This is a genomic window from Acidithiobacillus ferrooxidans ATCC 23270 (assembly GCF_000021485.1).
GTDB lineage: Bacteria > Pseudomonadota > Gammaproteobacteria > Acidithiobacillales > Acidithiobacillaceae > Acidithiobacillus > Acidithiobacillus ferrooxidans.
Map to the genome: position 1 here is coordinate 394,903 of NC_011761.1, position 915,259 is coordinate 1,310,161.

The window sequence follows — 915,259 nt, forward strand, 5'->3', positions numbered from 1 at the left end:
CCATCTCCCAGGACGATCCATTTCTGCAGGGTCAGCCCCTCCAGTCCCACCGGCCCGCGTACGTGCAGGCGGTTGGTGGAGATGCCGATCTCTGCACCCAGGCCGTATTCAAAGCCATCGGCAAAGCGGGTGGAGGCATTGACCATGACGGAACTGGCGTCCACCTCGCGCAGAAAGCGGCGGGCCTGGGTATAGTTTTCGGTGACGATGGACTCGGTATGCTGGGAGCCGTAACGGTTGATGTGCGCAATCGCGGCGTCGAGATCATCCACCACCTTGAGGGAAATGATCGGCCCCAGATACTCAGCGCCATAGTCCTCTTCGGTCGCCGCAATGGCACCGGGGATGCGGGGCAGGCCGCGTTCGCAGGCGCGGACCTCGATGCCTTTCTCCTGCAGTGCCGCAGCGATGGGGCCGAGCAGGTCGTCCATCCGCTCCTGATGAATGAGCAGACTCTCTGCCGTATTGCAGGTGCCCAACCGCTGGGTTTTGGAATTGAGGACCACCCTCAGTGCCTTGCGGGGATCAGCGTCGGCGTCCACATACACATGGCAGTTGCCATGCAGATGCATGATCACGGGTACGGTGGCGTCGGCCTTGACGCGGGAGATAAGGCCCTTGCCACCGCGGGGAATCACCACATCCACATAGCGATCCATGCCGACCAGGATACCCACCGCTTCGCGCTCGGCGGTATTGACGTACTGGACCAGATCGAGGGGCAGGTTGGCCCTGCCGAGGGCAGCGCGCAGGCGCTCGGCGATGGCCATGTTGCTGTGCAGGGACTCGGAACCACCACGCAGGATGACGGCGTTACCCGATTTGGCGCAGAGGCCGGCGGCATCGGCGGTGACGTTGGGGCGCGATTCGTAGATCATGGCGATCACGCCCAGGGGCGCGCGCATACGGCCTACCTGGATGCCGCTGGGGCGGTAACGCAGGTCGGTGATCTCGCCCACGGGGTCGGGCAGGGCGGCGATTTCTTCGAGGCCCCTGGCCATGGCTTCGATACGGGCTTCGTCCAGACGCAAGCGGTCGATGAAAGCGGCATCCTTGCCCGCTTCTTCGGCGCTGCGTAAATCCTTGCGGTTGGCGCGTTGCAGATTGTCGGCGTCGCGGCGCAAAAATTCCGCCATGGCGCGCAGGGCGCTGTCTTTGGCGGCGCTGTCCGCGCTTTGCAACCGCCGCTGGGCGCTGCGGGCGCGTTCACCGATTTTTTCCAGTTCGCTACGTAAATCCAAGATGGAGCCTCCTGTGCTGGGCCCCGGCTAGATGTGCGGCAACAAAAAAACGTCGCTGATCCGTGCCGGGAAACGGCAGCCCGCGTGGCCTAACCCGCGCGGGTATTGTTGGTATTGTGCCGTTCCGGAGCCATTCCGGCAATCCGCAGGCAGCGACGGCGGGCATTCAGGACGGTCGCCAAGGGGTACCGCGGTAGACCCAGGTGGCGAGGAGTGTGGTGGCGGCGATGGCGATGCAGGCGGAAAAGCCGAAGGCATAAGGGGCGCCGACCTCTTCCCATATCCAGCCGAACAATAATCCTGCAGGGATTGCACTGATGCCGGTGGCCAGGTTGTACCAGCCAAAGGCCGTGCCGCGCTCGTCGCCGGTGGTCAGATCATTGATCTGCGCCCGTTCGGCCCCTTCGCTGAAGCCAAAAAACAAACCATAGGACAAGGCCACCGCCCACAACAGCGGGAGGCTTTCCACCATGGCGAACAAGGCGTAGTTGCAGCCGTAGGCCGACCAGCCGATGAATAAAACGGGTCGCCGCCCCAGTTTGTCGGCCAGTCGTCCACCGCCCATGCCGGTGCTGCTCTTGGCCGCATGGATGGAGGCCCAGAGCAGGAGTACCTGTACGACGTCCATGCCGAGCTGATAGGCACGCAATAGAATGAAGGTTTCAGTGGCGCGGGCCAGGGTGAACAGGCTCAGCGTCAGGAGGTAGCGCCGGATGTGGGGTGACAGCTGATGCGGGTTCAGGGAGATATGGGCTGGGGTCTTGTGATCAGGTGGTCGTTGCGCCTCACGCACGCCGCCACCGAGGAGCAAAATGGCGACGGCGCCGGGAATGGCTGACAGGAGGATGACATCCTCCAAGGGGATTCCGGAAAAATGCAAAACTGCCGCTGCCACCAGAGCTCCCAGCAGCGCGCCCCCATTGTCCATGGCCCTTTGGTAGCCAAACGCAAAGCCGGTGCGTTCCGGCGGCGTGGAATCTGCCAGCAAGGCATCCCTTGGTGCGGTGCGGATACCTTTCCCCATCCGGTCGATGCTGCGCACGAGCAGGAGCGCTGGCCAGCTGCCCACCACGGCGATGAGCGGTCGCGCCAGATTGGAAACCGTGTAGCCGATCACCGTCAGCCCCTTGCGCCGCCCACCGATGAGGTCAGAATGTCGGCCGGACCAGAGTTTGAGAAAACTCGCCACGGTATCCGCCACCCCTTCTACCAGACCCAGGGCCACCGGACCCGCAGCGAGTATGGTGGCCAGGAGGACAGGGATGAGAGGGACCACCATCTCCGAGGCAAGGTCATTGAAAAAGCTTACTAATCCGAGAACGAGAACGGTGAGTGGCAGGGCCTGGCGCATGGATGCTAAACCTTATGGGGCGCCTTCATGGCGCGAGTCTGGGTACCAACAAATCCATCGTCACCTGCACATCCGCAGGCAGAGATCGGTCAGTGCGGGCCAGACCGGCGTGGGATCCTGCCCCTTGATGCGGGCATCGATGGCGAGGCAATCTTTGATGCCCGCCTGCAGCCCCGAACGGGTCAGGCGCCGCGCCGCCGTGCGCAGCCAGCCCTGTCGTGGTGGAAAAATACGGTTCTGCCGGAAGAATGCATCGACATCCACGCCGCCAGCCCGCAATTCGGCCAACAGGCGCAGGTCCTTGTGCAGGACCCACAGGCACAAGGCCGGTTCACCGTCGCCATTGCGCAGGCGGTCGAGCATGTGCAGCATATGTTCCGTTTCGCCGCGCAGGACCGCGTCGGCGAGGTCGTAAATGGTGAACTGGCTGCTGTCTGCCAGTACCGCGCGGATGGCGACGGCATCGATGCGCTGCCCCGGATAGACCTGTTGTAATCGTTGGATGGCCTGATGGCAGGCCCCGAGGTTGCCGGCGCTGAGGTCGGTGAGCAACTGGACGGCGGCGCTGTCGGCCTGCATCCCGGCGGCGCGCAGGCGCTGCTCCACCCAGCGCGGCCAGTCCTGCCCCTCCGGGCGGTACAGCAGGAGCGTGTGGCCGTGAGTCTCGATGCCCTTGAACCAGGCGGTTTTTTGGATGCTGGCGTCAGGGCGGGGGCCGCTGAGAACCAGCAGCGCGTCGGGAGGTGGCGAGGCCAGCCAGTACTGCAGGGCGGCGCTGGCCTCTTTGGGGACCTTGGGGCTATCCAGGCGCAGCAGGAGCACGCGCTGTGCCGCGAAAAGCGAACCCGCATCCCGCTCGTCGCGCAAGGCATCCCAGATGCCGCCGTCCTGCTGAGCGAGGCGTTGTTTCTGAGCGAAGCCATGCTGTGCCGCAGCAGCCATCAGGGCGTCTTCCGCCTCCTGCAGGAGCAGGGGCTCATCGGAAAAGATGCCATATACGGATGCCAAAGGGCCGCGTAAATGGCTGGCCCAGTGCGCCGGCTTCAGCCGCATCTCAGGGCACCTGCCGGCGGAAGCCGGGGCTGTTGAGCACCCGCCGCAGAATCTGCCGCGCGCCCTGCTCCATCAGCAGACGCTGCATGGTGATCTGCTGTTCGTTGGTGGCCAGTGGGCTGGCGCTGTTGTAACTAAAGCTGTTCTCCACCAGCAGAGGTTGTGACTCAAGCAGTATTTTATGATCGTTGCCTGTCACGCTGAACTGGGCATGCAGGGTGTCGAGAAACTCCTGGGCGACGCCACTGCTCGGGCTGATGCTGATGATCCGCTGGCTGACATACGCATTGTCGATCCGGAGCAGCGGGCCGTCAGATCTGGCCCTGTTGCCGTCCCGCTGCAATTCGCGATGGACGGCCTCGGCCAGACTGCCTCCGGCGGGACCGCTGCCGACGACGCGCAACCCCGTCAGCCTGGGCGGAATGGTGGCCCCGGTCTGCAAATGAAAGCCGCAGCCGCCCAGGAGCAGCGCCAGCCCTGCCACCAGCCACCAGCGACGCCACTGCAATGTGTGGCTCATCCTGCCACCACGTTGACCAGACGACCGGGTACGATGATCACCTTGCGCACGGTTTTACCCTCCAGATGACGTTGCATGGCCGGATCGGCCAGTATGGCCTGCTCGACGTCGGCATGGTCCGCATCAGCGGGGAAATCCATGCGTTCGCGCAACTTGCCGTTGACCTGAATGACCAGTGTCACGGTATCGCAACGCAGAGCCCCGGCATCGGCCACGGGCCAGGGCGCATGGCTGATCACCCCGCTTTGCCCCATCTTTTGCCAAAGCACCTCGGCGATATGGGGCGCAAAGGGGGCCAGCAGCAGGGTCGATGCGCGCAGTCCTTCGCCCAGTACCGCCCGCAGGTCGGCCGGAGCATCCGCAGGGACCTTCATCAGGCTGTTGGTCAGTTCCATGATGGCAGCGATGGCGACATTGAAATGATAGCGCCCGTCCATATTGCGGCTGACCCGATCGATGCACTGATGCACCGCGCGGCGCAGGTCCACCGCCTCGGCAGAGAGTTCCGCGGGCACTGCCGGGGGCGTGGCGCCGTACTCGTGGACCAGACGCCAGAACCGGTTGAGGAAGCGGTAAGCACCTTCCACGGCGCTGTCCGACCACTCCAGATGCTGTTCCGGCGGCGCCGCGAAGAGAATAAAGAGGCGCGCGGTATCAGCCCCATAGCGGTCGATCAGGCCTTGCGGGTCCACCGTATTGCCCTTGGATTTGCTCATCTTGCTGCCGTCTTTGAGCACCATGCCCTGAGTCAGCAGATGGCGGAAGGGCTCATCGTGGGCGCCGTCGGCGGGCAGCAGGCCGACATCACGGAGCAGGCGGTTGAAGAAGCGGGCATAGAGCAGATGCAGCACTGCGTGCTCCACGCCACCGACATACTGATCCACCGGCAGCCAGTCGGCGGCGCGCTGGTCGAGCATCTGTCCCGCATCGGGGCAGGCGAAACGGGCGTAATACCAGGAGCTCTCCACGAAGGTGTCCATGGTGTCCGTTTCACGCCGGGCTGCGGCGCCACATTGGGGGCAGGCCACCTGGGTGAACTCGGGGTCGTCCAGCAGCGGCGAACGCGGGTCTTTGAGCTGGTAGTGGGTTGGCAGGATCACCGGCAGATCCCGCTCCGGCACCGGCACGACGCCACAGTGGGGGCAGTGGATCATGGGGATAGGCGTACCCCAGTAGCGTTGACGGGAGATGCCCCAATCGCGCAGACGGAAGTTGACTGTCTTCCGCCCCAGTCCCTTGGCGGCTACGGCCGCGGTGATACGGCTCTTGGCCTCTTCGTTGGCCAGGCCGTCGAAGGTCCCGGAGTTGAACAAGGTGCCGCCGCCGGTGTAGGCCTCCGTCATGATTGCGCCGTCGGTAGCGACAGCCTCGGACTGGATCACCGGGCGAATGGGCAGACCATATCTGCGCGCGAACTCAAAGTCCCGCTGATCATGGGCGGGCACACTCATCACCGCCCCTTCGCCATAACCCATGAGCACGAAATTGGCGGTCCAGACGGGTAGCTCCACGCCGGTAAGCGGATGCCGCACGCTCAGGCCGAGGGGATGCCCCTCCTTCTCCTGGGTTTCGATGCTGGCTTCGGAAACGGCGACATGGCGGCAGCGTTCGAGGAAGGCAGCGAGTTCAGCGCTGTTTTCTGCCGCCTGAATCGCCAGAGGATGTTCCGGCGCCACTGCCAGATAGGTCGCCCCCATCAGGGTGTCGGGACGGGTGGTGAAAACCTTGATGACCCCGTCACCAGCGGCCAGCGGGAAATGAATCTCGGCGCCCTCGGAGCGACCGATCCAGTTGCGCTGCATGGTCAGCACCTGCTCCGGCCAGCCCTCGCCCAGGGTGTCGAGGCCGGTCAGCAGTTCTTCGGCGTAGGCGGTGATGCGCAGGAAATACTGCACGATCTCCTTGCGCTCGACCGGAGCGCCGGAGCGCCAGCCGCAGCCGTCCACCACCTGCTCGTTGGCGAGGACGGTCTGGTCCACCGGGTCCCAGTTGACGGTGCTCAGCTTCTGGTAGACCAGCCCCTTCTCCCAGAGCTTCACGAACAGCCACTGCTCCCAGCGATAATAATCCGGCGTGCAGGTAGCGAACTCCCGCGACCAGTCGTAAGACAGGCCCAGCCGCTGCAATTGCCCGCGCATGTGGGCGATGTTGTCCATGGTCCACTGCGCCGGTGCCAAACCATGCTTGAGGGCCGCATTCTCCGCCGGCAGACCGAAGGCATCCCAGCCCATGGGCTGCATGACTTCTTTTCCCAGCATCCGCTGATAGCGGGCGATGGCGTCGGCGATGCTATAATTGCGCACATGCCCCATGTGCAATTGCCCCGAAGGGTAGGGGAACATGGCGAGGGCGTAGAATTTGTCTCCCGAGGGCGTCGCCGCGGCCTTGAAGGTCTGCTGATCGTGCCAGCGCTGCTGCACGGCGGCTTCGATCTCTTGGGGGGAGTAGACGGGAATTTCCATAAGTTTTTCTTGAACCGGATACCAGATGTGGCACAAAGGTTGCCATAGGCACGGGGGTGGCGCAATGGTGGACGGCCGCGTGCGGATGGCCCGCGAAGGTTTGTGGAGAAGGCGCTCGGTATGCATCCCACGCAGGATGGGACGGCATGGATTTCATGGTGGTTACTTCTCAGTACCTACTTTACAAAAGGAGTTGATGGCGGTCTATTAAGGGACAGACTCTTGTCTGGAATCCATACGCATAAGGAGGCGCCGAGTGAGCAGGATATTAGTGCTGTATCACAGTTTATGGGGGCACGTAGAGCAAATGGCCGAGGCGGAGGCAGAGGGCGCCCGCTCCGTGAGTGGGATTCAGGTGGATGTCCGGCGTGTCCCTGAGACTATGCCGGCTGAGACCCTGGCTGCGGTTCATGCCAAGACACATCAGGCGGCCCCGGAGGCCCACCCTGATGACCTTGCCAATTATGACGGCATCATTTTTGGCACTCCCACCCGTTTCGGTAACATGACCGGCCAGATGCGCAATTTTCTCGACCGCACCGGCAACCTCTGGCAGGAGGGCAGGTTGGTGGGCAAAGTCGGGAGTGTATTCGTGAGTACGGCCACCCAGCATGGCGGTCAGGAAACCACGCTGACTTCCTTTCATACCTTTCTTTTTCATCAGGGCATGTTGGTGGTAGGGGTTCCCTATAGTTGCACAGAGTTGATGAATATGGATGAGATCAGCGGCGGTACACCCTACGGTGCCAGCACCATGTCCAAAGGCGACGGCAGCCGCCAGCCTTCGGCCAACGAATTGACCATCGCCCGCTTCCAGGGGCGGCATGTCGCAGAAATCACCCGGAAATTATTCGGTTAACCCAGGAGGGTATTACATGTTTTCGCACAAAAATAAATCATGGTTTCTAGTTTGCGCGACTTTGATGCTGGGTATGGCTGGAGGCGCCAGCGCGGCGCCAGCGCACTATGCGCCCCTCAATGGTAATCCGGACGGGAGCTATACCATCGATCCGCAGCATACCAATGTGCTGTTTACGATCGGTCATGTGGGGATTACCGAGTTTACCGGGCATTTCGACAAAATCTCCGGAACATACACCTTTAACAATACCGTTCCACAAAAAGACCGGGTACGCATCACCATCCCTGCCGCCAGTATCAATACCAACTTTGCGCTTCGCGACCAGCACCTGCGCAGCAAGGAGTTTTTTGATGTAAAGAAATATCCGGATATCACCTTCGTCAGCACCAAATATGCGCCCAATGGGGACAAGGCTGGAAATCTGTATGGCAACCTAACCATGCACGGTGTGACAAAGCCGGTCATGTTCAAGGTGCGTGAGATCGGTGCAGGCGAAATTTCCTATTTGCCGAAACCCTGGGGTGGCTATTTGTCTGGTTTTGTCGCGACCACCACCATCCGCCGCTCTGATTTCGGTATGACTGCGTACTTGCCGGAGGGGTTATCCAATACCATCCACATCAAGGTCGAAGTGGAAGGCGTGAAACAATCTTGACGGCTCTTCGCCGGATCGGGTGGGCAGAGGGTGGCATGCGTTGGAGCGGTTCCGCCGTGGTTGGCCGGTCATGCGATTTTTACCATATAATCTGGTCAAGACGATGCGCCCTGATTATCTGAACATACCCATCCGGGACTGCGGTGAGCCGCTGCAAGAGATTCCCGAAAGCGCCTTCCCACGGGTGACCCCGCATCCTTACCTCGCAGTGGGGGCGCCTTATACCGGGTCGCCCTGGCGGCTGCGTTCCGGGGCGCTTTCTGCCCTGTATCGGGCGCAATCCTTGTTGTCGGGCCGACGTCCGGGATGGCGCATTGCGCTGTTCGACGCCTATCGCCCTCTGGCGGTTCAGCACTTCATGGTCTGGGATGCCTTCCGGCGCGAGGCGCAGGCGATGGGCTGTCTCACCAGGCTCTCGTCCTGCGCCGGGCCGGATGCGCTGGAGCGTCTGGATCCCGAAATCCATACCCTGCTCGCCCCCAAAGTGTACCGCTTTTGGGGGATTCCCGACCCGGACCCCTGCCGTCCGCCACCGCACAGTACGGGTGCCGCCATAGACTGCAAACTGGTGGATGGAGAAGGTCGGGATGTACCCATGGGCGGCCCTGTCGATGACTTCACTGACCGCGCCATCCCGAATTTTTACGCGTCTGCCCTGCCCGGAACGCCGGAGTATCTCCATCACCGGAATCGTGAACTGCTGGTCTCGGTCATGACCCAGGCGGGGTTTGCGCAGCATGTTGGAGAATGGTGGCACTTCTCCATCGGAGATCAGATGTGGGCGCATGCGGTGGGCGCAACGTACGCGCTGTATGGGCGGATTCCCTTCGCCGCCATTGGCGCGCCAGCGCCCACAGGTTAGACTAGGGCGCTTATCACGGGTCTCAAACCTCATTGTTCCGGAGAAAACATGGCCGAGTTGCCAGAAATAGAACTGCTCAGACAAAAGCTGCGGCGCAATATCCTGCACAAGCGGGTCGGCGTCATGCAGATGCAGAATGCCAAGGGCGAGGCACTTCCGGATGGTGCCGGCATCAAAGATGCCGCACTCAAAGGCAGGGCCATCACCGACCTGCATCGCTACGGTCAATACCTTTTCCTGGAACTGGATCGCAAGGACATCCTCGCCCTGCAGTTGGGTGGTGAGCTGAGCGGCGAACTCGAACGCGGCCCTGTTCATGGGGAAGGCGGGGAAGAGCCGCGAGCGGCATTGGAGATACAGATCAACGGCCAGCAGCGCCTGCGTTTTCAGGGGACCCAGTTGGGTAACCGCCTGCGCATGCTGGACGAAAACAGCGATGTGGACTTCCTCACCAAGCTCGGCCCTGATCCACTGATGGTGCATGGGGAAGGGCTTGGTATATTGCGCGAGGCCCTGAGCCGTCGCCGCAGCGCCCTGCGCAACATCCTGCTGGATGATACCTTCGCGCCGGGCATCGGCGGTATCTGGGCGGATGAAATCCTTTTTCAGGCCCGCCTGCGACCGGATCGCACCGCGACCAGTCTCAGCGAAGAAGAGCGCGAGCGTTTCCTGGAGCAGATCCCCAAGGTGCTGGATCGCGCCGTGCGCTGTCAGGCGAAGACCAACCTGCTGCCCAAGACCTTCCTCACCCGCCATCGGGAAGACGGGCACTGCCCGAGTTGCGGCGGCGCGCTGGAGACCCTTTCGGTGGGGGGTAAAAACGCGATGCTCTGCCCAGCCTGCCAGTCTTGACAGTCGCTATGGGCCGGGCAGATATGCTACTTGTTCTTCCAGGGCAGGCCGCTGGCCTTCCAGCCGTCTACCTTGCCGCGCTGGCCATGGGCGTCGTGTTTGCCCTCGAAACCACCAAGGACGTTATAGCAATGGCTGTAGCCCAGACCGGCCAGATGTTCGGCCGCAGCCAGAGAACGGCCACCTGTGCGGCAGAGCAGGAGCAGAAGATCATCAGGCTGAGCCTTCCCGCGCAGTTCTGCATCGAAATCGGGGTTGGGCGTCATGCCCGGATACAGTTGCCACGGCACATGGCAGCAACCTTCGACAAAGCCCGAAAAATCCAGCTCCGGGTGGGAACGCACGTCAATGAGGATGGCCTTGGGATGGTCGCGCAACACGGCGTGTGCTTCCTCCGGGGTGAGGTCCCCGGCGTGGCGTTTGCCCGCCGCCTGCGCCCGTTTCTGTGCTTCCTGCAAAATCGTTTCGGTACTCATCGTTCACCTTGTCCTGTAACGCCTTGTGGATGTCTGGACGATTAAACAGTACATGCGCACATGCTGTCCATCTCCGCGTCCTCCATATCCCGGCCGCCGCTCTGGGGAAGCCGGTTGCCGACTCGGGGCGGATCCGCTCATGGAGCGACCGGAGGGTGTGGTTCGTTGCCGGTATTGAGATCGTGAAAGGTCCGGGGTAATGGCGGAAAGCATCAGCCGCGCCGAGCGCGGCAGGCAGAATATGCGGGTGACCCTGGCGGGCGCGGGCACCAACGTGGTGCTGTTTTTCGTCAAGCTGGCGGGGGGCATCCTGGGTCATTCCGATGCGCTGGTAGCCGACGCGGTTCACTCTCTTTCCGACCTGCTGTCGGACCTCGGACTGGTGTTTGCCATGCGCTTCAGCAGCCAGCCGCCGGATCAGGAGCACCCCTACGGTCATGAGCGTTTTGAGACGCTGGCGGCGCTGGCGACGGGTACTCTGCTGGCCATCAACGGTGCTGGCATCGGGTATGAGGCGGTCCAGCGGCTCATCATCGGCCATTACGGCATGCCGGATTTCTGGACGCTCTATATTGCCGCCTTCGCGATCGCCACCAAAGAAACCCTCTATCAGATCACCATCCGGGTGGCGCGGCGAACCCGCTCCGCGGCGCTGCGCGTCAATGCCTGGGACCATCGTACCGACGCCATTTCCAGCGTCATCGTCTTTATCGGCATTGGCGGCAGTTTACTGGGGGCGCCTTATCTCGACTCGGTCGTCGCCCTCATCGTCGCCCTCATGGTGTTGCGGATTGGTCTGGTCACCGGTTGGGAGGCGGTGCAGGAGCTCGCCGACCGTGGCCTCGGTGATGAGGCGCTGGCCCATATCCGCGAAGTGATTCTCGGCTGTGAAGGGGTGCGTGATCTGCATATGCTGAAGACGCGCAAAATCGGTCATCAGGCCCTGGCGGAGGTGCATTTGCAGGTGACGCCGACCCTGAGTGTTTCCGAGGGCCACCAGATTGCCGAGCGGGTACGGACGACGTTGTTGCGGCAGGTGGATGATCTCGCCGATGCCACCATCCATATCGACAGTGAAAATGATGCGGAAGGCGGCGTCCTCCTGTCGCCCCGTAGCGATATCGAAGTGGTGGTGCGCGAGCGCCTGCAAACGCTGGATCTGCCCGCCGCCGAGCAGATGACGCTGCATTATCTCCGGGGCGGTATGGTCATCTGCCTGCGTTATGCCTTGCCGTCATCCGCAACATTCGCTAGCCTGCAGGAGACGGAAACACAGATCCAGGAAGCCCTGCGGGGGCATGTGCCGGGTTTGCAGGAAGTGGACGTGGTCTGGTGCCTGGCTGGATCGCGGTTCTTGTCATCCGGCGCCCCATAATGGTGCGATTTTTGATGTTGCACCATAGTGGTGCTCGCCATTGGTGCAACACATAGGAAGTTGTGCATCCCTTGCCCCGGTTTTGGTCTGGTATGAATTTTGTTAAGAGAGTTTGTTTCGGGTCGTAAATATTTCTTGATTGGAGGAGAAGCAAATGGGTTACAGCCCCAGTGATGTGGTCAAATTGATTCAGGAAAAAGACATCAAGTTCGTTGATTTCCGCTTTACCGATACCAAGGGCAAGGAGCAGCACGTCTCCGTTCCCGGGCATGTCATCGAAGAAGACACCTTTACCGAAGGCAAGGCTTTTGACGGCTCCTCCATCGCCGGCTGGAAGGGCATCAACGAATCGGACATGATTCTTTTGCCTGACCCGGATTCTGCGGTGCTCGACCCCTTTATGGATGAAACCACCCTTCTTCTCCGCTGTGACGTCATCGAGCCCGCCACTGGTCAGGGCTATGAGCGCGATCCCCGCTCCGTGGCCAAGCGCGCCGAAATCTACCTGAAGAGCACCGGTATTGCCGACACGTCTTTCTTCGGTCCTGAAAACGAATTCTTCGTGTTCGATTCCGTGACCTGGAATATCGATATGAGCGGTTGCGCCTACAAGGTGGACGCCGAAGAAGCCGCCTGGAATTCGGGCAAGGAATATGAATCCGGCAATATGGGACATCGCCCCGGCGTGAAGGGGGGGTATTTTCCGGTTCCGCCGGTGGACTCCGCTCAGGACCTGCGCTCGGCCATGTGCCTGGCCATGGAAGAGATGGGCTTGAAAGTGGAAGTCCATCACCATGAGGTGGCCACGGCCGGGCAGCACGAAATCGGCGTCGGCTTCAATACGCTGACCCGCAAGGCGGACGAGGTGCAGATCCTCAAGTATGTCGTCCACAACGTGGCGGCGGCCTACGGCCAGACGGCCACCTTCATGCCCAAGCCCATCGTCGGTGACAACGGCAGCGGCATGCACGTCCACCAGTCCCTCGGCAAGGACGGCAAGAACATCTTCGCGGGTGATCTGTACGGCGGATTGTCGGAAATCGCGCTGTATTACATCGGCGGCATCATTAAACACGCCAAGGCGATCAATGCGCTAACCAACCCCAGTACCAACAGCTACAAGCGTCTGGTACCTCATTTCGAGGCCCCGGTGCTACTCGCCTATTCCGCCAAGAACCGTTCGGCATCCATCCGCATTCCCTTCGTCAACAGCCCCAAGGCACGGCGCATCGAAGTGCGTTTCCCGGACTCTACCGCCAACCCCTACCTGGCATTCTCTGCCATGCTGATGGCGGGCCTGGACGGTATCCAGAACAAAATCCATCCCGGCGACGCCATGGACAAGAATCTTTACGACCTGCCCGCCGAGGAACAGGCCAACATCCCCGGTGTGGCCGCCTCTCTGGAAGAAGCCCTGCGCGCCCTGGAAGCCGACCATGACTTCCTCATGAAGGGTGGTGTGTTCTCCGAGAGCTGGCTGGAAGGTTATCTGGATGTGAAATGGGCCGAGGTGCAGGCCTTGCGCATGACCACCCATCCGGTGGAGTTCCAGATGTACTACAGCCTCTGAGGCCGGGTACTCCCTGCCGCTGCGGTCCTTTCCCCGGCGCCATCAGCCCCGTGTTGTATACGGGGCTTTTTTGTGGCCGCCACCTTGACAATACGGGGCTTGGCGACCATATACGGAAATGCCGCGCCGGTCAGGAGAACAGGCTGATGAAGTACAGGAAATCCCCTTTTACGTCTGGTAAAGGTGAATCAAAGCGTGCAGCAATGGCGGGAGCGTGTATTTTCCTGTCGGCCTTTCTGATCAGCACTTCCGTGGATGCATCAACCATTTATCGCTGGGTGGGCGGCGGTGGCGTAGTCAGCTACGGTGAAGCTCCGCCACCGGGTGCCAAAGGCGTCGAACAGATTTCCGGGGCGCCACAGGCTTCGGTCAGTACGCCGATGCCTGGGTCGGGGGTCGCCGGCGCCACATCGACGCCGGAACCACCCGTGCCCGCGCCAGCCGCCCGGCCTGCGGCCAACCCCGCATTGAAGCGCCTGCAGGGGGAATTGCTCGCGGCGCGGCTGACCCTGATCCAGGCGACAAAAAACTATGAGCAGGGCAAGGCCATCCGCACCGGAAACGAGCGTAATTATGCGCGTTACCTGGAGCGGGTAAACGGCCTGAAACAGGTGATGGATGCGGCGCAGTTGCGGGTATTGTTGCTGCAGCGGCAGATTCAGCAGGTGCAGAATGAAAACCCGGCACCGGCGGTGTCAGCGCGCGCGGCGCATTAGTCTGCGGGGAGCGGTGCGTGCCCGGAGGATGGACCCGGGGGCGCTTCGTAGCTTACTATGGACGCCAAAGTAGTCACTGCCTGCCTTTTGGAGACCTGATGCCGCGTTTCTTGATCAGTAACGACGATGGTTATCTGGCACCGGGACTGGCGGCACTTGCTGAAGCGATAAAGCCTTTGGGCGATCTGGAAGTACTGGCGCCGGAGCAGGACCGGAGCGGCGCCAGCAACTCCCTCACCCTGGACCGGCCTCTGCGGATGCGCACCGGACTCAACGGCTTTCATTATCTGATCGGCGGTACGCCTACCGACTGCGTTCACCTCGCGGTCACCGGGATTTTCGCGGAAACACCAGATATGGTAATCTCGGGTATCAACCGGGGAGCCAACATGGGGGACGATGTGCTCTACTCCGGCACCGTGGCTGCCGCCACCGAGGGGCGTTTCCTGGGGTTGCCCGCCATGGCGGTTTCCCTCGCCGGGCGCGATTGCACCCACTTTTCGACTGCGGCGCGGGTCGCCGCCAAACTGGTGACCGGGGTGCTGAGTCACGCGCTGCCTGCCGATACCATCCTCAACGTGAACGTGCCGGATTTGCCCTACGATGAAATCCGCGGATTTGAAGTGACCCGTCTGGGGCGTCGCCACAAGAGCGACATGGTGATACCGGCGGCGGATCCCCGCGGCGATCCCGTATACTGGATTGGCCCTTCCGGGCGGGAAGCAGACGCCGGTCCGGGTACCGACTTTGACGCGGTGCGTCGCGGTTATGTTTCCATCACCCCGCTGGATCTGGATATGACCCGCTACAATTTTCTGGAGGGTTTGAGTCAATGGCTGCTTCGTTGCTAGCCCTGAGTCCTGAAGTCGGCATGATTTCCCCGCGCACGCGGGGAAGAATGGTGCTCCGTCTGCGCGCGGAAGGCATCCGTGATGAGCGGGTGCTGGACGCGATGAACCGGGTTCCGCGTCATCGCTTTGTCGCCCAAGCGCTGGCGGGGCGGGCCTATGAGCCGGTATCGCTGCCCATCGGTTACGGACAGACCATCTCCCAGCCCTGGATGGTGGCGCGGATGATGGAAGCGATTCTGGAGGAGCGGGAGGTGCCCAGGCGGGTCCTGGAGATCGGTACAGGGTCCGCTTACCAGACCGCCGTGCTGGCGGAGCTAGGGGCGGAGGTCTTCAGTATCGAGCGTATCGGCCCGCTGCAGGAAAGGGCGACCGCGTTGCTGGGCAGGCTGGGCTATCGCCAGGTGCACCTGCAGCACGGCGATGGCAGCGGCGGCTGGCCGGAAAAAGCCCCCTTTGACGCAATGGTCATTACCGCTGCCGTGCCCTGCGCACTGGCGCCCCTTTACCGCCAGTTGTGCGCCGGAGGCAGTCTGGTAATGCCGGTGGAGGAGGGGGGGAGGCAGCATTTGCAGGTCAGTCATTGGGATGGCAGCACTGCGCGAGTGATTGCCCTGGGCAGTTGCCATTTTGTCCCCTTGCTAGCGGGTACCGTTTCTGTGGCCTCAGGAGAATGTGCGGATGATAAACGCGATTGGAGACGAGGATGAGGACGGGGGGTTTCCCGACGCACCCCCGATCTCGGAACAGGACGAGGATGCTCCGGAAAAGATCGATGGAGCGGAGGATTTCGGCGAGGCGCCCGACTGGGATGCCACCCGCTGTTATCTTCGGGAGATCGGACACCGTCCGCTGCTGACAGCGGAGCAGGAAGTGACCCTGGGGCGCATGGTGCAGACTGGTGATCAGGCCGCGCGCTGCACCATGATAGAGAGCAATCTCCGCCTGGTAGTAAAGGTGGCGCGACACTACCTCAACCGGGGCTTGCCACTTCTGGACCTGATCGAAGAGGGCAACCTCGGGCTGATCCGAGCGGTGGAGAAATTTGATCCGGAGCGCGGCTTTCGCTTCTCTACCTATGCGACCTGGTGGATTCGTCAGAATATCGAGCGGGCGCTGATGAATCAGACCCGCACCATCCGTCTGCCCATTCACGTGATGAAGGAACTCAGCGCGGTGCTGCGCGCCACCCGCTGCCTCGCACAAACTCTGCAGCGGGATCCGACGCCGGAGGAGGTGGCAGAAGCTTTGGATCGCTCCGTCGACGCGGTTCGCGATTGCCTGGAAATGGATGGCCGGGTGACGAGCCTGGATATGCCCTATGGCAAGGGGTCGGATCGTTCCCTGGCCGATCTGGTGGCAGACACTAACGCGCCAGGCGTGGAGCAGCGGCTGGAGAACCAGAATCTTTCCCGGCAGGTGCACCAGTGGATTGCGACCATGACCGAAAAACATCGCCTCGTGCTGCTCTGGCGCTTCGGTCTGGACGGTACGGACGGCGCGACGTTGGAAGAGGTGGGCTCCCGCCTCGGCATCACCCGGGAGCGGGTGCGCCAGATTCAGGTGGAGGCGTTGCTGGTGTTGCGCCATCGCATCGAAGCGGAAGGGTTGGCACCCGAGGGCCTGTTCGGCTGATGCCTGGCCGATTCCGCAGATTTCAGGCCAGGGGTGGCAACAACGCAGCGATGACCATGCGATCTTCGGCCAGCAGGATGTTGTAGGTGCGGCAGGCGGCGCTGGTGTCCATCACCTCCACCGCCAGTCCGGCGGCGCGCAGGGCGCGCAGCAACTCCAGCGGAAAATGCAGATGCTTGCCGGTGCCCAGCAGCACGATATCGGGTCGGCGTGTCACGACTTCGTCAAAGTGCGAGAACTCAAGGGCGTCGGCATGTTCCGGCCCCCAGGGACTGTGCAGCCACTCGGCGCCGACCAGCAGCCCCTGTCCGTAATTTTCGCCGTGAATGACGATGCCCTGCGGCCCGTAGGCATGGATGACATTGCGGTGGGCGTCGCGTTGCAGATGTAATTTCATGAGATTCTTCCCCTGCGCGGATTGACAGGCCCGCGTCGCCTCTCTATTGTTCATCGGTTTCGGCATTCGCCACAACCCTGAAGGCCCACGCCACATGAACAGTGACTTTGAACGTATCCGTCGTCTGCCCCCCTACGTGTTCAACATCGTTACGGACCTCAAGAATCAGGCCCGCAAGCGGGGCGAGGATATCATCGACTTTGGTATGGGGAACCCCGACCAGCCCACGCCGCAATACATCGTCGATAAGCTCTGTGAAACGGCACAACGGGGTGACACCCATCGCTACAGCGTGTCGCGCGGCATTCCCCGCCTGCGCCGCGCCATTACGACCTGGTATGAGCACCGTTACGGTGTGCAGCTCGATCCCGAGTCCGAGGCCATCGTCACCATCGGGTCCAAGGAGGGCATCGCCCACCTGGCACTGGCGACCATGGGTCCCGGCGATACGGTGCTGGTGCCCAGCCCGACTTATCCCATCCATCCCTACGGTTTCGTGATAGCGGGCGCCGATGTGCGCCATGTACCGATGCTACCGGGGGTGGATTTTTTCGAAGAGCTGGAAAAAGCGGTCAGGGCGGCGTGGCCGAAGCCGAAAATGCTGGTGATCAACTTCCCCCACAATCCGACGGCGGCGGTCGTGGATCTGGACTTTTTCGCGCGGATCGTGGCATTTGCCAAGGAGCACCGGATCTGGGTGGTGCATGATCTGGCCTATGCGGATATCGTCTTTGATGGCTATACAGCGCCGAGCTTTCTGCAGGTGCCAGGGGCCAAGGACGTGGGCGTCGAGTTCTTCACCCTTTCCAAGAGCTATAACATGCCCGGCTGGCGGGTGGGTTTTGCGGTGGGAAACCCGAAACTGGTGGGCGCCCTGGCGCGGATGAAGAGTTATCTGGACTACGGCACCTTTACCCCGATTCAGGTGGCAGCCATCACCGCGCTGGAAGGGCCGCAGGACTGTGTCGAAGATATCCGCCTGATGTACGAGCAGCGCCGCGACGTGCTCTGCGAGGGGCTGGACGCCGCGGGCTGGGCAGTCGACAAGCCCAAGGCGACCATGTTCGTCTGGGCGCGGATTCCTGAATCGCTGCGCAGGATGGGCTCGCTGGAATTCTCCAAGCTGGTGCTGGAGCGGGCCAGAGTGGCGGTAAGCCCGGGGATCGGTTTCGGTGACCTGGGCGACGAATATGTGCGGTTCGGGCTGGTGGAGAATGAGCACCGCACCCGTCAGGCTATCCGCGGCATTAAACACATGTTTCGTGAGGATCTGTAATGGCGGAGGATTTGGCTCCGGTACGGATCGGTATTCTCGGCATGGGCACTGTCGGCCAGGGGACGGTGCGGGTGCTGGAGCGCAATGCGGAAGAAATCACCCGTCGGGTCGGGCGGGAGCTACGGGTGGTCCATGCGGCGGTGCGTAATCCGGCGCGTCTGGAAGGATTGGGGCTGGATGCGCGGATCAGCAGCGATCCCTGGGCGGTGGTGCGCGATCCCGAGGTGGACGTGGTCGTCGAGGTGATGGGTGGGCAGGAGCCTGCCCTGAGCCTGCTGATGGCCGCTATCGCGGCGGGTAAACATGTGGTGACCGCCAACAAGGCACTGCTGGCCGAGCATGGCAACGAGATTTTCGCGGCGGCGCAGGCGCGGGGGGTGATGGTCGCCTTCGAGGCGGCGGTGGCGGGTGCCATTCCCATCATCAAGGCGATCCGCGAGGGGCTGGCGGGCAACCGGATTCAGTGGCTGGCGGGCATTATCAACGGCACCAGCAACTATATCCTCTCCCAGATGTTCCGCGAGGGCTGGGACTTTCAGCAGGCCCTGGCTGAAGCGCAGCGGCTGGGTTATGCCGAGGCCGATCCGGGGCTGGATGTGGATGGCGGCGATGCCGCGCACAAGATTACCTTGATGGCGTCCATTGCTTTCGGTATTCCGGTGGATTTCGCCCATTGCCATGTGGAAGGCATCCGTGCGCTGGAACGGACGGATGTGGTCTATGCCGCCGAGCTGGGCTATCGCATCAAGTTGCTGGGTATTGCGCGGCGCCGCGCGGATGGCGTCGAGTTGCGGGTCCATCCGACCCTGATTCCCCATAGCCACCTGCTGGCCAATGTGGAGGGACCCTTCAACGCGATTCTGGTGGAGAGCGATGCGGCGGGGCAGAGCCTTTATTATGGACGTGGCGCGGGCGGCGATCCCACGGCCAGCGCCGTGGTGGCGGACCTGGTGGATGTGGCGCGGACCATGACCGCCGATCCCAGCAACCGGGTGCCCCATCTCGCCTTCCAGCCCGATGCCATGAGTGCCTTGCCGCTGCTGCCCATGGCCGAGGTGGAGAGCGCTTACTATCTGCGCATCCACGCCCATAACCGTGCCGGTGTGCTGGCACAGGTGGCGACGATGCTGGCGGAATATGAGATTTCCATCGAAGCGCTGGTACAGAAAGAGACGCCGGAGGCAGACAGTGTGCCCATCGTCCTGCTGCTCCACCGCTGCCGGGAAGGCGACCTGGAGCAGGCAATCGCTCGCATGGAAGCCCTGCCAGTGGTCGTTCAGCCCGTGCTGCGCCTGCGTGTCGAGAGTTTGGCGGAAGGGTGAGCCGTCCGCCGCACGGAATTTTGGCATTTCATCTCAAATCAGGATAACTTCATGTCCCGTTATACCGGCATTATCGACCATTACCGCGCCTTCCTGCCCCTGGCTCCTGAAACCCCGGCGGTGAGCCTGGGTGAGGGCAATACGCCACTGATCGAGTGTATCAACCTGCCCCGCCAGCTTGGCCTCGATCTCCGCCTTTTCCTCAAATTTGAGGGCCTGAATCCCACCGGCTCCTTCAAGGACCGTGGTATGGCCATGGCGGTGACCAAGGCCAAGGAAGACGGCAGCGAGATGGTGATCTGCGCCTCCACCGGCAACACTTCGGCGGCAGCGGCGGCCTATGCGGCGCGGGCGGGAATGCGCGCCTTCGTGGTGATTCCGGAAGGCAAGATTGCCCTCGGCAAGCTCTCTCAGGCGATGATGCATGGTGCCATGGTGTTGCAGATTCGCGGCAACTTCGATGCGGGCATGCAGATCGTCCAGGAAGTGGCGGCCAATGCGCCGATTACCCTGGTGAATTCGGTTAACCCTTACCGCTTGCAGGGTCAGAAGACGGCGGCCTTCGAGATTATCGAAGCATTGGGTGAAGCGCCCGATTATCACGCCCTGCCCGTGGGGAATGCCGGCAATATCACCGCCCACTGGATGGGCTATTGTGAAGCCACCGATGGACGGACCGATAAGTCCCAGCCCTTGACCGCCTCCTGCAAGTTCTGTAATGGCACCTGTAGCTACGGTCACGGTAAGGCCGGAAAACGACCGAAGATGCTGGGTTTTCAGGCGGCAGGCAGTGCCCCCTTCATCGTCGGCCACTACGTGAAGGACCCCGAGACCATCGCCACGGCCATCCGTATCGGCCACCCCATGTCCTGGGATCAGGCGCATCGGGTGCAGGCGGAAAGCGGCGGCTGGTTTGGCAGTCATAGCGATGCCGAGATTCTGGAAGCGCAGCGCTGGCTGGCGCAATATGAGGGCGTTTTCTGCGAACCGGCCTCGGCGACTTCGGTGGCGGGGGTGGTTGCTGAGGCCCGCGCCGGAAAAATTGAAGCCGGTGCGACGGTAGTCTGTACTCTCACCGGGCATGGCCTGAAAGATCCCGATACCGCCATCGCTCAGGGTGGCGAAGTGCTCACCGTGGATGCCAGTCTGGAGGCGGTGCAGCGCGCCATCCTGGATCGCTGATGGCGGATCTCTGCCTCTGGCTGTCGGGGCTGCGTGGCCTGCCGGAGGATGACCTGGGCGCGGTGTTGCCGCGTTACTGGGGTCGTGGGCGGGCGGAGCGGTTAGCGGCTGGTTCCTCTCTGGAGGTGGCGGGGCATTTGCTGGGTTTCGGGGGCTTGTTGCCCGCCGCTGCATTGCTGGCGGAGTCCGAGGGTATAACGACCGAAGGACACTGGGTCATCGCCCTGGAGCCGGTGGCGTTTCGCGGACAGGCGGGGCGTGCGGTGTTACAGCCTCTGCCGGGTCTGGATGCGGACTCGGCAGAGGCGCTCTTTGCGGCGGCGGTGGCGCATATGGTGGATGCGCCCTGGACTCTGCGGCGCGGCGCCCGGCGCTGGTATGTGCTGGCCACCGATACGCCCGACCTGCACTGCCCCGATCCCGAACGAGTCTGGGGCCGCGAGCCCCTGGCCCTGCAAGTCACTGGTGCCGATGCCCGGCGCTGGAATGCCTTCCTCAACGAGTTGCAGATGCTCCTCGCGGCCCATCCCGTCAATCAGGATGCCGATGCCAGCGGTCAGGACTCCTGGTGTCTGTTCTGGGCCTGGGGGGAGGGGCGATTGCCTTCTGTGCGGCCCATTCCGAAGTGGAAGACCGTGGCGGCGGAGGCGGACTACCTGCAGGCCGCGGCCCGCTGGCTCGGCCTGCCGCTGTCCTACCCAAAAGCGCTGCAGACGGCGACGAAGCTCCCCGATGAACTGCTCTGGGTCTGGTCCGGGGCCTGGCTTTATCCGGATACGGCAAAATCCTTCGCGGCGCTGGTCCCCGCCTTGCGGACCTTGTGGAGGCGGGGCGGGCGCCTGGAGTGTTTGACGGGTGTGCTTGCCAGCGGCGGTATAGAGCGCCTTACGCTTCGCCGTGCGGATCGCTGGCGCTTCTGGCGCAGACCGGCCCGGCCGGGCCATGCGCTGCCGGGAGTCTGGTAGATGGCTGCGGAAGCCGTGCGCATTGTCGATCGTCCTGTGGCTGCGGCGATATTGCGCGCGGCTTTGGAACTCGGATACACCCCGCTCCAGGCTCGGATCATCGCCGGTAGATTGAGCGACGTCGATCTGGCGAATCTGCCGGAGTTGCTGAATCTGCAGTTGAGTGGCCTCACCCCGCCCGACCTGCTCCCCGATATCGACATCGCTTCTGAATGTATCGTCTCCGCCATAAAACAAGGGTTGCCCATCCTCCTGATTTCGGACTTCGATGCGGATGGCGCTTCGGCCCACGCGGTGCTGAAGTTTGCATTCCGGGATTATTTCGGCGTCCCGGAAGCACGGATTCACAGCTATATCGGACACCGTCTGCGGGATGGCTACGGCGTCACCGAAACCCTGACCGATCGCATCATCGCGGAGGCCCCCCGCCCCGCCCTGATCATTACCGCGGATCAAGGGAGCACGGATCACGAACGGATCGCCCGGCTGCGGGATCATGGTTTTACCGTCATCGTCACGGATCATCACGGCGTGCCCGCGGATGGACCGCCGACGGCGGCCATGGCTTGTGTAAACCCGGTGCGCGAGGATTCGGCGTTTCCCGATCCGTATATCGCCGGCGTGCATGTGGCGTGGCTGCTGTGCTGCGCGGTTCGCCGGCGACTGATTCAGGACGGCGACCTTCCCGCCAGCGCGCCAAAACTCGGCGGTCTTTTGGACCTGGTTGCGCTGGGAACCATGGCCGACTGCGTCGATCTGGCGCGGTCCACCAATAACAAGGCGATCATCGCCCGCGGCCTGGCGATCATGAACTCGCCGGTGGCGCGGCCCGCCTGGCAGGCACTGTATGTCGCCACGAACTGCAAGGGCCCCATCACCGCCGCTACCCTGGCATTCAGTTTTGCGCCGGTCATCAATGCGCGCGGGCGTCTGGATTCGGCGCTGGGCAGCGTGGATCTGCTCATGAGTGATAGTGTCCCGGTGGCGGAAGGACTGGCGCTGCATTTCGTGGAGCACAACACCGAACGGAAGGCGGTCCAGTCGAACATGCTGCAACGAAGCGCAAAACAGGCGGCACAGCAGGTTCGGGATGGCGCGGCGGCGATTACGATATTCGACCCCGAAGGCCACGCGGGTGTCCACGGTATCTGCGCCGCAAGACTGGCGGAATCTTTCGGCAGACCGGTCGCCTATTTCTCGCCCAAAGCCGAGGGCCAACATATCACCGCCTCTCTGAGAACCGTGCACGGTTTTCATGTGCGGGATGCCCTGGCCGAGATAGCCGGCCGTTATCCCGATGATTTTGTCGCCTGGGGTGGCCATGCGGGCGCTGGCGGGGTGACCTTGAAGCGCGATGGGCTGCAGCGCTTTGCCGAAGCGTGGGCCGCCATCGCCGCGAGCGCATTGCGTGACCAGAGGGCCGGCCCGGAGATTGTCACCGATGGTCCCCTGGAGGTGGCTCCCAGCTTCGCCGTCGTGGAAGAACTGGCGGCCCTGGAACCCTTTGGTCGCCAGTGGGAGCCCCCCGTTTTCAGAAGCCACGGCCGGATTGAACAGGTCCGGCCGGTAGGCGACGGCAGGCATCTGAAACTGGTCGTGAAAATGGATGCGATGGACTACGACGCCATCTGGTTTGGCGCTGTGGAAAATGGCGTCTGCCCGGTGGGAGTGGGGCAGACGGTGCTCATGGCGTATGAACTGGATGTGAATACGTTCCGGGATACGACTACCCTGCAATTGCGGATTCGGCATGTGGCGTTGGTGAGCGAAGGGGGTGTACTCAATAGTCTGCAGGGTTGGCCTCGTCACTTTCCATGACGGGATGCTCACTGAGTCGCCTGGTCAGGGTTCGGTTGCTCGAGTTGTGGCGCTGTTGCCATGGTCATGCCACCTGTCGGCAGGTGGCGATGAGAAGATCATCGTTCAATTCAAGCCGACAAGTCACCAACGTAGGCAAAAAACCGACTTGCAGAGGAGGGTATGTAGTATATACTGATCGTATATCCACGCCGGCAGGAGACTAAGGATGGCCATCGCACGCATCTTCCAATCAGGCAACAGTCAGGCCGTACGGTTGCCCAAAGAATTCCGCTTTGAGGTGGATCAGGTGGAAATCTTCCGCCGCGGGAATGAGATTATTCTGCGGGAGCATCCAGTGGATGGTACAGGCGTTTTTGATGCCCTGGCCGACCTTCCCGAAGACTTCATGTCCGACGGACGCCAGGATATTCCACCCCAGGCAAGGGAAAACTTTTGATGACCTTGCGTTATCTGCTGGATACCAATATCTGCATTTATATTGCCAAACACCATCCGCCCGCCGTGCGGGAGCGTTTTGTACAACATGGTGCCGATGATCTGGCGATGTCGGTAATCACCTTGGGTGAATTGTGTTGGGGTGCGGAAAAAAGTCAGGCGCGTGACAAAGCGTTGGCCAGCATACAGCGCCTGCAAGAACGTATTCAGGTGGCCCCCCTCACCCCTCAGGTCGGCATCCACTATGGCCAGATCCGCGCGGCTCTGGAAAGCGGCGGGCGGCCCATTGGCAATAATGATCTGTGGATCGCCGCACACGCCCGCGCCGAAGGCTGGATCGTAGTTACCAACAATGAACGAGAGTTCCGACGGGTGGAAGGATTGCAAGTGGAAAACTGGGTAACGGCATGAGCCTACCCCAACCCTGTCGAAACACTGCTGGAGATCAGCACTGAATATGCGCATAATTACGGCCTTTGCGTGCGAGGCAACCATGTGCGCGCGGGTATGGTCCTGACGCAGCCGGATGGAAAAGGAAGAATCATGAGAGAAGTGAATGAGATGCGTGCGCTGCACGACGATCTCCAGGTCCGTGTCGCGGGCCTGAGGGGGTATCTTTGACCTCGAAGAAAAGCGCGGTCGCCTAGAAGAAGTTCAACGGGAGCTGGAAGACCCGACCATCTGGAACAACGCCGAAAAGGCCCAGGAACTGGGTCGCGAGCGGTCTGCTCTGGAAGCTGTCATTACGCCCATGGACAAGCTCACTGCGAGTCTCGCCGATGGCGGCGAGATGCTGGAGTTGGCGCTGAGCGAGCAGGACGCAGAACTCCTCGCCGCTGTCGATGCGGATCTCGATACCGCGCTGTCTTTGGTCGAGAAGCTGGAATTCCAGCGCATGTTCTCCGGCGCGCAGGATGCGGCAAACTGCTTTGTGGATATTCAGGCCGGCGCAGGCGGCACCGAGGCGCAGGACTGGGCGGAAATGATTCTGCGCATGTATCTGCATTGGGCGGAGTCCCATGGCTTTGCGGCGGAACTGGTGGAGGTCTCCGAGGGGGAAGTGGCGGGCATCAAGTCGGCCAGCATCCACGTGCGCGGTGACCACGCCTTCGGCTGGCTGCGTACCGAAACCGGCGTCCATCGTCTGGTGCGCAAATCGCCTTTCGACTCCGGCAATCGTCGTCATACCAGCTTCGCCAGCGTCTTTGTTTATCCCGAAATTGACGATAGTTTCGAGGTGGATATCAATCCGGCGGACCTCAAGGTGGATACCTACCGGGCCAGCGGGGCGGGTGGTCAGCATGTCAACAAGACCGACTCGGCCATTCGTATCACCCATGTGCCCTCGGGCATTGTCGTGGCCTGCCAGACCGACCGCTCGCAGCATAAGAACAGGGCCGAGGCCATGCGCATGTTGCGCTCCAAGCTCTATGAGATGGAGATGCAGAAACGTGCCGTCGAAAAGCAGGCGCTGGAAGACAGCAAAAGCGATATCGGCTGGGGGCATCAGATCCGTTCCTATGTGCTGGACCAGTCGCGGATCAAAGACCTGCGCACCGGAGTCGAAGTGGGCGATACCCAGAAGGTGCTCGATGGGGCGCTGGATATGTTCATTGAAGCGGCGTTGAAGGCTGGATTGTAAGCGGTAGTCACTCGGTATTTCGCAGGAAGGGGACGGATGGTGGATCAGGAACTCAATGACCAGATGCAGGTGCGGCGCGACAAGCTGGGACAGTGGCGCAGCGAAGGCCATGCCTATCCCAACGGCTTCCGCCGCGATGCCCTGGCGGGCGACCTGCAAGAGCGTTATGGCGATATGGACGCCACGGCGCTGGAGCAGGAGCCCATCGAGGCACGGCTCGGCGGGCGGCTGATGAGCCGCCGGGTCATGGGCAAGGCCAGTTTCGCCGACATTCAGGATCAGTCCGGGCGTATTCAACTCTTTGTCAGCCGCGATAATCTGGGCGAAGAGGTCTACGCGCGCTTCAAGGGCCTGGATTTGGGCGACATCATCGGTGTGGATGGTATCCTGTTCCGCACCAAGACCGGTGAATTGTCCCTGAAGGTGCATAGCCTCCAACTGCTGAGCAAGGCCCTGCGTCCGCTGCCGGAAAAATGGCACGGGCTCGCCGACCCGGAAACCCGCTTCCGCCAGCGCTATGTCGATCTGATCGTCACCGAGGCCACCCGCCGCACCTTCCAGATTCGTGCGGAAACGGTGGCGGCCCTGCGCGATGGTCTGCGCCAGCGCGGCTTTTATGAAGCGGAGACGCCCATGATGCAGCCCGTCCCCGGTGGTGCCACGGCGCGGCCCTTTGTCACCCACCACCATGCCCTCGACATGACCCTTTACCTGCGTATCGCCCCGGAGCTGTACCTCAAGCGGTTGGTGGTGGGCGGCATTGAGCAGGTCTTCGAGATCAACCGCAACTTCCGCAATGAAGGTATTTCCACCCGCCACAATCCCGAGTTCACCATGCTCGAATGGTACGAGGCCTACGCCGACCACGTGCGCGCCATGGACCTCACCGAGACCCTGATCCGCGCCGCGGCACAGGCGGCCCTGGGCACCACGGCGATAAGCTATCAAGGGCTGGAGATCGACCTCGGCAAACCCTTCCACCGCCTGACGGTGACGGAATCGGTGCGTGCCCATAACCCCGATCTGGCGGATGCCGATCTGCGGGACCCCGCAGTGCTGGCCGCCAAGCTCGCGCAGTTGCACCTGCCCTGTCAGCCCGCCTGGGGCTGGGGCAAACGTCTCATCGAAATCTTCGAGAAGACGGTGGAAGGCCATCTCCAGCAGCCCACCTTCATCACCGAGTATCCCCTGGAGGTCAGCCCGCTGGCGCGCCGCAATGATCTCGACCCCGAGGTCACGGATCGTTTCGAGCTGATGATCGCCGGCCGCGAGTTGGCCAACGGCTTCTCCGAGTTGAATGATCCCGAAGACCAGTCCGCCCGCTTCCGGGCGCAGGTCGAGGCTAAGGATGCCGGGGACGAGGAGGCGATGTTCTTCGACGCCGACTATATCCGTGCCCTGGAATATGGCATGCCGCCGACCGCAGGGGTGGGGCTGGGCATTGACCGTCTGGTCATGCTGCTTGCTGACCAGCCCAGCATTCGCGAGGTGATTCTCTTCCCCCATCTGCGGCCGGAACAGTCATGAGGTTTTACGAGCTCTGGATCGGGCTGCGTTACACCCGCGCCAAGCGCCGCAATCACTTCATTTCCTTCATTACCGGCACGGCGATCATGGGCATGGTCATCGGGGTGGCCGCGCTCATCGCGGTCATGGCGGTGATGAATGGTTTTGACCATACCCTGCGTTCGCGGATTCTGGCGGTGACCTCCGATGTCATCATTCAGGGCAACGGGGTACCGGTACTGGACTGGCCGACGGCGGTGAAGCGCCTTTCTACGGTTCCCGGTGTGACCGGAGTGGCACCCTATGTTCAGGCGCAGGCCATGCTCTCCCACGAAGGGCTGGTCAGTGGCGCGGTGATCGAGGGCATCGATCCGGCGTTGGAGAACCGCGTCAACAAGCTCAACCAAGACATGAAAATGGGCGAGTTGCAGTCCCTGCAGACTCACCCCTGGAGTATCGTCCTCGGACGAGCCCTCGCGCGGCAACTGGGCGTGACCGTAGGCGACAAGATTACCCTGATCTCGCCGCAGGGGGGCGTGACCCCACTGGGGGTAACCCCCGCCCTGCGCCAGTTCACGGTGGTGGGGCTCTTTTCCGTTGGCATTTACGCCTACGACAGCGGCATGGCCTATATCAATCTGGGCGATGCGCAGCGGCTCTACGGGCTGAACCAGGGCGTGACGGGCCTGCGCATGCAGATCAAGGATCCCTTTACCGCCCCGGCCTTCGCTGCCCATCTGCAACAACAGCTTGGCGCCGCCTTTTATATCCAGGACTGGACCCAGACCCACGAGAACTTCTTCAAGGCCCTGAGCATGGAGAAACTGGTGATGTTCGTGATCCTGTCGCTGATCATCGCCGTCGCCGCCTTCAATATCGTGGCGACGCTGGTGATGGTGGTCACCGATAAGGAAACGGATATCGCCATCCTTCGCACCATCGGCGTGACGCCACGCAGTATCATGCTGATTTTTATGGTTCAGGGCGGGATCATCGGACTCTTTGGCACGCTGCTCGGTGTCTTCTTCGGGGTGTTGCTGGCGTTGAATATTCCGACCCTGGTACCGGCCATCGAGCACTTGTTTCACGTCCAATTCATCTCGCCGGAGGTTTATTCCATCAGCCAGTTGCCCTCCAAGCTGGAGCCCTGGGATGTGATCCATGTGGCCATTGCCGCGCTCATCATGAGCTGGATAGCGACGTTGTATCCCTCCTGGCGCGCCTCCCGCGTCGCCCCTGCCGAGGCCCTGCGTTATGAGTGAGCAGATCATTCTTTCCGTCGAGCATCTGCGGCAGAGCTTTGCCATTGGCCGCGAGCGTCTGGAGGTCATCCGTGACGTCAATCTGCAGGTGCGTCCCGGCGAACGCCTGGCGATTGTCGGCGCCTCCGGGCAGGGCAAAAGCACTCTGATGCACCTCATGGGTGGTCTGGAGCGCCCGTCGGGGGGAGTAGTGCGGATCCTCGGGCAGGAGGTTTACAAACTCAGCGAATCGGCGCGCAGTCGTTTGCGCAATCAGAGTGTCGGTTTCGTCTATCAGTTACACCGTTTGCTGCCCGAGTTCACGGCACTGGAGAATGTCCTGCTCCCTCTCCTGATACGCCGGGTGCCGCGTCGCTCCGTAGAACCCTGGGGCAAGGAAATCCTGACCCGTGTCGGTCTGAGTGAGCGCCTGGATCACAAACCCGGCATGCTCTCCGGTGGCGAACGGCAACGGGTTGCGCTGGCGCGTGCGCTGGTCACCCGTCCGGCACTGCTTCTCGCCGACGAACCCACCGGCAATCTCGACAGCGAGTCGGCGGAGAGCGTCCACCAACTGATGCTCGACCTCAATCAGGAACTGGGTACCGCACTGGTTATCGTCACCCATGAGCCGGCGCTGGCGGCACACATGGAGCACGTACTCCGGCTGCAGGATGGCGTCCTGCAGCCCCTGGACGCTGTGCACTAAAACCGGCTGCGCTGCAGGCGACGGCGCCGCAGCCGCCACAGTATCCAGAGTCGCCAGCCACCGAGTACTCCAAAGTACAGTATCAGGGCAAGCGCCCCGCCAAGAATGATGCTGCCCAGCCAGGTGAGGAGGTAGGCATGCCAGAGGCGGTCCCCCATGGCCATTACGCTGATCTGTCCATGGACCATGGCGTGGATATCCGCATAATGAATAGTGATGGGCGGGGCCAGCCCCAACTGGTCGAGCAGCCAGAACCCCAGTTCATAGGATGCGAAGAAAAAGGGCACGATGGTAAAGGGTCCCGTCACGATGAAAGGCATGACGACGCCGACGGGGATATAGGCGCGACGCCAGAGACTGATGAGCAGGATGCTCAGAACATGGCCAAAAAAGGGCAGGCTACCGATAAAAGTGCCGATCGCGGCGGCACGGGCGACGTTATGGCGATGGGGGTGCCAGAGTACCGGGCGGGCCAGGTAATGGGTAAAGCGCCCCAGCGGTCGTTTGCTGAGGATGTCCTCGCGGGTGGGAAGGCGACAGAATGCAGGTAGGCGCAATGCGATATTTCCTGGATCGTAAGGGGGCTAGTGTAGCCAAGCCGCTGCCCTGGGCCAAATCCTGGCCGCCCTTGCCGCTTCTGGTCATCGCGATGGGGCTGGGGCTGGGGTTTTTTCACAGCTTCCGGCAACTGCCAGCTTTGTGGATTCCGCTTTCCGTAGCGCTTCCCGGACTGCTCCTGGTTTGGAAATGGCGGCCTGCGCTGCTGTTGACCGTCGCAGCGGGGGCCTTTGCCTGGGGCATCTGGCAGGCCGATCTGCGCCTCGCCGTACAGTGGCCGGTGGGCCAGGACTTCAGTGTCCGGGGGCGCATCGTTTCCATACCCCAATTGGGGGGCCGGGAATATCGCTTTCTGGTGGCGCCCGAGCACTGGCCGGCAGAAGCCCCTGCGGGTGCCCGGCCTGACACCATTCTCGTTCACGGTAATCTTCCGGAAGTCCCCGTAGTCGGGCAACGCTGGCAGTTGCGGTTGCACAGTGAGTCTCTTGCCAGCCTGCCCGGCAGCCCCTTTGCCGACCTCGCCCGGCAGCGTTTCTGGGCCGGGGAGGGTGGGGTGGCACGGCTGCAGGATGCCCGGCTGTTGCCGGTTTCCCGCATGAATCTCCAGGACGACATCGCAGTGGCCCGTGAGGCGGTGCTCCATGCCAGCAATATGGCCCTGGACCGCGAAGCGGCAGGTTTTGTGCAGGCACTGAGTATTGGTGTCGGTAACCAGCTCCCGCCGGAGATCTGGCAGGTCTACCGGGATACGGGCACCGCCCACTTGTTGGTGATCTCCGGTTCCCACGTGGCCGCGGTCGCCGGGCTGGCCCTGTGGCTCGGTCAGTGGCTGTGGCGGCGTATCCCCTGGCTGGTCGCTCGCTGGCCGGCGCAGACGGCAGGAGTCCTCTGCAGCATCCCGGCGGCTTGGGGCTATGCCAGTTTTGCCGGCATGCAGATTCCGGGTGAGCGCGCCGCCTGGATGATCACGGCAGCGGCACTCGCCCATCTGCTGGGACGCCCAAACAACGCCTGGCAAGGGCTGTCCCTGGCCGCCCTGCTCATTGCCTTCGGAAACCCCGGCGCGCTGGTGGATGTGGGATTCTGGCTTTCTCTGGGCGCCGTGGCCGTGTTGGTGGCCATCGGCTATGGGGAAGGCGGCTGGCGCACCTTGCTGCGCAGCCAGTGGATGGTTTCCATTGCCCTGATGCCTTTACTGGCGGGACTCTTCGGACAAGTTTCCCTGATTTCCCCGATTGCAAACGTGTTGGTGATCCCGCTGGTCGAGATGCTTGCGGTGCCCCTGGCCCTGCTAGGCGCTTTTTTTGCACTGCTGGATCTGGAACTGCTCAGCCGCCTGCTCTTTCATCTGGTGGCGCTGGAAATGGATGCAGTGACCGCATTGCTGCGCATTCTGCTGCATATCCCATTTGCGCGGGTCAGCACGGGTATGGGTCGCACCTGGGCCTTGCTGGCGGCGGTGCTGGGGCTCGGCATCTTTTTTCTGCCGCCGGGCTGGCCAGGGCGCCTCCTGGCTTTGCTGGGCATGGTACCGCTCCTGATCCCCGCCGGGGGTACCGCTGATCTGGAATTGCGTGCCCTGGATGCAGGATCCGGCATGCTGCTGTTCTGGCAGAAGGGGTCACAGAGCGGTATTTTCTCGGCAAATCTCTGGAAGGCGGCCAGCCGCCGCAGCGGCAGCCTCGCGCTTACGGCGGCGCTGCGCCAGCAGGGCGTGACACGGGTGGATGCATGGTTACGCAGCGACATTTCCGCACCCCAGCCACTGCCTGTTGCTGCCCGTCAGTGGTGGCCTGCCGGAGCCCGCGATTATCCCGGAGGGCCGCCGACATCGGCCTTCTGTCGAACCGACGGTGGTACACCGGCAGAGATGCATTTCCTGACCTTGAATGCACCTGTCCAGCCCTGCATAGTGACCTGGGGAGCCGGACCCGATGTGCTGATTCTGGGTGACGCCGATGCCGCGACGGTCCATCGTCTTGTCGCGGAGCACGGTGCCGCGTTGCATCGAGCGCAGGCCATCTTTGCCCCTGCCAGTCTGGGCAACACGGAAAGAGCGGCGTTAGGGGCTGCCGCAGCACAGGCACGGGTCTTTTATCTGGGCGAGGGCAAGCCGGGCACATGGACCTGGCAGGCCGGGCGCTTACGTCACGTCCTGCCGCCATCGCCCGCCTACTGGCAACCCGGCGCCTGAACGCGGACGCCTGCACGGGCCGGTCGCTGCTGTTTCCTGGGTGATATGCTATATTCCGGCTTCGTCACAATCGAACGGGTTCTGGAGGCGATGTGCAAGAGTTGCTGGGATTGTTCAAGTTAGGCGGATTTGTTCTGCCGATTCTCATTTTGGCGGCAATCGTCGCTTTGGCCATCGCCGGTAATCGTCTCTGGGTCTTGCGGCGGGGACGTATTGCACCGCGTGATCTCGCGCCCCGGGTCGGGGAACTGGTGGACGCGGGCAAGGTGCAGCAGGCCGTCAAGGTGCTGTATGAAAACGACACGCCCCTGGCCAGGATGATGTTGGTGGCGCTCCAGAGCGCGGGACAACCGCGCGACGTGATCAAGGAGTCGGTGGAAGAGACCGGCCGTCATGAAGTGGCGCATCTCGATCGATACCTCAACTTTCTGGGTAGTATCGCCGGTGTGGCGCCCTTGCTGGGTCTGCTTGGAACCGTATTCGGCATCATGCATGCTTTTGCGGCTATCGGCATGGTGGGCGCGGGCGATCCCAAGGCGTTGGCGAGCGGCATCGCCGAGGCGCTCATCACCACCGCCAGCGGTCTTATCGTCGCTATCCCCAGCCTGATGTTCTATCGCTATTTCAAAGGGCGGGTCGATGCGCTGGTGTTGTCCCTCGAAAAAGAGGCGCTGAAGCTGGTGAATCAGATAGCCGCGGGGACGGAAAAATGAATCTGCGGCAGCGGGTGAGCGAAGAACCGGAGATCAATGTGATCTCCATGGTCGATATCGTGCTGGTGCTGCTGCTGTTCTTCATGGTCACCAGCAGCTTTGTGCACCAGTCCCATCTTTCCATGGAACTGCCCAAAGCCCAGCAGGCCACCGCCGGTGAGCCGAAAACCCCTATCACCATCGACCTCAGCGCGGCCGGGCAGGTGCGTATGAACAAGCAGGTGGTGCCCATGTCCGATCTGGCCGGACAACTCAAAGCGCTTGCCGCCAAAGATCCGGAACGGGTGATCGTCCTGCGCGCGGACAAAAATACGACGCAGCAGTACGTCATCGATGTACTGGACGCGGCGCAGGAAGCGGGCCTGACCCGGATCAGTTTCGCAACCCTGAGCAATCACTGACCCGTGCGGCTGGAAGGGCGTTCCTTACGCGTGGTGGCCGCACTCGCGGCTTATATCATCAAAGGTATGGCCCTCAGTGTGCGCTGGCACGAGGAGGGGGATGCCAGCGTGCGCGCCCTGATCGAGGCCGGACAGCCTTTCCTGCTGGCCTTCTGGCACGGGCGGGGTGTTATGGTCGCCCAGGCCTACCGGCGAGTGGGCGGCCGTAGGATAAAAATCCTTGTCAGCGAACATCGGGATGGCGAGCTGATTGCTGCCACCATGGCACACTGGGGTTATGGTGCGGTGCGCGGGTCGACCCGGCGCGGGGCGGTCAGGGGCGCACGAGGGATGCTGCGGGCCGCCCATGCGGGGTACGACCTCGCCATCTCCCCCGACGGTCCGCGCGGTCCCCGCGAAGTGCTGCAAGAGGGCGTTATCGAATTGGCGCGCATTTCCGGTCTGCCCATCGTGCCGGTCACCTATTCGGCCCGCTGGGCGAAACGCTTTGCCAGTTGGGATGGTTTTCTGCTGCCCCTGCCGGGCGCGCGTGGGGTGATCCTCTGGGGCGAACCGCTGCGGATCCCGCGCGACGCCGATACGGATACCCTGATCGCTTTGCAGCAGGCGCTGGAGGCTGAGATGATTGCACTGCGGCAACGCGCTGATGCTATGGTTGGCCGGACAGAACCGACAGGCGGGAGATCATGACGTATTATGAAAGCGGTCTGCTGCGCGCGCGCTGGGCAAGCTGGCAGGATGCGCGCGCCGGGCGAACGGCGCAGGCCAACGCCCGCTGGGGCTGGATCAAGGCCCCGGGCGAGCGCGGTCCGATCCTGTGGATGCAGAGCTTCAGCGACGCTGATCAGCAAAGACTGGGTATCGAGCTGGCGAAAGCCATGGCCGAAAAGCGCCGCGACCTGCGCATGGTGATGACCTTCGAGACCGAGTACCCGGCCCTTCTGGAGCAACACACCGAAGGTGCCGAGCGGCTCGGCTACGGTTTCGGACCCTGCGACCATCCCCAGGCGGTGGGGCGGATGCTGGAACGGCTGACGCCCCTGCGTTATCTGGCACTGGGCCGGGCGCCCAGACCACGGCTTGCCGCCGCCCTGGGCCGGCGAAAGATACCCGCCGTGCTGATGGCGGCTGATCCCGGTCTGCAGATTCCGGCGCCGCTGGAGGCCGTCTACCCGCGGGATGCGCGCCAGGCCGGGGCCTGGGCGGGGCGGGGGGTCACCGAAGCCGTTCAGGAACCCGTGGACTTCGCCACCCTGTTCACCATCGCCCAGGTAGACCCCAATTTCCGGGCGATGATCAGCGGTACCGACGAGGGCCTGCTGTGGTGGGCGCAAGGGCTGAGCGCCGCCCAATGGGCCGGATGGCGGCGGGCCTGGGCCGCTTCGCCCCTGTCCCGGCACGGCTTGCTGTTTCTTGGTGGTACCGGCGCGCCGACAGATCTGCCCAGGCTGTCCGCTTGGCAACGTGCGCCCTTGCCCGCCGGGGCGGTGGTTGTCGCCGATGATGATCGCTGGTATCCGGCCTTGTCCGCCGGAGCGCAGGCGGTGCATCTGCAGAAAGCCTCCCCGATGTTGCAGTGGCAGGTTTATGCGGGCTCCCGGCCCATCAGCGTCAGCCCCGGCGTGACCCTGAACGCCGCCGAACCATTGGATGCCGATACCATCCTCACCCTGGAGGAGCCCGCGCAAATCCTCGACCATTGGCAAGCCCTGCGTGGGGATGCCATGGCCGCCCGCCAGCGCGGTGACGCCACCCGGCGCATTTTCTGGCAGGAACGCCGCCATGCGGGCGAACGTCTGCCGGAATTTTTACAGCGGGTTTTTGACTGGTGACCCTCCGCCAGACCCTGGAGCAGCAATGGCAGGATGGTGGCGCACTGGCCACCGCCTTGCGGCCTCTGGGGGCGCTGACCGGCAAGGTGGCGCGGTGGCGGCGGCGGCACATACAGGGCAGGGCGGCAAGCATCCCCACCATTGTCGTCGGCAACCTGGGCGTAGGGGGCAGCGGCAAAACGCCGCTGGTGGCGGCGCTGGCACGGCAACTCACGGTAGCTGGCTGGCGGGTGGCCATCGTCAGCCGCGGCTATGGTGCCCGGCCCCCGCACTGGCCCTATCGGGTGCAACGCGACGACAGCCCCCAACAGGCCGGGGATGAGCCCTTGTTGCTGGCGCAGGAACAGGGACAGACCCAAGCGGTCTATCTTTGCCCCGACCGCCATCGCGCCATCGCCGCAGCGGCGGCGGATGGTTACAATCTCGCGCTACTGGATGATGGTTTCCAGCACCTCGCCCTGCAACCCAGCCTGCGTCTGCTGGTGCTCTCCGGCCCACGCCCTTTGGGTAATGGCCACTGCCTGCCTGCCGGCCCTCTGCGCGAGTGCCCGGACGCCATGCTCCATGCCGACGCTTTGCTCATGGATGCCGCCGCCGCCGCAGCCATCCCGGAGCGCAACGGGCCACCCCGTTTTCTTTTCCGCATCCAGCCCAAGGATCTCGTCGCCGTCAACGATCCATGCCGCTCCCGCAGCCTCGACAGTCTGCAAGGACAGCACGTAACGGCGGTCACCGGCATCGCCCGCCCGCAGCGTTTTGTCGCCAGCCTGGAGGGCCTGGGCGCCATTCCTGACCCCCGATTTTTCCCAGACCACCACTCCTTTTGCGCCAGCGACATTGCCCATTTGCCTCGCCCCCTCGTCATGACCGCCAAGGATGCCGTAAAATGCCGGGAGTTCGCGCAGGCAGACGACTGGACCCTGCGCATCGAAGCGGAGCTGGAGGCCTCCTCTCAGCCCTGGCTGGAGCAATCATTGCTGCCCTGGAGAAGCTGATGAGTATCGACCACCGCCTGCTGGACCTGCTCGCCTGCCCGCAATGCAAGGGCAGTCTGCAACCCTGTGCCCAGCGTCAGGCCCTCTGCTGTCCGCGTTGCCATCTGCAATATCCCATCCGCGACGACATCCCGGTGCTGCTCATCGACGAGGCCAAGCCCTACGAGGACAAGCCCGCGTGAGCTTCTGCGTCCTGATCCCCGCCCGGCTGGCCTCTACCCGCCTGCCGCGCAAGGTGTTGCTGGACGTGGGCGGCATCCCCATGATCGAGCAGGTGCGGCGGCGTGCGCTGGAAAGCGGCGCAGCGCAGGTGGTGGTGGCCGCGGATCACCCCGAAGTGGTGGACTGCATCCGCAGCTATGGCGGTGAAGCCCTGCTGACCGCCGCGGAACATGTCTGCGGCACCGAGCGCCTGGCGGAAGCCGCGCGCCTGCTGGGACTGGCCGACGACGCCATCATCGTCAATCTGCAGGGTGACGAACCGGGCATGACGCCCGCCCTGTTGCACGCCACCGCCCAACTGCTGCTGGATCATCCGCAGCGGCAGATGGCCACCGCCGCCGTCCCCATCACCCACTGGGATGAGCTGGCCGATCCCCACGCGGTCAAGCTGGTGCTCGATGCCGAAGGCTGCGCCCGGTACTTTTCCCGCGCCCCCATTCCCTGGGATCGCAGCCATTTCCCCCTGAGCAGCGGGCAGACTTTGCCGCAAACCCCAGGTATCTGGTGGCGGCATCTCGGCCTCTACGCCTACCGCAATGCCTTTTTGCAGGACTATGCCGCCTGGTCCGCCAGCCCGCTGGAAGTCATCGAATCGCTGGAGCAGATGCGGGCGTTGGAGCGCGGCGTGCAGATTGCGGTATATTGCGCGGCAGAAGCGCCCGCCGCAGGTGTGGACACCGCCGCGGACCTTGACCGCGTGCGCGACCTTTTTCCCTGATCATCCACAAGGAGTTTTTGCATGGACCTGAAAAAAATCCCGGCCGGCCAGTCACTGCCGGATGACATCAATGTCGTGATCGAGGTACCCCAGGGTTCCTCCGTCAAATATGAACTGGACAAAGAATCCGGCGCCATCGTGGTCGATCGTTTCCTTTTCACCGCCATGCACTACCCGCTCAATTACGGATTCATCCCCAACACCTTGTCCGACGATGGTGACCCCACCGATTGTCTGGTTCTGGCACCCCAGCCCGTCGCTCCCGGCGCCGTGATCCGCGCCCGGCCGGTCGGCGTACTGATGATGGAAGACGAGAAGGGCATCGATGCCAAGATCGTCGCCGTCCCCCACGACAAGGTCGCCGCCGGTTACTCCGCTATCCGGGATGTCAGCGATCTGCCCGAGCCACTGCGCAACCAGATCCGCCACTTCTTCGAGCACTACAAGGACCTGGAGCCCGGCAAGTGGGTCAAACTCAAGGACTGGGCCAGCGTGGCCGAGGCTCGCAGGATCATCGAAGCGGACGCCGCGCGCTACGTCTGAAGTTCTTGTCGCCCTGCGGTGAAGCAGGCAGACTGAGGGTGACTCACTTATGCAGGAGAGCCCCATGTCTGCATCACCGCTGGCGCCCAAGCCTCCCCCATCGACAGCCCTCAAACCGTCTGCCTTTGCCGGCCTGCAACCCGACGAGCCCCTCTGGAAAAGGGTCCCCAGCCGCGACGATGCCGGCCATCTCCTCTCCGATTTCCGTATGATCTTCCCCGGACTCCGCCAGAAAAACGGTATCCGCCAGCAACACACCCTGCGTATCATCAATGCCGTATTGCACCATTACGGCTCCTGGGTGGTATTTGCCGATCTCAATATGCGCACGAATTTGCTCTGGGTGAGTATTCGCCCACGTCCTGGTTTAACGCTGGAAATTCCCGCAGCGATTAAAACGCTGGTGCCGGAAGCGTTATTATTGGCGCCCTATTGGCGGCGGTAATGGGCGGCAGTTATGGATGATTTACATATCCAGAGGGCTGATAATACCACGACCGCCTTTGTTCAGGACATGGGTATAAATCATGGTGGTATTTACGTCGTTATCTGTGTCATGCAGTAATTTTGCCTTTTCCATTTGCTTTTTGAGGGGTAACAGAATGTTTTCTGGTAAGACGGTCACCCGGTCTTTAGCCCCCTTACCATCCCGGATGATGATTTCGCGGCGTTCGAACTCCACGTCTTTTATCCGGAGGCGCAAATCCTCCAACAGACGCATACCCGTACCATAGAGCATGCCCGCGATGAGCCACATCGTTCCTGAGGGCTCGTATAGTAAGGCTCGTGCTTCGCTGGGCGTCAGGACTACCGGCAGATGTTGCGAAGTAAAGAATAAAGCGCCGCGCCTAGTCCGTATAGGCCTCTTCATTGCGAATACTGTAATGCATCACCCTGATCCGGGCGCGAACCTGGTCCAGGAGCTTGGGCGGGGTGCTGGGAGTTGCTTGGCTATTTTCCATCCTAAAAATTTTAGGCTGTCCTAAATTTTTAGGCAAGAGTTGGCGTTGTGTAGATACAGTATGTTGATTATTTTTCATATTGCGTTAGACGATATATGTGTGGTAGCGTTGCGGAATCTAAATTATGTTGGGCGTCTTTAAAGGAGGTGTGCGAGCCAGCTTTGGCAGATGGGTAGAGAGTGCTGTTCGATTCCGCAGGTATCAGTGTCAGGGGACGTCGTTGTGTCATCTCAAATTAAGCTTTCCGGTTCATCTGGGTCTTCACATGCAGCAAAGGGGGTTGAAATGAATACACACACGTCTCGCAGTTCTGATAAAGCAAAGGCAATCAGCAATACCGTTCGTCGGCAGTTGGCAGCATCACTCGTCGCAGCGGCGTCCTTTGCACTGGTATTCGGCCAAGGTGGTCCCTCTGCCAAAGCTGGTTTGTAGCAACTCAATGCCACCCAACCCATCATTCCAGTGGACGTTGGGCGCCATGAGTAAAAGGAGAAGGAAATGGACTTTGGGTTTGGCTTCGCAATAATCGTTGTAGGTATTTGGGGTGTTATTACAATCTGGCTATTCAAACATTTCTCTGGTCCGTCACTATCCGCAACCGCGTGCCGGGTGTTGGTTTCACCGCCATTGCGCTGGGCGTGATTGGCGCGGCACTCATGCAACTAGTTCAGGGCGAGCCCGTAGCGGCGAATCTGCTGGCAAATCTGATGCTGTCCTTCGGCTCCGCCGCTGGTGGCGTGTATGTGGCCAAGGGCTACCTGGTGTAGTCGCCTTGCCGCCCAACAAACGCTTCGAGAGGGACGCTCAGCCAGCAAGCGAAGCTTGCTGGCTGAGCGTCCCTCAAGCTGCACGTTCGGTGCCTTTCAGCTCAACCCCGGAGAACCACTTGCTTATCAAACACGACGGCGTCTCACCGCGGATCGATCCGACGGCTTGGGTCGCTCCGAATGCCGTGCTATGCGGCAACGTCACGGTAGGGCCGGACTGCCGAATCATGTATGGAGCTCAGGTCATAGCCGAGAGCGGCTCTATCTCTATCGGGCGCGAGTGCATCATCATGGAGAACGCAGTCCTCCGGAGTTCGGTGCATCACCCTCTGAGCATCGGGAACAATTGCCTCGTTGGCCCGAATGCGCATGTCGTGGGCTGCACGGTCGAGGACGAAGTGTTCATTGCCACGGGCGCAGCCGTCTTTCACTCTGCACGCCTCGGCAAAGGCAGCGAAGTGCGCATAAACGCAGTCGTACACCTTAAGACTCATCTTGCACCGGGCGAAACCGTGCCCATCGGCTGGGTCGCGGTCGGAAGTCCTGCTCAAGTGTTTCCCCCGAGCGAGCACGAACGCATCTGGGAGATCCAAAAGACCCTGAACTTTCCGCTCACGGTCTACGGGTTTGAGCGCGCCGAAGCTACGATGGAGAAAATCACACGCCGTCTCTCCGAAGCGCTGCGTTCGCATGCTTCCGATGAAACAGGCACCTAACCCCGGCGTGCGGCCGACGCTCGCAAGCGGCGCTTCGCTTGCTTGCTCGCGCGGCCGACGCCGCACGTTGGACGGCAAGATCAACGGAGGTGAGATCGTGATTGAGAAGAGAAGACTTGGAAACAACGGTCCCAGCGTCGGCTGCCTCGGCTACGGCGCGATGGTTCTGGAGGGTTATTACGGGGTGTCCGACGACGAGCAAGCCGTCAGGACAATCCATCGCGCGCTTGATGTTGGCATGAATATGATTGATACGGCCGATGCCTATGGCAACGGCCATAACGAAACGCTGGTTGGGCGCGCCATTGCCGGAAGGCGCCAGCAGGCTTTCGTAGCCACCAAGTTCGGGATTGTCTTCGATCAGAGCGAGACCGGGACCGACCTGCCCACTGGCTGGGGATTCTCGCTCAAGATCAGTGGCAAGCCGTCCTACGTGCGCAAGGTGCTCAACGCCAGTCTCAAGCGTCTGGCCGAGGATGTCATTGACCTGTGGTATGCGCACTACGCCGACCCCGCTACGCCGATTGAAGAAACGGTTGGAGCGATGGCCGAGACAGTGCGGGCGGGCAGGGTTCGTTATCTCGGCTTGAGCACGTGACCGCCGAGCAGGTCAGACGCGCCCACAAAGTTCATCCGATCACTGCCGTGCAGTTCGAGTATTCGCTATGGCGGCGTGAAGTGGAAGCCGATCTGCTGCGAACGCTCCGGGAACTCGGCATTGCCCTGGTCGGCTGGTCGCCTCTAGGCAGCGGATTCCTTACCGGTACGGTCACCAGCCTGAACAAGGACGACTTTCGCCAGAACAACCCTCGCTATGCTGGTGAAAACCTCGCCTTAAACAGGGACCGCTTCATGCCCTTCATGGCGATCGCAAAGGAACTTGGCGTAACGCCTGCACAACTTGCGCTGGCATGGCTGCTGCACCAGGGGCAGGATATCTTTCCCATTCCAGGAACCCGTCGCGCAGAGCGGGTTGAAGAGAATGCGAAAGCCACGGATATCCGCCTGACCCCGGAGCTGCTAAAGCGCATCAATGAACTGGCACGGCATGGGCTCGCTGAAGGCGCCACACTGGTTTAACCACATGCCGTCCAACAACCGGTTGCAGCGGACGGCGCTGCGCGCTGCCGCTGAACCGGAGCGTTGGGCGTCATAGTCGCATCCATTTTTACGTGCCACATAAGAGCGCAGAGCAAGGAGCATCAAACGTGTCCATCAGTAGCAAGGCAAAGGAAATACTCACGCAATTCACCCGCGAGGTATGGAGTGAAGGCAATATTGAAGCGTCGGATAAATATATCGCCCCAAAGTACACGGTGCTTCACGACCCTGGTGACCCATGGGAAGGTCGCGAACTTGACGTCGCTGGCTACAAGGAGCGGGTCAAGACGTTGCGGGCTGCGTTTCCCGATCAGTGCTTCGACATACAGGGCCTCTTTGCCGACGGTGATGCAGTTGTGATGACTTGGCTTTGGACAGCTACGCACAAAGAGGACATTCCCGGTTTCCCCTCGACCGGCAAGCAAATCAAGATGTCGGGGGCTACGGTCTACTATTTCGACGGTAACCGACTCACTGGGCATTGGCAGATCACCGACCGTCTAGGCGTGTATCAGCAGTTACGCCAAGCGGCCGCAGGTGCCTGACAAATGCCGCCCAACCCGGCAGTCGAGCGGACCTGCGCGAAAAGCCGCGCAGGCCTCTCACTTCCACGTTAGGCGTCTCAAGAACAATGTCCTCGCAAAAGTTCAGCTCGGCAGAGCGAGAAGCGATTTGGTTGGCGCATGAGAAGAAATGCGCATACACCAGGGAATTGCTGGACGTCAGCAATTTTCATATTGATCACGTTGTTCCAGAATCATTAGCCGACGATGCCGCGGAGTTCAAGCGGATAAAGGAGGAACTGGGGCTGCCGGATGCTTTCGATCTTTTCGGCTATGGAAATCTCTTGCCGTGCCGGCCAGGAGCAAATCTACTGAAAGGATCCCTCGTCCTCGACAAAGCGCATGTACATTTCTTCCTTGGGATTGCGTCAAGCAAAACGAGCGAGATTGAAGCAAATCTGCTTCGGATCGAACGCCGCAAGAATCGTGGTCGAGCAATCATCCTTCTTCAACAGTGCCTAGAGCGAGGCGAACTGTCCGCCAAAGAGGTATCCGACATTCTGGTGAAGTACGGCGAGCAGCCTGAGGATATTTTTGAACTTCTGGAAGGTATGCAGTTTGCCAATTCAGCAGAGGTTCGCTTTGTGGCCAAGGCGGAAATTGAAACGCTTCGCGATCAGCCGATCCGGCTGGGCCAGAACGATCACATCGACGGTGTCACCCTTACGAACACAAACCACGAGACTCGACTCGTTCGAACATGCCGCGAGTACGACGAGGCGCTCAAACAGGGGTACTTCGCTTACTCGAACTTCGATATAAAGATGTCCACATGGTTTGAACATCAATGTGGCCTACTTAATTCCCTTCAGGCGGCTGCCGCTCCAAGCGTCAGCTACGTCTCCGATCCTAGAGTCGGGGTTCTTGACCTCTCCCTCTTACCTTTCTCGCTCTTTCCCTGCATTGGTGAGGCTGCCGAAGAAGCAGACCTCAATGCGAGTTATCAAAGCAAGGTCGATGAAGGAGTCCTTGTTGTTAAGCGCATACGTCAGAATCTTCTTCAAGTCGAGGAACCGGAGGGAATGGGTCAGCAGCTTATCGAGGTCGCGCGTGCCGACTTTAATGGCGACGGTATCGAGGACATTCTATTGTTCGAGTACTGTTACGCCACACACGGAACACTAGGGTTCGGCGGCATCCGCATAATTACGAGGAAATCCAACGATGGCATGTTTGAGACTTTGGCGCCCAGAGACGCCTAACATTGCGTTGCAGGGGACGCTCCGCCTATCGGCGGCGCGCCCCTGAACTTGAACGTTAGGCATCAACTATCAGATAGGAGCACTTTATGAATGTAAAGTATTCTGGACAGTGTCTTTGTGGGGAAATAAGCTATTCAGTTGATATTGAGCCAATGTTTACTGGAAATTGTCATTGCAAAGACTGTCAAAGATCATCAGGCAGCGCATTCATTCCGGCGATGATTTTCCCTGAAAAAAATGTTGCTGTTTCAGGCGAAGTAAAATATTTCGAGTCTCAGGCAGACAGCGGACATATGCACAAAAGAGGTTTCTGCCCGAATTGTGGTTCTCAATTGTTCGCACGGTTCAGCAATATGCCAGGAGTGTTGGGTATAAAGGCTGGAACTTTAGATGACTCATCGAATTATGTTCCGAAGTTAGATTTTCATGTAGGTAGTGCTGCACCTTGGGACTTTATGAACCCAGATCTGCCTAAAAAGAAAGGGTCAGCACAAAGCTAACGATAGTGCATAACCTGTCGTTCGAGCGGGACGCCGCAAAAGCCCGGCGCCCCTCAACTTTACGTTAGAGGTAATCATGATCGACAAGGTATTCGCTGACCATTTTGCGGCTGATTGGATAGATTCCTGGAACAAACATGACCTTGTTCGTGTTCTATCGCATTACACCGACGATTTTGAAATGTCGTCACCTGTAATCATCAAGGTGGCTGGCGAACCGTCAGGAACATTAAAGGGCAAGAAAGCAGTAGGTTCCTATTGGGCTAAAGCTCTTCAATTGGTTCCGAATCTTCATTTTGAGTTGGTTGCCACGCTTGTCGGCGTTAACAGTATCACCCTCTACTACAATGGTGTCCGTGGCTCATCCGCAGAGGTGTTTCATTTTAACCAAGATGGCAAGGTTACAAGGGCATATGCACATTACCTCTAACCCTGCGCTCACGCGGGACGCGCCAAAAGCGGCGCGCCCCTTAGCTACACGTTAGGCAGAGACAAAGGAACGTAAATGACAGCCCCCGCAATAACCCCCAAACCGCCTTACTACGCCGTTATCTTTATCTCCGTCCGACACGACCGCGACAACGGGTATGGTGAAGCGGCAAAACAAATGTTGGAGATTGCTTCAAAACAACCGGGCTTTCTGAACGGTGGGCCCGCGTTCAAGCACAATGAAGCGTTCTCGTTCCAAGTTGCCACGGAAGATCAGGCCGAGACCGATCGGTATTGGAATGCAATCGTCGGCAACGGCGGCCAAGAGAGCGAGTGCGGTTGGTGCAAAGACAAGTGGGGCGTCTCCTGGCAAATCACGCCAATCGCGTTGATCAATGCGTATACCAGCCCCGATCTCTCCGCCGCCAAGCGGGCGTTCGATGCAATGATGACGATGAAAAAAATAGACGTCGCCGTGATCGATGCGGCGGTTCGTGGCTAGAAGCCGGCGGTCTAACAACAGCATGCAGCGGACACCGCTACGCGGCTTCGCCCGCGTGGGCCTCCGTGCACTTCGTGCCCTCCGGCCTCACGCGGGTGCCGCACAACTCGCGCCCCGTTGGACGTCTAAATTGGAGTTCTAGCAATGCGATTTCCTCCTTCGTGGCTTGTCCGACGCCTGCCCGAGGAGCCCAGCAGAACCAGCCGCAGGGTGGGCAGGCATCAGACAACCCTTTACTTAAGCAGTCGCCCAGCGGCTTGGCCATCAGGTTCTCAAAACTCGTCACCATGGCTGGAAGCCGTGGCTGCCTACTGAGAATGGTTTTCGATAATTGCAACCCGTTGATTTACTGTGCGAAAACGACCACCAATTGAAGCCTCTCGAAAACGGTCGCTTGTGAGAGTTTCCATGGCGCCCAGGATGTCACAGTGACGCCCTGGGGGGGGGTGGCTTGATGGTGAAAAAGCCGCGATGATGTGCAATCGCCTGTGGTCATGATGGATTTTTCGCATGCCTATCATTAGCATGTTTTACGGTATCTTGATTCAGATGTTCTGGCAGGACCATGCACCGCCACACTTTCATGCCCTGTACGTGAGTACGGTCAAAGATATTGAAGGTTTTGTCTACGCTGACGGTCACGTAGCGTGAGGGGCTGGGGGTAAACCCCCTCGAAGAACTTGAACAAACGCGCCTGTTGGGGGAGTGTCACTTTTCGACCAAGAAAAGGACCCCGTCAGTGTGCCATAACCTTCTGCAGGATCCCAAAATATTTCAGTGGTTGTACCGCGTGGATGAAGCCCTTGCCGAAGAAACCAGGACCACCCGGTGTGCCTGTGGTGGGAGGTGGCATCGGGCAGACTACCCGCGCAAGCCCAGAGGCGGTTTACGGGATTTCAGAATGCAGTATGCCTCGCGCTTCAGCTTCTGCTGCAGTCACTGCCGCAAGCGCAGAACATCCCCCTCTGTGCGGTTTTTCGGGCGCCGGGTCTATCTGGCCCTGGTGATTCTGCTGATGGCGGGTCGGCTGACCGCCAGAACACCGGGTGCCCAGGCGGTTTGCGCTCTGCTCGACGTGCCCGGACGCACCCTGCGACGCTGGCGGGACTGGTGGCGGCAGGACTTTCCCATGACAGCTCTCTGGAAGGCGGAAGTCGCCTGCTATCTGCCGCCGGTCCACCGGGAAGATCTGCCACTCAGCCTGCTGACCCGGTTTGCGGATCCACCCGTTGCTGCCGTGCTGGATGGCTTGGCGCTGCTCACGCCGCTGACGATCCGCCAGAGGTAAACCAGGGGTAAAAATCCAGCGGAATGAGGGGTGCAGATTTCCCGCAGAACTTGGCACGTGTCACCCTGACTGAGGGTTTGTAAGCTGGGTCTTCCGTACTGCCCTGGGCAGCACCACTTCTGGAGACCGGACTATGAAGACCCGTATCGACTCCCCCCAACGGGATCGCTGGGCGCTGTTGCGCTTTGCGATCATCGGCCCCTTGCTGGCGGCGCCACCGGCCCCGGGGGAACTGGCCTTGGCATTGAAGGCGCTGTCCGCCCGGTCGTGGCGTCATCCGCGCACCGGGGAACCGGTCCGGTTTGGATTCTCTACCCTGGAGCGCTGGTATTACCGGGTACGCGCTGCAGAGAATCCGGTCCTCCCCCTGCGCAACCGGTTACGCAGTAACATCGGCCAGTTTCCGAGTCTGACGCCACTGGTGATCACCACGCTGACTACCCAATACCGGGAGCATCCGGGCTGGACAGCAAAGTTGCACTACGACAATCTGCAGGCCGTCCTGCAGGGGCAGGGCGTGACGCTTCCGTCCTACCCGACGATCCGTCGCTATCTCCAGGCGCAGGGCCTGTTCCGTCAGGCGCGACCGAAGCGCGCCACCGCCGGTGCGATCGCCGCCCGTGATCATCTGGAACGGCTGGAAGTGCGCAGCTATGAGGTAGAACAGACCGCCGCCCTCTGGCATCTGGATTTCCATCATGGCTCCCGCCAGGTGTTGACCCGTGCGGGCACCTGGGAGACGCCCATGCTGCTGGGGATCATCGACGATCACTCGCGGCTGCTCTGCCACCTGCAATGGTATCTGGACGAAACCGCCGAGAGTCTCATCCACGGCCTCTGCCAGGCCTTCATGAAGCGCGGCCTGCCACGGGCGCTGATGACGGACAATGGTGCCGCCATGGTGGCCGAGGAAACCACCAACGGGCTGGCCCTGCTGGGGGTGCTGCATCAGGCGACACTGCCTTATAGTCCGTACCATTATGTGGCGCTTTAAAATATGTGGCGACCAATGAAAGTCCCCATATAGGTCAAGGCCTCATGTCAAATCTACGCCACATAATTTTGTCGACTTCATGGGATGATGACCGTCCATTTTGTTGAAAAAGGCGGTCGATCATGATGGAAGTACTTATCAAGCGCCCCACTACGTTGGCGCGTTATCTGGGGGCTCCGCTCGCAGAAGAGAGGGATAATTTTCTCAAACACTGTGCGCAGGTAGGTTACTCGCCCTCCATGCTCAAGAAGATTTCTTGGGTGATCTGGGCTGTCGCAGAGTACATTGGCATTGATCATGGCAAGGTGACTATGCAAGACATTAGGATTGCTGTAGATCACCGGACGCGCTTTAAACGCCAATCAACCCAGACCAAGGAATCGAAGAGCACTCGCCAGATGTTTATCCATTTCGCGACGGAATGGGCGCGACATATGGGTTGTCTTGGACAAGCTGCGAAACCTCAGGATAGTTTCGCGGTACAAATAGGGATTTTTGCTCGCCACATGCGCGAAGAACGGGGACTATCTCCCGTGACTATTGCAACCCGTTGTGAACGGCTTGGCTGGTTTTTCGCCGGATTAAATCCGCCACGAGGCACGCTGGATGCAATCACCATTTGCGATCTCGATGCCTTCGTCGAACTGAAGGGCCAACAAGGCTGGACGCGCGCCTCACTGGGCTCATTGGCCAGCTCCTTACGCAGCTTTTTTGCTTTTGCTGAAGCTCGCGGCTGGTGTGCCAAAGGGTTAACGGCGACCATTGAATCGCCGCGACTATATACCCGCGAGGGAATCCCGGAGGGCCCGGGTTGGGAAGATGTACAGCGTCTCTTGGTCAGTACTGCTGGCGATCATCCTGTAGATATTCGCGATCGCGCCATTTTGATGTTGCTGGCATTGTACGGATTGCGCCGTGGCGAGGTCGCAGCACTTCAACTCGAGCATTTGGATTGGGACGGGGATAAAATTTGCGTGGTACGACCTAAACAGCGCATCGCTCAGCGTTATCCCTTACTGCCCAGTGTGGGCGAAGCCATTGTGCGCTATCTGCGCGATGTACGTCCTCAGTGTGAACATCGGGCGTTATTCCTCACGATCGGTGCCCCCATGCGCCCACTTTCGGCGGAGAGTATCTCGCATGTCGCCCGCGCACGCTTAAACCAGCTTGGTCTCACGCTCTCTCCTCGCGGGGCGCACTGCCTGCGTCACGCCTGTGCCAGTCATCTCCTCTCTTCGGGTTTTTCACTAAAGCAAATTGGTGATCACCTTGGTCATCGCAACGCCAATTCGGCGCTGAGCTATACCAAGGTTGATCTGACGGGGTTGCGACAGGTCGCCGAATTCGACTTGGGGGGTTTACTGTGAACCTCTCAGAACTGATTTCTCTCTACATCGCCCATAAACGTGCGCTCGGATATCGGTTTCTAACAGAGGACCACTTGTTGAGATCTTTTTGCCGGGCAGTCGGTGATAGGCCAATAGAAACTATCGGTGCAGACGCCGTATCTATTTTTTTAAATGGCAAGGGGTCCGTTACGGCCTACTGGTACAAGAAATATCATGTGTTAACCGGATGTTACCGATTCGCATTGGCACGCGGGATGGTCACTGCAATCCCGCTGCCTCGCAGTGTACCAAAGCAGGACGGGCCCATATTTGTGCCTTATATTTATTCCCACGCAGAGTTGAAAAGACTGATTGATGTCCTTCCCGCTCTTTGCGCCGGACGCTCCAGAATCGACGATTACGTCTTCAAAGCCCTTCTGTTACTGATGTATGGTGCAGGACTTAGAATCAGTGAAGCGCTATCGCTCCATATCCATGACGTCGACCTGCAACAGACCATTCTATATGTTCGCGAGACGAAGTTTTACAAGACCCGCATAGTCCCATTAGGCAAGGATTTAACCCAAATTCTGAATGAATATATCGCCAAACGGAATAACCGCTACTCAGCAGCTACAGATGCGCCGTTCTTCTGCTTCCGTGACGGCACACCACTGAGTAGATCCGCCGCCCATGGTCTGTTTCGGCGCGTACGCGCTAAAGCTGACGTCCTCAAAGAGGGTGGCCCGAGGCATCAGCCACGCCTTCACGATCTTCGCCACTCAGCCGCTGTGCATCGCCTTATTGCCTGGTATCGCTGCGGTGCAGATTTGCGCGATTTGTTGCCCAAGTTGGCAACCTATCTTGGGCACGTCGATCTTTCGGCAACACAACGTTATTTGACCATGACACCAGAGTTACTTCACGAGGCGAGCCTGCGCTTCGCACACTATGCATTGGAGAAAGACCATGACTGACGTGACCCTGCTTGGCCCCTGGATACGGCGATTTCTACTGGAGTATCTGGTACGAGAGCGCAATCTTTCGATAAATACCCAGCGCAGCTATCGAGATATGCTGTCCCTTTTTCTGCCCCACGTGAGTAAACAACTCAACAAATCCGTGGACCGATTAACGGTATCTGATCTGTCGGCAGACCTTATCCGTCAATTCCTTAGTGATATTGAGGAAAGCCGCCACTGTCTCGCCGCCACCCGCAATCAGCGCCTCGGCGGCCTGCACGCGTTGGCTCGATTCATTGGTGAAAATAGTCCTGAGCATATCGAGTGGTGTTCACAAATCCGGCTGATTCCTTTTAAAAAAACGGCATATCCAGGCATTACCTATCTCGAAAAGCCAGAAATGGACGCCCTTTTAGAATCTCCAGATCGCCAGACCCCTCAAGGCCAACGTGATTACGCCTTATTACTGTTTCTCTACAACACTGGGGCGCGTGCCAGTGAAGCTGCCGATCTCAGGATCGTTGATGTGGATTGGCATGCTCAATGCGCCCACATTATCGGCAAAGGTAACAAGCGGCGTACCTGTCCATTGTGGCCGACCACTCTGGATCAATTGCGTGCGCTAGCAACGCAACGTGGGTTGGATCAACGAGTTTTTTTAAATCGCAACGGCCAACCCATCACACGCTTTGGTATCCATACGATGGTCGAACGACATGCTGCTAGGGCTTGTGTGCAAGTGCCATCAATGAGTACGAAGCAGGTCAGTCCACATGTGATCCGCCACAGCACGGCAACCCACCTTTTACGTGCTGGCGTGGACATCAATACCGTCCGAGCCTGGCTGGGACACGTTTCGCTCACTACGACCAACATCTACGCTGAGACTGACCTCGAGACTAAAACTCGTGCGTTGGCGACATGTGCTCCGCCCACAGCAGAGGGGATGGCAACGAAACATTGGCGTCAGCAGCCGGACCTGATGGCCTTCCTCCACGGCTTATAGCTGAATACTTATGTGGCGTTAATTTGATCCTCAGGCAGGTGGTATGCGGGTTTTAAATCCAATAGCCACATATTTTAAAGCGCCACATAATGGTACTTATGTGGTCGGCCACATAAATACCAGAATGGGAAGCAGGAGTGCTTCTGGGGCCAGATCGAAGGTCGCCTGCTGCCCATGCTGGAGGGCGAAGAGGGGTTGACCCTGGGTGCCCTGAACCGGGCGACGCAGGCCTGGGTAGAGCGGGAGTATCATCGTGCCCGCCATAGCGAGATCGGCACTACCCCGCTGGCCTGCTATCTGGAGGGTCACAGTGTCGCCCGGGAATGCCCTTCCGTCACCGAGTTGTCCCGTGCCTTCCGCATCGAAGTCCGGCGGCGGCAACGGCGCTCGGACGGCACGGTGAGTCTGGAGGGCAAGCGCTTCGAGATTCCTGCCCGCTACCGCACCCTCCCGGAGGTCACCCTGCGCTATGCCCGCTGGGATCTGACCCAGGTCGATCTGGTGGAACCGCGCACGGGTACGGTCCTCTGCCCGATCCACCCGCTGGATAAAACCGCCCATGCCGACGGGGCGCGCCGAACCCTGAACCCGACACCGGACCTCAGCCCCTTGCCGGCCACCGGTATGGCCCCGCTGATGCGTCAACTACTCGCCGAATATGCCGCCACCGGCGTTCCCGCCCGCTATCTGCCCAAGGAGTAAACCATGAGTCAAACGTTACTGGCCCTCTACGGGCTCAAGTGGAATCCCTTCTCCGCCGATCTGCCCATTGCGGCGGTCAGTGTCCCGCCCAAAGTCGAGGATTTCTGCTGGCGGATAGAACATGCTCTGGTCCGGGAGGGGGGCTTCGCTCTGATCCAGGGCGATCCCGGCACCGGCAAGAGCGTGATCCTGCGCTTGCTGGCGGAGCGCCTGTCCCGGTTGCCGGATCTGACCGTCGGCGCCATCCATCACCCGCAGAGCAATCTCGCGGACTTTTACCGGGAACTGGGAGATATCTTTGCCGTCTCCCTCAAACCCAGTAACCGCTGGGGCGGCTTCAAGGCCCTGCGCGAGCGCTGGCTCGCCCATCTGGAGGCCACCCGCCGTCGCCCGGTGTTGCTCATTGACGAGGCCCAGGAGATGAATGCCCCGGTGCTCTGCGAACTGCGCCTGCTGTCCAGTGCCCGCTTCGATTCCCAGAGCTTGCTCAGTGTCCTCCTCGCCGGGGATGCCCGACTCACCGAAAAACTGCGCCGGGAAGAACTGGTCCCGCTGGGCAGTCGCATCCGGGTCCGTCTGCACACCGAGTCTGCCAGCCGTAATGAACTGCTCGGCTGCCTGGAACACCTGATGACCGAAGCCGGTAACGCCGGACTGATGACGGCAGGTCTCTGCCAGACCCTCTGTGATCATGCCATGGGTAATTACCGGGTGCTCACCCAAATGGCGGCCGAACTCCTGGCGGCCGCCACCCAACGCCAACTGGATCAACTGGACGAGAAGCTGTTCCTCGAACTCTACGGCCCCGCCCAGCAACCCGCCCGGCGCAAAGCCGCACACTGAGGAGCCCGTCATGATCTCTTACCCCTGCAACGACCAGACGCCCCTGCCGCCGCTCTCCGACGAGGCCGCCGTCACGGTCCTGGAGTTCCTGCACCACTTCACCGAATGCTTCGAGAGTCAGTACTACGGGGAGATCCACCGGTATTACGAAGAACGATCACAGGCCAATACTCAGGCTGCTGAGCTGCCACCTGCCGACGATCCGCTGTTCTGAAAAACTGACCAATCCAAGAGCCATGCCGCCCCGTTCACAAAATCGGGCTGCGTGGCTTTTTTATGCCGCCGTCTGCCCCTCAAATATGTTGACCAGTGAACCATCGATTTGGGTGACCACACTCATACGGAGAATATGAGGTGCTCATAAACATCCGTACGCTGGAGGTTATCCAGGGCGATATGCCTAGACGGGCGCTGGCGTTGGTGTTGGAATGGGCACAGGAGCATCGGGCTGAACTCATGGAGAATTGGGAGCTATGCACACACAACCAGTCACTCAAAAAGATCCATCCACTAACTTAGTGCCGCCCATCTCCCCGAAAGCACCGTGGCGCGTGACTTCCGTGCGCGCGCTCGACGGATACCGACTGCATGTCCGCTTTGTGGATGGAACAGAGGGCGAGGTCTGGATGGATGCCCTGATTCATAGTCCTGGTGCGGGCGTTTTTGGGTGCCTCTCAGAGTCCACGGTGTTCAGCGCGGTGGGTCTGGAGCATGGGGTGGTGACGTGGCCAGAGGAAATAGACCTGGCACCAGACGCTATGTATGACGCCATTAAAGCGCATGGAAAGTGGGTATTGAGTGGCTGATGTTATCTTTTGTCGCAAGAAAGCACCATGACCGCGGGGAACGAACCCAGCAAAACCAGGCCATCCGTCCCGGCCCGCCGGGCGCCCACCAGACAAATTGATCCCTTCTGTCTGGTAAACCCGCAGGAAGATCATCCATTGTTGTGCGGCATAACCCCTTGTTACACTGCACAGACAGTACCGTCGAACTTACGTTATGCAAGTGCTTAAGTGAGGGAGTTCCATGAGTAATAATGAATTTGATTGGGATAAATACTTTGCGGAATCAAATTGGAATGACATTCGAGAAAACTCACCGTTCCTCAATATGCAAAGCCTTCCTTCTTTGGTTAATTAAAAGGCCGGGTTAGTCTATCTATCATCTATAGATTCGTGTTTTTCGATGCTTGATGCAGGCAGCTCTGATAATGCTATTCCATGTGTGAAATCGGTGTTCCAAAGTGCACTAGAATCAAATAACTATTACAAGGCAGCTATCGCGAGCTCTGACTTCTACACAATGAAAAATATGTTATCCGATATTGGTATTCATAACACAGATATAATTGACGATTAGTAGTGCATAATAAGTCGTTCAAGACGACCGCGCTACGCGCGTCGCCTTAACTCCAGCGTTAGGTATCAACAATGAACGAATCGCGGTATCGCGAAGTGTGGCTTGAAAGTCCAGACGGGCAATCTCTTTGTGCCCTTATAAACGGCAATCTAGGGTGGCTAATGTATCTTCGAGAAAACGGGGATGCCGGATTCAGTTCACGAAATCCCAACTACAGTGGGCCTGCTGACGCCACAATCGAGTATCGGTTAAGCAATGGACAACAGGATGAATATCCTGCGTCGTGGGCGCTTTCCGTTGCTGAAATTGAGCGCGCACTTAATTTCTTTCAGAAGGAGCACAAACCGCCGACATTCATCCATTGGCATAACGACTCTGGAGATGGAACTATTCTTGAACACCAAGATGCCTAACGAATAAGGTTAGATCCCGGTGGACAGGCCCAAGAACCGCAAGTTTCTGGGCTTCACGGTCAGCCGCAACGGAGCTAGGCTGAAGGTGGCCGACAAGGCCCTCGACAAGCTGAAAGATCGGGTGCGGGAACTGACCCGTCGTACACGAGGCAACAACATTGGCGTTATCGTGGCAGAGCTGAGGAAAGCCCGCTTGGTTGGAAAGCGTATTTCGGCATTGCCGAGGTACTGAGCCCTCTGCGCGACATCGACAAGTGGGTACGACGCAAGTTACGCTGCTGCGTCTGGAAACAATGGGGGCCGGCGGGCTACAGGGAACTACGCAAGCGCGGGGTAACGGTGCGCGAAGCGTGGAACATCAGCAAGTCGGCGCATGGGCCGTGGCGGCTGTCGAAGACAGCGGCGCTGACCATTGCATTACCATTGGCCTTCTTCAAGAACCTGGGAGTGCCGAGCCTTGCGGCCCGGTAAGCATTCAATTCATCGAACCGCCGGATACGTGGTGACCCGTTCGTCCGGTGGTGTGGGAGGGAGGGGCCGTGAGGCTTCTTCCTATCCCGATGTGCGCCGGGCATGGCGCGTTACTTCGCAGGTGCGAGTCCTGTGGCCAGGTTTTCGCAGAGCCGAAGGCGAGGAGAAGGGCAAGGGCGTCGTCGCGAGGCGGGGTCTGGAGGAAGCCCAATCCGAGGCTGCGGGGCGATGAACAAAAACCGGATATGAGGCGTGATGCATCCGGGACGAGCGGGCACGTGACCGCGAAGCCCTCCATCCATCTGCGGTTGTTGGGATGCACTTTGTAAATCCGGCGGCAGCGCAGAAAGTGACGTGTCTTGGCCCGGGAGGTCTCCACGACAATGGGCCGGCGACATGCCACAAAATGACGGGCAACCGGCATTGAAAGTCATGGAGAAGTCAGCAATCAGAGGACCATCAATTTGCTTGATCCCACAATGTATGGTGATCCCCTCGCCATGCTACTTACCCGTGTTCGCGAATGCGAACTTTGCGCCGGACACCTGCCGCTTGGTGCGCGTCCGGTGCTGCAGATGGATTCGCGCGCCCGTATTTTGATCGCTGCGCAGGCACCGGGCAGGAAGGTGCATGAAACAGGTATTCCCTTCAACGATGCCAGCGGCGATAGGCTTCGTGCCTGGCTGGGTATCTCCCGAGAAGTATTCTACGACGCCCGACAGGTGGCGCTCGTACCCATGGGATTCTGCTACCCAGGCACAGGAACATCCGGAGACTTGCCGCCGCGGCCAGAGTGCGCTCGTGCCTGGCATGGGGAATTACTGCCGCATTTGCAGCATCTGCAACTCACCCTGGTCATCGGCCAGTATGCCCGGGCTTATCACCTTCCCGCCGAGGCCGGAACGCTGACGGAGGTGGTTCATGCATGGCGCGAAAACTGGCCCAACCGGATACCGCTGCCGCATCCCAGCCCGCGTAATAATCTGTGGCTGAAGCGCAATCCGTGGTTCGAGGAAGATCTCATTCCGATGCTTCAGGCGCGCGTGGCCGAGGTGCTTGCGCAGGACCGTTGACGTGGCGTTCAGGAGCGCATTGTCCTTGAATGTGCATGGTAACCTGCGGCCGCGCCCCAGCGAGCGCTACGTCCCGCAAAAGGTTTTGAATGGCCCGAAATCCTCGGGGGCAGGCTGGGTATAGCTCTCCAGCCCCGGACGCTCCGCGAAGGGCCGTTCCAGCACGGCGAGCAGCGCTTTGAATGGGGTGAGGTCCTGGTTCAGCGTAGCGGCGGCCAAGGCTTCCTCGACTTTGTGGTTGCGGGGTATGTAGAGCGGATTGACCTGATCCATAGCCTCGGCGCGCGCCTCCGCGGTGGCGCTTTCGTGCGCCAGCCGGGCTTGCCATTGCGCCAACCAAAGATCAAACGGCGCCTGGTTGACAAAGTGGGCGCGGACCTGCGCCGGATCACCGCGCACTGCCGCTGATAAACCGCGGAAGACCTGGGTGAAGTCGGCATTCTGGCCTTCCATGGCGGATAAAAGGGCTTGCGCCAGCGCTAGATCGCCGTCCTCCGCCGTGGCCAGGCCCATCTTGGCGCGCATGCCATCGAGCCAGTGGCGGGTGTAGAGCTTGGGAAATTCGTTGAGCTGTTCGGTCAGCAGGCGCGCGGCCTCATCGGGGTCGGGGTGAACCAGATCAATCAGGGTTTCGGCGAAGCGCGTGAGATTCCACTGTGCAATCAATGGTTGGTGGGCGTAGGCATAGCGGCCATGGGCGTCGATGGAGCTGAAAACAGTCTCCGGATCGTAGTTATCCATGAAGGCGCAGGGGCCGTAATCGATGGTCTCGCCGGCGATGCTCATGTTGTCCGTGTTCATCACACCGTGAATGAAACCGACCAGCATCCAGCGCGCGATCAGGGCTGCCTGTGCGGCGGATACCGCCGCAAACAGCTCCAGATAGGGATTGTCCGCACCTTTCAGGGGGGGGTAGTGGCGGGCGATGGTGTAATCAGCCAGTTGTTTGACCCGGACGTTTTCGTTGCGTGCGGCAAAGAACTGAAAGGTGCCGACGCGAATATGGCTGGCGGCGATGCGGGTGAGGATGGCGCCGGGGAGCCATGTTTCCCGACGGACGGTTTCCCCGGTCGTGACGGCGGCCAGCGCGCGCGTCGTGGGTATGCCCAGCGCATGCATGGCTTCGCCGATGACATATTCGCGCAGCACCGGCCCCAGTGCCGCTTTGCCATCGCCGCCCCGGGAAAAGGGCGTGCGACCAGAGCCTTTCAGTTGCATATCCCGGCGCCGACCATGGCGATCGATCAACTCGCCGAGCAAGAGGGCGCGGCCGTCCCCCAGTTGCGGAGAGAAGTGGCCGAACTGATGGCCGGCATAGGCCTGAGCCAAGGGCAGCGCGCCTTCCGGGACCTGATTCCCGGAAAAAATGGCGGCACCCAGTTCATCGTCCAGCGTGGCACTGTCGAGTCCCAGCTCCTCCGCCAGTGCCTGGTTCAACAGCAGCAGTCGGGGCGCTGGTGCCGTGGCCGCCTGCCAGGGAGCGTAAAAGCCCTCCAGATCGCGCGCATAGCTATTGTCAAAATGTAATAATGCCTTATCCATCCGTCAGTCTTGATGCACGGGCACCGGTATTTCCAGTTTCACCTCACCGTTCTCGAGGCGCGCAGTGATTCGCGTGCCCTTGGGTAGGTCGCCAAAGAGGATATGCTCCGCCAGCGGCTTCTTCAGGTGCTCCTGAATCATCCGCGTCATCGGCCGGGCGCCCATCTGCGGGTCGTAGCCCTTGTCCGCCAGCCATTGCCGTAGTTCAGCGCTGATTTCCAGGCTATAGCCCTTTTGCAGCAACTGCTCGTCCAGTTCCATGACGAACTTATCCACCACGTGTAGCACCGTCTCCTTAGAAAGCGGTGTGAAGGGTACGACGGCATCCAGGCGGTTGCGAAATTCCGGTGCGAAGACCCGGCGGATGGTCTCCATTTCCTGTCCGCCATCACTCTGGGGGGCGTTCATGAAACCAATATTCGCTTTGCCGCGCGCCTCAGCCCCCGCATTGGTGGTCATAATGAGCACCACATTGCGGAAGTCCACCGTGCGGCCGCCGGCATCTGTCAGCTTGCCGTGATCCATCACTTGCAGGAGCACATTGAAGATATCCGGGTGTGCCTTCTCAATTTCATCCAACAACAGCACCGCATGTGGATTACGGCTCACCGCCTCCGTCAGTTGTCCAGCCTGATCATGCCCGACATATCCTGGCGGTGCACCGATGAGTCGTGACACCGTATGCCGTTCCATGTATTCACTCATGTCGAAACGCAGTAGCGGAATGCCGAGCAGGCTGGCCAACTGCCGGCTGAGCTCGGTCTTACCCACGCCGGTCGGGCCGGAGAAGAGAAAACTCCCCACCGGCTTTTCATGGTGGCGCAGGCCTGCCCGTGCCATTTTGATGGCCGCGGAGAGTTCGTGGATGGCCTTTTCCTGACCAAAGATGACGAATCCCAGATCCCGCTCCAGATTCTTCAGGGCCTGACGATCATCGGTAGAGACGCTCTTACCCGGAATACGGGCCACCCGGGCGACCATTTCCTCGATGTCGTGCACACCGATGCTCTTCTTGCGTCGGGAGACTGGCAAAAGCGCTTGCGCGGCGCCCACCTCGTCGATGAGATCAATGGCCTTGTCGGGTAGATGGCGATCGTGGATGTGCTTGACGGACAGCTCCACCGCCGCGCGCAACGCCGTGTCGGTATAACGCAGGCCATGATGCTGCTCAAATTGTCCCTTCAGTCCGCGCAAAATCTGTACGGACTCTTCCTGAGAGGGCTCCGGCACGTCAATTTTCTGGAAGCGACGAGTCAGCGCGCGATCCTTCTCAAAATACTGGCGGAACTCCTGATAAGTGGTCGCCCCGATACATTTCAGTTCACCGGAGGCGAGAGCCGGCTTCAGCAGATTGGAGGCATCCATGGCGCCACCCGAAGCGGCTCCGGCGCCGATCAGGGTGTGAATCTCGTCGATGAACAGGATGCTGTTGGGTTTTTTGCGCAGCGCCTTCAGCACCCCTTTCAGGCGTTCTTCAAAGTCACCCCGGTAGCGGGATCCGGCGATCAACGCCCCCAAATCCAGAGCATAAATCGTCGCGTTTTCCAGCATCTCCGGCACTTTGCCGGCGACAACAGCACGCGCAAGGCCCTCGACGATGGCGGTTTTCCCGACACCTGGTTCACCGACGAAGAGGGGGTTGTTTTTCCGGCGCCGTGCCAGCACCTGCAGGGCCCGGATCAACTCCTCCTGGCGTCCTATCAGCGGGTCCAGCCGTCCTGCCCGTGCCATGGCGTTGAGGTTGCGCGCATAAGCTGTGAGCGGGTCCTTGCTGTCTCCCTTCTTTTCCGTGGTACCCTCGACTTCCTCTTCTTCCTCATCCATGACTTCATCCTTGCGCACGCCGTGCGCCAGAAAATTGACCACATCGAGTCTTGTCACATGTTCTTTCTGTAGGAAATAAACAGCGTGGGATTCCCTTTCGGCGAAGATGGCGACAATGACGTTAGCCCCCGAAACCGCATCCTTACCCGCCGACTGCACATGGTAGAGAGCGCGCTGAATGACCCGCTGAAAACCTATGGACGGCTGGGTATTGACGGTGCCCGCCGGACCCATGGCGGGCACTTTGCGTTCCAGAAACTGCCGTAGTTCCACAGACAGATGGGTGCGGTCGGCGCCACAGGCGCTGAGCACATCCATACCGTCGGGGTTGTCCAGCAGGGCCAGTAAGAGATGTTCCACGGAGGCGTATTCATGTCCGTACTGGCGGGCAATCTGGAAGGCCTGATTGATGGACTGTTCCAGGGGTTTGTCGATCATGGCTTACTCCTTTTCCATGATACAGCGCAGTGGGTGCTGGTGTTGCCGTGCGTCGGCGGTGACCAGGGCCACTTTGGTTTCTGCGAGGTCATAAGGAAAAATTCCGCACAATCCCCTACCCTGCTGATGGACGGCCATCATCACTGCCACTGCCTCGTCATGGGGCTTATGAAAATACGCTTCAAGAATATGCACGACATAGTCCATGGGAGTGAAATCATCATTTACCAGTAGTACCCGGTACATGCGGGGCTCCTGTGCCTGAGGTTCGCGCTCCAGGATGGTACTGCGACGATGTTGCGTTCTACCCATGACCTGCACTCCATAATGTTTACTCTTCGCTGTCATTGTGGCGCCTGCCTTCTGCGCTGGCAAGGTGTCCCATGAGCCCGTTCCGCATCAGCCGGTCCTTCGAAGGTGGGGGCGCGGGCGGTGAAAAAAAAGCGCCGGGGAGATTCCCGACGCTTTTTGTTTGGGCGATACCAGAATTACTTGGTGATATTGATCTTCGCCTGGCTGCGCAGGTTGGAGACGAACTTGGCGGCCTCCTGCTGCTGCAGTTGCGTCTTGATGCGATCCTTCATGGCACTCAGTGGCGGGGGGGTCAGGGCGCGCGTCGCCTGCACCTCGATCACATGGTAGCCGAACTGGGTCTGCACCGGGCCAACGGGCTTGTCGATAGGAGCTGTCTCAATGGCCTGAGCGAAGGGCGGAACGACCATACCAGGGACAATCCAGCCCAGTTCGCCACCATGAGCGGCGCTGGCCTTGTCGATGGAGTATTTTTCCGCCAGGGCGGAGAACTTCTGACCGGCCTTGAGATCGCCCATGATCTTGTCAGCCTCCGTCTTCGTCTTCACCAGGATGTGCCGCACTTCAAATTCCTTCTTGCCCATGGCCTGAACGAATTTGTTGTAGGCGTTCTGAATGTCCGTTTCCGGGATGGGGTGCTCTTTCACGTACTGTTCGACCGCCGCATCGGCTAGAATCTGACGTTTGGCCATAGCCAGGCGCTCTTTTACGTCGGCGGTCTGGCCCAGCTTGTGATTGACGGCGTACTGCGAAAGCACTTCCATGTTGACCAGATTCTGCACCACCTGCTCGCGGGCATTGGGCTCCTTGGCGAGCGCCGGGCTCATGGACATGATGGCCTGCACCTCGCTGTTATCAATGGCGGCGCCATTGACGGTGGCGACGGGGGCAGCAAAAGCAGGTATAGCAAAAGCGCTGACAGTGGCAGCAAGAATGACCGCGCGAAGTTTCATAAATTTTCCTTCAGGTTAAGTGATGCTGGCCCTATTATCCATAGTGGCGGACAAAGGGGAAGTCTCAGGGGTGCTACGATGCAGTGGTGCCTCCGTTTCCTGACGTTTTTCAGGGCCGAGGAGGAGTTCCACCAGGGTAAGGGCAAAATCCATGGCTGTACCCGGTCCGCGGGATGTGATCAGGGGACCGTCGACCACTACGGCATTTTCCTGGTAGGTATAATCCCGGCTCTGCGGATCGAGGGTGCCGGGATAAGCGGTGACCTGACGGCCATCGAGCAGGTGATGGGCTGCCAGCATGCCAGGTGCGGCACAGATGGCGGCTATGATCTGCCCCTGCCGGGTTCGTTCCTGCAGGAGCCCGATGAGCGGCTGATGCTTTGCCATGCGCTCTACACCCCCGATCCCGCCGGGAAGCAGAATCACATCGATATCAGCGTCGGCCACATCGGCGAACAACGCGTCTGGTTGCAGGCGCAGTCCCCGTCCACCGGTGACCAAGCCGTTTTCCAGTCCGGCAAGGACCACTTGCAAACCCGCCCGCCGCAGAATATCGCAGGAGATCACTACCTCCATGTCCTCAAAACCATCCGCTACGGCGATCAGCACCTGTATCGCAGAAGTCACTGGCGCCTTGCTCCTCTCGAGAAAAAACACACGACCGCCTCTCCGTCGACCAATCGGGAAATCACGTGGAGTTGGACCATGTTGGTGCAGAATTTATCCATGCTCAACGCATATCAGACAAAATAGTCCTGGCCGGATCATTGTCCCACTGCCTTCGGGAGGGGGATCACCATGGTGACGCTACGCCCCTTTTCCTGCACCGGAACCGCTTGGTTCTGCAGAATGGCGAGTGCTTCGCGCAAGGGGTAATCCTTCACCAGATTCGGTTTCAGGGTGCTGCTGGCGGCTATGGCCTCGTCTGCCGCCGTGGATTCGGTAGCGGCGGTCGGTGTCGCCACCGTGGCGGAAGCCGGCGGGGCGATGGTGTACCGGGGTGTGGCCTTGCGGCACTCGTCCGGCGCTTTCAGCACACCATGTAGTTCCGACTCCTTCAGGAGATCCGCATCCAGTGCGCGCAGCCGCGCATTGGATGGCTGCACCTCGATGTTGGGGACGATGCCCTCGCTCTGGATGGAGCAGCCTGCCGGGGTGTAATAAAGTGCCGTCGTCAGTTTGAGGGCGCCGCCGTTGCTCAGCGGTATCACCGTCTGTACCGATCCTTTGCCAAAGGTACGCTGACCCATGATCAGGGCGCGGTGGTCATCCTTGAGCGCGCCGGTAACGATTTCCGCTGCCGAAGCCGAGCCGCCATTGACGAGTACGATCATGGGGGCGCCGTGGAGGTAATCGGGTCCGTGGGCGGAGAAACGCATGTCGCTGTCGTCAGTGCGCCCTTTGGTATAGACGATCAGCCCTTTGTTGAGGAAGGTGTCCGCTGTCTCGACCCCTGCTCCGAGCACTCCCCCCGGATTGTTGCGGAGGTCGAGGATCAGACCTTTGAGGTGCCCGTTGGCTTCCTGCTCCAGATGCTCCACCGCCTTGCGGGTTGCGCTGCCGGTGTTTTCCTGGAACTGACTGATGCGGATGTAGCCATAACCGGGCGCCAACATGGCTGAGCGCACGCTCTGCACCTTGATGATGGCGCGGGTCAGGGTCAGGGTCAGGGGTTGCGTCTGATGCGGCCGCAAAATAGTCAGGGTTACCTGTGTTCCGGGCTTGCCACGCATCATGTCCACGGTTTTCTGTAGGGCGATGCCCTGCAGGGCCTTGTGATCAATTTTGATAATGATATCGCCTGGTTCGATGCCAGCCTTGGCGGCTGGCGTACCGTCAATGGCGCTGATGACCTTGAGTACGCCATGCTCGCCGGTCACTTCAATGCCCAGTCCGCCAAATTTGCCGTTGGTGAACACTTGCATTTCTTTGAGTTCTTTAGGCGTCAGATAGGCAGAGTGGGGGTCCAGGGCGCTGACCATGCCGTTGATGGCGCCATCCATCAGTTTTTTGTCGGAAGTGGGGTCGACGTAGTGAGATTTGACGATCCCGAAGACCTGACTGAAAGTCTGGATCTGTTCCAAAGGGATGCCATTTTGATCCTTTGCCGCGTGAACGGTGACGGCAAAACTGGCGCTGACACCCAGAACGAGCCCGACGCTGACGCCCAGCAGGGTACCGGAGCGCGGCTTGGGGGAGCGGGGAACGGACATAGATAAAATCTCCAAAAGTGTGGATCCAGGGCAGGGCGCTTGGCAGAACCGGCAGCGTGATTCTCAGTTGTGGATGTAATCCAGCGGATTGACCGGGTGGCCAGCATTCCGCATCTCGAAATAGAGACCATCGTTCCCCAGTTCGCCGCCGCTGCCCACACTGCCGACTTGGCGTCCGGTGGAAACCTGTTCTCCAACGTGGACATCGGTAGCGCCCAGGTGCCCGTATATGGACAACAAACTATGTGCGATCTGCACGATGACAATCTGTCCATAGCCGCGCAAAGGCCCCGCATAAAGTACCATGCCCGGCGCGATGGCGCGAACCTTCGTCCCTACCGGAGCCTGAAAGGTGATACCCTGCCAGTCGAGTCCGCCAGTCACCCGGGGCGCGCCGAAACGCGCGGTAACCGGACCGGTTACCGGCGCGGGGTAGCTGCCGCGCCCGACGATGGGGGTTGCGGGTAATGCGGGAGCGGGGGTGGCGACTATCACCGGCGGACGAACTACGGTGGTGGGTGGCTGCTTTTGTGCATTCGCCGCACGTTGAACCTGTCGTGCCCGCTCTGTTTCCTGCACCCGCTGCGCCTGCTGTTCCGCCTGCCTTTCCTGGGCCAGATGATGTTGCGCGACAGCGGCCCGCTGCGCGGAGATTGCCGCCGCGCGACGGGCCGCAGCAGCGGCCTTGCGTCGTGCTTCGGCGGCAGCTTTGGCGCGGGCGACTTCTTCCTGATGACGGAACTGAACGGTCAGACGGCTCACCAATCCGTTGAGAATATTGGCATTCGCTTGTAATTCTGCGATCTTGGTCTTGTCGGCGGCAATACGGGCTGCAAGCTGGTTTTCCAGCGCGGCGTGAGCCTCACGCTGTTGCCGGAGCGTTTGTTCCTGCGCGCTGACCTGTTGCGCCAACTGAGCGAGATGGGTTTCGTGGATTTGCACCTCGTGCCGAGTCTTCCGTATCTGTTGCGCGGTGCCTTGGGTTTTGACGATCAGTGCGCTGCGCGCCCTGGCCAGGGACTCGTAAAAGACGCTCATGCGCCCCAGTTCTCCGGGGCGTTCCGTTTGCAGCCAGACGGCCAGTGGGGTAACTCCGCCGAGCATGTATGCGCCGCGAAGCTGCCGGGCGAGGATGCCTTTCTGTTGACTCAGTTCCGCTTGCAGTGCATTGATTTTTACCCGCAGTTCGGCCAATTGTGCCTGTGCCGAGTGTTGCTGCTGCTGGATTCCGGCCAGCTTCTTTTGCGTCGCAACAACCCGCTGATCGAGTGCGCTGATTTCTACGCGCAGTTGCGCCTGGGTTTTCTGCCCCGCCGCGAGATGCGCCTGTACCTGCCCTAGATTCTCGTGTATATGCTCCAGTTTTTTCTGACTATTTTGTATTTTTTCCTGAAGCGTTGCCGCTCCCGCTCCCGCACCAGCCGGAAGGAGCAAGATCAAGGCAAGCAGTGCGCCGACGCGGGGACGGGACAGAAGGGGCATGGGTCAGAGGAACTGCACCAGGTTTTTGCCGCCCATTTCAGGAGGCACCGGCAAGCCCATGAGCCGGAGCAGGGTGGGCGCGAGATCCTCCAGTGCCCCCCCGGATATAATCTTTGCAGGGCGTCCGATGTAGAGCAGAGGCACCGGGTTACAGGTGTGAGAGGTGTGCGCCTGGCCGCTCCCGACATCCAGCATCTGCTCGACATTGCCATGATCCGCTGTGATCAGCGCTTCGCCGCCGACGGCGCGCACGGCGCTGACAATACGCCCGAGGCTGCGGTCTACCGCCTCGACCGCGGCAATGGCCGCAGCCAGTTTACCACTGTGGCCGACCATATCGGGATTGGCGATATTGCAGATGATGGTATCGTACTGGCGACTTTCAACGCGGGCGACCAGGGCATCGGTCAGTTCATTCACGCTCATTTCCGGTTGCAGATCGTAGGTGGTGACCTTGGGAGACGGAATCAATACGCGATCTTCGCCGGGGAATATCCGTTCGTCACCGCCACTCAGGAAAAAGGTGACATGGGCGTACTTTTCGGTTTCGGCAATGCGCAACTGATGCAGGCCGAATTGGGATACCCATTCGCCAAAGGTATTTTTCAGACGAGTGGGGGGGTATGCGACCAGTGCATCAAAATGCTCACTGTATTCCGTGAGGGTGACGAAGCCTGCGAGTTGGGGTTTGACCTGTCGGGCGAAGCCGTCGAAGTCTGCCTCGACAAACGGCCGGGTGATCTGGCGGGCGCGATCGGAGCGAAAGTTCATGAATAACACTGCATCGTGATCGCCGATGCAGGCGGGGTTGGCACCAATCCACGATGGGGCGACAAACTCGTCGCTTTCGCCACGGAGGTAGGCGGCACCAAGCGCCTCTAAACCCGTGGCATAGTGCTCTCCCTTGCCGAGGGTAAGCAGATCATAGGCCTGCTGGACCCGATCCCAGCGGTGGTCACGATCCATGGCGTAAAAGCGGCCGATCACCGAGGCCAGAGCGCCACCGTAGGTGTTTATCTCGGCATCCAGTCGTTTCAGAGATGACTCCGCGCAGCGCGGCAGGGTATCGCGACCGTCCAGAAAGGCATGCACATAGACCCGTTCAGCGCCCCGGCCCCGCGCCAGACGTAGCGCGGCGAGGATATGTTCTTCGTGAGAATGCACCCCACCCGCTGAAAGCAGACCCAGGATATGGACGGCACCGCCCTGTGCCTCGGCGGCATCCACCGCTGCACAGAGGGCGCTGTTGGAGTAGAAACTGCCGTCGGCGATGGCGAGATTCACGCGCTCGTACTCCTGGTACACCACGCGGCCTGCTCCGATATTGATATGCCCGACTTCGCTGTTGCCCATCTGTCCGCCGGGAAGCCCCACAGAAGCCCCGGAAGCGTTGATGAGACCATGGGGACAATTTTGCCACCAGCCATCCCAGTTTGGCGTGCGCGCCTGGGCAATGGCGTTATCTTCGGAATCCTCCCGGTAGCCCCATCCATCGAGGATCAGGAGCAACACCGGACGTGGTTTTTGAATCATCAGTTTCCTCTGCACAGCGAACGCACCCCGTTGATGATGCGCATTAGAACAGATCAGGCGAATGCTGTCATGGGGTCATGACCAGAGGTGTCAGGTGCCAGATGTCCGTGTTGTACTGAGCAATGGTCCGGTCGCTGGAAAAAATCCCGCTGGCCGCAGTGTTGAGAATGCTCAGCCGTTGCCATTCGGTCTGATCATGCCAGACATCCGCCGCCTCCCGTTGCTTGATTTTATAGCTGGTGAAATCGGCGAGCACCATCCACGGGTCATGGGGATGGGTGACGGCGTGGACGATGGGGTCGAAAATGCCCGGTTCGAACGCGTTGAAATAGCCGCTCTGCAACAGGTCCATGACCCGTGCCAAATCGTGGTCCGCCTGGATATAGAGCTCCGGATTGTAATGCCCGCGCAATTGGCTGACCTCTTCGGCATTCAACCCGAAAAGGAAAAAATGCTCGGCGCCTACCGCGTCGCGGATCTCGATGTTGGCGCCGTCCAGGGTGCCGATGGTCAGGGCCCCGTTCATCATAAACTTCATGTTGCCGGTGCCGGAGGCCTCCTTGCCTGCCGTGGATATCTGCTCGGAGAGGTCAGTTGCCGCGCAAATCTGCTCCATGAGGGAGACCCGGTAATCCGGTAGAAAGCTCACGCGCAACAAGCCTTCCGTATCCGGATCATGATTGATGACATTGGCGATATTGTTGATGAATTTGATGGTGCGCTTGGCCATGAAGTAGCCGGGCGCCGCCTTGCCCGCAAACAGGACGTTGCGGGGGGTCACCTGGTTCGCTTCGCCGCGCTTGATGCGGTCGTAGAGATGAATGACGTGCAGGGCATTGAGCAGTTGCCTTTTGTATTCATGGATGCGCTTTACCTGCACGTCCACCAGGGCATCGCGGATGAAAGTGACGCCGGTATGCTGATGCACCAGCGCCGCCAGCCGTTCCTTGTTGGCGCGACGTACCTCCGCCCAGCGCTTGCGGAACTTCGCATCGTCCGCTGCCGGCTCCAGATCCCGCAGCCGTTCCAGGTCGTGCTTCCAGTCCGGGCCGATGCGCTCGGTAACAAGGTCGCGCAGCCCGGGGTTGGCCCACTGCAACCATCGTCGCGGTGTCACTCCATTGGTTTTGTTGTTGAATTTTTTCGGCCAGAGGTGGTGGAAGTCGGCAAAAAGATCCTCACAGAGGAGCCTGGTGTGCAGTGCCGCGACCCCGTTTACCGAGAAGCTGCCCACCACGGCGAGGTGTGCCATGCGCACCATCTGCTCGTCGCCTTCCTCGATGATGGACAATCGTTGCAGCAGGCCGGTGTTGCCCGGTGCACGCCATGCCACTTCCTGCAAAAAACGTGCGTTGATTTCCATGATGATTTCCAGCAGGCGCGGGAGGAGCTGCCGGAATAAACGCACCGACCACCGTTCCAGTGCCTCGGGCAGCAGGGTGTGGTTGGTGTAGGCCATGGTATGGCTAGTGATGTCCCAGGCTTCCTCCCAGTTCAGGCCGTGTTCATCCATCAGCAGGCGCATCAGTTCCGGTACGGCACAACTGGGATGGGTATCATTGAGTTGGAAGCAGTGATGTTTGGCAAAATTGCGGAAATCTTCACCGTGGATGGCAACCCAATCCGCGACCACATCCTGAAGGCTCGCGGAAGCCAGGAAGTACTGCTGGCGCAGGCGCAGTTCCTTACCGTTTTCACTGCTGTCATTAGGATAGAGCACCATGCTGATGTGCTCGGCGTTGTTTTTGGCTGCGACGGCTTCGGGGTAGGCGCCGGCGTTGAATTCACCGAGATCAAAGATGTCGGTGGCCGTCGCCCGCCAGAGACGCAGGGTATTGACCACCTCGTTGCGATAACCGGGGATGGGAATGTCGTAAGGTACGGCAAGCACGTCGTGGGTGTCGACCCAACGCTGATGGAACCTTCCCTGGGCATCGTGATATCCGTCGCTGCGTCCGAAAAAGTGAACACGCCGTACCCGTTCCGGTCGTTTCAGTTCCCAGGGGCAACCATTCCTCAGCCAGTGGTCAGGTTCCTCCACCTGCTCGCCTCCGCGAATTTCCTGACGAAACATGCCGTAGCTGTAGCGAATGCCATAACCCGTGACCGGCAGTCCGAGAGAGGCGCAGCTATCGAGAAAGCAGGCTGCAAGACGGCCCAGCCCGCCGTTACCCAGGCCAGCGTCGGGTTCAAGTTCCATGATGTCCACCAGTTCGCGGTGCTCCCTGGTCAACGCCTCGCGCGCCGCGTCTTCCAGACCCAGGTTCAGCAGGGCGTTGCCCATGGCCCGCCCGAGCAGGAACTCCAGAGAAAGATAAAAGGTGCGCCTGCCGCTTTCGGCGGCCACCTTTTTCTGGGTGTTTTTCCAGCGTTCGACCAGGCGGTCACGCAGGCTCATGGCCAGCGCCGTATAAACGCTGTTGGCAGGCTCCGCTGTTTCTTCGGCACCCAAGGTGCGCAGCAGATAATGACAGGTGTCCATGCGTAGACTGAGGGCGTCCATGCCCAAGGGCGGTAGGGGGCAGGCGGTTTTGCTGAGGGGTTGGGAGGACACTGTTAGAGATTCCTCAAGGACAGGTAGCAGGCGAGACCATCATAGATTGATTCTACAAATCAGGGAAGGAAAAAACCGTTGCTTGTTTTTTGTCATTGCCGTATCCATCTATGTCAGGGATCAGGCGAAAAAGGAGGATGTGAGATGGCTACAGTGACTTGGGTACTGGTGAGTAACGCCGCAGAGGCGCGCCTCTTTAAAAATGAGGGCTGCAATACCGGGCTGCATCTGGTACAGGATTGGCAGCATCCCGACAGCCGCAAGCACCAGGACGAACTGGTGACGGATGCGGGAGGGCGCGTTCAGCAGAGCTTCGCTGCGGGAGCACGGCCTGGTATCGAATGGCAAACCAGTCCTAAGGAGGCGGAAATGCTGCAATTCGCCAATGAGCTGGCGACCTATTTGGGCACGGCGCGAAAGCAGAATGCTTTCCAACACCTGGTGCTCGTCGCTTCTCCGCATATTCTGGGTTTGCTGCGCGAAAAACTGGATGCACCTACCAGCGCAATGATTTCCGGCACTTTGAGCAAGGATTATACCTATGTCGGTATCGAGGAGCTCCGTAAGCATCTCGCCGAGGTCATGTGTCCATGAGGACGGACCGTTTTTAGTGCGATGGGGAAGGTCATGGGGAAATCTCTTGCGGATTTCATACGGGCGGCGCGCCGTCAGATTCGCGAAATAGACTGCGATACGTTGGAGGATTGGCTGCGGAGCCGGGACGATGTGCTGGTGGTGGACGTTCGGGAGGCCAGTGCCTTTCTGGATGGGCATCTGCCGGGCGCCATCCATGTGCCTCGCGGTTATCTGGAGGCACTGGCGGACCCTGATTACGGCCATTGCCACCCGGAGTTGGCCGTTGCGCGCGATCGGGTCGTTGTCCTTTACTGTGACAGCGGAACACGTTCGGCGCTGGCAGCGGTGACCTTGCAGGAGATGGGCTTCACCGAAGTCTATAACCTTGGTGGCGGTATCAATGTCTGGGATGCCGAGGACAAGCCGGTCGTTTCCTGAGCCAGCCGGAGCCTAGCCGATCGTCTCGCCGAAGTTCTCGCGATAGCGGGCCTGGAATTCCGGCCAGGTAAAGCGGTGATTCTGGGTGCCTGCCTGTTCAATTTTATAGGCGCCCATCAATGAGGCGACCCTGCCGCTGGTTTCCCAGCCAAGTTCGTGTTCCAAGCCGTACAGCAGCCCCGCGCGATAGGCGTCTCCGCATCCGGTGGGGTCTGTAACCGCTTTGGGCCTGGCCGCTGGAATGGTCGTCTCCCGGCCGTCATGATAGATCACCGAGCCATGCTCGCCGCGAGTGACGATCAGGGCCTTTAGGCGCTGGCGAAGTTCGTTGAGGCCGAGGCCGGTGCGCGCCTGTACCATCTGGCATTCATAATCGTTGACCGTAAGGTAATCTGCCCGGTCAATCAGGCGGGTCAGGGTTTCCGCATCGAAGAGCGGCAGACCCTGACCAGGGTCAAACAGTGTGGGAATGCCAGCATTCGTAAGGTCTTCCAGATGCTGCACCATGGCGCCGAGTCCATCCGGTGCGACAATGGCCCAACGCACATTCTCGGGGATACGTCCGGCCAGGCGGTTCTCCTGGGCCTGAAACATCGCGCCAGGGTGAAAGGCGGTGATCTGGTTGTCGTCCAGATCGGTAGTGATGAAGGCTTGTGCGGTGTAGTGGTCCGGGAGAATCCGCAGCAGGCCGGTGTCCAATCCCTGTGCCTTCAGGTGATCGAGATAGGGCGTGAAGTCCTGACCTGCGGTGCCGACGATCACCGGATTGGCGCCCAGCAATTTGAGGTTGTATGCGATGTTGCCCGCACAGCCGCCGAAGTCGCGCCGCATTTGCGGGACAGTAAAGGACACGTTCAGCATGTGTACCTGATCAGGCAGAATGTGCGCCTTGAAGTGGTCCTGAAAGACCATGATGGTATCAAAGGCCAGAGAACCGCAGACGAGAGTGGACATGAAAGCTCCTTGTTGGTTTTTCGGCAAAACGGACAGAGACTTGTGGTAAATGTATCTAAACCGGGCTATGATCATAACAGGTTTTATTGGGCAGTGCTGCCATATACGAGGTGCAAGGTCATGGAGTGGGGGTTGCGCGCGGTGCTGGTGTTCATCGGTCTTGTCCTCGCCGTTCCGGCGTGGGCGGCCGAGCGGCCCGCGCATGATGAGACCTACATCAACCTCTTTGGTGGGAATACCTTTTTTGATGCCTCAAGCGGTCTGGACAACGGTGGCAATGCCGGAGTCGTCGGCTTGCGCATGGGGCGTCGGATAGATGCCCACGTGGGAGTGGAGGCGCAGGTGGCAGCAGCCTTTGCCCATCTGCAGGGTCCTGCACATACCGTCGGTGCCAATCAGTACAGTGGCGCGATCCTCGGTAATCTTTACGCGCTCGGCAGCCCTGACACCCCCTATCTCTCCCTGGGTTTGGGGGCGTCCAGCGACCTGTTTAACAGCCGGATCGGCCGGGGAACCTCGTTGATGGGCGTCTTCGGTGTAGGCTATCAGTATCTCGTAAATGATCACCTGGGGCTGCGCCTGGATGTGCGGGATCAACTGCTCTTCAATACCCCCACGCCGAATGCTTCCAACCTCAACGATGTCCAGGTGACCGGTGGTATTTCCTATTTTTGGGGTGGCAGCAAGAAGTCCTCCTTTCCGGTAGTTGGCCCGGCGCGCTCTTGAGGCCGCACATCCGCCCCGCTTGAGCCAATTTTGCCTTTGCGGTGAGCGGGTTTCACTTCGCTTGTGGCGCTTTCCTTTGATATAGTGCGCGCTGTCCCTGTCGCGCTGCGACAGGTCGGCCTAGCTATTGAGGAGCCCAGTGCATGTCCAAAAGTCATCTTTTCACCTCTGAATCCGTTTCCGAAGGTCACCCCGATAAAGTCGCGGATCAGATTTCCGATGCCATCCTCGACGCGATTCTGGCTCAGGACCCCCGTGGTCGGGTGGCGGCCGAGACGCTGATCACCACCGGCCTGATCGTGCTCGCGGGTGAGATTACCACCACAGCGGTGGTGGATTATGCGGATGTGGCGCGCCAGACCGTGCGCCGGATCGGTTATAACTCCTCGGACATGGGTTTTGACTGGGCCTCCTGCGCAGTGGTGCAGACCTTGGACAAGCAATCCCCTGACATCGCTCAAGGCGTGGACGAAGGCGCCGGGCTCGACCTCGATCAGGGCGCTGGTGACCAAGGCTTGATGTTCGGCTTTGCCTGTGACGAGACGGACGTGCTGATGCCGACGCCCATCTATTTTGCCCACCGTCTGACCGAGCGGCAGGCGATGGTGCGCAAAGATGGTCGTCTGCCTTGGCTGCGTCCTGACGCCAAGAGTCAGGTGACGGTACGCTATGAGGATGACCGCCCAGTCGCCATCGATACCGTGGTGCTTTCCACCCAGCATGCCCCGGATATCAGCCACGCGGATCTCGTCGAAGCCGTGCGCGAGGAAATCATCAAGCCCGTCCTGCCTCCTGAGATGATCCATAAGGATACCAAGTACCTCATCAATCCCACCGGCCGTTTCGTGATCGGCGGGCCCGTAGGGGACTGTGGTTTGACCGGGCGCAAAATCATTGTGGACACTTACGGCGGTCAGGGCAGTCACGGCGGCGGCGCGTTCTCCGGCAAGGACCCCTCCAAGGTGGACCGTTCTTCCTCCTACGCCGGACGCTATGTGGCGAAGAACATCGTGGCCGCAGGACTCGCCAGACGTTGCGAAGTGCAGGTGGCCTACGCCATCGGTGTCTCGCAGCCGGTGAGTCTGATGGTGGATACTTTTGGTACCGGCGTGATCGATGACGACCGGATTGCCGCTCTGGTGCAGGAGCACTTTGACCTGCGCCCCAAAGGCATCATCCAGATGCTCGACCTGTTGCGGCCTATCTATGCCAAAACGGCTGCCTATGGCCACTTCGGTCGCGAAGAGCCAGAGTTTACTTGGGAGCGGACCGACAAGGCTGCCGTCTTGCGTGACGCTGCCGGACTACGGTAAAAATGCCTTGGCGGGGAGTTGTCCCCGCTGGAAGATCGGGTCGAGGGGCGCTGCAGTCGTCATGCCTCCTGCGCTGATCCGGCCGGATGATTTCCCGGCCGGGAAGGCGGCGGGGTGACGATCAGGCTCGGCCTATGCTTCCCATCTGTGAAACCGCGCTCGCTTTCATGCTCAAGGAATGACTTACATGAATGCTGTGCTCAAAGATTCTGCCGATTACAAAGTCGCCGATATTTCCCTCGCTGCCTGGGGACGTAAGGAAGTCCGCATTGCCGAAACGGAAATGCCGGCACTGATGACCATTCGTCGCAAATACCAGGCGCAACAGCCACTCAAGGGTGCGCGTATCGCTGGCTGCATCCACATGACCATCCAGACTGCGGTGCTCATTGAAACGCTGGTGGCGCTCGGCGCGGAAGTACGTTGGTCCTCCTGCAACATTTTCTCCACTCAGGATCAGGCGGCAGCGGCCATCGCGGCGGCGGGCATCCCGGTTTTTGCCTGGAAAGGCGAGACGGAAGATGAATATTGGTGGTGTGTCGAGCAGACCATCACCGGCCCGGATGGCTGGCGCCCGAACATGCTGCTGGATGACGGCGGTGACCTCACTGGCCTGTTGCACCAGAAACATCCGGAATTGCTGGCGGGCGTCCACGGCGTCTCCGAGGAAACCACTACCGGTGTGCATCGCCTCTGGGAAATGGCCCGGGAAGGGAGCCTGAAAATCCCCGCCATCAACGTCAACGACTCTGTGACCAAGAGCAAGAATGACAACAAGTATGGTTGCCGCCATTCTCTGAGTGATGCCATCAAGCGGGCCACGGATCATCTTCTCTCCGGTAAGCGCGCGTTGGTGCTGGGTTATGGCGATGTGGGCAAGGGTTCGGCGGCCTCCCTGCGTCAGGAAGGGATGATCGTCCGCGTCACCGAGGTGGATCCCATCTGTGCCATGCAGGCCTGCATGGATGGTTACGAAGTCGTATCGCCCTATAAGAACGGCATCAACGATGGCACGGATGCCTGCATCGATGGCGGCCTGCTCGGCCAGATAGATTTGCTGGTGACCGCGACCGGCAACTTCAACGTCTGTGATGCCGGCATGCTCAAGGCTCTCAAGAAGGGCGCAGTGGTCTGTAACATCGGCCATTTCGATAACGAAATCGATACCGCTTTCATGCGTAAAACCTGGGCCTGGGACGAAGTGAAGGCGCAAGTTCACAAGGTCTATCGGGATACGGATGCTGGCAAGTCCTTTGATCCCGATAGCGATGATTACCTGATCCTGCTTTCTGAGGGGCGTCTGGTGAACCTGGGCAATGCGACGGGTCACCCCAGCAGGATCATGGATGGTTCTTTCGCCAACCAGGTGCTGGCGCAGATTCATCTGTACGGTGAACGTTTTGCCGATCTGCCTGCTGCGGAGAAGGCCGGTCATGTCTCCGTTACCGTCCTGCCCAAGGCGCTGGATGAAGAGGTGGCCCGCTATATGGTGGAAGGCTTCGCGGGGGTGCTGACCCGTTTGACCGACGCGCAGTCCAGGTACCTCGGCGTGTCTGTCGATGGCCCCTTCAAAGCGGATGCGTACCGTTACTGATGGCGCATTCCGTCGAGTTCTTTCCCCCCAAAAATGCCGCGGGTGAGGAACGTCTGCGGGAGGCGATAACCGCGCTTCTCCCCTTGGGTCCCGAGTATGCTTCGGTGACCTTCGGGGCGGGCGGGTCCACCCGCGAACGTACTTTTGCGACGGTGACCATGATCGGCCAGGATTATGGTCTGGAGGCGGTGCCGCATCTCTCGTGCATTGGATCTACGGAAGCGGGGATACGGGAGATTCTCGAAGATTACCGAAAGCAGGGCATTCGCCGTATTGTGGCCCTGCGCGGTGATTTGCCGGAAGGCATGGAGAATCCGGGCCACTTTCAGCACGCTGCGGATCTGGTTGCATTTATCCGTCACTTCGGGGGCTTCGAGGTGTATGTGGCGGGTTATCCGGACATCCATCCCCGCGCGACTTCCGCCCGGGATGACGTGATGCACTTGGCGGCCAAGGTGCGGGCCGGGGCGGATGCGATTATCACCCAGTACTTTTTCAATCCCGACGCCTACTTGCAGTTGCGCGACGAGTTGCGACGGGAGGGTATTGAAGTGCCGTTGGTGGTCGGCGTCATGCCCATCACCAATTTTGAACAGATCTCCCGTTTTTCTGCCATGTGCGGCGCCGATATTCCCCAATACCTGCGGCGGCGGATGGATGCGTACGCCGCCGATCCGCAATCCCAATATCAGTTGGGAATCGAGTTGCTGAGCAGGCAGTGTCAATTACTGCTGCGGGAGGGGGCACCGAGCCTGCATTTTTACACCCTGAATCAGGCCGAGGCGACGGCGGCGATCTGGCGTAACCTCGGTTTTTAGCCGATATTGACGAGACGACACCCTTTGTTACACTGGCGCGAAGGATGTTTTTGTCCACAGCCCGGATCGCTGCAGGTTTTCTTCACCAAAGAGGTTATATTTCCATGTCCAAAAAACATCCCGTCATTGCCGTGACTGGTTCCTCAGGGGCGGGTACCACCACCGTCAAACATGCCTTCCATGACATTTTCCGGCGCCTGAAAATCGACCCGGTCGTCATTGAAGGCGACAGCTTCCATCGTTACAACCGCAACGAGATGCGCGAAGCCATTGCCAAGGCTGCGGCCGATGGTAAAACCATCAGCCATTTCGGCCCGGAAGGCAATGATTTTGAAGCATTGGAGCGCCTGTTCCGCGAATATGGGGAGAGTGGCCACGGACAGATGCGCTACTACGTCCACGACGAACTGGAGGCAGAACTGCGGGGCAGCGCACCTGGCACCTTCACCCCCTGGCAGGATATTCCTCTGGGGACCGACCTGCTGTTTTATGAGGGATTACATGGTGGCGTGAAGACGGGCGCTGTCGATGTAACCAATTACGTCGATCTGCTGGTGGGTGTGGTGCCGGTGGTCAACTTGGAGTGGATTCAGAAGATTCACCGTGACAATGCCCAGCGCGGTTACTCGGCCGAGGCGATTGTAGACACCATCCTGCGCCGTATGCCTGACTATATCCACTACATCACCCCGCAGTTCTCCCGTGCGCACATCAATTTCCAGCGTGTACCGCTGGTGGATACCTCCAATCCTTTCATTGCCCGGGACATCCCGACCCCGGACGAAAGTATGGTGGTCATCCGCTTCCGGGATCCCAAGGAAGAGAATTTCCCCACCCTCCTGCAGATGTTGCCGGGCAGTTTTATGTCGCGTTCCAATACCCTGGTGATCCCAGGGACGAAGATGGGCTATGCGATGGAACTCATTCTCGGCCCGCGTATCGAGCGGATGCTGGAGGACATGCATCTCACCATTTAGGGCTGCAGGCTTCCTGGCTTTTGAACAACGATCCCGTGGTGGCTGTAGCCGCCGCGGGATTGCTGGTTCTGGCAGCGATATATTGGTGCCCCGAGTTTCCACTAACCCCGGTAATGAACCGATATCTCCTGGAGAAGAAGCCTTGAATGAAAACAATCGGGAGAGGCCATGGTACCGTCAAGCTGCCGAGGTGATCCCCAGGCATGTGTACCTCAAATTTGTCGGAACGACGACGTTTATCAGCATATTTTTCGTTGCCTACTTCTATTTACTCAAAGATCCGGCATACCCGGTAACGGTGATGCCGAGAATCTGGCTGGATCACCTGATTGGCTTTCAGCCACTGTCGTTACCTTTCTACCTATCACTGTGGTTTTATGTTTCCCTTCCCCCGGCATTATTGGCCACGCGGCGCGAGCTGGTTGACTATGCCATGAGCATAGGGGGAACCTGCCTTGTGGGATTGATCATCTTCTACTTCTGGCCCACTGCGGTGCCCGTGGCCCATATTGACTGGGCTCTGTATCCAGATGTGGACTTCCTTAAAAATATGGACGCCTCTGGCAATGCCTGCCCTTCGCTACATGTCGCTACAGCGGTTTTTTCGGGTATCTGGCTACATTATTTGCTGCGACGCTTCGGTGCGCCGCTGTGGATAGTCCTCTGCAATTGGATTTGGTGTGCGGGCATCGTCTATTCCACACTGGCCCTACGCCAGCATGTGGCTGTAGATGTGTTGGCGGGACTGGCGCTTGGGGGGCTGGCTGCTTCCCTGTCGTTGCGGAAGTCGCAGAGCAGAGACGTCTTTTATTGAATGTCTCTCTCAGGCATGCTGCCGGTCAGCCGTCGCGGCGCACCCGGATGCTCTGAAAATGGCGGTAGGTCACCTCTCCGGGTCCGCCGCTCGGTTTACGGTGGACGTGGCGAATTTCCGTCCAGTCCACCTCGCCGCTGATGGCGCGGGACTGGCTTTGCTGCAGGGCAATGCGTGCGGCAGCGGCGAGCACCGATTCGGGCACCGGCGTCTGACTGTTCTCCCGGCGCAGCACCACATGGCTGCCGCCTAAATCCTGAATGTGAAACCATAGGTCCCAGGCCTTGGCCGTGCGGAAGGTCAGGCGGTCATTTTCCCTGGCATTTTTGCCCCAGAGAATCGTAAAGCCGTCGATGACGGTTTGACGGAATGTGGCATCCTCCGGTTTCCCTTTTTTTGCCGGGTTTCCTGAGGTGGGCGACGTGTGGGCTGCCGCACCGTCCACGGACGGTGCATGTGACTCGCTACCCCCAAGGCGTTCCAGCAGCTTCTCTGCCTCGTGCAGTCGGCTGGTGATTTCCCGCTGTGCGCGCTGACTGCGTTGCGCCTGCTGCATATACCACTGTGCCTGCTGGTGCAGAAACTTGCCCGGTGTTAGGGCAATAGTCAGGAGCGCACCTGTTGCGCTGGTGTGGTCTGGGGCGCTGATCTGGGTGTCCGACGCCATCGTGTCAGGCAGGGCGAAGAGGGCGAAGGCCTGGGCACGATATACCTTTGGGTCCTCCCAGCGCGCCATATCCTGGCGCATGTTCCGGATGCGGTGTTGCAGACGTTCCCGCTGCAAGGCGAGGGTCCGTTCCTGTGCCGAGGATGCCGAGGGTGCGGTGGGGGGCGCAAAGCGCAACGCTTCCTGTGCCGGAATCTCCTGCATCGGTGCCCAGTCGGGTAGGGGCACAGGGTAGAGGACGGAGTGGTCGGCTTCCGCCGAAGACCGCCACCAGGGCGCGCAGGGGTCTGCGCGCTGCAACCAGGCCTCCTGCATGGCCTGCTGCTCGGCCGTGTGCTGCGGGCGATAACGGGGTGCGACGCGGCGCAGCCAGGCGGCGGCACTCGGTAAGGGCTGGTCAAAGGGCAGACTGTCTTCCGGCGGTACATACACCACGCCGGGCAGGAAGCGCGGCGTGGCCTTACCGCCGAGACTGTCCCAGCGCCAGGCCCAGCGGATACGCTGCGCCGCATCGAGCAGGGCGATATTGCCGCGTCCGCCAAAGCATTCGGCAATCAGGATGATCTGGTCCACCCGCTTGCTGATATGGACGCGGCGGCAATCCATGCGCACGATGCGATCCGCCCAGGGCACGCTGATGCGCTGAATGCGAAAACCCACCAAACGCTGATTGAGCGGAGTACTCCACGTGGTCAGGGCGCCTGACTTATGGAATGCCGGGTCCTGCCAGAGCCCCAAGGGGGCACGCTGCACGATGAGTGCGATATGCGCCGTGGCGGTGTGCAGATAAATCCCCCCGGGCGCGTCGCTGATGCCCTGGATGGCCTGCTGCGCGAGCTGGCGGTCCAGGCACTGGGCGGCGGCGGCAAGTTGCAAGGTGTCCATCTGTCGCAGCTAAACCGTGCGCACTGGCAACGCGTTCACGCCTCTTTGCGCGCCTCGATCACCACCGGCTTATCCGTCACCGCGCCCAAGCTGCGCAGCACGCCCATCAGTGTTGCCAGCGCGGCCGGCGGCTTTTGCAGGCTGGCGTCCAGTACACACTCCGCACGCTCCGGCGCCTCGTAGGGGTCGTCCACACCCGTAAAGCCGGTGATTTCGCCGCGCACGGCCTTGGCATAAAGACCTTTGGGATCGCGCTCGGCACAGATTTCCAGCGGGGTGGCCACATGGACCTCGATAAATAGACCACCCGCTTCTTCCACCAGACGACGCGCATCGGCACGAGCCTGACGATAGGGCGAAATGGCAGCGACCACCGCAATGCCGCCATGACGTGCCACCAGACTGGCGACGAAGCCGATGCGGCGGATATTCTCGTCGCGGTCTTCGCGGCTGAACCCCAAACCTTTGGACAGAAAACGCCGCACCACATCGCCATCCAGCAGGGTCACGGCGCGCTCGTCATCCGCTTCCAGAGTGCGGGCCAGCATCCCCGCCAGAGTGCTTTTGCCGCTGGCAGACAGTCCGGTAAACCAGATGACCAGTCCGCGCCGGTCCGCACCGCGGTAGGCCTGACGCAATATCTGAATGACCTCCGGTGGGGAGAACCACTCGGGGATGTCCTCCCGGCTAGCCAGTCGCCGCCGCAACTCCGTACCGGAAATGCCCGCCAGGGCCTCGCCGTTGGCCTCTTCCACCGGCACATAACGGCGCCGGGTGCGGGAATACGCATACTCGGGCAGAAAAACGCCGGCAATACCCATCTCATCGGCGTGCCGGGCAAAAAGCTCCTGTGCCGCAAAGGCCGGGTAGAACAGACCGCCCGCCGCTGCGCCAGGGTCGGCATGGCCGCGACCGATGATGAAATGGGTGGCGCCATAATTGCGGCGAATCAGCGCGTGCCACAGCGCCTCCCGCGGGCCGGCCATACGCATGGCCAAGGGCAGGGGCGAGAGCAGGGCAGTCGTCTTGGGATAATGGCCCAGCACCGCACGATACACGCGCATGCGGTAGGATGCCTCCACATCGCCGGGCTTGGTGGGGCCGATAGCCGGATGCAGCAGCAGACGCGCGCCCGCACCCGCCCGTTCCAGCCCCGCCTGAGTCACGGCAATGTGGGCGTGATGGAGAGGGTTGCGGGTCTGAAAGGCGACAACCGGGTGCGTTCCACTCCAGTGCCTTTGCAGCATGGCCGGGGTCTGATATTCGGGCGGAAATTCGACGGCGGCGGCGCGAGTCAGGGTGTCCGCATCCCAAGCCGACACGCGCCCTGCCACATAGTAGGGGCCGCGCGCCAGCAACTCGGCCACACCCGGATGGCTGGGGTCGGTCGTTCCATAAACCGCCGAGGCCTCCAGCAGTTTATCTGGACGATAGCAGGCGCTGACGGCAACGGATCCGAGGGGGGTGCCGTCACTGCGTTCCAGCCGCAAAGTATCCCCTGCCGCCAAGGACCGGCCGAGTGCCTCGCTGACATCGAGCACTACGGGAATAGGCCAGAGCGCGCCATTACTCAGACGCATATCCTGTAGCACGGACTGCCAGTCCGTTGCATCCAGGTAACCCTCCAATGGGGCAAAAGCGCCGGTCAGCAACAGCTCTAGATCGCAGCGCTGGCGCGCCGTCAGCACATGAACCGATGGAATGGGCATGGGCCGGTCCTTACGCGGAGAGCGGAAAGAGCGGCAGGTGCGCCAGGGCGATCACTTCCGACCACTGGGCCATATCGCCTTCCGTACAAATGGCCGCGACGGCGGCGATCTCCGCCTCGGCTTGCACCATAAGCGCGCGCATGGCCGCCAGGGTCGAGCCGGTGCTGACCACGTCATCCACCAGCGCCACCCGCCGGCCGCCGATCGCCGCGCGATCCTTGGCATCCAGATACAGGGTCTGGGGCTTGCCGGTGGTGATGGACAGGGTCTCCGTGGACAATGCCTCGCCCATGTAGGACTTGTAGTTCTTGCGCAGGACGATATACGGGCGCCCACTGTGCACCGACAGGGCGTAGGCCAGGGGAATACTCTTGGCCTCCGCAGTGACGATCACATCGTAGGAGATGCCCGCCATGCGCCCGTTCAGTGCATGGGCTGCGGCCTCCGTCAGTTCCGTATCGCCGAGGATGTTGAGGACGGCGATGGCCAGGTCCGACTGCACTTTGAAAAGGGGGAGGTGGCGCTGCACTCCGTTGATGTTGAGGGGGTAGGTGCTGCTATGGCTATCGGTGTGGGTCATGGATGCTCCTTTTACGCGCATTCTGCCATAGGGGGAGGGGAGGTGGATAGCTTGGGGGGTGTCTTCCAAGAAAAGTTGTTTGGTGGGGAATCACGGGTTGGATGCCACCTGTGCCGCTGATGCGGCGGTTGCGTCTGCGCTTCGTAATCCCTTCGGCATTGGCGCATCATTGCATATACGTTTGCGGTGAGACGGAAGACACAAAAAAACCGGCCCCGAAGGGCCGGCTTTCTAACGCTACAGACGTCGGGGAGTAAGGCTTAGAAGCCGCCCATACCACCCATGCCGCCCATGCCGCCGCCCATGTCGCCCATATCGCCGCCGGACTTGTCGTCTTTCTTCGGCAGTTCGGTGACCATGGCTTCCGTGGTGATCATCAGGCCGGCAATGCTGGAGGCCTTCTGCAACGCGGTGCGGGTGACCTTGGTCGGGTCGATGACGCCCATCTCGAACATGTCGCCATATTCGTCGGTCGCGGCGTTGTAGCCGTAGCCGTCTTTACCGTCCACAACCTTGTTCAGAACCACGCTGCCTTCACCGCCGGCATTGGCGACGATCTGACGCAACGGCTCTTCGATGGCGCGACGGATGATGGCAACACCCATGTCCTGGTCGTGGTTGGCGGTCTTGAAGCCTTCCAGCGCATGACGGGCACGGACCAGCGCCACACCGCCGCCGGGGACGATGCCTTCTTCGACGGCCGCACGGGTAGCATGCAGGGCGTCTTCGACACGGGCCTTCTTTTCCTTCATTTCCATCTCGGAACCGGCACCGACCTTGATGACGGCAACGCCACCGGCCAGCTTGGCCACGCGCTCCTGAAGCTTCTCGCGATCGTAGTCGGAGCTGGCATCTTCCATCTGACGACGGATCTGCTCAACGCGCGCCTTGATCTCGCTCTGCTGACCGGCGCCATCGATCATGGTGGTGTTTTCCTTGTCGATGACAATCTTTTTGGCCTGGCCGAGATCGGCGAGGGTGGTGCTTTCCAGCTTCATGCCGATTTCTTCGGAGACCACGCGGCCGCCGGTCAGGATGGCCATGTCCTCGAGCATCGCCTTGCGACGATCACCAAAACCCGGGGCCTTGACCGCAGCGACCTTGATGATGCCGCGCATGGTGTTGACGACCAGAGTGGCCAACGCTTCGCCTTCGACATCTTCGGCCACGATCAGCAGCGGACGACTGGACTTGGCGACCTGCTCCAGGATGGGCAGCATGTCGCGGATGGAGGAAATTTTCTTGTCGTGCAGGAGGATATAGGGATTCTCCAGTTCGGCAACCATCTTGTCCTGGTTGTTGACGAAGTAGGGGGAGAGGTAACCGCGGTCGAACTGCATACCTTCGACGACGTCCAACTCGTTGGCGAGGCCGGAACCTTCTTCCACGGTGATGACGCCTTCGTTGCCGACCTTCTCCATGGCTTCGGCAATGATCTTGCCGATGGAGTCGTCAGAGTTGGCGGAGATGGTACCTACCTGGGCCACTTCCTTTTGGGTCTTGCAGGGCTTGGATTGCTTCTTCAGCTCCTCGACGACGACGATGACCGATTTGTCGATGCCGCGCTTCAGGTCCATGGGGTTCATGCCGGCGATGACGGCCTTGAGGCCTTCGCGGATGATGGCCTGGGCCAGAACGGTGGCGGTGGTGGTACCGTCACCGGCTTCGTCGGAGGCCTGGGAGGCGACTTCTTTCACCATCTGCGCGCCCATGTTCTCGAACTTGTCAGCCAGTTCGATTTCCTTGGCGACGGAGACGCCGTCCTTGGTAATGGTGGGGGCGCCGAAAGACTTGTCGAGCACCACGTTACGACCCTTGGGACCCAAGGTGACCTTGACGGCATCGGCGAGTACGTTAACGCCACGCAACATCTTCTCGCGGGCATGTTCAGCAAAGGCTACTTGTTTGGCTGGCATAAATACTCCTCAAAATGAGTGAAATGGTTGGGATATTCAGCAATGCTTACTTTTCGATGACCGCCATGATGTCGTCTTCACGCATCACCAGCAGTTCTTCACCTTCGACCTTGATCTCGGTGCCGGCATATTTGGCGAAGAGCACCTGATCACCAGTTTTGACGTCGAGGGCGCGCACTTTGCCGTCTTCGAGAATTTTGCCATGGCCGGCAGCGACGATTTCGCCCCGCACCGGTTTTTCTTTGGCGGTGTCGGGAATGATGATCCCACCGGCAGTCTTCTGCTCTTCTTCCAGACGACGAATGACGACGCGATCATGTAAGGGACGCAGTTTCATTGAGCATTTCCTCGTTTTTGCAAGTGAATGGATGACTTCATCCTGGGTGTTGTTAGCAGTCACACCCATCGAGTGCTAATCATAGGCGCTGAGAATGCCCTGTCAAGGGGCGGGTGTTACAGGGTGCTCAGGAGATGCGGGTCCAGAGGGATTGCAGGCTGCGCAGGAGCGTGGCATCGGCACCTCGTAGGCGATGATCGACGCCTGGTAAGGGACGGATGGCCAGTTCTGGCGCATGGGCGCGGGCGGCGAACCGATAGCTGAGGGCGAGAGGTACGGCCTCATCGGCGCTGCCGTGCAGAATCTCCACCGGACAGTGCAGGTACGGCGGAAAGCGCAGCAGGTCGTAGCGCCAACTGTCGGCGACCAGGTCGAAGCGCATGTGTAACTCACCGAGTCCGTAAGGATCCTCCCAGCAGCGCAGATTGCTGTCCTCCCAGGCTTGCCTTTCGGCAGCGGGCAAACGCCGGAAAATTTCCTGAATGAAGTTGTAAGCGGGGGCAATGAGCAGCAGGGCGCGGATCTGTTCCGGCCATCGGGTGGCGGCGATGGTGCCCAGCCATCCGCCCATGCTGGAACCCACCAGCAGCACCGGGCGATCCTGCAGCATATGATGTAGAATCAACCGGAGGTCGGCCAGATACCGGGACAGGGTCAGCGCCTGGAATGGTCCATCGGAGCGCCCGACGCCACGTGGATCAAAGCGTACCCAGGACCAACCTTGCGCCTGCGCGTTGCGGGCGAGGATCTGCGATTTGGTGCCTTCCATATTGGAGGCGAAGCCAGGGAGGAAGATACCGACGGGGTCGGTATGGTTTTCGTGAATGAGTCCGCAGACGCGGTCGCCATTGGGGTGAACCAGAGTAAAAGCTCTTTCGGCCGACGGGGACACAGGCTGCTCCATGTAAAAAAGGGCAACCCGGAGTCGCCCTAAAACCACAAAGGAGAAAAGAAACATGCGCTCGCAACCAGCTACTGGCTGCGGGTGGAATATTAGCAAAAGGTGGATGGACTGGCAAGTTACATTCCGACCGGTCGGACAAAAAGAAAGGGCGGAACCAAACGGCCCGCCCAAAACCACCAAAGGAGGAAGAAACATGCGCTCGCAACTATCACAGCCGCTTGCAAAGGATTAGAGAACAGGGGCAGCAGAAAGTTCCATGCGTCTGTGATTTCTTTCCCGGACCCCGTATCCTCGGTGTGGTAGCGTAGGTCCTGTGGTCTTCAGGAACGATTCGGCTGTGGAACCTGTCTCTATGGGTGAGGACAAAATGGCGAGGAACGACGTGGGTATGAGAGCCGGAAACGGGAGAAGGGCCGGTTGGGCCATGGGTGTCCAGTTGTGGAGCGGAATTTGCGGTGTCCTGCTATTGTCCTGGCTGTCTCTCGGCTGTGCCGGTACGTTTCTGACCCCGGATCAGGCATTTCATTTTGAAGCGCGGCTGAGTGGCCGGCACCAGTTGCAACTGCACTGGGATGTGGCGCAGGGATACCACCTGTACCGCGATCGGATCAAGTTCTCCGTGACGCCGAGCAATGTGCTGCTAGGGCATTATACATTGCCCGCAGGAGTGGAGCTGAACGACCCGGTTTTCGGCAAGACACGGGTATTGGAAGGGAAAAATACCCTCACCGTACCTTTTACCGTCCAGGGAACCGCCCCTGCTTTCATTGAACTGAAATCTACCTATCAGGGCTGTGCCAATGCGGGTGTTTGCTACCCGGAGCAGGTCAAGACGATCAAGCTGGCCTTGACCCAGCAGGCCGTGCCGCCCCCGGCGGCGGTGCCGGTCGTGCCCCCGCCGGGGACGGCGGTCCCGGCTGCTGCGGTCAGCCCCGTGAATGATGCCGGGGCGCTGGCAGGGGCTTTGCGTGACAGCTTCTGGCTCACCTTGGGTCTCTTTTTTATCTCTGGACTGGGTCTGGCCTTTACGCCCTGTATTTTTCCCATGATTCCTATCCTCTCCGCCCTGATCGTCGGTAAGGAGGCAGGGCGCGGCCCGCAACGGTCACGCGCCCTGGGGCTTTCCGTCGCCTATGTGCTGGGAATGTCGCTGACCTACAGTATTGCCGGGGTGCTGGCGGCGGTGAGCGGCGCCTATATGCAGGCGGCCTTCCAGAGTCCCTGGGTGCTGGGGGCTTTTGCCTTTGTTTTTGTGCTGCTGGCGCTGTCCATGTTCGATTTTTACGAGCTGCAAATGCCGAGTGGCATTCAGACACGTCTGGCCGGCATGGGACGGGGCGGGCACCTGTTCAGTACCTTTGTCATGGGGGTACTGTCAGCGCTGATCATCGGGCCCTGCGTGGCCGCCCCCCTGGCAGGCGGGCTGCTCTTCATTTCCCAGACGGGAGATGTTTTTCTTGGTGGATTGTCACTGTTCGCTCTGAGCCTGGGGATGGGCGTGCCCCTGCTGATCATCGGTACTTCCGCCGGGCATTTTCTACCGCGGGTTGGTGCCTGGATGAATGCCGTTAAGGCGGTTTTCGGTGTAGTGCTGCTGGGCGTCGCCATCTGGTTGCTGACACGAGTTCTGCCGGGGCCCGTCAGCTTGGCCCTATGGGCAGCGCTGGCAGTCATCAGTGCCATCTATCTCGGGGCGTTGGACGCAATCCCGGCGGGTGCTTCGGGCTGGCGCCGTTTCTGGAAAGGCCTCGGAGTGCTCATGCTGGTGTACGGCCTGGTCATGGGTGTGGGGGCGCTGGGCGGCGCCAGCGATCCCCTGCAACCCCTGACAGGCTATACGGCGGCGGTGCCGCCCGAAAACCGGGCCGAGGCCCTGCATTTTACTACCGTGAAAACCCCCGAGGCCCTGCAGAGCGCACTGGTACAGGCCAGGGGCAGACCGGTGCTGGTGGATTACTGGGCAAGCTGGTGCGTGGAATGCCTGCGCATGGATAAAGTCACGTTTGCCGATCCGCAGGTGGTGGCCGCCCTACGAAAGCGGCTGCTGATCCGCGTGGATGTGACTCAGGATGATGCGGCCAGTCGCGCCCTCCTGAAGCGTTACAACCTGGTGGGCCCCCCGGCTTTCATCGCTGTAGCCGCAGATGGCAGGACGACGGCGCAGCAGGAGGGATATCTGGGGCCGGAGGCGTTTATGGGGTGGTTGCACCAATCCTAGAGAAGCCGGCGCTGGTTTTTCAGTGCCCGGCCGCCTGCTTCAGCGGCCCGCCCTTCAGCACATAAAGCGTTCCGCAATACGGGCAGCGGACCTCCCCGGTCTCTTCGATTTTGAGGAAAACGCGGGGATGCCCGTCCCAGCGGCTCATGCCGGGCGTGGGGCAGCAGAGGGGGAGGTCTTTGGCTTCGATCTCTGTGTAGTTCTGGTCACAGCACTTGCCGGGGCTGGTCATACGGTCAGCCTACGTGGTGCAACCATTCCGGGTGGTCCTCACGGCGCCCGGCGACGGTGTCGAAATAGCGACTTTGCAGCATTTCCGTGATCGGGCCGCGACACCCTTCGCCAATGACCCGACCATCGATTTCGCGGATGGGGGTGACTTCGGCAGCGGTACCGGTAAAGAAAGCTTCGTCGGCGATGTAGAATTCATCACGGGTCAATTGCTTCTCGACGATGGGAATGCCGGCATCCCGGGCAAAACGCAGGATGGTGTCGCGGGTGATGCCCTCGAGGGCGCTGGTCAGCGTTGGCGTATAAAGAATGCCGTCACGAATCATGAAAACATTTTCACCGGAACCTTCAGACACATAACCCTCGCGGTCCAGTAACAGGGCCTCGTCGTAGCCGCAGGAGGCCGCCTCACGCTGGGCCAGCATGGAGTTCATGTAGTTGCCGGTGGCCTTGGCCTTGCACAGATGTACGTTGACGTGGTGGCGGCTGAAGGAGCTCACCTTGACGCGGATGCCCTTTTCCAGTGCCTCCTGGCCCAGATAGCTGCCCCAGCTCCAGGCGGCAATGAGCACATGGACCTTGAGCCCCTTAGCGGACAAGCCCATACCTTCAGCGCCATAGAAGAACAGGGGGCGGATATAGGCGGATTCCAGATGATTGGCGCGGATGACTTCCTTGGTGGCGTCGTTGATCTGGTCCTGCGTGAAAGGGGTATCCATCTGCAAAATCTTGGCGCTGTTAAAGAGACGGTTGGTGTGCTCCGGCAGGCGGAAAATAGCGGTGCCCTGGGGCGTGGCATAGGCTCGTTCCCCTTCGAAACAGCCCATGCCGTAGTGCAGGCTGTGGGTAAGACCGTGCACGGTGGCCTCCCGCCAAGGGACCATCTTGCCGTCAAACCAGATAAAACCGTCGCGTTCCGCCATGGACATCGTCACATCTCCTTAATCGGTATAACTGCCAATGAGTTCCTGCCAAATCTTCCGCACCCCGTGCGCGGCGGCTTGCAGCGTGTCCCAGTCGGGGAATTCCGCGGCACGGACGACGGGATCCTGTAAACCAAGCCAGCGCCGGTTTTCCATCTCTCGGTACAGATGCCAGGCCTGCCCGAGCGCAACACCCTGCTCCGTGCTCCAGATGCCGACGCGGGTCAGTGCGGCTATGCCAGCGGCAGTCCCGGTACCCTGGCACAGGACGGGCTGCTGCGAACAGGCCCCTAGCATAGCAAATTGTACGAGAAACTCGATATCCGTGAGGCCGCCGGGGCTGAGTTTCAGATGAAAGGTGTCCCGGGCGATGCTTTTGCTCTGGTAAATGCGCTGCCGCATGCTGCGAATATCTTCTCTCAGTTGTCCGGAGTCGCGTGGCCGGCCAAGGATTTCTGTGCGCAGGGCGGCGAAACGGGCGCCGAGCTCGGTATCCCCTGCGACCCAGCGGGCACGGGTGAGGGCCTGATGTTCCCAGGTCCAGGCCGATTCGCGCTGATAGCGGCTGAACGCATCCAGAGTGGTAACCAGAGGGCCGGACTGACCGCTGGGGCGCAGGCGCATGTCGATTTGATAGAGCAATCCGGCGCGGGTGAGGGTGCTGAGGATGTGGATGAGTCTTTGTCCGAGGCGGGCGAACCAAGTGGGCGCCGGGATCGGGACAGGGCCATCACTTTCGGCGTCAAGGGGGGCATCGTACAGATAGACGAGGTCGAGATCGGAGGCGAAACCCATTTCCTGGCCACCCAGCTTTCCGAAGGCGATGACCGTGAAGCGGGCTACTTGGCCGTTGCCGGTGCGCACGTTGCCGTGGCGACGCTGCATCTCTGCTTCGGCCCAGCCCAGCGCCGTTTGCAAGGTAAGCTGGGCGAGCCCGCTGAGTTGGGGTAGCAAGGTTTCCACCGGCATCTGCCTTGTCCAGAAGACGGCGGCGAGACGCAGAACTTCCGCATTTTTGAAGCGGCGCAGGGCATCCATGCGCTCTTCCATATCTGCCGCGAGCTGTAATTGCGCCGCGAGGGTTTGTGGCCAATGCTCAGGACTGACGGGCGTATCGCTGAGCACGTCGTCCAGCAGGATGGGGAAGCGGGCCAGTTCCTGTGCCAGCCAGGGGCTGTGCAGTAACCGGGCGATGCGGACGAGATAGGGCGGGTTCTCGGCGAGCAGCGCGAGGTAGTTGGCACGCCCGAGAATGGCCTCGATGAGGGCCAGGAAGCGTTGTAACAAGGCGTCGGTATCCGGCTGTGTGCTGCACAGGTCGAGGATCAGAGGGAGTAGGCGGTTGAGCCGTTGCCGTCCTTCCGTGGAGAGACGGCTGGCCACGTCGCGGCTGTGGGCAAAGCGCCAGAGGCACGTCCACGCGGTTTCCGGGGCGGCAAAGTGCAGGACTTGGAGCAGGTCGCCGAGCGCCGTTTCCATGGCGCCGGTCTGGGCGAGTTGCCAGAGCCGGTTGGCGTTGTCCTCTGCGGGCGAATGCGGTGTGGGCTTCAGCGCCAGCGTGCGCTGGAAGATCGCATGGGTCTGCAGGCGGAGTTCGTCTAGGGTCGCCCGCAGGGTTGCCGCATCCATAAAGCCCATAGCGCAGGTCAGTCGCTGCCATTCCGTTTCGCTTTTTGGTAATTGCTGGGTCTGCTGATCATCGACCATTTGCAGGCAGTGTTCGACGTTACGCAGGAAAAGATAGGCGTGGCGGAGCAGGCCGATATCGTCTGCGGGCAGGAGCTCGGCATGGGCGATGGCCGCGAGGGTGTCTAGGGTGTTGGTGCTGCGCAGGGCAGGCTGGCGGCCACCGTGGATGATTTGCAGTGACTGGCAGACAAACTCGATTTCGCGGATGCCGCCCCGGCCTTTTTTGATGTCGTTGCCGCTGCCAGCCTGTTCCGCATCCATGAGGGCTTTGACTTCCCGCAGGCCGGTGAGGGCGGTGTAGTCCAGGTAGCGGCGATAGACAAAGGGGCGCAGGGTGTCGAGGAGGGATTGGCCAAAGGCGACGTCACCCGCGACGGGGCGCGCCTTGATAAAGGCGTAGCGCTCCCAGCCGCGCCCATGCACCTGATAGTATTGCTCCATGGCCGCCGCGGAGATGCAGAGTGGGCCGGCATCGCCGAAGGGGCGCAGGCGCATGTCGACGCGGAAACAGAAGCCGTCCGCGGTGCGCTGGTCGAGAGCCTGAATCAGCCAGCGGCCGAGGCGCAGGAAATACTCGCTGTTGTCGATGGTGCCGGGGCCGTCTGTCTCGCCACCTTCGCCGTAGCAGAAAATGAGGTCGATGTCAGAGGAAAGATTGAGCTCGCGCCCGCCCAGTTTGCCCATGCCGAGGATGGTGAAAGGCACTTCCAGACCGTTTTTGTTGCGGGGAATGCCATGGCGTTGGCGCAGCGTCTGCACGCCGTAATCGTAGGCGTGCTGCAGGCAGGTTTCGGCCAGCGCGCTGAGGGCGGCTACCGTTTCCGGGTAATGCTCTCCGGGTTGACGATCCTGCCAGATGATTTCCACCATGCGCGCATTGCGGTACTCCCGCAATCCGGAGAGGAAGGCATCGACAGGGACCGCTCCGACGGGCATAAGGGCGTGTCCTTCCCGCCGCGCGAGGTGCGGCAACCAGTCCGGATGACGCTGCAGAAGGTGCCGTGCGAAGGTGCTGACGCAGGCTATCTGCACCAGATGTTGGGCAAAAGAAGGACCAAGGCGGACGATCTCGGCCTGTTCTTCCCCGGAAAGAGCGGGCCAGATCGCAGCAAGCGATGCGGCGATGGCCCCCGCTTCCATAGGGGATTGGCGGATGGCCTGTAGGATCTCTGCGGGTAAATCGGACGCTGGCATGCCGCGCTCCCTCCGGAGGGGTCTCTCGCTCTGTAAATGGGGAGTGTAACTCATCCCCGTTTTGCAATCTGCTCAGGACGATGCGGCGTTTTTATGCTAGGATTTTGCCCAATATCGCGGGAGTGTGACGCCTGATGGTAACACAGCAGAAAGTATCGTAGCAGGGAGCATGTTCATTACCTTATGGTTGTTACCGGCGTTGATCGGACGGGTTGACGGATGATCCGGATTCTCGGGAGGGGCGTGCCTTGTCGCGGTTGCGCCTGATCCTTGCCGGTCTCCGCCGTTTCGGCGGATGGCTGCTGGCCGTCGTGCCGACGTTGCTGGTATTGCTGGCGGGGGCTTTTTATCTCCTGGTGGTTCCCCGGCTCGACCTTTTGCGGCCCTACGTTTCACAGTCTTTGTCGCGGTCTTTGGGAGCGCCGGTGTCGGTACAGGGCATGCACCTGGGCTGGAATTGGGGACCATCGCTGGAACTGGCGGCGATGCGGGTGGGTACGCCGTCCCGGCCCGAACTGACGCTGCAAGGGGTGCATCTGCGCCTTTTCGCCTTGCCCCTGCTTTGGGGGGACTGGGTAGCCCAGTATTTTAGCGTGGCAGACGGGGTGGTGTCTGTCGTTCAAACAGCCGATGGCTGGCGGGTGGCCGGGCAGAAGCCAGGACCCAGTGGAAGAATGCTGCCACTGGATCTGAACTGGGCACATGTGGATGTCCGACACCTGACCGTGCAATGGCGCTCCCAGCCTCAGGCCAACCCTGTCCTCCTGCATGTGCAGTGGCAGAGCAGTGGCGGTTTGCGCCCCCAGATGCAGATGCAGGTGCGCTGGTCAGCCCAGGGTCTGTTGCGTTACACCGGCGCAGTGCGCGGCATCTTCCCGCGTCCGGGGCGCTCCTCGGGCAACGGTAAGTGGGTGTTGGAGTCGTTGCCTTTGTCCTGGCTCCATCAATTGGATACGCATCTGCCGGCGTTGACCGGAAGCATGAGCAGCCATGGGTATCTGCAGTGGCGTTATGGAGTGCCACGCCTGGCCAGCGGGCAATTTGTCCTGCACGACGCCGGGCTGGACGCCAGACAGTGGACACAGATCCATGGCCGTTTGAGCTGGAATGGAACGGGTTCCTCCGGAACATTGCAGCTTGCCGACGTGACAGGACTTGCTGTACAACCCCTGGCCGCGCGATTGGGGCTCGACTGGCGCCGTCGCCTGCAATGGCAGATAGAGGCGCCGCTGCTTCCCGCCGCACTCCTCCGGAGCGTGCCGGAAACGGCCCTGCCCGTCCCATTGCGCTGGATACCCCGGCAACAGTGGCGGGGCAGCTTGCGCAACCTGCACTTCCGCTCCGGCGGTACTGGACACCAGGCTGCGGCCTGGCAGCTTCAGACGGTACTGCGTGACGTCGCTGTCTCGCCCCATGGAAACTGGTTTGGCGTGCAGGGTCTCAGCGGTGACGTCAGCCTTCGTCCAGAAGCCTTGCAGCTTCATCTCGCGAGTCGGCAGTTCACTCTGGACTGGCCGCAACGTTTCGCGGCACCGCTGCGCCTGCGTGAAGTGTCCGCCCGGATCGTTGCCCGGAAAGCCGGTACCGACTGGTCGATTCGGGCCGATCCCATCGTGTTGCAGGGACCAGGTCACCTGCATGCCAGTGTGGCGGTGCAAGGTCAGGAACTGCGCCTGAGAGCCAGACTCGACGATATGCCGGCGACGGCGATAGCCGATTTCGTACCCCGGACCGGCATCAGCCCGGCCCTGCGCCACTGGCTGTTGCGGGCCTTTCAGGCGGGATCCGTGCAGCATGCCGATCTGCAATGGCAGGGGCCATGGAACCACCTGCCGAGCCAGGCGCCGGGTGAGCATTTTTCCCTGAAGGCCGATTTCCGCCACGTCACCCTGCATTTTGCCCCGCACTGGCCGGTGGCGTCGCAGATGAACGCACAACTCCTCTGGAGGGGAGACCATCTCTCCGTCCGGAGCCGCCAGGGTGATATTTTCGGGGTGCCGGTGGCTTCCGCCAGTGCCGATCTGGACCATCTGTTCGCGCCCCATACCTCGCCGTTGCAGATCACGGTGAATACGCCGGTCGCGCTCGAAAAAGTGCTGCCTTTTTTGCGGGCAACCCCCATACTGGAAGGCAAGTCCGTGGCGGATATCCCCCTGCACCTGACGGGGCAGGGGCAATTGCAATTAGCCCTCAGCATCCCTTTCGGGCCGGAAAAGACTGCGGTGAATGGTCGGGTCGATGTCCGTGACATGGGGGTCGGCTGGGACGCTTGGCAGGCCACGGGTATGCAGGGGCCGGTTTATTTCCAGCGGGACAAAATTCAGGCCGGTGCGTTGAACGGCGTTTTTGCCGGTGGCCCGATGCAGGCGAGTTTGCGGGCCAGTCAACTGGAAACCGCGCCGCGGCTGGATTTTTCGCTGCAGGGTGCATTGCAGGCGGCGGATCTGCCCGTGCCGCAGCGCTGGCGTACGGCTTTCCGTGGTGCTGTGCCATACCAGGGCAGTGGGACGTTACTGAACAACGAGTTACATTTCAGCGGTGGTGCGGATTTGCGCCAGACGCGCAGTGACTTGCCGCAGCCTTTGAGCTGGGCATCGGGCAAGGGCGGAAACCTGACCTTCCAGGGTCAGGGCGATGTGACCCGTCATCTGCAGGCCGATTTGAGACTGCCGGTGGGGTCTGCCGTCCTGGCCTGGCAGCGGGGGCCATCGGTCTGGCGATGGCAGGCAGGAGCCGCACGCCTGGGTGGGGGAACCACCCCGCCGCTGCCCAAGACCGGATTTTCCCTTCGGGGCAGTGCCAACAGCTTCGCTGTATGGCCGTGGCTGAGTCTGCTGAAGAACGAAGAGGATCGTGGTACATGGCCGGAAATCCGCTTCGACCTGCATTGGCGGCACCTGCTGCTTTTTGAACAGGATTGGCCGGACGTGCGGATGCGCGGTCAGGCGGCGGCGGAGAAGCTGCATCTGCAATTGACCGGTCCCCAGGTGGCGGGTGCCCTGCAATATACGCGCGCGGTACCGCCGGCGGATTCTGCGCAATTGCGCCTGGATATCCGGAAATTAAGGATCGCGGCGCCTTCATCTCCCCAGGTTCCGCCCTCTGGTTTTCCGCAGACGCTGGAGGGAGCAACTGGCAGCCCGCTGGCGCTCCACGCTCATATCGCCCAACTCGATTGGCATGGCCACAAGGTGCGGGACGTGCTGCTGGATGCGGGGCGATCGGCGACGGGCTGGAAGATCGCCATGATCAAAGGCGATTGGGCGGGCAGTCAATGGGATTTCAGGGGATCGTGGCAGGGCGCCGGGGCAGGTCAGTCGGCCTTTCAGGGGAATATCCGCAGCGACAATATCGCCCCCGTTCTGCAGGACATCGGCATGGAGACCCTGGACTACGGCCGCGCCGATTATGCGGGACAAGTGTCCTGGCCGGGCGCGCCCTGGGATTTTTCGGTGGCGCACCTCAGCGGCAACATCCAGTCAAAGCTGTGGAATGGCCGTCTCCGGAAACTGGGTACAGATATTTCCTGGCTCGTATTCCTCAATCCCACCACATTGTTCAGAGATGTGATCACCTTTGATTATCGCCCGCTCTTTGGCAGAGGACTGTTCTTCTCAAAGCTTTTTGCCGATTTTCAGATACAGAACGGTGTCGCCCGTACCCGCAACATGCTTCTTCAGTCCAGCGCTCTGGAAATGGCGGGGCGCGGCGCCATCGATCTGGCGCATCAGTCCCTGAATATGGAACTGCAGGTTTACCCGCTGCAGAGTTTCGACCTGCTTCTCGGGCGTTTTCCCATACTGGGTCCCGCCCTCTTTGGGAAATCGGGTAAGGTGTTAATGTGAAAGAAATCCGTGGAATGGGCACGGCAATCCCTGGCCATCGGGTGGCCATATTGGGATCGAAGTGACGCTCTACGCTGGCTGATGCTGCGGCAGGAAGCCGAATTTGATCAGTTTCTTGATCCAGCGAGAAGCATTGCGCTGCACACTCAGTGCCTCATAGTCCGTATCGGCATCCCGGTAGTACTTGCCGTGTGAGAGCATGAAGTAGATGATGCGCAGCATTTTGTGGGCCAGGGCGATGATGGAGCGCTTGTGCCCCCTACGGACGACCAGACTCTGGAACTTGGAGCGCAGGGCGCAGTGGGTACGACTGGCGGCGTGGGCGCATTCGCAGAGGATCCGACGGACATACGGGTTGCCCTTGCGGGTTCGCCCACTTTTCCGTTTTCCGGCAGACTCATTGTTCCCGGGACAAAGGCCGGTCCAGGAGGCCAGTCGATCGGCGCTCCCAAAGACGCTCATGTCGTCTCCGATTTCGACCAGCAGCAAGGCAGCACCCACGGTATCGATGCCCGGCAAGGTCTGCAGGAGTTCGAGAGCATTCTTTTGCGGCTTCAAGCCCTCCAGCAGTTGGACATCGAAGCGCGCGATTTGGGCCTCCAGAGACTCGATATGGCGGAGCGTCTCGTCCAGGACAAAGCGGTGACTGGCACTCAACTCGCCTTGCAGGGCATCCAGGATCTCCTCCTGGCTGGCTTTGAGCCGTCGGCTGGCCAGTCGGAGTACGGCCTCCGGGGGACTCCCCTGAATCAGGGCCTGGATCATGGCCCGGGCCGATTGCCCATGGATATCGCTGACCACCACCCCCAGTCGAATTCCGCCATCGGTCAGCACCTTGTGCAAGCGGTTTTTCTCCGACGAGAGCATGCCCACCAGATTTTGCCGCTGTCGGGCGATCAGCCGCAGCTCCCGCAGTTGTGCCGGGGGAACGAAGGAACCCCGCAGCAGTCCGGCTCGAGCCAGGGTGGCGAGCCACTCTGCATCCCCAACATCGGTCTTGCGACCGGGGACCTGTTTGACGTGCCTGGCGTTCACGACCTGTGCCTGGATCCCCACCTTTTCCAGGGCCGCATAGGGACTCTTCCAGTAGATCCCGGTGCTCTCCATGACCACCGTATCGGGCCGATGGGAGGCACACCACAGGGCCAATGCCTTCCGGTCCTTCTGAAAAGCACCAAATTGCCGGCGCTCAATCGTAACGTTTCCGTCAGGGTCCGTGAGAATGGCACAGGCGGTGACCTGGGCCTGATGAACATCCAGTCCGATAACCCGGTGAAAGAGGGATTGCAGTTCCATAACGACGTCTCTCCAATTACTATCAAAGGGAGAGATGGCGAATGCCAGCGCCGAAATCACCAGCCTGTGGCAAGCCTCAGGCGGCCCTTTTAATGTGCGCTCTCAAGGGAGGCAATCCGGGGTACGAGTCGGCCTGGCGGGTCACGTTAGAGTCGGGATGGAATCACCAAAAACTTGCTCGACCTCAATCCGCCATCTCCTCACCCCCCATTCTCTTTCATCCTCTGGGGTGGCGCGAGTCGCAATGTCCGTTAGAATGGCATTATCAGGTTGACGGACCCTGGGGGCACCCCGTGGTGCGTCAGGTGCATGCGCCGGCCACGGCCGGGAAGGACTGAGGCCATGAAGGTGCAACTTGCCGTAGTGCAAATGGTGTCTTCGGACGTGGTGGCGGATAACCTCGCCCGCGCCGGATCCCTGCTGGAGCAGGCGGCTGCGGGAGGCGCGGAGCTGGTGCTCCTGCCCGAAAATTTTGCCCTGATGGGACGCGATGAAAAAGCCAAGCTGGCCATCATGGAGAGGGATGGCGATGGCCCGATCCAGTCCTGGCTGGCGGCACAGGCACAGCGCCTGGGCTTATGGCTGGTCGGGGGCAGTATGCCTCTGGCCGCCGCTGATGGACGCTGTTATGCCGCCTGTCTGGTTTTCGACCCGACCGGCCAGCGTCAGGCACGTTATGACAAGATGCACCTCTTTGACGTCGATCTGCCGGGTGGCGAAAGTTACCGGGAGTCCCGTACCATCGCCCCCGGCAGCAGTCCGGTGGCCGTGGCCACGCCGTGGGGGCGGCTGGGTCTCTCCATTTGCTATGACCTGCGTTTCCCGGAGTTATACCGCAGCTACGCTGGAGCCGAACTGCTCGTCGTCCCCAGCGCCTTTACCAGGCAGACCGGTGCAGCGCACTGGGAGTGTCTGCTGCGGAGCCGCGCCATCGAGAACCAGGCGTATGTGCTTGCCGCCGACCAGGGCGGTTTGCACGAGAATGGTCGTCAGACCTTTGGCGGTAGTATGATCATCGACCCCTGGGGTCAGGTCCTGGCCCGTCTGGATCAGGGCGAGGGGGTCGCGCTGGCCCAGGCGGACGGAGAATTTTTGCAGCGCTGCCGCAGTAACTTGCCCGCCCTGAGGCACGCTCGTCCGGCATTTTACGGCGCCTGAGCATTTTCAAACCCCACCCGCGGCAAAGACCACGTATGGCTGGGCGGGCTTTATACCCGTCTGGGGAGCACCCATGCTATCCTCCCGGGCTTTACGGGCGGTGGTGATCGCCCGAGGACGGGTAAAATTTGCGGTGAGCGGGAGTTGGCAGATGAGGAGCGTATGAATGCTGAACAGGACTTCTTTGGAGATGGTGCATGAAGCAGTTTAACGGCGCATTCTTTCGTGACCTGTGGCGGATGGTCAAACCTTACTGGTGGCACTCCGAGGAGCGCTGGGTGGCGCGCGGGGTCTTTGCCTTCATCATTCTCCTCAATCTGTTCATGGTGTTTATTTCTTATCGCATCACGGAGTGGTACGCGGTGTTCTGGAACGCCCTGCAGCGCTTTGCGGTGAACGCCGCCTGGCACCAGATGCTGATTTTTCTGGGACTGGCCACTCTCTATATCATCGCCGCGGTCTCCCAGACCTTTTTTACCCAGATGCTGGAAATTCGCTGGCGGCGCTGGCTGACGCGGCAGTATCTGGATTCCTGGCTCGCCAAAAGTACCTTTTACCATATGCAGGTGCTGGGCGATGGTACCGACAACCCGGATCAGCGTATCAGCGAGGATCTGGCCAGTTTCACCGGGCAGACACTCAACATCGTGATAGGCCTGCTCAGTTCCGCCACGACCCTCGCCGCCTTTGTGTTCATGCTTTGGAATTTGTCGGCCATGATCACCATTCCCTGGCAGGGGAGTATCTATACCATCCCCGGCTATCTGGTCTGGGCGGCACTCATTTATTCGGTGCTCGGCACCATCCTCACCGCCCTCATCGGGCGGCCGCTGATCAGTCTGAACTTCAACCAGGAGCGCTATCAGGCGGATTTCCGTTTCAGTATGATGCGCCTGCGGGAGAATAGTGAAAGCATTGCCCTCTACGGTGGGGAAACGGAGGAGCGTCATCATTTTCTGCAACGGTTCGCCAACGTCTATGCCAACTACTGGCGGATTATCTGGCGGTCCATGCGTCTCAACTGGTGGGTGTCCGGTTATGGTCAGGTGGCGATCATTTTCCCGATTCTGGTGAGCCTGCCCGCCTATTTCGTCAATAAGGCCATCGGCATTGGTGGCTTGCAGCAGATTGCCTCGGCTTTTGCCCAGGTGCAGGGTGCGCTGTCTTTCATTGTCAGTAGTTATGGCAGCCTCGCCAACTGGCACGCGGTCGTCGACCGTCTACGTTTTTTTGAACAGTCGATGGACGAGGTGCGGGTCATCCGGGAGACCCATTACCAGATCGAGCACAAGGATGGTCCGCGGCTCATTGTGCGGGCCCTCAACGTGCGCCTGCCCGATGGCCGGGAATTGATTCATCACCTGGATCTGGATGTGCGCCGCGGTGAGCGCCTGCTGATCATGGGCCCGTCAGGCGGAGGCAAAAGCACACTGGTACGCGCTCTGGCCGGTATCTGGCCTTTTGGTGAGGGGGAGGTGAAACTGCCCCGGAGCGACCGCCCGCTCTTCCTGCCGCAGAAGCCGTATCTGCCCCTGGGTACTTTGCGCGATGTACTGGTCTATCCCTTCGGGGTGCCCGGCGTCGGAGACGCCCGCCTGCAGCAGGTGCTCCATCTGGTCGGCATGGAGGCGTTGGCCGACAAACTGGATGACGCCCGTTTGTGGTCTCATGTATTATCTCTGGGGGAGCAGCAGCGTCTGGCCTTTGCCCGTATTCTATTGCAAAAGCCGCAGTGGGTGTTTTTGGACGAGGCCAGTTCGGCACTGGATGAACCCGCCGAGGACGCGCTCTACCACATGCTTGTCGAGGAACTGCCGGAAACCGCCATCATCAGTGTCGGTCACCGCTCCAGTCTGTTGCGGCATCATGAGCATTGCCTGCATCTGCTGGGTGACGGATCCTGGCGTCTGGAGGCCGTCGTCCATCCCGTTCCCGGGGGGCAGCAGCCGGCACTGGCCTGATGATTCGAAAGGAGACCCAACATGGCTATGACCGCCAAAGAATTACCCATCGGGAGCAAGCTGCCCGAATTTTGTCTGCCCGTCGGTGGTCAGGCGGGGCAGTGGTGCAGTGTGCAGGCGCAGGGCAAGCCCCTGCTGGTGCTTTTCATCTGTAACCACTGTCCCTATGTGATCCATATCAGTAAACGCCTGGGTGAGCTGACGCGGCAATGGCAGCAGCAGGGTGTGCAGGTGGTGGGTATCAACAGCAACGATGCCCGGACCTATCCAGAAGATGCGCCGGAAAAAATGCCCGTCGAAGCCCGGCGCGCCGGATATCATTTCCCTTATTTATTGGATGCAGAACAAGAGATTGCCAAGGCTTTTAACGCGGTGTGCACGCCGGATATTTTTCTTTTTGATGCTGCGGGCGGGCTGTTCTACCACGGTCAGTTCGATGCGAGTCGTCCCAGGAATGATCTGCCGGTGACCGGTGAAGACCTGTCTGCAGCCGTGGCGGCAGTGCTGGCAGGTGCCCGGCCCCCGGCCGAAGTGCTGCCCAGCATGGGCTGCAGTATCAAGTGGCGGCCGGGCAACGAGCCGGAGGGCTGGGTATGAGTTGGACACAGGCCTCGCGCTAATCAGTGAAGAATGGTCTGTAGCAAGCTGCCGGGTGTTTCCTGCCGCTTTGCGGCAAAGTGGTCAAGCTTGTGGCTTTGGCGCTGCCGGCGTAAGCGCAGCAGGCGCTTTTGCAGTTCGCGTTTGATGCGCTGCCGCTCATGGCCAGCCATAAAGGATGTGTAACTCGGGAAGCTGCGTACCCGGCGTAAGGCGGCCAGAAGATTGGCGGTGCTGTCCATGTCTGTCTCCATTGCGTTCCGGTGATGAATACGAATGGATCAAGCAATAGTCGTGCCACAAAAATTATCCATTAAAAACAGGATGACGACGTTCTTACGCAGGTCGCCGGAATAAAAAGCTGTCTCGTTTGGACGACAATGCCCCGTAGCGAACGTATCACGGCACAGGCATGTGCTCTGGCAGCGTTGTTTTTTCTGCCCTAATCCTTGTTGCAAAAAGTCTCCATGGTGGTTTGCCGCTGCTCTGGATTAATGGCGCCGGAAAGCGTCCAGGACCAGTATCACGGCTCCGATGGAGATGGCGCTGTCGGCGATGTTGAAGTAGGGCCAGTAGAGGCTGCCCCAGTGGGCGCCAATAAAATCGATCACATAGCCGAGGCGGATCCGGTCGATCAGGTTGCCCACCGCACCGCCGAGAATCAGGGCAAGGGATATGGCGGTCCAGGTGGCGCCGGGCTTGAGCCGACGCAGGATGGCGACGATGACCACCACCACCAGCAGGGCGACGCCGATGAGCAGCCAGCGTTGCCAGCCGCCAGCCCCCGCCAGAAAGCTGAAGGCGGCACCGGTGTTGTGGACGAGACGAAAATTGAGCAGCCCCGGAATGATGACAAGGCCCTGCCCCACCCGCCAGATGTGGCTCAGCCAGAGTTTGACGCCCTGATCCAGCAGGATGACCCCGAACGATAACCATAAATAGCGCAGCATCAGCAGAACTCCCGTGTTTCTCCGGGTAAGGCGAGATTCTCCACACAACGGTCGCAAATGTCCGGATGCCCCGCATGGAGACCGATGTCCGGGCGGCGGTGCCAGCAGCGTGCGCACTTCTGGCCATCACTGGGCCGGACCTGTATGGCGATGCCCGGAAGCGCATCGTCGCAACCCTCCTGGCGCTCTTCGTAGGGGCGCAGGGCACACGCGGAGCTCAGCAGGAAAAAGCGCAGCTCCTCGCCGAGTGGTGCAAGAAACTCATGCCATTCGCTGTTGGCGTAGAGGGCGACTTCTGCGTCCAGGCCCGAGCCGATCTTTTTCTCCTGACGCAGGGGTTCCAGTGCGGCGTTGACGGCGTCCCGCAACTGACCGAGCCGTTCCCAGCGTCCCATCAGGACTTCGCTGTCGGCAGGCAGGGGTATTTCCGGATATTGCGCAAAAAACACGCTGGAGAATGGGCGATTGCCCATCCCGTCCCAGATTTCTTCAGCAGTGAAGCTCAGGATGGGGGCCATCCATACCACCATGGCTTCGAGTATCTGCCAGAGCACCGTCTGCGCCGAACGCCGCGCCCGCGAGGCTGCGGGGGTGGTGTAGAGGCGATCTTTCAGCACATCCAGATAGAGTCCCCCCAGCTCCACCGAGCAAAAGTGGTGCAGACGCTGCTGGACGCGGAGGAATTGATATTCGCTGTAGGCCGCACGAATTTCTTCCTGCAGGAGCGCGGTACGGGCCAGCATCCAGCGGTCCATTTCCAGCAGATCCGCCGTGGGCAGGGCGTCCGTGGCTGGATTAAAGTCGTGGGTGTTGCCCAGCATATAGCGGGCCGTATTACGGATGCGCCGGTAGCTGTCGCCCAGTTGCTGGAGGATGGTGTCGGAGATGGGGATCTCGCTGCGGTAGTCCTCCGATGCCACCCAGAGTCGCAGGATGTCCGCGCCGTAACGGTCGATGATCGTCTGTGGGGCGATGACGTTGCCCACGGACTTGCTCATCTTCCGGCCTTCGCCATCGACGGTGAAGCCGTGGGTCAGTACCGCCCGGTAGGGCGCCCTTCCTCGGCTGGCGACGGATTCCAGCAGGGAAGACTGGAACCAGCCGCGATGCTGATCGGAGCCTTCCAGATAAAGGTCGGCGGGGCTGTGCAACTCAGGCCTCTGCTCCAGTACAAAGGCGTGGGTGCAGCCGGAGTCGAACCAGACGTCGAGAATGTCCGTGACCTTGTGAAAGTGATCGTGGCCGCAACCGCTGCAGCGCGCATCCGCAGGCAGGAAATCGCTGTCCGGGTGGTTGAACCAGGCATCGACCCCACCCGTTTCCACCGCGCGGGCGATACGTTCGAAGGTGTCGGCATCGCGTAGGGGCTCGCCGCACCGGGTACAGGAGAAGATCGCGACGGGCACACCCCAGGCCCTTTGCCGGGAGATGCACCAGTCCGGACGCTGGTGGACCATGCCGGTGATGCGGTCTTTGCCCCAGTCGGGAATCCACCGGGTGGCTTCGATGGCGCCGATGGCCTTCTCACGCAGGTCATTGGCGCTCATGCTGATAAACCACTGAGGGGTAGCGCGGAAGAGTAGCGGTGTCTTATGGCGCCAGCAATGGGGGTAACTATGGCGGATCTTCTCGAAATGGAGCAGGGCATTGCGCCCGCGCAGGAGTTCAGGGATCCGCTCATTGGCCTCCTGTACGGTGATGCCTCCCAGTCCCAGCGGCAGTTCGTCCTGAAAACGGCCGTTGCCGAGCACGGGACTGTCCACCGGCAGGTGATAACGCCGGGATGCTTCATAATCGTCCGCGCCGTGGGCCGGGGCAGTATGTACGCAGCCGGTGCCCGCTTCCAGGGTCACATGCCGACCGAGGATGACAGGCACTTCGTAATCCAGGAAGGGGTGTTTGAGGCGGAGGCCCTCCAGCGTCACACCGGCGAACTCTGCCAGCACCTCCGCTTCCGGGTGACCATAGCGGGCGAGGGCGCTTTCTGCCAGATCTGCGGCGAGGATCAGATGTCGGTTGCCGGAGCGCAGCAATACGTAAGTGTATTCCGGGTGCAGGGCTACCGCCTGATTGGCGGGCAGAGTCCACGGCGTGGTCGTCCAGATCACCACGCTGGCCTCTATGGGTTCAGCGAGGCCAAGGCGTTGGCTCAGATCGGGGGCGTCAGCGACGACGAAGGCGACGTCGATGGAAGGATCGCTGCGATCCTGATATTCCACTTCCGCCTCCGCCAGAGCACTGCCGCAGTCCACACACCAGTGTACCGGCTTGGCACCGCGTACCACCTGGCCGCTCACGGTCAGGCGACCGAGCTCCCGCAGGATATTGGCCTCAGCCTGGAAGTGCATGGTGAGGTAGGGGTTTCCCCAATCTCCGATGATGCCGAGGCGCTCAAAATCCTGCCGTTGCCCGACAATCTGGCCTTCGGCATAGGCACGGCAGGCATTGCGGAAGGCCTGGGCACTGACTTTTTCGTCGGGACGCCCCAGTTCCTTTTCCACCTGGATTTCGATGGGCAGCCCGTGGCAGTCCCAGCCCGGCACATATGGCACCCGGAAGCCTTCACTCAGCTTGCTTTTGTTGACGATATCCTTGAGCACCTTGTTGACCGCATGACCGATATGAATCTTGCCGTTGGCGTAGGGCGGGCCATCATGCAGGATGAACGCGGGGCTTGCGGCACGCGCCTTCTGCAACGCCCCGTATAGATCGTGCTCCTGCCAGCGGGTCAGAGTCGCGGGTTCACGCTCCGGCAGTTTTCCCTGCATGGGAAAACCGGTTTTAGGAAGGTTGAGGGTCTGCTTATAGTCCATGATTATTCAAAGTCCTGGGGATGTTCGGCGAAAAAGTTCCGGGTGTTCACGACATCGTTGTCGATGGCCGCCTTGAGGGTATCGAGATCCATATATTTCTCTTCGTCCCGCAGCTTGTGGTGCAGCTCCACGGAAACCTGCTGTCCGTAGAGGTCGGGGCTGTCCGCATCCAGACAGTGGGCCTCCAGTACCATCTGTTTGCCGCCGACGGTGGGGCGCAGACCGATACTGACGGCGGCGATCCAGTTTCCTTTCGGACTCAACAGGCGTCCGGCAAAGATACCTTTGACGGGCACCGGGCGACGATTCAGAGGGATGTTGGCGGTCGGGAAGCCCAGTTCCCGACCTAGATGGTCGCCATGCACGACCCGCCCACAGAGGGCATAGGGACGTCCCAGCCAGGACGCCGCATGGGTCAGGTCGCCGCTCTGCAGAAAGGCGCGGATGCCGGTGCTGCTGACCCGTTGGCCGTCGAGCAGAAAGGGGGGCTGCTCTTTCACCGAAAACCCATACTGTCGCCCGAAGCGGCTGAGCATGTCCAGATCACCGCGCCGTCTCGCCCCGAAGCGGAAGTCATGGCCGACGCTCAGCAGCCCGCAGCACAATTGCCTGACCAGTATCTGAGTAATGAAATCCTCGGCGGGCAGGTTGGCCAGCGCCTGATTGAAGGGCAGGCAAGTGATGCTCTGTACCCCATTGTGGCGGAGTGCCACCACCTTCTCGCGCAAACTGCTCAATCGTGGTGGCGCGTCCGCAGCTCGGAAAAACTCCCGGGGAAGGGGCTCGAAGGTGAGCACCGCAGTGGGCAGGCCGCTATCCTGCATGGTTTTCAGCAGTGCCTGATGGCCGCGATGCACCCCATCGAAATTGCCGATGCTGACTGCCTGAGGCAGGTCAGCGGCGCGGTTGCTGCGGTGGTGGAGGAAGGAATGCATGCGCTTCGGTGTGTCCGGGTTTGCTGAAAAATGCGGTCATCTTAGCCTAAAAATGTGGATTTCCCTAGGTTGGGGCAGCGCCCGCCCTTTCTTTCTCATCATTCCCCAGCTTCGCCGGCCGTCGCCCAACCCGGCGGATGTTCCCGCAATATGTCCAGCAGGGGGCGGCGCTGGCCAAATCCCTGGTCGTGGCCATGATAGAAGCTCAGGGCGGCTTCGGGGTACCGCCAGCATACATACCCATCGCCGGTGTCGAAGTCGATCAACCAAAGGCCGGAAACGACCACGCCCAGTCTTTCCATCTTGTTGATCCATCGCTGAACGATCGCTTCGTAGTCGCCCTCGTAGCGGGTCAGCGCCGCGCGGTTCTCCACGCTGGCGCGCATGGCATCGAGTACCGGCGCCAACTCATCGTAAGCCTGGGCGGTAATGACACGGACCAGGGGAAAAACGGCCTCTGCTTCGCGCAGGGAAAATACTTTCACCTGGCCGGGCCGTTGAATAGCAAAGACTGTATCCCCATGTCCATGTGGTCCATCTGAATCAGACATGCATAGACCTCCGTCTGTATAAGTCGCGCAGTTCCCCGATGCCGAGCCACCATCCACCCATAAGGTATAAAACGGCAGCGAGAATCACCAGGCCGAGCACCCGTAACAGCCGTTCCCAGAGTGGCAGCGATAGCCAGAGGGGCGTATCTCCCCGCAGATACAGCAGGACGATCCCCATGAGCAAGGCTAACCCTCCGGTTTTCAGCAAAAAGACTCGCCAGCCCGGCTGCGCCTGATAAATTCCGTCGCGCCGCAGACGACGCCAGAGCATCAAGGCGTTGACCAAGGCCGCCGTACTGGTTGCCAGAGCCAGGCCCAGTTGCTGCAACGGCCAGGCCAGGATAAGACTGATACCCATGTTGACGACGACACTGATCATGGCGAAACGCACCGGTGTGCGCGTATTCTGATGAGCGTAGAAGGCTGGAGCGAGTACCCGTGCCGCAATGATCGGCAGGATACCGAGGCCATAACCTATCAGGCTCAAGGCGCTTTGCCGCGCATCTTCCGCCGTGTAGGCCCCATAACGAAACAGACTGATCAGCAAGGGCTGGGCCAGAATGAGCAAGCCGACGGTAGCGGGCAGTCCGATGAGCCAGGTGAGACGCAGGGCCCAGTCCAGCGTTTGCGGGAATCGCGGCGAACGCTCTGCCGCCTGGCGGGAGAGCAGCGGCAGCACGACTGTCCCCAAAGCCACTCCGAAGACGCCCAGGGGAAACTCCACCAGGCGATCGGAGTAATACAGATAGGACACTACATTGGCCCCCACCAGGGAGGCGAGGATGGTGTTCAGAAACAGGTTGATCTGCGCTACCGAGGCGCCGAAGGCCGCAGGCCCCATCAAGCGCAGTAGCTGGCGAACGCCGGGATCGCGGCGCCGCAGGCGCGGCCAGTGCAGGTACCCGACCCGCCTGAGCGCGGGCAGTTGAAAAAGCAACTGCACCACCCCGCCGATAAGCACCCCCCAGGCCACCGCTATGGCGGGTTGTTGCAGGTGCGGCGCCCAGAAGACGGCTGCGGCGATGATGCTGAGGTTCAGGAATACCGGCGTAAAGGCGGGTACCGTAAAATGTCCATAAGTGTTGAGTACACCGCCGGCCAGCGCGACCAGCGAAATAAAGAAAAGGTAGGGAAAAGTGATGCGCAGCAGTTCTACGGTGAGGTGAAACTTGTCCGGATTGTCTGCGAAACCGGGGGCGATGGCATAGACAACGGCGCTGGCCCCCAGCATCCCGACGATGGTAACGATCGCCAGCGCAAGGGCCAGCCACCCGGCCACATCGGCGACAAACGCCCGGGTCTCGCTGGCCGGGCGTGTAGCCCGATATTCCCCCAGCACCGGGATGAAAGACTGGGAGAAGGCCCCTTCACCGAACAGGCGCCGGAACAGGTTGGGAACGCGGAATGCCACGAAAAACGCATCCGCCATCTCTCCTGCGCCAAAGAGTCGCGCCAGAATCACGTCGCGGGCAAAGCCCAACAGGCGTGACACCATAGTGTTGCCGCCGACCTTGAGCAGGCTGCGCAGGGGGTGGTGGCCGCTCATGAGGACGGGGGATATGGGGGATTGGGCATCATCGCTGGATGATGGCATGGGGACGGGAGGACGCCAAGAGCGTCGCCCTGACCACACACAGGATACCGGTAGGGTTCGCCGCCTTTTACCCTGCGCATTCGCTACGATAGATCCGCTGGTCAGCAGCGTTGTGCCAGGGCGGGGCACGGTAACCGTGCGTTCCGCTGGGCGGCATGGTGCGGTGACCTTGAAACCCGGCAGCGTCGCCGCTGGCGGACAGGTCGTCGACCATTACGTCGGAGCGATGGCTCCGCCCGTCATCTTCTGGCGCCTGCTCTGGATGTGTCCGTGGGTGTTAAGGCTGACGCGCTTGCCCTTCGGCCTTCGGGGGCCGGATCAGTAACGGCGCGGGAGCCGACACGATGGCCTTGTCACTCCGACGGAGATCTGTTTCCACCGGGCAGGCAGGCCGACGATGATGGCGCGCATACAACCGTTCCCAGTCGCGGCGGGTCTCCGCGGGTTTGGCGCGCGCCAGCGCCAGCATGGCAAAGCCATCGTCATCCCAGCCGCAGTCGCTCAGCACATCCTCGGGCCAGCGTTGCATGTATGCGTCGCGCATGATCCTTCTGCCCAGTTCGGCGAGATCCTCCGGCACTCCCTGAGCCAATGCCCGCGCTTTCCATTCATCCCATTCAAACAGCATCTCTTCAGAATCTGTCATGTGGCACGCTCCTGTAGTTACATCGATACCCTGGCCCGCGAACCCGATGCGTCGATCACCCCGGTCAGGCGCCCCGGTTTTTTTCGATATAGCTGTTTAGGTGTAGTTCGGGATCCCGGCGGCGTCAAGGTGGCTTGCGCGTATTTTGTACATGGCAGGCCGGCGAGGATGTCGCCGGACGGGCGGCCGTATGCTAACTTTACCGGAGGAAGCCCGTTTTCCGCGGGATGGTGCTGGAGATCCGTCAAAATGATACGCAGTATGACCGGGTTCGCCCGTTGTGAAAGTCGTGGGGCCTGGGGCACACTGGCCTGGGAGTTGCGTACTGTAAATCACCGTTTTCTGGACGTCGGTTTGCGCCTTCCCGAGGGCTTGGGCGCCCTTGAAGCAGCGGTGCGGACCCGCCTGCAAAAAACGCTGGCGCGCGGTCGGGTGGACGCCTGGTTACGTTTTCAGCCTGCTGCCGGCGGGTCATTATGCCTCAACACGGCACTGGCGACGGAGTTGCGCGGACTTTACGGGGAATTGGCGGATATATGGGAATTTGAAGAAACCGCCTTCAACCCTTGGGATGTACTGCGCTGGCCGGGCATGGTGCAGGCCTCCGGCATCGATACGGAGGCGCTGGAGGCGGAAGTACTTGCGCTGCTGGACACCGCGCTGACCGGATTGCAGGAGGCACGCGAGCGGGAAGGCGCCGCCCTGACGCAACTGCTGCTCAGTCGCGTCGATGCCATTGCGGGGCAGACTGCGGCGCTGCGTGATCACCTGCCACACCTGGAAAAGGCGTTGCGCGAACGTTTGCAGGCCCGCTTGCACGATTCGGCACAGCAGGTGGATGCAGGGCGCTGGGAGCAGGAGTTGCTCTTCTATCTGCAACGTCAGGATGTAGCCGAGGAGTTGGACCGTCTGGATACCCATCTGGCGGAATTACGGCGTGTTTTACAGCGGCGGGAGGCGGCGGGACGACGCCTCGATTTCCTCATGCAGGAGCTCAATCGCGAGGCCAACACCCTCGCTTCCAAGGCCGGAGACAGCCAGGTAACCTTTGCTTCGGTAGAGCTGAAAGTGCTCATCGAACAGATGCGGGAGCAGGTGCAGAATGTGGAGTGAAAGTCAATGACGGGGGGAGCGGAACGCGGTATCCTGTGGATTATTTCGGCACCCAGCGGTGCGGGAAAGACCAGTCTGGCCCGGGCGCTGGTGGCGGCGACCCCGCAATTGCGCAGCTCCGTCTCTTACACCACACGGCCCCCGCGACCGGGCGAGGCAGAGGGAGCGGACTATCACTTCGTTTCCATGGAGGCCTTCACGGCCATGGCGGAGCGGGGCGAGTTTCTGGAGTATGCCCGGGTGCATGGCAATGGTTATGGCACTAGTGAACCTTGGGTGAAGAGTCAGCTGTTCGCCGGGACCGACTGCCTGCTGGAGATCGACTGGCAAGGTGCGCGGCAGGTGCGGGAAAGACTGCCGGGGCAGGCGGTCAGTATTTTTATCCTGCCGCCGTCTGTCGCCGCTTTGGCGGAACGTCTGCGTGGCCGTGGCCAGGATTCGGAGACGGTCATTGCGCGCAGGCTGGCGGCAGCACGTGAAGAGCTGTTGCATTATGATGAGTTTGATTATCTGGTGGTGAATGACCATTTCCAGGATGCGTTAGCCGACTTGCAAAGCATTGTCCATGCGGAACATCTGCGGCTGGGTTATCAGCAGCATGCCCAGCATCAACGATTGAAGAATCTCCTCGGTATTAACAGTTAAATTGACAAAAGGGTGAATAGACGATGGCACGAGTAACAGTAGAAGATTGTCTGGAGCATGTGGACAATCGTTTTGAATTAACTTTGGTGGCGGCGCGACGGGCGCGGCAATTGGCCTCCGGCGCTGCGCCGGAAGTGGAGCCGGGACGTGACAAAAATACGGTCATAGCTCTGCGCGAAGTGGCCGCCGGCAAGGTGAGCCGGGCGATTCTGGACGAGCAGATGCCGCCACCGTTACCCAACTTCCCCGGTGCAGCGAACCGCGAGGCAACTGGAGCTGAGGATGCCGCTGGCGAGTGAAAGCGAGCCAGGCACCATGGTGCCGACCCTGCCTCTGACCACAGGGGTGGGCGATGTGTTGCGCCTGCCGCCGGTCTCTCCGTCTCTGGAGGACCCCTGCGCGCCGCTGCGGGCGTTGCTTCAGCAGTACATGACGCCAGAAGAAGTGTCGCGCGCACGTGATGCCTACGAATTGGCCGCCAACGCACATGGCGCACAAACCCGGCGCAGTGGTGAGCCCTATATTCATCATCCCGTGGCGGTCGCCTGCATCCTCGCCGAGCTGCAACTGGATATTTTCACTATTCAGGCGGCCCTGCTTCATGACGTGATCGAAGATTGCAATATCAGCAAGGAAAACATCACCGAGCGCTTCGGGCCGGAAGTGGCAGAGATGGTGGATGGGGTCAGTAAGCTGGGGCAGGTACGTTTTGAAACCCGTGAAGAGGCACAGGCAGAGAATTTTCGCAAAATGTTTCTGGCCATGTCCCGGGACATCCGGGTCGTGTTGATCAAGCTGGCAGATCGCTTGCACAACATGCGCACCATGGGCGTGATGACGCCGGAGAAGCGGCGGCGTATTTCCCGGGAAACCCTCGATATCTACGCGCCCATTGCGCAACGCCTGGGTATTCATGCCATTCGCATCGAGCTGGAGGAGCTGGCCTTCTCCCACCTTTACCCCAAGCGTTGGCACACGCTCAATGAGGCCGTAAAGGCCGCGCGTGGTAACCGTAAGGAAGCGGTGCAGAAAATTGAGCATGCCCTGGAGGACCGCCTCCTGCAGGAGGGCTTCGCCGCCCAGGTCAGTGGCCGTGAGAAACACGTCTACAGTATCTACAGAAAAATGCAGAAGAAGGGTATGCCCTTCGGTGACATCCACGACCTCCACGCCTTCCGGATTATTGTTGCTGATGTGGATACCTGCTATCGCGTTCTGGGTCTGGTTCACAGTCTGTATCGACCGATTCCCGGACGTTTCAAAGACTACATCGCCATTCCGAAATCCAATGGATATCAGTCTCTGCACACCGTGCTGCTGGGCCCTTTCGGGCATCCGGTAGAGGTGCAGATCCGCACAGAGGATATGCACCGGGTCGCCGAGGCGGGGGTGGCTGCACACTGGCTGTACAAGACGGGCTCGAATAACGCCCATGCCGAAATTCAGGCGCGTGCCTGGTTGCAGCGTTTACTGGAACTGCAGATACAGGGGGGAGATTCCCAGGAATTTCTGGAAAGCGTCAAGCTCGATCTTTTTCCCGATGAGGTCTATGTTTTCACCCCCAAGGGTAAAATTCTCAGCTTGCCACGGGGTGCGACGGCGGTGGATTTTGCTTACGCCGTGCATACGGATATCGGTGACCAGGCCGTGGCGGCCAGAGTCAATGATATGTACGTTCCCTTGCGCAGTCCTCTGAACAACGGCGATAAAGTGGAAATCGTCACGGCGGCCTCGGCGCACCCGCAACCCGGTTGGCTGGATGTGGTGGTGACCGGCAAGGCGCGCAGCAGCGTTCGCGCTTATCTCAAGACCATTCAGCGTGGCGACGCGGAAGTGCTGGGTCGCAATTTGCTGGAAAAGGCGCTGCAGAGTCTGGGTGCCGACCTCCAGCAGATCGAAGCGACTGATTTTCAGCGGGTGCTGGTGACGTTCAACGTGCAGGATGAGAGCCAGCTGTTGGCGGCCATTGGCATGGGTGAGGTTTTTCCGCTGGTCGTAGCGCACAAGCTGCTGCCCGAGGAGGGCGATCGCGGGCGGCTGGCGCAGACTGCCCGCCGTCTGGGCCATGCCGTCAGCCAGCTCCTGCCAAGTCGCCTCAGTCGCGAGGAGGCCACGAAAAAGCCCTTGCTGATTCGGGGGACGGAAGGTATGCCAGTGACCCTGGCTCGTTGCTGTCGTCCCATCCCTGGCGACCCTATTTTGGGTTTCATCAGTGTCGGCAAGGGTGTGGTGGTACATACCCATGATTGTCACAATATTCGCGAGTGGCGCAAACGCCGTGACCGCTGGGTGGACGTGCAATGGGATCCCGCAGCCCAAGGCGAGTTCCCGGTCGCGATCCGGGTGGTTGCGGAGAGCGCCCGCGGCGTACTGGCGCGCATTGCCACCCTGATTTCCGATGAGGATTCCAACATCGATCATGTGGATATCGAGCCGCAGGATGGACTCTACACGGGCATCACATTTACCATAGAGGCGCATGACCGCGACCACCTGGCCAGAATCATGCGGAGTTTGCGCAGTTTGCCCATGGTGTCGCGGGTACAGCGGGTCAAAGGCTAACAGGGAGTTCAATCCATGCCGGTATCAGTAGAAAGCAGTTCCGCACCCCAGGCGATCGGGGCCTACAGCCAGGGTATGGTGCATGGCGGCCTGCTCTACCTCTCTGGTCAGATTCCCCTGGATCCCCGCACCGGGCAGATGGTGGAGGGCGACATCGCCCTGCAGATCCGGCGGGTGCTGGATAACCTGCAGGCGGTCTGCAATGCTGCGGGCGGACGTCTGCAGGATGCCATCAAGCTTCAGGTCTACCTCACGGATCTCGGCCATTTCGCACAGGTGAATCAGGCCATGGAGGCAGAATTTTCCATACCCTATCCGGCACGGGCGGTGGTGCAGGTGGCGGCGCTGCCGCGAGGGGCGCAGGTGGAGATAGATGGCATCGTCGCCCTGGGCAAGGCTGGCTGAGATGGAACGCTCAGAAGCGCTCGCCCAGCCCATGCGCGTACTGCTGCAGGCGCATCCGGTTTTGGTTTCGCTGCTGGAGGAGCGCGGTATTCATTGCGGCGAGTGTTTTATTGCCGAGCGGGAAACGCTGGCTGGGGTAGCCACCATGCACCATGTCGACCTCGACGAACTTCTCGCAGAGTGGGCACGTCGCGAGGCCTTGCCGCGCACGGAATAGCATGGCGGGAGCCAAGGCGGGACTGTATCTGCAAAGTTCCGTCTCGGCGTTACGGGGGGTCGGTCCTGCGCTGGTTCCGCGTCTGCAGCACATGGACCTGTGGCGGGTACAGGATGTCCTGTTCCATTTACCCAGCCGTTATCAGGACCGCCGCCATATTGCGTCCATGGCGACGCTTCAGGCCGGTCAGGAGTGTGCGATACTGGGCGAGATCGTTCGTGTCGACCACCAGCGCGGAGGACGTGAACAATGGCTGGTGACTGTGAGCGATGGCAGCGGGCGTCTGCAGATCCGGCTCTTTCACATGACAGTGGCATTGCGTGCGCAATGGCAGGTCGGGCGGCGGCTCTGGTGTTTCGGAGAGTTGCGCGGTGGTTTTCACGGCCTCGAAATGATCCACCCCGAATGGCAGATGGCGGATGTCCCGCAGTTTCAGGCTCCGCGTCACCTCACCCCCTTTTATCCCAGCAGTGAGGGCATCACTCAGGCCCAGTGGCGACGCTGGATGGCGCAGGCGCTGACTCTCCTCGATCAGCTTCCCGACTACCTTGAAAACCGGCTGCCTCCACAATGGCCCGGTTTGCGCGAGGGGTTGCGCTTGCTGCATGAAAGTGCTGACGAGATTCCCTCTCCGCAACATCCGGCCTGGCAACGGCTGGCGTTGGAGGAACTGCTGGCGAATCATCTGGCGGTACGCCGGATGCGGCAATCGGGGATGATGCAGAATGCCCCGTGTCTGCGGAGTAAGGGGCAGTTGTGGCACCGTTTCCTGGCGCATTTGCCGTTTTCGCCCACCATGGCGCAGGAACGGGTGATTGCGGAGATAAATGCCGATCTGGTGCGTCACCGGCCCATGCGTCGTCTATTGCAAGGGGATGTGGGCTCCGGCAAGACCCTGGTCGCGGCGGCCGCGACGCTGACCGCGCTGGAGGCGGGATATCAGGTGGCGATGATGGCGCCGACCGAGATTCTCGCGGAGCAGCTCCATGCGCGGTTCCAGCAATGGCTGGAACCGCTGGGCCTGGAGGTGGGCTATCTGGTGGGCAGCCGTTCACCGCGTGCCCGTCGCGAGACGGCGGAAACGCTTGCTGGTGGCAGCCTGAGGTTGGTAATCGGCACCCAGTCGCTGTTCCAGGAAGGGGTGGTGTTTGCATGTCTCGGACTGGTCATCATCGACGAGCAACACCGCTTTGGCGTGGAGCAGCGCCGTCAATTGCTGGAGAAGGGCGCCATGCCCCACCTGCTGGTAATGACCGCTACCCCGATCCCGCGAACCCTGGCGATGACGGTGCATGCAGATCTGGAGGTCTCGGTGATCGACGCTCTGCCGCCGGGGCGCACCCCCGTGGAAACCCTGGTGATGCCTGACAGTCGTCGGCCCGAACTGATCGGCCGGATGCAACACATGCTGGAGGCGGGGCGGCAAATCTATTGGGTTTGTCCCCTGATCGAGGAATCGGAGATTCTCGAATTACAGGCGGCGGAGGCGAGCGTTGCGGATCTGCAGGCAGCCTTGCCGGGCGTGGCCGTCGGCCTGATACACGGGCGAATGCGCAGCACAGAAAAGGCGGAGGTGATGGCCGCGTTCCAGTCAGGCGCGGTACGCATTCTGGTGGCGACGACGGTGATCGAGGTGGGGGTGGATGTCCCTGGCGCCAGTCTGATGATCATCGAACATGCGGAGCGTCTGGGTCTGGCGCAATTGCATCAGTTGCGTGGCCGGGTAGGGCGGGGTGCGCAGCGGAGCAGTTGTATTCTGCTCTATCATCCGCCCCTGAGTGGCAAGGCGCGGGAGCGTTTGCGGGTGATGCGCGAAACCCATGACGGTTTTGCCATTGCGCGCAAGGACCTGGAGTTGCGCGGGCCGGGCGAATACCTGGGTACGCGGCAGGCCGGCATCCTGCAGATGCGTGTTGCGAACATTCTGCGTGACGAAGCATTGCTGGTCATGGTCCCCGCATTGGCGGAACGCCTGCTGCAGGAAGACCCCGAGGCGGTGCAAGCCATCGTGCAGCGCTGGCTGGGGAGCCGGGTGGACTACGGGCAGGTTGGCTAGTGAAAATCTGTCACAAGATCATGGATTCCGCGCCCAGACTTCGGGTATATTATGAAGCACTGTGAGCACGAGTATTGGGGAGAAGTGGGGTGATGCGCAAATTCTGGGTATGGGAATTGTCGGGAGCGGTGCTGGGTATTCTGGGATTGGCGGGTTGCGCCACGACACCTGTAGCCACCGTGCCGGTACACTCGGTAGCTTACTATGCCGCACGGATTCCTCCTCCGGTCGTTCAGCCAGTGGCGCCCGTGGTCTCTCCGGCAATTCCCGCGCATGTGGCCCGGTCGGTGCATATCGTCATTTCGACCATTACTCATTCCCTGAAAATCTTCAAGGGTGGTACCGTGCTGGCGACCTACCCGGTAGCCATCGGCTTCCACGGCGCGGCCCCTAAGCGGATGCGGGGAGATGATGTCACCCCTGTAGGACGTTATCGCATTGGCTGGGTCAGTCGGGGTACACGCTACGGCCCCTTCATGGGTTTGACCTACCCCAACCGGGAGAACGCAGAGTGGGGATTGCGGGAGGGCATTATCAACAGGGCGCAATATCGTGCCATTGTCGATGCCATCGACGCCGGGCAAACGCCGCCGCAAAATACCCCCTTGGGCGGTGAAATAGGCATTCACGGCATGGGTCCGCAATTTTCGGACGACCCACAGAGCAAAGTATTCCCCGGGCGCTGGACGGCTGGCTGCGTGGCGTTGTCCAACTGGGATGCACAGCAGATCGCCGCGTTGGTGCGGGTGGGGACACCCGTGGAAATCGTGGGGGACGCACATGGATTCCGGGGTGGTTATGACCGGGTCAGCACGGGCTCCCGGTACAAGTCCACTGCCGCGTTCGATACCATGGCGACGCCGAGGGCTGTTGCGAAGTCCCAGGATACCGCCATGGACACCTTGGTGTCAGCGCTCGCCCCGATCGCCGCACACTGATATCCCGGATTTCAATGCTGCCAGTCGGCGGTCTGACTGAACTCCCAGGCCTGTTCGATACAATCTCCCAGGGCGACGCCTCCCTGCCAGTTGGCACGGAAGTGCAGCCCGGGGTGCCCGGCACTCAGGGTGTCGATCCGCTTCATCCGGTCCAGGTGTCCGATTTCGTATTGCGGGATGGCTTTCGGCCAGACCCGGCAGCGACTGAAAACGGGATCGCCACTGATCCCCAGCAGTGGGCCGATCTCGCGTAATACCGTTGCCAGCAGGTCGTCATCGTCCCGTCCGGCAAGGACATTCTGACTGCCACCGATAAAGGCCGTCAGCAATACCTGCCCCGCCGGTGCGCGCCCGGGGAAAAGGGTGGAGGAGAAAAGCACCCCCAGTGTTTCCAGCCCCATGACTCGCGGAATCAGCATGCCGAAGCCATCCAGTGGATGCTCTACCTGTGGGCGCCGAAAACCTATGGACAGGCTGCCTACGGCAGGATAAGGGATGGCGTCCAGTTCCCGGGCAAGCGTAGCGTCGGTTTGCGCGAGCAGTCTGGCCGCGGCGCCTGCAGGCAGGGCGAGAACGAGCCGTTTGCTTTGCCAGGTCTGGTTACCGCTGCCGACCTGCCACATGTCGCCGCTATAGGCCAACTGGTCGACCGGAGTATCGCAGCGCAGCGTATCGCCGAGTGTGTTTGCAACCCGCAAAGGGAGGACCTGCAGGCCTTCGCGAAAGGACACGAGGCGGGTTTTGGGGGTGCCGGGCAACTTCTTCTTCCGGGCACGCAGCGCACCGCGCAGGAGCGAGCCGCCATCCTGCTCCAGCGCGGCCAGGCGGGGCAGAGTGGCCTGCACCGAAAGGCGTGCAGGATTGCCGGCAAAGACGCCGGAAACAAAAGGGTCGACCAGCCAGGTGAGGGCCTCGTCTCCGAGACGTCGCCGGACGAAGTCGGCTATGCTTTCCTCGCCATCCGGCGTCGGATGCGGTGGCTGAAAGGGCTCGCCGAGGAGTCGCAGGCGACCGCGTATACTCAGTAGTCCGCCGCCGAATAGCACACCCGGTCCCAATGCGACGGGTTGCCGGTGGCGATTGAGGACATAGCGGCGCCCGGCGAGCGGGTTGGCCTCGACGATGTCTCCTTCCAATTGCAGTTCGCGGAGCCATTCCGGGACGATCCGGCCTTTGAGCATCAGCGAGTTTGGTCCCATATCCCGCAGGTAGCCTTCTTCCTGTCTGCTCTGCAGGTTGCCGCCGGGGGCGGCACCGGCCTCCAGCAGCAAGGGAGACCAACCTCGTTTACGCAGGAAATATGCCGTCGCCAGACCTGAAATACCCCCGCCAATGATGATGACTTCTTCCATAGGGTTATGACTCCTTACCCAGATAATAACGGCTCTGCACATACCAGCCGTGAAGGTGGCGGAGCAGGGCGATGAGGACGGCGGTAACCGGCAATGCAAGCAGCAGGCCACTGAAGCCGAAGAGTTCGCCGCCTGCCAGCACGGCAAAAATGACGGCGACCGGGTGCAGACCGATGCGGTCCCCCACCAGATAAGGGGTAAACACCATGCTTTCCAGTATCTGGCCGATGCCAAAGACGATCAACACCCCGAGAATGGGCAAGAATGCGCCGGTCTGCACGTACATGGCGAGGGTGGCCATGGCTATGCCGCTCACGACGCCCAGATAGGGCACAAAACTGAGCAGTCCCGCCACCAGGCCGACGAGGATGGCGGTTTTCAGGCCGACGATACTGAGGCCGATGGCGTAACTGGCGCCGAGAGCCAGCATCACCAGGAGTTGTCCGCGTAAGAAGGCCATGAGCATGGCGTCGGCGTCACCGGCCAGACGTCGGGAAAGCGGCAGATAGTGCGGTGGGATGAGTGCGGCAATACGGGCGATGAGGCGTGGCCAGTCGCGCAGCAGATAGAAGCCCAGCACTGGCACCAGAATGATGCTGAGCACACTGCTGATCAGGCTGGGACCGGAGCTCAATGCCATCTGGAGGCTGCGTCCCAGCCATCCCGCCAATTTCTGGGCATTGGCCGTAGCGTAATGGGTGAGGCTCTGACTGTCGAGCGGAATGCCGATCCGCGCGGAGAGTTGTGGGATGATCCGGGTTTGCAGGAGTTCCAGATACTGGCGCAGGTATTCCACGAAGAGCAAAGATTGATGGCGGATCACAGGGAGCAGGGCCATGGTGATCCCGGCCAGAACCAGAATGACGAGAACAAAAACCAGTGTGGTACCCCAGGTGCGATTGATCCGGTATCGTTGCAGGCGGGTCACCAGGGGGTTGCCGAGATAGGCGAGAATGCCGGCAATCAGAAAGGGGCTGAGAATGGGGGAAAGACGGTAGGCCAGCCAACCCAGCAGGATCAGGATGGCCAGCACAAAAAATCGTTGCATCGTTCGCGAGGCTCCCCGGCCCGAATCTGCTAATGGTCCGGCCAGAATACCCCAGTATGGTCGGGCTTCGCCATGGGTTAAGGCCGTCACTTTTCCGGTGCGGCCGCCCAACCCGGATGCTGCACGGACGATTGCGCGCAGCCACTCCCGATACTGGATTTCCCGACGAGCGCATGTTTCACTCTCCCGTAGCCAGGGCCCCTTGAAAAAACCTGTTCCCATCCAGATATATCCGGTATGCAGATATTGGCCGGATGGCGGCCGGGGGGTGTTCCGTGAAACTTGTCAGACCAGCAGCGGTGGCCGGTATGTTTTATCCTGGCGAGGCTGCCGTTTTGCGGACCGAGGTAGAGCGTTTGCTGGCCAGAGCTGAACAGGACGGTGAAGCGGCCAGTGCCCCATGGCCCAAGGCCATCATTGTCCCCCATGCGGGCTATATCTACTCGGGAGCGGTGGCCGCTTCCGGTTACGCCCTGCTGGCCAAGGGGCGTGGGCATATCCGCCGGGTGGTGCTTCTGGGGCCGGCACATCGTCTGCCATTTCGCGGTCTCGCCCTGCCGGGTGTTCAGGCCATGCAAACGCCGCTGGGTACTGTCGCGGTGGATCAGGCGGGGGTGGAGGCACTGGCCGGGTTGCCCGAGGTCCGGGAAATGCCAGCCGCGCACGCTCAGGAACATGCCCTGGAAGTACAATTGCCTTTCATCCAGGAGGTGCTGGGTGACGTCAGCGTCGTCCCGCTGGTGGTGGGAGATGCCCGTCCGGACGAAGTGGCACGGGTTCTGGAGAAGCTCTGGGGTGGCGAGGAGACGGTCATCGTGATCAGTTCCGACCTCTCTCACTATCATCCTTACGCTGAAGCCCGTGCCATAGACCACCATACGGTGGAGGAAATATTGCGCTTCGATCCCACGCCCATAGACCACGAGCAGGCTTGCGGCGCCACGCCCATCAACGGCCTTCTCCCGGTCGCCCGCAAGCACCACTTGCACCCGCGTCTGGTGGGTCTGTGTAACTCGGGTGATACCGCAGGGTCGCGTGATGCGGTGGTGGGCTATGCCGCAGTCGCTTTTTACGGAGAGAGCCATGACCACACAGGAAGGTGACGAAAAGACCGGCGGGATGCCGCCGGAAGCCGGGAAAACTCTGCTGCGTCTGGCTCGTGCCACCATTGCCGGGGCGTTGGGTTTGCCCGCCGAGTTTGCGGCTGTGCCGGACTGGGCGCAGCAGCCCGGTGCGACTTTCGTGACGCTCACTGGATCACAGGGTTTGCGGGGCTGCATCGGCAGCCTCCAAGCCCACCGGCCTATCGCTGAAGACCTGCGCGCCAACGCCCTGGCGGCAGCCTTCGAGGACCCGCGTTTTCCGCCGCTGGGTGTGTCGGAATGGTCACAGGTGCGAGTGGAAGTTTCATTACTTTCTTCGCTGCAAGCCATGCATTTTGACAGTGAGGAGAGTCTGTTGGCGCAGATTGAACCCCATCGGCATGGGTTGGTTCTCACTTATGGTGCGCGTCGTGGCACCTTCCTTCCCCAGGTGTGGGAACAGCTTCCCCAGCCACGGGAATTCCTGCGGGCGCTCAAACGCAAGGCTGGTTTGCCTGCGGATTTCTGGGCCGGAGAAATGGAAGTGTATTGGTATACAGTGGAAAAATGGAGTGAAGAGCAGACGCCAAAAGGGAAGGGCAATGGATAAGGAAACGATTATAACGCATCCGGGCCGCTACTGGCACAAACTTGCCGATGGACGCATTCAGTGTGACCTCTGTCCGCGCGACTGTCGTCTGCAGGAAGGGCAGCGCGGAGCCTGTTTCGTGCGGATGCGGGAAGGCAATACCATGGTCCTCACCACCTATGGCCGCTCCTCGGGTTTTTGTATCGACCCCATCGAGAAAAAACCCCTGAATCATTTTTACCCGGGCAGCAGTGTGCTCTCCTTCGGTACGGCGGGCTGCAACCTGGCCTGCAAATTCTGCCAGAACTGGGATATTTCCAAGTCCCGCGAGATGGACCGGCTCCAGGACCAGGCCAGCCCCGCGGGTATCGCGGCAACCGCCCGGTCGTTGGACGTCAAAAGTGTGGCCTTTACCTATAATGACCCGGTTATTTTTGCCGAATATGCCATGGATACGGCGGATGCCTGCCATGCCGTCGGCATCAAGACCGTTGCTGTTACCGCCGGTTATATCCATGCGCAGCCGCGGGCGGAGTTTTTCGCCAAAATGGATGCAACCAATGTCGACCTCAAGGCCTTTACCGACGAATTCTACTTCAAACTGACCGGAGCGCATCTGGCCCCGGTGCTGGAAACGCTGGAGTATATCGTCAAGGAAACCCGGACCTGGCTGGAGATTACCACGCTGCTTATTCCGGGCCACAACGACTCAGAGGCGGAAATTCGTGCAGCGGCGGAGTGGATGATGGGGCATCTGGGTCCCGACGTACCGCTGCATTTCTCCGCTTTCCATCCCGACTACCGGATGCCGGATGTGCCCGCCACACCGGCAGATACCCTGGTGCGGGCACGCCGCGTGGCCATGGAGACGGGTTTGCATTACGTCTATACCGGCAATGTGCATGATCAGGAGGGCGATACCACTTTTTGTCCCGGATGCGGGGCGGCATTGATCGTCCGCGACTGGTATCAGATATTGTCTTATCACCTGACCCCGGAGGGGCATTGCCCGCACTGCGGGCACCATATTGCCGGGCATTTCGAGGCCAAGCCGGGGAGTTTTGGGCGCAAACGCATTCCTTTGCGCATCGGGGCCTGACGGCTGACTACGGGTTTGCACCCTTGTCCAGCAAGGCATTTATGGCTTCCAGGTCCGCCATGTTGATCTGGCCGGATGCGGCCTTGAGCTGTATGCGCGCTATGATCTGGTTATAGAACGCCACATTGTAGTCCTGCTCGGCGCGGATGTAGTCCGTGGCGGTTTGCAGCAGGTCGATGATGGAGCGGGTACCTACCTCATAGCCCTTGCGCGTACCTTCCAGGGAAACCTTGGCCGAGGCGACGCTCTCCCGGGCGGCGTGCAGTTGGGCCACGCTGTCCTTCAGATTGAGGAAGGCGGTCTGGGTATTGAGCGTGACTTCGTCGCGGACATTGGCGACGTGATCAACACTGGCAATGGTCTGCGCCTGTGCCTGCTGTACGGAGGCAGAGGTGTGTCCGCCCTGATAGAAGGGTACGGATAGGTTGAGGCTCACACCGGCCTGATTGATGGCCATACCGGGAAAAGGACTACCCAGGGAGTGTTGTGCGATACCCTGAAGATCCACCACCGGCCAGCGCGCACGGCGGTTATATTCGACCTGATCCTGCGCGGTTTGTAACTGTGCCTCCGCCTGATGCATGAGCGGCTGGTCTTTGACGGCGCTCTGCACCCAACTGGTCATATCGTCGGGCTGAGGCCCCATGGCCACATAATGCCCCAGGTTGTCGAGCACGCCGATGGGATGATGGGTGAGCCGTTGCAGGCGGCGTTGGGCAATGGCGACCCCGTTGCGGGCCTTGATAAGATCGGCTTTGGCGGCATCAAGGCGGGCTTGTGCCTCCCGCACGGCAATGATATCTCCGGTGCCGATCTTCAGTGCGGCGTCCGTCTGTTTGTAAATGCTTTCGAACAGCGATTTCTGTTTTTCGGCAACGTAGTTCTGGGCTTGGGCCTCCAGTACGCCGAAGTAGGCCTGAGCCACCTGCAAAGCCAGTTGTTGCTCGGTATAGGTGAGCGCCGCTGCGCTGGCCTGAATTTTGGTATCGGCCTGCCTGAGCGCCGTCCATGCCTGACCATCAAAAACGGATTGGGTAATATTGACGCTGTAGCTGTCCGAGAGGTACGCGCGATTGATGGGTTCCGCACCAAAGCCGGTGATGTCGGCCGTGTTGAAGCCAACCCCAGCACCGGCACCCACATGAGGGAGCAGGGCGGAACGGGCCAGGGGCTTGTCCTGCATCTGAGCCGCCAGTTCGGCGCGAGCCTGCGCCAGGACGGGGTCGGTCCGGTACGCCTGCTGATAGGCCTCAACGAGGCTTTCCGCCCAGGCGGGCGTCGTTCCCAGAATCAATGTCACCATGAGAAGCGAAAGACGTGGGGATAGACGATCTGCGCGCATGGGAATGACCCTGTTATGACGGTAAGTCCACAAGATACTGACCGATCGGTCAGCCGTCAAGGGAGTATCCCGCGGTCATGCGCCTCGATGCCGCATCCGGGAATGGGCAAAATGGCGCTTCTCCCTTATGCTGACGCTCCCGTTTCGGTGGATTCCGCGCTGCTTATGCCTCACTCCGTTCTGACCCGATGTGCGGTGCCCTATCCCGAGGATGCCGCCACAGTGTTTGCGCCGCTGGCATCGATACCCTGGTCCTTCTTTCTGGATAGTAGTGCGACGGTGTCGCTGCAGGGGCGTTACAGCATGCTGGTGACGGCGCCGCGCCGGCGTCTGTGGCAAGAGGCGAAACAGCTTTGGGTTGCCGATGGGGATGGCCCCGCGCGGCGCTCGGCGCTTTCGCTCTGGGAGGCGTTGCGCGAGTCGGTGATAAGGCTCCCCGATGCCGCTTCTCTGCCCGCAGAGTTACCGTTTGCGGGCGGGGCGCTGGGTTACCTGGCCTACGATTTCGGGCTGGCGGGGCAGGGTATTCCGCCGCCTCCCGCACAGTCTCTTCCTGAAGCAGCCTTCGGTATTTACGATACAGCGCTGCTGGTCGACCATCATGGGCGTAAGGCTTGGCTTTGTGCGCCCGAAGACCGGATGGTGCAGGCACTCGCGGAGTGGCAGCCACGCCTGGCTTGCGGGAAGGTATACCCCCACGATCCGTCTTTCCAGGCGCGAGGGCCGGTACGGCCGCTCTGGAGTCGCAGCGAATATGCCGCAGCTTTTGCCCGGGTGCACGCCTATATCCAGGCCGGCGACTGCTATCAGGTGAATCTGGCTCAACCCTTTGTAGCCCCATACGCAGGTTCGCCATGGTCGCTTTACCAGCGTCTGCGAACGGTCAATCCGGCACCTTTTTCTGCATATTTGTCCATGCCGCAGGGCGCGGTGCTGAGTTTTTCCCCGGAACGGCTGCTGCAGGTTCAAAAAGATCGTTTGCAGGTCCGGCCCATCAAAGGGACGCGCCCGCGTCTGAAGGATCGGCAGGAAGACCAACAGATGGCGCAGGCACTTTTGGCCAGCCCCAAGGATCGTGCCGAAAACGTGATGATTGTCGATCTGCTGCGCAACGATCTGGGGCGGGTGGCAGCGACCGGCTCGGTGCAGGTGCCGCAACTTTGCGCGCTCGAATCTTACGCCGAGGTTCATCATCTGGTCAGTGTGGTAGAGGCGCGGTTGGCGTCGGGGCAGGATGCCTTGAGTGCGCTGAAGGCCTGCTTTCCGGGGGGGTCCATTACCGGGGCTCCCAAACGCCGGGCCATGGAAATCATCGCCGAACTGGAGGCGGGAGCCCGTGGCCTGTATTGCGGGAGTGTTGGTTATCTGGATCAGCGCGGCAGCCTGGATATGAATATCGCCATTCGCAGTATGACGGCTGTCCGGGGGGAATTACGCTTCTGGGCGGGAGGCGGCATCGTCGCAGATTCTGATCCGGACGCGGAGTATCAAGAGACACTGGATAAGGTGGCTGTATTTCATCGCGAGCTTGCCGCATTGGCAGGAGAGGGATGAGGATGTTTGTCATAGTGGCCCCATCTGGCATAGAGTCGCTCCCAGCCTTGACTGCAAAAAACTGAACATGTCCAAAGAAAACAAAAAGCATCATACCCATTGGCAACTATTGCTGCAGATCGTCTTTACGGTCGGCATCCTGTTTTGGCTCCTGCACAACACCAACTGGCAGGAACTGGGTCAGCGCTTTGCGGATATGCGCCCGCTCTGGTTCGTGGCGGCCGTGTTGTCCTACGCCATGAATCTGTCGGTGTCCGCCATACGCTGGCGCATCATTCTCATGGCGTTGGAGCGCTCCGCACCCATGCTCTGGTTGCTGCGGCTGAACTGGGTGGGTGCCTATTTCAATCAGATACTGCCGGGGTCCGTGTCCGGTGACGTGATCCGCGCCTGGTACACCCGCCACCAGACCCACTCCCTGCCGCTGGCGCTGGCCGCGGTATTCGGAGACCGCTTCATGGGTTTGGGGGCGCTGATTGCCATCGCCGCCGTCGCCTTTGTGCTGGGCGGTGAGCGGGTGGGATTGCTGCCGCAGATGGGTTGGACGATCGGGATTCTGGTCATTGCTTACGTCCTGATTGTATTTTTGATTCTGAGCCCATTGCTCAACTTTCTGGAAAAGTTTGCGGGTAAACTGGGCGAAAAGCTGCACGACATTCGTCTCGGCATGGGCGCGCTGCTGCGTCATCGCCTGGCCCTCTCCGGAACCATTGTACTCTCCTTTGTGGTGCAATTTTTTTCGATCCTGACCTTCTGGCTGCTCGCCCGTGCCCTGGGCGAAGCCCCCGACCCCGTGGCGGTCTGGGTGGTCTGGCCGGTGATCAGCCTTTTTCTGGCCTTACCCATCTCTTTTGCGGGCTGGGGGCTGCGTGAGGGGCTGATGGTGTTTTATCTGTCTTATCTGCACATGGGGCATGATCAGGCCCTGGCGCTCTCACTTTTGCTGGGCTTCACCGTCGTGCTGACCAGCCTGCCGGGTGCGCTGCTCTGGATCGGGCTGCACCGCCACCATCAGGCTCCGCCAGATTTGAAAATGCCGCCCGCCTCGCGTTAAACTGCGCCTCTTGCTGGCGTAGCTCAGTCGGTAGAGCTACTGATTTGTAATCAGTGGGTCGGGGGTTCGATTCCTCTCGCCAGCACCAGATGAAACAGGCGCTTAGAGTAATGTTCTAGGTGCCTTCGTTTTTCCGGGCTAACCTCAGAGAGAAATAGGGTTAGCCGGACTGATCCCGGCCAGGCGGTGCGCTTCTGGGATGTCATCGCGCCGATTAAATGCCCGCCTCTGGTTCTTGGGCTATATGCAAAAAGTGGTTGACCCGGGTTCATGAGACGGCAATGGGAGAAATACCTGTTGCGCGCAGCAAGGACTGGTTGGCAAGACGCGCCCTGCCGCTATGCTGGTTTGCGCAAAAACCGGTTGGAGCACAGCATGGCAGAGAGAATTTGGATTTTCCGATCGACCTCTTTCATTCTCTGGGGTGGCGCGAGTCGCAATGTATGTTAGAGGCATTGGGTGGTTGGTTGCCCACTTCGCTGCACCGCAGACTTCCAGGCGGCAAGCCATGAACGGCGGTAGACGCTCGAGCACTCGGGATCTGCGTTGGATTTTTCAGGGGCAGATCATCCGCAGAAAGCCCTGGCGCCCCGTCAGGAACTGGAGGCGTTATACCGGTTCATTTTAGGCACCGCCTATTGGCTGGCGGACATCCTTGGGCCATGGGAGGACGACTGATGCTGGGCAAGGTCGGCAAATCCCGCAGTGGCGCCAAGGCCACCGGTAAGAGCCAGTTCGGCGATCTGGTGAGCTATATTGCCTGCGAGGCGGGCGGCAAGGGCCGGGAGGTGAACAAGGGAGGATGGGTACCTTCAGCTAATTGTGCCGCTTGGGCATCCGCACTGTCTTATGTCCCCTGATGGCCGGAGCCCCTCTCGAAGAGCCGACTGGACGGCCTCGTGGTGCCAGTTCAGGCAGCGACATTGATATGCCGTAAGGCATCCGCGCCGCCTTTTTTCGAGGCATCCAGTATCTCTATGCCGACGAGGTTACCGTCTTTGTCGTAATCGAGGACAACGCCATCGGCAACTTCTTCGCTTTCTTCAATGGGCGCCGACGTCAGTTCCAGATACACCGCATCCGCCTCTCTATCCACTCGCACTAACATGATGCCCTCCTGTCAAAATAGACGGTTATCACATGGTGATGGTTGTCCTCCCGTGTCACCACGCGGAGCATCTTCCCTCGCTCCCCGTGGCACTTGAGAAACGATTGTTTGCCGTCACGTACTTCTGTCTTATCAGGCGTAAGGATTGCCGCCTCAATCCACTCCACTTTGATGCCGCGCCGCTGTACCGCGAAGGCCGCATGCTCCGTCAGGGTCAAATCCATGTTTTTAGCCCAGCAACTTCGCCAAATCCTCCGCCCGCAAATGAGTATAGCGCTTCAGCATCTGCAAAGTCTTGTGGCCGGTGATGGCGGCCACTTGCATGGGGTTCAAGCCCTTCTCGAAGAGGCGGCTGGTGGCTTCGTGGCGGAGGTCGTGGAAGTGCAGATCCTCAATGACGGCGTGTTTTCGTGCCCGGCGCCATCCCTGCTCGACCGCAGGCTCGCTAATGGGAAAGACGCGCCCGGCCAAGTCCCTTGGCAGGCTATGGAGCACGGCAACCGCAGCGCTGGAGAGGGGGGCGGTCCGGTCATCCCCATTTTTGGTGTCATAAAACACTGCTGTCTTTCTGGAAAAGTCGATGTTTTCCCAGCGAAGATCCAGAAGTTCCCCCAGCCGGCGGCGGTTTCCAAAGCAAAGAGCATGAGCGGGCGCATGTAGGGATTCTCACAGCCTGCGAGAGCGGCCAGCATGCGCTCCTCTTCACCACCGGCCAACCGTCGATCTCTCGGCTTGGAGGGGGCGGGCATTCTCACATTCAGCACGGGGTTCCCCGCCGGGAGAGCGATGTCCCATTCCACCATACCTTGTTTGATGGCACGGGAGAGGAGGGCCAGATCGTAGCGTACCGTCTGGGTTTTCAGGCCGTTGGACAATCGGGCATCCCGGTATTCTGCAACATCCCTGGCGGATAGTGCAGCCAGGGACTTTTCCCCCAGGCCAGCCTTGAGTGCCCGGATATGTGGCATTACCTTACCTGCATCTCCGCGCTTGGTGGGCAGTATCTCGTGGGCGTAGCGATCCAGCAGGTCGTTGATCGTGGTGCGCTCCGCTTCGCCCCGGTCTTGCCAAATGCCCCGGTCCATCTCGGTTTCGACCTGACGCGTCCAAGTTTGGGCTTGCGCCTTTTTTTCAAAGGTTTTGACTTGCAGTGGCTACCTTTTTTTGCGTACCCGCACCTGCCAGCCAATGATGAGGCTGTCCCGGTCCTTTCTTGCGGTAACGCTGGCCAGGATTCGCTCCTTATGATCCTCCTAACCACGTTCACTGGAGCAGAAATGGAGCAAAAAGGCAAAATGGAGCACAATATTTTGTTGTAACTATCTGTTTTATATGGTGCCCCGAGCGCGAATCGAACGCGCGACCTACCGCTTAGGAGGCGGTTGCTCTATCCACTGAGCTACCGAGGCTGCGGGTCATTCTAGCAAAAGGCAATACCGTGCGGCGAGTACCTTTCCGGCGGTCAGGTAAGGGCAAAGAAATAAGCCCCGTAACACAGGCCATTGAAAAGAAAATGATAGGGCCGCAGGGTAACGCCGCGGCGCACCAGAAGATAAGTGTATCCCCCGGCCAGCAGCGTGAGTCCCGCGCCCAGTAGAACAGGAGGGGAGGGTGACCATGGGGTCAGCATCACCCCAATAGCGGGCAGCAGGCTCCCTTGAAAGACCAACGCCCCGGTGATGTTGCCAAACGTCAGCGTATCCTTGCCGCGGCGAACCCACAGGATGCTGTTGATCTTCTCCGGCAGCTCCGTCGCGATGGGCACCACCAGTAAAGACAGGATCAGCGCAGAAATACCGAGCCAGTGCGAGAGTCCCTCGATTCCGTCGACAAAAAGGCTGGCGCCAAAGACGATCATGCCAAGTCCTATGGCAAGCTGAATCAAAATGACCTGCATCTTCGTGGGCAGGCCCGTCTTGCTCAAGTACAAGGCGTGCCCTGCTTCGGTGCCGTGTCCCTCGGCGACCAGCGCCGCAGAGGCGCGCAGGGTCACCATCACATACAGAAAATACAATGTGACCAGCATCAGGCCGATGCCGATACGCGCCAGAGTAATGTGGTGAGGCACGAAAAGGGCAACGGTCGAGAGGCCGAAGGCAATCAGAAACCAGCCAAGATCGCGACGCAGGCCGGTAGGTTCCGGATTTAATGCTCCGCGCCAGCCGCGCTGTGGCGATACAAACAGCGCCATCATGAACAACGTCAGCGTGGACAGCATCATCGGGGCGCCCAGAATGGCGCCCACACCCACCTCTTCTCCCAGGTGCACCGCTTGCCCGCTGGTCGCAGCAAAAACCGCAACGACAGGTACCATGGTCTCGGGAAGCGCCGTGCCCACCGCCGCGAAAATGGAACCGGTAACGCCCTCGGAAATACCCAGACGGTCGCCCAGGTGCTCCAGTGCGTTGGTAAAAGCCTCTGCGCCGGCGAGGATGATGAGGAGTGCGGCGACCAGCAGGAGGATATTCATGGGCACATTATGCCACAGAGCCTGCACACCGCAACGCGCCGCAGAATGGGTTATGCAGCGGATTATGGGTATACTTGCAAGATCCATTCAGCTGGGCGGCAGGAGAAGGACTATGCAGAAGCTCTGCAGCTTTTTTGACCGGGACGTTTACCATGTGGAGGGCGGGCAGGGTAGCCCTGCCGTCTATTACGTGGCCGACAGGGATGCTGGTGGTATTCTCGTCAACGCCCCGCGCTTCCGTCCGGAACTGCAAGCCGGACTGAGTGCCATCGCCCCCTTGCGGGTGCTTTTTTTGCCAAGTCGTTTCGGGGCGCAAGACCTGGCGCAGTGGCAGACGGCGGGCTGCAGGCTGGTGGCCCAGCCAGCGGAGAGCAAGGCGCTGGGCGTGCCGGTCGACGTGCCGCTGGACAGTAAACTGCGCCTGACCCGCACCATCGATTTTCTACCCATGTCCGGACGTACGGCTGGAAGCTGTGCCATGCGCCTGCGTAACAAGCCGGGGGCCGTATTCTTTGGCCCGATACTGGAGAGCGAAAAGGCGTGGCAATGGCCGAGCCTGATACCACATGCCGACGATGCCTCCTGGGAGATGCGCATCTTCGGCAGCCTCGGCTTGCGGGATATCCGTTACGCCTATGCCTTTACGGACACGTACACGGCTGGTCATACTCCCATCGGGCCAGGTGCTGACGCGGCGATCCAGATGCAGCTGCAGGCGGTGCTGGACGCAGACTGATTTTGAAGTCTCATTCGGTGTGTACCAAGAAAACGCTGCAAGTTGTCCATAATTAGCGTATAGTCTGGACGCTGAATTCTCTTCGTTGTCCAGGTGTATGCATGTCTCAAGAAACCGATCTCCGCTTTATTGATTTTGCCCTCGCTGAACCGATCCAAAAAGCAGTTACGGAGATCGGCTATGAACAGCCATCCCCCATTCAGGCGCAGAGCATTCCGCCTCTGCTCGAGGGGCGGGACGTTATCGGTCTGGCACAGACCGGCACGGGAAAGACTGCCGCCTTTGCGCTGCCGTTGCTGAGTCGTGTCGACCTCGGCTTGCGCGCGCCGCAGTTGCTGGTACTCGCGCCGACTCGTGAACTCGCCATTCAGGTAGCGGAGGCCATGCAAAGTTATGCCAAGTTCCTCCCCGGATTTCATGTGCTGCCCATCTATGGCGGGCAGGCCATGACCTTGCAGCTCAAGCAGTTGCAGCGGGGTGTGCAGGTCGTGGTGGGTACGCCCGGACGCATTCAGGATCACCTGCGCCGCAAAACCTTGCGTCTGGATCATTTGCAGGCCGTGGTGCTGGATGAAGCCGACGAGATGCTGCGCATGGGCTTTATCGACGCAGTGGAGGATATCCTCAAACACACGCCCGAAGGCCGACAGGTGGCGCTGTTTTCCGCGACCATGCCGGACGCCATCCGCCGCATCGCCAAGACCTATTTACGCAATCCCTTGGAAATCCGGATTAAATCGGCGACGACTACGGTGGCTGCCATTCGTCAGCGCTACTGGCAGGTCAGCGGTACCCACAAGCTGGATGCCCTTACCCGTATTTTGGAAGTAGAGGAGAGTAACGCCTGGCTGGTTTTTGTGCGTACCAAAACGGCGACAGTGGAGCTGGCGGAGCGCCTGGAAGCGCGCGGCTATGCCTGTGGCGCGCTGAACGGCGATCTCAGTCAGGCCATGCGCGAGCAGACCATTGAGCGATTGAAAGCCGGGACACTGGATATTGTCGTTGCGACCGATGTGGCGGCCCGCGGTTTGGATGTCGACCGGATCAGCCATGTGATCAACTATGATATTCCTAATGATACGGAAGCCTATGTCCACCGTATCGGGCGCACGGGACGTGCCGGACGTACCGGAGATGCGATTCTTTTTGTCGCACCACGCGAACGTCACCTGCTGCACGCCATCGAGCGCGCGACGGGACAGACGATCACCGCGATGCACCTGCCCAGTATCGAAGACGTCGCCGACCGGCGGATGAGCCAGTTCAAGGATCAGTTGACAGAGGTGCTGAATAGCCAGGATCTGGCAGTCTTTGAAACCCTTATTGCGGATTATCAGCGGGAAAGCGATGTGGGTTTGGGAGAAATCGCTGCAGCGCTGGCATACATGGTGCAGAAGGAACGGCCCCTGATTCCCGTTGAAGCGGAGGTGTCCAGGCCGATGCGTAGCGATTCCGCCGGTTCGGGCGCTGGTCGCCCGCCTTCCTCCCGTCGCCGCGCTGACGACGAGCGGGGCGCACGGCCACCGCGGGCTGCTGCTGCATCGGGGGGAGGCGATGATGTGCCCATGCGTCGTTTCCGGCTGGATGTGGGCGAAAGCCACGGTGCGCAGGTCAAGAATATTGTTGGTGCGATCGCCAATGAGGCCGGGATACCCAGCCGCAATATTCGCAAGGTACAGATTAATGCAGAGCACACTACGGTCGAACTTCCTGCGGATATACAGCCATCAGTGCTGCAGCATCTGCAAAAGGTGTGGGTAGCCGGACGGCCGTTGCAGATCGCCCCGACGGATGCCGGTGCGTCTGCAGGGCGGGCGTCAGCCCGGCCACGCCCGGCTATCCATGAAGGGTCGCGGGTACCGCGCAAGATACTTTCCGCCAGGACGGAAAAAGGTGAGTATAAAACCAAGGAGCGTGGCGCTGGGGCCACGAAGCGGAAGAAACCCGCGCGATAGACGCACAAAAGAAAACCGGAATCGCGAGCGCCAGACCGGTAAAGCTACTTTTCCCCGCAGGGGGGACGGGTGGCGCAGCGCCACCCGTTAGGCTGAATTAAGCCCGGCGGACCTTCTCGGCCTGCAAACCCTTCGGGCCACGAGTCACTTCAAAATTGACGCGCTCGCCTTCGGCCAGGGTCTTGAACCCCGTACCTTCAATAGCGGAATGATGCACGAATACATCTTCCTTGCCATCTTCCGGCGTAATGAACCCAAACCCCTTGCTGTCATTGAACCACTTCACTGTACCAACCGCCATTTTACACCCCAAATTAATCAAAGATGGCCCAACTGGCCGTCGCCAAGGATAACATATATACAGTACGACGCAAGTTTAAATATCTGGAGCGGATGGCGAGCATTCATGTAATCAGTAAGGGGTCCACATCCAGCGTCCAGCGGACGTGCCTAGCGGAGCTGAGTCCGGCGAGTTGTGGAAGCCAGAGATTAAGCGCCTTCTGCATTTGCGTACGATTTGGCGCCTGTACCCACAGTTCTGCGCGTTCAAAACCGGCACGACGTTCCATGAGCGACGGTAGCGGACCGCTGATTTCCACCAGAGCGGGCGGTACGCACTGGCAGGCGGCACTCAGGAAGGTGTCTACGCGGTATCTCTGGTGTGCCTCGGCACGCAGTAGGGTGAGAGCGGCAAAGGGCGGCAACCCTGCCGCCCTTCGTTCATTCAGGAGTGCCTCGGCGGGAGGGCGGTAGTCGCCCCGGGCGAGGCTCTGCAATAAAGGATGTTCTGGCAGATGAGTCTGCAACAGGACCTGTCCTGGTCGCTCTTCACGGCCGGCGCGGCCTGCGACCTGCACAACGGTCTGTAGCAGTCGTTCCGGTGCGCGAAAGTCGGCACTGAATAGGCCTTGGTCCGTATTGATAATGCCCACCAGGGTGACCGCCGGGAAATGATGACCCTTGGCCAGCATCTGGGTACCCACGAGTATGGCAGCACGATTCTGGCGAATGTCGGCGACCGCCGTAGCGAGGGAATCGCGGTCGTGCAACGCATCGCGGTCGATGCGCCAGATGGGGGTTTGTGGGAATCGCTGGCGAAGCACTTCCTCCAGTTGCTCAGTGCCTTGTCCGGCGGTGATCAGTGCCGTACTGTGGCACGCAGGGCAGGCTTGCGGCCAGCGCGACTCGTGTCCGCAATGGTGGCAGCGGAGACGTTCCTGCCGGCGGTGCCAGGTCATGGGCGCACTGCAACGGGGGCATTGGATCACATGGCCACAATCGTGGCAGAGCACGGCCGGGGCGTAGCCGCGACGGTTCAGGAACAGCAATACCTGATTGCCGGCTTCCAGGGTTTCCTTACACGCCGTCAACAGGGTGGTGGAAATGCCACCCTGTAGATTTTCGCGGCGCAGTGGCACGATGGTCATCACCGGTAAATCGGCTGAAGTAGCGCGTTGCCGCAGTTGCAGGTGTCGATAGCGCCCCTTTTGTGCATTGCATAGGCTTTCCAGAGAAGGTGTGGCGGAGCCCAGGACGATCGGAATGTTTTCCAGCCTCGCGCGTTGAATCGCGAGATCCCGTGCCGAATAATGCCAGCCGTTTTGCTGTTTGAAAGAGGGGTCATGCTCTTCATCGACGACAATCATGGCAAGACGGGGCAGGGGCACGAATACTGCCGAGCGGGTGCCGATGATGACTTGTATCCGGCCCGCAGCGGCCGCCGCCCAGATGCGCAGACGCTCTCCGTCGCTTTGAGCAGAGTGCAGAGCGGCCACGCGACGCGCGCCGAAACGCATCTGGCAGCGTTCCACGAGTTGGGGGGTGAGGCCGATCTCCGGGACCAGGACGAGGATCTGTGCCCCGGACTCCAGATGAGGCCGGATTGCTTCCAGATAGACTTCTGTTTTGCCGCTACCGGTCACTCCCTCCAATAACCAGGCGTTAAAGCCCCTGGCCATGCGCAACTGGGTCACGGCGCTGGCCTGTTCTGTATTCAGGCAGTGTGGAGAGGGCGCCACCTGCGTCGGCGGGGTGTCTTCCATCACGGCTTCTATCCAGCCGCGGCGGACAGCCTGGCGCAGGGTGGCGCGCAACTCTTTGGGGATGGCTGTTGTATGCACAACCCTGTGGGTGATGAGGTGCTCCCGGAGCGCCTGTTGTAACTTGCCGGGCTGGCGCTGCGCCGTCTGTGCTTCGTCGATGCTGAGGCGGTAACCCTGGGGAGCCGGTTCCGGCAGTGGCCGCCCCTGGCGCAGCAGGGTCGGCAGCGCGGTGGCCCAAGCATCGCCAATCGGATGATGGTAGTATGCCGCCCCAAATTGTACCAGTTGCTGCAGGGCGGAGGGTAAAACAGGGTGCGCATCCAGGACCTGGCCGATGGGCTTGAGCGTTACATCGGGCGGGCAACTGGCATACCCGAGAACGATGCCAACCCGACTGCCTTTGCCGAAAGGCACCCTTACCCGCATGCCCGGCTGCAAACGACCCTCCGGCGGCGGGGCATAGGAAAAGATGCGGCGAAGCGGCACCATCACGGCGATCTGAATGCAGGTGTTTTCGGCATTCATGAAGTTGCCCACAACTTCTGTGGATAAGTCTGTGTATGAGTATCCTGAAAAGTCCCAGACCCCCTGTCCTTCAAGGCATTAGAGTATGCGCCTAAAAAAGGTGCAAACAAAAAACATATATATAACAATGAGTTGTTAATTAACATCAGAGATCTGGCGGGAGGCATCCGGCTCACTTCGCTGTATGAGTAAATTGTGTATAAGTTTGTCAATAATTGTTTTCAAGACGCTTCGGTGGCATGGGGGCAGCCTCGGAATGGTCGGTCTTCATGCCGCTCCAGGCAGAACGGCGGATACCCCGCCCGGCGCGAGGCCTGCGACAATCCCCCAAAAGAGTAGCAGTCCAATCCAGTTATTGTGCAGAAAGGCGCGAAAAGCCTGATCCCGGTCGCCGCCGAGCAGCGTCTGCTCATAGGCCGCGAGACCAGCGGCACCCGCCAGGGCGATCCAGTAAGGCCAATGCATGGCCTGGGCGACACCTATCCCGATAAAGACGATCAGCATGACCGCCTGCAGGCCGGCAATGATGTGACGGTCGAAGCGTCCAAAAAGAATGGCAGTCGACTTAATCCCCGCTTGGATGTCGTCGGGACGGTCCGCCATGGCGTAGGCCGTGTCATAAGCCACGACCCAGCAGGCATTGGCCAGCATCAGCCACCAGGCGAGGGTGGGCACCTGGTTGAGGGTTGCAGCAAAGGCCATGGGTATGCCAAAGGAAAAAGCGATGCCCAGGTAGGCTTGCGGGAGATGGGTGAAGCGCTTGAACAAGGGATAGGTAATGGTGATGAGCACTGCGCCTGCGGATAACCAGATGGTCAGCCAGTTGAGGAGGGGCAGGAGGGCCGCGGCCAGGAGGCACAGGACGACAAATAAACGCAGTGCCTCTTGCGGAGTGATCAGGCCTGCCGCCAGGGGGCGCTTGCAGGTGCGGGCTACTTGTCGGTCGAAATCACGATCAAAGTAATCATTGATCACACAACCTGCCGAGCGTGTCAGCCAGGTGCCGACAGTGAAAATCAGGAAGAGGCGGAGTGATGGAGTGCCCTTTGCGGCAAGCCAGAGTCCCCAGTAGGTGGGCCAGAGCAGGAGCAGAGTACCGATGGGACGATCCACGCGCATCAGGCCTGCATAAGCGCGCAGGCGCTGGCGGAGCGGCGAGGGTGCTTGCATCAGCGTCGTCCCCGCCCTGCCCAGCAGGGCAGATCTGGCAGAAAATGCTCTTCTACCAACACACCTGCGCTGCCGCGCCGCAATACGGAGCGCCGCTGCCAGCGCCGCGGGCCGAACCGCGGCCGGCTGTCGGCCTGAATCGGGGAGCGCCGCAACCGGCGGTGGCGGAATAAGGTGTTGCCGATGGGGCGCGTGCCATGGCGGGTCAGAGGTAACAGACCGTGGCGCAGTCCTCGCAAAGGAATGGTGGTGCGCGCCCAGAGTGCCGGGTATGCCGGGTCACCACCGTGCAGGAGCACCTCGCGCCAGAAAATCCGCTCGCCGCGGCGCATGCACAAAATGCGGCGCTCGACCGGCGAGGGGTTCGCGCGTCCGCTATCCAGCAGCAGCGCCCGCACGGTGTGCGGTTTTCCATAAGCCCGTTGCAGAGCGGCGGTGAGGGAGGCAGGCAGGATGAGCCAGGGCCAGATTGCGCGGGGAGCGTGGCGCAGGGCAGGGGGCTTGCCGGCCATCATCCTGGTGTGCGGCAGCGATCCCCTGCGCAACACGGATACGGCATGTTGTGCCTCTTGATCACGCAGCATTACGACCACCTTTCTTTATCACCCGTCACCCTCGAATCCGTCCTTCTGCGGGGGGTGGTAAATGAAGGTGTCTACCCGTGCCGGTGGAACGTTGCGCCAGACCACGGCGACGCGACTGCGGCGAAACTCGGCTGGCAGTCCCTGGCAGGAGGTACGGAAATGGTACGTAAACTGGATGAAGACCGTGCCGTGCCGGCTGATCCCGGGAAGTTGCTGGAAGATGCGCTCGACCACCGCTTTGGGAATGCTGCGCAGCGGCAGGCTGGATACCACGGCGCGAACCGGCCCGCGATGCGCCACAAGGTGCTGAATGTGGGCGGCATCCCCCTCGATGACCTCTATTTCCGGATAACGCTGACGCAAGTGCCGGACCATGGTCGGCGCCTGCTCGACAAGGACCAGATCTTCCGGCGGAATGCCGCTTTCCAGCAGGGCTTTGGTCACCGGCCCCATGCCAGGCCCCAATTCTACCACCAGGCCGGGCCCCTGCGGCACCATGGTGGCCATCCGCCGGGCGAGGAAGGGCGAACTGGGCAGCACCGCTCCGATAGCATGGGGGTCGCGTAAAAACTCGCGGGTAAAGTGCCAAGCCTGGGACATCGGCCCGGAAAATCGGGACATGGGCTTTCTCCACCAGTGGAGGCAAAAACGCGGGCTAGCGCGTCGCCGAATGAACGGCGCGTATTGTAGCATGGCGCTATGGATGGCGTCATGCTGAAGCGCTTTTGCGCTATACTGGCGCAGTAGGGAGTTGGTTTCCCGGTTAATTTGAGGATGGATATGAACAAGCGATGGCTCCTGCTCGGCATGATGATACTGTCCCCGCTCTGGCTCAGCGCCTGCAGCACGGAAAGCGGGCCGCTGGCGGCCGTTTATACAGGCCAGAGCATCCACTATTATCCGAGACCGTTTCAGCCTACCCTCACCGCGGCCACCCGGGTGTTGGGGCAGATGCATTGTGTCATCCTGGGGACCGGAAGTGCAGGCGGTCCCTCCCGGGGCAGCGTCATCCACGCGCGTACCGGGCACACACTGGTGGACGTAACGGTCACGTCCAAGGGACCACAGGTTACTGCGGTGACTACCCGTTTCGGGCTGCTGGGCAGTGTTCAGGATGATCGGCGCTTTCACTTCCTGCTGAAATCGGCGCTGGGTCTGGGGTGAGGGGTGGCCCTGGGCTGCCCCTTGTCAATCCTGCGGGGTGGCCCTATCATCATTTATAAGCCTTTACTCCTTCCGGGAATGCATTGCAGAACCTGTATATCAAGACTTACGGCTGTCAGATGAACGAATATGACTCCGAGCGCATGGCGGATACGCTTGCGGTCAGTCATGGCCTGCGTCTGGTGGACGATCCGGTGCTCGCCGATGTGCTCCTGCTCAACACCTGCTCCATCCGTGAAAAGGCCGAAGACAAGGTCTTTACCCAGCTCGGCTTCTGGCGCCCTTTCAAGGAAAGGCGCCCGGAGGTGGTGATCGGTGTAGGGGGCTGCGTGGCCAGCCAGGAGGGAGAGCGACTGAGGCGGCGCGCCCCTTACGTGGACCTGGTGTTCGGTCCGCAGACGCTGCACCGGTTGCCAGATTTGCTGGATGCCTGTCTGGCCGAGCGCCGTCCGCAGGTGGATATCGCTTTCCCGATGCTGGAAAAATTTGATCATCTGCCGCAACGGCCGGGCCGCGACGGCGCGACGGCCTTTGTCACCATTCAGGAAGGTTGCGACAAATTCTGTACCTTCTGTGTGGTGCCCCATACCCGGGGGCGGGAATACAGCCGCAGCATGCCTGATATCCTGCGTGAAGTGCGTGCGCTGGTGGAGCAGGGGGTGCGCGAGATCACCCTGCTGGGGCAGAATGTCAATGCCTACCGGGGCGCGACAGGACTGGTAGGCGAGGGTGGCCTGGCCGATCTGCTGGAACGCCTGGCGCGGATTCCCGGTTTGCTGCGCCTGCGTTACACCACGTCCCATCCCGCCAACCTCGACGACGAATTGATTGCTGCGCATGGCAGTATCGGTATTCTCGCGCCGCATTTACACCTGCCGGTACAGAGCGGATCGGATCGCATCTTGCGGCGTATGCATCGCAAGCATACGGTCGGGCAGTATCTGGACAAGGTTGACCGTCTGCGTGCCGCCCGTCCGGGTATCCAGATTTCTTCGGATTTCATCGTCGGATTTCCGGGTGAAACCGATGCAGATTTTGCCGCGACCATGGAATTGATCGATGCGGTGCGCTTCGACCAGTCATTTTCCTTCAAATATAGCCAGCGCCCCAACACCCCGGCGCTGAAACTGAAGGACAGCGTGCCAGAGGCCGTGAAGGAAGATCGCCTGGCGGTATTGCAGGGACGTATCAACGGCTTGGCGCAGGGCTACGCACAAGCTCTGGTGGGCACGCAGCAGGCGGTCCTGATAACGGGGCCGTCGCGCCGCGATGCGCAGGAACTGACGGGGAAGACCGCCTGCAATCGTGCAGTCAATTTGGCGGGATCCATGGATTGGGTCGGACAGATGCTGGATGTCGAAATTACGGCGGCGTTGCCTAACAGTCTGCGCGGGCGCGCGGCGCTTGTGGCGCCGACGAGCCAGCGCCTTGCCGTATAATCCCATGGAGCCTCCGGGTAAGACGCCGAGTATCAGCCACAGCGATTTCACCGCTGAACACGCCAGCGCCGCCATGCTGTCCGAACTCTCCGGCGAACTGGACAGTCACATCAAGCAGATCGAATCCCGTCTCGGGGTGGTGATACTCCCCCGCGGGACGCGCTTCCATATCACCGGTCCGGCTGCTTCCGTGCAGGCGGCGCAGGATGTGCTCTCCCAGCTGTATGCCCAGGTGCGCCAGGGGCGCTCCCTATCCAGTCACTGGGTGCACCACAGCATCCAGAATGTACAACTGGAGGCGGAAACCGGCGCCGCGGCGGTGGAGTCTGCGGGCGTACAGACCCTGCGAGGGGTGATCCGCGGTCGTGGACAACGGCAGCGCCATTATCTGGAGTCCATCCGCCATAATGACCTTACCTTCGGTATCGGCCCCGCCGGTACCGGCAAGACCTACCTGGCCGTTGCGGCGGCGGTGGAGCAGATGGACAGCAATCAGGTGCGACGTCTGGTGTTGGTCCGGCCTGCCGTGGAAGCGGGGGAGCGTCTGGGTTTTCTGCCCGGATCCCTGAGTGAAAAGGTCGACCCTTACCTCCGCCCGCTTTATGATGCGCTTCACGAAATGCTGGGTTATGAGAAAGTCGCCAAACTGATGGAGCGGCAGGTAATCGAAGTGGCGCCTCTTGCCTACATGCGCGGCCGCACTCTCAACGATGCCTTCATCATTCTGGATGAGGCGCAGAACACCACCCCGGAACAGATGAAAATGTTCCTGACCAGGATGGGTTTTGGTGCCAAAGTCGTGGTGACCGGCGACGTGACCCAGGTGGACCTGCCGCGCGGCCAGCTTTCCGGGTTGGTACAGGCCATGGATGTGCTGGGGAATATGCCGGGTATCGATATGGTGTTTTTTGAAAGTGCCGATGTGGTGCGTCACCCGCTGGTGGCACGGATCGTGGAAGCCTACGACCGATTCGGAGAGAAGCCGTGAGTCGCCTATATCTGCGCATGGCCGTGGACGATGTGGTCGCGGCCATGCCGCTGCCGCCCCGTGGTGAGGTGCGCCGGTCGATTCTGCAGGCGCTCTCCGCCCCTTCAGCGCGGGTATCCGCAGATGACCGGATACGCGAGTTGTCCCTGACATTCGTAGGGGACGCGGAAATGGCGGCGTTGAACGAGGGGTACCGGCATAAGGCCGCGCCGACCAACTGCCTGTCCTTTCCGCAGGATGCGCTGCCGGTGTTGTTCCGCCGAGATCTGCTGGGGGATATCGTCATTGCCCCGGCGGTGGTTGGGCGCGAAGCTGCGGCGCAGGGTAAGAGTCTGCGCGACCATTATCGTCATTTGCTTATTCACAGTACCCTCCATCTCCTCGGCTACGACCATGAACTGGCCGCCGACGCGCAGGAAATGGAGGCGCTGGAAACCCGGTTGCTGGCTGAAATGGGTGTGGCCGACCCTTACCTGAACCAAATGCATGAGTGAAGATCGCAGTAGCCAGGAACGGCCGCGGGGCTGGTGGGAACGTTTTACTCAGTCTTTGCGTGGCAATGTGGAGGATCAGGATACCCTCTTGGAGCTGATCCGTGAGGCGGGCGAGCGGCAGATCATCGACGCCGAAACGGCACGGATGGTGGATGGCATCTTCCGTATGGGCGAACTCACGGTGCGGGATGTGATGATCCCCCGTGCGCAGATGGAGGTGATCGAACTGGACATGCCGCTGGCCGAGATTATCGCCCGGGTGTCGGAGGTTGGTCACTCGCGCTTTCCGGTGGTGGGGCATGACCGTGATGATGTGCGCGGCATTCTCCTGGCCAAGGATCTTTTACGAGGATGTCGTGGGGATGTGCCAGCGCTGCGGCTGACGGATCTGCTCCGCCCGGCGACCTTCATTCCCGAGAGCAAGCACCTGGATCACCTGCTCTACGAGTTCCGTACGGGCCGACATCACATGGCCGTGGTCGTGGATGAATATGGTGGTGTTGCCGGTCTGATCACCATCGAGGACGTGCTGGAAATCATCGTCGGTGAAATCGAGGATGAATACGATATTGACGAAGACGTGATGATCGCACCGCGCGAAGATGGCGATTTTCTGGTGAATGCCCTGATTCCTCTGGAAGAGTTTAATGCACATTTTGTGACACACCTGGAGGATGGACACGCCGACACGCTGGGTGGATGGGTGGCGGCAGCCCTGGGGCATGTGCCGCGCACGGGCGAAGTCGTGGAGGAGGGGGACTTACGGCTGGAAGTATTGCGGGCGGATCGTAAACGAGTGCAGATTTTGCGGGTCACGCCGCCGCGCGGCGCTCCCCTGCCGGAAACTACGCCCCAGGGTAATGCATGAAGGTGGGTGCGTTGAAAAAACCGTCCTTTCCTCTGCGGCTTCTGGCCGCATTAATTTTGGGCGCAGCCTGGCCTTTGGCCTTTGCGCCCTTCGCCTGGTGGCCGCTGGCCATAGCCCTGCTTTTTGGCTTGTTCTGGCTGGCGATCACGGAGGAGCGCCCACAGCGTCTGGCGGCTCTGGGCGCGGGTTTCGGTTTTGCTGCTTTTGCCGCGGGAACGAGCTGGATCGCCATTACCCTGCATAATTTCGCCAACATGGATTGGGCACTGGCAGGTGCCGCGGTCGCTTTGCTGGCGGCTTGTTGCGCCGTCTACGCGGCGTTGGCCTTATGGCTGGCGGGCCGCTTTTTTGTCGGGAATGGCCGGTTGCTGGCGCTGCCGGTGTTGTGGACTTTGGTGGAATGGGCGCGGGCACGCCTCTTTACGGGCTTCCCCTGGCTGGCGACGGGATATACCCAGACCCATGCCTTCCTCGGTGGCTTTGCGCCCTGGCTGGGGCAATACGGAGTGGGGCTGGCGACGGCCGGGGTGGCGGTCATCCTGGTCTATATGCTGCAACGGCGGCAGTCCCGCCCGGTGCTCTTGGGCGGCGTCGTGTCGCTCCTGGTGATTTCCGGGGCAGCCATGGCGGCGGGGTCCGTGTCCTTCACCCATCCTGTAGGCAAGCCGCTGCGGGTAAGTCTGCTGCAGGGCAACATTGCCATCTCGGAGAAGTGGAATGCTGCCAAAGTCAGCGCCATCCTGCATCATTACGTAAACATGATTTTGCAGACGCCGCCCGATACCCGGCTGATCGTCCTTCCGGAGACTGCCTTCCCTCTCTTTCAGACCGAAATACCAAGCCTGATCGAACAGTTGCAGCAATGGTCAGCGACGCACCGTAAAATCCTGCTCATCGGTATTCCCGAGGAGGTCGGCCGCAAATATTACAACGCGGCGATGGAAATTGACGGGAAGGCACCGCTGCGCTGGTATCGGAAAGAGCATCTGGTGCCCTTCGGAGAATATATTCCGATGCCCGTTTTACTCGGGCCTCTGGTACATCATTTTTTGCCGGGGCTCGGCAGTTTCTCTTTTGGAGATGGACCTTACGCCCTGCCCGTAGACGGGCAGAAAGCCGGTATGACCATCTGCTATGAAGAGTCCTTCTCCCGGGATGTGCGCAAGGGCGTCAGGGAGGGTGCCACCTTTCTTTTGAATATCAGTGATTATGCATGGTACGGCCACAGCATCGCCGCCGCGCAAAGTCTGCAAATGGCGGCCATGCAGTCCCGGCAGGAGCAGAAACCCGATGTTCGCGCGACCAATACGGGTATTACCGCCCTGATCTCCCCCCATGGGCGGGTAATTTCGCAACTGCCCCAGTTTGTGGGGGGCACTCTGAACGGGGCCATCCAGCCGATGAGCGGAGAAACACCCTTCGGGCGCTGGGGCAGTCTCCCCTATCTGCTGTTGAGTTCAGTTCTTTTGCTGCTGGCCCTTGTCCTCAGTCGCCGGCAATCATCATCTCGTCAATGAGGATGGAGGGGCAGCCGGTGTTGCCGTGAATGAGCAGGTCATTGCCTACGGCGCGCATGCCCTGGAACATGCCCTGCAAGGTCCCGGCGATGGTGATCTCTTCGACGGGATACTGGATCTCCCCATGCTCCACCCAGAAGCCGGCAGCGCCTCGGGAGTAATCACCGGTCACCATGTTGATGCCGAAGCCGATGAGCTCGGTAACCAGCAGGCCGTGCCCCATCTGGTGGAGCAGTTCATCGAGAGATGCCTTGCCCGGCTGCAAGGTGAGGTTGTGGGCGCCGCCCGCATTGCCCGTGGTCTTCATGTTTAATTTGCGGGCACTGTAACTGTCGAGGATGTAGCCTTCCAGTACGCCCCCGGAGACGATGTCGCGGTTGCGGGTGGCGACCCCTTCGCCGTCGAAACTGCAGCTACCCAACCCACGACGCCGTAAGGGTTCTTCATAAACGCGGACGTGTTCCGGGAAGAGTTGTTTGCCAAGGCTGTCCACCAGAAAGGAACTTTTGCGATACAGGCTGCTGCCGCTGATGGCGCTGGCGAGATGGCCGATAAGGCTGGACGCGACTTGGTTTTCAAAGAGCACCGGGGCCTTGGTGGTGGCTACCTTGCGGGCGTCCAGGCGGCGCAGAGCGCGCTGCGCGGCGGTCCTGCCGATGGTTTCCGGCGTCGCCAGCGCATCGGCGGCACGGGCCACGTCATACCAGTAGTCCCGTTGCATTCCGCCGTTACGGTCTTCCGCAATCACCGAGCAGGACAGGCTGTGTCGCGATGATCGGCTGCTGCCCATGAAACCCAGGCTATTGCCATAGACCGACGAGCCCTCGCCGGTGCCGAGGCTGCCGCCTTCGGAGTTGTGAATGCGCGGATCGCTCTCACGGGCGGCCGCCTCGCAACGACGCGCCAGATCGGCGGCGCTGTCTGCATCTATGGACCAGGGATGATAGAGGTCCAGATCCGGGAAGGTTTTGGCGAAAAGTTCGGGATCGGCAAGCCCGGCAAACGGGTCTGCCGCCGTATGCCGGGCAATGGTGAGCGCCGCTGAAACGGTTTCTGACAAGGCCTTGCGGGAAAAGTCCGAGGTGGAGGCGCTGCCTTTGGACTGACCGAGATAGACCGTGACCCCCAGCCCCTTGTCCTGGTGGTATTCGATGGATTCCACTTCTCCGAGGCGCACGGTTACCGACAAGCCTTTGCCGGTGCTGGCGGAAGCCTCCGCCGCACTGGCACCCTGCTCGCGGGCGAGGTGGAGCATGTCATCAACGATTTGGGTCAGGACGCTGGTATCCAGCGTAGAATGGGGGGCTTGGCTCATGGGGTGCTTTTCCAAAGGTGATGAAACAATGGGGTCATCTTACCTCCAAGCTTCGTGGCAGGGGAAGCTTGGGGGTGGAAACTTGGCGCCGTCGGAAAGCGAGCGCCGGCTCCAACCCGGAATCACGTGCGGAACCAGAAGATTGACATTGAATCCCTATTTCCATACTGTGCAACACAGTTGCATGAAAAGTTGTGCGGCCCTCCGCCGCAGGCTTTGGCAGCCGTTTTCCGAGGATTTGAAAAATGACCGACCTGGGCTTTCGGAATGCACGTATTCATCCGGCGTCCGCCTTGCTGACGCTGATCGCCCTGTGCGCGGGGCTGGGCACGGCGCAGGTGGCTGCCGCAGCGACCATTCATGCGGTCGGGATAGAAAATCAATATGCCAACGTGATCAGTCAGATCGGCGGTGAATATGTGTCGGTCACTGCGATCCAGAGCAACCCCGGCACAGATCCGCACGCCTTTGAAGCCAGTCCTGCGGTGGCCCGGGAGCTTGCCGCGGCGCAGCTCGTGGTGCGGAATGGGGTCGGCTATGACGGTTGGGTCCGGAAAATTTTGCGGGCAAACCGGAACGCGCAGCGCAGGGTGATCGTCGTCCAGGATCTGCTTCATCTGCCGGAAAACACCCCCAACCCCCATCTCTGGTACAAGCCGGAGACCATGCCTGCGGTGGCGCAGGCAGTTGCGGCGAGCCTGACCGAACTGGATCCGGCCCATGCCGCCACCTTCGCGGCCAATGTGCGCAGGTTCGATGCCTCTCTGAAACCGTGGTACCACGCCATCGCCCGCTTCAAGGCCCGCTTTGGCGGCACGCCGGTGGCAGTGACGGAGCCCGTCGCCGATTATTTGCTGGAAGCCGCGGGTTGCGACATCAAAACGCCGTGGAAACTCCAGGCCGCCATCATGAATGGTACGGACCCGGCACCGCAGGATGTGAGCGCCCAGAACCAGCTCCTGCAGCGGCATCAGGTCAGAGTCTTTGTGTATAATCAGCAGGTGACAAATTCATTGACGGCTTCTTTCCTGAGTCGGGCGCAGGCGGCGAAGATCCCCGTGGTCGGTGTCTATGAAACCATGCCGGCGGGTTACCACTATCAGTCTTGGATGCTGGCGGAGGTAAATGCGCTGCGTAACGCGGTGGAGCATGGCACTTCGACGACCGTGCTGAAGTAATCCGGCATGGGAAATGTCTGACCCGATACTTTCAGTCGCCCACCTGTCCGTGGATCTGGGCGGCCGCAGCATTCTGCGGGATGTCAGTTTTGACCTCTATCCGGGACAGCTCTGTGCTCTGATCGGTGAGAATGGTGCGGGTAAAACGACCCTTTTGCGCGGTCTGTTAGGTCTGACGCCGATCCGTGCGGGGCAGGCCTTGATGGATGGTGCGCCAGCGGGTCAGCGCCGTGCTCTGGTCGGCTATGTGCCCCAGAAAATCGCTTTTGATGCGGATACCCCCCTGCGGACCAGAGATCTGGTGCAGTTGGGGCTGGATGGCCATCGCCTGGGTCTGCCGCTGTTTTCCGGTCGTAAAAAAGCCTTGGTAGATCAGGCGTTGCATGCGGTTGGGGCAGAAGACTTTGCGGATCAGCGGGTTGGAGAACTCTCCGGCGGCCAGCAACAGCGGGCGGTTATCGCCCATGCCCTGGTGCGTCAGCCGCGCCTGCTCATTCTCGATGAGCCCTTGGCTAATCTGGATTTCGGCAGCGCCAATGCGCTGGTGGCGTTGTTTGGGAGATTGACGCGTACCCGACAGATTGCTGTACTGGTGACTGCTCATGATATGAACCCACTCTTACCTGTCATGGACCGTCTGGTCTATCTGGTGGGCGGACAGGCCGCCACCGGCAGTGTGGAGGAGGTGGTGCAGCCTGAGGTGCTGAGTAAGCTCTATGGTTACCCGGTAACGGTACTGCGGCATGGGCGGCGGATACTCGTACTACCCGATGTCGCTGCTGAAGATGCCGAGGCGGGCACGGCAGCGTCTGTAGCGCATCCGGAAAAGGCGGTTTAACGCCATGTGGAATCTTTGGATGTTTTTGGAAAACTCCGGTTTCTTCGCTAGCGGACCGGTGCAAACCGCGTTGATCGTAGGGACTTGTGCAGCGCTGGTCAGCGCGGTGATCGGTATGTTTACCATATTGCGCGGCAATGCCTTTGCCGGACATGCCCTGGCCGATGTAAGCAGCGCCGGCGGGGCGGCCTCCTTCCTGCTGGGCATCAATCCCTTGCTGGGTTTTCTGGGTATGGCCTGGATTGCGGCCTTCGGCATGGAGTTTCTTGGTGTACGCAAGGTGCGGGAGCGTGATCTTGCCACGGGCATCGTTCTGGGGGCGGGATTGGGGCTGTCGGCGCTCTTTCTCTATCTGGACGTGACGACCACCAGCACTACGGGCGCAGCGGTGTCGGTGATGTTCGGCTCCATGTTTGCGATTCCGCAGAGTCTTATCGGTCCTGCATTGATGGCCTCCGCCGGGGTGTTCTTGCTGGTGGGTCTGCTCTACCGGCCTATGATGTTGATGGCGGTGGACCCTGATCTGGCGGCGGCGCGAGGTATTCCCCTGCGTTGGATCGGTTTGCTGCAACTGCTGGCCCTGGGACTGGCGGTAGCAGTCTGCGCCCTGGCCATCGGCGCGGTGCTGGCGACAGCTTTGCTCATTGGCCCGGCGGGTGCGGCGATTCGCCTGAGTCGGCGCCCGGTACAGGCGATATGCTGGGCCATTGCTATCGGTTTGACCGCGGTCTGGGTGGGTATCTGGATGGCCTATGAGAGTTACTACTGGTTTTCCGGTAATGCCTGGCCAGTGAGCTTTTTTATCGTGGCGCTGGTGTTCCTGTTTTATTTGGCGGCGGTGCTGGTGGCTAAAGTAGCGGGCTTGTCAGCGCGTCCGAAGTCGGTCAGTTGGCCGCACTGCGAGGCATAGGGCATGTTTTCCAGTTTCATGATCAATACCTGGATTGCCGCCACCGCCATTGCTTTTGTCGCTGCTTTCATCGGCTTTTTTGTGGTGGTACGGCGCTCCGCCTTTGCCGCCCATGCCTTGCCTCTGGGCGCTTTTCCGGGGGCGGCGGCGGCCAACCTGCTGGGAATCGATCCGTTGATCGGGTTGCTGGTTTTTGTTGGAATGGGGGTTTTACTCCTGCGCCAATTGGTGCGCATGGGGCGCCGCGATGTGGGCACCGGGCTGCTGCTGGTGCTGTTTCTGGGGGTGGGTGCATTGTTGCTCAGTATGACCAGTGCGTATGCACCGGCGGTGTTTTCCCTGCTCTTCGGCGAGGTGCTGGGGGTCAGCGACGCCGATTTGTGGCCCATACTGGGCATCTGCGCGCTGGTGGTTGTGGGCATCGCTCTGTATTTTCGGCCTCTCTTGCTGGACTCGACTTTTCCCGATCTGGCGGCCTTGCAGGGGATTCGCGCCGCACGCATGGATCTGGTGTTCCTGACCCTGCTGGCCCTGGTAACTGCCACGGCCTTGCCGGTGGTGGGGGCCTTTCTGGTGTTCACCCTGCTGGTCGGCCCGCCGGCCGCCGCCCAGGTGTTGAGCGGCAATCCCATGCGCGTGCTGGTGCTGTCCGTGGTTTTTGCAGAGGGCTGCATCTGGAGTGCTATCGCACTCTCCTACTGGACCAACTGGCCCATCGGTTTTTTTGTCGGGACCATCGGTGCGGGCTTGTTTACGGTGGCGCGTTCTTACCGGCACTGGAATCAGCGGCAGCGCAATTTCGTGGCGCTATAAATACTGATCGCACTTTTTCAACTGCCGGATTTTGGATTAATCGTTATCAGGGAGTTCCGGCCTTTCCACCAGGGGTTCTATCTCCGGGGGCCCAAACTCCGGGCGCTCGATTTCGGGATGATGTAATACCGGAGGGAGCACCGGCATCCGCGGTATGATGGGGAAATCAAAGTCCATGGGGTTGACGCTGAAGATGACGCGTTCCGCATTGACGACGCCCGGTGCCTGGACCCTTCCCTCGACGGCGACCATGCTGCCTGCCCGCATGTTCGCGGCATCCCCGTTTTCATAGAGGGTGTGGGGTCCCTCCACCAGAGATATCCCGTGGGTGGTCCAACCGTTATCCCCGCGAGCCAGGTAACCCACCAGGGACACCCGGTTGCCGACGTTCTGCGCCGCCAGTGCAGTGGGGGTCACGCTCTCGACCTGAGCCCGTCCGTCGGCGTATTCGCCTCTGACTACCACGGATTGCCCTACCTGGATGGCACGGAGCAGGGCCCCGTTGACCTTGAGTTTCGTTGCTCCGACTTCCAGGGTGTCCCGATCCGGATAAAGGGCGTCCACCTGGCCCCGAAGCAGCAACGGGACCCGGGCGGGCGCGGTATCCCCCGGATAGAGACGACGGATCGCCGTCGCCAGCCAATGGCCATTCCCCCGGTCCAGGCCGCTGATCGACACCACGTCACCGACCTTCAGGGCCGTGAAGGGCAGGGATTGATCCGAATCGTGCATGGTGATGGGGGTCCTTTTGCCCGTCTGGATGGTCTCGCTGAGGATGGCGAGTTGTCGCTTGGCCGCATCGACTTCGGTCACCCGGCCGATAACGGCATGCTCCACCCGTACCTCCTGGGCGATCGCCCGCCCGTCGGCGGCGGCCTGGACGGTGACGCGGTCCCCGAGATGCAGGTCTTTCGCCGTACCCGCAGCGCCGTCGATGCTATAGCGGGTCTGGGGGGTCAGGGCATATTCCTGACCGTTGACATAGATGCTGCCGAAGCGCTGGATTACCCCCAGGGCCGTGATTCCCGTCCCGCCGATGCCCCCTGGCTGGATGCCGGTGCCGCCGATGCCGCCGGAATGTATGCCGGTGCCGCCGATGCCGCCGGGGTGGATACCCGTACCCCCGATGCCATCCCGGGTGGCGCCCGATCCACCAAGGCCACCAGCCGGGTCGGGAAGGGCCCATGCCCCCGGCAGGGCTACCAGGCCCAGGACCAGGACCCACCAGCGCAGGGCTTTAGGCATGCGGCTCGTCCTCCGCGGCCGGTTCTTCTGTCGATTCCGCAGCGGCGTCTTCTTCATAGTAATAGACCCCCAGGCGCAGCCGCCGCTGCGGCCCTTCGGGGGACTCGGCTGTATTCAGCCGCTGATGGGCCTCGCGCAACAAGCGCTCGCCCATCCGGTAGAGTTCGGGCCGCGCCTCCTCCAGCACCGCTGCCGGCAGCGCATCGAAATACAGCGCCCGTTCCAGAAAGGGTTCCCCCCCTTCCAGGTTGTGTACCGCGCTGCGCAGGTGGTCACCGACGTTCTCCCCCAAAAAGGCTACCCGGTCTTCCGGCAGGGCAGAAATATAGGCATGGCGTAACAGACGCACTACCCCTTCCTTTTCCTCCGCCACCCCCACCCGGCCCAATTCATCCAGAATGGCTCGTGGGCGCATGTCGGCCTTGACTCGGCGCGCCAGTCCCTCAAAGCTCGGGGACGCCTCGCTGCGTAGGGGTAGCGACTTGGGTTGCCCGGAAGGGTCTGCATAATCCGCCATCGACACCCAGGCGGCCACCACCTGCGCCGCAATGTTGGCCCCGTGCCGCAACATCGGCCGCTCGCCGTGCTCCTCCAGCAGAAGCCGCAGCCGCCTGACTTCCTTACGGTGGATCCCGGTCAGCAGGCTGACCCGACTGTCCGTCAGTGTCCGCCCGTCGGTCTCCCCATAGTGCTTGCTCGCCTCCGCCACATACACCATCTTGAGTGTGTCCGCCAACGCCCCATAGGTCCACCCCTGTCCGATCAGATACCGGACCAATGGGCGCAGGATCGCCAACACCGCCGTTTTCAGTACTCCATTCATGGCCTGCCTGGGCTCGCCTTACTCAGTTTCCGTATCAATTGTAGCATGTCGTGAAATATGGACCCACCATTTACCCTGCCTCCCGGCGCATGCGCAACACCCCGCCGTTAGCCAAAACGGAACACGGAGGCAAGATCTCGCCAGCCCCATTCGGCGACTTGTGCATGTTGTATATAGACCATGATACGGGCTGCACGGGCTGCGATCATCGCTCGGCAATCGGTCATCAGGAGCGCCGCCATGTCCAATCCGCTGCGCTGTGGTCTGGAGTCACCTGTTTTCAAGATGCGTCGTAATAACTCCGATACCAGTCGATGAAACGGGCAAGACCATCACGCAAGGGGGTGGCGGGGGAAAAACCCACCGCCTCCTGCAATTCACCCACATCGGCATAGGTGGCAATAACGTCCCCGGCCTGCATGGGCAGCCATTCGATGTCGGCCTTGCGCGCCAGCAGATCCTCCAGGATCGCGATGAAATCCAGCAGGGCTACAGGGGTATGGTTGCCAATATTGTAAAGACGGAAGGGGGCATCGCTGGTGCTCGGATCCGGCCGCTCCGTCGACATCGGAGCAGGGCGCGGTGCGAAGTCCAGGAGCCGTACCACGCCTTCGATGACGTCGTCGATATAGGTAAAATCCCGGCGCATCTGACCATGATTGAAGACGGGGATAGGCTCTCCGGCAAGGATCTGGCGCGTGAAACGAAAATAGGCCATGTCCGGTCGGCCCCACGGTCCGTAGACCGTGAAAAAACGCAAACCGGTGCAGGGAATGCCGAAGAGATGTGCATAGCTATGGGCCATGAGTTCGCCGGCCCGCTTGCTGGCGGCGTAGAGGCTGAGCGGATGATCGACCCCGTCATGGACGCTGTAAGGCAGGCGGGCGTTGGCGCCATAGACCGAACTGGAGGAGGCGAAAAGCAGATGGTCCACGGCCTGGGCGCGACAGCCCTCCAGAACATTGGCGAAACCGACCAGATTGCTGTCGACATAAGCGGCGGGATCCTGGAGGGAATGGCGGACGCCCGCCTGGGCCGCAAGATTCACCACCACATCAAAATGTGGCCCGGCGAAGAGGCCTGTCATGGCCTCCCGATCGGCAAGATCCACGGTGTGGAATTGAAAGTCCGGATGGTTTTCCAGATGCGCCAGGCGATCCCGCTTGAGGGCGGGGTCATAATAGGCGTTGAGGTTATCAAGACCATGCACGATCCACCCTTCGGTCAATAGACGGCGGCACAGGTGGTAGCCGATGAAGCCGGCGGCACCGGTGACGAGAATCCGCCTGCTCATGAGAAAGCCTGCGCCAGGAGGATGTGCAGACCATGACTGCCCCTTCCCTGCACCGCACCGACGTCTGCCCCCGCGCAGCTCTGGTAATTGCCCTGCAGGACCTCGGGCATGGGGATATGGCGGATCACGCCACCGCCCCTGCAACGCCGCCGAACGGTGTCCGGCGCAGCCTCGTTCCGTCTCCAGGTCATTGATGAATATGCCAGGGTTTTTATCCCCCACAGGTTGCTTTCCAAGTTCATCGACATTCTCCATCTCTATGATTCAATTTAAGATGCACGGTACTACTCAGTGATGGCGATACAGTCTTGTCTTAATCGCCATCAAGGATTTCCGGCCTTTCCACCTGTGGTCGCACTTCCGGCCGCTCGACATCGGGCCGCTCGATTTCGGGGCTATTGACCTCTGGGCGCTCACCCTCATTTTCGGATCGCTCCCAGTCACCTCGCGCGCCCCGCGCCATCTGTGGTAAGGCGGGCAAATCAAAGTCCATAGGGTTGACGCGGAAGGTGATGCTTTCCACCGCGATGACCCCCGGGGCTTTGACCTCCCCACTGATGGCGACCATGCTGCCTGCCCGCATGTTCGCGGCATCCCCGTTTTCATAGAGGGTGTGGGGTCCCTCCACCAGAGATATCCCGTGGGTGGTCCAACCGTTATCCCCGCGAGCCAGGTAACCCACCAGGGACACCCGGTTGCCGACGTTCTGCGCCGCCAGTGCAGTGGGTGTCACGCTCTCGACCTGAGCCCGTCCGTCGGCGTATTCGCCTCTGACTACCACGGATTGCCCTACCTGGATGGCACGGAGCAGGGCCCCGTTGACCTTGAGTTTCGTTGCTCCGACTTCCAGGGTGTCCCGATCCGGATAAAGGGCGTCCACCTGGCCCCGAAGCAGCAACGGAACCCGGGCGGGCGCGGTATCCCCCGGATAGAGACGACGGATCGCCGTCGCCAGCCAATGGCCATTCCCCCGGTCCAGGCCGCTGATCGACACCACGTCACCGACCTTCAAGGCCGTGAAGGGCAGGGATTGATCCGAATCGTGCATGGTGATGGGGGTCCTTTTGCCCGCCTGGATGGTCTCGCCGAGGATGGCGAGTTGTCGCTTGGCCGCATCGACTTCGGTCACCCGGCCGATAACGGCATGCTCCACCCGTACCTCCTGGGCGATCGCCCGCCCGTCGGCGGCGGCCTGGACGGTGACGCGGTCCCCGAGATGCAGGTCTTTCGCCGTACCCGCAGCGCCGTCGATGCTATAGCGGGTCTGGGGGGTCAGGGCATATTCCTGACCGTTGACATAGATGCTGCCGAAGCGCTGGATTACCCCCAGGGCCGTGATTCCCGTCCCGCCGATGCCCCCTGGCTGGATGCCGGTGCCGCCGATGCCGCCGGAATGTATGCCGGTGCCGCCGATGCCGCCGGGGTGGATACCCGTACCCCCGATGCCATCCGGGGTGGCGCCCGATCCACCAAGGCCACCAGCCGGGTCGGGAAGGGCCCATGCCCCCGGCAGGGCTACCAGGCCCAGGACCAGGACCCACCAGCGCAGGGCTTTAGGCATGCGGCTCGTCCTCCGCGGCCGGTTCTTCTGCCGGTTCTTCTGTCGATTCCGCCGCGGCGTCTTCTTCATAGTAATAGACCCCCAGGCGCAGCCGCCGCTGCGGCCCTTCGGGGGACTCGGCTGTATTCAGCCGCTGATGGGCCTCGCGCAACAAGTGCTCGCCCATCCGGTAGAGTTCCGGCCGCGCCTCCTCCAGCACCGCTGCCGGCAGCGCATCGAAATACAGCGCCCGTTCCAGAAAGGGTTCCCCCCCTTCCAGGTTGTGTACCGCGCTGCGCAGGTGGTCACCGACGTTCTCCCCCAAAAAAGCGACCTGGTCTTCGGGTAGATCGGATATATACGCAGCGCGCAACAGGTGCACCACGCCATCCTGCTCCTGGGCCACTCCCACCCGGCCCAATTCATCCAAAATGGCTCGTGGACGCATGTCGGCCTTGACTCGGCGCGCCAGCTCCTCAAAGCTCGGCACCGCCACACTGCGCAGCGGTAACGATCGGGGCTGCCCGGAAGGGTCTGCATAATCCGCCATCGACACCCAGGCGGCCACCACCTGCGCCGCCAGATTGGCCCCGTGCCGCAACATCGGCCGCTCGCCGTGCTCCTCCAGCAGAAGCCGCAGCCGCCTGACTTCCTTACGGTGGATCCCGGTCAGCAGACTGACCCGACTGTCCGTCAGCGGTCGCCCGGCGGCCTTCCCGTAATGTCGTCTCGCTTCCGCTACGTATACCATTTTGAGCGCATCCGTCAGCGCCCCATAGGTCCAGCCCTGTCCGATCAGATATCGGACCAGGGGGCGCAGAATCGCCAATACCGCCGTCTTCAATGCTTCGTTCATGGCTTGCCGAGTTCGCCTCAATACAGTATTCACGTTCAGCATAGCATGTAGTGGTATATATTCCCACTCATGCGTAGATTGTTTGACGTGGTAGAAAATCCCACTATATTGATCATACGGCAGCGGAATGCCGATGTCGACCAGCCACCGGAAAGGAAGACGTCACGTATCAGACACCTCTATACAGGAATTCGATGGCCGGGCGGTGCGTTGCCCGGGAGCGGTCTGTAACCAGGGTCGGAGAACGGCGCGAGTGTCCGGCTTGAGCCTGGGTGATTGTTGACAGTGGGAAAAATTACCACTAATCTTGTTTCAAGTGTCGCGATCGGTAGCATTTCCCAACCATGGAGAGAGGCAAGGAGGGTGTTATGACAACCACTTATGAACAACAACGAGTTCTACACGACGAATCTTCCCTTATGCTAGGGGCCTGGCAGTTTTCACCCGAGATGAAGCAGGTGAGGGATGTCGACGCTACTGTCGGCACTATTTGCGGCCATCACAGCCCGCACGCGGTGCGCATCTTTCTTGACGGCGCCTGGACGACGTTCTGTATGGATTGCTGGCGCAGGAATCGCCGTTCCTACCGCCGTCCGGACGGCTTGTTGGCGCAGACCGAATCTTCCGCTGAACAAGTCTCACCAACGGCGATTCGGAAAACCTTCAGCAAGCCTTTTCTCCAATCGCTCCGTTCAGGAGGGCGGTGATGAAACCCCTCATACAGCCGGGAATGGAGCGATACCGCCGCCTGCCCGGTGCGCAGGCGGCGGGTCCCATGCCCACTAGCCAACGCTACGCGGACCGGGAAAGCCGGCAGAACCTGATGTTTGCCGGTGATTCCCCTTCCTCCCCCGGGACTTTCGCAGCAACGGGGCAGCCGATAACCCCGGGCGCCTTGCACCAGTGGTCCGCCGCAAAGCATGAGCGGTCGGCGCGACGAGTACTCCTCTATTCTCATGACACCTTCGGACTTGGCCATTTACGGCGGAATCTGGCCATTGTCGAGCATCTCATGCAGCGTAAACCGCCTTTTTCCGGGATGCTGCTGACCGGTTCCCCCATGGCCGGTTCCTGGCCGATGCCGATCGGCCTGGAGGTACGAGCCATCCCTCCCGTCATCAAGGTTGGTGCCGAGGAATATGCGGCCAGGGATCTTTCCTCCAGCTTCGAGATGGTCAAGGCACAACGCGAGGCGGCGATTCTGGACGCCATTGCCTCCTACCGGCCCGACTTCTTCCTGGTCGATCATGCCCCGGCGGGAATGAAAGGGGAGCTTTTGTCGGCACTGCGGTTCATCCGCGAGGAGATGCCGGCGACTCGCACCGTGTTGGGGTTGAGAGATGTCATCGACAGCCCTGAGACCGTGCGCCAGGTTTGGCAGGCACAAGGCATCTACGAGTTGCTGGAAAGGGAATATGACCAGATCCTGGTTTACGGCAGTCGCCACCTGTTCGACGTGGTGAGTGCCTATAAGCTTTCACCGAAGGTGGCGGCCAAAGTGCGCTACTGCGGTTATGTCGCCCGCACGGGCCTGCACGGTGTTCCGGACGTGCTGATGGCACCGTCGGGTTTGCCGGTGGTTCTCGTTACCGTCGGCGGCGGCGGCGATGGGTATGCCTTGATTGATGCCTATCTTGAGGCCTTGCGTCGGATTCCACAGAACACGGTACACAGCATCGTCGTTCCCGGGCCGCTCATGCCGCCGGACCAGTATCAGACGCTGGCCGGGATTGCTGCTCAGCGCCAGGACATCCAGATTATCCCCTATACCACCGAACTCGTGGGCTTGCTGCACATTGCCGATCTGGTGGTGGCGATGGGAGGGTACAACACCACCGCCGAGATCCTCGCCGCCAGGAAGTCGGCCATCCTGGTGCCACGCTCGACCCCGCGCATGGAGCAATGGCTTCGCGCAACGACGTTGAGCCAGCTCGGGCTCGTGTGGATGATCCAGCCCGAGGAAGACCTGGTCGACCGACTGGTGGAGCTGGTGCCGGCCGCCGTTGCCGGCGACCGTCCGCCTGGAAAGCCATGGGATACCGTGGACCTGGGGGGCGTTCATCGTGTTGCCGAGGTACTGGAAGAGATGCTCCATCCCGGCGCGAGCACGGAGGTATCCCTATGACGGCGACAACCCCGACGGTAGGCTACGTACTGAAGCGTTATCCGCGCCTTTCGGAAACTTTCATTCTCAACGAAATGCGCGCACTGGAGCGTCTGGGTACCCCCCTGCACATCTTTTCGCTTCTGCGGCCCGAGGACGCCCCGCGGCATCCCACGGTTTCGGAGGTCCGGGCGACCGTGACGTATCTTCCCCTTACTTGGCCCCGGATCATATTTGCGGTTGCCAGGGGCCATGCCGTCGTGGCGGCCCGGGCACCGCTGCGCTACCTGCATGCCACCGGGCTCGCATTGTGGTGGTCCATCCGCACCCGTCGGCCACTGAGCGTCGGGAAACAGTTCCTGCGTTCCGGTTATGTAGCGCATGGTTGTCTGCAAAACAACATTCAACACCTCCATGCCCACTTCGCCAATGCACCCGCCACGGTCGCTCGCCTGGCCGGGGTCATGTGCAATATTCCCTACAGCTTCACAACGCACGCCAAGGATCTCTACCTGACCCCCCAGGAGGCCATGCGCCGACGGATCAAGTCGGCGCATTTCGTTCTCACCTGCACCCGCTACAATGTCGAATACCTGCGCGGTTTTCTGCCGCGCCAGGACTGGGACAAAATCCATCTCGTCTACCACGGTATCGATCTTGCGGCCTTTCCTCAGGGTGAGTCTTTTGCGGATTTTCCGCTGGGGGAAAATGCCGATCTGCCCTTGATCCTTTCAGTGGGTCGCCTCGTCCCCAAAAAAGGGATGCGGGACTTGGTTACCGCTTGCCACCTGCTGCACAGCCGAGGGATTGCCTTTCGTTGTGTCATCATCGGTGAAGGCCCGTTGCGCCAGGAACTGGAGAGCCACGTCGCCGAGCTGGGCCTGACGGCTATGGTAACCCTGCCGGGTGCCATGGCTCACGACCGCCTCCTGGCATTTTACGGACAAGCAACCGTTTTCGCTCTCGCCCCCCATGTAACGGAAGACGGAGACCGGGACGGCATCCCCAACGTTCTTGCGGAAGCCATGGCGGCTGGCACGCCCGTGGTCTCAACCGCGGTTTCGGGTATCCCCGAATTGATCGAAGACGGCCGTACCGGGCTGCTGGTGCCGCCGCGGGACCCGGTGGTGTTGGCCGACACCTTGGAACGGGTGCTTGTCGACGCGCCGCTACGGCGCCGCCTCGCGGCGGCGAGCCGGGGCAAGATAGAGGAGCGCTTCGAATGCTGGGAGACCGCCAAGGCCCTGCGCGCCCTATTCGTGCAGAGTGTGCAGCCATGAATATCGTATACCTGTGCGCGGATCGCGGTATCCCCGTCCTCGGGGACAAGGGGGCGTCGGTGCATGTTCGGGAATTTACCACCGCGCTCGCACGCGCCGGGCACGAGGTCACGCTACTCTGCGCCACGCAGGGAAAGGGGAATCCTTACCCACCGGCGCGGCTGATCGAGTTGCCGCCCGACGCCGATCCCACAGAGATCCGTAGCGAGGGGGAACGGCTGGGAATCGGGCAGGGGGAATATGACCAGACTATGCGCCGGGAGGTGGACAAGCTGATCTGCGACCGCCGGCTCGCGGTTCGCGCCCTGGATGCCTTGGACGCGGCAGGTGTGCGGCCGGACGCGCTCTATGAGCGTTATGCGCTCTTCCATCGCTCCGGCGGTGACCTCGCCAGCGCCCTGAGGGTGCCTTACGTGCTGGAAGTCAATGCGCCTCTGGTCTACGAACAGGAGCGTTTCCGGGGATTACGGTTGAAGGCCATGGCGGAGGAGGCGGAAGTCACGGCCTTCCAGCGGGCCGACCATATCGTGGCCGTGTCGGAGGCCGTTCGTGAGCACGTGCTGTCCCGGCAGGTGCCGGTGAATCACGTGACGGTGTTACCCAACGGGGTGGATATCAGCCGTTTCCATCCGCAAGTGGATGGACAGGGGATTCGCACACGCCTCGGGCTCGATGGACGACCGGTCATCGGCTTCGTGGGCAGCCTGAAGCCCTGGCATGGCCTGGATTTCCTGCTCGACGCCTTTATGCTGGTCAGCCGACAGTCGCCGGAGGCAGTGCTGTTGGTAGTGGGTGAAGGTCCCGGCAGTGCCGCCCTCCAGTCCCGTGCGATGGAAAATGGTTTCGCCGGCAAGGTCATCATGACCGGGCGTGTACCCCATGAAGATATCCCCGGCTACCTCGCTGCCATGGACCTTACGGTAGCTCCCTACCTCCCCCAGAACGGGTTCTATTTCTCGCCCCTCAAAGTGGTGGAATCGCTGGCGGTCGGACGGCCCGTGGTGGCGCCTCGAATCGGCCAGTTACCCAGCCTGATCGAGGATGGCGTAACCGGTTTGCTCTTCCCGCCGGGGGATCTTGCGGCCTGTGTCGGCTGCATCCTCACCATGCTGAACGGGCCGTCGCAGCGGCGGGCCATGGGCTACCGTGCCGGCGAGGCGGCAGAAGGGATCCTCGGCTGGGGCAGAACCGCCCGGCAGGTGACGGATATCATTGCCGCCCTGCGATCCGGGCCGATATGATGAACGCGGCCATGGACCAGCGGCAATCCTCCTTCTCCCTTTGGGATCTGCGTCGGTTTCTGCGCCCGCACTGGGCGGCGCTGTCCGGTGCTGCTCTGGCCATGACGGCGCGGGCCATGGTGTTGCTGGTCATTCCCTGGCCCTTGAAATTCGTCATCGACAGCGTGATTTCCCAGAAACCTCTGCCTGTCTGGCTTGCCGGTTTCCTGCCGGATCCCCTCAGCCATCGCGTGGCGCTGCTGGATGTCCTGGGGATTGTCATGCTCCTGTTCGCCGTGGCCGACTCTGCGCTGGCCTACGCCGGGGGCCGCCTGCTGTTGCGTGTGGGACAACGCGCTGTTTTCGACATCCGACGCAGCCTCTTCGCCCATCTGCAGCGACTTTCGCTGGCTTTTCATCGACGTCAGAAGAGCGGGGACCTCATGGCCCGGCTCGGCGGCGATATTCAGACCCTTCAGGACTTTGTCGTGTCGGTGGGAACGGGGCTCTTTGCCCACCTGCTCACCATCATCGGCATGGCCGGGATCATGCTCGCCATTGACTGGCGCTACGCCCTGGTCGTGATAGCATCCGTCCCCTTGCTGCTGGCGATCACCCAGCGTCACACGCGGCGCCTCAAGCAGGCGTTCCGCCTGGCGCGGCGGAAAGAAGGCGAATTGTGGAGCATGGCGCAGGAAAGCATCGCCGGCATCCCGGTCGTCCAGGCGTATGGCCGGGAATCCTTTGAGGAAAACCGTTTTCGTGAACGCGCCGAACGGAGCCTGGATGCGGCACTGGAAGCCAACGAACTGCAAATGCGTTTTACCCCCCTGGTGGGCGGCCTGGTGGCCGCGGCCGTGGGGATAGCTGTCTGGTACGGCGCCTCCCAGGTGTTGGCCGGACGCATCACGACGGGCGAATTGCTGGTTTTTCTCGCCTATCTGCGCGGCATGGCGGCGCCTCTGCGTCAGTTCGCCAAGATGGCCGGAACCGTCAGTAAGGCGACGGTAGCAGCCGAACGCCTCGGGGATATCTTCGCCGAAGAACCCGATATCCGGGATGCCCCGAACGCCGTGCCTCTGCCATCCTGTACCGGTGCGCTGGAATTTCGCTCCGTTTCCTTTGGTTACCAGACCGGTGAACCGGTGCTGAAGGAGATCTCCTTCGGTGTGGATTCCGGCCGGACGGTGGCCCTGGTGGGCACTACGGGCGCCGGCAAAAGCACGCTGGTGAGCCTCATTCCCCGCTTCCACGATCCCGTGGAAGGGCGGGTACTGCTGGATGGACGAGATCTACGCGATCTGAAAGTCGCCTCTGTCCGCGACCAAATAGCCCTGGTTCTGCAGGAACCGCTCCTCTTTCACGGCACCATCTGGGAGAACATCGCCTATGGTCGCGCTGGTGCGGGGCGCGAAGAAGCCATTGCCGCAGCGCTGGCGGTTGGCCTCCATGACCTCATCGGAGGCCTGCGCGATGGCTACGATACCATGGTCGGAGAGCGGGGGGCATCGCTGTCCGGCGGGCAGCGGCAATGTGTCTCCATTGCCCGGGCCATGTTGCGGGACGCGCCTATCGTCATCCTCGACGAGCCTACCAGCGGGCTGGATACCTTCTCCGAGCGTCGCGTGCTGGAAGCATTGAATCGCCTCACCACTGGCCGTACCACCCTGGTCATCGCCCACCGTCTGGCGACTATCGCCGCCGCCGACCGAATACTGGTTCTCGAACACGGCCGCATCATTCAGGACGGCACCCATGAGCAGCTTCTCGCGCAAGGGGGCCAATATGCCCGACTCTGGCAGCAGGGTTACTACCAATCATCCATGAGCATCACGCAGGAGGCAGTATGAAGCACATCGTAGTCATTGGTGTCGGGTATGTAGGGTTGACGACTGCGGCCTTCCTGGCCGAGTTAGGGCACCACGTCACAGGAGTGGACATGGACGAAGGGAAGATCGTCCTGCTGCGTCAGGGCCGGATTCCCTTCATTGAACCAGAGCTTCCCGAACTGGTGGAGCGGAACGTCCGGGCCGGTCGCCTCAATTTCACCACCTCTTGCCAGAAAGCCATGCCGCATGCAGATATGGCCTTCATCTGCGTCGGCACGCCACCGACTCCCAGCGGACATGCCGACATGAGTCAGGTGGAAGAAGCCGCCCGGCAGGTTGCCCTCGCGGCGACGCAGCCCCTTATCGTCGTCCTCAAGAGCACCACCCCTCCCGGCGGAAATGCTGAGCGCGTGGCCGCCATCCTGGCAAGCCATCTGTCGCCGGGAATGGATGCCCCGCTGGTCGTCAACCCCGAATTTCTCCGCGAAGGATCGGCGGTATATGACACCTTCCACCCGGATCGTGCCGTGATCGGTGCCTGGGACAGCGCGGCTGCAGAAGAAGTGGCGGCGTTGTATGCCCCCCTGCGCTGCCCCGTTCTCCTGACGGACCCGGCCAGCGCCCAACTCACCAAATATGCCTCCAACGCCTTCCTGGCCACCAAGATCTCTTTCATCAACGAGATATCCCGTATTGCCGAGCGGGTAGGGGCCAATATCCATGCCATTGCCCAAGGCATGGGGTTCGACGAGCGCATTGGCGCCGAATTCCTGGAGTCCGGCCTTGGCTACGGGGGCTCCTGCTTCCCCAAGGACGTCCTGGCCCTGTCCGCCATTGCGGAACAGCAGGGGTATTATTCGCAATTTCTGCATGCGGTCACGGACATCAATGCCGGCCAGTGCAGTCTCGCCGTCGAGAAACTCGGTGACGCACTGGGGGGGTTCCACGGCAAGGCGGTATGCGTTCTCGGGCTGGCTTTCAAACCACAGACCGACGACGTGCGCGAGTCACCCGCCTTATCCGTGATTTCCATGCTTTGCCGGCAGGGCGCTGTTGTCCAGGCCTATGACCCGGCCGCCATGTCTACCGCGCAAAAAGTGCTGCCACCCCATGCTGCCCTGGAATATTGCGCCGATGCCTATGCTGCGGCGCTGGGTTGTCATGCCGTCCTGATCGCCACCAACTGGCCGGAATTTCGCAGCCTCGACTGGTCGCACATCCATTCTTCGATGGCGGGTAAGGCGGTCATGGACGGTCGTGGTTTGCTTTCACCGGATGAGATGCGCGGCATGGGGTTCGAATATCTGGCCTTCGCCAACTAGGCACATACCGGCGTTATCATACACAGGAGAGGCTCAGCCCATGCGTATCCGCCGTAGGAAACTCTCGGTCCTGATCATGCTGGTCGTCTGTTACGCGGGATGGGGCCAGTCCGCGTATGCCCAACCCTGGATTCCCCCCGCGGGGTCCGGGAAAATCAAGGCCACGGTGAGATTTTATCACTCCGACCGCCTCTTCCCGCAGACTTCATTCAGCAGTACCACTACCCCAACTCATTCAAAGCTTTCGGAGACGCAATTCCGTATCGACGGTGAGCAAGGGATCGGGCAGGGTTGGGCACTGGTTTACCAACTGCGCGCCGCCCTGCTCACCAAATCCAAACCGAAGGCGTCCTATTCCTCAGGAGGGTTGCAGGATCAACAGATTGGCGTCTCCTATGGATTGCGACAGCATGCGCACTTCGCCGACGCCATTACCGTCAACGCGATCATTCCCACCGGGCGGACATCGACCATCCCCCAGCTCGGGACCGGCGCTCTGGCCGTCGAACCGGATTACGAAGTGGGAGTGGAACATAATTTCGGGTCCCGGGTGGCCTACGCCGGTCTTTCCGTCGGTCCGCGTATCTACGTCAGGGATGGCGTGACGCAGCTACGAGCCTCGGCGGTGGTGGGTGTCGGTCTCATCCGGCGCCTCACCCTCATCGGTACCCTGTTTTTTTCCAAAACGCTGGCCAGTAACGCGCTTGCGGTCAGTACGACCCCCAACGCCTCGGAATTCTACAATATATTGCGCGGTGGTGTCGGACTCGAATACGCCGTTACCAAAAACGTGCGGCCGGTCATCGCCTACCAGGTGGATCTGGCGGGTCAGAGCATCCATGCCGGCAGCAGGCTGGTGGCCGGTGTTTCCTGGCGTTATTAAAAGCCCCGGCCATGGAGACCATCCTGTTTTTATTGCGGCACGGTGAGACCGAATGGAATCGCAGCGGACGTTATCAGGGCCGTAGCGACCCGGAACTCACGCCCAACGGTGAGGCGCAGGCGCAAAGGGCTGCGGAACACCTTGCGCGCCTGAACCTCGCCGCCATTGTGGTTAGTCCACTGAGGCGGGCGTATGTCACTGCAAGTATCGTTGCAGAACGCCTGGGCCTACCCATCACCACGGATGAGCGGCTGGTGGAGATGGGCTACGGCGACTGGGAAGGCTTGCAGCAAGCGGAGATCAAGACGCGGTGGCCAGAGTTGTTGCGCCGCTGGAAAAAGGCCCCCGACGAGGTGGCCCCTCCGGGTGGGGAGTCCCTCTCCGATCTTCAGCGCCGCGTACGCTCTTTTCTCCAGGACACCGCCGCAGGACCTGGACCGATCCTCGCCGTTACCCATGCCGGGGTGATCCGGGCCGCGGTCCTTGAAATCCGGCGCGAACCGCTTGGCAAATTCCGCCAAGTGCAAGTCGCGAATGGCTCCCTCACTACCATCCATTGGCAGGACGGCCGCCTCTGTCTCGCCGATGGTCCGTGGGTCGGCGAAGGTAGTATTTATTCAAGAATCTGCACGGATCCAGAAAGATCCAGAGACCAGTTAAAAGACGATCTGAGCGCCTAGGCCAACACCGTAGTTCGCGCTGCCGTTGGACAATCCTTTGTCTGCGTAGAGTTGAATACCACTACCTGCGCGCGTGACATTGTAATTCCAGGCAAAAACGATGTCTGCCGGACCCGCATAACCGGGCTGCTCGGATTCGGAACCAGAAAACATCGCTGTAAGGATGTTGCGCGGCGTGGCAACAAAGCTGGAGCCCATATCATAGGTCCAGATATTGTGCAGATTACCGCCAGCCGGATTGCCCACGAAACGGTAGCCCAGATGGGCGAATGGAAAGATGCGGGTGCCAATCGTCTCGTCCAGACCTACACCGATCTCGTAATCGTTGCGCCCGGTGCCCAATCCATTGGTGGCCGAGGCCGTACCAAGCTTGACCTTGGCATAGGGCACCACTGCGGGCAAAAGACCGGTTCTCTGGTAAACCGTGTAGTGTGCGGATAACCAGATGTCACCCAGACCGCTCGCGCTATTTTGGGTTTGTGTCGTGCCAGGGCGGTGAACAATACCCCCACCCGTAAGCCGCGCCCCCTGGGGCAATCCGGAAACGGAGATGTAGGGAACCATCAACTTGAGACGCAGATCCCGATTTCGAAACTGGAAATAGGTGGCATCGTAAAAAATGTTGATATGACTGCCCGTTCCGAAAGTCCCCTGGTAGTACGAAGGCACATTGCCCAAAGTGAAACGGGGAGCCGCATGCGCAACTGTCACTACTGCCCACGAGGACAGAATGCCCATTCCTACCAATGATCGAAACCGCATGCAATCCTCCTGTTCCTCTGAAATTGGGTGCGAATGAGTCATCTGGAAATCAATTTTTGAACATGCGGGAATTATGCCCACAAGTTTGGCAAGGAACAAGAATTGGTCCTGTGGGGCGCAGAGGGCGCACTGCGACAAAGCCGGTGCGCCAGAAATCGCTGGTCCCTATTCCGGCAGCAGGATGACCAGCTTGAAATCGGTGCTGGTGGCTGGCAATAACGTGCTCTGCTCATAGACCACCTGCCCGTGCTGAGGATGCTGGAAAACCCGCCTGCCACCCTCCCGTTCGACGACGTCCTGTGCAGCCCAGAGCTGAGCAAAAATCGGACTGTTTTGCTGAAGGTGCTCGATTTGGCGGGCCATTTGCGGATCGTCCAGGTGCTTGCCCACATCCGCGCGGAATTCCGCGATGATCCGCCGGGTACGGCCTTCCCAGTCGGCGACAAAACTGCGCGCCGTGGGATTCAGCAGGAGGAATTCCAGCAAGTTAGGGGGAGGGTTGCCCGGTGCAGGGGGTTGGTCCATCCAGCCGACAAAATGCGCCGCCGCAGCCGTGTTCCAGGCGATCGCATTCCAATAGCGATCCAGTACATAGGCAGGTGTGTCCAGGGCTTGCACGATCCGCAGTACGGTATGCGGGGGCTGGGTATGGGCTTTGTCGGCAGTGGGATCAGCGCGGCCGGCCAGATCGAACAGGTAGGCGCGCTCCGCTTCGGAGAGTTGCAGCGTTTGACTCAGGCGATCCAGCACGGCAGTGGAGGGCTGTACGGGGCGGCCTTGCTCTATCCAGGTAACCCAGGTGCTGCTGATTCCACAGAGGAGGGCCAGTTCCTCACGGCGCAAACCCTGAGTGCGTCGTCGTCCCTGTGTGCTGAGGCCGGCCTGCTGCGGAGTGACTTTTCCACGGTGACGGCGGATGAAGTCGCCGAGAAGGGGCGCGTTGCCAGTCACTATCTTGACCGGCAGTCTGGTTTCCATGCTTTTCTCCTGGATGCAATACAAGTGCTTATGGTAGAAAATATACCAGTATAAATTGTCATATTGTACCAGTTTAACAAGAATCGTAGGATGCATTCATGCCGTTAAATACGACAGTGTAAGGATTGATCATGGACCAACAAAAATTGGTAGATGCACAGTTTGGTGTCGCCGCAATGGATTACCTGCAGAGCCCCACCCATGCGCAGGGGGCTGATCTGCAGCGGTTGCGTGCGTTGGCTGATGGTCAGCGCGATTGGCGGGTGCTGGACCTCGGTTGCGGTGCCGGACACGCGAGCTATGCGCTGGCTGGCGAAGTCATGGAGGTAACGGCTTATGATCTCTCGGCTGAGATGCTGCTGGTGGTGGCGGCCGAGGCGCAGCGGCGCAAGCTGGCGAATGTGCGGACGCAGCAAGGCGTGGCGGAAATTTTGCCTTTCGCCGATGCCTGCTTTGATCTGGTGGTGACCCGCTTCTCGGCGCACCACTGGGCGGATGTGCCGCGTGCCCTGAAGGAAGTGCGGCGGGTGCTCCAACCGGAGGGCAGACTGGTGGTGATCGATGTTATCGCACCGGAAACGCCGCTGCTGGATACCCTGCTGCAAAGCGTCGAAGTCTTGCGGGATGCCTCCCATGTGCGCGATTATCGACGCTCTGAGTGGGAAGACATGCTGGTCCGGGCGGGTTTCGTTGTCAGCGACCATCAGGCCTGGAAATTGCCTTTGCGCTTTGAGAGTTGGATTGCGCGCATGCGGACCCCGGAGCTGCGGGTCACCGCGATCCGCAGTCTGTGCGCGCATGCCGCCACCGAGGTGCGGGACTATTTCGCCATTCAGCCGAACAACGACTGTGCCATAGATGCGGCCTGGATAGAGGCGGTATCCCCGTCCGCCTGACGCGGACCGTCGGTGGACCGGGAACGACAATTTTCTGAGGAGACAAGTGGTGTCTGCAAAAACGCTCTACGATAAATTATGGGAAAGCCATGTGGTCCATACGGAGCAGGACGGCGGAGTGTTGCTCTATATCGACCGTCAATTGTTGCACGAAGTGACCAGCCCGCAGGCCTTTTCCGGGCTGCGGGCGGCGGGCCGCAAGGCGTGGCGCATTGATGCCAATATCGCAACGGCCGACCACAACGTGCCGACCACTGATCGCGCCGCAGGGATTGCCGACGCCACCTCGCGCTTGCAGGTGGATACCCTCGACCGGAACTGTGCGGAGTTTGGCATCGAAGAATTTGGTATGCACGATAAGCGTCAGGGCATTGTTCACGTCATTGCACCGGAACAGGGCCTGACCCTGCCGGGCATGACGGTGGTCTGTGGCGACTCCCACACGGCGACCCATGGGGCGTTGGGGGCGCTGGCCTTCGGGATCGGCACCACCGAAGTGGAGCACGTGCTGGCGACCCAGTGCCTGTGGGCGCGCAAATCCAGATCCATGCGCATCTGGGTGGAGGGTGAGCTGGGCAATGGGGTGACCGCGAAAGATCTGGTGCTGGCCATCATCGGGCGAATCGGCACGGCGGGTGGCACTGGCTACGCCATCGAGTTTGCCGGACCTGCGGTGCATGCGCTGTCGGTTGAAGGCCGTATGACCCTGTGCAATATGGCCATTGAAGCGGGTGCGCGCTCGGGCATGGTGGGTGTGGATGCCGTCACCATCGATTATCTCCGTGGCCGCCCCTATGCCCCGGTCGGCAAGATCTGGGATCAGGCGGTTGCGGTCTGGGGCGAACTCCACAGCGACCCTGATGCGCAGTTTGACGCAGAGATTCGTCTGGAGGCCACGGATGTGGCCCCCCAGGTCACCTGGGGCACCAGCCCGGAGATGGTGGTGGATATTTCTGCGCGGGTCCCCGATCCTGCACTGGAAAAGGACCCGGTGCGGCGCAAGGGCTGGAGTGATGCACTGGCTTACATGGATCTGGCGGCCGCAACACCCATTTCTTCGATAGCGCTGGACAAGGTATTCATCGGCTCCTGCACCAATGCCCGCATTGAAGACTTGCGGGCGGCGGCGGCGGTTGCCAGAGGCCATCACAAGGCTGCGTCGGTCAAGGCGGTGCTGGTAGTGCCGGGCTCCGGTCTGGTCAAGGCGCAGGCGGAAGCCGAAGGCCTGGACCGCATCTTCCGGGATGCCGGTTTTGAATGGCGGGAGCCAGGCTGCTCCATGTGTCTGGCCATGAACGCCGACCGCCTGGAGCCGGGGGAGCGTTGCGCGAGCACCAGTAATCGCAATTTTGAAGGGCGTCAGGGCGCTGGAGGACGGACCCACCTGGTGAGCCCCGCCATGGCCGCAGCGGCTGCCATTGCCGGCCATTTTGTGGATGTGCGTGACTGGATCATGCACTAAAAAGCGCGCGCGGTCCTGGTTACTGCGCCTCGCCTTGGGCTTGTGCAGTCTGGGCATGGTGGAGATCGGTGTTTTTGCGGCAACCCGTGGCTGGTCAGCAGAATGTGCGGCCATGGAGTATGTCATACAGCGTCGGATGGAGAGATAATGGAAGCCTTTACCGTAGTAGAAGCGGTGGTTGCGCCGCTGGATCGTCCCAACGTGGACACCGATGCAATTATCCCCAAGCAATTCCTCAAGACCATCGAGCGCAAGGGGCTGGGTAAACACCTCTTTGACGCCTGGCGTTATCTGGAACGGGATGGAAAGCAGGTAAACAACCCGGATTTCGTGCTCAATCAGCCCGCCTATGCGGGTGCACAGATCCTGTTGGCTCGGGAGAACTTCGGCTGTGGTTCCAGCCGTGAACATGCACCCTGGGCCTTGGCGGATTACGGCTTTCGGGCAGTGATTGCCCCGAGTTTCGCCGATATTTTCGCCAATAATTGCGTACAGAATGGCATCCTGCTGGTACGCTTGCCCATGGATGTGGTGGATCATCTCTTCCATGAAGTGGCGGCGAACCCCGGCTACCGTCTGCGCATCGACCTGCCCGCACAGGAGGTACAGACCATGGGCGATAGCCGCTACGCCTTCCCCATGGATGCGGGCCACAAGCATAAACTGATGCACGGTCTGGATGACATTCAGCTCACTCTGCAGCGGGACAACGCTATCCGGGTCTATGAGGCACGGCGACGGCAAACGGCACCTTGGTTATTTCGCGATTGAAGGCTCAGGAGCAGGAAAACATGGTTCAGGAATCACCGATAGCGGAAGAGAACGGTTTGCCACCTCTGTGTTCAGGTGCGGTCATCGTGGAGGGTATGACCAAACGGGGTAAGCCGTGCAGGTTGATCGACAATACCGCCTCGGCACCCCGGGAGGAGTTGGTGGCACTGCTCAACGACCTCATCGAGCAGGAGCACTTCGGGCCCTCGGGATTGAGTGTGGCGGGGGGTAACACGATCCGCATCGGTGCCCCGCAGTCCGCCCATGTGCAACTGGGGGAGCACATCTACCGGATGATCGTGGTGGACTACGCGGCGCAGCTGGAGTCATTTTAGCGCCGCGTCGCTTTCTTCAGGGCATCAGCCGCTGAATCACCCACGCGCCGCCGGTGTCGGCCGGGCGGCTGTAACGGAAACGGTCGTGCAACCGGCTGCGGCGTCCCTGCCAGAACTCGAAGTGTTCCGGCTGCAGACGGTAGCCGCCCCAGGCGGGGTTGCGCGGGACGTCCCCGGCGGGATAACGGGCCCGTAAGGCCGCTACGCGCTGCTCCAGTGCAGCGCGACTGGCGATGGGCTGACTCTGCTCGGAAGCGGCAGCGGCAAAGCGGCTGCCTTCGGGACGTTGCTGAAAATAGGCATCCGCCTCGACATCGCTGAGTTTTTCGACGGTGCCGTCCACCCGCACCTGCCGGTCATTTTCCGGCCAGTAAAATACTACGGCTGCCTGCGGGTTGGCCGCCAGTTGCCGTCCCATGGGGCTGCGCTGATCGGTGTACCAGCACAGACCGCTTTCATCAAAATGCTTGAGAAGCACGATTCGCACGTCAGGATGCCCCTCCGCGTCGCTTGTCGCCAGTGCCATGGCTGTCGCATCAAAGTTGTGTGCCGCGATCGCTGCCGCCAGCCAGTCGGAAAACTGATGAAACGGATCGGGATTCAGATCCTTGCGATGCAGTTCGCTGTGCACATAGTCTCGGCGGGTACTGCGGTGATCTATTTCGCCTTCCATACTCTCCCTCCATTCAGGATGCCGCTGGCGCTTATGCCTTGCGTTCGATGACGCCGCCCGCGCTGCCAAACAGCATCACATCCGCACGCCGATGGGCAAAGATGCCATTATCCAGCACCCCCGGGATCGCATTGATGGTTTCTTCCATCCGCAACGGATCGGAGAAATCGAGTCCGGTGACGTCGAGGATGACATTGCCGTTGTCCGTGGTGATACCGCTGCGCAGGGTGGGGCTGCCACCGATCTTCACCAGTTGCCGGGCGACAAAGCTGCGGGCAAAAGGAATCACTTCCACAGGGAGGGGGAATTTGCCGAGCATGGGTCTATCCTTGCTGTCATCCGCAATACACACGAACAGTCGGGCGGCACTGGCGACGATCTTTTCGCGGGTAAGGGCACCGCCGCCGCCCTTGATGAGGCGGAAATGCGGGTCGGCCTCGTCAGCGCCGTCAATATAGACCGGAATATCGCCCGTGGCATTCAGTTCGAGCACATTGAGGCCCTGTGCCTTGAGGCGGTTTTCGGTAGCGATGCTGGACGCGACGTAGCCGTCCACATGAATCTTGGCAGCGCCCAATGCTTCGATGAAGAAGTTGGTGGTGGAGCCAGTGCCCACCCCGACGACCATGCCGGGCTGGATATAGCGCAGAGCGGCTTCGGCCGCCATTTTTTTGAGTGCGTCAGTATTCATGTGCTTTTCCTTTATGTGTTGGGGTGGAGGTGAGGCGTTGTATGAAAGCATGGGTAAGTGCGGCCCCAGAGGCCGGATTCTGGCCGCTGAGGATGAGGTGGTCCGTGACCACATGGCTTTGCCACGGAACGCCGACGCTGACCAGGAAGCCTTCCTGCCGGAGCCGGTCTTCGAGGGTATAAGGCCAACGCCCGGCCAGCGCTGTTGCCGATTCTTCCGCCGCACTGAAGCAGGTTACCCGTTGCCCCAGGAAAGGCGAACGGTCCGCCCCACCGCAGGTGGCGAGGAGTGCTGCGCTGCCGTGGCAGAGGGTGGCGACGGGCTTTGCCGTCGCTAGGCAGTAGCGCAGCAGGCGATCCATCGCCGGTGCCCGGCAGAGGTCCATGAGCGGCCCATTGCCGCCGGGAATGAAAACACCGGCCAAGGCGTCCAGGTCCTCGCCCGTCAGCGCATTCAAATCGGCAGGTGTGGTTAAGTCCGTGATCTGCGCCACGGCGTCGCATAACCGGGCGGCCTTGCGGGTATCGCCCCCAAGAGCGGCGGGCTCGAGACTCTCGGCATCGACCGACGGCCGCACCCCGCCCGGAGTGGCGACGTGCGTTTGCCATCCTGCTTCGCGCAGTATCTGCCAGGGTGTCACCAGCTCTTCGGCCCAGAATCCGGTAGCAACCTCGGTGCCGTCATCGAGGCGAAGACGTTGCGCCGCGCTGAGCAGAATAAGGACGGAAGGCCGGGTAGTCATGGCCAGAGTTTAGCATGGCCAGCAGGCAAGAAAAGGGCGACTTCCGCCGGGGCGTCCGCTGTTTTGGCGCAGAAATGCGCAGATACGGAGGACCCGGCTTTGTCCGTACAGTCCTGGCCATCATCGGATTTTCGATTGCAGGAGGACGGAGCGGATATTTTCGGGGAAACAAGTGCCGTTCTGCAGGCAAATGGAGCATGGTTTTTTACGCTAAAAATACTCACAGATGGTTTTATATTTTTAAAAATTAGCCGGGGGAAATTGATCCGTGATCTGCCTGGATAGAATATTACACTATACTAATAAGTAAATATACGGTTTTCACTAGTGTTATATTTCATGAGCGAACATTAACCAACCATTTGTTCCACAGATGGTTTTCAGATGCGTCTTAATAAGATAAAGGTAATATTATGATTTATCTTTTGGGCGCACGCACATCACTAATACTATTTACATAAGCCCAAAAATATTTGAGGCAAATCCCTATTGCTTTGCGCCCCCGCCTGCACTAGTTTTACTGCCAGGTAATCAATAGGCAGTAATAGTATAAATTTATATGATTTACGGAAGTGGTGAAAACTGGTGCCAATGCCGGCCTGCTGCAGAATCGCCGGCAGCCCGGACGCCGTGGTTCGGCGGCCGCTGTGCGGTGGAAGCCCATAGAAATCCTGATCTGCATGCAGTGTCGGGGAAGGTAATCGGATAGTGATCGCTATCCTGTCATATCGCGGATGGTCTGAAGTCCGTCAGGGAGAAATATCAATGCAAGTGAAGTGGAGGAATAACCTTAAAAACGGGTGCCGCCATGCCGTCCTCGCGCCGATTCTGTTGCTCAGTGGCTGCGCGGGTAACCCCTTTTGGATATTCGATCCAAAAGGGTTGATGGCCGATACCAACCTGTTTTATCTGCTGGTGGATGTCGGGATCATGGGCAGCATCGTCGGCCTGACGGCGCTCCTGGTGATCTGGTTCATGTGGCGCTACCAGAAGGGCAAAAACCGGGGGAAATATGATCCTACCTGGTCCCATTCCAACACCATCGAAGTGGTTGTCTGGGGTATTCCCATCATTGCCGTCGGCTTTTTGTCCTATTTTGCGGTAACCGGCACCTTCGAGCTAAATCCATATAATCCGACGGTGATTACCAACCATCTGAAACCCGTAAGTGATCCGGTCGAGGTGGATGTCATCGCAACCGACTGGCAGTGGCTTTTTGTATACCCGCAGTATCATATGGCCGCGGCCAACGAGCTGGTGCTGCCCGCGCATACCCCGGTATTTTTCCGTCTGACCTCCTCTGCGGTGACCACGACATTCTTCATTCCACAACTGGTGGGCATGATCGACGTAATGCCCGGCATGCGTACGAAAAACGCCCTGGAAAGCAACCATGTCGGGGAATACCAGGGCATTGCTTCGGACTATGCCGGCGCGGGCACCTCCTGGATGACGTTCAAGACCAGGATAGTGAAGTCGGCCGACTTCCGCGAGTGGGTGCGGAAGGTGCAGCAATCTCCGACATCCATGACCTACGCCAGCTTCAATGACTACGCCGACCCTTATATCAATGTGCATCATAAGGTGGCCTATTTCTCGTCGGTGCCGGACGGTTTGTTCGACCATGTCGTCGACGAGGTCATGAAGGGTAAAACCTGGCCCATCCCGCCGATGATGACGGAAAACATGGTGGCGTATATGCAGAAGCAGAACGCCGAACACCGCGACTAAACAACAGGAGAATTGACAGATGCTCGTAGATTTAGCCGGGGGCTGGAACCCCATGCTGGGGCGCCTTGCCTGGTCTCAGATTCCTTACGACAACCCCATCCTGGCGCCGCTGTTTGTCGCGGTGGTCATTGGGGCCATCCTGGTGCTGGGTCTGATCACGTACTACGGGAAATGGACCTACCTGTGGAAGGAATGGCTGACCACCGTGGATCACAAAAAACTAGGGGTGATGTACATCCTCATCGGTTTGGTGATGCTGTTCCGGGGTTTCATCGATGGTCTGATGATCCGGACACAGCAGGCCTGGGCGGTAGGCCCACATTCCTCGGGAGTGTTCGGTGCGACGCACGGTTACCTGACTCCGTTCCATTTCGGGCAGGTCTACAGTGCCCATGGGGTGATCATGATTCTGCTGGCAGCCACGCCGTTGCTCGTCGGCTTCATGAACATCATCGTGCCCATTCAGATCGGTGCCCGGGACATGGCCTACCCCTACCTGAATGCGTTGGGGCTATGGTTCACCGCCGCGGCCGGGGCATTGATCATGATTTCCCTGTTCGTGGGTGATTTCGCGCACAATGGCTGGTTCGGTTATGCACCGATCTTCGAGTTGCAATACAGCCCGGGCGTCGGTGTGGACTACTGGATATGGACCATGGAGTTGTTGGCGCTGGGGACCACCTTGGGCGGCATCAACATTCTGGCGACCATCATCAAGATGCGCGCGCCGGGTATGACCTGGGGTCGTTTGCCGATCTTTGTCTGGGCTTCGATTGCGTCGAACGTGATTGCCCTGACTTCTTTTCCGGCACTGCAGGTGGCACTTGCATTGGTTGCTGCAGACCGCTATCTGGGCGCGCATTTCTTCACGGCGGGTCTGGGTGGCAATCTGATGCTCTATACCAATCTATTCTGGATATGGGGCCACCCGGAAGTCTATTTCGTGATTCTTCCGGCCTTCGGCATGATGTCGGAAATCTTTCCGACCTTTTCCGAAAAACCATTATTTGGCTACATGACCATGGTACTCGCCAGTATGGCCATTGCCGGCGTTTCCTGGCTGGTCTGGCTGCATCATTTCTTTACCATGGGCGCCGGGCCCTACGTCAACAGCGCCTTCAGTGTGGCCACCATGCTGGTCGGCATTCCTACGGGTGTGAAGGTGTTCAACTGGGCATTCACCATGTATCGTGGGCGTCTGACTTTCAACGCCGCCATGCTGTGGGCCATCGGCGCGCTTTTCCTGCTGCTGGTCGGCGGATTGACGGGCATGATGCTGGCGGTTCCGGCCATCAATTACATGGTCCACAACAGCGTTTTTGTGGTCGCGCATTTCCATTCCATGCTGTTGACGATTGTGTACGCCATTTTTGCTTCGGTGATCTACTGGTTTCCCAAGGTCTTCGGCTTCAAGCTGAATGAGTTCTGGGCAAAGACCATGTTCTGGCTCTTTTCTGCCGGTACGGTGCTGGTGTTCGTGCCGATGTACATGCTCGGTTTCATGGGTATGACCCGGCGTCTGGATTATGTGTTCAACACCGCTTGGCATCCTTATCTGCTGGTGATGGAATTCGGTATCGTGGTGTATACGCTTTCCGTCCTCGCATTTTTCGCGCTGCTTTATGTCAGTGTCCGCGATCATGCGAGCAACCAGGTTGGCGCGGATGCCTGGGGTACCTCCCGCTCGCTGGAATGGCTTACCCATTCTCCTGTGCCATTTTATAACTTTGCCGTACTGCCGCACATCAATGCGCGCGATGAAGTGGCCTGGCGGCGTGATAACGGCATCGATCATGTTCAGCCCGATCACTATGAAGATATCCATATGCCCAATAATACCGGTGTGGCCATTGTCCTTGGCGGCCTGACCTTTGTGCTGGGTTTCGCCCTGGTATGGCGTATCTGGTGGCTTTGTGCCTTCTCCCTGCTGGCAATCATTGCACTCGTAATCTACCGCTCCTTCAAGGGTGATCCGGGTTACATCATTACCGCGGCGGAACTGGAACAGATGGAAAAGGCAGCTATGCGCCGGGAAGCAGGGATAGGTAAACAGCAGCATCGGGTCGGCGGCGGCGTATTGGGTGAGGCAATAGCCTATGAGCGTTCTGACCTGCCGCCACTGGCTTCGCAGCCGAGCTCATCCGTGGGGCTGGATCATCATCGCAGTTGATGACCCTGACAGGTGGTGGCCGAGGCATCGGCTACCCGTTAATGAACGGTAGATTGAGGAGTTTTTATGAGTTCTCATACCAGTAATGTGGATCCGAAAACAGCAGAATTATGGGATAAAAGTCACTATCAGCATGATGTGATCTCCACCCGCACCTTTGGTTATTTCATGTATCTGCTGAGCGACGGCATGCTGTTTGCGACACTTTTTGCCGCTTATGGCGTACTGAGTTACCAGCACAGTTATTTTGGTGGTCCTACCCCGGCCGACTTTGTCAAGCCCTGGTATACGTTTGCTCAGACCATGGCGCTGTTTGTCAGCGTGCTGGCTTATGGTTTTGGCATGAATGCACTCAAGCACAAAAACAAAAGCGCGGTGATCAATGGGTTGCTCGCGGCTTTCGTGTTTGGTGTATTGTTTCTGGCACTGGACATCCATGACATGACGCAACTGGCGTCATTGGGTATCACGGTTGCCACCAGTGGCGGTATATCGGCGTTTATTATCCTGACCCAGGTACATGCCGCCCATGTTTTCTTCGGGTTGATCTGGATTCTGGTGATGATGGCCCAAGTGCTGACCAAGGGCTTTACTACTGAGGTGGTGGGCCGGTTGTTGACACTGCGTATGTTTTGGCATTTGCAGGCGATCATTTGGGTGTTTGTGTTCGTGTTCGTTTATTTATGGGGATATATGTCATGAGTCACGGTCACGATGATCCGACATTGCATCCGGAAGTACAGATGTCCACTTCCCGGGGATATTTTTCAGGGTTCGCGATTTCCAGCATCCTGATGTTCGTCGCTACCTTTTTGGTGGCATCGCGTGCCGTGCCGCCATTCGGTTTGCTGATGGTCATCTCGGTCTGCGCGGGCATAGCGATTATCGCGCAGATCTACTTCCTGCTGCATATCGATGTTTCCGAACACAACATCTGGAATACCGTGGCGCTGGTGCTGTTCATGCCGCTTTTTCTGATTACCATCGGACTGACCTGGTGGATGTTCTCGCAATTGTATCTGCGCACGATGATTATGCCGGGCATGATGCACTGACCGCGCGAATTCCGGAGGTCCTAGCGTCATGTTAAAAGAAGGATTACACAGCGACGGCATTGGCGAACTTTCTGGTCCCCGGGCACGGCCGTCTTATCTTCGCGATCTCTGGGTTCTGGCCAAGGCGCGGGTGGTATCGCTGCTGGTATTTACCGCCGCAGTGGGCGAGATCCTCGCCCCCGACGCCCTGTTGCACTGGGAGTCGGCGCTGGCTGGTTTGGCGGGCATCGCGCTGGCCGGTGGAGCAGGAGGGGTACTCAACCAGATTGTCGAACCCGCCCTCGACCAGCACATGCGACGCACCCTCCACCGGCCGCTGGCCGAAGGCCGCATCAGCCGTGCTGGTGCCATTGCCTATGCCATGACATTGATGTGCGCCGCCATTGCGGTACTCGCCTGGGGCACCAACCCTCTGACCCTGGTACTGACCCTGGTGGGCACCGTCGGCTACGGCGTCGTCTACACCCTCTACCTCAAGCCCAGCACGCCCTGGAACATCGTCTGGGGCGGCCTTGCCGGTGCCCTGCCGCCACTGATCGGCTGGACCGCCATCACCGGCAGTCTCGCCGTGCTGCCTCTGGTGCTGGTCCTGCTGGTATTCGTCTGGACCCCGGCGCACTTCTGGCCCCTGGCCATCTGTTGTCGGGAAGACTACGCCAAGGCCTGCATACCCATGCTGCCGGTGACCCATGGTGTCGACCGCACCCGCCGGGAAGTGCTGAACTACGCCATACTCACCTGGATCGTCAGTATGGTGCCAGCGCTACTCACCGGCGACTGGTTATATGGAGCCATCGCCTGGCTCTCCGGCGCATGGTTCGTGGGCATGGCCCTGCGTCTCAAAGGTCTGCCCGAAGGCCCGGAGATGAACCGCTACGCGCGGCGGATGTTCGCCTACTCCATCTCCTACCTTTTTTTACTCTTTACTGCCCTGATCCTGGGTAAACTGGTGATGGGCTATGGCTTCTTCTGAGGCCGCCAAAGGCCCGCCCATGAGCCCGTTCGAAAAGCGGGCGGTGGCGGGACTGAGCTTCATCTATGTCGCGCGCATGCTCGGTCTGTTCATGCTCATGCCGGTACTGGCCCTGGACAACGACCAGCTTCGCCACAGCACCCCGGTGCTGTTGGGCCTGGCCATTGGCATCTACGGACTGGCCCAGGCCGCCCTGCAGTTTCCCTTCGGGGTGGCCTCCGACCGTTTCGGGCGCAAGCGGGTACTGGTCTTTGGTCTGCTGATCTTCGTCCTGGGTTCCCTGCTGGGGGCGGTCACCCACAACATCTGGGGCATCATTCTCGCCCGTCTGCTGCAGGGTGCGGGCGCCGTCTCCTCGGTGCTCCTGGCCACCGCAGGGGACCTCACCGGTGAACAGCACCGCACCAAGGCCATGGCCGCCATCGGCGGCAGCATCGCCATCGCCTATGTTCTGGGGATGGCGATGGGACCCGTCTTTTACGGTCTCTCCGGGCTGACCGGGGTATTTCTGGTAGCCGCCGCACTCGGCGTCCTTGCGCTATTACCGCTGTGGAAAGTGATTCCCCCCATCCCCCGCAATCTGCAGCAGCGCATGGGGAACTGGCGTGACGCCCTGAGGATATTCAGATACCCCCCGGTTCTGACCGCCAGTGTCGGCATCTTCATCCTGCAGATGGTGCTGGGGGCCAGTTTTGTGGTGCTCTCCCCGGAACTGGTCAAGGCCATGCACATTCCGGGCAGCGCCGTCTGGGAAGTGTATCTGCCGGTGATGCTGCTCTCGGTGGCGGGCATGCTCTACCCGGTGATCCACGCCGAAAGGCACAGACAGCACGGACAGATGCTGGTCTTCAGTGGTCTTGCCATTGCTGCGGGAGCGTTGTTCATGGGTTTGCTCGCTGGTCACTTCTGGCCGGTGGCGGTAGGAGCGGTGATTTTCTTCACGGGTTATAACGTGGCCTCGGCGATTCTGCCCTCGATGATGAGCCGCAGCACCACCCAGGAACAGCGGGGGGCGGCCAGTGGTGTGTACTCGCTGATGCAGTTTCTGGGGATATTCGCGGGGGGTGTGGTCGGTGGCTGGGGGCTGGGCATGGCCGGCGAGCAGGGTGTCTTTTATCTCCTTGCCGTCGTCGGATTGCTCCTCGCCCTGCAAAGCTGGAACGGAAAACGCGTGGCACTATTGCTGGAACCGGACGCCCGGGAAGCAGGGGACGGTCAGTAGCCGCCGATGATCAGTGCCAGCGCACCAAAGGCGATGCAATAAATACCAAAGGGCCGCAGTGCCTTGATCTCATGCTTGTGAAAATAGTGCATCAGAAACCATACGGATGCCCACGCGCAGATTCCGGAGAGAAGCCCCGCAAGAAAGATGGTGCCGAGCAACCCGGACGGCATCTGTGCGTGAAAGAGCTTGGGCACTTCCAGCATGCCGGCCGCCGCGATGATCGGCGTGGCGAGCAGAAAGGAAAATTTTGCGGAATTTTCATAGTCCAGCCCCACACCGATACCCGCCACCAGGGTCGCGCCGGAACGGGAAAATCCTGGAATCAACGCAAGGGACTGGGCAAACCCTATACCGATGGCACGCGGCCAGCTCAGGTTGTCCAGCGAATGGCTAGGTTGCCGCGCGCGCAGGCGATCCCCCAGGATGAGCATGATGCCGTTGATCATCAGCGCCACTGCGGCAAAGGTGAAGCCGCCGAACAGGGCCTTGATCTTGTGGGCAAGGGCGAGGCCCAGCAAACCGGCGGGAATGGACGCGATGAAGAGAATCCATAACAGCCGGGAGTCAGGATTGTCGGGGCGTCCCCGCGCACGAATGAAACCGCCGAGCAGTGCCGCCCAGTCGCGCCAGAAGAACAGGAGCAACGCCGTCGCCGTGGCAAGGTGGAGCACGACCACAAAGGGCAGAAACCATCCTGCGTCCCGGTTGATGGGCCAATGCAGGAGCGCTGGCACCAAAATGATATGCCCCAGGCTGGAGATGGGAAACAACTCCGTAACGCCCTGTAGTATGGCCAGGAACAGCAGGTAGATATGGTGTGTCATGCGATCATGATCTATATGTAACGCACGGCAAGAATGGTGTATTCCCGTGTTCCGCCGGGGGCGCGCACTTCAACCGGATCGCCTTCATGCTTGCCGATGAGCGCGCGGGCAATGGGGGAACTGATGGATATCTTGTTTTCCTTGAGGTCGGCCTCGGCATCACCCACGATCTGGTAGGTCACCTCGTTGCCTTCCGCATCTTCCAATTCCACAGTGGCCGCAAAAACGATTTTACCGCCGGTATTCAGTTGCTTGGGGTCGATGACCTGGGCACGGGCCAGATAATCCTCCACCTCACGGATACGTCCTTCGATAAAAGCCTGCTGCTCCTTGGCGGCGTCATATTCGGCATTTTCCGACAGATCACCCTTGGCGCGCGCCTCGGCAATGGCTTCAATCACCGTAGGGCGGTCAACGGTTTTGAGGCGATGCAACTCGTCGCGCAGCCGCTGGGCACCAATAACCGTCATGGGAATTTTATCATTCATATCTGCCTCGTGCTGGTACTTTTCTGGTTCAGATCCTGGAGCCGGAGTACGCTGCATTCTTCCGTCATCAGAGCGTGAATGGCGGCGGCGCCCGCGGTGGCGCCAGCCAGGGTAGTGTAATAGGTCAATCCCATCTGCAGAGCGGCGCGGCGGATACTGAAAGAATCCCGCACCGACTGGCGTTCGTCCACGGTGTTGATGATGATCTGCACCTTGCCGTTCTTGATTGCATCGACGATATGGGGACGGCCTTCGGTCACCTTGTTAACCGGGGCGACTTCCAGACCTTCCTTCTGCAGGAAGGCTGCGGTGCCCCCAGTGGCGATCAGTTTGAACCCGAGTTCGGACAGGATCCGAGCGGTCGGGGTGAGCCCCTTTTTATCGGCATCGCGAACACTGAGAAAAACCGTGCCGGAGCTCGGAAAGTGTTCGCCCGCACCAACCTGCGCCTTTAGAAAAGCCTCACCAAAACTGGCGCCTATACCCATCACTTCGCCCGTAGACTTCATTTCCGGCCCTAGCAGTATATCCACGCCGGGAAATTTGATAAAGGGGAAGACCGCTTCCTTGACGCTGAAATGGGGCGGGTTGGGAATCTGTGGAACGCCCTGCGCGGCCAAAGACTTTCCGGTCATGCAGCGGGAGGCGATTTTGGCCAGGGGCCATCCCGTAGCCTTGGAGACGAAAGGTACCGTCCGTGACGCGCGCGGGTTAACCTCCAGCACATAGATGCGCTCGTTCTGGACGGCGAACTGACAGTTCATCAGGCCCACCACCCCGAGCGCCAGGGCCAGTTCCACGGTCTGCCGCCGGATTTCGTCTTGAATGGCCGGGGACAGAGAGTAGGGCGGCAGGCAGCAGGCCGAGTCGCCGCTGTGGACTCCCGCCTGCTCGATGTGCTCCATGATCCCAGCCACGATCACCTGTTGCCCGCTGTCGGCGACGGCATCGACGTCCACTTCCAGGGCGTCATTCAGGAAACGGTCCAGGAGGATGGGCTGGTCATTGGAGATGCGCACCGCTTCCAACATGTAGCGTTGCAGGTCGTCTTCCCCATAGACGATGCGCATGGCGCGACCGCCCAGCACATAGGAGGGGCGTACCACCAGCGGGTAGCCCAGCGCTCGCGCCTTGCTCAGGGCTTCCGGGGCGCTCCGGGCAATGGCGTTTTCCGGTTGCCGCAGGTCGAGGCGTTGCAAAAGCTGCTGGAAGCGCTCGCGATCCTCAGCCAGATCGATGGAATCCGGTGTGGTGCCGATGATGGGCACCCCGGCGGCCTCCAGATCGTTGGCGAGCTTCAGCGGTGTCTGGCCGCCAAACTGGACGATCACACCATGCGGCTTTTCGACGGCGACGATTTCGAGGACGTCTTCCAGGGTGAGCGGCTCAAAATACAGGCGATCGGAAGTGTCATAGTCGGTGGACACCGTTTCCGGGTTGCAGTTGACCATGATGGTCTCAAAGCCATCCTCCTGCAGGGCCATGGCCGCATGCACGCAACAGTAGTCAAACTCGATGCCCTGTCCGATCCGGTTGGGACCGCCGCCCAGAATCATGATCTTGGGTTTAACACCCGGTTCCGCCTCGCACTCCGTCTCATAGGTGGAGTAGAGATACGGAGTCGGCGAGCGGAACTCGGCGGCACAGGTATCCACCCGTTTGTAGACGGGGCGGACACCCAGCCTCTGGCGCTGTTCACGCAACTGCTGCTCGTGGCAACCCAACAGGCGGGACAGCCGCCGGTCCGAGAAACCCATGCCTTTGAGGGTGCGGAGCCGGGCATCGTCGAGGCCCGCCAGAGAGAGACCGCGCAGGCTTTCCTCGGTCTGAATGATCTCGAAAATCTGCTCCAGAAACCAGGGGTCGATGCGGGTGATGCGTTGCAGGCTGTCCTGATCCCAGCCGCGCCGTACGGCGTCCGCCAGGTACCAGAGGCGATCGGCACCGGGAACCCGTAACTCCTGTTCCAGTTTTTGCAGGGTGTCCGGATCATTGCCGATGAGTTTCTCATCCAGGCCATCCACACCCGTCTCCAGGCCACGCAGCGCCTTTTGCAGCGACTCCTGGAAGCTGCGGCCAATGGCCATCACTTCACCCACTGACTTCATCTGAGTGGTCAGGTGGGCATCGGCCTCGGGAAACTTCTCGAAGGCGAAGCGGGGGATTTTGGTGACCACATAATCGATGGTCGGCTCGAAACTCGCCGGTGTCGCCTGGGTGATGTCATTGCGCAGCTCATCCAGGGTGTAACCCAGTGCGAGCTTGGCGGCAATTTTGGCAATGGGAAACCCGGTGGCCTTGGAGGCCAGCGCCGAAGAACGCGACACCCGCGGGTTCATCTCGATGACGATCAGTCGCCCATCTTCGGGATTGACGGCGAACTGTACATTGGAGCCGCCGGTATCCACCCCGATACGCCGCAACACGGCGATGGAGGCATCCCGCATGCGCTGGTATTCACGATCCGTAAGAGTCTGGGCGGGGGCTACGGTGATGGAGTCCCCGGTATGGATGCCCATGGGATCGAAGTTCTCGATAGAGCAAACGATGATACAGTTATCCGCCCGGTCGCGGACCACTTCCATCTCGAATTCCTTCCAACCGATGATGGATTCTTCGATGAGGATTTCGTGGGTAGGACTGGCCTCCAGGCCGCGCGCCGCGATGTCCTCAAATTCCTCACGGTTGTAGGCAATGCCGCCGCCGGTGCCGCCCAGGGTGAAGGATGGCCGGATGATGACCGGAAAGCCGATATCCTCCGCGATCTGGCGCGCGCCTTCCATATCATGGCCGAAAGCGGAGCGGGCCACTTCCAGGCCGATTTCTTCCATGGCCTTTTTGAAGAGGCCGCGATCTTCGGCCTCACGGATGGCTTCCACGGAAGCGCCGATTAGTTTGACACCGTACTGCTCCAACACCCCCTCCCGGTGTAGGTCCAGGGCACAGTTCAGTGCGGTCTGACCGCCCATGGTGGGGAGAATGGCATCGGGGCGTTCCATGGCGATGATGCGCGCCACGGTTTGCCACTCGACGGGTTCGATATAGGTGGCGTCCGCAGTCTGCGCATCGGTCATGATGGTGGCAGGGTTGGAGTTGACCAGAATGACCCGGCAACCCTCTTCCCGCAACGCCTTGCAGGCCTGTACGCCGGAATAATCGAATTCACAGGCCTGGCCGATGATGATGGGTCCGGCGCCGATGAGGAGGACGCTTTTGATGTCCTGGTGTTTAGGCATGGTGACGGCCTCCGTACTGGTTCATGGCGTGAACGAAGTCGTCAAAAATTGCACGGGCGTCGTGGGGCCCGGGTCCGGCCTCAGGGTGGCCCTGAAAGGAAAATACGGGCAGCTCCCGATGCGCCATGCCCTGCAGGCTGCCGTCGAACAGTGAGGCATGGGTCGCCACCAGGCACTCCGGCAGGGTGTCCGCGTCCACCGCGAAACCGTGGTTCTGACTGGTGATCAACACCCGACCGCTGCGCAGGTCTTTGACCGGATGGTTGGCACCGTGGTGCCCGAACTTCATCTTGACGGTTTTGGCGCCCAGGGCCCGTCCCAGCAACTGATGCCCCAGACAGAGTCCGAAGGTGGGAATACCCGTGGCGATGACTTGGCGCATGGCCTCTTCCGCATAGCCGAGGGCCGCTGGGTCACCGGGACCATTGGAGAAGAGTATGCCGTCCGGGCGCAGGGCGATCACCTCGGCGGCCGCGGTGCGGGCCGGCACCACCGTGATTCGGCAGGCCCGATCCGCCAGCAGGCGCAGGATATTCCGTTTGGTGCCGAAATCGTAGACCACCACATGGCACTGTGTCCGGGTGACGGCCTGCGCGTGATAGCCCTGTTCGGGGGTGCCGCTGGCGAGATCCCAGGTGTATGCCTCCCGGCAGCCCACATCCTGCACCAGATCACGGCCGATGAGGCCTGGGAAAGCGCGCGCCGCAGCCAGGGCCTTCTCTTCGCTGGCCGCTTCTCCGACGAGGACGGCAGCATTCTGAGCGCCGCTATCCCGCAGTCTGCGGGTCAGAGCGCGGGTGTCGATTCCCGCGATGCCGGGAATTCGATGGGTCTGCAGGAAGGAGGCCAGGTCCTGGGTGCTGCGCCAACTGCTGGGTTGCCGTGGCAGATTGCGCACGACGAGAGCGGAGCAGAATATCCGGGTACCTTCCATGTCCTCCGGGTTGACCCCGGTATTGCCGATATGGGGATAAGTGAGCGTGATGATCTGTCCCTGATACGAGGGATCAGAAAGGATCTCCTGGTAGCCACTCATGGCGGTGTTAAAACAGATTTCACCTGCTGCCAATCCGGTGGCACCAAAGCCTATACCGCGATAGATGCTGCCGTCTGCCAATGCCAAGACCGCCTGCATGCCCCACCTCGCCAACAAGAGGATGCAAAAAAAGGGAGGGGGTCCCCTCCCACGTAGATATCGCCTATTCTAAGGACCGGAAGGGGAGTGGTCAACGCACGGCGGCCAGACCGAGCATGGTGGCAACCTTCCGACGCGGGTTTCCAGGGGCATGCCATGGATTAAGCTCTTGAGCAGTCATGCCCTGATGTTAGACTCGAACGCAACTTTAATGATTTGACGAAGGAGTGCTTTATGGGTTGGATGCAATGGTCCGTGCTCGCCATGGGTGGCATGCTGATACTGGCGGGGTGTGCGACGACTACGACGAACGGTATGTCGCCGCAGTCGCAAGGCATGGTGGGTAACTACCCGGCCTTTGCCGCAGCTCCATTGCCGCCTGCCCGCGTCACATCGGCACCGGTGCGCAGTGCGCCAGCCGTTGTTTCCCGCCCGCCCGCGCCTTCCATAACACCGCCCCCGGTTCGTTATTCGTCCGCCGCGCTGCCCTTGACCACCGTAGCGCCAGCCCTTCCCGCCGCACCGGCTATTCCGGCAGCGCCCTCCGCGGCGCAGACGCTGAGCGACGCCGGCACATCCTTTTCCGGTGCGTGGCAGGGGGATATGACCAAGGCACGGCAGGACAGCGCCCGGTGTGCGGCGATGTCGTCCGCTGCGCGGACGTCGTGTTGGCAGGATGTCTCCGCTTGGGCGGAGAAACGCGCGGCGCATTATCAGGCACTCAGTACCCGGGCCACGGGTGCCCAGTCCCAGCAACTACAATCCGCAGCAAAGTTTTTCGGGGTAACCGGGGAGTGGGCCAGTGCCTGCAGTTCGATTACCTCACAGCAATGCGCCGAATCGCCACTCATCGGCAAGATGCAGCAATGGAAGGCTTCTGTAGGGATACCGGGGGCGGCGGTGACCATACCTACGCCCTGAACATGGGGTTATTCGTCATTGCCGCGATCGTTCGGGATCTCTGCGCCACGCGGGCGGGCGCATTCGCTTGACGCTCTTCCGGTGAGGTTCTAGCATCGCTATCATGCAGATTCTGGTGAATGGTGTGGCCCGCGAGGTGCCTGAGCAGATAACGGTGCGGGCGCTGCTGGCCGAGCTGGGCTGGGCGGAGCGCCGTGTGGCCGTTGAATGCAATGGTGAAATCGTACCGCGCAGTACCCACGCCACGGCGACGCTGTCGGCCGGCGACCGCCTGGAGATCATCCAGGCGGTAGGCGGCGGCTGAGTGCTCCGCACTAATCCCTTATTTTGAGGCGAAAGACAAACACAATGCGTAAAGATCCTTTGGTGATTGCAGGGCGGGAGTACCAGTCCCGTCTGCTGGTGGGTACGGGAAAATATAAGGATTTTGCCGAGACCCGGGCGGCCATCGATGCGGCTGGCGCGGAGATCGTCACCGTGGCGCTGCGCCGGATGAATCTGGGGCAGAGTAAAGACGCACCTAATCTGTTGGAGTTTCTCCCGGCGGACCGCTTTACCATCCTGCCGAACACGGCGGGATGCTACACGGCGGAGGATGCGGTGCGCACCTGCCGTCTGGCTCGGGAGCTGGGTGACTGGAAACTGGTCAAGCTGGAAGTCATCGGTGACCCTCAGACTCTATATCCAGATATGCGACAGACCTACGATGCGGCCAAAACCCTCATCGCCGAGGGCTTCGAGGTGATGGTCTACAGTGTGGATGATCCGGTGGCCTGCAAGACCTTTGCGGAGATGGGCTGTGTAGCGGTGATGCCGCTGGCGGCACCCATCGGCTCCGGTCTGGGTATTCGTAATCCTTACAATCTGCGCATCATTCTGGAGCAGGCGACGGTACCGATTCTCGTGGATGCGGGCGTGGGCACGGCGTCTGACGTGGCGGTGGCGCTGGAGCTGGGTTGTGATGGCGTTTTGTTGAACACCGCCATTGCCGCCGCCAAAGACCCCATTCTCATGGCCGAGGCGATGCGGCAGGGAGTGGAGGCGGGGCGTAAGGCTTTTTTGGCGGGACGCATGCCACGCAAGCTGTATGCCAGCGCCAGCAGCCCTGTGGATGGCCTCTTTTTTGAGTAGCAATGATGCCTTGGAATATGCGCGTACCGCCCCCCTTGACGAGGAATTTGTCGAGGCAGTGGAGCGCCTGGTCATGGGCGCAGTGCCCGGTGGCGCAGTGCCAGACTATGCGGAAGACTGGGACGAGGCGGAGCGACTGATTGCCCGGCTGGGCGATCAGGGGGTGGGGGTACGCTTCGAATTCGTGGTGGATGAGAACGGCCAGCGCTGGCACACCTATCTGGATTGGCAGGAGCCGGTCAGCCATGAATGGCAGTTGACCGAGGCGGAGGAGATGACGGCGGCGCAGGCGGTGACGCGGGCGGCTCTGGTCTGGTACTACCAGCAGGAGATTGCGGCGGCCAGCGCCCAGCCGCCGGACGGCTGGGCCTATTTTGAGGTGGTGGAACGTCTGGGTATGGCCCGGGATATGCTGACGCGCTCCCTGGACGATCATCCGGTGCTGGCGGAAGAGGCGGAGATGATGGCCCGTTATCAGGAGCTTCTGGAAAAATTCAACGCGCTCTATGAACTCGCCAATCAGGCGCTGGATCAACGCCTCGGCGCACCGGCGCGCAGTACCATGCACTAGGTCCGCCTACCATGCATATCCACGTCCTCGGCGTCTGCGGGACTTTCATGGGAGGCATCGCGCTGCTGGCGCGGGCGGCGGGGCATCAGGTAACGGGTTCGGATGCACACACCTATCCTCCCATGAGTGATCTGCTGGCCCGCGAAGGGGTTACGGTCCATGAAGGCTATGATCCCGCTCAACTGAATCCTGTCCCCGACCTGGTACTCATCGGTAACGCCCTGTCGCGGGGCAACCCCTGTGTGGAGGCGGTTCTGGACCGGCAGATGCCCTATGATTCCGGTCCCGCCTGGCTGTCCCGGGAGATACTGCAAAGCCGCTGGGTATTGGCCGTGGCGGGTACCCACGGCAAGACCACGACGACCTCCATCCTGACCTGGATATTGCAGGAGGCAGGACTCGATCCAGGGTTTCTCATCGGTGGGGAGGCGCGCAATTTCGGTGTATCGGCGCGGCTGACGGACAGCCCTTTTTTTGTGATCGAGGCGGATGAGTATGACACCGCCTTTTTCGATAAACGTTCCAAGTTCGTGCACTATCACCCGCGGTCGCTGATACTCAACAATCTGGAATACGATCATGCCGATATATTTCCGGATATGGAGGCGATCATCACCCAGTTTCACCACCTGCTGCGCACCGTACCCGGCGCGGGCGCGATTATCGTGAAGGATGGAGTGCCAGCGCTGAAACGGGTGCTGGAGCGCGGTTGTTGGACACCCCTGCAACGCTTTGCCGGTACGGGCGAGTGGCAGGTGCGGCTGGACGCTGTGGATGGCAGCCGTTTTACCGTGCTGGAGCAGGGCGTCGAGCGCGGGCAAGTCGGTTGGGAGATGGCCGGGTCGTTCAATGCCGAGAATGCATTGGCGGCCTTGCTGGCGGCGCGGCATGCCGGGGTGCCGCTGGCGGTCGGATGTGCAGCATTGCGCAGCTTTCAGGGGGTGCGGCGGCGCCTGGAGCTGCGCGGACGGGCTGGCGGCGTGGCGGTGTATGACGACTTTGCTCACCACCCCACGGCCATCGCCGCCACCATCACGGCCCTGCGCGGGCGGATGGAGGGGACGGAGCGTCTGATTGCCGTGCTGGAACCACGCTCCAACACCATGAAGATGGGGGTGCACCGGCAGACGCTGGGACCAAGTTTGCAAGGCGCGGATCGAGCGTTTGTCTATGCTCCGGCAGATCTGGGTTGGGATGTGGCGGCCGCCCTGGATTCCGCTGCGCAAGTTTATGTCGATATGGACGCGCTCTTGCGGGCGCTGGACGCAGAATTGCGCCCGGGGGATGATGTGCTCATCATGAGCAACGGTGCCTTCGGCGGGATTCACGGACGCCTGCTCGAACGTCTCGCCCGACGGGATGTACCGGCAGGGTCGTAATCCCGGGTTCCATCCGGGTCAAGGAGCGCTAATGGAAGATCGGCGACGGCAGGATCGGGTTTGTGTGGCGATTAGCGGCGCTTCCGGTGCGGCTTATGGGTTGCGGCTGGTGGAGGTGCTACTGACCGCCGGGGTGCGGGTCTATCTGCTGATATCGGACGCAGCGCGGGTGGTTTGCCGTGAGGAGTTGAGTCTGGATCTCCCGGATACGGCTGAGGCGGTGACCCGTTTCCTCAATGAACGGTTCGGCGCCGACCCGGACCTGTTATCGGTTTATGCCCAGGATGACTGGCTATCTCCAGTGGCTTCCGGTTCCAATGCGGCTCAGGCCATGGTGGTCTGTCCCTGTTCCGGGGGGACACTGGCCGCCATTGCCCACGGGCTGTCCGAGAATCTGATCGAGCGCGCCGCCGACGTGATGCTGAAAGAAGGCCTGAAACTCATTCTGGTGCCTCGCGAAAGCCCCGTCTCGACGATTCATCTGGAAAATATGCTGAAGCTGGCACAGATGGGGGTACGCATTCTGCCGGCGAGCCCCGGTTTTTACCACCACCCCCAAAGAATCGAAGATTTGGTGGATTTCATCGTGGCGCGGATTCTGGACCAACTGGGGTTGCCGAACCGGATTGCGCAGCGCTGGGGAGAGTAGGGCATTTTTCTGCGGCGCGGAGGCTGGTCAGCAGGCGCTCGCCCCGTTCCCCATGAAAGAATGCACGGATATAGGGGAAGTCCACCTGTTGAACCTCGATCAGTGAACCGACCGTCAGCACTCTGCCGTCGGCCAGTACCGCGACACGATCAGCGGTGGCGGCGAGGCTGTCCAGGTCGTGACTGACCATGACCACGGTAAAGCCGATGTCGCCGTGGACCTGCCGAAGCAGGGCGTCAAATTCCGCGGCCGCGATAGGGTCGAGTCCGGAAGTGGGTTCGTCGAGAAAGAGAATCTCCGCCTCCATGGCCAGGGCGCGGGCGAGGGCGACCCGTTTGACCATTCCTCCCGACAACTCCGCCGGCAGTTTCCATGCGTCGCTGGGCTTCAGGCCTACCATTTGCAACTTCAGAGCTACCAGATCGCTGATTTCGGAACGGCTGAGATGTCCCCACTCCAGTAGCGGAAAGGCGATATTTTCATAAACCGTCAGGGCGCTGAACAGGGCTCCCTGTTGAAAGAGCACCCCCCAGCGCTGGCGCAGGGCAATCAGTTCGCGCAGATTGAGCGCTTGCGGATTTTCGCCAAGGATGGTCATCCGTCCTTCAGCGATGGGAACGAGGCCCATCATGGCGCGCAGCAGCGTGGTCTTGCCGGTGCCGCTGCCGCCGACGATGGCGAGTATCTCCCCGCACCGAACGGTCAGATCGAGGTGCCGCTGAACCCAGTGGGTTCCGAACCGGGTGGCGATATCGGTCAGGACAATGGCGTCGGAGCGGACCATCAGTTGGAGATTCCCGTATTGGCAAAGACCAGGGCAAGAATGGCATCGATAAGAATCATCACGGTGATGGACATGACTACCGAGTTGGTGGTTTCCCTGCTCAGGCTGGTGGTGTTGGGCTTCACCTTGAGGCCATGAAAGCCAGCGATCCACGCAATGAGGATACCGAAGAGGGCTCCTTTGACAACGCCCAGCCACAAATTGAAACTGGGGACTACCACGGGCATTTGTTGGATAAAGAAGCGGTTGCTGATGCCGAGCTCCAGTTTGGCCACGAGCATGGCTCCGTACAGTCCGACCATATCGGTCCAGAGGACGAGCAGTGGCATCACCAGCGCCAGCCCAATGACCTTGGGCAGAATCAGACGGCGGATCGGGGGAATGCCGAAAGTGCGCAGGGCATCCAGTTCTTCGGTTACGCACATGCCGCCGATTTGCGCGGTAAACGCCGAGCCGGAACGCCCCGAGAGAATGATGGCGGTGATCAGCGGGCCAAACTCACGCAGTATGCTCAGACCCGCAATGTTGATGATGTAAATGTTGGCGCCGTATTGGGCGAGCGTCGAGGCCGACTGAAAGGAAATCACCACGCCGATGAGGAAGCCGATCAGGGTGAGGATGGGCAATGAATTCGGTCCGGTATTGACGATGGTGGCGGAGATTTCGCGCCAGGGAAAGCTTCGCGGGTGGCGGAGGCCACGCCCGAACTCCAGCAGCAGAGCACCCATGAGCAGAAAAAGTCCCCATAGGTCCCGTCCGGTTTCTATCAGGAAGGCGCCGAGCTGGTCGAGAAAATGCCAGGGATGCCGGGGGCGCGCCGCGACGGGTTGGATATCCGCCAGACGGGCGAAGATGCTGTGATGCTGGTCGGCCATCCGGATATTGTTGGGTAGGTGATTGCCCCATGCGCGCCAAAGCAGGAGGGCCCCGGCGCTGTCGAGGACCTCGACTGCCGAGAGATCCCAGCATACTTCCGGGCTGATGTTCCGCAGTGCCGCTTCCTGTGCCGCGAATCTCCCGCCGAGACGCCGCAATGTCCAGCGTCCGCTGAGGCGCAGCGTTCCATCATCGCACTCCCATCGCGGTTGGTGCGCACTGTTTTTGGCGGTGTGCGGGTCTGGGCTTTTCTCGGTCATTCCCTGGGTTATACTCGACGACTGACGTTTGCAGGAGTGCTCGGATGGCCATTGTCGCACGAAGTTCCCGCATCACCCAACGGTTTCGCTGCTGGGTTGCGTTGCTGGTCGCGCTGCCCCTCAGCGCCTGCGGAGCCTTCCCTGCTCACCAGCCGGAAGTGCAGTTGCTGAATATTCAGCCCGAAACGGTAGGACTGGTCGCGCAGACTTTTATGCTGTCGCTCAAGGTCAGCAACCCCAATGACAGCGCGCTCCATGCCAAGGCGGGGGAGGCGCGCCTGTATGTGCGGGATCGGCAGGTGGCCTACGGATTGCTGGACAAGCCGATCGAGGTGCCCGCCTATGGTAGCGCCACGGTGAGCATCCCGGTCACAGGCAATTTTCTGACATTGCTGGGGGATCTCGGCAGTATCAGCGCCGGGGCGGGGCTCCCCTATACCGTCAAAGGTTATCTGGTGACCGGCATGTTCGATATGCGGGTACCTTTTACCGTCACTGGTGCTTTGCATCTGCCGCTGTCGCCGAGTCCCAGCGCAGTTTTGCCTTGAGGGCGAGGTGATCGGAGAGGGGCTCGGTGACGGTTTCAATCATCGTGAATTCCAGGTCAGGGCTACAGAGGATGTGATCGAAGGAAAAGCGCGGTGACCAGCTGGGAAAGGTCGGTGGGCTCCAGGGCGGCGCCTGCAGGCCACTTTCATTGAGGAGCAGGCGCATTTCCGGGGAGCGCGCCGTGCAGTTCAGGTCGCCCATGAGAATGAGATTCGGGCGTCCGCGCAGGCGTTGGGCGAGATCGCGTATCTGACTGAGGCGCGCATGACGGCTAAGGCCGAGGTGGGTGATGATCACTGTCAGGGATCTTCCACCAGCGTTGAGCCGGTTTTCCAGCATGCCGCGCCCATTCATGAAGCTGGGCAGGGAATGCGCTATGGTCTCTTCAATGGGCCAGCGGGAGAGAATGCCATTGCTGTGCTGGGCAAAGTCGCCGAAGTCACGGGTACGTTGTTGCGCCCAGTAAGGGAAATGGGCGCGGTCAGCGAGAAAACCCGCCTGGTTGACATACTGGCTGCGAAAAGAGCCGGCATCGACTTCGTTGAGTCCGGCGACGTCGGTTCCCTCCAAGACCGCGGCGATCCGCTCCAGGTTGCGCAGACTCTGACCATGGGGCATCACGTACTTCCAGCCGTGCAGGAACATGTGCCGGGCGCGGTGGGAGCCGATGCCCACCTGGATGTTGAAGGACGTCACAGAAAACTCTGGGGCCTCAGTCATGGTCGAGTTCGATATCAAGTTCCTGCCAGGCCGCGCCATCCCCCGCGCGGGAGAAGGCGCGCAGGAGGATCACCCCTTTGATATCCGCAGCCAGCAATATCTGGTAGGGCGTGCCGATGGGGACGATATCCGCGATCGGCGCGGCGGCATGGGCGTAATGTGCGAAAGATGTTTCGCCTCGGGACTGGATCAACGCGGACGCTGCGGCAAGGTTCGCCGGTGGGCAGGGATAGATGGAGACCGGCATGTCGGCGGTAGCGCCGATAAGTCCTTCGCCAACACCGGATTGCAGGTCTGCGAGCAGGGCGTTGGCCAGGGTGCGTGGCAGTTTCAGGCGCCTCATGCGCAAACGCCACAGGCCGGGTCGCGGCGCAGGGCGATCTGCCGCCACTGCCAGCTTTGCGCATCCACCAGCAGGAGTTGCCCGGCCAGCGGGGAATGGCCGGTACACAGCAGGCGGATGGCTTCTGCTGCCTGCATGCTGCCGAGTACACCGAGGAGTGGGCCAAGGACGCCGCTGCGAGAGCAGGTATCTTCGGTATCCTCTACGCCGTCCGGGTAGAGACAGGCATAGCAGGCGCTTTCCGATACACGAAAATCAAAGACGGCGAGTTGCCCTTCCCAACGGATGGCCGCGGCACTGACCAGAGGTTTACCAGCATTACGGCAGGCGCGGTTGATGGCGTGCCTGCTGCCGAAGTTGTCGGTGCAGTCCAGTACCACATCGTGGGTGTCCAGTGCCGCGGCAAGAGACTCGGGTTGCGCTGATTCCACCCAGGCGCTGACCCGAATCTGCTGGTTCATGGCGCGCAGTCGATCGCGTGCGGCCAAGGCTTTGGGGCGCCCCAGGTCGGCCTCGCCATAGAGAATCTGGCGTTGCAGATTGCTGAGATCGACCTGATCTCCATCGCAGACGGTCAGGTTGCCGACGCCCGCGGCCGCCAGATACTGGGCGGCCGGGCAGCCCAGGCCGCCCATGCCGATGATCAGCACCCGGCCGGCCGCCAGTGCCTGCTGTCCGGCAATGTCGATTTCCGGCAAGAGAATCTGGCGTGCGTAACGCAGCAGTGCAGCGTCGTCGAGGGTGTCAGTCATGGTTCAGAATGATGGCGCATCCAGTGTGGCGCTCCGGAAACGGTTGTTGCGGCGGCAGGGCGCTTTCATTGAGCATGCATTCAGTGTAGCAACGCGGAGGAATTTGCTCCAGTTACGCGATGCTTCGCTGATGGCCTCATTGACCCAGAGCCAGACGGCCGCCATAGCCGGTGAGTTCCAGATATCCTCTCCCTGCGGTCTGTCGACCCGTCACGGCGCGCACCGCTCCTTCCCAGTAGACGGTGCCGCTGCTGCGGCTGGCGTCGAATTCCTGATTGTCCATGAGCGGGACGATAGCGAAATGCAGGTTTCCCACCTGCATCTGCCAGCGCACGGGGTAGCGTATACCGGTTTGCGGCGACCGCCACCAGCCCGTGGGCTGCATGCGGATGTCTTTGCCCGGAATGTAGTGTACCTGGCCCTGGGCATTGCGCTCTGTAGCTGCCAGCCAGAGGGGCGCACCGTCGGCGCGGCGCATCATGAAGACCATGAGGGCACCGCCATCCTTCAGATTGACCCCCAGCCAATCCCAACCGACGGCCTGTTTGGGCAGGTACGCCGCCGACCATTCGTGATCCAGCCACGCCTCCCCGCTGACGGGCTCACGCCGTCCTTTGATGTCCACCGTCCCGCTGACCTTCAGATGTGGAAGGCTGTAGTAGTAGCTGGCATTCTTCGGGTCTGGGCCTTTCCGGCTGATGCCCTGGAGACCTTCGAGCAGTGCCGGTTGGGTTGTTGTGAATCGTAGTCGATAACGGATGCCTTTGCCATCGATGTGGGCTTCGTAAGCCCGCCCTTGCTGGCGCAGATACCAATGGCGAATCCAGACATCGGTATGGTTTCGATCCGCCCCTGCCAATCCGAGATCTGCCCGTGCGGCCCGTTGCGCGGTGAGCAGATGTCCGATGCGGGGATCGCTCAACGCCGCCTCGGCAAAAAGCAGTTCACCGGGATTGAATGCACTGGGGTTTGCCCAGACCTCAGGGGCCCGGACCCGGAAAAAGGTGACCTGAAATCCCAGCGGTTTTCCCGATGCGTTATGCAGCCAGCCCGTTACGTACCACCATTCAATGGGGAAATCCGGGTGGCTGCCCAATGCGTTGGGGAATTGCATGGGGTGCTGCGGGGTGACCTTCACATCCGGGGTGGGCTGTAAAGGCAGGGGCGTCCCCGGCAGACTGGATTCAGCCTGCGCCGGTCCACAGAGCCCGCAGCACAGTACCAGTAGACCAGAACATATCCCTTTACGCGGTGATCCCGACCATAAATGACTAATCATCGCGCAGCACCGCGGAGGTATGCCGGACCGCCCGCCGTCCGGCCAGCACCATGGTGGCCGTGCTCGCCAGCCAGAGGATGGCACTCAGGGTCAGCAATAGCGGCCAGGACGGATGAAAGCCCATGTGCCAATGGAAAGACTGGGGATTGACCACTTCGATCAGGATGATGCTGATGGCCATCCCCAGTGCACCGCCGATGAGTATTCCGAGTAGCGAAAGGACGCTGCCCTCGGCAAAGAGCAAGGTGAGCAGGTCACGCCGCCGCAGACCCAGATGCCGGAGCATGGCGAATTCGCTGCGGCGCATGAGCGTCTGCGCCCCGAAGCCGCTGCTCACCCCCAGCAGCCCGATCACCATGGCGACAGCCTCCAGTGCATAGGTGGCGATAAAGCTCTGGTTGAATATCTGCAGGCTCTTGCTGCGAATTTCTTTGGGGGTCGCGATCAATAATCGACCACCATCGGGCAGTGTCTGCCGCAACTTGTGGATGGCGGCCGGTATCGCAGTGCCGGGACGCAGCCAAAGGGCGACGCCATTGACCGCATCGTCTCCGGACCATACGCGGTATTGCTGAATGGGTATGGACACTGAACCCTCCTGATAGGCGTAATCCCGATAGATGCCGGCGATGGTCACCGGCCGCTCCTGCCCACCCAGCGGCAGATGGATCACCTGTCCGGTCTGCCAGCCACTGATACCTGCCAGAATCTCCGAAATCCACACGGGCGGTGGCTGTTGTGGCCCGACCCTGACCGCATGGAGTATCTGCAATTCCCGCTCCGGATCGCTGATGTTCATGCCCCGCGCGAGAAGCGTCACCGGTGGGTGTCCCGGTAACAAATTTAGAGTGACCCGCCGCAGAGGCGAGCAGGCGCGGACATCGGGCAGTGCACAAAGCTGGTGCGCTGCGCCATGGGGGAGGAGTGAGTCTCTATTCATCCCAGCCTGCACATAGAGGTCCGCGCGTAAAATGTCGGTCAACCAGTTGGCGACGGAGTCACGGAATGAACCCACCATCACCGCCATGGCCACGACCAGACTGAAGGCCACTACCACTGCAGCCAGGCTTTGCGCCGCCCGCCCCGGCGCACCCCGCAGTTGTTCCAGGGCCAGACGCCAGACGGGGGCATGGGGCAGGGGAAAGAGCCTGGTCAGTGCGCGCAGGAGCGGGGCCAGTAAAAAGAGCAGGGCAAAGAGCAGGCAGGCTACCGCGCCGTAGGCTAGATAGGGGATGCCGTGGATGGCCGGCGCCAACGACCCTGCCAAGGCCAGTCCCAAGAGCAGCAGACCTACCCAGGGATGTTGGTGCTGCTGATGGGCCTGCTCTTCAGAGCCGGCCCGCAACGCCAGGGCGGGGATCGCCCGGCTGGTTTCCCAAGCTGGTAAAAAGGCGCCGGTCAGCGCCGCTCCCAGGCCCGCCACGAAAAAGATCAGCAGGAGTCCCGGATGCCATTGCAAGTGCAAAGCCGTGGCACTGAAATATCCTGCTCCGAGGTCGCCACCCATGTGTGCCAGAGCCAGCCAAGCCGCCAGCACGCCCAGCGGCAGACCCAGCAGCGCGCCCGGCAGACCCAACGTCGCACCCTGCAACAATACGGCCAGTACGACTTCCCGGCGGCGCAGGCCCAGGACCCGCAACAGGGCCAGTTGCTGCCGTTGCCGCACTACCCCCATGGCCAGGGTGGAATAGACGAGAAACGCTCCGGTAAACAACGCTACCAGCGATAGTACCAGCAGGTTCACGCGATAGGCGCGCGAAGCATCCGCAGCCACGTGTCCCTGCTGCGCCGGGCTTTGTAACACCGCGCCGACCGGCAGATGCCCCTGCCATTGCGCGAGAAAATGAGCGATGGGTATTCCCGGATACAGACGCAGGTCGACCTGATTGAGGGTGCCGATCCTTCCCCACAGCCACTGTACTGCGGCAATATCCATGACGCCGAGTGCTTCGCTGTTGCCCACACCCGGCAGTTCGCCGATGATTCGCAGTGTGCGTGGCTGTCCGTCCGCGTCGAGCGTCAGCGTATCCCCTACCCGCAGGCCGAGACGTGTCAGCGCCGCCTGGCTCAGGGCAATGTGGTCGGGGGTCAGCAGGGCAAGCGGGCTATGCAGATTGAAAGGCAGCAGCGGTTGTCCCATGCGCGCCGCCTGGAAGGCGTCAATGCCGAGAATGGGGAGCATGCCCTTCCGGGCAGGATGCAGTACCTGCGCCTGCAAGCGGATTTCCGGGGTGGCCACGGCCACATCTCTGGCCATACTCAGGCGCACATACCATTGTTCGGGAAAGCTCTGCCCCGGCGCCGTCAGGGCCAGGTCGGCCTGCCCCGACAGGCGCCGCAGCCCGGCAGAAAAATCGCTTACGGCCTGGATGTTGATAAGGGCGATGGCCAGTCCGAGCGCGACCCCCAGCGCAATGCCGATGATCGCCAGCACGCTCGCCCCCGGCCTCTGGCGGAGGGGGCGCCATACGGCCGCTTGCCATGGAATCCGGGTGATCACAGGGGATGGAAGCCCTGCGCGTCGAAACGCAGGCGGCGTTGCGCCCAGTCTGCCGCTGTCGCCGAATGGGTCACCAGCACAATAGCCGCCGCCTCGGCTTCTCCCGCCTCACGCAGGAGGCTGAGCACGGTTTCCGCAGATTCGGCATCGAGGCTCCCCGTCGGTTCGTCCGCCAGAATCAGCGACGGGCGATGTACGACCGCCCGCGCTACCGCAACCCGCTGCATCTCGCCGCCGGAAAGCTCCCGCGGCCAGGCATTCAGGTGACTGCCAATGCCGAGCCGTTCCACCAGAGTTTTAACCCGCTGATTCATGTCGCGCCGGGAGAGGCCGTTCAGTCGCCAAGGCAGGGCGATGTTTTCCTCTACGGTCAATTGTGGGATCAGATGAAAGGCCTGAAACACAAAACCCATGTGCCGCCGCCGCAGGAGCGTACGCGCATCGTCATCCAGGGTGTCGAGCGGCTCACCCTTGAATGTCATGTGTCCCGCATCGGGGCGATCCAGCCCGGCAATGATATTGAGCAGGGTGCTTTTGCCAACGCCGCTTTCCCCCATGACGGCCACAAAGTCTGCTGGTGCTATGTGGAGGCTCGCATTGCGGAATAACCAACGCTGAGGGTCTCCGGGAAGCCGTTTTGCCAGATTGTCCAGAACCAGAAGTGCAGTCACGCCATCCTTTCCAAGCTTTGCCAAACGCAGATGGTTTACCATACGCCAAGCCCGCAACGGCGACTATACCGATCTCCAGGACAAGGGCGGAGCATCGGGTTTTGACCTGAGCCCGTGCGACAGGTTAGAATCCCGCTACCGGAGAGATGGCCGAGCGGCTGAAGGCGCTCCCCTGCTAAGGGAGTATGGGGCTAAACACTCCATCGAGGGTTCGAATCCCTCTCTCTCCGCCACCCTTACTGGCTTAAAATCTTAACGAAAGTGACCATCCATCGCTCTTGCATCCCTGTTGTATCGTGCTATCCTTCAATCATCTTATGGACTGAAAGAAGTACTTATCTGCGGGCGCCATCCGGCGCATGTGGTCTCGGGTTAAATCCCTCGAACGATAAAAATCTCATGAATATCCACCGAAGCGTTGTACCCAACTGACTGAGGAGCTCTCTCCAATGAGTGACGCCATTCTTTATGTGTCTGATGACAGTTTTGAAACGGATGTATTGAAGTCCTCCAAACCGGTATTGGTCGATTTCTGGGCCGAATGGTGCGGACCTTGCAAGATGATCGCCCCCATTCTGGAAGAGATCGCTGATGAATATGCCGATCGCCTGCGGGTTGCCAAATTCAACATCGACGAAAATCCCAATACTCCCCCTCAGTACGGCATTCGCGGTATTCCCACACTGCTCCTTTTCAAGGCTGGCAAGCTTGAAGCGACCAAAGTGGGTGCCCTGAGCAAAGCCCAGCTGACCGCATTCCTGGATAGCCAACTTTGAATACGCCACGTCCCCGCCGTAAACCCCCCCGGACGCCCAAGTCCTTTCCCAACGAAGATATTCTGGTAGACGACGAAGACGAGAACGCGCTTTGTCCGTCACCTGGCGCTGCGGCGATGAATCTGACCGACCTCAAACGCAAAACGGCCGCTGATCTGGCGGTGATCTGCCAGGACATGGGGTTGGAGGGTACCGCCCGTCAGAAGAAACAGGAAATCATTTTCAATATCCTCAAGGCGCACGCGCGCAATGGCGACGCCATTTACGGTGAGGGGGTGCTGGAAATTCTGCAGGATGGATTTGGCTTTCTGCGTGCCGCTTCCGGGTCTTACATGGCGGGGCCGGATGACATCTATGTCTCGCCCTCACAGGTGCGGCGCTTTCACCTGCAGACCGGAGACACGGTGTCCGGCCAGATTCGCCCTCCCAAAGAAGGTGAACGCTATTTCGCGCTGCTCAAGGTGGAGAGCATCAATTTCGAAGCGCCGGAAGCAACCCGCAACAAAGTCAATTTTGACGATTTGACGCCTTTGTTCCCGGACGAGCGTTTGCGCCTGGAATACGACGCGGTACCTTATGGCGAAATGGCTCCGCGGATCATCGATCTGGTATCACCCATCGGCAAGGGCCAGCGCGGTCTGATCGTCGCCCCGCCCAAAACCGGCAAGACGGTGTTGTTGCAGCAGATTGCCCACGCCATTACCGCCAACCATCCGGAATGCTATCTGATCGTGCTGCTGATCGACGAGCGTCCTGAAGAAGTGACGGAGATGCAGCGCTCGGTGAAGGGCGAAGTGGTTTCTTCCACCTTTGACGAACCGGCGACGCGCCACACCCAGGTTGCGGAAATCGTCCTGGAAAAGGCCAAGCGCCTGGTGGAGCACAAGCACGATGTGGTCATCCTGCTCGACTCCATCACCCGCCTGGCGCGCGCCTTCAACACCGTAGTGCCGTCTTCCGGCAAGGTGCTGACCGGCGGCGTGGATGCCAATGCGCTGCAGAAGCCCAAGCGCTTCTTTGGCGCCGCACGCAACATCGAAGAGGGCGGCAGCCTCACCATCATCGCCACGGCGCTGGTGGAAACCGGTTCCAAGATGGACGAAGTCATCTTCGAAGAGTTCAAGGGTACGGGCAATATGGAAGTACATCTCGACCGTCGTCTAGCCGAGAAACGTACTTACCCGGCCATCAATCTCAATAAATCCGGCACCCGTCGTGAAGAACTGCTGGTCCCGGCCGAGATGCTCAGCAAGATGTGGGTATTGCGCAAATTGCTCGCGCCCATGGATCCGGTGGAATCCATGGAGTTTCTGCTCGACAAGGTGCGCAGCACCAAAAATAACGCAGAGTTCTTTGACTCCATGAACCGTTAAGCGGGCCTGCTGGACGCCCGCCCCCTCCGTCCCTATAATTCGCCTCTTTGTATCAAGGCCCGAGAGTAGCTAACATGAAAAGCAATATTCACCCCAAGTACGAAGAGATCACCGTCACCTGTAGTTGCGGCAACGTTTTTAAGACGCGCTCGACCGCGAACCGCGACCTGCATATTGATCTCTGCTCCGAATGCCATCCTTTTTACACGGGTAAACAGCGTGCGGTTTCCGCTGCGGGCCAGGTAGAGAAATTCCGCAAGCGTTACGGCGGCGGGCAGTAAATCGGGATGGTGGAGGCCGACCCTCAGGCGGATTTGCGGCGCCGGTCGCTGGACTATCACGCCCGTATGCCGGCAGGCAAGCTTTCCGTCGTGCCAAGCAAGCCCTGCGCCAGCCCCGAGGATCTGTCCCTGGCCTACACGCCAGGAGTGGCGGCCCCGGTGCGGGAGATCGTCGCCGACCCGGATAAGGCTTACGACTATACGGCCAAGGGTAACCTGGTGGCCGTTATCAGCAACGGTACGGCGGTGCTCGGCCTGGGTAACGTCGGGCCGTTGGCGGGTAAGCCCGTCATGGAAGGCAAGGCGCTGCTTTTCAAGCGCTTCGCGGATATTGACGCGTTTGATATCGAAGTGCAGGCGCGCGACGCCGAGCATCTCATCGACGTAGTGGCGGCCATCGCCCCGGGTTTTGGCGGCATCAACCTGGAGGATATCGGTGCGCCCGTATGTTTTCAGGTGGAAGAAGCTTTGCAGGCCATGCTGGATATCCCCGTATTTCACGATGATCAGCATGGTACGGCAGTGATCGTGGCGGCGGCGCTGCAAAATGCACTGGAATTGCAGGGTAAGGAGTTGGGCCGCGCCAAGGTCGCTATTGTTGGTGCCGGTGCCGCCGGAATTGCCATTGCGCGTATGTTGCGGGCACTGGGGGTAGCGGATATCTTCCTGAGCGATTTGCATGGCGTGCTGCACAGCAAGCGTACGGACCTCACCCAATGGCATAAACCTTTTGCCGTGGCACCCCAGAACTGGGATCTGGCGGCGATGTTGCGCGGTGCCGATGTGGTCATCGGCGTCTCTGTGCGCGGCGCCATTCCGGAAGCGGCGCTGTCGACGCTGGCGCCCAAGCCGGTAATTTTTGCGCTCGCTAATCCCGATCCTGAGGTGGACCCCGCCCTGGCGCGGCACCTGCGTCCTGATGCCATTATCGCCACGGGTCGATCGGATATGCCCAATCAGGTCAACAATGTGTTGGGCTTTCCCTTCCTCTTCCGCGGCGCACTGGATTGCCGGGCTCGGCAGATCAACCAGCCCATGCTGCTGGCGGCCGTGGATGCTTTGGCGAAGCTGGCGCGGGAGCCGGTGCCGGACGCTGTGCAGACCGTTTACGGGCTGACTGCCCCGCAAGGTCTGACCTTCGGCCCCGAGTACATTATCCCCAAACCTCTGGACCCCCGCCTACGGCCATGGGTCTCTGGCGCGGTAACCGCTGCCGCCCGGGAAAGCGGCGTCGCGCGGCGCTGAATCGCGATGCGTCTCGCGGATCTGACGGTTCGCGATCTGCGATTCGCCTTCGGCCAACTGCTCGCCGCCGTTCTGTTTTTTGCTCTTGTCTGGAAAATTCTTTCCCCCTTTTTGCCAGCCCTTGGCTGGGCTGCCATTCTCGTTTATGCGACCTGGCCGCTGGCTGGTCCCATGCGCCGACATTGGCCGCCGGTGCCGGCGGCAGCAGGCGCCACGCTCATGTTGGCGCTGATTTTTATTCTTCCCGTAATTTTCCTGAGCATCAGCCTGGGGACGGAGTTGCACCATGTACTGACCGATCTCGGTAGCGTGGATGCACACACGACCCTGGAAGCAAGTCTGAATCGGATACCTTGGCTGCATGAACTGCTCGCGCAGATTCCTGCAGCCTGGAAGACGAAACTGATGCCCGGTGCCCTGACCCCCGACCTGTCCGCCTGGGCGGGGCGGCTGGGTAGTGTTGCGGGTGGAATCGGTCGTTTCGGTACTTTGCTTATACTTGTTCTCATCACCGCCTTTTTCTTCTACCGGCATGGTGAAGTGCTGGTGGACCAGTTGCGCCGTTTTGTCGGCCAGGTGCTGGGACAGCGCGGCGATGCTTATCTGCGGACGGTGGCCAGCACCATCCGTGCGGTGATTTATGGCATTCTGGCGACCGCGGTGGCGCAGGGGGCGCTGGCGGGATTGGGTTACTGGGTGGCGGGACTGCCCGCACCCGTACTGCTGGCCATCGTCACCCTGCTGTTTTCCTTTATCCCCTTCGGTACCCCGCTGGTCTGGGGGGCAGCGAGCATCTGGTTGCTATCTCAGGGCGAGATTTGGGCGGGAGTGGGCCTGGCCCTGTGGGGTACGCTGGTGGTGAGCTGGATCGACAACCTGATCCGCCCGCTGGTGATTTCCAATGCGGTACGGATTCCATTTCTGCTGGTTCTATTCGGGGTGCTGGGCGGTATTCTCGCCTTCGGTTTCCTCGGTTTGTTTCTGGGGCCGGTGCTGCTGGCCGTGCTGTTGGCGATCTGGAGTGAGTGGTTGCGGCCAGCGCCTGCTGCGCCGCAGGGTTGAATGTCCGCTCCATGCAGACAGTCAGTTGTCGGCACAGATAAATGTATATGAGCATGTGCCCCAAAAACCCTTTGATCTGTCACCGGAGGAAAAAACTCGGCGGATTTGCAGCCCGGCGAGCGTCTACTTCTTGGCCTGTCTCACGCTAGGCCCTATACTGCGGATACTAACCAGACGGTCAGTGTGCCTTTACTCGGCACACGGCCACGCTGCCATCGTGGGTGGCATCCACGCGATGCATCCCCTTGCCGAACTTGCCACGAGGACCTCATGCGCTCCGATATGATCAAAAAGGGTTTTGAACGCACTCCTCACCGCGCCCTGCTCAAGGCCTGCGGTGTCACCGACCAGGATATGGATAAGCCCTTCATCGGAGTGGCCAACTCGTTCATCGACATTATTCCCGGCCATGTGCATTTGCAGGAGTTCGGACGCATCGTCAAGGAGAACATCCGTGCGGCAGGGGGTGTGCCCTTCGAGTTCAATACCATCGGTGTGGATGACGGCATCATCATGGGGCACGACGGTATGCGTTACTCGCTCCCGAGCCGTGAGCTGATTGCGGACTCCATCGAGACGGTGGTGCAGGCCCATCATCTGGACGCGCTCATCTGTATCCCCAACTGCGACAAGATCGTGCCCGGTATGATCATGGGCGCGCTGCGCTGTGACGTCCCCACGGTGTTCGTCTCCGGCGGCCCTATGGAGGCCGGTCATCTGTCTGACGGAACGGCGATCGATCTGGTGACGGCCTTTGAGGCGGTCGGCCAGTTCAAGCGCGGGCAGATCACCCAAATCCGTCTCAAAGAGATCGAGGACAAGGCCTGTCCGACTTGCGGCTCCTGCTCCGGCATGTTCACGGCCAACAGTATGAACTGCCTGATGGAGGTCCTCGGTATCGCGCTGCCGGGCAACGGTACCATCCTGGCGACGGCGGCGGCGCGCCGCGACTTGGTGCGGCAGGCTGCGGATCGTGTGGTGGCCCTGGCCATGGCGGGCGGCCCGACCATGCGGCAACTGGTGGATTTCGATGCCATCGATAATGCGTTCATACTGGATATGGCCATGGGCGGTTCCACCAACACGGTGCTGCACACCCTGGCCATCGCCCGGGAGGCCGGTCTGGATTATCCCCTGGCGCGGCTGAACGATCTGGCGCAGAAGGTGGCCTACCTTGCCAAGATATCGCCCGCCCTGTCCACGGTGCATATCGAGGACATCGGCCGTGCCGGTGGTATCCCGGCCATCCTCCATGAGGTCCACAAGCGCAACCCCGATGTGCTGCATCTGGATAAGCCGACAGTGAGTGGTCAGAGCCTGCGCGAGATCGTATCGGCGGCGGCGGTCAAGGATAGCAGGATCATCCATCTGGCCAGCGATCCCATTTCACCCACCGGCGGCCTGCGGGTGGTCTTTGGCAATCTCGCGCCGGAAGGCGGTATCGTCAAAATCGGTGCGGTATTGCCCGCGATGCGCAAGTTCTCCGGGCCAGCGAAGATTTTTGAGAGTATGGAAACGGCGGCAGACGGTATTCTTGCCGGTGAGGTCAAGGGCGGTGATGTGGTGGTGATCCGTTACGAAGGCCCGAAGGGTGGCCCCGGAATGCCGGAGATGCTGACGCCTACCGCCAACATCATGGGTATGGGCCTGGGCGAAAGTGTGGCATTGATTACCGACGGCCGTTTCAGTGGAGCAACTCGCGGGGCCTGTATCGGCCACATCTCCCCGGAGGCGGCGGAGGGCGGCCCCATCGGTCTGTTGAAAGATGGTGACATGATTTCTCTTGACCTCGACAACGGCAAAATTCATGTCGACCTGAGTGACGAGGAATTGGCCGAACGCCGCAAACATTGGGTGCCGATAGAAAAGCCCCTGAAGTCACCGTGGTTGCGCCGTTATCGTAAGCTGGTGACTAACGCCGCCAACGGCGCGATCCTGGAGTCCTGAGCATTCATGAGTAATGGTGAGCTGCATATCGGTGTCTATGTGGATGCCGAAAATATTCGTTACAACGGTGGTTATGCCATGCGTTATGACGTACTGCGACGTTTCGCCGGGCGGGAAGAGGAGGCGCGACTACTACGCCTGAATACCTACATGGCGGTGGATGGCGAGCGCATGAAGCGTGACCGCGAGTACCGGGAACGGATTCGCGGTTATCAGCAGGCGGTGCGCGATCTCGGTTGGAAAATCATCGAAAAGCCGGTGCGCTGGTTCGTGGACGAAGAAGGCAACAGCATGTCCAAAGCCAATGCCGATCTGGATCTGGCGGTGGATGTGATGCTGCAATCCGAGCGCCTGGATCAGGTGCTGCTGGTTACGGGAGACGGGGATTTCCTGCAGGTGGTTCGCGCGTTACAAAATAAGGGATGCCGGGTCGAGGTGCTGGCGTTCAGGAATGTTTCCAGAGAACTGCAGTATGAAGCGGACGCTTTCTACCCCGGTTATCTGGTGCCCGGGCTGATTCCCACCCGCGGCGACATGCGGGTGCCGTGGGGGGAGATGGGATCACGCATCCGCGGTATCTGCATCCGCTGGGAGGCGGACCGCGGCTTCGGCTTCGTCCGCTTTTTGACGGGTATTTCCCCACGGTTGTGGGTGACCGATACCCGGCAGGACGACTCTCCCTACGAGTCGGCCTTTGTCCACATTTCTGACCTGCCGCGCGAACTGGATACGGATGATCTCCCGAGCCGGGATATCATTCTGGAGTTTGATCTCGAGCCCAGCGAGACGGAAAAGGGCGGCTTTATCGCTCGCCGCTGCACAGTGGTCAATCGCTATGATGGCCGCACCGGGGGCTTGTCGAAGCAGCCCGACCGCATCTCCACCACGGAACGGGGGGAGGATGCGGGGTTCATCCGGCAGGACGAAGCCGAGGAGCATGAGGCGGTCGCCGAATCCTCCTGACGCCGCTTCGGTCTCTACAGGTTGCGAAAAAATACCTGACTGCGGCGCTGGAAGTTGTAGAGGTGCTGCCGCGGCACCGGTAAATCCTCCAGGGCGCCGGGGCGAAAGTTGCGCTCCAGAAACCAGTGGGTCGTCTGGGTGCTGAGCACAAAGATCCGCTCCAGTGCCTGCTCCCGCGCACGTTCCTGACAGTAGTCGAGCAGCCGCTCGCCGCGCCCCTGACGACGATAGCGGCTGTCTACGGCGAGACAGGCGACTTCGGCCATTCCCTGATCAGGGAAGGGATACATGGCCGCGCAGCCGATGATCTTGCCGTCCCGTTCCATGACCACGAAGTGGTCCGCTTCGATTTCGAGGCGTTCCCGGCTGCGCCGTACCAGCACCCCGCGTTCTTCCAAGGGGCGAATCAGATCGAGGATGCCGGGAATATCGGCGACCGTGGCCGTCCGCAGATGCTCGAAGGGGTCTCGGGAAATGAGGGTACCGAGGCCATCGCGGGTGAAGAGTTCGCGTAGCAGGGCGCCATCCACATGCCGGGATATCAGATGGACGCGGTCTACGTTTCCCGTGCAGGCAATTGCCGCACTGTGCAGATGCTCGCGCAGCCCGCCCTGGATATCCTCCCGCGCCAGTAATTGCGGTAGTTCGGAGAGGGTGATCTGGCGTATCAGTTGCCCCTGGGCATCGGTCACACCATCCTCATCCATGAAAAATACCAGCTTGGCGGCGTGCAAGGCCAAGGCCGCCGCTACCGCCACTTCCTCTGCACGGATGTTGAACAGGGTACCCGTCGGCGAGACGCCGATGGGGGAGAGCAGGACGATTTCGTCGGCGGCAAGATGGCGTTGGATGGCCTCTGTCGCCACCCTCCGTACCTGCCCGGTATACTGGTAATCCACCCCCTCCAGCACCCCAAGGGGCTGGGCGATGATGAAGTTGCCGCTGACCACCTGCAATCCCGCATGAGCCATGGGCGAGCCCATTTGTCCTTCGGACAATGCCGCCTCCACTACTAGACGGGCACCGCCCACCGCTTCACGGAGTACCTGCATGGCCGCCAGGTCGGTGATGCGCTTGCCGTTGACCCGTTCGGTGCGGAGTTGGTGGGCCAGCAGGGCTGCGTCGATCTGCGGCCCGGCCCCGTGTACCAGGACGACATTGATGCCCAGGCTGTTGAGCAGGGCGATGTCATGGGCGAGGCTGCGGATACTGCCATCCGCCAGAGCGTCGCCACCGAAATTGATGACGAAAGTCTGCCCGCGAAAGCGATGAATGTAGGGCGAAGACTCGCGGAAGCTGCGGACGAAGCTATCGGCTGGCATCTGAGCACACCGCCCCTAAAGGACGTTCAGGGCGATGGCTGGACGCTGTGTTTTGGGCTGGTTTTGGGCGGCAAACTCCTCCGGGCTATAGGCCTTGATCGTCAGTGCGTGTATCTCCTGACGCACCGGGTCGGTAGCCGCATTGACCAGACGGTGACGTGCCAACGGAGGCAAGCCCGCGAACCGACTGCTGACAATGCGTACCTCGTAATGCCCGCCGCCGCCGGACGACGCATGACCACTGTGGGATTTCGTCCGGTCATTGATTTCCAGGAATTCCGGATTCAGGGCGTCACGCAATAAATTACCAAGGATTTCTTTATTCATGGCAAAAATACTCCTTTATAAGGGCGAACGCTGACATCTGCGTAAACACCGGCACTGAGATAAGGTTCGGCGGCAGCCCAGGTATGGGCATCTTCCAACGAGTCAAAACGGGCAATGATCAGGCTGCCGGTAAACCCTGCTTCGCCCGGTTCTTCACTGTCTATGGCGGGAAATGGGCCCGCAGTCAGTAAGCGCCCCTCGGATTGCAACTGATGCAGGCGCGCCAGATGATCGCCTCGCGCCGCCTGGCGTTTGCCCAGAGAGTCGGCATTGTCCGTGCCAATAATGCAGTAATACATGAACCTTTTCCTGTTGGTGAGATGCATGCCCTAAAGCTGCCCCATTTGTGGCAAGTTGGCAACCGTCTCCGCTGATCAGAGGCTATGCCGACGAATCGCCATCTTTAGCCTCTTGCGGCAAAGCACGCGAGATCACCACCGCTTGAAAGAGTACGAAAATGACGGTGATGGCGAGCATGCCGAAAAGCTTGAAATCCACCCAGATACCTGTTGAAAACGCATAGGCCACGATCAGGTTCAGGACCGCGCCGAAGAGAAAGAAGGCAATCCAGTAGCCGTTGAGGCGCCGCCAGAAAGACAGGGGCAGTGCAGCCGGCAGTTGTCCGCCCATCAGGCGTTGCAGGAGCGGCTCCTCGCGCCAGTGGGTAAAGAGCAGTGCCGCCGCGAACAGCACATAGAGAATGCTGGGTTTGATCTTGATGAAGGTGTCGTTATGAAAATACAGGGTCAGGCCGCCAAAGGTCAGGATCAGCAGGGTGGAGACCCAGGTCATGGTCTCGACCCGGCCCCGCCGCCACCACTGCCAGGCCATCAGCAGGATGGCGGCGACGATGAGCACTTCGGTGGCCGTGTAGATCCCGTGAATCCTGTAGGCCACGAAAAAGAGGATGATGGGGAGGAAATCGGTAAGCAGTTTCATGACGCGCCACGGTAAATGGGGTTAAGCTACGCTATCTAATCACAGAAAGGAGTTCGTGGACAGTGGAACGTCAACAGGTGATTCAGGGTTTAGCCGCTCTTTTGGGGGACAGCAGCAGCCATCCTCTGCCCGATTTTGCCGGGGTAAAGGCCGCGCGCTGGCGCCATCTGCCCCTCGGTGGCCGTCTGGAAGGGGTGGCGCGCGTGGATTTGCCGGAGATGGACGAACTGCTCGGCATCGAGGATACCAAGGCCGCACTGGACCTGAACACCCGCCAGTTTGTCGCCGGTTTTCCCGCCAATGACGCCTTGCTCTGGGGCGGGCGGGGCACGGGCAAGTCTTCGCTGGTCAAGGCGCTCCTGCGTCGCTATGCGGATCAGGGACTGCGGGTGATTGAAATCGACCCGGACGGCATCCTCGACCTCCCGGAGATTCTGGCGGCGTTGCAGGCGGCCGATCCGCAGCAGGCCTACTACTTTGTGCTCTTCTGCGATGACCTGTCTTTTGGTGCCGACGACCCCGGCTACAAAGCCCTCAAGTCCCTGCTCGATGGCGGTGTGGAGGCGCGTCCGGATAATGTGCTGCTTTACGCCACCAGCAACCGGCGGCATCTGATGCCGCGCCATTTTGCCGATAACGAGGAATATCACCGCCACGGTGAGGAAATCATCCCCGGCGAGACGGCGGAAGAAAAAATCAGCCTCTCCGAGCGCTTCGGCTTATGGCTGGGCTTTTATCCCTTCGATCAGGCCATGTATCTGGATATTTGCATTATCCATCTGCAGCGTCTGGGGGTGCGGACGCCGCAGGCGGAATGGCGGGAGGAGGCCCTGCGCTGGGCCTTGCAGCGCGGCTCGCGCAGTGGCCGCGTGGCGCGGCAGTTCGCCCGCCACTGGGCAGGATCCAGGGCGCTGGCGGCACGATAGCCGCTTATCCGTCCGATCGTGGGCCTGGTTCACATTGAGCCAAGCCATCAGTGAGGTGGCCTGGTCATAGCGGAAATCGACGTTTCAACGGGCTGATTGCGGCTGGTTGATTTCCTGGCTGATGATATGCAGCATCTGGGCATGGATGCGCAGATTGCCGGCGACGATGTTGCCGTTTTGCAGGTAACCCTGATCACCCTTGAAGTCGGTGGCGACACCGCCCGCCTCCTGCACCAGTAGCGCGCCGGCAGCGAGATCCCAGGGCTTGAGGTTGAACTCCCAGAAGCCGTCATAGCGGCCTGCAGCGACATAGGCCAGGTCCAGCGCCGCAGAGCCGGGCCGGCGGACGCCCGCAGTCTTCAGCATGAAAGCCTTGAGGGTGGCGAGGTAGGTGTCCAGGTGGAAAAAGTCGCGGAAGGGGAAGCCGGTGCCGAGCAGGGCACCATCCAGGTCCTTGCGCTGGGCAATGCGCAGGCGGCGATCGTTGAGGTGTGCTCCACTGCCGCGACTGGCGGTAAACAGCTCGTTATGCACCGGATCATAGACTACCGCGTGCTCCAGGCGGTCGAAATGGCGGACGGCAATGGAGACGCCGACCTGCGGCATGCCGTGGATGAAGTTGGTAGTGCCATCGAGGGGGTCAATGATCCATTCGAAGTCTTTATCGGAGATGCGGCTGCCTTCTTCGGCGAGAATGCCGTGCTCGGGGTAAGCGCGACGGATAATCTCCACGATGGCGGCCTCGGCGCGCTGATCGACGTCCGTGACAAAGTCATTGTGCGCCTTGCTGGTGATGCTGATTTCATTGACCCGGTCGAAGCTGCGGTTGATGATATCGCCAGCTTTGCGGGCCGCACGAATGGCGGTAACGAGAATAGGATGCTGCATGGGAACCTTGTGCGAGGATGAGTCGGAATTGGGAGAGTATAAAGGAGAATGGCGGTGGCCGCACGGGCGAGCGCTGCGGGCATGATCGGGACGTCTTTGCAGGGCTTGCGTATTGTCCTTGTTGAACCCAGTCACCCCGGCAATATCGGGGCGGCGGCACGGGCCATGAAGGTGATGGGGTTGCGCCATCTGGTGCTGGTCAGTCCGCGCTTTTTCCCCGACCCGGAGGCCACGGCTCTCGCCTCCGGTGCCGAAGATATTCTGGAATCGGCGCAGGTCTGTACCAATCTGGATACGGCCCTGCAGGGTTGCCACAAGGTCTATGGCACCAGCGCCCGCGGTCGTCGTATCCAGTGGCCCGCCAGCAATGCGCGGGAGGCGGCGGGGGAGATCCTCGCGGATCTGGACACGGGAGATTGTGCCCTGCTCTTCGGCCGGGAGCGGACGGGGCTGACCAATGCGGAGATGGATCGTTGTCAGGTGCTGGTGCATATCCCTACGGCGGATGAATACCACTCCCTGAATCTGGGGCAGGCGGTGCAGGTGCTTGCCTATGAGCTCCACATGGCCGCCCTGACGGCCCAGCCAGCGCAGGATGTGCCCGCAGAGGATGTGCCGGAGCAACCCGCCCCCATCGAGGATATGGAAGGCTTTTATGGGCACTTGCAGCATGTGCTGCGCCGCAGTGGTTTTCTGCAGGAGATTCGCGCTACGCGCATGATGCGTCGCTTGCGCCGTCTTTTCGACCGCGCCAGGCCGAGCCAGAACGAGGTGAACATCCTGCGCGGTATCCTTACCGAAATCGAGCGCTGGGCGTCTAAAGTAGACAGAAAGGATCAGGATAGTCTTTAATGCGGGGCTTGGTAGTGGCCGGGGCAAATACGGGGGGTGTGGCTATGGGTGGACGCTGGCGGAGTGACCTCGACGCAGTTTTTGCGCGCGATCCCGCAGCGCGTACCCGTCTGGAAGTGTTGCTCACCTATCCCGGTGTTCACGCCCTGTTCCTGCATCGGATCGCTCATGCCCTGTGGCGTCACCGCTGGCGTCTGTTGGCGCGCAGTCTGGCAGCCGTTTCGCGGTTCTGGACTGGTATCGAGATTCATCCGGGGGCGCAGATCGGTAAGGGTTTCTTCATCGATCATGGAATGGGGGTGGTGATCGGTGAGACGGCGGAGATCGGCGACGATTGTACCCTCTATCACGGCGTGACCCTGGGCGGAACTTCCTGGAAGCCGGGTAAACGCCATCCGACTCTGGGGCGTGGTGTCATCGTCGGCGCTGGTGCCAAGGTGCTGGGACCGGTCGTTATCGGAGATGGCGCGCGGATCGGCTCCAATGCGGTGGTGGTCAAGTCGGTGCCGGAGGGTGCCACCGTGGTGGGCATCCCTGGGCGGGTCGTCAATAAGGGTGAGCATACGGACAACTTCGAGGCCTATGGCCTGACCGGACAGATGCCCGATCCGGTGGCGCGGGCCGTGGAATGCATGCTGGAGCACATGCATCGCCAGGATGCGGAGATTGCGCAACTGCGGGATGGGGTGCAGCGCTTGCAGCCCCTGGAGACCATGATGCCTGTGGAGGAGATCGTCTGTGTGCTGGATGATGATGCACCGGAAGGCGAGGGAACTCGTGCGGGTAATACTTGACTAATTTGGTACGGATAGTAGGATGTCGTGCAGAGGGCACCAGATATGAAACTGACGACAAAAGGACGCTACGCGGTGACCGCCATGCTGGATCTGGCACTCAATCAGCGTGGCGGTGTGGTGACCGTGGCCGATATCTCGCAGCGTCAGCAGATTTCTGTGGCTTACCTGGAGCAGCTCTTTGGGCGGCTGCGCCGTTTTGGTCTGGTGGAAAGTGTACGCGGGCCGGGCGGCGGTTACCGACTGGCCATGCCGGACTCGGAGATTCCGTTGACGCGGATTGTGGAGGCCGTCAATGAGTCCATCAGTACGACCCAGTGTGGTGGTGACCCGCATCTGTGTTGTAAGGGGGATGGGCAGCAGTGCCTTACTCACGACCTGTGGGAAGAATTGGGAAATCGTATCGCCGAGTTTCTCGGGGGGATTACCCTTGGTCAACTGGTACAGAAGCAGTTGCACAAGGAGTTGATGCAGGCAGCTCCGATCGCGATGACGGATAAAACACCACTGCGCGAGACGCATGACACCGCTTAAAACCGAGAGGTACGGAAAAATGGATCAACCCAAAATCATTGAACTGAATGTCGAGCAGCCTTTGCGGATCGATCCGGATCGTCCCATTTATCTGGACTACCAGGCGACGACCCCCGTCGACCCGATCGTCCTGGAACAGATGCTGCCCTTTCTGACCCATGACTTTGGTAATGCGGCCAGCCGTTCCCATCCCTACGGCTGGACGGCGGAAAAGGCGGTGGAGAAGGCGCGTCAGCAGGTTGCGGATACCATCCACGCCGACCCCCGTGAAATCGTCTGGACGTCGGGCGCGACGGAAGCGACCAATCTGGCCCTCAAGGGCGCGGCGCATTTTTATTCCGGCAAAGGCAGGCATCTCGTCACCCTGCGTACCGAACACAAGGCGACTCTGGACACTTGTCGCCAACTGGAGCGCGAAGGCTTTGAAGTTACCTATCTGGAAGTACAGGAAGACGGTCTGGTCGACCTCCAGGTCTTTGAAGCGGCCCTCCGTCCAGATACCATCATGGCTTCCGTGCTGTATGTGAACAACGAAATCGGCGTCATCCAGCCCATGGAAGAAATCGGCAGGATACTGCGCGCCCACAAGATATTGTTCCATGTGGATGCGGTGCAGGCCCTGGGCAAGATCCCGGTAGATGTGGAAGCCATCCAGGCGGACATGATGAGTCTATCCGGACATAAGATCTACGGACCCAAGGGCATTGGTGCCCTCTACGTGCGGCGTAAGCCCCGGGTGCGGGTTGAGGCGCAGATACATGGTGGAGGCCACGAGCGCGGCATGCGTTCCGGGACTTTGCCTACGCACCAGATCGTCGGCATGGGTGCGGCAGCCGAACTGGCCGTGCAGTCGATGGAGAGCGATGGCAAACGTATCCGCCAGTTACGTGACCGTCTGCTCGAGGGCATTCGGGAACGGGTGGAAGAAACCTATATCAATGGCAACATGGAACACCGGGTGCCGCACAACCTCAATATCAGCTTTGCCTTTGTGGAAGGCGAGTCGCTGATCATGGCGCTGAAGGAAATTGCCGTATCCAGCGGATCGGCCTGTACCTCGGCCAGCCTGGAGCCTTCTTATGTGCTCCGCGCCTTGGGTAAGTCCGATGAGCTGGCGCACAGTTCCATCCGCTTTGGCATCGGTCGCTACACGACGGAAGAGGAAATTGACGCTACTATCGGACTGATTGCTGCGAAGGTGGACAAGTTACGGGAGTTGTCTCCCCTCTGGGAGATGCATCAGGAAGGCATTGATATCCACAGCATTCAGTGGGCCGCGCACTAAGGTCCTTACAAGAGGAGAACCATCATGGCATACAGTGAAAAGGTGATCGATCATTATGAACATCCCCGCAACGTGGGGGCACTGGACAAGGATGACAGCGGCGTCGGCACCGGTATGGTGGGTGCACCGGCCTGCGGCGATGTGATGCGTTTGCAGATCAGGGTGAACGGGCAGGGCATTATCGAAGATGCCAAGTTCAAGACCTATGGCTGCGGTTCGGCCATTGCGTCCAGTTCGCTGGTGACGGAGTGGGTCAAGGGCAAAACCCTCGATGAAGCGATGGCCATCAAGAACAGCCAGATCGCCGAAGAGCTGGAACTGCCTCCGGTCAAGATTCACTGCTCCGTGCTGGCCGAAGACGCCATCAAGGCGGCGGTGGAGGATTACCGCAAAAAGCAGGGTGGCGCGTCGACGGCGGCGCAACCGGAAATGGCCGGTGCCCAGGCGGCACACTAGGATACCGTCATGGCTTTGACCTTATCGGAAAGTGCGGCGCGGCAGGTGCGCAAGAGTATTGCCAAACGTGGCAAGGGTCTGGGTATCCGCATCGGCGTGAAAACCAGCGGTTGCTCGGGGCTGTCGTATGTCATGGAGTTTGTGGATGTCCCCAACCCGGAAGATCTGGTGTTTCCCCATGATGACGTGAATCTTTTCGTGGACCCCAAAAGTCTCATTTATCTGGATGGCACCGAACTGGACTTCACCCGGGAAGGCTTGAACGAGGGATTCCGTTTTAATAATCCCAACGTGAAGGATGCCTGCGGTTGCGGTGAGAGCTTTACGACCTGATGGTGGACTCCTGTTGCCGCTGCGGGGCGGAGTTGGGTGCTCCGCCCGCGCTTTGCGCTTCTTGCGGGGCGGTGCAGCCCTTCCGCGCGGACCTGTCCCTGTATGCGGTGGCGGGCCTGCCCGAAACTTATGATCTGGACGTGCAGGCGCTGCGCACCCAAGTATTGGCGCTGCAAAAAGGCCTGCATCCGGACCGCTTCGCCAATGCAGAACCGGCGGCAAGACGCTATTCCCTGGAGTGGAGTACCCGCCTCAATGAGGCCTTAGCCATATTGCGGGACCCCCTGCGGCGTGCCGATTATCTCCTGCAGCGGCAAGGCGTGGACGCGCTGGGTGAGCAGGTGAAGGTCGCTGACCCGGAACTGCTGATGACCCAGATGATCTATCGCGAACGTCTGGAAGATCTGGTGGCGGCACACGACCTGTCGGGCATGGAGGCTTTGCGTCAGGAAGTGGATACGGCAGTGAGCGGCGTGGTGCAACGTCTCAGGGGATTGTTGGGCATTTTACCCTGTGTTGAGCCGGAAGCAGCGGGTGCTGCGCTGCGCGAGTTGCAGTTTCTCGATAAGCTTCTCGGCGAGATCGATCGCTGCGAAGAGTCTTTGCAGAATGCCTGAGCGGCGGAACCTTTACAATCAGGGCGATATATCATGGCGTTAATGCAAATTGCAGAACCGGGCACGGCCGCTGATCCCCATCAGCGGCGGCTGGCTATCGGTATCGACCTGGGAACCACCCATTCGCTGGTGGCCTCCGTATTGTCGGCGGTGCCCACCGTCATGCGCGATCATGACGGTAAATATCTCCTGCCTTCGGTGGTGCGCTACCTCGGCGGCGGCGGTATTCATGTAGGCTATCCCGCGGTCGCTGCCGCCGGGCAGGACCCGCACAATACCATCGCCTCGGCGAAACGCCTGATGGGGCGCGGCCACGGCGATGTGCAAACCCTCGCCGGGCACCTACCTTACGACCTTGTTCCTGGAGAGGGTATGGTGCGCCTGCGTACAGTGGCGGGTGAAAAATCCCCCGTAGAGGTGTCTGCCGAAATATTGCGGGTGCTCAAAGAGCGGGCGGTGGAAACCCTGGGTGGCGAACCGGAGGGCGCGGTGATCACGGTGCCCGCTTATTTCGACGAGGCCCAGCGTCAGGCCACCAAAGATGCGGCCCGTCTGGCGGGACTGAACGTGTTGCGTCTACTGGCCGAGCCGACCGCGGCGGCGGTGGCCTATGGCTTGGACAAGGGCAGTGAAGGCATTTTTGCCATCTACGATCTGGGCGGCGGAACCTTCGATATTTCCATATTGCGCCTGCAGGCCGGAGTCTTTGAGGTGCTGGCGACCGCCGGTGATTCCGCCCTGGGCGGTGACGATATGGATCATGCGCTGGCCGAATGGCTGATGCAGGAGGAGGGCGGCGATGCGTCCGATCCCCTCTGGCGGCGGCAGGTGCTGCAGCAGGCGCGTACCGCCAAGGAGGCGCTCAGTGCCGTTGCTGAAACGATGATAGTGCTGACGCCTTCCGGTCGCGCGGCCCGCGAGATAAAACTGTCGCGTGGCCGGTTGGAGTCACTGATTCAGCCGGTGATCCAGCGGTCCCTCCCGGCTTGTCGGCGGGCGCTGCGGGATGCCGGTTTAAAGCTGGATGAGATTGAAGGCGTGGTGCTGGTGGGCGGCGCCACCCGTGTCCCCGCCGTGCGCGCGATGGTGGAGGAATTCTTTCGGCAGAAGCCGCTGACGGACATCGACCCCGATCAGGTGGTGGCCATAGGGGCCGCCATTCAGGCCGATGCCCTGGTAGGCAATCAGCGTGAAGATTTGCTGCTCATGGACGTGCTGCCGCTGTCCCTTGGTCTGGAGACCATGGGCGGACTGGTGGAGAAAATCATTCCCCGCAATACCCCTATTCCGGTGGCACGGGCGCAGGAGTTCACCACCTTCAAGGATGGTCAGACGGCCATGAGTATTCACGTCGTGCAGGGGGAGCGCGATCTGGTGCAGGACTGTCGTTCTCTGGCGCGTTTCAGTCTGCGCGGCATTCCCCCCATGGTGGCCGGTGCCGCAAGGATTCGCGTGACTTTTCAGGTGGACGCCGATGGCCTGCTGGCGGTGCGTGCAGAGGAAACCAGTACGGGGGTGCGTTCGGAAGTCGTCGTCAAACCGTCTTACGGTCTGAATGATGAAGAAATCGCCAGGATGTTGCAGGACTCGTTCATCCATGGCGCCGAAGACGTGGTCAGAAGACGCCTGTCAGAAGCCAAAGTGGAGGGTGAGCGCGTACGCGAAGCCTTGCGTACGGCTTTGGCCGCCGATGCCGACCTGCTGGATCCGGCGGAGCGGGAAGCCCTGGACAAGGCCGGTACCGCGTTGACCAACGCCTTGTCGGGTGACGACGCCGGCGTGATCACGGCCGCCGCGGAGGCGGTGGAAACCGCCGCAGAACCGCTGGTGCAACGGCGTATGGACAGTGCCCTACGCCGCGCCATCACTGGCCGTTCCATTGACGAACTGGGAGACTGAATGACAAAAATACGCGTCCTGCCGAACCCGGAAGTCTGTCCCGAGGGGGCGGAGTTCGACGCTGAGCCGGGGGAGACCATCATCGCCGCGGCACTGCGCAATGATATTCACATCGAGCATGCCTGCGAGATGTCCTGCGCCTGCACTACCTGTCATGTGATTCTGCGCGCGGGTTTTGACAGTCTCGTCCCTGCGGAAGAAAAAGAAGAGGATTTGCTCGATAAGGCCTGGGGCCTGGAGCCGACCTCCCGCCTCAGTTGCCAGGCGAAAGTGACGAATACCCAACTGGTCATCGAAATCCCCAAATACACCATCAATCTGGAAAAGGAGCGGCACTGATGCGCTGGACCGACACCTCGGAGCTTGCCATTGCCCTGGATGAAGCCCACCCGGACGCCGATGTGGCCCATCTGCGTTTCACCGACCTGCACCGCTGGATATTAGAGCTGCCTGATTTTGAAGGCGAACCAGAAAAGTCCAGCGAAGGCATCCTCGAAGCCATCCAGATGGCCTGGTTGGCGGAGAAGGACTGAGTCGGACCGCGCCATGGCCGATAAAAAAGCCCTCATCGCCCTCTCGGGAGGAGTGGATTCCGCCGTGGCGGCCCTGCTCATGCAGGGGCAGGGCTACGAACTCACCGGCGTGACCATGCGCCTGTGGCCCAGGAGCCGCTGCTGCGATGAAAAAGATATCGAAGACGCCGCCGAGATCTGCGCCCGTCTGGGGATTCCCTACACGGTGCTGGATTATCGCGAGGCGTTCCGACGTCAGGTGGTCGACGTATTTGTCGCCGAATATCAGGCGGGGCGTACGCCCAATCCTTGTGCGCGCTGCAATCAGTTCCTCAAGTTCGATGCTTTGCTGGCGGAAGGCGAAAAGTTGGGCGCCACGATGCTGGCGACGGGCCATTATGCGCGGCTGGCGGAAACCTCCTCGGGTACTGCTCTGCTGCGTGGCCGTGACCATGCCAAAGATCAATCCTATTTTCTTTTCGCCATTGGCGCGGGGATACTGTCCCGCCTGCGCTTTCCCGTGGGTGGCATGAACAAGGACGAGGTGCGCGCCATGGCCCGTAAGCATGGCCTGCCCGTGGCCGCCAAGCAGGACTCACAGGATATCTGCTTTGTCCCGGACGGCGACTACCGCCGCTTTCTGGAGGATTACGCCGGGCTGGACATGGCGCAGGAAGGAGAGATGGTTGACAGCAGCGGGCAGGTGCTGGGCCATCATCCGGGTACGCTCCACTTCACCGTAGGGCAGCGCAAAGGTCTGGGTGGCGGCAGTGACCAGCCGCGCTATGTCCTTGCGCTGGACCCGGCGCAGAACCGGGTGATTGTCGGAGGTGAGGATGAGCTCTACCGCGGTGTGGTCAGCCTGGCCGAGTGCAACTGGCTGACGGATTTGTCCCCCGGCGAAACCCACGCCGTGACCGTAAAACTGCGTTACCGCTCCCGCGCCGAGTCGGCCATGCTGCATCTGCTCTCCGATGCCCGGGCCGAACTCCGCTTTCGCGAGCCGCAACGCGCCGTTACCCCCGGTCAGGCCGCCGTCTGCTATCAGGGTGAGCGCCTGCTGGGCGGAGGGTGGATTCAGGGCACGGAATAGTCCACGGGCGCGCCTGGGTCAGGATATACCCAACACACGCTGTATTTCCGGTAACATGCTCTTTACGCATTCTTTCCCCTCCGTGATGGCTTCACCGGCGCGATAAAACTCCAGTAAGCCAATGTGGGACAGCCTTGGAGAAAGCAGGATATCCGGAGGATCTCCGGCCATGCGACTCCTGGTGATCCTGTCCTGCATGATATTCACCGAGCCGGCGATGGCATCAAAGAGGCTGGGTGGTTGCTCCTCATCGCCTGTCGCCGGAAATATCGAGGCGGTATATGCCGTGATCAGGTCTGATATTTTTCCGGTAACGCCGGCATCCTGTGTTTTCAGGATTTTGTTATTTTGAAGATGTTTTCCAACGATATCATCGTTCAACGTTACGGCAATAACCACATCGGCGCCAAGAGCCCGACAGACCGAAACGGGGACGGGATTCACCAATCCGCCATCTATGAGCCACCTGCCGTTGTTCTTGACCGCCGGAAAGAGGCCGGGCATGGATATGGACGAAAAGACGGCATCCAGAATTGAACCGTCCGTCAACCAGATCTCGCTGCCGGTTTGCAAGTCGGTTGCTACCGATGCATATTTTTTGTTAACTATATCCTCTATTTTTGAGTCATCATCTGCCACATATTTATTGAGAAAATAATGTAGCCGCTCTTTATTGACAAAACCATTCAATGACATGTTGATGGCAAAAAATTTGGCTGTTTCAAACTTTGTCAGTGAACAAACCCATTTCTCCAGCTTCTCAAGATTGTTGGAAACATAGGATGCGCCGACCAGCGCGCCTATGGACGTGCCACAAACGATATCCGGTACGATTCCTTGATCATTCAGCGCGTTTATTACCCCTATATGCGCCCACCCGCGGGCCGCGCCACTGCCAAGAGCCAGGCCAATAGTCATGCTGATCTTCACCTCCCATGCGTTTTTGATGCCGCAACGTCCAGACTGCACTGTAGCGCGCCCGCGAAGTGCGCGATAGGGAAGAGATGCGGATGAGGCCGCCCCTTTCGCGACCGCGGAGTCCTTTCCGCTTCCCAGCCGGCGGTTTTTGTCCTAATCTGGCGAACATTCTATAAAAGCAGCCGCCCCGGAGTCGCTAACCATGTCCAATCCCGAGCAGGAAGCCCGCCAGACCATTGATCAGCTTCTGGGTGCTGCGGGCTGGCATATTTGTGATGCGGATGCGGTCAATATCCGTGCCGCGCGCTAGGAAGCGTTCGTGATGGATAGCAAAGAGAAGAAAAAACTAAGCGAGTCTGACATCTGCGACCTATTCATCACGCCCGCGATCAATAAAGCTGGCTGGGAACCAATGACGCAGATTCGTCGCGAGGTGACGCTCACGCCCGGCCCGGTCGTCGTGCGCGGCAACATGTCCTCGCGCAACAAGAAGAAAAAGAAATTCGCCGACTACGTTCTGTCCTGGGAGCCGGGCGTACCCGTCGCCGTGGTTGAGGCCAAAGACAATAATCACATCGTCAGCCACGGCATCCAGCAGGCGCTCGGCTATGCGGAAATCCTCGATGTGCCGAGCGCCCTCAGTTCAAACGGCGATGCCTTTGCTTCCCATAACAAAGCTCCCGCCGCTGGCGAAAACATCGAGACAGAGTTTCCGCTCGAATCCTTCCCTACACCTCAGGACTTGTGGAAGCGCTACAAATCCTATCGCGGCATCGAAGATGAAGCAGAAAAACTGGTCGTGCAGCCTTACCACCTGGATGTGTCGGGCAAGGAGCCGCGCTACTACCAGGTGGAGGCGATCAACCGTGCCGTCGAAGCCGTGGCCGGCGGCAAGAAACGCGTGCTGCTCGTCATGGCAACGGGCACCGGCAAGACCTACACGACATTTCAAATTATCTGGCGCTTGTGGAAAGCGGGCGAGGTCAAACGCATCCTGTTTCTGGCTGACCGGAACATCCTCATCGACCAGACCCTCGTCAACGACTTCAAGCCCTTCGGCTCGGTCATGACGAAGATCAAGAACCGCAAGATCGACCCGTCCTACGAAATCTATCTCGGCCTGTATCAGGCCATTACCGGCCCGGACGAAGAAGACAAGATATTCAAGTATGTCTCGCGCGATTTTTTCGACATGATCGTCATCGACGAATGCCATCGCGGCAGCGCGGCGGACGATTCCGCCTGGCGCGAAATCCTCGAATACTTCAACAACGCAGTTCAGCTCGGTCTCACCGCCACGCCCAAGGAAACCAAATACGTTTCGAGCAGCACCTACTTTGGCGAGCCGGTTTACACCTACAGTCTCAAGCAGGGGATCGAAGATGGCTTTCTCGCGCCCTACAAGGTCGTGCGCATCGACATAGACAAAGACATCGAAGGCTGGACGCCGCCGCCAGGCATGACGGACGATCTGGGCCAGGAAATCGAGCACCGCGAGTACAACCAGAAGGACATGGATCGCATTCTGGTGCTCAACCAGCGCACCAAGCTGGTTGCCAGGCGCATTATGAAATATCTCAATGCGACCGACCCGTTTTCCAAGACCATCGTTTTTTGCGAAGACATCGACCACGCCGAACGCATGCGTGTGGCACTGGTGAATGCGGCAGGCCAGCTCGCGCTGGACAATCCGAAATACATCATGCGCATCACCGGCGACAGCGTCGAGGGCAAGGCCGAGTTGGACAACTTCATCGACCCGGAGATCAAGTTCCCGGTTATCGCGACCACCTCGGAATTGCTGACCACGGGCGTCGATGCCAAAACCTGCAAGCTCATCGTGCTGGACAAGACCATCACCTCGATGACCAGCTTCAAGCAGATCATCGGGCGCGGCACCCGCATCGACGAGGAAAACAACAAGTGGTTCTTCACCATCATGGATTTCAAGAAGGCCACCGAGTTGTTCCGCGACCCGGACTTCGATGGCGAAGCCGTGGTCATCTACGAGCCCGGCGATGACGACGACCCCGTGCCGCCCGATCCGGAGCCCGGCGAAGGGGATGACGAGGGCGATGGCGGTGTCGACGAAACACCCGGCGTCTACAAAGTCCGCGTCAGCGGGGTGGACGTGAATATCATCTCCGAGCGCGTCGAATACATCGGGCCGGACGGCAACCTGATCACCGAGTCCTACAAGGACTTCAGCCGCAAGCAGATTCGGAAAGAATTCACCTCGCTGGATGACTTCCTCAAGCGCTGGAACAACGCCGCGAAAAAGCAGGCCCTCATCGACGAGCTGGAAGAACACGGCATCGTTCTGGACAACCTCGCCACGGAAATTGGCAAGGACTACAGCGACTTCGACCTGATCTGCCATATCGCCTGGGGCCAGCCCCCGCTCACCCGCAAAGAGCGCGCCAATAAGGTCAAGAAGCGCAACTACTTCACCAAATACGGCGAACAGGCCCGCGCCGTACTCACCGCGCTGCTCGACAAATATGCCGACGAAGGTATCGCCACACTGGAAAGCGCCAAGGTGCTGCGCCTCGATCCTTTCAAGACCATAGGCACGCCCGTGGAAATCATCAACACCATCTTCGGCGGCAAAGAAAAGTACGAATCCGCCATCCAGGAACTGGAACAAGAGCTGTTTAAGAAGGAAGAATCTGCATGAGTAATGTTTCCGGCGTCATCAAGTCCATACAGGACATCATGCGCAAGGATGTCGGCGTCGATGGCGACGCCCAGCGCATCAGCCAACTGGTCTGGATGTTTTTCCTGAAAATTTTCGATGACCGCGAAGCCGAACTGATGCTGCTGGAAGACGACTACAAATCCCCGCTGCCCAATCACCTGCGCTGGCGCGCATGGGCCACCAACCCCGAAGGCATGACCGGAGATGCGCTGGCCGACTTCGTCAACGTGCAACTGTTCCCCTACCTGAAGGAAAGGCTGCCCACGGCAGGCGCCCAGGGCAAGCGCGCCCAGGTGGTGCGCAGCGTGTTCGAAGACGCCTACAACTACATGAAGTCCGGCACGCTGATGCGCCAGGTCATCAACAAGATTTGCGAAATCGACTTCAACAACAGCGGCGACCGCCACACCTTCGGCAGCATCTACGAACAAATCCTGCGCGACCTGCAAAGCGCCGGCAACGCGGGCGAGTTCTACACCCCGCGCGCCGTCACCCGTTTCATCGTCAACCGCGTCAATCCCAGGCTGGAAGAAACCGTGCTCGACCCCGCCTGCGGCACCGGCGGCTTTCTCACCTGCGCTATCGACCACAAGCGCGAGCACTACGTCAAAACCCGCGAAGATGAAGAGACGCTGGTCAACACCATCCGGGGCTTTGAAAAGAAGGCGCTGCCGCACATGCTGGCCGTCACCAACATGATCCTGCATGGCATTGACACCCCCACCCATATCAGGCACGACAACACACTGAGCCGCCCCTACAAGGACTACGGCAACGCCGACCGCGTCAACGTCATCATCACCAACCCGCCCTTCGGCGGCATGGAAGAAGACGGCATCGAAAACAACTTCCCCGCCCACCTACGTACCCGCGAAACGGCGGACCTGTTCATGGCCCTCGTCATCAAGCTGCTCAAGGATCAAGGCCGTGCCGCCATCGTCCTGCCCGATGGTTTCCTGTTTGGCGAAGGCATGAAGACCCGCCTCAAACAAATCCTTCTGGAAGAATGCAACCTACACACCATCGTGCGCCTGCCCAACGGCGTGTTCGCGCCCTACACCGGCATCAAGACCAACCTGCTGTTCTTCACCAAGGGCAAACCCACCGAGCACGTCTGGTACTACGAGCACCCCTACCCGGAAGGCGTGAAGAACTACAACAAGACCAAGCCCATGCGCTTCGAGGAATTCGAAACCGAGATCGCCTGGTGGGGCGACGAGGCGGACGGCTTCAAGGCGCGCGTGCAGACCGAGCAGGCCTGGAAAGTCCCAGTCGCCGACATCGTCGCCCGCAACTACAACCTCGACATCAAGAACCCCCACGTCGGTGAACAGATCAGCCACGACCCGGACGAACTGCTGGCCCAATACCAGCAGCTCATGAACGAGGTCGCCGACATCCGCGGCGCGCTCAAGCGTGAACTGGCGGCAGCCCTGGGCAGGTGACCACCATGAGCGACGTTGTCATCTACGAGGCCGAGGGCGGCCAATCCCAGCTGCGGGTGCGGCTGGACCACGAAACCGTGTGGTTGACCCAAGAGCAGATGGCAAGCCTGTTCGGACGCGAACGGTCGGTGGTGACCAAACACATCCGCAATATCTTCCAGGAAGGCGAACTGGCCGAGGATTCAGTGTGTGCAAAATTTGCACTTACTGCCGCCGACGGCAAAACCTACGATACCGCCCACTACAACCTCGACGTCATCATCTCCGTCGGCTACCGGGTCAAGTCCCGCCAGGGCACCCGCTTCCGCCAGTGGGCCACGGGCGTGCTGCGCCAGCACATCGTCTCCGGCTACACGGTCAACGAACAACGGCTGCGCGAGGAGGGCGTCAAGCTGCGGGAGATGCAGCGCACCGTGGCCCTGCTGGCCCGTACCCTCACCCACCAGGAACTGGTGACCGAAGCGGGCCGGGATGTCCTGGCGGTCATCACCGACTACGCCTATGCGCTCACCCTGCTCGATCGCTACGACCACGGCACCCTGGCCATCGAAGGCACCACCGGCGGACTGCGCCAGGCCATCGGCTACGAAGAAGGCATCGCCATCGTCGCCGGCATGAAAGGCCAATTCGACGGCCTGTTCGGTCTGGAAAAGGACCAGGGCTTCAAAAGCGCCCTGGCCACCATCCACCAGACCTTCGACGGCCGCGAGCTCTATCCCAGCGTCGAGGAAAAGGCCGCCCACCTGCTCTACTTCATCGTCAAGAACCACGCCTTCAGCGATGGCAACAAACGCATCGCCGCCGCCCTGTTCATCACCTTCCTGGCCCGCAACGACATCCTCTACCGCCCCGACGGCGGCAAACGCCTGGCCGACAACGCCCTGGTGGCCCTCACCCTGCTCATCGCCGAAAGCCGCCCGGACGAGCGCGACACCATCGTCAAGGTGATTGTCAACCTGATCAACCGGAGCAACGACTGATGGCGATGGATCACCCGCAGGCGCTGCCCAGCCTCGATGTCTGGACCTCGGCGCTGCTCAGCAAATCCACCGCCGGGCGCGGCAGCAACGGCAAGCTGGAGGCCTATGGCATCAAGAAATTGCGCGAGCTGATTCTGGAATTGGCGGTGCGGGGGAAGTTGGTGCCGCAAGACCCGAAGGACGAACCGGCGAGTGCGTTACTCAAACGCATACAGGCTGAAAAAGCTAGATTGATTGCGGAGGGCAAGATTAAGAAAGACAAGCCGCTACCGCAGATTAGCGAGGAAGAGAAACCTTATGCTTTGCCTCTGTGTTGGGAATGGGTGCGGCTTCCAGAAATTTATTTATCGATTTCACCAAGCGGAAGCAAGTTGCTCTCCTCTGCGATAAAGGATGCTGGAACTTTTCCGGTTGTCGATCAAGGTCAGCGTTATATCGCAGGTTATACCGATGACGCTGCATTATTGATTAACCTGCCAGGCCCAGTAATTGTGTTTGGAGATCACACAACAGAGAGAAAATACATTGATTTCGACTTCGTCGCGGGAGCTGATGGAGTAAAAATTCTCAGGCCGATTTTGCAAGATGAGCATTTTTTCTTTCGCCAGCTACAAGGTTACCGCCTTGAAGAACGAGGCTACGCAAGACACTTCAAAGTATTAAACGACAATCTGTATGCATTGCCTCCAATCGAAGAACAACACCGCATCGTCGCCAAAGTCGATGAACTCATGGCCTTGGGCGACCAACTGGAGCAACAGCAAACCGACAGCCTCGCAGCACACCAAACCCTGGTCGAAACTCTGCTCGGCACGCTCACCCGCGTCGGGTCACAACAGGAATTCAGCGCAGCCTGGACGCGCATCGCCAGCCACTTCGACACCCTGTTCACCACCGAAGCCAGCATCGACCAACTCAAACAAACCATCCTCCAACTCGCCGTCATGGGCAAACTCGTCCCCCAAGACCCCAACGACGAACCGGCGAGTGTGTTGTTGGGAAAAATCGCGAAAGAAAAAACGCGGTTGTTCAGCGCCGGTGAAATACGGAAGCAAAAATCGCTGTTTGAGATTGGTGAAGGGGAAAAACCGCATCCGTTGCCCAGATCGTGGGAATGGGCAAGATTTGGGGATATTTCATATCAAATAACTGATGGTGCTCACCATACGCCGACATATGTAAACGAAGGCATACCATTTCTGTCAGTGAAAGACATGAGCGCCGGCAGGCTCGACTTTTCTGATACTCGCTTCATATCAAGAGAACAGCACGAGGAGCTGATCAAGCGCTGTTTCCCGCAAAGGGGTGATCTGCTTCTTACCAAGGTGGGTACGACCGGCATACCCATCCTTGTTGATACAGATGAGGAATTTAGTATTTTTGTGAGCGTCGCATTAATTAAGTTTCCGCTGAACCATATACATGGACGCTACTTGTCATTGTTAGTTAGTTCGCCATTGGTCAAACGGCAGTCGGAAGAAGGTACAGAGGGAATCGGTAACAAGAATTTGGTGTTGAGGAAGATCGCAGCGTTCGTCTTGGCAATTCCGCCGCTCGCCGAGCAACACCGCATCGTCGCCAAAGTTGATGAACTCATGGCCCTGTGCGATGCCCTCAAGGTGCGCCTCGCCGATGCCCAAACTACCCAACTCCACCTCGCCGACGCCATCGTCGAGCGGGCCGTCTGCTGAGTGGCAAGACATGACGCCGGCGCTGCATAAAATCTGGTGTGACGAAGACGAGCATTACCGCTACGAGCACTTTGCCGATTTCAACGAGTGGCTGCATAGCGAGGACGGGCAGGCTGCCCGGGTTGAATATGGCGTCGATGTCTTGCCCCAGCCCAGCAAGGCGCTTTTCGCGGGTGACAGAAGCAGTTATGACGAAGCGTTTCAGGCGTTTCGCAAAGAACGCCGCCACGAAGCGCTGGGCGAATCCTGGTTTCAAGAGCAGCTTGGTGATGATCACTGGTTCCAGCGCAATGTGGATCACTTCATTCAGCTTGTCGATCTCATGGATGCCGGGGCGGTGGTGCCGTTTGTCGGGGCGGGCATCTCGGCATCAGCCGGTTTCTCAAGCTGGAAAGATCATCTGCGGCACCAGGGTAAAACAGCGCATATCCCTTCGAACCGTATTGAAGCGCTATTAGCCGGCGGCGACTACGAAACCGTTCTGGAAGAGATTGAGGCCATCCGTGGCCGCGAGGTGTTCATCAACGAAATTCGCGATGAGTTCTCCCGTAACCTCACCATCCCCGATGTGGTCTGGCGCATCGCCGAAATGTTCACCGATACGGTCATTACGACCAATTACGATCGTCTGCTGGAGCAGTCTTTTGAAACCGGCGAGGCAGGCGGGGTTCAGGTGATCAATGGCCTGAATGCACTGGAGCAGCCCGATCCGAAGAAGATCACAGTCATCAAGCTGCACGGCGATATTCGCGAGCCGAAGCGTTGCATCCTCAGCAAGAACCAATACGACGAAGCCTACGGCAACGGCAGCCTGAATATGCACAAGTCCATACCCAAGCTGCTCGCCTACCACTACAAGAACAGCAGCCTGCTCTTTCTGGGCTGTAGCCTGAGCAATGACAGGACGGTTCAGGTGTTCAGGAAGATCAGGGAAGGCATGGGCGAAGAGGAGGCCAAACAGCACTTCTCCATCGAGCAAGCCCCCGAAAGTCTGGAAGAGATTGCGCAGCGCAACGCGGAACTGGCCAAGCTGGGCATCACCCCGATCTGGTTTGAAAAAGGGCGTTATGAGTTAGTCGAAAGCATACTCAGCCTCGCCAAGAACGAGCTGCGACACCGGGGCATCGCGCCTCAGCGGCTTCCCGTTGAAGAGCCGCCAATCAAACTGGATATGGACCTGAGCCATTTCCTCGGCGACTTCATCGACCTGATGCCATTACTGCACTGGTTGCACCGGGCTGTTCCTCAGACCGCAACGCGCCAATATCTTTCTGCCATGCAGCGCGTGTTTCATGGGCATTCTTTCGCCACCCGGCAAGCGGACGAGAATCTGCGGATGGCGCTGGATAATCTGCTTCGTGTTTTGTCGAATTCGGTAGAGTTTGACGGCTATGCCCATGGAAAACTTTCAGTGGCCTTCAGGTGCCTGCAGCAATACCTGAAGTCCATAGGCGAAGATAATCATCTGGACGATGATTTTGAGTGGAACATTTACGAACTGTTGACCATTCCCGAGTTGCAGCTTGAAACGATCGTGGCGAATAAAGTCGATGGGAGCTTTGATTATCATGCGATACGTTTGATTTCTGCCCTGTTGCAACACGGGCAGAAGCAGCGCATGTCGCCAAAATCATTTTGTGAATTGCCGAGTGCGGTAAACCATGAGTTTGGCGACTACATATCACTGGCGCTCTCCGCAAGTCTGGGCGTCAGCGTCCCTGATCGCCTTGATCAAATCTATACGGGTGATATTCAAAGCTTATGCGAAGACGCCTGGAATAACTTGGGTAAGCCAATTGATCTCAGGTTTTTTGATCGAGTGAAATGGCTGTTTGCACAAATTCTTCAGTAGGCATGGGAATGGCCGCTGACGCGATCCGGCCGGCCAAGCCGCCGCCGCTGGCTTTTAGGCTTCAATCAGCCGTATGCCTACCCAGCCCCTGATTACCCGTTTTATTGAGTGTGGTCACCCAAATCGATGGTTCACTGGTCAACATATTTGAGGGGCAGACGGCGGCATAAAAAAGCCACGCAGCCCGATTTTGTGGGTGGGCGACGTGGTTTTGGATTTAGCGGTTTTTCAGAGCGGCGGGTCGTCGGCGGATGGCGGATCGGCAGCTTTCCTATGGGCCTGTGATCGTTCTTCGTAATACCGATGAATCTCCCCTTAGTACTGGCTTTCGAAGCATTCCGTGAAGCGCTGCAGAAACTCCAGGACCGTGACGGCGGCCTCGTCGGAGAGCGGCGGCATGGGCGTCTGGTCGTTGCAGGGGTAAGAGATCATGACGGGCTCCTCAGCGGCGACAGCCACTGGTCTTGCACTCCGACAATGGCGCCCCGATGAAATCATCCACCCTGCCGGCCAAGCTCTACGATCTGGGGATCACCCCGTCCCGGGGCCGACCACGGGTCAGCAATGACAACCCGTATTCAGAGCCCTTGTTCCGAACGCTGAAATACTGTCCGCAGTGGCCGGAGAGTGGCTTTGCGGACCTCGACACCGCACGAATCTGGGTGCGTGATTTCATCGCCTGGTATAACCATGAGCATCGTCACAGCCGCATTCGCTTCGTGACGCCGGCCCAGCGTCACCGGGGCGAGGGTCACGCGCTGCTGGCGAAACGTCATGGGCTCTATGAGGCGGCCAAGGCGAGAAATCCTGCGGTACTGGGGGCTTTCATCTGGCGGCCCACGATCGACTACGAAGATCTGGTCAGCCGCGACAAGGCGAGCCTGGACATTTTCTGGCTCAGGGACGAATCCCTGGAGGATGCAGAGAATCTACCTGCCCTCGCACTGATCCTGCAGGAGATCATGGAGGATCTGGAAGGGGCCTTGGCGCAGTTGCGGGAAATGGCGGGAGATTTGGGGGGCTGATTCAGGCACTACCCGTTTTCACAGAGCAGGTCGTGGATTGTTGCAGCATTCCCGCGAAAGCGTTCGCCGTGGGCGTAGATGGTCAGGCGCTGATCCCGCGCGTAACCGACAAGGGTAAGATTGTGGGTCTGTGCAATCCGGATCGCCAGACTGCTGACTCCGGAGATCGCCGCTACGATGGGAACCTGAAAGCTCAAGGCCTTGAGGGCAATCTCAAAAGTCAGCCGCGAAGACACGCCCAGCAGGATATTTCCGGAAGGCGGCCATCCCTGCCGGAGCGCCGCGCCGATGGTCTTGTCAACGGCATTGTGGCGGCCGATGTCTTCCCGCACCAGGGTCATGCCGTTGGTGGCGGCCAGGACGGCGGCGTGTGCGGTTCCGGTATGCCGGTTCAATCGCTGATGAGCGCGCATCTCATGAAGCAGATCATGCACCAGTGCGGGTTCCGCACAGACATCGTGGTCTATGGGTATGGGTGCGAAAGGGACGAGGTGCTCGAAGTTCGGGGTGCCGCAGAGACCGCAGGCGCTGCCGCCGATTACCAGACGCCTTTTTCGGGCGGCTCTGGCTTCGGCCTCCGCCGAAACCTGCAGGTAGAGGGTCGACCCTTCCGGAATACAGACAGACTCCCAGGTGATGATATCGGCGACCGACCGGATCACCCCCTCACCGTAAAGGAACCCCATAAAGAAATCTTCCAGATGATCGGGGGTGATCATCATCACCGCATAGGGCTTGCCATTGAGGATCAACGAAACCGCCATTTCCTCCAGGATGGCTTCTTCGCATTTCACTGAACCGTGCGCGCCGTCCATGCGCCTGGCCGGAGACCAAACTATTCCGTTGCCGCCTGCATCTGTGCGCATAGGGCCCTCCCTTCCGATGTCAGCGTGATGACGGTTCTGCCCCGTTGTTCTTCCGGGCGAACATAATGAAGCCCACCCCATTGTTCCGAGCTTCCCAAGAGCAGAAGCAGGCGCTCCATCTGGCTGCGGGGAAGGCCGAGAGACTTGCAGGCTCTGGCCACCGACACTGGCCCTTCCGTGCAAAGCATCCGGAGTAGGGCAATGATCAAGTCCTCCGGAGCGGCATCGGGTGTATTCCGGTCGTTCTCCGCCTTACGGTCAGGCGACATGGTGTTCGCCTCCCTTTGTCCGCGCCAGGGTCACCGGGATCGATTTGGACGTCGGCGTGCGGGCGCGATCAGCGTAGCTGGACAAGGGCACCAATACGTTCAATTCCGGGTAATAACCCGCGAGCATCCCTTTGGGAATATCGAACGCAACCAGCAGGAAGTCTCGAGCCACACGTTCACCGTCTGTCCAGTGCGAGGTGATGTCCACCCAGTCATTGGCCTGAAAACCCATGTCCCGAATATCCTCCGGATGCATGAAACACACGTTGCGCAGGCCGGATACGCCGCGATAACGGTCCTCGTAACCATAAATCGTGGTGTTGTACTGATCGTGGCTGCGAATCGTCATCAGGGTGAAGAGCTTTTCGGAGGTCTGCGGCACAAAATGGTCGTCGGCGATGGTGGACAGCGCCTTGGCCAGAAAATTGGCCTTGCCGCTGGCAGTGGGCCATACCCGTGAACGGGGTGGCAGATCCAGATGAAAACCCCGTGGTTTATGGACCCGTTCGTTGAAATGCTCGAAACCCGGCACCACGCGCGCAATGCGGTCGCGAATGAGGTCATAGTCCCCCATGAGTTGCAGCCACGGGGTGGGGCTGAGCGGCAGGGTCGCCCGCGCCAGACGCGCCACGATGGCACATTCCGACAGCAGGGAAGGGGAGGCCGGCTCGTTCATCCCCTGGGAGATGTGCACCATGCAGAAGGTGTCCTCCACCGTCACGCCTTGGGGGCCAGTTTTTTGGATGTCGATCTCCGTGCGTCCCAGGCAGGGTAAAATCAAGGACTGTTCGCCGTGGACGATGTGGGACCGGTTGAGTTTGGTGGTCACATGTACCGTCATCGCGCAGCGCCGGAGCGCTGCGTGGGCGCGCGCCGTGTCGGGTGTGGCGTTGGCAAAATTGCCACCCAGCCCGAAAAAGAACTTGGCTCGCCCATCCTCCATCGCTTCGATGCTGGCTACCGTATCGTAGCCATGCTGCCGCGGCGGCGCAAAATGGAACTCCGCCCCGAGGCGTTGCAGAAACTCCGGGGAAGGTTTCTCATATATCCCCATGGTCCGGTCACCCTGCACATTGCTGTGACCGCGAATCGGCGAGGGCCCGGCGCCAGGTTTGCCGATATTACCCTTGAGCAGCAGCACGTTCAGGAACATCTGGATGGTGGCCACCGCGTGCTTTTGCTGGGTAATGCCCATTCCCCACGTAAATATGGCGGCCTGTCCCTGATCATAGATGCGCCCGATCTCCTCCAGATCGTGGCGGCTGAGGCCGCTCTGTTCCTCGATCTGTGTCCAAGGCGTGTTCATGACCAGATCGCGGAAACCGTCAAACCCCTGGGTATGCTCCTCGATAAACGCCTGATCGGGGTTCCCGGACTCCAGGATGGTGCGGGCAATCCCCATGGCAATGGCGTAATCGCCACCGCTCCGGGGCTGGTAGTAGTGGCTGGCGATGGGGGTGGCGTGATTGGTGAGCATCTCCACCGGATGTTGGGGATGCAGGAATCGCTCCAGTCCGCGTTCATGCAAGGGGTTGAAGACCAGGATACGCGCACCCCTTTTGGATGCCTCGCTCAGCGTCGCCAACATACGTGGGGCACAGGTCCCAGGATTATGACCGAACATCAGGATGGTATCGGTCAGTTCAAAATCATCCAGGGTTACCATGGCCTTACCTACCCCGATGGATTCGGGCATGGCCAGGCTGGTTGGCTCATGACACATGTTGGAACAGTCGGGGAGATTATTGGTACCGAATTCCCGCACAAAGAGCTGATATAAAAATGCGGCTTCATTGGAGGTACGCCCAGACGTGTAAAATATGGCCTCGTCGGGGGATGCCAGGGCATTGAGTTGCGCGGCGATCCGCGCAAAGGCGGTATCCCAGCTGACGGGTACGTAGCGGTCACTCTGCGGATCGTAAGCCATGGGCTCGGTCAGACGCCCCTGCTCTTCCAGAAAATAGTCCGTTTGCTCCGCCAGCCAGGACAGGGTGTGCGCTGCAAAAAAATCCGCGGTCACCCGTTTGCCGGTAGCTTCGGCGGCGACGGCCTTGACCCCATTCTCACAGAACTCGAAACTGGAATGCGCCTCGGGATCTCCCCAGGCGCAACCCGGACAATCAAAACCTTCCGCCTGATTCATTTTGAGGAGCAGGGCGGCACCGTCCGTCAGCGCGTGTTCCTGACGCAAGCTGCGCAGCGAGGCACGCAGGGATCCCCAACCTCCCGCCGGTTGTTGGTAATGGGTGATCTTGAACGAAGACATAATCCCTCCGGGAATGATCGAAATGTACGGGGCAGCATCACCAACCAGTTGCGACTCATGATACAATGACAACACCATTAGCAGTTTTCGCGCCAGGGGTGCATGATCGTGTCGATTATTATATCTCCAAACGCTTATTTGACTCGGTATTCCCCCAGAACCAGACTATTGGCAAACCGGATGAAGGTGGACATACGATAATGTCTCATTATGATACGGATCCATCAATGGATAATGACTATATAACCCATGCCTGGGATCGTTGCACCGGACAATATCGGTTGGACGTGAATGGTGCCCCGGAACTGCAAAGACTGGATGCGGGCAACCTCGGGCGACTGCTCGAGGAACAGCATCTTTTTGTAGAGATCGGATCTGCGGAAATGACGCGTCTGATTAAACAGACGTTGCGATTTTCCGAGGATGCCATGCTGCCGTCACCAGATTGTACATTGCTGTTGCTGGATGCCGGCGGTGTTGCTCTGCACGCTGTCGGAACGGAACTCGAGAGCGGACGTGATGCCCGCTATTCGGGTATGGACGCCGGATTCATATGGCGGGAAGAGTATGTCGGGGTGACCGGACCGAGCCTTTGTCTGCATGACATGAAGCCCCGCATGGTCCACCGGGAGGAGCATTTATTTAGGAACTTTGTGGAGATGGCGTGCTGCGCGATGCCTATTTGGGCGCCATCTGGCGCACTGCTGGGGGTGATCGATTCAACCTATTCCCGCAGCGGTTATGCGAAGTCGGCATATGTCTCGGTCATGCCGCTGCTGGCGCAACTGGCACGGCGGATCGAAATGAAATATTTCGCCCGGAATTATCAGGACCATGTCATTCTGTCGGTGAACAGGCTGAACGACTATACCGACCATGATGATGAAGCATTGTTTGCAATTAACGAGAATGGCGTCATTGTTGCGGCGGAATTCGCGCTGACGAAAGGCACTATCGGTGATGCCAAGGGCGGTCTTGTTGGTGCGAACTTGCGGGATGTGTTCGACGTTTCGCTGGACAAGATGCTGGACGATCACCATCGTGCCGAAAAGTCGCACTCCAGAACCCTGCTCCGGAATACCGGAAGGCATGATGGTCTGCGGGTATTTTCGCTGCCGGACAAAGTGTCGTTCACGGCTGTCGTGAACGGTATTCTCCGGAATACACCGCATTCCAGGGACGAAGCTTCGGTTCAGGTGCATGATTCCCTGTTGGCGTTGTCGGGCGATGACGCGGTGGTATCGGAGAATATTCGTCGTATCCATAAAGTATTGAACAAAAACATCAGTATTCTGCTACTGGGCGAAACCGGCACTGGCAAAGATACCCTTGCGCGCGCCATACACCGCGCCAGCGATAGAAGAGATAAACCTTTTGTTGCGATCAATTGTGCAGCCATACCCGAATCGCTCATCGAGAGCGAGCTATTCGGGTATGAGCCCGGCTCCTTTACCGGGGCGAGTCGCGTGGGCAAGCAGGGTAAGGTGATGGCCGCCAATGGTGGCACGCTGTTCCTCGATGAAATCGGAGACATGCCCGCCGCGCTTCAGGGGCGTCTGCTGCGAGTTCTCGAAGAACGGGAGGTTACCCCCCTTGGTACCACCAAAGCCAGCCCCGTAGATATTCGGGTGATCAGTGCAACCAATAAGTCGATCAATGATCTGGTGCAGCAGGGAGGCTTTCGGACTGACCTGCTTTATCGGATTAATGATGTCGTGCTAAGCCTGCCGCCACTGCGGGAACGGAGCGATAAAATCCGGCTCGTGGAAACCATTTGTCAACAGGAATGTGGCGTATCTGAAATGGAGATATCAGCGGAAGTATGGAATATTTTTCTGGGTTATTCCTGGCCTGGTAATATCCGCGAACTTCGTAGTGTGATTCGTACTGCCCTGGCGCTGAGTGATGGTAATGCCATCCGCTGCGAAGACCTGCCGGAACGGCTGGTGACCGGCGAAAGGGCCGGTGGCCGCGTAACAACGGCACCGGCGACCACACCACCATGGAGCGATAGCGACGCGCTGGAGCGGAACAGAATCCTCGCGGAGTTGGAGCGTCACCACTGGCGGGTGATCGATACCGCGAAATTCCTCAAGGTCAGTCGTAATACTTTGTACCGTAAAATGCGCCTGTATGGCATTATGGACGCTGACGCATAAATTGGTGTCTATTGCATCAATGCAGTCTTATGATTGGCAGGAAAAGCATGATATCCTGCTTTTCCGTACATCATTTCACCGGAACATTCTTGCATCGTTTTTCTCTGGTGCCGGTTCTGCTGCAATCGCAGCAGAGCCGGGCGGGATGCATCGCCCGTGTGACATTATGTCATCTTCAGATGAACATTATGTGCAGCGTCGGGCCGGATAATACGATCATTGCGGCGTGATGGCCCATGCCCCCTTTCCCCAAGAACACGTGGAAATCCGTCGGCGCACAATGGCACAATAATTGCTAATCATTTGTGGATCCGGATTTCATGTCTCGAAAAGTTTTTTGCCGCACCATTGTCCTTGGGCGTCAGATGGTGCTCAAGCATATACCGTTGAATTCTGCTTAGGAGGTATTGGATATGCCAAGCTCGGTTACCATTCATCCGTCCGTGGATCATGGGGTCACAGCGGGATCGTCCCATTTTCATGGGGGTACCTTACATTGCCATTGCACCCATAACCCGGTGCTGGTGGAGGTGAAGTCGCAACTGGCCCACAATCATGCGTGTGGTTGCACCAAATGCTGGAAGCCCAAAGGCGCCAAGTTTTCGGTGGTTGGGGTCGTGCCCAGGGATTCGGTCACGGTGCTCGAGAACGGCGATAAACTCCATGTGGTCGATCCGAGTGCGGTGATTCAGCGCCACGCGTGCAAGGGGTGCGGCGTTCACCTGTTTGGCCGCATTGAAAATAAAGACCACGCGTTTTATGGTCTGGACTTCGTTCACTCCGAACTGTCGCCGGAGAAGGGTTGGGCGGCCCCCGAATTCGCGGCCTTCGTCTCGTCGATCATTGAAGGCGGTTTGGCTGCCCCGTCGGAAATGGCGGGAATCCGCGCGCGGCTGACGGAACTGGGGCTGGCGCCCTATGACTGCCTCTCGCCACCGCTGATGGATGCGTTGGCGACCCACGCCGCAAGGCAAAAAGGCGTTCTCAAGGAAGCCTGATGATATCGCAGATCCGCCCCATGGTGCACCCGACCGAAAATGCGGTGGCGCCGAAGGCGGGGTTTTAGCAAAAATGATTCTTACAGGAGTCCACAGTCATGGATGTTCGCGCAGCAGTCGCCTTTGAGGCGGGTAAACCACTGGTCATCGAAACCGTGCAACTGGACGGTCCCAAGGAGGGGGAGGTACTGGTGGAGCTCAAGGCCACCGGCATCTGCCACACCGACCATTTTACCCTTTCCGGTGCAGATCCCGAGGGCCTGTTCCCGTGTATTCTCGGCCATGAAGGCGCCGGGATCGTCGTTGACGTTGGCCCGGGTGTGAAGAGTGTCAAAAAGGGCGACCACGTCATTCCCTTGTATACTCCGGAATGTCGCGAATGCGAGTATTGTCTTTCGCGCAAGACCAATCTCTGTCAGAAGATTCGGACGACCCAGGGGAAGGGACTGATGCCCGACGGGACGACGCGCTTTTCGTTCAAAGGCAAGCCGTTGTTCCATTACATGGGTTGTTCGACCTTCGCCAATTATACCGTGATGCCCGAAATCGCCTTGGCCAAAATTCGGGAGGACGCCCCCTTTGACACCACCTGCTATATCGGCTGCGGGGTAACCACGGGCATTGGTGCCGTGGTGTTTACGGCGAAGGTGGAACCGGGTGCCAATGTGGTGGTTTTTGGACTGGGCGGCATCGGCCTGAATGTGATTCAGGGCGCCAAACTGGTGGGCGCCAACATGATCATCGGGGTGGACATCAACCCGGCCCGGGAGGCCATAGCCCGGAAGTTCGGCATGACGCATTTCGTCAATCCGAAGGAGGTGGAAGGCGACCTCGTATCCCATCTGGTCGAACTGACTCATGGTGGTGCGGATTACAGCTTCGAGTGCATCGGTAATGTAAAAGTCATGCGTCAGGCCCTGGAGTGCTGTCATAAAGGCTGGGGTGTTTCCTGCATCATCGGTGTTGCCGGCGCCGGCCAAGAGATATCGACCCGCCCCTTCCAGTTGGTTACCGGACGGCGGTGGATCGGCAGTGCGTTCGGCGGCGCCCGCGGGCGTACCGACGTTCCGAAAATAGTCGACTGGTACATGGAGAAGAAGATCAATATCGACGACCTGATCACTCACCGCCTCAAGCTGGAAGATATCAACGAAGGGTTCCATCTTCTGGAAACGGGGCAATCCATTCGCAGTGTGGTGGTGTATTGATGGCTCCGCTAGAAACACGGGAAGAGCATCGCTGCTTTGGTGGACGCATGGGTTATTATGCCCATGCGTCCAGTGCCACGGGGGTGTCCATGAATTTCGCGGTGTACCAGCCGCCCCAGGCATTGGGTGGTGCCCTGGTCCCAGCCCTGTATTACCTGGCGGGGTTAACCTGCACTGAAGAAACGTTCATGATTAAGGCTGGCGCCCAGCGTCTGGCCGCCGAACTGGGGCTGATGCTGGTCGCCTGCGATACCAGTCCCCGCGGACTGAACATCCCCGGTGATTCTGATAGCTGGGACTTCGGCGTAGGGGCAGGGTTTTATCTCAACGCAAGAATGCTGCCCTGGACCCGGAATTACCGGATGGGCAGTTATGTTGATCATGAGTTGCCTACCTTCATCGAAGAACATTTCCCGGCCTCTCCGGAACGCCGGGGTATTTTTGGGCACTCCATGGGCGGTCACGGGGCACTGGTGCTCGCTTTGCGCAATCCGCAACACTGGCACTCGGTATCGGCATTTTCGCCCGTCTGTAGCCCCAGTACGGTGCCCTGGGGAGAAAAAGCCTTTGGGAATTATCTGGGGCCTGACCGTGAGCAATGGCGGGAATGGGATGCCAGCGTGCTGATGCGCCAGCGTCCCCACCCCAGCGAGATACTGGTGGATCAGGGGGAAGCGGATCCTTTTCTTGCGGCGCAATTGATACCGGAGGCTCTGGAGGCCGCCGCGGAGGCTTCCGGACAACAACTCCGTCTGCGACGGCATCCGGGCTATGATCATTCCTACTGGTTCGTCCAGACCTTTGTGGAGGATCACCTCCGTCACCACGCCCTGCAACTGGGCTGCGCCGCCTGAGATTTTCTGTCTTGCGGATTTGAATCACGAACCGGAGGGTAACGGCAATAACGCCCTGGAAGCAACTGTGGAATCCAGGGCCCGATCCACCGTGTTGCGATCGAGGTGTGGCGCGTATAACGCTATGAAGGTGTATAGATACCCGCGTAAATAGGTTCCCTGCCTCAAGGCCAGGTAGGTGGTGCTGGGATCGAACAGGTGACTCGCATCGATCACCTCCAGCTTGATGTCCCGTACAGGGTCATAAGCCATTTTGGCGACGATGCCTATCCCTAACCCCAGTTCCACATACGCCTTGATGACGTCGGAGTCTATGGCGGAAAGCACGATGTTGGGGGACAGGCCGCGATTGGCGAAAGTCTTGTCGATCAGGGAGCGCCCAGCAAAGGCCTGGTCGTAGGTTACTATGGGATAGGCGGCGACTGCTTCCAGTGTCAGTGGCTGGCTTTGCAGCAGCGGATGGCCGGTAGGGGTGATCACGACGCGATTCCACTGATAACAGGGCAGGGCGACAAGGCCCGCGTAGGAATTCAACGACTCCGTTGCGATCGCCACGTCTGCCTCCCCCGCCGCAAGCATCTCCGCGATCTGGGTAGGGTTGCCCTGGCGCAGGCGCAACTGAACCCCTGGGTAGCGTTCCGTAAAGGTCTTTATCGCCTTGGGCAAGCTGTATCGCGCTTGGGTATGGGTGGTGGCGATCACAAATTCCCCACGATCGCCCTGAGAAAACTCCTGACCTACTTTTCGGATATTCTCGATATCGCCGACTACCCGCTGTGCAAAAGTGAATATCTGCTCGCCCGCCGGGGTCATTCCGATGATGCGCTTCCCTTTGCGCACGAAAAGCGCCACATTGATCTCCTCTTCCAGGAGTTGGATCTGTTTGCTCACCCCCGGTTGTGAGGTATACAGACTGTCGGCGGCGGCCGACGCATTGAAGTTCTGGCGTACCACCGCGCAGATGAAACGAAGCTGTTGCAGGTTCATGGTCTGCTGCTCACCCAGGCCGGTTGGCCTGCGCTGCGATAGGTCAGCAGTCGCATCAGGCGATCTCTATATCAATGGCGTAACGCTTGATTTTGTTGGCCAGGCCCACCCGGGAAAGGCCGAGCGCCTCGGCGGCACGACTTTGATTGCCGTGGAAACGTTTCAGCGCGGAGATGACCATGCCACGTTCCAGACTTTCCGTATGTTCCTTTAATGTGCCGCCTTCCGTTGCCGGCGTGGGCTGTTCCGGCTCTTTCCTCCGGTAGTTGATGATCGTGTCGGAAAGGCGATCCGCGGTGATGGGTTGCCCGGATGGGGCGAGGGCTACGGTCCGGCGAATTTCATTTTCCAGTTCCCGCACGTTTCCCGGGAATGGATACTGGCGCAACAGGTTCAATGCCTCATGATCGATACCGGCATAGGATTTACCCAGACTCATGGAGAATTGTCTGGCAAAATGTTCCGCAAGCAATCGAATGTCTTCCGGTCGTTCACGCAGTGGCGGAATGCGGATTTCGAGGCCCTTCAAACGATAATACAAATCCTGCCGAAAGCTGCCCTGCTCCACCAGTTGGTCGAGCGGCACATTGGTGACGGCGATGATCCGTACATCGGAATAATGCGTTTTATCGCTGCCGAGCGGTTTTACTTCGCCGGATTGCAGAAAGCGGAGCAAATTGGCCTGCAAGGAGACGGACATATCTTCTATTTCGTCCAACAGGACCGTGCCACCATCCGCGGCGGAGAACAGACCGAGACGATCACTCAGCGCCCCGGTATAAGCGCCGCGGCGATGTCCAAACAATTCCGACTGGAGCAATTCTGCAGGCACGCCGCCGCAGTTTTGCGCGAGAAATATCTGTTCGCGGCGATGACTGTGGTAATGAATGCCGCGCGCGAGCAATTCTTTCCCGGTGCCCGTCTCACCATAGATCAGTATGGGTAAATCCGTGGTTGCGGCATGCTTCGCCAGATTGCATATTTTGTTCATGGCCTGACTGCAGAAGAATAATTCGTCGAACTGGTGCGGCGATTGATCTGGATTCGAGTCGGCTGCTGCTGCCTTGGATTTCAGCTGTCTGGATAAATCATGGGTGAGTTGGCGATGTTCGCGGGAGATTTCACGGTATTCCAGCGCCCGCTTCAGGCTCAGGGCTACCAGCTCGGGGAACAGGGGCTTGCGCAGGTATTCGTAAACGGCGGCCACATGCAGGGCGTCGGCAAACTCGCCGGAGTCCGTACCCAGGCCACACAGAAATCTTATCGCCGTCGGTTGCCGGGTGCGGAAGTCGAAGAGGCACTGGGTGCCCGACATATCCTCCAGTTGTGCGTCGCAGATGATGGCATCCACATGATGTGTGCTGGCGAGGCCCAGCGCCTCGGCTCCGCTGGAGACGATGATGCATTCATAGTGTATGGACAGTGCCCAGCTCAGGTTGCGGGCTTCCTGCTCGTCCATCAGGGCCAACAAAATGGCGGGAACCGCACGCTGGCTTGCTTCCATCTGTACCTCGGCGTGAAAAGGAAGTATGCATATAGTATATTAACTTTCTTTGCAGCGACGCAAGCCGTTCCAGGCATGTTTTATATATCTAGTTGTTCAATAACAATATTATTGTTTGGCATCCTTTCTGCTTAATGGCTCATGTGGTACCCATATGACCATTTTAGAGGAGGTCACGACGATGGCGAACGTGCTTTGGCTCCAGGGAGGAGCCTGTTCTGGAAATACCATGTCTTTTCTCAATGCGGAGGAGCCGAGCGCCTGCGATCTGGTGACGGATTTTGGTATCAACGTGCTCTGGCAGCCCTCTCTCGGGATGGACATGGGGGACAATGTTCAGAAGTTGCTTCGGGATTGTGTGTCTGGGGCAATTCCCCTGGATATATTCGTTTTCGAGGGTACCGTGGTCAACGCCCCCAATGGTACGGGTACCTGGAATCGCTTTGCCGGTCGTCCGATGAAAGACTGGGTGAAGGAGTTATCAGGTGCAGCCCAGTTCGTGGTGGCGTTGGGAGATTGCGCGACATGGGGAGGCATCCCGGCGACCGCCCCGAACCCCAGTGATTCCAAGGGACTTCAGTTCCTCAAAAAGCAGCATGGCGGTTTCCTGGGGGCGGGCTTCAAGAGCAAGGCCGGGCTTCCTGTCATCAATATCCCCGGTTGTCCCGCCCATCCGGACTGGGTCACCCAAGTACTGGTGGCGGTGGCGACAGGCCGCGCCGGAGAACTGGAACTGGATGATCTGCAGCGTCCAAAGACGTTTTTCAAGAGCTTCACCCAGACGGGATGTACCCGCAACATGCACTTTGCCTACAAGGTTTCCGCCACGGAATTCGGGCAGCGAAAGGGCTGTCTCTTTTATGACCTGGGCTGCCGTGGCCCGATGACCCATTCGCCCTGTAACCGCATCCTGTGGAACCGGCAGTCGTCCAAAACCCGGGCGGGGATGCCCTGTCTGGGTTGTACCGAACCGGAGTTCCCCTTCTTCGATCTGGCGCCGGGCAGTGTGTTCAAAACCCAGACCATGATGGGGGTGCCGAAAGACCTGCCAGAGGGTGTGGACAAATCCGCTTATATCAAACTTACGGCAGCCGCCAAGAGTGCTTCGCCGGCCTGGGCCGAAAAAGACATCTTCGTGGTCTGAGGCGCTGAGCGACCCATTTCTGTTTATTGCATATTCGAGGAGATATTGACATGGCAACAGCCGTACAGACACTGGATATCAGCCCGGTTGGTCGGGTTGAGGGGGATCTGGATGTACGCGTGGACATTCGGGACGGCGTGGTGGTCGAAGCCTACACGCAAGCTGAATTGTTCCGTGGCTTCGAGGTCATTTTAAGAGACAAGGATCCGCAGGCGGGGCTGGTGGTAACGCCGCGTGCCTGTGGTATTTGCGGCGCTTCGCACCTGACCTGTGCCGCCTGGGCGCTGGACACGGCTTGGCAGACGGAAGTCCCGCGCAACGCCATCCTGGCCAGAAACATCGGTCAGCTTGTGGAAAGCCTGCAAAGCATGCCGCGTCATCATTATGGATTGTTCATGATCGATATGGTGAATGAGAACTATCGGCACGGTAAGTTCTACGATGAGGCGGTCAGGCGTTACGCCCCATTTACGGGCACCAATTACGAAATCGGCGTGACGATTTCCGGCAAGCCTGTAGAAATCTATGCCCTCTTCGGCGGGCAGTGGCCGCATTCCAGCTACATGGTTCCCGGCGGCGTCATGTGCGCGCCCACCCTGTCCGACGTTACACGTTCCTGGTCCATATTGGAGTATTTCCGTACCAACTGGCTGGAACCGGTATGGCTGGGGTGTTCGATGGAGCGTTATGAGCAGATCAAGTCCTATGATGATTTCATGGCGTGGCTGAACGAGCGTCCGGAACACGCCGATTCCGACCTGGGGATGTATTATCGGATCAGCGAGGATGTCGGGCTGATGAAGTTTGGCGGGGGGTTGGGCAAGTACGTCTCGTGGGGCTATATTCCCCATGAGGATCGTTACCAGCATCCGACCATCGACACGCGGCAGCAGTCCGTCGTCATGAAGGGGGGCGTCTACGATGCGAAGGCCGACAAGTTTCATCCCATGAACCAGTCCTTCACCCGTGAATCGACGACCCACGGCTGGTACGATGAGGGAAGCAATCCCGTCCATCCCTTCAACCGGACCACGAGGCCGATGCAGTCCAACGATCGGGACTTCAGTGGGGCCTACACCTGGTGTACCGAAGTCGCCCACGAGCAGTTGGGGCGCATGGAAGCCGGTCCCCTATCCCGGCAACTGATCGCCGGCGGCGACCACGGCGAATCCTGGCAACATTCCGACCCCTTCATTCTGGACGTCTACAAGAAAATGGGGCCCAGTCTGTGGTTGCGGCATTTCGCGCGGATGCACGAGGTGGTGAAGGTTTATCGCCAGATCGAACATTGTCTGCGTGAGTTCCGCCTGAATGAGCCATTCTATATCAAGCCCCGCGAGCGGGATGGACAGGGGTGGGGTGCCACGGAGGCCATGCGCGGCGCCCTGGCGCACTGGATCGAGGTGAAGGGTGGCAAGATCAGCAATTACCAGATCATCGCTCCCACCACCTGGAATGTGGGCCCCCATGATGCGCAGGGCGGCCGTGGTCCCATCGAAGAGGCTTTGGTTGGCACGCCTATCACGAATCCGGCGGATCCGGTGGAGGTCGGGCATGTGGCCCGTTCGTTCGATTCCTGTCTGGTCTGCACGGTGCATGCCCATGATGCCAAGTCCGGAAAGGAGCTCGCACGTTTCCGCACTGCCTGAGCCGTATGGTCTAAAAAGGGTCGGATACCGGACTGCGGTGTCCGGCCCCCAAAAATTCAGCCGCTTGAATCGGGAAAGGCAGGGTCATCATGAATCACATGGCACAGGAAGAGGACGCATTACGGGCACAAATCGCCAGCATGCTCAAAGCGGGACTGAAGACAGAGATCACCCCATTTCCCGAAGACAGTAATGCTTTCGCGCAACTATTGCAGCGTATCCGCGAAGAGGCGGGGTCGGATCTGGAGAAAAAACTGGTGATTGGCGGTTTTACGGATTATCCCATGGGAGAAGATCAGCAGCGTTGCCAGGAGTGCATGTATTATCTCAACCACCGCCGCTGGTGTGACCTGCCGGAACTGGACGTTCCGGTAGAGCCGGACTGGTGGTGCCGCCTGTGGCGCATCTAGGCAAGGGGGTATCTGGATATGCAAACCATGGAAGAATTCCCGGAGGACGCGCTGATACGTGCGCAACTGGAAAAATTGCTGCTCGCTGGCCTGCGTACCGAAGCGGAACCGCGTGCGTACGATCTGGAGATGCAACAATCGGTGCTGACGCGTTTGCAGAATGTACCGGCGGAAGAGATCGCCAAACGTGTCGGGATAGCCGGATTCACGCTGCATCCTTATGCAGCCGAGGGTATTGAGCAAGCGTGCGAAACGTGTATGTATTTCCTTTCGCACCGGCAGTTCTGCGCGCTTCCTGAATTGATGTTACCGGTCAGGCCCGACTGGTCCTGTCGGTTGTGGCGAATTTAGTCATGCGCGTGGTGGTGGGATGCGGCAACTTGTACCGACGCGATGACGGGGTCGGTATCACGGTTATTCAGCGGTTGCGGGGCGCGCTGGATCCCCTGTCCGCAGATATCGCCCTCCATGATGCGGGCACATCCGGCATGGACGTGATTTTCAAGGCCCGCGATTGTCGGCAGCTCATCATTGTGGATGCATGCCGGACGGGTAGCGATCCGGGATCGGTGTTCAGGTTGCCTGGCAGTGAGCTGGAATTGCCCCATACCCCTACCCTCACATTGCACGACTTTCGCTGGGAACATGCGCTTTATGCCGGAAAACGCCTGTTTGGAGAGCGATTCCCCGAGCGGGTGACCGTCTTTCTGGTGGAAGGCACCGATTTCGGTTTCGGCGACGGGCTCACTCCACCGGTGGAGGGGGCGATCCCCGCAGTATTGGCCCAGGTGAAAGCGGCGTTGGCCGAGGCGGAAGCGACCCCATGACTGACAGGGTCGTAAATCTCCTGTTGAAAGACGGGTACCTATTTATTCCCGCGCCCGCCTATCGCGGTACCATGGCCGGTCTCCTGGCGGTTGCCGTGCTCTGGCGATCGCCATGTTTGCATTTGATCCCATTGCATCCTGGTACCGTCGGCGGCTTTTTGCTGAAGCAGCGCAACCTTGCCGGTGACCGCGTGGTCGATCTCCGCCTCTTCCTGCGGGATCATGAACTGGCGGAGAACTTCGAGGGGGTTCTTTCCTTTCTGTGGATGCCGGAACAGGGAGCGTGGCAGACGAGACAGCTATGCCCGGAATCGCTTGATAAGTAACTTATCATATATGTAATTATTCTTGACAGATCCATTTCCTGCGCTACACTGAGATTGCAAATAAACATTACATTTCGTGTTTCATTCGGGGGTCTTTCATGTCCGGGACTTTGGCAGAAACGGAATACCAGGTCGCCTTGAGAACCGCCCGGGATGACACCATTCCGGCCGGCGAACGTGCGGAAATGCTCATGGAGATCGCCCTGGGTCTGCAACGGCGCCCGCGCCGACCGGAGGACCTCGAACAGGTCAACCACCTATACAAAGAAGGTTTACAGGTCTGCCCGGATGAGGACACCCTGCTACGTGCGCGGCTCCTGGCCGGACAGGCGACCGCCTTGCTGGCGACGCCCGGCGATACCGGGGTGCTCGAAGAGGCTGTCGCTTGCCTGCGCGGTGCGTTGCCAGTGCTGCAGACCCTGGGAAACGCCGAAGAGGCTGCCGAAGCCGAGATGAACGAGGGACTGGCCTTACAGGGGCTCGCCGTGGCGGGGAAGGCGCCGTTCCCGGATGCCGTACGGAAGTACCACAGCGCCTTGCGGGTTTTTACCGCGGATAAATTCCCGCGTGAATACGCGATCCTCCACAACAATCTGGCCACCGCCTATCTGTCCATGACCATGGGTGATGAGACTTCCAGAATGCGTGAGGCCCTGGCCGTGCAATCCTACGAGTCCGCGTTGCGTGCCATCACCCTCGATGCACATCCGGCGGAGTACGCCATGCTGCAAAACAACCTCGGTAATGCTCTGCAGTACAGCAGCAGCGCGCATCCGGTCGAAAATAATCTGCGTGCTCTGGAAGCCTATCGGGAGGCGTTGCGGGTGCGGACTCCCAAAGAGCGGCCGGGCGAATATGCAAACACCATCAGCAATATGGCCAATGCGCTGCGGAACCTGCCCGACGACCCGGAAAACCCGGAACTGGGCAACGTCCGGAATCTGGGTGAGGCGGTCAGACTGTATGAAACCGCGGAAAAGATCTTCACGGAAACGGGAGAACTGGATAAATCAGCACTGGTCCGCGTGGCCCTGGACGAAACCCTGGCACTGGTACGCGAACAGGGATCTGTACATTAACTGGAAAAATATCGGAGAGCACCTATGTCGGCACTGGACGCATTCGACGGTCAGCATATACAGGCGATCGCCATTTTATGGATTTTGCTGGGTGGATTGGTCGGGGTGTTGGCGGGAGCCGTGTCGGGGGCGCTGATCTGTGGCAAAAAGCTGGGCGATAACAAGCTGGCGGCGATGATGGGGGGCATGTACGGAGCGATGCCTGTCATTCCCGGGCTGGTCCTGGGCACGATCATCCTTGTACTGATCTGAAGCCAGGGTATACCAACAGGAGGATGTTATGTGGGACATGATATGGAACTCGGCGGGATTGTTCCTGCGCGGAAAGCTTTTCAGGGATACCCGATTGGTCCTGATGCTGCTGACGGCCAACAGTCTCCTGGCTGCCGTGGTCGTCGTTGCCGGACATTTCGCCGGCATTCCGTATCTGGTGGATTGTCTGGTTGCCGGCGCCCTGTGTGGCGCCCTGCAGCCCTTCCTTTTCGTGAATTTGAAGTACGCATGACATGGCTACGTCACCCGTGCCGGATGACATTGGACGCAGGGAAGCAGATACCCTGACGGAAGATATCGCCAGATTGGGCAGCCTCGAAAAAATCGTGCAGGGATGGGATGAAACGCAGCAAAGAACGGTGCTGGCACTGCGCGATGGCTGGGAGGCGATGTATAGAGAATGCCTGCGGCGTCTTATCCGTACCGTACAGAGTGCTCCGCAGGGTGCCACCGGCTTGCGGGAAGCCGCCGCGGATCCGTACGTCTACGCGGTGTTGCGGACGCTGGGTCTGGTTCGGCCCTCCCTACAGGAACGTATCGAAGCCGCGCTGGACAGCGTGCGGCCGGGGCTGGAAGGACATGGCGGCAATGTCGAGCTGGTCGAGCTGCGTCTACCCGATACCGTGATTTTGCGCCTGCTGGGGTCTTGTCACGGTTGCCCGTCTTCCTCGCTGACCTTGTCGGATGGGGTGGAGAAAGCGATTCGCGATGCCTGCCCGGAAATACGCCATATTGAAACGGCGGGTCGGCAGTACGCCGCCACCGCGCTGACCGGGGAAGGGTCTGAACAGCGTATCAGCCCCTTCGCCATTGGCGGGCGTCATCCCTGGCTGCCGGCCATGCGGCTGGAGGATCTGCCGCGAAATAGCCTGCTCGCCCGGGAAGTGCTTTCCGATGCCCTGCTGTTCTGGCGCGATCCGGATGGAGATGTGCACTGTTACCGCAATGCCTGCGCCCATCTGGGTATGCCCCTCGAAGAGGGGAAAGTGGATCCGGCCGGGGTTCTGACCTGTCCGCATCACGGATTCCAGTTTGCGTTGGAGAGCGGGGAATGTCTGACGATACCCGAGGTCCAGTTGGAGCCCTGGGCGGTGCGGGTGGTCGACGGCGAGATCCAGGTGAGGAAGGATCATGACTGAATATACCCATCCCCTGAGTGCCGCTATCCGGAACCGGCCAGCCGCCATCCCTTCGGAGCAGTTGCTGGTTGGGGCGGGGGCAAGGGTCATCCTGGGGGAGCAGGTACGGCCCAGGGGGGTCGTCGTACCTGTCGTTCCTTCCGCGCAGACGCTTTTCGGCCCGCGTGGTGCCAGCCTCATGGCTGACGGATCCCTTTGGGTGGCTGATACCGGCCATCATCGCTTGCTGGGGTGGCCCACGCTACCCGAAGCCGATGGCCAACCTGCCACCTGGCTCATTGGTCAGCCAGATTTTGAACGGGACGGGGGGCGCAACGCCCACGGCCCTGTCGGCGCGGCATCACTGAATGTTCCCACCGGGATCTGTCCGGTTGGCAATGGGATGGCGGTGGCGGACGTCTGGAACCATCGGGTGCTGATCTGGTATGAAGTACCTCATGAAAGCCATGTTCCGGCGGATCTGGTTCTCGGCCAAACCGATTTTGTGTCGGCGGAAATCAATCGCGGTGCGCCCCAACCATCCGCGTCCACCTTATACTGGCCTTATGGGGTCTTTTGGGATGGTGCCCGGCTCTATGTCGCGGATTCGGGTAACCGCCGCGTCCTCTGGTGGGAGGGCATTCCCACGGAAAAAGGACAACCCGCGGACGGGGTCCTGGGCCAGGCGGATTTTCATTGCCGGGACGAGAACGGAGGTCACGAAGCCGACGCCATGAGCATGCGCTGGCCCCATGCGGTAACCCATTTCTGGGATTGGCTGGTCGTGGGGGATGCGGGGAACAACCGGGTGCTGCTCTGGCGTGGGGCGCCACAGCGCAATGGTCAGGCGGCCGATATGGTTCTCGGACAGCCTGATTTTGCTCAGAACGCCCACAATCGCGGTAATTATTTCCCCAATGCGGCCTGCTTCAATATGCCCTATGGGGTGACCGCCACGGGAAACTGGCTGATCGTGGCGGATACGGCCAACAGCCGGCTGCTGGGCTGGCAGGCGGACGATCTATTGACGGGCGCTTCGGCACGCACCCTCGCCGGTCAGGATGGTTTCCAGCACAAGGGGGACAACCGCTGGGGCGTGGTGGGGCGCAATACGCTGTGCTGGCCTTATGGGATTTCTGCTGCGGGAAGGAGCGTGATCATCGCCGACTCGGGTAACAACCGCGTGCTGCTTTGGGACAGGCGGCCATGAATTCCCCCGCGGACCGGGTCGCAACCCTGGGCGAGGAAGTCCGGGTGCGCGGACTGGTTCAGGGCGTTGGGTTCCGTCCTGCGGTTTGGCGCATTGCCCGCGACTGCGGGTTGTCGGGCGATGTGTGCAACGATGGAGAAGGGGTGCTGATCCGGATCTGGGGGCCTGCAACGGAGCGGGATCGATTTTTGACCCGCCTGCGCGACGAACACCCCCCCCTCGCGCGCATTGACGAGGTGGTCCGCGGATCTTTGCGCGAAGACCCTCCTGAGGGACCTTTCGGGATCAGTACCAGCCGCTCCGGGCACGTACATACGGGAGCGGTGCCGGACGCCGCTACCTGTCCCGCCTGCCTGGGGGAGATTTTCGACCCCTTCCATCGGCGTTATCGTTACCCTTTCACCAATTGCACGCACTGTGGTCCGCGTTTTTCGATCCTCGAAGACATCCCCTATGACCGCGCCCATACCTCCATGGGCGTCTTTCCGCTCTGCAGGGATTGCCGTGCCGAATACGAAAATCCGGAAGACCGGCGCTTCCACGCGCAACCGGTGGCCTGCCATGCCTGCGGCCCGAAGGCCCGGCTCGTCCGGCTCGATGGCCACGCGGTCAGTGCCGACCGGTATACCCAACTGGACGCGGTGGACGCGGCGACCAACCTCCTCAAGTGTGGGGAAATCGTGCTCATCAAAGGGCTCGGCGGTTTTCATCTCGCCTGCGATGCCACGAATGACCGTGCGGTGTCCGGCTTGCGCCTGCGCAAACACCGTCCCCATAAGCCCCTGGCGTTGATGGCCAGGGATCTGGAGGTCGTGCGTCGCTATGCGCACGTGAGCCGCGCAGAGGAGAAGTTGCTGCAGTCTCATCAGGCGCCCATCGTGCTGCTGAACCGTCTGGACAACGACTCCCTGGCGCCCGGCATTGCGCCGGGGATGCGGCGGCTCGGGTTTATGCTGCCTTATACCCCCCTGCACCATCTCCTGATGCGCCGGATGGACCGACCGATCGTCCTGACGAGCGGCAATCTCTCGGATGCTCCACAGGTCACTGACGACGCGGCCGCCGTCCGGGCGCTGCGGGGAGTGACCGACTGGATGCTGACCCATGACCGGGCGATCATCAACCGCGTCGATGATTCTGTGGTGCAGATGGCGGGAGACGACACCATGATTCTGCGCCGGGGGCGTGGCTACGCGCCGGAGTCGTTGCCGCTGCCCGCGGGTTTCGGAGCGTCGCCGGACCTGCTGGCGCTGGGTGGGGAGCTCAAGAACACCTTCTGTCTGATCAAGGACGGACAAGCCATCCTTTCCCAGCACATGGGCGATCTCGAACAGGCCGCGGTCTGGGACGACACTGTCCGGAATCTCGCCCTCTACGCCCGGCTCTTCCAGCATGTGCCCAAGGCCGTCGTGGTGGACCGCCATCCCGAATATCTGTCGCGCAAGTGGGGGGTGGAGATGGCGGAGGAGGGCGATCTCCCCCTGATTTCCGTGCAACACCATCACGCCCATATTGCCGCGGTCATGGCGGAACATGGCCTGCCGCTGGAACATCCGCCGGTCATCGCCCTGGCTCTGGACGGTATGGGTCTGGGCGATGGGGGCGCTTGGTGGGGTTGTGAGTGCTTGCAGGTGAGTTACCGCGAAGTTCGCCACCTGGGTGGGTTGCGCCCTTCCGCCCTGCCGGGGGGTGGTCTCGCGATGCGTGAACCGTGGCGCAACGCCTTTGTACAGCTTGCGGACGCCTTCGGCTGGTCCGTGGCACGCCAACGATTCGCCGATCTGGCCATCGTGGAATACCTTGTCGAAAAGCCGGTCGCACAGTTGTTGCACATGCGGGACAGGAATATCTGCACGCCGCTCTGCAGTTCTGCCGGGCGGCTGTTTGACGCCGTCAGCGCGGTCTGTGGCCTGTGCATGGACCGGGTGAGTCATGAAGGGCAGGCGGCCATGCTGCTGGAGGCATGCGTCGATCCGTCTATCATGGGGGACGCCTCGGAGCCGGGCTATCCTTTCGGCATCGCCGAAAGCGAAAAGGGCTTCATTCAAATGGATCCGCGAACCCTGTGGCAGCCTCTGCTGGGCGATCTCCAGGGCGGGGTTCCGGTGGCGACCGTTGCCGCGCGCTTCCACAAAGGCTTCGCCGCCGGCTTGGCGCAGTTGCTCAGGGAGGCCCTGGGTGCTACGCCCTGGACGTCCACCGTCGCTTTATCCGGGGGTGTTTTTCAGAATCTGACCCTGCTGCGGGCAACCCGGGAGGCTCTGGAATCCCAGGGGCTGGAGGTTCTCATTCCGCATCTGATCCCCGCCAATGACGGCGGCCTGGCTTTTGGGCAGGCTGTGGTGGCGGCCGCTCAAATCGTCGCTGGTCAACATCCTATTGCAGGAGGGCATGAGCCATGTGTCTAGGTATTCCGGGTCAGATCACGAGAATCATCAGTGCGCGTGAACGAAGAGCGGAGGTGGCAATCAACGGGGTACGGCGGGAGGTCAATATCGCCTGCATTACCGATGCGGGGCACCCCGCGGAGTCCTGTGTCGGTGACTGGGTGCTGGTGCATGTGGGTTTTGCCATGAGCCGCATCAGCGCGGAGGAGGCAGCCCTGACGCTGGATGTGCTGACGCAACTGGGTGAAGCTCAACTGGAAATGGATCGTATGCGGGAGTCCGCGCCAACAGGTCCCATGGCGTAATCGCCAGGAGGTGCAATGATGGATCCTCTGCAGGAGCTCTATCCTTTTCTGCACGGTCAAGCCAAAAATCCGCAGCGGGAAAAGATGGCGCTGCTGGAGTCTGTGCGGCAGAAATCCGCCGAAAGCCGGAACGTCAAGGCGCAGTTTTTTGCCGCGCATGCGGAGGCGCTGGTTTCCATGGCGGCGGCCCTGGCTGCGGTTTATCAGAGAGGCGGCATGCTCTACACCATGGGTAACGGCGGCTCCTCCTGTGATGCGGACCACTTGGCGGTGGAGTTCATGCATCCCGTTACCACGGGCCGCCCGGCCCTGGCGGCGCACAGTCTGGTGAGTGACCGGGCCATGCTGACCGCTGTCGGTAATGACGTGGGTTTTCAGCATGTGTTTTTACGGCAACTGACGGCCCTGGCAAGATCGGGGGATGCGCTGTTCGGCTTTTCGACCAGTGGCAACTCCGCCAATCTCATGGCCGCCTACCGGAAGGCCCGGGAAACCGGCATGGTGACCTTCGGCCTTGCCGGCATGCAGGGGGGTGAGATGCAGGCAAGCGGCTTGGTGGACCACCTCTTGGTGGTGGCGACGGACAGCATCCACCGTATCCAGGAATGCCACGTCACGACCTTTCACATACTCTGGGACCTGGTGCATACCATCCTGGCAGACCGGCGCGGAGACTTGCGGGCGGAGGTAACCGAAGATGCGTTACGTGGATGAGTTCCGGGATCCCGAAAAGGCCCGCTATCTGGTCAAGGATATTCAAAGGCTGGCGGCGCTGATCCCGGCCACCGCGAACCGGCCGTTACAACTCATGGAGTTTTGCGGTGGCCACACCCATACCATTTTCAAATACGGTATCGAGCAGATGCTGCCGCCCTCCGTGGAGCTGGTGCATGGGCCGGGTTGTCCGGTCTGCGTGCTGCCCATGGGCCGGGTGGATGATTGCGTGACCATTGCCGAGTATCCGGAGGTGATATTCACCACCTTCGGCGACGCCATGCGGGTTCCCGGCTCGCGCAAGAGCCTGCTGCAGGCCAAGGCCACGGGCGCTGATGTGCGGATGGTCTATTCGCCGCTGGATGCGCTGGCCATCGCCAGAGATAACCCGGACCGGGAAGTGGTGTTTTTCGGTCTCGGTTTTGAAACGACCATGCCGGCGACGGCGCTGACCATTCTCGCCGCAGAACGCCAGCGGGTGGCCAATTTTTCCGTATTCTGCAATCACATCACGACGCTGCCCACCATCAAGGCCATTCTCGACTCCTCCGATATGGAGCTGGACGGTTTCCTGGGCCCCGGCCATGTCAGCATGGTGATCGGTACCCATCCCTATCACTTTATCGCCGGGCATTACCACAAACCCGTGGTGATCGCAGGGTTCGAGCCTCTGGACATCCTGCAGTCCCTGTGGATGCTGCTGAAACAACTGGCCGAGCGGCGCTGCGCGGTGGAAAACCAGTACGCGCGGATCGTTCCCGAAGCCGGCAACACCCAGGCACTCGACGCCGTCCAGCAAGTGTTCGAGATCCGCGAGTACTTCGAGTGGCGGGGGCTCGGCTCCATCGACCACTCCGGCGTGAGGATCCGCAATCGCTTTGCCGCCTTCGACGCCGAGCGCCGCTTTACCGTACCCAATCTGTCCATTGCCGACCCCAAGGCGTGTCAGTGCGGAGAGGTGCTCAAAGGGGTCATAAGGCCTTGGGAATGCAAGGTCTTTGGCGTCGCATGCACCCCGGAAACCCCGCTGGGCTCCTTGATGGTTTCTTCGGAAGGGGCATGTGCCGCCTACTTCAATTATGGAAAGATGCCGGGAGAGGTTCCCGCTACGGCAGAGGAGGTGTCCTGATGGCTGCAAATCCGCAACCGCGCGTCAAAAGACCCCATGGTGATGTGGTCAATCTTTCCCATGGCAGTGGTGGCAAGGCCATGCGGGATCTGATCGAAGGATTGATTCTGCCCGCCCTGGGTGCCTCCAGTGCCACGCCGCTGGAGGATCAGGCCCGCATCGATGTACCGGAAGTCCTTGGGAACGGTGGCCGGATCGCCTTCACCACGGATTCCTACGTCGTCGATCCCCTCAGCTTTCCGGGCGGCGACATCGGCACGCTGGCCATCAATGGTACCGTAAACGATCTGGCGGTGGGCGGCGCACGGCCCATCGTGCTGAGTTGCTCCCTGATCCTGGAAGAGGGTCTGCCCTTCACCATTCTGGAGAAGATGATGTGCAGCATGGCGCGGGCGGCACAGGCGGCGCGGGTCAGGATCGTCACGGGGGACACCAAAGTGGTGCCCCGGGGCAGCGCGGACAAGCTGTTCATCAACACCGCCGGCATCGGAATCATCCCGAAGGGCGTCCATCTGGAGATCGCCCGGATCCGACCGGGTGACCAACTGCTGTTGAATGGCCACTTGGGGGATCATGGCGCCGCCATTTTGAAGGCGCGCGGCGATCTGGCCCTGGACGCGGATGTGGAGAGCGATTGCCAGCCCCTGCACGGGATTATCGCCGCACTGCTGGCGGCGGCGCCGGGCACCCGATGCATCCGCGACGTGACCCGCGGCGGGCTGGCCACGGTGCTCAACGAATTTGCCGGAGGGGCTGGCGTGGGTATGCGCATCGTGGAGGATAGCATTCCCGTCCGCCCCGTGGTCAGAGGCATCTGCGAAGTGCTCGGCCTGGATCCCCTCTATCTGGCCAACGAAGGCAAACTCCTTGCGGTGGTGCCAAAGGAAGAGGCCGGGGCTGCCCTGGAGGCGCTGCGCTCCTGCCCGGAAGGCACCTACGCCGGGATGATCGGCGAGGTGCTCGCGGGGCCTCCCGGAAGGGTCGTGCTGAGCAGCCATTTCGGCGGTGAACGCATCGTCGATATGCTGGTGGGCGAACAGTTGCCGCGAATCTGTTAGACGAGGAACGGCGATGCACGAACTCGGAATCACCCGCAACATTGTCTCCATCTGCAGCGAGCAGGCCCGTGGTCGTAAGGTGGTCCGGGTGCGGCTGGAAGTGGGGTTGTTATCGGGGGTGGTTCCGGACTCCATCCGCTTTTGCTTCGACGTGTGCAGTCAGGGCACGCCGCTGGAGGGCGCGGATCTGGAAGTGCTGGAGATTCCCGGTGAGGGTGAATGCCGGTCCTGTGGCAAACGTGTCCCTCTCCGGCAGGTATTCGGGCATTGTCCGTGTGGTGCGGGCGACCTGATCTGTGTGGCCGGCAAGGAACTCAACATCAAGGATATGGAGGTGCAGTGATGTGTAAGACCTGTGGATGTTCCGATGGAGCACAAACGCGGATAACGCACCTGAGTGTTGCCGGGGGGTGCGGCTCCGGATACCTTGGAATCATCGCACAACGTGCCGGGACATACCCATGAACACCGGCACGGAGATGAAGCGGTGCATGACCATGCTGCGCATTCGCATGCCCACGGCGGTGCGGGCTTCCATCTCCACCCCCATCCCCATGTACCGGCGGACGGGGATGCCCACCTGGTATCTCTGGAGGCGCGGATTCTGGACAAAAATGACCGCCTTGCGGAACGCAATCGCGGCTGGCTGGCAGGACGGGGCGTGTTTTCCCTGAATCTCATGAGTTCACCCGGCGCCGGGAAGACGACCCTGCTGGAAAAAACCCTGGCAGAACTGGCGGGCGAGTTCCCCCTGGCGGTAGTGGAGGGCGATCAGGAAACCACCCACGATGCGGAACGCATACGCCAGGCGGGTTGCAACGTGGTGCAGATCAATACCGGTCAGGGCTGTCATCTGGAGGCGGATATGGTGGCGCAGGGACTGCAGGAGATCGACCCGGCCGCCGGTTCCGTCGTCTTCATCGAGAACGTGGGAAACCTGGTGTGCCCGGCCCTCTTTGATCTCGGTGAAGCGGCACGGGTGGTCATTCTGGCGGTCACCGAGGGCGAAGACAAGCCGGCAAAGTACCCCCACATGTTTCACGGCGCGGACCTGATCCTGATCAACAAGATCGATCTGCTGCCCTACCTTTCCTTCGACCTGGAACGTTGCCTCGGTTACTTGCACGAAGTCGCGCATCATGCCGAGGTGTTGCAGATCTCCGCCGCCACGGGAGCGGGGTTGGAGCCATGGTTTGCCTGGTTGCGCGCGCATCGTAACAGGGCGTTGTCGGAGGCCGGAAAAGTGTTGGCCGGTTCCTGAGTTACCTTGTGCCCAGGAGGCGGTCATGTCCGCGGAGAGCCGTCAGACGCTGCACAAGACATTTCAGCTCGTTGATTTGTCCAGTCTGTCCATCTCCAGCGTGGGTCCCATCTTCAGCGTGGCGGCGGCGGGGTCGGCCATGGTCCAGGCAGCAGGAGCAGAGGTGCCCCTGGCGATCGTGCTGATCGCCATTCCCTTCATCCTGTGTTCCTGGATATTTCTGTCGCTGAATCAGCATTTTCCCAACGCCGGTGCCTCCTATCACTGGTCCCGGCGGATAATGGGCATCGATTACTCGAATTTTCAGGCATGGATCGTGATCATGGCCTATTTCTGGTCGATCCCGCCGATCCTGATCCCGGCGGCGCGGTTCACTCTGGAGGCGCTGGGAGTACCGCACCCCGGCGCCGGATTGCAGATCGTGGTGGCCACGTTCTGGGCACTGTTCGCGGCGGGTGTTTTGTTGCTCGGGGCGCGCATCACCGCCAGGGTCACCCAGATATTTCTGCTCATCGAAATCGTATCCGTCGCCTTCATGGCCATTGTCGGCTATTCCCATTGGGGGCCGCCGGCAGTGGGGGCGGGCTCATTTTCCCTCAGCCATGTTCACTGGGCCGGCGTCATCGTCTGCATGGTGGTGGCCGCCACCATCGTGGACGGCTGGGAAATCGACTCCTACGCCTCGGAAGAATCCAGAAAACCGCGCGTCACCCCGGGATGGGGAGGAATCATCGGGGCCGTGAGCGTCGTGCTCTACTACCTGCTGATCTGGCCCCTGCTCCTGCATCAGGTGCCCCTCGACCAGTTGCAAAACACCAGTGATACCCTGAGTCTCTGGGCGGCGACGGTATCCCCGCAACTGCTCCCGTGGATGCGCATAGCGATTATCGCGTCCACCGCCGGTGGCCTCTGGCTCACCACCTTCATCCTGTCTCGCGCCCTTTTCGCCATGTCCCGGGATAGGGTGATGCCGGGGTGGCTGGGCCGACTGAATCGTGGACACGTACCGTACTGGTCCGTCATCCTGCCGATCCTGCTGGCCATGGCGGTTGTCCTCATGCAGGTTTTCTTCCCCAGTATGCGGGACCTCTTCAACCTGGTGCTGAGCGCGGCGGGGTTCTTTCTGGTGGCGGAGTTCTTATTGGATGGGGTCAACATGATGCGTTTTTTATTGCTTCAGCACCGCTCCATCCGGCACCATTTCAGGGCGCATCATCATGCGGGTCTCCTGCTCGGATCGTTGGTCGTGATCATCAGCCTTTCCGCCGTGGAGGTGCTGTTCTTCATCTATGGCCCGAAATATATTGCGGCCGGCATCGATCAGACCGTTGGGGTGTTTTTGCTGTTGGGTATCCTTTATGTGTTCTGGCTGCGCTGGCGGAAGGCGGGGCAAGGCATTTACGTCTTCGATGAGCTGGAGTTGCAGGAAGATTGACCAGGACTGCGGCCTCTGCTATATCGGGCGGACCCTAACCTTCTCGACTTTCCGCGGGGTTCTTATGGCAGCACATGGCGACGTGGTGGTTCTGGGAGCAGGCATCGTCGGGGTTTCCATTGCCCTGCAGCTGCAGTTACGGGGCCGTCCCACCATTCTTCTGGACCAGCAAGGGGCCGGGGAGGGGACATCCTTCGGCAATGCCGGCCTGATTCAGCGCGAGGCGGTCATGCCGCACCCCTTCCCCCGTGCCCTGGCGACGTTGCTCAGCTATGCCCGCAATCAGTCGACCGAGGCCTACTACCGGGGGACGATGCTGCCGCGTCTGGCGATTCCCTTCCTGCAGTACTGGTATAACTCCCGTGAAGACCGTCACCGGACGATCGCCCGGCATTATGCGGCATTGATCGCGCACTGCCTGGATGACCATCTGGCTCTGGCCGGCGCGGCGGGGGCGGTCGATCTGCTCCGTCCCGGTGGCTGGTTGCAGGTGCATGAAAAGGCAGAATCTCTGGATCATGCCCTGAAAGAAGCGGCATATAAGGCCGGGAATTTCGAGGTGGCTTACGACGCACTCGACGGCGCGCAGGTGGCGGCGATGGAGTGCAGTCTGCGCCCCGGGCTGGCCGGTGGTATCCACTGGACCCAGCCGCTGGCCGTTGTCGATCCCCACGCGCTCACTCGCGCGTACCTGAACTATTTTACCCGGATGGGCGGCGAGTTTCGCACCAGCGCCGTGCGGAGCGTAGAGCGCAGTTCGACGGGGTGGCGCGTCGCTACGGTGCATGAACCGGTCGACGCCATAGAGGTGGTAGTGGCCTTGGGCGCCTGGTCGCCGGATGTGACCAAACCTCTGGGTTACCACCCGCCGCTCTTTGTAAAAAGGGGCTATCACATGCACTACGCCCACCCGGAGGCCACACCACTCGGTCACCCGGTGCTCGATGCCGATCAGGGTTATATGCTGGTGCCCATGCAGCGTGGTATCCGGCTGACGACCGGTGCGGAGTTTGCGCATCGGGACGCCCCGCCTTCCGCTATTCCGCTTACTCGGGCGGAGGCGCAGGCACGGCGGTTATTGCCTGCCCTCGGCAGACGTCTGGACGCCGACCCCTGGATGGGGGTGCGCCCCTGCACCCCCGACATGCTGCCGATCATTGGTCGGGCGCCGGGGCATCCGGGTATGTGGTATGCCTTCGGACATTGTCACCAGGGTCTGACCCTGGGGCCGACCACCGGGCGTTTGCTGGCCGAGATGATGTTGGGTGAAACGCCGTTTACGGATCCCGCTCCCTACCGCCCCGAGCGGTTCTGAACGTCGGATTTTCGGATATTGACCCGCAGTTGCTCCATCAGCAATACTGCATATTTTCACAGTCTGCGGACACCGGAGCCGATCATGGAGCAGGTAAGCCCTCCCAAACGCCGCCTCGAACCCCTTTGCGAAAAGATTACGCTGCCGGTGATCCGTGCCGTGGTGGATGATTTCTACAATCGCATCCAGCATCACCCGACCTTGGCGGAGCCTTTCTCCATCGTCCAGGACTGGGAGTTGCACAAGGATCGTCTCGTTCACTACTGGTGGACCGTGTCTGGCGGACTTCCCTACAAAGACTACCGCTATGCGCTGGGCGACAAGCATGCTCCGCTCGGAATAACCCATTCGCTGGTGGACGACTGGCTCGCGCTTTTTCACGAAACCATGCTGGACCACATGGATGCCGATATGGCCCGTCGCTGGCACGGTATGGCCGCTGGTATTGGCGAGTCTCTGCGCCTGATGTTCGCCCCGCGCTGAGAGGCGAACACGGGTCAGTGCTGACCATGATCCAGAAAGAACCGGTAGGCCGGGTTGGCGGTTTCCGCCACATGCGGGTAATCGAGCCGGGCCAGCAGTGATTCGAATCGTGCCATCTCGCTGTCCGGCACCTCAAAGCCCGCCAGCACCCGGCCCAGGTCGACGCCATTATTGCGATAGTGGAAGAGACTGATATTCCAGTGCCCGCCCAGTTTGTCGAGAAACTCCATCAGCGCGCCTGGTCGTTCCGGAAACTCAAAACGGTAAATCCGCTCGTTCTGCGCGGCCGCCGCATGCCCGCCCACCATATGGCGGATGTGCAGTTTGGCCATTTCGTCGTCACTCAGGTCCAGCGCTTCGTGACCCGTGACTCGTAAGCTCTCCAGCAACGCACTGGCGTCTTCCCGGTCGCGGATGGCCACTCCGACGAAAATATGCGCCCGATCCCGGTGGTGCAGGCGGTAATTGAATTCCGTCACGACTCGCTGACCAATCGCCGCGCAGAAGGCGCGAAAGGCCCCCGGTCGCTCCGGGATGGTGACCGCAAACAGCGCCTCGCGCGCCTCGCCCAGTTCCGCCCGCTCGGCGATGAAGCGCAGGCGGTCAAAGTTCATATTGGCGCCGGAGAGGAGGGCAACCCAGGCCCCGCCCCGACCGGGGTCGGTTGCCGCCATCCGCTTGAGACCCGCCAAGGCCAGCGCGCCCGCCGGCTCCATGACGGAACGGGTTTCGTCAAACACATCCTTGATGGCCGCACAGATCTCGTCATTAGTCACCCGCACGATCTCATCCACATATTTGCGGCAGAGGGCAAAGGTGTGTTCTCCCACCTGGCGCACCGCCACGCCATCGGCGAAAATACCGACCTGGGGCAGTGTAACGCGTTCCCCCGCCTGCAAAGACTGGTACATGGCGTCGGCCTCAAAGGGCTCTACGCCGATGATGCGAATCTCGGGCACAATGGATTTCAGGTAAGCCGCCACCCCGGCAATGAGGCCGCCGCCGCCCACCGGAACAAAAATCGCCTCCAGGCCGGCGCCCCGCTGACGGAGTATCTCTGCGCCTATGGTCCCCTGTCCCGCAATCACCAGCGGATCGTCAAAGGGCGGAATGAAGACCAGGCCCGACTCGGCGATCAGGGCGTCGCAATGCGCCTGCGCGTCGGAGTAGCTGTCGCCATGAAGAATGACCTCCGCACCCCGCGCTCGTACCGCGTTGACCTTGATCTCCGGAGTGGTGCCGGGCATGACGATCACCGCACGGATGCCCAGCTTCTGGGCGGCATAGGCGACGCCCTGCGCATGATTGCCGGCGCTGGCGGTGATGACACCGCGTGCCTTTTCAGCATCCGAAAGCTGGGCGATCTTGTTGTAGGCGCCGCGCAGTTTGAAGCTGAACACCGGTTGCAGGTCTTCGCGCTTGAACAGCACCTCGCGCTGCAGGCGCGCGCTCAATTTGGGCGCGGCTTCCAGGGGCGTTTCCCGGGCCACATCGTAGACCCTGCTGCACAGCACCTCGCGCAGAAGATTTTTCACGAAGCGTTTTCTTCCGGTTTGTGGAGCTGCATGAGTTTGCGGAATTCGGCGATATCGGGCGCCAGGGTCAGGTTTGCCTTGGCTTCCATGGCCTCGTAACGGGTGAGTATTTCTTCGCCCATTTCGGTCAGATGCGCACCGCCGCCGTGGCTACCCCCGGTGGCGGTACTCACCACCGGTGCCAGAAAACAGTGATTCATGGTGTCCACCAGCAACCAGGCGCGCCGGTAACTCATATTCATCGCTCGCGCCGCCGCAGAGATGGAGCCTTCTTCGCGAATATGGCGAAGCAACTCGGCCTTGCCGGGGCCGATGGCGATGGCTTCCGCCAGCAGGACGCGAAGACGGGGTTGCAGGTGGTCTGTCATGGGATCCTCCTTTCAAAATAGTCCAGCAGCGTGTTTGGCAACCAATGCAGATAACCCGGAAAGGCGCCATCTACAAAGCCAACATGACCGCCTTGCTCGGTGATGCAACGTGTCACGGCCGGGCTTATCTGAACATGGCGCAGGCTGTCGACGGGTACAATAGGGTCATCCGCGCTGTTCAGAAGCAAAGTGGGCACCTGTATCTGCGGCAACAACGGCGCCGCCGAGCCCTCCTCCCAGAGATGCCGGGCGCCCGAGAAACCATGTACTGGCGCCGTGAAATATTCATCGAAATCATACACGCTTTTTGCCGAAAAGACCCGTGGCCAATCCGCCATGTCCGGGTACTTGGCCTCGTAACGGCGGACAGACGCCTTCATTTTCTGGAGAAAATACCGGTTGTAGAAGCGAAGATGACCGGATTGCAGATACTCTGCCGTCGCGACCAGATCAACTGGGGCGCAGACCGCAGCCGCGGATTCCAGATTTTTATGCGCCTCGTCTCCTGCCTCGCCCAGATATTTGAGCAAGGCGTTGCCGCCGAGGGAAACACCGACGGCGTAGCGAGAGCGACGTGGAAACAGTGCAGTCGCGCGCTCCAGCATCCAGCGAATCTCGGCACTATCTCCCGCGTGGTAGCTGCGCGGCAGTAAGTTGTCTATTCCTCCGCAACCGCGGAAATTGATAAAACAGCCTGCCCAGCCCCTCCGCCGCAGGCCTGCCGCGAGGGCGCGGGCATAATGTCCCCGCGAACTACTTGCCAGGCCATGAAAGAGCAGGACCACCGGCGCGGCGGCTGACGCGTCCACCCAGTCTACGGCGACCCGGTCGCCATCGGGCGTTTCCCAGATTTCCCGGCGAAAATCGACAGGATCCGAGCGCGCAAAAAAGGGCGCCCAGATGGTCTGAAAGTCACCACCCCGCGACCACCAGGGCGGATGAAAAGCGCAGAAAGGATTCAATCCTCTAGGTAGGCGTCATGGCTGCGCAAGTAGGCTTCGAGATCGCCGATGCAACTGCCGCAACCAGCGCCACAGCCGGCGTGGACCATCAACAGCTCCATAAAGGGCAGGGGATTGGCGCGCTGGCGCTCAAGTATTTCCTGAAAAGTGGCGGCCGAACAGCAGCAATAGGGGCTGTCATCGACTTCCTCGGGGACGGCGGACATGACGGGACTTTCACCTCTGATACAGCGCAAAAAAGCAAAGGTATACAGTAGCCATTGAGAGCGTGTGGTGCAAGAGGCCCACCACGATCCGTTCTGAAAACACCGTGACCGAAGGCGCGGGGCTGCTATTGTCCCTGTCATGATATAAAATGTCTGTATCGGCGTTGGCGCCCGATGCAACGGCCGCCACAGAGAAGCCAACACCCTTCTGGTGAAGAGGTTCCCAGGTCTTTGAGCGTCAGCGGGTCGTTGTCACAAAAAGTTCATAACAGTGCCGCACTATTGTCATATTTATGAGTCATAATGGGTAGAGATTTGCTATCGTTTTTGCACGGAGAACTCTGCATGCTCAGCACTCAGTCTCACGGCAGTACCAGTCACGCCGCCACCAGGAAAGAGCGCTCATTGCGACTCTATCTGGCGCGTCACCAGGATGACGTAGAAGCGGCGCAACGCCTGCGCTATGACGTGTTCAGCGCCGAGTATGGCGCGCAGCTCAGCGGTCGTCCCGGGCTGGACCAGGATGAATACGATCCATTTTGTGAGCATCTGATCGTCGAAGATGAGGCCCGTCAGGAGGTGGTCGGTACTTATCGGCTCTTTCTTCCCGAGAAGGTCGCCCGGGTGGGCCGCTATTATGCCGAGACCGAGTTTGATCTCTCCCGTCTGCTGACCATGAATGCGCGGATTATGGAGTTGGGACGGTCCTGCGTACATCCCGGATACCGTCAGGGCGCGGTGATCGCGCTGCTCTGGTCGGGGCTCGCCGAGGCAATGACGATGTGGCAGATTGATTATCTCATGGGATGCGCCAGTGTCCACAGCACGGATGGCCAGGCGGTCGGCGCCCTGTATCAGAGTCTCGGCACCCATCTTACGCCACTGGAACAACGCGTATTCCCCTTGCGTTCCCTGCCCCATTTTGACGCGCAGGCGCAGGTCGAACCGGCGCCACTGCCGAGCTTGCTCAAGGGGTATTTGAGGGCCGGGGTGCGCCTCGGTGGTGAGCCCTTCTGGGATCCGCAATTCCATTGCGCGGATTTTTTCGTCTGGTGCGAGTCGACGCTGATCTCCCCACGCTACCAGCAGCGCTTCCTGGAACCGGTGGATGCGCGTAAATGATGCGTCGTAAAAAACCCGCCCCGGTATTGGTGCCATATCCGGGGCGGCGCTGGCGTCGCTCGCGGCCCAAGGCTGTGCGGCGCATCTGGCGGCTGCCGGTGCTGGTATTTTATCTGCTTCTGGCCTTTCCGTTAGCGGTGTGGACCTGCGCCCGAAAGCCCGCACCGGACGCCGGTAGCTATCGGGCTTTTGCTTGGTGGAGTCGGCAGGCCCTGCGCATTTTTGGGATTCATCTTCGTGTGGATGGGGTCATCCCGGAAGTGCCGGTGCTGGTCGCCGCCAATCACGTTTCCTACCTCGACATTCTTGCGCTGGCGACCTTGATTCCCAGCCGTTTCGTAGCGAAGAAGGAAATGCGCGCATGGCCCTTTTTCGGGATTATGGGTGCGTGGTTGGGGACGCTTTTTATCGATCGCAGTGATGCCCGCGCCAGCCAGCGCATCCTGCGTCAGGCGGGTGAGATTCTGGCAGCCGGTACCAGCGTAACCATCTTTCCGGAGGGGACCACGAGCGACGGCAGGGAAGTCGGCGATTTTTTTGCAGCGCCTTTTGAGGCCGCCTGCTGGGCAGGGAGGCCCACCATACCGGTTGCACTGCGTTATGAAGACGTGCTCCGTCCCGGCCAGCCGGACGCACTCTGCCCCTTTGTCGGTGACGACAGCCTATTCGGCCATCTCTGGCGACTGGCGGCGGCCGCACCCCTGACGCTGCGGCTGGAATTCCTGCCCGCACTGGCCCCCGGATTGGGACGCCGCGAGTTGGCGACGACTGCTCGGCAGGCCATCACCGAGGCCCTGCAGCGGATGGAACAGGGGGCGTCTGTCACCTATCTGCGCGACCCCCGCCGTCATTCCCTACGGGGCGCCTGGGTGGCGTGGCGGCGGGGACATGGTGGATGAGGAGATAGCCACAGGAGGACTAGGCGGTCTTCGGTCGCCAGCTCTGCACGCTTTCGACAAGAATGGCAACATGTTCAACGGGGGTCTGCGGGGTGATGCCGTGGCCGAGGTTGAAGATATGACCGGTCCCCGATCCGTGGCTTTCCAGAATGCGCGTCGCTTCCCTGACAATCCCTTCGGGGCTGCCGTAGAGGGCGATGGGGTCCATGTTACCTTGTAGCGCAACGCTGTTACCCAGACGCTGGCGGGCGTGGCCCAATTCCGTCGTCCAATCGAGGCCAAGTGCATCGGCGCCGCTCGCGGCCATGGCCTCGAGCCAGTTGCCTCCGCCCTTGGTAAAGAGTATGACCGGCACTCGGCGGTCTTCGGCTTCGCGCTGCAAAGCGGCGACGATCTCACTCATATAGGCGAGGGAGAACTCCGCATACGCAGGGGTACTGAGGCTGCCGCCCCAGGTATCGAAAATCATTACCGCCTGGGCACCCGCGGCAATCTGAGCGTTGAGGTAGCTGGTCACCGACTGCGCCAGATGGCGCAGCAGCCGGTGCAGCAGCGCCGGATCGCTGTACAGCAGCCCTTTGATGTGGATGAAATCGCGGCTGCCGCGCCCTTCGATCATATAGCAGGCGAGGGTCCACGGACTGCCTGCAAAACCGATGAGGGGCACACGTCCGTCGATCTCGCGGCGGATGAGCCGCACAGCGTCCATCACAAAGCGCAACTCCGTTTCCGGATCGGGCTGGCTGAGTGCGGAGATGTCGGCAGCGCTGCGCAAGGGGCGCGCAAAAACCGGACCTTCCCCTTCCTGAAATTCCAGCCCGAGTCCCATGACATAGGGGATGGTCAGGATATCCGAAAAAAGGATGGCGGCATCCAGGGGGAAGCGGTCGATGGGCTGTAAAGTGACCTCGCAGGCCAGTTCCGGCGTGGTGCAGAGGCTGAGAAAATCGCCAGCACGGGCGCGAGTGGCACGGTACTCCGGCAGGTACCGCCCGGCCTGACGCATCAGCCAGACGGGTACGTGATCCACCGGCTGACGCAGGCAGGCGCGCAGGAAATTGTCATTCTGCAGGGTGGCGGACATCGCTCATACCCCCAGATAGTCGAGGATGCCCTGCGCCGCGCGGCGCCCTTCGTCCACCGCAGTGACCACGAGGTCGGAGCCTCGTCGCATGTCTCCGCCGGCAAAAATGCGCGGGTTGCTAGTCTGGAACTGCGCGTTGGTGCTGATCCGCCCCCGGCTGTCCGTAGTGATGTGCTGTTCCGCAAACCAGGGAGCAGGGGAGGGATCAAAGCCGAAGGCGATGATCACGACATCGGCATCCAGCACCTGTTCCGAGCCGGGAATGATTTCCGGGTGACGCCGGCCCCTGGCATCGGGCTCGCCCAGACGGGTCTCCACCAGACGCACGCCCTGCGCTCCCGATGCAGCATCTCCGACCACTTCGACGGGCTGACGATTGAAAAGAAAGTGGACGCCTTCTTCGCGGGCGTTGGCGACTTCCCGGCGTGAGCCGGGCATGTTCTCTTCGTCGCGGCGGTAGACACAGGTCACATGGCGGGCACCTTGGCGGATGGCCGTACGCAGACAGTCCATGGCGGTATCGCCGCCACCCAGCACCACAACCTGTTTGCCGGACAGGCTGACATAGGGGAGTGTCGGGTCCGGCAACTGCATCAGGTGACGGGTGTTCGCGATCAGGTAGGACAGCGCCTTGAGGACACCTGGCAGTTTCTCGCCGGGGAAGTCGCCGGTCTTGGCGGTATAGGTGCCCATCCCCAGAAACACGGCGTCAAAATCGTCCAGGAGCTTACCCAGGGAAATATCTCTGCCGACCTCCGTGTCGAGCTGAAAACGGATACCCATTTCCTGTAGCAAGTTGGCGCGGCGTGCAACCACTGCCTTCTCCAGTTTGAAGGACGGGATGCCGAAGGTGAGCAGGCCGCCAACCGCCGGATAGCGGTCAAAGACGACCACTTCGGTGCCTGCGCGGTTGAGGATGTCCGCACAGCCGAGGCCCGCCGGACCGGCACCCACTACGGCGACCCGTTTGCCATTGGGGGGGATGTCGGGCATCTGCGGCTGCCAGCCACGGGCCAGCGCCTCTTCGGTGATGAACCTTTCCAGATTGCCGATGGTGACGGCACCGAAGCCGTCATTGAGGGTACAGGCACCTTCACACAGGCGATCCTGGGGGCAGATGCGGCCACAGATTTCCGGCAGGGTATTGGTCTGATGGGACAGAGTGGCCGCTTCTTCCAGACGATTCTCGACAATGAGTTGCAGCCAGTTGGGAATATAGTTGTGCACCGGGCACTTCCATTCACAATACGGGTTGCCGCAATGCAGGCAGCGGTCGGCCTGAAGCTGGGCACTGCCCAGGTCAAAGCTCTGGTAGATTTCCTTAAAGGCTTCGCGGCGTTCTTCCACGTCCAGCTTTTTGGGGTCCTGCCGCGGGTCTTCGATGAATGAAAAATGACTCATGGTTTTTCCTCAGGGTGACGCGGTCAGCTCGCTTCTTCGAGCAGGACATCCAGTTTGGCGGCCTTGGGCACCACCAGCCAGACATCGCGGATAAAGTGGGTCCAGTCCTTGAGCAGCCCCGCGGCATAACCGCTGCCGGTGGCGGCCACATGAGCCTCGATATGGCGCCGCAGGAGGGCCTCGTAGCCGCGCATGGATTCGGTTTCGATCCCGTGATAATTCACCAGTTCACCATTCACTTGATCAGGGAACTGGCGGGCCTGATCGCGGACGAAGGCGAGGCCACCGGTCATGCCCGCCCCGAAATTCACACCGACCGGGCCGAGGATGACGATCTGACCACCGGTCATATATTCGCAGGCGTGATCTCCGGCGCCTTCGATCACGGCGATGGCTCCTGAATTGCGCACCGCAAAGCGCTCACCGGCGCGTCCCGCGGCGTAGAGGCGTCCCCCGGTGGCTCCGTACAGGCAGGTGTTGCCGACGATGGCCGAGTCCCAGCTGGCATAAGTGACGCCAGCCGGCGGCGCGATGATGATCGTACCGCCATTCATGGCTTTGCCCACATAATCGTTGGCATCGCCATGCAGATGCAGGGTCATCCCCTGTACGCAGAAGGCACCAAAGGATTGGCCCGCGGTGCCCTGCAGGTCGACGTGTACCGCATCTTCCCGCAGCCCGGAATTCCCATAGCGGCGGGCGATTTCTCCGGCAAGGCGGGCGCCGATGGAGCGGTTCACGTTACGGATCGGGTAGTGCAGACGGGTGGGGATTTGCCCTTCCAGCGCGGGTCGGGCGTCCTTCACCATGGTTTCCGCCAGATCCCCCTTGTCGAAAGGCGGGTTGCGGTCCTGGGTCTGAATGTTGGTGTCGGCATTGTGCAGATCGGTGTTGCCCAGCAGCGGACGCAGATCCAGATGTGCCTGTTTTTCCGTCTGCGCCCCACCGATTTCCAGCATCTGGCTGGCGCCGACGAGGTCATCGAAGCGACGGATGCCGAGTTGCGCCATGATTTCGCGGGCTTCTTCGGCGACGAAACGGAAGTAGTTGATGACCATTTCCGGCAGGCCGGTGAAATGTTTGCGCAGGGTCTCATCCTGGGTGGCGATGCCAGTGGCGCAGTTGTTGAGATGGCAGATGCGCAGATATTTGCAGCCCAGCGCGATCATCGGTGCGGTGCCGAAACCGAAGCTCTCCGCACCCAGCAGAGCGCCTTTGATCACGTCCAGCCCGGTTTTGAAGCCGCCGTCGGCCTGCAAACGCACCCGGTGCCGCAAGTGGTTGCGGCGCAGGGTGACCTGGGTTTCTGCCAACCCCAGTTCCCACGGCGAGCCGGCATATTTGACCGAACTCAGCGGACTGGCGCCGGTGCCACCGTCGTAACCGGCGATGGTGATACGGTCGGCATAGGCCTTGGCCACGCCGGCGGCGATGGTGCCGACACCGGCTTCCGAGACCAGCTTCACGGAGACGTAGGCCTGTGGATTGACCTGCTTCAGGTCAAAAATGAGTTGGGCCAGATCCTCGATGGAATAGATGTCATGGTGCGGCGGCGGGCTGATGAGGGCGACGCCTTCCTTGGCGTAGCGCAGGCGGGCAATGATGCCGCTGACCTTGTGCCCCGGCAACTGACCGCCCTCTCCAGGCTTGGCGCCCTGTGCCACCTTGATCTGCAACTCTTCGGCGTTGACCGCATACTCCGGCGTCACACCAAAACGACCGGAGGCGATCTGCTTGATCTTGCTGACTTTATTGTTGTGGTAACGGGTCGGATCCTCACCGCCTTCGCCGGAATTGGAACGCCCGCCTATGGTATTCATGGCGATGGCCAGGGCCTCGTGGGCTTCCGGCGACAGGGCACCCAAAGACATGGCCGCCGTGTCGAAACGGCGGGTAATCGCTTCGATGGGCTCCACTTCGCTGAGTGGTATGGGCTGTGCTGCCGGGCGCAACTGCAGCAGATCGCGCAGGTTGGTGACAGGGCGATCGTTCACCAGCCCGGCAAAAACCCGGTAGTCGTCATAGCGCCCTGAACGGACCGCCGTTTGCAGGCTCTGGACGACATCCGGATGGTAGGCGTGATATTCACCGCCGTTGACATATTTGAGCAGGCCGCCCAGTGGCAGCGCCTTTCGGGGCATATACGCATCGCGGACTTGCTGGCGGATGTCGTTTTCGAGATGGCTGAACGACGCCCCGCCGATGCGGTTGACCGTCCCCTTGAAACAGCGCTCCACCACCATCTGATCCAGACCGAGCGCCTCGAAGAGCTGGGTGCTGCGGTACGATGCCAGGGTGGAAATCCCCATTTTCGAGAGGATCTTATAGAGGCCCTTGTCGATGCCCTTGCGATAATTTTCCAGTGCCTTGAGAGCCGTCACCGGCTGGCTGAAGGCGTGCCGTTCGGCCAGGCTGCGGATGATGGCATAGCTCAGGTAGGGGTAGATGGCAGTGGCGCCATAACCGATCAGGGTGGCGAACTGGTGGGGATCGCGGGCATGGGCCGTGGCTGCCACGATGTTGCAGCGGGTGCGCAGGCCGGCATCGATGAGGGCATGGTGGACGGCGCCCACCGCCATCAGCGCCGGGATGTAGAGCCGGTCACGCTCCAGGGCGTGATCCGAGAGCACCAGGATGACGGCCCCGTGCCGCACCGCCTCGATGACCGCCTCGCAGAGTGCCTCGATGGCCCCTCCCAGATTGCTGTCCGCAGCGGAATAGCAGAGATCGAAGGTCTGGCTGCGGAAGGCGGGTTCCGTGTGGCTGGTGAGGGCGCTGAAAATGGCATCGGAGAGCACCGGGGAGTGTACTTCGATGCGCCGGGCATATTGGGGTCGCTCGGCAAACAGATTGCTTTCGCTGCCGATGACCGTGTTGAGGGACATCACCAGCGCTTCGCGCAGGGGATCTATGGGGGGGTTGGTGACCTGGGCGAACTGCTGTCGGAAATAATCGGCGATGTGCCGGGTCTGCCGCGACAGGACCGCCACGGGGGTATCGTCACCCATGGAACCGACGGCTTCCTGGGCACCCTCGGCGAGGACGCGGATCACCTGGTCTTCTTCCTCAAAGCTGACGCCAAAGGCCTTTTCACTGACCAGCAGGTCGTTCACCGGTAACGCCGGGGTGGCAGCCCGATCGTCGCTGTCAAGATGTTCGGCATACAGATCCAGCCATTCCCGGTAGGGGTGGCTGTTCTGGATTTGCGCGTCGATGTCCGCCGACTCCAGAAATTTTCCCGTGCCCATATCCACCGCCACCAGTTGCCCCGGCCCGACTCGCCCCTGCACGACGATGTCGCGGTGATCGTAGTCGAAGACGCCCACTTCGGAGGAGATGTTGATGATCCGGTCTTTGGTGATGACATAACGGGCCGGACGCAGTCCGTTGCGATCCAGTGCGCAGGCCGCGATGCGCCCGGTGTTGAGCACCAGTCCGGCGGGGCCGTCCCAGGCCTCCATGCGCATGGAGTGATATTCGTAGAAGGCACGCAGGGCGGGTTCAATGCGCGGGACATTATGCCAGGCGGGCGGTACCAGCAGGCGGATGGCCTTGAAAAAGTCCATGCCGCCCTGCACCAGCAGTTCCAGCATGTTGTCGAGACTGAAGGAATCACTGCCGCCGCCCACCGCTGGCAGCACCTCCGCCATGGGTAACAGGTCGGACTGGAGCTGCGCCTCGCGGGCCCTGGCCCACAGACGGTTGCCCTGCACGGTATTCAACTCGCCATTGTGGGCGAGGATGCGGAAGGGCTGGCACAGCCGCCATTCCGGCCAGGTATTGGTGGAAAAACGCTGGTGGTAGGTGACGAGGGCGGAGGCGAAGCGCGGGTCGCGGAGGTCGGGGTAAAAAACCGGGAGATTTTCCGGCAATACCATGCCTTTGTAGCCGATGGCCTGAGAGGAGCAGGTCACCGCAAAAAAACTGCCCTCGTCGGCAAAGCGTTTTTCTACCCGCCGCCGCAAGCGGTAGAGAAGGCGCTCCCGGTTGTCCGTATCCATACCGTCGGGGAGGCCCACAAACGCCTGCCAGATTCCCGGCAGACTCTGCAGGGCTTCTTCACCACAGGCGCCAAGGTCGGTAGGTACCTCGCGCCAGCCCAGGCAGCGCAGTCCGAGATCTTCCGCTTCAACACCCAGGGCTGTTCGAATAGTCTTTGCAACCGTTTCGTCCCGAGGCAGGAAAAACTGACCGATACCAAAGTGTGTACCGAGAGTGATGCCCTGTTCGGCGGCGATGGCGCGGAAAAAGGCCTCCGGCATCTGCAACAGCAGGCCGCAACCGTCGCCGCTTTTGCCGTCGGCGGCTATGGCGCCGCGGTGGGTGAGCCGCGCCAATGAGACGATGGCCGTCGCGACGATGGCGTGACTGGCCTGGTTGTCCATCTGGGCAATCAGCCCGAAGCCACAGGAGTCCCGTTCAAAATCGGAGGAGTATAAGCTTTGCGTCATATCGTCACCTGGTCGTCACATCACCCTGTCGCCGGACTGCAAAGCAGGGCCGGGCATTATAACGCGCTCATGGGTACCATCCAAGGGTGCAAATGGATCATTCCCGGAATGTCGGGGTCGGATGGGCAAGAGAAGGTTCAGGCCTCGCCGTGCGGGTCAAACAGACGGTCATACTCGGCGATGGCAAAGCGGTCGGTCATGCCCGCCACATAGTCGGCAACGACACGCGCCTGACGCTTCGCTGCGCCGTCGCATTCATTGATGCGTACCTGGTATTTCAATGGCAGCAGCCGCGGATCTTCGAGCAGGGTATGGAACAGCTTGCGTACCAGGCGCTTGGCTTTTTCCGCCTGACGGTGCACCCGGGGGTGGCGATACATGCGCTGAAAGAGAAAGCGTTTGAGGGTGGCGACTTCGTGGGCGATGGCCGGACTGTGGGCGGCGAGCGGCTGCGACGCGGCCCGCACTTCCCCTATGGTGGTGACGCCTTCGGCCGCGATGCGGCGCCGGGTCTCACTGACCAGATCGTGGATGAGCAGATTGATGAGGCGGCGGCCGGTTTCGTGACGCAATATGGTCGCGGAAGCGTCGGGAAAGCGTTGCTGCACCTCGGCGAAAATCGTCCCGTATAACGTGTTGGCGCAGAGTTCTTCGCGGTTCAGCAGACCGGCGCGCAGGCCGTCATCGATATCATGGTTGTTATAGGCGATCTCATCCGCGAGATTGGTGATCTGCGCCTCCAGGCTGGGCTGGGAGCCCCGCAAAAAGCGTTCACCCACGTCGCCCAGGTCGTGGGCTTTATTTTTGGCGCAATGCTTGAGAATGCCCTCGCGGGTTTCGAAGGTCAGGTTCAGGCCTGGAAAGTCGCCGTAGCGCTTTTCCAGATGGTCCACGATTCGCAGGGACTGGATGTTGTGCTCGAAACCGCCTAGGCCGGCCATGCATTCCTGCAGGGCATCCTGTCCGGCGTGACCGAAAGGGGTGTGACCCAGATCGTGGGCCAGAGCGATGGCTTCGACCAGATCCTCGTTCAAGGCCAACTGACGGGCGATGGCGCGCCCCACCTGTCCGACTTCCAGGCTGTGGGTGAGGCGGGTGCGGTAGAGATCTCCCTCGTGATTCACAAAGACCTGGGTCTTGTATTCCAGACGGCGGAATGCGCCGGAGTGGATGACCCGGTCGCGGTCGCGCTGAAAGGCGCTGCGACCGGCGGGCGGCTCTTCTGCGTGTTTGCGGCCACGGCTCTGCGCGGGGTCGGCGGCGTATGGTGCCAAGCCCCCGGGCTGTCCCGGAGAGGCCAGATCAGGCATGCCCGGACGATTCCTGCGCCGCGGCACCGGCGGCCGCGGATTCGTCCAGCACCCGCTGCATGGTTTCGGCGAGTAGCGGCAGGCGCGCGGCGAACAGCGCGAAGGCCGCATCGGCATACTCGCGAATTTCATACTGGGCATCCTGCTTGCGCCGTAGTTTGAAAAAATTCATCAGGCTACGGAAGTTGACCGTCCAGTAGACGTCCGAGTAGGTGGCGACCGGCATCACATTGCGCAGCAGTTCACGGGCCCGGCCACGGTAAGGGTCGCGCCCACCCTCTTTGGGGGCCAGTTCACCGCATTCGCGCGCACCATCAATGCGGCTGCATGCCGCGCTATATTGTTTCTCATACCACGCGAAGAGTTGCGCCATCAGCGCTTCATATTCGTCTATGGCAGCCTCATCCAAAACCGCAAAGCCATCCACCGTGCGCGCGGTGACATCGGGCACATAGGCGACGGAGATGGGCTTGCGATAGCGCATGGAAAACTCGTTCCAACTGGAAACGCGGTGTTTGACCCACTGGCGCAGCACGAAAATCGGCGCGATGAAGCGGAAACGGAAATAGACGGTCTCGAAGGGGGTGCCATGCTGATCGCGCAGCAACTGGTAAAGCAGGGCGCGGTCGCGATCCGTAAATTCGTGCCCGTTGGCGAGGCGCTGGTTGGTGGTGCTGATGCGCGCGGTGTTGATGATGGTGGCTTCATCACCCCAGGTTTCCTCCAGTTCGATGAAACCGAAGTTGCCGATGCGGCGGGTACCGCCGGGATTGAGTGCGCTACGCTGCGCCATTTCCTCCCGCAGTTCTGCGGTCGCCTTGTTGATCTCATGCATGTCCGTGCTCCATGAACGCCTGAAGGGTTTGAGTGATAGCGGCCGGGGGAACCTCTCCGGTGATGACCGCACTCCCGATGCCGCGCAGCAGGATGAAGCGCACCCGCCCCCCCTCCGCTTTCTTGTCGACGCGCATGAAGCCGAGATAGTCGGCGACAGGGAGGGCCGGGGCCAGGGTGGGCAATCCGGTGGCTTCGACCAGGGCGTAGATGCGATCCTGCTCACTTTCCCGGATCAGATCCAGGCGACGCGACAGATCCGCCGCCATGACCATGCCGATGGCCACCGCCTCACCGTGCAGGTACTGGCCGTAGCCCGTCGCCGCCTCGATGGCGTGACCAAAGGTGTGTCCAAGGTTGAGAATGGCCCTCAGCCCGCCTTCCAGTTCGTCGCGCGCCACGATATCCGCCTTGTCCTTGCAGGAGTGCCGGATCACTTTGGTCAGGGCGTCCGGCTCCCGGGCCAGCACTGCATCCATGTGATCTTCGAGCCAGGAGAAAAAGCCCTGATCGTTGATGAGGCCATATTTGATCACTTCTGCCAGGCCCGAACGGAATTCCCGTTCGGGCAGGCTGTCCAGGGTGTCGGTGTCGGCGATCACTGCCTGCGGTTGGTAAAAAGCGCCGATCATGTTCTTGCCGAGGGGGTGGTTGACCCCGGTCTTGCCGCCAACCGAGGAGTCCACCATGGCGAGCAGGGTGGTCGGCACCTGAATGTAGGCCACCCCCCTCTGATAGACCGCCGCGGCAAAACCGGTGATGTCCCCCACGACCCCGCCGCCGAGGGCGCACAGGGTACAGTCGCGACCGTACCCTGCGCTCAACAGGCGTCCGGCGATTTCCTGGATGTTGTCCAGGGATTTGCTCTCTTCGCCAGCTGGCAGGATGATGCTCAGCGACGGCTTGTCCAGGGCCTTGAGGGTCTTTTGCAGGGTCTCCAGATAGAGGGGCGCGACATTGCTGTCCGTGACGACCGCCACAGGACCTTTGCTCAGAGCTGGCGCAAAGAGCGCGGAGTCGGCGAGAATGCCTGTGCCGGTGTGAATGGGGTAACTGCGCTGACCCAGATCGACGCAAAGACTACGCATGGTATGTTTTCTCTTATGGACCGGTTATGTCCCATTGTTGTGGTTCTTTTGCGTTGAGGCAAGTGCGCCGCGCCATTGTGGTCGTTTGGCGCCGGTTTGACCCCTCTACCCCCGGACGGGGGGGTGCCCTGCCCGCTGCTGGAGGTGGCGCAGTATCCGGCGCAGAACCTGATCCGAGCGCAGACCGTCCCCCACCACCCGCCAGTGGGCAGTCTCCCGGTACAGGGTATTACGCTGCTCCGCCAGTGTTTTCAGACGGCAATCAAGGTCCGTATTTTGCAGCAGTGGGCGGTTGCGGTCATGGCGAATACGTCTGAGTTGCTCGTCGACGCTGATATCCAGATGAATGACCTGGCCCATCTGCCGCAGATGATGTCGATTGGCCGGGTCGAGTATGGCGCCGCCGCCGGTGGCGAGTACCATCGGTTCGCTCCAGGTGGAGAGGTCGGCGATGATTTTGCGTTCCCGTTCGCGGAAACCCGATTCCCCCTCGATCTCAAAAATAGTGGGAATATCCACCCCCGTATGATGGACGATGAGCGCGTCGCTATCCACATAAGGAAGACGCAAGCGGGCGGCCAGAAGCCGCCCGATGGTCGATTTGCCCGATCCCATGGGCCCGATGAGGATGATGCTGCCGGTCATGTTCCCGGATTGCTGCCGGCGGAAGCGACGCCGAGTCCCCCTGGAGACTCGCCACCGACGACCTTGGGGGTCAGGAAGACCAACAGTTCGGTCTTGGCCACACTGTTGATGTGGCTTTTGAAGAGCCAGCCCAGCAGGGGAATATCCCGGAGCAGCGGAACGCCGGTTTCATTCTGGGTGGTCGAGTCGGTGTAAATGCCGCCGATGACCACCGTTTGCCCATTATTGACCAGCAGCTTGGTTTTGACCTGCTGGGTGTTGATGGGAATACCGGAAGGCATGGCCTGAGCGTAGTTGGGTTGGTCATTGCGCGCATCCACATCCAGGGTGATCTTGCCGTTGGGCGAGATGTGCGGGGTGACGTCCAGGCTCAGCACCGCTTTTTTGAAAGACACGGCCGTCGCGCCGCTGCTGGTGGCCTGCTGATAGGGAATTTCCTGGCCCTGTTCGATGACCGCTTTTTCATTGTCCTGCGTGAGGACTTTGGGGCTGGAGATGATCTTGGCGCGATTATCGGCCTGTAGAGCCTGTAGCTGCAGATTCAGGATCCGATTGCCGGCGGCGGTGCCCAGGGCAAAACCCAGTGATGCCGGGTTCATGCTGGCGAGGGCGGTGCCAGCGGTGGAAGGTACCAGATTCACCAGTGCCGGGGTGGTGAAGCCGGTTCCGGTGGTAGTGGTTGTTCCGGACATCGGGTAGGCGCCGCCCTGTGTCGAGGTAACCCCCGTAGCACCGGTGCCCGACAGGTTGACGATGCCACCGCCACCGCCGCTGGTATAGGTGCCGCCCCAGTTTACGCCCAGGGACTGTGCCGCACTGGTGGTGACCTGGACGATGCGCGCTTCGATCAATACCTGGGGGACCGGACGATCGATCTTGGCGATCAGGTGTTTGATATTGGCGATGTCCTGGGGGGTATCCCGGACCAGCAGGCTGTTGGTGCGAGTCACTACCGCCACGGAGCCGCGTGGGCCGAGCAGGGAATTACCGATGAGGCTGGAGTTGGGAATGCCCAGCGCACTGGCCAGTGCGGCATTCTGCGCCGGATTCATTTCGTTGCCGGTCTCTCCGCCGCCGGGTTCCTTGTTCTGGTCGAAACCCTGCAACAGCGAGGCGATCTCGGAGGCTTTGGCGTATCTGATCCGGATCAGTTCCGTCTCCAGCGGTTCCAGCTTGCGCTTGCTGGCGTCGGCCTTCAGTTGTGCCTCTTCCTGGCTGGTGATCTGGCTGGCGGGCGCCACCCAGAGAATATTGCCGATGTGTTTTACCGCCAGCCCCTGAGATTGCAGGATCACCTGGAAGGCCTGTTCCCACGGCTCATTCTTGAGGCGGATGGAAAGGCTGCCGGTCACATTGTTGGAGACGACGATGTTCTGATGGGTGAAGTCGGCGATGACCTGCAGGGCATCGCGCACGCTGATGTTCTGGAAGTCCATGCTCAGGCGCGCGCCGGCGTTGGGATTGTCGACGGCCTCAGCGGCTTTGGGATGTACATCGATCAAGGTGCGCTGCCCCAGTTGATAAGCCGAATACTCGTAAGGACCATGAATGGCGAATACCAGACGGGTACTTCGCCCCAGGGGATAGCTATCCACATACTGAACCGGGGTGCCGAACTGACTGACGCCAAAGCGGTGAGTATAGCTGGACGGAATGCCCGTGTCTTTGAGTTCGACGACGAGAGCACCGTTCTCGCGGGTGACGTTCATCTGCGGTTGCGGACCGGAGATGGAAAGATCGAGGATGCCGCCGCCGTTTTTGCCACGCTTGAAACTCAGGTCGTTGATTTGGGTGCCGGAAGCGGTGGTCGGTGCGGGCACAGGTAGTGCCGCGGCCGCCGGTGCGGGGGCCACGTTGCTGGTAGCGGGTACCGTCGAAGTACTCGCTGCAGAAGTCGCCGTGTTGCCTTTGTCGGCGACGAGCGCGAGTCGATAACCCTCGGGGGCGGGCTCCATCATGATCGCCTGCGGCGACTTCAGCAGCAGATCAAGGCGGGCGTGGTGACCGATATTCTCGGTGAGTACATTTTGCACCGCGCCGCTGCCCGCGACGGCGCCCACGGAGTTCAGGAAGTGGGCATCACTGAAATCGATGCGTACGCGGTAGCCACCGTTGAGCGTATTCACATCATAGGCGGGGCGACTGTCACTGCGGATGAGAAAGGCCGTGCCATGCTGATCCTGTACCGGCGTGATGCTGCTGATGAGGCTCTCCGCCCACGCGGCGCCAGAACTCAGGCAGAGGGCCGCCGCCAGAACGGCAAGGGTTGCCGGCCTCGGCAGCGGAAGCCGTGCGTGCGAACTTGCGGTGACACGGCGAGTGTGGCGGGAGGTACTGGATGCAGGGCTCATCTTATCGCTATCCTCTGTATTCTTTGGGGTTAGGCAAGTCGTGTTCAGTGGCTGTTCTGCATCTGCAGGACAGTCTGCTCTTTTTGGAATCCACCGAAGGCGTTGGGCATGAATTGTTCGACGGTAACCGACCGCTTCGTCATGCCGTCGTCAATATGTACGATGCGACCGTCATGGGTGCCGATGTAACTGCCGACCGTGGCGCGATACACCTTATGATCCGGTGTGAGGAGCACGGCCCAGAGCTTGCCCTGGCTGTCGCGGACGATGCCGGTCACGCTCAGGCTGGAAAGCGCGTACTTCTCCAGGGGTTGGAGTGGTCCATGACTGGCGGGACGTGGACCCGTGCTGGCGGCGGCGGCCTCCTTGCGAAGTAGCAGTTCCGAAAAGCTCGTGAAGGGGTCGCGATTCGTTGGATTTTCATAAGCCTTCGGCTGGTAAGCGGGGGTCTTGGGCAGCGGCGTGACGTGCGCGCTGATTTTCGGTCCGTTGGCTACAAAAGCCTGAAGATGACTGAGGTTGTCGCTCTCCGAGCAGCCGCCCAGCAACGCCATGCCGGTAAGCACCATCATGATACGGAAAGAACGCTTCATGACTTGCCCCCATTCTTGCCCCGGCCACCGGCATTGTCCCGGTTATCCAGGTAACGATAGGTGGTTGCCGTGCACTGCATGACCAGTTTCTGGGAAGCCTGCGCCTTGGCGAGACTGGTCGTACCCACATCAGGCATCCGCGCAATGTCGATATCGTTGATGGTGACGATACGGGGCATGGCGGCCACCGCAGCGGCGAAGCGGCCGATATCATTGTAGGTACCGACCACTTTGAGCCTTACCGGTATCTTCGCGTAGAAGTTTTTGTTGACCTCACTGGTCGGCTGGAAGAGTTCGAAATCCAGCCCGCGGCTGCGTCCCGCCAGGGTCACGTCATCCAGCAAGGAGGGGATCTGGGTGCGGTTGGGCAACTGCTGCAGAAAGTCCTGAAAACGCCGGTTCATTTCTTTGATCTGGGCTTGGTAGGCGGGCAGGGAGGCGGCCAGCAACTGTTTTTGCCGCACCTGGGTCTTCAGGCTGTCTTCCTGGGTTTTTAGCTGATTGTATTGGTTGTTCTCGGGTGAGATGAACTCAAACCAGGCCAGGATACCGAATATGAGGACGATGATAACGATGGCGACGAGTTTGGTTTTGGCGGGCCAGCGGACGATGTCGTCGATTTGCAGATTGCGGAGTTCGTCAAAGGTCATGGCCGGGTATCCTTATTCTGCGCAGGCGCGCCACTTTTATGCGCGGCGGTTGGCGTGCGGATGCTCATCTGCAGCGTGAATTGCCCCACTTCTTCGTTACCCAGTTTGGATTTACTGATGATGTTGAGTTCCGGCTTCTCAAAAATCCTGGAGGCCTCGATGTTGCGCATGAACGCCGCGACCTGATCGTTTGCCTGGGAATAGCCGTCGACGGTAATGCTGTCGCCTGCCTGCTTGAGGTGGGTCAGGAATACGCCATCGGGTGTAACCCTGGCCAGGGTGTTGAAGAGATGCACCACCATATCCCGCTGGTCCTGCAGGTCGGTGATGATGTCCTCGCGGGCGAGCAGTTGGTCGCGTTTCTTGCGCAGGTCGGCGACGGACGCGATTTTTTGATTCAGTTGGGTGGTGACGTTTTGCAGATACTGCACTTTTTGCTGTTCGGCGGAAACGCGTGCGCTGAAGATGCTGTAGATGCCGTAGTAGAACAGCGCGGTGAGCAGCAGGATGCCGACGAGAGCCAGCGCCAAAAGCTGGCTGCGCTGGACCCGCTGGGCCTCCCGATAAGGCAGCAGATTGATGCGGATCATGCAGAAACCCTCCTTAGCGCCAACCCGCAGGCAACAGCCAGGGATGACCGGTCTGCATCCATGAAACGACGACTGATCTGAGGGGCCATTTCCATGCCCGCAAAAGGATCTGGCACGTAGACCGGAAAGTTCACGAGCTGGCGCAACTGTTCGCCAAGTTGCGGAATCCGGGCTCCGACACCAAAGAGATGCACCGATCCCGCCGGAATATCCGGCATGCTGGCCTGAAAGAAGTCCAGAGAGCGAAACAATTCCTGCGCCATGCTCCGGGTAAAGGGGCTGAGCACATCACGCCCATAGTCCGGCGGTAGACCGCCGAAGCGCTCCATGCGTTGCGCATCGTTGAGGGCGAGGTCGTAGCGGCGCTGGATCTCTTCGATCAGACGACTGAGACCGAAATTATGTTCTCGGGAGTAGACCGGGTGGCCTTCCTGAAAAGCGTAAATGTTCGTGGTGATGCTACCCATCTCCACCAGAATGACCGCACTGCCCGGAATATTGCGCTGTGGTGGGGACACACTGGCAAGGTGCTCATATAACAACCAGAGCGCAAAGGGCTTGACGTCGACAATTTTGGGCTTGAGGCCGGCCTCTTCCAGCACCGCTGCGCGGTCTTCGACGGCTTCTTTTTTGCACGCCACCAACAATATATGGTTATACCCCCTTCTGTTGGCGTCCGGCCCGAGTACCGCGAAATCGAAATTGACGGCATCAATGCTGTAGGGAATATACTGGCCGCTTTCGAAGCGGATCTGCTCCTCCATACCCACTTCATCGAGGTCTTCCGGAAGTGCTATGACCTTGACGATGGCGGCATTGGCGGGTAAGGCGGTCGCCACGGCCTTGGTGCGGATGCGGGATCGTTCCAGAATGGCGCGCACTGCGCGCCTGACTGCCTCCGCGTCCAGGATGTCGCGATCATTGACGGCGCCTGGCGGAAGCGCTTCGGAGTCGGCGTGTTCGACGCGAATTCCCCCCCGGGGCTTCGAGAGTTCCACGAGTTTTACCGCGTCCGGACTGATATCCAGGCCGAGCAAAGGAGGACTTGGTAGACGCAGCACGTTTACTCCCTTTTTATAGTCTGACGGATACTACACCAATGCGATTTGCAAAAAGCCAACAGCGCTCGCGCAAGTTGTGAGGCTTTTGCGCAACTGGTGGGGGAAATTAGCCGCATTCCCGATTCTGTCAAGGCGGGTGGCGGCGGAAAATGGTTACCATGCACCGAAATGCCGGCGGTGCTGTGTGGCCACCCGGTCTTCAGTGAGGTGATCTGAGGAGTTTCATGATGGTAACGGACGAAGACCCCGATTCCCGGGATGCCGCGTGGATGGCGCTGGCGCTGGACTATGCAGCGCGTGCGGCAGGGCAGGGTGAGGTGCCCGTGGGCGCTGTCCTGGTGGATGTCGGCGGCCATCTGCTGGCGGCGGCGCACAATACGCCGGTGCGGGACCACGACCCCAGCGCCCACGCGGAAATGCGCGTACTGCGCCAAGCGGCCCGGTCCCTGCAAAACTACCGGTTGACCGGCACGACCCTCTACGTCACGCTGGAGCCGTGCGTGATGTGTGTGGGGGCGCTGCTGCACGCGCGGGTCGCGCGTCTCGTCTATGGCGCGCCGGACCCCAAAGCGGGTGCTGTGGAAAGTCTCTACCACCTGTTGGAAGATGACCGCTTTAATCACCGCGTCATGGCGCAGGGTGGCTTGTTGGCGGGGCCGTCCGCAACTCTGCTGCGGGATTTTTTCCAGGCGCGGCGCCGTGGCAAGCGATCCGGGAGTGCAGGCATTGCCGGGGCTGAGAAGCAGGGGGAAGAGGAATGAAGCAGTACAGCGGTGCATGGCAGATGGACAATGGTGGTCGCGGACTCTACGATCTCACCCCGAAATTGCAGGAGTGGTTGGAGGAGGTGCGTGCCGGAGAGGGGTGGGTGAACCTCTTCGTCCCTCACACGTCGGCCAGTCTGTTGTTGCAGGAAAACGCTGATCCCGATGTGCAAAGGGATATCCTCGATTATTTTGCACGCATGGTTCCGGATGGTGATCCCGGCTTTCGCCATCGCAATGAAGGGCCGGATGATATGTCGGCACATCTGCGCAGCGCGCTGACTCAGAATAGTCTGATCATCCCGGTGCGGGAGGGGCGGGCGGGGCTGGGGGGCTGGCAGGGAGTTTTTCTGTTTGAACACCGGGTGCGACCAGTCAGCCGCCGGGTGCTGGTCAGCTTCCAGGGTGTTGCAAAGGAGGTGTGATGTCTGAATTCATGAAATTATACAATGGCATGCTATACGGCATCCGGGACTGGACGCGCTGGGATACATTTCAGAAAACGCTGGTGGAACAGGCGGACGGCGGATGGTATGTGTATTTCGTCGGGGTGGATTTTCCGCAGGCGCCCCTGGACGCGGTGACCTTCCGCAAGGTACTGGGTGCGATCGATATATTGTTGCATCATGACCACAAAGAAAGATATCTCGGCATCGTCTATGTGGATGATTTTGAACATCCGCAACTGGTCAAGATTTATGATCCCAACAATCTGGGTGCGTCCTGTGGCAGCAGCGGCAAAGTGGTTCCGGCCGGCTGGATACTCTCCCGGATTCCTCCCGAGCCTTTGGGGGAGTTCGTGGTGCCCGAAGGCCGCAAGCGCTGGTGGCGGGAGATTTTTCAGGACTGAGCGGGTTGGCATTGCCGCCCCGCCTTTTACCCCTTTTTGCCAACCAATCACCAGGAGTACCCATGGAAGCTGACCTCAAGCCCCTGGAATTCGAGGGTATCCGCCGGCTGCTCGAAAGGCTCTGCGCAACGCCTTTCGGGGCCGATGCCGCGCGCAATATTGCCCCCGCCCCAACGCTGATGGCCGCCCGCCAGTTGCAGGCGGCCATCGCCGCCGCCCGCCTGGGCCTGGAATCCGGTGAAGGCCCAGTCCTCCCGGATCTGCCGGATGTACGGGCTGCCATCCGCCAGGTGGCGTCGCCCGGGGCGGCGCTGGCCGGCACCGCCTTTCGCAACCTCGCACTGTTGTTGCGCGTCGGCGTGCAGTTGCGGCCTTACGTGGAAAACCGCCCGGCGCTTCTGCCCGCCGGCCCGGAGCGCCTGGATGCGGCAGCGGACCTGTTGCCGCGGATGGACGCCGTACTCCTGCCCAACGGCAACGTGCGCGAGGATGGTAACGAGGCGCTGCGCCGACTGCATGGTGAACTGAGGGCGGAGCGCGAACAGATTCAGAAAACCCTGCAGGGACACCTGCGGGTAGCGGGAGCGAAGATCCACTGGGCCGGTCAGCGTGCTTGCGTGCATTTGCCCGATGGGGCGGTGGACAATATTCGCGGAGTGCGGCGCGGCACAGGTCCTGGTGGGCATGGTGTCCTGGTAGAGCCGATGGAGATGGTGGCGGGCAACAACCGGCTGGAGAAGCTCGCCGGCGGTATCGAGCAGGAAAACCAGGCCGTCCTCCGTGCCCTCAGTGACGCGGCACGCGACCGTCTGAGCGGCCTGCAGCATCTGGTGGAGTCACTCACCTGGCTGGATCTCGCCATCGCGGGCGCGCAACTGTCCATCCATCTCCATGGCAAAGCGGCGGAGATGGTGGATGAGCCGGTGCTGTTGCTGGAAGGGGCTTATCATCCACAACTGATCCTCGCCTATGCGGAGAAGCATGGCCCCCAGCCCCGGCCGCTATCGGTGCATATCGATGCGGAGTGCCCGATTCTGGTGGTGACCGGACCCAATACGGGCGGCAAGAGCGTTTCGCTGAAGACGGTCGGATTGCTCACGGTGATGGCCCACTGCGGTTTGCACATTCCGGTAAGCGGGCGCGCCGTGGTCGGAAATTTCACCCGCATTTTTGTGGATATGGGCGATCCGCAGAGCGTCGCTTTTGCGTTGTCTACCTATTCCGGCCATGTAGAGGTTCTCAAGAGACTGCTTACGGATGCGGATGACCATACCCTTATCCTGCTCGACGAACTGGGTACTGGTACGGACCCGGAGGAGGGGGCTGCGCTGGCGATGGCGGTGCTCGACGACCTGGCGGGACGCGGAGTGCGCGGGATGGTGACGACCCATCTCACGCCGCTCAAGGCCTTTGCGGATGCCCACTCTTGTCTGCGTAACGCCTCCATGCGCTTTGATCAGGAGCGCCTGGAGCCCACCTATGATCTGCAGATCGGCGTGCCGGGGTCTTCCATGGGGCTGGTCATCGCGGCTCGGCGCGGGCTACCTGATGCGTTGATCCGCAAGGCACGCGCTTATCTGGAGTCTCTGCACAACCGGTAAAACAAAGCACTGATGGCGCGTTATGATGCCATAACCCGCAAGCCGAGGGTGCAAAGGCTTTTTTATTTGACCTCACCACAAAAAATGTCTAGCTTTTGCTGACACTTTGTTCCCAGAGGAGTATGACGATGACGTCCCCGACGACCACGCAGGATCGCCCTGTTCCCGGACAGCAGACGGAAGAGCTGACGGGGGCGGAGATTGTAGTCCGTGCCTTGCGTGACGAAGGCGTGGAATATGTTTTCGGCTATCCGGGCGGCGCCGTGCTGTATATCTATGACAAATTGGCCCAGGAAGATGCCGTCAAGCATATTCTGGTGCGCCACGAGCAGGCGGCGGTGCATGCGGCGGATGCTTATTCCCGGGTGACCGGCAAGGTCGGTGTGGTGCTGGTCACCAGCGGCCCGGGTGCCACCAATGCGGTTACCGGCATTGCCACGGCGTACATGGATTCCGTGCCCCTGGTGGTGATCACCGGGCAGGTGCCCGTTGCGCTCATCGGTAATGACGCCTTCCAGGAAGTGGATACGGTGGGTATCACGCGGCCCTGCACCAAGCATAATTTTTTGGTGAAGGACGTTCGTGATCTGGCGAGCACCCTGAAGACCGCGTTTTATCTGGCGGCGACGGGGCGACCTGGGCCAGTGTTGGTGGACATCCCCAAAGATATCACCAGCCATAAGGCCGCCTATCACTATCCCGAAAAAATCACTCTGCGTTCCTACAAACCGACGGTGAAAGGTCACTCGGGGCAGGTACGTAAGGCGATGCAGATCATTACCGGCGCGCAGCGGCCGATGTTCTATACCGGCGGTGGCATTATCCTTGGCAACGCCTCTGAGGCGCTTCGCAAGCTGGTCCGTACCCTGGGCGTGCCCATCACTCATACCCTCATGGGGTTGGGCGCTTATCCGGCATCCGATCGCCAGTTCCTCGGGATGCTGGGCATGCATGGCACCTATGAGGCCAACATGGCGGTGCAGCATTGCGATGTGCTGGTGGCCCTGGGCGCGCGTTTTGATGATCGTGTCACGGGCAACCTCGCCAAATTCGCGCCGCACGCACGGATTGTGCATGTGGATGTCGACCCCTCCTCCATCTCCAAGAATGTGCGGGTGGATGTGCCCGTCGTTGGCGATTTGCAGCAGGTGCTGCTGGAGATGAATCATATGCTGGAGGAGAACGATCAGCGCAACGATCCCCAAGCCATGCAGACCTGGTGGGCGCAGATCGAGGAGTGGAGGGGGCGTGACTGTCTGCACTATAACCAGGATGATCGTGTCATCAAGCCGCAGTTTGTGGTGCAGAAACTCTTTGAACTGACGGAAGGTAACGCCATCATCACCTCGGATGTGGGACAGCACCAGATGTGGGCGGCACAGTTTTATGGTTTTGACCGGCCACGGCGCTGGGTCAACAGCGGCGGGCTGGGCACCATGGGCTTCGGGCTCCCGGCGGCCATGGGCGCACAGGTTGCCGAGCCGGATTCGACGGTGGTCTGCATTACGGGCGACGGCAGTATCCAGATGAATATTCAGGAGTTGTCCACCTGCTTACAATATCGTTTGCCCGTCAAGGTGGCGTGTCTCAACAATCATTATCTGGGGATGGTGCGCCAGTGGCAGGAGTTCTTCTATGAGAACCGTTACGCGATGAGTTATGTGGATGCCTTGCCGGATTTCGTCAAGTTGGCCGAAGCCTATGGGCACGTCGGTCTGCGCGCCCACACGCCCGCCGATGTGGAACCGGTGATCCGCGAGGCGCTGCGTCTGAAAGATCGGATGGTGTTCATGGACTTCCAGGTGGACCCGACCGAGAACGTCTACCCCATGGTGCCTGCGGGTGCAGCCCTCTCCGAAATGATTCTGGTATGACCATGCGCCATATCATTTCCATTCTGCTGGAAAACGAGGCGGGAGCCCTGTCTCGGGTGGCGGGGTTGTTCTCGGCGCGTGGCTATAACATCGAGGCGATGACGGTCGCGCCGACCCATGACCCGAGTATCTCGCGGATGACCGTGGCTACCCGCGGCTCCGACGAGATCATGGAACAGGTCCTCAAGCAGTTGAACAAGCTGGTGGAAGTGGTCCGCGTCCATGACCTGACCGAAGGACCGCATATCGAGCGTGAGTTGATGCTCGTCAAGGTCCATGCCATGGGGCCGGATCGCGAGGAAGTCAAAAGGCTGTCGGATATTTTCCGGGGGCGCATCATCGACGTGACGGACCGCTCCTATACCATGGAACTGACTGGTACCGGCGAGAAGCTGGATGCTTTTATCCAGTCTCTTGATCCCGGCATGGTCATCGAAGTGGTGCGCAGCGGGGCCAGCGCCATCAGTCGCGGCGCCAAGGCCATATAGGATCGGAACAATCCGTTTATAATCCCTTAACCGATATTTAAGAGGCTCAACATGAAGGTTTTTTACGATAACGATGCCGATCTCGCCCTGATCCAGAAGAAAAAAGTGGCTATCATCGGCTATGGTTCCCAAGGCCACGCCCATGCATTGAATCTCAAGGATTCGGGCGTGAGCGTAGTGGTCGGCCTGCGCAAGGACTCTTCCTCCTGGGAGAAGGCGGGCAAGGCGGGGCTGGAAGTCAAGGAAGTGGCTGCAGCCGTGGCCGCCGCCGATGTAGTGATGATCCTGACCCCCGATGAAGGCCAGGGCGCACTGTACCGCGATGAGATCGCACCGAACATCCGGCAGGGTGCGGCACTGGTATTCGCCCACGGCTTCAACATCCATTTCGGCCAGATTCATCCCCGTGCCGATCTGGACTGCTTCCTGGTGGCGCCCAAGGGCCCGGGGCATCTGGTGCGTTCCACCTACACCCAGGGCGGCGGCGTACCCAGTCTGATCGCGGTGCATCAGGATGCCAGCGGCAATGCCACCAATATCGCCCTGTCCTACGCCAAAGCCAACGGCGGCACCCGTGCCGGCGTGATCGAGACCAGCTTCCGGGAAGAGACCGAAACCGACCTCTTCGGCGAACAGGCGGTGCTTTGCGGCGGTGCCACGGCGCTGGTGCAGGCGGGCTTTGAAACGCTGGTGGAGGCCGGCTATGCACCGGAAATGGCCTACTTCGAGTGTATGCACGAGTTGAAACTGATTGTCGACCTCATGTACGAAGGCGGCATCAGCAACATGCGCTACTCCATCTCCAACACCGCCGAATACGGCGACCTGACCCGCGGCCCGCGCGTCGTCAATGCGGATACCAAGGCGGAAATGAAGAAGATTCTCACAGAGATTCAGAACGGCCAGTTCGCCAGGGAATTTATCCTCGAGAACCAGTCTGGTAAGCCGACCATGCAGGCCATGCGCCGGATAGGTGCCGAGCATCCCATCGAGGTGGTGGGCAGCAAGCTGCGTTCCATGATGACCTGGATTGGTCAGAGCCGGATCGTGGACCGCTCGCGTAACTGAGTTCGCAACCAGGATCAGCGGCGATCTGCATGGGGCGGAATAGCTGTGGGCAAAAACGCAATTTGCCTGTGGCGATTCCGCCCTTTTATCGTTGCCCGGCTCCTGATACGCTCCGCGCATGAAAACAGACTATCCATATCCGGTGCTGGCGCGCGAGGGCTGGCCTTTTATCGCGCTCTTTCTGGGCGTGGCCATCGTGCTCCAGGTGCTCACCAACAGTTGGTGGGCATTGCCCTTCTATCTGCTTTTTCTCTTCAGTCTCCAGTTTTTCCGTGACCCGCGGCGACCGTTGCCCACCTTGTCGGAGCGATCGGTGCTGTGCCCGGCCGACGGCAAGGTAATCGCCATTGAGCAGGTCGAAGACCCCTATCTTTCCCGTCCCGCGCTCAAGATCAGCATTTTTATGAACGTGTTCGATGTGCACGTCAATCGCATGCCGGTCAGTGGACAGGTGCAGAAAGTCTGGTATTTCCCGGGTAAGTTCTTCAATGCCGCGCTTGACAAGGCATCTCTGGAGAACGAACGCAACGCCCTGTGGGTCAGGACGGGCGACGGCAGCGATGTGACCGTCGTGCAGGTGGCAGGCCTGGTCGCGCGACGTATCGTCTGTTATGTCGCTGCCGATGCGGCAGTGGTGTCGGGGCAGCGCTTCGGCTTTATCCGCTTCGGTTCGCGGGTGGACACCTACTTGCCGCTGGGTGCCCAGCCTTTGGTGGCCATAGGAGAGCGGGTCCGTTCTGGCGCCCAGTGTATTGCGACCTTGGGCGTGCGGCAGGCATGAATCCCAGATATCCGCGCCGTGGCGTTTATGTCCTGCCCAATCTCTTTACCACGGCCAGCCTTTTTGCGGGTTTCTACTCCATCATCGCTTCCATTAATGGCCACTACCGAGTGGCGGCCATGGTCATCTTCATCGCGATGATGCTCGATGGGCTGGATGGGCGTGTGGCACGGATGACTCATACGGAAAGCGCATTCGGCGCGGAATATGATTCATTGGCGGATGTGATCGCTTTTGGTATGGCACCGGCCATTCTGGTTTTTCTGTGGGGGCTGCGGGATTTCGGCAATTTTGGCTGGCTGGGGGCCTTTGTTTATACGGCCTGTGGCGCCCTGCGCCTGGCCCGCTTCAATACCCAGATACATAGTGCATCCAAGCGCTACTTCCAGGGTTTGCCCATACCTACGGCAGCGGCCGTGTTGGCCAGTCTGGTTTGGGTGGCGGTAGGGGAGGGGTACCCCTGGCTGACGCAGATCAGCGAATATCTGGCCCTGGGACTGGTCTACGCGCTGGGTCTGCTGATGGTCAGCAATGTTCGCTTCCGCAGTTTCAAGGATTTCGATCTGCACGGGCGGGTGCCCTTTGCGTTGGCGATTCTGGTGGTGCTGGCGGTCGCCCTGGTAGCCGTGCATCCGCCGCTGGTCCTGTTTATCGCCGTGATTTCCTATGTAGCGATAGGACTGTTGCAGACCCTGTGGCAAATCCGCAGCCGCCGTATTCAGCGTCAGCGCGGTGGTTCCGGCCATTGATCCGGCGGTTCCCCCGACGCGCCCCAGTGCAGGGCGCGTAACCGGCTGAATTTTTTGTGTTGGTGTGCCTGCATACGGGTGAGAATGTCGTTCAGGGTATGCACCGCCTCCACGGCGTACGGGCCTTTGTTGAGCATCACGCACTCGGCGCGCACCCCCATGGCCGCGTCGGTGAATTCGGGCCGGGAGATGACGCCCTTTTTGGTGAGTTGTTCCAGCACCTGAGTGGCCCAGATGACGGGCAGATGCGCCGCCTCCGCCAGCCAGAGTATCTCTTCCTGGACTTCTGCCAGTCGTTCTGGCCCCACCTCGACAGCCAGATCACCGCGCGCGATCATTACGCCCATCGGTTGGCGCCCGAGCGCGGCAAGCAGGATCTCGGGCAAGTGGTGAAAGGCGCTGGCCGTTTCTATTTTCGCGATGACACCCAAGTGTTCGCCTTGCCGCTGACGCAGGGCCTCCAGCATGCTGCGCATGTTCCCGGCGTTCTCCACAAATGAAAAACCGACGAGATCCGCCAAGGGAACAATGGTGCCCAGATCGTCCAGGTCTTTGGCGCTGAGAGCCGGAAGTTCCAAGGCGAGGCCGGGAAAATTGAGCCCCCGGTCCGGCAGCAGGCGGGCGCCTCCTGGTTTGGTTTTGGTGATGCGCAGTAGCGCTCCTGCGGAGGTCTGTTCCAACACCACGGCGGCGATCTTTCCATCGTCCATCCACACCGGCTGACCGATGGGCAACTGGGGAATGACCTCCGGGACGGTGCAGGAAATCCTGGCCGGCAGCCCGTTCAGGGCGGGCCCGCCGGGTCCGCCCTGACTTTGCAGCAGGAGCGAATCGCCGATTTCCAGATGCAGGGGGACGAAGCTTTGGGGAATGCCCGCGAAGTATCCCTGCACATGGCGGCGGCGCCGGCTCCGGCAACGGTTTCCGGCGATGAAATAACAGCCCTGCGTGGCTTGCAGCGTGATCATCTCGTTTTCAACACGTTCCACCACCAGCACACGCTCCTTGCCGCGGGCGTCGTGGCAGAGCAGGTCTTCGCCCTGCTGGGGCATGGCACTGCCGGATACCAGGAGGAGCAGGCAGTCCGCTCCCGGAGGCAGCGAGGAATGCGCCTGATGGCAGGCCATCGCGGTCATGCGCGCCGGATCCAGCAGACGGCCGAGGCGGTCCCGTTCGGGACGCAGATGGATCACTCCCGGTGCATCGGGAAGGGGGCCGGTGCGGATCTTATGCCCGGCGAGGTCAGCGAGAATTCGGCAGGGCTGGCCCGTATCCCGACTCGCGGTACGGACCTGTTCGGCGAGCCTCCGCCATATGCCTGGGCTATCATGGGCGCAGTTGATCCGCGCGATGTTCATGCCGGCAGTCAAGAGTCTGCGGAAAAAATCGGCATCATCGGCGCGATCGCCGGACAGGGTCACCATGATGTGGGTGCTGCGCTGGCGCGGCGGACTGCCGAGCAGGGCCAGGGTGTTGTCCGTAAGCGCCCGCTGACCCTGCTCCCGCGTGATGGCCGTGGCGTCGCTGAAGTCGGCAGGTGGCATTTGCAGGGCAGCATATAATATCTGCAGGGTACACTGCACGCTGTCGAGCACGTGACTTTCGGCGCGGCCGAGGGAAGAGAGCCCAGCGTCTGACAGGGCCTCCTGCAGGGGGCGCAAATCGACGCTGCGCAGGGCCAGGTAGTGCAGCATGTTACGGATGCCGAGGTGCCACGGCAGGCTGGGGTCCTGCTGCTCCAAAAGAGGAAGTTGGGTCGCTTCACTCTGGACAATCCGCGTGCGAAGCCCTTCAAGGGCTTCCCGAAGGTCCTGCCATGCCTTGTTCATGCGTTTGGTCCGCTGCGTCATAGTCGAAGTATATCCGGTAAATATTGCAGTATAATGACAGTATGGCTTCGCTTGGAAAGAGGTTATGCTGAATCCTCTATATGGGGGCAGTCCTGCATGGCAGGTGCCAGTGATCGCGGTTGATCGTGAACCCGTGGGAGGCCGAAGGAGAAGGGAGGTTTGGCAGATGTTTAACCAGATATTACTGGCGGCGGACGGGAGCGATGCCTCCGCAGCCGCGGTGGCGACCGCCATTGGACTGGCGCGGGAGCAGCGGGCCCAGTTGCTGGTCGTGCATGTCGTCGATGTCTACGCCATGTATTTCGCAACACCTGAGTCCATCGACTTTCTGGTGGCTGCCGGCGAAGGCATCCTCAAGGCGGTGCAGGACCAGGCGCTCCAGTCGGGCGTGGTGGCCCACACCAAACTGCTGCAGTCGGATGTGGGCGGACGTCATATCAGCGAATTGATCATCGACGAAAGTAACGCTTGGCCGGCCGACCTGGTTATCATCGGCAGTCATGGCCGGCGCGGCCTGAACCATTTTTTGATCGGCAGCGTTGCGGAAGGGGTTTGTCAGCGCGCCAGAACGCCGGTACTTTTGTCGCGATAGTGAAGCCCTGCGCGGCGGTAGTCCGGTAGGAAGGGTTTTTTCCGTTGACGGCGTTTATTGGGACGGTGGGCAGCGCATGGGCGGCCCGTCAGTGGCCCGGCTGGTGTTGTGCCCAGCGCACGGTTGGCAATTGACCGAGTATGTCGGGATTCTGCCAGCCGGGCTGACGATGTTCGATGAGCACATCGGTGGTGATACCGCCGCGTACGTACCAGCGTCCCAGCAGGCGCAGATAGCGCGGGTTGATCAAGCCGATCAGATCGTCGGCGATGCGGTTGGTCATCGCCTCGTGAAAGGCGCCCTCGTCGCGGAAGCTCCAGAGGTAGAGTTTGAGGGACTTCAGTTCGACATTGTGCTGATCCGGGATAAAATCCAGCATGAAATGCGCAAAGTCGGGTTGTCCCGTCAGGGGGCAGAGGCAGGTAAATTCGGGCAGATCCATGTGCACCACATAGTCCCGCTCGGGGTGGGGATTGGAAAAACGCTCTAATTCCCTGCTGGGTTGACTGGGCATTCGCAACTCCTCATCATCGGTGCTTCATCAATTCGGCATACTATAGCAAAACACCCTTTCATGCGCCTCTCGGCCATCATCCTACAGGGCTTCAAATCCTTTCGCGAAAGTACGCGCATTCAGTTCAATGCCAATCCGGTGGTGATCATTGGCCCCAATGGCTGCGGGAAATCCAACACCGTTGATGCCGTGCGCTGGGTACTCGGTGAATCCTCGGCACGCCAACTGCGCGGTGGCACCCTCAGTGACGTGATCTCCAATGGCGGCGGCAGTCGGCCGGCCGCATCGGTGGCGACAGTCGAACTGCGCTTCGATAACAGTGATGGGGCGGCACCGGGTGCCTTTGCCGGGGCGGCTGAAATCAGCGTCCGACGCAGTCTGGACCGCAAGGGCGATGGCCATTACCGAATCAACGGCGCCCGCTGCCGGCGACGCGATGTGGCGGATCTGTTTCTCGGTACGGGACTCGGCGGCAATGCTTATGCCATCGTTGAGCAGGGGACCATCGGGCGCATCGTCGATGCGCGACCGGACGATCTGCGCGCCATTCTCGAAGAGGCGGGGGGCATCAGCCGATATAAGGAGCGTCGGCGGGAGACCACACAACGCATCGCCGAAACGCGGGAGCACCTTCAGCGCTTGTATGATATCCACGGTGAGATGGATGGCCAGTGGCAGCGCCTGCAGCGGCAGGCAGAGTCTGCGCAAAGACTGCGCGCCCTACGGGTGGAGGAGCGCCAATGGCAGTGGTGGAGTCTGGCCCTGCGCGTGGATGCCCTGGAAGCAGAGCGCCGGCAGAGCCTGGAGCAGCGCTCCCGGCTGCAGGACGAATACCGAAGGGAGGAGCGCCTTCTCGATGCGGTGACCCAGTCCCTGGATCAACTCCGTGCGGAGGACCGGCGCATGCAGGAAGACATCGCCGCGGCACAGGGTGAACTGTATGCGGTGCAGGCCCGGCAGAGCGATATGGAACATCAGCTGCGAGAGCAGCAAGCTGCCCTTCAGCGCGTGCAGACCAGTCTGGACCAGGGCCAGGCACAGCAGCAGAAAGTCCGGTCTGAGCAGATATGCCAGGCGGAAGACGAAAACCAGCGGCAGCAACGTTTGCAGGATTTGGCTGTGCGACGGCAGGCACTGAGCGGCGAGGAGGACAGTGCCCGACGCTTGCGGCGGGAAGCGGAGCGGGGGCTCGAAAAACAGGATGAGGAACGTCAGAACCAGCAACAGGCTCTGGCCGAAATGCGTCGCAAACGGGATGTGACGATGGCGCAAATCCGCGAACTGGAGCCTCGCTTGGAGGACATCGAACGCCGCCTGCAGCGGCAGTCCGCGAACATACCCTCGGAGCGCGCCGCCATGCAAGCCCTGGCGGCGCGTTGCGGTACCACAGAAACCGTGTTGGCGGAAGCCGCATCGGAGCTTCGGGCACATCGGGAAGCGCTGGAAACCCTCCAGAACCGGATCGCCGTTTTGCGAAATGCCCGCGACGACACCCGGGCCAAGGCGCAGGAATATGGTGCCCGGCAGAAGGCGCTGGAGGGCCTGCTGCAGCGGCTGCAAAAACCGCAGGCGCAAAATGACCCCGCCGGCTCCCGGCTGGTGGATCAGATGCGCGTGCAGCCCGGCTGGGAGCGGGCGCTGGAGGAGGTCTTGGGCGAGCGCCTGAACGCTCTGGTGATGGAGGGCAACAACATGGTCACCCAGGGCAGCATGTTGTGGGTGAGCACGGTCATGCCGGCCGAACTGCCGTCGGACACGTTGCTGCAGGTCTTGGAAATGCCCGAGTCTTTAACTTTGGGATTGAGTGACTGGCTGTGGGGGCTGCGCATGGCGCCCGACTTGGCCTCTGCCCTCGATCAACGTCACCAGCTACGGGCGGGAGAGGCCTGGATTACGCCGCAGGGGGTGCTGGTGCATCGTTCCGGGGTCGCGTATCCGGAGCATGAAGACGGAGCCAGCCTGCTCCAGTGCCGCCGTGAATTGGCGGAAAATTGGGAGTGTTTCCAGCGGGCGCAGGCGGATGCAGCCGCTGCCCATGCCGCTTTGATCGCGGCGGAACAACAGGCGCGCACCCTGCAGGAGCAGGTCAGAACGGCAGATGCCCGCTGGCAGGACATGAGCCGGCAAAGCGCCCGGGAGCGGGAGTCTCTGGCTCGTCTGCGCAGCCGGGTAGAGACAGAAGAGCAGCAGCGCGCGGAAAGGGCGGCTGAGTCCCAGCGCCTCGACGTCGAACGCAACGCCCTGGAAACTCGCTTGCATGGACTCCGTCAGGAACTGGCGGCTGACGAAAGCGGATGGCAGGCCCTCGAGCAGGTGGTGCTGGACTCCCAACGGAGGACGGATACGTTGCGTCGCCGGGTGGACGAACTGCGCGGAATTCATGGACGCGTGCGGGGGGAATATCAGACGCTGGAACTCCGGCAGCAGCGCCTGCAGGCCGAATCGGAAGCAGCCATAACCCGTGCCGAAGACCTGCAACAGCAGTGGGACCAGCTTGCTGCCACTGTCGCCGAGAATGAAGGGGAACTGCTTCGGCTACAGGCCGCCCTGCCGGAAATGCTCAAGGCGCGAGATGCGGTGGGAGCATTGCGGGCAGGTCGTAGCGTGCATCTGGAGGTCTTGCAGTCGGCGGCACAGACTGCAGGGCAGCAGATTCGCGAACATGAAAGCCAGCGCCATGCCCTGGACAAGGGGTTGCGCGCCTTGCAGAAGTCCGAGGCCGCCGTCGAACAGCAGCTCGCAGGCCTACAGGCGCGTCTGGATGAACTGCAGCAGCGTGCCGCAGTGCTTGCGCAGGATTTAGGCGACGATCCGGGGCCTTGCCCGGATGCGACACGCTGCGAAGAGAGTCTTACCCGAATCGGCGCGGCCATCGCCAGCCTTGGCAACGTGAATCTCGCCGCCGAAGACGAGTTGCGGGAACTGGAGGGGCGCCGCGGTAACCTGCTGGCTCAGGTGGAAGATGTGGAATCTGCTCTGTACAGGCTGGCGGAGGCTATGGCGGCCATGGATCTGGAGACGACGGTTCGTTTTCGAGACACCCTCGATAAGGTCAATCAGGCCTTGCAGGAACTCTTTGCCGTTCTTTTTGGCGGTGGACAGGCGCAACTCAGTCTGGTTGGCGAGGATGTTCTGGAAGCTGGACTGGTGCTGCGTGCCCAGCCTCCGGGCAAGCGTAACGCCACTCTGCAGCAGCTTTCCGGTGGCGAAAAGGCACTCACCGCCATCGCGCTGGTGTTTGCCCTGTTCCACCTGAACCCCGCGCCCTTCTGTATATTGGATGAAGTGGATGCGCCACTGGACGACGCAAATGTGGGGAGATTCTGTCATCTGGTGCAGAAAATGGCGGCGCAGACCCAGTTTTTGATTGTGACCCACCGCAGCCTGACCATGCAGGTCGCCGAGCAACTGGTGGGCGTCACCATGACCGAACCGGGTGTCTCCCGTGTCGTACGAGTGGATGTGGCGGATACCCTGGCACAGACAGCCACCCATGAGGGAACTACGCCCTAGTGCGGATTCCGGCTGGAATCGATGGTTCCGGATATTAGTACAACACCATATCAACATGCTATAGTATTGATTCTATGTTCCCCGGACGCCAAGCAAAAATGCTGAGCGCAAAATTTTCCGTACCCGGATGTGGATGTTCCGGTTCGCGGCGTGGAGCAGGTACGGAAAATCAAGGTGTTTTTGTGTTTCACATGGGCGAACGATACTCTATTTATATGTTGGCATGATATACCTATACTGCCACAGTATGGAGAGTGATATGGATACTGATTTGCTACCATATGCTGCATATAATAATCGGGCTATAGAGTTGTTGTCCCGTATGCAGGCCATAATCTCTGAACAGGCGAATGATGCTGTCGAGTCGTTCTATCGTTCTTTAAATGATATTCCTGAAGCGCAAAGCATAATATCCATACTCTCGGAAGATGATTTTGCTTTTCTCAAGCGTAAACAGGTTCAGCATCTTTTGCTACTGTTGTCGCCTGGCATCGCAATGACGGATCAGGCTCTTTTATCACGGTCAGCAGGATATAGACATGCATCCATAGGCGTTGACCAGATCGTTCTAAAGAAGGCAAGCGAACACTATTTGAAGTACTTGTTGAATTCTATAGAGAGGCATGATTTTTCTATTTTCTATCAATTGGTAACCATGCGCCTTGCATTTGATATCAAATCTCAAATAGATGGATACAAGGATTATGAGCTATATTACATAAATGCTATAGATGGGCTTGGTGTTGATCCGGAATGCATCGGCCCTGTCGCAGATGTTAATGCCTGCGCGCGTGATATGGCAAGAAGATTAGTGCAGATTCCGTTTGTTGAAGGAGTGGTAATCGGTAATGTCAATGGTGAGGCCGTGGATATATTTTACCGCCTTGGCATAACTCCAGGCGTTGATCGCCGTACAAAAAGAATGCGTCTGGAATTGTTAAAAATCGTTACCTCTGTTTGGAAGGACAGGAATCCTGTATATATTCAAAATGTAGAGAATTGTCCATTATTGGATGGGCATGATATGCGTCGGTGTTTGTCCGCCGGCGTCCGGTCAATCGGGGTCTGGCCGTGTCAGGGGGCGGGTGGGCACGTTGAAGGTTATTTGATGATATTTTTTAAGTACCCAGGTGCCATGCATGGCGAGCAGAACATTATATACTGGTCTACCATTTCCCAAAAAGTTGGTTCGGCGTTGGCGGCTGCAATGGCCAGGCGTATCACCTGACAGGTTCACAAAGCCAACTTCGCAGATGCCGGACGCAGGGAGAGAATCGGCCAGCCCCGCTCTTCAGCCAAGGTGCGCAGGCGCGGATCGGGATCCACGGCTACTGGCCGGGTGACACATTCGAGCAGGGGCAGATCGTTATAGGAGTCGCTGTAAAAGCTGCTGTCCCCGAGGCTTTGATTCCAGTCCAGGCCCTGTGTTTCCAGCCAGTCGCGCAGACGTTGTACCTTGCCGGCCTGGAAACAGGGAAGGCCGACACTGCGGCCGGTAAAGTCGCCGGAGGCCGTTTCCTCAGCCTCTGTCGCCAGCAGGTGGGCGATACCCAGTTCCCGGGCGATAGGTGCCGTCACAAAGCGATTGGTCGCAGTGATGATGACCAGGGTATCGCCCTGCCGGCGATGGTCCTCGATCAGGGCGCGGGCATGGTCGGAGATCATGGGCAGCACCCGCTCCTGCAGATATTCCCGGTGCCAGGTGTCGAGCAGCGCCCGGGGATGCGCCGCCAGGGGGGCCAACTGAAACTCCAGGAAGGCGTGAATATCCAATTCACCCGCCAGGTATTCCGCATAGAACTGATCATTCATGCGGTTGAAGCGCTCCGCATCGACAATGCCGCGGCTGGCGAGAAACTCCATCCAGGCATGGTCGGAGTCGCCGGAAAGCAGGGTGTTGTCGAGATCAAAAAGGGTGAGGGCCATGGGTTCTCCGTCCAGTCGAGAGGGCCGTAGCGAATACTCGTGAATTATACCAGAAAGTGTATTTGCGATATGCTGACGCAGCGAATATTTCCAGTTTTTTACAGAAGGAGCCGGCGGTGGAGCGGGTCAACCATACTGACTTCGAGCGTATTCAGCAATTGCGTGCGGAACTGGTGGCGGCCAATAACGCCTACTATCGGGAAGATTCGCCGACCCTGAGTGATGCCGAGTACGATGCGCGCCTGCGCGAACTGCGCACCCTGGAGGACCGTAATCCCCAATGGCAAAGCGCCGACTCTCCGACCCAGAGGGTCGGGGCGGCTCCGGTGGAGGTCTTTGGGGAAGTGCATTATGCCATACCCCTGACCTCTCTCGACAATGTGTTCGATCAAGACGGTTTTAGCGACTGGCTGGCGCGCGTGCAGAAGGGGCTCGGCCGCGAGGATGTTCCGCTCAGTGCTGAACCCAAGTTTGACGGTCTCTCGGTCAACATTCGCTACATCGAGGGTAAGCTGGTACAGGCTGGTACCCGTGGAGATGGCCAGACCGGTGAAGATGTCACCGCCAACGTCCGCACCATTCGCAACGTCCCCCTGCAACTGACAGGCAAGGACTGGCCGGAGCTGCTGGAAGTCCGTGGAGAGGTGGTCATCCCCGTGGCCGCTTTCCGGCGTCTGAATGGCGAGCGTCTGCGCGCCGGGGATAACCCCTTTGCCAACCCCCGCAATGCGGCGGCAGGCAGTCTGCGACAACTGGATTCCAGCGTAACGGCAAAGCGCCCCCTCGCGTACTTCCCCTGGGGATGGGGAGAAAGCAGCGTGCCACTGGGGAAAAGCCACATCGCGGTTATGGAACGCCTTTCTGCCTGGGGCTTCGAGGTGACCTCCTATCTGCGCGGTGTTCACGAACTCACGGAATGCCAACGCTATTTCAGCGAGATGCAGAAAATACGCGAAGGCATGCCTTTTGAAATAGACGGCCTCGTGTTCAAAGTTGACGATCTGCTCGCCAGGGAACAGTTGGGCTTCACCGCCCGCGCACCGCGTTGGGCCATTGCCTATAAATTTCCGGCGCACGAAGAGCGTACCGTGGTCGAAGATATCCTGGCTTCCGTAGGGCGCACCGGTGTGATTACTCCTGTGGCTGTCTTGAAGCCCGTGCAGGTGGGCGGCGTAACCGTGAGCCGCGCCAGCTTGCATAATCAGGATGAAGTGGATCGTAAGGATATTCGCGTGGGCGACACGGTGCTGGTACGCCGCGCCGGCGACGTGATCCCGGAAGTGGTCATGGTGATCAAAGAGGAGCGGCCGCCTGCGACACAACCCTGGCACATGCCGCAGCGTTGTCCGGTCTGCGGCTCGGAGGTCTTGCGCCTGGCCAACGAGTCGGCGCATCGTTGCATGGGCGGGCTGTACTGCCCGGCACAGCGGATGGGCGCCATTCGGCACTTTGCGTCGCGTCGGGCCATGGACATCCGGGGGCTGGGCGAAAAGCTCGTTGAGCAACTGGTCGGGCATGGTCTGGTGCACACCGTGGCCGATATCTACCATCTGGATGAAGCGGCTCTGTGCGGCTTGGAGCGCATGGCCAGCCGTTCGGCGCAAAAGCTCCTCGCCGAAATCGATCGCTCCCGCCATACCTCCTTGCCCCGTTTTCTCTACGCCCTGGGTATCCGTCAGGTTGGGGAGGGTACGGCCAAATCCCTGGCCATCTATTTCGGGGATCTGGACCCCCTGATGGCCGCAACACCGGAGCTTTTGCAGAACATTCCCGATGTAGGGCCTATCGTGGCGGAATCCGTTGCCCATTTTTTTGCCCAGCCCCATAACCGCGACGTCATTGCCGCCCTGCGCGCGGCAGGAGTACAGTGGGCTGTGGTCCAGCCGCAAAAAGGCGGGCGTTTTCAGGGTATGACCCTGGTGCTCACCGGAGCCTTGGACAACATGACCCGGGAAGAGGCCAAAACCGCCATAGAAAACGCGGGCGGGAAAGTCAGCGGTTCCGTGTCGGCCAAAACAAGCTATGTGGTAGTCGGCAAGGATCCCGGCAGTAAGGCCGAAAAGGCCGCAAAGCTGGGTGTGAAACAGCTTACCGAGGCGCAATTTTTGGCGATGTTTTCAGAAAAGGAATGACCATGCAGCAGAACAGAACATTCCGCTTGAATGTTGTCGATGTCCACGGCGAAGTCTACACCGGTATGGCGCGTTTTGTGGCGGTGCCGGCGGAACTGGGTGAGATCGGTATTCTGCCGGGGCATGCGCCCCTGCTGTCCGGGCTGCGGCCCGGCGAGTTACGCATTACCCAGCCAGACGGCCAGACGCAGATTCTTTTTCTGGAGGGTGGAATGCTGGAGATTCAACCCGATATCGTAACCATCCTCGCCGATGCCAGCCTGCGGATTGCGGATATCGATATTCACGAAAGCAGGGAACGCATCAAGGACGCACAAAGTACGCTGGCGAAACGTGCGGTTCCGGCGATGGATTTTGCCCGCGCCGAACTGGAATTGCAGCGGGAAGTGGCAAAATTGCATGCGTACCAGCGCTACCAGATACAGGAGCAACGGGGTGGCGGTACGGGCAATTATCATTGGGAGCGCCCGGCTTTGCAGAATGTGCCGAAGGTGAACGTGCAGGAACTGGAGGATTGACGGCTCCGGGCCGGGTATGGGGCCGATGGACGCCGCCGCCTATGACGCCTGGTATGATACCCCTCGCGGGCGCTGGATCGGCATGGCGGAGTTCCGCCTGCTTTCCAGGCTCCTGCAGACGCAGCCGGGGAACACACTTCTGGACGTGGGCTGTGGTACCGGCTGGTTCACCCGCCGCTTTGCCGAAGAGGGCCTCCTCGTCACTGGCCTGGATCCCAACCCGGACTGGCTTGCCTTCGCCCGTGCCAAGGGCCCCCCTGAGATCCGCTGGATAGCCGGAGATGCTCGCGCACTGTCTTTTCCCGACCGCAGTTTCGACCAGGTGGTTTCTGTTGCGGCACTGTGTTTTGTGGACGATGAGCGGCGGGCCGTGGCCGAGATCGTGCGGGTGGCGCGCCGGCGTTTCGCCATCGGCTGGCTCAACCGGACGAGCCTGCTCTATGCACAGAAAGGGCAGGGCGGTGGAAGCGGGGCTTACCATGGGGCGCGCTGGCATCGTCCCGACGAGTTGCTCGATTTTTTCTCCGGCTTGCCGGTACGTCGACTGGCGGTGCATTCCGCCATATTTTTTCCTGCCGGGAACGGGGTGGCGCGAACGCTGGAACGGCTGCTGCCCCACACGTTGCCTTGGGGCGGCCTGATAGTCATTTCGGGGGAGACGGAATAGTCCCGCCGTGGGAGTGGTGCATCGGTTGGATCACCGGCGTCTACGGGGCCATCTGAGGGCTCTCGCAACTCTGGACCGGCTATCTGGCCAATCGTATCGGCCGCAAGGCCCCATTGCCAGCAGTTTCTTCCTTATGCGTCATTTCAGCCGCCCGTTGGTTCAGATGTTGCCAACGGTACGCCTCTTTTCAGAACCGCCCGCACGGCCCGCCAATCCGGCATTGCCTGATCCAGAATGCCCTTGAAGCGGTCATTGTGCAGGCGCTCCCGCAGGTGCGCCATTTCGTGGACCACCACGTATTCCAGGCATTCCACGTCGTAATGCACCAGTTCCAGATTCAGCCAGATTCGGCGTGCCCGGATATTGCAGGTGCCCCAACGGGTTCGCATGCGTTTGACGCCCCACTCAGCGACTCTGACATCCATGATGGGCTCGTAATGGGCAATGAGCGCCGGGATGCGTTCCTTCAGCGTCTGCCGATGCCAGTCTTCGATAACCCGTGCCTTGTGGTCGCGGCTGGCCCCTTCCCGCACATGGAGATCCAGGTAATAGCCCTGCTGGCAGGCGATATGGGCGGCCTGTGTCGTAGGATATACCCGCAACTGGTAACGTCTGCCCAGGTAATAATGGCTTTCTCCGGATACATACTCCCGTGGCGAGAGCCGGTCTTGCCGGGCGAAGTTCTGCTGATGTTTTTTAATCCACTGCAGGCGAACCAGTACGGCGGCACGGATGGCTTCTTCACTGAGATGCCAGGGCGCCGCTACCCGGACCCTGCCCTCCGGCGGATATACTCCCAGACGCAGATTTTTGATCCGTTTCCGCACCACCTGCACGGTCAGGTCGTTGACTTCCAGCGTGTAGGTCTCAGTAATCACACGGTTCCTTGACCAGGGCGATGTTGAATTTATAGGTGTGAATATAACCCCCGAAGATCAGCAGTTGCATCGTGGCGTTTCACCAGTGTGCCTGAACTCATCCGGGCAATTGTGGGCTACATTACCCGTCACAATACCAACCCCTTCATCTGGATCAAAACCGTGCGGGATATCCTGCAAAAGGTCATCCGCGCTAACGGCCAATTAAACAGCAAACAGAATTCAACACTACACTGGCTCTATATTATTCCATGATATTCATATTATTTAGCTCCTCGGCTAGATAATTGGAAAAACGGGCGGCAGAGACCGAAATCCCTCGGTTTTTGAGTTGCGCACATACTAATGGTACGGGGCGTATGTCCACGGCAGAAATTGGCCGATAGACGATATTTTCGTTGATGCGATTTTTGGGTATCCCCGTTGAAATGACAAAGCCAATGTTTTGCGTGCCGTACAGCAGGCCACGCATGACCTCATAGGAGTTGCTCTCGGCGGCGATATGAGTTTCTGATCGTCGACCGTGGAGCACGGACTCCAGCATTTCGCGTGAGGTAAGCCCCGGTGCCGGCAACACCAAAGGATACTGGATGCAATCACTCAAGCGAAGTGTACCTTGGCTGGCAAGAGGGTGCGCGCGATCCATCGCCGCTACCAGAGGCTGCTCGGATATAGCAAGGTCGATGACGTCTGGGTGTCTGGGCGGTGCCACGATGACCACCAGATCGGCTTCAAATGCTAACAACGCACGAATCGCATCGCTATGTTTCGCTACGGTCACCGAGAAGGAAACCCCAGGATACTGCTCTCTGAATGTATTAATAATTCGCGGGATGAAATCGGCCGCCAATGCGGGGCTGACGGCGAGGGCAACATGGCCGCGGCGAAGTCCGTTGAGGCTATCAATTTCTGAGCGTAGGCGCTGCATGTCGGAAAGGTGCCGGCGTATATAACCCAGAAAAACTTCGCCTGCGGCCGAGAGACGCATCCCGCGCGGGTGCCGCTCGAAAATGCCAGTACCCAGTTCTTCTTCCAGATCCTGAACGCGGCGATCCAGTGCCGACGCCGTGATATGCAGCTTTTCGGCAGCGCGACGGACCGAGCCTTCCCTGACAATCGTGTCAATGTAGTTAAACAAGCGCAGGTGTTTCATGGACAATCCTTCAAGGCGTTGTGTTTTATGTAACGCATTCACAACAAAATAACACTTTAATCATACATTGTATATGGTCAGTATGTCCTAGCAGACAAGATGCACAGAATCATAAGGTGATAGTTGGTGCCTCGTTTTTGGGCAGAGAATATCGGTATGCACCATTCTGGTGCGGATAAGGAAAGGATACCTTACGTGTCGTACAAAAATACGGGTAGATCGGCATGGTATGGATATTGCGTATATGTAAAGCAGTATAACCTCTGGAGTCTACAATGAACAAATCAAATAAACACCTTTTAAGGCAGAGCCTGTTGGTAGCAACAGGACTACTGGGCAGTTCACTTCTACCGGTCTACGCAGAAGTGGCCACCCCCACACCGCCTCCGGCCAAAAAAGTATATAAGATTAAGTCGGTTTCTAAGAATTTGCTGAGAATCGTCGAGAAGGCGGCGCTTACCCAGGTCAAACCGGTCTATGGTGCAGAAACCGCTCTCATCCCCCAAAAGTTTTTGGAGGGCCAGGAGTCTACCCAGAATGCCTCGACCATTCTAAGTTTTGTGCCTGGGGTCAATGCCACCAGCACGAACCCCATTGGTGTCAAGACCCATATTTCCGTACGTGGTTTCTCTCAGACACAAGTAGGCTACACCTTTGATAATTTGCCCATTGCTGATTTGTTCAATGGCGGTTTATCCGGAGGTAATAACAATTATGCGGATTTGACGAATCTCATCCCGGTTACGCTGGGTGAAACCTCCGGCATCCGGGTGACCTATGGTACACCATCGCCAGATATCAACGCCGTCGGCGCTATTGGTGGGAATATTGATTATCTGCCGAAGATTCCATCGGCAAAACGTTACGAGTCAGTATTTGCCGGTTATGGTTCCTTTAACACGCGCAGCTATGGCGCCGAGATCAACACCGGCGCAAACCCTGGTTATGGCAACCTCCTGTTGAGATTTTCTTCGCGCCAGACCGCAGGCTACCTGGACCACAGCCCGGATCGCGAATATTCCTACTATGCGGCCTATGACTTGCCACAAATTTCGCCGACTTCCAAGTGGTCAGTCATATTTTTACTGAACAAGAATCAGGGCGCGACCGCGGCGCGAATGCCGGTCGCACTGTTGCAGCAATATGGACCCTATTACCAATGGCCGCTGTCTGTTACCTATGCGAATGGTACGGCGGAACATATGATGGCTATTGTGCAGAATAAAACGCTTATCTCATCTCACGCCGTTTTTGGTTTCAAGGGATTTTATGCCTTTACCAACTCCAATCGTTTGGAGTATGTGAATCCCAGTGTCAATATGCCTTATAACAGCTTTGTTACCTTTTATCTCAATCCGGCACAAACTGTCTGCCAGTATTCTGGAAATGATTTTGCCGGTAATAATTCTGCGGCATGTCAGGCCCAAACTATTAACGGAGATAATTATCATAGTTACAGCTATACTACGAATACGTTCGGATTTAATCCTTCCGTCGAGTGGCTCAGCCATTATGTGGACTTGAAAGTCGGAGGGTTAGGTGCATTCTCTCTGTATCATTCGCAGAACTATGTTTATGGAAGCCGGAATGTCCCCGAAGTGGCCGGTTACAACGACCTTTGGAATGAGCACGCATGGCGCCTGTACGGTAAGCTCTATGCGCAAGCCAAAATCAAGCCGACGCGCTCTTTGGCCATCACCCCCGGTCTGAAATATGAGACGGTGAGCACGCATATAAATGACGTGCCAGGTTACTACTACGCCGTAGGTGCGAGCAGTGGCCGCTCTTACGGTGAGGTGAGTCCATACGCCGGTATCCAGTATAAGCCGACAAAAGCGGTAACTCTGTATGCCAACTATGCGGTTGGGTACAAATATCCGAATATCACCGCGTTCTATGCGGCTGATAGCAATGCCACATCGACATCGCCATCGACGCCAGTGACCATAAAGCCGGAGCAAGTCAACACGTATCAGTTTGGGGTCGCTTACAAGCATGATGGTCTTGATGCGAGTATTTCTTTATATCGTTCAGACTTCACACATACATTCAGTTCCTACTATGATACAACAACAGGGTTGACTTATGAGTACAATATCGGTTCTTCATCGTATCAAGGCATAAACATTGCCACTGCTTACGCATTAGATAATTATATATCGATTTATGGGAACTACTCGCTTCAGGACGCACATTACACCTCAAACTCGTCAAGTGCCTATGGAGTTGCCACCAGCATTGGAGAGCCGCGGGCCAATACCCCAACTTATCTTGCGGGTGTGGGGATAGAAGGTCATTACATGGGTACGCGCGCCCGATTGTACGGCAATCTGGTCGGCCCGCAATATATTGAGGCCAGTACGGGTGCACCAACTTCTATCAGTATGCCCGCCTATGCGACCATGAACTTCAACCTTGCGCATACCTTTCGAATACATCGGTACGGGTTTAAAAATGTGACGTTCAGTCTGAGCGGGGTGAACCTATTGAACTCCGAAGCGTCGGTTCTCGAAAAGCAGTTCCCCTATATTAATAATCAGCCTGGCAACTACCTCGTTGCAGAGCCTATGATGCCACGCTCGTTCTTTGGGACGGTGAAAATAGTATTTTAAGACCGGACACTACCGATCTATGCCTAAACTTGTGAGTAACGGCACCACGTTGGAGATTCACCATCTGCAACCCTTTGGAGTGGCGCCAGTCCTCAACCGGGGACCGGTGCATGCGCCCCAGTATGCTCTTCCTGATCGGGGTGTTGGGGTCCGCCTTGGCGACGACGCCCGTAATCGGCTTGCCCCTTCATGGGATAGCGCGATGCCTTCAGGACTCTAAATAACGATGGGTACGAGCATGAACATCGTCTGGCTTTATTTGTTTTCCGGAGCAGTCGCGGGCATAATTTCAGGAATGCTAGGAGTTGGCGGCGGGATCGTCCTGGTCCCTATCCTGATTTTTATCTTTGGTGTTCTCGCCATACCCGTAGGCATGGCAGCACATATGGCAATCGGGACGTCCCTGTCAACAATTATATTTACCTCCATGTCGGCAATACATGCTCAGCACAGACGAAAAGCAATTGACTGGAATCTGGTCAGAAAGCTTGCTCCGGCGACCATTCTCGGGAGCCTCATCAGCGGTTATCTGGCAGGGCTGATTCCCGGACAGGCATTGAAAGCAATATTCGGCGTATTTTTAGCGGCGGCGGCGGTGCAAATGTTTTTTGAATGGCGGCCGGCGCCCTATCGTACCCTGCCTGGCCCCTTGGCCCTTTTGGGCATTGGTACGGGTATTGGTGCGCTCTCCGCGATGTTGGGGATTGGCGGTGGCACGCTCACGGTTCCATTCTTCAATTGGTGTAACGTGGACTTGCGTCGGGCCATAGCCACGTCAACGACTTTGGGGTTTGGGCTGGCGATCTTTGGCACCATTGGTTTCATTGTATCCGGATTTCAGCGGCCCGGATTGCCGTCGGCCAGTTTTGGCTATGTTTCCTTGCCGGCTATGCTGGGAATAGCGAGTACCGCAGTGCTATTCGCGCCGTTTGGCGTTCATTTATCATATCGTCTTCCCGTGCGCCGACTCAAACGCATATTCGCTTTGCTCCTCCTCTGCCTTGCGTTTAATATACTCCTGAATTTCATATAGCTATGGAATATATGATTTGACCATCAGCTGGGAGTAGCTTTCCCTACACCTGGATTCTGATCTGGTAACCGGGCAGCCACTGAAGTCGACCAGGAAGAACTCACAGGCTACCTTAAACGTGCTGGCGGATACGGAGAAATCCGTCTACGAGCACGTGGTGTACGACTCTGCCACCGAGCGAGATTTTGCCGATGCGCTGGAGAAGAATGACGCCATTGAACTGTATGCCTAACCCTCCGTCTGGTTCAAGGCGCTTGCGCCCCTAGCAGCAATAATGTTTAGTTGAAAAAATCATTGGGCATCGATCACATGTCATCCGCAACGGATCTCTCCTCTCTCTGATTAGGTATGAACTCATTTTCTGCGTATTCCGCGCGGGTTACGCGTACCACGACTGGTAACGGCGCAGCCGGAAGCGTTTGAGAAGCCGTCAATAGCGAGCCAGACAGGTCTTTAAACTGTTGCGTTTTATGAATACCTATCACACCAAAAAAGAACTTTACCGTATCCAAAGATGCGCTCATCATGATTATGAAAGAACTTTGTGGATGGATACGAGGGCTGCACCATTATAGTGCAATACAGCATTATCTGCACCAAAAAAGAAGTTGCCAACTTATCGGTCTTTGACAAGTGCATGATTTTAATGGCGGTATATTCAATGGGTGTCAATGGCATGTTTTATGCCTAGTCTATGCCAGAGCGTTTGTTAATCACCTTGTGATGGAGTTTATATGATCTCGTTCAGTTATCTCGTGCACCTTGCCAACTACTCAGATGGCGTTCTGTACATCTTGATGTTCCTTCTCGTGGTCGAGCTTGCCGTGATCTTCGATCGGGCCTGGTATCTTCGTAACGCCATCAGCAGAGGTAAGAAAATTCTTTGGGGAATATCCGCCCGTGGCAAGTTGCGGCGCCCTGACCTGGAAGATCTGGTGGTTTTGTCGAAGGGGCTTCCCGAAGAATCTCTGCTGGGTGTAGCGCTCCGACATTTCAATTTGATTCATCACTACGGCAGCGCGCGTGGTGAAGCCTTCGCGAACCGTTTGGACGAAGCTATTTTCCTGACGACGCCAAGCCTGGATAAGCGCCTTTGGATATTGGACACCATTGTCACCCTGGCGCCCCTTCTGGGCCTGTTCGGTACCATTCTCGGCATGTTTCACGCGTTCTCCATTCTCGCGGCGCCTGGTCATAATCCTGCGTCCGTTACCGGCGGTGTCGCGGATGCGCTGATTGCCACCGCGTCTGGACTTTTTATCGCCATGATCGGCTTGCTGAGCTTTAACGCATTCAACAACGCCATCGAGAAAACCATTTTCCAGCTCGAGTCGTTGAAGGTGGTGCTCATGAACCGCTTGGATGGCGCGCCCGTGGTATTAGAGGAGACGGCAGTCAGCGCCCCGTCATCAGCAACGGCGTCTGAAATGACCGCATGATGTTTCGGAAGATTTTTCACTCTGCCAGGCAAAGTAAGGAGTAAAGCATGTTACCCCAACGCCGGCCCCGCAAAAAAGGGCGTGTCGAAATCATTCCGATGATTGACGTTATGCTGTTCCTGCTGGTTTTTTTCATCATGATTACTTTGCAGATGATTACGGATAAGGGGTTAAAACTGGACTTGCCCACATCCAGTGAGACGAAAGTACTGCCGCATCCGCATTTCGTGCTCAATATCGTGAAGGATGGCGGTGTTGTGGTGAAGGGCAAAAAAATGAGCCTGGATCAATTGCAGAATTTTCTTGTCGGCGATGGCGATGCCAAGCACACGCAGGTGACGATCGCTGCTGATAAAATGGTTCCTTTTAAAGATTTTGTGCATGTGATGGATGCTTGTCAAAAAGCGGGTGTAACCAGCATTGGTATTGCGGCGAAGCCCGCGTGAGTAGTTGCGTCTTATTTGGGGCAACCTGTGCGAACGTCAAACATACAGTTGGTGAGCGCGACAACGCTCGAAAATGGGAATGAATTTATATGACTACCACGATGCCTAGGGCCACAAATTATTTACTTATGCCGGAGCCGAAGGAACGCCATTTTAAGTATGCCGTGGGCGGGGCGGTGGCGGTTGAAGTCCTGCTCGTGCTCGGCTTGGTTTGGTATGGGCACAGTAGACCTCCGATAAACGCCGTCAAGCCCAAGGATCACGTCATTGCGGTACAAATGATGACTTTGCCGCAACCACCGCCGAAGGTGTTGCCCAAGCCTCTTCCAAAGCCGGTTCCTCCCAAACCGGTGCTGCATCATGTGACGCCGCCACCGCCACCGCCGCACCCGAAGATGGCGATTCCGCCAAAACTGGCACCGACGCCGCCCGCGCCACCGGTTAAGACGGCGACGCCACCAACGCAGATCCCTCAATCAGTAGCGACGCCAGCGCCTAAGCCGCTAGTGACGCCACCTCCTGCCCCGCCGCCCATGTCGGCCCAGCAGACGGCCTCGTTGATGGGGCGTTATGTCGGGCTGTTGCGGCCAATGATTCAGCAGAATCTGCATGTGCCCGCAGAGTTAAAAGCGATGGGCATGAGCGGCAAGGCGACCGTTGAGTTTGAGATCTCGCCTACGGGCCAGTTGCTTTGGGCAAAAATTATCCAGTCTAGTCCATTGAGTGCGGTAAATCGTGCAGCACTTGCAGCAGTAAAGGATGGTGGCTTCCCACCATTTCTCAAAAAGATGCCTAAACAGAATACGGTATTTCAAATCGACGTTGAAGTGGGTGCCGGATCAAGTTAGCGTTCTATGCAAGGTATTTTAATTCCAATGATTTTGTAACACTGCGGGAGAAAAGTGATGGGTGACAGGCATTCGATTAGTGCCACGACAGAGGCGGAGCGCACGAGTTCAGCGCCGCGGGTCGCTTTGATCTGGCTAGCGGCGACCATGACCGCCTCTAGCTTGCCGGTCGGCGTTTTGATCGCCCAGTTGTTTCCTATGGCGCCATTTCTGTGGGTAGTTCTGCTGGCATCTGCGCTTTTTGCTGCCGTGGGTATCATCAGTATACCGGGATTTGTCTACGGTATTCCGACCATGGCGGTTTCTGCGCGCGTTTTTGGGAGGTCGGTCAATAAACTGATTTCGTTGAGTAACTGGATGTCCCAGTTGGGTTGGCAGGCCGTGGTGTTAGTGCTTGTGGTTTATATCCTTCGCAGTGTCTTTGATAGTTACAGTTTTTTACCTGCAAATACTAGTATTTATTACGCGCTGGTATTGGCTGTGTTTGGTAATTTTGTGGTGCCAATTATCGGGTATAGGGCCATCGTGACGGCGCAGACGGTGGGGGCGCTATTTCTCGCGCTGTTTGCGATGGCCATACTGGTATATCTACATGGCGGGCAGGCTCTTTCGATGACGCATGCTCTAGGCCGTTTTGACGGACTTCAAACCCTGGGTGGAATTGCCTTGGCGCTCATGGGTGGTGCGTTCTCCTGGACGATGTTTGCTTCGGATTATTCGCGGTATGTGCGGCGTGACACGAGCCTGACGCAAATGGCGTTATGGCCGAGCCTCGGCGGATTTGCAGGCGGCGGCCTTATTCTCGCATTAGCGATTACGCTGTATGTGCATGGTGGTGTCCAGGTAGGACCTGCCGGAATAAGCATCACGGCGACCGGGCTGGGCACTTCGGTACTGTATTTAGGCTTTTGCACTTTTGCGATATTGGGGTTGTTGGCATCCAATTTCCTGAACTCCTACAGTTCCGCTTTCAGTCTCGCGGTGGTAATAGGTAAAGATCTGGATCGCAAGAAATTTACGGTTCTGGATGCCCTGCTGGCAACGTTCGTCGGTACCTATATGCTTTTTGTGGCGCCGTCATTCTGGGAATCTTTTCAAACCTTCCTGGATTTGCTGATTATTGTCGCGGCGCCGTGGACCGGTGTGATGATCATCTACGTGCTGTGGGACGTGCTTCCGGAAGCACGCGGAGGGTTGAACAGACAGTTAGCTAGGCGTGCTAATGTATGGGTTCTCGCCATGGGGATCGCGGTTACCGTATTGTTCTCCAATAATCCGATTTGGGAGGGATATGGAGCGCATCTATTGCATGGTACAGATATATCTCCATTGGTGGGTGTCGCGACGACGATTGTGGCATCAATACTCTACCGGGTTTTGTTTTGTCACTATACGGCCGCTGATGAGCAGGGGCAGGTGTGCGCGTTATCCATACCGGTTGTTAGTAAAATTACCGATGAAGGTGCCAACGGGTACAGATGATGGAAAAAATATTTAGAGCGCCGATACTTAACCCGATAGATGCGAATACCTGGAGATTTTATCAGGATGGTGCTTTAGGTATCGACCGCGGCATCATTGTGCGTATGGGTGATTTCGCTACGGTGTTGAATCAGGTCGACGCTGATGTGGAAGTAGATGAGTTGGATGGTGTTATCGTTCCAGGCTTTGTCGATGTCCATTTGCATTGGGTACAACATCGAGTCAAAGGACGTTTCTCTGGCGAACTCCTGACCTGGTTGCAAGGGCATATCTGGCCAGAGGAGGCGCGCTATGTCGATACTGATTTGGCCCAGTCTGCGGCGACGCGGTTCTATAGCGATGTATTGCGTGCAGGGACCGTGATGGGCATGAGTTATTCCAGCCCGCATGCCGATGCCACGCAGATTGCGCTGGCGTTGATGCGTGGTGATTGGGTCATTGGTAACGTGCTGATGGCGATTCATGCGCCCAGTACATTGACTGATTACAGCTTACATGATCCTGATGCGTTGCATGCATTTATGCGCCAAATGAATATGACAAACTATGCACTGACTCCTCGTTTTGCACCGAATTTGTCGGCAGCTTCGCTGAAGGCATTGGGACAGATTGCCGCCGAGGCTCCATGTTTAATTCAGACACATCTCGCTGAGTCTAACGCGGAGCTGCAATGGGTGAAAGAACTGTTTCCGGATGCAGCGCACTATACTGAGGTGTATGACCGCGCTGGTCTTCTGACACCCCGGACGATATTAGGCCACTGCATTGAAATGCGAGACGAGGAATGGCGCTGTCTTCGGGCACGTGGCTCCTGGGTGGCGCATTGCCCTACCAGTAATGAGGCGCTCGGCAACCGACGCATGCCTTTAGAACAAGTACGTGCTTATAACATTCCATTTGCACTGGCGAGTGACATAGGTGGTGGCCCCAGTCATAGCATGCTGCATGTCATGCAGCGATTTCTGGGTGTACATCGGGAAGCGGGCGTTTCGGTTGCGCCTCAAGAGGCATTGTATCGTTCTACCAAGGCGGGGGCCGAATGTATGGGCAGAGGATCTATCGGCGGTGATCTGACGGCGGGAAAACGTGCCGATTTCGTGCTTTTGCCGCAGAAGCCCGCCGCGGATTCTGTAGAGGCCTGGTTTGAGGAATGCTTAAGTGGTAAATCGGCCGATCTGGAACAACGCACTTTGGGAACCTGGCTCAAGGGTGAGCGGGCGGCCTAGGAGATGTATATGCACAGCCTTATAAAATATACGGAGCAACATCTTTATGGAAACCATAACAAACACTAAAGGAATGCTGGCTGATTTTGTGGAGGAATTGCCCAAGGTAGAGCTGCATTTGCATATTGAGGGCACTCTGGAGCCGGAATTACTTATCGCGCTGGCCCAGCGTAACGGCGTGGATATTCCCTATAAGACGATAGAGGCGGCACGGGCGGCGTATCAATTCGAGGATCTGCAAAGTTTTCTGAATGTCTATTATCTGGGGGCGTCGGTATTGCGGGAAGAGCGGGACTTTTATGAACTGACCCTGGCCTATATGTCCCGCTGTAAGGCCCAGCAGATTCGTCATACGGAACTGTTTTTTGATCCGCAGACGCATCTTGCCAATGGCGTGGCATTGGCGGCGGTGATGGGTGGCATCAACGCCGCCTTGCGGGACGCCGAGCGTGACTGGCATATCTCCAGCGCGCTGATTCTTTGCATTGAGCGGGACCGCGATCCGCAACCCGCGGTGGCGCTGTTGGAGCGTGCTTGTGCTTTGGGAGGCATCGCGGGCATCGGTCTCGACTCCGCTGAATTGGGCAATCCCCCAGAAAAGTTTCAGGAAGTGTTCAAGGTGGCCAAGTCCATGGGTCTGCATCGTGTTGCCCATGCCGGGGAGGAGGGGCCGCCCGCCTATATCTGGCAGGCACTGGATGTGCTTGATGTCGAGCGCATAGATCACGGGGTTCGCTGTTTGGAGGATCCGGCACTGGTGCGTCGTCTGGTGGATGACCGGATCCCGCTGACGGTCTGTCCATTCTCCAACGTCGCACTCAAAGTGTTCAGCCGGTTATCTGAACATAATCTGGGGCGATTGTTGAAAGCAGGTTTGTTGGCGACGATTCATTCGGATGACCCGGCGTACTTCGGTGGATACCTGAGCGAAAACATCATCGAGACACTTTCCGATCTGGATTTAACAGCGGAGGACGCATTACTTCTTGAGCGTAACGCCGTTGAAGCGGCTTTTTGTACGGATCAACGAAAGCAGTCCCTGCTCAGGGATCTGGATCAGTACGGAGCATCATATCGGAATCTATTATGAAAAACTCACCAGGGAGAATGCTCGTGAAGAAAAACACGGTTTGGAAGCATACGATGTTGTATGGTGCGGTCGGCTTCTCATTGATGACGCCGCTGGCCTACGCCCAGGCTATACCGGCGGCGGCGAAAATGCGTCCGAAAGTGATCGTGCTGACAGCATTTCCGCCAGAATGGCAAGCATGGACGGTGGAAAAATCTTTTCAGCATCAGGTGTTGCATGTGCCAGGTCTCATCAAGCCCCTGATCTGCGACAGTAAAGACGTCTGCGTTACGGAAACCGGGGAGGGGGAAATCAACGCCGCAGTCACCGTCACCAGTCTGGTGAAAGACGCGGCTCTGGATGTGAAGAAGACCATTTTTATTCGTAGCGGCATTGCCGGCGGTGTGGACGAAGAGAACTCCGCATTGGGCAGTGTGTATATCAATAATTGGGTAATCTCCTGGGCTTTTGGACATCATTACCTGAGTGATCAAAAGCAGTTGGCATGGTCCCCCCCGGGCTGCACAGATTATGCCACGCCAGGCCACTGCGGAAATTACACTCGGAATATCATGGAAAATCTGGCATATAAAATCAATCCGGCACTGCTGAACATGGCGGTAAATGCCTCGGCCCATGTCGCGCTGGAAAACTCAACAGAAGCGAAGAAACTGGATAAAACGTTCGCTATCTCTGCGGTGCCGAAGGTGATGGTGGGCGCCACTATCACCGGCAATGATTTCTGGATCGGTAAAGCGAATCAGGCCATTGCCGAACAGATTGTGCGTCGCTATACCCATGGAGAGGCGAAATATACCAATACTGCCATGGAGGATCTCGGGGATGTGGCCGCGCTTTCGCGTTTTGGTTTGGCGGATCATTATCTGTCCATCCGGGGCATCTCTGACGTGGATGTTCCGCCCCCCGGTAAAACCGAAGAGGAAATCTGGAAAACAGGCGATTTATATGCCAGCGCTCTCGCCGAGCGTAATGCCGTGATCGTCACCGAGGCCGTTATCGCACACCTGTTAAAGGGCACTGCATGACCATACGGGTCATCGATGTATCCGCTGGTGCGTTTCTAGCCCGGGAGCAAGGAGTGTCGCCGTGTCTTTGACCTTGGTGAAGCAGCGACCTGGCCAACAGACGGCGAGCCCCCGCCGTGTCGACGGTGTCGCCAAAGTCAGAGGAGCGGCGCTCTATGTCGATGACCTGCCCTGTGCAGATGTGCTCCATGGAGCGACGGTGCGCACTACTGAGGCTGGTGGAACGCTGCAGGAGGTGGTTTTTGATCCGGCCATAGACTGGTCCGAATTTGTGGTGGTCACGGCGCGAGATATTCCGGGTATGAATGCCGTAAAGCTCCTGGAGAACGATCAGGTAGTGCTCGTTGATCGTGCATTTCGGCACGCCGGGGAGGCGGTGGTATTGTTGGCCCATGCGGATCCGGAGAAACTTAGAATGGCGCAGAAGGGTGTTTCTTTGGTGGAGTTGCCCAATGCCACGCCGATTTTTGACATCGATGAGGCACTCGCTGCGCAACACGAAATCATACCCGGCAATATTTATACGGATTATCTTCTGGATCGTGGTGATATTGCGGAGGGAGAGCATCTTGCCGATGTCGTCATTGAAGAGTGCTTTCTCACGCCGTCCCAGGAGCAACTCTATATTGAGCCGCAAGGGATGCTGGCGCATTTGCAGAAAGACGGCAGTATTCTGGTAGAAGGTTCCATGCAGTGTCCCTACTACGTGCTGGACGCATTGGTTCAGTGTATGGGGATGGACAAGGACCATCTGCGGGTGGTGCAAAGTACCACCGGTGGAGCCTTTGGCGGCAAGGAGGATTACCCCTCGGTGATTGCCTGCCATGCGGCGTTGCTGGCGCTCAAAGCGGGTGGCCGTTCGGTAAAACTCGTTTATGAGCGGGGGGAGGATTTGCGGGTGACGCCTAAGCGTCATCCTTCCCGTACCCTGATTCGTTTGGGGGCCAATCAGGCCGGAGAATTGCAGTTTATCGATATGGATTTCGCCATTGATGGTGGGGCTTATCGTACCCTCAGCCCGGTAGTGCTCTCCCGTGGTGTTATTCATGCACCGGGACCATATAAGTGCCCCCACATTCGGGTCAGGGGGCGCGCCGTCGCGACCAACCATCCGCCCTTTGGTGCATTTCGCGGATTTGGTGCGCCGCAAAGCATTTTTGCGATGGAAGTAGCCATGGATCGGTTGGCGAGGAAACTGGCTATGGACCCTGCCGAATTGCGCCGGATAAATTTGTTGCGTACCGGGGATGTGAATCCCACGGGCGATGTGATGGGTGCTGACTGCTTTGCCCATGCCGCACTCGATACGGCATTGGAACACACGCATTATTACCACCGGCTGGCAGAGTATAGGGCCTGGAATGCGGCCGGACACCAGACCCGCAAAGGCATTGGCCTGGCTACCTTTGCCCATGGTGCCGGTTTTACCGGCAATGGCGAATTGCATCTGGCGTCCCGGGTTTCTTTGCAAGCCCTGGCCAATGGCCATGTCGAAATTCTCTGTTCCAATACCGAAATGGGGCAGGGTGCGGCGACCACGCTGGTCCAAATTGCGGCTGACGCGCTGGGTTTGCCCATGGATCGCGTGCATCTGGCGCAGGCGGATACCTCCAGGGTGCCAAATTCCGGACCGACGGTCGCCTCCCGCACCTGTATGGTAGTCGGGGATCTCATCCACAAGGCGGCGGGGCAATTATTGCAACGGCTGCGGGAAACGGCGGCGTTGGCGGCGACCCATGACGCAGAAAGTTTTGCTGCAGCCTGTACCCGGCTTTGTGCAGCCGCCGGGGATACGCTGGTGACCGCACATTACCAGCCGCCGGCGGACATGCGTTGGGATGAGCAGGCCTTTTTGGGGCGGGCTTACGCCAGCTATGCCTGGGCGGCTTACATTGCCGAAGTGGAAGTGGATGTGTTGACGCTCGCAACGCGGGTGCTTGATTTTACCGCGGTACAGGAAATCGGCAATGCGGTGCATCCGGTGATTGTGCAGGGCCAGATCGAGGGGGGCGTCGCCCAGGGAATTGGTTATGCCCTCTATGAGGATGTGCTCTGGAATGAGCGCGGGGTCATGGCCAATGACCGTCTGACCAATTACATCATCCCCACTAGCGCGGATTTGGGATCTATTCACGTAGTGTTGCTGGAAGGTGGGCTGGGAGCAGGTCCCAAAGGGGCAAAGGGCGTCGGTGAATTGCCCATGGATGGTCCGGCGCCCGCTATCGTCAATGCGATTCAGCAAGCCTTGGATATCGATATTCGCCAGATTCCGGTCAGGCCCGAAATGCTGCTGGAGCTGACGGTGAGCGGAGGGAATTGATCATGACGACGATGCGTATCAACGGTAAGGTATTTCAGAGCAGCTCAGCGCCGAACGCCCGTTTACTGGATGTATTGCGTAATGAATGCGACCTCAAGGGGGCCAAAGAAGGCTGCGGCGAAGGAGAGTGTGGTGCCTGCGCGGTACTGGTGAATGGCAGGCTGGTGAATAGCTGTCTGGTTCCTCTCGGGCAGATGGAGCAGGCAGAGATTACCACGGTGGAGGGCCTTCCCGAAGATAGTGCCCTGGCACGGGCCTTTGTTCACTGCGGCGCCACCCAATGCGGGATTTGTACGCCGGGTATGATGCTCGCGGCGACCGCCCTGTTGGCGGAGCACGCGACCCCGACCCTGGAGGAGATTCGCTGGGGCCTGAGCGGCAATCTCTGTCGCTGTACCGGGTATGGGCGCATTTATGCAGCCATCGTCCAGGCCGCCGGAGGGGGCTGCTGATGCCTGAGTGGATAAGGCCGCGACATTTGCCGGAAGCCCTGGAGATATTGGCGGCAGCCCCCCGCCCATATCGGGTGATTTCGGGTGGGACCGATCTTATGGTGGAGAGTCATCTCGCCCCGGAACGGCGCCCGGAGTCCTGGCTGGACATCAGCGGACTGCAGGAGTTGCAGGGGCTGCAGATTACGGAAGAGGGTATCCGGATTGGCGCGGCTACTTCCCTGGAAGCGATTCGCCGGCATGCGGAAGTGGTCGCCCACTGGCCGATGCTGGCAGCCTCGGCGGCGGTGACCGGGGCGCCGCCCATTCAAAACCGCGCCACGCTGGGTGGCAACGTTTGCAATGCATCACCTGCGGCGGACAACGCGCCGGTGCTGCTGGCTTATGGCGCACGTCTGGAGATCGCCCATCATCATGGTTCGCGTTGGTTGCCTTATGGAGATTTCCATCAGGGGTATCGTAAGACGGCCTTGCGAGCTGGAGAGTTGCTCAGCGCGTTCTGGATTCCTTACCCCCCCAAACGCAGCCATGGCTATTTTCGGAAAGTCGGAACACGGGCAGCGCAAGCTATTGCCAAGGTGAGTATCGCGGCGCTCATCGAAGAAGATAGGGGGGGAATTATTCAGAGTGCGCGTTTCGGCGTGGCGAGTGTAGCGGCGACTCCCTGCACCTTGCCAACCGTGAGCCAATATCTGCTGGGACGTGCGTTGCGTGATATCACCGACGCGCAGGTGCGTCAGAGGGTAGGGCAGGATATTGCACCCATTCAGGATATCCGCTCAACGGCGGCATATCGTTTGGAGATAGCTTCCCGGCTGGTGCTGGACGCCATACATGGACGTGGTGAATCGAAAAAGGAGGATTAGAATATGGATACCTATGCAAAGCAGACAGAGGCGGTTTATGTAGATGTCCCATTGCTGGACGCTACCCCGGAGAACCTCGCGGAATACGGCGTGATGATTGGCGAGGCGGTACACCGGCCGGGACTTTCGATTCCCTTTTATAAGGGGACTGTGGAAGAGGGGCAAAATCTCGATTTTGAATATACCGGTCGCGCGGTGGTCCGCACGGCCCGGATATCGCACCGTAACCCCGAGATTACCTGGCTGGAACGGCACCTCAATATGACGCAGATTTTTGTCGGGCTGGGCAGCATTCCCTTCGCCATGGTGCTGGGTAAACCCAATCAGGGCAGCGGGGAAAATGTCCCCCGTCTGGAGGACGTCCGCGCTTTTCGCATTCCGGCGGGGCAGGGGGTGATGATTCATGCGGGTACCTGGCACGATTTTCCCATGTCCATTGGCGATCCGGTGACGGTGATGACCATGAATTCTGACGAGGTGGTCACTGCTTTGGCGAACGCTCAGGCAGCAGATGAGATGGACGATGGGGACGTGTACAAGATCGACATCCAACGTCGCACCGGGCGGGTGCTCCGGGTTCCCTTTTAATCGCAGAGGGCGAAGACCATGCGTACCTCCGTCTACCGGTTTTTTACGACAGACCCTGCCGACGTTTCCGGACTGGTCCGGGCGATTGCCGAGGGGGTGATAAATCCCCAGAGCATCGTCGCGATTATTGGTAAAACCGAGGGTAACGGCGGCATGAACGACTTTACCCGGACTTTGGCGATGATGGCTGTGAGCCAAGTGCTGGCAACGCATCTGGATTGCCGTCCAGAGTTGGTGGAAGAACGCGTGGTGTTGTCCTTTTCGGGAGGTAGTGAAGGGGTTGCGGCGCCGCATATTCTGGTGTTTGCGGTATCAGGCCGGGCGGCGGAGCAAGCCTATCCGATAAAACGTCTGGCGCTTGCATCCGCCCATACGCGCCCTTTCAGCGCGCAGGAAGTGGGGCGGATGGCGATGGTGCGGGAGACCGCCCGCGCGGTGACCCGGCTCATGCATACCTTGCAGGTCGAGCCTGCGGATGTGCATCTGGTGCAGATCAAAGGGGCGATTCCAGCGCCGGACTCTACAACGACCGGAAATGTCCGTGACGAGCACCTGCGCTGTGACATGGCCTGGTCGCGCGGCGCTTCTGCCTTGGGGGTGGCCCTCGCTCTGGGTGAGGTCACTGAATCCGAACTGTCGGATGACGTCATCAACCAGGATTGGTCCTTGTACTCCAGTCGGGCCAGCGTTTCCGCCAAACCCTTATTGCAGCGCTCCGAAATGGTGCTCTTCGCCAATTCGTGCTGGTGGGAAGGTGATCTGGTCATCGCCCATGGGGTGATGCAGGACATCATCGATGTGCCGGCGATTCATGCCGTGCTGAATCAGCTGGGACTGCAGCCCGTCAACGGGCAGTTGGCAGATGTCGATACGAAGAAGGTGCTGGCGGTCTTCGCCAAATCCGATGCCGACCCGCGGGGCCATATCCGTCATCGTCGTCATACCATGTGGACGGACGCGGATATCTCCGATATGCGCTATTCCCGCTGTGTAGTCTCAGCCTTGTTGGCTGGAATCACCGGGGAAACCGGCGTTTATGTCTCGACGCGCGCGGAGCATCAGGGTCCCCAGGGGGGCGGGCCGGTGGCCGTGATCGGGTACGCATCATGAATGCCATCGCCAGTCGTCAGCGGCCCTTGCTTCCGGTCCGGGAAGCCGTCGTGACCAGGGTGCGGGGGTCTGCGCCCACGGCGGTCGGGGCCAGCATGTGTCTCTTGGAAGACGGCTCCCTGTTGGGCACGGTAGGTGGTGGCCGTATGGAATATCAGGTCTGTCAGGTGTTGTGCTCTCCCCGTTCTGAAGCACCTCCGGCATTACTGAGTTTTACCCTGGGTACGGCGGATGATCAGTGCTGCGGTGGGCAGGTGGAAATCTGTGTGTTGGATGTGCCCCTATTTTTTTCCGAGCTGTACCAGCCTGGCGCCTCTCGTCTCTATCAAAGAGATTCAGCAGGCCGGTTGCGGCTCGTAGCCGGGATGACCCGTCTGGGACGGGAAATCGGTTCCTTTGATGCCTTGACTGTGCTTCTGCGCGCCAACGCTCCGGGTATGGATGTCGAGGAGCGGCACTTCGCGCTGCCAGCCCCCCATCATCAGCCGCTATGGATTTTTGGAGCGGGGCATGTAGGGCGGGCGATCGCCAGCATGGCCCACAAATTGGATTTCGCGTCGTCCGTATTCGATCAGCGCCCCGAATGGGCCGATCCTGCCGCCTTTCCGCCGGAAGTTACCCTGGTGGACACTTGGACCTGGGCCGATCTGCAGGCCCCGGCAACCGATGCCATGGTGCTCATCATGACCTACAGCCACGCCATGGATTACGCGTTGCTGGAGCATTTTATCGGGGAACCCTTGGCTTATCTCGGAGTAATTGCCAGCCGGTCCAAAGCGGCGCGTTTCAGTCACGCACTGTCCCGCGCCGGACATGACATTCCGGACTATTTGCACATGCCCATGGGTTTGCCAGGAATGGGTAAAAAGCCCCCAGAAATCGCGATCAGCGTGTTGGCAGAATTGCTGCAATTACGGCACAAAAAAACTGATTTTTAATAAAAGGAAAAGCAGAATGAATCCGCCCGGAACAGATGCTGAAACGCCCGTGGATACGTATATGAACTATCTCTTCGATTCTTTTGGGCTCACTGTACGCGAAGAATGGCGTGCGGACGTGAAGTATTATTTCATGCTGAGTACGCGGATGGCCAAGATGCTGGAAGCGCACCCGCTGGATATGACGGAAGATTTGGCCCCGGTATTCCGCCCATGAAGCCAGAGAACGACGCATTTCCGCAGGCGCAGGAAATTGCGCAGCGGGTCCGTAGCGGCGAGTGGCGCGCAGTGGAGGTGGTGCAGGATACACTCCGGCATATCCACGCCAGGAACGGCGAGATCAATGCCTTCACCTGCGTCACGGAAGCGCGTGCCCTACGGGAAGCGGAGGCAGTGGACCAGAAGGTGGCGCGGGGCGAAGACCCTGGGCCTCTGGCGGGGGTGCCCTTTGCGGTCAAAAATCTTTTCGATTTGCAGGGCGAGATTACCCTCGCCGGGTCCAAGATCAATCGAAAAGATGCCCTCGCCGTGGCGGACGCCACCGCCGTAAGACGGCTCACGGCAGCGGGCGCCGTCCTGGTGGGCGCTCTCAATATGGGCGAGTATGCCTACGATTTTACGGGTGAAAACATTCACTATGGGCCTTCCCGTAATCCCCATGACCGTTTGCGGATGACAGGCGGGTCCAGTGGCGGCAGTGGTGCCGCCGTAGCGGCAGGCATGGTGCCCATCGCCCTGGGTTCTGACACCAATGGTTCTATTCGGGTGCCGTCTTCCCTCTGCGGTATTTTTGGACTGAAGCCGACCTATGGCCGCTTGTCCCGGGCTGGAGCCTTTCCTTTCTGTCCCAGCCTCGATCATGTCGGCCCGCTGGCACGTAGCGTGGCGGATCTCGCTCTCGCCTATGATGCCATGCAAGGGGCGGATGCTGCGGACCCCGTTTGTGCGGATAGGGCGACTGAGCCGGTCAGTGGAAGTCTGGCAGACGGTGTCGCCGGCCTGAAAATCGCCATTGCCGCCGGCTATTTCATGCAACAGGCGACGTCAGCAGCGGAGCAGGCACTGGCGCGGGTCGCGGCGGCGCTGAATGTGACGGATCTCGTCGAAATTCCCGGCACGGCGCAGGCGCGTGCCGCCGCCTATCTCATCACCAATGCCGAAAGCAGCAATCTGCATCTGGATCGTTTGCGTCATCACGCCGCCGACTATGACCCGGACGTGCGGGATCGCATGCTGGCCGGTACGCTATTGCCCGCGTCCTGGAATATCCAGGCTCAGCGTTTCCGGCGCTGGTATCGGGCGGAAGTACTCAAGGTTTTCGCGCGCTATGACCTGTTGCTGGCACCGGCCACGCCCATGTCGGCGCCCGCCATCGGGCAGCGATATATGGAACTGGACGGGGAGCAAATGATGGTGCGACCGCATTTGGGTTTGTACACCCAACCCCTCTCCTTCATTGGCCTCCCGGTGGTGGTGGTGCCCGTAGCCAGCGCAGGGGCGATGCCTATCGGGGTCCAGATTATTGCTGCACCCTGGCAGGAGGCGCGAATATTTAAAGTCGCAAGAGAGCTTGAGTTGCACGGATTTACCAGTCCAATCCCCGCTCGCTAAGAGGAAAAATCCCATGGTTCACACCGAAATCAATGCGCCCGAAGTCTTACAAGAAATGCAGGCAGCTTTTTTTCGTTATGAAAAAGCATTGGTGGAAAACGATGTTCATGTATTGGACGAATTATTTTGGAATAGTGTACACACGCTGCGCTACGGAGTGGCAGAAAATCTCTACGGCTATGCGGCCATTGCCGAGTTTCGGGCATCCCGTCCAGCCCCTGCGCTGAATCGGGAGTTGGTCAATACGACGATCACCACCTATGGACAGAGTTTTGCGACTGCCAACACGGAGTTCCGGCGCGAACAGGTGCATGGCCGACAAAGTCAGACCTGGATACGCACGCCAGAGGGTTGGCGTATCGTCGCGGCGCATGTGAGCCTGATGCCGACGGCAACTTAGGCTGTAGCATGGATGCAGCCATCATTCTGGCGGGTGGCCGGTCCCGGCGCTCGGGGCGACAGCACAAAGCGTGCAGGCGTGTGCCCGGTGATGGCCGGAACTGGATTGACCGGCAGGTGGATATCCTGCGGCAGGCGGGGTTCGCGCCAGTGTATCTGGTGACAGGGTATCGGCCACGGCGGATTTTGGCTTGCCTGCATCGTCGTGCCATGAAACGGCATAACTTTCGGGCAAGGCGTGGGCCTTTCTCGACGCTTCAGGTAGGGTTGCATAATCTATCTGGCCCTGCGTTGGTGGTGCAGGTAGATACGACTTTGCCGCCCGTGCTATGGCTCAGGCGGCTGCGGCGCCTTGCACACGCTCGGAATGTTGCGGCGGTAAGTCCGATAGATCGCTGGGGTAGCGGCGGGCATCCGCTGATGGTATCGCAGAGTTGGCTACCATCACTCTGCGCAGTACCTTTGGGTGCAGCTGATGCAAGGCTAGATCGACAACTGGGTTATTTGTCGGCGGTAGAGCATATTCGCTTGCCGTGGAATCACTATTTGCGTTATTCCCGGCTGAATACCCGCCAGGAATGGTGTTCAGCGCGTCGCAAACTGAGGTCCATTCTGTGAAACCCGGTCAGATCTCCTTGTCGGCGAGTTCGGAGAGGGGTGCCGTGAGTGCTCCGCACGCCCTGGCGGCCGAGGCCGGGGCCGCTATTTTGCGCAGCGGTGGTAATGCCATAGAGGCGGGTATCGCGGTGGCATCGACCCTCTCTGTGGTCTATCCCCACATGAACGGGCTGGGGGGCGACGGGTTCTGGCTGATCTCGGACGGCGATGCGCACACGGTGCGCGGACTGGCCGCTGCTGGTCCATCAGGACGACGCTATTCGGCAGCACTGTTTCATGATCGTGGGCTACGCGAGATTCCGTTCCGTGGCGGCTTATCCGCTTTGACAGTGCCTGGTGCGGTGGGCGGCTGGGGAGCAGCATTTGGGTTCTCCAGGGATCGCTGGCGGGGCCGTAAGTCCTGGTCCGATTTGCTGGAGAGCGCTTATTGCCACGCCGCCACCGGTTTTCCGCTCAGCCCTAACCAGAGCCATACCCTCACGAGATTTGGTGACGCACTCCGTCAGCAGCCGGGTTTCGCAGCGCATTACATGCCGGGGGGAGAGATAATGCCAACCGGGCGACTGTGGAGTCAACGGGCGCTGGCACAAACGCTCGGGACTCTGGCGGAGAATGGTGCAGAGGCTTTTTATCACGGTCCGCTCGCCTGGCAAATGGCGAAGGGTCTCAAAGCCGCTGGCAGTCTGCTGACAGAAGCCGATTTGCAGGCCTTCGAGCCCCGCTGGGTGGAGCCGGTGCGCACCGCCTTCGGCGTCGGCGAAGCCATCAATATGCCGCCGCCCACCCAGGGGGTAGCCTCGCTCATGATCCTCGCCCTGCTCAATCGCGTTGGACTCAACGGCGGGGACCATCTGGGCTCGGAACTGATTCATAACACGGTAGAAATCACCAAACTGGCCTTCAAGTACCGGGACCAGCTCATCGCTGATCCCGACTTTTGCGATGTGGACATTGCGTCATTGCTGAATCCGGATTTCCTGGATGACTGCGCCAGAGAGATACATCCCCTTATCGCGATGCCACTGCCACCCATTGGACCCGCCAAAGGCGATACGGTCTGGTTCGGGGTGGTGGATGGGCAAGGGCGGATGGTGAGTGTGATTCAGAGTCTCTACCACGAGTTCGGCACTGGCGTGGTGGCGGGCAATACTGGGGTGTTGTGGAATAATCGCGGCTGCGCCTTTTCTCTGGAGCCGGGACACGTCAATGTGTTGGTGCCGGGGAAACGCCCCTTTCATACCCTTAATCCAGCGCTCTATGCCGAGCAGGGGCGGGTGCAACTCGCCTACGGCAGTATGGGGGGAGATGGCCAGCCCCAAACCCAGGCGGCACTGCTCATGCGCGTCAAGCACTATGGGCTTTCCCTCGCCGAGTCAGTAGCCAGTCCGCGCTGGCTGTATGGGAGGACCTGGGGAGAGATCTCGGCCGGTTTGCGTCTGGAGCAGCGCTATTCCCGGACTGTTTTTGAGGATTTGCAGCGCTGGGGGCATCAAGTGTCATGGGTTCCGGGTTACAGTGATTTCATGGGTCATGCGGGCATGGTCGCGCGTGACCTGGAGGGTGGATTTGCCGGTGCCGCTGATCCCCGCAGTGATGGGAGCGTGGCAATGCCGTAGGATGCCTATTTAGATAGTAACTATTCACCAAGGGCGCAGTCACCCCATGGCAGGCTGCGGGGTTTCTCCCTGAAAGGACGGACCAATGCGTGCAGCAGATCATCGCGCTGCTTGCGTAGGGTTTCCGGAAAGGATCAGCTCGTGCAGAAGGCGGCAGCCCTATCAAATCGCTTGCTTGCCGCGGCGTCATTGCCCCAAGCGCCCGTTCCACAGGATTGTTATCGATGCGGAGTTGTCCTTTTTCGAGATTTAAGATGAGCGCGTAACCGTCTAAGCGACCCTGATTTGCGCACTGCAAGGAGGGGTGGATGTGACGAAGGGTAAGAAAGTCGCTTTTTGGCTCTTGAATGTGTGACGAAAGCGGTCGGGAACCGTTTTTGTAGAGTAGGCCATCGTCCGCTGGGTCATACCTACGCCTGACAGAGCGATGGCTATGGCGCTTGTTCCAGTCCGGGCCCCTTCCGGAGATTGTCCGGTCCAATCGGGGTGATGGAATCGCCCTTTAGGAGATAGGCGCCTCCGAATCCCGCGATATAACGCCCGGATAAGGGATCGAGGCCGAACAGGCGAAAGTCCGGTAATTGGAATAACAGTTCCATGATGCCGCCGAACTTGGCCTTGAACTGCTCGTAGAGCATATGACAAATTTCGGTTTCCCTGAAGATTTCATGGACGTCACACGTATAGCTCACGCGCTTTCTGCCAAGCACCTGAGGGGCACCCTGTTCATCCGTGATGATCATTATCCCGACGGGTTTTTTGGCCGCTAGATAGGCCGTATGTGGGGAAAGTCCGCTCACGGCGGTATAAAACTGACGGGTTGCCGCATCATGAATAAATGGTGCCATAGACGCCTCCGGGACACCTGCTGAATCGAGTGTGGCCAGAGTCATGGTTTGTGTATTGGCTATCAGATAGTTTATTTCAGCAGCTACGATCTCTATTTTTTCCATCATATGCTCACCTCATTCGGCGGATTGTTCAGTTAAGCCAATACGCGGCGAAATGGTTCATCACTGCCGCATCTTCACGGTTGGGGCGGTTCTGTCCGAGACCGATCAACAAATATACAAAAGACGATGCGTCCCCGGATCTTGCGCCCCTCCCTGTGCCACCAGTGGTCCGGTGGGTGAATATTCGTTCCGACGACTTGCTGGGAAGCATCTACCATGCCACACTTTCCACCGAAGCGGTAGCGGACCGATCGGGTACCTTAACGAACACGCCAACAGCAGCGAAACGATATACTTTGGAGGTTGTTTCCATGGAGTACGGTCTGCCCCAGATGGCTTGGAACCGGAGGGTTCTGGAAATATGCTGCTGACGTCGGCGTTATGGGCTCTGGCGGGTGCAGGGGTCTTGGGAAATGCCGTGTTGGGATCTCTGGTCATGTGTCCACGCTGCAAAATAATCAGTGCCAACTTGGTACGCTTGCCAAAAGCGGCCATAGGTCGCGGTGAGATAGCATTAACTTTTGACGACGGGCCGGATGCCCACATAACCCCCCTGGTGCTGGACCAACTGGATCTCTATGGCGCGAAAGCCAGCTTCTTTTGTATTGGCGAGAAAGTGGCCGCACAGCCAGATTTGGTTGCGGAAATCGTGCGTCGCGGACATAGTATAGAAAATCACAGCTATAATCACCGAAATCTATTTGCATTTAGTGGGATAAGGAAACTAAAAATGGAAGTCGTGGCCACACAACAGGCCATTCATTCCGCAAGTAACGGCATCAGCTCCAGGTTTTTTCGTGCCCCATTTGGCTTTCGCAGTCCATGGTTGGGTAGCGTATTGCGCCAGACCCATATGCAGCATGTGGCCTGGACCCGGCGCGGCTATGACGCTGTTTGTCGTAATCCCGAGGTGGTGCTCCGTCGCCTCGTCCACAATCTTTCTGCCGGCGACATTTTGTTGATGCACGACGGAGGATCGGCACGTACACGTAATGGCCAGCCGGTTGTACTGGAGGTGCTGCCCAGGCTATTGGAACGGTGCGCGAGCCACGGACTGCGCAGTGTATCTTTGCCAATGGCGCTCAGTAATGCGCAATTATAAAAATCCTATCCTTGCTTGCGGATAAGGTTGTCGATGCGCACGCCATGGGCGCAACTGTTTTCGTGAAAAAATTAATATGGAGCAGATCCTAATGGGAAAAAATGAAATGTCCACTTTGGCTCCGGCAGCGCAAATCTGTGACGTCCTGGTGATCGGCGGAGGGCCGGCGGGCTCCACGATCAGTGCGTTACTGGCAGGGCGGGGCTACCAGGTGACCGTTCTGGAAAAGGCGTACCATCCCCGCTTCCATATCGGTGAATCGCTACTTCCGGCCAATTTACCCCTATTGCGGGAATTGGGTGTTGCAGAGGAAATCCGGCGCATCGGCATGGAAAAATGGGGGGCGGAGTTCAATTCGCCTTACCATGCAGAGAAGATGCAGACCTTTTCTTTTGCCGACGCATGGGACAAATCCATGCCGATGGCGTATCAGGTGCGGCGTTCCGAATTCGACGAGATCCTCATTCGCAATGCAGAGCGAAAAGGCGCCAAGGTCATGGAAGGTTGTCGCGCGAACGCTGTGGAGTTTCTGCGCGATAACGCCGGGGTGCTGGTCCATGCGCAGCACGGAGATGACCGCCAGGAAACCTGGCAGGCACGCTTCCTGGTGGATGCATCCGGCCGCGATACGTTCCTGGGCAATCGTCTCAAATCCAAACGCCGCAACTCCAAGCATAATGGCTCCGCCCTCTACGCGCATTTTCGCGGTGCCCAGCGCCTTGGCGGCAGGGAAGAAGGAAATATTTCGTTATTCTGGTTTGAGCACGGGTGGTTCTGGTTCATTCCCCTTGCGGATGGAACGACCAGCGTAGGGGCCGTGGTGTGGCCGTACTACCTCAAATCCAGAAGCAAACCGGTAAACGAGTTTTTTCAGGAAACCATCGAAATGTGCCCTGCCCTCGCAGCACGGCTGGTGAATGCCCAGCGCACTACCGATGTCGAGGCCACCGGCAACTACTCCTACGCTTGCGATCAAACCCATGGGCCCAACTATCTGCTGCTGGGCGATGCATTTGCTTTTATCGACCCGGTTTTTTCTTCGGGGGTCATGCTGGCGATGCAAAGCGCATTCATCGGCGCCGAGACCATCGACACGTGCCTGCGTGAGCCGCAGCGCGCGGCGCGGGCGCTCAGGGATTTCGATCGCCGGGTGCGCCACGGCGGCAAGGTTTTTTCCTGGTATATTTATCACATCAGCCAACCCGCCATGCGCGATATGTTTATGCGCTCGAATAACGTGCTGAGGGCCAGGGAGGCGGTACTCTCGGTCCTTGCCGGAGATATTTTCAGGAAGACGCCGATTTGGCCCTCTCTTGCCGTCTTTAAGGGTATTTATTACTTGTCTTCCCTGCGTCATGCACGTCGTTCATGGGCAGCCTGGAAGCGGCGTAAAGAAGACATACGAGTATAGTGATGACGCCAAGAGCGAACGCCTTGCCTACTGATGCGGGAGAACTTTATTACTCTTACGCCCGTCCTGCCGATGGCGCGTTGCCGTCATTGTCCAGGCAGAAAGGTTTGCTGGGAATCATTACATTCCAAACCGGTTTTGTTGGAGAAGGGGATGGTGCCAAGCCCGAGGGAATATTACAAATACCGTTATCCGGCCGGGGAGATGATCTATGTGAACTATGGAAGACCACGCAACCGGTGCTTGCCGGGACGTTTGGCGATATTACCTACCGCTGCAGCCGCGACTTTTTGTTTGGCAGCATCGCCTTGGCCGTAGCCGACCTTCCAGCCGGCAATCATGGCCTGATTCACCCCCCTTTACAGAACGCGGCCGAACTCGCGTATCAGCAGATATTCAGCCTGCTGGATCGCCACGGGTACCCGGGCCTGTTGCGTATTTGGAATTTTGTGCCGGACATCAATGGGGTTAGCCATGGTCTTGAACACTATCGTCAATTCAATATAGGTCGCCAGGATGCGTTCCTTGCCCACAATCGCCTTCCGTCGAGGCAAAACATCCCCGCAGCCAGCGCATTGGGCTCCGTCGATGGACCGCTGGTCGTGTACTTTCTTGCGGCACGGCGTAACTCGGTGGCCGTTGAAAACCCCAGGCAGATCAGTGCCTACCATTACCCGCAAGAATACGGGCCAAGCAGCCCGACCTTCTCTCGTGCCGGCTGGGTTGATCTAGGACAACAAAAAATTCTCTTCATTTCCGGAACGGCCAGCATCATCGGGCATCAAACCCGGCATGGCGGGAATGTGGCGGCGCAAGCACGCGAAAGCATGGCGAATATCGCCGCCGTCGTCGCAGAGACAAATCGCGTCGCGGCTGGATCCCCATATGACCTCAACGACCTTTCCTACAAGGTTTATTTGCGGCAGTTCACGGATCTGCCGATCGTTCGGGCCGAACTGGATCGTCTTGTTACGCCAAAGGCTCCGATATTTTATCTTCAGGCTGATATCTGCCGAGCAGATCTTCTGGTGGAAATTGAGGCAACCGCGGGCGTACTCCATGGCGGTATGGCATGAGCCAAGTCCAGGGGTCGGGTATTCCAGGTATATTGCGTACGCTGCGGGAATATCTCGCCTTCTATTGCGGGCTGGGACTGTTGGCGAGCGTCAGCCTCCTGTGGTCCGTGCTGGCCCTGCCACTGAGCCTCGTGCTGCCCAGGAAATGGAAAAAACGGACGGGACGACTGGTTATTACCATGGGTTTCCGAATCTACCTGCGGGCCTTATCCATTATGGGGGCCTGCCGTTTTGACCTGAAGGCGCTGGATATTCTCCAGGGCGAATCGCCCATGATCATCGCGCCCAATCACCCTTCGCTGATGGATGCGCTGATGGTGATTTCCCGCTTGCCCAATCTGGCGTGCATCATGAAGTCAGAGTTGGTGGATAACGTATTTTTTGGCGCGGGCGCCCGTTTGGCTGGTTATATCCGCAATGATTCGTTACGCGGCATGATCTATCTTGCCGTGGAAGACCTGCGCAGCGGCAGTCATTTGCTGCTCTTCCCGGAAGGCACCCGGAGCAACCGTCTCCCCATCGGGACCGTACGCGGTAGCATTGCCCTGATTGCCAAGGAGGCTGGGGTGCCTATCCAAACTGTTTTGATCGAAACCGACTCGGCTTTCCTGACCAAGGGCTGGCCTTTTTTCCGCAAGCCATCCATGCCCATTCACTATCGAATACATCTCGGCCAACGCTTTGACCCGCCGACCGATGTGCGCGTCTTCACCGCGGAGTTGGAAAGCTACTTCCAATCGGCATTGGTGGACGCCAAATTGCCGCATCTCCCCGCAGTAACGGATGTTCATTCTTCATGAGCGGGGCGTCGACTACTCACCTGTTGCTGATTCCTAGCTACAATCCCGGTCCAAAGGTGTATGAAACCGTGGCATTGGCACGGCAGCGGTGGAACCCCGTATGGATAGTGGTGGATGGCAGCACCGACGGAACGGCTGCGGGGCTGGAGGCGCTGGCCGCCCAAGACGGCGGGTTACACGTTTTTCAACGCACCAGTAATCAGGGTAAGGGCGCGGCCGTGCTTTTCGGTCTGGATCAGGCCGCCACGCAGGGTTACACTCATGTGCTGACGATGGATTCCGACGGGCAGCACCCCATGGATGCCATTCCCGCGTTTATGGCAGCATCCCTGCAAAATCCGGATGCCATGATCCTCGGAGTCCCGGTCTTCGATGCCAGCGCTCCAACCTTGCGAGTAAAAGGCCGCAGGGTATCCAACTGGTGGGCCAACTTGGAGACCCTGGGGGGAGGCATTGGTGATTCCCTGTTTGGTTTTCGCGTTTATCCCATCGCGCCGTTGCGGCAACTGATGCACTCACAACGCTGGATGCGACGCTTCGATTTCGATCCGGAGGCGGCGGTGCGTATGTCCTGGCGTGGTGTCAGAATTATCAACATGCCAGCAACAGTCCGCTATTTCCGCGCCGATGAGGGCGGAGTATCCCATTTTCGCTATCTGCGGGACAACGTGCTGCTTACCTGGATGCACACTCGCCTGTTCTTCGGTTTTCTGGTTCGTTTGCCCGTATTGTTGTTGCGTTACTGGTCTGGGCGGTAATCTGTGGTCAAACGGTTTTGCGACCGCTCGGGTATGGGAACGGGGGAGGTCAGTTGTACCCCGGCCCGGGGTAACCACGCACGGAGAAAAGGTGTCGTGATGATGGTGCTGAAGATGGCCATGATCACCAGCATGGTGAAAACCTGCTGGGATATGGCACCCAGATCATATCCTACATTGATGACGATCAACTCCATTAATGCGCGGGTATTCATCATGATGCCCATAACCTTGGCCTGGTGGTGGTTCAAACCGGCGATCCGTGCCGCCCCATATGCACCGCCGAACTTGCCCACCGTCGCAAGAAGTAAGATCGATCCGCACCAACCCCAGAGTGACGCGCTGTCCAATCCGCCAATATTGGTACGCAGGCCCGTATAAGTGAAGAAAATCGGGAGAAAGAAGACCAGCACAAAAGGGGAGACCCGCTCATTCCACGCCTCCACGAATTCATCCGCGTCGTGGAGGATGACGCCCATGATGAAGCCGCCAAAGATCGTGAAAATCCCCAACGAAGAGGTGATCAATCCGGAAACGAATATGCTGATCAGGATGATGCCCAACAAATGCGGAGTCAGCTTGCCTCCCGCGCTGAAGCGCCGGATCACCCATTTCATCAGCGGCCGAATGCCAGATATCCAGATGACGATGAAAGCGAATACCAAAAAAACCTTGATGGCGAAGGTGAGCGCTTCAAAATGGGACAGCGCCAGAGTCGTCACCAGCGCGAGCAACAACCAGCCGACGACGTCGTTGATTGCCGCCGCACTGATGGCAATGACTCCGAGGCGGGATCTGGTCATGCCGAACTCCATCATGATGCGGCCAAGGATGGGTACGGCGGTGATAGAAAATGCGGTGGCGATAAACAGTGCCGATGTCCACGGTTCGGCTTGGGGAGCGAGAACGGGCGCGCTGACCAGGCCGAACCCCAGACCAAGGACGAATGGTATCAGCATACTTGCCGTTGCCACCCATAACACCGCATTCCGGTTTGCTTTTTCTTTCAGGTGGGAAAAATCGAATTCCAGACCGATCTGAAACATCAACAGGATCAGACCCAGTTGAGAAAGGGCATCCAGGGGGCCAGCAGGAATCGAATGAAAAATGTAGTGGAAGGCATCGGGCATCAGCAGGCCGAACAGCGACGGACCCAGCACGATTCCGGCGACGATTTCGCCAACCACCGCCGCCTGGCCGATCCTGGCGGCGATTTCTCCACCCATGCGCGCGGCGAATATGATGACGCTGAGTGACAGCAATGTGAAAAAGATCAGCAGTTCGGATTTCTGCGCGGGCAGATCAAAAACATGACTAAGCGTGCTCATGGAAAGCTCCAGGGTTCATGCCATGGCGCCATTGATGGAAATGATCTGTCCACTGATGTAGGCGGCTTGTTCCGAGGCAAGAAACCCAACCAGATCGGCCACTTCCTCGGGTCGCCCGGCACGCTTCATCGGCACCATTTGCGCGATGGCGTCAATAGGGAAGGCATTCGCGCTCATTTCGGTCGCGATGATGCCAGGCGCCACGGCGTTGACCGTAATCCCACGGTTGGCGACCTCCAGCGCCAGGGATTTGGTGGCCGCATGCAGCGCACCCTTGGCCGCCGAATAGTTGACCTGACCGCGATTACCCGTTAGCGCGGCCACCGAGGTGATATTGATGATGCGCCCCCAGCGCGTGCGGATCATGGGCATGAGTACGGCCTGCGTTACATGGAAGAAACCGTTCAGTGATACGTCTATCACGCCCTGCCACTGCCGCGCGCTGAGGGCCGGGAAGACCGCATCGTCATGAATGCCGGCATTGTTGACCAGAACCTGGATGGGCCCGGCTTCGAGCTCATCCTGCAAGGCCGCAGTGGTGGCCTGTGCATCGGTGACGTCGAAAGCCAACAAGGTGGCATCGCCACCCGTGGCGACGATAGAGTCTGCGAGAGCCTGGGCTTTCTCTGGGTTGCGATGGGTATGAATAATGACCTGGAGGCCATCTGCGGCGAGTTTTTTGCAGATAGCGGCACCAATGCCGCCGCTACCGCCGGTGACCAGGGCGCGCTTAGGCATGCGGCTCCTCCCGGATGCCCGCAAGTGGGGCAGCAAAGGAATGCCCTGCTGCAGACGGATTGGCGTCCAGTAGAAGTGCCGCACGGCCGTCCAGCAGCATGCGGCCCTGGCCCAGAACGGTGAAGCGGTATAATAGATTGTCCGTGTTGGCCAGCTTTTCCGCCGTAATCGTGAGATCGCCGTCGATATCGTCAAGGCGCGATACGCGCAGGACAACATTGCGCACACTGATGAGATAACCTAACTGAACTGCGTGCCCCTCTCCGGTTGTGGGGCACAACAAGGCGCCATGTACGGCCATAGCCTGTGCCGCATATTCAATACCGCAGGCGGCACCGAGCCGTCCGTGGGCGCGTAGCGGTAACGTTTCCCATCGGTGGCTGGTGGCCGTGCAGGTAATGGTGTTTTCATCCCATCGCTCTACAGCATCGAGCAAATGCATGCCCCCCTGGTGCGGTATTTGTCCGGCAATCCACTGGCGGTCTAGCTGCATGGTGCCACATCCACCGCCAAACGTGGAGGATTCACGTAATCCAGGACGATGCGCCCCGCTTCTCCTCTCGCTATGAGCTGAAGCAGAGGGAGGCAGCGTGCGGCAGGAATGGATTGGCGCAGGGTTTCAAGGGCATGGTCATCCATGGGTTGCACTGCGGCGTCCGTAAATAACGTATCGCCGCAAAAACTGAGTTGCGCGATCGTCTTTCCGGGACGTGGCATGGCTGTCAGCAGCAACGCCACGGCAAAAGTATCGGGAACCGGACGGGCATCGTGCAGAGGCTGCGGGTAATCACTATCACAGGCGATCAATAACACAGGGCGCTGCTCGCTCCCCAACAGCATCACCGCTTCCAATAGTCCGGCAGCGAAGCTCCCATCATGGGCGCTGACCACAGAGGACGGCGTCATGGCACCCGCCGCAATGCCCCAATAACCGGAAATAGCATTGTGTACGGAATTATGAAACTGGGTGGGAGAAATCATGGTGTCTCCCGACGCCAGCGCCGAACAGATGGCATGGCAGATGCGACCATCGCCCCCCGACGACGCAAATACCGATGCCGGATCTGCGGGCCGTACGCCGGCCATGGCGCAGGCCTTATGCCCCACCTCCAGGGCAGCCATGACTCCCGGGCTGGCGCGGCGTCGCTCTGCCGCTGGCAATGAGGCCGGTGGCGATAATACGGTTTTCTGCTCGTGGTAGGGCGTTCGTCCGGCAAGTATGGCTGAACCTTGCGGCCAGTCGGGGACACCAGGGCCGAGCAGCCCTATACCTTCCAGGTATGCACTGATCAATGTCATGATATCGTTTCGCTAGGCGGAACGGCCGAAGACCAGACTGCAGTTGCTGCCACCAAAGCCGAAGGAATTGCTTAATATATGGGAAACCCTTTGCCGTTGGTTTGACATGAGATATTGAATGCCAGTCGTGGTATCTCTCTGGCCGGCTTCCGGACCCGCCGGCATCAGGTCATGTTGGATGGCGATGGCACAGATGACGGCCTCCAGCGCTCCGGCGGCACCTAAGGTGTGGCCGGTAGCACCTTTGGTAGAGCTGCACGGTGTTGTGGCACCGAAGACTCCGGCTACTGCTTTGGCCTCGGACGAATCATTGTTGAGAGTGGCGGTGCCGTGCAGATTGATATAGTCAATACTTGCAGGGCTCAATCCGGCCGAAGACAACGCCTGTTCCATGGCCATGCGCGCTCCCAGACCGTCGGGGTGAGGCGATGACATGTGATAGGCATCGCTGGATTCACCCACACCCAACAAAAGCACCGCATCGCTGTCGGGACTGCCCGGCATGCGTTCTAGCAACAGATAGGCGGCGGCCTCGCCGAGGGAAATACCTTTACGATCGTCGCTGAATGGTCGACAGGGGCCGTCGGCCAACAGCCCCAGCGAATGAAAACCGTAGAGGGTGGTCGCACATAATGAGTCTACGCCGCCGACTACGGCGGCATCAATCAATCCAGCGTCCAGCATACGTTTTGCCGAGGCGAGGACCTTGGCGCTGGAGGAGCAGGCGGAAGACACCGACATGGCCGGACCTTCGAGGCGCAATTTTCGCCGGATGAAGTCGCTTAGAGAGTATGGGCTGTGGGTGGCGGCATAGACAAAATCCGCTGGCAGGCATCCGCTAACGGGGTCGAGATGCCGAAACGCCCATTCGGTCTGCAGAATGCCCGCGGTGCTGGTCCCCAGGAAAACGCCGATCCGCCTTCGGCCCCATTTGCTGGCGGCAGTATCCACTGCCTCGGCAAATCCGTCCTGGCGCAGGGCTAACTGCGCCAACCTATTGTTACGACAGTTAAAGTCTCGCAGCCCCGGTTCCATTTCCTCGTCGTCAACCGCATCCACTTCGCCGACCCAGGTGTTGATGTCGATACCCTGGAAGGCGCACGGCTTCAGCCCGCTTTGGCGATCAAGCAGTGCAGCAAGGGTTTGGTCCAGACCGCGTCCGATACAGCTTGTCGCGGTGAATCGTGATACGAGCACCGGTGGCATGTGTCTTATAAATCATAATAATAGATAATATGAGCATTGTGATTGGGCGACCGGTGAATGTCAAACCGAGCTCAGTGGCCGCCTGTAGGGACGGTAGGGAAGCACGGCGGCGCGGGTGGGTGGGCCGCCTCGCTTGAGGGCGGTATCCACCGATTGTGAACCAAGTAGCAATCTGGGGTAGAATTATAAAAGCGGAACCGGGCGGGCACCTCGGTCCTCCTGCCGGAGGAGCTGGATCGTATCGCCCGGGGCGTATCGTCACCTGGCGCGCCGTTAAACATAACGCAATGGAGACTATCAGATATGTACAGCCTTACGCCCCAGGAACTGGAGTTGAGTGCTTTAATAATAGCGGCACTGAATCTCCCCGTGGGTCCGCAGGACATTGACCCTGAAGCGCCATTATATGGTGGAGAATTGGGACTTGATTCCATTGATATTCTGGAGATATCCATGGTCATAGGAAAAAACTACGGATTAATGATATCAAGCGACAACGACAATAAGGTAGAAATATTTAGTTGTTTGCGCAACCTCTGCACTTATGTGCAGGCGCATAGGTCCAACTAGAAAATCCTTTCCGCGCCCGCCGTAAGCGGGGAGTATCTGGCGGTTGGTCGGGAGCGCTTTGGGAAGCTAGGGATCAAACGGTCGACTGTTGGGAAAAACTGGCAGAGAATAACAACGCCAGAACAACGCCCGGCGCGACGGCGGCACCGATGGCCTGCAGTACTGGAACTCCGGAAAAAGCGAGTGGCCCAAATCCCATGATGGTGGTGATGTTGGCGATGACCAGAGAAGCGAGCGTACGCGGCGCGATCTCCCCGTGGACCTGCCGGGCGCCCTGGTCAAAAAAGAGTGCGTAGTTTGATCCGATGGCGACAATCAGCATCAGCCCGATCAGATTCATAATATTTAGTTCGTAGCCGAGCAAGACAAGTCCGGCGGTTACGGTCAGGACGGCCGCAATCAACGGTAGCAGTATCCTGAAGACGCGCACCGGGGAGCGCAATACGAACAATAACAGCAAGGCAATGAAAGCGACACCGGATAATGACAGCTTAATCCCATTTATCAGATAACTTTTATACAATTGATTCGATGTTCCGGACAAGTCGATGAGCATGGCACCCGTGATATGGTGCCGGGCAAGGCTGGCACGCACGCGCCGCGCGTCCACCGTGCCTGAAGCCGGTGCTTTGAGCGGTAGAATGGCGTCCCATCCGTTGCCGTGGCGGATAAGCATGCTGTTTACCACCATCCCGATACTGGTGCCGCGCAGGTCGGCAAGGGTTAAGGGGGTGAGCGTGCGCTGCGCCTCGGATTCCTTGATGAACGGCGTGAACAGCGAAGCTTTTACCGGTAGACCAAGCAGGGCTTCACGCAAACGCCTTTCCAGCACGTCTTTTGGTGGGATCGCCGCTTGCCGCTCCTGTTGCAATGTGACGCTCGGCAGGTACCGGGCGGGACTCTCATAGCCGGCAATGACGTGATTTTCTACCAACCCCTGTAGCGCATTGCCGGTCTTTTCGGCCACAGCCAACGTAGCGTTGACGGTGGGTGCAGAAACGACGACCAGATAACCGCCCTCGGATACACCCAGGTCAGCACGCATTTGCGTATAGAGTCGTTGTGCTGCCGCCGGAACGGGGCTCAGCGCAGACAGGTCGTAGTTCCAAATCTTGTCGCGATGGCTGACGAGGACGGCGCTCGCCGCGATCAGTAGCAACACGACGCCAGGCCGCAGGGCGGAAAGGGTTCGTGTCAAGCGAAGCAGATGTTCGCCAATACTGCTTAAATCCCGTGATTTAAAATTGCCGGGCAGCAGGGTTGGTAATACCAGCCGGGTAACAATTGCCGCAGTGAGAAGCCCGGCAATCGCATAAAGGCCGAGTTGTGCCAGCCCCGGCAAATTCGAAAAAAGCAGACTGGCAAATCCGATGATCGAGGTGAATACCCCTAATCTGATGGTCGGCCAGTACTTGCGTATCCATTCGTCACTTCCTGTTGCAGATTGTCCGGACTGCACAAAAAAATAAATGGAATAATCTACGGCTTCGCCAATTAATGCCGTTCCAAATCCCAGAGTGATATCGTAGACAACAGAGAAACCAAGCGCTACTGCGGAAATTCCGACGATTACTCCGGAAAATACGGGTATGAGACCCAGAATAAGCACGATACCGGAGCGGTATACGAGCAATAGCAGTAAAATTATAAGCGTTATACTGATGGTGGACATCAACTCCGCTGCATGGACGATGGCGTCGCGAGAGGCCACCGAAATCACCCCGACGCCGGTCATCATCAAGGTAGTGTTCGCGGCTACGGACCCCGCTTCCGACTTCGCAACGGCGAATGCGGTCTGTATGTCGTTGATTGCTGCCTGCTGGGCATTTATAGCGGAACCGGAAGCTCGGGTTTGTGCCAATATCAAGGCACTTTTGCCGGAACGCGAGGACCACACTCCGTCGCGGGTCACTGGTCTCACCCCGCTTCCCATGGACTGGATCATCTGCACAGTGGCCCCGGTAGGATCACTAGGGAGCAACGACTGAACCATCTCTCCGCCTGGAGTGGCCAACATATCGATGGAATCGGCAATGGCGTCGTGTAGCCCGGCAACTGTAAAAAGTGTCGGGTTGACGGTGGGGCTCAACAAATAACGATGAGAAAAAATATAATGAAATATTCTGGTATCACCATTGTTGCTGCCGTTGTTGATGGACAAAAATGCAGTGTTACCCTGAAGCTTCCGGACCAGCTCATTGGAGAGCTTGGCGCGTATGGTAGCATCACCGCCATCAATGCGGATCATGATTTGGCGTGATAGAATACCCTGACGTAGTTGTTCGTTCAGGACCGCCTGCTGCGTGGTGGGTGACCGAGGCAGGAATTCCGAAAGATTTGCTGTGAATTTGGTGGTGCTGATCAATACGCTACCGACAAGCAAAATAGCCAGCCATGTTGCAATGATGAAAACGCGGTTTTTCCTCACGGCGTAGGTGACTTGGTGATGGTGATCAGGGAACGATCGCGATTTGTTTTCAATGTTTCGATGCTGGTTACCGTATTGTTGCTACCGTTGACCTGAATATATTGAACCAGATCCGCCAACTTTTTTTGTCTGGGCAGCATCGTCAGAGTCCAGTTGCCCTCGCTGCCGCTCAAAGAAAGACGAAAGAATTGCTTCAGCATCTGCTGGTTCCCGGTCAACGTGCCACGTATGCTATCGATAAATGCCAATAATTCCGGATGATCCTGCAGATGGATATCCTGGTGGTCGATGGTGAGCACGTCACCTTGTATGAGCATAACCTCATTTTTTGGTTTGATGGTGTGCATCTCCAAGCCGTCCGGGGCTATGAAACGCAGTCTACCGGATGATTCTATGGGTTTTTCCAGTATGGTCAGGAATTTTTTCTCGACGAATGTGGCGCGACCGGGTTTGGTATGTGCCAAGGACTGCATCAGATGATCGATATTCCATTCCGATGCCTGGGCTGCAGCCGCCGTCAGCATCGTACTCATGCCCAGAAGCATCAGTAGGATCACCGCCCCGGAATGGAAGGAGGTCTGGCCAGAAGCTGCCGCGAGTGAGGGTGTGCCGGGTGACGTCGCCTGGTCCTTGAGAAAGTCCTTTTTCAGGGGCGCCACGAGTATTCCTATCCGGGTATCCAGCAGTTGCCGGAGCACTTTAGATATGGCCATCAGACTACTCCTTAACCTTATTGCCAGAAGTCAAAAAAATTAAACCAGTTATAAGGTGCCATATGACAGTACTTCTCCAACAAGCCGACGTACTTTTCCATCGTCTGATGCACCACTGCTTCCCGCTCGTCTCGTTCGACATCAGTGAAATCAGCCAATTGTTCAAGAAAAATTTCATATTTCCCCGGTCCGGTATGCAGCCCGACCATAAAGAAAATCGGTCTGCGCAAGATCACCGCCATCCGGAAGGGCCCGCTGGGCCAAAGGGCGGGCTTGCCCAGAAAAGTAACGGACTGCACCTTCTCCTTACCAAAGGAGCGATCACCCAGCAGACCAACCAATGCGCCGTTTTCCAGTTCTTCTTGAACGCGGATCATCGAATCCATACGGCCAGGGGGTATGATATTTTGTTTGGCCAGCGGATTGATGGCTGAAAGCATCGCATTTAAACGCTGGGCGTTTTGCTCATACATCACCATGACCACGCGGGGACCAGGGTGCCGCTGGCCAACGCCCCTCAGCACCTCAAAACTGCCGAGATGTGCCCCTAGAAGCAATACCCCTTGTCCGGCGGCAACGGCCGTCTCGATGGCCTCTGGCTGGTGTACATGTATGTCAAAGAGATCGAAACGATTGTTGAGCAAATCAATGCGGTCATGGATCGTTGCGGAGAATGTTAGAAAATGGTGATATATTTGCCAGATATGTGCGGGTTGGCCGAGCACCCGCGTGAGGTACGCTCGAGATGATCGTCTGGCCGTTGGCGCAAACAAGAGAAAGTATCCGGCGATCAGATGCAATATGAGGCGGGCCTGGCGGCGGCCCAGCTTCATGGAAATCCAGGTGATTACCCGTAACATGGCCATGCTTCCGCGCTCCGGATGCTGTGCCCAGGACGGCTGGTCAGGGGGTATGGACGCCTGGTCTGTGGGGAGCATCAGCAGGTTGAGGTCTTTGCGGCAGGAGATAGATCACCAGCGGCTATCCTGCGGTTGTTCGCGTGGATCTCAAAGGCGATGGACGCATCTGCTCTCGTATCGAAACATAGTGTCAGCACCTCCCCAGGGGATGCAGGGCTGTAAAATTTGGCCATGGTAATATGGCCTCCCGTCGTCATCGCTTGCCCAGTCGTAGACTCCACCGTATGAATGACCTCGTCAATAAGCATTACGCCGGGAACGATGGGATGCCCCGGGAAATGACCAGCGAAGACCGGATGTTGCGCCGGGATGCTGAATAAAACTTCATGGTGTGCCAGGATTGTTCTCCTCTTTATGATGGAGCGTCGTGACCAGCAACTGAAACGCTTCGCGCGGTAATTTTCCGGTATTATTACGCGGTAGCGCATCCACAATCTGTAGCGGCCGGGGAAGAAATGCCGGATCGATGCGCTCACGCAGTTTGGCGTAAATCGAATGAGCATCTACTCCCGGTGCCACAACAAATGCAATCAAGCGCTTTACGCTGCCCGCAGCACCGTCGTCGGGCATAAAAAATGCGCCATCTTGTACCTCTGGGATGGAATTAAGCTGATGGTTTAGATAAGCCAGGGAGCTGCGTTTGCCCGCTATATTGACAAGGTCGGCGGTTCGACCATGAAGAAGAAAACGCTCATCGTTAATAATCTCCAGTCTGTCGCTGAGTTCCGTTGCTTGTTCCACATGCCCACCGCTTGCCCACACGCGTCCAAGTTGCGACGTCAAGCGGAGTTCTGGCAATAACGACCATTCATCGGTTTCTGCACTGCGCCGGGTGGCAATCTGGCCCGTTTCAGTGGATCCGTAGATTTCTTGCAGAGGGGCATCGAAGCGGGTTTCCGCCTCTCGTGCCAGGTCTTGGGTCAATGGAGCCGTAGCGGAAATCAGCAAATCGGCAGGTGGCAAAGGGGAACTCATACCCAACAAAGCGCGGAGGTGAATTGGCGTGCTCACCAGCAATCGTGGGCGTGGCAGCAATGAAAGTTCAGCGCAAATATCCGCAGGGTAAAAATATTGAGGCGCACTGAGGGCACCTCCGCATTGTAAAACGATCAGTATGGTTGATTCGAAGCCGTACATATGTTGTGGTGGAACGGTACCAAGCACTGCATGTGTACGGCCATCAAGTAAGCCCAGACGCTGGGCTTCGGCGCGGACGCTTCCTACCAGTGCGCCCCAGGTTTTCAGATGAGGAACAGGGCTTCCGGTGGATCCGGAAGTGAATACATAACTTACCGGTAGGGTTTCCGGAAGGAGGGGGATCGGCAGATTGTGATTTGCCGCCGATACGGGGAAGCCTTCAGGTAAGGAAAGTTGAGGTAGATCTATATCGTTATCACCATCGCTGAGGCAAAACACATCCGGAGCGAAGCGGACCATCTGACGGATGGTTTCGTGTGTATATGTAGACGGCAACAGACTTATTTTGTTGGCAGTCATGGCCGCAGCAAGACCTACCATGAAGCGGTAACGGTCACGGCAAACGTTAAGAACGTGTTTCCCCGGAAGAAGTATGGCACGAAGCTGTGCTACGTCCGCTAAGAATTGATGTACGGTAATCGCTTCGCCATGACGAAATGCTACGATATCGCTCGCGGATTGATGGGTCATCAAGGGGAGGCGGTTCATGGCCGGAGGTTGCCCATTGACTGAATATTACCGTAGTGGACTGGGTTTGCTATTGCGCGATTGCTGTTTGTTCATCGCGCTCTCGCCGGAATAATGGAAATAGGCACGAAGTCCTTCCACCATTCCGGAACGCTCCCCGGCAGGGATGGTGCAACAGCGAACTATATACTCGGCAAACAACATGGATGCCACCAGCATCAGGGAGATGGTATTGGTCAATAGAAATAATAAATGATGTGGCAAAAATATAAAAATAATCGGGGGTAAAGCTGTCATCGTGGCGAAGAGAAATGTCCAGGCCATGGTCACATGTCGAGTATAGCGCGCCACCTGTTCACTCAGGGGCCCATGAACCAGATCGGCAATTCGCGATATCATGGGGGTACGCCCGGGAAGCAAAGTGACACCGAATACCATAGCCAATAGTGCGAAAATTCCACTCCTTTGAATCAGGTACGTCCAGTTTAAGTAGTGCACAAAGATAGTTTGGTAATGCCACAATGCTATACATCCGGCAATGACGGAGATGAGGCCGATAACTCTGTAACGCATGCGCCACGATATAAATAAAAAAACAATAATGACGGGTGCGAAGGTGGACACCACTACCAATCCACCCGGGTGGGTCGAAGAGATTCCCCGATAAGTGAGTATTTGGTAGCCGACAAAAATAAATATGGAGAGCGCTACGCTCCAGTACTTTGCCAACCTGCTGGTTGTCAAATTTCGACAAAATGGTTTAACGGTTTGGTTGCGCAGAAGTTTCACATATCTTGCCTTCTCGATCGTAAAGATAAACGTTCGCTAGCAGAATCCGCCGTTACTGTTTTTCTGAATTTGGTGGTTGCTTGCTCAATGGATGTATTTCCTATGGAAATGGATGAAGCGCAACCCGGAGTCGGATTTGTCTTGAACCTGTTATTTTTGACTCTTTGTACTTCCCGTGACGGATGGCTTATTCCCCTTGGCTGCTTCCCAAAATCCGATGGCTCCTGCCTTCGCCGCGTGGCCGATATCAACCGCCTCATGGGCGATGCCAAGCCCCACCGCCTTTCCCGCCTGGCCGATCTTGTGGACGGTTGAACCAACTGTCTGGCCCGCCTGCTCGGCTCCTTGTTTGAGGCCTGTATTTTCTGCATATGCTGTGTCCGAGGTCAGGAGCGAAATCAGAAATACGCAGGCGTACGCCGGAATCACGGCGTTCACCATCTTTGCCTTGAGGCTGTTGTTCGTCACCTTGTGTCCATGCATCGCATGCACCTCCTTACCACCCATGTAATCCTACCCCAGAATTAGGGTTGCTTCCAACCGGAGTGATTCAGAAACTTGCCAGCTTAACGGCCAGCTATTCACGGGAAATTACGAATACCCCCAAATCATTCCTTCTGGACCGCCAACACATGGCGTTTCAAATCCGCAAGAAGCGCCTGGTCATTGATCACCCGCGGCACCTTGTTCTGACCGCCCAGTCTGCCGCGGGTACGCAGCCAATTCGCAAAGGTCCCAGGGTCGACGAGGATGACCCGCGGGACATCCAGTTGTATATCGTTTCGTCGATGTTCCCGGTAGTCGGCATTCCGTTCCTTGAGGGCTAGGTCGATATGGGCCGAGAAGCGTCCGGCCAGGGCCTGCCGTGCGTCCGGTGCTGCGGAAGGCACGCCGGATTCGATGATGTAGATATGGCGGCCCCTGGTGTTTGAACCCGAAGGGAATTCCGCTCCCATGCTGAAATCGGTGACCTGTATTTTCAGATTTTGCGCCGCTTCAGCTACCGCCCCCTCGATTTCCTCGCCGATCAGATGTTCGCCAAAGGCGGACATCATGTAGGAGAGGCGCCCGGTGATCAGGAGACGGGGCGGGTGGCGATCGACGAAGCGCACCGTGTCGCCGATCACATCGGCCCATAGCCCGGCGTTGCTGCTCAGGACGACGGCATAAGGGATTTCGGTTTCGAGATTGCCGAGCCAATGACGGGTAGGGCGCGGTGCGTTCAGCTCTTCCACGGGAACGAACTCGAAGAATATCCCGTTGTCGGGCAGCAGCCGCAGACCCTCCCCCGGACTGCGGTCAGCGACGGCGATGAATCCTTCGCTGGCCGCATAGACCTCCCGCGTCGCGGCGCCCGTGGCGCGGAGATAATCCGCGAAACGGTCCGCATAGGGGGCGAAGGCGACTCCGCCGTGAATGAGCAGTTCCAGCTCGGGGAAGGCCGCCCCCTGGCCCCGCCGTAGGGTCAATACCCGTTCGAAGAGCAGAAGGAGCCAACTGGGCGTGCCGCTCAGCACCCGGATGGGCTCGTGGATCGCGGTTTCCGCGATGCGTTCGAGCTTTTCATCCCAATCGGCGAGGAGGGCGAGTTGGGTCCCCGGCAGGGTATAGGGCCTGGCCCAAAAGGGGATGGTCTTGGCCGCAATGCCGCTCAGGTCGCCGCTATGGACGCCCTTCGCCAGACGGATGAGGGCGGTGCTGCCGCCCAGGATGAGGGTCTTGCCCGCCAGGGGCTGCCCGTGGGGGTGGCTGGTCAGATGCCAGACGAGAATATCCAGGGCGGCGCGACGGTTGGCGCGCACCATCGCGCGGCTGACGGGGATGGCCTTGGTTGCTCCCGTCGTCGTTCCGGAACTGAGGGCAAAAAAGGGGATGCGACCGGGCCAGGTGACGTTCGTCAGCAGCGGGAAGGGTAGGCGCCAGTACTCCGCCAGGAAATCTTCATAGCGGCGCAGGGGCACGCGCCTTTGGTAGTCAGTGACGTTGTTGATTTTTTCAAAGTGGTGGTCGCGGCCGAAACGGGTCAGTCGTGCCTGAGCGACGAGTCGCCGTAGTTCCCGTGCTTGCGCGGCGGCCGGATCGAGCCGTTCCAGGTGACGCCGGCGCCTTTCCGCGTAGAGGCGTAAGAGGGGCGTTCCATTCACGGGTCTCATGGGGCAGGCTCCAGGTCCATGGACAGGGGGAACTCCGCCGCGATGCTTTCCGCACGGAGGGGCATGCGAATATAACTCCCTTGGCGCCAAAGGCCGATCTGATCCGCGAAATTGGCGCTGCCGAGCCAGCCGTCCTGTCCTCCGAAAAGGACGAAATAGTTTTCGTCGAGGTCGGACAGGTCCGAGATATGCCGTGCCTGGGAGCCGTAAACGGCATCATGGGGGGCGGCAACCAGGCCGTGAGCGGTTTTCATGGGGGTTTCCCGGGAACCGCCCACGGGGAATCGGGCGACCCGGAAAGCCTTGCCCAGGACAGGAAGCCTTCCCAGCCAATGGGCCGCATCCAGGCGGTGCATATCACCCCAGACCGCATAACGCCCCGCCCGTCTTGCCGTTTTACGCAACACATGACGGAGAAGTCTTGCCCGCCGCGTCGGCGGCAACGCCTCCAGGTCAGGGATCAGGTATTTCGTGAGGAAGCCCCACTGACCGAGCAGGGCGCTTGCCTGCCTCCGTCCGTCGGTGTATAGGGCAGGGACGAGATAATACAGCAGGATCTCGAAGGTGGCCGCGGCAGTGGAATCAGGCCGGTAGTCACCGTCCCAGGTGTCGAGGCGTCCGGCGATCCACTCCGTCTGCCCTGCTTTCCGGATGAGGCGCGCGAGCTCCCTTGCCAGACGCTGCGCTGCGGGCGAGCGTGTGTCCGTCTGCAGTCGCGTCAGGTCTTGCCGGGAGAATTTCTCTTGCCCGCTGAGGATGTTCCTCAAGCGGGTGATCCGGTCGCTGTCGGTGAAAAACAGCCCGATCAGGATATCGCTTTCCACTGGGCGATTATTGGCCGAGGCCAGATAGCCTTCGCTTGGGTTGAGGGCATAGGGGAGCTGGGGCGTCCGGATGATCCCCGTCCAGTGGGTACGGGGATCGGCGGGATCCCGCAGCAGGTCGGGATAGCTCGTCTCCTCCCGCGCCGGGATGGCCGTAGCGAGAATCTGGAGGATGTTTCCCCGGCTATCGGCGCAGAGCAGATTTTGCCCGGGTACGCCGAATTCGGTGAAACTCGCGCGAAACTCCCCGCAATGGCGGGCGCGGGCCGCCGCTAAAAGGGCGGTGACTTCATCGCTGGGATGATGTCCTACCCAGGAGAGGGCCAGATCCTTCCCGCTGCCCCGGGGCAGCAACCGCGCATCGCTGAGGATGGGTCCGAAGGGGGTATAACGGCGGACACGCCGGGCGGGAAAGCAAAAACGGCGGCGGATAAGGAAAGGTTCGCTGCGGATGCTGGCGGGATCGATCCCGCCGACGCCAAAGAGATCGCTCGCCAGGGCGCGCAGGTTGGTTCCGCCCCAGGCGATAAAGGGGTTGCGTCCCAGGGCGAAGACCGGGACCCCGACGGGCATGAGCCCCACCACGTGATAGGAGGGGGATTGCGCGCCCAGCAAGAGCCAGGCGTTGGGGAGGGAAACCCCCAGGTGCGGGTCGCTGGCGATGAGCGCCCCGCCGCTGGTGCTTTTCCACGGCGACAAGACCACGGAATTGCTCCCGGAACGACCGAGGCCCGAGAAAAGGCTGGATAGGACACGCTCATCATCCGAGGCGCGAAAGCTGGTCGCGGAATCCACACCCGCCTCCCGCGCCCGCGCCCATATGCGGGGCCAGTCCGGCCTTCCCTCCTCGCGCAGGAGGGCGAAATAGACGAGCCAATTGACATCGGTCCCCATGAGACGGCTGATGGTGAGCACATCCGCCACTGTCCAGGGTTCACGCCGCAACCCCGACAGGGCGAATTCCGGCGGAGGAGGCCCGGCCTTTTCCTGGTAATGGTTTAGTCCCGCAACGAAGGCGCCGAGCCAGGCATGGGTGTCCGCTGGCATCTGCTCCATGATCCCATCCACCGCACGACCAAAATCGAGGATCCGCAACAGTTCATCGATCCCGGTCGCCGGCGGGCCGAAGATCTCCGCCAAACGTCCCAGGGCGGCGTGCTTGAGCAGGGCGAGTTGGCCCTCGCGCAGGTGGGCGTGGACAAGCCCCAGTACAAAGGCCAGATCGTGGTCGCTTCGGGCCTGGATATAGGGCACCTGATAGGGATTCCAGCGGATCCGTACTGGGGCTTCGCAGGGGAGACCCTTGCGGGGAAAGGTCGCCAGCCGGGTCTCCAGAGACACCGGCGGTGGAAAGAGGGCAGCGAATCCTGGTAACTGACCGATTATCCGCAAGAGGAGGGATGCGCGACTGCGGGTGCCGCTTCCATCCTGTCTGGGTCTGCTATCGGCCATTTCATGATCCTTGGTATTCATGGGTAAGGGCGTGATCCCTTCAAAGGGAGTTCCGTACCGCCCCGGAGATGCGATGGACGATATTTTCCAGCGCCGGCGCGCGCACCGCTGCCCATCGTGGCGCGGCATCTCGACGAGTTGCGCCTATACCCGTGCGCGGACCCCGGCATACATGGGGATATCGATACCCCGGAAGACCTGGCCTTCTGCGAATCTGCGGGCATGGGCCGAGGCACAGTGGAACCGGCTCCATGATCAAGTGGATTTGCCCGTTGAGGGATCGCCCTTTTCTAGGCTACGGCCGCGGATCCCGCGGCAAGGCGGCGGCAGCCAGCACGGCACGGCGCACCAAGGTTGCCAGCAAGGGTAGTTTGTAGGCATTCTGCGCCAAGGGTGTTGCCCCCGCCAGCGCCGCTTCTCCCGCCGCCTCCGCCGTTTCCCCGTGGATGATCGCCCCCGTCAGCAGGGCTTCTGCCTGTCTCGCCCGCCAGGGCGCCGGCGCCGCTGCACCGAGCACGATACTCGCCTCCCGGCAAAGGCCGGCCGCGTCGAGATCCACGACCACCGCCACGGCCGCAAGGGGCCAATCGAAGGCTTCCCGTTCAGCAACCTGGAAATAAATGGAGCGATTGGTCTGCATCTGGGGCGGCAGCCATACCGCCGTCAGGATCTCCCCGGGCGCAAGAATGTTTTCCCGGTGCATGTCCGCTTCGGGCAAAACGAAAAAATCCTCCAGCGAAACCTGCCGCCGCTGTCCTTGCGGGTGAAGAAGTTCCACCTGCGCGTGATAAGCCAGGAGCGCGGTGGCCGGGGTCGAGGGATGGACGATGGCGCAGCCGTGGTTGGCAAAAACGGCATGGTAGCGATTGTCGCCCGTAAAGGCGAAGCAGTGTCCACCGCCCTTGCGCAGGCAGTGATGGGCGGCGGAGCGCAAGTACCAGCAGCGCGGCCGTTGCAGCAGATTCCCGCCCAGGGTGGCGCGGTTGCGGATTTGCGGGCTGGCCGCCATGGCGGCCGCTTGTGCCAACGCGGCATGGCTCTGGCGGAGACCCGGGTGAGCGGCGATCTGGGCCAGGGTAGTCAGCGCCCCGATGCGCAGACCGCCGTCGCTCCCCCGGGAGATGCCCTGCAGTTCCGCCAATCGGCTGATGTCCACCAGACGCAGGGGATTGACCAGGCCTTCCTTCATGAGGTCCAGCATGTCCACCCCGCCGGCTTTCACCAGGATGGCCTGTTGTGCGATCGGTGTATTTTGCAGTGTGAGCATCGCCTCGGCCATGGTCTGGGTGACCAGGGCTGCGGCTTCCCCCGGCGACCGAGCCTGTTGCCACTGGAAGGCTTCCATCAGCGCGGCCCCCCGCCTGCGGCTCCGAGGGCATGGAGTACCTTTGCGGGCGTCATGGGCAAGGAGCGCATGCGCACGCCGACGGCGTTGTAGACGGCGTTGGCGATGGCGGCGGCGGTGGCGATGTTGGCCGGTTCGGCAATGCCGTAGGCATCGGTGGCGCTAAATCCCTGGTAATTTTCCAGCAGTATCACCTCGATCTGCGGGGTGTCCCACGCCCCGGTCAATTTGTAATCGACCAGATTGGCGTTGAGCATCCAGCCAGTGTGGATATCCAGGATCCGTTCCTCCAGCAGCGCATAAGAAAGGCCCATGAGTACGCCTCCTTGCACCTGGCTTTCAATCTGCAAGGGGTTGATGGGACGGCCGCAGTCCTGAACGGCCACCACTCGTTCCACGCGGATGACGCCCGTCTCCGTATCGACGGCCACTTCGGCGAACTGGACTCCACCCAAGTCGTTCAGTGCCATGGCCGCATCGCCCGAGCGGCTGCGGAAACCGGCATAGTCATCGCTCCGCCCGGCAAAGGCGCTGATGCGGTCGGTACGCAGGGCGGCGGCAGCCTCCTGCCAGGAGATGCGCCGCTGCGGCGCATCGCGCAAATGGATCCAGCCGTCTTGCACGGTCAATCGTTGCGGATCCACCTGCCAAGCCGAGGCGACGGAGCGGAAAAGGGCCTCTTTGATCCGCCAGGCGGCGGTGCGGGCAGGGGGAGTGATGGAGGCGGTGGTACGGCTGCCGTAGGAAGGTGGTCCCGAGGGAAATTCGGTATCCCCGATGCGCACGTGGATATCTTCCGGCCGCAGACCCAGCTCCTCGGCCACCACCTGGGCCAGGACCGTACCGACTCCGGTGCCGATGTCCTGCACGCTGGAAAGCACTTCGACCCGGCCATCCCGCCACAGGCGTAGCTCGCAGGCGGCATTGGTCTGGACATTGGCGGACCACAGGGATTGCGCCACGCCCCTACCGCGCTTGACCGGCCCCTGATCAGCCCCCGGCGGCTTGCGCTGCGTCCAGCCGATTCTTTCGGCGCCCATGCGGCGTTCCTCCCGGCGAACGGGGCTGGGGTCGATGACATCGCGGAGGGCAAGGGGGTCCATGGCGAGTTTTTCCGCCAGTTCATCGATGCCCTGTTCCAGGGCGAAGGCGCCCTGGGTGTTGCCGGGGCCGCGCATAGCGCAACTAGGGCCGGTATGGGTGAAAACGTCGTACTGCAGGGATTCCACATGGGGGCAGCGGTACAGGGCGGTGATCATATTGCCCACCCCGGCGCCGAAGGCGATGCCGGCATTGCCGTAGGAATGCAGGGAAAGCGCCGTCAGGGTGCCATCCCGCCGGGCTCCGATGCGCAGATGCTGTTCGCTGGAAGGGCGGTTGCCGGTGTCCATGTGTTCCTCGTCGCGGCGATGAACCAGACGCACTGGCGCCCCCGCCAGCCGGGAAAGGGCTACCGCCGTGCGCCCGTAAAGTCCAATCTGCGACTTGGAACCGAACCCCCCGCCAACGGCCTCGGCCCGTACGCGGACGCGGGAAAGGGGCAATTGGAAATGGCGGGCCAACTGGGCGCGCACGCCGGCGGTGAATTGGGTGGACATCCAGACGTCGAGACCGTCCTCGTGCCAGGCCGCGACGATGGCATGGGGTTCCAGGCAGCAATGGGTCTGGACCTGGGTATGATAGGTTCCGTCTACCACGATCTCGGCGGCGGCGAAACCGGCATCGATGTCGCCGCGGCTGCCTTTGCTCTCGGGCCCCCGGATATTGCCAGCGATGGGGAGATCACCGGCTGCCGCGGGCAGGCCGGCCGAGGGGATATTCTCCCGTTCGCCGTTCGGGTAAACAAGGGGCGCATCCGCCTGCCTGGCCCCCTCGAGGTCCACGACGAAGGGCAGGGGCTCGTACTCCACTCGGATCAGGCGCAGCGCCGCTTCCGCCAGTGCCGGCGTGTCCGCCGCCAGGGCGGCGACGGGTTGGCCGACATAGCGGAGCACCATGGAGGCGCCATCCGCCGGGGGCTCCACCACGGTCAGGACCGCATGGACGCCGGGCAGCGCGGCGGCCGGGGAAAGATCCAGGGAGCGAATGCGGGCATGGGGCAAAGGCGAGCGCAACACCGCCGCATGGAGCATTCCCGGCGGATGCACATCCACCGTATATAGGGCCGCGCCCGTGACTTTGTTCCGGGCATCCGAGCGGCGTATATCCTTGCCGATCTGCGTCAGTGCGGCATTGGGCGCCAATGGCGGCGGCTCGTCGGCAGGGATCTCCCGTTCCACCGCATCGAGCCCCAGATGGGCGAGGCCGAAGGGGAATTTCTCCCGGCGCCGCGGGAGTTCGTCATCCATGCTCAATCTCCTTCCGCCTCGGCCAGGGCCAGAATGGCCTGGATCACATGGGGATAGGTTCCGCAGCGGCAGAGATGGCCGCTGATGGCGGTCCGGATCTCCGCTTCGCCCGGGTGGGGGTATTCTGCCAGCAGGGCGGCGCAACTCATCACCATGCCGGGGGTGCAAAAGCCGCATTGCACGGCATCATGGGCGACGAAGGCCTCCTGGACGGGATGCAGTCCCTCGTCCGCGGCCAGCCCTTCGATGGTGGTGACCCGCCGTTCCCCCACCTCGATGGCCAGGATGCTGCAGGAGGCAACCACGAGGTCGTCGAGCCAGACGCTGCAGGCCGAGCAGGCCCCCTGATTACAGGCGATCTTTGTGCCCGTGAGGCCCAGGGGCCCGCGCAGGGCTTCGGCAAGGGTGGTGCGCGGTTCGACCAGCAGGGCGTGGGCTTCGCCATTGACCCGGAGGACAATGGGCACGGCACCGGGACCAAGGATGGAAGCGGCGGCCGATTTTTCAATAGCCTGCGGATCTTCTTTCATCAGGGTCAGATCTCCCTCTGGAAACGCCCGCGCCGCCGGGAAGATGGTGTGGCGAATACCTTTTCAGTGTAGACGCCCATAGGGGTGGCTTCAAATCCCCACCGCCGAACCGATGCCGGGCGATGTCCTGGGGGCCGTGGCCAAACCTTCACTGGGGATGCTGGTGAGATCATAAAAGAGCACGGAGACATCCTGATCGATCAAGGGGCGTAACAGTGCGGATTCAGGCCGTCAGCTATTATGGAAATCAGTCGTCTTTAGCTTTTTTGAGGACAGTGATAACTACTCCGCCAATAATAATCTTCACAAAGAGAATCAATATCAACAAATATATAATGTATTTAAAAGCGATATCTATTCCAAAAAATTTAAATGAAAAATAGACGATTATTCCGACTGCTGGTGTGATGCTAAAAAATAAAAAATACTCTATCGCTTTTGTCATTGTTTTTGACATTTTCAAGTCCCCCCAATTATCTGTTGAGTGACAACGCTCATGTGGTCATTGGTAGCACTTATTTAATTACCGTGAGGGAGCTTCTAGTGTCTATCATCTGGGTGACCTGATTGCTCCCAAAAATCGCACGGCAGGCAGGATCACCGCGTACCTGATGTAGGATGGCAGCCGAAACCTGACCAATCCAATAAACCCATGCTCCGTCGTTCGTTATTCATCTCCTCTATGTTTGGTTTGCATATCCAATAATGGATCGCACCCGATCGTCATCGTATATTTTGCTCTCTACCTTGCAATACACCGCATTCTCATCCGGAAAAATTGCCACTTCCACCACTCCAGGCAATTGCAGAAGTTGCCGGGTGAGTTGATTGTTGTCTTGACTATCGGCAGGAAGAGGAAATATCCTGGTGGCGACATAACGTGGCTGCTGCATCGTGAGCGCCACTATTAACCAGATCAAATAGATGGCCGCTACGGCCCAGAAGACATCACTGTAGTTGTGTTGACCGGGCAAATAAAGTAACCCTCCCAACAAACCGCCAGTGAATGCTCCTAGAAACTCCGCCGTGGTATATACGCCAGTGGCCGTTCCCTTGGCACCTGGATGACAGAATTTGGCCACTAGTGAAGGTAAACTTGCCTCCAGCACGTTGAAACCCACAAAAAACAGAAACAGCGCGATGGCAATGGACCAGATGCTGTGATTGGAAAGTGCCATCCAGGCGACAGCAGCCAACAGGATCGCGATCGCCAGCACAAAGACTTCCCGGAGGCGATGCTTGGCCTCACCGACAATGATAAAGGGGATCATCGCTATAAAGGAAAGCAGCATGACCGGGAGGTACAACATCCACTGATCCGCCTCAGAGAGGAGAGGATGCTGCGGATCAATGAGCACCAGCGGAAGCACCACGAAGAGCGCCGTCAGCCCTGTATGGAGTGAAAATATACCAAAGTCCAAACGGAGCAGGTTGGGATTCCTTAGTACGTCCCTCAGTGCGGCAGGGTTTATTTCGGCATCACGATGGAAACGTGCCGGAACATCCGGAATCACCTTGTAGAGCACGCCGATGGCGAGGATGGACAGCGCCGCCGTCAACCAAAATATCCCTTGCACCCCAATCCATTGTGCTAACGGCGCGGATAACACCAGCGACACGCTAAAGCTGATGCCAATGGTGATGCCGATAGTGGCCATAGCCTTGGTCCAGCGTTCTTCGCGCACCAGATCCGCGGTGAGCGCTATGATGGCTGCGGCTATGGCACCTGCACCTTGTATGATTCGCCCTGCCAGCAGCCATTCGATACTGGTGGCCTGTGCGGCGATAACGCTGCCAACGGCAAAAATGAGGAGTCCCGCCGCAATGACAGGCTTTCTACCCCACTTATCTGACAGTCTGCCGAAGGGGATTTGGAAAATGGCTTGAGTCAGGCCGTAAGCACCCAGAGCAATGCCAATGAGTACTGGATGGCGCGTTGCCCCATGCAATCCGTGGGCATAGACGGAAAACACCGGTAATACCAGAAACAAGCCGAGCAGGCGTAAACCAAATATTCCGGCCAAGGCAATAATGGATCGGCGTTCACGCCCGTCCAGTGCGTTTTGTGAGGTAGTCATATTTATCCTTATCTAGGGTTATTGTGGTCATTATTAACGAATGATTGATTACTTGTTGATTGGATTTAAATAGCTTTTACGTAAGCCTCGTTTTCTATTGCTTAACCACACCGGAGCACCCAGGTAAAACCATATATAAAACCAAGAAACAGCGACAGGCATTGCGGTATGTCATTGTTGGTTACCTTATCATTTTATGCCCCATTGTGGGCTATGGACAAGATATGATCTTTTTGGTTCCCCTCATCATCTCAAATGGGTAACTCATTTCAAAAAATGAGGTTGTGGCGTATGGGAAGTGCGGATCATTTGTCATCCATTTTCTCTTCGACAATATAATGGTTTTCAGGAACGGGAAGCCCCTCGCGATGCAGTGGCAGGGTATAAATGCTGTCCTGCAAAAACACACGGCGCACCGCAAAAGCAGTCAGGGCCGTCACCATGGCCGGCAGCAGAACATGGTAGTTTCCAGTTAACTCCACCACCATCACGGGCGCACTGAGCAAAGCCCCGGTGGTGGCCGCCACCATGCCGGCCATTCCACACAAGGCGAACAAGGCCGCCAGATGCGGAACACCGATAATGGGTTCCAGGAGCATTCCCAAACAACTGCCGAGTGCGGCCCCCATAAACAGGGAAGGCGAGAAAATTCCCCCGGAACCACCGGTACCGATCGTCAGGCTGGTCGCTATGGCCTTGAGGGCCAGCAAAAGCAGCAAGAGCAGCGGCCAGTGCATCTGGTGGAGCAATATGTCGGATATCCCAGCATAGCTGCCGCCGATCAAGTAGTAATGGCCCGTCAACCGACAGGTGACATAGAGCAGGATACCCACCAGCAACATACCGGACATATGGCGCGCATAAGGATTTTGTAGCCGTTTCCGACTGTAGGCATCGACACGATCCATGAGCCGAATAAAACCAAGACTCATCAGTGCCATGAGACTGCCCACTACGGCAAAAGTCGGCAACATGAGGCTGCCATTCCAATGGCTGATATAGGCGTGGGCAAAGAGATGGCCGCTCCCGAACACCTCCTGCGTCACCCAACTGGCAGAGGCTGTTGCCACGAGTGTGGATAGGACGGTCCAGGGCCGCCAGTCGGGCACGATCACTTCCATGGCCAGAAACCATCCCCCCAGAGGGGCATTGAAGACGGCGGCGATACCGGCACCGACACCACAACCCAACAAATGGATGCGCCGGTGATCCGGCACCCGAAAAAGGTACCCTACCAGGGCACCGATAGCGGCACCGAACTGCATGGCCGGGCCCTCGCGGCCAGCAGAACCGCCCGTGCCAATGGTGATGGCTGTCGCTACCGGTCGCATGATCGCAATCACCGGCCGCATCTGGCCCCGATCGGCATGCACCGCACGTAGTACTTGGCTGACACCGGCACCCTGTGCTTCCGGTGCGAAGTTGCGCACCAGCACCGTTACCAGCAGGGCACCGATCACTGGCACAAGAATAATCCAAGCGCCCCACGGGGAGACGGGAGTATGTTCCCGTGCGTTTTGCACAATACCATAAGTGCCTAAAATCGCTGCATTATGAATGCCGGCAATGAGATAATGGAAAAGTACGGCACCCAGCCCAGCCAATAAACCCACTCCGGCACCCAGCAAAATCAAACCAGGACCTTCGTGATGCGGCTCAAAACTGCGATGAAACCATGCGGAAGGTTTCAATCAACATGCTCCATCATTGCGCCGCGTGAGGGCGTAGCAAGCGCATGGGCAGGGAGGTGTAGGCCAGCACATCCTCAATCGTCACAATAGCGATAACATCTTCGTGATGTTCCGGGGGATCGATCCGGCAGAGTAGCGCGCATTCCTGATGGGTGGCACGGAATCTGGCGACCAAGTCATATATTTGGCAATCCACAGGAACACTAAACCAATCCTCGCTGGCAAAATTCCCTATGGGGGTCGAGGTTTGTCGGTGTCGCAGCAGCTCACGCACGCGCGGGGCGGTCAGTACCGCACGGGGTTGCGTCCCTTCGAGGACCAGGATGTGTGGTATTTCACGGCCGCGATGGAGCAGTACCGCAATATCCGCCAGCGTCCTGCTACCTTTTACCCGGATCAGCGGGGTCTCCATAAACTCTCCAGCCGGACGCATCAGGTAGAGATTGCTGTGCCGCGCCTCAGGGATAAAATGACCGCGGCGGATCAGTTTGCGCGTGTAAATCGTCTCCCTGGTGATCAATCGACGGACTCCAAAGGCCAGAGAGGCAACGATAATCAAGGGGATGATAATGTGGTAGTCGCTGGTCATTTCAAAAATCATCACGGCACCAGTAACGGCGGCACCGGTAGACGCGGCGACCATCCCGGCCATCCCCAAGGCGGCCGCGATGGTCATACTGATCCCGATTCCCGGCAGTAAATGATTGGCGATGACGGCATATAGCCCGCCCAGGACTGCCCCGACATACAGTGAGGGAGAGAATACACCACCCGACCCTCCGGAACCCAGTGTAACGGAAAAAGTCAGGATCTTCAGTAAAAGCAGGAGCAGGAGAAAACCGGGATGCGTAATGGCGCCGTCGAGAACATCCTGAACCGTCGCATAACCCACGCCTTCTACATAGTAGTGACCGGTAAAGGTGATCATGAAATAAATGACCAAGCCTACGCCCAGCATGCCCGCGGCGTGTCGTGCGTAGGGATTTTTGATCCAGCGCTCGAAGCGATCCTCCGTCCAATAGAGACTGCTTGTGAACAGCAGGCCGGCCCCGCCCGCCAAAAGACCGAGCAGAACATAGGCGGCATAGGCACCGGCGCTTTGGTGCATGGTCCGGTTGATGATGTGCTGAGAGATGATAAACGACGGATAATCACCCAGAAACAGGCGTGATACGAAGGCGGCGGTACCTGTGGCGATCATGACCGGAACAAGGGTTCGCGCACTGACTTCAACCAGCATGAGCTCGATCGCAAACAATATGCCGCCCACCGGTGTGTTGAACGTCGCGGCAATGCCGGCGCCCGCTCCCGCCGCAATCAGCCCCAGTCTCTGCCATTCTTGCAACCGCAACCACTGGGCCAGGCTGGAGCCGAAGGCGGCTCCAATCTGAATAATCGGCCCCTCCCGTCCTACCGATCCGCCACTGCCGATACTGATAGAAGACGCGAGCGCCTTCACCAGAACCACCACGGGCCGAATAACGCCGCTCCCATAATAAATGGCATCCATCACTTCGGGTACGCCGTGCCCTTTGGCTTCTGGCGCAAAAGTCCGGACGAGCCAGACCACCACCAGTCCGCCGAGAACGGGGACCAGCACTACCCCTAAACCCCAGAAGCTGGCTGCGGAATGCCGCAAGTCATCAAAGCGTGAGGAAATCTGACCGAAGAAGAAGGCATTATGCATCAGACCGATGAGGCGTCGGAAAGCGACCGCACCCAAGCCCGCGACAATCCCCACAAAGAACGCCAGCACCAGATGAAAGGCCGGGTTCGTCCGAAACACCCCCTGCCATCCCTGGACGTCGCGTTCCATGACGAGGGTATCCATATCGGCGGGCAGGAAAGAATCGTTGGCCATCAGTACGCTCTGGGGATTCGCTTTAAAAAATATGCTATTCTTGTTGCCAAAGCAAATCGATTTAATCGAAAACAATATCGGAGTACCCGATGACAATGGATGCCGAGCAGTTGCTGACCCTCCTCGCGGTTGCAGAAGCCGGCAGTGTCAGCGAAGCCGCGCTACGCCTGGGGCGGGGACAACCCGCCATCTCGGAACGCCTGCATAAACTGACGCGGGAAATTGGCGAGCCTTTATATGTCCGTGAGGGCGGTGGCATTCATCTGACACCCGTTGGCCAAGCATTAATTCCTGATATCCGGCAGTTGCGCGCCAAGTTACAAGACATCGAGAATCTGCTCATGCGCCAAAAATCCCTGCAAGCGGGAGAACTTCGCATCGCTTCTACCAGTCTGATTGCCAATTATTTACTACCGCCATATTTGCAAAGTTTTCAAAGCCAGAATCCAGGGGTCAATCTCTACATAAAAAGCGGTGTGACCTATTGGGGAGACATCAATCTTTCCGAACTGGACGTCTTCTTTTTTGAAGGAGAGATGGATATACCGCATCTACCCGATAGTTATGAAATACAACCGTGGTTGACCGGTGAAATCGTCGCGGTCATGCCCAAAACCCATCCCCTGGCATCAGTGTCGGTGCTGAGCCTGGAAGACATACAGCCTTTTCCTGTGGTATGGCGAGAACCTTCTTCCGGAGTTCGAAGGAGACTGGAGAAGGCGTTCAGACAAAAAAACATTGTACCCGCGCACTTCATTGAGGTGTCCGATGTGGAATCCGTGGGAGCCATGGTAAAGGCTGGCTTGGGAATAGGCTTTATGACCCATACGGTTTTTGAACAGAGACCGGATTGGGATCTGCTCTATAAGCCCCTCTCATCCTCTCAACTGATTTGGAGGAGTTTTATGGCCATTCCCAACCCGGCAAGGCGTTCCCGCGCCTTGTCGGTTTTTTTGGACCTTATGGGTTCTATACCGTTCCGATAAGCCCCGATACGGTGGACGACGTGAGGACATGATGCATGTCCCAAGGTACAGGTTGCGGATCCAGCCAGGTGTTGTCGGTGGCGATGGCCATGATCGGCACATCGTTGGCGCCGTCTCCGGTCATACTACTCAGCAGTTGGCTATCCGTTTCAACGCGTTGACGACTTGCGATAGGCGTCCAGCGCCCGATAAGCGATGATCTTGGCCCCGCTGTTGATCAGGAACCAGACCAGGGCGTAGGCCCATACCAGCAGGGCATAGCCCCAGCCGATGGGGGGAATGAGCCAGCCGTAGACGGCGGCGAAGGTGCCGATGACCTTGGTGGCGATGGTGACGTTGAAAAAGCTCCAGCTCGGCCAGGGCCGCTGCCAGATGGCGCCGGTGTTGCGGGTCAGGAAGATGGTCAGGTGGCCAGCCACCAGCAGTTTCAGGAAAATCAGGGTGCGGATGACGCCCACCGGCAAATGCAGGTAGGTTTCGGCAATCCAGAACAGGGAAAAGGAGGCGACGACGCCCAGCACGCCGAGGAGGATGGAGATGATCAGCACTCGTGTCATGTCCCAGCGCACCGGCTGGGGCGCCGTGGGGGCGTTGTCGTAAGCGATCATCATGATGGGAAAATCATTGAGTAGGGCGATCATGACGATCATCACCGCGGTGACCGGATAGAAGTTGAATACCAGGATCGACAGGCTCATGAAGAGCAGGACCCGGATCGTCTCGGCGATCCGATAGATGGCGTAGCTGTTCATGCGGGCGAAGATCCTGCGCGCCTCCTCGACGGCGTCGACGATGACCGTCAGGCCGGGTGCGGTGAGCACCAGATCGGCCGCGGCGCGGGCGGCGTCGGTGGCGCCGCTGACGGCGATGCCGACGTCGGCCTGCTTCAACGCGGGGGCGTCGTTGACGCCGTCTCCGGTCATGCCGACGATATGGTTTCTGGCCTGCAATGCCTTGACGATGGCGAACTTATGCTCCGGAAAGACCTGGGCGAAACCGTCGGCCTGTTCGGCTTGGGTCTGCGCGGTGCGGACATCGGTGGAGAGGGCTTCGGCCGGAACGATGTTTTGCCCCAGATGCAGCAGCGTGGAAACCTGCTTGGCGATGGCCAAGTGATCGCCGGTGACCATCTTGATGTCGATCCCCATCCGTTGGCCCGCCGTGATGGTTTGCGCCGAATCTTCCCGCGGTGGATCGAACAAGGGCAAGAGACCGAGGAAGCGCCAGGTGCCATCCCCATCCTTTCGTGCCACTCCCAGGGTACGGTAGCCCTTTTCCGCCAATGCATCGATCTGGCGGGTGACCGTCTGCCTGGTGCCGACATCCGGCTGCGCCAGATCCAGGATGACCTGCGGGGCGCCCTTGGCTACGCGAAAGCGCTCGGCGCCTGCCGCCACCTCCGCCTCACTGCGCTTGCTTACCGGATCAAAGGGTTGATATTTCAGGACGGAATAGGAAGCCAACGGGGCGGAGGCGGGCAAACCGCCCAGCACGGCGGTGTCGATGGGGTCGCCCGTATCCCGCTCGGAGGCCAAAGCGGCGGCGAGGATCAGCTCATCTGCATCGTGGGCCCCGATCACCACGGGTTCACCGAGGGTGAGGCGGTTCTGGGTGAGGGTACCGGTCTTGTCGGCGCAGAGCACATCCATGCCGGCCATCTCCTCGATGGCCACCAGGCGCGAGACGATGGCTTTCAGCCGTGCCAACCGCTCCGCCCCGACAGCCATGGTCACCGATAAAACGGCGGGCAGGGCGACGGGGATGGCGGCCACGGTCAGGATCAGGGCAAAGAGGATCGTCCGGATCATGGGTTCATGACGGATCGCCAGAGCCACGAAGAGGATCACCGCGATGAGGACCAGGGCCGAAACGATCAGGAAGTTGCCGATGGCGAGCACCGCCTTGCGGAAATGGGAGACGCTCTCCGCCCGCTCCACCAGTTGCGCAGTCTTGCCGAAAAAGGTCTGCAGACCCGTTGCCGTCACCACACCCTGCATCTCGCCCTTGCCCACGATGGAACCGGAATAGGCGCTATCCCCCCGCCCCTTGTCCACCGGCAGGGATTCCCCCGTCAGGACCGATTGATCGACACTGAGGTAATCGCCGCTCAGCAGCAGCACGTCGGCGGGAATGATGTTTCCCAACTTCAGGAGGATGGTGTCGCCCGGCACCAGGTCCTGCGCGGCGATCTCTTGCCAAAGGCCGTCGCGCAGGACCCGCGCCCGCAGCGCCAGCTTCCGTTTGAGCAGGGCGATGGCGTTGCCAGCCTTGTGTTCCTGCCAGAAGCCCACGCCGGCGTTTACCAGCAGGAGGGTCGTGATGATGGCGAAGTCCGCCCAATGTGCCACCACGGCGGAAAGCACCGCGGCGATTTCGATCATCCAGGGAATGGGACCCCAGAAATAGCCCAGAAACTGGCGGAGCGGGCTGAGGTGTTTTTCGGGAATGGCGTTCGCCCCATATTGGGCCAGGCGACGGGCGGCCTCCGCCGCCGACAACCCGCGCTGGGGATCGCTCTGCAATTGCCGGAGGACTTCCGGAATACCGGGGGTGTTTGTCGGGTCTGGATGGATGGTCATAAGGACCGCCTCCTGGTCGGATCTGGGATTGGCGCCATTTTCCGGGCAGCCGTTGTGCCATAAGTATTAAATAATACGGCATGCCTGTCCTTAACTATCTTGCGACGTCTCACGTGGTCGAGCCGCATCAAACGTATCATGGCGCGACCGTCACCGGCATACCGAGTTTCTGGCGTGCCTTTGCGCACATAAACCCACACAAACGGCTTTGGCGCGCCTACTCAGAATATATAACGTGCGCGTCGCGTTTATTGATACGCCCCAACTGCTTTGAATGGTAAGCAGACTGTAGAGGAAATCCAGGCTGCTCCACAGTGGGGGCGCCCGTCGGGGTCGTAATCCCCGACCGATGGGGGACGGGTGTCCCAAAGAAAAGCGGAGAACGTCATCCATGATGGTAAATATTCAGGAAATACAGTGTCTTATATGGTGCGCCTGGAGGGACTCGAACCCCCGACCTACGGCTTAGAAGGCCAAAAACGCACGTTTAGCATCAATGATGTGATGAATTATATCTTTTAATATCAGTTAGATATGAGGAATTTCATTCCCTGATATTCCTCTAAATTCCCATCCTGAGTGTGGTGCAATTACGGTGCAATTTTGGGAGTCAGTGGGTCCGGCCACCGTTCATCACATCGTGCAGCATGTCCAAAGCTCCGCAATTGACGGTGACTCTCGGCCAAGACGACTTCGGTGAAGCGTTTGGAGTACACCACGCTGAACTTCTCCGGATCTCCCGTACCTTGAGATAAGTTCCGCATGCGCTGGTCAAGGTTGACCGTTTCCCCGATTTTTGGCCTGCCAGAGGCCACGCCAAATCTGCTTCATACCCCCGCGATAACACGGAGCAGTGCCATGCCAGTAGAGAACCTATCAGCCATTGTCTTTTCCAAGGCTCCACGGTCGCCGAAAGGAAAGACATCACCACGCAGAAAACCAAAAGAAATCGACCAATAATTGATGGTGACGCGAATGCCGCAAAAGCCCTATTTTTCGGATGATCTGTCGCGAGGTACCAGGATCAGGGAGAAATCAGCGGCGCTTCGTCATCGTGAAATTCAGCCAAATCAGCCGTGGGAAAGGCAATGCCTCGCCTTGGATATTGACCATACAGAGCGCCTTGTAGGGTTGCCAACTCCAAACGTGACAGTCACGAATACGGCAAACGGGCATCGCCATGTCGCCATCGTTTGGAAAAAGCCACCGTCGGCCCTTGGCAGGGTGCAAGCCCATCATGAATCACCTCGAAGTCGGACATCATGTGCCGACAGTTGCGCATCTGTTTCCCGCTGGCGAAGTCCGTCCAGAGGGTAGCACCCAGGAAACGGGTGCCACCGATCACCACCGACTCGTTTTCCAGCAGAAACGCCTGGCGGTCATGGGCGATGGCGTCCCGGTACTTCTGCCGGTCATCGGGGAATACGCCATGGTAATATTCGTGGTTCCCCAGCACAAAAATCACGGGACCGGCGTAGGCCAGACGCAACTTGCGCAAAAACTCCGCGTAATACTCCGGCATGGTGTCCACATCACCGGCCAGGACCAGCACGTCGGCACCGGAAAGGCCGGTCAGCGTGAGGGATGAATCGAACTCCAGGTGGAGGTCGGAGGCGTAGGCAATGCGCATGGGTTATCTCGCTTATCTTATCGAACCAGCGATATCTTCAAGTAAAAACAGAACCGCCAGGAAGGTCTGGATGGTTGCCACTAACCGGAAGGGTCTTCGTCGAAGGTTTCACCATTGGTCGGCCAGAGCGTTCAGCCCAGAAAAATCGCCCAGCCTGCTGACGACTAAAGCGATAATCCTCAAAAGAATGATGACCGCTATGGAACCTGGTGAGCTCCCCGTAAGCCAGCGCCACATTCTCGCTTCATCTCATTTCTTACCGTAAGTGGCGTCGTGGTCCGGGGCAACGGTTAAAAACCGCAAGTAGTCTCCATCCCGGTAGGCGGTTGCCCTGCGGGATTGCGTGATCCGTAGCGAGTAGATGGCAGCAATACCTTTGGGCGGCGTCACACTCAGAATTTTCTCCCATCGCAACCCCTTATCCCGGTAGACCTGATCCCAGGTCATGTGCAAAATCTTTCTCAAGGTCTCCAGGGCAGAATGGCGTTCTGGCTTGGGCAAGGCAAGCAGGTTTTCCTGGAATACCGGATTATTCAGGTCCAGACGAACCGGATCACCCACGGATCATTTGATCCAGAGCGTGCGGGGTGTCGGTATCATCCGCCGGATGCGCCGATGCCCAAGCCAGAGCACGTTGCAGATCGCTTTGCGCCTTGGGCGTGTTCAGCCAAAGCTCATTGTCAGGGATGATCTTCACGGTTCGTACCAACCATACCCCGGGCTCTTGTTCTTCCACGCATACTTGACGGCCCGCATACCGTTTGCCAAAAGAAATCTGGCCATTGCTCCCAATCGTTTTAACGTTCTGCATGATAGCCTCCATGACATGCACCACTGCACGCATGCACTATAGCACAAAAGAGATGCGCTCCAACGAACGCTGTGACCGTCCACGCTGATTTTGGCGGCGTGGATAAAACCGCCGAACAGATTGCGTTCAAACTGGGCCTCACTCAGCCTAGTATTGCCGTATTTGGTACATTCCCGCATTTGGCATACAGTAGTCGCTCAAAGCTGCCTCCCAGTTTGTAGGATAACAAGATGTTTCAAACGCTCACTCTGTGCCAATAAAAAAATTGCAGATACCCAAAGGGAAAAACGCTGGTGGCAAACAATAACGGTAAAGACAAATCCCTCGAATCCTGGATCTGGGACGCCGCGTGTTCTATCCGAGGCGCCAAGGACGCGCCGAAATACAAGGATTACATCCTCCCCCTCATTTTCACCAAGCGCCTCTGCGACGTCTTCGACGACGAACTGAACCGCATCGCTGCCGAGGTCGGCTCGCGCAAGAAGGCCTTCCAGCTCGCCAAAGCCGACCACAAACTCGTCCGCTTCTACCTCCCCCTGGTGCCGGACGATCCCGAGCAGCCGGTCTGGTCCGTGATCCGCAAGCTGTCGGATTGGATCGGCGAAGGCGTCACCAGCCACATGCGCGCCATCGCCCGGGAAAACCCACTGCTGCAGGGCATCATCGACCGCGTTGACTTCAACGCCACCACCCACGGCCAGCGCGACCTCGACGACGACCGCCTCTCCAATCTCATCGAGGCCATCAGCACCAAGCGCCTCGGGCTCGAAGACGTCGAGGCCGACATCATCGGCAAGAGCTACGAATACCTGATCCGCAAGTTCGCCGAAGGCGGCGGCCAGAGCGCCGGCGAGTTTTACACCCCGCCCGAGGTCGGCACCATTATGTCCCGCGTGCTCCAGCCCGAGCCCGGCATGGAAATCTACGACCCCACCTGCGGCTCCGGCGGTCTGCTCGTGAAATGCGAGATCGCCATGGAGGAAACCGCCAAAGGCAAAAAGCGCACCGTTGCCCCGCTGAAACTGTTCGGCCAGGAATTCACCCCCGAGACCTGGGCCATGGCCAACATGAACATGATCATTCATGACATGGAAGGCCAGATCGAGATCGGCGACACCTTCAAGAACCCCAAATTCCGCAGCAAAGGCAAACTCCGCACCTTCGACCGCGTCGTCGCCAATCCCATGTGGAACCAGGACTGGTTCACCGAGGCTGACTACGACAACGACGAACTCGACCGCTTCCCCGCCGGGGCCGGCTTCCCAGGCAAATCCTCCGCCGACTGGGGCTGGGTGCAGCACATCCACGCCAGCATGAACGCCACCGGCCGCGCCGCCGTCGTCCTCGACACCGGCGCCGCCTCGCGCGGATCGGGCAATGCCGGCACCAACAAGGAAAAGACCGTCCGCCAGTGGTTCGTCGACCACGACCTCATCGAGAGCGTGCTCTACCTGCCCGAAAACCTCTTCTACAACACCACCGCCCCCGGCATCGTGCTGTTCTTGAACAAGGCCAAGGCGCATGAGCGCAAGGGCAAAGTCTTCCTCGTCAATGCATCGCAGGTTTTCGAAAAGGGCGACCCCAAGAACTTCATCCCCGAAGCCGGCATCCAGCGCATCGCCGACACCCTCATCGGCTGGGTCGAAGCCGAAAAACTCAGCCGCATCGTCGACCACGCCGAACTGAAGAAAAACGACTACAACATCTCCCCCAGCCGCTACATCCACACCTCGGATGCCGAAACCTACCGGCCCATTGCTGAGATCGTCGAGGAACTGGAGGCCATCGAGGCCGAGGCCAAGGAAACCGACCAGGCTCTCGACAGAATTCTCAAACAACTCGGAATTGGTGCATGAGGATCTTCATCAGCAGCGTCCAGAAGGAATTCGCCGCCGAGCGCAAGGCGCTGGCCGAATACCTATCCGGCGACCCGCTGCTGCGGCGTTTCTTTGAGACGTTTCTCTTCGAGCGCGATGTCCCCGCTTCCGACCGTCGGCCCGATGCCGTCTATCTCGATGAAGTCCGGAACTGCGATCTCTACCTTGGACTCTTTGGAGACGACTACGGCTGGGAAAACAAGGACGGCCTCTCGCCCACCCACCTCGAATTGAACGAGGCTACCCGGCAGGGCAAGACCCGCCTGATCTTCGTCAAGGGCGCGGACGATGATGCCAAGCACCCGAAAATGCGCGCCTTGATCCGCGACGCCGGGGACACGCTTGTCCGGCGGCGTTTCAATTCCTCCGAAGAACTTGTCGCCGCCGTCTATGCGAGCCTGGTCCGGATACTTGAAGAGCGCGAGCTGATCCGTTTGGGGCCCTTCGATGCCACGTTCTGCCGGAACGCCACGCTCGACGACCTGGACCAGGACAAGATCACCCGCTTTCTCGGGCTGGCCCGCCGTGGGCGCAATTTCCTGTTGCCGGAGGACACGCCGCCCCATGAGGTGCTGACCCACCTCAACCTGCTCGACAAGGGGCGGCCGACCCATGCCGCCATCCTGTTGTTCGCCAAACAGCCGCAACGCTTCCTGATCACGTCCGAGGTGAAATGCGCCCACTTCCACGGCTATGAAGTGGCCAAGCCCATCCCTTCCTATCAGGTGTACAAGGGCACGGTCTTCGACCTCGTGGACCAGGCCAAGGATTTCGTGCTCTCCAAAATCGATCTCTGGGTCGGCACCCGCGAGCACGGCACCCAGGCGCCCACGAAATACGAAATCCCGCAGGAGGTTGTCGCCGAGGCCATCGTCAACGCCGTCGTGCATCGCGACTACACCAGCAACGCCAGCGTGCAGGTAATGCTCTTCAAGGACCGGCTGGAAATCTGGAACCCCGGTTCCCTGCCGCCCACGCTGACCCTCGAAAAACTGCGCGGCCCGCACGCCTCCGTCCCGCACAACCCGCTGCTCGCCGAGCCCATGTATCTCACCAAATACATCGAGCGCATGGGCACCGGCATCCGCGACATGATCCACCGTTGCCGCAAGGCCGGGCTTCCCGAACCTGAAATCCGGCTGGATGGCGGCTCCTTCGTCCTGACGATCCGCAGACCGGCCTCTGGGTCGGCGACCCCGTCGGGACAAGCTAAGGACCAAGGCGGACAGCTAGAGTCACGGCTAGGGTCACGGCTAGAGTCACGGCTAGAGTCACGGCTAGAGTCACGGCTAGAGTCACGGCTAGAGTCGGCTTTGGCCGCCAAGGTCATGCTGGCCATCCAACCGCAGCCTCTCGGCAAAGCCGCCATTGCGCCGATCCTCGGACACAAAACGGTCTCCGGCGAACTCCACAAGCAGATCAAGCGCATGGTGGACGGCGGCCTCATCGAGCCCACCATCCCCGAAAAACCCAGCAGTCGCCTCCAGAAATACCGGCTCACCGCCAAGGGCCAGGCATTGCTGGCGGAGTTGGAAAAGCCGGGGGGCAATGCATGAAAAAGAAGCCAGACAACAAGGAAACTTCCCTCACACGGTCCTCCGCGGCGGAATACCTCACCTTCATCACCGCCAAGGGCGAAGGCGGCGTCGAGGCGATCTACGCGGATGAAGACGTCTGGCTCAGCCAGAAAATGATGGCGGCTCTTTATGACGTGGACGTCCGGACGATCAACTACCACCTGCAGAACGTATTCAAAGACAGCGAGTTGGCGGAAGAATCAGTTATCCGAAAATTTCGGATAACTGCCGCCGATGGCAAAACCTACGACACCGGCCACTACAACCTCTCCGCCATCATCGCCGTCGGCTACAAGGTCAACTCCGAGCGGGCCGTCCAATTCCGCAAATGGGCCACCACCGTGGTCAAGGAATACACCATCAAGGGCTTCGTCATGGACGACGAACGCCTCAAGGCCGGCGGCACCGTCCTGACCAAACAGTATTTCGAAGAACAGCTCCAGCGCGTCCGCGAAATCCGCCTCAGCGAGCGCAAGTTCTACCAGAAGATCACCGACATCTACGCCACCGCCATCGACTACGACCGCAGCGCCACCGCCACCCAGCGCTTCTTCGCCACTGTGCAGAACAAGCTCCACTGGGCCATCCACGGCCACACCGCCGCCGAGGTCATCGTGGACCGGGCCGATGCCGGGAAACAGCACATGGGCCTGACCACATGGAAAGATGCACCCCATGGAAAAATCCAGAAATTCGATGTCAACGTCGCCAAAAACTACCTGACCGAACCGGAGATGGCGCAACTCTCGCGCCTCGTGAACGCCTACCTCGATGTCGCCGAAGACATGGCCCAGCGGCAGATCCCCATGACCATGCAGGACTGGGAAACACGCCTCAACCGCTTCATCGCAGCCACCGACCGGGAAATCCTGCAGGACGCCGGCAAAGTCACCGCAGAAATCGCCAAGGCCCACGCCGAATCCGAGTTCGAGAAATACCGCATCGTCCAGGATCGCCTGTTTGTCTCGGACTTCGACGCCGAAGTCATGCGGATCGCAAGGAATGATGAGGAAAACGGGAACGATGATGGAGGTGCGGAGTGAGCGCCAAACGGAGCCAACGGATCGGGGTATGAGCGACTGGCAGAAAACTACAGTTGGCGAGATCGCCTCCGGATTCCTCAGCGGTGGAACGCCATCGACATCGCGGGCTGATTTCTGGGAAGGAGAGAATCCTTGGATCACGAGTAAATGGCTCGGAGACAAACTTGAGCTCACTACCGGAGAGAAATTCGTCTCCGAAGGAGCAGTCAAAAAGACTGCAACCAAGATCGTCCCCAAGGACAGCATCATCTTCGCAACGCGGGTTGGCGTCGGCAAAGTCGGCATCAACCGGATTGACCTCGCCATCAACCAGGACCTCGCAGGCGTCCTGATCGACAACGAGCGCTACGACATCAAGTTTCTCGCATACCAATTGGGGATCGACTCGATTCAGCAATACGTCGCGATGAACAAGCGCGGCGCGACGATCAAAGGGATCACGCGAGATTGTCTCGAACAGATTCGGCTCAACCTCCCCCCACTCCCCGAGCAGAAGAAGATCGCGCACATCCTTTCGACGGTGCAGCGGGCGATCGAAGCGCAAGAGCGGATCATTCAGACCACCACCGAGCTGAAAAAGGCCCTCATGCACAAGCTCTTCACCGAAGGCCTCCGCAACGAACCCCAAAAACAAACCGAAATCGGCCCCATCCCCGAAAGCTGGGAGGTGGTGGAGATAGGTGACCTCGGAAAATGCATCACTGGCTCCACGCCAAAAACGAAGGTTGACTCGTTCTACGATCCACCTACCGAAGACTTCATAGCCCCTGCCGACCTCGGAGCACGTCGCTACGTATACGATTCGGAGAAGAAGATTTCTCCCGAGGGTATGGCCACCATCCGGCCAATTCCTAGGAACGCAGTGATGTGCGTCTGTATCGGATCAAGCATTGGCAAGGTAGGCATGAGCTATCGGGAAGAGTCTGCGACGAATCAGCAAATCAATTCGATCATCTGCGGTGAAGGTCGCGACCCCGAATTCGTCTACTGCCTCCTCAGCTACCGCTCTGATTACTGGAAAAGCTTCGCCACGTTTGGCCCAGTGCCAATCCTCAGCAAAGGGCGCTTTTCCACAATCGGCGTTCCGATCCCTTCGTCACTTGACGAGCAGCAAGCCATCGCCAAGCCGCTGGTGAGTACGGTCAAAGATATTGAAGGTTTTGTCTACGCTGACGGTCACGTAGCGTGAGGGGCTGGGGGTAAACCCCCTCGAAGAACTTGAACAAACGCGCCTGTTGGGGGAGTGTCACTTTTCGACCAAGAAAAGGACCCCGTCAGTGTGCCATAACCTTCTGCAGGATCCCAAAATATTTCAGTGGTTGTACCGCGTGGATGAAGCCCTTGCCGAAGAAACCAGGACCACCCGGTGTGCCTGTGGTGGGAGGTGGCATCGGGCAGACTACCCGCGCAAGCCCAGAGGCGGTTTACGGGATTTCAGAATGCAGTATGCCTCGCGCTTCAGCTTCTGCTGCAGTCACTGCCGCAAGCGCAGAACATCCCCCTCTGTGCGGTTTTTCGGGCGCCGGGTCTATCTGGCCCTGGTGATTCTGCTGATGGCGGGTCGGCTGACCGCCAGAACACCGGGTGCCCAGGCGGTTTGCGCTCTGCTCGACGTGCCCGGACGCACCCTGCGACGCTGGCGGGACTGGTGGCGGCAGGACTTTCCCATGACAGCTCTCTGGAAGGCGGAAGTCGCCTGCTATCTGCCGCCGGTCCACCGGGAAGATCTGCCACTCAGCCTGCTGACCCGGTTTGCGGATCCACCCGTTGCTGCCGTGCTGGATGGCTTGGCGCTGCTCACGCCGCTGACGATCCGCCAGAGGTAAACCAGGGGTAAAAATCCAGCGGAATGAGGGGTGCAGATTTCCCGCAGAACTTGGCACGTGTCACCCTGACTGAGGGTTTGTAAGCTGGGTCTTCCGTACTGCCCTGGGCAGCACCACTTCTGGAGACCGGACTATGAAGACCCGTATCGACTCCCCCCAACGGGATCGCTGGGCGCTGTTGCGCTTTGCGATCATCGGCCCCTTGCTGGCGGCGCCACCGGCCCCGGGGGAACTGGCCTTGGCATTGAAGGCGCTGTCCGCCCGGTCGTGGCGTCATCCGCGCACCGGGGAACCGGTCCGGTTTGGATTCTCTACCCTGGAGCGCTGGTATTACCGGGTACGCGCTGCAGAGAATCCGGTCCTCCCCCTGCGCAACCGGTTACGCAGTAACATCGGCCAGTTTCCGAGTCTGACGCCACTGGTGATCACCACGCTGACTACCCAATACCGGGAGCATCCGGGCTGGACAGCAAAGTTGCACTACGACAATCTGCAGGCCGTCCTGCAGGGGCAGGGCGTGACGCTTCCGTCCTACCCGACGATCCGTCGCTATCTCCAGGCGCAGGGCCTGTTCCGTCAGGCGCGACCGAAGCGCGCCACCGCCGGTGCGATCGCCGCCCGTGATCATCTGGAACGGCTGGAAGTGCGCAGCTATGAGGTAGAACAGACCGCCGCCCTCTGGCATCTGGATTTCCATCATGGCTCCCGCCAGGTGTTGACCCGTGCGGGCACCTGGGAGACGCCCATGCTGCTGGGGATCATCGACGATCACTCGCGGCTGCTCTGCCACCTGCAATGGTATCTGGACGAAACCGCCGAGAGTCTCATCCACGGCCTCTGCCAGGCCTTCATGAAGCGCGGCCTGCCACGGGCGCTGATGACGGACAATGGTGCCGCCATGGTGGCCGAGGAAACCACCAACGGGCTGGCCCTGCTGGGGGTGCTGCATCAGGCGACACTGCCTTATAGTCCGTACCATTATGTGGCGCTTTAAAATATGTGGCTATTGGATTTAAAACCCGCATACCACCTGCCTGAGGATCAAATTAACGCCACATAAGTATTCAGCTATAAGCCGTGGAGGAAGGCCATCAGGTCCGGCTGCTGACGCCAATGTTTCGTTGCCATCCCCTCTGCTGTGGGCGGAGCACATGTCGCCAACGCACGAGTTTTAGTCTCGAGGTCAGTCTCAGCGTAGATGTTGGTCGTAGTGAGCGAAACGTGTCCCAGCCAGGCTCGGACGGTATTGATGTCCACGCCAGCACGTAAAAGGTGGGTTGCCGTGCTGTGGCGGATCACATGTGGACTGACCTGCTTCGTACTCATTGATGGCACTTGCACACAAGCCCTAGCAGCATGTCGTTCGACCATCGTATGGATACCAAAGCGTGTGATGGGTTGGCCGTTGCGATTTAAAAAAACTCGTTGATCCAACCCACGTTGCGTTGCTAGCGCACGCAATTGATCCAGAGTGGTCGGCCACAATGGACAGGTACGCCGCTTGTTACCTTTGCCGATAATGTGGGCGCATTGAGCATGCCAATCCACATCAACGATCCTGAGATCGGCAGCTTCACTGGCACGCGCCCCAGTGTTGTAGAGAAACAGTAATAAGGCGTAATCACGTTGGCCTTGAGGGGTCTGGCGATCTGGAGATTCTAAAAGGGCGTCCATTTCTGGCTTTTCGAGATAGGTAATGCCTGGATATGCCGTTTTTTTAAAAGGAATCAGCCGGATTTGTGAACACCACTCGATATGCTCAGGACTATTTTCACCAATGAATCGAGCCAACGCGTGCAGGCCGCCGAGGCGCTGATTGCGGGTGGCGGCGAGACAGTGGCGGCTTTCCTCAATATCACTAAGGAATTGACGGATAAGGTCTGCCGACAGATCAGATACCGTTAATCGGTCCACGGATTTGTTGAGTTGTTTACTCACGTGGGGCAGAAAAAGGGACAGCATATCTCGATAGCTGCGCTGGGTATTTATCGAAAGATTGCGCTCTCGTACCAGATACTCCAGTAGAAATCGCCGTATCCAGGGGCCAAGCAGGGTCACGTCAGTCATGGTCTTTCTCCAATGCATAGTGTGCGAAGCGCAGGCTCGCCTCGTGAAGTAACTCTGGTGTCATGGTCAAATAACGTTGTGTTGCCGAAAGATCGACGTGCCCAAGATAGGTTGCCAACTTGGGCAACAAATCGCGCAAATCTGCACCGCAGCGATACCAGGCAATAAGGCGATGCACAGCGGCTGAGTGGCGAAGATCGTGAAGGCGTGGCTGATGCCTCGGGCCACCCTCTTTGAGGACGTCAGCTTTAGCGCGTACGCGCCGAAACAGACCATGGGCGGCGGATCTACTCAGTGGTGTGCCGTCACGGAAGCAGAAGAACGGCGCATCTGTAGCTGCTGAGTAGCGGTTATTCCGTTTGGCGATATATTCATTCAGAATTTGGGTTAAATCCTTGCCTAATGGGACTATGCGGGTCTTGTAAAACTTCGTCTCGCGAACATATAGAATGGTCTGTTGCAGGTCGACGTCATGGATATGGAGCGATAGCGCTTCACTGATTCTAAGTCCTGCACCATACATCAGTAACAGAAGGGCTTTGAAGACGTAATCGTCGATTCTGGAGCGTCCGGCGCAAAGAGCGGGAAGGACATCAATCAGTCTTTTCAACTCTGCGTGGGAATAAATATAAGGCACAAATATGGGCCCGTCCTGCTTTGGTACACTGCGAGGCAGCGGGATTGCAGTGACCATCCCGCGTGCCAATGCGAATCGGTAACATCCGGTTAACACATGATATTTCTTGTACCAGTAGGCCGTAACGGACCCCTTGCCATTTAAAAAAATAGATACGGCGTCTGCACCGATAGTTTCTATTGGCCTATCACCGACTGCCCGGCAAAAAGATCTCAACAAGTGGTCCTCTGTTAGAAACCGATATCCGAGCGCACGTTTATGGGCGATGTAGAGAGAAATCAGTTCTGAGAGGTTCACAGTAAACCCCCCAAGTCGAATTCGGCGACCTGTCGCAACCCCGTCAGATCAACCTTGGTATAGCTCAGCGCCGAATTGGCGTTGCGATGACCAAGGTGATCACCAATTTGCTTTAGTGAAAAACCCGAAGAGAGGAGATGACTGGCACAGGCGTGACGCAGGCAGTGCGCCCCGCGAGGAGAGAGCGTGAGACCAAGCTGGTTTAAGCGTGCGCGGGCGACATGCGAGATACTCTCCGCCGAAAGTGGGCGCATGGGGGCACCGATCGTGAGGAATAACGCCCGATGTTCACACTGAGGACGTACATCGCGCAGATAGCGCACAATGGCTTCGCCCACACTGGGCAGTAAGGGATAACGCTGAGCGATGCGCTGTTTAGGTCGTACCACGCAAATTTTATCCCCGTCCCAATCCAAATGCTCGAGTTGAAGTGCTGCGACCTCGCCACGGCGCAATCCGTACAATGCCAGCAACATCAAAATGGCGCGATCGCGAATATCTACAGGATGATCGCCAGCAGTACTGACCAAGAGACGCTGTACATCTTCCCAACCCGGGCCCTCCGGGATTCCCTCGCGGGTATATAGTCGCGGCGATTCAATGGTCGCCGTTAACCCTTTGGCACACCAGCCGCGAGCTTCAGCAAAAGCAAAAAAGCTGCGTAAGGAGCTGGCCAATGAGCCCAGTGAGGCGCGCGTCCAGCCTTGTTGGCCCTTCAGTTCGACGAAGGCATCGAGATCGCAAATGGTGATTGCATCCAGCGTGCCTCGTGGCGGATTTAATCCGGCGAAAAACCAGCCAAGCCGTTCACAACGGGTTGCAATAGTCACGGGAGATAGTCCCCGTTCTTCGCGCATGTGGCGAGCAAAAATCCCTATTTGTACCGCGAAACTATCCTGAGGTTTCGCAGCTTGTCCAAGACAACCCATATGTCGCGCCCATTCCGTCGCGAAATGGATAAACATCTGGCGAGTGCTCTTCGATTCCTTGGTCTGGGTTGATTGGCGTTTAAAGCGCGTCCGGTGATCTACAGCAATCCTAATGTCTTGCATAGTCACCTTGCCATGATCAATGCCAATGTACTCTGCGACAGCCCAGATCACCCAAGAAATCTTCTTGAGCATGGAGGGCGAGTAACCTACCTGCGCACAGTGTTTGAGAAAATTATCCCTCTCTTCTGCGAGCGGAGCCCCCAGATAACGCGCCAACGTAGTGGGGCGCTTGATAAGTACTTCCATCATGATCGACCGCCTTTTTCAACAAAATGGACGGTCATCATCCCATGAAGTCGACAAAATTATGTGGCGTAGATTTGACATGAGGCCTTGACCTATATGGGGACTTTCATTGGTCGCCACATATTTTAAAGCGCCACATAATGGTACTTATGTGGTCGGCCACATAAATACCAGAATGGGAAGCAGGAGTGCTTCTGGGGCCAGATCGAAGGTCGCCTGCTGCCCATGCTGGAGGGCGAAGAGGGGTTGACCCTGGGTGCCCTGAACCGGGCGACGCAGGCCTGGGTAGAGCGGGAGTATCATCGTGCCCGCCATAGCGAGATCGGCACTACCCCGCTGGCCTGCTATCTGGAGGGTCACAGTGTCGCCCGGGAATGCCCTTCCGTCACCGAGTTGTCCCGTGCCTTCCGCATCGAAGTCCGGCGGCGGCAACGGCGCTCGGACGGCACGGTGAGTCTGGAGGGCAAGCGCTTCGAGATTCCTGCCCGCTACCGCACCCTCCCGGAGGTCACCCTGCGCTATGCCCGCTGGGATCTGACCCAGGTCGATCTGGTGGAACCGCGCACGGGTACGGTCCTCTGCCCGATCCACCCGCTGGATAAAACCGCCCATGCCGACGGGGCGCGCCGAACCCTGAACCCGACACCGGACCTCAGCCCCTTGCCGGCCACCGGTATGGCCCCGCTGATGCGTCAACTACTCGCCGAATATGCCGCCACCGGCGTTCCCGCCCGCTATCTGCCCAAGGAGTAAACCATGAGTCAAACGTTACTGGCCCTCTACGGGCTCAAGTGGAATCCCTTCTCCGCCGATCTGCCCATTGCGGCGGTCAGTGTCCCGCCCAAAGTCGAGGATTTCTGCTGGCGGATAGAACATGCTCTGGTCCGGGAGGGGGGCTTCGCTCTGATCCAGGGCGATCCCGGCACCGGCAAGAGCGTGATCCTGCGCTTGCTGGCGGAGCGCCTGTCCCGGTTGCCGGATCTGACCGTCGGCGCCATCCATCACCCGCAGAGCAATCTCGCGGACTTTTACCGGGAACTGGGAGATATCTTTGCCGTCTCCCTCAAACCCAGTAACCGCTGGGGCGGCTTCAAGGCCCTGCGCGAGCGCTGGCTCGCCCATCTGGAGGCCACCCGCCGTCGCCCGGTGTTGCTCATTGACGAGGCCCAGGAGATGAATGCCCCGGTGCTCTGCGAACTGCGCCTGCTGTCCAGTGCCCGCTTCGATTCCCAGAGCTTGCTCAGTGTCCTCCTCGCCGGGGATGCCCGACTCACCGAAAAACTGCGCCGGGAAGAACTGGTCCCGCTGGGCAGTCGCATCCGGGTCCGTCTGCACACCGAGTCTGCCAGCCGTAATGAACTGCTCGGCTGCCTGGAACACCTGATGACCGAAGCCGGTAACGCCGGACTGATGACGGCAGGTCTCTGCCAGACCCTCTGTGATCATGCCATGGGTAATTACCGGGTGCTCACCCAAATGGCGGCCGAACTCCTGGCGGCCGCCACCCAACGCCAACTGGATCAACTGGACGAGAAGCTGTTCCTCGAACTCTACGGCCCCGCCCAGCAACCCGCCCGGCGCAAAGCCGCACACTGAGGAGCCCGTCATGATCTCTTACCCCTGCAACGACCAGACGCCCCTGCCGCCGCTCTCCGACGAGGCCGCCGTCACGGTCCTGGAGTTCCTGCACCACTTCACCGAATGCTTCGAGAGTCAGTACTACGGGGAGATCCACCGGTATTACGAAGAACGATCACAGGCCAATACTCAGGCTGCTGAGCTGCCACCTGCCGACGATCCGCTGTTCTGAAAAACTGACCAATCCAAGAGCCATGCCGCCCCGTTCACAAAATCGGGCTGCGTGGCTTTTTTATGCCGCCGTCTGCCCCTCAAATATGTTGACCAGTGAACCATCGATTTGGGTGACCACACTCACTGGTCGCGCTCGAAACAAAAGTTGAAGTCGCCGAGAAGAAAGTCACGGTACTGAAAGACCTTTTCCGCACCCTCCTTCACGAACTGATGACCGCGAAGACCCGCGTTAACGAACTAGAGATTTCCACATGAGCACGCCCCAAATCCCAATAAAGATTGCGCCTTCACGTTGGCCTCGTGGGTCAGAATGGCGGCGATGGGATCTCCATGTCCACACACCAGAGAGCAGACTCGGATCACCGTTCGGTGGATTGACTTGGGCCCAATACGTGACCGAGATTGAGACAGCAGCAGCGGCGGCGAAGATTTCTGTAATTGGAGTCACCGACTACATGACTCTCGATGGATACGAGAAGTTATGCGCGGAAAAGAAAACAAACGGTCGCTTGAGCACGGTCGATTTATTGATTCCGAATATCGAGTTCAGGATGATGCCGCAGACCGCCGATGGGAAGGCTCTGAACCTCCACTTATTGATCGACCCTTCTGAGGATGATCATATCGATAAGATAAAGCGGGCACTAAGAAATCTGAAGTTCGACTACGACGGGCAACCTTACGGTTGCTGTCGGGAAGATCTGATCGAATTTGGTCGAGCTCAAGACCCGCTGCTTGCAGACGATGATGCCGCATATACGTTCGGAATTCGACAATTCAAACCGGATCGAACTGCGATTAAAAAGTGGCTCGATGGCGAGAGGTGGCTCCGAAGCAATTCGTTGATTGGAATCGCAAACGGAAAGGATGGGATCAGCGGACTCCCTCTAGATGGCTTTGGTGCCGTCCGTGATGAAATCCTGAAATGGAGCCACTTCGTATTCTCGGGAAACCCGCGCGATCGTGAACACTACCTTGGCCTCAAGGCGGGCACACCCAAGGATGAAATCATTCGTCAGTATCGTTCGTTGAAACCATGCGTTCACGGCTCCGATGCACACGAAGTTGAGCCGCTATTTAAACCCGATAACGAACGTTTCTGCTGGGTTAAAAGCGATCCCACCTTCCATGGATTACGCCAGATTCTCTGGGAGCCCGAAGACCGTGTTCATATCGGGACTCTACCCCCTCAGCCGTCCGACCATAGTCAGCAAATTCGAAGGATTTCGCTTTCGAATAGCTCAGGATGGTTCGCGACTGATTCGATCGAATTAAACGCGGGGCTCGTGGCGGTAATTGGTGAGAAGGGCGCGGGCAAAACTGCCGTCGCCGACCTTTCATCGTTTGCGTCAGGCTACCCGATGGATCGGAAATCCCAGTCGTCCTTCATCACAAAAGGAGCGCTGCATCTCTCCGGAACAAAGATTGAACTCGAATGGGGAGGCGGCGACAGGACGGAAGGAGTTCTTACAGACTCCCCACTAAGCTCCACCCGGCCGCGTGTCCGGTATCTATCTCAGGACTTTGTCGAGCGATTGTGCTCTTCGGATCATGAAGGAACGGAACTCCAGAAAGCGATTGAGGACGTAGTTTTTGCGAAGTTGGACGAAATCCAAAAGGAAGGCTACTCATCGTTTGGCGAGCTAAGGAAAGCCCGAGAAGCCGCATCTAATATCCAAAAGGAAGCACTCCGGGGGGAACTTGCGACCCTTCACAAGAAAGTCGATAGGCTCCAAGAAGCAATCGACCAAAGAGGCTCGAAAATAAGAGCAAAGGCTGAGGTTGAAAAGCAGGTTGAAGAGCTAAAGAAGCAGCTGCCTGACGCGACTCAATCGGTCGATCAGAAGATTCTGGAAGAACTTGAAAAGCAACAGATCCTCCTAAGAGAGCTCGAAGAGCAGATCGCCAACAGAAGCCGGCGACGCCGGACAATTGAGGGAGCAATAGAATCGTATGGCGCCATCAAGAAAAGCACTACTCAGGAAGTAGCAAAAGTCGGGAAGCAGTTGCTCGACGCCGCCGTGGCGGAATCCACGGTGCAGAAAATCGGGCCAACATGGGCACCGGATGTCGATGACCTCCTGCAGAAGGAAGTCGAGAAATTGGACGCTGAGATCGTAGCCTTGAAAGGGGCGGATGGTGCCCCGCTGAACCCACTGTCCGTATTTGGCGTTCAGATTGAAATTGCGAGGCTTAAGGAGCTAGTCGCAAAAGATGAGGTTAGCCGGAAGCGTCTTCTCGATCTTCAAAAACAGATCGCGGAGCGGAGCGCGAATGCAGAACGATTGGCCAAGGAGATTCTGAATCTCGATGAGAAAGTCACGAGGGCACTTGAAAAACAGAAGGCCAAACAGGTCGATCTGTATCTTGACGTGTTCAAAGCACTGTCAGCCGACGAGGCCGGTTTGAAGGAGCTTTACTCGCCGATGCAGGACGCGATAGACCAGCTCGGAGAGGAGATGCAATTCAGTGTTTCAGTCGGATACCAAATTGACGCGAAATCTTGGCTAGACCGGTCGGCAAGATTCTTCGATGGCCGCCGAGTTGGCGCCGAAGCCAAGCGTGAAGAGATTGAGAGAATTGTTGAGACAAAGCTGGTGCCCGCATGGAAGAGCGGTGACCTGGAAAACATTAAGACCGCGTTTGAAGAGTTTCTTGCTGCGGTAGACATTCGATCGTTTCCGGAAAAGTTCGGAACGTCGAAATCCTCCAGAGTCGAGCTTTCCGATTGGATCTACTCGGTCGATCACATTGAGCTGTCCTACAAGATTCACTACGCGGGAACTGAGCTCGAATACCTTTCACCAGGCACTCGTGGGATAGCACTCCTAGTGCTCTACTTGCTGATGGATGAGGACGACACACGGCCGCTCTTGATTGATCAACCGGAAGGCAATTTGGACAATTCTTCCGTCTACAAGCAACTGGTGCCCTACATCAGGAAAGCGAAGAAACGTCGGCAGATTATTCTAATTACCCATAACCCGAATCTTGTTGTAGCGACAGATGCCGAACAGGTCATTATTGCGACAGCGGAGCGACCTACTACCCAGCCATATCCCTGTCTAAACTACGACTCGGGCGGTCTAGAACATTCAGTTGCTGGAACTGATATGGGCGTTCGCGAAGCGGTTTGTTTGCTTCTCGAAGGCGGTGAGGACGCATTCAGAGCACGTGAAAATAGATATTCTCTCGTGCAACTTTAGTCATCATGCCCACCCCCTCCGAACACAAAACCGTCCAATCCCGCATCCTCCGCTACGCCGAGGCCATCGGTTGGACCTTTGTGTCCCGCGAGGCAGCCGAGCAGCGGCGCGGGTTTGATCCGGACGTGCCGCCCGCCGACCGCGCCAAGAACCGTTCGCTTTTCTTCGACGACCTGCTCGACGCCAAGCTGCGGGAATTCAACCCGCGCTACGCCGAGGCCGAGGGCGCCTTGCTCGGGCAGTTCCGCCATCTGCACGCCGACATCTACGGCAACCGGGAATTCGTCGAGCACCTGCGCAACCGGGGCAAGTTCTTCGACCATGAGGAAAAGCGCGAGCGCGACCTGATCCTGATCGATTACGACGACCCGGCGCGCAATGTTTTTGAGGTCACCGAGGAGTGGGCCTATAACAACGGCCACTACGGCACACGGGAGGATGTGGTCTTTCTCATCAACGGCATCCCGGTGCTGGTGATCGAGTGCAAGAACGCCAACAAGGATGAGGCGATTGCCCTGGGGGTGGATCAGATTCGCCGTTACCACCGCGAGACGCCCGAGCTGTTCGTGTCGCAGCAGCTCTTTACTGCCACCGACGCCATCGGTTTTTCCTACGGGGTGAGCTGGAACACGGTGCGGCGGAACATTTTCAACTGGAAGGACGGGGAAGTCGGCAAGCTGGAGGCCAAGGTGAAGAGCTTCTGCGCCATCCCGCAGGTGCTCGCCTTCCTGAAGGACTACATCGTCTTTGCCGAGAAGGACGAGGAACTCAACAAATACATCCTGCGCCAGCACCAGACCGGCGCGGTGGAGGCGGCCGTCAGCCGCGCCCTCGATCCCCAACGCACGCGCGGCTTGGTCTGGCACACCCAGGGCAGCGGCAAGACCTTCACCATGATCAAGGCGGCGGAGCGGCTGTTCCGCGCGCCCGGTGCGGACAAGCCGACCGTGCTGCTGATGATCGACCGCAACGAGCTGGAAGACCAGATGCTCAAGAACCTCGCCGCGCTCGGCCTGGGCAATCTGGAGCACGCCAGCAGCATCGCCCGGCTCAACCAGCTGCTGCGCGACGACTACCGGGGCATCATCGTGACGATGATCCACAAATTCCGCGACATGCCGGCGGACTTGAACACGCGCTCGAACATCTACGTGCTGATCGACGAAGCCCACCGCACCACCGGCGGCGACCTCGGCAACTTCCTGATGGCCGGCCTGCCGAACGCGACCTTTATCGGCTTCACCGGAACACCGGTGGACAAGACAGTGTATGGCAAGGGCACCTTCAAGACCTTCGGCTGCGAGGACGACCAGGGCTACCTGCACAAGTATTCCATCGCCGACAGCATCGAGGACGGCACCACGTTGCCGCTGTACTACCAGCTCGCCCCCAACGAAATGCTGGTGCCGCACGAAACGCTGGACAAGGAGTTCCTGTCGCTGGCCGAAGCCGAAGGCGTGGCCGACATCGAGGAACTGAACAAGATTCTCGAACGGGCGGTGAACCTGAAGAACTTCCTCAAGGGCAAGGAGCGGATTCAGCACGTGGCGCAATTCGTCGCGGCGCATTACCGCGAGAACGTCGAGCCGCTGGGCTATAAGGCCTTCCTCGTCGGCGTCGACCGCGAAGCCTGCGCCCATTACAAGCGCGCCCTCGACCAGTTCCTGCCGCCCGAGTATTCCGAGGTCGTCTACACCGGCAGCAACAACGATTCCAAGCTGCTGAAAGAATTCCACCTCGACCCGAAGCGGGAGCGGCAGATTCGCAAGAGCTTCGGCAAGCTCGACCAGATGCCGAAAATCCTCATCGTCACCGAGAAACTGCTCACCGGCTTCGACGCGCCGGTGCTCTACGCCATGTATCTCGACAAACCGATGCGCGACCACACGCTGCTGCAGGCCATCGCCCGGGTGAATCGCCCCTACGAGAACGAAGTGCAGGAGATGGTGAAGCCCCATGGCTTCGTGCTGGATTTTGTCGGCATCTTCGACAAGCTCGAAAAGGCGCTGGCCTTCGACAGCGACGAGATCAACGCCATCGTCAAGGACCTGAAGCTGCTGAAGGTGCTGTTCAAGAACAAGATGGAGTCCAAGGCCCCGGACTACCTCGGCCTGATCGAGCGCAACTTCAACGACAAGGACGTCGATACCCTCATCGAGCACTTCCGCGATCCCGAGCGGCGCAAGGAGTTCTTCAAGGAATACAAAGAGATCGAGATGCTCTACGAGATCATCTCGCCCGATGCCTTCCTGCGCCCATTCATTGCAGACTATGGCACCTTATCGGCGATCTACCAGGTCGTCCGCAAGGCCTACACCCGAACCGTGATGGTTGACCGCGAGTTTCAGGCCAAGACCAACCATCTGGTGCGGGAGCAGGTGGGCAGTTATGGCGTAGGTGGTTTGGGTGAGATTGTCGCGATCGACGGCAATACCATCGAGCTGATCAAGAACAAGCGCGGCGGGGATGGCACCAAAGTCATCAACCTGATCAAAAGCATTGAAAGGCTTGCCGAGGAGGGCAGCGATGACCCTTACCTCATCGCCATGGCGGAGCGCGCGAGGGCTGTGCAGGAGAGCTTCGAGAGCCGCCAAACCAGCACTGCCGAGGCGCTGGCCGAATTGCTGCGTGAAGTGGAAGGCAACGAAACGCGGAAGAAGGAACAGGCCGAAAAGTCCTTCGATGGCCTGACCTATTTTGTCTACCGCAGCCTGCTCGATGCGAAGATTCAGAACGCCGAGGCGGTTAGCCGGAAGATTCGCCACGCATTCACCGAGTTTCCGAACTGGAAGCGCAGCGAAAACGCCCTGCGCGAACTCCGCAAGAAAGTGACCTTTGCCCTCTTTGCCGAAACGGAGGACCTTGACCGGGTGACGGCGATGGTGGATGAGTTGTTTACCCTGCTGGAAAAGGCGGATCGGATTTGAAACCGCAGATTTCATAGATGGACGCAAATTCAAAGAAGACGGAGTTCAAACAGCGCGTCCGCCACTGGGCCGAAAAGCTGGACGTCAAGATCGTCTGGCTGGGGGTGCGTCCGATGCGCAACAAATGGGCCTCGTGTTCTACCGCCGGCCATTTGAATTTCAGCGACGAACTGCCCGCCCTGAAGCCCGAGCTATGGGACTACGTGATCGTCCATGAACTGCTCCACTTCTCTGTTCCCAACCACGGAAAACTTTGGAAAAGCCTGATGCGCTCGCATCTGGGCGAATATGAAGCACATGAAGGCGAGTTAAAGCGGATCGCGGGTAATCAGGCGCCGCAGCGTACGCGCTGAAGCAGACCGCTGCACTTATCGTTGCAGTGTTCTGTTTTGCACCCGCCTTTTTTCCCTGAATGTATCCATGTGGTGCCCGCACGGTGCCCACAAGTGGTCACAGAGTAAGGTGCGCCCATGCAGATGCGGCGCGACATGCCGAAGCGAAAAGAGCAGGTGAAGCGTAATCCGCCCGTTACGCAATAACAACAATAAGTGACAAGTCGCAGAATGTAACGACCGCAACTACCGGTCGTGATTCGTGGCTCCCCCCAAGCACGGCTTGCAACGCCTTTATCCTTGATTGCTCCCGGTAGCCGCCTTTCAACGTGGGCAGCACCTCTTTGGAGTATCGGCACAGCAAATCATTCAATGTAGTCTGTTCAGACTCCGTACGCTGGACAAAAACCCCTCGCACCATCTCAGATAGGAGGCGTGTTCCGTCACCAATTGCTGACGCAACTAATTGTTTTATATGGTGCGCCTGGAGGGACTCGAACCCCCGACCTACGGCTTAGAAGGCCGTTGCTCTATCCGGTTGAGCTACAGGCGCATAGGGATGATCGAACAGTAAATCATCGGCGCCATTGTAGAGGACCGGTGGCGGTCAGGGAAGCCGGAGTGTGCCTCTTTTCGCTGACGGCTGCCAGCGTGTATGGTTGGTGGTATCAGCCGATCGGAGCAGGGCATGGACAAGCGCTTTATCCTGGAGAGCAGTTTCCCGCCGCAGGGCGACCAGCCGGAGGCTATCCGTCTGTTGGTGAACGGCCTCGCCGCTGGTGAATATTTCCAGACCCTGTTGGGGGTGACCGGTTCGGGCAAGACCTTCACCATGGCCAACGTCATCGCCATCACTCACCGGCCCGCCATCATCATGGCGCCCAACAAGACCCTGGCAGCGCAGCTCTATGCGGAAATGCGCGCGTTCTTTCCTCACAATGCCGTGGAGTATTTCGTCAGTTATTACGATTACTACCAGCCGGAGGCCTACGTTCCTTCCTCCGACACCTTCATTGAAAAGGACGCCGCTATCAATGATCACATCGAGCAGATGCGCCTCTCCGCCACCAAGGCCTTGCTGGAACGGCCGGATGTCATCATTGTGGCCACCGTTTCGGCGATCTACGGCCTGGGTGATCCCGCCTCCTACCATGGCATGATTCTGCATCTGCGCGAATCCTCCACCATGGATCAGCGCGCCATCCTCAAGCGTCTGGCGGAGATGCAATACAGCCGTAATCCTTTGGAAATGAAGCGGGGTACCTTTCGCGTCAACGGCGATGTCATCGATATATGGCCCGCGGAAAGTGAGGACGAAGCCGTTCGGATCGAGCTTTTTGGCGACGAACTGGAGCGCATCTCGCTCTTCGATCCCCTGACCGGCAAGACCATCACCCGTTTGCCGCGCTACACCATCTACCCCAAAAGCCACTACGTCACCCCGCGCGAGACCATTCTCGCGGCGCTGGACGCTATCAAAGATGAGCTTCGCGCGCGTCTGGAGGACCTGCGCCGCGCCAACAAGCTGGTCGAGGCGCAACGACTGGAGCAGCGCACCCGCTTTGATCTGGAGATGATGGCCGAGCTGGGGTATTGCTCGGGGATCGAGAATTACTCCCGCTACCTCTCGGGACGAGTGCCCGGTCAGGCACCGCCGACCCTGATGGACTACCTCCCCAAGGATGCCCTGCTATTCATGGACGAATCCCATGTCACGGTCCCACAGTTCGGGGGGATGTACAAGGGCGACCGTTCGCGCAAGGAAACGCTGGTGGAATACGGGTTCCGGTTACCCTCGGCGCTGGACAACCGGCCCTTGACGTTTCCCGAGTTCGAGTCGCTGATGCCGCAGACCGTGTTTATTTCCGCCACGCCCGGTCCCTACGAACTGGAGCACTCCGGGCAGGTGGTGGAGCAGGTGGTGCGGCCCACCGGCCTGGTCGATCCCGCTGTGGATATTCGTCCGGCGAAAGGGCAGGTCGATGATCTGATCAGTGAAATCAACATCGTTGTACGTAACGGTTGGCGCATTCTGGTGACGACGCTGACCAAGCGGATGGCCGAAGATCTGACCGATTATCTGCATGAGCTAGGCATTAAATGCCGTTATCTGCACTCTGATATCGAAACGGTGGAGCGGGTGGAGATCATTCGCGATCTGCGCGCCGGGGTGTTCGACGTGCTGATCGGGATTAACCTGTTGCGGGAAGGCCTGGATATGCCGGAGGTGGCATTGGTCGCCATTCTGGATGCGGATAAGGAGGGCTTCCTGCGCTCGGAGCGGTCCCTGATTCAGACCATCGGGCGCGCCGCGCGTAATTTGCATGGACGGGCCATTCTCTATGCGGACAGCATCACCAAATCCATGGCTCGGGCCATAGCCGAAACCGACCGCCGCCGGGAAAAGCAGTTGCAGTTCAATGCAGCGCACGGCATCACCCCGCGCGGCATCGTCAAGCCGGTATCGGACATGATTGAGGGGGTCTATCGCCGCAATGTACAACCTGCCGCGCATGCCGCGGAAAAAAATGCGGATTATCGTGTGCTCCGTGATCCCCAAGCCGTTGCCAAGAAAATCAAGGAACTGGAGGAAGCGATGTACCGACACGCCCGCAACCTGGAGTTTGAGCAGGCAGCGGCGCTGCGGGACGACATCAAAAAACTGGAAACCCGCCTTCTGGGAACCGACCTGCCGGTATCTCTGGAGGAGGACTGAAGGGGCAATCCTCGGGGAATGGCGGTTGTCGCCTTGACGCCAACTTGAGCATTGCCTATCCTGTAAACCAACCGGACGGTATGCAATGACAGGAGAACATGATCATGATCAAGACAAAAGCCTACGCTGCTCAGACTGCTCGCAGTCCGTTGGCGCCCTACGAAGTCCTGCGTCGTGAGCCGGGTCCTGATGATGTCCAGATAGATATACTCTTTTGCGGTGTCTGCCATTCCGATTTGCACACCGCCCGCAATGAGTGGAAAAACACGCTGTATCCCACTGTTCCAGGTCACGAAATCGTGGGTCGTGTCGTTGCCGTCGGTAAGGATGTCAAAAATTTTAGCGTTGGTGATTTTGCCGGTGTCGGTTGCATGGTGGACAGTTGTGGGCACTGTCCGTCCTGTGCCGAGGGTGAGGAGCAGTACTGCGATAACGGATTCACCGGAACCTACAACGGCCCGGTCTTCGGCGGCGAAAATACCTACGGTGGCTATTCCCAGAGCGTGGTGGTCAAAGAATCCTTTGTGCTGAAGATTCAGCATGATGAAAAAGATCTGGCGAGTGTGGCACCACTGCTCTGCGCCGGTATCACCACGTACTCGCCCTTACGCCATTGGGGTGCCGGACCGGGTAAAAAGGTCGGCATTGTGGGTTTGGGCGGCCTTGGTCATATGGGCGTCAGGTTGGCGCACGCCATGGGCGCCCATGTGGTGCTGTTCACCACCTCTCCCGGCAAAGTGGAGGATGGTAAGCGGCTGGGGGCGGATGAGGTCTGCATCTCCAGAGATGACGCGCAAATGGCCAGCCATGCCAACAGCTTCGATTTTATCCTCAATACGGTGGCGGCGTCCCATAACCTGGACGCCTTCCTGAATCTGCTCAAGCGGGATGGTACGATGACGCTGGTGGGTGCGCCGGCAGAGCCCCATCCGTCACCAGAAGTCTTCAACCTGATTTTTAAGCGCCGGCAGCTCGCGGGCTCCCTTATCGGTGGTATTCGGGAAACGCAGGAAATGCTGGATTTCTGCGCGCAGCACGGGATTGGTTCGGATATCGAGATGATCCCCATGGACTACATCAATACCGCCTACGAAAGAATGCTGAAGAGCGATGTGAAGTATCGCTTTGTGATTGACATGGCGACGCTGAAATAGGTTCTCTGGGGCCGGAGATATCCAGCCCCAGCAGCAAGAGACCGAATACGCGCCGGGCTGAAGCCATAAACGATAGTCCGGCATGTTTTTTGTCACAGCGCAAAATGTCAAGGCAGCAGGAACTGCGCGCGGGCCACCACAGCAAGGCGGTCTGCGTTGTGCCGCACGTCCGAATTGGCTACCATGCGCAGGTTAAACGCGCGCTGCGAGTCCTATGAGCAAATACATTTTCGTAACAGGTGGGGTGGTTTCTTCTCTGGGCAAGGGCGCCGCTGGTGCAGCGCTTGGCGCACTGCTGGAGGCGCGTGGGCTGAAGGTCACCATGCTCAAGCTAGACCCTTATATCAACGTCGATCCAGGCACCATGAGCCCCTTTCAGCACGGTGAGGTTTTCGTCACCGCCGATGGCGCGGAAACGGATCTGGATTTGGGGCATTACGAACGATTCCTCTCGACGCGGATGGGTAAGCGCAACAATTTCACCACCGGCCTGGTTTATCAGACCGTCATTGAAAAAGAACGGCGCGGCGACTATCTGGGACGTACGGTGCAGGTCATCCCCCATGTCACCGATGAGATCAAGCGGCGCATCCGGTTGGGTGCGGCGGACGCGGATGTGGCGCTGGTGGAGATCGGTGGTACCGTCGGCGACATCGAATCGCAGCCCTTTCTGGAAGCGATCCGCCAGATGGCGGTAGAGGAGGAACGGGGTGACACCCTCTTCATGCATCTGACACTGGTACCCTATCTGGCGTCTGCCGGGGAAATGAAAACCAAACCGACCCAGCACTCGGTGCGTGAACTGCGTGCCATCGGTATCCAGCCGGATGTGTTGCTTTGTCGTGCTGACCGGCCCATACCTGCCGACCACCGGGCCAAAATCGGGCTTTTTTCCAATCTGCCGGAAAAGGCGGTCATTTCGGCGATCGACACCGACAGCATCTATCGTATTCCGTTGCTGTTCCATGCCCAGGGTCTGGATGATCTGGTGGTGCAGAATCTCGGGCTACATCTGTCAGCCCCGGACCTTTCGGTATGGAATGGCATCATAAACGCCCTGGAACACCCGGAAGGTGAGGTGGTGATTGCCCTCGTGGGTAAATATGTGGGGCTTACCGAGTCCTACAAGTCACTGGCCGAGGCCTTGCTTCACGCCGGGTTGCGGGCGCGACGGAGTGTGCGCTTCCTGTATGTGGATGCGGAAGATGTCGAAACGCAGGGGACGGAGATACTCGCAGAAGCGGATGCCATTCTGGTACCGGGTGGTTTCGGCGGGCGGGGCACAGAGGGTAAAATTGCCAGCATCCGCCACGCACGGGAGCGGAAGGTGCCTTATCTCGGCATTTGCCTCGGCATGCAGCTCGCGGTTGTCGAGTTTGCGCGGCATCGCGCTGGTCTCATGAACGCCAACAGTACCGAACTGGACCCTCAGACTCCGGCCCCGGTCATTACGCTGATGACCGAGTGGTCCGACCCGGAAGGCCACAAGGCGTACCGGGAGGAAGGGGGAAATCTCGGCGGTACGATGCGGCTGGGGGAGCAGGAATGTCGCCTTGAACCCGACAGTCTGGCAATACAAGCTTACGGGCAGGAGCGGATTCACGAGCGCCATCGCCATCGCTTCGAGTTCAACAACCGTTACCGTGAACCATTGGCTATGGCAGGGTTGCGTTACACGGGGTTCTCCGCGGACAGTGAACTGGTGGAAGTGGTGGAGTTGCCTGACCATCCCTGGTTTCTGGGCTGCCAGTTTCACCCGGAGTTCACCAGTAATCCGCGTGAGGGGCATCCATTATTTGACGCCTTTATGCGCGCCGCCATCGCCCAGCGGGAACGGGACGGTTCGTCATGAGACTCTGTGGCTTCGAAGCAGGTCTGCAGCATCCATTCTTTCTGATGGCAGGCCCCTGCGCGATCGAGAGTGAATCCCTGGCGTTGCGCACGGCGGAAGATCTGCGCGATATCTGCGCACGCCTCGGTATCCCTTTTATTTATAAAAGTTCCTACGATAAAGCGAACCGTTCTTCGGGGCAGAGTTTCCGTGGGCCGGGTATGGACGAGGGACTGCGTATTCTCGAAAAGGTCCGCCGGGAAGTCGGGGTGCCGGTCGTTACGGATGTTCATGAAAAAGAGGACGTGTCTGCCGTGGCGGAGGTGGTCGATGTGCTGCAGACGCCCGCCTTCCTCTGCCGACAGACCGATTTCATTCAGGCCGTCGCTGCTGCCGGAAAGCCGGTCAACATCAAAAAAGGCCAGTTTCTTGCGCCCTGGGATATGCTGCACGTCGCCAGCAAGGCCAAGGCTACCGGCAATGAGCAGATCATGGTCTGCGAGCGCGGCGCCTCCTTCGGATACAACAACCTGGTATCGGATATGCGCTCCCTTGCGGTGATGCGTCAGACAGGATGCCCGGTGGTCTTTGATGCGACCCATTCCGTACAGCTCCCCGGTGGTCAGGGTGACCGGTCCGGAGGCCAGCGCGAATTTATCCCGGTGCTGGCGCGGGCCGCCGTGGCGGCGGGCGTGTCAGGGCTCTTCATGGAGACTCATCCGAATCCAGCGGATGCTTTGTCTGATGGTCCCAACGCCTGGCCGCTGGGACGTATGGAGGACCTGTTGCGCATTCTCCAGCACATTGATCATGTTGTAAAAAACCAGGATTTCCCTGAAAACTACCCTGAGGAGTTAGTATGAGTGCCATTGTCCGCATCCAAGCCCGTGAAGTTCTCGATTCGCGCGGCAATCCCACTGTGGAGGCCGAGGTCTATCTCGATAACGGCGGCATGGGCCGTGCGATCGTCCCTAGTGGCGCTTCCACCGGTGAGCGCGAGGCCGTGGAGTTGCGCGATGGTGGCCAGCGCTACGGCGGCAAAGGAGTGCGCAAGGCCGTTGAACACGTCAACGGCGAGATTCAGGATGCGCTTCTTGGCATGGAAGCCGAAGAGCAGGAGCATATTGATGCGGCTCTCTGTGCCTTGGATGGCACCGAAAATAAGGCACGCCTCGGCGCCAATGCGATCCTGAGCGTCTCATTGGCGACGGCCCATGCGGCTGCCCATGCGGCTGGCCAGCCCTTGTACCGCTACATCGGTGGCTTGGGCCCGCTGCAGTTGCCCGTTCCCATGATGAATGTCATCAATGGTGGTGCCCATGCCGATAACGACGTGGACATGCAGGAATTCATGCTGATCCCGGCGGGCGCGGAGTCGTTCTCTGAGGCTTTGCAGATGGGGGTGGAGGTGTTCCACAGCCTGAAAGCCGTGCTGCAATCGCGCGGACTGGCAACGACAGTCGGCGACGAGGGCGGCTTCGCTCCGAATCTGCCCTCCAACGAGGCTGCCCTGGAGCTGCTCATGGACGCCATCAACAAGGCGGGTTATCAGCCGGGTAAAGATATCTGGCTGGGCATGGACGTCGCTTCCAGTGAATTTTATCGGGATGGACGTTATCACTTGGCTAGCGAAAGGCGTGAACTCGATAGTGCCCAGTTCGTGGATTATCTGGCGGCGCTGGCTGATCGTTATCCACTGATCAGCATTGAAGATGGCATGGATCAGAATGACTGGGAAGGCTGGATCACTCTCACCGACCGCCTTGGTGACCGTTTGCAGTTGGTGGGTGATGATATTTTCGTAACGAATACGACGATCCTGCGTGAGGGCATCGAGCGCGGCGTCGCCAATAGCATCCTTATTAAACTGAATCAGATCGGTACGTTATCCGAAACCCTGGCGGCCATCGAGATGGCAAAAGTCCATAGTTATACGGCTATCGTGTCGCACCGATCCGGAGAGACCGAGGATACCACACTGGCCGATGTGGCCGTGGCTACGGGTTGTGGCCAGATTAAAACAGGCTCTTTGTCGCGCACGGATCGGGTGGCGAAATACAACCGCCTATTGCGTATCGAGGAAGATTTGGGGGATGCCGCCCGTTACCCCGGCCTTGCAACTTTTTATAATCTCGACTAAAAAGATATTTAATGGAATATTTGCTGGGCCATTAAATTTTCGAGGATTTTGCGGCATGGGTTACCGGGCGCGCGTAAAAAGCTGGATGGATACCGCCAAGGCAGAGCTGCGCCTTGTGGATTTCATGCTTTTAGCCGTGTTGTGTGCCCTGCAATATCCCCTTTGGTTTGGTGCAGGTAGCTGGTGGAATATGGCGGACCTGCACCAAAAACTGGAAATCAAGCAGGTGATTTTGAAGCAATTGGAAGCCCGCAATGACCTCCTGGCGGCGCAGGTGGCGAGCCTGCAAACGGGAAGCCGCGCCGTCGAAGAACTGGCTCGCCGCCATCTCGGGATGGTTGGCAAGGGAGAAGTGTTTGTCTGGGTGATACCCGCCAAAGGCGCCTTCGACGGCGCCCGGACCACCACTCAGGCGTCGTGAACTGCGTCGGGCGTTTTGCAGGTCCGGTGGTATAGCCGTCCGGTTATGCTCTGTCAGGCGCGATCAATGTAACTGCCATCCACCGTATTCACCCGAATTTTTTCACCCGCGTTCACAAACTGCGGCACCATCACCGTAATGCCGGTCTCCATCTGTGCGGATTTGTAGGAACCAGTAGCGGTTTGCCCCTTGATGGAAGGCTCGGCTTCACGCACCTCCAAAATAACCACAGGCGGCAATTCAACGCCGATAGGTCGTTCATTGTGGAGGTTGACCTGAATCTCGGTGTTGGGAAGGAGATAACCTGTTTGTCCTTCGAGCAGGTCCTCACTGAGGATGAGTTGCTCGAAGTTCTCATTATCCATGAAGACATACCCGGTGGCATCGGCATAGAGATACTGCATGGTACGGGGTTCGACGACGGCTTTCTCCATGGCTTCTCCCGAGCGGAAGCGTGTATTGGACTTGGTGCCTGTCTCGATATTTTTCATCTCGACCTGCACGAAGGCGCCGCCTTTGCCAGGCTTGACGAAATCGGTTTTGAGTACGCGCCAGAGCCCTTTTTCATATTCGAGAATATTGCCGGGGCGGATATCAAAGGCGGAAATCTTCATACTATAGTCCTTCTGGGCATTCCCTTTAGAGGGCGTGGATTGTACCCTAGAGGCATATTTCTGACCAGCCCGGTCCCTTGAGAGGTAATCATGTCCGATCCCCGTACCCAGCCCCTGGAGATTCGCCCCCTCATGATCAGCCGCGTCATGGAAGTCGACTGGGCCGACGGACATACCAGCCGCCTGACCTTTGAACACCTGCGGGTAGAATGCCCCTGCGCGGAGTGCAAAGGACACACGCCCGATCAGGCGCAGATCGTCACCGGCAAGGAGCATGTGAGCGTTGTGGAGGTGGTGCCGGTAGGCCATTACGCGGTGCAGTTGCATTTCAGTGATGGCCACAATACCGGGATTTTCACGTGGGAGTATCTGCGCAGGCTGGACGCTGAATGAGCACTGCGGGGATTGGACAGCTCTGAGATTTTATGGATTTTGAACGGGTAGAGCAGTTCGAGAACACTGACGGTGCCGTGGACAGAGCCTTCGTTCCCGGAGAGTTTCTGCGGACGTTGACCAGCCAGCCCGGTATTTATCAGATGTTCGGCCAGGGCAGTCGCCTGCTCTATGTGGGTAAAGCCCGCAATCTCCGGCGCCGCGTGAGCTCCTATTTTCAGAAGCAGCGCCATACGCCAAAAACGCTGGCGATGTTGGCGCAGGTAACGCGGGTGGAGGTGGTGGTCACCCACACAGAGACGGAAGCGCTGGTGCTGGAGGCGAATCTGATCAAGCGCCACCACCCGCCTTACAATATCCTGCTGCGCGATGACAAGAGTTACCCCTATCTGTTCATAGAAACCGGTCATGGCACGCCGCGCATGAGTTTGCACCGGGGGGCGCAGAAGGGCAAAGGGCACTACTTCGGTCCGTATCCGGCCGTTACTGCGTTACGCGAGAGTATGGTGCTATTACAGAAAGCCTTTCGATTGCGGACCTGTGAGGATCATACTTTTCACCACCGCAGCCGGGCTTGTTTGCAGTTCCAGATTCGTCGTTGCAGCGGCCCTTGTGTTGGGCATATCAGCGGGGAGGATTACGCGCGGGATGTGGCGGACACGATTCGCTTTCTGGAAGGAAAGAGCGACGAAGCGATTCGCAGTCTGGGGGAGCGTATGCAAGCGGCGGCTGAGCAACTGGATTTCGAGGAGGCAGCGCGACGCCGTGACCAGATCGCCGCGTTGTCCAAGATTCAGGAGCGTCAGTACGTGGCGCAGGCGGGTGGCGGCGATTTTGATGTGCTGGCGGCAGCACAAGAGAATGGACAGTGGGTGGTGTACGTCAGTTTTATCCGCAATGGACGGCAGTTGGGTGGGCGCTCCGTTTTTCCGCGGCATACCGAAGAAGTGCGTGCGCCGGACGTGCTCGCTGCCTTTCTCATGCAGTTCTACAGCGATAAAGAGGTGCCGGGGAATCTGCTGGTCAATGTGCTGCCGCGTTCACCGACCTCCCTGGCGGAGGCGCTGGGCAGCGAAGCCGGGCACAGGGTCATGATCGATCAGCCCCAGCGCGGTCCACGCAAGCGCTGGATGGCGTTAGCGCTGACCAACGCCATGGGGGCGTTGCGCCAGAGGACGCAGACGGCCGGCGCGGGACGGCGGCGCATGCTCCTGTTGCAGGAGCTCTTTCAACTCCCGGAGATACCGCAGCGAGTAGAGTGTTTTGACATCAGTCATACCCGAGGCGAGGTGGCTGTGGCATCTTGTGTGGTTTTCGGTGACGATGGGGCACTGAAGAACGAATACCGCCGCTTCAATATTCGCGATATCCGGGGCGGCGACGATTACGCGGCTATGGAGCAGGCCGTCCATCGCCGCTATGGGCGGCTGCAGAAAGAGGGCCTGGCCTTGCCGGAGATCGTCTTCATTGACGGTGGTGCCGGACAGGTGGCTCGTGCGCAGGCGGCTCTGGACGCATTGGAGATCGGTTGCATCCAGTTGTGCGGGGTGGCGAAGGGGACGACGCGGCGCCCAGGGCTGGAGATGCTGCATATCCCCGGGTGGGCGGTCCCGCGGCAATTGGACGACGATGATCCGGCACTGCTGGTAATTCAGGAAATCCGCGATGAAGCCCATCGTTTTGCCATTACCGGTCACCGCGCGCGCCGCGGCAAAGCACGGCAGGAATCCGATCTGGATGGCATCTCCGGGATCGGGCCGAAACGGCGGGTGGCGTTGTTACGCGCATTTGGCGGCTTACGCGGTATTCGTGACGCCGGTATGGAGGATTTGCAGCGCGTTGAGGGTATCCATCTGGAGCTCGCGCAGCGGATATATGATTTCTTTCACGTAGGACGTGCCTGATTGTGATAAAGCGGCTGCCCAATTTCCTGACCATTCTGCGCATCGGGTTGGTGCCTATTTTCGTGGCGCTCTTCTACTGGGGGGGCGACATGCGCACTTTCGGCGCCACCGGAGTTTTTGCGGTGGCGGCGATTACCGATTGGGCCGATGGCTACCTCGCCCGGCGTTATCAAGGGGTATCACCTTTCGGTACCTTTCTCGACCCGGTTGCGGATAAGATCATGGTGGCTACCGCACTGGTGCTCATTGCCTCCTCCGGAGAGATGCCGGCACTCCTGGCCGGTATCCTGATCAGCATCATCGTCGGCCGGGAAATTACCGTGTCAGCGTTGCGCGAGTGGATGGCCGAGGTGGGTGAGCGCAAAAAGGTGGCCGTCTCCTGGCTGGGTAAGGCGAAGGCGGCCACGCAGATGATTTCGATCCTGCTGCTGGTCTACGAGCGCCCGGTGCGGGGATTGTCCGCACGCACTCTGGGGACCGCTCTTCTGATCGTCGCGGCGGCGATGACACTCTGGAGTATGGTGGGCTACTTGCGCGCCGCCTGGCCCAGCCTGCAGGGCAATAGTGGGGCTCATCTTGACAGGGAGCGGTGACCCCGGTAACCTCTGTGGCCATGCGGGAATAGCTCAGTGGTAGAGCACAACCTTGCCAAGGTTGGGGTCGCGAGTTCGAGCCTCGTTTCCCGCTCCACAATCGAGGGAAAGCGTTCAGTCTTTCCCTTTTCTTTTAAGGCTGGGTGGCAGAATGGTCATGCAGCGGCCTGCAAAGCCGTGGAAGCCGGTTCGATTCCGGCCCCAGCCTCCAAACAAAACGTATCATCTGGTTTGTTCGGCATGGCTACAGGCTGTCAGATGTCATGCCCAGGACAGAAGACGTGAATCCGACCCCTCTGGAGAAAGTGGCGCCCATGGGAAATAGCAAGGAGGCGCTGCTGCTTCGCCTGCACCACACCCCGCTTTTTTCCGCATGGCCCAACGATATGATCGCGCCGCTGCTCGCCCAATCCCAGCCCCTGACTCTGGAGTCGGGAGAGATTCTCTTTGCCGAGGGATCGCCAGCCCGATCCTTCTATTTCCTGGCGGTAGGACGAATTAATCTGATTGCGGCAGCGGCCACGGGGCAGGAGAAAATTGTCGAAATCATCCAGCCCGATGATCTTTTCGCCGAGGCGGTGGCCTTTCTCGGGGGGCGCTATCCGGTGACGGCGCAGGCCGATGCCACGACCACGGTACTGGAGATCCCGCTGGACCTTTTTGTCGCGACTCTGGAGCAGCGGCCATTGTTGATGCGCCAGATGCTGGCGCGCCTCAGTATGCGCCTGCATTTTCTGGTCAAGGAGCTGCGCCATCTGAGTGTGGAGTCGGCGGAGCAGCGCTTGGCCAGCTATCTGCTGGAGTTGTGTCCGGTAGTCAATAGCCCCGCTGCCATTGAGCTCCCCGCCAAGAAAGCGGCGGTCGCGGCGCGTTTGGGCTTGACGCCGGAAACGCTGTCGCGGGTGTTGTCCAGAATGCGTAAGGCAGGACTCATAGAAGTGGAACAACGGACGATCAGCATTCCCGACCCTCTTGCCTTACGGCGCTGGGCCGGCGGGCGCTGAGGCGATGGCATTCGCGTCCTTTCAGTGTTCAGGCCGCATCGGGGGGCGATTTCACCAAGGTCTGTAAAAAATCGCGGAGCACCAACGCGCCGTTGTGTTCCTGGTCGTGGGCTGCATACAGCAGAATCAGGGGCGAACCAGCGGCCTGGGTCAGGAGCGCGCGGGCAGTCTCCTGTTGCTCCGCCAGTTCCGCCAGATAACGTTTGCGGAATTCATCCCAGCGTACCGGATCATGGGCGAACCACTGACGCAGGGCGGTGCTGGGAGTGAGATCTTTGGGCCAGGCGTCCAGCGGGAGGTCGGCCTTGCGCAAGCCGCGGGGCCAGAGGCGCTCCGCCAGGACGTGATATCCTGCGGGGAGGGGATGCGCGTAAACGCGCCAGGTGGTGATGGCAATGCGCTGAGCGTGGTCCGGAGTCATTTTATGTCCCTGCCCGTTCATTCGGGTCGCCTTCCTTCTGCTTTCACCAGTCTCCTATTCGCCCGCGCAATTCCTGGAGATGCACCACGGCTTTTTGCGCGATCAGGCTGCGGGCTGTCTTTACCTGGTCCCAGACGTTCCAGAGGAGTATGCCGTGGATCTGGTCATCCCGCAGATAGTACACTACGGCCTTGTCTCCGCCCGGCGAAATATCCGTATAGCAGTCCATGTCACTGCGGCATTCCCCGACGGCCTCGAAGCCGAATTCATAGATGTCGCTGTAGAACATGGATTGATGCTGAAAATGCACCTCTTTTCCGGCCATGCTAGAACCTGCGGCACGCCCGGTGGCTTCGGCATTATCCCAATGCTCCAGACGCAGAGGTGTGCCCCATACCGGATCCGGATAGGTGGCGAGGTCACCGGAAACCCATATCCGAGGGTCGCTGCTGCGCATCCCATCGTCCACGCGGACCCCGCCGGGTGCCATCACCAGACCTGCGGCCTCCGCCAGGGCGGTCAGGGACAGCATGCCGATGCCATAGGTGATCCAGTCGCAGGAAATCTCCGCGCCGTCCGCGAAGCGGGATATGAGCTGGCCGGATTCGCTACGCAAGTCCTTGAAATGATGCTCGACATGGAGCTGGACGCCAGCCTCGCGATAGCGGGCGCTGACCTGCTCCATCAAAGGGGGTGGCAGGACGTGTGCCAACGGGCCTTTCCCGGACACGCAGTAGTGTACCGCAAGACCGGGCTGCAAAGAGAGCGCCACGGCCAGCTCCGCGCCGAGAAAACCACCGCCGATCACCAACACGGTTCCACCCTCGGTCGCCCGCGTGTGCAAGCGCCGGTAATCCGCCAGCGAGCGTAAGGAAAATACTCTGTTTTCCAGGCCTGGCGGGGTGGGCAGCGGGCGGGGCTGTCCACCGGTGGCGAGCAGCAGTTTCTCATAGAAGAAGGTTTTTCCCGCCTTGGTTCCCACTACGCATCTCTCCGGATCGAGGTTAATGACCGGATCTCCCAAAGCCAATGTGACACCCAGGGTTTCCCAGTCGGCCGGGCGCTTCAGGGTAATCTCTTCCTCTTTGTCTTTACCCAGCCATAAACCTTTGGAGAGAGGGGGGCGCTGATAGGGCGGGTCACTTTCTGCGCCCAGCATCAGCAGACTGCCCTGAGGGTCTTGCTTGCGGATGGCACTCGCCGCACTGGCGGCCGCGGCCCCCGCACCGACTATCAGATAGGTATAACGTTTCATGCGATTCCCCTTGAGGTAGCTCAGAAGGATGCGTTACATGATTATAGCCGGTATGCGTAAAAAGTTTTCTGTTTAGGGCAATCATCCATTAGGTGCAAAAGCATCGAAGTGAATATGGTCATGCCGCACGTCATGGGAGAGCAGCAGGTCGATGGCGGCTTCTATCATGCCGGGGCTACCGCACAAATATACTTCATGATCCTTCCAGTGGCCGCTGGCGGCAACCGTGGGCAGGAGCCGGTGGGCGCCGGTCCAAGAGGCATCCTGCCTGTCGGAAAGTGTCGATGTGATGGTGATGTGCGGATATTGTTGTGACCATCTGGTGAGTTCTTCCAGATGATAAAAGTCGGCCCGTTTCCTGGCGCCGTAAAAAAGATGGATAGGCCGGGTCCGTCCCAAGGCGATACTTTCCTGGATCATCGCCTCAATGGGGGCCAGACCGGTTCCGGCGGCAATACAGAGCATATCACGGTCATTGTCCGGGCTTAGTGCGAATTCGCCCTGTGCAGCGCCCAGAATTAATGCATCGCCCCTTTGTGCGGTATGAAAAAGCCACTGGCTGAATATGCCGCCGGGTAATTCACGGATATGGAAAACCAGTTCTCCGGTGGTACCCGGCGGCGTCGCCATGGAATAGGAACGCCACTGGTCTGGACGCCCCGGTATCGCGATGCGGGCGTATTGCCCGGTTCGGTAGGGGTAAGGCCGTTCCGGCCGCAGCCGTAACTCCAGCACATTCCAGGCCAGTGGTGTGAGCTGGGTAATCTCGGTCTTCCAGGTATCTTTCCGAACTACTTCGGCATGCAAACGCAGGTCACTACGTGGATACAGTTTACAGAGAATGGCCATGCCAGCGGCACGTTCCGTGGGTAAGAGCAGCAGCGGCATAAAAGGCCCCTGTTCGCTGGCGCCGGACAAAATGGTGCCCTTGCAATCACCACAGGAACCACTGGCACAGCCATGTTTGATGGAAATTCCGTGTTGTTTCGCCGCTTCGACAATGTTTTGGTGCTCATCCGCCATAAAACGGATGCCGGATGGCTCCAGACAGATTTCATATTCCATAACGGGCATACCCCAAAATAATGGCGCACCTGAGCAACCGGTACGCCAATGGCAAGGTGCCAATCAGACGGCGGGAGGTACGTCGTCGATGGTCACCGGGACGAAGCGGGAAGGGGCCATGGCCTCGTAGGCTGCCTCGATGCAAACGGTGGAGGCCAGGTTATAAGCCTCGATCCAGGATTCCGCCATTTCCTGCGTCCAGGCCGCACCCAGGAAATGCTTCAGGGTATTGAGCAGGCTTTTGCCGACAATGGGGTAATGTTCCGGACGGGTATCGTATTTGATGTGCCCGATACCGAGTTCTTTCAAATAAGGAACCAGCACTTCCATGGTGTCGATATTGGTGGCGATCAGAATGACGGAATTGAAGAGGCGCACCCGCTGCTCAGACATGTCCCCTGGAAACATTTTCCGCACTTCAGGAAAATGGGTGAACATGTAGTTATAAAAATGCTCGGCAACCTGAACGCCTAAGTCCTTAACAGCGGCGCCGCTGGATTGGATGAGTTGGATATTGATAGCCATCTGTTGTTGCTCCTTCCGGTTGAACCATGGATTTTAACTTCAGAAAAACGCCCTACGTTTTGCAGTTTATCGGGTTGCCGGTGCGCATTCCTTGATTTCGGTCAAGTTTGGCTGGGTCACGCCGCTCTACGCGTTATCGCGGATAACGGCGGCGGCGCGTTGCCGGGCACGCCGCAACTCTCCATTGTATATATGGGTTTGATAGCCTCGTATCGGCGTGGTGGTGAGCGGCTTGAGCACAGAATGCTTTTGTGAGCGCGTCCAGTGAATCCCCGCAACCATGGAGAGTCCGGGCCGCAGTGGATATTGGGCGAGTTCTGCGGCGGATAATGCGATACGTATCGGCACCCGTTCGACGATATGGATGTAATTTCCGGTGGCATTCTCCGGCGGCAGGATGCCGAAGGCACTACCTGCACCCGGCAATAGTCCCAGGACTTCGCCGTGATAACGAACATCGCCGCCATAGTAATCACTGGTCAATTGAACGCATTGTCCGGGGTGGACATGCCGCATGGCGGTTTCTTTCACGTTGGCTACGACCCACAAATCATTGAGGGGCACCACGGAAAACAGGCGCTGATCTGGGTGCACCATCAGTCCGGGGTAGACGGTGCGCTCCGCGACATAACCCGATACCGGTGCACGGACAACTCGGCGTTGCCATTGAATATCGGCCTGTTCAAACTGCGCCGCGGCCTGGCGCACGAGGGGGTTCGTTTGCAGGGTGGTGCCCGCTATGATGGCTTGCGTGCCTTTTAGCGCCGCTTGGGCCGCCGCTACCTGTGCTGTCGCAGCAGCAATTTCGTTTTGCGTGTCTTCCAGGCGGATGGCGGAAACAGCGCCACTCGGCAGGGACTGCTTATAGCGGATAAAATCGGCGTTTAATTTGCGGAGTTCGGCGTTTTTGGCACTGACGGTCTGTTGCAGCGCGGTGACCTTGGCGAAATCCCTGCGTACCTGCCTGACCGTCGCTGCCAGATGCGCCCCTGCTTGCTGTAGGGCGATCTGCGAACGATGGGCCTGAAGGGTAGCCATTACCTGTCCGGCGCGGACGAATTCGGTATTTTCTACGAGTACCCTGCTGATGGTACCGGCCGTCTGGCTATCCACCGGCGTAATATTGCCGGAGACGTAGGCATCGTTGGTTTCTATCCAGTACTGCCCCCGCAAAAACCACCACGCGGCCCATATCAATCCGGCAAGCACAAAAATGAGGGTAACGAGCACCAGCAGCCGGGTGCGTTTTTCCGGTTGGATGGGAGAACCCGAATGTTCGGGCTTCTGCATGCTCATGCGGGATTCTTCCGCGAGGTATATCCGCCACCCAGCGCTGAATGCAGCAATACCCAGGATTGCGCATTTTGCATCTTTAAGGCCAGCAGTTGATTTCTTATTTCCGTCTCCTGAATCTGCGCGCCATAGGCTTCTGCTTTATCCGTAATGCCGGAATGAAAGGCAGATTCAGCCAGCGCCGTGGTATGCTCGGCGGCGTAAATCATCTGCCGTTGTGCCCGAAGTTTTTGGCGTATCTGTCGCCAGGTGGCCAGCCGACCGGCAATCTCGCGCACCGCGCCGAGGATGGTGGCGCGATAATGGTCTTCCGTGGCTATGTATGATGCATTTTTCTCTTTCAGTTGGGCGCGTAATCTCCCTCCTTCGAAAATCGGCAGAGATATGACTGGGCCAAGGGCATGTGCGAGATTGCCGGGACTGAACAGATCTCCCAGATGAATACTGTTCCATCCCGCAAACAGGGCGATATTCACATCGGGATAAAAGGCTGCGCGTGCCGCACCCACCTGTTGCGCCGCGACTTCTGTTTCCCAGCGCGCAGCGACTATATCCGGACGGTGCGCAATGAGACGTAGGGGCAAATTCCTGGGCATGGTGATCGTGGATAGCGTGGGCAACGGCTCTGCCGGAATATCCCGCCCCCAATCGGGTCCGTGTCCGACCAGTGCCGCCAATATATAGCGCTGTTGAGCGATGGCTGCCTGCATGTCGGCAACCGACTGGCGTGCCCCTGCGCGCGCCTCTTCCTGCAGATAAACAGCGCGGGCATCGCTCAGGCCGTCATGCCAGCGCTGTTGTTCCAGGTGGAGTAAGGAGGTGTGCAGAGCTTCCGCGCGAACCAATTGCCGGAGGCGTTGTACATCACCCGCCAGCAAAAGGTAGTGCCACGCCAACTGGGTGGAAAGCAATAATTTTGCCTCGGCGTAATCCGCCTGGTGTACGCGTACTTCCCCCAGGGCGGCGCGTACGCGGTCGCTGTCCCGTCCCCACAAATCCAGGTGATAGCGCATTTCCAGAGGATTGAGAGCACCATAGGTGATGGTTTTGCCATTCAACGGGGCGTGCAAGCCTTGCCGGGAAAAGTACTCCTGAGTCACCGACGCAGCTGCGGAAAAATGCGGGAGAAGGGCGGCATGCTGGTCTGTCGCAGCCGCTTTGGCTTGCAGAATGCGCGCACTGGCGACCTGCAGCGAAGGATTGTCGCGCAGCGCTTCGGTGATCAACGTGTTCAGGGCCGGTAGCTGTGCCGAAGTCCACCAGTTTGACACGGGCCAGGTACCCGTAAGCACACCATTATGGCCGTCAACGTATGCCAGTGTTCCGCTGATTTGCGTATTCTGCGCCATTTTGCCGCCGGGGAGGTGCGGCGGTAGGCGTGCGCAGGCGCCGAGCAACAACAACGGTAGGATAAGGGCGATGCGGCGTTTCATCAGGGTTCCACCAGTTCTTCCAGCGCCTGGCGCACCCGGACATCCGGTTCGGCGAAAACCACCCGTTTGGCCAACAATAATAGACCGGCCACGATCAGAAATCCCCATGCGGCGATGTAAAATATTTCATTGAAAGCGAGCATTGCAGCATGGTGTGTTATGTAGTCGGATGTTCTCGCATTTTTCACGGAGGTGTTGAGCATGGATGTTATCGTTCCGCCGTTTTCGGCGAGAAAATGCGCGTGAAGAATCATCCTTCTGTCGAATAGAGTGGCTATTATCGGAATGCCCATGGCCTGTCCAGACACCCGCAGCAGATTTAAGAAGGCAGTGCCACGCATTTCGGCGGCTCCACGCAATCCGGAAAGCGCGATGGCGATCAACGCCGGGAATAGACCGCCCAGAAACATGCCCACAAGTATCTGCGGCCAGAGCAATTCATCAAAAGAAGCTGTCCGATTGTAGGAAGAAACCCAGAAACTGCCTGCCGAAAATCCCAGCAGGGAAATCATCCCGAGTATGCGCGCATCAATGTGATTCAAAAAACGCTGGGTGAGCGTGGCACTAAGTTTTGAGAAGATAGCCATGGGCAATAATAAAAGGCCGACCATCCATGCGGAATAGCCCATGGTCAACTGAAATCCAACAATATAGAGCGCCATAGTGCCCTGAAAAAAGAGGGCAGTAATAAATAGGCCGATTGCGCCGATCAGGAAATTACGGCGCCGCAGAAAGCGCAGTTCCAGCAAGGGGTGGGCGCTGTGCCATTCCCAGAGCGCGAAGAAAACAAGCGCGGCAGCGCCGATAGTCGTCAGAAAAATGATGGTATTGGAACGCCACCAACTGATGATTTCGCCGGAATTGAGTGCAGACTCCAGCGCTGCCAAGGCGATCAGCAGGAAAATCAGCCCCGGCCAGTCTAATGGCGGATGGCGATGGTCCGCTTCACGCCCGACCAGAAGAATCGCACTGATCAAGGCGACCGCGACGGCAATGGGCATGTTGAGGTAAAACAGCCAACGCCAACCCAGGGCGTCGGTGATCCAGCCCCCGATGGTCGGCCCCAAGGTGAACGGTGTGATGGCCGCGACGCCCCAGAGAGTGAGGCCAATATTGCGCCGTTGTGGCGTGTAGTGGCGCAGGATGACACCAAGTGAGATGGGAATGGTCAATCCGCCCGCATAACCCTGGACGATGCGCGCGGCCAAAAACCAGTCGTAATTGCTGGTCTGGGCGCATACGGCGGAAGCCAGGGCAAAGGCGAGGAAGGCGCCGAGCAGGCTACGCATCTCCCCCCAGCGGTTCAGAAACCACGTCGCGGTGGGAAAGGCCAGTGCCATGGCCAGGAAAAAATTCGCCTGGGTCCAGTCTGCATAAGCGGGATTGACGCCCAGACTCCCGGCAACACGGGGGATCATGGGCAGATAGGCCCCGGTGTTGAAGAGTACGAGGAGGTGACCCAGCCCGATCGCCAGGTTGAGGAGTATCACCATGGACGCGCTGAGCGCTGGTATCTGGGAGGCGATGCGGAGCGAGGATGTCACGGGCGGTAGCGTTTGCTATTTATCGAAAGACGCAGCGATAATGCGGCCCGTGTATATATAGGTCAAATTGGAAATTTATAACTAACCTATAGGTGATGACGATATATGGATACCGAGCTTTTGCTGACTTTTCTAACGGTAGCCCGGTCCGGGGGCATCAGTGCGGCGGCCAGGGTGCTGCACCGCAGTCAACCGGCGGTGACGGAGCGTTTACAGAAACTCACCCAGCAAGTGGGGGAACCGCTCACCATGCGCAGCGGCCGGGGTATTCGCCTCACGCCGGCCGGGGAGGCGCTGCTCTCCACCGCTCAGCGGATGCGCGATGTGGTCGACGAATTTGACGACATCGTGTTGCGCCGACAGCGCCTGCAAAACGGCGTGCTGCGTATCGCCGCGACCAATACGGTGGCCAATTATTTTCTGCCACAGCGTCTGGTGGCCTTTCAGCGCCAGTTCCCCGATGTGGAACTCCAACTGCGCGGTGGCATCATCAACTGGTCGGACATCTCGTTGTCCGACTGGGATTTGTTCTTTCTGGAAGGTGGGCTGGATCTGGAAGGGTTGCCTTCCTACTATACGGTAACGCCATGGTTACACGATGAAATCATGACGATTTTCCCGGAGGGGCACCCATTGCTGGCGCAAGACGACCTCACCCTGGAAAGCCTCATGTCCTACCCCATGATCTGGCGGGAACGCGCCTCTGGCATTCGCCGCTCCGTGGAGCAGGTGTTTCATGATGCGCACTTAACGCCCAAACAATCCATCGAAGTGACCGGTGTCGAGGCGGTGGGTGCCGCCGTGGATGCAGGACTGGGCATCGGGTTTGTGACTGCCGCAGCCTTGCGCTTCCGAAAAGACTGGCGCGTCCATGTGCGCCGCTTACCGTCACCTCATGGCATTCAATGGACACTGTATATGGCCCGACCGCAGCCTATTTATCAGTCCCATACCATCCGGGCATTTCTGCAATTTCTGGATGCGGACGCAGTGCATGCTTCAGACACCGCAGCCGCATCGCCGCCTTAAGCGTCTTGCTCTTCCGCCGACGCCGTTACGGGGATCATGGACTCCGCCGCGTCGATCACCCCACGCTCGGCCTCCAGTACATCCCCCTTGGCACGTTCCCGCTCCACCAGGCTGACGATCCGGGCCACCTGCGCGGGTTTTACCGCAAGGTACTCGGCTATCGCCTTGATGTCTTCCTTCAGTTGCGCCTGTATGGAGTTGATGCCCTCCCGGCGATTGATGATGTCTTCTATGGCCTCGCGGGCCTTGTGATCCAGTTCCACAGTAACTCCTTGATTTGCCGCGTGTGATCGGCCCTAAAGCCATTTTTGCCCGGCGCAGTTTATCACGGCTGCGCTGTAAAAGGCTCCGTAGCGGGTTGGTCTTGTGCGGTGCGCTGGAAGGTGGCCGTTTGCGGAATCTGCTGAAGTACCACAGACTCCATAGAGGATGTCGGACCAGGCTGATAACCTTTGTCCTGATGTCCCAGCCAGAGGCCAATCAGCGCGCCAAAGGCCAGAATGCCCGCCGTCTTGGGCCGGAACTGCGATGCGGAATGATGGGGTGCCATGTGATGCCTCCTTCGGCATTGACTGTATAAAAATACAGTACACGCTGAAGGGACTCATTGCAAGTGCGATGGTGGTGGGTGTGGAGTCGATTCACCCCCAAGCGTTGCTGGCCCAGGTGTTGGAACGGGCCAATCTGCAACGCGCATTGAAGCAAGTGCGCCAGAACAAAGGCGCGCCGGGCATTGACGGCATGAGCGTCGATGAATTACCGGACTACCTCCGCCACCACTGGCCGGAAATTCGCGCGCAATTGGAGGCAGGCCATAGAACCGCAAGTTTCTGGGCTTCACGGTCAGCCGCAACGGAGCTAGGCTGAAGGTGGCCGACAAGGCCATCGCAAAGCTGAAGAACCGGGTGCGGGAACTGACCCGTCGTACGCGAGGCAACAACATTGGCGTTATCGTGGCAGATCTGAGGAAAGTCCTGCTTGGTTGGAAAGCGTATTTCGGCATTGCCGAGGTACTGAGCCCTCTGCGCGACATCGACAAGTGGGTACGACGCAAGTTACGTTACTATCTCTGGAAACAATGGGGGCCGGCGGGCTACAGGGAACTACGCAAGCGCGGCGTGTCTGTGCGCGAAGCGTGGAATACCAGTAAGTCGGCACACGGTCCATGGCGGCCGTCGAAGACGCCGGCATTGGCTATTGCGCTACCATGGCGCTACCTCAATAACTTGGGACTACCCAGCCTTGCGGCCCGGTAAGCATTCAATTCATCGACCCGCCGGATACGTGATCCGTACGTCCGATGGTGTGGGAGGGGCCGTGAGGCTTCTTCCTATCCCGATTAGGCCCCTTAAAGCGCAGGTTGACGAGGCGTACGTTAATACGTACTATTAAGATTTCTCCATTCGGAAAACGAAGATGTCCACCCTCACTGCAAGCGAAGCACGCGCCAACCTATATCGGCTCATTGACCAAGCCGCTGAGTCACATCAGCCCATTTATATCGCCGGAAAGCGGACAAGTGCGGTCCTTCTCTCCACGGAAGATTGGGAAGCAATCCAAGAAACACTATACCTCCTTTCCGTTCCGGGCATGCGCGAATCTATCAAGGAGGGTATGGCTGAGCCCCTTAGCAAGAGCAATATGGACCTCAAGTGGTGAGTTGGCAGGTGGTCTATTCGAAACACGCGCAGAAGGATGCGAAGAAGCTGGCGGCTGCTGGCTTAAAAAACAACGCAATAGAACTCCTGGCCGTTCTTGCCGCCGATCCATTTCAGAACCCGCCACCCTACGAGAATCTCGTAGGCGACCTCGCCGGCGCGTATTCACGACGCATCAACATTCAGCATCGTTTGGTTTATGAAGTCTTTCCAAAGGAGCGAGTGGTTCGCGTGTTGCGCATGTGGACGCACTATGAGTGAAAGAGGCCCAATCCATCGTTACAGGGGACGCTCCGCCTATCGGCGGCGCGTCCCTGAACTTCGGCGTTGGGCGCCGTGAAACGTATTTCGTCGCTTGCTTAGCCCCGGCGTCAGCCTGGTTGTCGCCGCCAGGCTGGAGAGGTATAGCCGCAAAAATACGCTACAATATTGGGACGTCATGGACGCCGATCAGGGGGAGTGGGGGATGCGCGATCTGGAAGACATTATGTGGATGCAAGCCATAGACATGTTGGAGCGTGCGGAACGCTTGCAGCGGCGCTTCTTTCAGCCGGCCCCGTCGGGTCGCCAGCCAGCCTGGCAGCCGCCCATGGATGTCTTTGAGAGCAGTGGTGGGCTGCAGATTGTCGTGGCATTGCCCGGCGTTAGCCCGGAGGAGGTACAGGTAATCTTCAGCGGCAACGTCCTGATAGTGAGTGGTCAACGTCGGCTTTCCGCAGAACTGCAAACGGGGCATATCCATCGTCTGGAGATCCCCTACGGCGTTTTCGACCGGCGCCTGCAGATTCCCGATGGCTTGACGTTGCAGGGCTGGGAAATGCGCGATGGCTGTCTCCATTTGTCCTTTCGCCGGCAAAGGGGTATGAAATGAACGATACGCACACGGAGGCGCGCGAAAGCAGCAAACTGGTATTACCGGAGGATGTCCTGCCGGTGCTGCCCATGCGCAATCTTGTCCTCTTCCCGGGAGTGGTTCTGCCCCTCGGTATCGGCCGCGCGCAATCGGTGGCGGCGGCCCAGGAGGCCATCCGCCAGGAGCGCCCCATTGCCTTGCTCTTGCAAAAGGATCCAGAAAATGACGCACCGGGTCCCGATGATCTTTACCCGGTGGGTACGGTGGCCGCCGTCCTGCGCTATGTGACCACCGGGGATGGCGGCCACCACCTCATTGCTCAGGGAGAGGGCCGTTTCCGGGTGCGCGAATTTTTGCCGGATTATCCCTTTCTGGCGGCCCGTATCGAACGTCTGGAGGAAACCACTGCCACCGGTTCGGAGCTGGATGCCCGCGTCCTGCACTTGCGCCAGCAGGCCACCGAAGCCCTCGCTCTCCTGCCGCAGGTGCCTCAGGAGTTGGCCCAGGCCATCGCCCACGTGGAGCAGCCCGGGGCACTGGCGGATCTGATCGCCAACTTTCTCGATCTCAAGCCCGAGGAGCGCCAGCAGATTCTGGAAAATCTTGACGTGCGCAGCCGTCTGGAACAGATCTCGCAGTTTTTGGGCTATCGCATCGAGGTCCTGAAGCTTACCCACAAGATTGGCGAGCAGACCAAGGAGGTCATGGATCGCCGCCAGCGTGAGTATTTCCTGCGCGAGCAACTCAAGGCCATTCAGCAAGAGTTGGGGGAAGGCGAGGAGGGCAACGGTGAGATGGAGGCTCTGGGTCATGCCATTGACGAGGCGCACTTGCCCGCCGAGGCGGAGGCGGTGGCCCGCAAGGAGTTGCGTCGCCTGCAGCGGATGCCCGAAGGGGCCGGCGAGTATGGCATGGTGCGTAGTTATATCGACGCCATTCTGGCCCTCCCCTGGAGCAAGGAGACAGAGGAGCGCATCGACATCGGGGAAGCGCGGGGCATTCTCGACGAGGATCACTACGACCTCGACAAGATCAAGCGGCGCATCCTGGAGCATCTGGCGGTGCATCGCCTGAATTCCAGCGGCAAGAGTCCCATTCTCTGCTTCGTGGGGCCGCCGGGGGTGGGCAAGACCTCTCTGGGCCAGAGCATCGCCCGCGCCATGGGGCGCAAGTTTGTGCGCGTGAGCCTGGGCGGCGTCCATGACGAGGCGGAGATCCGCGGCCATCGGCGCACCTATATCGGCGCCCTGCCGGGCAACATCCTTCAAGCCCTGGGCAAGGTGGAGGTGCGCAATCCGGTGATGCTCCTGGATGAGATCGACAAGCTCGGCGCCGGTGGTTTCCACGGCGATCCCGCTGCCGCCCTGCTGGAAGTGCTGGATCCGGAGCAGAACCGTACCTTTCGCGACACCTATCTGGCCATGCCCTTTGATCTCAGCCACGTCTTTTTCATCGCCACGGCCAATATCCTGGATACCATCCCCGGCCCCCTGCGGGACCGCATGGAAATCATCACGCTCTCGGGTTATACGGAGGAGGACAAGATGCATATCGCTTCCCGCTACCTCCTGCCCCGGCAGCGGGAAGCGGCGGGCCTGACGGCGGAGCAATTGGTGCTGGAAGAAGATACCTTGCTGGCCCTCATCCGCGGCTATACCCGCGAGGCCGGCTGCCGCAACCTGGAGCGGGAGCTGGGGGCCATTTGCCGCTGGGTGGCGGTGCGCGTCGCCGAGGGCAGCAGCAGCGGGATGCAGGTTCGTCCCGATGATCTGGTCACTGTTCTTGGTCCTCCGCACTTTGAAAGCGAAGTTGCCTCGCGGGTGGCCCTCCCCGGCGTGGCCACCGGTCTGGCCTGGACGCCGGTGGGCGGGGATATCCTCTTCATCGAGGCCAGCAAGAGCCCGGGCAACGGCCGCCTCATCCTGACCGGCCAGCTCGGCGACGTCATGAAGGAGAGCGCCCAGGCGGCCATGAGTCTGGTCAAGGCGCGGGCGGCGGACTGGCAGATTGCCCAGGAGAGCATCGACAAGAGCGATATCCATATCCACATCCCCGCCGGTGCCATCCCCAAGGATGGTCCCAGCGCGGGGGTGACTCTTGCTGTGGCGCTGATCTCCTTGCTCACCGGCCGCAAGGTGCGGCCGGATGTGGCCATGACCGGCGAGATCAGTCTGCGTGGCCTGGTTCTACCCGTAGGCGGGATCAAGGAAAAGGTCCTGGCGGCGCTGCGTGCCGGTATTCACACGGTGCTATTGCCGGCACGCAATCGCCGGGATTACGAAGACATCCCCGAGAACGCCCGGCAACAACTTACCTTCATCTGGATAGAACGGGTGGAAGATGCAGTGGCGCAGGCGCTGGAAATGGGCCAGGAAAGGTAAGGTATCTGAGTCGTGTGACCGGCCTTGCCATCCGGATGCGGATGGTCCGTAAAGTCCGTCGGGCACAAATAAAGCACTTGGCCGTTAAGCCAGGTGCTTGTTTTTATGGTGCCGGCAAGAGTGTTGCGTGATGCCCGGTGTGCGGGACGAATAGCTGGTTTGCGGGCGGCGCTTGAGTCGTGGTTCCCTTGGTTTCAGGTGCCTGTTGCAGGAAAACAATAGTTGCGAGAATCAATAAAACTCCCATGATTGTAAATTTTCTGGTTTTAGTCGCCATGCGATCTTCTTCGAGTGTCCCACCATCAACGAAGAATACCGCCAGGCATGGCTGTTTGTCTTGCATCCCATGATTTCGGCCTCGGTAACGTTCCTGTGGATAACTTTTCACACTCTCAAAGCCACCCCGTCCCATTCCCTGCCATTCCCGATAATTTATCTAAGAGCTTATTAAATCGTGGTTTTACGCATTTTTTTCCAGATTCATAAAGTAACATGGCGTTATCCGTGAAATAGATGCAAGGCGATGAAAAACATGCGAGAAAGTTCTTACATGAGCTGGAAATGTGACTATAATAACGATAGCGGGAGGTTTCGTTACTCCACTAAACCCGCACTTCAATGCAAAAAGCGGGTATGGAAGTATTGATAAAGGACTACGACATGGGGAACCCCGACTTTCGGTCCAAAGAATCGCGCGACAAAATCGCAGTCTTTCCCTGGAGCGGTAATACCTACCCCGCGCAGATCCAGCCTCTGCAACACGGTCATATCGGGATGGATGGCGCGAACCTGCGCTTCGTCGCGAAAAAGCACGACATAGTCGTCGCCCGCCAGCACCGCGAGGGGCTTTTATCCCAACGCATTTTCCATCAACGGGAGCGTTTCCACTGGATGCAAGGGTCGCAGCGGGAAATCCATGGAGAGCTGCCCTTCAGGCATTTTTTTGACCCGCAATATGCCACTACGAGTCTCAAAGGCAATCTCGTCTCCCGGAAATCCGCGCTCCTGAAAGAGCACATGCGCTGTTGCCAGGGTGGCATGACCGCACAAATCCACTTCAACCACCGGTGTGAACCATCGTAAATGGAAGGTACCGGGGTTTTTCGCCGGGACATAAAAGGCGGTCTCGGAGAGATGGTTCTCTTCGGCAATGGCTTGCATGATCGCATCGGGAAGCCATTGGTCCAGAGGAACAACGGCCCCCGGATTGCCGGAAAAAACCTGGTGACTAAAGGCATCGACCTAGTACTGCATCAGCTTCATGGTATTCACCTTCTGAGGAATCGCATCATTTGTACCTCGCCCATATACTCTGCGTCCATTCGAACGGCCTCTGGCTCCAGTGCGAAATCCACAAAGCCCAGCGATCGATACAGATCTCGCGCCCGCTGGTTTCGCTCCAGAACGGTCAGATGAATGCACCGTAAATCGTCGATGCCCTGTGTTCGAGAAAGTACCTCTAGTAACAGCGAGTTACCGACGCCACGGCCAGCCACCTCCGACGCAACGAGCATGCGAAAAAGTAGCGCCTTATGCCGCAACTTCACACCGCGATCTCGCTCCAGACTGACAATCCAGACCAGTGCATTTTTCTCGAAAGCACCCAAGGTTAAGCGGTCTTCCGCTCCTCGCGTGGGGATCTCCGCGGGGACATCGTCTCCTGCAGCTATGCGGAAACACTGTGCATGTTGTTGCAAGGCATCCCGCCAAAGTGCACGGTAAGCGGGATCGTCATCCTGCCGCAATTTCCGAACGAGAAGGGTGCGCAGATCATGCCGTTGACTCTTATCACACAGGCTCGCAGTCTTATGTCTTGGAACCGCCCTGTTTTCACTTGTTCATGAACCCTTTTACTGTAGCATAAGTTCTTGAAAAAAGTATTATCCAATGTTTATAAACGTGATGACTAGACAAGCAATAGCCGAAAATTCATGCGAGGTCTCTGAGCGATTATTGGCCCCCCGCTCGCTTGTCAGGCGTTCTGTGATGCTGTGCCCAGGTCTTGGCTGACAATTGGGTGTAGGTAGCTTTTTGTGCCGGATTGAGCAAAGCATAGCCCTGGAGATGATAGGGAACCATTTCCCATGCCAATTGCGTTTCCGCTTTTCCAACGCGGATGATGTCGCTTTTTATCATTGCCAAGGTCGGATGTGCGGTAGAGGCGTCCTTTTTGTATTTGTCATATGCGTGCTGCAAAGCACTGCTATCCTCAATGGTGCGCATAGCCATCTCATTCTTGAGCTGAACTTCCCCCTGGATTTGCCTAGGTGTCAAGCGAAACGCAGATTTGTTCTTCAATATCCAGTAAGGTCCTGGATGATATCTTTTGAAAACAGAAGAAAAATCCAGAGAATGAGTTCGAAAATACTGTTGGGCCTGTTTTTTTTGACTAGGGCTCATTCTTGCGAGCTGACCTAAAGACAAGGCATAGGCAGAGGAAGTGCTCAGCAACAGGATGGCTGTGATACTCGGCAGCAATACTTTTATAGACTTCATCGGGAAAACCTCATAAGTAAATGACTCCAGATAAAGCCGGGAGATTTGATTCGTGAGCCGCTTAAAGCAGCTTATAAGGGAGAGCAATGCGTCCCCAAGTCTTGACGCTACTGCAGCGTGGCCCAAGTCCATGGCTCCGTCAAGTGCGCATTCCGGCGATCGTGGGCAGTGATTCCGCTGATCGTGGGCACCCCCGAAAAGCGTACATTCTGGTCACCGCCATTTTATCCCCAGGTGGTCACGATGGGTCAACTTTTGGGGTGTCGCGTCCATCACTGCGACGACGCAGGGAGTCCCCCTTCAGCTCCAGTCGGTGAGCACTCTGCAGCAGTCGGTCCAGTACCGCATCGGCCACGGTAGGCTCGCCCAGATATTCGTGCCAATGATTCACTGAACCGCCCCGTAATGGCTGGCCATATCCTGATAGCTGCGGTTGATTTCGGGTTCGTATCATAGCGACTAGTCTCGGAATATAAAAACCCCGTCAGAATTCCCATCGTTTAGGCTGAGCGAAGGGTTAGGTGTCAATTCTGCAGACGTAGCGTACTTCTTGAAGCTGCTGACCACCGCACTCGAGTTCCTGCGGAGGCAGGGTGCCTGCCACGAATCCGATAGCCTTGTAGAAGCGGATGGCTTGCTCGTTTTCCGTAAATACCCACAGGCTACACGTGCTGTAGCCTTGCTGAGACAAGAGTTCTCGCGCCCGTAGCCACAGCTGACGCCCAACCCCTTTGAACCAACTGTTTGGTGCCACATACATGGCCCACAGCTCCGCTTGAGAGGATGGTGCATCCTTATCTCGGCAAGCACCGAACGACACCCAGCCAAGAACGGTCCCGCCATCCTTAGCAACGAGAATCTCTGTTTGCCCAGATTCGATAATGTTCTTCCACATCGCCTCCCGTTTCTCGACTGACAAGGAAGCGAGATAATCCGCAGGTAGGATTCGCGAGTAGGCCGAGCGCCATGCATCGACATGAATCTCGGCGACAGCGCGAACGTCGGACAGCGTGGCATGGTCGATGTTCATTGACGCCTAACGCTTGAAGCAACCTTTACCGTCAGATCAAAGGCAATGGCGAACACTAGCGGGCCTCTGGATCGTCTAGGGCGTCTTTAAGGGGGTACTCCAACCGTTCCCCTGTCTGCGGCACCTCGATCTCGACGGTCCAGCCCTTCACAGTGTCATGGCCTTCCTTGAGTATCTGGTATGGAATCCCAAACGGCCCGAACTGGCGGAATGTCCCAATCAGCTCAGGGTGTGGAAACCCTGCGATATTTGGCTGCATAGGTACCCTCCTAATTTCATGGTTGTATAGTACATTTTCTAGCAGAGGCGGCACAGCGTTTTGGCTGTTACCACGGCCACCACTTTTTTCTTTTGTGAGAAGGCGCAGGTTGCTCTTGAGGTTGATGTATCAGTGCTTGCATCTGTTGTTGGGATCGCTCTAGCCGCTCCTGCGTATGCGGTAATTCCGCTCGTACGGATCTGTGCGGGGGGCGGTGGGTAACTACTGTCTCTACCGCGACCGATCGAGCAGCGACTGGGGCAGCAGATCGCCGCAACGATACACGGCGGTGGAGTGTCTTGGGAGGTCGGTCGAAGACTGGGGCCCGCGATTTAAAACTCTCCATTTCCTGCTTGGGCGGGGGCGGCTTCTGCTAGCAACCAATCCCGAAAGGTAGTCAGCTTGGGCAAACTGGCACATTCAGGTCGATACACGACGTAGTACGCCAGTGCGGATGCAAAGTCGATGTCTGGGAACAGTCTGACTAGACGCCCACTTGCCAAGTCGTCGCGTGCCATGACGCTGCGCGCCAGCGCCACACCATGTCCCTCGATCGCCGCCTGCAGTACCGCAGCGGAATTATTGATCCGCATGCCCCGTTGAGTGATGACGTCCGTCACGCCGGCTTTTTTCATCCATGCTTCCCAGGTTGGGAACGCTGTGTGTCGGTCCATCGACAAGTCGTGGATCAAGGTTTCCTGGGCCAAGTCAGCGGGCTTTTGCAAGCGCCAATGCTCACGCAGCAGTATCCCCAAAGTGAGCCGATCAAACCCGGCACGGATATCTGGCAGTGCCCGCTCGGCAGCCTCCGTGGGAATGAGCCGCACACGGCCACTGCTGCCGCGCACGAAGAGGGGCGTTCCCAGCCAGTCCTCCAGCGAGCGCACGAGTTGGCCAACTGCTGCTGCCGTGACGTTGAGTTCGGCCGCCGCCGCAGAAAAGCTTTGGTGGCGGGCGCTGGCCTCGAAGGCGCGCAGAGCATTCAGATGGACTGGTGACTTCATATCGATAAAGTTTTTCTTTCAATGACTGATGCTTTATATAGTTTGTCTGTCATTGGGAACACGAGAATAATAGCAACTATTCCGAAAGTGCTTCGGTGAGGCAGCCGAAGGCGCGGCAATGTCGCCGTCTTCGGAATCAACAGTTTTTCTTCTCTTCACCCTCCGCCGACTGGCGGGCCTACAGAGAGGATTTCAAGATGAGCAATCAATTCAAGGGTAAGAAGCTGCTGGTCGTCGGCGGCACCAGTGGCATGGGCATGCAGATCGCGTGCACCGTGCTGGCCGACGGCATCTGCGTCGTCATCGCAGGCTATCGCGGCCACGCCGTCCTCGGCGTACTCGATGGCCAAAGCCGGCCTGCACTCCCTGACCCGGCACCTGGCCATGGAACTGGCCGACAAGAACATCCGTGTCAACGCGGTGTCGCTGACCGTGGTGCAGATCCCGATCTACGAAGGCTTCATTCCCAAGGCCGAAGTCCAGAGGGCACTGCAGGGGTTCAACAGCTTCCACCCGATCGGCCGCGTGGGCACGCCGCAGGATGTGGCGGAAGTGGTGGCCTTCCTGCTGTCGGACAAGGCAGCCTGGGTCACTGGCGCCGTCTGGGATGTCGATGGCAGTGTGATGACTGGCCGCAACTAATGTTTCGCATGCAGGCGCTTTGTTTGAACGCAGGTGCTGCGCTGACCTACTTCGGCACGTGTTGTCAAGGCCTACCAGCAACTGCCCGCCAAGTAAGCCGTATTGACAGGGAGCGGCCGCTATCGCCTGGACGGGCAATGCCGCTGTCCCTCCGTTTGGATAACCATCATGCTGATCAATGCTGATTTCACCCGCCGCGCCATCGTGGCGCCCGACGAGTACCAATGGGTCGCATCCCCCCAGGGAGGGGTCGAGCGGGTGATGCTGGATCGCGTGGGCGCGGAGAAAGCCCGTGCTACCAGCATAGTACGGTATGCGCCCGAGTCCTATTTTCCCGCGCACCCGCACCCGGGAGGCGAGGAAATCCTGGTACTGTCCGGAACATTCTCCGAAGGAGACCGGCATTACCCGGCAGGCTGGTATCTGCGCAACCCGCCCGGCTCCAGTCATCAGCCCTCCAGCGCCGAGGGCGCTGTCATTTTCGTCAAACTCCAGCAGATGCCGGATGGCGAGCAGCGCAGTGTTCGCATCGACACGCGAGACTTGGCCAATTGGCATCGCCAGGGTGCGCGTGAAGTGTGCCCGTTGTTCGCGGCTGCTGGCGAGCAGGTCAGCCTGCAGCGTCTGGCGGCTGGTGAAAGGATTCTCGATGAGTCGTCGGAGGGCGCTGAGATCCTGGTTATGTCAGGCGCGGTGATGCTGGAGGGGAAGCTCTACGAGCGGGGCAGTTGGTTGCGACTGCCTGCATGTGAGCCTGCGACGCCTCATGCTGGCGATCAAGGTGCCACCGTGTACCTCAAGACAGGCCATTTGTCCGACGTGGCGGTAGCAGTATGAGCCGGCGTAGCGCACGCATCGTCATCGTCGGCGCCGGTTTGAGCGGCCTGTACGCGGCATACCTCCTCGCGCGCCAGGGCGTGACGGATTACGTGGTGCTGGAAGCACGGGAGGCGCTTGGTGGCCGTATTGCCTCTGCTGACGCCTCGGGACAGGTCGTTTCCCACGGGGTGATGCAGGCAAGCACCGCTGACCGCTTCGATCTGGGCCCCGCCTGGTTCTGGCCCGGCTATCAGCGCGAGCTCGGGCACCTGATCGAAGAACTGGGACTGGAAATCTTCGAGCAGTTCGAGGCCGGTGACATGGTGGTCGAGCGTTCGCCACAGAAGGCCCCCGTGCGCGTGCGTGGCTACGTGAATTCGCCAGCGTCCATGCGCCTGACAGGCGGCATGGGCCGCTTGATCGAAACGCTGCACCGCATGCTGAACCCAGCCAGTGTCCTGACCGGCCATACGGTGCGTCGACTGCACAAAAACGATGACCATGTCGTCGTGGAAAGCGTCGCTGCCAGCGGCCATACCGTGACGTGGCATGCCGAGCACGTCCTGCTGGCGCTACCGCCTCGTCTGATCGAAAGCACCATCGCCTTCGAGCCAGCCTTGCCGGAAACGCTCGCCCGGCAATGGCGCGACACGGCCACCTGGATGGCGCCGCACGCCAAGTACATCGCCATCTATGACACCCCGTTCTGGCGGGAACAGGGATTGTCAGGAGAGGGCCGCAGTGCACGCGGGCCGATGGGCGAGATCCACGACGCCTCCATGCCCAACGGCAGTGCTGCGCTGTTTGGTTTCCTGGGCGTGCCGGCGCGCGTGCGCAGCACCGTCTCTGACGAGGTCATGCGCACGCATTGCCGTGCGCAGTTCGTCCGGATGTTCGGACCCGACGCGGCGACGCCCAAGGCCGAAATCATCAAGGACTGGGCGCAAGACCCGCGCACCGCCACGGCCACGGATCGCGATGCGAGTGGCCAGCATGCTCACGCGCCTGCGTCCAAAGCCATATCAGGACCGTGGCAGGGGTGCCTCACGGGCATCGCCAGCGAGTGGTCGCCGCAGTTTCCTGGCTATCTCGCTGGGGCTGTCGAAGCGGCAGGCCTGGGTGTGCAGGCACTGGCATTTGGGACGTCCCGCGCTGAATTCAATGAGGAGTTGACATGAGATTGCAAGGCAAGACAGCACTGATCACCGGAGCCACCAGCGGCATCGGTCTGGCGACTGCCGAATTGTTTCTGCGAGAAGGAGCGGGAGCATGGGCAGCAGTTTCTTATGCCTGAGCAGCGTGCCGCCGATCTGTTGCCGATGTGGGTCGCCGATATGGATTTCCGTGTTGCACCGCCGATTATTGATGCGTTGCGCACCGAGGCGGAGATGGGGGTTCTAGGCTACGGTGGCACACCGGTCAGGTGTTCTCGCAACCCGGTGATATCCTGTGCTGGTACAGACGCCGGTGTACTTTCATTTTTTAAACGACGTCATTGCCAACGGGCGCCGACTGGGTCTTTGGTAAAGGCGCACGGCATCTACCGCGAGCAGCCTTATGTCGGGTTATTCGCGTAACCAACGGATTCTATTGCACAAGCCATTTTCTGAAAAAGTTACTAATATGCCTAGTAATCAATGTGTTGCGTTTTTTCAAAACCGAAATCCCGACAAAAGGCTGCTAGTAAAAAACCCACGGCGCAGGAAAGGGACCTTGGGAATATCCGACGCATCTGCCGGGATTACGGGGAAATGGCTTTAGCAAAAATGGATGGTCCCGCTTTGTCCGGCATCGTCCGGCAATGGCAAGGGGCGGGCCTCAGCGCCAATACCATCCGCATTTATTTGGCGAATATTTCCCATCTCTACAACATCGCCCGCAAGGAATGGGGCATGACAGATTTAGTCAACCCCGTAGAACTGGTCCGCAGACCTCGGCTGTCCCAGGGGCGGGACAGGCGGCTGGTAGGGGATGAGGAAGCCCGGTTACTGGCGGCCTGTTCAGACACGAACCCGGAACTGGCGGACATTGTGACCTTCGCCATCGAGACCGCCATGCGTCAGGGGGAAATTCTGGGGCTGGAATAGCGGCACGTATACTGGCTGGACCACACCGTGTACCTGCCCGATACCAAGAACGGCACGTCCAGAGTGGGCCCTTGTCGGAACGTGCGGAACAGGTTTTACAGCGGCAGCAGCAACGGGGAACAGCCCAGAACGGTAAAGTCTGGAGGTACACCAACGACGGCATGCGGGCCAGCTACACGAAAGCCATTGCGTGTGGTCCGTGTCATTGGGCCAGTCTATGGGACTGGTGTCCGGTCCCGCAATCTCATCGGCAATCTTCTGGGTGGTGTCCGCGCCCTCTTCGGCGGCAAGCAGGCGGGCTATCTCAACATGATTGCTCAGACCCGCGATGATGCCCTGGAACAACTGGCCGAGCATGCCCGGTCCCTTGGGGCCAATGCGGTACTGGGGATGCGCTTTGATTCCGGCGAATTTGACGCCGGGCAGGGGCAGGCCATGAATGAGGTCACGGCGTATGGGACGGCGGTAGTGGTGGAAGTGCTATGAGTAATCACGCAGAGCTACTGCAGACGTGGTTGGCGAAATCGACCGACCGAGAAGACGCTTGAACAAAATGCTCGTCTCGTGGCTGAAACGCATGAACTGGCTGAGAGCAACAAAATTTTTGTCGAAAGCGAAGGACCAGTCGATGCGGGCGTTTTGACGCACCGTATCGGCCTGATGGCCGCGTGGCCTTTAGGCTACTTATTATGGTACGCTTAACCGGTCTTTTAGAGGCTATGAGGGACTTTCCATGACCCACGTCATTCTTGCCGATGTTGCTGCCAGTGTTTCCGAACTCAAAAAGAACCCTATGGGAACCGTGGCCGCAGGAGAAGGGGCTACTGTGGCCATTCTCAACCGCAACGAACCGGCTTTTTACTGTGTCCCAGCCGCTACCTATGCTGCGCTTCTGGAACATCTGGAAAATTTGGAGCTGAACGCTTTGGCGGAAAGCCGTCTGAAGGATGGCCAAACCCCGATCAAGGTGTCGCTGGATGCCTTATGAGCTCACTTTCCATCCCTCCGCCCTCAAAGAATGGCAGGCCTTGGACCATAGCGTCCGTGCCCCATTCAAAAAGAAACTGGCAGAACGCTTAGTGCACCCACGCGTCCCTTCCGCTCAACTGCATGGCCACCCGGATCGCTATAAGATCAAACTCCGCAGCATAGGCTATCGCTTGATCTACCAAGTGATGGAAACGGAAGTCCAAGTGTTGGTCCTGGCGGTAGGCAAGCGGGAAGGCTCTGTCGCCTATCACAAGGCCAAAGGACGCTAACCCATGCCAGCCCCCATCGGTGGCCGAGAACGACACACCCAAGACCGGATCACTCACCTCTTCCAGCACACCCAGGCCATCCTTGGTCCATTCCATGTCCTTGGGCCGACTCTCACCCACCTTTTGGCTATTCAAACAGCGATTTTTACAGCGGCATAGACTGGTGGGCAACCAAAGGTGGCACCAGCACTCCGTAAAAATCTTTCCGCTTCGGATCATCTGAGTGGGGACCAACCAGAAACGAAGTGTCCTCCGTTAATGCAAAATCGACAGGCGGTGGACAATCCCCCAGGTCCTCTTCGGTAATTGGGCTGGCTCGACTTGTAACGCTGATTGAATCGGCATGTCACAAATTCGTCACACAAAGAAAAAAATAATACGAATAATAAATATAACTCTTTGTTTTTATGGTGCCGGCAAGAGGAGTCGAACCTCCGACCTACCGATTACGAATCGGTTGCTCTACCAACTGAGCTACGCCGGCGTGGGCGCGATTGTACCTGTCACTGGGCCTGGCGACAAGAATCCACCGCGCTTGGTGGTCAGGCGGTCTTCTCTGCCTCTTCGGGTAACTCTTCTCGACGATGGATGAAGAAGCCCTTGAGATAGTTGCTTTCCGGTACCGCCGGGTGAACGGGGTGATCCATATCCTGACTGCCTTCGCCGATGATCTGGTAGTCCCCACGCTGGGGGGCAAAAGCGATCTGGCTGAGCAGCGTTTCCCGGCTCAGGTGATGCGAGCAGGATGCCGAGAACAGGATGCCGCCGGGGGTCAGCAGGCGCATGGCCATGTCGTTGAAACGGCGATAGGCGATGCTGCCTTCCTTGAAATCCTTCTTCGATTTGATCAGGGCCGGGGGGTCCAGGACGATGAGATCGAACTGCTCACCGCGGTCGCGTAAATTATGCAGCGTCTCCATGGCATCGCCGTGAATGCTGTGCAAGCCCTCAACCTCGTTGCGTCGGGCGTTTTCTTCGAGGATCGCCAGGGCCGGTGCCGAACTGTCCACAGCGGTGACGGCGCTTGCCCCGGCCTTGGCCAGGGGGATGGCAAAGCCGCCAAGATAGGCGAAACAGTCCAACACCCGGCGCCCCTGGGCAAAGTCCCGCAAGCGGCGTCGATTGGCGCGATGGTCATAAAACCAGCCGGTTTTTTGCCCGCCGCGGGGGTCAACCTGGAACAGACAGTCGTTTTCCCAAACCTCCAGCCGCTCCGGGATATGCCCGAAAAGGACTTCGACGCGGTCTTCCAACCCTTCCAGTCGCCGCGCCGCGCCGCTGGCCTTCAGCAAAATGCCCGCCGGGCGCAGCAGACCCTGCAAAGCCGCCGTGATCAGGGGCAAATCGCGATCCATGCCGAGACTACCTGCCTGTAGCACCAGATGGTCCTCATAGCGGTCGATAACCAGGCCCGGCAAACCATCGCCTTCACCATGCACCAGGCGATAGAAAGGCGCACCGAACAGACGCTCCCGCATCCGCAAAGCCTGCTGCAAGCGGCTGCGATAAAAGCCCTCGTCGATGCGGACATGCGGGTCACGGCTCAACAAGCGCGCACAGAGCAGGGTATGAGGATTGACGTGGGCGAGCCCCAGGGCCTTACCCTGGGCGTCTTCCATCCGGCAGACGCTGCCTGGAGTGACGGCGGTGAGGGGGGTTTTCTGGACATCGATTTCGTTGCTGTAGACCCATAGATGACCGGCGCGGAGGCGGCGATCCTCCTTGGGACGCAGGCGAAGAATGGGGTATGGGTTAGCAGAAGACATGAGTGGACCTGATGGTGAAAGCGGGAGTGCCCCGGAAACATGGGGTCTGGACGTTCCGGCGCATTTTACAGACTTTTCAACTGCCCGTATATTGAGCACACCATACTGCGGTGTTCCGCTCCCGACCGACCTGGTATCTTGCCGAGGAGGATATGTGTCCAGTGCCGACCAAATTCGTGCCATCCGTTGGGAGGAGGGTCAGCTCTGCCTTCTCGATCAGAGGCTGTTGCCGCAGCAGGAAACCTGGTTGAAGCTCAGTGATTATCGCGCGGTGGCGGTGGCGATTCGGCAGATGGTAGTGCGTGGTGCGCCGGCAATCGGCATTACCGCGGCTTATGCCATGGCACTGGCCGTGCGCGAGGCGAGCACACATACGGACTGGCAGGCACGCCTGCTGAGTGCCGCCGACGAGATCAAGGCGGCACGACCGACGGCGGTGAATCTCGCTTGGGCGACGGACCGGCAACTGGCATTGGCGCAATCGGTGTCTACCGCGGGACAGGCCGTTGCCGCGCTTTTACAGGCCGCTCATGACTTGCTCCGCGATGATATCGCCGATAACCAGCGTCTGGGCCGTTATGGCGCGGAGCTCTTGCCGGCGGAGGGTGGCATCCTCACCCACTGCAATACGGGCAGTCTGGCGACCGGCGGATATGGCACGGCACTGGGCGTGATTCGTGCAGGGATTTCTGCGGGTAAGCAGCTCCATATCTATGCTGACGAAACCAGGCCTTGGCTGCAGGGCGCGCGCCTCACCGCCTGGGAGTTGCAGAAGGACGGTATTCCCTTCCATCTCCATGCCGACAGCGCCGCGGCCTATCTGATGCAGCAGGGCCTGATCCATGCGGTGATCGTTGGTGCCGACCGCATTGCCGCCAATGGCGACACGGCGAACAAAATTGGCACCTACAGCCTTGCCGTATTGGCGCAATATCATCAGATTCCTTTCTATGTCGCGGCGCCTTTGAGTACGGTGGACTTCGCCATGCCCGATGGCGGCGGCATCGTCATCGAAGAGCGCCCCGCCGCCGAGGTGCAGCAGTGTGCGGGCCACGTGGTGGCACCCGAAGGTGTCGAAGTGCGCAATCCGGCTTTTGATGTCACCCCCGCCAGTCTGATCACCGCCATTATCACCGAGCGCGGCGTGGCGCGCCCAGGGTTTCCGGTGGCGCTCCAGGCGTTGGCCGCTGGCCACATGCAGGCTTAGCCCTGCTGTGGCATAATGCCGTGTTGAAAAAATAATCAGGGGTACTCAGTCTCCACATGATCGAATTCGCCAAAGAAACCATTCCTGTCAGTCTCGAAAAGGAGATGCGCCAGTCCTACCTCGATTACGCCATGAGCGTGATCGTCGGTCGTGCCCTGCCGGACGCCCGCGACGGCCTCAAGCCAGTGCATCGTCGTGTGCTCTTCGCCATGCACGAGATGAGCAACGATTGGAACAAACCCTACAAGAAGTCGGCGCGTGTCGTCGGCGATGTCATCGGTAAATACCATCCCCACGGCGATACCGCTGTCTATGACACGATGGTGCGGATGGCGCAGGACTTTTCCATGCGCTACCCGCTCATCGACGGGCAGGGTAACTTTGGTTCGGTGGATGGCGACAGCCCCGCCGCCATGCGCTACACCGAAGTGCGTATGTCCCGCATTGCCCACGAGATGCTGGCGGATCTGGAAAAGGAGACCGTTGATTTCGGCCCCAACTACGATGAAAAGGAGATGGAACCGCTGGTCATGCCAGCGCGTATCCCCAATCTGCTGATCAATGGCTCGGCGGGCATCGCGGTCGGTATGGCCACCAATATCCCGCCCCACAATCTGACGGAAGTGATCAGTGCCTGTCTGGCGCTGGTGGATGATCCCGAGACTCCGGATGAAGACCTGTTTACCTTGGTCCCGGCGCCGGATTTCCCGACGGCAGGTTTCATTCATGGCCGTGCCGGCAGTATCGAAGCCTACCGCACCGGGCGGGGCCGCGTGGTCATGCGCGCGCGCTGTGAGTTCGAGACGGACAAAAAATCCAACCGGCAGAGCATCATCGTCACCGAACTGCCCTATCAGGTGAATAAGGCCAAGCTCATCGAGCGCATCGCCGAGATGGTCAAGGAAAAGCGTCTGGAAGGCATCAGTGACCTGCGCGATGAGTCCGACAAGTCGGGTATGCGTATCGCCATTGAACTCAAACGGGATGCCAATGCCGATGTGGTGTTGAATAATCTTTACCAGCACACGGTCATGCAGAGCGTGTTCAATATCAATATGGTGGCGCTGCTGGACGGGGCACCGCGGACCCTCGGTCTGCGCGATCTGCTGCAGGCCTTCATCCAGCATCGCCGCGAGGTGGTCACCCGGCGCACCGTCTTCGAGCTGAAGAAGGCGCGCGATCGCGCCCATATCCTGGAAGGCCTGGCGGTGGCGCTGGTCAATCTGGACCCGCTCATCAGCCTGATCCGGGCGGCGGCCAGCCCGGCGGAAGCCAAGGCGCAGATGCTGGCGAAGTCCTGGGAGCCGGGCATGGTCGCGGCGCTGCTGGTCGAACGTGGAGAGCCCTCGGAGGGGATGCACGCGGACGGATATCATCTGTCCGAATTGCAGGCCCAGGCCATTCTCGATTTGCGTTTGCACCGTCTGACGGGGCTGGAGCAGGACAAAATCCGCGATGAATATCTGGCCTTGCTGGATCGTATCCGCGAGTTGCTGGAGATTCTCGGCTCGAAGACTCGGCTCATGGAGGTCATCCGCGAAGAGCTGGTGGCTATCCGCGATCAATACGGGGATGCCCGGCGCAGCGAGATCGTGGCGGATACCGGTGATATTTCGACGGAAGATCTGATTACCGAAGAGGAAATGGTGGTGACCTTCACCCACGCCGGTTATATCAAGGCGCAGCCGGTGACGGTCTTCAATGCCCAGAGACGGGGTGGCAAGGGCAAGATGGCCACCACCACCAAAGAAGAGGACTTTGTCGAACGCATGTTCTGCGCTTCGACCCATGCCTATTGTTTGTTCTTCAGCAATCTCGGTAAAGTCTTCTGGCAAAAAGTGTATCAGTTGCCGCAGGCAGGTCGTGGCGCCAAGGGCAAGCCCATCGTCAACATGCTGTCGCTGGCGCCCACGGAGCGCATCACCGCCGTGCTGCCGGTGCGTGACTTTACCGAGGGCCAGTTTGTCTGCATGGTTACCTCCCTGGGCGTCGTCAAAAAGACACCGGTCATGGAGTATTCCCGGCCGCGTAGTCAGGGGATCAATGCCATCAACCTGGATCCCGGTGATCGTCTGGTCGCCGTTGGCCTCTCTGACGGGCAGCGCGAGTTCATGCTCTTTACCCGGCACGGCATGGCGGTGCGCTTCCCCGAGGCGAAGGTTCGGGCCATGGGTCGCAATGCCCGGGGCGTGCGCGGCATCAGTCTGGAAGAGAATGATCGGGTGATTTCGGCACAGTGGGTGGACTCCAGTCAGGTGATCCTTACCACTACGGCCAATGGGTACGGTAAATTGACGAAAGTGGACGAATACCGCCGCACCAACCGGGGCGGGAAGGGCGTCATTGCCATCCAGACCAACGAGCGTAATGGCGATGTGGTCGGCGCGCTGGCGGTAACGGAGCGGGATGAATTGATGCTGGTCTCCGACCACGGCACCCTGATCCGCATCGCGGTGAACAGCATCCGCCGCACCGGCCGGAATGCGCAGGGGGTGCGTTTGATTAATCTGGGCGAGGGTGAACAACTCGCGGGACTGGCATTGATTGCCGATACGGACGAAGAGGAGGGGGAGCAGACCGATCTGCCCCAGTAAATGCACCATGAATCAAACTATTTTCAATTTCAGCGCTGGTCCCGCGGTTTTGCCCCACGTGGTTCTGGAACAGGTTCAGGCAGAGCTCCTGGATTGGCATGGCAGCGGCATGTCGGTCATGGAAATGAGCCATCGTGGTCCTGAATTCATGAAGATCGCCGCCGAGGCTGAGCAGGATCTTCGTGATCTCCTGGACATTCCGGCCAATTACAAGATTCTGTTTTTGCAGGGCGGAGCGACGCTGCAATTTGCCATGGTTCCACTTAATCTGATGCGCGGTCATGGCAAGGCCAGCTATGTACAGACGGGAATCTGGTCCAAGAAAGCGATTGCGGAAGCTCGGCGCTTTACTGCGGTGGAGATTGCCGCCAGCAACGAGGATCGTCACGCCAGCTACGTGCCCATGCAGGCGGACTGGCAGGTCAGCCCGGACACTGCGTATGTGCACATCACCGGGAATGAAACCATCGGCGGCGTGGAGTTCGACTTCATTCCGGATCTGGGCGATATTCCGCTGGTCAGCGATGCCTCTTCCCATATTCTTTCCAAGCCCACGGATGTCAGCCGTTTCGGTCTGATATATGCTGGCGCGCAGAAAAATATCGGCCCCGCTGGACTGACCCTGGTCATCGTCCGTGATGACCTCCTCGGCCACGCACCGGCAAACACCGCCACCATGCTGGATTACGCCGTCTATGCCAAAGAGGAATCCATGCATAATACGCCGCCGACCTTCGCCATCTATGTCGCCGGTCTGGTTTTCAAGTGGCTCAAACAGCTCGGCGGCCTTGAAAGGATGGCGGAGATCAACGCACGAAAGGCCCGGTTGCTCTATGACGCCATCGATGAATCCCGTGGGTTTTATGCCAACCCGGTGGAAACCCGCAATCGCTCACGCATGAATGTGCCTTTTACGCTGGCGGATGCGGCCATGGATGAAGCCTTTCTCAAGGGCGCCAGGAGTCATGGCTTGATCCAGCTCAAGGGACACCGCTCGGTGGGCGGCATGCGCGCCTCCATTTACAACGCGATGCCGGAGGCTGGCGTACAGATCCTGGCGGACTACCTGCGGGACTTCGCCCGCCAGCACGGTTGAGGAGCGCCACCATGCCAGCCGTTTTGATCGCCGATAAAATGTCAGCACGTGCGGTAGAAATATTTCACGAACGTGGTATCGCCGTGGAGGTGAAAACCGGTCTGGGCAAAGAGGCACTTTGCGCGATCATCGGTCAGTACGACGGTTTGGCGATACGCTCGGCGACCAACGTGGATGCCGACGTGCTCGCCGCTGCCAGTCGCCTGAAGGTGGTGGGGCGGGCTGGTATTGGCGTGGACAATGTCGATATCCATGCGGCCAGCAAACGCGGCGTGATCGTCATGAATACCCCCTATGGCAACACGGTGACGACCGCGGAGCATGCCATCGCCTTGATGATGGCGGCGGCACGGATGATCCCCCAGGCCACCATGAGCCTGAAGGCGGGGCAGTGGGAAAAATCCCGTTTCCAGGGGGTCGAACTCTACCAGAAGACCCTGGGCGTCATCGGCACGGGCAATATCGGTTCGCTGGTGATTGCCCGTGCCCAAGGTCTGGGGATGCGGGTCATCGCCTACGATCCCTATCTCTCCAAAATCCGTGCGGCCGATCTCGGCGTGGAACTGGTGGAGATGGATACGCTGCTGGCCCGCGCCGATTTTTTAACGGTCCATACGCCGCTGACGGATGCTACCCGTAACCTTTTCCGTGCCGAGACCTTCGCCAAAATGAAGCCGGGTGCCATTCTGGTGAATGCCGCACGTGGCTGCATCGTGGATGAGGCAGCCCTGTACGATGCCTTGAAATCCGGGCACTTGCGCGCTGCGGCTCTGGATGTTTTCTGCAAGGAACCGGTGCATGGCGACAATCCCTTGCTGGAACTGGACAACTTCATCTGTACGCCGCACCTCGGGGCTTCCACCGAAGAGGCACAGGTCAATGTCGCTATCCAGGTGGCCGAGCAGATCAGCGCCTATCTGTTGCGCGGCGTGGTCCAGAATGCGGTCAATCTGCCTTCCGTCAAAGAGGAGGAATTGCTGCTGTTGCAGCCCTACCTCAATCTCGGAGAGCGGCTCGGACTGGTTCTGGGGCAACTGGCAGGTTCCGGGCTGCGCGAAGTGGTGATCGAATATGCCGGCGAAGTTGCCGAACTCAATACGGCGGCCCTCACCACCGCCATTCTCAAGGGCATTCTGCAGAGTGCCCTGCCGGAAACCATCAATGCCGTCAACGCCCCGGTTCTCGCCAAGGAGCGCGGCATAGGCATCGAAACCCGCAAACGCGAATCAGCCGACGAACTGCGCGCCCGGATCGCGGTGACGCTGCGCATGGATCAGGGTGAGCGGGTGGCGGTGGGAACCCTGGTTCATGAGCATCAGGCCCGTCTGGTTCAACTGGATGGTATCGACGTGGAAATGCCTCTGGCGGGGGATCTGCTCTATATCCAGAATCGTGACGAGCCCGGTCTGATCGGGCGCATCGGTGGGTTGCTGGGCGCAGCGGGCATCAATATTGCGCAATTTCACCTGGGCCGCGAAAAACCGGCGGGGGCAGCACTCTCCTTCATTGCCGTCGACCAACCGCTGACGGAAGTGTTGCTGGAGCAGGTTGCCTCCCTTCCGGGAGTCTTGGCGGCCCGCATGTTGCGGTTATGAAAAACCCGGAACTGGCGGCCCTGCGTAAGGCCATCGATCAGGTGGATCAGCAGTTCCTGCAACTGCTCGGCGAGCGGGGCCGGCTTGCGCAGCAGGTGGGTGCCGTCAAACAGGCTGCGGGCGAAGTGAATTTTTACCATCCAGACCGTGAGTCGGAGATTCTCCGTCGGGTCATGGCCGATAACCCTGGGCCCTTTTCCAGTGAACAGGTTGCCATCATTTTCCGGGAGATCATCTCTGCAGGCCTGGCCCTGGAGCAACCCCTGCAAGTGGCCTATCTTGGACCCGCCGGCACGTTTTCGCAGATCGCGGCGCAGAAGCATTTCGGGCGCGCGGCCGTTCTGCAGCCCACCGCGGGGATCGCCGAGATTTTCCGCCTGGTGGACAGTGACCAGGCCCGGTTCGGTGTGGTGCCGGTGGAGAACAGCACTGAAGGTTCCGTCAATCTCAGTCTGGATCTGCTCCTGGATTACCCCTTGCAGATCTGCGGCGAGGTCCAGTTACGCATCGTCCATAATCTGGTGGCCAAGGTGCCCATCTCCACCGTTCGCCGTGTCTACGTTCATTATCAGACCAGGGCCCAGTGCCGTCAGTGGCTCGCGACCCATTTGCCGCAGGCGGAATTGGTGGATGTGGCCAGCAACGCGGTTGCCGCGGAACGGGCTGCGACAGATGCCGATGGCAGCGCCATTTCCACGACCCTCGCCGCGGAAGCGTACGGCCTCGACATTCTGGTCGCGGGGATCGAAGACAACCCGGAGAACACCACCCGTTTTCTGATCATTGGCAAAATCCATACGCGACCTACGGGGAATGACAAGACCAGCCTGGTGGTAGCCGGCGCCAATCGTCCGGGGAGTCTGCATGCGTTGCTGTCACCGCTGGCCGACGCGGGCATCAGTCTGACGCGCATCGAGTCACGGCCGGCACGCTCGGCCATCTGGGAGTACGTCTTTTATCTCGACTTGCTTGGCCATTGTCAGGATGCCGCCATCGCTCCGGTGCTGGATGTTCTCGCGCAACAGGCATCCTTTTGCCGTTGTCTCGGCAGTTATCCCCGGGCGGTATTTTGAAATGTGCAATAGCTATCTGGAATATACGGCGGCGGGTGTGTCCGATCTGCGTCCCTATCAGCCGGGCAAACCCTTGGCGGAACTGGAACGGGAACTGGGTATCCGTGACGCCATCAAGCTGGCCTCCAATGAAAATCCGTTAGGTCCGAGCCCTCTGGCGCTGGCAGCCGTCCGCGAGGTGTTGCCCGCCCTGGCGCAGTACCCCGAAGGGTCGGCTCCGGAGTTGCGCGCGCTGCTGGCCCGTCAGCTCGATCTGGACCCTGGGCAATTTATTTTCGGCAACGGTTCTGATCAGGTGGTGGAGCTTGCGGTGCGTGCCCTTGCCGGGCCGGGTACGGAGGTGATTGTCTCGCAGTATGCCTTTGCCGCCTATGCCATTGCCGCGCAGGCCAGTGGTGCGACTGTACGGGTCGCCCCGGCGCGGGATTACGGTCATGACCTGGATGCCATGGCCAGTCTGCTCAACGCCAATACCCGGCTGGTTTTTATCGCCAATCCCAATAATCCCACGGGTACGTATCTTACGGCGGACGCCCTGGAGACCTTTATCGACAGCGTGCCTTCCCATGCGCTGGTGGTGCTGGACGAAGCCTACCTGGAACTGATGGACGCGGCGGATTATCCGGATGGCAGACGGTGGCTGCGGCGTTTCGGTAACCTGATGCTTACCCGTACGTTTTCCAAGGCCTATGGGCTGGCGGGTCTGCGTTGCGGTTACGGCATCGGCCACCCCGACCTGATGGCGGTGCTGGAGCGGGTTCGTCAGCCCTTCAACGTCAATACGCTGGCGCAGGTGGCGGCGCATGCCGCGCTTACGGATCGCGCCCATCTGCAGGCCACCCTGGCCAACAACCGTCAGGGGATCGTGGCCCTCCGCGATGGATTGTGCAATCTTGGATTGACAATTCTGCCGCCTGCAGGCAACTTTACCGCCTTCGCCGTGCCGGGAGGTGGACAGCGCGTCTATGAGGCCCTGCTGCTTCGGGGGGTGATCGTCCGGCCGCTTACCCCTTACGGCATGCCGGATCATCTGCGGGTCAGTGTTGGCCTGCCGGTGGAAAACCAACGTTTTCTTACAATGCTGGGCGAGGTCCTGTAACCCTATGATCGTTATCGTCAAACCGCAAGCCACCGCAGAGCAGATGGAGCATCTGTTGGAGCGTATCCGCCAGTACGGTCTGCAGCCCATGGTCAGTACCGGCTCTGAGCGCACCGTGGTGGGCCTGTTGGGGGACGAGCGCTTGCTGCCTGACGGCGCACTGGAATCCTTGCCCGCCGTGGAACAGGTCATGCCCATTCTCAAGCCCTACAAGCTCGTCAGCCGCGAGTTCAAATCCACCGATACGGTCATTGAAGTGCGGGGGATCCCCATCGGTGGCAGGCAGATTCAGGTGATCGCAGGCCCCTGCTCGGTTGAAACGCCCGAGCAGATGCGCAGTTCCGCAGAAGCCGTCAAGGCGGCGGGGTGCCGTCTGATGCGTGGCGGGGCATTCAAACCCCGTACCAGTCCCTACACTTTTCAGGGCGTGGGTGACGAGGGCTTGGATTATTTCCGGACCGCTGCAGATGCCGCCGGTCTGCCCATTGTTACCGAACTGATGGATGTCCGCAAGATTGATCTATTTCTGGAAAAAGGAGTGGACATCATCCAGATCGGTACGCGCAACATGCAGAATTTTGATCTCCTCAAGGAAGTCGGTCGCCTGGACGTGCCGGTCATCCTCAAGCGTGGCCTGAGCGCCACCATAAAGGAATGGCTCATGGCGGCAGAATATATCGCCGCCCACGGCAACCACAGGATTATTTTTGCCGAACGTGGCATCCGTACCTTTGAAACGGCCTATCGCAACGTCCTCGACGTCACGGCCATACCGGTTCTCAAGCGAGAGACCCACCTGCCGGTCATCGTCGATCCCAGTCACGCGGGTGGTAAAGCCTGGCTCGTGCCGCAATTATCCAAGGCGGCCATTGCGGCGGGTGCAGATGGTTTGTTGGTGGAGTCGCATCCCTGCCCCGAAGAAGCCTGGTGTGATGCCGATCAGGCTCTGAGTCCGGAGCAACTCACGACGCTGATGGGCGATCTGCGCAGGATTGCCGAGGCCATTGGCCGCGAACTCTAGCATGCCGGACGTCCCCTTCCAGCGAATCGTCATCGTCGGCCTGGGCCTGATGGGCGGCAGTATCGCCAAGGCCCTGCGCAGCAGGGGCTTCGCCGGATCGCTGGTGGGTGTGGTCGTCGATGCGCAAGCGGTTCGGCGACTGCGTTCTGCGGCAAAGTATTGGCGGATCAGCCTGACCTGCGAACCGGAACCGGCGTTGCGAAATGCCGATCTGGTGCTGCTCGCCACCCCTCCGCAAATCGCCCTGCGGCAGTTGCCGGAACTGGTACGCCATATATCTGCTACGGGGATGGTCAGCGATGTCGCCAGCATCAAGACGCCGGTGGCGCAACTGGGCCGTCAGTTGCTGGGAGATCGCTTTATCCCGGGGCATCCCGTGGTGGGTGGGGAAAAAACCGGATTTGCGGCAGCGCGGAAAAATCTTTATCAGGGCGCGCGCGTCATCCTGACGCCCCTGCCGGAACAGGCTCCCGCCGCGCTGGACGCGGTGTGCGGTTTCTGGCAATGCCTCGGTGCGACCGTTTCGCAAATGACGCCGGAGGCGCATGACCAGGCTCTTGCCGCGACCAGCCATCTGCCTCATCTGCTGGCCTTTGCCTACATGGCGGGCCTGGCGGATCAGGTCCCCGCTCTGCGGGATCTCGCCGGCGGCGGTCTGCGTGATTTTTCCCGGATAGCGGCCTCTGACCCCGATCTCTGGACTGCCATCCTCTCGGAGAATCGATCGGCCGTCGTACAGCATCTGAAGGCGTTGCAGGAAAATCTCGACACTGTCCGGCAGATGCTCGCAGGGGACGACACACGCACCCTGAAAGCCTTTCTGAAGCAGGGCCGCGCCTGCCGTCAACAGTTTCAATTTCCTCCGCTAACCTACTGAATCATGACTCGATATCTCGTTCGTCCAGGCAGTCGGCTTGCCGGCCGTTTCCCGGTCCCGGGAGACAAATCCATTTCCCACCGTGCGGTCATTCTCGGGGCGCTTGCTGAAGGTGTCACTGAAGTGGAGGGGTTGCTGGAGGGCGCCGATGTGCTGGCCACCATCGCCGCTTTTCGCAGCATGGGGGTGCAGATGGAAGGCCCCGATAAAGGGCATCTGCGCATTCATGGGGCTGGCCTGCAGGGGCTGCGCGCGCCCGTTGTTCCTCTGGATTGCGGGAATTCCGGTACCGCCATGCGTCTCTTGGCGGGAGTGCTGGCCGGACAGCCTTTCCCCAGCACCCTGGTTGGCGACGCCAGTTTGCAGAAGCGGCCCATGGGCCGCATTCTGAACCCGTTGCGTGCCATGGGCGCGGAAATCGCCGCCCAGGATGGCAGGGCACCTTTACATATTCATGGGCGGCCCCTGCACGGCATCGACTATGCCCTGCCGGTGGCGAGCGCCCAGGTCAAATCCGCCGTGTTGTTGGCCGGACTGTATGCCGACGGACAAACCTGCGTGACCGAGCCCGCACCCACCCGCGATCACAGCGAGCGGATGCTGCAAGGTTTTGGCCAACCGGTGGAGCGTCATGGCCCGCGCGCCTGCCTGCGCGGCGGTGGCCGGTTGTGCGGGCAGGCGCTGCAGGTGCCGGGCGATATTTCGTCGGCCGCGTTCTTCCTGCTCGGCGCCACCATCGCGCCGGGCTCCGATCTCACCCTGGAAGGAGTTGGTATCAATCCGACCCGGACCGGTATCATCGAAATCCTCACCCGCATGGGCGCCCGGATCGATCTGACGGCCTTGCGTGAAGTGGGCGGTGAGCCAGTCGCTGATATCCGCGTTCGCTATGCACCATTGCAAGGTATCGCTATCCCACCTCGGCTGGTACCTCTGGCTATCGATGAATTCCCCGCGCTGTTCATAGCGGCGGCGTGTGCGAAGGGGCAGACGGTGATTACCGGTGCCGAGGAACTCCGTGTCAAGGAAAGCGACCGCATCGCGGTAATGGCTGGAGGGCTGCGCGCGCTGGGTGCTACGGTAGAAGAGCGTGTGGATGGCGCCATTATCAGCGGATCAGCGCTGCTGGGCGGCCGGGTGGACAGTCATGGGGATCATCGTATTGCGATGGCTTTTGCCATGGCCGCACTGGTGGCGCAGGGGGATATGGAAATCCTGGACTGTGCCAATGTGGCGACGTCCTTTCCGAGTTTTCCCGCGCTGGCGCAGCAGGCGGGGCTGCTGCTGGAGGTGGCAAGCGCATGAATATCGTCCCCGTCATCACCCTGGATGGGCCCGGCGGGGTCGGTAAGGGCACGCTGGGTCGTCTCTTGGCCCATGATCTGGGTTGGCATCTGCTGGACAGCGGCGCTATATACCGCGCGCTGGCGCTGGCGGCGCAACGTGCCGGACTGGATGCAGATAACGAAACAGCCCTGTCCGGGCTGGCGCGTACCTTGCCGCTGGGTTTTCGCGGCGCCGCCGACGAAACCCATGTGCTACTCGGAGGGGAAGTTGTGGATGCGGAAATCCGCACCCCTGAAGTCAGCGCGCTGACCTCACGGATTGCGGCAATTCCTGCGGTTCGTGCGGCCTTGTTGCAACGGCAGCGGGATTTTCGCCGGGCACCGGGACTGGTGGCCGATGGCCGGGATATGGGGACGGTGGTTTTTCCGGACGCACCGCTCAAGGTGTTTCTTACCGCCAGTGCCGAAGAGCGCGGTAAGCGCCGTCTGAATCAGTTGATGGAACAGGGTATTAGTGCTAGTCTCGCCACAGTTGTGGCGGAAATTGCGGAACGCGATGCCCGGGACCAGCAGCGCAGCGTGGCACCGCTCCGGCCCGCGCCCGATGCAAAGATCCTGGATACCAGCGAACAAAGCGTTTCCGACACATACAGGGTCCTGCAAAGCTGGGTTCGATCTGCTTTTCAGGAAAATTGAAACCGCCATTCATGGCATCGAGCAGTGATTCAAGGGGCGCCCATGGCGTGCCCGGTAAATGAGGCCTACTGAAATTTATGACCACCCCTAACGCTGAAATGCTTGTTGAACCCAGTTTTGCCGAGATGTTTGAAGAAAGCCAGAGCACCCAGGGCCTCAAGCCCGGCGAGTTGCTCACCGGCATCGTGACCCGCGTCGATAACGACTTTGTCATCGTTGACGTGGGCCTCAAGTCTGAAGGGCCGATTCCTGCCGAGCAGTTCCGCAATGCGGAAGGCGAAATAGAGGTGAAGGTCGGGGACTCCGTAGAGGTCTGTCTGGAGTTGGTGGAAGACGGTATGGGCGAAACCCGTCTCTCCCGTGAAAAAGCCCGCCGAGCCAAGACCTGGGTCGACCTGGAGAAGTCCTTCAACGACAACGCCGTGGTACATGGCTTCCTCACCGGCAAGGTGAAAGGTGGTTTCACCGTCAGTATCGACGGTGTGCGTGCCTTCCTGCCCGGCTCTCTGGTCGACGTGCGCCCGGTACGGGATGTGGCGTATCTCGAAGGCAAAGACCTCGAGATGAAGATCATCAAGCTGGACCGCAAGCGCAACAACGTGGTGGTCTCCCGCCGTGCGGTGGTCGAGCAGGAACAGAGCGTGGAACGCGGCGCACTGCTCGAAAGCATTCAGGAAGGCGCGGTCCTCGAGGGCGTGGTCAAGAACCTCACCGATTACGGCGCGTTTATCGACCTGGGTGGTATCGACGGCCTGCTGCATATCACCGATATGGGCTGGCGCCGGGTCAAGCATCCCAGCGAAGTGGTCACCGTGGGCGGTGAAGTGCGTGTTCTGGTCCTGAAGTTCGACCGCGAGCGCGGCCGTATCTCTCTCGGTATGAAGCAGCTGGGTGAAGACCCCTGGCGCGATATCGCCCGCCGTTATCCGGAGGCCACCCGAATTTTCGGTAAGGTCACCAACGTTACGGATTACGGCGCGTTCGTCGAGATCGAGGAAGGTGTCGAAGGTTTGGTGCATGTCTCCGAAATCGACTGGACCAACAAGAACATCAATCCGGCCAAGGCCCTGCATGTCGGCCAGGAAGTCGAAGTGATGATCCTGGATATCGACGAAGAGCGCCGCCGCATTTCGCTGGGTATCAAACAGTGCCTGCCCAATCCGTGGGACGACTTCGCACAGAACTTCCAGAAGGGCGATCGTGTCTCCGGTCAGATCAAGAGTATTACCGACTTCGGCGTGTTCGTCGGTCTGGATGGTGGTATCGACGGCCTGATCCATCTTTCCGATCTCGCCTGGGACCGTACCGGCGAAGAAGCGGTACGGGACTTCAAGAAAGGCGATACTCTGGATGCGGTGGTTCTCAGCATTGATCCGGAGCGGGAGCGTATCAGTCTGGGCGTCAAGCAGATGGAAACCGATCCGTTCATCCAGTTTGTGGTGGCCAATGAAAAGGGCGCCTTGGTGGAAGGTGAGGTGATTTCGGTGGACAGCCGTGGTGCTGAGATTCGGCTTGGCGAGGGCGTGGAAGGATTCCTGCCCCATCGTGAACTGGCGCGTGGTGTGACCTTGTCAGCCGGGGATAAGATCGAAGTCAGCATTGCGATGGTGGACCGCAAGAACCGTACCCTGACGCTCAGCACCAAGGCTCGGGAAGCCGCCGTTTCCCAGGAAGATCAAACAGCGGCGGTACAGCAATATGCGCGTAGTGCGGCGACGGGCACCACCAGTCTGGGCGATCTGATCAAAGAACAGCTCAAGCGTAAGCAGGAAGAAGAAAGTTAAGCGCAAGCCTTCTCTCCGGATCATGTGCTGATCGGGAATATGGGTAACTGAGGTGGCGTCAGGGAAAGGCTTTTTTGAAGCGTTAACCTGCCGCTTGCCTTTTTGATTTTATGATGTCCTGTCAATTCACCATTCTTTGTAAGAAGCTAATAAACCATGACTAAATCAGAATTGATCAAAAACATCAGCGCACAATATCCGCACTTGAGTGTTCGTGATATTGAAATGGCTACCCGTCAGATGCTCGATTATCTGAGCGACGCGCTGGCTGAAGGGGAACGTATTGAAATTCGTGGTTTCGGAAGTTTTTCCATGCATGTGCGCCCTGCCAAGCAGGGGCGTAATCCGAAAACGGGAGAGCCGGTTCTGGTGCCTGAAAAGCGGGTTCCGCATTTCAAGCCGGGCAAGGAGCTCCGTGAGCAGGTTGATTACCCGGAAGCGGTTGCGGGTGGCAAGGCTTAATTGACGGTTCGGCGTGGTGGATACCGTCGTCGTCCTCGTCCTGCTGTTGGCGATCGCGCTGGGCGTCTGGATCGGTCGGGTTACTTCTCCGCGAAAACCTGTGCCGGATGTCCCGGACACGATTCCCGAAATTTACATTCAGGGACTCAACCATCTCCTCAGTGAGCGCAATGATGAGGCGGTGGAGGTTTTTCTGGATGCCCTGCGGCAACACCCCGAAAGCGTTGATATTCTACTCGCCTTGGGGCGACTCTTCCGGCGCCGCGGAGAGTTGGAGCGCGCCTTGCGGGTACATCAGTACCTTCTGGATCAGCCGGCGCTGGCATCTGATTTGCGGCAGAGTGTACTCTTCGAGATTGCACAGGATTACCTCAAGGCCGGGATTCTCGATCGGGCCGAGTCCATCCTCAAAGAACTACTGGATCGTCAACCCGACCATTTGGAGGGCCTTGCCACGCTTGCCGAGTTGTACGAACTGGGCAGCGAGTGGGCCAAGTCTATCGCCGTGCGTCAGCAGTTGCACAAAACGGGTACGCAGGGCCAGCGTCCGGTGATTGCCATGCTCTACGGTGAGCTCGCCGAGCAGTCTTTGCTCGCGGGAAAAGCAGAGCAGGCAGGGGTCTTTTTAGGGATGGCGCGCAAGGAGGACCCGGAGAATCCACGGGCATTGGTGGTCGGCGGGCGTATCGCCTTTGACCGGCAGAACTGGGACGATGCCTTCGATCTCTGGAGAAAACTGCTGGATTCTCGGGTGGAGTCCGTAGTCCTGCTGGTTCTGGAACCATTTTTGAGCGTTTTACCACATGTTGCGAATGGCGTGGATGCGCAAAAGGCACGGGAACGCCTGTTGAATATGTGTCGTTCGCCGCTGGCGGTAAAACTTCTGGCGCATGCCCTGCAGGGCGTTGAAGGAACCTTGGCGGCGACAACGTATTTAAGGCATCTGCTATTGCGGCAGCCGGACATGCGGGTGATGCAGGTTCTGTTGGAACTGGATCCCGAGGCGCCAGATCCAACATTGTATCCCGTTATGGCGATGGCAGTCAGAGGACTTTCGGTAGAACCGGCGGTTTTCCATTGTCAGTCCTGTGGTTATCAGAGTCCTCAGTATTATTGGCGTTGCCCTAGTTGCCGTCAGTGGGGCACTTTTTCCGGAGGGTGCAGCTTGTGATTTCTCCGCTCATCATTGCGTTGGATTATGCGGATGAACGCGATGCCCTGATTTTGGCGGATCAACTTGATCCCGCCCAGTGCCGGGTCAAAGTAGGCAAGGAACTTTTCACTGCAAGTGGCCCCTCCATTGTGGAGCGTCTGCAGGAACGGGGTTTCGACGTATTCCTGGACCTCAAGTTTCACGATATCCCGCAGACTGTTGCCAAAGCCTGCAGGGCGGCATCCCGGCTCGGCGTATGGATGCTCAATGTTCACGCCAGCGGTGGTAGTGCCATGCTGCGCGCAGCGCGTGAAGCCGTGGAAGACGGCGGCGGAACCCGGCGCCCGCTTCTGATTGCGGTGACGGTGCTCACCAGTATGGACGATGACGCGCTGCACGAAGTAGGGGTGAACAGTTCGGTGGTGGAGCAGGTTGGGCGTCTGGCGACACTGGCTGCGGCATGTGCACTGGATGGCCTCGTCTGTTCCGCGCTGGAGGCGGACCGTCTGCGCAATGTGCTGCCTGAGCTTCTGCGGGTGACTCCGGGGATTCGACCCGCGCAGTACGCGGAGGACGATCAACGACGTATCATGACGCCTGCGGCGGCACTGGCAGCGGGTTCGGACTTTCTGGTGGTAGGCCGGCCGGTCACGGCTGCGGTGGACCCGGCGCGGGCTCTCGGCCAGATATTGAATGAGTTGGTGGCTAAACCCGGCGATTCGCGGGAACCCGGCTGATATGCCGGATGGAGGCGGTGCTATGGCTGTCCCCCGCATCATACTAACCATGGAGAAGAAATTACTGTGACTGCAGACGAAGTGGTGGCGCTGTACAAAGAAGACGGGGCGCTGCTCCATGGACATTTTCTGTTATCCTCCGGGCTGCATAGCGATACCTACCTGCAGTCGGCCAGGGTGCTGCAATATCCTGGGCACGCTGCGCGACTGTGTGCGGCGATGGTGGCGGGTATTCCTGATGATCTGCGGCGGCGCATCTCCTGTGTCGTGGGGCCAGCCATGGGTGCGGTTCTGGTATCCTACGAATGCGGCCGTGCGCTGGGGGTACGCAGCCTGTTTACCGAACGGGAAGCCGGGCAGATGGTGCTGCGCCGGGGCTTTGTGCTGGCGCCGGGTGAGGGTGTCCTGGTGGTCGAAGATATTACGACGACAGGGGGCTCGACGCGGGAATGTATGGCGGCTGTTACCGCAGCAGGTGGGCAGGTATTGGCGGCATCAGCGATCATTGACCGCAGTTCGGGATTCAGCGATTTTGACGGCGCACCATTTTTCCCCCTATTGAAGCTCCCCGTGCTTACCTGGGAAGCTGCCGCCTGCCCTCTCTGCGCGGCAGGTGGAACGCCCGTCAAACCAGGGAGCCGTGGTCTGTCCTGACCTTGAGGGGCGGGCGGCTTGTGTTTACTATCGACGTATAGGCTTAGATAAAATGCAAAAGAAGGATCAGTTCATGCAAATTTCGACACCGGAGGCTGCGCCTCTGGAAAGACACATCCATGTGACCATTCCCGCCAGCGAAGTGGAGAGCGGGGTTTCCCAGCGTCTGCGTAACAAGGCCCGCTCCGCACGTTTGCCGGGTTTCCGGCCCGGCAAGGCGCCCATGACACTCATCGAACGCCATTATGGTTCCGATGCCCTGATGGAGACCTTCGACCATCTTATCAACGAACGCTATTCTCAGGCGGTGCGTGACGAATCTTTACGTCCGGTTGGAAGACCGGAAGTGCAGGTCGAGAAAGGTGGCCGCGGCGAGGACCTCGTGTTTACGGCCGTGGTAGAGGTATATCCCGAATTTGATCCGCAGGTGCCGGACGCCACCGTTATCCGCAAGACGGCTGAAGTGACGGATGCTGACGTGGATGCCACCATAGATATCATGCGTCAGCAGCGGCGTTTTTATGTGTCCGCCGAGCGTCCTGCCCAGGACGAAGATCGGGTCACCGTGGATTTTCAGGGGACCATCGATGGTGTCCCCATGGCGGGTGGCGATGTGACTAATTATTCCGTGGTGCTGGGCTCCGGCCGCTTGCTGCCGGATATCGAACAGGGATTGCTGGGGATGTCCGCGGGAGAAGACCGGACCGTCGCGGTGCAGTTTCCGGCAGAATATCATGTGGCGGAGCTCGCCGGCCAAGCCGCCCAGTTCCATCTGCAGGTCCGGGAAGTGGCGGCGCCCCAGTTGCCCGAAGTGGATGCGGCTTTTGCCCTGGCGCTGGGTATCGAGGATGGAGACGTTGCCGTATTACGGCAGGAAGTGCGGGAAAATCTCGAACGTGAAGCGCAGCGGATCAGCCGCGGCCAGGTAAAAGCGCAGATTCTGGACCTGGTAGTGGCGAGCAACCACCCCGATTTGCCCAGGCAAATGATCGGGCAGGAGCTGGAGCGTTTGCAAAAAGACGCCAATGCAGCGGCCGGTGGCGATCTGGACGCGCTGGCCAGGCGCCGGGTGGTGCTCGGCCTGGTGTTGTCGGAAATCGTCCGGCGTGAAAAGCTGCGGGCATCCCCGGCGGAAGTCACTCAGGTTATCCGGGATATGTCCGAGCAGTATGAAGACCCGGAACAGTTCATAAGCTGGTACCGTAGTAATCCCGAGCAGATGGAGCAGGCCGAAGCCCTGGTGCTGGAAGACAAAGTGGTGGCATGGCTTCTGGAGCGTGTTAAAGTGAGTGACGAGGCCGTCAGCTTTAACCAGCTCATCGGCCGGGCGCCGACAGGTGAAACAAACGCGGAATAACCGGTGTCCGACGCTGGCCCGTGTCAACAGACAGGAGCATGGATTATGTGGAAACAGACTGGAGACCAGATGGCGCCCGCCGTACAGGGGCTGGGATATGTGCCCATGGTGGTCGAGCAGACCGGACGCGGTGAGCGGTCCTATGACATTTACTCCCGTCTGCTCAAGGAGCGGGTGGTTTTTCTGGTGGGCCAGGTGGAAGACATGATGGCCAACCTGGTGGTCGCCCAGTTGCTTTTTCTGGAGGCGGAAAATCCCGATAAAGATATCGCGCTATATATCAACAGCCCGGGAGGCTCTGTCACGGCTGGCATGGCGATTTATGACACGATGCAGTTTGTTCGCCCGAAGATCAGTACGGTCTGCATCGGTCAGGCGGCGAGCATGGGCGCCGTGTTGCTGGCCGCCGGCGCCGAAGGCAAGCGTTATGCGTTGCCTAACGCACGGATCATGCTGCACCAGCCCTCCGGCGGTTTTCAGGGGCAGGCGCATGATATCGAAATTCATACCAAAGAGATTCTGCGTATCCGGGAGCGGCTCAATGATATTCTGGTCCATCATACCGGGCAGGGCCGGGAACGCATCGAGCAGGATCTCGACAGAGACTTTTTCATGTCGGCCGAAGAGGCCCAAACCTACCATCTTGTGGACGCCGTGATCAGTCATCGCGGTGAAAACGAGACCGCCTGAACAGGCAGGAGAACAGCTATGGCTGGAAAGCATGAGGGAAGCGGGGAAAAGACGCTCTATTGTTCGTTCTGTGGCAAGAGCCAGCACGAAGTCCGCAAGCTGATCGCCGGTCCTTCGGTATTCATCTGTGACGAATGCATCGAGTTGTGCAATGACATCGTCAAGGACGAGATACTGGACGACCACAGCGAGGCTCAGGACAAGCTGCCCAAGCCCATGGAAATCCGTAAAACGCTGGATGATTACGTCATTGGTCAGGATGTTGCCAAAAAAGTCTTGTCCGTGGCGGTTTACAATCATTACAAGCGACTGGAACATGGCGGCAAGGACAATGAGGTGGAGCTGGATAAGAGCAACATCCTGCTCATCGGCCCCACCGGTTCGGGCAAGACCCTGCTGGCGCAGACCCTGGCGCGCCTCCTGAACGTGCCCTTTGCCATGGCCGATGCCACGACACTCACGGAGGCCGGCTATGTCGGTGAGGATGTCGAAAACATCATTCAGAAACTGCTGCAGAAGTGTGACTACGATGTGGAAAAGGCGCAGACCGGCATCGTCTATATCGATGAGATCGACAAGATCACCCGCAAGTCCGAGAACCCCTCCATCACCCGTGATGTTTCCGGTGAAGGCGTGCAGCAGGCGTTACTCAAGCTGATTGAAGGGACGGTGGCCTCGGTTCCGCCACAAGGCGGCCGCAAACACCCGCAACAGGAGTTCCTGCAGGTGGACACCCGGCATATCCTCTTCATCTGTGGTGGTGCCTTTGCGGGTCTGGAGAAGTCGGTCTCCGCGCGTCTGGAGAAGGGCGGTATGGGCTTCAATGCGCCCCTCAAGCGCCGCGACAAGGAAGCGACCGCCGCCATGCTGATGCAGAATCTGGAGCCGGAAGACCTGGTGCGTTATGGCCTGATTCCGGAGTTCGTCGGGCGTCTGCCCATTCTGGCGCTGCTGGAAGAGCTGGACGAAGAGGCCCTCATTTCCATCCTCACCGATCCAAAGAATGCCTTGGTGAAGCAGTACCAGAAGCTTTTTGCCCTGGAAGGCGTGACCCTGGAGTTCCGCACCGAGGCGTTGCGCGCCATTGCCAAAAAGGCACTGGCCCGCAAGACCGGGGCACGTGGTTTGCGTTCCATTCTTGAGCAGATTCTGCTGGATACGATGTACGAATTGCCCTCTATGAGTGGCGTGAAAAAGGTGGTGGTGGATGCCGCCGTCGTGGAAAGCGGCACGAAGCCGCTGCTGGTTTACGATGATGCTGCCAAGGTGGATATGTCTCATCCGGCCTGAAGCCGGGCGGGGATAGTCCTTGAAATGCCCCATCGACGACCCCATCTGCGTTGCTATTGGTAGTAATCACCTGCTTTTGGAGTAGACCGTGGCCAAAATCGATAGAAGTCTCCTGGTGGAAGAGGAAGCACAGATGGTGCCGGTGTTGCCTCTGCGCGATGTTGTGGTGTTTCCGTTCATGGTAATCCCGCTTTTCGTGGGGCGGGCAAAGTCGATTCGCGCCCTGGAAGATGCGATGTCTGGTGAAAAGCAGATTCTGCTGGTATCGCAAAAAAATGCCGCGGACGATGACCCTCAACCGGAGAATATTTACCGGATCGGTACGCTGGCGACGATTCTGCAGTTGCTCAAGTTGCCCGATGGTACGGTCAAGGTGCTGGTCGAAGGTACGGACCGGGCTAAAATCGTATCTTTCCTGCCGGCGGAGGAATCCCTGCGCGCTCAGGTACAGATCGTGGCCAGTGGTGCGGCAAATGATCGTGAGCTGGAAGCGCTCATGCGTTCGGTCAGCGCCCAGTTCGAGGCCTATGTCAAGCTGAACAAAAAAATCCCCCCGGAGATTCTATCCACCCTGGCGAGCATGGATGATCCCGCACGACTGGCCGACACCGTTGCGGCCCATCTCGGCCTCAAACTCGAAGAAAAGCAGGAAATTCTGGAGAAGGCGGACACCCGCGCCCGGCTGGAGCATCTGCTGGGCATGATGGAGTCTGAAATCGACCTGCTGCAGGTGGAAAAGCGCATCCGCGGTCGGGTCAAGCGGCAGATGGAAAAGAGTCAGCGCGAGTATTATCTGAATGAGCAGATGAAGGCTATTCAGAAAGAGCTGGGTGATCTGTCCGAAGAGGGCGGTGGTGAGTTGGATGAGCTGGCACGTAAAATCGACAAGGCTGGGATGCCGAAGGATGTACGGGCCAAGGCCGACGCCGAGTTGAAAAAACTGCGGATGATGAGCCCCATGTCGGCAGAGGCAACCGTGGTGCGCAACTATATCGACTGGCTGGTGGGGGTGCCGTGGCGTAAACGCAGCAAAATCACCAAGGATCTCAAGCGGGCCAAGGCCATTCTCGATGCGGATCATTACGGCCTGGAAGACGTCAAGGAGCGCATTCTCGAATATCTTGCCGTACAGGAACGGGTCGGCAACAGCCGCGGTCCCATCCTGTGTCTGGTGGGTCCCCCCGGCGTGGGCAAGACCAGCCTGGGGCGCTCCATCGCTGCGGCGACCGGACGTAAATTCGTGCGGATGTCCTTGGGTGGTGTGCGCGACGAAGCGGAAATCCGCGGACATCGGCGCACCTACATCGGGGCCCTGCCGGGTAAAATCATCCAGAGCCTGGCCAAGATTGCTACGCGCAATCCGCTGATGTTGTTGGATGAAGTGGATAAGATGGCGATGGATTTCCGGGGGGATCCGGCCTCCGCGCTTCTGGAAGTGCTGGATCCCGAGCAGAACGCGACGTTCAGCGACCATTACCTGGAAGTGGACTTCAATCTGTCCGAGGTGATGTTCGTTACCACGGCGAACACACTCAATATCCCGGCCCCATTGATGGACCGCATGGAGGTAATCCGGATCTCCGGATACACCGAAGACGAAAAGATCCACATCGCCACCAAGTATCTTCTGCCCAAGCAGATAGAAAAGGCGGGGTTGCAGGACGGGGAAATGCAGGTGTCCCAAACCGTCATCCGGGATATCATCCGTTACTACACGCGGGAAGCGGGTGTGCGTAATCTGGAACGGGAACTCGCACGCATTTGCCGGAAGGTGGTAAAGGAACTCCTGCTCGACAAAAAGCGCACGCGTGTGCAGGTTTCGGATCGCAATCTGGACAAGTATCTCGGGGTGCGCCGCTTCGACTTTGGCAAGGCGGAAAAGGAAAACCGTATCGGTGAGGTCACCGGACTGGCCTGGACTGAGGTGGGTGGTGAGTTGCTGAGTATCGAGGCGGTGGTCGTGCCGGGTCGCGGCAAGCTGCTGATCACCGGTAAGCTGGGCGATGTCATGCAAGAATCCATCCAGGCGGCCATGAGTGTGGTTCGTGCGCGGTCGCGGGCGCTGGGCATTCCCGCAGATTTTTACCAGAACCATGACTTCCATATCCATGTGCCGGAAGGCGCCACGCCAAAAGACGGGCCCAGCGCAGGCATCGGCATGGCCACTGCCTTGGTATCGGCACTGACCAATATTCCGGTACATGCCACGGTCGCCATGACCGGGGAGATCACGCTGCGCGGCGAGGTCCTGCCCATCGGTGGGTTAAAGGAGAAGTTGCTTGCGGCACATCGCGGCGGCATCAGTACGGTCTTGATTCCGGCGGAGAATGAAAAGGATCTGCAGGAAATCCCCAAAAACGTGCGTGATGCGCTGACCATCAAGGTGGTGCGGTGGATTGACGAGGTTCTGGCGATCGCGCTGGAGTCTTCGCCGACACCTTTGCCGCCTGAAAGCGGCGGCGACGTGCTGGTTGGTGTGGTGCCCGGCAAAGAGTCTTCCGAGGACAAGGCCATGGCACATTAGAGGCGATATGAGGGCTCATTCCCGCAATTTTAATAACGGAGAACGAGTCCAGAATGCGGCGATATCCAATGTTGATGTCCCTGATGGTGATGATTCCGGTGGGAAGGTCTGGCCGTCCTTTGTGACGTTGGGCATTTTATGCACTTTCTTGACAATCCTTTTTTTACCCTGCTCTAACGTTTTCTGGATAGAGTTGATGCGCAGTTATACCTAGTAACCGAGTCCATAACAGGAGAAAGAAATATGAATAAATCGGAGTTGATCGAGAAGATTGCAGAAGAAGCTGGCGTGACCCGTGCCGCCGCCGGCCATACTCTGGATGCGCTTGTCAAGGTGGTTACTGACGCGCTCAAGGCTGGTGATCAGGTAACTCTGGTCGGTTTCGGTTCATTTCTTGTTTCCAGCCGTGAGGCGCGCAAAGGCCGTAATCCCGCTACCGGCGCGGAAATCATGATCGCCGCAAGTCGCACGCCTAAATTTAAGGCTGGTAAAGCGTTGCGTGATGCAGTAAACTAGCGCGTCTGGTTTGGGCGGTTAGCTCAGTTGGTAGAGCGTCGGCTTTACACGCCGAATGTCGGGGGTTCGAGCCCCTCACCGCCCACCACCAATTTTATTGGGGTGGTAGTTCAGTTGGTTAGAATGCCGGCCTGTCACGCCGGAGGTCGCGGGTTCGAGCCCCGTCCGCCCCGCCAATGCGAGTAAGGCGACCCTTTTGGGGCGCCTTTTTTTATGTCGGTATTGCGCGGTGGCGTGAATACCGATATCCGCCAATAGAACTGTTCAGGTGTTTTCTAAAATTAGTTGTTGGAGCCGTCTTTAGCCTGTTTTTTGGTGTTCCGGTTTTCGGGGGATATATTTATGATGGAAACGTTTCGGAATTTCGGCAGATCGTGGGTGGCAAAATCACTCATGGTTTTAATCGCGTTGTCTTTCGTGCTTTGGGGCGTAAGCGGGTATTTATTCTCCGGACACTCAACCTCATCTGTCGTGGCGACGGTGGATGGCCAGAAGATCAGCGATGCCGCATTTCAGAAACGTATGAAAGATGCCCTGGCGCGTTATAGCCATATTTTCGGTGCAACGACGGCGGCGAAGATGGCGGCGGATAGGAGCTTCGGTCTGGAGGTGCTTAATGGTTTGATTGACAATATGCTTTTGGGCATGGAGGCGGGTCGTCTGGGCTTGCAGGTGCCCGATGCTGCGTTGGCGAAAAAAATCGAATCCATTCCAGCCTTTCAGGAGAAGGGCGCTTTTTCCAAAAATCTTTACCAGAAATTGCTGGCTGCCAATGGAATGACACCGGCACAGTTTGAAGACATGCTGCGGGAAAGCATGCGTCTGGAGCAGTTGCAAGTCGTTCCTCAGGTTATAGCCACGGCATCGAAGGTCGAGGCCACCCGGATTTGGGCTTGGTCACAGGAGTACCGTGATGTCAGCACGGTAGATATCCGGGATAGCGACTTTGCTGCGGCCGCCAGGCCAACGGCTACCCAGGTGGCCGATTACTACCATGCCCACATGGATCAATTCCGGTTGCCGGCGCAGGTGCAGGTACAGTATGTGGTGCTGGGGCCGAAGGATTTTGTCGCCAAGAGTGGCGCTCCGACCAGCCCGGCGGTCAGTTCTCCCCCTGTAGCGACCCCACATCCCGCTGTTGCTGTTAATAGTTCTGCTGAAAACGCCTTCCAGGCCCAAGTGGAGAATTTCAAGGATCGCCTGTTCAGCAGCCCCGATGGGTTGAACGCGGTTGCCAAAGCCTATGGCCTGACGGTTCAGGAAAGTGGCGTACTTACCGCTGGCCAGGTGCTTACCAAAGGACCTTTTTCCGACGCCAAAGCGCTTGATCTGGCGTTTAGCAAGGCGGTGCTCGCCGGAAAAAATAGCACGGCGCTCACCTTGGCGAACGGGGATTTGCTGGCGGTGCATCTGCTTCACTATACGCCAGGTAGTGTCCAACCCCTGAGTGCCGTCGCAGGAGCCATTACGGCAAAACTAAGCACGGAAAAGGCGGAGCAACTGGCCCAGAAGAAAGCGCAGGCATTGCTGACCGCGGCGCGTCAGGCGAAAGATATGAACATGCTGACAGACCATGGCGCCTATCCGCTGCATGCGTACCGCGATGTAACCATACGTAATGCGCTGGGGTTGGATAAAGCGGTGTTGGAGGCGGCTTTCACGGCGCCCGCACCGGTTGGCGGTGTCCCCTCCATGGATATGGTGAAGACGTCGTCGGGCTACCAGATTTTTGCCGTTACACGCGTAACTGCCCCTGCCGCAGCGGCCATAAATCCCAAAGTGACGGCGCAAATTCGTGCCTCTTCTGGAGGAGCAAAGGGGCCGTCTACTGTCGACCGCCTATCTGAAGGACTTGCGGGAACATGCCAGGGTGAAGATCAACAATGCACAGTTGGCGCAGATTGCGCGTTGATCCCCGGTTCGCTATCGCCGTCCTTCCCGGTCTTGGGAATGACCTGTAGGGGCGGTCAGCCGTTGCAGCAGAGCGGCCAGCGCAGCGCTGAACATACCGATCAGGGCGCCGCCAAGCACATCGGCGGGGAAATGTGCGCCGACCGCCATGCGTGACCATGCCACCAGCACCGCATACACCGCAGCGGGTATCCACAGGATTTTGGAGGCCTTTCCCAGGAGCAGGCTGCCGACGAGCAGAAAGGCCATTGCCGCATGGCCGGAGGGAAAGCTGTGCCAATATTCCGGCCTTCCCACCACATGTACCGACAGAGACCCAAGTGCAACCACGGGGCGGGGATAAGCGAGCCCTGATTTGAGCGCCACGACGATCAGCCACACGGCCAACTCACCGACGGCGAAATCCCAGACAACAGCAAAGGGCAGCGTCAGGGGCCTTAGCCGGAAGATCACCACGAGCAGGGCCATCCAGACGGGAAAATAAGCAGGCTGGGCAACCCACGATACCATCTCCATGGCCGCTGAAAGCATCGGCGTATCACTCAGGTGATTCACCGCCAGAAAGATGCGGTCATTCCACCCGTACCATGTATACCATTCCGGCTGCGGGAGCATCGTGGACAACGTCAGCTCATACCCAGGGCGACAAGCCAAAGTCCGACCCCGCCCAGAGCACTGAGCATGGCCATGCCGAAAAGCCAGACCCTTCCAGTCAAGGCCGTGATAGAGGCCAGTGAGATGGCGATTTGTAAAAAGATCATCGCAATGGCCATATCGTTATGTGGTTTGTTCAATTGCTCCGAACGCATATTGGCCGCTGTGGAAAGTTGCTCCAGTTGCCGGGCTTCGGCCTGAACGGTCTTTTTCTGGCCCGTATATTTGATGATTTCCTTCTGGTAAGGCCCTGCCTGATTCTGCGGAGTCAGATCCACAGCCAGTTGCATGAGGTGCTCTTTGGTGCTGATGGCCTGGTAGTAGTTCCACTGGTCCGTCGCCTTGGCTTTCTCCAGCACCGCCTCGTTCTTGGCCAGCAACACCTCGTTCATCAGATGAGTCCCCTGATAACTGACAACCGCGCCGATGGTGGCCAGCAGCGCGGTGAAGATGGCCACCCACTGACTGAGGGAATGCTTGTGGGCGGGGGGTTCGGCAGCCACATGAGCGGCTTCTTCGTGCGGGGCATGGGTGTGCAGAGATTCGCTCATGGATTTTGTCCTTTTCACTGGAATGGTTGGCGTAGGGAACCGGAAGGCCCTGCGGCGCCGCAATTATCCTCTATCGCCGCAATTCTGCCTAGCAGTCACACGGCAGGCCCATATCTTCAGGAAACCTGCTCAGATATAATCCGCGCAATTCTGTTATGTTCTTCGGGGATATCGGCACGAGCCCCCTTTATACCCTCAGCTCCGTCTTTTTCCTCCCTGGGCGACCTTGCCCATGGTGGTGATCTCGGGCATATTGACCTGACCGGTCGGCCAGCTTATAAAACGCCCACTCAGGAGGGGAACGATGTCCGTCATACCAGAACTTCACGGAGCCTCCAGCGAGGCGGATGTGTTGCAGCAATTGCCCGAGGACGTGCGGGAGCGCATCAAGGATCGCTGGCGGATTTATCAACTCCGCCATCATCCCTCCTGGTGGCGGAGGCTGACGCTGTTTTTGAGCCTGATCGGGCCGGGTATCCTGGTGATGATCGCCGACAACGATGCCGGAGGCGTGATTACCTATGCCCAGACCGGAGCGATGTATGGTATCGGTTTCTTCGTTCCCTTCCTGCTGCTCATGATCCCGGTGGCCTATGTGGTGCAGGAGATGACCGTGCGTCTTGGCGCGGTGACTCACCGGGGACATGCCGAGATGATCTGGGGGCGTTATGGCGCTTTCTGGGGGGTGTTTTCGCTGCTGGATCTGACGGTGGCGAATATCCTGACCCTGGTGACGGAGTTTATCGGTATCCGGGTCGGTATGAGCGTGTTTTCTGTGCCGCCGGTTCTTTCGGTCGCTGTGGCCTGGACCTTTCTCGCCGGGACCATGATCTTTCTGCATTATAACACCTGGGAGCGGCTGGCATTGTGGATTGCCGCGGGCAATATCGTATTTGTGCCCCTGGCTATCGCGGCGCACCCGGACTGGGGCCAGGTTATTGCTGCGGTGGGCAACTGGCACATTCCGGTGGGGACTGCGGTAGGCGCCTTTACCTATGTCGTACTCGCCAATCTCGGAACGACGATCGCGCCGTGGATGCTCTTTTTTCAGCAGTCCTCGGTGGTCGACAAGGGCCTTACGGTCAATGACATCCCCAGTGGCCAGGCCGATACCGCCTTCGGAAGCCTTTCCATGGGTATCATCGCCATTGCCATCGTCATTTTGACGGGTACTCTGGCGTATGGGCACCTCAATACCGCCCAGTTTGACATCCAGGCGATCCTCCATCTGTTACGAGAGAGCAGCCTCGGTAGTGTCGGGACCGCATTGTTCGCTCTGGGCCTCGTCGAGTCGGGGCTGATTGCGGCCATTGCCATTACGGCAAGTACTTCCTGGGCGGTGGGCGAGGCACTCAAGCTGCCCCGAAGTCTGAACCTTCGGCCGCAACGGGCCTTGCCCTTTTATCTGTCCGGTATCCTGAGCGCCGGGATGGCTGCTCTGGTGGTGCTGATTCCTCAAATCCCACTGGGTTTTCTGAACCTGACCGTACAGGTAATCGCTTCCATATTCATGCCTGCGGCGATGTTGTTTTTGCTCATGCTGCTGAATGATCGCGAGATCATGGGGAGCTATGTGAACCGGCGCTGGCAAAATTATTCAGCATTCGCCATCGTTGGTTTCCTTATTCTGGCCAATGCCGTTTATGGCTATACCGTCGTCTTCCCGTCCGCCTGAGGAGCTTTGTATGCATTCTAAAGAAGACTTTCATTCCGCGGCGACACCGGAATTTCTGGCGTTTCTGGAAGATGAAGTCCATCAGGAGCCCAAACCGCTGACCCGTGCGCCGATCCGGGGATGGATACAGGTAGCCTTCTGGGGGCTGCGTATTTACATCGCGGTCATGCTGATCATGGTGGCCATCGGTTTTGCGCGTGGCATACATTGACATCCTCATCAACGCCCGTTTCCGCATCTACTTTTCGTCTGGACTGGCCGGCAAAAGTCATTTTCTTCGCCATCCTGTCGTCCATTTTTTTGGCGGCGATGGACCAGACCGTGGTCTCCACCGCCCTGCCGACCATCGCCCGCGATCTCCATGGCCTGGCCAAACTACCCTGGATCGTGACCGCTTATCTGCTGACCTCCACCGTCTGTTTGCCGGTATACGGTAAACTGGGGGATCTTCTGGGGCGCAAGTATCTCCTGCAATCGGCAGTGTTGCTGTTTTTGGCAGGATCGGTTTTGTCCGGCCAGGCGCAAACCATTGACGAGCTGATGGTGTTCCGGGCCTTGCAGGGGATTGGCGGTGGCGGTTTGCTGGTGACCGCCATCGCCTCCATCTCGGACTTCATTCCCATCACCCAGCGCAGCCGTTATCAGGGGCTGGTGGGCGCCGCTTTTGGTCTCGCGACCTTGGTCGGGCCCTTTCTCGGTGGCTTTATCGTGGAGACCATGGGCTGGCGTTGGATATTCTATATCAATGTGCCCATCGGTATATTTTCCTTTTTCGTCATCGGCTTCGCCTTTCCCAGACCGAAAACGGCCGAAAAGGTGCGGATGGATGTACCGGGAACGGTCCTGCTGACCACCAGCCTGAGCGCCCTGGTGTTATTTGCCAGCGTGTCCGGGACGGTGTTGCCCTGGGATTCCGCCGGACCATGGCTTCTTCTCGCCGCGGGGCTGAGCGCGTTCGGCGGATTTATACGGATCGAGCGGCATCATCCGGAACCTCTGTTGCCGCTCGCTTTTTTTCGTTTCAGAACTTTTTCGCTGAGTGTAATCATCTCTTTTTTTGTCGGGGTGGCGATGCTCGGTTCCGTCAGCTTTCTGCCCATTTATTTGCAGGATGTGCGTGGTTTCTCGCCGACTGCCTCCGGTCTGGAACTGCTATTTTTGCTCCTGGGCATGTTGGCAATGTCGGTGCTGACCGGGCGCCGGATCAGCCGGACTCAGCGTTATCGGGAGTTTCCCATCGCCGGCGCCCTGCTCATCACCCTAGCGCTTGGGCTGCTTTCCATGCTCGGGCAGCATACGCCCATGTGGCGCATCGACGCGGTACTGGTGCTGCTGGGACTGGGGCTGGGCACGACCATGCAGGTCTTGGTGCTCTCTGCCCAGCTTGCGGTGCCGCACCGCCACCTGGGGGTGGCGACGTCAACCGTCACCCTGTTCCGTTCCATGGGCGGCACTCTGGGGGTTGCGGCTTTCGGCGCGGTGTTTTCTGCCTTTTTGGCGGGGGGATCTCACGGTTATGCCCAGGAGGGGGCGCCTGCCCTGATCGTCCAGACGCTGCATGCGGACTTTTTGATCGCAGCGCTGTTCAGCTTTGCCGCATCGGTCTGTGCGTGGTTTTTGGAGGATATGCACGTGCTCGTCAAGCGCCGGGATGCCCTCGATCGAGGGTGATCATCGAGTAAGCTGAGGATGGGTGGCGAGTAATTCTTCCGCTTCCTGACAGAGCGCGCGTCGCTCGAGAATGGTGGCGGGCAGACGGCCGCCCGCCTGCCGCCACAGAACGGCCGCACGGATGCCGCTGAGGAGGAGGGTGCGGATGCGTGCGGCATCGTCCGGGTCGCTCAGGAAACGGCTCTCTCCGCTGACGATGATGCGCGGGCGGAGAATGCCGATGGCCTCGGTGTACGTCTGGGCGAGCCCGGCAACGATGCTGCGCTGCATCGGATCAGCAAAGTGGGCGATCTGGCGTTGGGCCTGCTCGACGCCTTCCTGGACGCGCCGGGTGGCCGAGGCGTTTTTGAGGAGGCGCTTGCCGAGGGTGGTCAGCGCCATGCTGTAGCGCAGCAGTTCGGCCTCCCGGGCGTTGCCGGGGCCGCGTTGCAGCAGCGGGCAGAGCAGCGCCAGAGAGTGACGCAGGCTGTCGATATCGCCCAGGGCACGCAGGCTGTCCTTGCTGTCCAGCGCCAGAACGCTCCTGATGCAGGTCTGCAGCAGGTCTCCGGGTTGTGCGCCATTACGCGCGATGTCTTGCACCAGCAGGGCGCTGCGCAGGACACCGGCGAGGCCCAGGGCGCGGTCGCGCCGCCGCCGGGCGTCAGGGAGAAGGAATGACCACATGGGTTTGCGCCTGTCGTAGGAGAAGGGGGCAATTCATCGTTTAAGCGGGTTCACCATTCAAAATGTCGCTCAAGGCATGAATCAGCGCGCCGACCTGGGTTTCGGTCAGTTTGCGCCCCCGTTCGTTGAGAATGAAAAAGGTGTCTTCCACTCGTTCACCGAAGGTGGAGACTTTGGCGCCGTGGATGTTGAGCTGCAATGCGCGGAGCGTCTCGCCGACCTGATAGAGCAGGCCGAGGTGATCTGCAGCGCGGACTTCCAGCAGGGTGTAGCGGGGCAGGACGCCATTGTCCACGCGGATCTCGGCGGGAACGTGTGCAAAGAACCGGTGGCGCGGATCGCAATGGCGCAACCCAAAACGTGGTTTGCGCACGGCTTCCCCTTCAAGAACCGCGCGGAGTTCGGCAGCCAGATCGGCATGGGCCTGGGCGCTGTGGGCGAAGGCGTGGCTGTTGTCGATGACCAGGAAGGTGTCGATGGCGCGACCATCCTCGCTGGTATCGATCCGGGCGTCGATGATGTTCAGGGATTGCCGATCGAGGGCACCGGTAATCTGCTGGAAAAGTCCCGGTCGGTCCGGGCCGTAAATCAGGACTTCACTGCCCTCGGGCGCGTGGGGCCGCACCGCGACCAATGCTTTCCGGCTTTTGTGGGCAAGTATCTCCCGGCAATGCCAGAGTAGTTCGTCTGCTGTGTAACGCAGAAAATACGGGCCCGAAAGCTGCTGCCAGAGGGTGTGTACACGTGAGTGGTCGGTACTGGCGATTTTCTGCAGAACAGCCTGCTGTTTATCGGAGATGATCTGCGGAAGATCCCGGGTCTGGCGGTCTTCCCGCTGAAGTTCCGTGGCCGTCGCCCGATATAGTGTACTGAGCAGCAGTCCCTTCCAGTCATTCCAGAGTTCCGGGTTGGTGGCACGCATGTCGGCCACGGTGAGGAGCAGCAGATAGGCAAGATGGCGTTCATCCCCGACCAGATGGGCAAAGTCGCGGATGACCTGAGGGTCTTCGAGGTCGCGGCGCTGGGAAACGGCGGACATTCGCAGATGTTGTTCCACCAGCCAGACGACCAGGTCTGTATCGCAGGGCGACAATCGTAGACGCCGGGCAAAACGCCGGGCTTCCTGAGCACCGATTTTGGAGTGATCGCCGCCGCGGCCTTTGCCGATATCGTGGAAGAGACCGGCCAGCACCAGTAACTCCGGTTTTTCCACCTGCCGCCGGGCGGCCTCGGCGACGGGCAGGAGTGGTGCCTCGCCAGTCCAGATCTGTCCGAGGTTGCGGAGCAGAAAAAGAGTATGCTGGTCGACGGTATACGCATGGAAGAGATCGTGCTGAATACGTCCGGTGATACGTCCAAAGGCGGGGAGTATGCGTGCCAGCAGGCCACATTGCTGCATCATGGCGAGGCTGCGATAGGCGCCGTCGGGCTGGGCGAGAATGGCGAGAAGCTGCTCCTGCGCGACGGGATCATGGTCCAGATCCCGCGGGTGAACGGCGTTCCGCAAGGCGTACAGATGGCGTTGCGTCTGTGCGTCGAGGGTGCGCCGCCGCGGGTCTTCCACCAGGCTACGGAACAGGCCCAGAATGTGCCGGAGCAGTTGTATATCATCGCGATGCAGCGTGGGCCGGGACAGGGTGGCCCGCTGGTCGGTAACCTCCAGCGCTGGGGTGCGTGCGGCCAGATGCTGCGCGATGTTCTCCTGGGCAATGGCGGCGATACGCAGAATATCGGCGAAGGCGCGATAGAGTTTCTGCATCAATTGTTCGACGGCGGTACGTCCCGGTCGGTCGGTGTAGCCCAGTTGCCGTGCCAGAGGTACCTGCAGATCGAGGCGCAGACGGTCTTCGTGGCGTCCGGTGGCGAGGTGCAGGGCGATCCGCAGGCGGGAGAGCAGGGCCTGGGCGCGCAGGAGCTGACGATATTCCTCGCCGGTAATGATGTCCTCATCGCGCAGGCGACGCAGACTGCCCTCCCCGAAAACACTGGCCGCGAGCCATTGCAGGTGATGGATATTGCGTAGCGCACCGGGACCTTCCTTGAGGTTGGGTTCGAGGTGAAAAGCAGTGTCGCTGCAGCGGGCGTGACGGTTTTCCTGCTCCGCCAGTTTGGCGGCGAAAAAAAGCGGGGAAGGCCAGGGGGGATTTTCCCGTAACGCGTCGCTCAGTTGTTGCAATAATGGGTGCGATCCGGCCAGATAACGGGATTCCAGCAGGGTGGTGGCGATACCCAGATCCTGACGCGCCTCCTGCAGGCATTCGTCCACGCTGCGGACACTGTGCCCCACCTGCATCTGCAGGTCCCAGAGGCTGGTCAGGAAGCCTTCGATGAAGCCCTTTTGTACCGTCGTGAGCGTCGGCGGGGTCAGAATCAGGAGGTCGATGTCGGAGTGGGGGAAGAGGGTGCCGCGCCCGTAACCGCCTACGGCCGCCAGGGTGAGTTCTTGCGCCGTCGCCGCATCTGCACCCGATGTGCTCTGCCAGAGCCTGCGCAGGGTACTGTCCACCGCGCGGCTGCGCTGGTGGAGCAGAGCGCTGGCACTCTGCTGTGGCGAAGTGGCGGCTGGCGAAGACCCCCGAACTTCGCCCAACGCAGCAGGCGTCCGGGACTGCGCGGGGTGGATCGTCATGCTCAGACGGGGTCGCCGGGCAGTTGGGTCAGTATTTCGTAACCATCATCGGTGACCAGAATGGTATGCTCCCACTGGGCGGAAGCACTGTGATCCTTGGTAACGATGGTCCAGCCGTCGGGCAGGGCCTTGATGTAGCGTTTGCCGGCATTGACCATGGGTTCGATGGTAAAGGTCATGCCCGGCACCAGTTCAATGCCTTCACCGGGATTGCCATAATGCAGCACCTGCGGCTCATCGTGGAATTTGCGGCCGATGCCGTGCCCGCAGAACTCCCGGACGATGGAACAGTGCTGCGCCTCGGCGTAGGACTGTATGGCATGGCCGATATCGCCCAGGGTTGCGCCGGGCCGCACCTGCTGAATGCCACGCACCATGGCTTCATGAGCCACTTCCATCACCCGACGCGAACGCAACGGCACCTCTCCGACGGTGAACATTTTGCTGCTGTCTCCGTGATAGCCATCCTTGATAACCGTGACGTCGATGTTGAGCATGTCGCCATCCCTGATGACGCGCTCGCCGGGAATGCCGTGACAGATCACATGGTTGAGAGAGATGCAGACGGATTTGGGAAAGGGCGGATATTCCGGGCTGGGCTGATAGTGGAGCGGTGCGGGAATGCCCTGCAGATCGTTGACGATATAGTCGTGGCAGATGCGGTCCAGTTCATCGGTGGTAACGCCGGCTTTGACGTGGGGACCGATCATCTTCAGCACCATGGCCGTGAGCCGGCCCGCCACCCGCATTTTTTCCACTTCTTCTGCGGTCTTGATGCTGCCCTGGGGGGACGTTTTGCTGCGTTGTAACATGCTGTTCTCCTGATGCGGCTAAAAGAGAAGCGGTTCCGCCACACTGAGGCTTATTTTATCAGGACTGAGGCGGGTCCGGTAGGCCAGAATTTCCACACCGTCGGTGCGTGCCCGGCGCAGTGCCTTCCCATAGGCCGGATCAATGGCGTCTGCGGGCGCAAAACCCCGACCGTCTTCCCGGCCGATCAGGAAAAGCATCACCGCGCGCCCGCCGCCGCGGACCACCTCCGTCAATGCCCCCAGATGACGCAGGGCGCGGCTGCTGACGGCATCGGGGAAGCGGATCACACCGTCTTCCTCCAGCAGGGTGCAGGATTTTACCTCTACGTAGCAGGGCGGCCGGCCTTCGGAACTGAGCAGGACATCCACCCGCTCATGACTGCCGTAAGGCACTTCGCGGCGCAGTTGTGCATAATTTTGTAAGGCGGGTATATCGCCCGCAGCGATGGCCTCGGCGACTACGGCATTGGGGTGCTGCGTGTTGATGCAGACCCAGCTGGCGCCGCTCCAGTAGAGTTCCCAGGTCCAGGGAAGTTTGCGTTTAGGGTTGCCGCTCTGGGAGATCAGAATGGGCTGACCGGGTTCGGCGCAACTGCGCATGCTCCCGGAATTAGGGCAGTGCACGGTGATGATCTCGCCGCTGGCCAATGCGCAGTCGGCAAGAAAGCGCTTGTAGCGACGGATCAGGGTGGCAGGGGTGAGGGGCGGCAGGTTCATGACGCTCAGCCTAACGCTGTTCGGCGGCGGCGGCCAGTGGGGTAATGCGATAAAGAAGTTGCCCCTCGGCCATCCGGCTGAGCGCCCAGTCGCGCCACTCTGCGGCAGGGGCGCCACGCAGTCCGGCGGGCGTCATCCAGCCGAGCAGTCGCAAGGTCTCCTCCCAGGCTTGGCTGGGTTCGCCCGCCCAGGCGGGGCTGCCGAGGCTTTTGGACAGCTTGCGACCGTCGGCGTTACAGAGGAGGGGCAGGTGCCCGTATTGCGGGTAGGGCAGGCCCAGGGCGCTTTGCAGATAACGCTGCGCACCAGTGAGGGCGCGCAGATCGCCGCCGCGGATCACTTCGCTGATGCCCTGCTCTCCGTCGTCCACGACAGAGGCCAGGATATAGGCGAAGTATTTGTCGGCACGCAGCAGGATGGGGTCACCCTGTGGTGCGGGCGTATCTTGCCAGCCGTGGAAACGATCCTCCCAGATGGGCAAGGGGTCCGGCACCCGCAGGCGCCAGGAGCGGGTCTGCCGTCCGGATGCCAGACCCTGCCGGCAGACGCCCGGATAGCGTTCGCCGAAGCCGCGGATTTCCCGACGGGTGCAGGCACAGGGGTAGGCCATGTCCTTGGTTTGCAAAGCCGTCAGCGCTTCCTGATAGATCGCCTTGCGCGGAGACTGGGACAGCACTGGCCCGTCCCAGTCCAGGGCCATGGCCTCCAGTTGCCGAAGAATGGCGTCGGCGGCACCGGCACGCGTGCGGCCCTCATCCACATCCTCCAGGCGCAGTCGCCAGCACCCACCCTGACTGCGGGCGCTGAGATAACTGCCGACGGCGGCAATGAGTGATCCCGCATGGAGCGGGCCGCTGGGGGAGGGGGCAAAGCGTCCGGTGACGGTGGGAGTACTGGGCATGGCTTCCTTCAGGTGGTGGCCTTGCTATAGTAGCGCAAGCGATGGCCAAGACGGAGTGAACATGGCGGGCGGAGAGTTTGCGTTCATCGAGCAGTTGCGGTGCCGGCTGGGCAAGATGGCCAGTGATGTGCGGCTGGGTATCGGTGATGACGCCGCCTGGCTGGACCCGGCGGGTCGGCAACTGGTGGCGACCATGGATACCCTGGTTGCCGGTCGTCACTTTTTCCCCGAAGTCAGCCCGGAAGACCTTGCCTGGAAAGCCCTTGCGGTGAATCTCAGCGACTTGGCCGCCATGGGTGCGGAAGCGCGCTGGTGTCTGCTCAGCCTGGCCCTGCCGTGGCGGGCGGAAGGCTATGGGGAGTGGTTGGAAGCATTCGCAACGGGTTGGAGCGCACTCGCCGACCGGCATGACGTTACCCTTGTCGGCGGCGATACCGTGGCTACGGATGGGCCGCTGACCCTCTCCATAACCGCATTGGGACTTTCTGGCCATGGGGTGATGCGCCGTGAGGCGGCGCGGCCGGGAGACGTGATCTGGGTCACCGGCACTCTTGGCGACGCGGCCGCCGCCCTGGACCTGGCCTTGGTGGAGCGCGGCCAGGAGAGGCGGGCAGTTCCCTGTTCAGCACCACGGCGGGACGCATTGGAGGCACGACGGCTGCGTCCCACGCCCCGTCTCGAATTCGGCGCGGCGGCGCTGGCGGGTGGTGTACTTTGTGCCGTGGATTGTTCCGACGGCTTTCTGGCCGACCTTGGCCATATTCTGAAAGCTTCGGGCGTCCATGCGCAGGTCGCCCTGGATGCGCTACCCTTGAGCCCGGACCTCGCGGATCTGGCGCGGACCGACCCGGAACGCCTGCAACGCTGGCCCCTCACCGGTGGTGATGATTATGAACTGATCCTCTGTGCCGCTCCCGCCTTATCGACGGCATTGCAGGAGGCCGCCCGGTCGCTCTCCCTGCGTTTGACGGCGGTGGGCAGCATCCTGCCAGCGACCCCCGATGCCCGGGCCGCGGTCACTTTGACCTGGCGGGATGAGTCGCTGTCGCTGCCCTTTTCCTGGGGGCATGTCCATGCACTCTAGGCCCTGGTATCACTGGCTGGCGTTGGGCGGCGGCAGCGGTCTGTCGCCCGTTCTGCCCGGCACCATGGGCACCATCGCTGCCATTCCCTTGTATCTGTTGTTGGCCCTCGTGGTGCAGAACAATGTGGTTTATACGTTGGTGTTGGTGGCGATCATCGCCGTAGGGCCGTGGCTCTGCGGGCAGACCGCGCGGGAGATGCAAAATAGCGGTAGCGGCATGCGGGCCCTGGACCCGCCGGCCATCGTCTGGGATGAATGGGCGGGTCTGCTGCTCACCCTCTGGCTGGTGCCTTTCGGATGGTGGACGCTGCTCGTCGGGTTCCTGCTCTTCCGCTTTTTTGACATGCTCAAACCTTGGCCGATTTCCTGGCTGGATAAACATATTCATGGAGGCACGGGAATCATGCTCGACGATATCGCTGCGGCGATCCCGGCATTGATTCTTCTGCGGCTGATGCTGTGGGCAGGCTGGTTATGACGGATAACCCTACGGACCGTCTGCGGATATTCTTGCCCATGCGCCCCGCGGCCTTGCCCGACGCTCAGCGTCTGGCGGCTTGGGCTACGCGGGCCGGGATAGAGGTTCGGGTGGAACTCGTCGCCACATTGCCCGATTGTTCCGCCACGGCGCTGGCCATTGGCGAGTTTGCGAACGCCGCGGGCTGGATAACAGCATCATGCCGCACCCATCTGCCGGCCGACGACTGGGCCTCGTTGCGTGATTGGGCCAGCGCGTACCTGCCCGTTTGCGACGTGCCTTTGAGCCTTTTCAACGATAACGGCACCACGCCGGAAGTTTTGCCGGGCGAGTATTGGGTCGAGGCCGGAACGCCGTGCGCCATGTCGCTGCACATGGCGCCGCCGGAATGGTCCTTACTCCAGCGCGCCCGTGCGCGGGACGCCCGACTCGCCTTGGCGGAGTCTTGTACCGGCGGTGATCTGGCCGCGCGGATCACCGCCCTGCCAGGCTCCTCGGCGCTGCTGCGCCACGGGTTTGTCACCTACAGCAATGAAGCGAAAATTCAGTTGCTGAAGGTGCAGGAAGCGACCCTCTCGCGGGTCGGGGCCGTAGCGGAGGAGACCGCCCTGGAAATGCTCGCCGGCGCATTGCACGAAGCGGACATCGCCGCAGCTATCACCGGCATCGCCGGGCCGGGGGGCGCCGTGCCCGGCAAGCCGGTGGGTACCGTCTGTATTGCCTGGGGCGCACGGGGCATGGAACCGCAGGTGCGGACCTGTCATTTTCACGGAGACCGTTGGTCGGTGCAGTATGCGGCGGGTTCGGTAGCCTTGGGCGGATTGCTGGGGTTGTTGCGGTAACCATCGGCCGTGTAACCATCGGCCGTTTGCCCCGCCCGCCCGCTCAGGTAGAATGCCGGAAAAGGTTGTTCCGCTAAGCCGCGGTGTCGGTTCAGCGGGTCCTGCCGCGCGCCACTACAACATGGTGTTTTGCAAGGATGGGTTACCCCTCGATTCTGGAGAAGGAAAATATTATGGATGAACAGCGCAGCAAGGCCCTTTCGGCGGCCCTGTCACAGATTGACAAACAGTTTGGTAAAGGCGCCGTCATGCGTCTCGGTGATCATAACGCCATCAAGGACATCGAGGTCTACTCCACCGGCTCGCTGGGTCTGGATCTGGCGCTGGGTGTTGGCGGACTGCCCCGGGGCCGGGTGGTAGAGATCTACGGGCCGGAATCTTCCGGTAAAACGACTCTCACCCTGCATGCCATAGCCAGTTGTCAGGCTGCAGGCGGCACCGCCGCCTTTATCGATGCCGAGCACGCGCTCGACCCAGGCTATGCCCACAAGCTCGGCGTCGATCTGGAAAACCTCCTGATCTCCCAGCCTGATACCGGCGAGCAGGCCCTGGAAATCGCCGACATGCTGGTGCGCTCCGGTGCCGTGGACCTCATCGTCATCGACTCCGTGGCCGCTCTGACCCCCAAAGCGGAAATCGAAGGCGACATGGGCGATTCCCACGTCGGTCTGCAGGCGCGTCTGATGAGTCAGGCGTTGCGCAAGCTCACCGCCAATATCTCCCGGACCAACACCCTGGTCATTTTCATCAACCAGATTCGCATGAAAATCGGGGTGATGTATGGCAGTCCGGAAACCACCACCGGTGGTAATGCCCTTAAATTCTACGCTTCCGTGCGCCTTGATATCCGCCGCATCGGCGCGATCAAAAAGAGCGACGAAGTGGTAGGTAACGATACCCGCGTCAAGGTGGTCAAGAATAAGGTCGCACCACCTTTCCGCGAAGCCGAATTTGCCATCTATTACGGTGAAGGCATCTCCCGACTGTCCGAACTGGTGGACCTCGGTGTGAAGTTCGACATCGTCGAAAAAAGCGGCGCCTGGTACAGTTACCAGGGCGAGCGTATTGGTCAGGGCAAGGACAATGCCCGCCAGTACCTCAAGGAGCATCCGGAACTGGCGGCCAATATCGAGCAGCGGATACGGGCAGCGGCAGCAGGACACCCCCTGGCCTTTGCCGAAGAGGTGGCAGAGCCCGCAGCGGTCGGCTAGTTGACGACAGAACGCAGCGATCCCACCGCGCTGGCGCTACGGTTGCTGGCGCGCCGGGAGTATGGGCGCCGGGAGTTGGGTGACAAACTGCTCCGTGCGGGATGTGACGCAGGGGACGTGGCGCTGGCGCTGGATGCGCTCGCCGCCGCCGGTTATCAGGATGACGCGCGTTATGTGGAAATGCTCACCCGTACCCGTGTGCGTCAGGGGCACGGGCCCTTGCGCTTGCGTCAGGACTTGCAGCGGGCGGGGATCGAGGTTGGCGCAGACCCCGAGATTGACTGGTTGCAGCAAGCGCAAGCCGTCTGTCGGAAGCGTTTCGGCAACACGCCGCCGGCGGACGCCAGAGATTATGCCCGGCGCGCCCGTTTCCTGGCGGGGCGGGGATTTACCGGAGAGACGATTCGCCAGGTGCTGGGCGCCGGCAGAGAAAGGGATTTCGCTGCCGATTGACAGCGGGTGAGGGGGCGGAGAAACCCCGCCCGGAGACAAAAACACTTTATCTTTAACAACGGAAGACCGATGCAAGCGCAAGCCATTCGCCAAGCTTTTCTGGAGTATTTTGTGGAACAGGGGCATCAGATCGTGCCCTCCAGCCCCCTGATCCCTCGTAACGATCCGACCCTGCTGTTTACCAATGCCGGTATGGTGCCCTTCAAGGACGTGTTTCTTGGCCTGGAAACCCGTCCCTACCGGCGCGCCGTTTCCTCGCAGCGTTGCATGCGCGCGGGTGGCAAACACAACGATCTGGAAAATGTCGGCTACACAGCGCGGCACCATACCTTCTTCGAGATGCTGGGCAACTTCTCTTTTGGCGACTATTTCAAGCGTGAAGTGATCGGCTTTGCCTGGCGTTTCCTCACCGAACGTCTGGGCCTGCCGCCGGAAAAGCTCTGGATTACGGTTTACGAGGAGGATGATGAGGCGGCCGACATCTGGATGAACGAGATCGGTATCGATCCCGCGCGCCTCTCCCGCTGCGGCGAAAAGGACAACTTCTGGAGCATGGGCGACACCGGCCCCTGCGGCCCCTGTTCGGAGATTTTCTATGACCACGGCCCCCATATTCCCGGAGGCCCTCCGGGCAGTCCGGAGGAAGACGGCGATCGCTATATCGAAATCTGGAATCTGGTCTTCATGCAGTTTGACCGGGACAGCAGCGGCACCCTGACCCCTCTGCCAAAACCCTCCGTCGATACCGGCATGGGTCTGGAGCGTCTCGCGGCCGTGCTCCAGGGCGTACATAACAACTATGACACCGATCTCTTCAAGCCGCTGATTGCCGCAGCAGCCACCATCAGCGGCAAAACATATGGGAGCGATGCGGCGACGGACATCAGTTTGCGGGTGCTGGCGGATCACATCCGTGCCTGCAGCTTTCTCATCACCGATGGCGTCCTGCCCGCCAACGAAGGCCGCGGCTATGTGCTGCGCCGCATCATCCGCCGCGCCGTGCGTCATGGCCGCAAGCTGGGCATGGAGACGGTATTTTTCCATCAACTGGTGGCGCCGCTGGTGGCGGAGATGGGCAGTGCCTTTCCCGAACTCACGCGGGCACAGCGCGAAGTGGAGCGCGCTCTGGAGCGTGAGGAAACCCGTTTCCGGGAAACGCTGGAGCGCGGACTCAGTCTGCTGGAGGAGGCCATTGCGGATCTTGCAGCGGGTGCCGCCATTCCCGGCGAGATCATTTTCCGGCTCGCAGATACCTTTGGTTTCCCCGTCGATCTAACCGCTGATATCGCCCGCGAGCGCGATCTGATCATGGATATGGAGGGCTACGAGGCGGCTATGGCGGAGCAGCGCAGCCGCTCCCGTGCCGCCTGGGCGGGCAGCGGTGAGGTCAAGACCGAGCGGGTGTACCACGATCTGGCCATGCGGCTGCCGGTTACCGAGTTCACCGGCTATTCGACCTGTGCCGATGAGGGGAAGGTGGTGGCGCTGATCCGCGATGGTGAAGAGGTGGCCTTCCTCGAAGCGGGGGACATGGGAGTGGTTATTCTCGATCGGACGCCCTTTTACGGGGAGTCCGGCGGGCAGGCGGGAGACCGTGGCGAGCTCCAGTCGGATGATGCCCTGTTTGCCGTGACGGACACCCAAAAGCCCATGGGTCACCTGCATGTGCATTTGGGGCGCATGGAATCCGGGCGCCTGCGGGTCGGCGATATGGTGGTTGCCAGCATCGACGAAGTGGCCAGACGGGCGACGGCCGCACATCACTCCGCGACCCACCTGCTCCATGCCGCCTTGCGCAACATTCTCGGCAGTCATGTGCAGCAGAAGGGTTCGCTGGTCAACCCGGAGCGGCTGCGTTTCGACTTCAGTCAGCCGGAGCCGGTGACGGCCGCACAGTTGCGGGAAATCGAGCGCGTGGTCAACGCCGCTATCCGTAATAATGTCGGCGCCGAAACCCGGATCCTGCCTGTCGCCGAGGCACAGGCCCTGGGTGCCATGGCGCTCTTCGGCGAGAAGTACGGAGACGAGGTGCGGGTGGTGCGCATGGGTGACTTCTCCATGGAACTCTGTGGCGGCACCCATGTGGAGGCGCTGGGCGATATAGGTGTTTTCAAGATCCTCAGCGAAAGCGGCGTGGCAGCGGGTATCCGGCGTATCGAAGCAGTCACCGGCGCGGTGGCGCTGGAGGCTATTCAGCGTGATGAAGAACGCCTGCAAGCGGCGGCCGGACTGTTGAAAGTTGCCCCTGCAGAACTGGACCAACGTCTGGCGCAAACCCTGGAACGCCTGCGCCAGTTAGAAAAAGAGCTGGAAAAGGTCAAGCGGGATGAAGCCGCCAGAGCGGGTGCCGATCTTGCCGCAGAGGCCGAGGATGTGGGCGGAGTACCGGTATTGATCAGGCGCCTGGAGGGGATGGATGGCAAAGCCTTGCGCGATGCCCTGGATCGCCTGCGCAGTCAGTTACCTGACGGCGTCATCGTCCTTGCGGGCGTGGAAAGGGAGAAAGTGGCGTTGATTGCCGGAGTCGGTAAAGGATTGACTGGACGGGTTCACGCCGGAGAACTGGTGAACACCGTGGCACAACCGTTGGGCGGCAAGGGGGGTGGGCGTCCGGAACTGGCGCAGGCCGGGGCCGGCAATCCGGCGGCCTTGGATGCCGCCCTCGCCGCCGCCCGCGACTGGGTCAAAGGCAAACTCGGCTAGTTTCGACCCTGCCACGATCCTTGTCAGTGAGGACCGTGGCCTTGGTCATGGCCGTCATGTCCCCGACCAGGTCCACCACGATCCTCCGGTCGCTGCGCAGGTCCGTGGCCTTCCGGCCCCCGAAAGGCGCCGGGGCCCCGCTGCTCCGGTCCACGATACTGTGGTTGCGGACGTTCCGCCGGACGGAAATGGCGCCACTGTGGGTCGCGATAATGGCGCCGGGCATCGCGCTGGACGTTTTGCCAGTCGCGGTAATTCCAGTGACGGAGCGCGGGTGGCGGCGCGGCGATGGGGCGCCATGGTCCGCGATAGCCCGGCCCGGCCCACCAGCGGTTACCGTAATAGTAATAGTAGCTTGAGCCCAGATAGAAAATGGGCTGAGGCACGCCATAGGCGGCGTAAACTCCGAGGTTGCTCAACCAGATCATCAGGGGTGGCGTGGCGATCGCCATCGGCGGATAGCCCGGTGCCGCATAGATGGGTGGTGCCCCGACATTCAACTGTATGTCTACGGGGGATGCGCTGGCCCCGGTGACTGCCGTTCCGGCGCACAGGACGGCGCCGGATACCAACCAGGCGATGTGACGCTGTTTCCCGTTCATAAGGATGCTCCTCCAGACTTTTGTTTGGACTCCATCGCTAAAGGTACCACCCCGGGTTCCTTCATGCACACCCGGATATCGTCGATGATCGCCGGCCAAAGAATGGCCACCAGGTCGCTGAGTGGCGGAGGGGGAGGTGCCCGGCCCGTCTCGATCCCGTAAATAAGCACCCGGGGCGGCAGATCCTCCAGGGCGCGGCCCAGGGCCAGGGCCTCGGCCACACCGAAGCCATGGCTCGACAGCAGCCCAGTGCCGTCGTCCAGTTCCAGCATATCCAGGCGCCGCACTGTGCCGGGCAGCGCGCCGCTACGCATGGCATCCAGGAGAATGGCCAGACGCGCGCCGCGCATGGCCGGGAGCAGGAGGCTGCCGGGGCGATCGCAGAGCGTGACGTGGACCATTCCCGCGGGGAAATACCTGGGCAGACCCGCCTGTTCCAGGGCCTCCGCGAGCCGCCAACCCAGATCGTCGCCCGCGACGGGCGAACCGATGCCAAGGATGCGGACCGGGTTCACCGCCGTTCCAGCCGAACCTTCAGGAAATGGGTGGCGCAAGAGATGCAGGGATCGTAGTTGCGGATCACCATTTCGGCTTGCTGGCGCAGGGTCTCGCCGTCCCGGTCCAGACCCAGGGTCTCCAGGGAGTGACGCAGGTCCGCCTCCATACGCGCCTGATTCTGGCTGGTGGGCGGGACGATGCGGGCGTGCAGCACCTGACCTGCGGCATCCAGATCGTAGCGGTGCCAGAGTAGGCCGCGGGGGGCCTCCGTGCACCCGTAACCGATGCCGACGCGCGGTACGGCGGGGACGAAGGGTGCCTCTGGCTCGGTGTAATCTTCCAGCAGGCGGCTGGTCTCCAGAAGGGCATAATGGATCTCTGCCGCCCGCGCGACAATGCTGTGGAACATGTTGCGGCTGGGAAAAGCGATGCCGGTACGCCCCAGGGCCTCCCGGACGGGCATATGCAGGCGATCCAGATTGAGGTTGAGCCGCGCAAGGGGACCCACCAGGTAGGGGCGTCCGTCCAGCGCCGCATAGAGGGCGGTGGAGTGGGGTTCCTGATGCTCCCGGAAATGGCTTTCGTAGTCGGCGATGGGAATGTCCAGGCCGTCACTGGAGACGATGCGCCCCTCGTTCATGGGGTACTCATCCGGGTGGCGCAGGGCGACACTGACAAAGTCCTGAGGGTCGTCGGGCAGGTTCAGCGCGGCGGTCCAGGCCACCAGGGCTTCGGCCCCCGGCAGGGCAGCCCGCACCTGCTCCCGGAGTACCGCCGCCTCCGCCCGGCTGGGCGCACGGTGAAAGCCCCCCACCCGGGCACCCACGGGATGCACCGAGCGACCGCCGAAAAAGCGGATGATCTCATTGCCCAATGCCTGGAGGGCGAGCCCCCGGCGCACGATGTCGGGATGCGCGCGCGCCATCTCGGAGGCGCTGCTGTAACCCAGGAAATCGGGCGCTGCCAGCAGATGGATGTGCAGGCTGTGGCTCTGTATCCACTCGCCGCAGTAGAACACGCGGCGCATGGCCCGCACCCAGGGACCGGGTGCCTGGCCGAAGATACCCTCGATGGCATGCACGGCGCTCATCTGATAGGCCACCGGGCAGATGCCGCAGATGCGTGCCACCATGTCCGGGATCTCCTGGTATTCCCGGCCTTCCAGGAACTTCTCGAAGAGTCGAGGCGGCTCGAAAATGCGCAGGCGCAGGGTTTGAATGCGCCCGTCATGCACTTCCAGATCCAGGGCGCCTTCCCCCTCCACCCGCGCCAGGACCGGCACGCAAAGGCTGATCTCACGGCTTTGGGTCATGGACCTGCTCCCGCCAATGGCGGCCAGCCTCGGCAAAGGCCGGGGCGCCGCTGTTGATGAAGAGGAATCGCCGCGCGACGGCCTCCGGCACCAGGCCGAGTCCCTCCAACCGTCGCCCCAATGCCGTGGCGTTGGGATTTTCCGCCGGCCCATAGCAGGCGTAGCAATCGCGTCCGAAACGGGGGCACAGCGCCCCGCAGCCGGTGAGCGTCACCGGGCCCATGCATGGCAGTCCCTTGGCCACCAGTACGCAGACCGCTTGATGGCGTTTACACTCCAGGCACACCTTGTCCTTTTCGAGCGCTGGCACGACCTCGAAGAGGAGGGCGCGCACCGCCCCCAGGACCTGGCGCCCGTTCACCGGACAGCCCCACAGTTCCAGATCCACCGGGACATGGGCGGCGATGGGGGTGGAGGTGGCCAGGCTATGGATGTGTTCGGGCTGGGCGTAGATCTCCGCAATCCAGCCGGGGCCGTCGGCCAAGTTGCGCAAGGCCTGGAGGCCGCCAGCGGTGGCACAGGCGCCGATGCTGATAAGGTGGCGGCTGTTTTTACGGATTTTCTGGATGCGCTCCTCGTCTTCGGGCGTGGAGACACTCCCCTCCACGAAGGCGATGTCCACGACGGCATCCGGGTCCACGGGGCCGGCCTCGGCGAAGTGAACGATCTCCACCAGCTCGGCAAGCCGCAGCAGGTCTTCCCCCAGATTCAGGAAGGCCAATTGACAACCGTCGCAAGAACTGAACTTGTGCACCGCAAGGCGTGGTTTGGCAGCGGCCATGACGTCAAAATCCTCGCTCGCCCAGCAGGGCCTGGATCTCCGGGTAGGGGAAGACCGGGCCATCCCGGCAGACGAAGTGCCCCCCCATCTGACAATGGCCGCAATGACCGATGGCGCAGTGCATGCTGCGCTCCATGCCGAGCCACAAATCCTCCTCCGCCACGCCGCGCCGCAGCAGCTCCTGCACGGCCGCCCGCATCATGGGCTCGGGGCCGCACATCATCATCAGCGCACCGGGATCGAACTGCACGCGGTCGAAGAGGACCGTTACCGGCCCCACCTGTCCGAACCAGCCGGGGCTGCCCACGTCCGCCGCCAGCCCCACCTGCACATCGGGCAGCCGACTCCAGGCTTCATACTGGGCGCGCCAGATGAGGTCGTCGGTATGCTTGACCCCTTGCAGGATGGTGAGCCGCCCGAAGCGTTCCCGCCGCCGCAGGATGTAGTGGATGACCGAAACCACCGGCGCGCAGCCCAGCCCCCCGGTGAGGAGCACGATGTCCCTGCCTTCGGCCAGTTTCAGAGGCCAGCCCCGGCCGTAAGGTCCGCGCAGGCCCAGGCGGGCGCCCTTCCCCAGGCGCGCCAGCCCCTGGGTGACCCGGCCCACGGCACGGATGGTATGATCGATGAGGTGCTCATCTTCTGGGTCGGAGACGATGGAAATGGGCACCTCGCCCACCCCATAAAGATAAATCATGTTGAACTGGCCCGGCTGAAAGCGATAGCGGGCCTGCATTTCCGGCTCGGTGAAGGCGAGGCGCAGGGTGAAGATGGTGGGGGATTCCTGAACGCGCTCCAGGACCTCGACCTCGTGGGGAAGGTAAGGATCAGACATGATTCCCTCCACAGACGGCCGCCGCTTCCGCGGTGATATCGATGCCAGCCGGGCACCACGCGATGCAGCGTCCGCAGCCCACGCACCCGGAGCGGCCGTACTGGTCGTGCCAGCTCCCGAGCTTGTGGGTCAGCCATTGGCGATAGCGCTGGCGGGTGTCAGCGCGGATGACGATGCCGTGGATAGCGCTGTGGCCTTCGGTGAAACAGGAGTCCCATTGCCGGTAATGGGTACTGTTCAGGCCGTTCAGGGCGGGTTCCTCCATCTCGGCGTGGCAGAAACAGGTGGGGCAGACGGAGCTGCAGTTGGTGCAGGACAGGCAGCGCTGGGCCACATCGTCCCAATGGGGGTGGTGAAGGTTGGCAAAGAGGCCATCACGCAGGTTGCGGGACGGCAGGGCGCGTTGCTGCGCCTGGGCGGCAGCAACGATCTCCCCGTCGGCGGCGGCCTGCTGGGCGGGATCCAAGGCTTCGATGGGTAGTTGCCCAAGCAGTGCCTCGCCCTTGGGACTCCCCACCGTCACCATGAACCCCTCGTCCAGTTCCGCCAGGGCCAGGTCGAAACCCGACGCGGCCCGCGGCCCGTCGCCGGTAGAGGCGCAGAAACAGGTGGCCGCAGGTTGGGTGCAATGCACCGCCACCAAAAAAAGGTTTCTGCGCCGGGCGCCATAATGGGGATCCGGGAAAGGCCCTTCCAGGAAGTGCTGGTCTTGCAGACGCAGGGCCGCCAGATCGCAGGCGCGCACCCCGATGACGGCGGTGGGCGGGGCTTCCGGTATCTCGGGGTGAAAGGTGATGCCCCCGTCACTCCCCGCAGCGCTGGTCCAGAGGGCCTCCCGGGGGGCGAAGAGCAGCGGCTTGAGGGCCTGGGGACCGTTGGCCCAAGAGAAACAGCGCGGGCTCTCGTCGCGGTGGAGCCGATACGCGCCCGGCTGCTGATGATCGTGGACCCCCCGCGGCAGATCGTCGGCGCTGCCCAACTCTTCGTAGACAATGGCGCCATCCCGCACCTTGGGACCCAGACAGCAGTAGCCTGCCGCAGTCAAGGCAGTCAGCAGATGCTGTAAGCAGGGGCGAGGAAGAAAACCGGGTGCGGTCATGGTGATGCAGAGTCCCTGACGCCTGTGGATAACAACATAGTATAGACGGAGTGCGTCGCATGAACTGCCAAGCAGATTACGGGTTGGTGCCGAGGCGCCACTCGGGCCATATGGTTTGCGGCTTGCGGTCGAGAATGGCGGCGTAGACAACCGTGTTGGTCAGCACGCTCTGCACATAGTGGCGGGTTTGCCGAAAGGGGATATTCGCGGTGAAAATCGGACCCGCCCATGGGCCTGGCGGCGGTGTCCAACGACCCAGCCAGCGTTGCGGTGCGCCGGGCCCGGCGTTGTAGGCCGCCGCAGCCAGCAGCTCGGAGCCACCAAAATGCTGTTGCTGAAGACTCAGATAGTGCGAACCCAGGGTCAGGTTGCCGTCGACGCTGTGCAGATCGGCGGTGGCGGCGCCGGCGACATGGGTTTGCAGCCACCGGGCGGTGGCGGGCATCACCTGCATCAGGCCTTGCGCGCCGACGTCGGACTGGATGCCGAACGCAAAACCAGATTCCTGCCGGATCAGGCCGGCAAGAAAGGCGCGTCGCAAGCCGGTTTGGGCTGCGGCGGCACTGATTTCCTGCGCATAGGGAAGCACGTAGCCTTGTCGCCAGTCTTTCCCACCGCGAATCAGGCTGCTGGCATGGATGCCCAGCAGCCACGCCTCATGCTGAAAGGCCGTCCGGGCTGCGGCCTCGATTTCCGCTGGGCCGTTCAACCCCTTCAAAAACTGGTCCCATTCGGCAAGGGCGTCGAAATAGAGTCCGAGATGATAAAGTGTGATCGCGGTCCGCCCGGGAGCATTATTCACGGGAGTGGCACTCACTTCGATGGGTGCGGGCGGGTCGCCGGACTTCAGGATCAGTGGTCTGTTCAGCGTCGCCATGGCCAGTTGCCCGTAATAAGTCCACGGAGATTCCAGAGCCGCGAGCGCGGTATAGGCGGCCTGCGTCTGCCCAAGCTGGAGTTGTGCGATCGCGGACCAGAATTGCCATTGCCGCTGCTGCCGTTGAACGGCACCCATCTGCCGGGTGGCCAGCTCCACCATGTTCCAGTCACCGTCGCGCAATGCTGTACGGACCATCCAGGCCAGCAGTCGGGGCCGTGGGTGGAACTGCGGATCGGCCGCGTAGGCCTGGGCATACCAGTGTCCGGATTCGGAACAAAAGGATAGCGTGGCATGGTAGGCAGCGTTGTACAGCAGCAGAGATTTATCGGCAGCATCCAGGGCATCCAGGGTTTGCACAAATCGTGCGGCGTCTGCAGGATGGATGGCAGCGAGGCGCAGGAGGGCGAGCACCAGCAAATGGGCCTGACCGGCTGGCCAGTTGCCGGTGCCGTATTGCTGAATCTGCTGAGAGATCCATGTGGCCGGTGCCGTTACCGTCTGCGCAAGCTGGCCGGATTGCGGCGGAGGCAAAAACGGGGCAAAGCGCAGCGCGGCGCTGAAGGCCGAGGCCTCGTACATTTGCTGCAGGCGATGCCACAGCTCGGACGTCTTGATTTGCCCCTGTGCCAGATAGACGCGCGCCATGGCGTTGCAGGCCTGATCGTTCGCCGGAGCACTGCTCCAGAGGAAAAAGGGGGCAACTACCAGACTGGTGCGCAGCAGTGGGTCGCGCGCCGCATCGCAGCGTAAGGAGATCAAATCAGGAGGGCTGCCATCCTGATACACTTGGGTGAAGTCCGGCCAGTCCTTGCGGCGCGCGAGTTCCAGCAGCCATTGCCGGCGCAGCAGATGATGCGCCACTCCGCCCGGATAGTGCAGGGTATAGCGCTGGTATTGGCGCTGGGTCATGATGTTGAGGCGGGGTTGCAGAGACCAGTACCCTACCCATGGTCCCATGTAGGTGTTTTCCAATTCAGGCAGTGCATCGGCGGCGGGGCGATAATCACCCTGAGCGAAAGCGGTTGCTGCCGAGTTCAAAAGTTGTTCCTGAGCGGCACTGAGGATGCCGGCCGTCGCTACGGATGTTCCACAACCCATCCACAGCACCAGCGACACCAGCACCGCCGCGGGACGGGAGGAGCGTACTCTCAAGATTGCCTTAAAGGCGGCCATCGGCGCTGCTGCCTGATGAACGGCGCAGGGCACCCCCGACGATGAAATGGTGCCATCGGTCCGCTGTCTGTGCTGCCTGCATACGCCTTGACCCCCCGGAGATTGCTGAAGAACATCATGCCACCAAGTGTGCCGTTCAGGAAGCACTGCGGCTCCTGCGTCAGCGCAAGACTTCCGGTAGCGGCGCGAGCAGGGAGGCCAGGTCGTCGGGGCCGAAACGGAGCTTTTCTTTTTGCGTTTTCTCCAGCACACCTGCGGCGAGAATGGCCTTTTTCTCCTGCAGGGCCAGGATTTTTTCTTCAATGCTCCCGGCAACAATCAGCTTGTAAACAAAAACCTGACGTTTCTGGCCGATGCGGTGGGCGCGATCAGTGGCCTGATTTTCGGCGGCGGGGTTCCACCACGGGTCATAGTGAATCACGGTGTCTGCCGCCGTGAGGTTGAGGCCGACGCCGCCCGCCTTGAGGCTGATCAGGAAGAGTGGCACTTCACCGCGCTGAAAGCGGTCGATGGGCGTCTTGCGATCCTGGGTGCTGCCAGTGAGCAGCACGTAAGGGATATGCATCTTGTCGAGGCGTGCACTGATCAGGGCGAGCATCTCGGTGAATTGCGAAAACAGCAGAATCTGGCGACCTTCCGCCAGCAACTCCGGAATCATCTCCATGAGCAGGGCGAGTTTGGCGCTGTCCTGTACCTTTCGCGCCTTTTCACTCTTGAGCAGGCGCGGGTCACAGCAGACTTGGCGGAGTTTGAGCATCGCGTCCAGGATGACGATCTGGCTGCGCTGAAAACCCTTGGCGGCGATTTCCTGGCGGATCCGTTCATCCATGGCGCTGCGTACCGTTTCATAAAGATCGCGCTGCGCCCCTTCGATATCCATGGGGCGGATAATGATGGTCTTCTCGGGGAGTTCCTTGGCGACATCCTCCTTGCGCCGACGCAGAATGAAGGGGCGCACCCGACGGGCCAACAAATCCAGACGCTCAGCATCTCCGTGGCGCTCGATGGGGCCGCGCCAGACCCGTTGGAAACTGCGCTGGTCGCCGAGAAAGCCGGGCAGGAAGAAGTCGAATTGTGCCCAGAGTTCGCCGAGATGATTTTCAAGGGGGGTGCCGGTGAGGGCAAGCCGATGCCGGGTAGGAATCTCACGGATGGCTTCGGCGGCGCGGCCCCGCGCGTTCTTGACCATCTGTGCCTCATCGAGAATCAGCAGATGAAAGTGCTGATTTCTGAGCGTTTCGACGTCCCGCCAGATCAGCGGATAGGTGGTAAGAATCAGGTCATGGTCAGGTATCTGGGCGAAACGGCTGCTGCGCTCTTTGCCGTGCAGGGAGAGCACCCGCAGGTCGGGAGTGAAGCGTGCCGCCTCTTCTCGCCAGTTGTGAATCAGAGAGGTGGGCATGATGATCAGGGCGGGATCCGTGAGGCGGCCACTTTCTTTTTCCAGCAGCAGATGGGCGAGGGTCTGGGCGGTTTTGCCGAGACCCATATCGTCCGCGAGAATGCCGCCCAAATGATGCTCGCGCAGGAATTGCAGCCAGGCAAGCCCATCCTGTTGATAGCTGCGCAGGGGGAGGGCAAAACCTGCGGGCAGTGGGACGGAGGGGATCTCTCCGTTTTGAGGCAAAGATCTAGCCAGAGCACGCACGGCATCCATCCCTTCACTACGCCACTGGTTGCCGTCCACCAGCCGGGCGATGCGGGGCGCGTCAAAGGCGGACATCCGCAAAGGCCCCCCGGCGTCCAGGCTGAACAGATCGATGAGGGTTCCGACCAGAGGTTTCAGGCGATCCGCCGTGGTCTGGATCGGCACGCCCGCCGGGGTGTGCAGGTGGATATGCTCACCATCGGGAATGGTACCGAGACCGCCTGGATTCAGCCAGCGCGGGTCGCGGGCGAAGAGGGCGCCGAGCAGGGGGGGCAGCGCCAGCCGCTTGCCGTCCACCACGATACCGACATCGAGACCCAGCCACCCCTCCTCGGCACCATCTACCTGCATATCCCATTCATCCACCTGTAGGAAGTAGTGACGAAAGCCATCGGGCCAGCGCACCTCCCAACCCTGCTCGCGGAGGGTCTCGACGCTCGTTGACATGAACCCGTCCCAGTCGGCTTCGCTGGCTAGCCCGTAGATGGGATGAGGCAGCGGCGACAGACTGTGGAAAAGGCCGGCACTGACAGCTTTCAGACCTGTTTTTCCGAGTGCCTGCAGTGCCTGTTTTTCGGCTGTCCTGTCGCGTTTTATCCGAACCATCTCACCATTGTTGAGGGTCTGGATGGCACTGTCGTCGTCCACGGCAATGCGTGCGGGACCATACACAAATGTGGGCTGCGCATAATCGAAGCGACAGGTAGGACTCCATTGGCCGGCATAGTTGCGGTGTGCCTGAATACCGAGGAGGGCCAGAGTGTCGCACCAGAGCAGGGCTTGCAGAGGCGCTTCGATTTCCCGTAAGCCCTGTCCGGGATCGGCCACGGGCGCGGGGAGACCGGGCACCGATTGCTCCAGCATCTCGCGCAAAAGAATGGCTTCTTGCGCATTGAGGGGCGGGGCTTGCAGCAGATCGCGCAGGACCGTGGTCGGCAGGTCCGTCTCGATCGGGCCGATTTCCCCAGTCTTCCCATCCAGGTACCAGGTCGCATCCAGGGGCAGGAAGCTGGTAGCGGGTGGCGTGGTTTCCAGTGCCGGATATTGTTCCCCGCCCTTGCTGACCTTCCAGACCAGTGTGCCAGGCCGGTGATCACCGAGTCGCAGGGACGGGTTGGCTGGCGAATTGGCGAAGAGGCGTCCGGTACCGGCGAGTATGGTGAGAGCTGCGGCACCGTGGCGGGGGCCGAGATCGAATTCGCCCGTCTGGCTGGCATAGGGGTCTTCCAGCAGCAGACGGCGCAGAGCACGCTGGTCCGCGTCGTCGATGAAGCTCGGCGGGCGGCGCTGGGCGCCTTCAAAATTGTACCAGGGGGTGAGACCGGTACATTCTCCGCTTTTGTTCAGGCGGGCCTTACGACAACTGAGAACCGGCCCCTGATGACGTCGGCTGTTCAGTTCCAGCAGCCAGTACAGGGTATGAGTGGCAGTCGGCGGCTTGGGTTTGGGCGGATCCAGATGCGAACGCAGTTCGCTCAGCCATTGCATCACATGCGGACGCAAAGCCGGGGCCGGCGTCGGCGCAGCGTGGCTACGACCGGCCAGCAGAGCGAGGAGCACCGCGGTGACGTGTTTGCAGCGACTGCCTACCGGGCAGGTACACAGGGTTACCAGATGCCCTTGGCTGAGGTGGATGTCTACCCGGTATGGCGTATGTGCCGTGCCCTGCACCAGGGCACTGAGGTCGGTGCTGCCACGCTGCTCCAGATGGCTGATGGACTTCTGGTAAGGTTGGGCTTTGCGAATTTCCAGATCGCCCACCCATTTGCGGATATCTTCGTAACCGTACGTCCCCAGCGTGGGCATTGCACTGGCATCGCGGTGCCAGTTCATCCAGTCATTATTGGTAGGCATGGGTGTGCTCGGTGGTTTGATGATATCGGGAAATGCACCAGGACGATGCCGCCGTGCAAACAGCATATGGTACACAGTCGTGGGGTGGGAGGGGAAGCGGTTCGGGGTGGTCCGCCGGTATCGCCGCAAGCGCCTTGCCGTTATCATGAGCGGAACGGCACACACGGAGAGGGCAGATGATGGTGGCTTTTGGGACGAGTGGGTTGCGGGGTCTGGTGGTGGATCTGTCGGATAAGGTCGTTTATGTACATACCCAGGCCTTTCTGCGGTATCTTGCGGAAATCGGCGAGTTTCACGCCGGGGATGCGGTGATACTGGGCGGCGACCTGCGTCCCAGCACGCCGCGGATGCTGGCCGCGGCCTGGGCCGCGGTCCTCGCGGGGGGCGGGCAGCCTCGTTTCGCCGGATACCTTCCCTCGCCGGCGTTGGCTTTTGCGGGATTGACGGCGGGAGTCCCGTCCCTGATGGTCACCGGCAGTCATATTCCGTTTGATCGCAACGGCATCAAATTCAACCTGCCTCGTGGAGAACTGCTCAAAGCGGATGAGGCCGGGATCCTGCGTCAGGATATGACGGTGGATACGGCCCTTTTCGACGACGCGGGCGCGCTGCGCAAGCCACCCGTTTTGCCCGCTGCTGACCCGCACTGGCTGGCGCTCTATCAGCAGCGTTACCGGGACTTTTTTGGCATGGACAGTCTTGCCGGATGGCGACTGGGCGTCTACCAGCACTCCGGCGTCGCCCGTGATCTGCTGGTGACACTGCTGGAGTCGCTGGGTGCGGAGGTGCTGCCCCTGGGCCGCTCCGCGGATTTTGTGGCCCTGGATACCGAGGCCCTGCGCCCCGAAGACACGGTTCTGGCGCAGCGCGCAGTGGCTGAGCACCATCTCGATGCGCTCCTGACTACGGACGGCGACGCCGACCGTCCCATGATTGCCGACCATGAGGGCCGCTGGTGGCGTGGCGACGTGCTGGGGATACTGACTGCCCATGCCTTGGGCGCCCATACGGTAGTCACACCGGTAAGTAGCAACACGGCGCTGGAGTTGTCCGGCTTTTTTCCGGAAATCCTGCGCACCCGGATCGGCTCCCCCTATGTCATCGAGGCGATGCAGGCCGCCTTGCAGGAGGGATTGAAGCCCGTCTGCGGGTATGAGGCCAACGGGGGTTTTCTGCTGGGCAGCCCGCTTACCCGTGATGGCCACACCCTGGCGCCCCTTCCCACCCGCGACGCCATCCTGCCCATGCTGACGGTGCTTGCGGCGGCGCAGAATCGTGGCGTCCCTCTGGCAGCCTTGCTGGCCGATCTGCCACCCCGTCATACCGCCAGTGACCGTTTGCAGAACTTTCCAACGGCGCTGAGCCAGCGCCACCTGGATACCTTTCGCGGTGAGGACGAGGCGGCCAACTTCGTGGCTTTCAATACGGCTTTTGGAGAAATTGCGGGTGCCGCGCAGCGCATGGATCTGACGGACGGCATCCGGGTGACCCTCACGTCGGGCGGCATCGTTCATCTGCGGCCTTCCGGCAATGCGCCGGAACTGCGCTGCTATACGGAGGCCGATAGCCCGGAGCAAGCCGAGACCATGCTGCGGAAGGCCTTACAGGTCATGAATGGCTGGCGGGCCTGAGCGGCGGATGCGGCGCATCTTTTTTCCGCGCATCTGGTGGGTGTACATCGGCACCGGACTGCTTATTGCGGATCTGCTGCTGATGGTGTTGCGCTATCTGGGCGTGGTGTTCAAAACCAATGCCGTGGCGGAACTGGCGGTCCACCACGGCACCGATGCCCAGGCGCAAAGTCTGCTGCGTCTGGCAGACGTGCTGAATGCGGTTCACTGGAAATGGATCGGCGAAATTTTTCTGGTCGGCATTGTTTTGCTGTTTATCGGTATGTGGAAACCCTTTTACCGGAAAAAATGAACCCGCCGATCTTCACCCCATGCCCTGGCTGCGCAGATAATCCTCATAGGTGCCCTTGAAGTCCTGGATGCCCCGCGGGGTGAATTCGATGATGCGAGTGGCCAGGGAAGACACAAACGCTCGGTCATGGCTGACAAAAAGCAAGGTTCCGTCGTATTTCTCCAGGGCCGAATTGAGAGACTCGATGGATTCCATATCCAGGTGGTTGGTCGGCTCATCGAGAATCAACACGTTGGGTTTCTGCAGGGTGAGCTTGCCGAAGAGCATCCGGCCCTTTTCGCCACCGGAGAGCACCTTGACCGAACGATTGACCTGGTCCTGCCCGAAGAGCAGGCGGCCCAGCACGCCGCGGATCACCTGGTCATCATCGCGCTCACCGCGCCACTGGCACATCCAGTCGAAAAGCGTCATATCCTCGGCAAATTCCGGGGCATAATCCTGGGCGAAATAACCGATACGCGCATTCTCCGCCCATTTTATTTCGCCGGCATCGGTGGTCAATTCGCCCATCAGGCAACGCAACAAGGTAGTTTTGCCCAGACCATTGGAGCCGATAATTGCAATGCGTTCGCCGGCCTCGACATGCAAACGCATTTTATGAAACAGGCGCAGATCGCCAAAGGATTTGCTCAGGTCCTTCCCATCCAGGGCATTGCGATAGAGTTTGCGTTCCTGATTGAAGACCAGATAGGGATTTTGCCGGCTGGAAGGCTTCACCTCTGCGAGCTGGATTTTCTCCAACTGACGGGCGCGGGAAGTCGCCTGCTTGGCCTTGGAGGCATTGGCGGAGAAGCGACTCACAAAGCCCTGCAACTCGGCCATCTTCTCCTTTTTCTTGTCATTGTCGGCGAGCAATTGATCCCGCACCAGGGTTGAAGCCTGCATATATTCATCATAATTACCGGGATAAATGCGTAACTCGCCATAATCCAGGTCCGCCATGTGGGTACAGACGCTATTCAGGAAATGACGGTCATGGGAGATGATGATGACGGTACTGTTGAGGTTGCTGATGAGTTCTTCCAGCCACTGGATGGTATGAATGTCGAGGTTATTGGTCGGCTCGTCCAGCAGCAGAATATCGGGGTCAGCGAAAAGCGCCTGCGCCAGCAATACCCGCAGTTTCCAGCCGGGTGACACCGCCGACATCAATCCGCTGTGCTGCTCCAGCGGAATACCCACACCACTCAGCAACTCCCCAGCCCGGGACTCGGCCGCATAGCCGCCCAACTCGGCAAACTCCACCTCCACATGCGCCACCGCCATCCCTTCTTCGTCGGTCATCTCCGGCAGGGCATAGAGGCGATCGCGTTCCTGCTTGACGCGCCAGAGTTCGGCGTGGCCCATGATCACCGTGTCCAGCACGGTGCACTCCTCAAAGGCAAACTGATCCTGCCGCAGCTTGCCGAGACGCTCACCGCTGCTCAGGCTGACGTGTCCGGAGCTGGGCTCCAGATCACCACCAAGAATCTTCATCAGCGTCGTCTTGCCGCTGCCGTTGGCACCGATAAGGCCATAGCGGTTGCCATTGCCGAACTCGACGGAGACGTTTTCAAAGAGGGCCTTGGCCCCGAATTGCATGGTGAGGTTGGTGGTGCTGAGCAAGATGGACTCCGAAAGGGCGGCAAACAAGGGCTGAATGGACGGGCGCGATGATAGCACTGATTCGCTTTGCGCGTCCCACCCTTCGTGGCATAAGGTGGTGGACTAACTTGACAGATTCACTCAGCTTCCCGTACCTTGCTCAGTGAATCGTTATAAACGCTAGGGGCGTCCACGTCGTGGGCTGAGAGGTACCCTTGGAACCTGATCCGGGTCATGCCGGCGTAGGGAAGCGCGACTGCAGCATGCCTGTCCGCATCTTCCGCCCGCATCCTGATTTTGTTCCGCAGCAATCGGATAAATTTTTAGGAGGAATGACTGATGGCTACCCGTCCCACGGATATGGTGAATACTATGCAGGACGCAGCGGTAACCTGCGGCCCGATCCCCGGCTCACACAAGCGTTACCTCGGTGGCGTGCGTTTCCCGGAATTGCGCATTCCCTTGCGGGAGATTCGGCAGAGCGACTCCCGGAAGCGGGATGGCAGCCTCGAAGTCAATCCGGCCATCCCGGTCTATGATTGCAGCGGTCCCTACACCGACCCGGACGTGGTCATCGATATTCATGCGGGCCTGCCCGCCATGCGCTGGCAATGGTCGCCGACGGATACCGCCATCGAAAGCCGCCCCGAGCCCGGTTCCGCCTATGGTCGCGCCCGTCTGGCGGATGTCCGCACGGCGGATCTGCGTTTTCATCATCGCCGCGAAATTCGCCGGGCGGCCAACGGCGGCAACGTCTCCCAGATGCACTATGCGCGGCGCGGTATCATCACCCCCGAGATGGAGTTCGTCGCCATCCGCGAGAATCAGGGTTTGGAGCACCTGCGTGCCAGCCATCCGGCGCTGTTTCGCGCCCATCGCGGCGAGTCCTTCGGCGCGCAGATCCCCGACACCATTACCCCGGAATTTGTCCGCGATGAAATCGCCCGGGGCCGCGCCATCATCCCCGCCAATATCAATCACCCGGAACTGGAGCCGATGATCATCGGCCGGAATTTCCTGGTGAAGATCAACGCCAATATCGGCAACTCCGCGGTCACCTCGTCCATTGCCGAAGAAGTGGAAAAAATGGTCTGGTCGATCCGCTGGGGCGCCGATACGGTCATGGATTTATCCACCGGCAGGCATATTCACGAAACCCGCGAATGGATTATCCGCAATAGCCCGGTTCCCATCGGGACCGTGCCGATTTATCAGGCCCTGGAGAAGGTCGATGGGAAGGCCGAAGACCTCACCTGGGATTTGTTCCGGGATACACTCATTGAGCAGGCGGAGCAGGGCGTCGATTATTTTACCATCCATGCCGGTGTGCTGCTGCGTTATATCCCGCTGACGGCGAATCGTCTTACCGGCATCGTGTCGCGCGGTGGTTCCATCATGGCCAAATGGTGCCTCGCGCACCACCAGGAGAGCTTTCTCTACACCCATTTTGAAGAAATCTGCGAGATCATGAAGGCCTACGACGTGAGCTTCTCCCTCGGCGATGGTCTGCGTCCCGGCTCTCTGGCCGACGCCAATGACGAGGCGCAGTTCGCCGAGCTGCATACCCTGGGTGAACTCACCCGGATTGCCTGGAAGCACGATGTGCAGGTCATGATCGAAGGCCCCGGCCATGTCCCCATGCAACTCATCAAGGCTAATATGGAGGAGGAGCTACAGCACTGTTTCGAGGCGCCGTTCTACACGCTCGGACCGCTGACCACGGATATTGCCCCCGGCTATGACCATATTACCAGCGCCATCGGCGCCGCGCAGATCGGCTGGTACGGGACCGCCATGCTCTGCTACGTCACCCCCAAGGAGCATCTCGGCCTGCCGGATAAAAATGACGTGCGGGAAGGGGCCATCACCTACAAGATTGCCGCCCATGCCGCCGACCTGGCCAAGGGGCATCCCGGCGCACAAGTGCGGGATAACGCCCTGTCCAAGGCGCGTTTTGAGTTCCGCTGGGAAGACCAGTTTCACCTCGGACTGGACCCCGAAAAGGCGCGGGAATATCACGACGAGACCTTACCCCAGGAAGGCGCCAAGGCGGCGCACTTCTGTTCCATGTGCGGTCCCCATTTCTGCTCCATGAAAATCTCCCAGGATTTGCAGGAATACGCGCAATCCAAGGGTGAAGATATCGAGACGGCACGACTGGAAGGCCTGCAGGAAAAGGCAGAGGATTTCAAGCGGCTGGGGAAGAATATCTACCTTAGATAACCAACCGCGTCGGGTTCAAGGGTTGTCAGCCAAATATTCCCCATACTCCCGCCAGGATGGTGGGGATGGCCAGCGCCAGATTGATACCCGAAACCAGCCTGATCTGCCCGGCGGCCCGGGCGGCCATAGGCCAGTCGCCAGCGGCAATGGCCCGCCCCATGCGCAGGAACGGCACGAAGAATACAAGCAAGGCCAGCATCACCATCAGGGTGCCGAGTGTCACCATGATCCGCATCGCCGTAGGGAGCGCGGTAAATCCGCCGTATACGTACACCATCCAGTAACCGGTAATCACCAGTACCGCGCCAGCCACCCATACCCAGGCAAAGAAGGGGCGAAAAATCTGGTAGAGTAATTTGCTGCGTTCTGCCTCGCTGGCTATGTTACGGCGCAGAACCGGAACGATAAAAATATCGAGCAGAAAAATTCCTCCAATCCAGGAAACCACTGCGGTGATATGGAAAAACTGCAATACCGTAAGTGCGCTCATTCATTCACCCAAGTAATATGCGGCCCAAATACTTCGCCAGGGATAATACCGTCAGCGTCGGGGGTAAACCCCAGGGTTCGGGGATCACCGACGCATCGCAGACATGGAGATTGGGGGTGCAACAGGATAGCCGCTCATCCAGCAGTTCGCCCAGACGCACGCTGCCGCCGGGGTGCGCGGCCAGCCAGGGCGAGAAGAATATCCGTCTACCGCCCGCCGCCCGGAGGATGTCGGCAGCCAGTCCCATGCCGTTGCGCATGCGATTTTTTTCGGCTGCGGAAAAGTGTCGCCAGACGCGTCCGTTGGCATTCACTTCACCGCTGATTTCATCGCGGATTTTCACCATGATCATCATACTATGCCGGTAATGCGCAAGCATGTCGACTCTGCCGGCTGCCCACGCAAAAGCGCGATAAAAATTGGGCGGAACAGTCATATCCGTCAGCATGTAACCGGCTTCCCGATCTACGAATCCCGCTGTCATGGGCATTTCTGCCTCCTGGAGCCCATTTCCCCGACCGATTGCCACACCAACGCGCAAGGGATCGCAAAAAAATCCCCGCCCCGCCTCGCGGATCCCACTGCGCTGTAAAATTACGGGACTTGCCACACCACCCGCTGACAGAATGACCGTCCCTCCCATGAACCGGCGTAGCTGCCCCTTCTGAAGGGCCTCCACACCCACCGCACGCCCATTCTGAAAAAGCACCCTGTTCACCTGGATGCCGGTTTCCAGTTCGGCGCCCAGTTGCATTGCTTGCGCCAGCAGCGACGCCGCAGACCAGAAAGCTGCAGGTGGGCAGTCCCCATGGCCGCAGAGTTCCTGATCAATCATTTTCGGCAACGTCTGCCAGGGCAGCCCTAAAGAGCGCGCCGCGTCGATGATGCGTTGCGCAGTGGGACCCAGAAGTGGCGCCTGCAGGGGTTGGTGCGGTAGTTCTGCAAGAACAGCCGCCAAATCCTGCGCCATTTCCACGCCATGGTGGGAAAACATCTCCAGGGGAGGAGATATGGCCGTGTGGTAGAAAACGGTGGAACCACCTCCAACCCGTGTGCCACGGAGCAGGGCAACCCCCGGCGCCACATGTAATGCCTCCTTGCGGCGCCAGAGCTTCCATAAATTCGGCGCTGACGCCGGGGTTTCCCCGCCCCGTTCCAGAATCCGCACGCTAGCCCCGGCGCGCGTCAGGTCTCTGGCCAGCATGGCGCCAGCAGGTCCGGAACCGGCAATGATCACATCGGATGCGGGCATTTTGGTGGGTATTCTCCAAGGATGAAGCGTTAACCCCAGCGTGACAGCCAGGCGATGAGCAGCCGCGTCCAGCGTCCGTAAGGGGGGCGAACCCATTCGCAGGCGCTCAGACGATTCTGCCTGAAGACGCCCTGGTAGTGCGAGAGGCGTTGAAACCCATAAATACCGCGATACTGGCCTATGCCGCTCAGGCCGATACCGCCGAAAGGAATGCCTGGTTGTGCGACATGGAAAATGGTGTCATTGATGGTGACGCCTCCCGCGGCAATTCCCTTACAGTGCCGCAGGGCGCGCCGCTGATCCCGGTCGAAATAATACAGCGCCAGAGGCGCTGGGTGATCGCGCACATAATCCAGTGCCTCCTGGATGTCATCGTAGGTCAGAACCACCAAGATCGGCCCGAAGGTTTCTTCTTCCAGGATTTTCATGCCAGGCTGCACATCCCAGAGCAGGGTGGGCGGGAAGGGCCGCTGTGCGCCATCGGCCAGTGCTGGTGCTGGCGAGGGCTGCCATAATATCGCTCCTTTCCTCTGGGCATCCTGCAGCAGGCCCTCCAGACGTTCCCACAGCAGCACATTGGGGATGCTGGTATAGTCCGGGTTGTCTGCCCAGTGGGGATAGAGCGACAAAGCGGCCGACTTCGCCAGCGCGATGAAATCGTCGCGCTGATCCGCCGCCACCAGACAATAATCGGGGGCGATGCAGGTCTGCCCGGCATTCACCAGTTTGCCCGCCATGATGGATCGGGCCGCCGTGGCCAGGGGATAATCACACTGGATGATGGCCGGGCTCTTGCCACTCATGGACAGTGTCACGGGCACCAGATTCCGCGCAGCGGCACGGGCGATCACCCGTCCGGTACGGGTGGCTCCCGAAAAAATCAGATGATCGAAAGGCAGTCCGGGAAACGCGTGATCCACATCAGGTGATCCCTGAACCAGCGCAATGGTATCCTCAGATGTCACATCGCGCAGGTATTGCGCCAATAACGTCATGGTCTGAGGCGCCAGACGCGGCCCTTTGATAATCGCCCGGTTGCCTGCGGCGATGGCGGAGATCAACGGCAGCAGGGTCAGGAGCAGGGGATAATTCCAGGCGCCGATAATGCCGACGACACCCACGGGTTGCGGAGTGATCTGACTGCGGGCCGGCAGGAATGGCCAGCGGGTATGCACGGCGCGAGGCCGCGTCCAGTTCCTGAGATGGCTGAGCACATAGGCGATTTCCGCCTGCAAGGGATAGATTTCATAGATTTCCGTTTCGCGGGGGTGGCGTCTGCCGAAATCCCGGGCGATGGCTTCGCTGAATGCCCTGCCGTGTTGCCGCAGCATCTGCGCAAGATCCCGCAGCAGCGTCCTACGTTGCCTGTAGTCGATGGCGCCGTTTTCCCGGAGCGCAGATTTTTGCACCGCCAGCAATTCGTCCACAGTGCGCAATGGAATTCCTTATGAACAAAAAGGGGCCCGAAGGCCCCCGTGACGGTACCGCGTTTAGCGGAATCGTTTTCTGGTGTACAGATAAGCGAAGCCTGCCAGACTAAAATAAATAAACGGTATGAAGAAGATGAGGTCTTCCAGATCTACATATTGCATAGACAGCTCCTTGTTTCCTAATGAGTGGAACCCTGCTTTCGCTGCTGTTCTTCATCCTGTCTGTCAAACATGATAGCACCTGCAGCAGAGATAAGGACAATCATGGTGGTACCCACCAGCCAGGCGAAGTACCAGGGGCCATAGTCGCCGGTAATCACCGCCAGAAAAAGGGACAACACCATGACCGCCGCCAACCCGATAAATGTGAGCAAATTTTTCATGTCCGCCTCCTTTTAATACGCGTGGTCGTCTTGCGTGTCGGGTGCCGCCACCTTGCCGCGCATCACCCGGAAACACCAGGTGGTGTAACTGATGATGATGGGTAGGAAGATCAGACCAAAGATGGTCATCCAGACCAGATTGTACTCGCTACCGGTGCCATTCCAGACCGTGAGGCTCTGGTCCGGGTTGTCCGTGGAAGGCATCAGGAAGGGGAACATGGAGGTGCCCACCGCACCGATCACGCCGATCCATGCCACCGCACCCATCCACCAGCCGAGGGTGGGCTTGTTGGCGCGCAGTGCGAGTACACCCAAAACCATGCCGGCCAAACCCAGCAAGGGCACCAGCCAGAGAATGGGGTGGGCGGAATAGTTGGCCATCCACGCCCCGTTCGCGAGTGTGACCGTCTGGCCGCTGACCGGATTCGCGGGCATGCCCGGATCACCACTGACCAGTTGGAAACCCTTCATGCCGGACACCATGAAGCCACCGATGATGAAGATCACCAGCGCCGCGATGCCGCCGACGCTGGCGTAATTCCGTGCCCGGTCATACAGCGCACCGCTACCGCGTATCATGAGCATGGTGCCGCCCTGATAGATGGCCAGGCTCAGCGACAGCACGCCGCAGAGAATCGCGAAAGGATTCAGCAGATACCAGATGAAGGATTCGGTCTGATAATACTGGCCGTCCCAGCCGAAGTGAAAGCCGACGCCCTCCAGAATATTCCCCATGGCAGCCCCGTAAACAATCATGGGCAGGGCGCCGGAAATGAGAAAGACCCAGTCCCAGGAATCGCGCCAGCGATGACTGGGCACCTTGGAACGGTATTCAAAGGCGACAGGGCGCATGATCATGCTGAACAGCAGGAGAATCATGACGATGTAGAAGACCGAAAAAGACGTCGCATAGAGGCTTGGAAAGGCCGCGAAAATCGCGCCACCGCCAAGAATGAACCACACCTGGTTACCGTCCCAGTGCGGGCCAACGATGTTCAGCGCTTCGCGGCGTTCGCCGTCGGTTTTGCCGACAAAGCGCATCAGAGTGCCAACGCCCATATCCATACCGACCATGATAGCGAGGCCCATCAACAGGATTCCCAGAATCAGGAACCAGAATATCTTTAAATATACGTAAGCATCCATCTTGTGCTCTCCATTCAGTCGGGGGGTAAATCAACCCCCCTTGATTCATCACGCAGGCGTTACTTGCGATCCATGCTGGGTTTGGCAAACACCGGCTGACCCGCCATGCCGCCACCCGCAGGTGCAGAACCGTGACCATGATGGTCATCCTGCGGACCCAGACGGGCATATTTGAACATCAGGTAGAGCTCCGCCGCGATGAAAGAGCTGTACAGCAGGGTGAACCCGATAAGCGAGAACACCATGTAGCCGACGCTGTGGGTGGAGGCGGAGACGAAGGTGGGCAGCCAGCCGAATACCGTCCACGGCTGACGACCATTTTCGGCGGTGATCCAACCGAACTCACAGGCTACCCAAGGCAAGGGAATACTCCACATCGCCAGTTTCAGCAGGGTGGGGTGTTTCTCGATTTCGTTCTTCAGGCTGAAATAAGCCGCGAAAGCGAAGAGGACCAGCATGAAGAAGCCCATGGCGACCATCAGGCGGAAGGCCCAGAACTCTACCCAGACATTGGGGATGGTGTCCTTCGCGGTCTTGTCCAGAATGCTGGGCAGATTGGTGGCGTCGATCTTCTTGAGGTCCTGATCAGGCGCAAACTGCATGGCCAGGAAACCGTAACCCATGTCATTTTCATACTGCTTGAAGGTGGCCAGTGCCTGGGTATTGCTATGATCCAGGTTGTACTCCTTCAGCGCGATCATCGCCTTGATGCCATTGGCAATCTTTGGCTTGGCTTCCTGCTCCAGCTGGATGATGCCGGGAATGACCGTCGTTTCGGAGTGGGTCAGCAGCGGTGTAAGGATATACGGGATGGAAACCTCGAAGAGATTCTTCTGTTCGCTACGGCTGGGGATGGCGATGAGGTTCCAGGACGCGGACACCGTGTTGTAATCCGTGTTCCAGATGGCTTCCATGGCCGCCAGCTTGGTGGGTTGTTTCTGACCATCAATGTAGCCCAGGGCGTCACCCAGGGTAATGACGCCGATGCTGGAAATCACGCCGAAGAGCGTGGCGATCCGGAAGGAACGCAACGCCATATCTTTCCGCTTGTTGGTCAGCATGTAATAAGCGCTGACGCCCATGACAAACATGGAGCCGGTTACGAAACCCGCGATGGAGGTATGCACAAACTTGGCCTGCGCATCCGGATTGAAGATCAGGTCGATAAAGCTGGAAAATTGCATCCGCATGGTATTGGGATCAAAAGTGCCGCCCCGCGGGTCCTGCATGAAGCCGTTGGCAATGAGAATCCACAATGCAGAAAGGTTGGAACCGAGAGCAACCAGATAGGTGACCACGAGGTGCGCCTTGCGGCTCATGCGGTCCCAGCCGAAGAACATCACACCGACAAAGGTGGATTCCATGAAGAAGGCCATCAGCCCCTCAATGGCCAGCGGGGTACCGAAAATATCGCCCACGAAGTGGGAGTACATGGACCAGTTGGTCCCGAATTCAAACTCCATGGTCAGGCCGGTAGCGACACCCAGGGCAAAGTTGATGCCGAAGAGCTTGCCCCAGAACTGAGTCATTTCTTTATATATCTGTTTGCCGGTGATGACATACACCGTTTCCATGGTGGCCAGAATAAAGGTCATACCCAGGGTGAGTGGTACAAATAAGAAGTGGTAGAGAGCGGTCAGCGCGAACTGTAGGCGCGATAGCTCCACCACCGTGGGATTGATCAACATGTCCATGAATTACCTCCTACAAAGAAGCCGGAATATTCCGACCGGGCATGTAATGGTGCACATCTTCCTCCTGTGCCCCTATTTTGTTTACATCACTTTTACGGGTTACTTCTACTGAAGACTTCTCCGGCAACAAGAGCGCACAACTGCGTAAGAACGCGCCTTTGCCCCGTTGATTGTTGAACCAGTTGTCCTTGCGGCGGAGTTCCTCGATGCTGGTGAGGCGCCGGCCTTTGCTTTCCAGACCCGGATAGATCAGGGTTTCCCCAGGGAAACTGAGCAAACTTTGGGTGATGCTGTGATACAGGGTTTGCGGATCGCTCTGGCTGGTACAGGGTGCCGCACCGGTGGCCAGCAGGGTCATCCCGGTGAACAGACGATCTTCCCACCAATAGGTGACCGCGCAGGGGCTGAGCCCCGGCGTGTGCAGCACCCGCAGACTTTCCTCTCCGAAATAGAGGACATCACCATGCCGCATGCGCAGGTCGATATGCTCATCGGTGACGCTCTCGTGGGCGACAATCCGGGCGCCGCTGTGTTCCTTCAATACGGTAGCCGCGGCGATATGGACGGGTTCATGGTGGGTCTGCAGTATATACCGCAGATCGAGGCCACGCTCGATCATGAACGCCTCCAGCGTGTCGACGTGTGTCGGCATGGGGTCGATGATGACGGTCTCGCGGGTGACGGGGTCACCCAGCAGATAGCTCAGGTGGCCGCCCTTGGGGGTGCATAGTTGTCTGAAAATCATATCGCCCGTCCCTGTCGAGTATTTGGACATCAGAGTATTAGCAATCTCTGTGCCATTATTTGATAATAGTCTATTATCCTGGCGTCCTTTGAAAGGATAATGATAAACAGGTCGTTGTATTTTATTTGTAGGGCTGTTCATGTGCTATACAGCCGCTGTCGTGGCTTATACCTCAGCCCAGCTGCCAAAAATGGCAGTTGCGGATTGGCAGGTGCTGCTATAATTGACATGCGCGCGGTGAGGGGTGAGGATGTGCCCGTTGCACCGATCTCGAGTCCGTGTGCGGAGGGTGTGGAGGAGGGGGTATGACGGATTTGCTCAGGCAGTTGCGGGCGGAAATGACATCGTTGCTGGACTGTTTCAGCGCCCCGGCCGTGCTGCTGTGTGCAGATTACTCCGTTCTCGCCGCCAACCAGGCTTATCGGCGGGTCTTCGGCGACGGCAAGCCCCTGCAGGGGCGGCGCTGTTACGAAATCATGGAGGACGCCGGCTACGCCTGTCGTCAGGGAGGCAATCATTGCCCACTCGACGCCTGCCAAAGCTCCGGTACCGGCCAGCATGTGGTGCACAGCAATACCTCCGGAAACGCGCAGATCGATCTCTACCCTATCCGTAATGATAGCGCTAAAGTTGTCTACTTTCTTGAACTGCTGACCCTGGCGCCGCAATTGACGGCGTTGCCCGCCCCCGCCATGGTCGGCAACTCCCCCGCCTGGCGGGACGTGGCCAGGCTTATCCGCCGGGCGGCGCCCAGTGATGCCGCCGTATTGCTGCTCGGTGAGTCCGGTACGGGTAAGGAACTGGCCGCTGCGGCCGTACATCAGGCCAGTCACTGTCGGAACGGGCCTTTTGTAGCGGTGGATTGTTCCGGGTTGTCGGAAACCCTCTTTGAGAGCGAGCTCTTCGGTCATGAAAAAGGGGCATTTACGGGCGCGCATTCGCGCAAAACCGGTCTGGTGGAGGCGGCCGATGGGGGCACCCTTTTTCTCGACGAAGTCGGTGATATTCCGCTCAGTCTACAGGTGAAACTTCTGCGCCTGCTGGAAACGGGGCATTTCCGGCGGGTAGGGGGCGTGGAGCCGATCCGTTCGCAGTTCCGCCTGGTCTCGGCTACTCACCGTCCGCTTGAAAAAATGGTCGCGGAGGAGCGTTTCCGGCAGGATCTGTATTACCGTCTGAATACATTTCCGATCATGCTGCCCGCGCTGCGGGAGCGCCTGGAGGATGTGCCCTTGCTGGCGGAAGTCATCCTGCAACGGCTGCCGGTGGCCAGGGGGCTGCACCTTCACGCCGATACGCTGGAACTGCTGCGCCGTTATAACTACCCCGGCAACATTCGTGAACTGCGCAACATTCTCGAGCGTGCGGCGCTACTGGCCGACGATGTCTGGATTCTTCCGGAACACCTGCCTACAAACCTTCAGTATTTGTCGGTGCAAGAATCCGGCCCGGCTTCGTCTTTGACGGGCCGGCAGCCCATACCCGGTGTTGGCGAAATCATTCCATTGGCGGATCTGGAAGCACAATACCTGCGCTGGGCGCGGGGAAATTATGGTGGCGATCGCCGCGGCCTGGCGCAGCGCCTGGGGGTAAGCGAGCGAACCTTGTACCGCAAGCTGGACGCACTGAGGAGTAATACTGGGCATGCCGTTGAATCCTGACATCTGGCCGGAGGGTCTGTTGACACGCCCCGGTTGCCAAGCGGGAGCGCCTTGCATTGTGCTCCTGCACGGTCTTGGTGCCTCCATGGAAGACCTCGCCGGGATGGCGGATATGGTGGACCCGGAGAGCCGATTCCGCTGGTTGTTTCCCAATGCGCCGGTGCGCCCGGTGCATGTCAACGGAGACCGGCCGATGCGGGCCTGGTATGACGTTTATGGTTTCGACGGGCAGTCTGCCGAAGACACCGAGGGATTACAGGACATGGCGTCGCGGCTCGGCGCACTGCTGGATCACGAGGCTGGCAGCGGACCGGCCGTCATTCTGGGTGGATTCTCCCAGGGGGGCGCCATGTCGCTCTATACCGCGCTACACGCAGGCTACGCGGCCCGCGCGGTGCTGGCCCTCAGTGCCTACCTGCCGTTGCGTGCCCGCGTGCCGGCGGCGACGCCCGAGTCGCCGCCGGTATTCTGGGCGCACGGGCAGCAAGACGCCGTCCTGCCCATTTCCTATATGGAGATCGCCCGGCAGCTACTGGCCGCGTCGGGCTATGCGGTCAGTACTCACCGCTACCCCATGGGCCACACCCTTTGTGAAGACGAACTGCTGGATTTGCGTAGCTTTCTGTATACCCTCGATTAATCGGAGGGCCCAAAGATCTGTTCTTCGAGACCCCAACGCGCCGCCAGTGTTTCGGTGGCGTTTACCAGTTCTTCTGCGCGGGAAGGGTGGTTGGTGCGAGTTTCGACGATCCTGCGCAGCATCCCGTCGTGGTCGCCGCCATTGGCAAGCAAATGAATCAATTCGCCGGCATCCCGCCCGACGATTTCACCGCCAAGCAGTTCGCCGCTGTCCATGTCAGCCAGAAGGCGGACAAAGCCAACGCCGTCGTCCTGCCCCAGTGCGCGTGGTGAAGTCTCAAAAGCCGCAAAACCGACCGCGGGTTCAAAACCTGCGTCCTCGGCCGCTTCGTCATCCATACCGATACGCGCGAGTTCCACTGCGGAATACACCAGTTCCGGCACCCAGAGCGGGTCGCGTTCCTGCTTTTCGGTGCTGAGCAGGTTGTGGATGACTATCCGGGCGTCGTTGAGAGCCTGGTTGGCATTCATGATCGGTCCGACAGCGTCGCCAATGGCATAGATGCCGGGCTCGCCGGTCTCCAGGGCGGCGTCGGTCTGCACAAATCCATGATCGTCCAGGGTGATACGAGTGTTTTCCAGACCCAATCCCTCGGTGTAGGCATGGCGTCCGGTGGCGAGCAGTACCCAATCGCCATGGATCGGCTTCCCCTGGTCGTCGAAGACGGTCACGCCCTCGGTCGTCGTCTCCATGCGGTGGATCCTGAACCCGGACTGTGGATGGATACCCAATCCGGCCAGCGCCGCATGGAGTATATCCCTGGCCTGCGGCGAATAGCGGGTGTGGGCGAGAGGCGTGGAGTGCACCAGCCATTCCACCTGTTTGCCGAGCTGGGTAAAAATATACGCAAACTCGGTGCCGATAACCCCTCCACCCACCAGGATCACCCGATCTCCGTGCGGGACGCCGTTGTCATAGAGCATGTCGCTGGTCAGCACTTTGCCGGCTGCCGGAACGATTCCCCGGGGCAGGGATGGCGCCGATCCGGTGGCGATGATGCTGGTTTCCGTATGGATTTCCACCAGTCCGCCGACCCCTTCAACGGCGATGCGCCGGGCGTCCAGGAAGCTGCCCGTGCCATCGTAAAGATGTATCCCGAGGCGCTTGAGGTAGTCAAGATAGCTGCCACGGACAGTCTCCACCACATCGTGCTGATGCTGCCAGGCTTGCGCCATATTTCCCCTCAGCACCGGACCTATCACCCCCCGCTTTTGGAAATGACGGCTTTGCTCTATCCATTTTGCCGTTTCATGCCAGTCCTTTTTAGGGACACAGCCCCGATTGAGACAGGTTCCTCCCCAGGTCTTTCTCTCGATAATCGCGGTTCTTTTGCCGCGCAGAGCCGCCAGAACTGCCGCACGATAACCGCCGGGGCCACTGCCGATAATGGTGACATCATAGTTGTCCGTACTCATAAAACCTTCCTAGTCAATATGATAGAAGTCATTCGTAAGGTTGTTGATCATGTTGGTGGCCGCGCGTTGTTGCGTCGGTGATTAAATTCCATGGTGGAGCGAGTGCAGGTTCATGAATTATTTTGTTGTTTATCAGCGACTATTACCCCTAGCCATTTTTATAGTTGAAAGGCGTCATTTATAGAACTCGTCTATGGGTGTCTGACGATACTATAATACTTTCAGTGCGCTATGAAGTCTGTCTTGAATGCGTCCGCGAGAGATGCGGTTCGGCGCGGTGGATTCTCTGGTCATCTTTCCGATGACGTCGGGCACAAGCGACAAAAGCAAGCCTCAAAAAATAAATAAACATTAAAAATTAGTATGTTGCACCTATGGCACAGGTATTGCTTCCTGTTCTGTCATGAATATTTATCGTCGTCGTCATCATCTGTCACTGAAGCCGCTTTCTGCCGTCCTGCTTGGGCTGGCCGCATTGACGGCAACGCTGCCCGCATACGCCGCCGAGTTCGGCATGGCTACGGTGGAGGCCAAGGCCAAATTGCTGGTGGACCGCACCTACAACCCGAAGCCCTTGCCTATCCCGGCTTTTCTCAAAGATCTCACGCCCGACCAGTATGCCGAGATTCAGGATGTTTCACCGCTCTGGAGAGGCGACCACTTGCCGTACGAGGCACAGTTTTATCTTCCTGGCTCCTGGTTTCACCGCCCAGTGGTTATTCGCAGCGTTGTGGACGGTGCGGTACGGCCAGTGCCCTTTACGCTGGAGCACTTCAGTTTCGGCAAACTGAACGTACCCAAAAATATACCCAGCGCACTCGGCTATGCAGGTTTCCGTCTGCTCGCGCCGCTCGACAATCCACCGCATCACAACGAGTTCATCTCCTTTCTCGGTGCGACCTATTTTCGCGCTGTCGGCAAAGGTGCCATCTACGGGACCTCGGCCCGTGGGCTCGGGATCGACACGGCTCAGCCTTCCGGCGAAATCTTCCCCTACTTCAAAGAATTCTGGCTGGTGCGCCCCAAACCCGATGCGACCTCGATGGTGGTCTATGCGCTGATGGACAGCTCCGTCGCGACGGGGGCCTATCGCTTCACCATCCAGCAGGGGGATAGCACCACGGTGCATGTGGAGGCCACCATCTACCTGCGCAAGCCGGTACAGGTACTGGAACTGGCGCCCTTGACCAGCATGTACTGGCACGGCCATGGACGCGGCGCCATCGCAGGTGACTGGCACCCGGCCCAGCACGATTCCAGCGACTTGGTCATGGCCAACGGTAATGGTGAATGGACGACCAGGCCCATCAACAACCCGCTGTACGCCCAGACCACGACCTACGCGATGGATCATCCAGTCGGGTTTGGCCTGATTCAGCAGGATCGCCGGTTCTCCGCTTACCAGGGTATCGAAACCCAGTACCAACGGCGCCCCAGCGTCTGGGTTCAGCCCGACGGTGATTGGGGCAAGGGGCAGCTACGTCTGGTGGAGTTGCCCACCAACAATCGGGATATGGATAATATTGTCGCGTTCTGGGTGCCGGAACATGAACCTGCACCCAAAACGCCCCTGCACTTCGCCTATACCCTGCGCTTTTTCCTCGATAATCACGGTCTGATCCCGCTGCCCCATCCGGTGGGCACCTATCTGGGCGACGATCCAAAAGTGCCCGGCGCACGGAAGGTGGTAATCGATTTCGGGGGCGGGGCACTCTCCAAACTGCAGGAAACCGCGCCCGTGCAGGTCCATCTTGAGGCTGCGGACGGTGCGAAAATTCTCAGCCAGAAACTGGAATGGGAAAAGGATGGTCATTTCTGGCGAGTGATCGCCGTCATTCAGCCGCAACCGGGTTCGCCCAGTAATGTACGGTGTTTTTTAACCCTGAACCATCAGGTGATGAGCAATACCTGGACATATCTTTTACACGCGGCAAAGGAGCAGATGTAATGTTTAAGGATGAATCAAGCTACAGTGTCAATCCTGCGGGTGATCTGCTGGCGGGTTGGACAGCGGAGGCCATGGTCGTCGCAAACAACGCCCCGGTGCTGGCCCGTGTGGAGCAGTACATGGCTCGCCTGTCATTGACGGATGCCCAGCGGTTGTGGGTTCGCGGACAGGTAGTGGCGCAACTGCGCGGCGCGAATATGGAAGGTGAGGCGCTTTATGCCCGGGCCTTCGCGGGCCTACAGTTGGCTCTGGCGACGCTGGGGAACGGCGACGAGCTGGATGCGCGACTCGATCTTTCCCTCCATCTGCCCGTGGGCGACGCCCATGATGGCAAGTCCTGTCGCTGGTTGCAGCATCAGGTAGGACCGGCCATCGTGCGTTCCAGCATGGCCTCGCGGCCCTTGAACCGGTCCTGGGGCGCAGCCCTGATGCGCCTCGCCCAGTCCCTGCTCAACCACCACACGATCCGCGCGCATCCGCGCGTACTGCCCGGAGAAGCCTGAATATGGGCCGTGGCGGCGCCCGGCCATGGGAAGCCATCGGCCGGTACCGGCGCTACTGGCTCAGCACTTTTATCGTTCTTCCGGCATGCGGCGCTGGCCTGACACTGGACCAGGTATTGACAGACCGCCTGCCTTTCTGGTTGGAACTGCCGACGCTGCTCATCTTTGTATTGCTGTTCGCCTGGATATCCGCAGGATTCTGGACGGCGCTGGTAGGGTTCGTTCTGCTCATGCGTGGACGCACCGATACCACACCGGGCAGCCCCGAACTGCACCTGGCTGAGCCGCGTCTGCAGAGTCGGGTGGCGGTACTCATGCCGATTTACAACGAAGAGATAGAACGGGTCGCCGCGGGCCTCCAAGCCACTTATAAATCCATACAGAAGACCGGCGCGCTCGCCCATTTCGAGTTTTTCCTGTTGAGCGATACCCGCGACCCCGCCATCTGGCTGCGCGAAGAGCTGGTGTGGTCGGCGCTTTGCGAGTCTTTGGACGCTTTTGGGCGCATCCATTACCGGCGGCGGCCCATCAATAACAAGGCCAAGAGCGGGAATGTAGCAGATTTCTGCCGCCGCTGGGGTAAGGGTTACGAATACATGGTGGTACTCGACGCCGACAGTGTGATGAACGGCGAAACGCTGTACCGGATGCTGGAGATGATGGAGGGTAATCCTCAGGTCGGCATCATTCAGACCCAGCCGGTGGCGGTCAATCGCGAAACCCTGTATGCGCGCCTGCAACAGTTCGCGCAGCATCTGTACGGCCCGATTTTCAGCGTCGGCCTGCGCTTCTGGCAGTTGGGCGACGGCCATTATATCGGCCATAACGCCATGCTTCGAATCGCTCCCTTCTCCCAATATTGCGCCCTGCCGGTATTGCCGGGGCGGGCCCCTCTCGGCGGCCCGCTACTGAGCCACGATTTCGTCGAGGCTGCGCTCATGGCCAAAAGCGGCTGGGAAGTCTGGTTTGTGCCCAGCCTGTCCGGGAGTTATGAGGAAGTGCCTCCGACCCTGATCGACGATCTCAAACGCGACCGCCGCTGGGCGCAGGGTAATCTTCAACATCTGCGCCTGCTGGCAGGGGAGGGGCTGCGCCCGGCGCATCGTTTTCTTTTTGTCAACGGTGCCATGTCTTTTTTGGCGGCGCCCTTGTGGGGCCTGTTTTTGATCCTGGGTGCCCTGGGCTCGCTCCACTGGGCCAATACAGCCAGTGACGGCAGCGTCATCACCCCCCTCGACTGGGACTGGCTGGTCAGTCCCATGCCCTTCTGGCTGTTTGGGGTGACGGCGATTTTACTGCTGTCGCCAAAATTCATGGCGGTGCTCTGGGTATTGCGTCAGCACGGCCGAAAAGAGCATTTCGGCGGCGCCTTCCATCTGGTGCTCAGTATGTTTTTGGAGAGTATATTTTCGATACTCATGGCGCCGATCCGTATGGCCTTTCACAGCCAGTTCGTGATTCAGACCCTGATGGGGCGCGGCGTGAGCTGGGGCGCGCAAGTCCGTGGCGATCAGGAGACGTCCTGGCGGGATGCACTACGCTATTTTGGGTGGTGCTCGGCGCTGGGTTTGATTCTGGCAGGGATACTCTATCCCTTTCTGGGGGCGTGGCACTTTGCCTGGCTGGTCCCCATACTCGGGGGGCTGGCGTCAGCGGTGCCCCTGGCGGCCTGGACGAGTCGCCCCGCGCTGGGGCGCTGGACCCAGCGGCATCATCTTTTTGTCATCCCCGAAGAAGTACATGTCCCGCAGGAATTGCAATCGCTCGGCGCGGATAGGATGGCCTATATGCCCCACATAGAGGGGGATCCCTTTGTTCAGGTGGTGGTGGACCCCCGTTTCAACGCAATACATACGGCCTTGCAGCGTAACCGTACCGCCGCCTGGCCCCGTGCGGCGAAACTCTGCCACAAGGCGCTGGAACAGGGTCCGCAAGGGCTCAGCAACCGTGAGCGCAACATACTGCTGACCGATCGCAACTCCATGCTCGCGCTGCATCGTGCGGTCTGGTCCACGGCCGATCGGACGCGTCTGGCGGCCTGGGGGTTGCAGAGCGAGGCGCAGGTGTTGTCCGACGCGTGATCCCGATCCGGCCGAGGCTCAGGAACGCCGGTTGCGGATTTCCGCCAGACGCTCCGCGCGGGCACCTTTCCCGCCCAGGTAGCCGGGTACGATACTCTCGACAGAGGTGGCCTCTATCTGAAAACTCTCGGCCAGATCATTTCTGGTACAGACGCTGTCGATAGACAGGGAGAGCAGGTTATCGCGGGTGAGTACCTTGCCCGGCAGCCTTTCCATGATGCTGGCCTGAAGATTGCCGGCGAAGTCACCGAGGGGCACGATGACGCGACGGGTGCCGATCAGACTCTGGGTATAGGCCACCAGTTCACCGAGGGTATAGACTTTCGGACCACACAGATCATAGGCTTGACCGTAGGTTTTTTCGTCATCCATGGATTGCACGTAGGCGCTGACCACATCTTCAATCCAGACCGGCTGCATTCTGGCTTTCGACCGGGCCAGCGGAATGAAAAAGGGAATGCGGCGCAATAGCCCGGCGAAGCGGTTGAAAAAGCTGTCACCCTCACCAAAAATCACCGCTGGGCGAAAAGAAGTGGTTTTGAGCCCATGGCTCCAGAGTGGCATGGGTTCTTCCAGATCATCAAAGCGTCCCATTTCCGCCCTATTCCCGTTCGACTGACGGACGATCTCCTCACCCGTCCCCTTGGAGCGCAGGTAGGCGCTGGGACCGGTGGGGCTGGCTCCCAATGCGCTCATGTGAAGTAGACGGGGGATGCCCAGATCATTGCAGGCGCCGACTACCAGGCGCGGGAGTTCGACGTGGTTCCTGTCGAAATCGCCTTGATGGCGTTCATTGAGGATTCCCACGAGATTGATGACGACATCTCGTCCTGCAAGCTGTTTTTTTAACGCGACGGGGTCATGGACATTGGCCTCGATCAACTCCACACCGGGGAGTACCAGCAGATTTTCACGGTGACGTTCGCGGTTGCGCGTCAGGATGCGCACGGCGTGTCCTTTCTGGCTCAACCGCTCTGCCAGGTGCCGCCCCACGAAGCCCGTGCCCCCCAGAATACAAATTTTGTGAAGTGTCATGACTCCTCCAGGATGATACCTGCCAGCATAGCACAGGCTTATGAACGGTGGGGGCGGATGGGCCGTATTTGTTCGAGGCCCTCCATATGGGCTATAAACCGGGATGGTATTCGAGGGAGGAATGACATGGCGGGACATTCGGCAGGACGGAAATGCGGGATACAGGCCGGAGCATATTTTGCCATGCTCGGGGCGCTGGTGATGGCCCTGGCGGTGATCGCCGGTGCGGCAGGGGATCATCTGGTGGCGGGGAGGGTGGGTGACCGTGCGCTGCATATTTACGATATTGCGAATCGCTTTCAGATTTATCACGGGCTTGGGCTGCTGCTCATCGGTGTGTTGATCCGCCAGTACGGCAGGCGGCGCCTGCTCTGCGCGGCGGGACTGCTGATGGCCCTGGGCGTTCTGCTGTTTTGCGGCGGACTCTATCTGCTGGTGCTGACCGGCTATTCGTTCTGGGCATTTTTCGCCCCCATGGGCGGGACGGCGCTGATTTTTTCCTGGCTGCTACTGGCGCTAGGTATCTGGCGTGCCTCCAAAACGCAGGGGAATGGTGATGCTGATTGCAACGGGTAATGCATACGGAAGATATCTGGATTTTGCCGATGCCGAAGTGGGGGACAGGTTCTGGGTTGTGGAGCATGTGCCCTATAGCGGGACGATAAAATCCGTGCGGCCCTATAGCGTGACGGAGATCAACTCAAAAACCGTGCTGTGCCATGCCGAAGAAGGCAAGTCGCTCAAATTGAAACGCGCTTTGCCTCAGGAAAACTGCTATCTGGATACCGATCCATATTTCCAGAATATTGCCCGCACCGTGCAGATATCTACGCAGGTACAGGTGGTGAAAAAACTGGTAAAAGAACATGAAACCATGGACTTTGACCAGGAAGTCATCGATGCGATCATGGCGTGGCAGAAGAGGGTGTCGGCGCGGAAGATCGCAGCTGGCACGCAGCCATGAAGTCCATAACGATGAGAAAGGTTCAGAGGCATGTGGAATTATAAAATGTTACGCTCCACCACAACCTCGGAATAGGGGTCTCCCATAGCCATGCAACGCGTTTGTCTGGCCCAGAATCCGGCTTTGGAACGGTTCACCTGATAGTAAAATTCCAAAGTGAGGTCCGGCCTTGTGGTAATGTCTGCCGTATAGAGCAGGTTCATCAGAGAGGAGCCAATGCCCGTCATCAAATAATCAATGGGGTGGTCTGCCGGCCCAAAAGCACGCAGATGTCCAAGAGACTCGTAGGGATACCAGGCACGCAGTATCAGGCGCTCGTTAGGAATGATTTCCTGAATACGCCATACGCCCCAACCGAGCGCATTGATGCAGGCAATGATGCCGGATAACCAGTCTTCACGGCATTGCAGTTGAGGCACAATCAGCTGATACCAGGGATCCGAGCGCATGATGCCGCCCATGGTGTTGAACCCGCATATATGGCCCGCTTCCATCAACAAGGTTCTGGCGAGTGCCTGGCCCTGAAGATGCTCGAATTTCTCCTTATAATAAAACAGGGTAGGGTACTCGTACCACAGCATCTCCCCCAAATAACGATGCGTGTTGAGCGCTTCCTGAAGAGCACGTTCAAAGCGAAAAGACACCAGATTGTAGTAGTCCGCATAGTGCCGCGTCAGATAGACGCCAAAAGCAGGAATCAATCCGTCGGGATCCCCGGTCAATGGCAAGGTGCCCACCGCAGTCATAATGGCGTCTTCATCTATATGCAGACCGATATGTCGCGGGGGAACCTGATCGGCACCCTGAGGCAGAACTGCCTGGGGGATATCCGGTATGTCCAAGGGGAATCGATCCCCACTGTTGCGAAGATGCAGATGAAATCGGGTGGTCTCTGCCCCCGTGGAGAGGGCAGTTGCATCGATTTTCCCCCCATAAGGTTGTCCATAAATGGCCGATAGGGCACCTATGGCGTAGCCAAGATCGAAATGCTCGCCAGGCCAGCGCCGCTTACCATAATTCAGGCGCAGTGCCGTCCCATAATGGGAGTGATTTTCGACGAGAACAAACTCTGGTTCGGCTGAATGGGGCAGCGCGCCCAATGGTAGATCTCCAAATCCGCAAAAGCGATACATGGATTCTGCATACTTGAGGCGATTTGCAACGGACCATTCTGGGTGTTCCCGAAAGGCCGTCCGCAGTTGTCGGAAGCTGACTTCGGTCGCAGAGCCTACCAGAATTGGTTCGCGGTCAATGTAATGGCAGTCTTCGATCACCAATTGAAGAAAGCGATTGTAGTGGTTGCAGTGAAAGACGACCGGCTCACGCGATATGGTCATTATGCCGGTGCCGGATAAGGCTTCTGGATGGATTACTTCTTCTGCTTGCTTCAATTTATCATACCATTAGACATAAGATACCCTTGTGTTTCATGTTCGTGTTGCCAAAAGGCTCCCATCATATGGTTTCCGAGAGGTTTCCGCTTGCGGCTAGGCATCAGACAAAACAAAGAAATTCTCCATTGTTCTAGTTCATAGGCGAACGGAGCTATTTTAGCCAACTCCTATGTCTCTTTCCAGTCTATTGAAGCCATCCCCATGGCTGCAGTGAATATCTGCTCCCAACAAATCCACCATTTTACCCTTGTATTCACTCAACCTGTCGAGGAACCTCTCAATTAGCAAGTTTCCACCCCGTAGGGCCACCTAATGGCAGTCCAGCACCAAAGCCCGTGGGGAATGTTTTTGACGGTCCGGTATTACTAGCTGCGCCCTGCAACAAGGTACGGCCATTGAAGCTGGTGACGGTGGGCGTGAAGGCCGTTCCGTAACCAACGAAAAGTGCGTTGGTAATGGCTGTCCCGGTACTGTCGGTGAAGGTGCCGCTGGGGAAAATGCCGTTGTTGAGGGCATAGAGGTAATAGTAAGCATCGCCATTTCCACAGGAGTTTGCGGATGGTGGCACGGTCACGGGCAGAATGACGGCACCGCTATTGATCAACGCGGGTGCGGAAACGACGGACCCTGATGGCAGTGCAGTAACAGGCGGATTAGTACCAGAGGTCTGCGTAGTAAAGGCCCCGCTGCTCCAGGTGCCAGCGCCGCCAGCGTAGGCGGTCCATACTGGTGACCAAGTGCCATTTAGCTGAGAAAAAATAGTGATACCATTGGGTCCTTGTACACGCAGATAGTTTTTACCTTGATAGTAACTGCCACCGATATACTGCACTTCACCCGGATTGCTGCCACTGAGGCTCCCAGACCATGCCGACGAATAATTGCCAACGGCGGTTTTATTCACAAAATCCTTAGCAAACGTGAGGGTTGCGGCGCCGGGCGTCAGTAAGCCTGGCAATGTAGCCGAGGATATTTCGTATATGTTACCGGTATTGTCGCCCAGATAAAGATTTCCTGATGCGTCGATGTAGGGGGTGGCGGTGTTATTAAAAGGGAGGGCATCCTGAAAGCTTTGCCCTGTGCCCACATTGACCCCTATCAGATAACTGGTGCTGCTGGTAGCGCTGATGGCCTGGTTTACGGCCCATAGTGCCCAGGTTTGGCCAAAGTTCTTGGTTCCCGGCGTCTGATATTGATAAAAGACCGGATTACTAGGCTGCGGTTGGCTATAATTGCCGCCCAGGTCATCTTCCCATATCGTGCTCTGCAGGTTGGGGGCGGTCGTCCCTGTCAATTGAATGTCATAGAGAATGCTACCGTTACTGGCGCTTCCCGCCACATAGGTATGCCAGGTGTGCGGTTGGGTCGGCGCGACTGTGGCATCAATCGTCTGGAAGCCACCTTGCATATTCGTGCCTTGCCAAAAGGTGTTGTAATTCTGGAGTTGCGGCAGCAGGCCCTGAGGCATCCATCCCCAAAGGAGCGTCGGGCTGCCAGTATTGTTGTAGCCCATCGCGTACAGGAAGCCATCATTATCGCTGAAGAGGACCGCATTCTGGCGGTTGGCATGATTGCTGGCGAAGGTCAGGTAACTGTTGGTAGTGCCACCTGCACCCAGCAGTTGTCCGTTGTTGGGCGCAGTGAGCACCTGCGGCGGCGTGGAGGTGGGTAACCCCATATACCAGCCACTTTGACGCCCGCCGAGATAGGCGCCGCTACTGTCAGACGGATTTATGGTGTAGGCGGCAATGGTGCTTGCAGTCAAGCTTGTGGGCAGGGTGCCGAATGCGCTGGGCGTGTTCTTGGCGACACCGCTCAGCAAGATATCTATTCCTGCCCCATTCGTGCCGCCGGGCGTGGTGGTATAGAGGGCACTGGAGCGATTGCTCATGAAGCTGTTAGCGTCCCAGGACGCGCTGGTGCTTGGCGTACCGCTGCTCTGTAACGCATAGGCGTAGAGGTCGCCTTGTCCGGTGATCGGATTGACATTTTTGAGCAAAAACTCCAAAGACCCCACGGTTGCGGAAGGCGGTGCGCCATAGGATGCAGAAACGCTTTTGCCGAGAATGTTGGCGATGATGCTGTTCATGGCGGACTGTACATCGGAGGCAGACGTTGCCGCATAGAAGTTGCTAGTGCCACCCGCCTGAGCCATGGCGGTGAGCACGGCCTGACCCTGCAGAGCTTCCGCCTGATCGGCAGCACTTGCACCTGGCACATTGGGGTTGACGGCGGAACCGACCCCTAAAACATAGGTCTTGATGCCCTTTTGCGCGAGTGCCTGGATTTCATTAATGGTTTCTACCACCGCGTTGTTGTTGGTCGAACTCCAAGTGCTGGCGGTGATGGAGGTGACACCGAACATTTGCGCCGAAGCACTGCCCAAAGGCGGGTATACATATCCATGTTCCATACCTTGGGTGGGCTGCCCATCGGTGATGAAAATGACGTATTTGCTGCCGCAGGTCGCCGGCGGCGGGTTTGGCAGGCTTCCCTCGTAATAGCTTAGTGCCGTACTGAAGGCGCCAGCCGTGGGGGAATAGCCGGCGGAGGCGGTTATCGGCCCCTCTGCAGCGTAATTAATGGATTTGTCGGTTCGGAAAACCTCCGGGAGAATGGCGTTGGCGATATTGGTCGCATTGGCGCTGTTTGTCGCGGATATGGGACTGACAATATTGCCCTTATTGTAGGAAGTGTTTGCATTGAAGGCATAACCGCGTTGAGACTCCCACACTTGCTGAGATAGAGGGAAATAACCGGCACTGGTGGGAGTCATGCCGGACACCAATCCGTTTGAATAGTTGCTAAAATTGACGCCAGAATTACCCGTCATGTAACTTTGCAGATTTAATCCGTATGGATTTGGCCCCCAACCGACTGCATTGGTGGCATCTGGTTGCCATTGAGCGGCGATGGCGTAAAGCACGTCATTGATTACTGGGGCATCACTGCTGGCTTGAACATACAAGTACGGATCGCTAATGCTTCCATTACCTTGGCCAAATATGTTTTGCTGCAAATTAATACATGAATTACTGCCTGATTGGTAACAGGGATTTGCCACGGTTACATCTCCAGATGGGGCTCCCGTGGCACTGGTACCAAAGGAGAAACCATTATTATCGCTCATATAATATGCCCAAGTATTATAAAGCGATACCCTGCCAGACAAAGCATAATCCATCAACCCGAACTGCATATTGTTGTTATATTCCGGTGTATTGATAATCGTGCCGATGGCCTGTTCCGCCACGTTGAGCATGGATTGTGAGTTGTCGATATAGGCGCTGGAGGCCCCGGAGGCCCCCACGGAGGCACAGGCGCTTTGGGCAGCGGCGGTAATGCCGGACGTATTGCAGGGGACGGAGTAAGGCACACTGGTTCCGGGCGAACCCAGCGCGGGAGGCGTGAAGCCGCTGGCGGTATAGTTTACGGGTGAGGACGAATTGGCATTTTCCGGCACGGTGCCGGAGCCGGTCATAATGGCGCCGGAGAGACCGGTGGGGCCTTGCAGGACGCCCGCCATGCCCTGTGAGTTATCCAGCAATATCATCACCTGCGGCTGGTTGGCAGGCAGGATATTGATGGTATTGTTGGCCTGGGCGAAGCTGCTCCAGCTCGCTAGCGGAGCGGCGGTCATGGACAGGCAGAGCACACTGACAATGAATTTCTGATGCGGATTTTTATTCATTGCACTTTCCTCAAAATGGCCTGCACGGTGACGCCGAGGCCACCACCATTGGCTCTGGATGTATGCACATAGACGACGTAATAACGAATGCTTTGCACGCCAGGCCCAGTGCCGGTCTGGTTTTGTTCATTGCCACCAACCTGGGTGGCGAGGGCGCCAGCGGGATACATCACGTACTGCACGTTGAAATTAAAGCTGCCGTATTGGATAGGAATGGAGGCGCAGGTCGTTCCGGTGCAACTGGACCAAAAACTTGCGGGCGGCACTGTGGGCCGGGTGGGTCCATTAGCGTTGGTGGGTAACGGGAGATACCAAGAGCCTGGGGAGGTGATTTCCGGCCAGTCTGGCAAGGCCTGCAAGCTGGCATTCGCAGCCGTCACGCCCTGATCCGTCGCTTCCTGCGCAGCACTCTGCACCGCCATATTGGAAGAAATGAGGACATCGTTATGGGTTAGGTACATGAGCGCGAGGACAGCGACGGTGATGACCAAAACCAGAACTAGCGTGATCACCAAGATCGCCCCACTTTCTTTGTCGAGGTTGGTTTTTGGGGTAGATAATCCATGTTTCATTGGTTCAATCATGGTCCACCCCAGATATTATTTCGAACCGGCACCACGCTTTCGAAAAGATGGTAGGCATAGTGACGACAATCACCTTGCAGGCAGCCTGGGCCATTGGATGTCGGAACGGTATAGCTTAGATTTTGGTGAGGTAACATAATGAAGCTGGCCGGGCTGGTTTCATTGGGCATGTAGCGGGTACTACGTGCAAGCATGGCTATCCGAACGGCAAGAATTTGCTGTGTAGCCGACGGCGTGTAATTTGCAGGAAGAACCCATTGTGTTATGGCGCCATTAATGCCGAGACCATATTCTAATTGTAGATCTACGACACCACGCGCTAGGGCCTGACGAGTAGATGTGGTGGTCTGGTTGGCGGTATATTGGGTTAGGTAGAGGGTCGGTGTCGCGGTGCCGCCGCTGTCACCAATGGTGAATTGATTGATGGTGAAGTTATTGCTGCCCAAGTCGATGAAGTTGGCACCGACAAAGGCGGTGCTGCTAAGGCCAGGATAAATAGCCCCCGCTAATGTCTGAAAACCCCCAGAAGGATTGTAATTGGACAGTCCAGAATTATGAACAACGCCAATCCCGTTGCCTTGAGTAAGCAGGTTGGTCACCTGTGCCATCAGGCAGGCCTGTCCGGGAATTTGTACAATAAACATATCCCCAGAATTGATGAATGCTGTCGCCGTCAAAAACACCCGCTGCGAGGCCATACTCGGAATGGAGCTGATCTGCGCTGCCGGAGCGTTGCCAAATGATGCGCCCCCCGCCACGGTCATCAATGAATACGTATTGATATTGCTGGTGTTTGTGGGGTCATAGGTGCCACTGCTTTGCACGGAGGCGGTGATAGCCGTCAAAGAAAAAGGCGAAGCAGTCTGATTGCTGTTATAAGCGGCAATCCCATTAGGGCAATCAGAAATCTGTGGTAACCCAAACCCCGCCGACTCCACCGCCTGGCGCACTAACGCCAGCGCGTTACGTCCCCGCTGCCACATATCCGTAGTGCTGCTCTGGTTGGTGATGATCTGGCTGCTGTTCAGAAAGAACGTGAACACGGCAGTCGCCAGCAAGGTGCCGATCACCAGGGCTACCAGCAGTTCGGTGAGGGTAAAACCCGTTTCTGAGCCGTCAGCATGGCGCATGGTCAGTATCCCACGATGGTTTGCACGGAGTAGGTCTCCGGAGTGCCGTTCAGTAGCCAGGAAACGGAAACGGTAGCTGTGCAGGGGCACATCCCGTTGCCTTGCTGGGAAAGGACCGTGATGCTGCCAGAGGCGGAGGGGAAAGCGGGAGGGAGACCCGGAGGATACAGCATGTTTCTCCAGGAGCTGATCGCTTGTGCGACCACTGTGTTGGCACTGCCGGGAACGGTGATGGTGCCGGTGTTCGATACTGCGGCGCCATTGAATTGCAGGGCATTGCTGCCATTGGCGCGGATCAGGCCAACGGCGTTTTGAGCAATCTGATAGCCGCCGGTGAGGTTGTTGCCCTCGGCGCTGGTGCTGAAACCGGTCATGAGAATGGCCAGGATACCCAGCGAGCCAATGGCAAAAATCGCCAGGGCGATCATGGTCTCGATGAGGGTGAAGCCCTGCTCCGGCTGCTGTGGTGAGTGCATGGCGAGGCGCCTCATTGTAGATTGCACACCGTGCTGGTGGCGGAAGCCGTGGCACAGGAACGCACATCACCGGCGCCCCCTACCTGAATGAGCCAGTAGCCGTACTCTGCCGGATTATTGCCACCCGCCTGGAACTCTATGTTCGCACTGGTAATGGTGCCTGCTGGATTCTGCACCATTCCGGTAGGGGTGACGCTAAATGTGCCACCAGTCAGAACGGTGCAAGGTATATTTTGGTACTGACTGGCATATTGCACGGGGGTCATGCCGGGCACGTTTTGCAATACCCCAGTGGCTGTAGGTGATATGGTCCATGCACAGGCGCTCCCACCGCCACCCTGAACGCTTACATTCACCGGATAACCGCTGCGGATGGCGTAGCCCTTGGCCCAGTTAATGTCTTGCTGAAGTTTTCCGGCGGCGGCCTGTATGCGCGCCCGCACCATCCAGATGGAGACATCCGGGATGGCGACGGCGAGGATAATGGCGGCCACCGCAATGGTGATCATCAGTTCGATCAGGGTGAAACCGACTGCGTCCGTCAGAGGGAGGTCGCGCTCGCCCCACTCACCCCCCATGCGTCACCACCGCGCCCATCTTGAAGATCGGCAGGTACATGGCGACGACCAGGGTGCCGACGATGATGCCGAGCACCACCATGATCATGGGCTCCATGAGGGTGGAGAGGCGACTGACCGCTTCTTCGACCTCGTTCTCGTAAAAGTCGGCGACTTTGCCGGACATGACTTCGATGGCGCCGGTTTCCTCACCGATGGCGAGCATCTGGGTGGCCATGATGGGAAAGACGCCGTCGGCTTTCAGTTGGGTGGTGATGCGCCCGCCGGTGGCGACGTCGTCACGGGCAGCCAGGACGCTGCGTTCGATGATGACGTTACCGGACACTTTGGAAAGTGTTCCCAGGGCTTCCATGATGGGCACGCCTGCCCCCTGCATGGTGGACAGGGTACGCATGAAGCGCGCCACGGCACCCTTCAGCAGGATATCGCCGAGCACCGGGATTTTCAGGGAGAAGCGGTCTATGACGGTTTTGAAGGACAGGTTGCGCTTGTAGGCGTAGATAAAGAGCCATACCGAGGCGATAGGTACGAGCACCACGATGTACCAGTGACTTTTCATCCAGTCGGAGATGTTGATGACGACCTGCGTCAGCAGCGGCAGAGTGGCACCAAAACTGCTGAAGAGCTGTGAGAATACCGGGATGACGAAAATCATCAGGATCACCACGACCACGACCATGACGGTGATGATGGCGGCCGGGTAGAACATGGCCGACTTGACCTTTTTGTTCAGCGCCAGGGTCTTTTCGCGATATTCGGCCAGGCGCAGGAGGATGGTGTCGAGGATGCCCCCCTGCTCACCGGCGGCGACCAGGGATACGAAAAGGCGGTCGAAATATTTGGGGAAGTGGGCCATGGCCTGCGACAGAGATTCACCTTCTTTCAGGTGCTTGAGAATCCCCTTGAGCAGTTTTTTCATGCCCGCGCCGGAGGTGGCGGATACCAGCAGTTCGAAAGACTGCACGATGGGCACACCGGCGTTGATCATGGTGGAGAGCTGGCGGACCATCACCACTAGTTGCGCTTCCTTGACCCCTTTTTCACCGAAGAGAGGCTGCGGCGCTTTGCGCACTACGGTCGGCATCAGTCCCATGCGGCGCAGGTTGGAGCGCACGGCGTTGGCGGAGACGGCGTTCATCTCGCCCTTTTTCTTTTCGCTCCCGCCGGGCGCGGTCGCCTCCCACGTAAAGTCGTAGGTTTTTGCCTCGCGGAGTGCGGATTTCTTGTCTTTGCCCAAGGCTGTCGCCATGCGTTCATCCCGTCCCAGTCGTTACTACCCACCCATATAGAACAGTCTGGTCAATTTGCAATGGGCGTTGTGCTGCCGCGGAGCGGCGGGACTGGAACGAGGTATTTCAGGAGATGGGCGGCTGCCAGAGTTTGTCCCAGCTTTGCTGGGCAGCGAGACCGAGGCGTTGGGGGAGTGTCTTTTGGCGCTGATAATGGAGGGCGAGCACTTTGCCCTGTCGCACCGCTTCCAGGATGATCTCGTCGCTGGTGGCGAGATCATCCACCAATCCGAGTTGGCGGGCCTTGTTGCCCAGCCAGGCTTCGCCAGTGGCGACTTGTTCCAAATCCAGTTGCGGACGGTATTGCTGGACGAAGTCGCGGAATTGGGCGTGGGTTTCTTCCAGTTCTTCGCGCAGCTTGGCGCGGCCGGTTTCGGTGTTCTCGCCGAACAAGGTGACGGTGCGCTTGAATTTGCCGGCGGTGAACTGTTCCCAGTCGATGTTGCGATCCTGCAGCCAGCGGTGGAAGTTGGGAATCTGGGCGACGACGCCGATGGAGCCGATGAGGGCGAAGGGGCTGGCGACGATACGGTCAGCCGTGACCGCCATCATGTAGCCGCCACTGGCGGCGACGGCGTCGACCAGCACCGTGAGATGAATCTTGGCGGCACGCAGACGTAATAACTGGGCCGAGGCGAGACCATAGGTGTTGACCATGCCGCCGCCGCTTTCCAGGCGCAGCAGGACGGTGTCGCCGGGTTTTGCGGCCTGGATGATGGCGGAGATTTCTTCGCGCAGGGCACTGACGGCAGAGGCGCGGATATCGCCCTTGAAGTCGAGCAGATAGGTGCAGCTTTCGGCAAGAGGGTCGTTGGCCCTGTCTTTGCGGTCTTTCTTGAGGGTCTTCCGATGGATTTTCAGGGCTTTTTTGTCCAGCCGGTATTGCTGGACGTTTTCGCCCGATTGTTCTAATTGCTTGCGCAGGTCGGTGACCTGCACCTGTCCGGACGCGGGGCTTTTGCGTTTGTTCAGGGCGATGGCGGCGATGCCGCCCACGACGACGAGCAGGGCGACCACGATGGTGGCGGTGTCGGCAAGGAAGAGCAGGTAATGACTGAAGAAGGTTTCCATGGCGCCAAGATAGGCGGAAAGGCGATAGCTGTAAAGATTCCGGGAATGGTTGAACCCTGGGTGCTGGGGGCGTTATCATTTTAACTCTTGCCGAGGTGCTTCCTTTCATGATCCATGTGAAGTTTTTTGCCAGCGTGCGCGAGCGTGTCGGGATCGGGGAAATGTCTCTGCCGATGCCTGAAGGTGGTGCCACCGTGGCGGATATCCTGGCGCTGGCGGAGGGTGAAGCCGGCGTGGTGCTGCAGGGCGCTCATCTGCTGGCGGCGGTCAACCTACGGCACGTGCCTTTCTCCGATGTGGTTCGCGACGGCGACGAGGTGGCGTTTTTCCCACCGGTAACCGGTGGTTAGCTGTGCTCGTTAAAGTTCAGCGGGAAGACTTTGATCCGATGGCGGAGATGGCGGCCTTTCCGGCGGATGCCATCGCCGGAGCGGGCAGCTCGGTCACCTTTATCGGGACGGTGCGTGATTATAGCGAGGCGACGGATATCCTGGCCATGGAGATCGAGCACTATCCGGGGATGACGGAGCGCGAGCTGGAACGTATCAGCGCGGAGGCCGCGCAGCGCTACGATATCCTCGACAGCCTGATCATGCATCGTTACGGGCGTCTGGCGCCACAGGACAATATCGTGATGGTGGCGGTCTGGTCGCGGCACCGGGCGGCGGCCTTTGACGCCTGTCGCTTCCTGATCGATGTATTGAAAACCAGCGCGCCCTTCTGGAAAAAAGAGATCACCCCGGAGGGGGTGCGCTGGGTGACCGATTGTCCCGGCTGCCGGGCCGGGAGCCGCGAGGGGCATACCCATGCGCCCCATGTTTCCCATTCCCATACACAGGTGAAGTGAGATTTTATGCCGAGTTTTGATGTGGTATCCGAAGTGGATATGCAGGAAGTGGATAATGCCCTGCATACAACGGTGAAGGAAATCACCACCCGTTATGATTTCAAGGGCAGCAAGGCGTCGATGGAGCGGAAGGAAAAGGAGATCATCCTCGTTGCCGAGGACGAGTATAAGCTGGGGCAGATGATCGACCTGCTCTCGGCGCGTCTGGTAAAGCGCGGGGTAGATTTGAAGGCCCTGGAGGTGGGTAAGGTGGCCGCCGCGGCGGGCGGGATGGAGCGGCAGGTGCTGAGCCTGAAAGTGGGTCTGGAAACCGAAGTGTCCAAGCGCATGATCAAATTTCTGAAAGACGGAAAGTTCAAGGCCCAGGGCAGTATCCAGGGGGATCAGTTGCGGGTGTCGGGCAAGAGCCGGGACGAGTTGCAGGCGGCCATTGCCGCGCTGCGCGGTCACGATTTTGGTTTGCCGGTGCAGTTTACGAACTTTCGGGATTGAGGTTTGACGGGGGAAACATGGACAAGGTGGAATTTGCGGCACTGGTTGCCGGGATGACAGGGGTAAGTGCGGCGGCGGTGATCAGCCGTGACGGGATTCCTTTACAGGTGGAAGGGATGTCCGAAGACGTGGCGGATACGGTGGCGGCGCTGGCGTCTGGCATGTGCGCACTGGCTAAACGTATGAACGAGGAAGGTAATGGTGTGCGCCATGTCCATGTGGTGCTGGCTGACCACGATATGGTGTTGCTGCCGACCATGTCAGGAGCGGTACTGGTGGTGATGCGGCCGGGGCGGAACGACGAGTCGGGGATCGATGTATTGCGGACTGCCGCGGTGGCTTTATGACGAAGGTGTCGGCACAACATACGGCACTTCACGACTGGCATGTGGCCCACGGCGCACGTATGGTGGATTTTGCCGGCTGGGAGATGCCTCTGAACTACGGCTCGCAACTGGCCGAGCATGAGGCGGTGCGGCGGGCGGCGGGACTGTTTGATGTCTCGCACATGCGGCCTCTGGATTTGAGCGGGCCAGATGCGCGGGTGCTGCTTCGGTATGCGCTGGCGAACGATGTGGCAAAGCTGGACGCTGCGCCGGGCAAGGCGCTGTACAGCACGATGTTGCAGGGCGATGGCGGGATTATCGACGATCTGATCGTCTACCATCGCGGCGGAGGCCGGTATCGGATCGTGCTGAATGCGGGGGGTGCGGAGGCGGATACGGCGCACCTGCAGGCCCTTGCGGATGCCCATGGCTGGCGCGTGATCCTGCAGAAGCGGCCAGATCTGGGGATTCTCGCCGTTCAGGGCCCGACAGCGCGGGCGCTGGCGGCGACGGTACTGGCGATTCCCGCGTTGGCGGATCTGGGCGTTTTTCACGCATTGGAACAGGGAGATTTTTTTGTCGGGCGAACCGGCTATACCGGCGAGGATGGCGTCGAAATCGTCGCCGCTAACGGGCTGTTAACGGACCTGGCAGACCGGCTGCTGGTGGCGGGTGTGCGCCCTGCGGGTCTGGCGGCGCGGGATAGTCTGCGTCTGGAGGCGGGGCTGGGTCTGTACGGTCAGGATATGACAACGGCGGTTTCGCCTTATGCCAGTAATCTGGGCTGGACCGTGGACTTGCGGGCCGCAGACCGGAATTTTCTGGGCCGGGCGGCACTGGAGGCGGAGTTGGCGGCTGGTGACGGTGCCCGGCTCGTCGGTCTGGCCATGCGCGATGGGATTCCCCGCCATGGCTATGTCGTCGAAAATGCCGCTGGACAGCCTTGCGGGGTGGTCACCAGCGGTATTTTTTCGCCCAGTTTGCAGTGCGGTATTGCCCTGGCCCGGGTGGATGCGGTGCTGGCGCCGGGAGCGCTATCTGCGGTGCTGGTGCGTGGGGTGCGGCGTCCGGCGCTGGTGATAAAACCGCCCTTCTGGCGCAACGGGGCGGCAACCTTTTCCTTTCCTGAGGAGCATGAAATATGAGCAAAATTCCGGAGACCTTGCGTTACAGTGATACCCATGAGTGGGTGGAAGACCTGGGAGGCGGACGCTACCGGGTGGGAATTACCGATCACGCCCAGGAATTGCTGGGGGATCTGGTGTTCGTAGAGGCCCCGGAGACGGGTAAGACGATTCGCGGTGGTGCAGTCTGCGGTGTGCTGGAGTCGGTCAAGGCGGCGGCGGATTTGTATGCGCCGCTCGACGGCACGGTGGTGGAGCGTAACGACGGGTTGGCGGATAACCCGCAGTGGCTCAATGAAGACCCTTATGGCCGGGGCTGGATCATGGTGGTGGAGGCGGATGCGTCCGCTGGTGACGGGCTGATGGATGCGGCGGCCTACGCCAAGATCGCGGAGGTCTGATCGTTATGCCCTATATTCCCCACGATGCGGCGGAGACGGCGGCGATGTTGGCCGCCGTCGGCGTTGAGCGCCTCGACCAGCTTTTCGATGAAATTCCTCCAGTCCTGCAGGTGCAGGATATGGCCTTGCCGGAAGGGCTGTCGGAAATGGCGCTGCAGCGTGAGCTGGAGGGAAGGGCGCTGGCCAACGCGCCGCTACGCTGCTTTGCGGGGGGCGGGGCTTATGCCCATCATATCCCGGCCATCGTCTGGGAAATTGCCGGGCGCGGCGAGTTCTATTCCGCTTATACGCCGTATCAGGCGGAAGCCAGCCAAGGTACACTGCAGATCATTTATGAGTATCAGAGCTTCATCACCCGGCTGACCGGGCTGGAGGTGAGTAATGCCTCCCTCTATGATGGAGCCTCGGGGTTGGCCGAGGCCTGCCTGATGGCGTTGCGTATTCAGGGCGGCGACAAATCCATCCTGGTGCCGGAGAACCTGCTGCCGGGCTGGCGGCGGGTGTTGGACAGCGTGCTTGGTTTGCAAAACATCCGTTTGGTGAGCGTGCCTTATGACCGTGCCACGGGTACCCTGATATTGCCCGCAGATGCGGGGGATGCGGCGGCGCTGATCATTCCCCAGAGCAACGCCCTGGGTCTGCTGGAGCCGGTGGATGCGCTGACCGACTGGGCCCATGCTCATGGCCTGCTCGCCATAGCCGTGGTCAATCCGCTGGCGCTGGCGTTGCTGAAGGCACCGGGGGTTTGGGGCACACAGGGCGCGGATATGGCGGTGGGGGAGGGGCAGCCGCTGGGAATTCCCCTGAGCGGCGGCGGGCCTTACTTTGGTTTTCTCGCCTGCCGCAAGGCCCACGTGCGCCAGTTGCCCGGGCGACTGGTCGCCAAGACCGTGGACGGGCAGGGCCGTGAGGGTTTTTGTCTGACCCTGCAGGCGCGGGAGCAGCATATTCGCCGCGGCAAGGCGACGAGCAACATCTGCACCAATCAGGGCCTGATGGTGACGGCGGCGACCATTCATATGGCGGCGCTGGGCGGATACGGCTTGCAGCAGACGGCGGTGCTGTGCCATGAGCGTGCCGTGCGGTTGCGGGAACTGTTGACGGGGGTGCCGGGGGTGAGCCTGCCTTATGGCGGGGCCTTTTTCCATGAATTTGTCGTGCGCTTGCCTCATGCTGCCGTGGCGGTACGGGATACGCTGCTGGGCTATGGTTTGCTGGCGGGGCTCCCCCTCTCGGATTGGGGGATGGGCGAAGCGGGCGATCTGCTGGTATGCACCACGGAACTGTTGGAAGAGGCGGATCTGTTGGCGTATCGCGGTGCCCTGACCGCTGTGCTGGAGACTTTATGAGCTTTATGAGCGATTCCATTTTCGATCACGATCATCATGTCCCGGCGGTAGCGTTGCCCTCCGATATTCCGGCGGCGCTGCTGCGGAAGACACCCCTGAATCTGCCCAATCCGTCTGAACTGGAGGTGCTGCGCCACTATACCCGGCTGTCCCAGAAGAATTTTTCCATCGATACCCAGTTTTATCCGCTGGGTTCCTGCACCATGAAATATAATCCGCGGATTGCCCATACCATGGCCGCGCTGCCGGGCTTCGCACGCCTGCATCCGGATACGCCGGCGCAGGGTATGCAGGGACTGTTGCAGGTGCTCTGGGAGTTGCAGGAATGGCTGGCGGCGACGACGGGCATGGCCGCGGTGAGCCTGACCCCGGCGGCGGGCGCCCAGGGCGAACTGGCCGGTGTCGCCATGATCCGCGCCTATCATGCGGCGCACGGCGACCACGGGCGACGGAAGATGCTGATTCCCACGGCAGCGCACGGTACCAATCCGGCCAGCGCCCAGATGGCGGGTTTTGACGTGGTGGAAATCCCTAATCTGGCCGACGGTGACCTGGATATGGCCTTTTTGGATCAGCATCTGGGGCCAGATATCGCAGGGATCATGTTGACCAATCCCTCCACCCTCGGGGTGTTTGAGCGTCGGATTACGGAAATTGCGGCACGTGTTCACGAGGCAGGGGGGCTGCTCTACTATGATGGCGCCAATCTCAATGCCATTCTCGGTCGGGTGCAGCCGGGGCAGATGGGTTTTGACGCGATGCATCTGAACCTGCACAAGACTTTTGCCACGCCTCATGGCGGCGGCGGGCCGGGTGCGGGTGCGGTAGCGGTACAGGAACGCCTGCGTCCTTTTCTGCCCCTGCCAGTGGTCGCACGGGAAGCGGCAGGCGCGCTGCGCTGGCTGGACGAAGGGGATTTGCCCCGGAGCATTGGTCGGCTCAGCGCCCATGGCGGAAATATCGGCGTACTGCTGCGCGCCCATGCTTACCTGCGGCGCCTGGGGCGGGCGGGGGTGGGCCGGGTATCGGCTTATGCCGCGCTCAATGCCAATTATCTGCTCAGGGAGCTGCAGGGAGTGGGCTATCAGGCGGCCTTCCCGGAGCGGCGGGCCAGTCACGAGTTCATCCTGAGCGTCAGCGATCTGCAGAAGGCGACCGGTATACGGGCGCTGGATGTGGCCAAGCGCCTGCTGGATTTCGGGATTCACGCGCCGACCGTTTACTTTCCCCAACTGGTGCCGGAGTGCCTGCTGATCGAACCTACGGAGACCGAAAGCAAGGCGACCCTGGATCGTTTCGTGACGGTGATGGCGCAGATTCGCCGAGAGGCCTTGGAGCAGCCGGAGCTCTTGCGGGAAGCACCTCACCATCTCCCGGTGGGGCGTCTGGATGAAGCCTTGGCGGCGCGGCGTCTGGATGTCGCGGGAGGCTTTGTGACGACCGTCTGAACCGCTATGCGGCCCCGTGCCCCTGGTCATCCGCCACGATCCGGCCGCGTTCGAGGCGGATGATCTGATCGGCGAGGCGGGTGGTGCGCGGACGGTGTGCGATGATGATGATGGTTTTGCGGCCGTGGAGAGCGCTGAGGGTCTCCGCGATGTGTTCTTCACTTTCGCTGTCGAGGTTGCTGGTGGCCTCGTCGAGGACCAGTACGGGGCGATCCAGATAGAGCGCGCGGGCGATGGCGAGCCGCTGGCGCTGTCCCCCGGAAAGATTGCCGCCATTACCCTTGATCAGCGTGTCCAGCCCGCCGGTCGTGGCCAGAAAATCCCAGGTGTGGGCCTGCCGCGCGGCAGCCTCGGCGCGTTGGCGGTCCGGTTGCGCGTCGGCGTAGGCGATATTGCTAAGAGCGCTGCCGGTGAAAAGTACAGGCTCCTGGGCGACAAAGGCGAAATAGCTGCGGTAATCGTCGGAAGGAAGTTCGCGAATGGATTGCCCCGCCACGGTGATGTCTCCCCCACTGGGCGGCAGAAGGCCAAGCATCACCCGCGCCAGACTGGTTTTTCCACCGCCGCTGGAACCGACGATGGCGGTCGTGCTCAACGGTGGTATGGTGAACTGGAGTCCGCGCAAAATCGCTTCACCACTCATCTGCAGTTGGAGGTCGTGGCACTGCCAGGTGCCCCAGGGGCGCGGGATGGCGGAACGGGTACCGGATTCTGCGGGCTGATCCAGCCAGGCGAAAAGGCGGTCTGCGGCCGAGAGTCCCTGCTGCAGTTGATTGTTGGCCGAGGAAAGCTGGCGCAGCGGCTCGTAGACCATCCCGAGCGCTGTCAGGAAGCTGAAAAAGGCCCCGGTCGTCATGTCGCCATTCACCACCTGACTGCCGCCCAGATAGATGATGACCCCGATGCCCAGCGCGGCGATCATTTCCATGATAGGGACGGTCGCCTTCTGGATACGGGCGATCTGCATCATCAGGTCGAAATAGCGCCGCGCCTGAACACCGAACCGTTGTGCCTCGAAGGCTTCACTGCCCTGACTTTTGATGACCTCGGCGCCGCGCAGGCTCTGGGAGAACTGATCCATGATCTGGCCCATCTGCTCCTGCTGGCGCTCGCCGCGCTGGCGCAATTTCTGCCCGAAACGAATCAGGGGATAAAACGCGATGGGCAGGGTGACCAAGCTGATGAGCGCCAGCTTCCAGCTCATGTAAAATACCACCGCCATCAGCGCGATGATCTGGAAGGTGGATAGAAAGAAGCGCGCCAGCACCGACAGCCCCTGCTGCAACAAGGTCAGGTCCAGGCTCATCCGGGACAGGGTGCTGCCGTGACTGTTATCGATCAGGACGCCGAGGGGCAGACGCAGGGTGTGGGCGAACAGACGTTCGCGCAGGCGGCGCAAAATGTCTTCTTCCACCCGGGCGAGGGTGATGGCCTGCAGGTAGTCGGCGCTCCCTTTGACCGCGTAGATCGCGATGACACCCAGGGGCAGCCAGATAAGCATGTCGGCGTTGCGGTCGATGAATATCCGGTCGAGGACCGGCTTGATCATGTAGGCCACTCCGCCGGTGGCCGCGCCCGAAATCACCATGAACAGCATGGCGACGGCGATGCGTCCCCGGTACGCGCGAACCAGACTGAGCAGGCGGTAAAAGCTGGGAGAACGGAGCGCGGCGCGGGCGCCAGCGTCACTCACTCTTCGAGCAGTCCCCGCTTATCCTTGACGTGCAGCCAGGCATCGGCATCTTCCGGTGCGGCTTTCTTCTGGATGATGGCCGGCCAGATCTTGGCAAGACGGGCGTTGATTTCTTCAAATTCTTTCTGACCATCCGGCATGTCGTCATCGCGGAAAATGGCGCCCGCAGGACATTCCGGTTCGCAGAGGGTGCAATCGATGCACTCATCGGGGTCGATGACCAGGAAATTCGGCCCTTCGCGGAAGCAGTCCACCGGGCAGACGTCTACACAGTCAGTATATTTGCACTTGATACAAGATTCAGTCACCACATAAGTCATGGGGGCGGAGCTCCTCACGGTTGAGTCTGATGGATTATAGCCGGATGTGCCGGCGGGTCGCGGGTCTATTCTAGCCTAAGGCGGCAGTGCTGCGCACTAGTTGGGGGCGGATTCGGGAAAGGCAGCCCAGCAGGAATGGCAGCCCCGGAGGTGGGTTGGAAAATAGATAAAATTAGACTAATATTACATGGCGTCGCAGGCTAAGGGCGTTTGGCAGGGTGCGAAAAACTTCTGCTATAGTGAAAATTCAGACTTTGTCCCGTCGTTTCAACAGAGGAGAAACCCAATGGCCGTATTAGTAGGAAAAGCTGCCCCCGATTTTGTAGCCCCCGCAGTCATGCCAGATAACAGCATCAACGAAAAGTTTCAGTTTTCTCAGCATATTAAGGGAAAGTATGCGGTTCTGTTCTTTTATCCCCTCGATTTTACCTTTGTCTGCCCCTCGGAAATTCTGGCGTTCAATCATCGCCTGAACGAGTTCAAGTCCCGCAATACCGAGGTCATCGCTTGCAGCGTGGACTCCCATTTCACCCATCTGGCCTGGAAGAACACGCCGGAAGAGAAGGGCGGTATCGGCCATATCCAGTTGCCCATGGTCGCCGACCTCTCCAAGAGCATCGCCCGCAATTACGATGTCCTGCTCAACGATGAGGTTGCCCTGCGCGGTTCCTTTTTGATCGACCGTGAAGGCATCGTGCGTCACGAGGTGGTCAATGACCTGCCCCTGGGCCGCAACATCGACGAAATGATCCGGATGGTGGACGCACTGCAATTCTCGGAAGAACACGGCGAAGTTTGTCCTGCCCAGTGGCAGAAGGGTAAAGCAGGCATGAAGCCGACCAGCGAAGGTGTCGCCGACTTCCTGGCGCATCACGGCAAAGAGCTCTGACTGCCGGTCACTGCTGAGATCCCCTGTCTGGACGGACGCGGGGATGTGCCGAAGTGAAAAGGGCCCGGACGCCAGTCGTCCGGGCTTTTTTCCGGGCTTCAGTGCAGGCCGTGTCCAGCCCCTTCCGCCGCTTCCGTCATCACCGCCCTTACCGCGTCGGGGAAATCCCCCTGCGCCATCTGCTGTGTTCCCTCCTGAAAGAAGCGGGGGGCATCGGCTGGCAAGTAGTGAATGATTGCTGCAAAAGCCTTGCGCATTTCCACAGGATCATGGGCGCGCGTCGCGGTAATCCCCCAGTTCAGCAGCAGGATGCGCCAGGGGCGGTGCGGGTCTGCGCCATCCAGATCGGCAGCGTAGTCTGCTGCAGCGGCTTCTTTCACCTCGCCCGTCAAGCGGGCGAGGGGCCGCAGTTCGGCGGGCTCGGCGTGACCGTTGGCCAGAATGGCCAGACCGTTGACCACCGGTTCCAAGGTGTGGATGAGGCCATGTTGGTTGCATACCCACGCGGCGATACTGACCGTGATCATTTCCAGGGCGGTTTTCGCCGGACGTTCACCCAGACGATCGGCCCAGGTGGCGAGGTCCATCAGCAAACCGATGGCGAGGTCACCGATGCGCTCCGCTTCGTCGTCGGGCAGGGTGGGATCCCAGGAGGCCACATCCGTTGTCAGCACCTTGAAAAGCTGGCGCAGGGCGTCCACGATTAGTGGCGGGGTGATCTGTTCTCCGGTGGCAATGCCGCTCGCCGCAAAGGCACCGAGAACGGGTTTGGCGTATTGTTCAAAGCGCTGTTGTGCGCCCGCTATGTCCAGGATGAGAGCCACTGCTGCCTCCGATATGCCCCGATGAAGTTGAGCATGGTATGCTAGCACGGAATGTCGCCGGGTTTTGCAAAGGGCGGCTCCCATTTTATCCAGGAACTTCCTCATGGCGCAGCAATATCCTGTTTCTCCGGTCGATTTGCATATGCACTCCATGGCCTCCGATGGCACCATGACGCCTGCTGACTTGGTGCAGCGGGTGCATGGGGCGGGAGTGCGTGTCATGGCACTGACGGACCATGACAACACGGCGGGGTTGGATGAGGCCGCGGTACAGGCTGAGACACTGGATATCCGGCTCATCCCCGGCGTGGAAATCTCCAGCGAATGGGAAACCCAGGGCATCCATATCGTGGGCCTTTTCGTTGATCCGAAAAACAGCGTCTTACAGGAAGGACTGAGCCGGATCATGGCGTTCCGCGACTGGCGCGCCATGGAGATCGACCGCTTGCTGGCAAATGCCGGTATTCCCGGCGCAGAAGCCGGAGCGCGGGCGATGGCGGGCAGCCGGATGGTGGGGCGCAGCCACTTCGGGCGCTGGCTGGTGCGCGAGGGGTGCTGTGCAGACGCGAACGAGGCCTTTGGCAAATATTTGGGGCGTGGTTGCAAGGCCTATGTACCCAGCAACTGGATTCCCATGACCGAGGTGGTCGGCTGGATCCATACAGCGGGCGGATATGCCGTTCTCGCCCACCCCGGTCGCTATAAGCTCAGTGGAACCAGATTGCGCGCTCTGCTCAGCGCATTTCGGGACGCGGGTGGCGTCGGTCTCGAGGTCTGTACCGGCAGTCAGGCAGCCGGTGATCGCGAGCATCTGGGGCGCCTGGCACAGCAGTTGGGCATGGCCGGTTCTGTGGGTTCCGACTTTCATGGTCCGGACGCCGGTCACGCGGCCATCGGCCATCTGCTACCCTTGCCCGACGGTGTGGAGCCAGTCTGGGAGCGCGCCGGTATTCACCTTTACTAACCGGCCAATCCTTCAGGGTTTTGTGGCGCTTCCGCGCATTTTCAACGGCGGGGCGCTGTGGTAGCTTTGCTCTCCATTGCGGATTCACATCAGGGGAAGATGGTGCAAAACAGTCAAAAGTCAACCAGCTACGCCAACTTGGGCACGTTCGTGTTGCTGCTGGTCTACGCTGGCGCCGCATACACCCTCAGCCCCTTCGCAGGTCCCCTGCTGATGGGGGCGGTGCTGACGACGGTGGGCTGGCCCTGGCAATTGCGTCTGGAGCGTGCCTTCCATATGCCGCGCTGGCTGGGCTCCCTTGTCCATGCCCTGGTGTGGGTGGCGATCATCATCATTCCCGCGGTCATCATTGTAGATTCGGTCCTGCCCCAGTTGGCACTGCTGATTTCCCGCTGGCAGTCGGGTGGTCCCCTTGTCGTCGTGCCGCCGGAGGTGATGAAAATTCCCTATGTGGGACACTGGTTGCTCAGCCACCTGCGCGGGCTGAACGGTGCCTACCTCTCCGCGCTGGTAAGCACACATTCCGGCATCATCACCGATTCTCTGAGCCAACTCTGGATATTCACCCTGCACACGTTTTTTGCCGCGCTGACGGTGTTTGCGCTGGCCCTCCATGGCGAACGTCTGACGGAGGCGTTGCGCCTTGGGGCCGGACAAATATGGGGCAGTGATCGCGGCGATCGTTTATTGGCCGCCAGTCGGGATGCGGCGCGCTCGGTGTTGATCGGCCTCATCGGTGTAGGTGTGGTAGAGGGCATGTTTATCGGCATTGCCTACGCTGTTGCCGGACTGGGTATGTGGCCCCTCTGGCTGGTTGCCACGGCGCTGATATCGCCTATCCCTTTCGGGGCGACGGCGGTAGTCGGCGCTGCCACCCTGTGGCTCGCTTTTACGGGGCATTGGTTTGCCGGTCTGCTCGTCCTGATCTGGGGGCTGATCGTGATTACCGCGGCGGACCTGGTGGTCCGCCCGCTGCTCACCGGTTCGCAGACGCAAGCCCCTTTCTTTCTGGTGTTCTTCAGCATCCTTGGCGGCGCCGAGGCGTTTGGTCTGATCGGCCTGATTATCGGACCCATTCTGGTGCTGCTGGCGCGTGGCGTGTGGCGCGCATGGGAGCGGCGCGTTCGCCTTCAGGAGTAGCTGGCCGATCTGGGTGATTAGGGAACTGTACAGGCTTCCCGTCTATCCAACCAATGGGTATTATCTTTGCAATGGATATCATTGCAATCACATCAGGAGCAGATCATGGATTACTCAATGTTGGATCAACAATACAATCAGTTGCAGCAACAGACCCAGAATAACCTGCAGGCCCTGCAGCAGGTGGCCGGACGGGTGAGCGCCATGGCGCCCGATAACATGACCGGGCGCGAGATCAGTATGGAATTGCGCGGTCTGGCCATGAATTTGCAGCAACAGCAGCAGAATGTAGGGATGATGCTGCAGCAGATGGCGCAGCATATTCAGCAACTGGAAATGCAGATGCAGGGGATGGGGCAGGGTGGAATGAACCCCAATATGGGACAGCAGCGTCCCTGGAATGCACCCATGCAGGGGCAGCCGGGTATGGGGAGCGGTTTCCTGGGTAATGTCATGACCGGTTTGGGGCTGGGTGCCGGCTTCGCGGTGGCGGACAATATCGTTGATGATATTTTCGACAGCTTCTAGGTCGAAATGTGGATCGCTCGTTTTGACGGTTTTCTGCAGATTGTGTCCTGCCCATGATGCTACCGTTGCCGGTCTATCTGGATCTGGAGTCGCGGGTTCTTGCCTGGGCTGCAGGCCAGGGGTGGCGGTTGCAGCGTACCGGCTCTTTGCGCCGGGATGAATGGCCGGTGCCGCGCCTGGAGTTTCTGCGCGAGGGGAGGTTGGCATTGGACGAGTGGGACGTCGCGTTGGCTGCCTGTCCTCTGTTCGCGAGGGCTGCCTCCGGGCAACGGGAGGCATGGAGTCATGAAGGCATCAGGGTGAAATTTTATCAGGCCCCGACCGAGTTTCTGGGGTTTGCGCAGATCGCCCATACCGGACCGGCCGGGTTTGTCGCTGCCTGTCGCCGCTTGCCCGGCTGGGATGAGGCACCGGCACCCGATGAGGTGACTGCATTTGCTCGCGTCGGACTGCCTTATATACCTCCCTCCCGGCGTCCTCTGGAGGGGCTCGCGATGTTGCCTGGAGCTGCGTGTGACTAAAGAATCCCTTTATGGTATCCATGCGGTCAGCGCGGCACTGGATGCAGAGGAATTGCTGGAACTCTGGGTTGCCGTCGAGCGGCGGGCTGATGAGCGCATTGCGCCTTTAGTGCAGAAGGCTGCAGAACAGCGTCTGCCGGTGCAGGAATGGCGGAGTGTGGCGCTCGGCCGGAAACTGAACACCGACCGGCACCAGGGCGTGGGCGGCTTGCTGCGCGCCTTTCCCGGACAAGATTTCGAGGCGATCCTCGCGCAACTGAACGGCTGTGGTTTTTTGTTGGTGCTGGATGGTGTGCTGGATCCCCATAATCTTGGGGCATGCCTGCGCAGTGCGGAGGCGGCGGGGGTCGACGCGGTGATTCTGCCCCGGGATAACGCCTGCCCGGTCAATGCTACCGTGCGCAAGGCGTCCGCCGGATCGGCGTCACGCGTTCCGGTCTGTACCGTGACCAATCTGTCGCGCACTCTGTCCTCGCTGCAGGAGGCGGGATTCTGGCTGGTCGGGATGGCGGGGGAGGGTTCCCGGAGCCTTTATGCGCTGGACCTCGACATGCCGCTAGTGATGGTGATGGGGGGTGAGGAGAAGGGCTTGCGCCGCCTTACCCGGGAGCATTGCGATTACTTGGCGCATATTCCCATGATGGGAGCCATCGAAAGCCTGAACGTGTCCGTAGCTACCGGGATCTGCCTCTTCGAGGCGGCCCGGCAGCGGCGGAATCTGTCCCCCGCGCGGCCTGTCGCGCAGGAAAAATCCGCTTGAACCCGCGGCAAGGCCATTCCTGATATGCTGGTAGATTCGCACTGTCATCTGGATTTCGAAGATTTTGACGCAGACCGATCTGAGATCCTGGCCCGTGCCCGGGCGGCGGGCGTGGGGGAAATGCTGATCGCCGCCGTCGTCGAGGCGCACTGGCCGCGGGTGCAGGCCCTTGCCGCCGGGCACGCCGGCGTATGGGCGGCAGTGGGAGTACACCCCAACGAACCGGCTGGGGCAACGCCGGAATGGGAGCGTCTGCTGGTCGCGCTGGCCGCCGATAAGGTGGTTGCCGTCGGGGAGACCGGCCTGGACTATTACCGCAGCGAAGGGGACTTGTCCTGGCAACGGGAACGGTTTGCCCAGCATATAGCGGCGGCCAAGGCCACAGGAAAGCCGTTGATCGTGCACACCCGTGCGGCGGCCGCAGACACCCTTGCCATGCTGCGCAGTGAAGATGCGGCGGCCGCCGGCGGCGTCATCCATTGCTTTACCGAAAACCGAGATTTTGCGCGGACGGCCCTGGATATGGGTTTTTATATCTCCTTTTCCGGCATCGTGACGTTCAGGAAGTCCGTCGAATTGCAGGCGGTGGCGAAGATGCTGCCGGCGGATCGCCTGCTGGTGGAGACGGATGCGCCTTATCTGGCTCCCGAGCCGCAGCGCGGCAGGCGCAACGAGCCGGCTTTCGTGGCCCATGTCGCGGCCTTTCTCGCAGCGTTGCGGGGCGAGGCGCCGGAGGCGGTCGCCACGCAGACCACCGCCAATTTCCACGCCCTGTTCAGACACGCGGTAGCGTCATGAAGGTGGTTTTCCTCGGTACGGGATCCAGTGCCGGAACCCCGGTGATTGCCTGCCACTGCCCGGTTTGTTGTAGCGACGACCCGCGCAATCACCGCCTGCGGGCCAGTATCCTGGTGCGGGATGAAGGCGTTGATCTGCTGGTGGATACCGGTCCTGACCTGCGTCAGCAGATGCTGCGTGCCGGCGTGCAGTCGCTGACGGCCGTGCTCTATACCCATTTTCACGCCGATCATATCAATGGGGTTGACGATCTGCGCGCCTTCAATTTTGCACAGGAGGTCGTGATCCCCTGCTATGCGGATGAGCGCACGGCAGCGGAGCTGGAGAGCCGTTTCCGCTATTGTTTTCTGCCGCCGGATCCGGCCTGGGCGAAACCTTCCCTGTCCATGCACCGGATCGTATCGCCGCAGACCTTTGGCGGGGTTCGGGTGACGCCCATACCCGTGCTGCACGGTGATCTACCCATACTCGGGTACCGTTTCAATGATGTGGCGTATCTGACGGATCTGAAAACGATTCCAGACGCCAGCCTAGAGCTGCTGCGGGGTTTGAAAGTGTTGGTCCTGGATTGTCTGCGTTATGAATATCACCCCACCCATCTGCATGTCGAAGAGGCCCGGTACTGGGCGCGCCGGATTGGCGCGGAACGGACCATTCTTACTCACATGACCCATGACGTGGATTACGCGACATTGGCGGCGGAGTTGCCGGAGGGCGTCATTCCCGCCAGTGATGGTATGGTCCTGGACCTTTAGCATCGGCATCTGCAGGACCGGCGCGTGCAAAGAGGTACCCAGAAAAGGTTTGACATCATCCGCATGAATCCATATATTACGCCGCATCGGGGCCATAGCTCAGCTGGGAGAGCGCTTGAATGGCATTCAAGAGGTCGGCGGTTCGATCCCGCCTGGCTCCACCAAACAAATCAACTGGTTACAGTGCGTTTGGCTTCCTCGACCAAGTGTGGTTGTGACAATTTTGTACCATACGCCGGCTGCAGGTTTTGACCCGCGTTCTGCGCATACTGGGCGAGGTGTTCCGGTGATAGGTGAGCGTACTTGCGCACCATCTCCGATGAGTGCCACCCTCCGAGATCCTGCAAGGTGTTGAGCGGAGTTCCAGCCTGGATATGCCAACTCGCCCAGGTATGGCGAAGATCATGCCACCGGAAGTTTTCGATCCCTGCCCGTTCCAGGGCTTTTTTCCATGCCTTCGTATTCACTTGTGTGACCCGTTTCCCACAATAAGTAAAAACATAAATGGGATGATTTCCGATTTGCGCCCGAAGAATGGATATCGCAACATCATCCAGAGGTACCGTGATTGGCTTTCTAGCCTTGGCTTGATCGGCGTGTATCCAGGCGATTTTTCGCCCGAGATCCAACTGAGACCATTCCAGTCCGGTGACATTTGATCTGCGGAGACCTGTCGCCAGGGAAAACGCCGCCATATCCCGTAAATGTGGTGGTAACTCGTTAAGAAGCAGAACCGCCTGCTCTGGGGTTAACCATCGCACTCTTTGTGTTGGCGTTGGGTAAGGACGCAAAAGTGGTGGATAATCCAGCCATCCCCACTCCACGGCGGCGCGAAGCATGGAACGGATCAGCGCCATATAATGATTTGCGGTGGACGCTGATGTCTGTGTCTTTTTGATTTGGAGAACGGTCATTATGCGATCCCGATTGAGGTCACGAAGGGGTACACCTCGAAAGTGATCCTGTAGCCACGCCAGAAAAATTTCATCCGTCACCAAGCTCGCCTTGTGAGCCTTTTCATCCAGCCACCGTACTCCGGCATCATCCCACGTATATGCTGGTCTGTCCCCTAATTGGACCTGCCGCCAGGCCTGGGCCTTGAGGCTATCGTGGAGTTCTTCTGCCTGTGCCTTTTCCGTTGTTCCAGCCGAGCGTCTAATGCGCTGCCCGTTGGGTGTAGTGAAGCTAATCCACCAAGTTTTACCACGTTTGTAGAGCATTTTGCCTCCGTGTTTCCGCGTGAAGGCGCCGCTTGCCGATTCTGAGGATATAGGGATCGGAAGTAGGCGACAAGGTCATCCTCCAGAAACGCCCAGCACCTGCCAGGTTTAGCTGCAGGGATAGTCCCCTTCTTCGCCCTTCGGCGCACCTCTTCCTTGCTGAGGTTGAGGAATTTTGCGGCATCATCCAGGTCCAGGGTTCTGGCCATGGCGTTCTCCTTTCCGATCTCTACGACATCCGTGCAAAACATGGCATTGCGGCGCCAGGGTACAAGCATCCGCCGGAACAATTTGTGCCGGCATCGCCGCATTGGACCTTTACCTTGGTCAGCCTGGTGGTGACGGTCACCGGATCCGCATCCCATTTGCCCGGGCAGGGCGCATCCACGCCACCGAAAGAGTACGTGCGTTCCTGACTATCGACAGCAAGAATATGGTGTGGAGTAACCGACTGAACGGTGAGCGGTATCACCTCACGCGCTCCAAAATCATATAGCACGCGGTCACCGGGTTGGAGATTGAACTGTACCAGCGTGTCGCGCTCATGGACCCCGGTTGCTTCGTAGTCATAGCCGTTCCGGTGCAGCAACGGCCGGTAACGATGGCTGGCAGTATAGCGGTAATCGCGGTTGTCGAAGGCGGTGCGTGACATTGGACAGTACCCATCGGTGGTGACGATGGTTAAAGTATAGCGCCACTAAACATTATGGTCAAGCAGGGCATTACATCGTTTCATGGGCTGGTGAGAAGGATTTTCTTGCGGCAAGGCCGAAGATTTTGATAGGGATAAAAGGCTGGATTCACCATGGAGTAATCAACGTCGTGGGCGCTGTGTGAGTGTCGCCATGTGCAGCCTGTGTCTGTGCTTCGTGAAGTCCGTTGGCGCGACAGTTCGGCGTGGAGCGGGGCAGAGTATGATGCTTTCCGTTCCACCCCCGTAGCAACTAAAGCGTTATGCAACAGGATGTTGGGTGTTTCGGATTATAAACGATGGCACACTTTATTAGAGAAACGTTAAATCGTCGAACCGTTTTTGATTGGCGATATCAATGTCACACTAAACTCAATAACCTCACCAATAATGGCGATGTGCTCCATATCCGTTGCGGACACTTGCACATCTGGATAAGCTGGATTGTTGGAACGAATAATAATACCGCTATCCGGGCGCTTAAATAGAGCCTTTACTTGTATTTCTTCGCCTGACCTTAGAACGTATATTTTTCCGTTTTGTATGTTGGTTCGGCTTTTGTCAACAGTGATCCACGCTCCGTTTTTGATGTACGGCTCCATTGAGTCACCATAAACCCTGACTCTAAACAGATACTTACTGTCAAGGCCGTATTTTTGAAGCCAAGATCTGGCGTATCGAAATTTACGCTCCTCTTGTATTGTTTCGCATACAATTCTGCTGCCCGCACCAACCTGTAAATTCAAGGCGGGGATTTCTACCTCACCATCACCTAAACCTTCTTCGTCTTGATATTCTGAAACACTCAGACTACCTTCCGGCTTCTGTGGTTTGTGCGCTGCGGATTCGCGTCCACTCCATAGCCACTCAATGGGTACACCAGACAATTCGGCTAGGCGGAAAAGGTTTTCCCTCGAGGGAACGGTTCTGGTGGCAATATTTCCAGAAACCCATTGTGATATAGATCCACGAGAAATCCCCAGCTTTTCGGCCAAGGCATTCTGTGTAAACCCGGATTGCTTGATGGCAAACTTGATTCTTTCATGTAGTTCCATACCTAAAAGTTTAGCTGATCTATACGTGCTGTCAGCCGGGCGGCGCTTGACATAGTGTTTAGCACGGCTGTACTCTGTCGATATGGATACGAAACTCATCATCAAATCCTTGGGCGGTCCTACCGCCGTGGCGAGACTGATCGGCATCACAAAAGGTGCGGTCTCGCAGTGGAAGGCTATCCCAGTCGATAAGGCTATCCTTATAGAGCGCGCCACCCACGGGTCAATTACCCGGCAAGAGCTTCGCCCAGATATCTTTCTTCCACACGTCTCAGACGGTGACACCTCGTGAGCCTACTCTCCAGGTTGCAGGACGAAAAGGCACGCAAGGCCGCGCAGAAAATCTTACAGAAAATGCAAGTTCCTGGATGCCAAACTGCGTTGGCCAAGGCCCTTGGCGTATCCGAGGCGACCGTATCCCGAGCGAAGAACCAATGCCTGGAGAACGGCATTGCGCTGGTTTACTCCTCCAAACACAAGATCGTCCACGAAGACGCTGTTTGCGTCAACCGCCACGCGCTGGATTTCATGCGGGCGATCACCGTCCTGGTGCTGAGCAGCGACGAGATGTGGACCATCATTTGCGAGGATCTGGAATGATGCAGGCCCTGCGCGATATCAGCTCCTTGACACCCCCGTCCGCCTGGGGCTACGCTGATTCCGTCACTGGGGTTCCAGTGATCGGGTTTGAGAGCCCGAAACAATCAGGCGGACAGCCGCCATTCCCTTACGGGAGTCGGCATTTTTTATGTCCGTGGTCCGGCGTTGCTCCTATGGGCGGGCCGGACGGGGAGCCGAAAGGCTCGCCGGTGCCTGGTTGCCGGTCTCTCAACCCGTTCGGTTCCGTCCACCCTTGTGAGAGGGGGTTGGCGGGAAATAGACCGCAAACCAGGAGTTTGACCATGGACACCCATACCCCCGGCGCGTCCGCGCCTGTGCAGGCTGCAAAGTCCGCTGTCTTTCAATTCCACTCCACCGAAGTCCGCACCGTAGATCGTGACGGTCAGGTGTGGTTTGCTGGCGATGTTGCCAAGGCGCTGAACTATGCTGATGCCGTGCAGATGACCCGGGTTCTCGATGAGGACGAAAAGGGTCTGCACACTATGCAGACCCTTGGCGGCAACCAGCAGGTTGTTGTTCTCTCCGAATCGGGCCTCTATCACGCCCTGCTCAAATCTCGCAAACCAGAGGCTCGCCCTTTCAGGCGATGGGTCACTGCTGAAGTCTTGCCCGCCATTCGTCGTAATGGCACTTCTTCAGTCGCGGCCGCGCAGATCCCCGATGCATTACAGAAAACCAGGTATCTGCTCACGGTCTATGCGGATGGCCGCTCCCAGATCACGCCACTTCCACAGGATGCGGCCGTGCTGTCAGCCAAGAACAAAATCAGCATGTCCACGCTCATGCGCGAATTCATACCCAGCGAGATATTGCCGGACCTGATGCACATCGGACTCGACCGTCTGGCCAGGATGGCGGAACAAGGCAGAAATGTCCCCGTCTGCGCCACCCCCGTCGATAAGGAAGTCGAGCCATGAGCCCTGGATTCCGTTGTTCCTGCCTGTTCCGTTTACGAATGGGTATGGGGTCGCGAAGGGAAGCCGCCCCAGGTGGGGTGCAGGCCTCGCCAGTTCCATGCCCTGAACCGTCCACTTCTATGCCAGGAAACGGAGGCATCCGGATTGCGTCCCCCTTCACGCAATCATTCCTGGCACCCTACATACGAAGGGTTGAGGGGGTAGATTTATGCCGATTCGTTTGATCAGGGACGGCATTTTAACCAGCGAACCAGTATGTTCGCTTTCTTGGCCTTCGGAGGTTCTTTACCGGCGGCTTATGTCTGTTGTAGATGATTATGGCAGATTTCATGCCAATCCAAGGTTGGTTCGTGCGGCTTGTTACCCGCTGCAGATCGATAAAGTTTCCGACGCGGACATTGGGAAGTGGCTCACCGAGTGTGTGACAGCGGCCCTTGTAAGTGTGTACCCGGCATCGGACGGGAAGCGTTACTTGCAGATCGAGAAGTTCGGGCAACAGATTCGTTCCAAAAGTAAGTTCCCGGAGCCAGACGGGGACGTTCCGCTAACATCTGTTAGCAATTGCGAACAACAGAAAACAGTTGATTCCAATTGTGCGCAGATGGAAGCAGATGTTGTCGAGGTCGGGCAGCATCAAAACTCGCCTGATGACAGTTGCAAGCATGTGGAAACGGGTGCCTCACATTGTGATCAGCACGCCGAGCCAGTTAAGAGCGACTCTAAATTAGATGGCGCTAACATTCCGGCTAAGAACGACTCTAAATTAGAACTGTCTGATATGCTGGAAAATCATGGTGTTATCACTTGCAACGCATCTGATAACAATTGCAAACAATTGTCGGCAACTGCTCACTTAGGCGTATGCGTATTCGGAGTCGAAGACGAAGGCGGAGACGGATGCGATATGCGTGCGCAAGCCCACGCGCACCCGCCCGCGCGCGAGGACGGTGACGCCCCGCCTGACGGCGGCGCGGATCGCGTGGTTTCAGCCGCTCGTTTCGGCGAATTCTACGCCGTGTATCCGAAAAAGGCGGCCAGAGCGGAAGCCCTCAAGGCCTGGAAAGCCAAAAAACTGGACCGCCTGGCGGATGTGATCATCGCCGACGTGAAGCGCCGCCAGGTCGAGCACCGTCCCTGGCTGGAGGGATTTACCCCCAATCCGGCGACCTACCTCCGGGGAGAACGCTGGACCGACGAGATCGAACCCGTCCGCAAAGCTCCAGCTTCAGCTTCAGCTTCGGCGGTGTCCCTGTCGGACGACATCGCCCAGACCCTGCACAGTTTGCCGAGCCTGCAGGGGCTGGAGCACCTGTCGAAACACGGCAGGGATACCGCCTTGGCCGCTCAGGAATGGATCCGGATGCGCAGGGCTCGCAATGGGGGTGACCTGTGATCGACCAGGACCTTGAGGGGTTTTCGCAAATCATGACCGGCCTGGGGGAAATCTACCGGCTCTCGATTTCGGCTTCGATGATCGAAATTTACTTCCGGGCTTTGCGCCGCTACGACCTGGCGGCGGTGGATGACGCCATTCAGCGCCATTTGCTCAACCCGGACAACGGCCAGTTCATGCCGAAGCCTGCGGACATCGCGCGAATGCTGGACGGCGGCAGCAAAGACACGGCGGCGCTGGCGTGGAGCCGTTTCGACCAAGCCCTGCGGCACATCGGCACGTATCGGGATATTCGCTTCGACGACCCGATCACCATGCGGGTCGTGCAGGACATGGGCGGCTGGATCGCTTTTGGCGAGAAAACCGAAGACGAATGGCCCTTCGTCGCCAACGATTTCAAGGCACGCTACGCCAGTTACCGGTCCCGGTCGGCGCCGTTCGACTTCCCGGCGTTGTTGCGTGGCCGGGTGAACGGCGAAAACGGATCCCAGGGATTCGCGCTGGAGCCCCCCGTGGATTTTGGCGATCCGGACCGGTGCCGGCTGGTCGAGCAGCGCGGGTCCGATTCGGCGCAAGACGGAGATATCCGCCGCGCGCTGGATGGGGCAACGGCGCGATTGGGGATCGTTGGCCTACCCAAGCCCTCTGCCGGGGTGCAACCCCCTGCCGATGATGCGCGACCTCCGTTGCCCCGGGTGAGTGCAAACCCGGAGCCGGTCCATGCGGGGTGACGCCATGTTTCTCGACCGATGGGCGCCGGATGGGGCGTTTTCGAGCGACGAAATGGAACGGCTTTGGGACGAGGCCTGCGCCTTGCCTGGAGACCGTTTCGAAAACTGGTATCGGCTGAAACCGCCAAGCGGCGGACAACGACAAGCCACCCCAAAACAGCAACAAACCGCACAGGAGTTCGCAAAATGAGCAAAACGAGCACAAGCCGCAAGCCGATGTATCGCATCTACGGGATCACCGCCGACGGGAACGAAACCCTGCGCGGCCGGTTTTCCACCTTGCCACGGGCCAACAAGGCGCTGGACGACCTGGATTTTGCCTTGTTCACGCTGCGGGACGCCGGAGTTGGGAGCGCGTTCATCGCCTATCAGATTCGCGGACCTGAAGGATTGGGGGTCTGAAGTGTCGATCAAAAAGCCTCGGCAAGGCCCCAAATTTCGCCCAGGATCGACGATCTCAAGGCGGGTGCTACCTATGTACCACTTCGGTCTCGAAAACGCGCCGTGGGGTATTTATGGCGGTTTTTGATACCGAGCGGCCAGCGGTGCTGGATCCAGGCTGGGGAAATCGCTGGCCAAACCAGGCGAAACGCCTGCTGAAAGGCGCGCGGTGGCCTTTGGCGGGCACGCTGGCCGGCTTCCTCGCGCTGAACGTCGCATTGCCGCAGCCGCCGGTGCTGGTCGTCCCGGTGGACCTGTTCGCCGCAGGATTCGTGCTGTCCATGTTACGCGCGGCGGACGGAAAGGTCGATCCGGGCGAGCGGCGGTCAGTGCTCGTTCGCGGTCTGCGGTTGATGGGAGAGGCTTTGCCGGAATTGGCCAGATTCACGTTGGAAATCTTCGCGTTCGTGGTGGTGGTGCAGGTGTTTTTGATGGGGGCGGCCGCCCTGTTTTCATCGCCAGGCATCGCCAGCGTTTCGATTCGGCAGATTCTGGCTCATGGCTGGATGCGGGGCGGAATCGGGACGAGTCTTTTGGACGTGATCTTGCTGGGAACCCCGGGAATGATTCCCGCTTTTTATCTCTCCATGCACGATGGCACGAGAACATGGCGGGCCTTTGCGACGGCGTTTCGCGCGGTCGTGGAAAATCCGAACGCGCTGCGTGTTTTTGTTTCCGCGCTACCGGTTTCCATTGTGATCGGCATGCTGTATTTGGCTGTTGGCGGCGGTTTGGTCGCGGGCGCTTTGGCCCAAATCCTTATCGGAATGGCATGGATGTTCTTGCTGCTGTACGGGTATGTTTTTTCTGCGGAGATTTTCCTGTAATTCGCGTGGTTTTTTGGGGGTGTAACATGCTGGTTGACCAGAGAATAAATACGTCGATGGTAAGAAATATTCTGAGTAAACGATTTGGAATCCCGGTTTCCGCCATCCGCTTCGATTTTGACGAATTCCGCGAAACGCTAAATTTCAAGTTAAAGTGGAAGAAAAACAGATTCGAGGGCTTCATTGTCTCGAAAATGTCCAAGGTCGCGATCAAGGCTGCGTTTGGTTACGAGCTCATTATTTATCCGGATGGTCGTTATAATCCTTGCGAAAACACAACGATTTCGGAATTCGCAAAAATCGATCTGGAAACCATGCCGATTTACCTATTGGCCCGGCACGTCAGCAACACTATCGCGCGCGGCGTGGTCGCCATACTCAAGGCAACGCTGGCTGGTGAGTCGGAATGTTTGGAAGACGGGGTGCAGGAGGCCATGGATAGGGAGGAACAGTTGGCTATCGACAGAATGCTCTTTGACGAGTATGGCATCTCGCAGCATCCGAACCTGCCGAATCGGGATCTTTTATGATCAGTCGCTTGCCCGCCGTGGTTCGAAGGAATGTCCTTGCGACGTTACCCATCATCGGATTGGGATTCACCGTGTTGGCTGGCGCCCATGGCTCCGGATTGCCCCATCCGGTTCGCTCTGTTGCGGCCACTCAGGTTGCCGATCCATTGCGAAGCTGCGTGAATCCGATCTACGCACGCGATAAAAACGCTTTCACCCATTTGGCCCGTCATCTGCGTCAGCGTAAAAACCAAGTGCGCCGGTTGGCCGGGCCTTATGCCGGCATGGTGTTACGAGCCGCCAGGCGGGCGCATGTGCCAGCGCGGCTGGTGGCAGCGGTGGTGCGGGTGGAGAACGGCGGCGACTTCCACGGGGCGGCCACGCGGGTTTCTTCCGCCGGCGCCATCGGCGTCATGCAACTGGAGCCAGCGACAGCTTGGGACACCTTGCGGGTCAATCCCTGGAACCCCCGCCAGAACATTGAGGGTGGTGCCCGATTTCTGGCGCTGCTGCTGCGGGAGTTCGGCGGTAATGTGCGGCTGGCGCTGATGGCTTACAACGCCGGTCCAACCTGGATCGCGCAGGGTGGCCGACCGGAACAGGCGGTGATCTATGCCAATGAGGTCCTGGCTTATGCTTACGCCTGATCTCTTTCCGGAAACTAAAAACACGGAAGCGCGCGAAGAATATGCCCAGGTCTTCGCCCTGTATCGCAATCGCTATCCACGGCTGACGTCGCCGCAGGACTGGCGGGAAAACGGCAAGTTGGACTCTTGGGCGCACGAGATGGTTGCCGCCGTGCTTTTGCCCGGGTGGCTCGCGGCGGGCCGGTCTGAGAAGGCGTTCGCGGCGTTGCGAAAGGATTTCGTGGACGACGCGGAGCAGAATGGATGGCCGGAAAGTCCGCATTGGCCGAGCACAAACGTGCTCGCCGACAAAAAGCCTGGAGACTCGGCAAAAACCGTTTGCAACGATCCAGAAAGATAGTATATTTTATATTCATCAGTCCTAACCTTTCAGGGGGTCATTTATGTCGCAGCGTGTACTGATCACCGGTGTCGGGTTGATTTTCGCGGCCAGTCTGGACCGTCGGCCGCAACTGCTGAACCAATTTTGGCCTGGTACCCTCACCTTGGCGCACCCCCTGGCGTCTCTGCTGATCTGTCTGGGTGCTGGCCTGGTGGTGGCAAGCCTTTTGTTTTCCGGACTGAACGGCCTTTGGTGGACGCTTGGCGCCGTCGTGCGGCGCTCTTTCTCCGGCGCTGGTCGCGCTTCTTTTTCGGGGCCATCCTCCGGATTGGGCGGGGGCGTCGATGGCTCACGATAATCTGGAGCCGGCGGTGGGGTGGGCGATCTGGACGCTTCAGAACACCTCGTGGAGCAAAGCTACGATTTTCAAAAAGGCCCGCACCCGGTATGGGGTGCCAGCCATGGCCGTAGAACGGGCGGTTGTAGCACGGCTTGGTCAATCCTGGATGGATGCGCGTAGCGCGGATCTTATGGCGCAATTCAGGCCGCAGCATGTCTACGATCGAAGTTTGAGCATGAGGATTCATTATGCGGCGAAAAAACATCTGAAAAATATTTAGCGGTAATTTTGGATCAGGCGCGTTTCGGGATTTTCCTTTTTCGTGGCCCAACTAGCTGAACGACACGCGCCTGATCCAAGGTGCTCGCATAGACAGGAGGATTCGCACAATGAGCAGTTCGATTTATACGTTTTCTGTCATAGATGGGGTCATTTGTATTGAGGATTGCGATGGCCCCAAATCTGTCACCAACGATATCGAGAATGTGCTGGACGATCTGGGGTGCTGTGGAATGGCGTTGGATGGTCCTGTCATCTATCGTGATTCGGAAGGGCTTTGGTCGGAGATCCGGCTTCAAAATGGGAAGTTCCAGGCGTTTCATGGGCCTGAGTACGACACCAGAGAAGATGCGATTGCGGCTATCGCCAAGGCGTTTGATCTGTGACCAAGCTGCTGATCGTCGAATCTCCGACCAAGGCCCATCACATTCAGGCGATGTTGGGTTCCGGGTGGTCGGTCAAGGCCACGGTGGGGCATATTCGGGATTTGCCCATCAAGGGAGACGCGGCCTATGTCCGCCCGCCGGATTTCAAGCTGAACTACGAAATCACCGAGCGCGCCAGCAAAACCGTTCCCGCATTACGGGCTGCCGCTCGCGACGCGGAATCCGTGTATATCGCCACCGACCCGGATCGCGAAGGCGAGGCCATCGCCTGGCATGTCTGTCAGGTGTTGGGCATTAAACCCGGAGCGGCAAAGCGTGTGACCTATCAGGAGGTCACCGAGCCCGCCATCCGCAAGGCGATTGCCGCGCCCCGCACGGTCAACATGCCTCTGGTGGCGGCCCAGGAAGCGCGCCGTGCGTTGGATCGCATCGTCGGCTGGGAGGTGTCCGGTCCATTGTCGAACGCCATAGGATCCAGGGCCTCCGCCGGGCGGGTACAGACGCCGGCGCTGAGCCTGGTGGTCGCCCGTGAACAGGCGATTCGCCAATTCAAACCAACGCCTTGGTTTCAGGTTCTTGCCCATGTCGCAGGGAAAGACGCGGCCCCGGACTGGCGGGCCGTCTGGGTGGATGGAACCCAGGAAGGGGAATATTTCCAGGACAAGGCGCACGCGAAAGCGCTGGCCGATGCCCTGCCGTCCATGGCGCTGAAAGTCACCAAAGCGGAAACCAAGCCGGTTCGCAAGCCGCCGGCGCCGCCGTTCACCACCAGTTCCATGCAAATGGACGGTGCCAGGGCGCTGAAAGCCCCGGTGGACGCCATCATGAAAGCGGCGCAATCCCTGTTTGAGCACGGTCACATCACCTATCACCGGACCGATAGCCCGAACCTCTCGGAAGAGGGGGAAGGCTTGCTGCGCGCCGCGCTGAAAAAGGAAAACCTGCCCCTGGTGGAGACCCCGCGCCGCTGGAGGTCCAAGGGCGGGGCGCAGGAGGCCCATGAAGCCATTCGTCCGACCCGGCCGATGGTGCGGCAGGCTGGGGAGAACGATCTGGAGCAGGCCCTGTATGACCTGATCCGCAAGCGAGCGTTGGCGTCCCAGATGCCAGACGCTGTCTATCAGCAGACTTCCTGCACGCTGGACGGCGGCATGTTCCAGGGAAGGCCCGCCGTGTTCCGGGCCGTTGGCTCGGTGCTGAAGGATCCCGGTTGGATGGCGCTCTATCGGGAAACGGCGGAAGACGAGGAGGGCACGGAGAATCCGGCGGCGAATCCGGTACCCAGGCTTGCCGTGGGCGATGCCGTCCGGGCTGCGCGCGGGGAATGTCTGTCCAAGACGACCAAGGCGCCGCCGCGCTATACGGAATCCACGCTCATCAAGGCGCTGGAAGATCACGGTGTCGGGCGGCCGTCCACCTACGCGAGCATTCTGAAGAACCTTTTCGCCAGGGAGTATATCCGCAGAAAAGGCAAGTCTCCGGCGCTGTACGCCACCGAGCTGGGAGAAAAGATCGTCGAAGCCTTATCCGTTTTTGATTTTTCCAATGTGGATTACACCCGGGAGGTCGAGGCGGATCTGGATCGGATCACCGAAGGCCAGATGCGGCCCCGGGATTTGCTGGCCAAGTCGTTCGCGGATATTCAACGGATTCTGGATGCCATGCCGACGCAGGCGCGGGCGCAGGGTCGTCCTTGCCCGATAGAGGGCTGCGACGGCACGGTGCGCCGACTGGAGAGCAAGCGAAAGCCCGGCGTGTTTTTCTGGATGTGCAGCAATCGGGATGCGCACCCCTTACTCCAGGATAACGATGGCGAACCAGGGGCACCCTTTGCCGAGCGGGTGGAAGCGGGAGATGGGCCGGCATGTCCCGAGTGTGGCGCGGCCACCAGCCGGCAGGAGACCGGGAAGGGATATGGATATTTCCGTTGTGGGAAAGGGCACGGTTCCTGGTGGGATGACAAAGGGTCCCTGGGCAAAAAATGGGAAGACCGGGCACCGGCACAAGGCGCCGCTTCCGGCCCGGCCAGGAAAAATACCGGATCAAAGGCATCGTCCACCAAAAGACCGACCAAAGGCACTCGAACCAAGGCCCGTTCGAGTATTATGGATTAGCTATGCGAGATGATATGGAACACGACGAAAAGGCAAGGCGGATAGGATTGAAATGATTGGAAAAATTAAAATGCCAGGCTTTCAGGAAAGGTCTAAGCGACAGGAGGTGCCCTGTGGCGACTGCCATCTTTGCTGCAAAAACATGCTGATCGTCGTTTCTCCCAGCATGGGCGATGACATTGCCCAGTTCGAGGCCGTTCCCATGCCGGAAATGCCGGGATTTTTCAGAATTCCTGAACAAGAAAACGGCGATTGCCATTATCTGGGCAAGGATGGCTGCACGATACACGATCATGCGCCGGCCATGTGCCAGTTCTTTTCCTGCATTGGTGCCGTGCGTGGGCTAACGCCTAAAAAGGCTGCGGAGGGGATCGCCAACAACCGTCTGGCGCCGGCGGTGCTGAAGCGGGGTAGGGATTTGTTGCGGGAGCAAATGGCGTTTCGATCGAAGAAACGGAGGACCGGATAGGTGTGTCAATTTGATGGCGTCTTAAAAAACTATCACGCAAGGCTATTGTGGATCATGGCCAGGAAAACTGTGTTTCACAAAGAGTTAACTCCAATCTATATTGCTGGATTTATGGCATTGATGGCCTATGGCATAGGGTACGTTCTTCTTCAGCCTCATATTGCTACTGTTCCACGTCACTGCAGCTTCCCTTTCTGTATGACCGTGATAGCCACAAGGTTAATTTGTGGTTTTGCGGTTATTTTAGGTGCCGGGTTTTCATTCTTCCTGGGCCGCTGGCTGCGCGAGGTTTATCGCTCCGCGAAGCGTGAGGCTCGGAAAGGTATCGAGACTGAAAAGGAAGTTCACTAATGCGCGGAATCGGTTTTCTTTCCCGTTTTGGCAGTAGCATCGCCGCCCTATTTTCAGCCGGGGCCGGGGCGTGCGCCGGCGGCGTGTGCGCGGTGGGTGCTCAGGCCGGAGCCAGTCTGTTGGGTGCTGGTGCTTCCGGCGGTCTGGCAAGCATGGCGGCGGCTTCCGGCGCGCCGATTTTCGATCTTGCACCGGCGATCGCTCCATCGGCAGTTTTGCCATGGTGGATCAAACTCGCGGTGGTCGTGTTGATCGGGTCCATCGCTTATACCGCTGCATCGTTGCGGGAAACTCCGCGCCTGGCTGTTTTGGCCACCCTGGGCGGCATCCTGGTGGTTGTCGCGGAAATGCGCTGGCTGCCCGGGGGAAATAGCACGGAGTATTCGGTCATGGCGACGGGGATGGTCCCGTTGCTGTTCGCTCCCTTGCTGGCGCGCGTTGACCTGCCCAAATTCATTCGCTGGGAGTTGCGTTTGCTGGTGGGACTCCTGGCGCTGGTCGCGATTGCCGTTGCCCTTGGATTGCAGATGATCAAGGGTTGGCAGCCTTGCCCGCTTTGCTGGCTGGATCGTGGTGCCTTGTTGGGTGTCGCAGTAGGCGCGCTGGGTGGGTTCGATCGGCTGTTGCTGGCCGGCGTGATGGGTGGGCTGGCCGGGTCATTGGCTCAAATCATCGAAATGCAACATGCATCGACATCACTGGCGCATGTTTGCACGCTGATCAGCGCTGGTGGCCCGAGCTGTGGCGTCGCCGGATCGCAGGTGCTCTGGTTCGCACCCATCGGCATCGAAACGGCGGGACTGTTCGTGCTGCTCTGGGCGATGTCGTTCTGGCTGCTGCGGCCTCTATTGTTGGGGAAAGCCCGTTGATCTCGTATTGGCTGGTTATCCTGCTGACGGGGATTGCCTTGTTGCCAGTCGCCGCCCTTGGCTTGGTGCTGGTGTTTTCGATCAGCGTTTTCGCCTGGCGTGGCGTCAAAGACCGCATTCAGGCGGGGGAGGATGAGGCGAATGGGGAAGAATAGCCGTGGCATTCTGTTGGCTCTGCTGATGGCCATGTCGGCGCTGGTGACCGCCCATGCGGCGGATTTTCTGACCCGGGTGCAGGATCAGGGCACATCGTTCCTGATCGGGAGGTCCGGCCCGGTGTTCACCGATTTCGTGGACCCGGATTGTCCCTATTGTCACCAGGAGTTTCGTGAGCTTCAGCCATTACTGCTATCTGGCAAGCTGCGGTTACGGATCGTGCCGGTTGCAGTGCTGGATGCCGGCAGCCTGCCCAGGGCCGCCACCTTACTAGAGTCGCGTCACCCAGGGGAGACGTTTCTCCAGGCGGAGGCGGGGTTTCACAATGGGCACCTGGCATTGCCGCGTATGCAAAACGTGCCGCCGGCCATGGCATCCGCTGTCGAGCGTAACAACCAATTGCTGGAGGACATCGATCCCGATGGTGAAGTGCCGGCGATTCTTTTCGAGGATCGCGCCGCTGGCAAGGTCGCTAGCCTGATCGGGGAGCAACCCATTACCGTCATGCAGCGAGCGCTGATAGCGGCGCAATGAGTGTCATTTTTGCAAAGGAGAGAGAAATGCGAAGCATACGTCGTTTTGCGGTAATTCTGGGTGCAGTTGGTGGGTTGTTGGCTGTTGGTTCAGGATGCGCGCTCGCCGGAGAATCGGTGACCGCATTAACTCATTCAACCAAGAAAACAGGGTCAATACTGAGCGCGCCCTGGATGATGGCCAATGTGCTTATACCGTTTCAACCACAGGATAAGAAATGTACGGCTCGGCTGATGCTGGTTACCAAAACAGAACTGTACAGGTTTATACACGGTAAAAACCATGTTGTATCGGTTTCTCTTGTGAACAAAGACGGAGAATATGATGGATCCGGAAAATTTGAGTGGGGTAGCTCAGTCACCCAGGCGCGTTGTCAATATGAAGCTGTGCTTCCGGCTGTCCCCGCTTATATGAAAGCAATTGGCGCCAAATAAGTGGAAATCCTGTAATGCCTTCATCAGCACAACAAGACGATCCCGAAGCCATTTTCGAAAGCTTGGCCAAGGAAATAGGGCAGTGCGGCCAGTATTATGAAATATGGGAGCCTCGAATGATCAAGGCGATTTCCAGCTATCTCGACACCGCAACCCCTTCACCTCAGATTCAGGCCGCGCTTTGGGGGAAGATGGGATATGGGCCTGATGGCCCGTCTCCAGAGGATCTTGCAGAGACAAGGAAGCAAGAGGCGGAGGCATGGGAAGAAATTCGCAGGAATACACTGTAAATCGAAAGGAGAAGATTATGGAAATCAGTAAAAAAGCACGGGAAGCCATTGAGGACATCATCAACCGCCGGGCGAAAATCGCGTCCATGCAGGAGCAACTGAAGGAAGACGTCAAGGCGGTCGCCGAGCATCTGGACATCAAGCCCGGCAAGCTAAACAAGATCATTGGCCTGGTGGAGAAGGAACGACAGTCGGGTGAGGTCGTCGAGGAGGAGCGCGACACGCTGGATACGGTCGAGTCCCTGGTTGGGGAGCGCGAGGAGTGAGACTGGCTTGAGACCTCGCCTGGTCTATTCCTCCCAGATGCGGCTGGTTTCCGGAAAGGAATCCGCCCGCCCGCCCCAGGAACCGGGGGTCACTCTGGTTCTAGGATCGGGTGGAGCTCGCGGGCTGGCGCACATTGGTGTTCTGCAGGCGTTGAAAGAAATCCGGGTACCGGTGCGTGCGGTGGTTGGTTGTTCCATCGGTGCGCAGATCGGGGCGCTGTATTGTGCGGGGGTGTCACCGGAAGATCTGGCGGATACCGCACGGCAAGTCAATTTTTCCACGGTTATTCGGATGTTCATGCCCTTTCCATTTGGTGCCGGACTGGTCCGGGACCGGGGGGTGCGAAAATTTCTTCAGGCGGAATTGCAACGAAAATCCATCCAGGATCTCGCCGTGCCGTTTGTGGCGGTCGCCACGGATCTGCAAGATGGAACGGAGGTGGTGCTGGACTCAGGCCTCGCCTGGTCGGCGGTGCGGGCCAGTATCGCCATGCCCGGCATTCTGGCCCCGCATACGCATGAGGAGAGGCGGCACCTGGCGGACGGCGCGCTGGTCAATCCTCTCCCCGTGTCTGTCGCCAGATCCCGGTACCCATGGCCGGTGGTCGCGGTGCAGGCTCAGCTATCGCCCCGGCTACGGCCGGAGATCGGCGGGCGGTTTCGTCGGCCATTCGGCTGGTTCCAGGTGGCGCGGTTGGCCAACGAGACGGCGCTTTGGGAGTTGGGACAGGCGAGGTTGCGGGAATGTCCGCCGGATGTGCTGGTGGAACCGGCGGTGCGGGAACATAGCTGCTTCAGTTATCATCAGGCCACGGATCTGATCCGGGTTGGGTACGACGCGGCCGTCAACTCCCCCGCCCTGAAGGGCGGAGCTTGTGAAAGCAGGCTAGGTTGACCAGGGGGCCGGAGTGATCCGGCAGACGTTTGCAACAGGTCGTTGAGACCCACTCCGGGATGCTTCCTCAGTCCCGGACACTGGAAGGTGAGAATCATGCTGGCGAAAGGGAAAGCGCCGAAGGTTCCAGCCGCCATCGCAAGATGGGAGCCGGTTGCAGACAACCCCGAGGGGAGATCGCTGCGCGGATAGTGCCCGCAAAGCGGCGTCACAAGCGCCCGTAAGGGCTTTGTAGGAGGTAGTCATGGCCGTATTGGTACTCGATAAAAGAAAGAAGCCGTTGATGCCGTGCTCGGAGAAACGGGCGCGGCTGCTGCTGGAGCGTGGCCGGGCGCGGGTGCATCGCATGGTGCCGTTTACCATCCGGCTGGTGGATCGCTTGCAGGAAGATTCCACCTTGCAACCCGTCCGGCTCAAGCTCGACCCAGGTAGTAAAACAACCGGCATGGCTCTGGTTCGGGAACAGGAGTCTGTGGACGAAGATACCGGCGAAATCCAGCGCAAGGCCATAGTGTTGATGCTGCTGGAGTTGCAGCATCGGGGCTATGCCATTCGCGACGCGCTCACCCAGAGGCGGGCTTTTCGGCGGCGGCGGCGCGGGAATCTGCGCTACCGTCCGGCCCGCTTCGACAATCGCGCCAAACCAGAAGGCCGTTTGGCTCCGAGCTTGCAGCACCGGGTCGATACGACGATGGCTTGGGTGCAGAGGCTGTTGCGCTGGGCGCCGGTATCTGCCCTGTCCACCATGCTGCACCGCTTCGATACCCAGGCACTCCAGAATCCCGAGATCAGCGGGATCGAGTACCAGCGCGGCGAACTGTTTGGCTACGAGGTCCGCGAGTACCTATTGGAGAAGTGGGGCCGCAAGTGCGCCTACTGCGATGCCCAGAATACCCCATTGACCATCGATCATATCCACCCCAGGAGCGCGGGCGGCTCGGATCGGGTATCGAATCTCACCCTGGCCTGTTTCCCCTGCAACCAGCGCAAGAGCAACCGGGACGTGCGGGAGTTTCTGGCGCACGACCCGAAACGTCTGACCCGCATCGAGGCAAGCCGCAAGGCACCCCTCAAGGACACCGCTGCCGTCAACAGTACCCGTTGGGCGCTTTGGCGGCAACTGGTGGCTACCGGTCTCGATGTCGAGGTCGGCACCGGCGGCAGGACGAAGTGGAATCGCAGTCGGCTACAAATCCCCAAAGAACATTGTCTGGACGCTGCCTGCGTGGGGCATGTCGATGGTCTCGAACACTGGCAGCAGCCGGTACTCGGTATCAAAGCGACGGGGCGCGGAAGCTACCAGCGCACGCGGCTGACAAAGCACGGCTTCCCGCGTGGCTATCTCACCCGCAGCAAGAGTGCTTTCGGGTTCCAGACGGGCGATATGGTCAAGGCGGTAGTGACGAAAGGCAAGAAGGTAGGCACCTATCTGGGCCGCGTTGCCATCCGGGCCAGCGGCAGCTTCAACATCCAGACCGGGAACGGACTGGTGCAACACATCCATTACCGATTCTGCAAACTGGTTCAGCGCGGCGATGGTTACGGATACCACTGGTCGCTTCTCCACCCCGCGCTGAACCACGGGATTGCCGAAGCTGGGAGGAACTGATGCACCACGCGCAGGCTATTCGAAAGTTCGCGCTGCAAAAAGGAGCCATCCTGTGACCCAACAATCGGCTTTTATTCACGCTCTGCATACGGACCCCTGGGCCTTTCCCTTCGCGGTGCTTTTCGTGCTCTTACTGTTCGACCTGTCCATGCTGGTCCATGAGCTGGGGCACGCCTGGGCGATACGAAAGCTGTTGGGGGATGATGCGCTTCTGGAGGTTAAGGCGGGCATCGGGGTGTTTTACCGGCGGGGCAGGTTGTCCCTGGGCATTTTGCCAATATGGGGCTACGCGCGGTTCACCGAATCCATGGCAAGTCCGATGCAGTGGCGGATCATTTTTTTGGCGGGGCCCGTGGCATCGGTATTCATGGGTGGCGTGTTCAGCACTCTGGCGATGCTGCCCATCCCCAGCAATTGGGCGCAAGCTTTTGTGATCATGGGGATCGCCAATTATGCGCTGGCGGCGGTCAATCTCATCCCGATCCCGCCACTGGATGGCTGGAAGATCGTCGAAAGCTACCTGCCGGCGTTCGGCATCCATCTAAAACCCGCACAGCGGGCGTTGCTGTATCGGTGGGGAATGGTGTTCATCATTGTCGTCAGCGGGCTGTTCTTGTTGGAAAACGGGTTTTATCACGGGTAAAAGGAGCGATATCATGTTTGGATTTGGAGAAAATCATCAGCAAGCGATGCAGGCGCAGTGTCCCTGTTGCCAGACGCAGATGCAGGATATGGGGACCCACGGCATCCGTATGGGGGGCTTGACTGGCGTGCTGGGCGCCGGCGCCGCCATGTTGGGCGGGCAACTGGCCAGCGACGGGGAGGAGGCTTTCGAGAAAAAGATGGTCGTGCAGGTGTTTGTCTGCCCGCAGTGCCACGAAACCTCGTTCAAGTACATCAAGGGCTTGTGACCATTATGGAAAAGCCTGCCAACAAGGAAATGGTTGCTCTCCTGAAAAAGCCCTTATCCATCATTGGATGGGTGGACATGGTTTTTTTGGTGGCTATTCTGGCGCTGGTCATCTCCCATCGGATCACAATGGGCATGTTTGAGGCGGTTTTGGTGGCTTTCGCGGTCATCCAGTCGATCGTGGTGCTCACCTGGATTTATCGGGTCAAGAAACGCTTACAAAAGGATTTTTGATTTGGATTGGACAAAAATAGTCCACGCGCCGCAATACGGCGTGCGGCGTCCGCGAAACCAGGAGCCGGTCAACCAGCCGGATTTATTATGCTGCGGCGGTGAGGGTGCTTGCCCGGTTACCGATGAGCACATAGGCCGGTTCCATTATTCGCGCGATCTGGATTTGCCCGTGGAGCAAGTCCAGGAACGTATTGTTCCCAGTCGGTCACCGGTCAAAGTTGAAATCCGGAAGTCCCGGAAAATACCGACCCATATCCCTATCCCATCCTGAAAGGAAATTCTCATGCTTTTCACAGAACCCTATGCCGGTCCCACACCCATCGTTCAGGTGATCGCCAGCGCCCGGCGCGAGGTCAGCCTGAATGTGTACTATCTGTCCAGTCGGCCTATTCTGAATGCTTTGCGGGCCGCGCATGCGCGAGGTGTGGCGGTGCGGGTGATTCTGGACGAGCATCCCTATGGCATGAAGCCCTGGATGATCCAGAAGGAGGTTCGCGCCGTGCAGGCCACAGGCGCTGCATTGCAGTGGGCGCCGCCACGCTTTGAGGCGGCCCCGGGCCGGTACGTCTTCGACCATGCCAAGTACGTGTGCGATACCCACGAATGCGAAATCGGCACGGCCAACTTCGATTGGAGCGCCTTTCATCGCAACCGGGAGTACCTGGATGTGACCAGAAACCCCAACATCGTTCGGGCGGCCAATGCGGTATTCGCGGCCGACTGGACCAATCAACGGGCCCCGGCCTGGACGCATCGGGTGTTGGTCCTATCTCCCGGCACGTCGGCCGGACAAATGCTGGCGGTCATCAATCAGCCTGGAACCGTGGAGATCGAGAGCGAGGAGATGGGCAATGACCGGGAAATGCTCGACGCCATTGCCGCCAAGGGTGCGCAGGCCTGGGTGATCCTTCCGGCCAGCATCAGCGCCCAGGACAAACGCAACGCGGACTTTCTGATGCGGCACGGGGTGCATGTACGGCTGTTGCCAAAGAAACCGATCTACATGCACGCGAAAGCCGAAATTTCGAGCCATTACGCCTTTGTGGGGAGCGAAAATTACAGTGTTTCGTCGCTTCAGATGAACCGGGAAATGGGGCTGATCCTGAACAATCCAAGAGATATTTCCATGTTGCAGGCGCAGTTCGCGCGGGACTGGAAGGCGACGGGGCCGGCATGAGGCGTGCGCAACTGCTGTGGCTGCTTTTGGGCTTGCCGAGCCTCGCTGCGGCGCAGGTGCTGACACCAGCGCCAAATCCGGCCAGCGTCAATTTCCATGTGGTGACGCATTACCGGGTGCCCAGAACGGTGTTGCATGCCGATCTACAGGCAGAGGCGTCGGGGAAAAACCCGGCGAAGCTGGCCGCCATGGTCAATCAGGACGTGGCCTGGGCAAAAGCCCTGCTACAATCGGTGCCTGGGATTACCTGGCGTAGTGCCGGGTACCAGACCCAGGCGACGGGCCAAACCGGTGCGCCCTGGCTGGTACGGGAAGATCTGGCCGTGCAAAGTCCGGATCCGGCCGCGTTGCTCCCCTTGCTGGGCACGTTGCAATCCCGGTTGCGCCTGGTCGGGATGCATTATGCAGCGTGTCCTGCCGCCGCACACAAGGCACGGAGAGCGGCTGAGCTGCGGGGGCTGCGCCGGTACCGGAAAGAAGCACAGCAGAATTGCGCGGCGATGGGCTACAAGGGGGCGCGTCTGGGACAGGTCTTCATCAACACGAATGTCGTCCCATTGGCGCGGCCTATGCCGGTCATGGCGCTGTCCGCCCGGGCCGTTCCCGGGCCGGTAGTCGGCCGGGGCGGGACGGAAAGTGGCAGGGTGGTGGTTGGGGGCAATGCTTACTGTGAGAGGTGATATATGCGACAGTTACCGTTCGATTCTGGAAATTTCGGCAATATGCAAAACAGGGTTGGAAACCGCAAGCCCAGCGGCTTTGATCGATCGGATGGTCTTAAATGCTTCTGGTTGGAACGTCCCATTGGACGGTAGGCAGCACAACGCGGAACGCGATCAGTCTTTGAGTTCCAGTTGGGCCGCATCAGTCCTTGTGGTAACCGGACGTGATAATGCAATTTCCAACGCTGTTTCAAGCCGAATTACCCGCCCCGTTAGATTCTCAATCTTTTCCTGCTGTGACTTTGCTGTGCCGGCCAGTGCCTCAACCTTGTCATTCATCTTGATGACGGTGGTTAACGCATCCCACATCTTGTCCGTGATTGCCATCAATACACCCGCCCAGATTCCATGGCTGCAATACGTTTGTTTGAGGTATCCACAAAGGACAATGCGTCGTCAACGGCAGCACTCGCCTGGGCAGTTGTCTTCAACATCTGGTCAATCATCCCCTCCAGCATCTTCTCGTCCTCGCTCGGGCGGAACGACGAGGCGGCGCGGCGTAGAAACTCTCCCATCGACATATGAGCGTCCCGGGCCATCTTGGAGATCAGTGCCTTCTCCTGCGAAGTCACCAGAACCGGAATGCGTTCATTGGCTGTTGCCATTGCTTTCTCCTTGCTGTGCATGTTCAGCACATGTGTATCATAAATGGAGCCCGCAAAAAATCAAGTGGGCTTACAACCATGTTTTGCACAAAACGGAGGTTGGTCGGGTTTGATGCGAGCAAAGACTTCCCACCTCAGTTTGCACATAGCCGAAATTTCTTTGTGCCGGCTTGCGAGCGTTGGAAGCAGGAAGCGCTGAACGATCAGGGATCTGAATATCTGGGGGATATGCTCAGGATACGCACGTTGGTGCAGGACGGACGTTCTCCGCAGGCTATTCTGCGGTTTTTCGGGCTCCCGGATCATGGGCATCCGGACCGTCTTTTTGATATCGTCGGGGACGTGCAGTTGCAGGTCTTCACGGAGATGCTGGCGCTGACCGGGGAGGAGTATCGCATCGACTGGTCCCGGCGCGACGGGTCTTTTTGTCTCTGGTATCGGGATCGGGACCATCGGCGGGATGCGACGCGGGATCTCCTGTTCGTGCGCGCCAACACCAAGGTCCTGTCTGCCGGGGCAGAGATACGCAATAGCCCGGTGCATGGCTTTGGGCTTTTCGCCTTGAAAAAATGGTATCACCAACGTCGTCCGTTAAGATGGATTTTAATAGAATAGGATGGAACCAATACGACCACCACTTGTCTTAGTTTTCATGGGAAAGAAACTGAGCGACTACGCCAAGGAGCGTGGCATTGGGTACCGCGCCGCCTGGAACCGTTTTAAGGCGGGCCGAATACCTGGCGCCTGGCTGGATGAAACCGGACATGTCGTCGTTCCCGACCCGTCCGAACGAAAAGGCACTAAGGCCGTGATCTATGCGCGGGTCTCTTCAGCCGAGAATCGACCCAACCTGGAGAGCCAAGCCGAACGACTGGGGCAGTACGCCACGGCACGAGGCTGGCAGGTGATCGAGGTCGTCAAGGAAACCGGCAGCGGCGTCAATGATCATCGCAAAAAACTGGAGAAGCTACTGCAAAAATCCACAAATTGGGACATTCTGATTGTGGAACACAAGGACCGCCTGACCCGCTTCGGTTTTCATTATATCGACACCCTTCTGAGCCAACTGGGGAAGCGGATCGAGGTGGTCAATCTAGCCGATAACGACAAAGAAGATCTGGTGCAGGACCTGGTGGCGGTCATCTATTCGTTCAGCGCCCGCATGTATGGACTTCGCCGCAGCAAGCGGCGCACCGAGCGGTTACTGGCCTGCCTGGAACAAGAAGCAGCAACCGTCGCCAGTGATCCAGGAGTGGTGGCATCATGATGCGCACCTACCCATACAGTCATGCGGCCAATGCCGTTAAAGAACGGCAGATATGGGACGTGCTGCGCGCCTATCGGCAATCGGCGCAACGAATCGCCAATGACCAATGGAAGTCGTTATTCATTACTGGCAGCATGGAAAAAGACGGATCCATTTGTCCGGCTGACCATATCATCTCCAAACGGTATCTGCAGACCTGCCAGCGTCAGGTTGTCGGAGTCCTGAAGTCCTGGCTTTCCAATCGCAAAAATGATTTCAGGATGCTGGTGATCCATTCATCGCTTTGGAAGGACAAGACGGAAGACGGAGAACGTCTTCGTATTCAGTTACTTTTCATCAACAAGCACGGGCTTTGGTTTAAGGACCGCGTCGTCATGCGGAAAGAGGTTATTCCGGCACATGTGATGCGTTTGGCGCGTAATCTCTTCCGTCGGTTGATGAACAAACATAACAAGCCATCCTTCCGGCATGTGGGTATGGCGCTGGATGCCAAAGTGGCCAGAGTGGAGGCACCCAATAAAGCGCACAGCGCAGAATTCCCTTACTGGCTGACTTTGGCTACTCTGAATCCGCGCAAGCCCATCCACATACCATTGCATGAAAACCCATACGCCCTGGCGGCGGACGGTGATGAAAAGGCTTTTGTGCAAATCAATGTGCGGCGAGGCACGGCCATAGCCGGACAACTCGGCGCATTGGATATCGCCCGCATCAAGGAATCTGCGCCGGTGTTTTCACTTGAACGCCCCAGGCCGCAGATCGTAGATACGCTCGGCATCGACGTGGGTCTGAGAACGCTGGTAGCCACCAGCATGGGGGAATTGCTTGGGCGCAATCTGATCGATCGCTTGAGCCGTCTGGACGCGCAGATCTCCCGTCTGGCGGCCGAGCGCCAAAGACAAAGACTGCCCGTGCATTCACGGCGTTACGACACGTTGGTCAACCGGATGCGGTCTTTCCTCAAGAACGAAATCGGACGGGTGCTGAATGGGTTGTTTGCACGGGTACATCCGGCCAAAGTGGTGATTGAGTCCCTGGATTTCCGCAGCCCTGATTTGTCCAGGAGGCTCAATCGGCTGGTGCAGAACTTCGGGCGCACCTGGTTTCGTCAAAAGCTCGACATGCTCTCTGAGGAATATGGTTTTCTGGTCGAGGAAGTGCATGCGGCGTATAGCAGCCAGACGTGCAAATCCTGTGATTATGTGGCGAAGAATAACCGTTCTTCGCAGTCAAAGTTTCATTGCCGCTTTTGCGGCAGGAAAGCGCACGCCGATCCGAACGGAGCGGAAGTCATCCGGCAGAGACGTTCTCTGCCCGAGTACGCTCCGTGGAGATCGAAACGGCAAATCCTTCAGGCAACGGTTGGCCGTTTCCTGAAGCGATGGACCGGGCGGTTGTCCGGCATGCAGGTCAATAGTGCCCTGCGTCTTGTTGTGGAAGGTAATCCCTATTTTGCGGATCACCGGGCGGCCATTTGGCCGGGAAACACCACGACAGATTAACGGATTCCATGATGTTCTATGGAATTTGGAACTATATTAACGATGTTTTCGTGGAAAATCTGGGTGGGCAGGTGCTTTCCCACGATGAATACGAGTTGCTGCAGGCCCGGTTGGCCCCTGGCCTGGGCCGCATGCGCCGGTTCTTTTTCATGGAATGGAATGCGCTGCCGGGAGACCGGTTGCTCGCCAGGCCTTTCCGTACGCAATACAGCTATATCAACCACTCGACGGAACCCAATGTTCGGATCGAGCCTTTGCCTTGCGGTGGGCTGTCTTTGGTGATTAGCCGGGACATCGAGCCGGAGGAGGAGTTCTTCCTGGATTACCGGCTGGAACCGTTGCCGCGCGGATATTTCGAGTCCCCATATTCAGGGTATCTGGTGCCGGCCGCCGTGCGGTAAAGTGCAAGGTCTTCTCAGCCGCGCACCTGGCGGCATACTCTTCGCGCCGGTGCGACGCCGGGCGATCCATGCGTTCCCAGCCGCACCCCTGGCGGCACACGAAGCGCCGATTTCCAGCATTCGGTCGCCCATCTTCCTATCCGCGCGTGTGGCGGCATACAGCCCATACTGCCGTCGCCTCACTGACGCTCGTACTTTCAAACCGCGCAACTGGCGGTATACTAGGTTCTGTACTGTTTTTTTGCCAATACAAACTTCCCAGCCGCGCACCTGGCGGCACACAGCCACCGCGCGGAGTATTGCCCGGTGGACTTCTTCTCAGCCGCGCTTGGCGGCACGCTATCCGTTTTTTCTCCGGTATTGCCACCTTCTTCCCAACTGCACTGTGGCGGCACACGTTTACCGTATCCATGGCACGGACTATGAAAACTTCTCAGCCGCACACCTGGCGGCACACCACCGGGGGCTGGCGGCCCCCAAAACTTCTCAGCCGCGCACCTGGCGGCACACCCCTAGCTCATCCCCTTCCGGGCCCTCTGCGTCTTCTCAGCCGCGCGTGTGGCGGCATACTGCGCAGTCAGGGCATCTGCAACTTGCGCGATCTTCTCAGCCGCGCGTGTGGCGGCATACCGCTGATCATCTTGGTAGACCGCGACATATCACTTCTCAGCCGCGCGTGTGGCGGCATACCGCAAACCCATTCCAGCAACAGCCTGATTTCCAAAGGAAATACGGAGCGAGACCTAACCGACCTTCGGTTTTTCTCCGGTCGGTAGCGGCTTGTTTTACAGCAATTTTCTTTGTTGTGAAAGAACGAATATCTTGTGATTGCTGCGGCGATGCCTATTTCGGAGGAAACACGAACAGCTTCTTTTTTGGATACCCGTCCAGGATGGTTTTCACCGACTCCTGCCAGGATTCCATGTATGGCCAGGAACTCCAGGGCCGGCCATCGAGCATCCAGATGTCGATCTTTTGCATGTCGGGATGCCGAACAATGCGCCCGAGACCTTGCCGTAACATCATCAGAGACTCGTTGATAATCGGGCGTACGCTGGTTTTTTCGATGCGCTTCAGCATGGACAGGCTGCGATTCAGGCCGACTGGCGCGCAGGTCAGGATGAGCGTGGACAGAAGACGATCTTTATCGGGAGAAACGCTCTTGTCGGTGAGATCGATGCCGGTCCATGCCGCGCCAGCCGCGATCAGGATGGGTTGGATTCCATTGGCGTAGAGCGCCCGGTATTGTTGTTCGGCGGAGGAGAAGCGGTTTTTCTCGCTCTGAATCACAATGCGTTCCGCAGGTATGCCAAGTTCCACCAAGCGCTGACCGATGGCAGAGGCATGCGAGAAAGCGACCGTGAGAATAACGGTTCCCCCGTGTTGTTTCTTGCGTAGAATCGCAGCGGTGCTCAATGAGAGGTTGTAAAGCCACAAATTCATGTCGCCTTGCTCGGTTTTGCCGACTGGGCGGGACAAAAGAAACGCCGCTTTGGCATTTGGAACATGCAGATGAGGAATGTTGCGGACCCACGGCGCCACAATGGGTGATGGCGTGTCCAGGCGAGACAGGGGAAGCGCGAGCACGCTTTTCAGATAGTCGCATTTCATCTGCCCGAAGCGGTCGGGAAGATAGAGCGTGGCCGAAGCGATAATGGCGCCATGAGTTATGTCCTTCCAGATGCCGCCCAGCACCTTTCCCAAGTCCTCTCGTCCGGAGATGATCGACGGAAAGCGCCGGTCGGGAGAAAATTGCAGGTAGACCGTGCTCGCTTTTCCCTGGATGGCGGTTATGGCGTTATCCAGAATGAATCTGGCTTTTTTGACATCCTTGACGACGGAGAGCGCCTTTTTGTTGAGGGCGGCGTCGAGGTCGGAAAATAATGTCTCCAATTCCTTATTGCCGGCATCCAGGCAGAGTGTTTGCCCGTCGCCGACGTCCAGCGCGGATACCTGCTGGATGCAGTGGGACACGGCAGACACCGCCTTGCTCACGACAGAGCCTTTTCCGGCCCCGGTTTTTCTCTTGGAAACGTAGAGATGGAATCGCAACATGCGAAGGGAAAGCGCGTTGGAATATACGCGCGAGATATTCTGCTCGAAGAGATGACCTTCATCGACAATGAGTATATCCGGCTGTCCGAACAATCCCCACTTATCCCGGAAAGCCAGTCCCAGCATGGTGTGCGTGCAAAAAAGGATCCGGCTTTTGCGGGCATATTCCCGCGATTCCACCAGGCGCTTATCCTCATCGTCTTCGGTCACGAAATCTTGCGGGTTCAGGTTGGTGGCCAACGCCTTCAGGTCGTGCGTCATGTGGTGCATCTTGGTTGGCGCGCGGGACATGGCGCGGATCAGCGCGGCTTCATGTATCAGGGGGCCGCCCTGGCCCATCCAGAGCTGTACGGCAGGATCTTTGTCTCCGCTTTGGTCCAGGTATTCCTGGAGCTTTCCTGGATCGATGAATTCCTGGGATCCGGGGAAGAAGCCGGCTTGCACCCCGCCCGCCAACCCTTCAGCCGTCAACCGTTCCAGTTCAGACCAGAGATGGCCCAGCACAGCGAGAGTTGGCGCGGTAATCACGATCTTCTGCAGATCTGGCCGCTCTTTGGCCATGGTCAGGGCGGCCATAATCATGGCCCGAGATTTTCCAACGCCAGTGGATCCTTCCAGCATGCCGATGCGCTTTTGGCGCAGGGAGGTCAGGCAATTCCGATAAAACAACGCTTGCTCTTGGGACGCGCCGGAGAAGGGCGGCGGAGTGGTCAAGGCGAAAGCGGAGTTGAAAGCGTCGTGCTTGGCGCTGGTTTCCGCCAACCCTGCGGCACACAGCGTGGCGAATGTTTGCTGGAAAGAAAGGCTCAAGCTTTGGGCCGCCTCTTCGATCTTGGTGTGCTGCGCGGGGGAGAAGAACAGGCTTTTGCGCGGCAAACTCGCGATGTCCACCGCCGGCGGCCACCGTGTTGCTTCAACGTGAAGGCCGATGGCCACCAGGTTGCGGTACGTGTCGGTGATGTTGGTGGCCATGGCGTGGGCGTCGGGTACGGAGATGAGCGGGACTGTCACTGTGGGCATGTTTGCAAATCCTCGAAGATGGCTATAGACTAACAATAGTATATTTAATCTATCACGGCAACAGGGGTCATTATGCATCTCACATCATCGGACATCGTCTGCATGGCCATGGGGCTGAAGCCAGAAGGCGCCTTGGCGCCGCATGAGGGCACCTGCTCCTTTTGCGGCAAAAATATCTGGCCCGGGGATCGATACACGAAATTTTCCGTAGGGCCATCCTTTATGGATGTTGCGGACTTGGCGGCAAGGGGATCCGGCATGACCTGCGGCCACTGCACTCCGCTGATGAGCAGCGCCATGTTACGCGCAACGGCCAACGGGATCTTTTCCGAGGGCGGCGTCCAGCCGTTTGCCAAATGGGTGGACGTGGCCCGTGGATTGTTGAACCCGCCGGAACCGCCCTTTGTGATGTTGTACGCCACCCGCAAGAGTCAACACATGGCCTGGCGGGCACGGGTCAACCTCAGTCGCGATCTGTTTTATGTCCGCGTCGGCCTGCGGGATCTCAAGATTCGGCGGCCAGTCCTCCTATCGGCGGTGCAGGCTTGCCAAACTCTGGGCTCATTCATGGGGATCAAGCCTACCGCCAAGTCGCTCGCCCATCCGTTCGCCGTACTTTCCAGTGATCTAAAAGATCCGGCGCACAGCCTGCTGCGTCGGAAGGGCCCAGAAAAAACGCTGGATGAGGCGGCGGAGGCCTATCCGGAAGCCTATCAGTTGATCCAATCGCTCACCCTGGGTGAAACCTGGGCCATGCGGTTTCTGTTGTCCCCCAACGCCGGCGCACAAGCGGCGGCTCAATCCGAAGGAGCTTTGTCATGATCAAGCGTTTTTCTGCGTTTATTCGTACCCGGTCCCCATTGCACATTGCCGCTCCCGGCAGCATGCGGTTTGATCCAGCCACGGGAAAGACCGTCTATGGCGGGCAGAGCGTTGGCGTGCCTTGTACGGGCATCCAGCGTGAAGTGTTGTTCAACGAAGCGGGCGAGGCGAAGCACTTTCCCGTGATCGCCGCCAACAACATCTCCGGCCGTCTGCGCCGGCATGCCGCGCGCATCATCCTGGAAGCGATCCGGTTGCGCGGGCAGAAGGTTTCCCTGGCGGTCTATAACGTCCTGCAGTGTGGCGCGGTAACGGGTAATCCGGATGGCAAAGACATGACCCTGGGCGAATACCGGCAGTATCGGGACGATCCCTACTTTGGGCTGTTCGGCGGCGGTCCGAAAATGATGCGGCGCTGCCTGGAAGTCGAAAACGCCTTGCCGGTTCACGCGGATACCACGGCGAATCTGGGCAGCATGGCGCATCCACACGCTCACCGGCATGCCCAGGGCGATCACTTCACCGACGTCTGGGGCTTTCGCCGCAATGATGATTTGCGGGATCTGGTCAACATCCACCAGGCTGCGGAAGTGGTGGAGAACTTTGAGGCGGAATTCAATGCCCGGCAGCAGGCTATTTTGGGCGAGGTCGATCGCGAGAAAGGCTCCAGCAAGACCAGTGTGAAAACCTATTCGGCACTGGAGTTCGTGCGCCCGGGAACGCTGTTCGATTTTTCCATCCTGATGAAGTGGGCCATCAGCGATGCCCAGGCCGGCCTGTTTCTGCTCACCCTGGATAGCCTGGCGGAGACGGAGCGGCTGGGCGGATACGGGCGTAACGGATTCGGTCGCTTTTCGTTCGACGATGCGATCTTGTTGACCAGTGATGGGAAAGAACACCAGGATGCGTTCCACGATGGCCGCCTGAATCGCGAGGATCCTCTGGTGGCCCATACGCTTTCCGCCTGGCATGCCGCGTCTCAGAAAATCGACGCCACGGCGTTGGCCAACCTGATCGCCCCTGACCGGGGTGCGGCCCCTGACCGGGGTGCGGCGTGAAGCCGCTGGAAATCCGCTTCCGGCTGGCGACGCCGATGCTTGTCCATTCGGACCTGCCCTTTCATTTCGATGCGCTGATGGCTTATGCCGTCAGCCGGGACAGTGAGATGAATGGCTCGGCGGATCCCTGGTTGGATGCGGAAGACCTGTCAGAAATCCTGGGTCGGGAAGGCGAGGGAGATTCCTGGGTCTGGCAGGCCTCCAGAATGGAGGTCTTGGCCAGACTCCCTTACCCGAAGATCTATGAATCCGCCAACAACCTGCGGTTCACCGATCCATCACGGTTTTACGATGATCTGGACCGGGGGTTGTGGCAGCCGCGCGGAAAAGTGAATCCGGAGACCTTCCGGATCGATCCCAATAGCGGCCAGCAACGCGGGTACCAGATGTATCTGACGACATCCAACGCGCAGGAGGTCGCCTTTTATGTGATCGGCGAGGAGGAAGCCATCCGCTTTTATCTCTCGCAGGTGACCCATCTGGGGAAAGGCAGCAAGAACGGGTATGGACGCATTTCCAACGCGGAAATTCGGGACTGCCCGGAGGCCGCCGACCGGTGGCGCAAACGCTGGCTCCACAAAGATATGCCGGGGGCCGATGGCGTGGAGTACGCCCCGGTCATGGGGCGGTTGCGTCAACCTTATTGGGACAAGGCGCATTTTCATCCGGTCTTGGAACCGGTCAGATAAGGGGGCTTTCCGATGGATTCAGAGACCTGGACGGATAGAAAGACCGCCATAATGGCGGCGAAGCGTTATCTGCGGCAAAAGCGACAGGAGCGCTGCCGCGATAGAGGTCGGTGGGTTGGCGGGGCGACGGCAATGCTCGCCATTGGCGTGATCCTTGTAAAGTTAAGGAGGCATTTGTGAAGGCGCTCAAATATATCGACATCCATATTCACCAGGGCCGGGACAGTCAGATACCCACGGCGCATGGCGCCAGCAATCTGCAGGCGCTGCTGGACGTGTTGCACGGGGCATTCGTGGAATTTCCAGGGACCTTCGCCCTGGCATTCCCCGATGTTCAGGTGGGCGAGTTCCGGCACCCCGGGCGACGCGTGCGGATCTTTGCGGAGGATGCGGAATCGCTCTGTGGGCTTCGCACCTTGGTGGATCATTCCGACAGCCTGGATTTTCGGGTGAAGGTGAAGGGTGACGTGCAGGAAGTGCCGGCGGATTTCGCTGGGCCATGGGTGGAATACCGACGGTTCCGGATTCCAGGAAAGACATCGCGCAGGCCGGAGTTTCGGGCGGCGCGGATCGAAAAGGCCGACACGTTGCCATATATTGGTGTTCATAGCCGGAGCACGGATCAGTATTTTGTGGTGTACATCGATCCGATCCCGACGAATGGCCGCTTGGACGGTGTGCCGGGCGGCTATGGGTTGTCGGTCAGTTCCCGCGCGGTTTCCGTTCCGGATCTGCCGTAACCGGAGCGTTGTTCTTTCGCAATCTAAAAAAGCCATAGGATACATGCTGTTGCTGGCCACTCGAAAAGCGAAGGTTTATCGTCAGTTTTGGCGGTTTTTCTTTGCGAATCAGTGGTCAGGAATGGAATTTTTGTAGTGTGCCGCCAGGTGCGCGGTTGAAAAGCAAAAAGGCTTGTATCTCGATGCGGCGACGGGGTGTGCCGCCAGGTGCGCGGTTGAAAAGGGGTCGCGCGCAATATTGATGTCGTAGTGGTATGCCGCCAGGTGCGCGGCTGGGAAGATATGACGCAGATCCGCGCGGGATCAGTATGCCGCCAGATGCGCGGCTGAGAAGAACGGCGACCTGACCTTCACCGGCTACTCCGTGTATACCGCCATGTGTGCGGCTGAGAACAAAGCCAGCGCTGGTGAAGAAGGCCGCGCCAAGTATGTCGCCATGTGTGCGGCTGAGAACTTGGAGCAGGCGATGGCCTGCAAAATACTTGCAGTATGCCGCCAGGGGCGCGGCTGGGAAGAGGGGGCCAAATCCACATCCACGTCGTCCTTACGCGACGTATGCCGCTACATGCGCGGTTGGAAATAGTAAATCCCCTCATTTATTCCCCCTAGTATGCCGCCATGTGCGCGGCTGGAAAGGGTTTGGCGCATTCCGCGCTGAGTAGAGACGACGTATGCCGCCATATGCGCAGCTTGTAATGTGCCGCGCTTGATCGCAGTTGCCGTGTATTGTGTGCCGCCATGTGCGCGGCTGGGAAGATTTCTTCGAACACGAACGGGTCTAACTGACGATGTGCCGCCATCACGCGGTTGGGAAGGAGAGCCAGATCGGTTGGTTCAATCGCCATGAGTATGCCGCCATGTGTGCGGCTGGAAAGGCCCCTCCAGCGGGGCGGCTTTTTTGTGGGATGTATGCCGCCAGGTGTGCGGCTTAAAAAGTAGTGATTTAATCGACGAAGGCGCAAGGACACGTATGCCGCCAGGTGCGCGGCTGAGAATGGCGGCGGCAATAAGACGCTCAAGCGCGGCTGAGAAGACGAAAACGGGGGGCCCAAAGCGCAACCGCAGGGAAAGTATGCCGCCAGGTGTGCCGCTATGGGCGCGGCTTGGAAGATTTCGCCGGTTGAGGGAATAGAGGGTGAGGCGTATGCCGCCATGTGTGCGGGTGGAAACGCGTCTTCTGATCCGCCGAAATTATCGTATGCCGCCATAGGTGCGGTTGGGAAGAAGCATCAGAGAGACCTAGATGGATTTCGGTATGCCGCCAGATGCGTGGTTGAGAAGTTGCTGATCCTGACTTTTCTGGACCAGTGATCGTATGCCGCCAGGTGCGCGGCTTAAAAAGGCTCAAAGTGCTCGTCAAAGACCGGGAGAGGTGTGCCGCCGTGGGTGCGTGCGGTTGGGAAGTGGCATGAGGCTCGCCTGCCGAGCCCCAAGTTTGCCGCCATGTGTGTGGCTGGAAAGACATGGAATCTGGTCATGGTAGGCAGGTCGAAATATGCCGCCAGATGTGCGGCTGGAAAGGCGCTGGAAAATCGATCGCGGTGATTGGAACGGTATGCCGCCAGGGGTGCGGATGAGAAGAACAACGATCCGGTCTACGGCTCTTATAACCGGTGTGCCGCCATGTGCGCGGCTGGGAAGTACGGGGCAAAGTCACGCGCCTTGCGGCTCGTGTATGCCGCCAGGTGCGCGGCTGGAAAGGAACGTATCCCGCCGACGAGCACAACAAATCGGTATGCCGCTAGGCACGCGGCTGGGAAGTTCCGGGCCTCGTGCCCGATTTCTTTTGTGTATGCCGCCATGCGCGCGGCTTGGAAGTGCACAGGCAAAACGAGACGGAAGCGATTGTCGTATGCCGCCATGTGTGCGGCTTAGAATGCGCCCCGCGACCGGGATTTTCACCCGTTCGTATATGTCGCCATGTGAGCGGCTGAGAAGAGCCAGCGCATTTACACGGCCTAAGCTATTAACGTGTGCCGCCAGAAGCGTGGCTTGGAAGAGATCGGTGGCGCTAACACCGATGACACTATGCCGCCAGATGCGCGGCTGATTTTGTTGCAAATTGGGTGGATATAGGTTGACCGACACAAGCTAGTATATTATAATCATTACCGGAATGGAGGTGCGCTATGTTGAAAAAGATTGCCGCAAGCTGGTTCCCGATTCGTTTGCACTGGAAGCCGCAGGAAAAGATCCGGGATCTGGCGGTGGCCGCAGGAGTCGGGTTCGCCGGAGTGGTTCTGGTTTTCGTGGTGTTGATGATCTTCATGGAGATCGCAAAGCTGATGTAACACACAGAAAGTAAAAGAAAAGGCGGTGCCGCATGATCAAGATTTTCCGTTTTTCCAGCTTTTTGGCCGTGGTGGTCATCATCACCAAGACCGGCCTGTTCGTTGCCAATGAGTTCGATGGCAAGGCAGATCGTGTCGCGGTCCACAAGATCACTCGGCTGATCGACGAGGCTCTGCGGCGTCGTGGTGAGATCGAGGAGGCCGCAGATGGCATCGTGGCCATGGCGGAGGCCATCAGCGTTTCCGTTGTCCGTGCGATCGTTTGGGTGGCCCGTGGTTCTGGCACCGTGGCCCGGAACGCCAGGAAGGTCTGGCGCGGTCTGCTGGATCGTGCCAGCACCATTTGCGCTTCCGGTGTGGCCCGTAGCTTTCCAAATTATCACAAAGCTACGGAAGCCATGTCGCTGCACGGGTTGATTTAAGCTATGTCCGCCAGCGTGGACAAGGTGTTATCCCTGCTTCCCAAGTACCGGAAATTCGGCCCTGGGAAGTGGATGGCGATTTGTCCTGCACACGATGATCGTCATCCTTCACTTTCCATACGGGAGGCGGAGGATGGCAAAGTGCTGATGCACTGTTGGGCGGGGTGTTCCGTGGAACAAATCGTTAACGCATTAAACCTTTCCATGGTGGATCTGTTTGAAGATTCCGCCAGAGATTTTCGTGGGGAGACCAGTGGAGTTGGCTCGCTGCGCAAATCCTTTGACTACCGGGACGCCTTGACCGGCGTGTCCCAGGAAGCGACGGCCGTTATGTTGATCGCGTCGGAAATCATTCATTCTGGATCTATCAAACCCCATCATTATGACCGGTTGCGCAAGGCGGAATCGCTCATTTCTGATGCCTTAGCCGTCGCAGGGGGGCGCTAATGCCCGAAATGCAGACGCTCATCGGCCAGGTCACCCGCCTTATCTTCTCAGGCAAGGCGGATTCCTTTCGCATTTTTGAGGTGCAGATCAAGGGCGCGAACAAGCGCGAGATTGTCACCGGCGAGTGGCAACGGGCCCGTGTGGGCGCGAACATCGAAGCGGCGGGAACCTGGGAGAAGCGCAAAGGAAAGGATGAAATTCAGTTCAAAGCCCGTTCTATTCTGGAAATCGTACCGACAAGCGCCGACAGCATTTTGTCTTGGCTTGAGGGCGGGGCGGTAAAGGGCATTGGCAAGGTGTCCGCGAAAAAGCTGGTGGCCTGCTTCGGCGCTGGATTGCTGGAGATTCTGGACCAGCATCCAGAACGGATCGTGGAGGCCGGTATCGGCAAGAAACAGCGCGAAAAGATTATCGAGGGCTGGAAAATCGCGTCCGCCACCAGAATCATCATGCAGTTTCTTCGGGAAGTCGGGATTGGCCCGGAACGCTCCAACGCGGTATGGCGCCAGTTCAAGGATCACCCCGCCATCGCTGGCCAGCCGGCGGTGCTGGTGGCCCGGCTGCGCAACAACCCCTATCGCCTGATCCGCGTGCGCGGCATCGGGTTCTCGTTGGCCGACCAGGCGGCCGGCAAACTGGGCATTCGCGCCGACGCGGATTATCGGGTGGACGCGGGGATCGAGCACACTCTGCAAACTCGCACCGAAGACGGTCACGTTTGGACTCCCGAGCCGACGTTGCTGGGCCTTTGCAAAGAATTGCTGGGCGTCAGCCAGGAAAAGATCGTGGCGCGCATCCAGGTGATGCAGGAAGCACAGCAGATCGCGACTGAACTGGGCGCGCCTAATCGCTTCGCCAGCGTACGTCTTTCCAGAATGGAAATTTCCCTGGCGGCCAAGATTCGCTCCCTGTCTGGTCCGGCGCCCAAGAAAACGATGCGCTTCCCCGCCGGATTCGTTCCGGATCCCACGCAAATCGAGGCGCTGAACCAGATCAGCGATCGCAAGCTGGCGATTCTGGCCGGCGGGCCAGGCATGGGAAAGACCACCCTACTCAAGACCTGCGCACAGTCGGCAGTGGCGAGCGGCATGAGGGTTGCTCTTTGCGCCCCAACCGGCCGTGCGGCCAAACGCATGAACGAGGCGACGGGCATGGAGGCCAAGACCATTCATCGGCTGTTGGAGATGAAGAGGGGTGGGCTGGCGGAGCGTAATCGGGACAACCCTATCGAAGCGGACTGGATCATCGTGGACGAGGTCTCCATGCTGGATATGGAGTTGGCCTGGAAGCTGTTTGACGCCATTCCGGCCCGTGCCCGCGTGCTGCTGGTCGGCGATCCGGACCAGTTGCCTTCCGTGGGCCCCGGGCAAGTTCTGGCCGATCTCATTGCCTGCGGCAAGGTTACGGTGGCCAGGTTGAGCAAGATCTTCCGGCAGCAAGCCGGGTCCGGTATTCCGGTGATGGCCACCCAGGTCATTCAGGGCGTCGTGCCGAACCTGGATCCCGATTCGTCGGATTGTCCGTTCGTGGATGCAGAATGCATCGGGGAAGAAAGCGAGGAGGCGACAGCGGTGGTGGTGCGGCGCATCGTCCAAGAGTCGGAAAAACTGGGCAGCCGCATGCAGGCGCTGGCGCCCATGCGGAACGGTCCGCTGGGCACGCTGAAGCTCAACCAGGCCTTGCGTGAGGCGTTCAACCCGGATGCCGGGCAGCCGCACCGGGGCCGGTTCCGGCTGGGGGACTGGGTAATTCAGACGCGCAACAACTACGACCTGGATGTCTATAACGGCGATCTGGGTACCGTGGTGGCCATAGAGGAGGGCGACGAACAGGCCGTGGTGGTGGATTTCGAGGATCGCGTCGTCCGCTATGAGGATAATGAGGACTTGCGGGATCTTGATCACGCGTATTGCCTGACCATCCACAAGTCCCAGGGTGGCCAGTTTCCCGGGGTCGCCATGGTGGCCACTACCGCGCACTTTGTCATGCTCAAGCGCAATCTGCTGTACACGGGCATGACGCGGGCCGAGAAGCATCTGCTGCTGATCTCGACGAAAAGGGCCCTGCAGATCGCGTGTAAGAAATCCGGCATTGAGAAGCGGGACACGCTGTTGGCCCAGAGGATCGGCGGATGAGTCGCCTTCCACATCCGGATCGTTGGTGGCACGGAGGCTGGAAATATCCAGCCAGAATACAGGGCAAATGGCGTTGATCGGCGCGGCCAAGGGAGGAATTAGAGGTGGGAACGTTTGAGTCTGCAAGAGACAGCGCAACAGTTGGCGGACAGTTTCGTGCGCATCCCGTTTTGTATGTGCGGATGTTTATTACGATCTTTGTAGTGTGCCAGGGCGTGTTTTTTGGGCTGAATGGATTTTCCTATGTGTGGCTAGAGACCTGGTTGGCGTTTGCGATAGGTATCGCTATCACAGCATCGTATATTTCTGTAGCTGCGGACATGGCCAGCCGCGCGGAACGCTATCAACGGGATCAGGGCCGGAATCAAAACCTGAAACATGTGGAGCAGGTTAATGGTTTTGGCGAGTTTGACGCGGTTGAGATAGAGACAACGAAAGCCGAAGTGATGACGGACTCCGAGTTTGTCTTCGGCAGAATCAAAGATGTAGCACGGTTTATTGTGTGGGCACTGGTACGGTTGGCGCTTTTCATGGCGTTTGTTCTGGGCTTGATAATTGCCCATGACGTTGGCTGGAACCTCATTAAATTCCATCAACAGTTTGCAACTGCTTCATGGAATAACCTGCCGATGGCCAAGGAAATTTACAAAGACCAGGGTTTTTTCCTGATGGCGTTCGGATTCTTCCTTATGGTTGATGTCGCGGGCGTGCGTGGTTTCGGAAAAGAGCAGCACGAGATTTTTATGCGATTCGTGGGCAAGCGGCTTGCTCGGAAACGACAGACAAAGGCGCGGGCGGACTGAAGAAGCAGGAGATGGGAGATGCGCAGCAGAATACTAGCGCTGGGTGCGCTGGCCTTGGCGCTGTCCGGCTGCGGCAGTTCGCATATAGATCATCATTCCAACGCTCAGATCGGCCTTGGCCAGGTTAAGCGGGCCAGCGCTTGCGTCAAGACACGGATCATCCGATTCGTGGACCTGCATCATTCCATGATGGATTATCGGCAACTAAGAATGGCGGAGAAGGCATGTGGAGAGGTTGGGGACAAGCAGGGCATTGTCTGATCGAAATCCTGCTTCCACATATTGGCTTTGCGCAAAGGGGGATTACTCCCTCCGTCGCTTGATTGCGCGGATAGCCCAATACACAAACCAAAATAGAAAAGACCCAAAAGTAAAAACGGAAATGAGAACGCTCGACCAAAACAACCAACCGTGCTGCTTTAGTTCGGAATTATATTTGATGCCGCGCACATAATCGGCGCTTGCACGCTGTCGGCGTATTTTCTCGAACAGATTAGATTGTTTGCGCAGCAAACTCATGGTCAATTTTTGCGTCATCAGCGGGGGCCACTCTTTAACGGCCAGGCGCATGCAACGTTGCGAATCGCGCAACCGCATCCTGTTCGCCCTCCAGTCCGAACTCTGTGGCGTTAGATTGATTTTGGCCGTTATTTCCTCCGCTTTGCTGAGATGCCGCAAGGCCGAAGCCTGGCTGATGTCACCATTATTCCAGAAGGGGGAACAGGGTTCGAATGGCGAAGGCGCTCTGAAAATGAAGCCAAGGAGAACGAATGCTACCAATATTCCAATAATATTGCCCATCAGAATTTACCAATCCACGAGTAAGTTGACATCCTAGATAGAATAGTATATTAATACACATGGCGCAACATGCTGATGGGTGGCGACAAAAAGGGGCTTCTAAGATGCTAAAACAACAGTTTGTGCTGGATGTGGCGGATGAGATCGTCGTGGACCTGTTTGCCGGCGGCGGGGGCATGTCCACGGCCATGACGGGCGGAAGTTCAGCAAGAGCAATCAGGTACGGTTTTGCGGGAATTCGGTGTCGCCACCGCCTGCTGAGGCGCTGATATGGGCGAATTATGTGGACGCCGGACAGGCGCAACAGGCGAGGGTGGCATGAACAAAGACGCTATTTCAAGTATGCAAAGACTGCTGTGCGATCGGCCCGTATCTGTCGCCTGGAGCGGCGGAAAGGACTCAAGCGTGGTCCTGAACCTTACCATGCAGGCTGCGAAGGCGGTTCTCGAAAGCGGTCAAACCATAGCCGCACCCATCCTCGTGACCCATGGGGATACAGGTATCGAGAACCCGGAAATACGCGCCTATGCAAGCACTGAAATCGGCCGTTTGCGCCGGTACGCCGAACGGCATCGTATTCCTCTGGCAGTTCATGTCGCCACGCCAAATCTCACAGAGTCCTGGCCGCTTCGGGTGATCGGTGGCCGTGCTCTGCCGTCTTTTCCAGGCATGAATCATGACTGCACCACGGATCTCAAAATTCATCCGATGCAGCGTTTGCGCAAGCGATTACAGAATCCGAAAACGGCCGCTTCTCTGGTTACCATCATCGGAACCCGTTTCGAGGAAAGCCCGCAAAGGGCAGCCCGCATGCTCGAGCGCGAAGAAACGGCGGATAAACCATGGCTCGGGGACGACAATCAATGGTATCTGTCACCGATCGCCTATTGGACCATGGAAGAGGTTTGGGAATACCTGGGGCAGTGCCGCGACGGGAATCCGGATGTACTGACGTTTTCTCGATTTGAAGAGGTCTTTCGGATCTACGCGGACGCGGCTGGATCTTCCTGCGCAGTGGTCGGAGACATGGCGACCAAGGGACAAGCCAAACCCTGTGGTGCCCGCACTGGTTGTGCGGTCTGCACGCCGATTGGCCGGGACAAAAGTCTCGAAGCCATGATCGAGGCTGACCCGCGCTACCACTATTTGCTGGGCCTGAATCAGTTGCAGCGTTTCTTGCTCAACACCCGTTGGGATTTCACTCGTCGCAACTGGATGGGCCGCAGCGTGGATGCGGAAGGATATATCACGATTGCGCCAGATGTGTATTCGCCGGACATGCTGCGGGATCTCTTGCGCTATGTACTGACCATTGACGCTGTAGAGGCAGAAACCGCTCGCGCCGAGGGGCATGCACCCCGGTTTCAGTGGATCGATCCGAAAATACTGTTGGCGATCGACGCGCAATGGAGTCTGTACGGGTATCACCCGGCTTTTGAAGCGTTGCGAATATTCCATGACGTCCACGATCTGGGCCGCCGCTATCCGGTTCCGGATGTGGATGCCTGGCCGCAACAGCCCATGCCCCGCAAACAGCGGTTGTATGTGGGCACACCCTGGGAAGATCAGCAGGACTTGCAGGGCTATCGGGATATCCAGCAAGAGATCGCCGTTGGTTCCGATAGTCCTTGCATGGGGACGCGGCGACTCGCGAACGGCCATGTCGTTATGGATGTGGAAAGTAGCGTGGCATTCGATTTTGATGATGAGGGGGTTGCAGACTTCTTCGGGCTGGAGTACGACGCCATTCTGGAAGATTTGCAAGATGGTCGGGATTTTGGATGCTGCGGTTCCTACCTGTATTACTCCCGTATGGGGATGTTGTCTGTTGCGCCACAAGCCATTGCCACCATAGACAAGATCATGCGCCGCACCCAATGGTTGTATGCCAAAGGGTGGAATGGACAGCGTCAGGTGGAATTTTTGCCGCATCGATCCATCCGACCAGAAAAAGATGGGATGACCGGACCATTGCCGCTTCACGAGTCGTTCCTGGAACATCATTTGGATACTGGACAGAAACAGCAGGAGCTGGTGGCATGAGAAAGCGTGATATTTCCATCATGGGCGGCGTTATTGTGTTTGTCATAGCCGTACTTTTGGGTATGGCGCTGTTAGTGGGCAACATGCATCGCTGGTATCAGGTGCGTGTGCCGTTTGCGGTGGCCGTACAGCACAACAGAGCATATCTTGAAGCTGCGAACGGCATTATAGATGAATCTCGCAGGTGGCATGCTTACACGAAAAAAACACCGCAAAAATCGTGGAGCATTTTTCGCTTTAAGCGCATTCCCCACACGCAGGTGACACAACAGGGTGGATACCCCGTGTGGACGGCGCACATTCCGTTGGGCGGCGAAACCTGCAAGCAGGTGGAATATGACGAAGCTCCGATCTCGCCCCGAGTTTCATACTGGAAAACGCCCATCCTGCAAAGGTGTCAGGATCTCACCAAAAACGGCGCTTGCATGGGGTACAGTTACGATTCGCATAGAAACGGTGATCGCATGACGCCTGGTACGCTCCAGGATTGGCACATTTCAGTGCATTGCGGCCGACAATTTATCATGATCCGCAAATATGGGGCGGTCTTTTTTGGTCCCGCCCTGGAAAGCAGCCTGCATCAGGCGGGGATGCTGGTTTTCAGTTTGACACACGCCATGGATTACAGCGTGATCCAACAGCAGCACTTGCATTTTTCGCGGTTTAATCGGCTACTGCATCGTCCGCTATATCCGGTTTCCTTGCCGGATGTCGGCCATCACTTCCATTTTTTTTATGGCGCTAACGATACGTTGTATTTAGGCGTCCATGTTCAGAGCCATGCATTGATAAAGCGTGCTGTGGAGTATTTTGGGTATGAGACTACGGAGGAAATGGGTGCAAACCGGCGTGGTGGTCATTGGTTGCTATTTCGCGAGCAGGATTGACAGAATGGAAAACAGACATCTGGTCAAAGATTACTGCTCCTTCTGTCACAAGTCGGTGTATGCCGACGAAGGCTACCACGGAGCCACCTTGGATCATTACGATTGCCATACGGCCGACAAGCCGGTTGTTGATCACCAGGCGGAAATGCAGGCGGCCATGGACGCCGGTGATAGAGCCATAGGCAGCCTGCTGGACGGCCTACAGCTAAAACGGCGCAGGGCCAGGGCTGGTGAAGGCGCACTGGCGCAGCATGTCAAAAAACTGGTTATTGAGGCCATCCAGGAGAAATTCGGATGCGGTGTGCGATCCGCCCATCTTTGGTTGCAGGAAGGCGATTATCGTGGCCCCAAATGGGACTGCGATAGCTGGGGTGTCAACGCCGTGCTGGATGATGGGCACAATCTGATGGTGAGTTGCAGTAGTCTCGCCACAATGGGCGAATATCGAAGGTGCAACCAGGTCAAGCTCGATCACGATGAGGGTGATGCGCTAACGAGTTTTCACATTAACCCATATGCTTTTTTGGGCATTATCAAAGGCTAACGCTGGGTAACGGAGGAAAATATTATGGAGAACCAAAACTGTGAACAAGATAGTCCTTTATTTGCAATCATGATGGTCTTTTCCGGATTGACAATTTTAGGGATAATTCTGTTACCAAATTATGGGCTTAACATTTTTACTTATGGGCTTCTTACAGTTTGTTTTGGGATACCGCTCATTGGATTTTTCTTAGGTTTGGCGAAAATGAGGTAAGGGTAGATGGTGCATCCAATGGAATTGCTTCTTGCGATAATTATATTCTCCCCTCTTACATTGCTATACGTGGTTTTAGTTTTTGGAGCGCTAGGAGCACAGCTTTATGGTGATGCGCTTCTTATGGGTGGCATATTTATCTGTAATGAAACGGTATTTGCGGCCGCAATCGTTTATTTGCACGTCCTTTCTATGCCCGGTTATGCGCTTGTTTCCGGAGGAGTCGTTGGGGCGCTGCTCTTTTTTGCAGGACTCGCGAAAACAGGAATGGCTCCAAAAGCGCGATAACGACTCAATTCAGACGGATTCCGTGGAGAGTGGACGTCAATAAACACACGCAAATCCATCACGCATTAATGCGATCCGCCCTGCTGCACCTGCAATCAGGCCGGTACCAGGACGCGGTGGATGCTTTTCTTCGGGTGGCCCAGTCCGCATCCAGCCCGACCGCTATGCGCGCCGACGCGCTTTCCAATATGGCCGTCTGTTATTTGCGCGTTCGAGATTGGAAAAACGCCGCAGGATGCGCGCAGGCCGCAGTGAAGCTCGATGCTACCCATGTCGATGCCTGGTTCAACCTGGGTGGCGCACAGAAGGCGCTGGACAATAGCTTGGACGCCATGCACGCCTTCCGGCGCGTTTGCGCGCTGCGCCCCGAGCGATTGGACGCCTGGAGGTACCGGGCGATCGTAGCGCAAAGCATCGCCCTTTGGGACGAGGCGATCGAGTGCTGGTCGACGGTGCTTCAGAAAAACGGCGATCCCTCTGCGTTCGCGGGCCGGATCGAGTGCCTGGTCCAGAGCGGAAGGGCGCCGGCGGCGGAACAGGAAACCGCCGCTTATCTGGCCCGGAACCCGGAGGACGTGTTGGCGCGATATCTCCATGCGCTGGTGCTATCCAACCTGCAGCGATTCGATGAAGCCTGGCTGTTGGCGCAACGGTTGCACGGGAATCCCGCGCTGGATCTCCTGTCCGCCTGGGTGGCGATCCATGCTGGAAAAGAAGTGGCGAAATCCATGTTGGAAAAGCTCCCGGAAAGCGCCAGAAAGCACATTCTGCGGCTGAAGACCGCGCGGGCGGAGGATCTTCCCGGGCTTGTCGCTCAGGCCAGGTCTTGGCTGGCGAGACCCCAGGCCGATCCGGCGGACGATTTGGCAGGTTTGCACTTTCAGTTGGGCAGAATCGCGGACGACTCCCAGAAGTACGAGGCAGCCTGGGAGCACTACACGGCGGCGCATCGCTGGCTCGCCCGCGTGCAGCCCTATCACGAAGATGGACGGCAGGCGCTGGACGCCTGGTTACGACAACGCCCCTGGGAAGCTGTATCGCCGGTGGATCATGGCGCTCCATCATGGATCTTCATCGTCGGCATGCCCCGGTCGGGAACCTCGCTGCTCGAACAGATCCTGGACCAGCACCCCGTGATCACGGGGACGGGAGAGCGCCACGAAATGCAGGCCATGGCCCAGGCGCTCTTCGCCGACGGGAACCTGGACGCCGCGCGCGAGGCCTGCGTAACCTTTGCGCGGAAAGGCCGGGAGCTGGCGCCGGATAGTCGCTGGATCATCGACAAGATGCCGCACAATTTCCTTTACGCCGGGATGTTGCTGCACTTATTTCCTGGCGCGCGAGTGCTCTGGTGCCGGCGCGATCCGCTGGATACCACGGTATCCATTTGGCGCCAGCATTTCCGGGGGGTGCATCCGTACGCCCACGACTGGGAGGCTCTGCAAGCCACGTACCGCTGGCACGAGACGCTGATGGAAGCATGGCGTGAGCGGTATCCGGAGCGAGTGTTGGAAGTTCGGTACGAATCCATCGTGGAAAATCTGGAAGGAACGATTACCGGCGTATTGGGTGGACTGGGCGAAACCTGGGACTCGGCTTGCGCGAGGTTCTTTGAAAATCCCCGGAAGATTATCACTGCCAGCCGGGAGCAGGTGACCCAGCCACTGTATCGGGACGCTGTGGGATCTGGAAAAAGGTACGGCATTCCTGTAGGTTAAATATACTATAGGGATTGCGGAGAAAAAATTTCATGAGTGTGTTGGAAGGAGTGTTGACATCCTCCTCGCCCTAAAGGATGAGGATTCCTTCCTGCCAGCAGCGGCCCTACTTCAGCCACTTCGATTGACCCATTCCCTTTGGTTTGGGCCAACTTTACGGCTTACGCCGCGAAACAGGCTACCCCGGCGTGCCCCGCCGTTGACTGCAACCCCTCGCAGGGTGCTAACCCTCTTGCGAGGATGTTCTGTGCCGCATTCACATCGGCGTGCGCTTCGTGCCCGCAATGCAGACAACGGAACACTGCCGCTTTACGGTTCCCGGCGTCCACAGCACCGCACGACGCGCACGCTTGTGAGGTGTAGGCAGGGTCCACCAAGAGCAGTATGCCGCCGGCCCACTGGAGCTTGTAGCCCAGCATCTGTTTGAGCATGCCCCAGCCCTGATCGAGAATGGATTTGTTCAGCCCTGATTTCTGCCGGACATTGCGCCCGGGTTGCTCGACGGTCCCCTTTGCGGACGCCGTCATGTTCTGCACTTTCAGATCTTCCAGTACCACCACCGCGTGGTTTTTGCTGATGATGGTACTGATCTGATGCAGAATGGTCTTGCGAGTCGCAGCTATTCGCTGATGCAGTCGCGCGATTTTGGCCTTCTGTTTTTTCCAGTTGGCCGAGAACTTCACTTTGTGCGCGAGCTTTCTTTGCTCCCGCGCCAGCCTCTTTTGCAGATCCCGATAAGCCGTAACCGGCAGGAACATAGTACCATCGGACAAGGTCAGGACATTGTCCGCTACGTTCCGGTCACCGCCAACGGCGGTAGTAGCCTGGCGAACCGGATCGGCGACTGTTTTCTCGGTCTGAATGGCGACGTACCAGTGCCCACCCGCACGGCTGACGGTGACATTGCGGATTTCACCACCGATGATGCAGGACTTGCGGAATTTCACCCATCCAATTTTCGGCAGGAAGATTTTAGGAAGTACATGCCGACCGTCTTGGTCCGCTAGCTTCAGATCGAAGCGGATATGGTCGGGCTCCGGGTAGCGCATACTGTCATGGACGAACTTCTTTTTGAATTTCGGGAATTTCTTGACGGATGTATTATCGAATGCGTCTTTGAGTGCCCGTGTCAGGTTTTTCAGCGTCTGCTGCTGCGGCATCGACGGGGATTCCGCGAGGAATCCGAAAGCTTCCGTGTTCCGCCAGGTTGTGAGCAAATCGCACAGCCCGGCATAATTCAGGGTACCGCACTGGTGATCGAGATAGCTCTTCTGGACGGAGAGTGCCCGGTTCCAGACGAAGCGCACGCAACCTACTGCGCGAGCCAGAAGGTTTTCCTGTTCCGGTGTAGTTTCGAGTCGGTAGCGCACGGCTTTTTGGATCAGCATGGTGTATAATTATACAGTAGTCATGGTAGGCTGGCAACCGATCTGTCGATGGAAAGCCGGTTTCGACGGCATGGAGCCGTCTCACTGCCGCGCTATGCATCCCCGCCGTGAACAGACGGGGCTTTTCGCGCTTTTTGGTAAGAGCTGTGCCTGTTGGTCTCTCTACGGGGCCGCGCGAAGATTATGTGGCGCCGAAGAGTTATCGGCGAGATACAGATGTCGGCGCGGTCGCGAAAATGGTGATGGCGCAGGCGGGCAAAAGCTCATCATTGGATCGTGCTTCGGCGTTGGCGATGAAGCCGGCAGTAGCGGCAAAGGCGGTTACGGACACCGCACTGGTTCTGGAGGCAGTGCGTCAGGGCGCAAAAAGCACCACGGAGATAGCGGCGCGGATCGGCTTCCAAAAACACCGTGTCGTTAAAATCGTCTCGAATTTGGTGCGGCAAACGGTGCTTCGTGATCTTCCCAGAAAACCTGGAGAGGACCGCCTGGTGGAGCTGGCGGATGTCGGAGAGCACGAAGGGAAAACGGAAGATCTTGCGCAGTGCGATGTAACGGATGGCCCGCGTTTGGCGGCGGAACAAACACAGATCGGGAAAGGGGAAGACGTGGACATCGACACCATCACCAAGCTGGTCACGCAAATCAAAGCGGATCTGGACGCCGTAGTCGAAACCGCCAGGCGGCTGGAAGAGCGGGCCGAAGCTGGCGAGAAAGCGTCGGAAGAACTAGCGGCGTTGCGGGAAACGCTCAAAAGACTGGTGCCATAGCCGTCGATCTGGAGCGCCGGCATGGCATTCAGCCCTGGTGACTTGGCCGGCCTGCTCACGATCATTTGGGTGCTGGTGCTACGCCTGTTTCGCCGACACATCGTCGTTCTCTGGATGGTGGCACTCCCCGGTGTAATCCTGCATGAGTTGGCGCACTGGACCATCGCGTTCATCACCATCGGTCGCCCCGGCTTTCCACGCTTCCTGCCCAAGCGAATGGGCAACGCCTGGGCCCTTGGCCGCGTGCCCATCCATCATCCCCGCTGGTACAACGGCGCGCTGATCGGCCTGGCGCCGTTGCTGCTCATCCCGTTGGCGGGATTGGCGCTCCATGATGGAATCCCGGACACATTCCACTGGGGCGCCGCCTGGAAATTCGCGGTGGTCCCATTTATCGCGGCCGAATGCCTGCTAGAATGTCTGCCGTCGCCGGCGGACTGGAGGTTGGCGCGGATGTCGGCGATTCCGCTGCTATTATTCGGGATTGCTGGATTTTTGTGGTGGAAGGCGCACTGAAGGGATCACTATGCCCAGGCACGTTGATTTTAGGCCGTCCGGATTGATCGAGCTTTTATTGTTGGTAGCCATCGCCGTCCTTTTGGGATTTGCGGTGGTCCCGCATATCGACGCTTACTTTTACCGGCTCAAAGCGGAAACCGTGGTGACCAGGTATCTGGACGCAGTACGTGCCGTGCAGCGCGATATTCGCCAAGCGACCGCCGGGCGTGTCCTGTACTTTGTCCGGACAGATTCGCACTCCGGCCTTTTTGCCAATCATGGAAAACTGCTGCACCATGCCGCAACCTATGCCGTGGGCAGCAAGTACGCGGAGCCTGGTGTTATCTATCTGAGCCATGCTTCCTTTATCCTGGCGCCGAATATCCGGTTTGCAGATCACTATTTCCAGCGGGATCCTGATCTCATGTTTCTGTACCGGGATTGGTCTCGTGTGGGCAGGCCGTTGCGATGGCCTGCCATGGAGATCTCTGGGGACGCGGCGCAAGACGCCGGATCGTTCTGCAAAGGCAATCCGGTGGTGGTGACGGTCGGGATGAATTTCGATTATCGAAGCCGGAACAGGAATATCCGAAGCAAGGTGGGGGCGCTGTTGCGGAAAAACGGGTTCAAACCCCATAACGATACGGTGGCCGTGGCCATCAATACCCAAGGCGCCGTATGCAATGTCGAGTGAAAAATCGCCAGCCGGACCATCCTGAAATTTTGGATGTCCCGGCCATCACGGGCAGGCCGGATAATTCGGGTGGACCAAAAATTGGGCGGCAGTTGACGCTAAGAAAGGAGAAGCCATGTTGAGGAAAACGCTGTGTGCATTGGTTCTGGTCGGAGTTTCCGGAATAGCGATGGCAGGCACGCCATATGCTGGAAAGTGGCAAGCCAAGTTCTCTGGTGGTGATCATGGACATTGCAAGATCCAGATTCGCCCATCCGGGCAGATCGAAGGCAAATGCAACGGGCATGATGAGGGCGCCGCCCCGTTTTGGGTGAAAGGATTCGTGCATGGATCCTCCGTGCATTTCGGGGTAGCCGCTACCGGTGCCCGATTTGCGGGATATATATGCGGAAATCACGGCGAAGGCACATGGCGCAATGCCGGTACTGCCGGATCATGGAAAATCCGGAAAGACGGATAACCACTTGCCGAACAGGGCTGCTGGATAATCCAGATGAGATCGGGAAAGCCGGTACCGATGGGAAATCCGTACTGTGGAAGACGGATGGTCCGAATATGACCCAGGTGGATCGGGATGGCGAACGCAGGCACGACGGCAGTGCCGAGACAAGGGAGCCGAAGGCGACCGCACGTTCCCGGACGTGCGCTGTACGCTCGCAGAGCGTGATCCGGCCCGAAGGGCCTGAAATGCCCCGTAGGGGCTGATGTGGGGCCCGGAGCGTAGCGAAGGAGCCTGAATGCCCCGGAACGAAGTGGAGGGGCTTTTAGAGCTAAAATCCAGCAACAGAGGGTCCTGCACGGCGCATGCTGTTGGCACTGCTGATAGCATGCTATGGGTATGCTGTACGCATAAGAAAAACCCCAAAGCCGAAGCGATGGGGTTGGGGTAGATCGGATGGTTACGCTGCAGAGGATTCCGCAGCCTGTTCGGACGGGAAAAGACTCAGCTTTTGGGCGAGCGCGTAGAAGTATTCTTCCTTGGCACTCGCCTTGACGGCGTTGAGAGCCTTCTTGTCCTTCACACCTGCAGCTACCAAAGCGTCAGATGCGGTGGCAGCGGCAGCGGCGGCCAACTGGAAGTGCGGCTTGGTAGCCTTTACCTCCTCGCCGTTGATTTTCACCGACGCAACATGGTTGACGAAGGTACGACCATCGCGCTCCACTACGTCCGGGAAGCAGGTGATGGTCACCTCTGCACCGATACCATGAATGGCAACGGCGGCACCCAGTTTGGGCAGGAGGCGTTCGCAGAACTCGGTCCCGACATCGAGACTGAGAATCGGCGAGGACCTGTCATTCCCGAGAGCAACACGGACCTTGCGGTACACATTGCCTTCCCCGTCTTTGGTTTCCGTGGTGGAAACCTTGGTGATTGGGCCGGTCAGTTTGTACTGAACCGGGACATTGGCGGTTTTCAGGGTGGAGCGTGCAATCTTGCAACGCTCTTCTGAATAGCCTTTCTTCCATTCATCGGCACCTATGATGCCTTTGGCGGCGGTGAGCGCTGCGGTTGTAGCTGCGTCATTGACCAAGATGAAACCGCTTACTACCGTATTATGCTGTAACATGGCACATCTCCTTTCAAAAATGGGCTGGATGCCCGGTAAATTCCGGAAAGGAGTAGCAGACAGTTTTCCGAACACCATGCCAGACAGTTTTCCGCCTGTTCTGGACAACAACGGAAGCCTCTTGCATAGAATCGCGGCACTGTGTATAAGATATTTGCTAAATATACTACTGCTTGCGAGGTCGCGCATGTTCTTGCCTCCCGGATCCTTCCACGGAGTACCAGTCGAATGCATAGAGCGGGCCTCATCGACCTACGGTGTTCCATATCAGGATATTGTGGCGCTGATGCGAAACGAAGGAGGGCGGCCGGGGACGGCGGCACGAGACTCGAATGGAACAACGGATCTAGGTCCGATGCAAGTAAATACATGCCACCTGCCGTTTTTGGAAAAGTACGGGTACCGTTACCGGACATTGCGGTATAATGGGTGCGCAAACGTAATGGCGGGCGCTTGGGTTTTTGCGCGCTGCCTGGCCCAGACGGGCAGTTTGCTCGCGGCGGCAGCGTGTTATAATGCGGGGCACGGGAATATGCAGGCAGCGTGGCGGTCGGGTTATGTGCAGCGGTTCGCCGGCCATCTGGGCATTGTGATCGGCGGGGCGTCGGAAAATCCTGCAAGGCTGGCGAATCCGTGGATGGATGCCAGCTTGGTGGTGGAGCACTGAGCAGGGCGGAAATTGAGGTTTCGTCAAAGCATCACAAGACAAATTAATATACTTGTTTTACGCTAAGAAAAGGGAACGACTTGGGCCACTGTAGTAACCAGCGGATTCACCATGGAAATGTCCTTGCGATAGCCGTCGCGACGACGTTTATTGGTTTGTGCCTGTCGTTCTGCGGACCCGATGTCGCTCAGGCTAATGTGCTTTCCGGCGACACACACGGCTGGTTTTGGTACCAATTGCCACCTCCACCGCCCAAGCCACTGCCACCACCCAGACCCGTGGTGCAGGCACCGCCAAAACCCGCTCCGGTGAAGAAGGTCGCGCCCAAACCGGCGGGACCGAAGGTCTTTTCGGTGCAGTGGATTAAAAAAACATTGCCCAAATGGAGAAATCGGGCGATCAACGACCCAAGCACCAAGAATGTCACGCAATACTTGGCGTTGCAGAAGGTCATGTTCGATAAGGCCCAGAATTTCGCAGAGCGATTCGTCCAAGTCGCCAACACGAATCCGGTGCTCAATTATTCCGCGATCATTCCACGATCCGGCGCAGGCAATACGGATTTCCAGTCCTATTTGCAGCAGAATAAAATGCGGGCACTGCGCTATTTGAGCAAACACGTCGGGATGTGGGTGTTCGTGAAGCATGGATGCCCGTTTTGCGACATGCAGTTGACGCAGTACGGCAATATGAACCAGATGATCCATTTCGCTACTGACTATATCGACGTGAATAACGGGCCGATTACGGGTCTACCGAAAAATGCGGTGCTTGTGCAGGATCATGGCCAGGCGAAGGATTTGCACCTGGTCGAGACCCCGACCATCATCATGATTTATCCGCCCGATAATTTTGCGATTATCGCGCAGGGTTACCAGGTCATGGGCAGCCTCGAGGACAATATCCTGGCGGACGCCGAGTATCTGCATCTCTTGCCGAAAAAGCTCACGGAATGGACCGGGGCCAATGCATATGAGCGCGGAGTGCTGACCACGGCACAGATGAAGCAAGCGCAGAACCAGAAAAACGCGAACCCGCAGACCATTACGCAGTACATCGAAAACGCCACGGCATCCAGAATCTCAAATTGGTGAGGAATTTCATTATGCAACAAGCCCATCCGGAACTAAAGAAGATCACCAAGGGCGTACTGGTCGCCACGCTGACATCGGTGCTCACTTCCGGCTTTCTGAACGCAGAAAGCCAGGCTTTGGGCATGCAGAACTTCGTGAACCAGATGTTCATCGCCAGCAGCGGCGCGACCGCCGCCGGATCCGGAAACGGTGTGACTTATTCGGGCGGTTATTTCGAAGCTCGCACACCGCTATCCGGCGCTAACGTCATTGCGTTCTCTCCGCCGGACATTTCGGCCGGGTGCGGCGGCATCAACCTGTTCTTCGGATCCTTTCATTTTATTAACGGCCAAGAATTTATGGCGCTGTTGCGGGAAATCGGTCAGCAAGCCCTGGGCTATGCCTTCCAGTTGGCCATCGACGCCATGTGCCACCAGTGCGGCGCATTGCTTTCGATGATTGAAAAAGATATTCAGGACATGAATAACGCCCTTAAGAATACCTGTCAGTTGGCTAAGGGGATTTTCAACGGCGATGATATGGGCGATATTGCGCAGGTGGTGAACCAGACCCGAAGGGTGATGTCGTCCGCTGTCGGTGACGTGTCCGATATTTTTAAGGGCACGGAGCCGGCGATGTCGTCAACCATTGCCAGCGATGAAACCAGCATCTCCACAAACTGGACAGAGCTGATGACTTCAGTCGGACTCAACGGGCAAGCAGCCAAGACCCCCGTGCCGAAAACTGCACCGCAAGCTTATAGTTTGCCCCAGTACAATATGTTCTGGAAAGCGATCAATGCGGCGGATACTCAGGATATGCTGCTTGGACTGAGTGATACGACTATGGTAGCCAGCGTACCGGAAGCGGTGAGCACGACCAACTCGAATATTTGCGCGACGACTACGGAAACCACCAACGCCTGCACCAAGGAAATTCTCATGAGCCTGGTCGGGACGCTGATCATCCTGCCGGGGGAATCGACCAACAGCAGCAATGCGAGCGGCGCCGCCACGCAGAATCAGACCAACAATACAGCCACCGGCAACATCAACAGCAACACACTGGCCTGGGGTGCATCGCTGAATTTGCAGCAACTCGTGAACGGAATATCAAAGGCGCCCGTTTGGCAATGCACTTACCGGAATATTGGCGGAACGCATTACCAGACATTTGGTCCGGTCACGGGATGTATAGGACCACTGGGTACGACCACCCTGGGTGGTATGGGATATGTCGGGATAAAAACCGCTGTGCGCGGATATCTGTTGGGCGGATACGTGGGCGGGGTCTATCACAATGGACTGGTCAACGATCTGAATATGGGAATCACGCCAAGCGCGGCTACACTGGCTTTTGAGCAGGGGATGCCGTACGGCACGGCCACTATCCTGCAGGATGCGGAAACCGGAAATCAGAACGATCCAGGTGTTGGTTTGATGGCGCAAATCGCGAAATTGCTGGAACCCTATATCGTCGATGAATTCGCCGTGAAATTCGGAGACGCGGCGCTGGATGCCGTCGGCGTATATAACGGACAGAACCATATCATCGTCCCTCCGGATTACAAGTTCTATTTGGCGGCGCTGAATGCGCAAATACAGACCTACGAGACAAAAGAATCGCTGAACGACAAAAACGTGCGCCTGGCGGAAGAGTTGGTGCAAAGCGCCAAGGCCAGGATAGCCAACGCGAGCGGAGGAAAGGTCTGATCATGTACATTTACGTCGTCGGCAACATTCAGTCTTTCTTTAGCGTCCTGACCGGCATACAGATGCTGTTCAACCCGGCGAACAACACCCTGTGGGCAAGTCAGGGCACCAACGCGTCAGGCTTCCCTGGCAGTTGGGCGCTGGGGCTGGGGTTGATGTTCGGGTTCATCATCATGATCCTGACCGGCATGAACAATCTGCGCATCGAATTCCACAAAATGCTGATTATCATGGTTGTTTTCATGGCGCTCTGGGAAGTGCAAACCAGCGCCACGGTGGAAAACATGCTGACGGGTAATTCCGTGACGGTGCAAGGCATACCCATCGGCATTGTCTATCCGGCCGCCATTTTTTCGACCATCGCCTATGATGCGGCGGAAGAAATCGGGCAGGCCGATCAAAACGCCGGCAACAATAACCCCTCTTTGTTCACCGGAAGCTACAACAGCAATTACGGTTTTGCCGGCCCGCTGGCGCTGACGTATAAACTGCGAGGGCTGTACAGCGTTTTCAATGAGTATGACTCCCCGCTTTCCGGATCGGTCGCGCAATACGTGGATCATTGCATCATTCCGCAAGCATCCGTGGTTGATTCTGGCGAACTCATCGACAGCCCGGATCTGGCCGCAACGCTGTTCACCGGCCCAAACGCCATAGCTCCATCCAATAACCAGGTACCTATCGATGTAAACGGCTCCAATCAGGCCACCGCATGGCAGTCGGTACCCTGTTCCACCGCGCAATCGACGTTGAGCAATGCCTGGAGCACGTTTTACGGCGGTGCCGGGAGCAATAGCCTCAACAACGTAGTTTCCATGAAAACGCAGAGCAACGGGAAAACCGGTGTGGATGCCAGTACGGCGGAATCTGTCCTGCAAACCATGTTCACTACCACGGCGAACGGCGGGCAGAACTTCATCGGAAACCTGATTCTGAATTGCGCGGCGGAAGCCGGGAACGCGCAGGCCGCGAGCGACATGAGCAGCAGCGCGGACGTGACGGATCCGTCCACTCTTTCTCCGTACTGTACCACGAAAGCGGCCGCCCTGGGCCGACAGCAGGCCATGAACGCGGGGTCGGCGTCGCTCTTCGAGAGCAACATGATCCCAACCATGGCGCTCCTGCAATTCCTGTTTTTCGCCATGGCGCCGCTGACCTTGATCATCGCCGCGATGATGGGCGTACAGGGCTTGCCGATGCTGGGCAAGTACATGATTTTTGGTGCATGGACGGAATCCTGGATCCCCGTTGCCCAGATCATCAACGATTACATCCAGCAGACCACCAATCAGCTCTATGCGAATATCCAGACGGCGGCGGCGGCGACCAGTATTACGACCCCCGGCGGCGGCACGATGACGATGTCCGCGACCTCATCGGCCAACATCCCCATGATCCTGACCCATGCCATGAACGCCCTTTCCATGGCGGATATGATGATGTCGGCGACCCCGATCATCACCCTGGTGCTTCTGACCGGCTCCTATTTCGCGCTGACGCAGCTCGGCAGCAAGATCTCGGGCAACGACGTGGTGGACAAGAATATGAGCGAGTCCACGCCTACAAACGGCACGAATGTGATGGCGAGCGGGGCGTATGGGGTGGGGGTGAATAACCCTGGGACCGTGGGCGGAAGCTACGGGTCAACCGCGCCGCTTAATGCTGTTTCTTACTCCGCTTCGAGTGGCATCAACGCGACAACGACCCAATCGGAAGCCGCACAGGCGAGTCTGACGCGGCAGGCGACCGAAAGTGCCGGTATAACCGCTCAAAATATGTCGTCGTTGATCAATAGCCAGTCCGCTGGCGTGCAGAGCGCGCTCACACAAACGGCAGGGGCGCAGCATGCCGCCAAAGTTGCGCGGCATGCACAAACACAATACATGAGTGACTTTGGTTTTAGCAAAGATAATGCGCTGACTTTTGCTGGGATATTGTCTGGTGAACTTGCAACAGGAGGGCAAATCACTGGAGAGATGGTGAAGGGACTGGTCGGAAAGTTGGGGGGGTCAGCGACTGGCCAGCAAGCAGCGAAGTTCGCGGACAGTATCAAAAGTGGCGATGGCCTGAAACAACTAGAGGATTTTAGTCACGCAGAAGAGGCGCTAAGTTCCAACGGACTTGAGAGCAAATTGTCCCATACCGATCAAAAAGGAACCGCTGCGGCCATTGGAACATCAACCGCAAAAACCAGGTCTCTTCTGAGTGCTCGTAATGCCGTAGAAACGCAAAGTGCAGGCCTGGCCAAGGCCGCCGTTGCGGCGCAGTCTGCCGGCGGAAACATCAATTTTGATGTCGCGAATACGGCGCCAGCGATTACCGATACCGCAGCGGCCATCGGTCATGTAAGTGGAAATGAATGGGCCAGGATGTCGATTATCGCCGCAACCGGCCGGAACGGCCAGGCCAGCGAGGATGCCGCGCTAGCTCAATTCGATCAATTGCATAAGCGCGGTATGGCCATTTACGGCGGTTCCAATGAAGCGGCCACTGGCTATGCGTTGATTTCCATGGCGCGCAGCATGCCGAACAAGGCAGAGGCTACGGAAATGCTGGCAAGAGCGACTGGTCATCATGAGTTGGCGGCGGCGGCGGCCGGGATGGCGCGGGACATGCAGAACATCCAGCGGGCGGTGGCAGGCGCTGGTGTGGCGATTGATCCGTCAGCGACCGGATCCGTTCCAGATCTCGTCTCGCAGGTTGGCGGTGCCACCGGAGCGCCGAGTGCGGGAGCGACCCAGGCCCAATATCAGGCAGATCATGGTGCGGCTGCAAGCAACGTCAACAACTCGACAGGCGCCGCCGACTGGAATCCGTCTGCTGTAACTGGGTTTTTCCAGGGGGCGCAAAGCGATGTGGCTAACCACGGTCCAGGTGCCAAATTGCTAAATCAGGCCATGGGCATGTTTGGATCCGGAGTCATGACCCCACAGCAGGCGCAGCAAGGAATGGGGAAAGAAAGGGGGGCCTACATAGACAAGGCGGCGCGGCTAGGATCTGAAGACCCAAACCTGACAAGCCTAGCCCTTGGCGCCACCGGACTTGGCGGTATGGCCGCTGCGTTGGCGCTTGGCGGTGGGCTCAAAAAAATGATGGGGAACAAGGCGGCGCAAGCTGATCTGGAAAAGGGGATGAGCCCAGAGGAACAGCAAGCCATGTCTGAAGCGGCTAATGAGATGGCTGATGGCAAATCGTTCGGAGATTTAACTGAGGCGCAGCAAGGCGCTGTCATGAAGGCGACTGGGAATCTGAACAGCGTTGCAAACGCGAAGATAACGCAGGAACTCGGCACGAAAACAATGGATTCCTACAACAGTGGTGTTGAGAAGATGCTCAACGGAAAAGCAAATGAGATTACGCCAGGAGAACGCGCATCCATTGCCAAGGTTGCCCAGGCGCGACAGGCAATTACCGATAAATTGGGGCTGTCGAAAGCGCCGTCTGGTGGTGAAGCCGTTGATAGCGGGGGTGACGGAATTGCGCAGGGGAACTCTGGTGCAGAAGAGGCAAACGGGCAGGTTCCTGGGGAGTCTGTGGGCGCAGATCCGTTGGATCCGGGATCACCGCCAAGTGTTCCTGTAGAAAAAACCGTGGTTCCAATGTTCCCTGGGCAAGACGGATACCAGGGCCCGTCAAATAGCCCCGGATCGAAAGAATAAATGCTTGACATAATTTTGCGAGTATGGTAGCTAGAAGTCGGGAAGATTCTAGTAAGGAAGTTGTGTGATGCAGAATGGAAAAATGATCAGGTTCTTGCGCCGGTTTGAGTATCGCGATGTTGCGATCCTTGCCGAAGAGGCGGTTTTCTACGTCTTCGGTTTGCTTATGATCGCGGTGGCCAGCGGTGGAATGCACCGGTGGCTGTTCCTTGGGGCGTTTCTCGCTGGAGTCCCGGCGGGCATGGTGGTCACGTATGTATACAACCGGATCGTCTCATCGCGATTTCACCGGGACATGCCCGGCTATGCATGGTTCGGATACCCGATGGGACTGGGGTTTCTCCTGCTCGCGTTGCAGGCGTGCGGAGACAGCCTGCTTCCGGCGGCTATCATGGCAGTGGTCTGTGGATTCGTCCTGTTGATGGGCTTGCTGACCATTTCTAATGAGGAGGCGGCAGTGGGTGTAGGCTGCGAGTTCAACGAATTCGATGATTGGTTCAAGGAGATGAGAGACAACAATCTCGGGTTAACGACCGGTATTCCAATTGGTAAGTGGTGGTTTTTGCACGACGACTAACCCGGCCAAACCGATCCTTTTTGCATCGAGAAGCGGGTTCGCCGCTTTTTAGCAGCACGGTGGAGTTTGCCGCGCGGAAGAGGAGCGGTTTTTCCGGTTTCTTCTGAGCACCGGTGAGGCGCTAGGCTGTGCGCGCAGTGCCATATTCGGGTATGAGGCGACTCGCAGCGCGACGAAAGACGGTCACCTTTTAGCACCTTTCCCTGACCAGTTGGCTGGCCCGAAACGTCACCACCCGCCGCGCCTTGATCTCGAACGGCTCCCCATTCTTCGGATTCCGCCCGGGTCGTGCCCGTTTCTCATGCAGGATGAAGTTCCCGAAGCCGGATAGCTTCACGTCCTCACCAGAGGCCAATGTGGCGCGGATGGTGTCGAACATGGCATTGACCAGCGCGGCGCATTCTTTGGCGGTCAGACCCATGGTATCCGATAGGTGGCGGGTCAAATCCAGTTTTGTGATGGTCATGCTGTGTGCTCATTCTTGCCAAAGCCGCGCTCAATATAGCAGAACACGGCTTTTGGATGAATGCCTTGCGGTGATTACGATTCGTTGCATCTGCAACGTAAAATGTTATACTTGCTGCATAGTATGGAGGTGCAGCATGGCGCAAGCGATCATCGCAACCGGCAAGGAAAATCAGGCGCAGCATCGCGCCGCCTTGGCGAAAATGCTGATGAAGGCGTTTGATCTCTGGAATGTGCCCAATGAGGACCAGCTTGCCTTGCTGGGGCTGGCACTGGAAAACCGTGCGGCCCTCAGCCGTTATCGCAGAGGCGAACCGCTGGCGACAAACCGGGATCTCCTGGAGCGATCTGGTCACTTGCTGGCTATCCACAAGAATCTGCGTCTGCTTTTTCCGCACGACAGAGACCTGGCCTATCGTTGGATGACCGCGCGAAACCGAGCATTCGGCAATCAAACTCCCGTGGAAGTGATCTGCGAGTGGGGCTTTACGGGGTTGCTCATGGTGCGTTCCTATCTGGACCGGGCTCTGGGCAGCTAGCCAGTGGATTCCTTTTTTGACGGACTATCACTCACCGATGTCCACAAAACGCTGATACGCAACATCATCAGTTCATGGGCATCGGAAGATCTCTTCGATGATCTTTCGGAAAATCCAGAGGACTGGCCTGTGGCGCAACGGTACGAGGCTGCCGCCAAGCCACATAACCACATATCAGCAGCGCCGATCATCGATCGTCCTTTTGAAGAGGCCGAGTGGTACGCCGCCATCGAATTCCCGTTTCGGCACTGGACGACGAGCAGATACAGCGATGGCTCGTTTGGTGTCTGGTATGGCGCGGATACCGTGGAAACCTCGGTGTATGAGACCGTGTACCATTGGCGGTCCAGGTTGCTGCGTGATGCCGGATTCGAGCAGATGGTGATCGCCGGCGAGCGGGAAAGCATTACGGGAGATCGGGCAATCTATGGGGTTCGTTGTGACGCGGCGCTGGTGGACTTGCGACCAAGAGTGGCGAGCTACCCGGCCCTGGTGGATCCCGAAAACGTTCGTTTTACCCAGCCCATTGGCGCCAGGCTAAAAACGGAAGGACACCCCGGCCTGGCCACCCGTTCCGCGCGGTGCGAGGGAGACGTGTATGCTGTCCTCAACCCGAACGTATTATCCGGGCCTAAAATCCAGTCTTATCTCACTTACCGGCTCACGGACCATGGCGTAGTGATCAGTCAGGGGCCCGTGGGAAGCATTCGACCGTGGATGCGGATTCCTTGATAGTCTCTTTACCAATGCTATTGTAAAATAGTATATTTATAATTCATGCGAAAGCGTGGAGGAAAGTGAGATGCAGAACGTAATTCCGTTTGAGTACGAAGGTCGGGACATTCGGGTGATTCCAGGGGAGAACGGCGAACCGTGGTGGGTGGCGGTGGATGTGTGTCGAGCGTTGGGGCTGGTGGACGCATCAGTTGCAATGAGAAAGCTGGACGAGGACGAAAAGACCACCCTGTGTTTAACACCGGGTCATGTCAAACAAGGACTTAGCGACAACGCTCCCGGCACTTCTCTCAACCTGGTCAATGAGCCAGGCCTCTATCGCCTGATCCTGACTAGCCGCAAGCCGGAAGCTCACGCCTTCAAACGTTGGGTCACCCACGAAGTTCTGCCCATGATTCGTAAGACCGGCAAGTACGAGACCTCGCCCGCACAACCGAAATACGCCCGGTTTGCCGATGTGGATTGGCCTGCTGTCGCGCGGATGCATGCGGCATATAAGCGTGTCGCTAAGTCTCGCAAAATTCCGGTTGCGGCGCAGGTCACCGTAGCGGATCTGGCTGTCGAATTGCTGATCGGCGTACCGCTGCGGGCGATTATCAGCGATGCCATCGCGCAATTGGGAGATCTCACAGAACCGACAACCGATGTGCGCACGAAGGCCGGACCATCGGAGCATGTGGCCATCGACTCGATCCAAGAAACAGACGTTCGCTTGTCCCCGGAAGCGACGCTGAACGTAAGCGACTTGGGCGCGCTCTTGGGCGGCTACACCGGGATCGCATTTAACCGCCTATTATATGGCTTAGGCTATCAGGTCCGCCACACGATTCGCGGAAAATCGGAATGGCATCCAACGGAGAAAGGCACCCCCTTTGCGGTCAAGATCTTTGTGCCGCGTACGGGCGGTCGTGGTGCCGACGTGCCCCAGTTGCTCTGGAAAGCAGGGATCCTGGACGCGCTGCGGGCAGAACCGGCGGTGCAGAAAAACTTCGATCCAATAAAACATTGATGACAACCGACGCCGATCTCCAGGCCACGTCTAAATACCTGGTCAGCCTGCCGCCGGAGGAGTTTGCGGCGGCGATGCTGCAGTGGATGTTTTTGCAGTTTCTCTCGAAGAAGGGGCTGCGGGAGATGACCGTGGCATTGCCGGGGGGGATTTTCACGATAGGTGAGGGCGACCCGCTGGAGCGGTTACGGGCGGCGCGGGCGGTGATCGATCGGGAAATTTCGATCTTGGAACACAATCGTCCGGTGTAAGCTCTTGCAACTTCCAAGAAACGATATAATATACTAGCAGACGCGAACCACATCGAGGGTACCCATGTTTGGAAAAGACTCCGGTGGCAAGGCCAAAAAGCCGTTGCCGCCATTGAAGAAAAGACTGATAACCGGCGGCGCGATTCTTGCGGCGGTGGCGGTGTTGATCGGCGGCAAGGTGCTGATGGGTCACCAGGAAACAGCGACGGGGGCTGGCGGCACTGATCAGGTGCATGTGCTGAAGCCTTCGGCGTTGCCGGTTCCTCGTCCTGTGCCCTCTGCGCCGAAGGGGTTGATATCTCCGCAGCCAACGCCTTTGGCACAAGGTGTGCTGCCGGGGACTACCGCAGTCGCTCCGCCCTCGATCGCCATGGCATCAACGGCCCCGGCAACTTCTGGTTCATCTGCCGAGACGCAGGAGATCGCGCAACTCATCGGATCCGCCAGTCAGGGCGCGGCCACCGTCAAACAGGTGTACATGAACGGACCACAGGGGTTTGTCGGTGTGGTGTACGAAATTGCCGGCGGTGATCGCGGTATGGCCTGGGTGAACCTCCCAGATCATCTGGTATTGATCGGAACCCTGTTGACGGCTTCCGGGCAGGATCTCAACGGGCCCTATCTCTTCGCCAAGACGGCGAAGAGTGCTGGTGCGTCCGGCGTCACCGCGTCAACACAAAGCGGCACGACCGGAAGCGTCATGGCCACCGCCTATAACGGTGGTACCGGCTTCGTGGTAGGCACGGCCGGCCCGGAAGCCACTGTGTACATTGATCCGGACAGCGGAAAGGGACACGCGCTGTATCTGGCGCTGGAGCCGCTGGTCCATGGCGGAAAAATCAGGGTGCGCTATGTGCCCATCGCGGAAAAAGGCAAAGACAGCCTGGCGGTGGCGGAAGCCATCCTGTCCGCGCCAAACCCGGCGACCGCCCTGGACAAAAACGAGCACCTGTTCAAAAAGCGCGCCAATGGAGCCAATAAGGGCGGGTTGCGCGGCATCACCCCGAACCTGCAGATGACGCAGATCGTGGACGGAAACACCGGGATGCTGGCCGCCGCCGGATATATCAGTGATCCGGTCATGGTGTATTGCGACAAGGCGGGTGACTACCAGGTGCAGCAGGGGCATCAGGCCGCCATGGATCTGGATGCGGTGATGGAAAACATCGGAGCCTGTCATTGAAGCATTTCGGCGAACTGTTCTTCTTTCTCGTCGTGGTTTTCGCGGTATGGATCTTTGTCGGATCCACTCCCGACGCGCGAATCGGGAGAGCTTGTGAGCCAGCGCAATGGATTGGACACGCGGTGGGCTCGGCGGCCATGGCCGGCGGCACCGACTATGGGCAAAGCATCAATGGCGGATCCAACGAGCTGGATTATCACTGCAAGCTGGCCATCTGGGATTATTTCTATGCCGACGAATGGGAGAAGGCGCACCCAGGGCAGCCTTTGCCGGGACAGCCGCGCGTCGTGGCGCCGGTGCCTGCGGCACAGCAACCTGCAACCACCAGCACAGAAGCAACAACCAGTTCTCAACCTGCAGCAACCGCGACGGGGCCGAATTAATGCGACAGGGATCAACGAATGAGCAAAGATCGAAAGGCGCCTTTGTGGCGATCATGGCGGCTATGGGCCTGGGTGTTCGCGCTGGGCTTCGGATGGCACACCTGGGCGACCCAATGGGTGCCGGCGTACCAGCTCCCGTGCTATCAAACCTACGTGGGCGACTTCCAGAAGGAAGCGGTCGATTGGCAGATGGGGCATCCGTTTATGTCCGGGATATATTCGGGCATGACGCTGGGTTTTTGGCCGGAGGGTTACGCGATCCCCAGGGGCTGCACCTATGTGAACGAGGGGCAGGGGATTCCGCCCTGGACTTACAGCCCGTTCGCGCGACTGGCGTTCCCCGCCTTTCATCTCTACGCCACGTTTTTCGCCATTCTGTTCGCGCGGCTATACCTGGGCTTTCTGCGCTATGCCTTGCGGCCGGGCTCACGGGATGCGCCCATTTTCCGGCTGCTGCGCCGGTGGCAAGAGTTTCGGCACCGCCGCCGGTTATCCGATTCCGCCCCGCCCCAAGACTTGGATCCGGCTGGCAGTATGCCAACCCACAAAGCGGATTGATTCAGGTGATGGGTGCGCGGGAACCCATGATCGTGCGGCGCTCTCCGCAGGAGTGGGTGCTGGAAAACAGCGTGACCGCGCCAGTGGCGCCGGTGCGACATACACCAGGGCAGATCACCATGCCGCTGCATTTGCCCGCCGTGCCGGTTTTCCATTACCAGATGGCCAGTAACCCCTGGACATGCCATCCGGCCAATCTGCCTTGCGGCAAGAGCGGGCATGCCTACTGGTCCTGCAGCAAAGATCAGGGAAAGGCCTCGGACGGGGCACTGCCAAAAGGGTGGAAATGGACGAAAACGGGGCCAGCATGCAACCCGTGAGGATACCTAATCACTTTGATGACCAGCGCCAGATCCTGTTTTGGGACATCGACACCCTGGCCGTGGTCATTATGTTTTTCATCATCGGATATGTGCTGCGCGAGTTGACCATCATGATGGTGCTGGCGTTTTTTGCGGGCCATCTGTTTTCAAAATGGAAGACCAATCAGCTCAATGGAGTTCTGATCCATCTCAGCTATCGGTTCGGATGGTGGCGCATCAACGATGTTTTCAAAAACGGCAATACGAAGGAGTGGGTCGATTGAAATTCGAACTGTTCAAAAAGGATTACGAAGGCCTGCTCCGCAACAACCGCGCGTTCCTGATCGTCATTGGCGTTCTGGCGGTAGTGGTGCTGATGCAGCAATGGGCCATCGTCACGGAAAAAACGCGCATGGTCTTGGTGCCGCCCTACATCGACAAGGCGGTGAAGATCGGCTATGCCAGCGCTGACGCCGATTATTACGAGTCCTGGGGGCTGTATGTTTCGGAACTGATGGGCAACCTCACCCCGGGCGACGCGCCGTTTGTCGAAAAGGCGATGGGCAAACTCTTTTCTTCCGTGAGTTACGAAGGGGTGAAGTCGCGGATCGCGCAAAGCGCGGCTGAAGAGGCCAACGCGGATGCCACGTTCGCTTTTGAGGCGAAGTCGGTGATCTGGCAAAGCCAGACCGGCACCGTGTTCGTGCATGGCACGCTGCGCCAAGTCAATGGCGCTGGCCGGACCATATCCGCCACCCCGTTCACCTTTTCCATGCGGGTACATATCGCCGCTGGAAGGCCTGTGCTGGACGATTTCCACTCTTATGCCGGAAGTCCGCACACCATTCAGTGGAAACTGCATCACATCGTCAAAAAGCAAGGAGGCGCCTCTTGAAGCGCAGGACCGTAGTCATCGCGTTGTGCGGGGCCCTGGGCGCCTGCGTTTCTTCTCTGGCTGACGCCAACGCCTTTGTGCAGGGCGCCCAGCCGGCGTTTCCGACCAGTCCGGTGCCCATGCCGCCCTCTCCGGCATTCAAGAGCCTGGGCACCATCCCGTCGGCCCCGACGCCAGGAGGGGTAACGCTTCCGGCCCAGGATCAGACCGCCGTCGAGGCGGAAGTGAGAAGGGCGGAGGCCGCTGCCAATCGTCCCAGTCAGCCAGCGGATGCTGGCCTGCCGCCGCAGTCCTTCGGGCGAACGCCCGCCGCCGTCCCGGTCACGGGTTATGCGGGAGCGGGCCGATTGCCAGCGCCGTTGCCGTCTGGTGGTTTTGTTCCTCCGCCGGCGGGCGCGTCTCCCCAAATGATCTCCGGGTACGCGAACAATATGGGCGGAGAGGAAGAGCCGCCGCACATGAGTATGAGCGCCGCCTTAAAGGACGGCACAATGGTGCGGCAGCAGAACATCCGGGTGCATTCCGGAAAAACGTACTCCATCATCGTCAGCGGTGTCGCTCCGAACCTGATCGAGACGCCTTTTCGCCATCCGGAGATGCTGGTGACCAACAGCAAGCTGGCGACACCTATCGTGCATGGCCAGAACCTGGTGGTTTCCACGACGCCGGCATTCCCGGTCGGCGTTTATGTGACGGGCAAGAACCCGCATGACCCGATGATTTCGCTGACCATGATCCCTAAAAAGATTCCGCCGAAGAATTACCGGCTGATCATTCCGGGATTCATTCCCTCGGTGGCGCCAACCGTCACCGGTCAGAGGTCCGGGTATGCGCAGCGCATGGTGCATTTGATGCGGGACGCGGCGTTGAAGCAGGTGCCGGAAAACTATCGGCAGTCGCATAAGCGGCTGGCGTTGCCGGGGCCCGGCGGCGCGTTCTCCTGGACTTGGGAATTTTCCTGGGTAGGCAACCGGTACCGGATTACGGCCTATTCCCTGAAAAACACCCTGGTTGGGCCAGTGAACCTGATGGAAACGAATTTCTACGCGCCTGGCGTCCTGTCCGCCAGCGTGTATCCGCATCACCATCTATATCCGGGCGAGAAAACGCAGGTTTTTGTGATCACGAAACTGACGGCGGCGCACGGCACGCTCGGGGGTGTTTCTTGAAGCCAAAAGAGCAGTTCAAGCTCTGGTGGAAAACCCAGTCGCCAGAACGCAAGCAAAAAATCAAATTCGCCGGCTTGGCTGCCGGGGTGATCGGTGCGGTAGTGATCGGCACCAACCTGTCCGGTTTCCACCATCACCAAGACGAAGAGGCAGCATTAAAAAAAGCGGAGGAGGTTTCCAGTAATAAGCTGACGGTGCCCCGCGCTCAGAACATTACGCCGCAATCCTTGCAGGCGCAGATCGCCTCGACTCAAAAACAGCTCAAGTCTCTGACCAAGATCATCGCCGAAGAAAACGGCGTGAAAAGCAGTCAGATGAAGGACCTGAAAGGGCAGATGAGCCAGGAAGTGCTCAAGGAAATTCAGGAGAATGAGAAGAAACACGCCCTGCAGTTGCAGAACCCGGCTACGCAAAAACAGATCGCGGCGCTGACGCAGGAGATCAAAACCCTGAAGGCGGAGAAGCAGCAGCCGGTGTACAATCAGGTAGCACCTGGCGTGGCCCCGGCGCCCTCCATGCCGGTCAACACCTGGTCGCCGGCGCAGCCCATTGAGATCCTGGGGGAAGGCGGGGTGGCATCATCCCCGTCTACCAATGGTATTGCGCCGCCAACGGCCCCGGCAATACCAGGGACACCTGGCGCGCACGGCGTCCCAACCGCGCCCGCCATCGCCGGACGGCGCCCGACGGTCAGCTATCACCAGCCGAAGACCCTGAAGCAGTTGGGGGGCACGGTGAAGGTCAGCAATAAAAAGACGGGCATCTATCTGCCGGCCTCCACCATCCTAACGGGCGTGCTGATCAACGGCGTTATTGCGGGTACCGGGCCGGATTCGAAGCACAATCCGCAGATCGTGGACATTCGTATCAAGAAAAAGGCCATCCTGCCCAACGGCCTGCGCATCAATCTGGAAAACTGCGAAGTGCTGGCGAGCGGATACGGAAGCATGAACGAGCGACGGGTGTTCATGCGCACCGACACGTTGAGCTGCGTGAACCGTCGCACTGGGAACGTCATTTCGGCGCCAATTCACGCGTATGTCGTGAGTAGCGGCGGGCATGGCGGTGTTCCTGGCAAGGTGATCTCCCATCAGGGTCCGGCCATGCTGAAGTCCTTCCTGTCGGGTATTTTCTCTGGGCTGGGTAATGCGATCCAACCTAATCAAGTGGATAGCTTGAGTCTGAATCCACAATCCGGATCGGCGCAAAGCTATCAGATGCCTTCCCTGGGTTATATGGGCGGCAGCGCACTGGCTGGTGGCATATCGACACCGGCGGGAGAAATCTCCAAGTTTTATCTGCATGAGGCCGAATCGGAACTGCCGACTATTGAGGTGAACCCTGGCGTATCCGTTTCCATGATCATCGAGACCGGCGTGCGGGTGCATGTGCATGGCGAAACGAAGGGCCAACTGGCGGAAGCCCAGTACCAGTCGGCGTCCAGCATCAGCAACAGCCCGCAGGGCGGGCCCGCGCTAACCCCTGGCGAGAGCATGCAGAGCCCGTACGGCATGCAGAGCCCGTACGCCGGTAATGGACAATCCAGCGCCGTGCGGGATGCCTTTCCAAATCAGACCGCTGCCGCCCGGCAATCCTACGCCATTCAACCAGGAGAACAACAGCCGTGAAGATCCGTTTTGCATTGGCCAGTGCCATCATCGCTCTCGGCGGATGCGCGACGTCGCATCCCTGTATTCATGGGAAAGGCGGGGTATGCGTAGGCCCACGGGAAACCTGGGGCATCACCCGGCATCGGGATCAGGTGAATCCCGACAAGCGCACGTTGAAGGCGCAGAATGAGGCCCGCAAATTGTTGCACACCTCACCCAGCGCGCGTGACCAGCTTCCCAACATCCACCCGCAGACCGCCCCGTCACAGCAAACGCTTGACGGTGGTAAAGCTGCTCAATATACTACAGGAAATCAGCCTTTACAGGCTCCGACCGGATATCCGAAACCGTTGCTCACGCAACCCCGGGTGCTCAGGGTCTGGGTCGCACCTTACCGTGGTCCGGAAGGCAATCTGCATTTTCCGGGCATGGTTTACTCCATTATTCAGCCACAAAGTTGGACCTTGGGACATGGTTCGTCCCATGTGCCAATCCCGGTCGCTGATTATTGAGAGTCCTCAGCTTGCACATTATTCAGGAGGTTCCCATGCAGGCAGTTGCGACGTTCCCTGGTGTATCGCTGTACAATCGTGCCGTATCTAAACTGGATCGGATGTTCTCCAGCAAACGGGCTTTGATGGCCGCTGCCCTGATGACGATGGCGTTTTTCATCGCGCTGATGGAAGCCCATGCCGGTACGGGCGGCGTATCCTTCACCACCATTGCCACGCGTGTGGAAGGATGGGCGCAAGGGCAGTTGGGTCTGGCCATCGTTGCCGGTGGTCTGATCTTCGGTGTGGCCTCGATGGTGTTCACAGGTAAGGGCACCATTCTGGCGGTGATCGTCGGCGGCGCCGTGGCGCTGTACTACGGCATCCCGGTGTTGATCAGCATCTTCGCTGCCAACGGTGGTTTGGCCATCGCTCATACCCTGATTCTCGGGGCGGCAGCGTAAGCACCAGAGCTAAGTCCACCACGGCTTGTGCCGTGGTGGACCACATCAGGCACATCCAGATTCAGGAGGTTTTCATGCAAGCAGTTGCGACGTTCCCTGGTGTATCGCTGTACAATCGTGCCGTATCCAAACTGGATCGGATGTTCTCCAGCAAGCGGGTCATCATGGCCGCTGCGCTGTTCACTGTGGCTCTGTTGGCGGCCCTGATCGAAGCCCATGCGGGCGCCGGCGGCGTGTCCTTCACCAATATTGCCAAGCGCATAGAAGGATGGGCGCAGGGGCAGTTGGGTCTGGCCATCGTTGCCGGTGGTCTGATCTTCGGTGTGGCCTCGATGGTGTTCACGGGTAAGGGCACCATTCTGGCGGTGATCGTCGGCGGCGCCGTGGCGCTGTACTACGGCATCCCGGTGCTGATCACCATTTTCGCGGCCAACGGTGGTTTGGCCATAGCTCATACCCTGATTCTCGGGGCGGCGGGGGCTTAACCCATATCCCATTCGGGATGGCAAAGGGCCACGGAATTTTTCCGTGGCTTTTTGTTTGCCTCCTGGACAATAAGCTAGTATATTTATTACTGTTAACGAAATAGGCGAGGAGAAACGATCTTGAAACTGCGTAAAACCATTCTGGCCGGATTGCTGGCCGCAGGAGTCTCGGGGGCGGCCATAGCCGGCGTGCCCAATGTCGGTAAGGATTTCCAGCCTGGAGCGGAGGCGATTGTTGCCATGAGTCATGGGCATGCCCAGATCCTCAAGGCGTTTCATACCGGGGTGGCGGACATGGATGGATATGCCGTGCAGTTGGCGCCTGGGCACGCGATGATCATGTACGCGAGCGCGGACGGCAAATACCTGTTCATGGGCGGAATGTTCAACCGGAAAGGCACGAACGAGTCCATGAAGTACGCCCATGAATACCTCCCCAGCGCGGATCTGCCGAAAGTATTCACGCCGGCGGCGATGGGCACGGCGATCCAGAAAACGGCGCATTTCCTGATTGGAAAGCCCAGCGCGCCCAAAACCGTCTGGATGGTCATGGATCCCAATTGCGTGTTCTGCCATCTGACCTATGAGCATCTGCTGCCTTACCTGAAAAAAGGCGCTGTACGGATTGAGCTGGTGCCGGTGGGCTTCCTGAAGCCCAGCAGCTTGCCCAAGGCGGCGACCATCCTGGCCTCGAAAGACCCGGCAAAGGCCTGGGCATACGACGAGACGCATTACATCATGCCGCCGACCGAAGAGGGCGGAACGGTGCCGTTGAAGCATATTCCCCAGTCCGATATCCGGACGATCCAGGCGAACAACACCTGGATGAACCAGCACGGGATTGGTGGTACACCTTATCTGATCTACCGGGGCCCCAAACACCAGTGGCATGTGGTGAACGGCATGCCGTCCGATATGTCAAGTTTTGTGGCGGGGATGGGTTAAAAACTGCGCTTTTCATTGTTTAGGCGGCTTGAAAATCAAGAGGAGTTTCATTATGTGCGGTGTGTTGATCAATATCAGTGGCAAAACCAATTCAGGCAAAACCACACTGGCGCTCACTATAGCAAAGAATGCCGCTCGCTCAGGGCTTTTGCTGACAATCTTTGACGATGCTGACCGCGTTGGAGAAACGCTAAACCCATTGGTCGAAAGGCTGCTTGAACAAGGCACGCATGTTGTGACCATTACGCATGGTGCCAGTGATCAGCCTGTTGTTTCCATTGCAGGACAGCCGGGTGATTTCTTGATGCGCGCGTTATTTGGAGATGCGTTGGCACCTGGTAATAGGGTTAAGTTTTCAGGTGAAAAGGCTGTATACACCCAGATGAACACAACATTTAGCGCAGCACTGTTGGATGCCATACAGACCGGAAAATCGTATACCAATCCGATTCTTGAACAAAAAATTCTGGAAATTCAGGAAATTGAGCGAGTTGTTTACAGCAGGATTCTGGAAGCGGCGCGGATGGGTGAAGTCAAACTGATCGTGAATACATTGCTCTCTAGCCAGGAATTGACATTACTTTTTTCAACGGGTGAGCATGCTTCCGTTAAAATCACCGATGCACAACATGCCGATATCATAGGGGACACTGATGGTCTCGGTTTGATGTCGTTGGTGAGACAACGCCTGGAGATGGCCGGTCTGAATGTCAAGACTCTGGAAAAGAAGGGATCTCTGCGGGTGTCCTGGGAGGGTTTCGAGAAAAGACAAATGAATGATCCCTATCTTGCGTTTGCGCGGGATCTCCACGAATTGCTGCTAAAGCATTCCGGTATTGTTAACCGGGATGCAGCCCGATCCGACGGTGTGCAGATTGCGGTAACGCCGGAAGTTGCCGAGATGCTATGTCATTATGATGGTGCATCCGGCTATCTTAATAATCTTCGGCGTTTTGACAGCAATCAGCGCACTTGAGGCGCAGCGTGGCGCAACGCAAGGTGGACGAGCAGAAGCGGGCGGATCCGCAGAGACGCTTGTTGGCCGGCGGTTGATCATGTTTTTGCGGTGCGGTTATTGGCTTGGGTATCCCGGGCCTTTTTTTGTTGCTTGTTTGCTAGTATATTTAACCGATCAATAAGAGGGCCTGCGCTTTGGAAGTCAACCGCTTCATCTCCACCAGCGATCACGATCAGGATGTCGTGGATTTTCTGAATGCCGTCTACGACAAAGCCGCTGAAAAAGGCTGGTCCGACCTGCATTTCGAGACACTGTTGAACGGCGATATCGAGGTGCGCGCGCGCATATTGGGGCAACTCAGCATCATCGAGACGTTGCCGAAACACATGGCGCACACCCTCGACATCAAGATGCGCTACCGCTGCGATCTGGACGTGGCGGACAATCGCCTGGAGCAGGACGGGCGCTTCATGGAGGAGTGCCATGGTCGCCGGATCGACGTGCGCTACAACCGCGTCACGACCACCAACGGTTTTTCCAAGGTCACCCGATTGCTGGACTCCGCGAATGCCGGGATACCCATTGAAGACCTGAATATGCCGCCTGCTGTAGAGCAGATGTTCCGTGCTGCGTTGGCGTTGCGGGAGGGCTTGATTCTCACCACGGGGCCCACGGGTTCCGGCAAAACGACCACTCTCTATGCCGGCCTGGGCCACTTAAACCAGCCGACACGGAAAATTATCACGGCGGAAGATCCGGTGGAGTACCGCATGGAGCGGGTGCAGCAGATCCCGGTAGGGCAGGGGACTGGGCGCACTTTTCATACGGCCTTGCGGGCCATGATGCGGCAGGACCCGGACATTATTCTAGTCGGCGAGATCCGCGATCAGGAAACGGCGGTGGCAGCGATGCGGGCCGGTATGACCGGACACCTGGTGCTTTCCACCCTGCATGCCAATAGCGCGGTGGACACCTATTTCCGGCTGGAGGATTTGGGGGTGCCCCGGCATATCCTCGCGGCATCCGTCAAAATCATCATCGCCCAGCGCATCATCAAGATCGTTTGCCCGCATTGCGCCGAAGAACATCCCGTGGAATTCCCGGAGTTTTTCACGTCCTGGGGCATGGAGCCGCCGGAAGCGGAGATGGTCGGCGCCGGGTGCGAGGCATGTTCCGGCGTTGGCTATATCAGCCGCATGGCCTTGTTCGAGTGCATCCGCATGACGAAGGAATTCCGGGACGCGCTGGGCGATCGTGAGGCCATGCAGCGGGTGGCGGATCGTCAGCCGCAATACCAGCCATTGGCGAAGACGGCGCTGGATCTGGTGCTGCAGAAGAAAACCAACTCCCGTGCGTTGGTGGAGGGATTGTCGGATGCGGAGTAAGCGATTGGTGGGCATGTTGTCGGCAGGACTGGTCCTGTTTTCAGGGCTGCTCCCGGCAGGGCTGCTCCCGGCAGGGCTGCTCCCGGCAAGGATGGCGTTCGCGGATGGTCTGCCTGGCATGGGAATAGGGTCTGCGGGATTGGCCGGGTTGCCTGGCACATCCCAGCCGGGTGCAGGCATGCCTGGATTCAAGCCCTATCAGACCGTGCATCTGGGCGCCCATCTTGACCATTCGGTTATCGAGGTGATGGCGTACGAGTGCCCTTATTGCATGCGTCTGGAAACGGCCATGCTGCGCTGGTCGGCCACGTTGCCCAGGGCCATCCGGTTTGACCAGATGCCGGCGGCGATCGGCAAACGGTGGGTACCCATGGCGCAGGGTTTTTACGCGGCGGCGGTCATCGATCCGAAGGCCATCCCTCGCTTCAACGCAGCGGCCTTTTCTCTGGTGCAAAAGCAGGGCTATGCGTTCCAGGATCCGCGCACCTATGCGCTGGCGGCGGAAGAAGCGGGCATTCCGCCCTCCCTGTACCGGGAAATGCTGGGGTACAAGGGGGTTCGCCAACTGGTGTACAACGACGAGAAGATCATGTTGAAGACCCAGATCGTCAAGACGCCGACGTTGATCATTTGCGGACGTTATCTGATCAATCCGGGCGACACCCAGGGTAATTACAGCCTGTTTTTCCAGTTGGCCAACGGGCTGGTGTCCCGTTGCGAAAGTCTCGACAAACTCAAGGAACCCTCCGAATGAGCATAGTGCGCGATCAGTTGTTCCGTGTGATCCACAGGGCGCGGCCCCGGGATTTCTTCCCGTGGTTGGCGGTGGACGAAAAGAAAAAGCTGATCTTCATGGAGCGGGGGTATGTCGGCGCGATCCTGATGTGCAATACGCTGTACGGAGCGGACGAATCCGTCGTGCAGGAGTTGTCCTCCGCACTCTCCATCGACTTCCCGGCCGGGACGATCATTCAGGCGGTCAACTGGAACGTGCCGGACTCGATGGACATTTTGGAGCGGTTCCTGGATCGCCGGCGCGGCAACTCCGATGACAAAGGCCTGTCCGACCAACAAAAAACCCTCATCAACGGTACCGCAGAGAACATTCATCGGTATTTCGAGGCGGCGCAGAACCGGAATCGGGTTTTTCAGGATTCCGGCGTTCCATTGACGAAAAATTTGGTGTTTTTCGCCATCAAGATTCCCGTCGCGGAGTTTCCCACGGACGACGAGATCGACATGGTAGATGAGAAAATTGGGTCTTTCGCCTCCACCATCAACATGATGTCCCCATACCGGGTGGATCACCATATCGCCCTGTCGCTTTGGCGACGCATGTTGCATCTGCGTCATGAGTGGGAAGAGGAGTTTGATGAAAACGCCTTGCTCCGGGACCAGATCACAGGGCCCGGGGACGCCATCGAAGATCACGAATCCTATTTGAGCGTGGATCACGGCGATGGGGAGAAAGACTATATTTCGGTACTTTCCATCAAGGAATTCTCGCGTCCGATCAATATGCTGGCCACGAACTTCCTCATGGGAGATCCGTTGGGGCGAGGAACCCAGTTGACCCTGCCGGCGGCACTGGTCTGGACCATCAATATCCCGGACCAGGTGAAAAAGCGGCGCGCCATCACCAACGAATCCACCCTGATCAACTGGCAGTCGGGGAAGCGCATGATGTCCTGGAGTCCCAAGCTACGCCTCAAAAAGGAAGGTATCGATTTTCTGATGGAGGCCATCAACACTGGGGATAATGCCCTGGAGATGGCCTTTACCGCGCTGCTTTGGGGACCGGACGCGAAAACGGTCAAGAACGCGTCGGGATCGTTCATCAGCCATGCGGCCAAAGCCGGGTTCGTGATGCTGCCCGACAAGCAGATCGCCCTGCCCATGTTCCTGAACGCCATGCCGTTGTTTCCAGATCGGGAAAGCATGGCCATGACTTTTCGGTACAAATCGGTGGGGACCACCCATGCGGTGGCCGCCTGCCCGGTAATTTCCGACTGGCAGGGCAACAATATGGAGGATAGTCGCCTAAGCCCCGCCTGTTCCGGCACCCTGCTGGTGTCCAGGCGCGGTCATCTGATGGTTTTCGATATCTTCGCCTCGAACTCCGGGCACAATTTCGTGTTGGCCGGCATGACCAGGTCCGGCAAGTCGGTGACGGCGCAGCAGTTGGTCATGGATCAGCTTTCCGTCGGCGCACAGGTCTGGGTGATCGAGGTTGGGCGTTCTTTTGAGAAACTATGCAAGCTGTTTGGCGGGGATCACATCGACTTGCGGCCGGAAATGGACGTGGGGCTCAATCCGTTTACGGTGGTCGGCGTGCTGGACGACGAGATATCCGAGTTGACGGCCATCATCGGCACGATGATTTCGCCGCGTGGCGAGCTGTCCGACGAGGACCTGTCCACGGTGGCCATGGCGATCCGGTCCGTATACGGCAAGGCCGGCCGCGAGGCGACTCCAACCGACGTGCAGGCGTATCTGGTAGCCCAGGACAACAACCCTCGCGCCATCGCCATGGGCAAGATGATGAACGAGTTTACGCTGAATGGAGCGCATGGCCGCTGGTTCAATGCGCCGATGAACGTCAGCCTGAACGGTTCCCGTTTTGTGAATCTGGAACTCATGGAGCTGCAGCGGCGGCCGCAGGTGATGCTGGTGGTGCTGATGCAAATGATGTTCGCCATCGGCAAGGAGATTTCGAGCGCAACGGACAAGCGCCGGCGCATCCTTTTTGTGGATGAGGCCAGTGTATTGCTCGAAATTCAGACCGCACTGGACTTTTTGGAAGGCTTGGCGCGGCGCGTGGCCAAGCACCAGGGGGCATTGGGGATCGGCATCCAGGCGCTCTCGGATCTCTACAAGAACGAGAAAACCCGCACGATCTCCGCACAGACCGCGCATTTTCTGGTCATGCGGCAAAATGCGGACAGCGTGGCCCAACTGGAGAACAACAAACAGTTCGTCATTGGTCCATCCGGGTTGGCGATGATGAAAACGGTGCGCAAGACCAAGGAATATGCAGAGACCTTCCTGTACTCGGAAGAATCCATGGCGATAGGCCGGCTCAAGCTGGATCCGTATCGGCGGGTGCTGTTCGCCACCGATGGACCCGAGAAGGAGGAGGTCGTCGAGGCCATGCGCAATGGGGTGGATCCAGACGCCGCGATTCGCCAGTTTCTGGCGCAACACCCGGAGTTTTCGACCGGGGAGTATTCCGGTGAGATCTTGGACAGCGAAGACGCGGAAGAAGCGGAGAAGGGGGGTAAGGAAGTGGAATATCTGGGGGACATCGCAGGCATTGCGGAAGACGTCGAAGAAACGAAAGGGGCTGCCTGATGGAAGAGACAGCAGAATCCAAAGATATCAAGCCGGAAAAGAAAAGCTTTTGGGAGCGGCACAGTTTCACGGTCATGGCCGTGGCCGGCATATTGGTGGCTGGCACGGTGTCCTTCTGGTTCAGTGGCGGTCATGGCAAGGTGCCGGCGGCACCATCCTTTACGAGATCCGCCCTACAGTCGCGCCCCAAGGGCACGGTGCTGGTGCTGAACGCCGGCGCCATCATGGCTTCCGCCGCTCGTTACGCCAATGCGCATCCCATCAACGCCGGGCAGGCTTCGCAAATCGGTAGGGTGGTTGGCGACACCATCGAGCAGGCGGCTCACGGCTACGCCCAGCGCGGGTACGTTGTGCTATCGCGGGGAATTTTGGCGGCGCCGCCATCCGCGAATATCACCGGTGCCGTGCAGAAAATCGTCATGGCGAAACTCAACGCGCTCTACGGGGGGCAAAATGGCAACGCAAGCGTCACCGCATCCGGCAAACGTTCATAAACTCAGCCGCAAGGCGAAAGTCGGCATAGGCGTTTGGGCGCTCCTGATTTTTGGGGCGTTTGCGCAAACGGTGCGATCCGATATCCCCATGCACTACGGCATTAGCATCGATCCGCAATATGAAAGCTGCCTGCCATGGTCGAACTTCCTGGTGCATTACGAGCAGCCCAAAACATTGCATGTGGGTGAGCTTGTGCTCTTCCATTATCACAAGGAAGACGTCATCACCAAAGGCGACAAGCGCATTTTGGTGGTCAAGTACGTGGCGGCGTTGCCGGGGGGTACCATTCGCATCCAAAAGGACGGATCTGTCTGGATCGATGGGAAATATTGGGGCAAGCGGTGGCTGATCCCCTGGGCCCAAATGAAGCACCTGAAGATACTGAAACCCGGCACGTATACTGTGCAAAAGGGGCACGTCCTGATGATGGGCACCACATCGGGGTCGTATGATGGCCGGTATTGGGGAACGGTGCCGGACCAGAATATCCTGGGTCGGGCCTGGGTGCTTTGATAAAAAATTTAATATACTATGTAATAGTTTTTACAGATAAGGATGGTCGTGGATACATCGCCAGTCATTTGTGCCATGGAAGGTTGGTCGCAGGGCGGCCTGGGGCTGCTTTTGACCGCGAGCGCGCTGATTTTTGCAGTGGGCCTGATGGTGTATCTGCGCTACTACATGGGCATTGTCTTCGTGCTGCTGGGCGCATTGGCGCTCTACTACGGCTGGCCAGTGTTGGAGGACATCTTCAACTTCCATCCCAACTGCGTCGTAGTCAACCAGCAATTTGCACAGGAAGAGGGATATGCGAACAACACCCTGGCGTGTCAGCGCAACCTGATCGCCACGGACAACCAGACCGGAGAAGACTGCTCTTGTAATGGGGAGTCGGCGACGCCGCAGTGCGTGACATATTATTCCGTGTGCAGTGGAAATCTGGCCAATTACGAATCGGGTGGAGATTCCTGTACTTGCGGATTCGCCAACAGCACACAAAGCCAAATACCGGTATGCGATGCGCCACCTCCCGGCGGGGTGGACCAGGACAACCTGACCAATGCCTGCACTACCAGTACCGGCGGATGGGTTGGAGGAGCTGGGTACTGTACCGATACCTCAATTCCCCATGAGGCGGTTTTTATCGCGCCTGTAGCCCTTGCTGACGATGGTCAAATCGTTGGAAACGCGTATTACACAGAACAGACCACGATAGACAATACAACGAGCTCTCCCGTCACCGTCACATGGTATGGAGAAAGTGATAATTCAGGTTGGTATTTCATCAACGGCCAGCAGGTTGGCTATAACCCCAATTGGGATGCGCTGAACACCATGACCGTGACCCTTCAGCCGGGCATTAACACGCTCGATGTTACGGTATGGAATTCCCCACAATCATCATCCGGACCTTATTACGGAGCGAATCCATCTGGCACCGCAGATGAAGTAGTAGGGAATGGTGGAACAATCTATAGCGCAACTGGGCAGGGCAACTCCTGGCAGGAAGTGGCTGGTCCACCAATAGCACCAAATCCCGCGCCACCAGCAAGCCAAACCGATTGCTATACCCAAAGCTGTAGCGCTCCTTAAATCACTGGAGAAACCATTGAAAATAGTCTGGCGTACAACACTTGCAACCACCTTACTGGCCGGATCTCTGGCCACCCATGCGATGGCGGCCAATACCGGCATCCTGGCGCGCGTGTTGGCTTCCCATCACGCAGGGAAGATCATCAGCACCTTCCCGGGGCCGGACGGCCTCACGGGGGTCGTGATGACGTACAACGGCAGCAAGGCCATCGCCTACCTGACGCCCAACGGGAAATACCTGATCAGCGGCCTGGTGCTGAACTTGGCTACTGGCATGAATGTCACGGCTGGGTATGGGGTCAAGTATATTGGCAAGGTCAACCTGGTGAAGGGTGCCGCCGCCGCCAAGATCGCCTATCAATGCGCCAATCTTTCCGGGATCGTCGTTGGTAACAAGGCGGCCGCCAATGTCATGATTGCTGTGTTCAATCCTTCTACGCCGAACGGCCGCCAAGTCATGACGGCCATGATGGGCGAGGCGGGGCAAATGGCCAAGAAGGGGACACTGAAAGTCCTGGCACTCAGAATGGTGCCGTACGGGCCCTTGGCGCCGGCCATTCTTTCCGCCGGCAACGCCGGGCGGGAACAGCGCCTGATGGCCGTGTTGAAAAACCAGTCGCCCGGGTATGTCACCGACATGGGAACCCGCTTCGCGCAACGGAATCAGGTGGTTTTAGGCAACATTCCCATGAAACCGCCTTTCCTGGTCATCCTGTTTCCACAAGCGGGGATTTCCGCCGCCATTCCTGTCCGCAACCTGATGCGGGTGGAATCGACCGTGAAGTCGGCGGAAATTCTCGCGGGACACGCTCAATGATCCCTACTCCGGTTGTCGATCAGCAGCAAGTCACCGCCATCGTCCAGCGATCCGACAGCATCATGCAGAATGCTGGAAAGCAGACTGCCCCGGCCTGGTTGCGGGTGCCCAAAAAGGCTGCCGCAGAAACGGAGATGGCCGTGCCCAAATCCGACGTGCAGGCGAACAACATCCTCCAGCGCTACGCCCAACAGTACGCGCCACAATCCGCCAGCGCCGCTCAACAATGGTTGCGCACGCGGGTCAATGGGGTGCCGGTGGTACCGCCAAATCTGCATGGCAAGGCGCTCCAGGAATACGTGGACCACACGCTGATGGCGAAAGAAGAGAATGCCGCCAAAACGCTGGTGTTCATTTCCATGGACATGCCCAAGGCGATTTTGCGCAAGTGGTTCGCGGAAGTGGCGGACAACCGGCATCTATTCGAGACCACGGTGTTCGTGTTGCGCGGTTGGCCGGATAATCCTGAAGGGTTGCCGGAAACAGTCAGCAAGATCAACCGGCTGATGCCATCCGCAAAAAAAGCGGCGAATGTCGAGATCAATCCCATACTCTTTACCGACCACAAGGTCAACATCGTGCCGGTGATCATCCATCAGCCGGGCAATGGCGCCTGGAGCGTCATCGTCGGCGATGGCGACGGCTTGCAGGGGGCGATCCGGGCGATCAACCAAGGGAAAGACAGCCCTACTAAAATCCATGGGCATACTTGGAAAGTGGCCGAGCCCAACATGATTTCCATCTTCGAACAGAAGATCAAGACATTCAACTGGAAAAAGACGGTGGAGCAGGCGAAGGAGAGAGGTTGGGAGAATATGTCCACCCGGCTGGGCGACGCCTTGCCGGATTCCCTCCACGGCAAAAGCTACACCTATAATCCCAGCATTATCGCGACCGCCACCATTCGCATGCCGAACGGCAAGGTGCTGGTGCGCAAAGGGCAGGAGATCAACCCTCTGACGGCGTTCCCGTTCCCGTGGACCCAGAGCTACATCGTGTTCAATCCGGCCCAGGCCTGGCAGGTGGCTCAGGTGCAGGCCTGGGAGAGCACGGTTCCCAACGTGGTCATCATGGCCAGCGAGCTACCGAAGACCTTGCAGGGCGAAGACCGGCTGGTGACTGCGCTGCAGCATCCGGTGTACGGCTTCTATCCGCATCTGGCGCACCGGCTCGGCATCAACCGGGTGCCGGCGCTGATCCAGCCGGATCACGATGTGTTGTCCATTACGGTTCCGAAAGAGCCGCTACCGGGAGCAAAACGGTAATGTTTGGGTGCAAGAAAAAAGAATACAAGGAGATCTGTGCTGCCCTTGATCTGACTTCCGGCGGCATTTACAAGCGTATCGATGAGAATCGGGAATTGCTGGAATTGATCGCAAAAGAACACCCGGAAGTGCTCAAAAATAGCCCGTGGATTGTCGGGTGGATCCGCGCGAACGACGAATATTTCATGGCAGCGCTGCATGGCATGGGGATGACGCTTCATCGAGATAATCCCCATTGTCCAAGACCATTTCCCGTTGTTGAAACGAGGTTAGACCATTGAAATTGCGCAATAAGATCGCTGGCATTGCCGCTGCGCTTGTCTTGACGTTTGCGGTTCCCGCTCTTGCTACAGGTGCCCAGGTGGCTACCCTGTGTCCAGACGCGGGTGTTTTCAACGAACTGATCGGCGGTGTTTGCTGGTCGGCGCTGTTCCCCTTGCGCATCGCCGGCATGACCTGGTTCGGTGGCAATTCCGGAGTGCCCAATGGCGCTTCTTCAGGGTTCATGTGTGAATGCGGCGGAAGCTGGTCACATCTGCAGCTCCCGACGGTGGGCGTGCAAATCGGATACTGGCAACCGACCATGCTGATGGAGGCCGTGAGCCATCCTTTCTGTTCGCCCGTGCTGGGTGGCGTGAGTCTGCAGCCCGATTCCACGGTCGGTTCACAATGGACGGGTTCCTGGGGCGGCAACGTCGGCACCGGAGTTTCTACCGGCAACAAGAACAGCACTTTTTTCAACGTGCATTTGTGGACCTTCCCCCTGATTACCATGATGCAGTTGGCCAACATCCCCGACTGCAATACCGGGTATAGCGGCATGAACCTCATGCTCATGAGCGAAGTGTTTCCAACCTGGAACGACGATCTGTTGTCTTTCCTGGCAAGTCCGGAAGAACTGCTTTATGACAACCCGATTGGCTTGCTGGGCGCCACTGAGGAATGCGCGCAGGAATCCCTGGGGGCACAGCCTATCGACGATGAATATTGGACAGCGGGTTGCTGGGGGCTGCTCTACCCGATGGTTGGCAGCAATCTTGGGGGTAACGACCCGATTCAGGCTTCGAATATCGATGTCGCCCGCATGATCGCCATGGGCTTTCGCCTGGGATTTCTGGAACGGACGATGGGCAACAGCACGCTTTGCGGCCCACGCCGCACGTATGTGCTGCCCAAGGCGCAATACCGCTTCCAGATTCTGTTTCCCAATGACGAGACCAATCAGGAGCCCAACGCCAGCGTCACGGCGCCCAATGTCAGCGCCCAGCCGTCGGGAGGTAGCATGCCGCCGGCGAATTATGTGACGCCTGCGGCCAGCAATCAGGGTACGTTGCCGCAGAACGGCGGCGTGAATATTCAGGCCCCGCCAACCCAGTCCGGGGAATGTACGCATTGGATGGGGCAGACCCCGTTCCAGTGGGGAGAATGGGATACGCAACCAGCTACCGGAGGAAATTATGTGTATCTGGTCTGGCAATGGACTAACTGTTGCCTGGGGCTGATCGGCAATCAGGGGCCGACGGGGTAACGCTCGCACTCATAACAGCGTTTTAATATACTTGGTATGTAATCCGGACTTGCGCGGAGTAGCTGATGGGCTTTTTCATCTGGATGGGGCACCCCAAACGCCAGCGCCGCGCCGGCGCGTTGTTCATCGCCTGGATGGCGGCGTTGGGGGTCATTTACGAGGCTACCGCAACCGCCAATGCCGGTACGTTCATCAACCAAGCGCAAAGCGGAGCGGATCTCGGCAACACTTTGCTTCTGGGCGGACAAACCGATGCCGCCGGCAATGCCGGTGGTCAGGAGATGCAAGGTTTCGCCGGCACTCAGCCAGCGGGTGTGGAGAATAACGCTTCTTCCTATTACCTGTCGGACAATGTGGGGCTGACGCCAGGGAACGCGCTCAATCAGGCCAGCGCCGCCAACACGGCGGTTTTGAGTGATCCGACTTGTCCCTCTGGTTGGCCGGGACCGCTCAATCAGTTCCAGCAGCAGGGCATGGGTGCGGTGGCCTCCACCCAGAACGCCTGCAAAGGCCCCTTGCAGGCCGCAGCGACCTCCCTGACGCAAGCTATGGCCGGAACCAGTGGAAGCACGCTGGCGGCATATCAGGGCGCTCAACAATCCATCCAGACGTTTGGGCAGGAACTTAGCCAGGTCAACAGCGCGGGCAACGCCCTGGAAACCACCTGCGCGCCGGTGATCAACGGGTACTATCAATACGCGCCAGCCTGCAACCTCTTGAGCGTGTCCGGGGTGCCTTCCTTGGGGACGCTGGCCGCCGCCTGGGCGGGGCCGCTGGGTACCGTGGCGTCCGGGTGCGCGGCGCTGCCCACGGCCATCACCAGCCCTGCGGCGGCGCAGAGCCTGGAGAACGCACTGGCGCCGCTGACCGCAGACCTGCAAGGGATCATCGGCGGCGCGACGGGAAGCGTCTACGCCAATGGCAATGGAGATGGTGCGGCCATCTTGACCGGGGGGTATGGGAGCGGCGCCGTCACGGCAGCGTCCCAGGAGTACCAGCAGATATACGGGCAATGCAGCTATGCCCAATCCTATCTGGAAAACATCTCCACCTACCCGGGCGGCATGAACGCCTATGCCAGCGACCCGATGCTCAACAACTTCCTGAGCAATCCGGCGAATCAGGGCATGATCAACCAGATGATGCCTTTTATCGAGAGCAACCCCAACGTCTTCAGCCAGTATTACCAGAACGTCGCCTGCACAAACAACAACGTCAACATTACCAATGCCGGGACATCCGCGACAGGGCCTAGCACGACCACGACCAGCGCGCCGTCGATCCAGTCCAGTCCGGTCGCCTGTACGGAACCGCTCTCGGCTTATACCAGTACCGGCTGGATCGATGCCGCTGACTGGCCTGACCCCAATGCACAATGGATCTACGGAACAGCCGGAGGATGCGGGGCCGGAGTGCCCAACGGCACGACGGATCTCATGGAGGGAGTGTATTCCAATACCACGGGCGCGCCCTTGAACGCCACGCTGTACCTGGCGGCCGACGATGAAGGTGTAGTGGACATCAACGGCACGCAGGTGGCGACCTACTCGGATGGGGGGCAAGGCGGCGATGGAGCGGCGGCCTATCCTTCGACCGGAGGTGTGGTTTCCGTGCCGATCACGCTGAGTCCGGGGCCGGACCAGATCATGTACTACATCACCAATGCTGGTGGCGGCACGGCGGCCAATCCATCATCGGGCATCCTCACCATCATCGGCACCGTGAACGGCACCAGTCAGGTGCTGATCGACACCAACAGCAATTGGGTCTATGTACCGCAAAACGCGGCGCAAGCGGGGTCAACCGTCACCGTCAACCCCGGGTCCGTGACGACCAACACCACGCCGAACACGCATGCCCAGAGCATCCTGTGCAATAGCCCGATCCAATGCATGGGCACGGAATGCCACGCCCTGTTCGGCAACCAGGACCTGCAATTCAGCCAGGCGCTCACGGCCCTGTCCGCGTTGCAACAAATGGAGCAGGGGGCCGTCTGCGCAACCGGTACGTCTATGGCGGCAGGCAATTGTCAGCCGATCATTTTTGGCGGTACTGCCGACTATTGCCGGACCTGGCCGGCCGGTGGGGTATTCACGAATAACTGCTGCGCACAAGGGTTGCAGGATGCAGGGCAATCCGGAAACTTGGCAAGTTACCTTGAGCTCGCTCACGACACATGGAAGATCGCCAATGCACCGATTGTAGATGCGCATGTCTGGGGTATGAAAGCATTCCATAGTTGGGTGGAAGGCGCCTACAGCACCATGGATCAATGGGCGGCTCAAGGCTGGGGTTATGTGGTCACAGCTTTTAGGGGCGCGGCTGATGCTGTGGCGCAAGCCTTTGGTCAGGTTGGACCATATGCGTTCCACGACTGTGGCATCCTAAGCAATTCAGTCTTTACTTCACCTCCTGCTACCAAAGGGCTGGAGACTGCAATGGAGAACGAAATAAAGGGATGGTTAGAAACTGCTGCAAAATGGGTATTGAAAAAGATTTTTGGGAAAGCAATTGAAAAGGAGGTAATGACGTTCCTTGCTTCAAAAATAGCAGAGAAAATTGGAAGTTATGCTGCAGACGCCGCGAGTATTATAGGATGGGTTTATTTGGCATACCAAGTTTTGCAAATTATTGGTAATCTCCTGACCGCATGCAAAAACGAAGAGTTTAAACTCGGACAGAAGCGCAAACTCCATGCTTGCCAGAATCTGGGGACCTATTGCACGGATAAATTTTTGGGCTTCTGTCTGGAGCACAAGGACGTGTTCTGCTGCTACGCGAGTCCGCTTTCACGGATTATTGCGGCGCAAATCAAGATCGGTCAGCCCAACGTCGCCGGGGGTTATGGCACCCCCCAGGATCCCCAGTGCGGCGGATTCACGGTGCAGCAGCTTGCGGCAGTGGACTGGTCTGAGGTTTCCTTGGCGCAATGGCAAGCATTGCTGCAGAGCGCAGGATTGATTGCGGGGGGTAATGCTCAAGGATCAGCCATCTATACGCCGGCGCAAATCGATCATCCAGGCGGTGATGTAAATATTGAGCAGGCACCGATACCGGTTGGCCATTCTGGCACGCCGGTAACACCAGTGCCAATGCCAACGATAAACCCCAATGCCAGCCCTTGACCAGCTTGGCCTGACGGGATAGTATCAACAAAGACGATACGTTAGGGGCGGAACGCCATGCGGGTGATTGTGAAAAAGTGGGGGAATAGCGCTGCCGTACGCATGCCTGCCGCCGTCATGGAAGCGGCTCAATTGCACCTGGATGATACTGTGGATGTGCGGGAAGAGGGTGGGCGTATTATCATCGAAACACTTCGGCAAAAGTTCGATCTGGAGGAGATGGTAGCGGCCATTACGCCGGAGAACATGCATGCTGCAGTCGATTTTGGGCCGGCAGTTGGCAGGGAACTGCTCTGATGGGCGCTGCCTATGTTCCGGAAGCTGGCGATGTCGTCTGGCTACATTTTGACCCGCAGGCTGGTCACGAACAAAAGGGCCACCGGCCCGCTTTGGTGCTGACATCCGCGAGTTACCATGCAAAAACGGGACTGATGGTTTGCTGTCCGATGACCACTCAGGCCAAGGGATATCCGTTTGAAGTGCGCATCGCAGGAGATATCCCCGGCGTGGTGCTTGCGGACCAGGTGAAAAGCCTGGATTGGGAGGAGCGCCAAGTCAGATTCAAAGGGCGGGTGACGGCGCTGGAACTGGATGAGGCAAGGGCGAAGGCCTGCGTGCTGATTGGCCGCAAGGCATAGCTATTGGGAGAAAGGAACCACGCCGTGGGACATACAACGGATGTGTTCGGCAATGGGAGTTTAGCGATGAGATGGCAAAAAAATGTAACGCAATGTTTAAGCGTGGCGATTTTGGCTTCGCTGCTTGCCGGATGTTCAGAACGTGCCGCCATTATGGATGTTGGTCTTTTGCATGACCATCAAAAGATACCGCTCCGTTCAGCTACCATTCAAGGCATAGTTAGCCAGGACGGACACTTTGGAGAGAAGAAAACGATATCTAGCACTTGTCACGTTCGATATGCCTCAACCGCCAATAGTTGTGCCGCTTATTATAACGAGAAATACACAGGGCCTGGCTCTGATTATGCGTATGCGGCACAGGAAGGTAACAATCCTCAAGCCACGAAAACATTGGTTGCAGTTACCAGTGGTGGACCAGGTGCAATCGGGATTGTAGGGACCGGGTTGGCAGTTGGTTCTGTGGTTACTGGATCCGTGTTAGGTCCCGCTGGTATTTTAGCCTCTTTTTTGGTTCCCACCTCTGGCTCATCGAAGAAAATCGCTGGCCTTGCGGCGCTAACCGATTATAACCACCAGGTAAAAGCCTTCAACGCTGGCAAAATATTTTGGGTGGCACGGTACTATCCGACGCAACAATGGCGGGAAGGGCTCAATACGGCCTCGCACATGGCTATCACTATGGACCCATTCCTGACGCCTGGTACATGGGCCAGCGGTACGGTTGGTACATACCTGTATCGTATCCATTCCGGGTGGTGGGTTGATTACCAGGATGGGCTTTTCAATTGGAATTGGATTCCTTGGATTTCAAAACCAAAGCCTATTCCAGCCATCTTGCCAAGGAGGTTAACGTGGACGGTTCAGCCTTGGAAAAGACCTGCTCAGCCATTTTATATTCTGAACTCAAAGAACATTGAATATCCATTTATGGCTTTAGCGACCATTGAATATGGCATTCAGCCGGGCTTCAATATTCCACAGTGGATTTCCGCGCATGATCGTCAGCTAGCAGGATGGATGGTGATCTACCATTATAATGGCAAGGCAGCAGTGTGGAAGGGTGGAAAAATTACGCGTTACGCTTCACCAAAAGCAATGGTTATTCCGGCAAAGTTGGAAAAGCGCTAGGAGCCTGTCGCAGTATTCGCGCAACTCATTGCTATCGGGGGAAAGGAAATCATGGGCATAACGCACACAACGATCACACTGAGAAATCCGGTAAAAAGAGATCTTGCGCCGATGGACGTCTCCGCTCTCGCGGATACCGGGGCGCTGCACCTTTGTATTCCGGAACATGTAGCCATTCAACGGGGCAATCTGGGAACCTCATGAGAAGCGGTGGGGCACGAGTACGGGAGGATCTATCGGCCTTTTTTACAAGGTGCGGCCAGCATCCACAGATCCTGTGATGCAACCCTTTGTGGTCTGGGAAACCAGGCTCAATCCGCTGATGAATGCCTATGCCGTTACCGATCAGTGGAAATTGCATGGGGTGGCTACCCGCAAGGTCGGCAACGCTGAGGCTAAAGCGCTGTCGCCGGACTACCCCGGTTGGATTTTCGTGGTAGGCGGTGGCGATGAAAAGCCTCTGATTTGTGTCGCCGGAACCTGCCATTCTGGGCCAAGAGTCGTTCGATCTGCGGCAATTTCTTGAACGAAGTCGCTGCACACGTTTGGTGGCGGACCGTTTATCTGTGATGCTGGCGCATGTTACACTAGCCACAGGAACGAATTAGGAGGATACAATATGGGGCGTCGGAAAAGGTTATTTTGTTCGATGTGCGCAACGGTAGTATATTTATATGCTTCTAATGCGCTGGCCTTTACCCCAGCTCCCGGCGACACCATCCAGGACGACATCGCACGGGAGTTCAGCGGATCCCCACGCCCGATCAATGATGGGGCGGCGCCACCGCCTCCACCGGCGGGTTGCAACACCACGTTGCAGCAGGAACAGGCGGCGGGGCAGATCCCCGCTAACGAGTCCTGCTATTGTCCGGTGGGGGCCACTACACCGACGTGCGTGGTCAATACCTCGAACTCCTGCCAATCCATATTGCCCGCAGAAGAATCCCGCCTGGGTTCCAACGCCCAATATTATGACTGCACTTGTCCGTCCGGGGCCTCTACACCATCTTGCCCAAGCTATTACTCGCTTTGCGAAGCCAACTTGCCGAATTATCAGACGAATGCCAACCAGTGCTCCTGCGCCAATCCGGATACAAATTCTGTCCCGGTTTGCGTGAGTGATTATTCCATTTGCGAAAACAACGCGGCGCAATATGAAAATAGCACGACCACCTGTAATTGTTCTCAGACCAGTACCCAGCCCTATTGCTGCACATCGACGACGACGCAACAGTGCTCGACGACACAGCAATGTCATACAGTAACAAACTGCTCTGGGCTTTCTATCGTTGATGGTAATGGGGGGTGGGGATATTGTCAGGCCCCAGGTGGCAATTGGTACCTTGGCGGTGGGGAGTGGTGGAGCGGTCCATGTCCTGCCGGTGACAATATGCTCGACTGCCCTTCGGAATATTTAGGACCAAACCAGATAAACATTTCTCCCGGGTGGTGCTACGAATTTAGTTGGCCTGGTAATGCGTCGGCCACATTGAACGACGGGGCGGTCGGGTGGTGTAGAGGTGGAAACCATAGTGCGTGTGGATATGCTGCTGTGGCCCAGAATACTTGCTCTACATACCAATCTTGCAGTCCGGTTACCACCTGCACCCCCGTCACCACCCAATCCTGCACCACGGAGCCATGATGAAACTCCGCGCCGCCATCCTCCTCGCTCTCTTCGCCGGCCTGCCGGCTGTAGGCTTGTCGGACACGGCCCAGGCCGCATCCGTCTATGGCATCGCCCAGGACGACCTCAACATGAACACCCTGGGCACGCCGTATATCCATTCGCGGCATACGGGGCTCATGCCCTACTGGGGCCCGTGCTATCGTTGTTCGACGCAGATGGTCTCGGAGCCCGCCTGCACTGTTGGAACGCCCCCCGTGACCCTGGCCTCCTGGACCAATAGCGGGAATAGCTCCTGTGGCGGATATGAAAGCGATTCGTTTACGGCCTCGACCCAATGCTCGACCAGCGGAGTGGTGCAACTGGTCGTCACGAATTCCAGTTACAATCCTGCGGATACCACAGGTAAGGTCAATTACGGGGTAACCATTCCATTATCCATTCCCAACGGTGGCAACTACGGTTCCGCCGTGAATATGAACGACGTGTTTGGTGGCAATAACTGTTCCCAAAACTTTGACTGGTATCCCAGCTACGCCGTCACCGGAGAAGATGTCAACGGTACCTTCAATGGGACGGTGACGTTCGGTAATTATCTGTCGCCATCGCAATACGCGCAAAGCCCGTCTTTCCCAGTGGTATTCCAGAACTACAAACTGGTGGCGGTGCGAACCTGCCATCAATACGCACCGACCTCCAGCGAGTGCCAGACGCCGCCGCCGCCAACTCAGACCAATCTTCCGGTATACCAGTGGGCGTGTGATATAGCCGAGAGTGGATGGCAACCAGGCGGAATTTGTTCCAACAGCTTGATATCGGGAAATGGCGCCGAATGGATTTTTGGCGCTAATGATGGGCTCAGCGGCACGGCGCAGTCCGGGTATTCGGTCATGGAGGCGCAATACGACAACCCGACGAACCTGGGCATGCCGGCGACGCTCACCTTTGCCGCTGATAATTTCGGTTGGGTGTGGATCAATGGGCAACAGGTCGGATACAAGGCGGGTTTTAGCACGCTGGATACGGTCTCCATCATGTTACCGCCTGGGACGGATACCATCGACTTCATGGTGATGAACGATCCGAACGCGCCTGTTAGCGATCCCAGTGAGTTCCAGAACCCGGCCGCCGGCATTCTGGCCATTTCCAACAGTTCTGGCCAGGCACTGATCGGGACCAACGACACCAACTGGTATTTGGTGGACAACCCGCCGGCCGCCCCAGTCCCGTCGCCGTCTTCGTTGCTCGCCGGCACCGGATATACCCCGCAAAACTGCGCCGCAGGAGGGTGCTGATGGGGCTCACGAGCGAGCACAAAGCGAGAAGGGATCGGGCGAGGGTTCGCAACTGTTGCTATGAACAAGGAACTTTATAGAGATTGATGTTGTCTTATTACGCATGAGACTGAGCGCATGGGCAAAGACACAGGGTGTGACCTATCGCACCGCATGGGAATGGTTCAAAAACGGGACCATGCCGGTGCCCGTGCGCCAGTTATCGACGGGCACCATTCTGGTGGACGTGCCAGAGACGCCCGCTGGCAGAACGGTGGTGTATGCGCGGGTCTCCAGCCATGACCAAAAACCGAACCTGGACGGACAGGTGGCGCGATGCGTGGCTTTCGCCAACGGGCGGGGCCTGGCGGTGAGCGAAACCATCACCGAAGTGGGCTCCGGCATGAACGGGCATCGAAAGAAATTGCTGCGTTTGCTAGGTGACAGATCGGTGGAGCACATTGTCGTGGAGCACCGCGACCGACTCATGCGCTTCGGTGCCGAATATGTGGAAGCGGCTCTGGCCGGACGTGGCGGGAAACTGCTGGTAGTGGATGAATCCGAACTCAAGGACGATCTTGTACAGGACATGATTTCGGTATTGACCTCCTTTTGCGCCCGCCTATATGGTCGGCGCTCTGCGAAACATCGCGCTGAAAAGGCGATAGCGGTCATGGCGGCGGATGGCATGGACCTCGTCACGGGGGTGGAATGATCACGTTACATACCCGCATCGCACGCATCTCACCAGAACAGGATTCGGCGTTATCCGCCTATGCGGAGCGGTTCAACCAGGTTGCGCATCATCTGGCTGCGGATATGGCCAAAGAGCAGCGCACGGGGCCTTCATTCAAAAACGCCTATCTCCGTCGATTCGACATCACCGCCCGACAATTCAACGCCGTGCGCCAGTACGTCGAAGGTTTGGCATCGAATCGGGTGGAGAACCTCAAAAACCAGGAAAACACTCTGAGCGGCAAGATTGCGGCAACGCAAAAACTCCTGCCGAAAATCGAAAAGCAGATTGCCAAAGCTCGGAAAGCTGGTGAATCTCCAGAAAAAATTCAGCGTCTCGAAAATCGTTTGCACCAGAAGAAACGGAAGATGGGCAACCTGCTGGAACGGCAATCCAAAGTGATCCAAGAGATGCATCGCCCGTTTGCTTCCGGGATATGCTTTGGCGGAAGGTCACTGTTCCACAGGCAATATCATCTGGAAGAAAACGGTTACAAGGACCATGCGGAATGGTTGTCCGACTGGAAAGCCGCGCGAGTCAGCCAGTTCTTTGTATTGGGTTCGAGAGACGAGACAGGCGGCTGTCAGGGTTGTGTTGCCCGCATTCAGGCAGATGGCACGTTTCTACTGGATTTGCGCTTACCTGGAGAAAATGGTGAGCGTGTTACTATTGGACCGCTGCGCTTTCCCTATCAGGAAGAAAAATTGCGCTCGGCCCTCTTGGCGCATGCGGAGTTATCCAAGAAAACGTTGCCCAAAAAGACCTTTACCTCAAAGGATGGCAAGTCCTATTCGCGCATTGTCTATCCAGACCATCTTAGTGCGTTATCCTGGCGCTTCCAGCAGGACAGGAAGGGTTGGCGGGTGCTGGTGAGTTTTGATGAACCACAAGTAGCCGTGACGACCCATGCAAAAGTGGGTGTGCTGGCCGTAGACCTGAACGCGGACCATCTGGCCTGGGCGGAACTGGACCGGTTCGGCAATCCGGTGGCAACGGGAAGCATTCCCTGTGTCACTTACGGAAAGACGACGGAGCATGCGGCAGCCATTATTGAAGGTGCCGCCATTACACTGTCGAATCGCGCGAAGCAGGCCGGCAAGTCGCTGGTTCTGGAAAGACTGGACTTTTCCAAAAAGAAAGGGCAGATCACCGAAGTGGACGGCGCGCGGTATGCGCGGATGTTGTCCAGTCTGTCTTACAGAAAGATTCACACTGCCATCAGCGTTCGTGCCGCTAAGGATGGGGTGGCGGTCAAAATGGTGAACCCGGCCTATACATCGGTATTGGGCCGTTTGCATTGGGCGGATCGCTACGGATTGACGGTCCACGAAGGGGCGGCAGTAGCGATCGGTCGTAGAGAATTGCGTTTGCGGGAAGTCCCGGCGCATCGTGTGGTGCATGGAGAGAACGTCTTCAAGGCACCGGACGGTAGGAATGGTCATGTCACCCTGGTCGCACCCGTGCGGAAGCGGCCCAGGCATGTATGGTCGTACCTCAGCCAGGTGAACCGCAAACTCAAAGCGGCGCTTGCAGCGCAGCGCGAGGCGAGAAAACTCGACCCTCCCGGGCACGCGGTATCGGACGCAAGGAAGATATCAAACGCCCCGGTTGTGGCGGTGGCTTAGGCCGCCCTTCGAACTTGTCGGTGGGATTCCGGCACGTAGCTGGCAACATCGTTCGGCCAGCGGGACTTCGGTCCATCGGGTCCATGGAATAGTTTTCTATGGATTGAGCAACGGCAAGCGCACCAAAAAGGGGATTTCGCAAGTGGTGGCGCAACTGGACAAGAAAAAATCCTGGCTAGGCACATCCTTGCTCAAAAACCTGGTTGGGCGCGGATATTTGCGACCGGACGGAACCGGATATAGGATCACGGCAAAAGGCTTGGCGCTCAGAAATCAGCAAAGCTCGGTGGCCGGCAAGCCTTTCCCGTAATGGGCTTTTGTTCTATAGTATATTAAATCCATATATTTTGAGGTCGAGCGATGCGCCCCATCCTGTTTGAAAACGCCTGGGTCAGTCTGATGATCTTCTGGAGATACGTCTGGCGCCTGTGGTTTTTTATGGCGCTGACCGGCACGGGTTTGTCTTTCAGCTTTTATGCGGCCACGCATGGAAGAGGTCTGAGCCAGGCTGGGGATCTCCATATGCTGTATTGGGAAGCCCTGATGCTGATGCTGGCGATTTCGGTGTACTCCATCCTGATCTGGCACTCGCAGTCCCTGTACAAGCCGCTTCACGCGAAGCGCGCCACTATTACGATGTGGCTGGAGCGAAAAGGGCAGGTGGTGCCATCACGGTGGCGGCGGATGTGGATCTGCTGGTGGGCGTTCAACTGGCGCTATGCCCTGATCAGCCTCCCATTGTTCTGGATCGTCGCTGCATTATCGAAAGGCCAGTCCTTGGGGTTGCCCATGGATGCCGCAATCAGCCTTTGGTCGGGGTGGCTGGCGATGTGGTGGTGGCTTTTCCATCCTTTGGGCAAATCCCATTTCATGCTGCAGCGGTCCAGCGAGGAGCGCGCGTGATCACCAGGCTGATCGCGGCGCTGATCGAAATGATCAGGAAGGGCCTCGTCACTGCGGTGCTTTCGTCACTGCTGGTCTGGGTGCTGTTTTTCACCCTGTCCCTCTATCGCTACCACTTTTTAGGGCATGCGCCGGACCATATTCTTTGGTTGGCTCCAAAGCATATGTCTTGGGATCTGGCGCTGAAAAAGGGAGCGTACATCGCCTCGGTGAGCGCCATCATCATGTTTGGTCTGGCTGTCTGTCTGGTTCTGGTGATGAACCTGCTGGGCTGGTTGATTGTGGGCATCGCGCTTTTGGCCAGAAAAAGCGGCCACACACATTCTAGGGGGTAACCATGTTCTGGCTCTTGTTATCGTTAGGTATTCCGGTTGTGGTTGTGCTGATGCTGTTCTTCTCCGCGATGGACGATTTCTGGCAGATCATCACGCTACGCATCGACGTGAGTCGTCTGTTCGGCGATCTGTTCCATGTGCTGTTCATCATTGGTATTGGTCTGGTGGCCGAGCTACTCAGTCTGTTCATGCTGGTAAAGGATATCCTTTGATTTTTCCATTGAGCATCGCGGGAGCCATTCTGATTCTGATCGGCGGGCGCGCATGGCGGATTCATGCACGGGGGAAGGCGGGCGAGCTGCGGGTGCGCATGATGTTGTTTGCGCTCCGTGCGCCGGCCTTGAACGACATCATCCTCAACGGTCAGCGCGGGCTTACCCAGATCGACCATGTGGTGCTCACCCGGTCCGGTTTGCTGGTGCTGGAGACCAAGAACTTCAGCGGCCAGCTTTACGATCAGGGCCGCCGCAAGCCATGGCTGCAATATCTGGGGGGCACCCAGCGCCCGTTGCACAACCCCCAGGACCAGAATTATGGGCACCGAAAGGCCGTCATCGAGAACAGCGGCATTCGCCCTCAAGAGGTCTTCGACGCAGTAGTGCTGGCTGGCGACGCGCAGTTTCCCAGAGGGGCCCCGGAAGGCGTGATTCACCTGAAGAGCCTCCCTGCCTTGTTGCGAAACCTGGGCGGCACCAGAGAGATTCCAGACGCCTACCGGGAGGCCTGGGCACGCCTGAAGACCCGGATACAGGGCAGCCAGGAAGCTCGTGTGGCACAGATGCGCAAGGTGACCGGCGGTGGCCTGAATTACTGGATACAAGCCCACGGTCCATGGCTGGCGGCGTTGGGCTTCGGCTGTTTCGTGGCGGGGATTTTCCCTTGGTGATGGCTTTTTAATGTGAAAGAAATCCGTGGAATGGGCACGGCAATCCCTGGCCATCGGGTGGCCATATTGGGATCGAAGTGACGCTCTACGCTGGCTGATGCTGCGGCAGGAAGCCGAATTTGATCAGTTTCTTGATCCAGCGAGAAGCATTGCGCTGCACACTCAGTGCCTCATAGTCCGTATCGGCATCCCGGTAGTACTTGCCGTGTGAGAGCATGAAGTAGATGATGCGCAGCATTTTGTGGGCCAGGGCGATGATGGAGCGCTTGTGCCCCCTACGGACGACCAGACTCTGGAACTTGGAGCGCAGGGCGCAGTGGGTACGACTGGCGGCGTGGGCGCATTCGCAGAGGATCCGACGGACATACGGGTTGCCCTTGCGGGTTCGCCCACTTTTCCGTTTTCCGGCAGACTCATTGTTCCCGGGACAAAGGCCGGTCCAGGAGGCCAGTCGATCGGCGCTCCCAAAGACGCTCATGTCGTCTCCGATTTCGACCAGCAGCAAGGCAGCACCCACGGTATCGATGCCCGGCAAGGTCTGCAGGAGTTCGAGAGCATTCTTTTGCGGCTTCAAGCCCTCCAGCAGTTGGACATCGAAGCGCGCGATTTGGGCCTCCAGAGACTCGATATGGCGGAGCGTCTCGTCCAGGACAAAGCGGTGACTGGCACTCAACTCGCCTTGCAGGGCATCCAGGATCTCCTCCTGGCTGGCTTTGAGCCGTCGGCTGGCCAGTCGGAGTACGGCCTCCGGGGGACTCCCCTGAATCAGGGCCTGGATCATGGCCCGGGCCGATTGCCCATGGATATCGCTGACCACCACCCCCAGTCGAATTCCGCCATCGGTCAGCACCTTGTGCAAGCGGTTTTTCTCCGACGAGAGCATGCCCACCAGATTTTGCCGCTGTCGGGCGATCAGCCGCAGCTCCCGCAGTTGTGCCGGGGGAACGAAGGAACCCCGCAGCAGTCCGGCTCGAGCCAGGGTGGCGAGCCACTCTGCATCCCCAACATCGGTCTTGCGACCGGGGACCTGTTTGACGTGCCTGGCGTTCACGACCTGTGCCTGGATCCCCACCTTTTCCAGGGCCGCATAGGGACTCTTCCAGTAGATCCCGGTGCTCTCCATGACCACCGTATCGGGCCGATGGGAGGCACACCACAGGGCCAATGCCTTCCGGTCCTTCTGAAAAGCACCAAATTGCCGGCGCTCAATCGTAACGTTTCCGTCAGGGTCCGTGAGAATGGCACAGGCGGTGACCTGGGCCTGATGAACATCCAGTCCGATAACCCGGTGAAAGAGGGATTGCAGTTCCATAACGACGTCTCTCCAATTACTATCAAAGGGAGAGATGGCGAATGCCAGCGCCGAAATCACCAGCCTGTGGCAAGCCTCAGGCGGCCCTTTTAATGTGCGCTCTCAAGGGAGGCAATCCGGGGTACGAGTCGGCCTGGCGGGTCACGTTAGAGTCGGGATGGAATCACCAAAAACTTGCTCGACCTCAATCCGCCATCTCCTCACCCCCCATTCTCTTTCATCCTCTGGGGTGGCGCGAGTCGCAATGTCCGTTAGAGAGAGGTGATGGTGGCATGGGATTTGGTGGATGCAACACGGAAAAAACCAGCCAACTCGCGGTCGAGATCGCGCGGCTGATGCGTGAGGGTGCCGCTGGCAAGGAAAAGGCGAGGGCGCTGTTGCAGGCGGCCATGTCGGCTCCGGCCCCGGGTACGCTGAATGGCGGAAACTTGGCGCATCGCGGTGCGAAAAGAGCCGGCTGATGGCGAACATTCAGCATGTTGCTACTCGTATTTTTCGGCATGTCGATGCCGGGCACCTGCCTGCTGGTTATGCGCTCGCCATGGGTGCGCTGGTCGATGCTTATGATGATGACCCGGATTTTCACGAATGGGCGGATGCGGTCCCGGGGAGCGCTGTCGAGAAATTGATGGCCTGCATGGTGCGCAACGGCGCATGGAGTAACCAGGAATGGCTGCGGGAATATGTGCGGGTTTGCACCCTGCAAGGGGTTTGCACCCTGCAAGGGGTTTGCACCCTGCAAGGGGAAGCATTAAAGGAGAGTGCGGCATGAGCATCCCTTATATGATTGGGTGGCGTACAATGGCCAAAACTCCAGAATCTGACCAGCATGGCCGCCGCCTGCATGGCCGCGACACATCAAGTCTGCGCGCAGAAGATAGCGGTAGGACGGCGTTGCGGACCGTTGGCTGGAGCATCGCCACATTCGGTGCCGGTGCGATTCTGGGATGGGCGGCTACACGGAAAGCATCGGCACTGGAACCGGAAGATGATGCATCTTGAGCCTGCCACGGTGACTCGTCCGGTTGCACAAGCGGTGGCGCGATATCAAGCGGTTGTGGCCCAGATTCGTGCCGGCGATGCCGCGATAGCGGCGCGCATCCATGCCGACAAACAGGTGGCTGGCACCGAACCGGCAAAGCCATCCGCAGGAAAAGCTCATGCGCCTTCATCACCAGGTCCATTTGCGAACACCACGAAAGAGGTTAATACTTCCAGTATCAGGCCATAAGGAGGTCCATTATGCGTTCCTTGAAAGCACTTGCACTGATGTTCGCGGTCAATCTGTTGTTCGTCGTGACCTTGTCCGCTGCGCTGGCGATTTTCCATGTGCGAATGCACCTGGTCGGCTTCGCGTTGCTCTTTGGGTTTGGCGGAGCGTTTTTGTCCCTGTTTCTGTCGAAGTGGCTGGTCAAGCGCATGTTCCACATGGTCCAGGTTCACCAGGGCGATACTGGTGTGAATGGCCAGGTTTGGCAGCTTGCCGCCGAGACGGCGCAAAAAGCCCAGTTGCCCATGCCTGAGATCTGGATTTACGCCGATGATCGGCCCAATGCTTTCGCTACGGGCGCCACCCGGCACAGCGCCATGATCGCGGTCAGTACGGGACTGCTCAATCTCCTGGATGCTGGCACGCTGCGGTCGGTATTGGGCCATGAGATGGGCCATATTGCCAACGGCGACATGCTCAGCACCACCTTGCTCATGGGTCTCATGAACAGCTACGTGATCTGGATGGGCAATCTTGCCGGCCGGTACCTGGGCAACAACGTCCTGACACAGCTCGTGATCACCATTGCTTTCGAGATTGGCCTGTCGTTCCTGGCGCTCATTCCGATCACCGCATACTCGCGGCATCGGGAATATGGCGCGGATGCGTTCTCTGCCCGGCTGTGGGGCAAGGAGTCGATGATCAATGCCTTGCGGCGCCTGGAAAGCGCGCCGGTAGAGGTGAACCCGCGCAAGGATGCGCTGGCCACGGCCTACATCCACGGCCCCATGGGGGGCTTGTTTGCAACGCATCCCAACATGGAAAAGCGGATCGCCGCAATCCGGGCGCTGTGATCAGCAATCCGATCCGGAAACCGCCGCCTTCGGGCGGCTTTTCTGTCTCAAAGCTTGCGCCTTATAAAATAGTATATTAAAATAAATGGCAGATACGAAAGTGGAGATTCCATGTTTCTCACCAGCCAGCCAACCGTCATCCATCACGCTGTCAACGCCCAGGGCCGAGATTTCATCGTGGGCGACCTCCATGGTTGCCGGTCCATGCTGGACGCGCTGCTGGGTCATGCTGGATTCGACACCGCCAGGGACCGTCTGTTTTCCGTCGGCGACCTGGTGGATCGCGGGCCTGATTCCATGGCGTGCCTCGATCTGCTCCTGGAGCCGTGGTTTTACCCGGTTCTGGGAAACCACGACGCCATGCTGATGGCGTGGATACTGAAGGACGATCAGGATCTGCGGGCCGACGTGTACGGGGGCGGATTTGCGCTCAACGGCGGTTTGCAATGGGCTGGCAGCCTGGGATCGTGGGCCAACGAGTTCCTGCCGTTGCTGCAGGCCATGCCGCTGGTGCGGGTGATTGGCCAGGATGTCGGCGCCAACGACCGGTTTCATGTCGCGCATGCCGAGTTGCGTATGCCGGATGGCCGTGGATTTTCCAACGGCAACCTGGACGAGGAGGGCGCTCTGGCCTGGGATCTGGACCACTTCATCCCCGGCTTCGGGGACAACGGCGACTGGCGGGATCATGTTTTGTGGGGCCGGAGTTTGATTCACGACTTTCTGGGGCGCTCTCAGCGTGGTTCGGAGATGCCGGAAAAGCGAAATGGCGCGCTGTCTACCACCTATGTGGGGCACACCATCGTGCCGCCTACGTTTGGCCCTGGCCAGAACACGCCATTGCGTGTGCAAAGCCATGTGTTCCTGGATGGCGGGGCATTTAACGCGCCACAGAATGCGCGTTACGGGCTGGTCATCTGGTGCCACGGAGAAGATCGCGGCTGGCTGCTGAATAATCGGGGCGAGGTTGTTGATCTGGATGGAGACGCGAAATGACCGAATACACCATCAAGGAAGAAAACGGCTGCACGTTTGTCTTTGGAGCTTTGCCGATCAGCGCGCTTGACAGGCTGACTCGCGGCAACCCCAAAGGCACTGTCCTGGATCCAAATTTGGCTCGGATGGCCGGAGCGAATTTCGCCTGGGGAAAGCCTGCGGACATTCGGCGGGCGAAGGATCAGTACCGGGGGGGTCGCCATCGATCGCGTAAGAAACGAGCCAAGGTCGTCTGAACTGGACGAAGCATCCATTCAATGGCTGGCCATTGGCGAGCAGGGCCGGTCTTCCCTGGCCATCTTCTGGCGGATCAACGCGCATCTGCAGTTCCTGGACGCAAAGACTCCCTTGACATCCTCCTCGCCCTAAAGAACGAGGATTCCTTTGTTACGATATTTCCGTGCCTAAGGAGCGAGCAAAACAATGAACGTGCGCACAGTAAGATTGGCAATGTTAACAGGTGTCTACTTGATCGCCATAGTTTTGTTTTTGATTTTACGGCTAGTCGATCACTATTCAATTTTTACCTCCCTGTTTGTTACAGGGATTGTGCTTTTTGGTTTTACCTTCGCCTGGTTTCTTGCTGGTGGAATGGCTGTTAAATACGAAACCATGCGAGAGAAACAAACATTAGACAAGGAGGCACCAGAACATGAGTGACAAAACAATGGGCAGCGAACGATACGACATCGACCGAGAAAAGGTTGTGCGATTTGCGGTACATCAGTTGATGGAGTCGCAGGCGCAGGACTGGCAAGAAGTACAGACTGCATTGGCGGAGAATACCTGTTTTCGTGGCTGGATCTACCAGGAATCAGGTGGCGTAGAAGAAGAAGCCATTGTCATCATACAGGATGTAATTCGTGAGGCAGAATCTCGAATTGGTGCGGATCTTCCGTATTGATATGGCCACCAGATTAAGCGTGAAGCGCATACATCGAGGCCGGTACAAAATTGGCGATTATTGGATTCTTCAGCAATCAAGGCGCCGATGGGTGGTGGTCTATGAGTTTCCGAACAACTCTATTCCCGCCGATATGACTTACATAGATGTGATGCGCTCTTACCGGGAAGCTCGGGATGTGGCCTTTCATGAAGCAGAATCAGACGCAAAAAAAGAGATGCAAACCTAGCTGGCCACTGAATGGGCGCTCGAATATAAGCAGGAGGAAGTTAATCATGGCAAAACGTAAATTTCACATGAAGCAGGCGGAGATGGCGGGCAACTGGATTGGTCTCAAATTCCGGACTTATATTGACTCTGAGAAGCCTGCGGTGGCCTTATCCGACCCCATCATCACCAGTGTTTGTGGGGATGAGATAGAGTATGGAAAGTTGTTTGCTTATTGCTTCCGCCGTTTTGGTTACCCAAACCGAGGCTGGGATGATTACAAAGAGCTTGTTTCTTACCGCCTCACGACACCGCATCCGGACATGGTGTTGAGAATTACGCCGTATGTCGGGAACATATCGGTTATCAGTGTGCAATTCATGGTGGAGCGCGGGGCGTATATGGCTATTGAAGCCTATGCGGAGCGTGATCGCATGGCCTGGGAAGGTCGGTCTTTGGATTATGCTGAGAAACAGGGGCTTCCTAACTGGATGCCTGAGTGGGTCAACATCTTCAACACGGAATTTCGTGCGGCATTTCCTGACGTTTCTTATGCAGATAACTGGCGTCAGGCCGTCAATTTCTACTACCAATATGGCGAAAAGGGGTCCCGTCCTTACGAGCTGACTGATCGTCTTGTCCAGTTCCGCAAAAAACTACACGATGATTATGCTCAGATCGAGCGATGGCCAGCCTATTACATGCGCCCGGCCGACGTGAAGGATTGGAACGAAGACGATCCGCTCAAGCCGTTTGCGCAGGCGGCGATGGTGGCGCTGGAAGATCTGCGCACACCCGTCGGCGTGCGCGACCAGTCCATCAATGCGTTCGGTGAGGTCGAATCGGGACGTGCCGACGTGAATGTCTCACCCAGCGCGGGGTATCCCTCTGGCGCCCTGGGAAACAGCGCGCCCAAAGAATTTGCCGAACTGCACACGTTGATTTTGAAGCTGGGTAAAGGTAATGCCAAACGGGGCATCAAGAAAGCCATGTTGATCATTGGCGACGGAGCAGCGAAATGACTGAATTCACCGTCAAGGAAGAAAACGGATGCACGTTCGTGTTTGGAGCCATGTCCATCCAGATGTTGGTGCGCATCACGGGTAAGGACGCGAAAGGCAAGGTCATGGATACGGATCTGGCTCGCATGGCAGGCGCTAACTTTGCCTGGGGGAATCCAGAGGATTTGCAGAGGGCCAAACCTGAATATCGGCAACTTGCCATGGATCGGGTCAAAAGCAATCCCGTCGCTGGAAAGCTGCGCGATGCAGAAATTGAGTGGCTGGCCGTGGGGGAACAGGGGCGGTCCTCACAGGCGATCTTCTGGAAGGTTAGGGCGGACCTGATGTTCCCGGATGGGAAACGACCGGAAGACACTGCCTACCCATTGGATCCGTCGGATTTGGGCCGTTGCCGCAAACTGCTGGAGCAAGTGCCCAGCGTAAATGAAAAGTTTGTCCAGGTGATGGGAACCATGGCTGGGCCGGTATGGGCGGGCCTGGTGGAGAATTGGGAGTGTCTGTGCGCCACCATGGACCGTGAGGCGCCGACGTGGCGGGAAGGTGTTGGGATGGCTGAGGAAACCTATCGGCTTATGCAGGAGATTATCGCGGAGGCGGAAAAGTGACCATATGGGGTGCGCGATAAACTGCCTATTAGTTAGGGAAAATTCAACCATGACGGTATATGTAGACAACGAACAGATACAGTGGCGCGGAAAGCTGTGGTGCCACATGGTCGCCGATACGTTGCCCGAATTGCATGAGTTCGCTCAGAAACTTGGGCTTCGCCGTTCCTGGTTTCAAGATCACGGCCAATATTGGCATTACGATATAACGGTGAGCAAAAGGAACATGGCATTGGCCCTCGGCGCGGTTCCAGGAGATAAACGGACTATCGTCACTTGTGCCAAGAAGCTCAAGGAAGAAAACTAAACAAACACAAGAGAGGAACAGTCATGAGCCTTGAAAACACCGCTATCAACGATCGGCTGCATGCCGCTGGATACAAAACGGCCAGCAAATCAATAAATACACGCGAGCGACGATCCGTAGATCGTAACGGCATTCCTATGGATAGGAAACCGCTATTGCCGAATGATCGCTTCGTCATGGTTTCTGGCCGAGTTACAACGCCATATCAGAAACAAAAAGGGTTGCATTATGCAATACAATGGTTGATTGACAATGCTATAGCAGAAGCCATATCTAACAATGACGGCTTTAACATGCTTCAGTTTCAGCAAATTTCAGCAAAAAAGCCAACTACGGCCGATTTGGATTGTTTGACCATGTACCTCTTTGACGTGCAGCCATACGCCGGCATGGTCGGCGCTGGTAGAGCGTTGGGGTGCCTTGTGCGCAACATCGCGGAGGCGGAGAAGTGACCACCAATATCAGGCAATGCAACCGTATCATGTCCATCGGTGATGACCATGGCGACAACGAGGCCACCATGCGCTGTCAGTTGCCCATGGGCCACGATGGCCCGCACCAGGAGACCTATGAAAGCTGCAGCCATGGAAAAGTGACAGTCAGTTTTGAGAAAGGGTTCACGCCGGTTCGTATGGAGCGAGTGAAGCACATGGTGCCGGATGGGGAGACCTGCCAGTTTGCCGATGGGCGCAACTGTCCGTTTCTGGCGTTCATTGGCATGGATGACGAATGCAAGGAGTTTGCCTGTTATCTCTCTGGAGATATCTGCGGTGGGTCGCGGTTTTACCCGAATGAATTTCACAAGGGGTGCGATTGATGAACAACAGCAAATATCAACCACCATTTCTGCGCCGAATCCATGAACGAGAAGCGGCGAGAAAAGAGGCGGCAAGGAGGGAGGCGGAGGAGGCTGCCAAAAGGCGCAAAATAGTGCTTGCCCTGGATATCTGTATGGCAGTGCTTAAAACGGGGCAAGTGCAGACTTGCCAGCATCGCCCGCGTCGAGCGCGGAAAAAGGATTTACTCAGCCATCTTGGCGACCTCTTTTTTGGAGAATAATTATCATGAGCAAGCCCACCGAACTTACTGTCCATACCGTGCGCAGCACCAAACGCGGATCCGACCACTACGGATCATGCGAAGTCTGCGGAAACGAATGCTCCGAGCATTTCGTCGCCACGAACCGCCGCGTTTCGGTGCGCGATGACGGCCAGCATATCCTGGATGGCGGTACCAGCGGAACGTATGGGCACATGCATTGCCTGATCCAGCGTTTCGGCAACCTGGTGGCCCAGGACAGCCTGCAGAGGGACGGGAACGTCCTGCTGTTTCCGCAATGGGCCGTTGACCAGATCATGACGAAGTCGATGGGCGCGCGCCGGGCGGTTTGACCAACATAAGGAGATTCACCATGGAAAAAAGGCGACGAAAGATGGATGTGGCAAATATGGTCGCATCGACAAAGCTCTCCCAGAGTCGTTTGAATGCCACCTTAAAGCTGGCGGAAAAATTTCAGGAAGATCCGCAAAAAACAGAACGACTTGCCGCGTCCTTGTGTATCCCCTGTTTTTACAGCAGTGCGTTAGGCGGGGCGGCCATAACGCAGGAGCCCTGCATGTGTTGCGGGGCAGTGCAAATGTATGGAAGCACTAATACCGACGCGCTGTGTATGGATTGTGCGCAAGAAGCGCATCTGTGCAAGCACTGTGGCGGGGATGTGGAGTTGCGAACAGGACGTAAAAACTGGCCCCGTGCAAAAGATAGCGGAGTGCCGGCATTATGAGCGGAAAGAAGCGTATCTACATCGCCGGCCCCAATCTGTTTTACGCCAACTGGCCAACCTTTGCCTCCCAGGCCCAGACACTATGTGCCGAGCATGGCCTGGAGGCGATTCTGCCGGTGCCGGCCACCGTGCTGACGGGGCCTGGGGTCACTGAATCGTCCAATGCGGAGGCGGCCAACAAGGTGTTCCAGGCTTGCCTGAATGCGGTGCGAAGCGCCGATGGGGTCATCGCTAACCTGTCTTCATTCCGTGGGTCAGAGCCGGACAGTGGCACGGTCGTCGAATGCGCCGTAGCTCACACCCTGGGCATTCCGGTCATCGGCTACACCAACGGCGATAATCCCCTCATCCGATCAGGAACGGACGCCGAAGGACGTGTATTAGCTGAGGACGGCGGCTGGATCGAGCAGTTCGGGCTTTCGCATAACGTCATGCTGCACGGCGTCTGCCTGGCTATCGTGGAGGATCCGCGAGAGGCGGTCTCCATGATGGCGGAACTGCTGGAGAGGCGAAAAAAACACAGCAAGAAAGCTGTATCGGTTGATTAATAATGGGATGAGATAGCCAGGGGGTGAACGATGGGATGGAAAAACGTAAAAGATCATTACCGGATCACGCATATTGTTCAGGTGGTGACGGATGCTATCTGTATTGGCTCTCCGTATGTTTACAATCTGATAGAGATTAGCCTGGATGGCCGCATACTAAAACGCTATGATGAGCGTAGAAATGAGCACCTGGAAAGGATTATGCGGGAAATGGATGCCGATCTGGATGTGTTGAAGCGGCTGGTGCAGGCACCGGACATTTTCGCCAATAGCATCACGGTGTACACCTGGGAAGGTGCCAAAATTCTGGAAAAACAATGTGAAGTATTTGGGTGGCCGAATGTGACGCATGATGGTTGTCTCATGTACAAAAACACCTTTTCGTTGGATAAGGCAGAGGTAATTTCTTGGGCAAAAATAAGCGCCGAGCGTGGCGTGAAGAATGCTCAGGAAGTGCTGAACCGGCATCAAAAACAGCTTCAGGAAAGCCAGGAGTACCTGGATGCGTGTCGTTTGCAACTCGACGCGCTGAGCGCGGATTATCCGGAAAATGAGTAATCGACACATCAAAGGTGGAACCATGAAAAAAATCAAACTGTTACTTTTACCTGTAGCCATTCTCGCTGCCGCCGGCTGCTCCCAGTCCGTGCCAACCGGGTCCGTAGGCATCTGGCACAACCGATTCACGGGGTATATCAACAGGCGGTAGCCCTCGTTACCAGCAGTCGCAAAGCAAGCATCCATTACATGCAGCGGCAACTCAATGTGGGCTATAACCGTGCCGCCCGCATGCTCGAAGAGATGGAGCGGGTTGGTGTGGTTGGACCAATGCAAGGCGACGGGAACAGAGAAGTCTATGTCGCGGAAGGTTGAAATGAAAAACAGATCCAACTTTTCCGATGACCTTTTCAACGCGCTGTCTTCGCAGGGAAAGGGATGCGCCAACCGGGCGGCGCACCCCAGCAAAGAGCGCACCCCTGTCGTCGATGCCACTGCCGACCTCTTGTCTGCGTCTGCACGATGCGACCTGCTTGATGATGATGGGGAGATCGATGGGTACTGCGATAACTGTCGGGGTTAACGGTCATGCCTTGCTACATTGAGCGAAGAAAAGATGGCGGAACCATGTTCCTGTGCGGCGACCTTGGGCCACATTGCGCCGCCGGGGAATGCGCGGCGGTGAGTGGTTATCTCTGCGACTATCCGGTTGGCGAAGGCAGAACCTGTGATTTGCCGTTGTGTGCGAGCCATGCTTATGAAGTGGCGCCGAACATCCACTACTGCTCAGGTCACCTGATATTATGGAAGGAATTTCGGGACAGTGGTGGAGTTCAGCACGACTTGGGGAATGTAGTCCCATACAAGGGTGATGAAAAGTGAAACAACGCCGACGCTCCCAACCAGTATTCCATGCGCATGGGTTTCCCGTGCTGCGTCAGAATTTTCGCGTTAATTATGAACGCATGCCGATGGATGCGATCCCTATGCGAGGCGTTATTCTGTGGTGGTTGGGCGTGGTGCGCATACACGAGGATGGCGACGGTTGGTCTGCCGTTTTTTGCCGCTGGCATCCTGTCACCTGGGTACTGTTCATCGCGCTTATTCCGATGTGTGCCTTCGTTGGGGAGAGGGTTTTTGATGCTGTTCCGATGAAAGTAGGCAAGTTTTTCCAGGCACATCCCGAAAAGCTGGTCTGGTGGACACCATTTTCAAAACGCCAGGGATTGCTTTGCAGGCTGCCCACAAAAGCAAAGACCACATCAACATCAAGAGTCGAGGGTGATGATGAATAGCGGATCTCCACGCAAAACACGGTCCAAGTTAGCTGCAGATCGACGACGAAAGAGGCGGGGCCTGATCCTGCCCAAATGCGAATTGCTGAATGAGAGATTTCCCTAATGGCAAAGAAGGGGTTACTGATCGTCGATCTGCAAGAGGGCTTTGCTCCCTCGCCCCTCCTCGTTGATCGTATTCGCGAATTATCACTGAATTATCCAGTAATAGCCATGACGCGATTCTCTAACCAGGTTGGAAGCTTGTTTCGATTAGTCCTTGGATGGAATGGCGATGGCGGCGCACTCTGTCTGGACCTTCCGAGTGCAACCACGCTGGAGAAAACCGGCTATGGGCTTACAGCAGAACACCTGGAAATATTGAAAGATATTGGATGTACGGAATGGCATATTTGTGGCTTGGAAACGGATGCTTGCGTTCTGGCCTGCGCATTCAGTCTTTGGGATGCAGGTCTTTGCCCCGTTGTCTTGCTCGACCATTGTCAATCTCCGCTGTCCGATGAAGTTGGAAAAATCATCCATCGCCAGTTTGGGCAAAACCAAACAACGAAAAACCGAGGTAATTTCGACCATGTCCAAGCGTGATTTGTTGGAAGCCGCTGCCCGTGCCTCTGGTATGCTGTGGAGCCATGACCCGGAGATCACACACGACGGGTTGTGGATCGTGTCCCCGACGATGCACACCTGCTGGGATCCACTCACCACGGATCAGGATGCCTTTTTCCTGATGGTGAAACTCGGGATATCCGTCATGCCGTATCCGGTCTACGCGTTGGACAAGCACTCCGTTGTCGCGAAACGGTACCAAAGCATGGATGTGATGCGCGACAAAAACCCCACTGAAATAGTGGAGGTGTACGGGAGCGATCCAGCGGCAGCAACGCGGCGGGCCATTGTGCGGTGCGCCGCCGCCATTTGGGAAGTAAAGCAGCCGGTATAAACCGTTATTTCTTTGATCAAGGAGGGTTACCATGAGGGAATTTGATCCGAATCAGCCATACACCCAACAGGAATTGAATGACGAGGCGGCCATTGAGAAAAAAACCGTATTGATTATGATTTTCATCCTGAATGGTCTATTGTTGACGCTTGCCATATGGATGGCGCACGAAGCGAGAAATACGGCGGTTACAGTTATGATATTCATATTGGTAACTCTATTCTTATTTGCAGAGATCAAGAGGATACGAGAAAGTTCTCGTGACAAATCACCGGAAAAGCAATGTGTTACAGTGAAGTCACTTATGCAGAATTCTGGCCAACTCCATAGTCTGAAGCGCGTAATGAGCTACTCGGATTTGGCAAATTATGTGCATTTGGTCCAGGCACAATCGCGGGATTTGACGCGCGAAGAACTAACCGCCTTGGATCGTCTCGCTTTTGGCAGGGGTTCGGAAGCAACCCGATGCCGGGAAGATCAAGACAAAAGAGCGCTGGTGCTGAGGCTGTTAAACCAGAACAGCATTCCAGCCGACAACCGTGATGAGCGTTATTTGGGAAGCGTCATCACGGTTGCTACCGATACCGCGATAACTAAGGAAACGTAATGCCGACATTCTTCCAAAGTAAGGATCTACTGCCGCCGGAACTCCTGGCGCGGTGGGATCACGCGGTGGCCGAGTATGACCGGGTGCTGCAAGGCATCTGCGGCGACAGTGCAGCCTGCCGGTTATTTTATTACAACCAGATCCGTGAGAAATCCGCGCTGTTCTGGCGGCTGCTCAACGGCAAAGATCCGTTGCCCATGCCGCCACCCACCAGATATGCGTACCCATGGTACGGAATCATCGAAGAGCCTGGGCCACATCAGGTGGGTAGCATTGGGTTCCATGCCTACGGCAAGCCTCTGGGTCAACAGTTGGCCGAGATACGCGGAACGGATATCGAGGACCTACTGTTCATCGAGCAATGTGGATGGAAGGTGCTCTCTCGTAACGCCGCCGCGCAGGATATGCTGGAGACGCTGCAGGGCGGCCAGTTCACCCTGGAGGACCAGAACCGGCTGATGGCCGCAGGCCCCGAGTGGGTCGTCCAGTACAGGGCGTGGCCGGCCTATCGCCTTTTTGTGCAGCGGTATCGGCGGCAGACCTTGCCGCGATTCTTGGAAGACACGCTGGATCTAGTGGATAAACGTTCCTGGGCCTGGACGAACACGGTAGTGATCCGTGAACAGGACAATGGCGGTATCGAGTTGGAAAGCGATGGATGGTTTCTAGAAAAGGAGGAATCATGCTGCACTGGTTCCTGAGCACGCTGGCCAGCCTGATCCATGCGGCCAGCCCCATTCTTAAGTCCTACGGGCTGCCGGCGTTATTTGCGCTGCTGTTCATCGAAAGCGCTGGGGTAATCTTTGCGCCGGGGGAGGCGATGGTGGTCGCCGCCGGTTTTCTTGCGGCCAAGGGCCTGTTTCCGATCTGGCTGGTGTTGCCATTGGCGATGCTGGCCGCCACCCTTGGCGGATACGCGGCCTATGGCCTGGGTGGTCGTTATGGACACAAGGCGTTGCTGCGTTATGGCGGCTATGTGGGCATCCGGCCACCCATGGTGGACAAAGCGCACGGCTTTTTTCACCGCTTCGGAGCGCCGGTCGTTCTGGTCGGGCGCTTCATCGTGCCGTTGCGCCAATTGCAAGGTTATCTGGCCGGAGCATCGGAAATGGGATTCCAGGCGTTTGCAATATGGAGCGCGATAGGCGCTGTTCTGTGGGTGGCGACCTGGGGCGGCGGGGCTTTTTGGTTGGCACAGAAAATCCCTGGGTGATTTGCTGGATTTTGTATGCTCCAAACAATATAGTATATTAAATACTGCCTAATCATTGCAGGATCCGGATGATCATTCTCGACGAAAATCAGCATCGCGTAGCGAGCCACAAGGAGGGCCCAGCGCTAGTATTGGCTGGAGCCGGGGCCGGAAAGACTGCCTCGATCATCGGTCGAACGCTGGAGTTGGTGGAATCCGGGGTCCCATCCAGCAGAATTCTGCTGCTTACCTTTTCCAGAAAAGCCGCGCGGGAGATGCGAGAGCGGGCCATGATGGCTTTTGGAGAAGGTGGCGCCACGATCCAGGCCAGCACCTTTCATGCGTTTTGTGGACGCATTTTTCGACAATACGAAAGCGTTATCAGGCCACCGTTGATCAAGCCTCAAGCGCAAGGCAACATCGCGCATACTGGCACCGATAACACGGCACCATCACAGAAAATCCAGGAGCACCAGGGCGACCGCGTGACTCAACTGGATGAAGGCGGCCAAAGCCATATCGCCATGGAAGCGATTCGACGCCAATACAAAGACCCTAAAGAAGCCGAATTGGCGCTCAAAGAGATGGACTGGCGGAAATGGCTGAGTGCTTATGATCGCCTGCGCTCCGAAGGCTATACCGCGCAAGCCCAAGGCGCCGCACAAATGACCACAGATTTTATAAATGCTTGGTGGCGCGTGGAGTTTACCGAAGCGCAGAAGGATCCAATGGCCGGTGATTTGTACCAATTCGCCGTGTGGTACGAAACGGAGAAGCGTTTGGCGCACGTCATTGATTTTGGCGATCTCATCAACCTGCCTTTTGACTTCCTTCGGGCGAATCCACCAGCGATGGCGAAGCTGGCCCATCGTTATGACCAGATCATCATCGACGAAGCCCAGGACATGGATGCCGCCCAATACCAGGGTATCCAGAGGCTGGCCCGCGCGATGCCGACACCAAACCTGATGTTGGTTGGAGATGATGATCAGTCGATTTATGGGTTTCGTGGCTCATCCCCGAGCGTGCTGCAGTACTTCGCCGACATTTTCCGCCCAGAAATCTATCGTCTGGAGCGTAATTACCGTTCTACCCGGGAAATCGTTCAACGGGCATCCCAGCATGTGGCGCACAACCGCCATCGCATTCCGAAAGAGCCATTCTCAGAGCGGGAAACAGAAGAAAGCATCTTCGCCTATCGGCACGAAACCGATATGGACGTGTTGTACTGGATCACCAGGCGACTGTTGCAGGCGCACGCCGATGGCGCGCCGTGGAGCAGCTTTGCCGTGCTTTATCGTTCCCGTCGCTTTGGACCACAAATCAGCGCCCTTCTGGTCCGTTACCGGATCCCGTTTGTGATCTATGGCGGCCTGAGCTTTTTCGAGTATTTGGAGGTGAAGTTTGCCGGGGCCTATGCCCGCCTGGCTACCAACCCCAGGGATAGCGCAGCCCTCCGTGACCTGGCACCACTCTTGCCGGGAGTTGGTGACCGCTATATGGATTTGCTGCACGCGGCGCTGATGGAGAACCCCACATTTGGTTTCGTCCAGGCAGCAGAAGCTTGCGCGTCCAATCGCTTTCGCACAGCGCATCAATCTATCCTGAAAGTGCAAAAGACGTTGCGGCACCTGCTGCAGTCCAACCCGGAAACATGGGGCAAAACTTGCTGGGAATATGAAAACTCTGGCATCCGGGTCTATCTGGAAAAGGCGGATGCCAAGGAATACGCCGACGATAAATCCGCGCTGATCGCCTCGCTGAAACGCCGGCAGGATAATCTGGGATTTTTTGATCAGATGATTACGGACGTGATCCATGAGGCTGACGCTGAAGAGGCCAAGCATCCTGTTTTGTTGATCGCCGGGATGTTTGTCACCGATGCACAAAAGAAAGACGAAGACGGGGACAGGGTGGTGTTGGCCACCGTCCATGCCTGCAAGGGCCTGGAATTCGACGAGGTCCATATCCCAGGATTCGTGCAGCCCTTGATGCCTTGGCCGATTGATGATGACCGCGACATCACCACACTTCCGCCAGACGACCAGCAACGGATCTATGCGCAGCGCGAAGAAGAGCGGCGTATCAGCTATGTGGCTCTGACGCGGGCCAAGCACCGTCTGTTTTTGCATGTTCCAGGCAGGTTCGTGACCGCTGCCAACCTTATGCTCAACGGGGCAATCAGGGCACCTTATCTCAATGAATTGGGGTTAACAGCGGTTCCGGCACCGTTCCAGGCGGCACGGATGGATACAGCCGTGCAAGCCACGGCGAATGTTATACCGTTCCGGCCGAAACCTGTTGAGGAGGATTGCCGTGGTGGGTGAGAACACGCAAACCTATCCTCGCCCATCTCCAGACCAGGTTTTGGCATGGAGACCGAAGGATTGGTGCCAGACTAAAGACGCAGCGCCACATTGGCTAGTGGTGCTCAGAAACAATGGCGCGCTAACGATCGACAACCTGGAGAGGGCGATGATTTGGGCAAAGGACGAGGAGGAACGCGCGGAGATCGCCCAGGCGCTGGAAGATATGCGACTGGGAAAGAAGGGCGGACAACTGAGCTTTTGGTCTGGCATAACGGACGCCTAAATGGAGGGCGCGCAAATTGCTCGGGAGAAAAGAGAGAGCGCGGCCCCGCCTGTCGCCGATCCGGTGGACCTGTCCTGCATCCAAAGCCCCGCCATGATGGCCAAGGCGAGGCGGATCATCCAGGCCATAACAAGCGGCAAAAGCCCATACACGGCATTTCGAGGTAAAAGGTTAACATCCAATCGGTCCATCATTTCCGTTCCGCTGAATAACGATTACAGAATATTGTTCCGGGAACTTCCCGGTGGCGAAAAAAAACCGATAAAAGCCTGTACCCACGAAACGTACAACACCAAAAAGCCAAAATAGTTGCAGGGCGACATCCGGAACTGGCCCATCCATTGCGTAAGAGAGGAAGAAACATCATGGGTATCATGGGGAACACCAACCAAAGCAGCATTACACGCAGCGTTATTACCACGTTAGACGATCATGGCCGCGATGTTATGGGACTAAAGACGGTGGCCTGGAAATTTCCGGAGACGAAGTTTGTTTCGGGATCCCTCCTGACCGTGGAAAGCACCCATTTCGCCATCATGAAGCAGCGTGGCGCGGTGCTGAATAAGTACGACACCGGGCAGTATCCTATCGAGACGCCAGACAAGCCTTTGCTGGGCAAGCTGGTGCAGGGCATGTTCGGCGGCGGAACAGACTCGAATCCTTGGCAGATGGAAATTATTTATCTCCAACGGGCAAAGCTGAAAATCCAGAACAAGGGTGTCGCCACCAGCGCCGAAATGGCCGAAATGGTGTACTTCGTGGACTATTACACCCACATCGACAGCGTGGATGACGCCCTCAAGCTGATCTCCCACATGCCGTTTGCGGGCGATTCCATCAGCACGGATGAACTGGCGGACTACGCGGGACCCGTCATCGAGCAGTCCATCAACCAGATTCTGCAGGTCACTCCGATGGAGCGGATCAATGAAAAGATCATCGAAATCACCGAGCTGTGCAAGAAACACCTGACGGAATTCCTGGGCGTCTACGGCATTACCTTGAACGACCTCAAGTTGCTTGTTCTGCCTCGCGACGAACGTATGCGGGAGCTGATCTCTCTACAGGCCATTGGCCTGACTCCGCACGAGGCGGTGCGCTATTACCTGGCGCTGAAGATGGCAGAGAAGGGGCTGGTCAGCGCACCGAACGCAGCGGTTGGCCAAAGCTTCAACGTGGGTGGGGCCCTGGGCACCTGGAATGCCTCTGGCATGGCCGAAATTCCAACTGGTGCCGGCCAATGAGCGATCCCTTGCTGAAGGACATCCCTAACGGACATTGCGACTCGCGCCACCCCAGAGGATGAAAGAGAATGGGGGGTGAGGAGATGGCGGATTGAGGTCGAGCAAGTTTTTGGTGATTCCATCCCGACTCTAACGTGACCCGCCAGGCCGACTCGTACCCCGGATTGCCTCCCTTGAGAGCGCACATTAAAAGGGCCGCCTGAGGCTTGCCACAGGCTGGTGATTTCGGCGCTGGCATTCGCCATCTCTCCCTTTGATAGTAATTGGAGAGACGTCGTTATGGAACTGCAATCCCTCTTTCACCGGGTTATCGGACTGGATGTTCATCAGGCCCAGGTCACCGCCTGTGCCATTCTCACGGACCCTGACGGAAACGTTACGATTGAGCGCCGGCAATTTGGTGCTTTTCAGAAGGACCGGAAGGCATTGGCCCTGTGGTGTGCCTCCCATCGGCCCGATACGGTGGTCATGGAGAGCACCGGGATCTACTGGAAGAGTCCCTATGCGGCCCTGGAAAAGGTGGGGATCCAGGCACAGGTCGTGAACGCCAGGCACGTCAAACAGGTCCCCGGTCGCAAGACCGATGTTGGGGATGCAGAGTGGCTCGCCACCCTGGCTCGAGCCGGACTGCTGCGGGGTTCCTTCGTTCCCCCGGCACAACTGCGGGAGCTGCGGCTGATCGCCCGACAGCGGCAAAATCTGGTGGGCATGCTCTCGTCGGAGAAAAACCGCTTGCACAAGGTGCTGACCGATGGCGGAATTCGACTGGGGGTGGTGGTCAGCGATATCCATGGGCAATCGGCCCGGGCCATGATCCAGGCCCTGATTCAGGGGAGTCCCCCGGAGGCCGTACTCCGACTGGCCAGCCGACGGCTCAAAGCCAGCCAGGAGGAGATCCTGGATGCCCTGCAAGGCGAGTTGAGTGCCAGTCACCGCTTTGTCCTGGACGAGACGCTCCGCCATATCGAGTCTCTGGAGGCCCAAATCGCGCGCTTCGATGTCCAACTGCTGGAGGGCTTGAAGCCGCAAAAGAATGCTCTCGAACTCCTGCAGACCTTGCCGGGCATCGATACCGTGGGTGCTGCCTTGCTGCTGGTCGAAATCGGAGACGACATGAGCGTCTTTGGGAGCGCCGATCGACTGGCCTCCTGGACCGGCCTTTGTCCCGGGAACAATGAGTCTGCCGGAAAACGGAAAAGTGGGCGAACCCGCAAGGGCAACCCGTATGTCCGTCGGATCCTCTGCGAATGCGCCCACGCCGCCAGTCGTACCCACTGCGCCCTGCGCTCCAAGTTCCAGAGTCTGGTCGTCCGTAGGGGGCACAAGCGCTCCATCATCGCCCTGGCCCACAAAATGCTGCGCATCATCTACTTCATGCTCTCACACGGCAAGTACTACCGGGATGCCGATACGGACTATGAGGCACTGAGTGTGCAGCGCAATGCTTCTCGCTGGATCAAGAAACTGATCAAATTCGGCTTCCTGCCGCAGCATCAGCCAGCGTAGAGCGTCACTTCGATCCCAATATGGCCACCCGATGGCCAGGGATTGCCGTGCCCATTCCACGGATTTCTTTCACATTAACAGCATCAGCGACGCCGGAGCCATCCGGCGGCTGGTGGAAAACCTGTATCAAGGCTGGGGATACAACGCCTACCGCAAAGAGAACCAGCTTCGCGCGGACGATCTGCTGGTTCGCGGCAAGATCTCGGAACTTCTGTCCGACCTGCGCCGGCGGTGGCAGGTCCGTGAGCAGGCCTGGCGCGCGGAGCATTTGCCGCCTCCGACCCGGGAACATCCGTATCCGGATGCGGAGGCCGTGAAGGCCGCTCAATCCATGCAGGCCATCCAGAAACAGATCGAGGCCTTCGAGGTCAAGATCCGAACGGCTGCGGTGCCCGAGAATGATCGGGTGTGGCAGCGGCACCGGAATGAGAAGGATATCCTCGAACACTTGATGGCGATTGATCAGCAAATGCTGGAAAGCGTGATCGGCCTGATGGAGTCCGTGAGCACCTGTGCCGTCTCCGAGTTTCACCTTGGAGACTTGGAACAGGTGTGGGCCGCGCGGCAGGACCTGCTGTTTGGAGGCGGCATCGGCACCTACTGAAACCAACCGGCCGATCGGCCCATGCGCCCCAGGGAGTCCCCCTGGGGTTTTTTGTGGGCGGTTTTCTGTCGGGTACTCCTCCATGGAATTGAATGGGATGGAGGAGTTATCAATGGAAATTGACGCAGGTGATGTAGTCTGGGGCTTCTGGCCTTACGACGGCGAGGGCGGGAAAAACCGTCCGCTTTTGGTGCTTTGGCGTAATAAAGATACGGGGATGCTGGAAGTCGCCTATGGCTCAAGCCAGCACGTCGTAGAGATCAAGGATGGTGAGTCGGACAATCCAAAAGAGTTTCTGGTCACAAATCGTCAAGACATGGTTCTTACCGGATTGAACAGACCGACACGGTTCAACTTAGGGGATAGGATGCAAATTTCCCCGGAAAAGGTTGAGGCGATTGGGCATGTGCGCACCAGAAACATGCTTTACCGCCTCGAAAGGGCTGTAAAAGCGGCTCACATTATTTTAGAATAAGGAGGAAAGAATGAATCTAAGGAGCGCGGTTATGGGTACCTTTGTCATTTCTGACGAAAGAATCTCTGATGCTGTAAGAGGCAATCTGGAGGTTCTGCGTCGCTACTTGCCAGACATGGACGACGGGCAGATCGTGGAGACAGCCTTGCTGCGGATGCAGATGCAGGTTGTCGCATCGACCCCCAATACCACGGGACGATATCGAAATATTCTCGAGGTCTTCCAAGACTTCGGTATCTGACCAAACCCAACCCCTTGTCTTCGGACTTGGGGTTTTTCTTTTGGGCACCTATTCGCCGGTTTTTCCTACATATAGGCAGCATTTGCTGCGGCATGTGGCGAAATCTTGCGCGTAGCTGGGATTTTCTCCCGAAGAATGCGGTGAATAGGTCAGAAATGGACCGTAACACAGAATCCCCAAACGACCGGTGACGTGCGCCCCTGTCCCAGCGGCTATCCCAGCAAGTGCAGGTACTTGCTGGTCGTTCCGATGTTGCTGTGCCCCATGTTCTCTTGCACCTGGCGCAGATCCATACCCTTGGCCAACCAGCGGCTGGCGGCGGTGTGCCGCAGGAGATGGGGTCCTTGTTGCGCCTTCTGGATTCCGGCGCGGTCGAGAAGCCGCCGGACAATCATGTAGAGCACCTGGGTGCTCAGGGCATTCCCCTCGTCCGTGAGAAACAGGGCATCGCTTTTGGATACGACCCGCGCCCGGGTCCGTATCCAGGCGCGTAGGCGATCCGCGTGCTCCGGCGTAAAACGCACGAGCCTTTCCTTGTCTCCCTTGCCGATGACCCGCAATCGGCCCTGGAAATAATACTCGGCCGCCGAGTGGGGAAGGGCGCATATCTCGCTGGCGCGCAGGCCTGTATCGAAAATGAATCCGATCAGGGCGGCGTCCCGGATTCCGGCAATGGTTTCCTGTTTCGATGCTTCATACTGCAAGCGGTCCATATCGTCCCATTCGAGCACCGGACGCAATCTGGCGGTAGCTTTGCCGACGTTGCCACCTTTCTTGTGTTTTTGGTCTTCGATGAGGGCTCTGGCGGGATTCCCGGAAAACGGCCCATGTTCTTCCGTGGATTCCAGGTAGTCGAAGAAAAGCGCTAACGCGCCTGTGCGTACGTTCTGCGTATTGACTGGAGCGGTGCCGCCAGACTGTCCGGTCATGACGAATTTGCGGACCAGATGGATGCTGGCTTCGCTGATGCGCTCTACACCATCAAAATCCAGAAATTCCAGAAAGCGATGCACATTGCGTCCGTAAATGCGAATCGTGGCCTTCGAGTAGGGATTCCGGAAGTTCGGGCCGGATATCCAGCGGATGAAGCCTTCGGTTACCGCTTCAATGTCAATCATGGCTGCATTCTCTCCTGTTTTCTCCATGTTGGACCGCCATGATTAGGATAATGTCACTTATCCTAACCTAGCCACCCGGACCAAAGGCCATCTGGCGGCCTATATCTAGTGTCCTTATCCTAACACGTCCCAACATATTGACAAGCTCATTCAGTGCGCCTTTAATGTTCGTCGTGAGCCGATAAAAAGGCGAAAGCAGATCCATCATGGAAAAGGATGCAATGATGAAAAATGTAGCTGGTGTTCCCGTCCGTCGTGTCTCTGCCGAGATATTCGGCGATCAGGCGGTAGACTTGGAGATCATGGAGGTTTCTCTTGGTTTGAACCGCGCAACCCGGAGCAAAGGCGATCGTGACGCTAAATTGGTCACGTTGGCGCTGGCGGCATTGCGCAAGGCTGTTTCTCAATACAGCGCCGAGAATCGCGTGCGCTACCCGGAACTGGGCGAGTTTTCAGATTGGTTGGGAATCCAGCCTGAAAAATCGGAAGACGCACAGGTGACAGAAGTAGCAGCTCATCCGGCCATGGTTCCTCATGGCGCGGACGATGGCCCAGTACCCATGACATAGGATAGATTACCGTGAAAAAGACAAAAACAGGCGCTCCTACGAGGAAGCCGTCCCGCAAGCCATCCTGGTTGCTCCGATTGTATGCCCAGGTCGTCGCCCCCATTCTGGCGACCATCATCGTTCTTACCCCGATTGGCATCGCCTACTGGTCCGTTGCGCCGGGCGGCCCGTACCGGGCCTGGTTCGTCAAGGAATTCCAGGTGCCAGCGCATCCCAAAACTGGGCCAGGTCACACGGGATCCGACTCTGGTTCCAATGTGCATCTGCAAAAAGACTAGAGGAGATCGCCATGCGCAAACTCATTTTCGTGCTTTCTTGCTGGTGGGCTGGCGCCGCTGGTGCCGCGACCGCGCCATTGTCCTTGTTTGGCGTGCCGCTGGAGCATGCCACCCGGGCGCAGGTCGAAGGTGCTATGGACAAGGCTGGACTGACGCCAGTGCAGGTTGGAAAGAAATTCTGGTACGACATCTACCGGGTCCATGGTCAGCTCCCAGGCGCCAGCCAGCTCATGGTCGGTTACACCAAAAACAACCGTTTTGCAGTGGCGCGGTATGTGTTCCCGAGTTTCATGGACACGGGCCAGGTCACAAAGATCATCGACATGGTGAAAGACAAATATGGTCCGCCATCCAGCCAGACGGGCATGACCGGGCTGGGTATGGTCACCGCCACCTGGCGGGAGCCCGGCGGCATGGAGATCCGGGTGGTTCGCGGTTGGCCGGCCACCACGACGACGCTATCACTGCTGAATCCGTCCATGGACGCCAGAATGAAAGCCCAGATCGCGGCGGAAAAAGCGCATAAACTGGATGATCAGGCCAGAGCGGACAGCAACGCTTTTTGAGACGGGCAGTGCGGCCGTAACGGCCAACCGCGAGGTAAATGCTGGCTATGGATAACAACTGCCATCGTCTGTTGGCGAGTGCTTGCATCTGATAGCAGTTGTTATCAGATGATTGCGGCTGGCCTGGGCATAGAAAAACCCCAGGCCGAAGCTTGGGGTTGGGGGGGCAAGATGAGCGAAATATCCTCAAGACGCCCAGGATGTTCCGAGAGACAGCAGCCCAGATCGATGCGCATGAATGGGATCCGCAGTAAGCGCGTACACATCGCCCAGCGAGCGTAAATGGTCCAGCAAAAGCTTTCCCACGTCGCCCGTTGGAGATTCCAGAACCTTGTCAGCCAGGTTTGATGCCCAGTAATCACAGGAAAGCGCTTTGTGCCCAATGGCTTCGGATGGTACGAAAAGACCAGAAAGGATCTCTTCGAAGCCATTCTTTTGGGCTAGATTGTGGTACCGCATCTGAGCTTTGGCGGCGGTCAGCAATCGGATTTCTCGATATTTGATTTGGCAACAGAAGAACGTCGCTGCCATTGCCATTGGGCCAGGCTCGCTTCGATCAATCAAATGGCCGTGAAACAGGAAAAGGGGTGAGGAGCCGGCTCGCTCCAATCGAATTTCGAACATGGTGTTTCTCCTTGCGAAAAGTGGGCGCGCCGCCCGGTAAATGCCGGGATGGAATATCAGACAGGAATCCGCTCAAAGAAAAACCCCGGTGCAAGTTGCACTGGGGTTGGTGGGATCAGCCTTGACTTGGTCGCGTCAAGTTAGTCACAGATGTCAACAAAACCGCCATACGCCATGTTCCGGATTTCCCAAAGCGGGTCTTCAACAACCGGTCCAGTGCTATGGTCGTGTGCAAAGTCGCCAATCTCCTTCAGCGTATCGTTGAGGTTCTGGATCTTGGCCTGAAGGCCGGCAATATCTGCTTCGGCTTTTTGCTTGGCAAACTGATCCTCAACGGCTCGCTTGATGATGGCGAGAAAATCAGCGGGTAGATCGTGCCAATTGACCATTCTCATCGATCCAACAAGTCTGGCTTTAGCCTTGGCGTCAATAACTTTGGCAATTTCTGTCAGATCAATGTTTTCGACGCTGATGCTAATGTTGCCTCCATTGCCATCCATATCAAATGCGTGCTCGCCAAATTCTAATGAATCACAGATAACGCGGTCATCTGTTACCGCTGTCACTTTCCAAGTAACGACGCAACTCGGGCCTATCATGGAGCGGAACAGATATTGAAATGAATCACCAGGCTTGAGGCCGCCGAGAAACTTTCTGATATCGCTGCTGGACGAACTATTCATGATGCTCTCCTATCGAATGCGGCTGGTGCCGCGATAAATGCCGGAGAGGAATACCAGACAGTTTTTCGGACAGATCCGCCGGCAAACGAGGCGATGCCGCACCACTAAAAAACCGCCTTCCCCGAAGGAAAGACGGCTAGAGAACTAAGCATGCAAGTGGTGAAACCCAGCCCGCAGAAACTCCATTTGGTCAGCCAGAATCCTGCGTCCGGTCAGGTACAGGAATTCATACTGGTTAGGGGTGTATGGCACGGCGATTAGCTTCATGCCGGACTGCTCCGGCGTCATGGCCCCCTTGTGGCTGTTGCACCGCTTGCAAGCGGCCACCACGTTGGTCCAGATGTCCTTGCCACCCTTGCTGGTCGGGATGATGTGATCCCTGGTCAAATCGCGGTCCTTGAACGGCCGTCCGCAATACATGCACAGGTGGCCATCGCGCCGGAACAGTGCCGCGTTGGTGAGCGCTGGTACCCGCCACCGGGTCCACGGAGTTCCCCGCACCGAGATAACCGGATGGATGTCCATGTGCGACTGCAGCCCCGTGAAGCGGTTGCGCCCGCCATGCAGGATCCGGAACGGCTCCCCCAGCGTCCAGACCACCATCCCTTTGGCGTAATAGCCTGCCGCTTCCTCCTGGCCAATCCAGTGCAGAGGATTGCCAGCACTATCAAGCCGCAATACATCCGCCATGAAGCACCTCCTTTGTGAAAGGGGAGACCGCCATGACGTGAGCGGTCATCCCTTGGTGGAACTTGTCCCGTTATCGGGATGAAGCTGGGCAGCAGCCGGATCGCGCGGATCCAGAATTGATTCCACCCCGCGCCCGCCCAAAGCCTCCGCTTGGAGCATGGATGCTTCCATTGCCGGCGAGGTGACCGGAGTTTCGATATGCTGACCAGTCTCCGGGCTAACCAGGTGATCGAATACCGCCAATCGTTGTCCTTTCTTTTCGGTGAAATGCATCAGAGTTCTCCTTGAATAGATATGGGGTGTTGCATGTTTCTGGCTTCCGCGATCTTGTCGATCACTGGCCGCAATGCCGCGTGCATGGCTCCGTAATTGCTACCCAGCGAGATCAGCGAGACATTTAAGCCCCCGTGCTTGCGGGCATACGCCTGAGTCATTTGACTCAGACGATCCTTCGCGGCCGCCTCCTTCGTTTTCGCCTGGGCGGCATCCTGATCGTCTAACGGCAGCCTTTCGGCCCATCCGGCCATCGTGCTTTCGGCCTGGGCGATAACGTCGGCCCACATGAGATCCAGCATCTCCAAAGCCTGTTCTGAACTGGCAGGGCGCACGGCAGCGGATGGCGTCTGCCGCGTAATGGCGGGTGGGTATGGCGATAAGCATGGACGATCCATGATGTACCCTTTTGGCGAAATTGGCGCGACCGGAGGGATTCGAACCCCCGCCACTCGGTGTAGAAGACCGATGTTCTGTCCGCTGAACTACGGCCGCTTCGTTGGTGCCCCTGGAGAGATTTGAACTCCCGGCACCCTGGGCCGAAACCAGGTGCTCTGTCCACTGAGCTACAGGGGCGTTATTTGATCGTCAACTGTCGTGATGGGGTTATTTTATGTAACATATTGTTTTGTATTTATAATTTGTTTGACTGTTTTTTGATCGCCACCGGCTACAAACGATACCAGCAGATCGACCAGCCTAGCGGCACGCTGTCCTCCGATCTGTGTGGTGATCATTTCATCGCAAACCGATATCCGATGAGCAATGATTGATAATGTACTGTTTTTAATTCATATTCTTATTTCATACCTATCGAAGACGCAACAGAATGGTACCCGCAGCCGGACTCGAACCGGCAAGTGCTTTCGCAAAGGGACTTAAATCCTCCGTGTCTGCCAATTCCGCCATGCGGGCGATGTACAACAAAATGGTGCAGCGAGCCGGAGTTGAACCGGCGACGCCCTGGCCTTCAACCAGGCGCTCTACCAACTGAGCTATCGCTGCGTACATGGTACCCTGCGCGGGAGTTGAACCCGCATGCCCGAAGGCTGCGGATTTTGAGTCCGGTGTGTCTGCCAATTCCACCAGCAGGGCATGATAAACGCTGTTTTCTATACACATCTGCCTGACGTGTATAGAAAATTCTGTATTTTTATGCGGGAACAAAACCTTATGTATGAAACCTTTAACAAGAGCGGCGCCAAGTAAAGGAAAATTGAATTCCGTTTACTTGGCGAAAAAAATGGTGGGTGCGGCGGGGATCGAACCCGCGACCCCTAGATTAAAAGTCTAGTGCTCTACCAGTTGAGCTACACACCCCATGTTGCAGATTTGGCTGGGAAGCAGGGCCTCGAACCCCGGTTGCCTGGGTCAGAGCCAGGCGTCCTACCACTAGACGACTTCCCAATAATAATGGTGCCCCTAGCAGGACTCGAACCTGCATGCCATGTTGATGGCTCCGGCTTCTGAGGCCGGCGCGTTTACCGTTTCACCATAGAGGCGGTGGATACTAAAATTGGCGCTCCCAACGGGATTTGAACCCGTGTCCCCGGCTTGAAAGGCCGGTCGCCTGGACCGCTAGCTGGATAGGAGCGTTGAAACAAAAATGGTACTTCCAGCGGGAGTTGAACCCGCCTTTCCTGGTTGAGAACCCGGCGGCCTGACCGATAGCCGATGGAAGCATGGTGCCCACAGCAGGGGTCGAACCTGCGGCCTCCCGCTTCGTAGGCGGGCGCTCTGTCCACTGAGCTATGCGGGCGGTTTGGAGCAGAAAGTGCGAGTCGAACGCTCACCCGGCACAGGCGCCGTAACCGGGCACATCTCCGGGACTTGCCATCCCGGCGCTTTCCGTAAGCTATTTCTGCGAATGTGGTAACAGATCAGTCGGCAACCAGTTCCACCAGCGCGTCCTGAAAGATCAGGATGCGCTGGGATCCAATTTTATCGTGGGCAACGGTGCCGAATTCCAATCCTAACAGGGTACCCAAATGGAAAGCCTGCGCGAAATCCTGCACGGAAAGCCCGATGCACAGGTTGCCATCAAAGTGCCTTGCCTCAAACGGGAACCCAACCTGCTTTAGCTTGTCCATCAACATCTGTGCAATTTCGCTTTTCGCTTGAATGCTCATGGCGCCTCCGTGAACGTGAAAATGGTGCATCCCGATGGACTCGAACCATCGGCCTCACGATTATCGGTCGTGTGCTCTGCCAACTGAGCTAGGGATGCGTGTTTGGTGCAGGTTGACGGGGTCGAACCGCCGACATTCGGCGTGTAAAGCCGACGCTCTACCAACTGAGCTAAACCTGCGAAATTGGTGGACAATGCCGGGGTCGAACCGGCGACCTGCGGCTTATGAGTCCGCCGCTCTGCCAACTGAGCTAATTGTCCGGTTTTTGAGGTCGCGAAATGCGACCTCAAAGTCTCTATCCCCGCCACTGGTGATCGCGGTACCGCTTCCAGCTTTTTTGTGCGCGGCAGGGAGTGAAATCATCCCAGGCATAACACCGCACGCGCAGCTTCACGCGGATCGGCGGTTCGCCATCTTCCCGGCAACCGTGACCGGTATCGCGCACCTTACGTCCGAAGTCCGGCGTTCCCTTAGCTATAATACGGTTTCCTGATGCGCTTGCCGTCCGCCTCGTCCTGGCGAAGCTCCTGCAGGGTTTTCTCACCAAAATGCCGGCGCGGATTGCCGCACATCCAACAAGAGCAAGGGGTCGGCGTATCGACTACTTTACCGCGATGACTTGGGCTTTCGTCGGACTCCGAAAGATCCCGGCCCCAATGAAAGCGGCGATTACACCACAGACGATACCGGTGATGCCGGCGTGTCGCTCTGGGCATCTTGCTGTTTCGATCCGACATGGTTCAATCCTCCAGGCCGCACCGCAACCGTCGCAGAACGGTTTCTCAAGGCGGGCGGCCTATTGCGGGATGGATGTTTCTCTGGAGATGGCGTCCATATCGCTGTCATCAAACGGGTGGCATCCGCCATTCTTCGCCTGCTCAAGAACGCGGACCACTTCGCGCAACCCGCTGGCCATGCTGGCTCCAGGCGCCAACGTCAGGCGAAAGAACCGGTCTTCTCCAAATTCTTCCTTCGTGCAATAAGCGTGAAATTCCTGCAGCGCCGCATAAGCATCTGGCGACAAGTTCTCCAGAAGCTCCGGGGTGCTCAAAATCTGCGCCGCATCCTTCACGCGGAACGGCGCTTCCCGATACCCTATGTCGATGGTTTCCATGATAATCCCTTTTGATATGGTGGACCCGGGGAATTTCGAAATCCCGACCCGACAGTTATGAGCCGTCCGCTCTGCCTCTGAGCTACGGGTCCGTTAGTGAAATGGAGCACGGTACCGGAGTCGAACCGGTCTCTGCGGTTTTGCAGACCGCCGCTTGGGCCGCTTGGCTAACCGTGCGTGATTGGCTGAGAGCGCAGGAATCGAACCTGCTGGTACTGGGTCCAAGGCCCAGCGTCACGCCATGCGACAAGCCCTCAAGAATTAGGTAACGCATCAATGCGTCGTGGGAACACCTATGTCGGCCAGGGACCGCTCCGCCCAGGCGCGGTCCTCGTCGGTCATCTCACCACCGGAAAGCATTTGCAGAAAACTTTCCGGCGGCACTCCACCTTGGGCGACCATATCCGCATACAGGTTTCCGGCGGTCAACCAGATATGGTCCGGCGCCTCCTCTTCTGTCAATTCCGCCACCCACTGTGCGGGAAGGCTGGCTTTCGCCTGGGCCACCTTGTCGGGGAAGGAACAGGCGTGGCATGAGTCACAGGGTTGCATAATTTTCTCCTGGTAATGATGAATTGGTGCCGGATCTCGGAGTCGAACCGAGGGCCTACCGCTTACGGGGCGGTTGCTCTGGCCTCTGAGCTAATCCGGCGTGTTTTGAAAGAGCAACAAGGGAAGCCATTGAAGGCTTTCCATGTTGCTCTCTGCCGCCATTCTGACCACAATGCTTGGCCTTGCGGGTGTACTTCGTGCGATCCCGTTGCGCGTAAGTCGGCAGCACGCCGATACGCCGCTTATGCTTCTCCGGTCGAATGACCAGCGTTTCCTTCTTCATGAGAGACCTCCTTTTCCGATTCCCACTTCCCCATTCCAACATCGAACCGATCTAGCCTTTCGGCTAACCTTGCGGTCGCCAGGATCACCCGGTCGAAGCAAATACCGAACATTGCTGTAGCCTGCATGGGTATCGGTCCATCAAAGATCCCATTGTGCGCCGGGATGAAGTCCTTCTGGCATTTCTCGCACCACAAATGTCCCTCAAACTCAGACCATTGGGTATCCTCGTTACCGCAATCGCAAGCAGCTATTTCGTAGGTTTTGGGTGGCTGGCAATAGACCCAGGTGCGACGCTTCATTCCGTGGTCCTCATTTGCTGGTACGCACATCGGCAAAAAGCGCATCCATATCGACCGCCGCCCCGATTTTATCTTGCTCCGTTTTCGCGTCCTCCAGAAAAGCGATGTGCTTGCGGATATACCGCATAAAGAGCATCGCCTTGTCCTCCGGCAGAAATGTTGCGGTACCCGTGTCCTCCACCGGCACCGGAAACGAGAACCCGCACTCCGTCTCGTACCACAAGGTGTTTTCCTTGAAGTGCGTAAAACGGACCTTTTTGCCGTCTTTCACCATATCCTTGATCGTGTTCATTGTAACCTCCGTGCAAATTGGAGCCGGTTGCCGAAATCGAATCGACGACATCCTGCTTACAGGGCAGGCGCTCTACCGTCTGAGCTAAACCGGCGTGTTGCTTTATGCCTCCCGAATATCAGGGCCATGATTCTCCACAAAAACAGATTTACTGAATTTTATACATGCGCTCGATACCGGGCCCAGACATGGCACACACCAGATGCGCCATATACATATGTGAGCCCTTCGTGGCGTGGTACTTTGGACCATCCGTATACTGTGAAATTTGCAGCCAATTCTGCGTAAACGCATAAGGGCAGGCCGTACCGACAAACTTTATCTTATGAGGCATGTGCAGCATATAGACGACATTGCTGCCGGACCCCCGTTTGCTAATTCGCCCCCGAAGCGTGGCGGCTGTTTCCTGTTGATTCATGCGAATGACCTGAATCTGAGCCTGTGGTGCATCGACGTGTAACAGCATGGTATCTGCTCCTATTCCTATGAAGTGATCATGTTGAACTATGAATTTTATGCACACCCATCAGACTCTACTGATGGGGCAAAATAACGACCGGATGATACCGCCATTGGTTTTTATATGGCGCGTGATAAGGGCTAGCCCATGTTATTTGCCCATGATGACCGATGCATACCGTGTACATGTACAGATTCTTGTTCGCCCCGTTCGCCAAGATCACAAATTTGATCTGACCCGGGTGAAGATAATACTTGGCGGTCACGTCTGCCATAGGCCTGGATTCGGACACTATCTTGTCATCCATCCATGCAGGCTGCGTCCAGATGGTTTTTCCTGCGACGTTGGTGATGTGAAAATCCAGATACCGGTCTGCGGGACTGGTATCGGAGTACAGGGTGTATCCGTGGTAATGAAACGGCTTACGATTTTCCAAAAGCTTTTTCTGGTGGGCAGCCTCCGCCGCAACGATCGCCGCCTTTTTGGCTGCCACGGCGTCCATCTGCATCTTTTGTTGCGTTCCCATAACGATGGTTGCTATAACGGAAAATACGGCTCCCGCAAGGAACAGCCAAAGCAGGATCTTTGCTATAGCCCTGGCAACCTGCGGGCTGACCTGCACGCCGCCGCCATACCCGCCATAACCCCCGCTGCTTTGATTATTCATCTGTTCACGCATACTGGCTTCCTGAGACTCTATCCATTCGGCGTTCTGCTTGCGAATCCTGGCATCCATTTCGCCCCTGGCGTACTCCTGGTTGCCGTAACTATTGGGCATATAGTCACCATGGAGGCCCTTCTGGTAATCATCGTCCACGACTTCACTCCCCCGTAACAATGCCTGACACGCTAAGGCAATCCGACAAAATTGGCGATCTATGCCGGGCTTGAACCGGCGACCTCCGCCGTGACAGGGCGGCGCTCTGGCCATCTGAGCTAATAGATCATGACGTGTACTCTGGGGTGGCTTACGGGGCTCGAACCCGTGACCACTGGAATCACAATCCAGGGCTCTACCAACTGAGCTAAAGCCACCACGGAGTACACACAAATTGGCGGAAATGGCAGGATTCGAACCTGCGGGCCGTTTTCACAGCCTCCGCTTTTCGAGGGCGGCGCAATCAACCATGCTCTGCCACATTTCCTTTTTGGTGCGCCCACCAGAAATCGAATCTGGAACCCTCCGGTTAAGAGCCGGATGCTCTACCAATTGAGCCATAAGCGCGAAATGGTCTGGGTGGCCGGATTCGAACCGGCGGCCTCCTGGATCCGAACCAGGCACTCTGGCCAGACTGAGCTACACCCAGTAAGACAAAATTGGTGGAGCACCACGGAATCGAACCGCGCGTTGCCAGGGGCGTCCGGTTTACAGCCGGATGGGTTTGCCGAATCCCTCATGCTCCGTAAAAGGTGCGGGCAGTGCTCCCTCGTCAGCTTCCTCCCGCGCCTGACGATTCGTTCCACGGGGCCGCCGGGCCTGGGCGGCATTACAGTGACTTACCCATCGCGACCGTGAAAAAGACGTTACTGAGTTTGGCGGAGCGTGAAGGATTCGAACCTTCGTGCCGGTTGCCCGACCATCTGCTTTCCAAGCAGCGCCAATAGGCCTCTCTGGCAACGCTCCAAATGGGGTAATATCCCCGCAAACGGGGTAATGCACCCCATTGATCTATGGCGGAAGGTGCAGGACTCGAACCTGCATGCCGGGAAGTCCCGACGGCGGTTTAGCAAACCGCTGCTGTACCATTGAGCCAACCTTCCAAAAATAGGCTGGTGACGCCATGGATGATCCATGACGGCACCGGATACCCGGTCTACGCATGGCAGACGGGCAAAAATGGTACGAACGGTCGGACTCGAACCGACACGGGGTGTCCCACCGGAACCTAAATCCGGCGCGTCTACCGATTCCGCCACGCTCGCAAAAAGCAGTCTATCCTGTTTGGCGGAGACTCTGGGATTCGAACCCAGGGAACGCCAGAGGCGCCCGGCGATTTTCAAGACCGCTGCCTTAAACCACTCGGCCAAATCTCCAGAAAAAATGTTGGTGGCCGGTTCTGATCTCCGGCTTATCCCTTCGCTTTGCCCTTCTGCGACACTACGCCCGGCTGATCAGGCTGGGTTTCTCACAGGTTGGCCGTGCTTCTCGTTCGCTGGCGCTAAGCGGGATCCGATACACCAGGTGCCTCAGACGGCAACGGCAGACCTCAACAGGCACACCGTCTCACCAACAGGAAGACACTCGAATATTGAGTGCCTAACTTTTGGTTCTGAATTGGTCGGGGCGATAGGATTTGAACCTACAGTCTCTTGCTCCCAAAGCAAGCGCCATACCAGATTAGGCCACACCCCGAAGCGCGGGTTTTTATTCGGCGAAACCCGCCTGAAAACGCCATTATGCTCGACGCCTTTCCCCCATCGAAAGACCGGGTACTCGTTTAACGTTCCGCATTTGGCTGGGGAGGAAAGGATCGAACTTTCGACGGGCCGGTTAACAGCCGGCTGCTCTGCCTCTGAGCTACACCCCAAGATGCCCTGTAGCCGGATGACACCGGCGCGACGGGCCGCCACTTTTGCGCTCCGCATCGGCAATATGGTCCGCTGGCGTGAGTGCAAATAGGCGCCGCTGCATAACCCCGTGGATCGGCAATTTTTCAGAAAGCCCTACAAGTAGGTACAGCGGCATAGAAAAAGTGCGCCCGGTATTCAGCCAGACGGCTTGCCACTTTGCAACGGATAGGGTGGCCGCCTATCCCGGACTTTCGACCGGATCTGCCTTGCCAACCCCCGCAATGACTTTAGCGGCGATACAAGCTCATGGTGGGCAGCCACCATCCCGTAACCCAGGGCGGGGAATAGATGCGCGGCGCATTCCAAACGCCACGACTTGCAGGGTTGGTTCCGTTGGGACTCCTCGATGCACCCTGCCAAGCACCCCATGCCGCCTGATGTCACACGCCACTAGGCGCGTCCACGAAGTTGCCAGATAGTATCCAGGCAATCCGCTTCCACCGCGCCAGGCACCGGGTCTTTCGCGATGTGTGGGGCATGGCCCGCTATCGTATGCGGCAACCGCCGGCCCGATTCGCGCCCATTGCAGAGCGCGACCATTACCCGACCGGAAAGGCACCTGCTGAATTACCCGGCAGGACGGGGGAATTGAGGGAATTTGGTGGACCTGAACGGGATCGAACCGATGACATCATGCTTGCAAAGCATGCGCTCTCCCAACTGAGCTACAGGCCCATAAAATGGCGACGGCTAACAAGCGGCAATAAGGGCCAGTTGTTTGATCTCGTTGTCGCGCCCCGTCGCAGCGCGAAACCAGCCAGTGAAACTCGTCTTGCTGTCGCACTGGCACGGCAGTCAAGACATTTCCCATTGACGGGAATATGGAGCGGGCTGCGGGAATCGAACCCGCCTGGACAGCTTGGAAGGCTATTGCACAAGGCCGATATGCCAAGCCCGCGAAATCGGCCTCGGGAACCACCCCAAAGCCTGGCTTTTTCCACAGAATCCCGCCCATCACAGGTCAAGATCGCCTGCCTTGCAGCCTACGCAAGGACCGTTTTCACAGGTGAACTACGGACAATCTGCCTGCGGGTTTTTCCTGCCAATCCCGCAAAACGGCAATCCCCGCGATTTCGGCTCGGACCGCCGGATCTCAGGAGACCCAGAAACACCACAACTAGCCGCTGCGAGCCCTCTGTTTACCTGCGAGGACAGGGGTTTTGGCGACCAGGGGTGGATTCGAACCACCGACCCCTGCATTTCCAGAACTGCTCTGCCACTGAGCTACCCACCAACATCGCGCTGAAAGTGGGAACGGATTCGAACCGCTGGCCTGTTCTGTACCTTGCTGCTCTTCCACTGAGCTACCTGATCATGAAATTGGTGGCAGGTACGCTTACCTTCATCCGGATGGCCGCAAGCGTGTTTTCGCGCTCCTCTCCCCGCCGAAAGAGGGCGTTACATACCCTGGGAAAACAGGGCAATGCTGTGTTGGTAGCGGAATGCCGACTCGAACGGCGTCTTCCGGCTTATGAGGCCGGACGTAAGTCCTTTCTACCTTCCCGCTATGGCACCGACAGAGGGAGTCGAACCCCCAACATCCCGCTTTGGAGGCGGGCACTCTACCAGGTTGAGCTATGTCGGCATTATGCAAACGCACACCGCAACCTACCTGAGCACCGTAGGTTCTGGTGTGCGCCCATCATGACGATGGACACACAGGTATGTCTTCAATTTTCAAAGAGCGTGGTGAACCGACAAAACAAAACCGGCAGCCTGTTTTTCACGAGGCTGCCGGTTCTTGTATCCGGTGGAGCCCCTTTGTTGCATGGGACTCCGTTATTTTGGGGTCCCGGTTAGATCATGATAAATCCTGACTGAATAGCGCGTATATTTTTCGGTGTCGCGGACAACAGGCCATAGCGCTCGCAGCAATCCATACGGTTTTCCGTATGCCATGCTTGGCTTGCTATGATATCGCCTTGTCGTGTGTTCATTCTCAACTCCGAAAAATTCAATTTGGGCACATTATGTGGAGATTGTGCCAATGTCAAGACATTCTTTGGCATCGATTGCCGCGCATGCATATCAGAGCAAATGCAAACACCTGGTCAGATCTGGTATGTGCTATAGCAACCATGGCAAGCGCGTCAACCCAGTTTTCAAAGAGCGTCCCTACAAGACGCTATAATATACTATCGTGTACTCATGTCAAGCGCCATCCACCAACTTGGCTAATCGCTGCATCGCCACCTTGCCTCCAGCCAGATTCACGACCGGAACACCCCAACGATCCGCCAGGGCGATCGCCTGACCGGTGCCGCCCGTCGCCCTGGATCTGGCGGCCTCCGTTTCGCAAGCGTCAGGCGTCCAGCACACCACGAAGTCTACGGGTGACCGCAGATCGGCGCCGAGCACCTGATGGCTGTTCCTCGCCATGAGGGCTTGCCCCGTATCGTCCAACCGTTTCCATGCGGGATGGACCACCTCTGCCACCCTAAACGCTTCCGTGCTCGGCAGGGTGACGCAATGCCGTCCTCGCAAGTGCCGGAAGCCGGGCCACGGCAAATAGATTTCCTTTTTGGAAAAGCAGCCCGCCTCAAAAGCGGAATCCGCGCCGACCGCGCCGCCGGACAGCAATGTGTAGCCCAACTCGGACAAACGGTGCGCCACCTTGCGCATCATCTGCAGCACAGGTTCCGGTGTGTTTCTGGAACCGATGCCGGCATATCGCAAAGCCCTTCCCCCGCGAGCCCGTAACCGCTCTTGCACGCCGCCATCCAGGACTTCGGCAATCATTTCCCCGTGGCACCGGGCCGGCGCACAGCGGCAAGAAAGGGGCTGGCCCGGGCGGATACCCAGAAGCGCCGTGCAGACCACCGGATCGCGCTCGGCAATGCGAGCATTCAACCAACCCCGGTACCGTTCGATCACCGCATCTCGATTCCCGTCAGGCCCAATGGCATAGGGATTGCCCAGCGGGGAAGGGCGGGCGATATAGGCTGCATCGCGGCAATCGTCGGTTTTAGTGTTGAGGATGGCGTGCGTCATTGAGGTTCGCCTGTCTGCTTTCTTTTGCGTTTTGCTCTAAAGCCAACAGGAATGCCCAATAGTCCACAAGAAAAAATGAGCAACAAGAGCGCCCATTGTTCCCATGCGTGGCCCAAAAATAGGGCGGCTCCGATGGATATGACGAACAAGACCAAGCAGGGCACCCATATTTTGGGGCCCTGATCGAGCACGTTGCATCTCTCAAGAAAATCATCTGGCATTTCCATATCACGCCTCATGCTGGGTCGGTTGGAATTTCGCGCACACCCTGGGCGCCATAGGGAAGCATGCCGGATAACCAATGTCCGGATTCGGGTCCGGCGGCAAACCCTGGCGATCTGGAACATTTCGGTTGGTTTCCCTCACGAGGACAGTGCGACTCTTCGTGAGCGCGCAAAAACCCACCCCTTTCGCAGTGAATCCAGGCTCAAAATGCCGACACTCTTCGCAGAAAACCTTGCCGGCTTTTCGAAGCACTTCCTGATCAAAAAAGCTCATCTACGCAGCCCCCTGTTCGCCAACCGATCCGCCAATTCGTTCTCCGGGTGCCCATTGTGGCCACGGACCCACTCCAGCTTCACCTTGCGGGCCGCGTATTCCTGGTGGAGTGCCTGCCAGAGTTCCTTGTTAAGCACCGGCGATCCGGATGCCGTGCGCCAGCCCTTTCGGATCCATCCCGGGAGCCATTCCCCCAGACCTTTCAGCGTGTACTGGCTGTCGGAACAGAGCACCACCTGGGCGCCGGCGGGGACCTTGCGCAGCGATTCGATGGCCGCAGTCAGCTCGGCGATGTTGTTGGTCCCCATGGGCTGGATGAAGCCGCAATGTTCCATGCGCCCCCCATCTGGAGACTCGATCACGGCACCCCAGGCGCAAGGGCCGGGATTGGTCGGCGCGCAGGCTCCGTCACACCAGATTTTCCATTGACTCATGATAACTCTCTCTTTTTTTATCAGTGCAGACGGTGGTGTTCGGGTATGATGCCTGCCATTGCCGCGTCCTCATGGTCAGGTTGGCCGATTGCGCTGGGGAAGTAAGGCGCTCCGCAATCCGGACAGCGCTCATCACCCAGAACTTCGTCGGCAACATGGATCTGCGCAGCGGAGATGCCAATCTGTTGCAACGCGTCAAACGCCTCATGGATTTCGGTTTCCGGATCCTGATGGCAGGCCCAGCGAAAGCCGTTGATGAACTGTTCATCGCGGGAAATGCCGATACGCAATTCCAGGTCCTCGTCCACCAGATACAAACCCATGGCAACGTGCGTGGACTGCAAGACTTCAGGATGGTCATCAGGTGCAACGGTAGCCATCAACCCGGCCAGATTCCGCATCTGAAAGCCTTCGTGGGTAGCGTCATCCCACGAGGCCGGAGTACCAATGCGTGCGGAAAGCACACCAGGGAGGTTTTCGGCAAGGGTCAGCGCCAGGTCTTCCTGCCAGGCGAGCAGTCGTGGATCCATGGCCTCGTCGGCCTCGTCGGCGCTCTCCACTACCAACTTATCATCAAGCAACGGACCCGCGTCCGCATCATTCGCTGAAAAAACTCCGAACACCAGAAAGCGTAATGCCATCATCAGACGGGATTCCGCTTCCTGTTAACGGACAAAAAAGTATCATCCCGGACAAAATAGTTTCATCCTGAACAAAAAAGTATCATCCTCGACAAAAAAGTATCATCCTGTGTTTTCAGCTTTGGAGTGAAGGTGTATGCTGACTCACAGATCATCAGGTTGGGGATACCTGCTATGGCTCGTCGGCGTTACGCGTTTGATGAAGGCAAAATCGCGCGCTTCCAGAAAGAAGGGCGAGGGCAAGGCCGCGGTACAAGTTATAAGCCGTGGCTGACCATACAGGATGTGGCCTCCTATGGCCGCTCACATCGAATTGCCGGAATCAAGACCGGCCGCGTACACCACTTCCTCTCCGACATTGAGCGAGATACTTTTTACCAGTTTGACTGGGCGGATACCGTTACGGACATCCGCGAGCAGTATCCCCTCGACCGTGAATACACCCGCCGTATTGCCGCGGATCTCGATATAAAGCATCCGCGAGACGCCGCTACAGAAATAGTCATGACTACGGATTTTTTGGTCGATATCGCTTATGAAGGGAAGCTGAGGCAGTTGGCCCGTGCCGTCAAGCCCGCCAGCGAACTCGAGAAACCTCGCGTCATTGATAAGCTGGAAATCGAACGGCGCTATTGGGTACAGCAGGGCGTGGACTGGGGAATCATCACTGAGCGAGATATCCCCGAAGCAATAGTCACCAACATTGCATGGCTGCATCCCTATATTACACTTGACCAATTGACCGCGCCTTACGAAGGTTACTATCAAGAAAAGGCACGCCTGCTGTTGCGGGCACTCCCGTCCCATCCCGCAACCACCTTGAGGCAATTCTGTCTGGCCATGGACCAGCAACTTGCCATGCATGTGGGCGACAGTCTCCTGCTTATCCGTCACCTCTTGGCACGGAAGGCGATTTCCTGTCCCATGGATACGGCTATTACGGACACCTGGCCATTGCGTCAATTTCAGGTGCCCACGGATGAATCCAGGAGGGCCAGCGGATGAAGGATTTGTCTGTGAATCTTTTGCTGGAGTTTCCAGAGGAACACCGAGTTGAGCGTGTGCTCTGGATTGATCCAGGAATGCGGGGTCTATATGCCATCGACATTCGCGATGCCAATGCTCTGCCAGAATTCTACCAAGCGGAAGAAATAGAGAAGATGCGCGATGCCGGCGAGTGGCGCGTGGTTGAGAATGACCCATGGCTACTCGCACTGGCGGATGAAAACATATCAGAGATCTACCGGGACAAACGCGATTCCGCTTGGGAGACGATTCGTCCGCTGATTTTTGATCAACCGGCCATTTTCGATGCCGTTGCCCGTAGCGAAGCGGTTAAAAGGGGCATGGAAGAATCTGGAGTAACCAAGCAAACGATTTACCGTTTTCTGCGCCGGTATTGGCAGCGCGGCATGACACCCAACGCCCTGCTGCCTGATTATGCGCGGTGTGGTGGGCTGGGCAAAGACAAGTCCGTTTCTGAAAAAAAACGCGGGCGCATTCCTGATCGAGATGATCTGGGCGTCAACGTGACGTCAGAGATGCGGCAGCTATTTCGCGCTGTTGCCACAAAGAAGTTCATCACCAATAGTCAGTTGGATTTTCGGGGTGCCTACGACGAGCTGATCGCCGATAATTTTTGCGAACGCGTCATCAACGAACACACCGGCCAGCAGGAACTGGTTCCGCAAAAAGATATTCCCAGCTTGCGGCAATTCCGCTACTGGTATGAGAAGGATAACGACGTCTTCCGTCTGGATCGTATACGCCGCACCCCCAGAGTATATGACAAGGATATGCGGGCAATCCTGGGATCCTCCACGGCCGAAACCGTTGGCCCGGCATCGCGTTATCAGATTGATGCCACCATCGCGGACGTATACCTGGTTTCCAGATACGACCGCACCATGATCGTGGGGCGACCCGTACTCTATATCGTGATAGACGTCTTCAGCAGAATGATTACGGGCGTATACGTGGGCCTGGAAGGTCCGTCCTGGGTCAGCGCGATGATGGCGCTGACGAACGCCGTAACGTCAAAAGTGGCCTATTGCCGTCAGTTCGGTGTTGATATTCAGGACGCGGATTGGCCGTGTCAGGCCATGCCCGACGTATTGCTGGGCGATAAGGGAGAAATTGCGGGCAAGACCATAGAGACGCTCATCAAGAATTATCAGGTGCACGTCGAGAATGCCGCACCGTACCGTGCGGACTGGAAAGGCATCGTGGAACAGCGGTTTCGTTTGCTTCCCGCGCGTTTCAAGGCCTTTACGCCGGGCTTTGTTGCTCCGGATTACCAAGAGCGCGGCGCCAGGGACTACCGCCTCGACGCGACTCTCGATATAGACCAGTTCACCCGCATCATTCTCTACTGCATCCTGTATTACAACAATCAGCACCCGCTCAGTGAATATGAAAAGTCACCGGATATGATCGCCGACCGGGTACCGGAAATTCCTTGCGAGTTGTGGGAGTGGGGTGTTGCCCGTCGTAGTGGCAGCTTACGCGCATTCGCGCCGGAAAAAGTCCAGTTGAGCTTGATGCCGAGCGATGATGCGACCGTCACCGCTACAGGAATCCGCTATGCGACCTGCTTTTACACCTGTGAAAAAGCGATGGAAGAGCACTGGTTCGAACGCGCACGCCAAAAGGGACGCTGGAAAGTTCGAATTTCCTATGATCCTCGCCACATGGACGAGATTTATCTGCACGAAGACGTCAAGCGCGGGAAATTTATCCCCTGCACGCTCACAGAGAAAAGCCGTCATCATCGGGGTCGAATGCTATGGGAAATTCTTCAGGTAAATGGCGAAGAGAGGCGAAGCCAAAGGAATCATGAGCCGCAAGTCCTTCGTAGCCGCATCAACTTGAATGAAAAAATTAAGGGGATCGTGAATGAGGCGGAAGCCATGCGATCGGAAGCACCTCCACCCTCTGGCAGCGCGCGTCAGCGGACAGGAAACATCCGCGAAAATCGTAGCAAGGAGAGTCAGGAAAACAGAAAGCGGGAGGCTTTCAGGATGCTTCCTCCCAGTGAGGAAGCGCCGGGAACTGCGGCAGTGCTGCCTTTTCCCAAAACAAAAGAGGCCGACGATTATCGTCTCCCCGGGATAGCGGATATTATGCGCGGGCAACGGGAGGATCAGGGTGATGACGACCACGGCGGATGAGGACCTCACGTTGCCCGAATATCGGGATAACCCCTTTATCGCGAAATTGCCGCCTCCCATGTCAACGCATGACGCCTTGCTGGCCATGGCGGCTCCACCCACCTTCAACGCGGCGGAGCGCGGTTATCCCGCGCATCTGCGCGCCCATTGCATCTCGCGGCTTAAAGGCTATTTTGAGCCGCTGGAAACCCACCTCAGCCTGGAAGCAAAATTTGGCCTTCTGATCCGTCAAGGTTATCTGTGCCGCAACCCCACCACGGCTGACTATACCCGCCGCGTCCGGGAAGGCGCTACCCGGGTATTTGAAAAGGATCTCATGGCCGGCGGACGTTCTGTCCGGTCAACCGCGAGCAGTTTTGCGCTGATTGGATGTTCCGGCATCGGCAAAAGCTACGGCATGGCCAGAATATTGGAGTTATATCCGCAAAAAATTCACCATGCCGAGCCCCGCAGTATCGACCAAGTGGTTTGGCTCAAGCTGGATAGCCCGCACAAGGGGTCGCCCAAGCAGCTTTGCATCAGCTTCTTTCGGAGCATGGATGACTTGTTGGGCACGCGTTATAGCGCGCAATTTGGGAGTAGCCGGCGATCCGTCGATGAGATGATGGTGCATATGGCGCATGTCGCGAACCTGCACGCATTGGGTGTGCTGATTGTCGATGAAATCCAGCACATTCGGGAAGCGCCAGGTGCTGGGGCCGAAGCGCTGTTGAACTTCCTCGTGACCCTGGTGAATACCATTGGTATCCCGGTGATCCTCATCGGCACGATGGGCGCGCTGCCCCTGTTGCAGGGAGACTTCCGGCAGGCACGTCGCGCGAGCGGTCTGGGGAGTCTGGTTTGGGAGCGCATGGAGAACGAGCCGACCTGGAATTATTTTGTCGAGCGAATGTGGGCCTACCAGTGGACGCGGGAGATATCGCCGCTTACCGACGAAGTCCGTCAGGTGTTATATGAAGAGAGCCAGGGGATTGTGGACGTGTTGATCAATCTCTTCATGATGGCGCAGCTGCGCGCCATTCAGCTCGGGGTTCTGAACCGTCGCCCTGAACGTATCGACGCTGGTCTGCTGCGACAGGTGGCTAGTGAGCACATGCGGCTTATCGCGCCCATGATCAATGCGTTGAAACGTGGGGATCGCGAGGCGATCGCACAATATGATGACATCCGCCCCATGCAGGACCAGGTTCTGCAGGTGTTCAGCGACGCGCTGAGTTGCATGCCAGGGCAACCTGTCCTCGCCACCCGCTCTCCGGTGGCTTCGGTCACGACCGAAAAGGCGGCAAGCACGAATCTGGATGTGCGCGGCATCCTTTTGCCTATTTTGGAACAGCTCGGGTTGGCTGGGGACATCGCGGAAATCCTGGTGGCGGAAGCCGAAACAGAGCATCCGGGCCTGTCTGCGCTAGATCTCGTGGGCATTATTACGGCTAAATTACGTGATCGCGTACCCGCCAATCCCTCTAAGAAACCGCGCAAGTCGACTACAAGCGCTACTAAAACCGCGAAAACACCACTTCCCGTGGATGCGCAGGACCTCCGGACGATCATCTCGGCCAAAAAAGAGGGCGTATCCGCTTACGATGCATTGCTTGCGGCGGGCGCCGTTAAACCGCCGATGGCCGATCTAGCGAGCTGAAAAAGCCACCCGTGTTGGCCTATTTCCCGGAAATTTATCCCGAAGAACTGTTATACAGCGCGCTTGCGCGTTATCATCGCCACGTTTGTTCCAGAAGCCCGAAACACACCCTGTATGATCTCTTTGGTGAAACCGGGGTGCGGGCGACGGTGGGCTTGCAAAGTCATGTGGCGGCGTTGAGCCAAAGAATACCGGCCGATCGCGGACTCAGTCCGGAAAGGCTGACCAAGGATTTTACCCTCTACCGTTATTACACGGCATTCGAGCCGAAGTCAGTGGGACAATTCGCACTGGCGTCATTAGTGGACGGCCCGGCGGATGCCGTGCATGTGCGTCTGGGTATTGCGGCGAGCGCGATTTCGGCTCCGGCATACTTACGGTATTGTCCCATCTGCTTTGGCGAGATGTTGAGCCGCTATGGAGAAGGATATTGGAGGCGCAGCCATCAACTCCCCGGCGTTCTGGTTTGTCCGGATCATGGCGAGGCCCTGGCGGACAGTGCGGTCTCTCAAGGTGCCAGTAACCAGCACGAATTCATCGCCGCGGATCAAAAGAACTGTTCGCCTGTGGCGGCACTCCCTTCTTGGGCGAGTAGCCCGCGCCAAGTGACGCTGTTGCAAGAGATTGCCAAGCGGAGCGCGGCGTTGCTCGATCATCCGCCAGTGCGCTCCCGCTTTTGTGATTGGGGTGCGTATTATCGGAGCGCAGTGATTGATCGCGGCTTCGGCAAAGGCAAGGAGAATGTCGCTCAGAACCTTCTCAGGGAAGCATTTTTAAGCCTGTTTGAACCAGTAATCGACCTTATCCCCGGTGGTCTCGGCGGCGATTGGCCTATGGCCATGGTACGGAAACACAGAAAGGCATTTCATCCGTTGCGGCATGTTCTATTCCAGATTTTTCTGGACAAACGGTCGCCGCAACGGCGGCCGGCAACCCCCTTCGGCAAGGGACCGTGGCCCTGCTTCAATCATCTGGCAGACCACTATGGGCAAGACGTGATCCACGAGATCGCTGTTCGCCATGAACAGAATCGGGTGATTGGTCGATTTTCCTGCGCCTGCGGCTTTGTGTACAGTCGAGAGGTGGGATCAAGGAGTTCGCCGCGCATTTTGGACTTTGGCCCCCTACTGGATGATCAAATCCGGCAGAAAGTGGCGGAAGGCCTGGGACTCAGGGCGGTAGCCAGATATCTTGCCATTGATCCGGGGACGGTGAGGTTGCACGCCTCCCGACGCGGGTTGAATGTGCCCTGGAAGCCCTTAGCCGCACGACATTCCCGAACATTGGTGCCAGACCGGGATGCCATAAGAACACGGTGGTTGGACATGCGGCAGAATCACGCTGATTTATCACGTCGGCGACTGGCACTCCTGCTACCCAAAGAACACGCATGGTTGTACTGCCATGACAGGGAGTGGCTGGAGCAACACTCACCGATGGCACTGCACAAGAAATGGCCTGATCAGCGTGTGGACTGGGAGACATTGGATCGTAGCATGGCGGCCCAACTTCGTAAGGCTGCGCGGGAAATCACTCGGGAGGTTCCGCCGCAACGCGTTACTCAGGCTGCTTTGGAGCGCAAGTTGGGGCGGCCACTCCGGATGTCAGAACGACAGGTAAAACTGCCTAAAAGTATCGGCGTGCTTGGCGAGGTCATGGAAACTACCGATGCGTTTCGGTTGCGTCGCATTGTCTGGGCTACTGCAGAATTGCATCGCCAGGCGTTGCCTGTGCGATCGTGGCGGGTACGCCGCTTAGCAGGGCTGCCTTCGATAGCTTCACCGAGCGTAGAAACCGCCTTGGCCGCATTGGAAATAATGGCTGGATCCTCTGAGGTATAAATTGATCAGAATAGACGTATTGCGCAAAGTGCCTGAAGATTTGACGCTACACTGGCTGGTTGGAGTCGAACAAGACGATAAAAAGGGGTGGCGGGTACGTATAGTCACCTGCGGCGTGTCGTCAGGCAAATTTGCCATGTGGAGCGTACCTATTGGGCTGTTCCCGGTACTGGCACTCGGTTATCGCTTCTCCGAAGGTAGGCTGCTCCCGATAACCTACGGCGAATATTCGGAAGTGATTGTTCCCAATCTGGCGGCAGGAGAGGAAATCAACTCGTCCGACATTCCGCCAGAATTATATTCGTTCGAAGGAAAATCACACGGGGTGCAGCGACTCTTGCGTTATCGAGTGGGTCAGGTGGAGTATTTGGTGCCGACCATGGAACTCATCCGTAGCCTGTTCCTGCATAATAAAACGCTTGCCAATCATATTATGCAGCCTGGAGGCATCATGACGCTCTTCAGGCCGGTCGAACCTGGGTTTCATCCTCGTCTGCAGCTCGATTATACCCAGCAAATGCCAGTGAGATCACTCAAGAGGTCATTTATCTTGGAGTTTTCTTGGCTGGCGGTGGATCCTGATGGGCAACGCGCCTGGGACAGTGTTTACGAACGGACATTCAAACAAAAGTATATGACCTTTGATCCTCCCGATCTGCATGACTGTGGAATTAAGTTTCGTGGAGTGCGGAAAGGAAATCAGTGGCTTATCTTAGAAATCTCCGAGTTCACGGGGAAGAGGGTACCCTGTGATGTTTTGTATTTTTCTCATCCGTCGCTGGGGAAAACGATTACGGTGCGGATGCCAAAAAGTCAGCCTAAAAGGCGTGGACCAGACGGTGGGTCGTCATCAGGTGACGTTCCTGTCATAGACACGGTAGGTTCGGGAAGTAGGACGGATGTTCATCAGCCAGCCCTGCCGATATTGACCAGAACCAGCATTTTCGACCGGGAAATCGAAGTGCGTCGGGTGGATAAAAAGGATCGGATACGTGTTATCAGGCGTAGAAACAAGGGCGCCGCGGGCACCAGTGAAAATGAGGGAAGGACCGGAAAATATCGGGGAAGTGGAAAAACGCCACCGCCTAAAGTGAGCGTTTCCCCTGAGTCTCTGCACGACGATCTCCTGCCCATGGAGTTTCAGGTGCTTGCGGTCGAGAAAGGTGAAGGTGCGGACGATCTAAGGCGATTGATGCAGGTGATCCGTACCATGGCGAACGGGTTAATAGATGTCCGTGTTTTGACGGCGCTGTGCCGGCTTGAAACCGGGCAGGCCTTTTCCATGGTCGGAAGGCGCCAAAGATTATGCCTGGTTGCCGTATTTTTCCAGAAAAAGACGTTCCCGGTGGTGTTGCTGGATGTGGAGCATAGTAACAAAATGGCTTTGTCTACGCTGTTGCTGCGATTCAAGGGTAGTATCGGGCTTCGAGATATCGAAAACCATATCCTGTTGATTCTTCACCGGCTGGATTGTCGGGGAGGACGTTGGGACGTTACGGAGAATGAAGGTGACCAGCTTGCTCATTATGAGCGGCTGCGGAAGGTGATGAGACCTGATCCGGGAGGTAATGAGCAGCAACAGAATGGCGTTTGGGCGGAAAAACTGAGGAAAAAGCTCTTTGAGGTTCCCGGCAGATTGGACATCACAGGGGAGTCATGGTCCGATTGCGTGGTGATTTTGAAGTGATCTTATCGGCCAGAAGCGGACTCTCATCCTTCACCACAACCCAATGTAGCGGGGAATTGGTACTGTAACCTTGTAGTACCGTCAACTAGGCCTACGCTTTCCGGTTTGGCTGAGTTGCTGTAGGCGAGGTAGCAGAGAGAGTGCACCGTGTCGGCGGGTGTGGCGTTCGGCATGATAGGAAATTGCCGCGACTTGGGGGTGCTTGCTGCGCACCGCGATATCGGTGAGAAACAGGTAGAGGATGCTGGCGCCAAAACGCCAGGAGCGTTCCACCGCCCTGATATGCTGGCGAATGCGACACAGCGAGGCTTCCGCGCTGCGTCGACCCTGGCGGGCTTCGGCCCAGGCTTCCACCGCGCAAATGAAGTCCTGCCAGGGTTGCAGTCGATGGGCGGCGTTGACCCGCAGAATGATTTCACAACGGCGCAGGGTGTCGGCGCTGTCGTCGGTCCAGATGCCCATGGTGGCGCGCATCACCTTGATGAACAGCCACATGTAGAGGTTACGGTCGGGTGAGACAAGGCTTTCGGCGCGGTCGAAACGCGCTAAACCGCTCGGAATATCATTTTGCAGGATATCGATGAGTCCGAGGTACCCCAATGCGGCAGCCTGTGGTCTTACTCCCGTCACCAGCTGCATTTGAGCAACCCACGCCTCCCGCCAATGGTCGAGGCAGCTCCGTAGATAGGACTGTGCCGCGGACAGATGGTTTCGGTAGAACTCGGTCCACCCCAGGGCATAATGACCGATGGCGATGACGGCTTCTGGTGGAACCTCGTCGTACGGCGTATCGATGATCCTGCTGGCGGCGAGCATGGCCTCCCGACTGCTATACTGGGAGCTCACCGTCGTCCATTGTCCGTAGCGCAGTCCCAAAAGTGGCCACCCCCGACGGCCGAGGGTTTCGCCGAGTTTCTCGAGTGCACTGGCATCGGACAAAACCCGCTCCGAGCTATAGCCATAGAGTGCCCGGGTGGCGAGATAGTGATCGCAGAGGGGGGCATAGCGCTCTGCAGTAGCGTTCTCGAGGCATGTAAGTGCTTTTTCACTGTTGGCCAACGCCTCGCGATAAGCGGCTAACTCCAGCGCGGTACGACTGGCGCGGGCAAAGAAGCGGCCCGCCGAAAGCGCGTCGCCACCGTCCAAAAAGTGCTGGGCGATGAGGGCCGGGCTGTGCGCGGCCTGATGGCTCAGGTGTTGCGCCCAGCGCAGATGCATCCTCTGCATCTGCCCCGGATGCATGCGTCTGCGGCTTGCAGAGTGCAGAAGGTCATGACGGAAGCTCCAGGTCTCGCCCGCTTTCTCCAGGATTCCCCGCGACCGCAGTTGTTCGAGCTGGCGCTCCGCTTGTTGCTCGCTGATCTGCTCTGACAGCTGTACAACATCGCTGCTGGTCAGTCCATTCCCGATGATGGTGGCGGCCTCCAGGGTGTCCAGGCAGTCGCGATTCCGCTCGATTTGTGCCTGTAAAATAACCTCCAGGGCACCAGAATGGGTCTGCAGATCCTCGCGTAGGAAGTGGTCATGGTTGCGCGCGATACTATCGAGATAGAGGGGGATGCCGGTACTGGCGCGATAGAAGGCTTGCAGTTGATCGGTCGGAATCACCACGGGCAGTAGCTTCTGCAGCAGCCGGATCCCTTCCTGGTCTGGAAGGGGATGCAATGGAAAAGTGGCGGTGGGATCAGCGAACCCCGGTAGCGGACCGCGGCTATTGATCAGCATGAGTACCGGGAGATGGGGCAAACGCTGAATATAACGCTCCGCCAAGGCGATGGAGCTGGCATCTGCCCAATGCAGATCTTCGACGACGACGATATGGGGGCCGGGAGAGATCTGCGCGAGCAATTGCAAAGCGCTCTCTTCGAGCAGGTGACGAAACTCCTGCAAGATAGGCTGGGTGTCGTCTGGCTCGGTGGAAACCTCCAACCAGTGAAACCAGATGCGCAAAAGGAGAGGGTCTTGTTCGCCCAAAGTCTGTAAATGTTGCCGTAGCACCCGCTGCGCTACTGATTTTTCCAGGCCGTCGAGTCGGAGCAGGCGTCGCAGAGTTTGGGCCATTGGGTACAGAGGTTGGTTGCGATGGGCAGCACTTGTCTGGTAGCGGATGATTGGAACCTGTCCCCAAAAAGGTTGCAGTACCTGTTGGAACAGCCAGGTTTTCCCGATCCCAGGCGGTCCCACGACCCACAGGCACTCTCCAGGATGGCCATCGAGGACCGCCCGTATCCTGCGCACGAGCTCCTGGTGGATTTTGCCGTGGGCGATAGGGGCGTTGAGATCAGGTGAAGTGTCCTCGGTGCAGGTACAGAGATACAAGGCGGTGCTGTCCTGGTCCAGTGTCTGGAAGACAAAGGGGGGGCATGGATTTGGGAGCAAGACATACGCCGCCTGACCCAGGATCATACGCGCCCCTGCCGGGAGGTTTCGGGCGCTTTGCCGCAACGAACGAAACAGGTGTCCCACGGGTTCGCCGGTGTTGTTGTGAAGAATCCGACCATAATCAATGAGGAACACGGCGTCGTCTTCCTCGGGTCGGGCTTCGTGAAGTGCCGCCATCGCTCGGACGGCAGCGAGCGGTCCCTCCGCAGCCACATTTTCACCATCGAAAATCAGTTCCAGCACGCCGTCACCAGTAACACGGTCGCGTGCCGAGACCTGTCCGGCAATTTGATGTGCTACCGCATGGTATTTTTGTATATGCGCTTGGATTTCTTCGTCCGAAGCTCTTTCCCAGCCTGGTCCAGGGAAGATGGCGAGTACGGTGATGGCGACGCTACCGGGGATGTCGGCGTCGATCTTCGGATCTATGCTGGTCGTCCGTAGGGCCTGCAGTTCTCCGTAGAGCGAGTTGAGCGTCGCATTGGGTTTTTCGCCGCGCATGGTGGCCTTGGCGTTCCGGAACTGTTCGAAGACATACAGGGCCTGCTGTGTTTGATCTGCATCCGCCAGAATCTGCATCAGGCGGAGATGGGGGAGGTCGAGGAGCGGGCACTCCTGCGTCCAGCGTGTGGCCCAGTTCAATGCTACTTCCGAATTGGAAGCGGCCAAATGATGATCGACGAGTGCCTGATAGAGCTGTTGAAGACGATGTTCGGCAAGGCCGCGCAGCTTCCCGGCCCAGATCGCGAAAGGGCTACCGTCATTAACCCCTTCGTTGGCGAGAAATTCTCCTCGATACAGCGCGATGGCCCGGCTGCAAGATTCGATGTCCTGCAGGTCAGCGGCCAAAAACTGCGGCAGATCGATTTCTTGCCGCTCGCCCTGCCGCCATTCGAGCCAGTCTCCCTTGTGCAGAAAAGGGGAGTTTTTGGCGGGAAGGGTCCGCGCGAGTTGGAAGATGGCTTGCCGGAGCTGGTTGCGCGCCTGGGTGTCGGATTCTGTCGAGCAAAGCTGCGTTGCCAGTTCCGCCCTATGGATACGACCAGGGTGCAGGCAGAGATAGGCGAGGAGCCGTCGTGCCGTACGGTGCGGTAACGGTAGGGAACGCGCCTGCCAACGTAGCTCCATGTCTCCCAAAAGGCGAATTGTTAGCACCGCTTCGTTCGCAGGCATCCACACGGCTCTCAATGTGTCATGTAATATTATGTATGGTAAATGATTTTTGCGTAACGGTCAAAAAACGCAACAAGCGTATCTAAATTTGTTACAGTTTGCGCAAATTCATAAGCAATCACTATTGCTGCAAGCTGTCGCTCAGGAGAAAAAGAAGCATGAACGCAACCTACCGTTTAATTTTTAACCGTGCCCTCGGCTGCCTGCAGGTCGCCTCGGAGTTGGCCAAGACCGGCGGGGGCGCTGCCGGAGGGGTGGTCGGTGCGGGGGTGCGAGGTGCTCCGGCGGTGGATAAGAATCAGGTGCCGGCCCTGGGCCTGCTCCTGCGACAGATTCTGGCCGTATTGCAGCCGGCGGTACCCCTTTTGATGGTGGGGGCGGGCGTGTTAGCTCCCGGTCTTACCGACGCGGCGACCGCAAAATACATCAGCAGCAGTATCAGCAACCTCACCATTACCGGCAGTGGCACGAGTCAGGTCAGATTGATACCCGGCGGCACCATCTCCGGAACGCTGGCCAACCAGGGCACCATTAGTGGGGCTTCGGCAGCCGTCAGCCAAGTTTCTGCTACCGGTGGCATTGGCACCCTGAGCAACACTGGGACCATATCTGGCACTAAGCAAGGCGTGTTGAATGGTGGCAGTATTGGTTTTCTACAGAATAGCGGTGGCCTCATTCAGGGCGGTATCGTCGGGGTCTCTAACAATAGCAGTACCAGTCAGATAGGCACGTTACTCAATCAGGGGACCATCAGCGGTAAGAGCTTTGGCGTGAGCAATTACGGCACCATTTCCAACCTGACCAATGACGGGATTATTAGCGCGTCCAATCCGTCTAACTCTTACAGCAAAGCGGCGCTACTAAGTAATGGCGGCACCATTGGACTATTGAGTAACAGTGGAACGATCAATGGCGGTAGTGCGCTTGCCATATTAACTTCATCTGGCCTCATTGGTACGTTCAATAATGATGGCGTGATTACCAATACCGGTTCGTCGGCTGCGGTGGTGGAGGTGGGAAATACCGGCACGATCTCCAACGGCGGGACCATCGTCGGGGCAAGAACAGGTTTGGCTATCAATGGCCAGGTTTCGACTGTGACTAACACCGGAACAATCAGTGGTGTGCAGGTTATGTTTGGAGGGTTCGCTTCTGCCATCAATAATTCTGGCCTGTTGGGAGGACCTAACAGCCACACAGGCATTGCGTTAATAACTAAGTCATCCTTGTTTAATGGCTCTTTGGCTGGCGTGCAGTCCACTTTGACAAATTCCGGTATCATTCAGGGAGAAAACTATGCCATCTCGATTAGCAGCAAGCCGGCGACGGTCATTCTCGATTCGGGTAGCGAAGTTATCGGTACTGTAAACGCCGGTACCACTGCCAGTACGTTTTTGTTGAGTGGCGCGCAAAGCTGGGGTTCTGGATCTCCCATCATCGCGCCCCAGAGCACCCTTACCATCACCCCGTCGGGCGATGTAACTACGGCTGATATGTGGAGTGTGGCGACGGTAAACAATCAAGGAACGCTGGCAGTGGGCGTTTTTGCGACGCCAACGGGGGGTGGCATCAGCCCTGCAAGCCAGACCATCGCGGGTAACTACGCGCAGAGCGCCGGAGGGGTTCTGCAAATGGCCATTACGCCCGCGGATAGCACGGCAGGCACCGACTACAGTCAGCTTGTGGTGACCGGAACTGCAAACCTGGCGGGTACCCTGGATGTCGTTCCCAACGGTGCGGCTTCGGCCTATACGGTAGGGGCAAATTATGACCTGATTCATGCCGGAAGCATCGTGGGCAGCTTTGGCACCGTTTCGGGCATGCAGGCGTTGGCGAATTATGTCTCCCCCCAGATGAGCTACAGCGCCACGGATGCGACGCTCAAGATGGCGGTGGCTGGCACGCCGACGCCTGCACCTGCACCTGCACCTGCACCTGCACCTGCACCTGCACCTGCACCTGCACCTGCACCTGCACCTGCACCTGCACCTGCACCTGCACCTGCACCTGCTCCTGCTCCTGCTCCTGCTCCTGCTCCTGCTCCTGCTCCTGCTCCTGCACCTGCACCTGCACCTGCACCTGCACCTGCACCTGCACCCGCACCCGCACCTGCACCCGCACCCGCACCCGCACCCGCACCTGCACCCGCACCTGCACCCGGCGTAACGTTGAGTAATGCCCCAGCATTTCACAGTGGACGCGCGGTAGCTGCTTCCACCTACGCGGTGAATGTCGGGGGTGATGCGATCGTCTCCAGCCTGCTGGATGGTGCGGGTCAGGTGCAGGGTTCCGATGGACCGCGCTTTACCGACAGCCGGATTGGCAGTTGGGTGAAAGGCTTCGGCGCCTTCGGTCGCGCCAACGGCGCCTCGGTAGAGAACTATGGCGGTATTGCTGGCTACGGCCTGGCGATCAACCATCACCTGGTTCTGGGTGCCGCATTTGCCGGATCGGGCACGGGTACAAATACCGACGCGCAGCAGGTCAGTACCAATAGCTTCGGCGGATTTGCCTACGCCATCGACACCCTGGGGCAATTGCGCTTGTCAACCACCCTGGGGGCCGGGTATCTGCATCAGTCGAGTAGCCGCAATATTTTCAATGCTCAGAACCAGTCCATATACGAAACTGCCGTCGGGGCTACGAACGGCTGGTATTTCGGAGCCGGCTTGCAGGCACAGTACCTGATTCCACTGGGACAAAATTTCCTGATGCCCTATGGCCGCATCGACTACGTGCACACCTATGTCAATGGATTCCAGGAAAATGGCGCCAATAAACTGGTGAACCTGAACATTGGCTACGGTTCATTGAATACCAATGTCGCGGCCTTCAGCGGCGGGCTGCGGGCGGGTACGGATCTTTCCTTGGGGAGCATGACCCTGATTCCCTGGGTGTCCGTGGGTGGTACCGGCTATGCGGGGACCCTCAAGGTCGCCCAGGTGGAAACCGTTGGCTTAACCAGCACCACAGAAACCGGACTGGTCACGCCTAATGGCGCGTTGGATACGGGAGCGGGCGTCACGCTGCGTGGGCATCATACCCCGTGGACCGTGAAACTGGCCTATAACGGCCAGTTTGCTGGAGATGTGCATCTCAATACCTTTGACCTGCTGGCGAATTATCGCTGGTAATGATCTGACTCGGACGCTGGGACGGTTCCGATAGGTGCCGTTCCAGTTTTTGTGAATCTTGCATTCTTCAAAAAACAGGCTGGATACAAGCCGCTAAGAATACAGAAATACACCAAAGGGAGTTTGTGCCGATGAATACCGCCTACCGTATCATTTTTAACCGCGCCCTGGGATGTTTGCAGGTGGTTTCGGAACACGCCAGAGGTAGAGGTAAGGCTCCCGGCGTAGGGCGGGGATTCCGCAAGCTGGGAAAATACCTGACGTTAAGCATCCTTTTGTGCTCCTTCGTACCCAGTGTTGCGCAGGCAGCAGTGACGACATTGGTCAGCTCTACGGGTACCGCCGGTAAACCGGGAGGAACTATTCAGGGCTATTATGCAGGCAATCCTGCTAATGGTATCCCGGTTGGCGGTGGAGCTCTTGGTGGTTATGGCTTCCCTCCTGGGGGCTTTGCTGGGGGCCTATGGACCATTTACTCCGACTATTATGGCCGGGCTGGTTCGGCACCTTTCGGCGCGTGGAATCACCCGGACGGCGTTCCTGGAAAGCCCGCCAGTAATGGCGTGGGTGCGGGTGGTGCGGGAGGAAACGGAGTGAATAATGGTCCCTTCTCGACAAGTAGCGGCGGGGGCGGGGCAGGTGGTCAGCCCGCGTTTACGGGCCTGACTTCGGGCGATGACGACAGCGTTGGTTCCGGGGTTACCATTGTAGGAGGTATTGGGGGGGCTGGGGGAAACGGTGCCTCTGCATCAGGATACTCATCCAGTGGTCCGAATGCTGGTGGTGGTGCTCAGGGGGGCGCGGCTTTTTATGGGAGCGGTTTTCAGCTCGGCAATGCCGGGGGGCTGATCGCGGGGGGCGCTGGTGGCGTAGGGGGCGCCGGCTCTGGTGGAGCGGAGGGTTACGACGAACAAAACAGTGGTGGGGAGTACTCTGGTACGCAACGCGGCGGTGCGGGAGGCTACGGCGGTGCGGGAGGCAGTGGCAACGATGCCATTCAAGGAAGTAATTTTTCCGTTTCGAATCAGTCTGGTACTATCATCGCTGGTGCTGGTGCTAGTGGAGGAACTGGTGGCAACGGTGGAGCTGGTGGAAGTTGGGGCCCGGGTGCCGGTTCTCCGAATGGCGCGGCGGGCGGCAATGGTGGGGCGGGTGGCAATGGCGGCGCTGGTGGTGCTGGCATCTCTGGAAGTGGATTTTCTCTTCAGAACCAAGGGCTGATTTCGGGCGGAGCTGGGGCAATTGGCGGCTCTGGAGGTGCCGGCGGTAAAGGGGGTTCTGCCAGCACGAGTGGTACGGTCGGAGCAAATGGAGTAGCTGGTACCGATGGCATCGGTGGAGTCGGCGGCGCTGGTGTCGTTTCTGCGGGTGGATCGACGATTACCAATGCCGGGACGATCAAAAGTGGTGCCAATGCAGCGGGGGCTGCAAATGCCAACACGGTAGCCGCTGTAGAGCTTTCCGGTGTCGGAAATACCCTGAGCAACACCGGTACCATCATCGGGGTACAGGGTACCGCAGTTTCCATGACCGGTGGCCCGGACACCCTGATTTTCGGCACCGGCAGCGATGTGCAGGGTACGATCAATGCGGGCGCTACCGCCAGCACCGTGGAGCTGAATGGCGCCGTCTTGGGAACGGCGGCACCGATCAGTCTGGCGGACGGCACGCTGGTCAATCAGGGGACGTTGGGCGGCCCGCAATTTGGAATTGTCATTGGTAATGCGGCAAGCATCGGAACTCTGGCTGCCGGCACCGACGTGCTGGGAACCGTGGCGAGCTTGCAAAACACCGGCAGTATCAGTGGAAGTCTTTACAGCGGTAGTTCTATGTCCTATGGGGCCGGTGTCTTTAACCTGGGCGGCAGTATTGGCAGTTTGAGTAATGCTGCAGGTGGGAATATTGCTGGTACACGGGGCATTTACAACGACTCTGGCAATATTGGTACGGTAACGAATGCTGGTAGCATTGGTGGCGCACACTCCGCATCGGGCCTCTACAATGACCTTTCAGGCACCATTGGCGTTTTACAAAACACAGGAGTGATCAGCGGGGTCGATAATGGCGTCAATGATCAGGAGGGTAGTATCGGCAGCCTGAATAATACCGGGACCATCATTGGGACGAGCTCTGCCGGCATCAGAGATATGGGCGCTATTAGTGCGCTCAGCAATAGCGGTGAGATTTCCGGTAAGATCGGTGTGGAATTGTCAAATGTCAGCACGACGCTGACCAACACCGGCACGATCATCGGTACGGGCGGCACGGCGATCAACATAGCCAACAGCGCCGACACGCTCATTCTGGGCACGGGCAGTGACGTGCAGGGCACGATCAATGCGGGCACCACGGCCAGCACCATTTTGCTGGAAGGCGACCCGGTGATGGGCAGCACGACGCCCATCAACAATCCTAACGGCAGCCTGACCATTGCCCAGACGGGTAACTGGACGGTCAACGATACCTGGACGGTAGGTACGGTGAGCAATGAGGGTATTCTCACCATTGGCGCGGTGTCGGGTAGCACAACCGCGCCGGGGCTGCTGAATCTGACGGGCAATTACATCCAGACATCTACCGGCACCTTGGCGATGCTGGTGACACCCCAAGACGCTACGGCAGGGACGGACTACAGCCAGTTGGCCATCACCGGCAGTGCCCAGTTGAACGGTGTGCTGGATGTTCTGGATGAAGGCAGCTTCGTCCAGAACGGCAGCAGCAATGTCTACGATCTGGTCACCGCCAGCAAGGGGCTGACGGGCACCTTTGCCACGGTGAACTACGACCCGGCCTTTGCCAGCTATCTCACGCCGACGCTGAACTACACGGCCAACGACGCCATCTTGACGCTCACGGCGGCCGCAGCAGGCCCAACCGTCGCCACTATCTCCACGAGTATCGGGAGTTTTCCGATCCATGTCGCTACCACCAGCGGCGTGGTGGTGACTTCCACCGGCACGATTTCCGGGACCTTGTCCAATAGCGGGGTATTGCCGGTAGCTGTCCAAAATCCCATTTCGAACGCTGGGTTGATCAATACGCTCAGCAATTCTGGGGTAATAGACTCTGCGACCGGTTATGCCATTGCGAATACCAACAGCATCGGCAGTTTCAATAATAGTGGCACGGTCAGTGGCAACAGCATCGCCGTGTATAACACCGGCAGTATCGGCAGTTTGGCTAACAGTGGCACTCTCGATGGTAGCAGGACCATTTCCGGCACCGTCAGCGGCGGCTTGGGCATCAACAATAATGGCAGTATTTCCAGCCTGAGCAATGGGCAGGGCGGCAGCGTCCACGGCGGCACCGATGGCATTTCTAACGGCAGCAGCATTGGTATCCTGAACAATAGCGGTACCATCAGTGGCAATACCGGCATTGTCAACACGGGCAGCATTGCTAGCCTGAGTAACAGCGGCAGCATCAGCGGCTACTTCGGTATTGATAATAGTGGCGCCATTGGCAGTTTGATCAACCGCGGCAGTATCAGCGGTAACGCCGTAGGCATTGACAACGAGGGCAGCATTGCTAGCCTGAGTAACAGCGGCAGCGTCATTGGCAACCGCACCGGTATTTCCGCCAACGGCGGCAGCATTGGCAGTCTGATCAACAGTGGGGCTGTTGAGGGCGGCGAAACCGCACTGTATCTCAACGGCGCCAGCGCCACCCTGAGCAACACCGGGACGATCATCGGCATGGGCGGCATGGCTATTGTGGTTTCTGGCAGCAATCCCTCCAATCTGATCTTTGGCACCGGCAGTAACGTGCAGGGCACCATCGATGCGGGCACCACGGCGAGCACCGTGGAACTGGATGGCGCCACTCTGGGCACCGTGGCGCCGATTGTCCTGACCGATGGTGCCTTGATCAATCTGGGTACGGTGCAGGGTAATAGCATTGGTATTGTGGTGACTCCAACGCTGATGGCGCAAGCCCTGGGAGCCGAGGTGCTGGGCAACTTGGCAATTCTGAACAATCAAGGGCTGGTGGAGGGCACCTCGCCACTGGCGGTTGCCCGGCAGAGTAGCGTGGGCACGCTGACCAACAGTGGGCAACTAGTGGATACGGGCACCTTGGGTTACGCCCTCGCCAACGGCGGGTCTATCGGCTCTCTGATCAATACGGGCCAAATCCTGGCCACAGTGGGGACCGTGGGCCATTCCTACGTCTCTGCGCTCGCCAATTTTGGGAGCATCGGGACGTTGGTCAATGGTAGTTTAGGGCTGTTGCAAGGTGAGGCGACGGGTCTGGCCAACGGCAATAACTCCACCATTGGAAGTCTCAGCAACAGTGGTACCATCACTGGCGGTCTAGAGGGTGTGACCAACTTGGGCCTCATGGACGCCATGACCAACGGTGGCTCCATCAGCTCCCTGCGTAATGCGGGCTCGGGCACGATTGGTGTGGGTCAGAAGACGGCCCTGCGCAATGCTGGCAGCATTACCACTCTGTCTAACTCCGGAGTCATTAGCGGCAAAAGTTTTGGTTTGCTCAACACCGGCAGCATCGCTACCGTCAACAATAAGAGCCAGGCCCAGATCAACGAGGTCTCCCTGAGCTCGGGCAGCGTTGGCCAGTTCAATAATGTGGGAACGATCAGCACGGTAGGAACCATCGGGCTGGAACTCTATAACGCCGGGACTCTGGGCACGCTCAATAATAGCGGAGTCATTAGCGGCGGCAGTAACGCAGTCACCAACCAGGGCAGCATTGCGGCGTTGATCAATAGCGGAATCATGACTGCCAATGGCACGGGTCTGACCGATGGCGGGGAGATTGGCACGCTCAGCAATAGCGGGAGCATTGGCGGCAATCGAACTGGGTTTGCAAACGTCTATGGCAGCATCGACCAGATGGAAAATGCCAGTACGGGCTTGATCACCGGAGGCACTTACGGGTTGGCCAATGACGGCGCGTTGGGGAGCGTGGACAATGCTGGCACCATCACGGGTAGCGTCTCCGGCATCTTCAACGAGGCTACCATTGGCACGATCACCAATAGCGGTACGATCAGCGCCGGGCAGCACGATGGTGTCAACAATAGTGGTGGCTTACTGGGTAGTCTGAGCAATACCGGGCTCATTACCGGAAAAACCGGGCTGAATCTGGCGGGAGTTGTCAGCACGACGGTAAGCAATACCGGCACCATCATCGGTACCGGCGGCACGGCTATCCGTCTGGGTAACGGCGCGAGTACGATCATTCTGGGTACCGGCAGCGATGTGCAGGGCGCGATCAATGCCGGGATAACGGCCAGCACCGTGGAGCTGCAGGGCAGCCAATCTCTGGGCACCGTGGCACCGATCAGTCTGGCCGATGGCACCTTGGTCAATCAGGGCACCCTGAATGGGCAGCACTACGGCATCGTCAATGCCGCGACCATTGGCACCCTTGTCGCCAATGCCGATGTGCTGGGCACACTCGCTGCTTTGAATAACAGCGGGACTATCACTGGGAGCAAGGCGGGTCTGTTCAATGATGGCTCCGTCGCTGCACTGAGTAACAGCGGTCTCATTTCGGGTAATAGTTCCGGTATTTTTAACGAAGGCAATATCGGTACGCTGGACAATAGCGGAACCATCAACGGAAATGCTACGGGCTTGTACAATGCTGCCAGCATCGGCACGCTGGCAAATATCGGCACCATCGGGGGTGCAACCGGCATTCTGGATCAAGGCACCATTACTGACCTGCAAAATGAGAGCAGCGGGGTGATCAGTTCATTGGCCATCGCGCCTGCTGGGCATTTGGGCGCTTTGCAGAATAACGGGGCGCTGCAAACCGTGGTGAACAAGGGCACGATTCTGGATGCGGGAACGGGGGCCGCACTGTTCAACGGCAATGGCCTGGGTACCCTCAACAATTCGGGGTTGATCAGCGGTGGCAGTACCGCCATTTCCAATCAGGGGTCGATGAGCACACTAGTCAATAGTGGCACCATCACCGCCAAAACCGCTCTTAATTTGGGTGGACTGGTCAATCCCACCCTGACGAATACGGGTACGATCATTGGTACGAATGGTACGGCGATCAAAATCTCCGGTGGTCCGGCTACACTGATTTTCCAAACCGGCAGCGACGTGCAGGGCATGATCAATGCGGGGACTACCGCCAGCACCGTGGAACTGCAGGGTACCCCGACTCTGGGCACTGTGGCACCCATCAGTCTGGCGGACGGCATCTTGGTCAATCAGGGCACGCTGAGCGGGTTGCAGTACGGTATCGTCAATGCCGCGGCCATTGGTGCCTTTGCCGCAAATGCAGATGTGCTGGGTGGCTTGGCGAGCCTGCAAAACAGCGGAAGCGTGAGCGGTAACACTGCTGGTATTCTTAACAATACCGGCGGCAGTATCGGCAGTCTGAGCAACGAAAAAGGCGGAACCATTAGCGGTACCAACGCAGGCATTCTCAACTATGAAGGCAGTATCGTCAGCCTGGACAACAGTGGAATCATCAGCGCCAACGCTGTCGGAATTGTCAATAACGCCGGCAGGATAGGCAGTCTGAACAATGCTGCCGGCGGAACTATCAGTGGTGGCTATTATGGTATTACCAACAGTGGCAGCATCGGAGCTTTAGGCAACAGTGGTGCCATTCAGGGTAAGACAGGTATTTCCCTCAATGGGGTCAGCACGACGCTGACCAACACCGGCACGATCATCGGTACGGGCGGCACGGCGATCAACATAGCCAACAGCGCCGACACGCTCATTCTGGGCACGGGCAGTGACGTGCAGGGCACCATCAATGCCGGCACCACCGCCAGCACGATTCTGCTGGAAGGCGATCCGGTGATGGGCACGACGACGCCTATCAACGATCCGAACGGCAGCCTGACCATTGCCCAGACGGGTAACTGGACGGTGAACGACACCTGGACCGTGGGTACGGTCACGAATGAGGGCATTCTCACCATTGGCGCGGTGTCGGGTAGCACAACCGCGCCGGGGCTGCTGAATCTGACGGGCAATTACATCCAGACATCTACCGGCACCTTGGCGATGCTGGTGACACCCCAAGACGCTACGGCAGGGACGGACTACAGCCAGTTGGCCATCACCGGCAGTGCCCAGTTGAACGGTGTGCTGGATGTTCTGGATGAAGGCAGCTTCGTCCAGAACGGCAGTAGCAATGTCTACGATCTGGTCACCGCCAGCAAGGGGCTGACGGGCACCTTTGCCACGGTGAACTACGACCCGGCCTTTGCCAGCTATCTCACGCCAACGCTGAACTACACGGCCAACGACGCCATCCTCACCCTGACGGCGGCACCGGCGCCCGTGGCAGCGCCAACCGTAGCGACCATCTCCACGAGTATCGGGAGTTTTCCGGTCCATGTCGCTACCACCAGCGGTGTGGTGGTGACTTCCACCGGAACCATCAGCGGCACCCTGAGCAACAGCGGCAGCTTGCTGTCCAAGCAGTATCTGGGCATCAACAACAGTGGCATGATCGATGTGATGAATAACAGCGGGGAGATCAGCAGTGGTAGCAAAGCCATATATGACCAAGGCAGCATCGGCACTTTGAACAATCTCGCCGGTGGAACCATTAGCGGCAGCAACGTCGGAATTGTCAACATTGGCGGCAGCAGCATCGGGTCACTGAGCAACCTTGCCGGTGGGACCATTAGCGGCAGCACCAGTGGCATCGCCAACACCGGTACCATCGGTTCCCTGACGAATGGTGGAGACATCCGCAGTGACAACAGTGATATATACAACAATGGCAGTATCGGCACCTTAAACAATCTTGCCAGTGGAACCATTAGCGGTGGCAACAGCGGCATCGTCAACTACGGCAGCATCGGCTCCCTCAGTAACGGTGGCATCATTCAGGGCAAGATGGGAGTTCTCCTCGCTGGAGCTGGCACCACTCTGACCAACACCGGTACCATCATCGGCACGGGTGGCACCGCCATCAGTATCGCTGGCAGCGTTGCGAATACCCTCATCTTCGGCACCGGCAGCGATGTGCAGGGGACCATCAATGCGGGTACCACGGCCAGCACCGTCGAATTGCAGGGCACGCTGACTCTGGGCACACTGGCACCCATCAGCCTGGCCGATGGTACCCTGGTCAATCAGGGCGCCTTGGGCGGGCAGGCGTATGGCATCGTCAATGCCGCGACCATTGGTACCTTTGCCGCGAATGCCGATGTGTTGGGCGCGCTCACTGCCTTGAATAACAGTGAGACCATTTCCGGGAGCAAGGCGGGGTTGTTCAATGATGGCCCCGTCGCTGCACTGATCAATGGCGGCCTCATTTCGGGTAATGGCTCCGGTATTTTCAACGAAGGCAATATCGGCATCTTGGGCAATAGCGGAACCATCAACGGCAATGCTACGGGCCTGTACAATGCCGCCAGCATCGGCACCCTGGCAAATATGGGTACCATCAGCGGCAAATTAGGCATTTACAACGGCGCTACCATCGCCAGCCTGAGTAACGATGGGAGCATCAGCGGTAGCCTGGATGGGGTTGCTAACGAGGGCCGCATTGGTACTCTGAGCAACAGTGGTAGCATCAGCGGTACCATTAGCTATGGCATTTACAACGGTGGCAGCATCAACTCCCTGACCAACGAGGCTGGCGGTACCATCAGCGGTCGCCGCTACGGCATTTATAATAGTTCCCCCTATAGCGGCGGCGGCACCATTGGCTCCCTGAGCAATGGGGGTGTCATCAGTGGCCAAACCGGCATTTATCTGGATGGCGCCAGTACGACGCTGACCAACACGGGCACCATTATTGGTACGGGCAACGGGACGGTGGCCAACGCCATCTCCATTGCCAACAGTCCGGACACCCTGATTTTCGGTACCGGCAGTGACATCCAGGGCACGATCGATGCCGGCACCACGGCCAGCACGATCCTGCTGGAAGGCGACCCAGTGATGGGGACGGGTACGCCCATCAACGATCCCAACGGATCTTTGACCATTCAGAAGACCGGCAACTGGACGGTAAACGACACCTGGACGGTGGGCACCGTGACCAACGAAGGCATGCTGACCATCGCCAGCGTATCGGGGACGACCAACGCGCCGGGGATGCTGAATTTGACCGGTGATTACGTGCAGGGCTCGACGGGCACCCTGGCGATGCTGATCACGCCGCAGGATACAACGGCTGGGGTGGACTACAGCCAGTTGGCCATTACCGGCAGTGCCCAGTTGAACGGTGTGCTGGATGTTCTGGATGAAGGCAGCTTCGTCCAGAACGGCAGTACCAACGTCTACGACCTGATCACGACGACCAAGGGGATCACGGGCAAATTTGCCTCCGTAAACTATGCCCCGGCCTTTGCCAGCTACATCGCCCCGAGCCTGAACTACACGGCAGATAATGCTGTTCTGACCCTGACGGCGGCACCGGCACCTGCACCTGCACCTGCACCTGCACCTGCACCTGCACCTGCACCTGCACCTGCACCTGCACCTGCACCTGCACCTGCACCTGCACCTGCACCTGCACCTGCACCGGCACCTGCACCTGCACCTGCACCTGCACCGGCACCGGCACCGGCACCGGCACCGGCACCGGCACCGGCTCCAGCTCCAGCTCCAGCTCCAGCTCCAGCTCCAGCTCCGGCTCCGGCTCCGGCTCCGGCGCTCGTCCCGCACTCCACGCGGCAGCCGGAGCTGGTATCCAAGGTCTTCTCTACAGGATATAGCGCCGTCAATCTGCCCTATATCAGCAATGAGAGTCTGCACAGCACCCTGAGCACCGTCCTCGATGGCTCCCAGGGTGTATTGGACAGCGAGGGCCGGATGCACTTCACCAGCACCCATCTCGGCGCCTGGGCCAAGGGCTTTGGTGGCTTTGGACGCAGCAGCGGCTCTAGTGTCAGCGACTACGGCGGTGTAACCGGTTATGGAACGGCGATCACCCGGCGCCTGACCTTGGGCTTAGCCCTGTCCGGTAGTGGGACTGATACGGGATCGGTCTACCAGCAGGCCCATGGGCACGCTTTTGGCGGCTTCGCCTATGGCATCTACACCGCTGGTCACCTGCGGATCTCGGGCGACCTCGGTACCGGTGCCCTGACCCTCGACACCAACCGGCGACTGCTACCCACCAATCTCACCGCGAGTGCCAGTGCCAACGGCTGGTTCCTGGGCACCGGCGTCCAGTTCCAGTATCTGGTCCCCATCGACAACGCTTTTGTCATCCCCTACGCCAAGTTCACCTATCTGCACACCGCCGTGGGTGCCCTGGACGAACAGGGAGCGGGACTCCTGAACCTGCAGACAGCGGCCATGCGTACCAACATCGGCAACTTCACCGGGGGGCTGCGTACCGGCATGGATTTGCGTGCGGGGGAACTCACCTGGATTCCTTGGGTAGAACTGGGGGGGGCGGCCAACGTCGGTACCCTGCACCTGAATGTGCTGCAACAGACCCGCAACCTGGGCGACAATCTCGCTCGGACCCTGGTGGCTCCGGCGGGCGCGCTCGACACCGGTGTGGGCCTGACCCTGCAGGGCAAGGGTCCCTGGGTGGCGAAGTTTGCCTATGAGGGCCAGTTCGCGGGAGATACCCACTTCAACAGCTTCGACCTCATCGCCCGCTATCGGTGGTGAGTTGGTCAACTATCGCGGGCAAGCGGTTTCGCTAGGGTATCGGTGTCTTCTGCCTGGCCCCGTGCCGGGCGTTTTCCATGGGGGAGAAATGCCACAGCGTTTGCTACAGGTCGACCGTATCGGGCTCAGCGCCTGGGCGGGTCTGCTCACGCCCGAGAACTGCCAGAACCTCATCGCCATCGGACAATCTCTGCTGCGCCCGGCGACGGTGACCGACGAGCAAACCGGGCAGGAGGTAGCTCATGGTGAACGGGTTTCGGAAATGGCCTGGCCCAAGCGCGACGACTATCCCATCCTACAGTCGTTGGCCGAGGGTATTGCCCAATTAACCGGCATCCCCATCGACTGTCAGGAGCCCTTGCAGATCCTGCATTACCGCCCGGGCGGGGAGTATAAGCCGCATTATGACGCTTTTGCGGCTGATGCCCCGACTTTGCGTCAAGGCGGCAACCGCCAGGCCACTCTCATCCTTTACCTCAATGCCGTCGAGGAAGGCGGAGAGACGGCCTTCCCGGAACTGGGGCTGCAGGTCTCGCCAATTCCGGGAGGTGGGGTCTTTTTCCGCAATCTGAACGAAGAAGGCCAGCGCCACCCCCTTTCCTTGCACGCCGGCCTCCCGGTGCGCAAAGGCGAAAAATGGATTGCCACTCAATGGATACGCCAGGAAGCCTATGTCTGACCCGCTCCAAGCCCCGACCATGACCCTCTCCGAGGCCTTGCAACGGGCCCAGGCCCACTGGCAGGCCGGACAGGCCGCCCAGGCCGAACAGATCTGCCAGCGCATTCTGGCGAGTTTCCCTGGTCAGCCCGACGCCCTGCACCTGCAGGGTCTCATGGCGCATGCCTATGGTCGTCTGGACCCCGCTATCGAGTATCTCCGCCAGGCCTGTGCCTCGCCTCAGGCAGCAGCGGTCTACTGGAGCAATCTAGCCGAGATGCTCCGCCAACGCGGACGCCTCGCGGAAGGCGAGCGGGCCGCCCGCGAGGCGCTCGCCCGCGATCCCCAACTCTCGGGCGCCTGGAACAATCTGGGCATCCTCCTGCAGGAGATGGGACGATTTGACGAGAGCCGGGAATACCTGGAACGGGTACGCACCGCTGAGCCAAAAGATCCCAAGGTACTCAATAACCTCGGAAATACCTGTCTGCGGCAGCGAGACTTCAGCGCTGCCGAGCAGTACTGGCGGCAGGCTATGTCCCTCGATCCCGCCTATCCGCAGCCCTACAGCAATCTCGCCAAGCTCCTCACCGACCGGGGCGAGATCGAAGCGGCCATCGATGCGGGACGCCGGGCCATTACGCTCGATCCGCATCTGACGGATGCCTATATTAATCTTGCCGCTGCCGAACAGGAGCGGCATAACCCCGATGCTGCCCTGCGCTGGGTCGAGGCGTTGCTTGCCTTTCAGCCTCAGAACGCCCAGGCCTGGTCCACCAAGGCCACCCTCTTGAAGGAAGCCGAACGCCTGCCTGAAGCCTTGCAAGCCGCTGAGCAGGCGGTGCAACATGCCCCGGAATCTGCGGATGCGGAATACGCCCGTGGTAGTGTTCTGCAGGCTCTGGGGCGGCACGAAGAGGCTCTGGCCGCCTATGCCAAGGCTGGCGAACTACCCGGGGTCAAGGCGGAAGACGCACTGATCAGTCAGGCGGTGCTGCACATGGAGCAGGGCGCCAGGACGGAGGCCGAACGCTTTTTCGAGAAGACCATCGAGCGTTTTCCCCACTCGGCCAGTGCCTGGTACAACTGGGCCGATCTGCATCGTTTTGCGCGCGAGGACGCCTTGCTGCCCCGCATGCAGGCCCTGCTGGAGCAAGAGCTTTTGCCCCGCGACCGGATGCTGCTGGACTTTGCCCTCGGCAAAGCCCATCTGGACTTGCAGGACTCGCAACGTGCCTTTGCCCATCTGCACGCAGGCAATGCCGCCAAGCGTGCCACTTTCAGCTACGATCCCGCTCAGGCCGATGCACTGGCGGAGCGGATCATCACCCTGTTCCCGAAAGACAAGTGGCATATTCCGTCCATATCGCAAGCCGCTGCGGAAGCAATCCCCGTCTTTGTTGTCGGCATGCCCCGCTCTGGCACCAGCCTGATCGAACAGATCCTCGCCTCTCATTCCGCAATACACGGTGCCGGGGAACTGAGTGATCTGCGTCGCATCATCGATGCGGTCGGGATATATCCCGAGGCCCTGGTGTCTCTCCCTCCAGAGCAGCTTCGGAGCCTCGGCCAGCAATATCGGGATCGAATCACCCCGCTCGCTGATAAGGCCCGCTATCTCGTCGACAAGATGCCCGCGAACTTCTTCTATGCGGGGCTCGTTCCGCTGCTCTTGCCCGAGGCGAAGATCATCCATTGTCGTCGTGATCCGGTGGATACCTGCCTGTCCTGTTACAGCAAAAACTTCTCTGGGGAGCAGCGCTTTTCGTACGATCTGCAGGAACTCGGGCGCTTCTACCGGGCCTATGCCAGGCTGATGGAGCACTGGCGGCATATTCTCCCTGCCAGCCAGTTTCTGGAAGTGGACTACGAGGCGGTGGTGGACGACCAGGAAGATCAAACCCGCCGTCTGCTCGATTTCCTTGGCCTCGACTGGGAGCTCGGCTGCAAGCACTTTTACGAAACCCGCCGAGCGGTGAAGACGGCGAGCGTCAATCAGGTCCGCAAACCCATCTATCGGAGCTCCGTCGGTCGCTGGAAGATCCACGCCGCGCAGCTCCAGCCGCTGCTGGAGGTGCTGGAGATCGATCCCGAGGCATGAAGCGTTCCATCGCCGAACTCCTTGCCCACGGTCAGGCGCTTATCGCCGCTGATCTCCCCGAGGCGGTGGGAACCCTCCTGCATCCCTATCTGCAGGGGGGTACGGGCCCCATCCCCCTCTGGAAACTGTTGGCATTGGCCTGCCGCCGTCAGGGCAAGTTCGAGGCCGTACGCAAGATACAGGAGATGATCGTCGAGACCCTCCCCGGTGATCTCCCGGCGCGCTACGATCTCGCCGATACCCTGCTTACCTTGGGGGACTTCGCGCGCGGCTGGGAAGAGTACCGATTCCGCTATCATCTGCCGCACACCACGGCCCTCGCCCGACACATCCAGGCCGCCCCTCGTTGGGACGGACGCCCGATCTCCGGCCAAACCCTGCTTATCCACGATGAACAGGGCTATGGCGATACCTTTCAGTTCATCCGCCTACTCCGTGCCGCCCAGAAAAACAGCGAGGCGAAGATCCTGGTCGAGATCAATCACGAGTCCCTTTCTCTGATACGCCGGGCTTATCCCGAGTTCCTGGTACAGCCTCGGGGAACGCTGCCGCCGCACTTCGACGCCCACTGCGAACTGATGAGCCTTCCCCACGCCCTGGGCCTGCAGCTCTCGGATCTGCCCCTGGAGATGCCCTATCTACAGGCCGACCCCAGGCGAATCGAACATTGGCAAGAGCGCTTGCAAGACCTCCCCCGCCCCTGGGTCGCCCTGACCTGGGCAGGGCGACCTACCCATCCCAACGATGGCAACCGCTCCATGCGTCTGGAGCAATTCGCTTCTCTTGCCATGGTCGCTGCTTCCTTCCTGGCCATCCAGAAAGGACCGGCAGCCTACCAGCCTGCCCCAACAGGCATGAATTTATGCCGCCTGAGCGACGAGATACGCGACTTCGAGGACACCGCCGCCATTCTGCAGATCGCCGATTTGCTGATCTCCGTGGACTCTTCCCCAGTCCATCTGGCCGGGGCCCTCGGCCGCCCCGCCTGGGTGCTGTTACCGTTTGAATCTGAGTGGAGATGGATGACGGAGCGGGAGGACACCCCTTGGTACCCCACCCATCGCCTGTTCCGGCAATCCCGCAGAGGGGATTGGCAAGGGGTGCTGGAACGAGTGGCTGTCGATTGGGTGGCCTCAGAATATTCTCCAGCGTAGTGAATCAGGGGCAAGACGGGGATGATTGCAAAGAACAGATCATGTTTTATTGATACGGATTTGTGCTGGACACCTCAGCACGAAATGATGTGTTCTGTTTATTGGTCGCAACAGATCACATTTTTAATGGCAAACCGCGGCCATACTTAAAGGAGAAAATACAATGTCTTTTAACCAAACTTTTCAAATATACAACTGCACTCCCTACCAGATGACGCTTGACTCGGCAAATAGCGAAAATTTGGATGATGCATGGCCATCAACTATTCCAGCTCAGAGTGCCAGTGGTCCTGGATACGTTGAGTTTGAGCAGGATGGGTTTTTTAGTGTGAACCCCACAGCCATCTATATTATGCAGAGTGCCCCATCTATTAACGCTACTATGCACTTTTATTGTGCTGGGACAGGCCTTACGGTCCAAGTAACTACAACCTTAGAATATAGTAGCACTCCTTCATTCACTAATTTAATTCGGGAAAGCAACACCAATCCTGATCAAGAAGATACTGGTTCAAACAATTTGTCTATCAAGGACTTCGGTAACAATTCTAGTCGTGGCATCGCGATATTCGTGATCGGACAAGACAAAATTCCGTCGTAGTCCGATAAGCGGTAACCGAGCGGCGTATCCTGTGGTTTACCGGGAGATATTATAAAGGTCTCTAGTTTAGACACTCAGCCCGGCTTCGCCGGGTTTTTTATCTCAGAAAAAACAGTTAAAGCCCGGCAATGGCCGGTAAACACCCCGTCGGCAGCCAGGGTGTTTTCGTAATTTGAGCGTAAACGGCCTCCACACTGGTGAACAGGTGCTTGCGCATCCATTCGGTCCCCTCGACTTCTGGGATTTTACTCAGCTTCCGGCTGGGTGGCGAAGACCTCCGCGCGGGAGCCCAGCCGTTTGCGGAAGGGCTTGGTGTTGAGCCGCAGCACCAAGGAGCGGATGGCCGCGTTGAGTTCCGCCAGCCAGGGTGAAGAACTGGCAATGATGTAGCCGGGCCAGTATCCAGCGCTCGGCGATTTGCACGCTGACCTTGGCCAGAGTCTGGACATGCGTACCTGCATACGGAAAATTGGCAATTCACGTGGCATTCTCATTCCACCTGCGTTTCTGGCGGCCTGTGGAATCGGCGACCATGTAGACATTCTTATGGAAGGCAAGTCTCTGCTCAGAAGGCCGGTACAAGAGCCGCGTGCAGGCTGGTTTGAGGGGTTTAATCGGCTGACTGAGGTGATCAGGCATCCGAATGGCCGGAATGGCCGAAAAACGGACTGTCGCATCAACCATACGGACAGCCACTTTCTGGCCGATATTACTCGGCCCCAAGTTGGGAGAGAAGATCCGTGCTTATGTGTCATTGAGTGTAGCGCAAGCACAAGGGATGCCCGTAGGCATCAGATGAAACTTTATTGTCCGCTATCACCAGGGTCGGCAAAGGTCGTAGGGCTGCTCAGGATGATACTTCGTGAAACGTGGTAATTGTTCAAAACCTAGAATCAAAGGGATATGGCTGATCCAGGATGATACTTTATTGTCAGCGAACACTTCCGTCGGCTTCGGGCGGACGATGGGCGCGTCCTGCCCGTTGGCGATATCCATCAGGTGGCGCAGCATGCGTCGCTGGCCAGCCCAGGTACCTGGTAGATCGGAGTAGGCGTACAACCATGGCAGAAGCACCACGGATGGATCCGGACCGATGAGCCCATATCGCCGCAGGCTGGTGGCGCAAATATCCAGAGGGGAGCGCGTTTCGGCCTGGGCGGCGTCCGGCAAGCTCTGTGGTACTCTCAGATTGGGCTCCATCACCAGCAAGGTGGGCACCAGAAACAGTTGCAACTCGCCTAGTTCCTTGTCCTCTGGTGTATGCACCTGGATGGTTGACATCCTCCTCGCCCTAAAGGATGAGGATTCCTTCCTGCCAGCAGCGGCCCTACTTCAGCCACTTCGATTGACCCATTCTTTTTGGTTTGGGCCAACTTCACGGCTTACGCCGCGAAACAGGCTACCCCGGCGTGCCCCGCCGTTGACTGCAACCCCTCGCAGGGTGCTAACCCTCTTGCGAGGATGTTCTGTGCCGCATTCACATCGGCGTGCGCTTCGTGCCCGCAATGCAGACAACGGAACACTGCCGCTTTACGGTTCCCGGCGTCCACAGCACCGCACGACGCGCACGCTTGTGAGGTGTAGGCAGGGTCCACCAAGAGCAGTGTGCCGCCGGCCCACTGGAGCTTGTAGCCCAGCATCTGTTTGAGCATGCCCCAGCCCTGATCGAGGATGGATTTGTTCAACCCTGATTTCTGCCGGACATTGCGCCCGGGTTGCTCGACGGTCCCCTTTGCGGACGCCGTCATGTTCTGCACTTTCAGATCTTCCAGTACCACCACCGCGTGGTTTTTGCTGATGATGGTACTGATCTGATGCAGAATGGTCTTGCGAGTCGCAGCTATTCGCTGATGCAGTCGCGCGATTTTGGCCTTCTGTTTTTTCCAGTTGGCCGAGAACTTCACTTTGTGCGCGAGCTTTCTTTGCTCCCGCGCCAGCCTCTTTTGCAGATCCCGATAAGCCGTAACCGGCAGGAACATAGTACCATCGGACAAGGTCAGGACATTGTCCGCTACGTTCCGGTCACCGCCAACGGCGGTAGTAGCCTGGCGAACCGGATCGGCGACTGTTTTCTCGGTCTGAATGGCGACGTACCAGTGCCCACCCGCACGGCTGACGGTGACATTGCGGATTTCACCACCGATGATGCAGGACTTGCGGAATTTCACCCATCCAATTTTCGGCAGGAAGATTTTAGGAAGTACATGCCGACCGTCTTGGTCCGCTGGCTTCAGATCGAAGCGGATATGGTCGGGCTCCGGGTAGCGCATACTGTCATGGACGAACTTCTTTTTGAATTTCGGGAATTTCTTGACGGATGTATTATCGAATGCGTCTTTGAGTGCCCGTGTCATGTTTTTCAGCGTCTGCTGCTGCGGCATCGACGGGGATTCCGCGAGGAATCCGAAAGCTTCCGTGTTCCGCCAGGTTGTGAGCAAATCGCACAGCCCGGCATAATTCAGGGTACCGCACTGGTGATCGAGATAGCTCTTCTGGACGGAGAGTGCCCGGTTCCAGACGAAGCGCACGCAACCTACTGCGCGAGCCAGAAGGTTTTCCTGTTCCGGTGTAGTTTCGAGTCGGTAGCGCACGGCTTTTTGGATCAGCATGGTGTATAATTATATAGTGCATAGGACGAGCAAGCAAATGGTCCCACGGGGCTGGACTGGCAACTTCAACGGCATCGAGCCGTCTCACCGCCGCGCTATCCATCCCCACCGTGAACAGACGGGGCTTTTCGCGCTTTTTGGTAAAGAAGAGGCGGCATTCTCCGCGCAAATCATGACCGTGTTGACCGCCTCGCCCAGGGCAGCCTCCTCCAGATCTTCCATGGCACGCACCACATGCTTGTCGGTACCCGTATCCAGTGATTGGGCGATCAACTGTTCCAGTCGCGCCAAGCTTTCATCCCATCCACTGGATTCAGTGGCGTAATCTTTAGCCGCCTGACGTGCCGCCAAAAAAATCCGGCTGCTCCAGTTCGGTGGTGTTCTGGTTGGCGCGCGACGTTTACTCTGGCTTGCGACCCCTCGTTTCCTGCTCATAACCAAGCTCCTTTTTTCCAAAAGCCAATTTTTATCCCTTGGGCAACAAGGCCGCCAATAGCGATACCTGCTCCCGGCCCCAAGCCGACCACTTCCGGCCGTCCGGCGCGTTGCGGTTCCAGGCCAAGGGACTCGTGTGCGGCATGGGGAAAAGTTTCGCCCCATGTGGCCACATCGCCCGGATATTGAGGTTGCAAAGCATTTCCGCAGGGATTGGATCGTGGTCATGATACCGCAGGAATCGTAGATTCTCCGAAAGACCACGGATGCCGGTAATGGCGCGAGTTGCTGTTTCGCCCACGGCAAGAACGGCAACGGGGCGGGCATTGGCAATGGTGTTTGCGAGATTCGGCAAACACATGCCTATTTCTATATCGGTTGGCTTCCGGTTCTCCGGCGGCCGACACCGCACGATGTTGGCGCATCCATAGTCATGCCCGCGTCGCAGCCCGTGCTCTTCCATCAGCGCATGCAGGGTGTGTCCGGCTCGGCCTACGAAACCCTTGCCCTGGGCGTCCTCATCGGCACCCGGGGCCTCGCCAATCACCAGGACGCGGCAATACCTGCCAAATTCAGGCAGGTCGGGGAACACGATTTGGGTGCGGGAGGCGCAGAGGGATGGACACCGCTGACAATTATCCATCAGAAAACCTCTTGCGTGAGATGCGCTGATATTTCTAACCACCTTGTCTCCAGTAGCCGCAAATAATCCCGATGTGAACACGATCCTTTATAAAAACCGAGCGCCCATCCATCGTTGACCTCCACCAGCTTGGTCATGCCGTCCTCGTCGGATACGCCAACGTCCAGGCCATATCCGACCGGCGCTCCAGCCTTTTGATAGGCATCGATCATCTCCCTGACGGCCCTCATGTCGAGCAGCAGGGGGTCATTTGGATCGTCCTCCCGATCATCGTAGCGACCATAACCAAGGATTTCGCCGTGTAGCACATAGAAGCGGTATTCCGGACCAAAGCGATGATAAGGGGATGTCCAGAATGGCGTATCTGGCTTCCAGAGGCTTTCATCCAGCTTGGTGACCACCGGCTTGCCATGGATCCCCTGGTGCTGTTCCAGCGTCCAGCCGCGTGGCATTTCGCCGTAGCGGCGAAGAACGTGCCCCCCATAAGGCATCCACTTCGTCAAGGCTTCCGGGTAATCCAACGGATCTGGCTCCTGGATGCCCTGATGCACCGTCGCCGTCCGGCAGAACTCCACCGTGCCAATCGGCATCCAGCCGGATTTCGGCAACGAAGGAATATCCTCTAGTCGGACGGCGTAGGCGTCGCCGTAGACGCGAGCGATCCAGGTTTCTGTCTGGGAGTATCCAATTTGCGCGATAACCTTGATCCAGTTCATGTCTTATCCTTTGGTCTCCGTCATCGACCGTATTCCTTGAAATTCAATGCGAAAGGCCATTCCCGAACCCGTAAATCCTCCGGCCATTCATCCATGTCCGCGCCGGCACGGTGCCTTAATTGCCGGGCTGTGTCAGTCGTTGGCACGCCAGCACCGTAAACCATGTTGTCCAGGTCCATGAACCGATACCCCAACTGCTTCACAAAAACTGGAATGCCAGATCTTTGGCATTGCTTTATCAAGGATCGCAAATGATGCGCATCCATGGCGCGTGCATCGCTTCCTGACTCTCCGCCTAAAACCACCCAATTTAATATGTTTTCCATGGGAATGATGGTGTGACTCAACATCAACGAGTCGCCCGTCAGTGCGTTGTAATAGGTATCTTCATCGAGCCGGACGTGCTCCAGATCTATGCGCCCCAGGATAGGTTCAGCACTGATCCAGCGCACAGCCGCAGGCGCCTGCAGCAATAACAGGATACGCTCATCCGCCGTCACCTGATCTTCCACAGATACGCCCATCCAGACGTTCCCGCGTCGTCGTCGCCACGGGCTGCGGCAATTTCCCGCATGGCCTGGCCCACAGAGTGCTCGCGGTTGTCGAACCCATGGTCAAACCACTGCAGCATCCGCTCCGGCCGCTTGGTGAGCACCTGGAACGTGTGCTGCTGCGCCAGCGCCATGACAGCAAACACCCGGTCGATGAAGTCGTCCGGCACGTCCTCATTGAACAAATCGGACATGGAATTCACAAAGATCATGCGCGGCTTTTTCCACCGCAAAGGCTGGTCCAGGCGATCCTCATGGCAGGCTACGTCCAAAAACGACCGGCCATAGTAATTCGTAGCCTTGGGGTTGGCGGAAAGCCTGCCCCATTCACGCTCGGCGTAGCAATTTTTGCAGCCCTGCGATACCTTGGAGCACCCGGTTACAGGGTTCCAGGTTGCGTCCGTCCATGCGATACCCGTTTTGTCACTCATGATTCCTCCTTGTTTGGCACAGATATGTCATAGATGCCGTGACAAGCCGAGCAACGTGCCTTTACGATACGTCGACCAATGTCAGCCATCGCTCTTCACGTCCTCCAATTCCGGCATGGCCCCAGGCAACAAGGCAAAACCCGGTCTGGATTGCGCTATCGCCTGCATCAACCGTTCCTGGTCGAAAGTCGCATCCTGAATTTTACGGCTCATTTCCGCCATGCCCATCATGAGCGAATGAAAGAACAACGCCGCTTCATCGGAATAGGGTATTTCCTTCGGAGATCGCCCTAACGAAAACCCTCCCCAAGAATTGAGTAATTGCGCCGGATTGTCCCGACCCAAATGGCTATCGCCTTTGTAATACAATCGATATTCCACCCTCTCAGTGGACCCGTAACGATGCGTTATTTTAAGCATGGCCCGCGCCCCAACGGAGAGGCTGTAACCTTGCGTCAGATTCGATGAATGATGATTGCCAAATCGTTCATCCTGATTCCATCTCGCGCCAGGCCATCCAGCGTTGGGACAAACATGGCCATTTTCGTCCTCGGCGAACGCAACGTGCGATTCAATGATATAAAGTATAACCGGTGTTTCTGTGACCTTTGGTTGCGCATACGCATGAACCGATGCCAGAATCACCTTGTCCAACGCTTCAAAGGTGGACGCCTGTACCCGAAACTTGTCCTTATCCTTTACAGACACCCCATGATGGATATGGGATGGGTCAACGGCGTCTTTGATATACAGGGGTAAGGTGGCGTAAAAAATGCCGTTTGCGTCTATGTTGATATCCACGGCCAGTTCCACTTTAGCGCCCGCCTTGTTTTCGACGGAATAAGTGATCTTTTTGAATTTTGGCATAATTAGGACTCCTAGATTGGCTCTATATAGCCATCATACATTCGTGCATGGAAAAGCCAGCGAATTCACAGAACATTTCAGATGCCCCACGCAGATACTCCAGCATCCATTCCGTCACCAACCATCGCCGCCCCAAACGCTCAGCAGCTAGGCCCGTTTTTACCGTGCCCCCAAACGGATCCACCACGAGGTCATCCGGCTGAGTAAGCAACCGGATGAAAAAGTCCGGAATTGTGGTTGGCTGCATGGCGCCATGGGTCGGCAATCCCATGGCCTTGGCGTGTCGTCGGTATGCTGCGGTATCACTGCAGACATGGCCACGCTCAATGACATTGCGAAGCCCGTTCGCTTTCTCTACCACCCGGATCGCCTTCGCAATGGTGCGCTGCTCTTGCTCGTCCTTGCGCCGACATTCGTTGTCGTAGGCCCCACCATAGATTTCCAGCATAGCTTCAAGCGCATTCAGCAGTTCTGGAGCCGCCGCAATCAAATCGCAATTCGCTTCGACTTCCTCTGGCGTCAGCCCGCCGTCCGTGACCACCCGAGCAACGTGCGTATTACGCCCCGCAAAGATCGTAGGGTACTTGGTGGCTGGCGATACGTTGCGGTGCCATGGGCCCTTTGTGTGATTGCTCATCGCTACATCCTTGGTCCACTTGGGTTAAGCAATAGTAATATACTATCTCAGTTGGCGCAACCATTATTTTTGCAACTCCATGATGCATCGGTAAAAACTTCATCGTTCCATGATGGAATTTTTATTGTTGCGTGTTGACAACATAGGGCTGCGGCTATAAAATTCTCGCTGTTGGCACTTCCGCCATACTCATAAGGAATACCCTATGTTCGCGAAAAAACCCCTCATCCTTGCCGCCCTCGCCGCCGGTCTGATGGCATCCGGCATGGCGATGGCATCCGATCTGTCCGGCGTCATGAACAGCGCCGCCGTTTACGGCAACATCTCCGGCATCAGCAATTCCGGCGGCAACAGCGCGGGTGGCATCGGCGTCAAAGGATCGTTCATGACCAACCAGGGCTGGATGCTCTCGGCCGACTACCATCACGACTTCGATACGCTGATCGAGAGCCCCTACCAGACCACCGGTGGCGGCATGACCGGCATCAACGTCAAGGCCGGATATCTGTTCCCGTTCTCCCAGAACTTCCGTGTCGGCCCTTACCTGGCCTACCAGTACAGCCGTTTCGGCACCAACTTCAACGCCGGCCAGGTGCAGAACGCCTCGCTGCATTTCACCAATAACGCCATTGGCGGCGGGCTGGAAGCCGGTTACGGCATGGGACCCCTGGTGTTCACCGGAGACGTGGCGTATTTGGCCGGCGTAAGCGCCACCGACACGCTCAGCGGCAATGGATCGACCACCTCGGTGACCAGCACGAGCGGGTCATCCAACGTGGTTCAAGTCGGCCTGCAGGCCGACTACCAGATCTCGGGCCCCTGGTACGCGCTGGCGGGATTCAAGTACGACGACTACACGAATGGCGGCGCCAACTTGAATCTGCTGCAGGGTAATGTGGGTCTGGGTTACAGTTTCTGACCCAGGACATGCCAAGAAAAAGGCGCCAGGGTGGCGCCTTTTTGCTGTCCGTAAAACGCACTCAGCCGGATTTCGACATGGCCTGGCCGAGTCCGACCATCGTTTGCGAAACGGCACTGGTCTGCGCCTCACGATAGACCTTGTAGGCGGCTTCGCTGTGGGTGCCGCCAATCTTGAATCGGGATCCGGAGATGTTTTTCTTCATGTGGACAGGTGTTCGATCATGCCAAACGGCCTTTCCGTCGTGGAAAATGGTCACGTTGTCCACCAAGTTCACGTCCATCGTGTAATAGTGCGGAGTGAAAAGACCGACAACGGGAATAAGCCCCATGCCCAAGGTTTTTCCCAGATCGTAATGCACTATGGCCTCGTACTTATTCGGGGCAAGTGTGCTGATATCCGTCTCGACAGCCCATCCGCTAGAGGGGACGTTTTTGGCTAATGTGGGCAGTGCCCCAGATTGCTGCAAAGCGCTGCTTTCCAGTCTGTCGTAGTTCGACGTAAGCGCTTTCTTGGAAAAGGTCAGCTCGCGGCACTTGTGTGTTAATTCCATGACGCATCCAGTAGTCTTAAAAGTTCCGTTCGTAACATTGGTTACCAGGGCAACGTTCTTGTGCTGGACACTAGCCTGCGGCGTGACGCCGGAATAGTGCATGTTCGGTGTGGTCGCGCAGCCAGCGAGACCGGCGGTGATTAGGGCGCCCAGGAGCGCATGTGCTTTCTTCATCTTGAAAACCCTCTTCGTTTTGCGGTTGCATTCTTGCCAGAGAAAATGTTAGCAAAACAATTGCGGAAAGGGAAGCATGTTTTGTAAAAAGTTGGAGATAATATTACGCGCATTCATGAAGTTGCCCGTTCCATGTTGCATCTCTTATCAAGCCATATTATCGCTACCCAGTTCCATCTTGCATCTTTATGCGACGCTGCCTATCGAGCGCATAGATACGCCCATATCCGCCCAGTCCTCCTCATGGCAGGTCAGCAGCAGGATCTGGTGCCGTTTGGCGGCGTCATTCAGAATGCGTTTCATCGCGTTCAGGCGCATAATATCGCTGTGTGCCAGCACGTCATCCAGGATGATGAGCGTAGGGCGGCCGGCTTCTTTGAGCACATCGGCATAGGCCAGCCGCATCAGCAGGGCAACTTGTTCCCTGGCACCAAAGCTGAGCGCCGAGAAAGAGGCTGATTCCACACCCAACAACCCGCGCTCGCGGTGGATCTCCACAGGCTCCAGATCCGTGCCCAATTGGAGGCGGGCGCCTGGAGACCAAAGCCGCAGGTAGTGATCCACCCGGGCCTGTAACGGCGCCTGGAGCTTCTGCAAGAGCGCATCCCGGTGCCCCTCAATAAGCCCAGAGAGAAGCAAGAGACCATCGGCACGGACCCTGAGTTGCCGCGCTCGTCGTTCCTTGGCCGCCAGGTCGGTTTCCTGCTCTGCCAGGCGCTCCTCCAGTCCTTGCGCGTTGCTGGTCTCCAGTTGCGCTTCCAGCCGGGCCATACGCTCCGCGCGTTCCCGGTGCCGTGTTTCCGCGATCTCCGCGCTTTTAAGGTAGCGGTCCGCATCCTGTTGCAGCATTTCCGGGTCTTCACGGGAGAGTTGTTCGCGCAGGCGATTTTGCTGCAGGAGATTGTCGCCCTGTTGGGCATCGAGAAGCCGGGTGCTCTCCATCCATTGTGGAAAAAGTGGCGCAGTCTCGTCAATCAGCGCTTGCTGCTTCGCATGATTCGCCTGCAGCATCTGCATCTCTGTCACCAAGCCAGCCTGTTCCGTTTCCGCCGCATGCAGCAATTCTGTTTGCAGACGCCAGTGTTGCTCCGCCATCTCTCGGTTTTCCCGCGCCTCATCAAGCGAAACCGTCTCGGTCGGCAGGGTAGTGCTGGAAAGCGACTGTTCCAGATAGCCCAGCCGTTCACGACCTGTCGCGATCAGCCTGGCCAGCGCCTCTATCCCTTCAGGGGCTAGAGACTTCACCATGAAACGATCCTGTTCGCTCTGTGCCTGTTCCCGCTGAATAGTGGCCCACAACCGCTCTGCTTCTGACAAGGATTCGACGTGGGACTCCGCCAGCTTCATCGTCCACTCGTGTTGCAACGCAGCCTGCTGCTGATCCAGATTGGATAACGCCTCTTCACCCGGGGAAAGCTCCAGGGTACCGACATCCGGGATACGGATCTGTACCGGCTTGGAGATAGACCACTCGCCTTCACCATCAATCGTCGTTGATCCAATATGCATCTGGATACCGGACTCCAATCGATAATGCATTTTGGTGGCGAATCGTTCGAGGCGGATCTGGTTTTCGCGGATCTGCTGTTCCAGTACCCGCAATGCCGCCAGGCCTTCAGAGTCGAGATGCTGGCTGTTCAACCAGGCGCCAGCAGTGGCCAGGCGGGTTTCACGGGCTTGTGCCTGTTCGAGCCGGGCCTGCTTCTCACCCAGGCTTGCCCGAAGATCCACGGCTTCCTGTTGCTGCGCATGGATTTCCTGCATCTGCCGCGCGCGCTGCTCCTGTTCACGGGCTGTTTCCCATGTCGCTTTTGCTGCACGATCCGCTTCACGCAACCCCTCTATGCGGGCGTCAACGGCTTCTGCTGTCGTTTTGCAGCGTTCCAGATCCAGGGCAATTCTTGCGGCCTCCTCTTCGGCCATCTTGTGCTGCTTCTGATGGTTGGCCAACAGTTCAGCCTGGCTGCGGAGCCGCCCCAGTTCGTTTTCCAAGGTCTTCAGTTGCGCCGCGCATTCCAGGGCGGTTTTCAGGCGATGCTGCACCGCTTCCGCCTGTGCGCGGAGCTGAGCCCAGGGTTTATTTTGAATATCTTGGTGATGGGCGGCGCGCAAAAGGCCTAGCTCATCCACCTGCTCGCGGTAGCTCGCTATCCGCCCGCGTGTTTCCGCCATGTCGTTTTGCAAGACGTCAATGGCGCTGAGAAGTGCGCTGTAGTCCCCGCGCGGTTTGCCGCTAGCCGTCAGGAGTTCGCTCAACTGCCGGGACACCGCGCTGGCCACCGCATCTCCGTGCCGGCTTCCCAGTGACTCCATGGACTGCGGCAGAGCGGAGCGCAGGTGATCGACCGACGCCCGCACCGCGTCTTCCAGTTCATGGCCACGGCCTTGCTCAATCCAGAGCACCCCGGGTACACCCAGTTGCTCATCGCGGATACCGCCCTTGGCGGCCAGGGTGAAGCCCAATAGTTGCGCGAGACGATCTTCGGCGTCCTCGCCCGTTAGCGTTTCATCGCCCATTTTGAGGGAACAGGTCTTTTTCCCCAGAAACTGCTTTTCGAGAATGCAGGGTTGACCGTTCCAGCGAAAATGGATTTTGACCGCTGGAGCGACATTATGTACGCCCCAAGTACCCAGATCCTCCACCTTGGTGGATCGGTACCGCTCCAGGAATGCCGCCCGTATGGCCCGGACGATGCTGCTTTTGCCAACTTCATTTGGGCCGGCAAAGAGGTTTAGGCCTGGCCCCAGATTCTCAATGACCAGCGGTTCGCGAAAACGGCGAACCTGCTCCATCTCCAATCGTTCTATCTGCATCACGCGGCCCCCTGTTGGTTCTGCAAAATATCGGCGAGGATGACCAGTGCTTCCGTGGCGACCTCTTTCTGGTCCGGTACGGCCGAGCGATCCCGCAGCTCGCCAATCACGTCGGACAAGTATCCATCGGCCTGCATGTTCGCGATGTCAGCATCCGTGGGCTGCAAGCGGATCTCTGCCAGGTCATATTCCAACGCCCGAACCCGGGCAGATGCGACGGCCAGGTTCTCCAACAAGCGCTGGCGGGCGGTGATATCCAGGACTCCAGACAGATCCAGGCGCACCACGAAGCGGCTATCCAAAGTGGAAAGCCGTTCATCCAAGGCATCCACGTCCTCTGCGACTTGAAATTCCCGCTCCCACCGTACCCATTGGTACTGGCCAACCGGGTGCCGAGTCACCTGTGGAACCATGCCGGGAGCGGCGATTTCGACCAACAGAACCTGCCCCGGATCATTGTCCACATAGCGTTCCGGTTCCGGCGTGCCGGCGTACCAGGTACGGGCGTTGATCTCCTTGCAGCCATGCCAGTCACCCAACGCGAGATAATCCAACCGGGCGGTTTCCGCGCGGTCTGGCGCAATGGGGTTGGAGGAATCGATGCCTTCCGGCAGAACGCCTTGAACTGCTCCATGCGCCACCCCAATACGCAGGAGCCCAGGTGGTGTCTCCATGGCGTCCAAAGCGGCGCTGAGATCGTCGCTGGTCTGCCGCTGGGTTAACGGGGCGGGCAGGATGGCCACGCCCTGGTCTGGCAAGAGGATCGGGGCTGGACTCAGCAGCAGATGGATGTTCGGAGTGATCAGGCCCAGACGGCGGGCTCGCGTCCACACGCTCTCCGAAAGTGCCGCGTCATGGTTGCCGGGGAGCAGGCACCACGGCCCGGCAAAGCCCTGCATGGCAAGAAAAAGACGGCGCATAGTGCGGTCGGTCACGGTCTGTGCATCGAACACGTCACCGGCCACCACCACCAGGTCCACGCACTCCTCCGTGGCCAGGGCGGCGATGCGTTCGACGGTGGTGGTGCGAGCTTCGGAAAGCACGGCGGCGTCATCCGGCTCAAAGAACGCATAGGTTCTGCCGATTTGCCAGTCTGCGGTGTGTAGTAGCTTCATCGATTCTATCCTTTGTAGCCCAAGCTCTTCATGCAGTCATGGATCCAAGACCGCCGCGCAGGCGCATTCTGGTCCTGTTCAGCATAGGTGGGCGGATTCCAGGTTGCAGGATACTGCTGGCAAGTGTATCCCCGCCAGGACCGCCAGCATTGCTGGGTGGCCGGCGACCAGTACCCAGGGGACGCTTGAACCGTGACCACCTTCGGTGGGTACAAGGCGGCCGCCTTTTGTTCGCAATGGCCCAGGTCTTCTTCCATGATGGTCTTTGAGGTGCCGGGCCGGTGCCAGTCGGTGGCGCAGCCGGAGAGCAGCATAGCCACAAGAAATAGCGTGTTAAGCCGCTTTGCCGGCATCTTGAACGCTACCAAGCCGGTCAATGGCCGCGCTGGACCCTTGTGCGTACACCAAATGAAATGCCAACATGGTCCTTCCCGGATTCGCCGCCGAGTGGTGATTTTGACCGCAAGGATGCAACATATCGAACAGGCGCTCAGCGATGCCGTCTGCCAAAACATGCAACGCCTCAAAGATCAGGTGTGCGTCCGATTCTTCGCAGCGCGGATCCAGACCAACATTTTCTCTATCGGCTTCCCGAAGCGCGTCAATAAGCCAAGCGCGTTCGCTTTCTGCTAAAATATGCACGATTTTCTCCTTTTAGTTAAACGCGACTTGCGCGGTTTCTCAATCCCATCATCTTCGCCGCCGCGAAAGTGAACAGGTACCCCTGCCCGCAGTCGGCGGCCAAATTCCTGGCCAACTCCAAATCCTCTTCGGTTTCGATCCATTCGATCACGCTCCTCGCCCCGATATCCTTGGCCATGTCGCAAATGCCTTGGACCATGGCGCGAGAGGGGCCATCCATGCGTGCGGCCTGGAAAAGCCCGCCGTCTATCTTGACCCATTGGGCGCGGCTCATCGCCGATAGCCTGGCGTGACCATCGAAACCCGCTCCAACATCGTCGATGGAGATGCCAACGCCCGTTCGCCGATGCAGGCTGCGTAGCTTTTTCGCGGCCTGCAGATGGTCTCCAGAGTCGTGCTCAGTCCACTCGATCACCCAGCGGCGGGCGTCTCGCTCGCCGAGAAAGCGCTCCGTGCCTTGCCAGATTTCCGGATCCAGCACATGCCGCGTATCCAGGTTAAACGCCATGGCCGCTCCGTTCGCCGTTTCCAGGTCGCAGGCGAACAGCCGTCGATAAAATGATCTCCATGCCGACGCGTCATCCGGGAATGGATCCTCTCGACAAAGGATTTCTTCCGCGATCGCAGCGCCGGATTCCAGGTCAACGATGGGCTCCCTGGTGATTCTGCATGACGGATATGGGCGTTGGTGAACCAAGCGCATCATTCACCCCCCAATGCGAAGTAAATACTCCGCTTCCGTCCAAACCGGAGTGCCCAATGCCGCCGCTTTCGTGGTCTTTGACGCTCCCGGCTTCTCTCCAATCACCAGAACCGAAGTCTTGCCATTGACGCCAGATTGCACCTTGGCGCCCAACGCTTCCGCCTGGGTTTCCATCACCTCCCGATCTTTGCTGAAGGTGCCCGTGAAAACCAGGGACATACCAGCAAGCGGGAGCGTTCCAATGTCGCCCGCTGGCGCCGATGAAACCAAGGGCGCTTCCATCCGATCCCTAACCGCCTCGATCTCCATCCATCGCCACGTTAGGTCATGAGCGATGCAGAGAGCTGTTTTTTCGGCAAATCCATCTATCGCCATGATCTGCGCAGGCGTGATGCCATTGAGCGCATCCAGTCCCCCAATCGCGCACAGCAAAGCTTTGCTGTCCCCGCGCCCCAGATATCGGATGCCAAATGCGGCCAGGAATCGCCAATCCTCAACGGGCGTACTCATGCAACGTTTCATTTCCCGCTCCAGATTTTCCGCTTGCCCAGGGCCGAAGCCCATACCTTCGAAGTCGGCGCGGGTCATGTCCAGCACGGCCAATATATCGGTAATGCCCGCCGCCACGATCTTCTCCACGGCTTTGGGGCCGAATCCATCCGCCGTACCCATGATCTTAAAAAAATGGCTGATTGCGCCTTCCGCCTGGGCTTCGCAATGCGGGTTGACGCAAGTGAGGTATTCGCCATCCTCTTCCACGGGTCCGTTGCAGCAGGGACAAGCCGTGGGCACATCCAGCGGGGCAGGGGATAGCACGTCCATGATGAAGGGAATCACCTCGCCGGAACGGATCATGGTGACCCGCGACCCCACGCCAAGCCCGTCCTTCCGTGCCTTCTGGAAGTTGTGGGCGGTGGCGCGACGAATGGTCGCCCCGGACAGTTCCACCGGATCGATCTCGATCACCGGGGTGATGCGGCCCGTGCGCCCCGTCTGCCAGACCACGCCAGTAACCGTTGTTTCTGCCGTTTCGCCTTTGGTTTTGTAGGCGATCTGCCAACGGTGGTGGTGATTGGTGCTGCCCAACGCGGCGCGCAGCTCCGGTTCTTCCACTTCGATGACGATACCGTCGGTGTCATACGGGGTATTCTTGCGTATGTCTTCCGAGATGTACGCGATGTCTCGCAGAATGGTGTCCTTATCGGCATAGAAACGGGGCAGATTGGCATAAGGAACGAAGTGCGCCATACCGGATTCTTTTACCAGGCGGTGGTGATCCTTTTCCGTGTCGGCCCCCACAAAACCCACCATGAAATTTCGTGGATGCTTAAAGCCCAACGGAACCAGATGCTCCTCGAAAAAGTCCTTGGGCATGACTATCTCGCCAGGACCATCCACATCCGCGCCAACGATCTTCAATCCTCGCGCAAACGCCTTGCCGATATCCTCTCCCTGCAACCCGTTCCCGCGCGTCGCCAGATCCACGCCATGCGCACGGTCCCGGCTGCCGGCTAGACCGTCCAGCTTTGCCGTCATCGCATAAATGACCTCATCCATGCCCAACCGGGCCGCCTGACGGGTCACCGCGCTGAAATATCGAATCAGGTCACTTTCCGTATAAGCCTTCTCCGTAGACAACATCGGCGCGTGATGACGCACCTTGGCACCGCCAAAGATGTTTTCCGGTTCGGGTTCCACTGTCTGTAGATAGGGATGGTCGGGCTGCTCACGGCGAAGACGTTCCACCAGCGCATCGTACTCGGCGTCGCTCATGATCGGAGCGCCGGCGCGGTAGGCGGCATTGGCTTCTTCCAGCTTGTGTACGAGGCTCATTGGCAACCTCCGCAGTCTGCCGTTTTCAGCGCGTTGACCGTAACCGATGAGCCGCATACGGAATAGGATGCTCCAGCATCCAGCAATCCCATGCTAATAGCGCTTTGCATGCGATCCGCCGTTGCTTTTACCAGGATATCTTCTGGTGTGAGATCCACATCAACCAGATCCGCGAATACCTCAATCTTGATGCGCATGTATCGTCCTTGTTCTGCGTTGTCCATGCACCCAATCTACGTGACGAAAGAACCAATGTCAACAATAAAACCTATATAAAACATTGCGCTATAATTTTCCATCATGGAAATAAATCATCTGCCTTTACTAGCCAAATGCAACATGGAAAACAATTGATAGACGAGTCCTGCCAACGAAAACAACAAGGTAACCCATGCCAACGAAGGCAATACGCCGCTGCCATGTATTTCCATCATGGAAAGCGTTGCGAGCCCGGCCCAAAGCAGGAGCATCAAGAACGCAAACCACGGTTTTGTCTTTTCCAACATGGAAATCACTGAATCATTTTGGTCGTTTTTGGTGAAAGAATCTGGCTGGCAATGGATAACAAGGCAGCCCTGGGCAAGGTGATTTTCAGGGTTAGCGGTTCTTCGCCGTGGATCACGACAGGGAAATGCTCCTGGTCGGGACGCGACAGGGCTTCCTGAGCCGCATTGAGAATGCGCTCCTGGCCAGAGGGGAAAATGGCCAGAATGGCGTTGATGGATTGGCCATCCCCAAATACGATCTGCAAAAAATCTGAATCCAAAACGCTCTCCCTCTCTATGGCTTTTCTGCTGTTTGCCCGGATCGTTCGAGCATAGTCTGAATCGCTGTGGCTAAATCGTCCTGTCCGGCCGCGCGAGCTTCCTTGATGTATTGAGGCCAGAGATCGAGGCGCTGCCCACGCAACAGATTGGTCCACGGCGAGACCAGCACCATGCCACCGCCACCAATACCACGTTCCATGTCGGGTTTGGGCGGCACAATGGGTTGGGGAAAACCTTGCGGAATGATCCGCTCCAGCACCCGGGATACCAGGAGCAAGCCCATCGTAATTCCAAAAATCCAAATAAGGCATTGCAACGTGCATCGCACCGTCCGCCGCTGTCCAGGAAATCAGCGCCACCGTGGATGCTGCATACCAATGCAAGGGCCCAGACCAATCCGGTCCTTTGTTCAGAGGTGTCAGCAGGGCGATTTCCATGCCATCACTACAAAATGCAAGGCAAGCGATAACGGGCAAAAAGGCCAACTCAAGCCAACCGGCGGAATCTTTGTTGGCCATCAGGCTCCACAAATTTTGGAAGAATCCGCCAGCAAAATGCACGGCTGGAAACCGCACCGCGATCATGAGCCATGCACCGACAAGTATCGGCCAACCAGCCAGCCGCGCGGTGCGCGATTCGGCCCAGTGGAAACGGTTGGCTGAGCAGATTACAGGGTTCGACATGGTGACTCTCCTTTTTTGCCTTCCAACAGCGTGCTAACTTGCGCGACCACATCATCCAGATGATCGCGCACATCTTTGAGCGTGTACCGCAGAATCCACCAGTGGTGGCCAACCAGAATGTTCTGCCGCGCGGCACCGCCATGAAACCCGGCATGAGAAAACCCATGGTGCCGGTAGCCGTCGAACTCGATAGCCACTTTTTCTGCGGGGAACGCGAAGTCGATGCGAAACCGCCGGCCAGGTATGGGCCGATACTCGCGCACCATCCGTCCAGGGAACTGCCTGTCCAGCTCTTCTCCAAGCCTGTCGGCGTAAGGGGAGATGGAAGTAGCAGCCTGCCCGCTCTTTCCATTTTTCGCCTTGGGTCCGGCTATTCCGTATTGCGCCATAATGCGCGCACGGACATTCGGCGCCAGGTCATTCAGAGTGATGCGAGCCATCAGGATCAGTTGCCGGGTACGCAGGTATATCCCGCAGGGCAGGGCGGATTGTTGGCCGGTGGCGCGGAGTAGCCGGGTTGCGGTTGCTGGTATTGCGGCTGGCTTCCGTTGTGGCCCACAGCATACCCAGCCAGTCCACCCACGCCCGCGCCGATGGCGGCCCCGGCCAGAGGTGATCCAGTCTGGTTACCGATCACGGCCCCTGCCAGCGCCCCCAAGAGCGCCCCGCCGCCCGTATCCGCCGTGGTGCCGTTGCTGGCATAGGGGTTGTTGGCGCAGCCCGCCAGGGCGAGCGCGCCGATCAAAAGAAACAGGGAAGATTTACGCATGAGGAGTCTCCTATCGTTGGGTGGCTTCAGCTTATGCCGCAGAAAACCATTGGGGTTTGGAAAGCCCGATCAGATACCCATTCCCCGCCGGTGCGTCCATAAGACGCCGGATCTGCGACCTGTTCAATCCGAACGTCTGGTACGTTGACGGTATATCGGAACTCCTGAAAAGCACCATGCGCGCCATATTATCCAGAATATCAGGGTGACCAATGACCTCGACAAGAGACTGCGCCATGATGATCAGCTTGGCATTCTTCTTGTCCAGACCGCCTTTGACCCAACGTGAAATGCGATCCGCGAGATCGTTATTATCAAAAAATATGTCGGCATCGTCCAAAACGATCAGAGTGGGTTTCCCGTCCAAAAACGATTCGATACGATCCAGCATGACAGCCAGCGATTGCACCATGGATTCGTGCCAAAACAGTCTGCACGAGAAAGACAATACACGGCCAGAGAAGTTGATAGAATTCAACTGTCCATTGGGCAGGTCAATACAGACGCCCTCATCGATAAACCGATCCCGCCCATACGTTATGACCCGCGCAGTATCGTTGCGCAGCCATTCCCGACTCAACTGACCCGCCCAAAAGGTTTTGCCGCAGCCGCTAGCGCCAACGACCAATGCGTGACCTTCAGAATCAAGCACTGCTTGCTCTATGGTGCCTTTTGTAAAGACTGCCTGAATTTTACGCATGATGGTTCTCCTGTCAGTTCGTTTTGTTGGGAATCGTCTGTATGAGATAGCGACCATTTCCCAACGAGGTAATCTTGGCCGGGGCAACAATATTTCGTGACCACATAATATTTCTGGGAGCGTGGGCATGGTTCTTCTCATATCCTTCCTGATGTATCAGCACCTTATCTACTGGATGCCAGTGCGGCGCAACCGCGACTGATGTAGGGATATCTGGCGTGTTGATAGGAGCGCTGGTAAGGGCAAACAGAAAGGCCAAAAGAGAAAACATGATACACACAAGGAGAAAAGAGGAAAGTTTGTAATGCTGTTCCATCCATTGATTCGCCGGACGTTCAATCTTTTCGTCGGCAAATCGCACGAGCAGCTTCCAGCCTTTACTGCTTTCAACACGGTTCAGCCCGTCCGAGATAAGAAAGATCAGATATGCGATTCCAGCGATAATCCAGAAGCCATTTCGAAAAGCACTCGTGGTATCCGCGTCAAAAACGATCAGTCGCCCAAACGATGGCAATTGTCCGCCTAAGCAGATCGCAACGAACAGAATTCCGTACCAAATAACTGCCACACTGACGGCCATCCATGCCCGCTTGAAAAGTAGGTATGAAAACGACGGCAAACTTTTCTGACGTTCAGGATTCATCATATTTTGCGCTATCATGGCCTTTCTCTTTGATTATACTGGATTAAACTCGGTCCAAGCCACTAGAGACTGACAGAGCAGATTGGCGAGAGTCATAGCGTCCACCCAGTCCGTCACCCCGGGGACAATCTCAAACTCTCCTTTCTTTGGCAATTCCAGACTCACTTTGTCCTGACCGGAAACGCTCATGGTGATGGAGAATCCTCCACGGATCTCCGGCTCTGTCGGATCAAAATCCATTGCCAGATAATCCGTCCCGTTATTGCGATAGGCGTACATCCGCATACGCGGATACTTGCCACATCGCTTTCGGATAGCGTCCGCAATCTGGTCGATCCAGTCCTTTGTGATGGGATCTGCGGGCTTACCGTCGGATGTCAGAGCGGGCCGAATACTCATAGTCGGATTTCCGTAAAAAGGTTCATCCAGCGTCCGGTATGTTTTCCAATACTAAAGCCTTCGGTCTCCAGACAGTCACCTGATTCGGAAACCCAACGACCCCAGGAGCGTCATTCCGGATTTGATTGTGTACGTGTATATCGTACACAAATACGGTTACTAATGCGCAAAACACACCAAGGACAGCAAAGCCCAGTATGCGCGTTCTGATTCTCAGCCGCTCAAGACTGCGCTCGAATCTCTCCAGAGACGCCTCATGCTTTGTCACATCCATATTCATGATAGAGCCCGCGTCAACCCACTGCATCGAGACAATCGCCGCTGCTCGATAAGGATCTTTTCCAGCCGATCCGCCAATCGTTCCAGGCGCCGCAAATCGCCGCGCTTCGCATATCCAGGAACTGCGCTGGCATAAGCGCGGGCACGTAAAATGAGGGATGCTGAGTCCATTTTTCAACCTCCGATGTTTTCGTTCGTGATTTTTCCGCTCAACAGATGCAGAGCATCTCGAAGCGCCGCCTGTATTTCTTCCATCTGATCCGGCAAGATCGATTCCGGCAACTGGCGCAACTTCGGATCCAGCAGGCTTCGCCAGTACCTCGAAAGCCCACCGGCTGGCCTGATACAGCTCGCTGCCCGTTGGCCGGCGGGCATCAGGCGACACCTCTCCGGGTACGGCGCAGAAAGGTATCCACCAACACGGGGAAATCCATAACGTCATCAATGACTGTCGCACCATATTCTGGTGCCTCCAGCCCCTGATAACCGCGATCCAGCAAGACGGCCAAAGCCGTCACCCCGATGGCCGCGTTGACATTGGCCGGGTGGTCATCCAAAAAGGCCACCGCGCCAAGGTGTCGCAACACCGCCGCCTTGGCTGCGTACGGCGTGGCGCATTCGTGACCAGTTTCGCCGACACAGACGATCCGTCCTCGCTGAATCAAGCCCGTCAGCGAATGTTCTCGCGCTATCTGGTGACGCGGGTCCACACTGGTCACCGCCCACACCTCGCCACCCAAGTCCTCCAGTGCGCGGATCAGATCCGCAGCGTGTGGGTACACCGGCAGGCGATGCCACTCATCCGCGTTGTACGCTCGCCATATCTGGTTATATTCCAGCAGATTCAATCCATACCGCTCCCGCAGGCAATGCGCTTCGCTGACCCGGGGGACGCTTCGACCCAGAACCCGTTCGGCGCATTGCTGCCAGTGCGCGTCGAAATCCGTAAAGATTCCATCCACATCGACCGCTATTTTTGGTTTTTCGTACATGATCCCTGTCTCACCAGGCCGGAGGCCTGCACACGTTCAAAAAGGGCATGGCGTCGTTTGCGCGCTTCGCGCCGACGGCAACCGTCTGACAGTATCTTTTCCGCTTCCTTGTCCATCTGGGCCCCCGATGAGCCGGGTTGCCCCGGCCCTGATCTCTACGCGGCCGATTTGCTGGCTTTGAACGTCAGCACTTTGCGCTCGGGTATTTCCAACTCACCGCCCGTTTGCGGATTGCGTCCCATGCGGGCAGCGCGGTGAATCTGCTGGAAAGTGCCAAACTGGTGGATACGGACCTTGTGACCTTCCGATACCAGTTCCACAATGGATTCCACCAGATGCTGCACGATGTCCTCCGCCTTGCGGACTGTGGGTGCCAGGCCCGCGTCCACCAGACTTTTTGCCAGATCCTTTTTGCCGCTGATTTCACTCATAACTACCTCCTTGTTGGACCGGATCATCCCCGGTCAGATATTGGCGGATTCCGCCCCTTTGCCGACAGGTACCCGCCTTTTTCTCGCGGATGCCGGCACACACGACACAACGCACCGCTTGTACTGCCTGAACTCGTTCTGGCGGGATCACGTCGGCACAGTCGAGGCAATATCGGTTGCCCGCCACGTCCTCGTCTGGTTTTTCGCTGGCCTGCATGGCTTGCCGGGCCACCGAAACCCGCCAGGCCCGCTCCTGCTCCGCAAGGTCGGCGGCGATATCTAATATGTCGGAAGGTAACTCGCTCATTTTTTCAATCCTTCCGAATGCAGATTCGCCAGTTCCTGCAATTCCTGCTGAATCCTGGATTGTTCAGCATCTACAGCTTCGCGCTGCTTCTTCCAGGCACCCAAAAGATCAGAATCATCGGACTCCAGCGTGTATCCACCGCGAATGGCGCTCCGAAGGTGAGTCTCAAAATCCATGTACGTTCCGCGAACGCGAATTTGATCTCCGCCCATCAGCGCCAGCACCGGAGTTCGCACCCCGCTACCCGGGTGAATCAAGGCTCCAATAATTTCTTGCTGCTCCACCATCAAAACCCATCCTCTGGAATTTCCGTGAATTCCGGATCGGTAGGGAAGGGCGGCACTTCGTCATCCGGAAAAAGCGGCGGCTCGTTCCCGCCCGAAGGGAGCGGCGTGCCAGAACCGTCCAGCGGACAGCCTTCGTCGTCGGCTTCCTTGGCGTGAGGGAGGAAAGGAGCGAGGAATTCCTGCCCGCGCACCTGGAGATCGCTCAATTCGCTTGGAAAGATGGCTAGAATTTCTTCCCGGCCCTCGATCTCTTTCCGATAGAACTGATCTAACACGGCCAATGCCTGGGCGTAGGTCAGGCCGAAGCCACGGTTCTTATCAAAGGCGCGCACAAACGCCTGGCGCTCTTCCTTCGTTCCCATGACCGTTCTCCCTTCTTTCTGAGCTTTGAGATCATCCCGGCGCTTGATCATTGCCTTGCGCTTCGTGTCCAAGGCGCCAAGGCGTCCCTCGACCTCCGCAATGCGCTCCTCAATGGGACGCTTGACCCTGGCTACAGTAGATTCCGCCATTTTGCCCTCCTTGTTGGTGTTTACTTGCTACGATGTGCTAAATATACTATCTTACTCTAGCTCGTCAAGCAAGTTTTGCTAGGGAGATACGGGGAAATGGCGGTTGTGAAAAGAAATGCGTTCCGCGCGGCAGCAGAACATCGCGGCGAGGTGGTGCTGACATTCCCTACGGAAGATGGGCCGGAAGGCATCCTCGTTTCCGGCAGTCCGGAAAGCATCGAACGGCTCCAGTGCATTCTGGATGATTACCAAATGGCGCAGGCCATTGCTGCGGATCTGGGCGAATGGGTCGCCCAGTCCATGCTAATATAAGGAGATACATTATGGAATGGAAGGTTCACAAATTGTCGGACTCACCCAAGCGACTGGCCCTGATTGGGGCTGCTACTTTTATAGTGCTCACCGTGGCGCTGCTGGCTGCCGCTCACTTCATGCCGCAAAAAACGACGGTCTCCAGTCATCCGACGCCCATTACCGCCAAGGCGAAGCCCTGACCACGCCACTCGCGCAACGCATCGTCGGCAGCGTCACCACCGCGACGATGCTGTGCGGCATGATGCTGGCATTCGACGCCGGATGCTGGCCCCTGCTGGCATTTCTGGCCCCCGTTTCCTTGGTAACTGCGGGGATCGGATTCTTCGCTGTCGATCGCTGATCCTCGGCGATCAAAACCCGAACAGAACCAGGTAGCCCAATGTCAGGGCGAATATCCCCAATCCCAGTCCGATGCCCAGGCTTTCCCAACCTCTGGTGTACAAAGGGCGCACGGATTTTGGAACAGGCATCCGAACCGGATCCGACCATGGATCAGACTGTCCGCGCGGTGTGACCTTTTTGGCGGACGACCATTCTTCCTCCCCGGCCCGTAATCCATTGGATATCCAGCGTCGCCCAATGGAGCCTCCTCTTCGCCAATCAAACATCGGGTTTCACGATCTCCAGTGCCGCGCCAATCCTTCCCGCACGATAGCGCAAGAACTGGTAGAGTATCGACAAGCTCGCATAACGGCGATGCCTGGGGTTGGTTCCTGGAACCTTTACTCCGGTCTGAATGGGTTTAACACGCAGGTAGTCCACACGGTTGAAAATGTCTACGGCGATTTTCCGGTAGAAGTCCGCTCGCCAACGGTTGAATTTGCGATATACCACATTATCCTGCCCAGCGATGGATAACCCATAAGCACGCCGGCCACGGCGAATCGCCCCAGGCGGTAGATGGTAAGTGAGGGTTTCTGTTTTACCGTTTTGGTGGACGATCCGCAGACTTGCCACCAGTAGACTGCCATTGGGCTCCAGTTTCCAGTAGGGAGTGAGTATCCCAGTACGCTTGACCACACGCAGGTCAGGGTCTGGCAGGCGCACCGATATTCCGAAGTACCAGGTATAACCCAGCGTTTTCCCGCTCACCACGCGCGGGGTGCAAATCAGATAACAACGCTGCAGCAATCCCTCTTTCGGGATCGGGCGGTGCAGAATGAACCGGAACCGTAGTCGGGGCTTATCCTTATCCGAGTATAAAGGCATCACCATTTCCGCAACCGGATGGGGGCCATCCTCGATGATTTTGACCTGGGCGCGATACTTCTCGTCACGTTCCAGAATTTCCTCCCAAGGAATTTCTTTCGGCGTTGTTAAAAAGAAGCCCCCCAGCACACCGCTGCGCCACGGGCGCTTGCGAAAGCGAGGTTTTTCCTGTTCGCCGCCCGCTTTGTAGGACTTGCGCCGGTAGACTCCCTTGGTCCAGGACCCTACCATTTGCCGGGTAGGGGTCCAGAGGTAACGCAGATCCTGGTTGACGGATTTGCGCGCCTCCTGCACGTCGGGGGTCTGGCAGGATTGGAGATAGATATCCATCACCTTCATGGCGGCGGCGCGCGCTTCCGGCTCTTGTGACGGGTCCAGATAGGCGCGATAGCGGTAAACACGGCGCACGGGCTTTTTCCTCTTCGGTGGTAGGGTGTCCTTCATGTTTTCATCCCGCATAATATACTACACATCCCTGGTTGGACAGATGGCCTTACTATAGTATATTAATAAGCTATAGAGAAAGTCCTCTTTTGGCGATCCCGGGGGTGGGTGGTGGACGAAACGGAATTTTACGATGAGGTGGCCATTCGGGTGGCGGTGGCCTTGGCACAGAACCCTGACCACTCGACATGCCTGATCAGCCAAAAGGCCAGTGACATTGCCCACGAAATGCTGCGAAACCGGCGCGAACACCTGGCGCCGGAAACGCCCGTCATCGACAGCGGTGCAGAAGCCCCGGCATGAGCACAGAAGATCTGAAGCTGGGCGGGCATGAGGACACTTTGGCGCTGAGCGCTTTGGCGGCGGCCATCGCCGCCTGTGGGCCGTACATTACGCAGAGCGGGGCCGATTGGAAATTGGCCACGGGCGCACTGGCGGGATTTTCCGGTTTATACATGGCGGAACGCTTCCACAAGCGGTGGATGCATTCCGCACGGGCCTATCTGCCACAGGATCAGCAGGGGCGCGTGCAAACCAATACCAAACTGGCGTCCCACCCGGGCGCTCTCTCGGCAGACCACGACGACCGGTATCTGGAGGACGCCCTGTTGCTGGGGTACATGACCGACACCGGATTACCGTACTATCTGCCCACACTGGGCGACGCACGGCCCGGCAACGACCCGGCCAATCCACCCAACGATCATGTCTTTATCACCGGAATGTCGGGCGTCGGCAAAACGGTTGCCGCCAGCCTCATGATGTTCCAGCAAATCCAGAAGGGCGGCGGCGTCATTTTCGCCGATGGAAAAATCGACTCCACCAATATCGAATCCCTGTGGTACATGCTGAAGTGGTGCGGGCGCGAAGATGATCTCGTAGTGATCCACCCGGGGGATCCTTCGTTCAGCGCCAAATACAATCCGATCCTGATCGGCGACCCGGACGAAATCGCCTCGCGAATCATGTCGGCCGTGCCCAAGGCGCAGAACAGCGCAGGCGCGGACTTCTACCGGAACTCCGGCATGCAGGCCGTCTCCGCTCTGGTCGCCGCATTGCAACGCGGCGGTTACGCCTTTACGCCGGCGGATATTTCCCTTTTGTTGCTCAGCCCGACAGAGCTGGAAAAGCTTCCCAATCTACCCGGCATCCGGGGCACAGAAGAAGGCCGGGTGGTCAACCTCTTCATCAACCGGTTCCGGGTGGCCAATCGGAACGGCTCCGGCGGCAGCATCATTGATGTGAACAAGGTCAAGGAGCTGTTCGGCGGCATCGGTGGCCGCATGGGCCTGATGGGTTCTGGAAACTTTGGCAAGGTGGCCAATACGACGCGGCCCGATGTAAACCTGTTCGACTGCATCATGCAAAATAAGGTGATCTATCTACCCCTGCCCACCATGGGCAAGGAAGAAACGGCGGCCGATTTCGCCAAAATGTTCGTCGGTGACTACCGCACGGCGGTCTCCTGGATCCAGGCATTGCCCGTCCGGCTGCGACCCAATCCGCCCACATTGTTCTTTGGTGACGAGCCAGGCTCATTCCTTTCGGAAAACTGGGACCGCCTGTTCGAGCAGGCGCGGTCCGCGCGCCAGCGCCTGATGCTGAGCCCTCAGACCAAGGCCAATCTGGATGCCGTCGCCTTGACCCTGTTTCCGAAGCTGGCCGGAAACTGCGCCACCAAGCTGCTATTCCAGCAAGGTGACCAGGAAACCGCCGAATGGGCTGCGGACCTGATTGGCATGAAACTCGGGGTGTTGCGCACCTTGACGGAAAGCTCCCAGGACTCTGCCTCCGGGTCCTCGTCCGACATCGAGGGCACGGCCAGCGCCGGGGCCGGAACCGGCACCAGCGAAGGCGCGCGGCACCAGGAAATGTATCGGGTGTCTCCCGATGACCTCAAACAGCTCGGCAAGGGCGAGTGCGTGGTCTATTGGTCCGGGAAAACCCGGCACCACCTGATCGTGCCGATGATCGACTTTTCCAGCCGGTTCAAGAAATGGGCTGGATCGCCCCGCATCTTTGCCCCGGAAAACCCACGTCGGCCACGTCCTTACACGCGAGATTACGGCATTTATCAACGCCTGGATCAGGTGCTCAAGGCAGACCAGGAATACATCAATGCCCAAACGGTCAAGAAGGAAAAAGGTGACAAAAAATGACGCGACCTGCCCAGGAGAAAACCGATGACCGCCTCCATGTACACCATGCCGCCGCCGCCGCCGACGGCACCCATGCAGACACCCGCACAGACCAGCATCGCGCCGCCCCCGGCACCAAACTTCACGCCGCCGACACCCCAGTCGGCGCCGTTACCCCCGCCCGGGGCAGCGACGCCGACGGCACCCATGCACGCGGTCACCGCGCCAGCGATCTCGCACCCTGTAGTTCATCCTCTCCTTTGGGGCATGGGCCCGCACGGCCTGTTTCTGGGGATGTTGGTGCTGGTGCTGATGTTCGTGCTGCTGTGGATGCCGGCGACCAGAGATCTGTTGAAAGGATTTTTTGGGACGCTTGTGATTCCGGTCTTTTCGGCGATGGTGGTCTTAATCTTTCGGCGGATGAGCAAGATGACGATCCTGATTCTGGAGAGTCACAAGATATTCCTGATCAATCTCTTTTCTTCTCACGAAAAAATCTTCCCGGACCTGCAGGACGAAGAGTAAGCCGGGAAGCACGGTATTATCTGGAAGAAATTCATGACACGGCGGGGGATACCGGAGTCGCCGCCTTTCTGTACATACGCGGCCATGTGGATAATATTTTTTCCGATGGACTGAAAACGCGCCATCCCGGGAAAGAAAAGGCGGAGTCCATACAATGGATGTTTTGTCTGGATGCCAACGCCGAGAATGAGCAGCCTCGCTTTGATGACTGTTGCGCCGTGTTGCACGCCGAAAGCTGGATGATTCGATTGCGGACCCATCTGGAATTCTGGAAACGCCAGGTCGTTTTCAGCAACGAGATCCAGGGTTTTGTTCTGCCGGTGCCTACCGCAGTGGTCAACATGGCTTATGGCTGCGCTGGTGACTATGGCATTTGGGTTTGTCGGCGGCTCTGGCAATGGCCAGGCATGCCGGTTTCCCAGCTCATCGGTCATCATGGCGCGCCGCCGGAAGGGATCCTTCTGGATGTCCTGGAAAAGCTGTCCCGCAAGGGCATCATCGTCGGCGACTTTTCCGGACACTACTATTATTGCGTAGGGCACAGCCCCGTGCGTCCGGATGGGCGCATCGACCAGCGATCATGGATTCGTTTGTGGAGGTAATAGGCATGGATACGGAAGATTGTCGCAAGGCATGGATGGCGCAAACCGTCCAGCACATCAAAACCGGCACCCTTGGGGTGGTGACCAAGGTGCGGGATCCCGGCCCACACGAAGCGCCGGAGCCGCATGTCACCATTACGCTGTTCGAGGATGGCTTCGTCACCTGGAACGCGCGGCGGTTTCTGGACGGTTTTCTCCTCGTTCCCGACGAGGGAGAGAGCAGGGCAGATCCGTACCGTGGCGATATCGGGCTTTCCCGAGAGGATCCCTATTTTTCCATTCTGGAAAAACGCGCGAGTCAATACGCTGACCGGGTTGGCGTTGGACCGGAAAATCTGCATGGCCTGCTCGCGGCTGTCGAGCGGGGAGAATGGGTGCGCGTGCAGCCGCTGGACCCGCGTGTCGCCCGCCACACCAACAGTCCCTTGCCCTGGATTTTCTAAGTGATCGCAGCTCCGCATCGCCGGCTGGTATCCGCGCTCATCATCATCACCTCCTTCTGGATGATGGTGGGCACCCTGGTTTTTATCTATCGTCACAACCTCTTTCAGGATGGCGGGCTGCTAATCATCCTCTTGTTCCACACGCTGGGGCGCCTGGCTTGGGTGGCCGCATTTCTGTTGGCCAGCGCCGGTCTTGCCCTGTTGATCCGGGCTGCAGACATTTTTAGGGTCGCCATCGGCTTGCGTCCGGAGATGTATCGGGGAGCGTTGACCACGATTGGCGTATTGCCGCAGCCGGCCCTACCGGAAGGCTACGATCATACAGAACAGGACCAGAATCTGTGGACTATCCTGTCCGCATGGAAGGAAAAAGAGAAGCTGGATATCAAGGCGGTCTCTGCCTTCGCTAAAGAAAACACCCCTGCCGCGCGGCTTTTCTGGTCGGTCTTCCACATTCTGAAGGCCGCCGATTTGCCAGCATCGCCCCGGCCTGGCGAACACGGCAACGCCAGCCTGCTGGAGCATAGCCTGCGCGTTTCCGCCGCGCTGGCGTGGGTGTGGCGCGACGATGCTCGCATCGCGCTGGAGCAAAGTCAGGTTCGCGTAGCCGGGTTGCCGACGGAAGTGGGCCGCCCCATGCGCACCGAGCCCTATCCTCTGGAGATCGCCATTCTTGCGGGGATCTGCCACGACATTGGCAAGATCGCCTGTTTCCGGCGCGACAAAGAGGGCGTCATCACAGTGGTTGGCCTTCACGACATGGTCGGCAGCCGCATTCTTGGTCTTCTTCCCGCGCTTTGGGATTTGCGGGATGAGCAGGGGAATCCGGACACCTTCCTGCAACACCTGCTGACGCAGAGTATTCGCTATTATCACCATCCCGGCGCATTTCCCCTTTCCGGATTCAAGCGGGAGCTGTTGACCCCGGATCCCGCCATCAAGCAGCTCATGGGAGACATTCACCGAGCGGATCTGATCGCCGGCGGGCTGGAAGGGCGGGCCGAAGAGGTTGCCCAGGACTACCTGGAAGAGGATGAACTGGAGGAGCAGAGCCTGGACGCCCAGATATGGGATGCGTTCCTGTTTCTGCTGGAAGACGAATCGCGCATCAACAGCCCATCTCCCGCCCGGCGCTTGGCATACAAAAAGGGGCCGATCCTGTATCTGATCGAGCCCAAAATCCGGGAGCGGATTTGCGATCACCTCAGTATTACCCGGCACGACTACGCCACGCCCAACAACGGCAACCCAGGGAAAATCATTCAGATCATCGCATCCAGGCTGGACGCCATGGGCTTGCTAATAAAGACCGTCGGCAAGGTCAGCGTCGTCAAGCCGGAAGGCGCCGCCGTGCAGCTCCGGTTTGAGTCCACCAAGAAAAACGCGGATGGCGACGCCACGGAGCACACGGACACAAAGATTCCACACTACGTGGTCCGCATCACGCCGGAAAGCGTGTTCGCGCCCTTGCTGGCACTGGACAACTATCCGGCGGAGTTGTCGGTGCCGGGTCTTTTCTGGCCGCAATACGCTCCCAAGAAAACATCAGCACAGATCCCTGATGCGGGAAGCGCGCCGGCAGGCGCACAACCAGAAGGCGAGGTACCCGATATCGGCAGTGGCAGGACAGAGGAACCCGCAGAAGTGGAGGAGGAAAACACCGCCACGATTCAGTCTTCCTCTCCTGTGGAGGAAGGAGAAGGGGAAGATGAGGAGGAAGATGAGGAGACATCCAGCCCGAACAGGACCACAGAGTACCCGGACGAGGATGACCCCTTTGCGGACGCGTCAGAAACGCCGGCGGCGCCTGAACCAAAGGGAGCGGAAGCCTCTGCGGCGCCCGCCCAGAGCGCTGGCATCAAGACGACGATCGCTTCACGTCCGTCCACACGGGGAACTCCTTCCAGCCAGCAAACCAGCAAGCCATCCTTAACGGAAGCACAAAAGGCCGAGAAAAAGGCGCAACTGGACAGGGCAAAATCACTGTCTAGCCATGCGGAGCACAAAACCAAACTGATAGACCGAGAGGCTATGACGCCGAACCAAAGAGCGAAACACTTACGGAACCGCGCCGATGAATGTCTGGCCACGTTCCCGAACATCGTGAAAGTAATGGCCGGCGTGACGCTGGATGATTCGGAAAGGCTGCGCCTGATCAGCGCGCTGATCTGGATCGATGAAACACGGCGGGCACGCATCACCGCCTCACCGGAGATAAACCCCACGGCCATCATCCGGGTTGCCCTATCCACCATTTTCAATTTTCCATTATCGAAAGGCATGGATACGGTCACTTATGAAATCTTCACGCTTATCTTGCGGAAAAGTGGCATTCGTCCGGGCGACATCTGGAACTCGCACATTTCGGAGTTGCGCATGTTTTTGGCTTTCCGGGTGATTTTAGTGGATGGGCTCCCGGAACTGGATATTGAAAACAGCATCATCTCCGCCCCTATCAACGGGATTGATGATCTCGTCTTAGCCATACCCATGCCAGGAACCGACTAATGAGCGAACACCAGAGTATCCAGAGCGCCAACGCGGAAGTGCTGTATCCCATGGTCTTGCGCTTTTTGAAAAGCCTGGATAAACGCTTCGGCGGGCATTTGCATGACTCGGATCTTTCGGACGTTGGTCAGGACGTGCTCATGCGGATCATCTCCTATCAGCGGGACGGGTTCCCGGAGTCGCTATCCCCGTTGCTGGATGCGCCACTGCACATGCCGGTCTGGAGTATCACTCGATACGAGTGGTTGGATTTCCTGCGTAGCAACAACCGATACCGCCTCAGCGGCAACGCGGAAGACCCGGATAGCTGGATGGACGAGATGACCGACGCCGGAGCGGATTTGACCGACGGCCTGATTCTTCAGGAAGAGTCCGCGATTCTGGAGGAAAAACGCCGATCCGCCCAGGCTCGGCTGGCGCCTTTTGTCCAAAGCATTTTGACCGGTTCCGACGCGGATACACCCCTTCGCACCCCATGCCATCAGCCTTCACCGATGCTTCGACAATCTTCCAGCCCACAGGCCGTTACCGACTTTGCCCGTGCGGTGAAAGCGCTCCCATACAGCAAGGAGCATCTGTCGAAAATGCTAGGCATCAGCATGCGTCGGTTCCGGTATCTTGAACGCGGCCTAACCGAACCAGACGAGTTTCTGCGTTCCAATCTGGAATCCCTGCTGCAAGAACATGGGGGATGGACCTGGGAACGGATATTCGGCCTGGTGGAACGACGCACCGGGTTGTCCGGCATCCCCGCCAGGCGCTGGATGCAGGCCGCCCTGGGTGTTTCCGAACGCACGCTAGTGCGCTGGATCCAGGGTGGCTATGGAGGCGCCAAGGGACTCATTCAGGCCAGCACAATTATTGTAGGACAGACAGGGGAACATCATGGGTAACGCACAAAAGAAGCTGGACGCGCGGGAATTTTACAACACGATGTCTTCATGGCGAACGCCGGACATCCTGATCAATCCCATTGGGACCCTGATTTACCTCAAAAACGGGCAATGGATGGAAGGCCCTTGGGTACTGGCGTTCTCTCGGGCGGTTACCGATCTTTTCCCGCATCCGTTCGACCTGCGCACCACGTTATCCCTCCCAACACACCGCGATGATGCGGAGATCTGGAATCTGGTGCTGTTGCAATCCGGGATCAGCAAACACTTTGGGAAGCCTTACGGACTATGGCCGGACAGGCCCCCGATCAACGGCATATTGAACATGGAGGGCTATGCCTTCCCGCCCAATTACCGCCCGCGCGTGTATATCGACTGCATCCCACAGCGCATGTTGGAAACCTTGCTGGACAGGCATGGGGAGATGCCCGATGTGGCCATTTACTGGCGGCCATCCGGGGCCATGATCGACACCATGCGTCGCTTCGGCATCCCATGGAACGATCAGGAGGATGCTTTGCTGGATATCCCGGAAATGGAATTCGCTGGCCAACCGGAGGACGTGATAGCCATCATGGCGAAGCATCTCGATTGACGACGCCCATGGCTTTGAGTATTATTCATGACGTGCCCGGCCGTTGCCGGTGACGTATATAAGGGTCAGTGCTGCGGTGCTGATTCGGCAACCCCGGAAGCAATTCCGGGGTTTTGCTTTTTCTGGATCAAACCAGCAATCCAGCAGCCCGCAACGCCTCCTCTTCGGTCCTGGCGTCATCTGGATCAAAGGTGGCTTCTTCCTCGTCCACCGTGCCAGCCGCGCCCGCCACACTCACAGCCATATTCGCTGCGGCTGACGGCATTTTGCCATAACGCTCCAGAATGGCGCTCACCCAAGTGGGAATGCTCCGGATATCCACCCCCTGGCTCGCGGTCTGGATGTTGTTGCACCAGACGTAGCCGACCCGCTTTCCGCTGTTGGAGATGACCCCATCGGGGCTGGTCTCCTTGAGATCCCGCATCCGCAAAGACCCCACGATGGATACCGGCATGCCCATGCGGAGTTGCTTTTGCATGGCGCCGGCGATGCTCGCCTTCATCATCCGAACCGGGATCACGGTCTCCAGCTTCTCGTGTTGACGCAGCTCAATCTCCACACCGCTCAACAGGCCTTCGCTGTTGGTGAGCGCCGTGACCTTGTTGATGATGCCCGCCAGCAGCACCGTGTTTGCGGCACCACGGCCACGCGTCTTCCCAGAGCTTTCACTGGAACCATAGGGCCGGAAATCATCCTGCTCCACCTTGGAGCGATCACGGCCATAAACACCCGCGTTCCACACCTGTTCCTCCGGCATCTCCAGAATGCTAGGCCGGGTGATGGCGATGGGAATCACGTAGGCGTCATGGATCTTTTCGCCCTGGTGCTCGATCACGCGACCCCGGATGCGGCCATACACCTTGGTCTCCAGGCGATCCGAGAAGTGCCGCTGAACCAGGCCATTCTTGCCCGCCTCCACCGGGACCATCCGGCTCATGTCGTTGTGCTGCTGGATGTAGTACCGTTTGACGCCCTCCGCATCGGCAATCTTCCGGGCATATCCCGTGATGTAAGCGATATTCTTCATCCCGGCCTCAAAGGCGTAGGACGCACTGTCTTGCATTTCAATCATTGTGATCCTCCTGTTAAAAACGCGCCGCGATTGCGGACATATTCCATGCTGGCCAACAAAAACTGCTGTACTTCCCGATAAAACTCCATCGGTGCTATTTCGCCCAGAAACACCCGGTGCAAGCTGTGTTCCCAGGCGGAAATCAGGCGAGGATCCCGCAAGACCGGCGGGGTCGCCTCCAGGTGTTGCCGGCCCAAGGCGGTGAGCGTGACGGTGTTGGAATCCACCAGTTTTTGCTCCATCAACCGCCCCAGGGCCTTGTGCCGGGATTTGGGGGACCCAATGGCGGGAATGCTCCCGCTATCGGCGTCCACGCCGATGGGCTGCCCCATCCGGCGATACAACCCGCCCAATCGCTTTTGCTCCAGGCGCCCAGGGCCACTGGCTTTGTCCCGCAACGTGCCAAGCAGAAACTGCACGATCTGTGCGTGCAGCGCGCTGGGGTAGCCCGAAGGGGATCGCCGAAGCAAGGTGGGCGTCAGCCGTCCGGACTCATAGAGAACAAGCGCCGACCGACCAAAAGGGTAGGAAATCACGCCGTGCTCATACAGCCATTGCAGAGCCAGCACCACCGCGCCGGCCGGCCAGTCCCGGCTGACAAACCAGCCCTGGATGCTGGCGAAATCTTTGCCATCGCCGATATTTGGCTCCGCAAAAGGACCGTCCTGAATGAGTTGTAACAGCGGCGTGCTGACGCGACCGCAGCCAACACCGGCCTGTTCCGGATTGGCCAGCGTCAACATCCGGGTCAGATTGATGCCCAGCAACCAGTCGCCATGCACCCGGCATTGCTCCGCATCGACCAGACGTTCGGATCGCCACGGCTTCAGGTGTGCGGGATGCAGGACCTTTTCGTGGAAGTGGTCCAGATTGGCCACCCAGATTTCGCACTCCGGCCCGATTTTCAGAAGGCCGAGTAGATCGAGGATCTGTTTCATCAACCAGAACCCGGCGGCGTCAGGGGCCGGGGCCAAAATGATCTTCTCCGGCGCGCCGCCATTGGTGAAGAGGGTGGTTTTTAGACACTCCAGCAAGTGTTTCCCGGCGGGCGTGCGCATCGTCTTCATGTCGGGCATCAGCGGAAGCTGTCCCCATCGGTAGCGCTTCCAGTCGCGCTGATACTCGGGCGGGTGCGCGTGCCGGTTGATGGCTTCCGGCACCCAGAAGATCAGGGCATCCTCCAGGACCAGCATATCCTGCCTGGAAGCGGTAACGTGTCCCATGGTCCTGGCCAAGGCCCAGGCCATGCCCGATGTTTGCGTGAAAATCCAAGTGCGTGTCGTCATAGCTATTAAAATATACTATCTATGATAGAATGCCAAATATTTCGCGCTCCAGAATAGAAATGGGTGGATGCCGATGCATTCTGGAACGCGAAAATACGGGCGCCGTGCGGAAAACTGTCTGTGCGGAAAACTGTCTGCTATCTGTCAGCGGAAATGATCCACGGCAATTCTGCCGTTTTTTGAAAGGAGAAGTATCATGGCTGGTGTAAATAAGGTCACATTGTTGGGGCATCTGGGACGGGACCCGGAGATGCGTTATCAGCCCAGTGGCGGCGCCATCGCGAACTTCAGCGTCGCGACTTCCGAGACCTTCAAGGACAAGGATGGCAACAAGCAGGAGCGCACGGAATGGCATCGTGTGGTGCTCTTCGGTCGCATTGCAGAAATCGCCGGTGAGTATCTGCGCAAGGGCAGCATGGCTTACGTGGAAGGTCGCATGCAGACGCGCAAGTGGACGGACAAGGAAGGGCAGGAGCGCTACACCACGGAGATCATCGGTGATCGCCTGCAGCTCATCGGTGGCAAGAAGGAAGAGGGTGGCTCTGAACACGCTCCCGCTCCGGCATCGCGCGGTGGAAATACTCCTCCGCCCGTTGAGGATTTTGACGACGAGGTCCCGTTCAGTTTTAACGGGTTAACGACTTATGACGTTCCTCATCTGACCCATCGCGTCAAGTTCTAATCCGACCCCACCCAACCCCATCGCTTCGGCTTTGGGGTTTTTCTTTGGGCGCCGTCCGGAATTCTGTCTGCAACTCCTGTTCGGAATTCATCGCGGCATCCGCCGCATTTCGACAGGAGGAATACCATGTCAGATTTCTCATACGCCATCCGGCTTGTCCGCAAGGATGACAGGGCTGGCAGTATTTATGGCTGCGTTACCGAACCGAGCGTCTTCGGAAACGCGGCAACCTTTTGGTGCGGCCTGTACGACGGGCCGCTAAATATGGCTATTTGCAATCTGAGGTTGGACAGAAGCTCTCGGGACGCTAAGAAATTTGCGCTGTTTCGTGCAAAGTCTGGTTGGTTTGGTTCGCTCGGATAGTGGCCCACTTCATGCAAAACTTGGTTGGATTTGCAATCAATCCAGGCTGAGCAATGCTGGGGAAATAGGCTGCGTGGGTAATAGCCTCTTTCTGAACCAATCGAAACGGTAATGCCACCGTCGGCAATTCGGCCAAAGCCGCCATTTAAACTCGAGGACTTCGACGGCGGGAATCGGTCCCTAACCGGCCATGCGCGGGTCACTTGCTTTGAATGCCCACTTCCAACTTATTCCTTTTCAGCATCATCGGAACCCAGTTGGGCCTGAAAGTCCCTTACCAAGGAGGTCGCCAAGTTAGCGAAGCTTTCCACCTGAGAGAGTTTGTCTAACAGCACATCATCTTGCATATCCTCATCCACTTCAGCCGCTCCATCACCTCTTAAGACGAACTTGATGATGATCTCCTCGGCGGATTCGTCCGCGCCGGCCTGGAGGGCGAGTTCAACCCAGGGCTTAGCCTTCGAGGCGGCGTTACGTGCAGCGGAGCGCAGAGCGAACTGGATCAGGAGGCGAGCCGTTTGGTCGAGCCCGATTGCGAGTTCGAGCCACTGTTTCGTGACTCCGTCCGCATCTGCTGTCGCCGCCTTGCGAAGGGCGGGGGCGCAGTAGCGATAGTCGGTATGATCCACATCTAGCGAGGTCAGCGTCCGGAGCAGCGGGTCAAGTTCTCCAAAGGGGCGAAGATGCCCTGGCAAGGCATGTCGATATCGCCAGAGCTCCAGGATCGCCTTCGCGCAGGCGTCCTGCGCTGTAGCCTTGGTCTCGGTGGGAGCCTTTTCGGCTGCGTCGATCCGCTGCGCGATGTCATGCGCCATCCATGATGCCAAAAGGTCATCATCGGTATTAAGCTGAGCAACCAACCGCTTTCCAAGTTCCAGTATAGCTTTAGAGCGCGTGAGCGACACCGTCATCCCCTATCAGGTAATAGCGAGCGTAAGGCCACGGATAGAGCTCGAACTCATCCTTGTCACGTTCGTATCGAGGCGGCCGACGGACCTCGACGGTCAGCACCAGGCGATCTTCAGGGTAGGCATCGAGCAAACGCTTCACGAACCCGTGATCCCCGCTGAGCCTTGATCCTGAAATCGCCTGCGCTTCCCTCCCTAAGCCCTCTATGCGGGTCCAAACTTCCCTGCGAAGCAGGTAGCTGGAACCGTCCCAAGTACGCCCGTTCGTCAATGTAGTTAAACCAGCCTTCGCAATCGCCTCCTCCGAGGGCGCAGGGCCTGGGTAGCAAAGACCTTTGGCCCACGGATCGCCCTCGTCAATTCGACCCGAGACATGCTCGTCCGTCACCCAGCCCCTAAGCCTGAGGGTGCCTGCTTCCAAATCGTCTTGTAATCCGGCTCTGGGAAGGGCAAATCGGCCAGTCTCCGGCGCCGTCTGAAGGGCCGCCACCAGAGCCTCCGCGCCGGTGTGAGAGACGAGAGCACTACAAATGGAGACTGTCTCTCTATAGTCCTCGTCGCCGCCGGTCCAGGAGCCCCACAAAACAATGAGACCGTCGTCGGTCACCAGCTTCTCATCAAGGTAGTCTGGCGTCACGCTCCAGCGCCACAGCTTGTCGCCATAGCCTGCCGGCGGAGGGTCCATGACGAGCCGAGGATCGCGCCAATCCGCAAGCCATCTCCCATCGGTGCGGGTTAGCAAATACCTCGATAGCCAACCACGGAAATCGTCCAACGGCTCTTCCGGATGGCGTCGCACAGGCCGGTCCTTCAAGAGAACCGCGGCCACCAGCATCATGGCATGATACCCATGGTACGTACACAAGTCGTCCGTCTTAGGCAGGTCTCCGTGCGAGTGCATGGTCTCGCCGTCATCAAAGATTTTTCGCCAGTACCGAGCGTCCTCTCGCCGCCCACCCCCGCTCCACCCCATACGCTGGCGTAGAGCCTGCCTTGCCCGCAGCTCGATGGCACCCTGGGTGAGCCCGAACACACGTCCAAGCAGTTGAAACCAGTATGGGCCGATGTCGATGCCGAAGTAATACTTCTCATCATCGCCAATCGCCTGTTCCGAGGCAGATGCGTCGTCTGTTAGCTCCAAGCAACTGGCGGAGACCTGCTCAAGAAGACTGGGCTGGTTGACTGAGTTAAGGTCGCCTGCCTCCTCGGCCTCCAATTCGCCGGCGGCCACCAGGGTTCGCAACGCTCGCGCGGCGAAATCCCGGATCAGCACGTGTTCTTCGCGAAGCCACCGCTGCAGCGGCTGCGCGACCGGTCGAAGAGCTGCGGCGTTCTCGAGCCCGCCGCGGGCAAGCCCAATGAGCAGCCATTGGCGCGCATGCCAGACGTAAAACTGCAGCCCTTGGTCGACAAAGGGACCAGCCTCGCCGCTCTCCGCCCAGGCGATAAGTGCATCAAGGAGCTCGGACCAACCCAACTCTATCACAGTCCTCACAACGTGCGCATATTGCCAGCGTTCTGCGACCACCGGGGAGCCCAGCCCAGCCCAGACATAGCCAGCCAAGGCAGAAATCAGGGATTGAGGCGGATGTAGTTCGGGGCGCCATAGCCCGTCACCGTCCTCCGGCCGGAGCACATTTTCAAGAAGGTCCAAGCCGAAGTTCAGAGCTTCATCGGCCTCTGCCGGCGAGAGGCAGGCTGCGAGGGGATCGACCAGATGGAACATCTCGCTCACGTCCAGAGTATCCACCTGCCGGGTGAAGCCCTCCAGCGTGGCTCGGACCACGTCTTGATCGAGCGTAATACCTTCCGCATGGAGCTTCTCGAAAGGGATTGGCGAGTTCCAACCGCGCCGATGGACACGCTCAGGCTCGCGACGGCAGGCCGAAAGCACCGCATCCCGCACGGCATTTCGGAACGCCACCTGCTTAGACGGAGGCGAAGGTAACGCATCCAGCAAGTATCGCAGGTCGAATATCCCGAAATCCGGCCAGGAGGCGATGGCGCGGACAAGCGTAGACTCCCAGCCAATCCTCACCCGCGCAAACGCCTCCCGGTAGAAGGCTTCGCATTCGTACGGTGGATCATAGGTGCGGATTGCGGCGTAAGCCCAGCGGAGCGCATCAGAATTCGTCAGGTCGACGTCTTGGAAGATTGTGCTCCAATCCGGGGAGCGTCGCTCGCTTTCTGCGAGGAGAAACTCAGGCGCCGGCGGATTTTTCTCCGTTGGGACGCGGTTGCGGTTGGTGGCAACGAGACGGTCGATGTCCGGGAAATCGATACCGTAGGTACTGCCCAGATCCCTGAGTTCAGACCAGGTCTCGCTGTTCTCCGGCTGCACCCGGATGTAGCGATAGGCGACCTGGGCGGCCACAGAACGTCGGGCGGGATCGGTTTCGACCGCGACAACACGCCTCAAGTCCGCGAGGCGGTCCCATCTGGCTTCGATCCCCCCGAAAACTACGGGTGTTATGACCGGTAGTTGGTTCTGTTCCGCGAGGCGGTAGATCGCATGGGGCAACAGGCGCCCGAAGGTGCCGAATCGGCGGTCACGCCAGCGGCTCAGGATAGCTAGTGCCGAGGAAGCGCAGAGGCTCGTCAAGGCTTCGACGGTGCCTGCCCAGTCGAAGTGCTTGTCACGTGCGACATACTCGTAGGTGAGTTCTGCGACGCGTGATAGTCGATAGGCTGTCCGCGGGCGCGGGTTGTCGCGCTCCCCTGCGGCGTCCGCGAGGTGCAGGAGTGCCGCCCAGCGAGATAAGTTCTCGTCTCCGATACGGCTCGCGATGTCGACGGCGCGATTAAAATAGACGCTGGCCTCAGGCGGGCTCACGGCCAAGATCGCGCGAGAGAGGTTCAGATAAGAGTCCGCGCGCGACTCAGCGTTCTCGCGCGAGGCCTCTAGGATTTGGTAAGCCCCGGTGGCGAAGTCCACCGCGAGTTGCTCGAACCCTTCTGCTCGCGCAGCAGAGCGGCATAAGGAAATTAAAGTACCGCTCCAGAGCGTGTCTTCTTGGCGAGCCAGCCAAGACTTGAACGCGTCTACCTCTGTGCCCTTGGCAGCGCCCGCGTCCTGTAGGATCCGGAGCCATTCGAGCGCGACCGTCTGTCGAAGGCTATTGACCTGCCGATAGCTCCGGGCCTCTCTGGAGGAGGTTTCCTCGACGGCCATCCCCACCGCCTCAGCCAAGCTTGCTGGCATGCGACCGCAGGCGACTTCGGCGGAAAGTACAGACCAAGCCAGAAGACCACCGACCTCCTGCAAGAAGGTCTCGGTCTCCTGGCTGCGCCCATACCGCTCACGTTCGCCAAGCTGTTCGCGGACTTCGGGAGGCGCAACGTCTAGCAAGGCGAGCTTTTGCCCCCGCAAAGCAGCTTCCAGTGCGTATGCCCGCAGCAGCGGTGCGCGATCAAAACCGAAGCGGCTTGCAAGTTCAGAGGGCGGCGCAGACGGAAGGTATCGTCGAAGAATCGCCGCCCATGTCTCGGGCTCTGGCGGCAGCACGCGCGCGGCGAGTTCTATCGTGGCGCTGACGGCGTACAGCAGGGTCCACCTCATGTTCCACTGCTTCGATTCCGGGAGCTTGACACGGCGGTGGGCAAGTAGGCGCAGCAAGCGCGCCAATGGCGCTGCAGGCAGCAGGTAGCCCATAGATCTTGCCTCAGAGGCTAACCCCAGCAGCAACCACACGTCGTTACCTGCGGCCGCGGTCAGTGTGATGAGCTGCTCATATTGACCGAGGTCAATCAACCGTCGGCCGAGACGCCAGCCCGCTTCGAAGGAGTATTGGCGCCAAGTCCAGCTTCTCAGAAAACGCGCCGCCTTCTTGGGGCTCCGCAGACGAAGGAGCGCCATCGCAAGCTCCGCCCTGTCTGCATCACTCACCCTCTCATCTTGTCGATCCTCTTCTGGAAGGCGGGCCCAGGCGTGCAGCCAATCCATGGCCATTCGGAGTCGGCTGGAAGCCTCCGCGGAAAACTCTTCGCGTCCGGAAAGGAGTCCTGCGTCATAGGCATGATAGGAGCCCATCCAGCTTGAGCCGAACGTCCGGCGCGAGACGATCTCCTGAATGCGGTCCGGCGCCATGAGGACAGCCGCTAGGTCCGTGTTGTCCTGGATGAGTTTGTTCTGGCGTTGCTCTCCAGCACGCTCGCCGCCCGCCTTGAGGGCAAGTTTCGCCGCAGCCACGTAGTGCCCCTGCTGGAGGCACGCTTTTAATGTGAAAGAAATCCGTGGAATGGGCACGGCAATCCCTGGCCATCGGGTGGCCATATTGGGATCGAAGTGACGCTCTACGCTGGCTGATGCTGCGGCAGGAAGCCGAATTTGATCAGTTTCTTGATCCAGCGAGAAGCATTGCGCTGCACACTCAGTGCCTCATAGTCCGTATCGGCATCCCGGTAGTACTTGCCGTGTGAGAGCATGAAGTAGATGATGCGCAGCATTTTGTGGGCCAGGGCGATGATGGAGCGCTTGTGCCCCCTACGGACGACCAGACTCTGGAACTTGGAGCGCAGGGCGCAGTGGGTACGACTGGCGGCGTGGGCGCATTCGCAGAGGATCCGACGGACATACGGGTTGCCCTTGCGGGTTCGCCCACTTTTCCGTTTTCCGGCAGACTCATTGTTCCCGGGACAAAGGCCGGTCCAGGAGGCCAGTCGATCGGCGCTCCCAAAGACGCTCATGTCGTCTCCGATTTCGACCAGCAGCAAGGCAGCACCCACGGTATCGATGCCCGGCAAGGTCTGCAGGAGTTCGAGAGCATTCTTTTGCGGCTTCAAGCCCTCCAGCAGTTGGACATCGAAGCGCGCGATTTGGGCCTCCAGAGACTCGATATGGCGGAGCGTCTCGTCCAGGACAAAGCGGTGACTGGCACTCAACTCGCCTTGCAGGGCATCCAGGATCTCCTCCTGGCTGGCTTTGAGCCGTCGGCTGGCCAGTCGGAGTACGGCCTCCGGGGGACTCCCCTGAATCAGGGCCTGGATCATGGCCCGGGCCGATTGCCCATGGATATCGCTGACCACCACCCCCAGTCGAATTCCGCCATCGGTCAGCACCTTGTGCAAGCGGTTTTTCTCCGACGAGAGCATGCCCACCAGATTTTGCCGCTGTCGGGCGATCAGCCGCAGCTCCCGCAGTTGTGCCGGGGGAACGAAGGAACCCCGCAGCAGTCCGGCTCGAGCCAGGGTGGCGAGCCACTCTGCATCCCCAACATCGGTCTTGCGACCGGGGACCTGTTTGACGTGCCTGGCGTTCACGACCTGTGCCTGGATCCCCACCTTTTCCAGGGCCGCATAGGGACTCTTCCAGTAGATCCCGGTGCTCTCCATGACCACCGTATCGGGCCGATGGGAGGCACACCACAGGGCCAATGCCTTCCGGTCCTTCTGAAAAGCACCAAATTGCCGGCGCTCAATCGTAACGTTTCCGTCAGGGTCCGTGAGAATGGCACAGGCGGTGACCTGGGCCTGATGAACATCCAGTCCGATAACCCGGTGAAAGAGGGATTGCAGTTCCATAACGACGTCTCTCCAATTACTATCAAAGGGAGAGATGGCGAATGCCAGCGCCGAAATCACCAGCCTGTGGCAAGCCTCAGGCGGCCCTTTTAATGTGCGCTCTCAAGGGAGGCAATCCGGGGTACGAGTCGGCCTGGCGGGTCACGTTAGAGTCGGGATGGAATCACCAAAAACTTGCTCGACCTCAATCCGCCATCTCCTCACCCCCCATTCTCTTTCATCCTCTGGGGTGGCGCGAGTCGCAATGTCCGTTAGGGCGAAGGTAAGCCGCTGTAGCTCAACGTCCCGCCTCTCGAGCGGATTCTCGGTCGGAAGCCCTTCCTCGGAGAGCGCTAACTCCACCAATTCGTCTAGTCTCTCCGCCTGAAGAAGGAGCTGCGGAAGCGCGGCTGCAGCGTATGAGCTCTTGGCGGTGAGGGGTCGCAGACGTTCAAGGAACCTGGTCAGCGCTACCGCATCTGGCTGGAAGCGCTCCCGGAACCACGTTTCGGCGGGCTCATCGAGGAAGTGGAGGCTGTTACCCTTCAGGAGCAGTGGGCGGCCGAAATCTAGCGCGAAGCTCCGAACCGCGCTTTCGGAGGTCCCCGAAAGCTGCGCGAGCACAGAGATGGGTACTAGGGGTCGAAGAACCGCAAGCCCTTGGCAGATGAAGTTGATCTGAAAGGCCTCGAATGCCCCTGACTGATCCTGTAGCCGAGCGATGGCGGCTTCCAGCAGTTCGCCGATCGCGCGGTCGACAGTCGTAGGTTCCGGGCCGAGCTGCTTCAGCATTTCCTGAAGCGGCAGCCGTCGAGAGAGAGCCAATGCCTGCACACGCGGATTTGAGCTGCTGAGGAATGCGAATTCTGCAACATCGGCGTCGCTGGCCTCGGGATAGAAGCCACGGAGATGGCGCGCGCTTTCGCTCTTGCTGAATGGGTGAAGTTCGATTTCTTGCGCCTCGGTCGGCGCTCCAAGCCGCGAACGGCGGTGTGTTCGGCTGGTGAGTGCCAGGCGGATGCCTGCGGGTAACGGCGCCCGAATCAAGTCTCGGACGAAGCTGGTGGGCTCTCCCTGTTCTTCGGCCGCCATCTCCGCGTTATCGGCGGCGTCGATAATCAGACAGAGGCGTGACTCGGGGTTCCTCGCCGTTAGCAGCTGCGCCGCTTGGGTGAGCCGTTGGAGGAAGGCGCGCATGTACTGCTTGGTGTCCGCATGGGGGGTGGGGACCAGGGGGTGACAAAGGCCCCGGGCAGCGAGTTCGTTCGCGATCTGTACGAGTGCGTCGCGATGGCGGTGCCGGAAGTGAAGTGCGTTCCGATAGAGGCCGTCGCCAAAGCAGTCATAGAGGACTGCTTCAGAACCTGAGGGCATGGATAGGGCCAACCGGGAAGCCAGCACTGATTTTCCGACGCCTCCTTCGGCATGGATGACGACGGGGCTCTCGGCCGCGAGGAGCGTCCGGAGGATTTCCTGCTCCTGCTCGCGAGGCAGGGTGGTGTGCGTGGGGCCCCGGATGAGACAGGGCGCTGGCTGGAGCTGCTCCTCGGTAGCCTTCAGCGCACGCAAGACGTCGTGCCGGCGAATGGAAGGATTGGATTCGAATTCCGTCGTTGCCTTGCGGGTGACGAGCTCTTTCAGCTGGACCGGAGCATCATAGTCCGCATCTGGCAGGTAAGCGCTGATGTCCTGCGTCAGTAGGTTCCGCTGCGCCCAGAGGCACTCCTCGCCGCCTTCGGCGGCGAATAGGCTGAAGAATTGCGAGGCCACAGTCTCGTTTAGTCCGGTGAACTCTACGAGGGAGTGCCGCAGATCCGGGTGTCGAGCTGCGGCCCCAGACACGAGATCTGCTAAGGCTTCCTTGAGCCTCGAATCGATCGGCCGGTTCGTGGTGAACTCAAACAGGAACCGTTGCGCTATTTCGTGGACGGCATAGCGCTTGAGAAGCTCCCCATACCGTCTCGCGAAGCCCCTGATCGTCTTCTCCAGACCGCTGGCAGTCCAGGCCTCCAGGCTGCGGCGCGTCGAGTGCTTGAGTTGGACGTAGCGGACAAGCCGAGCCTCGGCTCGGCTTTCTGCGCCGTAATAGAGACCAACATCAATTAGCTGTTCGCCAGCTTCGATAACGTCTCCTGCGGCCTCGTCTACCGACGGCCCCTCAACGGTCACTGCTACTAGGTCGTTGCCCCCCGGAAGGAGTTCAAGGCATTGGCGAGCGGCCCAGAGATAGTGAAACTGATCTCCGTCCCGGCTCGGCCGGACCAAGTCTTGTCCGGCCATCTGCTACCTCCCACACAATTCTATCGGCGTTACCGTAGCATAGCGCGAATTGGTATCTCAAGATAAGACATTAGGGGTGATACCTAGGCCAGGCGGGTCTGGATCGCTGAAACCATGCGGCCCGAACACAAGTCAGCGATGGACTTCCGGGACCGCGATTACGGCACCGCTCCGAGCTCGGTTGAATGCACGGGCCGGGCGAACTATCCGTGCGCATAGGGGTCGAAAGCGCGCTTGTCTGTGTCGGAAACTGACGTTCAGTTGCCCGATGGTGCCACCGGCGCCAACCTGATCCATTGCTGACGTAGCGCTTGATGTGTTCCAGTAACGGCAATGGCCGAACTGCTGCCGGTCAAATACAGCATTCAACCAGCATCGGTTTTTTGATGTATTGTGTGATACAGCCAATTTTCAACCACAGAGATTTAATCTCGTCTCAAGCAGAAAAGTTCGATTCCAACCTCAGATTGCAAGTAGCCCTAAATATTAGCAAGAAGGCAAATGCCCAAGAGGCCACCAAAAAAGTCGATGACAAGATCGTCTCAGGGGGGTATGCCATACTGAGCTTTGCCCCTTTTTCCTTGCTCTCCACTCACCGATTTGCCCATGATGTGGCCGAAGAATTGCTGAATGGAGCACAACTCGTTGCCCGTTCTGGAGAAGATCCAATAGTGTATCTTCGGCAATGCAAGGAAAAGGGAAGAATCCTGGATCACCAGGCTTTCATCAGACCTTGGCGTTGGGAAGACATCCGGCTTCCGGAACCAACCGCACCATGGGCTTTCTAGCCCGACCCGCCCCAACCCCGATGCATTTTGCACCGGGGTTTTTCTTGGCCGGAACCCGCCGATCACCAGGTTGATCTGCCTCCACCACATACTGTATATTTGTATAGTATATTAAATCGTGTGCTCAGTCAGAAGCGTCCGGAATTCTGTCTGCTATCTCTCTCCGGAATGAATCCACGGCATATCGCCGGTTTTTCTGAAAGGAGCTTTACCCATGGAAAACGTATCCAAGTTGATGTCGGCCGTTCTCACCGCGCAAAAGGCGTTTGGCGCCGTGCTCAAGGACGCCAATAATCCGCACCTAAAGGTCAAGTACGCGTCCCTTGGGAGCGTACTGGATGCCATCAGTCAGCCCTTGCTGGATGTTGGCGTTGTCCTCCTGCAGCCTGCGGTGGATACCGGTGAGCGGGATGAAAACGGAAAGGTACATATCGCCTCCGTCCGGACCATCCTGATTCACGCCGCGAGCGGGGAATCTTTTGAAACCACGACCAGCATCCCGTTGGTCAAGGCGGATCCCCAGGGCTACGGTTCTGCGCTCACCTATGCGCGCCGGTATGCGATTCTTGGTCTCCTGGGCCTCGCCCCGGAAGACGATGATGGTCAGGCCGCCTCGCGTAGGACAGCCGCCAACGTGTCTCAGGCGCGCCCACCGATGACCATTGAGAGCGCCAAAAAGCGCATCTCCATGACAGCGCCAGACCGGCTCACCGTCGCTGAAACCGCGATGCGCGAGGCATTTAAGGATCGCCCAGAAGAACTGAAACAGGTTCTGGAAGCGATCGAAGCGCGCAAGAAGGAGGCTCCCGCCAAGGAAGCCGCCGCCAAGAGCACTGCTGCTGCAGCGTAACCATCTGATCTCCCCCAACCCCAAGTCTTCGGACCTGGGGTTTTTCTTTGCCCAGATCGAGGCAGGCCTCTGGCATTTGCCGTTGGCATTTGGCATTTGCCGGCTGCTCAGCCCTGTGACCGGATTCCTGTCTGGTACATCTCTCCGGAAATGATCGCGGCTCAGCCGCATTTCGATAGGAGAAGTGCCATGAAAAGCAAGATATTGATGAAGAAGTCCTGGGGTCAATTCGCATATCTGATCTGCACGCCGGATGAAACGGCGCGGCACGGCAAGTTTTATTCGTGCGTGACCTGCACCGCCGACGGTACTTGGACCGGTAGCAGCGACGTGGCGCCCTGGGAGTACGCCGGCTTGCGACATCTCAAGGTGAAGGACGCCAACATTCCGCCCGCCGTGAAGCGCCTTGCCGAATGGCTGGAAACCCCGGACCTGGCAGCGTAGGAGGTGCCGCATGTCTTACATCGAGCTGTTTGCGGGAGGTCTATACCCTTCCAAAAAGCGGGTGCTCAAGGTGGTTTTCAACTACGACCACCAAAAGGATCTCAGCGTGTATACCTGGTCCAGGCAAACCGGCATTGCGGATTTGTCCATACCGGATTACATCCAAATCCTGCAAAGCAGCATGCGAACCATGTGGGTTACCCCTGGTTCCAGAGAGGAGCGGGATCTGGCTTCGGCCATTTTCGTCGCAGTGGACGGCAAACGTGGTCGAATAAAGATGCAGGATGAACTCTCATCGACCATCGCGTGGGCAGAGATGCGGCACAAGGAGTGTGCGCCACATCAAGCCGCTTTTCGGTCAGCCTGTGAGGTGGCCAAGGGGATTACAGGTAGCTGGGCTTTTTGATGGGCTGATATTTATTGCCATCGGTGCAGCAATCGTTTGTTTTGACCGCCACGGCAAGAAACACTAGCCTCTACTGCAGATCCTCCCCAACCCCAAGTCTCCGGACCTGGGGTTTTTCTCTTTGGCCGGAGCCCAGCCAACGTGTGCGGAATCCTGTCCATTACTTCCCCACGGTAATTCCCGAGCAATCAACCCAATCGACAAGGAGATTATTATGAACACAAGAGAGATGTGTGTAACCGAAAACGGCCTCGACCTGGCTGCCATCAACCCCAGCAACGGGCTGCAGTTTAGCCCGAATCTGTACCGTTTTCTGAGAAAACAGGGATCCACCCGGGCGAAAACCTGGCGAGTTTTTCGCGACGGGGACAATACTCTGTGGGTTGGATTGCTGGATGATGGCTGGCTGCACGGCGCCAGGCTTATGGGGATACTCTGTTATGGCGCACGGGAGCAAGCGTGGGCGCATGTACCAGGAAGCATTGGCGACCTGCAGGAAATCCCGCAGTTCTGGGCGGACTACATGCGCATCGGGCGTTGCGCCATCGATCCGGAGCATAGGATGTCTTTCATTGGGGATGAGACGCGCTGGTTGGTGCATGGTAACGAGCGGTCCTGCCTTTGGTGTGGGAACGCGCATCAGAGGCTGGAGACCTGGGTGGAGGAGGTGCGGCACGAACGGTGGGTGACGGGGTAAAAAACGGCAATCCGTGTAATTTCCTTAAGATCTTCCTATCCAGGGGAGCCGCAAGAATTGATCTATCCAGCCCCAAGTCTTCGGACCTGGGGCTTTTCCTTGTCCCAGGCCCGCCACCAACGTGTGCGGAAACCTGTCTGGTACTTCTCCTCGGCATTTATCGCGGCATCCGCCGCTTTTTTTGATAGGAGAAGCACCATGAAATCCGTAATCAACACGGCCTCTGGCCGCACAACGATTTTTGAGGACGAGGCCGGCGTGCATGTGCGCGTCGCCCTCAACAATGGGCAGATCTGGAACGCCGCCATGTTCACCCCGGGCAAGGAAGGAGATCTGCCCAAGGCGTGGGGGGCAGCCATTGAGTTCGCCCGTTCCATCATGACCCCAGAAACTGTTGGAGGTGTGCTATGAAAGGGATCGTCTTTCTCCCCGAGATCCATTGCATCTCGGGAACGCGTAGCCTCCCCCGGAAAATTCTGGCCGCCAATGATGGTCGTGATCTGGAAAAGGTTCTGGCGTCTGCCGGAACTATCCAGGTCATTCCACGGGAGCCCTTGCGGCCGTTTCATGCGGCACGAAAGGCGGTGGAATCTGTACTCCTCGCCAAAGGAACCCGGTTTTTCGGCGGGTTCTTTGTGGATGAGGCGCTGGCCGACGCCATGAACACCCGCATGGATGAGCTCAAGGATGGCTTCGAGAAGGCCAAGGTCGAATTGATCAATGGCCTGGATGGATATATCAAGGCTCAGATCAAAGATGCGCCGGAGTGGGAGGATGTCATTCGCGCCTCCGCTCCGACTAAGGAAAATTTGATGGAAGACATCAGCTTTTCCTGGATCTGTCCGCCCGTGGATCTCACCGATCCCCAGGTGGAAGAGGCGCTAAAAGGCTCCCCTCTGTCTATCCGTATCGCCAAGGAGATGTCCCAGGCCTGCCGTGCCTGGCTTGCCGAAAAGCGTGTCGGGAAGGTTAAGGGAGTGCCTGGGATATACGTTCTTAAGGGCATCCGGGTAAAGGCGGAAGCTCTGTCCTTCGTGGATGGGCGTTTCCGTGGCTTGGTCACCGCGCTGGACCAGGTGATCAGCCAGTCGGAGTCTTCCATTGGCACGGACGGGCAAAGCGCTGCATCCATGGTGGTCAGCGGCGTTATCCGCTCGGCGGCTGATCCGGCTGAGATCTTGGCAATCGGTGATCGTGGCGAATGCCGGGTATCCGTGCCAGCACCCTTGCTGGATATGATGGAAGACGAATCGCCGGTTGAGGATGAATCGCCCGTTCTCTCCCATGATCCAGTTCCGGTTTCCGCCTGGGCATTCTGATCTCACCAACCCCAAGCTTCGGCTTTGGGGTTTTTCTTTGGGCGCCGTCCGGAATTCTGTCTGCAATGTCCCTGCGGAAATGATCCACAATAGTACAGCTTTTAGGAGAACCCTCATGAAAAAGACTAGATTCACGGTCAACGGAAAACCAGTCTATAAAACGCGGATTGGTTCACTCATCTTTAGCCATCCAGACGGCCAAAAGGAAGAAGTATGCGGGATGGGACCGATTGCCATTCTGACCGAAATGATGAACGTGATTGACGAAAACGGGCACAACATAAGGTATATCGAAAAGTTTTCAGTGGGATGGCGCGGGCAACCGGAAGATGATCATCCCTGTCCGTGCAAACGATGTCAGACCAAAGTTGCACCAGAATGGTGGCGCCCTGTCGAGCAGCGTTGATGGCGACCAGAATTCCAGAATAGGTACATGAACCCATGACCCCCCAACCCCAGTGCATTTTGCACCGGGGTTTTTCTTGGGCGGATTTCTGTCTGCTACTGTCCACTGGAATTGACTCGCACAGGAGGTGCGCCATGCTGTACGAAATTGTGATGTTGCGGGATGGAAACGGTGCCGGAACCAATCTTTTTGGTTATATCCGGCGGCACGAGAAGCAAGAATCTCCGGTGGAAACCAAGATGAGGGCAATGTTCGGTTGCTTATTGACCAGGACATTCATACTCAGCAGCCCCAAGCCAGCGAGCGTGGTGAACAGTTTGTACAACGACAAGCGGGACCCCGATTACCACAGTATTCTGCATGGTGCCAGCCGGGATATCCATACGGATCTCACAGAGAAACAAATCGGAACCAAGATGCGAAAGCTGGTGGAGTCCATCCCCGATGGCGGCGACCTGAAGCCGTACGCTTTCGATGATCTACTGAAAAACATTGGCGACAAGGCCAGCCTTTTGGCCGCCGAGAACCTGAATAAAGCCGTTTCAGGTTTGCGGTCCGCAAGTCCATCGTGGGTTTTTTGAGGGTGACGCTATGAGAATGAGGCTCCATGTTTTACTTGACTTTCACAACTGGTTCGTTTGGGGTGCCTACAAAACAGAAACGGGACAAAATATATTCTATACCAGCCTGCAACCTGGCAAGATTACTCTCACCGTGAAAACGATCAAAACGCCTATTTATCAACGTGTTTACCGGCGAGTGATGAAAGCCGGTGGCCTGGAGCAACTAATTCCACCGGTTGTGCTCGACACCAAAGATGGCGTTAGCGCGAACGATCTTTGTAAGCGCATTGTGACCGATCTCCTGCACGCCCAACCGCTTTCCAGGTTTTCCGGGCAACAGGTGGTGGAAGATACGCTGCGAAGATATGCCAAGGGCCCGTGTGTCTATGGAGAGTTCATCAATCATGAGCCCTTCACGCCAACCCAGATCACCATCCCCGATATTCAACCACAGGCGCCTTGGGCGTTCTAAAAGGAGAACACATGAAAGATATTTACGGTTTGTATTTTTTGATGTCACCGGACCTGGAAAAGGCTTTTGGCTGTTACGAATCTTCAGGTGGCGATTATATCTTCTGGGCAGGCGCAAAGCAGAGAAGCAAGGGGTGCCACTTCGGACCATGCGGAGGAGCGGTTTCTAAACGCGCCGAATCCAAGGTGCAAGCTGGCTGGAGACAGATCGTTCCAGTGGTTACCATGCACGATATAGGGAATGCAAACGCCGTCATTCTGCATGTTCTGTCTGGATTGCGAAGTTATCAGCCGTTATTCGTCGAAACCGCCGATCAACTGGTCCGCCAAAAGCTCGCCGAGCGTGGAATCCCGATCTACGGCAATTTCATGCCCAAAGAATTGGACCAGCGCAAAGGGTATACCCCACCTGAACAAACCATGCCCATCGCGCTTCCGGAGATTCATCCCGTTCAGCCCTGGGCATTCTAGCCTGATCTCCCCCAACCCCACGTCTTCGGACCTGGGGTTTTTCTTTGGCCGGCTGTCCGGATTTCTGTCCGCGATCTGTCATCGGTAATTTACGGGCGATTGGCCCATTTTGACAGGAGCAGCGTTATGAGCAATCACGAAGAGGTCACGATACGTGTACTGGAAAAACCAGAGACACAGATTCCAATTGTGGTGTACCTATCCACAAAGAAAGAATTTTACGTAATTTATCGAGCTGGCGGTTCTGCCTTTGTATATAGCGGATCCGGATTGTCCGAAAAGTGGGAAAACGAATATCGGGATTTTCTTGCCAGCGGTGGGCGTGACACATTCCTCTTTCGATTTTGCCTTGAGGATATGGGCTTGAAAACCAGCACGTTTCATCTTGCTGAGGCCATATCCAAAATTTGCGGACCGCGTGAGGAATTCCTTCAGGGAATAGCACGACTGTTCGCCAATGGAATTTTTTAGGAGAAAACCATGGGAATGCTCAGCAAGAAAGACATGGCGCACATCCGTATCAACGCTTGGTGCGATCACGCCAACGAGGTGCCTGACACCCTGCGGGCGCGATACATCCGCGTGGAGGGCATTTATCGTTGGTTGCGTCTCTCCCGGGACGAAGCGATCCGGCGATGGACCAACCTGTCGCTGGAACGCGGACAAATCGCCACCCTGGAGTATGGTGATGGTGCCATCATCGATGTGAAACGCGGATAATATTGGCTTCCCCGACCAACCCCAACCCCAAGCTTCGGCTTTGGGGTTTTTCTTTGGCCGGTACCTGTCCGGATTCCTGTCTGCTATCTCTTTCCGGAATTAACTCGCACAGTTTGCGGGAGGTTGCCCAAGCAGAAAGAAACGGCCGACATTTCGGCCACATCACTCATAGGTATTCGGGTTGTCATGCCGGAAGATGTACGCTACAAACTGGCGTTGGCATGGCAGGAAGAATGCTGTAAACGAAAGGAGTTGCATAATGAGTCAGGAAGAGCTGAGAAAACAACTGTTGGCAATGCGAGAACAGGGTCTCAAGTTTACGGATTGCGTCCATGTATTTGGGGTGCCTGTGGACACGAACACGTACGCGCTCGCGGCCAAAGCGCGTGCGGATGAGAGCTTTGACACTATGGCGCTGGATGATGATGTGGTTATTGCCGACACCACTGGCGGTGCCTGGGTATCCTGCTGGATACGCATTGAGGACAAGGATGCGAGCGAATATCGCAACACACACTTGCTCATGACCGTTGATCTGGATGAGCGCGGGGTTTTCAAGGCTCATGTGGACGACATGGATGGAAATACCATCCTGACCATGTCCAACGAGGAGGAAGAGGACGGTGAACTGAGCTTCGTGCGGGATGGCTTCATCAAACACCCCCGCGACACCGACGGACTCCTCGTCTACCTGAAGGAAATGGGCATGGCACCAGAGTCTGCATCATTGGAAATTCAAGGCTGACATAGGACCCCCCCAACCCCACGGCTTAGGCCTTGGGGTTTTTCTTTGTCCGGAAACCTGTCTGGTACTTCTCTCCGGCATTTATCGCGGCCTCCGCCGCTTTTTTTGATAGGAGAAGCACCATGAACGCAGACCTGATTTTGACCACATCCGTCCCTGCCATGATCGAAGCGCGGGAAACCATCCGGGAGAAAGTGATGGGGGCCTTCGTGCTCCTGAACGAATCCATGGGCCTGGAGAAAACCGCCTCCATGGAGCAATATTCCGTGTTGGAAAGCTTCATGTCCAGCGGCAGAGGGTATTACTTCACCTTGTCCAATCCTGGGGAATCTACCGATTCCGCCATGAAACAGGTGGACGCCAGATTCTGGCGCTCACTGTTGGACCAGTCTGGCATTCGTGCCTTTATGTCCGCGCGACGGCAAGAAGATCTGGACGGGCAAATCAGCCGGGCGGCAACCCCACCCTTCGAGATGGATGCCATCAAGGCAACATTCGCCGATTTGTATGAGAAGCGTACAGACATGATGGAGGAGGGCATCATTGATTTGTTTCGCCGCCTGTCCTGGGATTACCGGACGAATAACCCATTGTGTATTGGGCGCAAGATCATCGTTTCCAACATCATCAACTCCTATGGGAGCGTCAGCTCGAATACGGCAGACGTTCTGGACGACCTGATCCGGATTCTTTCCGTCTATGACGGCAAGCCCATTCCAGAGCACCGGAATGGCATGTACCAGGCGATGACCGAAGGACCCATGCGGGTCCGCAGCGAAGTGGAAACGGAATATTTCCACATGAAGATATACAAAAAGGGGACCGGACATATTGTTTTCCATGACAAAGCTCTGCCATTGTTGGATCAGTGCAACCGAGTGATCGCGCGCCATTATCCGCACGCTCTGGCGGCTATGGACGGGAGGGATTAAGCATGATGTTGCTTTATATCTGTATGTCTTGCGATTTCAAAAAACTGTGGGTGTATTATGAGGCGCCAGGATATCAGCATGAATACTGGGGTAATATTCATGGGGATCTTCAGAGCAAAATGCACTTCTGCCAATCCAATACCAGTCAGCACATAACTGGCAGACTGGAATCCATGTTCCCAGGCGGCTGGCGGCAAATTGTACCAGCCGTGCGAATAGAGACAAAAGCATCAGATGGCGAAGTGTTGCGCGCGATTTCCCGTGACTTGGGTAAAGAAACGCCAAAATACGCAGTCAATGCGGAAAGCGTGGTTCGCAAAACCTTGCGATCCTTTGACCAGAACGCCGCGTATGGAATATTTCCGGATGCGGAACTTTCCTTGCGAACACTGGAAAAACAGTTTATCGCCAGGCTTTTCCCCGTCGCTGACATTCCCTGGGCCTTCTAGCCTGACCCCCTCAGCCCCAGTGCATCCTGCACCGGGGTTTTTCTTCGTCATCAATCGACTTCCGCAGTGTGCGGATTCCTGTCTGGTACTCCTCCCCGGAAATTATCGGGCATTCCGCCCATTTTCGAAAGGAGAAATCCATGATTCAGGAAAAAGTGGGTAGCGACGGCCTCGTCCATCGCTACGAGAAAATTCGTGCCGGAGATCTGCGGGAGGGTATGCACCTCCTCGAAAAGATACCCGGGATCCAAACGTTGGTGGCGACTATCATCATCGCCGTCGAAACCAACCCGGTGCTGCCTGGTGAAGTGTTTATTACGCTCCCAGACCGAATGGATCCTTACGGGGACCCGATCGGCCTGGGCTTCAAGGTTAACGACATGGTGTTGGTCTCGCACACCCCGTGGCGCGAGCAGCCCACAGGAACAGCCATGAAAACCATGCTCGCGCTGGCGAGCTAAGGAGGAACCATGAAACTGATCGATGATATGGACCAGAACACCGACGCCTGGCTGGAGTGGCGTCAAAGCGGTCTGGGCGGATCCGACGCCCCGATCATCATGGGCGTCAGCCCTTTCAAGAAACCGCGCACGCTCTGGGCGGAGAAGCTGGGAGCGGAGCGGGAACCCATCAACGAGTTCCAGGAGGCCATTATGCAACGCGGCCATGACCTGGAGCCATACGCCAGGGATGCCGTGAACGACATGCTGGGGGAGTTCTTCGTTCCCATGTGTGGCGAGCACGACCAACACCCCTGGATGCTGACATCCTTTGATGGTGTCTCCGAAAATGGAGAAACCATCCTGGAGATCAAGTGCCCTGGTGAACTGGGTTACCAATCCGTTGTGGAGAGCGACCAGGTGCCAGAGCATTACTGGCCGCAAGTGCAACACCAGCTTGCGGTGTCCGGCGCTGCCCGATGCATCTTCGCCGTCTATCGACCGGAGATCAGCCCGGAGCCGCATCTGATCGAGGTGTTTCCGGATCTGGCCTATATCGAAGGACTGATCCGCATCGAGCGGGGATTCTGGGAGGCGGTTGCCAATCGGGATTTCCGACGGTACGAGGACGCCATTGACGAGGAGATGCCGGATGGCTTCGCGGCGCTGGCGGCCAAGTTCCGTTCTCTGGATGCTCAGATGGCGGCTCTCAGCGCGGAACAGGCCACGGTCAAAGCGGCGCTGCTGGAGTATCTGCCAGACCTTGGGCGTATCCAGGGGTGCGGGGTGGAGGTGTCCAAATCGTCGTCAAAGGGTCAGGTTGACTGGAAGCTCTTCCTGCAGGATCTCGGCATTGATACCAGGGAAGGTGAGCTGTATCGGAAAGAAGGGTCTATCCGTGAGTCTGTCAAGGTGATTGCCGTTGAAGAATCCACGGCAAAACCCGTCGAATGGGCCTTCTAGCCTGATCTATCCAACCCCATTGCTTCGGCTTTGGGGTTTTTCTTTGAGCGGCGTCCGGAATCCTGTCTGGTACTACCGTCTGGCAGTTCGCGGGCATCTCGCCCATTTCAACTAAAGGGAGTAGCGCCATGAAAGTGCTGATTACAGTGGATGGTGGACTAATTCAGGCTACGTACCTGGATGCAGAGGCGGAAGCTGCTGGTCTGCAGGTGGTTATCGCAGACTTCGATGTGGAAGGCACCAACACTCCGGAGGACATAGTGGAGGATCCGAACGGAGACGATGTTCTGGTCTACAAGGAAAGCTCTATCACGGGTTCTGACTATGCAGAAAAGATGTTCGCACTCGCGGAGCCCGGAGGTGCGTAATGCTGACTGCAGAGATTGACGTACTTCAAGATCCTAACAGTCCTCATATGAAAATCTGGGTGCTGCTGGTTGCGGGAGAACACGCATGGATCATGTTCGGCGGTGTGGCAGGATCAATACGTGGCAGAAGCACGTATGCTGTAACCCCAAAAGAAGGGCGAAATAAGCTGGCGACCAAGATTCACAAGTATCCAAGCCATTGGAATCGCTCGATCCTGATGGACGACCAGGTGTATCCCTCCTTGGAAGGTGCCATGGACGCCGTTATGCAAGAGGTTGCTGACAACTTCGTAATCAATGGTGGCAATGATTGGGGTATCGATGCTTTGCTCAACGAGAGGCGGGTCACCCCGTTGCGGCCCATTCCACAACCGTCCATTCCTCAGCCGCCGGATCATTCCAGGCTTGAAGCAGCGCTGGAATCCATTTCAGCCAACGCCCCCTGGGCCTTCTAACCTGATCCACCCAACCCCATCGCTTCGGCTTTGGGGTTTTTCTTTGGGCGGCATACGTGCGGAATTCTGTCTGCAACTCCTCTTCGGAATTCATCGCGGCATCCACCGCATTACATCAGGAAAAGTGCCATGATCACATTTTATATCGTTCCCGCCACAACGGATCTAGGGGGCCAATGCCGCATCGTCGCTGCCCATGGAAACATCGCCTCACCCCGGGACGACTACCGGAAAACTCCTGGCCGCTGGAAAGAAGTCGGCCTCATGAACGCTGCTGGCAGACTGGTATGCCTCCAGGCCAGCCCGGAGATCTACGCTGACATCAAGGCCTGTGAGCCACTGATGGCCGGCGTGGTTTTTCGCTATGAAGAAGAAGGAGGTCAGCCATGAAAATCAAGGTTTGCGTGGGCTGCGACGTGGCCAGCTATGCCAATGTCGAAATGGAAGCTCCAGAATTTAATTTGGAGCACATAAAGCGAAAGATGAGCGCGCTTGTCGATAACGGTGACCTGCAGTTCGAGGCGGAAGATCCTAATGGCACGGATTACCAGTCCGGGCACAGAATCGTTTACGCCAAAAATACAGAAACCGACGAAGATCTCTGCGACTTCGTGCCGTTAAATCCTGCTTATTATGAGCTTGGGCAGGACACTATGCACACCTTGCGGCAGCATCTTGAGGGGAAAATCGACGCCAACAGCCTGGTGGAAGAGCTCGTCCGACTCGCCAAGGAACACAACACCTATCCGGCGGACTTGCAAAACAAAGCGATTAACCGCGCGATTGAAAAGACAGAGGCTCAATCCCCCAAGTGGGCCTTCTAAACCGCAAGGAGCGAAACGATGAAAGGCGAAATCTATATCTTTCAGGATGTTGGACCACGAAATAAGGTCTGGATATGCCTGACCGTTTTTGATAAAGCCATGTTCCTGTATGGATCTGTCATAGGCGCTAGTCGCGTCATCAAGCGAACGCTTTCGACAAAGACCGCCATGGGCCAAATGGCAGAGAAAGCCAAGAAGTGCCCTTTGAAATGGCAGGATCAAGTCGAAGTGGATGAATCCATCACCCTGGCAAGTGCCATGGATGAGATTTTGGATCAAGTCTATGACTGTTTTCACAGACACGGCGGGGGATCGGCTGTGTCCGGCCTCCTGAAAAGTATGCGCGAAATGAGCACCGTGGCAGAGTATGCGGACAGCATCGACAGCAAGGATGCCAAATTATCGGAAGCCGTGCGGTCCATCGTGCCTCAGAGTACCTGGTCTTTCTGACCCGACCCACCCAACCCCAGTGCATCCTGCACCGGGGTTTTTCTTTGCCATCAATCAACTTCCGCAGTGTGCGGATTCCTGTCTGGTATTCCTCTCCGGAAATTATCGCGGCGTCGCCGCATTCGACAGGAGAAACACCATGAGCACAATGATGAAAGGGTTGCGGATCGCGGCTGCAGCACTGGGCCGGCGATTGGGGGTTACCGTATCCGTGGATCCATTCGCCTCCACAGCTTACACCGATGGCAAGCGGGTGGTGTTACCCGTATTGCCGATGGCTGGGCCCCAGGAACAAGAGGACTTGTTTTTGGGGCTGGTAGCTCACGAAGCATTTCATATTCGACACACCTTCCTGAAAGGGGCGTATGACGGCACTCCGCCAGATGGTGTCAACAGAACCCCTTTTATCAAGGGGCTACAAAACAGCCTGGAGGATGCTCGGATTGAAAACTTGGGTGGCAAGCAGTATCGGGGAGCCCCAAAGCTGTTGGCCAACCTCATTGACTACGGTATCCGCGCTGAGTGGTTTCCGGACGCTCCAAAGGACGATACCACGCCTGGGACTCTGGCGACGTTCGCGGTGTTGTATCGCTACCGCGCACACTTTCTGGGGCAGCACACGCTGGACACTGCCGCGACCAATTGGGAAGCGGCTGCCCGACAGGCTTTTAGTTCCGATCTTTGGGATCGGGTGTTGGTCATTGCGGACAAAGCCGTGATAGCCAAAACCTGCCATGGTCCGGAAGGCCCCTGGATTGCGGCACAGGCCATTTCCGACCTGTTGCAGGAAGCCGCAGACCAGTCCCAGCCTGAGCAAAGCCAGGATCAAGGCGGCGACCAAGGCCAAGGTAATAGCCAGGATAAAGGTCAGAGTGAAGACGACTCGAATCCAGGTGATGGCAGCGATCAAGACCAAAGTGATGGTCAAGGTGGTGGACAGGACGAACAGGATCAAAGTGACGGCCAAGGCGACAGCCAGGGTCAGAACGGCGAGGGTCAAGGCGAAGGCCACGGCAATGGATCTGACAAGGATCAGGGCCAGGGCAATAGCCAAGGTCAGAACGAAAGCCAAGGCGATGGTAATGGCCAGAATGAAGGCCAGGGTCAAGACCAGGGCCAGGGCGACAGCCAGGGTCAGAGCGACGGTGACCAACGCGATGGATCCAATGCCCAGCCCAGCGGGCCCGGCAAAGGTTGTAATCTTACTCCAGACCAGGCCGAAAATTGTCGGCAGGCGGTTGCGTCTGGAGAGGACGATATCGACAAGTCCGATATCGCCGATATGGCCGAGCAAGTCCTGCAGAAGATCGCCGCAGGACACCAGAACGAGAACATCACTGAGTCGGAACCGCGTCATCGTGTTTCCGACGCGTTCAAGGTGAAAACGTCGGCTGACATGCTCTATCGTCAAATCGCGGGGCCGCTGGAAGCCAAACTCTGGGCGCAAGCTCAGGAAGAGGTTTTCACCTCTCGAACCGGCACATCGGGCATCGTGCCTACGGCCCTGCATCGCCACGCCACCACGGGTCAGGTATTTGCCCGTCGTCTGGAAGGGGATACCCGCACCATGGCCGTCAAAGTGCTGTTGGATCTTTCCGGCAGCATGGGAGACACCAAAACGCTAGGCGCTCCTGCTCACGCTGTTTCTGCTGCGGCGATGGCATTGTCCAAGCTGTTCAGCTCCTTGGGAATCGAATACTCGATCTCCTGGTTTGGGAGCACGTACAGCAAAGGTCGTGACTTTTCTTCTGCGCCGTTACGGCAGAACGAGAAGTGGGAATTGTCCTGTCTGAGCGGAACCTGCCTGGCGCAAGCCATGAATCTGGCTGGCTCGGACCTGGTGTATTGTGACCAGGAGCGCAGGATCTTGATCGTTCTCACCGATGGTGATGCAGATGTCGTAGCCACCCAGGCCACGGACAAAGCCCTGTTGAACGACGGAGTGGATGTGAGGTACGTGCTGCTGGGCGATGCCGGACTTGCGATTACGCAGTTTGCTGGTGATCGCGCTGGCCAAGCTCCCGCAAATCAGGCGGGAAAGGCGTTGATTGACGCCTTTCGCTTGTCCGTTTGAGAAAAAGAAGCCGGGTTTCGATCTGGCTTCCTGATTTATCCCAACCCCAGTGCATTCTGCACCGGGGTTTTTCTTTGGCCGGATTCCTGTCTGGTATTCCCATTCGGAAATGATCGCGGCATTCAGCCGCTTACCTGTCAGGAGAGATATGATGAAAACACGATTTATCGCCAACGGAAAGCCTGTTTACAAGACACGCATCGGGTCGTTAATTTTTACCCATCCCGATGGGCAAAAAGAAGAAGTGTGTGGCATGCACCCCTTGTCCAGGCTGCAGGACATAGTGGATGTTTTTGATGAAACAGGCCACAACACTAAGTATATCATGAAATATGCCGTTGGGTGGCGGGGACAGCCGGAGGACGACCATCCCTGCCCTTGTGCCAGGTGCCAATTAAAAGTGGCTCCAGACTGGTGGAAACCGCGACCGGCGACGGAGCCGCCTCGCGGGCCGGGTTCCATGGCTGATGACGATCAACCAAAATCTGTTTAACGATCCCCCAACCCCACGTCTCCGGACCTGGGGTTTTCTTTATTACCGGACGTTTATCCAGTGTGCGCGGAAACCTCGCTATTCATGGCGGGGATGCAGAGCGCGCGCCGGAGCCTTCATCTTGCGTCAATGCAAAGGAAGTTAGTACACTAACTGCATACTTCCTTTTCGCGCAGAGATACATATGGAAGCAAGCCAGCGTGCGGTTCCAGCCATTTTGTTGGCCCTGACGGACGAGCAGGAAGCCCGCAACCTGAGCTGGGCGCTGTCCATACACTATGAATGCATCATCGTCTCCAGTGGCGCCGAGGCGCTGCGCCTCGCCGGTACACATCATGTGGATGCCATCATCTGCGACGCGCAACTGGAGGATATGTCGGGCGCCCAGTGCCTCTTCGACTTCCGCACCCAGCAACCGACGGCGATAAGATTTCTGTGTGGCCTGGGTACGGACTCCAGCGAGTTTGCCGACGCCCTGCATGTGGCCGCTGTCTACGAATACCTGCGCAAGCCGCTGTTCCCGGATCTGGTGGCACTGAGCCTGAAGCGGGCGATGGAATACCGTGAAATCTCCCGCGAGCATCGCCAACCCATCCACAACTTACCCAGACAACCGTTTTCCAAGGATGCCGACTCGAATCCAAGCCAAACGGAAGGTGGCACATTAAAGGAACATACGGAAAGTCTGGAACGCGGCATGGTCATCTCCGCACTGAAACGCTTCCACGGCAATCAAAGTCGCGCCGCCAAGGCGCTTGGCCTTTCCCGGGTAGGCCTGGCCAACAAAATCAAGCGTTACGCCATTGATATAGAGAGAACCTGATGCAACTGCTGACCTATCGCCATACAGGCCAACCGGCTTGGGTGAGCAGCAGACCATGAACCTGCAACAGCTTCGTTTCATCTGCGCGGTGGTGCGCCAGAACTTCAATGCGTCGGCCGCCGCCGATAGCCTGTATACCTCACAACCGGGGGTGAGCAAACAGATCCAACTCCTCGAAGAGGAGATCAATGTGGCGCTTTTCGTGCGCAAAGGGAAGCGCATCATCGGAATGACCCCGGCGGGTGAGCAGATATTCACTTTTGCACAGCGGGTAGTCGGCGATATCGAGAATATCCGAAAAGTAGGTCAGGAGTTTTCTCAGGGCGATCGTGGGGAATTTGTGATCGCCACCACCCATACTCAAGCCCGATACAGCTTGCCCAGGGCGATAAAGACCTTTACGGAACGCTACCCAGGGGTTCAGTTGCGCCTGCGCCAGGGCAATCCTACCCAGGTCGCGGAGATGCTTGCGGCGGGGGAGGCAGACGTGGCGGTCGCAACGGAGTCGTTGAATTCCTACGCGGGCCTTGTCGCCCTGCCCTGCTATCAGTGGAATCGCGTCGTTATCACACCCACCGGCCATCCGCTGCTGCAAAGCCAGCCACTGACGCTGGAAGCAGTCGCCGCCCATCCCATAGTAACCTACGACCAGGCCTTTGCAGGGCGCTCCCTGATCGACAAGACTTTCGCCAATCACGGCCTGTCCCCCAACATCGTGCTTTCCGCCATAGACTCCGATGTCATCAAGGCGTATGTGGAACTGGGGTTGGGGATAGGCATCGTCGCCCAAATGGCTTATGACCCTGTACGGGACACAAAACTGGAGGTGATCGATGCGAGTCACCTGTTCGATCCCAGCACCACCTACCTGGCCTTGAGGCAGGGAACCTATTTACGCGGGTATCTATACACCTTCATAGCGTTATACGCGCCACACCTCGATCGCAACACGGTGGATCAGGCCCTGGATTCCACAGTTGCTTCCAGGGCGTTATTGGCGCCAGGTGGTAGCGCCTGATCAAAACCTGAAGACGCCAATCACCACAACCCCGATGCATCTTGCACCGGGGTTTTTCTTTGGCCGGTGCCCGCCAACGTGTGCGGATTCCTGTCTGGTACTCCACTTCGGAAATGATCGCGGCTCCAGCCGCCCTTTTGATAGGAGAAGTACCATGGCAACGGCAACACCTACAATAGATCTTGGCGTAACCTTTGGCATCCCCGCTCTGGCCGGCAAGCAGTTTCCGGCCAAGGGTCTCACCGATCCCGGCGTTCCCGAGATCATCAGTAATTACGTGTTCCGGCTGCCCTTGCTCCGCAAGGCGCTGATCTGGATGGACGGGAAGGCTGGTCGCAGCATCTACCTCGCAGGCCCCGCCGGATCCGGCAAGACCAGCCTCGCGGAGCAGATGGCCGCGCGACTGGGGTGGATCTGCACCACACTGTCGTGCAACGTCCGTACGGAGCGCGCGGATATCGTAGGCTACATGGGACTGGACGCCGGAAGCACCCGCTTCATTCCTGGCCCTTTGGTGCGCGCGATGCGCAACGGGGAGATGATCGTGTTTGATGAAGGCGACGCATTGCCGCCTTCCATCACGATCACCCTCAACAGGGTTCTGGAGGGATCCCCCCTGGTGATTCCTGAAACGGGTGAAGTGATTCACCCGCATAAGGACTTCCGGATCGCGTTCACGGGCAACACCCGTGGACGTGGGGATGAGACGGGTACCTACAGGGCCCGCAACGTACAGGATGCGGCCGTTCTCGACCGGTTCCTGTTCCTGGAGGTTGGATATCCGACCCAGGATGAGGAAAACGACATCCTGGTCGGAAAATTCGGCACGGCCCTTCCGGATGAAATTCGGGAGATCCTGCTGAAGACCGCGCAAGAGAGCCGTGCGGCTTTCATTGGCGGCGAACTGTCCGCGCCGATCTCCACCCGGGGACTGGTTCGGATTTCCGAGTTGGTCAAGAGCGGCATTTTCAGCGCCACGAACGAGCCGCTTTGGGAGGCCATGTGCTTTGGCTTCGCAGACGGGCTGACCGAAGGAGAGAAATCTGGACTCCGCTCCATCATGAAGCTCGGATAACCCTGATCCCACCAACCCCATTGCTTCGGCTTTGGGGTTTTTCTTCGCCCGCTGTCCGGAATCCTGTCTGTTACCTCCATCCGGAATGGATTCGCACAGGAGGTGCGCGATGTTACAAATACGAATCGGCCGTAACGGCGAAAACTTTTATGGGCAGGTAGTTCGTCCATCATGTCTGAATTGCCCATTTTGACACTGACCGAGATGATCGCCGTGCAGCTTATTGACACAGTGAACTCAGTGAGCGCGGCCCACGACCTGGAGGATTGGCTTTGTAGCGCGGGAATGATCGTGTATCACAATCCAGATACATCGTGGAAAGCGTGTATGGAGGCTGTCGCTGGCATCTGCGGACCAAGTTGGGTTTTCTAAAGGAGCAATACCATGAGCAAAGTGAAAACGTCTGTAATATACCCGCGTTGGGCCAATAAATATCTGCCAAACACGCCATACCAGAATGGAACAAGCAGATTTTCTTTAACCATGGACGACAAGGTGATCACCTTTGTTGATAATGAATCAGAAAACGGTATACCAGATCTTCTTGAAACGCTGGAGCGGTTTGGTATTCCTTACGACCACCACTGTGAAGCGCTTGATGGGGATCCTGCTTATGTCGTATATAACAGGCCTCGCAAGGACGGAAGCACGGAGGCGCTGCACGTTTGCGAAAGTGATAGGCTCCTCGACGTTGGGGAGCTGATCAAGCTGCTTGATGGAGAGCGTCCACTCGAAACCATCCGGAAGCTTTGCCTGGACATTGATAATGACACGCTTCCGCTAAAACCGAACATACGGGATTTCCCAGAGCAGGAATATCAGGATTGGCGCTCCTGCAAACCACGCATTTTCCGTGCGAACATCACAAACGTATATCGAAAAACAACTTGCTATGCTTTTGACCACGTTCGCCCCGGATTCTGCAATATTTTTGGTGTGACTGGTCATCTTATCGAGTCTCGTCAGGATGATAGCAAGCGCCACAATTCGTGGTTCAACACGCGGCAACTGGACGTTTTAGAACGTGAATTCCCTTACGTTTTCTTTGGGATGACCGGTGATCCTGCTGTGCCAGACGATGGGTCAGCCTTACTCTTCGAGCCTGGCCACCCGGCTGTATTCATACCAAGCGATGTTCATTTGCCTTCATTCACGCGTCGAAAAATCATTCAGTCTCTGGAAAACATGACACTGAAAGAGCCAGTTTCTCTGGACAATATGGATAAAATCGATGCGGCTTGCCATCGCATAGAACCGCAAGCGCGCTGGTCCTTCTGACCGGATCACACCCAACCCTCATGCATCCTGCATCGAGGGTTTTTCTTCGTCTGTGTGCTCGGAAACCTGTCTGGTACTCCCTTTTGGAAATTATCGCGGCATCCGCCGCATTCGACAGGAGAGGTATCATGCAGGCATTTCGTCTTTCCATTATGCAGTGTCCCACAACGCTCTGGGGCCTCGCCAGCGGCATCAGCAACCATATCATTTTCCACGACACGGGCAATAATTTGGTTATGGAAACCCATTCCTATGATGCCGCTTTGGATATTTGGGGAAACAGGATTAGAAAGGCCGACGGCAGCTATTGGAGCATGGTGGTGGATCCGTCGAAGGATTGCCCATCGCCGTGTGATAACCCGCTGATGGTGATGGAGGTGGCGATTATCCGTATCCACGCCATTTTCAGGTGTTGGCCAACCGATCGATCTATGGAAATGTTGCTCAACCGCTGGAGCGTGTCTGGCCAAGCTGCCGATGCGAAAATCCCTGATTTTCTGTTTGCGTCGGCAGCTCCATCGGTCATAGCTCAGCTTTAGGCACTCCTGATCTCCCTCAACCCCAGTGCATCCTGCACCGGGGTTTTTCTTTGTCGCTGTGCGGATTTCTGTCCGGTACCTCTCCATGGAAATTCACAGAAACACCGCCCATTTCGACCGGAGAAACCTTATGAACCACCTTTGTCAGGAATCACCTTTATATGATGGCGAATGCCTCGCCAGATCGAACGCGCCGGATCTCGACAGCTACGATCACATTCTTGTCGCCTTCTCTGGTGGCAAGGACTCCATGGCATGCCTGCTTCATTTGCTGGAGTTGGGCGTAAGCAGAAAACGCCTGGAACTTTGGCACCATCGGATTGATGGTGCCGACGGTGCCCTTATGGACTGGCCGGTGACCGAGGATTATTGCTCTACCATCGCCGCCCACTTCTGCCTCCCGATTTTCTTTTCCTGGAAGGAAGGCGGTTTTGAACGGGAGATGTTGCGGGATCGCTCGCCCACCGCTCCCATCCACTTTGAGGCGCCCGATGGCCTGCACACCATCGGCGGGCTCGGGCCCCAGGGCACCCGGCAAAAGTTCCCCCAGGTTTCTGGGAACCTTGCGGTACGCTGGTGCTCGGCATATCTCAAGATCGACGTCGCTGCGGCCGCTATCCGTAACGACCCGCGCTTTGTTGGGAAACGCACCTTGGTAGTCACTGGCGAGCGCGCGGAGGAATCCCCCGGGCGTGCCAAGTACGCCACTTTCGAGGCCCACAAGGCCGATCGAAGGGCGGGCAAGGCGCTGCGGCATGTGGACCATTGGCGCCCCGTCCACGCATGGGCGGAGGCCGAAGTATGGGACATTATCCGGCGCCACAAGGTGAACCCGCACCCAGCCTACTGGCTTGGTTTTGGCCGGGTGTCCTGTATGAAGTGCATCTTCGGCAGCCCGAATCAATGGGCTTCCATCCGTGCCATTGATCCCGATGGTCTTCGTGCCATTGCTCAGTATGAGGAGATCTTCGGCGTCACCATCCACCGTACCCAATCGGTAACGGACCGTGCGAATCAGGGCCAACCGTACCCCATGGTTTCCAGCAAGTGGCGTGATATCGCCATGCGCAAGCGCTATTCCGAGCCTGTATTCCTGGATCATTGGGAATACCCGGATGGCGCATTTGGCGAAAGCGTTGGTCCAACCTAGATAATCCCACCAACCCCAGTGCAACTTGCACCGGGGTTTTTCTTCGTCTGCTGTCCGGAATTCTGTCTGCGATTCCTCTCTGGAAATTATCGGGCACCCAGCCCTCTTTTTGAAGGAGAAATGCCATGCAGGAAAAAGACTTCACCCGCATCATCACCGCCATGCGCGCGACGGGCGCCTGTAGCCTTCGTGCGGAGTACCACGGGAGCGGCGACTCCATGGACAGCTTCACCATGTCGTTCGCGGATGGACAAGGAAATGACCTTTCCCTGCCCAAAGAAGTGGCCAGCGACATCCAGAATCAGTTGTATGATTTGTTGGTCGGAGATCACGAAGGGTGGGAAAACAACGAAGGGGGATACGGGGAAATCAGCCTCGATCTGGATGACGGCGTCCCGACCATGGATTGGGACCACTACGATTACGTGGTGGACACCAGCCTGACCAGCCACAGCTTCGGAGATGACTAATGGACATACAGATGCACCTCTCCGGAGGAAGCAGTTTTCCTTGTCATACGCCGGAAGAATTTATGGTTCTGGCGCGAGCAGGTCTTTCTGACCCCGTTCTGGGCGATATCCATCTGGGTCATGTTCAACTCTGTCCGCAGAATTTCGGCGGCGGAATTTTGGATGAATCCCGTGTGGCGGCCCTTCAGGCAGCGTATCCCGACACGCGGTTCCGCCTGCACGCCAACGCCAGGATTCTGGAAGAACCGTGCAGCTACGATCTGGGAACGGCACATCGTTTCCCGGAATATACGGCCCGCCTGGTGGACATGCTCCGCTTTCTCGGGGGGCCGTACAGCATTCATGCGGCCAGCAATGGAATGCCCATCATGGATCAAATCATGATGGCCAACATCCTCTCCAAACAAGCGGGTGTTCCGGTGGCTATCGAAGGCCTGTATCCGTCGTTACGTCCAGGAAACACGGTGTCCACCTGGGATGGCTATGCCGAGCTGCTGGAGCATAACGTGTACTTCGTCGTTGACCTGTCGCACCTGAACATCGTTCGCCAGGCCGAAGGAGAACCACCTGCAGGCCTGGTGGAAAGCCTTCTTGGGCACCCCCGGTGCATCGAGGTGCATGTATCCGGCAATGATGGAGCGATTAACTGATGCTTGATTTGTATTCAAATATGTTTATAGTTATCCGTTATGAGCAAAGCATACAGCATGGGTGAATTCGCAAAACGTATCGGTCGGTCGGCCCAGACGGTTCGACGGTGGGAGCGTGAAGGCAAATTGGTCGCCAAGCGTCTTCCATCTGGACATCGTTACTTCGACGAATCGGATGTGCGGCGCATGCTGGGCGGAGCCCCTGAAAACCGAGCCACAATCGTCTATTGCCGCGTGAGCAGTGCCGGGCAAAAAGACGATCTGGCCTCGCAGGTGGACGCAATGGAAACCTATTGCCGTGGTGCTGGTATTGCCGTGGACGAATGGGTTCAGGAGATTGGCGGCGGCATGAACTTCAAGCGCAAGCGTTTTCTCGGCATCCTGGACCGTATGCAACGCGGCGAAATTGGAAAACTACTGGTGGCGCACAAAGATCGACTGGTGCGATTTGGGTACGATCTCATTATGCATCTGGCTACTGAAAATGGCTGTGAAATCGTGGTTGTTAACCAAAATTCCTTGTCTCCGCAACAGGAGATGGTTGAAGACTTGCTCTCCATTGTTCATACCTTCAGTTGCCGATTATATGGGATGCGTAAATACAAGAAACAATTGCGGGAAGATTATCCGGAATACAAGGTGGCAGAACCCAAGGAACTTTTGCAATGATCACCGTTACCCGCACATTACAGGCTGATATTCCTGACGCTTTGCGGACGATCTGCAAGGCCATGGGGTATGTGCGGGCGGACATCTGGCGGCGGTATGGCGCTCTGGGAACTATTGGCAAGTCTGCCAACGATATCCGCAAAGAAATCTCGGCGGCAGGCTTGTATTCCACCCTCCCTGTGGACGGTACCATTCGCAATGAAACCACCAAGGACATTGTAAACGACGTTCTACTGTACAAGGCGGCTGCGATGCAAAAAGTGCGCAAAGCCATTGCCGCTCGCAATGGGGATGAGGCTGAACGCAAACGACTTTTTACGTTGCTGCGTAACGACCAATGGCTCACCGACAATTTTTTGCACCGCCAGATGCGCAAGCATTTCCGGCATGGAAAGTCATCCGTTGCCAACCAGTTCGTGGTCCGGTCAGACAAATACGCTACGGAAGTCGTGGACGGTCATCTGGTGATTGTCATTCATATCGCGGCGAAGTACGGCGCTCCAATCCGATTGACCACCACGTCCAGCGGCAAGAACGTCACTCTGTCGGGCAGCAACCTTCGGGTGGTGGTCAAGGATGGATTTACGGAGATCCACTATGCCGCCACCAAAGGCGATGGGCGGCTTTGTGGTGATCAAATGATGGGCATCGACAAAGGTTATACGGAAGCCTTCACGGATTCCGATGGTGTTGCGCATGGGGAAGCCTTCGGTGCGGTGCTGACGGAATATAGTGATCAGACATCAGCGACGGGTAAAGCGCGAAACAAACTCTACGCTTTGGAAAAGAAGCATCGGGAAGCGGGACGCATCGTTAAAGCGGATCACATCAAACGCTGCAACCTCGGGCGTATCAAGATAGACGGGCGTAGAGACCATACCCGCAAGCGGTTACGCACCATCGCTTTCCAGGCGGCTCACACGATTGTGGATAAGGCGACTGTAGTGGTCTCAGAAGATTTAACCTCTCCCATTGCCAAAAAGCAGGTATGGAAGCAATACAACAGACGTATGAGTGCATGGGCCAAAGGCGTGCTCGCCGATGCCCTGGACTCTGTATGTACGCAGCGGCAGGCGGAACATCGCTTGGTGAATGCAGCCTATACATCGCAAATGGACTCGGTGACGGGCTTGCTGGAAGGCAAGCGCGTGGCCGATAAATTTTACCGTGCGAACGGGGATGTGCTCCAGGCTGACCACAATGCTGCGTTGAACGTGCTGAGAAGGTACGAAGATACCGAGATCACTCGGTTCACTCCCCACCAGGAAGTCCGACGTATTCTTCTGGCACGATCTCCGGCGCAACTGAGCGTCAAGAGGCACGAGTTGCAGGCGAAAACCTATCAACCGTGTGCGGATAAATCCTCTGTACAGGTTTGTACAGGTTTATAGGAACAGTACGCGACCGTCACGAAGCCCTGCGTGGGAATGAGTGGTGGCTGAATCTATTGGCCGGTGTCAATCCGGACGCGGTTATTTTTTACGAGGGCCGTCACCCGGCCAAAGGAGTATAAGGTGAAAATTTATATTGAGCATGCGGAGGAGACCTGTCTTGGTGGATCCGCCTTCCCGGAAAACCCGGAAGAGGACGCATCGGTGATCCATTTTTATTGGGTTGATGGACGAGAGTGCGTTTTTAGGAACGGTGTCGATGATCAGATCACTGAACTGAAACAGCATCTTTGGGAGAATTATCGTGATCGGTGCGTCAATACCAATCACGATCTTTTAATGGCTTTGGCGGCGCTCAAGGATGCGCTGAAGTATGGCGGCAATAAGTTTGAGCTATGCATGGCGTTTCTGAATGACATCCCCATGATTCCGGTTACCGTCGAGCCACAAGACACCTGGGCTTTCTGACCCGATCCCACCAACCCCAATGCGTTTTGCATCGGGGTTTTTCTTTGCCTGGAGCACGGCATGGACTTTGGCGTTTGCCGTTGGTATTTGGCATCCGCCGGCCGCCCCCGCCCTTCGTCTGTGCGGAATCCTGTCCGGTACCCACAACCGGAAATGATCCCGGCAATCCTGCCGATTTTGCGAAAGGAGAAGTACGATGTCTGATTCATTTTACGGAGATGTGCGGTTTCCGGAGTGGGCACTGAAGTTCTTGCCCGAATTCTCTCAGGAGGATGGCACCCGACTTGAGCTGGAACCCAACAGCAAAGTCTATTTTTACGCGGAGGACGAGTGCAAAAACGGCGAAGTGAGTATTGTCGCCAATCTCTCCGCCATGGGGATCCCCTACGACTCCAGCAGCGCGGAGTATTTCGAGTACAAGGCGGAAACGATCTATTTCCGGTTCCGCGACAACGGAATGACTGAGGAACATGGCGTTTTGGAGGGAAGTGATCGTGTGCCGGCTCAGGACATCATCGATCTGGTGGACAATCACCTCACCGCCGCTGAAATTGGAAAGTGGTGCAGGGATTATATCGCGCCATTTCAGCCGCTCACTCCTCCTCTGGAGGAAATCACAGAAAGCGATTACCGGAATTGGCTCAACCAAAAAGCACAGGTCTTCCGTGACCATGTTTTGGCGGCGCTGGACGGGAAGCATGTCTCCATAGCCCGCCTGTACACCATCCATGGTATCGAAGATGGGGAAAGCACGCTGTTTTCCATGCCAGGAACGGTATGGAGCAAACATTTGCAGCCGCGCGTTTGTTTTTCCGACAAACAAATAGACGAAGGCGAGCGCTTATTCCCCGGCGTGAGATTCTTTATGGCGGGCAAGGGGCGAGTGGCGGCATTTATTTCGCCAGTAGCCATTTCACCAACGGACATTCCAGACCTCACGATTGCGGTAACAGAGTATCTGGAAACCCTTTGCAAAGGAGAAGACGCGTGAGAAATTCGTTATATTTTAACCCGACCTGCATGTCTTGCGGCTCACGGCTGGTTTGGGATATACCACAAGACCAGTACATGCGCGAAAAGGCGTTCTGGGATTCTTGGGAATGTGAAGTTTGTAAGCCTGCTGATGTTGTGGCAACCATCCGACGTCACTATTCGCCACCAACCTTCGACTTGGGGGACGCTTTTTTCTGTATCGTCCGATCTGAAGTGGACCGCTGGTGTATTGGCTCAGGATTGAGCCAGCATGACGCGCAGCAGCTTTATCGTGCTGGGATGGCATTCACCACGGCGGATGCAGCCAGGGCCGTCCTGGACGCCCAGAAACGCATATAAGCTGACCCCCTCAACCCCATGGCTTCGGCCTTGGGGTTTTTCTTCGCCTGGAGCCCTACGGAGCCCTGGGCATTTGCCATTGGCATTTGGCATCCGCTGGCCGCGCCGTCCAGCGGACGGATTCCTGTCTGCTATCTCTCTCCGGAATGAATCCACGGCATATCGCCGGTTTTTCTGAAAGGAGCTTTACCCATGAACATCCAAACGATTGATATTGCAGAGCTGGAGGGGTTGGACGATATCGCACTTGTAGTGAACGGGACAAAAGTCGCCACCGTTGACCCGGATTTTGAGGAAGATGGATCCGTATCGAACATGGATAATTTGGCGCACGCGCTTGCTGACGTGGTTGGCGTCCGAATCCGTTATGTCCGTATCAACCAGAATATGGAACAATTTCAAGCTGATGGAGATGTTGAAGGTAGCTGGACATGGAACAAGATCATATCTGCCGTATGGGTTACGGGCAAAGATCATTCACCCGAGTTTCTGCGCGCCCAGCCCGGCGTTACGTTTATCAGGACCGATGGCTTGAGCACGATCCTGGATCCCATAGAACTTTGTCATCATAACGGGGTTAGCCTCGTTCAAGTTCAAGAGCCTGAAATTGCTGGCATGTGGGACTGGATTTCTGGCGATGGCAAAAACGCTTGTGACATGAGCTTTTCGTCTATGATCGAAGCAGCGCGAGACGCTGTGAAGGTCCTTGGTCTGGATTGACCCCCCCCAACCCCGATGCATCTTGCACCGGGGTTTTTCTTATGCCTACCGGACGGATTCCTGTCTGCTACCTGTCATCGGTAATACGGGCATTCCGCCCATTTTGACAGGAGAAGCATCATGAACCAGAAATATACCGTAATCCTTACCGGAATCACCGACCAGCCCGTCGCGCAGATTTTCTGCTGCAACCAAGCAGACGACGAAGCCCACGCTCGGGAGCAGGCTGAAAACGCCTACCCCGGGTGCCGGGTGAATACCGTCTTCGAGTCAGGAGATTCAGGATGGCTTCGGATTTATTCCGCAAGTGAGGCAGCAGTAGATGGCGCCGGCTTTTGGTCCGACGAAGATGGTTGGACAGAAGATGGCGGGGAGTCACTGTACGAAGTTATGGAATGCATGGAGAGCCGCTTGCCGCTCAGCGTTGGGGGAGACGCTGTATGGCAGTTTGTGCGTGCCTGTGCCGCATCTCAGATCGCTGTTGCTCGGCGCATCCGGTCTGGTTACCTGGCTGGAAACTGCCAGGCTCCCGATGTGGATACTGCCGTGGAAGATTTGATGGAGCGATGCCCGTCGCTTTTTGCCACACGGGACCACGCATGGTCGTTTCTTATGGAAGAGACCCATGAAAATCTGGAACCCGAAGAGCCTTGTGGGTTCAATGTCGGGGATGAGGTGTTCTGGGAAGACCCGGATAACGGCATCTCCTCTGGATATTACACGATCCTGGAGATTAAGGGCGAGATTTTTGTCCTCAAGAACCAGGCCGGTAGCGTAACAGAAGCGTTCGCCTACGAAGTAAGATAAGCAGCACAGGAGAACAGAGATGACCTTTTGGGGCGAGTTTTCCAGTGTTGTTTTCGTGGCGTATGTCGTGCTCTGCTTTGCCTGCGAGAAGATCGCATCCGGAAATGGCCGATAGCCTTTGATCCACCCCAACCCCAATGCACTTTGCGTTGGGGTTTTTCTATTTGGTTTGGTCGGATTCCTGTCCGTTACTTCTTCCTGGAATTTTACAGGCATGCTCATTTCACAGGAGAAACGTCATGACGCATAAATACACAGTTATCCTCACTCATAAACGTGAAACACTGGGTTTCGTTGCTGATGCTGAAGATGCCGTGAGAGCAGTTCAATTGGCGAATGCTGCCTATCCTGGCTGCAGGATGCATTGCGTCCATTACAGCAGCATCCATGGGCATTATGCGATCCGATCGGAAAGCGAGTCACGGGGATCAGAACCCCAATCTGGATGGTGGTCTGGCACTTTTGGATGGACGGATCTTGATAGCTCAACCCGATTTAACCTGGACGAGCTTCGGGCCACACCACTTCCATTATCGAAAGGCGCGGATGCCAGTTGGAAATTTGTCGCTGGCAAGGACAGCGATGCTGCAAATTCCGTCCGGTCAAATCATCTCATAGGCCGACGGATCATTCCGAAGGACTCTTGGGCATTCTAGCGCGATCACTCCCAACCCCAGCGCATTTTGCACCGGGGTTTTCTGCGGTTCGGAAGGAATCCTGTCTGGACGGAATCCTGTCGGCTACTCCTGACTGGTATTGAAAACTATAAGGAGCGTGCCGCATGCTGTATTTCAACAAACGTGTCCGTGAGGATATTATCAAAACTTTCAACCGATTGGCCTACGCCGGAGGTTTTACGCAGCTCGCTGCGGCGGCGGCCCTGTATTATAAGGAAGGCCATGCATCTGGATTCCTTGCTGCGATTGGGTTTATCCTGTCTTGCAAGGCAATTTCCTGGATCGTTATGGCCTATGAGGCATAGATTCAAAAGGAGAGCGTTATGGGCATGAAGTACATCCGCCAGCAGTATGGGGTACCGGCCAAAAGAGGTGCAAGGGTTAGGTTCACGCCTGACGGAAATTTATCTATGAGTTGTGATGGCATCATCGTCGGCACTCGCAATGGTTATCTGCGAGTGCGTATGGGCGAAGAAAGACGAGTGAGAACTTATCACCCAACTTGGCAAATTGAGTACGTGTCGTGAATCTCGTGACTTGGCAACTCATCTCAATTGCCCTGATCCTGGTCGTTGGGTTGCCATTGGCAATCATCTCGGCCAAATCATCCCTGCACGAAAAGAAAGAGGCTCAGAAACACCGGGCCGATAAACCTACGGTATGACCACCCCAACCCCAGTGCTTTTGCACCGGGGTTTTTCTTCGTCAAAAAGCTGCAACACGCTCCGTCAACTTGTGTAAACCAACCAGGCTCGCAGGTGCCACTGCTCTCCTTTCCGCTGTCACCGTTTTTTCTGGCGCCCTTTCAGCCGGGTGGCGGGCGAATACCGCCAAAGTCTGCACACGGGCTTTTGCCCAAGCCAGCCGGTCTTCCTGGCTCGCGTCGCGATCCAGTCCGGCGCCTTTCTCCCCGTGAGCCCGCAAATAGATCATTTGCGCTTCCGGAAACTGTGCGCGAACCAAAGATACGAGGCTATCCACAAACCGATATTTCATCCCTTTGGTTTCGATTCGCGATGGCATCCACGCCTGATCCAAAAGCATGTCTGCCCCATCAAAATGTACCCAGTACAAGCCATTTACTCGCGCATTGATCTGTAGCTGGTCGTTTGATGTGATCAGGGCGAATGGTGTACAGGCTCCCACGCGGGTTGCCACCCAGTCGCTTTTGTTCAGATTCTGCGCCATCAGGTGTTTCCCGCTTTCAAACGGCAATCGCACCCACGAAAAGGTCAACCTTTTGATGGTTTCCATAACACACCTCACCAATCAGTTTCGTATACCCGAACATTAGATTAGTGAAAAAACAAAAGGTTCGCAACCTCTTGTATCAAACCGCTTCTTTAGACAGATTTTTTGATCTGCACCGCCGTTCCATAAGCCAACACTTCAACAAACTCATCGTCGTCGCCAACCGTCATTCCACCGTTCGCAATACGAAAGGCGACAATGGCATCGGCACCGTTCTTTTTCGCGTCCGCGATCATTTCCGCAATGGCCGCGTCCCGGGCTTCCCGCATGATCTTTTCATACCCGGACATGCGCCCGCCGGCGATGGCCCTGAGTTTCCCGAGAAAATTACCCGCCTGGGAGCGGGAACAAATGGCGGTCCCGCTCACCGTGCCCAGACTGGTAACGATGGTTTCTCCGTAAATATGTTCCGACGACACGACGATCATGCCAATCTCCTTTAGCGATCACTGCCCCGTGGCGATCATGAGGGCGCACATTTCTTCCAGTTCCCGCATGTCCCTGGCCTTGGGCGATAACGTTTTGATGGCGCGATCCCGTATTTCCTGCGACGCCTCGTCTGGCATATGCGCCAAGGTAAAGGCAATCTTCTCTTCCTCCGACATGGTTTCCCAGAGAGCCAGATCCAGCGATTCCCCGATTTGCAGCATCGGTCCTTTCCAACCGTGCCGATTTTGAGACCGTGGCGCGAACATCTCCTGTGGCGTAGAGGGCGCCGGCGCGCGCGCTGGTGGCGAAGCCTGCGATGTGGTCATCTGTTTACGATCCGGATCTTCCGCCCTTTCTGAGCGCGATGGCACTTCCGCAGACACCGCCCGGCGCGGTTGTGGCGTCTCAGGCGCCATCCCGTCAGCGGGCCCGCTTGATTTTCGACGCGCCCTTGGAACGGGCGAAGCCATCATGATGGCGTCCATGGAAATCTGCTTTTCCAGGCCGTTGTTCATGACATAGCGCAAAGCGGCCTTCACAAAGGACGATTTCAATCGATTGGGCATCCGAGAAAGCCATTGACCCAAATCCTCGTCTTCCGCGTACAAGTAAAACGACACCCTCTTAAGATCCATGCGCGATCTCCTTGCTATAGCGAAGGGTGGCCTTGAGCGTCATCACAGCGACTCCCCAAGGCGCCGGAACCCCTCCGCCACGGCAAAGCGGGGGTCTTCCACCAATTCCGCCTGTGGCCAGTATTCCGTGAGCTCGCCGATCAGCAAATCAGCGCCGCCGCCGCCGACAAAGATCTTCTCCAGCTTGCGCCCCACGTCACCAAACCGCGCGGATGCGCTATCGAAGATTTCCGATCCCAGGATGGAGAGGGCACGATCGGCATCCCGGCTCACATCCACGGTTTTGCCATAGTTCCGGATTTCCCTTTTCCATAATGCATCGTCGGCATCCAGATAATCCACGTCGAGGCCTTCGTTCTTCAACTGCTTCAGCAACAGGTTGGCAGCCCGGCTCATACCGCTGCAGGATCCCGCCACGCCCTCTACCCACCTTCCATCCAGCAACGCCATGAAGTCGGTAGTGTACCGGCCGATGGCCACAATACCGGCGTTGACCACGCGATCCTTGCGAACGCCGCCCTCCAGACCAATCATGTGTTGCAGGTAGATGCCGTTCGGCTCCGGCAAGACCCGGATTTGCGTATCCAGACAGGCGCTGACGATGTTCCGCATCTTGAGTTGTTGTTCATGGAAGGTGGAGGCGGGCAGGCCGGTCACAATACGCTCTATCTTGCCGGCGTTCCGCGTTACCTTGTCGATGGCGCCCTGGACAAGCGCACGGAATTCCTTCATGTCTAACCAGCGGTCGTGCAGACCGGAAACCCGCAAATTGCCCACCTCATGCAAGGCCGTGTTGCCGATGAAGTAGGTATTGCCGGCCACGTCCACCGTATCATCCAGCGCCGTGTCCGCCGCCGTCTTGTCCGTAATCCGCATGGCGGGGATCACCACCGATGGGATCATCAGCTTGACCACCTTGCCGTCAGGACATCTCCAGGACAGCTTTACCGAAGAGTGACCCACATCCATTCCCAGGCACGTCATTTGAGGCTCCTTAATATACTATGAACATGCGTGATTATGGGAGACGGTGACCACCCCGTCAAGCGGCACAACGCTCTTTATGGCTCCGAACCAACCTTTATGGTTCATTTTTTGGACATTTCGGCCCCTGTTAGTGCCTAAAAAACCTACACAACCCTAGATGGTACAGCAGAGAACTTTATGGTGCTTTATGTTCCGCCATAAGACCTGTATGGGCTTTTTTAGGACAATTTAGCCCTGTATGGGACGTTAAAGTGTTTATGGTTTTCGCTTGGTTGCCCGACCAACCTTATAATATCATACTACGCACAAGGGTCGCTGATCGCGGCCCCTTGTTTGTTTTTCACGCCCTAAGCGGGCGATATCACGTCCTGCGGACGGATTTTTTGAGAGGATGCCATGCCTGATCTTGATGAAAAATGGTCGGTGGAAGAGGGGGCACCAGAGGCCCCGGTTCGGTATTCCACGCAGCAACCCCCCTTGCCACCCGGCTCCGACGCCGCGCTGCTTCAATATTTCGCCTTGCAAAGAGCCCGGACCATCCGTCTTTTAGGCCACATCGACACCCGCCTGGACCAGGAACGGGAGCGGCTTGATCGCCACCAGCCGCGTTGGAGTGGCCGTTTGGGGCTGGTGTGGCGGCCCATGTCTGGGCGGTATCTGGGGGCGGTGCAGCCGGATGTGGTGATCTGGTTGATGCGGCATTTTTCCGGGCAGTCCCGCTGGTTTTATACGGTCTTGCCGCTCAACGGATTATCCAGAAGGGCCAAGCGTTCCGGCGGGTGGGCCGAAGGTGCGCCGGTGGTGCAGGAGAGTTTGCGGGAGATTGCCGACTTGATGCGGAAGCGGGAGCGGATACTGGGTCAATGGTCGGATCTGTCGCGGTCTTTATCCAGTCATGAGGGGTTATTGGGGATGCCGGATGGCCCGAAAGCCACGGAGAAACCGAAGGTTGCGGATGGTCGTAAAAAAGCGCTTTAATATACCTGTTTTCATTCTGAGGAGGTGCCCGATGGAACGTAATCCCTTGGTGATTACCGAGAAAGCGGTTGGTCGCCGCAGCGAAAAGACCGTGAACGCTCGCGACCTGCATGCATTCCTGGAGGTCGGGCGTGACTTTACGAACTGGATCAAAAACCGGATCAAACAGTGGGGATTTGTGGAGGGGAAGGATTACATTCGCCTTGAAGGTTTGATCTCCCCCATTTTGGCGAGCAAAGGCCGGAAAGAAAATGTTTGCTCGCCCGTTTTGGCGAGCAAAGGTCGTGGTGGACATAATGTCACGGAATACGCCCTGACCCTCGACATGGCCAAGCACCTGTCGATGATCGAGCGGTCACGGAGGGGACACGAAGCCCGCGAATACTTTATCGAATGCGAGCGCCGGTACCGTGGGCTCAGGGAGCAAACCGCGCCGGTTCCGCCGGATACCACCAGGACCCCGGAAGAGTTGGCCTCACTGTTGCACTTGTACGCGGCGTCCGTGAAGGCCCACAAAGCCAATGGCTTAAATCAGTTCCAGGCCGTGCTGGGCGCGCGTCGGGTGCTGCTGAAACAGTATCAGTTCGATATTAATCATCATTTGATTCTGAATGATGTGGAGTATTTGGCACGGGTCGGGATGGTGTCGAACGAGCGCGAGAAACAAGATCGCCGTTTCTGGTTTCCCGACGAGATTGATGATGGTCCGAACACCACTCACTAAGCCTGCAGATCTACCCAAAACCCCGGTGCAATGTGTAGCGGGGTTTTTCCTGAATCGATTAACACTCTCCGCAATCCCCCGGCCGCTCCGTCTGCCCGGATGGTCCGCCTGGCTCCGTGCTGTGCGGAAATCTGTCTGCTACCTCCTTTCGGAAATTATCGGGCATTCCGCCCATTTTCGAAAGGAGTAACACCATGCCGAACCACACCAGCAATATTCTGAACATCACCGGGCCCAAGCCGCTTCTGGACGAAATCCGGGCAAAGCACTTCCGGGTTCCAGAGGGCAAAACAGAACCGTGTCTTGATTTCGACACCATAATCCCGATGCCCAAAGATCTGGCCGATACAGTAGAGGGCTCAGGCATTGCTTGGGGAATGGATATCCTCAATGGAAAATTTGATCACCTTATTCGTCTGGCAAAGGATCATCCGGACGATCCCCTGCCGGAGGATCTGGATATTCCTACAGCCATTGCCATTGGGCTGGATTGGTGCCCGGATGTTATCGAGGCTGGTTTCCAGGGTGTTCGCAACCTGGAGAACTACCATGCCAAATCCTGGTACGGTTGGTCGGTCAATAACTGGGGCACCAAATGGAACGCCTATTGGGGATCCATCAATGATCCGGCAGAGCCCTTCATCGAGGCTGCATATTCCACAGCTTGGTCCCCGGGAAGCGAGGCCATCGACGCTCTGGCCGCGATGTATCCCGGCGCGGAGTTTGAGCACCACTTTCTGGATGAAGGCGGTGGCTTTGCTGGCACACGGGAATACAGTGCCGGCGAATTGGTTTCCGATACGGACATAGATTGGACATTCCATGCCCGGAACACCTTTGGGATGGACACTGAGGAGGAGGAAGACGAGGAGGAGACCACGGAAGACGTGCCAGAACCAGATCCAGCAACACGGATGGGGATGAAACCTGATAGCCCCTGGGCCTTCTAGTCCGACCCCTCCAACCCCAGTGCATCTTGCACCGGGGTTTTTCTTTGATCGCTGTCCGGTTTTCTGTCCGGTACCCATCCTTGGAAATTGAACATCCGCCCGCGCATTCCCCCTGCTGGGCCGTAGGCCAGGAGGGGGTCAAGCGGGCTTGTTTGTCCATCGTTGTAAGGATAGTATAATTACATGCAGAAAGTCACGCGAACGGATCGGTGGTCGCTTGTTGCTACGGAGGAGCAGCGGCGCATGGTGCTGAGCACCACGGCGCTGTACCGGGCCTATTGCCGCGCGCTGATCGGCGTGCTCTGGGTACATCAAAAGGAAATCATCGCGGCACCATTCCCTGTCGCCGTCGTCGAACGACTGATTCATGCGACCGCGCGGAACCCCAATCCCCAATACCACTATTTCGACCGGCACTTTCCCAAGTTCCCCAGCTACTTGCGCCGGGCGGCCATCATGGCGGCGCTGGGTCAGGCGTCCTCGTTCTCCACCCGCTATGATCAATGGCAGGGTGGTATCCGTAAACGGCGCGATGCCTTGCCGCCGCGCCGGACCGGGGAAAACGCGCTGAACCCCCCGTTGTATCGTGGTCAGTGCATTCGTTTCGATGAGCAGTACCAGCATGCCGAAATCAAGGTCTGGTCCGGTACCGACTGGATCTGGACCACCTTGCGGATCGCCGCCAAGCGGCACCGGCACGAGGCACCGCAAAACAAGGCGTTGTCTCCGATGCTGCTTGCGGACGGCAGCGGCGTCAAGCTCGCCATTCCTTTCGAAGTGCCTGTGCAGTTTCCGTCCAGAAAGGCCGCGCAGCGCGTCTGCGGGGTCGATCTGGGCATTCGTAAAACCGCCACCGCATCCATTGTCTCCGCAGACGGTACGGTCGTGGCCCGGCAGTTTTTCCACCGGGGCGCGGACATCGACCGTCGGGACAAGGGGCTGGTGACGGTACGTTCCAAAGCCCGTCTCACCATGGGCAAAAGTGGCACACTCAGCAAGGGTTTTTGCAGGGCGGTCTATCGCAAGGCCCGCCACCGCAATCTGGACATGGCGCAACGCCTGTCCGGGGAAATCGTGGCGTTCGCCCAGGACCATGGGGCGCAGGTCATCGTATTGGAGCATCTCAAGCAGTACCGGCCCCGAGCCGGACGCAAGGGGTCCACCCTCCGGCAGCGCTTCCACGGCTGGTTGCATAGCCTGCTCGCCCGGCGGATACGGGAACGGGCCGAAGAATCCGGATTGCTGGTCGAGTTCGTCAACCCGGCCGGCACGTCGGAACATGCGTACGACGGCTCGGGTGCCGTCAAGCGCGACGCCCGCAACTGGTCCTGGGTGACCTTCGCCACCGGCAAACGCTACAACGCCGACTTAAACGCCTGCTACAACATCGCCGCGCGGTTCTTTGCCAAGATGTTGGGGCTCACGGGCAGAAATGCCCAGGCGTGTGTTCGCGGCAAAAGTTCCGCGACGCAACCGAGAATCCCGGTCACGCTCTCTACGCTATGGCGGCACGCGCAAGCCATGGCAACAGAGCATGAAGCCCCGACTACAGCACCTGCTTAGTCGCGGGAGGATTCACGCCTGTCGTTTGGTCATGGAGAAATTCCAGGGCGAAGCCCGGGAGCAACCCAGTTGTGAACAGGAGCATTTTTGGAAAGAGCGCTTCGCTTCGATTTTCGAGGTGCAGCCGCCCGTCTAGAGCTATGATCGAAAGTGGTGTACGGGCGGGTTACATCTGACTTGAGCAAGGTGGCGCACTGTTGCTACAAAGGGTTTCGCAGACCAATGAGCAACGAGGAGTACGCCATGAAAGATAGTACCGTTTTTGAGAGTGGTATGGGAGAGCTGGGCCTGGGCATCGAAGGCGTACTTCGGCGAGCGGCACGTTCCCTGATCGAACAGGCCATAGAGACAGAGGTGTCCGTATTGCTGGAAGAGTTTTCTGCCGTGCGGATGGTCAACGGTCGTCAGGCGGTCGTTCGTAATGGCCACCTGCCGGAACGAGAGATCATGACGGCTCTGGGACCTGTGCCGGTGAAGGTCCCCAAGGTTCGGGATCGCTCAGGCTCGGGGATTAAATTCAATTCGGCACTGGTGCCACCGTATGTGCGTAAATCGCGGACGGTGGCGGCCACGGTCCCCTGGCTGTATCTGCATGGGGTATCTTCTGGTCACATGCAGGAGGCGCTTTCTATCCTCCTGGGCGAAGAGGCCAAGGGACTATCCCCGGCGGCATTGGGACGCCTCAAGGCGCAGTGGACGGAAGAGCATGCCGCTTGGCAACGCCGTTCCCTGGAAGGTAAACGGTATGCCTACTGGTGGGTGGACGGTGTCTATACCAATCTGCGTGCAGAGGAGGATCCGCGCATCTGCTTGTTGGTGATTATTGGCGTGACTGCGGACGGGAACAAGGAATTGGTCAGCGTCAGCGACGGCCTGCGCGAATCCAAGGCCTCCTGGCTGGAGATTCTGCGCGACCTGCAGGCGCGTGGTCTGGAAGCCGCCCCCTTACTGGCGATTGGTGACGGTGCTATGGGCTTCTGGGCCGCATTGGATGAAGCGTATCCCAAAACCCGCCAGCAGCGCTGCTGGGTGCACAAGACCGCCAATATCCTCAACGAACTGCCCAAATCCAAGCAGGGCAAGGCGAAGGCGGCACTGCAGGAAATCTGGATGGCCGAGAGCCGGAAGGCCGCAGAGAAGGCCCTGGAGATCTTTGTGCGCAACTACCAGGCGAAGTATCCCAAGGCCGTGGCCAAACTGGAAAAGGATCGGGCGGAATTGCTGGCTTTCTATGATTATCCGGCCGAACATTGGCGACACATCCGCACCACCAATGCCATTGAGTCGACCTTTGCCACTGTGCGCCACCGGACGTCGCGCACCAAAAATTGTGTATCGCGCAACAGCTTCATTGGATTGGGTTTCAAAATGCTGCAGCAGGCAGAAAAGCGTTGGATCGCCATTTTCCATCCGGAGAAAGTACGCGATCTGTTTGCGGGGGTAAAATTCACCGATGGATTACCGGCTAATGAAACCCTGCCGGGGGACCAACAGGACGCCGCCTAAGCTATGTCAGCAAATGCTCATACACCAGAATTGACTATAGCTCGCCCGTCTATCTTAACCATCGCCTGCGACATCTTGGTTTGATGTCGTAACTTGAGGGATTTCTTCTTGACCCTGGCCCGTGCGGAAACCTGTCCATCGGCGTGATCGGAAAACTGTCTGATATCTCCTGACGGCAAGACTCTCAAGGAGGTTCCCATGGCGCTCGTCGTCATCTTCTGCGTTGTGTCTGGTGTTGCCATTTATGGCAGCATCCGGCCTTCGCTGTATCGGCTCGGTATCATTTGATACTGATCCCCTAAGTTGATCCGTATGTAACCCATACGGTTTCAATATTCTCCCACCCAACCCTATTGCTTCGGCTTTAGGGTTTTTCTTTGTTCGAAAACCTGTCTGCGATCGGCATTCGGCAAAGATTCGATACAGGAGGACGTGATGCATCGCTATCTAATGAGCATTCATGGCGTTAAAAGCAAAGAGCACCTGGAAAAGGTGACGGAGGAGATGCGAGAACTGGGGGCGCCGATCATTCGTGTGGTGGACTGTGGTGACACCTATTTCGCCCTGGAAGGCACGCATAGGCTCCGAGCAGCCTGCTTGCTGGGCATAACCCCCACGCTGGATGTTGTTGGCGAGCAGGACCAGGTGGATCTCACCTGGATGGATATTCGGGACAATTTCCCCGATGGAACGGTGGCCATGCCAGCCGGCGAGATTGTTGCCGCCTTGCGTGACCCGTACGGCAATGGCAGTTACCGGATCAATGATGATGGGCTGCTGGAGCTGGTACAGGCCGGAATTTAGCTTGATCCAGCGGATCTGACCCACCCCAACCCCAAGCTTCGGCCTGGGGTTTTTCTTGTCCTGATCTGTTGGTGTCGTGCTGACGTAGATCCAGTGCCCTTGGCTTCTGTGTTGGGGTGTGACAAATTTGTGTCAGAGCCAGCAACGACCGAGGCGCCAGTGTAGTAGATTGAGGTAGGTTATGGCTTTGGCAAGCGGCGCAACTTATTGATAAATATATGGCTATGATGAGAAATACTGAATGGCATTCCGGCGTTTTCACCGCAGACGGGAGATGGATCAATGAACAGCATGGGTGCATCACAGCGAAAAAGGGGAATCCGCATGGCCGGCGCGGCGGTGGGTCTCATGATGGCACCGGTTTTAGCCGTGGCGCAGACGGTCGCCGTCACCACGTCGGGTCCATTAGCGGCACAGGCGGGGCCGGTCGAGCATTTCTACTATGGCCCGGGCATGATGGGCAGTTGGGGTCCCGGCTATTACGGTCTTGGCATGATGGGTGGTTTCGGACTGTTTTGGGGAATGCTGTGGCTGCTGGTTCTCGTGGGGATCGTGTGCGGCATTCTGTTTCTGATTCGCGGGGCTTTTGCCTGCAGGCATCACCATGGGTGCAGGAGCGGCCTGTCGGACAACGAAAATGTTACCGCCCTCAATCTCCTGGACGACCGGTATGCGCGCGGCGAGATCAAGCGTGACGAATACCTGGAAAAGCGGAAGGATCTGGGAAAATGAGCGGGCATAAGGGGTGGGGGATGATATTGGCCGCGGGATGGCTTACAGTCCTGAGCGGTTGTGCGGTGGCTCCAGGACCCGCCTATGTGGAGGGATCAATCCCTGAAGCGGTGGTTGTGCCGGGGCCGCCACCCCCTCTGCCAATGTCAGTGGTCCCGCCAGCGCCGGCAGTGGGAATGGTTTGGCTGCCGGGCGCTTGGGCCTGGCGGGGACGATGGATATGGGGACCAGGGCGCTGGACCTATCCGCCCCATCCTTACGCCCGCTGGGTACCCGGCCCCTGGTGGCATAGGGACGGACGCTGGTTCTGGGGCCGGGGCCATTGGATAAGGCGGTAGCGCGTTGTTTTTTCGATCTGGTCCGCTGGCGTTCATAAAAGCGTCATATTTGTGGTGTATTCTCAGAAGTGGGCACGCCCGCCCGTCCATTGGCCTGGAGACTGATCATGGAACTCAACCCATTGCAAACCCGAGTGGCACAACTCTATCAGGAGGGCCTATATGCCAGTATCGGCAGTTGGGAGGATGCCCAGCTCACCCACGATGCGTTGTTTTTGTTTCTGCTCCAAGAGGCAGGAGGACGTACCGACCTGGATGTCTTAGAGAGTCGGGTCGCTGTGGTCAGTGAACATCTGCAGTATTTTCTGGATGATCTGGCATCGGCAATAGCGAACGCCGCAGAAGACTCCTCTGACGGCGATTAGCCATAAGCGTTGCCATTCTTTTTCCACGCAGAGGAGATACACTGATGTCCGAGGAAAATCAGGAAGTCCAGCATCACCAAGTAGCGGGTGAGTCACAGGTTCCCGCGGAGGCGCGCTACTGCATGATCGCCGAAGCCGCTTATTTCATCGCCGAGCGGAGCGGTTTTGAGGGAGACTGCAAGGCGTACTGGCTTGCCGCCGAATGTGAGATCGACCGGATGCTTGGCGCTACGGCGACGGACGCATCATTCATCCTTGATTGACAGGAATTTGGTTTTTTGTTGCCGCAGACAAACGATCTCATGGAATTGGCCTTGGCGCTGTTTCTCAGTGTGGTTTTGGTGGTGTTTCGCAGAGTGGCATATCGCTTATAAGTTATGTTAATATCCACGCCAAGCAAGCCGGAACAACAACAGGCTGGGAGAAGCGATGCGAGCCGCATGGACGACTAGTATACTTTTTGCCTTGTTGATCGGGCAGGGCTCAGCATTTGCGGATGGCCTTTCCTGGCTGGCGAGTTATCCCTATTATGGGCAGCCTGCCTCTTCCAAGCTGGTTGCTGCAGGCTTGGCGCCGGGCACACTGGAGAAGGTGACGGCCACTCAGCCGAGTCAGCCCTCCGGCGACTCGGCCGTAACTTCATCGCAGCCCCTCGGTGCCCGGTCGGCCATCACCGAGAGCCACTCCATAGGGGCACAGAACGGGCAGGCCCAGATGCCCGCATGGTGGAACGAGCCGCTGCAATCTCAGGAACAGCAGCCCAATCCCGGTCTGGTGCCGTACCATGCCGTCAGTGCGCCCTGGTACGATACCCCCCTGGGTGTGCTCGGCATCGGGGTTGCGGCCACTGGCACCACCATGCTTTTTGACCATGGCATCAATAATTACGTAGACAACCATGTAAGCGTTGGTTTTCGCAATCATGTGGCGCTAAACATCGCCGATGTGATTACCGACGGCTCTCTCATCATCGCCGGCACCACCTGGTTCCAGAGCCCTTGGGCCAGTGCCAAGCTGGCGCACACCTCCAGCGTGGCGCTGACCTCCGCGGTCGCCACCACGGTCGAAGTCTTCGCCCTGAAATACGCCGTCGGCAGGGCCAGGCCCGGAGGCCCCAACACTAGCTCCACGCAGTATCATCCTTTCAGTTCGCGGTACGCCATATTCAGCACTTCTTTTTTATTCAACAACAACGGCCCGGCGACCGCTTCTTTTCCATCGGGCCACACCGCCATCGCTTTTGCGGTCATCACCCCCTACGCCCAGAACTACCATCTCCCCTGGCTTTATGCCCTCCCCATGCTCGTCGGGGTCAGTCGTATTGTGGCGGTGGATGGCCATTGGGCGTCGGATGTGGTCGCGGGTGGCTTTCTCGGCTGGCTCACGGCCGATCTGACCAACCGATTGTTTCCCAACAGTGACTATGGCTTCATGATTTTTGGCGATGGTGTGGGATTTCATGGCAAGTTTTAAATGGGGAGATCTTGTGAAGTTATTCGATAGGAACAGGATCAAGTCGGCCTTATGGCAGGCCTTCCAGGGTGGTGGGTTTTACCGCAAGGCTGTGGCGCTGGGCTTGATGAGTATAGCGTTATCGGGGTGCGCCATCATGACCGAAGGACCGAAGCAGGCCTATCCCCAGCAGGTACAGCAACCGCAAACGCTCCCCTCTGCGGTGCTTTCCCATCATGAAGACCACCTCTCCCATGCGACCATGGAACGCCTCCTGCACCAGAGCATCACCTATCATCTGGGGGCGGGGGACGTGGTATCGGTGTCGGTGTATCTGCATCCGGATCTGTCCATTCCCAGCCCCATGACCTCTACAACGGGGTTGGCCGGGGCCATCGTCACCAATGATGGGAATATCCAGTTGCCGCTTCTGGGGGTGGTGCATGTGGCCGGTATGACCACGACCCAGTTGCAGACCCGTCTCACCCGGCTCTACGCCCAATACGTCATCGATCCCAAGGTCAATGTGCAACTGCAGGTCGCCCACAGCATCCGCTACTATCTGCTGGGAGAATTCATCAAACCCGGCCTGGTCTATTCCGACCGGCCATTGAATGTGCTGGAAGCCATGGCCTTGGGCGGGTCGGTGAACCTGGCGGATGCCGATCTGCGCGGCGCCTATGTGGTGCAGGACGGCCGGAAGCTGCCGGTGAACTTCCATAAGCTGATCCTGGCGGGCGACCTCCAGCAAAACATTCCCCTCAAAACCGGGGATACCGTGCTCATTCCCAGCATAACCACCATGCGCGCTTATGTCTTCGGCGCCGTCAACAAAGCCGGCCCTGTGCCCTTCGTGAACGGACGCCTGAGCCTGTTGCAGGCCCTCTCGGATGCGGGCATGAACACCACGAACCTCACTACCGCGCGGCTCAGCGAAATCCGCATCATTCGGTCGGAAGGCGCCACCGGACAGTTTTACGTGGTGGACGCCCGGCGCATTCTGGAAGGCAAGGCGGCCCCCTTCTACCTGAAGTCGGGAGATATCGTCTACGTGCCGCAAACGACCGTCAGCAGCTGGAATCAAGCCATACTGCTCCTGTTGCCGTCCCTGCAGGCCATCAACCAGTTGCTCAACCCCTTTGTATCCATCAAGTTCTTGAGCCAATAGGAAAGCTTGTGACCGACAACCATACGCCACAGACCACGCCAACCCAGGCGGTTCATTCGGGCGGCCCCATGGGGTTGATGGGCGCCCACGACGCTGGGGAGGGCGACGAGATCAACCTAGGGCCCATCCTCCAGGCGATTCGGGAAGGCTGGAAATGGCCCGTGGCCCTGGGGGGCTCCTTCGTCCTTCTGGCCGTGGTCGTTGTGCTCTTCACCAAACCCGTATTCAACGCTAGCGGCACGCTCTATCTCGCGCAAGCCGAAAAAACCCAGTCTGCCGGTTCGGGATCGGTGGATGGCGTTTCTCTCCTCTCGGGCCTGCTCGCGCAGGGATCCAGCATGGAAACCCAGGTGGAGATCATCAACAGCCGGGACATGATCGAACGCGCGGTGCTCGCCTCCGGGATCAATGCCCAGGTGTGGCAAATCGGGCACCGCCCTTCGGCCCTGACCTTTGCGGGTTGGAAGCTGGGCGGCCAGCGTCTTTCCCTTTACGCTCCCGGACCCCAGGCGTTGCGGGCACTGTATGCCCACGTGACCGACCCCGCTTTGGAAGGCAAAACCCTTACCATTCGTTTTGGTCAGGGGGGGCAGTATCAGATTCTCCATCACGGCCAAGCCTTGCTCACCGGCAAGATCGACCAGCCTGCCGTTGGACCCGAGTTGCGGCTGATGCTGACTGCGGTGAAGTCGCCATACATTCCTGCAGCCAACACCCAGTATCATATCCAGATCAGCAATGCGCTAGGAGTCTACAAGGCATTGGCCAAGACCGGCGCCATCTCGGTCGTGCGGGGCACAGGAGCCGGAGCCGATGCGGCCAAGACCAGTTATCTGGTCACCATCTCCGCCAACAGCACAGACCCCTTCGTCGCCAGGCGGCTGACCAATGCGCTCATGCAGACCTATCTGAATCAAACCCGGTCCTGGAGCACGGATCAGGCGGCTGCCACCTATGATTACCTGAGCCGGCAACTGGACAAGATCCGTGCCGCCCTGAGCAATGCCGACGCACGCCTCGCCAGCTACCAGAGCAAGAGCGGCGTGATTGCGGTTTCCGCCGGCGCCAAGGAGATGATTGGCCAATTGGCCGATTACGAGACCCAGCGTTCCCAGGCCAAGATCACCCTCTACGGCCTGCAGCGGGTCCAAAAGACGCTGGCTCAGCCCGGTGCTGCCCTGAACCCCTATTTGTTCAGCAGCAAAGATCCCGTCATGAACGGCCTGGCCACCCGCCTGGCCGAGGCGCAGAGCAAGCTCATCGCCCTGCAAAAGCGCTATACCGCCGCAGCCCCGCAAGTGGTGCAGGCTCAGGCCGATATCGCCTCCATCCGCTCCGCCATCAGCGCTCTGGTGCAGAACCAGGAAAAAATGGCCACACAGCAACTCCAGTCCATTGATGCCATCATCGCGCAACATCAGTCCGATATGGGCAAATATCCCCATTCCGAGCTGGAGGTCATTTCGCTGACCCGCTCCAGCGAGGTGCTGGGCAAGCTCTATATGTTCCTCCTGGAAAAACAGGAAGAGGCCGCCATCAGCAAGGCCAGCACTCTTACCAAAAACCGGATACTGGACACGGCGTTGATCGCCAACCTGCCGGTCGCCCCCAAGGCCGGGAAAGAAGTCGCCTTGTACGGCTTTTTAGGGGTGCTTCTGGGTCTGAGCATCGTTTTTGGGCGCTATCTTCTACATCCAGGCTTTCGCAGCGATGAGGAATTACGTCGGCGTTATCCTTTTTTACCGGTCTATGGACTACTCCCTGCCGCGCATGCGGTATCGCGGCCCACCAAAGAAACCATTTTCTCGATGCCCGACCCGCGTTCGGGCTATGGTGAGGCCCTGCGCCTGCTCCGCGGCAATTTTTATCTGGCCGTTGGCGAGGCTCGCGGGCAGGTCGTGGCCATGACCTCCGCCATAGCCGGGGATGGCAAGAGCACCCTGGCCTTCCAGCTCGCATCGGCACTCGCCCAGGACGGCAAAAAAGTCCTCCTGATTGATGCCGATCTGCGCAATCCCCACGCCCATCTGGCTTTCCACGTCACCCAGGAGCCGGGCTTGGCAGGTATCCTCGTCGGCCGTTCCACCTGGCAGGCAGCCTTGCACCATATCGCGGATGTCGGCATTGATCTCATCACCGCTGGCAATACGCCGCCCAACCCCAGCGAGCATCTCGGCTCCGGTCGCCTGGAACAGGTTTTGGCGGATCTGCGCTCGGGCTATGACTACATCTTTATCGACACGCCGCCCTTCCCCATGGTGGGCGACATCCTGACCATAGGACCCCTTGCCGATCGTCTGCTGATCATCGCCAAGGTCAACCATACCCCGCGCCGGGCCTACCAGGAACATCTGCAGGGCATTCTGGGACTGAATCGCCCCGTGGGCCTGATCGTCAACGGCATCCGGGTGCAGGGCAGCTACGGTTATGGCTACGGCTACGGCTATGGCTATGGCTATGGTGCCAGCGACAAGGCGCTCACCCCGCCCAAGGGATGGCGGCGATACCTCCGACTAAGGCGTAAAAAATGATGGACCTGCTGCGCCGGTTTCGTCCCCAGAATCTTGCGCCAGAGGCACCCGATGGCGAACGTCTCGCACCCGTCTGGGATTTCCACTGTCACTTGCTCCCCGCGGTGGACGATGGCCTGCGCAGCCTGGAAGAGACGCGCGCTGCCATCACGGGCATGCTGGCCCTAGGTTACCAGGGAGCGGTGCTCACGCCGCATATCTATCGGGGGGTGTACGACAATACCCCCCAAGCGCTCCGTGAACACTTCCGCGCCCTGCGCCAGGAGATCGAAGGGGATTTTAGCCTGCATCTCGCCGCGGAGTATTTTGCAGATGAAGCGCTGCTCACCGCCATCGAGCGGGACGACATTCTTTATCTGGAACTGGGAAGGCAAAAAATCGTGTTGGTGGAGTTCCCCACGCTGATGCCCAGCCCGGCGGGGATGGATGTGCTTCTGCAACTGCGCCGTGCCGGCTATCAGCCCGTGCTGGCGCATGTGGAGCGATACCGTTATGTGCAACTGGAGCAATCACTCTGGCTGTCGCGGCTGGAGCGCACAGGCGTATGGCTGCAATGCGACATCGGCAGTCTGGTGGGGCAATACGGCCCGCATCCCCAGGCTTTCGCCCGCGCGTTGCTGGATCAGGAACTGCCCACCCTTTGGGGAACGGATCTGCATCGTGTGGCGCAACTGGAACGCTACGTGGCGCCGGGATTGGCCGTGCTTACGAAAAGCGGGCAACGGATCAACGCCGTGCTGGAGGAATGGCACGCATGATGACCAGCCCGACAAAAGATGCTGTGTTGGTGGTCGGCGGCGCGGGCTACATCGGCTCTCACATGGCCAAGATGCTTGCTCAAGCGGGATTTGGCGTTGTCATTCTCGATAACCTCTCTACTGGTTTCCCCGACGCCGCCCGCTACGGTGACCTTATTCGAGGCGATCTGTCCAATCAGGCTTTGTTGGACCGCTTGTTTCACGAGCATGCGTTCGTTGCTGTCCTGCACTTCGCCGCTCTGAGTCAGGTTGGGGAATCCGTTCGCGCACCCGCGCTGTACTACCGCAACAACGTGGCGAACACTCAAAACCTGCTCGATGCCATGCTCCGACACGACGTGCGCCGTTTCATTTTTTCCTCCAGCGCTGCCATCTTTGGTGAACCAGCATCCGCCTATATTGAAGAGACGCACCCGCAGCGTCCCATCAATCCTTATGGACGCAGTAAACGCATGGTGGAGGAGATGCTGGCGGATTACGACCATGCTTACGGCTTACGCTCCGTCAGCCTGCGCTATTTCAATGCCGCCGGTGCCGATCCCGAAGGCGAATTGGGCGAGCGCCACGATCCGGAGAGCCATCTGATCCCCTTGGTGCTTCAGGCCGCCAATGGTCGCCGCGAGCATATCGCCATCTACGGGGACGATTACCCAACGCCCGATGGCACCTGCGTTCGGGATTACATTCATGTCTGGGATCTGTGCAGCGCCCACTTGCTGGCTTTAGAGCATTTGCTGGCCGATGGGAGGAGCGACGTTTTCAATCTCGGCAACGGTGCCGGATTTTCCGTGCAGGAAGTCATCGACACCACCCGCCGGGTGACGGGCCGAGATATTCCCGCAATCGTCCAGGGCCGTCGCGCCGGTGATCCGGCTGTTCTGGTGGCGGATAGTCAAAAGGCGCGGCGCGCTCTGGGGTGGGAGCCGCGTTTCCAGGAACTGGAAACTATAATTTCCCATGCTTGGGGCTGGGAGCGGGCAAAAGGAGAGGCGTGGTGACTGTCGCGGACATCGGGAGTGAAATGCCATGAAAATCACGGTCATCGGCACTGGATATGTGGGTTTGGTGACGGGCGCCTGCCTCGCCCAGGTCGGCAATCAAGTGCTCTGCATCGACGTGGACGCCGACAAGGTGGCCCGGCTGCGCGACGGCATCATTCCCATCCACGAACCGGATCTGCCCGCCGTCGTCCAGGAGGGCATCGTCGGCGGACGTCTGACCTTCAGCACCGACATCGCCGCAGGTGTGGAGCATGGCGAATTTCTCTTCATCGCGGTGGGCACGCCCCCCGATGAAGACGGTTCCGCCGATCTTCGCCACGTCCTCGCCGTGGCCGATGCCGTGGGCCGTCATATACAGCGCCCGGCTATCGTCATCAACAAATCCACCGTTCCAGTGGGCACGGCGCAAAAAGTGCGGGAACGCATCGCTGCGGCCCTGCGTGAGCGCGATACAACCATCCCCTTCGAGGTCGTCTCTAATCCCGAATTCCTCAAGGAAGGCGCGGCGGTGGACGACTTCATGAAACCCGACCGCATCATCGTTGGCACCGACAGTGAAGCGGTGCGGGAGCGCATGCGCGCCCTTTACGCTCCCTTCAACCGCAACCACGACCGCCTGATCTTCATGGACCCGGCGTCGGCGGAGCTGACCAAATATGCCGCCAACGTCATGCTCGCCACCAAAATCTCCCTCATGAACGAGCTGGCCGGGCTGGCGGAACACTTGGGCGCAGATATTGAGGAGGTTCGCCGCGGCATCGGCGCCGATCCGCGAATCGGATATTCCTTTATTTATCCGGGTTGCGGGTACGGCGGATCCTGTTTTCCCAAGGATGTGCGGGCACTGGAATACAGTGCGCGGCAACACCACTATGAAGCTCCTCTGCTAGCCGCCGTGGAAAGCGTGAACAATCGCCAGAAACGAGTGCTGGAGCACAAACTCGTCGACGCCTTAGGCGAAGACCTGAAAGGTTTGAGCATCGCCCTCTGGGGCCTCGCCTTCAAACCCAATACCGACGACATGCGCGAGGCTCCCAGCCGCGTGCTCATGGAAGGTCTCTGGCGTCGCGGCGCCCACGTCCAAGCCTACGACCCCGCCGCCATGGACGAAACCCGGCGCATCTACGGCGAAAGGGCTGATCTGCAACTTTGTGCCGACCCCTATGCCGCCTGCCAGGGCGCCGACGCACTGGTCATCTGCACGGAATGGCAGGTGTTTCGCAGCCCCGATTTCAACCGCCTCAAGGAGCTTCTCCGCCGCCCCCTGATCATCGACGGCCGCAACCTCTACGATCCCGCCAGACTCCGCAAGGCGGGCTTTGCATATCATGGCATCGGACGATCGTGATATGGACAAGGGCTTAGACGGCGTGGCTACTTCCGACCAGCTCCAGCAGCCGCTTATCTTATGCGTCTTCCGGGTGCATCGATGAGCATTCGGCGTAATACCCTCTACAATCTGTTAGGCCGGATCGCGCCACTAGCAGTTTCGCTGGTCACTGTACCCATCTACCTGCACGCCATCGGTGAGGCCCGGTATGGGGTGCTGGCCATCATCTGGTTGTTTACGGGCTACTTCGGTGTTTTTGAAATGGGGCTTTCGCGCGCAAGCGCCTATCATTTGGCTCGCCAGCATGACGAAGCGCCAGCGGTGCGCAGCACCACCTTCTGGACCGCACTCTGGATGAATCTAGGTTTTGGTCTGTTGGGCGCGGTAGTGCTCTACGCGATCGCGCAGGCCGTCTTCACGCATTTCTTCCACATGCCTCAAAGCATGCGGAGCAGTGTGCTTGCCAGTATGCCGTGGATCGCCGCAGCCCTGCCGCTCTCCACCCTCGGTGGCGTGCTGGCGGGCGCGCTGGAGGCACGCGAGCGCTTTGCTTACATGAACCTCATCGGAGTGTTCAATACCGCCGTGACCCAGATTGGCCCGCTTCTGGTGGCGCTTTTCATCAGCCCCGAACTCACCTGGCTGATTCCCGCCGTGGTCATCGCCCGCGCTTCCGGCCTGTTGCTCCAGTTTGTCGGCGTCTGGCGTTTTCTACCCATCGTGCCATCCACCCTGTTCGACCGTGCGCGCGCACGTGCCTTGTTCACCTATGGGGGCTGGATTTCGATTACCAATATCGTCGGACCGGTACTGGTCACCTTTGACCGTATACTGATCGGCGGACTGCTGAGCGTGCAGGCCGTCACCTATTACACGGTGCCCTATAATCTTGTCAGCCGCGTGTCTATCCTCCCTAGCGCTCTCTCCGCCAGTTTGTTTCCCCGTTTTTCGCGTATAGAAAGCGGGGAGGGTAAAAACTTGGCGGAACGCGGATTGCACCTGCTCGTTGCCGTTATGACACCCATAACCATAACCGGCATCGCCCTGCTTCCCCTTTTTCTGACGTACTGGATCAGCCCGGCGTTTTCCCGGCATGGGTCCATGGTGGGCATGATTCTGCTTGCAGGGTTCTGGGTCAACGGATTGGCCTATATTCCCTACGGCCTGCTCCAGGGGCAGGGTCGCCCGGATATTACCGCCAGGCTGCATCTTCTTGAACTACCATTTTTTCTGCTATTGCTCTGGGGCGGGATTCACTGGTTGGGTTTGGTGGGGGCAGCTATGGCCTGGAGTATGCGTGTAGCTGCCGATGCTCTCTTGTTGTTTTATTTCGCACGCCTTCCTTTAAAGTTAAGCCATGCACTACCCGCCTTGGCAATGATGGGCGGTGCAGCTGTGGTCGCACCTCACCATATGAACTCTGTGCAAAGCATTTTGGCGGTTCTTCTGGTGGCGTTCAGCATACTCTGGGCACTATGGATCGCACCGGACCTGCGGCAGGTACTTCTACGATCCTCACAAGGTCTGCGCCGCTTATCTTCCTCGCAGTGTCGGAGACACCCGTGAACAATTTCGAAGAAGGTGCTAGAGTTTATAGAAGCGAAGCTAACAGACCATTAATTGAAATGCTAAATCTAGAATCAATTCGCATCTTAGATATCGGATGTGGGTCTGGTGCTAACGCTGCCTTAATAAATGAACGTAGTCAGTCATCAGAAATAAACGGCATTACTTATTCAGCAAAAGAGGCGGAACTGGCACTAAGCCATATGGCCAATGTCTGGGTATTTAATCTGGAAAGTGATATTCCAGCAGGTTTACTAACTCAAAAATTTGATGCGTTAATCTTTTCACACATTCTGGAACATCTGAAGGACCCGTCTCACATTCTGGCGCGTTTTGTGAAACTGTTGTCCATTGGAGGGCAAGTTCTGATTGCGGTGCCAAATATTCTTTTTTGGCGTATGCGGGTGCAGTTTCTGCTTGGAGATTTTGAATATCAGTCAGGTGGGGTTCTAGATGACACGCATCTACGGTTCTTTACCTATCACACAGCAGATATACTTCTATCACAATCTCCAGAATTGCAACTTGAAAACAAGCGAGCAACAGGAAGCGTGCCTCTCTGGTTGCTGAGAAGACATATCCTTCCCAAAAATTGGTGTCGACAAATCGATCGCTTGGGTAGTGCAAAACTGCCTAACCTTTTTGGCGATCAAATACTCATCAGTGCCAGAAAAGTTAAAGAAAGCAGCTAATGAATACGATATTTGAGCAACATCAGAAAGCGCATGGCCAGAGCCTTAGGGTAAACAATGCAACACCTCAATATACTCTGCCTGTATTGGTTACTGTCATAGTGACAGTCTACAAGAGAACAAAATTTTTAAAGGAGGCAATCGGAAGCGTACTAAACCAAAAATTTCACAGTTTTGAGATTATAGTCACGGACGATTCAAATAGTGATGCCGTAATGGCTATATGTGACTTATTTAATAATTCGCAGATTCGTTATAGGGCGAATTCTGTTGCGCTCGGTGTGGCGCTTAATTTGCGTGTAGCCATTTCTGAAGCACGTGGTGAATATATTGCCATTCTTAATGATGACGATGTTTGGGAACCGGATTTCCTAGAAAGTCTTGTGTTTCCGCTTCAAGTAGATTCGGAGATATCTCTTGCTTTTTGCGATCATTGGATTACCTCGGAAGATGGAAGCCTGGATTTATTAAGAACTAATGCCAATAGCCTGCATTATGGAAGAGATATTCTGCCCGAAGGTTATATTTACAATCTCGAAGAACTGGTCCTCGAAAAAAATAGTATACCCATGGCGATGGCGGCTATTTTCAGAAAAAATGCGATAGACTTTGGGCTATTAGTTTCGGATGTGGTTGGAGCTTATGACTTCTGGTTGGCCTGTTTGTTGGCAGCCTATGGAAGGCCTGCCTATTATGTTTCAAGGAGGTTGACGCGATACAGGGTGCACGGGCAAATGGAAACAGTGAGAAAGGCGCCAGACAAGAATAAGAATATGATATATATATACGAAAAGCTAATTGAATTGAATTTGTTTCCAAAAAAAATTGATTTTCTGCATAGAAAGTGCAGCAAAAGTTACTTTCAGGTTGGTAAAGATTACCTATGGTTTAACAAGTCGATATTGGCCAGAAATTATTTCTTTGGGGCTTTCGGGTCTGATTTAAATTGCAAGGCATTGCTATACATAGCATTGAGCTACCTGCCTAGAAATTTTCGCAACGTGTTGAAAATTACCGCATATGGTTTGTGATTCGCGTTACGGAGCGTTATGATTCATCTCGTTATGCCGGAGGTGCAAGGTGGTGTCCATGATTTCGCATGCATTCTGCAAGCAGAAATGGGGCCTGACATCGTACACTTGGTGCCGCTTTCTGTAGGTAATGCCGGAGAATGGCAGACCCGAGCGGGCGATTTGGTTGTGCTGCAAATGAGTGGCTATGGATTTAGTAAGAAAGGTGCCCCACTATGGATTTTGCGTGAGATGGAGAAGCGTCGACATGAGATTAAAACATTTGGCGTATTTTTCCACGAACTGTACGCCTTTGGCCCACCTTGGAAATCCGCATTTTGGGTGTCGCCCGTACAACGCTATGTGGTCCGCCGCTTGGCCGAGATGTCGGACTTCTGGATGACCAACCGGGAGGGTTCGGCCCAATGGCTACGCCAGTATGCTGGTCACAAGCCGCACGCAGTGCTACCGGTTTTTTCCAATGTGGGCGAACCCAAATCGCTGCCTGCAGCCCGAAAACGCCGTCTCGTAATGTTCGGTAGCGCTGGGCTACGGACCGTTACTTACCGCTCCGCTGGTAAGGAACTGTTCCAATGGGCCAAGCGGCAGTCGGTCGAGATCCATGATATTGGATCAACAGTTATGGACATGCAGGTGGTGGACACCCTAAAAGCCAACGGAGTGATGCAGCACGGACGTCTTAAAGCGAGCGAAATCTCAGATCTGATGCGGGATTCGCTATTTGGACTCGTCGCCTATCCCGTGAACTATGTAGCGAAGAGTAGCGTTTTCGCAACCTATTGTGCACATGGTCTCTGTCCGGTCATCCTCTCCAAGGGATATGCTCCGTCCGATGGTTTGGTCGCCTGGCAACATTATCTACCGGGGGTTCCGACCGGTATTGTCGATACTTATAAGGCGCAACGGATAGGCGAAAACGCGTGGGAGTGGTATCAGCCGCATGGGATATGGCAACATGCCTCTGTGCTTAATGAACTCCTTCATGCCTCACATGAAATTCTTTAAATGAGGTTCTCGTGTGAAAAAACTACTTAAATCGACCTTAGTTATGCTTGCGCCCAATACTGCTATTCAACTGATAGCAGCAAGAGCTAGGCGCCATGCTCAAATGTTGGAAAGCAATTGGGGCCTTGTCGATGAAACTCATCGTTTTGTGGGTAAGTTTGGCAATGCGGTTTGTTGTGGCCCTTTTTCCGGTATGAGCTACCCCCCTCGTTCATTGGACCGTCACGTAACGGACAAACTCTTGGGTACCTATGAAATGGAGCTGCATCCCTTTTTGGAAGAAGCCATCAAAGCGGGGCCAGAACAGGTAATCGATATAGGTTCTGCTGAAGGCTATTACGCTGTGGGCATGGCGCGAAGACTACCTGACGCTACCATTGTTGCTTTTGATGCGGATGGCTGGGCGCGTGAACGTACCGCAGAAATGGCGCAAGCCAATGGCTGCAGCAATCTGCAGACGCGAGGTCTGTGCACCGGACAATGGTTAGTTGACAATGTGCGGGATAAAACATTAGTGATTATGGATTGCGAAGGTTGTGAGATAGGATTAACGGCGCCTATTGCTTCATGTCGCAGCCACTTACAATCATGGTGGTTGATTGAACTTCATGAAACCCAAATGCCTGGAGTAACACGCACGCTTCTGCAACGCTTTAACAAAACGCACCATACCGAGTTGTGTACAAGCAGGAGTCGCGACCGAGAGGATTTGCCGGATTTCCTAAAATCGGCAATGGATCTTCCCGTTTTGAAGTGGATGGATGAGCATAGAGATCCGGGTCAGCAATGGCTACTGTGCAGGCCAAGACCATCATGAAACATTGCGCGATCATAATGCCCATAGCCCACCAACGAGGTGGCGCGGAAGCCATGCTGATGCACATTTTGCGAGAAAATGCGTCCAGACCGAAGCTTGACTTATCACTGATTTTTCTCGAAGACGGTCCTATGGTTGGGCATGCGGAGTCGCTGGGATACGCGGTTACTATCATAAATGCTGGTCGATTATCGCAACTACATAATTATTTTAGAACAATGTGGAGACTGCGACGGGCACTCGAGCGACAGCATTGTGACGCGGTGCTCTCCTGGATGTCCAAAGCGCAGATCTATATGGGACCTGTGAGTCTAGGATTAGGGATATCCGTCTTCTGGTTTCAACACGGCATTACAAGGGGCGGATGGATGGATCGACTTTCTGCCGCTCTGCCAACTACCGGAATATTCGCCTGCTCCAGCATTGCAGCCCATGCACAGCAAAAAATTTCGCCGCAACGTTCCGTGGCCGTTTGTTATCCAGCCGTGGATTTGCTCCATTTGGAGAACGCCAGACAACAGGGCCAGGCTCATTGGCGCGCCCATTTAGGATTACCACCTCAGGCGCTCATCGTAGGTATGGTGGCCCGTATGGAACGGTGGAAAGGAATTGATGTTTTTATCAAGATGGTAGTTCAACTTGCCTCTCATTATCCCAATTTGTACGCCTTTGTGGTCGGTGGCGTCCATTCCCTGGACCCGGATTGTGCCCGTGAACTTAATGCTCAAGCGGAACAATCTGGCTTGGGTGGCCGACTGCGCCTTGTAGGACAGCGTCCGCTGGAGGAAGTCGCCGGATGGTGGTGCGCCTGTGATATCGCCATTCACCCCGTTACGGGCGCAGAACCTTTTGGCATGGGGATCGTTGAAGCCATGGCGATGGGGAAACCCGTTATCGCTAGTGCCCTGGGCGGCCTCGCAGAGATCATTCAAGATCAAGTCAATGGTCTGCTGTGCGCCCCAGGAGATGTGGACGGGCTGGTGCGCGCTGCCCAGCGCGTTCTGGACGATCCTGAACTCAGGCGGTCATTGGGTCAGGCGGCACGCGTGCGCGCGCTGGAGTTTTCGCCACAAAGGCTGCTGCGATGTCTCGCAACACGTCTCTCCGGCGAACCCTGGGAGACTGAAGGATGAGGACCCTGATTCACCCATCGGCATGGCCCGACCGGGCACGGGAATGGACGGTATTATCGGCATTGGTACTGGGTTCTGCGGTCGTCATCTTCCACGGTTACGGACAGTTGCTGGGCGTGGCCTTGCTGGGTTTCTGCTTCCTGATGCTGGGTGTCGTCAACGCCCAACTGGCGATCATGGTGATGCTCACCTACGCCTTTTTTGACGGGGATATTCGCCGTTTGGTCAACGCAGTATATGGTTGGCCGGCCATTGATCCTCTACTGCTCCTGGTGCCGGTGGTGGCCACCATATTCGGCCTCAGTGTGCTGTTGCGCGACAAGGTGGATACGCCGATCTCACGCATGGTACTGGTCCTGATCGGATTGATGGGGTTGGAGATCTTCAATCCGTTGCAGGGCGGGCTACGGGTCGGTTTGGGTGGAGCCTTTTTTTACATTCCGCCCCTTATGTTCTTCTGGCTGGGACGCCGCTATGCCACCCCCGCCTTCATTGAAAGCCTGCTCTATCGGTTGGTGCTTCCAATATCGGTATTGGCCGCCATTGCCGGCTATATGCAAACCATTTTTGGTTTTGCACCTTGGGAGCAGGACTGGATCAACCATGTTGCGGCCAGTTATGCAGCCCTGAACGTGGGAGGCTATATTCGACCCTTTGCGTTTTTTACGTCTTCCGCCGGGTATGTGACCGTTTTGAGTATCGGGTCCGTCATTGCCTTGGCGGGTATCTGGTTGGGTCATCGGCGCTCCGCCTTGGCACTGGTGCTATTGCTACCGGCACTGGTCCTGTCATCTGAACGCGGTCCCATCGTCAAATTGCTGGTGGCGGGGTTGGTGGTTTGGGCGTTGCAGCGTGGTGGTGGCAAGGGTTGGTACCTGCGCGTGTCCTTGGCAGGGCTTGCCACCGTTGGACTGCTCGCTTTTGCCCTGCCGCATTTGATGCCTTCCCATTCCGATTCTGGCCAGGTGAATGCTCTATTAGCACACCAGGTAGGCGGGTTTGCGAATCCGCTCAATGCCAAGGATTCGACGCTCATGCTCCATCTGGAGATGCTTGGTAACGGAATGCTTGCCGGCTTTACCCACCCTTATGGATATGGTTTGGGGGCTACCACCGCTGCAGCTGGTAAATTCGCTGGCGGCGGTGTAGAAGGCAGGTCGACGGAAACTGATTTTGGCAACATGTTTGTTAGCCTCGGTTTCGTCGGCGGCATCATTTACCTCTTGATTATGGTGCGGGTTTTGTGGGCGCTGATTTCCGATTGGCAACGTAGACGACAGCGGACGAGTCTGATGATCCTGGCGATTCTGCTGGTTACGGGAGCGGCTTGGCTGATCGCCGGAGAATACAGCACCCCGCTGCTCTTGTGGTTGCTGATCGGGGCGACGGATTCCATGACTAGAAAACAGGAGAATACATGAACTCAGCTACAATCGCCCTAGTCACGCACCAGGTGGTAGCTAGGGGTGATGGCCAGGGGCGTGTCAATTATGAAATTGCCCAGGCCGCGCTTGCGGCCGGTTTTCATCTGCAAATCGTGGCCATGCTCTGCGATGGGTCCCTGGCAGCACATCCGGGCGTGCACTTTACCGAGATAAACTACGGACGGTTGCCCACGCAGTTACTACGTAACTATGCTTTTGCCCGGGCCGGTGGCCGCTGGCTGCGTACTCATCGGACGGCTTACAACCTGATCCATACTTGTGGTTATGTGACGGAAGTGCCTGCCGATGTGAACACCGCACACTTCGTTCATCGCGGCTGGCTAAAAAGCGATGCCTATCCTTTCGCTTGGACCGGTGGCACATACAGCGCTTATCAGCAATTTTATACCGTGCGTAACGCCGCTCTGGAACGCCGTGCCTTCCTGTCCGCCCGCCGTGTCGTGGCGGTTTCCCGCAAGATCGCCGACGAATTGCGCGGTATTGGTGTAAAGGATGAGCGACTATGCGTCATTCATAACGGTGTGGATGTGCAGGAATTCCGTCCAGGGACCGGGGACCGGGCCCACTTTGGCCTGCCTGTGGACCGGGTGATCTTTTTATTCGCCGGAGACATCCGCACTCCCCGAAAGGGGCTAGATACGGTACTTACCGCTCTATCTGCCACTCCCGATTCTCACCTGGCTGTGGCTGGCGCAGTGAAGGGTAGTCCGTTCCCCGCACTGGCACGGGCGCTAGGTGTGGGGGATCGTGTGCATTTCCTCGGAAAGATTGATGAAATGCCTGCCTTGATGAGGTCCGTTGATAATTTTGTGTTTCCTTCCCGCTATGAGCCTATGGGTCTTGTTATATTGGAAGCCATGGCCTCTGGGCTGCCTGTGCTTACCGCCAAAACGGCCGGAGGCGCGGAAATTCTGGGGCATGGTGGGCGCGTTCTAAGCGACCCTAACGATACGGCTACTCTCGGCCACTGGATGCGGGAGCTGACGGCCGATGAAGGGCTACGCCGGCGCATGGGCGCAGCAGGAAGGGAGATTGCCGAGCGCCATACCTGGGACCGCATGGCAGCGGCTTATCTGGCGCTTTACGACGAGCTGCTGTCCGCCAAAAAGTCGCCGCGATCGCTATTTCAGGGAGGTGATTCTTGACGGGGATGGACAGGCCTCTTATGGGCACACTGCAATCGGGCGTGGGCTGTTGGTTTGGCGAGCAGCCGGGCAGGGCCAATCGCGTGTATTTCGAACTGCTCCGCCATCTGCCTTGGGCGGACATCACTGCTGGCTATCGGCCTCGGCAATTGCCGGCGGCCCATTTGACGTGGGAGGACGTTTAAATGTGTGGCCTCGTGGGTTGGATAGGATCAGATGCGTCCACCCGCGCCGGTGCCGTGGCGTATGCGCGTGACCTTATGGTATCTAGGGGGCCCGACGATGCCGGTATTTGGCATGATGATCATGCTTGCATGGGCTTTCGGCGTCTGTCTATCCTGGACTTGAGCATCGCAGGCCACCAACCCATGCTCAGCGTCGACAGTCGCCTTACGCTGGTCTTTAATGGCGAGATATACAATTTCCGTGAACTACGGAAGTTGCTAGAGAATGAGTACACCTTCCGCTCTCATACCGATACGGAAGTTCTATTGCATGGATACCGTGCCTGGGGCTGGGAGGGGCTGCTGGATCGTATCGACGGCATGTTCGCCATCGCCTTATGGGATGCGAATATGCAACAGCTACATCTGGCGCGGCATCGGTTTGGGAAAAAACCGTTATTTTATGCGCAGACGAACCTTGGCTTTGCTTTCGCCTCCACCCTGGAGGCATTGCGATCTCTCGCAGGGCTAAATGAAGTAGATTTGGCCGCCGTAGATGCTTTCTTGGTGTACCAGGCCGTGCCGGCCCCGTTGACATTCTTCCGGGGAGCGAGCGCTTTGCTTCCAGCGCACGCACTGACCTACAGCTTGGAAACTAGGGATCTAAGCGTTGAACGGTATTGGGATGTTGCCGTGCGCCCCTTGGAACGAATTGACGAATCTGAGGCGATAGATCACGTTGATCACCTGCTGCGTACCGCCGTGCGTCGCAGACTGATAGCAGACGTTCCCGTAGGTGCGTTTCTTTCGGGAGGGATAGATTCAGGTCTGGTGACCTCCATGATGGCGCAGGAGGGTACCGTGGAGACCGTCACCCTGGGTTTTGCCGAGGCGGCCTTTGATGAGCGTGTCTATGCCCGACAGGTTGCCGCGCGGTGGGGACTGCGGACCCATGAAACCGTGCTGAACGTGGAAACTCTGGTAGAACAACTGCCGCGCATACTTTCACAGGTGGGCCAGCCCCATGCCGATGTGTCTCTGGTCGCCACCGATGCGGTCGCGGCAGCAGCCCACGAACATTTTACGGTAGTCCTCAATGGCGATGGCGGCGATGAGGTGTTTGGCGGTTACGCCAGACCGGTGGTCGCACGCGCGGCGGCGCAGGTACGTCGTATAGTGCCCGGTCCCCTTCGTGCTACCTTTAGAAGATTTCCTTGCGGCGGCCCCGGACCCATGCGCAAGCTTGGCTTGCTGCTGCGCGCGGCCAGCCAACCACCTGAGAGCACCGCGATCTATACGCGCGGCCTGCGTGGCGTACGTGCGCAAGCCTATGCACCTGCCTTTTGGGACACCGTGGCGCAGATTGATCCGGATGCCCTTTATCGCAAAGCCTGGGCACACCTGGACCAAGCCGAGGATGCCGAGCGCGCCTTATATCTGGATCTGACCACCTATCTTCCCGATCAACTGCTCTCCAAAATGGATACGGCCACCATGGCGCACAGCCTCGAGGCGAGATCTCCGTTGCTGGATCGTGCGTTGGTCGAGTTCGGTATGCGCCTACCCATTACTCTCAAGCTTAAGCATTACCGGACCAAGTACCTGCTCAAGCGCTTGGCCGAACGCTATTTGCCGCACGACGTTATATACCGTCGCAAGCAGGGCTTCGTCATTCCCCTGGCGGCATGGTTACGCGGACGTTTGTTGCCCTATGTCGAGGCGGCATTTCGTCACCAATCCTTTGTGTCTCGCGAATGGCTGCTTGCCGACTTTCTGTCTGAATTGCTGACACGGTTCAAAGCCGGAGATGATGCGGTGGCGGGAACCTTATGGACGGTCTTCGTGCTGGCCATTTGGGCAGCATTGCTCGACGGGGAATTGAATGCATCCGATTCCCTCGACGCGCTCCTGACTGGATGAGCGAAATGGACAGGTTAAGAACCTTGCAATTGGGTATGAATGCATTCAGTGAGTATCCTGGCGGTCTGAGCCGCGTACATTTCGAACTGATGCGACATCTGCCTGATGTCGGCGTGGAGTGCGTAGGGCTGGTGGCGGGCAGCGCCGCTGTTGCTGAACAAAGCGGTGGCCAGGTGCGCGCCTTCGCGCCAGCCAACGCGCCTTTGTGGCAGCGCTGGCAGGGGGTGCGCCGCGAGATGGCGACCATGACCGCGAACTTTCGCCCGCAACTCGTGGTTTCCCATTTCGCCTTCTATACTTACCCTGTCTTGCGGCAGATCAAGGTACCTCTGGTGGTCCATTTTCAAGGCCCGTGGGCGGATGAAGGCGCGGTGGAGGGTGGGCGAGGGGCGGCGCGCATCATCAAGCGATCCATCGAAACGGCGGTGTATCGGCGCGCGCGGCGGCTGATTTGTTTGTCCCAGGCCTTTGCTACGCTGCTGGTGGAACGCTATGGAGTTGATCCGGCGCGGGTTCGGATTGTGCCGGGCGGAGTCGATGCGGGGCGTTTTGAGGGGGTTCCCGATCCTGCCGTGGCGCGCGAGCGGCTGGGCTGGCCGCAGGATCGCCCGATCGTTTTCGCCGTGCGCCGCCTGGTGCGGCGCATGGGGCTGGAAGACCTGATCGAGGCTATGGTGGAAGTGCGCCGCCGTGTGCCGGATGTTCTGTTGCTCATTGGCGGGCGTGGCCCTTTGCAGGGTGAGTTGACGGCGCGCATTGAGCACTTGGGTCTCACCGACCATGTGCGCCTGCTCGGCTACCTATCCGACGAGGCTTTGCTGCTGGCCTACCGGGCGGCGGATATCACGGTGGTGCCAACGGTGGCGCTGGAAGGTTTCGGATTGATCGCTGCCGAGTCGCTGGCGGCGGGCACCCCGACCCTGGTAACGCCGGTTGGGGGCTTGCCCGAAGTGGTGCGCGATCTCTCGGCCAACTTGGTGCTGCCCTCCACCGGCCCAAGGGCATTGACCGAAGGACTCTCGGCCGCCTTGCGGGGCGACATGGCGCTGCCCGATACGGATGCCTGCCGCGCGTTCGCGCGAGAGCGCTATGACTGGCCAAACATTGCGATACAAGTGCGCGCGGTTTACGAGGAGGCTCTGCAAAATGACTGAGACAGGACTGAAGGCCGAAGTTTTGCCGACGGGAGTTGCTGTTACATCAGGGCCGCATACGCCGCGGGTGCTCTTTGTGAATCAAGCTTGCGTACTGGGTGGTGGTGAACTGTCGTTGCTGGATATCGCCAGACTGTTACCTTTTCAAATTCGCGTGGCGTTGTTCAAGGACGGTCTGTTGCGAGAACGGCTGAAACAGGCGGGTGTGACGGTCGATGTGTTGGACCCTACAGGCAACGGGCTTTCGAAGATACACAAAGATTCGGGCTGGCGCGAAGCCTTTGGCTCTCTGACGCAGCTGGTGCGCATCACCTGGCGTTTGCAAGGATTGGCAAAAAATGCAGACGTCATGTACGCCAATTCGCAAAAGGCCATGGTGGTGAGCGCGCTGGTCTGCATCACAGCCCGTAAGCCATTAATATGGCATCTGCGCGACATTCTGAGTGCGGAACACTTCAGTCCGACCATGCGCCGGGTAGCTGTCACGGTGGCAAATGCGCGTGCTTCTGCAGTCATTGTGAATTCCCACGCCACCGGCGAGGCTTTCGTCGCTGCGGGGGGGCGTCGCAAACTGGTGCGCGTGATACACAACGGCATCGATCCGAAGCCTTTTGATGGTATTACCGCTCATGAGGCGGTTCTGGCGCGTGCTGAGTTGAGGCCTTTGGACAACAGCTTTTTGATCGGGGTATTCGGGCGTCTGGCTCCGTGGAAGGGGCAGCATGTGGTTCTTGAAGCGCTTTGCAGTTTGCCAGGGGTATGCGCCGTTTTTGTAGGCGATGCGCTTTTCGGGGAAACGGATTTTGTGCATGTATTGCATAAACGTGCCGAACGAGAGGACCTCCGTGAACGAGTACGTTTTTTGGGGTTTCGTAATGACATACCTCGACTGATGCGGGCGGTTGATGTCGTAGTCCACAGTTCGGTGAATCCTGAGCCTTTTGGCCGGGTCATTGTCGAGGGTATGCTGGCCCGGCGTCCAGTGGTGGCGAGCGCGGCGGGCGGAGTGTTGGAAATCATTGAAGACGGTGATACTGGCCTACTTTACCCGCCAGGAGATGGTTTAGCCCTTCGGGCACAGATCGAGCGGCTACGAAATGATCCGGCGTTGTGTGAACGACTGGGTGCTTCCGGGTATAAAAAAGCGCAGGAGTATTTTTCCATACCTGCGATGATTGATGGTGTCAACAGCGTCATTACCGAAGTTTCTTCGCCAAGACGACGGTCTGTATGAATCCGCTGATCCCCGTCATCCTCTCCGGTGGTGCCGGCACGCGGCTCTGGCCCCTGTCGCGCCAGAGCCATCCCAAACCCTTCCTGCGATTGCCCGATGGCGAGAGGCTACTGCAAAAGATCCGGCAGCAGTTCGGACAGTTTGACTGGGATAAAAGCGACGAACAGACCTGGCAGGTGCTTGCGGAGGCTGCGGAAGACTGATGCGCATCGCTATTGTGCATGACTGGCTGGTGGTTTACGCCGGAGCGGAACGGGTCTTGGAGCAGATGCTCACATGTTATCCCGACGCAGATCTCTTCAGCTTGGTGGATTTTTTGCCGACCGGTCAGCGCGCATTCATCCGCAATAAGCCGGTCATCACGTCTTTTATCCAGCGCCTGCCCAGGGCGCGCAAGAAATACCGGGGCTATCTGCCCCTCATGCCCCTGGCCGTGGAGCAGTTCGACCTCTCCGCTTATGACCTGGTTTTGTCCAGCAGCCATGCGGTGGCCAAGGGTGTGCTGACCGGGCCGGATCAGTTGCATCTGTGCATGTGCTATTCCCCCATCCGCTATGCCTGGGACCTGCAGCATCAGTATCTGCGGGAGGCGGGACTGGTGCGGGGCGTCAAGGGCTGGGTGGCGAAGTTGATCCTGCATTATGTTCGTCTGTGGGATGTCCGCACGGCCAATGGCGTGGACTGCTTCATCGCCATTTCCCACTACATCGCCCGGCGCATCCGCAAGGTGTACCGGCGGGAGTCCAGCGTCATCTATCCGCCGGTGGATGTGGCGGATTTTCCCATGTACCGGGACAAGGAAGATTTCTACGTCACCGCCTCGCGCATGGTCCCTTACAAGAAGGTGGACCTGATCGTCGAGGCCTTCAGCGCCATGCCGGACAAGCGTCTGGTGGTGATCGGGGATGGGCCGGATTTCGCCAAAGTCCGCGACAAGGCGGGGCCGAACGTGCAATTGCTGGGCTTTGCGGGCGCGGAGGTCCTGCGCGACCACCTGCAACGGGCGCGGGCCTTCGTGTTCGCGGCGGAGGAGGACTTCGGCATCGCCCCCCTGGAGGCCCAGGCCTGCGGGACGCCCGTCATCGCCTTTGGCAAGGGCGGGGCGCTGGAGACCATCATCCCCCTGCCGGAGGCGGAGCGCGCCGGGTCGTCCCCCACACCCACCGGCGTATTCTTTTACAAACAATCCGCCGCGGCCATCATCGCCGCCGTGGAGCGCTTCGAGGAAGCGGGTGCGGCCATCACCCCAGAAGCCTGCCGCGAAAACGCCCTGCGCTTCGCCCCGGAGCGCTTCCGCGCGAAGTTCACCGCCTTCGTTGGGCGGGAGTGGGCAGCATTTCGGGAGGACGCATGACACTTTTGCTTACCGGCGCCAACGGCTTCGTCGGCCGGTATGTGCAGGCGGCTAGGACATTTGGCCGCGATCGGGGGGGGGTGGGGGGGGTGGAGATCCCGTTGGCGGGCAACCATGGGGAAATCTTCGACTTCAACCCCATCCAGAAAGAGCGCATGGAGAAGAAGGTGCGCCAGACTAACGCTATCAGCGTCAGATGGCGCGACAGCGCACCAAGGCGGCCAAGGAAAAACGTTCGACCAGCGCGAACTATCGAAAGACCAAAAACGTCTCGCCCTGGCACACCCGTATCATTGCCCCGCCAGAGTGAATGCGTTGGCTGCCGACCGGTGATACACTTTCTGCCATTGCTGGTTGTGCTGAAGCATTTCGAAAGGGGGCGCTCATGAGCACTGCAACTGAAGTGGTGCTTCAAAAGATGAAGGCGGATCGTCTCGCTGTCTGTCGACAATTGTCTGAGGATTACCTGCAGATCGCCAGAGAAAAGCTTTTGCCATCTCTCATCGATTTGTTTGATCCAGATACTATTTGGGTCTTTGGCTCGGTAGCGCGCCGCACTGCCACCGAAGATTCGGACATAGACCTTTTGATTGTCAGCGGCCCTGGACTGGATGGCGTTCCTTGGCTAAAAAGACAGCAGATGGCTATGGAGGCGGTGACTCAGACCGGGATGCCTTTCGGTTGCGATATCATCGTTTGGACGGAATCGGAATGGAAGAAGGAAATGCGAGGATGCAATGGGATACAGCGGGAATGCCTCAGGAATAACGAGGTGATTTATGAGCGATGAGACACGACTGGATCGCAGCAGACAGTGGTTTGATGCAGCATTTGATGAGCTAAAAGCCTCTAAAACGCTATTGGATAATGGATCTTATGCTCAGTCCTGTTTTTATGCGCAACAGTCCGTGGAAAAAGCCATGAAAGGCGTTATGGCCGCCGACGGCAAAGCAATAACCACGCACTCCATTGCGAAGTTGATGACTAATCTGCCCCAGGATAGTCAGCTCGACGATATGGAACCCATCCGGCTGGATAAATTTTATATTCTGACGCGTTATCCGGAATCTCTGCCGGAAGGCGCGAGCATAAGGCAGATATTTGGCAGGCGAGATGCAGAAGACGGCTATGCCACAGCATCGGGAACTGTACACTTGTTGGCCGGTTGGGCCAAAGAGTTGGGCGTCACGATTCCTGAACTGACTGAATCTCCCCACTGAGCGTGAGGCGAGCTTTGATGCCCTGGTGCGGATGATGGCTGAGGCGGATCTGCGGCGAGTGGCGGAGTAACCGCGCTGTGCTTATCATTGCCTCGCCAGAGGGTAATGATTACAATGAGATCATTGCCATCAATGCTGAATGAGGTTCACATGGCGTCTTTGACGATTCGTAATCTTGATGATGGTCTGAAATCTATGCTTCGGATGCAAGCCGCGCGCCATGGGCATTCCATGGAGGAAGAGGTGCGCAGTATTTTGCGCCAAGCCTTGTCCAGGCCTGCTCCCGACACGGGTTTGGGCCAGCGTTTGGCAAGTCGCTTTCAGGCCGTGGCGACCCAGTTGCCTATCCCCGCGAGATCACTCCCACGTACCCCGCCGAACTGGGATATGCCTGCATGATTTTGCTGGATACCAACGTCTTGTCCGAGTTCATGCGCCCGGCCCCGTCCCTTCAGGTCGTGGCGTGGCTTGATGCACAAGCGGCTGAGCAGGTATGGGTCTGTGCCATCAGCCGTGCCGAAGTTGAACTGGGTGTTGCCTTGTTGCCGGATGGACAGCGCAAACTGGGGCTGCAAGTGGCAGCCAGAGCGATGTTTTCTGAAGAATTTGTCGGGCGTTGCCTGCCTTTCGACGAGCAAGCGGCAACCTGTTACGCAGGCATTGTGGCATCGCGTACCCGCCTTGGGCGCCCTATCAGTGTCGAAGATGCACAGATTGCAGCCATCGCCCTGACCCATGGTTTGACGCTGGCCACACGCAATGAACGTGATTTTGCATGGATTGAAGATCTTTCGGTCGCGAACCCCTGGCAGACAGAGACATGAGACCAGGGGAATGGGTGGCATGATTCTCGCCGCCAACCCCCAGGTTCTGCCGCCCGGCCGGTCGCGAAAAAGCCGCGAATCTGCGTTGGCTGCTGGCCGACGATACATGGCCATTGCTTGATCAGTTGCGCTGATGCATTTCGAAAGGGGGCACTCATGAGCACTGCAACTGAAGTGGTGCTTCAAAAGATGAAGGCGGATCGTCTCGCTGCCTGTCGACAATTGTCTGAGGATTACCTGCAGATCGCCAGAGAAAAGCTTTTGCCATCTCTCATCGATTTGTTTGATCCAGATACTATTTGGGTCTTTGGCTCGGTAGCGCGCCGCACTGCCACCGAAGATTCGGACATAGACCTTTTGATTGTCAGCGGCCCTGGACTGGATGGCGTTCCTTGGCTAAAAAGACAGCAGATGGCTATGGAGGCGGTCGCTCAGACCGGGATGCCTTTCGGTTGCGATATCATCGTTTGGACGGAATCGGAATGGAAGAAGGAAATGCGAGGATGCAATGGGATACAGCGGGAATGCCTCAGGAATAACGAGGTGATTTATGAGCGATGAGACACGACTGGATCGCAGCAGACAGTGGTTTGATGCAGCATTTGATGAGCTAAAAGCCTCTAAAACGCTATTGGATAATGGATCTTATGCTCAGTCCTGTTTTTATGCGCAACAGTCCGTGGAAAAAGCCATGAAAGGCGTTATGGCCGCCGACGGCAAAGCAATAACCACGCACTCCATTGCGAAGTTGATGACTAATCTGCCCCAGGATAGTCAGCTCGACGATATGGAACCCATCCGGCTGGATAAATTTTATATTCTGACGCGTTATCCGGAATCTCTGCCGGAAGGCGCGAGCATAAGGCAGATATTTGGCAGGCGAGATGCAGAAGACGGCTATGCCACAGCATCGGGAACTGTACACTTGTTGGCCGGTTGGGCCAAAGAGTTGGGCGTCACGATTCCTGAACTGACTGAATCTCCCCACTGAGCGTGAGGTGAGTTTTGGTCAACTACCCCGGACTGAAGTCCGGAGCTTGCAAGGAGGTACGCAGGTTGGGTTGACCAGGGGGCCGGAGTAATCCGGCAGACGTTGGATACGGGTCGCTCAGACGCACCAGTGGATGCTTCCTCAGTCCACTGCTCTGCAAGGTTGGGATCGTGCTGGCGAAAGGTAAAACGCCGAAGGTTTCAGCCGCTGCTGGAAACAGCAGGAGCCGGTATCCATCCGCCCCGAGGGGATATTGACCGCAAGGTCAGAGTTACCAGGTGCGTAAGCACTGACAGGTCCGTAAGGACATAGGAGAGAAAGTGGCCGTATTTGTACTGGACCGAAGGAAGCGACCGCTGATGCCGTGCTCGGAGAAACGGGCGCGGTTGCTGCTGGAGCGCGGGCGCGCACGGGTGCATCGCATGGTGCCCTTCACGATCCGGCTGGTGGACAGGTTGCAAGCGGATTCCGTATTGCAACCTTTGCGTCTGAAGCTCGACCCCGGCAGCAAGACCACGGGGCTCGCGCTAGTGCGGGAGAAAGAGACGGTGGATGTTTCTACGGGCGAAGTCCTCCGCGCCATCACCATCCTCATGCTGCTGGAACTGAAGCATCGGGGCCAAGCGATCCGCGACGCCCTTGCCAGCCGGGGCGCGTTTCGCCGGCGGCGGCGTGGGCAGTTGCGGTATCGCCCCGCCCGCTTTGACAATCGGACGAAGTCGGAAGACTGGCTGGCGCCGTCTTTACAACATCGGGTGGATACGGTGCTGGCCTGGGTAAACAGGTTGATGCGTCTGGCGCCGGTGACGGCGCTGTCTCAGGAGCTGGTGCGTTTCGATAACCAGACCATGCAAAATCCTGAAATCTCCGGAACGGAGTACCAGCAGGGCACCCTGTTCGGGTATGAGGTGCGGGAATATTTGCTGGAGAAATGGGGACGGGAATGTGCCTATTGCGGGGCGGAGCATACGCCGCTCGAAATCGACCACATCCACCCCCGCAGTAAAGGCGGCAGCGATCGGGTGAGCAATCTCACCATCGCCTGTCATGACTGCAACCAGGCCAAAGGCAATATGCCTATAGAGCAGTTTCTGGCGAAGTTTCCGGAGCGTATCCGCAAGATACTGGCCCAGGCCAAAGCACCATTGCGCGATGCGGCCGCAGTCAACAGCACCCGCTGGGCATTGTTCCAACGGCTCAAGGCGACGAATTTACCCGTCGAAGTCGCCAGCGGTGGACGGACGAAGTGGAATCGTCATCGGTTGCAGGTGCCGAAAGAACATTGTCTCGATGCCGCCTGCGTTGGGCATGTGGATACGATAGAGCATTGGAATCAGTCTGTACTTAGTATCAAAGCGACGGGACGCGGCAGCTATCAGCGCACGCGCCTGACAAGGCACGGATTTCCGCGCGGATATCTGACCAGAAGCAAAAGCGCCTTTGGGTTCCAGACCGGGGACATGGTGAAGGCGGTAGTGACCAAAGGCAAGAAAGTAGGTACATACCTGGGCCGCGTCGCCATCCGCGCCAGCGGTAGTTTTAACATTCAGACCGCAACAGGGCTGGTGCAAGGCATTCATCATCGCTTCTGCACACGAATTCAGTGCGCAGACGGGTATGGATATTCGTGGACCAAGATAGCATCGACACAAGGAGAAGCGGGAATGAGGGCGGCTCACGCCGCCGCGCTATCCCTCCCCGGGCTGAACCCCGGGGTTTCCCGCGCAAATGGATGAACTGGTGCGGATGATGGCCGAGGCCGATTTGCGGCGAGTGGCGGGAGAAGTTGTGGAATGAACCCCCTGATCCCCGTCATCCTCTCCGGTGGTGCCGGCACGCGGCTCTGGCCCCTGTCGCGCCAAAGCCATCCCAAACCCTTCCTGCGATTGCCCGATGGCGAGACGCTGCTGCAAAAGACCCTGCACCGGGCGCTGGCCCTGCCGGAGGTGACCCGTTTCCTCACCGTGACCAACCGGGAGTATTACTTCCAGAACCGGGACGTCTATGCGCAGGTGCCCGGAGCGGCGGAGCGGGAGGCATTTTTCCTGCTGGAGCCGGTGGGTCGCAACACGGCACCGGCCATCGCCGCCGCCGCCCTGCAGGCGGAAGCCCTGGTCGGGCCAGAAGCCACCCTGCTGGTGCTCCCCGCCGATCATCTGGTGCAGGATCAGGCCGCCTTTGCCACCGCCGTCGCGCGGGCGCGGCGTCTTGCCGAAGAAGGCTATCTGGTGACCTTCGGTATCACCCCCGCCTGGCCGGAGACCGGTTATGGTTACATCGAAAGTGGGGAAGCCCTGACCCGGAGCGGTGACATACTGGGTTTTGCGGTGCGCCGCTTTGTGGAAAAGCCCGATGCGGCTACGGCTGCGGCTTTTCTAGCCCAAGGGGATTATACCTGGAACAGCGGCATGTTCTGCTTCCGCGCGGATGCGTTTTTATCCGCCCTTGCGCGCCACCAGCCGCAGGTCAGCGAGGACACCCGCGCCGCCTGGAGCGAGGGGCGCTGCGAGACGGATTTCCGTGAACTGACGCCGGCATTCGCGCAAGTGACGGATATATCGGTGGATTATGCCGTCATGGAGCACGCCGAACGGGTGGCGGTAGTGCCAGGCGATTTTGGCTGGAGCGACATCGGCTCATGGACGTCTTTCGGCGCCCTGATCCCCGAGGATGGCAGCGGTAACCGGGTGTTGGGGGAAAGCGTGCTGGAGGATGCGCAACACTGCATCGTCCATAGCGCGGACCGCCTGACCGCCCTGCTGGGCGTAGAGGATCTGATCGTGGTGGATACACCCGACGCGCTCCTCGTCGCCCGCAAGGACCGCGATCAGGATGTGAAGCGGATCGTCGCCGAACTCCGACACCGCGGTCACGATGCCTGCAATCTGCACCGCACCGTCCACCGACCCTGGGGTACTTACACGGTGCTGGAGGAGGGCTCCCGCTTCAAGATCAAGCGCATTCTGGTCAAACCGGGCGCGGCGCTCTCTTTGCAGATGCATTACCACCGCAGTGAACACTGGATCGTGGTCTCGGGCACCGCCAAGATCGTCAACGGCGGCGCGGATCACCTGGTCCAGACCAACGAGTCCACCTATATCCCCGTCGGCACCCCCCACCGTCTGCTCAACCCCGGCGTCATCGACCTGGTCATGATCGAGGTGCAAAGCGGCGAGTATCTGGGCGAGGACGATATCGTGCGCTTCGATGATCGCTATGGGCGGGTAGCGCCGTGATGGCGGGGCGCTGTATTTCTGGGTATCCGCATCCGTACTAATTTCATCGGGGAGGCTGCAGCTTGCGACAGGCGATTTGCAGTCGCATAATCAACACATGAGCGCCCATATGCTCGGCATAGGGAATAACTGGAGGTGTGAGCATGCTTGATAAGCGCATTACGATTGATCCATCTATTTGCCATGGCAAGCCCTGCATTCGCGGTTTACGTTATCCTATAGAAGATATTCTGGAATGGTTGGCAAGCGGCATGTCCATAGAGGAAATCCTAGCTGACTATGAAGATCTGGAGCGTGCGGATATCCTCGCGTCTCTTGATTATGCTGCGCGATTGGCGCAGATAAAAAGAGTTGATCGATTGGTTTCATGAAATTTTTAGTTGATGCGCAATTACCGAGACGATTGTCACTCTGGCTTATGAAGCAGGGCTATGATGCTAAACATACATTGGAATTACCGTTAGGCAACCGCACTCCAGATGCTGATCTAATAGCCATTGCTGATCGAGATGATCGCGTTCTAGTGACGAAGGACGATGATTTTGTGCAGAGTTTCTTCGTGTCTGGCCGTCCGCGGCGATTATTGCTGGTGGCTACTGGAAATATTACCAATGAAGACCTTTTCAGCATTTGGCAAAAACATATGGGCCTAGTTCATAATGCTTTCCTGGCGGCGCAGTTCGTGGAGTTTTCTAAAGCTGAGATTCTCATCCATCAGTGAAGCCGCTTATCGTGCGCATCGATGATCGCTATGCACGGGTAGCGCCGTGATGGCGGGGCGTGGCGCCGTTGACAGCGCATTTCTCTGTTCACAAAGTAGTGCCGAAACCTATTCTATGAGGTGTGGTTATGAGAACGGTGACTGCCGCAGATGCCAACCGCCAGTTTTCCAGCGTCTTGCGCGAGGTAAGTCAAGGCGAAACCTTCACCGTGGTATCCAGAGGCAGGCCGGTGGCGACCATCGCCCCCGCCAGCGCCGATCACGCCCGGCGCAGCGCGGCAAAGGCCCGGTTGCTGGTCCGCTTGCGCGCGCAAGAGAGGACGGGGGCGCGCGATTGGTCGCGGGAGGAGTTGTACGAGTGACGGCCCTGCGGGTCGCGCTGGACACCAATATCCTGGCCTATGCGGAGGGCGTTGGCGACGATGCGCGTTGCACCGCAGCCATCGCATTGATGGAACGGTTGCCCGCTGAAGGGATTTTGCTTCCGGCGCAAGCCTTGGGCGAGTTGTATCGGGTGATGAGCGGCAAAGCCAAACGCGATGCCGCCGCCGCCAGGGAGGCCATCCTGGGCTGGGCGGATAACTTCGAGGTCGTCGATTCCACCTGGGCGGCTTTTCAATCTGCGCTGGATCTTTCCGTGGATCATGGTCTGCAGGTCTGGGACGCTTTGATCCTGTCGGTAGCTGCGGAAAGCCGCTGTCGCCTCCTGCTCAGCGAGGATTTGCAGCCAGGCTTCACCTGGCGTGGCGTGACCGTGGTCAATCCCTTTGCCACGCCCCATGCGCCGCTGCTCGGCGGTATTCTGGGCATCGGTCGGCAGGAAAAATGAAAAAAAAGCGCGGCAACTCAAGGTCTTCCTGGCCCTCCCTGCTGCTTTTCGGCGGCGATGCCCTGGCGCTGGCGGTCGCTTTTTGGTTCGGCCGTATCGCCCATGCCCTGTATTACGGACAGGATGTGGTTTGGGTCCTGTTGCATTGGTGGGGGGAGGCGTACTCCGCCAACCTGCTCCTCTTCCCGCTCATGAGCTGTACCGCCTTGCTCTGGTTTTATTACCGGGGGCATTACGCGCGTCAGAAGGCTTTTTGGGACGAGCTGGGGGAAGTCATCCAGGTCATCTCCGTCCTGGCTGTCCTCAATGCGGCTTTCGCCTTTTCCGGCAGGCTGCCATTGTCGCGGCTGTGGCTGTTCAGTACCTGGGTGCTGGCGCTGATCCTGCTGCCCCTGTTGCGGATGGCCATACACTGGTTCATCTCCCGCCGCCGCGGCTGGCAGCGCCCTTATGCGCTGCTGGGGTGCGGCGCCAATGCCGCAGAGGCGGCGCGGGCCTTTGCCAGCGAGCCGCTGCTCGGCTACCGGCTGCAGGCGGTGTTGGTGCCCTCGGAATTGGATGCCGTACACTGCGCCATTCCTGCGGATGTGCCCCGCGTTCCGCTGGGGGCGGACCCGCTGCAGACCATGGCGGCGCTGGGTAACCCCCATGTGGTGCTGGCGCTGGAAATGGATCAGTGGCAGACCATGGAAAACCTGGTGTGGAATCTCGGCATGCGCTATCCCGACCTGACCATCGCACCCCCTTTGCGAGGCCTGCCCATTTTCGGGCTAGAAACTTTGCACTTTTTCAGCCACGAGATATTCATGCTGCGGGCGCGGGACAACCTCGCCCGCCCCGGGCCGCGGATCATCAAACGCGCCTTTGATCTGGTGGCGGCCAGCATTCTGGTGCTGCTCCTGTCGCCCCTGCTGCTCTTTCTGGCGTGGCGGATTCGCCGGGACGATGGCGGGCCGGTGTTTTTTGTGCAGGAACGGGTAGGGCGGGGTGGGCAACCCTTCCCCTGTTACAAGTTCCGCAGCATGGTCATCGATGCCGAAAGCCGTCTGCGGCAATATCTTACCAGCCACCCCGAGTTGCACGCCGAGTATCAGCGCAATTTCAAGTTGCGTGATGACCCCCGCGTGACCCACATCGGGCGGTTCCTGCGCCGCACCAGCCTGGATGAACTCCCCCAATTGTTCAACGTGCTCCGGGGCGAAATGAGTTTGGTGGGCCCGCGTCCTCTGCTGGACCGGGAGCTGGAGTGCTACGGCAACGGTTTTGCCCTCTATCGCCAGGTACGCCCCGGAATCACCGGCCTGTGGCAGACCAGCGGTCGCTCTGAGACCACCTTCACCGAACGCGCCTCTCTGGATGCCTGGTACGTGAAGAACTGGTCCCTGTGGTATGACATCGTCATCCTCCTGCGCACCGTCAAGGTGGTGTTGCTCCGGGACGGGGCATATTGATTCCGTGACGAAGGAAGCGCAATGGCGATAACGCTCTCTCAGGATGCACAAAAGGTGATGCAGGCGTCGGCCCTCATCTGGACCTGGCATCCCGCCAATCTGACACTCGACGCGCTGGGTGCGCTGATTATGAAGCAAGCCCATGGCAAGGCGTTCACCCATGCGGCGGTCGTTGATGCGCGAGCGGAACTCTTTGCTGCCGGTCTGCTGGTGGATCAGGTGGTTCGCCCGGCTTACGCCCGGTTGGCAGACTCCGTCCGGCTGAAACAATACCGCGAACTGCTGAATCGGTTTACCCCCGAAGTTTTGCGTCAGGCCCTGATCCGGGTGGTGGAACTGGACACCAAAAGATCCCATGGCTGGCCCCGCCTGGCGCGGGAAACCGGCATTGCCCTGTTGCGCCTGGGCGTATATACAGGCAGCACCCCGCAAGAGATGGAAACGCTGTGGCGGCAACTGCGGGTCATTTACGCATGGAAGGAACTGATTGCCCCGGCCTGCGTTGATGGTTTTGATCCGGACCGGATGTCCGGGGTGGATGCACGGTTTCGCGAAATCATCCTGCACCAGGCGTTCAATGCGTTTTCCCACCAATGGGACGCCAGTGCGCTGCCCGCGTTTCAATGGCTGATGACGCAACCCAGGGAATCCCAAATGTCCCCGGCGTTGCGCTATCCACTGGCGGAAGCCCTGCTGCATCGTGGGGAACTGGGGCACTTGCGGGACGTGCTCAGAGACGATGAAAATCCTGAGGCCGAAGCCTTGCGTGCTTGTGCACTGGTCCAGGAAGGCCAGTGGGCGGCGGCGCAGAAGATGTTTGAACCCGCGCTGAAAGCCTTGCGGCAGGAAACGGGGGCGAGAAAGCAGCTGCTGCCAGAAACCATCCTCTGGATGTATCCGTTGTGCCTGCTGGCCCAGCAAACCCCAAATCATCTGCTATTGGCCCGAAAATTTTGCATTACGGAATCCGGCTCGCGCAATCCCAGCACATTGGATCCCTGGGGTGCGTGGGTGCATGGCATCGATGTGCGCCTTGGGGACGCGGCGCTGAACAGCCATGCCCTATTTCACACCGGGTATTCGCCACTGGCTTTGTTATGGTTCGCCCTGTTGCGCGCCTGGTTGGGCCCTAAAGTCGTGCCCGCCGTAACGGACAAGCGACAAAAGGACCTTCGTCAGAAGGCTATCGCCACAGCGCACGAACAATTACGGGCCTGCGGTTTCACCTGGCTGGACACCCAATTGACGGCAGCCGACGAGGTCTATGCCGGGGGTGAAGCACCGGAAAACTGCTTTATCGGCGGTGGAGCGCAAAGCTGGCAAACCGTTCTCGCCTCCCTGAGGGCATTGGGTGCGCCAGCGGTGGCACCGAACGCCCCGGACAAGGCCACCCGTCTGGTGTGGGCGGTGACCTTGAATGACGACGGTGCGATTCAGGACATTCAACCCCTGGAACAGAAACAGGGCGCGCGTGGCTGGGGTACACCCAAACCCATCACATTGGCCAAACTCGCCAACAGCCAGCGGCTGGAACCCTGGGATGCACAGGTGGTCCTGGCCATTCATGCGCGACAGGGTCGTTCGCGTGACTACTTCATGGATCGGGCCGCTGCCATCCTGGCTCTCGTAGGACACCCTTCCGTGGTGATGTCTGATGCGATGGATATTCCCGTAGATGTAGTGGCGGGTACCCCCGACATTGAGGTCACCCACGATGGGAAACGATACATTCTGGAAGTGCGCCCCAATCTGCGTGCGGCCCCGGATACCCGCAACGGATACTTTGCCGATGGCAGTCTTGAAAAACGGGAGCAGGAAGCCTTGCGCGCCATCACGGTCGTACGCGACTCCCCGCAACGGATCCGTGTGGTCCAGTTTACCCCGGCCCAGCGCCATGCCGTCCAGCTCATGTCCGGTCGTCTCAGCATACCGGATGAAGCACAGCCGGAACTACAGCAAACGCTGGAATCATTGGCCGGTCATTTTCAGATACAGTCCGACCATGCGACGGCAACCCACGAAATGGACGCGGACCCGCATTTGCGCGCCGAGCTTTCACCGGCGGGCGATGGCCTCATGCTGCGTCTGGTGGTGGCTCCGCTGGGACTGGATGGTCCCCGGCTGATGCCCGGCAGTGGACATGCGCGGGTGATGGCTGCAGTGAAAGGGGAGACCTTCGGAGCGAACCGCGATCTGGATGCCGAACGCCAGCATTTGAACGCCGTGCTGGATGCTCTGCCCTTCCTGTCCGCCCCGGGCCAAGGGGATGTTGTGTGCGAATGGGTCGTGGATGACCCGGAATCGGCTTTGTCCCTGGTGGAAGTCCTGCCGACCTTGTCCGCAGTGGCAGCCGTGGATTGGCCGCGCGGCAAGGCGTTTCGGGTACTGACGGTGAACGCTCGACAACTCAGCGTACAGATCAGCAGCGGTCGCGACTGGTTTGCCCTCAAAGGGCGCGCGCAGGTGGAAGAGGACCGGGTACTGGAACTGGAAGCTCTACTTGCCGCCGCTGCCGGAAACAGTCGGTTCGTGCCGATGGGTCAGGGGCTTTATGTCGCGCTGACCCGGGATTTGCGGGAGCGTTTAAGGGATTTGTCCGCCATTGCCGAGCATCGCGCCGACGGTTTGCGGGTGCCGACCCTCGCCGCTTCCTGGCTCAAGGAAACGCTGGAAGGCGCGGCCACCAAAGCGGATAAGGGTTTTCTGGAGAAAGTCGAACGCTTGCGCGCCGCCCAGGATCGGTTGCCAGCATTGCCGACCAGCCTACAGGCCGACCTGCGGCCCTATCAGGAGGAGGGCTATGTCTGGGCCATGCGTCTGGCGGAAGCGGGCTTTGGGGCCTGCCTGGCCGATGACATGGGATTGGGCAAGACCCTGCAGGCCATCGCCGTGATGTTGGCCCGCGCGGATGACGGACCTGCACTGGTGATAGCGCCCACCTCGGTGTGCGGCAACTGGCTGGCGGAAACGCGGCGTTTCGCACCCACCCTGCAGCCTTTCCTTTACGGGGAAAGTGATCGCGACGACCTGCTCAAAAAAGCAGGTCCCATGGATGTGGTGATCGTGTCCTACACCATGGTTCAGCAAGCCCAGGAAGCCTTTGCCGCACGCGACTGGCATACGCTGATCGTCGATGAGGCGCAGGTCATCAAGAATGCCGTAGCCAAGCGGTCCCAAGCCATTTTTCAGATACCGGCGGACTTCCGGATGGCGCTTTCCGGCACTCCCGTGGAAAACCGCCTGGCCGAATTGTGGTCCATCATGCGTTTCTGCAATCCAGGGCTGCTGGGGCCATTGTCGCGCTTCAATGAGCGCTTTGCAGGCCCCATCGAGCGTAACCGCGATCGGGATGCGCAACGACTGCTGCGCCGTCTGATTGCCCCATTTGTACTGCGGCGCACGAAATCCCAGGTGCTGGATGACCTGCCACCGCGCACGGAACTGGTGTTGTCCCTGGCGCTGGAGGGGGCGGAATCGGCGCACTATGAGGCATTGCGACGGCAGGCCATTGTCGAAGCCGAAGCGGCCATCGCGCAATCCGGATCGCAGGCCCATTTTCATATTCTCGCGCAACTTACCAAACTGCGCCGGGCCGCCTGTGATCCACGGTTGGTGAGCCCCAATCTGGACATCGTCGGCGCCAAGGTGCGTACTTTCGCGGATCTCGCTGGTGATCTCTCGGCCAATGGACACAAGGCGCTAGTGTTCAGCCAATTTGTGGATTTTCTGACCCTGCTGCGTGAACCACTGGACGCGGCGGGAATTCCCTACCAGTATCTGGACGGGTCCACACCGGTTGCCGACCGCGAACGGCGCATCCGGGACTTTCAGGCGGAAAAAGGGAACCTGTTTCTGATCAGCCTGAAAGCTGGAGGATTTGGGTTGAACCTGACCGCCGCGGACTATGTCATCATTACTGACCCCTGGTGGAACCCCGCCGCGGAAGATCAAGCCATGGGCCGTGCGCATAGGATAGGTCAATTGCGACCGGTGACGGTCTACCGGCTGGTCGCACAGGGAACACTGGAGGAGCAGATCATTGCGCTGCATCATGACAAACGGGCGCTGGCCGATGGCGTGCTGGCCGATAGCGGTGAAGCCATGAGTTTGCCTTCCCAGGATGATCTGCTGTCCCTGATGCGGGGGACAGCAGATGAGGCCAGATAACGAGCGATGGCACCATCTCCGAATACCAGGCCAGTCCACTGGGGGGGGGTGGTCAGGATCGGTCTTTGGGGTGGTCCAAGACGGGAAGCGGTCGTTCATTCTGAAGTTTCACCGAATTTCATATTTCCGTGAGCGCCGACCCTCAAGCCACCATACGCATGAGCGCTTGTGTGAATGATTTATGGAGGGGTTGGCGACGTTCGCCGCACGGAAGACCCCGGTAGCGGGAAACCCACTTGTGCAGGCCGCCATGCGGCAACGCAATCACCCGCTGAATGTCCAAGCCTATCGATCTGTCTTCTCTGGAAACAGTCCGGGCATCCAGCGTGAAGCGAGCGTTGCGGGGAAGGTGAGGTGCAGCGGTGCGCGCGTGCTCTCGGAGGTGACCACGCCATAGTCGATAAGGGCGGAAACGACGCGGCGGGCCTGACGCTCGCCGGTCCCGACGATGGTGGCAGTATCGCCGCGCGGCAGATCGCCGCGATAGAGCAGCGCTTCGAGGATGTTGTTGGCCTTGGGCGGCAGCTTGTTCAGGCGCATTTCCTCCTCGGCCCATGTGAGGATGCGCGTACGAAGCTGGTCGGGCTGCATCAGCCCTTCCATGAATTTCACCTGATCGAGGCAGGTGGTCAGGAAGAATTCCGTGAAAGCTGCGAGGTTTTCTTCGCTGAGGTTCCCCCGCCCATCGAGATCGTTGCGGCGCGTCTCGTCGCAGGCGGCGAGGTGGCTTTTGTATTCGTGGACGTTGCGCGCGAGCCCGCGCGCAATCGACCAGACCGCGCCGGTATCGAGCGCGTCCAGCAGCGTGGCATGCGAGACGAGGCGCGCGACGCGGCCGTTGCCGTCCAAGAACGGGTGAATCCATGCCAGGCGATGGTGCGCCGCTGCCGTTGCGATAATGGTCTCCGTCTTGCCGAGCTTCGCATAGACCTCCTCGTAGCGCTTGAGGAAGTGTGGCACGGCCGGTGCGCTGACCGGGATATGCCGGCCGACCTGCACGTTGCGCTGGCGCAGTTCACCGGGGATGACCCTGATCTTCTCTTTGGTTTGTGGGTCTTCGATCCACAGCAGTTCTTCGGGCAGCAATTCGCAAAAGCGCCGGTGGATTTCGAGGATCGCGTCGGTTGTCGTGGCTGGAGCCTTGAGCCCGCCGGTGTCGATCCAGTGCTGAACGGCGATATGAGCCTTGGCCTCAAGCTGCAGGTCGCGCTTCTTGGCGTCCTGACTGTAATCGTCCTTGAGCGCGCGCTCGATGTCGATCGGGTGCGTGTCGTGGCCCTCGATCAGGTTGCTGTAGTAGCAGTTCATCGCCCGCACGAGGGTGGCAAGCGAGCCGAACAAGCTGTCGGGCAGGGAGCGGCGAAAGCCAGCACTCCTGGCGGCCAGTTCGACCGCCAAATCGGTCAGTGCCGCCCGGTGCTTGGAGTCGGCGCCGATCAGCAGCGGCTCCATGGTCGAGATCAGCTCGCCCCGGTCCTTGGCCGCTTTTGTGTCCGCTTCTATGTCCGGTTTCTTGTTGGTCATATCTCATTATATAACAATGTATTGGTTCTGAGAAACCTACTTGTCAGGCCGCTTTAAAGTCCGGTTCTGTGTCCGGTTAGATGGACCTTTGGAAGGTTGGTTCAAGGGGGCGAGCCCGTCTGCAGAGTCTTGCAGGTGGCCCATTGTACTGTAGAGCGCCTGATGCGATCTCAAAGTTGCAAGGGGTTCGGCGGGACCAGCGGCAACGTACGACGATTCCTGGTCCGCTGACTCCTTGTCCTTTGGATCTGCGGCAACGCGCCCATAGAAAGTTTGCTGCCCGGCTTGGGCATTTCCTGTTCCAACCAGCGATGAAAGCCCAGCCCTTGGATAAATGCGCATTCCGGCGATCGTGGGCAGTGATTCCGCTGATCGTGGGCACCCGCGAAAAGCGTACATTCTGGTCACCGTCATTTTATGCTCAGGTGGTCACGATGGGTCAAGTTTTGGTGTTTCGTGAGCATCACGATGACGGCGCAGGGAGTCCCCTTTCAAATCGAGTCGGTGGGCACTTTGCAGCAACCGGTCCAGCACCGCATCGGCCACGGTCGGTTCACCCAAGTATTCGTGCCAATGGTCCACAGGGAGTTGGCTAGTAATTAGCGTGGCTCGTTGGTTCACCCGATCCTCAATGATCTCCAACAAATCTCGCACGTCTTCCCCGTTCATGGGGGCAAGCCCCCAGTCGTCTAAGATAATCAAATCCACCTTGGCGAGCGTATTCAGATAGCGACCGAAGCTGCCGTCACCGTGACGAATCCGGAGCTCCTCAAATAGGCGCGGTAAGCGCAAATAACGAACGCTTAATCCCTGACGGCAGGCCTGGTGGCCCAGGGCACAGCCCAGCCAGGTTTTGCCGGTGCCGGTGGCGCCAGTAATCAGCAGATTATGGCCTTGCCGAATCCAGGTGTTCTGGATCAGTGCCATCACCTTGGATCGGTCCAGTCCACGGGAGCCGCGATAGTCGATATCCTCCACACAGGCATTCTGCTTGAGATGGGCGAGCTTCAGCAGGCGCGTCAGACGGCGTTGGTCCCGGGCACAGAGTTCTCGGTCCAGGAGCAGACCCAGACGCTCCTCGAAGGAGAGATCCTGGATCTGGGGGAGACGAGATTGTTCGTCCAGAGCCTCAGCCATGGCGTAGAGATTGAGCTGACGCAGCGCGTTCAGAGTGGGTTGTTGTAACATGCGATTTTCCTTCCTGTTCAATGGTAGTAGCGGGGTCCGCGGATGTTGTCGTGAGCGGGCAGTGGAGCCGCCTTTTGAGATGTCTCCGGTCTCTGGTCCAGTCCCTGTTGCAGGATGGATTTGACGCTGTTGGTGGTCGGGGATCCCACCTTCATCGCCCGGAGACAAGCCGCATTCAGGCGGGTTTTGTCATAGCTGCGGGAAAGACTGAGCAAGCCCAGGCAGGAACGATATCCTTGCTCGGGATGGGGTTTGCTCTCCAGCTGCCAGCGCACCACATCCCGGGTCGCGGGGCCGATGGAGAGCGCCCAGTTCAGTAGCCGTCCAGGGGTCCATTCGCTGTGCCGCTGATGGGCCTTGGGCATGTGCTCCGTGAGCGTGCTGCAGCGGCCCTGACTGTCCTCGCGCAGGTGGCTGGCCACCCGTTGCTGCTGATGGAATATTTCTACGGTTCGGGCACTGACCAGCAGATCGACCCGCTCATGGGCCAGACGGTAAGGGACCGAGTAACGATGCCTGTTATACTCCACGTGGTAGTCGATGCTGACCTTGGCGGTTTTCCAGACGGCAAAGGCATAATCCTGCGCCGGCAGGGGTTTTAGGGCGGGTCTATCCAAAGCCTCGAAGGTGCTTTTACGGCTGCCTGGCAGCCGTTTGAACGGACGCTGATTCAGATCCTCCAACAGGCGGCGGATCTCCATGTTGAGATCCATCAGCGAGAAGAACTGGAAGTGGCGTAGACGCGCCAGAATCCAGCGCTCCACCACCTGCACGCCGACCTCGACCTTCGCCTTCTTGTAAGTCATCAACTGCCTGTCATTCCGACAGGCATTCGCCCATAGACGTCACCTTTGAGATCACTCATCCCTTCCACCCGCAGCGGGGACAGCGATTTGTTTTGACCACGCGGCGGCAGAACTGGGGTGAGGACAGAGTCATGTATTACAACGCCCAGGGCCGTCTTTGCTCGATTCTGGCGTCGTGGACCAACGTTCCGGAAATGGATTTCTTTGCTCAGGCATCGGCAGGTCGGTCATGGTTCAGAACCGATGACCTGCTGCAACTGTCTGCGCTGATTCGCAGTTTACGGGAGGCTCATGGTGACAAGTAAATTATGCCGCACATGTCAGCATAATTATGCCGCAGGTGCACTCCTATACCCAGCCTGGCAAAGTGTTAACCGCTACTATATGACATTAAACACGAAGTTCTGTGGATTTATTGGGCTTGACATGAATTATCATGCGGCATATTTTATATTACACGTATGCTGCGGAGATTACCGATATGCCTCAGCCCGATCCAAAGTGCGAACGTTTGCGACGCTTGGGCGTTCTCAACCCCGATGCGCAACGCGTGCGAGCGCCTTTATTCCAGTCTGGCGATTTCTTCGATCCCCAGGACATGGTCCAGGTCAAATACGAAATGCTGCGCCACGCGCAAAATGGTGCCGCTTCCAAGTCCGTAGCCGCCACCCTGTTTGGTCTGTCGCGTCCCGCGTTCTATCAGGCAGAGTCCGATTTCAGGCGCGATGGCCTCTCTGGCTTGCTCCCCAAACAGCGCGGTCCCAAAGGCGCTCACAAGCTCACGGCCGAGGTGATGGCCTTTATCGAGGCGCGGCTAAACGCCGACGGTGGGATTCATGCCCGCACCTTGGCACAAGAAATTACCACGGCTTTAGGGCTTACCGTACACCCCCGCAGCATCGAACGCGCTGTGGCGCGCAAAAAAAAACGGTAACAGCCAGCGCGCCACGGCCACTGCCATCCTCTGCTACGGCCACTTACGAGGCGCTACGCCAGGATGTCCTGCAGGGATCTCCGTGTCATGAAGGCCGTGCGGCCTTACGCTACCATGGGATGCTGCCAGGTCTACAAATCTTGCTGCAAGCCACTGCGCCAATGCCAACGACACGGCAGACATCCCCTCGCCCAGTAAGCGACCCAGAACTGGTCCGCCTGCTCGCCAATCTCGTTTTACAAACCTACTCGGAGGCTACCCATGTCTACTGACCGGCTTCAGAAAATCACCACCGACCATCTCCGGCGCGACGCCTTTCTGTACGTCCGACAGTCTTCCTTGCGTCAGGTCATGGAAAACACCGAGAGCACCAAGCGTCAGTATGCGCTACGTGATCGCGCCATTGCTCTGGGCTGGCCGATTGAGCGTGTCCACGTCATTGATAGTGATCTGGGTTTGTCCGGTGCTCATGCACAGGATCGCGATGGCTTCCAGCATCTGGTCTCTGAAGTAGCGAATGGGCATGCCGGTATCGTCATCGGTCTGGAGGTGTCCCGTCTTGCCCGCAACAATGCCGATTGGCACCGTCTGATCGAACTTTCCGCGCTGAGCCAAACCCTGATCCTTGATGAAGACGGGATCTACGATCCCGCCCATTTTAATGATCGCTTGTTACTGGGCCTGAAGGGCGCGATGAGTGAGGCCGAATTGCACGTGCTCAAAGCCCGCCTGCAGGGTGGCATTCGCAATAAGGCCCGCCGCGGCGAACTCGAAATTCCCTTACCTATCGGCCTGACCTATCACCCTGGCGGCTCGGTCGTGTTGGATCCAGATGCCGCCATTCGTGCAGCCATTCAACTGGTTTTCGATACTTTTCGGCACACCCACTCAGCGACTGCGACGGTAAAACGCTTTCGTCGCGAGGGCTGGTTATTCCCACGTCGAATCCGACGCGGTATCGGCAAAGGAGAGGTGATGTGGGGCGCGATGGAACACTGTCGCGTTATCCAGGTGCTACACAATCCCCGCTATGCCGGTGCCTTTGTCTATGGACGCACACGAGGGGCCTATCGTCCAGGGAGCAGGCATACGGCCGTCACCGTTCCGCGGGAGGACTGGCAAGTCCTGATCCGCGATGCCCATGCCGGTTATATCGATTGGGAGGACTTCGAGCGCAATCAGATGATCTTGAAGCAGAATGCCGCAGGGTTTGGTCAATCCCAAAGAGGCAGTGTCCCACGGGAAGGGGTTGGCCTTCTGCAAGGTCGGGTCGTATGCGGTATTTGCGGGGCTCGCATGCGGGTACGGTACCAAGAGGTGGCGGGGAGGTTGGAGCCTTACTATATCTGCACCGAGAACGCGGTGCGGCGTGCCGGCAAACCCTGTCAGTCCATTCGTGGCCGCGCGGTCGATGACGTGATCAGCACCCTGTTATTGGATCGCGTAGCACCAACTGCCATCGAGGTGACACTGGCCGTCGAGGAAGAAATCGCCGGTCGTATTGCACAAGCGCAGGCCCAGCGGACACTCCAAATGGAACGTGCGCGTTACGATGCCGAGCTTGCGAGGCGTCGCTATCTGCTTGTTGATCCCAGCAACCGTCTTGTTGCGGATACCTTGGAGGCGGACTGGAATGAACGCCTGCGCCACCTGGATCTGCTGCAACAGGAACAAGATCGTCGACAGCAGGCAGACCAGAAATTGCTCAGTACACAGGAGTGCGCACAAATTCGCCAATTGGCAGAAGATTTCCCGCGAATATGGAACGATAACCGAGTGGCGCCGTTGGACCGCAAGCGCATGGTGGCTTTACTGATCGATGATGTCACCTTGATTAAGGCCGAACGCGTGACCCTCCAAGTGCGTTTTCGCGGTGGCCAAACCGCCACTCTGGAAGTCGACAAACCCAAACCCATCGCGCAGATCCGCAAGACGCTTCCTGAAGTCGTTGCCAAAATAGATGCTCTGCTGGAAACTTGTAGCGACCGGGAAGTTGCCGCAGAACTCAATGCGTTAGGCTATATGAACTGGCGTGGCGACACTTTCACCGCCAAGAAGGTGACCAGCTTGCGCAATGCTTACCACCTCGTCAGCCGCCATGATCGGCTGCGCGCCCGAGGTATGCTGACAGCTCATGAGGTGGCGGCCCAACTGAACGTGTGCGCGACGACAGTACATGATTGGGGCCGTGTGGGCGTACTGCAGGTGCATCGGTACGGTAATGACCGGCGTTGCTTATATGCGCCCCCAGGCGACGTTGTTGTAGTAAAAGGACAAGGCGGACGATACTGTGCTGTGCCGCCGAGGCTTATTCCTGTGCAATCTACTGAACAAGGTGCAATCTGATGCAGACTCCTTGTCTTTGGGTTTATAGGGGCGTGTCGGAAGCACTACGGCCCCGTAATGGGTGGCCAGATCCTGATAGCTGCGATTGATCTGCGGCTCATAGCGAGACGCCTTCGTAACGGCGGCTTTGAGGTTGTCGGGGACCAGCAGTACGGGGGCTCCGCCAAAGTACCGCAGGGCACGCACATGGGAGCCCAGAAAGTCGCTGAGGCTCTGGCTCCAGGTGGCTTCGCAATAGGTATAGCTGGAAGCCCCCAGCACCGCTACAAAGATCTGGGCCTGGCGAATCTCGCCGGTGCCGGGGTCAATGACTGGCACCGTGGGGCCGGCATAATCGATAAAGAGCTTGTCACCAGCCAAATGGTTCTGGCGCATGCTGCGCTTGAGACGGCCTTTCCACGCCCGATAGTGGGTGCAGAACTGGGAATACTGATAAACACGTTGCTCGTCATGCGCTGCTACATACTCCTCCCACAGCAGCTGTAGGGTCATCCCCTTGCGCCGCATCTCCGTGTGGATAGCCGCAAAATCAGGCATCACCGGCGCCGTCACAGTGGCGGATCGATGGCCGGGGAAAAGCAGCGCTTCCAGTTTTGCCGGGTCCATTTCGGGGGGCAAAGGCCATGAGACACTGGCCTGTTCGGCCTTCTGCAAATATTTGCCAACCGCTCCCTTAGAAAGCTGGCAGGCCTGCGCAATTTGCCGCTGGCTGAAGCCTGCGGCATGTAAACGGATTACTTCTTGAATTGCTCTCATGGTCATCCTCGGTGTGGGCATCCCTGATCTCCTGTAAAAAGAGCCAAGGATGCCGTTTAAGCCAATGAATGACCAAAATGTTTTCTTTTCGCCAAGGGGAAACCGGGACACCGTTCCGGCATCGTGGGCAGTGATTCCGGCATCGTGGGCACCGATTCCGGAAAACCCACAAAAGTGCCCACGATCAATCGTAATGGCTGCCCACGATCAATCGGAATCACTGTCCACGATCAAACGGAATGGGTGCCCACGATGCCCCGGAATACGCAGATAAATTCTCCATGGAGCACCAACCCCGATTGTGCGGTCATGGGTTCTTCCGTTGCTGCCAGCTTGAAAGGAAGCACGGTTCGTGCCATTTTCTTCATCGGACCCTCCTGCAAGTCTCCCGGTTGGTGATCAGCTTGTGCAAAGCCATTATACCGGAAACCCTTACAGATTGGGTCCTCCACGCTATTTTTCCCTTACTCCATCGCGGAATTAGGGATGCCTTATCCTCTTCCGGTTTCAGCCAGTCTTCAGCCAGCGCGGATTCCGAAAGCAAGGCTGCTTTTTTGGCAGGCGACGTCAGCAAGGCGCGCCCTGGCGGCAACGGCTTGTTGAGCCCTACCGGATGCACCTGTCCCTGTGCATCGATCTCTACCTCAATAGTCTGTAGCATGGCTCAATCCTCGGATTCTTCATCCAGTTGAAGATACACCACAAACTCACCCTCGACATCAACGGCCAGCATTTTACCCTCATGCAGGGCGCTTAATTCCTTCGTTGTGATCCTGATGAGGTCCCCGTTGCCCCAACGCTGGCCGAACACCGTATCCCCTTCCAGGGGACCCAAGGCTTCATTGACGATGGCTACCCCACGTTCCCGATCAACACTCATAGCGCACCGCCTTGTACCACCATGATATTTCCGGTCCCCGCGTGTTCCGGACCAATGACGATCTGGACATCTCGCCCTAGCCGCGCCAGACATTCCAGCATTTTGGCCTCGCTGATCCCCCGGAACTGCCCGCGTAGCATCAGGGACAGCTTGGGCTGCGGGATACCCAGCAATTCCGCAGCCTGGGATTGTGTCAGCCCTTTGCCCTGAATCATGTCGGCAATCCGGGATGCCAGTTGTGCCTTCAACAGCATCTCTTCCGCATCGGGCACACCGATGTCCGCATAGACATTGCCACCGCTCATCTCGATGTTCATTCAGTCATCCCCTTGGCGTGTCGTTCCGCCCATTTCAACCGCTCGTGTATCTTGTCCATGTCCGGTTTGGGTGTACGGATGCCCTGCGTAGATTTCTTCTGAAAGCAGTGAAGGACGTAGATCCTCTCTTGAAATCGCACCGTGTACACCGCCCGAAATGTATCCCCTTTGGAATCCTCGACAATCTCAACCACATCCGCCGAGCCAAAGCCCTTCATCGGCTTGGCCTGCACATGCTTGCCGCCAATTTGCGCCAGATGCAGCGCATACCCAAAGGTATCCCGCACGTCCCCAGGCATGTCCATGAGGTCCTTTTTGGCAGAGGCCACCCAGAGCAAATGGCGTTGCGATGAAACTATGGATCAAATTATATCTAATTGGGTATAAAGCGCAAACAGGGGCCGCTCACAGTTCATACCCCAGCATCCCCAGATTCTTCCGAATCTCATCTTCCAGCCGCCGTCCTTCTGCGAATTGTTCCGAGAGTTCCTTGGTCAACCTCGCCATCTTTTCTTCGAAAGGCTCATCGTCCTCATCCTTGGCCGCCGCACCCACATAGCGGCCCGGCGTCAGAACGTGACCGTTCTTGTGGATCTCGTCGAGGCTGGCCGCTTTGCAGAAGCCGGGCACATCCGCATATTCCCCGTCACCATCACCCCGCCAGTTATGGTAGGTGTCGGCGATCTTCTGGATGTCCTCGTCGGTCAGTTCCCGATGGGTGCGGTCGGCCATGAAACCCATGTTGCGGGCATCGATGAACAGCACTTCGCCTGACCGCTCAAAGAGTTCCTTGCCAGCCATGCCGCGTCCGTCATCCCGGTTCTTCGCCAGAAACCACAGGCAGACGGGGATCTGGGTGCTGTAGAAAAGCTGGCCGGGTAAGGCCATCATACAGTCCACCATATCCGCTTCGATGAGGTTCTTGCGGATCTCGCCCTCGCCGCTGGTGTTGGAGGACATGGACCCGTTCGCCAGCACGAGGCCCGCGATGCCATAGGGGGCCAGATGATGGACCATGTGCTGCACCCAGGCGAAGTTGGCGTTGCCGGTGGGTGGTATGCCGTACTGCCAGCGTTTGTCATCCCGCAGCAGATCGCCACCCCAATCGGAAATATTGAAGGGCGGGTTGGCAAGGATGTAATCGGCACGCAGGTCGGGATGCAGGTCTTTGTGAAAGCTATCCGCCGCTTCCGGTCCCAGATCGGCCTCGATGCCGCGAATGGCCAAATTCATGAGGGCCAGCTTCCAGGTGTTGGGATTGGATTCTTCCCCGTAGACGCTGATGTCGCCCACCTTGCCGCCGTGGGCTTCGATGAACTTTTCGCTTTGTACGAACATGCCGCCGGACCCACAACAGGGGTCATAGATGCGTCCCTTGTAGGGGGCCAGCATGGTGACCAAGGTTCTGACCACCGATGCCGGGGTGTAGAACTCACCACCGCGCTTGCCTTCCGCGCTGGCGAACCTGCCCAGAAAATACTCGTAGACACGGCCCAGGGTGTCGCGGGCCTGATGTTCCGCCGTGCCGAGGCCAATGGTACCGATGAGGTCCACCAGTTCACCCAGGCGGCGCTGATCCAGCGTGGGACGGGCATAGCCCTTGGGCAGGATGTTTTTCAGGTGGGGGTTTTCCCGCTCGATCTCGGTCATGGCATCGTCGATGCGCTTGCCGATGTCCGGCTGTTTGTCGGCGGCCTGCACCCTGTCCTAGCGGCCCGATAAGGGCACCCAGAACACGCCTTCCGCCGTGTATTCGTCGCGGTCTTCTGCTGCGTAAGTTCCGGCCTCTTCCCGAATGATTTCCGCATGCCTTTGGGCGAAGCGATCCGGGATGTACTTCAGGAAAATGAGGCCCAGCCCAGCACCACATGCTTGTAGTCGGCGGCGTCCAGATGGCCGCGCAGTTTGTCGGCGGTGGCCCAGAGTTTGGATTCGAGGCTCTGGCTGGTGGTGTCTTCGGTTTTCTTCTTGGCTGGTTCGCGCGGCATGGTGTCCCCTTTGCTTTTGTGGTGTTATAGCATGGAATGGCGGGGTGGTAAGAGGGGGGCTGGGATGGCGGGTGTGATTTATCTGATGACCAACATCGCCATGCCGGGGATGGTCAAGATTGGAAAAACCGAAAATGCGGACACCCTCTTGGGCTTAAATCGAATTCTGTTTGCTGAGGGTCGGCATAAATGGACCGTGTTGCAGACAAGCGAACAAGATTGAACTGCGCCGGCCTCATACTTGACCGCAATAAATCGGCGTCAGTGCGCTACGGTTGCTGTTTCGCACCCTGCGAGGGTGTGACAAATTTGTGTCACGATGTAACCTAAGTTCCTGGTGTGTGACATTGATTGACGTAGATTATGGCTTTGGCAAGCGGCGCAACTTATTGATAAATAAAGGGCTAAGATGAGAGTTACTGAATGGCATTCAAGAGGTCGGCGGTTCGATCCCGCCTGGCTCCACCAAATCAAAAGGCTGATCAGCCTTTTTTCCTCCCCGAAACGCAAAGCATGCATCTCGCCTGTTCCTGACAGGGCGCAATTCTTACAGGTTAAACTGATGGCGATATGGTGGCTGATTCCTTTGCTGACGAGGTTTTCCCTTGCAGGATGATCGGCTTTTTCCCTATGGTCATGCCCGCGGGGCGGGTTGGCGCGAAGCATTGTCCAGCGCTCTGGAGATGGCGGGACCGCGGGTGCGTGGTGGTACGCTGGGCTTTCTCTACGTCACCGACAGCTTTGAGTCCGATTTGCCGGATATCCTGAGCGCTGTGCGGGAACAGACCGGGGTACCCCACTGGACGGGATGCGTGGGGGCCGGCATCTGCGCGACCGCGCAGGAATACCTGGACGAACCGGCACTGGCTTTTATGGTGACGGATTTTCCCGAAACGGAATTTCGCCTCTTTGCCGGTATGGGCCCTTACCGGACCGGCAAGAGTTGGCCGACCGGACCGGGTCGTCCACCCTACTTTGCTATTGTTCATGGTGACTCCCAGACGCCGGATCTGCCTGATCTGGTCCGTGATTTTGCCGGGCAGATGGGCAGCGGTTTCATTACCGGGGGAATATGCAGCAGTCGCACCGACGGCGCGCAACTGGTGGATGAAGTCGTGCATGGCGGATTGAGCGGGGTGACGTTCAGCGAAAATATCGCCGTCGCTACCCGTCTGACCCAGGGCTGCAGTCCCATCGGGCCGATCCATCACATCAACGAAGCCCACAACAATGTAATTTCCCGTCTGGATGACCGTCCGGCGCTGGATGTGTTTAATGACGAGACCTGCGACATCCTCTCCCGGGATTTGCAGCGGGCGGCGGGCTTCATTTTTGTTGCGATGCCGGTGAAGAATGATGACCGTGGCGACTACATGGTGCGTACCCTGGTGGGCATCGACATCGAGCGCAAGCTGCTGGCGATCGGCGAATATGCAGAGGCCGGTCAGTCCCTGATGTTCTGCAAGCGGGATAGCGGTACGGCGGGCGAGGATCTCGAACGTATGCTCTCGGACATCAGCCGCCTGGCGGATGGAAGAAAGATCCGTGGGGGTCTTTATTTCACTTGTGTTTGGCGCGGCCAGAATCTGTTTGGCCCCGATTCTGCGGAATTGCGGATGATCCGGGACGGTCTGGGTGACTTCCCGTTGGTGGGTTTTTTTGCCAATGCCGAGATTTCTCATGATAAAATATACGGTTATACAGGGGTGCTTACCCTGTTTCTGGATGCACCCACTTCCTGAACCGTCAGTTGACTTTCAGCCATGGTGATCAGGCACCCGCTCTGTGCTAGAGTACACCGCTTATATTAGAGGTTGATAATGGCACAGATACCGGCGCAGCGGATGGATCAGCGGTTGATGCGGGAAGGGCGGCGCACCCGGGGTACGCTCTATTTCGGCATCGGACTGGGCCTGGCGGCTGGCCTGCTGATCATTCTCCAGGCCTTTCTGTTGGCGCACATCGTCGACGATGTCTCTTTTCATGGCTGGAATCTCGCGGCGGTGATGCCGCTGCTCTGGATCATGCTCGCTCTTTTCGTCGTGCGTGCGGGGTTTTCCTGGGCGAGCGAACTGGTCGCCTTTCACGCCAGCGCGCGTATCAAGACCTACCTGCGCGAGCGCCTGCTTTCCCACCTTCTGAACCTGGGGCCGGTGGCCGTGGCGGGTGAGCGCAGCGCCGACATCGCCAGCACCATGATTGAAGGTGTCGAGGCGCTGGAGCCTTACTTTTCGCGTTACCTGCCGCAAATGGCCTTGGTCAGCCTCATACCGCTGGCCATCCTCGTGTTCGTTTTCCCCGCAGACTGGATCAGCGGCCTGATTCTCCTCATCGCCGGGCCGCTCGTGCCCTTCTTCATGGTGCTGGTGGGCTACAAGGCGGAGGCCATCAACCAGCGTCAGTGGCGCAAGATGCTGTTGATGAGTGCCCATTTTCTGGATATGGTGCAGGGCTTGACCACGCTGAAAATCTTCGGCCGCGCCAAGGACGAGATCGAGATCGTCGCACGTATTTCGGATGACTACCGGCGCACCACCATGGCCGGGTTGCGGGTGGCCTTCCTGACGTCGGCGGTGCTGGAATTTTTTGCGAGCGTGTCCATCGCTCTGGTGGCCGTATCGTTGGGTGCGCGTCTGCTGGAGATCCCTCCCCCGGTCACCTTTTATACCGCCTTCTTCGTTCTTTTACTGGCACCGGAGTATTTCAACCCGCTGCGTGGCCTCGCCATCCATTATCATGCGCGGATGAGCGCCATTGCCGCCGCCAGACGCATCTTCGATATCCTCGACACGCCGCTGCCGGCACAGGGTACGCAGACGATGGCGTACCCCGACACCCAATCCGTCAGTCTCTCGGTGCACGACCTGCATTTCTCCTATGAGGAGGGCCGGGTGGCGCTGGCGGGTGTCAATGCCGAGTTCCCGGCGGGCAAGGTCACTGCGCTGGTGGGCGCCAGCGGAGCGGGCAAGAGTACCCTCGCCAATGCGTTGCTCGGCTTTGTGCAACCGGATTCGGGAGAAATCCTGATCAATGGCCGGATCCCTTTGGCCGTCCTGGACCGGGAAAGCTGGTGGCGGCAACTGGCCTGGGTGCCGCAGAATCCCCGCCTGTTTCACGGTACCATCGCCGAAAATATCCGCATCGGGCGCCCTGATGCGGATATGGCCGCCCTGCGGGAGGCCGCGAAAAACGCTCACGCGCTGGAATTCATCGAGGCTTTGCCCCAGGGCTTCGATACCCCGGTGGGGGATCTGGGGCAGGGCCTTTCCGGCGGCCAGATTCAGCGCGTCGCCTTGGCCCGCGCCTTTGTCAAAAACCCACCGATCTTCATTCTGGATGAGGCTACGGCGAGTCTGGACATGGAGAATGAATCGCTAGTCCTGGACGCCATGCAGCGGCTGATCCAGGGACGAACGGCGATCGTCATTGCGCACCGCCTGGCGATGGCAGAACGCGCTGATCAGATCCTGGTCATGGACGCCGGGAAAGTGGTCGAAGCCGGTACCCATAATGCACTTTTGGCGGCTGGCGGTGTCTACGCAAGGCTGGCGGCAGCCTATCGGGGGGACCATGCGTGATCTTTACCGGCTGCTGAAACTGTTTGGGCCCTTTAAGTTCTGGATGCTGGGAGGCGCCTTTCTGGCCCTGCTGACCATTCTTTCCAATTTCGGTCTGCTGGCCCTTTCCGGCTGGTTTCTGGCGAGTGCGGCGCTGGCCGGACTGGGTGGTTACGCCACCATGAATTTATATAACTTCTTCCTGCCGGCTGCCGGGGTGCGCGCTTTTGCGACGACCCGGGTCATCTCGCGCTGGCTGGAGCGCATTGTCACCCATGAGGCGACGTTCCGTCTGCTGGCCCAGTTGCGCACCTGGTTCTACACCCGCCTCGAGCCGCTCGCGCCCGCCGGGCTGCAAGGTTATCGTTCCGGCGATATTCTTTCGCGCCTCGTCGCCGATATCGATATTCTGAATAATTTTTACCTGCGGGTGTTTACGCCGTTTCTGGTGGCCGGGGTGGCGACGCTCACGATGGCGGGCGTCTTCGCTTTTTTCTCCTGGCGGTTGGCCATTGCACTCTTTCTTTTCCTCGCGGTTACCGGCCTGCTTCTACCGCTCCTCACGGAGCGGCTGGGTGCGCGCAGTGGCGCCGAGATGACCGGCATCCAGTCGGATTACCGGGTACAGGTGGTGGACGGCATGCAGGGCATGGCTGAACTGTTGACCTATAATGCCGGGCCGGAGATTCTGCGACGCACGGGCACACTCAACGATGCGCTGCTCCGGCGGCAGGCCCACATGGCGCAGATCGCCGGATTCGGCAACGCCGGCATGGGATTCATGGGCAATCTGGCGATTTGGGTTGTCGTGGTGCTGGCTATTCCTCTGGTCCATGGCAGGGTTCTGGGCAATTCGGATCTGCCCCTCCTGGCCCTCGGCGTGATGGGTTCCTTCGAGGCCATCGCCGCCTTGCCGCTGGCCTTTCAGTTTCTGGGGCAAACCCGCGCGGCCGCGCGCCGTATTTTTGAGGTGGCGGATACGCCCTTGCCGTTTCCGGATGCATCGGGACCCGCACCGCGGGTGGACCGGCCGGATCTGGAGCTCAAGGATCTGCACCTGCGCTATCCCGGCGCCCAACGCGACGCCCTGGCAGGCGTGGACCTCAGCATCCCGGCGGGCACATGGGTTGCGATCCTGGGGGCGACCGGGGCTGGCAAGAGCAGCCTCGCCAACCTGCTGCTGCGTTTCTATGACTATCAATCGGGCAACGCGTATCTGGGTGGCCATGAGTTGCGGGATTTCCCGGCAGACAATCTGCGCGCATATTTCGCTGTCGTATCCCAGCGCTCTTATCTCTTTCACAGTACGATCCGCGACAACCTGCTGGTGGCCAAGGGCGAGGCGGAGGAGGATGAACTCTGGGCGGCGCTGGCCACGGCACAGCTTGCGGAGTTCGTGCGCAGTCAGCCCCAGGGCCTGGATACCATTGTCGGCGAAGGCGGGGTGAAACTCTCCGGTGGTCAAGGCCGGAGAGTGGCCATTGCCCGGGCGATTCTCAAGGACGCTCCGTGGCTGATTCTGGATGAGCCGACCGAAGGGCTCGATCCGGTGACCGAGATGGAGTTCCTCAAAGACCTGCGCCAGATCATGGAAGGCCGCACCGTGCTCTATATTACCCATCGTCTGGTGGGCCTGGAGCACATGGACTGCGTTCATATTCTCGACGAGGGGCGGATCGTGGAGTCGGGGACCTATGGGGAGCTTTTACAGCGGGATGGACAACTCAGCCATTTCGCCACGTTCGGACAGGCTATTCCGGAGATTCACTAATTCTGGCGGCCGCCGCGGAAGCCGGAGAGCAGTTTCCGTTCCGTGGCCTCAGCTTGCTGCACGCTGGACTGGCAGGCCGCGCCGGAGGGGTTCCGCACGCACTTCAACTCGTCATCCAGCACCGCCGTGCCCGCTTTTTGCAACTGTGCCTGGCTGCTGCGGCTCCGGGGAGTGCTGGTTACCCACGACACCCCGTAACCGAGCGCCGAAGAGAGCAGTGTAGCCACCAGGAACACCAGCATCATACGGGTAAAACCGTGTTCTAGTCCCTGCTCGTCAAAGTAGCGCCTGCTGTACCAAGCGAATAGCGGATAACTGACCGTGCCCGCGACCAATCCCCACATAGGCTATTCCTCGCTGACAATGTCCAGAGGCAGGGTGTAGGGAAGTTTCCCCAGACTCAGAGGCGTGCCGCCCGGCGCCCCGGCCATCAGCGACTCCCCGGCGTTGGCGGCACGTAAAACGGCCAAGGCGGCAAAACCGCCCAGGGGATCCTGTGCGGCGTTGATAACGATGCCGATGCTCTGTGCACCCATGCTGGTGCAAAAGATTTCTTCGCCCGCCTGCAGTGGCGCCGACGCCGCGACCCGGTAGGTCTGGTTCTTGAGCTTGCCGAGATAGTGGGAGCGGGCGACGATCTCCTGCCCAGGATAGCAGCCCTTCTTGAAATTGATGCCCCCCAGCACCTCCAGATTCAGTTCCTGGGGAATGATTTTTTCCGTAGTGGCGCGGCTGATCATACCGACACCCGCCTGTATGGCCCACAGGCGCCAGTCCTCCGCGGCGCCGGATCGCGCGCCCGCTGCCCCCAGCTTGGCGCTCAGGGCCTCCACACGGGATGCGGGCAGAATGATCAGGAAGGCCTCCGCTTCCGCCCAGGGCAGGCGGGTAATGATGGCGTCGTCATGAACCACCCCGCTGTTGCCGCTTTTCCCCAACGCGATACCGAGGGCGCGGCCGAGTAGTTCCCCCGCACCGTTGCCATGGACGGCCAGCAAGGTGAATTCCGGTTCCCCCCGTTTGATCTCCAGCTTGGCCATCATTCGGAACTTGCGCAGACGCTCGATGACGGTATCGGCCATATCGTCGGCCAGACTCAGCCAAAAGTCGCTGCCATCGCGCTGTACGTAAAAATTGGCGATCATGCGTCCTTTGGCCGTGCTGTAGCTGCTCCATTGTCCGTGACCACTGGCCAGGGCACGCAGATCGTTGGAGAATTGCCCCTGTAAAAACTTTTCGGCATCCACGCCACTGGCGTGAATCAGGCCCAGTTCCGTATGCAGGGGGACAAAGGTAATGACGGCTGAAGACATGCGGATCGACTCCCGTTTGCAGAAACAGCACGGCCCCGATCATACCCCCATGGCCGACGGCGACAAAGTCCTGCCAGATCTATGCTTCGGCAGTGCCGGGCGACAACGCTGGTTGCAAAGTATTCCCTGCATCCTGGCTTTGCTTTGCGCGGGCTTTACGATGCTGCATGACTGGCGCTGGGGGCTGGTGCTGCTCGTCGTGCTGCTGGCATGGGTGGTCTGGCGCTGCCCCTGGAGTCTGCGCACGAATCAGGACATGCCGGAGGCCCTGTTGTCCGGCAGGGACGGCGGTCTGCAGGTACGGATGGACAGCGGCAGCGTGCTGCCCGTTCATCTGCGCGCCCGGCCATTTCTGCACCCGCGCCTCGGCATGATCCCCCTGCGGAGCGGCGATGGCCGTCGCGCGGTGCTGATTGGTCTGTTCGCCGCCGGGAACGATCCCTGGCGCCGCTGGCGCCTCAGGCTGCGCCAGGAATGGGACGCAAAAACGGAGACTGCTGATCCCGCTGGCTGATACTGTCCGCCGCGACGGCACGGCGTTGCGGGTGGTCACTGTTGAAATGGCAGCCGCGGGATTCTTCTCGCAGCAGCGCGGCACAGGTGAGGATTTTCGCGCATTGGCAGAGGTTGCGCAGTTCCTGATACGGCTGCGGTCCACACAGGCTGTCGCTGATGTGCGTACCCCGTTCATCCCAATACGCGCAGGCGGCGCGCAAGCCCTCGTCGTTGCGGACGATGCCCGCCGCCTGCCACATATTTACCTGCAGGTTCTGCCGCAGGGCGTTGATGTCCGTCCGGCGTGCGGCAGTGGTTGGTTGCCCCGGCGATCGCCCCGGCGTTTGCCGTGGTCTGTCGGGCAGGCGCGCTTGCCCTTCCAGGTCCGCAACAATGGCCGCCGCACCCACCACACATTCCAGCAGTGAGTTGCTGGCGAGACGATTGGCGCCGTGCAGTCCGGTAGAACTGACCTCGCCTGCCGCATAAAGGCCCGGAATGGTACTGCGCCCCGCCTCATCCACGACCACGCCACCACAGCTGTAATGGGCAGCGGGAACCACTGGAATGGATTCTCGTGTCAGATCATAGCCTTGTGCGCGGCAGTGTGCAAAGATGGCGGGGAAATGCCGGCGCACCAAGGTGGCTGGCTGTGCACTGATATCCAGAGTGACATAGTCGAGTTGATGTTGCTTCATCTCCAAATCGATGGCGCGCGCGACGATATCCCGCGGCGCCAGCTCGGCACGCGGGTCGTAACGCTCCAGAAAAGTGCTGCCATCCGGTAGACGCAGGATGGCACCCTCGCCCCGTAAGGCTTCAGACAATAAGAAAGGTTGGCTACCCGGCTGGTAAAGCGTCGTGGGATGAAACTGGATAAATTCCAGATTGGCAATTTCCGCGCCCGCCCGCCAGGCCAGCGCGATGCCGTCTCCGGTGGCCACCAGCGGATTGCTGGTGTGCAGATACAACTGTCCCGCCCCGCCGCTGGCGAGCACTACTGCCCGTGCCGTCCACAACTCGGGATGATCGCCCTTTGGGGGAAGCACCCAGGCGCCCTGGCAACGGTCCTCGGTGAGCCAGAGATCACTGGCATAGTGTCCTTCGGCCATCTGGATGGCGGGTTCCGCCAGCACCCGGCGCAGCAGGGTGCTTTCGATGACGTGGCCCGTGGTATCGGCACTGTGCAGTACCCGACGGGCCTGGTGTCCACCTTCACGGGTGAGATGCCAGCTTCCATCCGGCTGGCGGTCAAAGGGTACCCCCCAGTCGATTAATTGGCGCACGGCGTCCGGGCCCCGGCCGATGATCTGCCGGACTGCCTGCGGGTGACAAAGTCCCGCTCCGGCTCCCAGGGTGTCTTCGATATGCAGGGCAATGCTGTCGTGATCCATATCCATGACCGCTGCAATGCCGCCCTGCGCTCTGTCACTGGCGGAATCATCCGCCCGCCCTTTGCTTACGAGGCCGACACGGCCGAGTCGGCTGAGCCCCAGAGCCGTGCTCAGCCCGGCGGTGCCGGAGCCGATAATCAGAAAGTCGAAAGAAGGCATTTAGGATCCTGAGAAGGGTGTCGGGTGCGGGCGTTGCGAGAATTGGAATAAGTCATGATACGATGGTAAACGAATAAGGTGAATAACGGCATCCCAAGAAGAAAGGAAACGGCTGAATGGGTAAAATCATGGGACGCAGCACGGCGGGTGGTCAGGAACATGGCGCCCCCAGTGACCTGCTCCTCGTCCAGCGCGTACAAAAGGGAGAAAAGGGGGCATTTGATCTCCTGGTACGCAAATACCAGCACAAGGTGATTTCCCTGGTCGGGCGTTTTGTGCGCACTCCGGAGGAGGCCGAAGATGTGGCCCAGGAAGCCTTTGTCAAAGCCTACCGCGCGCTTGCCAATTTTCGCGGCGATAGCGCGTTTTACACCTGGTTGTATCGTATCGCCGTCAATACGGCAAAGAATCACCTCGTAGCCCAGGGCCGGCAGGTTTCCATTGTGGATGTGGAAACGGAAGATGCGGAACAATTTGCCAGTGCCGATGGACTAAGAGAATACGATACTCCGGAAGGGTTATTACTCAGTAGGGAGTTGGCGGAATATATCAACAAGGCATTGACTGCGTTGCCGGAGGATTTGCGCATGGCGGTCACCTTGCGGGAGTTTGAAGGCTTGAGTTACGATGAAATTGCCCAGGTCATGGAGTGCCCGGTGGGGACGGTGAGGTCCCGGATTTTTCGGGCGCGTGAAGCAATTGCCAGGGTTCTGGCCCCTTTGTTGGAGCGGGAAAAGTCATGAACGATGAAACGCAAAAAGAACTGATGGCGTTCATGGAGGGCGAGCTCAGTGGGCTGCGCGCCAGCCGTCTTGCCGCACGTATGCAGTGTGAGAGCGGTTTGCGTGAGGCATGGGAGTCTCAGTACCGCGTTTCCTTTCTTCTGCAAAATGACGGGAAAGGGGTTCGTCTGGCATCGGCTGGTTTCGCCGATCGGGTAGCCTGGGCGATCGTGAACGAACCCAGTCTCCTGGCGCCGCAACGTCCGCTGCGGCAGGGCAGTTCAAGAAGTTTCTGGGTGAAGACCGGTTCTGTGGCTGCGGTGCTGGTGGTATCAGTGACCTTGGTAGGTCTCCTGCCCCATCAAGGGGTGGGGCCATCCGTTGCTGGCGGCGGATCTGGTCATTATGCGCAGACCGCCGTGCTGAGGGGGTTTTCAACCCGTGGTGAAGAATTTCATCTCAGCCCCGTAGCGGATTTTGCGTCGCCGCCTGTCGGCACAAACGTGGTTATCCAGAGAGATATTCAACGGCTGTGGGTGCCCGGTGGTGGTAACTACCTCGTTTCCTCGCGGATTCCTTCCGCCTATGCTTCGGGGCAGTCTGGTCTGGAAAGTGCGGCCTATACGCCCGCGGAGGGGATCAGTGCGGCTTCCATGGCTTTTCCTGCAGGTTATCCCTAGAATCAGCGTTGGTCAGAATGCGTGCCGATACGTATCGGCACGGTGGCGCGATACCTGTTGCCAAGTGCTGCAGATACCGAGATGATAGATACGGTCTTGAATTAAGCAGCATATCGGATGGTTGGGAGGGGTCTTGAAAAATTGTGTGCTGGGTAGGCAGCGCCTTGTGATGGCGCTTTGTATGGGTTTGGGACTGAGCATAGGGGCGATGACGCCTGCTTGGGCGGATTCCGGTGCCAGCGGTCAGGCGTTGGTGGGGCTGCCTGATTTTACGCCCATCGTCAAGCAGTATGGACCTGCAGTAGTGAACATCAGCACGACGGAGACCAGAGTGGCGCGTGGTGTGACTTCCCCCTTCCCGCCGAACTCTCCCCTGAATCAGTTTTTCGCCCCCTTCTTTGGCGCACCGGGGCAACCTGGAGCACCTGGTGGCGGAGCCGGACAGAAATATCAGGTGCAATCCCTGGGTTCCGGTTTTGTCATCAGCTCCGACGGCTATATCGTGACTGCGGCGCATGTGGTGAAAGGGGCTCAGAAGATCATTGTCAGTCTCACCAATCATCATCAATATGCAGCTCACCTGGTGGGCCTGTCGGCGCGTATGGATGTGGCGTTGCTCAAAATTGACGCGAAGAATCTGCCGGTGGTACAGATTGGTGACTCCAGCAAGCTGGAGGTCGGACAGTGGGTGCTGGCGGTGGGTTCGCCCTTCGGCTTTGAGAACAGCGTCACCCAGGGTGTGATCAGTGCGACCTCGCGGCCTTTGCCGGATGATCCCTACATCCCGTTCGTTCAAACGGATGTGCCGATCAACCCTGGTAACTCCGGTGGCCCGCTATTCAATATGCGCGGTCAGGTCATCGGCATCAACGACCAGATCTATACCAATAGCGGTGGCTACATGGGGTTGTCTTTCTCTATCCCCATCAATGTCGCCATGGATGCGGTCAAACAGTTAAAGCTGCATCAGAAAGTGCATTTTGGCTGGCTCGGGGTCATGATTCAGGATGTCAGCATGGATCTCGCCAAGTCCTTCCACATGAAAGAGCCGGTGGGTGCCTTGGTGTCACAGGTTGTGCCTGACGGTCCGGCTGCCAAGGCGGGGTTACGTCCGGGAGATGTCATTGTCTCCTTTGACGGTCAGGCCATCTATAACTCTGGTCAATTACCGCCGCTGGTGGGAGTATTGCCCGCCGGTTTCAAGGCGAAGCTGGGGGTTATCCGTGATGGCAAGCCCATGAGCCTCAACATCGTGGTGGAGAGTCTGCCCGGCAACCTGGAGAATACGGTGGAATCCGCCGCATCCGGCGGTCCGGCGCAGGAAGGTGAAGTCAAACGACTGAATGTGCAGGTGGGTCCGCTGACTGCGGAGGCACGTAAGCAACTGCACGTGAATACTGGTGTCCTGGTCCTCGGGGTTGGTGTGGGGCCGGCGGCAGAAGCCGGTATTCGTCCCGGTGATGTGATCTTGCAGGTGGCACAGCAGCAGATTACCAATGCCGCCGACTTGCAGAAGCTGGTGGCTGCCTTGCCGGCGGGCCAGCCGATCCCGGTGCTGGTGCGACGTGGTGAGGGGAGTTTCTATCTGGTGCTTTCGCTGCCGCATTGAAGCAGGCGATCGCCGCGAAGGGCTGGGCGTTTGTACCAGCCCTTTTTGTGATTGCATCCGCCGGGGTGGTAGTACCCGCCCGGCGCCCATGGATTGACAGGCCAGATGACTGAACAGCAGCATATTCGCAATTTTTCCATTATTGCCCATGTGGATCACGGAAAATCCACTCTGGCGGACCAGTTCATCCGTCTTTGCGGGGCGTTGACCGAGCGTGAAATGTCCAGTCAGGTGCTGGATACGATGGATATCGAACGCGAACGCGGCATTACCATCAAGGCGCAGAGCGTGCGCCTGCAGTTTCGCGCCGCAGATGGACAGGAGTACCAGTTCAACCTCATCGATACACCGGGCCATGTGGATTTTTCTTACGAAGTGAGCCGTTCCCTGGCTGCCTGTGAAGGCGCGCTGCTGGTCGTGGATGCATCGCAGGGGGTGGAAGCGCAAAGCGTAGCCAACTGTTACACGGCGCTGGAACACAACCTGGAGATCCTGCCGGTCCTCAACAAAATCGATCTGCCGGCTGCCGATCCGGAGCGGGTGCGCAGGGAGATTGAAGCAATAGTCGGGCTGCCTGCTGACGATGCCGTAGAGGCCAGTGCCAAAGAAGGTACCGGTATTCGGGAGATTCTGGAGCGGGTGGTGGAACGCATCCCACCTCCCCAGGGTGATCCGGAAGCTGCGCTGCAAGCCCTCATCATCGACTCCTGGTTCGATAATTATCTGGGGACGGTGGTATTGGTGCGGGTGATGAACGGTTCCATCCGTCCCGGTCAGCGCATCCTGACGATGGTGGGTCAGAAACCTTATGTGGTAGAAAAGGTTGGCGTTTTTACCCCAAAATCCCTGATGGTCCCCGCCCTGGAAACGGGTGCGGTGGGCTTTGTCATTGCGGGCGTGCGGACCATTGAAGGCGCCCGGGTGGGAGATACCCTGACCGAGCAGGACCGCCCCGCCAGCGCGCCTCTGCCCGGTTTTCGCGAGGTGCAGCCACAGGTATTTACCGGGCTCTATCCGGTGGACTCGGCGGATTACGAAAGCTTTCGCGAGGCGCTGCAGAAGTTGCGCCTGAATGACGCGGCCCTGCAGTTTGAGCCGGAGACTTCACAAGCCCTGGGTTTTGGTTTCCGGTGCGGATTTTTGGGGCTTTTGCATATGGAAATCGTGCAGGAGCGTCTCGAACGCGAGTACCAACTGGAACTGATCAGTACGGCACCCACCGTGATCTATGAGGTGCTTACCACCGACGGCCAGGTGCTGAAGATTTCCAATCCCGCCGAATTGCCTGCGGCACAGAAGATTGCGGATATTCGCGAGCCGGTGATTACCGCGAACATTCTGGTACCGGAAACGTATCTCGGCCCGGTAATCGCTCTTTGTGAAGAGCGGCGTGGGCGACAGAAGAATATGCAGTTCACCGGCGGGCAGGTAATGCTGCGCTATGAGTTGCCGCACAATGAAGTGGTCCTGGATTTTTTTGATCGCCTCAAATCGGTGAGCCGGGGTTATGCCTCCATGGACTATGAATTTGCACGTTTTGAGAGTGGGCCGCTGGTGAAAATGGACATTCTCATCAACGGGGAAAAGCTGGATGCACTGTCCTGGATCGTGCACCGTGATGTGTCCGAACGGCGCGGCAGGGAACTGGTGGTCCGTTTGCGTGATCTGATTCCCCGACAGATGTTCGAGGTGGCTATCCAGGCAGCGATCGGCGCCAGGGTCATCGCCCGGGAGTCGGTCAAGGCCCTGCGTAAGAATGTGCTGGCCAAGTGTTATGGTGGCGATATTTCGCGCAAACGTAAACTGCTGGAGAAGCAGAAAGAGGGCAAAAAGCGCATGAAGCAGGTTGGTCATGTGGAGATTCCCCAGGAAGCCTTTCTGGCGGTGCTGAAAAGTGACAAGAGGTAAAACGCGCACTGCGCAACTTGTGCGGAGGCTGATTTTGGGCGCATTCACAATGAAGGACAGGTACTGATGGATTTTACCCTGGGATTGTTTCTGGCGGTTGTACTTTCCGGCCTGATCTGGCTGGGCGATCTGCTGTTTTTGCGAAGGAAGCGGCCCGCGGGAGCCAGGGAATCCGTCGTTGTCGAGTATGCCCGGAGTTTTTTTCCGGTATTGCTCATTGTTTTTTTGATCCGTGCATTTCTGTTTGAACCCTTCCAGATACCGTCCGGATCCATGATACCGACCCTGCGGGTGGGCGATTTCGTGCTGGTCAATAAATTCCAGTGGGGATTGCGGCTACCGCTGATCCACACACCCATTACCCGGGGCAGTCCGGTGGAAGCGGGTGATGTCATGGTGTTCCGTTATCCCAAAAATCCGCGTGTGGACTACATCAAGCGGGTCATCGGCCTGCCCGGCGACACGATTGAGGTCAGGGGGGATGCACTCTACATCAACAATAAACTAGTGCCACAAAAACTTATCGGTACTTTTAATTATCGGCCGGAAGGGCAGGGCGCGGAGGGTATGGTTATCCCTACCAAAGAGTATGAGCAGGAACTCGGTGGCCACAAATTCCATATTATTGAATTTGCCACGCCCGAAGCCCAAATGAATTTCGGTCCCTACAAGGTGCCGCCTCACTCTTATTTCATGATGGGGGATGACCGGGACAACAGTAATGACAGCCGTTTCTGGGGCGTCGTACCGGAACGCAATATCGTTGGGAAGGCAATGTTCGTGTGGTTCTCCTGGGATGCCGAGAATTGGTCCATCCGCTGGAACCAGATCGGCCGCGCACTGGACGGGGCTTCCTGAGTCCGGAGGTTGCACTTGCAAAATCCCTGTTCAGGACTAAGTAAGGGATAGGGATGAATCCAGAGATCCGGGAGGGCTCGGAATGTGTGACCCCATGTCAGACCAACAAGTCATAAGGATTTATTCGGGCCAGCAAAGCGGGTACGCGCGGTCCCTGATCACGCGGCGTTCGGGTGAGGCAGGGCTTTCATTTGTCGGTGCGATCTTCTGGCTGTTGATCCTGGTCTTTGTCGTCGCCTTTGTAGTGAAGGTGATGCCGTCCTACTATGATTACTGGTCTCTGAAAAATATCGTCAGCCAGCAGGAGCGGCAGTCCGTGCCGGGAGAGTCTGCTGCCCAGATTCGCCGCGACCTCAATGCCCGCCTGGATGTGGCGATGATCCATATCCCGCAGAAAGGCATCCAGATCGAAAAAGCGGGTGCAGGACCGGTGCTGATCACCGTCAGTTATGACAAGATCGTGCCATTGGTTGGCAATGTCAGTTTGTTACTGCATTTTGACGCCGCAGGGCATTGAAAATCTTTTAGGTATATGATGCAGTTCTTCTTCCCATTTTTAATGCCTGAGTCGATGCGTTTATGGATGTTTTAGAATCTCTGCAACAGTCGGTCGGCTATCAATTCCGTGAGCAGTCCCTGCTGTTGCAGGCGCTGACCCATCGAAGTGCGGGCGCCCGGCACAATGAACGGCTGGAGTTTCTGGGGGACGCGGCACTGAATTTTGTAGTAGCGGCAAAACTCTTCGCCCGCTTTCCCAAGGTGAGCGAGGGGGATCTGTCGCGGATGCGGGCACGGCTGGTTCGGGAGGAAACCCTGGCGGAGATCGCCGGAAAAATCGCTTTGGCCGATTCCCTGATCCTGGGCCCCGGAGAAATACGCAGCGGTGGCGCCCGGCGAGACTCCATCCGCGCCGATGCCTTGGAGGCGGTGATTGGTGCGGCTTTCCTGGATGGCGGCTTTGGTGCGGCGGAGCGTATCGTTGCACAACTGGTCGAGCCCTTGATGACTGATGACCTGGGTGGCGAAGAGTTGCGCGATCCCAAAACGCGCCTGCAGGAATTCCTGCAGGGACAGGGACGTCCTGTACCCGTCTATACGACGGTGGCGGAAAAAGGACAGGCCCATGAGCGGCGTTTCGTGGCGCGTTGCAGTGTGCCTGGCGCCGAAGCTACCGAAGCGGAGGATGGCAGCCGGCGGAAAGCCGAACAGCAGGCGGCGGCGCTGATGCTGGCACAACTGCAGGTTGCCGTGCATGGATGAGATCAAGAGCGGCGCTCCTGACGAAGGGTACCGCAGCGGATATGTGGCGCTGCTCGGGCGTCCTAATGTCGGTAAATCCACCCTGCTGAATCATCTGGTCGGGCAGAAAATCAGCATCACGGCGCCGCGTCCGCAGACTACCAGGGATCAGATTCTCGGGATACTGACCCGCCCCGACGGACAACTGCTCTTTCTGGATACGCCGGGCGTGCATAGTGGCTATCGCAGCCTGAACCGACACCTGCTGCGGGCCACCCGGGGGGCGCTGGAATCCGCGGATCTGGGCGTGCTGGTGGTAGAGGCGCTGCTGTGGACCCATGACGACGCGGAGGCCCTGCGCTGGTTGCAGCGGGCCGGTATTCCGCTGGTGGCCGTGGTAAACAAGGTGGATCGGGTTGCGAGCAAGGCGCGTCTGTTTCCCTATCTGCAGGCATTGGCGGAGCGTGGAGAATTCGCGGCGATCATACCACTCTCGGCGCGCAGGGCGCCGGACGTGGAGCGTCTGGCTGATGTGCTGGTGCCACTATTGCCACCGGCTCCGGCGGCTTTCCCGGAGGATCAGGTCACCGATCGCAATCTGCGGTTTATGGCGGCAGAAATCATTCGCGAGCAGATATTCCGGCAACTCGGTGCGGAACTACCCTACGACACGGCCGTTGCCATTGAAAGCTATCAGGTGGAAGGTGGCCAGCAGCGCATAGAGGCGACCATTTATTGTCGGCGGCCGGGGCAGAAAGCCATTATTCTGGGCGACGGCGGCAACCGTCTGCGGGTGATCGGCAGCCGGGCGCGGGAGGCACTGCAGCAGTTGACCGAAGAGCGGGTCTGGCTGGGATTATGGGTCAAGCAGAAGGAACAGTGGTCGGAAGACCATCATATCCTGCGCGAGTTGGGGTATGACGACTGAACCCGGTGATCGCGCCTGGGTGCTGCATCACTACCCTTACGGAGATACCAGCCTGATAGTGGAATTGTTTACCCGGACACAAGGTCGACTGGGGGTGCTGGCCAAAGGTGCCCGACGCGCGCGTTCTGCGCTGGCGCGGATCGAGGCGGGGCGCCCCCTGTGGGTGCGCTGGCTGGGACGGGGGGAGTTACCGGTACTGGCGCAGGCGGAAGAACTGGGTCCGTTTCTGCCACTCAATCCACTACAGAATCTCAGCCTTTTTTATGTCAACGAGCTGCTGTTGCGGCTGACCCAGCGTAGAGACCCCTTCCCCGATCTCTTTCAAGTCTATGAAGAAACCATCGATGCGTTGTGCAGTGAACCGGGGGAAGGCTGGTATCTCCGGCGTTTCGAACGGCGCCTGCTGGAAAATCTGGGGTGGGCACCTGATCTGGCGCATTGCGCGGAGTGTGGCCGGTCTCCCGATGCGGCATCTTCAGAACACTGGTTATACCAGGCCGCACACGGTGTATTCTGCCGGGCCCATGCGCCCGATGCTGCGGTGGCCATAGAGGCGGCGGCCCTGGTCTGGTTACGGGGGGCGATGCAGACACGCAGTATGCCAGTCTGGAATTCCTCCCTACGGCGTTGTCTGGAACAGGAGTTGCTGGTCCATCTGGGCGGACGCCCACTGGAGAGTCGCCGCCTCCTTACGGCATACTTGCGCAGAACACAGCCCGCGATGACGATACAGAAAAGGGAGGAGCACAGCGAATGATTGCCTTGGGGGTGAATATCGACCACGTTGCGACGTTGCGGCAGGCGCGCGGCACCCGCTATCCGGACCCGGTGGAGGCGGCCTTCGTCGCCGAACGCGCTGGCGCCGACGCCATTACCGCGCATCTGCGTGAGGATCGACGGCACATCGTGGAGCGGGATGTGGAAATTCTCAGCCAGACCCTGCGTACCCGCCTCAATCTCGAAATGGCCGTTGAGGAAGGTGTCTTGCGTGTGGCGGAGCGCCTATCCCCTAGCGACTGCTGTCTGGTGCCGGAACGCCGTGCGGAGCTGACCACCGAAGGCGGACTGGATGTTGCCGGACAATTGTCTCGTATCAAAGAGGCCTGCCAGCGTCTGGCCGCTGCCAAGGTCAGGGTATCGCTGTTTGTCGACCCCGACCCTTTTCAGTTGGAGGCGGCGATGGAAACCGGAGCGCCCGTGGTCGAGCTGCATACGGGCCGTTATGCCAATACCGCTGATACGGCGACGCGTGCTGAAGAACTGGGCCAGATCACCAGCGCAGCAAGCTTTGCCGATAGCCTCGGCCTGCAGGTGAATGCCGGGCATGGTCTCGATTACCACAACGTGCAGGCGGTGGCAGCGATCCCCTATATCCGGGAGTTGAATATCGGCCATGCCATCGTTGCCCATGCCGTATTTGTCGGTATGGCGACGGCGGTGGCGGATATGAAAAGACTCATGCTCGAGGCGCGTGGATGATCGTGGGAATGGGGACGGATATCGTTGCCGTCGAGCGAATGGCCCGTCTCCATGCCCGCTTCGGGGAACGTCTGACCGAGCGTCTGCTGGGACCTTTGGAGGTGGCGGACATGCCGGTGGAAGCCGCGGCCGGCGCCGCTTTTCTGGCGCGACGTTTCGCGGCCAAGGAGGCCACATTCAAAGCCTTGGGTAGCGGCATGACTAATGGGATGCGCTGGATGGACGTGCAGGTGGGCCACGATTCGGGCGGGCGTCCGCAATTGGTGCTGGGCGGTCGCGCGCAACAGCTCCTACGGGGGCTCGGGGATGGCGTGCGCAGTTGGCTGTCCATCAGCGATGAGCGTCGCTATGCCATGGCGGTCGTGGTGCTGGAACGGGGAGGATAGGCGATGAAGGTAACGGTGGTGGGGACCGGATACGTGGGGCTGGTCACTGGCGCCTGTCTGGCGCAGGTGGGTAATCAGGTGCTGTGCGTGGATGTGGACGCCGACAAGGTGGCGCGGTTGCAGACCGGAGATGTGCCCATTCACGAACCGGATTTGCCCGCCATGGTACAGGAAGGCATTGCCGGCGGGCGCTTGCGCTTCACTACGGAGGTTGCCGAGGGTATCACCCATGGGGATTTCCTTTTCATTGCCGTGGGGACGCCGCCCGATGAAGACGGTTCTGCCGACTTGCGTCATGTGTTGGCGGTGGCCGGGGACATTGGCCGACATTTGCAACGGCCGGTCACGGTGATCAATAAATCCACGGTACCGGTAGGCACTGCACAAAAAGTCCGTGCCCGAATTGCTGCTGTTTTGCAGGACCGGGCGGCGGACATTGTCTTCGATGTGGTCTCCAATCCCGAGTTCCTGAAGGAAGGAGCGGCGGTGGCGGATTTCATGAAGCCGGACCGGATTATCATTGGTGTGGATAACGTGGCGGCAGCGGAGCGGATGCGCGTCCTCTACGCCCCATTCAACCGCAATCATGACCGCCTGATCATCATGGACCCGCCTTCCGCAGAGCTCACCAAATATGCCGCAAATGTTATGCTCGCCACCAAAATATCGCTGATGAATGAACTGGCGGGACTGGCGGAGCGGATGGGAGCGGACATCGAACAAGTGCGGCGCGGAATTGGCGCCGATCCCCGCATCGGTTATGCCTTCATATATCCGGGTTGCGGCTATGGCGGATCGTGTTTCCCCAAAGACGTGCGGGCATTGGAATACAGTGCGCGGCAGTATGATTTTGATGCGCCTCTCCTGGCTGCGGTGGAGAAGGTGAACGATCGTCAGAAGGGGCTTCTGGAGCAGAAAGTGGTGCGCGCTTTGGGCGAGGACCTTACGGGTAAAACCATTGCCGTGTGGGGCCTGGCTTTCAAACCCAACACCGATGACATGCGCGAGGCCCCCAGCCGGGTGCTCATGGAAGCCTTATGGCGGCGCGGTGCGCAGGTGCAGGCCTATGATCCGGTGGCCATGGAGGAAGCACGACGGATCTACGGAGGAGAACCCGCCTTGCGGCTCTGCTCGGACCCTTACATGGCCTGTGAAGGGGCCGAAGCGCTGGTGATCTGTACCGAGTGGCAGCAATTCCGCAGCCCCGATTTTGTACGGATGCGCAGCCTGCTTCGTCAGCCCCTCATCGTCGATGGGCGCAATATTTACGATCCGGCGGTCGTGCGTGCCGAAGGGTTTGCTTATCATGCCATCGGACGCCCCTGATATGGCCGGGGATTTGCACAGTCTGGCGCGGGCGCAGGTGGCTATCGTCGGTGATGTGATGCTCGATCGTTACTGGTTTGGCAAGGTCGAACGTATCTCCCCGGAAGCGCCGGTGCCGGTGGTGCAGGTGCGGCGAGAGGAAGAACGTCCCGGCGGCGCCGCCAACGTCGCCCTGAATGTGCTGGCGCTGGGGGCGCAGGCGCGTTTGCTGGCCCCGGTAGGGGATGACGGAGCGGGTGAGCGTTTGGGCACGCTGCTGACGGAAGCCGGGGTCAAGACGGTGCTGATTCCTGACAAGGCCTGTCCAACGACCGTGAAGTTGCGCGTCATTGGTCATCAGCAGCAGCTCCTGCGCATGGATTTTGAGGCGCAGCCCAGCCAGGCCCACAGCGACGCCTTGCGTCAGCAGGCGCCGGCCTTGTTGATCAACGCCAAGGCGCTGCTGCTGTCCGATTACGGCAAGGGCGCCTTGCGGGAAGTGGAACATCTGGTGGCGTTGGGGCGCAGGCTGGGTATTCCAGTGCTGGTCGATCCCAAGGGTAGGGATTATCGCCCATACCAGGGGGCGACCATCATCACCCCCAATCTCGGCGAGTTTCAGGCAGTGGCGGGCACCTGGGCGAATGAGGCACAGTTCCGCGCGCTGGGCGAGCAGTGGCGGGTATCTCTGCAACTGGAAGCGCTGCTGGTGACGCGCGGCGAAGAAGGAATGACCCTTTTTATGGAGAATGCCATCCATCACCATCCGGCTCAGGCCCGGGAGGTTTTTGATGTAACGGGTGCTGGAGATACGGTCATCGCAACCCTGGCGACGGCCCTCGCGGCGGGCTGGGCGATGGATCGTGCGGTGGAACTGGCCAACCGCGCAGCAGGAATCGTCGTTGGCAAGCTGGGGGCGGCCGTCGTGACGGTGGAAGAGTTGGCCGCGACGGAATCCATGCGTGAAGGCTGAGATGGTGACGACTCTGCCGCGGCTACCCGTACCGAAGCTTTTACAGCGCAGGATCGGCCGGGCGGTTGCCGATTTTCGCATGATTCAGCCGGGGGATCGCGTCCTGCTCGGCCTGTCCGGTGGAAAGGACTCTCTGACCCTGCTGCACCTGTTGCGGGCCATGCAACGGCAATCCCCGGTGCCATTTGACTTGGCCGTGGCCACCGTCGACCCCATGAGTCCGGATTATGACCCACAGCCGCTGGTACCTTACCTGCGGGAGTTGGGCATCCCGTATTTTCTGGAGCGACAGAATATTTATGAGCGGGCACAAAAGCACCTTCTACGGCCCTCTTATTGCAGTTTTTGTGCGCGGATGCGGCGGGGGGTGTTGTATCGCTGCGCACGGCGCGAAGGTTATCAGGTCCTGGCGCTTGGTCAGCATCTGGATGATTTCGCTGAAAGCTTCTTCATGTCCATGTTTTATAATGGCGAGTTGCGCACCATGAAGGCCCATTACCGAGTGCGGGAAGGCGATTTACGAGTGATTCGCCCCCTGGTGTACTGCCGGGAAAGGCAAACGCGCCAGTTTGCCACGGAGCAAGCCCTGCCGGTGATTCATGAAAATTGTCCGGCCTGTTTCGGCAAACCGACGGAGCGCCAGCACATGAAAGAACTCCTTGCCACGCAGGAAGCATACGATCCCCGGCTGTTCAAACAACTCCAGCGTGCCTTGCTGCCGCTGATGGGGCAGGGACTGGAAGGTTTGGAATTCGAGGAAGCACATGACTGATTTTTCGCAGAGTTTTTATTGGGAGACCTTGCCATTGCGAGGGGCGCGCTGTCGCCTGGATGATATTTACGCGCGGGTGCTACGGGGTTTTTCCGGACCCGAAGGCGTGGCTAAGCTGCTGGGCGAGGTGCTGGTGGGCCTGGCGCTATTGGCTACCACCCAGAAAAACTATGAACGCTTGATCATGCAGACGCAGAGCAAGGGACCGTTGAAGCTGCTGGTGGCGGAGATGACGGCGGCGGGTGGCATGCGGGCTTACGGTCGCTGGGAGGAGGGCGCTACGGTGGATTTCTCGAACCTGCCCGATGCCCTGCTCGCCATCACTGTGGACATGGGAATGGATCGGGATCGCTATCAGGGTTTGGTGGCATTACGGGAAACACTGACGGCATCCCTGAACGCCTATTTTACAGAGTCGGTGCAGTCGCCCGCCTATTTCCGATTGGCGGTAGACGTGGCGGCGCAGCAGGCCGGAGGTTATTTCTTGCAACGGCTACCGGGTGTACTCCGTGTCGAGGATTGGCGGGTGGCTACCCAGTTTATCGCCATCGGATCGGATCAGTCTCTGCTGAAGGCGCAGCCTGAGCAGTTTCTTCCGGAGATTTTCCCGGAGGAATCGGTGCGTTTGCATACGGAGCAGCCCTTGACCTTTTCCTGTTCCTGTTCCCGTAAGCGGGTGGAGCGGATGCTGGTGTCACTGGGGCAAGCGGAAGCGGAAGAGACGTTGGCCACAGAAGGTGCGGTCATCGTCACCTGTGAATATTGCCATGAGGTCTATCGTTTTGCGGATACGGATATCGCACTGCTGTTTGCCGCGGGCAAACCGCTGCATTAGCAGTTTGTGGCATAGTCAGGCGGATGGTTCTCCTGTAATATTGGAGAAGGATGAGAGATTTGGCTTGCGCAACTTTTGGGCCGTATTCTTGTCCAACGAAGTGAATAGGGGGCGACCGGCTTCGACGCAGGTCGCGAAGCCTTCGGTGCATGCAGAGCTGCGGTTCGCTCTTAAAACTGGTCGCAGATTCATAATTGCCAACGACAGCAATTACGCTCTCGCTGCTTAAGCAGTGAGCCCTCTGCCCGGATTTGTCTGTGGATCCGGAGCCGAAAGGCGCGCGGAGGGTCATGAAACACGGAATCGTGCGCATTCTAGTCTGTGGGATGCGCGCTAAATTAAAGCAGAATCGCCATGTCGTCATCCTGTCTGTCGGAGGGCGGTGCGGTTAAAGCCAAAAGACAAACTACGCATGTAGATCCGGTGGTCTAGGTACTGCGGACGCGGGTTCAATTCCCGCCGCCTCCACCAATAACCTGTTGATTTGTAAGGAAAGAGCCAGCGCATGCTGGCTTTTTTTGGGGTGTTTTTGGGCTGTTTTGGCGCCAGTTCGCCAACATTACGCCAGCATTTTTGCCGGGCTTGGCCGCCCTTTTTCCTTCCAAGAGGGACACCATCGGAATCTTCCCTGTCCATCAGACCAAACGTAGCCACAGCCTTTTGGCCTGCATCTGGAATTGACCCCATGACAACTCTGTTTGCCGCAGAAGCCAGGCCTTACGGTGCAATGCCAGCAGCGAATCGCTGTAGTCGCTGCCCCTCGGCGCATGCCTCGGCCAGCAACTGGTTCCAGTCATCCGGAGGACGGCCGCTTTCCAGCATCTTTCGGAACACCCGATAGGCGTCGTCACTGCTCTCATAGGCGCGCTTGGTGTCCTCGTCATTGACCCAGGCGAGCACGATCACCTTGCTCGGCGCGTGGTAGCGGAAGAACAGCCGGTATTGCTGGAAAAACTTGGCGCGGAACCAGTGCTTGTGATCTTCACCGAGGGTGTTGCCTTGACGGTACTCTGGCCGTGTCGGGTCTTGCGGGATGGCGTCGAACGCCAGTTTGATGATCGCCGCCAGTCGCTTATTGGCGTTCTTTTTCACGTATCCGACGGGATCCTTTTTCTTGAAGGCCTCGACCTGCTGGGCCAAGGTCTCAATATGCGCGAGGAATAGCGGGTGGGCAAAAACCGTCCAGCCATGAATGACCAAGGGCGCGAGCTTGCTCGAGCTCATTCATCGTCCGCAGACAAGGGGGCATCGAGATCGACTTCGATGCCGCCGGTCAGCGATTGGAGGCGCTGCACGAAGCTGACATCGATGGCCTGCAGGCGCTCTGGATGCGTGGCGATGTCGCGGGCCAGGAAGCCCAGGAACTGACCGAGCACCGGATCGTCTTCCTCGGAGTCCTCGGCGCGCGTCAGCACGACCTCGCCACCGGGGCGGATGGTGTAGTGGATCTTGTCGCGCTTGCCCAGCCGGAGGGCCCGGCGGACGGTCTCCGGCACCGTGGTTTGGTAGCGGTCAGTCAGCGTGGATTCGACTTCGAGGGTGGCAGCCATGGCGCTCTCCGGTCAAAGGTGCAGATGTCTTGCATGATAATGCAATCGCCTTGCCATGTCAATGCAATTGCATTGTCTGCGATTGTTGCCGTCCGGCCTGGTAACTGGGGTGGCAACCGGCTACCAGTTGCCCGCATTCTTACCCCCATTCTCCGGATCTCGTCGGTGTCCTGCATTTTTCCCGCAACCGCTGCTCGGCGATCTCGTCGGCAAACTGGTTGATACTTTTAATGATTCCGTCAAACAGGTCATTGACTGACTGCTGAAGACCCTCAGGTCCGCGAAAATGCTGAACGTGCCCAGGAAAATCTGTTGCGGCTCGGCCGCATTGATTATCTGGACGTTGAATGAGGGGAAACATGCCATGACTGACCGCGACAAAAAACTGATTCGCAACTCCACCGCTGAATTCCTGATCTTCACCGGTTAGGCGGGTGAACAAAGCATTGAGGCCCGTTATGAAGATGAGACCATCTGGAAGTAGCCATCCTTCTTGTACCAACGCTTGTTCTCGGCCGAGGCTTCCGCTTCGGCGGGCGTTTTGCCCGCATCGATTTCGAGCTGGATTACTTCGGCGCGGCGCTGTTCGAACACGTCGGAGCAGCGCTTGAGGAACAGCATCCCGAAGATGTATTCCTTGAACTCGGAGGCATCTATCTTGCCGCGCAGGATGCCGGCGGCTTTGAAGATGTGGCGTTCTAGCTGTGGCAGGGTTAAGGGCATGTAGGAAATCCAGTCAAAGTCGGTTGTTCTATATTGCGTGGCGCGTCAGTCGGCCTTGCCCATGATGTTTTGTGAATCTGGCGATCGATAACCCGGGGCCAGCAGCGCGTTCTTTACGCCGTAGAGCGCCAGGTGATCTTTCTGGAACCCGCAAGAGTTCGAAATAGTCCGCGCGGCCTGACGGTAAGTTGTTGATTTTGCATAAACCGCTTGATGGGTCCGCGCTTGTGGACTGCGGACTTTCAATTTGGTTCATGGCGGCCGCCGCGAACCCTTTCACGTTGCAACACGTTGGTAGTTGTTGATAACTGGCGACGAAACGGAACAGTCCTCGGTCGGAGCAATCAAGCCTTGATGCTATTCAGGCGCAACATCAGCGTCATCGGATGTTGTGGTGACTCCTGAAAGCCGTAGTGCTCATAGAACTGTTTGGCGCGTTCGTGGAGCGCATGAACCAGCAGTGCACGAACCCCCGTGTTCTGCGATACGGTGATGGCACGTTTCACCGCGTCCTGCAGCATGGCCGCCCCCAGCTTGATGCCTTGCGCTCGACTATCCACCGCCAACCTACCGAGCACCATGACGGGAACCGGATCGGGCATATTGCGACGAACCGAGCTAGTCGCCACTTGATGTGCGACTGCGCCAGCCGCCATGGCGTAGAAGCCGCGCACCCGATTTTCTTCATCAACGACCACAAAGGTTCGACTGGCCCCGGTGAGCTGGTTGTTCATCGCCCGGCGTTTTAACCACTCATCCAGTGCAGGCTCACCGCTCTCGAAGTCGCCCAACAGGTGCACGGCCGCAAGTGGCTGCGGCGCGGATAGCTTCAAACTCATGCTTGATTGCTTTCCCATGGCGCCTTGACTGCCATCAGACGCTCAAGACCTTCGTTGCCACGAGGCGGTGCGTCGAGCATGGCGGTGAACTGCCGGAACTTTTCCGCATCCAGCCCAAAAAACACCTGATCGAGCAGTACCGATTGCGCACGCTCGCAGGCGGCTTCCAGCATGAAGTCCGAACGGTTTTTGCCTAACAGGTTGGCGGCGTGATCAATGAGATCACGCTGCTCCGGCAAGGCTCGTAAATTGATGGCAGCGGCACGCATAGCAACCTCTCGTGTAAATACAACAGATACACAAATGATAGATGCGCGTGTAGCTGTTGTCAACACGTGGCATCAACAGGTCAGCCAGCACTGGTTTGAGCCTCTGCTGTCTTGGTCGACGTCGCCAGGCACGACTTCTCGTAGGCTTCGATGTCGACCTGCCGATACAGCACGCGCCCCTTCAGCTTCATGAATTTCGGCCCGATGCCTTCGCTGCGCCAGCGCTCAAGGCAGGCCTCGCTGAGATGCCAGCGCGCGGCCAGTTGTTGTTGGTTGAGGTGAACGACTTCCATTTTGGCTCCTTCCGAATGAGTTGGCAGGAGTCCATGAAGGCGCTGTTCCGCCCACGAGCCAAGCGATATGTTGCGCCGAACTATTCGCCGCAGTTCTTGCGGAGATTGATGCCGCAATTCTCCGCATGCGACAAAAGTTACTGATCGGGAATATGGTTATAAGAGGACTATGCACCGTCTAGTGGCAAGGGGGCGATTCCCGTTGGATGCTCATCCAACACATAGCTTGTGCTGCGCCCGCCCGCATCCATTTTCTGCAGCACGCCCCGCGCCAGCAGGTCGTTGATGTCGCGCAGCGCCGTATCCGGCGAGCGTGTGTTGCGCTTGATCGACGGCACGATGAAGGGTGTCGAGGAACCAGGCAAGCCACTCGGTGACATCCACCTTATACGACCATTACGGCAGTTTCGCCCGCCCTTGGGTCGGTTATGGCGGCAGTCGGCAAGTTTTGTTCGATCTCGCCAATCAGCTTGTTACACATCATCGGGGCGTCAAGCCCTATCGGTCCCGCTATTGGCGGGATACACCACGTTCCCGGGAAGCGCCGGGGTGTCAGTGACAGGAGGCTGGAAATGCCGAAAGTTGCCTTTGCATCCAACGACCACGTCGGACAAGGTAATCGTCACTCAGCACCGAATTTTTCAGATATCACGGGATGGCGGCGTTCGCCTCCAGCCTCGATGAGCTCGACGGCCTCACCGTGAGTTGGCGAAGTACGTCGTGTCACGTGATTACCTGACTGTGGCCGAGGTGCTCGGGCTGGTTCCGAGACCTATGGGTACCTCAATGCAGGGAGACCTGGGATTCCTCATCCCAGTGCACCAGTTCCAGGCGCCCCGTTGCGTGTTCCACGAGCGCCGTGCAACTCTCCACCCAGTCGCCGTCGTTGTGATACAGGATGCCTTCGATTTCCTTGATCTCCGCATGATGAATATGGCCGCAGATGACCCCTTCGTAGCCCTCCCGGCGGCATGCCTGCGCCAAGACCTGTTCATAGTCGCCAATGAACTGCACCGCCTGTTTGACGCGGCGTTTTATGGTCGCGCTCAGGGACCAGCGACTATGCAGACCGATGCGGCGTATCGCCCATTGATACCGGCGATTGATGAAAAGGAGCAGCGTATAGCCGTGATCCCCGAGCCGGGTAAGCCAGGGAGCGTACCGCATCGTCACATCGAATTGATCCCCATGGATCACCCATAAGCGGCGGCCGTCGGCGGTCTCGTGAACGCAGCTGTCCACGATCTGGATATCTCCCAGGAGGATACGTTCCCCCTCTACAGGGACGAGATCGGAAAGCATTTCAAAAACCGGGTCATGGTTGCCCCGTACATAGCGTACCTGCACCCCATGCCGGGCGAGACGAAGGATCTTTTGTACCACCGTATTGTGCGCGGGCGGCCAGTACCAGCGGCGCTTGAGTTGCCAGAGGTCGAGGATGTCTCCCACCAGATACAGGTATTCGCAGTGGTAATGACGCAGAAAGGAGAGCAAAGCCTCCGCCTGGCAGCCTCGAGTGCCCAGATGAATATCGGAAATAAAAATGGCGCGGCAGAAGACACCGAGCGGCTCCTCAGCATTCTTCGGCGCAGTGTGCGGCGGCATGAGACCCCCTGGTCAGGTCGAGGTTGAGGATTTTTTGCCCCGGTAGTATAGCCGCAAACCTGGGAAGAGATGCACTAGGTCAACATCAAACCAGCGGGAACCCTCCCAGCTTTTCTGAATAGCTCACGCCTATGCGCAGGTCAGGTATTCCGCAGACGTTCACGAAACTGTCACATTCGATCGGTATGATTCACGATGACACTTCGGTATCGCCCATCTACGGATATTCAGGAGAATGCCATGACCTCCATGCACGAAACACCGGATAGCCATGAACAAGTCCCGTTCAGTCCCGTCCCGCTCCCCGAAACGCCGGCTTCCGTAGCCGCACCGATGATGAGCGACCCTGAGCTTCGGCATCACCGGATCGCCGAGGCTGCCTATTTTCTGGCGGAACAGAAAGGATTCCCGGCCGACCAGGCGGAAGCCTGTTGGCTCGCCGCCGAACAGGACATAGACCGGGAAGGGCTTGCCGCAGAGCGGTAGGGTGGTGATGCTCAACAGTACCCGTCCGTGGGCAAGAAACCTTTCTCACAGTAGCTTGGAGGGCACCCCTTGCGCTGGTATGGGCAGGTACTGAATATGGCCGTACCGCGTGGAATGGCGGGAGCAGCTCTGCTGGAGATCCTGGAGTGCATGCGGATCGCGGCTGTCCGGTTCTCGCCCGAGACCAGTGGCGCATGACGGAAACCGCGATGCGGGTCACCCTGGTTACGGAGACCTACCCGCCCGAGATCAATGGGGTGGCCATCACCCTGGGGCGCGCCGTCGAGGCCTTGCAGGCCCGAGGCCATGAGGTCACCCTCATCCGTCCGCGACAAGCGGGGGAATCCCCGAGTCCGGGCCTCATGCCCGCGCTGCCCCTCTTTTTTTACCGCCAGGTGCGCATCGGGTGTGCCACCCCTATCACCCTGCAGCGCTGGTTGCGGGATTGGGGCAGCGAGATCGTCCATATCGCTACGGAAGGTCCTTTGGGCCTCGCCGCCCTCATCGCCGCACGGCGTCTGCACATTCCCGCGGTAACCAGCTTCCATACCAATTTTGATCAGTATGCCGCACATTACGGGTTATCCCTGCTGGGCCACGGGGCGAGAATTTATCTGCGCGCCTTTCATAATGCGGGCAAACTCACGCTGGTTCCCAGCCAGAGCACATTGGATCGTCTGCAGGCGCAAGGATTTCAGCAATTACGCCGTTGGGGTAGAGGCGTGGATACCGTGCGTTTTCATCCCCAATGGCGGGACGATGCGCTGCGGGAAAGCTTGGGCCTGGGGCCGGAGGGCCGACTCTTGCTGTATGTGGGGCGACTGGCTCCCGAAAAGAATCTCACACCGCTCATCACTGCCTTTCGCACATTGCGCCGGAACGGTCTCACAGCGGTGCTCGTGCTGGTGGGCGACGGTCCCTTGCGCCCAGGGTTCAGCCGCCTCTCCCAAGAAGGCATTCTCTGTGTCGGCATGCAGCAGGGCATGGATCTGGCGCGCTGGTATGCCAGCGCCGATCTGTTCTGCTTCCCCTCCTGCAGTGAAACCTTCGGGAATGTGGTGCTCGAAGCCGAAGCCAGCGGCCTGCCGATCCTCGCTTATGATTGCCCTGGGGTGAACGAACAGGTGAGTGATGCGGTTCATGGACTGCTCCTGCCTCCGGGCAGTGACTGGGCCCCCATGTTACAACTCCTCAGCAAGGATTCCGGTCTCCGCCAAAAGTTCGGTGCGGCCGGTCGTCTGCGGGCCGAATCCCAGAGCTGGGTGCACAGTTTCGACGTGCTCGAAGCCGCCTATCGCGAACAACTAGGATCCGAACCTGCTCCGCCGTAATGACACTTGAATCACTTTCGCAAGGACACCCCGATGCGCATACTGATGCTCTCCGATACCTATTTCCCCCGCATCAGCGGGGTCGCCACCTCGATTCGCAGCTTTCGTAGGGGGCTGCAGGGACTTGGACACACGGTGGATCTGCTGGTCCCCGATTATGGGTCTTCCGTGCCGAACGATGATTCCGGCATCATGCGTGTGCCGGCCTGGAAAACGGGTTTTTATCCCGAAGAGCGATTGATGTGGCCTTGGGCACTCCTGCGCATGTCCCGTGAGCTGGCCGCCCGTCGCTATGACCTGCTGCATGTCCAAACCCCCTTTGCCGCCCATTATATGGGCACCCATCTCGCCCGTAGGCTGGAGATACCGGTCCTGAGCTCCTACCACACCTATTTTGAGGCCTACATCGGTCACTATTATGCGGGCATACCCAAAATCCTGCGCCAAGCCCTGGCCCGGATCCCCTCACGTCAGCAGTGCCAGGCGGTAGATGGTGTGATCGTGCCCTCCATGGCCATGGCGAACGTGCTCTGGGGCTACGGCGTCAATACCCCGATCCGGGTCATCCCCACCGGCATTGATCTGACTGTGCAGACAACGGGGGATCGGTCCGCCTTTCGCGATCGCCACGGCATCGCGGCAGACCGTTTGGTACTGCTTTATGCCGGGCGGATCGCTCCCGAAAAGAACATCGCCCTGCTGCTGGAAGTGGTCGGGCACCTGCGCGCGATTTTTCCGGATATCCTCTTGCTTCTGGCGGGCGACGGCCCTTTCAGGGAATCCCTGGAACAGCAGGTCGTGGAGAAGGATCTGACGGAGCAGGTTCGCTTTCTCGGCTATCTGGACCATGACACGGACTTGCGGGATGCCTATGCCGCCGCCGATCTTCTGGTGTTCGCCTCGGAAACCGAGACGCAGGGCATGGTATTGCTTGAAGCCCTGGCGGCGGGGCTACCTCTCGTCGCCATTGCGGCCATGGGTGCGGCGGACTTTGTGACCAGTGGCCGCGGCACACGACCCGCACCGGCCCAAGCGTCCGGTTTTGCCGAGGTCTGTGCCGGCATTTTATCCAATGACATGCTGCGCGCGCGGATGGCGCAGGAAGCCAGACAACTGGCCACCCAATGGACCGAACCGGCCATGGCTGAACGTCTGCAGGCGTTTTACGCTGTTGCCGTCGCGGGCGGCAAGTCTGCTTCGAACCCCGCGGGTACATCATCCGCCCCTCATCGCACCAGTTCCAGATGAACATCCAGATACGCAACGGGTACCGCGCAGTTCTCCACCCGGTCCTCATCATTATTGGCGCATGACACCTCCATCACCTTGATTTCCGTGTGATGGAAATTGTCGCAGATCGCTCCGGCGTAGCCCTGGCTGCGACAGGTCTGCGCCAGACCTGCTTGTTCGCGATCATCGAGGTACCGTATTGAACGGTTTCCTGAGTTGGCGCCTAAGCACGATCCACAATACCCAATAATGTGCACATAGAATAATTTTTGGATCGTTTATCTAATTGATTATTATCTTATTTAATGGCATGGCGAATCTGTCGCGGATAAGTCCTGTCGATGGGTTGACATCCGGCTGAAAAAGAATTAAACCTGCATCATACAAAACGATAAACGCATGTTAACATATTTGTTACATGCATCTGTTCGGCATCGAGTGGTGATGGATGGGTTTTCCATACGCTCCGGGTCCCAATCAGGCGGAGTGCCTGTGCGGTGGTCGCAGGACTGCGTATTCCGGTCAAAGGCGATCAGCGCGATGGCCGTGGTTCTTTTTTGTGAATCTGTATCAGTGAATCACCATGTTTATGAATGCTAACAAGGCGAATGGTGGTTCGTAACGTTTGGGATGTTTTCGATGTCGGGGATTTGTCTTTCGGCGCGAATCGTTAACGAAGGGGGCAACAAAGGCAGGTGTGGGTTTGCAGCCCGGGAAAGGAAGAAACAAAAAAAGGGAGATCAAATATGAAAATTGAGTCGCGGAGCAGCATGCAGTGGAAGCACAAAATTCGTTGGGCTACATGCGCTACATTTATGGTCGGGGTGGCCGCATGTTCGGGCAATGCGTGGGCATTGCCGACATTCGCTCGTCAGACTGGCTGGTCGTGCGCAACGTGCCATACATCCTATCCTCAACTCACCCCCATGGGTCGTATGTTCAAGCTGCTGGGGTATACCAGTAATAATGTTCAGCGGCAGCAGAAACTGGAAGCAAAGTTTGGAAAAAGCACCGCACTTCTGCTGATGCGCGTATCCCAGTTTTCGATTTTTTTTCAGGCGAGCTATGCCAATGTGGCCGGGGGCCAGGCGGCCTTTAATGGGGCGGGGGTATCCAACCCGCCGGGTAACCAGAATGACATTCAATTTCCGCAACAGGTGAGTTTGTTCTATGCGGGGGAAATCACCCCCCATATCGGTGCATTCCTGCATCTGACATACAGCGGCAGAGGCGGTTTCGGTATGGACGACAGCGACATCCGTTGGGCGCACCCATGGAACCTGGGTCCCGATCAACTGCTGATCACCGGTGTCGAAGTGAATAATACGCCGACCGAGCCGGACATCTACAACACGGTACCAGACTGGTATGCGCCATTTTCGAGTTCCAAATATAGTGCCATCCGGCAGATACCCACCACCTTTATCGAAGGGGCGCATGGCGCCGGTTATCCTCTTGCGGGTATCGGCACTTACGAAGCCTATATTTTTGGGCAGGATAAGGCCAACTGGCTCTACTTCGAGGCGGACGGATACACCAACGCGGACGGTATTGGTGTACAGGCGAACTCCGGAGGAGCATTCGGATATGCTAATGACGGCAGAATGCAGGGTGTCGCTCCCTATGTTCGTCTGGCCTATCAGCGCGACTGGGGTAACTGGAACTGGGAAGTCGGTACCTATGGGATGTGGAGTCGCCTGTATGATAGTCCCAATACCAAAGGCGGCCCGGTAGACAGTTTCGATGATTTTGATCTGGATAGCCAATTGCAATGGCTGGATACGACGGACAACAGCAATGTCACATTGCACGCGGACTGGATACACGAGGATCAGGGCTTTGGCGCTTTTGGTGGTCCGACCAGTAATCTTTCCAGTACGGCAACTGGACATCTCAACTCTCTCAATATAAATGGTTCCTACTGGTATCATGATCATTATGGTGTATCCGGTGGATATCTGGACACCTGGGGTTCTGCCAACCCTGATCTCTGGGGAACGAGCTATTCCCATAATGGGTCTCCGGATACCAACGGAGAATGGATCGAGGCGTCTTATTTGCCCTGGTGGAACACCAGATTCTCGTTGCGGTATACCATGTTTAACCAATTTCGCGGGCTGACGAACAGTACGGCCACGAGTTTCGGCGCCTCGGCATACAATACGCTGGAGCTGCTGACCTGGATTTCATTTTAAGGAGGGGGTGGGCTATGTATCCTGTATTATCATCGAGCCGTTTCGCTCCTTCCCAAAAGAAGGGTGTTATCTGCACTGCCGCCGTAGCGTTGGCGATATTGAGCGCAGGTCCAGCACTGGCGCAGGTGCCACAATCTGTCCATCAGTCATGCATGATCTGCCACGGGCAGACCGGCGAAAATACCATCTATCCGATGGTTCCGCGCCTGAGCGGCCAACAGGTGCAATATCTGGCATGGCAGCTGAAGCAGTTCAAGGCGCATACCCGTGCGGATCAAAATGCGCAGATTTACATGTGGCCGGTCGCGCAGGCCATGAGTCAGAAGGAAATCCAGTCGGTTGCGAAGTATTATGCGGCGCAATCGCCCATGCACAGCGCATCCTCGCCACGTCCCGGAGTCTCCGCGGGTAAGCAGATATTCCTGCAGGGGGTCGCTGCACAGGGTGTTCCCGCGTGTATGGCCTGCCACGCCGTGAACGCGACAGGTCGAGGGATATTCCCGCGACTGGCCGGGCAGCGATATGCATATATCGTTCAGCAGCTAACCTATCTGCATGATGGAAACCGGGTGAATCCCATCATGCAGCCCGTGGCGGAAAAGCTGACCAACCGGCAAATGCGGGAGGTGGCGGCTTATCTGTCCGGTCTGCATTGAGATCAATGAGGTGCGGTGGAGGCGCAGACTCTGGCACGCCCGGTATGGGCCATGTCCGGGTCTGCCACCAAACTTATACCAGATGCTCCCCGGCCAGCTTGCAGGGATGGCCCGGATCGCCTGTTTCCACTTGCAAGGTAGGATGGACGATCTGAAAATGCGCGCGCAATTCTTCACCGATTTCATGGAGCAGCGCATCGCCGGGATAGCCGTCGGGCATGACCAGATGCGCAGTCAGCGCAGTTTCGGTGGTGCTCATGGCCCAGATATGCAGGTCATGCACGGCCGTGACGTTGGGTATCCCAAGCAAATAAACCCGTACCGCGTCGGTGTCGATACCCGGGGGGACGCCGTGCAGCGCCAGATGGGCGGAGTCACGCAATAAACCCCAGGTGGCCATCACAATCAATGCGCTGATAAGCAGACTGGCCGCAGAGTCCAGCCAGAACCAGTGGGTGAACAGCATCACGATCCCCGCAACAACTACGCCAAAAGAGATGGCTGCATCGCCTGCCATGTGCAAAAACGCCGCGCGGATATTCAAGTCGCCTTTTCGTCCCGATAGGAAGAGCAGGGCGGTTCCCGTATTGATCACTACCCCGAAGGCCGCCACACCGATTACGACGACACTTGCTACAGAGGCCGGGTGCAGCAGTCGCTCGATGGCTTCCCAGGCGATTCCGCCGGTGACCACCAGCAAAAAGACGGCATTCGCCAGCGCCGCGAGAATGGAAGAACTGCGTAGTCCATAGGTAAATCGCCCCGAAGGGGGGCGGTTGGCAAGGGCACTCGCTCCCCAGGCCATGAGCAGCCCCAGAACGTCACTGAGGTTATGGCCGGCGTCTGCCAGCAGCGCGAGGGAATGCCCAAGCACCCCGAACACCGCCTCGGTCAGTACGAAGCTCAGATTGAGTCCAATGCCGATCGCAAAAGCACGGCCATTCACGGGGGCATGACCATGCGCTCCATGGTGGTGTCCGTGATCATGAGGGGGCGCATGGGTATGCGGGGATTCTGTATGATCGGTGTGGTCGTGTGCCATATGGCATTCCTCAGCATTTTGGTTGAATATGACGTATTAAAAACCCTGGCGCCACTCCAGGGTCAAGGGGGTATGATATAGCGGTTTCCCTTGTGGGGGCTTTATGCAAATTGGCGCTTTGGGGCAGACATCAGGGGTGAGTCCGGACACCATCCGTTACGATGAACGGATGGGTCTTCTGAGCCCCCCAGGCCGACGGGCAAACGGCTATCGCGTTTATGGTCCGGCGCATCTGGAGCGGCCCGCCTTTGTGTGCCACTGCCGGGATCTGGATATGCCTCTGGCCGATATTCAGCGCCTTTTGCATCTGCTGGATCATCCTATGGAAGGAGACGTATGAAAAAATCACGTTTCGTGGTCATGGTCGGCTTGCTTCTCGGGGCGGGTGCGGGTTGCGCCGTATACCCCACCGGCTATGATTATTATGCTTATAGAGGCCAAGGGTATTACAGCGGTTACCCTGCGGTTGGCTACTGGTATCCACCCGGTGCTTACGCCCAGTATTACACCCCGCAATTATATTTTCAGACCCAACTGTGGAACTACTATCCACGGTCCTATTATTACCGTTATTTTGCGGCGCCGCCGCCGCCCATGCGCCGCGGGATACCGTTGCCACCCAGACCGCCTGTGGGTGTACCTTTGCCGCCGCCACCGCGCGTACCCATGGGTGCGCCCGGGCGATTCGTTTCACCTCCTCCGCCGCCACCGCGCGTACCCATGGGTATGCCGGGGCGATTCGTTTCACCTCCTCCGCAGGCTTTTCCGGGGTACAGGGCGCAGGCTCCGGAAGGGCAGCGGCCACGCTTCGCGCCACCTCCGCAGCGCCCCGGACAGCATCCAGATCGGGGGCCTCCGGACAAGTCGCGGCAGCCCCAGGGCGGTCCCTGATGGTCTCCTGGGCAGCCCAGCGCTTTGCCGGATATGGCCGTCACCATTTATCACTCGTAATGGGTAATCTGTTCTGTTAGAGTGCGCTTGCCGTCATGCCTCAGTCTGTATGACGCGCGTCGCACTGGTCCCCACCTTTATGAAGCGTCTGCCATAGACTGGCGCCCTTGTGGCGAGGCCGGTGTTTTCGGAGTAAAACTTATGTCGTCTTTTGAATCTCTGGGCCTTTCTGAGCCTATCTGGCGTGCGGCTGCCGAACGTGGCTACACCAGTCCCACCCCTATTCAGGAACAGGCCATCCCGGTAGTCATGTCCGGTGTCGATCTGCTGGCGGGTGCACAGACGGGTACCGGCAAGACTGCCGCGTTTGCCATGCCCATCCTGCACAAACTGGCGGTTACCGCAGGTAGTGCGTCACGCGCTCCTTCCAGTGTGCGTGCGCTGATTCTGGTCCCCACCCGCGAACTGGCGGCGCAGGTGGAGGCGAGCGTGCAGTTGTACGGGCGCTATCTTCCCCTGCGCTCCCTGGTGCTCATCGGTGGGGTCAAGATCAATCCCCAGATGCAGAAACTGCGCCGCAGCGTAGATATCCTGGTAGCCACCCCCGGTCGCCTGCTGGATCATATCCAGCAGCGCAGTGTCGACCTCTCTCACGTCGAAATTCTGGTGCTCGACGAAGCCGATCGCATGCTCGACATGGGCTTTATCCGTGACATCCGGCGCATCCTTGCGGTATTGCCGAAAAAGCGCCAGAACCTGCTGTTCTCGGCGACGTTTTCGCCGGAAATCCGTGGGCTGGCCGATGGCCTGTTGAACAACCCGACCAGTGTTGAGGTCGCGGCACGCAATGCCACTGCCGATAATGTCGCCCAGCGGGTTTTTGCCGTCGATCAGGACCGCAAACGCGAGCTTCTTTCCCATCTGATCGAAGAACATCAATGGGGGCAGGTGCTGGTTTTCACTCGTACCAAGCATGGTGCCGACCGCCTTGCCAGGCACTTATCGCAGGATGGCATGCAGGCGATGGCAATCCACGGCGATAAGAGCCAGGGCGCCCGTACCCGCGCCCTGGCGGAGTTCAAGGAAGGCAAAGTGCAGGTCCTGGTGGCGACGGATATCGCCGCTCGCGGTATCGACATCAGCGAGCTGCCCCACGTGGTGAACTTTGAACTTCCTCATGTGCCGGAAGATTATGTCCATCGTATCGGACGGACCGGTCGCGCCGGTAACAACGGCCAGGCCGTATCGCTGGTGAGCAGCGAGGAGCGTAAGCAGTTACAGGACGTGGAGAAGCTCCTGCGGCGCTCCTTCGACCGGGAGATCGTCATCGGTTTCGAGCCGCGGCAGTCTTTCTCCGGTCATGCACCGTCAGCGGCGGCGCGTCGTCCAGCTCAGGCCGCAGGGCGAGGTCGGCCCGGTTCAGGAGCGGTGCCTTCGGGTCGTGCCCGCCGCGCCTGAGAACATGATCCTTCCCATCCTGTACTGACGGGGTTATTTTGGTGTGCAACGTCTTGGCATTCCGCCAGGGCTTGCGCCACAATAAGCGGACAGTGGGCGTATCCGGACAAAAGGCAGGTATGGACGAAGACAAGGTATCCTCCCGTGTCCTGGTAGTGGAGGATGAGGAAGGCATTCAGGAACTCCTGCGCGTTACCCTGCAGCGTAATGGCTTTGACGTTCGCTGTGAGGGCAGCGTCGAATCGGCGGAAGCGGTACTCCAGACCTGGGGGCCGCAGTTGCTGGTGCTCGACTGGATGCTTCCCGGCAAAAATGGCCTGGCATGGTGCCGTATGCTGCGCCGTCGTGAAGAGACCCGGAAGCTGCCCATCATCCTCCTTACCGCGCGCGGTGAAGAGGGTGACAGGGTGCATGGTCTGGAATCAGGTGCGGATGATTATCTGGCCAAACCCTTTTCTCCGCGGGAACTGGTGGCGCGGGTCAATGCCCTGCTGCGGCGCAGTTACGGTGGTACGGCGGCGGGCCGGGTGCGGCTTGGCGGTCTGCAGGTGGATCTGCGCGCGCATCGGGTCTACGCCGATGAGGTACAGGTTCATCTCGGGCCAACCGAGTTTCGTCTTTTGCGTCTTTTTGTGACCAATCCGGAACGGGTCTTTTCGCGGGATATGCTGCTCGATCAGATCTGGGGGCGGCAGAGTTTTGTCGAAGAGCGCACGGTCGACGTCCACATTCGCCGCTTGCGTCGGGGGCTGGAGCACCACGGTTACGCCCAGATCATCGAAACTGTCAGGGGCGAAGGCTATCGCTGTAGTGCTTTGGGTTTCCAGCGGGAAGTGGTGGACGAGCGATGACTGGTGTGGCGGTTTTTGCGCATTCAGCAGGCCGCAGCACACCCCGGCATATCTTTCCGGCGTGAAGTACCTCCGTGCCTGGTTTTACCCCTTGGCGCTCTGGGCGTTGATTCCAATTTTTCTGGCCGCCGATGATCTGCACGCCTGGTCCTACCTCCCACTGGTGATCATCGCTTTCTTGCTGGCGCTCTGGGTCGGATGGCATCGCCAGCAATCCCTGAGTTTCAGCGCTTGGTTCCGTAACCCGTCTACCTCGTTGCCACCGCTAGCGGGGGGGATGTGGGAGGAGACGTTTGCCGAGGGCTACCACTGGCGACGTGATCAGGAGGCGCAGCACCGCCAGCTCAGCGCCCAGATCGTACAGTTGCGTGACGCCTTGCAGGCGATGCCCGATGTTGTGGTATTGATGGACGAGCGTGGCCAATTGCTCTGGGTGAATCCTTCGGGTATCCGCTTGCTGCAACTGCAATGGCCCGATGACGCGGGCAAGCCGCTGGCTTTCTGGCTGCGGACTCCGCATCTGCGCGCCTTTCTCGCCGGCGAAGGGCCACCCAGCCTGCAGCTCCCGGCCCCGGCAGATGCACAACAGATTTTGGAGGGCATGCGTTATCCCCTCGCCGATGCGGGTGCTTTGGTCATCTTCCGGGATGTGACCCGTATCCGTCAGCTTGAACAGGTCCGTCAGGACTTCGTAGCCAATGTCTCCCATGAGTTGCGCAGCCCGCTGACGGTGGTACGCGGTTTCCTGGAAAACATGCTGGACAGTCCCATCGCTGCCGACGATGAGGTGAGTAGTCAACTCCGTCTCATGGAACAGCAGACGCTGCGCATGCAGTCTTTGGTCGAAGACTTGCTGTCTCTGGCACGTATGGAGGCCGCCGAGGCGAATCCGGAACACTGCGAAACGCTCATGATCGCGGCTATGATACACAACACCCTGGACACCCTGGCCCCCGCCATAGTGCAAAAACGGTTGCAGATCGACACGGCGCTGGATGGCGACTTGGGCATTTTCGCAGAAACCATCGATCTGACCAGTATCATCCGAAACTTGTTGGAAAACGCCATCAAATATACCCCGGCGGACCGCACCGTCAGCGTGCGCTGGGAACGTCGCTCGGGCGATCTGCGTTTGGTGGTGCAGGATACCGGCGACGGTATCGCTGCCGAGCACTTGCAGCGTATCACCGAGCGTTTTTATCGGGTGGACAAAGGTCGCTCCCGACGCATGGGGGGTACGGGGCTGGGACTGGCCATTGTCCGTCACGCTGTCGAGCGTTATCAGGGGTATCTGGAAGTGGCTAGTGAAGTGGGTAAGGGAACCACTTTTACTGCGCATTTTCCGCTCCATCTCGCCCGCAGCTTTCCTTCCGACTCCGCAGTGTCATAAAACAGTAATAAAACCTTGCTATAGTCTCTGTGCAGCTTTTCATTAAACCTGTATAGGGGGCGTGATATCATGAAGATCAAGGGTGTGGCTTTTGTGTTGGGGGTGATGAGCCTGGGTGTGGCAGGGCTGGCGCAGGCGGAAACCATTTCCGCCGCAGGCGGCACAGCCATTTATCCCGTCCTGTCCAAATGGGCGGAAACTTACAAACAGAAAACCGGCATCATGGTGAATTATCAGGCCATCGGTTCCGGTGGCGGGATTGCCCAAATCAAGGCCAAAACCGTCGCTTTCGCCAACAGCGACATGCCTCTCCAGCCTGAATATCTCAACAAAGACCAGCTCGTCCAGTTTCCGGCTGTGATTATTGGCATTACCCCCGTCGTGAATGTCCCCGGTATAAAGCCCGGTGAACTGACCTTCAACGGCGCCGTACTCACCGGTATTTATCTGGGCAAGATCAAGAAATGGAACGACGCGGCCATTGCCGACCTCAATAAGGGCGTTCATCTGCCGGATATGAATATCACGGTGGTCCATCGTTCTGACGGTTCCGGAACCACCTTCAACTTTACCAATTATCTGGCCAAGGTCAGCCCGGAATGGAAGCAACGGGTGGGCGATAACACGGCTGTTTCCTGGCCCGTCGGTGTGGGTGGCAAGGGCAATGCGGGCGTCGCCGCATATGTACAGCGGATTCCTGGAGCCATCGGCTACGTGGAATATGCCTACGCCAAGGAAAATCACATGGCTTACGGCAAAATGATCAATGCTGCGGGCAAGGTGGTGGCCCCTGATCTGGCTACTTTCCAGGCCGCCGCGGCAAATGCGGATTTTACCAAGGTAGAGGATTTCTACGTGATTCTCACCAACCAGCCGGGTGCCCAGAGTTGGCCCATTTCCGCTGCGACTTACATCCTGATGCGCCAGGATGCCCATAAGACGGTCAATGCGGGAGTCCTGAAGTTTGCACGCTGGTTCCTGACAGCCCCGCAGGCGCAAGCGGAAGCCAGGGGCCTGGATTATGTGCCATTACCAAAAACTACGGTGACGCAGATTGAGGCGTACTGGAAAAGGAATCTGGGCCAGTGAGCTAAGATATGGACGATACCCGCGATGCAGAGTCGGGAATACGGATGGCGGCGACGGTGCCGTCCCCCGCAGTGCCATCTCGCATCAACCCCGCGCGATCACGACGCCTGCATGCCATGGACCGGAGATTCCGCTGGCTGACGGCCGGGCTCGCCTTTTTGGTCCTGCTCCTGCTGGTCGGGGTGGCGTTGTCCCTGTTTTTGCGCGGGTGGGAAGCTTTTCATCGGTTTGGCTTCGCTTTTTTCTGGAGCGATAGCTGGGATCCGGTTACCGAGAACTTCGGCGCTCTGGTACCGATTTACGGAACTTTGGTCAGCTCCCTGATCGCCCTGCTGATCGCCGTGCCCATCAGTTTCGGCATCGCGTTATTTATCAGCGAACTCGCACCCGAATGGTTACGCCAACCGGTCGGCAGCGCCATTGAACTGCTGGCGGGTATCCCCAGTATCATCTTCGGCATGTGGGGTCTTTTCGTCTTTGCGCCGGTTTTGGGCAGCGCAGAGCCTTGGCTCAATGACCATCTGGGTGCTCTGCCGGCTGTCGGGGCACTGTTTCGCGGTCCGCCGATGGGCATTGGTATGCTGACTGCCGGTATTATTCTGGCCATCATGGTGATCCCCTTTATTTCCGCGATCATGCGCGATGTTTTTCTGGTCGTGCCAGCGCTGCTCAAAGAGTCGGCCTATGGCCTGGGTGCCACGACCTGGGAAGTGGCACGCCATGTGGTTCTCCCTTATACCCGTACGGCGGTAGTCGGCGGAGTATTCCTCGGTCTGGGCCGTGCCCTTGGTGAAACCATGGCGGTAACCTTTGTGATCGGTAATGCCCACGACCTCCATATCTCTCTGCTCGACGCCGGAAACTCCATCGCCGCCGCGCTGGCGAACGAGTTTGCGGAGGCCTTTTCACCCATGTACAAGTCGGCGCTCATGGCCTTGGGTTTCATTCTCTTCATCATTACCTTCGTGGTGCTGGTGTTGGCCAAACTGATGCTCTGGCGTCTCGGTCAGGGACAAGGGAAGGTGGGTTTATGAATACGGCCAGGAACGCCCGTTACCTGCGCCGCCGCTTCTGGAATATCTTCAATCTGGGTATGGCCATGGCAACGACGCTGTTTGGCCTCTTCTGGCTGGTCTGGATTCTTTGGACCACTCTCTCTTATGGTGCTGGCGCCCTCAACCTGGAACTGTTTACAGGTGACACGCCGGCGCCTGGCAGTATCGGGGGCTTGCGCAATGCCTTCGTGGGCAGCCTGCTGATGATCGGCGTGGCGGTGATGATTGGTACCCCTGTGGGAATCCTGGCCGGCACCTATCTCGCGGAGTTTGCGCAAGGCAGCCGACTCGCGGCAGTCATCCGTTTTTTTAATGATATTCTGCTCAGCGCACCCTCCATCGTGATCGGTCTGTTTATTTACGCAGTGGTGGTGGTGCCCATGGGGAGCTTCTCGGGTCTTGCCGGGGCTTTGTCACTGGCTATTTTGCTTTTACCGGTCGTCCTGCGCACTACGGATGAGATGCTGGGCATGGTCCCTGGCACCATGCGCGAGGCGGCTCTGGCCTTGGGAGCGCCTCACTGGAAGATGATCGTTCAGGTGAGTTACCGGGCCGCACGTTCTGGTATACTCACCGGGGTTCTACTGGCGGTGGCGAGAATCAGTGGCGAGACCGCACCACTGCTGTTCACGGCGCTCAGTAATCAGTTTTTCAGCACGAATCTGGACAAACCGATCGCCAATGTCCCGGTAGTCATCTTTCAATTTGCCATGAGTCCTTATCCGGAATGGCAGCATCTGGCCTGGGCGGGCGCGTTGATAGCTGCCATGGCTGTGCTAGTCTTGAGCCTTGTTTCCCGCTTTCTTATCAAAGACAGGAGCCCGCGTTAATGTCGGAACCCCAGAAAACCAAAATATCCGTCCGCCACCTGGACTTTTTTTACGGGAGCAACAAGGCCCTCATAGATATCAATCTGGAAATACCTGAGAATCAGGTGACCGCGTTCATCGGGCCGTCGGGTTGCGGCAAGTCGACGCTTCTGCGGGTATTTAATCGCATGTATTCCCTATACCCCGGGCAACGGGCGACCGGCGAAGTGCTGCTGGATGGTGAGAATATTCTCGCTCCCGGCATGGATGTGAATATGCTGCGCGCTAAAATCGGCATGGTGTTTCAGAAGCCAACGCCTTTCCCCATGTCCATCTATGACAATATTGCTTTTGGCATCAAGCTCTATGAAAAATTGCGCAAAGTGGAGATGGACGAGCGGGTGGAGCAGGCGTTGCGCCATGCTGCCCTCTGGGAAGAGGTGAAAGACAAACTCAAGACGAGCGGGCTGGGGTTGTCCGGTGGGCAGCAGCAACGCCTGTGTATCGCGCGCGCGGTGGCGGTGAAGCCGGAGGTGATCCTGCTCGATGAACCGACCTCCGCACTGGACCCCATCGCCACCCTCAAGATTGAAGAGCTGGTGAGCGAACTGCAGAATCAGTTTACCATCCTGATCGTCACCCATAACATGCAACAGGCGGCGCGAGTATCTGATTATACCGCATTTATGTATATGGGCGAGATGGTGGAATTTGATTCCACCCATCAGTTATTCACTAATCCCAGCAAGAAGCAGACTGAAGACTACATCACGGGTCGCTACGGTTAAGGAGCGCAGCTATGGACAAAGAACCACATATTTCCCAGCGTTTTGATGAAGAACTCCATGAGGTCCACGCCCTGGTGCTCGCCATGGGCGGTGTGGTGGAGGAGCAGATCACGAATGCTATCAAGGCACTGCAGGAGCCAGATGCCGAACTGGCCCGTGAAGTGATCGGGCGTGACCACGAGGTGAATGGTTACGAGGTGCGTATTGAAGAGGAGTGCATCAACATTCTGGCTACGCGTCAGCCTGCCGCCAGCGATCTGCGTCTGGTGATGACCCTGATCAAGACTATCGCGGATCTGGAGCGTATGGGCGACAAGGCCAGCAAGATTGCCGATATGGCCTTGGCTATGGGACATGGCGCGCGCAACGACAATCCGGCCTTTCTCAGAGACGTGGGCGTCATGGCCGACTATGCCCTGAATATGTTGCGCCGCGCCATGGATGCCCTGGCCCGTGCGGATGCGGAGGAAGCCATTGCCGTCGCCAAAGGCGATGAGGTGCTCAATCAGGAATACCGCTCTGCCCTGCGCCGTCTGATTACCTACATGATGGAAGATCCGCGCACCATCACCCCGGCCATTGATGCGCTCTTTATCGCCAAAGCCATCGAGCGTATTGGAGATCATGCCCGGAACATCTGCGAATACGTCATTTATCTTGCCAAAGGGAAAAGTGTCCGGCATCTTCCATTGGACGAGGTAGAACAAAGCATCCAGGGGAAATAGCGGTGGCAGAATCCGCAGCCACAGCAGGGCTCGAAAATTTTCTGGCGGCGGTGGACCTGGGTTCCAACTCTTTCCATATGGTGGTAGCAGAAGAAATCGGCTCTGATATCCGTCTGCATGATCGTTTGCGCGAAGGCGTTCGCCTGGCGGAGGGCTTGCGCGACGACGGCAGTCTCGATCCGGAAGTCGAAAAACGCGCGCTGGATTGTCTGGCACGCTTCGGGCAGCGTCTACGAGGCATTCGTCCGGAGCGGGTGCGGGTAATCGGCACCAATACCCTGCGTCAGGCGAGCGCTACGGAAGGTTTTGTCCGTGCTATTGAAAACACCCTCGGCTATCCGCTGGAAATCGTGGCCGGCCGTGAAGAAGCCCGTCTGGTCTATCTGGGTGTCGCGCACAGTCTTGCGGTGGACGCCCGTGAACGACGTCTGGTAGTGGATATCGGAGGGGGCAGCACCGAATTGATCGCGGGCCAAGGGTTTATCCCTGACCTGCGGGAGAGTCTGCATTTCGGCTGCGTGGCCTCCACCCGTGCCTATTTCCCCGATGAGCAGATTGCAGCACCTGCCTGTGAGCGCCTGGAAAAGCGGGTACGCATGGCGGTGGAACCCATGCTGGAGGACTTTGCCAGTCACGGCTGGGATCAGGCTGTGGGTTCATCTGGCACGATCAAGTCGATTGGCCGTATCCTTGCCGAGGGCGGTCAGGGCCCGCGCATCACCCGCGCAGGCATGCACTGGCTGCGTGAACAGCTGATGCGTCTTGGTTCGGTGCGTGCGTTGACTCGGCTGAAAGGCCTGAAGCCCGATCGTGCCGCAGTCTTCCCAGGCGGTTTCATCATCCTTTTTGCGCTCTTCGAGTCATTGGGTCTGCAGGAAATGCGCTTTTCCGAGGGAGCATTGCGCGAGGGGGCCATTTACGATCTGCTTGGCCGCATCCATCAGGAAGATACCCGTGAGATGAGCATCTGCAGCCTGCAGGAACGTTTTCACAGCCAGGTATTGCGTAATCAGAGCGTGGCGCGGTGGGCGGAACGCTTTTTTACCTCTGCGACCGGGACCTGGCCGCTCCACGAAGGCCATCAGCAATGGCTGCGCTGGGCCGCCTTAACCCACGATATCGGTCTGGACATCGCCCATTCCGGATATCACAAGCATGGTGAATATGTCTGGCGGAACGCGGATATCGCGGGTTTTTCGCGCCGTGAGCAGGGTGTCGTTGCGGCATTGCTCCGTGCCCAGCGTAAACGCTTGCCTGGTCTTGCTCAGTTGCGTTCTTTGGGAGTGGCTGCAGAGGATGTGGTGCCTCTTCAGCAGTTGGCGATCCTGCTTCGCCTGGCCATCCTTTTCCATCGGGGCGCACTCCCGCTGGTGGCCCCGCCGGATTTGACGGTGACCGGCCGGCATGTCGTCCTGCACCTGCCAGCGCGCTGGCTGACGGATATGCCGCTGCTGGCCGCTGATCTCGAACAGGAGCAGGAATGGATCACGCCGGATTTCCACCTGCAGTGGTAACCGCTGGTGGCAAGCCTGACCCAGCGGCATTTGGCGAGTTTTTTGCTGGAGGCCATGGCCAGCGCTTTGCCGGTCGGCCTACGATACCGCTGAAGTCAATGAATATTCCTGCGGAATAGCGACGCGGTCTCGATGGCTTGCTAGATCAGCCCCCGAACCGATTTGCGTCTGTCGGCACCTTTGTTATTGTTGCCCATGCCGGAGACGCTCCCGGCCGATCGGGGAGGATGCAACCATTGATGTGATCAACGAGATGCTGGGCTGGCTGCGTCTTCAACCTATCACCCTGGATATGATCATCGCCTTTCTGCGCCAGTACGGTTACTGGATTCTCTTCATTGGCACGCTGCTCGAGGGGGAGGCTGTCGTGATTGTTGCCGGTGCCCTGGCCCATGCCGGAGTACTGGATCTCCCCTTGGTGATATTCGTCTCCTGGCTGGGTAGCACGCTCAACGATCAGGTGCTTTACCAGCTTGGTTACCGTTATGGCGAACGCCTGCTGAATATGCTGCCGCGCTTTCTGCGCCGCCACGTGGGCCAGGCCGAGGGTTTGATCCGCCGGTTTGGTGACTGGGTGACGCTGTTCTTCCGTTTTATCTATGGTACCCGCACCATTACCCCCATCCTGCTAGGGGTGCATCGCTATCCAGCGCAGCGTTATCTGTGGATGAACCCGGCCGCCGCAGCGGTGTGGGCGGCCGCCATCGCCGGGATCGGATACGCCCTTGGCGCCTCGCTGCGGAGTCTGCTGAAAAGCGTTCAACATGTGCAGATTGTGCTCCTGCTGCTGTTGATCGCTGTAGCGTTGGCGTACTGGTGGTGGCATCGGCGCCATGGTGAATGAAGCGCCGCGGTCGCCCCAGCAGGGCAGGGCAGATGCCTGATTCGCATACGTCGGATGATTTGCCAGAGCCCCCGGTTTTGTGCTAAAAAGCGCTGGGCTTAGGCCTAATACTCACACGTGCCAATACAGGGCAGCCGGGTGTCCGTAAGGATGGCTGCATGGGGCGCGTGGCGGATCATAACCCTGAATACTGGAGAAAACCCTATGAGCAGCAATGTTACCATGCGCGCCCTGTTGGAAGCCGGCGTCCACTTTGGTCACCAATCCCGTTACTGGCACCCGAAAATGGCACCATACCTTTTCGGTGAGCGTAATCGCATTCACATCATCAATCTCGAACACACTTTGCCCATGCTGCGCACGGCGCTCAGCTTTGTCGAACAGATTTCCCGCAAGCACGGCCGCATCCTTTTTGTCGGTACCAAACGCCAGGCGCGCGAGGCCGTCGAGCAGGAAGCTCGACGCAGCGGCGCCTTCTTCGTGAATCAGCGCTGGTTGGGTGGTACCCTGACCAATTTCAAGACCATCCGTCAGTCCATTCGTCGTCTCGATGAACTGGATCAGATGACGGCGGATGGCACCATGGAAAAACTCACCAAAAAAGAAGGGCTCACCCTGACTCGCGAGCGCGACAAGCTGGAGCGCAGCCTCGGTGGCATCAAGGACATGAACGGTCTGCCGGATGCCATCTTTGTCATCGATGTTGGTCATGAAAATATCGCCGTTCTGGAAGCCCGAAAGCTGGGTATCCCGGTGATCGGTGTGGTGGATAGCAACTGTGATCCGTTGCTCATCGACTTTCCCATCCCCGGTAATGATGATGCAACCCGCGCCATTCGCCTGTATGCCTCGCTGGTAGCCGATGCCATTCTCGACGGTCGTCAGGGTGGAGAGTCTGGGCTGCTCGACGAGTTTGTCGAGGTGGACGAAGAGACCATCGAAATCGACGCAGACTAACCCATTCATCATAACCAAGGAGCATTCATGGCTATCAGTGCACAACAAGTCAAGGAACTGCGTGAGCGCAGCGGCGCCGGCATGATGGAATGTAAAACGGTGCTGACCGAAGCCGAAGGCGATATGGAGGCGGCTATCGACCTTCTGCGCGCGCGCGGTCTGGCCAAGGCCGATAAAAAGGCGAGCCGGGTGGCCGCAGAGGGCGTCATCGTCACAGCCCTCAGCGAGGATCAAAAGCGGGGCGTCGTTCTCGAGGTCAACTGCGAAACAGATTTTGTCGCCAAAAATGAAGATTTCCTGGCGCTGGCGAAGGACTGCGCCGGGCAGGCCCTGGCGCAGGGGCTCAAAGATGCCGAAGCCCTGCTGGCGGATGCCGGAGTGGAAGAGCGGCGTAAAGGTCTGGTCAGCAAACTGGGCGAGAATATCAGCCTGCGTCGCCTGCAGCACCTACAGGTCATGGATGGTGTGATCGGTGCCTATGTTCACGGCAGCCGCATCGGTGTGCTCGTGGCCCTGGAGGGCCAGGCGGCCACCAGTGAACTTGGCCGCGATGTGGCCATGCATGTGGCTGCGGCGCGCCCCGAAGTGATTCATCCCGGCGAAGTATCCCCGGAACGTCTGAATCGTGAAAAGGAAATTTTGATCACCCAGGCGGCGGATAGCGGCAAGCCGGCAGACATCATTGAAAAGATGATCTCCGGACGTCTGAACAAGCTGCTCAACGAAATCGCCCTTACCGGACAGCCTTTTGTCAAAGACCCTGACCGCAGTGTCGGCCAGTTGATACAGAGCTTTCCTGGCGTCGAGGTGCTGGAGTTCGTCCGTTTTGAAGTGGGGGAGGGGATAGAAAAGGCCCCCACCGCGGATTTTGCGACCGAGGTCATGGCGCAAGTCCGGGGGTCCTGAGTGGCGGCGCCCTTGTATTCCCGTATTCTCCTCAAGCTTAGCGGCGAGGCGCTCATGGGCGATGGTCAGTACGGTGTGGACCGTGAGGTCGTACAGCGTATAGCCAGGGAAATCAAGGATGTCTCCGACACCGGAGTACAGATCGCCATCGTGATCGGTGGCGGTAATATTTTCCGGGGTATGGCCAAGGCGGCCGAAGGCATGGATCGCGCCACCGCCGACTATATGGGTATGCTGGCGACGGTCATGAATGCCCTCGCCGTGCAGGATGCCCTGGAGCACCTCGGTCTGCCGACCCGGGTGCTGTCGGCGCTGCATATCGAACAGGTCGCGGAGCCTTATATCCGGCGGCGTGCTATCCGCCATCTGGAAAAGGGACGGGTGGTCATCTTCGGCGCTGGTACCGGGAATCCCTTTTTTACCACCGATACGGCGGCCAGCCTGCGCGCGGTGGAAATCAATGCCGAACTAGTGCTTAAGGGGACCAAGGTAGACGGTGTTTACACAGACGACCCCGTCAGCCACCCCGAGGCCATGCGCTACCGGGAACTGTCCTATAGCCAGGTATTGGAGCAGAACTTACAGGTTATGGATGCGACGGCTATCACCCTCTGCCGCGATAATGACATGCCGATCATCGTTTTTTCCATCAACAAATCCGGCGCATTGATGCGGGTGATGCTGGGTGAAGAGGAAGGCACTTCCGTGCGCAGAGAGATTGCATGACTATTCAAGGAATCAAGAAAGATTCAGAAGCCCGGATGAAGAAGAGCATCGAGTCGCTGAAGGGGGAGCTTACCCGGCTGCGTACCGGCCGGGCCAGTGCCGGTCTGCTGGATCACGTACAACTGGACTACTACGGCGCGCCGACACCACTGGCGCAGGTCGCTTCGGTTTCGGTGGCGGATGCTCGCTCACTGCTGGTGACACCGTGGGAAAAGAACCTGATTCCCAAAATTGACAAGGCCATTCGTGACGCCGGTCTGGGACTCAATCCGGTGGCGGGTTCGGATAACGTTCGCGTGCCCTTGCCGGCGCTTTCAGAGGAACGTCGTAAGGAAATGGTAAAGGTGGTCCGGCAGGAAGGGGAGGGCGCACGCGTGGCGATTCGGAACATCCGTCGCGACAGCATTTCTCAGGTCAAGGAACTCCATAAGCAGAAAGCCATCTCCGAAGATGAAGAGCGACGGGCTGAGGAGGAGTTTCAGAAGCTGACTGACCGGTATATTGACGAAGTGGATGCTGTGGTGGAGGCCAAGGAAGCTGACCTCATGGAGGTCTGAGCCATGCCTTCCGCCGACCTGACCCCGCCCGCCATGCCCCGCCACATTGCCGTCATCATGGATGGCAATGGTCGGTGGGCGTACCGTCGGCACTTGCCACGGGTGGCCGGCCATCGCCGCGGTGCCGAGGTGGTCCGGGAGATGGTGCAGTCCTGCGCGGATCTCGGTATTCCCTACCTGACGCTTTTCGCTTTCAGCACCGAGAACTGGCGACGTCCAGCCATTGAAGTTCGTTTGCTGATGAATCTGTTCCGTCTTTTGCTGCGGCGGGAAGCACGCAAGTTGCATGAGAATGGCGTTCGTCTGCGTATCATCGGTGATCGCAGCGCACTGGATCCGGAGATATGCCAGCTCATCGATGAGGCGGAGGCGCTCACCCGCAACAATCAGCGACTCCAGCTCAATCTGGCAGTGAATTATGGCGGACGTTGGGATATTGCACAGGCAGCACGAGCAGCGATGGCGGCGGTACAGGCGGGGGACCTCGCCCTTGAAGACTTCTCCGCCGCACATATTGCCCGGCATCTCTGTCTGGCAGACATCCCCGAGCCCGATCTGCTGATCCGTACCGGTGGCGAGGAGCGTATCAGTAACTTTCTGCTTTGGCAGTTGGCTTATACCGAGTTTTACTTCAGCGATACGCTGTGGCCGGATTTCAACCGCGCAGCTCTGGAGCATGCGCTGCATTCTTTCGCGCATCGGCAGCGGCGCTTCGGACGTACGGGCGATCAGGTGCTGGAGGGCGATTGCTCCGTCAGCGACTGATCACCGCATTCCTGTTATTCCTGCTGACCCTTGTGCTGATTTTTCGGGCACCATTCTGGATTTTCGTCGTTTTCCTCACGCTGGTGGCATTTCTGGGAGGGCGGGAATGGGGCCACCTCAGCCTGATAGCATGGCCGGGCGGGTTGGGCCTGATACTCGCAGCGCTGATTCCTTCGCTACTCATGCTCCCGCAGCATCTTCCCTGGGTGTCCATGGCTCTGGGCAGTGTGGTCTGGTGGATGCTTCTCGCCACAGGGCTGGTGCTGATGTCCCCCTCCCTGTTACGCGATGCGCCAGCCTGGCAGCGCCCATTGAGCGCCATCACGGCGTTCCCGGTACTATTGCCTGCCCTGCTCTTCAGCGTGTCTTTGCAGCGATATGCCCCGCAGTTTTTATTGTGGGTAATCCTTGTGATCAGTGCCGGCGACGTAGGCGCGATGGCTTCCGGTAAAATCTGGGGACGCCACCGGTTGGTACCGCGCATCAGCCCCGGCAAGACCTGGGAGGGACTGGTGGGTGGCTTGCTTGCCAGCGCCATTATGGGCACACTGGGCGCATGGATATGGGTAGGTGCGGCCACCCCGATACTCCTTTCCGGCACCTTCTTGGGTCTGATTACGGGTGCTTTCGCGGTCTTGGGAGATCTTTCCGAGAGTTTTTTGAAACGCCGCGCCGATAGCAAGGATAGTGGCCAGTTGTTGCCGGGGCATGGCGGCCTGCTGGATCGCTTGGACAGCATGAGCGCAGGCATCCCGGTGTTTGTCGCCGGGCTTTATTTTCTGGATTGGTGGAAATGACACGAGGCATCTGCATACTCGGGGCTACGGGCTCCATCGGCAAGAGCACCCTGGATGTGGTGTCGCGCCACCCCGACCAATTCCGGATCGTCGCGCTTACCGGCAATCACCGTGTGGCAGAGATGCAGTTGCTGTGTCAGCAACATCATCCCGAGTTGGTGGTTATGGCTGCCCCGGAAGCGGCGCAGCAGTTGCGGGTGGGGCTAGGCGATGCCGGCCTCAAGAAGATCCAGGTAGAGAGTGGCCCGGAGGCGCTTGCCGAAGCGGCACGTATGTCCGGCGTCGATGAGGTGATGGCAGCCATTGTGGGCGCCGCCGGCCTGTTACCGACCCTGGCCGCCGTAGAAGCCGGGAAAAAGGTCTATTTGGCCAACAAGGAATGTCTGGTGATGGCGGGCAACCTCTTCATGGAGCGTGTGCGACAGCATCAGGTGACGCTGCTTCCCATCGATAGCGAGCACAATGCTGTATTCCAGTGCTTTGCAGATGGCAAAGGCGTGCGCCGTATTCTGCTGACGGCTTCCGGAGGACCGTTCCGGACCTGGCCGGCGGAGCATCTGGCGGTGGTAACGCCGGACCAGGCCTGTGCCCATCCCAACTGGGTCATGGGCCGAAAAATCTCCGTAGACTCTGCAACCATGATGAATAAGGGGCTGGAGGTCATCGAGGCGCATTGGCTCTTTGACCTCCCCGCCTCCCGGATCGACGTGATGATTCATCCCCAGAGCATCATCCATTCCATGGTGGAATATGTGGATGGCTCCGTGCTGGCGCAACTGGGCAACCCCGATATGCGCACCCCCATTGCCCATGCTCTGGCTTTTCCAGAGCGCATGGAAAGCGGGGTTTCGTCTCTGGATCTGGCGCATGGGCCGGACCTTCAGTTCGAGGCACCAGACTTACAGCGGTTTCCTTGCCTGGCCCTCGCTTTTGATGCCCTGCAGGCAGGGGGAGCAGCAGCGACGGTGCTGAACGCGGCGAATGAGATTGCCGTACAGGCCTTCCTGGAAGGGCACCTGCCATTTCTACGAATTGCGGCCGTCGTCGAAGATACCCTTGGTGAATTACAGCCCGCCGCCCCAGACCATCTGGACGATGTGCTGGCTATCGACCAACTGGCACGGGAAGTGGCTCTCCGCCACCTGGCCCGGCATGGATCGGGTATGCAGTGATTCCTCTGACCGCGCATGCAGATTCTTGAGACCATAGGGGCCTTTATTCTGGCTATCGGCATCCTTGTGCTGATTCACGAGTCGGGCCATTTCATCGTCGCCAAAACAATGGGTGTCAAGGTGCTCCGGTTTAGCATCGGGTTTGGGCCGGCGCTGATTAGCCGTCGCTGGGGGCGGGACCAGACGGAGTATGTGATTGCCGCGCTTCCCCTCGGTGGCTACGTCAAAATGCTCGGTGAGCAGGGTGGTGAACCGGCTTCGGCGGAGGACAGCAAACGGGCCTTTGTCAACCTTGCTCCCGGCAAACGTTTTCTGATTGCGCTGGCGGGACCGTTGGCCAATCTGCTTTTTGCTGTGGTTGCTTATGCGGGTGTGGCGTGGCTCGGCATTCCCGGTTTGGCGCCCATTGTCGGTCTGGTACAGGATCATTCTCCGGCGGCTCTCGCGCAATTGCAGCCCGGCGAACGTATCACGATGCTCAACGGACAGGACGTACATACCTGGGAGGATGTGCGTCTGGGACTGCTGTCTGCGGCCATTGCGCGTACCCCGGTGACCCTGCAGACGATAGGTAGCAACGGCGTCCGGCTAAACCATGTGCTTCGGCTGCAGACCCTTGCCGCAGATAGCGTCGGACCGGATTTTGTCAGTAAAGTCATCGGCATGGAGCCATACCTGCCGGCCGTCATCGGCGCCGTGCAGCCCCATAGCCCGGCGCAGCAGGCCGGGTTGACGGCGGGAGATCGCATCCTTGCGGTTGATGCGCATGAGATTTCCAGTTGGGAGGGGCTGGCCAGGCAGGTCGAGTCCCACCCTGGCAAGACCATCCAGTTGCGTTATCTGACCGCGCAGGGGCTCGCGAAAACGGTGTATCTCACTCCGCAGGTGTTTCTCGACAAGTCCGGAACGCCCATTGGCCGTATTGGTATCCTCATGGCGCCGTTGCCCGAAAACCTGATCGTTCTGCGGCAACGCGGCCCTCTGGAGGGGGTTATCTACGGGGCGCGAACGACCTGGCAAATGTCGCTGATGACTGTCGTGATGATCGTGCGAATGGTGCAGGGTTTTGTTTCTCCGGACAATATCAGTGGCCCAATCACCATCGCGGAGTATGCCGGGCAGTCGGCGCATGCCGGTCTCGCGCCGTTTTTATCCTTTCTCGGCTTGGTCAGTATCAGTCTGGGGGTGCTCAATCTTCTCCCTATTCCGATTCTGGATGGCGGGCATCTGATGTTTTACGCCGTGGAGATGGTGCGCGGCAAAGCACTCCCTGCGGTAGTGGTGCAAAAAGCGCAGCAGATCGGTATAGTGCTGCTTCTGATGCTCATGTCCTTCGCCTTCTACAATGATATTATGAGATTGCTGACCCCGTGAAAAAATTCAGCCTCAGCTCCGCCCCCCTCATCTTCCTTTCCGCCGGAGTGGCTTGTGTCACCGCCGCATGGGCAGCACCGGCCTGGGCATTTACGCCCTTTACGGTCAGGAATATAGAAATCCGTGGTCTGGAGCATATCGCACCGGGCACGGTCTACAACTACCTGCCCATTCACATCGGCGAGCAGGTGGATGATCAGAAGGCGCAGCAGGCCATCAAGGATCTCTATTCCACGGGATTCTTCAAGGATGTCACCATCGCCCGTTCTGACAACAATCTGCTGGTCATCGTGCAGGAGCGGCCCATCATCTCCAGCATCAAGATGACGGGCATCAAGGCTTTTTCCAAAAGCGAAGTGAACGGCACGCTCAAGGGCGTCGGTCTGGTGGACAGGCACATCTTTAACCATTCGATCCTGGATCAGGTGATTCATGGCCTGCAGGAGCAATACGAGGGCATGGGCTATTACAACGCCCGGATTCATGCGCGGGTGGAAAAACTGCCGCGCAATCGGGTAGCCATCCATATCGATGCCAAGGAAGGCGAGCAGGCGACCATCAAGCAAGTGACCATTGTCGGTAATCACGCCTTCAGTGAAAGCCGCCTGCGTGGCCTTTTCAGTATCGGTGCGCCGGATGCCTTTTCCTTCTTCACCAAAAATGATCGTTACTCGCGTGAAAAACTCATGAAGGGTCTGGAGAAACTGCATAACTTTTATCTGGACCGGGGCTATCTCAACTTCGATGTTGAATCCACCCAGGTGCAGGTGACGCCCGATCGCCGCTTCGTGTACATCACCGTTAACGTGCATGAGGGTAATCTCTATCATATCCAGTCGGTGGGCCTGACGGGTAACCTGATCGTGCCGAGGCCGGAACTGGAAAAACTGGTGGAGATCAAACCTGGCGAAGTGTTTTCCCGGGCCAAAATCAACGACACCAATAGTGCCATTGCAGATAAACTCGGAAACCTGGGTTACGCTTTCGCCAATACCACACCGGTGCCCAAGGTGAATGAAAAAACGCATGAGGTGGCGCTGAACTTCGAGGTGGATCCCGGCCGCAAGGTCTATATTCGCCGTATCGAGATCACAGGCAATGACAAAAGCCGGGATTATGTGGTCAGGCGCCAATTCCGGCAGATGGAGGGTGCGCTTTATGATGGCTCGCTGATCCGGCGTTCCAAGATGCGTCTGCAGCAAACGGGTTTTTACGACAAGATCGAGACAAAAACCGTGCCGGTCCCGGGGCATCCTGACCAGTTGGACCTGGATGTCCATGTACACGAAAGGCCTACAGGCAGTTTCAGTATCGGTGTCGGCTACTCCAATGCCCAGGGTGTCCTATTCAACGGCTCGATCAGCCAGAACAACTTTATGGGTACGGGTAACGCCCTGTCGTTCTCGGCTAACGTAGGCGGTCTGGGGACGGCGTATAACCTGTCTTTCACCGACCCATATTTTACGCCGGACGGCATCAGTCTGGGCGTTAATCTGTATCGCAACGATACCAACCTCTCTACCCTGATGGTGGCTCCATATCAGGAGATCGATTACGGCGCGACCGTTACCCTGGGTATTCCGGTGATGCAGTATGTCTACGATTACATGTCATTGGGGTTCAGCAATACGAACATCAACCTGACTTCTGGAAGCCCGCAAATATATACTGATTATGTAAATAGATTTGGCAATACAGCCACGGCGGTGACGGTTGGCAACGATCTTACCTATGACAGCCGCAACTCACCGATTTTCCCCACCAAAGGGGTTTATGGGACTTTGTCGCTGAGGGCTGCAGTACCTCCTGCAAAGCTCCGCTGGTATAAGGCGGAGGTCAAAGGGGAATATTATCATCCCATTACCTCCTGGCTGACGGGCGGATTGAGCGGGCGCTATGGTTTTATCAACGGTTATGGCGGGCTAAGCGTGCCATTCTTTAATAACTTCTATCTGGGTGGTCCAACCACCTTGCCGGGTTATCAGACTTACGCTTTGGGCCCACAGATAGGTGGTTATCCGGTGGGTGGCACGCGCGAGTTACTTTTCAACGCCAATCTGTATTTCCCGCTGCCGGGTCTGGCGGATAATAACAACTTCCGGATGTCGGTATTTCTCGCAAGTGGTTGGGTCTATGGCGTGAATTCCAACACGAATGGTTCAATATATAATTATAGCAATAACTACTTCCCGAATTTAAGCGAGATGCGGACGACGGCGGGCGTCGGCTTCATGTGGATCAGCCCGATGGGGCCGCTGCGCCTGTCTTTGGCCGTCCCGTTAGACAAGAAGCCGGGTGACCTGACCCAGCCCTTGCAGTTTACTGTGGGTAACAACTTTTGACGGTGTGGTGTCGGGGTATGGAATGGCGACTGCGTCTCGGGGTTCTTCTCCTGTTGACGCTGACGTCTGTCGCAGCGTGGGCAGACCCGCCGAAGATCGGCTTTGTGGATCTCGACCGCGCATTGCGCGAATTGCCTGAGGCACAGGCTGGCGCAGCCAGCCTCAACAAACAGGTAGAGGCGAAGCAGAAGGAGATGGAGGCTAGGCGCCAGCAGATCGACGCATTTCAAAAGACCCTGGAAAAGGATTTTCCACATCTGACGAATGCGCAGCGGCAGGAAAGGGAGGCGCAATTGCAGGGCATGATTCTCAATTTGCAGCAGTTCCAGCGCCAAGCCCAGGATACCCTCAACTATCAGCGTAATCAGATTCTGAAAAGCATTCAGGACCGGTTGGTCAAAGTAGTGAGCAGGATCGGGCGCGCCGGGCATTACACGGTGATCCTCAATGACAAGTCTGTACTTTATGTCAATGGCGCCATCGATATCACTCCGCAGGTAGTGGCAGCGATGGAGAACAAACCTGCCACCGGTAAAATGAACGGTGGTAAATAGGATGGCGCGCGGCGTGTATCTCCTTGGCGATCTTGCGCAGGTGGCAGGCGCTGAATTGCGCGGCGACGCCGGGTATCAGATCAGCGCTGTGGCGCCGCTCGATACAGCCGGCAGTGGGGATCTCACTTTTTATCACGACATGCATTTGCGAGGTCTGTTAAAAACGAGCAAAGCAGGCGCCATACTGATTGCTCCCCGGGACGCGGAGCAATTTTCCGGAAACCGCCTTTTGACGGACAATCCCTACGCGGCATTTGCGCGGGTCATGCAGCACATCTATCCGCAGGTTGCCCCTCGGCCCGGATTGCATCATACGGCACAACTGGCGCGTGACGCCCAGGTGGATCCGGACGCGCGCATCGATGCGCATGTACAGATTGGAGCCGGAGCGGTGATTGCGAAAGGTGTCTGGCTGGAGGCCGGTACCTTTGTTGGCGCGGGTGCGGAGGTGGGGCAGGGATCACATCTTTATCCCGGTGTGAAGATTTATGGGGGCTGCAAAGTGGGCGCCGGCTGCGTCCTCCACGCGGGCGTGGTGATTGGCGCCGATGGCTTTGGTTTTGCAGAGGCAGACGGCCGCTTTTTGAAGATCCCCCAGGTGGGTCGGGTACTTATTGGAAATAACGTGGAGGTTGGTGCCAACTCCTGTATCGACCGCGGTGCGCTGGCCGATACGGTGATCGAAGACGGGGTGAAAATAGACAATCTGGTGCAGATCGGACACAACGTCCAGATCGGCGCTCATACGGTTGTCGCTGGACAGACAGGAATTGCGGGGAGCGCGCGGATTGGCCGGCACTGCCGTATCGGCGGTCAGGTGGGTATTGCCGGTCACCTGGAAATCGCCGATGGCTGTGTGATCGCCGGGCAGAGCGCGGTGACCCATTCCTTGCGTCGCGCCGGTGTATATTCGGGGGTGATCCCTGTACAAGAGGCAAGCCACTGGAGACGTATCGCCGCGCGTCTCGACGGACTGGATACCTTGTTTCGCCGGATGAAGCGCGTCGAGCGTACACTTGAACAGGATTTATCTACCAACGGAGAGCCCACTGACCGTGAATGAGCTGAATATTCAGGATATTCTTAAACGCTTGCCACATCGCTACCCATTTCTGCTGGTGGATCGTGTCGTTGAAGTAGAGATAGGAAAACGTTTGCGCGCACTGAAAAACGTCACCATGAACGAACCGCATTTTCAGGGGCATTTCCCGGGATTTCCGGTGATGCCGGGCGTACTCATCATCGAAGCCCTTGCCCAGGCGGCGGCGATCCTCGCCTTTGTTTCCGAGGATAAGTACGGAGAGAATGCGGCGGTTTATTTTGCCGGGATCGACAAGGCCCGTTTCCGCAGACCGGTGACGCCGGGTGATCAATTGGAGCTCATCGCCAACGTGAGCCGCCGGCGTTCCGGCATGTGGCAGATGGAAACGGCGGCGCTGGTCGATGGGGTGGAAGTCGCCTCTGCGCTGCTGATGGCCACCTTGCGCGAGCATGTCCAATGACGGTGCAGATTCATCCGCTGGCCATCGTCGATTCCTCGGTTCAGATTGGAGAAGGATGCACCATCGGACCTTTTGCCGTCATTGGGGCTGGAGTGGAAATCGGCGATCACTGCAGGATCGGCGCGAATACCGTGATCGAAGGCCCTTGCCGCCTCGGTGCCCATAACCAAATTTTTCAGTTTGCGTCCGTCGGCACGGCTCCACAGGATCTGGGCTACGCGGGTGAACCTACGACACTCGAAATCGGGTCGCACAATACGATACGCGAGTTTGTGACCATCAATCGCGGCACTGTGAAAGGTGGCGGGACAACACGGATCGGTCATCACAACCTCCTCATGGCTTACTGCCATGTGGCGCACGACTGTTCTATCGGTGATCAGGTGGTAATGGCCAATGCCGCAACCCTTGCCGGTCACGTCAGCGTCGAGGATCACGCCATCCTCGGCGGCCTGTCGGCGGTACATCAGTACGCTCGGGTGGGGGCGCACGCGATATTGGGCGGCGGGACCATGGCACCTTTGGATATCCCACCTTTTATGATGGCAGCAGGCAACCATGCCAGCCTGCATGGGATCAATGTACGCGGTCTCGCACGTCGCGGTATCCCCCGGGAGACCATCTTGCAGATCAAACGGGCGTATCGCCTGCTTTTCCGTTCCGGGCTGAGACTGGAGGATGCCATGGATGAGGTGTCGCAACGCGGTCTGAATGCGCCGGAAGTCGCCTATCTTCTGGACTTTATTCGTAATAGCCGACGCGGGATTACCCGGCCATGATCCATATGAGAACCGGGGTCATCGGGGTGGGCCACTTGGGGCGCTTTCACGCGCAGAAATATGCCGCAATCTCACAACTGGCGGGGGTTTTTGACGAGAACGCGGAACGGGCCGCAGAGGTTGCCGCCGAATTGAGGTGCCGTGCTTTCCCCAGCGTTGATGCGTTACTGGCTGAAGTAGACGCGGTGTCCATTGTCACCCCCACCTCCACCCACTTCGCGGTAGCGGAAGTGGCGATGCAGGCGGGAGTACATTGTTTGATCGAAAAACCCTTTACCCTGGATACCGAAGAAGCGGATGCCCTGATTGGTATGGCGCAGGAGCGCCATCTGGTGCTGGCGATTGGTCATATCAAGCGGGTACACCCGGCCATTCAGTATTTGCGGCAGGCGGGCTTTGGTGCGCCCCGCTACCTGGAGGCGGAGCGTCTGGCGCCGTTCAAGCCACGCTCGCTGGATATCGACGTGATCATGGATCTGATGATCCATGATCTGGACCTGACCTTGCTGCTGACCGGCGCCGAACCCGTGGACGTGCGTGCCGTGGGTGTCGCGGCGGTAACGGACAAGGCGGACATGGCCACGGCCTGGATGACCCTGAACAACGGCACCGTGGCCAACCTGGCAGCCTCCCGGGTAGTGCGGGAACCTGCGCGGCGCATGCGTATCTTTTGGCAGGATCGTTATGCTTCGGTGGATTTCCTCAACAACACCCTGCACATCTACCATCGCGGTGCGGGAACGGTGCCGGGAATTCCCGGTGTACGTGATGAGGCTGTGGACCTGGCCAAACGCGATGCCTTGGCGGCGGAGATCGAGGATTTCCTGAACGCCATCGCAGCGCACCGGCCGGTGTTTTGCGACGGCGTCGCGGGTCGGCGGGTGCTGGCCGCGGCGCTGCAGGTGCGGGTAGCCGTGGAGGCTTTTCTGCAGCGTTGAGCGTATGCCGGTGCGGGTTTTGACGTTTCTTTCGGACGGTGATGCATGACTCAAAATACAGCAATTCCCATGGTCGATTTGCGCGCGCATTTTGCGCCGCTGCGGGATGAAATATTGACGGGGATAGGGAAGATTCTGGACGATGCCAGCTTTATCCTGGGAAATCAGGGGCGTGCGCTGGAGGCGGAGGTAGCGGGTCTCTCCGGTGTTGCCCACGGTGTGGGCTGCGCCTCCGGTACGGACGCCCTGATGCTGGCCCTGCGTGCCCTGGAGATCGGCCCCGGCGACGAGGTGATCGTCCCGACCTTCACGTTCATCGCGACTGCGGAAGCGGTTCTTTACGTGGGCGCCACGCCGGTTTTTGTGGATGTGGATGATCGTTTTTACGCCATGACCATCGCCGGTATCGAGGCCGCCATTACGCCGCGGACCAAAGCGATCATCCCCGTACATCTCTACGGATTGCCGGCAGATATGCCCGGCATCATGGCGCTTGCTCAGAAGCATGGCTTGCGGGTGATTGAGGATTGTGCCCAGGCCATTGGTGCCCAAATTAACGGACAAGGAGTGGGCAGTTTTGGCGACATCGGTTGTTTTTCTTTCTTTCCCAGCAAAAATCTTGGCGCTGCCGGAGACGGCGGCATGGTGGTGACGGCGGATGCGGAGCTGGAACGCAAATTGCGCGGTCTGCGCAACCATGGTTCCTGGCAGACCTACCATCATGACGTATTGGGCTATAACAGTCGTCTCGACGAAATGCAGGCGGTGATTCTTCGGGCGGAGTTCCCACATCTCGCGGCCTATAACGACGGACGGCGGCGGGCGGCAGGGTGGTACGCCGAGCATCTGGTGGGTCTCGACCTGCAATTGCCGGAAGCTCCAGCAGGTTATCACCACGTATTCCATCAGTTCACCATTCAGTTGAATGCGCGGGATGCGGTGAAGACCGCCCTCCATGCCGAAGGCATTGCCAGCGCCATTTACTATCCGATTCCAGGACACCAGCAAAAGATGTTTGCACACCAGGCCCAAACCCATTGTCCGGTGGCAGAGCATCTGGCGGAGCGGGTGCTCTCCCTGCCCATGTTCCCGGAACTGCGTGAGGAGCAGATAGCCAGGATCGCTACCGTGATCCGTCGCACCCTGCACGGCTAGGGCCTTGGGCAAGGCCTTTATCCTCGCGGTAGAGCGTTCCGGCGAAAATCTCGGGCTGGAAATTTTGGCGAATGCCGCGCAGGCGGGACTTGATCTGCAATGGTCCGGGGTGGTCGGATCCCGTCTGCAGGCGGCGGGCGTGCAAAATATTGCCAATGGTGAAGTGCTGGCGATGATCGGGTTGGTCGAAGTCTTGCGGCACTACGGTCGCTTGCGCAGGCTTTATGGGCAAATCCGGCAGCATCTGCAGGCGGAACGGCCGGCTTGCGTGGTGCTGATTGATCATCCTGCTTTCAATCTGCACGTTGCCAAGATGGCCAAGCAGATGGGCATTCGAGTGCTCTATGTGGTGGGTCCCCAGATCTGGGCCTGGCGCTCGCAGCGAATCCACCAGATCAAGCGCGTAGTGGACCACATGCTGGTGCTTTTTCCTTTTGAGGTGCCCATTTATGCACAGGCGGGGGTGCCGGTGCATGTGCTGGCCCATCCCTTGCTGGCGCAGACTGCGACGGCGCAGGACGGAATGGATGCGCGGGCGGCACTGGGACTGACGGCAGGGGGGCCGGTGCTTGCGCTCCTGCCGGGCAGTCGCCGCGGCGAGCTGGAACGTCTGACTCTACGCTATGCGGAAACGGCGCGACGTTTGCGCAAACAAATACCGGATCTGCGGATTCTGGTGGCCTTGGCCAGGGAGGAGTTGCGCCCCCTCTGGGAGCGGCTCTGGAAACAGGGTGCGGGGCCGGAAGATGCGCAGTTGGTGGTCGCTCAGACGCAAACCGTGCTGGCAGCCGCTGACGTGGTGCTGGTCGCCTCCGGTACCGCCACACTGGAAACGGCACTCATGCGGCGCCCGGCGGTCGTCGTCTATATTTTGAACGCACTCACCTTTGCTTTCGTCCGAAGACTGGTGAAGACCCCCTTCGTGGCCATGCCCAATATTTTGCTCCAAGAGGCCGTATACCCGGAATTCCTCCAGGAGGCCTTCGAGCCCGCCCAAGTGGCTGATGCACTGGCGGCGCTTTTGGGTCCGGCGGGTTCCGAGCAGGTGGCAAAATTGCAGAAACTGCGCAGCCTGCTGGAAGGCAATCCTCCCGAGCAGTTGCAGCAAGTGCTCCGGGAGATGCTGGCATGAAAACGGTAACGCCATGAAAAGCGCCCCAATTCTGGAACATTATGGACCCTGGTGCGCGGGTGTGGATGAAGCGGGGCGAGGGCCCTTGGCGGGTCCAGTGGTGGCAGCGGCGGTGATTCTGCGCGTACCTCTTCACGGTCTGGACGATTCCAAGAAAATGACGGCCGCCGCACGGACACATTGGGCCGCACGTATCCGCAATGAGGCCCTGGCCTGGTCGGTAGCCCGGGCTGCGGTCTGGGAGATCGAGCGCTACAATATTCTCCAGGCGTCGTTGCGGGCCATGGCGCGGGCTATCGTCGGCCTGCCCCGGCAGCCTCGGCGGATTCTCGTCGATGGCAACCAATCGCCTCCCGGTTGGCAAGTAGAGACGCTGGTGGGCGGCGATGGCCGGGTGGACGCCATTGCTGCGGCAGGTATTCTGGCTAAAGTGACACGGGATGAGGAGATGCAGTTGCTCGACCGATATTACCCTCAATATGGGCTGGCGCGGCATATGGGTTACGGCACGGCGGTGCATCTCCAGGCATTGCGGCGCTGGGGTCCCTGTGCCCTGCATCGGCGCGGCTTCGGACCCGTCGACCAGGCCTGGGAGACGCAATGATGCGTACGCCGCAGTTCGTCCATCTGCACGTACACTCCGAATACTCCCTGGAAGACGGAATCATTCCGGTCAAGGCGCTGGCCAGACGCTGCGCGGAGCGAGGCATGCCGGCCGTGGCGATCACTGATCACGGCAACCTTTTTGCCCTGGTGAAATTTTATAATGCTGCCCGGGGGCAGGGCGTCAAGCCATTGATTGGCAGTGAAGTCTGGGTGCATGATGTGGCAGAACCGGAACGACCGGTCAGCCTTGTCCTGCTGTGCATGGACAAAACCGGTTACCGTAACCTCAGCCGCCTGCTCAGCCGGGCTTACCTGGAGGGCAGTCGCCACGGTCGTCCGCAGATCGACGTGGCATGGCTGGAAGGGTCGAGCGACGGTCTCATTGCCCTGTCTGCGGCAGGGCAGGGGGAGATCGGGCGTGCCCTGCAGCGCCATCCGCAACAGGCGGAAAGCCGGGCGCGATACTACGCAAGGCTTTTCCCGGAGCGTTTTTATCTGGAGGTGCAGCGCAACGGTGAGGCGGAACAGGAGGCCCTGGTCCAGGCCACGGTGGCGCTGGCGGAAAAACTGGATTTACCGCTGGTGGCCACCAATAACGCCCACTTTCTCGATGCGGCGGACTTTGCGGCTTTCGACGCGCGACAGTGTATTTCTGCGGGCTTTACCCTGGACGACCCGCGCCGTCCACGGCGTTTTACGCCGGAGCACCGCCTGCCGGACCCCGAAGAAATGCGAGAGCGTTTTGCGGACCTGCCGGAAGCTTGCGACAATACCGTCGAAATTGCGCGACGCTGTAATATGGAGCTGGTGCTTGGGCATTATGCGCTACCGGACTACCCCATTCCCGCCAACCAGTCCGTGGATGAATATTTGCACGACGCGGCGCAAAAAGGTCTGCAGGAACGCTTGCAGGAGCTGCGTATCACCGGCGACGCCACGCTGCCTTATCACGAGCGCCTGTTGCGTGAGGTCGGCGTCATTCAGCAGATGGGCTTCCCCGGTTATTTTCTCATCGTCGCGGATTTCATCCAGTGGGCAAAAAATAATGGCGTGCCGGTAGGACCTGGTCGTGGTTCCGGCGCCGGATCGCTGGTGGCCTACGCACTACGGATCACCGATCTCGATCCCATCGGCAATGGCCTGTTGTTCGAGCGCTTTCTCAATCCCGAACGCGTTTCCATGCCTGACTTCGACGTGGATTTCTGCATGGATCAGCGTGACCGCGTCATTCAGTATGTGGCCGACAAATACGGTCGTGACCGGGTCGGCCAGATCATCACCTTTGGGACGATGAAGGCGCGGGCGGTGGTGCGTGATGTCGGCCGGGTGCTGGGTCTACCGTATGGCTTTGTCGACCAGTTGGCCAAGCTGGTGCCGGGTGATCTGGGAATGACCCTGGCGAAGGCCCTGGAGGAATCGGAGGAACTGCGGCGACGCCAGGCTGAGGAAGACGACGTCCGCGACCTGCTGGACATCGCCTTGCGCCTGGAGGGTTTGCCCCGTCACGCCTCGACCCATGCGGGTGGCGTGGTGATCTCCCCGGAGCCACTGGCCGACCGCCTGCCGCTCTTTAACGACGGCTCTGAAGGGGGGGGTAACGTCACCCAGCTCGATAAGGACGATGTAGAAAAGATGGGGTTGGTGAAGTTCGACTTTCTCGGCCTGCGTACCCTGACCATCATCGATATGGCGGTCAAGCTCATCAATGCCGATGCGGCAGCGGCGGGTCGTGCGCCCGTGGATATTCAGCAATTGCCTTTGGACGATGCGGCGACTTTCGCCCTGCTCAAGTCCACCGAGACGGCGGCGGTCTTCCAACTGGAATCATCGGGTATGCGCGATCTGGTGCGGCGCCTGCAGCCGGATACTTTTGAAGATATCGTCGCCCTCGTCGCCCTGTTTCGGCCGGGGCCGCTACAGTCGGGTATGGTGGATGATTTCATCGCCCGCAAACACGGCAAGGCGCAGGTAACCTATCTGCATCCGGATCTGGCACCGATTCTCCGGGAAACCTATGGGGTGATTGTCTATCAGGAACAGGTCATGCAGTCCGCCCAGGCGCTGGCGGGTTATTCCCTCGGCGGTGCCGATTTACTGCGGCGCGCCATGGGCAAGAAAAAGCCGGAGGAAATGGCCAAGCAACGCAGCATTTTCCTGGAGGGAGCCCACAAGAACGGTTTGGCCGCGGACCAGGCCGGGGCCATCTTCGACCTCATGGAAAAGTTTGCGGAATATGGCTTTAACAAATCCCACTCGGCAGCCTATGCCCTGGTGTCCTACCAAACCGCTTATCTGAAGGCCCACTATCCGCAGTTTTTTATGTCTGCCGTGCTGACCGCAGATATGGACCACACCGACAAAGTTGTGGCGATGATTGCCGAGTGCGCGCGCATGGGCCTGCGCATTGCTCCACCGAGCGTTCAGCACAGTGTGCTGGAGTTCCGGCCGGAGGGGGATGATCATATCCGCTTTGGTCTGGGTGCCATCAAGGGCTTGGGACGGGCGGCCATTCAGGCGATTCTCGACGCCCGTAGAGGAGGCGCCTTCCTGAATCTCTTCGATCTGCTCTGCCGGGTGGATACCCAGAAAATCAATCGTCGTGCCCTGGAGGCATTGATTCGCGCCGGAGCCATGGATGACTGGGGCGTGTCGCGGGCCAGCCTGATCGCTTCCGTGGACGGTTGTATGGAAGCAGCGGCGCAGTTTCAGAGCAGTCAGGCGAGCCTGCAGGAATCATTGTTTAGCGGACAGGAAGCGTTGCGGGTAGCGCCGCCGCTGGTGTCTGCCGAGGCATGGAGCCTCACCGAAACCCTGCGTCAGGAACGGGAAACTCTGGGCTTCTATCTCAGTGGTCACCCCATGGACAGTCTGCGGGATGATCTGACGGCGCTGGGAACGATACCTCTTGGCGACGTCGCGGTCGGGTCCACGGTATTGGTGGCGGGGTTGGTGGTAGCGCGGCGCAGCACCCGGACCAAGCGCGGTGATCGTATCTATTTCCTGACCCTCGACGATGGTCAGGGGCGGCTGGAGGTCGTCGTCTTTGGCGAAGTCTGGGCGCGGGCCGGCAAGATCCGAGAGGGTGAGGAGCCGGTGCTGGTTCTGGGTGAGGTGGGCGAGGACAGCTATTCTGGCGGCCTGCGGCTCAGTGCCCTGCGTCTGCTGGATACGGCACAGGCGCGTGAGGAATTGGCTGCCCAATTGACCTTGGATCTGGGTCTTGCCGAAGATATGGCGCCGCGAGATCTGCTTGCCGTGCTCCGTAAGTATCCTGGCCAAACGGCCTTGCGCCTGCGTTTGCGGGTCGCAGACGACGTTGTCGCGCAATTGCGGGTGACGGAAAACCTGAGCTTCGCGGCGAGTCCCGCCGCCATTGCCGCCCTGACGGCGTTGGCACCCGCGGCGCACTGGCACTGGAGCTATCGGCCGGTGACCCTTCTCGTCAATAATGTCGTCCCCCTGGAGCGTGCACGGCACGCGACGCGACGCCCGGCCTGAGCGCCGGCCATATTCGGAGTGGTAAGGAGTGAACATGAAAATCAGTTATCTGGACTTTGAACAATCGGTTGCGGAGCTGGATGCCAAGGTGGAGGAACTCCATGCCCTGAATCAGCCGGGTATCGCCGATGACATCAGTCGCCTGGAAGTAAAAGCGCGCAAGGAGTTGCAGCGTATTTACAGCAAGCTTGGTGCCTGGCAGACGGTACAGGTGGCCCGTCACCCACAGCGGCCTTATACCATGGATTATGTGCAGGCCCTTTTCACGGAAGTACAGGTGCTGGCAGGCGACCGTGCTTTCGCCGATGATCAGGCTATTATCGGCGGTCTGGCGCGCTTCAATGGACAGCCGATCGTCTGGATGGGACATCAGAAGGGCCGCGACACCAAGGAAAAGATTCAGCGCAACTTTGGGATGCCGCGTCCGGAAGGTTATCGCAAGGCCTTGCGTCTGCTCCGCCTTGCCGAGCGTTTTGCCTTGCCGGTATTTACGTTCATTGATACGCCCGGAGCCTATCCGGGTATTGGTGCCGAAGAGCGCGGCCAGAGTGAGGCCATAGCCCGTAATCTCGCAGTGATGTCTGATCTGGCGGTACCCATTATCTGCACGGTCATTGGTGAAGGGGGCTCCGGCGGGGCCCTGGCGATTGGCGTGGGTGACCGGATGCTGATGCTGGAGTATGGAGTGTACTCCGTCATTTCGCCGGAAGGCTGCGCCTCCATCCTCTGGAAGAATGCGGCCATGGCAGCCGAGGCCGCGGAAACTCTGGGTATCACCGCCCGTCGTTTGCAAGGAATGGGTCTGGTCGATGAAGTGCTGGCCGAACCCCTCGGTGGCGCGCATCGCGATCCGGAAGCGGTCTTCGCGCTGGCACGTGAGCGTTTCGCCCATCACCTGCAGGAGCTGCAGGCGATGGATACCAGCAAGTTGCTGACCACCCGTTACGAACGCCTGATGCACTATGGAGTCGTCGGCGCTGCCTGAGCTGGAGCGGCGTCTCCGGACGCGTCTGCAGGGGGATCTGCGCCCACCGCGGGGACGCTCCCTCTATGTGGCTTACAGTGGCGGCGGGGACTCCACGGCGCTGCTCGTGGCACTGCTTTCTCTAGGGTACGAGATCCATGCCTTGCATGTGGATCACGGCTGGCACCCGGACAGTGCGCAGTGGGCCCGGTTCTGTCAGGAGCAGGCCAAGGCTCTGGGGGTTCCTTTCACCCTGCTGCATCTGGCTGCAGATACACCGGGCGAGGGGCCGGAGGATCAGGCCCGGCGTGCCCGCTATGCCCTCATGGCGGCGCAGTTGCGGCAGGGGGACTGGCTGTTCACGGCGCAGCACCGCGAAGATCAGGCGGAAACCGTGCTTTTGCAACTGTTGCGCGGTACCGGCGTGGCGGGACTGGCGGGCATGCCCCGGCAGCGCCCGCTGGGAGCCGGGCTTCTGGTTCGGCCCCTGCTGGACGTACCGCGGCAGGTGTTGCGGGATTATCTGGAACAGCGGCAGTTACCCTTTCTGAATGATCCGGCCAATGCCGATATGCGCTACGACAGGGTGCGGATACGTCGCATCCTGCTCCCGCAACTGCAGGAACTGGGTTGGCCCCACGCGACGATCAGTATCGCCCGCGCTGCGGACAATCTCGCCGACATGGGGGAAATCGCGACGGACTGGTTTGACCTGTGTTGGCAACAGTATCGGGCAGACCATCCGGGTCTCTCTGTCGAGGTGCTTCCTCTGGAGTATCTGCATACGCTTTCTGTTGCGGCACAGCGGTTTTTTTTGCGGGGCTGGCTTCAGAGTCTGCGGATATCCGTGCCGGGCCGGGAGCGTCTGGAGGCGCTGCGGGACGCGGTGATGCGGGGACGCGGGGGCGCGAGGATTCAATGGGAAGGGGGACAGGCTTGGCTGCAGGGTGGACTGCTGCGCGCCTGGCCACAACCGCGCGTTACGGCGGAAAAGGAATGGGAAGCAGGCCCCTGGTGTGCCGCTCCGGGAAAACCGCTGCCGATCCCCGGCTGGCAGTGCGCCATCCGGGCCACGCCACCGGCCGACCTTCATCACGCATTGGCTGAGCGTTTTGCAGGGACGAGGCTATACTGGCGCCGTCGCCGCCAGGGGGAACGCACCCTGAGCGGACAGGGACAGCATCGGTCGCTGAAGAAACTGCTGCTGGAGGCGGGGGTCCCACCGGATCTGCGTGCGGATGTGCCCCTGCTCTGGGACGAAACGGGGCATTTGCTAGTCATTCTGGGCTACTATACCGCACCCTGGGCGAGTGCCCCTCGCGGAGAACCGGCACTCTGCCTCTGGAATACCGGTACTCAGTCCATCGCCGATAGTGGCGTCGGCTCGATATAGTGCAGCGGCTGCCCGTGCGCGTTGGGGAGAATTTCACCTTTGTCGAAAACCACCCGGCCGCCGACAACGGTGGTAACGGGCCAACCCGTCAGGACCCAGCCATTGAAGGGACTCCAGCCCACTCTGGTAAACATCTCCTCATTGCGGACGGGTTTTTCATGGGTCATATCGACCAGGGTAAGATCGGCATCCCAGCCGATGGCAATACGCCCCTTGTTCACCACGCCATAGAGGCGCGCCGGGTTGTAGCACATCCAGCGCTGTAATTCGGCGAGACTGCAATGACCGTCGCGCATGGCGGTGAGCATCAGGGGCAGGCTGGTTTCCACGCCGGGCATACCGGAGGGCGCGCGGGGATACCCCAAGGCCTTGTCCGCCAGCAGATGCGGGGCGTGATCCGTAGCGATACAATCGATTACACCGCTGCGCAGCCCTTCCCAGAGGGCCAGACGATCCTGCTCACTGCGGATCGGGGGATTCATCTGCGCCAAGGGACCCATTTTGGCATAGGCATCGGTCGTCAGGAAAAGATGGTTGGGAATCGCCTCACAACTGATATAAGGCGTCTTCTCCCGCCGTAAGAATTCGGTCTCCACGGCTGTGGAGAGGTGCAGGATGTGTAGACGGCGCTGATATTTTTTGGACAACCGGACGGCTCGTCGGGTAGCCATCAGTGCCGATTCTTCGTCGCGGATGCGGGAATGATCTGCGGGCTCGCAACTGCCGCTGAACTGGGCGCGCCGCTCGCGGATGCGGGCCTCGTCTTCCGCATGGACCGCTATCAGTTTGCGGCCATGCGCGAAAATGCGGTCCAGGTCCTCTTCCTTGTCCACCAGCAGATTGCCGGTACTGGCGCCCATGAAAATCTTGATGCCGCAGGCGGCGTCGGCCGCCAGAAGACTGTCGAGGTTATCGGGGGTGGCCCCGATAAAAAATCCGTAGTTGACCACGGATTTTTCGGCTCCGCGCGCCAGTTTGTCCGCCAGAGCGGCGGGGCTGGTGGTAGCCGGATTGGTGTTGGGCATTTCCAGAAAACTGGTGACGCCGCCCTTGGCCGCTGCCCGCGAGCCACTGGAAATATCTTCCTTTTGTTCATTGCCGGGTTCGCGGAAATGTACCTGCGGGTCCATAACGCCAGGCATCAGCATATGCCCTTCGGCGTCGATCACCGTATCGGCAGTGCGGTCTATATCCCGATCGATGGCAACGATACGGCCCTCTTCGGAGAAAAGATCCCCGTGATACAGTTCACCGGAGGGCAGTGCGATGCGCGCGTTACGGATCAGCAGGCGCATGGCATCAATCTTGCGCCATCTGCTTCTCGCGTTTTTCTTCCAGCGTTTTGCAATCGATGCACAGGGTGGCGGTAGGGCGGGCTTCGAGGCGGCGCAGACCAATCTCCACACCACAGCTTTCGCAATAGCCATATTCGCCGGTCTTGATGCGGTCGAGGGCCTGGGAGATCTTGCGGATCAGCTTGCGCTCCCTGTCGCGGGCGCGCAACTCCAGACCCATATCCGTCTCCAGGCTGGCCCGGTCGTTGGGGTCGGAATAGTTGACGTTTTCCATCTGCATGTGCTGCACGGTACGGTCGACTTCCGCCATCAGTTCACCGCGCCAGTCTTCCAGAATCTTCCGGAAATGGGCGATCTGCGCCGGGCTCATGTACTCTTCGCCGGGAACGGGCTCGTAGGGAGTGAACGCGGTGAACTGCTGGGCGCCGCCGGGCGCTGCTGGCGTTGGCTGGAGCATGCTTTGGTCCATGGAAGCTTCCTGTCTTTGCGATAAATCCGCTTACGTTTAACAGAGAAAAGCCGTTTTGGCAATCCATGGCATGCTGGGTACAATGGTCCGGCCAGACTGCGGGGGATTTTGCTGATTGCTGGGTGGTTTTGGTAGTTTTCACTATAAACTCAGGGGATAACGATTTATGCCTTTGCGCGCGCTGATCTTTGATGTGGATGGTACCCTCGCCGATACCGAGAGGGATGCCCATCGGGTCGCCTTCAACCGGGCATTTGCAGAAATGGATCTTCCTTTTCGCTGGGATGTACCGACCTACGGACACTATCTGAAGGTTACCGGCGGCAAGGAGCGTCTCAGGGCTTTCCTGAAGGATCATCCACAGTTGCCGCAACTGAGCGATGCTGATATTGCCTCTATCCACCGTCAAAAGACGGGGCATTACGTGGAGATGATCGATGCCGGGCTATTGTCGCTGCGCCCTGGTGTGCTACGTTTGCTGAACGCCGCCAGGGACCATGACCTGCTTCTCGCCATCGCGACGACCACCACACCCGCCAATGTCGAAGCGCTGCTCAAGAGCACCATGGGGACAGAGGCCCCGCAGCGCTTTCATACGATCGGCGCCGGAGATGTCGTTCCCGACAAAAAGCCCGCACCGGATATTTATATCTATGTGCTGGACCAGTTGGGCCTGGCGGCCGCAGACTGCCTGGCGATCGAAGATTCGGCGCATGGGCTGCGCTCCGCCCGCGGAGCTGGGCTCGCCACCATTATTACCCAGACAGAATATACCCAGGGACAGGACTTCAGCGCAGCGCTGCGGGTGCTGGATCATCTGGGAGAAAAGGCATCCCCAGCGCAGGTGTTGCAGGGTCGTTCCGCTGGGGAACGGGTGGTCGTGGATATTCCTACCCTGCGAGGGTGGTGGGCAGAGAGCCGCGAACATTGAGTATGCGGGAACGTTGTCAGCGAGCATCGTGCGGTCAGTATGCGTTCCATAAACGCTTTACCGTTCAATGAAGACCTCCGACGGGACTTTTGGGTATCATCAGGGAAGGCACACCGGATATCTGCCGGGTACCCGTCAGTTTTTGGGGGGCGGTGCCTTCCCGCAGTGGGCGCAGACCCCGTTGACCACCAGTTCCATTTCAATCATGGAATAGTCGGCTGGCAAGCGGGGTGCCGGTACACTGCTCTCCGGCAGGCAGAACACCTGACCGCAGGAGACGCAGTGGAAATGCGGATGTTGGGTGGCCATCTCTGCACGGCGGGCGCTGAAACGCCATACCCGGTCATCTGCCGTGATCCGGTGGGCCAGCCCGATCTGTACCAGCCATTCCAGATTGCGGTAGAGACTGACGCGATCCACCCCCCCCGTTTCCGAGGCTTCCAGGCGCTGCTGGAGCTCGGGGTGACTGAGGGGTTGCTCAGCTTCCAGAAGCGTCTTGAACACCACCACCCGTAAACGTGTGACACGTTGTCCGGCAGCGCGGAGACGCTGCGCCGCGTCAGTATCGGAAACTGTTGCAGCGAGGGGGTGGGGGAGTGATGAATGCGCCATGGAGCCATGCTAGAGCAGAAGACAGGAAGCGTGCAAGCAATGGTTCTGCCGGGCTTCCCTGGACAGCGCCCCACCTGCCGCGCTAGATTTTCAGTCAGGCCCACTCAGGAGTTCCCCATGTCTTCAGAAACCATTACCGTCGGTCAACCCGCACCCCGGTTTCATGCCGCCGCCTATGGCAAGGCGGCTTCCATCAGCCTCGATGACCTGCGCGGAAAGGTTGTGGTGCTCTATTTCTACCCCAAGGATGACACGCCGGGTTGTACGACAGAGGGCCAGGAGTTCACGGCGCTCTACCCGGAATTCCAGGCCGCTGGCGCGGAAATTCTGGGGGTTTCCCGAGACACCCTCGCCAGCCATGAAAAGTTTTCCTGCAAGTTCAATTTCCCGTTCCCGCTCTTGGCTGATACCGATGCAGCACTTTGCAACGCCTTTGATGTGCTCAAGAAAAAGAACAATTACGGCAAAGTCAGTATCGGTGTCGAACGCAGCACTTTCGTGATCGACCGGGAGGGCAAAATCGCCTACATCGGGCGCAAGGTAAAGGCCGCCGGACATGCAGCCGCCATTCTGCAAATCGTCAAGCAGCTACCATGAGTCCCCGGGAAGTGGCAGCGCCACATGAGGTAAAGGCACGCCTCTATATTCTGGATACCAACGTGCTGATGCACGACCCCTCGGCACTGTTCCGTTTCGAGGAACACGACATCCTGCTGCCGATGATCGTCCTGGAGGAACTGGATCAGCACAAGAAGGGCCTGAGTGAACAGGCGCGCAACGTGCGTCAGGTCAGCCGTTATCTGGACGAGATGCTGACGGATACCGCTGATCTGGATCGAGGTTTGGTGCTGCCTTATGCTCAGGGACGACTTTATTTCCAGACGGCTGCACATCAGCAGGCGTTGCCGGAAGACCTGGCTGGTGGCAAGGCGGACCATGAAATTCTGGCCGTGACTCTGGCCTTACAAAATCGACATCCCGAAAAGGATGTGATTCTGGTCAGCAAAGACATCAATTTGCGCATCAAGGGGCGCACCCTCGGCATCCGGGTGGAGGATTATCAGAACGATCGTGCCCTGGACGATGTGGATCTGCTCTACACCGGCGCAGAGACCCTGAGCGCGGATTTCTGGGACTTGCACAGCCGCGATCTGGATGCCTGGCAGGAAAGCGGGCGCAGCTACTACAAGATCAGCGGGCCGGCCATTCAGCGCTGGCATTCCAACCAGTTTATCGCCATCAATGTGGAGGAAGGGGCCCCCGAGGACTTCGCGGCGATCGTCCGGGAAGTCCGTCCGGAACACGCCATTATCGAACGCATTACCGACTATCGGAGCGACCGGCACGCCGTATGGGGCATCCTGGCGCGTAATCCAGAGCAGAATTTTGCCTTGAATCTGCTCATGGATCCGGACATCGACTTTGTCACCCTGCTGGGTCATGCGGGCACGGGCAAGACGCTGCTGACGCTGGCGGCTGCGCTGCATCAGATTTTCGAACAGAAGCGCTACTCGGAGGTCATCATCACCCGTGCGACGGTGCCGGTGGGTGACGAGATCGGTTTTCTGCCCGGTACGGAAGAAGAAAAAATGCTGCCGTGGATGGGGGCGCTGGAGGACAACCTGGAAATTCTGGCGCGTGGCAGCGATGAGGGCGGCAGTTGGGGGCGCAGCGCGACGCAGGATCTGATCAACAAACGGATTCGCGTCAAATCCATGAGTTTTATGCGTGGGCGTACCTTTCTGGAGAAATTCGTCATCATTGACGAAGCGCAGAATCTGACTTCCAAGGAAATGAAGACCCTGATCACCCGTGCCGGTCCGGGGACCAAAATCGTCTGCCTGGGTAATATTGCTCAGATCGACACGCCCTATCTGACCGAAACCACCTCCGGTCTGACCTATGTGGTGGATCGCTTCAAGGACTGGGCCTACAGCGGACATATCACCCTGCGTCGCGGGGAGCGTTCGCGTCTGGCGGATTTTGCCAATGATGCCTTGTGATCCCCTTGTCTCCTGACCCGCTGAGCCCGTAGACTGCGCGCAGGGCATCGGGGGGAGTGAGCGCATGACATGGTCGGTCGCGGATAGTCGCCATCTGTATAACCTGCCGCATTGGGGTGAGGGGTACTTCGATGTGGGGGCGGACGGGCAGATCATCGTCCGTCCCGATGCCAATCCTCAGGGTGCCGCCGTTGGGCTGGCCGATGTCGCGGCAGTATTGGGTGAACATTCCCTCGGTTTGCCCTGCCTCCTGCGTTTCCCGCAGATCCTCGGGGATCGTGTGGCGCGCCTGCACGGCGCCTTTGGTGATGCCATCCGCGCCCTCGATTACAAGGGCAGCTTCACTCCCGTTTATCCGATCAAGGTCAATCAGCAGCGGCGCGTCGTGGAGGAGATTTTGCGGGCCGGTGCGGGAAGTGTCGGCCTGGAGGCGGGTAGCAAACCGGAGCTGCTCGCGGTCATCGGACTGATGCCGGTGGGTGGAACCATTATCTGCAATGGATACAAGGATAAGGAGTATATTCGCCTGGCCCTGACGGGTGAGAAACTGGGCATGCAGGTCTACCTAGTGGTGGAAAAGCCATCGGAGCTGCCCCTGATCCTGAATGAGGCCAGCAGGCTCGGCGTCAAACCCCGGATTGGAGTGCGCGCGCGCTTGGCATCCGCCGGTTCCGGCAAGTGGCAGAATACCGGTGGCGAAAAGTCCAAATTCGGCCTGTCTACGGCGGACATCCTGGAACTCGTCCACCGCCTGCGCGCAGAAAACGCGCTGGATAGCCTGCAATTACTGCACTTCCATCTCGGCTCCCAGATTCCCAACATTCAGTTCATCAGGGGCGGCATGCGTGAATGTGCCCGCCTCTATGCCGAACTGCGGCGCCTGGGCGCGGCCCTGGAGGTGGTGGATGTGGGCGGTGGGCTCGGCGTGGACTACGAAGGCACACATTCCCGCGCGTATTGCTCCACGAACTATCATGTCTCGGACTATGCCCATGCCATCGTCGCCACACTGGCTGATGTATCACGCCAGGAGGGCCTGCCGGAGCCGCGTATCATCTCTGAATCGGGGCGGGCGCTAACGGCTCATCACGCCATCTTGGTGGCTAATGTCAGCGATGTGGAGATGGCGGCCGGAGAACATCCGCCGTCAACACCTTCCGCCGACCTGATGGATGGTGAATGGGGCCGTCTGCTCACTCGCCTGGATCAGGGTAACGCCGCTGCCGCGCTGGAAGTCTACCAGGAGGCACTCTATCTGCTGGCAGAGGTTCACCAGCAATTCAACCTCGGTATCATTCACATCGAGGGGCGGGCCGAGGCCGAAGGCATTTATGCCCAACTACTCTGGCGGGTGCGCGGCTTCCTTGACCCGCATAATCGCGCGCACCGTGACATCCTCGACGAACTCGACGAAAAGCTGGTAGACAAATATTTCGTTAACTTTTCCCTGTTTCAGTCGCTGCCCGATGTCTGGGCCATTGATCAGATTTTTCCGATAGTGCCCATACAGCGGCTGAATGAAGAGCCGACCCGGCGGGCTCGCCTCGAAGACATCACTTGCGATTCCGACGGCAGAATCGACGCGTACGTCACGGCGGAAGGCTTGACGCCGGCGCTGCCGGTACATGCGCTACAGGAGGGAAGGCCTTATCTCCTCGGTATTTTTCTGGTGGGTGCTTATCAGGAAATTCTCGGGGATATGCATAATCTGTTCGGCGATACGGACTCCGTGAATGTGTTCTGTGATGCCTCTGGCGTCATGCGTCTGGAGCAGCCGCTGGAGGGCGATACGGTGGAATCCGTCCTGCAATACGTACAATTTTCCGCTACCGACCTGCTGGCCCGTTATCAGAAGAAAGTGGAAGCCTGCAGCCATCTCGACGATGCGGAGCGTCACGAGTTCCTACGGCAGTTTGCGGATGGGCTGCATGGTTATACGTATTTAACCGCCCATCACCAGATCGAAGACCTGCCGTAGCAGCGTCAACTCCGTCATCGGCAGGCGCCGCAGCTCACTGATGGGTTTGAAAACGCCCCCGTGGGGGGCGATGGCCTCGTGTGGGGCTTCAAACGTCGTGAAGCGGGCGAGGTGGATCTGAATGGGACCGGTGTCGGTAGACAGCCAGGCCTCGAAACCGTCGTCCAACTCTATCTGGCTGGAATTTATATTTAATTTCTCCAATACCGCACGCAGTACATCAGTGGGCGTGTCGCCGGTGTCCGTGGGTGTCGCTTCCATGCTGGCGCCTTCCGGCAGTGGCGCCGGCAGCATGACACTGTCGTCGATGCGAACGAAGCGCAGGGCGGTACTGTAACTGTCGAAGTGACAGAAGATCAGGCGATTGCGTTCGAGAAGACCGGATGCGGGCATTGGGTATTCCTGTTTCGAGGGGGTGATGGTGGGGTTAGCCGATGGTGATGATCAGCGGTTCCAGCCCGGCCACAGTGGCCTCGATCACGTCGCCTTTCACCACCGGGCCCACGCCGGCGGGGGTGCCGGTGAAGAGGAGATCGCCGGGAAAGAGTTCGACTTGATTGGACAGGAAATGGACGATCTGCGGAATCTTCCAGAGCATGTCGCCGACATCGGCGCTCTGGCGGATTTGACCATTCACCTTGAGTTCGACCTTGCCGCGGGCGATGGTTCCCGAATAAAACTCGGGCGTGATGGCCGTGCAGGGTGCCGAATGGTCGAATGCTTTGGCCATCTCCCAGGGCTGGCCCTTTTCGCGGGCCGCGCGTTGCAGGTCGCGGCGGGTCATGTCCAGCCCCACGGCGTAGCCGAACACGTAGTCATCATCGACCTTACCCGTGGGAATATGTTTGCCGCCCTTGTGTAGCGCCACCACCAGTTCCACCTCGGGCTGCAGGTCGGTAGTGCCCGGCGGATAGGGCAGCACTGAATTATTCCGCAGGATGGCGCTGGCGGGTTTCATGAAAAAGAAGGGTTCGGTATCGGGCGCGCTGCCCATTTCCCGGGCGTGATCAGCATAGTTCTGCCCGACGCAAAAAATGCGTCGCACCGGGAAAGGGTTGCTGGACATGGCGTCCAGAGTCACGACAGGGGCGGGCGGGAAGGCGTAGTTCATGGACGGGCTCCTGTGTCCGGTGAAATGGCGGGATAACAGGCATCTGCTCCCATTTCTTGATAACTGATCCTGAAGCGGGATTCAATGTGCTTTTCATCAAGGATTCGGTCGCGGCACTCGGGGTAACGTTGTACCAGACGGTTTCGGTGCGTCTGCCAAACGTGGAGCAGGGCGCGGCGGGCCGCCTCCCGATCCTCGCCGGTGCCCTGAAAGGTGAAATGATGGGTGCGCATTTCCGCCAGAACAAAGCAGTTTGCGCTTTCCGTTGTCATCGATAGCCTTCCTCCCGCAGTACACGCTGCACGGCAGGCCTGGTCCGCAGGCGTTGGTAGTGGGCGTCGCAATGTTCAGGTAGTGGGATGCCCAGCCGGTCTGCCCAGAACTCCACGTAAAACAGCGCCGCATCGGCGATGGAGAAGCCGCCGGTGACATAATCCAATCCGGCAAGGGCATCATTCAGGATGGCGAATCCCTGATTGACGATTTCCCTTCCGCGCGCCTGCACGGCTGCGTGATCGGCGGCGCTGGGGGTGAAGGTGTCCGTAATGAAAATGCGGGCGAAGCCCTGGCCGTGCAGGGTGCCGACAGCATAGTCCATGACTTCCAGCACGCGCGCCTCGCCGTCGGGATACTCTGGCAGCAGTTTCGCCTTGGGGTGGGTGCGTGCCAGCCACCAGGCGATGGCCTGGAATTCAGTCAGCGCCGTGCCGTCCTGACGCACCAGGGTGGGGATGGTGGACTTCGGATTGATGGCGTGGTACCCGGGCTTGTGGTGCTCGCCGGCTGGCAGATTGACGATCCAGGCCTCGAAGGGGAGATCCAGTTCTTCCAGCAGAATATGGATGCCGGTGGAGCACGATCCGGGGGTCATGTAGAAGCGCATGGCCATCAGTTGTCCTCTTTAAACCATTCCGGCTGGTTTTTGCGGTACACCCGCAGCCACATCAAGGTATCTGGTGCCAGCGCGCGCACCGCGAGCCAGAGCAGGGTGTCCTCTGCTTTATCACTGATTGCGAGGCGCTGGTCAAGGATGCGCCAACCTTCCCAGTCTATTTCCGCCAACAGGGCGTGGATCTCTGGCGACAGGAGCAGGGCGGACCTGCTCATGAGGCGAAGCTGGCGTCGCGTTTCTGCGCGGGTGAGGCGCGACGCGAGAAACTCTTCCTTCTCCAACCCTTCAGTCAGTGTGAGTACGGCAGTCCCCGCCTCTTCCATCGCGTTGAAGGGCGAGTTGCTCAGCATGGGTGTATCGCCATACTCAATATGCCGTCAGACCATCGGCATAGGCGCGGACGACGGAAGCGCCTACCAGATCGTGAGGGTCCAGTTCGCCGATCTTTTCCAGGATCTCCCGACATTTGTCCAGTTGCTTGCGGCGTAACAGGATGAAACTCAGGGCCTTCAGGGTGAAGAGATAAAAATGGGCAGGGCTGTGAATCACGGACCAGTCTGCCGTGCCTGGGGCGAGGTGCTGCCAGTCGGGGGGAAAACCACCCAGTCGCGCGCCTCTGTCCATGGCGTTGCGGGCTATCTCTTCGGCCTCTGCCAATCGGGACTGACGAAACAATAACTTGTATAGGGCAAAATAGGCGGGTAGATAATCCGGATCATTCAGGAGATGGTGCCTCAGCAGTTTTTCCACCTCAACCGGATGCGTGGTTCTGCTCAGTGCCGCCTCCAGCAGCGAGGCCGCCTGTCCGGCAGGGTCGCCAAAGGGCAGGGTGATCTCTCGGAGGGCACCGTCAGGGCTCATTGGACCAAGCCTCCAAACCTAACCAAACTTGAAGAGGATGCCGTGACCACCCCGTGGATAGGACCAGTCCACGTTGTGGTGTTCGGAACAGATGACCCGGCAGGTGCCGCACTCCAGGCATCCGTCCGTGGTCAACGTGACCTCATGCTTCTCATCCGCCACATAACAACCTGCCGGACAGACGAAGGTACAGGACTGTGTTTTACAATCATCGGCACAGACCTGGGGATCGCTGATCTGGATATGCGGCCGGCCTTCATCGACCCGGTAGCGGTTTTGAAACAGCTTCTCTTCGATCTTGATCATCGTGTTGCCCTCCACATGCGGTAAGCGTCTCCCACCAAACCCCATAACGAGCGTTGCTGTACAAAGCTGCCCCGAATGGTCTTTTCCTTGCTGTGCTTATCCTGACCATCGACCATCAGCATGGTATGCGCGGCGCGGTTGAGGAGTTGCGGATATACCGAAAAGAAATGCGGATTGCCGTGTAGGATATCAGGCAACTCCTTGTACTTGCGCAAATCTTTCATGACGAAACTGTCGTCCAGCGCGGTTTTGTAACGGGCAAGATGGGGGGCCGTACAGGGGAGCTTCATCTCTTTCAGCGCGATAACCGTTTCTGCGGCCAGTCGGCCACTGGTCATCGCCAGGTTGGAGCCTTCACGGTGGACCGCATTTACCAGTCCGGCGCTGTCCCCCGCAATCATCCAGCCCTCGCCGTAGAGGGTCGGAACGGCCTTGTAGCCCCCTTCGGGAATCAGGTGGGCGGCATATTCCTTCATTTCTCCCCCCTCGATCAACGGGGCAATGGCCGGATGCGCCTTGAGTTTTTCGAGGAGGGTATAGGGCGCGATGCCTGCATTTTTGAAGTCGGACAAGAGGCAACCGATACCCAGCGTGATGGATTCCTTGTTGGTATAGAGGAAGGCGGTGCCGACCATGCCGTGGGTGACGGCACCGGCGATCTCAATGACCACCCCTTCGTTGCCCTTGATGTTGAAACGGCTCTGGACGATCTCCTCGGGCAGAAAGTGAATTTCCTTGACCGCAAGCGCGACGTTTTTGGCTTCGAGTTCGCCATGGAACCCGGCTTTTTTGGCCAACAGCGAATTGACGCCATCCGCCAGGATCACCACATCGGCATAAATGTCGCCTCCCTCACGGTCGGTACGGACGCCGATGACCTTTTTGCCTTCCTGGATGAGCTCGGTGACCGTCGTCTCGCAGATGACCAATGCCCCAGCCTCCTTGACCTTTCCGGAGAACCACTTGTCGAAAGGCGCCCGGAGGATGGTATAACGATTGGGCTGGTCGCTGTTGAAGGCATCCGAGCGATAGTTGGTGCCGATGAAGGATTTTTCATCCAGCACCCACATGCGCTGTTCGATGATATGGCGTTCCAACGGGGCATCGTCGCGGAAATCGGGAATGATGCGTTCCAGCGCGTCGGCGTAGAGAATGGCCCCCTGGACGTTTTTGGTGCCGGGAGTTTCACCGCGTTCCAGTTGCAATACGCTCAGACCCGCCTTGGCCATGGTATACGCGGCTGCATTACCGGCGGGGCCGGCACCTACCACAATGGCATCAAATTTTTCGGCCATGTCATGACTCCTGTAATTAACTGGCCCGGCGGTTCACAGCCAGACGGCTGCGAAAGGCGTCGGTGAGAACGGGAAGGATCTGCACGGCGTCGCCGACAATGCCATAAGTGGCAAAATCGAAGATGGGCGCATGGGGATCGTTGTTGATGGCGATGATGACGTCGGAGGCTTCCATGCCAACGCGGTGCTGAATCGCCCCGGAGATGCCCGCGGCAATATAAAGCTTGGGACGCACGGTCTTGCCCGATTGCCCGACCTGGCGATCAGCGGGCAGCCAGCCGGCATGGGTCACCGGACGTGATCCGCCCACTTCGGCGCCGAGCACAGCGGCCAGGTCCCAGATCAGGCGAAAGTTTTCGGCTTTGCCCATGCCCCGGCCGCCCGCCACGATAATGTCGGCATAGGCGAGCTGCGCCTGCTCCTGGGCCTCGTCGGGGATGAACTCCAGGACTTTGGCGATGATGTCGTCTTCCTGCATCTGCAGGTTTTCAGAAATGAACCGACCACTGCGTTCTGGTATGGCATCGGGCATGGCCATGACCCGGGGGCGGATGGTGGCCATTTGTGGGCGGTAGTTCAGGGTCTGGATGGTGCAGAGCAGGCTGCCGCCAAAGGTCGGACGAGTGGCGAGTAGTCCGCGATTGTCCGGGTCAATGGCGAGTTCTGTACAGTCTGCGGTCAAACCCGTGAGCAGAGTGGTCGCCACACTACCGGCAAGATCGCGGCCCAGGGTGGTGGCGCCCAGCAGCAGAATCTCCGGCTGGTACTTGTTGACCAGGTCAGTCATGGCCTTGGTGTAGGGTTCGTTGCGATAGTCCGTGAGAACGGGATCAGCCACGATATAGGCCACATCGGCACCATAGGTGAAGGCGCTGCGGGCAGCGGCGGCAAGTTCATCGTTGCTGCCGCCGAGAATGACGGCGCCCAGATCGACATTCAGAATATCGGCCAGCTTGCGCCCTTCGCCCAGTAGCTCCCAGGACACCTGGTGTACCTGACCCCGTTCCATTTCGACAAACACCCAGATCCCCTTGTAGGCGGCCAGGCGGGGGTCCAGTTCCAGGCGCTTCTTGCCTTTGGGCTTTGCGGGTGCGGCAGTGTTCTCGCTCATGCGAATGCTCCTTGTGCGTTTATGGGGTGATCAGGCCGAGTTCCTGCGCCAGGCGCGGGTGCTGGCTGCTGAGAATATCCAGGATGGCGTTGGCGGTGCCGTCGGCGTCCAGATCGGCGCCGATCATCTGTGCCTTCACCGCCCGGGGCTTGGGGGTGAATATCTTGCTGACCACCGTGGGCGAGCCCTTGAGGCCGATTTTGCTGACATCCTCAATGCCGGCGCGCTCTTTATTCCATTTCGGCACCTCAAAGCGGGCCGAGCGAAACATATCATCCATGCCGGCGAAGCGGATCTGGTTGCTACCCTCCAGCATGGTGATCAGGGCGGGCAGGCGGGTCCGGATCACCTGTACACCACCTTCGGAACGGCGCCGTACGGTAATGCTGCGTTCCGCAAGGTCCAGCGTATCGATCGCGGAAACATAGGTGAGGAGTTGCAGGCCCAGGCGCCTGGCAACGCCAGGTCCGACCTGTGCGGTATCGCCGTCAATGGTCTGCTTGCCTGTAAACACCAGATCTACGGGATGTTCCTCACCAATTTTGCGGATGGTCTGTGCCAGGGCAAAGGAGGTTGCCAGGGTGTCGGCACCGGCGAAGGCGCGGTCGGTCAGGAGTATCACGTCGTCGGCACCATAGGCGATGGCCTTGCGCAGTGCGTCTTCCGCTTGGGGCGGCCCCATGGTCAGCACGGTGACTCGTCCACCGAAGCGGTCCTTGAGGCGCAAGGCCTCTTCGATGGCAAAAACGTCGAAGGGGTTGATGATGGCGGGTACACCCTGCCGCATGATGGTGTTGGTGACCGGATGCACCCGGATCTGGGCGCTGTCGGGAACCTGTTTGATACAGACGACAATGTGCATGGTGTACTCCTGTTACCGACCTGTCGGTGATCTGAAGATGCTGTTGCCCTGATCCTAGCAATCTTCATTCCAGATACGGCTGTCTTGTTAATTTCAAGATAAACAGCCTTTTGGCTAAATTGCATCGGAAAAACAACGCAAGCAGCGGATGTAGGCTTTGCGACAAAATGCATGCTTTATCACGGCAATCTCATGTTGATCCCGGCCGGATTCGCGACAGAATTTGTCCGGCACCGCCGGTTTGATGAGGCCCGGACACGCAAGCGGTAACAAAGCGTACAAGATGTTCAGTCTCTTACAGGACGAAAAGATATAACCACATGATGATATTATAGTTATTCTTTGGCACCGTTATTGCTTGATGTGTCGTTGTTGCCGTCCCTATCGGACGGAGCTATATTCGGACAACTATATCACATTCGGGGCACGCTTCTGCTGTCTCGGTTCGGTTTCGCTGGGGATGCGCGCCATGCGTCATATCCGGCTATATATGGAGGGGGGAAAATGAACATGGAACAGGAAAGATCAGCCGTCCTGAAGTTGTCCGTTCACAATGATGCTGTCCTCTCGGAACAGGGTCCGCACTGCCCCGGCTCGGAGACGCTGGATATCCGTCATTTTGGGGAGGAGGAATCCATAGTGCGCCCCGCCGTTACCGATATGCGGTTTCCCGAAGTGATTTTTCCCACCAGCCGGGTAGCGCGGGTAGCCGGGGTGGAAAAAGTCCGGGAACTGGTCGTGGAGCATCACCGGCTCATCTGGCACAGTCCGCTCCAGCCCATCTTTGGCAGCAATGAAAAGCACTTCTGGAAGGCCGTGGAATTGACGGCGGATTTTCACGCAGAGGTCTGCGGTGGGCCGAAGTTATATACGGAACGCAAAGGTCATCCCCATCTGCGCGAACGGCACTTTCCTTTCACCATCCGAGAGAAGGACCGTGAACTCTGGCTGGATCTCTACATACAGGCCCTGCGCAATGTCGCATTCCCGCTGGAGGTGGCGGAGGAATACTGGCGCTGGGTGGAATCTCTGTCCATCCGCATGATCAACCGCCGCACCACCTTCGCGGAACCGGTGCGGGTGCCCTTCAGCCGTATCGCCGAACAGTTGGCCTGAGGAGAGAGTCATGCAGCATTTTGCGCGCACTGCATTATATATGTCCGTAGCCAGCGTTTTGGCCTGCGTCCCGTCCGCCGACGCCGATAGCGCCCTGCCAAAACTCGGCACCGTGACCGTGGAGGGACATCAGAAAAACACCCTGGAAAACCCTGCGAGCGGCGCTGAGCAGGGGGCCACCATCAGCGGCCATGCATTGGACATTCTCGGTGGAGCAGGGCAGACCAATCCGTACGCCGCCGTCTCCCTTCTGCCGTCGGTCATGGCCCAGAACCCGGATCCCTACGGTCTGGCCAACGTGCCAGGCGGCAACAAGGGTATACGCATCCGGGGGGAGCGCAATCCCCACGGAGGGATCGGCACGGTAGAGGGGTTACCCCTGTCCGCCGTCAACCCCGGCCCCGGCGAACAGTTTCTGTTCGACATGGAAAACATCCGCAGTGTCACGCTGTTGTCAGCGCCCTTCCCGTCGGACAAACTGGCCGTATTCACCACCCAGGGCTATCTCAACAGCAATGTGCTCTGGCCCAGGGCCAAGTTTGGCGGCGAAGTGGATCAGAGCTTTGGATCCTATAATTTTCATCGCAGCTTCATCCGGCTGGACTCGGGTACCTTGCCTACCGGCACCCGCGTCTTCATCTCCGGATCCTATACCCATGCGGATCAGTGGCGCGGCCCGGGCGCATCACCGGACTATCGCTATAACGGTGAGATCGGCATCAGCCAGGATTTAGGCCGTACCCTGAGCGCCAAGGTTTATGCAGCCTACGGTTCCATGAAGGAGAATAATTATCTGCCTCTGACGTATACCCAGGCCAGCAATCTGGGGCAGTACTACAACCTCGGCTATAACAGCGCACTCACCGGGAATGCCGCCAACGACGTGAATTATTACGGATATAACCGGCAGAAATTCCAGGATTACGCGGTATTCGGGGAACTCAACTGGCATCCCGATGATCAGAACACGCTCGTTATCAAGCCCTTCTACAGCCAGGAAAACGGCTATTACCTGCAGGGGTTGGATAACCTCGGGGGTAAACCAGGTTTGCGAGATTGGGTCATCGACCATTCTCTCTATGGCGTGGTGGCCCAATACGACACCCAATGGAATGGTAATCACTTTTCAGTTGGTTACTGGTTTGAAAATCTAACTCCTCCCGGACCCCCCACGGATTTCAAGATTTATCGTCTGGTCAACGGCCAGCCCGTTTTTGGCGGTTATGGCCTCTTGGCACGCGCTACGGCGGACCACGTCTTCAACAGTCCCTATTTCCAATGGCGGCGGAGGGTCGGTCCCGTAACGTTTACGGCAGGCGCTCGTTATCTGATGGAGCAAACGCCGTCCTTCAGCGTCTACAATACCGCGGGGATTCCTGACGCATCCTATGCCAATGCCTTGAATCTGGCCACCTCCATCAATCCAGCCCGCAGTGTGGAGGGTAGAACCTTCTACCAATGGCTACCTTATTTTTCGGCGGTTTATGCAGTCAACCCAGACCTGGATGCGGTCTTTGCCTATGGTCGCAATAATGGTGCTCCCGCCTTCAACAATTGGCCCTCCGTACAAATGAACATTGCTGCTTTTCAAAAGGCTGGGGTGACCGCGCAGCGTGCCTGGGATCAACTGGCGCCGGAAACCTCCAACAGCTTCAGTCTGGGGCTCAAATGGCACGAAGCGGCGTGGTATGTGAATCCCACCTTTTTTTACGCCACCTATCGCAATAAATACGTGAATGCCTACGACCCTTTGGTGGGTATCAGCTATGATCAGAACGCGGGCGTGGGTCGCGCCTGGGGCTTTGAACTGGCGGCCGGAGCCAAGCTCTGGCATCGGCTGTCCGTGTTCAGTAACTTGGCCTATGACCGCGCCTATTTCACTCAGGATCTGCGTACCGGCAGTGGCGCTTTCTTGCCCGTCACTGGCTTGCAGTTTCCTGACACGCCACGCTTCATTGGTAGTCTGGGTGCATTATACGAATATGGCCGGTTCAGTATTGCGCCCACATTGCAGTATATGGGGAGCCGCTATGCGGATACCCTGCATACCCAACCCTTGCCGGGCTATCTGCTGGCCAACCTGAACATGGGTTATCACCGGCGGATTACCCATGTGGGCGAGCTGACTGTGAATCTGAGTATCCTGAACCTCTTTAACCGCCACTATATCGGCCTCATCGACAGCAGCTATTTCAGCACCGCGGCATCTGGCGGTGCCAGTTTCTATCCCGGCGCGCCCATCACCGTCGCCGGGACGATAGGGCTACGTTTTTAGAGGCGCGTTATGGATCAACTATCGCAACCGCGTGGCTCCACCAAAACGCGTCCATTTCGTACATATCCAAGATAGGTTGGATCAGGAGCCGTCATGAAAATCAAAGCCGTCGTGCATTACACGGTGTACACGCTAATAATGGCCGCAACGATGAAGTCGAGCCTCGTATGGGCGGAAGACGGCGCAAACGCCCCAAAGCTCCAAGCCATTACCGTAACGGGGACCGGTCAGACACCCCTCGTGCTGCCGTCCCTGGGCGCAGGCACGGGTGCCACCATCCCCAACTCCAGCTTCGACCTCTTTCAAAGCCCCGGTGGGACCAATGTCTATAGCATCGTCAGTGGACTACCCTCGGTCATGGTGCAGACAACGGACCCATACGGCTTGTCCAGTGGCGGCCCTGTGGGCATCAGCATCCGTGGTGAAACGAGCATCAAAGGGGCCATCGGCACCGTGGATGGCATTCCCATCTCCGCCATCGATCCGGGAGCGGGCCAACAATTTTTATTCGATAGCGAAAACTTGCGGAGCGTCACCCTCCTGACACCCCCTTTCGCGCCAGAGCATATTTCCGTATTCACGCAGGAAGGATATCTCAACCGGAACATTCGCTGGGCGGCGGATCATTTCGGCGGCGAGGTCTCCCAAAGCGCCGGTTCCTTTGGCTTTCACAAGACCTTCATGCGTTTGGACTCTGGGTTGCTGCCCACCGGCACCAAGTTTTTCATTTCATCCTCCTATGCCCATGCCGACGCCTGGCGCGGGAATGGAGCCGCCCCGGATTATCGGTACAACGGTACCTTGGGCGTCACCCAGCAGATCACCCGTCGGCTCACGGCAAAACTCTTTGCCGTCTACGACGACATGAAGGGCGCCAGCTACCTTCCACTCACCTACGCTCAGGCATCCAATCTCGGCGCCAATTATAACCTGGGGTACGACTCGAACCCGCAAAGCCTCAATTATTCCGGATACAACCAGCAAAAATTTCAGGACTATGCCTTGATGGGTGAAATTCGCTGGCGCACGAGTTCCCATGGCACATTGCTCATAAAGCCTTTTTACAATCAGGAAAACGGTTACACCATGGGTACGGGACTTCCGGGGGTAAAACCCAATCAAATTGGTTATTGGAGCGAACTAACCGCAAGGCTGCAGTTCCTGAATCTATTCAATCGTCATTATATTGGCCTCATCAGCCAAAACTATGTGCAAACCGGAGCCAGTGCGGCGACTTTCTATCCCGGTGCGCCGCTGACTGTTGTGGGTTCCTTGGCATTACGATTCTAAAGGAAGCATGTCATGGAGATTTTATTACACCTTGCCGCCGTGTCCGGGGGTATCCTTTATCTGATGCCGCTCCTGTTGCTGGTGGTGCTTTTCGTGGCCCTGGAGCGGGGCTGGGCGTTGGCCATGATCCGGCGCAAGGGGGACGATCTGTTACGCGATCTGCAAGACAGAAAAGGCCGGGAATCGCTGGAAACCGAGCTGGCCAAAACGCCGTCTTGCCCGCAACAGGCCGTATTTGCAGCAGTGTTGGCATCCCATGATCTGGCAAGCGGCGAGGCCTACGCCGAGGAGGCCATGCTGACCCAGGCGACCTTGCTGGACCGGGGCTTATGGATCCTGGATACGGCCGTCACCCTGGCGCCTCTGCTCGGGCTGCTGGGCACCATCATCGGTATGTTCAATGCCTTTCAGATATTGGGTAATCCAGATACCGCGCCAACGGCCATTACCGGTCATGTGGCGGAAGCCCTGGTGGCTACCGCAACGGGTTTGGCCATTGCCATTGTGGGCCTGGTGCTTTTTAACGGACTTCAGCAACGGGTCCGTCTGGTGCTGCATCAGATGGAAAGGATCAAGGTGAGCACCCTGAATCGCCTCTACCGACAGCCACCGAGTATCCGGGGAGACGCCTCTGTCAGTCTGCTGGCGCGGCGAGGGGAGATCTGAGATGCGTTATTTCGAGGCCCGCAAGGGGCGCATCGAGATCATTCCCATGATCGACATCATGCTTTTTCTGCTGGTGTTCTTCATCATGATCACCTTGCGCATGATCCCCGCGTCTGGGATCAGCACCCGGTTGCCGACCAGCAGTAGCGCCCAGGTCTTGCCCAGAACCCCTTTGGTGGTGGAACTGCGCAGCGATGGCAGTCTGCATTTTCGCGATAAGACCGTCAGTCTGAGCCAACTGGAGCAGCAATTGGCCCGGAACGATCTGGCCCATACCCAAGTCATTTTGGCGGGTGCCAAAACCGTGACCTTGCAGCAGCTCGTGGCGGTGATGGATGCCTGCCGCCACGCCGGCATCAGCCAGATGGGCATCGCTACCCGTGCGGGGCAGCCGTGAGCACTCTGGCGCTCCCCGCCAGCCCGCAGCCACCCAGGGCCGTGGTTTTTCTGCTGGCCCTGATGCTGGAAGCGGGTATTCTGGCGGTTTTGGCCGTCTGGATGCGGGCATCTCCTCCGCCCACGCCGGTGATCACCCCACCCATGGTGGTCCAACTGGTTTCCTGGCCGCAGACCAGCGCCACCCCACAGCCCGCCCCCCATCCGCCAGCACCCCGACCCACCGCGTCGATACCACAAAAACCCGTTCCCACCCCCCCCAAGCTGTCGCCCAGACCGCTGCGAGAGGCCAAGGTGCCGGTCCGCACCCCGCTCTCGGCGCCGGGCGCGCTGGCGGCGCCCGCAGCCCCATCCACAATCTCCCGGACGCCCGCACCGGTGACATCAGCCGCAGCCACGCCTGCCATGCCCGCCTTACCTCCATCCACTCCCGCTCCAGCGGCGGAAACCCGTCCCAGCATCCCTGCCTATGCCCACAATCCCGCACCGGAGTATCCCCAGTCGGCGCGCTGGGATGGGGAGGAGGGCACCGTACTGCTGCGGGTGCTGGTCAATGTGTCCGGTCTGCCGGAAAAAATAACGCTGGTCCGCAGTTCCGGCTACACCAGCCTGGATCGGGCGGCCGAAAAGGCCGTGCGGCACTGGCGCTTCACCCCCGGCACCCGCGACGGAAAACCGGTGGCCATGCAGGTGGAAGTGCCGATTCGTTTTCGTTTGAATGATAGCAATTAAAAGGATTAAAATATGGCGGCCAGAGAGCGTTTGCCCATTGATGTAAATCAGGAAATAGAGACATTGAGGCGCTATCTTGGGACATCCGGACATCACCCGGAAGTCGGAGAGTTCAGCGAAATCATGGCGCCGGCAAAAGCTTATAATCAGGCAATGACTAAAGCACGTGGACTCGCATGGCGCGCACCATGAATATTTTATCTATGCGCCTGCGTTTTCTGTTCACGGTGATATTAACAGGAATCATGGGTATTGCTTCGTTCCAGACCGCGACCGCACAAGTCGTGATGGACATGTCCGGGCAGCCCGTGAACATTCCCCAACCATTAGACAAGGTTTTTGGCAGCGCACCCCCGGTCAATGCCCTCATTTACACCCTGGATCCCCATCTTCTCGCGGGATGGAATCTGCCCTTGTCGCCATCGCAACGCAAATATCTGGATCCGGCGGCGCGTCATCTGCCCGTCCTGGGAGGTTGGTTCGGGCAGGGTTACAATGCCGATATCGGCACGATTTTACAGGCGCATCCTGATCTCATCGTATTCTGGTATCCCTATATGGGCCCCCAGGCGAGCGTGGTGAGCAAATTGCGTGCTCTGGGACTTCCCGTATTAAACGTAAAACTCCATGATCTGGCTGATTATATCCAGGCGTATCGGCTGCTTGGCGAAGCGTTTCACAAGCAGACGCGTGCCGAAAACCTGATCCGCTATCTTTCTGAAAAGAAAGACGCGCTTCAGAATCTCCACACGCAGATTCCGGAACCGAACCGGGTTTCCGTGTATTACGCAGGCAGTCCGAATGGATTGCGCAGTGGCTGCGATGAGGCCATGCCGACCGCCACCATACAATGGGCGGACGGGGAAAATGTTTTCCACTGCACTATCAATCACTTTCAAGGCTATCAGCAAGTAAGCATGGGACAGGTATTACGCTGGAACCCTGAGGTGATTCTCAGTGATAATCCCATATTTTTGGCCCAGGTGTATACCAATCCCGCATGGGCGCCTTTGCAGGCGGTGCGGCACCATCGCGTTTACTATATCCCCCAGCAACCCTTCAGTTGGTTCAACCGCCTGTATTCCTTTATGCAGATACTGGGTGCGCAATGGCTTGCCCATAAGCTTTATCCCCAACAATTTGCCTTCAGCGACAAAGATATCCAGAATTTTTATCAGCAGTTTCTCGGGGTGAAAATCAGCGATGCCCGGCTTCGGGAGATCATGCAGCCATGATCCGCATCTGGCGACTCCCCATCCTCTTTGTTGCACTGCTCATCATTTCGGGCGGTTCTTTGCTGATAGGCCGCTACCCGTTACCCATATCATCACTCTGGGCTGCCGTTTCAGGTGCCAATCCACTGTTACACGCACTACTTATCCATGTGCGTCTTCCCGAAATCCTGGCCGCAGTAATGGTCGGCGCGGCTTTGTCCGTGTCCGGCAGCGCTTTTCAGGCGCTGTTTATGAATCCTCTGGTTTCCCCTTCCATTCTGGGCGTGTTGTCAGGCGCGGCTTTTGGTGCGGCACTGGGAATCGTGCTGGGTTTACCCTGGGGCTTGGCTCAAGTCATTTCATTTGGGTTTGGCATGCTCGCCGTATTCATTGCGATCTTCATCTCCCGGCTCTATCCGGTGAACCCAGTGCTGATGCTGGTACTTGGGGGCATCATCAGCGGCGCTTTGTTCACAGCGCTGTTGACTATGGTGCAGTATCTGGCCAACCCCTATACCCAACTTCCGACCATCGTTTATTGGCTGATGGGAAATCTCGGTGGGGTCCGGTTGAGCGAGTTGCGTATCATGGCGATTCCTATTCTTCTGGCCGTACTCGCCCTGACCGCTTTCGGAAAAACCATGAATGTGCTGAGCATGGGCGACGAAGAAGCACGCGCCTTGGGGGTTTCGGTACATTGGGCCCGGATGTTGATCATCGTAATGGCCACCATCGCCAGCGCTCTGACTGTTTCTCTGGTGGGCATGATCGCCTGGGTGGGGCTGATCGTTCCTCATATCGCCCGTTTCATGGTCGGACCGGATAACCGGGTCCTGATCCCCGCCAGTGCCTTGACTGGCGGGTTGTTTTTGGTCATTGCCGACGATATCTCCCGCACCGCTTTTTCAGTAGAAATCCCCTTGGGGGTGGTAACCGATCTCGTGGGCATCATCGCCTTCATGCTGGTTTTGCACCGCTTGCGTAAGGGATGGACAGCATGAGGCTTTCTGCTTCACATCTGGCTTACGCTTATGATCGGCGGACGGTTCTGGAGGATGTCTCTCTCGAACTTCATGCCGGAGAATCTGTCGCCCTGTTGGGCGCCAACGGTAGTGGTAAAAGTACCCTGATTCGTCTGTTGCTGGGGATTGTCCAGCCTTTGCGAGGGGAAATCCGGGTCGGCGATAAACCTCTTTCTGCCCTTTCGGCCAGAGAGCGCGCTCGTCGTCTGGCCTATGTTCCCCAGGATCATGGCGCCGTGTTCCCTTTCCTGGTGCAGGATGTGGTGCTGATGGGCCGCATGCCGCACCAATCCTGGCTTGGGGGAGCGCGGGCCAATGACCTGACACAAGTGGCAAATGCTCTGGAACGCCTGGGTATCGCTGATCTCGCCCTCCGAGCCTATACCGAGTTGAGCGGCGGCCAGCGACAACTGGTGTTGATCGCCCGGGCGCTCGCGCAGGAAGCACCCATCCTGATTCTTGATGAACCCGTGACTGGCCTCGACTACGGCAATCAACACCGCCTCATGGCGCAAATCCAGGACCTGGCTCGCAGTGGCTTTGCCATTTTGCAGAGCAGCCATTATCCGGAACACGCTCTGGCTGCCGCTACTCGGGTTATTCTCCTCAAGGATGGCCGGGTGTTGGCCGATGGTCCTGCGGAAATCGTGCTTTGTCCGGAACACATGCGAGCACTATACGGTGTGGATATTGAATTTGTGGACGTCGGTGACGGTCGGCGGGTCATTGTTCCCTGTGCCAATAAAATCCTTCCTTTGGTCGTATGACTTGGTCTATTCGGAGAAAAGCATGATGTTGCATTTCAAACAACCCCTCATATCCTGCCACCCACTCAAGGTTGCAATAGGCTTGGCACTCACAACGGTCGCCGCGCAACAAGTGGCTATTGCCGATACGCCTGTACTCCCCATGGTACAAAGCACAGCCTCCCATATGGGGAGCACATCAGGAAACTCTGCGACTGCACCTTATTCATCTCCGTTGGATTCGACGCAAACAGAAGAAACGATTACTGGCCAAGCCATCTCTGCCATGAATCCCACCGGAGATTTCGCCCAGAGTCTGGCAAACCTTCCGAACATGAATATCGTTCCCACGGGCAATAACGGTATCGACGGATCCAACATTTACATGCGGGGTATGGATCAATCCCTGATCAACTTCACCATGGATGGGATCCCGATTAACTCGCCCATCGGCTACGGCTTTTATTCTAATGAGAACCTGTCACCCCAATATATTTCCGCCATTAATGTCAAACCAGGCCCAGGTTCCGCTGCCACTGTTGGTAACGCCAATTTCGCAGGCACGGTCGCCATACATTCGGTGACTCCATCCAGCCATTTCTCGGCAACGCCGTTTTATGGGTACGGATCATTTGGCACGCAGTCTTACGGTGGCGTCATCAATAGCGGAGAAATATTAGGTGGCATCATTCCCACCAAGATTCTTTTGGGTGCCACCAACACCCGAAGCAACGGCTATTTTTACAATACACAAAGCCACAAATATACATTTATATTCAAATCAATCAGTCAGATCGGTCCGGGGCGACTTACCTTATTTTTCTTCCAGAATAACCAGACATGGAATTTTTATAATGGTGCCACCAAACAGGAAACTGCAGAATATGGACGTCGCTACAGCGGTAATTCAGCCGATCCTGGTTCGCCTGATTATTATGGAGACAATTTCAAAACATTCCTGAACTGGCAATCCTATGTGAAGTATGCATTTCACATAGGGAGACTGGAACTATCTGATCAGTATTATTATTTCTCCGGCAAGGGTGGTGGCACGTTCACGCAAAACAATCGCGCGGCTCCCGGCGGATTCTATCTGGCCACCAAACTATTTCCGGTGCATGAATTCGGAAACATCTTCAAGGCACGCTACCCTCTTGGTTCCGGCAGCCTGGAAGCAGGGGTCTGGGCAGACTCCGATAACGAAACCGCATTTCAGTATCAGTCGAACCTATATAACCGATTTACCGGTGCCTTGGTGTCGGCGCCCGTCAGTCAGCCCGTCGTGACGGAAAGCGTTCAGCCCTATGTGCAGGGGGAATGGTCACCGATTACCACCTTACGACTGACCACGGGAGTGAAATTGTTGAATTTACACCGGACCTGGCGCGATTATGTCAGCAAAATGGAACGGGCGGCAAACTTCAACCAATGGCTACCATCCTTTGGTGTGAATTACGCGCTCCAACCCAATTGGCATCTCTATTTCAATTACACCCGCTCCGCCGAAGCACCAAGTTCCAGCCAGCTTACCGCCAGTTATTTCAACAGCGGCCTCCAACCGGAAATTGCAAACAGCTATGAGGCGGGGACTTACTGGCATCAAGGAGCATGGGGCGGGCGTTTCACGGCATTTCGCACCAATTTTGAGAATTACATCCTGTCAACCCCTGTAGTTATCGGGAATCAGGTGTTCAGTACCCAAAGCAATGCGGGTGCTGCTATCTATCAGGGGCTGGAATTCAGCAACACATACCAGATCACTCCCTGGCTTTCTGCATTTGCCAATTTTGGCATTCTGGATGCGCGTATGACTTCTAAAAATCAGCCTGCCTTGCAAGCCCCTCACCATACCGAGGCTGTTGGGCTAAACGTAAAAACAGCCCATTGGCAGGGCATGCTGGCGGTACAGCAAATCGGCTCTCGATATTACGCCACGGGCGCAACCGGTAATTCAAAACTGGATGGTTATGTCGCCGGCAGCCTCAGCGTCGCTTACGATACGGGCGAACTTTCCTTATGGAAAGGCTACATCCTGCCGAATTTGCAGATCTCAGCGCATGTCAACAACCTATTCAATAATGATTACGCACTAAGCGCTTCACCCAGTACCAGTTCGGCAGGGGCAGCCTATCAGTTGGCGCAACCCATCAATGCATTCGCTGAAATAAGTACAACATTCTGAGCGTTCTTCATCAATAAGGAGTTAGCCATGACAAATGCTTTACACCTTTTTGCCTCCCTTACCTTGGCCGAACCTTTTCAGGATATCATCCAGGGCTTTACCAGCGCCCACCCGGATGTCTCTGTGAAACCCACTTACGGCTTTTGCGGTGCGCTGATGGAACAAATGGCGGCAGGTGCGCCCGCCGATGTGTTTGCCCCTTCTTCGGAGCCCATGCTGGCCAAGGCCGCGGAGCAGGGATTCGTGCAGACCGATACGGCGGTGAACTATGCACGGAATCGGCTCGTACTCGTCAGTTTGATGAGGGACTATCCGGTGGCACCCAAACTCGAAGATCTCATGGAAGAGCGCTATGCGCGCATTGCCATGGGTGATCCCGAATCGGTTCCGCCCGGACGTTATGCGCGCATGGCGCTGGAAAAGGCCGGGTTGTGGCAAGACCTGACGGCACGCCTGCAGAAATATCCCGATGGTCTCCAGCCCTTGAAAGCGGTGCTGGAAGGCAGGGCGGATGCGGCTTTTATTTTTGCATCGACGGCCAACAGCGCATGGGGGAAGGCCCATGTCGTGGATATTCCGGTTGGCGTTTCCATGCACTATCCCGTGGCTGTCACCAGCAAGAGCGAAGAGCCTGAACTGGCCCGTGCTTTTATCGCCTACCTGCAGACGGATTCTGCACAGAAAATCCTGGAAGTTACAGGTTTCGCACATGCCCTGAGCGCTAAGCCCTTGCCGAACAGTTTCTGAAAGATAAGGAGAACACGAAATGTTTCATACCTTGCCAGGAAAATGGCGTTTACCTGTTGCGGCATTGGGCGTCAGCCTGTTGCTTTCGTTGCCCTCGTGGGCGGCCACAGCCCCCACCCGACTTCCGCCCCACAGTGTTTACGGCACCGCACCGCCAGTAACCCTGCTGGTTTACAGTCTCGCCCCGGATTTGCTGGCCGGGTGGAATTTTCCGCTGAATAAAATGGCGGGCCTGGGCATGAGTACGAATTCCGAATACCTCCTGCCAGCTACGCGCAATCTGCCGGTACTGGGTGGCTGGGACCCTGGCGACAAACCGGAGCTGGAACGTGTTCTCGCCATTCATCCCAAGCTGGCGTTGCTCTGGGCGCCTTACCTGGATAATGCCCGCCTGCGTAGCGAGCTACAGCGCATCGATGTGCCCACGCTGGCCGTCAATCTGAAAAGTCTGAATGACTATCCCGCCGCGTATCGTCTGCTGGGCGATAAATTGGGACAAGGCGCGCGCGGCGAACTACTGGCCACGGATTTTCAGAATATCCTGAATCGGCTCCGGCAGTTGCGCTCCTCTATTCCTGAGGCGCGGCGTCAGACGGTGTATTACGCAGAAGGCGTGGATGGTCTGATGACCGATACGGCGAATTCTCCTCATACCGAAGTGATCCGTGCTGCGGGCGGTGATAACGTCTTTACCGGCAAGGCGACGGCATTGAAAGGTATGGAGCGGGTGAGTATGGGACAGGTGCTGGGCTGGAATCCCGACGTGATTCTGGTGCAGGACCCGGTTTTTTATCGGCGTGTGTATGGACTTCCGGCCTGGCAAGGCCTTAAAGCGGTAAAAGATCATCGCGTTTATCTGGTGCCGCGGCAGCCTTTTAACTGGATGGATCGTCCGCCTTCCTTCATGCAGGGTTTGGGCGCTTTGTGGCTGGCGCACGTGTTGTATCCGCAGCAGTCCAAAATTCATCTGAATCAGGAGATACAGGATTTCTTCAAGACTTTCCTGCAAAAAAACGTGACCAAGGCGCAGGCCCGGTCGATGTGGCAGCCGTGAGGGTAACGGCGCTGCCAGGATCGGCCAAGAGGCTGACCATGCCATTGCTGCTCGTGCTCCTGGCCGGCATGGTCTTGCTGGAGATGTCCTGGGGACATTACCCGCTGTCCTGGCTGCAATTCTGGCAATGGCTGCGGGGCAGCCCACTGTTATCGCCGGATAAAGCCGTGCAGATCCATTTGTTGATGGTGGAGATCCGCCTGCCGCGCCTCTCTGTGGCGATCCTTGTGGGCGCGGCGCTGGCGGCCAGTGGCACCGTCTTTCAGGCCGTGTTCCGCAACCCGCTGGCGGCTCCGGATATTCTGGGCGTCATGGCAGGATCAGCCTTCGGGGGAGCCTTGGGCATCATCCTGGGCGGACCCTGGTGGACGATACAGGTGGCCGCCTTTATTTTTGGGCTGATCGCCGTGGCGATGGCTTACCTGATCGCCCGTCATTTTCCCGGGCAGCCTACTCTGATGCTGGTGATTGGCGGTATTCTGGCCGGAGCCTTGTTTACCGCACTGCTTTCACTGGTGAAATATGCCGCCGATCCGTACCAGCAGCTACCCAGTATCGTTTTCTGGTTGATGGGCAGTCTTTCCAACGTGCCCCTGCGCCAGATTCCCTACTTTGCCCTGCCGGTTTTTATCGGGATCAGCCTGTTGATATTACAGGGTCATCGTCTCGATGCCCTGAGTCTGGGGGACGAAGAAGCGCATAGTCTTGGTCTGCCAGTGCGCCAGATTCGTTTGCTGGTCATCGTGCTCGCGACACTGCTGGCAGCTATGGCCGTGATGATGGCGGGGATGATCGGCTGGATCGGGCTGATCATCCCCCATCTGGGACGTCTGATGCTCGGACCGGGCAACCGCCGTCTGTTGCTGGGGAGCAGTATTCTCGGTGCCGCATACCTTTTGCTCGCGGACGCCCTGGCCCGCAACCTGTTCTCCGTGGATGTTCCGGTGGGCGTATTTGCGGAACTTCTGGGGGTGCCGGCGTTTTTACTGGTGCTCCGGCAGATACGGAAGGCGTGGGTCTAGGTATGCCCCGTTGCGTGGCACTGGAGGGTTGGGTTCCTGTGCCGGTGACTCCTGTATGGCTTCATTCGGCGTGCGGTGGGAGCGGGGGATTCTCGTCAATCACCAATGTGACTCCCGCCGCCGAGAGCAATGCCTCCAGAGCCGGCTCCAACTGCCCGGCGCGCATGTGAATTTCGTCCGCCCCCTGGGCAATGAGCCATGCCGCCAGCCGTATGCCGCGCCCTTTTTCAGCGCCAGGTACGGGGTTATTCAGGGTTTGGGTATTTACCAGGACACCCTCGCGGTTTTCGTCCTCGAAACGAATACGTTGCGCCATCCCAAAACGCGTAGCCAGCGCCGATCCCTCCTCGGTCAGAAGGAGCGCCCGTCTTTTAAATGGCTTGAAGGGTGGCTCATAATGAAGCGTTATGTTTTCCAGTTCAGGAAACGCCTCTTGCAGTCGTTGCTGGGCGCGGTCGGCTACTTCATGGGCGTGTGCGAAGTTTGCCGCAGCGATACCGATGGTGGCGTCCGCGAACAGGACACTCCCGGCATGCCGCAGACGCAATCCTTCCACGCCTTCCACTTCCGGCGTGGTCAGTAGCAGATTTTTCGCCTTTGCGTACAGTTCGGATTCCACCGAGGCGTCGAGCAGCGAGAGGATGGCGTTTTTCAGCACCCCCCAGGTGCCCTCCAGAATCAGGAAGAGGATGATGAGGACGGCAATCTCCTGGGCAAAGGGTATCCGCAGGAGATGCCCGCCGATTCCGGCGATGACCACTACCCCCGCGCCGATATCGCCCAGCCAATTGACCACATCGCTTTGCAGTCCGGGGGAATGGAGGCAGGCGGCGGCGCGTCGTTCGAAAACATAGAAAATCCCTTCGGCCACCAGAATGGCCGCCATGAACCCCATGGTGGCCAGGGGATTGTCAGGTGGCCGCGCACCGCCGGAGAAAAATACCGCGCGGGCGATCTCATAGGCGGCAATGACGACCAGCAAGGCACCGCCCAGGGCAGCCATGTCCTCCACCTTATGGAGACCGTACGGAAACCGCAAGGAGCGGTGGCGGGAAAAGCGGATGGCCGCAAGGATGAGCAACGCGCCCAATACGTCGGAAATACTATGCACGGCGTCGGCGATGACGACGGTGCTGCCGGAGTATACACCCCAGCCGATTTTTGCTATGGAGAGCAGGCCATTGAGCCCCGTCGATGCCAACATCCAACGGGATTTCTGCCGTCCCGCCAGGTCAGACGGAGTGATTTTTCCCGGTATATCCATCGCGTCCATGGTCGCCATCCGCCCAGCCTCTGGCAATGATACCTCAATGCAGTCCATTCGCCACGCACCATCTGTACCCGGCGTTAAAACTGGTACGTCATCATCACTCGGTTGTACACAAAGGAGTGTTGTCCTGAGCCCGGAAATAGCCCGACCGCACCACCATTCCCCACCTCCACCTGATCCCGCAAGCACAGCCCCCGGAACATGCCCTGGGGGAAGTAGCTCACGTTAAAGTGGGTCCAGTTGCTATTGCCGGAAAAATAGGTGGTGAACTGGGAATAGCCGGCTGTCAGTTGGACTTGTTTAGGCAGAACCCAGTAAGCGGCCCGCACCCGCCAGCCATGTCCCGGACCCACGCCGACCAGGCCCTGTATCATGCTGTTCACATACAGCGGGTCTGCCGTATAGCCGATGGTATAGGGGGAAATAATGGCGCCGCCGCCCAAGGCGTGGGCATGCAATTCTGTAGCATCATAACCCCACCAGAGGCTGCCGTCGGGGAACTGAAAACCGGCTTTTACACCCCAGTTGGTGCTGTTCACACCTTGTCCTGGCTGGCCGAAGAGGGTGGTGCCGGTGCTCGCAAAGGCCTCTCCGGCACCCCATTCCCGGGTGAACTGCGCATCCACAAAGGGCTTGAGGACGAAGGATGTCGGCAGGGCGTAGTGGCCGCTCCAGTAGAACATGTTGGCGAATTGGTCGAACTGGTAAAACCAGGCGGCGGTTTCGGCGTGATATGCGTGATATTGGGCGCCAAAGGCGAGCGCTCCGTTGGTGGGCGGAGTACCGGCGGGCAGCACATTGGGTCCGCCATAGAGGGAGTCACCCTCATAGTGGCCGGGGTAATAGAGGTTGTCCCGGTAGAACTGGTCGGTAGTGCGGTCTTTCCAGCGGAACATCCGCAGCGCGCTGAGTTGCAGGCCGCTGAAGGGATGGGCCTCCAGGGTCACCCCCTGATAGGTGACGGGAATCACCCGCCCACCGACCCGGTTCAGCCAGGGGGTATCTACCAACTGATTGCCTACCTTGGCGGTGATCCATTTGTCCTGATATTCCAGATAGGCCTGACCCAGTGCATTGACGGAAGGACTGGTACCCATGAGGGTCTTGTCGATCCGGGCCGGATTGCTGGGCTGCGTGCCAAGTGCGTTGGCAGTGTAAAAACTGACGCCGATACGGAAGCCCGAGAGAAAGGGCGCGGTGACGACATTGATGCGTCCGGCCAGGGAGTAGGCATAAGCATTGACGGTGTTGGGGGTGCCATAGAGGCGGCTGAAGTAGTAGGAACGGATTTGTCCATCAATATGACTTTTCGCAAAAAATTGAGACAGGGTTTCGGCCTGGGCACTGGCGTTGAAGGCACCCATCAGGCTGGCTGCTGTCACCAGATGAAGGATATTTTTCTGCATGGGAATAGCTCCTGCGTATCGCGCATGGTGGTTTTCATTGCGGTATTTTGAATATAACGTGGCATGATCAGCCCGGCCGTGGAGAAATATCTCACCCCAACAGGCCGGCGAACTGTCTGCTGAACTATTTGCGCCGGGCGCGGAATGCGCCGGCGTGGAGCCGCGTTATTTCAGTACGTCACCCTTGGGTGGGTTGTAGCCGGTCTCTTTGAACATGGTCTGACCCTGGGGGCTGGTCATGAAGTGGATAAAGGCCATGCCCAGTTTGGGATCGGGCGCATCCACGGGTACCGCAGCATAGAAGACCAGAGGCTGGGTGTGCACAGTCTGGGGTTTTCCGTCCACATTCAGGGTGAAGTGGACTTTGCTGTACCAGTCTTTGACCATGGCCGGATTGCTGAGATTGATCTGATCGGGCAGGGTGATATAAGGCAGATGCAGGGATTTTACCGCGCTGAGATAACCCGATGAGGCGGCCATCTGCCCACTCTTGAGGCGGGAAAGTAACGACGCTTCCGTGAATATCTGCCGGGGGTTCTCGACCGGACCGAGGATTTTGTTCACTAGATCCGGTTGGTGGTAATACCTTTCCGCCAGCATGAAGGTAAAGACGATATTTTGCCCTTGGGGATCGGTTTTGGGATCTGTGCGACCGAAGATCACCCCCGGCTTCTTCAGGATTTCATACCACGGCACCTTGCCTTCCGCGGCTTCCTTGAAATCTTTGGCGTAGGGGCTGTTGGGACTATAAGCGATGCACATGGCAGTACTGGCGACCGGGAAGGCCTTCTTGACCAGGCCGGCCTTGATCAGCACCTCGATGGGGCCGGGGGTGATGGAGACAAAAACGTCGGTGCGCAGTTTGTGGGCGGCGATGAGCCGGGCGAGGCCATAAGCGCCCTGACCCTCCCCCTGGTAGTGCACGCTATGGGCTTTGGCGAAGGCCGGTCCGAGATGCAGGTCCATGACCGTACCCATGGAGCCTGCGTAAGCGACATGCAGGTCTTTGGCCATGGCTTGGGGCGATAAACCCAGCAGGCTGGCGGCGACGATCAGTGCAAGGGAACTTTGATAGTGACGGTGTTTCACGGGCTCTACTCCTGTGGTTTGCGAAATATTCAATGGAATATACTGGTAACTATTTTTGGGTGTCAATAGATTTGTTAAGCTGGTCATATCCAGATATGACATGAATTTGGCATCTTTTTTGCTACATCTTCCACGCGGCCCTATTGCCCACTTATTTGTTCGTTTTATGACAATAATGTGTACTTATTGACATCTAGGGAGAGGCTTTTTGAAACTGCGGATACGGCGGGTGCATGTCGAGGCGATGGTGCAGGAGTTCCCGCATCTGGCGAGCTTGCGGGAACAGCTTCGTTTCGGGGATGTTGCTGAATTGTCTTTTCAGCAATTGGCATATTCTGAACTGGGTTTTCTCGCCACGCTGTATCAGGCAGCAGGACCGGAGTTGCATGCACAGTCAGCCATATTATTTGCCCTGCAAAAAGCCAGGCAGGGTAATGATCGGCGTTTCGGACCGGAGGATGATCTCGAACTATTATTGCCAGCGCTGGCGGGCCTGCTGATTGAAGACGCCATCCGGGGCTGGCTGTTCAGTATCAACGTGGATGGTAAGGCCCTGGCTTATGTCATCACCAGACTGGATTATGTAGCACCGGGAAATGACGAAACCGGCAAGATCGTCATAGAACTGAAAGCGAACGCCAAAGGCGTCATTGCAAGTCCGACCGTTCGTATTTCCGCGAGTGATATGGCCAATCGTTCGGTGAGGGAAATTCTCGCTGCAAAGGGATTTTTGAAAGAAACTCCGGAGCTGATTGCTGCCTACGACGCAGAAGTCTCCCGTTATTTCGAATGGCGGGGACATTATGGCGCACAGTATTCGGCGCTCGGGGTCGGCTTCTATGCCGAAGATCCCAGCGCGACACATCGGGATACCGACTGGTCACGAAAAGACGTGATCATTTTGTCGGCGGGAGAGGGCAGGGCACGTCTGGTCAATGATGAGGGTATTCTGACCGCCAGGGTCACAGCACTGGAAGTGACGGGGGATATTCTCGGCCCCTATTTGCGCAAAGCGGCAAAAAGCAATCGCTATGGTGCCGAAGAAGAGGTGGGGCAATTCCGGTCTGTTATCGAGAATGGGTTGTTCACGAAAATCCCCGTGCATCCCTATTTATTCATGTTTCACCTGGAGCTTCATCATTATCTCTGGGTGCATGTCAGCGACATTGCGCCTTACGCTTACCAGCCCACATTGAAGCAAAAGCTGATTTTACCCGCTGAACAGACAGATCTTATTGATATTTTGACTGCCGAGATGGATGTCCTGATGGACGATATCATCACCGGGAAATCCGGCGGAACCACAGTGCTTTGCGCCGGACCCGCCGGCGTAGGAAAAACGCTTACCGCCGAGGTGTACTCTGAAATTATTCAGCGACCGCTGTATCGGGTGCATTCAGGACAACTGGGATTGAATGTGGCCAGCATGGAGACCGCGCTGAAGGAGATACTGACCCGCGCCCAACGCTGGGGCGCCGTTATGCTGATTGATGAAGCGGATGTCTATATCAAGCGGCGGGACGACAATATGACGATGAACGCGGTGGTTGGCGTTTTTCTGCGGGTGCTGGAGTATTTTAATGGTTTGTTGTTTTTGACCACGAATCGGGTGGATGACATTGATGAAGCCATTGTCTCCCGTTGCATCGCCCTGATTAAATACAATCCCCCGGATGGCAATGGACGCCGACAAATCTGGCAGGTGATGTGCGATCAGTTTTGTCTCGATATCTCCATGTCGGCCATTGACGAATTGGTGGATATTTTTCCTGCAGCCACTGGCAGGGATATTAAAGGACTGGCCAAACTGGTGGCTAAATTCTGTAAACAGAAACAGGTGCTGCCGACTGTGGAGGTCTTTAAACGCTGTTCGGTATTTCGCGGGCTGGAACCAGCTGCTGGGTGACCTTGGAGAGATGAGTTTTTAATGGAGTAGGGAGATATGAAAATGCGTACAATCATTACTCTGGCAGGCGATGATATGGGATTGGTGAGCGAAAACGATATGGCCCTCGCCATACAGGCGGCTGAGGAAGTCTTCGCACAGCATGGGGCTGACCCTATGGCTTGCGAAGTGGCCAATCAGAAGCAGTATAGTGATGCGGAAATTACCCGGGATGAAGCATTATTGTGCGCCATCTGGGAAGAAGCCAATTATGCAGCCTGGCACAAAGCCACTATTGGCTGGATGAGTCGGAATATTGATCTTTATATCATGGTGCGAAGTGCCGCAGCGGATGGCATGGATACCATATCAGCATAATATATCGCAAACGTAACCGCCTCCCGGGTCCTCAATGCTTCGTAAATTGCCATCCAAATCCATGAAAAAACCACTCATGATAAATCCTCGCTGGTGTTATTCCAAAAAGTCGGTGGGGTGAAACGATGCCTGCCGAGTCAGCGCAATTTGCGCTCGGCGGGCGAAAAATTGCTCAAATGCCCCTCCTTCGCCGCTTGTGCACGAGCACGCGCCTTCAGTCCAGCACTGCGACCAGGTGCGGCTACGCGCGAAATCTGCTTTTCCAGGTGTTGGCTGCCACATTGCGGGCAGTTTGGGATGGTTGAATTCATGACCAGCAATTCAAAGTCGGCGTCGCAATCGCAACAATGGTAATCGAAAATAGGCATCTTTGCTCCTTTGTCAGGTTATGGCCAAAACCGTATCTGTTACCCGAGTACAGCAATAATGATGCCTGTTCAGGTGACGGCTTTTATCCGCCTCGGTGTTTCGCGCAACAAATTCAGACATTCCAGATTGGCGGCCATATCCAGCGCGGTGAAATCATCGAGCGAAAGGAGGCTCCGGTCTGCACCGAATGCCAGCAAACGCTCCACTACCGCCGTCTTGCCAGCGGATGCAGCATACATCAGGCAAGTGGCGCCGTTGTCATTCTGGTGGTTGAGGTGGGCGCCAACCGCCACCAGCAGGTCCAGTGTGTCCAGATTCTCACTGACACAAGCGAACCAGAGGGCCTGATTGCCATCGTTGTTGCGCTGGTGCGGGTCGGCACCGGCGGCGAGCAGTTCAGCCACCCGCGCAGGATCACCTTCGCCGGCGGCACGCATCAAGGGCGTCACCCCGTCGCGGGTGCGCGCGTGGATGTCTGCGGCGGGAAACTCCTGCGCCATCAGCCAGCATTGCAGTGCCTCCGTGAGCTGCGAATTTGCGGGCGTATGCACCTTGCGCCAGGCTTCGTAACCGCCATCCAGACTATATACCTCCGCAAAACCAAAATCGGCAAAGAGTTGGGCACGCATCTGGCTGGCGTTGCCATGGTAGCAATAGATCAGTACAGGACGATGCTTGGCGATGTTCAGCACATGGTCATCGGCGTTGTAATCGCCGAGGGGAGAAGCGCCGGCAATATGTCCGGCCCGGAAATCGCTGGGGTGGCGGCAATCCAGTAACACGGTGTCCGGCCTTTGCAGGAGTTCGCGGGCCTTGTGCACATCAATACGGTGAAAGGAGCGGGTATTCATGAGGTTTCTCCGGTGTGGATGTTCAGTTCCCGGTGGGCATAGGGCGGGAGGGTGCTGATCCGCGTATCCGTCAGGGCATGACCCACGGTGAAGTGGTAAAGGGATTGCAGTCGGTTATCCTTGATCCCCAATATTTCCTGCACGGCATCATCAAAAAAACAGCCGATGCCGGTGCCGTTCAGACCCAGAGATTCGGCTTCCAGATACAATATCTGGCCCAGCAGCCCCGCTTCCTGGTAGAGCAAGCGGTAGTGCCAGGCGCCGCACTTCAGGGAGTCTGCATATTCCGCCAGAAAGGCCACGGCAAAGCAGCTATCGGCGGCAATGGCCTGATGACAGGACAGAGTCCGGGCGATACTGCGCACGTCGCCGCTATAGAGTCGCCGCAGGGGCAGATGGGTGGGCGCAGTAGCCACTGCTTCCCAGGAGAAATCGGGATGGAGGGCCATGCGTAGCACTGGTTCGCCCTCTGCGGTGCGGGGCAGGGCATAGAGGCCACTACTCAGGCCACTAACGCGATGCACAAAAAGTATCGGATGGATGCGCGGGGTGAAGGGCCAGATATCCCACGGCAGGTCGGACCGGGGCAGCAACGCATCCAGGAGGGTAAAGAAATCGTCAGCCGCCATGACCGTCTCCGGGTCGAAGCGCTGGGCGCTGCGCCGACGGCGGATCAGGGTGCTGGCGGCAGTATGTCCCGATTTTTTGCGTGCTGGCCAGGGATCGGGCGGAAGCGGGTCGGGAGTGAGTAGCGGCATCCTGCTGGCGCTGTTCGTTTCGGCGATGACCGGCCACTGGTACAGGGGATGGGCATCCAGGCGGTTGGCCTGACCCCACCATTGCCCCGGCAGCGCAGCGGGGCTAGCGATGGCGGAGGACATGGTATCGGCTGGGAGGATTTCCAGCAGCAGCTCCGCATCCTCGCCTTCGGCATGCGCGAAATCGCCGGAACGGTCCAGGCCCAGGAGGCTGCGCAGTCGGGTATCGTCCACATCCCCGCGCAGGCGAAGGTGCCAACCCAGGGTGCCCGCGGCGTAGCGCAGGGCGCCCAGCGCATGGCCAATATCCAGTTGGCAATAGCGTAGTGCCCGTTCGCCGTATTTCCATGCTTCGCGCCACGCTACGGAAGTCAGCCCGACATACACCCCCGAGCCGTGTTGTTCGGCATCGGGAGACCAGCGCTGTTCGAGCAGGTGATCTCTGCTCAGGTAGTGATACAGTCCATCCTCCAGATCCGGAACCCCGAAGGCGAGAAGATAGGCCTCGGTGGGATGCAGGTTGCCGCTGGACGGGTTGCAGCGCAATGCCCAGCGATCCGGACCGTATTCCTTCCATGCCGCCAGCCCGAGGGCAAGCTCCAAAAACTGGGCGACCGCCTGGAGCGTGAAGGGTTGGGACCTGACTGCGGAGAGCGCGGCGAACGGGACGGCAGTTTCTTCCGTCAGCAACGGCAGGATGCGCCGTGGGCTTCCGGTGAACTCGCGGAAGGGGTTGGGTTGTGCATCCCAGTCCAGCGCCTCGGGCCCGGCCGCATAGCGATTCAGGTGATGCTTGGATCGTTCATGGTAGGCCATCACCACGCGCATGGATTCGCTGTTATTGCCTGTCGCCATGATGTGCGCCGTTCCGTCCGTCAGCCCTGGTCGTGGCATTTTATTCCGGCGCGGCAACGGCGTGTCAACGGCCTTTCCGCGCGCTGACCGCCACCTTTTCGAGAGAGACATGACTCACGCCCATGGCCTGATGAAAGACTTTGAACACCTTCTCGGAGACCGCATCAGATACCACAAAATCTTGATACGATTGGCTGAGCAATTTCACATAAAGCGCTTGCAGCGCCCGATCATCCAGGGCGTCCGTATTCCCCTCTCTTTTCAGGTAATCATGAAAACGTTTGAGGATATGGAGACGATTGATATGGACCACTGTCTCATCATACTCGATGTTCAGAAACTTCAGGAAATCCTCAGCGGAGGACAAACTCGCCAGTGTTTTACGTAGATCACTCATGGTGTCATCCTTGGAAGTCGTCAGAGGGGAGGGGGCTAAAGTGCTGGGCTGCTGTTTGGCCCACACAGGTTGGGATCGGAATCCGGACAGTTATTGCAGTCTTTTTCCGTCAGTGGTGCAACACGCCCGACGGACTGGGCCTGCAATTCCAGTTGGGAAATTCGTTCCATCAGGCACTGGATAGCCTTGCCCACTGGATCCGGCATGAGATGGTGATCCAGATCAATACCGTGGGTGTTGATGCGGCGGCGTTCGGCAGGGAGCACGACGCGGCCGGGGATGCCCACGACCGTCATTCCCGCCGCCACATCGTTAATGACCACCGCATTGGCACCCACTTGGCCGTCATGACCGATAGTGACGGGTCCGAGGATCTTCGCACCCGCACCCACCATGACCCGATCCTGCAATGTCGGGTGACGCTTGCCCGGATTCCAGCTCGTTCCCCCCAAGGTCACGCCGTGGTAGATGGTGCAATCGTCGCCGATCTCGGCTGTTTCGCCAATCACCACGCCCATGCCGTGATCAATGAAGAATCGGCGCCCGATCTGCGCCCCCGGGTGAATGTCGATACCGGTTGAGAATCGCGCCACGGCGCTCAATACCCGGGCCGGATATCTCCATCCCCGCTGCCAGCAGCGATGGGCCACGCGGTGCGCCAGCAGTGCATGCACCCCAGGATAGGTGGTGAGGACTTCCAGGGTGTTGCGCGCCGCCGGATCACGTTCAAAAACGCAGTGAATATCGTCGCGCAGGTTGCGCCACAGACCGGACTTGCGGGATTCTTCCTTGCCGAGCAGCGTGGCAGCCATGGTTTTCTCCTTTATTCAGGAATGGACGTGCGGGGATTCCATGCTTTCCAGAAGAAAGCGATGCATATCTTCGACCGGCGGCGTTACTTTATGCTGAAGTACATAGACGCGAATCTGTCTGAGGATGTTTTGTGCCTGTGACTCGGTGATAATGCTCCCCAGTTCAGCATAGGCACGCATGATAGCCTTGGTACCGGAATGCTTACCCAGTACCAAGTGATGCTGGCGCCCCAGCTCCTCCGGGTCGAAGCTTTGGTAATTCCGGGGATTTTTGAGTAATCCATCGACATGGATACCGGACTCGTGGCTGAAGATGGCATCTCCGACGATGCTTTTCCCGGCGGGGACGGGGCGGGCGGATGCCAGTGCCACCAGTTGCGAAATCGCTTTGAACTGGCGCACGTCGATACCTGTCTCGATGCCGTGCAGATGGTGCAGGCACATCACGACTTCCTCCAGCGCGGCGTTGCCGGCGCGCTCGCCCAGGCCGTTCACCGTCGTGTTTACATGGGTGGCACCAAAACGCAGGGCAGCGACGGAGTTGGCAGTGGCCAGACCCAGATCGTTATGGGCATGGATTTCGATTTCCATGTCCGTGACCGCCCTTAAGCGCCGCATGATATGGGCGGTATTAAAGGGTTCCAGGATGCCCAGGGTGTCGGCATAACGAAAGCGGCGCGCCCCGGCTCGTTGCGCGACTTCCATGACTCGCAGAACAAAATCCAAGGGTGCCCGGGAGGCATCTTCGCCGCCTACCGCCACATCCATGCCGCTGTCCAGTACCTGCTTCACCCGGCGATCCACCTGCTGTAGGACCCACTGACGATCTTTGCCCAGCTTGCCCCGAATCTGGATATCCGACACCGGCACTGAGGCATTGACCATGTCCACGGCACAACGCTTTGCCGCGCCCAGGTCCGTATCGTGCATCCGGCACCAGACCACCAGACGGGCGGGCAGGCCCATCTGAGCAATGCCCCGGATGGTTTCCTCCTCTTCGCTCCCCATGGCGGGGATGCCGATCTCCAGTTCCGGAATCCCGGCATCGGCCAGACTCTTGGCGATGGTGAGCTTTTCGTCCGGGCGGAACGCGACCCCGGCGGTCTGTTCGCCATCGCGTAGGGTGGTGTCGTGGATTACCGCAAAGTCGCGGGAGAAAGGGCTGAGCTCATGCATATACGGGTGCAAAGGCGTTATCAGTGAGGATGGGGCCATTGGCCCCCCAGTAGGGGGACAGACGCCGCAATTGCTCGACGATGGGTGGTGTCTGCGCAATCACCCAGTCCACCTCCGCTTCCGTGGTCTCCCGGGACAGGGAGAAACGGATGGTGCCGTGCGCCGCCGTATAGGGGATATCCATGGCGCGCAACACATGGGACGGCTCCAGTGACCCGGAGGTGCAGGCGGAGCCAGAGGAGGCGGCGATGCCAACCCGGCTCAGGAGCATCAGAATGGCTTCACCCTCGATGTATTCAAAAGAGATGCTGGACGTATTGGGCAGGCGGTGCTCCGGATCGCCATTGACGAAAGCATAGGGCACTTGCGCCAGTATCCCGGCCTCCAGACGATCCCTTAAAGCGCGCACCACGGTGTTTTCATACTCCATATGCTCCAGGGCCATGTCTGCAGCCAGCCCCAGGGCGATAATGCCCGTGGTGTTTTCCGTTCCGGCCCGGCGTCCGCGTTCCTGGTGACCACCGCGCAGCATGGGTCGGTAGCGGGTGCCCCGGCGCACATAGAGCGCACCGACGCCTTTCGGGGCATGCAGCTTATGGCCGGAGAGGGAGAGCATGTCGATGGCCGATTCCTGCATGTTCAGGGCAATTTTGCCCACTGCCTGCACGGCATCCGTATGAAAGAGTGCGCCCTTCTCCTTGGCCATCCGTGCCATGCTTTCGACGGGGAAGATCGTCCCCGTCTCATTGTTGGCATACATCATGGAGACGACGGCCACCTGCTCGCTGAGCGCTGCGGCATACGCTTCCATGGAGATGCGCCCAAGCCGGTCCACGGGAATGTAGTGGACTTTATAGCCTTCATGACGTTCGAGATGATCACAGAGAGACAGAATGGCCGGGTGTTCCACCACGCTGGTGATGATTTCCCGGCGGCTGGGCTGAATGGCCAGGGCCGAGAGGATGGCAGTGTTATCGGACTCCGTCCCACAGGAAGTAAAAATGATTTCCGAGTCGTGTTCTACTCCCAGCAGCGCCTGTACGGAGGCGCGCGCTTCTTCCAGACGTTTGCCCACATCGCCGCCGAAGCTGTGCATGGAGGAGGGGTTGCCGTAATACTCGCTGAAGTAGGGAAGAATGGTCTCCAGCACCTGGGGATCTACCCGGGTGGTGGCATTGTTGTCCATATAGGCGCTGCTCATGGCTATGCCCCCACGGCTTGCGGCATGCTGGCCGGAACTACCCGTACCGGACGGCCCAGAGTCAGCATCAGGCGCTCCTGGATGCCGGAAATGGTGATCCCGGAAGACTGGCAGTTCATGCACGAGCCGCTCATGGCTACCATGACCGTATCACCATCCACATCGACCAGTTCGATATTGCCGCCATCCATCTGGAATTGCGGGCGCATTTCATCGATCACGGCGGATATTTTCTGGATTTTCTGCACCATGGTCATGGGTGCCGGGGCGGGTTTTGCGGTGGGTTTCGCGGCCACCACCGGTAGCGGCGCGCTGCCGTTTACTGCCGCGAGGATATCCTCGATCTGCTCATGGCAGCTCTGGCAACCGCCGCCCGCCTTGGTATAGAAAGTGATCTCTTCGACCGTCGACAAATGGTTTTCCCTGGCCACCTTCTCAATGAGCGCCGAGTCGATGGCGAAGCATTTACATACCAGCGCGCCTTCTTCGTGATCATCTGCCCAATCTTCGCCGCGGTAATTGGCGATAGCGGCATGCAGGGCCTCCGCGCCCATGACGGAACAATGCATTTTCTCCGGAGGAAGCCCACCCAAAAATTCAGCGATGTCCTGATTGGTGATTTTGAGCGCTTCATCCAGTGTCTTGCCCTTGATCAGTTCCGTCAAGGCCGATGACGAGGCGATGGCGGAGCCGCAGCCAAACGTCTGGAATCGGGCATCCAGGATGACATCCGTATCCGGGTCTACCTTGAGCATCAGGCGTAGGGCATCTCCGCAACTGATGGAGCCGACCTCGCCGACCGCATTGGCCTCTTCGAGGACCCCGGTATTCTTGGGGTTGAAGAAGTAATCCTTGACTTTATCGGTATAATCCCACATGGCGTCAACTCCGATGTCCGCAGGAGGAGGCCGAGGAAGCGGAGGCCTCGTCTCCCGTGGTGAATGACGACCCGCAACCGCAGGTTCCCGTAGCATTGGGGTTTTCGAAGCGGAAGCCGCTGCCGCTGAGTTCGTCCACATAGTCAATGACGACCCCGTTAAGCAGCGTAGCGCTGGCGTTGTCCACGTAAACCGGCACACCCTCTATCGCCACCACGGTGTCCTCGGCGCCTGCTTCGGCCTCCAATCCCATTCCGTATTGGTAACCGGAACAACCGCCTCCGGTCACCGCAACCCGTAATCCGCTCGCTTCAGGATTCTCGGCAAGCAGATTCTTTACGACATCAATGGCCTTTTCCGTCAATATCAGCATGACATACTCCTTACGCGACAGGGGTTCCTGTATGCTTCTTTGCAAGACTTGGGCCAGCTTTTTGAGTTTGTTATCAACTTATTGTTATTGTGACGATTTACAATGGATGTGGAGGTG

At 58.7% G+C, this 915,259-nt stretch carries 933 protein-coding genes, 46 tRNA genes, 1 other RNA gene, 14 pseudogenes and 2 riboswitches (2 of these 996 running past the window's edge); of the genes and pseudogenes, 646 read left to right on the forward strand and 348 right to left on the reverse strand.

Annotated features, from left to right (window positions below; genetic code table 11):
* A protein-coding gene (locus AFE_RS02140; protein WP_012536143.1) for a biotin--[acetyl-CoA-carboxylase] ligase crosses the window boundary here: on the reverse strand, positions 1-4 show its 5' end (the start). 938 nt of this gene lie to the left of the window's left edge; 4 of the gene's 942 nt are visible here — the first part of the coding sequence; its start codon is at positions 2-4; its stop codon lies beyond the left edge, outside the window.
* Positions 1-1,241, reverse strand: the 5' portion of a protein-coding gene (locus AFE_RS02145; RefSeq protein ID WP_012536144.1) for a glutamate-5-semialdehyde dehydrogenase. The gene continues 16 nt to the left of window position 1, outside the view; only the first 1,241 of its 1,257 coding nucleotides appear in the window; its start codon is at positions 1,239-1,241; its stop codon lies off the left edge, out of view. The genes AFE_RS02140 and AFE_RS02145 overlap by 20 nt, the downstream gene beginning before the upstream one ends.
* 166 nt (positions 1,242-1,407) lie before the next feature.
* Entirely contained in the window at positions 1,408-2,592 is a 1,185-nt protein-coding gene (locus AFE_RS02150) for an MFS transporter (protein WP_012536145.1), read from the reverse strand.
* 60 nt (positions 2,593-2,652) lie between these two features.
* Positions 2,653-3,645, reverse strand: coding sequence for a DNA polymerase III subunit delta (gene holA, locus AFE_RS02155; RefSeq protein WP_012536146.1), 993 nt, complete (start codon positions 3,643-3,645; stop codon positions 2,653-2,655).
* A gap of 1 nt (position 3,646) precedes the next feature.
* A complete protein-coding gene (locus AFE_RS02160; RefSeq protein ID WP_009567208.1) occupies positions 3,647-4,165 on the reverse strand; it encodes an LPS-assembly lipoprotein LptE in 519 nt (172 codons plus the stop codon).
* Positions 4,162-6,627, reverse strand: coding sequence for a leucine--tRNA ligase (gene leuS, locus AFE_RS02165; protein WP_012536147.1), 2,466 nt, complete (start codon positions 6,625-6,627; stop codon positions 4,162-4,164). The genes AFE_RS02160 and leuS overlap by 4 nt, the downstream gene beginning before the upstream one ends.
* Positions 6,628-6,883: 256 nt before the next feature.
* On the opposite strand from leuS, the gene wrbA reads away from it, so the two are divergent.
* From wrbA to AFE_RS02185, 4 genes are all read left to right on the forward strand, one after another.
* Positions 6,884-7,486: an NAD(P)H:quinone oxidoreductase gene (gene wrbA / locus AFE_RS02170; protein WP_012536148.1), complete on the forward strand. Its 603-nt coding sequence runs from the start codon at positions 6,884-6,886 to the stop codon at positions 7,484-7,486.
* 16 nt (positions 7,487-7,502) lie between these two features.
* Positions 7,503-8,144 (forward strand): YceI family protein, encoded by a 642-nt coding sequence (locus AFE_RS02175; protein WP_012536149.1) that lies wholly within the window; start codon positions 7,503-7,505, stop codon positions 8,142-8,144.
* Between the two features lie 70 nt (positions 8,145-8,214).
* The gene (locus tag AFE_RS02180; protein WP_012606562.1) at positions 8,215-9,006 is read left to right on the forward strand and encodes a M15 family metallopeptidase; all 792 of its coding nucleotides are present in this window, start codon (positions 8,215-8,217) and stop codon (positions 9,004-9,006) included.
* 48 nt (positions 9,007-9,054) lie between these two features.
* Positions 9,055-9,858 (forward strand): DNA-formamidopyrimidine glycosylase family protein, encoded by an 804-nt coding sequence (locus tag AFE_RS02185; protein WP_012536151.1) that lies wholly within the window; start codon positions 9,055-9,057, stop codon positions 9,856-9,858.
* Positions 9,859-9,884: 26 nt separating this feature from the next.
* Here AFE_RS02185 and AFE_RS02190 read toward each other — a convergent pair whose 3' ends face one another.
* Positions 9,885-10,334, reverse strand: a complete 450-nt coding sequence (locus AFE_RS02190) for a rhodanese-like domain-containing protein (RefSeq protein WP_009564831.1) — start codon at positions 10,332-10,334, stop codon at positions 9,885-9,887.
* A 199-nt stretch (positions 10,335-10,533) separates the two neighbouring features.
* On the opposite strand from AFE_RS02190, the gene AFE_RS02195 reads away from it, so the two are divergent.
* The 6 genes from AFE_RS02195 (at position 10,534) to rpoS (ending at position 16,478) form a co-directional block, all read left to right on the forward strand.
* Entirely contained in the window at positions 10,534-11,709 is a 1,176-nt protein-coding gene (locus AFE_RS02195) for a cation diffusion facilitator family transporter (RefSeq protein ID WP_012536152.1), read from the forward strand.
* 154 nt (positions 11,710-11,863) lie between these two features.
* Positions 11,864-13,279, forward strand: a complete 1,416-nt coding sequence (gene glnA / locus AFE_RS02200) for a glutamate--ammonia ligase (protein ID WP_012536153.1) — start codon at positions 11,864-11,866, stop codon at positions 13,277-13,279.
* 146 nt (positions 13,280-13,425) lie between these two features.
* Positions 13,426-13,995 carry a DUF4124 domain-containing protein gene (locus tag AFE_RS02205; RefSeq protein ID WP_012536154.1) on the forward strand — a complete coding sequence of 190 codons (570 nt, stop codon included), beginning with the start codon at positions 13,426-13,428 and terminating at the stop codon, positions 13,993-13,995.
* Between the two features lie 98 nt (positions 13,996-14,093).
* On the forward strand, positions 14,094-14,846 hold the full coding sequence (gene surE / locus AFE_RS02210) for a 5'/3'-nucleotidase SurE (RefSeq protein WP_012536155.1): 753 nt from the start codon (positions 14,094-14,096) through the stop codon (positions 14,844-14,846).
* Positions 14,828-15,553 (forward strand): protein-L-isoaspartate(D-aspartate) O-methyltransferase, encoded by a 726-nt coding sequence (locus AFE_RS02215; RefSeq protein ID WP_012536156.1) that lies wholly within the window; start codon positions 14,828-14,830, stop codon positions 15,551-15,553. Before surE ends, AFE_RS02215 begins: the two co-directional genes overlap by 19 nt.
* Complete coding sequence (gene rpoS / locus AFE_RS02220) at positions 15,525-16,478, forward strand: RNA polymerase sigma factor RpoS (RefSeq protein WP_009567248.1); 954 nt, start codon at positions 15,525-15,527, stop codon at positions 16,476-16,478. The genes AFE_RS02215 and rpoS overlap by 29 nt, the downstream gene beginning before the upstream one ends.
* Positions 16,479-16,500: 22 nt before the next feature.
* Here rpoS and AFE_RS02225 read toward each other — a convergent pair whose 3' ends face one another.
* Positions 16,501-16,875: an Mth938-like domain-containing protein gene (locus AFE_RS02225; RefSeq protein ID WP_012536157.1), complete on the reverse strand. Its 375-nt coding sequence runs from the start codon at positions 16,873-16,875 to the stop codon at positions 16,501-16,503.
* A gap of 94 nt (positions 16,876-16,969) precedes the next feature.
* Here AFE_RS02225 and alaC point away from each other — a divergent pair, with 94 nt between their 5' ends.
* From alaC to AFE_RS02280, 11 genes are all read left to right on the forward strand, one after another.
* Entirely contained in the window at positions 16,970-18,151 is a 1,182-nt protein-coding gene (alaC, locus tag AFE_RS02230) for an alanine transaminase (protein WP_012536158.1), read from the forward strand.
* Complete coding sequence (locus AFE_RS02235) at positions 18,151-19,473, forward strand: homoserine dehydrogenase (RefSeq protein ID WP_009567245.1); 1,323 nt, start codon at positions 18,151-18,153, stop codon at positions 19,471-19,473. The genes alaC and AFE_RS02235 overlap by 1 nt, the downstream gene beginning before the upstream one ends.
* Before the next feature lie 51 nt (positions 19,474-19,524).
* Positions 19,525-20,655 (forward strand): threonine synthase, encoded by a 1,131-nt coding sequence (gene thrC, locus AFE_RS02240; RefSeq protein WP_012536159.1) that lies wholly within the window; start codon positions 19,525-19,527, stop codon positions 20,653-20,655.
* Positions 20,655-21,620, forward strand: coding sequence for a hypothetical protein (locus AFE_RS02245; RefSeq protein WP_009567244.1), 966 nt, complete (start codon positions 20,655-20,657; stop codon positions 21,618-21,620). Before thrC ends, AFE_RS02245 begins: the two co-directional genes overlap by 1 nt.
* Positions 21,621-23,438 carry a single-stranded-DNA-specific exonuclease RecJ gene (locus tag AFE_RS02250; protein WP_012536160.1) on the forward strand — a complete coding sequence of 606 codons (1,818 nt, stop codon included), beginning with the start codon at positions 21,621-21,623 and terminating at the stop codon, positions 23,436-23,438. It abuts the gene before it with no gap.
* A gap of 208 nt (positions 23,439-23,646) precedes the next feature.
* On the forward strand, positions 23,647-23,877 hold the full coding sequence (locus AFE_RS02255) for an antitoxin (RefSeq protein ID WP_009567231.1): 231 nt from the start codon (positions 23,647-23,649) through the stop codon (positions 23,875-23,877).
* The gene (gene vapC, locus AFE_RS02260) at positions 23,877-24,287 is read left to right on the forward strand and encodes a type II toxin-antitoxin system tRNA(fMet)-specific endonuclease VapC (RefSeq protein ID WP_009567232.1); all 411 of its coding nucleotides are present in this window, start codon (positions 23,877-23,879) and stop codon (positions 24,285-24,287) included. The genes AFE_RS02255 and vapC overlap by 1 nt, the downstream gene beginning before the upstream one ends.
* A gap of 132 nt (positions 24,288-24,419) precedes the next feature.
* A protein-coding gene (gene prfB / locus AFE_RS02265; protein WP_012606567.1) for a peptide chain release factor 2 occupies positions 24,420-25,518 on the forward strand; the annotation gives its coding sequence in 2 pieces (ribosomal slippage) (positions 24,420-24,494 and positions 24,496-25,518; 1,098 coding nt in all).
* Between the two features lie 36 nt (positions 25,519-25,554).
* The gene (lysS, locus tag AFE_RS02270) at positions 25,555-27,045 is read left to right on the forward strand and encodes a lysine--tRNA ligase (protein ID WP_009568984.1); all 1,491 of its coding nucleotides are present in this window, start codon (positions 25,555-25,557) and stop codon (positions 27,043-27,045) included.
* Positions 27,042-28,286 (forward strand): lipoprotein-releasing ABC transporter permease subunit, encoded by a 1,245-nt coding sequence (locus AFE_RS02275; protein ID WP_012536161.1) that lies wholly within the window; start codon positions 27,042-27,044, stop codon positions 28,284-28,286. Before lysS ends, AFE_RS02275 begins: the two co-directional genes overlap by 4 nt.
* On the forward strand, positions 28,279-28,974 hold the full coding sequence (locus tag AFE_RS02280) for an ABC transporter ATP-binding protein (protein ID WP_009566877.1): 696 nt from the start codon (positions 28,279-28,281) through the stop codon (positions 28,972-28,974). Before AFE_RS02275 ends, AFE_RS02280 begins: the two co-directional genes overlap by 8 nt.
* Here AFE_RS02280 and AFE_RS02285 read toward each other — a convergent pair.
* The gene (locus AFE_RS02285) at positions 28,971-29,531 is read right to left on the reverse strand and encodes a DUF2062 domain-containing protein (RefSeq protein ID WP_012536162.1); all 561 of its coding nucleotides are present in this window, start codon (positions 29,529-29,531) and stop codon (positions 28,971-28,973) included. The genes AFE_RS02280 and AFE_RS02285 overlap by 4 nt on opposite strands.
* Between AFE_RS02285 and AFE_RS02290 the strand changes: the two genes are divergently transcribed.
* From AFE_RS02290 to AFE_RS02335, 10 genes are all read left to right on the forward strand, one after another.
* Complete coding sequence (locus AFE_RS02290) at positions 29,516-31,726, forward strand: ComEC/Rec2 family competence protein (RefSeq protein ID WP_012606568.1); 2,211 nt, start codon at positions 29,516-29,518, stop codon at positions 31,724-31,726. The genes AFE_RS02285 and AFE_RS02290 overlap by 16 nt on opposite strands.
* Positions 31,727-31,818: 92 nt before the next feature.
* Positions 31,819-32,439, forward strand: a complete 621-nt coding sequence (locus tag AFE_RS02295) for a MotA/TolQ/ExbB proton channel family protein (RefSeq protein WP_012536164.1) — start codon at positions 31,819-31,821, stop codon at positions 32,437-32,439.
* The gene (locus AFE_RS02300) at positions 32,436-32,840 is read left to right on the forward strand and encodes an ExbD/TolR family protein (RefSeq protein WP_009566880.1); all 405 of its coding nucleotides are present in this window, start codon (positions 32,436-32,438) and stop codon (positions 32,838-32,840) included. The genes AFE_RS02295 and AFE_RS02300 overlap by 4 nt, the downstream gene beginning before the upstream one ends.
* A 3-nt stretch (positions 32,841-32,843) precedes the next feature.
* Positions 32,844-33,530 carry a lysophospholipid acyltransferase family protein gene (locus AFE_RS02305; protein WP_012536165.1) on the forward strand — a complete coding sequence of 229 codons (687 nt, stop codon included), beginning with the start codon at positions 32,844-32,846 and terminating at the stop codon, positions 33,528-33,530.
* Positions 33,527-34,672, forward strand: a complete 1,146-nt coding sequence (locus AFE_RS02310; RefSeq protein ID WP_012536166.1) for a glycosyltransferase N-terminal domain-containing protein — start codon at positions 33,527-33,529, stop codon at positions 34,670-34,672. Before AFE_RS02305 ends, AFE_RS02310 begins: the two co-directional genes overlap by 4 nt.
* Positions 34,669-35,667, forward strand: coding sequence for a tetraacyldisaccharide 4'-kinase (lpxK, locus tag AFE_RS02315; RefSeq protein WP_009566882.1), 999 nt, complete (start codon positions 34,669-34,671; stop codon positions 35,665-35,667). Before AFE_RS02310 ends, lpxK begins: the two co-directional genes overlap by 4 nt.
* Complete coding sequence (locus AFE_RS02320; RefSeq protein ID WP_009566883.1) at positions 35,667-35,849, forward strand: Trm112 family protein; 183 nt, start codon at positions 35,667-35,669, stop codon at positions 35,847-35,849. Before lpxK ends, AFE_RS02320 begins: the two co-directional genes overlap by 1 nt.
* The gene (kdsB, locus tag AFE_RS02325; RefSeq protein WP_009566884.1) at positions 35,846-36,607 is read left to right on the forward strand and encodes a 3-deoxy-manno-octulosonate cytidylyltransferase; all 762 of its coding nucleotides are present in this window, start codon (positions 35,846-35,848) and stop codon (positions 36,605-36,607) included. The genes AFE_RS02320 and kdsB overlap by 4 nt, the downstream gene beginning before the upstream one ends.
* A 21-nt stretch (positions 36,608-36,628) precedes the next feature.
* Positions 36,629-37,150, forward strand: coding sequence for an inorganic diphosphatase (gene ppa, locus AFE_RS02330; RefSeq protein ID WP_009566885.1), 522 nt, complete (start codon positions 36,629-36,631; stop codon positions 37,148-37,150).
* Between the two features lie 64 nt (positions 37,151-37,214).
* Positions 37,215-37,595, forward strand: coding sequence for a hypothetical protein (locus AFE_RS02335; protein WP_012536167.1), 381 nt, complete (start codon positions 37,215-37,217; stop codon positions 37,593-37,595).
* 21 nt (positions 37,596-37,616) lie between these two features.
* Here AFE_RS02335 and AFE_RS17030 read toward each other — a convergent pair whose 3' ends face one another.
* The gene (locus AFE_RS17030) at positions 37,617-38,021 is read right to left on the reverse strand and encodes a tyrosine-type recombinase/integrase (RefSeq protein ID WP_074874213.1); all 405 of its coding nucleotides are present in this window, start codon (positions 38,019-38,021) and stop codon (positions 37,617-37,619) included.
* A 693-nt stretch (positions 38,022-38,714) separates the two neighbouring features.
* Here AFE_RS17030 and AFE_RS02345 point away from each other — a divergent pair.
* The 24 genes and pseudogenes from AFE_RS02345 to AFE_RS02435 all read left to right on the forward strand — a co-directional run bounded on the left by AFE_RS02345 (position 38,715) and on the right by AFE_RS02435 (position 54,334).
* Positions 38,715-38,879: a hypothetical protein gene (locus tag AFE_RS02345; protein ID WP_225487403.1), complete on the forward strand. Its 165-nt coding sequence runs from the start codon at positions 38,715-38,717 to the stop codon at positions 38,877-38,879.
* Between the two features lie 119 nt (positions 38,880-38,998).
* Complete coding sequence (locus tag AFE_RS02350; protein WP_012536168.1) at positions 38,999-39,595, forward strand: gamma carbonic anhydrase family protein; 597 nt, start codon at positions 38,999-39,001, stop codon at positions 39,593-39,595.
* Complete coding sequence (locus AFE_RS16885) at positions 39,570-40,193, forward strand: aldo/keto reductase (protein WP_198293661.1); 624 nt, start codon at positions 39,570-39,572, stop codon at positions 40,191-40,193. The genes AFE_RS02350 and AFE_RS16885 overlap by 26 nt, the downstream gene beginning before the upstream one ends.
* A complete protein-coding gene (locus AFE_RS16890; protein WP_009567636.1) occupies positions 40,190-40,675 on the forward strand; it encodes an aldo/keto reductase in 486 nt (161 codons plus the stop codon). The genes AFE_RS16885 and AFE_RS16890 overlap by 4 nt, the downstream gene beginning before the upstream one ends.
* A 128-nt stretch (positions 40,676-40,803) precedes the next feature.
* Positions 40,804-41,241, forward strand: a complete 438-nt coding sequence (locus AFE_RS02360; RefSeq protein WP_009567635.1) for an ester cyclase — start codon at positions 40,804-40,806, stop codon at positions 41,239-41,241.
* Between the two features lie 86 nt (positions 41,242-41,327).
* Positions 41,328-42,461 carry an HNH endonuclease gene (locus AFE_RS02365; RefSeq protein ID WP_012536170.1) on the forward strand — a complete coding sequence of 378 codons (1,134 nt, stop codon included), beginning with the start codon at positions 41,328-41,330 and terminating at the stop codon, positions 42,459-42,461.
* Between the two features lie 86 nt (positions 42,462-42,547).
* Positions 42,548-42,961 carry a GFA family protein gene (locus AFE_RS15455; RefSeq protein ID WP_012536171.1) on the forward strand — a complete coding sequence of 138 codons (414 nt, stop codon included), beginning with the start codon at positions 42,548-42,550 and terminating at the stop codon, positions 42,959-42,961.
* A 76-nt stretch (positions 42,962-43,037) separates the two neighbouring features.
* Entirely contained in the window at positions 43,038-43,391 is a 354-nt protein-coding gene (locus tag AFE_RS02370) for a nuclear transport factor 2 family protein (protein WP_009567633.1), read from the forward strand.
* A 75-nt stretch (positions 43,392-43,466) separates the two neighbouring features.
* On the forward strand, positions 43,467-43,892 hold the full coding sequence (locus tag AFE_RS02375; RefSeq protein WP_009567632.1) for a VOC family protein: 426 nt from the start codon (positions 43,467-43,469) through the stop codon (positions 43,890-43,892).
* A 510-nt stretch (positions 43,893-44,402) separates the two neighbouring features.
* Positions 44,403-44,543 carry a DUF4160 domain-containing protein gene (locus tag AFE_RS15935; RefSeq protein ID WP_012536172.1) on the forward strand — a complete coding sequence of 47 codons (141 nt, stop codon included), beginning with the start codon at positions 44,403-44,405 and terminating at the stop codon, positions 44,541-44,543.
* A 250-nt stretch (positions 44,544-44,793) separates the two neighbouring features.
* On the forward strand, positions 44,794-45,180 hold the full coding sequence (locus tag AFE_RS02380; protein WP_226834174.1) for a hypothetical protein: 387 nt from the start codon (positions 44,794-44,796) through the stop codon (positions 45,178-45,180).
* Between the two features lie 133 nt (positions 45,181-45,313).
* Positions 45,314-46,156 (forward strand): annotated as a pseudogene (locus AFE_RS02385) (IS481 family transposase); the annotation flags it as partial.
* Between the two features lie 140 nt (positions 46,157-46,296).
* Positions 46,297-47,541: a tyrosine-type recombinase/integrase gene (locus tag AFE_RS02390; protein ID WP_012535982.1), complete on the forward strand. Its 1,245-nt coding sequence runs from the start codon at positions 46,297-46,299 to the stop codon at positions 47,539-47,541.
* Positions 47,538-48,479: a tyrosine-type recombinase/integrase gene (locus tag AFE_RS02395; protein WP_012535983.1), complete on the forward strand. Its 942-nt coding sequence runs from the start codon at positions 47,538-47,540 to the stop codon at positions 48,477-48,479. Before AFE_RS02390 ends, AFE_RS02395 begins: the two co-directional genes overlap by 4 nt.
* The gene (locus tag AFE_RS02400; RefSeq protein WP_009561339.1) at positions 48,472-49,470 is read left to right on the forward strand and encodes a tyrosine-type recombinase/integrase; all 999 of its coding nucleotides are present in this window, start codon (positions 48,472-48,474) and stop codon (positions 49,468-49,470) included. The genes AFE_RS02395 and AFE_RS02400 overlap by 8 nt, the downstream gene beginning before the upstream one ends.
* A 117-nt stretch (positions 49,471-49,587) precedes the next feature.
* Positions 49,588-50,172: pseudogene (locus AFE_RS02405) on the forward strand (IS481 family transposase); the annotation flags it as partial.
* Positions 50,173-50,175: 3 nt separating this feature from the next.
* On the forward strand, positions 50,176-51,015 hold the full coding sequence (locus tag AFE_RS02410; protein WP_012535980.1) for an ExeA family protein: 840 nt from the start codon (positions 50,176-50,178) through the stop codon (positions 51,013-51,015).
* A gap of 10 nt (positions 51,016-51,025) precedes the next feature.
* Positions 51,026-51,229: a hypothetical protein gene (locus tag AFE_RS02415; protein ID WP_009567530.1), complete on the forward strand. Its 204-nt coding sequence runs from the start codon at positions 51,026-51,028 to the stop codon at positions 51,227-51,229.
* A gap of 134 nt (positions 51,230-51,363) precedes the next feature.
* A pseudogene (locus AFE_RS15465) lies at positions 51,364-51,534 on the forward strand (DUF4160 domain-containing protein); the annotation flags it as partial.
* A 32-nt stretch (positions 51,535-51,566) separates the two neighbouring features.
* Positions 51,567-51,821: a DUF2442 domain-containing protein gene (locus tag AFE_RS02425; RefSeq protein ID WP_225487405.1), complete on the forward strand. Its 255-nt coding sequence runs from the start codon at positions 51,567-51,569 to the stop codon at positions 51,819-51,821.
* A gap of 627 nt (positions 51,822-52,448) precedes the next feature.
* Positions 52,449-52,790, forward strand: coding sequence for an Imm1 family immunity protein (locus AFE_RS15470; RefSeq protein WP_080513172.1), 342 nt, complete (start codon positions 52,449-52,451; stop codon positions 52,788-52,790).
* 19 nt (positions 52,791-52,809) lie between these two features.
* Positions 52,810-53,022: a hypothetical protein gene (locus tag AFE_RS16660; protein WP_012606573.1), complete on the forward strand. Its 213-nt coding sequence runs from the start codon at positions 52,810-52,812 to the stop codon at positions 53,020-53,022.
* Positions 53,023-53,036: 14 nt separating this feature from the next.
* Positions 53,037-53,261, forward strand: coding sequence for a hypothetical protein (locus AFE_RS16665; protein WP_225487644.1), 225 nt, complete (start codon positions 53,037-53,039; stop codon positions 53,259-53,261).
* 500 nt (positions 53,262-53,761) lie between these two features.
* Complete coding sequence (locus AFE_RS02435; RefSeq protein ID WP_225487406.1) at positions 53,762-54,334, forward strand: uracil-DNA glycosylase family protein; 573 nt, start codon at positions 53,762-53,764, stop codon at positions 54,332-54,334.
* 66 nt (positions 54,335-54,400) lie between these two features.
* Here AFE_RS02435 and AFE_RS02440 read toward each other — a convergent pair whose 3' ends face one another.
* The 9 genes from AFE_RS02440 to AFE_RS02480 form a co-directional block, all read right to left on the reverse strand.
* Positions 54,401-55,876 carry a protein adenylyltransferase SelO gene (locus tag AFE_RS02440; RefSeq protein ID WP_012536176.1) on the reverse strand — a complete coding sequence of 492 codons (1,476 nt, stop codon included), beginning with the start codon at positions 55,874-55,876 and terminating at the stop codon, positions 54,401-54,403.
* 3 nt (positions 55,877-55,879) lie between these two features.
* Positions 55,880-58,138 carry an ATP-dependent Clp protease ATP-binding subunit ClpA gene (gene clpA / locus AFE_RS02445; RefSeq protein WP_012536177.1) on the reverse strand — a complete coding sequence of 753 codons (2,259 nt, stop codon included), beginning with the start codon at positions 58,136-58,138 and terminating at the stop codon, positions 55,880-55,882.
* Positions 58,139-58,141: 3 nt separating this feature from the next.
* Positions 58,142-58,450, reverse strand: a complete 309-nt coding sequence (gene clpS, locus AFE_RS02450) for an ATP-dependent Clp protease adapter ClpS (protein ID WP_012536178.1) — start codon at positions 58,448-58,450, stop codon at positions 58,142-58,144.
* A 176-nt stretch (positions 58,451-58,626) separates the two neighbouring features.
* Positions 58,627-59,403, reverse strand: coding sequence for a peptidylprolyl isomerase (locus AFE_RS02455; RefSeq protein ID WP_012536179.1), 777 nt, complete (start codon positions 59,401-59,403; stop codon positions 58,627-58,629).
* Positions 59,404-59,418: 15 nt separating this feature from the next.
* The gene (locus tag AFE_RS02460; RefSeq protein ID WP_012536180.1) at positions 59,419-60,030 is read right to left on the reverse strand and encodes a DJ-1 family glyoxalase III; all 612 of its coding nucleotides are present in this window, start codon (positions 60,028-60,030) and stop codon (positions 59,419-59,421) included.
* Positions 60,031-60,167: 137 nt separating this feature from the next.
* On the reverse strand, positions 60,168-61,616 hold the full coding sequence (locus AFE_RS02465; protein ID WP_012536181.1) for a S41 family peptidase: 1,449 nt from the start codon (positions 61,614-61,616) through the stop codon (positions 60,168-60,170).
* Positions 61,617-61,679: 63 nt separating this feature from the next.
* Positions 61,680-63,098, reverse strand: a complete 1,419-nt coding sequence (locus AFE_RS02470) for a murein hydrolase activator EnvC family protein (protein WP_012536182.1) — start codon at positions 63,096-63,098, stop codon at positions 61,680-61,682.
* A 3-nt stretch (positions 63,099-63,101) separates the two neighbouring features.
* The gene (gene gpmI / locus AFE_RS02475; protein WP_009563800.1) at positions 63,102-64,631 is read right to left on the reverse strand and encodes a 2,3-bisphosphoglycerate-independent phosphoglycerate mutase; all 1,530 of its coding nucleotides are present in this window, start codon (positions 64,629-64,631) and stop codon (positions 63,102-63,104) included.
* Between the two features lie 67 nt (positions 64,632-64,698).
* Entirely contained in the window at positions 64,699-67,185 is a 2,487-nt protein-coding gene (locus AFE_RS02480; RefSeq protein ID WP_012536183.1) for a glycogen/starch/alpha-glucan phosphorylase, read from the reverse strand.
* A 144-nt stretch (positions 67,186-67,329) separates the two neighbouring features.
* Here AFE_RS02480 and AFE_RS02485 point away from each other — a divergent pair, with 144 nt between their 5' ends.
* Complete coding sequence (locus AFE_RS02485) at positions 67,330-67,779, forward strand: host attachment protein (RefSeq protein WP_009569165.1); 450 nt, start codon at positions 67,330-67,332, stop codon at positions 67,777-67,779.
* Between the two features lie 33 nt (positions 67,780-67,812).
* Positions 67,813-68,199, forward strand: a complete 387-nt coding sequence (locus AFE_RS02490; RefSeq protein WP_012536184.1) for a rhodanese-like domain-containing selenoprotein — start codon at positions 67,813-67,815, stop codon at positions 68,197-68,199.
* A gap of 12 nt (positions 68,200-68,211) precedes the next feature.
* Here AFE_RS02490 and AFE_RS02495 read toward each other — a convergent pair whose 3' ends face one another.
* Positions 68,212-69,153, reverse strand: a complete 942-nt coding sequence (locus AFE_RS02495; protein ID WP_012536185.1) for a carbohydrate kinase family protein — start codon at positions 69,151-69,153, stop codon at positions 68,212-68,214.
* A gap of 120 nt (positions 69,154-69,273) precedes the next feature.
* On the opposite strand from AFE_RS02495, the gene AFE_RS02500 reads away from it, so the two are divergent.
* The 6 genes from AFE_RS02500 to AFE_RS02525 all read left to right on the forward strand — a co-directional run bounded on the left by AFE_RS02500 (position 69,274) and on the right by AFE_RS02525 (position 75,395).
* Positions 69,274-69,879 (forward strand): outer membrane beta-barrel protein, encoded by a 606-nt coding sequence (locus AFE_RS02500; RefSeq protein WP_012536186.1) that lies wholly within the window; start codon positions 69,274-69,276, stop codon positions 69,877-69,879.
* 143 nt (positions 69,880-70,022) lie between these two features.
* The gene (metK, locus tag AFE_RS02505) at positions 70,023-71,192 is read left to right on the forward strand and encodes a methionine adenosyltransferase (RefSeq protein ID WP_012536187.1); all 1,170 of its coding nucleotides are present in this window, start codon (positions 70,023-70,025) and stop codon (positions 71,190-71,192) included.
* A 36-nt stretch (positions 71,193-71,228) separates the two neighbouring features.
* Positions 71,229-71,360, forward strand: a riboswitch (S-adenosyl-L-homocysteine riboswitch).
* Positions 71,361-71,379: 19 nt separating this feature from the next.
* The gene (gene ahcY, locus AFE_RS02510) at positions 71,380-72,786 is read left to right on the forward strand and encodes an adenosylhomocysteinase (RefSeq protein WP_009567191.1); all 1,407 of its coding nucleotides are present in this window, start codon (positions 71,380-71,382) and stop codon (positions 72,784-72,786) included.
* Positions 72,786-73,604, forward strand: a complete 819-nt coding sequence (metF, locus tag AFE_RS02515) for a methylenetetrahydrofolate reductase [NAD(P)H] (protein WP_012536188.1) — start codon at positions 72,786-72,788, stop codon at positions 73,602-73,604. The genes ahcY and metF overlap by 1 nt, the downstream gene beginning before the upstream one ends.
* Before the next feature lie 104 nt (positions 73,605-73,708).
* On the forward strand, positions 73,709-74,581 hold the full coding sequence (locus tag AFE_RS02520; RefSeq protein ID WP_012536189.1) for a phosphoribulokinase: 873 nt from the start codon (positions 73,709-73,711) through the stop codon (positions 74,579-74,581).
* 142 nt (positions 74,582-74,723) lie between these two features.
* A complete protein-coding gene (locus AFE_RS02525; protein WP_012536190.1) occupies positions 74,724-75,395 on the forward strand; it encodes a phosphatase PAP2 family protein in 672 nt (223 codons plus the stop codon).
* A 25-nt stretch (positions 75,396-75,420) separates the two neighbouring features.
* Here the strand turns inward: AFE_RS02525 and AFE_RS02530 are convergent, their stop codons facing one another.
* The 6 genes from AFE_RS02530 to AFE_RS02555 all read right to left on the reverse strand — a co-directional run bounded on the left by AFE_RS02530 (position 75,421) and on the right by AFE_RS02555 (position 82,381).
* A complete protein-coding gene (locus tag AFE_RS02530) occupies positions 75,421-76,947 on the reverse strand; it encodes an NFACT RNA binding domain-containing protein (RefSeq protein ID WP_012536191.1) in 1,527 nt (508 codons plus the stop codon).
* 35 nt (positions 76,948-76,982) lie between these two features.
* Positions 76,983-78,656, reverse strand: coding sequence for a sulfate adenylyltransferase (gene sat / locus AFE_RS02535; protein ID WP_012536192.1), 1,674 nt, complete (start codon positions 78,654-78,656; stop codon positions 76,983-76,985).
* Between the two features lie 10 nt (positions 78,657-78,666).
* Positions 78,667-79,236 carry a phosphoribosyltransferase family protein gene (locus AFE_RS02540; RefSeq protein WP_012536193.1) on the reverse strand — a complete coding sequence of 190 codons (570 nt, stop codon included), beginning with the start codon at positions 79,234-79,236 and terminating at the stop codon, positions 78,667-78,669.
* Positions 79,237-79,496: 260 nt separating this feature from the next.
* The gene (gene groL / locus AFE_RS02545; RefSeq protein WP_012536194.1) at positions 79,497-81,152 is read right to left on the reverse strand and encodes a chaperonin GroEL; all 1,656 of its coding nucleotides are present in this window, start codon (positions 81,150-81,152) and stop codon (positions 79,497-79,499) included.
* 46 nt (positions 81,153-81,198) lie between these two features.
* Positions 81,199-81,489, reverse strand: coding sequence for a co-chaperone GroES (gene groES / locus AFE_RS02550; protein WP_009567579.1), 291 nt, complete (start codon positions 81,487-81,489; stop codon positions 81,199-81,201).
* Positions 81,490-81,616: 127 nt separating this feature from the next.
* A complete protein-coding gene (locus AFE_RS02555; RefSeq protein ID WP_225487407.1) occupies positions 81,617-82,381 on the reverse strand; it encodes an alpha/beta hydrolase in 765 nt (254 codons plus the stop codon).
* Between the two features lie 379 nt (positions 82,382-82,760).
* Between AFE_RS02555 and dsbD the strand changes: the two genes are divergently transcribed.
* Positions 82,761-84,611: a protein-disulfide reductase DsbD gene (gene dsbD / locus AFE_RS02560; RefSeq protein WP_012536195.1), complete on the forward strand. Its 1,851-nt coding sequence runs from the start codon at positions 82,761-82,763 to the stop codon at positions 84,609-84,611.
* Between the two features lie 19 nt (positions 84,612-84,630).
* Here dsbD and AFE_RS02565 read toward each other — a convergent pair whose 3' ends face one another.
* The 3 genes from AFE_RS02565 to glnE are packed head-to-tail and all read right to left on the reverse strand — an operon-like array spanning position 84,631 to position 88,648.
* A complete protein-coding gene (locus AFE_RS02565; protein WP_009567466.1) occupies positions 84,631-84,843 on the reverse strand; it encodes a zinc-finger domain-containing protein in 213 nt (70 codons plus the stop codon).
* Positions 84,844-84,847: 4 nt separating this feature from the next.
* The gene (locus AFE_RS02570) at positions 84,848-85,771 is read right to left on the reverse strand and encodes a branched-chain amino acid transaminase (RefSeq protein WP_009567465.1); all 924 of its coding nucleotides are present in this window, start codon (positions 85,769-85,771) and stop codon (positions 84,848-84,850) included.
* Between the two features lie 12 nt (positions 85,772-85,783).
* Complete coding sequence (gene glnE / locus AFE_RS02575; RefSeq protein ID WP_012536196.1) at positions 85,784-88,648, reverse strand: bifunctional [glutamate--ammonia ligase]-adenylyl-L-tyrosine phosphorylase/[glutamate--ammonia-ligase] adenylyltransferase; 2,865 nt, start codon at positions 88,646-88,648, stop codon at positions 85,784-85,786.
* A 248-nt stretch (positions 88,649-88,896) separates the two neighbouring features.
* Between glnE and AFE_RS02580 the strand changes: the two genes are divergently transcribed.
* Complete coding sequence (locus AFE_RS02580; protein ID WP_080513173.1) at positions 88,897-92,493, forward strand: YhdP family phospholipid transporter; 3,597 nt, start codon at positions 88,897-88,899, stop codon at positions 92,491-92,493.
* A gap of 69 nt (positions 92,494-92,562) precedes the next feature.
* On the opposite strand, the gene AFE_RS02585 is transcribed toward AFE_RS02580, so the two are convergent.
* Complete coding sequence (locus AFE_RS02585; RefSeq protein ID WP_012606582.1) at positions 92,563-93,789, reverse strand: IS110-like element ISAfe3 family transposase; 1,227 nt, start codon at positions 93,787-93,789, stop codon at positions 92,563-92,565.
* 342 nt (positions 93,790-94,131) lie between these two features.
* Here AFE_RS02585 and AFE_RS02590 point away from each other — a divergent pair, with 342 nt between their 5' ends.
* From AFE_RS02590 to AFE_RS02600, 3 genes are all read left to right on the forward strand, one after another.
* A complete protein-coding gene (locus AFE_RS02590) occupies positions 94,132-94,947 on the forward strand; it encodes a carbon-nitrogen hydrolase family protein (RefSeq protein WP_012536198.1) in 816 nt (271 codons plus the stop codon).
* Between the two features lie 197 nt (positions 94,948-95,144).
* Positions 95,145-96,908: an ABC transporter ATP-binding protein/permease gene (locus AFE_RS02595; RefSeq protein ID WP_012536199.1), complete on the forward strand. Its 1,764-nt coding sequence runs from the start codon at positions 95,145-95,147 to the stop codon at positions 96,906-96,908.
* Positions 96,909-96,929: 21 nt separating this feature from the next.
* Complete coding sequence (locus AFE_RS02600; RefSeq protein ID WP_012536200.1) at positions 96,930-97,505, forward strand: thioredoxin family protein; 576 nt, start codon at positions 96,930-96,932, stop codon at positions 97,503-97,505.
* 23 nt (positions 97,506-97,528) lie between these two features.
* On the opposite strand, the gene AFE_RS02605 is transcribed toward AFE_RS02600, so the two are convergent.
* From AFE_RS02605 to AFE_RS02635, 7 genes are all read right to left on the reverse strand, one after another.
* A complete protein-coding gene (locus tag AFE_RS02605; RefSeq protein ID WP_012536201.1) occupies positions 97,529-97,747 on the reverse strand; it encodes a hypothetical protein in 219 nt (72 codons plus the stop codon).
* Positions 97,748-97,996: 249 nt separating this feature from the next.
* Positions 97,997-98,455 (reverse strand): signal peptidase II, encoded by a 459-nt coding sequence (lspA, locus tag AFE_RS02610; RefSeq protein WP_012536202.1) that lies wholly within the window; start codon positions 98,453-98,455, stop codon positions 97,997-97,999.
* Positions 98,455-101,268 (reverse strand): isoleucine--tRNA ligase, encoded by a 2,814-nt coding sequence (gene ileS, locus AFE_RS02615; protein ID WP_012606584.1) that lies wholly within the window; start codon positions 101,266-101,268, stop codon positions 98,455-98,457. The genes lspA and ileS overlap by 1 nt, the downstream gene beginning before the upstream one ends.
* 2 nt (positions 101,269-101,270) lie before the next feature.
* Positions 101,271-102,203: a bifunctional riboflavin kinase/FAD synthetase gene (locus AFE_RS02620; RefSeq protein WP_012536204.1), complete on the reverse strand. Its 933-nt coding sequence runs from the start codon at positions 102,201-102,203 to the stop codon at positions 101,271-101,273.
* Between the two features lie 98 nt (positions 102,204-102,301).
* Positions 102,302-102,754: a DUF2203 family protein gene (locus AFE_RS02625; protein WP_009566608.1), complete on the reverse strand. Its 453-nt coding sequence runs from the start codon at positions 102,752-102,754 to the stop codon at positions 102,302-102,304.
* Positions 102,747-104,348, reverse strand: coding sequence for a murein biosynthesis integral membrane protein MurJ (murJ, locus tag AFE_RS02630; RefSeq protein ID WP_225487409.1), 1,602 nt, complete (start codon positions 104,346-104,348; stop codon positions 102,747-102,749). Before murJ ends, AFE_RS02625 begins: the two co-directional genes overlap by 8 nt.
* A 277-nt stretch (positions 104,349-104,625) precedes the next feature.
* Positions 104,626-104,994, reverse strand: coding sequence for a hypothetical protein (locus AFE_RS02635; protein WP_012536206.1), 369 nt, complete (start codon positions 104,992-104,994; stop codon positions 104,626-104,628).
* A gap of 249 nt (positions 104,995-105,243) precedes the next feature.
* Between AFE_RS02635 and AFE_RS02640 the strand changes: the two genes are divergently transcribed.
* The 8 genes from AFE_RS02640 (at position 105,244) to AFE_RS02675 (ending at position 112,930) form a co-directional block, all read left to right on the forward strand.
* The gene (locus AFE_RS02640; protein ID WP_012536207.1) at positions 105,244-106,107 is read left to right on the forward strand and encodes a YicC/YloC family endoribonuclease; all 864 of its coding nucleotides are present in this window, start codon (positions 105,244-105,246) and stop codon (positions 106,105-106,107) included.
* A gap of 6 nt (positions 106,108-106,113) precedes the next feature.
* Positions 106,114-106,752, forward strand: a complete 639-nt coding sequence (gene gmk / locus AFE_RS02645) for a guanylate kinase (RefSeq protein WP_009566813.1) — start codon at positions 106,114-106,116, stop codon at positions 106,750-106,752.
* 23 nt (positions 106,753-106,775) lie between these two features.
* A complete protein-coding gene (rpoZ, locus tag AFE_RS02650; RefSeq protein ID WP_012536208.1) occupies positions 106,776-107,051 on the forward strand; it encodes a DNA-directed RNA polymerase subunit omega in 276 nt (91 codons plus the stop codon).
* Positions 107,035-109,314 (forward strand): RelA/SpoT family protein, encoded by a 2,280-nt coding sequence (locus AFE_RS02655; protein ID WP_012536209.1) that lies wholly within the window; start codon positions 107,035-107,037, stop codon positions 109,312-109,314. The genes rpoZ and AFE_RS02655 overlap by 17 nt, the downstream gene beginning before the upstream one ends.
* A gap of 15 nt (positions 109,315-109,329) precedes the next feature.
* Positions 109,330-109,719, forward strand: coding sequence for a Rid family detoxifying hydrolase (locus AFE_RS02660; RefSeq protein ID WP_009562648.1), 390 nt, complete (start codon positions 109,330-109,332; stop codon positions 109,717-109,719).
* A 1-nt stretch (position 109,720) separates the two neighbouring features.
* Complete coding sequence (locus tag AFE_RS02665) at positions 109,721-109,936, forward strand: DUF1858 domain-containing protein (RefSeq protein WP_009562649.1); 216 nt, start codon at positions 109,721-109,723, stop codon at positions 109,934-109,936.
* 1 nt (position 109,937) lies between these two features.
* Positions 109,938-111,992: an ATP-dependent DNA helicase RecG gene (gene recG, locus AFE_RS02670; RefSeq protein WP_012536210.1), complete on the forward strand. Its 2,055-nt coding sequence runs from the start codon at positions 109,938-109,940 to the stop codon at positions 111,990-111,992.
* Positions 111,993-112,084: 92 nt separating this feature from the next.
* Entirely contained in the window at positions 112,085-112,930 is an 846-nt protein-coding gene (locus tag AFE_RS02675) for a L,D-transpeptidase family protein (protein ID WP_012536211.1), read from the forward strand.
* A gap of 11 nt (positions 112,931-112,941) precedes the next feature.
* Here AFE_RS02675 and hemG read toward each other — a convergent pair whose 3' ends face one another.
* Entirely contained in the window at positions 112,942-114,282 is a 1,341-nt protein-coding gene (gene hemG / locus AFE_RS02680) for a protoporphyrinogen oxidase (protein ID WP_012536212.1), read from the reverse strand.
* 4 nt (positions 114,283-114,286) lie between these two features.
* The gene (locus AFE_RS02685) at positions 114,287-115,552 is read right to left on the reverse strand and encodes an AI-2E family transporter (RefSeq protein ID WP_226834140.1); all 1,266 of its coding nucleotides are present in this window, start codon (positions 115,550-115,552) and stop codon (positions 114,287-114,289) included.
* Positions 115,553-115,605: 53 nt separating this feature from the next.
* On the opposite strand from AFE_RS02685, the gene amrB reads away from it, so the two are divergent.
* From amrB to amrS, 3 genes are read left to right on the forward strand one after another with little or no spacing between them, the layout of a single operon-like run.
* Positions 115,606-116,433, forward strand: a complete 828-nt coding sequence (gene amrB, locus AFE_RS02690) for an AmmeMemoRadiSam system protein B (RefSeq protein ID WP_111122554.1) — start codon at positions 115,606-115,608, stop codon at positions 116,431-116,433.
* A complete protein-coding gene (gene amrA / locus AFE_RS02695) occupies positions 116,414-117,022 on the forward strand; it encodes an AmmeMemoRadiSam system protein A (RefSeq protein ID WP_009566618.1) in 609 nt (202 codons plus the stop codon). The genes amrB and amrA overlap by 20 nt, the downstream gene beginning before the upstream one ends.
* Positions 117,015-118,100, forward strand: coding sequence for an AmmeMemoRadiSam system radical SAM enzyme (gene amrS, locus AFE_RS02700; RefSeq protein WP_009566620.1), 1,086 nt, complete (start codon positions 117,015-117,017; stop codon positions 118,098-118,100). Before amrA ends, amrS begins: the two co-directional genes overlap by 8 nt.
* A gap of 7 nt (positions 118,101-118,107) precedes the next feature.
* Here the strand turns inward: amrS and AFE_RS02705 are convergent, their stop codons facing one another.
* Positions 118,108-119,442: a TolC family outer membrane protein gene (locus AFE_RS02705; RefSeq protein WP_012536214.1), complete on the reverse strand. Its 1,335-nt coding sequence runs from the start codon at positions 119,440-119,442 to the stop codon at positions 118,108-118,110.
* Positions 119,443-119,607: 165 nt separating this feature from the next.
* Between AFE_RS02705 and pabB the strand changes: the two genes are divergently transcribed.
* The 5 genes from pabB to AFE_RS02725 all read left to right on the forward strand — a co-directional run bounded on the left by pabB (position 119,608) and on the right by AFE_RS02725 (position 122,910).
* On the forward strand, positions 119,608-120,996 hold the full coding sequence (gene pabB, locus AFE_RS02710; RefSeq protein WP_012606589.1) for an aminodeoxychorismate synthase component I: 1,389 nt from the start codon (positions 119,608-119,610) through the stop codon (positions 120,994-120,996).
* Positions 120,997-121,063: 67 nt separating this feature from the next.
* Positions 121,064-122,050: a lysylphosphatidylglycerol synthase transmembrane domain-containing protein gene (locus tag AFE_RS02715; protein WP_012536216.1), complete on the forward strand. Its 987-nt coding sequence runs from the start codon at positions 121,064-121,066 to the stop codon at positions 122,048-122,050.
* Positions 122,051-122,062: 12 nt separating this feature from the next.
* A tRNA-Thr gene (locus AFE_RS02720) sits at positions 122,063-122,138 on the forward strand.
* A gap of 458 nt (positions 122,139-122,596) precedes the next feature.
* Positions 122,597-122,728: a hypothetical protein gene (locus AFE_RS16895; RefSeq protein WP_012606592.1), complete on the forward strand. Its 132-nt coding sequence runs from the start codon at positions 122,597-122,599 to the stop codon at positions 122,726-122,728.
* Complete coding sequence (locus AFE_RS02725) at positions 122,728-122,910, forward strand: hypothetical protein (RefSeq protein WP_009568944.1); 183 nt, start codon at positions 122,728-122,730, stop codon at positions 122,908-122,910. Before AFE_RS16895 ends, AFE_RS02725 begins: the two co-directional genes overlap by 1 nt.
* Positions 122,911-122,960: 50 nt before the next feature.
* On the opposite strand, the gene AFE_RS02730 is transcribed toward AFE_RS02725, so the two are convergent.
* The 3 genes from AFE_RS02730 to AFE_RS16670 are packed head-to-tail and all read right to left on the reverse strand — an operon-like array spanning position 122,961 to position 123,773.
* The gene (locus tag AFE_RS02730) at positions 122,961-123,158 is read right to left on the reverse strand and encodes a DUF2283 domain-containing protein (RefSeq protein ID WP_012536217.1); all 198 of its coding nucleotides are present in this window, start codon (positions 123,156-123,158) and stop codon (positions 122,961-122,963) included.
* Positions 123,152-123,382, reverse strand: coding sequence for a DUF4258 domain-containing protein (locus AFE_RS02735; RefSeq protein ID WP_009568946.1), 231 nt, complete (start codon positions 123,380-123,382; stop codon positions 123,152-123,154). Before AFE_RS02735 ends, AFE_RS02730 begins: the two co-directional genes overlap by 7 nt.
* A 4-nt stretch (positions 123,383-123,386) precedes the next feature.
* A complete protein-coding gene (locus AFE_RS16670) occupies positions 123,387-123,773 on the reverse strand; it encodes a site-specific integrase (protein WP_225487645.1) in 387 nt (128 codons plus the stop codon).
* A gap of 344 nt (positions 123,774-124,117) precedes the next feature.
* On the opposite strand from AFE_RS16670, the gene AFE_RS16675 reads away from it, so the two are divergent.
* Positions 124,118-124,477: a hypothetical protein gene (locus AFE_RS16675; protein ID WP_041645297.1), complete on the forward strand. Its 360-nt coding sequence runs from the start codon at positions 124,118-124,120 to the stop codon at positions 124,475-124,477.
* A gap of 14 nt (positions 124,478-124,491) precedes the next feature.
* Here the strand turns inward: AFE_RS16675 and AFE_RS02750 are convergent.
* Together AFE_RS02750 and AFE_RS02755 are read right to left on the reverse strand one after the other, a co-directional pair.
* Positions 124,492-124,567 (reverse strand) — tRNA-Arg (locus AFE_RS02750).
* Between the two features lie 53 nt (positions 124,568-124,620).
* The gene (locus AFE_RS02755; RefSeq protein ID WP_012606594.1) at positions 124,621-125,628 is read right to left on the reverse strand and encodes a sodium:calcium antiporter; all 1,008 of its coding nucleotides are present in this window, start codon (positions 125,626-125,628) and stop codon (positions 124,621-124,623) included.
* 112 nt (positions 125,629-125,740) lie between these two features.
* On the opposite strand from AFE_RS02755, the gene AFE_RS02760 reads away from it, so the two are divergent.
* Positions 125,741-126,364, forward strand: a complete 624-nt coding sequence (locus tag AFE_RS02760; protein ID WP_012536220.1) for a hypothetical protein — start codon at positions 125,741-125,743, stop codon at positions 126,362-126,364.
* Positions 126,365-126,465: 101 nt separating this feature from the next.
* Entirely contained in the window at positions 126,466-128,319 is a 1,854-nt protein-coding gene (locus AFE_RS02765; protein WP_012536221.1) for a DEAD/DEAH box helicase, read from the forward strand.
* Positions 128,320-128,416: 97 nt separating this feature from the next.
* Here the strand turns inward: AFE_RS02765 and AFE_RS02770 are convergent, their stop codons facing one another.
* From AFE_RS02770 to AFE_RS02790, 5 genes are all read right to left on the reverse strand, one after another.
* Positions 128,417-128,620 carry a cold-shock protein gene (locus tag AFE_RS02770; RefSeq protein ID WP_009564993.1) on the reverse strand — a complete coding sequence of 68 codons (204 nt, stop codon included), beginning with the start codon at positions 128,618-128,620 and terminating at the stop codon, positions 128,417-128,419.
* Positions 128,621-128,723: 103 nt separating this feature from the next.
* Positions 128,724-130,886: a primosomal protein N' gene (locus AFE_RS02775; RefSeq protein WP_012536222.1), complete on the reverse strand. Its 2,163-nt coding sequence runs from the start codon at positions 130,884-130,886 to the stop codon at positions 128,724-128,726.
* A gap of 267 nt (positions 130,887-131,153) precedes the next feature.
* Positions 131,154-132,056, reverse strand: a complete 903-nt coding sequence (gene ubiA, locus AFE_RS02780; protein ID WP_012536223.1) for a 4-hydroxybenzoate octaprenyltransferase — start codon at positions 132,054-132,056, stop codon at positions 131,154-131,156.
* The gene (locus tag AFE_RS02785) at positions 132,056-132,640 is read right to left on the reverse strand and encodes a chorismate--pyruvate lyase family protein (protein WP_012536224.1); all 585 of its coding nucleotides are present in this window, start codon (positions 132,638-132,640) and stop codon (positions 132,056-132,058) included. Before AFE_RS02785 ends, ubiA begins: the two co-directional genes overlap by 1 nt.
* 18 nt (positions 132,641-132,658) lie before the next feature.
* On the reverse strand, positions 132,659-133,261 hold the full coding sequence (locus AFE_RS02790; RefSeq protein ID WP_009561562.1) for a class I SAM-dependent methyltransferase: 603 nt from the start codon (positions 133,259-133,261) through the stop codon (positions 132,659-132,661).
* A gap of 159 nt (positions 133,262-133,420) precedes the next feature.
* On the opposite strand from AFE_RS02790, the gene AFE_RS02795 reads away from it, so the two are divergent.
* The 6 genes from AFE_RS02795 (at position 133,421) to lnt (ending at position 139,110) form a co-directional block, all read left to right on the forward strand.
* Entirely contained in the window at positions 133,421-133,804 is a 384-nt protein-coding gene (locus AFE_RS02795; protein WP_009561563.1) for a hypothetical protein, read from the forward strand.
* Positions 133,805-133,887: 83 nt separating this feature from the next.
* The gene (miaB, locus tag AFE_RS02800) at positions 133,888-135,243 is read left to right on the forward strand and encodes a tRNA (N6-isopentenyl adenosine(37)-C2)-methylthiotransferase MiaB (RefSeq protein ID WP_012536225.1); all 1,356 of its coding nucleotides are present in this window, start codon (positions 133,888-133,890) and stop codon (positions 135,241-135,243) included.
* A 4-nt stretch (positions 135,244-135,247) separates the two neighbouring features.
* Entirely contained in the window at positions 135,248-136,231 is a 984-nt protein-coding gene (locus tag AFE_RS02805; protein WP_012536226.1) for a PhoH family protein, read from the forward strand.
* Positions 136,228-136,725 (forward strand): rRNA maturation RNase YbeY, encoded by a 498-nt coding sequence (gene ybeY / locus AFE_RS02810; protein ID WP_009566445.1) that lies wholly within the window; start codon positions 136,228-136,230, stop codon positions 136,723-136,725. Before AFE_RS02805 ends, ybeY begins: the two co-directional genes overlap by 4 nt.
* Entirely contained in the window at positions 136,718-137,593 is an 876-nt protein-coding gene (locus tag AFE_RS02815; RefSeq protein ID WP_012606598.1) for an HlyC/CorC family transporter, read from the forward strand. Before ybeY ends, AFE_RS02815 begins: the two co-directional genes overlap by 8 nt.
* Positions 137,590-139,110, forward strand: a complete 1,521-nt coding sequence (gene lnt, locus AFE_RS02820; protein ID WP_012536227.1) for an apolipoprotein N-acyltransferase — start codon at positions 137,590-137,592, stop codon at positions 139,108-139,110. The genes AFE_RS02815 and lnt overlap by 4 nt, the downstream gene beginning before the upstream one ends.
* On the opposite strand, the gene pmbA is transcribed toward lnt, so the two are convergent.
* Positions 139,079-140,425 carry a metalloprotease PmbA gene (gene pmbA, locus AFE_RS02825; protein WP_012536228.1) on the reverse strand — a complete coding sequence of 449 codons (1,347 nt, stop codon included), beginning with the start codon at positions 140,423-140,425 and terminating at the stop codon, positions 139,079-139,081. The two genes, lnt and pmbA, sit on opposite strands and share 32 nt — an antisense overlap.
* A 245-nt stretch (positions 140,426-140,670) precedes the next feature.
* Between pmbA and AFE_RS02830 the strand changes: the two genes are divergently transcribed.
* From AFE_RS02830 to AFE_RS02845, 4 genes are read left to right on the forward strand one after another with little or no spacing between them, the layout of a single operon-like run.
* Positions 140,671-141,603: a metal ABC transporter solute-binding protein, Zn/Mn family gene (locus tag AFE_RS02830; RefSeq protein WP_009567595.1), complete on the forward strand. Its 933-nt coding sequence runs from the start codon at positions 140,671-140,673 to the stop codon at positions 141,601-141,603.
* A 13-nt stretch (positions 141,604-141,616) separates the two neighbouring features.
* A complete protein-coding gene (locus AFE_RS02835) occupies positions 141,617-142,441 on the forward strand; it encodes a metal ABC transporter ATP-binding protein (protein WP_012536229.1) in 825 nt (274 codons plus the stop codon).
* Positions 142,442-142,460: 19 nt separating this feature from the next.
* Positions 142,461-143,351 (forward strand): metal ABC transporter permease, encoded by an 891-nt coding sequence (locus AFE_RS02840; protein ID WP_012606601.1) that lies wholly within the window; start codon positions 142,461-142,463, stop codon positions 143,349-143,351.
* A 3-nt stretch (positions 143,352-143,354) separates the two neighbouring features.
* On the forward strand, positions 143,355-144,164 hold the full coding sequence (locus tag AFE_RS02845; RefSeq protein WP_009567592.1) for a metal ABC transporter permease: 810 nt from the start codon (positions 143,355-143,357) through the stop codon (positions 144,162-144,164).
* Positions 144,165-144,200: 36 nt separating this feature from the next.
* Here AFE_RS02845 and AFE_RS02850 read toward each other — a convergent pair whose 3' ends face one another.
* The 3 genes from AFE_RS02850 to AFE_RS02860 all read right to left on the reverse strand — a co-directional run bounded on the left by AFE_RS02850 (position 144,201) and on the right by AFE_RS02860 (position 147,526).
* Positions 144,201-145,409 carry a DUF5666 domain-containing protein gene (locus AFE_RS02850; protein ID WP_012536230.1) on the reverse strand — a complete coding sequence of 403 codons (1,209 nt, stop codon included), beginning with the start codon at positions 145,407-145,409 and terminating at the stop codon, positions 144,201-144,203.
* Complete coding sequence (locus tag AFE_RS02855) at positions 145,402-146,232, reverse strand: DUF6502 family protein (protein ID WP_012536231.1); 831 nt, start codon at positions 146,230-146,232, stop codon at positions 145,402-145,404. Before AFE_RS02855 ends, AFE_RS02850 begins: the two co-directional genes overlap by 8 nt.
* Positions 146,233-146,512: 280 nt before the next feature.
* Complete coding sequence (locus AFE_RS02860) at positions 146,513-147,526, reverse strand: NAD-dependent epimerase (RefSeq protein WP_012536232.1); 1,014 nt, start codon at positions 147,524-147,526, stop codon at positions 146,513-146,515.
* Between the two features lie 32 nt (positions 147,527-147,558).
* On the opposite strand from AFE_RS02860, the gene AFE_RS16305 reads away from it, so the two are divergent.
* Complete coding sequence (locus tag AFE_RS16305) at positions 147,559-147,720, forward strand: hypothetical protein (protein WP_155644734.1); 162 nt, start codon at positions 147,559-147,561, stop codon at positions 147,718-147,720.
* Between the two features lie 119 nt (positions 147,721-147,839).
* Here AFE_RS16305 and AFE_RS02870 read toward each other — a convergent pair whose 3' ends face one another.
* Both AFE_RS02870 and AFE_RS02875 read right to left on the reverse strand, forming a co-directional pair.
* Positions 147,840-149,087, reverse strand: coding sequence for a DUF5666 domain-containing protein (locus AFE_RS02870; protein ID WP_012536234.1), 1,248 nt, complete (start codon positions 149,085-149,087; stop codon positions 147,840-147,842).
* On the reverse strand, positions 149,080-149,922 hold the full coding sequence (locus AFE_RS02875; RefSeq protein WP_012536235.1) for a DUF6502 family protein: 843 nt from the start codon (positions 149,920-149,922) through the stop codon (positions 149,080-149,082). Before AFE_RS02875 ends, AFE_RS02870 begins: the two co-directional genes overlap by 8 nt.
* A 368-nt stretch (positions 149,923-150,290) precedes the next feature.
* Here AFE_RS02875 and AFE_RS02880 point away from each other — a divergent pair, with 368 nt between their 5' ends.
* Genes AFE_RS02880 through AFE_RS02915 form a run of 8 tightly spaced genes read left to right on the forward strand, consistent with a single transcriptional unit; the run spans position 150,291 to position 159,240 of the window.
* A complete protein-coding gene (locus AFE_RS02880) occupies positions 150,291-150,629 on the forward strand; it encodes a hypothetical protein (protein ID WP_009568923.1) in 339 nt (112 codons plus the stop codon).
* Positions 150,629-152,047, forward strand: coding sequence for a glycosyltransferase family protein (locus AFE_RS02885; RefSeq protein WP_012536236.1), 1,419 nt, complete (start codon positions 150,629-150,631; stop codon positions 152,045-152,047). The genes AFE_RS02880 and AFE_RS02885 overlap by 1 nt, the downstream gene beginning before the upstream one ends.
* A complete protein-coding gene (locus AFE_RS02890) occupies positions 152,044-153,306 on the forward strand; it encodes a glycosyltransferase (protein ID WP_012536237.1) in 1,263 nt (420 codons plus the stop codon). The genes AFE_RS02885 and AFE_RS02890 overlap by 4 nt, the downstream gene beginning before the upstream one ends.
* Entirely contained in the window at positions 153,303-154,547 is a 1,245-nt protein-coding gene (locus AFE_RS02895) for a glycosyltransferase family 4 protein (protein ID WP_012536238.1), read from the forward strand. Before AFE_RS02890 ends, AFE_RS02895 begins: the two co-directional genes overlap by 4 nt.
* An 11-nt stretch (positions 154,548-154,558) precedes the next feature.
* Positions 154,559-156,376, forward strand: coding sequence for an ABC transporter ATP-binding protein (locus tag AFE_RS02900; RefSeq protein ID WP_226834132.1), 1,818 nt, complete (start codon positions 154,559-154,561; stop codon positions 156,374-156,376).
* Positions 156,373-157,677, forward strand: coding sequence for a UDP-glucose dehydrogenase family protein (locus tag AFE_RS02905; protein WP_009562662.1), 1,305 nt, complete (start codon positions 156,373-156,375; stop codon positions 157,675-157,677). The genes AFE_RS02900 and AFE_RS02905 overlap by 4 nt, the downstream gene beginning before the upstream one ends.
* 40 nt (positions 157,678-157,717) lie before the next feature.
* Positions 157,718-158,560 carry a hypothetical protein gene (locus AFE_RS02910; RefSeq protein WP_012536240.1) on the forward strand — a complete coding sequence of 281 codons (843 nt, stop codon included), beginning with the start codon at positions 157,718-157,720 and terminating at the stop codon, positions 158,558-158,560.
* A gap of 11 nt (positions 158,561-158,571) precedes the next feature.
* Positions 158,572-159,240: a histidine phosphatase family protein gene (locus tag AFE_RS02915; RefSeq protein ID WP_009562658.1), complete on the forward strand. Its 669-nt coding sequence runs from the start codon at positions 158,572-158,574 to the stop codon at positions 159,238-159,240.
* Here AFE_RS02915 and AFE_RS02920 read toward each other — a convergent pair.
* Together AFE_RS02920 and AFE_RS02925 are read right to left on the reverse strand one after the other, a co-directional pair.
* Entirely contained in the window at positions 159,217-160,002 is a 786-nt protein-coding gene (locus tag AFE_RS02920; RefSeq protein ID WP_009562656.1) for a hypothetical protein, read from the reverse strand. The two genes, AFE_RS02915 and AFE_RS02920, sit on opposite strands and share 24 nt — an antisense overlap.
* Positions 160,003-160,167: 165 nt before the next feature.
* A complete protein-coding gene (locus AFE_RS02925; RefSeq protein ID WP_012536241.1) occupies positions 160,168-160,980 on the reverse strand; it encodes a helix-turn-helix transcriptional regulator in 813 nt (270 codons plus the stop codon).
* Between the two features lie 131 nt (positions 160,981-161,111).
* On the opposite strand from AFE_RS02925, the gene AFE_RS02930 reads away from it, so the two are divergent.
* From AFE_RS02930 to AFE_RS02945, 4 genes are all read left to right on the forward strand, one after another.
* Entirely contained in the window at positions 161,112-161,876 is a 765-nt protein-coding gene (locus AFE_RS02930; protein ID WP_012536242.1) for a class I SAM-dependent methyltransferase, read from the forward strand.
* A 49-nt stretch (positions 161,877-161,925) separates the two neighbouring features.
* Complete coding sequence (gene leuC, locus AFE_RS02935) at positions 161,926-163,338, forward strand: 3-isopropylmalate dehydratase large subunit (RefSeq protein WP_012536243.1); 1,413 nt, start codon at positions 161,926-161,928, stop codon at positions 163,336-163,338.
* Positions 163,339-163,485: 147 nt separating this feature from the next.
* On the forward strand, positions 163,486-164,109 hold the full coding sequence (leuD, locus tag AFE_RS02940) for a 3-isopropylmalate dehydratase small subunit (RefSeq protein WP_009562654.1): 624 nt from the start codon (positions 163,486-163,488) through the stop codon (positions 164,107-164,109).
* 20 nt (positions 164,110-164,129) lie between these two features.
* A complete protein-coding gene (locus tag AFE_RS02945) occupies positions 164,130-164,444 on the forward strand; it encodes a hypothetical protein (protein WP_012536244.1) in 315 nt (104 codons plus the stop codon).
* Positions 164,445-164,460: 16 nt separating this feature from the next.
* On the opposite strand, the gene pdxH is transcribed toward AFE_RS02945, so the two are convergent.
* From pdxH to AFE_RS02960, 3 genes are read right to left on the reverse strand one after another with little or no spacing between them, the layout of a single operon-like run.
* Positions 164,461-165,117, reverse strand: a complete 657-nt coding sequence (gene pdxH, locus AFE_RS02950; protein WP_012536245.1) for a pyridoxamine 5'-phosphate oxidase — start codon at positions 165,115-165,117, stop codon at positions 164,461-164,463.
* A 31-nt stretch (positions 165,118-165,148) separates the two neighbouring features.
* Complete coding sequence (gene rpiA / locus AFE_RS02955; protein ID WP_009560936.1) at positions 165,149-165,808, reverse strand: ribose-5-phosphate isomerase RpiA; 660 nt, start codon at positions 165,806-165,808, stop codon at positions 165,149-165,151.
* Positions 165,798-166,550 (reverse strand): type 1 glutamine amidotransferase domain-containing protein, encoded by a 753-nt coding sequence (locus AFE_RS02960; protein ID WP_012536246.1) that lies wholly within the window; start codon positions 166,548-166,550, stop codon positions 165,798-165,800. Before AFE_RS02960 ends, rpiA begins: the two co-directional genes overlap by 11 nt.
* A gap of 765 nt (positions 166,551-167,315) precedes the next feature.
* Here AFE_RS02960 and AFE_RS02970 point away from each other — a divergent pair.
* The 6 genes from AFE_RS02970 to AFE_RS02995 all read left to right on the forward strand — a co-directional run bounded on the left by AFE_RS02970 (position 167,316) and on the right by AFE_RS02995 (position 173,701).
* Complete coding sequence (locus AFE_RS02970) at positions 167,316-168,281, forward strand: ubiquinol oxidase subunit II (protein ID WP_012536247.1); 966 nt, start codon at positions 167,316-167,318, stop codon at positions 168,279-168,281.
* Positions 168,282-168,300: 19 nt separating this feature from the next.
* Positions 168,301-170,451 (forward strand): cbb3-type cytochrome c oxidase subunit I, encoded by a 2,151-nt coding sequence (locus AFE_RS02975; protein ID WP_012536248.1) that lies wholly within the window; start codon positions 168,301-168,303, stop codon positions 170,449-170,451.
* A 66-nt stretch (positions 170,452-170,517) separates the two neighbouring features.
* Positions 170,518-171,153 carry a cytochrome c oxidase subunit 3 gene (locus AFE_RS02980; RefSeq protein WP_012536249.1) on the forward strand — a complete coding sequence of 212 codons (636 nt, stop codon included), beginning with the start codon at positions 170,518-170,520 and terminating at the stop codon, positions 171,151-171,153.
* Positions 171,150-171,506, forward strand: a complete 357-nt coding sequence (locus AFE_RS02985) for a cytochrome o ubiquinol oxidase subunit IV (RefSeq protein WP_012536250.1) — start codon at positions 171,150-171,152, stop codon at positions 171,504-171,506. Before AFE_RS02980 ends, AFE_RS02985 begins: the two co-directional genes overlap by 4 nt.
* Positions 171,507-171,534: 28 nt before the next feature.
* A complete protein-coding gene (locus AFE_RS02990) occupies positions 171,535-172,479 on the forward strand; it encodes a heme o synthase (RefSeq protein WP_012536251.1) in 945 nt (314 codons plus the stop codon).
* A gap of 19 nt (positions 172,480-172,498) precedes the next feature.
* Positions 172,499-173,701: an MFS transporter gene (locus AFE_RS02995; RefSeq protein ID WP_012536252.1), complete on the forward strand. Its 1,203-nt coding sequence runs from the start codon at positions 172,499-172,501 to the stop codon at positions 173,699-173,701.
* Here AFE_RS02995 and AFE_RS03000 read toward each other — a convergent pair.
* The 4 genes from AFE_RS03000 to carA are packed head-to-tail and all read right to left on the reverse strand — an operon-like array spanning position 173,695 to position 179,387.
* Positions 173,695-174,528: an undecaprenyl-diphosphate phosphatase gene (locus AFE_RS03000; RefSeq protein WP_012536253.1), complete on the reverse strand. Its 834-nt coding sequence runs from the start codon at positions 174,526-174,528 to the stop codon at positions 173,695-173,697. The two genes, AFE_RS02995 and AFE_RS03000, sit on opposite strands and share 7 nt — an antisense overlap.
* An 11-nt stretch (positions 174,529-174,539) precedes the next feature.
* Positions 174,540-175,016, reverse strand: coding sequence for a transcription elongation factor GreA (gene greA / locus AFE_RS03005; RefSeq protein WP_009564109.1), 477 nt, complete (start codon positions 175,014-175,016; stop codon positions 174,540-174,542).
* Entirely contained in the window at positions 175,013-178,252 is a 3,240-nt protein-coding gene (gene carB / locus AFE_RS03010) for a carbamoyl-phosphate synthase large subunit (RefSeq protein ID WP_012536254.1), read from the reverse strand. Before carB ends, greA begins: the two co-directional genes overlap by 4 nt.
* Positions 178,245-179,387, reverse strand: a complete 1,143-nt coding sequence (gene carA / locus AFE_RS03015) for a glutamine-hydrolyzing carbamoyl-phosphate synthase small subunit (protein WP_012536255.1) — start codon at positions 179,385-179,387, stop codon at positions 178,245-178,247. The genes carB and carA overlap by 8 nt, the downstream gene beginning before the upstream one ends.
* Positions 179,388-179,621: 234 nt before the next feature.
* Here carA and AFE_RS03020 point away from each other — a divergent pair, with 234 nt between their 5' ends.
* The 6 genes from AFE_RS03020 (at position 179,622) to AFE_RS03045 (ending at position 184,038) form a co-directional block, all read left to right on the forward strand.
* Positions 179,622-180,308, forward strand: coding sequence for a hypothetical protein (locus AFE_RS03020; RefSeq protein ID WP_012536256.1), 687 nt, complete (start codon positions 179,622-179,624; stop codon positions 180,306-180,308).
* A gap of 115 nt (positions 180,309-180,423) precedes the next feature.
* The gene (thiS, locus tag AFE_RS03025; protein WP_230959330.1) at positions 180,424-180,612 is read left to right on the forward strand and encodes a sulfur carrier protein ThiS; all 189 of its coding nucleotides are present in this window, start codon (positions 180,424-180,426) and stop codon (positions 180,610-180,612) included.
* Between the two features lie 44 nt (positions 180,613-180,656).
* Complete coding sequence (locus tag AFE_RS03030) at positions 180,657-181,439, forward strand: thiazole synthase (RefSeq protein ID WP_012536257.1); 783 nt, start codon at positions 180,657-180,659, stop codon at positions 181,437-181,439.
* A complete protein-coding gene (locus tag AFE_RS03035; RefSeq protein ID WP_225487412.1) occupies positions 181,432-182,010 on the forward strand; it encodes a hypothetical protein in 579 nt (192 codons plus the stop codon). The genes AFE_RS03030 and AFE_RS03035 overlap by 8 nt, the downstream gene beginning before the upstream one ends.
* Before the next feature lie 11 nt (positions 182,011-182,021).
* Positions 182,022-183,389: a UDP-N-acetylmuramate:L-alanyl-gamma-D-glutamyl-meso-diaminopimelate ligase gene (gene mpl, locus AFE_RS03040; RefSeq protein ID WP_012536259.1), complete on the forward strand. Its 1,368-nt coding sequence runs from the start codon at positions 182,022-182,024 to the stop codon at positions 183,387-183,389.
* 31 nt (positions 183,390-183,420) lie between these two features.
* Positions 183,421-184,038, forward strand: a complete 618-nt coding sequence (locus AFE_RS03045) for a flavin prenyltransferase UbiX (protein ID WP_012536260.1) — start codon at positions 183,421-183,423, stop codon at positions 184,036-184,038.
* On the opposite strand, the gene AFE_RS03050 is transcribed toward AFE_RS03045, so the two are convergent.
* Positions 183,971-184,822, reverse strand: coding sequence for an ABC transporter ATP-binding protein (locus AFE_RS03050; protein ID WP_012536261.1), 852 nt, complete (start codon positions 184,820-184,822; stop codon positions 183,971-183,973). The genes AFE_RS03045 and AFE_RS03050 overlap by 68 nt on opposite strands.
* The gene (locus AFE_RS03055; RefSeq protein WP_009569367.1) at positions 184,822-185,958 is read right to left on the reverse strand and encodes an ABC transporter permease; all 1,137 of its coding nucleotides are present in this window, start codon (positions 185,956-185,958) and stop codon (positions 184,822-184,824) included. Before AFE_RS03055 ends, AFE_RS03050 begins: the two co-directional genes overlap by 1 nt.
* A gap of 44 nt (positions 185,959-186,002) precedes the next feature.
* On the opposite strand from AFE_RS03055, the gene AFE_RS03060 reads away from it, so the two are divergent.
* Positions 186,003-186,506, forward strand: a complete 504-nt coding sequence (locus tag AFE_RS03060; protein ID WP_009569366.1) for an LEA type 2 family protein — start codon at positions 186,003-186,005, stop codon at positions 186,504-186,506.
* Here the strand turns inward: AFE_RS03060 and AFE_RS03065 are convergent.
* From AFE_RS03065 to AFE_RS03090, 6 genes are all read right to left on the reverse strand, one after another.
* Entirely contained in the window at positions 186,451-187,227 is a 777-nt protein-coding gene (locus AFE_RS03065) for an endonuclease/exonuclease/phosphatase family protein (protein WP_012536262.1), read from the reverse strand. The genes AFE_RS03060 and AFE_RS03065 overlap by 56 nt on opposite strands.
* A complete protein-coding gene (locus AFE_RS03070) occupies positions 187,220-187,570 on the reverse strand; it encodes a hypothetical protein (RefSeq protein WP_012536263.1) in 351 nt (116 codons plus the stop codon). The genes AFE_RS03065 and AFE_RS03070 overlap by 8 nt, the downstream gene beginning before the upstream one ends.
* Entirely contained in the window at positions 187,567-188,322 is a 756-nt protein-coding gene (locus tag AFE_RS03075) for a HesA/MoeB/ThiF family protein (protein WP_009560923.1), read from the reverse strand. The genes AFE_RS03070 and AFE_RS03075 overlap by 4 nt, the downstream gene beginning before the upstream one ends.
* A gap of 136 nt (positions 188,323-188,458) precedes the next feature.
* Positions 188,459-189,601, reverse strand: coding sequence for a lipocalin-like domain-containing protein (locus AFE_RS03080; RefSeq protein WP_012536264.1), 1,143 nt, complete (start codon positions 189,599-189,601; stop codon positions 188,459-188,461).
* On the reverse strand, positions 189,594-192,035 hold the full coding sequence (locus tag AFE_RS03085) for an ABC transporter permease (protein WP_229129765.1): 2,442 nt from the start codon (positions 192,033-192,035) through the stop codon (positions 189,594-189,596). Before AFE_RS03085 ends, AFE_RS03080 begins: the two co-directional genes overlap by 8 nt.
* Before the next feature lie 62 nt (positions 192,036-192,097).
* Positions 192,098-192,814 (reverse strand): ABC transporter ATP-binding protein, encoded by a 717-nt coding sequence (locus tag AFE_RS03090; RefSeq protein WP_012536266.1) that lies wholly within the window; start codon positions 192,812-192,814, stop codon positions 192,098-192,100.
* Between the two features lie 98 nt (positions 192,815-192,912).
* Here AFE_RS03090 and AFE_RS03095 point away from each other — a divergent pair.
* The 8 genes from AFE_RS03095 to AFE_RS03130 all read left to right on the forward strand — a co-directional run bounded on the left by AFE_RS03095 (position 192,913) and on the right by AFE_RS03130 (position 200,419).
* Positions 192,913-193,005: transfer RNA gene (locus AFE_RS03095), tRNA-Ser, on the forward strand.
* Between the two features lie 216 nt (positions 193,006-193,221).
* On the forward strand, positions 193,222-193,548 hold the full coding sequence (gene trxA / locus AFE_RS03100; RefSeq protein WP_012536267.1) for a thioredoxin TrxA: 327 nt from the start codon (positions 193,222-193,224) through the stop codon (positions 193,546-193,548).
* Entirely contained in the window at positions 193,545-194,921 is a 1,377-nt protein-coding gene (gene rho / locus AFE_RS03105; RefSeq protein WP_428947036.1) for a transcription termination factor Rho, read from the forward strand. Before trxA ends, rho begins: the two co-directional genes overlap by 4 nt.
* A gap of 74 nt (positions 194,922-194,995) precedes the next feature.
* Positions 194,996-195,202, forward strand: a complete 207-nt coding sequence (rpmE, locus tag AFE_RS03110; RefSeq protein WP_012536269.1) for a 50S ribosomal protein L31 — start codon at positions 194,996-194,998, stop codon at positions 195,200-195,202.
* A 6-nt stretch (positions 195,203-195,208) separates the two neighbouring features.
* Entirely contained in the window at positions 195,209-196,447 is a 1,239-nt protein-coding gene (locus tag AFE_RS03115; protein ID WP_009560818.1) for a malic enzyme-like NAD(P)-binding protein, read from the forward strand.
* A gap of 6 nt (positions 196,448-196,453) precedes the next feature.
* A complete protein-coding gene (locus AFE_RS03120) occupies positions 196,454-197,509 on the forward strand; it encodes an AI-2E family transporter (RefSeq protein ID WP_009560819.1) in 1,056 nt (351 codons plus the stop codon).
* A gap of 270 nt (positions 197,510-197,779) precedes the next feature.
* Positions 197,780-199,456 carry a dihydroxy-acid dehydratase gene (gene ilvD / locus AFE_RS03125; RefSeq protein ID WP_009560820.1) on the forward strand — a complete coding sequence of 559 codons (1,677 nt, stop codon included), beginning with the start codon at positions 197,780-197,782 and terminating at the stop codon, positions 199,454-199,456.
* A gap of 6 nt (positions 199,457-199,462) precedes the next feature.
* Positions 199,463-200,419 (forward strand): LabA-like NYN domain-containing protein, encoded by a 957-nt coding sequence (locus AFE_RS03130; RefSeq protein ID WP_012536270.1) that lies wholly within the window; start codon positions 199,463-199,465, stop codon positions 200,417-200,419.
* Positions 200,420-200,433: 14 nt separating this feature from the next.
* Here AFE_RS03130 and argA read toward each other — a convergent pair whose 3' ends face one another.
* From argA to AFE_RS03150, 4 genes are all read right to left on the reverse strand, one after another.
* A complete protein-coding gene (gene argA, locus AFE_RS03135) occupies positions 200,434-201,741 on the reverse strand; it encodes an amino-acid N-acetyltransferase (RefSeq protein WP_009560821.1) in 1,308 nt (435 codons plus the stop codon).
* A gap of 15 nt (positions 201,742-201,756) precedes the next feature.
* Positions 201,757-202,068 carry a BolA family protein gene (locus AFE_RS03140; protein WP_009560822.1) on the reverse strand — a complete coding sequence of 104 codons (312 nt, stop codon included), beginning with the start codon at positions 202,066-202,068 and terminating at the stop codon, positions 201,757-201,759.
* On the reverse strand, positions 202,065-202,367 hold the full coding sequence (locus tag AFE_RS03145; RefSeq protein ID WP_012536271.1) for a YciI family protein: 303 nt from the start codon (positions 202,365-202,367) through the stop codon (positions 202,065-202,067). The genes AFE_RS03140 and AFE_RS03145 overlap by 4 nt, the downstream gene beginning before the upstream one ends.
* An 82-nt stretch (positions 202,368-202,449) precedes the next feature.
* Positions 202,450-203,007, reverse strand: coding sequence for a septation protein A (locus AFE_RS03150; protein ID WP_009561407.1), 558 nt, complete (start codon positions 203,005-203,007; stop codon positions 202,450-202,452).
* Between the two features lie 62 nt (positions 203,008-203,069).
* On the opposite strand from AFE_RS03150, the gene AFE_RS03155 reads away from it, so the two are divergent.
* Entirely contained in the window at positions 203,070-203,933 is an 864-nt protein-coding gene (locus AFE_RS03155; RefSeq protein WP_012536272.1) for an ATP-binding protein, read from the forward strand.
* 84 nt (positions 203,934-204,017) lie between these two features.
* Here AFE_RS03155 and AFE_RS03160 read toward each other — a convergent pair whose 3' ends face one another.
* On the reverse strand, positions 204,018-204,821 hold the full coding sequence (locus AFE_RS03160; RefSeq protein WP_009564866.1) for an inositol monophosphatase family protein: 804 nt from the start codon (positions 204,819-204,821) through the stop codon (positions 204,018-204,020).
* A 48-nt stretch (positions 204,822-204,869) separates the two neighbouring features.
* Between AFE_RS03160 and AFE_RS03165 the strand changes: the two genes are divergently transcribed.
* From AFE_RS03165 to mnmA, 11 genes are read left to right on the forward strand one after another with little or no spacing between them, the layout of a single operon-like run.
* Entirely contained in the window at positions 204,870-205,673 is an 804-nt protein-coding gene (locus AFE_RS03165) for an RNA methyltransferase (RefSeq protein ID WP_225487413.1), read from the forward strand.
* A complete protein-coding gene (gene cysE / locus AFE_RS03170; RefSeq protein WP_012536274.1) occupies positions 205,673-206,467 on the forward strand; it encodes a serine O-acetyltransferase in 795 nt (264 codons plus the stop codon). The genes AFE_RS03165 and cysE (AFE_RS03170) overlap by 1 nt, the downstream gene beginning before the upstream one ends.
* A gap of 45 nt (positions 206,468-206,512) precedes the next feature.
* Positions 206,513-207,001 carry an Rrf2 family transcriptional regulator gene (locus tag AFE_RS03175; protein WP_012536275.1) on the forward strand — a complete coding sequence of 163 codons (489 nt, stop codon included), beginning with the start codon at positions 206,513-206,515 and terminating at the stop codon, positions 206,999-207,001.
* Positions 207,002-207,020: 19 nt separating this feature from the next.
* Positions 207,021-208,286, forward strand: a complete 1,266-nt coding sequence (locus AFE_RS03180; RefSeq protein ID WP_012536276.1) for an IscS subfamily cysteine desulfurase — start codon at positions 207,021-207,023, stop codon at positions 208,284-208,286.
* 24 nt (positions 208,287-208,310) lie between these two features.
* A complete protein-coding gene (gene iscU, locus AFE_RS03185) occupies positions 208,311-208,742 on the forward strand; it encodes a Fe-S cluster assembly scaffold IscU (RefSeq protein WP_009566457.1) in 432 nt (143 codons plus the stop codon).
* A 9-nt stretch (positions 208,743-208,751) separates the two neighbouring features.
* The gene (gene iscA, locus AFE_RS03190; RefSeq protein WP_009566456.1) at positions 208,752-209,075 is read left to right on the forward strand and encodes an iron-sulfur cluster assembly protein IscA; all 324 of its coding nucleotides are present in this window, start codon (positions 208,752-208,754) and stop codon (positions 209,073-209,075) included.
* Positions 209,075-209,692 carry a Fe-S protein assembly co-chaperone HscB gene (gene hscB, locus AFE_RS03195; RefSeq protein WP_012536277.1) on the forward strand — a complete coding sequence of 206 codons (618 nt, stop codon included), beginning with the start codon at positions 209,075-209,077 and terminating at the stop codon, positions 209,690-209,692. The genes iscA and hscB overlap by 1 nt, the downstream gene beginning before the upstream one ends.
* 33 nt (positions 209,693-209,725) lie before the next feature.
* Positions 209,726-211,591 carry a Fe-S protein assembly chaperone HscA gene (gene hscA / locus AFE_RS03200; RefSeq protein ID WP_012536278.1) on the forward strand — a complete coding sequence of 622 codons (1,866 nt, stop codon included), beginning with the start codon at positions 209,726-209,728 and terminating at the stop codon, positions 211,589-211,591.
* Positions 211,592-211,930 carry an ISC system 2Fe-2S type ferredoxin gene (fdx, locus tag AFE_RS03205; RefSeq protein ID WP_009566453.1) on the forward strand — a complete coding sequence of 113 codons (339 nt, stop codon included), beginning with the start codon at positions 211,592-211,594 and terminating at the stop codon, positions 211,928-211,930.
* Complete coding sequence (gene iscX, locus AFE_RS03210) at positions 211,930-212,124, forward strand: Fe-S cluster assembly protein IscX (protein WP_009566452.1); 195 nt, start codon at positions 211,930-211,932, stop codon at positions 212,122-212,124. The genes fdx and iscX overlap by 1 nt, the downstream gene beginning before the upstream one ends.
* Before the next feature lie 13 nt (positions 212,125-212,137).
* Positions 212,138-213,196, forward strand: coding sequence for a tRNA 2-thiouridine(34) synthase MnmA (gene mnmA, locus AFE_RS03215; protein ID WP_012536279.1), 1,059 nt, complete (start codon positions 212,138-212,140; stop codon positions 213,194-213,196).
* A gap of 18 nt (positions 213,197-213,214) precedes the next feature.
* On the opposite strand, the gene AFE_RS03220 is transcribed toward mnmA, so the two are convergent.
* Positions 213,215-214,114, reverse strand: coding sequence for a patatin-like phospholipase family protein (locus AFE_RS03220; protein WP_012536280.1), 900 nt, complete (start codon positions 214,112-214,114; stop codon positions 213,215-213,217).
* A gap of 202 nt (positions 214,115-214,316) precedes the next feature.
* On the opposite strand from AFE_RS03220, the gene AFE_RS03225 reads away from it, so the two are divergent.
* From AFE_RS03225 to AFE_RS15940, 7 genes and pseudogenes are all read left to right on the forward strand, one after another.
* Positions 214,317-214,424: a hypothetical protein gene (locus AFE_RS03225; RefSeq protein ID WP_009564014.1), complete on the forward strand. Its 108-nt coding sequence runs from the start codon at positions 214,317-214,319 to the stop codon at positions 214,422-214,424.
* A 12-nt stretch (positions 214,425-214,436) separates the two neighbouring features.
* Entirely contained in the window at positions 214,437-216,791 is a 2,355-nt protein-coding gene (hsdR, locus tag AFE_RS03230; protein WP_012536281.1) for an EcoAI/FtnUII family type I restriction enzme subunit R, read from the forward strand.
* Positions 216,788-218,257, forward strand: a complete 1,470-nt coding sequence (locus AFE_RS03235) for a type I restriction-modification system subunit M (RefSeq protein ID WP_012536282.1) — start codon at positions 216,788-216,790, stop codon at positions 218,255-218,257. Before hsdR ends, AFE_RS03235 begins: the two co-directional genes overlap by 4 nt.
* A 5-nt stretch (positions 218,258-218,262) precedes the next feature.
* Positions 218,263-219,237 (forward strand): virulence protein RhuM/Fic/DOC family protein, encoded by a 975-nt coding sequence (gene rhuM, locus AFE_RS03240; protein ID WP_012536283.1) that lies wholly within the window; start codon positions 218,263-218,265, stop codon positions 219,235-219,237.
* Positions 219,237-220,928: a restriction endonuclease subunit S gene (locus tag AFE_RS03245; RefSeq protein WP_012536284.1), complete on the forward strand. Its 1,692-nt coding sequence runs from the start codon at positions 219,237-219,239 to the stop codon at positions 220,926-220,928. Before rhuM ends, AFE_RS03245 begins: the two co-directional genes overlap by 1 nt.
* Positions 220,870-222,780, forward strand: coding sequence for an SIR2 family NAD-dependent protein deacylase (locus tag AFE_RS03250; protein ID WP_157293221.1), 1,911 nt, complete (start codon positions 220,870-220,872; stop codon positions 222,778-222,780). The genes AFE_RS03245 and AFE_RS03250 overlap by 59 nt, the downstream gene beginning before the upstream one ends.
* Before the next feature lie 449 nt (positions 222,781-223,229).
* A pseudogene (locus AFE_RS15940) lies at positions 223,230-223,589 on the forward strand (transposase); the annotation flags it as partial.
* Between the two features lie 224 nt (positions 223,590-223,813).
* Here AFE_RS15940 and fdhD read toward each other — a convergent pair.
* The 3 genes from fdhD to AFE_RS03275 are packed head-to-tail and all read right to left on the reverse strand — an operon-like array spanning position 223,814 to position 227,206.
* Positions 223,814-224,671 (reverse strand): formate dehydrogenase accessory sulfurtransferase FdhD, encoded by an 858-nt coding sequence (fdhD, locus tag AFE_RS03265; RefSeq protein WP_012536288.1) that lies wholly within the window; start codon positions 224,669-224,671, stop codon positions 223,814-223,816.
* Positions 224,641-224,940: a hypothetical protein gene (locus AFE_RS03270; protein ID WP_009567441.1), complete on the reverse strand. Its 300-nt coding sequence runs from the start codon at positions 224,938-224,940 to the stop codon at positions 224,641-224,643. Before AFE_RS03270 ends, fdhD begins: the two co-directional genes overlap by 31 nt.
* Positions 224,930-227,206: an FdhF/YdeP family oxidoreductase gene (locus AFE_RS03275; protein WP_012536289.1), complete on the reverse strand. Its 2,277-nt coding sequence runs from the start codon at positions 227,204-227,206 to the stop codon at positions 224,930-224,932. The genes AFE_RS03270 and AFE_RS03275 overlap by 11 nt, the downstream gene beginning before the upstream one ends.
* A 227-nt stretch (positions 227,207-227,433) precedes the next feature.
* Between AFE_RS03275 and AFE_RS03280 the strand changes: the two genes are divergently transcribed.
* From AFE_RS03280 to fghA, 4 genes are all read left to right on the forward strand, one after another.
* Complete coding sequence (locus tag AFE_RS03280) at positions 227,434-229,365, forward strand: sigma-54-dependent Fis family transcriptional regulator (protein ID WP_012606622.1); 1,932 nt, start codon at positions 227,434-227,436, stop codon at positions 229,363-229,365.
* Between the two features lie 413 nt (positions 229,366-229,778).
* Entirely contained in the window at positions 229,779-230,363 is a 585-nt protein-coding gene (gene gfa, locus AFE_RS03290; RefSeq protein ID WP_012536292.1) for an S-(hydroxymethyl)glutathione synthase, read from the forward strand.
* 98 nt (positions 230,364-230,461) lie between these two features.
* The gene (locus AFE_RS03295; protein WP_012536293.1) at positions 230,462-231,571 is read left to right on the forward strand and encodes an S-(hydroxymethyl)glutathione dehydrogenase/class III alcohol dehydrogenase; all 1,110 of its coding nucleotides are present in this window, start codon (positions 230,462-230,464) and stop codon (positions 231,569-231,571) included.
* Positions 231,571-232,425: an S-formylglutathione hydrolase gene (fghA, locus tag AFE_RS03300; protein WP_012606625.1), complete on the forward strand. Its 855-nt coding sequence runs from the start codon at positions 231,571-231,573 to the stop codon at positions 232,423-232,425. Before AFE_RS03295 ends, fghA begins: the two co-directional genes overlap by 1 nt.
* Before the next feature lie 24 nt (positions 232,426-232,449).
* Here the strand turns inward: fghA and AFE_RS03305 are convergent, their stop codons facing one another.
* The gene (locus AFE_RS03305) at positions 232,450-233,412 is read right to left on the reverse strand and encodes a CysB family HTH-type transcriptional regulator (protein ID WP_012536295.1); all 963 of its coding nucleotides are present in this window, start codon (positions 233,410-233,412) and stop codon (positions 232,450-232,452) included.
* Positions 233,413-233,467: 55 nt separating this feature from the next.
* Positions 233,468-234,916, reverse strand: coding sequence for a sigma-54 dependent transcriptional regulator (locus tag AFE_RS03310; RefSeq protein ID WP_012536296.1), 1,449 nt, complete (start codon positions 234,914-234,916; stop codon positions 233,468-233,470).
* Positions 234,917-235,097: 181 nt separating this feature from the next.
* Here AFE_RS03310 and AFE_RS03315 point away from each other — a divergent pair, with 181 nt between their 5' ends.
* From AFE_RS03315 to AFE_RS03415, 21 genes are all read left to right on the forward strand, one after another.
* A complete protein-coding gene (locus AFE_RS03315; protein WP_012536297.1) occupies positions 235,098-236,060 on the forward strand; it encodes an NADH-quinone oxidoreductase subunit B family protein in 963 nt (320 codons plus the stop codon).
* A 50-nt stretch (positions 236,061-236,110) separates the two neighbouring features.
* Positions 236,111-237,709, forward strand: coding sequence for a nickel-dependent hydrogenase large subunit (locus AFE_RS03320; RefSeq protein WP_012536298.1), 1,599 nt, complete (start codon positions 236,111-236,113; stop codon positions 237,707-237,709).
* An 89-nt stretch (positions 237,710-237,798) separates the two neighbouring features.
* Positions 237,799-238,119, forward strand: coding sequence for a hypothetical protein (locus AFE_RS03325; RefSeq protein WP_009564318.1), 321 nt, complete (start codon positions 237,799-237,801; stop codon positions 238,117-238,119).
* A gap of 27 nt (positions 238,120-238,146) precedes the next feature.
* Positions 238,147-238,470 carry a hypothetical protein gene (locus AFE_RS03330; RefSeq protein ID WP_230959333.1) on the forward strand — a complete coding sequence of 108 codons (324 nt, stop codon included), beginning with the start codon at positions 238,147-238,149 and terminating at the stop codon, positions 238,468-238,470.
* Positions 238,471-238,472: 2 nt separating this feature from the next.
* Complete coding sequence (locus AFE_RS03335; protein ID WP_012536299.1) at positions 238,473-238,946, forward strand: hydrogenase maturation protease; 474 nt, start codon at positions 238,473-238,475, stop codon at positions 238,944-238,946.
* Positions 238,943-239,272 carry a hypothetical protein gene (locus AFE_RS03340; RefSeq protein ID WP_009560810.1) on the forward strand — a complete coding sequence of 110 codons (330 nt, stop codon included), beginning with the start codon at positions 238,943-238,945 and terminating at the stop codon, positions 239,270-239,272. Before AFE_RS03335 ends, AFE_RS03340 begins: the two co-directional genes overlap by 4 nt.
* 98 nt (positions 239,273-239,370) lie before the next feature.
* Positions 239,371-240,351 carry a hypothetical protein gene (locus AFE_RS03345; RefSeq protein ID WP_012536300.1) on the forward strand — a complete coding sequence of 327 codons (981 nt, stop codon included), beginning with the start codon at positions 239,371-239,373 and terminating at the stop codon, positions 240,349-240,351.
* 24 nt (positions 240,352-240,375) lie between these two features.
* A complete protein-coding gene (locus tag AFE_RS03350; protein WP_009560836.1) occupies positions 240,376-240,603 on the forward strand; it encodes a hypothetical protein in 228 nt (75 codons plus the stop codon).
* A gap of 28 nt (positions 240,604-240,631) precedes the next feature.
* On the forward strand, positions 240,632-240,856 hold the full coding sequence (locus tag AFE_RS03355) for a hypothetical protein (protein ID WP_009560835.1): 225 nt from the start codon (positions 240,632-240,634) through the stop codon (positions 240,854-240,856).
* 1 nt (position 240,857) lies between these two features.
* On the forward strand, positions 240,858-241,763 hold the full coding sequence (locus AFE_RS03360; protein ID WP_012536301.1) for a NifU family protein: 906 nt from the start codon (positions 240,858-240,860) through the stop codon (positions 241,761-241,763).
* The gene (locus AFE_RS03365; RefSeq protein ID WP_012536302.1) at positions 241,756-242,952 is read left to right on the forward strand and encodes an NHL repeat-containing protein; all 1,197 of its coding nucleotides are present in this window, start codon (positions 241,756-241,758) and stop codon (positions 242,950-242,952) included. The genes AFE_RS03360 and AFE_RS03365 overlap by 8 nt, the downstream gene beginning before the upstream one ends.
* Complete coding sequence (gene hypF / locus AFE_RS03370) at positions 242,949-245,360, forward strand: carbamoyltransferase HypF (protein ID WP_012536303.1); 2,412 nt, start codon at positions 242,949-242,951, stop codon at positions 245,358-245,360. Before AFE_RS03365 ends, hypF begins: the two co-directional genes overlap by 4 nt.
* Entirely contained in the window at positions 245,351-245,644 is a 294-nt protein-coding gene (locus AFE_RS03375) for a HypC/HybG/HupF family hydrogenase formation chaperone (protein WP_009566904.1), read from the forward strand. Before hypF ends, AFE_RS03375 begins: the two co-directional genes overlap by 10 nt.
* A 15-nt stretch (positions 245,645-245,659) precedes the next feature.
* Positions 245,660-246,358, forward strand: coding sequence for a D-sedoheptulose-7-phosphate isomerase (locus AFE_RS03380; RefSeq protein WP_012536304.1), 699 nt, complete (start codon positions 245,660-245,662; stop codon positions 246,356-246,358).
* Positions 246,342-247,487 (forward strand): hydrogenase formation protein HypD, encoded by a 1,146-nt coding sequence (gene hypD / locus AFE_RS03385; protein ID WP_009564855.1) that lies wholly within the window; start codon positions 246,342-246,344, stop codon positions 247,485-247,487. Before AFE_RS03380 ends, hypD begins: the two co-directional genes overlap by 17 nt.
* The gene (hypE, locus tag AFE_RS03390) at positions 247,487-248,545 is read left to right on the forward strand and encodes a hydrogenase expression/formation protein HypE (protein WP_012536305.1); all 1,059 of its coding nucleotides are present in this window, start codon (positions 247,487-247,489) and stop codon (positions 248,543-248,545) included. The genes hypD and hypE overlap by 1 nt, the downstream gene beginning before the upstream one ends.
* Before the next feature lie 13 nt (positions 248,546-248,558).
* On the forward strand, positions 248,559-248,888 hold the full coding sequence (locus AFE_RS03395; protein ID WP_012536306.1) for a hydrogenase maturation nickel metallochaperone HypA/HybF: 330 nt from the start codon (positions 248,559-248,561) through the stop codon (positions 248,886-248,888).
* 84 nt (positions 248,889-248,972) lie between these two features.
* Positions 248,973-249,806, forward strand: coding sequence for a hydrogenase nickel incorporation protein HypB (gene hypB / locus AFE_RS03400; RefSeq protein ID WP_229129766.1), 834 nt, complete (start codon positions 248,973-248,975; stop codon positions 249,804-249,806).
* Positions 249,807-249,831: 25 nt separating this feature from the next.
* A complete protein-coding gene (locus tag AFE_RS03405; RefSeq protein ID WP_012536307.1) occupies positions 249,832-251,241 on the forward strand; it encodes an APC family permease in 1,410 nt (469 codons plus the stop codon).
* Positions 251,242-251,305: 64 nt separating this feature from the next.
* Entirely contained in the window at positions 251,306-252,556 is a 1,251-nt protein-coding gene (locus AFE_RS03410) for an NAD(P)/FAD-dependent oxidoreductase (RefSeq protein WP_012606628.1), read from the forward strand.
* A gap of 84 nt (positions 252,557-252,640) precedes the next feature.
* On the forward strand, positions 252,641-253,039 hold the full coding sequence (locus AFE_RS03415) for a group III truncated hemoglobin (RefSeq protein WP_009567574.1): 399 nt from the start codon (positions 252,641-252,643) through the stop codon (positions 253,037-253,039).
* Positions 253,040-253,053: 14 nt separating this feature from the next.
* On the opposite strand, the gene ilvA is transcribed toward AFE_RS03415, so the two are convergent.
* The 4 genes from ilvA to AFE_RS15485 are packed head-to-tail and all read right to left on the reverse strand — an operon-like array spanning position 253,054 to position 256,110.
* Entirely contained in the window at positions 253,054-254,574 is a 1,521-nt protein-coding gene (gene ilvA, locus AFE_RS03420; RefSeq protein WP_012536309.1) for a threonine ammonia-lyase, biosynthetic, read from the reverse strand.
* Positions 254,571-254,942 carry a winged helix-turn-helix domain-containing protein gene (locus AFE_RS03425; protein WP_009567572.1) on the reverse strand — a complete coding sequence of 124 codons (372 nt, stop codon included), beginning with the start codon at positions 254,940-254,942 and terminating at the stop codon, positions 254,571-254,573. The genes ilvA and AFE_RS03425 overlap by 4 nt, the downstream gene beginning before the upstream one ends.
* Complete coding sequence (locus AFE_RS03430) at positions 254,939-255,904, reverse strand: YheT family hydrolase (RefSeq protein ID WP_012536310.1); 966 nt, start codon at positions 255,902-255,904, stop codon at positions 254,939-254,941. Before AFE_RS03430 ends, AFE_RS03425 begins: the two co-directional genes overlap by 4 nt.
* Positions 255,901-256,110 (reverse strand): (2Fe-2S)-binding protein, encoded by a 210-nt coding sequence (locus AFE_RS15485; protein WP_012536311.1) that lies wholly within the window; start codon positions 256,108-256,110, stop codon positions 255,901-255,903. Before AFE_RS15485 ends, AFE_RS03430 begins: the two co-directional genes overlap by 4 nt.
* Before the next feature lie 345 nt (positions 256,111-256,455).
* Here AFE_RS15485 and AFE_RS03440 point away from each other — a divergent pair, with 345 nt between their 5' ends.
* Complete coding sequence (locus AFE_RS03440; RefSeq protein WP_009562842.1) at positions 256,456-257,232, forward strand: GNAT family N-acetyltransferase; 777 nt, start codon at positions 256,456-256,458, stop codon at positions 257,230-257,232.
* A complete protein-coding gene (locus AFE_RS03445) occupies positions 257,229-258,131 on the forward strand; it encodes a lysophospholipid acyltransferase family protein (protein WP_012536312.1) in 903 nt (300 codons plus the stop codon). Before AFE_RS03440 ends, AFE_RS03445 begins: the two co-directional genes overlap by 4 nt.
* 19 nt (positions 258,132-258,150) lie before the next feature.
* Here AFE_RS03445 and hemE read toward each other — a convergent pair whose 3' ends face one another.
* From hemE to pilM, 12 genes are all read right to left on the reverse strand, one after another.
* Positions 258,151-259,215 (reverse strand): uroporphyrinogen decarboxylase, encoded by a 1,065-nt coding sequence (gene hemE / locus AFE_RS03450; protein WP_012536313.1) that lies wholly within the window; start codon positions 259,213-259,215, stop codon positions 258,151-258,153.
* A gap of 3 nt (positions 259,216-259,218) precedes the next feature.
* The gene (locus tag AFE_RS03455; RefSeq protein ID WP_012536314.1) at positions 259,219-260,616 is read right to left on the reverse strand and encodes a glutamate synthase small subunit; all 1,398 of its coding nucleotides are present in this window, start codon (positions 260,614-260,616) and stop codon (positions 259,219-259,221) included.
* 23 nt (positions 260,617-260,639) lie between these two features.
* Positions 260,640-265,067, reverse strand: a complete 4,428-nt coding sequence (gene gltB / locus AFE_RS03460; protein ID WP_012536315.1) for a glutamate synthase large subunit — start codon at positions 265,065-265,067, stop codon at positions 260,640-260,642.
* A 137-nt stretch (positions 265,068-265,204) separates the two neighbouring features.
* Entirely contained in the window at positions 265,205-266,377 is a 1,173-nt protein-coding gene (locus AFE_RS03465; RefSeq protein WP_009569566.1) for a deoxyguanosinetriphosphate triphosphohydrolase, read from the reverse strand.
* The gene (gene thyX, locus AFE_RS03470; RefSeq protein WP_012536316.1) at positions 266,370-267,212 is read right to left on the reverse strand and encodes an FAD-dependent thymidylate synthase; all 843 of its coding nucleotides are present in this window, start codon (positions 267,210-267,212) and stop codon (positions 266,370-266,372) included. The genes AFE_RS03465 and thyX overlap by 8 nt, the downstream gene beginning before the upstream one ends.
* The gene (gene aroB, locus AFE_RS03475) at positions 267,205-268,299 is read right to left on the reverse strand and encodes a 3-dehydroquinate synthase (protein ID WP_012536317.1); all 1,095 of its coding nucleotides are present in this window, start codon (positions 268,297-268,299) and stop codon (positions 267,205-267,207) included. Before aroB ends, thyX begins: the two co-directional genes overlap by 8 nt.
* 105 nt (positions 268,300-268,404) lie before the next feature.
* On the reverse strand, positions 268,405-268,944 hold the full coding sequence (locus AFE_RS03480; RefSeq protein ID WP_012536318.1) for a shikimate kinase: 540 nt from the start codon (positions 268,942-268,944) through the stop codon (positions 268,405-268,407).
* Positions 268,941-271,295: a type IV pilus secretin PilQ gene (locus tag AFE_RS03485; RefSeq protein WP_012536319.1), complete on the reverse strand. Its 2,355-nt coding sequence runs from the start codon at positions 271,293-271,295 to the stop codon at positions 268,941-268,943. Before AFE_RS03485 ends, AFE_RS03480 begins: the two co-directional genes overlap by 4 nt.
* A 44-nt stretch (positions 271,296-271,339) precedes the next feature.
* On the reverse strand, positions 271,340-271,888 hold the full coding sequence (locus tag AFE_RS03490; protein ID WP_012536320.1) for a pilus assembly protein PilP: 549 nt from the start codon (positions 271,886-271,888) through the stop codon (positions 271,340-271,342).
* Entirely contained in the window at positions 271,885-272,538 is a 654-nt protein-coding gene (locus AFE_RS03495; RefSeq protein ID WP_012536321.1) for a type IV pilus inner membrane component PilO, read from the reverse strand. The genes AFE_RS03490 and AFE_RS03495 overlap by 4 nt, the downstream gene beginning before the upstream one ends.
* The gene (locus AFE_RS03500) at positions 272,535-273,128 is read right to left on the reverse strand and encodes a PilN domain-containing protein (RefSeq protein WP_012536322.1); all 594 of its coding nucleotides are present in this window, start codon (positions 273,126-273,128) and stop codon (positions 272,535-272,537) included. The genes AFE_RS03495 and AFE_RS03500 overlap by 4 nt, the downstream gene beginning before the upstream one ends.
* A complete protein-coding gene (gene pilM / locus AFE_RS03505) occupies positions 273,125-274,189 on the reverse strand; it encodes a type IV pilus assembly protein PilM (RefSeq protein ID WP_012606632.1) in 1,065 nt (354 codons plus the stop codon). Before pilM ends, AFE_RS03500 begins: the two co-directional genes overlap by 4 nt.
* A 224-nt stretch (positions 274,190-274,413) precedes the next feature.
* On the opposite strand from pilM, the gene tadA reads away from it, so the two are divergent.
* The 9 genes from tadA to pssA all read left to right on the forward strand — a co-directional run bounded on the left by tadA (position 274,414) and on the right by pssA (position 282,364).
* Entirely contained in the window at positions 274,414-274,950 is a 537-nt protein-coding gene (gene tadA / locus AFE_RS03510; RefSeq protein WP_009566066.1) for a tRNA adenosine(34) deaminase TadA, read from the forward strand.
* Entirely contained in the window at positions 274,947-275,378 is a 432-nt protein-coding gene (locus AFE_RS03515) for a secondary thiamine-phosphate synthase enzyme YjbQ (protein ID WP_012536324.1), read from the forward strand. The genes tadA and AFE_RS03515 overlap by 4 nt, the downstream gene beginning before the upstream one ends.
* Complete coding sequence (locus AFE_RS03520) at positions 275,378-275,803, forward strand: hypothetical protein (protein WP_012536325.1); 426 nt, start codon at positions 275,378-275,380, stop codon at positions 275,801-275,803. The genes AFE_RS03515 and AFE_RS03520 overlap by 1 nt, the downstream gene beginning before the upstream one ends.
* A 62-nt stretch (positions 275,804-275,865) precedes the next feature.
* Entirely contained in the window at positions 275,866-277,404 is a 1,539-nt protein-coding gene (locus tag AFE_RS03525; protein ID WP_012536326.1) for an endonuclease MutS2, read from the forward strand.
* Positions 277,405-277,532: 128 nt separating this feature from the next.
* On the forward strand, positions 277,533-279,278 hold the full coding sequence (gene ilvB, locus AFE_RS03530) for a biosynthetic-type acetolactate synthase large subunit (RefSeq protein ID WP_012536327.1): 1,746 nt from the start codon (positions 277,533-277,535) through the stop codon (positions 279,276-279,278).
* Entirely contained in the window at positions 279,275-279,766 is a 492-nt protein-coding gene (gene ilvN, locus AFE_RS03535) for an acetolactate synthase small subunit (protein ID WP_012536328.1), read from the forward strand. Before ilvB ends, ilvN begins: the two co-directional genes overlap by 4 nt.
* A 51-nt stretch (positions 279,767-279,817) precedes the next feature.
* The gene (gene ilvC / locus AFE_RS03540) at positions 279,818-280,834 is read left to right on the forward strand and encodes a ketol-acid reductoisomerase (protein WP_012536329.1); all 1,017 of its coding nucleotides are present in this window, start codon (positions 279,818-279,820) and stop codon (positions 280,832-280,834) included.
* Between the two features lie 118 nt (positions 280,835-280,952).
* The gene (locus tag AFE_RS03545) at positions 280,953-281,615 is read left to right on the forward strand and encodes a phosphatidylserine decarboxylase (protein ID WP_009562365.1); all 663 of its coding nucleotides are present in this window, start codon (positions 280,953-280,955) and stop codon (positions 281,613-281,615) included.
* On the forward strand, positions 281,612-282,364 hold the full coding sequence (pssA, locus tag AFE_RS03550; protein ID WP_012536330.1) for a CDP-diacylglycerol--serine O-phosphatidyltransferase: 753 nt from the start codon (positions 281,612-281,614) through the stop codon (positions 282,362-282,364). The genes AFE_RS03545 and pssA overlap by 4 nt, the downstream gene beginning before the upstream one ends.
* Here pssA and AFE_RS03555 read toward each other — a convergent pair.
* Positions 282,340-284,214 carry a pyruvate kinase gene (locus tag AFE_RS03555; RefSeq protein ID WP_012536331.1) on the reverse strand — a complete coding sequence of 625 codons (1,875 nt, stop codon included), beginning with the start codon at positions 284,212-284,214 and terminating at the stop codon, positions 282,340-282,342. The genes pssA and AFE_RS03555 overlap by 25 nt on opposite strands.
* A gap of 166 nt (positions 284,215-284,380) precedes the next feature.
* On the opposite strand from AFE_RS03555, the gene AFE_RS03560 reads away from it, so the two are divergent.
* Positions 284,381-284,806 (forward strand): universal stress protein, encoded by a 426-nt coding sequence (locus tag AFE_RS03560; protein WP_009564668.1) that lies wholly within the window; start codon positions 284,381-284,383, stop codon positions 284,804-284,806.
* Between the two features lie 88 nt (positions 284,807-284,894).
* Here the strand turns inward: AFE_RS03560 and queF are convergent, their stop codons facing one another.
* Positions 284,895-285,320 carry a preQ(1) synthase gene (queF, locus tag AFE_RS03565; protein ID WP_012536332.1) on the reverse strand — a complete coding sequence of 142 codons (426 nt, stop codon included), beginning with the start codon at positions 285,318-285,320 and terminating at the stop codon, positions 284,895-284,897.
* A 60-nt stretch (positions 285,321-285,380) separates the two neighbouring features.
* Between queF and smc the strand changes: the two genes are divergently transcribed.
* Positions 285,381-288,833 (forward strand): chromosome segregation protein SMC, encoded by a 3,453-nt coding sequence (gene smc, locus AFE_RS03570; RefSeq protein ID WP_012606636.1) that lies wholly within the window; start codon positions 285,381-285,383, stop codon positions 288,831-288,833.
* Positions 288,834-289,092: 259 nt separating this feature from the next.
* Positions 289,093-290,061, forward strand: a complete 969-nt coding sequence (locus AFE_RS03575; protein ID WP_012536334.1) for a protoglobin domain-containing protein — start codon at positions 289,093-289,095, stop codon at positions 290,059-290,061.
* Between the two features lie 5 nt (positions 290,062-290,066).
* On the opposite strand, the gene AFE_RS03580 is transcribed toward AFE_RS03575, so the two are convergent.
* Entirely contained in the window at positions 290,067-290,759 is a 693-nt protein-coding gene (locus tag AFE_RS03580; RefSeq protein ID WP_012536335.1) for a histidinol-phosphatase, read from the reverse strand.
* A 116-nt stretch (positions 290,760-290,875) separates the two neighbouring features.
* Between AFE_RS03580 and ligA the strand changes: the two genes are divergently transcribed.
* From ligA to AFE_RS03595, 3 genes are read left to right on the forward strand one after another with little or no spacing between them, the layout of a single operon-like run.
* A complete protein-coding gene (ligA, locus tag AFE_RS03585; RefSeq protein WP_012536336.1) occupies positions 290,876-292,891 on the forward strand; it encodes an NAD-dependent DNA ligase LigA in 2,016 nt (671 codons plus the stop codon).
* Between the two features lie 2 nt (positions 292,892-292,893).
* The gene (gene atpC / locus AFE_RS03590; RefSeq protein ID WP_012606638.1) at positions 292,894-293,409 is read left to right on the forward strand and encodes an ATP synthase F1 subunit epsilon; all 516 of its coding nucleotides are present in this window, start codon (positions 292,894-292,896) and stop codon (positions 293,407-293,409) included.
* A 16-nt stretch (positions 293,410-293,425) separates the two neighbouring features.
* Entirely contained in the window at positions 293,426-294,076 is a 651-nt protein-coding gene (locus AFE_RS03595) for a class I SAM-dependent methyltransferase (protein ID WP_012606639.1), read from the forward strand.
* Positions 294,077-294,219: 143 nt separating this feature from the next.
* On the opposite strand, the gene AFE_RS03600 is transcribed toward AFE_RS03595, so the two are convergent.
* Positions 294,220-294,954 carry a M48 family metallopeptidase gene (locus tag AFE_RS03600; protein ID WP_012536339.1) on the reverse strand — a complete coding sequence of 245 codons (735 nt, stop codon included), beginning with the start codon at positions 294,952-294,954 and terminating at the stop codon, positions 294,220-294,222.
* Between the two features lie 244 nt (positions 294,955-295,198).
* Positions 295,199-296,107, reverse strand: a complete 909-nt coding sequence (locus AFE_RS03605) for a LysR family transcriptional regulator (RefSeq protein WP_012536340.1) — start codon at positions 296,105-296,107, stop codon at positions 295,199-295,201.
* 275 nt (positions 296,108-296,382) lie between these two features.
* Between AFE_RS03605 and AFE_RS03610 the strand changes: the two genes are divergently transcribed.
* The 21 genes from AFE_RS03610 (at position 296,383) to ggt (ending at position 317,826) form a co-directional block, all read left to right on the forward strand.
* A complete protein-coding gene (locus tag AFE_RS03610) occupies positions 296,383-298,719 on the forward strand; it encodes a TonB-dependent receptor (RefSeq protein WP_012536341.1) in 2,337 nt (778 codons plus the stop codon).
* Positions 298,720-298,957: 238 nt separating this feature from the next.
* Entirely contained in the window at positions 298,958-299,752 is a 795-nt protein-coding gene (locus tag AFE_RS03615) for a sulfite exporter TauE/SafE family protein (protein WP_012606641.1), read from the forward strand.
* A 118-nt stretch (positions 299,753-299,870) separates the two neighbouring features.
* Positions 299,871-299,984: a restriction endonuclease gene (locus tag AFE_RS16680; RefSeq protein ID WP_009566568.1), complete on the forward strand. Its 114-nt coding sequence runs from the start codon at positions 299,871-299,873 to the stop codon at positions 299,982-299,984.
* 502 nt (positions 299,985-300,486) lie between these two features.
* Entirely contained in the window at positions 300,487-301,191 is a 705-nt protein-coding gene (locus AFE_RS03620; RefSeq protein ID WP_009566566.1) for a MotA/TolQ/ExbB proton channel family protein, read from the forward strand.
* Positions 301,192-301,238: 47 nt separating this feature from the next.
* Positions 301,239-301,637, forward strand: a complete 399-nt coding sequence (locus AFE_RS03625) for an ExbD/TolR family protein (RefSeq protein ID WP_012536342.1) — start codon at positions 301,239-301,241, stop codon at positions 301,635-301,637.
* Positions 301,638-301,726: 89 nt separating this feature from the next.
* On the forward strand, positions 301,727-302,485 hold the full coding sequence (locus tag AFE_RS03630) for an energy transducer TonB family protein (protein ID WP_012536343.1): 759 nt from the start codon (positions 301,727-301,729) through the stop codon (positions 302,483-302,485).
* Between the two features lie 57 nt (positions 302,486-302,542).
* Positions 302,543-303,967: a purine-cytosine permease family protein gene (locus AFE_RS03635; protein WP_012536344.1), complete on the forward strand. Its 1,425-nt coding sequence runs from the start codon at positions 302,543-302,545 to the stop codon at positions 303,965-303,967.
* Positions 303,964-305,193 (forward strand): amidohydrolase family protein, encoded by a 1,230-nt coding sequence (locus AFE_RS03640; RefSeq protein WP_009567307.1) that lies wholly within the window; start codon positions 303,964-303,966, stop codon positions 305,191-305,193. Before AFE_RS03635 ends, AFE_RS03640 begins: the two co-directional genes overlap by 4 nt.
* 46 nt (positions 305,194-305,239) lie before the next feature.
* Entirely contained in the window at positions 305,240-306,283 is a 1,044-nt protein-coding gene (locus tag AFE_RS03645; RefSeq protein ID WP_012536345.1) for an adenosine deaminase, read from the forward strand.
* A 17-nt stretch (positions 306,284-306,300) separates the two neighbouring features.
* Positions 306,301-307,308, forward strand: a complete 1,008-nt coding sequence (locus tag AFE_RS03650; RefSeq protein WP_225487417.1) for a purine nucleoside permease — start codon at positions 306,301-306,303, stop codon at positions 307,306-307,308.
* 61 nt (positions 307,309-307,369) lie between these two features.
* On the forward strand, positions 307,370-309,628 hold the full coding sequence (locus AFE_RS03655) for a xanthine dehydrogenase family protein molybdopterin-binding subunit (RefSeq protein WP_012536347.1): 2,259 nt from the start codon (positions 307,370-307,372) through the stop codon (positions 309,626-309,628).
* A gap of 2 nt (positions 309,629-309,630) precedes the next feature.
* On the forward strand, positions 309,631-310,080 hold the full coding sequence (locus tag AFE_RS03660; RefSeq protein WP_012536348.1) for a (2Fe-2S)-binding protein: 450 nt from the start codon (positions 309,631-309,633) through the stop codon (positions 310,078-310,080).
* Positions 310,080-310,946, forward strand: coding sequence for an FAD binding domain-containing protein (locus AFE_RS03665; protein WP_012536349.1), 867 nt, complete (start codon positions 310,080-310,082; stop codon positions 310,944-310,946). Before AFE_RS03660 ends, AFE_RS03665 begins: the two co-directional genes overlap by 1 nt.
* 3 nt (positions 310,947-310,949) lie before the next feature.
* Positions 310,950-311,534 (forward strand): ureidoglycolate lyase, encoded by a 585-nt coding sequence (locus AFE_RS03670; RefSeq protein WP_009561037.1) that lies wholly within the window; start codon positions 310,950-310,952, stop codon positions 311,532-311,534.
* A gap of 18 nt (positions 311,535-311,552) precedes the next feature.
* Positions 311,553-312,644 (forward strand): cyanuric acid amidohydrolase, encoded by a 1,092-nt coding sequence (gene atzD / locus AFE_RS03675; RefSeq protein ID WP_012536350.1) that lies wholly within the window; start codon positions 311,553-311,555, stop codon positions 312,642-312,644.
* Complete coding sequence (locus tag AFE_RS03680; protein ID WP_012536351.1) at positions 312,641-313,582, forward strand: XdhC family protein; 942 nt, start codon at positions 312,641-312,643, stop codon at positions 313,580-313,582. The genes atzD and AFE_RS03680 overlap by 4 nt, the downstream gene beginning before the upstream one ends.
* A gap of 16 nt (positions 313,583-313,598) precedes the next feature.
* Positions 313,599-313,799, forward strand: coding sequence for a DUF4089 domain-containing protein (locus tag AFE_RS03685; RefSeq protein WP_009560989.1), 201 nt, complete (start codon positions 313,599-313,601; stop codon positions 313,797-313,799).
* Positions 313,796-315,193 (forward strand): AtzE family amidohydrolase, encoded by a 1,398-nt coding sequence (locus AFE_RS03690; RefSeq protein ID WP_012536352.1) that lies wholly within the window; start codon positions 313,796-313,798, stop codon positions 315,191-315,193. The genes AFE_RS03685 and AFE_RS03690 overlap by 4 nt, the downstream gene beginning before the upstream one ends.
* A gap of 13 nt (positions 315,194-315,206) precedes the next feature.
* Entirely contained in the window at positions 315,207-315,593 is a 387-nt protein-coding gene (gene hpxZ / locus AFE_RS03695) for an oxalurate catabolism protein HpxZ (RefSeq protein ID WP_012536353.1), read from the forward strand.
* Between the two features lie 8 nt (positions 315,594-315,601).
* Positions 315,602-316,210, forward strand: coding sequence for a nucleotidyltransferase family protein (locus tag AFE_RS15495; RefSeq protein ID WP_012536354.1), 609 nt, complete (start codon positions 315,602-315,604; stop codon positions 316,208-316,210).
* 44 nt (positions 316,211-316,254) lie between these two features.
* Positions 316,255-317,826 carry a gamma-glutamyltransferase gene (gene ggt, locus AFE_RS03705; protein WP_225487418.1) on the forward strand — a complete coding sequence of 524 codons (1,572 nt, stop codon included), beginning with the start codon at positions 316,255-316,257 and terminating at the stop codon, positions 317,824-317,826.
* 431 nt (positions 317,827-318,257) lie between these two features.
* On the opposite strand, the gene AFE_RS03710 is transcribed toward ggt, so the two are convergent.
* Positions 318,258-318,782, reverse strand: coding sequence for a HugZ family pyridoxamine 5'-phosphate oxidase (locus tag AFE_RS03710; protein WP_012536356.1), 525 nt, complete (start codon positions 318,780-318,782; stop codon positions 318,258-318,260).
* A gap of 403 nt (positions 318,783-319,185) precedes the next feature.
* Here AFE_RS03710 and AFE_RS03715 point away from each other — a divergent pair, with 403 nt between their 5' ends.
* The 5 genes from AFE_RS03715 to AFE_RS03735 all read left to right on the forward strand — a co-directional run bounded on the left by AFE_RS03715 (position 319,186) and on the right by AFE_RS03735 (position 323,926).
* The gene (locus tag AFE_RS03715; protein WP_157293193.1) at positions 319,186-319,881 is read left to right on the forward strand and encodes a polysaccharide deacetylase family protein; all 696 of its coding nucleotides are present in this window, start codon (positions 319,186-319,188) and stop codon (positions 319,879-319,881) included.
* 91 nt (positions 319,882-319,972) lie between these two features.
* Positions 319,973-321,292: an NAD(P)/FAD-dependent oxidoreductase gene (locus tag AFE_RS03720; protein WP_009566700.1), complete on the forward strand. Its 1,320-nt coding sequence runs from the start codon at positions 319,973-319,975 to the stop codon at positions 321,290-321,292.
* A 23-nt stretch (positions 321,293-321,315) separates the two neighbouring features.
* The gene (locus tag AFE_RS03725; RefSeq protein ID WP_225487419.1) at positions 321,316-322,368 is read left to right on the forward strand and encodes a chorismate transformation enzyme, FkbO/Hyg5 family; all 1,053 of its coding nucleotides are present in this window, start codon (positions 321,316-321,318) and stop codon (positions 322,366-322,368) included.
* Positions 322,365-323,168 carry a lysophospholipid acyltransferase family protein gene (locus tag AFE_RS03730; RefSeq protein ID WP_012536359.1) on the forward strand — a complete coding sequence of 268 codons (804 nt, stop codon included), beginning with the start codon at positions 322,365-322,367 and terminating at the stop codon, positions 323,166-323,168. The genes AFE_RS03725 and AFE_RS03730 overlap by 4 nt, the downstream gene beginning before the upstream one ends.
* On the forward strand, positions 323,165-323,926 hold the full coding sequence (locus AFE_RS03735; protein WP_012536360.1) for a glycosyltransferase family 2 protein: 762 nt from the start codon (positions 323,165-323,167) through the stop codon (positions 323,924-323,926). Before AFE_RS03730 ends, AFE_RS03735 begins: the two co-directional genes overlap by 4 nt.
* Here the strand turns inward: AFE_RS03735 and AFE_RS03740 are convergent.
* Genes AFE_RS03740 through AFE_RS03760 form a run of 5 tightly spaced genes read right to left on the reverse strand, consistent with a single transcriptional unit; the run spans position 323,908 to position 328,497 of the window.
* Complete coding sequence (locus AFE_RS03740; RefSeq protein WP_012536361.1) at positions 323,908-325,254, reverse strand: cation:proton antiporter; 1,347 nt, start codon at positions 325,252-325,254, stop codon at positions 323,908-323,910. The two genes, AFE_RS03735 and AFE_RS03740, sit on opposite strands and share 19 nt — an antisense overlap.
* A 15-nt stretch (positions 325,255-325,269) precedes the next feature.
* Positions 325,270-325,992 carry a 3-oxoacyl-ACP reductase FabG gene (fabG, locus tag AFE_RS03745; protein WP_012536362.1) on the reverse strand — a complete coding sequence of 241 codons (723 nt, stop codon included), beginning with the start codon at positions 325,990-325,992 and terminating at the stop codon, positions 325,270-325,272.
* A complete protein-coding gene (locus AFE_RS03750) occupies positions 325,985-326,485 on the reverse strand; it encodes a hypothetical protein (RefSeq protein WP_012536363.1) in 501 nt (166 codons plus the stop codon). Before AFE_RS03750 ends, fabG begins: the two co-directional genes overlap by 8 nt.
* On the reverse strand, positions 326,476-327,291 hold the full coding sequence (locus AFE_RS03755; protein ID WP_012536364.1) for a beta-ketoacyl synthase chain length factor: 816 nt from the start codon (positions 327,289-327,291) through the stop codon (positions 326,476-326,478). Before AFE_RS03755 ends, AFE_RS03750 begins: the two co-directional genes overlap by 10 nt.
* Positions 327,292-327,303: 12 nt before the next feature.
* Complete coding sequence (locus AFE_RS03760; protein WP_012536365.1) at positions 327,304-328,497, reverse strand: beta-ketoacyl-[acyl-carrier-protein] synthase family protein; 1,194 nt, start codon at positions 328,495-328,497, stop codon at positions 327,304-327,306.
* A 303-nt stretch (positions 328,498-328,800) separates the two neighbouring features.
* Between AFE_RS03760 and AFE_RS03765 the strand changes: the two genes are divergently transcribed.
* Positions 328,801-329,067, forward strand: coding sequence for a phosphopantetheine-binding protein (locus AFE_RS03765; protein WP_012536366.1), 267 nt, complete (start codon positions 328,801-328,803; stop codon positions 329,065-329,067).
* 73 nt (positions 329,068-329,140) lie between these two features.
* On the opposite strand, the gene AFE_RS03770 is transcribed toward AFE_RS03765, so the two are convergent.
* The 15 genes from AFE_RS03770 to AFE_RS03845 form a co-directional block, all read right to left on the reverse strand.
* Entirely contained in the window at positions 329,141-331,495 is a 2,355-nt protein-coding gene (locus tag AFE_RS03770; RefSeq protein ID WP_012536367.1) for an MMPL family transporter, read from the reverse strand.
* Positions 331,492-332,208 carry a LolA family protein gene (locus AFE_RS03775; protein ID WP_012536368.1) on the reverse strand — a complete coding sequence of 239 codons (717 nt, stop codon included), beginning with the start codon at positions 332,206-332,208 and terminating at the stop codon, positions 331,492-331,494. The genes AFE_RS03770 and AFE_RS03775 overlap by 4 nt, the downstream gene beginning before the upstream one ends.
* A gap of 17 nt (positions 332,209-332,225) precedes the next feature.
* The gene (locus AFE_RS03780; protein WP_012536369.1) at positions 332,226-333,146 is read right to left on the reverse strand and encodes an LpxL/LpxP family acyltransferase; all 921 of its coding nucleotides are present in this window, start codon (positions 333,144-333,146) and stop codon (positions 332,226-332,228) included.
* The gene (locus tag AFE_RS17035) at positions 333,146-333,556 is read right to left on the reverse strand and encodes a 3-hydroxyacyl-ACP dehydratase FabZ family protein (RefSeq protein ID WP_074874130.1); all 411 of its coding nucleotides are present in this window, start codon (positions 333,554-333,556) and stop codon (positions 333,146-333,148) included. Before AFE_RS17035 ends, AFE_RS03780 begins: the two co-directional genes overlap by 1 nt.
* On the reverse strand, positions 333,453-334,814 hold the full coding sequence (locus AFE_RS03790) for an AMP-binding protein (RefSeq protein ID WP_012606651.1): 1,362 nt from the start codon (positions 334,812-334,814) through the stop codon (positions 333,453-333,455). Before AFE_RS03790 ends, AFE_RS17035 begins: the two co-directional genes overlap by 104 nt.
* Positions 334,815-334,841: 27 nt before the next feature.
* A complete protein-coding gene (locus tag AFE_RS03795; protein ID WP_012536370.1) occupies positions 334,842-335,582 on the reverse strand; it encodes a COG4648 family protein in 741 nt (246 codons plus the stop codon).
* A gap of 150 nt (positions 335,583-335,732) precedes the next feature.
* Positions 335,733-336,065 carry a hypothetical protein gene (locus tag AFE_RS03800; RefSeq protein ID WP_012536371.1) on the reverse strand — a complete coding sequence of 111 codons (333 nt, stop codon included), beginning with the start codon at positions 336,063-336,065 and terminating at the stop codon, positions 335,733-335,735.
* 125 nt (positions 336,066-336,190) lie between these two features.
* Complete coding sequence (locus AFE_RS03805; protein WP_012536372.1) at positions 336,191-337,735, reverse strand: GH3 family domain-containing protein; 1,545 nt, start codon at positions 337,733-337,735, stop codon at positions 336,191-336,193.
* Complete coding sequence (locus AFE_RS03810; protein WP_012536373.1) at positions 337,732-340,011, reverse strand: penicillin acylase family protein; 2,280 nt, start codon at positions 340,009-340,011, stop codon at positions 337,732-337,734. The genes AFE_RS03805 and AFE_RS03810 overlap by 4 nt, the downstream gene beginning before the upstream one ends.
* Positions 340,012-340,306: 295 nt before the next feature.
* Positions 340,307-341,356, reverse strand: a complete 1,050-nt coding sequence (locus AFE_RS03815; RefSeq protein WP_009561607.1) for an FAD binding domain-containing protein — start codon at positions 341,354-341,356, stop codon at positions 340,307-340,309.
* Complete coding sequence (locus AFE_RS03820) at positions 341,356-343,704, reverse strand: xanthine dehydrogenase family protein molybdopterin-binding subunit (RefSeq protein ID WP_012536374.1); 2,349 nt, start codon at positions 343,702-343,704, stop codon at positions 341,356-341,358. Before AFE_RS03820 ends, AFE_RS03815 begins: the two co-directional genes overlap by 1 nt.
* Positions 343,705-343,706: 2 nt before the next feature.
* Complete coding sequence (locus AFE_RS03825) at positions 343,707-344,234, reverse strand: (2Fe-2S)-binding protein (protein ID WP_012536375.1); 528 nt, start codon at positions 344,232-344,234, stop codon at positions 343,707-343,709.
* Positions 344,235-344,914: 680 nt separating this feature from the next.
* Positions 344,915-346,312 carry an MFS transporter gene (locus AFE_RS03835; RefSeq protein WP_009561603.1) on the reverse strand — a complete coding sequence of 466 codons (1,398 nt, stop codon included), beginning with the start codon at positions 346,310-346,312 and terminating at the stop codon, positions 344,915-344,917.
* 305 nt (positions 346,313-346,617) lie between these two features.
* Positions 346,618-348,003, reverse strand: coding sequence for a chloride channel protein (locus tag AFE_RS03840; protein ID WP_012536377.1), 1,386 nt, complete (start codon positions 348,001-348,003; stop codon positions 346,618-346,620).
* 13 nt (positions 348,004-348,016) lie between these two features.
* Positions 348,017-349,864, reverse strand: a complete 1,848-nt coding sequence (locus tag AFE_RS03845; protein ID WP_012536378.1) for a chloride channel protein — start codon at positions 349,862-349,864, stop codon at positions 348,017-348,019.
* 89 nt (positions 349,865-349,953) lie between these two features.
* On the opposite strand from AFE_RS03845, the gene AFE_RS03850 reads away from it, so the two are divergent.
* Positions 349,954-350,850 (forward strand): LysR family transcriptional regulator, encoded by an 897-nt coding sequence (locus tag AFE_RS03850; protein WP_012536379.1) that lies wholly within the window; start codon positions 349,954-349,956, stop codon positions 350,848-350,850.
* Here the strand turns inward: AFE_RS03850 and AFE_RS16310 are convergent.
* The 3 genes from AFE_RS16310 to AFE_RS17040 all read right to left on the reverse strand — a co-directional run bounded on the left by AFE_RS16310 (position 350,834) and on the right by AFE_RS17040 (position 354,244).
* Positions 350,834-350,974 (reverse strand): hypothetical protein, encoded by a 141-nt coding sequence (locus AFE_RS16310; RefSeq protein ID WP_009561139.1) that lies wholly within the window; start codon positions 350,972-350,974, stop codon positions 350,834-350,836. The two genes, AFE_RS03850 and AFE_RS16310, sit on opposite strands and share 17 nt — an antisense overlap.
* Positions 350,975-350,999: 25 nt before the next feature.
* Positions 351,000-353,429 carry a plasma-membrane proton-efflux P-type ATPase gene (locus AFE_RS03855; protein ID WP_012536380.1) on the reverse strand — a complete coding sequence of 810 codons (2,430 nt, stop codon included), beginning with the start codon at positions 353,427-353,429 and terminating at the stop codon, positions 351,000-351,002.
* Between the two features lie 590 nt (positions 353,430-354,019).
* Complete coding sequence (locus AFE_RS17040; protein ID WP_111122532.1) at positions 354,020-354,244, reverse strand: GIY-YIG nuclease family protein; 225 nt, start codon at positions 354,242-354,244, stop codon at positions 354,020-354,022.
* 160 nt (positions 354,245-354,404) lie between these two features.
* Here AFE_RS17040 and AFE_RS17045 point away from each other — a divergent pair.
* Positions 354,405-354,554, forward strand: a pseudogene (locus AFE_RS17045) (hypothetical protein); the annotation flags it as partial.
* A gap of 28 nt (positions 354,555-354,582) precedes the next feature.
* Here the strand turns inward: AFE_RS17045 and AFE_RS03860 are convergent.
* The 3 genes from AFE_RS03860 to AFE_RS03870 all read right to left on the reverse strand — a co-directional run bounded on the left by AFE_RS03860 (position 354,583) and on the right by AFE_RS03870 (position 355,882).
* Positions 354,583-355,059 (reverse strand): metallophosphoesterase, encoded by a 477-nt coding sequence (locus AFE_RS03860; RefSeq protein ID WP_009566671.1) that lies wholly within the window; start codon positions 355,057-355,059, stop codon positions 354,583-354,585.
* Between the two features lie 249 nt (positions 355,060-355,308).
* On the reverse strand, positions 355,309-355,620 hold the full coding sequence (locus tag AFE_RS03865; protein WP_009566670.1) for a hypothetical protein: 312 nt from the start codon (positions 355,618-355,620) through the stop codon (positions 355,309-355,311).
* Entirely contained in the window at positions 355,613-355,882 is a 270-nt protein-coding gene (locus AFE_RS03870; RefSeq protein WP_111122550.1) for a hypothetical protein, read from the reverse strand. The genes AFE_RS03865 and AFE_RS03870 overlap by 8 nt, the downstream gene beginning before the upstream one ends.
* A 281-nt stretch (positions 355,883-356,163) precedes the next feature.
* On the opposite strand from AFE_RS03870, the gene AFE_RS03875 reads away from it, so the two are divergent.
* From AFE_RS03875 to AFE_RS03900, 6 genes and pseudogenes are all read left to right on the forward strand, one after another.
* The gene (locus tag AFE_RS03875) at positions 356,164-357,726 is read left to right on the forward strand and encodes a type I restriction-modification system subunit M (RefSeq protein WP_012536382.1); all 1,563 of its coding nucleotides are present in this window, start codon (positions 356,164-356,166) and stop codon (positions 357,724-357,726) included.
* On the forward strand, positions 357,723-359,303 hold the full coding sequence (locus AFE_RS03880) for an ATP-binding protein (protein WP_012606662.1): 1,581 nt from the start codon (positions 357,723-357,725) through the stop codon (positions 359,301-359,303). Before AFE_RS03875 ends, AFE_RS03880 begins: the two co-directional genes overlap by 4 nt.
* On the forward strand, positions 359,300-360,367 hold the full coding sequence (locus AFE_RS03885) for a virulence RhuM family protein (protein ID WP_012536384.1): 1,068 nt from the start codon (positions 359,300-359,302) through the stop codon (positions 360,365-360,367). Before AFE_RS03880 ends, AFE_RS03885 begins: the two co-directional genes overlap by 4 nt.
* 28 nt (positions 360,368-360,395) lie before the next feature.
* The gene (locus AFE_RS15205) at positions 360,396-361,556 is read left to right on the forward strand and encodes a restriction endonuclease subunit S (RefSeq protein WP_236608971.1); all 1,161 of its coding nucleotides are present in this window, start codon (positions 360,396-360,398) and stop codon (positions 361,554-361,556) included.
* 250 nt (positions 361,557-361,806) lie between these two features.
* Positions 361,807-362,193: a hypothetical protein gene (locus AFE_RS03895; protein WP_226834174.1), complete on the forward strand. Its 387-nt coding sequence runs from the start codon at positions 361,807-361,809 to the stop codon at positions 362,191-362,193.
* Positions 362,194-362,326: 133 nt separating this feature from the next.
* A pseudogene (locus tag AFE_RS03900) lies at positions 362,327-363,169 on the forward strand (IS481 family transposase); the annotation flags it as partial.
* Positions 363,170-363,261: 92 nt separating this feature from the next.
* On the opposite strand, the gene AFE_RS03905 reads toward AFE_RS03900, so the two are convergent.
* The 3 genes from AFE_RS03905 to AFE_RS03915 are packed head-to-tail and all read right to left on the reverse strand — an operon-like array spanning position 363,262 to position 366,435.
* Positions 363,262-364,260 (reverse strand): tyrosine-type recombinase/integrase, encoded by a 999-nt coding sequence (locus AFE_RS03905; RefSeq protein ID WP_009561339.1) that lies wholly within the window; start codon positions 364,258-364,260, stop codon positions 363,262-363,264.
* On the reverse strand, positions 364,253-365,194 hold the full coding sequence (locus AFE_RS03910) for a tyrosine-type recombinase/integrase (protein ID WP_012535983.1): 942 nt from the start codon (positions 365,192-365,194) through the stop codon (positions 364,253-364,255). Before AFE_RS03910 ends, AFE_RS03905 begins: the two co-directional genes overlap by 8 nt.
* Entirely contained in the window at positions 365,191-366,435 is a 1,245-nt protein-coding gene (locus AFE_RS03915; RefSeq protein ID WP_012535982.1) for a tyrosine-type recombinase/integrase, read from the reverse strand. The genes AFE_RS03910 and AFE_RS03915 overlap by 4 nt, the downstream gene beginning before the upstream one ends.
* A gap of 165 nt (positions 366,436-366,600) precedes the next feature.
* Between AFE_RS03915 and AFE_RS03920 the strand changes: the two are divergent.
* From AFE_RS03920 to AFE_RS03945, 6 genes and pseudogenes are all read left to right on the forward strand, one after another.
* Positions 366,601-367,185: pseudogene (locus AFE_RS03920) on the forward strand (IS481 family transposase); the annotation flags it as partial.
* A gap of 3 nt (positions 367,186-367,188) precedes the next feature.
* Complete coding sequence (locus AFE_RS03925) at positions 367,189-368,028, forward strand: ExeA family protein (protein ID WP_012535980.1); 840 nt, start codon at positions 367,189-367,191, stop codon at positions 368,026-368,028.
* 10 nt (positions 368,029-368,038) lie between these two features.
* The gene (locus AFE_RS03930; protein WP_009567530.1) at positions 368,039-368,242 is read left to right on the forward strand and encodes a hypothetical protein; all 204 of its coding nucleotides are present in this window, start codon (positions 368,039-368,041) and stop codon (positions 368,240-368,242) included.
* A 253-nt stretch (positions 368,243-368,495) separates the two neighbouring features.
* On the forward strand, positions 368,496-371,450 hold the full coding sequence (locus AFE_RS03935) for a TrlF family AAA-like ATPase (RefSeq protein WP_080513175.1): 2,955 nt from the start codon (positions 368,496-368,498) through the stop codon (positions 371,448-371,450).
* 5 nt (positions 371,451-371,455) lie between these two features.
* On the forward strand, positions 371,456-374,377 hold the full coding sequence (locus AFE_RS03940) for a type I restriction endonuclease subunit R (protein ID WP_012536387.1): 2,922 nt from the start codon (positions 371,456-371,458) through the stop codon (positions 374,375-374,377).
* Between the two features lie 17 nt (positions 374,378-374,394).
* Positions 374,395-374,730 (forward strand): M48 metallopeptidase family protein, encoded by a 336-nt coding sequence (locus AFE_RS03945; RefSeq protein ID WP_012536388.1) that lies wholly within the window; start codon positions 374,395-374,397, stop codon positions 374,728-374,730.
* 455 nt (positions 374,731-375,185) lie between these two features.
* Here the strand turns inward: AFE_RS03945 and AFE_RS03950 are convergent.
* Positions 375,186-375,262: transfer RNA gene (locus tag AFE_RS03950), tRNA-Arg, on the reverse strand.
* Positions 375,263-375,397: 135 nt separating this feature from the next.
* Here AFE_RS03950 and uvrB point away from each other — a divergent pair.
* The 6 genes from uvrB to AFE_RS03980 all read left to right on the forward strand — a co-directional run bounded on the left by uvrB (position 375,398) and on the right by AFE_RS03980 (position 382,971).
* Positions 375,398-377,425, forward strand: coding sequence for an excinuclease ABC subunit UvrB (gene uvrB / locus AFE_RS03955; RefSeq protein WP_012536389.1), 2,028 nt, complete (start codon positions 375,398-375,400; stop codon positions 377,423-377,425).
* A 104-nt stretch (positions 377,426-377,529) separates the two neighbouring features.
* Positions 377,530-378,579 carry an NAD(P)-dependent alcohol dehydrogenase gene (locus AFE_RS03960; RefSeq protein ID WP_009567251.1) on the forward strand — a complete coding sequence of 350 codons (1,050 nt, stop codon included), beginning with the start codon at positions 377,530-377,532 and terminating at the stop codon, positions 378,577-378,579.
* A 214-nt stretch (positions 378,580-378,793) separates the two neighbouring features.
* Positions 378,794-380,431 (forward strand): CTP synthase, encoded by a 1,638-nt coding sequence (locus AFE_RS03965; protein WP_012536390.1) that lies wholly within the window; start codon positions 378,794-378,796, stop codon positions 380,429-380,431.
* Positions 380,428-381,273 (forward strand): 3-deoxy-8-phosphooctulonate synthase, encoded by an 846-nt coding sequence (gene kdsA, locus AFE_RS03970; protein ID WP_012536391.1) that lies wholly within the window; start codon positions 380,428-380,430, stop codon positions 381,271-381,273. The genes AFE_RS03965 and kdsA overlap by 4 nt, the downstream gene beginning before the upstream one ends.
* On the forward strand, positions 381,270-382,550 hold the full coding sequence (gene eno / locus AFE_RS03975; RefSeq protein WP_012536392.1) for a phosphopyruvate hydratase: 1,281 nt from the start codon (positions 381,270-381,272) through the stop codon (positions 382,548-382,550). Before kdsA ends, eno begins: the two co-directional genes overlap by 4 nt.
* A 55-nt stretch (positions 382,551-382,605) precedes the next feature.
* A complete protein-coding gene (locus AFE_RS03980; RefSeq protein ID WP_049756715.1) occupies positions 382,606-382,971 on the forward strand; it encodes an FtsB family cell division protein in 366 nt (121 codons plus the stop codon).
* A gap of 53 nt (positions 382,972-383,024) precedes the next feature.
* Here AFE_RS03980 and efp read toward each other — a convergent pair whose 3' ends face one another.
* Complete coding sequence (gene efp, locus AFE_RS03985; protein WP_012536394.1) at positions 383,025-383,585, reverse strand: elongation factor P; 561 nt, start codon at positions 383,583-383,585, stop codon at positions 383,025-383,027.
* Positions 383,586-383,675: 90 nt separating this feature from the next.
* Between efp and AFE_RS03990 the strand changes: the two genes are divergently transcribed.
* From AFE_RS03990 to AFE_RS04015, 6 genes are all read left to right on the forward strand, one after another.
* Complete coding sequence (locus AFE_RS03990; RefSeq protein ID WP_012536395.1) at positions 383,676-383,978, forward strand: gamma-butyrobetaine hydroxylase-like domain-containing protein; 303 nt, start codon at positions 383,676-383,678, stop codon at positions 383,976-383,978.
* 32 nt (positions 383,979-384,010) lie between these two features.
* A complete protein-coding gene (gene uvrC / locus AFE_RS03995) occupies positions 384,011-385,882 on the forward strand; it encodes an excinuclease ABC subunit UvrC (RefSeq protein WP_012536396.1) in 1,872 nt (623 codons plus the stop codon).
* 2 nt (positions 385,883-385,884) lie between these two features.
* Complete coding sequence (gene pgsA / locus AFE_RS04000) at positions 385,885-386,475, forward strand: CDP-diacylglycerol--glycerol-3-phosphate 3-phosphatidyltransferase (protein WP_012536397.1); 591 nt, start codon at positions 385,885-385,887, stop codon at positions 386,473-386,475.
* 22 nt (positions 386,476-386,497) lie between these two features.
* Positions 386,498-386,572: transfer RNA gene (locus AFE_RS04005), tRNA-Gly, on the forward strand.
* Between the two features lie 40 nt (positions 386,573-386,612).
* Positions 386,613-386,686: transfer RNA gene (locus AFE_RS04010), tRNA-Cys, on the forward strand.
* Positions 386,687-386,738: 52 nt separating this feature from the next.
* Positions 386,739-387,479 (forward strand): Crp/Fnr family transcriptional regulator, encoded by a 741-nt coding sequence (locus AFE_RS04015; protein ID WP_012536398.1) that lies wholly within the window; start codon positions 386,739-386,741, stop codon positions 387,477-387,479.
* A gap of 28 nt (positions 387,480-387,507) precedes the next feature.
* Here the strand turns inward: AFE_RS04015 and AFE_RS04020 are convergent, their stop codons facing one another.
* The 7 genes from AFE_RS04020 to AFE_RS04050 all read right to left on the reverse strand — a co-directional run bounded on the left by AFE_RS04020 (position 387,508) and on the right by AFE_RS04050 (position 395,015).
* The gene (locus tag AFE_RS04020; RefSeq protein WP_012606670.1) at positions 387,508-387,900 is read right to left on the reverse strand and encodes a DUF488 domain-containing protein; all 393 of its coding nucleotides are present in this window, start codon (positions 387,898-387,900) and stop codon (positions 387,508-387,510) included.
* A 43-nt stretch (positions 387,901-387,943) separates the two neighbouring features.
* Complete coding sequence (locus AFE_RS04025; RefSeq protein WP_009564795.1) at positions 387,944-389,155, reverse strand: NAD(P)/FAD-dependent oxidoreductase; 1,212 nt, start codon at positions 389,153-389,155, stop codon at positions 387,944-387,946.
* Between the two features lie 81 nt (positions 389,156-389,236).
* The gene (locus AFE_RS04030; RefSeq protein ID WP_012606671.1) at positions 389,237-390,220 is read right to left on the reverse strand and encodes a 2Fe-2S iron-sulfur cluster-binding protein; all 984 of its coding nucleotides are present in this window, start codon (positions 390,218-390,220) and stop codon (positions 389,237-389,239) included.
* A gap of 63 nt (positions 390,221-390,283) precedes the next feature.
* Positions 390,284-390,745, reverse strand: coding sequence for a globin domain-containing protein (locus AFE_RS04035; protein ID WP_009564313.1), 462 nt, complete (start codon positions 390,743-390,745; stop codon positions 390,284-390,286).
* A 126-nt stretch (positions 390,746-390,871) separates the two neighbouring features.
* Positions 390,872-392,041, reverse strand: coding sequence for an HlyD family secretion protein (locus tag AFE_RS04040; protein ID WP_012536401.1), 1,170 nt, complete (start codon positions 392,039-392,041; stop codon positions 390,872-390,874).
* A complete protein-coding gene (locus AFE_RS04045) occupies positions 392,038-393,471 on the reverse strand; it encodes an efflux transporter outer membrane subunit (RefSeq protein ID WP_012536402.1) in 1,434 nt (477 codons plus the stop codon). Before AFE_RS04045 ends, AFE_RS04040 begins: the two co-directional genes overlap by 4 nt.
* Entirely contained in the window at positions 393,471-395,015 is a 1,545-nt protein-coding gene (locus AFE_RS04050; RefSeq protein WP_012606673.1) for a DHA2 family efflux MFS transporter permease subunit, read from the reverse strand. Before AFE_RS04050 ends, AFE_RS04045 begins: the two co-directional genes overlap by 1 nt.
* A gap of 105 nt (positions 395,016-395,120) precedes the next feature.
* Between AFE_RS04050 and AFE_RS04055 the strand changes: the two genes are divergently transcribed.
* The gene (locus AFE_RS04055) at positions 395,121-396,044 is read left to right on the forward strand and encodes a LysR family transcriptional regulator (protein ID WP_012536404.1); all 924 of its coding nucleotides are present in this window, start codon (positions 395,121-395,123) and stop codon (positions 396,042-396,044) included.
* Here the strand turns inward: AFE_RS04055 and AFE_RS04060 are convergent.
* Both AFE_RS04060 and AFE_RS04065 read right to left on the reverse strand, forming a co-directional pair.
* Entirely contained in the window at positions 396,041-396,307 is a 267-nt protein-coding gene (locus AFE_RS04060) for a hypothetical protein (protein ID WP_009566161.1), read from the reverse strand. The two genes, AFE_RS04055 and AFE_RS04060, sit on opposite strands and share 4 nt — an antisense overlap.
* Positions 396,308-396,369: 62 nt before the next feature.
* Complete coding sequence (locus AFE_RS04065; protein ID WP_009566160.1) at positions 396,370-396,594, reverse strand: hypothetical protein; 225 nt, start codon at positions 396,592-396,594, stop codon at positions 396,370-396,372.
* 80 nt (positions 396,595-396,674) lie between these two features.
* Here AFE_RS04065 and AFE_RS04070 point away from each other — a divergent pair, with 80 nt between their 5' ends.
* The 6 genes from AFE_RS04070 (at position 396,675) to lon (AFE_RS04095) (ending at position 400,936) form a co-directional block, all read left to right on the forward strand.
* Positions 396,675-396,911, forward strand: a complete 237-nt coding sequence (locus AFE_RS04070; protein ID WP_146235817.1) for a hypothetical protein — start codon at positions 396,675-396,677, stop codon at positions 396,909-396,911.
* Positions 396,912-396,913: 2 nt separating this feature from the next.
* Positions 396,914-397,300 (forward strand): group II intron maturase-specific domain-containing protein, encoded by a 387-nt coding sequence (locus tag AFE_RS04075; protein WP_012536406.1) that lies wholly within the window; start codon positions 396,914-396,916, stop codon positions 397,298-397,300.
* A gap of 160 nt (positions 397,301-397,460) precedes the next feature.
* A complete protein-coding gene (locus tag AFE_RS04080) occupies positions 397,461-397,703 on the forward strand; it encodes a type II toxin-antitoxin system Phd/YefM family antitoxin (protein WP_009567645.1) in 243 nt (80 codons plus the stop codon).
* A complete protein-coding gene (locus AFE_RS04085) occupies positions 397,700-397,963 on the forward strand; it encodes a Txe/YoeB family addiction module toxin (protein WP_009567646.1) in 264 nt (87 codons plus the stop codon). The genes AFE_RS04080 and AFE_RS04085 overlap by 4 nt, the downstream gene beginning before the upstream one ends.
* Before the next feature lie 205 nt (positions 397,964-398,168).
* A complete protein-coding gene (locus AFE_RS04090) occupies positions 398,169-398,573 on the forward strand; it encodes an Hsp20/alpha crystallin family protein (protein ID WP_012536407.1) in 405 nt (134 codons plus the stop codon).
* Positions 398,570-400,936 carry an endopeptidase La gene (gene lon, locus AFE_RS04095; protein WP_012536408.1) on the forward strand — a complete coding sequence of 789 codons (2,367 nt, stop codon included), beginning with the start codon at positions 398,570-398,572 and terminating at the stop codon, positions 400,934-400,936. Before AFE_RS04090 ends, lon (AFE_RS04095) begins: the two co-directional genes overlap by 4 nt.
* Positions 400,937-401,039: 103 nt before the next feature.
* Here the strand turns inward: lon (AFE_RS04095) and AFE_RS04100 are convergent, their stop codons facing one another.
* From AFE_RS04100 to AFE_RS16705, 10 genes and pseudogenes are all read right to left on the reverse strand, one after another.
* On the reverse strand, positions 401,040-401,279 hold the full coding sequence (locus AFE_RS04100; RefSeq protein ID WP_041645334.1) for a hypothetical protein: 240 nt from the start codon (positions 401,277-401,279) through the stop codon (positions 401,040-401,042).
* A 272-nt stretch (positions 401,280-401,551) separates the two neighbouring features.
* Positions 401,552-401,773 carry a PhzF family phenazine biosynthesis protein gene (locus AFE_RS16685; RefSeq protein ID WP_009562941.1) on the reverse strand — a complete coding sequence of 74 codons (222 nt, stop codon included), beginning with the start codon at positions 401,771-401,773 and terminating at the stop codon, positions 401,552-401,554.
* Positions 401,774-401,785: 12 nt separating this feature from the next.
* Positions 401,786-402,166, reverse strand: a pseudogene (locus AFE_RS16690) (PhzF family phenazine biosynthesis protein); the annotation flags it as partial.
* Between the two features lie 38 nt (positions 402,167-402,204).
* Complete coding sequence (locus AFE_RS04110) at positions 402,205-402,681, reverse strand: GNAT family N-acetyltransferase (RefSeq protein WP_009562945.1); 477 nt, start codon at positions 402,679-402,681, stop codon at positions 402,205-402,207.
* Positions 402,682-402,886: 205 nt separating this feature from the next.
* Entirely contained in the window at positions 402,887-403,564 is a 678-nt protein-coding gene (locus AFE_RS04115; RefSeq protein ID WP_012606675.1) for a hypothetical protein, read from the reverse strand.
* A gap of 106 nt (positions 403,565-403,670) precedes the next feature.
* The gene (locus tag AFE_RS15960) at positions 403,671-403,823 is read right to left on the reverse strand and encodes an ATP-binding protein (RefSeq protein WP_009562947.1); all 153 of its coding nucleotides are present in this window, start codon (positions 403,821-403,823) and stop codon (positions 403,671-403,673) included.
* A gap of 126 nt (positions 403,824-403,949) precedes the next feature.
* On the reverse strand, positions 403,950-404,462 hold the full coding sequence (locus tag AFE_RS04120; RefSeq protein ID WP_012536410.1) for a GNAT family N-acetyltransferase: 513 nt from the start codon (positions 404,460-404,462) through the stop codon (positions 403,950-403,952).
* A gap of 55 nt (positions 404,463-404,517) precedes the next feature.
* Positions 404,518-404,721: a DUF5397 family protein gene (locus AFE_RS04125; protein ID WP_009568151.1), complete on the reverse strand. Its 204-nt coding sequence runs from the start codon at positions 404,719-404,721 to the stop codon at positions 404,518-404,520.
* A gap of 332 nt (positions 404,722-405,053) precedes the next feature.
* Entirely contained in the window at positions 405,054-405,725 is a 672-nt protein-coding gene (locus tag AFE_RS16695; RefSeq protein ID WP_012536411.1) for a LysR family transcriptional regulator, read from the reverse strand.
* Positions 405,726-405,880: 155 nt separating this feature from the next.
* Positions 405,881-406,075 (reverse strand): hypothetical protein, encoded by a 195-nt coding sequence (locus tag AFE_RS16705; RefSeq protein ID WP_225487690.1) that lies wholly within the window; start codon positions 406,073-406,075, stop codon positions 405,881-405,883.
* Between AFE_RS16705 and AFE_RS04135 the strand changes: the two genes are divergently transcribed.
* The 9 genes from AFE_RS04135 (at position 406,068) to AFE_RS04175 (ending at position 410,532) form a co-directional block, all read left to right on the forward strand.
* Positions 406,068-406,367 (forward strand): SDR family NAD(P)-dependent oxidoreductase, encoded by a 300-nt coding sequence (locus AFE_RS04135; RefSeq protein ID WP_226834093.1) that lies wholly within the window; start codon positions 406,068-406,070, stop codon positions 406,365-406,367. The two genes, AFE_RS16705 and AFE_RS04135, sit on opposite strands and share 8 nt — an antisense overlap.
* A gap of 168 nt (positions 406,368-406,535) precedes the next feature.
* On the forward strand, positions 406,536-407,204 hold the full coding sequence (locus AFE_RS04140) for a cupin domain-containing protein (protein ID WP_009561118.1): 669 nt from the start codon (positions 406,536-406,538) through the stop codon (positions 407,202-407,204).
* Positions 407,201-408,364, forward strand: a complete 1,164-nt coding sequence (locus AFE_RS04145) for a flavin monoamine oxidase family protein (RefSeq protein WP_012536412.1) — start codon at positions 407,201-407,203, stop codon at positions 408,362-408,364. Before AFE_RS04140 ends, AFE_RS04145 begins: the two co-directional genes overlap by 4 nt.
* Positions 408,361-408,480 (forward strand): short-chain dehydrogenase, encoded by a 120-nt coding sequence (locus AFE_RS04150; protein WP_009564254.1) that lies wholly within the window; start codon positions 408,361-408,363, stop codon positions 408,478-408,480. The genes AFE_RS04145 and AFE_RS04150 overlap by 4 nt, the downstream gene beginning before the upstream one ends.
* Positions 408,473-408,763: a hypothetical protein gene (locus AFE_RS04155; protein ID WP_041645337.1), complete on the forward strand. Its 291-nt coding sequence runs from the start codon at positions 408,473-408,475 to the stop codon at positions 408,761-408,763. The genes AFE_RS04150 and AFE_RS04155 overlap by 8 nt, the downstream gene beginning before the upstream one ends.
* Before the next feature lie 174 nt (positions 408,764-408,937).
* Positions 408,938-409,273, forward strand: a complete 336-nt coding sequence (locus AFE_RS15220; RefSeq protein ID WP_012536413.1) for a site-specific integrase — start codon at positions 408,938-408,940, stop codon at positions 409,271-409,273.
* Between the two features lie 192 nt (positions 409,274-409,465).
* The gene (locus tag AFE_RS04165) at positions 409,466-409,759 is read left to right on the forward strand and encodes a YbjQ family protein (protein ID WP_012606678.1); all 294 of its coding nucleotides are present in this window, start codon (positions 409,466-409,468) and stop codon (positions 409,757-409,759) included.
* 247 nt (positions 409,760-410,006) lie between these two features.
* On the forward strand, positions 410,007-410,261 hold the full coding sequence (locus tag AFE_RS04170; RefSeq protein WP_009564270.1) for a type II toxin-antitoxin system Phd/YefM family antitoxin: 255 nt from the start codon (positions 410,007-410,009) through the stop codon (positions 410,259-410,261).
* Positions 410,251-410,532: a type II toxin-antitoxin system RelE family toxin gene (locus tag AFE_RS04175; protein WP_009564272.1), complete on the forward strand. Its 282-nt coding sequence runs from the start codon at positions 410,251-410,253 to the stop codon at positions 410,530-410,532. Before AFE_RS04170 ends, AFE_RS04175 begins: the two co-directional genes overlap by 11 nt.
* A 408-nt stretch (positions 410,533-410,940) precedes the next feature.
* Here AFE_RS04175 and AFE_RS04180 read toward each other — a convergent pair.
* Both AFE_RS04180 and AFE_RS04185 read right to left on the reverse strand, forming a co-directional pair.
* Positions 410,941-411,016: transfer RNA gene (locus tag AFE_RS04180), tRNA-Thr, on the reverse strand.
* A gap of 58 nt (positions 411,017-411,074) precedes the next feature.
* Positions 411,075-412,298, reverse strand: a complete 1,224-nt coding sequence (locus AFE_RS04185; RefSeq protein WP_012606680.1) for a class I SAM-dependent rRNA methyltransferase — start codon at positions 412,296-412,298, stop codon at positions 411,075-411,077.
* 154 nt (positions 412,299-412,452) lie between these two features.
* Here AFE_RS04185 and mtnA point away from each other — a divergent pair, with 154 nt between their 5' ends.
* The 23 genes and pseudogenes from mtnA to AFE_RS16710 all read left to right on the forward strand — a co-directional run.
* Positions 412,453-413,505 carry an S-methyl-5-thioribose-1-phosphate isomerase gene (mtnA, locus tag AFE_RS04190; protein WP_012536417.1) on the forward strand — a complete coding sequence of 351 codons (1,053 nt, stop codon included), beginning with the start codon at positions 412,453-412,455 and terminating at the stop codon, positions 413,503-413,505.
* Between the two features lie 56 nt (positions 413,506-413,561).
* Positions 413,562-416,099 (forward strand): DNA gyrase subunit A, encoded by a 2,538-nt coding sequence (gene gyrA / locus AFE_RS04195; RefSeq protein WP_012536418.1) that lies wholly within the window; start codon positions 413,562-413,564, stop codon positions 416,097-416,099.
* Positions 416,100-416,106: 7 nt separating this feature from the next.
* A complete protein-coding gene (gene serC / locus AFE_RS04200; protein WP_012536419.1) occupies positions 416,107-417,195 on the forward strand; it encodes a 3-phosphoserine/phosphohydroxythreonine transaminase in 1,089 nt (362 codons plus the stop codon).
* Positions 417,196-417,206: 11 nt separating this feature from the next.
* Positions 417,207-418,790, forward strand: coding sequence for a phosphoglycerate dehydrogenase (gene serA, locus AFE_RS04205; RefSeq protein ID WP_012536420.1), 1,584 nt, complete (start codon positions 417,207-417,209; stop codon positions 418,788-418,790).
* On the forward strand, positions 418,787-419,863 hold the full coding sequence (gene pheA, locus AFE_RS04210) for a prephenate dehydratase (protein WP_012536421.1): 1,077 nt from the start codon (positions 418,787-418,789) through the stop codon (positions 419,861-419,863). Before serA ends, pheA begins: the two co-directional genes overlap by 4 nt.
* A gap of 1 nt (position 419,864) precedes the next feature.
* Complete coding sequence (hisC, locus tag AFE_RS04215; RefSeq protein WP_009567888.1) at positions 419,865-420,962, forward strand: histidinol-phosphate transaminase; 1,098 nt, start codon at positions 419,865-419,867, stop codon at positions 420,960-420,962.
* Positions 420,963-420,966: 4 nt separating this feature from the next.
* Positions 420,967-421,983, forward strand: a complete 1,017-nt coding sequence (gene aroF / locus AFE_RS04220; RefSeq protein ID WP_012536422.1) for a 3-deoxy-7-phosphoheptulonate synthase — start codon at positions 420,967-420,969, stop codon at positions 421,981-421,983.
* A gap of 1 nt (position 421,984) precedes the next feature.
* A complete protein-coding gene (locus AFE_RS04225; RefSeq protein ID WP_012536423.1) occupies positions 421,985-422,860 on the forward strand; it encodes a prephenate dehydrogenase in 876 nt (291 codons plus the stop codon).
* A gap of 3 nt (positions 422,861-422,863) precedes the next feature.
* Positions 422,864-424,165, forward strand: coding sequence for a 3-phosphoshikimate 1-carboxyvinyltransferase (gene aroA, locus AFE_RS04230; RefSeq protein WP_012536424.1), 1,302 nt, complete (start codon positions 422,864-422,866; stop codon positions 424,163-424,165).
* A complete protein-coding gene (gene cmk, locus AFE_RS04235) occupies positions 424,162-424,842 on the forward strand; it encodes a (d)CMP kinase (RefSeq protein WP_009560813.1) in 681 nt (226 codons plus the stop codon). The genes aroA and cmk overlap by 4 nt, the downstream gene beginning before the upstream one ends.
* A gap of 77 nt (positions 424,843-424,919) precedes the next feature.
* Positions 424,920-426,626 (forward strand): 30S ribosomal protein S1, encoded by a 1,707-nt coding sequence (gene rpsA, locus AFE_RS04240; protein WP_012536425.1) that lies wholly within the window; start codon positions 424,920-424,922, stop codon positions 426,624-426,626.
* A 156-nt stretch (positions 426,627-426,782) separates the two neighbouring features.
* Complete coding sequence (locus tag AFE_RS04245) at positions 426,783-427,088, forward strand: integration host factor subunit beta (RefSeq protein ID WP_009567461.1); 306 nt, start codon at positions 426,783-426,785, stop codon at positions 427,086-427,088.
* 16 nt (positions 427,089-427,104) lie between these two features.
* A complete protein-coding gene (locus tag AFE_RS04250; RefSeq protein ID WP_012606683.1) occupies positions 427,105-428,259 on the forward strand; it encodes a tetratricopeptide repeat protein in 1,155 nt (384 codons plus the stop codon).
* Entirely contained in the window at positions 428,256-428,978 is a 723-nt protein-coding gene (gene pyrF / locus AFE_RS04255; protein WP_012536427.1) for an orotidine-5'-phosphate decarboxylase, read from the forward strand. Before AFE_RS04250 ends, pyrF begins: the two co-directional genes overlap by 4 nt.
* Positions 428,979-429,044: 66 nt before the next feature.
* Positions 429,045-429,632 (forward strand): orotate phosphoribosyltransferase, encoded by a 588-nt coding sequence (pyrE, locus tag AFE_RS04260; protein ID WP_012536428.1) that lies wholly within the window; start codon positions 429,045-429,047, stop codon positions 429,630-429,632.
* Positions 429,633-429,705: 73 nt separating this feature from the next.
* Positions 429,706-430,989 (forward strand): trigger factor, encoded by a 1,284-nt coding sequence (tig, locus tag AFE_RS04265; RefSeq protein WP_225487425.1) that lies wholly within the window; start codon positions 429,706-429,708, stop codon positions 430,987-430,989.
* A 45-nt stretch (positions 430,990-431,034) separates the two neighbouring features.
* The gene (clpP, locus tag AFE_RS04270) at positions 431,035-431,679 is read left to right on the forward strand and encodes an ATP-dependent Clp endopeptidase proteolytic subunit ClpP (RefSeq protein WP_012536429.1); all 645 of its coding nucleotides are present in this window, start codon (positions 431,035-431,037) and stop codon (positions 431,677-431,679) included.
* 18 nt (positions 431,680-431,697) lie between these two features.
* Positions 431,698-432,969, forward strand: coding sequence for an ATP-dependent Clp protease ATP-binding subunit ClpX (gene clpX / locus AFE_RS04275; protein WP_012536430.1), 1,272 nt, complete (start codon positions 431,698-431,700; stop codon positions 432,967-432,969).
* Between the two features lie 88 nt (positions 432,970-433,057).
* Complete coding sequence (lon, locus tag AFE_RS04280; protein WP_012536431.1) at positions 433,058-435,493, forward strand: endopeptidase La; 2,436 nt, start codon at positions 433,058-433,060, stop codon at positions 435,491-435,493.
* Between the two features lie 243 nt (positions 435,494-435,736).
* Complete coding sequence (locus AFE_RS04285; RefSeq protein ID WP_012536433.1) at positions 435,737-436,009, forward strand: HU family DNA-binding protein; 273 nt, start codon at positions 435,737-435,739, stop codon at positions 436,007-436,009.
* A gap of 12 nt (positions 436,010-436,021) precedes the next feature.
* Positions 436,022-436,097 (forward strand) — tRNA-Val (locus tag AFE_RS04290).
* 11 nt (positions 436,098-436,108) lie between these two features.
* Positions 436,109-436,185 (forward strand) — tRNA-Asp (locus AFE_RS04295).
* A 217-nt stretch (positions 436,186-436,402) separates the two neighbouring features.
* Positions 436,403-436,786, forward strand: a pseudogene (locus AFE_RS16710) (SurA N-terminal domain-containing protein); the annotation flags it as partial.
* Positions 436,787-437,932: 1,146 nt separating this feature from the next.
* Here AFE_RS16710 and AFE_RS04305 read toward each other — a convergent pair.
* The gene (locus AFE_RS04305) at positions 437,933-438,535 is read right to left on the reverse strand and encodes a phosphatase PAP2 family protein (RefSeq protein ID WP_012536435.1); all 603 of its coding nucleotides are present in this window, start codon (positions 438,533-438,535) and stop codon (positions 437,933-437,935) included.
* Positions 438,536-438,546: 11 nt separating this feature from the next.
* A complete protein-coding gene (locus tag AFE_RS04310) occupies positions 438,547-439,125 on the reverse strand; it encodes a DUF4337 domain-containing protein (RefSeq protein ID WP_012536436.1) in 579 nt (192 codons plus the stop codon).
* 304 nt (positions 439,126-439,429) lie between these two features.
* Between AFE_RS04310 and AFE_RS04315 the strand changes: the two genes are divergently transcribed.
* The 3 genes from AFE_RS04315 to AFE_RS04325 are packed head-to-tail and all read left to right on the forward strand — an operon-like array spanning position 439,430 to position 442,471.
* Positions 439,430-440,800, forward strand: coding sequence for an NRAMP family divalent metal transporter (locus AFE_RS04315; RefSeq protein ID WP_012536437.1), 1,371 nt, complete (start codon positions 439,430-439,432; stop codon positions 440,798-440,800).
* 10 nt (positions 440,801-440,810) lie between these two features.
* Positions 440,811-441,011 (forward strand): hypothetical protein, encoded by a 201-nt coding sequence (locus tag AFE_RS04320; protein WP_009564133.1) that lies wholly within the window; start codon positions 440,811-440,813, stop codon positions 441,009-441,011.
* The gene (locus tag AFE_RS04325; RefSeq protein ID WP_012536438.1) at positions 441,008-442,471 is read left to right on the forward strand and encodes an MDR family MFS transporter; all 1,464 of its coding nucleotides are present in this window, start codon (positions 441,008-441,010) and stop codon (positions 442,469-442,471) included. The genes AFE_RS04320 and AFE_RS04325 overlap by 4 nt, the downstream gene beginning before the upstream one ends.
* On the opposite strand, the gene hflD is transcribed toward AFE_RS04325, so the two are convergent.
* From hflD to gluQRS, 5 genes are read right to left on the reverse strand one after another with little or no spacing between them, the layout of a single operon-like run.
* A complete protein-coding gene (hflD, locus tag AFE_RS04330) occupies positions 442,472-443,137 on the reverse strand; it encodes a high frequency lysogenization protein HflD (RefSeq protein WP_012536439.1) in 666 nt (221 codons plus the stop codon). It abuts the gene before it with no gap.
* A gap of 40 nt (positions 443,138-443,177) precedes the next feature.
* Positions 443,178-445,766, reverse strand: a complete 2,589-nt coding sequence (gene glnD / locus AFE_RS04335) for a [protein-PII] uridylyltransferase (RefSeq protein ID WP_009561185.1) — start codon at positions 445,764-445,766, stop codon at positions 443,178-443,180.
* A gap of 2 nt (positions 445,767-445,768) precedes the next feature.
* Positions 445,769-446,578 carry a type I methionyl aminopeptidase gene (map, locus tag AFE_RS04340; RefSeq protein ID WP_012536440.1) on the reverse strand — a complete coding sequence of 270 codons (810 nt, stop codon included), beginning with the start codon at positions 446,576-446,578 and terminating at the stop codon, positions 445,769-445,771.
* A gap of 18 nt (positions 446,579-446,596) precedes the next feature.
* Positions 446,597-447,295, reverse strand: a complete 699-nt coding sequence (gene sfsA / locus AFE_RS04345) for a DNA/RNA nuclease SfsA (RefSeq protein WP_012536441.1) — start codon at positions 447,293-447,295, stop codon at positions 446,597-446,599.
* A 10-nt stretch (positions 447,296-447,305) separates the two neighbouring features.
* Positions 447,306-448,196 (reverse strand): tRNA glutamyl-Q(34) synthetase GluQRS, encoded by an 891-nt coding sequence (gene gluQRS / locus AFE_RS04350; RefSeq protein ID WP_012536442.1) that lies wholly within the window; start codon positions 448,194-448,196, stop codon positions 447,306-447,308.
* 61 nt (positions 448,197-448,257) lie between these two features.
* Between gluQRS and thiL the strand changes: the two genes are divergently transcribed.
* The 6 genes from thiL to alaS all read left to right on the forward strand — a co-directional run bounded on the left by thiL (position 448,258) and on the right by alaS (position 454,967).
* Positions 448,258-449,280: a thiamine-phosphate kinase gene (gene thiL / locus AFE_RS04355; RefSeq protein ID WP_012536443.1), complete on the forward strand. Its 1,023-nt coding sequence runs from the start codon at positions 448,258-448,260 to the stop codon at positions 449,278-449,280.
* Positions 449,270-449,758, forward strand: a complete 489-nt coding sequence (locus AFE_RS04360) for a phosphatidylglycerophosphatase A family protein (protein ID WP_012536444.1) — start codon at positions 449,270-449,272, stop codon at positions 449,756-449,758. Before thiL ends, AFE_RS04360 begins: the two co-directional genes overlap by 11 nt.
* The gene (locus AFE_RS16900; protein ID WP_012536445.1) at positions 449,755-450,600 is read left to right on the forward strand and encodes a CinA family protein; all 846 of its coding nucleotides are present in this window, start codon (positions 449,755-449,757) and stop codon (positions 450,598-450,600) included. The genes AFE_RS04360 and AFE_RS16900 overlap by 4 nt, the downstream gene beginning before the upstream one ends.
* 173 nt (positions 450,601-450,773) lie before the next feature.
* On the forward strand, positions 450,774-451,811 hold the full coding sequence (recA, locus tag AFE_RS04370) for a recombinase RecA (protein WP_012536446.1): 1,038 nt from the start codon (positions 450,774-450,776) through the stop codon (positions 451,809-451,811).
* Positions 451,812-452,264 (forward strand): regulatory protein RecX, encoded by a 453-nt coding sequence (locus AFE_RS04375; RefSeq protein ID WP_009564301.1) that lies wholly within the window; start codon positions 451,812-451,814, stop codon positions 452,262-452,264. It begins immediately after the preceding gene.
* Positions 452,265-452,333: 69 nt separating this feature from the next.
* A complete protein-coding gene (gene alaS / locus AFE_RS04380) occupies positions 452,334-454,967 on the forward strand; it encodes an alanine--tRNA ligase (protein WP_012536447.1) in 2,634 nt (877 codons plus the stop codon).
* 23 nt (positions 454,968-454,990) lie between these two features.
* On the opposite strand, the gene AFE_RS04385 is transcribed toward alaS, so the two are convergent.
* The 8 genes from AFE_RS04385 to AFE_RS04420 all read right to left on the reverse strand — a co-directional run bounded on the left by AFE_RS04385 (position 454,991) and on the right by AFE_RS04420 (position 465,649).
* Complete coding sequence (locus tag AFE_RS04385; protein ID WP_012536448.1) at positions 454,991-455,569, reverse strand: hypothetical protein; 579 nt, start codon at positions 455,567-455,569, stop codon at positions 454,991-454,993.
* On the reverse strand, positions 455,566-456,084 hold the full coding sequence (locus AFE_RS04390) for a hydrogenase maturation protease (protein WP_009564299.1): 519 nt from the start codon (positions 456,082-456,084) through the stop codon (positions 455,566-455,568). Before AFE_RS04390 ends, AFE_RS04385 begins: the two co-directional genes overlap by 4 nt.
* Positions 456,081-457,379: a Ni/Fe hydrogenase subunit alpha gene (locus AFE_RS16905; RefSeq protein ID WP_012536449.1), complete on the reverse strand. Its 1,299-nt coding sequence runs from the start codon at positions 457,377-457,379 to the stop codon at positions 456,081-456,083. The genes AFE_RS04390 and AFE_RS16905 overlap by 4 nt, the downstream gene beginning before the upstream one ends.
* A complete protein-coding gene (locus tag AFE_RS04400; protein ID WP_009566740.1) occupies positions 457,363-458,160 on the reverse strand; it encodes an NADH-quinone oxidoreductase subunit B family protein in 798 nt (265 codons plus the stop codon). Before AFE_RS04400 ends, AFE_RS16905 begins: the two co-directional genes overlap by 17 nt.
* A gap of 4 nt (positions 458,161-458,164) precedes the next feature.
* Positions 458,165-458,995 carry an FAD/NAD(P)-binding protein gene (locus AFE_RS04405; protein WP_012536450.1) on the reverse strand — a complete coding sequence of 277 codons (831 nt, stop codon included), beginning with the start codon at positions 458,993-458,995 and terminating at the stop codon, positions 458,165-458,167.
* Positions 458,988-460,094 (reverse strand): 4Fe-4S dicluster domain-containing protein, encoded by a 1,107-nt coding sequence (locus tag AFE_RS04410; protein ID WP_012536451.1) that lies wholly within the window; start codon positions 460,092-460,094, stop codon positions 458,988-458,990. The genes AFE_RS04405 and AFE_RS04410 overlap by 8 nt, the downstream gene beginning before the upstream one ends.
* A 76-nt stretch (positions 460,095-460,170) precedes the next feature.
* Positions 460,171-462,147 carry a lytic transglycosylase domain-containing protein gene (locus tag AFE_RS04415; RefSeq protein WP_012536452.1) on the reverse strand — a complete coding sequence of 659 codons (1,977 nt, stop codon included), beginning with the start codon at positions 462,145-462,147 and terminating at the stop codon, positions 460,171-460,173.
* 160 nt (positions 462,148-462,307) lie between these two features.
* Positions 462,308-465,649 (reverse strand): DEAD/DEAH box helicase, encoded by a 3,342-nt coding sequence (locus tag AFE_RS04420; RefSeq protein WP_012536453.1) that lies wholly within the window; start codon positions 465,647-465,649, stop codon positions 462,308-462,310.
* 176 nt (positions 465,650-465,825) lie between these two features.
* On the opposite strand from AFE_RS04420, the gene AFE_RS04425 reads away from it, so the two are divergent.
* Both AFE_RS04425 and AFE_RS04430 read left to right on the forward strand, forming a co-directional pair.
* Positions 465,826-467,280: a phosphomannomutase gene (locus tag AFE_RS04425; RefSeq protein WP_012536454.1), complete on the forward strand. Its 1,455-nt coding sequence runs from the start codon at positions 465,826-465,828 to the stop codon at positions 467,278-467,280.
* A 7-nt stretch (positions 467,281-467,287) separates the two neighbouring features.
* Entirely contained in the window at positions 467,288-467,572 is a 285-nt protein-coding gene (locus AFE_RS04430) for a hypothetical protein (protein ID WP_012536455.1), read from the forward strand.
* Between the two features lie 12 nt (positions 467,573-467,584).
* Here the strand turns inward: AFE_RS04430 and AFE_RS04435 are convergent, their stop codons facing one another.
* Complete coding sequence (locus tag AFE_RS04435) at positions 467,585-469,177, reverse strand: ABC-F family ATPase (protein ID WP_009562486.1); 1,593 nt, start codon at positions 469,175-469,177, stop codon at positions 467,585-467,587.
* Positions 469,178-469,328: 151 nt separating this feature from the next.
* Positions 469,329-469,422, forward strand: a riboswitch (TPP riboswitch).
* A gap of 73 nt (positions 469,423-469,495) precedes the next feature.
* On the opposite strand from AFE_RS04435, the gene thiC reads away from it, so the two are divergent.
* Positions 469,496-471,379, forward strand: coding sequence for a phosphomethylpyrimidine synthase ThiC (gene thiC / locus AFE_RS04440; protein ID WP_012536456.1), 1,884 nt, complete (start codon positions 469,496-469,498; stop codon positions 471,377-471,379).
* A 25-nt stretch (positions 471,380-471,404) separates the two neighbouring features.
* Here thiC and AFE_RS04445 read toward each other — a convergent pair whose 3' ends face one another.
* From AFE_RS04445 to AFE_RS04475, 7 genes are all read right to left on the reverse strand, one after another.
* Positions 471,405-471,869 (reverse strand): CopD family protein, encoded by a 465-nt coding sequence (locus AFE_RS04445; RefSeq protein ID WP_012536457.1) that lies wholly within the window; start codon positions 471,867-471,869, stop codon positions 471,405-471,407.
* 4 nt (positions 471,870-471,873) lie between these two features.
* Complete coding sequence (locus AFE_RS04450) at positions 471,874-473,121, reverse strand: GMC family oxidoreductase N-terminal domain-containing protein (protein WP_012536458.1); 1,248 nt, start codon at positions 473,119-473,121, stop codon at positions 471,874-471,876.
* A gap of 29 nt (positions 473,122-473,150) precedes the next feature.
* Positions 473,151-474,548, reverse strand: a complete 1,398-nt coding sequence (locus AFE_RS04455) for a coniferyl aldehyde dehydrogenase (RefSeq protein WP_225487653.1) — start codon at positions 474,546-474,548, stop codon at positions 473,151-473,153.
* A 182-nt stretch (positions 474,549-474,730) separates the two neighbouring features.
* On the reverse strand, positions 474,731-474,934 hold the full coding sequence (locus tag AFE_RS04460) for a hypothetical protein (protein WP_009563880.1): 204 nt from the start codon (positions 474,932-474,934) through the stop codon (positions 474,731-474,733).
* A gap of 12 nt (positions 474,935-474,946) precedes the next feature.
* Entirely contained in the window at positions 474,947-476,080 is a 1,134-nt protein-coding gene (cydB, locus tag AFE_RS04465) for a cytochrome d ubiquinol oxidase subunit II (protein ID WP_012536460.1), read from the reverse strand.
* A 59-nt stretch (positions 476,081-476,139) separates the two neighbouring features.
* On the reverse strand, positions 476,140-477,774 hold the full coding sequence (locus AFE_RS04470; protein ID WP_009567364.1) for a cytochrome ubiquinol oxidase subunit I: 1,635 nt from the start codon (positions 477,772-477,774) through the stop codon (positions 476,140-476,142).
* Positions 477,775-477,784: 10 nt separating this feature from the next.
* Positions 477,785-478,519: an MBL fold metallo-hydrolase gene (locus tag AFE_RS04475; RefSeq protein ID WP_009567365.1), complete on the reverse strand. Its 735-nt coding sequence runs from the start codon at positions 478,517-478,519 to the stop codon at positions 477,785-477,787.
* A 305-nt stretch (positions 478,520-478,824) separates the two neighbouring features.
* Here AFE_RS04475 and AFE_RS04480 point away from each other — a divergent pair, with 305 nt between their 5' ends.
* Together AFE_RS04480 and AFE_RS04485 are read left to right on the forward strand one after the other, a co-directional pair.
* Positions 478,825-480,180, forward strand: coding sequence for a sigma-54 interaction domain-containing protein (locus AFE_RS04480; protein WP_009567366.1), 1,356 nt, complete (start codon positions 478,825-478,827; stop codon positions 480,178-480,180).
* On the forward strand, positions 480,164-480,820 hold the full coding sequence (locus AFE_RS04485) for an alpha/beta hydrolase (RefSeq protein WP_012536461.1): 657 nt from the start codon (positions 480,164-480,166) through the stop codon (positions 480,818-480,820). The genes AFE_RS04480 and AFE_RS04485 overlap by 17 nt, the downstream gene beginning before the upstream one ends.
* On the opposite strand, the gene AFE_RS04490 is transcribed toward AFE_RS04485, so the two are convergent.
* Complete coding sequence (locus AFE_RS04490; RefSeq protein WP_009565875.1) at positions 480,817-482,235, reverse strand: dihydrolipoyl dehydrogenase family protein; 1,419 nt, start codon at positions 482,233-482,235, stop codon at positions 480,817-480,819. The two genes, AFE_RS04485 and AFE_RS04490, sit on opposite strands and share 4 nt — an antisense overlap.
* 403 nt (positions 482,236-482,638) lie before the next feature.
* Here AFE_RS04490 and AFE_RS04495 point away from each other — a divergent pair, with 403 nt between their 5' ends.
* From AFE_RS04495 to mdoH, 3 genes are read left to right on the forward strand one after another with little or no spacing between them, the layout of a single operon-like run.
* Positions 482,639-484,183 (forward strand): glucan biosynthesis protein, encoded by a 1,545-nt coding sequence (locus AFE_RS04495; RefSeq protein WP_012536462.1) that lies wholly within the window; start codon positions 482,639-482,641, stop codon positions 484,181-484,183.
* The gene (locus tag AFE_RS04500; protein WP_012536463.1) at positions 484,183-484,686 is read left to right on the forward strand and encodes a hypothetical protein; all 504 of its coding nucleotides are present in this window, start codon (positions 484,183-484,185) and stop codon (positions 484,684-484,686) included. The genes AFE_RS04495 and AFE_RS04500 overlap by 1 nt, the downstream gene beginning before the upstream one ends.
* A 2-nt stretch (positions 484,687-484,688) precedes the next feature.
* On the forward strand, positions 484,689-486,767 hold the full coding sequence (gene mdoH, locus AFE_RS04505) for a glucans biosynthesis glucosyltransferase MdoH (RefSeq protein WP_012536464.1): 2,079 nt from the start codon (positions 484,689-484,691) through the stop codon (positions 486,765-486,767).
* Positions 486,768-486,785: 18 nt separating this feature from the next.
* Here mdoH and AFE_RS04510 read toward each other — a convergent pair whose 3' ends face one another.
* A complete protein-coding gene (locus tag AFE_RS04510; protein WP_012536465.1) occupies positions 486,786-487,802 on the reverse strand; it encodes a complex I NDUFA9 subunit family protein in 1,017 nt (338 codons plus the stop codon).
* Positions 487,803-487,928: 126 nt separating this feature from the next.
* Here AFE_RS04510 and AFE_RS04515 point away from each other — a divergent pair, with 126 nt between their 5' ends.
* Both AFE_RS04515 and AFE_RS04520 read left to right on the forward strand, forming a co-directional pair.
* On the forward strand, positions 487,929-488,378 hold the full coding sequence (locus AFE_RS04515; protein ID WP_012536466.1) for a DUF423 domain-containing protein: 450 nt from the start codon (positions 487,929-487,931) through the stop codon (positions 488,376-488,378).
* Positions 488,353-488,766, forward strand: coding sequence for a hypothetical protein (locus AFE_RS04520; RefSeq protein ID WP_225487428.1), 414 nt, complete (start codon positions 488,353-488,355; stop codon positions 488,764-488,766). Before AFE_RS04515 ends, AFE_RS04520 begins: the two co-directional genes overlap by 26 nt.
* A 38-nt stretch (positions 488,767-488,804) precedes the next feature.
* Here AFE_RS04520 and AFE_RS04525 read toward each other — a convergent pair whose 3' ends face one another.
* The 8 genes from AFE_RS04525 to sohB all read right to left on the reverse strand — a co-directional run bounded on the left by AFE_RS04525 (position 488,805) and on the right by sohB (position 498,979).
* Positions 488,805-490,103, reverse strand: coding sequence for a hypothetical protein (locus AFE_RS04525; protein WP_012536468.1), 1,299 nt, complete (start codon positions 490,101-490,103; stop codon positions 488,805-488,807).
* Positions 490,104-490,437: 334 nt separating this feature from the next.
* Positions 490,438-493,851 carry a pilus assembly protein gene (locus AFE_RS04530; protein ID WP_012536469.1) on the reverse strand — a complete coding sequence of 1,138 codons (3,414 nt, stop codon included), beginning with the start codon at positions 493,849-493,851 and terminating at the stop codon, positions 490,438-490,440.
* Complete coding sequence (locus AFE_RS04535; protein WP_012536470.1) at positions 493,848-494,435, reverse strand: PilX N-terminal domain-containing pilus assembly protein; 588 nt, start codon at positions 494,433-494,435, stop codon at positions 493,848-493,850. Before AFE_RS04535 ends, AFE_RS04530 begins: the two co-directional genes overlap by 4 nt.
* Entirely contained in the window at positions 494,432-495,565 is a 1,134-nt protein-coding gene (locus AFE_RS04540; protein ID WP_012536471.1) for a PilW family protein, read from the reverse strand. Before AFE_RS04540 ends, AFE_RS04535 begins: the two co-directional genes overlap by 4 nt.
* Positions 495,566-495,567: 2 nt before the next feature.
* Positions 495,568-496,041 (reverse strand): type IV pilus modification PilV family protein, encoded by a 474-nt coding sequence (locus AFE_RS04545; protein WP_012536472.1) that lies wholly within the window; start codon positions 496,039-496,041, stop codon positions 495,568-495,570.
* A gap of 11 nt (positions 496,042-496,052) precedes the next feature.
* Entirely contained in the window at positions 496,053-496,619 is a 567-nt protein-coding gene (locus AFE_RS04550) for a pilus assembly FimT family protein (protein WP_012536473.1), read from the reverse strand.
* Positions 496,609-497,868, reverse strand: a complete 1,260-nt coding sequence (locus tag AFE_RS04555) for a type II secretion system F family protein (protein WP_012536474.1) — start codon at positions 497,866-497,868, stop codon at positions 496,609-496,611. Before AFE_RS04555 ends, AFE_RS04550 begins: the two co-directional genes overlap by 11 nt.
* 106 nt (positions 497,869-497,974) lie before the next feature.
* Positions 497,975-498,979, reverse strand: coding sequence for a protease SohB (gene sohB, locus AFE_RS04560; RefSeq protein WP_012536475.1), 1,005 nt, complete (start codon positions 498,977-498,979; stop codon positions 497,975-497,977).
* 107 nt (positions 498,980-499,086) lie between these two features.
* Here sohB and AFE_RS04565 point away from each other — a divergent pair, with 107 nt between their 5' ends.
* The 8 genes from AFE_RS04565 to gcvPB are packed head-to-tail and all read left to right on the forward strand — an operon-like array spanning position 499,087 to position 504,966.
* Entirely contained in the window at positions 499,087-499,329 is a 243-nt protein-coding gene (locus AFE_RS04565; RefSeq protein WP_012536476.1) for a MoaD/ThiS family protein, read from the forward strand.
* Positions 499,330-499,331: 2 nt separating this feature from the next.
* Positions 499,332-499,826, forward strand: a complete 495-nt coding sequence (locus tag AFE_RS04570; protein WP_012536477.1) for a molybdenum cofactor biosynthesis protein MoaE — start codon at positions 499,332-499,334, stop codon at positions 499,824-499,826.
* Between the two features lie 6 nt (positions 499,827-499,832).
* On the forward strand, positions 499,833-500,318 hold the full coding sequence (locus AFE_RS04575) for a YajQ family cyclic di-GMP-binding protein (RefSeq protein ID WP_009568900.1): 486 nt from the start codon (positions 499,833-499,835) through the stop codon (positions 500,316-500,318).
* Between the two features lie 17 nt (positions 500,319-500,335).
* Positions 500,336-500,665 carry a roadblock/LC7 domain-containing protein gene (locus tag AFE_RS04580; RefSeq protein ID WP_009568901.1) on the forward strand — a complete coding sequence of 110 codons (330 nt, stop codon included), beginning with the start codon at positions 500,336-500,338 and terminating at the stop codon, positions 500,663-500,665.
* Entirely contained in the window at positions 500,662-501,789 is a 1,128-nt protein-coding gene (gcvT, locus tag AFE_RS04585; RefSeq protein WP_041645355.1) for a glycine cleavage system aminomethyltransferase GcvT, read from the forward strand. Before AFE_RS04580 ends, gcvT begins: the two co-directional genes overlap by 4 nt.
* The gene (gene gcvH / locus AFE_RS04590; RefSeq protein ID WP_009562478.1) at positions 501,786-502,169 is read left to right on the forward strand and encodes a glycine cleavage system protein GcvH; all 384 of its coding nucleotides are present in this window, start codon (positions 501,786-501,788) and stop codon (positions 502,167-502,169) included. Before gcvT ends, gcvH begins: the two co-directional genes overlap by 4 nt.
* A 5-nt stretch (positions 502,170-502,174) precedes the next feature.
* Positions 502,175-503,518 carry an aminomethyl-transferring glycine dehydrogenase subunit GcvPA gene (gene gcvPA, locus AFE_RS04595; RefSeq protein WP_012536479.1) on the forward strand — a complete coding sequence of 448 codons (1,344 nt, stop codon included), beginning with the start codon at positions 502,175-502,177 and terminating at the stop codon, positions 503,516-503,518.
* A 5-nt stretch (positions 503,519-503,523) separates the two neighbouring features.
* Entirely contained in the window at positions 503,524-504,966 is a 1,443-nt protein-coding gene (gene gcvPB, locus AFE_RS04600; RefSeq protein WP_049756738.1) for an aminomethyl-transferring glycine dehydrogenase subunit GcvPB, read from the forward strand.
* 4 nt (positions 504,967-504,970) lie between these two features.
* Here the strand turns inward: gcvPB and AFE_RS04605 are convergent, their stop codons facing one another.
* The gene (locus AFE_RS04605; protein WP_012536481.1) at positions 504,971-506,659 is read right to left on the reverse strand and encodes an ABC transporter ATP-binding protein; all 1,689 of its coding nucleotides are present in this window, start codon (positions 506,657-506,659) and stop codon (positions 504,971-504,973) included.
* Entirely contained in the window at positions 506,656-506,979 is a 324-nt protein-coding gene (fdxA, locus tag AFE_RS04610) for a ferredoxin FdxA (protein WP_012536482.1), read from the reverse strand. Before fdxA ends, AFE_RS04605 begins: the two co-directional genes overlap by 4 nt.
* 286 nt (positions 506,980-507,265) lie before the next feature.
* Between fdxA and AFE_RS04615 the strand changes: the two genes are divergently transcribed.
* On the forward strand, positions 507,266-507,868 hold the full coding sequence (locus tag AFE_RS04615) for a peroxiredoxin (protein ID WP_012536483.1): 603 nt from the start codon (positions 507,266-507,268) through the stop codon (positions 507,866-507,868).
* A gap of 98 nt (positions 507,869-507,966) precedes the next feature.
* On the opposite strand, the gene AFE_RS04620 is transcribed toward AFE_RS04615, so the two are convergent.
* Entirely contained in the window at positions 507,967-508,692 is a 726-nt protein-coding gene (locus AFE_RS04620; protein WP_012536484.1) for a hypothetical protein, read from the reverse strand.
* A gap of 103 nt (positions 508,693-508,795) precedes the next feature.
* Here AFE_RS04620 and AFE_RS04625 point away from each other — a divergent pair, with 103 nt between their 5' ends.
* The 8 genes from AFE_RS04625 (at position 508,796) to AFE_RS04660 (ending at position 514,322) form a co-directional block, all read left to right on the forward strand.
* Entirely contained in the window at positions 508,796-509,656 is an 861-nt protein-coding gene (locus AFE_RS04625) for a PHP domain-containing protein (protein ID WP_009564598.1), read from the forward strand.
* A gap of 99 nt (positions 509,657-509,755) precedes the next feature.
* A complete protein-coding gene (locus AFE_RS04630) occupies positions 509,756-510,796 on the forward strand; it encodes an AI-2E family transporter (RefSeq protein ID WP_012536485.1) in 1,041 nt (346 codons plus the stop codon).
* A 105-nt stretch (positions 510,797-510,901) separates the two neighbouring features.
* A complete protein-coding gene (locus tag AFE_RS04635) occupies positions 510,902-511,324 on the forward strand; it encodes a hypothetical protein (RefSeq protein WP_012536486.1) in 423 nt (140 codons plus the stop codon).
* 53 nt (positions 511,325-511,377) lie between these two features.
* A complete protein-coding gene (locus tag AFE_RS04640; RefSeq protein ID WP_012536487.1) occupies positions 511,378-511,845 on the forward strand; it encodes a hypothetical protein in 468 nt (155 codons plus the stop codon).
* On the forward strand, positions 511,838-512,605 hold the full coding sequence (gene rlmB, locus AFE_RS04645) for a 23S rRNA (guanosine(2251)-2'-O)-methyltransferase RlmB (protein WP_012536488.1): 768 nt from the start codon (positions 511,838-511,840) through the stop codon (positions 512,603-512,605). Before AFE_RS04640 ends, rlmB begins: the two co-directional genes overlap by 8 nt.
* Positions 512,606-512,629: 24 nt before the next feature.
* Positions 512,630-513,403: a TatD family hydrolase gene (locus AFE_RS04650; protein WP_009561865.1), complete on the forward strand. Its 774-nt coding sequence runs from the start codon at positions 512,630-512,632 to the stop codon at positions 513,401-513,403.
* Positions 513,400-514,158 (forward strand): MBL fold metallo-hydrolase, encoded by a 759-nt coding sequence (locus AFE_RS04655; RefSeq protein ID WP_012536489.1) that lies wholly within the window; start codon positions 513,400-513,402, stop codon positions 514,156-514,158. Before AFE_RS04650 ends, AFE_RS04655 begins: the two co-directional genes overlap by 4 nt.
* An 88-nt stretch (positions 514,159-514,246) precedes the next feature.
* A tRNA-Ala gene (locus AFE_RS04660) sits at positions 514,247-514,322 on the forward strand.
* Between the two features lie 6 nt (positions 514,323-514,328).
* Here the strand turns inward: AFE_RS04660 and AFE_RS04665 are convergent.
* The 4 genes from AFE_RS04665 to AFE_RS15225 all read right to left on the reverse strand — a co-directional run bounded on the left by AFE_RS04665 (position 514,329) and on the right by AFE_RS15225 (position 517,226).
* Complete coding sequence (locus tag AFE_RS04665; RefSeq protein ID WP_374058766.1) at positions 514,329-515,318, reverse strand: tyrosine-type recombinase/integrase; 990 nt, start codon at positions 515,316-515,318, stop codon at positions 514,329-514,331.
* Entirely contained in the window at positions 515,228-515,689 is a 462-nt protein-coding gene (locus AFE_RS17050) for a helix-turn-helix domain-containing protein (protein ID WP_407918983.1), read from the reverse strand. The genes AFE_RS04665 and AFE_RS17050 overlap by 91 nt, the downstream gene beginning before the upstream one ends.
* Positions 515,608-516,030 (reverse strand): hypothetical protein, encoded by a 423-nt coding sequence (locus tag AFE_RS04670; protein ID WP_012606708.1) that lies wholly within the window; start codon positions 516,028-516,030, stop codon positions 515,608-515,610. Before AFE_RS04670 ends, AFE_RS17050 begins: the two co-directional genes overlap by 82 nt.
* Positions 516,031-516,392: 362 nt before the next feature.
* Entirely contained in the window at positions 516,393-517,226 is an 834-nt protein-coding gene (locus AFE_RS15225; protein WP_158303815.1) for an XRE family transcriptional regulator, read from the reverse strand.
* Here AFE_RS15225 and AFE_RS17055 point away from each other — a divergent pair.
* The 29 genes from AFE_RS17055 to AFE_RS04815 all read left to right on the forward strand — a co-directional run bounded on the left by AFE_RS17055 (position 517,207) and on the right by AFE_RS04815 (position 535,525).
* Complete coding sequence (locus tag AFE_RS17055; RefSeq protein WP_012606710.1) at positions 517,207-517,416, forward strand: Cro/CI family transcriptional regulator; 210 nt, start codon at positions 517,207-517,209, stop codon at positions 517,414-517,416. The two genes, AFE_RS15225 and AFE_RS17055, sit on opposite strands and share 20 nt — an antisense overlap.
* Complete coding sequence (locus tag AFE_RS15970) at positions 517,413-517,724, forward strand: hypothetical protein (RefSeq protein ID WP_041645360.1); 312 nt, start codon at positions 517,413-517,415, stop codon at positions 517,722-517,724. Before AFE_RS17055 ends, AFE_RS15970 begins: the two co-directional genes overlap by 4 nt.
* Before the next feature lie 302 nt (positions 517,725-518,026).
* Entirely contained in the window at positions 518,027-518,662 is a 636-nt protein-coding gene (locus tag AFE_RS15975; protein WP_012606711.1) for a BRO-N domain-containing protein, read from the forward strand.
* A gap of 208 nt (positions 518,663-518,870) precedes the next feature.
* Positions 518,871-520,055 carry a hypothetical protein gene (locus AFE_RS15980; RefSeq protein ID WP_012606712.1) on the forward strand — a complete coding sequence of 395 codons (1,185 nt, stop codon included), beginning with the start codon at positions 518,871-518,873 and terminating at the stop codon, positions 520,053-520,055.
* The gene (locus AFE_RS04695) at positions 520,052-520,786 is read left to right on the forward strand and encodes a DUF6475 domain-containing protein (RefSeq protein ID WP_049759407.1); all 735 of its coding nucleotides are present in this window, start codon (positions 520,052-520,054) and stop codon (positions 520,784-520,786) included. The genes AFE_RS15980 and AFE_RS04695 overlap by 4 nt, the downstream gene beginning before the upstream one ends.
* Positions 520,776-520,976, forward strand: coding sequence for a hypothetical protein (locus AFE_RS04700; protein WP_012606714.1), 201 nt, complete (start codon positions 520,776-520,778; stop codon positions 520,974-520,976). Before AFE_RS04695 ends, AFE_RS04700 begins: the two co-directional genes overlap by 11 nt.
* Positions 520,973-521,188: a hypothetical protein gene (locus tag AFE_RS04705; protein ID WP_012606715.1), complete on the forward strand. Its 216-nt coding sequence runs from the start codon at positions 520,973-520,975 to the stop codon at positions 521,186-521,188. The genes AFE_RS04700 and AFE_RS04705 overlap by 4 nt, the downstream gene beginning before the upstream one ends.
* Positions 521,189-521,403: 215 nt before the next feature.
* The gene (locus tag AFE_RS04710) at positions 521,404-522,054 is read left to right on the forward strand and encodes a hypothetical protein (protein WP_148208596.1); all 651 of its coding nucleotides are present in this window, start codon (positions 521,404-521,406) and stop codon (positions 522,052-522,054) included.
* Positions 522,055-522,080: 26 nt separating this feature from the next.
* Positions 522,081-522,584 carry a hypothetical protein gene (locus AFE_RS04715; protein WP_012606717.1) on the forward strand — a complete coding sequence of 168 codons (504 nt, stop codon included), beginning with the start codon at positions 522,081-522,083 and terminating at the stop codon, positions 522,582-522,584.
* Positions 522,581-523,210: a transglycosylase SLT domain-containing protein gene (locus tag AFE_RS15235; RefSeq protein ID WP_012606718.1), complete on the forward strand. Its 630-nt coding sequence runs from the start codon at positions 522,581-522,583 to the stop codon at positions 523,208-523,210. Before AFE_RS04715 ends, AFE_RS15235 begins: the two co-directional genes overlap by 4 nt.
* Positions 523,197-523,550, forward strand: coding sequence for a hypothetical protein (locus tag AFE_RS04725; RefSeq protein WP_041645365.1), 354 nt, complete (start codon positions 523,197-523,199; stop codon positions 523,548-523,550). The genes AFE_RS15235 and AFE_RS04725 overlap by 14 nt, the downstream gene beginning before the upstream one ends.
* A 43-nt stretch (positions 523,551-523,593) precedes the next feature.
* On the forward strand, positions 523,594-523,890 hold the full coding sequence (locus tag AFE_RS04730) for a hypothetical protein (protein ID WP_012606721.1): 297 nt from the start codon (positions 523,594-523,596) through the stop codon (positions 523,888-523,890).
* Between the two features lie 371 nt (positions 523,891-524,261).
* On the forward strand, positions 524,262-524,537 hold the full coding sequence (locus tag AFE_RS04740) for a hypothetical protein (RefSeq protein ID WP_012606723.1): 276 nt from the start codon (positions 524,262-524,264) through the stop codon (positions 524,535-524,537).
* The gene (topA, locus tag AFE_RS04745) at positions 524,534-526,651 is read left to right on the forward strand and encodes a type I DNA topoisomerase (RefSeq protein WP_012606724.1); all 2,118 of its coding nucleotides are present in this window, start codon (positions 524,534-524,536) and stop codon (positions 526,649-526,651) included. The genes AFE_RS04740 and topA overlap by 4 nt, the downstream gene beginning before the upstream one ends.
* Before the next feature lie 52 nt (positions 526,652-526,703).
* Positions 526,704-527,120, forward strand: a complete 417-nt coding sequence (locus AFE_RS04750; protein WP_041645368.1) for a YkgJ family cysteine cluster protein — start codon at positions 526,704-526,706, stop codon at positions 527,118-527,120.
* A 54-nt stretch (positions 527,121-527,174) separates the two neighbouring features.
* Entirely contained in the window at positions 527,175-527,471 is a 297-nt protein-coding gene (locus AFE_RS04755) for a hypothetical protein (RefSeq protein ID WP_148208597.1), read from the forward strand.
* The gene (locus tag AFE_RS04760; protein ID WP_012606727.1) at positions 527,471-528,340 is read left to right on the forward strand and encodes a disulfide bond formation protein B; all 870 of its coding nucleotides are present in this window, start codon (positions 527,471-527,473) and stop codon (positions 528,338-528,340) included. Before AFE_RS04755 ends, AFE_RS04760 begins: the two co-directional genes overlap by 1 nt.
* Positions 528,337-528,495, forward strand: a complete 159-nt coding sequence (locus tag AFE_RS16315; protein WP_012606728.1) for a hypothetical protein — start codon at positions 528,337-528,339, stop codon at positions 528,493-528,495. The genes AFE_RS04760 and AFE_RS16315 overlap by 4 nt, the downstream gene beginning before the upstream one ends.
* The gene (locus tag AFE_RS15240) at positions 528,482-529,030 is read left to right on the forward strand and encodes a thioredoxin fold domain-containing protein (protein WP_012606729.1); all 549 of its coding nucleotides are present in this window, start codon (positions 528,482-528,484) and stop codon (positions 529,028-529,030) included. The genes AFE_RS16315 and AFE_RS15240 overlap by 14 nt, the downstream gene beginning before the upstream one ends.
* A gap of 26 nt (positions 529,031-529,056) precedes the next feature.
* Positions 529,057-529,464, forward strand: coding sequence for a hypothetical protein (locus AFE_RS04770; RefSeq protein WP_041645372.1), 408 nt, complete (start codon positions 529,057-529,059; stop codon positions 529,462-529,464).
* A gap of 14 nt (positions 529,465-529,478) precedes the next feature.
* Entirely contained in the window at positions 529,479-529,754 is a 276-nt protein-coding gene (locus AFE_RS04775) for a hypothetical protein (protein WP_012606731.1), read from the forward strand.
* Between the two features lie 17 nt (positions 529,755-529,771).
* The gene (locus AFE_RS04780) at positions 529,772-530,020 is read left to right on the forward strand and encodes a hypothetical protein (protein ID WP_012606732.1); all 249 of its coding nucleotides are present in this window, start codon (positions 529,772-529,774) and stop codon (positions 530,018-530,020) included.
* Positions 530,021-530,027: 7 nt separating this feature from the next.
* A complete protein-coding gene (locus AFE_RS15245; protein ID WP_049759412.1) occupies positions 530,028-530,915 on the forward strand; it encodes a patatin-like phospholipase family protein in 888 nt (295 codons plus the stop codon).
* A 244-nt stretch (positions 530,916-531,159) separates the two neighbouring features.
* Entirely contained in the window at positions 531,160-532,524 is a 1,365-nt protein-coding gene (gene iscB, locus AFE_RS04790) for an RNA-guided endonuclease IscB (protein WP_012606734.1), read from the forward strand.
* A 52-nt stretch (positions 532,525-532,576) separates the two neighbouring features.
* Positions 532,577-533,167, forward strand: a complete 591-nt coding sequence (locus tag AFE_RS04795) for a metalloprotease (RefSeq protein ID WP_012606735.1) — start codon at positions 532,577-532,579, stop codon at positions 533,165-533,167.
* Between the two features lie 13 nt (positions 533,168-533,180).
* A complete protein-coding gene (locus AFE_RS04800; protein ID WP_041645376.1) occupies positions 533,181-533,435 on the forward strand; it encodes a hypothetical protein in 255 nt (84 codons plus the stop codon).
* 5 nt (positions 533,436-533,440) lie between these two features.
* Positions 533,441-533,668, forward strand: a complete 228-nt coding sequence (locus AFE_RS04805; RefSeq protein ID WP_148208598.1) for a hypothetical protein — start codon at positions 533,441-533,443, stop codon at positions 533,666-533,668.
* 283 nt (positions 533,669-533,951) lie between these two features.
* A complete protein-coding gene (locus tag AFE_RS04810; RefSeq protein ID WP_012606739.1) occupies positions 533,952-534,845 on the forward strand; it encodes a phospholipase D-like domain-containing protein in 894 nt (297 codons plus the stop codon).
* Positions 534,842-535,525, forward strand: a complete 684-nt coding sequence (locus AFE_RS04815; RefSeq protein ID WP_012606740.1) for an SIMPL domain-containing protein — start codon at positions 534,842-534,844, stop codon at positions 535,523-535,525. Before AFE_RS04810 ends, AFE_RS04815 begins: the two co-directional genes overlap by 4 nt.
* A 156-nt stretch (positions 535,526-535,681) precedes the next feature.
* Here the strand turns inward: AFE_RS04815 and AFE_RS04820 are convergent, their stop codons facing one another.
* A complete protein-coding gene (locus AFE_RS04820) occupies positions 535,682-535,894 on the reverse strand; it encodes a hypothetical protein (protein ID WP_012606741.1) in 213 nt (70 codons plus the stop codon).
* Positions 535,894-536,172, reverse strand: a complete 279-nt coding sequence (locus AFE_RS04825) for a plasmid mobilization protein (RefSeq protein ID WP_012606742.1) — start codon at positions 536,170-536,172, stop codon at positions 535,894-535,896. The genes AFE_RS04820 and AFE_RS04825 overlap by 1 nt, the downstream gene beginning before the upstream one ends.
* 162 nt (positions 536,173-536,334) lie before the next feature.
* Here AFE_RS04825 and AFE_RS04830 point away from each other — a divergent pair, with 162 nt between their 5' ends.
* The 4 genes from AFE_RS04830 to AFE_RS04845 are packed head-to-tail and all read left to right on the forward strand — an operon-like array spanning position 536,335 to position 539,342.
* Positions 536,335-536,787, forward strand: a complete 453-nt coding sequence (locus AFE_RS04830) for a hypothetical protein (RefSeq protein WP_148208600.1) — start codon at positions 536,335-536,337, stop codon at positions 536,785-536,787.
* Positions 536,788-536,824: 37 nt separating this feature from the next.
* Positions 536,825-537,439: an IS607-like element ISAfe10 family transposase gene (locus tag AFE_RS04835; RefSeq protein WP_012606744.1), complete on the forward strand. Its 615-nt coding sequence runs from the start codon at positions 536,825-536,827 to the stop codon at positions 537,437-537,439.
* Positions 537,436-538,941 carry a zinc ribbon domain-containing protein gene (locus AFE_RS04840; RefSeq protein ID WP_012606745.1) on the forward strand — a complete coding sequence of 502 codons (1,506 nt, stop codon included), beginning with the start codon at positions 537,436-537,438 and terminating at the stop codon, positions 538,939-538,941. Before AFE_RS04835 ends, AFE_RS04840 begins: the two co-directional genes overlap by 4 nt.
* A gap of 50 nt (positions 538,942-538,991) precedes the next feature.
* Positions 538,992-539,342, forward strand: coding sequence for an SET domain-containing protein-lysine N-methyltransferase (locus AFE_RS04845; RefSeq protein ID WP_158303816.1), 351 nt, complete (start codon positions 538,992-538,994; stop codon positions 539,340-539,342).
* 843 nt (positions 539,343-540,185) lie between these two features.
* On the opposite strand, the gene csf4 is transcribed toward AFE_RS04845, so the two are convergent.
* The gene (gene csf4, locus AFE_RS04855) at positions 540,186-542,417 is read right to left on the reverse strand and encodes a type IV CRISPR-associated DEAD/DEAH-box helicase Csf4 (RefSeq protein ID WP_041645389.1); all 2,232 of its coding nucleotides are present in this window, start codon (positions 542,415-542,417) and stop codon (positions 540,186-540,188) included.
* Positions 542,418-542,489: 72 nt separating this feature from the next.
* On the opposite strand from csf4, the gene csf1 reads away from it, so the two are divergent.
* The 10 genes from csf1 (at position 542,490) to AFE_RS04915 (ending at position 552,085) form a co-directional block, all read left to right on the forward strand.
* Positions 542,490-543,239 (forward strand): type IV CRISPR-associated protein Csf1, encoded by a 750-nt coding sequence (csf1, locus tag AFE_RS04860; protein WP_012606749.1) that lies wholly within the window; start codon positions 542,490-542,492, stop codon positions 543,237-543,239.
* A complete protein-coding gene (gene csf2, locus AFE_RS04865; protein WP_012606750.1) occupies positions 543,236-544,297 on the forward strand; it encodes a type IV CRISPR-associated protein Csf2 in 1,062 nt (353 codons plus the stop codon). Before csf1 ends, csf2 begins: the two co-directional genes overlap by 4 nt.
* The gene (gene csf3 / locus AFE_RS04870; protein WP_012606751.1) at positions 544,294-544,986 is read left to right on the forward strand and encodes a type IV CRISPR-associated protein Csf3; all 693 of its coding nucleotides are present in this window, start codon (positions 544,294-544,296) and stop codon (positions 544,984-544,986) included. Before csf2 ends, csf3 begins: the two co-directional genes overlap by 4 nt.
* 176 nt (positions 544,987-545,162) lie before the next feature.
* Positions 545,163-545,726, forward strand: coding sequence for a type I-F CRISPR-associated endoribonuclease Cas6/Csy4 (locus AFE_RS04875; RefSeq protein ID WP_041645393.1), 564 nt, complete (start codon positions 545,163-545,165; stop codon positions 545,724-545,726).
* Positions 545,727-547,855: 2,129 nt separating this feature from the next.
* Entirely contained in the window at positions 547,856-548,017 is a 162-nt protein-coding gene (locus AFE_RS16320) for a hypothetical protein (RefSeq protein ID WP_158303817.1), read from the forward strand.
* 32 nt (positions 548,018-548,049) lie between these two features.
* Positions 548,050-548,439, forward strand: coding sequence for a hypothetical protein (locus AFE_RS04895; RefSeq protein WP_012606755.1), 390 nt, complete (start codon positions 548,050-548,052; stop codon positions 548,437-548,439).
* Between the two features lie 171 nt (positions 548,440-548,610).
* On the forward strand, positions 548,611-548,886 hold the full coding sequence (locus AFE_RS15985) for a hypothetical protein (protein ID WP_148208601.1): 276 nt from the start codon (positions 548,611-548,613) through the stop codon (positions 548,884-548,886).
* Complete coding sequence (recD2, locus tag AFE_RS04905; RefSeq protein WP_012606757.1) at positions 548,886-551,021, forward strand: SF1B family DNA helicase RecD2; 2,136 nt, start codon at positions 548,886-548,888, stop codon at positions 551,019-551,021. Before AFE_RS15985 ends, recD2 begins: the two co-directional genes overlap by 1 nt.
* Positions 551,022-551,125: 104 nt before the next feature.
* Complete coding sequence (locus AFE_RS04910; protein ID WP_012606758.1) at positions 551,126-551,824, forward strand: hypothetical protein; 699 nt, start codon at positions 551,126-551,128, stop codon at positions 551,822-551,824.
* A gap of 18 nt (positions 551,825-551,842) precedes the next feature.
* Positions 551,843-552,085 carry a hypothetical protein gene (locus AFE_RS04915; RefSeq protein ID WP_012606759.1) on the forward strand — a complete coding sequence of 81 codons (243 nt, stop codon included), beginning with the start codon at positions 551,843-551,845 and terminating at the stop codon, positions 552,083-552,085.
* Between the two features lie 42 nt (positions 552,086-552,127).
* Here the strand turns inward: AFE_RS04915 and AFE_RS04920 are convergent, their stop codons facing one another.
* Entirely contained in the window at positions 552,128-552,625 is a 498-nt protein-coding gene (locus AFE_RS04920; RefSeq protein WP_041645405.1) for a hypothetical protein, read from the reverse strand.
* A gap of 342 nt (positions 552,626-552,967) precedes the next feature.
* Here AFE_RS04920 and AFE_RS04925 point away from each other — a divergent pair, with 342 nt between their 5' ends.
* The 5 genes from AFE_RS04925 to AFE_RS15255 all read left to right on the forward strand — a co-directional run bounded on the left by AFE_RS04925 (position 552,968) and on the right by AFE_RS15255 (position 558,318).
* The gene (locus tag AFE_RS04925) at positions 552,968-554,668 is read left to right on the forward strand and encodes a phosphoadenosine phosphosulfate reductase domain-containing protein (RefSeq protein ID WP_269077298.1); all 1,701 of its coding nucleotides are present in this window, start codon (positions 552,968-552,970) and stop codon (positions 554,666-554,668) included.
* On the forward strand, positions 554,665-555,555 hold the full coding sequence (locus AFE_RS04930; protein WP_012606764.1) for a hypothetical protein: 891 nt from the start codon (positions 554,665-554,667) through the stop codon (positions 555,553-555,555). Before AFE_RS04925 ends, AFE_RS04930 begins: the two co-directional genes overlap by 4 nt.
* Positions 555,506-556,099 carry a hypothetical protein gene (locus AFE_RS04935; protein WP_148208602.1) on the forward strand — a complete coding sequence of 198 codons (594 nt, stop codon included), beginning with the start codon at positions 555,506-555,508 and terminating at the stop codon, positions 556,097-556,099. The genes AFE_RS04930 and AFE_RS04935 overlap by 50 nt, the downstream gene beginning before the upstream one ends.
* 231 nt (positions 556,100-556,330) lie before the next feature.
* A complete protein-coding gene (locus tag AFE_RS04945; RefSeq protein WP_041645412.1) occupies positions 556,331-556,600 on the forward strand; it encodes a hypothetical protein in 270 nt (89 codons plus the stop codon).
* A gap of 29 nt (positions 556,601-556,629) precedes the next feature.
* The gene (locus AFE_RS15255; protein WP_049759414.1) at positions 556,630-558,318 is read left to right on the forward strand and encodes a sulfotransferase family protein; all 1,689 of its coding nucleotides are present in this window, start codon (positions 556,630-556,632) and stop codon (positions 558,316-558,318) included.
* 161 nt (positions 558,319-558,479) lie between these two features.
* Here AFE_RS15255 and AFE_RS04955 read toward each other — a convergent pair whose 3' ends face one another.
* Positions 558,480-559,706, reverse strand: a complete 1,227-nt coding sequence (locus AFE_RS04955; protein ID WP_012606768.1) for an RNA-guided endonuclease InsQ/TnpB family protein — start codon at positions 559,704-559,706, stop codon at positions 558,480-558,482.
* Between the two features lie 146 nt (positions 559,707-559,852).
* On the opposite strand from AFE_RS04955, the gene AFE_RS04960 reads away from it, so the two are divergent.
* From AFE_RS04960 to AFE_RS04970, 3 genes are read left to right on the forward strand one after another with little or no spacing between them, the layout of a single operon-like run.
* Positions 559,853-560,476 (forward strand): hypothetical protein, encoded by a 624-nt coding sequence (locus AFE_RS04960; protein WP_148208603.1) that lies wholly within the window; start codon positions 559,853-559,855, stop codon positions 560,474-560,476.
* 21 nt (positions 560,477-560,497) lie between these two features.
* Positions 560,498-560,992, forward strand: coding sequence for a hypothetical protein (locus AFE_RS04965; protein ID WP_012606770.1), 495 nt, complete (start codon positions 560,498-560,500; stop codon positions 560,990-560,992).
* Positions 560,993-561,002: 10 nt separating this feature from the next.
* On the forward strand, positions 561,003-561,668 hold the full coding sequence (locus AFE_RS04970) for a hypothetical protein (RefSeq protein WP_012606771.1): 666 nt from the start codon (positions 561,003-561,005) through the stop codon (positions 561,666-561,668).
* Between the two features lie 393 nt (positions 561,669-562,061).
* Here AFE_RS04970 and AFE_RS16325 read toward each other — a convergent pair whose 3' ends face one another.
* Together AFE_RS16325 and AFE_RS04980 are read right to left on the reverse strand one after the other, a co-directional pair.
* Positions 562,062-562,259, reverse strand: coding sequence for a hypothetical protein (locus tag AFE_RS16325; protein ID WP_158303819.1), 198 nt, complete (start codon positions 562,257-562,259; stop codon positions 562,062-562,064).
* A 308-nt stretch (positions 562,260-562,567) separates the two neighbouring features.
* Positions 562,568-563,236 (reverse strand): hypothetical protein, encoded by a 669-nt coding sequence (locus tag AFE_RS04980; RefSeq protein WP_012606774.1) that lies wholly within the window; start codon positions 563,234-563,236, stop codon positions 562,568-562,570.
* A gap of 187 nt (positions 563,237-563,423) precedes the next feature.
* Between AFE_RS04980 and AFE_RS04985 the strand changes: the two genes are divergently transcribed.
* From AFE_RS04985 to AFE_RS05005, 5 genes are all read left to right on the forward strand, one after another.
* Positions 563,424-563,903: a lytic transglycosylase domain-containing protein gene (locus tag AFE_RS04985; RefSeq protein WP_049759491.1), complete on the forward strand. Its 480-nt coding sequence runs from the start codon at positions 563,424-563,426 to the stop codon at positions 563,901-563,903.
* Positions 563,904-564,100: 197 nt separating this feature from the next.
* Complete coding sequence (locus tag AFE_RS04990; protein ID WP_236608973.1) at positions 564,101-564,997, forward strand: conjugal transfer protein TraF; 897 nt, start codon at positions 564,101-564,103, stop codon at positions 564,995-564,997.
* An 11-nt stretch (positions 564,998-565,008) separates the two neighbouring features.
* Complete coding sequence (locus AFE_RS04995; RefSeq protein WP_012606777.1) at positions 565,009-566,688, forward strand: conjugal transfer protein TraH; 1,680 nt, start codon at positions 565,009-565,011, stop codon at positions 566,686-566,688.
* 62 nt (positions 566,689-566,750) lie between these two features.
* Complete coding sequence (locus AFE_RS05000) at positions 566,751-570,347, forward strand: conjugal transfer protein TraG N-terminal domain-containing protein (protein ID WP_269077299.1); 3,597 nt, start codon at positions 566,751-566,753, stop codon at positions 570,345-570,347.
* A gap of 67 nt (positions 570,348-570,414) precedes the next feature.
* Complete coding sequence (locus AFE_RS05005; RefSeq protein WP_012606779.1) at positions 570,415-570,924, forward strand: hypothetical protein; 510 nt, start codon at positions 570,415-570,417, stop codon at positions 570,922-570,924.
* Between the two features lie 190 nt (positions 570,925-571,114).
* Here AFE_RS05005 and AFE_RS05010 read toward each other — a convergent pair whose 3' ends face one another.
* Positions 571,115-571,390, reverse strand: a complete 276-nt coding sequence (locus AFE_RS05010; protein WP_012606780.1) for an integration host factor subunit alpha — start codon at positions 571,388-571,390, stop codon at positions 571,115-571,117.
* Positions 571,391-571,526: 136 nt separating this feature from the next.
* On the opposite strand from AFE_RS05010, the gene AFE_RS05015 reads away from it, so the two are divergent.
* The 40 genes from AFE_RS05015 (at position 571,527) to AFE_RS15270 (ending at position 606,080) form a co-directional block, all read left to right on the forward strand.
* A complete protein-coding gene (locus tag AFE_RS05015) occupies positions 571,527-571,928 on the forward strand; it encodes an MbcA/ParS/Xre antitoxin family protein (protein WP_049759417.1) in 402 nt (133 codons plus the stop codon).
* Positions 571,929-571,931: 3 nt separating this feature from the next.
* Positions 571,932-572,660 (forward strand): RES family NAD+ phosphorylase, encoded by a 729-nt coding sequence (locus AFE_RS05020; protein WP_012606782.1) that lies wholly within the window; start codon positions 571,932-571,934, stop codon positions 572,658-572,660.
* A gap of 70 nt (positions 572,661-572,730) precedes the next feature.
* On the forward strand, positions 572,731-573,672 hold the full coding sequence (locus AFE_RS15260) for a BRO-N domain-containing protein (protein ID WP_012606783.1): 942 nt from the start codon (positions 572,731-572,733) through the stop codon (positions 573,670-573,672).
* Positions 573,672-573,923, forward strand: coding sequence for a hypothetical protein (locus AFE_RS05030; protein WP_041645424.1), 252 nt, complete (start codon positions 573,672-573,674; stop codon positions 573,921-573,923). Before AFE_RS15260 ends, AFE_RS05030 begins: the two co-directional genes overlap by 1 nt.
* A 64-nt stretch (positions 573,924-573,987) precedes the next feature.
* Positions 573,988-575,106 (forward strand): hypothetical protein, encoded by a 1,119-nt coding sequence (locus AFE_RS05035; protein ID WP_012606785.1) that lies wholly within the window; start codon positions 573,988-573,990, stop codon positions 575,104-575,106.
* Positions 575,103-575,489: a hypothetical protein gene (locus AFE_RS05040; protein ID WP_201763902.1), complete on the forward strand. Its 387-nt coding sequence runs from the start codon at positions 575,103-575,105 to the stop codon at positions 575,487-575,489. Before AFE_RS05035 ends, AFE_RS05040 begins: the two co-directional genes overlap by 4 nt.
* A gap of 18 nt (positions 575,490-575,507) precedes the next feature.
* A complete protein-coding gene (locus AFE_RS05045; RefSeq protein WP_041645429.1) occupies positions 575,508-576,047 on the forward strand; it encodes a hypothetical protein in 540 nt (179 codons plus the stop codon).
* A gap of 8 nt (positions 576,048-576,055) precedes the next feature.
* The gene (locus AFE_RS05050) at positions 576,056-576,367 is read left to right on the forward strand and encodes a hypothetical protein (RefSeq protein ID WP_148208604.1); all 312 of its coding nucleotides are present in this window, start codon (positions 576,056-576,058) and stop codon (positions 576,365-576,367) included.
* Complete coding sequence (gene traL, locus AFE_RS05055; protein WP_236608974.1) at positions 576,334-576,633, forward strand: type IV conjugative transfer system protein TraL; 300 nt, start codon at positions 576,334-576,336, stop codon at positions 576,631-576,633. The genes AFE_RS05050 and traL overlap by 34 nt, the downstream gene beginning before the upstream one ends.
* Positions 576,621-577,244 carry a type IV conjugative transfer system protein TraE gene (gene traE / locus AFE_RS05060; protein WP_407918984.1) on the forward strand — a complete coding sequence of 208 codons (624 nt, stop codon included), beginning with the start codon at positions 576,621-576,623 and terminating at the stop codon, positions 577,242-577,244. The genes traL and traE overlap by 13 nt, the downstream gene beginning before the upstream one ends.
* A complete protein-coding gene (locus AFE_RS05065) occupies positions 577,241-578,413 on the forward strand; it encodes a TraK domain-containing protein (RefSeq protein WP_012606790.1) in 1,173 nt (390 codons plus the stop codon). The genes traE and AFE_RS05065 overlap by 4 nt, the downstream gene beginning before the upstream one ends.
* Positions 578,410-580,041 carry a TrbI/VirB10 family protein gene (locus tag AFE_RS05070; protein WP_012606791.1) on the forward strand — a complete coding sequence of 544 codons (1,632 nt, stop codon included), beginning with the start codon at positions 578,410-578,412 and terminating at the stop codon, positions 580,039-580,041. Before AFE_RS05065 ends, AFE_RS05070 begins: the two co-directional genes overlap by 4 nt.
* The gene (traV, locus tag AFE_RS05075; protein ID WP_012606792.1) at positions 580,038-580,535 is read left to right on the forward strand and encodes a type IV conjugative transfer system lipoprotein TraV; all 498 of its coding nucleotides are present in this window, start codon (positions 580,038-580,040) and stop codon (positions 580,533-580,535) included. Before AFE_RS05070 ends, traV begins: the two co-directional genes overlap by 4 nt.
* Positions 580,536-580,570: 35 nt before the next feature.
* Positions 580,571-580,978 (forward strand): hypothetical protein, encoded by a 408-nt coding sequence (locus AFE_RS05080; RefSeq protein ID WP_012606793.1) that lies wholly within the window; start codon positions 580,571-580,573, stop codon positions 580,976-580,978.
* Between the two features lie 74 nt (positions 580,979-581,052).
* On the forward strand, positions 581,053-581,463 hold the full coding sequence (locus AFE_RS05085) for a hypothetical protein (RefSeq protein ID WP_041645435.1): 411 nt from the start codon (positions 581,053-581,055) through the stop codon (positions 581,461-581,463).
* A 120-nt stretch (positions 581,464-581,583) separates the two neighbouring features.
* A complete protein-coding gene (gene dsbG, locus AFE_RS05090) occupies positions 581,584-582,408 on the forward strand; it encodes a thiol:disulfide interchange protein DsbG (RefSeq protein ID WP_012606795.1) in 825 nt (274 codons plus the stop codon).
* 52 nt (positions 582,409-582,460) lie between these two features.
* Entirely contained in the window at positions 582,461-583,384 is a 924-nt protein-coding gene (locus AFE_RS05095; RefSeq protein WP_012606796.1) for a hypothetical protein, read from the forward strand.
* 176 nt (positions 583,385-583,560) lie between these two features.
* On the forward strand, positions 583,561-584,751 hold the full coding sequence (locus tag AFE_RS05100; protein WP_012606797.1) for a GspE/PulE family protein: 1,191 nt from the start codon (positions 583,561-583,563) through the stop codon (positions 584,749-584,751).
* A complete protein-coding gene (locus AFE_RS05105) occupies positions 584,741-585,505 on the forward strand; it encodes a thioredoxin domain-containing protein (RefSeq protein ID WP_012606798.1) in 765 nt (254 codons plus the stop codon). The genes AFE_RS05100 and AFE_RS05105 overlap by 11 nt, the downstream gene beginning before the upstream one ends.
* Positions 585,502-588,102: a type IV secretion system protein TraC gene (traC, locus tag AFE_RS05110; protein WP_012606799.1), complete on the forward strand. Its 2,601-nt coding sequence runs from the start codon at positions 585,502-585,504 to the stop codon at positions 588,100-588,102. The genes AFE_RS05105 and traC overlap by 4 nt, the downstream gene beginning before the upstream one ends.
* Complete coding sequence (locus AFE_RS05115; RefSeq protein ID WP_012606800.1) at positions 588,102-588,596, forward strand: hypothetical protein; 495 nt, start codon at positions 588,102-588,104, stop codon at positions 588,594-588,596. Before traC ends, AFE_RS05115 begins: the two co-directional genes overlap by 1 nt.
* The gene (locus AFE_RS05120) at positions 588,556-589,110 is read left to right on the forward strand and encodes a S26 family signal peptidase (protein WP_012606801.1); all 555 of its coding nucleotides are present in this window, start codon (positions 588,556-588,558) and stop codon (positions 589,108-589,110) included. Before AFE_RS05115 ends, AFE_RS05120 begins: the two co-directional genes overlap by 41 nt.
* A gap of 48 nt (positions 589,111-589,158) precedes the next feature.
* Positions 589,159-590,190, forward strand: a complete 1,032-nt coding sequence (locus tag AFE_RS05125) for a hypothetical protein (protein ID WP_148208605.1) — start codon at positions 589,159-589,161, stop codon at positions 590,188-590,190.
* A gap of 16 nt (positions 590,191-590,206) precedes the next feature.
* Positions 590,207-591,007 carry a hypothetical protein gene (locus AFE_RS05130; RefSeq protein WP_041645441.1) on the forward strand — a complete coding sequence of 267 codons (801 nt, stop codon included), beginning with the start codon at positions 590,207-590,209 and terminating at the stop codon, positions 591,005-591,007.
* On the forward strand, positions 591,004-592,272 hold the full coding sequence (locus AFE_RS05135) for a TrbC family F-type conjugative pilus assembly protein (protein ID WP_012606805.1): 1,269 nt from the start codon (positions 591,004-591,006) through the stop codon (positions 592,270-592,272). The genes AFE_RS05130 and AFE_RS05135 overlap by 4 nt, the downstream gene beginning before the upstream one ends.
* Positions 592,272-592,553 carry a hypothetical protein gene (locus AFE_RS15265; RefSeq protein ID WP_049759419.1) on the forward strand — a complete coding sequence of 94 codons (282 nt, stop codon included), beginning with the start codon at positions 592,272-592,274 and terminating at the stop codon, positions 592,551-592,553. Before AFE_RS05135 ends, AFE_RS15265 begins: the two co-directional genes overlap by 1 nt.
* Positions 592,550-593,800, forward strand: coding sequence for a TraU family protein (locus tag AFE_RS05145; RefSeq protein ID WP_012606806.1), 1,251 nt, complete (start codon positions 592,550-592,552; stop codon positions 593,798-593,800). The genes AFE_RS15265 and AFE_RS05145 overlap by 4 nt, the downstream gene beginning before the upstream one ends.
* A gap of 65 nt (positions 593,801-593,865) precedes the next feature.
* A complete protein-coding gene (gene traN, locus AFE_RS05150) occupies positions 593,866-596,925 on the forward strand; it encodes a conjugal transfer protein TraN (protein WP_012606807.1) in 3,060 nt (1,019 codons plus the stop codon).
* A gap of 57 nt (positions 596,926-596,982) precedes the next feature.
* Positions 596,983-597,222, forward strand: coding sequence for an AbrB/MazE/SpoVT family DNA-binding domain-containing protein (locus AFE_RS05155; protein WP_012606808.1), 240 nt, complete (start codon positions 596,983-596,985; stop codon positions 597,220-597,222).
* A complete protein-coding gene (mazF, locus tag AFE_RS05160) occupies positions 597,222-597,563 on the forward strand; it encodes an endoribonuclease MazF (protein WP_012606809.1) in 342 nt (113 codons plus the stop codon). The genes AFE_RS05155 and mazF overlap by 1 nt, the downstream gene beginning before the upstream one ends.
* 24 nt (positions 597,564-597,587) lie before the next feature.
* On the forward strand, positions 597,588-598,694 hold the full coding sequence (locus AFE_RS05165; RefSeq protein ID WP_236608975.1) for a hypothetical protein: 1,107 nt from the start codon (positions 597,588-597,590) through the stop codon (positions 598,692-598,694).
* Positions 598,695-598,974: 280 nt separating this feature from the next.
* The gene (locus AFE_RS05170) at positions 598,975-599,220 is read left to right on the forward strand and encodes a hypothetical protein (RefSeq protein WP_041645457.1); all 246 of its coding nucleotides are present in this window, start codon (positions 598,975-598,977) and stop codon (positions 599,218-599,220) included.
* A gap of 1,115 nt (positions 599,221-600,335) precedes the next feature.
* Positions 600,336-601,616, forward strand: coding sequence for a hypothetical protein (locus tag AFE_RS05175; protein ID WP_236608976.1), 1,281 nt, complete (start codon positions 600,336-600,338; stop codon positions 601,614-601,616).
* Positions 601,617-601,719: 103 nt separating this feature from the next.
* Positions 601,720-602,310 (forward strand): IS607 family transposase, encoded by a 591-nt coding sequence (locus AFE_RS05180; RefSeq protein WP_012606815.1) that lies wholly within the window; start codon positions 601,720-601,722, stop codon positions 602,308-602,310.
* Positions 602,307-603,956 carry an IS200/IS605 family accessory protein TnpB-related protein gene (locus AFE_RS05185; protein WP_012606816.1) on the forward strand — a complete coding sequence of 550 codons (1,650 nt, stop codon included), beginning with the start codon at positions 602,307-602,309 and terminating at the stop codon, positions 603,954-603,956. The genes AFE_RS05180 and AFE_RS05185 overlap by 4 nt, the downstream gene beginning before the upstream one ends.
* A 103-nt stretch (positions 603,957-604,059) precedes the next feature.
* On the forward strand, positions 604,060-604,266 hold the full coding sequence (locus AFE_RS05190) for a hypothetical protein (protein ID WP_041645466.1): 207 nt from the start codon (positions 604,060-604,062) through the stop codon (positions 604,264-604,266).
* Positions 604,267-604,316: 50 nt separating this feature from the next.
* A complete protein-coding gene (locus AFE_RS05195) occupies positions 604,317-604,859 on the forward strand; it encodes a hypothetical protein (RefSeq protein ID WP_012606817.1) in 543 nt (180 codons plus the stop codon).
* Positions 604,856-605,194: a hypothetical protein gene (locus tag AFE_RS05200; protein ID WP_049759422.1), complete on the forward strand. Its 339-nt coding sequence runs from the start codon at positions 604,856-604,858 to the stop codon at positions 605,192-605,194. The genes AFE_RS05195 and AFE_RS05200 overlap by 4 nt, the downstream gene beginning before the upstream one ends.
* A 2-nt stretch (positions 605,195-605,196) precedes the next feature.
* Positions 605,197-605,406 carry a hypothetical protein gene (locus AFE_RS05205; protein ID WP_041645471.1) on the forward strand — a complete coding sequence of 70 codons (210 nt, stop codon included), beginning with the start codon at positions 605,197-605,199 and terminating at the stop codon, positions 605,404-605,406.
* On the forward strand, positions 605,403-606,080 hold the full coding sequence (locus tag AFE_RS15270) for a nuclease-related domain-containing protein (protein WP_012606819.1): 678 nt from the start codon (positions 605,403-605,405) through the stop codon (positions 606,078-606,080). Before AFE_RS05205 ends, AFE_RS15270 begins: the two co-directional genes overlap by 4 nt.
* 85 nt (positions 606,081-606,165) lie before the next feature.
* On the opposite strand, the gene AFE_RS05215 is transcribed toward AFE_RS15270, so the two are convergent.
* A complete protein-coding gene (locus tag AFE_RS05215) occupies positions 606,166-607,392 on the reverse strand; it encodes an IS110-like element ISAfe3 family transposase (protein ID WP_012606582.1) in 1,227 nt (408 codons plus the stop codon).
* Positions 607,393-607,664: 272 nt separating this feature from the next.
* Between AFE_RS05215 and AFE_RS05220 the strand changes: the two genes are divergently transcribed.
* From AFE_RS05220 to AFE_RS05395, 34 genes are all read left to right on the forward strand, one after another.
* Positions 607,665-607,853, forward strand: a complete 189-nt coding sequence (locus tag AFE_RS05220) for a hypothetical protein (protein ID WP_041645475.1) — start codon at positions 607,665-607,667, stop codon at positions 607,851-607,853.
* Positions 607,853-608,164 carry a hypothetical protein gene (locus AFE_RS05225; protein WP_012606821.1) on the forward strand — a complete coding sequence of 104 codons (312 nt, stop codon included), beginning with the start codon at positions 607,853-607,855 and terminating at the stop codon, positions 608,162-608,164. The genes AFE_RS05220 and AFE_RS05225 overlap by 1 nt, the downstream gene beginning before the upstream one ends.
* Positions 608,161-608,394 (forward strand): hypothetical protein, encoded by a 234-nt coding sequence (locus AFE_RS05230; RefSeq protein ID WP_012606822.1) that lies wholly within the window; start codon positions 608,161-608,163, stop codon positions 608,392-608,394. Before AFE_RS05225 ends, AFE_RS05230 begins: the two co-directional genes overlap by 4 nt.
* On the forward strand, positions 608,381-608,623 hold the full coding sequence (locus tag AFE_RS05235; RefSeq protein ID WP_041645480.1) for a hypothetical protein: 243 nt from the start codon (positions 608,381-608,383) through the stop codon (positions 608,621-608,623). The genes AFE_RS05230 and AFE_RS05235 overlap by 14 nt, the downstream gene beginning before the upstream one ends.
* Before the next feature lie 11 nt (positions 608,624-608,634).
* Complete coding sequence (locus AFE_RS05240; protein ID WP_012606823.1) at positions 608,635-609,456, forward strand: zinc metalloprotease HtpX; 822 nt, start codon at positions 608,635-608,637, stop codon at positions 609,454-609,456.
* A 111-nt stretch (positions 609,457-609,567) separates the two neighbouring features.
* A complete protein-coding gene (locus tag AFE_RS05245; protein ID WP_012606824.1) occupies positions 609,568-610,452 on the forward strand; it encodes a metallophosphoesterase in 885 nt (294 codons plus the stop codon).
* Entirely contained in the window at positions 610,449-610,688 is a 240-nt protein-coding gene (locus AFE_RS05250) for a hypothetical protein (protein WP_012606825.1), read from the forward strand. Before AFE_RS05245 ends, AFE_RS05250 begins: the two co-directional genes overlap by 4 nt.
* A gap of 187 nt (positions 610,689-610,875) precedes the next feature.
* Positions 610,876-611,112, forward strand: a complete 237-nt coding sequence (locus AFE_RS05255) for a hypothetical protein (RefSeq protein WP_041645486.1) — start codon at positions 610,876-610,878, stop codon at positions 611,110-611,112.
* Positions 611,105-611,356 (forward strand): hypothetical protein, encoded by a 252-nt coding sequence (locus AFE_RS05260; protein WP_012606827.1) that lies wholly within the window; start codon positions 611,105-611,107, stop codon positions 611,354-611,356. Before AFE_RS05255 ends, AFE_RS05260 begins: the two co-directional genes overlap by 8 nt.
* Positions 611,316-611,585: a hypothetical protein gene (locus AFE_RS16450; RefSeq protein ID WP_162467496.1), complete on the forward strand. Its 270-nt coding sequence runs from the start codon at positions 611,316-611,318 to the stop codon at positions 611,583-611,585. Before AFE_RS05260 ends, AFE_RS16450 begins: the two co-directional genes overlap by 41 nt.
* 46 nt (positions 611,586-611,631) lie before the next feature.
* Positions 611,632-612,585: a hypothetical protein gene (locus tag AFE_RS05265; RefSeq protein ID WP_012606829.1), complete on the forward strand. Its 954-nt coding sequence runs from the start codon at positions 611,632-611,634 to the stop codon at positions 612,583-612,585.
* Complete coding sequence (locus tag AFE_RS15275) at positions 612,582-613,190, forward strand: hypothetical protein (RefSeq protein ID WP_012606830.1); 609 nt, start codon at positions 612,582-612,584, stop codon at positions 613,188-613,190. Before AFE_RS05265 ends, AFE_RS15275 begins: the two co-directional genes overlap by 4 nt.
* Positions 613,191-613,239: 49 nt before the next feature.
* Positions 613,240-613,497, forward strand: a complete 258-nt coding sequence (locus tag AFE_RS05275) for a DUF4031 domain-containing protein (protein WP_012606831.1) — start codon at positions 613,240-613,242, stop codon at positions 613,495-613,497.
* A gap of 23 nt (positions 613,498-613,520) precedes the next feature.
* On the forward strand, positions 613,521-613,949 hold the full coding sequence (locus tag AFE_RS05280) for a hypothetical protein (RefSeq protein WP_041645491.1): 429 nt from the start codon (positions 613,521-613,523) through the stop codon (positions 613,947-613,949).
* Entirely contained in the window at positions 613,946-614,314 is a 369-nt protein-coding gene (locus AFE_RS05285; protein WP_041645496.1) for a hypothetical protein, read from the forward strand. The genes AFE_RS05280 and AFE_RS05285 overlap by 4 nt, the downstream gene beginning before the upstream one ends.
* A complete protein-coding gene (locus tag AFE_RS05290) occupies positions 614,314-614,556 on the forward strand; it encodes a hypothetical protein (RefSeq protein ID WP_012606833.1) in 243 nt (80 codons plus the stop codon). The genes AFE_RS05285 and AFE_RS05290 overlap by 1 nt, the downstream gene beginning before the upstream one ends.
* Positions 614,557-614,561: 5 nt before the next feature.
* Positions 614,562-614,888, forward strand: a complete 327-nt coding sequence (locus AFE_RS05295; RefSeq protein WP_012606834.1) for a hypothetical protein — start codon at positions 614,562-614,564, stop codon at positions 614,886-614,888.
* Between the two features lie 20 nt (positions 614,889-614,908).
* A complete protein-coding gene (locus AFE_RS05300; protein WP_012606835.1) occupies positions 614,909-615,280 on the forward strand; it encodes a hypothetical protein in 372 nt (123 codons plus the stop codon).
* The gene (locus tag AFE_RS15280; protein WP_012606836.1) at positions 615,277-615,828 is read left to right on the forward strand and encodes a nucleoside 2-deoxyribosyltransferase; all 552 of its coding nucleotides are present in this window, start codon (positions 615,277-615,279) and stop codon (positions 615,826-615,828) included. Before AFE_RS05300 ends, AFE_RS15280 begins: the two co-directional genes overlap by 4 nt.
* Before the next feature lie 30 nt (positions 615,829-615,858).
* Positions 615,859-616,386 (forward strand): hypothetical protein, encoded by a 528-nt coding sequence (locus AFE_RS05310; protein ID WP_012606837.1) that lies wholly within the window; start codon positions 615,859-615,861, stop codon positions 616,384-616,386.
* A gap of 123 nt (positions 616,387-616,509) precedes the next feature.
* Positions 616,510-616,701, forward strand: coding sequence for a DNA translocase FtsK (locus tag AFE_RS17060; protein ID WP_080513181.1), 192 nt, complete (start codon positions 616,510-616,512; stop codon positions 616,699-616,701).
* 554 nt (positions 616,702-617,255) lie between these two features.
* Positions 617,256-617,621 carry a hypothetical protein gene (locus tag AFE_RS05330; protein ID WP_148208607.1) on the forward strand — a complete coding sequence of 122 codons (366 nt, stop codon included), beginning with the start codon at positions 617,256-617,258 and terminating at the stop codon, positions 617,619-617,621.
* 105 nt (positions 617,622-617,726) lie between these two features.
* The gene (locus AFE_RS15560) at positions 617,727-618,206 is read left to right on the forward strand and encodes a cysteine hydrolase family protein (RefSeq protein ID WP_012606841.1); all 480 of its coding nucleotides are present in this window, start codon (positions 617,727-617,729) and stop codon (positions 618,204-618,206) included.
* Positions 618,193-618,561: a hypothetical protein gene (locus AFE_RS05340; RefSeq protein WP_080513182.1), complete on the forward strand. Its 369-nt coding sequence runs from the start codon at positions 618,193-618,195 to the stop codon at positions 618,559-618,561. Before AFE_RS15560 ends, AFE_RS05340 begins: the two co-directional genes overlap by 14 nt.
* Before the next feature lie 31 nt (positions 618,562-618,592).
* Positions 618,593-619,168 carry a hypothetical protein gene (locus AFE_RS05345; RefSeq protein WP_041645534.1) on the forward strand — a complete coding sequence of 192 codons (576 nt, stop codon included), beginning with the start codon at positions 618,593-618,595 and terminating at the stop codon, positions 619,166-619,168.
* The gene (locus tag AFE_RS05350) at positions 619,168-619,869 is read left to right on the forward strand and encodes a hypothetical protein (RefSeq protein ID WP_012606844.1); all 702 of its coding nucleotides are present in this window, start codon (positions 619,168-619,170) and stop codon (positions 619,867-619,869) included. The genes AFE_RS05345 and AFE_RS05350 overlap by 1 nt, the downstream gene beginning before the upstream one ends.
* The gene (locus AFE_RS05355) at positions 619,851-620,381 is read left to right on the forward strand and encodes a DedA family protein (protein WP_012606845.1); all 531 of its coding nucleotides are present in this window, start codon (positions 619,851-619,853) and stop codon (positions 620,379-620,381) included. Before AFE_RS05350 ends, AFE_RS05355 begins: the two co-directional genes overlap by 19 nt.
* A gap of 68 nt (positions 620,382-620,449) precedes the next feature.
* On the forward strand, positions 620,450-622,687 hold the full coding sequence (locus AFE_RS05360; protein ID WP_012606846.1) for an ATP-dependent helicase: 2,238 nt from the start codon (positions 620,450-620,452) through the stop codon (positions 622,685-622,687).
* 361 nt (positions 622,688-623,048) lie between these two features.
* Positions 623,049-623,261: a ParE family toxin-like protein gene (locus AFE_RS17170; protein WP_423365592.1), complete on the forward strand. Its 213-nt coding sequence runs from the start codon at positions 623,049-623,051 to the stop codon at positions 623,259-623,261.
* Positions 623,262-623,317: 56 nt separating this feature from the next.
* Positions 623,318-624,196, forward strand: a complete 879-nt coding sequence (locus AFE_RS05375; protein ID WP_012606850.1) for an SPFH domain-containing protein — start codon at positions 623,318-623,320, stop codon at positions 624,194-624,196.
* A gap of 279 nt (positions 624,197-624,475) precedes the next feature.
* Positions 624,476-625,702 (forward strand): IS110-like element ISAfe3 family transposase, encoded by a 1,227-nt coding sequence (locus AFE_RS05380; protein WP_012606582.1) that lies wholly within the window; start codon positions 624,476-624,478, stop codon positions 625,700-625,702.
* 31 nt (positions 625,703-625,733) lie between these two features.
* Complete coding sequence (locus tag AFE_RS05385; protein ID WP_041645546.1) at positions 625,734-626,306, forward strand: hypothetical protein; 573 nt, start codon at positions 625,734-625,736, stop codon at positions 626,304-626,306.
* Positions 626,307-626,418: 112 nt separating this feature from the next.
* Positions 626,419-626,781, forward strand: a complete 363-nt coding sequence (locus AFE_RS05390; protein WP_148208608.1) for a hypothetical protein — start codon at positions 626,419-626,421, stop codon at positions 626,779-626,781.
* A gap of 10 nt (positions 626,782-626,791) precedes the next feature.
* Entirely contained in the window at positions 626,792-627,022 is a 231-nt protein-coding gene (locus tag AFE_RS05395; RefSeq protein WP_041645555.1) for a hypothetical protein, read from the forward strand.
* A 212-nt stretch (positions 627,023-627,234) separates the two neighbouring features.
* On the opposite strand, the gene AFE_RS05400 is transcribed toward AFE_RS05395, so the two are convergent.
* Complete coding sequence (locus AFE_RS05400) at positions 627,235-628,140, reverse strand: tyrosine-type recombinase/integrase (RefSeq protein ID WP_012606853.1); 906 nt, start codon at positions 628,138-628,140, stop codon at positions 627,235-627,237.
* Between the two features lie 206 nt (positions 628,141-628,346).
* Between AFE_RS05400 and AFE_RS05405 the strand changes: the two genes are divergently transcribed.
* Genes AFE_RS05405 through AFE_RS05415 form a run of 3 tightly spaced genes read left to right on the forward strand, consistent with a single transcriptional unit; the run spans position 628,347 to position 629,553 of the window.
* Positions 628,347-628,709 carry a hypothetical protein gene (locus AFE_RS05405; protein WP_012606854.1) on the forward strand — a complete coding sequence of 121 codons (363 nt, stop codon included), beginning with the start codon at positions 628,347-628,349 and terminating at the stop codon, positions 628,707-628,709.
* Positions 628,710-628,720: 11 nt separating this feature from the next.
* On the forward strand, positions 628,721-628,987 hold the full coding sequence (locus AFE_RS05410) for a hypothetical protein (protein ID WP_012606855.1): 267 nt from the start codon (positions 628,721-628,723) through the stop codon (positions 628,985-628,987).
* A gap of 11 nt (positions 628,988-628,998) precedes the next feature.
* On the forward strand, positions 628,999-629,553 hold the full coding sequence (locus AFE_RS05415) for a hypothetical protein (protein WP_012606856.1): 555 nt from the start codon (positions 628,999-629,001) through the stop codon (positions 629,551-629,553).
* 186 nt (positions 629,554-629,739) lie between these two features.
* On the opposite strand, the gene AFE_RS05420 is transcribed toward AFE_RS05415, so the two are convergent.
* From AFE_RS05420 to AFE_RS05680, 52 genes are all read right to left on the reverse strand, one after another.
* Positions 629,740-630,177, reverse strand: coding sequence for a hypothetical protein (locus AFE_RS05420; protein ID WP_012606857.1), 438 nt, complete (start codon positions 630,175-630,177; stop codon positions 629,740-629,742).
* A 140-nt stretch (positions 630,178-630,317) separates the two neighbouring features.
* A complete protein-coding gene (locus AFE_RS05425) occupies positions 630,318-630,860 on the reverse strand; it encodes a hypothetical protein (protein WP_012606858.1) in 543 nt (180 codons plus the stop codon).
* A gap of 144 nt (positions 630,861-631,004) precedes the next feature.
* Complete coding sequence (locus AFE_RS05430; RefSeq protein ID WP_012606860.1) at positions 631,005-631,550, reverse strand: HNH endonuclease; 546 nt, start codon at positions 631,548-631,550, stop codon at positions 631,005-631,007.
* 45 nt (positions 631,551-631,595) lie between these two features.
* On the reverse strand, positions 631,596-631,823 hold the full coding sequence (locus AFE_RS05435; protein ID WP_012606861.1) for a hypothetical protein: 228 nt from the start codon (positions 631,821-631,823) through the stop codon (positions 631,596-631,598).
* A complete protein-coding gene (locus AFE_RS05440) occupies positions 631,823-632,221 on the reverse strand; it encodes a hypothetical protein (RefSeq protein ID WP_012606862.1) in 399 nt (132 codons plus the stop codon). Before AFE_RS05440 ends, AFE_RS05435 begins: the two co-directional genes overlap by 1 nt.
* Before the next feature lie 21 nt (positions 632,222-632,242).
* Positions 632,243-632,318 (reverse strand) — tRNA-Arg (locus tag AFE_RS05445).
* 5 nt (positions 632,319-632,323) lie between these two features.
* Positions 632,324-632,399: transfer RNA gene (locus tag AFE_RS05450), tRNA-Arg, on the reverse strand.
* Positions 632,400-632,653: 254 nt separating this feature from the next.
* Positions 632,654-632,738, reverse strand: a tRNA-Leu gene (locus AFE_RS05460).
* 14 nt (positions 632,739-632,752) lie between these two features.
* A tRNA-Phe gene (locus AFE_RS05465) sits at positions 632,753-632,828 on the reverse strand.
* 5 nt (positions 632,829-632,833) lie between these two features.
* Positions 632,834-632,918 (reverse strand) — tRNA-Leu (locus AFE_RS05470).
* 149 nt (positions 632,919-633,067) lie between these two features.
* Positions 633,068-633,143 (reverse strand) — tRNA-Lys (locus AFE_RS05475).
* 13 nt (positions 633,144-633,156) lie between these two features.
* Positions 633,157-633,230, reverse strand: a tRNA-Gln gene (locus AFE_RS05480).
* Between the two features lie 7 nt (positions 633,231-633,237).
* Positions 633,238-633,325 (reverse strand) — tRNA-Leu (locus tag AFE_RS05485).
* A 15-nt stretch (positions 633,326-633,340) separates the two neighbouring features.
* Positions 633,341-633,417 (reverse strand) — tRNA-Glu (locus AFE_RS05490).
* A 13-nt stretch (positions 633,418-633,430) separates the two neighbouring features.
* Positions 633,431-633,505 (reverse strand) — tRNA-Glu (locus AFE_RS05495).
* A 1-nt stretch (position 633,506) separates the two neighbouring features.
* Positions 633,507-633,582 (reverse strand) — tRNA-Arg (locus AFE_RS05500).
* A 4-nt stretch (positions 633,583-633,586) separates the two neighbouring features.
* Positions 633,587-633,688: transfer RNA gene (locus AFE_RS15990), tRNA-Ala, on the reverse strand.
* A 15-nt stretch (positions 633,689-633,703) separates the two neighbouring features.
* Positions 633,704-633,952, reverse strand: a complete 249-nt coding sequence (locus AFE_RS05505) for a hypothetical protein (RefSeq protein ID WP_041645583.1) — start codon at positions 633,950-633,952, stop codon at positions 633,704-633,706.
* A gap of 22 nt (positions 633,953-633,974) precedes the next feature.
* Positions 633,975-634,050, reverse strand: a tRNA-Ile gene (locus tag AFE_RS05510).
* 5 nt (positions 634,051-634,055) lie between these two features.
* Positions 634,056-634,131: transfer RNA gene (locus AFE_RS05515), tRNA-Val, on the reverse strand.
* Between the two features lie 5 nt (positions 634,132-634,136).
* A tRNA-Met gene (locus tag AFE_RS05520) sits at positions 634,137-634,212 on the reverse strand.
* Positions 634,213-634,748: 536 nt separating this feature from the next.
* Positions 634,749-635,066, reverse strand: a complete 318-nt coding sequence (locus tag AFE_RS05530) for a hypothetical protein (RefSeq protein WP_041645589.1) — start codon at positions 635,064-635,066, stop codon at positions 634,749-634,751.
* 17 nt (positions 635,067-635,083) lie between these two features.
* Positions 635,084-635,158: transfer RNA gene (locus AFE_RS05535), tRNA-Met, on the reverse strand.
* Between the two features lie 10 nt (positions 635,159-635,168).
* A tRNA-Cys gene (locus AFE_RS05540) sits at positions 635,169-635,243 on the reverse strand.
* A gap of 5 nt (positions 635,244-635,248) precedes the next feature.
* A tRNA-Gln gene (locus AFE_RS15995) sits at positions 635,249-635,323 on the reverse strand.
* A 16-nt stretch (positions 635,324-635,339) separates the two neighbouring features.
* Complete coding sequence (locus AFE_RS05545; protein WP_012606865.1) at positions 635,340-635,618, reverse strand: hypothetical protein; 279 nt, start codon at positions 635,616-635,618, stop codon at positions 635,340-635,342.
* Positions 635,619-635,642: 24 nt separating this feature from the next.
* A tRNA-Thr gene (locus AFE_RS05550) sits at positions 635,643-635,718 on the reverse strand.
* 142 nt (positions 635,719-635,860) lie between these two features.
* Positions 635,861-636,202, reverse strand: coding sequence for a hypothetical protein (locus AFE_RS05555; protein ID WP_041645592.1), 342 nt, complete (start codon positions 636,200-636,202; stop codon positions 635,861-635,863).
* Positions 636,203-636,212: 10 nt separating this feature from the next.
* Positions 636,213-636,494, reverse strand: coding sequence for a hypothetical protein (locus AFE_RS05560; RefSeq protein WP_012606866.1), 282 nt, complete (start codon positions 636,492-636,494; stop codon positions 636,213-636,215).
* Between the two features lie 18 nt (positions 636,495-636,512).
* Positions 636,513-636,588: transfer RNA gene (locus AFE_RS05565), tRNA-Thr, on the reverse strand.
* A gap of 54 nt (positions 636,589-636,642) precedes the next feature.
* Positions 636,643-636,960: a hypothetical protein gene (locus AFE_RS05570; RefSeq protein WP_041645597.1), complete on the reverse strand. Its 318-nt coding sequence runs from the start codon at positions 636,958-636,960 to the stop codon at positions 636,643-636,645.
* 67 nt (positions 636,961-637,027) lie between these two features.
* A complete protein-coding gene (locus AFE_RS05575; RefSeq protein ID WP_148208609.1) occupies positions 637,028-637,690 on the reverse strand; it encodes a hypothetical protein in 663 nt (220 codons plus the stop codon).
* 133 nt (positions 637,691-637,823) lie between these two features.
* A tRNA-Asp gene (locus AFE_RS05580) sits at positions 637,824-637,900 on the reverse strand.
* A 13-nt stretch (positions 637,901-637,913) separates the two neighbouring features.
* Positions 637,914-637,989 (reverse strand) — tRNA-His (locus AFE_RS05585).
* An 18-nt stretch (positions 637,990-638,007) separates the two neighbouring features.
* Positions 638,008-638,099 (reverse strand) — tRNA-Ser (locus AFE_RS05590).
* Between the two features lie 4 nt (positions 638,100-638,103).
* A tRNA-Lys gene (locus tag AFE_RS05595) sits at positions 638,104-638,179 on the reverse strand.
* Between the two features lie 4 nt (positions 638,180-638,183).
* Positions 638,184-638,261 (reverse strand) — tRNA-Pro (locus AFE_RS05600).
* An 11-nt stretch (positions 638,262-638,272) separates the two neighbouring features.
* A tRNA-Tyr gene (locus tag AFE_RS05605) sits at positions 638,273-638,357 on the reverse strand.
* A gap of 131 nt (positions 638,358-638,488) precedes the next feature.
* Positions 638,489-638,578, reverse strand: a tRNA-Ser gene (locus AFE_RS05610).
* Positions 638,579-638,626: 48 nt separating this feature from the next.
* Positions 638,627-638,715, reverse strand: a tRNA-Ser gene (locus tag AFE_RS05615).
* 77 nt (positions 638,716-638,792) lie between these two features.
* Positions 638,793-638,877: transfer RNA gene (locus AFE_RS05620), tRNA-Leu, on the reverse strand.
* 20 nt (positions 638,878-638,897) lie between these two features.
* Positions 638,898-638,988, reverse strand: a tRNA-Ser gene (locus AFE_RS05625).
* A 242-nt stretch (positions 638,989-639,230) separates the two neighbouring features.
* A tRNA-Pro gene (locus tag AFE_RS05630) sits at positions 639,231-639,307 on the reverse strand.
* 100 nt (positions 639,308-639,407) lie between these two features.
* Positions 639,408-639,482 (reverse strand) — tRNA-Asn (locus tag AFE_RS05635).
* 642 nt (positions 639,483-640,124) lie between these two features.
* Positions 640,125-640,200, reverse strand: a tRNA-Ala gene (locus AFE_RS05640).
* 147 nt (positions 640,201-640,347) lie between these two features.
* A tRNA-Gly gene (locus tag AFE_RS05645) sits at positions 640,348-640,423 on the reverse strand.
* 534 nt (positions 640,424-640,957) lie between these two features.
* A tRNA-Met gene (locus tag AFE_RS16000) sits at positions 640,958-641,032 on the reverse strand.
* A gap of 1 nt (position 641,033) precedes the next feature.
* A tRNA-Trp gene (locus AFE_RS05650) sits at positions 641,034-641,110 on the reverse strand.
* Between the two features lie 566 nt (positions 641,111-641,676).
* Complete coding sequence (locus AFE_RS15565; RefSeq protein WP_012606870.1) at positions 641,677-642,516, reverse strand: DUF4326 domain-containing protein; 840 nt, start codon at positions 642,514-642,516, stop codon at positions 641,677-641,679.
* Positions 642,513-642,743 carry a hypothetical protein gene (locus tag AFE_RS05665; RefSeq protein ID WP_041645602.1) on the reverse strand — a complete coding sequence of 77 codons (231 nt, stop codon included), beginning with the start codon at positions 642,741-642,743 and terminating at the stop codon, positions 642,513-642,515. Before AFE_RS05665 ends, AFE_RS15565 begins: the two co-directional genes overlap by 4 nt.
* A gap of 267 nt (positions 642,744-643,010) precedes the next feature.
* Positions 643,011-643,448, reverse strand: coding sequence for a ribonuclease H family protein (locus tag AFE_RS05675; protein ID WP_012606872.1), 438 nt, complete (start codon positions 643,446-643,448; stop codon positions 643,011-643,013).
* Between the two features lie 20 nt (positions 643,449-643,468).
* The gene (locus tag AFE_RS05680) at positions 643,469-644,092 is read right to left on the reverse strand and encodes a hypothetical protein (RefSeq protein WP_012606873.1); all 624 of its coding nucleotides are present in this window, start codon (positions 644,090-644,092) and stop codon (positions 643,469-643,471) included.
* A gap of 171 nt (positions 644,093-644,263) precedes the next feature.
* Between AFE_RS05680 and AFE_RS05685 the strand changes: the two genes are divergently transcribed.
* From AFE_RS05685 to AFE_RS05705, 5 genes are read left to right on the forward strand one after another with little or no spacing between them, the layout of a single operon-like run.
* Positions 644,264-645,094: a heteromeric transposase endonuclease subunit TnsA gene (locus AFE_RS05685; RefSeq protein ID WP_012606874.1), complete on the forward strand. Its 831-nt coding sequence runs from the start codon at positions 644,264-644,266 to the stop codon at positions 645,092-645,094.
* On the forward strand, positions 645,091-647,259 hold the full coding sequence (locus tag AFE_RS05690; RefSeq protein WP_012606875.1) for a Mu transposase C-terminal domain-containing protein: 2,169 nt from the start codon (positions 645,091-645,093) through the stop codon (positions 647,257-647,259). The genes AFE_RS05685 and AFE_RS05690 overlap by 4 nt, the downstream gene beginning before the upstream one ends.
* Complete coding sequence (locus AFE_RS05695) at positions 647,240-648,898, forward strand: ATP-binding protein (RefSeq protein WP_012606876.1); 1,659 nt, start codon at positions 647,240-647,242, stop codon at positions 648,896-648,898. Before AFE_RS05690 ends, AFE_RS05695 begins: the two co-directional genes overlap by 20 nt.
* A gap of 11 nt (positions 648,899-648,909) precedes the next feature.
* The gene (locus tag AFE_RS05700) at positions 648,910-650,739 is read left to right on the forward strand and encodes a TnsD family Tn7-like transposition protein (protein ID WP_012606877.1); all 1,830 of its coding nucleotides are present in this window, start codon (positions 648,910-648,912) and stop codon (positions 650,737-650,739) included.
* Position 650,740: 1 nt separating this feature from the next.
* Complete coding sequence (locus tag AFE_RS05705) at positions 650,741-652,426, forward strand: hypothetical protein (RefSeq protein WP_041645616.1); 1,686 nt, start codon at positions 650,741-650,743, stop codon at positions 652,424-652,426.
* Positions 652,427-652,507: 81 nt separating this feature from the next.
* Here the strand turns inward: AFE_RS05705 and AFE_RS05710 are convergent, their stop codons facing one another.
* Positions 652,508-655,936: an AAA family ATPase gene (locus tag AFE_RS05710; RefSeq protein ID WP_012606879.1), complete on the reverse strand. Its 3,429-nt coding sequence runs from the start codon at positions 655,934-655,936 to the stop codon at positions 652,508-652,510.
* A gap of 203 nt (positions 655,937-656,139) precedes the next feature.
* Here AFE_RS05710 and AFE_RS15570 point away from each other — a divergent pair, with 203 nt between their 5' ends.
* From AFE_RS15570 to AFE_RS16020, 9 genes and pseudogenes are all read left to right on the forward strand, one after another.
* The gene (locus AFE_RS15570; protein WP_012606881.1) at positions 656,140-659,115 is read left to right on the forward strand and encodes an autotransporter domain-containing protein; all 2,976 of its coding nucleotides are present in this window, start codon (positions 656,140-656,142) and stop codon (positions 659,113-659,115) included.
* A 131-nt stretch (positions 659,116-659,246) separates the two neighbouring features.
* Positions 659,247-659,381: pseudogene (locus AFE_RS17065) on the forward strand (ESPR domain-containing protein); the annotation flags it as partial.
* Positions 659,382-659,544: 163 nt separating this feature from the next.
* Positions 659,545-659,712 carry a hypothetical protein gene (locus AFE_RS16730; protein WP_236608977.1) on the forward strand — a complete coding sequence of 56 codons (168 nt, stop codon included), beginning with the start codon at positions 659,545-659,547 and terminating at the stop codon, positions 659,710-659,712.
* A 321-nt stretch (positions 659,713-660,033) separates the two neighbouring features.
* Positions 660,034-660,336: a hypothetical protein gene (locus AFE_RS16735; RefSeq protein WP_049759432.1), complete on the forward strand. Its 303-nt coding sequence runs from the start codon at positions 660,034-660,036 to the stop codon at positions 660,334-660,336.
* 305 nt (positions 660,337-660,641) lie between these two features.
* Positions 660,642-669,701 carry a hypothetical protein gene (locus AFE_RS16330; protein WP_049759435.1) on the forward strand — a complete coding sequence of 3,020 codons (9,060 nt, stop codon included), beginning with the start codon at positions 660,642-660,644 and terminating at the stop codon, positions 669,699-669,701.
* Between the two features lie 88 nt (positions 669,702-669,789).
* Positions 669,790-670,380: a prolyl hydroxylase family protein gene (locus AFE_RS05730; protein ID WP_049759436.1), complete on the forward strand. Its 591-nt coding sequence runs from the start codon at positions 669,790-669,792 to the stop codon at positions 670,378-670,380.
* Positions 670,373-672,460 carry a tetratricopeptide repeat-containing sulfotransferase family protein gene (locus AFE_RS05735; RefSeq protein WP_012606884.1) on the forward strand — a complete coding sequence of 696 codons (2,088 nt, stop codon included), beginning with the start codon at positions 670,373-670,375 and terminating at the stop codon, positions 672,458-672,460. Before AFE_RS05730 ends, AFE_RS05735 begins: the two co-directional genes overlap by 8 nt.
* A complete protein-coding gene (locus tag AFE_RS05740; RefSeq protein WP_012606885.1) occupies positions 672,457-673,614 on the forward strand; it encodes a glycosyltransferase family 9 protein in 1,158 nt (385 codons plus the stop codon). Before AFE_RS05735 ends, AFE_RS05740 begins: the two co-directional genes overlap by 4 nt.
* A 163-nt stretch (positions 673,615-673,777) precedes the next feature.
* A complete protein-coding gene (locus tag AFE_RS16020; protein ID WP_148208610.1) occupies positions 673,778-674,215 on the forward strand; it encodes a hypothetical protein in 438 nt (145 codons plus the stop codon).
* 263 nt (positions 674,216-674,478) lie between these two features.
* Here the strand turns inward: AFE_RS16020 and AFE_RS05745 are convergent.
* The 10 genes and pseudogenes from AFE_RS05745 to AFE_RS15315 form a co-directional block, all read right to left on the reverse strand.
* Positions 674,479-674,659 (reverse strand): annotated as a pseudogene (locus tag AFE_RS05745) (IS21-like element ISCARN4 family transposase); the annotation flags it as partial.
* A 372-nt stretch (positions 674,660-675,031) separates the two neighbouring features.
* The gene (locus AFE_RS16025; protein ID WP_012606887.1) at positions 675,032-675,496 is read right to left on the reverse strand and encodes a hypothetical protein; all 465 of its coding nucleotides are present in this window, start codon (positions 675,494-675,496) and stop codon (positions 675,032-675,034) included.
* 101 nt (positions 675,497-675,597) lie between these two features.
* Positions 675,598-676,824, reverse strand: a complete 1,227-nt coding sequence (locus AFE_RS05755) for an RNA-guided endonuclease InsQ/TnpB family protein (protein WP_012606888.1) — start codon at positions 676,822-676,824, stop codon at positions 675,598-675,600.
* 84 nt (positions 676,825-676,908) lie between these two features.
* Positions 676,909-677,259, reverse strand: coding sequence for a hypothetical protein (locus tag AFE_RS05760; protein ID WP_012606889.1), 351 nt, complete (start codon positions 677,257-677,259; stop codon positions 676,909-676,911).
* Between the two features lie 31 nt (positions 677,260-677,290).
* Entirely contained in the window at positions 677,291-677,902 is a 612-nt protein-coding gene (locus AFE_RS15300) for a uracil-DNA glycosylase (protein ID WP_012606890.1), read from the reverse strand.
* Positions 677,902-678,618: an ATP-grasp domain-containing protein gene (locus AFE_RS05770; RefSeq protein WP_012606891.1), complete on the reverse strand. Its 717-nt coding sequence runs from the start codon at positions 678,616-678,618 to the stop codon at positions 677,902-677,904. The genes AFE_RS15300 and AFE_RS05770 overlap by 1 nt, the downstream gene beginning before the upstream one ends.
* Before the next feature lie 20 nt (positions 678,619-678,638).
* Positions 678,639-679,142, reverse strand: coding sequence for a DUF5131 family protein (locus AFE_RS16910; RefSeq protein ID WP_049759437.1), 504 nt, complete (start codon positions 679,140-679,142; stop codon positions 678,639-678,641).
* Entirely contained in the window at positions 679,115-679,600 is a 486-nt protein-coding gene (locus AFE_RS16915) for a DUF5131 family protein (RefSeq protein ID WP_049759438.1), read from the reverse strand. The genes AFE_RS16910 and AFE_RS16915 overlap by 28 nt, the downstream gene beginning before the upstream one ends.
* Before the next feature lie 81 nt (positions 679,601-679,681).
* Positions 679,682-680,413 carry a hypothetical protein gene (locus AFE_RS05780; RefSeq protein WP_148208611.1) on the reverse strand — a complete coding sequence of 244 codons (732 nt, stop codon included), beginning with the start codon at positions 680,411-680,413 and terminating at the stop codon, positions 679,682-679,684.
* Positions 680,414-680,489: 76 nt separating this feature from the next.
* Positions 680,490-681,104 carry a modification methylase gene (locus AFE_RS15315; protein WP_012606893.1) on the reverse strand — a complete coding sequence of 205 codons (615 nt, stop codon included), beginning with the start codon at positions 681,102-681,104 and terminating at the stop codon, positions 680,490-680,492.
* Positions 681,105-681,309: 205 nt separating this feature from the next.
* On the opposite strand from AFE_RS15315, the gene AFE_RS05790 reads away from it, so the two are divergent.
* A complete protein-coding gene (locus AFE_RS05790; RefSeq protein ID WP_012606894.1) occupies positions 681,310-682,023 on the forward strand; it encodes an outer membrane beta-barrel protein in 714 nt (237 codons plus the stop codon).
* Between the two features lie 61 nt (positions 682,024-682,084).
* Here AFE_RS05790 and AFE_RS05795 read toward each other — a convergent pair whose 3' ends face one another.
* From AFE_RS05795 to AFE_RS05900, 18 genes are all read right to left on the reverse strand, one after another.
* Positions 682,085-682,750 carry a hypothetical protein gene (locus tag AFE_RS05795; RefSeq protein WP_041645638.1) on the reverse strand — a complete coding sequence of 222 codons (666 nt, stop codon included), beginning with the start codon at positions 682,748-682,750 and terminating at the stop codon, positions 682,085-682,087.
* A gap of 186 nt (positions 682,751-682,936) precedes the next feature.
* On the reverse strand, positions 682,937-685,564 hold the full coding sequence (locus AFE_RS15320; protein ID WP_012606898.1) for an AAA family ATPase: 2,628 nt from the start codon (positions 685,562-685,564) through the stop codon (positions 682,937-682,939).
* Positions 685,564-686,679: a metallophosphoesterase family protein gene (locus tag AFE_RS05805; RefSeq protein ID WP_012606899.1), complete on the reverse strand. Its 1,116-nt coding sequence runs from the start codon at positions 686,677-686,679 to the stop codon at positions 685,564-685,566. The genes AFE_RS15320 and AFE_RS05805 overlap by 1 nt, the downstream gene beginning before the upstream one ends.
* A 333-nt stretch (positions 686,680-687,012) precedes the next feature.
* Complete coding sequence (locus AFE_RS05815) at positions 687,013-687,321, reverse strand: hypothetical protein (protein WP_041645646.1); 309 nt, start codon at positions 687,319-687,321, stop codon at positions 687,013-687,015.
* A gap of 16 nt (positions 687,322-687,337) precedes the next feature.
* Entirely contained in the window at positions 687,338-688,027 is a 690-nt protein-coding gene (locus AFE_RS05820) for an EAL domain-containing protein (protein ID WP_041645651.1), read from the reverse strand.
* Positions 688,028-689,857, reverse strand: a complete 1,830-nt coding sequence (locus tag AFE_RS05825) for a BRCT domain-containing protein (protein ID WP_012606902.1) — start codon at positions 689,855-689,857, stop codon at positions 688,028-688,030.
* Positions 689,854-690,054, reverse strand: coding sequence for a hypothetical protein (locus tag AFE_RS16335; protein WP_041645656.1), 201 nt, complete (start codon positions 690,052-690,054; stop codon positions 689,854-689,856). Before AFE_RS16335 ends, AFE_RS05825 begins: the two co-directional genes overlap by 4 nt.
* A gap of 314 nt (positions 690,055-690,368) precedes the next feature.
* Positions 690,369-691,307, reverse strand: coding sequence for a hypothetical protein (locus AFE_RS16030; RefSeq protein ID WP_012606904.1), 939 nt, complete (start codon positions 691,305-691,307; stop codon positions 690,369-690,371).
* On the reverse strand, positions 691,292-691,747 hold the full coding sequence (locus AFE_RS15325; RefSeq protein ID WP_012606905.1) for an endonuclease domain-containing protein: 456 nt from the start codon (positions 691,745-691,747) through the stop codon (positions 691,292-691,294). Before AFE_RS15325 ends, AFE_RS16030 begins: the two co-directional genes overlap by 16 nt.
* A gap of 5 nt (positions 691,748-691,752) precedes the next feature.
* Complete coding sequence (locus AFE_RS05850) at positions 691,753-692,076, reverse strand: glycine zipper domain-containing protein (RefSeq protein ID WP_012606906.1); 324 nt, start codon at positions 692,074-692,076, stop codon at positions 691,753-691,755.
* 31 nt (positions 692,077-692,107) lie between these two features.
* Complete coding sequence (locus AFE_RS05855) at positions 692,108-692,776, reverse strand: lipoprotein (protein WP_012606907.1); 669 nt, start codon at positions 692,774-692,776, stop codon at positions 692,108-692,110.
* 13 nt (positions 692,777-692,789) lie between these two features.
* The gene (locus AFE_RS05860) at positions 692,790-693,437 is read right to left on the reverse strand and encodes a hypothetical protein (protein WP_012606908.1); all 648 of its coding nucleotides are present in this window, start codon (positions 693,435-693,437) and stop codon (positions 692,790-692,792) included.
* Positions 693,438-693,452: 15 nt separating this feature from the next.
* A complete protein-coding gene (locus tag AFE_RS05865; RefSeq protein ID WP_012606909.1) occupies positions 693,453-693,818 on the reverse strand; it encodes a hypothetical protein in 366 nt (121 codons plus the stop codon).
* Between the two features lie 653 nt (positions 693,819-694,471).
* Positions 694,472-695,089 (reverse strand): HAD family hydrolase, encoded by a 618-nt coding sequence (locus AFE_RS05880; RefSeq protein WP_041645674.1) that lies wholly within the window; start codon positions 695,087-695,089, stop codon positions 694,472-694,474.
* A 155-nt stretch (positions 695,090-695,244) separates the two neighbouring features.
* Complete coding sequence (locus AFE_RS05885; protein WP_012606914.1) at positions 695,245-695,520, reverse strand: HU family DNA-binding protein; 276 nt, start codon at positions 695,518-695,520, stop codon at positions 695,245-695,247.
* A complete protein-coding gene (locus AFE_RS05890) occupies positions 695,513-695,827 on the reverse strand; it encodes a TraR/DksA C4-type zinc finger protein (RefSeq protein ID WP_012606915.1) in 315 nt (104 codons plus the stop codon). Before AFE_RS05890 ends, AFE_RS05885 begins: the two co-directional genes overlap by 8 nt.
* The gene (locus AFE_RS05895; protein WP_012606916.1) at positions 695,824-696,114 is read right to left on the reverse strand and encodes a hypothetical protein; all 291 of its coding nucleotides are present in this window, start codon (positions 696,112-696,114) and stop codon (positions 695,824-695,826) included. Before AFE_RS05895 ends, AFE_RS05890 begins: the two co-directional genes overlap by 4 nt.
* Positions 696,114-696,626: a hypothetical protein gene (locus tag AFE_RS05900; RefSeq protein WP_012606917.1), complete on the reverse strand. Its 513-nt coding sequence runs from the start codon at positions 696,624-696,626 to the stop codon at positions 696,114-696,116. Before AFE_RS05900 ends, AFE_RS05895 begins: the two co-directional genes overlap by 1 nt.
* A gap of 96 nt (positions 696,627-696,722) precedes the next feature.
* Between AFE_RS05900 and AFE_RS05905 the strand changes: the two genes are divergently transcribed.
* Together AFE_RS05905 and AFE_RS05910 are read left to right on the forward strand one after the other, a co-directional pair.
* Entirely contained in the window at positions 696,723-696,938 is a 216-nt protein-coding gene (locus tag AFE_RS05905; protein WP_012606918.1) for a hypothetical protein, read from the forward strand.
* 16 nt (positions 696,939-696,954) lie between these two features.
* Positions 696,955-697,281, forward strand: a complete 327-nt coding sequence (locus tag AFE_RS05910) for a hypothetical protein (protein WP_041645679.1) — start codon at positions 696,955-696,957, stop codon at positions 697,279-697,281.
* Between the two features lie 260 nt (positions 697,282-697,541).
* Here the strand turns inward: AFE_RS05910 and AFE_RS05915 are convergent, their stop codons facing one another.
* On the reverse strand, positions 697,542-698,594 hold the full coding sequence (locus AFE_RS05915) for a hypothetical protein (protein ID WP_012606921.1): 1,053 nt from the start codon (positions 698,592-698,594) through the stop codon (positions 697,542-697,544).
* Positions 698,595-698,705: 111 nt separating this feature from the next.
* Here AFE_RS05915 and AFE_RS05920 point away from each other — a divergent pair, with 111 nt between their 5' ends.
* The 8 genes from AFE_RS05920 (at position 698,706) to AFE_RS05955 (ending at position 706,298) form a co-directional block, all read left to right on the forward strand.
* Positions 698,706-698,897, forward strand: a complete 192-nt coding sequence (locus AFE_RS05920; protein ID WP_012606922.1) for a hypothetical protein — start codon at positions 698,706-698,708, stop codon at positions 698,895-698,897.
* Entirely contained in the window at positions 698,894-700,753 is a 1,860-nt protein-coding gene (locus tag AFE_RS05925; protein ID WP_012606923.1) for a type IV secretory system conjugative DNA transfer family protein, read from the forward strand. Before AFE_RS05920 ends, AFE_RS05925 begins: the two co-directional genes overlap by 4 nt.
* 24 nt (positions 700,754-700,777) lie before the next feature.
* The gene (locus AFE_RS05930; protein WP_041645682.1) at positions 700,778-701,257 is read left to right on the forward strand and encodes a hypothetical protein; all 480 of its coding nucleotides are present in this window, start codon (positions 700,778-700,780) and stop codon (positions 701,255-701,257) included.
* A 158-nt stretch (positions 701,258-701,415) separates the two neighbouring features.
* Positions 701,416-701,859 (forward strand): hypothetical protein, encoded by a 444-nt coding sequence (locus tag AFE_RS05935; protein ID WP_148208612.1) that lies wholly within the window; start codon positions 701,416-701,418, stop codon positions 701,857-701,859.
* A gap of 5 nt (positions 701,860-701,864) precedes the next feature.
* Entirely contained in the window at positions 701,865-702,302 is a 438-nt protein-coding gene (locus AFE_RS05940) for a hypothetical protein (protein WP_041645693.1), read from the forward strand.
* Positions 702,303-704,810 carry an HD domain-containing protein gene (locus AFE_RS05945; RefSeq protein WP_012606926.1) on the forward strand — a complete coding sequence of 836 codons (2,508 nt, stop codon included), beginning with the start codon at positions 702,303-702,305 and terminating at the stop codon, positions 704,808-704,810.
* Positions 704,810-705,703, forward strand: coding sequence for an RNA polymerase sigma factor (locus AFE_RS05950; RefSeq protein ID WP_012606927.1), 894 nt, complete (start codon positions 704,810-704,812; stop codon positions 705,701-705,703). Before AFE_RS05945 ends, AFE_RS05950 begins: the two co-directional genes overlap by 1 nt.
* Positions 705,696-706,298 (forward strand): hypothetical protein, encoded by a 603-nt coding sequence (locus AFE_RS05955; RefSeq protein WP_012606928.1) that lies wholly within the window; start codon positions 705,696-705,698, stop codon positions 706,296-706,298. Before AFE_RS05950 ends, AFE_RS05955 begins: the two co-directional genes overlap by 8 nt.
* A gap of 127 nt (positions 706,299-706,425) precedes the next feature.
* Here the strand turns inward: AFE_RS05955 and AFE_RS05960 are convergent, their stop codons facing one another.
* The gene (locus AFE_RS05960; RefSeq protein ID WP_012606929.1) at positions 706,426-707,370 is read right to left on the reverse strand and encodes a hypothetical protein; all 945 of its coding nucleotides are present in this window, start codon (positions 707,368-707,370) and stop codon (positions 706,426-706,428) included.
* Positions 707,367-708,617 (reverse strand): hypothetical protein, encoded by a 1,251-nt coding sequence (locus tag AFE_RS05965; RefSeq protein ID WP_041645700.1) that lies wholly within the window; start codon positions 708,615-708,617, stop codon positions 707,367-707,369. Before AFE_RS05965 ends, AFE_RS05960 begins: the two co-directional genes overlap by 4 nt.
* A 235-nt stretch (positions 708,618-708,852) precedes the next feature.
* On the opposite strand from AFE_RS05965, the gene AFE_RS05970 reads away from it, so the two are divergent.
* On the forward strand, positions 708,853-709,338 hold the full coding sequence (locus AFE_RS05970; RefSeq protein WP_012606932.1) for a single-stranded DNA-binding protein: 486 nt from the start codon (positions 708,853-708,855) through the stop codon (positions 709,336-709,338).
* 590 nt (positions 709,339-709,928) lie between these two features.
* On the opposite strand, the gene avs3b is transcribed toward AFE_RS05970, so the two are convergent.
* The 4 genes from avs3b to AFE_RS05995 all read right to left on the reverse strand — a co-directional run bounded on the left by avs3b (position 709,929) and on the right by AFE_RS05995 (position 718,388).
* A complete protein-coding gene (gene avs3b / locus AFE_RS05980) occupies positions 709,929-710,612 on the reverse strand; it encodes an AVAST type 3 anti-phage proein Avs3b (RefSeq protein ID WP_012606935.1) in 684 nt (227 codons plus the stop codon).
* Positions 710,587-714,798, reverse strand: a complete 4,212-nt coding sequence (locus tag AFE_RS05985; protein WP_012606936.1) for a hypothetical protein — start codon at positions 714,796-714,798, stop codon at positions 710,587-710,589. The genes avs3b and AFE_RS05985 overlap by 26 nt, the downstream gene beginning before the upstream one ends.
* Positions 714,799-714,902: 104 nt before the next feature.
* The gene (locus tag AFE_RS05990) at positions 714,903-716,129 is read right to left on the reverse strand and encodes an IS110-like element ISAfe3 family transposase (protein WP_012606582.1); all 1,227 of its coding nucleotides are present in this window, start codon (positions 716,127-716,129) and stop codon (positions 714,903-714,905) included.
* Between the two features lie 141 nt (positions 716,130-716,270).
* A complete protein-coding gene (locus AFE_RS05995) occupies positions 716,271-718,388 on the reverse strand; it encodes an NACHT domain-containing protein (protein WP_012606937.1) in 2,118 nt (705 codons plus the stop codon).
* A gap of 314 nt (positions 718,389-718,702) precedes the next feature.
* On the opposite strand from AFE_RS05995, the gene AFE_RS06000 reads away from it, so the two are divergent.
* The 43 genes from AFE_RS06000 to AFE_RS16045 all read left to right on the forward strand — a co-directional run bounded on the left by AFE_RS06000 (position 718,703) and on the right by AFE_RS16045 (position 747,310).
* A complete protein-coding gene (locus tag AFE_RS06000; RefSeq protein ID WP_148208613.1) occupies positions 718,703-719,176 on the forward strand; it encodes a hypothetical protein in 474 nt (157 codons plus the stop codon).
* 214 nt (positions 719,177-719,390) lie between these two features.
* On the forward strand, positions 719,391-720,026 hold the full coding sequence (locus AFE_RS06005) for an ERF family protein (protein WP_012606941.1): 636 nt from the start codon (positions 719,391-719,393) through the stop codon (positions 720,024-720,026).
* 189 nt (positions 720,027-720,215) lie between these two features.
* The gene (locus AFE_RS06010) at positions 720,216-720,470 is read left to right on the forward strand and encodes a hypothetical protein (RefSeq protein WP_012606942.1); all 255 of its coding nucleotides are present in this window, start codon (positions 720,216-720,218) and stop codon (positions 720,468-720,470) included.
* 10 nt (positions 720,471-720,480) lie between these two features.
* Entirely contained in the window at positions 720,481-720,876 is a 396-nt protein-coding gene (locus AFE_RS06015) for a hypothetical protein (RefSeq protein WP_012606943.1), read from the forward strand.
* A gap of 214 nt (positions 720,877-721,090) precedes the next feature.
* The gene (locus tag AFE_RS06020) at positions 721,091-721,573 is read left to right on the forward strand and encodes a hypothetical protein (RefSeq protein ID WP_012606944.1); all 483 of its coding nucleotides are present in this window, start codon (positions 721,091-721,093) and stop codon (positions 721,571-721,573) included.
* A gap of 198 nt (positions 721,574-721,771) precedes the next feature.
* On the forward strand, positions 721,772-721,984 hold the full coding sequence (locus AFE_RS06025; protein ID WP_041645725.1) for a hypothetical protein: 213 nt from the start codon (positions 721,772-721,774) through the stop codon (positions 721,982-721,984).
* Positions 721,981-722,892 (forward strand): DUF3150 domain-containing protein, encoded by a 912-nt coding sequence (locus AFE_RS06030; protein WP_012606946.1) that lies wholly within the window; start codon positions 721,981-721,983, stop codon positions 722,890-722,892. The genes AFE_RS06025 and AFE_RS06030 overlap by 4 nt, the downstream gene beginning before the upstream one ends.
* Before the next feature lie 115 nt (positions 722,893-723,007).
* Complete coding sequence (locus AFE_RS15330) at positions 723,008-723,298, forward strand: hypothetical protein (RefSeq protein WP_012606947.1); 291 nt, start codon at positions 723,008-723,010, stop codon at positions 723,296-723,298.
* Between the two features lie 134 nt (positions 723,299-723,432).
* On the forward strand, positions 723,433-723,879 hold the full coding sequence (locus AFE_RS06040) for a hypothetical protein (RefSeq protein ID WP_012606948.1): 447 nt from the start codon (positions 723,433-723,435) through the stop codon (positions 723,877-723,879).
* 10 nt (positions 723,880-723,889) lie between these two features.
* A complete protein-coding gene (locus AFE_RS06045; protein ID WP_012606949.1) occupies positions 723,890-724,333 on the forward strand; it encodes a hypothetical protein in 444 nt (147 codons plus the stop codon).
* Positions 724,334-724,344: 11 nt separating this feature from the next.
* Complete coding sequence (locus AFE_RS06050) at positions 724,345-724,803, forward strand: hypothetical protein (protein WP_012606950.1); 459 nt, start codon at positions 724,345-724,347, stop codon at positions 724,801-724,803.
* 126 nt (positions 724,804-724,929) lie between these two features.
* The gene (locus AFE_RS06055; RefSeq protein WP_041645736.1) at positions 724,930-725,274 is read left to right on the forward strand and encodes a hypothetical protein; all 345 of its coding nucleotides are present in this window, start codon (positions 724,930-724,932) and stop codon (positions 725,272-725,274) included.
* Between the two features lie 9 nt (positions 725,275-725,283).
* On the forward strand, positions 725,284-725,523 hold the full coding sequence (locus tag AFE_RS06060; RefSeq protein ID WP_041645740.1) for a hypothetical protein: 240 nt from the start codon (positions 725,284-725,286) through the stop codon (positions 725,521-725,523).
* Between the two features lie 259 nt (positions 725,524-725,782).
* Complete coding sequence (locus AFE_RS06065; protein WP_012606953.1) at positions 725,783-726,268, forward strand: hypothetical protein; 486 nt, start codon at positions 725,783-725,785, stop codon at positions 726,266-726,268.
* 122 nt (positions 726,269-726,390) lie between these two features.
* On the forward strand, positions 726,391-727,200 hold the full coding sequence (locus AFE_RS06070) for a DUF4942 domain-containing protein (protein WP_012606954.1): 810 nt from the start codon (positions 726,391-726,393) through the stop codon (positions 727,198-727,200).
* Between the two features lie 2 nt (positions 727,201-727,202).
* Positions 727,203-727,649, forward strand: coding sequence for a hypothetical protein (locus AFE_RS06075; RefSeq protein WP_012606955.1), 447 nt, complete (start codon positions 727,203-727,205; stop codon positions 727,647-727,649).
* A gap of 140 nt (positions 727,650-727,789) precedes the next feature.
* Entirely contained in the window at positions 727,790-728,110 is a 321-nt protein-coding gene (locus tag AFE_RS06080) for a hypothetical protein (protein WP_012606956.1), read from the forward strand.
* A gap of 9 nt (positions 728,111-728,119) precedes the next feature.
* The gene (locus AFE_RS15335) at positions 728,120-729,052 is read left to right on the forward strand and encodes a YqaJ viral recombinase family nuclease (RefSeq protein ID WP_049759443.1); all 933 of its coding nucleotides are present in this window, start codon (positions 728,120-728,122) and stop codon (positions 729,050-729,052) included.
* 128 nt (positions 729,053-729,180) lie between these two features.
* Entirely contained in the window at positions 729,181-729,420 is a 240-nt protein-coding gene (locus AFE_RS06090; protein WP_012606958.1) for a hypothetical protein, read from the forward strand.
* A complete protein-coding gene (locus AFE_RS06095; RefSeq protein WP_012606959.1) occupies positions 729,420-729,875 on the forward strand; it encodes a hypothetical protein in 456 nt (151 codons plus the stop codon). Before AFE_RS06090 ends, AFE_RS06095 begins: the two co-directional genes overlap by 1 nt.
* Before the next feature lie 129 nt (positions 729,876-730,004).
* Entirely contained in the window at positions 730,005-730,265 is a 261-nt protein-coding gene (locus AFE_RS06100; RefSeq protein ID WP_041645744.1) for a hypothetical protein, read from the forward strand.
* Entirely contained in the window at positions 730,262-730,699 is a 438-nt protein-coding gene (locus tag AFE_RS06105; RefSeq protein ID WP_012606961.1) for a hypothetical protein, read from the forward strand. The genes AFE_RS06100 and AFE_RS06105 overlap by 4 nt, the downstream gene beginning before the upstream one ends.
* A gap of 18 nt (positions 730,700-730,717) precedes the next feature.
* Positions 730,718-731,149, forward strand: coding sequence for a hypothetical protein (locus tag AFE_RS06110; RefSeq protein WP_012606962.1), 432 nt, complete (start codon positions 730,718-730,720; stop codon positions 731,147-731,149).
* A 139-nt stretch (positions 731,150-731,288) separates the two neighbouring features.
* The gene (locus AFE_RS16035) at positions 731,289-733,223 is read left to right on the forward strand and encodes a hypothetical protein (protein ID WP_012606963.1); all 1,935 of its coding nucleotides are present in this window, start codon (positions 731,289-731,291) and stop codon (positions 733,221-733,223) included.
* A 148-nt stretch (positions 733,224-733,371) separates the two neighbouring features.
* Positions 733,372-733,716 carry a hypothetical protein gene (locus AFE_RS15590; RefSeq protein WP_201763903.1) on the forward strand — a complete coding sequence of 115 codons (345 nt, stop codon included), beginning with the start codon at positions 733,372-733,374 and terminating at the stop codon, positions 733,714-733,716.
* 184 nt (positions 733,717-733,900) lie between these two features.
* Entirely contained in the window at positions 733,901-734,539 is a 639-nt protein-coding gene (locus AFE_RS06125) for a helix-turn-helix domain-containing protein (protein WP_012606966.1), read from the forward strand.
* Positions 734,540-734,594: 55 nt separating this feature from the next.
* Positions 734,595-735,557 carry a CysB family HTH-type transcriptional regulator gene (locus AFE_RS06130; RefSeq protein ID WP_012606967.1) on the forward strand — a complete coding sequence of 321 codons (963 nt, stop codon included), beginning with the start codon at positions 734,595-734,597 and terminating at the stop codon, positions 735,555-735,557.
* 154 nt (positions 735,558-735,711) lie between these two features.
* The gene (locus AFE_RS06135) at positions 735,712-736,632 is read left to right on the forward strand and encodes an AAA family ATPase (RefSeq protein WP_012606968.1); all 921 of its coding nucleotides are present in this window, start codon (positions 735,712-735,714) and stop codon (positions 736,630-736,632) included.
* A gap of 384 nt (positions 736,633-737,016) precedes the next feature.
* On the forward strand, positions 737,017-737,910 hold the full coding sequence (locus tag AFE_RS06145; protein ID WP_012606970.1) for a hypothetical protein: 894 nt from the start codon (positions 737,017-737,019) through the stop codon (positions 737,908-737,910).
* A 128-nt stretch (positions 737,911-738,038) separates the two neighbouring features.
* Positions 738,039-738,449 carry a hypothetical protein gene (locus AFE_RS06150; protein ID WP_012606971.1) on the forward strand — a complete coding sequence of 137 codons (411 nt, stop codon included), beginning with the start codon at positions 738,039-738,041 and terminating at the stop codon, positions 738,447-738,449.
* Between the two features lie 130 nt (positions 738,450-738,579).
* Positions 738,580-739,599, forward strand: a complete 1,020-nt coding sequence (locus AFE_RS06155) for a phosphoadenosine phosphosulfate reductase domain-containing protein (protein ID WP_012606972.1) — start codon at positions 738,580-738,582, stop codon at positions 739,597-739,599.
* 125 nt (positions 739,600-739,724) lie between these two features.
* Positions 739,725-740,069: a DUF6878 family protein gene (locus tag AFE_RS06160; RefSeq protein ID WP_012606973.1), complete on the forward strand. Its 345-nt coding sequence runs from the start codon at positions 739,725-739,727 to the stop codon at positions 740,067-740,069.
* Positions 740,069-740,719, forward strand: a complete 651-nt coding sequence (locus AFE_RS06165; RefSeq protein WP_041645749.1) for a hypothetical protein — start codon at positions 740,069-740,071, stop codon at positions 740,717-740,719. The genes AFE_RS06160 and AFE_RS06165 overlap by 1 nt, the downstream gene beginning before the upstream one ends.
* A 39-nt stretch (positions 740,720-740,758) precedes the next feature.
* The gene (locus AFE_RS06170) at positions 740,759-741,388 is read left to right on the forward strand and encodes an IS607-like element ISAfe11 family transposase (protein WP_012606975.1); all 630 of its coding nucleotides are present in this window, start codon (positions 740,759-740,761) and stop codon (positions 741,386-741,388) included.
* Positions 741,389-741,639: 251 nt separating this feature from the next.
* A complete protein-coding gene (locus AFE_RS06175; RefSeq protein WP_201763904.1) occupies positions 741,640-742,779 on the forward strand; it encodes a transposase in 1,140 nt (379 codons plus the stop codon).
* A gap of 123 nt (positions 742,780-742,902) precedes the next feature.
* The gene (locus AFE_RS06180) at positions 742,903-743,247 is read left to right on the forward strand and encodes a hypothetical protein (protein WP_012606977.1); all 345 of its coding nucleotides are present in this window, start codon (positions 742,903-742,905) and stop codon (positions 743,245-743,247) included.
* Positions 743,248-743,443: 196 nt separating this feature from the next.
* Complete coding sequence (locus AFE_RS06185) at positions 743,444-744,238, forward strand: hypothetical protein (RefSeq protein ID WP_041645752.1); 795 nt, start codon at positions 743,444-743,446, stop codon at positions 744,236-744,238.
* Positions 744,235-744,579 carry a hypothetical protein gene (locus tag AFE_RS06190; RefSeq protein ID WP_041645756.1) on the forward strand — a complete coding sequence of 115 codons (345 nt, stop codon included), beginning with the start codon at positions 744,235-744,237 and terminating at the stop codon, positions 744,577-744,579. Before AFE_RS06185 ends, AFE_RS06190 begins: the two co-directional genes overlap by 4 nt.
* A 192-nt stretch (positions 744,580-744,771) precedes the next feature.
* Positions 744,772-745,299 (forward strand): hypothetical protein, encoded by a 528-nt coding sequence (locus AFE_RS06195; protein WP_012606982.1) that lies wholly within the window; start codon positions 744,772-744,774, stop codon positions 745,297-745,299.
* 120 nt (positions 745,300-745,419) lie between these two features.
* Positions 745,420-746,106: a hypothetical protein gene (locus AFE_RS06200; protein WP_041645759.1), complete on the forward strand. Its 687-nt coding sequence runs from the start codon at positions 745,420-745,422 to the stop codon at positions 746,104-746,106.
* 239 nt (positions 746,107-746,345) lie between these two features.
* Positions 746,346-746,762 carry a hypothetical protein gene (locus AFE_RS16040; protein ID WP_148208614.1) on the forward strand — a complete coding sequence of 139 codons (417 nt, stop codon included), beginning with the start codon at positions 746,346-746,348 and terminating at the stop codon, positions 746,760-746,762.
* Positions 746,763-746,887: 125 nt separating this feature from the next.
* Positions 746,888-747,088, forward strand: coding sequence for a hypothetical protein (locus tag AFE_RS06205; RefSeq protein ID WP_012606988.1), 201 nt, complete (start codon positions 746,888-746,890; stop codon positions 747,086-747,088).
* Between the two features lie 18 nt (positions 747,089-747,106).
* Positions 747,107-747,310, forward strand: a complete 204-nt coding sequence (locus AFE_RS16045) for a hypothetical protein (protein ID WP_012606989.1) — start codon at positions 747,107-747,109, stop codon at positions 747,308-747,310.
* A gap of 178 nt (positions 747,311-747,488) precedes the next feature.
* On the opposite strand, the gene AFE_RS06215 is transcribed toward AFE_RS16045, so the two are convergent.
* From AFE_RS06215 to AFE_RS06230, 4 genes are all read right to left on the reverse strand, one after another.
* The gene (locus AFE_RS06215) at positions 747,489-747,971 is read right to left on the reverse strand and encodes a hypothetical protein (RefSeq protein WP_148208615.1); all 483 of its coding nucleotides are present in this window, start codon (positions 747,969-747,971) and stop codon (positions 747,489-747,491) included.
* 155 nt (positions 747,972-748,126) lie between these two features.
* Positions 748,127-748,462 (reverse strand): YbjQ family protein, encoded by a 336-nt coding sequence (locus tag AFE_RS06220; RefSeq protein WP_012606992.1) that lies wholly within the window; start codon positions 748,460-748,462, stop codon positions 748,127-748,129.
* Between the two features lie 18 nt (positions 748,463-748,480).
* On the reverse strand, positions 748,481-749,098 hold the full coding sequence (locus AFE_RS06225) for a hypothetical protein (RefSeq protein WP_012606993.1): 618 nt from the start codon (positions 749,096-749,098) through the stop codon (positions 748,481-748,483).
* A gap of 42 nt (positions 749,099-749,140) precedes the next feature.
* On the reverse strand, positions 749,141-750,082 hold the full coding sequence (locus AFE_RS06230; protein ID WP_012606994.1) for a ParM/StbA family protein: 942 nt from the start codon (positions 750,080-750,082) through the stop codon (positions 749,141-749,143).
* A 399-nt stretch (positions 750,083-750,481) separates the two neighbouring features.
* Here AFE_RS06230 and AFE_RS06235 point away from each other — a divergent pair, with 399 nt between their 5' ends.
* The 42 genes and pseudogenes from AFE_RS06235 (at position 750,482) to AFE_RS06440 (ending at position 794,384) form a co-directional block, all read left to right on the forward strand.
* A complete protein-coding gene (locus AFE_RS06235) occupies positions 750,482-751,063 on the forward strand; it encodes a hypothetical protein (protein WP_041645763.1) in 582 nt (193 codons plus the stop codon).
* Positions 751,064-751,094: 31 nt separating this feature from the next.
* A complete protein-coding gene (locus tag AFE_RS15345; protein WP_012606997.1) occupies positions 751,095-751,787 on the forward strand; it encodes an antA/AntB antirepressor family protein in 693 nt (230 codons plus the stop codon).
* Between the two features lie 194 nt (positions 751,788-751,981).
* Positions 751,982-752,737 (forward strand): DUF1281 family ferredoxin-like fold protein, encoded by a 756-nt coding sequence (locus AFE_RS06245; protein WP_012606998.1) that lies wholly within the window; start codon positions 751,982-751,984, stop codon positions 752,735-752,737.
* Between the two features lie 183 nt (positions 752,738-752,920).
* The gene (locus AFE_RS06250; protein WP_041645766.1) at positions 752,921-754,300 is read left to right on the forward strand and encodes an IS200/IS605 family accessory protein TnpB-related protein; all 1,380 of its coding nucleotides are present in this window, start codon (positions 752,921-752,923) and stop codon (positions 754,298-754,300) included.
* Positions 754,301-754,543: 243 nt separating this feature from the next.
* Positions 754,544-755,806 (forward strand): IS256-like element ISAfe2 family transposase, encoded by a 1,263-nt coding sequence (locus AFE_RS06255; protein WP_012607001.1) that lies wholly within the window; start codon positions 754,544-754,546, stop codon positions 755,804-755,806.
* Positions 755,807-756,241: 435 nt separating this feature from the next.
* Entirely contained in the window at positions 756,242-756,610 is a 369-nt protein-coding gene (locus AFE_RS06260) for a ParB N-terminal domain-containing protein (protein WP_012607002.1), read from the forward strand.
* A gap of 324 nt (positions 756,611-756,934) precedes the next feature.
* A complete protein-coding gene (locus AFE_RS15350; protein WP_236608978.1) occupies positions 756,935-757,342 on the forward strand; it encodes an SHOCT domain-containing protein in 408 nt (135 codons plus the stop codon).
* 445 nt (positions 757,343-757,787) lie between these two features.
* Complete coding sequence (locus AFE_RS06270) at positions 757,788-758,045, forward strand: hypothetical protein (RefSeq protein ID WP_041645769.1); 258 nt, start codon at positions 757,788-757,790, stop codon at positions 758,043-758,045.
* 44 nt (positions 758,046-758,089) lie between these two features.
* Entirely contained in the window at positions 758,090-758,308 is a 219-nt protein-coding gene (locus AFE_RS06275; protein WP_012607007.1) for a DUF2934 domain-containing protein, read from the forward strand.
* A 166-nt stretch (positions 758,309-758,474) separates the two neighbouring features.
* Complete coding sequence (locus tag AFE_RS06280; protein WP_012607009.1) at positions 758,475-759,518, forward strand: phosphatase PAP2 family protein; 1,044 nt, start codon at positions 758,475-758,477, stop codon at positions 759,516-759,518.
* Between the two features lie 13 nt (positions 759,519-759,531).
* A complete protein-coding gene (locus AFE_RS06285; protein WP_012607010.1) occupies positions 759,532-760,665 on the forward strand; it encodes a polysaccharide biosynthesis/export family protein in 1,134 nt (377 codons plus the stop codon).
* Positions 760,666-760,673: 8 nt separating this feature from the next.
* A complete protein-coding gene (locus AFE_RS06290) occupies positions 760,674-763,196 on the forward strand; it encodes a GumC family protein (protein ID WP_148208617.1) in 2,523 nt (840 codons plus the stop codon).
* The gene (locus tag AFE_RS06295) at positions 763,193-763,954 is read left to right on the forward strand and encodes a tyrosine-protein phosphatase (protein ID WP_012607012.1); all 762 of its coding nucleotides are present in this window, start codon (positions 763,193-763,195) and stop codon (positions 763,952-763,954) included. Before AFE_RS06290 ends, AFE_RS06295 begins: the two co-directional genes overlap by 4 nt.
* On the forward strand, positions 763,951-764,952 hold the full coding sequence (gene galE, locus AFE_RS06300; protein WP_236608979.1) for a UDP-glucose 4-epimerase GalE: 1,002 nt from the start codon (positions 763,951-763,953) through the stop codon (positions 764,950-764,952). The genes AFE_RS06295 and galE overlap by 4 nt, the downstream gene beginning before the upstream one ends.
* A gap of 28 nt (positions 764,953-764,980) precedes the next feature.
* Complete coding sequence (locus tag AFE_RS06305) at positions 764,981-766,303, forward strand: UDP-glucose dehydrogenase family protein (protein WP_012607014.1); 1,323 nt, start codon at positions 764,981-764,983, stop codon at positions 766,301-766,303.
* An 81-nt stretch (positions 766,304-766,384) separates the two neighbouring features.
* Positions 766,385-767,851, forward strand: coding sequence for a flippase (locus AFE_RS06310; protein ID WP_012607015.1), 1,467 nt, complete (start codon positions 766,385-766,387; stop codon positions 767,849-767,851).
* On the forward strand, positions 767,848-768,543 hold the full coding sequence (locus tag AFE_RS15600; RefSeq protein WP_012607016.1) for a class I SAM-dependent methyltransferase: 696 nt from the start codon (positions 767,848-767,850) through the stop codon (positions 768,541-768,543). The genes AFE_RS06310 and AFE_RS15600 overlap by 4 nt, the downstream gene beginning before the upstream one ends.
* Positions 768,543-769,574, forward strand: coding sequence for a glycosyltransferase family 2 protein (locus AFE_RS15355; protein ID WP_012607017.1), 1,032 nt, complete (start codon positions 768,543-768,545; stop codon positions 769,572-769,574). The genes AFE_RS15600 and AFE_RS15355 overlap by 1 nt, the downstream gene beginning before the upstream one ends.
* An 18-nt stretch (positions 769,575-769,592) precedes the next feature.
* Positions 769,593-770,579: a hypothetical protein gene (locus AFE_RS06325; protein ID WP_049759450.1), complete on the forward strand. Its 987-nt coding sequence runs from the start codon at positions 769,593-769,595 to the stop codon at positions 770,577-770,579.
* A gap of 13 nt (positions 770,580-770,592) precedes the next feature.
* Entirely contained in the window at positions 770,593-771,396 is an 804-nt protein-coding gene (locus AFE_RS16050; RefSeq protein ID WP_148208618.1) for a class I SAM-dependent methyltransferase, read from the forward strand.
* The gene (locus AFE_RS06330; protein WP_012607020.1) at positions 771,366-772,529 is read left to right on the forward strand and encodes a glycosyltransferase family 4 protein; all 1,164 of its coding nucleotides are present in this window, start codon (positions 771,366-771,368) and stop codon (positions 772,527-772,529) included. Before AFE_RS16050 ends, AFE_RS06330 begins: the two co-directional genes overlap by 31 nt.
* A complete protein-coding gene (locus AFE_RS06335) occupies positions 772,526-773,950 on the forward strand; it encodes a hypothetical protein (protein WP_012607021.1) in 1,425 nt (474 codons plus the stop codon). The genes AFE_RS06330 and AFE_RS06335 overlap by 4 nt, the downstream gene beginning before the upstream one ends.
* Positions 773,947-775,119: a glycosyltransferase family 4 protein gene (locus AFE_RS06340; RefSeq protein WP_012607022.1), complete on the forward strand. Its 1,173-nt coding sequence runs from the start codon at positions 773,947-773,949 to the stop codon at positions 775,117-775,119. Before AFE_RS06335 ends, AFE_RS06340 begins: the two co-directional genes overlap by 4 nt.
* A gap of 185 nt (positions 775,120-775,304) precedes the next feature.
* Positions 775,305-777,203: an asparagine synthase (glutamine-hydrolyzing) gene (asnB, locus tag AFE_RS06345; RefSeq protein WP_012607024.1), complete on the forward strand. Its 1,899-nt coding sequence runs from the start codon at positions 775,305-775,307 to the stop codon at positions 777,201-777,203.
* Between the two features lie 5 nt (positions 777,204-777,208).
* A complete protein-coding gene (locus AFE_RS06350; RefSeq protein ID WP_012607025.1) occupies positions 777,209-778,357 on the forward strand; it encodes a glycosyltransferase family 4 protein in 1,149 nt (382 codons plus the stop codon).
* Positions 778,358-778,472: 115 nt separating this feature from the next.
* Positions 778,473-779,591, forward strand: coding sequence for a glycosyltransferase family 4 protein (locus AFE_RS06355; protein ID WP_158303822.1), 1,119 nt, complete (start codon positions 778,473-778,475; stop codon positions 779,589-779,591).
* Positions 779,588-779,710 (forward strand): annotated as a pseudogene (locus AFE_RS17070) (sugar phosphate nucleotidyltransferase); the annotation flags it as partial. The gene AFE_RS06355 and the pseudogene AFE_RS17070, both read left to right, overlap by 4 nt.
* An 83-nt stretch (positions 779,711-779,793) precedes the next feature.
* Positions 779,794-780,945, forward strand: a complete 1,152-nt coding sequence (locus tag AFE_RS06365; RefSeq protein WP_012607027.1) for a glycosyltransferase family 4 protein — start codon at positions 779,794-779,796, stop codon at positions 780,943-780,945.
* A gap of 385 nt (positions 780,946-781,330) precedes the next feature.
* Positions 781,331-781,735, forward strand: coding sequence for a nucleotidyltransferase domain-containing protein (locus AFE_RS06375; protein WP_012607029.1), 405 nt, complete (start codon positions 781,331-781,333; stop codon positions 781,733-781,735).
* Entirely contained in the window at positions 781,725-782,165 is a 441-nt protein-coding gene (locus AFE_RS06380; protein ID WP_012607030.1) for a HEPN domain-containing protein, read from the forward strand. The genes AFE_RS06375 and AFE_RS06380 overlap by 11 nt, the downstream gene beginning before the upstream one ends.
* A gap of 150 nt (positions 782,166-782,315) precedes the next feature.
* Positions 782,316-782,564, forward strand: coding sequence for a FitA-like ribbon-helix-helix domain-containing protein (locus AFE_RS06385; RefSeq protein WP_148208620.1), 249 nt, complete (start codon positions 782,316-782,318; stop codon positions 782,562-782,564).
* Positions 782,561-782,989, forward strand: a complete 429-nt coding sequence (locus AFE_RS06390; protein WP_012607032.1) for a type II toxin-antitoxin system VapC family toxin — start codon at positions 782,561-782,563, stop codon at positions 782,987-782,989. The genes AFE_RS06385 and AFE_RS06390 overlap by 4 nt, the downstream gene beginning before the upstream one ends.
* Before the next feature lie 156 nt (positions 782,990-783,145).
* Positions 783,146-783,550, forward strand: coding sequence for a nucleotidyltransferase domain-containing protein (locus AFE_RS15360; protein ID WP_012607033.1), 405 nt, complete (start codon positions 783,146-783,148; stop codon positions 783,548-783,550).
* Positions 783,540-783,980, forward strand: coding sequence for a HEPN domain-containing protein (locus tag AFE_RS06400; RefSeq protein ID WP_012607030.1), 441 nt, complete (start codon positions 783,540-783,542; stop codon positions 783,978-783,980). The genes AFE_RS15360 and AFE_RS06400 overlap by 11 nt, the downstream gene beginning before the upstream one ends.
* 320 nt (positions 783,981-784,300) lie before the next feature.
* Complete coding sequence (iscB, locus tag AFE_RS06405; RefSeq protein WP_012607034.1) at positions 784,301-785,716, forward strand: RNA-guided endonuclease IscB; 1,416 nt, start codon at positions 784,301-784,303, stop codon at positions 785,714-785,716.
* 57 nt (positions 785,717-785,773) lie between these two features.
* The gene (locus AFE_RS06410; RefSeq protein ID WP_012607035.1) at positions 785,774-787,216 is read left to right on the forward strand and encodes a mannose-1-phosphate guanylyltransferase/mannose-6-phosphate isomerase; all 1,443 of its coding nucleotides are present in this window, start codon (positions 785,774-785,776) and stop codon (positions 787,214-787,216) included.
* A 143-nt stretch (positions 787,217-787,359) separates the two neighbouring features.
* Positions 787,360-787,587 carry a DUF433 domain-containing protein gene (locus AFE_RS06415; protein WP_012607036.1) on the forward strand — a complete coding sequence of 76 codons (228 nt, stop codon included), beginning with the start codon at positions 787,360-787,362 and terminating at the stop codon, positions 787,585-787,587.
* Positions 787,584-787,937 carry a DUF5615 family PIN-like protein gene (locus AFE_RS06420; protein WP_012607037.1) on the forward strand — a complete coding sequence of 118 codons (354 nt, stop codon included), beginning with the start codon at positions 787,584-787,586 and terminating at the stop codon, positions 787,935-787,937. Before AFE_RS06415 ends, AFE_RS06420 begins: the two co-directional genes overlap by 4 nt.
* Positions 787,938-788,065: 128 nt before the next feature.
* A complete protein-coding gene (locus AFE_RS06425; RefSeq protein WP_041645783.1) occupies positions 788,066-788,299 on the forward strand; it encodes a type II toxin-antitoxin system Phd/YefM family antitoxin in 234 nt (77 codons plus the stop codon).
* A complete protein-coding gene (locus tag AFE_RS06430; RefSeq protein ID WP_201763905.1) occupies positions 788,296-788,766 on the forward strand; it encodes a PIN domain-containing protein in 471 nt (156 codons plus the stop codon). The genes AFE_RS06425 and AFE_RS06430 overlap by 4 nt, the downstream gene beginning before the upstream one ends.
* Positions 788,763-790,217: an undecaprenyl-phosphate galactose phosphotransferase WbaP gene (wbaP, locus tag AFE_RS06435; protein WP_012607039.1), complete on the forward strand. Its 1,455-nt coding sequence runs from the start codon at positions 788,763-788,765 to the stop codon at positions 790,215-790,217. The genes AFE_RS06430 and wbaP overlap by 4 nt, the downstream gene beginning before the upstream one ends.
* A 21-nt stretch (positions 790,218-790,238) precedes the next feature.
* Positions 790,239-794,384, forward strand: a complete 4,146-nt coding sequence (locus tag AFE_RS06440) for a DEAD/DEAH box helicase (RefSeq protein WP_012607040.1) — start codon at positions 790,239-790,241, stop codon at positions 794,382-794,384.
* Between the two features lie 285 nt (positions 794,385-794,669).
* Here the strand turns inward: AFE_RS06440 and AFE_RS06445 are convergent, their stop codons facing one another.
* The 3 genes and pseudogenes from AFE_RS06445 to AFE_RS06455 all read right to left on the reverse strand — a co-directional run.
* Positions 794,670-795,908, reverse strand: coding sequence for a Fic family protein (locus tag AFE_RS06445; protein WP_041645788.1), 1,239 nt, complete (start codon positions 795,906-795,908; stop codon positions 794,670-794,672).
* Between the two features lie 429 nt (positions 795,909-796,337).
* Positions 796,338-797,096 (reverse strand): IS21-like element helper ATPase IstB, encoded by a 759-nt coding sequence (gene istB, locus AFE_RS06450; protein ID WP_012607042.1) that lies wholly within the window; start codon positions 797,094-797,096, stop codon positions 796,338-796,340.
* Between the two features lie 17 nt (positions 797,097-797,113).
* Positions 797,114-797,890 (reverse strand): annotated as a pseudogene (locus AFE_RS06455) (Mu transposase domain-containing protein); the annotation flags it as partial.
* Between the two features lie 62 nt (positions 797,891-797,952).
* Here AFE_RS06455 and AFE_RS06460 point away from each other — a divergent pair.
* The 3 genes from AFE_RS06460 to AFE_RS06470 all read left to right on the forward strand — a co-directional run bounded on the left by AFE_RS06460 (position 797,953) and on the right by AFE_RS06470 (position 801,182).
* Positions 797,953-798,207 (forward strand): DUF5372 family protein, encoded by a 255-nt coding sequence (locus tag AFE_RS06460; protein WP_162467497.1) that lies wholly within the window; start codon positions 797,953-797,955, stop codon positions 798,205-798,207.
* Positions 798,208-798,338: 131 nt separating this feature from the next.
* Positions 798,339-798,836, forward strand: coding sequence for a helix-turn-helix domain containing protein (locus tag AFE_RS06465; protein ID WP_201763906.1), 498 nt, complete (start codon positions 798,339-798,341; stop codon positions 798,834-798,836).
* A gap of 261 nt (positions 798,837-799,097) precedes the next feature.
* Positions 799,098-801,182, forward strand: coding sequence for a recombinase family protein (locus AFE_RS06470; protein WP_012607045.1), 2,085 nt, complete (start codon positions 799,098-799,100; stop codon positions 801,180-801,182).
* Positions 801,183-801,191: 9 nt separating this feature from the next.
* On the opposite strand, the pseudogene istA reads toward AFE_RS06470, so the two are convergent.
* From istA to AFE_RS16745, 7 genes and pseudogenes are all read right to left on the reverse strand, one after another.
* A pseudogene (gene istA, locus AFE_RS15610) lies at positions 801,192-801,938 on the reverse strand (IS21 family transposase); the annotation flags it as partial.
* Between the two features lie 230 nt (positions 801,939-802,168).
* Positions 802,169-802,306 carry a hypothetical protein gene (locus AFE_RS16340; protein ID WP_158303823.1) on the reverse strand — a complete coding sequence of 46 codons (138 nt, stop codon included), beginning with the start codon at positions 802,304-802,306 and terminating at the stop codon, positions 802,169-802,171.
* 296 nt (positions 802,307-802,602) lie between these two features.
* Complete coding sequence (locus AFE_RS06485) at positions 802,603-802,818, reverse strand: hypothetical protein (RefSeq protein WP_012607049.1); 216 nt, start codon at positions 802,816-802,818, stop codon at positions 802,603-802,605.
* The gene (locus tag AFE_RS06490; protein ID WP_041645796.1) at positions 802,815-803,135 is read right to left on the reverse strand and encodes a helix-turn-helix domain-containing protein; all 321 of its coding nucleotides are present in this window, start codon (positions 803,133-803,135) and stop codon (positions 802,815-802,817) included. The genes AFE_RS06485 and AFE_RS06490 overlap by 4 nt, the downstream gene beginning before the upstream one ends.
* Positions 803,132-803,440, reverse strand: coding sequence for a type II toxin-antitoxin system RelE/ParE family toxin (locus AFE_RS06495; protein WP_049759499.1), 309 nt, complete (start codon positions 803,438-803,440; stop codon positions 803,132-803,134). The genes AFE_RS06490 and AFE_RS06495 overlap by 4 nt, the downstream gene beginning before the upstream one ends.
* A 100-nt stretch (positions 803,441-803,540) precedes the next feature.
* Positions 803,541-804,836, reverse strand: coding sequence for an SAM-dependent methyltransferase (locus AFE_RS06500; RefSeq protein WP_236608981.1), 1,296 nt, complete (start codon positions 804,834-804,836; stop codon positions 803,541-803,543).
* 137 nt (positions 804,837-804,973) lie between these two features.
* Positions 804,974-805,123 (reverse strand): type I restriction-modification system subunit M N-terminal domain-containing protein, encoded by a 150-nt coding sequence (locus tag AFE_RS16745; RefSeq protein ID WP_236608982.1) that lies wholly within the window; start codon positions 805,121-805,123, stop codon positions 804,974-804,976.
* A gap of 64 nt (positions 805,124-805,187) precedes the next feature.
* Here AFE_RS16745 and AFE_RS16585 point away from each other — a divergent pair, with 64 nt between their 5' ends.
* The 4 genes from AFE_RS16585 (at position 805,188) to cydC (ending at position 810,451) form a co-directional block, all read left to right on the forward strand.
* Positions 805,188-805,346 carry a GIY-YIG nuclease family protein gene (locus AFE_RS16585; RefSeq protein ID WP_201763907.1) on the forward strand — a complete coding sequence of 53 codons (159 nt, stop codon included), beginning with the start codon at positions 805,188-805,190 and terminating at the stop codon, positions 805,344-805,346.
* A 382-nt stretch (positions 805,347-805,728) separates the two neighbouring features.
* Positions 805,729-806,865 carry an FIST signal transduction protein gene (locus AFE_RS06505; RefSeq protein ID WP_012536490.1) on the forward strand — a complete coding sequence of 379 codons (1,137 nt, stop codon included), beginning with the start codon at positions 805,729-805,731 and terminating at the stop codon, positions 806,863-806,865.
* A gap of 78 nt (positions 806,866-806,943) precedes the next feature.
* Positions 806,944-808,701: a thiol reductant ABC exporter subunit CydD gene (gene cydD, locus AFE_RS06510; RefSeq protein ID WP_012536491.1), complete on the forward strand. Its 1,758-nt coding sequence runs from the start codon at positions 806,944-806,946 to the stop codon at positions 808,699-808,701.
* Positions 808,694-810,451: a thiol reductant ABC exporter subunit CydC gene (gene cydC, locus AFE_RS06515; RefSeq protein WP_009566343.1), complete on the forward strand. Its 1,758-nt coding sequence runs from the start codon at positions 808,694-808,696 to the stop codon at positions 810,449-810,451. The genes cydD and cydC overlap by 8 nt, the downstream gene beginning before the upstream one ends.
* Here cydC and AFE_RS06520 read toward each other — a convergent pair.
* Entirely contained in the window at positions 810,448-810,795 is a 348-nt protein-coding gene (locus AFE_RS06520; protein WP_009566341.1) for a hypothetical protein, read from the reverse strand. The two genes, cydC and AFE_RS06520, sit on opposite strands and share 4 nt — an antisense overlap.
* A gap of 3 nt (positions 810,796-810,798) precedes the next feature.
* Positions 810,799-811,764: a CAF17-like 4Fe-4S cluster assembly/insertion protein YgfZ gene (gene ygfZ / locus AFE_RS06525; RefSeq protein ID WP_012536492.1), complete on the reverse strand. Its 966-nt coding sequence runs from the start codon at positions 811,762-811,764 to the stop codon at positions 810,799-810,801.
* Between ygfZ and AFE_RS06530 the strand changes: the two genes are divergently transcribed.
* Positions 811,748-812,278, forward strand: a complete 531-nt coding sequence (locus AFE_RS06530; protein WP_012607054.1) for a hypothetical protein — start codon at positions 811,748-811,750, stop codon at positions 812,276-812,278. The two genes, ygfZ and AFE_RS06530, sit on opposite strands and share 17 nt — an antisense overlap.
* Here AFE_RS06530 and nadB read toward each other — a convergent pair.
* Complete coding sequence (gene nadB / locus AFE_RS06535) at positions 812,223-813,812, reverse strand: L-aspartate oxidase (RefSeq protein WP_012536494.1); 1,590 nt, start codon at positions 813,810-813,812, stop codon at positions 812,223-812,225. The genes AFE_RS06530 and nadB overlap by 56 nt on opposite strands.
* 116 nt (positions 813,813-813,928) lie before the next feature.
* On the opposite strand from nadB, the gene rpoE reads away from it, so the two are divergent.
* The 16 genes from rpoE to ssrA all read left to right on the forward strand — a co-directional run bounded on the left by rpoE (position 813,929) and on the right by ssrA (position 827,977).
* The gene (gene rpoE, locus AFE_RS06540; protein WP_009561172.1) at positions 813,929-814,555 is read left to right on the forward strand and encodes an RNA polymerase sigma factor RpoE; all 627 of its coding nucleotides are present in this window, start codon (positions 813,929-813,931) and stop codon (positions 814,553-814,555) included.
* Complete coding sequence (locus AFE_RS06545; RefSeq protein WP_009561171.1) at positions 814,552-815,214, forward strand: sigma-E factor negative regulatory protein; 663 nt, start codon at positions 814,552-814,554, stop codon at positions 815,212-815,214. Before rpoE ends, AFE_RS06545 begins: the two co-directional genes overlap by 4 nt.
* A gap of 169 nt (positions 815,215-815,383) precedes the next feature.
* Positions 815,384-816,823, forward strand: coding sequence for a Do family serine endopeptidase (locus AFE_RS06550; protein ID WP_012607055.1), 1,440 nt, complete (start codon positions 815,384-815,386; stop codon positions 816,821-816,823).
* A 105-nt stretch (positions 816,824-816,928) separates the two neighbouring features.
* Positions 816,929-818,731: a translation elongation factor 4 gene (gene lepA / locus AFE_RS06555; RefSeq protein ID WP_009567236.1), complete on the forward strand. Its 1,803-nt coding sequence runs from the start codon at positions 816,929-816,931 to the stop codon at positions 818,729-818,731.
* A gap of 66 nt (positions 818,732-818,797) precedes the next feature.
* The gene (gene lepB, locus AFE_RS06560; RefSeq protein WP_009567235.1) at positions 818,798-819,589 is read left to right on the forward strand and encodes a signal peptidase I; all 792 of its coding nucleotides are present in this window, start codon (positions 818,798-818,800) and stop codon (positions 819,587-819,589) included.
* A 94-nt stretch (positions 819,590-819,683) separates the two neighbouring features.
* The gene (locus tag AFE_RS06565) at positions 819,684-820,106 is read left to right on the forward strand and encodes a DUF4845 domain-containing protein (protein ID WP_225487430.1); all 423 of its coding nucleotides are present in this window, start codon (positions 819,684-819,686) and stop codon (positions 820,104-820,106) included.
* A gap of 62 nt (positions 820,107-820,168) precedes the next feature.
* Positions 820,169-820,849 (forward strand): ribonuclease III, encoded by a 681-nt coding sequence (gene rnc, locus AFE_RS06570; protein WP_012536497.1) that lies wholly within the window; start codon positions 820,169-820,171, stop codon positions 820,847-820,849.
* Entirely contained in the window at positions 820,842-821,756 is a 915-nt protein-coding gene (era, locus tag AFE_RS06575) for a GTPase Era (RefSeq protein ID WP_012536498.1), read from the forward strand. Before rnc ends, era begins: the two co-directional genes overlap by 8 nt.
* On the forward strand, positions 821,746-822,513 hold the full coding sequence (recO, locus tag AFE_RS06580; RefSeq protein ID WP_012536499.1) for a DNA repair protein RecO: 768 nt from the start codon (positions 821,746-821,748) through the stop codon (positions 822,511-822,513). The genes era and recO overlap by 11 nt, the downstream gene beginning before the upstream one ends.
* Entirely contained in the window at positions 822,510-823,235 is a 726-nt protein-coding gene (pdxJ, locus tag AFE_RS06585) for a pyridoxine 5'-phosphate synthase (RefSeq protein WP_012536500.1), read from the forward strand. Before recO ends, pdxJ begins: the two co-directional genes overlap by 4 nt.
* Positions 823,232-823,621 (forward strand): holo-ACP synthase, encoded by a 390-nt coding sequence (gene acpS, locus AFE_RS06590; RefSeq protein WP_009565421.1) that lies wholly within the window; start codon positions 823,232-823,234, stop codon positions 823,619-823,621. Before pdxJ ends, acpS begins: the two co-directional genes overlap by 4 nt.
* Before the next feature lie 3 nt (positions 823,622-823,624).
* On the forward strand, positions 823,625-824,947 hold the full coding sequence (locus AFE_RS06595) for a UDP-glucose dehydrogenase family protein (protein WP_012607056.1): 1,323 nt from the start codon (positions 823,625-823,627) through the stop codon (positions 824,945-824,947).
* Positions 824,928-825,899: a D-glycero-beta-D-manno-heptose-7-phosphate kinase gene (gene rfaE1, locus AFE_RS06600; RefSeq protein ID WP_049759457.1), complete on the forward strand. Its 972-nt coding sequence runs from the start codon at positions 824,928-824,930 to the stop codon at positions 825,897-825,899. Before AFE_RS06595 ends, rfaE1 begins: the two co-directional genes overlap by 20 nt.
* Entirely contained in the window at positions 825,889-826,671 is a 783-nt protein-coding gene (locus AFE_RS06605) for an ATP-binding protein (protein WP_012607057.1), read from the forward strand. The genes rfaE1 and AFE_RS06605 overlap by 11 nt, the downstream gene beginning before the upstream one ends.
* The gene (hslO, locus tag AFE_RS06610) at positions 826,664-827,506 is read left to right on the forward strand and encodes an Hsp33 family molecular chaperone HslO (RefSeq protein ID WP_012536503.1); all 843 of its coding nucleotides are present in this window, start codon (positions 826,664-826,666) and stop codon (positions 827,504-827,506) included. The genes AFE_RS06605 and hslO overlap by 8 nt, the downstream gene beginning before the upstream one ends.
* Positions 827,507-827,613: 107 nt before the next feature.
* Positions 827,614-827,977, forward strand: a transfer-messenger RNA (tmRNA) gene (gene ssrA / locus AFE_RS15185).
* A gap of 246 nt (positions 827,978-828,223) precedes the next feature.
* Here the strand turns inward: ssrA and AFE_RS06615 are convergent.
* Both AFE_RS06615 and AFE_RS06620 read right to left on the reverse strand, forming a co-directional pair.
* On the reverse strand, positions 828,224-828,730 hold the full coding sequence (locus AFE_RS06615; RefSeq protein ID WP_009569577.1) for a type II toxin-antitoxin system YhaV family toxin: 507 nt from the start codon (positions 828,728-828,730) through the stop codon (positions 828,224-828,226).
* Positions 828,727-829,056, reverse strand: coding sequence for a type II toxin-antitoxin system PrlF family antitoxin (locus AFE_RS06620; RefSeq protein WP_009569578.1), 330 nt, complete (start codon positions 829,054-829,056; stop codon positions 828,727-828,729). The genes AFE_RS06615 and AFE_RS06620 overlap by 4 nt, the downstream gene beginning before the upstream one ends.
* 286 nt (positions 829,057-829,342) lie before the next feature.
* Here AFE_RS06620 and AFE_RS16455 point away from each other — a divergent pair, with 286 nt between their 5' ends.
* Positions 829,343-829,486 carry a hypothetical protein gene (locus tag AFE_RS16455; protein WP_009569579.1) on the forward strand — a complete coding sequence of 48 codons (144 nt, stop codon included), beginning with the start codon at positions 829,343-829,345 and terminating at the stop codon, positions 829,484-829,486.
* Positions 829,487-829,512: 26 nt separating this feature from the next.
* Here AFE_RS16455 and AFE_RS06625 read toward each other — a convergent pair whose 3' ends face one another.
* The 6 genes from AFE_RS06625 to AFE_RS06650 all read right to left on the reverse strand — a co-directional run bounded on the left by AFE_RS06625 (position 829,513) and on the right by AFE_RS06650 (position 832,785).
* A complete protein-coding gene (locus AFE_RS06625; protein WP_012536504.1) occupies positions 829,513-829,779 on the reverse strand; it encodes a type I restriction-modification system subunit M N-terminal domain-containing protein in 267 nt (88 codons plus the stop codon).
* Between the two features lie 344 nt (positions 829,780-830,123).
* Positions 830,124-830,618 (reverse strand): GNAT family N-acetyltransferase, encoded by a 495-nt coding sequence (locus AFE_RS06630; RefSeq protein WP_009565062.1) that lies wholly within the window; start codon positions 830,616-830,618, stop codon positions 830,124-830,126.
* Entirely contained in the window at positions 830,615-830,887 is a 273-nt protein-coding gene (locus AFE_RS06635) for a type II toxin-antitoxin system TacA family antitoxin (protein ID WP_012536505.1), read from the reverse strand. Before AFE_RS06635 ends, AFE_RS06630 begins: the two co-directional genes overlap by 4 nt.
* A gap of 80 nt (positions 830,888-830,967) precedes the next feature.
* A complete protein-coding gene (locus AFE_RS06640; RefSeq protein WP_009562915.1) occupies positions 830,968-831,180 on the reverse strand; it encodes a helix-turn-helix transcriptional regulator in 213 nt (70 codons plus the stop codon).
* Between the two features lie 167 nt (positions 831,181-831,347).
* Entirely contained in the window at positions 831,348-831,560 is a 213-nt protein-coding gene (locus AFE_RS06645) for a hypothetical protein (RefSeq protein WP_041645801.1), read from the reverse strand.
* A gap of 403 nt (positions 831,561-831,963) precedes the next feature.
* Positions 831,964-832,785, reverse strand: a complete 822-nt coding sequence (locus tag AFE_RS06650) for a UDP-2,3-diacylglucosamine diphosphatase (protein WP_012536506.1) — start codon at positions 832,783-832,785, stop codon at positions 831,964-831,966.
* A 240-nt stretch (positions 832,786-833,025) separates the two neighbouring features.
* Here AFE_RS06650 and AFE_RS06655 point away from each other — a divergent pair, with 240 nt between their 5' ends.
* From AFE_RS06655 to AFE_RS06675, 5 genes are all read left to right on the forward strand, one after another.
* The gene (locus AFE_RS06655) at positions 833,026-833,271 is read left to right on the forward strand and encodes a DUF2934 domain-containing protein (RefSeq protein ID WP_009568482.1); all 246 of its coding nucleotides are present in this window, start codon (positions 833,026-833,028) and stop codon (positions 833,269-833,271) included.
* A 146-nt stretch (positions 833,272-833,417) separates the two neighbouring features.
* The gene (locus AFE_RS06660; RefSeq protein ID WP_225487432.1) at positions 833,418-834,602 is read left to right on the forward strand and encodes a glycosyltransferase family 4 protein; all 1,185 of its coding nucleotides are present in this window, start codon (positions 833,418-833,420) and stop codon (positions 834,600-834,602) included.
* Between the two features lie 33 nt (positions 834,603-834,635).
* Positions 834,636-835,850 (forward strand): glycosyltransferase, encoded by a 1,215-nt coding sequence (locus AFE_RS06665; protein ID WP_012536508.1) that lies wholly within the window; start codon positions 834,636-834,638, stop codon positions 835,848-835,850.
* Positions 835,851-836,767: 917 nt separating this feature from the next.
* Positions 836,768-838,027, forward strand: coding sequence for a cytochrome C (locus AFE_RS06670; protein WP_226834087.1), 1,260 nt, complete (start codon positions 836,768-836,770; stop codon positions 838,025-838,027).
* 152 nt (positions 838,028-838,179) lie between these two features.
* The gene (locus AFE_RS06675) at positions 838,180-838,683 is read left to right on the forward strand and encodes a c-type cytochrome (RefSeq protein ID WP_225487434.1); all 504 of its coding nucleotides are present in this window, start codon (positions 838,180-838,182) and stop codon (positions 838,681-838,683) included.
* A 73-nt stretch (positions 838,684-838,756) separates the two neighbouring features.
* Here the strand turns inward: AFE_RS06675 and AFE_RS06680 are convergent, their stop codons facing one another.
* On the reverse strand, positions 838,757-839,725 hold the full coding sequence (locus AFE_RS06680; RefSeq protein ID WP_012536510.1) for a cation diffusion facilitator family transporter: 969 nt from the start codon (positions 839,723-839,725) through the stop codon (positions 838,757-838,759).
* A gap of 103 nt (positions 839,726-839,828) precedes the next feature.
* Between AFE_RS06680 and AFE_RS06685 the strand changes: the two genes are divergently transcribed.
* From AFE_RS06685 to tilS, 32 genes are all read left to right on the forward strand, one after another.
* A complete protein-coding gene (locus AFE_RS06685) occupies positions 839,829-840,065 on the forward strand; it encodes a MerR family transcriptional regulator (RefSeq protein ID WP_009561020.1) in 237 nt (78 codons plus the stop codon).
* The gene (locus AFE_RS16065) at positions 840,062-840,616 is read left to right on the forward strand and encodes a hypothetical protein (RefSeq protein ID WP_012607066.1); all 555 of its coding nucleotides are present in this window, start codon (positions 840,062-840,064) and stop codon (positions 840,614-840,616) included. The genes AFE_RS06685 and AFE_RS16065 overlap by 4 nt, the downstream gene beginning before the upstream one ends.
* A 201-nt stretch (positions 840,617-840,817) precedes the next feature.
* Positions 840,818-842,074 carry a DEAD/DEAH box helicase gene (locus AFE_RS06690; protein ID WP_012536512.1) on the forward strand — a complete coding sequence of 419 codons (1,257 nt, stop codon included), beginning with the start codon at positions 840,818-840,820 and terminating at the stop codon, positions 842,072-842,074.
* Between the two features lie 119 nt (positions 842,075-842,193).
* The gene (gene phoB / locus AFE_RS06695; RefSeq protein WP_012536513.1) at positions 842,194-842,925 is read left to right on the forward strand and encodes a phosphate regulon transcriptional regulator PhoB; all 732 of its coding nucleotides are present in this window, start codon (positions 842,194-842,196) and stop codon (positions 842,923-842,925) included.
* Positions 842,926-842,986: 61 nt separating this feature from the next.
* Positions 842,987-844,315 (forward strand): phosphate regulon sensor histidine kinase PhoR, encoded by a 1,329-nt coding sequence (phoR, locus tag AFE_RS06700; RefSeq protein ID WP_012536514.1) that lies wholly within the window; start codon positions 842,987-842,989, stop codon positions 844,313-844,315.
* A 69-nt stretch (positions 844,316-844,384) separates the two neighbouring features.
* Positions 844,385-845,404 (forward strand): phosphate ABC transporter substrate-binding protein PstS, encoded by a 1,020-nt coding sequence (gene pstS, locus AFE_RS06705; protein WP_012536515.1) that lies wholly within the window; start codon positions 844,385-844,387, stop codon positions 845,402-845,404.
* Between the two features lie 8 nt (positions 845,405-845,412).
* Positions 845,413-846,438, forward strand: coding sequence for a phosphate ABC transporter permease subunit PstC (gene pstC / locus AFE_RS06710; RefSeq protein ID WP_012536516.1), 1,026 nt, complete (start codon positions 845,413-845,415; stop codon positions 846,436-846,438).
* Positions 846,435-847,289 carry a phosphate ABC transporter permease PstA gene (gene pstA / locus AFE_RS06715; protein ID WP_012536517.1) on the forward strand — a complete coding sequence of 285 codons (855 nt, stop codon included), beginning with the start codon at positions 846,435-846,437 and terminating at the stop codon, positions 847,287-847,289. Before pstC ends, pstA begins: the two co-directional genes overlap by 4 nt.
* Entirely contained in the window at positions 847,289-848,056 is a 768-nt protein-coding gene (pstB, locus tag AFE_RS06720; RefSeq protein WP_012536518.1) for a phosphate ABC transporter ATP-binding protein PstB, read from the forward strand. The genes pstA and pstB overlap by 1 nt, the downstream gene beginning before the upstream one ends.
* 11 nt (positions 848,057-848,067) lie before the next feature.
* Positions 848,068-848,781 (forward strand): phosphate signaling complex protein PhoU, encoded by a 714-nt coding sequence (phoU, locus tag AFE_RS06725; protein WP_012536519.1) that lies wholly within the window; start codon positions 848,068-848,070, stop codon positions 848,779-848,781.
* A gap of 2 nt (positions 848,782-848,783) precedes the next feature.
* Complete coding sequence (locus tag AFE_RS06730) at positions 848,784-850,295, forward strand: Ppx/GppA phosphatase family protein (protein WP_012536520.1); 1,512 nt, start codon at positions 848,784-848,786, stop codon at positions 850,293-850,295.
* Between the two features lie 241 nt (positions 850,296-850,536).
* The gene (locus tag AFE_RS06735; protein WP_009564726.1) at positions 850,537-851,139 is read left to right on the forward strand and encodes a DedA family protein; all 603 of its coding nucleotides are present in this window, start codon (positions 850,537-850,539) and stop codon (positions 851,137-851,139) included.
* Positions 851,140-851,343: 204 nt separating this feature from the next.
* Entirely contained in the window at positions 851,344-852,096 is a 753-nt protein-coding gene (gene rpsB, locus AFE_RS06740; protein ID WP_009564727.1) for a 30S ribosomal protein S2, read from the forward strand.
* Positions 852,097-852,123: 27 nt separating this feature from the next.
* Positions 852,124-853,002 (forward strand): translation elongation factor Ts, encoded by an 879-nt coding sequence (gene tsf / locus AFE_RS06745; RefSeq protein ID WP_012536522.1) that lies wholly within the window; start codon positions 852,124-852,126, stop codon positions 853,000-853,002.
* Positions 853,003-853,728 carry a UMP kinase gene (gene pyrH, locus AFE_RS06750; RefSeq protein WP_009564729.1) on the forward strand — a complete coding sequence of 242 codons (726 nt, stop codon included), beginning with the start codon at positions 853,003-853,005 and terminating at the stop codon, positions 853,726-853,728. It abuts the gene before it with no gap.
* Positions 853,725-854,285: a ribosome recycling factor gene (gene frr / locus AFE_RS06755; RefSeq protein ID WP_012536523.1), complete on the forward strand. Its 561-nt coding sequence runs from the start codon at positions 853,725-853,727 to the stop codon at positions 854,283-854,285. The genes pyrH and frr overlap by 4 nt, the downstream gene beginning before the upstream one ends.
* Positions 854,286-854,288: 3 nt before the next feature.
* A complete protein-coding gene (locus tag AFE_RS06760; protein WP_012536524.1) occupies positions 854,289-855,050 on the forward strand; it encodes an isoprenyl transferase in 762 nt (253 codons plus the stop codon).
* Positions 855,032-855,847 (forward strand): phosphatidate cytidylyltransferase, encoded by an 816-nt coding sequence (locus tag AFE_RS06765; protein WP_012536525.1) that lies wholly within the window; start codon positions 855,032-855,034, stop codon positions 855,845-855,847. The genes AFE_RS06760 and AFE_RS06765 overlap by 19 nt, the downstream gene beginning before the upstream one ends.
* Positions 855,844-857,019: a 1-deoxy-D-xylulose-5-phosphate reductoisomerase gene (gene ispC, locus AFE_RS06770; RefSeq protein ID WP_012536526.1), complete on the forward strand. Its 1,176-nt coding sequence runs from the start codon at positions 855,844-855,846 to the stop codon at positions 857,017-857,019. The genes AFE_RS06765 and ispC overlap by 4 nt, the downstream gene beginning before the upstream one ends.
* Positions 857,020-857,034: 15 nt before the next feature.
* A complete protein-coding gene (gene rseP, locus AFE_RS06775; RefSeq protein ID WP_012536527.1) occupies positions 857,035-858,393 on the forward strand; it encodes an RIP metalloprotease RseP in 1,359 nt (452 codons plus the stop codon).
* Positions 858,390-860,735, forward strand: a complete 2,346-nt coding sequence (bamA, locus tag AFE_RS06780; protein ID WP_012536528.1) for an outer membrane protein assembly factor BamA — start codon at positions 858,390-858,392, stop codon at positions 860,733-860,735. The genes rseP and bamA overlap by 4 nt, the downstream gene beginning before the upstream one ends.
* A gap of 17 nt (positions 860,736-860,752) precedes the next feature.
* Complete coding sequence (locus tag AFE_RS06785) at positions 860,753-861,289, forward strand: OmpH family outer membrane protein (protein ID WP_012536529.1); 537 nt, start codon at positions 860,753-860,755, stop codon at positions 861,287-861,289.
* A gap of 1 nt (position 861,290) precedes the next feature.
* Positions 861,291-862,352, forward strand: a complete 1,062-nt coding sequence (lpxD, locus tag AFE_RS06790; protein ID WP_012536530.1) for a UDP-3-O-(3-hydroxymyristoyl)glucosamine N-acyltransferase — start codon at positions 861,291-861,293, stop codon at positions 862,350-862,352.
* A complete protein-coding gene (gene fabZ, locus AFE_RS06795) occupies positions 862,345-862,791 on the forward strand; it encodes a 3-hydroxyacyl-ACP dehydratase FabZ (RefSeq protein ID WP_012536531.1) in 447 nt (148 codons plus the stop codon). Before lpxD ends, fabZ begins: the two co-directional genes overlap by 8 nt.
* Complete coding sequence (gene lpxA / locus AFE_RS06800) at positions 862,788-863,570, forward strand: acyl-ACP--UDP-N-acetylglucosamine O-acyltransferase (protein ID WP_012536532.1); 783 nt, start codon at positions 862,788-862,790, stop codon at positions 863,568-863,570. The genes fabZ and lpxA overlap by 4 nt, the downstream gene beginning before the upstream one ends.
* Positions 863,567-864,508, forward strand: a complete 942-nt coding sequence (locus AFE_RS06805) for a Gfo/Idh/MocA family protein (protein ID WP_012536533.1) — start codon at positions 863,567-863,569, stop codon at positions 864,506-864,508. The genes lpxA and AFE_RS06805 overlap by 4 nt, the downstream gene beginning before the upstream one ends.
* A gap of 45 nt (positions 864,509-864,553) precedes the next feature.
* The gene (locus AFE_RS06810; protein WP_012536534.1) at positions 864,554-865,663 is read left to right on the forward strand and encodes a DegT/DnrJ/EryC1/StrS family aminotransferase; all 1,110 of its coding nucleotides are present in this window, start codon (positions 864,554-864,556) and stop codon (positions 865,661-865,663) included.
* 4 nt (positions 865,664-865,667) lie between these two features.
* Positions 865,668-866,795 (forward strand): lipid-A-disaccharide synthase, encoded by a 1,128-nt coding sequence (gene lpxB, locus AFE_RS06815; protein WP_009564129.1) that lies wholly within the window; start codon positions 865,668-865,670, stop codon positions 866,793-866,795.
* Positions 866,796-866,808: 13 nt separating this feature from the next.
* Positions 866,809-867,399, forward strand: a complete 591-nt coding sequence (locus AFE_RS06820; protein ID WP_009564128.1) for a ribonuclease HII — start codon at positions 866,809-866,811, stop codon at positions 867,397-867,399.
* Positions 867,399-870,899, forward strand: coding sequence for a DNA polymerase III subunit alpha (gene dnaE / locus AFE_RS06825; RefSeq protein WP_012607071.1), 3,501 nt, complete (start codon positions 867,399-867,401; stop codon positions 870,897-870,899). Before AFE_RS06820 ends, dnaE begins: the two co-directional genes overlap by 1 nt.
* Positions 870,900-870,933: 34 nt before the next feature.
* Positions 870,934-871,884: an acetyl-CoA carboxylase carboxyltransferase subunit alpha gene (locus tag AFE_RS06830; RefSeq protein ID WP_012536536.1), complete on the forward strand. Its 951-nt coding sequence runs from the start codon at positions 870,934-870,936 to the stop codon at positions 871,882-871,884.
* Positions 871,862-873,256, forward strand: coding sequence for a tRNA lysidine(34) synthetase TilS (gene tilS, locus AFE_RS06835; protein ID WP_012536537.1), 1,395 nt, complete (start codon positions 871,862-871,864; stop codon positions 873,254-873,256). The genes AFE_RS06830 and tilS overlap by 23 nt, the downstream gene beginning before the upstream one ends.
* Here tilS and AFE_RS06840 read toward each other — a convergent pair.
* Together AFE_RS06840 and dksA are read right to left on the reverse strand one after the other, a co-directional pair.
* Positions 873,220-874,551 carry a dihydroorotase gene (locus AFE_RS06840; protein WP_012536538.1) on the reverse strand — a complete coding sequence of 444 codons (1,332 nt, stop codon included), beginning with the start codon at positions 874,549-874,551 and terminating at the stop codon, positions 873,220-873,222. The genes tilS and AFE_RS06840 overlap by 37 nt on opposite strands.
* Positions 874,552-874,555: 4 nt before the next feature.
* Positions 874,556-875,020, reverse strand: coding sequence for an RNA polymerase-binding protein DksA (gene dksA / locus AFE_RS06845; RefSeq protein ID WP_012536539.1), 465 nt, complete (start codon positions 875,018-875,020; stop codon positions 874,556-874,558).
* Between the two features lie 166 nt (positions 875,021-875,186).
* Here dksA and AFE_RS06850 point away from each other — a divergent pair, with 166 nt between their 5' ends.
* Complete coding sequence (locus AFE_RS06850; protein WP_012536540.1) at positions 875,187-875,951, forward strand: HAD-IA family hydrolase; 765 nt, start codon at positions 875,187-875,189, stop codon at positions 875,949-875,951.
* Between the two features lie 135 nt (positions 875,952-876,086).
* On the opposite strand, the gene AFE_RS06855 is transcribed toward AFE_RS06850, so the two are convergent.
* Positions 876,087-876,563 carry a Fur family transcriptional regulator gene (locus tag AFE_RS06855; protein ID WP_012536541.1) on the reverse strand — a complete coding sequence of 159 codons (477 nt, stop codon included), beginning with the start codon at positions 876,561-876,563 and terminating at the stop codon, positions 876,087-876,089.
* A gap of 117 nt (positions 876,564-876,680) precedes the next feature.
* Here AFE_RS06855 and AFE_RS06860 point away from each other — a divergent pair, with 117 nt between their 5' ends.
* The 3 genes from AFE_RS06860 to speA all read left to right on the forward strand — a co-directional run bounded on the left by AFE_RS06860 (position 876,681) and on the right by speA (position 880,544).
* Complete coding sequence (locus AFE_RS06860; protein WP_009562391.1) at positions 876,681-877,160, forward strand: peroxiredoxin; 480 nt, start codon at positions 876,681-876,683, stop codon at positions 877,158-877,160.
* Positions 877,157-878,566 carry a PhoH family protein gene (locus tag AFE_RS06865; RefSeq protein WP_012536542.1) on the forward strand — a complete coding sequence of 470 codons (1,410 nt, stop codon included), beginning with the start codon at positions 877,157-877,159 and terminating at the stop codon, positions 878,564-878,566. Before AFE_RS06860 ends, AFE_RS06865 begins: the two co-directional genes overlap by 4 nt.
* 64 nt (positions 878,567-878,630) lie before the next feature.
* A complete protein-coding gene (gene speA, locus AFE_RS06870) occupies positions 878,631-880,544 on the forward strand; it encodes a biosynthetic arginine decarboxylase (RefSeq protein WP_009562392.1) in 1,914 nt (637 codons plus the stop codon).
* Here speA and AFE_RS06875 read toward each other — a convergent pair.
* The 10 genes from AFE_RS06875 to AFE_RS06920 are packed head-to-tail and all read right to left on the reverse strand — an operon-like array spanning position 880,509 to position 886,982.
* The gene (locus tag AFE_RS06875) at positions 880,509-880,937 is read right to left on the reverse strand and encodes a hypothetical protein (protein ID WP_012536543.1); all 429 of its coding nucleotides are present in this window, start codon (positions 880,935-880,937) and stop codon (positions 880,509-880,511) included. The genes speA and AFE_RS06875 overlap by 36 nt on opposite strands.
* Before the next feature lie 34 nt (positions 880,938-880,971).
* On the reverse strand, positions 880,972-881,655 hold the full coding sequence (locus AFE_RS06880; protein WP_012536544.1) for a fumarylacetoacetate hydrolase family protein: 684 nt from the start codon (positions 881,653-881,655) through the stop codon (positions 880,972-880,974).
* On the reverse strand, positions 881,652-881,927 hold the full coding sequence (locus AFE_RS06885) for a hypothetical protein (protein ID WP_009560709.1): 276 nt from the start codon (positions 881,925-881,927) through the stop codon (positions 881,652-881,654). The genes AFE_RS06880 and AFE_RS06885 overlap by 4 nt, the downstream gene beginning before the upstream one ends.
* On the reverse strand, positions 881,924-882,544 hold the full coding sequence (locus tag AFE_RS06890) for a glutathione S-transferase family protein (protein ID WP_009560708.1): 621 nt from the start codon (positions 882,542-882,544) through the stop codon (positions 881,924-881,926). Before AFE_RS06890 ends, AFE_RS06885 begins: the two co-directional genes overlap by 4 nt.
* The gene (locus tag AFE_RS06895) at positions 882,544-882,897 is read right to left on the reverse strand and encodes a hypothetical protein (RefSeq protein ID WP_009560707.1); all 354 of its coding nucleotides are present in this window, start codon (positions 882,895-882,897) and stop codon (positions 882,544-882,546) included. The genes AFE_RS06890 and AFE_RS06895 overlap by 1 nt, the downstream gene beginning before the upstream one ends.
* Positions 882,898-882,913: 16 nt before the next feature.
* Positions 882,914-883,408, reverse strand: a complete 495-nt coding sequence (locus tag AFE_RS06900) for a hypothetical protein (RefSeq protein ID WP_009560706.1) — start codon at positions 883,406-883,408, stop codon at positions 882,914-882,916.
* Between the two features lie 18 nt (positions 883,409-883,426).
* Positions 883,427-883,714 (reverse strand): ferredoxin family protein, encoded by a 288-nt coding sequence (locus AFE_RS06905; RefSeq protein ID WP_009560705.1) that lies wholly within the window; start codon positions 883,712-883,714, stop codon positions 883,427-883,429.
* Positions 883,711-885,009, reverse strand: a complete 1,299-nt coding sequence (locus AFE_RS06910) for an FAD-dependent monooxygenase (protein ID WP_012536545.1) — start codon at positions 885,007-885,009, stop codon at positions 883,711-883,713. The genes AFE_RS06905 and AFE_RS06910 overlap by 4 nt, the downstream gene beginning before the upstream one ends.
* A gap of 16 nt (positions 885,010-885,025) precedes the next feature.
* Complete coding sequence (locus tag AFE_RS06915) at positions 885,026-886,120, reverse strand: electron transfer flavoprotein subunit alpha/FixB family protein (protein WP_012536546.1); 1,095 nt, start codon at positions 886,118-886,120, stop codon at positions 885,026-885,028.
* A gap of 19 nt (positions 886,121-886,139) precedes the next feature.
* Positions 886,140-886,982 carry an electron transfer flavoprotein subunit beta/FixA family protein gene (locus AFE_RS06920; RefSeq protein ID WP_012536547.1) on the reverse strand — a complete coding sequence of 281 codons (843 nt, stop codon included), beginning with the start codon at positions 886,980-886,982 and terminating at the stop codon, positions 886,140-886,142.
* A 504-nt stretch (positions 886,983-887,486) separates the two neighbouring features.
* On the opposite strand from AFE_RS06920, the gene AFE_RS06925 reads away from it, so the two are divergent.
* The 5 genes from AFE_RS06925 to AFE_RS06945 all read left to right on the forward strand — a co-directional run bounded on the left by AFE_RS06925 (position 887,487) and on the right by AFE_RS06945 (position 892,726).
* The gene (locus AFE_RS06925) at positions 887,487-888,098 is read left to right on the forward strand and encodes a globin domain-containing protein (protein ID WP_012536548.1); all 612 of its coding nucleotides are present in this window, start codon (positions 887,487-887,489) and stop codon (positions 888,096-888,098) included.
* Positions 888,099-888,108: 10 nt separating this feature from the next.
* On the forward strand, positions 888,109-890,373 hold the full coding sequence (locus tag AFE_RS06930; protein WP_012536549.1) for a TonB-dependent receptor: 2,265 nt from the start codon (positions 888,109-888,111) through the stop codon (positions 890,371-890,373).
* 93 nt (positions 890,374-890,466) lie between these two features.
* On the forward strand, positions 890,467-891,663 hold the full coding sequence (locus AFE_RS06935) for a TonB-dependent receptor (RefSeq protein ID WP_009566079.1): 1,197 nt from the start codon (positions 890,467-890,469) through the stop codon (positions 891,661-891,663).
* A gap of 12 nt (positions 891,664-891,675) precedes the next feature.
* Complete coding sequence (locus tag AFE_RS06940) at positions 891,676-892,329, forward strand: MotA/TolQ/ExbB proton channel family protein (protein WP_012536550.1); 654 nt, start codon at positions 891,676-891,678, stop codon at positions 892,327-892,329.
* Position 892,330: 1 nt separating this feature from the next.
* Positions 892,331-892,726, forward strand: coding sequence for an ExbD/TolR family protein (locus tag AFE_RS06945; protein WP_012536551.1), 396 nt, complete (start codon positions 892,331-892,333; stop codon positions 892,724-892,726).
* Here AFE_RS06945 and AFE_RS16750 read toward each other — a convergent pair.
* Complete coding sequence (locus AFE_RS16750; RefSeq protein ID WP_225487435.1) at positions 892,704-893,132, reverse strand: hypothetical protein; 429 nt, start codon at positions 893,130-893,132, stop codon at positions 892,704-892,706. The genes AFE_RS06945 and AFE_RS16750 overlap by 23 nt on opposite strands.
* On the opposite strand from AFE_RS16750, the gene AFE_RS16755 reads away from it, so the two are divergent.
* The 9 genes from AFE_RS16755 to AFE_RS06985 are packed head-to-tail and all read left to right on the forward strand — an operon-like array spanning position 893,131 to position 901,444.
* On the forward strand, positions 893,131-893,457 hold the full coding sequence (locus AFE_RS16755; RefSeq protein ID WP_225487436.1) for an energy transducer TonB: 327 nt from the start codon (positions 893,131-893,133) through the stop codon (positions 893,455-893,457). The genes AFE_RS16750 and AFE_RS16755 overlap by 2 nt on opposite strands.
* Positions 893,458-893,469: 12 nt before the next feature.
* Positions 893,470-893,649 (forward strand): hypothetical protein, encoded by a 180-nt coding sequence (locus AFE_RS15620; protein ID WP_012536553.1) that lies wholly within the window; start codon positions 893,470-893,472, stop codon positions 893,647-893,649.
* Entirely contained in the window at positions 893,646-894,692 is a 1,047-nt protein-coding gene (locus AFE_RS06955; protein ID WP_157293185.1) for an ABC transporter substrate-binding protein, read from the forward strand. Before AFE_RS15620 ends, AFE_RS06955 begins: the two co-directional genes overlap by 4 nt.
* The gene (locus AFE_RS06960) at positions 894,689-895,672 is read left to right on the forward strand and encodes a FecCD family ABC transporter permease (protein ID WP_012536555.1); all 984 of its coding nucleotides are present in this window, start codon (positions 894,689-894,691) and stop codon (positions 895,670-895,672) included. Before AFE_RS06955 ends, AFE_RS06960 begins: the two co-directional genes overlap by 4 nt.
* A complete protein-coding gene (locus tag AFE_RS06965) occupies positions 895,669-896,460 on the forward strand; it encodes an ABC transporter ATP-binding protein (protein ID WP_009562005.1) in 792 nt (263 codons plus the stop codon). Before AFE_RS06960 ends, AFE_RS06965 begins: the two co-directional genes overlap by 4 nt.
* A gap of 22 nt (positions 896,461-896,482) precedes the next feature.
* A complete protein-coding gene (locus AFE_RS06970; RefSeq protein ID WP_080513193.1) occupies positions 896,483-898,621 on the forward strand; it encodes a TonB-dependent receptor in 2,139 nt (712 codons plus the stop codon).
* A gap of 27 nt (positions 898,622-898,648) precedes the next feature.
* On the forward strand, positions 898,649-899,368 hold the full coding sequence (gene modA / locus AFE_RS06975) for a molybdate ABC transporter substrate-binding protein (RefSeq protein WP_012536558.1): 720 nt from the start codon (positions 898,649-898,651) through the stop codon (positions 899,366-899,368).
* A gap of 19 nt (positions 899,369-899,387) precedes the next feature.
* The gene (locus AFE_RS06980) at positions 899,388-900,422 is read left to right on the forward strand and encodes an ABC transporter substrate-binding protein (RefSeq protein WP_012536559.1); all 1,035 of its coding nucleotides are present in this window, start codon (positions 899,388-899,390) and stop codon (positions 900,420-900,422) included.
* 38 nt (positions 900,423-900,460) lie between these two features.
* Positions 900,461-901,444, forward strand: coding sequence for a FecCD family ABC transporter permease (locus AFE_RS06985; protein ID WP_012536560.1), 984 nt, complete (start codon positions 900,461-900,463; stop codon positions 901,442-901,444).
* Positions 901,445-901,505: 61 nt separating this feature from the next.
* Here the strand turns inward: AFE_RS06985 and AFE_RS06990 are convergent, their stop codons facing one another.
* The 3 genes from AFE_RS06990 to AFE_RS07000 all read right to left on the reverse strand — a co-directional run bounded on the left by AFE_RS06990 (position 901,506) and on the right by AFE_RS07000 (position 905,209).
* Positions 901,506-902,726, reverse strand: a complete 1,221-nt coding sequence (locus AFE_RS06990; RefSeq protein WP_012536561.1) for a cation diffusion facilitator family transporter — start codon at positions 902,724-902,726, stop codon at positions 901,506-901,508.
* A gap of 65 nt (positions 902,727-902,791) precedes the next feature.
* Positions 902,792-904,120 carry an OprD family outer membrane porin gene (locus tag AFE_RS06995; protein WP_012536562.1) on the reverse strand — a complete coding sequence of 443 codons (1,329 nt, stop codon included), beginning with the start codon at positions 904,118-904,120 and terminating at the stop codon, positions 902,792-902,794.
* Positions 904,121-904,285: 165 nt separating this feature from the next.
* Positions 904,286-905,209 carry an extracellular solute-binding protein gene (locus tag AFE_RS07000; RefSeq protein WP_012536563.1) on the reverse strand — a complete coding sequence of 308 codons (924 nt, stop codon included), beginning with the start codon at positions 905,207-905,209 and terminating at the stop codon, positions 904,286-904,288.
* Between the two features lie 208 nt (positions 905,210-905,417).
* Between AFE_RS07000 and AFE_RS07005 the strand changes: the two genes are divergently transcribed.
* Both AFE_RS07005 and AFE_RS07010 read left to right on the forward strand, forming a co-directional pair.
* Entirely contained in the window at positions 905,418-907,115 is a 1,698-nt protein-coding gene (locus AFE_RS07005) for an AAA family ATPase (protein WP_012536564.1), read from the forward strand.
* A gap of 36 nt (positions 907,116-907,151) precedes the next feature.
* Positions 907,152-907,472: a hypothetical protein gene (locus tag AFE_RS07010; protein WP_009564604.1), complete on the forward strand. Its 321-nt coding sequence runs from the start codon at positions 907,152-907,154 to the stop codon at positions 907,470-907,472.
* A 137-nt stretch (positions 907,473-907,609) separates the two neighbouring features.
* On the opposite strand, the gene AFE_RS07015 is transcribed toward AFE_RS07010, so the two are convergent.
* The 9 genes from AFE_RS07015 to AFE_RS07055 all read right to left on the reverse strand — a co-directional run bounded on the left by AFE_RS07015 (position 907,610) and on the right by AFE_RS07055 (position 915,142).
* Positions 907,610-907,840, reverse strand: coding sequence for an FmdB family zinc ribbon protein (locus AFE_RS07015; protein ID WP_009564605.1), 231 nt, complete (start codon positions 907,838-907,840; stop codon positions 907,610-907,612).
* 69 nt (positions 907,841-907,909) lie between these two features.
* Positions 907,910-908,692, reverse strand: coding sequence for a rhodanese-like domain-containing protein (locus tag AFE_RS07020; protein WP_009564606.1), 783 nt, complete (start codon positions 908,690-908,692; stop codon positions 907,910-907,912).
* On the reverse strand, positions 908,689-910,305 hold the full coding sequence (locus AFE_RS07025) for a nitroreductase family protein (protein WP_012607079.1): 1,617 nt from the start codon (positions 910,303-910,305) through the stop codon (positions 908,689-908,691). The genes AFE_RS07020 and AFE_RS07025 overlap by 4 nt, the downstream gene beginning before the upstream one ends.
* Before the next feature lie 64 nt (positions 910,306-910,369).
* Positions 910,370-910,702, reverse strand: a complete 333-nt coding sequence (nifW, locus tag AFE_RS07030) for a nitrogenase-stabilizing/protective protein NifW (RefSeq protein WP_009564607.1) — start codon at positions 910,700-910,702, stop codon at positions 910,370-910,372.
* 35 nt (positions 910,703-910,737) lie between these two features.
* Positions 910,738-911,514 carry a serine O-acetyltransferase gene (gene cysE / locus AFE_RS07035; protein ID WP_012536566.1) on the reverse strand — a complete coding sequence of 259 codons (777 nt, stop codon included), beginning with the start codon at positions 911,512-911,514 and terminating at the stop codon, positions 910,738-910,740.
* 15 nt (positions 911,515-911,529) lie between these two features.
* On the reverse strand, positions 911,530-912,690 hold the full coding sequence (gene nifV, locus AFE_RS07040) for a homocitrate synthase (RefSeq protein WP_012536567.1): 1,161 nt from the start codon (positions 912,688-912,690) through the stop codon (positions 911,530-911,532).
* Positions 912,683-913,891 carry a cysteine desulfurase NifS gene (nifS, locus tag AFE_RS07045; RefSeq protein WP_012607080.1) on the reverse strand — a complete coding sequence of 403 codons (1,209 nt, stop codon included), beginning with the start codon at positions 913,889-913,891 and terminating at the stop codon, positions 912,683-912,685. The genes nifV and nifS overlap by 8 nt, the downstream gene beginning before the upstream one ends.
* 2 nt (positions 913,892-913,893) lie before the next feature.
* Positions 913,894-914,769: a Fe-S cluster assembly protein NifU gene (gene nifU / locus AFE_RS07050; RefSeq protein ID WP_009564610.1), complete on the reverse strand. Its 876-nt coding sequence runs from the start codon at positions 914,767-914,769 to the stop codon at positions 913,894-913,896.
* Positions 914,770-914,773: 4 nt separating this feature from the next.
* Positions 914,774-915,142, reverse strand: coding sequence for a HesB/IscA family protein (locus AFE_RS07055; protein WP_009564611.1), 369 nt, complete (start codon positions 915,140-915,142; stop codon positions 914,774-914,776).
* Positions 915,143-915,259: the final 117 nt, after the last annotated feature.

Coding starts and splice junctions, on each gene's coding strand:
- AFE_RS17170 (WP_423365592.1), top strand. CDS start 623,049: ATGGCCAAGGCGAGGCGGATCATCCAGGCCATAACAAGCGGCAAAAGC.
- AFE_RS03235 (WP_012536282.1), top strand. CDS start 216,788: ATGAGTAATGTTTCCGGCGTCATCAAGTCCATACAGGACATCATGCGC.
- AFE_RS02790 (WP_009561562.1), bottom strand. CDS start 133,261: ATGTCCCGATTTTCCGGGCCGATGTCCCAGGCTTGGCACTTTACCCGC.
- AFE_RS04170 (WP_009564270.1), top strand. CDS start 410,007: ATGACCCACGTCATTCTTGCCGATGTTGCTGCCAGTGTTTCCGAACTC.
- AFE_RS06690 (WP_012536512.1), top strand. CDS start 840,818: ATGTCGTCTTTTGAATCTCTGGGCCTTTCTGAGCCTATCTGGCGTGCG.
- fdx (WP_009566453.1), top strand. CDS start 211,592: ATGACAAAAATACGCGTCCTGCCGAACCCGGAAGTCTGTCCCGAGGGG.
- AFE_RS06995 (WP_012536562.1), bottom strand. CDS start 904,120: ATGCAGAAAAATATCCTTCATCTGGTGACAGCAGCCAGCCTGATGGGT.
- AFE_RS03595 (WP_012606639.1), top strand. CDS start 293,426: ATGGGGCCGATGGACGCCGCCGCCTATGACGCCTGGTATGATACCCCT.
- AFE_RS03760 (WP_012536365.1), bottom strand. CDS start 328,497: ATGCCACCGGTGCTCGTATCACGATTCACCGCGACAAGCTGTATCGGA.
- AFE_RS05240 (WP_012606823.1), top strand. CDS start 608,635: ATGCGTTCCTTGAAAGCACTTGCACTGATGTTCGCGGTCAATCTGTTG.
- AFE_RS06130 (WP_012606967.1), top strand. CDS start 734,595: ATGAACCTGCAACAGCTTCGTTTCATCTGCGCGGTGGTGCGCCAGAAC.
- AFE_RS04525 (WP_012536468.1), bottom strand. CDS start 490,103: ATGACCATATCGCGTGAGCCGGTCGTCTTTCACTGCAACCACTACAAT.
- AFE_RS06145 (WP_012606970.1), top strand. CDS start 737,017: ATGAGCAAAGTGAAAACGTCTGTAATATACCCGCGTTGGGCCAATAAA.
- recG (WP_012536210.1), top strand. CDS start 109,938: ATGGCGGGAGCCAAGGCGGGACTGTATCTGCAAAGTTCCGTCTCGGCG.
- AFE_RS05135 (WP_012606805.1), top strand. CDS start 591,004: ATGATCCCTACTCCGGTTGTCGATCAGCAGCAAGTCACCGCCATCGTC.
- rpsA (WP_012536425.1), top strand. CDS start 424,920: ATGACCACCCCTAACGCTGAAATGCTTGTTGAACCCAGTTTTGCCGAG.
- AFE_RS03635 (WP_012536344.1), top strand. CDS start 302,543: ATGGGTGACAGGCATTCGATTAGTGCCACGACAGAGGCGGAGCGCACG.
- AFE_RS06010 (WP_012606942.1), top strand. CDS start 720,216: ATGAAAAGCAAGATATTGATGAAGAAGTCCTGGGGTCAATTCGCATAT.
- amrA (WP_009566618.1), top strand. CDS start 116,414: ATGACCACACAGGAAGGTGACGAAAAGACCGGCGGGATGCCGCCGGAA.
- AFE_RS06420 (WP_012607037.1), top strand. CDS start 787,584: ATGAAATTTTTAGTTGATGCGCAATTACCGAGACGATTGTCACTCTGG.
- AFE_RS16335 (WP_041645656.1), bottom strand. CDS start 690,054: ATGCGCATCAAGATTGAGGTATTCGCGGATCTGGTTGATGTGGATCTC.
- AFE_RS03860 (WP_009566671.1), bottom strand. CDS start 355,059: ATGCGCATTGCCTACGCCTCCGACCTCCACCTGGAGTTCGATTCATCC.
- sohB (WP_012536475.1), bottom strand. CDS start 498,979: ATGGAAACCTTCTTCAGTCATTACCTGCTCTTCCTTGCCGACACCGCC.
- AFE_RS03360 (WP_012536301.1), top strand. CDS start 240,858: ATGGCTACGTCACCCGTGCCGGATGACATTGGACGCAGGGAAGCAGAT.
- AFE_RS06090 (WP_012606958.1), top strand. CDS start 729,181: ATGAAAGTGCTGATTACAGTGGATGGTGGACTAATTCAGGCTACGTAC.
- cysE (WP_012536274.1), top strand. CDS start 205,673: ATGCGGGGCTTGGTAGTGGCCGGGGCAAATACGGGGGGTGTGGCTATG.
- AFE_RS06200 (WP_041645759.1), top strand. CDS start 745,420: ATGAACCAGAAATATACCGTAATCCTTACCGGAATCACCGACCAGCCC.
- AFE_RS06220 (WP_012606992.1), bottom strand. CDS start 748,462: ATGATCGTCGTGTCGTCGGAACATATTTACGGAGAAACCATCGTTACC.
- AFE_RS03740 (WP_012536361.1), bottom strand. CDS start 325,254: ATGAGCACGCTTAGTCATGTTTTTGATCTGCCCGCGCAGAAATCCGAA.
- gyrA (WP_012536418.1), top strand. CDS start 413,562: ATGATCGAATTCGCCAAAGAAACCATTCCTGTCAGTCTCGAAAAGGAG.
- AFE_RS03315 (WP_012536297.1), top strand. CDS start 235,098: ATGGCGAACGTGCTTTGGCTCCAGGGAGGAGCCTGTTCTGGAAATACC.
- AFE_RS02895 (WP_012536238.1), top strand. CDS start 153,303: ATGAATATCGTATACCTGTGCGCGGATCGCGGTATCCCCGTCCTCGGG.
- AFE_RS02805 (WP_012536226.1), top strand. CDS start 135,248: ATGGAGCCTCCGGGTAAGACGCCGAGTATCAGCCACAGCGATTTCACC.
- atzD (WP_012536350.1), top strand. CDS start 311,553: ATGCGTACCTCCGTCTACCGGTTTTTTACGACAGACCCTGCCGACGTT.
- rseP (WP_012536527.1), top strand. CDS start 857,035: ATGCAGATTCTTGAGACCATAGGGGCCTTTATTCTGGCTATCGGCATC.
- AFE_RS06910 (WP_012536545.1), bottom strand. CDS start 885,009: ATGGCCGAAAAATTTGATGCCATTGTGGTAGGTGCCGGCCCCGCCGGT.
- mpl (WP_012536259.1), top strand. CDS start 182,022: ATGCATATCCACGTCCTCGGCGTCTGCGGGACTTTCATGGGAGGCATC.
- glnA (WP_012536153.1), top strand. CDS start 11,864: ATGGGTTACAGCCCCAGTGATGTGGTCAAATTGATTCAGGAAAAAGAC.
- AFE_RS06195 (WP_012606982.1), top strand. CDS start 744,772: ATGAACATCCAAACGATTGATATTGCAGAGCTGGAGGGGTTGGACGAT.
- AFE_RS07055 (WP_009564611.1), bottom strand. CDS start 915,142: ATGCTGATATTGACGGAAAAGGCCATTGATGTCGTAAAGAATCTGCTT.
- AFE_RS05435 (WP_012606861.1), bottom strand. CDS start 631,823: ATGCATTTCACCGAAAAGAAAGGACAACGATTGGCGGTATTCGATCAC.
- AFE_RS05825 (WP_012606902.1), bottom strand. CDS start 689,857: ATGAGCCTCGTACACAAGCTGGAAGAAGCCAATGCCGCCTACCGCGCC.
- AFE_RS05280 (WP_041645491.1), top strand. CDS start 613,521: ATGAGCCTTGAAAACACCGCTATCAACGATCGGCTGCATGCCGCTGGA.
- AFE_RS04415 (WP_012536452.1), bottom strand. CDS start 462,147: ATGGCCGCCTTTAAGGCAATCTTGAGAGTACGCTCCTCCCGTCCCGCG.
- AFE_RS16020 (WP_148208610.1), top strand. CDS start 673,778: ATGTCTTTTAACCAAACTTTTCAAATATACAACTGCACTCCCTACCAG.
- AFE_RS05355 (WP_012606845.1), top strand. CDS start 619,851: ATGCTGCACTGGTTCCTGAGCACGCTGGCCAGCCTGATCCATGCGGCC.
- AFE_RS02455 (WP_012536179.1), bottom strand. CDS start 59,403: ATGAAACTTCGCGCGGTCATTCTTGCTGCCACTGTCAGCGCTTTTGCT.
- AFE_RS04920 (WP_041645405.1), bottom strand. CDS start 552,625: ATGGGCAATATTATTGGAATATTGGTAGCATTCGTTCTCCTTGGCTTC.
- AFE_RS03810 (WP_012536373.1), bottom strand. CDS start 340,011: ATGGCCGATAGCAGACCCAGACAGGATGGAAGCGGCACCCGCAGTCGC.
- AFE_RS04980 (WP_012606774.1), bottom strand. CDS start 563,236: ATGTTACAGCATAATACGGTAGTAAGCGGTTTCATCTTGGTCAATGAC.
- AFE_RS02775 (WP_012536222.1), bottom strand. CDS start 130,886: ATGAATGCCGAAAACACCTGCATTCAGATCGCCGTGATGGTGCCGCTT.
- pstA (WP_012536517.1), top strand. CDS start 846,435: ATGAATACGGCCAGGAACGCCCGTTACCTGCGCCGCCGCTTCTGGAAT.
- groL (WP_012536194.1), bottom strand. CDS start 81,152: ATGCCAGCCAAACAAGTAGCCTTTGCTGAACATGCCCGCGAGAAGATG.
- avs3b (WP_012606935.1), bottom strand. CDS start 710,612: ATGACGGTGTCGCTCACGCGCTCTAAAGCTATACTGGAACTTGGAAAG.
- AFE_RS15325 (WP_012606905.1), bottom strand. CDS start 691,747: ATGGCTCGCATCACTCTGAATGACCTGGCGCCGAATGTCCGTGCGCGC.
- AFE_RS02435 (WP_225487406.1), top strand. CDS start 53,762: ATGCTACTTACCCGTGTTCGCGAATGCGAACTTTGCGCCGGACACCTG.
- AFE_RS02465 (WP_012536181.1), bottom strand. CDS start 61,616: ATGTCCGTTCCCCGCTCCCCCAAGCCGCGCTCCGGTACCCTGCTGGGC.
- rpmE (WP_012536269.1), top strand. CDS start 194,996: ATGAAAAGCAATATTCACCCCAAGTACGAAGAGATCACCGTCACCTGT.
- AFE_RS03365 (WP_012536302.1), top strand. CDS start 241,756: ATGACTGAATATACCCATCCCCTGAGTGCCGCTATCCGGAACCGGCCA.
- AFE_RS03320 (WP_012536298.1), top strand. CDS start 236,111: ATGGCAACAGCCGTACAGACACTGGATATCAGCCCGGTTGGTCGGGTT.
- AFE_RS05900 (WP_012606917.1), bottom strand. CDS start 696,626: ATGGCGGAATCTACTGTAGCCAGGGTCAAGCGTCCCATTGAGGAGCGC.
- AFE_RS02945 (WP_012536244.1), top strand. CDS start 164,130: ATGGTTCAGGAATCACCGATAGCGGAAGAGAACGGTTTGCCACCTCTG.
- AFE_RS03835 (WP_009561603.1), bottom strand. CDS start 346,312: ATGACTACCTCACAAAACGCACTGGACGGGCGTGAACGCCGATCCATT.
- AFE_RS05910 (WP_041645679.1), top strand. CDS start 696,955: ATGGAAGGTTCACAAATTGTCGGACTCACCCAAGCGACTGGCCCTGAT.
- AFE_RS04120 (WP_012536410.1), bottom strand. CDS start 404,462: ATGAACATCGACCATGCCACGCTGTCCGACGTTCGCGCTGTCGCCGAG.
- AFE_RS04750 (WP_041645368.1), top strand. CDS start 526,704: ATGATTGGAAAAATTAAAATGCCAGGCTTTCAGGAAAGGTCTAAGCGA.
- AFE_RS04945 (WP_041645412.1), top strand. CDS start 556,331: ATGGAATTGCTTCTTGCGATAATTATATTCTCCCCTCTTACATTGCTA.
- AFE_RS06065 (WP_012606953.1), top strand. CDS start 725,783: ATGAGTCAGGAAGAGCTGAGAAAACAACTGTTGGCAATGCGAGAACAG.
- leuD (WP_009562654.1), top strand. CDS start 163,486: ATGGAAGCCTTTACCGTAGTAGAAGCGGTGGTTGCGCCGCTGGATCGT.
- AFE_RS03750 (WP_012536363.1), bottom strand. CDS start 326,485: ATGCAGCTAGACCGCCAGTGGATTGCCGGACAAATACCGCACCAGGGG.
- AFE_RS04760 (WP_012606727.1), top strand. CDS start 527,471: ATGCGCGGAATCGGTTTTCTTTCCCGTTTTGGCAGTAGCATCGCCGCC.
- cydB (WP_012536460.1), bottom strand. CDS start 476,080: ATGGATGCTTACGTATATTTAAAGATATTCTGGTTCCTGATTCTGGGA.
- rpoS (WP_009567248.1), top strand. CDS start 15,525: ATGATAAACGCGATTGGAGACGAGGATGAGGACGGGGGGTTTCCCGAC.
- AFE_RS16905 (WP_012536449.1), bottom strand. CDS start 457,379: ATGACCCAAAGCCGTGAGATCAGCCTTTGCGTGCCGGTCCTGGCGCGG.
- AFE_RS03375 (WP_009566904.1), top strand. CDS start 245,351: ATGTGTCTAGGTATTCCGGGTCAGATCACGAGAATCATCAGTGCGCGT.
- AFE_RS03280 (WP_012606622.1), top strand. CDS start 227,434: ATGGATAATGACTATATAACCCATGCCTGGGATCGTTGCACCGGACAA.
- speA (WP_009562392.1), top strand. CDS start 878,631: ATGACATGGTCGGTCGCGGATAGTCGCCATCTGTATAACCTGCCGCAT.
- map (WP_012536440.1), bottom strand. CDS start 446,578: ATGTTACAACGCAGCAAAACGTCCCCCCAGGGCAGCATCAAGACCGCA.
- AFE_RS06485 (WP_012607049.1), bottom strand. CDS start 802,818: ATGAGTGTTGATCGGGAACGTGGGGTAGCCATCGTCAATGAAGCCTTG.
- pstC (WP_012536516.1), top strand. CDS start 845,413: ATGGACGATACCCGCGATGCAGAGTCGGGAATACGGATGGCGGCGACG.
- AFE_RS02570 (WP_009567465.1), bottom strand. CDS start 85,771: ATGTCCATGGCGGAACGCGACGGTTTTATCTGGTTTGACGGCAAGATG.
- AFE_RS02915 (WP_009562658.1), top strand. CDS start 158,572: ATGGAGACCATCCTGTTTTTATTGCGGCACGGTGAGACCGAATGGAAT.
- AFE_RS05710 (WP_012606879.1), bottom strand. CDS start 655,936: ATGGAGCTACGTTGGCAGGCGCGTTCCCTACCGTTACCGCACCGTACG.
- AFE_RS15620 (WP_012536553.1), top strand. CDS start 893,470: ATGGCGGCCAGAGAGCGTTTGCCCATTGATGTAAATCAGGAAATAGAG.
- AFE_RS06620 (WP_009569578.1), bottom strand. CDS start 829,056: ATGGCTGCCACCCTCGAAGTCGAATCCACGCTGACTGACCGCTACCAA.
- AFE_RS04450 (WP_012536458.1), bottom strand. CDS start 473,121: ATGCCCGCATCCGATGTGATCATTGCCGGTTCCGGACCTGCTGGCGCC.
- AFE_RS02225 (WP_012536157.1), bottom strand. CDS start 16,875: ATGAAATTACATCTGCAACGCGACGCCCACCGCAATGTCATCCATGCC.
- AFE_RS06030 (WP_012606946.1), top strand. CDS start 721,981: ATGAAAGGGATCGTCTTTCTCCCCGAGATCCATTGCATCTCGGGAACG.
- AFE_RS05865 (WP_012606909.1), bottom strand. CDS start 693,818: ATGAGTATTCGGCCCGCTCTGACATCCGACGGTAAGCCCGCAGATCCC.
- AFE_RS03905 (WP_009561339.1), bottom strand. CDS start 364,260: ATGACTGACGTGACCCTGCTTGGCCCCTGGATACGGCGATTTCTACTG.
- AFE_RS03520 (WP_012536325.1), top strand. CDS start 275,378: ATGTCTGAATTCATGAAATTATACAATGGCATGCTATACGGCATCCGG.
- recA (WP_012536446.1), top strand. CDS start 450,774: ATGGATGAACAGCGCAGCAAGGCCCTTTCGGCGGCCCTGTCACAGATT.
- AFE_RS05220 (WP_041645475.1), top strand. CDS start 607,665: ATGGGATTTGGTGGATGCAACACGGAAAAAACCAGCCAACTCGCGGTC.
- AFE_RS04580 (WP_009568901.1), top strand. CDS start 500,336: ATGGACAAGGTGGAATTTGCGGCACTGGTTGCCGGGATGACAGGGGTA.
- AFE_RS02885 (WP_012536236.1), top strand. CDS start 150,629: ATGAAACCCCTCATACAGCCGGGAATGGAGCGATACCGCCGCCTGCCC.
- AFE_RS04725 (WP_041645365.1), top strand. CDS start 523,197: ATGCTTACGCCTGATCTCTTTCCGGAAACTAAAAACACGGAAGCGCGC.
- AFE_RS03180 (WP_012536276.1), top strand. CDS start 207,021: ATGGATCAACCCAAAATCATTGAACTGAATGTCGAGCAGCCTTTGCGG.
- recO (WP_012536499.1), top strand. CDS start 821,746: ATGACGACTGAACCCGGTGATCGCGCCTGGGTGCTGCATCACTACCCT.
- AFE_RS06060 (WP_041645740.1), top strand. CDS start 725,284: ATGGGAATGCTCAGCAAGAAAGACATGGCGCACATCCGTATCAACGCT.
- AFE_RS03820 (WP_012536374.1), bottom strand. CDS start 343,704: ATGGATGACGAACTCCCGCGGCGCCGGGAGAAATTCCCCTTCGGCCTC.
- hscA (WP_012536278.1), top strand. CDS start 209,726: ATGGCGTTAATGCAAATTGCAGAACCGGGCACGGCCGCTGATCCCCAT.
- AFE_RS02310 (WP_012536166.1), top strand. CDS start 33,527: ATGACGTATTATGAAAGCGGTCTGCTGCGCGCGCGCTGGGCAAGCTGG.
- AFE_RS06170 (WP_012606975.1), top strand. CDS start 740,759: ATGAGCAAAGCATACAGCATGGGTGAATTCGCAAAACGTATCGGTCGG.
- AFE_RS05195 (WP_012606817.1), top strand. CDS start 604,317: ATGCGCCCCATCCTGTTTGAAAACGCCTGGGTCAGTCTGATGATCTTC.
- AFE_RS06205 (WP_012606988.1), top strand. CDS start 746,888: ATGCTGTATTTCAACAAACGTGTCCGTGAGGATATTATCAAAACTTTC.
- AFE_RS04530 (WP_012536469.1), bottom strand. CDS start 493,851: ATGAATAAAAATCCGCATCAGAAATTCATTGTCAGTGTGCTCTGCCTG.
- AFE_RS06335 (WP_012607021.1), top strand. CDS start 772,526: ATGAGGACCCTGATTCACCCATCGGCATGGCCCGACCGGGCACGGGAA.
- AFE_RS06325 (WP_049759450.1), top strand. CDS start 769,593: ATGATTCATCTCGTTATGCCGGAGGTGCAAGGTGGTGTCCATGATTTC.
- AFE_RS03660 (WP_012536348.1), top strand. CDS start 309,631: ATGACGACGATGCGTATCAACGGTAAGGTATTTCAGAGCAGCTCAGCG.
- AFE_RS03925 (WP_012535980.1), top strand. CDS start 367,189: ATGAGTCAAACGTTACTGGCCCTCTACGGGCTCAAGTGGAATCCCTTC.
- gcvPB (WP_049756738.1), top strand. CDS start 503,524: ATGAGCGATTCCATTTTCGATCACGATCATCATGTCCCGGCGGTAGCG.
- AFE_RS04535 (WP_012536470.1), bottom strand. CDS start 494,435: ATGATTGAACCAATGAAACATGGATTATCTACCCCAAAAACCAACCTC.
- AFE_RS02905 (WP_009562662.1), top strand. CDS start 156,373: ATGAAGCACATCGTAGTCATTGGTGTCGGGTATGTAGGGTTGACGACT.
- AFE_RS06850 (WP_012536540.1), top strand. CDS start 875,187: ATGCCTTTGCGCGCGCTGATCTTTGATGTGGATGGTACCCTCGCCGAT.
- AFE_RS05385 (WP_041645546.1), top strand. CDS start 625,734: ATGGCCAGGGATTGCCGTGCCCATTCCACGGATTTCTTTCACATTAAC.
- AFE_RS05940 (WP_041645693.1), top strand. CDS start 701,865: ATGGATACGGAAGATTGTCGCAAGGCATGGATGGCGCAAACCGTCCAG.
- lepB (WP_009567235.1), top strand. CDS start 818,798: ATGGATTTTACCCTGGGATTGTTTCTGGCGGTTGTACTTTCCGGCCTG.
- AFE_RS15280 (WP_012606836.1), top strand. CDS start 615,277: ATGAGCGGAAAGAAGCGTATCTACATCGCCGGCCCCAATCTGTTTTAC.
- AFE_RS03020 (WP_012536256.1), top strand. CDS start 179,622: ATGGGTTGGATGCAATGGTCCGTGCTCGCCATGGGTGGCATGCTGATA.
- AFE_RS02415 (WP_009567530.1), top strand. CDS start 51,026: ATGATCTCTTACCCCTGCAACGACCAGACGCCCCTGCCGCCGCTCTCC.
- AFE_RS02765 (WP_012536221.1), top strand. CDS start 126,466: ATGTCTCAAGAAACCGATCTCCGCTTTATTGATTTTGCCCTCGCTGAA.
- AFE_RS06520 (WP_009566341.1), bottom strand. CDS start 810,795: ATGTGGGGATTGGTCGCGGGCACGGTCAGTTATCCGCTATTCGCTTGG.
- metK (WP_012536187.1), top strand. CDS start 70,023: ATGTCCAAAAGTCATCTTTTCACCTCTGAATCCGTTTCCGAAGGTCAC.
- AFE_RS03560 (WP_009564668.1), top strand. CDS start 284,381: ATGTTTAACCAGATATTACTGGCGGCGGACGGGAGCGATGCCTCCGCA.
- fabG (WP_012536362.1), bottom strand. CDS start 325,992: ATGCCTAAGCGCGCCCTGGTCACCGGCGGTAGCGGCGGCATTGGTGCC.
- AFE_RS06425 (WP_041645783.1), top strand. CDS start 788,066: ATGAGAACGGTGACTGCCGCAGATGCCAACCGCCAGTTTTCCAGCGTC.
- AFE_RS05300 (WP_012606835.1), top strand. CDS start 614,909: ATGGAAAAAAGGCGACGAAAGATGGATGTGGCAAATATGGTCGCATCG.
- AFE_RS05245 (WP_012606824.1), top strand. CDS start 609,568: ATGTTTCTCACCAGCCAGCCAACCGTCATCCATCACGCTGTCAACGCC.
- AFE_RS05895 (WP_012606916.1), bottom strand. CDS start 696,114: ATGGTGGAGCAGCAAGAAATTATTGGAGCCTTGATTCACCCGGGTAGC.
- uvrC (WP_012536396.1), top strand. CDS start 384,011: ATGGATTTTGAACGGGTAGAGCAGTTCGAGAACACTGACGGTGCCGTG.
- AFE_RS06230 (WP_012606994.1), bottom strand. CDS start 750,082: ATGACGTGCCTGGGAATGGATGTGGGTCACTCTTCGGTAAAGCTGTCC.
- AFE_RS02215 (WP_012536156.1), top strand. CDS start 14,828: ATGGCTGCTTCGTTGCTAGCCCTGAGTCCTGAAGTCGGCATGATTTCC.
- AFE_RS06865 (WP_012536542.1), top strand. CDS start 877,157: ATGAGTCCCCGGGAAGTGGCAGCGCCACATGAGGTAAAGGCACGCCTC.
- AFE_RS05935 (WP_148208612.1), top strand. CDS start 701,416: ATGTTTTGTCTGGATGCCAACGCCGAGAATGAGCAGCCTCGCTTTGAT.
- AFE_RS02280 (WP_009566877.1), top strand. CDS start 28,279: ATGAGTGAGCAGATCATTCTTTCCGTCGAGCATCTGCGGCAGAGCTTT.
- AFE_RS04090 (WP_012536407.1), top strand. CDS start 398,169: ATGCGCGATCTGGAAGACATTATGTGGATGCAAGCCATAGACATGTTG.
- alaS (WP_012536447.1), top strand. CDS start 452,334: ATGCAAGCGCAAGCCATTCGCCAAGCTTTTCTGGAGTATTTTGTGGAA.
- recD2 (WP_012606757.1), top strand. CDS start 548,886: ATGCCCGAAATGCAGACGCTCATCGGCCAGGTCACCCGCCTTATCTTC.
- AFE_RS05155 (WP_012606808.1), top strand. CDS start 596,983: ATGCGGGTGATTGTGAAAAAGTGGGGGAATAGCGCTGCCGTACGCATG.
- AFE_RS05080 (WP_012606793.1), top strand. CDS start 580,571: ATGCAGGCAGTTGCGACGTTCCCTGGTGTATCGCTGTACAATCGTGCC.
- aroF (WP_012536422.1), top strand. CDS start 420,967: ATGATCGTTATCGTCAAACCGCAAGCCACCGCAGAGCAGATGGAGCAT.
- hflD (WP_012536439.1), bottom strand. CDS start 443,137: ATGTGGTCATTCCTTCTCCCTGACGCCCGGCGGCGGCGCGACCGCGCC.
- AFE_RS05505 (WP_041645583.1), bottom strand. CDS start 633,952: ATGAGCATTCAAGCGAAAAGCGAAATTGCACAGATGTTGATGGACAAG.
- trxA (WP_012536267.1), top strand. CDS start 193,222: ATGAGTGACGCCATTCTTTATGTGTCTGATGACAGTTTTGAAACGGAT.
- AFE_RS06625 (WP_012536504.1), bottom strand. CDS start 829,779: ATGCCCTTAACCCTGCCACAGCTAGAACGCCACATCTTCAAAGCCGCC.
- AFE_RS03480 (WP_012536318.1), bottom strand. CDS start 268,944: ATGACCGGCAGCATCATCCTCATCGGGCCCATGGGATCGGGCAAATCG.
- AFE_RS03050 (WP_012536261.1), bottom strand. CDS start 184,822: ATGGTCCGCTCCGACGCCATTGTCCTGACCGATATCGCCACCCGGTTC.
- AFE_RS06990 (WP_012536561.1), bottom strand. CDS start 902,726: ATGGCGACCATGGACGCGATGGATATACCGGGAAAAATCACTCCGTCT.
- AFE_RS06760 (WP_012536524.1), top strand. CDS start 854,289: ATGCCTTCCGCCGACCTGACCCCGCCCGCCATGCCCCGCCACATTGCC.
- nadB (WP_012536494.1), bottom strand. CDS start 813,812: ATGCCTTCTTTCGACTTTCTGATTATCGGCTCCGGCACCGCCGGGCTG.
- AFE_RS02410 (WP_012535980.1), top strand. CDS start 50,176: ATGAGTCAAACGTTACTGGCCCTCTACGGGCTCAAGTGGAATCCCTTC.
- AFE_RS02195 (WP_012536152.1), top strand. CDS start 10,534: ATGGCGGAAAGCATCAGCCGCGCCGAGCGCGGCAGGCAGAATATGCGG.
- greA (WP_009564109.1), bottom strand. CDS start 175,016: ATGAATGATAAAATTCCCATGACGGTTATTGGTGCCCAGCGGCTGCGC.
- AFE_RS04020 (WP_012606670.1), bottom strand. CDS start 387,900: ATGACTCCGGACCACGCTCAGCGCATTGCCATCACCACCTGGCGCGTT.
- AFE_RS06810 (WP_012536534.1), top strand. CDS start 864,554: ATGACTCAAAATACAGCAATTCCCATGGTCGATTTGCGCGCGCATTTT.
- AFE_RS04635 (WP_012536486.1), top strand. CDS start 510,902: ATGGATTACTCAATGTTGGATCAACAATACAATCAGTTGCAGCAACAG.
- AFE_RS04285 (WP_012536433.1), top strand. CDS start 435,737: ATGAATAAATCGGAGTTGATCGAGAAGATTGCAGAAGAAGCTGGCGTG.
- AFE_RS04805 (WP_148208598.1), top strand. CDS start 533,441: ATGGAAAAGCCTGCCAACAAGGAAATGGTTGCTCTCCTGAAAAAGCCC.
- AFE_RS06250 (WP_041645766.1), top strand. CDS start 752,921: ATGCAGAAAGTCACGCGAACGGATCGGTGGTCGCTTGTTGCTACGGAG.
- AFE_RS15265 (WP_049759419.1), top strand. CDS start 592,272: ATGTTTGGGTGCAAGAAAAAAGAATACAAGGAGATCTGTGCTGCCCTT.
- hemE (WP_012536313.1), bottom strand. CDS start 259,215: ATGTCCGCCACCCTGCAGAATGACAATTTCCTGCGCGCCTGCCTGCGT.
- acpS (WP_009565421.1), top strand. CDS start 823,232: ATGATCGTGGGAATGGGGACGGATATCGTTGCCGTCGAGCGAATGGCC.
- AFE_RS02890 (WP_012536237.1), top strand. CDS start 152,044: ATGACGGCGACAACCCCGACGGTAGGCTACGTACTGAAGCGTTATCCG.
- AFE_RS06640 (WP_009562915.1), bottom strand. CDS start 831,180: ATGGAAGTCGTTCACCTCAACCAACAACAACTGGCCGCGCGCTGGCAT.
- AFE_RS05415 (WP_012606856.1), top strand. CDS start 628,999: ATGCGCAAACTCATTTTCGTGCTTTCTTGCTGGTGGGCTGGCGCCGCT.
- AFE_RS05340 (WP_080513182.1), top strand. CDS start 618,193: ATGTCCAAGCGTGATTTGTTGGAAGCCGCTGCCCGTGCCTCTGGTATG.
- AFE_RS04425 (WP_012536454.1), top strand. CDS start 465,826: ATGATGGTGGCTTTTGGGACGAGTGGGTTGCGGGGTCTGGTGGTGGAT.
- AFE_RS06080 (WP_012606956.1), top strand. CDS start 727,790: ATGATTCAGGAAAAAGTGGGTAGCGACGGCCTCGTCCATCGCTACGAG.
- AFE_RS04650 (WP_009561865.1), top strand. CDS start 512,630: ATGCTGGTAGATTCGCACTGTCATCTGGATTTCGAAGATTTTGACGCA.
- AFE_RS03880 (WP_012606662.1), top strand. CDS start 357,723: ATGAGGATCTTCATCAGCAGCGTCCAGAAGGAATTCGCCGCCGAGCGC.
- AFE_RS06245 (WP_012606998.1), top strand. CDS start 751,982: ATGCCGAACCACACCAGCAATATTCTGAACATCACCGGGCCCAAGCCG.
- AFE_RS04800 (WP_041645376.1), top strand. CDS start 533,181: ATGTTTGGATTTGGAGAAAATCATCAGCAAGCGATGCAGGCGCAGTGT.
- AFE_RS02845 (WP_009567592.1), top strand. CDS start 143,355: ATGTTTTCCAGTTTCATGATCAATACCTGGATTGCCGCCACCGCCATT.
- AFE_RS04470 (WP_009567364.1), bottom strand. CDS start 477,774: ATGGACATGTTGATCAATCCCACGGTGGTGGAGCTATCGCGCCTACAG.
- AFE_RS02705 (WP_012536214.1), bottom strand. CDS start 119,442: ATGCGCGCAGATCGTCTATCCCCACGTCTTTCGCTTCTCATGGTGACA.
- gfa (WP_012536292.1), top strand. CDS start 229,779: ATGCCAAGCTCGGTTACCATTCATCCGTCCGTGGATCATGGGGTCACA.
- AFE_RS04040 (WP_012536401.1), bottom strand. CDS start 392,041: ATGAGCATGCAGAAGCCCGAACATTCGGGTTCTCCCATCCAACCGGAA.
- AFE_RS02205 (WP_012536154.1), top strand. CDS start 13,426: ATGAAGTACAGGAAATCCCCTTTTACGTCTGGTAAAGGTGAATCAAAG.
- alaC (WP_012536158.1), top strand. CDS start 16,970: ATGAACAGTGACTTTGAACGTATCCGTCGTCTGCCCCCCTACGTGTTC.
- AFE_RS04575 (WP_009568900.1), top strand. CDS start 499,833: ATGCCGAGTTTTGATGTGGTATCCGAAGTGGATATGCAGGAAGTGGAT.
- AFE_RS03825 (WP_012536375.1), bottom strand. CDS start 344,234: ATGAAAGAAGATCCGCAGGCTATTGAAAAATCGGCCGCCGCTTCCATC.
- AFE_RS02150 (WP_012536145.1), bottom strand. CDS start 2,592: ATGCGCCAGGCCCTGCCACTCACCGTTCTCGTTCTCGGATTAGTAAGC.
- AFE_RS03355 (WP_009560835.1), top strand. CDS start 240,632: ATGTGGGACATGATATGGAACTCGGCGGGATTGTTCCTGCGCGGAAAG.
- nifW (WP_009564607.1), bottom strand. CDS start 910,702: ATGAGTGATCTACGTAAAACACTGGCGAGTTTGTCCTCCGCTGAGGAT.
- AFE_RS04320 (WP_009564133.1), top strand. CDS start 440,811: ATGCATTCTAAAGAAGACTTTCATTCCGCGGCGACACCGGAATTTCTG.
- AFE_RS05265 (WP_012606829.1), top strand. CDS start 611,632: ATGGCAAAACGTAAATTTCACATGAAGCAGGCGGAGATGGCGGGCAAC.
- AFE_RS06670 (WP_226834087.1), top strand. CDS start 836,768: ATGTTCAAGCTGCTGGGGTATACCAGTAATAATGTTCAGCGGCAGCAG.
- AFE_RS06260 (WP_012607002.1), top strand. CDS start 756,242: ATGCATCGCTATCTAATGAGCATTCATGGCGTTAAAAGCAAAGAGCAC.
- sat (WP_012536192.1), bottom strand. CDS start 78,656: ATGCCCATTCCATCGGTTCATGTGCTGACGGCGCGCCAGCGCTGCGAT.
- AFE_RS16455 (WP_009569579.1), top strand. CDS start 829,343: ATGCTGAACGTGCCCAGGAAAATCTGTTGCGGCTCGGCCGCATTGATT.
- AFE_RS15360 (WP_012607033.1), top strand. CDS start 783,146: ATGAGCACTGCAACTGAAGTGGTGCTTCAAAAGATGAAGGCGGATCGT.
- AFE_RS04640 (WP_012536487.1), top strand. CDS start 511,378: ATGATGCTACCGTTGCCGGTCTATCTGGATCTGGAGTCGCGGGTTCTT.
- AFE_RS05680 (WP_012606873.1), bottom strand. CDS start 644,092: ATGATGGCATTACGCTTTCTGGTGTTCGGAGTTTTTTCAGCGAATGAT.
- AFE_RS02640 (WP_012536207.1), top strand. CDS start 105,244: ATGATACGCAGTATGACCGGGTTCGCCCGTTGTGAAAGTCGTGGGGCC.
- dsbD (WP_012536195.1), top strand. CDS start 82,761: ATGGCGAGGAACGACGTGGGTATGAGAGCCGGAAACGGGAGAAGGGCC.
- AFE_RS05805 (WP_012606899.1), bottom strand. CDS start 686,679: ATGAAGCTACTACACACCGCAGACTGGCAAATCGGCAGAACCTATGCG.
- AFE_RS15335 (WP_049759443.1), top strand. CDS start 728,120: ATGAAACTGATCGATGATATGGACCAGAACACCGACGCCTGGCTGGAG.
- AFE_RS03310 (WP_012536296.1), bottom strand. CDS start 234,916: ATGGAAGCAAGCCAGCGTGCGGTTCCCGCCATTTTGTTGGCCCTGATG.
- AFE_RS06655 (WP_009568482.1), top strand. CDS start 833,026: ATGACCTCCATGCACGAAACACCGGATAGCCATGAACAAGTCCCGTTC.
- AFE_RS02180 (WP_012606562.1), top strand. CDS start 8,215: ATGCGATTTTTACCATATAATCTGGTCAAGACGATGCGCCCTGATTAT.
- AFE_RS15220 (WP_012536413.1), top strand. CDS start 408,938: ATGGCTTTAGCAAAAATGGATGGTCCCGCTTTGTCCGGCATCGTCCGG.
- AFE_RS04965 (WP_012606770.1), top strand. CDS start 560,498: ATGGCATTCAGCCCTGGTGACTTGGCCGGCCTGCTCACGATCATTTGG.
- metF (WP_012536188.1), top strand. CDS start 72,786: ATGGCGCATTCCGTCGAGTTCTTTCCCCCCAAAAATGCCGCGGGTGAG.
- AFE_RS05005 (WP_012606779.1), top strand. CDS start 570,415: ATGCAGAATGGAAAAATGATCAGGTTCTTGCGCCGGTTTGAGTATCGC.
- traN (WP_012606807.1), top strand. CDS start 593,866: ATGGGCTTTTTCATCTGGATGGGGCACCCCAAACGCCAGCGCCGCGCC.
- AFE_RS06175 (WP_201763904.1), top strand. CDS start 741,640: ATGCAAAAAGTGCGCAAAGCCATTGCCGCTCGCAATGGGGATGAGGCT.
- AFE_RS06545 (WP_009561171.1), top strand. CDS start 814,552: ATGAACGATGAAACGCAAAAAGAACTGATGGCGTTCATGGAGGGCGAG.
- AFE_RS04485 (WP_012536461.1), top strand. CDS start 480,164: ATGCCGTTGAATCCTGACATCTGGCCGGAGGGTCTGTTGACACGCCCC.
- ubiA (WP_012536223.1), bottom strand. CDS start 132,056: ATGCAAGCACCCTCGCCGCTCCGCCAGCGCCTGCGCGCTTATGCAGGC.
- nifV (WP_012536567.1), bottom strand. CDS start 912,690: ATGCATGAGCTCAGCCCTTTCTCCCGCGACTTTGCGGTAATCCACGAC.
- AFE_RS06375 (WP_012607029.1), top strand. CDS start 781,331: ATGAGCACTGCAACTGAAGTGGTGCTTCAAAAGATGAAGGCGGATCGT.
- AFE_RS04630 (WP_012536485.1), top strand. CDS start 509,756: ATGGTGCAAAACAGTCAAAAGTCAACCAGCTACGCCAACTTGGGCACG.
- AFE_RS04405 (WP_012536450.1), bottom strand. CDS start 458,995: ATGTCTGATCCTTACCTTCCCCACGAGGTCGAGGTCCTGGAGCGCGTT.
- AFE_RS04995 (WP_012606777.1), top strand. CDS start 565,009: ATGCAACAAGCCCATCCGGAACTAAAGAAGATCACCAAGGGCGTACTG.
- AFE_RS04775 (WP_012606731.1), top strand. CDS start 529,479: ATGCCTTCATCAGCACAACAAGACGATCCCGAAGCCATTTTCGAAAGC.
- AFE_RS03935 (WP_080513175.1), top strand. CDS start 368,496: ATGAGCACGCCCCAAATCCCAATAAAGATTGCGCCTTCACGTTGGCCT.
- AFE_RS16745 (WP_236608982.1), bottom strand. CDS start 805,123: ATGCCGCGCGAACCAGCCAAGAAGAAAACCGAAGACACCACCAGCCAG.
- AFE_RS05770 (WP_012606891.1), bottom strand. CDS start 678,618: ATGAACTGGATCAAGGTTATCGCGCAAATTGGATACTCCCAGACAGAA.
- AFE_RS02625 (WP_009566608.1), bottom strand. CDS start 102,754: ATGTCTGATTCAGATGGACCACATGGACATGGGGATACAGTCTTTGCT.
- AFE_RS16695 (WP_012536411.1), bottom strand. CDS start 405,725: ATGAAGTCACCAGTCCATCTGAATGCTCTGCGCGCCTTCGAGGCCAGC.
- AFE_RS05905 (WP_012606918.1), top strand. CDS start 696,723: ATGGCGGTTGTGAAAAGAAATGCGTTCCGCGCGGCAGCAGAACATCGC.
- AFE_RS06615 (WP_009569577.1), bottom strand. CDS start 828,730: ATGAGCTCGAGCAAGCTCGCGCCCTTGGTCATTCATGGCTGGACGGTT.
- AFE_RS05575 (WP_148208609.1), bottom strand. CDS start 637,690: ATGGATGCCAGGATTCGCAAGCAGAACGCCGAATGGATAGAGTCTCAG.
- AFE_RS15260 (WP_012606783.1), top strand. CDS start 572,731: ATGCAGAACGTAATTCCGTTTGAGTACGAAGGTCGGGACATTCGGGTG.
- AFE_RS03805 (WP_012536372.1), bottom strand. CDS start 337,735: ATGAGACCCGTGAATGGAACGCCCCTCTTACGCCTCTACGCGGAAAGG.
- AFE_RS15975 (WP_012606711.1), top strand. CDS start 518,027: ATGGACACCCATACCCCCGGCGCGTCCGCGCCTGTGCAGGCTGCAAAG.
- AFE_RS06785 (WP_012536529.1), top strand. CDS start 860,753: ATGGAATGGCGACTGCGTCTCGGGGTTCTTCTCCTGTTGACGCTGACG.
- rpoZ (WP_012536208.1), top strand. CDS start 106,776: ATGGCACGAGTAACAGTAGAAGATTGTCTGGAGCATGTGGACAATCGT.
- AFE_RS05755 (WP_012606888.1), bottom strand. CDS start 676,824: ATGCTGATCCAAAAAGCCGTGCGCTACCGACTCGAAACTACACCGGAA.
- AFE_RS03065 (WP_012536262.1), bottom strand. CDS start 187,227: ATGACTGAGGCCCCAGAGTTTTCTGTGACGTCCTTCAACATCCAGGTG.
- cydD (WP_012536491.1), top strand. CDS start 806,944: ATGGCACAGATACCGGCGCAGCGGATGGATCAGCGGTTGATGCGGGAA.
- galE (WP_236608979.1), top strand. CDS start 763,951: ATGATGACCAGCCCGACAAAAGATGCTGTGTTGGTGGTCGGCGGCGCG.
- AFE_RS16755 (WP_225487436.1), top strand. CDS start 893,131: ATGCCCGCCTTACCTCCATCCACTCCCGCTCCAGCGGCGGAAACCCGT.
- AFE_RS06095 (WP_012606959.1), top strand. CDS start 729,420: ATGCTGACTGCAGAGATTGACGTACTTCAAGATCCTAACAGTCCTCAT.
- AFE_RS03580 (WP_012536335.1), bottom strand. CDS start 290,759: ATGGCCCTCACCCTTTTTGATCTCGACAACACCCTGCTTTCCGGCGAC.
- AFE_RS05175 (WP_236608976.1), top strand. CDS start 600,336: ATGATGAAACTCCGCGCCGCCATCCTCCTCGCTCTCTTCGCCGGCCTG.
- AFE_RS05930 (WP_041645682.1), top strand. CDS start 700,778: ATGACCGCCTCCATGTACACCATGCCGCCGCCGCCGCCGACGGCACCC.
- AFE_RS03555 (WP_012536331.1), bottom strand. CDS start 284,214: ATGACGCAGCGGACCAAACGCATGAACAAGGCATGGCAGGACCTTCGG.
- clpA (WP_012536177.1), bottom strand. CDS start 58,138: ATGATCGACAAACCCCTGGAACAGTCCATCAATCAGGCCTTCCAGATT.
- AFE_RS02830 (WP_009567595.1), top strand. CDS start 140,671: ATGACCGACCTGGGCTTTCGGAATGCACGTATTCATCCGGCGTCCGCC.
- hslO (WP_012536503.1), top strand. CDS start 826,664: ATGACTGATTTTTCGCAGAGTTTTTATTGGGAGACCTTGCCATTGCGA.
- AFE_RS06235 (WP_041645763.1), top strand. CDS start 750,482: ATGCCTGATCTTGATGAAAAATGGTCGGTGGAAGAGGGGGCACCAGAG.
- AFE_RS05095 (WP_012606796.1), top strand. CDS start 582,461: ATGTGCGGTGTGTTGATCAATATCAGTGGCAAAACCAATTCAGGCAAA.
- AFE_RS04400 (WP_009566740.1), bottom strand. CDS start 458,160: ATGGCCGCTGCCAAACCACGCCTTGCGGTGCACAAGTTCAGTTCTTGC.
- AFE_RS16320 (WP_158303817.1), top strand. CDS start 547,856: ATGTTGAAAAAGATTGCCGCAAGCTGGTTCCCGATTCGTTTGCACTGG.
- tig (WP_225487425.1), top strand. CDS start 429,706: ATGCAAATTTCGACACCGGAGGCTGCGCCTCTGGAAAGACACATCCAT.
- AFE_RS16885 (WP_198293661.1), top strand. CDS start 39,570: ATGCTTCCGATGAAACAGGCACCTAACCCCGGCGTGCGGCCGACGCTC.
- uvrB (WP_012536389.1), top strand. CDS start 375,398: ATGGACAAGCGCTTTATCCTGGAGAGCAGTTTCCCGCCGCAGGGCGAC.
- AFE_RS16305 (WP_155644734.1), top strand. CDS start 147,559: ATGACTGCCCCTTCCCTGCACCGCACCGACGTCTGCCCCCGCGCAGCT.
- AFE_RS02540 (WP_012536193.1), bottom strand. CDS start 79,236: ATGACCCACACCGATAGCCATAGCAGCACCTACCCCCTCAACATCAAC.
- AFE_RS06830 (WP_012536536.1), top strand. CDS start 870,934: ATGAAAATCAGTTATCTGGACTTTGAACAATCGGTTGCGGAGCTGGAT.
- AFE_RS04915 (WP_012606759.1), top strand. CDS start 551,843: ATGCGCAGCAGAATACTAGCGCTGGGTGCGCTGGCCTTGGCGCTGTCC.
- AFE_RS05560 (WP_012606866.1), bottom strand. CDS start 636,494: ATGAACACGATCAAGGATATGGTGAAAGACGGCAAAAAGGTCCGTTTT.
- AFE_RS05105 (WP_012606798.1), top strand. CDS start 584,741: ATGCGGAGTAAGCGATTGGTGGGCATGTTGTCGGCAGGACTGGTCCTG.
- AFE_RS04030 (WP_012606671.1), bottom strand. CDS start 390,220: ATGGAATATGAAATCTGTCTGGAGCCATCCGGCATCCGTTTTATGGCG.
- AFE_RS03490 (WP_012536320.1), bottom strand. CDS start 271,888: ATGAAGCGTTCTTTCCGTATCATGATGGTGCTTACCGGCATGGCGTTG.
- lpxA (WP_012536532.1), top strand. CDS start 862,788: ATGACGGTGCAGATTCATCCGCTGGCCATCGTCGATTCCTCGGTTCAG.
- AFE_RS04115 (WP_012606675.1), bottom strand. CDS start 403,564: ATGGACTTGGGCCACGCTGCAGTAGCGTCAAGACTTGGGGACGCATTG.
- AFE_RS05010 (WP_012606780.1), bottom strand. CDS start 571,390: ATGACCATCACAAAACTGGATTTGACCCGCCACCTATCGGATACCATG.
- AFE_RS03415 (WP_009567574.1), top strand. CDS start 252,641: ATGGAGCAGGTAAGCCCTCCCAAACGCCGCCTCGAACCCCTTTGCGAA.
- AFE_RS03850 (WP_012536379.1), top strand. CDS start 349,954: ATGACAATGGATGCCGAGCAGTTGCTGACCCTCCTCGCGGTTGCAGAA.
- thiC (WP_012536456.1), top strand. CDS start 469,496: ATGGCTACCCGTCCCACGGATATGGTGAATACTATGCAGGACGCAGCG.
- pabB (WP_012606589.1), top strand. CDS start 119,608: ATGCCTCACTCCGTTCTGACCCGATGTGCGGTGCCCTATCCCGAGGAT.
- AFE_RS02770 (WP_009564993.1), bottom strand. CDS start 128,620: ATGGCGGTTGGTACAGTGAAGTGGTTCAATGACAGCAAGGGGTTTGGG.
- AFE_RS04930 (WP_012606764.1), top strand. CDS start 554,665: ATGAGAAAGCGTGATATTTCCATCATGGGCGGCGTTATTGTGTTTGTC.
- rpoE (WP_009561172.1), top strand. CDS start 813,929: ATGGGTAAAATCATGGGACGCAGCACGGCGGGTGGTCAGGAACATGGC.
- iscA (WP_009566456.1), top strand. CDS start 208,752: ATGGCTTTGACCTTATCGGAAAGTGCGGCGCGGCAGGTGCGCAAGAGT.
- AFE_RS03755 (WP_012536364.1), bottom strand. CDS start 327,291: ATGACATTGATCAGTGCATACCTGGAAGGTATAGGGCTGCTCGGCCCT.
- AFE_RS03120 (WP_009560819.1), top strand. CDS start 196,454: ATGCGTCTCGCGGATCTGACGGTTCGCGATCTGCGATTCGCCTTCGGC.
- AFE_RS06365 (WP_012607027.1), top strand. CDS start 779,794: ATGCGCATCGCTATTGTGCATGACTGGCTGGTGGTTTACGCCGGAGCG.
- AFE_RS03930 (WP_009567530.1), top strand. CDS start 368,039: ATGATCTCTTACCCCTGCAACGACCAGACGCCCCTGCCGCCGCTCTCC.
- AFE_RS06155 (WP_012606972.1), top strand. CDS start 738,580: ATGAACCACCTTTGTCAGGAATCACCTTTATATGATGGCGAATGCCTC.
- csf2 (WP_012606750.1), top strand. CDS start 543,236: ATGATCAAGCGTTTTTCTGCGTTTATTCGTACCCGGTCCCCATTGCAC.
- AFE_RS02585 (WP_012606582.1), bottom strand. CDS start 93,789: ATGGAACTGCAATCCCTCTTTCACCGGGTTATCGGACTGGATGTTCAT.
- AFE_RS02785 (WP_012536224.1), bottom strand. CDS start 132,640: ATGCTGCGTGATCAAGAGGCACAACATGCCGTATCCGTGTTGCGCAGG.
- AFE_RS03730 (WP_012536359.1), top strand. CDS start 322,365: ATGAGCCAAGTCCAGGGGTCGGGTATTCCAGGTATATTGCGTACGCTG.
- AFE_RS05690 (WP_012606875.1), top strand. CDS start 645,091: ATGAAGGATTTGTCTGTGAATCTTTTGCTGGAGTTTCCAGAGGAACAC.
- AFE_RS06045 (WP_012606949.1), top strand. CDS start 723,890: ATGAGAATGAGGCTCCATGTTTTACTTGACTTTCACAACTGGTTCGTT.
- AFE_RS03090 (WP_012536266.1), bottom strand. CDS start 192,814: ATGGTAAACCATCTGCGTTTGGCAAAGCTTGGAAAGGATGGCGTGACT.
- AFE_RS02985 (WP_012536250.1), top strand. CDS start 171,150: ATGAGTCACGGTCACGATGATCCGACATTGCATCCGGAAGTACAGATG.
- AFE_RS05420 (WP_012606857.1), bottom strand. CDS start 630,177: ATGTTCGAAATTCGATTGGAGCGAGCCGGCTCCTCACCCCTTTTCCTG.
- AFE_RS04625 (WP_009564598.1), top strand. CDS start 508,796: ATGGCGCAGCAATATCCTGTTTCTCCGGTCGATTTGCATATGCACTCC.
- atpC (WP_012606638.1), top strand. CDS start 292,894: ATGCAGCAGAACAGAACATTCCGCTTGAATGTTGTCGATGTCCACGGC.
- AFE_RS05405 (WP_012606854.1), top strand. CDS start 628,347: ATGGAAAAGGATGCAATGATGAAAAATGTAGCTGGTGTTCCCGTCCGT.
- AFE_RS03870 (WP_111122550.1), bottom strand. CDS start 355,882: ATGGAGGCTATCATGCAGAACGTTAAAACGATTGGGAGCAATGGCCAG.
- AFE_RS02380 (WP_226834174.1), top strand. CDS start 44,794: ATGCAGTATGCCTCGCGCTTCAGCTTCTGCTGCAGTCACTGCCGCAAG.
- AFE_RS05995 (WP_012606937.1), bottom strand. CDS start 718,388: ATGGCCGGACAAGACTTGGTCCGGCCGAGCCGGGACGGAGATCAGTTT.
- AFE_RS05970 (WP_012606932.1), top strand. CDS start 708,853: ATGGCTGGTGTAAATAAGGTCACATTGTTGGGGCATCTGGGACGGGAC.
- AFE_RS05790 (WP_012606894.1), top strand. CDS start 681,310: ATGTTCGCGAAAAAACCCCTCATCCTTGCCGCCCTCGCCGCCGGTCTG.
- AFE_RS04820 (WP_012606741.1), bottom strand. CDS start 535,894: ATGGCAATCACGGACAAGATGTGGGATGCGTTAACCACCGTCATCAAG.
- AFE_RS05255 (WP_041645486.1), top strand. CDS start 610,876: ATGAACGTGCGCACAGTAAGATTGGCAATGTTAACAGGTGTCTACTTG.
- AFE_RS06070 (WP_012606954.1), top strand. CDS start 726,391: ATGAACGCAGACCTGATTTTGACCACATCCGTCCCTGCCATGATCGAA.
- AFE_RS03710 (WP_012536356.1), bottom strand. CDS start 318,782: ATGATGGAAAAAATAGAGATCGTAGCTGCTGAAATAAACTATCTGATA.
- AFE_RS16330 (WP_049759435.1), top strand. CDS start 660,642: ATGACCGGTGGCCCGGACACCCTGATTTTCGGCACCGGCAGCGATGTG.
- AFE_RS04150 (WP_009564254.1), top strand. CDS start 408,361: ATGAGATTGCAAGGCAAGACAGCACTGATCACCGGAGCCACCAGCGGC.
- AFE_RS03980 (WP_049756715.1), top strand. CDS start 382,606: ATGGGTTACCGGGCGCGCGTAAAAAGCTGGATGGATACCGCCAAGGCA.
- AFE_RS03225 (WP_009564014.1), top strand. CDS start 214,317: ATGTCCAATCCCGAGCAGGAAGCCCGCCAGACCATTGATCAGCTTCTG.
- gpmI (WP_009563800.1), bottom strand. CDS start 64,631: ATGATTCAAAAACCACGTCCGGTGTTGCTCCTGATCCTCGATGGATGG.
- gcvH (WP_009562478.1), top strand. CDS start 501,786: ATGAGCAAAATTCCGGAGACCTTGCGTTACAGTGATACCCATGAGTGG.
- AFE_RS16750 (WP_225487435.1), bottom strand. CDS start 893,132: ATGGCAGGCGTGGCTGCGGCTGATGTCACCGGTGCGGGCGTCCGGGAG.
- AFE_RS04175 (WP_009564272.1), top strand. CDS start 410,251: ATGCCTTATGAGCTCACTTTCCATCCCTCCGCCCTCAAAGAATGGCAG.
- AFE_RS02390 (WP_012535982.1), top strand. CDS start 46,297: ATGATGGAAGTACTTATCAAGCGCCCCACTACGTTGGCGCGTTATCTG.
- hscB (WP_012536277.1), top strand. CDS start 209,075: ATGGTGGACTCCTGTTGCCGCTGCGGGGCGGAGTTGGGTGCTCCGCCC.
- AFE_RS05440 (WP_012606862.1), bottom strand. CDS start 632,221: ATGGATCGTCCATGCTTATCGCCATACCCACCCGCCATTACGCGGCAG.
- AFE_RS06465 (WP_201763906.1), top strand. CDS start 798,339: ATGCGGCATATTTTATATTACACGTATGCTGCGGAGATTACCGATATG.
- AFE_RS03440 (WP_009562842.1), top strand. CDS start 256,456: ATGCTCAGCACTCAGTCTCACGGCAGTACCAGTCACGCCGCCACCAGG.
- era (WP_012536498.1), top strand. CDS start 820,842: ATGGATGAGATCAAGAGCGGCGCTCCTGACGAAGGGTACCGCAGCGGA.
- clpS (WP_012536178.1), bottom strand. CDS start 58,450: ATGGGTAGAACGCAACATCGTCGCAGTACCATCCTGGAGCGCGAACCT.
- AFE_RS02675 (WP_012536211.1), top strand. CDS start 112,085: ATGCGCAAATTCTGGGTATGGGAATTGTCGGGAGCGGTGCTGGGTATT.
- AFE_RS02245 (WP_009567244.1), top strand. CDS start 20,655: ATGGCGGATCTCTGCCTCTGGCTGTCGGGGCTGCGTGGCCTGCCGGAG.
- smc (WP_012606636.1), top strand. CDS start 285,381: ATGCGCCTCTCGGCCATCATCCTACAGGGCTTCAAATCCTTTCGCGAA.
- AFE_RS02795 (WP_009561563.1), top strand. CDS start 133,421: ATGAACAAGCGATGGCTCCTGCTCGGCATGATGATACTGTCCCCGCTC.
- ilvD (WP_009560820.1), top strand. CDS start 197,780: ATGCGCTCCGATATGATCAAAAAGGGTTTTGAACGCACTCCTCACCGC.
- AFE_RS03000 (WP_012536253.1), bottom strand. CDS start 174,528: ATGACACACCATATCTACCTGCTGTTCCTGGCCATACTACAGGGCGTT.
- AFE_RS04615 (WP_012536483.1), top strand. CDS start 507,266: ATGGCCGTATTAGTAGGAAAAGCTGCCCCCGATTTTGTAGCCCCCGCA.
- AFE_RS16730 (WP_236608977.1), top strand. CDS start 659,545: ATGGCTTCCCTCCTGGGGGCTTTGCTGGGGGCCTATGGACCATTTACT.
- AFE_RS03615 (WP_012606641.1), top strand. CDS start 298,958: ATGAACATCGTCTGGCTTTATTTGTTTTCCGGAGCAGTCGCGGGCATA.
- AFE_RS04385 (WP_012536448.1), bottom strand. CDS start 455,569: ATGAACGGGAAACAGCGTCACATCGCCTGGTTGGTATCCGGCGCCGTC.
- AFE_RS02970 (WP_012536247.1), top strand. CDS start 167,316: ATGCAAGTGAAGTGGAGGAATAACCTTAAAAACGGGTGCCGCCATGCC.
- eno (WP_012536392.1), top strand. CDS start 381,270: ATGAGTGCCATTGTCCGCATCCAAGCCCGTGAAGTTCTCGATTCGCGC.
- AFE_RS05275 (WP_012606831.1), top strand. CDS start 613,240: ATGACGGTATATGTAGACAACGAACAGATACAGTGGCGCGGAAAGCTG.
- AFE_RS06075 (WP_012606955.1), top strand. CDS start 727,203: ATGATGTTGCTTTATATCTGTATGTCTTGCGATTTCAAAAAACTGTGG.
- efp (WP_012536394.1), bottom strand. CDS start 383,585: ATGAAGATTTCCGCCTTTGATATCCGCCCCGGCAATATTCTCGAATAT.
- AFE_RS16040 (WP_148208614.1), top strand. CDS start 746,346: ATGACGCATAAATACACAGTTATCCTCACTCATAAACGTGAAACACTG.
- AFE_RS05395 (WP_041645555.1), top strand. CDS start 626,792: ATGAATCTAAGGAGCGCGGTTATGGGTACCTTTGTCATTTCTGACGAA.
- AFE_RS02850 (WP_012536230.1), bottom strand. CDS start 145,409: ATGCCTAAAGCCCTGCGCTGGTGGGTCCTGGTCCTGGGCCTGGTAGCC.
- iscB (WP_012606734.1), top strand. CDS start 531,160: ATGGCCGTATTGGTACTCGATAAAAGAAAGAAGCCGTTGATGCCGTGC.
- AFE_RS05950 (WP_012606927.1), top strand. CDS start 704,810: ATGAGCGAACACCAGAGTATCCAGAGCGCCAACGCGGAAGTGCTGTAT.
- AFE_RS06915 (WP_012536546.1), bottom strand. CDS start 886,120: ATGAGCGAGAACACTGCCGCACCCGCAAAGCCCAAAGGCAAGAAGCGC.
- AFE_RS03790 (WP_012606651.1), bottom strand. CDS start 334,814: ATGAACCGCCTCCCCTTGATGACCCATCAATCCGCGAGCGATATCGTA.
- AFE_RS05380 (WP_012606582.1), top strand. CDS start 624,476: ATGGAACTGCAATCCCTCTTTCACCGGGTTATCGGACTGGATGTTCAT.
- AFE_RS16915 (WP_049759438.1), bottom strand. CDS start 679,600: ATGAGTGACAAAACGGGTATCGCATGGACGGACGCAACCTGGAACCCT.
- AFE_RS02725 (WP_009568944.1), top strand. CDS start 122,728: ATGCTGGGCAAGGTCGGCAAATCCCGCAGTGGCGCCAAGGCCACCGGT.
- AFE_RS16045 (WP_012606989.1), top strand. CDS start 747,107: ATGGGCATGAAGTACATCCGCCAGCAGTATGGGGTACCGGCCAAAAGA.
- AFE_RS04305 (WP_012536435.1), bottom strand. CDS start 438,535: ATGCTCCCGCAGCCGGAATGGTATACATGGTACGGGTGGAATGACCGC.
- AFE_RS02860 (WP_012536232.1), bottom strand. CDS start 147,526: ATGAGCAGGCGGATTCTCGTCACCGGTGCCGCCGGCTTCATCGGCTAC.
- cydC (WP_009566343.1), top strand. CDS start 808,694: ATGCGTGATCTTTACCGGCTGCTGAAACTGTTTGGGCCCTTTAAGTTC.
- AFE_RS06550 (WP_012607055.1), top strand. CDS start 815,384: ATGGCGCTTTGTATGGGTTTGGGACTGAGCATAGGGGCGATGACGCCT.
- AFE_RS15225 (WP_158303815.1), bottom strand. CDS start 517,226: ATGATGAGTTTCGTATCCATATCGACAGAGTACAGCCGTGCTAAACAC.
- AFE_RS02900 (WP_226834132.1), top strand. CDS start 154,559: ATGGACCAGCGGCAATCCTCCTTCTCCCTTTGGGATCTGCGTCGGTTT.
- istB (WP_012607042.1), bottom strand. CDS start 797,096: ATGTTACAACAACCCACTCTGAACGCGCTGCGTCAGCTCAATCTCTAC.
- hsdR (WP_012536281.1), top strand. CDS start 214,437: ATGGATAGCAAAGAGAAGAAAAAACTAAGCGAGTCTGACATCTGCGAC.
- AFE_RS05990 (WP_012606582.1), bottom strand. CDS start 716,129: ATGGAACTGCAATCCCTCTTTCACCGGGTTATCGGACTGGATGTTCAT.
- AFE_RS15560 (WP_012606841.1), top strand. CDS start 617,727: ATGGCAAAGAAGGGGTTACTGATCGTCGATCTGCAAGAGGGCTTTGCT.
- AFE_RS03685 (WP_009560989.1), top strand. CDS start 313,599: ATGAATCCGCCCGGAACAGATGCTGAAACGCCCGTGGATACGTATATG.
- AFE_RS02595 (WP_012536199.1), top strand. CDS start 95,145: ATGAAGCAGTTTAACGGCGCATTCTTTCGTGACCTGTGGCGGATGGTC.
- AFE_RS05185 (WP_012606816.1), top strand. CDS start 602,307: ATGATCACGTTACATACCCGCATCGCACGCATCTCACCAGAACAGGAT.
- AFE_RS06160 (WP_012606973.1), top strand. CDS start 739,725: ATGCAGGAAAAAGACTTCACCCGCATCATCACCGCCATGCGCGCGACG.
- AFE_RS06050 (WP_012606950.1), top strand. CDS start 724,345: ATGAAAGATATTTACGGTTTGTATTTTTTGATGTCACCGGACCTGGAA.
- AFE_RS04510 (WP_012536465.1), bottom strand. CDS start 487,802: ATGACACTTCACAAAATTTGTATTCTGGGGGGCACGGGCTTCGTGGGG.
- AFE_RS06495 (WP_049759499.1), bottom strand. CDS start 803,440: ATGGACATGCCTGGGGACGTGCGGGATACCTTTGGGTATGCGCTGCAT.
- AFE_RS15235 (WP_012606718.1), top strand. CDS start 522,581: ATGATCAGTCGCTTGCCCGCCGTGGTTCGAAGGAATGTCCTTGCGACG.
- AFE_RS06100 (WP_041645744.1), top strand. CDS start 730,005: ATGATCACATTTTATATCGTTCCCGCCACAACGGATCTAGGGGGCCAA.
- AFE_RS02835 (WP_012536229.1), top strand. CDS start 141,617: ATGTCTGACCCGATACTTTCAGTCGCCCACCTGTCCGTGGATCTGGGC.
- AFE_RS15300 (WP_012606890.1), bottom strand. CDS start 677,902: ATGGATAATTGTCAGCGGTGTCCATCCCTCTGCGCCTCCCGCACCCAA.
- AFE_RS02185 (WP_012536151.1), top strand. CDS start 9,055: ATGGCCGAGTTGCCAGAAATAGAACTGCTCAGACAAAAGCTGCGGCGC.
- AFE_RS06385 (WP_148208620.1), top strand. CDS start 782,316: ATGGCGTCTTTGACGATTCGTAATCTTGATGATGGTCTGAAATCTATG.
- AFE_RS04955 (WP_012606768.1), bottom strand. CDS start 559,706: ATGCTGATCCAAAAAGCCGTGCGCTACCGACTCGAAACTACACCGGAA.
- rhuM (WP_012536283.1), top strand. CDS start 218,263: ATGAGCGACGTTGTCATCTACGAGGCCGAGGGCGGCCAATCCCAGCTG.
- AFE_RS05665 (WP_041645602.1), bottom strand. CDS start 642,743: ATGGAAATGCCAGATGATTTTCTTGAGAGATGCAACGTGCTCGATCAG.
- AFE_RS03335 (WP_012536299.1), top strand. CDS start 238,473: ATGCGCGTGGTGGTGGGATGCGGCAACTTGTACCGACGCGATGACGGG.
- AFE_RS04670 (WP_012606708.1), bottom strand. CDS start 516,030: ATGTCACGCACCGCCTTCGACAACCGCGATTACCGCTATACTGCCAGC.
- AFE_RS02400 (WP_009561339.1), top strand. CDS start 48,472: ATGACTGACGTGACCCTGCTTGGCCCCTGGATACGGCGATTTCTACTG.
- ahcY (WP_009567191.1), top strand. CDS start 71,380: ATGAATGCTGTGCTCAAAGATTCTGCCGATTACAAAGTCGCCGATATT.
- AFE_RS06940 (WP_012536550.1), top strand. CDS start 891,676: ATGGAGATTTTATTACACCTTGCCGCCGTGTCCGGGGGTATCCTTTAT.
- AFE_RS06185 (WP_041645752.1), top strand. CDS start 743,444: ATGTCTGATTCATTTTACGGAGATGTGCGGTTTCCGGAGTGGGCACTG.
- aroB (WP_012536317.1), bottom strand. CDS start 268,299: ATGCGTAGTCTTTGCGTCGATCTGGGTCAGCGCAGTTACCCCATTCAC.
- ispC (WP_012536526.1), top strand. CDS start 855,844: ATGACACGAGGCATCTGCATACTCGGGGCTACGGGCTCCATCGGCAAG.
- AFE_RS05545 (WP_012606865.1), bottom strand. CDS start 635,618: ATGCAACCCTGTGACTCATGCCACGCCTGTTCCTTCCCCGACAAGGTG.
- AFE_RS06105 (WP_012606961.1), top strand. CDS start 730,262: ATGAAAATCAAGGTTTGCGTGGGCTGCGACGTGGCCAGCTATGCCAAT.
- AFE_RS06445 (WP_041645788.1), bottom strand. CDS start 795,908: ATGACCAACAAGAAACCGGACATAGAAGCGGACACAAAAGCGGCCAAG.
- AFE_RS06415 (WP_012607036.1), top strand. CDS start 787,360: ATGCTTGATAAGCGCATTACGATTGATCCATCTATTTGCCATGGCAAG.
- AFE_RS06000 (WP_148208613.1), top strand. CDS start 718,703: ATGTGTTCCAGTAACGGCAATGGCCGAACTGCTGCCGGTCAAATACAG.
- AFE_RS05675 (WP_012606872.1), bottom strand. CDS start 643,448: ATGAGTCAATGGAAAATCTGGTGTGACGGAGCCTGCGCGCCGACCAAT.
- AFE_RS06635 (WP_012536505.1), bottom strand. CDS start 830,887: ATGCGTGCCGCTGCCATCAATTTACGAGCCTTGCCGGAGCAGCGTGAT.
- AFE_RS05925 (WP_012606923.1), top strand. CDS start 698,894: ATGAGCACAGAAGATCTGAAGCTGGGCGGGCATGAGGACACTTTGGCG.
- AFE_RS15470 (WP_080513172.1), top strand. CDS start 52,449: ATGAACGAATCGCGGTATCGCGAAGTGTGGCTTGAAAGTCCAGACGGG.
- AFE_RS15345 (WP_012606997.1), top strand. CDS start 751,095: ATGGAACGTAATCCCTTGGTGATTACCGAGAAAGCGGTTGGTCGCCGC.
- AFE_RS04520 (WP_225487428.1), top strand. CDS start 488,353: ATGGTGATGCTGATTGCAACGGGTAATGCATACGGAAGATATCTGGAT.
- AFE_RS05260 (WP_012606827.1), top strand. CDS start 611,105: ATGAGTGACAAAACAATGGGCAGCGAACGATACGACATCGACCGAGAA.
- AFE_RS05205 (WP_041645471.1), top strand. CDS start 605,197: ATGTTCTGGCTCTTGTTATCGTTAGGTATTCCGGTTGTGGTTGTGCTG.
- AFE_RS04515 (WP_012536466.1), top strand. CDS start 487,929: ATGGCGGGACATTCGGCAGGACGGAAATGCGGGATACAGGCCGGAGCA.
- AFE_RS06125 (WP_012606966.1), top strand. CDS start 733,901: ATGGAAGCAAGCCAGCGTGCGGTTCCAGCCATTTTGTTGGCCCTGACG.
- AFE_RS02995 (WP_012536252.1), top strand. CDS start 172,499: ATGAGCCCGTTCGAAAAGCGGGCGGTGGCGGGACTGAGCTTCATCTAT.
- AFE_RS04145 (WP_012536412.1), top strand. CDS start 407,201: ATGAGCCGGCGTAGCGCACGCATCGTCATCGTCGGCGCCGGTTTGAGC.
- cysE (WP_012536566.1), bottom strand. CDS start 911,514: ATGGCTGCCACGCTGCTCGGCAAGGAAGAATCCCGCAAGTCCGGTCTG.
- AFE_RS04475 (WP_009567365.1), bottom strand. CDS start 478,519: ATGATTTTCAGACAACTATGCACCCCCAAGGGCGGCCACCTGAGCTAT.
- AFE_RS03895 (WP_226834174.1), top strand. CDS start 361,807: ATGCAGTATGCCTCGCGCTTCAGCTTCTGCTGCAGTCACTGCCGCAAG.
- AFE_RS05820 (WP_041645651.1), bottom strand. CDS start 688,027: ATGATGCGCTTGGTTCACCAACGCCCATATCCGTCATGCAGAATCACC.
- AFE_RS03855 (WP_012536380.1), bottom strand. CDS start 353,429: ATGACCATCCATCCAGACCCGACAAACACCCCCGGTATTCCGGAAGTC.
- AFE_RS03680 (WP_012536351.1), top strand. CDS start 312,641: ATGAATGCCATCGCCAGTCGTCAGCGGCCCTTGCTTCCGGTCCGGGAA.
- AFE_RS04310 (WP_012536436.1), bottom strand. CDS start 439,125: ATGAGCGAATCTCTGCACACCCATGCCCCGCACGAAGAAGCCGCTCAT.
- AFE_RS02875 (WP_012536235.1), bottom strand. CDS start 149,922: ATGAACGAAGCATTGAAGACGGCGGTATTGGCGATTCTGCGCCCCCTG.
- AFE_RS15275 (WP_012606830.1), top strand. CDS start 612,582: ATGACTGAATTCACCGTCAAGGAAGAAAACGGATGCACGTTCGTGTTT.
- AFE_RS03325 (WP_009564318.1), top strand. CDS start 237,799: ATGAATCACATGGCACAGGAAGAGGACGCATTACGGGCACAAATCGCC.
- hpxZ (WP_012536353.1), top strand. CDS start 315,207: ATGGTTCACACCGAAATCAATGCGCCCGAAGTCTTACAAGAAATGCAG.
- AFE_RS04245 (WP_009567461.1), top strand. CDS start 426,783: ATGACTAAATCAGAATTGATCAAAAACATCAGCGCACAATATCCGCAC.
- nifS (WP_012607080.1), bottom strand. CDS start 913,891: ATGAGCAGCGCCTATATGGACAACAATGCCACCACCCGGGTAGATCCC.
- AFE_RS02815 (WP_012606598.1), top strand. CDS start 136,718: ATGAGTGAAGATCGCAGTAGCCAGGAACGGCCGCGGGGCTGGTGGGAA.
- leuS (WP_012536147.1), bottom strand. CDS start 6,627: ATGGAAATTCCCGTCTACTCCCCCCAAGAGATCGAAGCCGCCGTGCAG.
- AFE_RS02190 (WP_009564831.1), bottom strand. CDS start 10,334: ATGAGTACCGAAACGATTTTGCAGGAAGCACAGAAACGGGCGCAGGCG.
- AFE_RS02485 (WP_009569165.1), top strand. CDS start 67,330: ATGGCTACAGTGACTTGGGTACTGGTGAGTAACGCCGCAGAGGCGCGC.
- AFE_RS06960 (WP_012536555.1), top strand. CDS start 894,689: ATGATCCGCATCTGGCGACTCCCCATCCTCTTTGTTGCACTGCTCATC.
- AFE_RS05120 (WP_012606801.1), top strand. CDS start 588,556: ATGGCAACGCAAGCGTCACCGCATCCGGCAAACGTTCATAAACTCAGC.
- AFE_RS06330 (WP_012607020.1), top strand. CDS start 771,366: ATGGCTACTGTGCAGGCCAAGACCATCATGAAACATTGCGCGATCATA.
- glnD (WP_009561185.1), bottom strand. CDS start 445,766: ATGACGATCCACCCCGCGCAGTCCCGGACGCCTGCTGCGTTGGGCGAA.
- AFE_RS03330 (WP_230959333.1), top strand. CDS start 238,147: ATGGAAGAATTCCCGGAGGACGCGCTGATACGTGCGCAACTGGAAAAA.
- AFE_RS07020 (WP_009564606.1), bottom strand. CDS start 908,692: ATGAATACCCGCTCCTTTCACCGTATTGATGTGCACAAGGCCCGCGAA.
- AFE_RS07025 (WP_012607079.1), bottom strand. CDS start 910,305: ATGGCGACAGGCAATAACAGCGAATCCATGCGCGTGGTGATGGCCTAC.
- AFE_RS03395 (WP_012536306.1), top strand. CDS start 248,559: ATGCACGAACTCGGAATCACCCGCAACATTGTCTCCATCTGCAGCGAG.
- tadA (WP_009566066.1), top strand. CDS start 274,414: ATGATGGTAACGGACGAAGACCCCGATTCCCGGGATGCCGCGTGGATG.
- ilvN (WP_012536328.1), top strand. CDS start 279,275: ATGACCATGCGCCATATCATTTCCATTCTGCTGGAAAACGAGGCGGGA.
- AFE_RS02275 (WP_012536161.1), top strand. CDS start 27,042: ATGAGGTTTTACGAGCTCTGGATCGGGCTGCGTTACACCCGCGCCAAG.
- AFE_RS04700 (WP_012606714.1), top strand. CDS start 520,776: ATGCGGGGTGACGCCATGTTTCTCGACCGATGGGCGCCGGATGGGGCG.
- AFE_RS03960 (WP_009567251.1), top strand. CDS start 377,530: ATGATCAAGACAAAAGCCTACGCTGCTCAGACTGCTCGCAGTCCGTTG.
- mazF (WP_012606809.1), top strand. CDS start 597,222: ATGGGCGCTGCCTATGTTCCGGAAGCTGGCGATGTCGTCTGGCTACAT.
- frr (WP_012536523.1), top strand. CDS start 853,725: ATGACTATTCAAGGAATCAAGAAAGATTCAGAAGCCCGGATGAAGAAG.
- traL (WP_236608974.1), top strand. CDS start 576,334: ATGGACGAAAACGGGGCCAGCATGCAACCCGTGAGGATACCTAATCAC.
- AFE_RS05015 (WP_049759417.1), top strand. CDS start 571,527: ATGGCGCAAGCGATCATCGCAACCGGCAAGGAAAATCAGGCGCAGCAT.
- AFE_RS04540 (WP_012536471.1), bottom strand. CDS start 495,565: ATGCGCCATGCTGACGGCTCAGAAACGGGTTTTACCCTCACCGAACTG.
- argA (WP_009560821.1), bottom strand. CDS start 201,741: ATGCCAGCCGATAGCTTCGTCCGCAGCTTCCGCGAGTCTTCGCCCTAC.
- AFE_RS03610 (WP_012536341.1), top strand. CDS start 296,383: ATGAACAAATCAAATAAACACCTTTTAAGGCAGAGCCTGTTGGTAGCA.
- AFE_RS03165 (WP_225487413.1), top strand. CDS start 204,870: ATGGCGGTGGCCGCACGGGCGAGCGCTGCGGGCATGATCGGGACGTCT.
- AFE_RS02925 (WP_012536241.1), bottom strand. CDS start 160,980: ATGGAAACCAGACTGCCGGTCAAGATAGTGACTGGCAACGCGCCCCTT.
- thyX (WP_012536316.1), bottom strand. CDS start 267,212: ATGCATGAGATCAACAAGGCGACCGCAGAACTGCGGGAGGAAATGGCG.
- AFE_RS03220 (WP_012536280.1), bottom strand. CDS start 214,114: ATGACTATTGGCCTGGCTCTTGGCAGTGGCGCGGCCCGCGGGTGGGCG.
- hisC (WP_009567888.1), top strand. CDS start 419,865: ATGTGCAATAGCTATCTGGAATATACGGCGGCGGGTGTGTCCGATCTG.
- AFE_RS06390 (WP_012607032.1), top strand. CDS start 782,561: ATGATTTTGCTGGATACCAACGTCTTGTCCGAGTTCATGCGCCCGGCC.
- AFE_RS06135 (WP_012606968.1), top strand. CDS start 735,712: ATGGCAACGGCAACACCTACAATAGATCTTGGCGTAACCTTTGGCATC.
- AFE_RS04135 (WP_226834093.1), top strand. CDS start 406,068: ATGGCCAAAGCCGGCCTGCACTCCCTGACCCGGCACCTGGCCATGGAA.
- AFE_RS03815 (WP_009561607.1), bottom strand. CDS start 341,356: ATGGAAGCCTTCCAGTGGCAACAGGCTCGGTCGCCGGGGGAAGCCGCA.
- AFE_RS06310 (WP_012607015.1), top strand. CDS start 766,385: ATGAGCATTCGGCGTAATACCCTCTACAATCTGTTAGGCCGGATCGCG.
- AFE_RS06630 (WP_009565062.1), bottom strand. CDS start 830,618: ATGAGTTTGAAGCTATCCGCGCCGCAGCCACTTGCGGCCGTGCACCTG.
- AFE_RS05730 (WP_049759436.1), top strand. CDS start 669,790: ATGCCACAGCGTTTGCTACAGGTCGACCGTATCGGGCTCAGCGCCTGG.
- holA (WP_012536146.1), bottom strand. CDS start 3,645: ATGCGGCTGAAGCCGGCGCACTGGGCCAGCCATTTACGCGGCCCTTTG.
- AFE_RS06890 (WP_009560708.1), bottom strand. CDS start 882,544: ATGGCCATGCGCTTCTACATGACCCCCGGATCGTGCTCCACCGGCATC.
- traC (WP_012606799.1), top strand. CDS start 585,502: ATGAGCATAGTGCGCGATCAGTTGTTCCGTGTGATCCACAGGGCGCGG.
- AFE_RS02495 (WP_012536185.1), bottom strand. CDS start 69,153: ATGTCCACTCTCGTCTGCGGTTCTCTGGCCTTTGATACCATCATGGTC.
- lon (WP_012536408.1), top strand. CDS start 398,570: ATGAACGATACGCACACGGAGGCGCGCGAAAGCAGCAAACTGGTATTA.
- modA (WP_012536558.1), top strand. CDS start 898,649: ATGACAAATGCTTTACACCTTTTTGCCTCCCTTACCTTGGCCGAACCT.
- AFE_RS15570 (WP_012606881.1), top strand. CDS start 656,140: ATGAACGCAACCTACCGTTTAATTTTTAACCGTGCCCTCGGCTGCCTG.
- AFE_RS06650 (WP_012536506.1), bottom strand. CDS start 832,785: ATGCCGCCGCACACTGCGCCGAAGAATGCTGAGGAGCCGCTCGGTGTC.
- fdxA (WP_012536482.1), bottom strand. CDS start 506,979: ATGACTTATGTGGTGACTGAATCTTGTATCAAGTGCAAATATACTGAC.
- AFE_RS03575 (WP_012536334.1), top strand. CDS start 289,093: ATGGATACTGATTTGCTACCATATGCTGCATATAATAATCGGGCTATA.
- AFE_RS04185 (WP_012606680.1), bottom strand. CDS start 412,298: ATGTCTTCTGCTAACCCATACCCCATTCTTCGCCTGCGTCCCAAGGAG.
- AFE_RS02470 (WP_012536182.1), bottom strand. CDS start 63,098: ATGCCCCTTCTGTCCCGTCCCCGCGTCGGCGCACTGCTTGCCTTGATC.
- AFE_RS04755 (WP_148208597.1), top strand. CDS start 527,175: ATGGCCAGGAAAACTGTGTTTCACAAAGAGTTAACTCCAATCTATATT.
- AFE_RS04550 (WP_012536473.1), bottom strand. CDS start 496,619: ATGGGGGGTGAGTGGGGCGAGCGCGACCTCCCTCTGACGGACGCAGTC.
- AFE_RS16900 (WP_012536445.1), top strand. CDS start 449,755: ATGACGGATAACCCTACGGACCGTCTGCGGATATTCTTGCCCATGCGC.
- AFE_RS02300 (WP_009566880.1), top strand. CDS start 32,436: ATGAATCTGCGGCAGCGGGTGAGCGAAGAACCGGAGATCAATGTGATC.
- AFE_RS03545 (WP_009562365.1), top strand. CDS start 280,953: ATGAAAACAGACTATCCATATCCGGTGCTGGCGCGCGAGGGCTGGCCT.
- AFE_RS03175 (WP_012536275.1), top strand. CDS start 206,513: ATGAAACTGACGACAAAAGGACGCTACGCGGTGACCGCCATGCTGGAT.
- AFE_RS05760 (WP_012606889.1), bottom strand. CDS start 677,259: ATGAGCAGGAAACGAGGGGTCGCAAGCCAGAGTAAACGTCGCGCGCCA.
- AFE_RS02530 (WP_012536191.1), bottom strand. CDS start 76,947: ATGGACACCTTGCAACTTGCCGCCGCCGCCCAGTGCCTGGACCGCCAG.
- AFE_RS05735 (WP_012606884.1), top strand. CDS start 670,373: ATGTCTGACCCGCTCCAAGCCCCGACCATGACCCTCTCCGAGGCCTTG.
- AFE_RS02665 (WP_009562649.1), top strand. CDS start 109,721: ATGGAACGCTCAGAAGCGCTCGCCCAGCCCATGCGCGTACTGCTGCAG.
- AFE_RS06895 (WP_009560707.1), bottom strand. CDS start 882,897: ATGCTGAGCAACTCGCCCTTCAACGCGATGGAAGAGGCGGGGACTGCC.
- csf4 (WP_041645389.1), bottom strand. CDS start 542,417: ATGCCCACAGTGACAGTCCCGCTCATCTCCGTACCCGACGCCCACGCC.
- AFE_RS04840 (WP_012606745.1), top strand. CDS start 537,436: ATGATGCGCACCTACCCATACAGTCATGCGGCCAATGCCGTTAAAGAA.
- AFE_RS05345 (WP_041645534.1), top strand. CDS start 618,593: ATGAGGGAATTTGATCCGAATCAGCCATACACCCAACAGGAATTGAAT.
- AFE_RS02980 (WP_012536249.1), top strand. CDS start 170,518: ATGAGTTCTCATACCAGTAATGTGGATCCGAAAACAGCAGAATTATGG.
- phoU (WP_012536519.1), top strand. CDS start 848,068: ATGGACAAAGAACCACATATTTCCCAGCGTTTTGATGAAGAACTCCAT.
- hypF (WP_012536303.1), top strand. CDS start 242,949: ATGAATTCCCCCGCGGACCGGGTCGCAACCCTGGGCGAGGAAGTCCGG.
- AFE_RS06820 (WP_009564128.1), top strand. CDS start 866,809: ATGAAAAGCGCCCCAATTCTGGAACATTATGGACCCTGGTGCGCGGGT.
- AFE_RS03410 (WP_012606628.1), top strand. CDS start 251,306: ATGGCAGCACATGGCGACGTGGTGGTTCTGGGAGCAGGCATCGTCGGG.
- AFE_RS02715 (WP_012536216.1), top strand. CDS start 121,064: ATGTCCAAAGAAAACAAAAAGCATCATACCCATTGGCAACTATTGCTG.
- AFE_RS06980 (WP_012536559.1), top strand. CDS start 899,388: ATGTTTCATACCTTGCCAGGAAAATGGCGTTTACCTGTTGCGGCATTG.
- AFE_RS06905 (WP_009560705.1), bottom strand. CDS start 883,714: ATGATCAAGATCGAAGAGAAGCTGTTTCAAAACCGCTACCGGGTCGAT.
- rpiA (WP_009560936.1), bottom strand. CDS start 165,808: ATGAATACTGACGCACTCAAAAAAATGGCGGCCGAAGCCGCTCTGCGC.
- clpX (WP_012536430.1), top strand. CDS start 431,698: ATGGCTGGAAAGCATGAGGGAAGCGGGGAAAAGACGCTCTATTGTTCG.
- AFE_RS04480 (WP_009567366.1), top strand. CDS start 478,825: ATGACGGATTTGCTCAGGCAGTTGCGGGCGGAAATGACATCGTTGCTG.
- AFE_RS03485 (WP_012536319.1), bottom strand. CDS start 271,295: ATGAGCCCTGCATCCAGTACCTCCCGCCACACTCGCCGTGTCACCGCA.
- dksA (WP_012536539.1), bottom strand. CDS start 875,020: ATGGACCAAAGCATGCTCCAGCCAACGCCAGCAGCGCCCGGCGGCGCC.
- AFE_RS03990 (WP_012536395.1), top strand. CDS start 383,676: ATGTCCGATCCCCGTACCCAGCCCCTGGAGATTCGCCCCCTCATGATC.
- AFE_RS16035 (WP_012606963.1), top strand. CDS start 731,289: ATGAGCACAATGATGAAAGGGTTGCGGATCGCGGCTGCAGCACTGGGC.
- AFE_RS04360 (WP_012536444.1), top strand. CDS start 449,270: ATGCACTCTAGGCCCTGGTATCACTGGCTGGCGTTGGGCGGCGGCAGC.
- AFE_RS06875 (WP_012536543.1), bottom strand. CDS start 880,937: ATGCCCGCATCCGGTCTTCTCGAACGCAATCGCCTGATCTTCTGTCAC.
- AFE_RS06930 (WP_012536549.1), top strand. CDS start 888,109: ATGCAGCATTTTGCGCGCACTGCATTATATATGTCCGTAGCCAGCGTT.
- AFE_RS16310 (WP_009561139.1), bottom strand. CDS start 350,974: ATGACCGGAGACGGCGCCAACGATGTGCCGATCATGGCCATCGCCACC.
- mdoH (WP_012536464.1), top strand. CDS start 484,689: ATGGGCCGTGGCGGCGCCCGGCCATGGGAAGCCATCGGCCGGTACCGG.
- sfsA (WP_012536441.1), bottom strand. CDS start 447,295: ATGAACCTGCCGCCCCTCACCCCTGCCACCCTGATCCGTCGCTACAAG.
- ilvB (WP_012536327.1), top strand. CDS start 277,533: ATGACGTCCCCGACGACCACGCAGGATCGCCCTGTTCCCGGACAGCAG.
- AFE_RS16910 (WP_049759437.1), bottom strand. CDS start 679,142: ATGGGCGTATCTGTGGAAGATCAGGTGACGGCGGATGAGCGTATCCTG.
- AFE_RS03645 (WP_012536345.1), top strand. CDS start 305,240: ATGGAAACCATAACAAACACTAAAGGAATGCTGGCTGATTTTGTGGAG.
- dnaE (WP_012607071.1), top strand. CDS start 867,399: ATGCGTACGCCGCAGTTCGTCCATCTGCACGTACACTCCGAATACTCC.
- asnB (WP_012607024.1), top strand. CDS start 775,305: ATGTGTGGCCTCGTGGGTTGGATAGGATCAGATGCGTCCACCCGCGCC.
- AFE_RS03640 (WP_009567307.1), top strand. CDS start 303,964: ATGATGGAAAAAATATTTAGAGCGCCGATACTTAACCCGATAGATGCG.
- AFE_RS03525 (WP_012536326.1), top strand. CDS start 275,866: ATGGAAGCTGACCTCAAGCCCCTGGAATTCGAGGGTATCCGCCGGCTG.
- AFE_RS02840 (WP_012606601.1), top strand. CDS start 142,461: ATGTTTTTGGAAAACTCCGGTTTCTTCGCTAGCGGACCGGTGCAAACC.
- AFE_RS06005 (WP_012606941.1), top strand. CDS start 719,391: ATGGAAAACGTATCCAAGTTGATGTCGGCCGTTCTCACCGCGCAAAAG.
- pdxJ (WP_012536500.1), top strand. CDS start 822,510: ATGATTGCCTTGGGGGTGAATATCGACCACGTTGCGACGTTGCGGCAG.
- AFE_RS02880 (WP_009568923.1), top strand. CDS start 150,291: ATGACAACCACTTATGAACAACAACGAGTTCTACACGACGAATCTTCC.
- AFE_RS05215 (WP_012606582.1), bottom strand. CDS start 607,392: ATGGAACTGCAATCCCTCTTTCACCGGGTTATCGGACTGGATGTTCAT.
- AFE_RS04035 (WP_009564313.1), bottom strand. CDS start 390,745: ATGGCTATCAATATCCAACTCATCCAATCCAGCGGCGCCGCTGTTAAG.
- AFE_RS05570 (WP_041645597.1), bottom strand. CDS start 636,960: ATGCTGTTACACGTCGATGCACCACAGGCTCAGATTCAGGTCATTCGC.
- AFE_RS03150 (WP_009561407.1), bottom strand. CDS start 203,007: ATGAAACTGCTTACCGATTTCCTCCCCATCATCCTCTTTTTCGTGGCC.
- gcvT (WP_041645355.1), top strand. CDS start 500,662: ATGACGAAGGTGTCGGCACAACATACGGCACTTCACGACTGGCATGTG.
- AFE_RS02250 (WP_012536160.1), top strand. CDS start 21,621: ATGGCTGCGGAAGCCGTGCGCATTGTCGATCGTCCTGTGGCTGCGGCG.
- AFE_RS04565 (WP_012536476.1), top strand. CDS start 499,087: ATGATCCATGTGAAGTTTTTTGCCAGCGTGCGCGAGCGTGTCGGGATC.
- AFE_RS05955 (WP_012606928.1), top strand. CDS start 705,696: ATGGGTAACGCACAAAAGAAGCTGGACGCGCGGGAATTTTACAACACG.
- thiL (WP_012536443.1), top strand. CDS start 448,258: ATGGCGGGCGGAGAGTTTGCGTTCATCGAGCAGTTGCGGTGCCGGCTG.
- AFE_RS03465 (WP_009569566.1), bottom strand. CDS start 266,377: ATGCCTGATCTGGCCTCTCCGGGACAGCCCGGGGGCTTGGCACCATAC.
- AFE_RS03500 (WP_012536322.1), bottom strand. CDS start 273,128: ATGATCCGCATCAATCTGCTGCCTTATCGGGAGGCCCAGCGGGTCCAG.
- AFE_RS05685 (WP_012606874.1), top strand. CDS start 644,264: ATGGCTCGTCGGCGTTACGCGTTTGATGAAGGCAAAATCGCGCGCTTC.
- AFE_RS04970 (WP_012606771.1), top strand. CDS start 561,003: ATGCCCAGGCACGTTGATTTTAGGCCGTCCGGATTGATCGAGCTTTTA.
- AFE_RS06565 (WP_225487430.1), top strand. CDS start 819,684: ATGTCAGACCAACAAGTCATAAGGATTTATTCGGGCCAGCAAAGCGGG.
- AFE_RS15315 (WP_012606893.1), bottom strand. CDS start 681,104: ATGAGCAATCACACAAAGGGCCCATGGCACCGCAACGTATCGCCAGCC.
- AFE_RS05050 (WP_148208604.1), top strand. CDS start 576,056: ATGGGTGCGCGGGAACCCATGATCGTGCGGCGCTCTCCGCAGGAGTGG.
- AFE_RS05290 (WP_012606833.1), top strand. CDS start 614,314: ATGAACAACAGCAAATATCAACCACCATTTCTGCGCCGAATCCATGAA.
- AFE_RS04555 (WP_012536474.1), bottom strand. CDS start 497,868: ATGGCGACAGCCTTGGGCAAAGACAAGAAATCCGCACTCCGCGAGGCA.
- AFE_RS04815 (WP_012606740.1), top strand. CDS start 534,842: ATGAGGCGTGCGCAACTGCTGTGGCTGCTTTTGGGCTTGCCGAGCCTC.
- AFE_RS02855 (WP_012536231.1), bottom strand. CDS start 146,232: ATGAATGGAGTACTGAAAACGGCGGTGTTGGCGATCCTGCGCCCATTG.
- AFE_RS02375 (WP_009567632.1), top strand. CDS start 43,467: ATGACAGCCCCCGCAATAACCCCCAAACCGCCTTACTACGCCGTTATC.
- AFE_RS04445 (WP_012536457.1), bottom strand. CDS start 471,869: ATGAGCGCACTTACGGTATTGCAGTTTTTCCATATCACCGCAGTGGTT.
- AFE_RS15455 (WP_012536171.1), top strand. CDS start 42,548: ATGAATGTAAAGTATTCTGGACAGTGTCTTTGTGGGGAAATAAGCTAT.
- AFE_RS06270 (WP_041645769.1), top strand. CDS start 757,788: ATGGAACTCAACCCATTGCAAACCCGAGTGGCACAACTCTATCAGGAG.
- AFE_RS03630 (WP_012536343.1), top strand. CDS start 301,727: ATGACTACCACGATGCCTAGGGCCACAAATTATTTACTTATGCCGGAG.
- AFE_RS04490 (WP_009565875.1), bottom strand. CDS start 482,235: ATGAGTACGGACAACTATGATGTCACCATTATCGGCAGTGGCCCCGGC.
- AFE_RS05360 (WP_012606846.1), top strand. CDS start 620,450: ATGATCATTCTCGACGAAAATCAGCATCGCGTAGCGAGCCACAAGGAG.
- AFE_RS06440 (WP_012607040.1), top strand. CDS start 790,239: ATGGCGATAACGCTCTCTCAGGATGCACAAAAGGTGATGCAGGCGTCG.
- AFE_RS02370 (WP_009567633.1), top strand. CDS start 43,038: ATGATCGACAAGGTATTCGCTGACCATTTTGCGGCTGATTGGATAGAT.
- AFE_RS05250 (WP_012606825.1), top strand. CDS start 610,449: ATGACCGAATACACCATCAAGGAAGAAAACGGCTGCACGTTTGTCTTT.
- AFE_RS02620 (WP_012536204.1), bottom strand. CDS start 102,203: ATGCATTCCTTCCTCCACCACCGCAGCAACCGCGCCGCTGACCTGCCT.
- AFE_RS04410 (WP_012536451.1), bottom strand. CDS start 460,094: ATGACCGCACCCGGTTTTCTTCCTCGCCCCTGCTTACAGCATCTGCTG.
- AFE_RS02590 (WP_012536198.1), top strand. CDS start 94,132: ATGAAGGTGCAACTTGCCGTAGTGCAAATGGTGTCTTCGGACGTGGTG.
- AFE_RS02660 (WP_009562648.1), top strand. CDS start 109,330: ATGCCGGTATCAGTAGAAAGCAGTTCCGCACCCCAGGCGATCGGGGCC.
- AFE_RS04420 (WP_012536453.1), bottom strand. CDS start 465,649: ATGCCTACCAATAATGACTGGATGAACTGGCACCGCGATGCCAGTGCA.
- rpsB (WP_009564727.1), top strand. CDS start 851,344: ATGAGCAGCAATGTTACCATGCGCGCCCTGTTGGAAGCCGGCGTCCAC.
- AFE_RS05235 (WP_041645480.1), top strand. CDS start 608,381: ATGATGCATCTTGAGCCTGCCACGGTGACTCGTCCGGTTGCACAAGCG.
- AFE_RS04460 (WP_009563880.1), bottom strand. CDS start 474,934: ATGAAAAATTTGCTCACATTTATCGGGTTGGCGGCGGTCATGGTGTTG.
- AFE_RS03295 (WP_012536293.1), top strand. CDS start 230,462: ATGGATGTTCGCGCAGCAGTCGCCTTTGAGGCGGGTAAACCACTGGTC.
- AFE_RS06150 (WP_012606971.1), top strand. CDS start 738,039: ATGCAGGCATTTCGTCTTTCCATTATGCAGTGTCCCACAACGCTCTGG.
- AFE_RS15495 (WP_012536354.1), top strand. CDS start 315,602: ATGGATGCAGCCATCATTCTGGCGGGTGGCCGGTCCCGGCGCTCGGGG.
- rfaE1 (WP_049759457.1), top strand. CDS start 824,928: ATGCCATCGGACGCCCCTGATATGGCCGGGGATTTGCACAGTCTGGCG.
- AFE_RS03160 (WP_009564866.1), bottom strand. CDS start 204,821: ATGCAGCATCCTATTCTCGTTACCGCCATTCGTGCGGCCCGCAAAGCT.
- AFE_RS03780 (WP_012536369.1), bottom strand. CDS start 333,146: ATGCTCCCCACAGACCAGGCGTCCATACCCCCTGACCAGCCGTCCTGG.
- AFE_RS03965 (WP_012536390.1), top strand. CDS start 378,794: ATGAGCAAATACATTTTCGTAACAGGTGGGGTGGTTTCTTCTCTGGGC.
- AFE_RS02730 (WP_012536217.1), bottom strand. CDS start 123,158: ATGTTAGTGCGAGTGGATAGAGAGGCGGATGCGGTGTATCTGGAACTG.
- AFE_RS06680 (WP_012536510.1), bottom strand. CDS start 839,725: ATGGCACACGACCACACCGATCATACAGAATCCCCGCATACCCATGCG.
- AFE_RS03625 (WP_012536342.1), top strand. CDS start 301,239: ATGTTACCCCAACGCCGGCCCCGCAAAAAAGGGCGTGTCGAAATCATT.
- AFE_RS04545 (WP_012536472.1), bottom strand. CDS start 496,041: ATGCACTCACCACAGCAGCCGGAGCAGGGCTTCACCCTCATCGAGACC.
- thrC (WP_012536159.1), top strand. CDS start 19,525: ATGTCCCGTTATACCGGCATTATCGACCATTACCGCGCCTTCCTGCCC.
- AFE_RS03845 (WP_012536378.1), bottom strand. CDS start 349,864: ATGGCCAACGATTCTTTCCTGCCCGCCGATATGGATACCCTCGTCATG.
- AFE_RS06880 (WP_012536544.1), bottom strand. CDS start 881,655: ATGAACTACGCCTTCCCGCCCGCCCCTGTCGTGACTCTGGACGCCATG.
- AFE_RS04080 (WP_009567645.1), top strand. CDS start 397,461: ATGTCCACCCTCACTGCAAGCGAAGCACGCGCCAACCTATATCGGCTC.
- AFE_RS03800 (WP_012536371.1), bottom strand. CDS start 336,065: ATGCATGGACACAAGGTGACGAACAACAGCCTCAAGGCAAAGATGGTG.
- clpP (WP_012536429.1), top strand. CDS start 431,035: ATGTGGAAACAGACTGGAGACCAGATGGCGCCCGCCGTACAGGGGCTG.
- surE (WP_012536155.1), top strand. CDS start 14,094: ATGCCGCGTTTCTTGATCAGTAACGACGATGGTTATCTGGCACCGGGA.
- AFE_RS06280 (WP_012607009.1), top strand. CDS start 758,475: ATGCGAGCCGCATGGACGACTAGTATACTTTTTGCCTTGTTGATCGGG.
- AFE_RS06900 (WP_009560706.1), bottom strand. CDS start 883,408: ATGAGCCCTGACGGTGCCCTCCGAGAGATCACCCTGCCCTTTGGCGAC.
- AFE_RS03620 (WP_009566566.1), top strand. CDS start 300,487: ATGATCTCGTTCAGTTATCTCGTGCACCTTGCCAACTACTCAGATGGC.
- AFE_RS04730 (WP_012606721.1), top strand. CDS start 523,594: ATGTCGCAGCGTGTACTGATCACCGGTGTCGGGTTGATTTTCGCGGCC.
- pstB (WP_012536518.1), top strand. CDS start 847,289: ATGTCGGAACCCCAGAAAACCAAAATATCCGTCCGCCACCTGGACTTT.
- AFE_RS03765 (WP_012536366.1), top strand. CDS start 328,801: ATGTACAGCCTTACGCCCCAGGAACTGGAGTTGAGTGCTTTAATAATA.
- AFE_RS05695 (WP_012606876.1), top strand. CDS start 647,240: ATGACGACCACGGCGGATGAGGACCTCACGTTGCCCGAATATCGGGAT.
- AFE_RS04015 (WP_012536398.1), top strand. CDS start 386,739: ATGCCCAGGACAGAAGACGTGAATCCGACCCCTCTGGAGAAAGTGGCG.
- AFE_RS02655 (WP_012536209.1), top strand. CDS start 107,035: ATGCCGCTGGCGAGTGAAAGCGAGCCAGGCACCATGGTGCCGACCCTG.
- AFE_RS03030 (WP_012536257.1), top strand. CDS start 180,657: ATGCGTAAAGATCCTTTGGTGATTGCAGGGCGGGAGTACCAGTCCCGT.
- AFE_RS02990 (WP_012536251.1), top strand. CDS start 171,535: ATGTTAAAAGAAGGATTACACAGCGACGGCATTGGCGAACTTTCTGGT.
- AFE_RS03690 (WP_012536352.1), top strand. CDS start 313,796: ATGAAGCCAGAGAACGACGCATTTCCGCAGGCGCAGGAAATTGCGCAG.
- AFE_RS02975 (WP_012536248.1), top strand. CDS start 168,301: ATGCTCGTAGATTTAGCCGGGGGCTGGAACCCCATGCTGGGGCGCCTT.
- AFE_RS02635 (WP_012536206.1), bottom strand. CDS start 104,994: ATGACAGATTCTGAAGAGATGCTGTTTGAATGGGATGAATGGAAAGCG.
- AFE_RS03405 (WP_012536307.1), top strand. CDS start 249,832: ATGTCCGCGGAGAGCCGTCAGACGCTGCACAAGACATTTCAGCTCGTT.
- AFE_RS06295 (WP_012607012.1), top strand. CDS start 763,193: ATGATGGACCTGCTGCGCCGGTTTCGTCCCCAGAATCTTGCGCCAGAG.
- AFE_RS05350 (WP_012606844.1), top strand. CDS start 619,168: ATGCCGACATTCTTCCAAAGTAAGGATCTACTGCCGCCGGAACTCCTG.
- AFE_RS02760 (WP_012536220.1), top strand. CDS start 125,741: ATGCAGAAGCTCTGCAGCTTTTTTGACCGGGACGTTTACCATGTGGAG.
- AFE_RS05530 (WP_041645589.1), bottom strand. CDS start 635,066: ATGGAAACCATCGACATAGGGTATCGGGAAGCGCCGTTCCGCGTGAAG.
- AFE_RS02290 (WP_012606568.1), top strand. CDS start 29,516: ATGCAGGTAGGCGCAATGCGATATTTCCTGGATCGTAAGGGGGCTAGT.
- lspA (WP_012536202.1), bottom strand. CDS start 98,455: ATGCTGCGCTATTTATGGTTATCGTTCGGGGTCATCCTGCTGGATCAG.
- AFE_RS17055 (WP_012606710.1), top strand. CDS start 517,207: ATGGATACGAAACTCATCATCAAATCCTTGGGCGGTCCTACCGCCGTG.
- ileS (WP_012606584.1), bottom strand. CDS start 101,268: ATGGACTATAAGCAGACCCTCAACCTTCCTAAAACCGGTTTTCCCATG.
- AFE_RS04985 (WP_049759491.1), top strand. CDS start 563,424: ATGTTCTTGCCTCCCGGATCCTTCCACGGAGTACCAGTCGAATGCATA.
- AFE_RS05890 (WP_012606915.1), bottom strand. CDS start 695,827: ATGAGCGAGTTACCTTCCGACATATTAGATATCGCCGCCGACCTTGCG.
- phoB (WP_012536513.1), top strand. CDS start 842,194: ATGGACGAAGACAAGGTATCCTCCCGTGTCCTGGTAGTGGAGGATGAG.
- AFE_RS03045 (WP_012536260.1), top strand. CDS start 183,421: ATGGAAGATCGGCGACGGCAGGATCGGGTTTGTGTGGCGATTAGCGGC.
- AFE_RS15330 (WP_012606947.1), top strand. CDS start 723,008: ATGAAAAAGACTAGATTCACGGTCAACGGAAAACCAGTCTATAAAACG.
- AFE_RS06685 (WP_009561020.1), top strand. CDS start 839,829: ATGCAAATTGGCGCTTTGGGGCAGACATCAGGGGTGAGTCCGGACACC.
- glnE (WP_012536196.1), bottom strand. CDS start 88,648: ATGCCAGCGTCCGATTTACCCGCAGAGATCCTACAGGCCATCCGCCAA.
- AFE_RS05400 (WP_012606853.1), bottom strand. CDS start 628,140: ATGATTGACATTGAAGCGGTAACCGAAGGCTTCATCCGCTGGATATCC.
- AFE_RS16585 (WP_201763907.1), top strand. CDS start 805,188: ATGGCGGGTGTGATTTATCTGATGACCAACATCGCCATGCCGGGGATG.
- AFE_RS06920 (WP_012536547.1), bottom strand. CDS start 886,982: ATGCACATTGTCGTCTGTATCAAACAGGTTCCCGACAGCGCCCAGATC.
- AFE_RS06025 (WP_041645725.1), top strand. CDS start 721,772: ATGAAATCCGTAATCAACACGGCCTCTGGCCGCACAACGATTTTTGAG.
- AFE_RS03670 (WP_009561037.1), top strand. CDS start 310,950: ATGGATACCTATGCAAAGCAGACAGAGGCGGTTTATGTAGATGTCCCA.
- AFE_RS05795 (WP_041645638.1), bottom strand. CDS start 682,750: ATGAAGAAAGCACATGCGCTCCTGGGCGCCCTAATCACCGCCGGTCTC.
- AFE_RS05000 (WP_269077299.1), top strand. CDS start 566,751: ATGCTGTTCAACCCGGCGAACAACACCCTGTGGGCAAGTCAGGGCACC.
- AFE_RS02175 (WP_012536149.1), top strand. CDS start 7,503: ATGTTTTCGCACAAAAATAAATCATGGTTTCTAGTTTGCGCGACTTTG.
- gltB (WP_012536315.1), bottom strand. CDS start 265,067: ATGACGCAAAGCTTATACTCCTCCGATTTTGAACGGGACTCCTGTGGC.
- AFE_RS03275 (WP_012536289.1), bottom strand. CDS start 227,206: ATGTCTTCGTTCAAGATCACCCATTACCAACAACCGGCGGGAGGTTGG.
- AFE_RS16030 (WP_012606904.1), bottom strand. CDS start 691,307: ATGTCGAACCCTGTAATCTGCTCAGCCAACCGTTTCCACTGGGCCGAA.
- carB (WP_012536254.1), bottom strand. CDS start 178,252: ATGCCTAAACACCAGGACATCAAAAGCGTCCTCCTCATCGGCGCCGGA.
- AFE_RS03145 (WP_012536271.1), bottom strand. CDS start 202,367: ATGTATTACTGCATTATTGGCACGGACAATGCCGACTCTCTGGGCAAA.
- AFE_RS15485 (WP_012536311.1), bottom strand. CDS start 256,110: ATGTCCGCCGTCCCCGAGGAAGTCGATGACAGCCCCTATTGCTGCTGT.
- AFE_RS05230 (WP_012606822.1), top strand. CDS start 608,161: ATGAGCATCCCTTATATGATTGGGTGGCGTACAATGGCCAAAACTCCA.
- queF (WP_012536332.1), bottom strand. CDS start 285,320: ATGCCCAGTCAACCCAGCAGGGAATTAGAGCGTTTTTCCAATCCCCAC.
- lpxD (WP_012536530.1), top strand. CDS start 861,291: ATGGCGCGCGGCGTGTATCTCCTTGGCGATCTTGCGCAGGTGGCAGGC.
- AFE_RS06595 (WP_012607056.1), top strand. CDS start 823,625: ATGAAGGTAACGGTGGTGGGGACCGGATACGTGGGGCTGGTCACTGGC.
- carA (WP_012536255.1), bottom strand. CDS start 179,387: ATGCAGGCGGTCTTGGCATTGGCAGACGGCAGCATCTATCGCGGTATA.
- AFE_RS06110 (WP_012606962.1), top strand. CDS start 730,718: ATGAAAGGCGAAATCTATATCTTTCAGGATGTTGGACCACGAAATAAG.
- hypE (WP_012536305.1), top strand. CDS start 247,487: ATGGCTGCAAATCCGCAACCGCGCGTCAAAAGACCCCATGGTGATGTG.
- AFE_RS03245 (WP_012536284.1), top strand. CDS start 219,237: ATGGCGATGGATCACCCGCAGGCGCTGCCCAGCCTCGATGTCTGGACC.
- AFE_RS02490 (WP_012536184.1), top strand. CDS start 67,813: ATGGGGAAATCTCTTGCGGATTTCATACGGGCGGCGCGCCGTCAGATT.
- cmk (WP_009560813.1), top strand. CDS start 424,162: ATGAATATCGTCCCCGTCATCACCCTGGATGGGCCCGGCGGGGTCGGT.
- lnt (WP_012536227.1), top strand. CDS start 137,590: ATGAAGGTGGGTGCGTTGAAAAAACCGTCCTTTCCTCTGCGGCTTCTG.
- AFE_RS06305 (WP_012607014.1), top strand. CDS start 764,981: ATGAAAATCACGGTCATCGGCACTGGATATGTGGGTTTGGTGACGGGC.
- AFE_RS04895 (WP_012606755.1), top strand. CDS start 548,050: ATGATCAAGATTTTCCGTTTTTCCAGCTTTTTGGCCGTGGTGGTCATC.
- aroA (WP_012536424.1), top strand. CDS start 422,864: ATGACTCGATATCTCGTTCGTCCAGGCAGTCGGCTTGCCGGCCGTTTC.
- AFE_RS06015 (WP_012606943.1), top strand. CDS start 720,481: ATGTCTTACATCGAGCTGTTTGCGGGAGGTCTATACCCTTCCAAAAAG.
- AFE_RS03115 (WP_009560818.1), top strand. CDS start 195,209: ATGGTGGAGGCCGACCCTCAGGCGGATTTGCGGCGCCGGTCGCTGGAC.
- AFE_RS15935 (WP_012536172.1), top strand. CDS start 44,403: ATGCCTATCATTAGCATGTTTTACGGTATCTTGATTCAGATGTTCTGG.
- AFE_RS05030 (WP_041645424.1), top strand. CDS start 573,672: ATGACAACCGACGCCGATCTCCAGGCCACGTCTAAATACCTGGTCAGC.
- AFE_RS05855 (WP_012606907.1), bottom strand. CDS start 692,776: ATGCGTAAAATTCAGGCAGTCTTTACAAAAGGCACCATAGAGCAAGCA.
- AFE_RS02600 (WP_012536200.1), top strand. CDS start 96,930: ATGGCTATGACCGCCAAAGAATTACCCATCGGGAGCAAGCTGCCCGAA.
- AFE_RS03075 (WP_009560923.1), bottom strand. CDS start 188,322: ATGACTGACACCCTCGACGACGCTGCACTGCTGCGTTACGCACGCCAG.
- AFE_RS06470 (WP_012607045.1), top strand. CDS start 799,098: ATGTCTACTGACCGGCTTCAGAAAATCACCACCGACCATCTCCGGCGC.
- pdxH (WP_012536245.1), bottom strand. CDS start 165,117: ATGGAAGGCGAAATAGATCACCGCAGTACCCGCCGAGACTATGTGCAC.
- AFE_RS03080 (WP_012536264.1), bottom strand. CDS start 189,601: ATGATTAGTCATTTATGGTCGGGATCACCGCGTAAAGGGATATGTTCT.
- AFE_RS02960 (WP_012536246.1), bottom strand. CDS start 166,550: ATGACTACCCGGCCTTCCGTCCTTATTCTGCTCAGCGCGGCGCAACGT.
- AFE_RS02920 (WP_009562656.1), bottom strand. CDS start 160,002: ATGCGGTTTCGATCATTGGTAGGAATGGGCATTCTGTCCTCGTGGGCA.
- AFE_RS07010 (WP_009564604.1), top strand. CDS start 907,152: ATGAAAATGCGTACAATCATTACTCTGGCAGGCGATGATATGGGATTG.
- AFE_RS05860 (WP_012606908.1), bottom strand. CDS start 693,437: ATGATAGCGCAAAATATGATGAATCCTGAACGTCAGAAAAGTTTGCCG.
- AFE_RS05425 (WP_012606858.1), bottom strand. CDS start 630,860: ATGAATAGTTCGTCCAGCAGCGATATCAGAAAGTTTCTCGGCGGCCTC.
- AFE_RS06020 (WP_012606944.1), top strand. CDS start 721,091: ATGAACACAAGAGAGATGTGTGTAACCGAAAACGGCCTCGACCTGGCT.
- AFE_RS03130 (WP_012536270.1), top strand. CDS start 199,463: ATGAGTAATGGTGAGCTGCATATCGGTGTCTATGTGGATGCCGAAAAT.
- pmbA (WP_012536228.1), bottom strand. CDS start 140,425: ATGAGCCAAGCCCCCCATTCTACGCTGGATACCAGCGTCCTGACCCAA.
- AFE_RS15350 (WP_236608978.1), top strand. CDS start 756,935: ATGGCCGGCGCGGCGGTGGGTCTCATGATGGCACCGGTTTTAGCCGTG.
- AFE_RS05965 (WP_041645700.1), bottom strand. CDS start 708,617: ATGGCCTGGGCCTTGGCCAGGACCATGGGACACGTTACCGCTTCCAGG.
- pstS (WP_012536515.1), top strand. CDS start 844,385: ATGAAGATCAAGGGTGTGGCTTTTGTGTTGGGGGTGATGAGCCTGGGT.
- gluQRS (WP_012536442.1), bottom strand. CDS start 448,196: ATGCCCAGTACTCCCACCGTCACCGGACGCTTTGCCCCCTCCCCCAGC.
- AFE_RS02160 (WP_009567208.1), bottom strand. CDS start 4,165: ATGAGCCACACATTGCAGTGGCGTCGCTGGTGGCTGGTGGCAGGGCTG.
- AFE_RS04925 (WP_269077298.1), top strand. CDS start 552,968: ATGCAAAGACTGCTGTGCGATCGGCCCGTATCTGTCGCCTGGAGCGGC.
- AFE_RS03340 (WP_009560810.1), top strand. CDS start 238,943: ATGACTGACAGGGTCGTAAATCTCCTGTTGAAAGACGGGTACCTATTT.
- AFE_RS06945 (WP_012536551.1), top strand. CDS start 892,331: ATGCGTTATTTCGAGGCCCGCAAGGGGCGCATCGAGATCATTCCCATG.
- AFE_RS03345 (WP_012536300.1), top strand. CDS start 239,371: ATGTCCGGGACTTTGGCAGAAACGGAATACCAGGTCGCCTTGAGAACC.
- wbaP (WP_012607039.1), top strand. CDS start 788,763: ATGAAAAAAAAGCGCGGCAACTCAAGGTCTTCCTGGCCCTCCCTGCTG.
- AFE_RS04740 (WP_012606723.1), top strand. CDS start 524,262: ATGAGCAGTTCGATTTATACGTTTTCTGTCATAGATGGGGTCATTTGT.
- AFE_RS06490 (WP_041645796.1), bottom strand. CDS start 803,135: ATGAACATCGAGATGAGCGGTGGCAATGTCTATGCGGACATCGGTGTG.
- AFE_RS05115 (WP_012606800.1), top strand. CDS start 588,102: ATGGAAGAGACAGCAGAATCCAAAGATATCAAGCCGGAAAAGAAAAGC.
- AFE_RS03055 (WP_009569367.1), bottom strand. CDS start 185,958: ATGACCGAGAAAAGCCCAGACCCGCACACCGCCAAAAACAGTGCGCAC.
- AFE_RS06400 (WP_012607030.1), top strand. CDS start 783,540: ATGAGCGATGAGACACGACTGGATCGCAGCAGACAGTGGTTTGATGCA.
- AFE_RS03455 (WP_012536314.1), bottom strand. CDS start 260,616: ATGAGTCATTTTTCATTCATCGAAGACCCGCGGCAGGACCCCAAAAAG.
- AFE_RS02605 (WP_012536201.1), bottom strand. CDS start 97,747: ATGGACAGCACCGCCAATCTTCTGGCCGCCTTACGCCGGGTACGCAGC.
- AFE_RS02235 (WP_009567245.1), top strand. CDS start 18,151: ATGGCGGAGGATTTGGCTCCGGTACGGATCGGTATTCTCGGCATGGGC.
- rnc (WP_012536497.1), top strand. CDS start 820,169: ATGGATGTTTTAGAATCTCTGCAACAGTCGGTCGGCTATCAATTCCGT.
- AFE_RS05225 (WP_012606821.1), top strand. CDS start 607,853: ATGGCGAACATTCAGCATGTTGCTACTCGTATTTTTCGGCATGTCGAT.
- AFE_RS06380 (WP_012607030.1), top strand. CDS start 781,725: ATGAGCGATGAGACACGACTGGATCGCAGCAGACAGTGGTTTGATGCA.
- AFE_RS15320 (WP_012606898.1), bottom strand. CDS start 685,564: ATGCAGATAGAACGATTGGAGATGGAGCAGGTTCGCCGTTTTCGCGAA.
- AFE_RS07015 (WP_009564605.1), bottom strand. CDS start 907,840: ATGCCTATTTTCGATTACCATTGTTGCGATTGCGACGCCGACTTTGAA.
- AFE_RS15355 (WP_012607017.1), top strand. CDS start 768,543: ATGAATACGATATTTGAGCAACATCAGAAAGCGCATGGCCAGAGCCTT.
- AFE_RS03425 (WP_009567572.1), bottom strand. CDS start 254,942: ATGACAGACCACCTGCAACCCCGTCTTCGCGTCCTGCTGGCGGAAGCC.
- AFE_RS06040 (WP_012606948.1), top strand. CDS start 723,433: ATGCTGTACGAAATTGTGATGTTGCGGGATGGAAACGGTGCCGGAACC.
- AFE_RS04770 (WP_041645372.1), top strand. CDS start 529,057: ATGCGAAGCATACGTCGTTTTGCGGTAATTCTGGGTGCAGTTGGTGGG.
- AFE_RS05960 (WP_012606929.1), bottom strand. CDS start 707,370: ATGATTGAAATGCAAGACAGTGCGTCCTACGCCTTTGAGGCCGGGATG.
- AFE_RS06225 (WP_012606993.1), bottom strand. CDS start 749,098: ATGGATCTTAAGAGGGTGTCGTTTTACTTGTACGCGGAAGACGAGGAT.
- AFE_RS02320 (WP_009566883.1), top strand. CDS start 35,667: ATGAGTATCGACCACCGCCTGCTGGACCTGCTCGCCTGCCCGCAATGC.
- tsf (WP_012536522.1), top strand. CDS start 852,124: ATGGCTATCAGTGCACAACAAGTCAAGGAACTGCGTGAGCGCAGCGGC.
- AFE_RS06970 (WP_080513193.1), top strand. CDS start 896,483: ATGATGTTGCATTTCAAACAACCCCTCATATCCTGCCACCCACTCAAG.
- AFE_RS06665 (WP_012536508.1), top strand. CDS start 834,636: ATGCGCATACTGATGCTCTCCGATACCTATTTCCCCCGCATCAGCGGG.
- csf1 (WP_012606749.1), top strand. CDS start 542,490: ATGCATCTCACATCATCGGACATCGTCTGCATGGCCATGGGGCTGAAG.
- pssA (WP_012536330.1), top strand. CDS start 281,612: ATGAATCCCAGATATCCGCGCCGTGGCGTTTATGTCCTGCCCAATCTC.
- AFE_RS02440 (WP_012536176.1), bottom strand. CDS start 55,876: ATGGATAAGGCATTATTACATTTTGACAATAGCTATGCGCGCGATCTG.
- AFE_RS03735 (WP_012536360.1), top strand. CDS start 323,165: ATGAGCGGGGCGTCGACTACTCACCTGTTGCTGATTCCTAGCTACAAT.
- AFE_RS16025 (WP_012606887.1), bottom strand. CDS start 675,496: ATGTCAACCATCCAGGTGCATACACCAGAGGACAAGGAACTAGGCGAG.
- AFE_RS02755 (WP_012606594.1), bottom strand. CDS start 125,628: ATGAATATCCTCCTGCTGGTCGCCGCACTCCTCATCATCCTCGCCGGC.
- groES (WP_009567579.1), bottom strand. CDS start 81,489: ATGAAACTGCGTCCCTTACATGATCGCGTCGTCATTCGTCGTCTGGAA.
- AFE_RS06410 (WP_012607035.1), top strand. CDS start 785,774: ATGAACCCCCTGATCCCCGTCATCCTCTCCGGTGGTGCCGGCACGCGG.
- AFE_RS06965 (WP_009562005.1), top strand. CDS start 895,669: ATGAGGCTTTCTGCTTCACATCTGGCTTACGCTTATGATCGGCGGACG.
- AFE_RS04125 (WP_009568151.1), bottom strand. CDS start 404,721: ATGCAGCCAAATATCGCAGGGTTTCCACACCCTGAGCTGATTGGGACA.
- AFE_RS03070 (WP_012536263.1), bottom strand. CDS start 187,570: ATGAGGCGCCTGAAACTGCCACGCACCCTGGCCAACGCCCTGCTCGCA.
- AFE_RS03885 (WP_012536384.1), top strand. CDS start 359,300: ATGAAAAAGAAGCCAGACAACAAGGAAACTTCCCTCACACGGTCCTCC.
- AFE_RS02335 (WP_012536167.1), top strand. CDS start 37,215: ATGTCTGCATCACCGCTGGCGCCCAAGCCTCCCCCATCGACAGCCCTC.
- AFE_RS03515 (WP_012536324.1), top strand. CDS start 274,947: ATGAAGCAGTACAGCGGTGCATGGCAGATGGACAATGGTGGTCGCGGA.
- AFE_RS15590 (WP_201763903.1), top strand. CDS start 733,372: ATGATGAAAACACGATTTATCGCCAACGGAAAGCCTGTTTACAAGACA.
- serC (WP_012536419.1), top strand. CDS start 416,107: ATGAATCAAACTATTTTCAATTTCAGCGCTGGTCCCGCGGTTTTGCCC.
- AFE_RS06340 (WP_012607022.1), top strand. CDS start 773,947: ATGAACTCAGCTACAATCGCCCTAGTCACGCACCAGGTGGTAGCTAGG.
- ilvC (WP_012536329.1), top strand. CDS start 279,818: ATGAAGGTTTTTTACGATAACGATGCCGATCTCGCCCTGATCCAGAAG.
- AFE_RS17050 (WP_407918983.1), bottom strand. CDS start 515,689: ATGCGGCGATGCCGGCACAAATTGTTCCGGCGGATGCTTGTACCCTGG.
- AFE_RS04140 (WP_009561118.1), top strand. CDS start 406,536: ATGCTGATCAATGCTGATTTCACCCGCCGCGCCATCGTGGCGCCCGAC.
- tilS (WP_012536537.1), top strand. CDS start 871,862: ATGGAGTCGTCGGCGCTGCCTGAGCTGGAGCGGCGTCTCCGGACGCGT.
- AFE_RS05170 (WP_041645457.1), top strand. CDS start 598,975: ATGCAACCCTTTGTGGTCTGGGAAACCAGGCTCAATCCGCTGATGAAT.
- AFE_RS03060 (WP_009569366.1), top strand. CDS start 186,003: ATGGCCATTGTCGCACGAAGTTCCCGCATCACCCAACGGTTTCGCTGC.
- AFE_RS06675 (WP_225487434.1), top strand. CDS start 838,180: ATGATCTGCCACGGGCAGACCGGCGAAAATACCATCTATCCGATGGTT.
- AFE_RS03720 (WP_009566700.1), top strand. CDS start 319,973: ATGGGAAAAAATGAAATGTCCACTTTGGCTCCGGCAGCGCAAATCTGT.
- AFE_RS15240 (WP_012606729.1), top strand. CDS start 528,482: ATGGGGAAGAATAGCCGTGGCATTCTGTTGGCTCTGCTGATGGCCATG.
- AFE_RS03140 (WP_009560822.1), bottom strand. CDS start 202,068: ATGAATAAAGAAATCCTTGGTAATTTATTGCGTGACGCCCTGAATCCG.
- AFE_RS06955 (WP_157293185.1), top strand. CDS start 893,646: ATGAATATTTTATCTATGCGCCTGCGTTTTCTGTTCACGGTGATATTA.
- AFE_RS02520 (WP_012536189.1), top strand. CDS start 73,709: ATGTCCAAAAAACATCCCGTCATTGCCGTGACTGGTTCCTCAGGGGCG.
- AFE_RS04155 (WP_041645337.1), top strand. CDS start 408,473: ATGCCTGAGCAGCGTGCCGCCGATCTGTTGCCGATGTGGGTCGCCGAT.
- fghA (WP_012606625.1), top strand. CDS start 231,571: ATGGCTCCGCTAGAAACACGGGAAGAGCATCGCTGCTTTGGTGGACGC.
- AFE_RS02685 (WP_226834140.1), bottom strand. CDS start 115,552: ATGGGAACAGGTTTTTTCAAGGGGCCCTGGCTACGGGAGAGTGAAACA.
- AFE_RS03305 (WP_012536295.1), bottom strand. CDS start 233,412: ATGAACCTGCAACAGCTTCGTTTCATCTGCGCGGTGGTACGCCAGAAC.
- AFE_RS06840 (WP_012536538.1), bottom strand. CDS start 874,551: ATGCGCCTGCTGATCCGTAACGCGCGCATCGCACTGCCCTCCGGTGAA.
- murJ (WP_225487409.1), bottom strand. CDS start 104,348: ATGCCATCATCCAGCGATGATGCCCAATCCCCCATATCCCCCGTCCTC.
- ppa (WP_009566885.1), top strand. CDS start 36,629: ATGGACCTGAAAAAAATCCCGGCCGGCCAGTCACTGCCGGATGACATC.
- AFE_RS15980 (WP_012606712.1), top strand. CDS start 518,871: ATGCCGATTCGTTTGATCAGGGACGGCATTTTAACCAGCGAACCAGTA.
- AFE_RS05740 (WP_012606885.1), top strand. CDS start 672,457: ATGAAGCGTTCCATCGCCGAACTCCTTGCCCACGGTCAGGCGCTTATC.
- lepA (WP_009567236.1), top strand. CDS start 816,929: ATGACTGAACAGCAGCATATTCGCAATTTTTCCATTATTGCCCATGTG.
- AFE_RS06860 (WP_009562391.1), top strand. CDS start 876,681: ATGTCTTCAGAAACCATTACCGTCGGTCAACCCGCACCCCGGTTTCAT.
- AFE_RS02910 (WP_012536240.1), top strand. CDS start 157,718: ATGCGTATCCGCCGTAGGAAACTCTCGGTCCTGATCATGCTGGTCGTC.
- AFE_RS06855 (WP_012536541.1), bottom strand. CDS start 876,563: ATGGCGCATTCATCACTCCCCCACCCCCTCGCTGCAACAGTTTCCGAT.
- AFE_RS04825 (WP_012606742.1), bottom strand. CDS start 536,172: ATGGCAACAGCCAATGAACGCATTCCGGTTCTGGTGACTTCGCAGGAG.
- serA (WP_012536420.1), top strand. CDS start 417,207: ATGCCAGCCGTTTTGATCGCCGATAAAATGTCAGCACGTGCGGTAGAA.
- ygfZ (WP_012536492.1), bottom strand. CDS start 811,764: ATGTCTTCAGCCGTCATTACCTTTGTCCCCCTGCATACGGAACTGGGC.
- AFE_RS03915 (WP_012535982.1), bottom strand. CDS start 366,435: ATGATGGAAGTACTTATCAAGCGCCCCACTACGTTGGCGCGTTATCTG.
- AFE_RS05375 (WP_012606850.1), top strand. CDS start 623,318: ATGGGTATCATGGGGAACACCAACCAAAGCAGCATTACACGCAGCGTT.
- AFE_RS16065 (WP_012607066.1), top strand. CDS start 840,062: ATGAAAAAATCACGTTTCGTGGTCATGGTCGGCTTGCTTCTCGGGGCG.
- AFE_RS03775 (WP_012536368.1), bottom strand. CDS start 332,208: ATGGCCATATCTAAAGTGCTCCGGCAACTGCTGGATACCCGGATAGGA.
- AFE_RS04655 (WP_012536489.1), top strand. CDS start 513,400: ATGAAGGTGGTTTTCCTCGGTACGGGATCCAGTGCCGGAACCCCGGTG.
- kdsA (WP_012536391.1), top strand. CDS start 380,428: ATGAGACTCTGTGGCTTCGAAGCAGGTCTGCAGCATCCATTCTTTCTG.
- AFE_RS15565 (WP_012606870.1), bottom strand. CDS start 642,516: ATGACGCACGCCATCCTCAACACTAAAACCGACGATTGCCGCGATGCA.
- AFE_RS04055 (WP_012536404.1), top strand. CDS start 395,121: ATGGATACCGAGCTTTTGCTGACTTTTCTAACGGTAGCCCGGTCCGGG.
- AFE_RS05085 (WP_041645435.1), top strand. CDS start 581,053: ATGCAAGCAGTTGCGACGTTCCCTGGTGTATCGCTGTACAATCGTGCC.
- AFE_RS02500 (WP_012536186.1), top strand. CDS start 69,274: ATGGAGTGGGGGTTGCGCGCGGTGCTGGTGTTCATCGGTCTTGTCCTC.
- AFE_RS05180 (WP_012606815.1), top strand. CDS start 601,720: ATGAGACTGAGCGCATGGGCAAAGACACAGGGTGTGACCTATCGCACC.
- AFE_RS04810 (WP_012606739.1), top strand. CDS start 533,952: ATGCTTTTCACAGAACCCTATGCCGGTCCCACACCCATCGTTCAGGTG.
- AFE_RS04495 (WP_012536462.1), top strand. CDS start 482,639: ATGAATATTTATCGTCGTCGTCATCATCTGTCACTGAAGCCGCTTTCT.
- mnmA (WP_012536279.1), top strand. CDS start 212,138: ATGGCCGATAAAAAAGCCCTCATCGCCCTCTCGGGAGGAGTGGATTCC.
- AFE_RS04225 (WP_012536423.1), top strand. CDS start 421,985: ATGCCGGACGTCCCCTTCCAGCGAATCGTCATCGTCGGCCTGGGCCTG.
- AFE_RS03605 (WP_012536340.1), bottom strand. CDS start 296,107: ATGAAACACCTGCGCTTGTTTAACTACATTGACACGATTGTCAGGGAA.
- AFE_RS04705 (WP_012606715.1), top strand. CDS start 520,973: ATGAGCAAAACGAGCACAAGCCGCAAGCCGATGTATCGCATCTACGGG.
- AFE_RS04430 (WP_012536455.1), top strand. CDS start 467,288: ATGCGGCGCATCTTTTTTCCGCGCATCTGGTGGGTGTACATCGGCACC.
- AFE_RS06255 (WP_012607001.1), top strand. CDS start 754,544: ATGAAAGATAGTACCGTTTTTGAGAGTGGTATGGGAGAGCTGGGCCTG.
- AFE_RS06275 (WP_012607007.1), top strand. CDS start 758,090: ATGTCCGAGGAAAATCAGGAAGTCCAGCATCACCAAGTAGCGGGTGAG.
- gmk (WP_009566813.1), top strand. CDS start 106,114: ATGACGGGGGGAGCGGAACGCGGTATCCTGTGGATTATTTCGGCACCC.
- AFE_RS03495 (WP_012536321.1), bottom strand. CDS start 272,538: ATGACCTTTGACGAACTCCGCAATCTGCAAATCGACGACATCGTCCGC.
- AFE_RS06215 (WP_148208615.1), bottom strand. CDS start 747,971: ATGGCGCAGAATCTGAACAAAAGCGACTGGGTGGCAACCCGCGTGGGA.
- AFE_RS15205 (WP_236608971.1), top strand. CDS start 360,396: ATGAGCGACTGGCAGAAAACTACAGTTGGCGAGATCGCCTCCGGATTC.
- AFE_RS02870 (WP_012536234.1), bottom strand. CDS start 149,087: ATGCCTAAAGCCCTGCGCTGGTGGGTCCTGGTCCTGGGCCTGGTAGCC.
- iscX (WP_009566452.1), top strand. CDS start 211,930: ATGCGCTGGACCGACACCTCGGAGCTTGCCATTGCCCTGGATGAAGCC.
- AFE_RS06935 (WP_009566079.1), top strand. CDS start 890,467: ATGAAAATCAAAGCCGTCGTGCATTACACGGTGTACACGCTAATAATG.
- AFE_RS02255 (WP_009567231.1), top strand. CDS start 23,647: ATGGCCATCGCACGCATCTTCCAATCAGGCAACAGTCAGGCCGTACGG.
- AFE_RS05555 (WP_041645592.1), bottom strand. CDS start 636,202: ATGAAGCGTCGCACCTGGGTCTATTGCCAGCCACCCAAAACCTACGAA.
- AFE_RS03380 (WP_012536304.1), top strand. CDS start 245,660: ATGATGGATCCTCTGCAGGAGCTCTATCCTTTTCTGCACGGTCAAGCC.
- AFE_RS04025 (WP_009564795.1), bottom strand. CDS start 389,155: ATGAAACGTTATACCTATCTGATAGTCGGTGCGGGGGCCGCGGCCGCC.
- fdhD (WP_012536288.1), bottom strand. CDS start 224,671: ATGCGCACAGATGCAGGCGGCAACGGAATAGTTTGGTCTCCGGCCAGG.
- lysS (WP_009568984.1), top strand. CDS start 25,555: ATGGTGGATCAGGAACTCAATGACCAGATGCAGGTGCGGCGCGACAAG.
- AFE_RS05035 (WP_012606785.1), top strand. CDS start 573,988: ATGTTTGGAAAAGACTCCGGTGGCAAGGCCAAAAAGCCGTTGCCGCCA.
- AFE_RS04835 (WP_012606744.1), top strand. CDS start 536,825: ATGGGAAAGAAACTGAGCGACTACGCCAAGGAGCGTGGCATTGGGTAC.
- vapC (WP_009567232.1), top strand. CDS start 23,877: ATGACCTTGCGTTATCTGCTGGATACCAATATCTGCATTTATATTGCC.
- AFE_RS05430 (WP_012606860.1), bottom strand. CDS start 631,550: ATGGCGGATGTATTGCGGCTTGATAGTGCTGGCAATCCTCTGCACTGG.
- hemG (WP_012536212.1), bottom strand. CDS start 114,282: ATGGAAGAAGTCATCATCATTGGCGGGGGTATTTCAGGTCTGGCGACG.
- AFE_RS04315 (WP_012536437.1), top strand. CDS start 439,430: ATGTCCGTCATACCAGAACTTCACGGAGCCTCCAGCGAGGCGGATGTG.
- AFE_RS06350 (WP_012607025.1), top strand. CDS start 777,209: ATGGACAGGTTAAGAACCTTGCAATTGGGTATGAATGCATTCAGTGAG.
- AFE_RS17030 (WP_074874213.1), bottom strand. CDS start 38,021: ATGAAGAGGCCTATACGGACTAGGCGCGGCGCTTTATTCTTTACTTCG.
- AFE_RS06645 (WP_041645801.1), bottom strand. CDS start 831,560: ATGTCACCGAGTGGCTTGCCTGGTTCCTCGACACCCTTCATCGTGCCG.
- AFE_RS05310 (WP_012606837.1), top strand. CDS start 615,859: ATGGGATGGAAAAACGTAAAAGATCATTACCGGATCACGCATATTGTT.
- AFE_RS05915 (WP_012606921.1), bottom strand. CDS start 698,594: ATGAAGGACACCCTACCACCGAAGAGGAAAAAGCCCGTGCGCCGTGTT.
- AFE_RS03665 (WP_012536349.1), top strand. CDS start 310,080: ATGCCTGAGTGGATAAGGCCGCGACATTTGCCGGAAGCCCTGGAGATA.
- AFE_RS03945 (WP_012536388.1), top strand. CDS start 374,395: ATGGACGCAAATTCAAAGAAGACGGAGTTCAAACAGCGCGTCCGCCAC.
- AFE_RS04500 (WP_012536463.1), top strand. CDS start 484,183: ATGTTTAAGGATGAATCAAGCTACAGTGTCAATCCTGCGGGTGATCTG.
- AFE_RS03250 (WP_157293221.1), top strand. CDS start 220,870: ATGCCCAAACTACCCAACTCCACCTCGCCGACGCCATCGTCGAGCGGG.
- amrS (WP_009566620.1), top strand. CDS start 117,015: ATGGATAAGGAAACGATTATAACGCATCCGGGCCGCTACTGGCACAAA.
- AFE_RS04065 (WP_009566160.1), bottom strand. CDS start 396,594: ATGGCACCCCATCATTCCGCATCGCAGTTCCGGCCCAAGACGGCGGGC.
- AFE_RS04780 (WP_012606732.1), top strand. CDS start 529,772: ATGGAAATCAGTAAAAAAGCACGGGAAGCCATTGAGGACATCATCAAC.
- AFE_RS06165 (WP_041645749.1), top strand. CDS start 740,069: ATGGACATACAGATGCACCTCTCCGGAGGAAGCAGTTTTCCTTGTCAT.
- AFE_RS06885 (WP_009560709.1), bottom strand. CDS start 881,927: ATGACAACGGAAAGCGCAAACTGCTTTGTTCTGGCGGAAATGCGCACC.
- AFE_RS16675 (WP_041645297.1), top strand. CDS start 124,118: ATGTGGCATTACCTTACCTGCATCTCCGCGCTTGGTGGGCAGTATCTC.
- AFE_RS05295 (WP_012606834.1), top strand. CDS start 614,562: ATGAGCAAGCCCACCGAACTTACTGTCCATACCGTGCGCAGCACCAAA.
- AFE_RS02735 (WP_009568946.1), bottom strand. CDS start 123,382: ATGGATTTGACCCTGACGGAGCATGCGGCCTTCGCGGTACAGCGGCGC.
- AFE_RS06985 (WP_012536560.1), top strand. CDS start 900,461: ATGCCATTGCTGCTCGTGCTCCTGGCCGGCATGGTCTTGCTGGAGATG.
- AFE_RS04100 (WP_041645334.1), bottom strand. CDS start 401,279: ATGCAAGACAAACAGCCATGCCTGGCGGTATTCTTCGTTGATGGTGGG.
- AFE_RS05390 (WP_148208608.1), top strand. CDS start 626,419: ATGGAAATTGACGCAGGTGATGTAGTCTGGGGCTTCTGGCCTTACGAC.
- AFE_RS16340 (WP_158303823.1), bottom strand. CDS start 802,306: ATGAAGAAAATGGCACGAACCGTGCTTCCTTTCAAGCTGGCAGCAACG.
- AFE_RS06805 (WP_012536533.1), top strand. CDS start 863,567: ATGATCCATATGAGAACCGGGGTCATCGGGGTGGGCCACTTGGGGCGC.
- AFE_RS05880 (WP_041645674.1), bottom strand. CDS start 695,089: ATGTACGAAAAACCAAAAATAGCGGTCGATGTGGATGGAATCTTTACG.
- AFE_RS05045 (WP_041645429.1), top strand. CDS start 575,508: ATGAGCAAAGATCGAAAGGCGCCTTTGTGGCGATCATGGCGGCTATGG.
- hypD (WP_009564855.1), top strand. CDS start 246,342: ATGCGTTACGTGGATGAGTTCCGGGATCCCGAAAAGGCCCGCTATCTG.
- AFE_RS06530 (WP_012607054.1), top strand. CDS start 811,748: ATGACGGCTGAAGACATGCGGATCGACTCCCGTTTGCAGAAACAGCAC.
- pheA (WP_012536421.1), top strand. CDS start 418,787: ATGAAAAACCCGGAACTGGCGGCCCTGCGTAAGGCCATCGATCAGGTG.
- AFE_RS03445 (WP_012536312.1), top strand. CDS start 257,229: ATGATGCGTCGTAAAAAACCCGCCCCGGTATTGGTGCCATATCCGGGG.
- AFE_RS03350 (WP_009560836.1), top strand. CDS start 240,376: ATGTCGGCACTGGACGCATTCGACGGTCAGCATATACAGGCGATCGCC.
- AFE_RS02930 (WP_012536242.1), top strand. CDS start 161,112: ATGGACCAACAAAAATTGGTAGATGCACAGTTTGGTGTCGCCGCAATG.
- AFE_RS06925 (WP_012536548.1), top strand. CDS start 887,487: ATGAACATGGAACAGGAAAGATCAGCCGTCCTGAAGTTGTCCGTTCAC.
- AFE_RS17035 (WP_074874130.1), bottom strand. CDS start 333,556: ATGCGCTACCGCGTAATAATACCGGAAAATTACCGCGCGAAGCGTTTC.
- AFE_RS03650 (WP_225487417.1), top strand. CDS start 306,301: ATGCTCGTGAAGAAAAACACGGTTTGGAAGCATACGATGTTGTATGGT.
- AFE_RS05885 (WP_012606914.1), bottom strand. CDS start 695,520: ATGAGTGAAATCAGCGGCAAAAAGGATCTGGCAAAAAGTCTGGTGGAC.
- nifU (WP_009564610.1), bottom strand. CDS start 914,769: ATGTGGGATTATACCGATAAAGTCAAGGATTACTTCTTCAACCCCAAG.
- iscU (WP_009566457.1), top strand. CDS start 208,311: ATGGCATACAGTGAAAAGGTGATCGATCATTATGAACATCCCCGCAAC.
- AFE_RS03940 (WP_012536387.1), top strand. CDS start 371,456: ATGCCCACCCCCTCCGAACACAAAACCGTCCAATCCCGCATCCTCCGC.
- AFE_RS04715 (WP_012606717.1), top strand. CDS start 522,081: ATGCTGGTTGACCAGAGAATAAATACGTCGATGGTAAGAAATATTCTG.
- AFE_RS02565 (WP_009567466.1), bottom strand. CDS start 84,843: ATGACCAGCCCCGGCAAGTGCTGTGACCAGAACTACACAGAGATCGAA.
- AFE_RS05850 (WP_012606906.1), bottom strand. CDS start 692,076: ATGCGTAAATCTTCCCTGTTTCTTTTGATCGGCGCGCTCGCCCTGGCG.
- AFE_RS06055 (WP_041645736.1), top strand. CDS start 724,930: ATGAGCAATCACGAAGAGGTCACGATACGTGTACTGGAAAAACCAGAG.
- AFE_RS02365 (WP_012536170.1), top strand. CDS start 41,328: ATGTCCTCGCAAAAGTTCAGCTCGGCAGAGCGAGAAGCGATTTGGTTG.
- AFE_RS03270 (WP_009567441.1), bottom strand. CDS start 224,940: ATGTCGCCTGACCGTAAGGCGGAGAACGACCGGAATACACCCGATGCC.
- AFE_RS04045 (WP_012536402.1), bottom strand. CDS start 393,471: ATGAAACGCCGCATCGCCCTTATCCTACCGTTGTTGTTGCTCGGCGCC.
- gcvPA (WP_012536479.1), top strand. CDS start 502,175: ATGCCCTATATTCCCCACGATGCGGCGGAGACGGCGGCGATGTTGGCC.